Annotated in this window: 796 protein-coding genes, 4 tRNA genes, 2 other RNA genes and 78 pseudogenes (2 of these 880 running past the window's edge); 477 read left to right on the top strand and 403 right to left on the bottom strand. The window is 71.3% G+C overall.

Going from position 1 to position 896,611, the window contains the following annotated elements:
- From KSF81_RS31985 to hrpB, 8 genes and pseudogenes are all read right to left on the bottom strand, one after another.
- Window positions 1-62: pseudogene (locus KSF81_RS31985) on the bottom strand (acyl-CoA dehydrogenase family protein); its annotated part reaches 187 nt to the left of the window's first position; the annotation flags it as partial.
- Window positions 59-1,216 carry an acyl-CoA dehydrogenase family protein gene (locus tag KSF81_RS09660; protein ID WP_217378797.1) on the bottom strand — a complete coding sequence of 386 codons (1,158 nt, stop codon included), beginning with the start codon at window positions 1,214-1,216 and terminating at the stop codon, window positions 59-61. The gene KSF81_RS09660 and the pseudogene KSF81_RS31985, both read right to left, overlap by 4 nt.
- Window positions 1,217-1,287: 71 nt before the next feature.
- Window positions 1,288-1,566 (bottom strand): hypothetical protein, encoded by a 279-nt coding sequence (locus KSF81_RS09655; protein WP_217378796.1) that lies wholly within the window; start codon window positions 1,564-1,566, stop codon window positions 1,288-1,290.
- Window positions 1,567-1,653: 87 nt separating this feature from the next.
- Window positions 1,654-1,899: a sensor histidine kinase gene (locus KSF81_RS29405; RefSeq protein WP_309139521.1), complete on the bottom strand. Its 246-nt coding sequence runs from the start codon at window positions 1,897-1,899 to the stop codon at window positions 1,654-1,656.
- The gene (locus tag KSF81_RS29400; protein ID WP_254453441.1) at window positions 1,865-2,557 is read right to left on the bottom strand and encodes a HAMP domain-containing sensor histidine kinase; all 693 of its coding nucleotides are present in this window, start codon (window positions 2,555-2,557) and stop codon (window positions 1,865-1,867) included. Before KSF81_RS29400 ends, KSF81_RS29405 begins: the two co-directional genes overlap by 35 nt.
- Window positions 2,558-3,165: 608 nt before the next feature.
- Window positions 3,166-3,846, bottom strand: a complete 681-nt coding sequence (locus KSF81_RS09645) for a response regulator transcription factor (RefSeq protein ID WP_217378795.1) — start codon at window positions 3,844-3,846, stop codon at window positions 3,166-3,168.
- A gap of 47 nt (window positions 3,847-3,893) precedes the next feature.
- Window positions 3,894-4,988, bottom strand: a complete 1,095-nt coding sequence (locus KSF81_RS09640; protein WP_217378794.1) for a trypsin-like peptidase domain-containing protein — start codon at window positions 4,986-4,988, stop codon at window positions 3,894-3,896.
- A gap of 99 nt (window positions 4,989-5,087) precedes the next feature.
- Window positions 5,088-7,628: an ATP-dependent helicase HrpB gene (gene hrpB / locus KSF81_RS09635; RefSeq protein ID WP_217378793.1), complete on the bottom strand. Its 2,541-nt coding sequence runs from the start codon at window positions 7,626-7,628 to the stop codon at window positions 5,088-5,090.
- 140 nt (window positions 7,629-7,768) lie between these two features.
- On the opposite strand from hrpB, the pseudogene KSF81_RS29395 reads away from it, so the two are divergent.
- The 10 genes and pseudogenes from KSF81_RS29395 to KSF81_RS09590 all read left to right on the top strand — a co-directional run.
- A pseudogene (locus tag KSF81_RS29395) lies at window positions 7,769-8,164 on the top strand (protein-disulfide reductase DsbD domain-containing protein); the annotation flags it as partial.
- A 295-nt stretch (window positions 8,165-8,459) separates the two neighbouring features.
- A complete protein-coding gene (locus KSF81_RS09630; protein WP_254453440.1) occupies window positions 8,460-9,929 on the top strand; it encodes a protein-disulfide reductase DsbD in 1,470 nt (489 codons plus the stop codon).
- Window positions 9,930-10,013: 84 nt separating this feature from the next.
- Window positions 10,014-11,015 carry a 1-acyl-sn-glycerol-3-phosphate acyltransferase gene (locus KSF81_RS09625; RefSeq protein ID WP_217378792.1) on the top strand — a complete coding sequence of 334 codons (1,002 nt, stop codon included), beginning with the start codon at window positions 10,014-10,016 and terminating at the stop codon, window positions 11,013-11,015.
- A 219-nt stretch (window positions 11,016-11,234) separates the two neighbouring features.
- Window positions 11,235-12,505 (top strand): annotated as a pseudogene (gene miaB / locus KSF81_RS09620) (tRNA (N6-isopentenyl adenosine(37)-C2)-methylthiotransferase MiaB); the annotation flags it as partial.
- 114 nt (window positions 12,506-12,619) lie between these two features.
- Window positions 12,620-13,672, top strand: coding sequence for a PhoH family protein (locus tag KSF81_RS09615; RefSeq protein WP_217381638.1), 1,053 nt, complete (start codon window positions 12,620-12,622; stop codon window positions 13,670-13,672).
- 22 nt (window positions 13,673-13,694) lie between these two features.
- Entirely contained in the window at window positions 13,695-14,204 is a 510-nt protein-coding gene (gene ybeY, locus KSF81_RS09610; RefSeq protein WP_217378791.1) for an rRNA maturation RNase YbeY, read from the top strand.
- Window positions 14,201-15,170: pseudogene (locus KSF81_RS09605) on the top strand (hemolysin family protein). Before ybeY ends, KSF81_RS09605 begins: the two are co-directional and overlap by 4 nt.
- 163 nt (window positions 15,171-15,333) lie before the next feature.
- A complete protein-coding gene (locus tag KSF81_RS09600) occupies window positions 15,334-15,774 on the top strand; it encodes a hypothetical protein (RefSeq protein ID WP_217378790.1) in 441 nt (146 codons plus the stop codon).
- A 41-nt stretch (window positions 15,775-15,815) separates the two neighbouring features.
- Window positions 15,816-16,523, top strand: coding sequence for an endonuclease III (gene nth / locus KSF81_RS09595; RefSeq protein ID WP_217378789.1), 708 nt, complete (start codon window positions 15,816-15,818; stop codon window positions 16,521-16,523).
- A gap of 63 nt (window positions 16,524-16,586) precedes the next feature.
- Window positions 16,587-17,624 carry a 5-methyltetrahydropteroyltriglutamate--homocysteine methyltransferase gene (locus KSF81_RS09590; RefSeq protein ID WP_217378788.1) on the top strand — a complete coding sequence of 346 codons (1,038 nt, stop codon included), beginning with the start codon at window positions 16,587-16,589 and terminating at the stop codon, window positions 17,622-17,624.
- 8 nt (window positions 17,625-17,632) lie between these two features.
- Here the strand turns inward: KSF81_RS09590 and KSF81_RS09585 are convergent.
- From KSF81_RS09585 to KSF81_RS09565, 5 genes and pseudogenes are all read right to left on the bottom strand, one after another.
- Window positions 17,633-18,623, bottom strand: a pseudogene (locus tag KSF81_RS09585) (NAD(P)H-dependent glycerol-3-phosphate dehydrogenase).
- Window position 18,624: 1 nt separating this feature from the next.
- Window positions 18,625-19,452, bottom strand: coding sequence for a 23S rRNA (adenine(2030)-N(6))-methyltransferase RlmJ (locus KSF81_RS09580; protein ID WP_217378787.1), 828 nt, complete (start codon window positions 19,450-19,452; stop codon window positions 18,625-18,627).
- Complete coding sequence (locus KSF81_RS09575; RefSeq protein ID WP_309139520.1) at window positions 19,449-20,243, bottom strand: SDR family NAD(P)-dependent oxidoreductase; 795 nt, start codon at window positions 20,241-20,243, stop codon at window positions 19,449-19,451. The genes KSF81_RS09580 and KSF81_RS09575 overlap by 4 nt, the downstream gene beginning before the upstream one ends.
- A complete protein-coding gene (purF, locus tag KSF81_RS09570) occupies window positions 20,240-21,739 on the bottom strand; it encodes an amidophosphoribosyltransferase (protein ID WP_217378786.1) in 1,500 nt (499 codons plus the stop codon). The genes KSF81_RS09575 and purF overlap by 4 nt, the downstream gene beginning before the upstream one ends.
- Before the next feature lie 8 nt (window positions 21,740-21,747).
- Window positions 21,748-22,317 carry a CvpA family protein gene (locus tag KSF81_RS09565; RefSeq protein ID WP_217378785.1) on the bottom strand — a complete coding sequence of 190 codons (570 nt, stop codon included), beginning with the start codon at window positions 22,315-22,317 and terminating at the stop codon, window positions 21,748-21,750.
- Between the two features lie 109 nt (window positions 22,318-22,426).
- On the opposite strand from KSF81_RS09565, the gene KSF81_RS09560 reads away from it, so the two are divergent.
- Together KSF81_RS09560 and KSF81_RS09555 are read left to right on the top strand one after the other, a co-directional pair.
- Entirely contained in the window at window positions 22,427-22,696 is a 270-nt protein-coding gene (locus KSF81_RS09560) for a BrnT family toxin (RefSeq protein ID WP_217378784.1), read from the top strand.
- Window positions 22,662-22,994 carry a BrnA antitoxin family protein gene (locus tag KSF81_RS09555; RefSeq protein ID WP_217378783.1) on the top strand — a complete coding sequence of 111 codons (333 nt, stop codon included), beginning with the start codon at window positions 22,662-22,664 and terminating at the stop codon, window positions 22,992-22,994. The genes KSF81_RS09560 and KSF81_RS09555 overlap by 35 nt, the downstream gene beginning before the upstream one ends.
- Before the next feature lies 1 nt (window position 22,995).
- Here the strand turns inward: KSF81_RS09555 and KSF81_RS09550 are convergent, their stop codons facing one another.
- The 12 genes and pseudogenes from KSF81_RS09550 to KSF81_RS29390 form a co-directional block, all read right to left on the bottom strand.
- The gene (locus KSF81_RS09550) at window positions 22,996-23,865 is read right to left on the bottom strand and encodes a tripartite tricarboxylate transporter substrate binding protein (protein WP_217378782.1); all 870 of its coding nucleotides are present in this window, start codon (window positions 23,863-23,865) and stop codon (window positions 22,996-22,998) included.
- Window positions 23,866-24,042: 177 nt separating this feature from the next.
- Window positions 24,043-25,488 carry a DNA repair protein RadA gene (gene radA, locus KSF81_RS09545; RefSeq protein WP_217378781.1) on the bottom strand — a complete coding sequence of 482 codons (1,446 nt, stop codon included), beginning with the start codon at window positions 25,486-25,488 and terminating at the stop codon, window positions 24,043-24,045.
- 141 nt (window positions 25,489-25,629) lie between these two features.
- Window positions 25,630-26,151 (bottom strand): DUF2171 domain-containing protein, encoded by a 522-nt coding sequence (locus KSF81_RS09540; protein ID WP_217378780.1) that lies wholly within the window; start codon window positions 26,149-26,151, stop codon window positions 25,630-25,632.
- Window positions 26,152-26,255: 104 nt separating this feature from the next.
- A pseudogene (locus KSF81_RS31980) lies at window positions 26,256-26,686 on the bottom strand (TauD/TfdA dioxygenase family protein).
- 58 nt (window positions 26,687-26,744) lie between these two features.
- Window positions 26,745-27,155, bottom strand: a pseudogene (locus tag KSF81_RS31975) (TauD/TfdA dioxygenase family protein); the annotation flags it as partial.
- 167 nt (window positions 27,156-27,322) lie between these two features.
- On the bottom strand, window positions 27,323-28,651 hold the full coding sequence (locus tag KSF81_RS09530) for an ABC transporter substrate-binding protein (RefSeq protein ID WP_217378778.1): 1,329 nt from the start codon (window positions 28,649-28,651) through the stop codon (window positions 27,323-27,325).
- Window positions 28,652-28,822: 171 nt separating this feature from the next.
- Window positions 28,823-29,587: an ATP-binding cassette domain-containing protein gene (locus tag KSF81_RS09525; RefSeq protein ID WP_309139519.1), complete on the bottom strand. Its 765-nt coding sequence runs from the start codon at window positions 29,585-29,587 to the stop codon at window positions 28,823-28,825.
- 71 nt (window positions 29,588-29,658) lie between these two features.
- Complete coding sequence (locus KSF81_RS09520) at window positions 29,659-30,447, bottom strand: ABC transporter permease (RefSeq protein ID WP_217378776.1); 789 nt, start codon at window positions 30,445-30,447, stop codon at window positions 29,659-29,661.
- Entirely contained in the window at window positions 30,447-31,538 is a 1,092-nt protein-coding gene (gene alr / locus KSF81_RS09515; protein ID WP_217378775.1) for an alanine racemase, read from the bottom strand. The genes KSF81_RS09520 and alr overlap by 1 nt, the downstream gene beginning before the upstream one ends.
- Window positions 31,539-31,592: 54 nt before the next feature.
- Window positions 31,593-33,119, bottom strand: coding sequence for a replicative DNA helicase (locus KSF81_RS09510; protein WP_217378774.1), 1,527 nt, complete (start codon window positions 33,117-33,119; stop codon window positions 31,593-31,595).
- Window positions 33,120-33,278: 159 nt separating this feature from the next.
- A pseudogene (locus KSF81_RS09505) lies at window positions 33,279-34,472 on the bottom strand (class I SAM-dependent methyltransferase); the annotation flags it as partial.
- A 225-nt stretch (window positions 34,473-34,697) separates the two neighbouring features.
- Window positions 34,698-35,717, bottom strand: a pseudogene (locus KSF81_RS29390) (MFS transporter); the annotation flags it as partial.
- Between the two features lie 122 nt (window positions 35,718-35,839).
- Here KSF81_RS29390 and KSF81_RS09500 point away from each other — a divergent pair.
- The 3 genes from KSF81_RS09500 (at window position 35,840) to fdxA (ending at window position 39,976) form a co-directional block, all read left to right on the top strand.
- On the top strand, window positions 35,840-38,833 hold the full coding sequence (locus tag KSF81_RS09500; RefSeq protein WP_408906675.1) for a helicase-related protein: 2,994 nt from the start codon (window positions 35,840-35,842) through the stop codon (window positions 38,831-38,833).
- Between the two features lie 410 nt (window positions 38,834-39,243).
- Window positions 39,244-39,546, top strand: coding sequence for an RNA-binding S4 domain-containing protein (locus KSF81_RS09495; RefSeq protein ID WP_217378772.1), 303 nt, complete (start codon window positions 39,244-39,246; stop codon window positions 39,544-39,546).
- Between the two features lie 97 nt (window positions 39,547-39,643).
- The gene (gene fdxA, locus KSF81_RS09490) at window positions 39,644-39,976 is read left to right on the top strand and encodes a ferredoxin FdxA (RefSeq protein WP_217378771.1); all 333 of its coding nucleotides are present in this window, start codon (window positions 39,644-39,646) and stop codon (window positions 39,974-39,976) included.
- A 236-nt stretch (window positions 39,977-40,212) separates the two neighbouring features.
- Here the strand turns inward: fdxA and KSF81_RS29385 are convergent, their stop codons facing one another.
- Window positions 40,213-40,692: a hypothetical protein gene (locus tag KSF81_RS29385; RefSeq protein WP_254453439.1), complete on the bottom strand. Its 480-nt coding sequence runs from the start codon at window positions 40,690-40,692 to the stop codon at window positions 40,213-40,215.
- Between the two features lie 262 nt (window positions 40,693-40,954).
- Here KSF81_RS29385 and KSF81_RS29380 point away from each other — a divergent pair, with 262 nt between their 5' ends.
- Together KSF81_RS29380 and KSF81_RS09480 are read left to right on the top strand one after the other, a co-directional pair.
- Window positions 40,955-41,446 (top strand): CarD family transcriptional regulator, encoded by a 492-nt coding sequence (locus KSF81_RS29380; protein WP_309139518.1) that lies wholly within the window; start codon window positions 40,955-40,957, stop codon window positions 41,444-41,446.
- Window positions 41,447-41,697: 251 nt separating this feature from the next.
- Complete coding sequence (locus tag KSF81_RS09480) at window positions 41,698-42,639, top strand: 2-dehydropantoate 2-reductase (protein ID WP_217378769.1); 942 nt, start codon at window positions 41,698-41,700, stop codon at window positions 42,637-42,639.
- Window positions 42,640-42,643: 4 nt separating this feature from the next.
- On the opposite strand, the gene KSF81_RS09475 is transcribed toward KSF81_RS09480, so the two are convergent.
- From KSF81_RS09475 to KSF81_RS09440, 8 genes are all read right to left on the bottom strand, one after another.
- Window positions 42,644-43,819: an MFS transporter gene (locus KSF81_RS09475; RefSeq protein WP_254453437.1), complete on the bottom strand. Its 1,176-nt coding sequence runs from the start codon at window positions 43,817-43,819 to the stop codon at window positions 42,644-42,646.
- 63 nt (window positions 43,820-43,882) lie between these two features.
- Entirely contained in the window at window positions 43,883-44,623 is a 741-nt protein-coding gene (locus tag KSF81_RS09470; RefSeq protein ID WP_256444316.1) for a G1 family glutamic endopeptidase, read from the bottom strand.
- A gap of 327 nt (window positions 44,624-44,950) precedes the next feature.
- Complete coding sequence (locus KSF81_RS09465) at window positions 44,951-45,793, bottom strand: hypothetical protein (RefSeq protein ID WP_217378767.1); 843 nt, start codon at window positions 45,791-45,793, stop codon at window positions 44,951-44,953.
- A gap of 42 nt (window positions 45,794-45,835) precedes the next feature.
- On the bottom strand, window positions 45,836-47,596 hold the full coding sequence (locus KSF81_RS09460; protein WP_217378766.1) for an adenylate/guanylate cyclase domain-containing protein: 1,761 nt from the start codon (window positions 47,594-47,596) through the stop codon (window positions 45,836-45,838).
- 184 nt (window positions 47,597-47,780) lie between these two features.
- Window positions 47,781-48,500: a Crp/Fnr family transcriptional regulator gene (locus tag KSF81_RS09455; RefSeq protein ID WP_217378765.1), complete on the bottom strand. Its 720-nt coding sequence runs from the start codon at window positions 48,498-48,500 to the stop codon at window positions 47,781-47,783.
- Between the two features lie 153 nt (window positions 48,501-48,653).
- Window positions 48,654-49,346: a DJ-1/PfpI family protein gene (locus tag KSF81_RS09450; RefSeq protein ID WP_217378764.1), complete on the bottom strand. Its 693-nt coding sequence runs from the start codon at window positions 49,344-49,346 to the stop codon at window positions 48,654-48,656.
- Window positions 49,343-49,984: a TIGR04282 family arsenosugar biosynthesis glycosyltransferase gene (locus KSF81_RS09445; protein WP_217378763.1), complete on the bottom strand. Its 642-nt coding sequence runs from the start codon at window positions 49,982-49,984 to the stop codon at window positions 49,343-49,345. Before KSF81_RS09445 ends, KSF81_RS09450 begins: the two co-directional genes overlap by 4 nt.
- Window positions 49,981-50,655, bottom strand: a complete 675-nt coding sequence (locus KSF81_RS09440) for a TIGR04283 family arsenosugar biosynthesis glycosyltransferase (RefSeq protein ID WP_254453436.1) — start codon at window positions 50,653-50,655, stop codon at window positions 49,981-49,983. The genes KSF81_RS09445 and KSF81_RS09440 overlap by 4 nt, the downstream gene beginning before the upstream one ends.
- Before the next feature lie 89 nt (window positions 50,656-50,744).
- Here KSF81_RS09440 and KSF81_RS09435 point away from each other — a divergent pair, with 89 nt between their 5' ends.
- Entirely contained in the window at window positions 50,745-51,923 is a 1,179-nt protein-coding gene (locus tag KSF81_RS09435; RefSeq protein ID WP_217378761.1) for a PA0069 family radical SAM protein, read from the top strand.
- A gap of 107 nt (window positions 51,924-52,030) precedes the next feature.
- On the opposite strand, the gene KSF81_RS09430 is transcribed toward KSF81_RS09435, so the two are convergent.
- On the bottom strand, window positions 52,031-52,345 hold the full coding sequence (locus KSF81_RS09430; protein ID WP_217378760.1) for a DUF1330 domain-containing protein: 315 nt from the start codon (window positions 52,343-52,345) through the stop codon (window positions 52,031-52,033).
- 2 nt (window positions 52,346-52,347) lie between these two features.
- Complete coding sequence (locus KSF81_RS09425; protein ID WP_217378759.1) at window positions 52,348-52,758, bottom strand: cupin domain-containing protein; 411 nt, start codon at window positions 52,756-52,758, stop codon at window positions 52,348-52,350.
- 208 nt (window positions 52,759-52,966) lie between these two features.
- Here KSF81_RS09425 and KSF81_RS09420 point away from each other — a divergent pair, with 208 nt between their 5' ends.
- The 4 genes from KSF81_RS09420 to KSF81_RS09405 all read left to right on the top strand — a co-directional run bounded on the left by KSF81_RS09420 (window position 52,967) and on the right by KSF81_RS09405 (window position 57,395).
- Window positions 52,967-53,590, top strand: a complete 624-nt coding sequence (locus KSF81_RS09420) for a ribonuclease HII (protein WP_217378758.1) — start codon at window positions 52,967-52,969, stop codon at window positions 53,588-53,590.
- A gap of 56 nt (window positions 53,591-53,646) precedes the next feature.
- A complete protein-coding gene (locus KSF81_RS09415) occupies window positions 53,647-54,732 on the top strand; it encodes a site-specific DNA-methyltransferase (RefSeq protein ID WP_375293318.1) in 1,086 nt (361 codons plus the stop codon).
- A gap of 198 nt (window positions 54,733-54,930) precedes the next feature.
- The gene (locus KSF81_RS09410) at window positions 54,931-56,082 is read left to right on the top strand and encodes a TIGR03118 family protein (RefSeq protein WP_217378757.1); all 1,152 of its coding nucleotides are present in this window, start codon (window positions 54,931-54,933) and stop codon (window positions 56,080-56,082) included.
- Window positions 56,083-56,177: 95 nt separating this feature from the next.
- Entirely contained in the window at window positions 56,178-57,395 is a 1,218-nt protein-coding gene (locus KSF81_RS09405; RefSeq protein ID WP_217378756.1) for a M20/M25/M40 family metallo-hydrolase, read from the top strand.
- Window positions 57,396-57,437: 42 nt separating this feature from the next.
- Here the strand turns inward: KSF81_RS09405 and KSF81_RS09400 are convergent, their stop codons facing one another.
- Together KSF81_RS09400 and KSF81_RS09395 are read right to left on the bottom strand one after the other, a co-directional pair.
- The gene (locus tag KSF81_RS09400) at window positions 57,438-57,956 is read right to left on the bottom strand and encodes a biotin transporter BioY (protein WP_217378755.1); all 519 of its coding nucleotides are present in this window, start codon (window positions 57,954-57,956) and stop codon (window positions 57,438-57,440) included.
- Window positions 57,953-59,063 (bottom strand): annotated as a pseudogene (locus tag KSF81_RS09395) (A/G-specific adenine glycosylase). The gene KSF81_RS09400 and the pseudogene KSF81_RS09395 overlap by 4 nt, the downstream one beginning before the upstream one ends.
- Before the next feature lie 2 nt (window positions 59,064-59,065).
- Here KSF81_RS09395 and KSF81_RS09390 point away from each other — a divergent pair.
- The 6 genes and pseudogenes from KSF81_RS09390 (at window position 59,066) to KSF81_RS09375 (ending at window position 66,005) form a co-directional block, all read left to right on the top strand.
- Window positions 59,066-59,530, top strand: coding sequence for a DUF721 domain-containing protein (locus KSF81_RS09390; RefSeq protein WP_217378754.1), 465 nt, complete (start codon window positions 59,066-59,068; stop codon window positions 59,528-59,530).
- A gap of 33 nt (window positions 59,531-59,563) precedes the next feature.
- Entirely contained in the window at window positions 59,564-60,178 is a 615-nt protein-coding gene (locus tag KSF81_RS09385; RefSeq protein WP_217378753.1) for a thioredoxin domain-containing protein, read from the top strand.
- Between the two features lie 26 nt (window positions 60,179-60,204).
- Window positions 60,205-60,966, top strand: a pseudogene (locus KSF81_RS29375) (AAA family ATPase); the annotation flags it as partial.
- 3,490 nt (window positions 60,967-64,456) lie between these two features.
- On the top strand, window positions 64,457-64,933 hold the full coding sequence (locus tag KSF81_RS29370; protein WP_254453435.1) for a chromosome segregation protein SMC: 477 nt from the start codon (window positions 64,457-64,459) through the stop codon (window positions 64,931-64,933).
- A 29-nt stretch (window positions 64,934-64,962) separates the two neighbouring features.
- Window positions 64,963-65,442 (top strand): MgtC/SapB family protein, encoded by a 480-nt coding sequence (locus KSF81_RS29365; RefSeq protein ID WP_254453434.1) that lies wholly within the window; start codon window positions 64,963-64,965, stop codon window positions 65,440-65,442.
- A gap of 101 nt (window positions 65,443-65,543) precedes the next feature.
- Window positions 65,544-66,005, top strand: a complete 462-nt coding sequence (locus KSF81_RS09375; RefSeq protein WP_309139517.1) for a VOC family protein — start codon at window positions 65,544-65,546, stop codon at window positions 66,003-66,005.
- A gap of 15 nt (window positions 66,006-66,020) precedes the next feature.
- Here the strand turns inward: KSF81_RS09375 and KSF81_RS09370 are convergent, their stop codons facing one another.
- Entirely contained in the window at window positions 66,021-66,158 is a 138-nt protein-coding gene (locus tag KSF81_RS09370; protein ID WP_217378750.1) for a hypothetical protein, read from the bottom strand.
- 109 nt (window positions 66,159-66,267) lie between these two features.
- Here KSF81_RS09370 and KSF81_RS09365 point away from each other — a divergent pair, with 109 nt between their 5' ends.
- The 7 genes from KSF81_RS09365 to KSF81_RS09335 all read left to right on the top strand — a co-directional run bounded on the left by KSF81_RS09365 (window position 66,268) and on the right by KSF81_RS09335 (window position 72,593).
- Window positions 66,268-68,133 (top strand): ABC transporter ATP-binding protein, encoded by a 1,866-nt coding sequence (locus KSF81_RS09365; protein ID WP_217378749.1) that lies wholly within the window; start codon window positions 66,268-66,270, stop codon window positions 68,131-68,133.
- A 139-nt stretch (window positions 68,134-68,272) separates the two neighbouring features.
- Window positions 68,273-68,569, top strand: a complete 297-nt coding sequence (locus KSF81_RS29360) for an AtpZ/AtpI family protein (RefSeq protein WP_309139516.1) — start codon at window positions 68,273-68,275, stop codon at window positions 68,567-68,569.
- A gap of 27 nt (window positions 68,570-68,596) precedes the next feature.
- Window positions 68,597-69,355 (top strand): F0F1 ATP synthase subunit A, encoded by a 759-nt coding sequence (locus KSF81_RS09355; protein WP_217378747.1) that lies wholly within the window; start codon window positions 68,597-68,599, stop codon window positions 69,353-69,355.
- A gap of 47 nt (window positions 69,356-69,402) precedes the next feature.
- The gene (locus KSF81_RS09350; protein ID WP_217378746.1) at window positions 69,403-69,639 is read left to right on the top strand and encodes an ATP synthase subunit C family protein; all 237 of its coding nucleotides are present in this window, start codon (window positions 69,403-69,405) and stop codon (window positions 69,637-69,639) included.
- 71 nt (window positions 69,640-69,710) lie between these two features.
- Window positions 69,711-70,328: a F0F1 ATP synthase subunit B' gene (locus KSF81_RS09345; RefSeq protein WP_217378745.1), complete on the top strand. Its 618-nt coding sequence runs from the start codon at window positions 69,711-69,713 to the stop codon at window positions 70,326-70,328.
- A complete protein-coding gene (locus tag KSF81_RS09340) occupies window positions 70,328-70,834 on the top strand; it encodes a F0F1 ATP synthase subunit B (RefSeq protein ID WP_217378744.1) in 507 nt (168 codons plus the stop codon). Before KSF81_RS09345 ends, KSF81_RS09340 begins: the two co-directional genes overlap by 1 nt.
- Before the next feature lie 172 nt (window positions 70,835-71,006).
- Window positions 71,007-72,593, top strand: coding sequence for an ABC transporter substrate-binding protein (locus KSF81_RS09335; RefSeq protein ID WP_217378743.1), 1,587 nt, complete (start codon window positions 71,007-71,009; stop codon window positions 72,591-72,593).
- Window positions 72,594-72,647: 54 nt separating this feature from the next.
- On the opposite strand, the gene KSF81_RS09330 is transcribed toward KSF81_RS09335, so the two are convergent.
- Complete coding sequence (locus KSF81_RS09330; protein WP_217378742.1) at window positions 72,648-73,739, bottom strand: TRAP transporter substrate-binding protein; 1,092 nt, start codon at window positions 73,737-73,739, stop codon at window positions 72,648-72,650.
- A 145-nt stretch (window positions 73,740-73,884) separates the two neighbouring features.
- Between KSF81_RS09330 and KSF81_RS09325 the strand changes: the two genes are divergently transcribed.
- The 3 genes from KSF81_RS09325 to KSF81_RS09315 all read left to right on the top strand — a co-directional run bounded on the left by KSF81_RS09325 (window position 73,885) and on the right by KSF81_RS09315 (window position 78,733).
- Entirely contained in the window at window positions 73,885-74,796 is a 912-nt protein-coding gene (locus KSF81_RS09325; RefSeq protein WP_217378741.1) for an NAD(P)-dependent oxidoreductase, read from the top strand.
- A gap of 275 nt (window positions 74,797-75,071) precedes the next feature.
- Window positions 75,072-76,763, top strand: coding sequence for a lysine--tRNA ligase (locus KSF81_RS09320; RefSeq protein WP_217378740.1), 1,692 nt, complete (start codon window positions 75,072-75,074; stop codon window positions 76,761-76,763).
- Window positions 76,763-78,733, top strand: a complete 1,971-nt coding sequence (locus KSF81_RS09315; protein WP_217378739.1) for a lysylphosphatidylglycerol synthase domain-containing protein — start codon at window positions 76,763-76,765, stop codon at window positions 78,731-78,733. The genes KSF81_RS09320 and KSF81_RS09315 overlap by 1 nt, the downstream gene beginning before the upstream one ends.
- Before the next feature lie 18 nt (window positions 78,734-78,751).
- Here the strand turns inward: KSF81_RS09315 and KSF81_RS09310 are convergent, their stop codons facing one another.
- Window positions 78,752-79,399 (bottom strand): helix-turn-helix transcriptional regulator, encoded by a 648-nt coding sequence (locus KSF81_RS09310; RefSeq protein ID WP_217378738.1) that lies wholly within the window; start codon window positions 79,397-79,399, stop codon window positions 78,752-78,754.
- A gap of 188 nt (window positions 79,400-79,587) precedes the next feature.
- Here KSF81_RS09310 and KSF81_RS09305 point away from each other — a divergent pair, with 188 nt between their 5' ends.
- The 13 genes and pseudogenes from KSF81_RS09305 (at window position 79,588) to terL (KSF81_RS09250) (ending at window position 91,125) form a co-directional block, all read left to right on the top strand.
- The gene (locus KSF81_RS09305) at window positions 79,588-80,022 is read left to right on the top strand and encodes a hypothetical protein (RefSeq protein WP_217378737.1); all 435 of its coding nucleotides are present in this window, start codon (window positions 79,588-79,590) and stop codon (window positions 80,020-80,022) included.
- Window positions 80,019-80,477 (top strand): hypothetical protein, encoded by a 459-nt coding sequence (locus KSF81_RS09300; RefSeq protein ID WP_217378736.1) that lies wholly within the window; start codon window positions 80,019-80,021, stop codon window positions 80,475-80,477. The genes KSF81_RS09305 and KSF81_RS09300 overlap by 4 nt, the downstream gene beginning before the upstream one ends.
- A gap of 149 nt (window positions 80,478-80,626) precedes the next feature.
- Entirely contained in the window at window positions 80,627-80,866 is a 240-nt protein-coding gene (locus KSF81_RS09295) for a hypothetical protein (RefSeq protein ID WP_217378735.1), read from the top strand.
- 4 nt (window positions 80,867-80,870) lie between these two features.
- Window positions 80,871-82,304, top strand: coding sequence for a portal protein (locus KSF81_RS09290; RefSeq protein WP_217378734.1), 1,434 nt, complete (start codon window positions 80,871-80,873; stop codon window positions 82,302-82,304).
- Window positions 82,305-82,311: 7 nt separating this feature from the next.
- Window positions 82,312-83,043: a capsid assembly protein gene (locus KSF81_RS09285; RefSeq protein WP_217378733.1), complete on the top strand. Its 732-nt coding sequence runs from the start codon at window positions 82,312-82,314 to the stop codon at window positions 83,041-83,043.
- Window positions 83,044-83,222: 179 nt separating this feature from the next.
- Complete coding sequence (locus tag KSF81_RS09280) at window positions 83,223-84,056, top strand: phage capsid protein (protein ID WP_217378732.1); 834 nt, start codon at window positions 83,223-83,225, stop codon at window positions 84,054-84,056.
- Window positions 84,057-84,163: 107 nt separating this feature from the next.
- A complete protein-coding gene (locus KSF81_RS09275; RefSeq protein WP_217378731.1) occupies window positions 84,164-84,733 on the top strand; it encodes a hypothetical protein in 570 nt (189 codons plus the stop codon).
- A 2-nt stretch (window positions 84,734-84,735) separates the two neighbouring features.
- The gene (locus tag KSF81_RS09270; protein ID WP_217378730.1) at window positions 84,736-86,616 is read left to right on the top strand and encodes a hypothetical protein; all 1,881 of its coding nucleotides are present in this window, start codon (window positions 84,736-84,738) and stop codon (window positions 86,614-86,616) included.
- Complete coding sequence (locus KSF81_RS09265) at window positions 86,616-87,056, top strand: hypothetical protein (RefSeq protein ID WP_217378729.1); 441 nt, start codon at window positions 86,616-86,618, stop codon at window positions 87,054-87,056. The genes KSF81_RS09270 and KSF81_RS09265 overlap by 1 nt, the downstream gene beginning before the upstream one ends.
- A 60-nt stretch (window positions 87,057-87,116) precedes the next feature.
- Window positions 87,117-89,399: a hydrolase gene (locus KSF81_RS09260; protein WP_217378728.1), complete on the top strand. Its 2,283-nt coding sequence runs from the start codon at window positions 87,117-87,119 to the stop codon at window positions 89,397-89,399.
- Entirely contained in the window at window positions 89,396-89,689 is a 294-nt protein-coding gene (locus KSF81_RS09255) for a hypothetical protein (protein ID WP_217381872.1), read from the top strand. The genes KSF81_RS09260 and KSF81_RS09255 overlap by 4 nt, the downstream gene beginning before the upstream one ends.
- Window positions 89,649-90,134 (top strand): annotated as a pseudogene (gene terL / locus KSF81_RS29355) (phage terminase large subunit); the annotation flags it as partial. The gene KSF81_RS09255 and the pseudogene terL (KSF81_RS29355), both read left to right, overlap by 41 nt.
- A gap of 67 nt (window positions 90,135-90,201) precedes the next feature.
- Entirely contained in the window at window positions 90,202-91,125 is a 924-nt protein-coding gene (gene terL / locus KSF81_RS09250) for a phage terminase large subunit (protein WP_309139515.1), read from the top strand.
- 80 nt (window positions 91,126-91,205) lie between these two features.
- Here the strand turns inward: terL (KSF81_RS09250) and KSF81_RS09245 are convergent, their stop codons facing one another.
- On the bottom strand, window positions 91,206-91,433 hold the full coding sequence (locus KSF81_RS09245) for a hypothetical protein (protein WP_375293317.1): 228 nt from the start codon (window positions 91,431-91,433) through the stop codon (window positions 91,206-91,208).
- 76 nt (window positions 91,434-91,509) lie between these two features.
- On the opposite strand from KSF81_RS09245, the gene KSF81_RS09240 reads away from it, so the two are divergent.
- Window positions 91,510-91,845: a hypothetical protein gene (locus KSF81_RS09240; protein ID WP_217378727.1), complete on the top strand. Its 336-nt coding sequence runs from the start codon at window positions 91,510-91,512 to the stop codon at window positions 91,843-91,845.
- Between the two features lie 564 nt (window positions 91,846-92,409).
- On the opposite strand, the pseudogene KSF81_RS09225 reads toward KSF81_RS09240, so the two are convergent.
- A pseudogene (locus KSF81_RS09225) lies at window positions 92,410-93,311 on the bottom strand (TauD/TfdA dioxygenase family protein).
- 212 nt (window positions 93,312-93,523) lie between these two features.
- Between KSF81_RS09225 and KSF81_RS09220 the strand changes: the two are divergent.
- Window positions 93,524-95,176 (top strand): GMC family oxidoreductase, encoded by a 1,653-nt coding sequence (locus KSF81_RS09220; protein WP_217378725.1) that lies wholly within the window; start codon window positions 93,524-93,526, stop codon window positions 95,174-95,176.
- A gap of 9 nt (window positions 95,177-95,185) precedes the next feature.
- Here the strand turns inward: KSF81_RS09220 and KSF81_RS09215 are convergent, their stop codons facing one another.
- Window positions 95,186-95,791: a carbonic anhydrase gene (locus KSF81_RS09215; protein ID WP_217378724.1), complete on the bottom strand. Its 606-nt coding sequence runs from the start codon at window positions 95,789-95,791 to the stop codon at window positions 95,186-95,188.
- A 255-nt stretch (window positions 95,792-96,046) separates the two neighbouring features.
- Here KSF81_RS09215 and KSF81_RS09210 point away from each other — a divergent pair, with 255 nt between their 5' ends.
- Window positions 96,047-97,021, top strand: a complete 975-nt coding sequence (locus tag KSF81_RS09210; RefSeq protein WP_217378723.1) for a tripartite tricarboxylate transporter substrate binding protein — start codon at window positions 96,047-96,049, stop codon at window positions 97,019-97,021.
- A gap of 78 nt (window positions 97,022-97,099) precedes the next feature.
- Here KSF81_RS09210 and KSF81_RS09205 read toward each other — a convergent pair whose 3' ends face one another.
- From KSF81_RS09205 to KSF81_RS09190, 4 genes are read right to left on the bottom strand one after another with little or no spacing between them, the layout of a single operon-like run.
- Window positions 97,100-98,167 (bottom strand): amidohydrolase family protein, encoded by a 1,068-nt coding sequence (locus KSF81_RS09205; RefSeq protein WP_217378722.1) that lies wholly within the window; start codon window positions 98,165-98,167, stop codon window positions 97,100-97,102.
- 46 nt (window positions 98,168-98,213) lie between these two features.
- Window positions 98,214-99,110, bottom strand: coding sequence for an NAD(P)-dependent oxidoreductase (locus KSF81_RS09200; RefSeq protein WP_217378721.1), 897 nt, complete (start codon window positions 99,108-99,110; stop codon window positions 98,214-98,216).
- Window positions 99,111-99,112: 2 nt separating this feature from the next.
- A complete protein-coding gene (locus tag KSF81_RS09195; RefSeq protein WP_217378720.1) occupies window positions 99,113-99,877 on the bottom strand; it encodes an SDR family NAD(P)-dependent oxidoreductase in 765 nt (254 codons plus the stop codon).
- Window positions 99,878-99,921: 44 nt separating this feature from the next.
- A complete protein-coding gene (locus tag KSF81_RS09190) occupies window positions 99,922-101,013 on the bottom strand; it encodes an LLM class flavin-dependent oxidoreductase (protein WP_217378719.1) in 1,092 nt (363 codons plus the stop codon).
- A gap of 103 nt (window positions 101,014-101,116) precedes the next feature.
- Between KSF81_RS09190 and KSF81_RS09185 the strand changes: the two genes are divergently transcribed.
- The 3 genes from KSF81_RS09185 to KSF81_RS09175 all read left to right on the top strand — a co-directional run bounded on the left by KSF81_RS09185 (window position 101,117) and on the right by KSF81_RS09175 (window position 104,181).
- Window positions 101,117-102,103, top strand: coding sequence for a ketopantoate reductase family protein (locus KSF81_RS09185; protein ID WP_217378718.1), 987 nt, complete (start codon window positions 101,117-101,119; stop codon window positions 102,101-102,103).
- A gap of 99 nt (window positions 102,104-102,202) precedes the next feature.
- Window positions 102,203-102,772 (top strand): hypothetical protein, encoded by a 570-nt coding sequence (locus KSF81_RS09180; protein WP_217378717.1) that lies wholly within the window; start codon window positions 102,203-102,205, stop codon window positions 102,770-102,772.
- Window positions 102,769-104,181 carry an alpha/beta hydrolase domain-containing protein gene (locus tag KSF81_RS09175; RefSeq protein ID WP_217378716.1) on the top strand — a complete coding sequence of 471 codons (1,413 nt, stop codon included), beginning with the start codon at window positions 102,769-102,771 and terminating at the stop codon, window positions 104,179-104,181. The genes KSF81_RS09180 and KSF81_RS09175 overlap by 4 nt, the downstream gene beginning before the upstream one ends.
- Window positions 104,182-104,250: 69 nt before the next feature.
- On the opposite strand, the gene KSF81_RS09170 is transcribed toward KSF81_RS09175, so the two are convergent.
- From KSF81_RS09170 to KSF81_RS09155, 4 genes are all read right to left on the bottom strand, one after another.
- The gene (locus tag KSF81_RS09170) at window positions 104,251-104,511 is read right to left on the bottom strand and encodes a hypothetical protein (protein WP_217378715.1); all 261 of its coding nucleotides are present in this window, start codon (window positions 104,509-104,511) and stop codon (window positions 104,251-104,253) included.
- 171 nt (window positions 104,512-104,682) lie between these two features.
- Window positions 104,683-105,678 (bottom strand): peptidoglycan-binding domain-containing protein, encoded by a 996-nt coding sequence (locus KSF81_RS09165; protein WP_217378713.1) that lies wholly within the window; start codon window positions 105,676-105,678, stop codon window positions 104,683-104,685.
- Window positions 105,679-106,000: 322 nt separating this feature from the next.
- A complete protein-coding gene (locus tag KSF81_RS09160) occupies window positions 106,001-107,014 on the bottom strand; it encodes an inorganic phosphate transporter (RefSeq protein WP_217378712.1) in 1,014 nt (337 codons plus the stop codon).
- A gap of 14 nt (window positions 107,015-107,028) precedes the next feature.
- Window positions 107,029-107,673 carry a DUF47 domain-containing protein gene (locus tag KSF81_RS09155; protein ID WP_217378711.1) on the bottom strand — a complete coding sequence of 215 codons (645 nt, stop codon included), beginning with the start codon at window positions 107,671-107,673 and terminating at the stop codon, window positions 107,029-107,031.
- A 112-nt stretch (window positions 107,674-107,785) separates the two neighbouring features.
- Between KSF81_RS09155 and KSF81_RS09150 the strand changes: the two genes are divergently transcribed.
- A complete protein-coding gene (locus KSF81_RS09150) occupies window positions 107,786-108,988 on the top strand; it encodes an MFS transporter (protein WP_217378710.1) in 1,203 nt (400 codons plus the stop codon).
- A 61-nt stretch (window positions 108,989-109,049) separates the two neighbouring features.
- Here KSF81_RS09150 and KSF81_RS09145 read toward each other — a convergent pair whose 3' ends face one another.
- Together KSF81_RS09145 and KSF81_RS09140 are read right to left on the bottom strand one after the other, a co-directional pair.
- Window positions 109,050-109,760: a lipid-binding SYLF domain-containing protein gene (locus KSF81_RS09145; protein WP_217378708.1), complete on the bottom strand. Its 711-nt coding sequence runs from the start codon at window positions 109,758-109,760 to the stop codon at window positions 109,050-109,052.
- A gap of 125 nt (window positions 109,761-109,885) precedes the next feature.
- On the bottom strand, window positions 109,886-110,167 hold the full coding sequence (locus tag KSF81_RS09140; protein WP_217378707.1) for a BolA family transcriptional regulator: 282 nt from the start codon (window positions 110,165-110,167) through the stop codon (window positions 109,886-109,888).
- A gap of 144 nt (window positions 110,168-110,311) precedes the next feature.
- Between KSF81_RS09140 and KSF81_RS09135 the strand changes: the two genes are divergently transcribed.
- The 6 genes from KSF81_RS09135 to KSF81_RS09110 all read left to right on the top strand — a co-directional run bounded on the left by KSF81_RS09135 (window position 110,312) and on the right by KSF81_RS09110 (window position 116,381).
- On the top strand, window positions 110,312-110,908 hold the full coding sequence (locus KSF81_RS09135) for a J domain-containing protein (RefSeq protein WP_217378706.1): 597 nt from the start codon (window positions 110,312-110,314) through the stop codon (window positions 110,906-110,908).
- A gap of 111 nt (window positions 110,909-111,019) precedes the next feature.
- A complete protein-coding gene (cobS, locus tag KSF81_RS09130) occupies window positions 111,020-112,027 on the top strand; it encodes a cobaltochelatase subunit CobS (protein ID WP_217381631.1) in 1,008 nt (335 codons plus the stop codon).
- Between the two features lie 12 nt (window positions 112,028-112,039).
- Window positions 112,040-112,696 carry a glutathione S-transferase family protein gene (locus KSF81_RS09125; protein ID WP_217378705.1) on the top strand — a complete coding sequence of 219 codons (657 nt, stop codon included), beginning with the start codon at window positions 112,040-112,042 and terminating at the stop codon, window positions 112,694-112,696.
- A gap of 13 nt (window positions 112,697-112,709) precedes the next feature.
- A complete protein-coding gene (gene cobT, locus KSF81_RS09120) occupies window positions 112,710-114,578 on the top strand; it encodes a cobaltochelatase subunit CobT (protein ID WP_217378704.1) in 1,869 nt (622 codons plus the stop codon).
- A 228-nt stretch (window positions 114,579-114,806) separates the two neighbouring features.
- Window positions 114,807-115,619, top strand: coding sequence for an esterase-like activity of phytase family protein (locus KSF81_RS09115; protein WP_217378703.1), 813 nt, complete (start codon window positions 114,807-114,809; stop codon window positions 115,617-115,619).
- A gap of 465 nt (window positions 115,620-116,084) precedes the next feature.
- Window positions 116,085-116,381: a hypothetical protein gene (locus KSF81_RS09110; protein WP_217378702.1), complete on the top strand. Its 297-nt coding sequence runs from the start codon at window positions 116,085-116,087 to the stop codon at window positions 116,379-116,381.
- A 91-nt stretch (window positions 116,382-116,472) separates the two neighbouring features.
- Here the strand turns inward: KSF81_RS09110 and KSF81_RS09105 are convergent, their stop codons facing one another.
- Complete coding sequence (locus KSF81_RS09105) at window positions 116,473-117,768, bottom strand: TIGR03862 family flavoprotein (protein WP_309139711.1); 1,296 nt, start codon at window positions 117,766-117,768, stop codon at window positions 116,473-116,475.
- Window positions 117,769-117,908: 140 nt separating this feature from the next.
- On the opposite strand from KSF81_RS09105, the gene KSF81_RS09100 reads away from it, so the two are divergent.
- Complete coding sequence (locus KSF81_RS09100) at window positions 117,909-118,265, top strand: hypothetical protein (protein WP_217378701.1); 357 nt, start codon at window positions 117,909-117,911, stop codon at window positions 118,263-118,265.
- A gap of 18 nt (window positions 118,266-118,283) precedes the next feature.
- On the opposite strand, the gene KSF81_RS09095 is transcribed toward KSF81_RS09100, so the two are convergent.
- Both KSF81_RS09095 and KSF81_RS29340 read right to left on the bottom strand, forming a co-directional pair.
- Window positions 118,284-118,964 carry a tripartite tricarboxylate transporter substrate-binding protein gene (locus KSF81_RS09095; protein WP_254453432.1) on the bottom strand — a complete coding sequence of 227 codons (681 nt, stop codon included), beginning with the start codon at window positions 118,962-118,964 and terminating at the stop codon, window positions 118,284-118,286.
- On the bottom strand, window positions 118,961-119,251 hold the full coding sequence (locus tag KSF81_RS29340) for a tripartite tricarboxylate transporter substrate binding protein (RefSeq protein WP_254453431.1): 291 nt from the start codon (window positions 119,249-119,251) through the stop codon (window positions 118,961-118,963). The genes KSF81_RS09095 and KSF81_RS29340 overlap by 4 nt, the downstream gene beginning before the upstream one ends.
- A 97-nt stretch (window positions 119,252-119,348) precedes the next feature.
- Here KSF81_RS29340 and uvrB point away from each other — a divergent pair, with 97 nt between their 5' ends.
- The 19 genes from uvrB to KSF81_RS08995 all read left to right on the top strand — a co-directional run bounded on the left by uvrB (window position 119,349) and on the right by KSF81_RS08995 (window position 138,351).
- Entirely contained in the window at window positions 119,349-121,547 is a 2,199-nt protein-coding gene (uvrB, locus tag KSF81_RS09090; protein ID WP_217378700.1) for an excinuclease ABC subunit UvrB, read from the top strand.
- 154 nt (window positions 121,548-121,701) lie between these two features.
- A complete protein-coding gene (locus KSF81_RS09085; protein WP_217378699.1) occupies window positions 121,702-122,955 on the top strand; it encodes a hypothetical protein in 1,254 nt (417 codons plus the stop codon).
- Between the two features lie 277 nt (window positions 122,956-123,232).
- A complete protein-coding gene (locus tag KSF81_RS09080; protein ID WP_217378698.1) occupies window positions 123,233-124,048 on the top strand; it encodes an FkbM family methyltransferase in 816 nt (271 codons plus the stop codon).
- A gap of 68 nt (window positions 124,049-124,116) precedes the next feature.
- Window positions 124,117-124,650, top strand: coding sequence for an SRPBCC family protein (locus tag KSF81_RS09075; RefSeq protein ID WP_217378697.1), 534 nt, complete (start codon window positions 124,117-124,119; stop codon window positions 124,648-124,650).
- Window positions 124,651-125,156: 506 nt separating this feature from the next.
- Entirely contained in the window at window positions 125,157-125,900 is a 744-nt protein-coding gene (locus KSF81_RS09070) for a class I SAM-dependent methyltransferase (RefSeq protein ID WP_254453430.1), read from the top strand.
- 230 nt (window positions 125,901-126,130) lie between these two features.
- Window positions 126,131-127,081, top strand: coding sequence for an ABC transporter substrate-binding protein (locus tag KSF81_RS09060; protein ID WP_217378695.1), 951 nt, complete (start codon window positions 126,131-126,133; stop codon window positions 127,079-127,081).
- Between the two features lie 12 nt (window positions 127,082-127,093).
- On the top strand, window positions 127,094-127,852 hold the full coding sequence (locus KSF81_RS09055; RefSeq protein WP_217378694.1) for a hypothetical protein: 759 nt from the start codon (window positions 127,094-127,096) through the stop codon (window positions 127,850-127,852).
- 181 nt (window positions 127,853-128,033) lie between these two features.
- Window positions 128,034-128,807 carry an ABC transporter permease gene (locus tag KSF81_RS09050; protein WP_217378693.1) on the top strand — a complete coding sequence of 258 codons (774 nt, stop codon included), beginning with the start codon at window positions 128,034-128,036 and terminating at the stop codon, window positions 128,805-128,807.
- Between the two features lie 92 nt (window positions 128,808-128,899).
- Entirely contained in the window at window positions 128,900-129,709 is an 810-nt protein-coding gene (locus KSF81_RS09045; protein ID WP_217378692.1) for an ABC transporter ATP-binding protein, read from the top strand.
- A gap of 56 nt (window positions 129,710-129,765) precedes the next feature.
- Window positions 129,766-130,524 carry an SDR family oxidoreductase gene (locus KSF81_RS09040; RefSeq protein ID WP_217381629.1) on the top strand — a complete coding sequence of 253 codons (759 nt, stop codon included), beginning with the start codon at window positions 129,766-129,768 and terminating at the stop codon, window positions 130,522-130,524.
- Entirely contained in the window at window positions 130,521-130,937 is a 417-nt protein-coding gene (gene folB, locus KSF81_RS09035; protein WP_217378691.1) for a dihydroneopterin aldolase, read from the top strand. The genes KSF81_RS09040 and folB overlap by 4 nt, the downstream gene beginning before the upstream one ends.
- A gap of 286 nt (window positions 130,938-131,223) precedes the next feature.
- Window positions 131,224-133,158, top strand: a complete 1,935-nt coding sequence (uvrC, locus tag KSF81_RS09030) for an excinuclease ABC subunit UvrC (protein ID WP_217378690.1) — start codon at window positions 131,224-131,226, stop codon at window positions 133,156-133,158.
- Window positions 133,159-133,324: 166 nt separating this feature from the next.
- The gene (pgsA, locus tag KSF81_RS09025) at window positions 133,325-133,969 is read left to right on the top strand and encodes a CDP-diacylglycerol--glycerol-3-phosphate 3-phosphatidyltransferase (RefSeq protein WP_217378689.1); all 645 of its coding nucleotides are present in this window, start codon (window positions 133,325-133,327) and stop codon (window positions 133,967-133,969) included.
- Between the two features lie 98 nt (window positions 133,970-134,067).
- Entirely contained in the window at window positions 134,068-134,709 is a 642-nt protein-coding gene (locus KSF81_RS09020; protein ID WP_217378688.1) for a hypothetical protein, read from the top strand.
- A gap of 131 nt (window positions 134,710-134,840) precedes the next feature.
- Window positions 134,841-135,092: a molybdopterin converting factor subunit 1 gene (gene moaD, locus KSF81_RS09015; protein WP_217378687.1), complete on the top strand. Its 252-nt coding sequence runs from the start codon at window positions 134,841-134,843 to the stop codon at window positions 135,090-135,092.
- Between the two features lie 114 nt (window positions 135,093-135,206).
- Window positions 135,207-135,683 (top strand): molybdenum cofactor biosynthesis protein MoaE, encoded by a 477-nt coding sequence (locus tag KSF81_RS09010; protein WP_217378686.1) that lies wholly within the window; start codon window positions 135,207-135,209, stop codon window positions 135,681-135,683.
- Window positions 135,680-136,069, top strand: coding sequence for a VOC family protein (locus tag KSF81_RS09005; RefSeq protein ID WP_217378685.1), 390 nt, complete (start codon window positions 135,680-135,682; stop codon window positions 136,067-136,069). The genes KSF81_RS09010 and KSF81_RS09005 overlap by 4 nt, the downstream gene beginning before the upstream one ends.
- Complete coding sequence (locus tag KSF81_RS09000) at window positions 136,066-137,586, top strand: hypothetical protein (RefSeq protein WP_217378684.1); 1,521 nt, start codon at window positions 136,066-136,068, stop codon at window positions 137,584-137,586. Before KSF81_RS09005 ends, KSF81_RS09000 begins: the two co-directional genes overlap by 4 nt.
- A 9-nt stretch (window positions 137,587-137,595) precedes the next feature.
- Complete coding sequence (locus KSF81_RS08995; RefSeq protein ID WP_217378683.1) at window positions 137,596-138,351, top strand: sulfite exporter TauE/SafE family protein; 756 nt, start codon at window positions 137,596-137,598, stop codon at window positions 138,349-138,351.
- A 41-nt stretch (window positions 138,352-138,392) separates the two neighbouring features.
- Here KSF81_RS08995 and KSF81_RS08990 read toward each other — a convergent pair whose 3' ends face one another.
- Window positions 138,393-139,295: a branched-chain amino acid aminotransferase gene (locus KSF81_RS08990; protein WP_217378682.1), complete on the bottom strand. Its 903-nt coding sequence runs from the start codon at window positions 139,293-139,295 to the stop codon at window positions 138,393-138,395.
- A gap of 120 nt (window positions 139,296-139,415) precedes the next feature.
- Here KSF81_RS08990 and KSF81_RS08985 point away from each other — a divergent pair, with 120 nt between their 5' ends.
- Genes KSF81_RS08985 through KSF81_RS08975 form a run of 3 tightly spaced genes read left to right on the top strand, consistent with a single transcriptional unit; the run spans window position 139,416 to window position 142,141 of the window.
- Window positions 139,416-140,021: a MarR family winged helix-turn-helix transcriptional regulator gene (locus KSF81_RS08985; protein WP_254453429.1), complete on the top strand. Its 606-nt coding sequence runs from the start codon at window positions 139,416-139,418 to the stop codon at window positions 140,019-140,021.
- A gap of 15 nt (window positions 140,022-140,036) precedes the next feature.
- The gene (locus KSF81_RS08980; RefSeq protein WP_217378681.1) at window positions 140,037-140,750 is read left to right on the top strand and encodes a response regulator; all 714 of its coding nucleotides are present in this window, start codon (window positions 140,037-140,039) and stop codon (window positions 140,748-140,750) included.
- On the top strand, window positions 140,747-142,141 hold the full coding sequence (locus tag KSF81_RS08975; RefSeq protein WP_309139513.1) for an ATP-binding protein: 1,395 nt from the start codon (window positions 140,747-140,749) through the stop codon (window positions 142,139-142,141). Before KSF81_RS08980 ends, KSF81_RS08975 begins: the two co-directional genes overlap by 4 nt.
- 29 nt (window positions 142,142-142,170) lie before the next feature.
- Here the strand turns inward: KSF81_RS08975 and KSF81_RS08970 are convergent, their stop codons facing one another.
- The gene (locus tag KSF81_RS08970; protein ID WP_217378680.1) at window positions 142,171-143,115 is read right to left on the bottom strand and encodes an acyl-CoA dehydrogenase family protein; all 945 of its coding nucleotides are present in this window, start codon (window positions 143,113-143,115) and stop codon (window positions 142,171-142,173) included.
- Between the two features lie 62 nt (window positions 143,116-143,177).
- Between KSF81_RS08970 and KSF81_RS08965 the strand changes: the two genes are divergently transcribed.
- Window positions 143,178-143,399, top strand: a complete 222-nt coding sequence (locus tag KSF81_RS08965; RefSeq protein ID WP_217378679.1) for a hypothetical protein — start codon at window positions 143,178-143,180, stop codon at window positions 143,397-143,399.
- Window positions 143,400-143,410: 11 nt separating this feature from the next.
- On the top strand, window positions 143,411-144,127 hold the full coding sequence (locus tag KSF81_RS08960) for a helix-turn-helix domain-containing protein (RefSeq protein WP_217378678.1): 717 nt from the start codon (window positions 143,411-143,413) through the stop codon (window positions 144,125-144,127).
- Between the two features lie 16 nt (window positions 144,128-144,143).
- On the opposite strand, the gene KSF81_RS08955 is transcribed toward KSF81_RS08960, so the two are convergent.
- From KSF81_RS08955 to KSF81_RS29335, 15 genes and pseudogenes are all read right to left on the bottom strand, one after another.
- On the bottom strand, window positions 144,144-144,899 hold the full coding sequence (locus KSF81_RS08955; protein WP_217378677.1) for an enoyl-CoA hydratase-related protein: 756 nt from the start codon (window positions 144,897-144,899) through the stop codon (window positions 144,144-144,146).
- 130 nt (window positions 144,900-145,029) lie between these two features.
- Window positions 145,030-145,080, bottom strand: a pseudogene (locus KSF81_RS31360) (hypothetical protein); the annotation flags it as partial.
- Window positions 145,081-145,273: 193 nt separating this feature from the next.
- A pseudogene (locus tag KSF81_RS08950) lies at window positions 145,274-146,167 on the bottom strand (molybdopterin molybdotransferase MoeA); the annotation flags it as partial.
- A 12-nt stretch (window positions 146,168-146,179) separates the two neighbouring features.
- On the bottom strand, window positions 146,180-146,686 hold the full coding sequence (gene mobB / locus KSF81_RS08945; protein WP_217378676.1) for a molybdopterin-guanine dinucleotide biosynthesis protein B: 507 nt from the start codon (window positions 146,684-146,686) through the stop codon (window positions 146,180-146,182).
- A gap of 64 nt (window positions 146,687-146,750) precedes the next feature.
- On the bottom strand, window positions 146,751-147,941 hold the full coding sequence (locus tag KSF81_RS08940) for a formate dehydrogenase subunit gamma (RefSeq protein WP_217378675.1): 1,191 nt from the start codon (window positions 147,939-147,941) through the stop codon (window positions 146,751-146,753).
- Window positions 147,938-148,534 carry a formate dehydrogenase FDH3 subunit beta gene (fdh3B, locus tag KSF81_RS08935; RefSeq protein WP_217378674.1) on the bottom strand — a complete coding sequence of 199 codons (597 nt, stop codon included), beginning with the start codon at window positions 148,532-148,534 and terminating at the stop codon, window positions 147,938-147,940. Before fdh3B ends, KSF81_RS08940 begins: the two co-directional genes overlap by 4 nt.
- A gap of 73 nt (window positions 148,535-148,607) precedes the next feature.
- Window positions 148,608-151,563, bottom strand: a pseudogene (locus KSF81_RS08930) (formate dehydrogenase subunit alpha).
- 273 nt (window positions 151,564-151,836) lie between these two features.
- Window positions 151,837-152,439 (bottom strand): molecular chaperone, encoded by a 603-nt coding sequence (locus KSF81_RS08925; RefSeq protein WP_217378673.1) that lies wholly within the window; start codon window positions 152,437-152,439, stop codon window positions 151,837-151,839.
- Between the two features lie 78 nt (window positions 152,440-152,517).
- Window positions 152,518-153,345: a DUF3306 domain-containing protein gene (locus tag KSF81_RS08920; RefSeq protein WP_254453428.1), complete on the bottom strand. Its 828-nt coding sequence runs from the start codon at window positions 153,343-153,345 to the stop codon at window positions 152,518-152,520.
- The gene (locus KSF81_RS08915) at window positions 153,314-153,667 is read right to left on the bottom strand and encodes a DUF3305 domain-containing protein (RefSeq protein WP_254453427.1); all 354 of its coding nucleotides are present in this window, start codon (window positions 153,665-153,667) and stop codon (window positions 153,314-153,316) included. The genes KSF81_RS08920 and KSF81_RS08915 overlap by 32 nt, the downstream gene beginning before the upstream one ends.
- Window positions 153,664-154,704 carry a DUF6352 family protein gene (locus KSF81_RS08910; RefSeq protein ID WP_217378672.1) on the bottom strand — a complete coding sequence of 347 codons (1,041 nt, stop codon included), beginning with the start codon at window positions 154,702-154,704 and terminating at the stop codon, window positions 153,664-153,666. The genes KSF81_RS08915 and KSF81_RS08910 overlap by 4 nt, the downstream gene beginning before the upstream one ends.
- A complete protein-coding gene (locus KSF81_RS08905; RefSeq protein WP_217378671.1) occupies window positions 154,701-155,246 on the bottom strand; it encodes a DUF6505 family protein in 546 nt (181 codons plus the stop codon). Before KSF81_RS08905 ends, KSF81_RS08910 begins: the two co-directional genes overlap by 4 nt.
- Window positions 155,243-155,857, bottom strand: coding sequence for a biotin/lipoate--protein ligase family protein (locus tag KSF81_RS08900; RefSeq protein ID WP_309139512.1), 615 nt, complete (start codon window positions 155,855-155,857; stop codon window positions 155,243-155,245). Before KSF81_RS08900 ends, KSF81_RS08905 begins: the two co-directional genes overlap by 4 nt.
- A 607-nt stretch (window positions 155,858-156,464) precedes the next feature.
- On the bottom strand, window positions 156,465-157,043 hold the full coding sequence (locus KSF81_RS08895) for a PEP-CTERM sorting domain-containing protein (protein ID WP_217378670.1): 579 nt from the start codon (window positions 157,041-157,043) through the stop codon (window positions 156,465-156,467).
- Window positions 157,044-157,476: 433 nt separating this feature from the next.
- Complete coding sequence (locus KSF81_RS29335; RefSeq protein ID WP_254453426.1) at window positions 157,477-158,079, bottom strand: hypothetical protein; 603 nt, start codon at window positions 158,077-158,079, stop codon at window positions 157,477-157,479.
- Between KSF81_RS29335 and KSF81_RS29330 the strand changes: the two are divergent.
- The 3 genes and pseudogenes from KSF81_RS29330 to KSF81_RS08885 form a co-directional block, all read left to right on the top strand.
- Window positions 158,005-158,475: pseudogene (locus KSF81_RS29330) on the top strand (4Fe-4S ferredoxin); the annotation flags it as partial. The gene KSF81_RS29335 and the pseudogene KSF81_RS29330 sit on opposite strands and share 75 nt — an antisense overlap.
- 133 nt (window positions 158,476-158,608) lie before the next feature.
- Window positions 158,609-159,559: a 4Fe-4S binding protein gene (locus tag KSF81_RS29325; protein WP_254453425.1), complete on the top strand. Its 951-nt coding sequence runs from the start codon at window positions 158,609-158,611 to the stop codon at window positions 159,557-159,559.
- 75 nt (window positions 159,560-159,634) lie between these two features.
- Window positions 159,635-160,249, top strand: a complete 615-nt coding sequence (locus KSF81_RS08885) for a YidB family protein (RefSeq protein ID WP_217378669.1) — start codon at window positions 159,635-159,637, stop codon at window positions 160,247-160,249.
- Window positions 160,250-160,297: 48 nt separating this feature from the next.
- On the opposite strand, the gene KSF81_RS08880 is transcribed toward KSF81_RS08885, so the two are convergent.
- Window positions 160,298-161,791 (bottom strand): calcium-binding protein, encoded by a 1,494-nt coding sequence (locus KSF81_RS08880; RefSeq protein WP_217378668.1) that lies wholly within the window; start codon window positions 161,789-161,791, stop codon window positions 160,298-160,300.
- A 205-nt stretch (window positions 161,792-161,996) separates the two neighbouring features.
- Between KSF81_RS08880 and KSF81_RS31355 the strand changes: the two genes are divergently transcribed.
- Together KSF81_RS31355 and KSF81_RS31350 are read left to right on the top strand one after the other, a co-directional pair.
- On the top strand, window positions 161,997-162,314 hold the full coding sequence (locus KSF81_RS31355) for a hypothetical protein (protein WP_309139511.1): 318 nt from the start codon (window positions 161,997-161,999) through the stop codon (window positions 162,312-162,314).
- Window positions 162,315-162,579: 265 nt separating this feature from the next.
- Window positions 162,580-163,020, top strand: a complete 441-nt coding sequence (locus KSF81_RS31350) for a zinc-binding dehydrogenase (RefSeq protein ID WP_309139510.1) — start codon at window positions 162,580-162,582, stop codon at window positions 163,018-163,020.
- Between the two features lie 136 nt (window positions 163,021-163,156).
- On the opposite strand, the gene KSF81_RS08870 is transcribed toward KSF81_RS31350, so the two are convergent.
- The 4 genes from KSF81_RS08870 to pdxH all read right to left on the bottom strand — a co-directional run bounded on the left by KSF81_RS08870 (window position 163,157) and on the right by pdxH (window position 166,985).
- Window positions 163,157-163,867 (bottom strand): pirin family protein, encoded by a 711-nt coding sequence (locus KSF81_RS08870; RefSeq protein ID WP_217378667.1) that lies wholly within the window; start codon window positions 163,865-163,867, stop codon window positions 163,157-163,159.
- A gap of 130 nt (window positions 163,868-163,997) precedes the next feature.
- On the bottom strand, window positions 163,998-164,876 hold the full coding sequence (locus KSF81_RS08865; RefSeq protein ID WP_217378666.1) for a universal stress protein: 879 nt from the start codon (window positions 164,874-164,876) through the stop codon (window positions 163,998-164,000).
- Between the two features lie 34 nt (window positions 164,877-164,910).
- Window positions 164,911-166,389 (bottom strand): AAA family ATPase, encoded by a 1,479-nt coding sequence (locus KSF81_RS08860; protein WP_217378665.1) that lies wholly within the window; start codon window positions 166,387-166,389, stop codon window positions 164,911-164,913.
- Complete coding sequence (gene pdxH / locus KSF81_RS08855; protein ID WP_217378664.1) at window positions 166,386-166,985, bottom strand: pyridoxamine 5'-phosphate oxidase; 600 nt, start codon at window positions 166,983-166,985, stop codon at window positions 166,386-166,388. The genes KSF81_RS08860 and pdxH overlap by 4 nt, the downstream gene beginning before the upstream one ends.
- Before the next feature lie 182 nt (window positions 166,986-167,167).
- On the opposite strand from pdxH, the gene fabI reads away from it, so the two are divergent.
- The 5 genes from fabI to KSF81_RS08830 all read left to right on the top strand — a co-directional run bounded on the left by fabI (window position 167,168) and on the right by KSF81_RS08830 (window position 172,604).
- Window positions 167,168-168,001, top strand: a complete 834-nt coding sequence (fabI, locus tag KSF81_RS08850) for an enoyl-ACP reductase FabI (protein ID WP_217378663.1) — start codon at window positions 167,168-167,170, stop codon at window positions 167,999-168,001.
- A 534-nt stretch (window positions 168,002-168,535) separates the two neighbouring features.
- Complete coding sequence (locus tag KSF81_RS08845) at window positions 168,536-169,726, top strand: hypothetical protein (protein WP_217378662.1); 1,191 nt, start codon at window positions 168,536-168,538, stop codon at window positions 169,724-169,726.
- Window positions 169,727-169,866: 140 nt separating this feature from the next.
- On the top strand, window positions 169,867-170,973 hold the full coding sequence (aroC, locus tag KSF81_RS08840; RefSeq protein WP_217378661.1) for a chorismate synthase: 1,107 nt from the start codon (window positions 169,867-169,869) through the stop codon (window positions 170,971-170,973).
- 135 nt (window positions 170,974-171,108) lie between these two features.
- Window positions 171,109-172,464, top strand: coding sequence for a hypothetical protein (locus tag KSF81_RS08835; protein ID WP_217378660.1), 1,356 nt, complete (start codon window positions 171,109-171,111; stop codon window positions 172,462-172,464).
- Window positions 172,461-172,604, top strand: coding sequence for a peptide chain release factor 1 (locus KSF81_RS08830; protein ID WP_217378659.1), 144 nt, complete (start codon window positions 172,461-172,463; stop codon window positions 172,602-172,604). The genes KSF81_RS08835 and KSF81_RS08830 overlap by 4 nt, the downstream gene beginning before the upstream one ends.
- Before the next feature lie 81 nt (window positions 172,605-172,685).
- On the opposite strand, the gene KSF81_RS08825 is transcribed toward KSF81_RS08830, so the two are convergent.
- The 4 genes from KSF81_RS08825 to KSF81_RS08810 form a co-directional block, all read right to left on the bottom strand.
- A complete protein-coding gene (locus KSF81_RS08825; RefSeq protein WP_217378658.1) occupies window positions 172,686-173,888 on the bottom strand; it encodes an acetyl-CoA C-acyltransferase in 1,203 nt (400 codons plus the stop codon).
- 20 nt (window positions 173,889-173,908) lie between these two features.
- Complete coding sequence (locus tag KSF81_RS08820) at window positions 173,909-174,337, bottom strand: PaaI family thioesterase (RefSeq protein ID WP_217378657.1); 429 nt, start codon at window positions 174,335-174,337, stop codon at window positions 173,909-173,911.
- Between the two features lie 358 nt (window positions 174,338-174,695).
- Window positions 174,696-175,052: a hypothetical protein gene (locus KSF81_RS08815; protein WP_217378656.1), complete on the bottom strand. Its 357-nt coding sequence runs from the start codon at window positions 175,050-175,052 to the stop codon at window positions 174,696-174,698.
- Window positions 175,052-175,432: a hypothetical protein gene (locus KSF81_RS08810; protein ID WP_217378655.1), complete on the bottom strand. Its 381-nt coding sequence runs from the start codon at window positions 175,430-175,432 to the stop codon at window positions 175,052-175,054. The genes KSF81_RS08815 and KSF81_RS08810 overlap by 1 nt, the downstream gene beginning before the upstream one ends.
- Before the next feature lie 302 nt (window positions 175,433-175,734).
- Here KSF81_RS08810 and KSF81_RS08805 point away from each other — a divergent pair, with 302 nt between their 5' ends.
- The 3 genes from KSF81_RS08805 (at window position 175,735) to KSF81_RS08795 (ending at window position 178,716) form a co-directional block, all read left to right on the top strand.
- Window positions 175,735-176,571, top strand: a complete 837-nt coding sequence (locus KSF81_RS08805; protein WP_217378654.1) for a transposase — start codon at window positions 175,735-175,737, stop codon at window positions 176,569-176,571.
- Between the two features lie 99 nt (window positions 176,572-176,670).
- Window positions 176,671-177,852: a DegT/DnrJ/EryC1/StrS aminotransferase family protein gene (locus KSF81_RS08800; protein WP_217378653.1), complete on the top strand. Its 1,182-nt coding sequence runs from the start codon at window positions 176,671-176,673 to the stop codon at window positions 177,850-177,852.
- A 141-nt stretch (window positions 177,853-177,993) separates the two neighbouring features.
- Window positions 177,994-178,716, top strand: coding sequence for a DUF1194 domain-containing protein (locus KSF81_RS08795; RefSeq protein ID WP_217378652.1), 723 nt, complete (start codon window positions 177,994-177,996; stop codon window positions 178,714-178,716).
- Window positions 178,717-178,770: 54 nt separating this feature from the next.
- On the opposite strand, the gene KSF81_RS08790 is transcribed toward KSF81_RS08795, so the two are convergent.
- The 5 genes from KSF81_RS08790 to KSF81_RS08770 all read right to left on the bottom strand — a co-directional run bounded on the left by KSF81_RS08790 (window position 178,771) and on the right by KSF81_RS08770 (window position 182,524).
- Window positions 178,771-179,193, bottom strand: a complete 423-nt coding sequence (locus tag KSF81_RS08790) for a DUF3775 domain-containing protein (protein ID WP_217378651.1) — start codon at window positions 179,191-179,193, stop codon at window positions 178,771-178,773.
- Between the two features lie 471 nt (window positions 179,194-179,664).
- Entirely contained in the window at window positions 179,665-179,844 is a 180-nt protein-coding gene (locus KSF81_RS08785) for a hypothetical protein (protein ID WP_217378650.1), read from the bottom strand.
- Between the two features lie 59 nt (window positions 179,845-179,903).
- Window positions 179,904-180,383: a WD40 repeat domain-containing protein gene (locus tag KSF81_RS31970; protein WP_375293316.1), complete on the bottom strand. Its 480-nt coding sequence runs from the start codon at window positions 180,381-180,383 to the stop codon at window positions 179,904-179,906.
- Between the two features lie 616 nt (window positions 180,384-180,999).
- The gene (locus KSF81_RS08775; RefSeq protein ID WP_217378649.1) at window positions 181,000-181,620 is read right to left on the bottom strand and encodes a S8 family serine peptidase; all 621 of its coding nucleotides are present in this window, start codon (window positions 181,618-181,620) and stop codon (window positions 181,000-181,002) included.
- A gap of 28 nt (window positions 181,621-181,648) precedes the next feature.
- Window positions 181,649-182,524, bottom strand: coding sequence for a hypothetical protein (locus KSF81_RS08770; RefSeq protein ID WP_217378648.1), 876 nt, complete (start codon window positions 182,522-182,524; stop codon window positions 181,649-181,651).
- 552 nt (window positions 182,525-183,076) lie between these two features.
- On the opposite strand from KSF81_RS08770, the gene KSF81_RS08765 reads away from it, so the two are divergent.
- Together KSF81_RS08765 and KSF81_RS08760 are read left to right on the top strand one after the other, a co-directional pair.
- Window positions 183,077-184,408 (top strand): hypothetical protein, encoded by a 1,332-nt coding sequence (locus KSF81_RS08765; protein WP_217378647.1) that lies wholly within the window; start codon window positions 183,077-183,079, stop codon window positions 184,406-184,408.
- A gap of 43 nt (window positions 184,409-184,451) precedes the next feature.
- Complete coding sequence (locus KSF81_RS08760; protein WP_217378646.1) at window positions 184,452-185,411, top strand: phosphatase PAP2 family protein; 960 nt, start codon at window positions 184,452-184,454, stop codon at window positions 185,409-185,411.
- A gap of 54 nt (window positions 185,412-185,465) precedes the next feature.
- Here the strand turns inward: KSF81_RS08760 and KSF81_RS08755 are convergent, their stop codons facing one another.
- The 4 genes from KSF81_RS08755 to KSF81_RS08740 all read right to left on the bottom strand — a co-directional run bounded on the left by KSF81_RS08755 (window position 185,466) and on the right by KSF81_RS08740 (window position 189,286).
- Window positions 185,466-186,461, bottom strand: coding sequence for a GTP-binding protein (locus KSF81_RS08755; RefSeq protein ID WP_217378645.1), 996 nt, complete (start codon window positions 186,459-186,461; stop codon window positions 185,466-185,468).
- 130 nt (window positions 186,462-186,591) lie between these two features.
- On the bottom strand, window positions 186,592-186,735 hold the full coding sequence (locus KSF81_RS08750) for a hypothetical protein (RefSeq protein WP_217378644.1): 144 nt from the start codon (window positions 186,733-186,735) through the stop codon (window positions 186,592-186,594).
- 38 nt (window positions 186,736-186,773) lie between these two features.
- Window positions 186,774-188,096, bottom strand: coding sequence for an aspartate aminotransferase family protein (locus KSF81_RS08745; protein ID WP_217381625.1), 1,323 nt, complete (start codon window positions 188,094-188,096; stop codon window positions 186,774-186,776).
- A gap of 8 nt (window positions 188,097-188,104) precedes the next feature.
- Window positions 188,105-189,286: a histidine kinase dimerization/phosphoacceptor domain -containing protein gene (locus KSF81_RS08740; protein ID WP_309139509.1), complete on the bottom strand. Its 1,182-nt coding sequence runs from the start codon at window positions 189,284-189,286 to the stop codon at window positions 188,105-188,107.
- A 164-nt stretch (window positions 189,287-189,450) separates the two neighbouring features.
- Here KSF81_RS08740 and KSF81_RS08735 point away from each other — a divergent pair, with 164 nt between their 5' ends.
- From KSF81_RS08735 to KSF81_RS29320, 4 genes and pseudogenes are all read left to right on the top strand, one after another.
- Complete coding sequence (locus KSF81_RS08735) at window positions 189,451-190,116, top strand: glutathione S-transferase (protein WP_217378642.1); 666 nt, start codon at window positions 189,451-189,453, stop codon at window positions 190,114-190,116.
- Complete coding sequence (locus tag KSF81_RS08730) at window positions 190,113-190,874, top strand: VOC family protein (RefSeq protein ID WP_217378641.1); 762 nt, start codon at window positions 190,113-190,115, stop codon at window positions 190,872-190,874. Before KSF81_RS08735 ends, KSF81_RS08730 begins: the two co-directional genes overlap by 4 nt.
- Window positions 190,841-191,002, top strand: a complete 162-nt coding sequence (locus KSF81_RS08725; protein ID WP_217378640.1) for a hypothetical protein — start codon at window positions 190,841-190,843, stop codon at window positions 191,000-191,002. The genes KSF81_RS08730 and KSF81_RS08725 overlap by 34 nt, the downstream gene beginning before the upstream one ends.
- Window positions 191,003-191,094: 92 nt before the next feature.
- Window positions 191,095-191,478, top strand: a pseudogene (locus KSF81_RS29320) (FkbM family methyltransferase); the annotation flags it as partial.
- A gap of 349 nt (window positions 191,479-191,827) precedes the next feature.
- On the opposite strand, the gene KSF81_RS08715 reads toward KSF81_RS29320, so the two are convergent.
- The 5 genes and pseudogenes from KSF81_RS08715 to KSF81_RS08700 form a co-directional block, all read right to left on the bottom strand.
- Window positions 191,828-192,439 carry an EF-hand domain-containing protein gene (locus KSF81_RS08715; protein WP_217378639.1) on the bottom strand — a complete coding sequence of 204 codons (612 nt, stop codon included), beginning with the start codon at window positions 192,437-192,439 and terminating at the stop codon, window positions 191,828-191,830.
- Window positions 192,440-192,601: 162 nt separating this feature from the next.
- Complete coding sequence (locus KSF81_RS08710; RefSeq protein WP_217378638.1) at window positions 192,602-194,002, bottom strand: M20 family metallopeptidase; 1,401 nt, start codon at window positions 194,000-194,002, stop codon at window positions 192,602-192,604.
- A gap of 68 nt (window positions 194,003-194,070) precedes the next feature.
- The gene (locus tag KSF81_RS31345; protein WP_217378637.1) at window positions 194,071-196,008 is read right to left on the bottom strand and encodes an AsmA-like C-terminal region-containing protein; all 1,938 of its coding nucleotides are present in this window, start codon (window positions 196,006-196,008) and stop codon (window positions 194,071-194,073) included.
- Window positions 196,009-196,609: 601 nt separating this feature from the next.
- Window positions 196,610-196,936 (bottom strand): annotated as a pseudogene (locus KSF81_RS31965) (AsmA family protein); the annotation flags it as partial.
- Window positions 196,937-197,012: 76 nt separating this feature from the next.
- Window positions 197,013-200,714, bottom strand: coding sequence for a hydantoinase B/oxoprolinase family protein (locus tag KSF81_RS08700; protein WP_217378636.1), 3,702 nt, complete (start codon window positions 200,712-200,714; stop codon window positions 197,013-197,015).
- A 227-nt stretch (window positions 200,715-200,941) separates the two neighbouring features.
- Here KSF81_RS08700 and KSF81_RS08695 point away from each other — a divergent pair, with 227 nt between their 5' ends.
- From KSF81_RS08695 to ligA, 23 genes and pseudogenes are all read left to right on the top strand, one after another.
- On the top strand, window positions 200,942-201,739 hold the full coding sequence (locus tag KSF81_RS08695) for a TerB family tellurite resistance protein (RefSeq protein WP_217378635.1): 798 nt from the start codon (window positions 200,942-200,944) through the stop codon (window positions 201,737-201,739).
- Between the two features lie 39 nt (window positions 201,740-201,778).
- Window positions 201,779-202,486, top strand: a complete 708-nt coding sequence (locus tag KSF81_RS08690) for an N-acetylmuramoyl-L-alanine amidase (RefSeq protein WP_217378634.1) — start codon at window positions 201,779-201,781, stop codon at window positions 202,484-202,486.
- Between the two features lie 34 nt (window positions 202,487-202,520).
- Window positions 202,521-202,945, top strand: an RNA gene (gene rnpB / locus KSF81_RS08685) — RNase P RNA component class A.
- A gap of 320 nt (window positions 202,946-203,265) precedes the next feature.
- Complete coding sequence (locus KSF81_RS08680; protein ID WP_217378633.1) at window positions 203,266-203,760, top strand: division/cell wall cluster transcriptional repressor MraZ; 495 nt, start codon at window positions 203,266-203,268, stop codon at window positions 203,758-203,760.
- Window positions 203,757-204,701 carry a 16S rRNA (cytosine(1402)-N(4))-methyltransferase RsmH gene (gene rsmH, locus KSF81_RS08675; RefSeq protein WP_217378632.1) on the top strand — a complete coding sequence of 315 codons (945 nt, stop codon included), beginning with the start codon at window positions 203,757-203,759 and terminating at the stop codon, window positions 204,699-204,701. Before KSF81_RS08680 ends, rsmH begins: the two co-directional genes overlap by 4 nt.
- Window positions 204,698-205,681 carry a hypothetical protein gene (locus KSF81_RS08670; protein WP_217378631.1) on the top strand — a complete coding sequence of 328 codons (984 nt, stop codon included), beginning with the start codon at window positions 204,698-204,700 and terminating at the stop codon, window positions 205,679-205,681. The genes rsmH and KSF81_RS08670 overlap by 4 nt, the downstream gene beginning before the upstream one ends.
- Complete coding sequence (locus tag KSF81_RS08665; RefSeq protein WP_217378630.1) at window positions 205,678-207,804, top strand: penicillin-binding protein 2; 2,127 nt, start codon at window positions 205,678-205,680, stop codon at window positions 207,802-207,804. The genes KSF81_RS08670 and KSF81_RS08665 overlap by 4 nt, the downstream gene beginning before the upstream one ends.
- Before the next feature lie 46 nt (window positions 207,805-207,850).
- Window positions 207,851-209,312, top strand: a pseudogene (locus tag KSF81_RS08660) (UDP-N-acetylmuramoyl-L-alanyl-D-glutamate--2,6-diaminopimelate ligase).
- A complete protein-coding gene (gene murF, locus KSF81_RS08655) occupies window positions 209,309-210,700 on the top strand; it encodes a UDP-N-acetylmuramoyl-tripeptide--D-alanyl-D-alanine ligase (protein WP_217378629.1) in 1,392 nt (463 codons plus the stop codon). Before KSF81_RS08660 ends, murF begins: the two are co-directional and overlap by 4 nt.
- Window positions 210,697-211,785, top strand: coding sequence for a phospho-N-acetylmuramoyl-pentapeptide-transferase (gene mraY / locus KSF81_RS08650; RefSeq protein WP_217378628.1), 1,089 nt, complete (start codon window positions 210,697-210,699; stop codon window positions 211,783-211,785). The genes murF and mraY overlap by 4 nt, the downstream gene beginning before the upstream one ends.
- The gene (gene murD, locus KSF81_RS08645; RefSeq protein ID WP_217378627.1) at window positions 211,782-213,152 is read left to right on the top strand and encodes a UDP-N-acetylmuramoyl-L-alanine--D-glutamate ligase; all 1,371 of its coding nucleotides are present in this window, start codon (window positions 211,782-211,784) and stop codon (window positions 213,150-213,152) included. Before mraY ends, murD begins: the two co-directional genes overlap by 4 nt.
- A complete protein-coding gene (locus KSF81_RS08640) occupies window positions 213,149-214,333 on the top strand; it encodes an FtsW/RodA/SpoVE family cell cycle protein (RefSeq protein ID WP_217381624.1) in 1,185 nt (394 codons plus the stop codon). The genes murD and KSF81_RS08640 overlap by 4 nt, the downstream gene beginning before the upstream one ends.
- Before the next feature lie 109 nt (window positions 214,334-214,442).
- Window positions 214,443-215,528, top strand: a pseudogene (murG, locus tag KSF81_RS08635) (undecaprenyldiphospho-muramoylpentapeptide beta-N-acetylglucosaminyltransferase); the annotation flags it as partial.
- 69 nt (window positions 215,529-215,597) lie between these two features.
- Complete coding sequence (murC, locus tag KSF81_RS08630; protein WP_217381623.1) at window positions 215,598-217,049, top strand: UDP-N-acetylmuramate--L-alanine ligase; 1,452 nt, start codon at window positions 215,598-215,600, stop codon at window positions 217,047-217,049.
- Entirely contained in the window at window positions 217,046-217,966 is a 921-nt protein-coding gene (gene murB / locus KSF81_RS08625) for a UDP-N-acetylmuramate dehydrogenase (protein ID WP_254453424.1), read from the top strand. Before murC ends, murB begins: the two co-directional genes overlap by 4 nt.
- The gene (locus KSF81_RS08620; RefSeq protein ID WP_217378626.1) at window positions 217,963-218,883 is read left to right on the top strand and encodes a D-alanine--D-alanine ligase; all 921 of its coding nucleotides are present in this window, start codon (window positions 217,963-217,965) and stop codon (window positions 218,881-218,883) included. The genes murB and KSF81_RS08620 overlap by 4 nt, the downstream gene beginning before the upstream one ends.
- Before the next feature lie 141 nt (window positions 218,884-219,024).
- On the top strand, window positions 219,025-219,807 hold the full coding sequence (locus KSF81_RS08615) for a cell division protein FtsQ/DivIB (RefSeq protein WP_254453423.1): 783 nt from the start codon (window positions 219,025-219,027) through the stop codon (window positions 219,805-219,807).
- Window positions 219,804-221,099: a cell division protein FtsA gene (gene ftsA, locus KSF81_RS08610; RefSeq protein WP_217378625.1), complete on the top strand. Its 1,296-nt coding sequence runs from the start codon at window positions 219,804-219,806 to the stop codon at window positions 221,097-221,099. The genes KSF81_RS08615 and ftsA overlap by 4 nt, the downstream gene beginning before the upstream one ends.
- Before the next feature lie 136 nt (window positions 221,100-221,235).
- Window positions 221,236-222,730: pseudogene (ftsZ, locus tag KSF81_RS08605) on the top strand (cell division protein FtsZ).
- A 160-nt stretch (window positions 222,731-222,890) separates the two neighbouring features.
- Entirely contained in the window at window positions 222,891-223,853 is a 963-nt protein-coding gene (gene lpxC / locus KSF81_RS08600) for a UDP-3-O-acyl-N-acetylglucosamine deacetylase (protein ID WP_217378624.1), read from the top strand.
- Window positions 223,854-223,934: 81 nt separating this feature from the next.
- Window positions 223,935-224,855, top strand: a complete 921-nt coding sequence (locus KSF81_RS08595) for an outer membrane protein assembly factor BamD (RefSeq protein WP_375293315.1) — start codon at window positions 223,935-223,937, stop codon at window positions 224,853-224,855.
- Window positions 224,819-226,498: a DNA repair protein RecN gene (gene recN / locus KSF81_RS08590; protein WP_217378623.1), complete on the top strand. Its 1,680-nt coding sequence runs from the start codon at window positions 224,819-224,821 to the stop codon at window positions 226,496-226,498. The genes KSF81_RS08595 and recN overlap by 37 nt, the downstream gene beginning before the upstream one ends.
- Window positions 226,499-226,512: 14 nt before the next feature.
- Entirely contained in the window at window positions 226,513-228,630 is a 2,118-nt protein-coding gene (gene ligA, locus KSF81_RS08585) for an NAD-dependent DNA ligase LigA (protein ID WP_217381620.1), read from the top strand.
- Here ligA and KSF81_RS08580 read toward each other — a convergent pair whose 3' ends face one another.
- The 4 genes from KSF81_RS08580 to KSF81_RS08565 form a co-directional block, all read right to left on the bottom strand.
- On the bottom strand, window positions 228,631-229,602 hold the full coding sequence (locus tag KSF81_RS08580; RefSeq protein WP_217378622.1) for a serine hydrolase: 972 nt from the start codon (window positions 229,600-229,602) through the stop codon (window positions 228,631-228,633).
- 235 nt (window positions 229,603-229,837) lie between these two features.
- A complete protein-coding gene (locus KSF81_RS08575) occupies window positions 229,838-230,137 on the bottom strand; it encodes a hypothetical protein (protein ID WP_217378621.1) in 300 nt (99 codons plus the stop codon).
- 28 nt (window positions 230,138-230,165) lie between these two features.
- Window positions 230,166-230,651 carry a hypothetical protein gene (locus tag KSF81_RS08570; RefSeq protein WP_217378620.1) on the bottom strand — a complete coding sequence of 162 codons (486 nt, stop codon included), beginning with the start codon at window positions 230,649-230,651 and terminating at the stop codon, window positions 230,166-230,168.
- A complete protein-coding gene (locus KSF81_RS08565) occupies window positions 230,621-232,390 on the bottom strand; it encodes an aminopeptidase P family protein (RefSeq protein WP_217378619.1) in 1,770 nt (589 codons plus the stop codon). Before KSF81_RS08565 ends, KSF81_RS08570 begins: the two co-directional genes overlap by 31 nt.
- 198 nt (window positions 232,391-232,588) lie before the next feature.
- On the opposite strand from KSF81_RS08565, the gene KSF81_RS08560 reads away from it, so the two are divergent.
- Both KSF81_RS08560 and KSF81_RS08555 read left to right on the top strand, forming a co-directional pair.
- Complete coding sequence (locus KSF81_RS08560) at window positions 232,589-232,855, top strand: DUF1127 domain-containing protein (RefSeq protein ID WP_217378618.1); 267 nt, start codon at window positions 232,589-232,591, stop codon at window positions 232,853-232,855.
- Window positions 232,856-233,209: 354 nt separating this feature from the next.
- On the top strand, window positions 233,210-234,166 hold the full coding sequence (locus KSF81_RS08555) for an MFS transporter (RefSeq protein WP_217381619.1): 957 nt from the start codon (window positions 233,210-233,212) through the stop codon (window positions 234,164-234,166).
- Window positions 234,167-234,231: 65 nt separating this feature from the next.
- On the opposite strand, the gene KSF81_RS08550 is transcribed toward KSF81_RS08555, so the two are convergent.
- From KSF81_RS08550 to KSF81_RS31130, 3 genes are read right to left on the bottom strand one after another with little or no spacing between them, the layout of a single operon-like run.
- Complete coding sequence (locus KSF81_RS08550) at window positions 234,232-235,152, bottom strand: 50S ribosomal protein L11 methyltransferase (RefSeq protein WP_217378617.1); 921 nt, start codon at window positions 235,150-235,152, stop codon at window positions 234,232-234,234.
- Window positions 235,152-237,359: an ATP-dependent helicase gene (locus tag KSF81_RS08545; protein WP_217378616.1), complete on the bottom strand. Its 2,208-nt coding sequence runs from the start codon at window positions 237,357-237,359 to the stop codon at window positions 235,152-235,154. The genes KSF81_RS08550 and KSF81_RS08545 overlap by 1 nt, the downstream gene beginning before the upstream one ends.
- Window positions 237,356-237,760 (bottom strand): pentapeptide repeat-containing protein, encoded by a 405-nt coding sequence (locus tag KSF81_RS31130; RefSeq protein ID WP_375293314.1) that lies wholly within the window; start codon window positions 237,758-237,760, stop codon window positions 237,356-237,358. The genes KSF81_RS08545 and KSF81_RS31130 overlap by 4 nt, the downstream gene beginning before the upstream one ends.
- A gap of 218 nt (window positions 237,761-237,978) precedes the next feature.
- Between KSF81_RS31130 and KSF81_RS08535 the strand changes: the two genes are divergently transcribed.
- The gene (locus KSF81_RS08535; protein ID WP_309139508.1) at window positions 237,979-238,836 is read left to right on the top strand and encodes a hypothetical protein; all 858 of its coding nucleotides are present in this window, start codon (window positions 237,979-237,981) and stop codon (window positions 238,834-238,836) included.
- Between the two features lies 1 nt (window position 238,837).
- Here the strand turns inward: KSF81_RS08535 and metF are convergent.
- Window positions 238,838-239,846 (bottom strand): annotated as a pseudogene (gene metF, locus KSF81_RS08530) (methylenetetrahydrofolate reductase [NAD(P)H]).
- Between the two features lie 159 nt (window positions 239,847-240,005).
- On the opposite strand from metF, the gene KSF81_RS08525 reads away from it, so the two are divergent.
- The 3 genes from KSF81_RS08525 to KSF81_RS08515 all read left to right on the top strand — a co-directional run bounded on the left by KSF81_RS08525 (window position 240,006) and on the right by KSF81_RS08515 (window position 242,071).
- Complete coding sequence (locus KSF81_RS08525) at window positions 240,006-240,827, top strand: VacJ family lipoprotein (RefSeq protein ID WP_217378613.1); 822 nt, start codon at window positions 240,006-240,008, stop codon at window positions 240,825-240,827.
- Between the two features lie 28 nt (window positions 240,828-240,855).
- Window positions 240,856-241,500, top strand: a complete 645-nt coding sequence (locus tag KSF81_RS08520; RefSeq protein WP_254453422.1) for a phospholipid-binding protein MlaC — start codon at window positions 240,856-240,858, stop codon at window positions 241,498-241,500.
- 298 nt (window positions 241,501-241,798) lie between these two features.
- The gene (locus KSF81_RS08515; RefSeq protein ID WP_217378612.1) at window positions 241,799-242,071 is read left to right on the top strand and encodes a hypothetical protein; all 273 of its coding nucleotides are present in this window, start codon (window positions 241,799-241,801) and stop codon (window positions 242,069-242,071) included.
- A gap of 124 nt (window positions 242,072-242,195) precedes the next feature.
- On the opposite strand, the gene KSF81_RS08510 is transcribed toward KSF81_RS08515, so the two are convergent.
- The 3 genes and pseudogenes from KSF81_RS08510 to puuE all read right to left on the bottom strand — a co-directional run bounded on the left by KSF81_RS08510 (window position 242,196) and on the right by puuE (window position 244,521).
- Window positions 242,196-242,522, bottom strand: a complete 327-nt coding sequence (locus tag KSF81_RS08510) for a cupin domain-containing protein (RefSeq protein ID WP_217378611.1) — start codon at window positions 242,520-242,522, stop codon at window positions 242,196-242,198.
- A gap of 7 nt (window positions 242,523-242,529) precedes the next feature.
- The gene (locus tag KSF81_RS08505; protein WP_217378610.1) at window positions 242,530-243,513 is read right to left on the bottom strand and encodes a tripartite tricarboxylate transporter substrate-binding protein; all 984 of its coding nucleotides are present in this window, start codon (window positions 243,511-243,513) and stop codon (window positions 242,530-242,532) included.
- A gap of 68 nt (window positions 243,514-243,581) precedes the next feature.
- Window positions 243,582-244,521 (bottom strand): annotated as a pseudogene (puuE, locus tag KSF81_RS08500) (allantoinase PuuE).
- 155 nt (window positions 244,522-244,676) lie between these two features.
- On the opposite strand from puuE, the gene KSF81_RS08495 reads away from it, so the two are divergent.
- Window positions 244,677-246,389: a M10 family metallopeptidase gene (locus tag KSF81_RS08495; protein ID WP_217378609.1), complete on the top strand. Its 1,713-nt coding sequence runs from the start codon at window positions 244,677-244,679 to the stop codon at window positions 246,387-246,389.
- Window positions 246,390-246,449: 60 nt separating this feature from the next.
- Here the strand turns inward: KSF81_RS08495 and ilvC are convergent, their stop codons facing one another.
- From ilvC to miaA, 4 genes are all read right to left on the bottom strand, one after another.
- Window positions 246,450-247,466 (bottom strand): ketol-acid reductoisomerase, encoded by a 1,017-nt coding sequence (gene ilvC, locus KSF81_RS08490; protein WP_217378608.1) that lies wholly within the window; start codon window positions 247,464-247,466, stop codon window positions 246,450-246,452.
- Window positions 247,467-247,989: 523 nt separating this feature from the next.
- The gene (ilvN, locus tag KSF81_RS08485) at window positions 247,990-248,511 is read right to left on the bottom strand and encodes an acetolactate synthase small subunit (protein ID WP_217378607.1); all 522 of its coding nucleotides are present in this window, start codon (window positions 248,509-248,511) and stop codon (window positions 247,990-247,992) included.
- A 75-nt stretch (window positions 248,512-248,586) separates the two neighbouring features.
- Window positions 248,587-250,398, bottom strand: coding sequence for an acetolactate synthase 3 large subunit (locus KSF81_RS08480; protein WP_217378606.1), 1,812 nt, complete (start codon window positions 250,396-250,398; stop codon window positions 248,587-248,589).
- A 67-nt stretch (window positions 250,399-250,465) separates the two neighbouring features.
- On the bottom strand, window positions 250,466-251,446 hold the full coding sequence (gene miaA / locus KSF81_RS08475; RefSeq protein WP_375293313.1) for a tRNA (adenosine(37)-N6)-dimethylallyltransferase MiaA: 981 nt from the start codon (window positions 251,444-251,446) through the stop codon (window positions 250,466-250,468).
- A 29-nt stretch (window positions 251,447-251,475) separates the two neighbouring features.
- Between miaA and serB the strand changes: the two genes are divergently transcribed.
- On the top strand, window positions 251,476-252,372 hold the full coding sequence (serB, locus tag KSF81_RS08470; RefSeq protein WP_217378604.1) for a phosphoserine phosphatase SerB: 897 nt from the start codon (window positions 251,476-251,478) through the stop codon (window positions 252,370-252,372).
- 62 nt (window positions 252,373-252,434) lie between these two features.
- On the opposite strand, the gene KSF81_RS31340 is transcribed toward serB, so the two are convergent.
- The 4 genes and pseudogenes from KSF81_RS31340 to hflK all read right to left on the bottom strand — a co-directional run bounded on the left by KSF81_RS31340 (window position 252,435) and on the right by hflK (window position 256,225).
- Window positions 252,435-253,280, bottom strand: coding sequence for a PDZ domain-containing protein (locus KSF81_RS31340; protein ID WP_309139507.1), 846 nt, complete (start codon window positions 253,278-253,280; stop codon window positions 252,435-252,437).
- A gap of 34 nt (window positions 253,281-253,314) precedes the next feature.
- Window positions 253,315-253,764 (bottom strand): annotated as a pseudogene (locus KSF81_RS31335) (trypsin-like peptidase domain-containing protein); the annotation flags it as partial.
- 266 nt (window positions 253,765-254,030) lie between these two features.
- On the bottom strand, window positions 254,031-255,143 hold the full coding sequence (gene hflC, locus KSF81_RS08460; protein WP_217378603.1) for a protease modulator HflC: 1,113 nt from the start codon (window positions 255,141-255,143) through the stop codon (window positions 254,031-254,033).
- Entirely contained in the window at window positions 255,140-256,225 is a 1,086-nt protein-coding gene (hflK, locus tag KSF81_RS08455; RefSeq protein WP_375293312.1) for an FtsH protease activity modulator HflK, read from the bottom strand. The genes hflC and hflK overlap by 4 nt, the downstream gene beginning before the upstream one ends.
- 314 nt (window positions 256,226-256,539) lie before the next feature.
- Between hflK and KSF81_RS08450 the strand changes: the two genes are divergently transcribed.
- Window positions 256,540-257,700, top strand: a complete 1,161-nt coding sequence (locus KSF81_RS08450) for an Mrp/NBP35 family ATP-binding protein (protein ID WP_217378601.1) — start codon at window positions 256,540-256,542, stop codon at window positions 257,698-257,700.
- Window positions 257,701-257,815: 115 nt separating this feature from the next.
- Here the strand turns inward: KSF81_RS08450 and KSF81_RS08445 are convergent, their stop codons facing one another.
- The 6 genes from KSF81_RS08445 to thyX form a co-directional block, all read right to left on the bottom strand.
- Window positions 257,816-260,074: a xanthine dehydrogenase family protein molybdopterin-binding subunit gene (locus KSF81_RS08445; protein WP_217378600.1), complete on the bottom strand. Its 2,259-nt coding sequence runs from the start codon at window positions 260,072-260,074 to the stop codon at window positions 257,816-257,818.
- Between the two features lie 10 nt (window positions 260,075-260,084).
- Window positions 260,085-261,104: a xanthine dehydrogenase family protein subunit M gene (locus tag KSF81_RS08440; RefSeq protein ID WP_217378599.1), complete on the bottom strand. Its 1,020-nt coding sequence runs from the start codon at window positions 261,102-261,104 to the stop codon at window positions 260,085-260,087.
- Window positions 261,101-261,616, bottom strand: a complete 516-nt coding sequence (locus tag KSF81_RS08435) for a (2Fe-2S)-binding protein (RefSeq protein ID WP_217378598.1) — start codon at window positions 261,614-261,616, stop codon at window positions 261,101-261,103. Before KSF81_RS08435 ends, KSF81_RS08440 begins: the two co-directional genes overlap by 4 nt.
- A 151-nt stretch (window positions 261,617-261,767) precedes the next feature.
- Window positions 261,768-262,013 (bottom strand): hypothetical protein, encoded by a 246-nt coding sequence (locus KSF81_RS08430; RefSeq protein ID WP_217378597.1) that lies wholly within the window; start codon window positions 262,011-262,013, stop codon window positions 261,768-261,770.
- Entirely contained in the window at window positions 262,010-262,228 is a 219-nt protein-coding gene (locus tag KSF81_RS08425) for a hypothetical protein (protein ID WP_217378596.1), read from the bottom strand. The genes KSF81_RS08430 and KSF81_RS08425 overlap by 4 nt, the downstream gene beginning before the upstream one ends.
- Window positions 262,229-262,234: 6 nt before the next feature.
- Window positions 262,235-263,173 (bottom strand): FAD-dependent thymidylate synthase, encoded by a 939-nt coding sequence (thyX, locus tag KSF81_RS08420; RefSeq protein WP_217378595.1) that lies wholly within the window; start codon window positions 263,171-263,173, stop codon window positions 262,235-262,237.
- An 82-nt stretch (window positions 263,174-263,255) separates the two neighbouring features.
- Here thyX and ssrA point away from each other — a divergent pair.
- The 7 genes from ssrA (at window position 263,256) to KSF81_RS08385 (ending at window position 268,443) form a co-directional block, all read left to right on the top strand.
- Window positions 263,256-263,578: a transfer-messenger RNA gene (gene ssrA / locus KSF81_RS08415) on the top strand.
- A 70-nt stretch (window positions 263,579-263,648) separates the two neighbouring features.
- Window positions 263,649-264,155: an SspB family protein gene (locus KSF81_RS08410; RefSeq protein WP_217378594.1), complete on the top strand. Its 507-nt coding sequence runs from the start codon at window positions 263,649-263,651 to the stop codon at window positions 264,153-264,155.
- Between the two features lie 187 nt (window positions 264,156-264,342).
- Window positions 264,343-265,944, top strand: a complete 1,602-nt coding sequence (locus tag KSF81_RS08405) for a fumarate hydratase (protein WP_217381617.1) — start codon at window positions 264,343-264,345, stop codon at window positions 265,942-265,944.
- Window positions 265,941-266,333 carry a RidA family protein gene (locus tag KSF81_RS08400; protein WP_217378593.1) on the top strand — a complete coding sequence of 131 codons (393 nt, stop codon included), beginning with the start codon at window positions 265,941-265,943 and terminating at the stop codon, window positions 266,331-266,333. The genes KSF81_RS08405 and KSF81_RS08400 overlap by 4 nt, the downstream gene beginning before the upstream one ends.
- A 2-nt stretch (window positions 266,334-266,335) precedes the next feature.
- Window positions 266,336-266,734 (top strand): VOC family protein, encoded by a 399-nt coding sequence (locus KSF81_RS08395; RefSeq protein WP_217378592.1) that lies wholly within the window; start codon window positions 266,336-266,338, stop codon window positions 266,732-266,734.
- 30 nt (window positions 266,735-266,764) lie between these two features.
- Entirely contained in the window at window positions 266,765-268,186 is a 1,422-nt protein-coding gene (locus KSF81_RS08390; RefSeq protein WP_217378591.1) for a lyase family protein, read from the top strand.
- Complete coding sequence (locus tag KSF81_RS08385) at window positions 268,183-268,443, top strand: ribbon-helix-helix domain-containing protein (protein ID WP_217378590.1); 261 nt, start codon at window positions 268,183-268,185, stop codon at window positions 268,441-268,443. Before KSF81_RS08390 ends, KSF81_RS08385 begins: the two co-directional genes overlap by 4 nt.
- Here KSF81_RS08385 and maiA read toward each other — a convergent pair.
- Window positions 268,403-269,038, bottom strand: coding sequence for a maleylacetoacetate isomerase (gene maiA / locus KSF81_RS08380; protein WP_217381616.1), 636 nt, complete (start codon window positions 269,036-269,038; stop codon window positions 268,403-268,405). The two genes, KSF81_RS08385 and maiA, sit on opposite strands and share 41 nt — an antisense overlap.
- A pseudogene (locus tag KSF81_RS08375) lies at window positions 269,038-270,202 on the bottom strand (acyl-CoA dehydrogenase family protein). The gene maiA and the pseudogene KSF81_RS08375 overlap by 1 nt, the downstream one beginning before the upstream one ends.
- Before the next feature lie 260 nt (window positions 270,203-270,462).
- On the opposite strand from KSF81_RS08375, the gene KSF81_RS08370 reads away from it, so the two are divergent.
- Window positions 270,463-271,098, top strand: a complete 636-nt coding sequence (locus KSF81_RS08370; RefSeq protein WP_217378589.1) for a hypothetical protein — start codon at window positions 270,463-270,465, stop codon at window positions 271,096-271,098.
- A 16-nt stretch (window positions 271,099-271,114) separates the two neighbouring features.
- Here the strand turns inward: KSF81_RS08370 and KSF81_RS08365 are convergent, their stop codons facing one another.
- Window positions 271,115-274,570, bottom strand: a complete 3,456-nt coding sequence (locus KSF81_RS08365; RefSeq protein ID WP_217378588.1) for an indolepyruvate ferredoxin oxidoreductase family protein — start codon at window positions 274,568-274,570, stop codon at window positions 271,115-271,117.
- Between the two features lie 122 nt (window positions 274,571-274,692).
- On the opposite strand from KSF81_RS08365, the gene KSF81_RS08360 reads away from it, so the two are divergent.
- A complete protein-coding gene (locus KSF81_RS08360; protein ID WP_217378587.1) occupies window positions 274,693-275,145 on the top strand; it encodes an Lrp/AsnC family transcriptional regulator in 453 nt (150 codons plus the stop codon).
- Here the strand turns inward: KSF81_RS08360 and KSF81_RS08355 are convergent.
- The 11 genes from KSF81_RS08355 to ccoN all read right to left on the bottom strand — a co-directional run bounded on the left by KSF81_RS08355 (window position 275,102) and on the right by ccoN (window position 284,730).
- On the bottom strand, window positions 275,102-275,527 hold the full coding sequence (locus KSF81_RS08355; protein ID WP_217378586.1) for a response regulator: 426 nt from the start codon (window positions 275,525-275,527) through the stop codon (window positions 275,102-275,104). The genes KSF81_RS08360 and KSF81_RS08355 overlap by 44 nt on opposite strands.
- Before the next feature lie 285 nt (window positions 275,528-275,812).
- Window positions 275,813-276,550 (bottom strand): Crp/Fnr family transcriptional regulator, encoded by a 738-nt coding sequence (locus KSF81_RS08350; RefSeq protein WP_217378585.1) that lies wholly within the window; start codon window positions 276,548-276,550, stop codon window positions 275,813-275,815.
- A gap of 198 nt (window positions 276,551-276,748) precedes the next feature.
- Window positions 276,749-276,934, bottom strand: coding sequence for a hypothetical protein (locus KSF81_RS08345; protein WP_217378584.1), 186 nt, complete (start codon window positions 276,932-276,934; stop codon window positions 276,749-276,751).
- Window positions 276,931-277,092 (bottom strand): cbb3-type cytochrome oxidase assembly protein CcoS, encoded by a 162-nt coding sequence (gene ccoS, locus KSF81_RS08340; protein WP_217378583.1) that lies wholly within the window; start codon window positions 277,090-277,092, stop codon window positions 276,931-276,933. Before ccoS ends, KSF81_RS08345 begins: the two co-directional genes overlap by 4 nt.
- Window positions 277,080-279,446, bottom strand: coding sequence for a heavy metal translocating P-type ATPase (locus KSF81_RS08335; RefSeq protein ID WP_309139506.1), 2,367 nt, complete (start codon window positions 279,444-279,446; stop codon window positions 277,080-277,082). Before KSF81_RS08335 ends, ccoS begins: the two co-directional genes overlap by 13 nt.
- Window positions 279,443-279,910 carry a FixH family protein gene (locus KSF81_RS08330; RefSeq protein ID WP_217378582.1) on the bottom strand — a complete coding sequence of 156 codons (468 nt, stop codon included), beginning with the start codon at window positions 279,908-279,910 and terminating at the stop codon, window positions 279,443-279,445. Before KSF81_RS08330 ends, KSF81_RS08335 begins: the two co-directional genes overlap by 4 nt.
- Window positions 279,907-281,409 carry a cytochrome c oxidase accessory protein CcoG gene (gene ccoG / locus KSF81_RS08325; protein ID WP_217378581.1) on the bottom strand — a complete coding sequence of 501 codons (1,503 nt, stop codon included), beginning with the start codon at window positions 281,407-281,409 and terminating at the stop codon, window positions 279,907-279,909. Before ccoG ends, KSF81_RS08330 begins: the two co-directional genes overlap by 4 nt.
- A gap of 14 nt (window positions 281,410-281,423) precedes the next feature.
- Window positions 281,424-282,293: a cytochrome-c oxidase, cbb3-type subunit III gene (gene ccoP / locus KSF81_RS08320; protein ID WP_217378580.1), complete on the bottom strand. Its 870-nt coding sequence runs from the start codon at window positions 282,291-282,293 to the stop codon at window positions 281,424-281,426.
- Window positions 282,294-282,305: 12 nt separating this feature from the next.
- Window positions 282,306-282,476 (bottom strand): cbb3-type cytochrome c oxidase subunit 3, encoded by a 171-nt coding sequence (locus tag KSF81_RS08315; protein WP_217378579.1) that lies wholly within the window; start codon window positions 282,474-282,476, stop codon window positions 282,306-282,308.
- 11 nt (window positions 282,477-282,487) lie between these two features.
- Complete coding sequence (gene ccoO, locus KSF81_RS08310) at window positions 282,488-283,222, bottom strand: cytochrome-c oxidase, cbb3-type subunit II (RefSeq protein ID WP_217378578.1); 735 nt, start codon at window positions 283,220-283,222, stop codon at window positions 282,488-282,490.
- A 14-nt stretch (window positions 283,223-283,236) separates the two neighbouring features.
- Window positions 283,237-284,730: a cytochrome-c oxidase, cbb3-type subunit I gene (gene ccoN, locus KSF81_RS08305; RefSeq protein WP_217378577.1), complete on the bottom strand. Its 1,494-nt coding sequence runs from the start codon at window positions 284,728-284,730 to the stop codon at window positions 283,237-283,239.
- A 181-nt stretch (window positions 284,731-284,911) separates the two neighbouring features.
- On the opposite strand from ccoN, the gene KSF81_RS08300 reads away from it, so the two are divergent.
- Window positions 284,912-285,718, top strand: a complete 807-nt coding sequence (locus KSF81_RS08300; protein ID WP_217378576.1) for a DUF2189 domain-containing protein — start codon at window positions 284,912-284,914, stop codon at window positions 285,716-285,718.
- Between the two features lie 80 nt (window positions 285,719-285,798).
- On the opposite strand, the gene KSF81_RS08295 is transcribed toward KSF81_RS08300, so the two are convergent.
- From KSF81_RS08295 to KSF81_RS08280, 4 genes are all read right to left on the bottom strand, one after another.
- Entirely contained in the window at window positions 285,799-286,710 is a 912-nt protein-coding gene (locus KSF81_RS08295; protein ID WP_309139505.1) for an NAD(P)H-hydrate dehydratase, read from the bottom strand.
- Window positions 286,707-287,471, bottom strand: a complete 765-nt coding sequence (locus KSF81_RS08290) for a histidine phosphatase family protein (protein WP_217378575.1) — start codon at window positions 287,469-287,471, stop codon at window positions 286,707-286,709. The genes KSF81_RS08295 and KSF81_RS08290 overlap by 4 nt, the downstream gene beginning before the upstream one ends.
- 106 nt (window positions 287,472-287,577) lie before the next feature.
- Window positions 287,578-288,858, bottom strand: a complete 1,281-nt coding sequence (locus KSF81_RS08285) for a DUF4214 domain-containing protein (protein ID WP_217378574.1) — start codon at window positions 288,856-288,858, stop codon at window positions 287,578-287,580.
- A gap of 139 nt (window positions 288,859-288,997) precedes the next feature.
- Window positions 288,998-289,738 (bottom strand): sulfite exporter TauE/SafE family protein, encoded by a 741-nt coding sequence (locus tag KSF81_RS08280; RefSeq protein WP_217378573.1) that lies wholly within the window; start codon window positions 289,736-289,738, stop codon window positions 288,998-289,000.
- Between the two features lie 88 nt (window positions 289,739-289,826).
- Between KSF81_RS08280 and pdxA the strand changes: the two genes are divergently transcribed.
- Together pdxA and KSF81_RS08270 are read left to right on the top strand one after the other, a co-directional pair.
- Window positions 289,827-290,822, top strand: a complete 996-nt coding sequence (pdxA, locus tag KSF81_RS08275) for a 4-hydroxythreonine-4-phosphate dehydrogenase PdxA (RefSeq protein WP_217378572.1) — start codon at window positions 289,827-289,829, stop codon at window positions 290,820-290,822.
- Between the two features lie 25 nt (window positions 290,823-290,847).
- A complete protein-coding gene (locus KSF81_RS08270; protein ID WP_217378571.1) occupies window positions 290,848-291,570 on the top strand; it encodes a pyridoxine 5'-phosphate synthase in 723 nt (240 codons plus the stop codon).
- A 64-nt stretch (window positions 291,571-291,634) separates the two neighbouring features.
- On the opposite strand, the gene KSF81_RS08265 is transcribed toward KSF81_RS08270, so the two are convergent.
- Together KSF81_RS08265 and KSF81_RS08260 are read right to left on the bottom strand one after the other, a co-directional pair.
- Window positions 291,635-292,846, bottom strand: a complete 1,212-nt coding sequence (locus KSF81_RS08265) for an ABC transporter substrate-binding protein (RefSeq protein ID WP_217378570.1) — start codon at window positions 292,844-292,846, stop codon at window positions 291,635-291,637.
- Window positions 292,847-292,872: 26 nt separating this feature from the next.
- Window positions 292,873-293,448, bottom strand: coding sequence for an alpha/beta fold hydrolase (locus KSF81_RS08260; protein WP_217378569.1), 576 nt, complete (start codon window positions 293,446-293,448; stop codon window positions 292,873-292,875).
- A gap of 127 nt (window positions 293,449-293,575) precedes the next feature.
- On the opposite strand from KSF81_RS08260, the gene KSF81_RS31125 reads away from it, so the two are divergent.
- The 6 genes from KSF81_RS31125 (at window position 293,576) to KSF81_RS08230 (ending at window position 302,504) form a co-directional block, all read left to right on the top strand.
- Window positions 293,576-294,172: a hypothetical protein gene (locus KSF81_RS31125; RefSeq protein WP_217378568.1), complete on the top strand. Its 597-nt coding sequence runs from the start codon at window positions 293,576-293,578 to the stop codon at window positions 294,170-294,172.
- A gap of 217 nt (window positions 294,173-294,389) precedes the next feature.
- Window positions 294,390-296,519 (top strand): acetate--CoA ligase family protein, encoded by a 2,130-nt coding sequence (locus KSF81_RS08250; RefSeq protein ID WP_217378567.1) that lies wholly within the window; start codon window positions 294,390-294,392, stop codon window positions 296,517-296,519.
- 112 nt (window positions 296,520-296,631) lie between these two features.
- Entirely contained in the window at window positions 296,632-298,287 is a 1,656-nt protein-coding gene (locus KSF81_RS08245) for an NADH-ubiquinone oxidoreductase-F iron-sulfur binding region domain-containing protein (RefSeq protein ID WP_217378566.1), read from the top strand.
- Entirely contained in the window at window positions 298,284-301,040 is a 2,757-nt protein-coding gene (fdhF, locus tag KSF81_RS08240) for a formate dehydrogenase subunit alpha (protein WP_217378565.1), read from the top strand. Before KSF81_RS08245 ends, fdhF begins: the two co-directional genes overlap by 4 nt.
- A gap of 27 nt (window positions 301,041-301,067) precedes the next feature.
- Window positions 301,068-302,195, top strand: a complete 1,128-nt coding sequence (locus KSF81_RS08235; protein ID WP_217378564.1) for a Zn-dependent alcohol dehydrogenase — start codon at window positions 301,068-301,070, stop codon at window positions 302,193-302,195.
- 12 nt (window positions 302,196-302,207) lie between these two features.
- Window positions 302,208-302,504, top strand: a complete 297-nt coding sequence (locus tag KSF81_RS08230) for a DUF6166 domain-containing protein (protein ID WP_217378563.1) — start codon at window positions 302,208-302,210, stop codon at window positions 302,502-302,504.
- Here the strand turns inward: KSF81_RS08230 and KSF81_RS08225 are convergent.
- The 8 genes and pseudogenes from KSF81_RS08225 to KSF81_RS08195 all read right to left on the bottom strand — a co-directional run bounded on the left by KSF81_RS08225 (window position 302,501) and on the right by KSF81_RS08195 (window position 308,000).
- Complete coding sequence (locus KSF81_RS08225) at window positions 302,501-303,205, bottom strand: ABC transporter ATP-binding protein (RefSeq protein ID WP_217378562.1); 705 nt, start codon at window positions 303,203-303,205, stop codon at window positions 302,501-302,503. The two genes, KSF81_RS08230 and KSF81_RS08225, sit on opposite strands and share 4 nt — an antisense overlap.
- A complete protein-coding gene (locus KSF81_RS29295) occupies window positions 303,205-303,606 on the bottom strand; it encodes an ATP-binding cassette domain-containing protein (RefSeq protein WP_254453421.1) in 402 nt (133 codons plus the stop codon). The genes KSF81_RS08225 and KSF81_RS29295 overlap by 1 nt, the downstream gene beginning before the upstream one ends.
- A gap of 61 nt (window positions 303,607-303,667) precedes the next feature.
- Window positions 303,668-303,979: pseudogene (locus KSF81_RS31960) on the bottom strand (ATP-binding cassette domain-containing protein); the annotation flags it as partial.
- Window positions 303,976-304,968 (bottom strand): branched-chain amino acid ABC transporter permease, encoded by a 993-nt coding sequence (locus KSF81_RS08215; protein ID WP_217378560.1) that lies wholly within the window; start codon window positions 304,966-304,968, stop codon window positions 303,976-303,978. The pseudogene KSF81_RS31960 and the gene KSF81_RS08215, both read right to left, overlap by 4 nt.
- A complete protein-coding gene (locus KSF81_RS08210) occupies window positions 304,965-305,846 on the bottom strand; it encodes a branched-chain amino acid ABC transporter permease (protein ID WP_217378559.1) in 882 nt (293 codons plus the stop codon). The genes KSF81_RS08215 and KSF81_RS08210 overlap by 4 nt, the downstream gene beginning before the upstream one ends.
- A gap of 12 nt (window positions 305,847-305,858) precedes the next feature.
- A complete protein-coding gene (locus KSF81_RS08205) occupies window positions 305,859-307,136 on the bottom strand; it encodes an ABC transporter substrate-binding protein (RefSeq protein WP_217378558.1) in 1,278 nt (425 codons plus the stop codon).
- A gap of 29 nt (window positions 307,137-307,165) precedes the next feature.
- On the bottom strand, window positions 307,166-307,681 hold the full coding sequence (locus tag KSF81_RS08200; protein WP_217378557.1) for a phytanoyl-CoA dioxygenase family protein: 516 nt from the start codon (window positions 307,679-307,681) through the stop codon (window positions 307,166-307,168).
- The gene (locus KSF81_RS08195; protein ID WP_217378556.1) at window positions 307,650-308,000 is read right to left on the bottom strand and encodes a phytanoyl-CoA dioxygenase family protein; all 351 of its coding nucleotides are present in this window, start codon (window positions 307,998-308,000) and stop codon (window positions 307,650-307,652) included. The genes KSF81_RS08200 and KSF81_RS08195 overlap by 32 nt, the downstream gene beginning before the upstream one ends.
- A 137-nt stretch (window positions 308,001-308,137) precedes the next feature.
- On the opposite strand from KSF81_RS08195, the gene KSF81_RS08190 reads away from it, so the two are divergent.
- Window positions 308,138-308,821, top strand: coding sequence for a GntR family transcriptional regulator (locus tag KSF81_RS08190; RefSeq protein ID WP_217378555.1), 684 nt, complete (start codon window positions 308,138-308,140; stop codon window positions 308,819-308,821).
- 240 nt (window positions 308,822-309,061) lie between these two features.
- On the opposite strand, the gene KSF81_RS08185 is transcribed toward KSF81_RS08190, so the two are convergent.
- A complete protein-coding gene (locus tag KSF81_RS08185; protein WP_217378554.1) occupies window positions 309,062-310,258 on the bottom strand; it encodes an enolase C-terminal domain-like protein in 1,197 nt (398 codons plus the stop codon).
- Window positions 310,259-310,335: 77 nt separating this feature from the next.
- Window positions 310,336-311,406 (bottom strand): ferritin-like domain-containing protein, encoded by a 1,071-nt coding sequence (locus KSF81_RS08180; RefSeq protein WP_217378553.1) that lies wholly within the window; start codon window positions 311,404-311,406, stop codon window positions 310,336-310,338.
- A gap of 178 nt (window positions 311,407-311,584) precedes the next feature.
- Between KSF81_RS08180 and KSF81_RS08175 the strand changes: the two genes are divergently transcribed.
- From KSF81_RS08175 to KSF81_RS08155, 5 genes are all read left to right on the top strand, one after another.
- Window positions 311,585-312,361, top strand: a complete 777-nt coding sequence (locus KSF81_RS08175) for an enoyl-CoA hydratase/isomerase family protein (RefSeq protein WP_217378552.1) — start codon at window positions 311,585-311,587, stop codon at window positions 312,359-312,361.
- A 29-nt stretch (window positions 312,362-312,390) separates the two neighbouring features.
- A complete protein-coding gene (locus tag KSF81_RS08170) occupies window positions 312,391-313,377 on the top strand; it encodes a tripartite tricarboxylate transporter substrate binding protein (protein ID WP_217378551.1) in 987 nt (328 codons plus the stop codon).
- A gap of 52 nt (window positions 313,378-313,429) precedes the next feature.
- Window positions 313,430-314,386 carry a tripartite tricarboxylate transporter substrate binding protein gene (locus KSF81_RS08165; protein WP_217378550.1) on the top strand — a complete coding sequence of 319 codons (957 nt, stop codon included), beginning with the start codon at window positions 313,430-313,432 and terminating at the stop codon, window positions 314,384-314,386.
- Window positions 314,387-314,536: 150 nt separating this feature from the next.
- On the top strand, window positions 314,537-314,893 hold the full coding sequence (locus tag KSF81_RS08160) for a response regulator (RefSeq protein ID WP_217378549.1): 357 nt from the start codon (window positions 314,537-314,539) through the stop codon (window positions 314,891-314,893).
- A gap of 409 nt (window positions 314,894-315,302) precedes the next feature.
- Window positions 315,303-316,364, top strand: a complete 1,062-nt coding sequence (locus KSF81_RS08155) for a hypothetical protein (protein ID WP_217378548.1) — start codon at window positions 315,303-315,305, stop codon at window positions 316,362-316,364.
- A gap of 18 nt (window positions 316,365-316,382) precedes the next feature.
- Here the strand turns inward: KSF81_RS08155 and KSF81_RS08150 are convergent, their stop codons facing one another.
- Window positions 316,383-317,657 carry a solute carrier family 23 protein gene (locus KSF81_RS08150; RefSeq protein WP_217378547.1) on the bottom strand — a complete coding sequence of 425 codons (1,275 nt, stop codon included), beginning with the start codon at window positions 317,655-317,657 and terminating at the stop codon, window positions 316,383-316,385.
- A 765-nt stretch (window positions 317,658-318,422) separates the two neighbouring features.
- Between KSF81_RS08150 and KSF81_RS08145 the strand changes: the two genes are divergently transcribed.
- On the top strand, window positions 318,423-319,805 hold the full coding sequence (locus tag KSF81_RS08145; protein ID WP_217378546.1) for a hypothetical protein: 1,383 nt from the start codon (window positions 318,423-318,425) through the stop codon (window positions 319,803-319,805).
- Window positions 319,806-319,876: 71 nt separating this feature from the next.
- Here the strand turns inward: KSF81_RS08145 and KSF81_RS08140 are convergent.
- The 5 genes and pseudogenes from KSF81_RS08140 to gpmI form a co-directional block, all read right to left on the bottom strand.
- A pseudogene (locus KSF81_RS08140) lies at window positions 319,877-320,366 on the bottom strand (RNA pyrophosphohydrolase).
- Window positions 320,367-320,376: 10 nt separating this feature from the next.
- Window positions 320,377-321,636: a divergent polysaccharide deacetylase family protein gene (locus KSF81_RS08135; RefSeq protein WP_217378545.1), complete on the bottom strand. Its 1,260-nt coding sequence runs from the start codon at window positions 321,634-321,636 to the stop codon at window positions 320,377-320,379.
- Window positions 321,637-321,659: 23 nt separating this feature from the next.
- The gene (locus KSF81_RS08130) at window positions 321,660-323,054 is read right to left on the bottom strand and encodes a S41 family peptidase (protein WP_217378544.1); all 1,395 of its coding nucleotides are present in this window, start codon (window positions 323,052-323,054) and stop codon (window positions 321,660-321,662) included.
- 138 nt (window positions 323,055-323,192) lie between these two features.
- The gene (locus tag KSF81_RS31330) at window positions 323,193-324,437 is read right to left on the bottom strand and encodes a peptidoglycan DD-metalloendopeptidase family protein (RefSeq protein ID WP_217378543.1); all 1,245 of its coding nucleotides are present in this window, start codon (window positions 324,435-324,437) and stop codon (window positions 323,193-323,195) included.
- Window positions 324,434-325,970: pseudogene (gene gpmI / locus KSF81_RS08120) on the bottom strand (2,3-bisphosphoglycerate-independent phosphoglycerate mutase). Before gpmI ends, KSF81_RS31330 begins: the two are co-directional and overlap by 4 nt.
- A 187-nt stretch (window positions 325,971-326,157) precedes the next feature.
- On the opposite strand from gpmI, the gene KSF81_RS08115 reads away from it, so the two are divergent.
- Window positions 326,158-327,738 carry a transposase gene (locus tag KSF81_RS08115; protein ID WP_217377341.1) on the top strand — a complete coding sequence of 527 codons (1,581 nt, stop codon included), beginning with the start codon at window positions 326,158-326,160 and terminating at the stop codon, window positions 327,736-327,738.
- 83 nt (window positions 327,739-327,821) lie between these two features.
- Here the strand turns inward: KSF81_RS08115 and KSF81_RS08110 are convergent, their stop codons facing one another.
- From KSF81_RS08110 to KSF81_RS08080, 7 genes and pseudogenes are all read right to left on the bottom strand, one after another.
- Complete coding sequence (locus tag KSF81_RS08110; protein ID WP_254453419.1) at window positions 327,822-328,631, bottom strand: SDR family NAD(P)-dependent oxidoreductase; 810 nt, start codon at window positions 328,629-328,631, stop codon at window positions 327,822-327,824.
- A gap of 52 nt (window positions 328,632-328,683) precedes the next feature.
- A complete protein-coding gene (locus KSF81_RS08105; protein WP_217378542.1) occupies window positions 328,684-329,382 on the bottom strand; it encodes an alpha/beta hydrolase in 699 nt (232 codons plus the stop codon).
- A 525-nt stretch (window positions 329,383-329,907) separates the two neighbouring features.
- On the bottom strand, window positions 329,908-330,366 hold the full coding sequence (locus KSF81_RS08100) for a 23S rRNA (pseudouridine(1915)-N(3))-methyltransferase RlmH (RefSeq protein ID WP_217381612.1): 459 nt from the start codon (window positions 330,364-330,366) through the stop codon (window positions 329,908-329,910).
- An 8-nt stretch (window positions 330,367-330,374) separates the two neighbouring features.
- The gene (gene rsfS, locus KSF81_RS08095; protein ID WP_254453418.1) at window positions 330,375-330,992 is read right to left on the bottom strand and encodes a ribosome silencing factor; all 618 of its coding nucleotides are present in this window, start codon (window positions 330,990-330,992) and stop codon (window positions 330,375-330,377) included.
- Window positions 330,993-331,861: 869 nt separating this feature from the next.
- Window positions 331,862-332,485 carry a nicotinate-nucleotide adenylyltransferase gene (locus KSF81_RS08090; protein WP_217378541.1) on the bottom strand — a complete coding sequence of 208 codons (624 nt, stop codon included), beginning with the start codon at window positions 332,483-332,485 and terminating at the stop codon, window positions 331,862-331,864.
- On the bottom strand, window positions 332,482-333,339 hold the full coding sequence (locus tag KSF81_RS08085; RefSeq protein WP_217378540.1) for a 2-keto-4-pentenoate hydratase: 858 nt from the start codon (window positions 333,337-333,339) through the stop codon (window positions 332,482-332,484). Before KSF81_RS08085 ends, KSF81_RS08090 begins: the two co-directional genes overlap by 4 nt.
- Before the next feature lie 33 nt (window positions 333,340-333,372).
- Window positions 333,373-334,637: pseudogene (locus KSF81_RS08080) on the bottom strand (glutamate-5-semialdehyde dehydrogenase).
- Between the two features lie 175 nt (window positions 334,638-334,812).
- Here KSF81_RS08080 and panB point away from each other — a divergent pair.
- Window positions 334,813-335,652 (top strand): 3-methyl-2-oxobutanoate hydroxymethyltransferase, encoded by an 840-nt coding sequence (gene panB / locus KSF81_RS08075; protein ID WP_217378539.1) that lies wholly within the window; start codon window positions 334,813-334,815, stop codon window positions 335,650-335,652.
- A 32-nt stretch (window positions 335,653-335,684) separates the two neighbouring features.
- Here panB and proB read toward each other — a convergent pair whose 3' ends face one another.
- The 4 genes from proB to rplU form a co-directional block, all read right to left on the bottom strand.
- Window positions 335,685-336,827 carry a glutamate 5-kinase gene (gene proB / locus KSF81_RS08070; RefSeq protein ID WP_254453417.1) on the bottom strand — a complete coding sequence of 381 codons (1,143 nt, stop codon included), beginning with the start codon at window positions 336,825-336,827 and terminating at the stop codon, window positions 335,685-335,687.
- Between the two features lie 108 nt (window positions 336,828-336,935).
- Window positions 336,936-337,949: a GTPase ObgE gene (gene obgE, locus KSF81_RS08065; RefSeq protein WP_217378538.1), complete on the bottom strand. Its 1,014-nt coding sequence runs from the start codon at window positions 337,947-337,949 to the stop codon at window positions 336,936-336,938.
- A gap of 69 nt (window positions 337,950-338,018) precedes the next feature.
- A complete protein-coding gene (gene rpmA / locus KSF81_RS08060) occupies window positions 338,019-338,288 on the bottom strand; it encodes a 50S ribosomal protein L27 (protein ID WP_217378537.1) in 270 nt (89 codons plus the stop codon).
- A 23-nt stretch (window positions 338,289-338,311) separates the two neighbouring features.
- Window positions 338,312-338,629, bottom strand: coding sequence for a 50S ribosomal protein L21 (gene rplU, locus KSF81_RS08055; protein WP_217378536.1), 318 nt, complete (start codon window positions 338,627-338,629; stop codon window positions 338,312-338,314).
- Window positions 338,630-338,906: 277 nt separating this feature from the next.
- Between rplU and KSF81_RS08050 the strand changes: the two genes are divergently transcribed.
- Window positions 338,907-338,996: transfer RNA gene (locus tag KSF81_RS08050), tRNA-Ser, on the top strand.
- Window positions 338,997-339,524: 528 nt separating this feature from the next.
- Here KSF81_RS08050 and folE (KSF81_RS08045) read toward each other — a convergent pair.
- The 3 genes from folE (KSF81_RS08045) to KSF81_RS08035 form a co-directional block, all read right to left on the bottom strand.
- A complete protein-coding gene (gene folE, locus KSF81_RS08045) occupies window positions 339,525-340,166 on the bottom strand; it encodes a GTP cyclohydrolase I FolE (protein ID WP_217378535.1) in 642 nt (213 codons plus the stop codon).
- Between the two features lie 185 nt (window positions 340,167-340,351).
- On the bottom strand, window positions 340,352-341,008 hold the full coding sequence (locus tag KSF81_RS08040) for a CoA transferase subunit B (RefSeq protein WP_217378534.1): 657 nt from the start codon (window positions 341,006-341,008) through the stop codon (window positions 340,352-340,354).
- 14 nt (window positions 341,009-341,022) lie between these two features.
- Complete coding sequence (locus KSF81_RS08035) at window positions 341,023-341,766, bottom strand: CoA transferase subunit A (protein WP_217378533.1); 744 nt, start codon at window positions 341,764-341,766, stop codon at window positions 341,023-341,025.
- Between the two features lie 206 nt (window positions 341,767-341,972).
- Between KSF81_RS08035 and KSF81_RS08030 the strand changes: the two genes are divergently transcribed.
- Window positions 341,973-342,048: transfer RNA gene (locus KSF81_RS08030), tRNA-Ala, on the top strand.
- A gap of 147 nt (window positions 342,049-342,195) precedes the next feature.
- Here KSF81_RS08030 and KSF81_RS08025 read toward each other — a convergent pair.
- Window positions 342,196-344,682, bottom strand: a complete 2,487-nt coding sequence (locus KSF81_RS08025) for a PAS domain-containing protein (protein WP_309139504.1) — start codon at window positions 344,680-344,682, stop codon at window positions 342,196-342,198.
- 16 nt (window positions 344,683-344,698) lie between these two features.
- Entirely contained in the window at window positions 344,699-350,992 is a 6,294-nt protein-coding gene (locus KSF81_RS08020) for a HAMP domain-containing protein (protein WP_217378531.1), read from the bottom strand.
- Window positions 350,993-351,486: 494 nt separating this feature from the next.
- On the opposite strand from KSF81_RS08020, the gene KSF81_RS08015 reads away from it, so the two are divergent.
- From KSF81_RS08015 to KSF81_RS07980, 8 genes are all read left to right on the top strand, one after another.
- On the top strand, window positions 351,487-351,741 hold the full coding sequence (locus tag KSF81_RS08015) for a hypothetical protein (RefSeq protein ID WP_217378530.1): 255 nt from the start codon (window positions 351,487-351,489) through the stop codon (window positions 351,739-351,741).
- A 2-nt stretch (window positions 351,742-351,743) separates the two neighbouring features.
- Window positions 351,744-352,013, top strand: a complete 270-nt coding sequence (locus KSF81_RS08010; protein ID WP_217378529.1) for a DUF5985 family protein — start codon at window positions 351,744-351,746, stop codon at window positions 352,011-352,013.
- A gap of 15 nt (window positions 352,014-352,028) precedes the next feature.
- Window positions 352,029-352,295 (top strand): DUF5985 family protein, encoded by a 267-nt coding sequence (locus tag KSF81_RS08005; RefSeq protein ID WP_309139503.1) that lies wholly within the window; start codon window positions 352,029-352,031, stop codon window positions 352,293-352,295.
- Window positions 352,296-352,374: 79 nt separating this feature from the next.
- Entirely contained in the window at window positions 352,375-353,439 is a 1,065-nt protein-coding gene (locus KSF81_RS08000) for an amidohydrolase family protein (protein ID WP_217378528.1), read from the top strand.
- A 39-nt stretch (window positions 353,440-353,478) separates the two neighbouring features.
- A complete protein-coding gene (locus tag KSF81_RS07995; RefSeq protein WP_217378527.1) occupies window positions 353,479-353,898 on the top strand; it encodes a hypothetical protein in 420 nt (139 codons plus the stop codon).
- 25 nt (window positions 353,899-353,923) lie between these two features.
- On the top strand, window positions 353,924-354,592 hold the full coding sequence (locus KSF81_RS07990; protein ID WP_217378526.1) for an amidohydrolase family protein: 669 nt from the start codon (window positions 353,924-353,926) through the stop codon (window positions 354,590-354,592).
- Between the two features lie 2 nt (window positions 354,593-354,594).
- Window positions 354,595-355,068, top strand: coding sequence for a Rieske (2Fe-2S) protein (locus tag KSF81_RS07985; RefSeq protein WP_254453415.1), 474 nt, complete (start codon window positions 354,595-354,597; stop codon window positions 355,066-355,068).
- A gap of 71 nt (window positions 355,069-355,139) precedes the next feature.
- On the top strand, window positions 355,140-356,045 hold the full coding sequence (locus KSF81_RS07980; protein ID WP_217378525.1) for a hypothetical protein: 906 nt from the start codon (window positions 355,140-355,142) through the stop codon (window positions 356,043-356,045).
- Between the two features lie 463 nt (window positions 356,046-356,508).
- On the opposite strand, the gene KSF81_RS07975 is transcribed toward KSF81_RS07980, so the two are convergent.
- The 8 genes and pseudogenes from KSF81_RS07975 to KSF81_RS29280 all read right to left on the bottom strand — a co-directional run.
- The gene (locus KSF81_RS07975) at window positions 356,509-358,398 is read right to left on the bottom strand and encodes a potassium transporter Kup (RefSeq protein ID WP_217378524.1); all 1,890 of its coding nucleotides are present in this window, start codon (window positions 358,396-358,398) and stop codon (window positions 356,509-356,511) included.
- A gap of 66 nt (window positions 358,399-358,464) precedes the next feature.
- Window positions 358,465-359,254: pseudogene (locus KSF81_RS07970) on the bottom strand (amino acid ABC transporter ATP-binding protein).
- Window positions 359,255-359,338: 84 nt separating this feature from the next.
- Window positions 359,339-360,472, bottom strand: a complete 1,134-nt coding sequence (locus KSF81_RS07965) for an amino acid ABC transporter permease (protein ID WP_217378523.1) — start codon at window positions 360,470-360,472, stop codon at window positions 359,339-359,341.
- An 86-nt stretch (window positions 360,473-360,558) separates the two neighbouring features.
- Window positions 360,559-361,761, bottom strand: a complete 1,203-nt coding sequence (locus KSF81_RS07960; protein ID WP_217378522.1) for an amino acid ABC transporter permease — start codon at window positions 361,759-361,761, stop codon at window positions 360,559-360,561.
- Between the two features lie 99 nt (window positions 361,762-361,860).
- Complete coding sequence (locus KSF81_RS07955) at window positions 361,861-362,916, bottom strand: amino acid ABC transporter substrate-binding protein (protein WP_217378521.1); 1,056 nt, start codon at window positions 362,914-362,916, stop codon at window positions 361,861-361,863.
- A gap of 251 nt (window positions 362,917-363,167) precedes the next feature.
- Window positions 363,168-363,791 (bottom strand): histidine kinase dimerization/phospho-acceptor domain-containing protein, encoded by a 624-nt coding sequence (locus KSF81_RS07950; protein WP_217378520.1) that lies wholly within the window; start codon window positions 363,789-363,791, stop codon window positions 363,168-363,170.
- 122 nt (window positions 363,792-363,913) lie between these two features.
- Window positions 363,914-364,150: a penicillin-binding transpeptidase domain-containing protein gene (locus KSF81_RS29285; RefSeq protein WP_254453934.1), complete on the bottom strand. Its 237-nt coding sequence runs from the start codon at window positions 364,148-364,150 to the stop codon at window positions 363,914-363,916.
- Between the two features lie 338 nt (window positions 364,151-364,488).
- Window positions 364,489-365,460 (bottom strand): annotated as a pseudogene (locus KSF81_RS29280) (transglycosylase domain-containing protein); the annotation flags it as partial.
- Window positions 365,461-366,105: 645 nt separating this feature from the next.
- Here KSF81_RS29280 and KSF81_RS07940 point away from each other — a divergent pair.
- Window positions 366,106-367,671, top strand: coding sequence for a sensor histidine kinase (locus tag KSF81_RS07940; RefSeq protein ID WP_217378519.1), 1,566 nt, complete (start codon window positions 366,106-366,108; stop codon window positions 367,669-367,671).
- A gap of 25 nt (window positions 367,672-367,696) precedes the next feature.
- On the opposite strand, the gene ptsP is transcribed toward KSF81_RS07940, so the two are convergent.
- From ptsP to KSF81_RS07915, 5 genes and pseudogenes are all read right to left on the bottom strand, one after another.
- Window positions 367,697-369,571, bottom strand: a complete 1,875-nt coding sequence (gene ptsP / locus KSF81_RS07935) for a phosphoenolpyruvate--protein phosphotransferase (RefSeq protein ID WP_217378518.1) — start codon at window positions 369,569-369,571, stop codon at window positions 367,697-367,699.
- A complete protein-coding gene (locus tag KSF81_RS07930) occupies window positions 369,561-369,872 on the bottom strand; it encodes an HPr family phosphocarrier protein (protein WP_217381608.1) in 312 nt (103 codons plus the stop codon). Before KSF81_RS07930 ends, ptsP begins: the two co-directional genes overlap by 11 nt.
- Before the next feature lie 132 nt (window positions 369,873-370,004).
- Window positions 370,005-370,398: pseudogene (locus KSF81_RS07925) on the bottom strand (PTS sugar transporter subunit IIA); the annotation flags it as partial.
- Window positions 370,395-371,381: an RNase adapter RapZ gene (gene rapZ / locus KSF81_RS07920; protein WP_254453414.1), complete on the bottom strand. Its 987-nt coding sequence runs from the start codon at window positions 371,379-371,381 to the stop codon at window positions 370,395-370,397. The gene rapZ and the pseudogene KSF81_RS07925, both read right to left, overlap by 4 nt.
- A 44-nt stretch (window positions 371,382-371,425) precedes the next feature.
- The gene (locus KSF81_RS07915) at window positions 371,426-371,878 is read right to left on the bottom strand and encodes an HPr kinase/phosphorylase (RefSeq protein ID WP_217378516.1); all 453 of its coding nucleotides are present in this window, start codon (window positions 371,876-371,878) and stop codon (window positions 371,426-371,428) included.
- 29 nt (window positions 371,879-371,907) lie between these two features.
- Here KSF81_RS07915 and KSF81_RS07910 point away from each other — a divergent pair.
- Window positions 371,908-372,816 (top strand): annotated as a pseudogene (locus KSF81_RS07910) (serine/threonine dehydratase); the annotation flags it as partial.
- A gap of 120 nt (window positions 372,817-372,936) precedes the next feature.
- Here KSF81_RS07910 and KSF81_RS07905 read toward each other — a convergent pair.
- Together KSF81_RS07905 and KSF81_RS07900 are read right to left on the bottom strand one after the other, a co-directional pair.
- Window positions 372,937-373,740 carry an undecaprenyl-diphosphate phosphatase gene (locus tag KSF81_RS07905; protein ID WP_217378515.1) on the bottom strand — a complete coding sequence of 268 codons (804 nt, stop codon included), beginning with the start codon at window positions 373,738-373,740 and terminating at the stop codon, window positions 372,937-372,939.
- Between the two features lie 63 nt (window positions 373,741-373,803).
- Window positions 373,804-374,892 (bottom strand): TRAP transporter substrate-binding protein, encoded by a 1,089-nt coding sequence (locus KSF81_RS07900; RefSeq protein WP_217378514.1) that lies wholly within the window; start codon window positions 374,890-374,892, stop codon window positions 373,804-373,806.
- 75 nt (window positions 374,893-374,967) lie between these two features.
- Here KSF81_RS07900 and KSF81_RS07895 point away from each other — a divergent pair, with 75 nt between their 5' ends.
- The 3 genes from KSF81_RS07895 (at window position 374,968) to KSF81_RS07885 (ending at window position 376,178) form a co-directional block, all read left to right on the top strand.
- Window positions 374,968-375,375 carry a DUF1275 family protein gene (locus tag KSF81_RS07895; protein WP_217378513.1) on the top strand — a complete coding sequence of 136 codons (408 nt, stop codon included), beginning with the start codon at window positions 374,968-374,970 and terminating at the stop codon, window positions 375,373-375,375.
- Window positions 375,369-375,650: a DUF1275 family protein gene (locus tag KSF81_RS07890; RefSeq protein WP_217378512.1), complete on the top strand. Its 282-nt coding sequence runs from the start codon at window positions 375,369-375,371 to the stop codon at window positions 375,648-375,650. Before KSF81_RS07895 ends, KSF81_RS07890 begins: the two co-directional genes overlap by 7 nt.
- Before the next feature lie 168 nt (window positions 375,651-375,818).
- The gene (locus tag KSF81_RS07885) at window positions 375,819-376,178 is read left to right on the top strand and encodes a hypothetical protein (RefSeq protein WP_217378511.1); all 360 of its coding nucleotides are present in this window, start codon (window positions 375,819-375,821) and stop codon (window positions 376,176-376,178) included.
- 110 nt (window positions 376,179-376,288) lie between these two features.
- On the opposite strand, the gene ahcY is transcribed toward KSF81_RS07885, so the two are convergent.
- Window positions 376,289-377,692: an adenosylhomocysteinase gene (gene ahcY, locus KSF81_RS07880; protein ID WP_217378510.1), complete on the bottom strand. Its 1,404-nt coding sequence runs from the start codon at window positions 377,690-377,692 to the stop codon at window positions 376,289-376,291.
- 221 nt (window positions 377,693-377,913) lie between these two features.
- Between ahcY and KSF81_RS07875 the strand changes: the two genes are divergently transcribed.
- Both KSF81_RS07875 and KSF81_RS07870 read left to right on the top strand, forming a co-directional pair.
- Complete coding sequence (locus tag KSF81_RS07875; protein ID WP_217378509.1) at window positions 377,914-379,125, top strand: sorbosone dehydrogenase family protein; 1,212 nt, start codon at window positions 377,914-377,916, stop codon at window positions 379,123-379,125.
- A gap of 8 nt (window positions 379,126-379,133) precedes the next feature.
- Entirely contained in the window at window positions 379,134-379,733 is a 600-nt protein-coding gene (locus KSF81_RS07870; protein ID WP_217378508.1) for a c-type cytochrome, read from the top strand.
- A gap of 21 nt (window positions 379,734-379,754) precedes the next feature.
- Here the strand turns inward: KSF81_RS07870 and KSF81_RS07865 are convergent, their stop codons facing one another.
- Window positions 379,755-380,432, bottom strand: a complete 678-nt coding sequence (locus KSF81_RS07865) for a 2OG-Fe(II) oxygenase (RefSeq protein WP_217378507.1) — start codon at window positions 380,430-380,432, stop codon at window positions 379,755-379,757.
- A 156-nt stretch (window positions 380,433-380,588) separates the two neighbouring features.
- On the opposite strand from KSF81_RS07865, the gene zapE reads away from it, so the two are divergent.
- From zapE to KSF81_RS07820, 9 genes and pseudogenes are all read left to right on the top strand, one after another.
- A complete protein-coding gene (zapE, locus tag KSF81_RS07860) occupies window positions 380,589-381,764 on the top strand; it encodes a cell division protein ZapE (RefSeq protein WP_217378506.1) in 1,176 nt (391 codons plus the stop codon).
- Between the two features lie 39 nt (window positions 381,765-381,803).
- Window positions 381,804-382,304, top strand: coding sequence for a hypothetical protein (locus KSF81_RS07855; RefSeq protein ID WP_217378505.1), 501 nt, complete (start codon window positions 381,804-381,806; stop codon window positions 382,302-382,304).
- A gap of 109 nt (window positions 382,305-382,413) precedes the next feature.
- The gene (mdh, locus tag KSF81_RS07850) at window positions 382,414-383,367 is read left to right on the top strand and encodes a malate dehydrogenase (protein WP_217378504.1); all 954 of its coding nucleotides are present in this window, start codon (window positions 382,414-382,416) and stop codon (window positions 383,365-383,367) included.
- A gap of 73 nt (window positions 383,368-383,440) precedes the next feature.
- Window positions 383,441-384,661 (top strand): ADP-forming succinate--CoA ligase subunit beta, encoded by a 1,221-nt coding sequence (gene sucC / locus KSF81_RS07845; protein ID WP_217378503.1) that lies wholly within the window; start codon window positions 383,441-383,443, stop codon window positions 384,659-384,661.
- A gap of 3 nt (window positions 384,662-384,664) precedes the next feature.
- Complete coding sequence (sucD, locus tag KSF81_RS07840) at window positions 384,665-385,549, top strand: succinate--CoA ligase subunit alpha (RefSeq protein WP_217378502.1); 885 nt, start codon at window positions 384,665-384,667, stop codon at window positions 385,547-385,549.
- Window positions 385,550-385,715: 166 nt separating this feature from the next.
- A pseudogene (locus KSF81_RS07835) lies at window positions 385,716-388,578 on the top strand (2-oxoglutarate dehydrogenase E1 component).
- A 32-nt stretch (window positions 388,579-388,610) separates the two neighbouring features.
- Window positions 388,611-389,865, top strand: a pseudogene (gene odhB, locus KSF81_RS07830) (2-oxoglutarate dehydrogenase complex dihydrolipoyllysine-residue succinyltransferase).
- Between the two features lie 114 nt (window positions 389,866-389,979).
- On the top strand, window positions 389,980-390,258 hold the full coding sequence (locus KSF81_RS07825; protein WP_217378501.1) for a hypothetical protein: 279 nt from the start codon (window positions 389,980-389,982) through the stop codon (window positions 390,256-390,258).
- A gap of 79 nt (window positions 390,259-390,337) precedes the next feature.
- Entirely contained in the window at window positions 390,338-391,138 is an 801-nt protein-coding gene (locus KSF81_RS07820; protein WP_217378500.1) for an SDR family NAD(P)-dependent oxidoreductase, read from the top strand.
- 142 nt (window positions 391,139-391,280) lie between these two features.
- On the opposite strand, the gene KSF81_RS07815 is transcribed toward KSF81_RS07820, so the two are convergent.
- The 5 genes from KSF81_RS07815 to hslV form a co-directional block, all read right to left on the bottom strand.
- Window positions 391,281-392,084 (bottom strand): EcsC family protein, encoded by an 804-nt coding sequence (locus tag KSF81_RS07815; RefSeq protein ID WP_217378499.1) that lies wholly within the window; start codon window positions 392,082-392,084, stop codon window positions 391,281-391,283.
- Window positions 392,085-392,140: 56 nt separating this feature from the next.
- Window positions 392,141-392,536, bottom strand: coding sequence for a type II toxin-antitoxin system death-on-curing family toxin (locus tag KSF81_RS07810; RefSeq protein ID WP_217378498.1), 396 nt, complete (start codon window positions 392,534-392,536; stop codon window positions 392,141-392,143).
- Window positions 392,533-392,760, bottom strand: coding sequence for an AbrB/MazE/SpoVT family DNA-binding domain-containing protein (locus KSF81_RS07805; RefSeq protein ID WP_217378497.1), 228 nt, complete (start codon window positions 392,758-392,760; stop codon window positions 392,533-392,535). The genes KSF81_RS07810 and KSF81_RS07805 overlap by 4 nt, the downstream gene beginning before the upstream one ends.
- A 76-nt stretch (window positions 392,761-392,836) precedes the next feature.
- Window positions 392,837-394,162 (bottom strand): ATP-dependent protease ATPase subunit HslU, encoded by a 1,326-nt coding sequence (gene hslU, locus KSF81_RS07800; RefSeq protein ID WP_309139710.1) that lies wholly within the window; start codon window positions 394,160-394,162, stop codon window positions 392,837-392,839.
- 9 nt (window positions 394,163-394,171) lie between these two features.
- Window positions 394,172-394,747, bottom strand: coding sequence for an ATP-dependent protease subunit HslV (gene hslV / locus KSF81_RS07795; RefSeq protein WP_217378495.1), 576 nt, complete (start codon window positions 394,745-394,747; stop codon window positions 394,172-394,174).
- A 518-nt stretch (window positions 394,748-395,265) separates the two neighbouring features.
- Between hslV and KSF81_RS07790 the strand changes: the two genes are divergently transcribed.
- The 12 genes and pseudogenes from KSF81_RS07790 to gshB all read left to right on the top strand — a co-directional run bounded on the left by KSF81_RS07790 (window position 395,266) and on the right by gshB (window position 404,816).
- Complete coding sequence (locus KSF81_RS07790) at window positions 395,266-396,687, top strand: AIPR family protein (protein WP_217378494.1); 1,422 nt, start codon at window positions 395,266-395,268, stop codon at window positions 396,685-396,687.
- 96 nt (window positions 396,688-396,783) lie between these two features.
- On the top strand, window positions 396,784-397,413 hold the full coding sequence (hisB, locus tag KSF81_RS07785; RefSeq protein WP_217378493.1) for an imidazoleglycerol-phosphate dehydratase HisB: 630 nt from the start codon (window positions 396,784-396,786) through the stop codon (window positions 397,411-397,413).
- Complete coding sequence (locus KSF81_RS07780) at window positions 397,413-397,847, top strand: DUF2628 domain-containing protein (protein ID WP_217378492.1); 435 nt, start codon at window positions 397,413-397,415, stop codon at window positions 397,845-397,847. Before hisB ends, KSF81_RS07780 begins: the two co-directional genes overlap by 1 nt.
- Window positions 397,844-398,509 (top strand): imidazole glycerol phosphate synthase subunit HisH, encoded by a 666-nt coding sequence (gene hisH, locus KSF81_RS07775; RefSeq protein ID WP_217378491.1) that lies wholly within the window; start codon window positions 397,844-397,846, stop codon window positions 398,507-398,509. The genes KSF81_RS07780 and hisH overlap by 4 nt, the downstream gene beginning before the upstream one ends.
- Before the next feature lie 14 nt (window positions 398,510-398,523).
- Window positions 398,524-399,111 carry a GNAT family N-acetyltransferase gene (locus tag KSF81_RS07770; protein ID WP_217378490.1) on the top strand — a complete coding sequence of 196 codons (588 nt, stop codon included), beginning with the start codon at window positions 398,524-398,526 and terminating at the stop codon, window positions 399,109-399,111.
- 7 nt (window positions 399,112-399,118) lie between these two features.
- Window positions 399,119-399,846 (top strand): annotated as a pseudogene (gene hisA / locus KSF81_RS07765) (1-(5-phosphoribosyl)-5-[(5-phosphoribosylamino)methylideneamino]imidazole-4-carboxamide isomerase).
- Between the two features lie 66 nt (window positions 399,847-399,912).
- On the top strand, window positions 399,913-400,713 hold the full coding sequence (locus KSF81_RS07760; protein ID WP_254453413.1) for a substrate-binding domain-containing protein: 801 nt from the start codon (window positions 399,913-399,915) through the stop codon (window positions 400,711-400,713).
- A gap of 96 nt (window positions 400,714-400,809) precedes the next feature.
- Entirely contained in the window at window positions 400,810-401,589 is a 780-nt protein-coding gene (gene hisF / locus KSF81_RS07755; protein ID WP_217378489.1) for an imidazole glycerol phosphate synthase subunit HisF, read from the top strand.
- 2 nt (window positions 401,590-401,591) lie between these two features.
- The gene (locus KSF81_RS07750) at window positions 401,592-402,143 is read left to right on the top strand and encodes a phosphoribosyl-ATP diphosphatase (RefSeq protein ID WP_217378488.1); all 552 of its coding nucleotides are present in this window, start codon (window positions 401,592-401,594) and stop codon (window positions 402,141-402,143) included.
- Window positions 402,144-402,261: 118 nt separating this feature from the next.
- Window positions 402,262-402,642: a histidine triad nucleotide-binding protein gene (locus tag KSF81_RS07745; protein WP_217378487.1), complete on the top strand. Its 381-nt coding sequence runs from the start codon at window positions 402,262-402,264 to the stop codon at window positions 402,640-402,642.
- 137 nt (window positions 402,643-402,779) lie between these two features.
- A complete protein-coding gene (locus KSF81_RS07740) occupies window positions 402,780-403,631 on the top strand; it encodes a SirB1 family protein (RefSeq protein WP_217378486.1) in 852 nt (283 codons plus the stop codon).
- A 237-nt stretch (window positions 403,632-403,868) separates the two neighbouring features.
- The gene (gene gshB, locus KSF81_RS07735) at window positions 403,869-404,816 is read left to right on the top strand and encodes a glutathione synthase (RefSeq protein ID WP_217378485.1); all 948 of its coding nucleotides are present in this window, start codon (window positions 403,869-403,871) and stop codon (window positions 404,814-404,816) included.
- Window positions 404,817-404,832: 16 nt separating this feature from the next.
- On the opposite strand, the gene KSF81_RS07730 is transcribed toward gshB, so the two are convergent.
- From KSF81_RS07730 to KSF81_RS07710, 5 genes are all read right to left on the bottom strand, one after another.
- A complete protein-coding gene (locus tag KSF81_RS07730; protein ID WP_217378484.1) occupies window positions 404,833-405,102 on the bottom strand; it encodes a hypothetical protein in 270 nt (89 codons plus the stop codon).
- A gap of 151 nt (window positions 405,103-405,253) precedes the next feature.
- Window positions 405,254-406,372 (bottom strand): alanine dehydrogenase, encoded by a 1,119-nt coding sequence (gene ald, locus KSF81_RS07725; RefSeq protein ID WP_217378483.1) that lies wholly within the window; start codon window positions 406,370-406,372, stop codon window positions 405,254-405,256.
- A 31-nt stretch (window positions 406,373-406,403) separates the two neighbouring features.
- Complete coding sequence (locus KSF81_RS07720; RefSeq protein WP_217378482.1) at window positions 406,404-406,757, bottom strand: DMT family protein; 354 nt, start codon at window positions 406,755-406,757, stop codon at window positions 406,404-406,406.
- A gap of 10 nt (window positions 406,758-406,767) precedes the next feature.
- Window positions 406,768-408,048, bottom strand: a complete 1,281-nt coding sequence (locus tag KSF81_RS07715; RefSeq protein WP_217378481.1) for an AmpG family muropeptide MFS transporter — start codon at window positions 408,046-408,048, stop codon at window positions 406,768-406,770.
- 42 nt (window positions 408,049-408,090) lie between these two features.
- Window positions 408,091-408,516, bottom strand: coding sequence for a hypothetical protein (locus KSF81_RS07710; RefSeq protein ID WP_217378480.1), 426 nt, complete (start codon window positions 408,514-408,516; stop codon window positions 408,091-408,093).
- Window positions 408,517-409,155: 639 nt separating this feature from the next.
- Here KSF81_RS07710 and KSF81_RS29275 point away from each other — a divergent pair.
- The 3 genes and pseudogenes from KSF81_RS29275 to KSF81_RS29265 form a co-directional block, all read left to right on the top strand.
- A pseudogene (locus KSF81_RS29275) lies at window positions 409,156-409,392 on the top strand (GTP-binding protein); the annotation flags it as partial.
- Window positions 409,393-409,413: 21 nt separating this feature from the next.
- Window positions 409,414-409,590, top strand: a pseudogene (locus KSF81_RS29270) (HupE/UreJ family protein); the annotation flags it as partial.
- Between the two features lie 67 nt (window positions 409,591-409,657).
- Entirely contained in the window at window positions 409,658-409,993 is a 336-nt protein-coding gene (locus tag KSF81_RS29265) for a HupE/UreJ family protein (protein ID WP_254453412.1), read from the top strand.
- Between the two features lie 51 nt (window positions 409,994-410,044).
- Here KSF81_RS29265 and KSF81_RS07700 read toward each other — a convergent pair whose 3' ends face one another.
- Complete coding sequence (locus KSF81_RS07700; protein ID WP_217378479.1) at window positions 410,045-410,767, bottom strand: bifunctional 2-polyprenyl-6-hydroxyphenol methylase/3-demethylubiquinol 3-O-methyltransferase UbiG; 723 nt, start codon at window positions 410,765-410,767, stop codon at window positions 410,045-410,047.
- Between the two features lie 206 nt (window positions 410,768-410,973).
- The gene (locus KSF81_RS07695; RefSeq protein WP_217378478.1) at window positions 410,974-412,206 is read right to left on the bottom strand and encodes an MFS transporter; all 1,233 of its coding nucleotides are present in this window, start codon (window positions 412,204-412,206) and stop codon (window positions 410,974-410,976) included.
- Window positions 412,207-412,462: 256 nt separating this feature from the next.
- Here KSF81_RS07695 and KSF81_RS07690 point away from each other — a divergent pair, with 256 nt between their 5' ends.
- Window positions 412,463-412,675, top strand: coding sequence for a hypothetical protein (locus KSF81_RS07690; RefSeq protein WP_217378477.1), 213 nt, complete (start codon window positions 412,463-412,465; stop codon window positions 412,673-412,675).
- A gap of 205 nt (window positions 412,676-412,880) precedes the next feature.
- Here the strand turns inward: KSF81_RS07690 and KSF81_RS07685 are convergent, their stop codons facing one another.
- The 6 genes and pseudogenes from KSF81_RS07685 to KSF81_RS07665 form a co-directional block, all read right to left on the bottom strand.
- Complete coding sequence (locus KSF81_RS07685; RefSeq protein WP_217378476.1) at window positions 412,881-413,480, bottom strand: DUF4142 domain-containing protein; 600 nt, start codon at window positions 413,478-413,480, stop codon at window positions 412,881-412,883.
- Between the two features lie 113 nt (window positions 413,481-413,593).
- Entirely contained in the window at window positions 413,594-413,875 is a 282-nt protein-coding gene (locus tag KSF81_RS07680) for a PGPGW domain-containing protein (protein WP_217378475.1), read from the bottom strand.
- On the bottom strand, window positions 413,872-414,909 hold the full coding sequence (locus KSF81_RS07675; RefSeq protein WP_217378474.1) for a DNA adenine methylase: 1,038 nt from the start codon (window positions 414,907-414,909) through the stop codon (window positions 413,872-413,874). The genes KSF81_RS07680 and KSF81_RS07675 overlap by 4 nt, the downstream gene beginning before the upstream one ends.
- A gap of 31 nt (window positions 414,910-414,940) precedes the next feature.
- The gene (gene lpdA / locus KSF81_RS07670) at window positions 414,941-416,371 is read right to left on the bottom strand and encodes a dihydrolipoyl dehydrogenase (RefSeq protein ID WP_254453411.1); all 1,431 of its coding nucleotides are present in this window, start codon (window positions 416,369-416,371) and stop codon (window positions 414,941-414,943) included.
- 176 nt (window positions 416,372-416,547) lie between these two features.
- Window positions 416,548-416,730: a hypothetical protein gene (locus tag KSF81_RS31325; protein WP_309139758.1), complete on the bottom strand. Its 183-nt coding sequence runs from the start codon at window positions 416,728-416,730 to the stop codon at window positions 416,548-416,550.
- Window positions 416,731-416,864: 134 nt separating this feature from the next.
- Window positions 416,865-417,917: pseudogene (locus KSF81_RS07665) on the bottom strand (MFS transporter); the annotation flags it as partial.
- On the opposite strand from KSF81_RS07665, the pseudogene KSF81_RS07660 reads away from it, so the two are divergent.
- Together KSF81_RS07660 and KSF81_RS29260 are read left to right on the top strand one after the other, a co-directional pair.
- A pseudogene (locus KSF81_RS07660) lies at window positions 417,916-418,845 on the top strand (tripartite tricarboxylate transporter substrate binding protein); the annotation flags it as partial. The pseudogenes KSF81_RS07665 and KSF81_RS07660 overlap by 2 nt on opposite strands.
- 61 nt (window positions 418,846-418,906) lie before the next feature.
- Window positions 418,907-419,101, top strand: a complete 195-nt coding sequence (locus tag KSF81_RS29260) for a hypothetical protein (protein ID WP_254453410.1) — start codon at window positions 418,907-418,909, stop codon at window positions 419,099-419,101.
- A gap of 188 nt (window positions 419,102-419,289) precedes the next feature.
- On the opposite strand, the gene KSF81_RS07655 is transcribed toward KSF81_RS29260, so the two are convergent.
- Genes KSF81_RS07655 through KSF81_RS07645 form a run of 3 tightly spaced genes read right to left on the bottom strand, consistent with a single transcriptional unit; the run spans window position 419,290 to window position 422,128 of the window.
- The gene (locus tag KSF81_RS07655) at window positions 419,290-420,357 is read right to left on the bottom strand and encodes an FAD-dependent oxidoreductase (RefSeq protein ID WP_217378473.1); all 1,068 of its coding nucleotides are present in this window, start codon (window positions 420,355-420,357) and stop codon (window positions 419,290-419,292) included.
- Window positions 420,358-420,376: 19 nt separating this feature from the next.
- On the bottom strand, window positions 420,377-421,063 hold the full coding sequence (locus tag KSF81_RS07650; protein ID WP_217378472.1) for a methyltransferase domain-containing protein: 687 nt from the start codon (window positions 421,061-421,063) through the stop codon (window positions 420,377-420,379).
- Between the two features lie 6 nt (window positions 421,064-421,069).
- Window positions 421,070-422,128 (bottom strand): type III polyketide synthase, encoded by a 1,059-nt coding sequence (locus KSF81_RS07645; RefSeq protein WP_217378471.1) that lies wholly within the window; start codon window positions 422,126-422,128, stop codon window positions 421,070-421,072.
- A 107-nt stretch (window positions 422,129-422,235) separates the two neighbouring features.
- Between KSF81_RS07645 and KSF81_RS07640 the strand changes: the two are divergent.
- The 3 genes and pseudogenes from KSF81_RS07640 to KSF81_RS07630 all read left to right on the top strand — a co-directional run bounded on the left by KSF81_RS07640 (window position 422,236) and on the right by KSF81_RS07630 (window position 427,108).
- A pseudogene (locus tag KSF81_RS07640) lies at window positions 422,236-423,487 on the top strand (putative DNA modification/repair radical SAM protein).
- Complete coding sequence (locus KSF81_RS07635) at window positions 423,487-424,980, top strand: UdgX family uracil-DNA binding protein (protein ID WP_217381605.1); 1,494 nt, start codon at window positions 423,487-423,489, stop codon at window positions 424,978-424,980. The pseudogene KSF81_RS07640 and the gene KSF81_RS07635 overlap by 1 nt, the downstream one beginning before the upstream one ends.
- Window positions 424,981-425,137: 157 nt before the next feature.
- Window positions 425,138-427,108 (top strand): diguanylate cyclase domain-containing protein, encoded by a 1,971-nt coding sequence (locus tag KSF81_RS07630; RefSeq protein WP_217378470.1) that lies wholly within the window; start codon window positions 425,138-425,140, stop codon window positions 427,106-427,108.
- Window positions 427,109-427,201: 93 nt separating this feature from the next.
- Here the strand turns inward: KSF81_RS07630 and glf are convergent, their stop codons facing one another.
- The 3 genes and pseudogenes from glf to nth (KSF81_RS07615) form a co-directional block, all read right to left on the bottom strand.
- The gene (glf, locus tag KSF81_RS07625) at window positions 427,202-428,374 is read right to left on the bottom strand and encodes a UDP-galactopyranose mutase (protein ID WP_217378469.1); all 1,173 of its coding nucleotides are present in this window, start codon (window positions 428,372-428,374) and stop codon (window positions 427,202-427,204) included.
- Window positions 428,367-429,596 (bottom strand): glycosyltransferase, encoded by a 1,230-nt coding sequence (locus KSF81_RS07620; protein WP_217378468.1) that lies wholly within the window; start codon window positions 429,594-429,596, stop codon window positions 428,367-428,369. Before KSF81_RS07620 ends, glf begins: the two co-directional genes overlap by 8 nt.
- 221 nt (window positions 429,597-429,817) lie before the next feature.
- A pseudogene (nth, locus tag KSF81_RS07615) lies at window positions 429,818-430,470 on the bottom strand (endonuclease III).
- 131 nt (window positions 430,471-430,601) lie between these two features.
- On the opposite strand from nth (KSF81_RS07615), the gene KSF81_RS07610 reads away from it, so the two are divergent.
- Window positions 430,602-431,111: a DUF2244 domain-containing protein gene (locus KSF81_RS07610; protein WP_217378467.1), complete on the top strand. Its 510-nt coding sequence runs from the start codon at window positions 430,602-430,604 to the stop codon at window positions 431,109-431,111.
- Between the two features lie 144 nt (window positions 431,112-431,255).
- Here the strand turns inward: KSF81_RS07610 and KSF81_RS07605 are convergent, their stop codons facing one another.
- The 5 genes and pseudogenes from KSF81_RS07605 to KSF81_RS07590 all read right to left on the bottom strand — a co-directional run bounded on the left by KSF81_RS07605 (window position 431,256) and on the right by KSF81_RS07590 (window position 438,583).
- The gene (locus KSF81_RS07605; protein WP_217378466.1) at window positions 431,256-431,705 is read right to left on the bottom strand and encodes a helix-turn-helix domain-containing protein; all 450 of its coding nucleotides are present in this window, start codon (window positions 431,703-431,705) and stop codon (window positions 431,256-431,258) included.
- Between the two features lie 138 nt (window positions 431,706-431,843).
- Window positions 431,844-433,442, bottom strand: coding sequence for an apolipoprotein N-acyltransferase (lnt, locus tag KSF81_RS07600; protein WP_309139502.1), 1,599 nt, complete (start codon window positions 433,440-433,442; stop codon window positions 431,844-431,846).
- 263 nt (window positions 433,443-433,705) lie between these two features.
- Window positions 433,706-436,258: pseudogene (locus KSF81_RS29255) on the bottom strand (MMPL family transporter); the annotation flags it as partial.
- A gap of 83 nt (window positions 436,259-436,341) precedes the next feature.
- A complete protein-coding gene (locus KSF81_RS07595) occupies window positions 436,342-437,907 on the bottom strand; it encodes a CopD family protein (protein WP_217378465.1) in 1,566 nt (521 codons plus the stop codon).
- Between the two features lie 280 nt (window positions 437,908-438,187).
- Window positions 438,188-438,583 (bottom strand): copper resistance CopC family protein, encoded by a 396-nt coding sequence (locus KSF81_RS07590; protein WP_254453930.1) that lies wholly within the window; start codon window positions 438,581-438,583, stop codon window positions 438,188-438,190.
- A 157-nt stretch (window positions 438,584-438,740) separates the two neighbouring features.
- Between KSF81_RS07590 and KSF81_RS31320 the strand changes: the two genes are divergently transcribed.
- Genes KSF81_RS31320 through hpnH form a run of 3 tightly spaced genes read left to right on the top strand, consistent with a single transcriptional unit; the run spans window position 438,741 to window position 440,883 of the window.
- The gene (locus tag KSF81_RS31320; protein WP_309139501.1) at window positions 438,741-439,247 is read left to right on the top strand and encodes a hypothetical protein; all 507 of its coding nucleotides are present in this window, start codon (window positions 438,741-438,743) and stop codon (window positions 439,245-439,247) included.
- Window positions 439,153-439,707: a hypothetical protein gene (locus KSF81_RS31315; protein WP_309139709.1), complete on the top strand. Its 555-nt coding sequence runs from the start codon at window positions 439,153-439,155 to the stop codon at window positions 439,705-439,707. Before KSF81_RS31320 ends, KSF81_RS31315 begins: the two co-directional genes overlap by 95 nt.
- Before the next feature lie 12 nt (window positions 439,708-439,719).
- Window positions 439,720-440,883, top strand: coding sequence for an adenosyl-hopene transferase HpnH (gene hpnH / locus KSF81_RS07580; RefSeq protein ID WP_217378463.1), 1,164 nt, complete (start codon window positions 439,720-439,722; stop codon window positions 440,881-440,883).
- 6 nt (window positions 440,884-440,889) lie between these two features.
- Here hpnH and KSF81_RS07575 read toward each other — a convergent pair whose 3' ends face one another.
- The 4 genes from KSF81_RS07575 to hpnA all read right to left on the bottom strand — a co-directional run bounded on the left by KSF81_RS07575 (window position 440,890) and on the right by hpnA (window position 445,923).
- Window positions 440,890-441,531 carry a nucleoside phosphorylase gene (locus tag KSF81_RS07575; protein WP_217378462.1) on the bottom strand — a complete coding sequence of 214 codons (642 nt, stop codon included), beginning with the start codon at window positions 441,529-441,531 and terminating at the stop codon, window positions 440,890-440,892.
- A 5-nt stretch (window positions 441,532-441,536) separates the two neighbouring features.
- Window positions 441,537-443,603, bottom strand: coding sequence for a squalene--hopene cyclase (gene shc / locus KSF81_RS07570; protein ID WP_217378461.1), 2,067 nt, complete (start codon window positions 443,601-443,603; stop codon window positions 441,537-441,539).
- 134 nt (window positions 443,604-443,737) lie between these two features.
- Window positions 443,738-444,934 (bottom strand): glycosyltransferase, encoded by a 1,197-nt coding sequence (locus tag KSF81_RS07565; RefSeq protein WP_217378460.1) that lies wholly within the window; start codon window positions 444,932-444,934, stop codon window positions 443,738-443,740.
- Window positions 444,931-445,923: a hopanoid-associated sugar epimerase gene (gene hpnA, locus KSF81_RS07560; RefSeq protein ID WP_217378459.1), complete on the bottom strand. Its 993-nt coding sequence runs from the start codon at window positions 445,921-445,923 to the stop codon at window positions 444,931-444,933. Before hpnA ends, KSF81_RS07565 begins: the two co-directional genes overlap by 4 nt.
- Window positions 445,924-446,050: 127 nt before the next feature.
- Between hpnA and KSF81_RS07555 the strand changes: the two genes are divergently transcribed.
- From KSF81_RS07555 to KSF81_RS07515, 10 genes are all read left to right on the top strand, one after another.
- Window positions 446,051-446,668, top strand: a complete 618-nt coding sequence (locus KSF81_RS07555) for an ABC transporter substrate-binding protein (protein ID WP_217378458.1) — start codon at window positions 446,051-446,053, stop codon at window positions 446,666-446,668.
- Between the two features lie 180 nt (window positions 446,669-446,848).
- Entirely contained in the window at window positions 446,849-447,709 is an 861-nt protein-coding gene (locus KSF81_RS07550; protein ID WP_217381603.1) for a shikimate dehydrogenase, read from the top strand.
- A complete protein-coding gene (gene coaE, locus KSF81_RS07545; protein WP_217378457.1) occupies window positions 447,706-448,317 on the top strand; it encodes a dephospho-CoA kinase in 612 nt (203 codons plus the stop codon). Before KSF81_RS07550 ends, coaE begins: the two co-directional genes overlap by 4 nt.
- Window positions 448,314-449,012, top strand: coding sequence for a DNA polymerase III subunit epsilon (gene dnaQ / locus KSF81_RS07540; protein WP_217378456.1), 699 nt, complete (start codon window positions 448,314-448,316; stop codon window positions 449,010-449,012). Before coaE ends, dnaQ begins: the two co-directional genes overlap by 4 nt.
- A 73-nt stretch (window positions 449,013-449,085) precedes the next feature.
- Window positions 449,086-451,983: a molybdopterin oxidoreductase family protein gene (locus KSF81_RS07535; protein WP_254453407.1), complete on the top strand. Its 2,898-nt coding sequence runs from the start codon at window positions 449,086-449,088 to the stop codon at window positions 451,981-451,983.
- A complete protein-coding gene (locus KSF81_RS07530) occupies window positions 451,980-452,720 on the top strand; it encodes a 4Fe-4S dicluster domain-containing protein (protein ID WP_217381871.1) in 741 nt (246 codons plus the stop codon). The genes KSF81_RS07535 and KSF81_RS07530 overlap by 4 nt, the downstream gene beginning before the upstream one ends.
- Before the next feature lie 9 nt (window positions 452,721-452,729).
- On the top strand, window positions 452,730-453,665 hold the full coding sequence (locus KSF81_RS07525; RefSeq protein ID WP_217378455.1) for a DmsC/YnfH family molybdoenzyme membrane anchor subunit: 936 nt from the start codon (window positions 452,730-452,732) through the stop codon (window positions 453,663-453,665).
- An 86-nt stretch (window positions 453,666-453,751) separates the two neighbouring features.
- Entirely contained in the window at window positions 453,752-454,450 is a 699-nt protein-coding gene (locus KSF81_RS29250; RefSeq protein WP_254453406.1) for an ABC transporter substrate-binding protein, read from the top strand.
- Window positions 454,347-455,366, top strand: a complete 1,020-nt coding sequence (locus KSF81_RS29245; RefSeq protein WP_309139499.1) for an ABC transporter substrate-binding protein — start codon at window positions 454,347-454,349, stop codon at window positions 455,364-455,366. Before KSF81_RS29250 ends, KSF81_RS29245 begins: the two co-directional genes overlap by 104 nt.
- Entirely contained in the window at window positions 455,366-456,178 is an 813-nt protein-coding gene (locus KSF81_RS07515) for a transporter substrate-binding domain-containing protein (protein WP_217378454.1), read from the top strand. The genes KSF81_RS29245 and KSF81_RS07515 overlap by 1 nt, the downstream gene beginning before the upstream one ends.
- A gap of 43 nt (window positions 456,179-456,221) precedes the next feature.
- Here the strand turns inward: KSF81_RS07515 and KSF81_RS07510 are convergent, their stop codons facing one another.
- On the bottom strand, window positions 456,222-456,530 hold the full coding sequence (locus tag KSF81_RS07510; RefSeq protein ID WP_217378453.1) for a hypothetical protein: 309 nt from the start codon (window positions 456,528-456,530) through the stop codon (window positions 456,222-456,224).
- On the bottom strand, window positions 456,530-457,585 hold the full coding sequence (locus KSF81_RS07505; RefSeq protein WP_217378452.1) for a M12 family metallopeptidase: 1,056 nt from the start codon (window positions 457,583-457,585) through the stop codon (window positions 456,530-456,532). Before KSF81_RS07505 ends, KSF81_RS07510 begins: the two co-directional genes overlap by 1 nt.
- A gap of 373 nt (window positions 457,586-457,958) precedes the next feature.
- Here KSF81_RS07505 and KSF81_RS07500 point away from each other — a divergent pair, with 373 nt between their 5' ends.
- Entirely contained in the window at window positions 457,959-458,666 is a 708-nt protein-coding gene (locus KSF81_RS07500) for a ribonuclease activity regulator RraA (RefSeq protein ID WP_217378451.1), read from the top strand.
- Window positions 458,667-458,820: 154 nt separating this feature from the next.
- On the opposite strand, the gene KSF81_RS07495 is transcribed toward KSF81_RS07500, so the two are convergent.
- Window positions 458,821-459,495: a non-canonical purine NTP pyrophosphatase gene (locus KSF81_RS07495; protein WP_217378450.1), complete on the bottom strand. Its 675-nt coding sequence runs from the start codon at window positions 459,493-459,495 to the stop codon at window positions 458,821-458,823.
- Window positions 459,495-460,232: a ribonuclease PH gene (gene rph, locus KSF81_RS07490; RefSeq protein WP_217378449.1), complete on the bottom strand. Its 738-nt coding sequence runs from the start codon at window positions 460,230-460,232 to the stop codon at window positions 459,495-459,497. The genes KSF81_RS07495 and rph overlap by 1 nt, the downstream gene beginning before the upstream one ends.
- A gap of 132 nt (window positions 460,233-460,364) precedes the next feature.
- Between rph and hrcA the strand changes: the two are divergent.
- The 9 genes and pseudogenes from hrcA (at window position 460,365) to KSF81_RS07445 (ending at window position 465,925) form a co-directional block, all read left to right on the top strand.
- Window positions 460,365-461,442 (top strand): annotated as a pseudogene (gene hrcA, locus KSF81_RS07485) (heat-inducible transcriptional repressor HrcA).
- A gap of 52 nt (window positions 461,443-461,494) precedes the next feature.
- Complete coding sequence (locus tag KSF81_RS31310) at window positions 461,495-461,950, top strand: CarD family transcriptional regulator (protein WP_217378448.1); 456 nt, start codon at window positions 461,495-461,497, stop codon at window positions 461,948-461,950.
- A complete protein-coding gene (locus KSF81_RS07475) occupies window positions 461,857-462,252 on the top strand; it encodes a Pvc16 family protein (RefSeq protein WP_217378447.1) in 396 nt (131 codons plus the stop codon). The genes KSF81_RS31310 and KSF81_RS07475 overlap by 94 nt, the downstream gene beginning before the upstream one ends.
- A gap of 81 nt (window positions 462,253-462,333) precedes the next feature.
- Window positions 462,334-462,948: a ferritin-like domain-containing protein gene (locus KSF81_RS07470; RefSeq protein WP_217378446.1), complete on the top strand. Its 615-nt coding sequence runs from the start codon at window positions 462,334-462,336 to the stop codon at window positions 462,946-462,948.
- A gap of 116 nt (window positions 462,949-463,064) precedes the next feature.
- Window positions 463,065-463,436: a hypothetical protein gene (locus tag KSF81_RS07465; protein WP_217378445.1), complete on the top strand. Its 372-nt coding sequence runs from the start codon at window positions 463,065-463,067 to the stop codon at window positions 463,434-463,436.
- A 205-nt stretch (window positions 463,437-463,641) separates the two neighbouring features.
- Window positions 463,642-464,307: a DUF4142 domain-containing protein gene (locus KSF81_RS07460; protein WP_217378444.1), complete on the top strand. Its 666-nt coding sequence runs from the start codon at window positions 463,642-463,644 to the stop codon at window positions 464,305-464,307.
- 83 nt (window positions 464,308-464,390) lie between these two features.
- Entirely contained in the window at window positions 464,391-464,726 is a 336-nt protein-coding gene (locus tag KSF81_RS30910; protein ID WP_217378443.1) for a YbfB/YjiJ family MFS transporter, read from the top strand.
- Between the two features lie 154 nt (window positions 464,727-464,880).
- Window positions 464,881-465,303 (top strand): ester cyclase, encoded by a 423-nt coding sequence (locus KSF81_RS07450; protein WP_217378442.1) that lies wholly within the window; start codon window positions 464,881-464,883, stop codon window positions 465,301-465,303.
- Window position 465,304: 1 nt separating this feature from the next.
- Window positions 465,305-465,925: a TetR/AcrR family transcriptional regulator gene (locus KSF81_RS07445; protein ID WP_217378441.1), complete on the top strand. Its 621-nt coding sequence runs from the start codon at window positions 465,305-465,307 to the stop codon at window positions 465,923-465,925.
- 55 nt (window positions 465,926-465,980) lie between these two features.
- On the opposite strand, the gene KSF81_RS07440 is transcribed toward KSF81_RS07445, so the two are convergent.
- The 4 genes from KSF81_RS07440 to KSF81_RS07425 all read right to left on the bottom strand — a co-directional run bounded on the left by KSF81_RS07440 (window position 465,981) and on the right by KSF81_RS07425 (window position 470,059).
- Complete coding sequence (locus tag KSF81_RS07440) at window positions 465,981-466,751, bottom strand: hypothetical protein (protein WP_217378440.1); 771 nt, start codon at window positions 466,749-466,751, stop codon at window positions 465,981-465,983.
- Window positions 466,752-466,906: 155 nt separating this feature from the next.
- Window positions 466,907-467,629, bottom strand: a complete 723-nt coding sequence (locus KSF81_RS07435) for an RNA polymerase sigma factor (RefSeq protein WP_217378439.1) — start codon at window positions 467,627-467,629, stop codon at window positions 466,907-466,909.
- Window positions 467,630-467,666: 37 nt separating this feature from the next.
- Entirely contained in the window at window positions 467,667-468,332 is a 666-nt protein-coding gene (gene folE / locus KSF81_RS07430; RefSeq protein WP_217378438.1) for a GTP cyclohydrolase I FolE, read from the bottom strand.
- Between the two features lie 305 nt (window positions 468,333-468,637).
- Window positions 468,638-470,059, bottom strand: a complete 1,422-nt coding sequence (locus tag KSF81_RS07425; RefSeq protein WP_217378437.1) for an alkaline phosphatase family protein — start codon at window positions 470,057-470,059, stop codon at window positions 468,638-468,640.
- Window positions 470,060-470,552: 493 nt separating this feature from the next.
- Here KSF81_RS07425 and KSF81_RS07420 point away from each other — a divergent pair, with 493 nt between their 5' ends.
- The 3 genes from KSF81_RS07420 to KSF81_RS07410 all read left to right on the top strand — a co-directional run bounded on the left by KSF81_RS07420 (window position 470,553) and on the right by KSF81_RS07410 (window position 474,531).
- Window positions 470,553-471,548 carry a tripartite tricarboxylate transporter substrate binding protein gene (locus KSF81_RS07420; RefSeq protein WP_217378436.1) on the top strand — a complete coding sequence of 332 codons (996 nt, stop codon included), beginning with the start codon at window positions 470,553-470,555 and terminating at the stop codon, window positions 471,546-471,548.
- A 316-nt stretch (window positions 471,549-471,864) separates the two neighbouring features.
- Window positions 471,865-473,028: a beta-glucosidase gene (locus KSF81_RS07415; protein WP_309139498.1), complete on the top strand. Its 1,164-nt coding sequence runs from the start codon at window positions 471,865-471,867 to the stop codon at window positions 473,026-473,028.
- Window positions 473,029-473,334: 306 nt separating this feature from the next.
- A complete protein-coding gene (locus KSF81_RS07410; protein WP_309139497.1) occupies window positions 473,335-474,531 on the top strand; it encodes an MFS transporter in 1,197 nt (398 codons plus the stop codon).
- A 12-nt stretch (window positions 474,532-474,543) separates the two neighbouring features.
- On the opposite strand, the gene KSF81_RS07405 is transcribed toward KSF81_RS07410, so the two are convergent.
- From KSF81_RS07405 to KSF81_RS07395, 3 genes are read right to left on the bottom strand one after another with little or no spacing between them, the layout of a single operon-like run.
- Window positions 474,544-475,098, bottom strand: coding sequence for a hypothetical protein (locus KSF81_RS07405; protein WP_217378434.1), 555 nt, complete (start codon window positions 475,096-475,098; stop codon window positions 474,544-474,546).
- Window positions 475,088-475,738 carry a cupin domain-containing protein gene (locus tag KSF81_RS07400; protein WP_217378433.1) on the bottom strand — a complete coding sequence of 217 codons (651 nt, stop codon included), beginning with the start codon at window positions 475,736-475,738 and terminating at the stop codon, window positions 475,088-475,090. The genes KSF81_RS07405 and KSF81_RS07400 overlap by 11 nt, the downstream gene beginning before the upstream one ends.
- A 14-nt stretch (window positions 475,739-475,752) precedes the next feature.
- On the bottom strand, window positions 475,753-476,157 hold the full coding sequence (locus KSF81_RS07395; protein ID WP_217378432.1) for a hypothetical protein: 405 nt from the start codon (window positions 476,155-476,157) through the stop codon (window positions 475,753-475,755).
- Between the two features lie 214 nt (window positions 476,158-476,371).
- On the opposite strand from KSF81_RS07395, the gene KSF81_RS07390 reads away from it, so the two are divergent.
- The 5 genes from KSF81_RS07390 to KSF81_RS07370 all read left to right on the top strand — a co-directional run bounded on the left by KSF81_RS07390 (window position 476,372) and on the right by KSF81_RS07370 (window position 481,318).
- Window positions 476,372-477,124: a SapC family protein gene (locus KSF81_RS07390; protein WP_309139708.1), complete on the top strand. Its 753-nt coding sequence runs from the start codon at window positions 476,372-476,374 to the stop codon at window positions 477,122-477,124.
- Between the two features lie 160 nt (window positions 477,125-477,284).
- Window positions 477,285-478,250 (top strand): tripartite tricarboxylate transporter substrate binding protein, encoded by a 966-nt coding sequence (locus KSF81_RS07385; RefSeq protein ID WP_217378430.1) that lies wholly within the window; start codon window positions 477,285-477,287, stop codon window positions 478,248-478,250.
- Window positions 478,247-479,221 (top strand): tripartite tricarboxylate transporter substrate binding protein, encoded by a 975-nt coding sequence (locus KSF81_RS07380; RefSeq protein WP_309139496.1) that lies wholly within the window; start codon window positions 478,247-478,249, stop codon window positions 479,219-479,221. The genes KSF81_RS07385 and KSF81_RS07380 overlap by 4 nt, the downstream gene beginning before the upstream one ends.
- A complete protein-coding gene (locus tag KSF81_RS07375; protein WP_217378429.1) occupies window positions 479,218-479,745 on the top strand; it encodes a tripartite tricarboxylate transporter TctB family protein in 528 nt (175 codons plus the stop codon). Before KSF81_RS07380 ends, KSF81_RS07375 begins: the two co-directional genes overlap by 4 nt.
- Before the next feature lie 43 nt (window positions 479,746-479,788).
- Window positions 479,789-481,318: a tripartite tricarboxylate transporter permease gene (locus KSF81_RS07370; protein ID WP_217378428.1), complete on the top strand. Its 1,530-nt coding sequence runs from the start codon at window positions 479,789-479,791 to the stop codon at window positions 481,316-481,318.
- 15 nt (window positions 481,319-481,333) lie between these two features.
- Here KSF81_RS07370 and KSF81_RS07365 read toward each other — a convergent pair whose 3' ends face one another.
- From KSF81_RS07365 to KSF81_RS07355, 3 genes are all read right to left on the bottom strand, one after another.
- Complete coding sequence (locus KSF81_RS07365; protein WP_217378427.1) at window positions 481,334-481,687, bottom strand: tellurite resistance TerB family protein; 354 nt, start codon at window positions 481,685-481,687, stop codon at window positions 481,334-481,336.
- 13 nt (window positions 481,688-481,700) lie between these two features.
- Complete coding sequence (locus tag KSF81_RS07360; RefSeq protein ID WP_217378426.1) at window positions 481,701-482,150, bottom strand: hypothetical protein; 450 nt, start codon at window positions 482,148-482,150, stop codon at window positions 481,701-481,703.
- Window positions 482,151-482,319: 169 nt separating this feature from the next.
- A complete protein-coding gene (locus KSF81_RS07355) occupies window positions 482,320-483,678 on the bottom strand; it encodes an LLM class flavin-dependent oxidoreductase (protein ID WP_217378425.1) in 1,359 nt (452 codons plus the stop codon).
- Window positions 483,679-483,787: 109 nt separating this feature from the next.
- Between KSF81_RS07355 and KSF81_RS29235 the strand changes: the two are divergent.
- Window positions 483,788-484,711: pseudogene (locus KSF81_RS29235) on the top strand (Bug family tripartite tricarboxylate transporter substrate binding protein); the annotation flags it as partial.
- Between the two features lie 170 nt (window positions 484,712-484,881).
- On the opposite strand, the gene KSF81_RS07350 reads toward KSF81_RS29235, so the two are convergent.
- The 4 genes from KSF81_RS07350 to KSF81_RS07335 all read right to left on the bottom strand — a co-directional run bounded on the left by KSF81_RS07350 (window position 484,882) and on the right by KSF81_RS07335 (window position 487,175).
- Window positions 484,882-485,346: a copper chaperone PCu(A)C gene (locus tag KSF81_RS07350; protein WP_217378424.1), complete on the bottom strand. Its 465-nt coding sequence runs from the start codon at window positions 485,344-485,346 to the stop codon at window positions 484,882-484,884.
- A gap of 134 nt (window positions 485,347-485,480) precedes the next feature.
- Window positions 485,481-485,990, bottom strand: a complete 510-nt coding sequence (locus KSF81_RS07345; protein ID WP_217378423.1) for a YcnI family protein — start codon at window positions 485,988-485,990, stop codon at window positions 485,481-485,483.
- Window positions 485,991-486,053: 63 nt separating this feature from the next.
- Window positions 486,054-486,590: an RNA 2',3'-cyclic phosphodiesterase gene (thpR, locus tag KSF81_RS07340; RefSeq protein ID WP_217378422.1), complete on the bottom strand. Its 537-nt coding sequence runs from the start codon at window positions 486,588-486,590 to the stop codon at window positions 486,054-486,056.
- Window positions 486,591-486,602: 12 nt separating this feature from the next.
- Entirely contained in the window at window positions 486,603-487,175 is a 573-nt protein-coding gene (locus tag KSF81_RS07335; protein ID WP_254453405.1) for an arylesterase, read from the bottom strand.
- Between the two features lie 238 nt (window positions 487,176-487,413).
- On the opposite strand from KSF81_RS07335, the gene KSF81_RS07330 reads away from it, so the two are divergent.
- On the top strand, window positions 487,414-488,154 hold the full coding sequence (locus tag KSF81_RS07330) for an ABC transporter ATP-binding protein (protein WP_217378420.1): 741 nt from the start codon (window positions 487,414-487,416) through the stop codon (window positions 488,152-488,154).
- 197 nt (window positions 488,155-488,351) lie between these two features.
- Complete coding sequence (locus tag KSF81_RS07325) at window positions 488,352-488,510, top strand: DUF6726 family protein (RefSeq protein ID WP_217378419.1); 159 nt, start codon at window positions 488,352-488,354, stop codon at window positions 488,508-488,510.
- Between the two features lie 40 nt (window positions 488,511-488,550).
- Here the strand turns inward: KSF81_RS07325 and mltG are convergent, their stop codons facing one another.
- The 6 genes from mltG to fabD all read right to left on the bottom strand — a co-directional run bounded on the left by mltG (window position 488,551) and on the right by fabD (window position 493,807).
- The gene (mltG, locus tag KSF81_RS07320) at window positions 488,551-489,543 is read right to left on the bottom strand and encodes an endolytic transglycosylase MltG (RefSeq protein WP_217381599.1); all 993 of its coding nucleotides are present in this window, start codon (window positions 489,541-489,543) and stop codon (window positions 488,551-488,553) included.
- Window positions 489,544-489,789: 246 nt separating this feature from the next.
- Entirely contained in the window at window positions 489,790-491,073 is a 1,284-nt protein-coding gene (gene fabF, locus KSF81_RS07315; RefSeq protein WP_309139495.1) for a beta-ketoacyl-ACP synthase II, read from the bottom strand.
- A gap of 46 nt (window positions 491,074-491,119) precedes the next feature.
- Window positions 491,120-491,359 carry an acyl carrier protein gene (locus KSF81_RS07310; protein WP_217378418.1) on the bottom strand — a complete coding sequence of 80 codons (240 nt, stop codon included), beginning with the start codon at window positions 491,357-491,359 and terminating at the stop codon, window positions 491,120-491,122.
- Window positions 491,360-491,536: 177 nt separating this feature from the next.
- Window positions 491,537-491,779, bottom strand: coding sequence for a hypothetical protein (locus tag KSF81_RS07305; RefSeq protein WP_217378417.1), 243 nt, complete (start codon window positions 491,777-491,779; stop codon window positions 491,537-491,539).
- A gap of 173 nt (window positions 491,780-491,952) precedes the next feature.
- Window positions 491,953-492,690 carry a 3-oxoacyl-ACP reductase FabG gene (fabG, locus tag KSF81_RS07300; RefSeq protein ID WP_217378416.1) on the bottom strand — a complete coding sequence of 246 codons (738 nt, stop codon included), beginning with the start codon at window positions 492,688-492,690 and terminating at the stop codon, window positions 491,953-491,955.
- Between the two features lie 157 nt (window positions 492,691-492,847).
- Entirely contained in the window at window positions 492,848-493,807 is a 960-nt protein-coding gene (gene fabD, locus KSF81_RS07295) for an ACP S-malonyltransferase (protein WP_217378415.1), read from the bottom strand.
- Window positions 493,808-494,173: 366 nt separating this feature from the next.
- Here fabD and KSF81_RS07290 point away from each other — a divergent pair, with 366 nt between their 5' ends.
- A complete protein-coding gene (locus tag KSF81_RS07290; RefSeq protein WP_217378414.1) occupies window positions 494,174-494,929 on the top strand; it encodes a DUF4239 domain-containing protein in 756 nt (251 codons plus the stop codon).
- A gap of 59 nt (window positions 494,930-494,988) precedes the next feature.
- On the opposite strand, the gene KSF81_RS07285 is transcribed toward KSF81_RS07290, so the two are convergent.
- From KSF81_RS07285 to KSF81_RS07275, 3 genes are all read right to left on the bottom strand, one after another.
- Window positions 494,989-495,495, bottom strand: a complete 507-nt coding sequence (locus KSF81_RS07285; RefSeq protein ID WP_217378413.1) for a hypothetical protein — start codon at window positions 495,493-495,495, stop codon at window positions 494,989-494,991.
- The gene (locus KSF81_RS07280) at window positions 495,476-495,808 is read right to left on the bottom strand and encodes a hypothetical protein (protein WP_217378412.1); all 333 of its coding nucleotides are present in this window, start codon (window positions 495,806-495,808) and stop codon (window positions 495,476-495,478) included. The genes KSF81_RS07285 and KSF81_RS07280 overlap by 20 nt, the downstream gene beginning before the upstream one ends.
- Window positions 495,809-496,177: 369 nt before the next feature.
- Window positions 496,178-496,762 (bottom strand): hotdog fold thioesterase, encoded by a 585-nt coding sequence (locus tag KSF81_RS07275; protein ID WP_217378411.1) that lies wholly within the window; start codon window positions 496,760-496,762, stop codon window positions 496,178-496,180.
- Between the two features lie 352 nt (window positions 496,763-497,114).
- On the opposite strand from KSF81_RS07275, the gene KSF81_RS07270 reads away from it, so the two are divergent.
- The 6 genes from KSF81_RS07270 to KSF81_RS07235 are packed head-to-tail and all read left to right on the top strand — an operon-like array spanning window position 497,115 to window position 509,771.
- A complete protein-coding gene (locus KSF81_RS07270) occupies window positions 497,115-498,377 on the top strand; it encodes a glycosyltransferase (protein WP_217378410.1) in 1,263 nt (420 codons plus the stop codon).
- Complete coding sequence (locus KSF81_RS29230) at window positions 498,374-503,695, top strand: type I polyketide synthase (protein WP_254453403.1); 5,322 nt, start codon at window positions 498,374-498,376, stop codon at window positions 503,693-503,695. The genes KSF81_RS07270 and KSF81_RS29230 overlap by 4 nt, the downstream gene beginning before the upstream one ends.
- Window positions 503,664-506,072: an SDR family NAD(P)-dependent oxidoreductase gene (locus KSF81_RS07250; RefSeq protein ID WP_375293367.1), complete on the top strand. Its 2,409-nt coding sequence runs from the start codon at window positions 503,664-503,666 to the stop codon at window positions 506,070-506,072. Before KSF81_RS29230 ends, KSF81_RS07250 begins: the two co-directional genes overlap by 32 nt.
- On the top strand, window positions 506,069-507,391 hold the full coding sequence (locus KSF81_RS07245) for an aminotransferase class I/II-fold pyridoxal phosphate-dependent enzyme (RefSeq protein ID WP_217378408.1): 1,323 nt from the start codon (window positions 506,069-506,071) through the stop codon (window positions 507,389-507,391). Before KSF81_RS07250 ends, KSF81_RS07245 begins: the two co-directional genes overlap by 4 nt.
- Window positions 507,392-507,395: 4 nt before the next feature.
- A complete protein-coding gene (locus KSF81_RS07240; protein WP_217378407.1) occupies window positions 507,396-508,517 on the top strand; it encodes a hypothetical protein in 1,122 nt (373 codons plus the stop codon).
- Window positions 508,518-509,771, top strand: a complete 1,254-nt coding sequence (locus KSF81_RS07235) for a capsule biosynthesis protein (RefSeq protein WP_217378406.1) — start codon at window positions 508,518-508,520, stop codon at window positions 509,769-509,771.
- A gap of 32 nt (window positions 509,772-509,803) precedes the next feature.
- Here the strand turns inward: KSF81_RS07235 and KSF81_RS07230 are convergent, their stop codons facing one another.
- From KSF81_RS07230 to KSF81_RS07220, 4 genes and pseudogenes are all read right to left on the bottom strand, one after another.
- Complete coding sequence (locus KSF81_RS07230; RefSeq protein ID WP_254453918.1) at window positions 509,804-510,763, bottom strand: bifunctional diguanylate cyclase/phosphodiesterase; 960 nt, start codon at window positions 510,761-510,763, stop codon at window positions 509,804-509,806.
- A complete protein-coding gene (locus tag KSF81_RS29225) occupies window positions 510,756-511,841 on the bottom strand; it encodes a GGDEF domain-containing protein (RefSeq protein WP_254453402.1) in 1,086 nt (361 codons plus the stop codon). Before KSF81_RS29225 ends, KSF81_RS07230 begins: the two co-directional genes overlap by 8 nt.
- A 209-nt stretch (window positions 511,842-512,050) precedes the next feature.
- Complete coding sequence (locus KSF81_RS07225; protein ID WP_217378404.1) at window positions 512,051-512,371, bottom strand: HU family DNA-binding protein; 321 nt, start codon at window positions 512,369-512,371, stop codon at window positions 512,051-512,053.
- Between the two features lie 550 nt (window positions 512,372-512,921).
- Window positions 512,922-513,753: pseudogene (locus KSF81_RS07220) on the bottom strand (aldo/keto reductase).
- A gap of 45 nt (window positions 513,754-513,798) precedes the next feature.
- Here KSF81_RS07220 and KSF81_RS07215 point away from each other — a divergent pair.
- Window positions 513,799-514,401, top strand: coding sequence for a hypothetical protein (locus KSF81_RS07215; protein WP_254453401.1), 603 nt, complete (start codon window positions 513,799-513,801; stop codon window positions 514,399-514,401).
- Between the two features lie 31 nt (window positions 514,402-514,432).
- Here the strand turns inward: KSF81_RS07215 and KSF81_RS07210 are convergent, their stop codons facing one another.
- Together KSF81_RS07210 and KSF81_RS07205 are read right to left on the bottom strand one after the other, a co-directional pair.
- Window positions 514,433-515,359 (bottom strand): 3-keto-5-aminohexanoate cleavage protein, encoded by a 927-nt coding sequence (locus KSF81_RS07210; RefSeq protein ID WP_217378402.1) that lies wholly within the window; start codon window positions 515,357-515,359, stop codon window positions 514,433-514,435.
- Between the two features lie 72 nt (window positions 515,360-515,431).
- Window positions 515,432-515,851, bottom strand: a complete 420-nt coding sequence (locus KSF81_RS07205) for a DUF2171 domain-containing protein (RefSeq protein ID WP_217378401.1) — start codon at window positions 515,849-515,851, stop codon at window positions 515,432-515,434.
- A 122-nt stretch (window positions 515,852-515,973) separates the two neighbouring features.
- On the opposite strand from KSF81_RS07205, the gene KSF81_RS07200 reads away from it, so the two are divergent.
- The 5 genes from KSF81_RS07200 (at window position 515,974) to KSF81_RS07180 (ending at window position 521,253) form a co-directional block, all read left to right on the top strand.
- Window positions 515,974-516,738, top strand: a complete 765-nt coding sequence (locus KSF81_RS07200; RefSeq protein WP_309139494.1) for a sulfite exporter TauE/SafE family protein — start codon at window positions 515,974-515,976, stop codon at window positions 516,736-516,738.
- A gap of 179 nt (window positions 516,739-516,917) precedes the next feature.
- Window positions 516,918-517,505: a peptidoglycan-binding protein gene (locus KSF81_RS07195; RefSeq protein WP_217378399.1), complete on the top strand. Its 588-nt coding sequence runs from the start codon at window positions 516,918-516,920 to the stop codon at window positions 517,503-517,505.
- A gap of 272 nt (window positions 517,506-517,777) precedes the next feature.
- Window positions 517,778-519,217 carry a sorbosone dehydrogenase family protein gene (locus KSF81_RS07190; protein WP_217378398.1) on the top strand — a complete coding sequence of 480 codons (1,440 nt, stop codon included), beginning with the start codon at window positions 517,778-517,780 and terminating at the stop codon, window positions 519,215-519,217.
- 270 nt (window positions 519,218-519,487) lie between these two features.
- Complete coding sequence (locus KSF81_RS07185; RefSeq protein ID WP_217378397.1) at window positions 519,488-519,823, top strand: hypothetical protein; 336 nt, start codon at window positions 519,488-519,490, stop codon at window positions 519,821-519,823.
- A complete protein-coding gene (locus tag KSF81_RS07180) occupies window positions 519,820-521,253 on the top strand; it encodes an alkaline phosphatase family protein (RefSeq protein ID WP_254453400.1) in 1,434 nt (477 codons plus the stop codon). Before KSF81_RS07185 ends, KSF81_RS07180 begins: the two co-directional genes overlap by 4 nt.
- 182 nt (window positions 521,254-521,435) lie before the next feature.
- On the opposite strand, the gene KSF81_RS07175 is transcribed toward KSF81_RS07180, so the two are convergent.
- The 5 genes from KSF81_RS07175 to KSF81_RS07155 all read right to left on the bottom strand — a co-directional run bounded on the left by KSF81_RS07175 (window position 521,436) and on the right by KSF81_RS07155 (window position 526,674).
- Window positions 521,436-523,022 carry a hypothetical protein gene (locus KSF81_RS07175; protein ID WP_217378396.1) on the bottom strand — a complete coding sequence of 529 codons (1,587 nt, stop codon included), beginning with the start codon at window positions 523,020-523,022 and terminating at the stop codon, window positions 521,436-521,438.
- 226 nt (window positions 523,023-523,248) lie between these two features.
- A complete protein-coding gene (eboC, locus tag KSF81_RS07170; RefSeq protein WP_217378395.1) occupies window positions 523,249-524,154 on the bottom strand; it encodes a UbiA-like protein EboC in 906 nt (301 codons plus the stop codon).
- Window positions 524,155-524,298: 144 nt separating this feature from the next.
- The gene (locus tag KSF81_RS07165) at window positions 524,299-524,541 is read right to left on the bottom strand and encodes a cytochrome c (protein WP_256444251.1); all 243 of its coding nucleotides are present in this window, start codon (window positions 524,539-524,541) and stop codon (window positions 524,299-524,301) included.
- Window positions 524,542-524,652: 111 nt separating this feature from the next.
- Window positions 524,653-525,714 (bottom strand): hypothetical protein, encoded by a 1,062-nt coding sequence (locus KSF81_RS07160; RefSeq protein WP_217378393.1) that lies wholly within the window; start codon window positions 525,712-525,714, stop codon window positions 524,653-524,655.
- A gap of 507 nt (window positions 525,715-526,221) precedes the next feature.
- Window positions 526,222-526,674 (bottom strand): Lrp/AsnC family transcriptional regulator, encoded by a 453-nt coding sequence (locus tag KSF81_RS07155; RefSeq protein ID WP_217378392.1) that lies wholly within the window; start codon window positions 526,672-526,674, stop codon window positions 526,222-526,224.
- A gap of 156 nt (window positions 526,675-526,830) precedes the next feature.
- Between KSF81_RS07155 and KSF81_RS07150 the strand changes: the two genes are divergently transcribed.
- From KSF81_RS07150 to KSF81_RS07135, 4 genes are read left to right on the top strand one after another with little or no spacing between them, the layout of a single operon-like run.
- Window positions 526,831-527,871 carry an ABC transporter substrate-binding protein gene (locus KSF81_RS07150; protein WP_217378391.1) on the top strand — a complete coding sequence of 347 codons (1,041 nt, stop codon included), beginning with the start codon at window positions 526,831-526,833 and terminating at the stop codon, window positions 527,869-527,871.
- A gap of 2 nt (window positions 527,872-527,873) precedes the next feature.
- A complete protein-coding gene (locus KSF81_RS07145) occupies window positions 527,874-528,596 on the top strand; it encodes an ABC transporter ATP-binding protein (RefSeq protein ID WP_217378390.1) in 723 nt (240 codons plus the stop codon).
- Between the two features lie 48 nt (window positions 528,597-528,644).
- On the top strand, window positions 528,645-529,406 hold the full coding sequence (locus KSF81_RS07140) for an ABC transporter permease (protein ID WP_217378389.1): 762 nt from the start codon (window positions 528,645-528,647) through the stop codon (window positions 529,404-529,406).
- A 10-nt stretch (window positions 529,407-529,416) separates the two neighbouring features.
- Complete coding sequence (locus KSF81_RS07135; protein ID WP_217378388.1) at window positions 529,417-530,154, top strand: alkylmercury lyase family protein; 738 nt, start codon at window positions 529,417-529,419, stop codon at window positions 530,152-530,154.
- On the opposite strand, the gene KSF81_RS07130 is transcribed toward KSF81_RS07135, so the two are convergent.
- Entirely contained in the window at window positions 530,155-531,402 is a 1,248-nt protein-coding gene (locus tag KSF81_RS07130) for an Hsp70 family protein (protein WP_217378387.1), read from the bottom strand. It lies immediately after the preceding gene.
- A 166-nt stretch (window positions 531,403-531,568) separates the two neighbouring features.
- On the opposite strand from KSF81_RS07130, the gene KSF81_RS07125 reads away from it, so the two are divergent.
- The 29 genes and pseudogenes from KSF81_RS07125 (at window position 531,569) to KSF81_RS06985 (ending at window position 570,032) form a co-directional block, all read left to right on the top strand.
- Entirely contained in the window at window positions 531,569-532,564 is a 996-nt protein-coding gene (locus tag KSF81_RS07125; protein ID WP_217378386.1) for an NAD(P)-binding protein, read from the top strand.
- The gene (locus KSF81_RS07120; protein WP_217378385.1) at window positions 532,480-533,565 is read left to right on the top strand and encodes an NAD(P)/FAD-dependent oxidoreductase; all 1,086 of its coding nucleotides are present in this window, start codon (window positions 532,480-532,482) and stop codon (window positions 533,563-533,565) included. The genes KSF81_RS07125 and KSF81_RS07120 overlap by 85 nt, the downstream gene beginning before the upstream one ends.
- A gap of 30 nt (window positions 533,566-533,595) precedes the next feature.
- Window positions 533,596-534,735, top strand: a complete 1,140-nt coding sequence (locus KSF81_RS07115) for a nitronate monooxygenase family protein (protein ID WP_217378384.1) — start codon at window positions 533,596-533,598, stop codon at window positions 534,733-534,735.
- Between the two features lie 296 nt (window positions 534,736-535,031).
- A complete protein-coding gene (locus KSF81_RS07110) occupies window positions 535,032-535,739 on the top strand; it encodes a response regulator transcription factor (RefSeq protein ID WP_217378383.1) in 708 nt (235 codons plus the stop codon).
- Window positions 535,740-536,033: 294 nt separating this feature from the next.
- Window positions 536,034-536,387 carry a hypothetical protein gene (locus KSF81_RS07105; RefSeq protein ID WP_217378382.1) on the top strand — a complete coding sequence of 118 codons (354 nt, stop codon included), beginning with the start codon at window positions 536,034-536,036 and terminating at the stop codon, window positions 536,385-536,387.
- Between the two features lie 3 nt (window positions 536,388-536,390).
- On the top strand, window positions 536,391-536,975 hold the full coding sequence (locus KSF81_RS07100) for a DUF4255 domain-containing protein (RefSeq protein WP_217378381.1): 585 nt from the start codon (window positions 536,391-536,393) through the stop codon (window positions 536,973-536,975).
- A 5-nt stretch (window positions 536,976-536,980) separates the two neighbouring features.
- Entirely contained in the window at window positions 536,981-537,556 is a 576-nt protein-coding gene (locus KSF81_RS07095) for a hypothetical protein (protein ID WP_217378380.1), read from the top strand.
- Window positions 537,531-538,052, top strand: a complete 522-nt coding sequence (locus KSF81_RS07090; RefSeq protein WP_217378379.1) for a hypothetical protein — start codon at window positions 537,531-537,533, stop codon at window positions 538,050-538,052. The genes KSF81_RS07095 and KSF81_RS07090 overlap by 26 nt, the downstream gene beginning before the upstream one ends.
- Before the next feature lie 230 nt (window positions 538,053-538,282).
- Window positions 538,283-540,145, top strand: a complete 1,863-nt coding sequence (locus tag KSF81_RS07085) for a phage tail sheath C-terminal domain-containing protein (RefSeq protein WP_217378378.1) — start codon at window positions 538,283-538,285, stop codon at window positions 540,143-540,145.
- A 12-nt stretch (window positions 540,146-540,157) separates the two neighbouring features.
- Window positions 540,158-540,595: a phage tail protein gene (locus KSF81_RS07080; RefSeq protein WP_217378377.1), complete on the top strand. Its 438-nt coding sequence runs from the start codon at window positions 540,158-540,160 to the stop codon at window positions 540,593-540,595.
- Between the two features lie 10 nt (window positions 540,596-540,605).
- On the top strand, window positions 540,606-542,921 hold the full coding sequence (locus KSF81_RS07075) for a phage tail sheath subtilisin-like domain-containing protein (protein ID WP_217378376.1): 2,316 nt from the start codon (window positions 540,606-540,608) through the stop codon (window positions 542,919-542,921).
- A gap of 207 nt (window positions 542,922-543,128) precedes the next feature.
- Window positions 543,129-543,434: pseudogene (locus KSF81_RS07070) on the top strand (phage tail protein); the annotation flags it as partial.
- 11 nt (window positions 543,435-543,445) lie between these two features.
- Entirely contained in the window at window positions 543,446-543,652 is a 207-nt protein-coding gene (locus tag KSF81_RS07065; protein WP_217378375.1) for a hypothetical protein, read from the top strand.
- Window positions 543,649-544,344 (top strand): LysM peptidoglycan-binding domain-containing protein, encoded by a 696-nt coding sequence (locus tag KSF81_RS07060; RefSeq protein WP_217378374.1) that lies wholly within the window; start codon window positions 543,649-543,651, stop codon window positions 544,342-544,344. The genes KSF81_RS07065 and KSF81_RS07060 overlap by 4 nt, the downstream gene beginning before the upstream one ends.
- Window positions 544,345-544,347: 3 nt before the next feature.
- On the top strand, window positions 544,348-545,568 hold the full coding sequence (locus KSF81_RS07055; RefSeq protein ID WP_217378373.1) for a phage late control D family protein: 1,221 nt from the start codon (window positions 544,348-544,350) through the stop codon (window positions 545,566-545,568).
- On the top strand, window positions 545,565-546,101 hold the full coding sequence (locus KSF81_RS07050; protein WP_217378372.1) for a phage baseplate assembly protein V: 537 nt from the start codon (window positions 545,565-545,567) through the stop codon (window positions 546,099-546,101). The genes KSF81_RS07055 and KSF81_RS07050 overlap by 4 nt, the downstream gene beginning before the upstream one ends.
- Before the next feature lie 10 nt (window positions 546,102-546,111).
- Window positions 546,112-546,876 carry a hypothetical protein gene (locus KSF81_RS07045; RefSeq protein ID WP_217378371.1) on the top strand — a complete coding sequence of 255 codons (765 nt, stop codon included), beginning with the start codon at window positions 546,112-546,114 and terminating at the stop codon, window positions 546,874-546,876.
- Window positions 546,873-547,274, top strand: coding sequence for a GPW/gp25 family protein (locus KSF81_RS07040; protein ID WP_217378370.1), 402 nt, complete (start codon window positions 546,873-546,875; stop codon window positions 547,272-547,274). Before KSF81_RS07045 ends, KSF81_RS07040 begins: the two co-directional genes overlap by 4 nt.
- A complete protein-coding gene (locus tag KSF81_RS07035) occupies window positions 547,274-549,271 on the top strand; it encodes a putative baseplate assembly protein (RefSeq protein ID WP_217378369.1) in 1,998 nt (665 codons plus the stop codon). The genes KSF81_RS07040 and KSF81_RS07035 overlap by 1 nt, the downstream gene beginning before the upstream one ends.
- Window positions 549,268-551,448: a phage tail protein gene (locus KSF81_RS07030; protein WP_217378368.1), complete on the top strand. Its 2,181-nt coding sequence runs from the start codon at window positions 549,268-549,270 to the stop codon at window positions 551,446-551,448. Before KSF81_RS07035 ends, KSF81_RS07030 begins: the two co-directional genes overlap by 4 nt.
- A gap of 12 nt (window positions 551,449-551,460) precedes the next feature.
- On the top strand, window positions 551,461-554,049 hold the full coding sequence (locus KSF81_RS07025) for a collagen-like protein (RefSeq protein ID WP_217378367.1): 2,589 nt from the start codon (window positions 551,461-551,463) through the stop codon (window positions 554,047-554,049).
- A gap of 7 nt (window positions 554,050-554,056) precedes the next feature.
- Window positions 554,057-555,883 (top strand): hypothetical protein, encoded by a 1,827-nt coding sequence (locus tag KSF81_RS07020; protein WP_217378366.1) that lies wholly within the window; start codon window positions 554,057-554,059, stop codon window positions 555,881-555,883.
- A 153-nt stretch (window positions 555,884-556,036) separates the two neighbouring features.
- Complete coding sequence (locus KSF81_RS07015; protein WP_217378365.1) at window positions 556,037-556,762, top strand: hypothetical protein; 726 nt, start codon at window positions 556,037-556,039, stop codon at window positions 556,760-556,762.
- A 347-nt stretch (window positions 556,763-557,109) separates the two neighbouring features.
- The gene (locus KSF81_RS07010; protein WP_217378364.1) at window positions 557,110-557,925 is read left to right on the top strand and encodes a hypothetical protein; all 816 of its coding nucleotides are present in this window, start codon (window positions 557,110-557,112) and stop codon (window positions 557,923-557,925) included.
- An 11-nt stretch (window positions 557,926-557,936) separates the two neighbouring features.
- Window positions 557,937-558,158, top strand: coding sequence for a hypothetical protein (locus tag KSF81_RS07005; RefSeq protein WP_217378363.1), 222 nt, complete (start codon window positions 557,937-557,939; stop codon window positions 558,156-558,158).
- 568 nt (window positions 558,159-558,726) lie between these two features.
- Window positions 558,727-559,926 (top strand): hypothetical protein, encoded by a 1,200-nt coding sequence (locus KSF81_RS07000; protein ID WP_217378362.1) that lies wholly within the window; start codon window positions 558,727-558,729, stop codon window positions 559,924-559,926.
- Between the two features lie 6 nt (window positions 559,927-559,932).
- A complete protein-coding gene (locus KSF81_RS06995) occupies window positions 559,933-562,059 on the top strand; it encodes an ATP-binding protein (RefSeq protein ID WP_217378361.1) in 2,127 nt (708 codons plus the stop codon).
- Window positions 562,056-569,051, top strand: coding sequence for a polymorphic toxin-type HINT domain-containing protein (locus KSF81_RS06990; RefSeq protein WP_217378360.1), 6,996 nt, complete (start codon window positions 562,056-562,058; stop codon window positions 569,049-569,051). The genes KSF81_RS06995 and KSF81_RS06990 overlap by 4 nt, the downstream gene beginning before the upstream one ends.
- A 6-nt stretch (window positions 569,052-569,057) precedes the next feature.
- Window positions 569,058-570,032, top strand: coding sequence for a hypothetical protein (locus KSF81_RS06985; protein WP_217378359.1), 975 nt, complete (start codon window positions 569,058-569,060; stop codon window positions 570,030-570,032).
- A gap of 124 nt (window positions 570,033-570,156) precedes the next feature.
- On the opposite strand, the gene KSF81_RS06980 is transcribed toward KSF81_RS06985, so the two are convergent.
- The 3 genes from KSF81_RS06980 to uidA all read right to left on the bottom strand — a co-directional run bounded on the left by KSF81_RS06980 (window position 570,157) and on the right by uidA (window position 573,826).
- A complete protein-coding gene (locus KSF81_RS06980) occupies window positions 570,157-571,086 on the bottom strand; it encodes an AI-2E family transporter (RefSeq protein WP_309139705.1) in 930 nt (309 codons plus the stop codon).
- A 166-nt stretch (window positions 571,087-571,252) separates the two neighbouring features.
- Complete coding sequence (locus tag KSF81_RS06975) at window positions 571,253-571,723, bottom strand: hypothetical protein (RefSeq protein WP_217378357.1); 471 nt, start codon at window positions 571,721-571,723, stop codon at window positions 571,253-571,255.
- Window positions 571,724-571,846: 123 nt separating this feature from the next.
- Window positions 571,847-573,826 (bottom strand): beta-glucuronidase, encoded by a 1,980-nt coding sequence (gene uidA / locus KSF81_RS06970; RefSeq protein WP_217378356.1) that lies wholly within the window; start codon window positions 573,824-573,826, stop codon window positions 571,847-571,849.
- A gap of 531 nt (window positions 573,827-574,357) precedes the next feature.
- Between uidA and KSF81_RS06965 the strand changes: the two genes are divergently transcribed.
- Both KSF81_RS06965 and KSF81_RS06960 read left to right on the top strand, forming a co-directional pair.
- Window positions 574,358-575,383: an AI-2E family transporter gene (locus KSF81_RS06965; protein WP_217378355.1), complete on the top strand. Its 1,026-nt coding sequence runs from the start codon at window positions 574,358-574,360 to the stop codon at window positions 575,381-575,383.
- Between the two features lie 168 nt (window positions 575,384-575,551).
- The gene (locus tag KSF81_RS06960; RefSeq protein ID WP_217378354.1) at window positions 575,552-576,955 is read left to right on the top strand and encodes a phospholipase D-like domain-containing protein; all 1,404 of its coding nucleotides are present in this window, start codon (window positions 575,552-575,554) and stop codon (window positions 576,953-576,955) included.
- On the opposite strand, the gene KSF81_RS06955 is transcribed toward KSF81_RS06960, so the two are convergent.
- A complete protein-coding gene (locus KSF81_RS06955) occupies window positions 576,897-578,288 on the bottom strand; it encodes a hemolysin family protein (protein WP_256444308.1) in 1,392 nt (463 codons plus the stop codon). The genes KSF81_RS06960 and KSF81_RS06955 overlap by 59 nt on opposite strands.
- 527 nt (window positions 578,289-578,815) lie before the next feature.
- On the opposite strand from KSF81_RS06955, the gene KSF81_RS31955 reads away from it, so the two are divergent.
- The 8 genes and pseudogenes from KSF81_RS31955 (at window position 578,816) to KSF81_RS06920 (ending at window position 584,653) form a co-directional block, all read left to right on the top strand.
- On the top strand, window positions 578,816-579,322 hold the full coding sequence (locus KSF81_RS31955; protein ID WP_375293311.1) for a c-type cytochrome: 507 nt from the start codon (window positions 578,816-578,818) through the stop codon (window positions 579,320-579,322).
- A complete protein-coding gene (locus KSF81_RS31950; RefSeq protein ID WP_375293366.1) occupies window positions 579,226-579,501 on the top strand; it encodes a c-type cytochrome in 276 nt (91 codons plus the stop codon). Before KSF81_RS31955 ends, KSF81_RS31950 begins: the two co-directional genes overlap by 97 nt.
- On the top strand, window positions 579,498-579,929 hold the full coding sequence (locus KSF81_RS06945; RefSeq protein ID WP_217378351.1) for a c-type cytochrome: 432 nt from the start codon (window positions 579,498-579,500) through the stop codon (window positions 579,927-579,929). Before KSF81_RS31950 ends, KSF81_RS06945 begins: the two co-directional genes overlap by 4 nt.
- Window positions 579,919-580,899: a cytochrome c oxidase subunit II gene (coxB, locus tag KSF81_RS06940; RefSeq protein WP_217378350.1), complete on the top strand. Its 981-nt coding sequence runs from the start codon at window positions 579,919-579,921 to the stop codon at window positions 580,897-580,899. Before KSF81_RS06945 ends, coxB begins: the two co-directional genes overlap by 11 nt.
- Window positions 580,896-581,690, top strand: a pseudogene (locus KSF81_RS31945) (cbb3-type cytochrome c oxidase subunit I); the annotation flags it as partial. The gene coxB and the pseudogene KSF81_RS31945, both read left to right, overlap by 4 nt.
- Window positions 581,691-581,937: 247 nt before the next feature.
- Window positions 581,938-582,192, top strand: a pseudogene (locus tag KSF81_RS31940) (GMC family oxidoreductase); the annotation flags it as partial.
- Between the two features lie 438 nt (window positions 582,193-582,630).
- The gene (locus KSF81_RS06925) at window positions 582,631-583,059 is read left to right on the top strand and encodes a hypothetical protein (protein WP_217378348.1); all 429 of its coding nucleotides are present in this window, start codon (window positions 582,631-582,633) and stop codon (window positions 583,057-583,059) included.
- A gap of 13 nt (window positions 583,060-583,072) precedes the next feature.
- A complete protein-coding gene (locus KSF81_RS06920) occupies window positions 583,073-584,653 on the top strand; it encodes a transposase (RefSeq protein ID WP_217377341.1) in 1,581 nt (526 codons plus the stop codon).
- A gap of 54 nt (window positions 584,654-584,707) precedes the next feature.
- Here KSF81_RS06920 and KSF81_RS06915 read toward each other — a convergent pair.
- A tRNA-Arg gene (locus KSF81_RS06915) sits at window positions 584,708-584,784 on the bottom strand.
- Window positions 584,785-584,907: 123 nt separating this feature from the next.
- Here KSF81_RS06915 and KSF81_RS06910 point away from each other — a divergent pair.
- Entirely contained in the window at window positions 584,908-585,417 is a 510-nt protein-coding gene (locus KSF81_RS06910) for a ferritin-like domain-containing protein (protein WP_217378347.1), read from the top strand.
- 96 nt (window positions 585,418-585,513) lie between these two features.
- Window positions 585,514-586,335 carry a hypothetical protein gene (locus KSF81_RS06905; RefSeq protein WP_217378346.1) on the top strand — a complete coding sequence of 274 codons (822 nt, stop codon included), beginning with the start codon at window positions 585,514-585,516 and terminating at the stop codon, window positions 586,333-586,335.
- Window positions 586,336-586,474: 139 nt separating this feature from the next.
- On the opposite strand, the gene pip is transcribed toward KSF81_RS06905, so the two are convergent.
- On the bottom strand, window positions 586,475-587,425 hold the full coding sequence (gene pip, locus KSF81_RS06900) for a prolyl aminopeptidase (RefSeq protein ID WP_217378345.1): 951 nt from the start codon (window positions 587,423-587,425) through the stop codon (window positions 586,475-586,477).
- 188 nt (window positions 587,426-587,613) lie between these two features.
- Between pip and KSF81_RS06895 the strand changes: the two genes are divergently transcribed.
- From KSF81_RS06895 to KSF81_RS06860, 8 genes are all read left to right on the top strand, one after another.
- The gene (locus tag KSF81_RS06895) at window positions 587,614-588,384 is read left to right on the top strand and encodes a hypothetical protein (RefSeq protein ID WP_375293310.1); all 771 of its coding nucleotides are present in this window, start codon (window positions 587,614-587,616) and stop codon (window positions 588,382-588,384) included.
- A gap of 52 nt (window positions 588,385-588,436) precedes the next feature.
- Window positions 588,437-589,357 (top strand): metal ABC transporter solute-binding protein, Zn/Mn family, encoded by a 921-nt coding sequence (locus KSF81_RS06890; RefSeq protein WP_217378344.1) that lies wholly within the window; start codon window positions 588,437-588,439, stop codon window positions 589,355-589,357.
- A 354-nt stretch (window positions 589,358-589,711) separates the two neighbouring features.
- Complete coding sequence (gene nfi / locus KSF81_RS06885; protein ID WP_309139493.1) at window positions 589,712-590,653, top strand: deoxyribonuclease V; 942 nt, start codon at window positions 589,712-589,714, stop codon at window positions 590,651-590,653.
- A gap of 480 nt (window positions 590,654-591,133) precedes the next feature.
- Complete coding sequence (locus KSF81_RS06880) at window positions 591,134-591,508, top strand: DUF423 domain-containing protein (RefSeq protein WP_217378343.1); 375 nt, start codon at window positions 591,134-591,136, stop codon at window positions 591,506-591,508.
- Window positions 591,505-592,419 carry an SAM-dependent methyltransferase gene (locus tag KSF81_RS06875; RefSeq protein WP_217378342.1) on the top strand — a complete coding sequence of 305 codons (915 nt, stop codon included), beginning with the start codon at window positions 591,505-591,507 and terminating at the stop codon, window positions 592,417-592,419. Before KSF81_RS06880 ends, KSF81_RS06875 begins: the two co-directional genes overlap by 4 nt.
- 37 nt (window positions 592,420-592,456) lie before the next feature.
- Window positions 592,457-593,551 (top strand): enolase C-terminal domain-like protein, encoded by a 1,095-nt coding sequence (locus KSF81_RS06870; protein WP_217378341.1) that lies wholly within the window; start codon window positions 592,457-592,459, stop codon window positions 593,549-593,551.
- A gap of 53 nt (window positions 593,552-593,604) precedes the next feature.
- Window positions 593,605-594,525: an NAD(P)-dependent oxidoreductase gene (locus KSF81_RS06865; RefSeq protein WP_217378340.1), complete on the top strand. Its 921-nt coding sequence runs from the start codon at window positions 593,605-593,607 to the stop codon at window positions 594,523-594,525.
- Window positions 594,526-594,544: 19 nt separating this feature from the next.
- Window positions 594,545-594,627: transfer RNA gene (locus tag KSF81_RS06860), tRNA-Leu, on the top strand.
- Window positions 594,628-594,683: 56 nt separating this feature from the next.
- Here KSF81_RS06860 and KSF81_RS06855 read toward each other — a convergent pair.
- A complete protein-coding gene (locus KSF81_RS06855) occupies window positions 594,684-594,821 on the bottom strand; it encodes a hypothetical protein (RefSeq protein WP_217378339.1) in 138 nt (45 codons plus the stop codon).
- 234 nt (window positions 594,822-595,055) lie between these two features.
- Here KSF81_RS06855 and KSF81_RS06850 point away from each other — a divergent pair, with 234 nt between their 5' ends.
- The 4 genes from KSF81_RS06850 to rsmA all read left to right on the top strand — a co-directional run bounded on the left by KSF81_RS06850 (window position 595,056) and on the right by rsmA (window position 599,457).
- Window positions 595,056-596,168: a formyltransferase family protein gene (locus KSF81_RS06850; protein ID WP_217378338.1), complete on the top strand. Its 1,113-nt coding sequence runs from the start codon at window positions 595,056-595,058 to the stop codon at window positions 596,166-596,168.
- A gap of 239 nt (window positions 596,169-596,407) precedes the next feature.
- The gene (locus tag KSF81_RS06845; protein ID WP_217378337.1) at window positions 596,408-597,049 is read left to right on the top strand and encodes a hypothetical protein; all 642 of its coding nucleotides are present in this window, start codon (window positions 596,408-596,410) and stop codon (window positions 597,047-597,049) included.
- A 193-nt stretch (window positions 597,050-597,242) separates the two neighbouring features.
- Window positions 597,243-598,562, top strand: a complete 1,320-nt coding sequence (locus KSF81_RS06840) for a peptidylprolyl isomerase (protein ID WP_217378336.1) — start codon at window positions 597,243-597,245, stop codon at window positions 598,560-598,562.
- A gap of 25 nt (window positions 598,563-598,587) precedes the next feature.
- Window positions 598,588-599,457, top strand: a complete 870-nt coding sequence (gene rsmA, locus KSF81_RS06835; protein ID WP_217381594.1) for a 16S rRNA (adenine(1518)-N(6)/adenine(1519)-N(6))-dimethyltransferase RsmA — start codon at window positions 598,588-598,590, stop codon at window positions 599,455-599,457.
- A gap of 4 nt (window positions 599,458-599,461) precedes the next feature.
- Here the strand turns inward: rsmA and KSF81_RS06830 are convergent, their stop codons facing one another.
- From KSF81_RS06830 to KSF81_RS06820, 3 genes are read right to left on the bottom strand one after another with little or no spacing between them, the layout of a single operon-like run.
- Complete coding sequence (locus tag KSF81_RS06830; RefSeq protein WP_217378334.1) at window positions 599,462-600,385, bottom strand: AEC family transporter; 924 nt, start codon at window positions 600,383-600,385, stop codon at window positions 599,462-599,464.
- A 5-nt stretch (window positions 600,386-600,390) separates the two neighbouring features.
- Complete coding sequence (gene gmk / locus KSF81_RS06825; protein WP_217378333.1) at window positions 600,391-601,053, bottom strand: guanylate kinase; 663 nt, start codon at window positions 601,051-601,053, stop codon at window positions 600,391-600,393.
- On the bottom strand, window positions 601,050-601,949 hold the full coding sequence (locus KSF81_RS06820) for a YicC/YloC family endoribonuclease (protein WP_254453397.1): 900 nt from the start codon (window positions 601,947-601,949) through the stop codon (window positions 601,050-601,052). The genes gmk and KSF81_RS06820 overlap by 4 nt, the downstream gene beginning before the upstream one ends.
- Window positions 601,950-601,989: 40 nt before the next feature.
- Between KSF81_RS06820 and KSF81_RS06815 the strand changes: the two genes are divergently transcribed.
- The gene (locus tag KSF81_RS06815) at window positions 601,990-602,790 is read left to right on the top strand and encodes an SDR family oxidoreductase (RefSeq protein WP_217378332.1); all 801 of its coding nucleotides are present in this window, start codon (window positions 601,990-601,992) and stop codon (window positions 602,788-602,790) included.
- On the opposite strand, the gene KSF81_RS06810 is transcribed toward KSF81_RS06815, so the two are convergent.
- Entirely contained in the window at window positions 602,747-603,502 is a 756-nt protein-coding gene (locus tag KSF81_RS06810) for a TerC family protein (RefSeq protein ID WP_217378331.1), read from the bottom strand. The two genes, KSF81_RS06815 and KSF81_RS06810, sit on opposite strands and share 44 nt — an antisense overlap.
- A complete protein-coding gene (locus tag KSF81_RS31935; protein WP_375293309.1) occupies window positions 603,487-604,290 on the bottom strand; it encodes a hypothetical protein in 804 nt (267 codons plus the stop codon). The genes KSF81_RS06810 and KSF81_RS31935 overlap by 16 nt, the downstream gene beginning before the upstream one ends.
- On the opposite strand from KSF81_RS31935, the pseudogene KSF81_RS31930 reads away from it, so the two are divergent.
- The 4 genes and pseudogenes from KSF81_RS31930 to KSF81_RS06795 all read left to right on the top strand — a co-directional run.
- A pseudogene (locus KSF81_RS31930) lies at window positions 604,243-604,563 on the top strand (FtsX-like permease family protein); the annotation flags it as partial. The gene KSF81_RS31935 and the pseudogene KSF81_RS31930 overlap by 48 nt on opposite strands.
- 88 nt (window positions 604,564-604,651) lie before the next feature.
- Complete coding sequence (locus KSF81_RS31300; protein WP_309139492.1) at window positions 604,652-606,142, top strand: FtsX-like permease family protein; 1,491 nt, start codon at window positions 604,652-604,654, stop codon at window positions 606,140-606,142.
- A 195-nt stretch (window positions 606,143-606,337) separates the two neighbouring features.
- The gene (locus KSF81_RS06800; protein WP_217378330.1) at window positions 606,338-607,126 is read left to right on the top strand and encodes a Bax inhibitor-1/YccA family protein; all 789 of its coding nucleotides are present in this window, start codon (window positions 606,338-606,340) and stop codon (window positions 607,124-607,126) included.
- 90 nt (window positions 607,127-607,216) lie between these two features.
- Entirely contained in the window at window positions 607,217-608,143 is a 927-nt protein-coding gene (locus KSF81_RS06795) for a cation diffusion facilitator family transporter (RefSeq protein WP_217378329.1), read from the top strand.
- 54 nt (window positions 608,144-608,197) lie between these two features.
- Here KSF81_RS06795 and KSF81_RS06790 read toward each other — a convergent pair whose 3' ends face one another.
- The 6 genes and pseudogenes from KSF81_RS06790 to KSF81_RS06765 all read right to left on the bottom strand — a co-directional run.
- Window positions 608,198-609,184 (bottom strand): tripartite tricarboxylate transporter substrate binding protein, encoded by a 987-nt coding sequence (locus KSF81_RS06790; RefSeq protein WP_217378328.1) that lies wholly within the window; start codon window positions 609,182-609,184, stop codon window positions 608,198-608,200.
- A gap of 204 nt (window positions 609,185-609,388) precedes the next feature.
- The gene (locus KSF81_RS06785) at window positions 609,389-611,416 is read right to left on the bottom strand and encodes a peroxidase family protein (RefSeq protein WP_217378327.1); all 2,028 of its coding nucleotides are present in this window, start codon (window positions 611,414-611,416) and stop codon (window positions 609,389-609,391) included.
- 312 nt (window positions 611,417-611,728) lie between these two features.
- Window positions 611,729-612,145 carry a tellurite resistance TerB family protein gene (locus KSF81_RS06780; RefSeq protein WP_217378326.1) on the bottom strand — a complete coding sequence of 139 codons (417 nt, stop codon included), beginning with the start codon at window positions 612,143-612,145 and terminating at the stop codon, window positions 611,729-611,731.
- A 62-nt stretch (window positions 612,146-612,207) separates the two neighbouring features.
- Window positions 612,208-615,070: pseudogene (locus tag KSF81_RS06775) on the bottom strand (ATP-dependent DNA helicase).
- A gap of 99 nt (window positions 615,071-615,169) precedes the next feature.
- A complete protein-coding gene (locus KSF81_RS06770; protein ID WP_254453396.1) occupies window positions 615,170-616,129 on the bottom strand; it encodes a tripartite tricarboxylate transporter substrate binding protein in 960 nt (319 codons plus the stop codon).
- Window positions 616,130-616,304: 175 nt separating this feature from the next.
- Window positions 616,305-617,474 (bottom strand): annotated as a pseudogene (locus KSF81_RS06765) (LLM class flavin-dependent oxidoreductase); the annotation flags it as partial.
- Between the two features lie 141 nt (window positions 617,475-617,615).
- On the opposite strand from KSF81_RS06765, the gene KSF81_RS06760 reads away from it, so the two are divergent.
- Window positions 617,616-618,404, top strand: a complete 789-nt coding sequence (locus KSF81_RS06760; RefSeq protein WP_254453395.1) for a DUF3750 domain-containing protein — start codon at window positions 617,616-617,618, stop codon at window positions 618,402-618,404.
- A 165-nt stretch (window positions 618,405-618,569) separates the two neighbouring features.
- Here KSF81_RS06760 and dinB read toward each other — a convergent pair whose 3' ends face one another.
- Window positions 618,570-619,667: a DNA polymerase IV gene (gene dinB, locus KSF81_RS06755; RefSeq protein ID WP_217378323.1), complete on the bottom strand. Its 1,098-nt coding sequence runs from the start codon at window positions 619,665-619,667 to the stop codon at window positions 618,570-618,572.
- Window positions 619,668-619,847: 180 nt separating this feature from the next.
- Here dinB and KSF81_RS06750 point away from each other — a divergent pair, with 180 nt between their 5' ends.
- The 3 genes from KSF81_RS06750 to KSF81_RS29210 are packed head-to-tail and all read left to right on the top strand — an operon-like array spanning window position 619,848 to window position 623,060.
- Complete coding sequence (locus tag KSF81_RS06750) at window positions 619,848-621,440, top strand: ABC transporter substrate-binding protein (RefSeq protein WP_217378322.1); 1,593 nt, start codon at window positions 619,848-619,850, stop codon at window positions 621,438-621,440.
- 22 nt (window positions 621,441-621,462) lie between these two features.
- Window positions 621,463-622,830 carry a M20/M25/M40 family metallo-hydrolase gene (locus tag KSF81_RS06745; protein WP_254453394.1) on the top strand — a complete coding sequence of 456 codons (1,368 nt, stop codon included), beginning with the start codon at window positions 621,463-621,465 and terminating at the stop codon, window positions 622,828-622,830.
- The gene (locus KSF81_RS29210) at window positions 622,788-623,060 is read left to right on the top strand and encodes a hypothetical protein (protein WP_254453393.1); all 273 of its coding nucleotides are present in this window, start codon (window positions 622,788-622,790) and stop codon (window positions 623,058-623,060) included. Before KSF81_RS06745 ends, KSF81_RS29210 begins: the two co-directional genes overlap by 43 nt.
- A gap of 57 nt (window positions 623,061-623,117) precedes the next feature.
- Here KSF81_RS29210 and KSF81_RS06740 read toward each other — a convergent pair whose 3' ends face one another.
- Window positions 623,118-624,758, bottom strand: coding sequence for an NAD(P)/FAD-dependent oxidoreductase (locus tag KSF81_RS06740; RefSeq protein WP_217378321.1), 1,641 nt, complete (start codon window positions 624,756-624,758; stop codon window positions 623,118-623,120).
- A gap of 236 nt (window positions 624,759-624,994) precedes the next feature.
- Window positions 624,995-625,981: a tripartite tricarboxylate transporter substrate binding protein gene (locus KSF81_RS06735; RefSeq protein ID WP_217378319.1), complete on the bottom strand. Its 987-nt coding sequence runs from the start codon at window positions 625,979-625,981 to the stop codon at window positions 624,995-624,997.
- Between the two features lie 175 nt (window positions 625,982-626,156).
- Here KSF81_RS06735 and KSF81_RS06730 point away from each other — a divergent pair.
- Together KSF81_RS06730 and KSF81_RS06725 are read left to right on the top strand one after the other, a co-directional pair.
- A pseudogene (locus KSF81_RS06730) lies at window positions 626,157-626,894 on the top strand (SDR family oxidoreductase); the annotation flags it as partial.
- Between the two features lie 366 nt (window positions 626,895-627,260).
- A complete protein-coding gene (locus KSF81_RS06725; protein ID WP_217378317.1) occupies window positions 627,261-628,892 on the top strand; it encodes a PAS domain-containing protein in 1,632 nt (543 codons plus the stop codon).
- 69 nt (window positions 628,893-628,961) lie between these two features.
- Here KSF81_RS06725 and ppdK read toward each other — a convergent pair whose 3' ends face one another.
- The 5 genes from ppdK to KSF81_RS06700 form a co-directional block, all read right to left on the bottom strand.
- Complete coding sequence (gene ppdK / locus KSF81_RS06720; protein ID WP_217378316.1) at window positions 628,962-631,646, bottom strand: pyruvate, phosphate dikinase; 2,685 nt, start codon at window positions 631,644-631,646, stop codon at window positions 628,962-628,964.
- 63 nt (window positions 631,647-631,709) lie between these two features.
- The gene (gene glyS / locus KSF81_RS06715; RefSeq protein WP_217378315.1) at window positions 631,710-633,875 is read right to left on the bottom strand and encodes a glycine--tRNA ligase subunit beta; all 2,166 of its coding nucleotides are present in this window, start codon (window positions 633,873-633,875) and stop codon (window positions 631,710-631,712) included.
- Window positions 633,876-633,880: 5 nt separating this feature from the next.
- The gene (locus KSF81_RS06710; RefSeq protein WP_254453392.1) at window positions 633,881-634,252 is read right to left on the bottom strand and encodes a type II toxin-antitoxin system VapC family toxin; all 372 of its coding nucleotides are present in this window, start codon (window positions 634,250-634,252) and stop codon (window positions 633,881-633,883) included.
- A gap of 20 nt (window positions 634,253-634,272) precedes the next feature.
- The gene (locus tag KSF81_RS06705) at window positions 634,273-634,569 is read right to left on the bottom strand and encodes a type II toxin-antitoxin system VapB family antitoxin (RefSeq protein ID WP_217378313.1); all 297 of its coding nucleotides are present in this window, start codon (window positions 634,567-634,569) and stop codon (window positions 634,273-634,275) included.
- A 28-nt stretch (window positions 634,570-634,597) separates the two neighbouring features.
- Window positions 634,598-635,500 (bottom strand): glycine--tRNA ligase subunit alpha, encoded by a 903-nt coding sequence (locus tag KSF81_RS06700; RefSeq protein WP_217378312.1) that lies wholly within the window; start codon window positions 635,498-635,500, stop codon window positions 634,598-634,600.
- Window positions 635,501-635,701: 201 nt separating this feature from the next.
- Here KSF81_RS06700 and KSF81_RS06695 point away from each other — a divergent pair, with 201 nt between their 5' ends.
- Entirely contained in the window at window positions 635,702-636,142 is a 441-nt protein-coding gene (locus KSF81_RS06695) for a ketosteroid isomerase-related protein (RefSeq protein ID WP_217378311.1), read from the top strand.
- On the opposite strand, the gene KSF81_RS06690 is transcribed toward KSF81_RS06695, so the two are convergent.
- Together KSF81_RS06690 and KSF81_RS06685 are read right to left on the bottom strand one after the other, a co-directional pair.
- On the bottom strand, window positions 636,125-636,763 hold the full coding sequence (locus KSF81_RS06690) for a PEP-CTERM sorting domain-containing protein (RefSeq protein ID WP_217378310.1): 639 nt from the start codon (window positions 636,761-636,763) through the stop codon (window positions 636,125-636,127). The two genes, KSF81_RS06695 and KSF81_RS06690, sit on opposite strands and share 18 nt — an antisense overlap.
- A 147-nt stretch (window positions 636,764-636,910) precedes the next feature.
- Window positions 636,911-637,717 carry a S49 family peptidase gene (locus tag KSF81_RS06685; RefSeq protein WP_217378309.1) on the bottom strand — a complete coding sequence of 269 codons (807 nt, stop codon included), beginning with the start codon at window positions 637,715-637,717 and terminating at the stop codon, window positions 636,911-636,913.
- Window positions 637,718-637,771: 54 nt separating this feature from the next.
- On the opposite strand from KSF81_RS06685, the gene KSF81_RS06680 reads away from it, so the two are divergent.
- The 3 genes from KSF81_RS06680 to KSF81_RS29205 all read left to right on the top strand — a co-directional run bounded on the left by KSF81_RS06680 (window position 637,772) and on the right by KSF81_RS29205 (window position 639,053).
- Window positions 637,772-638,137, top strand: coding sequence for a hypothetical protein (locus KSF81_RS06680; RefSeq protein ID WP_217378308.1), 366 nt, complete (start codon window positions 637,772-637,774; stop codon window positions 638,135-638,137).
- A gap of 171 nt (window positions 638,138-638,308) precedes the next feature.
- Window positions 638,309-638,971, top strand: a complete 663-nt coding sequence (locus KSF81_RS06675) for an SDR family NAD(P)-dependent oxidoreductase (protein WP_254453391.1) — start codon at window positions 638,309-638,311, stop codon at window positions 638,969-638,971.
- On the top strand, window positions 638,919-639,053 hold the full coding sequence (locus KSF81_RS29205; protein WP_309139704.1) for an SDR family oxidoreductase: 135 nt from the start codon (window positions 638,919-638,921) through the stop codon (window positions 639,051-639,053). The genes KSF81_RS06675 and KSF81_RS29205 overlap by 53 nt, the downstream gene beginning before the upstream one ends.
- 8 nt (window positions 639,054-639,061) lie before the next feature.
- Here the strand turns inward: KSF81_RS29205 and arfB are convergent, their stop codons facing one another.
- The 3 genes from arfB to KSF81_RS06660 are packed head-to-tail and all read right to left on the bottom strand — an operon-like array spanning window position 639,062 to window position 641,606.
- Window positions 639,062-639,484 (bottom strand): alternative ribosome rescue aminoacyl-tRNA hydrolase ArfB, encoded by a 423-nt coding sequence (arfB, locus tag KSF81_RS06670; RefSeq protein ID WP_217378307.1) that lies wholly within the window; start codon window positions 639,482-639,484, stop codon window positions 639,062-639,064.
- Complete coding sequence (gene eutC, locus KSF81_RS06665) at window positions 639,481-640,230, bottom strand: ethanolamine ammonia-lyase subunit EutC (RefSeq protein ID WP_217378306.1); 750 nt, start codon at window positions 640,228-640,230, stop codon at window positions 639,481-639,483. Before eutC ends, arfB begins: the two co-directional genes overlap by 4 nt.
- Complete coding sequence (locus tag KSF81_RS06660; RefSeq protein WP_217378305.1) at window positions 640,230-641,606, bottom strand: ethanolamine ammonia-lyase subunit EutB; 1,377 nt, start codon at window positions 641,604-641,606, stop codon at window positions 640,230-640,232. Before KSF81_RS06660 ends, eutC begins: the two co-directional genes overlap by 1 nt.
- 158 nt (window positions 641,607-641,764) lie before the next feature.
- On the opposite strand from KSF81_RS06660, the gene KSF81_RS06655 reads away from it, so the two are divergent.
- The 10 genes and pseudogenes from KSF81_RS06655 to KSF81_RS29190 all read left to right on the top strand — a co-directional run bounded on the left by KSF81_RS06655 (window position 641,765) and on the right by KSF81_RS29190 (window position 649,733).
- The gene (locus tag KSF81_RS06655; protein ID WP_217378304.1) at window positions 641,765-642,313 is read left to right on the top strand and encodes a thiamine pyrophosphate-binding protein; all 549 of its coding nucleotides are present in this window, start codon (window positions 641,765-641,767) and stop codon (window positions 642,311-642,313) included.
- 3 nt (window positions 642,314-642,316) lie between these two features.
- Window positions 642,317-642,835: a thiamine pyrophosphate-dependent enzyme gene (locus tag KSF81_RS06650; protein WP_254453390.1), complete on the top strand. Its 519-nt coding sequence runs from the start codon at window positions 642,317-642,319 to the stop codon at window positions 642,833-642,835.
- Window positions 642,792-642,932, top strand: coding sequence for a hypothetical protein (locus KSF81_RS29200; RefSeq protein WP_254453389.1), 141 nt, complete (start codon window positions 642,792-642,794; stop codon window positions 642,930-642,932). Before KSF81_RS06650 ends, KSF81_RS29200 begins: the two co-directional genes overlap by 44 nt.
- Before the next feature lie 58 nt (window positions 642,933-642,990).
- Window positions 642,991-643,956, top strand: a complete 966-nt coding sequence (locus KSF81_RS06645; RefSeq protein ID WP_217378303.1) for a tripartite tricarboxylate transporter substrate binding protein — start codon at window positions 642,991-642,993, stop codon at window positions 643,954-643,956.
- Between the two features lie 11 nt (window positions 643,957-643,967).
- A complete protein-coding gene (locus KSF81_RS06640; RefSeq protein WP_217378302.1) occupies window positions 643,968-644,942 on the top strand; it encodes a hydroxyacid dehydrogenase in 975 nt (324 codons plus the stop codon).
- Window positions 644,943-644,951: 9 nt separating this feature from the next.
- Window positions 644,952-646,325: an MmgE/PrpD family protein gene (locus tag KSF81_RS06635; protein ID WP_254453388.1), complete on the top strand. Its 1,374-nt coding sequence runs from the start codon at window positions 644,952-644,954 to the stop codon at window positions 646,323-646,325.
- 25 nt (window positions 646,326-646,350) lie between these two features.
- The gene (gene araD / locus KSF81_RS06630) at window positions 646,351-648,078 is read left to right on the top strand and encodes an L-arabinonate dehydratase (protein WP_217378301.1); all 1,728 of its coding nucleotides are present in this window, start codon (window positions 646,351-646,353) and stop codon (window positions 648,076-648,078) included.
- A 67-nt stretch (window positions 648,079-648,145) separates the two neighbouring features.
- The gene (locus KSF81_RS06625) at window positions 648,146-648,292 is read left to right on the top strand and encodes a hypothetical protein (protein ID WP_217378300.1); all 147 of its coding nucleotides are present in this window, start codon (window positions 648,146-648,148) and stop codon (window positions 648,290-648,292) included.
- 90 nt (window positions 648,293-648,382) lie between these two features.
- Window positions 648,383-648,946: pseudogene (locus KSF81_RS29195) on the top strand (amidase family protein); the annotation flags it as partial.
- Window positions 648,947-649,019: 73 nt separating this feature from the next.
- A complete protein-coding gene (locus KSF81_RS29190) occupies window positions 649,020-649,733 on the top strand; it encodes an amidase family protein (RefSeq protein WP_309139491.1) in 714 nt (237 codons plus the stop codon).
- Between the two features lies 1 nt (window position 649,734).
- Here the strand turns inward: KSF81_RS29190 and KSF81_RS06615 are convergent, their stop codons facing one another.
- The 9 genes and pseudogenes from KSF81_RS06615 to KSF81_RS29185 all read right to left on the bottom strand — a co-directional run.
- Complete coding sequence (locus tag KSF81_RS06615; protein WP_217378299.1) at window positions 649,735-650,580, bottom strand: TauD/TfdA family dioxygenase; 846 nt, start codon at window positions 650,578-650,580, stop codon at window positions 649,735-649,737.
- A 310-nt stretch (window positions 650,581-650,890) separates the two neighbouring features.
- On the bottom strand, window positions 650,891-651,448 hold the full coding sequence (locus KSF81_RS06610) for an NADH-quinone oxidoreductase subunit B family protein (RefSeq protein WP_217378298.1): 558 nt from the start codon (window positions 651,446-651,448) through the stop codon (window positions 650,891-650,893).
- Window positions 651,448-652,971 (bottom strand): nickel-dependent hydrogenase large subunit, encoded by a 1,524-nt coding sequence (locus KSF81_RS06605; protein WP_217378297.1) that lies wholly within the window; start codon window positions 652,969-652,971, stop codon window positions 651,448-651,450. Before KSF81_RS06605 ends, KSF81_RS06610 begins: the two co-directional genes overlap by 1 nt.
- Before the next feature lies 1 nt (window position 652,972).
- Entirely contained in the window at window positions 652,973-653,704 is a 732-nt protein-coding gene (locus KSF81_RS06600) for a glutathione S-transferase family protein (protein WP_217378296.1), read from the bottom strand.
- Window positions 653,701-655,152: a proton-conducting transporter membrane subunit gene (locus KSF81_RS06595; RefSeq protein ID WP_217378295.1), complete on the bottom strand. Its 1,452-nt coding sequence runs from the start codon at window positions 655,150-655,152 to the stop codon at window positions 653,701-653,703. Before KSF81_RS06595 ends, KSF81_RS06600 begins: the two co-directional genes overlap by 4 nt.
- The gene (locus KSF81_RS06590; RefSeq protein WP_217378294.1) at window positions 655,152-655,820 is read right to left on the bottom strand and encodes a hydrogenase-4 component E; all 669 of its coding nucleotides are present in this window, start codon (window positions 655,818-655,820) and stop codon (window positions 655,152-655,154) included. The genes KSF81_RS06595 and KSF81_RS06590 overlap by 1 nt, the downstream gene beginning before the upstream one ends.
- An 85-nt stretch (window positions 655,821-655,905) precedes the next feature.
- Window positions 655,906-656,865, bottom strand: a complete 960-nt coding sequence (locus tag KSF81_RS06585) for a respiratory chain complex I subunit 1 family protein (RefSeq protein WP_217378293.1) — start codon at window positions 656,863-656,865, stop codon at window positions 655,906-655,908.
- Window positions 656,866-656,973: 108 nt separating this feature from the next.
- A complete protein-coding gene (locus KSF81_RS06580) occupies window positions 656,974-658,185 on the bottom strand; it encodes a proton-conducting transporter membrane subunit (protein ID WP_217378292.1) in 1,212 nt (403 codons plus the stop codon).
- 25 nt (window positions 658,186-658,210) lie between these two features.
- Window positions 658,211-658,642 (bottom strand): annotated as a pseudogene (locus tag KSF81_RS29185) (proton-conducting transporter membrane subunit); the annotation flags it as partial.
- A 704-nt stretch (window positions 658,643-659,346) separates the two neighbouring features.
- On the opposite strand from KSF81_RS29185, the gene KSF81_RS06575 reads away from it, so the two are divergent.
- Both KSF81_RS06575 and KSF81_RS06570 read left to right on the top strand, forming a co-directional pair.
- Window positions 659,347-659,895, top strand: coding sequence for a TRAP transporter small permease subunit (locus KSF81_RS06575; RefSeq protein WP_217378291.1), 549 nt, complete (start codon window positions 659,347-659,349; stop codon window positions 659,893-659,895).
- 31 nt (window positions 659,896-659,926) lie between these two features.
- Window positions 659,927-661,336 (top strand): TRAP transporter large permease subunit, encoded by a 1,410-nt coding sequence (locus KSF81_RS06570; RefSeq protein ID WP_217378290.1) that lies wholly within the window; start codon window positions 659,927-659,929, stop codon window positions 661,334-661,336.
- Between the two features lie 70 nt (window positions 661,337-661,406).
- On the opposite strand, the gene KSF81_RS06565 is transcribed toward KSF81_RS06570, so the two are convergent.
- Window positions 661,407-662,219, bottom strand: coding sequence for a class I SAM-dependent methyltransferase (locus KSF81_RS06565; RefSeq protein ID WP_217378289.1), 813 nt, complete (start codon window positions 662,217-662,219; stop codon window positions 661,407-661,409).
- A gap of 156 nt (window positions 662,220-662,375) precedes the next feature.
- Here KSF81_RS06565 and KSF81_RS06560 point away from each other — a divergent pair.
- Window positions 662,376-662,898, top strand: a pseudogene (locus KSF81_RS06560) (transposase).
- A complete protein-coding gene (locus tag KSF81_RS06555; RefSeq protein WP_217378288.1) occupies window positions 662,891-663,838 on the top strand; it encodes a P63C domain-containing protein in 948 nt (315 codons plus the stop codon). Before KSF81_RS06560 ends, KSF81_RS06555 begins: the two are co-directional and overlap by 8 nt.
- A gap of 203 nt (window positions 663,839-664,041) precedes the next feature.
- Here KSF81_RS06555 and KSF81_RS06550 read toward each other — a convergent pair whose 3' ends face one another.
- The 4 genes and pseudogenes from KSF81_RS06550 to KSF81_RS06535 form a co-directional block, all read right to left on the bottom strand.
- Window positions 664,042-664,782, bottom strand: coding sequence for a 2OG-Fe dioxygenase family protein (locus KSF81_RS06550; RefSeq protein WP_217378287.1), 741 nt, complete (start codon window positions 664,780-664,782; stop codon window positions 664,042-664,044).
- Window positions 664,779-665,547, bottom strand: a pseudogene (locus tag KSF81_RS06545) ((Fe-S)-binding protein). The gene KSF81_RS06550 and the pseudogene KSF81_RS06545 overlap by 4 nt, the downstream one beginning before the upstream one ends.
- Window positions 665,548-665,600: 53 nt before the next feature.
- Window positions 665,601-666,647 (bottom strand): murein transglycosylase A, encoded by a 1,047-nt coding sequence (locus KSF81_RS06540; protein ID WP_217378286.1) that lies wholly within the window; start codon window positions 666,645-666,647, stop codon window positions 665,601-665,603.
- A gap of 204 nt (window positions 666,648-666,851) precedes the next feature.
- Complete coding sequence (locus KSF81_RS06535; protein ID WP_217378285.1) at window positions 666,852-667,535, bottom strand: Tim44/TimA family putative adaptor protein; 684 nt, start codon at window positions 667,533-667,535, stop codon at window positions 666,852-666,854.
- A 157-nt stretch (window positions 667,536-667,692) separates the two neighbouring features.
- Here KSF81_RS06535 and KSF81_RS06530 point away from each other — a divergent pair, with 157 nt between their 5' ends.
- The 7 genes and pseudogenes from KSF81_RS06530 (at window position 667,693) to KSF81_RS31120 (ending at window position 676,110) form a co-directional block, all read left to right on the top strand.
- Window positions 667,693-668,280 carry a histidine phosphatase family protein gene (locus KSF81_RS06530; RefSeq protein WP_217378284.1) on the top strand — a complete coding sequence of 196 codons (588 nt, stop codon included), beginning with the start codon at window positions 667,693-667,695 and terminating at the stop codon, window positions 668,278-668,280.
- 196 nt (window positions 668,281-668,476) lie between these two features.
- On the top strand, window positions 668,477-668,986 hold the full coding sequence (gene secB, locus KSF81_RS06525; protein ID WP_375293308.1) for a protein-export chaperone SecB: 510 nt from the start codon (window positions 668,477-668,479) through the stop codon (window positions 668,984-668,986).
- Window positions 668,987-669,307: 321 nt separating this feature from the next.
- Window positions 669,308-670,537, top strand: coding sequence for a DegT/DnrJ/EryC1/StrS family aminotransferase (locus KSF81_RS06520; protein ID WP_309139490.1), 1,230 nt, complete (start codon window positions 669,308-669,310; stop codon window positions 670,535-670,537).
- Window positions 670,537-671,781: a glycosyltransferase family 4 protein gene (locus KSF81_RS06515; RefSeq protein ID WP_217378283.1), complete on the top strand. Its 1,245-nt coding sequence runs from the start codon at window positions 670,537-670,539 to the stop codon at window positions 671,779-671,781. Before KSF81_RS06520 ends, KSF81_RS06515 begins: the two co-directional genes overlap by 1 nt.
- Entirely contained in the window at window positions 671,778-672,899 is a 1,122-nt protein-coding gene (gene wecB / locus KSF81_RS06510) for a non-hydrolyzing UDP-N-acetylglucosamine 2-epimerase (RefSeq protein WP_217378282.1), read from the top strand. The genes KSF81_RS06515 and wecB overlap by 4 nt, the downstream gene beginning before the upstream one ends.
- Window positions 672,896-674,146: a glycosyltransferase gene (locus KSF81_RS06505; RefSeq protein ID WP_217378281.1), complete on the top strand. Its 1,251-nt coding sequence runs from the start codon at window positions 672,896-672,898 to the stop codon at window positions 674,144-674,146. Before wecB ends, KSF81_RS06505 begins: the two co-directional genes overlap by 4 nt.
- 7 nt (window positions 674,147-674,153) lie before the next feature.
- Window positions 674,154-676,110 (top strand): annotated as a pseudogene (locus KSF81_RS31120) (polysaccharide biosynthesis protein).
- A 328-nt stretch (window positions 676,111-676,438) separates the two neighbouring features.
- Here KSF81_RS31120 and KSF81_RS06495 read toward each other — a convergent pair.
- From KSF81_RS06495 to KSF81_RS06485, 3 genes are all read right to left on the bottom strand, one after another.
- Window positions 676,439-676,759: a multidrug efflux SMR transporter gene (locus tag KSF81_RS06495; RefSeq protein ID WP_217378279.1), complete on the bottom strand. Its 321-nt coding sequence runs from the start codon at window positions 676,757-676,759 to the stop codon at window positions 676,439-676,441.
- A 430-nt stretch (window positions 676,760-677,189) separates the two neighbouring features.
- Complete coding sequence (locus tag KSF81_RS06490; protein WP_217378278.1) at window positions 677,190-677,573, bottom strand: type II toxin-antitoxin system VapC family toxin; 384 nt, start codon at window positions 677,571-677,573, stop codon at window positions 677,190-677,192.
- Between the two features lie 2 nt (window positions 677,574-677,575).
- On the bottom strand, window positions 677,576-677,818 hold the full coding sequence (locus tag KSF81_RS06485) for an AbrB/MazE/SpoVT family DNA-binding domain-containing protein (protein WP_217378277.1): 243 nt from the start codon (window positions 677,816-677,818) through the stop codon (window positions 677,576-677,578).
- Window positions 677,819-677,968: 150 nt separating this feature from the next.
- On the opposite strand from KSF81_RS06485, the gene KSF81_RS06480 reads away from it, so the two are divergent.
- The gene (locus KSF81_RS06480; RefSeq protein WP_217378276.1) at window positions 677,969-678,664 is read left to right on the top strand and encodes a transposase; all 696 of its coding nucleotides are present in this window, start codon (window positions 677,969-677,971) and stop codon (window positions 678,662-678,664) included.
- A gap of 22 nt (window positions 678,665-678,686) precedes the next feature.
- On the opposite strand, the gene KSF81_RS06475 is transcribed toward KSF81_RS06480, so the two are convergent.
- Complete coding sequence (locus KSF81_RS06475) at window positions 678,687-682,343, bottom strand: DUF3971 domain-containing protein (protein WP_217378275.1); 3,657 nt, start codon at window positions 682,341-682,343, stop codon at window positions 678,687-678,689.
- Window positions 682,344-682,460: 117 nt separating this feature from the next.
- On the opposite strand from KSF81_RS06475, the gene KSF81_RS06470 reads away from it, so the two are divergent.
- Window positions 682,461-685,499 carry a bifunctional [glutamine synthetase] adenylyltransferase/[glutamine synthetase]-adenylyl-L-tyrosine phosphorylase gene (locus KSF81_RS06470; RefSeq protein ID WP_309139489.1) on the top strand — a complete coding sequence of 1,013 codons (3,039 nt, stop codon included), beginning with the start codon at window positions 682,461-682,463 and terminating at the stop codon, window positions 685,497-685,499.
- Window positions 685,500-685,531: 32 nt separating this feature from the next.
- A pseudogene (bcp, locus tag KSF81_RS06465) lies at window positions 685,532-686,007 on the top strand (thioredoxin-dependent thiol peroxidase).
- A 76-nt stretch (window positions 686,008-686,083) separates the two neighbouring features.
- Here the strand turns inward: bcp and KSF81_RS06460 are convergent.
- The 5 genes and pseudogenes from KSF81_RS06460 to KSF81_RS06445 form a co-directional block, all read right to left on the bottom strand.
- Window positions 686,084-689,047 (bottom strand): tetratricopeptide repeat protein, encoded by a 2,964-nt coding sequence (locus KSF81_RS06460; RefSeq protein WP_217378274.1) that lies wholly within the window; start codon window positions 689,045-689,047, stop codon window positions 686,084-686,086.
- Between the two features lie 93 nt (window positions 689,048-689,140).
- The gene (locus KSF81_RS06455; protein WP_217378273.1) at window positions 689,141-691,780 is read right to left on the bottom strand and encodes a glycosyltransferase; all 2,640 of its coding nucleotides are present in this window, start codon (window positions 691,778-691,780) and stop codon (window positions 689,141-689,143) included.
- Window positions 691,777-692,100 carry a DUF6212 domain-containing protein gene (locus KSF81_RS31925; RefSeq protein WP_375293307.1) on the bottom strand — a complete coding sequence of 108 codons (324 nt, stop codon included), beginning with the start codon at window positions 692,098-692,100 and terminating at the stop codon, window positions 691,777-691,779. Before KSF81_RS31925 ends, KSF81_RS06455 begins: the two co-directional genes overlap by 4 nt.
- Window positions 692,101-692,197: 97 nt before the next feature.
- Window positions 692,198-692,818 (bottom strand): annotated as a pseudogene (locus KSF81_RS06450) (DUF6212 domain-containing protein); the annotation flags it as partial.
- Window positions 692,716-693,243 carry a hypothetical protein gene (locus KSF81_RS06445; RefSeq protein WP_217378271.1) on the bottom strand — a complete coding sequence of 176 codons (528 nt, stop codon included), beginning with the start codon at window positions 693,241-693,243 and terminating at the stop codon, window positions 692,716-692,718. The pseudogene KSF81_RS06450 and the gene KSF81_RS06445, both read right to left, overlap by 103 nt.
- A gap of 343 nt (window positions 693,244-693,586) precedes the next feature.
- On the opposite strand from KSF81_RS06445, the gene KSF81_RS06440 reads away from it, so the two are divergent.
- The 5 genes from KSF81_RS06440 to KSF81_RS06420 all read left to right on the top strand — a co-directional run bounded on the left by KSF81_RS06440 (window position 693,587) and on the right by KSF81_RS06420 (window position 698,722).
- On the top strand, window positions 693,587-694,585 hold the full coding sequence (locus tag KSF81_RS06440; protein WP_217378270.1) for a hypothetical protein: 999 nt from the start codon (window positions 693,587-693,589) through the stop codon (window positions 694,583-694,585).
- A gap of 145 nt (window positions 694,586-694,730) precedes the next feature.
- On the top strand, window positions 694,731-695,900 hold the full coding sequence (locus KSF81_RS06435; protein WP_217378269.1) for a DUF563 domain-containing protein: 1,170 nt from the start codon (window positions 694,731-694,733) through the stop codon (window positions 695,898-695,900).
- Between the two features lie 122 nt (window positions 695,901-696,022).
- Window positions 696,023-696,331 carry a hypothetical protein gene (locus KSF81_RS06430; protein WP_217378268.1) on the top strand — a complete coding sequence of 103 codons (309 nt, stop codon included), beginning with the start codon at window positions 696,023-696,025 and terminating at the stop codon, window positions 696,329-696,331.
- Window position 696,332: 1 nt separating this feature from the next.
- On the top strand, window positions 696,333-697,886 hold the full coding sequence (locus KSF81_RS06425; protein ID WP_217377310.1) for an IS3 family transposase: 1,554 nt from the start codon (window positions 696,333-696,335) through the stop codon (window positions 697,884-697,886).
- A 26-nt stretch (window positions 697,887-697,912) separates the two neighbouring features.
- On the top strand, window positions 697,913-698,722 hold the full coding sequence (locus KSF81_RS06420; protein ID WP_217381588.1) for an IS110 family transposase: 810 nt from the start codon (window positions 697,913-697,915) through the stop codon (window positions 698,720-698,722).
- 541 nt (window positions 698,723-699,263) lie between these two features.
- Here the strand turns inward: KSF81_RS06420 and KSF81_RS06415 are convergent.
- Complete coding sequence (locus KSF81_RS06415; protein ID WP_217378267.1) at window positions 699,264-700,439, bottom strand: enolase C-terminal domain-like protein; 1,176 nt, start codon at window positions 700,437-700,439, stop codon at window positions 699,264-699,266.
- Window positions 700,440-700,450: 11 nt separating this feature from the next.
- Entirely contained in the window at window positions 700,451-701,416 is a 966-nt protein-coding gene (locus tag KSF81_RS06410; RefSeq protein ID WP_217378266.1) for a tripartite tricarboxylate transporter substrate binding protein, read from the bottom strand.
- Window positions 701,417-701,618: 202 nt separating this feature from the next.
- Between KSF81_RS06410 and KSF81_RS06405 the strand changes: the two genes are divergently transcribed.
- A complete protein-coding gene (locus KSF81_RS06405) occupies window positions 701,619-702,593 on the top strand; it encodes a tripartite tricarboxylate transporter substrate binding protein (protein WP_217378265.1) in 975 nt (324 codons plus the stop codon).
- Here KSF81_RS06405 and KSF81_RS06400 read toward each other — a convergent pair.
- The gene (locus tag KSF81_RS06400; protein WP_217378264.1) at window positions 702,590-703,072 is read right to left on the bottom strand and encodes an HWE histidine kinase domain-containing protein; all 483 of its coding nucleotides are present in this window, start codon (window positions 703,070-703,072) and stop codon (window positions 702,590-702,592) included. The genes KSF81_RS06405 and KSF81_RS06400 overlap by 4 nt on opposite strands.
- Window positions 703,073-703,683: 611 nt before the next feature.
- Here KSF81_RS06400 and KSF81_RS06395 point away from each other — a divergent pair.
- The gene (locus KSF81_RS06395; RefSeq protein WP_217378263.1) at window positions 703,684-704,658 is read left to right on the top strand and encodes a hypothetical protein; all 975 of its coding nucleotides are present in this window, start codon (window positions 703,684-703,686) and stop codon (window positions 704,656-704,658) included.
- Between the two features lie 278 nt (window positions 704,659-704,936).
- Here the strand turns inward: KSF81_RS06395 and KSF81_RS06390 are convergent, their stop codons facing one another.
- Window positions 704,937-705,902, bottom strand: coding sequence for an IS5 family transposase (locus tag KSF81_RS06390; protein ID WP_375293306.1), 966 nt, complete (start codon window positions 705,900-705,902; stop codon window positions 704,937-704,939).
- Between the two features lie 291 nt (window positions 705,903-706,193).
- Here KSF81_RS06390 and KSF81_RS06385 point away from each other — a divergent pair, with 291 nt between their 5' ends.
- The 17 genes from KSF81_RS06385 (at window position 706,194) to KSF81_RS06305 (ending at window position 728,918) form a co-directional block, all read left to right on the top strand.
- On the top strand, window positions 706,194-706,625 hold the full coding sequence (locus tag KSF81_RS06385) for a DUF2231 domain-containing protein (RefSeq protein WP_217378262.1): 432 nt from the start codon (window positions 706,194-706,196) through the stop codon (window positions 706,623-706,625).
- A complete protein-coding gene (locus KSF81_RS06380; protein WP_217378261.1) occupies window positions 706,622-707,965 on the top strand; it encodes a sorbosone dehydrogenase family protein in 1,344 nt (447 codons plus the stop codon). The genes KSF81_RS06385 and KSF81_RS06380 overlap by 4 nt, the downstream gene beginning before the upstream one ends.
- A gap of 208 nt (window positions 707,966-708,173) precedes the next feature.
- Window positions 708,174-709,841 carry an NAD(P)/FAD-dependent oxidoreductase gene (locus KSF81_RS06375; RefSeq protein WP_217378260.1) on the top strand — a complete coding sequence of 556 codons (1,668 nt, stop codon included), beginning with the start codon at window positions 708,174-708,176 and terminating at the stop codon, window positions 709,839-709,841.
- An 11-nt stretch (window positions 709,842-709,852) separates the two neighbouring features.
- Window positions 709,853-711,025, top strand: a complete 1,173-nt coding sequence (locus KSF81_RS06370) for a CaiB/BaiF CoA-transferase family protein (RefSeq protein WP_217378259.1) — start codon at window positions 709,853-709,855, stop codon at window positions 711,023-711,025.
- Between the two features lie 144 nt (window positions 711,026-711,169).
- Window positions 711,170-712,240, top strand: a complete 1,071-nt coding sequence (locus tag KSF81_RS06365) for an amidohydrolase family protein (protein ID WP_217378258.1) — start codon at window positions 711,170-711,172, stop codon at window positions 712,238-712,240.
- Window positions 712,237-713,343, top strand: coding sequence for an amidohydrolase family protein (locus KSF81_RS06360; protein ID WP_217378257.1), 1,107 nt, complete (start codon window positions 712,237-712,239; stop codon window positions 713,341-713,343). The genes KSF81_RS06365 and KSF81_RS06360 overlap by 4 nt, the downstream gene beginning before the upstream one ends.
- 31 nt (window positions 713,344-713,374) lie before the next feature.
- Window positions 713,375-714,343: a tripartite tricarboxylate transporter substrate binding protein gene (locus tag KSF81_RS06355; RefSeq protein WP_217378256.1), complete on the top strand. Its 969-nt coding sequence runs from the start codon at window positions 713,375-713,377 to the stop codon at window positions 714,341-714,343.
- 268 nt (window positions 714,344-714,611) lie between these two features.
- A complete protein-coding gene (locus KSF81_RS06350; RefSeq protein ID WP_217378255.1) occupies window positions 714,612-715,772 on the top strand; it encodes a glycosyl hydrolase family 8 in 1,161 nt (386 codons plus the stop codon).
- Between the two features lie 86 nt (window positions 715,773-715,858).
- Window positions 715,859-716,401: a hypothetical protein gene (locus KSF81_RS06345; protein WP_217378254.1), complete on the top strand. Its 543-nt coding sequence runs from the start codon at window positions 715,859-715,861 to the stop codon at window positions 716,399-716,401.
- Complete coding sequence (gene bcsQ, locus KSF81_RS06340) at window positions 716,401-717,207, top strand: cellulose biosynthesis protein BcsQ (protein WP_217378253.1); 807 nt, start codon at window positions 716,401-716,403, stop codon at window positions 717,205-717,207. The genes KSF81_RS06345 and bcsQ overlap by 1 nt, the downstream gene beginning before the upstream one ends.
- Entirely contained in the window at window positions 717,204-721,730 is a 4,527-nt protein-coding gene (gene bcsA / locus KSF81_RS06335) for a UDP-forming cellulose synthase catalytic subunit (RefSeq protein ID WP_217378252.1), read from the top strand. The genes bcsQ and bcsA overlap by 4 nt, the downstream gene beginning before the upstream one ends.
- The gene (locus KSF81_RS06330; RefSeq protein ID WP_217378251.1) at window positions 721,727-725,431 is read left to right on the top strand and encodes a cellulose biosynthesis protein BcsC; all 3,705 of its coding nucleotides are present in this window, start codon (window positions 721,727-721,729) and stop codon (window positions 725,429-725,431) included. Before bcsA ends, KSF81_RS06330 begins: the two co-directional genes overlap by 4 nt.
- A gap of 97 nt (window positions 725,432-725,528) precedes the next feature.
- Window positions 725,529-726,389 carry a TauD/TfdA family dioxygenase gene (locus tag KSF81_RS06325; RefSeq protein ID WP_217378250.1) on the top strand — a complete coding sequence of 287 codons (861 nt, stop codon included), beginning with the start codon at window positions 725,529-725,531 and terminating at the stop codon, window positions 726,387-726,389.
- Window positions 726,390-726,403: 14 nt separating this feature from the next.
- A complete protein-coding gene (locus KSF81_RS06320; protein WP_217378249.1) occupies window positions 726,404-727,306 on the top strand; it encodes an NAD(P)-dependent oxidoreductase in 903 nt (300 codons plus the stop codon).
- Window positions 727,307-727,333: 27 nt separating this feature from the next.
- Complete coding sequence (locus KSF81_RS06315) at window positions 727,334-728,311, top strand: tripartite tricarboxylate transporter substrate-binding protein (RefSeq protein WP_217378248.1); 978 nt, start codon at window positions 727,334-727,336, stop codon at window positions 728,309-728,311.
- A 15-nt stretch (window positions 728,312-728,326) separates the two neighbouring features.
- Complete coding sequence (locus tag KSF81_RS06310) at window positions 728,327-728,542, top strand: hypothetical protein (protein ID WP_217378247.1); 216 nt, start codon at window positions 728,327-728,329, stop codon at window positions 728,540-728,542.
- A complete protein-coding gene (locus KSF81_RS06305) occupies window positions 728,535-728,918 on the top strand; it encodes an HD domain-containing protein (protein ID WP_217378246.1) in 384 nt (127 codons plus the stop codon). Before KSF81_RS06310 ends, KSF81_RS06305 begins: the two co-directional genes overlap by 8 nt.
- A 14-nt stretch (window positions 728,919-728,932) precedes the next feature.
- Here KSF81_RS06305 and KSF81_RS06300 read toward each other — a convergent pair whose 3' ends face one another.
- A complete protein-coding gene (locus KSF81_RS06300; protein ID WP_217378245.1) occupies window positions 728,933-729,694 on the bottom strand; it encodes a class II aldolase/adducin family protein in 762 nt (253 codons plus the stop codon).
- A gap of 183 nt (window positions 729,695-729,877) precedes the next feature.
- A complete protein-coding gene (locus tag KSF81_RS06295; protein ID WP_217378244.1) occupies window positions 729,878-730,270 on the bottom strand; it encodes a carboxymuconolactone decarboxylase family protein in 393 nt (130 codons plus the stop codon).
- 206 nt (window positions 730,271-730,476) lie between these two features.
- Between KSF81_RS06295 and KSF81_RS06290 the strand changes: the two genes are divergently transcribed.
- From KSF81_RS06290 to KSF81_RS06280, 3 genes are read left to right on the top strand one after another with little or no spacing between them, the layout of a single operon-like run.
- Window positions 730,477-730,755, top strand: a complete 279-nt coding sequence (locus tag KSF81_RS06290) for a hypothetical protein (protein WP_217378243.1) — start codon at window positions 730,477-730,479, stop codon at window positions 730,753-730,755.
- A 57-nt stretch (window positions 730,756-730,812) separates the two neighbouring features.
- Window positions 730,813-731,013 carry a hypothetical protein gene (locus KSF81_RS06285; protein WP_217378242.1) on the top strand — a complete coding sequence of 67 codons (201 nt, stop codon included), beginning with the start codon at window positions 730,813-730,815 and terminating at the stop codon, window positions 731,011-731,013.
- Window positions 731,013-732,041, top strand: a complete 1,029-nt coding sequence (locus tag KSF81_RS06280) for a polysaccharide deacetylase family protein (RefSeq protein WP_217378241.1) — start codon at window positions 731,013-731,015, stop codon at window positions 732,039-732,041. Before KSF81_RS06285 ends, KSF81_RS06280 begins: the two co-directional genes overlap by 1 nt.
- Window positions 732,042-732,140: 99 nt before the next feature.
- Here KSF81_RS06280 and KSF81_RS06275 read toward each other — a convergent pair whose 3' ends face one another.
- Window positions 732,141-733,379 carry an LLM class flavin-dependent oxidoreductase gene (locus KSF81_RS06275; protein ID WP_217378240.1) on the bottom strand — a complete coding sequence of 413 codons (1,239 nt, stop codon included), beginning with the start codon at window positions 733,377-733,379 and terminating at the stop codon, window positions 732,141-732,143.
- 197 nt (window positions 733,380-733,576) lie between these two features.
- Window positions 733,577-734,365 (bottom strand): alpha/beta fold hydrolase, encoded by a 789-nt coding sequence (locus KSF81_RS06270; RefSeq protein ID WP_217378239.1) that lies wholly within the window; start codon window positions 734,363-734,365, stop codon window positions 733,577-733,579.
- 347 nt (window positions 734,366-734,712) lie between these two features.
- Between KSF81_RS06270 and KSF81_RS06265 the strand changes: the two genes are divergently transcribed.
- The 5 genes from KSF81_RS06265 to KSF81_RS06245 are packed head-to-tail and all read left to right on the top strand — an operon-like array spanning window position 734,713 to window position 739,379.
- Entirely contained in the window at window positions 734,713-736,044 is a 1,332-nt protein-coding gene (locus KSF81_RS06265; RefSeq protein WP_254453385.1) for an ABC transporter substrate-binding protein, read from the top strand.
- A complete protein-coding gene (locus tag KSF81_RS06260) occupies window positions 736,041-736,793 on the top strand; it encodes an ABC transporter ATP-binding protein (RefSeq protein ID WP_309139488.1) in 753 nt (250 codons plus the stop codon). The genes KSF81_RS06265 and KSF81_RS06260 overlap by 4 nt, the downstream gene beginning before the upstream one ends.
- Window positions 736,790-737,548 (top strand): ABC transporter ATP-binding protein, encoded by a 759-nt coding sequence (locus KSF81_RS06255; protein ID WP_217378238.1) that lies wholly within the window; start codon window positions 736,790-736,792, stop codon window positions 737,546-737,548. Before KSF81_RS06260 ends, KSF81_RS06255 begins: the two co-directional genes overlap by 4 nt.
- Entirely contained in the window at window positions 737,518-738,372 is an 855-nt protein-coding gene (locus tag KSF81_RS06250; RefSeq protein WP_217378237.1) for a branched-chain amino acid ABC transporter permease, read from the top strand. The genes KSF81_RS06255 and KSF81_RS06250 overlap by 31 nt, the downstream gene beginning before the upstream one ends.
- Entirely contained in the window at window positions 738,369-739,379 is a 1,011-nt protein-coding gene (locus KSF81_RS06245) for a branched-chain amino acid ABC transporter permease (protein WP_217378236.1), read from the top strand. Before KSF81_RS06250 ends, KSF81_RS06245 begins: the two co-directional genes overlap by 4 nt.
- Window positions 739,380-739,419: 40 nt before the next feature.
- On the opposite strand, the gene KSF81_RS06240 is transcribed toward KSF81_RS06245, so the two are convergent.
- Genes KSF81_RS06240 through KSF81_RS06230 form a run of 3 tightly spaced genes read right to left on the bottom strand, consistent with a single transcriptional unit; the run spans window position 739,420 to window position 743,130 of the window.
- A complete protein-coding gene (locus KSF81_RS06240) occupies window positions 739,420-740,211 on the bottom strand; it encodes a hypothetical protein (RefSeq protein WP_254453384.1) in 792 nt (263 codons plus the stop codon).
- Between the two features lie 59 nt (window positions 740,212-740,270).
- A complete protein-coding gene (locus KSF81_RS06235) occupies window positions 740,271-742,073 on the bottom strand; it encodes a glycoside hydrolase family 15 protein (protein WP_217378235.1) in 1,803 nt (600 codons plus the stop codon).
- 10 nt (window positions 742,074-742,083) lie between these two features.
- A complete protein-coding gene (locus KSF81_RS06230; RefSeq protein WP_217378234.1) occupies window positions 742,084-743,130 on the bottom strand; it encodes a glucose 1-dehydrogenase in 1,047 nt (348 codons plus the stop codon).
- Window positions 743,131-743,245: 115 nt separating this feature from the next.
- Between KSF81_RS06230 and KSF81_RS06225 the strand changes: the two genes are divergently transcribed.
- On the top strand, window positions 743,246-744,670 hold the full coding sequence (locus KSF81_RS06225; protein WP_217378233.1) for an NAD(P)/FAD-dependent oxidoreductase: 1,425 nt from the start codon (window positions 743,246-743,248) through the stop codon (window positions 744,668-744,670).
- 46 nt (window positions 744,671-744,716) lie between these two features.
- Here the strand turns inward: KSF81_RS06225 and KSF81_RS29175 are convergent, their stop codons facing one another.
- From KSF81_RS29175 to pcaH, 4 genes and pseudogenes are all read right to left on the bottom strand, one after another.
- Entirely contained in the window at window positions 744,717-745,154 is a 438-nt protein-coding gene (locus KSF81_RS29175; RefSeq protein WP_254453383.1) for a 3-keto-5-aminohexanoate cleavage protein, read from the bottom strand.
- Between the two features lie 109 nt (window positions 745,155-745,263).
- Window positions 745,264-745,554 (bottom strand): annotated as a pseudogene (locus tag KSF81_RS29170) (3-keto-5-aminohexanoate cleavage protein); the annotation flags it as partial.
- Between the two features lie 3 nt (window positions 745,555-745,557).
- Window positions 745,558-746,079, bottom strand: a complete 522-nt coding sequence (pcaG, locus tag KSF81_RS06215; protein ID WP_217378232.1) for a protocatechuate 3,4-dioxygenase subunit alpha — start codon at window positions 746,077-746,079, stop codon at window positions 745,558-745,560.
- Window positions 746,079-746,801, bottom strand: a complete 723-nt coding sequence (pcaH, locus tag KSF81_RS06210; RefSeq protein ID WP_217378231.1) for a protocatechuate 3,4-dioxygenase subunit beta — start codon at window positions 746,799-746,801, stop codon at window positions 746,079-746,081. Before pcaH ends, pcaG begins: the two co-directional genes overlap by 1 nt.
- A gap of 195 nt (window positions 746,802-746,996) precedes the next feature.
- On the opposite strand from pcaH, the gene KSF81_RS06205 reads away from it, so the two are divergent.
- The 3 genes from KSF81_RS06205 to KSF81_RS06195 all read left to right on the top strand — a co-directional run bounded on the left by KSF81_RS06205 (window position 746,997) and on the right by KSF81_RS06195 (window position 749,260).
- Entirely contained in the window at window positions 746,997-747,782 is a 786-nt protein-coding gene (locus tag KSF81_RS06205; RefSeq protein WP_217378230.1) for an MFS transporter, read from the top strand.
- Window positions 747,734-748,231 carry a hypothetical protein gene (locus KSF81_RS06200; protein ID WP_217378229.1) on the top strand — a complete coding sequence of 166 codons (498 nt, stop codon included), beginning with the start codon at window positions 747,734-747,736 and terminating at the stop codon, window positions 748,229-748,231. Before KSF81_RS06205 ends, KSF81_RS06200 begins: the two co-directional genes overlap by 49 nt.
- 177 nt (window positions 748,232-748,408) lie before the next feature.
- Window positions 748,409-749,260 (top strand): IS5 family transposase, encoded by an 852-nt coding sequence (locus tag KSF81_RS06195; RefSeq protein ID WP_217377308.1) that lies wholly within the window; start codon window positions 748,409-748,411, stop codon window positions 749,258-749,260.
- A gap of 4 nt (window positions 749,261-749,264) precedes the next feature.
- On the opposite strand, the gene KSF81_RS06190 is transcribed toward KSF81_RS06195, so the two are convergent.
- Together KSF81_RS06190 and KSF81_RS06185 are read right to left on the bottom strand one after the other, a co-directional pair.
- Window positions 749,265-749,534 carry a hypothetical protein gene (locus KSF81_RS06190; protein ID WP_217378228.1) on the bottom strand — a complete coding sequence of 90 codons (270 nt, stop codon included), beginning with the start codon at window positions 749,532-749,534 and terminating at the stop codon, window positions 749,265-749,267.
- 14 nt (window positions 749,535-749,548) lie between these two features.
- On the bottom strand, window positions 749,549-750,031 hold the full coding sequence (locus KSF81_RS06185; protein WP_217378227.1) for a peroxiredoxin: 483 nt from the start codon (window positions 750,029-750,031) through the stop codon (window positions 749,549-749,551).
- Between the two features lie 132 nt (window positions 750,032-750,163).
- On the opposite strand from KSF81_RS06185, the gene KSF81_RS06180 reads away from it, so the two are divergent.
- Window positions 750,164-750,766 (top strand): YqgE/AlgH family protein, encoded by a 603-nt coding sequence (locus KSF81_RS06180; protein WP_217378226.1) that lies wholly within the window; start codon window positions 750,164-750,166, stop codon window positions 750,764-750,766.
- A 32-nt stretch (window positions 750,767-750,798) separates the two neighbouring features.
- On the opposite strand, the gene KSF81_RS06175 is transcribed toward KSF81_RS06180, so the two are convergent.
- The 3 genes and pseudogenes from KSF81_RS06175 to KSF81_RS06165 all read right to left on the bottom strand — a co-directional run bounded on the left by KSF81_RS06175 (window position 750,799) and on the right by KSF81_RS06165 (window position 753,824).
- Window positions 750,799-751,791, bottom strand: coding sequence for a tripartite tricarboxylate transporter substrate binding protein (locus KSF81_RS06175; protein WP_217378225.1), 993 nt, complete (start codon window positions 751,789-751,791; stop codon window positions 750,799-750,801).
- Between the two features lie 125 nt (window positions 751,792-751,916).
- Window positions 751,917-752,783: a TIGR01459 family HAD-type hydrolase gene (locus tag KSF81_RS06170; RefSeq protein WP_309139487.1), complete on the bottom strand. Its 867-nt coding sequence runs from the start codon at window positions 752,781-752,783 to the stop codon at window positions 751,917-751,919.
- Window positions 752,780-753,824: pseudogene (locus KSF81_RS06165) on the bottom strand (quinone-dependent dihydroorotate dehydrogenase). Before KSF81_RS06165 ends, KSF81_RS06170 begins: the two are co-directional and overlap by 4 nt.
- A gap of 135 nt (window positions 753,825-753,959) precedes the next feature.
- Here KSF81_RS06165 and KSF81_RS06160 point away from each other — a divergent pair.
- On the top strand, window positions 753,960-754,934 hold the full coding sequence (locus tag KSF81_RS06160; protein WP_309139486.1) for a DMT family transporter: 975 nt from the start codon (window positions 753,960-753,962) through the stop codon (window positions 754,932-754,934).
- On the opposite strand, the gene KSF81_RS06155 is transcribed toward KSF81_RS06160, so the two are convergent.
- Window positions 754,841-755,191 (bottom strand): DUF952 domain-containing protein, encoded by a 351-nt coding sequence (locus KSF81_RS06155; protein ID WP_217381583.1) that lies wholly within the window; start codon window positions 755,189-755,191, stop codon window positions 754,841-754,843. The genes KSF81_RS06160 and KSF81_RS06155 overlap by 94 nt on opposite strands.
- Between KSF81_RS06155 and KSF81_RS31920 the strand changes: the two genes are divergently transcribed.
- Window positions 755,084-755,815, top strand: a complete 732-nt coding sequence (locus KSF81_RS31920; RefSeq protein WP_375293305.1) for a hypothetical protein — start codon at window positions 755,084-755,086, stop codon at window positions 755,813-755,815. The genes KSF81_RS06155 and KSF81_RS31920 overlap by 108 nt on opposite strands.
- The gene (locus KSF81_RS06150; protein ID WP_217378223.1) at window positions 755,725-756,618 is read left to right on the top strand and encodes a c-type cytochrome; all 894 of its coding nucleotides are present in this window, start codon (window positions 755,725-755,727) and stop codon (window positions 756,616-756,618) included. Before KSF81_RS31920 ends, KSF81_RS06150 begins: the two co-directional genes overlap by 91 nt.
- A gap of 9 nt (window positions 756,619-756,627) precedes the next feature.
- Here KSF81_RS06150 and KSF81_RS06145 read toward each other — a convergent pair whose 3' ends face one another.
- From KSF81_RS06145 to ubiA, 3 genes and pseudogenes are all read right to left on the bottom strand, one after another.
- A complete protein-coding gene (locus tag KSF81_RS06145) occupies window positions 756,628-757,041 on the bottom strand; it encodes a type IV secretion protein Rhs (RefSeq protein WP_217378222.1) in 414 nt (137 codons plus the stop codon).
- A gap of 50 nt (window positions 757,042-757,091) precedes the next feature.
- Entirely contained in the window at window positions 757,092-757,736 is a 645-nt protein-coding gene (locus KSF81_RS06140) for a 50S ribosomal protein L11 methyltransferase (RefSeq protein ID WP_309139485.1), read from the bottom strand.
- Window positions 757,733-758,669 (bottom strand): annotated as a pseudogene (gene ubiA, locus KSF81_RS06135) (4-hydroxybenzoate octaprenyltransferase). Before ubiA ends, KSF81_RS06140 begins: the two are co-directional and overlap by 4 nt.
- On the opposite strand from ubiA, the gene KSF81_RS06130 reads away from it, so the two are divergent.
- The 3 genes and pseudogenes from KSF81_RS06130 (at window position 758,662) to KSF81_RS06120 (ending at window position 761,093) form a co-directional block, all read left to right on the top strand.
- Window positions 758,662-759,423 (top strand): 16S rRNA (uracil(1498)-N(3))-methyltransferase, encoded by a 762-nt coding sequence (locus KSF81_RS06130; protein ID WP_217378220.1) that lies wholly within the window; start codon window positions 758,662-758,664, stop codon window positions 759,421-759,423. The pseudogene ubiA and the gene KSF81_RS06130 sit on opposite strands and share 8 nt — an antisense overlap.
- A 12-nt stretch (window positions 759,424-759,435) precedes the next feature.
- Window positions 759,436-760,780 (top strand): annotated as a pseudogene (locus KSF81_RS06125) (glutamate--cysteine ligase).
- A 70-nt stretch (window positions 760,781-760,850) separates the two neighbouring features.
- Window positions 760,851-761,093 carry a DUF3297 family protein gene (locus tag KSF81_RS06120; RefSeq protein WP_217378219.1) on the top strand — a complete coding sequence of 81 codons (243 nt, stop codon included), beginning with the start codon at window positions 760,851-760,853 and terminating at the stop codon, window positions 761,091-761,093.
- A 25-nt stretch (window positions 761,094-761,118) separates the two neighbouring features.
- Here the strand turns inward: KSF81_RS06120 and KSF81_RS06115 are convergent, their stop codons facing one another.
- On the bottom strand, window positions 761,119-762,075 hold the full coding sequence (locus tag KSF81_RS06115) for a tripartite tricarboxylate transporter substrate binding protein (RefSeq protein ID WP_217378218.1): 957 nt from the start codon (window positions 762,073-762,075) through the stop codon (window positions 761,119-761,121).
- 199 nt (window positions 762,076-762,274) lie between these two features.
- Here KSF81_RS06115 and KSF81_RS06110 point away from each other — a divergent pair, with 199 nt between their 5' ends.
- On the top strand, window positions 762,275-763,246 hold the full coding sequence (locus KSF81_RS06110) for a tripartite tricarboxylate transporter substrate binding protein (protein ID WP_217378217.1): 972 nt from the start codon (window positions 762,275-762,277) through the stop codon (window positions 763,244-763,246).
- Window positions 763,247-763,265: 19 nt separating this feature from the next.
- On the opposite strand, the gene KSF81_RS06105 is transcribed toward KSF81_RS06110, so the two are convergent.
- Window positions 763,266-765,572, bottom strand: a complete 2,307-nt coding sequence (locus tag KSF81_RS06105; RefSeq protein WP_217378216.1) for a penicillin acylase family protein — start codon at window positions 765,570-765,572, stop codon at window positions 763,266-763,268.
- A 47-nt stretch (window positions 765,573-765,619) separates the two neighbouring features.
- Complete coding sequence (locus KSF81_RS06100) at window positions 765,620-767,125, bottom strand: ABC transporter substrate-binding protein (protein WP_217378215.1); 1,506 nt, start codon at window positions 767,123-767,125, stop codon at window positions 765,620-765,622.
- A gap of 146 nt (window positions 767,126-767,271) precedes the next feature.
- Here KSF81_RS06100 and KSF81_RS06095 point away from each other — a divergent pair, with 146 nt between their 5' ends.
- Both KSF81_RS06095 and KSF81_RS06090 read left to right on the top strand, forming a co-directional pair.
- Window positions 767,272-768,852, top strand: coding sequence for an ABC transporter substrate-binding protein (locus tag KSF81_RS06095; RefSeq protein ID WP_217378214.1), 1,581 nt, complete (start codon window positions 767,272-767,274; stop codon window positions 768,850-768,852).
- Window positions 768,853-768,859: 7 nt separating this feature from the next.
- On the top strand, window positions 768,860-770,062 hold the full coding sequence (locus KSF81_RS06090) for an amidohydrolase (RefSeq protein ID WP_217378213.1): 1,203 nt from the start codon (window positions 768,860-768,862) through the stop codon (window positions 770,060-770,062).
- Window positions 770,063-770,070: 8 nt separating this feature from the next.
- On the opposite strand, the gene KSF81_RS06085 is transcribed toward KSF81_RS06090, so the two are convergent.
- Both KSF81_RS06085 and KSF81_RS06080 read right to left on the bottom strand, forming a co-directional pair.
- Window positions 770,071-770,706, bottom strand: coding sequence for a glutathione S-transferase family protein (locus tag KSF81_RS06085; RefSeq protein ID WP_217378212.1), 636 nt, complete (start codon window positions 770,704-770,706; stop codon window positions 770,071-770,073).
- A gap of 10 nt (window positions 770,707-770,716) precedes the next feature.
- Entirely contained in the window at window positions 770,717-773,035 is a 2,319-nt protein-coding gene (locus KSF81_RS06080) for a molybdopterin guanine dinucleotide-containing S/N-oxide reductase (RefSeq protein WP_217378211.1), read from the bottom strand.
- Window positions 773,036-773,282: 247 nt separating this feature from the next.
- Between KSF81_RS06080 and KSF81_RS06075 the strand changes: the two genes are divergently transcribed.
- Complete coding sequence (locus tag KSF81_RS06075; RefSeq protein ID WP_254453381.1) at window positions 773,283-775,115, top strand: PAS domain S-box protein; 1,833 nt, start codon at window positions 773,283-773,285, stop codon at window positions 775,113-775,115.
- Window positions 775,116-775,139: 24 nt separating this feature from the next.
- Here the strand turns inward: KSF81_RS06075 and KSF81_RS06070 are convergent, their stop codons facing one another.
- The gene (locus KSF81_RS06070; RefSeq protein WP_217378210.1) at window positions 775,140-775,511 is read right to left on the bottom strand and encodes a response regulator transcription factor; all 372 of its coding nucleotides are present in this window, start codon (window positions 775,509-775,511) and stop codon (window positions 775,140-775,142) included.
- Window positions 775,471-776,262, bottom strand: a complete 792-nt coding sequence (gene fixJ, locus KSF81_RS06065) for a response regulator FixJ (protein ID WP_217378209.1) — start codon at window positions 776,260-776,262, stop codon at window positions 775,471-775,473. The genes KSF81_RS06070 and fixJ overlap by 41 nt, the downstream gene beginning before the upstream one ends.
- Window positions 776,263-776,709: 447 nt before the next feature.
- On the opposite strand from fixJ, the gene KSF81_RS06060 reads away from it, so the two are divergent.
- Entirely contained in the window at window positions 776,710-777,201 is a 492-nt protein-coding gene (locus tag KSF81_RS06060) for a helix-turn-helix domain-containing protein (RefSeq protein WP_217378208.1), read from the top strand.
- A 67-nt stretch (window positions 777,202-777,268) separates the two neighbouring features.
- Window positions 777,269-779,116 (top strand): CHASE3 domain-containing protein, encoded by a 1,848-nt coding sequence (locus KSF81_RS06055; RefSeq protein WP_217378207.1) that lies wholly within the window; start codon window positions 777,269-777,271, stop codon window positions 779,114-779,116.
- A 30-nt stretch (window positions 779,117-779,146) separates the two neighbouring features.
- Here KSF81_RS06055 and KSF81_RS06050 read toward each other — a convergent pair whose 3' ends face one another.
- Window positions 779,147-780,010 (bottom strand): oxaloacetate decarboxylase, encoded by an 864-nt coding sequence (locus KSF81_RS06050; protein ID WP_217378206.1) that lies wholly within the window; start codon window positions 780,008-780,010, stop codon window positions 779,147-779,149.
- 225 nt (window positions 780,011-780,235) lie between these two features.
- Here KSF81_RS06050 and KSF81_RS06045 point away from each other — a divergent pair, with 225 nt between their 5' ends.
- Entirely contained in the window at window positions 780,236-780,439 is a 204-nt protein-coding gene (locus KSF81_RS06045; protein WP_217378205.1) for a dodecin family protein, read from the top strand.
- A 104-nt stretch (window positions 780,440-780,543) separates the two neighbouring features.
- Here KSF81_RS06045 and KSF81_RS06040 read toward each other — a convergent pair whose 3' ends face one another.
- The gene (locus KSF81_RS06040) at window positions 780,544-780,987 is read right to left on the bottom strand and encodes a PaaI family thioesterase (protein WP_217378204.1); all 444 of its coding nucleotides are present in this window, start codon (window positions 780,985-780,987) and stop codon (window positions 780,544-780,546) included.
- Window positions 780,988-781,314: 327 nt separating this feature from the next.
- On the opposite strand from KSF81_RS06040, the gene KSF81_RS06035 reads away from it, so the two are divergent.
- Genes KSF81_RS06035 through KSF81_RS06025 form a run of 3 tightly spaced genes read left to right on the top strand, consistent with a single transcriptional unit; the run spans window position 781,315 to window position 784,911 of the window.
- Entirely contained in the window at window positions 781,315-782,184 is an 870-nt protein-coding gene (locus tag KSF81_RS06035) for a xanthine dehydrogenase family protein subunit M (RefSeq protein ID WP_217378203.1), read from the top strand.
- A gap of 4 nt (window positions 782,185-782,188) precedes the next feature.
- On the top strand, window positions 782,189-782,671 hold the full coding sequence (locus KSF81_RS06030) for a (2Fe-2S)-binding protein (protein ID WP_254453380.1): 483 nt from the start codon (window positions 782,189-782,191) through the stop codon (window positions 782,669-782,671).
- On the top strand, window positions 782,668-784,911 hold the full coding sequence (locus KSF81_RS06025; RefSeq protein ID WP_217378202.1) for a xanthine dehydrogenase family protein molybdopterin-binding subunit: 2,244 nt from the start codon (window positions 782,668-782,670) through the stop codon (window positions 784,909-784,911). Before KSF81_RS06030 ends, KSF81_RS06025 begins: the two co-directional genes overlap by 4 nt.
- 86 nt (window positions 784,912-784,997) lie before the next feature.
- On the opposite strand, the gene KSF81_RS06020 is transcribed toward KSF81_RS06025, so the two are convergent.
- From KSF81_RS06020 to KSF81_RS06010, 3 genes are all read right to left on the bottom strand, one after another.
- Complete coding sequence (locus KSF81_RS06020; RefSeq protein WP_217378201.1) at window positions 784,998-786,602, bottom strand: GMC family oxidoreductase; 1,605 nt, start codon at window positions 786,600-786,602, stop codon at window positions 784,998-785,000.
- A 101-nt stretch (window positions 786,603-786,703) separates the two neighbouring features.
- Window positions 786,704-787,660: a tripartite tricarboxylate transporter substrate binding protein gene (locus KSF81_RS06015; RefSeq protein ID WP_217378200.1), complete on the bottom strand. Its 957-nt coding sequence runs from the start codon at window positions 787,658-787,660 to the stop codon at window positions 786,704-786,706.
- Window positions 787,661-787,781: 121 nt separating this feature from the next.
- Window positions 787,782-788,540: an SDR family NAD(P)-dependent oxidoreductase gene (locus KSF81_RS06010; protein ID WP_217378199.1), complete on the bottom strand. Its 759-nt coding sequence runs from the start codon at window positions 788,538-788,540 to the stop codon at window positions 787,782-787,784.
- 269 nt (window positions 788,541-788,809) lie between these two features.
- Here KSF81_RS06010 and KSF81_RS06005 point away from each other — a divergent pair.
- Window positions 788,810-789,019, top strand: a pseudogene (locus tag KSF81_RS06005) (IS3 family transposase); the annotation flags it as partial.
- Window positions 789,020-789,263: 244 nt separating this feature from the next.
- A complete protein-coding gene (locus tag KSF81_RS06000) occupies window positions 789,264-790,739 on the top strand; it encodes a YdiU family protein (protein WP_217378198.1) in 1,476 nt (491 codons plus the stop codon).
- Window positions 790,740-790,868: 129 nt separating this feature from the next.
- Here the strand turns inward: KSF81_RS06000 and KSF81_RS05995 are convergent, their stop codons facing one another.
- The 6 genes from KSF81_RS05995 to KSF81_RS05970 form a co-directional block, all read right to left on the bottom strand.
- On the bottom strand, window positions 790,869-791,228 hold the full coding sequence (locus tag KSF81_RS05995) for a response regulator (protein ID WP_217378197.1): 360 nt from the start codon (window positions 791,226-791,228) through the stop codon (window positions 790,869-790,871).
- A gap of 468 nt (window positions 791,229-791,696) precedes the next feature.
- Window positions 791,697-792,035 carry a glutathione S-transferase N-terminal domain-containing protein gene (locus KSF81_RS05990; protein ID WP_217378196.1) on the bottom strand — a complete coding sequence of 113 codons (339 nt, stop codon included), beginning with the start codon at window positions 792,033-792,035 and terminating at the stop codon, window positions 791,697-791,699.
- Between the two features lie 70 nt (window positions 792,036-792,105).
- Window positions 792,106-792,549, bottom strand: a complete 444-nt coding sequence (locus KSF81_RS05985) for an SRPBCC family protein (RefSeq protein ID WP_217378195.1) — start codon at window positions 792,547-792,549, stop codon at window positions 792,106-792,108.
- Window positions 792,550-792,672: 123 nt separating this feature from the next.
- Window positions 792,673-793,002 (bottom strand): VOC family protein, encoded by a 330-nt coding sequence (locus KSF81_RS31915; protein ID WP_217378194.1) that lies wholly within the window; start codon window positions 793,000-793,002, stop codon window positions 792,673-792,675.
- Between the two features lie 57 nt (window positions 793,003-793,059).
- Window positions 793,060-793,839 (bottom strand): VOC family protein, encoded by a 780-nt coding sequence (locus KSF81_RS05975; RefSeq protein WP_217378193.1) that lies wholly within the window; start codon window positions 793,837-793,839, stop codon window positions 793,060-793,062.
- Between the two features lie 47 nt (window positions 793,840-793,886).
- On the bottom strand, window positions 793,887-794,540 hold the full coding sequence (locus KSF81_RS05970) for a glutathione S-transferase family protein (RefSeq protein ID WP_217378192.1): 654 nt from the start codon (window positions 794,538-794,540) through the stop codon (window positions 793,887-793,889).
- 101 nt (window positions 794,541-794,641) lie between these two features.
- Here KSF81_RS05970 and KSF81_RS05965 point away from each other — a divergent pair, with 101 nt between their 5' ends.
- The 3 genes and pseudogenes from KSF81_RS05965 to KSF81_RS05955 form a co-directional block, all read left to right on the top strand.
- Entirely contained in the window at window positions 794,642-795,082 is a 441-nt protein-coding gene (locus KSF81_RS05965) for a MarR family winged helix-turn-helix transcriptional regulator (protein ID WP_217378191.1), read from the top strand.
- 356 nt (window positions 795,083-795,438) lie between these two features.
- Window positions 795,439-798,324, top strand: coding sequence for a molybdopterin oxidoreductase family protein (locus KSF81_RS05960; RefSeq protein ID WP_217378190.1), 2,886 nt, complete (start codon window positions 795,439-795,441; stop codon window positions 798,322-798,324).
- Between the two features lie 10 nt (window positions 798,325-798,334).
- Window positions 798,335-799,139 (top strand): annotated as a pseudogene (locus tag KSF81_RS05955) (transposase); the annotation flags it as partial.
- A gap of 270 nt (window positions 799,140-799,409) precedes the next feature.
- On the opposite strand, the gene KSF81_RS05950 reads toward KSF81_RS05955, so the two are convergent.
- On the bottom strand, window positions 799,410-800,375 hold the full coding sequence (locus KSF81_RS05950) for a tripartite tricarboxylate transporter substrate binding protein (RefSeq protein WP_217378188.1): 966 nt from the start codon (window positions 800,373-800,375) through the stop codon (window positions 799,410-799,412).
- A 64-nt stretch (window positions 800,376-800,439) separates the two neighbouring features.
- Here KSF81_RS05950 and KSF81_RS29165 point away from each other — a divergent pair, with 64 nt between their 5' ends.
- The 7 genes and pseudogenes from KSF81_RS29165 (at window position 800,440) to KSF81_RS05920 (ending at window position 807,357) form a co-directional block, all read left to right on the top strand.
- The gene (locus tag KSF81_RS29165; RefSeq protein ID WP_254453378.1) at window positions 800,440-800,913 is read left to right on the top strand and encodes a M20/M25/M40 family metallo-hydrolase; all 474 of its coding nucleotides are present in this window, start codon (window positions 800,440-800,442) and stop codon (window positions 800,911-800,913) included.
- On the top strand, window positions 800,859-801,599 hold the full coding sequence (locus tag KSF81_RS29160) for a M20/M25/M40 family metallo-hydrolase (RefSeq protein WP_309139483.1): 741 nt from the start codon (window positions 800,859-800,861) through the stop codon (window positions 801,597-801,599). Before KSF81_RS29165 ends, KSF81_RS29160 begins: the two co-directional genes overlap by 55 nt.
- Before the next feature lie 65 nt (window positions 801,600-801,664).
- The gene (locus KSF81_RS05940; RefSeq protein ID WP_217378187.1) at window positions 801,665-803,467 is read left to right on the top strand and encodes a hydantoinase B/oxoprolinase family protein; all 1,803 of its coding nucleotides are present in this window, start codon (window positions 801,665-801,667) and stop codon (window positions 803,465-803,467) included.
- Window positions 803,464-805,524 (top strand): hydantoinase/oxoprolinase family protein, encoded by a 2,061-nt coding sequence (locus KSF81_RS05935; protein WP_217378186.1) that lies wholly within the window; start codon window positions 803,464-803,466, stop codon window positions 805,522-805,524. The genes KSF81_RS05940 and KSF81_RS05935 overlap by 4 nt, the downstream gene beginning before the upstream one ends.
- Before the next feature lie 10 nt (window positions 805,525-805,534).
- Window positions 805,535-805,927, top strand: a pseudogene (locus KSF81_RS29155) (transposase); the annotation flags it as partial.
- A 135-nt stretch (window positions 805,928-806,062) separates the two neighbouring features.
- On the top strand, window positions 806,063-806,395 hold the full coding sequence (locus KSF81_RS05925; RefSeq protein WP_217378184.1) for a cupin domain-containing protein: 333 nt from the start codon (window positions 806,063-806,065) through the stop codon (window positions 806,393-806,395).
- Window positions 806,392-807,357, top strand: a complete 966-nt coding sequence (locus KSF81_RS05920) for a tripartite tricarboxylate transporter substrate binding protein (RefSeq protein ID WP_217378183.1) — start codon at window positions 806,392-806,394, stop codon at window positions 807,355-807,357. The genes KSF81_RS05925 and KSF81_RS05920 overlap by 4 nt, the downstream gene beginning before the upstream one ends.
- 276 nt (window positions 807,358-807,633) lie before the next feature.
- Here KSF81_RS05920 and KSF81_RS05915 read toward each other — a convergent pair whose 3' ends face one another.
- The 4 genes from KSF81_RS05915 to KSF81_RS05900 form a co-directional block, all read right to left on the bottom strand.
- The gene (locus KSF81_RS05915; protein ID WP_217378182.1) at window positions 807,634-808,260 is read right to left on the bottom strand and encodes a nitrilase-related carbon-nitrogen hydrolase; all 627 of its coding nucleotides are present in this window, start codon (window positions 808,258-808,260) and stop codon (window positions 807,634-807,636) included.
- Window positions 808,261-808,630: 370 nt separating this feature from the next.
- The gene (locus KSF81_RS05910) at window positions 808,631-809,569 is read right to left on the bottom strand and encodes a diguanylate cyclase (protein WP_217378181.1); all 939 of its coding nucleotides are present in this window, start codon (window positions 809,567-809,569) and stop codon (window positions 808,631-808,633) included.
- On the bottom strand, window positions 809,566-812,421 hold the full coding sequence (locus tag KSF81_RS05905; protein ID WP_217378180.1) for a response regulator: 2,856 nt from the start codon (window positions 812,419-812,421) through the stop codon (window positions 809,566-809,568). The genes KSF81_RS05910 and KSF81_RS05905 overlap by 4 nt, the downstream gene beginning before the upstream one ends.
- Window positions 812,421-812,591, bottom strand: coding sequence for a hypothetical protein (locus tag KSF81_RS05900; RefSeq protein WP_217378179.1), 171 nt, complete (start codon window positions 812,589-812,591; stop codon window positions 812,421-812,423). Before KSF81_RS05900 ends, KSF81_RS05905 begins: the two co-directional genes overlap by 1 nt.
- A 347-nt stretch (window positions 812,592-812,938) precedes the next feature.
- On the opposite strand from KSF81_RS05900, the gene KSF81_RS05895 reads away from it, so the two are divergent.
- The 13 genes and pseudogenes from KSF81_RS05895 to KSF81_RS05840 all read left to right on the top strand — a co-directional run bounded on the left by KSF81_RS05895 (window position 812,939) and on the right by KSF81_RS05840 (window position 822,747).
- Window positions 812,939-813,520: an IS110 family transposase gene (locus tag KSF81_RS05895; RefSeq protein ID WP_217378178.1), complete on the top strand. Its 582-nt coding sequence runs from the start codon at window positions 812,939-812,941 to the stop codon at window positions 813,518-813,520.
- Window positions 813,521-814,306: 786 nt separating this feature from the next.
- Window positions 814,307-814,489 (top strand): periplasmic nitrate reductase, NapE protein, encoded by a 183-nt coding sequence (locus KSF81_RS05890; protein WP_254453377.1) that lies wholly within the window; start codon window positions 814,307-814,309, stop codon window positions 814,487-814,489.
- An 11-nt stretch (window positions 814,490-814,500) separates the two neighbouring features.
- Window positions 814,501-814,797, top strand: coding sequence for a 4Fe-4S dicluster domain-containing protein (locus KSF81_RS31295; RefSeq protein WP_217378177.1), 297 nt, complete (start codon window positions 814,501-814,503; stop codon window positions 814,795-814,797).
- Complete coding sequence (locus KSF81_RS05880; RefSeq protein WP_217378176.1) at window positions 814,790-815,086, top strand: chaperone NapD; 297 nt, start codon at window positions 814,790-814,792, stop codon at window positions 815,084-815,086. The genes KSF81_RS31295 and KSF81_RS05880 overlap by 8 nt, the downstream gene beginning before the upstream one ends.
- A complete protein-coding gene (napA, locus tag KSF81_RS05875) occupies window positions 815,067-817,580 on the top strand; it encodes a nitrate reductase catalytic subunit NapA (protein WP_217378175.1) in 2,514 nt (837 codons plus the stop codon). Before KSF81_RS05880 ends, napA begins: the two co-directional genes overlap by 20 nt.
- Before the next feature lie 35 nt (window positions 817,581-817,615).
- On the top strand, window positions 817,616-818,092 hold the full coding sequence (locus tag KSF81_RS05870; RefSeq protein ID WP_217378174.1) for a nitrate reductase cytochrome c-type subunit: 477 nt from the start codon (window positions 817,616-817,618) through the stop codon (window positions 818,090-818,092).
- 104 nt (window positions 818,093-818,196) lie between these two features.
- Window positions 818,197-818,772, top strand: coding sequence for a NapC/NirT family cytochrome c (locus KSF81_RS05865; RefSeq protein WP_254453891.1), 576 nt, complete (start codon window positions 818,197-818,199; stop codon window positions 818,770-818,772).
- 2 nt (window positions 818,773-818,774) lie between these two features.
- Window positions 818,775-819,326 (top strand): DUF4142 domain-containing protein, encoded by a 552-nt coding sequence (locus KSF81_RS05860; RefSeq protein ID WP_217378172.1) that lies wholly within the window; start codon window positions 818,775-818,777, stop codon window positions 819,324-819,326.
- Between the two features lie 526 nt (window positions 819,327-819,852).
- Window positions 819,853-820,182 (top strand): annotated as a pseudogene (locus KSF81_RS31910) (hypothetical protein); the annotation flags it as partial.
- Between the two features lie 67 nt (window positions 820,183-820,249).
- On the top strand, window positions 820,250-820,756 hold the full coding sequence (locus tag KSF81_RS29145) for a hypothetical protein (RefSeq protein WP_309139482.1): 507 nt from the start codon (window positions 820,250-820,252) through the stop codon (window positions 820,754-820,756).
- A 295-nt stretch (window positions 820,757-821,051) separates the two neighbouring features.
- Complete coding sequence (locus KSF81_RS31290) at window positions 821,052-821,720, top strand: transposase (protein WP_217378171.1); 669 nt, start codon at window positions 821,052-821,054, stop codon at window positions 821,718-821,720.
- Between the two features lie 11 nt (window positions 821,721-821,731).
- Window positions 821,732-822,067 (top strand): transposase, encoded by a 336-nt coding sequence (locus KSF81_RS05845; protein WP_256444243.1) that lies wholly within the window; start codon window positions 821,732-821,734, stop codon window positions 822,065-822,067.
- Window positions 822,064-822,747 carry an IS3 family transposase gene (locus KSF81_RS05840; protein WP_254453376.1) on the top strand — a complete coding sequence of 228 codons (684 nt, stop codon included), beginning with the start codon at window positions 822,064-822,066 and terminating at the stop codon, window positions 822,745-822,747. The genes KSF81_RS05845 and KSF81_RS05840 overlap by 4 nt, the downstream gene beginning before the upstream one ends.
- On the opposite strand, the gene KSF81_RS05835 is transcribed toward KSF81_RS05840, so the two are convergent.
- Complete coding sequence (locus tag KSF81_RS05835; RefSeq protein ID WP_217378041.1) at window positions 822,647-824,047, bottom strand: IS30 family transposase; 1,401 nt, start codon at window positions 824,045-824,047, stop codon at window positions 822,647-822,649. The genes KSF81_RS05840 and KSF81_RS05835 overlap by 101 nt on opposite strands.
- A gap of 44 nt (window positions 824,048-824,091) precedes the next feature.
- Between KSF81_RS05835 and KSF81_RS05830 the strand changes: the two are divergent.
- A pseudogene (locus KSF81_RS05830) lies at window positions 824,092-824,394 on the top strand (integrase core domain-containing protein); the annotation flags it as partial.
- Window positions 824,395-824,433: 39 nt separating this feature from the next.
- On the opposite strand, the pseudogene KSF81_RS05825 reads toward KSF81_RS05830, so the two are convergent.
- Together KSF81_RS05825 and KSF81_RS05820 are read right to left on the bottom strand one after the other, a co-directional pair.
- A pseudogene (locus KSF81_RS05825) lies at window positions 824,434-824,917 on the bottom strand (IS5 family transposase); the annotation flags it as partial.
- Window positions 824,918-825,396: 479 nt separating this feature from the next.
- Entirely contained in the window at window positions 825,397-827,226 is a 1,830-nt protein-coding gene (locus KSF81_RS05820) for an HAD-IIIC family phosphatase (RefSeq protein ID WP_217378170.1), read from the bottom strand.
- A 620-nt stretch (window positions 827,227-827,846) separates the two neighbouring features.
- Here KSF81_RS05820 and KSF81_RS05815 point away from each other — a divergent pair.
- Entirely contained in the window at window positions 827,847-828,065 is a 219-nt protein-coding gene (locus KSF81_RS05815; protein ID WP_217378169.1) for a hypothetical protein, read from the top strand.
- A 219-nt stretch (window positions 828,066-828,284) separates the two neighbouring features.
- Entirely contained in the window at window positions 828,285-828,467 is a 183-nt protein-coding gene (locus KSF81_RS05810) for a hypothetical protein (RefSeq protein WP_217378168.1), read from the top strand.
- Between the two features lie 160 nt (window positions 828,468-828,627).
- On the opposite strand, the gene KSF81_RS05805 is transcribed toward KSF81_RS05810, so the two are convergent.
- Window positions 828,628-829,380 (bottom strand): serine protease, encoded by a 753-nt coding sequence (locus KSF81_RS05805; protein ID WP_217378167.1) that lies wholly within the window; start codon window positions 829,378-829,380, stop codon window positions 828,628-828,630.
- 544 nt (window positions 829,381-829,924) lie between these two features.
- Entirely contained in the window at window positions 829,925-830,344 is a 420-nt protein-coding gene (locus KSF81_RS31905) for a response regulator (RefSeq protein WP_217378166.1), read from the bottom strand.
- A 268-nt stretch (window positions 830,345-830,612) separates the two neighbouring features.
- Between KSF81_RS31905 and KSF81_RS05795 the strand changes: the two genes are divergently transcribed.
- Both KSF81_RS05795 and KSF81_RS05790 read left to right on the top strand, forming a co-directional pair.
- Window positions 830,613-830,834 carry a hypothetical protein gene (locus KSF81_RS05795; protein ID WP_217378165.1) on the top strand — a complete coding sequence of 74 codons (222 nt, stop codon included), beginning with the start codon at window positions 830,613-830,615 and terminating at the stop codon, window positions 830,832-830,834.
- A 20-nt stretch (window positions 830,835-830,854) separates the two neighbouring features.
- Window positions 830,855-831,244, top strand: coding sequence for a PilZ domain-containing protein (locus KSF81_RS05790; protein WP_217378164.1), 390 nt, complete (start codon window positions 830,855-830,857; stop codon window positions 831,242-831,244).
- Between the two features lie 240 nt (window positions 831,245-831,484).
- On the opposite strand, the gene KSF81_RS05785 is transcribed toward KSF81_RS05790, so the two are convergent.
- A complete protein-coding gene (locus KSF81_RS05785) occupies window positions 831,485-832,954 on the bottom strand; it encodes a PLP-dependent aminotransferase family protein (RefSeq protein WP_217378163.1) in 1,470 nt (489 codons plus the stop codon).
- Between the two features lie 118 nt (window positions 832,955-833,072).
- On the opposite strand from KSF81_RS05785, the gene KSF81_RS05780 reads away from it, so the two are divergent.
- From KSF81_RS05780 to KSF81_RS05770, 3 genes are all read left to right on the top strand, one after another.
- Window positions 833,073-833,531 carry a carboxymuconolactone decarboxylase family protein gene (locus KSF81_RS05780; RefSeq protein WP_217378162.1) on the top strand — a complete coding sequence of 153 codons (459 nt, stop codon included), beginning with the start codon at window positions 833,073-833,075 and terminating at the stop codon, window positions 833,529-833,531.
- Window positions 833,532-833,554: 23 nt separating this feature from the next.
- The gene (locus KSF81_RS05775) at window positions 833,555-833,995 is read left to right on the top strand and encodes a cupin domain-containing protein (protein WP_217378161.1); all 441 of its coding nucleotides are present in this window, start codon (window positions 833,555-833,557) and stop codon (window positions 833,993-833,995) included.
- Between the two features lie 214 nt (window positions 833,996-834,209).
- Entirely contained in the window at window positions 834,210-834,500 is a 291-nt protein-coding gene (locus tag KSF81_RS05770) for a hypothetical protein (RefSeq protein WP_217378160.1), read from the top strand.
- Between the two features lie 76 nt (window positions 834,501-834,576).
- Here KSF81_RS05770 and KSF81_RS05765 read toward each other — a convergent pair whose 3' ends face one another.
- The 7 genes and pseudogenes from KSF81_RS05765 to KSF81_RS05740 all read right to left on the bottom strand — a co-directional run bounded on the left by KSF81_RS05765 (window position 834,577) and on the right by KSF81_RS05740 (window position 841,178).
- Window positions 834,577-835,983: an amidase gene (locus tag KSF81_RS05765; RefSeq protein ID WP_217378159.1), complete on the bottom strand. Its 1,407-nt coding sequence runs from the start codon at window positions 835,981-835,983 to the stop codon at window positions 834,577-834,579.
- A 47-nt stretch (window positions 835,984-836,030) separates the two neighbouring features.
- On the bottom strand, window positions 836,031-836,765 hold the full coding sequence (locus tag KSF81_RS05760) for a polysaccharide deacetylase family protein (protein ID WP_217378158.1): 735 nt from the start codon (window positions 836,763-836,765) through the stop codon (window positions 836,031-836,033).
- Complete coding sequence (locus tag KSF81_RS05755) at window positions 836,674-837,873, bottom strand: polysaccharide deacetylase family protein (RefSeq protein ID WP_217378157.1); 1,200 nt, start codon at window positions 837,871-837,873, stop codon at window positions 836,674-836,676. The genes KSF81_RS05760 and KSF81_RS05755 overlap by 92 nt, the downstream gene beginning before the upstream one ends.
- 103 nt (window positions 837,874-837,976) lie before the next feature.
- Complete coding sequence (locus KSF81_RS05750) at window positions 837,977-838,759, bottom strand: SDR family NAD(P)-dependent oxidoreductase (protein WP_217378156.1); 783 nt, start codon at window positions 838,757-838,759, stop codon at window positions 837,977-837,979.
- A 301-nt stretch (window positions 838,760-839,060) separates the two neighbouring features.
- Window positions 839,061-839,459: pseudogene (locus tag KSF81_RS29135) on the bottom strand (ABC transporter substrate-binding protein); the annotation flags it as partial.
- 70 nt (window positions 839,460-839,529) lie between these two features.
- Window positions 839,530-840,129 (bottom strand): annotated as a pseudogene (locus KSF81_RS29130) (ABC transporter substrate-binding protein); the annotation flags it as partial.
- Window positions 840,130-840,428: 299 nt separating this feature from the next.
- On the bottom strand, window positions 840,429-841,178 hold the full coding sequence (locus KSF81_RS05740) for an SDR family NAD(P)-dependent oxidoreductase (RefSeq protein ID WP_217378154.1): 750 nt from the start codon (window positions 841,176-841,178) through the stop codon (window positions 840,429-840,431).
- 154 nt (window positions 841,179-841,332) lie between these two features.
- Here KSF81_RS05740 and KSF81_RS05735 point away from each other — a divergent pair, with 154 nt between their 5' ends.
- The 3 genes from KSF81_RS05735 (at window position 841,333) to KSF81_RS05730 (ending at window position 844,042) form a co-directional block, all read left to right on the top strand.
- Window positions 841,333-842,382, top strand: a complete 1,050-nt coding sequence (locus KSF81_RS05735; RefSeq protein ID WP_217378153.1) for a TauD/TfdA family dioxygenase — start codon at window positions 841,333-841,335, stop codon at window positions 842,380-842,382.
- Between the two features lie 185 nt (window positions 842,383-842,567).
- Window positions 842,568-842,702: a hypothetical protein gene (locus KSF81_RS30895; protein WP_256444250.1), complete on the top strand. Its 135-nt coding sequence runs from the start codon at window positions 842,568-842,570 to the stop codon at window positions 842,700-842,702.
- The gene (locus KSF81_RS05730; protein WP_217378152.1) at window positions 842,699-844,042 is read left to right on the top strand and encodes an OmpP1/FadL family transporter; all 1,344 of its coding nucleotides are present in this window, start codon (window positions 842,699-842,701) and stop codon (window positions 844,040-844,042) included. The genes KSF81_RS30895 and KSF81_RS05730 overlap by 4 nt, the downstream gene beginning before the upstream one ends.
- A gap of 36 nt (window positions 844,043-844,078) precedes the next feature.
- Here KSF81_RS05730 and KSF81_RS05725 read toward each other — a convergent pair whose 3' ends face one another.
- Entirely contained in the window at window positions 844,079-844,660 is a 582-nt protein-coding gene (locus tag KSF81_RS05725; RefSeq protein WP_217378151.1) for a TetR/AcrR family transcriptional regulator, read from the bottom strand.
- A 112-nt stretch (window positions 844,661-844,772) separates the two neighbouring features.
- On the opposite strand from KSF81_RS05725, the gene KSF81_RS30890 reads away from it, so the two are divergent.
- The 3 genes from KSF81_RS30890 to KSF81_RS05715 all read left to right on the top strand — a co-directional run bounded on the left by KSF81_RS30890 (window position 844,773) and on the right by KSF81_RS05715 (window position 847,553).
- Window positions 844,773-844,907 carry a hypothetical protein gene (locus KSF81_RS30890; RefSeq protein ID WP_256444249.1) on the top strand — a complete coding sequence of 45 codons (135 nt, stop codon included), beginning with the start codon at window positions 844,773-844,775 and terminating at the stop codon, window positions 844,905-844,907.
- 24 nt (window positions 844,908-844,931) lie between these two features.
- Window positions 844,932-845,885, top strand: coding sequence for a ketopantoate reductase family protein (locus tag KSF81_RS05720; RefSeq protein ID WP_217378150.1), 954 nt, complete (start codon window positions 844,932-844,934; stop codon window positions 845,883-845,885).
- A gap of 192 nt (window positions 845,886-846,077) precedes the next feature.
- Complete coding sequence (locus tag KSF81_RS05715; protein ID WP_217378149.1) at window positions 846,078-847,553, top strand: MATE family efflux transporter; 1,476 nt, start codon at window positions 846,078-846,080, stop codon at window positions 847,551-847,553.
- Window positions 847,554-847,596: 43 nt separating this feature from the next.
- On the opposite strand, the gene KSF81_RS05710 is transcribed toward KSF81_RS05715, so the two are convergent.
- The gene (locus KSF81_RS05710; protein WP_217378148.1) at window positions 847,597-848,901 is read right to left on the bottom strand and encodes a tripartite tricarboxylate transporter substrate binding protein; all 1,305 of its coding nucleotides are present in this window, start codon (window positions 848,899-848,901) and stop codon (window positions 847,597-847,599) included.
- 185 nt (window positions 848,902-849,086) lie between these two features.
- On the opposite strand from KSF81_RS05710, the gene KSF81_RS05705 reads away from it, so the two are divergent.
- Together KSF81_RS05705 and KSF81_RS05700 are read left to right on the top strand one after the other, a co-directional pair.
- Window positions 849,087-851,372 carry a sulfatase-like hydrolase/transferase gene (locus KSF81_RS05705; RefSeq protein ID WP_217378147.1) on the top strand — a complete coding sequence of 762 codons (2,286 nt, stop codon included), beginning with the start codon at window positions 849,087-849,089 and terminating at the stop codon, window positions 851,370-851,372.
- A 395-nt stretch (window positions 851,373-851,767) separates the two neighbouring features.
- Window positions 851,768-852,097, top strand: coding sequence for a hypothetical protein (locus KSF81_RS05700; protein WP_217378146.1), 330 nt, complete (start codon window positions 851,768-851,770; stop codon window positions 852,095-852,097).
- Between the two features lie 52 nt (window positions 852,098-852,149).
- Here KSF81_RS05700 and KSF81_RS05695 read toward each other — a convergent pair whose 3' ends face one another.
- The gene (locus KSF81_RS05695) at window positions 852,150-852,839 is read right to left on the bottom strand and encodes an ABC transporter substrate-binding protein (protein ID WP_217381578.1); all 690 of its coding nucleotides are present in this window, start codon (window positions 852,837-852,839) and stop codon (window positions 852,150-852,152) included.
- Window positions 852,840-852,902: 63 nt separating this feature from the next.
- Window positions 852,903-854,498 (bottom strand): IS66 family transposase, encoded by a 1,596-nt coding sequence (gene tnpC, locus KSF81_RS05690; RefSeq protein ID WP_254453374.1) that lies wholly within the window; start codon window positions 854,496-854,498, stop codon window positions 852,903-852,905.
- A gap of 146 nt (window positions 854,499-854,644) precedes the next feature.
- Here tnpC (KSF81_RS05690) and KSF81_RS05685 point away from each other — a divergent pair, with 146 nt between their 5' ends.
- The 5 genes and pseudogenes from KSF81_RS05685 (at window position 854,645) to KSF81_RS05665 (ending at window position 858,735) form a co-directional block, all read left to right on the top strand.
- Window positions 854,645-855,805 (top strand): hypothetical protein, encoded by a 1,161-nt coding sequence (locus tag KSF81_RS05685; RefSeq protein WP_217378145.1) that lies wholly within the window; start codon window positions 854,645-854,647, stop codon window positions 855,803-855,805.
- Between the two features lie 105 nt (window positions 855,806-855,910).
- On the top strand, window positions 855,911-856,429 hold the full coding sequence (locus KSF81_RS05680; protein ID WP_217378144.1) for an antitoxin Xre-like helix-turn-helix domain-containing protein: 519 nt from the start codon (window positions 855,911-855,913) through the stop codon (window positions 856,427-856,429).
- Between the two features lie 403 nt (window positions 856,430-856,832).
- Window positions 856,833-857,138: a hypothetical protein gene (locus tag KSF81_RS05675; RefSeq protein ID WP_217378143.1), complete on the top strand. Its 306-nt coding sequence runs from the start codon at window positions 856,833-856,835 to the stop codon at window positions 857,136-857,138.
- A 326-nt stretch (window positions 857,139-857,464) separates the two neighbouring features.
- Window positions 857,465-858,085, top strand: a pseudogene (locus KSF81_RS05670) (cell division protein FtsZ); the annotation flags it as partial.
- A gap of 29 nt (window positions 858,086-858,114) precedes the next feature.
- Window positions 858,115-858,735, top strand: coding sequence for an IS5 family transposase (locus tag KSF81_RS05665; RefSeq protein WP_217378142.1), 621 nt, complete (start codon window positions 858,115-858,117; stop codon window positions 858,733-858,735).
- Here the strand turns inward: KSF81_RS05665 and KSF81_RS05660 are convergent.
- From KSF81_RS05660 to KSF81_RS05635, 6 genes are all read right to left on the bottom strand, one after another.
- Window positions 858,728-859,240 carry a hypothetical protein gene (locus tag KSF81_RS05660; RefSeq protein ID WP_217378141.1) on the bottom strand — a complete coding sequence of 171 codons (513 nt, stop codon included), beginning with the start codon at window positions 859,238-859,240 and terminating at the stop codon, window positions 858,728-858,730. The two genes, KSF81_RS05665 and KSF81_RS05660, sit on opposite strands and share 8 nt — an antisense overlap.
- A gap of 17 nt (window positions 859,241-859,257) precedes the next feature.
- Window positions 859,258-859,389 (bottom strand): hypothetical protein, encoded by a 132-nt coding sequence (locus KSF81_RS30885; protein WP_256444248.1) that lies wholly within the window; start codon window positions 859,387-859,389, stop codon window positions 859,258-859,260.
- Window positions 859,390-859,517: 128 nt separating this feature from the next.
- Window positions 859,518-860,024: a transposase gene (locus tag KSF81_RS05655; RefSeq protein WP_254453884.1), complete on the bottom strand. Its 507-nt coding sequence runs from the start codon at window positions 860,022-860,024 to the stop codon at window positions 859,518-859,520.
- 81 nt (window positions 860,025-860,105) lie between these two features.
- A complete protein-coding gene (locus KSF81_RS05650) occupies window positions 860,106-860,615 on the bottom strand; it encodes a helix-turn-helix domain-containing protein (RefSeq protein ID WP_217377316.1) in 510 nt (169 codons plus the stop codon).
- A 214-nt stretch (window positions 860,616-860,829) separates the two neighbouring features.
- Window positions 860,830-861,393, bottom strand: coding sequence for a Uma2 family endonuclease (locus KSF81_RS05645; protein WP_217378139.1), 564 nt, complete (start codon window positions 861,391-861,393; stop codon window positions 860,830-860,832).
- Window positions 861,394-861,670: 277 nt separating this feature from the next.
- The gene (locus tag KSF81_RS05635; protein WP_217378137.1) at window positions 861,671-863,416 is read right to left on the bottom strand and encodes a recombinase family protein; all 1,746 of its coding nucleotides are present in this window, start codon (window positions 863,414-863,416) and stop codon (window positions 861,671-861,673) included.
- 303 nt (window positions 863,417-863,719) lie between these two features.
- Here KSF81_RS05635 and KSF81_RS32625 point away from each other — a divergent pair.
- From KSF81_RS32625 to KSF81_RS05615, 4 genes and pseudogenes are all read left to right on the top strand, one after another.
- Window positions 863,720-863,839, top strand: a pseudogene (locus tag KSF81_RS32625) (IS5/IS1182 family transposase); the annotation flags it as partial.
- 85 nt (window positions 863,840-863,924) lie between these two features.
- The gene (gene tnpA / locus KSF81_RS05625) at window positions 863,925-864,347 is read left to right on the top strand and encodes an IS66-like element accessory protein TnpA (RefSeq protein WP_217378136.1); all 423 of its coding nucleotides are present in this window, start codon (window positions 863,925-863,927) and stop codon (window positions 864,345-864,347) included.
- A complete protein-coding gene (gene tnpB / locus KSF81_RS05620) occupies window positions 864,344-864,700 on the top strand; it encodes an IS66 family insertion sequence element accessory protein TnpB (protein WP_217378135.1) in 357 nt (118 codons plus the stop codon). The genes tnpA (KSF81_RS05625) and tnpB (KSF81_RS05620) overlap by 4 nt, the downstream gene beginning before the upstream one ends.
- Before the next feature lie 13 nt (window positions 864,701-864,713).
- Window positions 864,714-865,208: a hypothetical protein gene (locus KSF81_RS05615; RefSeq protein ID WP_217378134.1), complete on the top strand. Its 495-nt coding sequence runs from the start codon at window positions 864,714-864,716 to the stop codon at window positions 865,206-865,208.
- 8 nt (window positions 865,209-865,216) lie between these two features.
- Here KSF81_RS05615 and KSF81_RS05610 read toward each other — a convergent pair whose 3' ends face one another.
- Window positions 865,217-867,295, bottom strand: coding sequence for a recombinase family protein (locus KSF81_RS05610; protein ID WP_217378044.1), 2,079 nt, complete (start codon window positions 867,293-867,295; stop codon window positions 865,217-865,219).
- 368 nt (window positions 867,296-867,663) lie between these two features.
- Here KSF81_RS05610 and tnpC (KSF81_RS05605) point away from each other — a divergent pair.
- From tnpC (KSF81_RS05605) to KSF81_RS05595, 3 genes and pseudogenes are all read left to right on the top strand, one after another.
- Window positions 867,664-868,812: pseudogene (gene tnpC / locus KSF81_RS05605) on the top strand (IS66 family transposase); the annotation flags it as partial.
- A 209-nt stretch (window positions 868,813-869,021) separates the two neighbouring features.
- Window positions 869,022-869,441: a CopG family transcriptional regulator gene (locus KSF81_RS05600; protein ID WP_217378133.1), complete on the top strand. Its 420-nt coding sequence runs from the start codon at window positions 869,022-869,024 to the stop codon at window positions 869,439-869,441.
- Window positions 869,442-869,582: 141 nt separating this feature from the next.
- On the top strand, window positions 869,583-870,869 hold the full coding sequence (locus KSF81_RS05595; RefSeq protein ID WP_217378132.1) for a PHB depolymerase family esterase: 1,287 nt from the start codon (window positions 869,583-869,585) through the stop codon (window positions 870,867-870,869).
- Window positions 870,870-871,540: 671 nt separating this feature from the next.
- Here the strand turns inward: KSF81_RS05595 and KSF81_RS05590 are convergent.
- From KSF81_RS05590 to groES, 5 genes are all read right to left on the bottom strand, one after another.
- The gene (locus KSF81_RS05590; RefSeq protein ID WP_217378131.1) at window positions 871,541-871,732 is read right to left on the bottom strand and encodes a hypothetical protein; all 192 of its coding nucleotides are present in this window, start codon (window positions 871,730-871,732) and stop codon (window positions 871,541-871,543) included.
- 799 nt (window positions 871,733-872,531) lie between these two features.
- A complete protein-coding gene (locus tag KSF81_RS05585) occupies window positions 872,532-872,738 on the bottom strand; it encodes a cold-shock protein (RefSeq protein WP_217378130.1) in 207 nt (68 codons plus the stop codon).
- Between the two features lie 582 nt (window positions 872,739-873,320).
- Window positions 873,321-873,575, bottom strand: coding sequence for a hypothetical protein (locus tag KSF81_RS05580; RefSeq protein ID WP_375293304.1), 255 nt, complete (start codon window positions 873,573-873,575; stop codon window positions 873,321-873,323).
- Between the two features lie 414 nt (window positions 873,576-873,989).
- Complete coding sequence (groL, locus tag KSF81_RS05575; protein WP_217378128.1) at window positions 873,990-875,627, bottom strand: chaperonin GroEL; 1,638 nt, start codon at window positions 875,625-875,627, stop codon at window positions 873,990-873,992.
- A 57-nt stretch (window positions 875,628-875,684) separates the two neighbouring features.
- Complete coding sequence (gene groES / locus KSF81_RS05570; RefSeq protein ID WP_217381576.1) at window positions 875,685-875,999, bottom strand: co-chaperone GroES; 315 nt, start codon at window positions 875,997-875,999, stop codon at window positions 875,685-875,687.
- A gap of 421 nt (window positions 876,000-876,420) precedes the next feature.
- Between groES and KSF81_RS05565 the strand changes: the two genes are divergently transcribed.
- The 3 genes from KSF81_RS05565 (at window position 876,421) to KSF81_RS05555 (ending at window position 878,038) form a co-directional block, all read left to right on the top strand.
- Window positions 876,421-876,855 (top strand): hypothetical protein, encoded by a 435-nt coding sequence (locus tag KSF81_RS05565; protein WP_217378127.1) that lies wholly within the window; start codon window positions 876,421-876,423, stop codon window positions 876,853-876,855.
- 167 nt (window positions 876,856-877,022) lie between these two features.
- The gene (locus tag KSF81_RS05560) at window positions 877,023-877,358 is read left to right on the top strand and encodes a transposase (protein ID WP_256444243.1); all 336 of its coding nucleotides are present in this window, start codon (window positions 877,023-877,025) and stop codon (window positions 877,356-877,358) included.
- Window positions 877,355-878,038, top strand: coding sequence for an IS3 family transposase (locus tag KSF81_RS05555; protein WP_254453373.1), 684 nt, complete (start codon window positions 877,355-877,357; stop codon window positions 878,036-878,038). Before KSF81_RS05560 ends, KSF81_RS05555 begins: the two co-directional genes overlap by 4 nt.
- On the opposite strand, the gene KSF81_RS05550 is transcribed toward KSF81_RS05555, so the two are convergent.
- Complete coding sequence (locus KSF81_RS05550) at window positions 877,938-879,338, bottom strand: IS30 family transposase (RefSeq protein WP_217378041.1); 1,401 nt, start codon at window positions 879,336-879,338, stop codon at window positions 877,938-877,940. The genes KSF81_RS05555 and KSF81_RS05550 overlap by 101 nt on opposite strands.
- A gap of 2 nt (window positions 879,339-879,340) precedes the next feature.
- Between KSF81_RS05550 and KSF81_RS05545 the strand changes: the two are divergent.
- Window positions 879,341-879,676, top strand: a pseudogene (locus KSF81_RS05545) (transposase); the annotation flags it as partial.
- A 43-nt stretch (window positions 879,677-879,719) separates the two neighbouring features.
- Here the strand turns inward: KSF81_RS05545 and KSF81_RS05540 are convergent.
- From KSF81_RS05540 to KSF81_RS05530, 3 genes and pseudogenes are all read right to left on the bottom strand, one after another.
- Window positions 879,720-879,848: pseudogene (locus KSF81_RS05540) on the bottom strand (ATP-binding protein); the annotation flags it as partial.
- Window positions 879,849-879,862: 14 nt separating this feature from the next.
- On the bottom strand, window positions 879,863-881,362 hold the full coding sequence (istA, locus tag KSF81_RS05535; protein WP_217381574.1) for an IS21 family transposase: 1,500 nt from the start codon (window positions 881,360-881,362) through the stop codon (window positions 879,863-879,865).
- 73 nt (window positions 881,363-881,435) lie between these two features.
- Window positions 881,436-882,590 carry an IS256 family transposase gene (locus KSF81_RS05530; RefSeq protein WP_217378126.1) on the bottom strand — a complete coding sequence of 385 codons (1,155 nt, stop codon included), beginning with the start codon at window positions 882,588-882,590 and terminating at the stop codon, window positions 881,436-881,438.
- A 478-nt stretch (window positions 882,591-883,068) separates the two neighbouring features.
- Between KSF81_RS05530 and KSF81_RS31900 the strand changes: the two genes are divergently transcribed.
- Window positions 883,069-883,299, top strand: coding sequence for a tetratricopeptide repeat protein (locus tag KSF81_RS31900; protein ID WP_375293303.1), 231 nt, complete (start codon window positions 883,069-883,071; stop codon window positions 883,297-883,299).
- 169 nt (window positions 883,300-883,468) lie between these two features.
- Here the strand turns inward: KSF81_RS31900 and KSF81_RS05520 are convergent, their stop codons facing one another.
- The 6 genes from KSF81_RS05520 to KSF81_RS05495 all read right to left on the bottom strand — a co-directional run bounded on the left by KSF81_RS05520 (window position 883,469) and on the right by KSF81_RS05495 (window position 889,579).
- Window positions 883,469-884,350: a tripartite tricarboxylate transporter substrate binding protein gene (locus KSF81_RS05520; protein WP_217378124.1), complete on the bottom strand. Its 882-nt coding sequence runs from the start codon at window positions 884,348-884,350 to the stop codon at window positions 883,469-883,471.
- 130 nt (window positions 884,351-884,480) lie between these two features.
- On the bottom strand, window positions 884,481-885,662 hold the full coding sequence (locus KSF81_RS05515; RefSeq protein WP_217378123.1) for an FAD-dependent oxidoreductase: 1,182 nt from the start codon (window positions 885,660-885,662) through the stop codon (window positions 884,481-884,483).
- Between the two features lie 56 nt (window positions 885,663-885,718).
- On the bottom strand, window positions 885,719-886,270 hold the full coding sequence (locus KSF81_RS05510) for a transposase (protein ID WP_217377317.1): 552 nt from the start codon (window positions 886,268-886,270) through the stop codon (window positions 885,719-885,721).
- A gap of 35 nt (window positions 886,271-886,305) precedes the next feature.
- Window positions 886,306-886,815: a helix-turn-helix domain-containing protein gene (locus KSF81_RS05505; RefSeq protein WP_217377316.1), complete on the bottom strand. Its 510-nt coding sequence runs from the start codon at window positions 886,813-886,815 to the stop codon at window positions 886,306-886,308.
- Window positions 886,816-886,959: 144 nt separating this feature from the next.
- Window positions 886,960-888,738, bottom strand: a complete 1,779-nt coding sequence (locus tag KSF81_RS31115) for a PAS domain-containing protein (protein WP_309139480.1) — start codon at window positions 888,736-888,738, stop codon at window positions 886,960-886,962.
- Window positions 888,739-889,261: 523 nt separating this feature from the next.
- Window positions 889,262-889,579, bottom strand: coding sequence for a hypothetical protein (locus KSF81_RS05495; protein ID WP_217378122.1), 318 nt, complete (start codon window positions 889,577-889,579; stop codon window positions 889,262-889,264).
- Between the two features lie 1,728 nt (window positions 889,580-891,307).
- Here KSF81_RS05495 and KSF81_RS05490 point away from each other — a divergent pair.
- The 8 genes from KSF81_RS05490 to tnpC (KSF81_RS05455) all read left to right on the top strand — a co-directional run.
- Entirely contained in the window at window positions 891,308-891,466 is a 159-nt protein-coding gene (locus tag KSF81_RS05490; RefSeq protein ID WP_217378121.1) for a hypothetical protein, read from the top strand.
- Window positions 891,467-891,769: 303 nt separating this feature from the next.
- The gene (locus KSF81_RS05485; RefSeq protein WP_217378120.1) at window positions 891,770-892,357 is read left to right on the top strand and encodes a MarR family winged helix-turn-helix transcriptional regulator; all 588 of its coding nucleotides are present in this window, start codon (window positions 891,770-891,772) and stop codon (window positions 892,355-892,357) included.
- A gap of 89 nt (window positions 892,358-892,446) precedes the next feature.
- Complete coding sequence (locus tag KSF81_RS05480; protein WP_217378119.1) at window positions 892,447-893,316, top strand: tripartite tricarboxylate transporter substrate binding protein; 870 nt, start codon at window positions 892,447-892,449, stop codon at window positions 893,314-893,316.
- Between the two features lie 4 nt (window positions 893,317-893,320).
- A complete protein-coding gene (locus KSF81_RS05475) occupies window positions 893,321-894,367 on the top strand; it encodes a methyltransferase (protein ID WP_217378118.1) in 1,047 nt (348 codons plus the stop codon).
- A gap of 371 nt (window positions 894,368-894,738) precedes the next feature.
- Window positions 894,739-895,083 (top strand): hypothetical protein, encoded by a 345-nt coding sequence (locus tag KSF81_RS05470; RefSeq protein ID WP_217378117.1) that lies wholly within the window; start codon window positions 894,739-894,741, stop codon window positions 895,081-895,083.
- A gap of 254 nt (window positions 895,084-895,337) precedes the next feature.
- A complete protein-coding gene (tnpA, locus tag KSF81_RS05465) occupies window positions 895,338-895,763 on the top strand; it encodes an IS66-like element accessory protein TnpA (protein ID WP_217377504.1) in 426 nt (141 codons plus the stop codon).
- Window positions 895,760-896,116 (top strand): IS66 family insertion sequence element accessory protein TnpB, encoded by a 357-nt coding sequence (gene tnpB / locus KSF81_RS05460; protein WP_217377503.1) that lies wholly within the window; start codon window positions 895,760-895,762, stop codon window positions 896,114-896,116. Before tnpA (KSF81_RS05465) ends, tnpB (KSF81_RS05460) begins: the two co-directional genes overlap by 4 nt.
- A 13-nt stretch (window positions 896,117-896,129) precedes the next feature.
- Window positions 896,130-896,611 carry the beginning of an IS66 family transposase gene (gene tnpC / locus KSF81_RS05455; RefSeq protein ID WP_217377329.1) on the top strand. The gene runs 1,114 nt beyond the window's last position, so 482 of the gene's 1,596 nt are visible here — the first part of the coding sequence; its start codon is at window positions 896,130-896,132; its stop codon lies beyond the right edge, outside the window.

Raw genomic sequence — 896,611 nt, 5'->3', positions numbered from 1 at the left:
GTCGCGTGTTCGGCGAAGAGCCGGTCCGCGGTTTCGGTGAGCAGCCTGGTGGTGTCGCTCATCTCAGGCCAAGCCCCCGGGCGATGATGCCGCGCAGTACTTCCTTGGTGCCGCCGCGGATGGAAAAACTCGGCGCGTGCAGCACGCCATGGCCGAGCACCTTGGCGTAGTCGTCGCCCTGCGGCAGTCCGGCCAGCGCCTCCTCGCCCACTAGCCGGCGCGCGACTTCCGGCACCTCCTGCTCGAAGACCGTGCCGAGGTCCTTGATGAGCGCCGCCTCCACCTGCGGCTGCTGGCCCTGCTCGACCAATTGCGCCACGCCGAGCGACATGTTGCGCAAGGTCCAGAGCTGCGCCACCAGCCGCCCCACCGCGCCATCGCTCTCCGGCGGCGCCTCCGGGCCCAGGTGGTCCAGCAGCCCGACCAGCACGCTGTGCGAGCTCAGCCAGCGGTCCGGCCCGCTGCGCTCATAGACCAACTCGCTCGTCACCTGCTTCCAGCCATTGCCGATGGTGCCGATGACCCGGTCCTCCGGGATCAGCACATCCTCGAAGAGCACCTCGTTGAAGTCGTGCCCGCCAGCCAGGTTGATGATCGGCCGGATGCTGATGCCCGGTGACTTCATGTCCACCAGGAATTGGCTGACCCCGGCATGCCGGTCCTCGCCGAGCGGCGAGGTACGGGCGAACAGGATCATCATGTGCATGCGATGCGCGTTGCTGGTCCAGATCTTGCGGCCATTCACCCGCCAGCCGCCCTCCACCTGGGTGGCCCGCGTGCGGATGGAGGCGAGGTCGGAGCCGCTGTCCGGCTCGCTCATGCCGATGCAGAAATACATCTCCCCGGCGGCGATGCGCGGCAGGAAGGCCTGTTTCTGCTCCTCGGTGCCGAAGCGGAGGATGGTGGGGCCGCTCTGCCGGTCGGCCACCCAATGCGCGCGCACCGGGGCGCCATGCGCCAGCATCTCCTCGGTCATGACATGGCGCTCCAGCGCGCTGCGCTCATGCCCGCCATAGCGTTTCGGCCAGGTCATGCCGAGCCAGCCGCGCTGGCCGAGCCGCCTGGAGAATTCCGGGTCCCAGCGGGCCCAGCCACCGGCACCCCGGGTGAAGCGGCCCTCTGCGATCTCGTCGCGCAGGAATTCCCGCACTTCCCGCCGGAATGCCTGCAACCCTGGCGAAATCTCCGCAACGGCGAGGTTCACTCCCCCGTCCATGCCCGCTTCCTCCATACGCTGGAGGCGAGCTTAGGGGCCCGTGCCGCCCCCCTCAAGCCGGGGGCGCGGGATCACTGCGAAGGCATCACCGTGGTGGAGGCCTGGGCGGCGCGGATGGCGCGGCGCAGCTTGGCCACGCCGGTGCGGACATGGCCATTGCCGCAGAGCTTGACGCCCTCCGCCGCCAGGGAGCGGGAGGGCTCGCGCCGGGCCGCCGGCAGCGAGGCCAGCCGGGTGGCGAGGCTGCCGCAATATTCGGCGGTATCGGTGGTGATCCGCGGATCGGGTTCCGCCGCGGCGGAGACCGCGAGGGCGAAGATCAGGACAGGGGGCATCAGCAGACCACGCATGGCGCAGCAGAATGCCGGCCACGGCCTCAAGCCGCAGTGGGCAGTGCATGACGCTTCGGTCATGGCGAGGTTCCGGCAAGGATCGGGTCAGGGCAGCGGCAGGCGCAGCACCACCCTGAGGCCCGGCGGCTCCCGCCCCGGCACCGCATCCTCCAGCCGGACCTGCCCGCCATGCAGATGCGCCACCGCCTGCACCAGCGAGAGGCCGAGGCCGGAGCCCGGCGTGGCACGGGCCTTGTCGGCGCGGAAGAAGCGCTCCCCGGCATGGCTGCGGTCCTCGGGCGAAAGGCCCGGCCCATCATCGGCCACCACCACCTCGATGCTCCCCGGCACCGTGCGGGCGGCAAGCTCCACGGTGCCCCCCCGGGGGCGTGAATTTGATGGCGTTGTCGAGCAGGTTGGCCACCGCCTGGAGCAGCAGGTCGCGGTCGCCCACCAGTTCCAGCCGTTCCGGCAGGCTGGTGGTAAGCCGCTGGCCGCGCGCCTCCGCCGTCGCCTCGTAGAGTTCCGCCGCATCGGCCAGAACCGGCACCAGGTCGAAGGTGGCGAAGGCGGCGCGCCGGGCGCCCGCCTCGGCCTCGGCGATCCGCAGCAGTGCCTGGAAGATGCGGCTGATGCCATCCAGATCGGCGATGCCCTGCTCCACCGCCGCGCGCAGCGGGACGCTCTCCGCCGGGCCGTCCCCGTTGGCGGCGCCATTGGCGCCCCCATTGGCACCCTCGCGCGGCGCCCCCCCGGCCGCTTCCAGCGCATCCTCCAGCTTCGCCCGCACCCGGGCGATCGGCGTGCGCAGGTCGTGCGCGATGGCGTCGGAGACGCCGCGCACGCCTTCCATCAGCGTGCCCATGCGGTCGAGCATGGTGTTCATGGTCGCCGCCAGCCGGTCGAACTCGTCGCCGCGGCCGGAGAGCGCGACGCGCGAGGACAGGTTGCCCCCCCGCGATGGCGGTGGCGGTGGCGAAGGCCGGGCGCATGCGCCGCTGCAGCGCATGGCGGATCAGCCAGGCGCCAGCGAGCGCGAAGACGATGACCGCGCCGGAGGCCCAGAGCACGCCCTCGGTGATGAGCCGGCGCAATTGCTGCCTTTCCGTCTCGTCGCGGCCGATCAGCAGGCGCAGCCCCGGCAGGTCCAGCCGGTGCAGCCGCGCTTCCGCCTCGGCGCCGTCATGCAGCACGCGGGTGCGAATCCAGGCCCCCGGCTCGGAGGCCACGGCCGGCCAGTGGCTGAGATTGCCGGCCAGCCGGCGCTGCCCCGCCGCATCCATCATGAGGTAGATGGATTCATTGTCGGCATCGACCGCGAGGCGCTCCTCGATCGCCTCGGCAACCCCGGTCGGCCCCGCCTCCCGCCAGCGTTCCGCCAGCGCGGTGGCATCGGCGCGGATCGCGATGTCGGTCTGCCGGTCGAGCGCGCCCGCGGTCGCCCACCACAGCACGGCGACCAGCGCGATGGCGGCGCTGGCGAACATCGCGACGAAAAGCACCGCGAAGCGGAACCCGGCGCTGCGCAGCAGCCGCGGCGGGCCGAGCCCGCTGCCGGACGCGAGGCCGCCGCTCAGGACGTGCCGGTCCTGGCCGCGCCGATCCCGGCAGCCACACTCACGGCTCGGCCCGGATCATGTAGCCGGCATTGCGCACCGTGTGGATCAGCGGCTGGTCGAAGCCCTTGTCCAGCTTCTGCCGGAGCCGCGAGACATGCACGTCGATCACGTTGGTCTGCGGGTCGAAATGGTAGTCCCAGACCTTCTCCAGCAGCATGGTGCGGGTCACCACCTGGCCGGCATGGCGCATCAGGTGCTCCAGCAGCCGGAACTCGCGCGGCTGCACCTCGATGCGGCGGCCGGCGCGGGTCACGCTGCGCGACAGCAGGTCGAGCTCCAGGTCGGCGACGCGCAGCTTGGTGGCCGGCGCATCCACCGAGGGCCGCCGCCCCAGCGCCTCCACCCGCGCCAGCAGCTCGGCGAAGGCGAAGGGCTTGGTGAGGTAGTCGTCGCCACCGGCCTTCAGGCCCTTGACCCGCTCGTCCACCGCCGAAAGCGCCGAGAGGAACAGCACCGGCGTGCGGTTGCCCTGGCTGCGCAGCGTCTCCACCAGGCGCACGCCGTCCACGCCGCCGGGCAGCATGCGGTCGAGCACCAGCATGTCGAATTGCTCGGACGCCGCGAGGAACAGCCCGTCACGGCCATTCAGCGCGTGTTCCAGGGTATGCCCCGCCTCCTGCAACCCCTTCTTCACGAAGCGGGCCACCTCGGCATCATCCTCGACCAGCAGAATCCGCATCGTTCCCTGTCCTTGCCCGGCTATGCCTGCCCAGCTATCCCCGCAAGCTATCCCTGCCCTGGCCGGCGCCCCACCTGTACCGGCAATTCCCGCTCGCGTCCCTCCCGCAATACGGTCAGGCGCACCGTCTGGCCCGGCGGCACTGCGGCGACATTGCGGACCAGGGCGCGGGAGGTTTCCACCCGCTCGCCATTGATCGCCACCACCACGTCGCCCGGCCGCAGCCCGGCGCGGCCAGCCGGGCTGTTGCGCTCGATCCCCGCCACCAGCACGCCGCGGCGGGCGGCGCGGCCATCCTCCGGAACCAGGTCCTGCACGGAGACGCCGAGCCAGCCGCGCTCCACCCGGCCATCCCGCAGCAATTGCTCGATCACCGGCCGCGCCAGGTCCGAGGGCGTGGCGAAGCCGATGCCGGCGCTGGCGCCGGAGGGCGAGTAGATGGCGGTGCTGATGCCGATCACCTCGCCCGCCATGTTGAAGACCGGCCCGCCGGAATTGCCGGGATTGATGGCGGCATCGGTCTGCAGGAAGTCATCGAAGGGCCCGGCGCCGATCTCGCGCCCGCGCGCCGAGACGATGCCGGAGGTGACGCTGCCCCCCAACCCGAAGGGATTGCCCGCCGCCAGCACCCAGGAGCCGACGCGCGCCTGGCTGGAACTGCCCCAGGCCAGGCTGGGGAGCCTGCTCCGCGCATCGATCTTCAGCAGCGCGAGGTCGGTGAGGTCGTCGGTGCCGACCACTCGCGCCGGAAGCTCGGTGCCGTCCTGCAGGGACACCACCACCCGCGTCGCATTGCCGACCACATGGTTGTTGGTCACCACGAAGCCGGCCGGGTCGATGATGAAGCCGGAGCCCGCGCCCGAGACTTCCTGCCGGCGGTTCCGCAACCGGTCGCGGAAATAGCGCTCCAGCGGCGTGCCGCGAAGCTCGGGCGGCAATTGCGCCACCTGCTCGCTGGTCACGGCGATATTGACCACGGCGGGCAGGACCCTTTCGGCGAGGTCGGCGAAATCCGGCACCAGCACCATGCCGCGCTGCGCCGCGGCGGGACCGGCGCAGCCCGAAAGGGGCAGCAGCGTCGCCGACAGCAGCAGGCCGGTGAGGCCGAGGCCGAAGCGGCGGCGTGGCGGGGCAGTGGACATGCGCGGGGTGATCCTCGGGGTGGTGCGGCGGCGGGCGGCGTGGCGTTTCACCCAAGTCTGGGCAGGACGGCCCGGTCCTGCAACCTCTGCGCCGTCGCTTCATCCATGCCCCCTTCCCTGTTTCGGCCCCTGTTTCGGCCCTTGGGGCTTCGGCGGATCGGGCTGCGCCCTGGCCGGGTCCTCCGGCCAGGCGTGTTTCGGGTAGCGGCCGCGCATCTCCTTCCGCACCTCCGCCCAGCCGCCGCGCCAGAACCCGGCCAGGTCGCCGGTAACGGCGATCGGCCGCCCGGCCGGCGAGAGCAGCGCCACCTGCAATGGCACGCGGCCCTCGGCGAGCGGCGGCAAGCTGGCCAGGCCGAACAGGTGCTGCGGCCGCGCCTCCAGGGTCGGCGTGTCCCGCGCATAGTCGATGGCGGCGCTGCGGCCGGCGGGCAGGGCGAGCCTGGCGGGCAGCGCGGCATCGAGCCGCCGCCGCTCTTCCCAGGGCAGGGCGCCGAGCAGGATCTCCGGCAGGTTCAGCCCGGCCAGTTCCGCGAGCCGCGAAAGGCCCGCGAGATGCGGCGCCAGCCAATCCTGCACGCTGGCGATCAGCGCCGCATCCGAGAGGTCGGGCCACGCCGCCCCTGCCCCCTCGGCATGGCGCATCCAGCCCAGCCGCGCCTGCAACTGCCGCGCGGCGGCGGTCCAGGGCAGGTCGCGCAACCCGCGCTCCGCCACGGCTTCGGCCAGGGCGGCGGCGATGGCGGCGGGGTCATGCGCGGGGTCGCCCGGCGGCAGCGGTGCCTCCTCCAGCACCAGCGGGCCGAAGCGGAGGCGGCGGCGGGCCTGCACGGTGCCGGTGCGGGGATCGAAGGCGGCGCCCGCCTCGCGCAGGAAGCGGTCGGGGAAGCGCGCCTCCAAGGTGGCGCGGTCGAGCGGCGCGGCCATGCGGATGCGCGTCTCGGTGCCCTGGAGTTCGAGATCGGCCACCGCCAGCAGGGCGGATTTCGAGAGCTTGTCGGTGGCCGGCAGCCGCGCGCCCTGTCCCCCGGCGGAGCCGGCGCCACCAAGACCGGCAAGCCGGAAGGCCCCATCCATCACGCCGCGCCTGGCCGCGATCCGGTCCGGGAAGCCGGCGGCGAGCAGCGCCCCGGCATCGCCCTCCGGCTGCGCCGTGCCATGCAGGCCGAGCCGCCGCCGGTGCAGCGCCGCGGCGCGGCGGATGCGGTGGAGGGCGGCGCGATCAGCGTTGGGATCATCCGCGCCATGCAGCAGGTCGAGGCGCAGCGTGATGTCGGCGGGCGCTTCCTTGCCCCGGATCGGGTCGCGCTCCTCCAGCAGCGCGGCGAGGTCGGCGGCCAGCGCCCGCTCGCCCTCGCCCTCGGCCGCCGCCAGCATCCGCGCCAGGCGCGGATGCGTGCCGAGCCGGGCCATGCGCCGGCCGGTGGCGGTGATGCGCCCCTCCGCATCCAGCGCATCGAGGTTGCGCAGCAGGGCCCGCGCCGCCGCCAGCGCTCCGGCGGGCGGCGGATCGAGGAAGGCGAGCGCGCCGGGCTCCGTGCCCCAGGCGGCGAGGTCGAGCGCCAGGCCGGAAAGCTCCGCCTCCAGGATCTCCGGCCGGTCCTGCAGCGCCAGGCCGCGATGCAGCGCCTCCGACCAGAGCCGGATCGCCACCCCCGGCGCCGTGCGGCCGGCCCGCCCGGCGCGCTGCTCGGCGGCGGCGCGGGAGATGCGCACGGTCGCCAGCCGGCCGAGCCCGGTGGCGGGGTCGAGCCGTGGCGTCCGCCGGAAGCCGCCATCCACCACGATGCGGACGCCGGGGACGGTGAGCGAGGTCTCGGCGATCGAGGTCGCCAGCACCACCTTCCGCTGCACCGAGGGGCCGAGCGCCCGATCCTGCTCGGCCGGCGGCATCTCGCCGTGCAGGGGCAGCACCTCAGCGTCCAGGCCCGCAAGCCGTTCCGCGGTGCGGCGGATCTCGCCCCAGCCGGGCAGGAAGGCCAGCACATCGCCGGGATGCTCGCGCAGCGCGGCGCGGATGGCGCCGGCCATGGCCTCCGGCAGGTCGCGCGGGTCGGCCAGGTCGCGGGCGCGATGCGCGACCTCGACGGGAAAGGCGCGGCCGAGGCTCTCGATGACGGGTGCCTCCCCGAGAATCCCGGCGAAGGCGGCGCCATCCAGGGTGGCGGACATCGCCAGCAGCCGCAGCTCCGGCCTGAGCGCGTGTTGCAGGTCGAGGCAGAGCGCCAGGGCCAGGTCGGTATCGAGGTTGCGCTCATGCGCCTCGTCGAAGAGCACCGCGGCGACGCCCTCCAGGCCGGGGTCGGATTGCAGGCGGCGCACCAGCAGCCCCTCGGTCACCACCTCCACCCGCGTGGCGGCGGAGATCGCGCGATCGAGCCTGGTGGCGAGGCCGATGGTCTGGCCCGGCTGCTCGCCGATCAGGTCGGCCATGCGGCGGGCGGCGGCGCGGGCGGCGACCCGGCGCGGCTCCAGCACCAGCAGCTTCGCCCCCGCCGCCCAGGGCTCGCGCATCAGCACCAGCGGCACCAGCGTGGTCTTGCCGGCGCCGGGCGGGGCGATAAGCACGGCATTGGAGCCGGCGCGCAGCGCGGCGGTGAGCGCCGGCAGCGCCTCGGTGACGGGCAGGTCAGGAAGCATGGCGCGGGTCTAGAGCAAGCCCGGCCCGGCGGGAACCGCGCCCGGTAGCGCGGCCCGGGCCGCCGGTCGTTACGGTGAAGCCGACCAGGGATTTACGGGGCTTGCTTTGGTAGCACCGGCAACCGTTCTATGCGGCCATCATGCACCGCCTTCTCCTTGCCGCCCTGCTACTGCTTCCTGCCTCCGCCCCGCGCGCGGCGGAAAGCCCCGCCGAATCCTCGCCCCGCTCGGTGGCGAGCCTGGTGGCGGAGCAGGACGCGGTGGCGCCCGGCCAGGGCTTCCGGCTCGGCCTGCGGCTGCGGCTGGCGCCGGGCTGGCATGTCTATTGGAAGAATCCAGGTGATGCCGGGGCGCCGCCGGAGATCGCGCTGACCCTGCCGGAAGGCGCCAGCGCCGGCGGCATCGAATGGCCGGCGCCGAGCCGCATCCCCTACGGTCCCCTGGTGAATTACGGCTATGAGAACGAGGTGCTGCTGCCCGTGGTGGTGACGCCGCCCGCGGGGCTGGCCCCCGGCGAGGGCTTCCCCATCGAGGCCGCGGCCAATTGGCTGGTCTGCAAGGAACTCTGCATCCCGGAGGAGGCGAGTTTCCGCCTCGCCCTGCCGGTGGAGGCCAAGCCCCGCCCGGACCCGGCACTGGCCGCGCTCTTCACCGCCGCCGAGGCAATGCAGCCCCGCCCCTCCCCCCTGGCCGGCCCGGGCGGCGCTCTCCGGCGGGCGCGGCAGCCTGACCCTCGCCGGCGAGGGGTTCTCCGCCAACGCCATCCGCTCGGCCTTCTTCTTCCCGGAGCAGGGCGGGCTGATCGACAATGCCGCGCCGCAGCCCCTCACCTTGCGCAACGGCACCCTGACCCTCGGCCTGACCCGGCCGGAAGGGGCGCCGGCACCGGAGGTGCTCAGCGGCGTGGTGGCGCTCACCGATGCCGCCGGGGTGCGCTCGGCCTATGCGGTGGCGGCGCCGGTGGGCGGCCTCCCGGAGGCGGCTTCGGGCCTGCCGTTGGCGCAGGCCCTGGCCTTCGCCCTGCTGGGCGGGCTGCTGCTCAACCTGATGCCCTGCGTCTTCCCGGTGCTGGCGATGAAGGCCATGGCGCTGGCCCGGCTCTCCGGTGCGGCGCGGGGCACGGTGCGGGCGCATGCGGCCAGCTATACGGCCGGGGTGCTGGCCACCTTCCTGGCACTGGGCGCCGGGCTGATGGCGCTCAGGGCGGCGGGCCTGGCGGCGGGCTGGGGCTTCCAGTTCACCGCGCCCGCTTTCGTCGGTGCGCTGGCCTGGCTGATGCTGGCGGTGGGGCTGAACCTTTCGGGTGTCTATGGCTTCGGCGGCACCGTCGGCGCCGGAAGCGGACTGGCCGGGCGGGGTGGGCATCTCGGCAGTTTCGCGACCGGCGCGCTGGCGGTGCTGGTCGCCACCCCCTGCACCGCACCCTTCATGGCGGCCGCGCTGGGCGCCGCGCTGGCCATGCCGCCGGCCGCGACCCTGGCGGTCTTCGCCGCCCTGGGCCTGGGCCTGGCCCTGCCCTATGCGGCGCTCGGCCTGGCCCCCGGCCTGGCCCGGCTGCTGCCGCGGCCCGGCGCCTGGATGGAGCGGCTGCGCCAGGGCCTGGCCTTCCCGATGTATGGCGCCGCCGCCTGGCTGGCCTGGGTGCTGGCGCAGCAGGCGGGGCCGGAGGGGCTGGCGCTGCTGCTCGGCGGCGCGGTGCTGCTCGGCTTCGCCGCCTGGGCGCTCGGGGTGGCGCAGCGCAGCGCCGGCGGCGGCAGGATCGCCGGGCGGGCGGCGGCGGTCGCCGCGACCCTGGCGGCGCTGGCGCTGCTGCCGGGACTGGCGGCGGTGCCTGCCCCCGCGGCGGGCCTCCGGGAAGGCGATGCCGAGCCCTGGTCCGCGGCCCGCGTCGCCGCCTTGCAGGCCGAGGGCAGACCGGTCTTCGTCAATCTCACCGCCGCCTGGTGCATCACCTGCCAGGTGAATGAGCGGCTGGTGCTGCGCTCGGCCCCGGTGCAGGCCGCCTTCGCCGCCAACAGGCTCGGCTACCTCAAGGGCGATTGGACCCATGGCGAGCCGGCGATCGGCGCCCTGCTACGGGAACACGGGCGGGAAGGGGTGCCGATGTACCTGCTCTATCCCGCCGGCGGCGGCGCGCCCGCCCTGCTGCCCCAGGTGCTGACGGAGGGCATCGTGCTGCGGGCGCTGGAGCGGGACCAATTGGCGCCGACCCGCTCCAGCCTGGTCCTGCCGGGCGATGCCGCCGGAGGCGCCGGAGGCAATGCCGCCCGGGGCGGTGGCACCGCCCGGGGCAGTGGCTGAACCGGCCCGTCACGCAGGCTTTCACGCAGGCGTCGCGCCGCTGTCATTGCGGTGCCGCCGGGCGCGGGCTATCGCAGCCGGGTGATGCAAGCCGTGGCCCGCGACCCGATCGAAGCCCTCCAACCGCGGCGGCGCAGCCCGCTCCGCTTCCGCGCCGCGCTGCCCGGCGACACCTTCGCCGATATCTTCGGCGAACGCCCGCAGGGCGGGCGGCTCCGCGCCATCCGGCGGACCGTGCTGCTGCTGCTCTGGACCCTGGTGGCGATCCCGGTGCAAGCGGTGCTGGTCTGCCTGCCCGGCCGCGGCAAGCTCGACTTCCCACGCTTCTACCACGCCACGCTCTGCCGGCTGCTGGGGCTCGAGGTCCGGGTGGTGGGCAGGCCCGCCACGGAAGCGCCCGAGGGAAAGCCCGTGCTGTTCCTGTCCAACCACTCCTCCTGGCTGGACATCCTGGTGCTGGGCAGCGTGCTGGAAGCATGCTTCGTCTCCAAGGCCGAGGTCGGGACCTGGCCGCTGATCGGCACCGTGGCCAGGCTCGGCCGCACCGTCTTCGTCAGTCGCTCGCGCGGCGCCACGGGGCGGGAGGCGGATGAGATGCGCCGCCGCCTGAATGCCGGGGACAGCCTGGTCCTCTTCCCCGAGGGCACCAGCAACGACGGCACCCGCGTGCTGCCCTTCCGCAGTTCCTTCCTGGCCACCGCCGATGCGGCGCGGCAGGTGCAGCCGGTCTCCCTGGTCTATGACCGGCTGGGCGGGCTGCCGGCCTGCCGGCGGGACCGGCCGCTTTTCGCCTGGTACGGGGATATGGAGATCGGCAGTCATTTCTGGCGCCTCGCCCGGCGCAGCGGCACCCGCGCCACGGTGCTGCTGCACGAACCCTTCAGCCCGGCCGCCTTGCCGAACCGCAAGGCGCTGGCGGCGGAAGCCGGACGCATCGTCTCGGCCGGCGCCGCCGGGCTGCGGCAGAACCGCCCGATCGGGCCGCTCCCCAGCCCCGCCGCCCTGCCCGAAACCCGCCCCCCGGCGGAAGTACCCCGGCTGACGAAAGCGTCGCTTGACCGGCGCGGCCTGGGTGGCGGACGCTGACCAAGTGGAGCGATTCGTCCGTCTCCCCGGGCTGCCCCCGGGACCGTCAGCCGCTTGACCCCGGCCCTCGCGCCCCGCATGTGCCGCGCGGAACCCGGCGCCGGATCGCGCCCGGGCTGGCGGAGCTGACCCCCGGCATGACTGCATCCCCCCTTCCCGAAACCCCTGGCGCCCCCCCCGCCCGCGCGGAAGTTGTTCATCCGCACCTGGGGCTGCCAGATGAATGCCTATGACAGCACCCGCATGGCGGATGTGCTGGCGCCGCTCGGCTATGCCCCCGCGGGCGCGCCGGAGGAGGCCGACATGGTCATCCTCAACACCTGCCATATCCGGGAGAAGGCCAGCGAGAAGCTGTTTTCCGAACTCGGCCGGCTGCGCGCCACCAAGCGCGGGCGGGAGGCGGCGGGCGGCCGGATGGTGCTGGCGGTGGCCGGCTGCGTCGCCCAGGCGGAGGGCGCCGAGATCACCGCCCGCGCCCCCTGGGTGGATATCGTGCTCGGCCCCCAGACCTATCACCGCCTGCCGGAGATGGTGGCCCGCGCCAGCCGCGCCGCCGGCGCCGTGATCGAGACGGATTTCCCGGCCGAGGCGAAATCCGACCACCTGCCCGAAGCCTCCGCGCCGCCCAGCGTGACCGCCTTCCTGACCGTGCAGGAGGGCTGCGACAAGTTCTGCTCCTTCTGCGTGGTGCCCTATACCCGCGGCGCCGAGCACTCCCGCCCCGTGGCCGCCGTGCTGGCCGAGGCGCGGCGCCTGGTGGCAGGCGGCGCGCGGGAGATCACGCTGCTCGGGCAGAACGTGAACGCCTATCACGGGGAAGGCCCGGATGGCCGGAGCCGGGGGCTCGGCCGGCTGCTGCGCGATCTCGCGGAGATCCCCGGCCTGCTGCGGCTGCGCTACACCACCAGCCATCCGCGCGATGTGGATGAGGAATTGGTCGCCGCTCATCGCGACTTGCCGCAGCTCATGCCCTTCCTGCACCTGCCGGTGCAATCCGGCAGCGACCGGGTGCTGGCGGCGATGAACCGGGGCCACGGGGTGGCCAATTCCTCGGCGTGGTGGAGCGGCTGCGGGCGGCGCGGCCGGACCTCGCCCTTTCCTCCGACTTCATCGTGGGGCATCCCGGCGAGACAGTGGCGGAATTCGCCGCGACCCTGGCCCTGGTGCGGCAGGTGGGATTCGCCCTGGCCTATAGCTTCAAATACTCCCTCCGGCCTGGAACGCCGGCCGCCGGCGCGCCACATCAGGTGCCGGAGGCGGAGAAGGACGCGCGGCTGGCGGAGCTTCAGGCCCTGCTGCGGGAACAGCAGGACGGGTTCAACCGTTCACGGGTCGGCATGACCTTTCCCGTCCTGTTCACCGGGCCCGGCCGGCATCCGGGCCAGATGCTCGGCCGCTCCCCCTGGTTGCAGCCGGTACATCTGCACGGCCCCGCCTCCCTCACCGGGCATGTCGCGCCGGTCACGGTGTTGGCGGCGCATAGCAATTCCGCTCTCCGGCCTGCTGGCGGCCGGCGAAGCGGACCCGACCGTCCAGCGCGAAGAGGAGCCTGCGCCCGCTTGAACACCGCCGCCATCGCCCTCCGGCCCGGAGAAGGTCGCGCCATGCTGCGGCCCTCCCCCTCCCTCCCCGAACAGCGGAGCGTTACCCTGCAGTTCGACGACAACGCCCTGCTTCCCCTGCTCTATGGGGAACACGACCGCAACCTGGCGCGGATCGAGCAGCGGCTGGGGATAAGGCTCGGCTCCCGCGGCAACCGGCTGACCATCGCCGGGGCCCCGGAGCGGACGGAGATGGCGGAGGCGGTGCTGCGCGCCCTGTGGCGACGGCTGGAGAAGGGCCAGTCGGTCGGCACGGCGGAGGTGGAGGCGGCGCTCCGCATGGCCGAGGGCGAGGCGGAGGGCGACCCGCGCCTGCCGCTCCAGGACCGGCCGGAGATCCGCACCCGCAAGGCCGCCATCGCGCCGCGCACCCCCGCCCAGGCCGCCTATATCGAGATGCTGGCGCGGCAGGAGATGGTCTTCGGCATCGGCCCGGCCGGCACCGGCAAGACCTACCTAGCGGTGGCGCAGGGCGTGGCGCTGCTGCAGGCCGGGCGGGTGGACCGCATCATCCTCAGCCGCCCCGCCGTGGAAGCCGGGGAAAGGCTGGGCTTCCTGCCCGGCGACCTGAAGGAGAAGGTGGACCCCTATCTCCGGCCGCTCTATGACGCGTTGCACGACATGCTGCCCGCCGAACAGGTTGCCCGGCGAATCACCTCGGGCGAGATCGAGATCGCGCCACTGGCCTTCATGCGGGGCCGGACGCTCGCGCATGCCTATGCGATCCTGGACGAGGCGCAGAACACCACGCCGGCGCAGATAAAGATGTTCCTCACCCGCATGGGCGAGGGCACCCGCATGGTCATCACCGGCGACCCGACGCAGGTGGACCTGCCGCCGGGGCAGCGCAGCGGCCTGGTCGAGGCGCTGGGCATCCTGGAAGGGGTTCCCGGCATCGGCGTGGCGCAATTCGACGAGAACGACGTGGTGCGGCATCCGCTGGTGGCGAAGATCGTCGCCGCCTATGCCAGGGCCGAGGGCCAGAGGGTGGAGAGCCGGGGCGCCGAACAGGGCGACCGGCGGGGGAAGAAGGACAGAGATGGAGCCGGGAAGTAGTACCCCCGGCGGCACGTGGGGCATGCCCCGGACGGCCGCCGGGATCGAAGAGGATGGCTGGCACGCCGGGATCGACGTGATCCTGGCGGAGCCGGCTTGGCGCCGCATCCTGCCGCGGGCCGAGCAATTGGCCCGCCGGGCCGCCCGGGCCGCGCTGCGCGAGGCGGGTGTCGCGGATGGCTGCATGACCGTGCTGCTGGCCGATGACCGCGAGTTGAAGCGGCTGAACGGCGAGCATCGCGGCAAGGACAAGCCCACCAATGTGCTGAGCTTCCCGGGCGCCGGGCCGGACCACCTGGGCGATATCGCGCTGGCGCTCGGCGTGGTGCGGCGGGAGGCGCGGGCGGCGGGCCGCCCGCCGGCGGCGCATTTCGCGCATCTGGTCGCGCATGGCACGCTGCACCTGCTCGGCCATGACCACATCACCGCCGGCGAGGCCCGCCGGATGGAACGCGCCGAGGCCCGCGCGCTGCACCGGCTGCGGCTGCCCAACCCGTGGAAAGAAGCCACGCGGCGGGGGGGCGCACCATGAGCGCGGCGAATGGCCAGCCGCGCAACGGCGCGACCACGGAGGCGCAGCGCAACAGCCTGATCTGGCGCCTGCAGGGGCTGCTGCGGCGGCGCGAGGCGGAAAGCGTCCGCGACCGCATGGAGGAGCTGATCGAGCAGCCCGACGCGCCGCGCAGCGACGGCGAGGCGCGGCCCGGCGATGCCGACCTCGATCCGCAGGAACGCGCGATGCTCGGCAACGTGCTGAAGCTGCGCGGCAAGTCGGCGGTCGATGTCATGGTGCCGCGCGCCGACATCATGGCGATGCCGGAGGATTTCACGCTGGAACAGGCCATCCGCCTGATCCAGCGCGACGGCCATAGCCGCTACCCCGTCTATCGCGGCCAGCTCGACGAGATCGTCGGCATGGTCCACATCAAGGATGTCTTCGCCGTGGTGGGCCGCGACGGCCCCTTCGACATGAAGGCCATCCTGCGCAAGCCGCTGTTCGTGGTGCCGAGCGTGCCGGTGCTCGACCTGCTGCTGCAGATGCGCCAGGCGCGCATCCACATGGCGCTGGTGGTGGACGAATATGGCGGCATCGACGGGCTGGTGACGATCGAGGACCTGGTCGAGACCATCACCGGCGACATCTCGGACGAGCACGACGAACCCGGCCCGCCGCAGATGGTGGAGAAGCCGGATGGCACGCTCGAACTCGATGCGCGCACCCCGGTCGAGGATTTCGAGGCGCGGTTCGGCCCGGTGCTGACCGAGGAGGAACGCGCCGCCGATATCGATACGATGGGGGGGGCTGGTCTTCACCCTGGCCGGAAGGGTGCCGGCCAGGGGGGAACTGGTCAGCCATTCCTCGGGCCTCGAATTCCGCGTGCTGGAGGCCGATCCGCGCCGCATCCGCCGGCTCCGCCTGCGGCGGCCCGGCGCGCAGGGGCCCGCCCAGGGGCCCACGCAGGGTCCGACGCAGGAGCAGAGGCAGGCGGCGGAATAGCGCGCCTGCCATCGGGCGCCAGGATGTGATGCCACCGGGCAGCCCGCCCGGCGCCCATCGCCGCTATCCTGTGCCCGGGCCCGCGCCCGGCCTCCTGCCGGGGCCGCGGATGCCGGCCAGCAGAACGGGCCAGAAGAACGGGCCAGAAGAACGGGGGTGCCGCATGGCCTTCAAGGGCAAGCCGCCGGGCAGCGGATCGGGCGAGATGTCGCGGCGCACCCAGGCGCTGCGCCCGGCCATCGCGCTGACGCCGCAGGAAGCCGCCAAGGCCCGTTCGCTGCGCCGCCGCGGCGAGGCGCCGGAGGCCATCGCCAGCCATTTCGGCGTGCCGATCGAGGAGGTGGAGAAGGCGCTGGTGCAGATGCGCAGCCCGCGTCCGGAATCCACCCGCGGCACGCTGAACGTGACCCTGGCCGCGCATCGCTTCGTCATGGGCGAGCGGCAGGGCGACGAGCCGCTGTGGCAAACCATCGACCGGCTGCTGGATGAGCTGATCCGGCTGCGGGCGGAAGCGGCGCGGTCCGGCGCCGCCCGCCGCCGCCGCGCCGCCGGCGAGGCCGACGACCTGCTGCCGGGCCTGCTGCCGGAACGCTCGACGGGCTGAATCGGCCAGTATCCGGGACGGCGCCCGCGCGTTCAGCCCGCATGGCCCCCTCCCGCCCCGCCGCCGCGCCGCCTGCCGCCCTGCCCGTGCCCGGCAAGGACCCCTTCGACATCGACCTGGTCTTCCGCCTGCTGCGCCAGGCCGTGGCGGGGCTGCCGAAGGCCGCGATGTTCGAGTTGCGGGACCGCGGCTTCGCCAGCCCCTTCGAGCAGCTCGTCGCCGCGCTGGTCTCCGCCCGCACGCGGGACGAGACCACCATCCCCGTCTGCCTCCGCCTCTTCGCCCTGGCCCGCACCCCGGAGGCCATGGCGGCCCTGCCGGAGGAGATGATCATCGAGGCGCTGCACGGCGCCACCTTCCCCGAGCCCAAGGCGCGCGACATCCGGGCGCTCTCGGCCCGCATCGCCGAGGCAGGCGCGGTGCCCGATACGATGGAGGGGCTGACGGCGCTGCGGGGCGTCGGCCCCAAGATCGCGGCGCTGACGCTCGGGGTGGGGTTCGGGCGGCCAGCCATCTCGGTGGATATCCATGTCCACCGCATCGCCAACCGCTGGGGCTATGTCGCGACCTCGACGCCGGAGCGCAGCATGCAGGCGCTCGCCCTGGTCCTGCCGGAGCGCTACTGGATCGAGATCAACGAACGCCTGGTGCCCTTCGGCAAATCCGTCTGCACCGGCGAAAGACCGAAATGCTCGACCTGCCTGCTGCTGCGGCAATGCCGGCAGGTCGGCGTGACCACCCATCGCTGAGGGTTTGACACCTGGGGGCGGAATGCCACCATGCCGGCGACACGCCCCGCCGAAGGACGCCCCATGGCCCTCCCGCTCCTGCCCACCACCGTCGTCGGCAGCTATCCGCAGCCGGACTGGCTGGTGCATCGCGACATCCTGGCCGGGCGCCTGGTGCCGCGCGTGCATGCGCATGAGATCTGGCGGGTGCCGCCGGTGCTGCTGGAAGCGGCGCAGGACGATGCGACGCGGCTGGCGATCCTGGACATGGAGCGCGCCGGCATCGACATCATCACCGATGGCGAGATCCGCCGCGAAAGCTATTCCAACCGCTTCGCCCTGGCGCTCGGCGGCATCGATGCGGAGAACCCGGCCGAGATCATCAGCCGCGGCGGCAAGCCCACCCATGTGCCGAGGATCACCGGGCCGATCCGCTGGCAGAGGCCGGTGGAGCGGCGCGACGTGGAATTCCTCCGCGCCAATACCGACCGGCAGATCAAGATCACCCTGCCCGGCCCCTTCACCCTCTCGCAGCAGGCGGTGGATGAGCACTACCGCGACGAGGAAGCGGTGGCGCTGGCCTATGCCGCCGCCGTCGCCGAGGAGGCGCGCGACCTGAAATCGGCCGGCGCCGATGTCATCCAGCTCGACGAGCCCTGGTTGCAGGCGCGGCCGGAGGCGGCGATGCGCTATGGCGTGGCCGCCATCAACCGGGCGCTGGAGGGGGTGGCCGGCCCCACCGTGGTGCATCTCTGCTTCGGCTATGCGCATACGGTGAAGGACAAGCCGAATGCCGGCTATTCCTTCCTGCCGCAACTCGCCGACTGCATCGCGCAGCAGATCTCGATCGAGGCGGCGCAGCCGCATCTCGACCTCGGCATCCTGCGGGACCTTGCCGGCAAGACCATCCTGCTCGGGGTGATCGATCTCGGCAGCACGCAGGTGGAGACGGCGGAGCAGGTAGCGGCGCGGCTCCGCCTCGGCCTCGCGCATGTGCCGGCCGAGCGGCTGGTGGCGGCGCCCGATTGCGGCATGAAATACCTGCCCCGCGACCGCGCCTTCGGCAAGCTGCGGGCGCTGGCGGAGGGTGCGGCGATCGTGCGGCGGGAACTGGCGGGGTAGCGCCCCCGCTACTCGTCCCGGCGCGGCCGCGCCAGCAGCCGGCCCATGGCGTCGCCCACCGTCAGATCCCCCGCCAGCAGGTCCGCCACCGCGGCGCAGATCGGCAGTTCCACCCCGGCCTGCGCGGCGCGGGCGACGATGGCCGGGGCAGTCGCCACCCCCTCCGCCACGCCGACCCGCCCGGCCAGCACCTCGGCCAGGCTGCGGCCGCGGCCGAGTTCGGTGCCGAGCGAGGTGTTGCGGCTGCCCGGCCCCGTCGTGGTCAGCAGCAGGTCGCCCAGGCCGGAGAGGCCCGAGGCGGTCTCCGCCCGGCCGCCCAGCGCCACCGTCAGGCGGGAGAGCTCGGCCAGGCCCCGCGTCACCAGCGCCGCCCGCGCATTCTCGCCGAGACCCGCGCCGATCACCGCCCCGGCGGCGATCGCGATGACATTCTTCGCGGCCCCCCCCGACCTGCACGCCCATCGGGTCGTCACCGCCATAGAGCCGGAAGCCCGGCGAGCCGAGCAGGTCGCCCACCCGCTCCCGCAGGGCCGCATCCCGGCTGGCCACCACCGCCGCGGCGGGCAGGCCACTGGCCACCTCATGCGCGAAATTGGGGCCCGAGAGCACGGCGGCCGTGGCTTCCGGCCGCGCCTCCGCCGCCACTTCCAGCGGCAGCTTCAGGGTGCCCTGCTCCACCCCCTTGGCGCCGATCACCAGCGGCAGCGCGGGTTCCGGCAGGCGTTCCAGCACCACCCGCATATGCTGCGCCGGCACCGCGACCACCACCATCAGCGCCCCGGAGAGCGCCGCGGCCAAGTCGCCGGTCACGGTGATGGCGGGGGAAAGCCGCGCCCCCGGCAGGTGCCGCGCATTCTCCCGCGCCTTGGACACCGCCGCCGCCCGCGCCGGGTCGCGCGCCCAGAGCGCCACCGCCAGCCCCGCCCGCGCCGCCTGGATGGCGAGTGCCGTGCCCCAGGCCCCGGCCCCGAGCACGCAGATCTTGGCATGATGCGGCATGCTACTCCTCCGCGATGCGGGTCATGGACCAGCCCTGGCCGGGCTCGCCCTCGCCCAGCCGGTCCAGCAGGGCAGCGAGGATGGTGCCGCCTTCAGCCTCGAAACGATAGGGCGGATTCGCCACCAGCAGGCCGCAGCCGTTCAGCCGCTGCGGGTCGGTCGGCTCCCGCAGCCAGAGCTCGGCCGCCACCAGGTCGCGCGGCCCGCCGGCCTGGAGGGCGGCATGGAAGGCCCGCACCGGGGCGCGGTGCTTGATCGGGTACCAGCAGGCCTGCACCGCGGCGCGGAAGCGCCCGCCGACCAGCGCCATGCCGGCGGCCAGGCGCTCGAACTCGCCCTCCTGCTCGAAGGGCGGATCGATCAGCACCAGGCCGCGCCGCTCCGGGAAGGGGGTGAGGGCACGGAGCGCCTCCCAGGCATCGCGGCGATGCACCGCGACCTGGCGGTCACCACGGAAATGCGCCCGGAGCGCGGCATGGTCCTCCGGGTGGAGTTCCACGCAGGCAAACGCATCCTGCGGCCGCAGCAGGGCGCGAATCAGGGCCGGCGAGCCGGGGTAGCGGGCCGGGGCGCCGGCGGCGCGGGCCAGCGCGACATACTCCGCCAGCGGCCCTTCGGTGATATCGAGCAGGCGGCCGATGCCGCGCTGCCATTCGCCGGTGCGCCCGGCCTCCGGCCCCGCCAGGTCATAGGCACCGGTCCCGGCATGGGTGTCGAGGACGCGGAAGGGCGCGGGCTTGCGGGCGAGCGCGCGCAGCAGCCAGACCAGCAGCGCGTGCTTCATGCAATCCGCGAAATTCCCGGCATGATAGGCGTGGCGGTAATTCACGCGGCCCCGTGTTGCCCCACATGTTGCCCCGCCCGCAGCACCGCGCCGTTGCGCGCCTCGCCCGGCAGGCAGAGCGCGGCGATGGCCGGGGCCACGTCGCGCGGCTGCGGCAGGCTCGCCGGGTCCTCGCCGGGCATCGCCGCGCGGCGCAGCCTGGTATTGACCGGGCCCGGATCAAACAGGTTTACCCGGAGCGGGGTGCGCGCCACCTCCTCCGCCCAGGCCCGCACCAGGTTCTCCTGCCCCGCCTTGCCGGCGGAATAGAGGCCCCAATAGGCGTGGGGCTCCGCCACCCGGGCATCGGTCAGCACCACGGCGCGGCCAGCGGGGGCGGCGCGCAGCGGCGGGTCGCAGGTGCGGATCAGGTGCCAGCAGGCGGAGAGGTTCACCGCCACTGCCTCCTGCCAGTCATTCGGCATGATATGCGCCGCCGGCGTCAGCTTCGAGAGCACGCCGGCCGCATGCACCAGGATGTCGAGCCGGCCGAACCGCTCGACGATGGAGGGGCCGAGCATATCGAGCTTCTCGGCCGCCTTGGCGAAATCCAGCGGCAGCAGCGTCGCCTGGCGGCCGAGCGAGCGGATGGCGTCGTCGGTTTCCTCCAGCCCGCCCTGGGTGCGCGCCACCAGCACGCAATGCGCGCCGAGCCGCGCCAGTTCCACCGCCACCGCCGCGCCGATGCCGCGCGAGGCGCCGGTGACGAGGGCGACGCTGCCCTCCAGCGGCGCGCCGGTTTGCGCCGGCCGATTCAGACCGCCGGGCTGCGCCCTCTGGTCATCGGACGGCGTCACTGCGAAGCCTGCAGCAGCGAAAGCTGCTTCTCGGAATTGTCCTGCTGATCGGTGAGCGCGATGGCGTAGTCGCCGGTGAAGCAGGCGTCGCAATAGGCCGGCTTCGCCACGTCCCGCCCCGGCTTGCCGAGCGCGCGATAGAGCCCGTCCAGCGAGATGAAGGCCAGGCTGTCCACGCCGATGATGCTGGCCATCTCGGCCAGGTCGTGCTGCGCCGCCATCAGCTTGCCGCGCTCCGGCGTGTCGATGCCGTAGTAGCAGGAATGGGTGGTGGGCGGCGAGGAGATGCGCATATGCACCTCCTTGGCGCCGGCGGCGCGCACCATCTCCACGATCTTGCGGCTGGTGGTGCCGCGGACGATGCTGTCATCCACCAGCACCACCCGCCTGCCCTCCAGCATCGGCCGGTTGGCGCTGTGCTTCAGCTTCACGCCGAGATTGCGGATGTTGTCGGTCGGCTCGATGAAGGTGCGGCCGACATAGTGGTTGCGGATGATGCCGAGCTCGAAGGGGATGCCGGCCTCCACCGCATAGCCCATGGCCGCCGGCACGCCGCTGTCCGGCACCGGCACCACGACATCCGCCGGCACATGGCTTTCGCGGGCGAGCTCGACGCCGATGCGCTTGCGCGTCTCATAGACCGGCGTGCCCTCGACGATCGAGTCCGGCCGGGCGAAGTAGATGTATTCGAAGATGCAGAAGCGGCTCTGGTGCTTGCCGAAGGGCTTGATGCTGTGCACGCCCTGGTTGTCGATGACGATGATCTCGCCGGGGTCGATGTCGCGCACGAATTCGGCGCCGACGATATCGAGGGCGCAGGTCTCGCTCGACAGCACCCAGGTCGGCCCGGCCTCGCCGCCGCCGAGCCGGCCCAGCACCAGCGGCCGCACACCGAGCGGGTCCCGCGCGCCGATCAGCGCGCCATTGTGCAGCGCCACCAGGCTATAGGCGCCCTGCACCTGGCGCAGCGCGTCGATCAGCCGGTCCACCACGGTGGAATAGAGGCTGATGGCGATGAGGTGGATGAAGCATTCGCTGTCCGTCGTGCTCTGGAACAGGCAGCCGCGGTTCACCAGGTTGCGGCGCAGGACATGCGCGTTGGTGAGGTTGCCGTTATGCGCCACCGCGAAGCCGCCGAAGGCGAAATCGGCATAGAGCGGCTGCACGTTGCGCAGCGCCGTCTCACCTGTCGTGGCATAGCGGTTGTGGCCGAGCGCGGCGCGGCCGCGCAGCAGGCCCATGACCTTGGCATCGCTGAAATTGTCGCCGACCAGCCCCTGGCCCTTATGGGCATGGAAGAGGCCGCCCTCATCCAGGCTGACGATCCCGGCCGCCTCCTGCCCACGGTGCTGCAGCGCATGCAGGCCGAGCGCGGTGAGCGCCGAGGCGTCATTGGCGTTCCAGACGCCGAAGACGCCGCATTCCTCGTGGAATTTGTCGTCATCATGCGGAGAGCATGTGGGAGAAGCATGCGGACGGGTGGACAGGTCGGGCATAGGGGTCCTCACGTCCGGTTTCGCGCGGGCGGGCGCAGCAGGTCGTCCATGGTCGGTCCGGGGCGGGCCGGGGGCGTGGCCACCCGGGGGCGGTAGTCCGGGGGCAGTTGCTCGACCAGCCAGTCCGCACCCTCGATGACCAGGGGAAGCGACCGGGCGTCGCGGACCGCCTCCGGCCATCGCTCGGTGGCGGGAAGGACCATGCCGCCCAGGATATAGGCAAGGATGACCAGAAAGGCACCCCGGGCCAGGCCGAAAACCAGCCCGAGCGCGCGATCCGTGCCGCCGAGGACGGAATCCTGCACCCAGCGGGCGATGCCGGCGATGATGACCTTCAGGATGATCAGCAGCAGGATGAAGACGCCGCCGATGGCGAAACCATCCACCACCCAATCCGGCCAATCCGCGGGCAGCAGGTCGCGCAGCACGGGCACGATCGCCGGCCGCAGCGCGAGCGCCGCAAGGGAGGCGCCGACCCAGGCCCCGACCCCCAGCACTTCCTGCACCAGCCCCCGAAGGAAGGCGACCACCGCTGAGACGGCGAGCACCGCCAGGACCACGCCATCGACCCAGGTCATTCTGGGCCGGGGTATAGCGGTAGCGGGTGGGGGTGTCACCCCACGCACAGGAGGTTGCGAAGGTGCTGCCTTGTATCTACAAATGCAGTACAAATCTTCGCAGGGTGGAATGCGGTTCGAATGGGATGAACGGAAGCGCGCCGCCAACCTCGCCAAGCACGGGCTAGATTTCCGCCTCGCCATCCTGGTTTTCGATGGCGGTTATATCCTGGAGCCGGCGCGGCCGGTCGGCGACGAGTTGCGGGAGAAGGCGATCGGAATGGTTCTCGGCCGCATGGTGGCCGTAATCCTCACCCGACGCGAGGGTGCAGTCAGGGTGATCTCGATGCGGAGGGCACGGGAGAATGAGCGGCGAGCATATCAAGCAATATACGGCTGAGGAACTGCGCGACATGGTGGCGCGCGGCGAGACGGAAACGGACTGGGCGCGCGTGGACGCCATGACGGAGGCGGAGTTGGAGGCCGCAATCGCCTCCGACCCTGATTGGCGGGATGTCCCCCGCGACTGGTGGAAGGATGCCGTGCCGGTCAGCCCCGGTGCCAAGCGGCTGCTCTCGCTCCGCCTCGACCCGGATGTGGTGGAATGGTTCCGTGCCCAGGGCCCCGGCTACCAAACACGCATGAACGCCGTGCTGCGCGCCTATATGAAGGCCAGGCGCGGCGCCGGGGGCGGTTGAGTCAGGGCCGCAGCCCTGCCCGTTCCGCCGCCGCCCGGGTCCATTCCGTCTCGGCTTGCAGGAAGGCGGCGAAGCCGGCCGGGGTGGCTTCCTCCGGGGCGGCCATTTCGCTGCCCATCTCCTCCAGCCGGCGGCGCACCCCGGCATCCGCCACCGCCGCCGCCAGCGCCGCCTGCAAGGGGCCGGTGACTTCCGGCGGGGCGCCGGCCGGCAGCAGGATGCCGATGAAGGCCGCGGCGCGGTAGCCGGGCACGCCACCCTCCTCCACCGTCGGGATCTCCGGCGCCAGGGCCAAGCGGCGGGCGGCGGAGAGGCCGAGGATCCGCACCGCGCCGTCCCGGTGCAACGGCAGGGCGGTGGAGATCTCGGTGAAGGCGCCGCCGACCGTGCCGGCCACCAGATCCGGCGTGAGCGCGCCGCCGCTGCCATAGGGCACATGCAGCAGCCCGGCCCCGGTCATGGCATTGAACACCTCCAGCGCCAGATGCGAGATGCTGGCGACCCCGGAGGAGCCGATGCCCACCTGCCCCGGCCGCGCCTTGGCATAGGCGATCAGCTCCGCCACGCTCCGCGGCGGCAGGCTGCGATGCACGGTGATGGTAAGCGGGGTGCGCACCGCCAGGCCGATCGGCGTGAAATCCCGCAACGGGTCATAGGCGAGATTGGCCTGGACATTCGGGTTCACCGTCATCGGCCCGTTCGAGCCGAGCAGCAGGTTGTAGCCATCCGGCCGGGCGCGGGCGAGCTGGGTGGCGCCGACGCTGCCCCCCGCCCCGGCCCGGTTCTCCACCACCAGCGGCTGGCCCAGCACCTCCGCCATGCGCGGCGCCAGCACGCGGGCCACCGTGTCGGAATTGCCGCCGGGGGGCATAGGGCACCACCAGCCGGACCGGGCGCTCCGGGTAGCTCGCGGCCAGGGCCGGGCGGGACAGCAGGCGGGCGGCCGGGGCGGCGCCCGCCAGCGCCAGGACGGCGCGGCGGCTTGGGGTCATGGGGTTTCCTCCTGGGGCTTGTTGCCCGGCAGGATGCGGCCGGCGGCGGCTGCCGCTCAAGCCGGTTTCGCCGCCGCCCCTACCGCTGCGGCGGCGCCGCCCCGGCCGGCCTCGCGCTTGACACTCCGTTCGGCGAAGGGCGCCACCAGATCGGCCATATGCCCGATCTCGGTGAGTTTCAGCCCCTCCAGCGCCGCCGGGGCGCGGCCGGCGCGGGCCAGGCGGCGGGGCAGCACGGCGGCGGCGAAGCCGAGCTTCTGCGCCTCCCGCAGCCGGAGATCGGCATGTGCCACCTGGCGCACCTCGCCGGAGAGGCCGACCTCGCCGAAATAGACGGTCTCCGCATCGGTCGGCCTATCGGTGGCGGCGGAGGCAAGCGCCGCCGCCACGGCCAGGTCCGCCGCCGGCTCGGCGATGCGCAGCCCCCCGGCGATGTTGAGGTAGACATCATTGGCGCCGAGCGAGAGGCCGCAGCGCGCCTCCAGCACCGCCAGCAGCATCGAGAGCCGCCCCTGGTCCCAGCCCACCACCGAGCGCCGCGGGCTGCCGCCGGAGGAGGGCGAGAGCAGCGCCTGCACCTCCACCAGCACCGGCCTGGTGCCCTCGATCCCGGCAAAGACGGCGCTGCCCGAGACATTGCCGCGCCGCTCCGCCAGGAACAGGGCGGAGGGGTTCGGCACCTCCACTAGGCCACGATCGGTCATTTCGAAGACGCCGATCTCGTCGGTGGCGCCGTAGCGGTTCTTGACGGCGCGGAGGATGCGGAACTGGTGGCCGCGATCGCCTTCGAAATAGAGCGTGGCATCGACCATGTGCTCCAGCACGCGCGGCCCGGCCAGGGTGCCCTCCTTCGTCACATGGCCGATCAGCACCAGGGCGAAGCCGCGGGTCTTGGCAAGGCGGATCAGCTCGGCGGCGCAGGCGCGCACCTGCGCCACGGTGCCCGGCGCGGAATCCAGCGCGTCCAGCCAGAGCGTCTGGATGCTGTCGATCACCACCAGCGCGGCGTCGCTTTCCTGTTCCAGGCTGGCGGCGATGTCGCGCAGCGCCGTCGCCGCCGCCAGCGCCAGCGGCGCCTTCTCCAGCCCGAGCCGGAGCGCGCGGAGCCGCACCTGCTCCACCGCCTCCTCGCCGCTCACATAGAGCACGCGCTTCCCGGCAGCGGCGATGCGGGCGGCGGCCTGGAGCAGGATGGTGGACTTGCCGATGCCGGGATCGCCGCCCACCAGGATGGCCGAGGCCGGCACCATGCCGCCGCCCAGCACCCGGTCGAGTTCCGCGAGGCCGGTGGGGAGGCGGGGCGGCGGCCGGGACTGGCCCTGGAGGCCCACGAATTCCACGCGCCGGCCGCCGCCGGCCTTGGCGGTGGGGCCGCTCGGCCGCGGGGGCGGCGCTTCCTCCTGCATGGTGTTCCATTCGCCGCAGGCATCGCAGCGGCCACCCCATTTCGGATGGGCGGCGCCGCAGGCCTGGCAGACGAAGCGGGTGCGGTCCTTGGCCATGATGGGGCGGTTTCCTAGCCGCGGCCCAGCCCCCGCCGCCCGCGAGGCGCGGCAGGGAGGCGAGTTTCGGCACGAAACGTGAACATGCCGGTGGTGTAGCGGCTGCGGCGCGCCGCTCCAAGCGAAAAAGCGGCGCCCCGATCAGGCGCCCGGATTCTTGGCCACACCTGGGTTCATGTTGGGGTCGTCGGGGATGCCCGGGCCGCTGCCGAGATGGCCATGCCGGGTCGTGCCGCCGCCGCCCGTGCCGCCACCATGCGGCTTCTCATCGCCAAGGCCGGAGCCGCCATGGGCCGTGATGCCGCCGCCATGGACCATGCCGCTGCCGCCGCCGGCCTGCCCGATCATGTCTGGCATCCCCTGGTCCGCGCGGTTCGCGACCTGCCCACCCTCCGGGGCGGCAGCCTCGTCCGCCTCGTCGATGCGGAGCGCGCCGAAGGCGACCGCCCGTGCGTCCTGCGCCGGCAGGGTCAGGCGCACCTGCCCGCCCTCGGAGGCCGCCACCAGTCGGAGGGGCAGGAAGCGGTGCTCCCCGGCGCCGCCCGGATCATCCCCGCGCGTGAGGCGGATGCGGCCGCCCTCCAACCCGTCCACGGTGCCGACATGCCCGCCATCGGAGCCCACCACCGGCATGTGCTCCCGGATCTGTCCGGTCTCGACCATGCGCATCCCCTTCTCTCCCGGGCCGCGGGATGCGGCCCGTACAGGGGGAACGGCCGGGCGAGGTGCGGGATGCGCAGGCCCGCGCCGGGATGCAGCGCCATGCCTCAGGCCGCCTGCCGCTCCGGCACCGGCTGCTCCAGGGTCGGCGCCACATCCGTCAGCGTCACGCGGCGCATGTCGCGGGGATAGGTCTGGTCCTCATAGGGCCGGGCGCGGTGCATGGTGGCGCGGTTGTCCCACATCACCAGGTCCCATTGCCGCCAGTGATGGGTATGGACGAAGGGCCGCTGGGTCGCGATTCCACCAATTGGCGGATCAGCGCCATGGCTTCCGGCGTCGGCCAGCCGAGGATGCGGCCGATATGCGAGGACAGGTAGATCGAATGCCGGCCCGAGCCCGGATGCCAGCGCACCAGCCGCTGCTGCACCGGCGCGAAGTCCCGCCGCTCCTGCTCCGTGTATTCGTTGAAGCCGAGCTGGCCGCGCGAGAAGATCAGGCTGTGCTCGCAGACCAGATCCTTGACCTTGGTCTTCATCTTCTCCGGCAGCGCATCCCAGGCGGCGCGCATATCGGCGAATTCCCGTCTCGCCGCCCTCGGGCGGGATCGAGCGGCCGAGCAGCATGGAATACTTGGCCGGCGTCGATTTGAAGCTGCTGTCGCTGTGCCAGAGCTGGTTGCCGAGGTTGAACATCCGCCGGCGGTCATCGGCGGCCAGCAGCTTGCCGTCGAGGTCGATATTGGAGATGTCCGCCATCTGCCGGTGCGCCAGGCGCTGCTTGTGGACATCCACCACGCCCCGCGTCTGCTCCAGCGGGCCGAGCGCCTCGCCGAAGGCCATCTGCTGGTCATCGGTGATCTCCTGGCCGGGGAAGACCAGCACCGCGTACCGGTCCATGGCGCGGTCGATCTCGGCGCAAAGCTCCGGCCCCGGGGTCTGCCGCAGGTCGATGCCGCGCACCTCGGCAACGAAGAGCGGATGGAGCGGGGTGAGCTGCAGCGTCATTGTTTCCTCCTGGCCATTCGGCTGGCCCTGTGCCGGCCGGCGGATTGCCGCGCCGGCTCACTCGGATCCTTGGCGACCCGGCAGGCGGCCATGGTAACGCCGCCCGGGCCGGGCCGGTCAAGCCGGCGCGGAGCCATTCCGCGCCGGTGCCGCCCCCCAGGGGCCTGTCAGCTCCGGTAATGCCGCCGGGCGCGGCGTTCCGCCTCCCGCGCCGCCGCTTCCGGCGTCTGCTGGCCGGAGGCGACGGAGGCGCACATCTGCACCAGCACGTAATCCGCATTGACCGCGCCGGAAGCCTGGCTGATCGGCCCCTTGTAGCCGGCCCAGTACCGGTTGTTCATGCCGTCGCGGAACAGGCGGATCTTGGGGTCGGATTCCCAGACCGCGCTTTGCCGGTAGGCCTCCAGCGGCTGCGACCAGTAGCCGAGGCAGCCGGTGAGCCAGGGGTCGTACTGCTCCGCCTCCAGCATGAAGCGGATGAACTCCTTCGCCGCATTCGGGTAGCGGACATGGCGGAAGACCATGGCGTTCAGCACGGTGGCGGCCTGCGGCGCCACCGGCGCGCGGCCCTTCGGCAATGGCGCGTGCTCGGTATCCGCGGCGATGGCCGCGGTCTGCGGGTCCTTCTTCAGGGAGAAATAGAGCGAGACGCCGTTGCTGGTGAGATGCACCTCCTGCGCGGAATAGGCCCGGTTGTTGCTGGGGTCGAGCCAGGAGAGCGTGCCGGAGACGAAGGTGGGATAGAGTTCCCGCAGGTAGTTCAGCGCCTCGATCGTCTCGGGGCTGTTGATGCAGACCTTGCCCTCCTCGTCCACCACCGAGGCGTTGTGCGACCAGAGCAGCCAATTGGCGAAGCCGTTGCCATCGCCCACCGCATTGCCCAGCGCGAAGCCGGCCGGCTTGTTGATGCGCTTCAGCCCCTGGCAGAGCCTGAGGAAGCCCGCATGGTCGTCCGGGATACGGTCGAACCCCGCCTCCCGCACCGAGGAGGTGCGGTAGACGATAGTGCCGGCGCTGCCGCCGAAGGGGATGCCGATCCAGTCATTGGTGCCGTGCCGCTTGCCGTATTTCTGCGCGAGGAAGGCCCAGCCGCCGTAGCGCTGGCCGAGATACTCCGCGACATCGTTCAGGTTGATCAGCTTGTCGGTATAGACATGCGGGTCGTCGCCCCAGCCGATCACCACCTCCGGGCCGGAACCGGTATTGGCCACCACCGCGGTCTGCGCACGGATATCCTCCCAGCCCACGAAGTCGACGCGCACCGGCACCTTGTGCTGCTCGGCGAAGCGGGCGGCGTTCTCGCGGAAGATCACCTCGTCCGGCTCGACGAAACGGGCGGGGCGGATGACGCGGAGGCTGGCACCGGACTCGATGGGCAGGCGCGGCGGCGGGATGTCGGCGCGCGGAATGGCGGCAGCGGCAGGGCGCGGCAGCGCGGTGGCGGCCAGCGCCCCGGCGCCGAGCGCGAGGGTGCCGCGGCGGGTGAAATGATCCATCTTTGTTCCTCCCAGGACCTTTCTTGCGGAACGCCTGCCATGCGGTGGCGGTCCGTGGCCGGGAGGATGCGTCAGCGTGGCTCGCCGGGGCCAGGAAATCCGGCACGGGCGGAGCCGGGGGAGATACAATCCGCTGTGTGCCGGAGGCAGGCCAGGCGAGCCGGCCTGCCGCTACCTGCGCAACTCCATCTGGATCGGCCCCTCCCGCTCCCCATTGGCGAATTGGTCCACCACGGCATTGCCGCTATGCCCGAGGCTCGCCGCTGGGCCGGTCCAGCTGATGCGCCCCTTGTGGATCATCGCCGCCATGTCGCCGATGCGGCGCGCGCTCGCCATGTCATGGGTGATGGAGACGGCGGTGGCGCCCAGCCGCTTCACGCAATCCACGATCAGCCCGTCGATCACCGCGCCCATGATGGGGTCGAGCCCCGTGGTCGGCTCGTCGAAGAAGATGATGTCGGGTTGCGCCGCCACCGCGCGGGCCAGTGCCACGCGCTTCTGCATGCCGCCCGAGAGCTCCGCCGGGTAGAGATCGCCCACCGAGGCGGCGAGGCCCACCTGCGCCAGCGCCTCCGCCGCCCGGTCGCGCGCCTGGCCGCGGGTGATGCGCCCCTGCGCCAGCAGCTTGAAGCAGACATTCTCCCAGACCGGCAGACTGTCGAAGAGTGCGCCGTTCTGGAACAGCATGCCGATGCGGTCGCCGATCGCCTCCCGCTCGCGGCGGGGCAGGCGCAGCACGTCCTGGCCATCGATCTCGATGCTGCCGGCATCCGGCTCGATCAGGCCGAGGATGCATTTGATGGTGACGGATTTGCCGGAACCCGAGCCGCCCAGGATCACCATGGAATGCCCGGCCTCGACATCGAGATCGACGCCATCCAGCACCTGCTTGGCGCCGAAGGCCTTCCGCACCCCGCGCAGCCGGATCTTGGGCACACCCGCGCGGCCGCTCCGGTCCGGACCTCCGGTGCCCGGCCGCGCCGCCGCCCTGCGGTCATCGGAAGCGTTCATTGCGCGAAGAAGATCTCGGTCAGCACATAGTCCAGCGCCAGGATCAGGATGGAGGAGGCCACCACCGCCGTGGTGGTGGCGCCGCCCACGCCCTGCGCGCCGCCCCGGCTGTTGTAGCCGCACCAGGTGCCCATCAGCGCCACGATGAAGCCGAAGACCGCGGCCTTCACCAGGCCGGAGATCACGTCATCCGCCTCCAGGTAGTCGAAGGTGGATTTCAGATAGGCCGCCGAGACGAAGCCCAGCTTGAAGGTGCCGATCAGCCAGCCACCCATGACGCCGAGGATATCCGCCACCAGCACCAGCAGCGGCAGGGCGATGGTCGCCGCCAGCAGGCGCGGCGCCACCAGGTATTTCATCGGGTTGGTGGAAAGCGTCGTCAGCGCGTCGATCTGGTCGGTGACGCGCATGGTGCCGATCTCGGCGGCGAAGGCGGCACCGATCCGCCCGGCCACCATCAGCGAGGCCAGCACCGGCCCCAGCTCGCGCGTCAGGCTGATGACCACCACGCTCGCCACCGCCGATTGCGCGTTGAAGCGGGCGAAGCCGGTATAGGATTGCAGCGCCAGCACCATGCCGGTGAAGATCGCGGTCAGCGCCACCACCGGCAGCGAGAACCAGGCGACCTCCACGAAGGCACGCCAGAACAGCCGCCAGTAGAAGGGCGGGCGGAGCAGATGGCTGATCGCCTCCAGCGCGAAGAGCCCGACATCGCCCGCGACCCGGCAAGCGCCGAGCACCGCGCGGCCGAGCGCCGCCAGCGGATCGAGGATGAGGGCGCCCATCAAGCCGCGCGATACTCGCGGCGGTAGCGGGCGCCGAGGGCGGTCAGGATCTCGTAGCCGATGGTGCCGGCACGCGCCGCCACATCGTCCGGCGTATTGTCCGGCCCGATCAGCTCGATCCTGTCGCCAGGGGCGATGCCCGGCACGTCGGTCACGTCGAAAGTGGTGAGGTCCATGGATACCCGGCCAACCAGCGGCACGGCCTGGCCGGCAAAGCTACCGGCCGCCCGTCCCGAGAGGGCGCGAAGGTATCCATCCGCATAGCCCGCGGCAACCGTGGCGATCCGGCTGGGTCGCGCCGCCACCCAGGTGGCGCCGTAGCCGACGCTCTCGCCGGCCGCGACCTCCCGCAATTGCAGCACCGGCGCGACCAGGGAGGCCACCTGGCGCATCGGGTTCGGCACGCCGGGGGTCGGGTTGACGCCATAGAGGGCGCAGCCCGGCCGGGCCAGGTCGCTGGCGAAGCGGGGGCCGAGGAAGAGGCCGGAGGAATTGGCCAGGCTGCGCGGCGCCTCCCGCGCCGCTGGCGGCAGCCGCGCGCAGGCCGCCTCGAAACGCGCCAGTTGGAGGGCGTTCAGCGGGTGCTCCGGCTCATCGGCGCAGGCCAGATGTGTCATCACGAACCGGAGATCGAGGCCGGCCAGCAGCGCGGGCTCCGCCGCCAGCCGCGCCACCTCCCGCGCTTCCAGGCCGAGCCGGGCCATGCCGGTATCGATATGCAGGATGGCCGGCGGTGCCCGCCCGGCGGCCCGCGCCGCCGCGGTCCAGGCTGCCGCATCCGCCAGCCCGTTCAGCACCGGGAGCAGCCCCGCCCCCGCATCCGCGCCGGGCGGGAAGCCGTTCAGCACCGCCACCATCGGCCCCAGCCCGAGCGCCGCCCGCAGCGCCACCCCCTCGGCCAGATGCGCCACGAAGAAATGCCGGCAGCCGGCCGCCAGCAGCGCCCGGGCCACCGGCGCGGCGCCGAGCCCATAGGCATCCGCCTTCACCACCCCGGCCACGGCGCCGCCCGGATGCCGGGCCGCCAGCGCCGCCCAATTGGCCGCGATGGCGCCGAGATCCACCGTCAGTATCGCCTGGGGTGCCATCATTTTGCGGGCCGATTCACGGCTGTGGGCGCAAGCGCCCTCCGCCGACCGGGCCGCTCAATACCCGTCATGGCCCTGGTGCTGGACATCGAGGTCGCCGAAGCGGGTGAATTCGGCCTCGAAGAACAGGGCGATGGTGCCGGTCGGGCCGTGGCGCTGCTTGGCGATGATGAGGTCGGCCTTGTTGTGGACCTGCTCCATGCGGTGCTGCCACTGGTTAAGCGCGTCCTGGAATTTCTCCTCGCTCTCATGGCCCACCTGTTTCGGGGCCCGCTGCGCCTCGTAGTATTCGTCGCGGTAGACGAACATCACCATGTCGGCGTCCTGCTCGATCGAGCCGGATTCGCGGAGATCCGAAAGCTGCGGCCGCTTGTCCTCCCGGCTCTCCACCGCACGGGAGAGCTGCGACAGGGCAATCACCGGCACCGCCAATTCCTTGGCGATGGCCTTCAGCCCCTGGGTGATCATGGAAATCTCCAGCACCCGGCTTTCCGGCCGGGTCCCGGCCGCCGGCCGCATGAGCTGGAGGTAGTCCACCACCACCAATTCCAGCCCCCGCGTGCGCTTCAGCCGCCGGCAGCGGGTGCGGAGCGCGGAGATGGTGATGGCCGGAGTGTCGTCGATCACCAGCGGCAGGGTGGAAAGCTCGCGGCTCACCTCCACGAAGCGGTCGAAGTCGCGCTGCGAGATGTCGCCGCGGCGGATCTTGTCGCCGGAGATGCGGGAGGCCTCGCTGAGCAGGCGGGTGGCGAGCTGGTCGGCGCTCATTTCCAGCGAGAAGATCGCCACCGTGCCGCGCGGCAGCGTATCCGCCCCCTTCTCCTGCGCCTCCCGCACCAGAGCCTGGGCGGCGCCGAAGGCGATCTTGGTGGCGAGCGCGGTCTTGCCCATGCCCGGCCGCCCGGCCAGGATCAGCAGATCCGAGGAATGCAGCCCGCCGGTCTTGGAATCGAGGTCGCGCAGGCCGGAAGACAGGCCGGAGACGCCGCCGGGCGTCGAGAAGGCCCGCTCCGCCGCCAGCACCGCATCGGTGAGCGCGCGCTCGAAGGTGACGAAGCCGCCCTCCGAGCCGCCATCCTTGGCCAGATCGAATAGCCGCTGCTCGGCGGCTTCCAACTGCTGCTTGGCGTCGAGCTCGGGCTCGGCGCCGAAGGCGCGGTTCACCACCTCCTCGCCCACATCCACCAATTGGCGGCGGAGCCAGCAGTCATGCACCAGCCGGCCATATTCGCCGGCATTGATGATGCCGATCATGGCCGAGAGCAGTTGCGCCAGGTAGGCCGGGCCGCCGACCTCGTCCAGCAGGCCGGAATGCTCGAATTCCGCCCGCAAGGTCACGACATCGGCGAGCTGCCCGGCCTCGATCCGGCGCTGGATGGCACGGAAGACGCGGCCATGCACCGGGTCGGCGAAATGCTCGGGCGCCAGGAATTCGGAGACCCGCTCATAGGCCTTGTTATTGGCCAGCAGGGCGCCGAGCAGCGCCTGTTCCGCCTGCAGATTGGAAGGCGGCACGCGCTGCGAGAGGCCGAGCAGGCCGCCGGTGGCATCCCCGAAGGGGGCGGGCGCATCGATCGTGTTCATGATGCGACCTTAGCGCAAAGCGGCCCCTGTGGATTACGGGGATGGCTGTGGATCATGGGGACCGAAATGCTCCCCCTCCCCTCCGTGGCCGGCGGGCCACGCTCTCCGCCCGCGGCTCTCCCGCGGGCTTGTCAGGCCGAAACCCGCCCCCCTGGCCGCCTGCTCCGCCTCCCGCATGTAGTCCCGGGTCAGCGGCACCGCGTCGATCGAGGCGGCAAGCTGCATCTGCCAGACCATGTGGTCGGTGCGGCGGAAGGTCACTTCGCAGGCCGCCAGGTAGAATTCGAACATCCGGCAGAAACGCTCGTCATGCAGCGAGAGGATGGCGTCCCGGTTGGCGGCGAAGCGCCGGCGCCAGTGGCGCAGCGTCTCGGCGTAATGCAGCCGCAGGATCTCGATATCGGTCACCCAGAGGCCGGATTTCTCGACCGCCGGCAGCACCTCGGACAGGGCCGGGGAATAGCCGCCCGGAAAGATGTAGCGGGCGAGCCAGGGATTGGTGGTGCCCGGCCCTGAGGCGCGGCCGATCGCATGCACCAGCGCCACCCCCTCCGGCCTGAGCGACCGCCGCACCACCTGGAAGAATTCCCGGTAATGCGGCACCCCGACTGCCTCGAACATGGCGACCGAGAGCACCCGGTCCATGGGGCGGTGCCACTCGCGGTAGTCCATCAACTCGAAGCGGACGCGGTCGGCCAGGCCCTCCGCCTCGGCCCGCGCCCGCGCCACTTCAAGCTGTTCGGTCGAGAGGGTGAGGCCGGTGACCCGGGCGCCCCAGTCGCGCGCCAGGGTCAGGGCCATGCCGCCGAAGCCGCAGCCGATCTCCAGCACCTCGAGATCCGGCCGGTCGAGCCTGAGCTTGGCCGCGATATGGCGCTTCTTCAGCACCTGCGCCTCCTCCAGCGTCTCCTCGCCGGTCGGGAAATAGGCGCAGGAATACTGCCAGTCGCGGTCGAGGAAGAGGCCGAAGAGCCGCCGATCGAGGTCGTAGTGATGCGCCACGTTCCGGCGCGCGCGGGGGGCCGGGTTGAAGCGGTCCAGCCAGCGCAGCCGGCGCAGCCCGGCCTGCAGCGCCTCCATCGGGTGGCTACCGCCGGACCAGAGATTCGTCACCAGCAGGTCGAGCAGGTCGTAGAGGGAGCCGTGGGTCGGCTCCAGCTCGCCCTCCATGTAGAGCTCGCCGAGCGCCAGGGCCGGGTTGAGCACCATCCGCCGCTCCGCCCGCTGCGAGCGCAGCAGCATCCCGGCTTCCGGACCCGGCGTGCCGCCATATTGGCAGACGCGGCCGGAGGGGTATTGCACGGTCAGCCGGCCGTGCCGGATCAGCCCGTTCAGGATGCCGTGGAACAGAATGGTTGCCGCCCTCCCCGCGATCCACCCGCCGTCTTCGTGACGCTGATGTTGCGGTCTGGAAGGGCGGCCCGTCCAGCCCGGCAGGATCAACCCTGTGGGACGGCCGCCTCCGGCACCATCCGGTGCCGCAGCGCCCGCCGCAGCAGCGCCGCGACCGGCAGGGCCAGCAGGCAGAGCCCCGCCATGGCCCAGAAGGCCCGGCCGCCGAATTCCCGCATAGAGCGACCCCGAGGCCAGCGTCAGCAGGCCGGAGGCCAGCCCGACACCGAGCGAGGCATGCAGGGTCTGCGCCGTCGCCGCCTGGTTCGGCGGCAGCCCGCCCAGCACCCGCATCGCCGCCAGGTGCTGCGCCCCGAAGGTGACGGCATGCAGCACCTGCACCGCGGCCAGGGCCGGCAGCCAGGTGGTCTCGGCCGTCACCCCCCAGCGCAGCACGCCGCAGCCGGCCGCGATGGCCGCCAGCCCGGCCGGCCCCAGCCGGTCCGCCAGCCGCCGGCCCCAGAGGAACAGCGCCACCTCCGCCACCACCCCCTCGGCCCAGAGCAGGCCGATGATCCCGGCCGAGAGCCCCGCCGCCTGCCAATGGATGGTGGCGAAGCCATAATAGAGGGCGTGGCTGCCCTGGATCAGCGCCGAGAGCGGCAGCAGCCAGGGAAAGGCCGGGTCGCGGAAGGGGGCGGCGAAGCCGGCGCGGCCGCGCGCCTCCGTGGGTTCGGCCGGCAGGCCAAGCCCGGCGAGTGCGGTCAGCAGCAGGCAGAAGGCGAAGAGCCAGACGACGATATTCACGCCGAAACCCGCCACCGCCTGCCCCGCCAGCACCGCCGCCAGGATGAAGCTGGCCGACCCGGCCGAGCGCACCCGCCCGTAATCGAACCGCAGCCGGCGCGAGGCGCCGAGGCAGAGCGCATCCGAGAGCGGCACCACCGGCGCCATGCACAGGCTATAGAGCAGGTTCACCAGCAGCAGCGCGGCGAAGCCCTGTGCCAGCGCAAAGCCGCTCACGGCGCCGGCCGCCAGCAGCGCCGCCAGCACCAGCACACGGCGCGGATCGCCCAGGCCATCGGCGCCGCGGCCGATCACCGGCGCCGCCAGCAGCCGCACCGCCGAGCCGCCGGCCAGCACCAGGGCGATCTCGGAAGGCCCCAGCCCATGCCCGGCCAGCACCGCCGGCAGGAAGGGCATCATCACCCCGATGGCGGCGAATTGGGCGGCGAAGAGCAGCGCGAAGCGAAGCTGTGCCGACATGCGGGGCGGCCTACCCGGCCCGCCCGGTCGGCATCCGGGCGTGGTGGAGGTGGGCCTGCGGCATGCCCGCCCACTACCCCGGGCATGGGCGCGGTTGCAAATCCGCGCGTCCCGGCCCACACATGGCCCCCGTATGCCGGACCAATATCCCCCCCATGTTCGATGCCAGGGTTCGCGCCGTGTTGGGTCCCACCAATACCGGCAAGACCCATCTGGCCATCACCCGCCTGCTGGCCCATTCCAGCGGCATCATCGGCTTTCCGCTGCGCCTGCTGGCGCGCGAGAATTACGACCGCATGGTGGCCGCGAAGGGCGAGCGCCATGTCGCGCTCATCACCGGCGAGGAAAAGATCGTCCCGCCCGAGGCGAAGTGGTTCGCCTGCACGGTGGAGGCCATGCCACTGGATCGCCGCACCGAATTCGTGGCGGTGGACGAGATCCAGCTCTGCGCCGACCCCGATCGCGGCCATGTCTTCACCGACCGGCTGCTGAATGCCCGCGGCCTGGTCGAGACCATGTTCCTCGGCGCCGAGACCATCCGGCCGCTGCTGATGCGCCTGGTGCCCCGCGCCGAGGTCGAGACCCGGCCGCGCCTCAGCCAGCTCTCCCATGCCGGCCCGGCCAAGCTGATGCGGCTGCCGCCACGCTCCGCCGTGGTGGCCTTCTCGGCCAGCGAGGTCTATGCGATCGCCGAGGCCATCCGCCGGCGCCGCGGCGGCTGCGCGGTGGTGATGGGGCGGCTCTCGCCGCGCACCCGCAATGCCCAGGTGGCGCTCTACCAGAACCGGGAAGTGGATTTCCTGGTGGCGACGGATGCCATCGGCATGGGCCTCAACATGGATGTGGACCATGTGGCCTTCGCCAGCCTCAACAAATTCGACGGCCACCTGGCCCGGGCGCTGACCGCGCAGGAGGCCGCGCAGATCGCCGGCCGCGCCGGCCGCGGCATGCGGGACGGCACCTTCGGCGTGACCGGCGATTGCCCGCCCCTGCCGGATGAGATCGTCCACAAGATCGAGAACCACAATTTCGAGCCGTTGCAGACCCTGGCCTGGCGCAACAGCGACCTCGACTTCACCGGCATCGACGCGCTGCTGGACAGCCTGGCCAGGCCGCCGCCCCTCCCCGGCCTCAGCAAGGGGCATGACGCGACCGACCACATCACCCTCTCCATGCTGGCGCGGGAGCCGGAGATCCGGGCCTTGGCCACCAGCCGCGGCCGGCTGCGGCTGCTCTGGGAAGTCTGCCAGGTGCCGGATTTCCGCAAGCTGGCCGATGACAGCCATGTCCAGCTCTGCCGCCGCATCTTCAAGCACATGGCCGAGGATGGCGTGCTGCCGGATGACTGGGTTGCCGGCCAGATCGCCCATTGCGCCAATACCGAGGGCGACCTCGATACGCTGATGGCGCGGCTGGCCAATATCCGGGTCTGGTCCTATGTCGCCGCCCGCGCCGATTGGGTGAAGGACGCCGCCGGCTTCCAGGCCGAGGCCCGCAAGGCCGAGGATGCCGTCAGCGACGCCCTGCATGAACGCCTCACCGCCCGTTTCGTGGACCGCCGCGCCGCGCATCTGATCCGCCGGCTGGACGATGCCGAGGACGACCTGCTCTCCGCCGTCACCCGCCAGGGCGAGGTGGTGGTGGAAGGCCATGCGGTGGGCCGCATCCAGGGCTTCCTGTTCCAGCCGGAGAGCGAGGCCGCCAGTGAGGACGAGCGCCGCCTGGTGCTGCGCGCCGCCCGCCGCGCGCTGCGCGAGGAGATGCCGCGCCGCGTCGCCAGCCTGGAAGTCGCCAAGGACGACGCCTTCGCCCTCACCCCCGGGCATGGCATCACCTGGACCCATACCGGCGCCGAGCCGGCCGAGGTCGCGCGGCTGCGCCCCGGGGCCGAGCCCGCCAAGCCGCAGGTGGAGGTGATCGCCTCCGAATTCCTGGACGGCGCGCAGCGCGAGCGGGTGCGGGCGCGGCTGGCCAGATTCGTCGAGACCCTGGTGGCCCGCGAGCTCGGCGCCATCGCCGCGGTTGAGGCCAAGGCGGAAGCCGAGGGCGCGCTGCGCGGCCCGGCCTTCCTGCTGCGGGAATCCCTCGGCATCGCGCCGGGCGGGACGGAGGCCAATATCGGCTCCGACCTCAGGCAGAAGCTGAAGAGCATCGGCGTCCGCGCCGGCCGCTTCGCGCTGTTCCTGCCGGAGGCGCTGAAGCCGCGCGCCATGGCGCTGCGGGCGCAGATCTGGTCGCTGGCGCGCGACATCCCGACCCCGGCGCTGCCGGCGCCCGGGCTGGTGGCGCTGCAGCTCCGCGAGCCGCCCGAGGGCGAGGCGAATCCGCCGCCGCCCGCCGGCTGGCCCCAGGGCTTCGCCCAGGCCATGGGCTGGCTGCCCGCCGGGCCGGTGCTGCTGCGGCTGGACGTGGCGGAGCGGATCGCCGCCGAACTCGGCTTCCTCACCCGCCGCGCCCCGGCGCCGCCGCCGTCGGACCTCGCCAGCCGGCTCGGGGTCAAGGCGGATACGCTGGGGGTGACGCTGGCCGCGCTCGGCTTCCGGCTGCTGGAGCCGGTGCCGCTCGAGGAAGGCCTGCATGGCCCGCCGACGCCGCTCCGGGTGGCGCAGCCGCGGCCGCAGCACCATCACCATCGCGGCTCCCGCCCCGGCGGCCCGCCGCAGCAGGCGCAGGGCCAGGGGCGGCCGCAGCGGGAGCGCCGGCCGCAGCACGGCCAGGTTCGGGGCGGCCAGGCTCAGGGCCGGCCCGAGGCGGCAACGGCCGGGCCAGGCCGGGAATCGCCCTTCTACGGCCCGCCCATCCCGCCCGAATTGCGGCCGCAGCGCGGCCCGCGGCCGGAGCACGGCCAGCGGCATGGCGGCAAGCCCTGGCAGGGGCAGCCGCGGCATGGCGGGGCACGGCATGGCGGGGGCCAGGAGGGCCGGGGCGAGGGCCAGAGGGCCGGGCATGGTGGCGACCACGGGCACGGCCCGAGGCAGGACCAGCCGCGCCAACCCTATCAGGGCCGCGACCAAAGGCAGGGCCCGCCCGGCAGGGGGGAGCCGCGCAAGCCGCCGGAGCCACGGATCAACCCGGATTCGCCCTTCGCCATCCTGGCCAAGCTCAAGCTACGCTAGAGCGGATCGCCGCAGGGCGGAACCGCCCGGAGGCGTGAACCTGCTCTACAAACAACAGGTTACAACAGCGTGCCGAACCATCAATTCGGCACGCCGCTGTAGTGGCGCAAATCCAACGGAAGGGCCCGGAGGATTTGCACCGCCAGCCTTGGTTTGGTGGGCCGCTTCACCTGGCGCCTGGAGGCCGGCGTCAGGATCCGACCACTGGTATCCGGTCCCGCGGCGCCGCCCTGCATTGCCGGCGACGAATCCCGGATCACGGGCCTTTGCCCCAGGGGTGCGCTGCACTGCGGCACCCCGGACCGCGTTGCAGGAATGTCGCTCTCCGGGGCGGAATTCTCCTCGTCGTGCTGGCCTGCCCTTCCCCGGACCGGGCCGCAAGGGTGGCACCTTCCGGGGTGGGACAGCAAATGATGGCGGCCGAGGCCGAGGATCAGGACTGGCAGCGGTTGGACAAGTGGCTCTGGTGCGCGCGGGTGGCGAAGACCCGGGCCGCCTGCGCCAGGCTGGTCGAGGCGGGCGGGTTCCGGGTGAATCGCCAGCCCGTGGCCAAGCCGCATGCCCGGCTCCGCGCTGGCGATGTGCTGACCTTCGCGCTTGGCTCGGCGGAACGGGGCGTGGTGCGGGTCTGGCGGGTGCTGGCGCTGGGTGGCCGGCGCGGCCCGGCGCCCGAGGCCCGCATGCTTTATGAAGACCTTTCGGCACCACCCTGATTGACCCGCCCGCCGACTGCGGCTTGCCAGCGCCGTGGCCACGGTCCATGTCTCGGCCCGCCGCCCGGTGACGGCCCGTGCAAGGAACCACCGAACCGTGACCTATGTCGTTCTCGAAAATTGCATCAAATGCAAATACATGGACTGCGTGGAAGTCTGTCCCGTGGACTGCTTCTATGTCGGTGAAAATATGCTGGTGATTCATCCCGACGAATGCATCGACTGCGGGGTGTGCGAGCCGGAATGTCCCGCCGAGGCGATCGTGCCGGACAGCGACGACCGCGCCGCCGAATTCGCCGAGCTCAACCGCGCCTATGCAGCGCAATGGCCGAACATCACCCGCAAGGGTGAGCCGCCGGTGGATGCGGATGAATGGAAGGACAAGCCCGGCAAGCGGGAGCTGTTCAGCCCGGAGCCTGGCAAGCCCTGACCTGGGGGATGCGGAGGGGTGGTGACTCCGCTTCCAATTAATGTTATCGTTTCCAGGATGATAGAAGAGTCAGCCGATCCTGGAATGTTGCTTTCTGGAGGGTTGCCCATGGCTGGCAGCCAGTCCTTCGGCGCACCATATGGGGACCGATGGCGCGCAGGGTGAATCGGACCGGCCCCAGGTCGACGAATTGATGTGGCTATGGCCGGCGGGGGGCGGGAGATGCCTGGCGCCTGTCAGCATGCGGCCAATGCCGCAGGAGAGTTGTCTGGTATGAAGGCACCCGCCCGCGCCCCAGCCCGCGCCAAGGCATCCGGCAAGCGCCCCGCTTCGGCAGGCAGCGAGGACAAGGTTCGCCGCCCCTCCGCCCAGGCGAAGAAGGTTGACGCCCCGCGCCGCAGCGCCGCGCCGCCCGCACCCAAAACCGCCGCACCCAAATCGGCTCCGGCGAAATCGGTCCCGGCGAAATCGGCTGCCGCCAAGATTCCCGCCAAGCCGGCCATGAAGCAATCGGCGGTGAAGCCGCAGGCCGTCAAGCCCGCGCCGAAGCCTGCCACCAGGCCGGCCGCGAATGCCAAGGCCCCGGTGCCCGCGAAGCAAGCCGTCCCGCCCGCCACCAAGGCCCCGACGCAGCCTGCCAGGCCCGCGGCGCCGCCGAGGCACGAGGCCGGCACATCCGGCCAGGCACCGGCCGCAGTGGCGCCGAAGCAGGCCAAGCCGGCCGCCGTCCTCCGGCCTGCCGCCGCGCCGCCGGCGAAGCCGCAGCCCGAGGCGAAGCCCGAACCCCGGCGCCCCGCGCCGCCCAAATCCGCGACCGCAGCCTCGCCGGGCCCTGGCCTGGCTGAGATGCAGGCCGCCGCACCCATGCCACCAGCCCCTCCGCCCGCGCCTGTCGCGGCAAGCCCCACAGCCTCCGCGCCGCCCATGCAGCGGCGCGAAGGTCCACCTCATCTCCATCCAAGGCCGCATTCGAAAGTCGTGGGATTCAAGGCCGGCGATCACGTCGTCTACCCGACCCACGGGGTCGGCACCGTGCAGGGCATCGAGACGATGCATGCCGCGGGCTATGCGCTGCAGGTCATCGTCGTCACCTTCGACGAGAACCGGATGACCCTGCGGGTGCCGGTGGGCAAGGCCGCCTCCTCGGGGCTGCGCATGCTCGCCAGCACCGAGGCCATGCAGGAGGCCCTGGACACGCTGAAGGGCCGGGCGCGCATCAAGCGCACCATGTGGTCCCGCCGCGCCCAGGAATACGAGGCGAAGATCAATTCCGGCGACCCCGTGGCGATCGCCGAGGTGGTGCGCGACCTGCACCGCAATGCCGGCCAGCCCGACCAGTCCTTCTCCGAGCGGCAGATCTACGAGCAGGCGCTGGACCGCCTGGCCACCGAGGTCGCCGCCATCGACCGCAACGACAAGGTGGCCGCCACGGAGAAGATCCTGCAGCACCTGAAGTCCGGCACCGGCTGAATCCCTGTTCCCCTCCCCCCGCAAGGCGGGGGAGGGTCTGCTTGCGCCAGCCGCTTCAAGCCGCCCGGCGCAGGTGCCCCCGGTCATCGGTGGCGTCGGTCCTGCCGCAGCACCAGGATCGGGTCGAGCCCCATGCGCCCCGCCGGGCCGGCCAGGCGGTGGTGCCGGCGCGTCAGGGCGCGGCGCATGGCTTCCTGCACAGGGAGAGCCGGTGTAACCCTCCTGTTGCAGAATTGGGGAGGAATGGGACGATGCGCATCCTGGTGCTCGGGGCCGGCGCGCTCGGCGGCTATTTCGGCGGGCGGCTGCTGGAGGCGGGCGCGGAGGTCGCCTTCCTGGTCCGCCCCCGCCGGCAGGCGCAGCTTGCCGCCGATGGACTGGTGATCGAGAGCCCCTTCGGCGGGCTGCGCCGCCAGGTGGCGACCCTGGCGCCGGGGGAGGCCGGGCCGGGCTGGGACCTGGTGCTGCTCACCTGCAAGGCCTACGACCTGGAGGAGGCCATCGCCACCATCCGCCCGGCGGTGGATGCCCGCACCGCGGTGCTGCCGGTGCTGAACGGGCTTTCCCATATCGAGACCCTGCAACGCGAATTCGGTGCCGGGCACGTGCTCGGCGGCATCGCCAAGATCCAGGCGACGCTGGCGCCGGACGGCACCGTGCGGCACCTGAACGACTGGCGCTACCTCACCTTCGGTGAGACCGACGGAACCATGAGCCCCCGGGTCCAGGCCCTGGCAGAGCTTTGCGCCCGCGCCCCCGGCGTGGTGGCGGAGGCGGTGCCGGATGTGATGTTCCGGATGTGGGAGAAGCTGGTGCATCTCGGCACCAGCGCCATCGGCACCGTGCTGATGCGCGCCAATACCGGGGAGATCGCCCGCGCCCCCGGTGGCGTGGCCTTCATGCACCGGGTGCTGGCGCGCAACGCTGCCATCGCCGCGGCGAACGGGCATGCGATGCGGGAGGGCTACCTGGCGGATTTCCGCGCTCTCTTCGCCGACCCGGCCGGCGCCTATGCCACCTCCATGCTGCGCGACCTCGAGGCCGGCGGGCGGATCGAGTCCGACCACATCCTGGGCTTCCTGCTGGAGGCGGCGCGCAAGGCCGGCGTGCCGGAGGAGGCGCATGAGGCGGCCTATCTCCACGCCAAGGCCTATGAGCAGCGGCGCGACGCGGGGCGGCTGCCGGGACGGTAGGTTCCTACCCCCGCCGCCCCAGCCGCAGGCCCAGCGCCAGCATCACCGCCGCGGCGAGCGCCAGCGCCGGGGCTTGGCCCAGTGCTCCGCTCGCCAAGCCGACCAGCACCGGCCCCAGCGACTGGCCGACAAAGAAGTGGAAGGCATGCAGCGACACGGCGGAGCCCCTGGCCTCCGGCGCCACCTCCGTCACCCGGGTCTGGATGCTGTTGTGGACCATGTAGAATCCCACCCCCAGCAGCAGCCCCGCGGCGATGAACAGCAGCGCCAGCGGCGCCAGGGCGAAGCCCAGCAGCGCCAGCCCGGCCAGCGCGCCGCCAAGCACCACCATGCGTGACTGGCCGATCCGGGCCAGGAGCGGCCGCGCCACCGCGGCATAGACGAAGCCGCCGCAGCCGAAGGCGGCCACCGCCAGCCCTGCCTCCAGCGTGCCGCCGAGGCCGCGCGCCTGGAGCCAGGGCGCGAAATAGGGGAAGGAGCCGAAGATCAGCACGCCCTCCACCAGCACCGCGCCATAGAGCAGCCGTGCCGCCGGCAGGCGGAGGATGGCGCCATAGCGCCTCACCGCCCGCACCGGGTCGAAGCGGCTGCGCGGCTCGGGCGGTCCCGGTGGCGGCGCCAGCAGCATCACCAGCGCGGCGGCCAGCGCCAGGCCGCCGCAAAGGCCCAGCACTCCGCGCCAGCCCATCAGCGGGGCCAGCAGCCCGGCCAGCGCGCCGCCGGCGATCTGCCCGCCGATGGCGAAGACGATCAGGCGGCTGAGCGCGACCTGCCTTTCCCGCATCGGCACCGCATCGCCCACCGCCGCCAGGGTCAGCGGCATGATGCCGCCCGCCGCCGCGCCGGCCAGGCCGCGCAGCAGGATCAGGCTGGTCAGGTCCGGGGCGAAGGGCGCCGCCAGGGTGAAAACCGCCAGCAGACAGAGCGCCACCCGGATGATGCGCCGCTTGCCCAGCGCATCGCCGAAGGGGCCGAGCACCGGCTGGATCAGCGCGAAGGGCAGCGCATAGGCGGTGGCGAGCAGCGCCGCCCGATTCGGCGTCACCTCGAATTCCGCTGCCAGCGCCGCGATGAAGGGATCGGTGACGCGGGCGGTGAGCGCACCCGCGAAGGAGGCCAGGCCGAGAAGCAGGATCAGGCGCCGGATGCGCTGCGGCGGGTCAGCGGAGTGGGGCGCCATCCGGGGCATGATGCGCCGCGCCCAGGCGCGGCGCAATCCGGGCCCGCCCCCGGGCCGCGCGCTTCAGCGTTGCTGGCAGCGCACCTCGGCGGTGCGTTGGTCGAGCTTCTTCGGCACCGAGATGACGGCGACCCGGGAGGGATTCGGCAGCATCTCGTACATCCGGATCAGCCCGGCGCCGCGCAGCAGTTGGCGCCTTGCGGCGGCGGGCGGGTGGCGCGACCGCACGACACAGTCCGCGAACTCGACGGTGCCATAATCGGGCAGCGGGTAGAGTCGGGCGCTGCCGGGCACGGTTGGCCGCTCCATGATCCATTCCGCCGTGGTCCCGAGAACCCTGGCAGTCACGAAGGGCCCATTCGGCTCTGGCTGGTACTTGGGCGCCAGCACCTGGATGGTGGCGAAGACTCCGGGGCTGCTGCGGTTCTTGATATGGAAGCGCACCAGGTCGGGCGTCATGGCGCGGAGGATGCAAATCACCTCGTCCCCCGGCCGCACCGGCACGTTCTTGAGGATCACCGGCAGCAGCTCCTGCCCGCGCACCCACCATTGCCACCAGCTCTGCGTCACCGGCGGCCCGGCCTGGCCGCCCGTGACCGTGACGCTCTGCACGGTGCCGATCTGCGGCAGCCCGGCCACCCAGCGGCGGTAGCCATCCAGCCCCACCCAGGCGGAGCAGGCATATTCCGCATCCGCCGGGCGCGGCTTCGGCTCCGGCACGCGCCAGACTCCGGCCGCATGGATCAGGCGGCGGCCATGGCTCGGCGTGACATAGGCGCCTGACCAATTGAGGCTTTTCTCCAGGCGCGAGATGGCGATGTCGGCGCGGCCGGTCCGCAGCTCCCCCCTCGCCCATCTCTGCGGAGATGTGGGATTGGCGCAGTTGGAACTTGGCGTCGTAGGAGAATTCCGGCTCGACGAAGCGCAGCGGCTTCGAGAAGGCCAGCCGCCAGAGTGCGTACCACTCCGGCTCCACTTCAGGATCGGGCCGCTCCGGCAGGCCGAAGAATTCGAGCCTCTCGCGGCTCGCGGTCAGCGGGTCGAAGCCTTCCGGCGGCGTCGGAAGCTGCTGGTGGCGCCGCTCGGCCTCCTGCTGCGTCCTTTCGGCGAGCCTGAAGCGAGGATCCTCGATCATGGCCATTCCCCCCGCGCCTCGGCCAGGGTTTCGGCGAAGCGGTCGGGCTCGCCGACCGGATGCGGCATCCTGTTCGGGTCATTCAGTATGCCGAAGGCAGCGAGGGCCAGGTTCTTGCCGGCCGTGCTGTCGCTTTCGAAATGCAGCCCGGCGATCTCCCGGTTGCGGGCGATGCGGGTGGCCAGCGCGTCCAGCAGCGCCGCCCATTGGTCCCGGGGCGGATCGACGTTGAAAACCGCCTTCATGCACGCGGCCATCAGATGCGCCTGGGTGGCATGGCCGCTGGGATAGGAGGCGTGGCCCGGCACCGGCACCGGCGGCAGCAGCGCCGGGCAGTATTGCGAGGGGCGGGTCCGGTTGAACTCCCGCTTGAAGTGCATGGAGGTCATCAGCCCGACCAGTTCCGCGATGTGCAGCAGCCGGCGGGTGGCCGGATGGGAGCGCACGGTGATGCCGAGCAGCCCCATGAAATAGGCCGTGAAGCCGTCATCCTGCATCAGGATCTCGCCCAGCGCATCGGCCCGCTCATCCTCCGCCGCGACCACGAGATCGGCGATCTCACCTGCCGGGGCGCCGGCGGCCGGCGGCGGCACGACGATGGTGCCCGCCCATCCGGCGGTGGCGAAATCCGCCAGGGTGAGCCAGGCCAGCAGGTCCTGCCGCCAGAGGCTCTCCGGGAAGACCGCATTGTCGATCTGCTGCTGCGCGAGGCCGGACGTGGCGACGAAGGGCAGATCCACCCGGTCGGCGAATACCAGGATGCCGCTGCCGAGATTGCCGATATTGCCCGTATTCCCGGTATTGCCCGTATTGCCGGTATTCCCCGTATTGCCCGTCATGCGCCGTCCCTCCTCCTGTGGCCTGGCCAGGCCCGGCCAGGGTCAGTCCGGCAGGCCAGCCTGCCGGAGCCTCTCGACGAATAGCTCGCGGGTCGCACCGCGCAGCGGTGTCCGCGCGGCGAAGGCCGCGAGGGAGAAGCTGGGATCGATCTGCAGCAGGCGCTGTGCGGTAGCGCACGCCTCCTCCTGCCAGCCGATCGCCACCAGGCTGGCGATCAGCGCCCGGGTGGCCGGCTGGTGGCGCGGGTTCTGCGCCACGGCGCGCCGGCCCCAGACCACCGCGGCCTCGAAATCGCCGTTGGTGTAATGCGCCTGGGAGAGGATGTGCTCGAAGAAGAAGACGAAGGGATCGAGGGGCGAAAGGCGCAGCCCGCGTTCGGCGCGCTGCACCGCGCCCGGTCCTTCGCCCAGGAAGCAGCAATTGGCGCCGCTGAAGGCCCAGGCCAGGGCGCAATTCGGGCCGACCGCCAGGGCATGGTCAAGAAGCTGGGCCGCGGCCGCGTAGTCCTTCTGGACGTATCCCGCGACATAGCCCTGGACCGCCAGCGCCAGGGCGTCGTTGCCATTGCGCTCGGTCGCTGCGGCGGCGGCGCGCGCGGCCGCCGCATGGTCCGCCATGGGATCGGCGGACCAGCCCTGGGCGATGCGCATCGCGTGCCACCAGGCGGCATAGGCATGCGCCGGCGCATAGCCGGGATCATGCGCGATGGCCTGTTGCAGCAGGCCGCGGGCGCGGGCGAAGGATTCCCGGTCCAGCCGGTGGAACTGGTCCAGCGCCTGCAGCACCAGGTCGTAGGCGGTCAGGTTGTCCGGGTGCTTGCGCATCGCCCGCAGCAGCTCCCGCTGCCGCACATGCGGCGCGATCGCGCCCACGACCTGGGTGGAGATCCGGTCCTGCACCTCGAAGAGGTCTTCCATGTCGCCGTCGTGGCGGTCGGCATGGATGACGGTGCCGGTTTCCGTATCGGCCAGCTCGGTGCCGATCCGCAGCCGGTTGCGGGCCTGGAGGACGCTGCCCGAGAGCACGTAGCGCACGCCGAGCTCCCGCCCCACCGCCCGCACATCCGTCCTCTGGTTGCCATAGCCGAGAGTCGAGCTGAGGGAGATGACGAAAAGCCCCTCCAGCCCGGAGAGGACCTGGACGATTCCCTCGATGATGCCATGCGCGAAATAGGCCTGGTCGGGGTCGGTCCGCTGCATCCGGAAGGGCAGCACCGCGATGGAGGGTCGATCTTCCGGCAGCGCGGGGCCGGGCGCGGGCGCGGAGGCCGCCAGCCCGGCGGTGTGGCGCACGCTGTAGGCGCGCACCGGCCGGGTCAGGTTCTTCAGGAAGAAGTCGCCGAGATCCACGGCCGCGATCCCCGGCCGGCCGCCGATCTGCTCGGCGACCGCGCCGGAGACCACCAGGCCGCCCGGCTCGGCATAGGTCTGCAGCCGGGCCGCGATGTTGACGCCATCGCCGAAGATGTCGTGCGCCTCGATGATGGCATCGGCGACGTTGAGGCCCATGCGGAAGCCGATGCGCCGGTCCGGCGGCTCGGCCACCTCCCGCTCCTGCACCTGCCGCTGGATGCAGAGCGCGCATTGCGCCGCCTCGGAGGCGCTGCCGAAGATGGCGAGGAAGCCGTCACCGGTGTGCTTGATGACCTGGCCGTGCAGCGCCGCGATGCTGGGCTGCATCACCTCGAACCACAGCCGCATCATCCGGGCATGCGTGCCCTCCTCGTCGGCTTCCATCAGCCGGCTGTAGCCGGCCGCGTCGGCAGCCAGCACGGCGACGAGGCGGCGCTCGGCGGGGCTCAAGATTCGGCCGCTGCAGAAGGGCGCGCGCGCATCCGATCAGCCCTGAGGGAATTGGTATGCAAAACCTTACAGGACTGCCGCGGCGATAGGGAAGTGGCTCGGGCGTCCACGGCCGTCAGTTGCAACGGCCGCAGTCCGCACCAGCGGGATGCGCCGCTCCGGCCCTGCGGTGCGGACCGGCCGATCAGGGATCGGGGCCGTCGCGGATTCCGGCGTCGATCAGCGCCCGGAGCACCCTTGGCTGCGGCAGCAGGATGCCGCCGCCGGTGCGGGCCAGCAGCCCCTCCCGTGACAATTCGGTCATCTCGCGCGAAACCGCCTCGCGCCGGGCACCGATGCGCGCGGCCAGTTCGTGCTGCGGCGGCGGCGGGCTGACAATGCGTGGCGCCTCGCTGCTCACCTTGCCCCGCTGCTCGCGCGAGAGGCGCAGCAGCTCGGCGCAGAGCCGGAGCCGGACCGAGAGGGCGTCCCGCTCCAGCGCCCTTTCGGTCTGCAGGCGCAGCTTGGCGGCCAGCAACCGCAGCAGCCTGTCGCAGACCGGCGGCACCGCATGGATGATCGCCAGGAAGGTGGCGGCGGGCAGAGCACAAATGCGCGAGCGGGTGATCGCCGTCACATTCGCCGAGCGCGGCCGGCCGTCGATCGCCGCGATCTCGCCGAACAGCTCCCCGGCGGCAAGGTCGGCCAGGATCATCTCGCGCCCGGACGGCGTGCGGATGATGACGCGCGCCAGGCCAGAGACGACGAACTGCACCTCCGTGGAGCGGTCCTCGAAATCCAGGAGCACGTCGCCAGGCCCGCAGCTCCGCCAGGAGGCCTGCCGGTCGAAGCCGGAGAGCAGCGCGGGATCGGCGCCGTGGAAGAAAGGCAGGGCTGCCAGGCGATCAGGCAGTTCGGGCTGCATCGGATGAACCCTCGGGAGGTCCAGCAGGACTCCAGCATGCACCATCCGGCCGGACCTGACACCGGGATGCACGCCTGTCCGCTCCATCGATCGCAGCCTGGCGCGGCGGTTTGGTCCGCTACTGTGCGCACGAACACATCGTGCGGGCGTCCGTCACCCCGCCGGCAGCCGCGCCGCCACCCGCGCCACCAGCGCCTCGCGCTCCGCCCGCATGCCGGCGCCGCGCTGCCGCGCGCCGGCCAGCACCTCGGCCGGTGCGGTCTCCGGCGTGCCGGCGCTGAAGGGCGGCGCCGGGGCGTATTCGATCTGTAACTGGATCGCCTGCGCCACTGCCGGCCCGGCGATCTCGGCGGCGATGGTCAGCGCGAAATCGATCCCGGCCGTCACGCCACCGCCGGTGAAAAGCTTGCCGTCCCGCACCACCCGCGCCTGCACCGGCCTGGCGCCGAGCGCGGCGAGGAAATCATGGCTTGCCCAATGCGTGGTGGCCTGCCGGCCGCGCAGCAGCCCCGCCGCGCCCAGCACCAGCGCGCCGGTGCAGACCGAGGTGACGTAGCGCGCCCCTGCCGCCTGATGGCGCAGGAATTCCAGCACCTCCTGGTCCTCCATCAGCGCCGCCACGCCGGGGCCGCCGGGGACGCAGATGACGTCGAGCTGCGGGCATTCGGCCAGGCTGGTGTCCGGCAGCAGGCCGAGGCCGCTATCGGCGCGCACCGGGTCGAGCGTCTTCCACAGCATCCGCACCCGGGCGCCGGGCAGGCGGCTCAGCACCTCGAAGGGGCCGGTGAGGTCGAGCTGGGTGAGGCGGGGAAAAAGAAGGAAGCCGATCTCGAGGGTTCCGGTCATGGGTGCGTTCCTCCCTGTTGCGCTGGCGATGCTGGCATGGCTGGCGCCAGGCGCGAAGCGGCAGGCGCCGCGCAGCGCAGCGCCGCGAGATCCGCCGCCGTGTCCACGTCCCGCAGGCGGCGGAGCAGCGCCACGCGCCTCCCCCGGAAATTCACCAGGGTATCGGCGAGCGCGTGTTCGCTGGACCAGCGCACCGCGGCAAAGGGCCGCTCCGGCCGGCGCGGGCCGAGGCCGACCAGCCAATAGCCACCATCCTCCGCCGGGCCGAAGACCGCCTCCGCGCGGCCCAGCGCCCGGAAGGCGGCGGCGATGTCGGCGGGGCCGAGGCCGGGGATGTCGCTGCCCACCAGCACGGCGCGGCGATGCGGCGCCAGCGCCCGCTGCATCCGCGCCCCGAGATCGCCACCGCCCTGCGGCCGCCGGACCGGGCCGGCCGGCCAGCGCGCCCGTGCCCGGTCCGGCGTGACGGCCAGCACGGTGCGCCAGCGCCGGTCGCGCGCGAGGCGCCGGGCCAGGCTGGCAAGCTGCCCACGGTAGAAGCGCAGCGCCGCCACCGCGCCGATGCCCCGCGCCAGCCGCCGCTTCACCAGGCCGAGCCGCGGGGCACGGGCAAAGATCACCAGCGTGTCGCCCCTCATGCGTAGAGCCGCCGGATCAGGCTTGGCGGCACGCCGAGGAACCAGAGGGAAAGACAGGCCAGGTTGCGGGCCGAGCGGCGGCGCCAACCCTCCCGCCGCCAGCGCTCGGCGGAGGTGAGCGCCGCCACCGGCAATGCCACCAGGCGGCGGCGGCCGAGGCGGCGGACCAGGTCCACATCCTCCATCAGCGGCAGCGGCCGGAAGCCGCCGATCCGGTCGTAGAGCGTGCGGGAGAGCAGCAGCCCCTGGTCGCCATAGGGCAGCGCCAGCACCCGGCAGCGCCAGGCCACCAGCCGTTCCAGCCGGCGCGCCTCGGGCGTGGCATCGTCCAACGCGAATGTGAAATAGGCGGCGCGGCCGGCATTGCCGGGAACCCGCATGAAATCGCGCGCGGCGGCGGCCCAGCCGGGCGCCGGGCGGGTATCGGCATGCAGGAAGAGCAGCCATTCGCCGGGCGCCGCCGCGGCCCCGGCGGCAAGCTGGAGGCCACGGCCCGGCGGGCTGCGGACCACGGTGGCGCCGAGGCTTTGCGCGAGGTCCGGCGTGCCGTCCCGGCTGCCGCCATCCACCACCACCACCGAGGCCCGCGCTTCCGCGCAGGCGGCCAGGGTCGCCTCCAGGCAGCCGGCGGCGTTGAGGGTCGGGATGATGATGGTCAGGCTTTGTTCCAAGTATGCATTAACCAATAGTTCTTTGTCTGTTCTTGACAGCCGCCTCGGGGGTTTGGCACGGTGTCCGTGAACAGAGAAGGAACGGGGCCATGCCGGACGGGCTGCTGCAGCCAGATTCCGCCATCTTCCCCGGCCCGCGCAAGGGCCGGGGCGCCGTCTCCAACCCTGCCGTGCGCTTCGAGGCCACGGCGCGGGAGGCATTCGACGATGGCTGGGGGTCGCTGGCCGACCTGGCCGATCTGCCGCCGCTGCCGACCACGCTGCTGAAGGACAGCGCGAGGACGGCGATGGCCTGGAATGCCTCGCCGGATATCGGCTTCGACCGGTCCATCAATCCCTATCGCGGCTGCGAGCATGGCTGCATCTACTGCTATGCGCGGCCGACCCATGCCTATCTCGGCCATTCCCCCGGCCTCGACTTCGAAACCCGGCTCTATTTCAAGCCGGACCTGCCGGCGCTGCTGGAGCGGGAGCTGCGCAAGCCCGGCTATGTGGCGCGGCCGGTGGCACTCGGTGCCAATACCGATCCCTACCAGCCGGTGGAGCGCACGCTGTCGCTCACCCGGCAGGTGCTGGAGGTGCTGGAGCGCTTCGGCCATCCGGTGACCATCGTCACCAAATCCGCCGGCGTGCTGCGGGACCTCGACATCCTGCAAAACCTGGCGCGGCGCAACCTGGTGCATGTCTGCCTCTCCGTCACCACGCTCGACAACGGGCTTGCCCGCAGCATGGAGCCGCGTGCCGCGGCGCCGGCCCGGCGGCTGGCGGCGATCCAGGCGCTGGCGCAGGCCGGCATCCCCACCGCCGTGCTGGCGGCGCCGATGATCCCCGGCCTCAACGACGCCGAGCTTGAGCGCATCCTGGCCGCCTGCGCCGCGGCCGGCGCCACCCGCGCGGGCTATGTGCTGCTGCGCCTGCCGCTCGAGATCCGGCAGATGTTCGAGGACTGGCTCCGCACGCATCTGCCCGACCGCGCGGCGCGGGTGCTGGCGCTGGTGCGGCAGACGCGGGCGGGCCGGATGAACGACAGCGGCTTCGGCACCCGCCAGACCGGCACCGGCGCCTATGCCGATATGCTGGCCGACCGCTTCCGGGTGGCGAGCAGCCGGCTCGGCCTGAACCGCACCGACGTCCGTACCCAGGGGCTGGATTGCGGGCAATTCGCCGTGCCGGATGCGGCCCCGCGGGCGAAGGTGCCGGTGGGCGAGCGGCCGGAGGCGCCGCCGCCGCGGCAGCGCCAGCCGGAGGCGCAGCTCGCGCTGCTGTAGTCCAACGCCGTCCCGACTGGAATCGCCTTGCGATTCCAGTCGGGACGGCAAAGTTGGTCGATCCATGAGGCTGGGCCACAGCTTGAAAGGCTGTGGCCCAGCCCGGCCTATTGTCCGGCAGCCTGCGGCCCGTCATAGCCCTCGACCACGGCGATGTCGGCGGTGGCCTTGCCCTGGCGCAGCGCCTTGGCCTTCGCGTATTCGGGCGAGCGGTAGCATTGCAGCGCCGCGTCGTAATCCGGGAATTCGATCACCACGAGGCGCGACCTGCCCTGGCCCTCGACCACCTCGGACCGGCCGCCGCGAACCCGGAATCGGCCGCCGTATTTCCGCAGCGAGGTCTGGATTTCCGCCTGATAGGCCTTGTAGCCCTCCGGGTCGCTGATATCGACCTGCGCGATCCAATAGCCTTTCGCCGCCATGCTCATGCTCCTTCCCTGATCGGGGCCTGTCCGGTGAAGAATTCGTGCCCCTCCGCGAAGTGGTTGGGCTTCATGAAGACCGAGAGGAACACCGCGCCCTGGGGCGAGCGCGCGAGATGCGTGTTGCCGGCCGGGCGCCAGACGAAGCTGCCGGGACCGCATTCGCCCTCGTCATCCACCAGGCTGCCTTCCAGCATGTAGGTCTGCTCGATGCCGGTATGCTCGTGCAGCGGCACCACCGCGCCGGGCGCCAGCCGGAACAGCATGGTGGACATGCCGGTCGCAGGGTCGCTGAACAGCAACTTCATCTCGATGCCGGGGAATTTCGTGGCCTCCCAGGGCAGATGCGCGGCATCGACGTAGCGGGAGGGCGGCGAGGGCTCGTCGGCCAGCAGGCGCTGCATCACGGGCATGGCGGCTTCCTCCATGGGCATTGCGGGCAAGCCTAGAGCGGATCGCGGACGGACGTGAACGTCCGGGAGCGTGAATCCGCTCTGCAAGCAAAGAGCTACAACGGATTGCGTTCGTTCCTGAACGCAATCCGCTGTAGACCGCAACCGGCCCCGCTGTCCCCAGGCACCGCCCTTCGCCAATCGCCCGTGCCGCGCTACCCTCGCCCGCATGCCCGACTTCGCGCTTGAGGCGGCGGCAGGCGGCCGCGTGGCGGGGGTGGACGAGGCCGGGCGCGGCCCCCTCGCCGGCCCCGTGCTCGCCGCCGCCGTGGTCTTCCCCGCCGGGGTGCCGCCGGCGCTCGCCCTGCTGCTCGATGACAGCAAGCGGCTGCGGCCGGCGGCGCGCGAGGCCGCCTTCGCCGCGCTGCGCGCCGCCGCCGCGGTGGGCACGGTGGAATTCGCCATCGCCGCCGCCTCGGTGGCCGAGATCGGCCGGCTCAACATCCTGCGCGCCACGCATCTCGCCATGGCCCGCGCGGTGGCCAGGCTGCCCTTTGCCCCGGCACTGGCCCTGGTGGACGGCAACCAGCCGCCGCGCCTCGGCTGCGCGGTGCGCTGCGTGGTGGGCGGCGATGCGGCCTCCTTCTCCATCGCCGCCGCCTCCATCCTGGCGAAGGTGGTGCGGGACCGGGCCATGGCGCGGCTCGACCCGCGCTGGCCGGCCTATGGTTTCGCCGCCCATGCTGGCTACCCGACCGGCCGGCACCGGGAGGCCCTGGCGAAGCATGGCCCCTGCCCGCATCACCGCAGGGGATTCTCACCCGTGGAACAGGCGCTTATAAGCTTCAGTTGACCCGGGGACTCGGCGCAGCGATGCTGGCCCTCGGGGGATTTGCGAGGGAGACCAGCGTGGGGACGGGGCTCGATCTGCCCCTCGACCAGATTCTGGTCGGGGACTGCATCGGTTTGATGCAGAGCCTGCCACCGGCCTCGGTGCATGCGATCTTCGCGGACCCGCCCTACAACCTCCAGCTCAAGGGCGATCTGCGCCGGCCGGATGACAGCCTGGTGGATGGCGTCGATGACGCCTGGGACCGCTTCGACGACCTGGCCGCCTATGACGCCTTCACCCGCGAATGGCTCACCCAGGCACGGCGCGTGCTGCGCAAGGACGGCACCATCTGGGTGATCGGCAGCTACCACAACGTCTTCCGCCTCGGCGCCGCCTTGCAGGACCTGGGATTCTGGGTGCTGAACGACGTCATCTGGCGCAAGGCGAACCCGATGCCGAATTTCCGCGGCCGGCGCTTCACCAATGCGCATGAGACGCTGATCTGGGCGGCGCGCGGCCCGGAGAGCCGCTACCGCTTCAACTACGCCGCCATGAAGTCGCTGAACGAGGACCTGCAGATGCGGAGCGACTGGTTCATCCCGCTCTGCACCGGGGCCGAGAGGCTGCGCGACGGCGCCGGCGCCAAGCTGCACCCGACCCAGAAGCCGGAGGCGCTGCTGCACCGGGTGATCCTCTCCTGCACCAATCCGGGCGATGTCGTGCTGGACCCCTTCCTCGGCACCGGCACCACCGGGGCGGTGGCGCGCCGCCTCGGCCGCCGCTTCATCGGGCTGGAGCGGGACGAGAATTACGCCAATGCCGCCGCCGCCCGCATCGCCTCGGTGCAGCCCCTGTCGGAGGCGGCGGCGAGCGTGACGCCGATGAAGCGGGAGCAGCCGCGCATCCCCTTCGGCACGCTGGTGGAGCGCGGGCTGGTGCCACCCGGCACGGAGCTGGTGGACCGGCTGCGGCGCTGGCGCGCGACGGTTGTGGCGGATGGCTCGCTCCGCTGCGGCAAGGCGCAGGGCTCCATCCATCAGGTGGGCGCGCAGGTGCAGGAGGCGCCGAGCTGCAATGGCTGGGCCTTCTGGCATGTCGAGACGCGGGAGGGCGGGCTGCGCGTGCTGGACGCATTCCGGGCGGAGATCACCGGGCGGGGTTGAGATCCGCGCCGCCGAGAAGACCACGGCGAAGCGGCAGCGGGCAGCCGCCCTTACCTGAAATTTCCTACAGCCTGGAATGCCTGGCCGGGTCCAGCGGTTAATCCTGTGTTCCACGTGCCGCCACGCTGACGCGCATGGGCGACGGACAACCCTGTCCACCGTGGCGGACCGTCCGGAAACGCAAGGGAGAATCCTGCCATGCTGTCAGATGATCTCTCCAACGACGAACGCGTGCAGATGGTCCCCGTGTTGCAAGCCAACCTGGTCTCTGACGGCTTCGTGCCGGCGGACCATACCGATCCGAACCTGGTCAATCCCTGGGGCGTCTCCCACAGCGCGACCAGCCCCTTCTGGGTGTCGGACAACGGCACCGGGGTCTCGACGCTCTATAATGGCGCCGGTGCCTCCTTCCCGCTGGCCAGCCCGCTTGTGGTCACCATCCCCTCGCCGCCCGGCCAGACCGACCATTCCACGCCGACCGGACAGGTATTCAACACCACCGCCAGCGGCTTCACCGTGTCGGAGGACGGCAGGTCCGGTTCCGCGGTCTTCCTCTTCGCCACCGAGGACGGGACCATCTCCGGCTGGAACCCGACGGTGGATGGCACCCATGCGATCCTCGCCGTCGACAATCATGCGATCCTCGCCGTCGACAATTCGGATGCGGGCGCCGTCTACAAGGGCCTCGCCATTGCCAGCACGGATGGGAGCGAGCAGCTCTACGCCGCCAATTTCCACGACGGGACGGTGGACGTCTTCGACAGCAGCTTCAAGCAGGTGAACAGCTTCACCGATCCCTTCGTGCCGAAGGACTATGCCCCGTTCAATGTGCAGGTGCTCGACGGGCACCTCTTCGTCACCTTCGCGCAGCAGGATGACGAGAAGCACGACGACGTGGCCGGTCCCGGCCATGGCTTCGTGGATGAATTCGACCTCAGCGGCCATCTGCTGGAGCGGGTGGCGGCGAACGGGCCGCTCGATTCGCCCTGGGGCCTCGCCATCGCGCCGGACAGCTTCGGGACCTTGGCGGGCGATCTCCTCATCGGGAATTTCGGCGACGGCACCATCAATGTCTTCGACCGCGAGACCAATGCCTTTGCCGGCAAGCTGGAAGGCGCCGATGGGCAACCCGTGCAGATCGACGGCCTCTGGGCCCTCATCACCGGCAATGGCGGCAATGGCGGCGACCCGAACAGGGTCTACTTCACTGCCGGGCCGCAGGAGGAGACGCACGGGTTGTTCGGCAGCCTGACGCCGCTGCCGACGACACCGGGCGGAGAGGTGGACTGGAACGCGCTCGCTGCCCAGGTGCAGGCCAATTTCGCCGCCACGGGGCATTGGTTCGTCTGAAGCCCGGCTGACGACCGGGCGCGACCGCGCGGCGGCATCTCTTGACGGACCCTCTGTGGCTGTCCGATCACGCACCACCGACCGTCGAGGGAAAGATGCCCCGCACCGCCGCCGAGACCATCGCCACCATCCTTGCCGACCCCCGCTTCCAGGCCGCCGTCGCGGTCCTGGAACGCGAGCACGACCGCACCGTCGAGGATATCGTCACGCTGACGGAAATCCCCTCGCCGCCCTTCGGCGAGGAAGCGCGCGCCGCCGCCTATCTGGAGATGCTCCGCGCGCATGGGCTGGAGGAGGTGGAGCAGGACGCCGCCGGCAACGTCATGGGCCTGCGCCGCGGCACCGGCAACGGCTCGCTCATCGTGGTGGCCGCGCATCTCGACACGGTCTTTCCCGCCGGCACCGATGTGCGGGTGCGGCGGGAGGGGACGAAGCTCTTTGCCCCCGGCGTCGGCGACGACACCCGCAGCCTGGCCGTGAACCTCGCCTTCATCCGCGCCATGGACCAGGCCGGCATCCGCACCCGCAGCGACATCCTCTTCGTCGGCGATGTCGGCGAGGAGGGGCTGGGCGACCTGCGCGGCGTGCGGCACCTCTTCACCGAGGGCCGGCACCGCGACCGCATCGGCGCCTTCTTCACCGTGGACAGCCCGGAGATGGACCGCATCGTGACAGGCGGCGTCGGCAGCAAGCGCTTCCGCGTGGTGTTCCGCGGCCCGGGCGGCCACAGCTTCGCGGCCTTCGGCCTGGTGAACCCGGCCTATGCCATGGCCCGCGCCAGCCTGGCCCTGGCGGAGATCGAGGCGCCGCGCGCGCCGCGCACCACGCATTGCGTCAGCGTGCTCGGCGGCGGCACCTCGGTGAACGCCATCCCGAACGAGGTCTGGATGGAGGTGGATCTCCGCTCCGAATCCGCCGCCGAACTGGCGCGGCTGGAGGCACGGTTCAGGGCCGGGGTCGAGGCCGCGGTGGCGGCGGAGAATGCCGCGCGCTCCTGCCGCGAGGGCCCGGTGACGGTGGAGTTGCGGCCGATCGGCGATCGCCCGGCCGGCAGCACGCCGGCGGGCAGCGAGATCGTGCAGCTCGCCACCGCCGCCATCGCCGCGCATGGCTTCACGCCGAAGCACGAGGCCTCCTCGACGGATGCCAATATCCCGATGAGCCTCGGCATCCCCGCCATCAAGATCGGCAGCGGCGGGCGCGGCGGCCGGGCGCATTCCCTGGAGGAATGGATCGATGTGGAGAGGGGCGAGAGCCTGCGCGGTATGTCCGCCGGCCTCGCCGCGATCCTGGCGGTGGCGGGGATGGGCTGAGGCCTCCCCTGCGGAGCGCTGGAGAGTCGAGGCCGGCCCGGCTCAGCGCCGCGCCGCGCGCAGCACCGCCAGGGCCAGCGCCGTCTTCACCAGCGTGGCCGGCAGGAAGAGCAGGAAGCCCGCCATCCAGGCCCGCTCCAGCCCGACGAAGCCGCCGAGCCACAGCACGCCCGGGACGAAGAGCGCCAGATGCGCCGCCAGCAGCCACCCGGCCTGCCGCCACCAGGCGCCGCGCGCGGCTTGGCCAGCAATCCAGGCGGCGGGCAGGAAGCCCAGCAGATAGCCGGCGGTCGGCCCCGCCAGCACCGCCGGCCCGCCCAGGCCACCGGCGAAGACCGGCAGGCCCAGCGCACCCTCCAGCAGATAGGCGGCCACCGAGGCCATCCCCAGCCGCGCCCCGCCCAGCGCCCCCAGCAGCAGCACCGCCAGGCTTTGCAGCGTCGCCGGCACCGGCCAGAGCGGCAGGCTGACCTGCGCGCTGGCCGCCAGCACGGCGGAGCCGAGCAGGGCGAGGCCCCAGAAACGCAGGGTGTCGCGGGGGGTGGCGAGGGCGGGGCTCATTCAGGACTCTCCGGCAGGCGGGGCGGCGCGTGTGGCACGGCTGCCGCCGCCTCGGCAAGCGCCAGCAGGCGGCGCATCACCGTGGGCAGGGCGGCGGCCACCTCGGCCAGTGGCCGCGACTCCATCCCCGCCGGCGGAGCCAGAAGCGGCACGGAGGCGGCGTAGAGCACCATCTCCAGCTCGAAATGCGTGAAGCCGTGCCGCGCCAGGCCGGGCAGGCGGCGCCATTCCAGGCCAGGCAGTGGCGCCTGCGCCAGCGCCTCGGCCTCCCCCCCAGGGTGCCTCCTGCCAGGGCGTGCCGGGGAGTTCCAGCATGCCGCCGAGCAAGCCGCGCGGCGGGCGGCGACGGAGCAGCACCCCGCCCCCGGCATCCGTCAGCAGGAAATGCGTGCCATGCCGCAGCGGCCGCGCCCGCCTCTGCGCCTTGCGCGGCAATTCCGCCTGGATGCCGCGCCGCTGCGCCACGCAATCGCCGCGCCAGGGACAGAGCGCGCAGGCCGGAGCCTTCGGCGTGCAGATTGTGGCGCCGAGGTCGAACAGCGCCTGCGCGAAATCCCCCGGCCGTGCCCGCACCGCCGGCTGCTCCAGGAAGCCCTGGGCCAGGGCGGCGAGGCGCGGCCGGGCGCCGGGCAGCGCCTCCTCCACCGCGGTGATCCGGGCGACCACTCGCTCCACATTGGCATCCACCGGCACCACGGGCTGGTCGAAGGCAATGGCGGCCACCGCCGCCGCGGTATAGGCGCCGATGCCGGGCAGGGCGCGCAACGCCCCGGCCTCGCGCGGGAAGCCCCCGGCCGCGGCCACCACCCGGGCACAGGCATGCAGGTTGCGGGCACGGGCGTAGTAGCCGAGCCCCGCCCATTCCTCCATCACCGCCGCCTCGGGCGCCGCGGCCAGCGCCTCTACGGTGGGGAAGCGTTCAAGGAAACGGGCGAATCGAGGCCCTACCGCTGCCACCGTGGTCTGCTGCAACATCACCTCGGAGAGCCAGACGCGGTATGGGTCCGCCACGCCGGTTTCGCTGCGGAAGGGCAGGCTGCGCCGGTGCCGGTCATACCAGGCGAGCAGGGCGGGGGCGGGCGGCAAGGGGGCAGGATCTGGGGGCATGCATGGCGAAAGATAGCGACGATCCGCGATTCGTCTTCGGGCCACGCCCGCTCGGCATCCTGATGCCGCGCCTGACCCGGCCGGTCTTCCGCAAAAAAAGCCCCGCCGGGGCCCTGCTGATGGCCGATTGGGCGGAGGTGGTCGGGCCCTCCCTCGCCGCCGTTACCACCCCCCGCCGGCTGAGCGCCGGCAGCCTCACCATCGCCTGCGCCGGGCCGGTGGCGATGGAGCTCACGCATCTGGCGCCGCAGCTCATCGCCCGGATCAATGCCCATCTCGGCCGCCAGGCGGTGGAGCGGCTGCGCTTCGTCCAGCAAGCCGCCGGCCCCGCCCCCGCCCGCCCCCGGCCCGCCCCGGACGCCCCCCTTCCCGCCCCCGTCGAGGCCGCCGTCGCCGGCATTCCAGGCGAGGAATTGCGGGAGGCGCTGGCAAAGCTCGGCCGGGGCGTTTATCGGAGCCGAGGCTGATATCATCCCGCCATCCTTCCTTGGGGAACCCGCATGCGCCTGCCCCGCCGAACCCTTCTCGCCGCCACGGCCAGTGTCCTGGCTGTCCCCGCCTTCGCCCAGGCCCCGGCCGACCCGCGGCTGGCCGAGCGCGGCATCGGCCGCCCGGATGCGCCGGTGCGGGTGCTGGAATTCTTCTCCCTCACCTGCAGCCATTGCGCCGCCTTCCACCACGAGACCTTCCCGCAGGTGAAGCGGAACCTGGTGGAGACCGGCGCCATCCGCCTGGTCTGGCGCGACTTCCCGCTGGACCAATTGGCGCTGCTGGCCGCCGCCGTGGCCCGCTCCCTGCCGGCGGAGCGCTATGAGGGCTTCATCGGCGCCCTGCTCTCCTCGCAGGACCGCTGGGCCTTCACCCGCAGCGGCAACCCGCAGGAGGAACTGGCCAAGATGGCCGGGCTGGCCGGCATGAGCCGGTCGCAATTCGAGGCGGTGCAGCAGGATGAGGGCCTGAAGCGCGCCATCCTGGAACAGCGCCAGCTCGCCGAGCGGGAATACCAGGTGCAGGCGACCCCGAGCTTCGCCTTCATCCGCGGCGGCCAGACCCGCAACCAGTCCGGCAGCATGTCCTTCGACCGCTTCAAGCAGTTGGTCGAGGGCCGGGCTTGACGCAGCGCGCGCCTGAGTCGGGCGACATGGAGGCGGTTGCGGCCCCGCCATCGCCGGCGGAAACCGCCGAGGCATCCCAGGCAGCGACAGCTTCTCCCGAGGCGCCGGGAGGTGAGCCGCCGGATGCCGCGGAGGCCGGTGCGCCCGATACATCGGCCGACGAGAACCTGCCGGATGCCGACCGCGCGCCGCTCCGCGCCACCCTGGCGCGGCTGAGGATCGCCGGCTTCAAGAGCTTCGCCGAGGCCACCACGGTCGAGGTCCTGCCCGGCCTCACCGGCATCGTCGGCCCGAATGGCTGCGGCAAGTCCAATGTGGTGGAGGCGCTGCGCTGGGCCATGGGCGAGACCTCCGCCCGCTCCATGCGCGGCGGCGAGATGGACGACGTCATCTTCGCCGGCACCGCCACCCGCCCGGGCCGCAACCTGGCCGAGGTGACACTCTTCCTGGAGGAGGCCGCCGGCCTCGCGCCGCCGCCCAATGCGGCGAGCGAGGAGCTGGAGATCATCCGCCGCATCGCCCGAGGCGAGGGCTCCGCCTTCCGGGTGAACGGCAAGGAGGTCCGGGCGCGCGACGTCCAGACCATGTTCGCCGATATCGGCAGCGGCGCCCGCGCCTCCGCCATGGTCAGCCAGGGCCGGGTCGCCGCCATGATCGGCGCCAAGCCCGAGGAACGCCGGCAGGTGCTGGAGGAGGCCGCCGGCATCTCCGGCCTGCGCGCCCGCCGGCACGAGGCCGAACTGAAGCTGCGCCAGGCCGAGGCCAATCTCACCCGCGCCGAGGACCTGCTCGGCCAGTTGGAGGTGCAGCGCGGCTCCCTGCAGCGCCAGGCGCGCCAGGCCAACCGCTACCGCAACCTCTCCGGCATGGTGCGCGGCGCCGAGGCGGAGTGGCTGTCCCTGCTGCGCGCCCGCGCCCAGGCCGCGCTGGCCGTGGCGCAGGCCGGCTTCGACCAGGCCGCGGCGGCGACGCGACGTGCCGAGGCCGAGGCGGAGGCGGCCGCCATCCGCAGCTTCGAGGCCGAACGCGCCCTGCCGGCACCGCGCGAGGCCGAGGCCGCCACCCGCACCGCGCTGGAGCGCCGCCGGGTTGAGGCCGAGGGGCTGGAGGCCGAGGAGCGCCGGGCGCGGGAGGCGCTGGCCGCCGCGGCCGAACGCCTCGCCCGGATCGAGCGCGACCTCGCCCATGCCGAAGGGGTGGCGGCGGATGCCACCGCCGCCGAGACCCGCCTGGCCCGCGAGGACCAGGCCCTGACCGAGGCCGAGGCGGCGCTGCCGGACCGCCTCGCCGCCGCCGAGGCGGCACTGCACGAGGCCGCCGACGCCGCCCGCGTCGCTGAGCGTGCCGCCAATGCGGCCACCGAGGAAGCCGCCGCCATCGCTGCCCGCGCCAACCAGGCCGCGGCCGAACTGGCCGCCGCCGAGGCTCGGGCGCGCCGGCTTTCGGCGCAGCGGGACGCGCTGGCGGCGGAGCATGCCGCGGCGCTGGACGCCGCCATCCCGGCCGAGACGCTGGAAGCGGCGGAGGTGGCGGCGCGGCAGGCCGAAACGCTGCTCGCCAGCAGCCGCGCCGCGCTGGAGGCAGCCGAATCCGGCCGTGCCGCCGCGCAGGAGGCGCATGCTGCCGCCCGCCGCGATGCCACCGCGGCCGAGGCCGAGGCCAGCCGCGCCGGCACCGCCCAGGCCGAGGCGAAGCAACGCGCCGGGCGGGTCGCGGCGCAGCATGAGGGCCTCGCCGCCGAACATGCCGCCGCCCTGGCGGCGCGGGTGCCGGCGGAGCGCCTCGCCGCCGCCGAGGCCGCCACCGCCGCGGCCGAAGCCAGGCTGGCCGAGGCGCGCACCGCGCTGGAGGCCGCCGAGGCTGCCCGCGCCGCCAGCCAGGAGGCGCATGCCGCCGCCCGCCGCCGGATCGCCGATGCCGAGGCCGCGCGGGAGCGCGCCGCCGCTGAACAGGCCAGCGCCGCCCAGCGCGCCCGGCAATTGCGCGAGGGACATGCGCGCCTTGCCGCCGAACGCGATACGGCGCTGGCCGCCCGCTTGCCGCCCGAGCAGGTCGCCGCCGCGCAGGAGGCCGCCGCCACTGCCGAGGCGCATCTGACCACGGCGCGGGAGGCGGTGGAGGCGGCCGAAGCCGCCCGCACCGCCGCCACCGAGCGCCATGCCGCCGCCCGCCGCCACTCGGCCGGGGCCGAGGCCGAGCAGGCGGCGGCCGGCGCCGAGGTGCGGGCGCTCACCGAGACACTGGCCGCCGGGGAACGCGCCGGCAGCGCCGCGCCGCCGGTGCTGGATGCCGTCCGCGTGCCGCCGGGCCTGGAAGCCGCGCTCGGTGCCGCCTTGGGGGAGGCGCTGGAAAGCCCGGCCGATCCCGCCGCCGCCCGCCACTGGCGCATCCTGCCAGCCCTGGAGGGCGGGCCGGCCCTGCCCGCCGGCCTGACCTCACTGGCCGAGCTGGTGCAGGCGCCGCCGGCCCTGGCCCGCGCGCTGTCGCAAGTGGGGCTGCTGCCCGAGGGCGCCGATGGCGCGGCTTTGCAGGCGGCGCTGGCGCCGGGCCAAGCGGTGGTGGCGCGGGATGGCGCAGTCTGGCGCTGGGACGGCCATACCGCCCGCGCCGATGCACCTAATCCCGGCGCCGTCCGGCTGCAGCAGCGCAACCGCCTGCGCGAAGCCGAGGCGCGCCTGGCCGCGACCATCGAGGCCGCCAGCCGAGCCGCCGCCGCCCGCGCCGAGGCCGAGACCGCCGAGGCCGCCGCCACCACCGCCGAAGCCACGGCCCGCGAGGCACGGCGGGACGCCGAGGCGCGGCTGCAAACCGCCCGCGCCGAGGCCAGCCGCCTCGCAGCCACCGCCGCCGAGGCGGAAAGCCGGATCGGCGCGCTGGAGCCGCAGCTTGAAAGGCTCGCCACCGAGGCGGCGGAGGCGGCGGCCGCGGCGGCCGAGGCCGAAAGGGCACTGGCTGCCCTGCCTGGGCCCGAAGCCGCCATCGCCGAATATGACACGGCGGCCGCCGCGGAAACTCGCGCCGCCGAGGCGGAGGCCGCCGCCCGCGATGCCCGTGCCGAGGCGGAGATGGACCTCCAGCGCGGCCGCAGCGACGCCGCGGCCCTTGCCGCCGCCGTCGCCCGGGCGGAAAGCCGCATCGGCGCCCTGGCGCCGCAACTCGACAGGCTCGGCACCGAAAGGGCGGAGGCGGAGACGGCGCTGGCCCGGGCGCAGGTCGCCATGGCGGCCCTGCCCGATCTCGCCGGGCTGCGCAAGGCCGCCGAGCTGGCGCAGGCGCAAGAAACCGCCACGCTCACTGAAGAAGCCGCGGCGCGTGAGGCCCGGACCGCCGCCGAGGCCGGTTTGCAGGCGGCCCGCGCCGCCGCCGCCCGTCTGGCCACCGAGGCGGCGCAGGCCGCAAGCCGCATCGCCGCCCTCGCCCCGCAACTCGAACGCCTGACGGCGGAGGCCGCCGAGGCCGCCCTGCTGCTGGAGGCGGCCCAGGCCGCACAGGCGGCGCTGCCCGATCTGGCGGCGATCCGCGCCGGGGTCGAGGCGGCGCGGCAGGCGCTTTCCGCCGCCCGGATGCAGGAGGTCACGGCCCGCGACGCCCATGCGGCGCTGCGGACGGAACGCGAGCGCCTGGCCGCGCGGCGCCAGGCCATGGCGGCGGAGCGCGCCGACTGGGCCAGCCGCCGCACCGATGCCGCCGGACGGCTGGAGGAACTCCGCCAGCGCGCCGCCGAGGCCACCGCCGAAAGGGACGCGCTGGCCGAGGCGCCGGACGCCGCCGCCGCCCGTCAGCGCCAGGCCGGCGCCCTGCTGGCCGAGGTCGAGGCCGCCCACACCGCCGCCGCCGCCGCGCTGACCGCCGCCGAGGCGGAACGCCGGGCGAGCGGCGAGGCCCGCCGCGCCGCCGATGCCGCCTTCGCCGCGGCGCGCGAGGCGCAGTTGCGTGCCGAAAGCGCCGCGGAACAGGCCTCCACCGCCGCCGATGCGGTGGAGGAGCGGGTGGCCGAAAGGCTGGGCGAAGCCGCCGAATTGCCGCCCCCCGAGGAACTCTCGGATGCCGCCGAGGACAAGGCGCGGCGCAAGCTGGAACGCCTGGCCCGCGAGCGCGAGGAGATGGGGCCGGTCAATCTCCGCGCCGATGTGGAGATGGCGGAGATCGAGGCCCGGATCGCCCAGATCACCCGCGAGCGGGAGGAGATCGGCGCCGCCATCGCCAAATTGCGCGGCTCGATCGGGCATCTGAACCGCGAAGGGCGGGAGCGGCTGCGCGTGGTCTTCGACCGGGTGGATGCCGAATTCCCGCGGCCTGTTTGGCCGGCTCTTCGGCGGCGGCCGGGCGCATCTGGCCCTGGTCGGCAGCGAGGACCCTCTGGAGGCCGGCCTCGAAATCTATGCCGAGCCACCGGGGAAGAAGCTCTCGGCCCTGTCGCTGCTTTCGGGCGGGGAACAGGCGCTGACGGCGCTTTCCCTGATCTTCGCCGTGTTCCGCTGCCACCCGGCGCCCGTCTGCGTGCTGGACGAGGTGGATGCGCCACTCGACGACGCGAATGTCGAGCGGCTCTGCGACCTGTTGGACGGCATGGCGGCGGAAGGCCCGGATGGGCGTGGCGGCACCCGCTTCCTGATCGTCACCCACCACCCGCTGACCATGGCGCGGATGCATCGGCTCTATGGCGTGACCATGCAGGAGCGGGGCGTGTCACGGCTGCTCAGCGTCGATCTAGGGCGGGCGGTGGAGATGGCGGAGGGGACCGGGGCGGGCTGAGGCGCGAGCCCGCCGGCCTCCGGGGCGCGATGCAGCCGGAGCCGGTCTGTTTCGTTGTCCTCACCTACCCCGAACGGAGGCCCGGCTTGGACCAATTCGCCATCCTGCCGCATCTGCGGGACATCGCGATCGCCTATGCGCTCGCCTTCCCGATCGGCTGGGAGCGGGAACAGGCGGCGCGCAGCGCCGGGCTGCGGACCTTCCCGCTGGTGGCGATCGCGAGCTGCGGCTTCGTGCAGGCGACGGAGGGGCTGCTGCGGAGCGAGCCCGCAGCCATGGCGCGCATCGTCGAGGGCATCGTCACCGGGATCGGCTTCATCGGCGGCGGCGCCATCCTGAAGGGCCAGAGCAGCGTGCATGGCACCGCCACCGCGGCCGCGCTCTGGGCCACCGGCGCGATCGGCATCGCGGTGGGGCTCGGGGTCTATGATGTCGCCGTGGTGATCGCGGCGATCACGGCAGTGACGCTGCGCCTGCACGGGTCCGGCAAGGATGGGCAGAAGGATTAGGGTGGCGCCTCGGATGTCACGCGGAATGCGTTGATGCCGGCGCCGCCGCGGGTCCACCCTGCCCGCTCCGAAGCAGGGAGGGTAGCAGGATGGCGGCGAAGGTGCAACCGGTTCCGGCGGGATACAGCAGTGTCACCGCCTATCTCATCGTGGAGGGCGCCGCCGCAGCGCTGGATTTCTACGCCCGCGCCTTCGGTGCCCGGGAGGTGATGCGGCTGCCGGCGCCGGGCGGCCGGATCGGCCATGCCGAGATCGAGATCGGCGATTCCAGGGTGATGCTTGCGGATGAGTGTCCCGAGATGGATGCCCGCGCGCCGGCGGCCTATGGCGGCTCGCCGGTGACGCTGCATCTCTATGTCAGGGACGTGGACGCGGTGGTGGCGCGGGCGGTGGCGGCCGGGGCGGAGGTGCGGCGGCCGGTACAGGACCAGTTCTATGGCGACCGCAGCGGCACCCTCCGCGACCCCTTCGGCCATGTCTGGCACCTGGCGACGCATGTCGAGGATGTGCCGCCCGAGGAGATCCAGCGCCGCATGCAGGCGATGGCGGGCGGGAAGGGCTGATCCGCGCGCGAGCCTTCAGGCCAGCCGCAGCAGCAGCGCCAGCCCGAGAAAGCCGAGGCTGAGGCCGATCGCCAGGTTTTCCTCCAGCCTTGCCGGCGGGCGGGGCCGTCCTGGGGCGCCTGCCGCGCGGGGGTCCTGATCGGGCTCCGCCATCGCGCGGTTCCTTGCCGTTCCGGTTCCATCCGAACATAGGATGGCCGTGCCGGCTTGCGCGTCACAGGCTTGTGCTTGACCTTCGGCCCGGGCGGGCGGTTGCTGCATCATGCCTTTCCGTCTCTTCGAACGTCTCCTGGACCCGGTGGCCGCGCCGGGAGAACCCGCCGCCCGCCTGCTCGGCAGCCCAGTGCCGCAGGCCCCGCCGCCGCGCCGCCTGCTCGGCTTCTACTGGCACTTCATCCGCCAGGCCCGCGCCCTGTTCGTGGCGCTGTTCCTGGCCGGCTTGGTGGTGGCGCTGCTGGATGCGGCGATCCCGGCGATGATCGGGCGGCTGGTCGCGCTGCTCTCCGACCATCCGCCGGAGGCGTTGTGGCAGGCGGCCTGGCCGGAATTGCTGGGGATGGCGGCGATCATCCTGGTCTGCCGGCCGCTCGGCATCCTGGCGCAGAACCTCATCACCCAGCAGGGGATCAACGGCAATTTCACCTCGCTGATTCGCTGGCAGAGCCATTGGGGGGTGATCCGCCAGGGCCTGCCCTTCTTCCAGGAGGATTTCTCCGGCCGCATCGCCAACCGGGTGATGCAGGCGGGCCCGGCACTGCGCGAGAGCGTGGTCCAGGTGGTGAGCGCGGTCTGGTACATCCTGGTCTATGGCACGGCGGCGCTGGCGCTGCTGGCCGGCGCCGACTGGCGGCTGGCCCTGCCGATCGCGGTCTGGTTCCTGCTCTATGCGGGATTGCTCAGGGTGCTGGTGCCGCGGATGCGGGAACGCTCCCGCAAGGCTTCCGAGCAGCGCAGCCTGCTGACCGGCCGGATCGTCGACAGCTACACCAATATCCAGACGGTGAAGCTCTTTGCCCGGGCGCGGGAGGAGGATGCCTTCGTCCGCGACGGGGTGGTGGCGCTGAACGAGGCCTTCCGCCGGCAGATGCGGCTGGTGACGTTGAACGGCTTCCTGCTCGCCAGCCTCAACGCCGCCATGCTGACCGCCACCGCCGCCACCGGGATCTGGCTCTGGACGGAGGGGCGGATCGGGCTCGGCGCCATCGCCACGGCGCTGCCCATGGCTTGGCAGATCGCCAATATCTCCGGCTGGGTGGCCTTCAACGTCACCTCGATCTTCGAGAATCTGGGCGTGGTGCAGGAGGCGATGGGCTCGATCGCGGTGCCGCCCACCGCGCCCAATCCGCCCGGCGCGGTGCCGCTGCGGGTGACCCGGGGCGAGATCCGGGTGGAGGGCCTGCGCTTCGGCTATGGTCGGGAGACGGGGGTGCTGCAGGGGCTCGACCTGCATATCGCGCCTGGCGAGCGGGTCGGGCTGGTCGGCCATTCCGGGGCCGGGAAATCCACGCTGGTGAACCTGCTGCTCGGCTTCTTCCAGCCGGAGGAGGGGCGCATCCTGGTGGATGGGCAGGACATCACGGCGGTGACGCTGGAATCGCTCCGCGCCGCCATCGGCGTGGTGACGCAGGACACCGCGCTGCTGCACCGCTCGATCCGCGACAATATCCGCTACGGCCGGCCGCAGGCGAGCGAGGCCGAGATCGAGGCCGCCGCCGCCCGCGCCGCCGCGGATGGCTTCATCCGGGACCTCGCCGATTGGCGCGGCCGCACCGGCTATGACGCGCATGTGGGGGAGCGGGGGGTGAAGCTCTCGGGCGGGCAGCGGCAGCGGATCGCGATCGCCCGGGTGCTGCTGAAGGACGCCCCCATCCTGGTGCTGGACGAGGCCACCAGCGCCCTCGATTCGGAGGTGGAGGCGGCGATCCAGGAGCAGCTCGCGGCGCTGATGGCCGGCAAGACCGTGATCGCCATCGCGCATCGGCTCTCGACCATTGCCCGGATGGACCGGCTGGTGGTGCTGGAGCATGGCCGCATCGCCGAGGCGGGCACGCATGAGAGCCTGCTGCGCCGCGGCGGGGTCTATGCCAGGCTCTGGCAGCAGCAGAGCGGGGCTTTCGCGGAGGCTTGAGCCGCCAGCCCCGGAACGGCACAGGCAGGGGCAATTCGGGCGGGAAGGCCGCCGGGACTGCCCGCGCTTGCTTGACACGCCGCGGGGGGGGCCTTACCAGCCCGTTGCCTTCCGGCGGGGAACCAAAGGAGGAGCGAGGGTGGACGAGCGCGACGGCTTCGAGCGGCGACTCCGGGAAGCCCGGACCCGGCAGGGTCTGGACAAGCCGACCGGGAATGACCGTGCTGGCCTTCCGACGGGTCCGTGGGGCATCGGGTTCCGCGCGGGTGTCGAGGTGGTATCGGCCCTGGTGGTCGGTATTCTCATCGGCTACCTGCTGGACCGCTGGCTCGGGACCTGGCCCTGGCTCTTCCTGCTGTTCTTCCTGGCAGGCTCGGCCGCCGGGGTCCTGAACGTCTATCGCCTGTTCGATCCGCGCCGCGGCCGGCGGAGTTGATGTGTCGTTGAGCTTGGGGAGTCGCCTGTGGCCGCCGAAGGCAAGTCGATCGACGCATTGGGCCAGTTCGAGCTGACGCCGGTGCTGGGTGCCGTGGGCAAGGCTGTGGGCTTCAGCCAGTCCAACCTGTACATGCTGCTGGCCGTGGGGCTCATCAGCGCCCTGATGATCTGGGGCATGGGCCGCCGCGCCGTCGTGCCGGGCCGGCTGCAGGCCATGGCGGAATCCGCCTATGAATTCGTGCAGGACATGGTGGCCGGCCAGATCGGCGACGAGGGCCGCCGGTTCTTCCCCTTCGTCTTCTCGCTGTTCATGTTCATCCTGTTCGGCAACCTGCTGGGCCTGCTGCCCTATGCCTTCACCTTCACCAGCCATATCGCGGTGACATTCGCGCTGGCCGTGGTGGTGTTCATCCTGGTGACCCTGGTGGCGCTGGCGATGCACGGGATGCGTTTCTTCACCTACTTCTTCCCGGAGGGCGCGCCCAAGGCGCTGGCGCCGCTCATCATCCCGATCGAGCTGATCTCCTACCTGTCGCGGCCGGTCAGCCTCTCGGTCCGGCTTTTCGCCAACATGGTCGCCGGCCACGTGATGCTGAAGGTCTTCGCCAGCTTCGTGGTGATGATCGGCTCCGCCGCCGGCCTGCTCGGCATCCTGGGCGCGACGCTGCCGCTGGCGGTGAATGTCGCCCTGATCGGCTTCGAATTGCTGGTGGCCTTCCTGCAGGCCTATGTCTTCGCCATCCTGACCAGCATCTACCTGCACGACGCGGTGCACCTGCACTGAGACGTCGGCGGTTCGCCATATCCCATTCCTGAGAAAGGACAGTTCCGATGGATCCGATTGCTTACGTCGCCGCCTTCAAGGCCCTCGGGGCCGGTCTCGCCGTCATTGCGCTCGCCGGCGTCGGTGTCGGCATCGGCAATATCTTCTCCTCCATGGTCTCCAGCGTGGCCCGCAACCCGGGCGCCCGCGACGCCGTCTTCCCGATCGGCATCCTGGGCTTCGCGCTGACGGAAGCGGTGGCGCTGTTCGCGCTGCTGATCGCCTTCCTCATCCTCTTCACCTGAGCATTGCCGGCATTGCGGGGCGCGCGCCGGAGGCCGGCCGCGCCCCCCATCGGCATGCAGGGGAGACGGTTATGAGGAAGAGCATCCGGTTCGCGGCCGTGCCAGCCCTGGTGACCATGGCCCTTGCCGCGGTCCCCGCGGCGGCGCAGGTCGCGGCCGAGCATCCGGGCAGCAGCGGCGGCGGCATGCCGCAGCTCAATTTCGGCCACCCGCTGATCATCGCCCAGGTCGTCTGGCTGCTGATCATCTTCGGGTTGCTCTACTACATCATGGCCAATGTCGCGCTGCCGCGCGTGGCCGCGGTGCTGGAGGAGCGGCGCCGCCGCATCGAGGGCGACCTCGAAGCGGCGCAGGAGGCGAAGCTGCGTGCCGATGGCGCGCTGGCCGAGCACCGCAGCGCCACCGCCCGGGCCCGGTCCGAGGCGCAGGCCGCGATCAACGCCTCGGTGCAGCGTGCCCAGGAAGAGGCCGCCGCCAAGGCCGAGGTCGTGAACGCGAAGCTCGGCGCACAGATCGAGGCGGCGGAGCAGCGCATCGCCGCGGCCCGCGACAGCGCCATGGGCGCGCTGCGCCAGGTTTCGGCCGAGACGGCCGAGGCGCTGGTCAGCCGCCTGATCGGCGCGGGCACCAGCCGGGCCCTGGTGGACCGGGCGGTGGACCGTGAACTCGCGCAGCGGGGGCGGGCCTGATGGAGCACCATTACGAGCATTTCTGGCTCGACCCGAAATTCTGGGTCGCGGTCAGCTTCGTCATCTTCCTGCTGCTGGTCGGCCGCCTTGCCTGGGGCAAGCTCACCGGCATGCTGGATGCGCGCGCCGACCGGGTGCGGGCGGAGCTGGACGAGGCCGCGCGGCTGCGGACCGAGGCCGAGGCCCTGCTGCGGCAGGCCGAAGCCGACCGCGCCGCGGCGCTGGCCGAGGCCGAGCAGATGATCGCCAATGCGCGGGCCGAGGCCGAGCGGGTGGCGAGCGCGGCGGCGGCCGAGGCCGAGGCCTCGGCGAAGCGGCGCGAGCGCATGGCGATGGACCGCATCGGCGCGGCGGAGGGTGCGGCCCTGGCCGAGGTCCGCAGCGCGGCGGCGGAGATCGCCACCGCCGCGGCCCGCAGCGTGATCGCGGAGCGGATGGATGCGACGGCCGATGCCGCCCTCATCGACCGCGCCGTGGCCGAACTGCCGCGGGTGCTGCGCGCCTGAGCCGCCCGATGACCAAGGGGCCGAACGGCCCGACGGTCTGAATTAGGCGGTGCAAGATGAGGCTTTCCCCATTGCGGGGCTGATGAACGGGGGCCTTCGGGCCCCCGTTTCGCTTTGTGGCAAGCCGGTTCCGGGCTAGCCTCCCCGCCGGAATTGGGGAGATCATCGGGATATGCGCCGCCTTGCCCTCGCCGCCGCCCTGCTGGCCGGCACCACGCTCACCGTCCAGGCCCCAGCGAAGGCGCAGGTCCTCCGCTGGGCCAATGACGGCGACGTCAATTCCATGGACCCCTATACGCGGCAGGAAACCCTGCTGCTCGCCTTCAACTCCCACATGTACGAGCCACTGGTGCGGCGGAACGACAGGATGGAGGTGGAACCCTCCCTGGCCGAGCGCTGGGAGCAGCCCTCCCCCACCGTCTGGCGCTTCCATCTCCGCCGCGGCGTGAAATTCACCGATGGCACGCCTTTCACCGCCGATGACGTGGTGTTCAGCGCCCAGCGCGTCCGCGCTCCCGGCTCCAACCTGCAGTCCGTGCTGGCGAGCGTGAAGGAAGTGCGGAAGATCGACGACCACACGGTGGAGTTCGAGACGCATCAGCCGAACCCCATCCTGGCCCAGGAGATCACCAACTGGGGCATCATGTCGAAGGCGTGGTCCGAGCAGAACAACGCCACCCGCCCCGCCGACCTGACGACCCGGGAGGAGAATTTCGCCACCCGCAACGCCATGGGCACCGGTCCCTTCCGCCTGGTCCTGCGCGAGCCCGACCGGCGCACGGTGCTGGAGCGCAACCCGGACTGGTGGGACACGCCGCGCCACAATATCCAGCGGGCGGAACTCAACATCATCGCCAATGACGCGACCCGCGTCGCGGCGCTGCTCTCGGGCGAGGTGGATTTCGTCTATACCGTGCCGCCGCAGGATGTGGACCGCATCTCCCGCTCGGCCGGGGTGCGCATCATCCAGGGGCCGGAGCTGCGGACCATCTATCTCGGCTTCGACCAGATGCGGCCGGAACTGCTGAAAAGCGATGTGAAGGGCCGCAACCCCTTCCAGGATGTCCGGGTCCGCCGCGCCTTCTACCAGGCGATCGACGTGAACGCGATCCATCGCACCGTCATGCGCGGCCAGTCCCGCCCGACCGGGCTGCTCTGGGGCCCCGGCGTGAACGGTTTCCGGGAGGAGGATGACCGCCGCCTGCCGGTCGATGTCGCGGGGGCAAAGCGCCTGCTGGCCGAGGCCGGCTACCCCAACGGCTTCGGCGTGACGATGGATTGCCCGAACGACCGCTATGTGAATGACGAGGCGATCTGCACCGCCGCCGTCGCCATGCTGGCGCGGATCGGCATCCGGGTCACGCTCGCCGCGCAGACCCGCGCCCGCTACTTCGCCGAGATCAACGCGCCGCGCTACAATACCAGCTTCTACCTGCTGGGCTGGACCCCGGCGACCTCGGACGCGCACAACGCGCTGTTCAACCTGCTCGGCACGCGGGACGGCACCCGCGGCGTCTTCAACAATGGCGGCTACAGCAACCCGCGGATGGACGACCTGATCAATCGCGTCGCCACGGAGACCGACCCGGCGGCGCGGCAGCGCCTGATCAGCGAATCCGCCACCATCCTGCGTGACGATGTCGCCTATATCCCGCTGCACCAGCAGCAGATCGTCTGGGCGGCGCGGCAGAATGTGGAGGCCGTGCAGACGGCGGACAACTACATCCAGCTCCGCCGCTTCCGCATCCAGCCGCGCTGAGGCCGCGAAACAGGCAAAGGGCCGCCGGGGGATGCCCCGGCGGCCCTTTCGCCGTCAGCGCGACGCGGTGCTGACCGCCAGGAAATTGGCGAGCGAATCCTCGGCCACCCGCGCCCATTGGGTCTGCTCGACCCGGAAGCGGTCCCATTGCGCATGGATCGCCTTGAAGCGCGGATTCTGCGCTCCGACCTCGGCGTAGAAATCCTGCGCCGCGCGGTAGCAGGCGGCCATCACCTCGCGCGGGAAGGCGCGAAGCTGGGTGCCGGCGGCGATCAGGCGGCGCATCGCGGCGGGGTTCAGCACATCGTAGCGCGCCGACATCCAGTGCCAGGATTCGGCGCAGGCCGCCTCCAGCACCGCCTTGTACTGCGCCGGCAGCGCATCATAGGCCTGGGCATTTATCATCAGGTCGACGCTCGGCGAATATTCCCACCAGCCCGGGTAGTAGTAGAAGGGGGCGATCCGGTTGAAGCCGAGCTTCTCGTCGTCATAGGGCCCGACCCATTCGGCGGCATCGATCACGCCGCGCTCCAGCGCCGGGTAGATATCCGGCCCGCCGATCTGCTGCGGCACCACGCCGAGCTTCTGCAGCACCGTGCCGCCATAGCCGGCGATGCGGAATTTCAGCCCCTTCAGGTCCTCGACGCTCTTGATCTCCTTGCGGAACCAGCCCCCCATCTGGGACCCCGTATTGCCCGCCGGGATCGCCACCAGGCCGAGGTCCCGATAGATCGGCGCATAGAGTTCCCGCGCCCCGCCATGGGTCAGCCAGGCCCAGTGCTGCTTGCTGGAAAGGCCAAAGGGCAGGCAGGTGACCAGGGCGAGGCTCGGGTCCTTGCCCAGGTAGTAGTAGCCGCTGGTGAAGCCGCATTCGACCGTGCCGCCGCCCACCGCATCCATCACCTGCAACGCCGGCACCACCTCGCCCGGGCCGAAGACCTGGATCTGAAAGGCGCCATCGGTCATCTCGGAGATGCGCCGGGCGAAGTGTTCCTGCGTGCCCCACAGCGTATCGAGGGATTTCGGGAAGCTGCCGGGGCAACGCCAGCGGATGCGCGGCTGGGCGCTGGCCAGGTTCGGCGTGGCCAGGGCGGCGGCACCGGCGGCACCGGCAGCCCCGCTCGTGATGAGGCGGCGGCGATCCATTCAGGACTCCTTTTCAGGGACGTTGCATTGCCGGGCAGAGTGCCCGGAAAAGCCGGCGGCGCGCAACGCCGCGATGGCTTCCGCCAGCCCACGCCCGGTGCCAGTCTCCCGCCCCCCCTTGATGAACAGAGACAGGAGCCTCGCCATGGACCAGCCCCGCGAGAAAGTGGGCTTCATCGGCCTCGGACGCATGGGGCGCGGCATGGCCTCCAATATCCGCCGCCGGCAATTCCCGATGACCGTCTTCGATATCGCCGCCGAGCCGCTGGCGGCGCTGGAGGCATTGGGGGCGGAGACGGCGGCGGATGCCGGCGCCGTGGCGCGGGCCAGCGACATCGCCATCACCATGCTGCCGGGGCCGCGGGAGGTGGCGGCGACGGTGCTCGGCAACGGCGGCATCCTGGCCAATCTGCGCCCCGGCGGGCTGGTGATGGACATGTCCACGGTGGACCCCGAGACCACCGACAGCCTGGCCGCGGCCTGCGCAGCGCGCGGCATCGGCTTCGTCGATGCGCCGGTCGGGCGGTTGGCCTGGCATGCGGACCGCGGCGAATCGCTGTTCATGGTGGGCGCCAGCGAATCGGATTTCGCCCGGGTGAAGCCGCTGCTGGAGGCGATGGGCAGCACCGTCCATCATTGCGGCGCGCCCGGCGCCGGCACCCGCAGCAAGCTGGTGAACAACTACCTCGCGATCATCCTGTGCCAGTTGAATGCCGAGGCGCTGTCCCTCGCCACCGCCTTCGGCCTTGATCTGGAAAAGACGCTGGAGGTGCTGCACGGCACCACCGCCACCAATGGGCAACTCAAGGTGAACTGGCCGAACAAGGCGCTGGCCGGGGATATCGAGCCCGGCTTCGCCATCGACCTGGCGCATAAGGACCTGTCGCTGATCGTGCAGGCCGCCAATGCGGCGCGGGTGCCGCTGCCCGTGGCGGCCGCGGCGCGGGAAGCCTTCAGCAGCGCCCGCGCCCGCGGCTGGGGGCGGCGGGACTTCTCGGCCATGCTGGATGCGCAATGCGAGCTGGTGGGGGTGAAGCCGCCGCGCCTCAAAGCCTGAGGCCCCGGCTCCGCGAGGCTGCACGCGAAGAATTCCACGTCGCCATCGCCCGGGTCGTGGCGGTTGCCGGCCACCTTCGGCATCCCGCCGGCGATGAACCGGCGGCGGTCCGGGACGCTTTGCCCCTGCAACGGGCCATGGCAGGGGCATGAGGGAATTATGGCTGGCTTCCTCCCGAGAGGACCTGGCACGGGGGTCGCATGGCCCGGCCGTGGCGCCTATAACGGCCGCCCGAGATGACCGTTCTGCAATCCGTGAGCACTCAGGCGCCGATGATGACTGCCGACCCCACCCTCCGCACCGTCAAGGCCTGGCCCTTCGAGGAGGCTGCCAAGGTGGCGGACCGCGTCGCCGCCTCCGGCAAGGGGGAGGCGCTGTTCCAGACCGGCTACGGCCCTTCCGGCCTGCCGCATATCGGCACCTTCGGGGAGGTGGCGCGCACCACCTGGGTGCGCCGGGCCTTCGGGCGGATCACCGGCCTGCCCTCCCGCCTGCTGGCCTTCAGCGACGACATGGACGGGCTGCGGAAGGTGCCCGACAACGTGCCGAACAAGGCGATGCTGGAGGGTTTCCTCGGCCGGCCGCTGACCGCCATTCCCGACCCCTTCGGCACGCATGACAGTTTCGGCGCACACAACAACGCCCGGCTGCGCGCCTTCCTGGACACATTCGGCTTCGACTACGAATTCGCCAGCAGCACCGACTACTACCGGTCCGGCCGCTTCGATGCGGCGCTGCGGCGGATGCTGGAGGTGCATGAGCAGGTGCGGGCGGTGATCCTGCCGACCCTCGGCCCGGAGCGCCGCGCCACCTATTCCCCCTTCCTGCCGATCCACCCCAGGACCGGCGTGGTGATGCAGGTGCCGATGGAGGAAACCCGGCCGGACTCCGGCACGCTGGTCTGGCGCGACCCCGAGACCGGCGAGCGTTTCGAGACACCGGTGACGGGCGGGCATTGCAAGGCGCAATGGAAGGCCGATTGGGCACTGCGCTGGTATGCGCTCGGCGTCGATTACGAGATGTCGGGCAAGGACCTGATCGACAGCGTGCGGCTCTCCGGCCAGATCTGCCGGGTGCTGGGCGGGCAGCCGCCGGTGGGCTTCACCTATGAGCTGTTCCTGGACGAGCAGGGGCAGAAGATCAGCAAGTCCAAGGGCAATGGCCTGACTATCGAGGAATGGCTGCGCTATGCGCCGCCGGAATCCCTTGCGCAATTCATGTATGGCGCGCCGCAACGGGCGAAGCGGCTGTTCTTCGACGTGATCCCGCGCGCGGTGGACGACTACCTGGCCAATCTGGAAAAGCTGCGGGCCGCACCGGAGCCCACCAACCCGGCCTGGTACATTCACGATGGTGAAGCGCCTGATGAGCCAGGAAGCCCAGCATCGTTTTCGATGCTTCTCAATCTGGTCTCTGCTGCCGGGATCGATGACCCCTTGAAGCTGTTGCAATATTTCGGAAATTACATAAAGCGGGACTTGGCAACGGGTTCAGAAAGATCAAGTGAAAGGGTTCGAAAGTTTCAGGAGTGGTCACTTAACCGCCTTGAAGCAATAACGATTAAACCAAATCGAGATCTCGATACGGGTATTGAAATAGCTCGTCCAGACAAGGCGCTTATGTTTGAGAGACTTTGCAAGCACGCAGTGGCATACTACAGCGATTTTGTTGAGCCACAGAAGCGCCACCGCGCCCCCACCGTCCTGGAACGCGCCGCGCTGGAAGACCTGCTGCATGCGCTCCGCGCCCTGCCGGCCGATGCCGATGCGGAGACGATCCAGACGCTGCTCTATGATATCGGCAAGCGGCACGCCTTCCCGAACCTGCGCGACTGGTTCGGCTGCCTCTACCAGGTGCTGCTCGGCCAGCAGGAAGGGCCGCGCTTCGGCGGCTTCGTGGCGCTCTATGGCATCCCCGGCACGATCGGGCTGATCGAGGCGGCCCTGGCGCGGGAGGCTTCCGCCTAGTGGCCGGCCGCCTGGCCTGGCTCCGCCGGAACGGACCACCGGTCTTCGGCGTCGCGCTGCTGGTGGGCGCGCTCTATGTGGTGCAGCGGGAATTCCGCGACCTGTCGGTGGCCGATATCCGCCGGGCCATGGCGGCGCTGCCGGCAACCTCGCTCTGGATCGCGGCGGGGCTCACCGTGCTCGCCTACCTGGTGCTGGCGATCTACGACAAGCTCGGCTCGATCTATGCGGGGCGGCCGGTTTCCTGGCCGAAATCCCTGTTGGCCTCCTTCTGCGGCTATTCGCTGGCGCATAACCTCGGCTTCGCCGCGGTCTCGGGCGCGGCGGTGCGCTACCGGCTCTATTCCGCCTGGGGGCTGACGCCGCTCGAGATCGCCAAGGTGGTGGGCTTCACCAGCCTGACCTTCGGGCTTGGCGGCCTGGCGCTGGGCGGGCTGGTGCTGCTGTTGGAGCCGGAGGTGGTGCCCTGGCTGGGCACGCATCTGCCGCATTGGGTCCTGCAGTCGCTGGCCATCCCCTTCTGGGGCGTGGTGATCGGCTATGTCGTGCTCAGCCGCTTCGTGCGGCATGTGCGGATCTTCAAGCACGAGATCGACCTGCCCGGGCCGCGCATGGCGGTGATGCAGACCACGCTCGCGACCGTCGATGTCGCGCTCACCGCGGCGATCTTCTACACCCTGCTGCCCGCGGCCGAGGGGCTGACCTTCCTGCGCTTCCTCGGCATCTACCTGGCGGCCTATGCGGCGGGGATCCTGGCGCATGTGCCGGGCGGCCTCGGCGTCTTCGACGGTGCCATCCTGCTCGGCCTGCAACCCTACATGCCGGCGGCGGAGGTGATCGGCGCGCTCTTCGTCTTCCGCCTGTACTACTACATCGTGCCGCTCTTCATCGCGGGCTCGCTCTTCGCCGGCTTCGAGATCGGCCAGCGCCGCGCCGTGCTGGCCCGCCTCACCGCCGTGGGCCGCGGCACGGAAACGCTGGAGGTGCCGGCCATCGCCTCGCTGGTGGCGCTGGCCGGGGCGCTGCTGATCTTCCTGGGGGCGCTGCCCACCAAGGGCACGATCCTGGAGGAATGGGCGGGGCATGCCGCCGCCATCGCCAGCCATTTCGCCGCCTCGGTGGTGGGCTCGCTCCTGCTGGTGATGGCCTTCGGGCTGCTGCGGCGCCTCTCCATCGCCTGGTGGGGGGCGCTGCTGCTGCTGGTGAACGGCGCCGTCATCGCCTGGCTGCGCGGCGAGGCCTGGTGGCTCTGGGGCGCCTTCCTGCTGCTGGCCGTGCTGCTCTCCAGCCTGCGCGCCGCCTTCTACCGCGATGCGCGGCTGATACGGGAGCCGCTTTCGGGCGAGGCGCTGGTTCCGCTGCTGGCGGTGACCGCCTGCGGCATCACCCTGGCGCTGGTGGCCTATGGCGGGCGGGTATCGGAGGAGAATTGGTGGGATGTGGTGCTCTCCCCCCTCGCCCCCGATTCGCTACGCTTCACCGTGGGGCTGACCGGCGTGCTGCTGCTGATTGCCATGGTGCAATTGCTGCGCCCGGCGCGCCTCGGCGCGGTGGAATGGAATGCCGAGACGCGGGCGCGGTTGCAGGCGCTGGGCGCGCTGGCGCCGGCCCAGGCCGATGGCGCGGTCTTCGGCGAGGCCGGGCGGGCCGGCCTCGGCTTCCTGAAGCGGGAGGGGGTGTGGCTGGCGCTCGGCGATCCGGCGGGGGAGAGGCAGGACGCCATCTCCGCCATCTGGCGCTTCCGCGACCTTTGCGAGCGGGCCGGGGTGGATGCCGCCTTCTGGCGCGTCGGGCCGAACCTGCTGCGGATCTATGCCGATATCGGCCTCACCGCCGTGCCGCTGACAGGGCCTGAGCAGACGCCGCGGTATTTCCTCGCCTGCCGGGCGGAGCGCGACCTGGAAAGGTTGCGCCCGCTGCTGCCGCCCGCCCTGCTGCGGGAGGCGGAGGCGCGGCCGCGCGCCGCCTGAACCGGCCGGCCTGCCCCCCTACTGGCTGGCCCAGACGATGCGGTGCATCCAGGTGAGTTCGGAGAGGTCGAAGCCGTAATCCGGATGCGCCGGGTTGAGGCTGCGCAGATCCACCCGCCGGGCGGATTGCCGCTTCAGCTCCTTGGCCATCACCTCGCCCTTCTGGGTGCGCACCACCACGCGGTCGCCGCGGCGGACCGGCGCGGAGGGCGAGACGATGACGATGTCGCCGTCGCGGAACACCGGCTCCATGCTCTCGCCGGAGATCTCCAGCGCATAGGCATTGGGATCGCCGACCTCCGGCACCGCGATCTCGTCCCAGCCGCCGCCGACGGGATAGCCGCCATCGTCGAAATAGCCGTCGCTGCCGGCCTGGGCGAAGCCGATCAGCGGAATCCGCCGGGAGATCGGCGTGCGGCTCGCCCGCGGCAGGGCGGGCATGCCGGTGACAAGGGCGGCGAAAGCCTCGATGCCGGTGCCGGTGGCGGAGAGCACCTTGGCCACGCTTTCCGTGGAGGGCCAGCGGGCGCGGCCATCCGCGCCGATGCGCTTGGAGGGGTTGAAGGCGGTGGCGTCGAGCCCTGCCTTGCGCGCCAGCCCGGAGGCGGAGAGGCCATGCTCAGCCGCCAGGGCATCCAGTGCGCGCCAGACATCGTCATGCCGCATGGCGCTCTCCCGGGAAGGGCGTGCCGCGCGGCGCGGGCCAGTCATCTTTTCGGCTCATGGGCATAACATCCTAGGTCTGGCCCACAAGATCAATAGGCGAATTTTCCTCGTTGCCACTTGCGCACGATACAACCTGAGGTTTATGTTCTCTAAATGTTCTCATCCTCTGAAGAGCAGGATAAACGCCCATGACAAGCGCCGCCCGCCCCGGACACGCCCCCTTCCGCGCTTCCGCCACCGCCGCCGAGCCCTTCGCCAGCGCCGACGAGGCCTGGTTCTGGACCATGGCCGCGCTGATGGCCCGGCGCGACGGCGCGCGCATCGTCTCCGGCGCCGGCAAGGCGGCGCGCCCCTGCGAGCCGGATGATGTCATCAAATGCCTCGACCGGCTCTACCGCCAGCGCCGCATCGACCTCCAGCACGCCCGCATCCTGCGGATCTGGGGTGAGCGGCAGCAGGCGCCCGATCCGCGGGCGCCGATGGAGCGGGGCGACTGGCGGCTGTGGCGGGAGGCGATGGCGCGGCTCGACTGGCCGCTGCGGGTCAAGGGAATCCTCGCCGGCAATGCGCTGAAACCGGCCGCGGAGGCGGAAATCCTGCCCTTCCCGGGCAGCCTGGCATGACCTCCCCCGCTCGTCCCGCGCATCGCCGTGCCGTGGCCGCGGCGGCGCAGCAGGCTTTCATCGTCTTCGGCGGCCAGGCGGACCAGCCCTGGCTGCGGCTGCTCCGCCCCGGCTTCCGGCATTGCTTCGCGGCCCTCGCCGATGCGGCCGGCTGGACCGTGCTGGACCCGCTTTCGGGCCACCTGGTGGTGGCGCGACTCGACCTGCCGGAGGGTTTCGACCTGCCGAGCTTCTACCGCCGTGCCGGCCTCGTGGTGCTGGGCCCGTTCCAGCCCGGCGGGCCCCGCCGCCGGCTGTTGCCGCCCCTCGCACCCCTCACCTGCGTCTCCCTGTGCCGGGCCGTGCTGGGCGCGCGGGCGCCCTTCGCGCTGACGCCCTTCGGCCTGTTCCGGGCGCTGCGAAATCGTACCGATACTAGGAAAAATATCTTGACTATGCCGCGGCATTCGATCTAGAAAGCTCCTGCCAACGGGCGATCTGCGCCCACTGGCTTCCTCCCTCCCTGTTCCAACCTGCGCGGGCCTGGTCCTCCTCACCGAGGGCCGGGCCCGCGGCTTTTTCGGGCCATGGATCGGGGGCTTCCGCCACAGAAGAGGTGACGCGCATGGGTGGCCTGTTCAGCGCCCCGAAGCCGACCATCGTCGAAGCGCCAAAGCCCGAACCGGCACCGCCCGCCGCGGCCCCGGCCGTCGCCGCCGCTGCCGCCGAGCAGGCCGGCCAGGAGGCCCGCCAGGAATCCCGCTCCCGCGCCGCCCGTGGCCTGGCCGGGACCATCGCCACCTCCCCCCGCGGGGTGCTGGAGGCGCTGCCCATGACCGGGCGCAAATCCCTGCTGGGGGAATAGACCGGTGCAACCCACGGACATCCTCGCCCGCCACGCCCGCGCGCTGGAGCGGCGCCGGCCGCTCGAACCCGTCTGGCAGTCCTGCTACGACCATGCCCTGCCGCCCCCCGCCGGCGGCCCGGCGCTGTTCGACGCCACCGCGGCGGATGCGGCGGAACAGCTTGCCGCCTCGCTGCTCGCCGAACTCACCCCGCCCTGGTCGCGCTGGTTCGGCCTGACCCCGGCCCGGCCGGTGGCGGACACGCCGCAGGGCCGTGCCACGGCCGAGGCGCTGGCCGATGCGGCCACCACGCTGCAAGGGCATTTCGACCGCTCCAACTTCGCGATCGAGATGCACCAGGCCTTCCTCGACCTGGTGGTGGCCGGCACCGGCCTGCTGCTGGTGGAGGAGGCGCCGCTCGGCGAGGCATCCGCCTTCCGCTTCACCGCCGTGCCGCTGCGCAGCGCGGTGCTGGAGGAAGGCGTCTCCGGCCGACTCGACACCGTCTTCCGCCAGGCCCGGCTCACCGCGGCGGAGATCCGCCGCCGCCACCTTGGCGCGGAACTGCCGCCCGAGCTGCTCCGCGCCGCCGCCGCCGATGACCCGGCGCTGCATCCGGTGCTGGAGGCGATCTGGCCGGAGCGCAACGGCCTTCGCTACGCCGCGCTGCTGACCAGCGAGCCCGACCGCCCGGTGGTGCTGGCCGAGGGGCGTTTCGCCGAAAGCCCCTGCATCGCCTTCCGCTGGCTGAAGGCGCCGGGCGAGACTTATGGCCGCGGCCCGGTAATGAAGGCGCTGCCCGATATCCGTACCGCGAATGCCGTGGTGGAGATGGTGCTGAAGAACGCCTCCATCGCCGTCACCGGCATCTGGCAGGCGGAGGATGACGGGGTGCTGAACCCGGCCACCGTGAAGCTGGTGCCGGGCAGCATCATCCCCAAGGCGCCGGGCAGCGCCGGCCTCACGCCGCTCGCCGCGCCGGGGAATTTCGACATCTCGCAACTGGTGCTGCAGGACCTGCGGAGCCGCATCCGGGCCGCGATGCTGGCCGACCGCCTGGGTCCGCAGCAGGACGCGAAGATGACCGCGACCGAGGTGCTGGAACGCGCCGCGCAGACCTCGCGGCTGCTCGGCGCCACCTATGGCCGCTTGCAGGCCGAGTTGCTGACGCCGCTGGTGACGCGCTGCCTCGCCATCTTGCGCCGGCGCGGCGAGGTGCCGCCGCTGCTGCTCGATGGGCGGGAGGTGGTGCTGCGCTACGAAAGCCCGCTGGCCCGCGTGCAGGGCCGCGCGGATGCGGCGAATACGCTGCTGTTCCTGCAGGCCGTCGGCAAGATCGGCGGCGATGCGGCGGCGCAGGTCGATGCCGCCGCCGCGACGCGCTGGCTGGCCCGCACCCTCGGCGCGCCGGCCGAGGTGCTGGTCCCCGCCACCCCACCCCTTCCCAACCGGGAGTGAACCCCGCATGCCCGAAGACCTGCTGCAAGCCCCGCCCGCCGATGCGCCCAAGCCGGGGGCGCGCCCCGCCGATGTGCCGGAGAAGTTCTGGGATGCCGAGACCGGCACCCTGCGTGCCGAGGCGCTGCTGAAATCCTACCGCGAGCTGGAGCGCCGCCTGTCGCAGCGCGCCGCGCCCCCGGGCAGCGACGCACCGGCTGAGGACCTGCTGCGCTTCCGCCAGGCCATGGGCATTCCCGAGACGCCGGATGCCTATAGCATCACCCCGCCGCACGAGCTCTGCTGCGCCGATGCGGAGGTGAATGGCCGGCTGCACCAGGCGCATTTCAGCAATGCCCAGGCGCAACTGGTCTATGACCTGGCGGCCGAGCGCCTGCTGCCGCTGATCGCCGAGGCGGCGGCGGAATTCGAGGCCGACCGGCAGCGCGAGAAGCTCGCCGCGCATTTCGGCGGCGAGGAGCGCTTCCGCCAGGTGGCGGCGCAGCTTTCCGCCTGGGGCCGCAGCCACCTTCCGCCACCGGTCTATGAGGCGCTGTCGAGCACCGCCGAGGGCGTCATGGCCCTGGAGCGGATGATGCAGAAGGGCGAGCCGGGCCTGGCCCGCGAGGCCGCCCCGCCCACGGCGGAAAGCGAGGGCGAGTTGCGCGCCATGATGCGCGACCCGCGCTACTGGCGCTCGCGCGAGCCGGAATTCGTCCGCCGCGTCACCGATGGCTTCCGCCGGCTGGTGGGCAGCTAGCCGGCGATCGCGGCGGGGCTTGAGCCCGCGGTCCCGGACCGCGCACTCGCCCCCGCCCCTGCCCTTTCCGGCCGCGACCAACCCCGCATGGGGCCGCGGCCGCTTCGGCGCCCGGGCGGCCCGCTGCCGCGGCCAACCGCCCGCGCGCCTTCAACCCCGCAATGCCCAGGAGCCCACCCATGTCCGCTTCGATCGACCAGGCCTTCATCAAGCAGTACCAGGCCGAGGTTCAGGAAGCCTATCAGCGCCAGGGCAGCAAGCTGCGCCCCACCGTGCGCTCCAAGACCGAGGTGCGCGGCGCCTCCACCATCTTCCAGAAGGTGGGCCGCGGCACCGCCGCCGCGAAGGCCCGCAACGGCGTGGTGCCGGTGATGAACCTCGACCACTCCAATGTCGAGTGCTTCCTCCAGGACTACTACGCCGGCGACTGGGTGGACCGGATGGACGAGCTCAAGACCAACATGGACGAGCGCCAGGTGGCGGCGAATGCCGGCGCCTATGCGCTGGGCCGCAAGACCGACGAGCTCATCATCGCCGCCTTCGACAGCGCCACCGCCGAGGCGGTCGGCACCGCCACCGGCCAGACCGACAATGACGGGCTGACCCGCGCCAAGGTGCTGCTGGCCTTCGAGATGCTGGGCGAGGCGGATGTGCCCGATGACGGCCAGCGCTACGCGGTGGTGGGCTGGAAGCAGTGGTCGGAGCTGCTGCAGATCCAGGAATTCGCCAATGCCCAGTATGTCGGCAATGACGAGCTGCCCTGGAAGGGCACCCAGGCGAAGCGCTGGCTCGGCGCCCTCTGGGTGCCGCATAGCGGCCTGACGAAGAACGCCACGCTGCGCTACTGCTACTTCTACCACAAGACGGCGATCGGCCATGCCGCGGCGGCCGAGATCACCACCGATGTCACCTGGCACGGCGACCGCGCTGCGCATTTCGTCAATACCATGATGAGCCAGGGCGCGGTGCTGGTGGACGGCACGGGCGTCGTGCGGATGCGCGCGAAAGAATAACCGCGGATGCGCGCGAAGGAGTAGCGCGCCCCCAATCCCGGCCTCTCCTGCTTGCGGAGAGGCCGGGACTCTCCTCGCACCAAAACCCCCCTGCACCGGAGTCCCCGATGGCCCTCTCCGCCCTCGCGCTCTGCTCGCGCGCGCTGCTGAAGATCGGCGCGCAGCCCATTGCCTCGCTCGACGAGGGCACGGCCGAAGCGGAAGTCGCCGCCAACCTCTACCCCGCGGTGCGGGATGCGCTGCTCTCCCTCCATCCCTGGAGCTTCGCCACGGCCCAGGCCAGCCTGCCGCGCCTGGCCGCCAGGCCCGCCGCCGATTTCGCCAATGCCTTCCAACTGCCGGCCGGCTTCCTGCGCGCGCTCTCGGCCGGCAGCCCCGGCGCCGGGCGCGGCCTCAGCTACCGGCTGCTGGAGGACCGGCTGCACTGCAATGCGGAGGAGGTCACGCTCTCCTACGTGTTCCGGCCGGAGGAAAGCGCCTTCCCGCCCTTCTTCGCGGCCGCGCTCGCCACCCGCCTGGCCGCGGAATTCTGCATCCCGCTCACCGAGAATACCAGCCGCACGCAGATGCTCTACGGCCTGGCGGAGAGCGAGCTGCGCGCCGCCCGCCTGGCCGACAGCCAGCAGGCGACGCCGCGCGCGATCGAGGATTTCCCGCTGCTCGCGGCAAGGCGCTAGGCATGGCCCAGTCCCGCACGCTGAAGACCAGCTTCACCGCCGGCGAGGTCGCGCCCGAATTGCTGGGCCGGCCCGACCTCCGCGCCTGGGCCAATGGCGCGCGGCTGCTGCGCAACGTCTTCATCCAGCCGACCGGTGGCGTCACCCGCCGCCCCGGCCTGCGCCATATCGTGCCCCTGCCCGGCCCGGCCCGCCTCATCGCCTTCGAGTTCAATACCGAGCAGAGCTACCTGCTGGTCCTGACCGAAGGCAGGATGCAGATCTTCATCGGCGACACGCAGGTGGCGGAGGCCCCCGGCCCCTGGAGCACGGCGATGCTGCCGCAGATCGCCTTCACCCAGAGCGCGGATACCCTGCTGCTCTGCCATCCGGACATGGTGCCGCAGAAGGTCACCCGCACGGGCCATGCCAATTGGACCGTGCTGCCCTGGGTCTTCCTGCGCGAGCCCTTCTACCGCTTCGCCGGCGCTGCGGTGGCGCTGGAGCCGAGCGGGGTCGCCGGCGAGATCGACCTCAGCGCCTCCGACCTGTTCTTCCAGGCCGGCCATGTCGGTGCGCGCTTCCGCATCGGCGGCAGGCGGGTGCGGGTCACGGCGGTGCATTCCGCGGTCCATGCCACCGCCAGCGTCGAGGAAACCCTGGCCGGCACCAACCTCACCACGGATTGGGACGAAGCCGCCTTCTCCGCGGCCCGCGGCTGGCCGGTCTGCGTCTGCTTCCACCAGGACAGGCTGGTCATCGGCGGCTCCCGCGACCTGCCGAACCGGCTCTGGCTCTCGCAATCCGGCGACCTGTTCAACTTCGATACCGGCACCGGCCTCGATGACCAGGGGATCGAATTCGGGCTGGTCTCGGACCAGGTGAACGCCATCCGCGGCGTCTTCTCCGGCCAGCATTTGCAGGTCTTCACCTCGGGCGCCGAATGGATGGTCACCGGCACGCCGCTGACCCCCTCCAGCATCCAGCTCAACCGGCAGACCCGGGTGGGCTCGCTGGTCGGGCGCATGCTGCCGCCGGTGGATGTGGACGGCTCCACCATCTTCGCCGCGCGCAGCGGGCGCGGCATCTTCGAATTCACCTATACCGACCTGCAGCAGCTCTACCAGGCGAACGACCTGGCGCTGGCGGCGCAGCACCTGGTCCGCGAGCCGGTGGCCATGTGCTACGACCAGACGCGGCGCCTGCTGCATGTGGCGATGGCGGATGGCACGCTCGCCACCCTCACCCTCTATCGCGCCGAGCAGGTCACCGCCTGGACCCGGCAGGAGACGGCGGGCGCCATCCGCGCGCTGGCCGAGATCGAGGGCACCGTCTGGGCCACGGTGGAGCGTGGCGGCACCACCCGCCTCGAACGCTTCGACGATGCCCTGGCGCTCGATGCCGCCCTGACCGGCAGCGCCGCCGTGCCGCAGGACCGCTGGACCGGCCTTGGCCATCTGGAGGGCAGCAGCGTCGGCGTGCTGGCGAATGGCGCGCCGCGCGGCAGCGCCACGGTCGCGGGCGGCGCGGTCACGGTCGATCCGCCGGCCGGCAGCGTACAGGTCGGGCTCGCCTTCCGGCATGTGGTGGAGCCGCTGCCGCCGGATCTCGCCACCGCGCTCGGCGTCCGCGCGGCGCCGCTCAGGCTGGTCTCCGTCACCTTCCGGGTGCTGGAGACGGCGGCGCTTGCCGTGGATCTCGGCCGCGGTCCGGCGCCGGTGCCGTTCCGCCGGCTGGACACGCCGCTGCTGGACGCGCCGCCGCCGCGCTTCACCGGGGATGTGCGGCTGCGCGCGCTGGGCTGGCAGCGCGATGCGCTGCGGCCGCTCTGGCGGATCGAGGACGATACGCCGCTGCCGATGACCCTGCTTTCCGTCACCACCGAGACGAGGATCACAGACTGATGGGCGCTCTTGCCTCGATCGCAACCATCGTCGGCGCGGGTGCCACGCTCTATGGCAGCGTGCGCCAGGCGCAGACCTCCCAGGCGATGAGTCGCGCCCAGGCGCAGCAGACGCAGCAGCAGGAGGTGGCGCGGCAACAGGCGCTGACCGCGCAGCAGCAGCAGGAGGCGGCGGCGCGGGGCCAGAGCCTGGCCCGCACCCTGGCCGCCACCCGCGCGCGCCTCGCCGCCAATGGGCTGGTGCCGGATGAGGGCTCCGCCGGCGCCGTCACCGCTGGGCTGCGGCAGGATGCCGCGGCCCAGCAGGGCGCCGACGACGCCACCTTCCGCAGCCGGCTCGCCCAGGGCCGCGCCAGCCTGCTGAACCCGGATGGCACGCTGACCGCGCTGCTGCAATCCGGCCGCAGCCTCGGCGCCGCGGCGCGCAACCTGCTCGACTGAAGCGCCTGGCGGGCCGCCAGGCACAAGGGGCATGCCCCCTCCATATCCCGGAGTCCCAGCATGGACGAGCATATCAGAATCGGTGACGTCGCGCCGCGGGTGCAATACCTGGCCGATGGCATCCGCACCGGCTTCACCTATCCCTTCCCGATCTTCACCGCGGCCGATCTCGAAGTGCGGCTCGACGACCTGCTGCAGCCTGGCGGCTTCACCGTCCTGGGTGCCGGCCATTCCGAGGGCGGCAGCGTCACCTTCATCGCGCCGCCGCCGGCCCGCACCCGGGTCACGCTGCGGCGGAACCTGGTGGTGGCACGCAACAGCGACTTCCAGGAGAACGGCGTGCTGCGTGCCCGCACCCTGAACGACGAGCTGGACTACCAGGTGGCCGCCCTGCAGGAGGTGAAGGAGGAGATCGGTAGCGCGCTCCGGCTCGACCCCTCCGAGGTCGGCAGCATCACCACCCTGCCGGTGCGCGCCGCCCGTTCCAACAAGGTGCTGGGCTTCGACAGCGCCGGTGGCGTCACCGTCTTCAACCGGGATGCCGGGCTGCTCTCGCTGCCCTTTGCCGGCGCGGTGCCGCGCACCGTGGAGGACAAGCTGGCGGAGCGCCTCTCCTCCCGCGATTTCGGCGCCATGGGCGATGGCGTCACGGATGACGGCCCGGCGCTCCAGGCCGCCATGAATGCCGCCGCCGCCAGCGGCAAGCACCTGGAGATCACCGAGGGCAGCTTCCGCACCACCATGCCGCTGACGTTGCCCGGCGCGGCGGCGGGGCTCACCATGCGCGGCGCCATCCTCTATGCCGGGCCGGGCGGCCGCACGGCGCTGACGCTCGGCGATGGCGGCACGGTGCGCAACGCGGCCAAGCTCTACCAGGGCCTGCGCGTGCTGCGCGCCAGCATCTCGGACTGGCTGGACGAGAACGACATCGGCATCGTGGCGCGCAACCTCGATGCCAGCCTGGTCGAGCTGCGCCAGGTCGAGGGCTTCACCATCGGGCTGCGCACCCTGGGCGACGGGCGCGGCTTCGAGGACACGACGCTGATCCTCGGCCGTATCGTGAACAACGGCATCGGCCTCGATATCCGCACCGCCTCCGCCGGCGCCTGGAACACCTCGGTCCGCTACTATGGCGGGCATTTCGCCATCGGCAGCACGGTCAATCCCGGCAAGGACCGCTACGGCGTGCGGCTCTCGGCCGCGCCGGGCGCCTATGTCGCGCATAACCGGCACCTGTTCCACGGGCCGGGCTTCGAATTGCAGGCGCGCGACAAGCCCATCACCGGCATCCCCTTCCTGTCGGAGGTGAGCAGCCGCGCCGTGGTGGCGAACGGCATCCGCATGGAGGGCTGCTCGCCCTTCGTCGCGCGGCATACCGGCGGTGCGCAGGACCATGTCTATGAGGTGGCCTGGGCGAGCCAGGGCTACGGCATCGGCATCGACTACACGCCGAGCGCCACGCGCGTCGGCTCCGTGGTGCGGGCGCTGCACCAGGCGGCGGGCCACCGGGAGGCGGTGCGGGAACTCATCTCCGTTCCCAATATCCGCGCCGCCGCCTTCCGGCAGAGCAATACCGAGCTGGGATTCGAGCGCCTCGCCTGCCTCTCCACCAATGTCTCCGGCGCGCCGACGCATCTGCCGCATTTCACCTTCGCGGGGCTCGACCAGTATGTGCTGAGCGATCGCGGGCTGCTTCTCACCGGCGGCCGCGGCATCGGCTTCGTGGTGGATGCGCGGGCCTGCAAGGAATTCGCGCTGGCGGTGGATGCGGACAATCCGCGCCTCATCGTGCAGTGCTTCGATGCCTCGATGGCGCTGCTGACCGAAGCCTCAGGCCCCATGGTCCGCGCCTCCGGCATGTCCATGCAGTGGGCCGAGACGCCGCGCTGGTGGCAGGGCTCCGCCGACATGACGGATGCGGATCTGACCCGGTTGCAGGTGGTGCGCCTGGCCGACCAGGTGGCCTATGCCATCATCGGCCTCGCGCGCATCGGCCGGGACTACGAAGTGCGGGCGCTGCGCCTCGCCTGCGATCCGTCGCAATCGCCGGCGGTGCTCTGGGGCCTGCCGGACCTGCCCTTCGGCCTGCGGGAGATGAAGGCGGAGGCGGTGTGGGACGCGCCCTCCATCGCCGCCGGCGGCTCGGCGCAGGTCAATGTGCCGCTGCCGGGCGCGCGGCCGGGGGATTTCGTGCAGGCCTCCTTCAGCCTCGCCACCTCGGGCGTCGTGTTCCTGGCGCAGGTCGGGGCTACGGATGCCGTCACCGTCACCGCCTGGAACCGCAGCGGCGCCGCCGTGGACCTCAACCCGGGCACCGTGCGCGTGCGGCTGGTGAAGTCGTGAGGGCGCGGCGGAACGCGCCCCTCGATGCCGATCTCACGGAAGCGGCGCAACTCGTGCTGGAGGAATACCGGTCCTTCCTCCAGGGCGACACGGAGGAGGATGCCAAGGCCTTCGGTGCCCGGCACGCCGCGGCCCGCGCCGCGCTCGCGCATCTGGAGCATGTGCTGAAGCTGGCGCGCGATTCGGGCGAGGCGAAGCCCGTCGAAATCGACATGGCCGCCTGGCGCGAAAGGATGCCCTCGCTGGCGAATGAGGAGACCCCATCCGATGACGACGGCGCCGCAGGCTGACTTCGTCGAATTCGCCTGGATCTGGAACGCGGCGCAGAACCAGGCGACACCGGCGGTGCACCGGCGCATCGCCCGCTGGCTGCAATTGCGGCGGCAGGCGGGCGACCGCCGCCTGCTGCTGATGGCCTTCCGCGGCTGCGGCAAATCCACCATGGTCGGGCTGTTCTGCGCCTGGTGGCTGCTCTGTGACCCGGATGCGCGCATTCTGGTGCTGGCCGCCGACCAGCCGCTGGCCACGAAGATGGTGGCGACGGTGCGGCGCATCCTGGAACGCCACCCGCTCTGCCGCCACCTGCTGCCGGAGGCGCCGGGGTCCTGGGCGATGGACCGCTTCACCGTGGCGCGCCAGGCGGTGCTGCGCGATCCCTCCATGCTGGCGCAGGGGCTCGGCGGCAACATCACCGGGGCGCGGGCCGAGCTGATCATCTGCGACGATGTCGAGGTGGCCGGCAATTGCGACACGCCGGACAAGCGCGCCGAGCTGCGCTCGCGGCTGGCGGAGACGGGAATTCGTGCTCACCCCCGGCGGCAGCATCCTCTATGTCGGCACGCCGCATTGTGCGGAGACGCTTTACCTGCCGCCCGGCAGCGCCGATGCCTGGCTGACGGGCTACCGCCGCCTCAGCATCCCGCTGCTCGGCGCCGATGGCGGCAGCGCCTGGCCGGAACGCTTCGCGCTGGCGGAGATCGAGGCGCTGCGGAGCCGCGTCGGGCCGCTGCGCTTCGCCCGGCAGATGCTGCTGCAATCGGTGGCGGAGGCGGCGGCGCGGCTCGATCCCGCGCTGCTGGTGCGCTACGCGGAGGAGCCGGATTACCGCGAGGCCGGCGGCCGCGCGCATCTCTCGCTGCTCGGCCGCCGGCTGCTTTCCGGCGGCGGCTTCTGGGACCCGGCCTATGGCCGCCCTGGCAGCGGCGACGCCTCGGTGCTGGCCGCCACCTATGCGGATGGCGAGGGCAACCACTTCCTGCACCGCCTGGCCTGGCTGACCCATGACCCGGACAGCCCGATCGATCCCGCCACGCAGCAATGCAAGGCGGTGGCGGCGCTGGCGCGGGAGCTGCTGCTGCCGGTGGTGCGGGTGGAGACCAATGGGCTCGGCCGCTTCCTGCCGGCGCTGCTCCGGCGGGAGATGGCACGGGCCGGCGCGCCCTGCGCGGTGTTGGAGCACAACAGCCACCGCGGCAAGTCGGAACGCATCCTGGCGGCGCTGGAACCGGCGCTGGCGGCGCGCCGGCTGCACGCGCATGAGGCCGTCTTCCGCACGCCCTTCCCGGCGGAGATGGCGGCCTGGCGGCCGGAGGCGCGCGGCGCCCGCGACGATGCGCTGGACGCCCTGGCCGGCTGCCTGCTGGCCGAGCCGGTGCGGCTGCCGCTGGTGCCCGCGGCACCGCGGGTGGCGGGCTGGCGGGCCGGCTACAGCGGCGTGCCGAATTGATGGTTCGGCACGCCGCTGTAGCCCGTTGTTTGTAGAGCAGATTCACGCCTCCGGGCGGTTCCAACCTGCGGCGATCTGCTCTAACCCGCCTTCCGCAGGATCTCCCGTGCATGGCGGGTGCCGCCCTCGGCCGTGATCTCGAAGCGGCCGTCCGGGCGCTGCCGCGCCAGGCCCATGCCCTGCAGCCTTCGCAGGCAGGGTTCGTCCTTCAGCCCATCGGGCCGTCCGCCCGCGCCCACCAGCGTCAGCCGGTGCAGCGCCGAGCGGCAGCAGGTCTCGAGATAGGGCTCCTGCCACATCATCCGCATCACTCGTCTTCCGGTGCCACCCCCAGGGTGGCCCCCTTCACCCCCGCCTTCAAGGAGGCCGCGAGGAGCCCCGCCCATGCAGATCGAACCAACCTGGTGGATCAGCGCCGTCGAGGCGCCGATCGTCGCCGCCCTGTTCTACATGATCCACGGCCTCAGGCGCGACCTCCAGGAGCGCATCGACCGCAGCGACCAGCGGGAGAGCGAGGCGGTGAGCCGCACCCGCGACGACCTGGCGGAATTCAAGCTGGAGGTGGCGCGCACCTATGTGCCGCTCTCCCTGATCCGCGACGTGGACCGCCGCCTCTCGCAGCAGCTGCTGCGCATCGAGGGGAAGATCGAGGAATTCACCCGCGCCACCCCGCCGCATGCGCGGCCGCGCGAACGCATCCAGACGGGAGACGAGGCATGAGCGCGGCATTGGCGGGCACGGCGGCGATGGCGGCCGGGCAGGCGGCGGAAACCCTGGCCCTGACCCTCTGGGCGGAGGCCGGCTCGCGGCCGGTGCGGGCGATCGAGGCGCTGGCCTCGCTGGTGGCGAACCGCGCCCGGCTCGCGGCGCAGGGGGGCGGCCGCCTGCGCCCGCTTCGCCCCGGGTGGCCCGCCGGCCGGGTCCTGGCCGCTGCTGCTCGGCCGGGTCTGCCGCGCGCCCTTCCTCTTTGCCTGCTGGAACCCGCGCCACCCCCGCCACGCCGCGCTGGGCGAGGCGCCGCCGGCGGACCCGGCCCTGGCCATCTGCCGCCGCATCGCCGCCCGCGCCGCTTCCGGCAGCCTGCCCGACCCCACCGCCGGCGCCACGCATTGCCACGACGCGGCGGAGCTGCCCGGCTGGGCGCTGGGCCAGGTGCCGACGGCGGAGATCGGCGGGCTGGTCTTCTACCGGATGGCAGGTTGAGGGCGGCAACCCGGCCGGCAGCGCCTAGACCACGAGTGTTGGGGCGCGGTGATCCGCGCCCTCGACATCCCGCTGGAACAGCTAGACCGGCTGCGCCAGGGTCGGCGCAGAATCCTGAAGCGTGACGCGCCGCATGTCGCGCGGATAGGTCTTGTCCTCGTAGCGCCGGCCGCGATGCAGGGTGCAGCGGTTGTCCCAGATCACCAGGTCGTTCACCGACCAGGCATGCTGGTAGACGAATTGCCGCTGCGTCGCGATTCCGTGAGGTCGCGGATCAGCATCAGCGCCTCCGGCGTCGGCCAGCCCCGGATGCGGCCGATATGCGCCGAGAGATAGAGCGAAAGCCGGCCCGACCCGGGATGCCGCCGCACCAGCCGCTGCGGCACCGGCGTGCAGCGCTCGCGCTCCTCCGGGGTGAATTCCTCGAAGCCGAGCTGGGCGCGGGAGAAGATCAGCGAATGCTCGCAGACCAGATCCTTCACCTCCGCCTGCATTTTGTCCGGAAGGGCGTCCCAGGCGGCGCGCATATCGGCGAATTCCGTCTCGCCGCCGCTCGGCGGGATGACCCGCGCATGCAGCATGGAATACTTGGCCGGGGTCGGCTTGAAGCTGCTGTCGCTGTGCCAGAGCAGGTTGCCGAGATTGTACATCCGGCGCCGGTCATCCGCGGCCAGGATCCGCCCATCCACGCCGAGATTGGAGATGTCGTTGATGCGGTTCTCCGGCAGCCGCCGCCGCGCCTGGTCCACCAGGCTCGGGGTCTCCTCCACCTCGCCGAAATTGCTGCCGAAGGCGAGCTGCGCCGCATCGTCGAGCTGCTGGTCCGGGAAGACCAGCACGGCGTAGCGGTCCATCGCCGCCTCGATCGCCGCTGCCTCCTGCGTGGTCAGCGGCCGGCGCAGGTCGATGCCCTCCGCCCGCGCCCCGATCACCGGATGCAGCGGCGTGAGGCGGAGCGTTCCGCCACCCGGGGCGGCTGCCATCCTGGTGGCCGTTGCGGCATGGTTGCCCGACATCCTGTTCCCTCCTGGCGCTTTGGTCCCAGTGTCGCGCCAAGCCGGCCGTCTGGACAAGAGCCGCAGAAGCGGCCCTGGCATTGGTCAGGAACCGATGCCGCTGGTGCGGCCCGCGCGATCCGGCTTGCCTGCCGGCCCGGCTGCCTGGATCATGGGGTGCCGGGAGGACAAGGACCGCGATGATGAACAAGCGCCCTGCCGCCGACAGTTTCGACTATGTGATCGTCGGCGCCGGCGCCGCCGGGTCAGTGCTCGCCAACCGGCTGACCGAGGACCCCGGCACCACGGTCTGCCTGCTGGAGGCCGGGCCGCCGGACCGCAACCCCTATATCCATATCCCGGCCGGCTTCATCAAGACGCTCTTCGACCCCTCCTGCACCTGGCAGTTCAAGACCGAGCCCACCGAGAATACCGGCGGCCGCCGCATCGCCACGACCCAGGGGCGCACGCTCGGCGGCTCCAGCTCGATCAACGGCATGGTCTATAACCGCGGCCAGCCCGCGGATTTCGACAATTGGGCGCAGCGCGGCAACCGCGGCTGGGGTTACGCCGATGTGCTGCCCTATTTCCGCCGGAGCGAGCGGCGCATCGGCTTCGGCGAGACGGCGCGCGGCCGCGAGGGCGGCATCCCCGTCACCGACATGGACTGGATCCACCCGCTCTCGGAAGCCTTCATCGCCGGCTGCGTCGGCCTGGGGATTCCGCGCAACCCGGACTACAACAGCGGCGACCAGGCCGGCGTCGGCTATTTCCAGCGCGCCATCCTGCGCGGCCGCCGCATCAGCGCGGCGCGCGCCTTCCTGAAGCCGGCGCTGTCCCGGCCCAATCTCGACCTCCGCACCAATGCCCGCGCCAGCATGCTGCTGTTTGAGGGCAAGCGCGCGGTGGGCGTGCGCTACCTGCACCGGCGCGGCGGCCCGGCGCGGGAGGTGCGGGCGCGGCGGGAGGTGATCCTCAGCAGCGGCACGGTGAACACGGCGCGGCTGCTGCAGGTCTCGGGCATCGGCCCGGCGGCGCTGCTGGCGCGGCTCGGCGTGCCGGTGGTGCATGAGGTGCGCGGCGTCGGCGAGAACTTCCGCGACCACTACGCCTCCCGCATGGTCATGCGCGCCAGGCCCGGCGTGCCGACGCTGAACGAGATCTCGCGCGGCCTGCGGCTTGGCGCGCAGATCGCGCGCTGGGGGCTGGGCCGGCCGAGCATCCTGGCCACCGCGCCCTCGCATGTACATGTCTTCTGGAAATCCTTCGAGGGGCTGGACGCGCCGGACCTGCAATGCGTCTTCACCCCCGGCAGCTATCGGGAAGGCCGCGCCTATATCCTGGACGACTATCCCGGCATGACCGCCGGCGCCTGGCAGCACCGGCCGGAGAGCACCGGCTGGGTGCGCGCCCGCAGCACGGATGTCTTCGAGGACCCGGAGATCCAGCCGAACTACCTCTCGGACCCCATGGACCGGCGCGTGCATCTCGGCGGCATGCGGCTGGTGCGGCGGATGCTCGGCACCCCCGAACTCGCCCCCTATGTCGAGCGCGAGACCCTGCCCGGGCCGGAGGTGCAGAGCGATGACGAGCTGCTGGATTTCGCCCGCCGCAACGGCTCCACCACCTATCACCTGATCGGCACCGCGCGCATGGGCCCGGCTTCGGACCCGACCGCCGTGGTCGATGACGAGCTTCGGGTGCATGGCATGCAGGGGTTGCGGGTGGTGGATGCCTCCATCATGCCGAACATGCCCTCGGCCAATACCTATGCCACCACCCTGATGATCGCCGAGAAATCCGCCGACCGCATCCGCGGCCGGGCCCCGGCCGAGGCCGTGGCGGCGGCCTGACGGGAGGCGTCAGGCGGGCGCGAATTCCCCATCCGCCCGGATCATCGCCAGCACCCCGAAGCGGATGTCGAAATGCCCGCCATGCAGGCGCAGCCGGCCATCCGCCACGCGTTCCCGCACCCAGGGGAAGGTCATGAGGTTCTCCAGCGAAAGCCGCACCGCCTCATGCTCGCAGGCCAGTTGCGGCTCGGCCGGCGCGCATTCCAGCACGCGCTTGCGGGCACGCTCGGCGATGCGGATCCAGGGGCCGACGAAATCGCCGAGCGGCGCCGGCACGCCCTGCAGCAGCGCCTGGATGCCGCCACACATGCCATGGCCGAGCACGATGATATCAGGCACCTGCAAGCCGCAGACCGCGAATTCCACGGCGGCGCTGGTGCCGTGATGGACGCCGTCCGGCTCATAGGGCGGCACCAGATTGGCCACGTTGCGCACGACGAACATCTCGCCCGGCCCGGCATCGAAGATCATGGCGGGGTCGACACGGCTGTCGGAACAGGCGATCACCAGGGCCCGCGGCCGCTGCCCGCGCTCGGCCAGCTGCTCGAAAATCTTGCGGCGCTCCGGCCAGGCGGTTTCGCGGAAGCGGCGGTAGCCGGCGATCAGGTTGTCCATGCGGCCGCCTCTAGCCGGCGGCGCCCGCTTCGGAAAGGGGCAAGCCGACGCCAGCACCCGGCTGTGATCCCGCTGGCGCTGCGCGCGCCCGATTTACCGCCCGCGGGCCGCATCCTGCGGCATGGTGGCGGTAATGTTCCCGATTCGAAGCGTGCCGTGCCGCGGCGCCCTGCGGATGGGGAACACGAGCCTTTGTTTCCGGCTGATGCCCGGGGGCGGGGCTCCAGGCCAAGGGTCGAACCCGGGAGACCATCCATGCGCCGCCTGCTGCTGCCCATCCTGCTTTGCGCCTCGCTGCTGCCAGGCGCCGCTTCGGCGCAGGCCGAGGCGCCCTACCCTTCCCGGCCGATCCGCATGGTGGTGCCCTTCGCCGCCGGCGGCGCCGCGGATCTCGTCGCCCGCATCACCGCCCAGGGCATGCAGGAGGAGATGGGCCAGGCTGTCGTGGTGGAGAACCGGGGCGGCTCCGGCGGCGTGATCGGCACCGAGGCGGCGCTGGCGGCGGCGCCGGACGGCTATACCATCATCTTCCACAGCATGTCCTCGGCGGTGCTGAATGCCGGGCTCTACCGCAACCTCAGCTTCGATATCCACCGGGCCTTCGCCCCCATCGCGCTGGTCGGCACGGTGCCGAACATCGTGGTGGTCAATCCGCGCGTGCCGGCGCATAGCCTGCAGGAGCTGATCGCGCTGCTGCGGCGCGAGCCGGGGCGGCACAGCTATGCCTCCTCCGGCGCCGGCACCATCGTGCATCTCTCCAGCCACCTGCTGACGAGCATGGCGGGGGTGGAGATGGTGCATGTGCCCTATCGCGGCTCCGGCCCCGCCATGAACGACCTGATCGCCGGCACGGTGGACATGATGGTGGACACGCTGCCCACCGTGATCCCCTTCGTGCGCAGCGGGCAGTTGCGCGCCCTGGCCATGTCCACCCGCAGCCGCGCCGCCGTGCTGCCCGATGTTCCGACCGCCGAGGAGGCCGGGCTGCCGGGCTACGAGACCTACAATTGGCACGCCGTCTTCGCCGCCAGTGCGGTGCCGCCCGCGATCCGGGAGCGGCTGGAGCGCGGCACCATCGCCGCCATCCGCGCCCCCGCCACCATGCGCCGCCTGGCGGATGTGGGGGTGGAGCCGCGCGGCACCGGCGCGGCGGAGCTGGCGGAATTCTGGGATGCGCAGCTCGCGCTGTGGATCCCGATCATCCGCGCCTCCGGTGCCACGGCGGATTGACGCCGATCTACAGATCGGAAGATCGGATTCACGCGGGCGCCTGAGCGCTGGCGCGTTCAGACCAGCCCACGATCCGATCTACAGCCCGAGCAGCCGTTGCGCGTTGCCGCCAGCGAGCGCGGCGCGCGTCGCCGGATCGAAGCCCTCGACCGCGCAGATATGCCCGATCGGGTCGGATTCCGCCATGTCGTAGGGGAAATCCGTCCCCATCAGGATGCGGTCGGCGCCGAAGACCCGCACCAGGTATTCCAACTGGTGCGGCGTGAAGACGATGCTGTCGAAATACACCTTGCGCAGGTAATGCGTCGGCGGTTGCGGCAGGGCGCCGCGGCTGTCGGACCGCGCGCCCCAGGCATGGTCGATGCGCCCGGAATAGCCCGGCAGGTAGCCGCCGCCATGCACCGCGAGCAGCTTGAGGCCGGGATGGCGCTCCAGCACGCCATCGAAGATCAGGTAGTGCAGCGCCACCGTGGTATCCAGCGGGTTGCCGAGGACATTGCTGAAGTAGAAGCGGCTGAAGCGCTGGCCCTCGGTGAAGCCGTTCGGATGGATCATCACCAGCGCGCCGAGCCGTTCGGCGGCCGCCCAGAATCCCTCGAAGGCAGGGTCGGAGAGTTCCCGCCCCGCGACATTGGTCAGCACCTGCACGCCCTTGAAGCCGAGCGGCCCCATGCAGCGCTCCAGCTCCGCCACTGCCTCCGCCGGCTCCTGCATCGGCACGCCGCCAAGGCCCATGAGGCGGTCCGGCCTCCCGGCGCAGAACGCCGCGATGCCGTCATTCAGCACGCGCGTCGCCGGCACGGCGTATTCGGGCGCGACCGTGTAGTAGCATTGCGGCGGCGGCGGCGCGCAGAGCTGCAGGTCGATGCCCATCGCATCCAGCGCCGCCAGCCGTGCCGCGAGGTTCGTGGATATCTCCCGCCGGTCGGCCTCCTGCCTGCGATTCAGCGCCTGGGTCTCCGGGGTGGCGAAGCGCGCCATCGGCATGGCGGCACGGTCGAGATGCGGCGCCACCATCGCCGCCGCCTCCGGCACCGCGACATGCGCGTGGATGTCCACGGTGAGCGAGGCGGGCCGCGTCTCCCGCCCCGGCCGGCCATGGGCGCGGGCGGCGGTGGCGCCGTAGTGGTTGCTTGGCTCGGTCATGGGATGCTCCGTCCCTGGCGTGGTTGCGGGAAGTCCGGGCCGGCCTTCAGCGGCCGCCGCCCACGGTCACGCCCGCCAGCCTCTCCAGCACCTTGACGATGGCCGAACCGTCCTCCTTCCCGTAGCCCGCGGCGCGCGCCATCTGATAGACCTGCTGCGTGACGTTGGCGAGCAGGATGGGCACGCCGAGGGCCTTGGCGAAGCCCGTCTCCAGCTCCTGGTCCTTGAAGGAGATGTCGGTGGTGCCGGAGGCCGAGAAGTCGCGCCCGATCATGCGCGGCGCGCTCCGCTCGAAGGCATTGCTCCGCCCGGTGCTGACGCCGATGACCTCCTGGATCTGCCGCGGGTCGAGCCCGGCCTTGGTGCCGAGCACCATCGCCTCCGCCACCGCGACGGTGTTCACCTGCAACAGCATGTTGTTCAGCAGCTTCATCGCCAGCCCATTGCCGAGCCCGCCGACATGGAAGACGTTCCGCCCCATGGCGCGGAACAGGTCCTCGCAGGCCGCGAAATCCGCCGCCGCCCCGCCGACGATGACCGAGAGCGTGGCCGCCTCGGCACCCGTGGTCCCGCCGCTGACCGGCGCGTCGAGCAGGGCGATCCCCCGGGCCGCCAGCGCCTCGCCCATCCGCCGCAAGGCGAAGGGGTCGATGGTGCTCATGCAGATCACCGCATGGCCTGGTGCCGCGTCCTGCACGAGGCCCGCGGCGCCGGCGATCACCTCCTCCGCCTGGGCTGTCGTCTCGACCATGCAGATGGAGCGGGTGGTCTCGCGCGCCAGGGCCTGGGGCGTGGCGGCGACCTCGGCGCCGGCCTCGGACAGGGACTGCACCTTGCGCGCATCGAGGTCGTGCACGACGAGGGGGAAGCCCGCGCGCAGCAGGTTGCGCGCCATTGGCCCGCCCATGTTCCCCAGGCCGATGAAACCAGTCTTCCCGGCCATGGCTAGAGTCCTCCCGTGACGTCGATGGTGAGGCCGGTGACGAAATCCGCATCCGAGGAGGCGAGGAAGCAGATCACCTTCGCCTGGTCCACCGCCTCCCCCATCCGCCGCAGCGGCGTGGCCTCCAGGTCGCGCGCCCGCGCCTCGGGCGGCCGCTGCTCCCAGCGCGGGCGGATGCGCTCGGTCAGGGTGGTGGCGGGCGCGACGGCATTCACGTTGATCCCATGCGGCCCCAGCTCGATCGAAAGCTTCTTCGTGAAGGCGATGATGCCGCCCTTCGCCGTGGCATAGGCGGAGGAACTGGCTTCGCTCAGGCCACGGCCGGCGATGGAGGCCAGGTTGACGATCTTGCCCTGCTTCTGCCGCTTCATGGCGGGGATGACGGCATGGGTGAAGAGGAAGGTCCCCGTCAGGTTGAAATGCAGCAGGGCCTGCCATTCGGCGAGCGTCAGCGCCTCCGTCGTCGCACCCGGATCGGCGATGATGGTGCTGCCGCCCACGGCGTTCACCAGCACGTCGATGCGGCCGAAGCGTTTCACCACATCGGCAACCAGGCCGTTCACCTGGCCTTCGTCCAGCGCATCGGCGTGGCAGGGATGCGCCTGGCCGCCGGCCTGGAGGATGGCATTCACCGCCGCATCCAGGCGTTCGCCGTTGCTGTCCACGGCGATGACGGTGCCGCCCTCCCGCCCGATGATATCGGCGGTGGCGCGGCCGATGCCGCTCGCCGCCGCGGTGATCACGGCGACCTTGTCCTGGAAGCGCATGGCCGGTTCCCTCCGGTGGTTGTTCGGTGCCTTGCTGCGGCCGGCTACTCCGCCGCCGCGGGCAGCTTCTCCAGGACCTGCGGCACCACCTCCTCGGCGAAGAGGCGGATGGCCTCGTGCCGCGCCGCGCGCGGCACGCCATAGGTCGCGTTGGAGACGAGGAAGTAGTTGAAGCCAAGCTCACGCAATTGCTGCAATCGCCGCGCCACCGTGGCGGGCGAGCCCACCAGGTTCTGCTCGATATAGGTGCCGAGATTCGCGGGATCGCAGAGCCTCCGCAGATTGCCGAACATCTTGTTGAACTGCTGGTAGCCCGCGATGTTGCCCCAGGGGGCGTCGTCGGACCGGTAATGCCGCACCTGGAGCTCGAAGAATTTCGGCAGGTAGGCCAGCGCCTGCTCGCGCGCCTCCTCATCCGTGCGGGCCACGAAGCATTTGAGGGACAGGGGCGTTGTGACCTCGGTCTCGCCGCCGACCTCGCGCCTGCGCGCCTTCCAGGTCTCCAGGATCTTGCGCAGCAGATGGTCCGGGAAGCTCGAAAGGCAGAGCGGCGGCAGGCCGAGATCCGCCATGATGGCCGCGCTCTCGATACTGCCGATGGCGCCGTAGAAATTCGGGCGCCGGTCGCCGAAGGCGGGGCGCAGCGTGGTCGGTTCGGTGAAGCGCGCGTAGCGGCCCTCGAAGGTGAAGGCCCCGCCCTGCATGGCGCGCCGGGTGAATTCCCAGCACTCGCGGAAGCGCTCGCGGGCGGTCTCCATCGGAATGCCGAAGGCATCGTATTCGGATTTCGCGGTGCCGCGGCCCATGCCGATATGCAGCTCGCCATCGGTCAGGGTCTGCAGCATCGCCAGGTCCTCGGCGAAGCGCACCGGATCATACCAGGGCAGCACCATCACCGCGGTGCCGAGGCCGAGGCCGGGGCAGGCCGCGGCGACATGGGAAAGGAAGAGCAGCGGGTTGGGCTGCGGGTAGTAGTCGCTGAAATGGTGTTCCACCATCCAGGCCGCGTCGTAGCGCAGCGTGAGGAGCAGCTCGGCATCCAGGATCGCCTCCCGGTAGAGCTGCCGGTCCGTCAGCCCAGGCTCGCCCACGGCGCCGATCTGGTAGGCGAAGCGCGGCCGGGCAGTGCTGGACATGGCGTTCTTCCCTGCTGGTGCCGCCCGACGGTAGGATTCGCCCGGGCCAGGCGTCAACAATGGCCCTGGCCGGCCCAGGCGGAATGGCGGGATGAGGCATCGCATGCGGATCTGCATCTACGGCGCCGGCGCCATCGGCTGCTATCTCGGCGCGCATCTCGCCCGTGTCCCGGACATCTCCCTGACCATGGTGGCCCGCGGCGCCACCCTGGCCGCGCTGCGGGAGCGCGGCCTGCGGCTGGAGACCGCCGGCGGCAGCACGGAAATCACGGTGCAGGCAACCGATGCGCCAGCCACGCTGCCGCCGCAGGATGTGGTCTTCATCACCCTGAAGGCGCATCAGCTCTCCGGCGCGCTGGCCGGCATCGCCCCGCTGCTTGGCCCGGAAACCGCCGTGGTCCCACCGACGACCGGCATTCCCTATTGGTATTTCCATCGCCTGGCCGGGCCGCATGAGGGCCGCCGGCTGGAACGCCTGGACCCCGGCGGCCGGCAATGGGCGGTGCTGACGCCGGAGCGCGCCATCGGCTGCGCCTTCTGGGTCGGCCTCGATACGCTCGGGCCGGGCACGGTGCGGCAGGAGGGCACCGGCGCGGGCTTCCCGATCGGCGAGCCGGACGGCACGCGCTCCGACCGCCTGCTGCGGCTGCACCGGGTGATGACCGAAGCGGGACTCCGCGCGCCGATCCGCGACGATATCCGCGGCGAGATCTGGACCAAGATGATCAACAGCCTGGTCTGGAACCCGATCGCCACCCTGACGCGGGCGACGCTGGGCGAGATCGGCACGGCGCCCGACGTGGTCGCGCTGGCCCGGGCCATGATGGGCGAGGCCGAGGCGGTCGCGCGCGCATTGGGCGCCACCCTGTCCGCGCCCGCGGAGCGCCGCATCGCCTGGACCCTGGCCGCCGCGGGCCACCGCATGTCCATGCTGCAGGACCTGGAGCGCGGCCGCATCCTGGAATACGGCGTGCTGCGCGATTCCATCGCCGCAATGCGGGAGATCGCCGGGCTGGAGACACCGGCGATCGACGCCGCGCTGGCGCTGCTTGCCTTGCAGGCCCGCATCGCCGGGGTGGCGCCACCATGACCGCCGGCAGGTGAAGCGGGTATCGCGGCTTCCACCCGCACCGCCCCGCCGGTAATCTCGGTGACATAAGCGGGCAGGGACCCGCGCTGGAGGAAGACGATGCCCAGGCTGATCCTCGCGGCCGTGGCCGCCTTTGCCGTCGCGGCGGCGGTGCCTGCCGATGCGCGCATCGTCTTGGTCGAGGTCGAGAGCAGTGGGCCCTTTGCCGAAGGCCAGGATTTCGGCGCCGGCCCCTATCTGCGCGTCACCGGCAGGGCGCGCGGCGAGCTCGATCCCGCCGATCCGCACAATGCCGGGATCCTGGACCTCGACCGCGCGCCGCGCAATGCGCGCGGCCTGGTGGAGTACTCGACCGAATTCACCCTGCTCCGCCCGGCGGACCCGGCGCGGGCCAGCGGCCGGATGCTGCATGAGGTGACCAACCGCGGCCGCAAGCTGCTGTTCAGCTACCTCTATGATGCGGCTGGCGTGCCCCAGGCGGTGCTGAACGACCTGCGGGAGGCGCGGGCGGTGGGCAGCGCCCTGCCGTTGGCGCAGGGGCATGTCCTGCTCTGGAACGGCTGGGACCCGGCCGCGCCCCGCGCCGGCAACAACCTGCTGCTCGAGGCGCCGGTGCTGCAGGGCGTGACCGGCACGGTCCGCGACGAATCGTCTTCGGCACGCGCGTGAACCCCGCCGACCGGCCGCAGGCACCGCTCTCCTTCGCGGTCGCGGATCCGGACCCGGCGCGGGCTACCCTGACGCTGCGCCGCACCCGCGCCGAGCCGCCGCGGGAGGTGCCGCGCGACGCCTGGGCCTATGCCGGCCCGCGCGCCATCCGGCTCCTGCCGGAAGGGACGCGTTTCGAGCCGGGCAGCATCTACGAGTTCCGCTATCCCGCGCGCGATCCTGCAGTCTTCGGCCTGGGCTATGCGGCGACGCGCGACATCACCGCCTTCCTGCGCCGCGAGAGCGCGGACGGGGCCGGCCGCCGGAGCCCGCTGGATGGCCTGCGCGTGCAGGCCGTGCTCGCCATCGGCATCTCCCAATCGGGGCGCTACCTGCGCCACCACCTCGACCTCGGCATGAATGCCGACGAGCAGGACAGGCGGGTCTTCGACGGCGTGCTGGCGCATATCGGCGGCGCCGGCCGCGTCTTCGCCAATGAGCGCTTCGCGCAGCCCGGCCGCACCTCGACCTGGCACGAGGACCACGCCTTCCCGGAGAATTGGTTCCCGCTGGCGCATGCGGCAACGACCGACCCGATCTCCGGCCGCAGCGCGGCGCTGCTGCGCGCCCCCGCCACCGATCCGCTGGTGATGGAGGTCAATACCTCCACCGAATACTGGCAGAAGGGCGCCAGCCTGATCCATACCGACCCGGCCGGCACGCGCGACCTGCCCGAGCCGGCGGGCGTCCGCCACTACCTGGTGACCGGGACCAAGCATGCCGGGCGCATGGGCGCGACCACGGCGCCGGGCATCTGCGCCAACCCCAACAATCCGCATTCCTCCGGCCCGCTGCTGCGGGCGCTGCTGGTCGCGCTCGATGCCTGGGCGACGCGCGGCGAGGCGCCGCCCGCCAGCCGCGTGCCCCGCATCGCCGATGGCACGCTGCTGCCGGCGGAGGCGGCGCTGGAGGCCTTCCCCGCCATCCCCGGCCTGCTGCGCCCGGGCTTCGCCAATCCCATCGCGCCGGTCACGGACTGGGTTGCCGGCACGCGCGGGCCCGAGGGCGCCTGGCATCCCCTGGTGCCGGCGGTGGATGCCGATGGCAACGAGCACGCCGGGGTGCGGCTACCCGATATCGCCGTGCCGCTCGGGACCTATACGGGCTGGAACATGTATGCGGCCGAAGGACTGCGCGGCGAATTCTGCGACCGCGAGGGCAGCTTCGCCGCATTCGCCGCCGACCGCACCGCGCGCGAGGGGGCGGGTGACCCGCGTCCCTCCCTGGCGGAGCGCTACGGCAGCCGCGACCGCTACGGGGAGGCGGTGCGCAGGGCGGCGGAGGCGCTCATGCGCGACCGGCTGATGCTGCCGGAGGACGCCGCGGCCTTCACCGCCGCGGCTGCACGCGTGGCGGGCCTTCCCGAGTGAGCCGGCAGCGCATCGCGGAAGGTCACCGCATGTCGCGATGCGAGGGCCGGCGGGCGACCTGCCGCCGCCCTATCCTTTCTTGATCCTCGCCTTCCTGAGCTTTTCCTGCTCGGTATCGGCAGGCGGATGGCTCTCCCGCATCGTGCCGCGCCGGTCCTGTCCGCCCGAGCGGCCGGCCTCCTCCGCGCGGCTCCCGGCATCGGTGTGGTAGCGGAGCGATCCGGCGCCGCCCAGCTTGCCGCCCGTGACGCCGCCGGTCTGCTGGTCGCCGGCCGAGCGGCCCTTCTCCTTGCCGCCACCGGCGCCCGCGGCGTGGTTCTTCCTCGACATGCGGCCTCTCCCTCTCGCCGTTGCAACGGCCCCGCGCCCTTTGTCCGCAGGGCGGGGTGGGGCCACCGAGGGAACGCCGCCGGGATCGCGTCTGTTCCCCGCCACCCCCGCCTCGCCTGGTCAGCCGCGAATCCGGTGACGATCCCCGGGGCGGCCGGCTGCCGCCACCGCTCAGGCCGAAGCCAGGAATTTCTGGGCGAGATCGGCGATCTCACGCGCCCGGTCGGTCCCGTTGATGCATCGCCGCGCCCCGTCGAGGTCGGTCCTGTTCTCGTTTATGTAGTCCGTGATTTTCCGGCCGGTGAAGGTGCCGGTCTTGAAGCCATGCACCAGCACGAAGAGCGCGACCTTGGGTTCAAGGGCCAGGTCGGGATTGTTGACAAGGTCGATGTTGAGCAGGTGGGAATAGGCTTCGTAGTTGTTCTTCCAAGTCAACTGCACGTAGCCCCGACCATAATAGGGAAAGTACCTGAAGTTCTTCTTCCTCCAGACCTCGTCCTTCCAGAATGCCTCCTTGACCGGCCTGAAGGTCTGGGCGGTTTCCCATTGCGTGGTGGCCAGGACATAGGCGACCTGGGACGGAAGGCCGATGCCCTGGGCCAGGCATGCCTTCCTGATGGCCATGATCGTGGCCTCCTTGCTCCAGACATCGGACACGCCGGCGCTGATGCCGGCGCTGGCGCCAGCCAGGTCCTGCAGCTTCTCCTTCAGGACGAGGACCGAATCCGGGCCGATCAGGGACGGATTGCCGGGATAGACATCGGTCTTGAACTCCGCCCATGCGCTCCGCGTCTTCGGGCCGTACAGGCCGTCGATCGTGCCGACCGGATAGCCGAGCCGGCCGAGCGCCCTCTGGAGCTCCTTCAGCCTGACCTCGTCGAGCTCGCTGATGGGCACCGGACCGGCGAGCGTCGAGAGATGCGCCAGGCTGCCATCATCGGCCGCGGCCGCTATGGGATGCGTCAGGACCGCCGCCCTGGCCACCATCGCGGCGACCGGAATCCCGGCCGCCTCCGCCATGGCCATTCCGCCCGCCCCGGCGATCATGGCCGCCGCGCCTTCGGACGCGACGACGCTGAAGGCGACGAGGGCGGCCTCCTGCCCCTCCACCGCGACGCGCTCGATCTTGACGGCCCACCCGTTCGCGGCCGCTTCCGCCTTCGCCATCTCCTCGATATCGGCGAAGGTCTTCGGCGGCGAGATGATCCAGGTCCTCGGCTTCGGCAGGTCCAGCATGCGCTCCTCCCCGGTTACTGGCTGGTGATCGCCCGGATGACGGCCCGCCGCCCGGCCTCGCGCTGCGCGGCGGGCAGGAACACGTGGCAGCATTGCATGGTGCCAACCGATTCCGACAGCGCGCATTCGCCTCCACCGGGCGCCGTCCCTGGCGGGTTTGCTTGGTCGGCTGGCTGCCGGGCGGAACGCCGATGCGCATCCCCGCTCCCGCCCTGGGATGGCCGGAGGGGAAGCGGCCGGATGCCCGGCTCGGTCACGCAGCCCAGCCGAACAGCCCGGCGGCGGCATAGGCGAGGGCCGCGATGAGGGCGGCCGCCGGCAGGGTGACGACCCAGGCGATGACGATATTGCCCGCGACCCCCCAGCGCACGGCCGAGGTGCGGCGTGCGGCGCCGACGCCGATGATCGCGCCGGTGATGGTGTGGGTGGTCGAGACCGGCACGCCCAGCCCCGTCGCCAGGAACAGGGTGATGGCGCCGCCCGTCTCGGCGCAGAAGCCCTGCACCGGCGTGAGGCGCGTGATCTTCGAGCCCATGGTATGGACGATCCGCCAGCCGCCGAAGAGCGTGCCGAGCGCCATCGCGGCCTGGCAGGACAGCACCACCCAGAGCGGCACGTGGAACCCGCCCTGCAACAGGCCCTGCGAGTAGAGCAGGACGGCGATGATGCCCATGGTCTTCTGCGCGTCATTGCCGCCATGGCCGAGCGAGTAGAGCGAGGCCGAGACGAATTGCAGCCAGCGGAAGGTGCTGTCCACCGTGAAGGGCGTCGTGCGCGCGAAAACCCAGGAGACGATCAGCACCAGGACCAGCGCCAGTACCATCCCGAGCGCCGGGGAGAGCACGATGGCGGCCAGGGTCTTGCCGAGCCCGGACCAGACGATGACGCCAAACCCCGCCTTGGCGGTGCCCGCCCCGAGGATGCCGCCCACCAGCGCATGCGAGCTGGAGGAGGGGATGCCCAGGCCCCAGGTGACCAGGTTCCAGACGATGGCGCCGGTGAGCGCGCCGAAGATCACCCGCGGGTCGATCACCGCGGCATCCACGATTCCGGTGCCGATGGTCTGAGCCACATGCAGCCCGAAGAACAGGAAGGCGATGAAATTGAAGAAGGCGGCCCAGGCCACGGCGTATTGCGGCCTGAGGACGCGGGTGGAGACGATGGTGGCGATGGAATTGGCCGCATCATGCAGCCCATTGAGGAAGTCGAAGAGCAGCGCGACGGCGATCAGGCCGTAGAGCAGCGGCAGCGCGAGGGTGGCGTCCATGCTGGCGGCCTGCCTCAGACGTGCTCGATCACGATGCCCTCGATCTCGTTCGCCGCATCGTCGAAGCGGTCCACGATCTTTTCGAGCTGGTCGAAGACCTCCCGGGCGGCGATGAAGCGCAGGGCGTCGTCGGGCCGGCAGCGGCGGAACAGCTCCGTCACGCCGACATCGTGCACATCATCCGCCTCGCCCTCGATCTGCCGGATCTGCTCGCAGATCTCGTTGATCCGGGCGGCATTGGGGCTGATGCGGACCAGCAGCGGCACGGCCTCCCGCAGCAGGCCGGCGCAGCGCAGGATGGCGTCGCCCATGCGCTGCAGCTCCGGGTCGAATTCCGTCATCTCGAACAGGACGATGGCCTTCGCCGCCTTCTTCATCTGGTCGATCGCGTCGTCCATCCGCCCGATCAGGGTCTGGATGTCGCCGCGGTCGAAGGGGGTGACGAAGGTCCGCCGGACCGCCTGGACCACCTCCCGCGTGATGGCGTCGGCATCGTCCTCCGCGGCCAGCACCGCCGGGTAGTGGCGCCGCACCGCCTCGCCGCCCTGCAACATGCCGCGCAGTTCCTCCGCCCCGCGGACGATGGTGTCGGCGTGGCGGGCATACATGTCGAAGAAATGCTCCTCGCGTGGCATCAGGCGGCGGAACCAGCGAAACATCGGGTGTGGTCCTTACTGGGTGTGGCCTCGGCCGGTGCGAAGCCGTTTACGGCGACAACGCCCCCTGGTCATCCGTTTGTCACACTTCGCGGCTTGCGGCACCGTCCCGCCGATGCCCTCCGAGTCCCAAGCGCAGGTCCTGCCCGGCCTCTCCCGCGATGCGGCTGCCCCCGATCTGCCGCAGGCCGACCGGGTCTCGCGTGACGCCTCGGTCATGCTCGGCCTGACCTTGCCCACCGACACGGTGCTCTACCTGCTCCTGCCGCTGCATACCGCCGCCTTCGGCGTGAACCTGGCGGAGGCGGGGCTGCTGCTGGCCGCCAACCGGCTGGTGCGCATCCTCGGCTATGGCTGGGTGGCCCGCAGCTATGAGCGCCACGGCCCCCGCATCGCCTGCTGCGCCGCCGTGCTGGGCTCGGCCGCCTCCTCGCTCGGCTATGCCCTGCTGCCCGGGGTCTGGTGGCTCCTGGCGGCCCGCCTGGTCTGGGGCCTTTCCTTCGCGGCGATGAACATCGCGACCCAGGCCCTGGCGACCGCGGAGGCGGCGGGCGCGGCGCGGCGGAGCGGCCGCAGCCGCGCCATCATCGCGGCCGGGCCCATGCTGGGCCTGATCGGCGGCGCCCTGCTGGCCGAGGCGGCGGGGCCGCAGGCCGTCTTCCTGGCCCTGGCCGCGGTCGCGCTGCTCGCCTTGCCCTTCGCGTGGCGCCTGCCCGGCGGCCATGGGGAGAAGGTGCGGGGTGGCCCGCGCTTCGGGCTGCCGGCGCGCCTCGATCTCTGGTCCTTCGTCCAGGGGCTGGCGCTGGATGGGCTCTTCGTCCTCGGCCTTTCGGTCCTGGCGGCGGCGGCCCTGCCGGAGGGCGCCGCGCTGGCGGCCGGGGCCGCCCTGGCGCTCCGCTACGCCGCGGAGATCGTGCTGGGCCCGGCCGGCGGGGCGCTGGGGGAACGCTTCGGCGCCTCCCGCACGCTGGTCCTGCTCTCCCTCGGCTCCGCCGCGGGGCTGGCCCTGATCGGCGGCGGGGCGCTGTGGCTCGGGGCGCTCTCGGTCGTGCTGCTGCGCGGCCTGCTGCAGCCGCTGCCGGCACCGGTGGCCGCGGCCGCTGCGCCGGGGCCGCAGCGGGTCGCCGCGCTGGCACGACTCGCCACCTGGCGGGACCTCGGCGCTGGGCTGGGGCCGCTGGCGGCAGGGGTGCTGCTGCCGGTGCTGCCGCCCTGGCTGCTCTACGGCGCCGCGGCCCTGGGGCTTGCGGCCGTGTCGCTGGCCCTGCGCCGCCCGGCCGGGGCCGGGCGGGAGCCGCCGTCCCCGGGCCCGGCATAGGCGGCATTCCCGGCCATGCGGCTCGGCCTGGGCGGAGCGGCCGGCATTCTGGCCCTCGGGATCAACCACGCCCCTCGGCCATCAGTGCGTTCCGCAACTGGTTCGCGCCGGGATCCTGGCCGAGGCCGCGCTGGAGGATCTCCTCCGCCGTCAATGCCCGGCCGTAGTATCGCGCCGTGTCGTCGCGATTGAACGAGACCGAGGTTCCCTCCACGGTGATCCCGGCATAGGCGCCGACGGCACGCGCCCAGACCACGGCATCGGCGCGGTTCTGCGCCATGGCGTTCTGGCTGGTTCCCTGGCCCTCGATGAAGACCGCGATGCCGTCCTGGCCGCCGAATGTGACCTGGTCGCGCATCCAGGCCTGGAGCCCGCGCTCGCTGATGATGAAGAAGACCATCTGCGACTGCTGCACGCCGATCTGCAACCCGAGCGTCCCGCCGCCGATCGAGTAGAAGGCCGGGAAGCTCCAGCCGCCCCCGGGCAGGCGCCCGAGCAGCAGGGCCGCGCCGCCCTGACCGCCCAGGATGAACCCGCCCTTGGTGAGCTCGGGCACGATCATCACGGCCCTGGCGCGGCGCAGCAGGTCCCGCGAGGCGAAGGCGGAATCGCCCTGCATCGTCGCGAGGACCCCCACCCCCTTATCGACCAGGATCTGCTGATCGCTCCGGCGCGGCGCCGCCGATTGGGCCCCGGCCCGGTTGCCCGCGACCAGCGGCGGGGCAAGGACCGTGGCCAGGAACAGGGAGGGCAGGTTCCTCTTGCGGATCATGGCGGCCTCGTTCTGTCCCCGGCGTGCCGAGCGGTTTGAGCACAGGCCCGCCGGCGCCGGAACCATCCGGTGCATCGCCCCGATCACAACACTGTTCCGCCCGGGGAAGGCCGGGCCGCCGCCTGTCAGCCCCGCCCCGCCTCCTCGGGCGTCAGCAACCGGAGCGACAGCGCATGCAGCCCGGTGCCGAATCCCGCCTCCAGCACCGCATGCGCCGCGCGGGACCGCGCCACCCGGTTCATGCCCGCGAAGCCCGGCGAGACGACCAGCACGGAGTAGTGCGTCTCCCCCTCCGGCCGCGCCCCGGCATGGCCCTCATGCCGGTGGCTGTCGTCCGTGACCTGGACTTCTGCTGGCGGGAAGGCGCCTTCCAGCGCCTGGCGGATGCGTTCGGCTCGGTTCTGCATGGGCTGGATTTTCAACGGTTTCAGCCGGGATGCCAAGGCATGGCAGCATCGCCGGCCCGGCTGCCGGCACCGCCCCGGCCCGTCTTGCGCGGCCGCGGCGCCACGCCCATAACTCCGGCATGTCCCGCCGAGGCGCCCGCGCCCATGCCCCGCAAGTGGAACCCGATGCTCCCCCCGCGTGCCTGCGATGCGCCGGGCTGCTGCGCCGCGGGCGAGTTCCGGGCGCCGAGATCCCGTTCCCACCTGAATGACTACCTGTGGTTCTGCCTGCCGCATGTGCGGGAATACAACCAAGCCTGGGACTACTACAAAGGCATGGGGCCGAACGAGATCGAGGCCAATCTCCGCAACGACACCTCCTGGCAGCGGCCCACTTGGCCGCTGGGCCGGCTCGGCGGCAACCAACGCTTCGCTCCGGGATTCCTGCGCGACCCCCTGGGCATCCTGCGCGATACGCCGCTGCACGCGAAGCGCCGGGCGAAAGCCGCGGATCCCGCGGCGGCACCGCCCGAACTGCGGGCCGCCTTGGACGTTCTCGGCCTTGAATGGCCGCTGGACCAGCCGGCGCTCAAGACCCGCTACAAGGAATTGGCCAAGCGCTTCCACCCGGACGCCAATGGCGGCGACCGCGGCGCGGAAGACCGGCTGAAGGATGTGAACCGCGCCTATAGCCTGTTGCGCCAGCGTCTTGGTGCGGCCCGCGTCGGCCTTGCCACGGCGGAGGCAGGCGCGCGCCCCTGAAACGCCCTGGATATCAAGAAAGCGGGGCCGTTTTGCGGAATTCGCCCGCCCCGGGTAGCCTCCCGCCCGGCCCTGTCCTAGAATCACCAACGAGAAACTGAGCGGATGCCGATGAACAAGGTCGCGACACTCGCCGAGCTTCGTCCAACCTCGGCGATCGACACCCCCGATATCACGGTCAATGCACGTGAGGCATTCGGCCTGGATATCGACCTGGCCGTGCCGGCCTTCTCCACCCGCACGGAGCACGTGCCGGAGATCGACACCGCCTACCGGTTCGACCGGGAGACGACGCTGGCCATCATCGCCGGCTTCGCCTTCAACCGGCGGGTGATGATCCAGGGCTATCACGGCACCGGCAAGTCCACGCATATCGAGCAGGTGGCGGCGCGCCTCAACTGGCCCTGCATCCGCGTCAACCTGGACAGCCACATCAGCCGCATCGACCTGATCGGCAAGGACGCCATCGTCCTGAAGGACGGCAAGCAGGTGACGGAGTTCCGCGAGGGCATCCTGCCCTGGGCGCTCCAGCATCCCTGCGCCCTGGTCTTCGACGAATACGATGCCGGCCGCCCCGACGTGATGTTCGTGATCCAGCGCGTGCTGGAGGTCGAGGGCAAGCTGACCCTGCTCGACCAGAACCGGGTGATCCGGCCGCATCCGATGTTCCGCCTCTTCTCCACGGCGAATACGGTGGGGCTCGGCGACACGACCGGCCTCTATCACGGCACGCAGCAGATCAACCAGGGCCAGATGGACCGCTGGAACATCGTCGCCACGCTGAACTACCTGCCGCATGGGCAGGAGACCGAGATCGTGCTGGCGAAGCTGCAGGCCGAGGGCGATGCGAAGATGAAGAAGCAGGTGGAGGCGATGGTGGCGCTGGCCGACCTGACCCGCGCCGGCTTCATCGCCGGCGACATCAGCACCGTCATGTCGCCGCGCACCGTCATCACCTGGGCCGAGAACGCCAAGATCTTCGGCGATATCGGCTTCGCCTTCCGCCTCACCTTCCTCAACAAATGCGACGAGGCGGAGCGCAGCACGGTGGCGGAATACTACCAGCGCTGCTTCAACGAGGAGCTCTCCACCGGCACGCTGCTGCGCAAGGCGGGCTGAAGGCCGGGGGCCATGGCGCAGCCGCGCTTCCTTCTGCACCACGCGCCGCAGTCCCGCTCCTTCCGCATCCTCTGGCTGCTGGAGGAGGCGGGGGCGGACTACGCGCTGCTGCGGCACGACCTCTCGCGCGCCACGCAGAAGGCGCCAGGCTTCCTTGCCCTGAACCCCTTCGGCAAGGTCCCGGTGCTGGAGGATCGCGGCCCGGACGGGGCATGGCGCGGCGTGGCGATCACCGAAAGCGCCGGCATCTGCGCCTATGTCGCCGATACCCTGCCCGAAGCGGGGCTCGCGCCGCCGGTCGGCACGCCGGAGCGGGCGGCCTATGCCGGCTGGATGGCCTATGCCGGTGCGGTGCTGGAGCCGGCATTCGCCGACCAGGTCTTCCCCCGCGCCGCGCCGCCGCCGCCCTCGGCGATCGGCTGGCCGGATTTCGCCACCGCGGTGGCGCGCGTCGAGGCGGCGCTCGGCGCCGGCGGGCCCTTCCTGCTGGGCGCGCGCTTCTCGGCCGCCGATCTCATGGTGGGAAGCATGGTGCGATGGGTGGTGGGCTGGGGGAAACTCACGCCGGGACCGGCCCTCGCGGCCTATCTCGGGGCGCTGGAGGGGCGGCCGGCACTGGCCCGGGCGCAGGCCAAGGACAGGGCGGCGCCGGGCGAGCCGGCAGCCTGACGGAACGGATGGCATGACCAAGCAGGACCTCACGCGCCAGGAAGAGTTCAAGCGCGCCACTGCCGGCACGCTGCGCGCCATCGCGCATGTCAATTCGGAAGTGCAGGTGGCCTTCCAGCCCGGCCCCGGCGGGGTCAGCGGCAAGCGCGTGCGCCTGCCGCTGCCGACCCGCAGCCTGCCGCCGGCCGAGATGGCGAAGCTGCGCGGCGCCGCCGATGCCGCCGCGCTGCGGCTCCGCCACCATTCCGAGGCGCTGCACGCCGCCCGCCTGCCCGCCCGGCGCGAGGCCAAGGAGGTCTACGACGCGCTGGAGGATGTGCGGGTCGAGGCGGTGGGCAGCCGCCACATGTCCGGCGTCGCCGCCAATCTCCGCGCCCGGCTCTCCGACATGTGCGAGACCGAGGGCTTCGACCGCATGACCCGCAAGGACCAGTTGCCGCTGCCCGCGGCGCTGTCCCTGCTGGCGCGCGAGCGCATCTCCGGCGAACCGGCGCCGCCGGCAGCCCAGCGCGTGCTCGATCTCTGGCGCGATGCGCTCGGCGAGAAGGCGGAGGCGGCGCTGGCCGAGATGGCCACCACCACCGAGGACCAGGACGCCTTCGCCCGCGCCTCCCGCAAGCTGCTGGCGGCGCTCGACCTGGCCGAGGCCGAGGTGGAATCCGAGGCCGAGGACCAGGAGGATGGCGAGGAAAGCGGCGAGCAATCCTCCCAGCAGGACCAGTCCGGCGAGGGCGAGGCCCAGGCGCAGGACCAGGAAAGCATGCTCGGCGCCCAGCCCGAGGCGATGCAGGGCGAGGCCGCCGAGGAGGAGGCGCAGGACAGCGAGGAGGAAGGCGCCGCCGCCGAGGGCGACGACAAGCCCGGCGGTCCGCAGCAGCGGCGCGAGGTTCCCGTCACCGACGACGCCAGCCGCTACCACGCCTTCTCCACCCAGTTCGACGAGATCGTGGAAGCCGACGACCTCTGCGACCCGGAGGAATTGACGCGGCTGCGGCAGCAGCTCGACCAGCAGCTTTCGCATCTCCAGGGCGTGGTTTCCAAGCTGGCCAACCGCCTGCAGCGGCGCCTGCTGGCGCAGCAGCAGCGGGCCTGGGAATTCGACCTGGAGGAGGGAATGCTGGATGCCTCCCGCCTCGCCCGCATCGTCGCCAACCCGATGCTGGCGCTCTCCTACAAGCGGGAGCGGGAGGCGGATTTCCGCGACACGGTGGTGTCGCTGCTGATCGACAATTCCGGCTCCATGCGCGGCCGCCCGATCACCGTCGCCGCCATGTGCAGCGACATCCTGGCGCGCACCCTGGAGCGCTGCGCCGTCAAGACCGAGATCCTGGGCTTCACCACCCGTGCCTGGAAGGGTGGGCAGAGCCGCGAGAAATGGGTGCAGGACGGCAAGCCGCGCAATCCCGGGCGGCTCAACGACCTGCGCCACGTGGTCTACAAATCCGCCGACGCGCCCTGGCGCCGCGCCCGCAAGAATCTCGGCCTGATGCTGCGCGAGGGGCTGCTGAAGGAAAATATCGACGGCGAGGCGCTGGAATGGGCCTATAAGCGGCTGCGCGGCCGGCCGGAGCACCGCCGCATCCTGATGGTGATCTCGGATGGCGCGCCGGTGGATGACAGCACGTTGTCGGTGAATCCCGGCAATTACCTGGAACGGCACCTGCGCAAGGTGATCGCCGATATCGAGGGCCGCGGCGACGTGGAGCTCATCGCCATCGGCATCGGCCATGACGTGACCCGCTACTACCGCCGCGCCGTCACCATCGTGGATGCCGAGGAGCTTGGCGGCACCATGATGAAGAAGCTGGCGGAATTGTTCGACGAGGACGCCGCCGAGGCGTGGCACCGCGCCGCGGCTGAACGCGCGCCGCTGGTGGCGTGAGGATGGCCGGGCGCCTTCGCCTCCCCGAATGACGCCTCCCCCCTCCCCCGCGGGCGGGGAGGGCCGGCCCTCGGCCTGGGCCGCCGGTCCCTGCTGCTCGGCCTGCCCGGGCTGCTCGCCTCCACCGCCTGCGCCTCGCCGCAGGCGCGCGAGGGCGCTCCCCTCGCCCGCCCCCTGGCCCTGCACCCCCTGCCCCCGGGCAGCCGGCTGGAGGCGCTGGGCGGGCTGGTGCTGGATGAATCGGTGCTCGGCTTCGGCGGCCTGTCCGGCCTGCATCTCTCGGACGACCTGCAGCTCACTGCCATCAGCGACCTGGCGAAGTGGATGCAGGCGCGGCTGGTGCTGCGGGCAGGCGTGCCGGTGGGGCTGACCGGGCTCCGCACCGGCGCCCTGCGGGACGGCGCCGGGCTGCCGCTCTCGCGCGGCTGGAGCGGGGATTCGGAAGCCCTGGCCCGATTGCCGGATGGCACCTGGCTGGTGGGCTTCGAACGCTGGCACCGCATCCGCGCCTATCCCCGCCTGGATGGGCCGGGCGGCTATGTCGAGACGCCGCCGGGGCTGGAACGCGCGCCCGGCAATGGCGGGCTGGAATCCCTCGCGGTGCTGGCCGATGGCCGCTGGCTGGCCATCGCCGAATCCCTGGCGCCGGAGGGCGCGCCGGACCTGCGGCGCGCCTGGCTCGGCGGCCCCGGTGCCTGGGTTTCGCTGTTCTACCGCCCGGGCGAGGGCTTCCTGCCGGCCGATGCGGCGCCGCTGCCGGATGGCGGGGCGCTGGTGCTGGAGCGCAGCTTTTCCGTCTTCGCCGGCTTCGGCGGCCGGCTGCTGCGGCTCACCGCGCCGCAATTGCGGGCCGCGGCGCCCGGTGCGGTGCTGGAGGGCGAGGTGATCCTTCGCCTCTCCCGCCCGGTGCCGCCCGAGAATTACGAGGCGGTGGGCGTCGCCCGGCATGGCGGCCGCACCCTGGTGGCGCTGCTCTCGGACGACAACGAGAACATGCTGCAACGGACGCTGCTGCTGCTGTTTGCCCTGGCGGATGAGTGAGCGCGGCCAGGTCCCTGGTCCCCATGCCGCGCCGGGCCGATCAGGGCCTCACGCCCGCATCGTCGCTTGCCGCTCGACCGGGCGCCGAAGGCTGCCGTCACTCCTGGCGCGCGGGCAATCCACCAAGCGCGTGTCAACGGGCCGCCGCGCAGAATATGCGGCATCGGCCCCTGATTGTGGTGCGGCGGCATCTGTCCACCGGCAATCCTTCTCCGCTCCGGGCCGTCAGGAGAACGGCCTGCGAACCTGGTCATGGGCGCTTGCGCAGCAAGGGATGCGCAGCGTTATCGAGAGGGTCATCCCCAGACTTACGCACGCCGATGTGGATAATTGCAGCCGCAGGAGCGATGTCGAATTCTGCGCGTGCCCCGGCAGCGGAACCATGCGAGAGAGCGCCGCCGCCATGATCGGACCTGCCGCGGGCGAGGCCGCGGTGGACCACTGCGCCCCTGCCATTGGAATGCCATGCCCTCCAGGAAGAAGAAGCCGGCGCAGCTTGAACTGGCACCGCCAGCCGCGCCCGCAATGCCGCATCCGCAACTGCCACTCGGTGGTGCCCGCGGTGTGCAACTCTCCCTGGAGGGTGCCGACTTCGCTGCTGTCGAGGCCGCGGTCGCTGAACTGAAGGCCCGCTTCGGCACGCGCTTCGCGGTGCTCAGCCGGCGCACCGGCCGCAATCGGTCCATCCTGCGGATCTCCGCCACCCTTCTCGTCCGCGTCGATGATGCGCTCGACGCGGGGGCCGGCCTCCCGAAGCAATAGCGCGGCCTGCGCTATCGCCCGGGCGTGGCGGGCCGTGAGGACCTGCCGCCGTGGCGCACTCCCGGAGGTTCATCTCCGTCCGCGATCCGCCCTATCGCCCGCTCAGCCAATCCAGCACCCCCCGCCCCGCCGCCGCGCCGGTACTGAAGCAGGCCTGCAGCAGGTAGCCGCCGGTCGGCGCCTCCCAGTCAAGCATTTCCCCGGCCAGGAAGATGCCCGGCCGGGCGCGCAGCATGAAGCGCGCATCCAGCTCTGCCCATGCGACGCCGCCTGCCGAGGAAATCGCCCGCGCGATGGGCTGCGGCGCCAGCAGCCGCAGCGGCATCGCCTTCACCAGGCGGGAGAGCGGCGCCGTCTCCCCGGCATGCAGGGCCTCCTGCACCAGGCCGATGGCGATGGGCGGCAGCCCGGCGCGGCGCAGGTGGTTGGCCAGGGATTGCCCGCCGCGCGGCCCATCCAGCCGCGCGGCCAGCGCCGCGGCGCTGAGATCCGGGCGAAGGTCGAGGCTGGCCACCACCGGCCCGCCGGCCGCGATCGCCTCCCGCAAGGCGGCGGACAGGGCATAGACCGCGCCGCCCTCGATGCCGGTGGCGGTGACCACCGCCTCGCCCCGCACCACCCTGCCGCCGAAGCCGAGCGCGATGCGCTTGAGCGGCTGGCCCTCGAAGCGGCGGCGGAAGACCTCCGACCAGGCGATGGTGAAGCCGCAATTGGCCGGGCGCAGCGGCGCGATCGCCACCCCCGGCAGCAGCGCCGTCCAGGCCCCGTCCGAGCCGAGCCGCGGCCAGGAGGCGCCGCCCAGCGCCAGCACCGTGGCCGCCGGGCGCAGGCTGAGCGGTCCGGTCGCCGGAGGGCTTCGCCCGAAGGCGTGAATCGGTCCGCGAGATGCAAGCGTCCCGGTCGCCTCCGGCGTGGCGAAGGCCAGCCCGCCTGCCGCGTCCCAGCCCAGCCAGCGATGCCGCGTGCGGATCGCGACGCCCAGCCCCGCCAGCCGCGCCAGCCAAGTGCGCAGCAGCGGCGAGGCCTTCAGCGCTCGCGGAAAGACCCTTCCGCTGCTGCCGGTGAAGGTTTCCTGCCCCAGCCCCTCGCACCAGGCGACCAGCGCCGCGGGCGGGAAGGTGGCAATGGCCGGGGTCAGATGCGGCGCCGCCTCGCCATAGCGGGCGAGGAAGGCCGGCAGCGCCTCGCCATGCGTCAGGTTCAGCCCGCCGCGCCCGGCGATCAGCAGCTTGCGGCCGAGCGAGGGCATCCGGTCCAGCAGGGTGACGTTGGCGCCGCCCCTGGCGAGCACCTCGGCCGCCATCAGCCCGGCCGGCCCGCCGCCGATCACGGCGACGCTCCGCGCGGCGCCCGGCTCACCGGAGAAATCGGGCTCGACAGGTGGAATCCTGGTCACGCGGCGTCTCCCCCGGGCGGCGGTGCAGCGCGTCCTTGGGCGCTTTGGCGCGACCTGCCAAGGCCGGGGCCGCGAACCCTGGCGCCGGGCGGACGTTGGTGCCCTGCAATCAGATCAGGGAGCATTTTCCAATGGCGGACGGGTTTCTCTCCAGCCTTGGCCGGCGGGCCCATGAGGTTCGCGACACCGCGGAGGATTACGGCAGCCGTGCCGCCGAAACCGTGCGGGAGCGCGGCGGCGATGCGCGCGGGGAGCTGCGCCGGCTCTGGTCGCAGCTTGAGGATGTGGTCGAGCGGAACGTCGCCCCGGCGGCGCAGGATGCCGCCCGCGTGGCCGGCAGCTATGCCACGCATGGCCGCGACATCGCCTATGACGTGGCCGACCAGCTCCGTTCCGCGACCAGGGCGCGGCCACTGGTGGCCATCGGCATCGCGGTCGCCGCGACCTGGGTGGTGGCCAGCCTGCTCAACAGCGGCCGCCGGCGGTAGCGGGCGGGTGGCAGCAGCCTAATCCGCGGTGATCCGGGCGGCCTGGACCACCTGGGTCCAGCGCGCGATCTCGGCCTGGAGGAAGGCGGCGAATTCCTCCGGCCCGGCGGCCGGGAAGGGCTGCGCGCCGATCCCCTCCAGCCGGGCCTGCAGGCCGGGCATGGCCAGGGCGGCCCGGGTGGCGGCGTCGATCCGGGCGATCGCCGCCGCGGGCGTGCCGGCAGGGGCGAAGAGCCCGACCCAGATGCCCATCTCGAAGCCGGGCAGCGTCTCCGCCACCGCCGGCAGTTCCGGCAGGGCGGGCAGGCGCGCCGAGGCCGTGACCGCCAGGGCGCGCACCTGCCCCTCCCGCACCAGGGGCAGGGCGGAGATGATGGTGTCGAACATCACCTGCACCTGGCCGGCGGCGAGCGCGGTCGCCGCCGGCGCCGTGCTGCGGAAGGGCACATGCAGCAGGTCCACCCCGGCCATGGCCTTGAACATCTCCGCCGCCAGATGGGTCGAGGTGCCGTTGCCGCCGGAGCCATAGGCCAGCCCGCCCGGCCTCGCCCTGGCCAGCGCCACCAGCGCCGCCACGCTGCGGGCCGGCACGGAGGGATGCACCACCAGCAGGTTCGGCCCGGTGGCGACGCGGGAGACCGGGGCAAAATCCTGCACCGGGTCGTAGCTGAGCCGCCTGCCATAGAGCGGCACATTCATCGCTGGGTGCTGATGGTGCCCATCAGCAGGGTCAGGCCATCGGCCGGGCTGCGGGCCGCGGCCTCGGTGCCGATGATGCCGGCGGCGCCGGCGCGGTTCTCCACCACCACGGGCTGGCCGAGCCCCTCCGCCAACCGCTCGGCCAGCAGCCGGGCGGCGACATCGGTGGCGCCGCCGGGCGCGAAGGCCACGATCAGCCGGATCGGCCGCCCCGCGGGCTGGGCCAGGGCCGGACGCGCCAGCCCCCCGGCCACCCCCACCAGCAGGTTGCGGCGATGCCATGCCATGGCAGATCCTCCATTCCTCTCCGCGGCATGTCAGCATGGCCGCCCTGCGCCCGCCAGCGCTCGACGGCAGCGGTCCGGAACCCCAGATAGGGCCACGATGAACCACCTCGCCCCCGTCCTGTTCTTCCCGCCCAAGCGCCCGGCGCCGCCGCCGGAGCGCCGGCTCCAGGTCGTCTCGCCCTTCGAGCCGAATGGCGACCAGCCCCAGGCCATCCGCACCCTGCTGGAGGGGCTGGAGGGGCGGGAGCGCGACCAGGTGCTGCTCGGCGTCACCGGCTCGGGCAAGACCTTCACCATGGCCAAGGTGATCGAGGCGGTGCAGCGGCCGACCCTGATCCTGGCGCCGAACAAGACCCTGGCGGCGCAATTATACGGCGAGATGAAGAGCTTCTTCCCCGAGAACGCGGTGGAATACTTCGTCTCCTACTACGACTACTACCAGCCGGAAGCCTATGTGCCGCGCACCGACACCTACATAGAGAAGGACGCGCAGATCAACGAGCAGATCGACCGCATGCGCCACTCGGCCACGCAGTCCCTGCTGGAGCGGAACGACGTCATCATCGTGGCCTCGGTGTCCTGCATCTACGGCATCGGCTCGGTCGAGACCTATTCGCGCATGGTGGTGAAGCTGGAGCGCGGCGGGCGGATCGACCGCGACGTGCTGGTGAAGGGGCTGGTCGAGCAGCAATACCGCCGCAACGACAGCTTCTTCGCCCGCGGCACCTTCCGCATCCGCGGCGAGACGGTGGATATCTGGCCCTCCCACATGGAGGACCGCGCCTGGCGCATCAGCCTGTTCGGCGACGAGGTGGAGGGCATCCGCGAATTCGACCCGCTAACCGGCGAGATCACCGCCGAGCTGGAACGCGTGAACGTCTATGCCAATAGCCACTACGTCACGCCGCGCCCCACGCTCCAGCAGGCGATCCGGCAGATCAAGGCGGAGTTGCAGGAGCGGCTGCTGCAATTGGAGGCCGAGGGCAAGCTGCTGGAGGCGCAGCGCCTCGGCCAGCGCACCACCTTCGACATCGAGATGCTGGAGACCACGGGAAGCTGCAAGGGCATCGAGAATTACAGCCGCTATTTGACCGGCCGGAACCCCGGCGAGCCGCCGCCGACCCTCTTTGAATACCTGCCCGAGAATGCCCTGCTGATCGTGGATGAGAGCCACGTCACCGTGCCGCAGATCGGCGGCATGTATCGCGGCGACTATGCGCGCAAGACCGTGCTGAACGAGTTCGGCTTCCGCCTGCCCTCCTGCACCGACAACCGGCCGCTGAAATTCGAGGAATGGGAAGCCTACCGGCCGGAAACCGTCTTCGTCAGCGCCACCCCCGGGCCCTGGGAGATGGAGCGCACCGGCGGCGTCTTCGCCGAGCAGGTGATCCGCCCGACCGGCCTCATCGACCCCGAGACCGAGATCCGCCCGATCGAGGGCCAGGTGGACGACCTGCTGGCCGAATGCCGCGAGGCGATGCAGGCCGGCGGCCGCGTGCTGGTGACGACGCTCACCAAGCGCATGGCCGAGGACCTCACGGAATACATGACCGAGGCCGGCATCCGCGTGCGCTACCTGCATTCGGACGTGGACACGCTGGAACGCATCGAGATCATCCGCGACCTGCGCAAGGGCGTCTTCGACGTGCTGGTCGGCATCAACCTGCTGCGCGAGGGGCTCGACATCCCGGAATGCCGGCTGGTGGCGATCCTGGATGCCGATAAGGAGGGCTTCCTGCGCTCCACCACCGCGCTGATCCAGACCATCGGCAGGGCGGCCCGCAATGCCGAGGGCCGCGTCATCCTCTATGCCGACCGCATGACCGACAGCATGCGCCGCGCCATCGAGGAGACCGACCGCCGCCGCGCCCGCCAGGTGGCCTGGAACACCGCGCATGGCATCACGCCCACCACCATCAAGCGGCAGATCGCGGATGTGCTGCAAAGCGTCTACGAGCAGGACTACGTCACGGTGGAAGCGGTGCCGGGCGACACCGCCGCGGAATTCGTGGGCAAGGATCTCCGCGCCACCGTCGCGGAGCTGGAGAAGCGCATGCGCGCCGCCGCCGCCGACCTGGAATTCGAGGAGGCGGCCCGGCTGCGCGACGAGATCAAGCGGCTGGAAAGCCTGGAACTCGGGCTGGAACCCAACCTCGCCGGGCGCTCCCTGCAGGATGCGGTGCCGCGTGCCCGCCAGGATTGGAAGCCGAAGCCGATGGGGCCGGGCGGCGGCGGCTATGAGCCGAAAAAGGCGAAGCGCGGCGGTTCGCGGCGCTCACGGGTTAATGATGGCTGAGAGGTGGGCCGGCGCCTCAGGATGCCGGTGCCTGGTTCTTGTGGCCCCCATCGCTCCAACCCTCGATTGACAGCCGCATCCTGATCGCCTTTCTAGACGATGTGCGGCGCGCAAGCTTCTGACAGCGGCGCAAAGATATGGCGCAGGAAGAACGATGCGGATTCAGGCGGGCGGGATGGATCGCCCAGTGTTCTTCCTGCACATTGAAAAGACCGGCGGCAACACCGTAAATTCCTATTTTCTCTCCTTCCTTCCGGTCGAGTCCGTGTTTCCGCCTCCGCCGCAGCTGACAATTGAAGGTCACGATCTTGAACGCGCCCGCGAACTGTTGGACGGGCTGCAATATATCCATGGCCACGTTGGCTGGAATCTCGTGAACGAACTGCCACTGGACCGGATGCGGATAATCACCTTCATCCGCGAGCCGGTCAGCCTTCTTGTCTCGCATTATCTCTATGCCCGGCAGGATCCGGAACTGCCTCACCACGAGGCAGCGAAGACACTCCGGATCGACGAGTTCATGCGGCGCATTCCCGACTACCTGCCCGACCGGCAGGCGCGCACATTGGCCAATGCCTTCGCCATTCCGCCGGAGCCCTCCAACCTCACGGACGACAGGCGGCTAGCGGCCGTTCGGGCGATCCTCGACGAACGCTTCGATTTTGTTGGCATCACCGACCGGCTCGGAGAATCCCTCCATCTGCTATCCGAGAGGCTGGCACTGCCCTTGTTTCCCCTGGCTCGGGAGAATGTCTCGCAGACTGGAAAGGCCGAGCACGAAGATTGCCGCGCCCTGCTGATGCAGGAGGAGTTCCTGGCGCAGTTTTCCGGCGACCTCGCCCTGTACCGCATGGCGCAGCAGAAGATGGAAGGCTATCGGCGCGACAGCCGCCTGCATCGAGTGGAGAATCTGCTGCTGCGTGGAACCCGGTTCGGCACGCCGCGTCCCTTTGTCCTCGCCCGGAGCGCCGAACTGGAATTGGCCTTTGTGGATGGCTGGCAGCCGCAACGCTGGATGCCTGCGGCGGACGGGATGTCCGATGCCAACTACTGGTGGACTGATGGCCGTTCGGCGCGGCTGCTCGCGCATTCGCCGCATTGCCGGCCCTGCCGGCTTGGCATGAAGATTATCGGCACGGCAGGTTTCGCAGCCCAGGATATAGAAGTATTCGGGAACGGGAAGCGTCTTGAAACACTCTGTTCCGGAAGCGAGAGCGGCGTCAGGCTCGCCTTCACGGTGCCTGAGAATCTGCTCCGGGACCGTGCCGGCTTCGCTGAGATCGAAATTGTCGGGCAGCGTGCGATTGCACCGCCCGAAGCGCCCGAGCTTCCGATGCGCAGCGTGGCGGTAAGCGCCTTCTCGATTGCCCCGGCGAATGACCTGAAAGGCCCCACGGACGCCTCGTGACACCGTCGGGCTACGCGGCTTCCTTAGACGATGCGGCCGCGGGCGGCTCCGGAATTCCATGCAGGCCGGCACGGCAGGGTACCACGCCCGAGGCACTGCGGCCTTTCGCGCGAAACAAGGGCGCGTGGCTCCATCAATGGTTGTTCGCACAGGCCGAGGGCTCTAGTGTCCGACCATACTCGCTCCTGTGCAGAGATTCACGATGTCCGATACGCCCGGTTCCTTGCTCAGCATTCTCCAGCCGCTTGGAAAGCATATCGCGGCATTGCAGGCCCAGGTGGCAGTCCTGACTCAGGAGGTGCAGAGCCTCAAGAATGGCCAGACCATCTATCTCGGCGACCATGAAGCGTTGACGCGGCTCTATACTGGGCACCGCGTCTATGTGGACACCCGCGATGTCGGCATCTGCTCCCACCTCATGCTGGAGGGGCGCTGGGAGCCCTGGATCGAGGCGGTGCTGCGGGAGACGGTGAAGCCGGGCATGCGCTTCGCCGATGTCGGCGCCAATTTCGGCTACTACACGCTGCTCGGCTCCCATTGGGTGGGGCCGCAGGGCCGGGTCTTCTCCTTCGAGGCCAATCCGGACATCTGCCGCAAGCTGCGGAAATCGGTCTCGATCAATGGCTTCGACGACCGCGCCACGGTCTTCGACGTCGCGGTCTATTCGCGCGAGGCGGAGCTGGAATTCGCCTTCGTGCATGAATATTCGGGCGGCGGCGCGATCGGCGCCGGCGGACCGGGACAGTGGGAGACGCATCGGGTGCGGGTGCGCGCCGCACCGCTTGACCTGCTGCTGGCCGACCAGTCCTCGGTCGACGTGCTCAAGATCGATGTCGAGGGCGCCGAGCCCGAGGCCATCCAGGGCGCCGCCGCGCTGCTCGCCCGTTCGCCCCAGGTGACGCTGGTGGTGGAGTTCATGGCTGGCGGCATCGCGGCCTCGCCGGGTCCGCTGGCCTATCTGCAGGATTTCGCGCGGCAGGGCTTCAGCCTGGCGCTGATCGAGCCCGCCGGCCTGACCGGCAGGCTGTCGCCCGAAGCCTGCCTGGCCCAGCTCGGCAACCGGCTCGGCTACCTCTACCTGTCGCGGGGCTGAGTCCCGCAGGCGAACCGCGCCGCCGCCCCCGGCGTTTCCCCTCCGGTCACAATCGGAGGGGCGCAGCCATGGGCGACTATACCGGCCGCATCGAGATCGGCCGACCGGCGCAGGAGGTCTTCGCCTCCCTCGCGGATATCCGCAACATGCCGCGCTACCTGCCCAGCGTCCGCCACGTCCGTCAGGAAGGCCAGGCCCAGGACCGGGTGGTGATGGAGGGCGAGGCCGATGGCCGGGGCTGGCGCGCCGAAGGCTGGCTGCGCATGGATGCCGAGACGCGCCGGATGGAATGGGGCGCCGACGACCCGCCCGGCTACCGCGGCGCGCTGCGGGTGGAGCACGGCCCCAGGGACCGCAGCGAGGTGCATCTCCAATTGCACCTGACGCCGGGGCCCGAGGTGGCGCGGCGGATGCAGGCGCATCACGGCAATGTCGACCACGCCATGCGGGTGGCGATGGAGCGCACCCTCGGCAGCATCAAGGCCTGTTGCGAGGGGGCTCCGGGCGAGGCGGCGGCCGACAAGGACACCACCCGCAGCGCCGATGACCTGCCGGACAGCCGCCCCTTCGGCAGCAGCGCCACCCTGAACCCGGACATCTGAATCCGGATAGCCCCCGGCACCATGCGCTTCGGCCATCGCCACCCCCGCAAGCCGGCCAGACGGCGTCGTCTCCCTTGTCGGCGAACACCGTGCGGATGCGGGCCATGACCGAAGGCGGCCAGGAACAGGCGCCCGACGACGAGCGCGTCGTTGACCTTGGCCGCCATGGCGGCGCCGGCGGCCGGCACGCCGTCCCCATCCAACGCGGCGTGGCCCTCGGTGCCCCGCCTGGTCCGGTCGGTCGGGCTCGGTCCGGTGAGAATGCCGGTGTCCCTGGCTTGTGTCGCAGGCAGGGCAGCCGCCGTCGAAGCGGACGCTCGGGCTTGCGGATCGGCGGCACCGGCCCCTCACCGGACATTCGCACTGGACTTCGGCAGGCGTCATACTTCGTGCCGGCGGTGGGCTTGCGGCGGAGCAGGGCGCGAAGCGAGGAGGCCGTTGACGTGGAAACCGATCGGGTCTTCCGGGGATCAGTCCCCGCCTTGTATGATCAATACCTTGGGCCGATGATCTTCTCGCCCTACGCGGATGATCTGGCGGCGAGACTGGCGGGCCTGGAGCACGGCCGCGTCCTCGAAACCGCCGCTGGCACTGGCGTGGCCACGCGCGCTCTGGTCTCCGCCCTGCCCCAGGATGTTTCCATAGTTGCGACCGACCTCAATCAACCGATGCTCGACCATGCGGCGAGCCAGCTCTCCTCCGAGAGGGTGACCTGGCAGCAAGCGGACGCCCAGATGCTGCCGTTCCCCGATGGCATGTTCGACGCCGTGGCGTGCCAGTTCGGGGTGATGTTCTTCCCGGACAAGCCCCGGGCTTTCGCCGAGGCATTCCGCGTCCTGAAGCCAGGTGGGCGTTTCCTGCTCAGCGTCTGGGACCGCATCGAGGAGAATGAGTTCGCCGATGCTGTGGTGGCGGCGGTCGCGACGCTGTTCCCGCAGGATCCGCCGATGTTCCTGGCGCGCACGCCGCATGGCCACCACGATGCCGCGGCTTTGGAGGCGCAACTCCGGACCGCTGGGTTCGGGTCGACGCGTGTCGAGACCCTTGCGCGGGAAAGCAGGTCGCCAAGCGCGCTCTCGGTGGCCGTCGGATACTGCCAGGGCACGCCGATGCGGAACGAGATCGAGGCCCAGGGTGCGGAGGCCCTGGCCGCGGCGACCAGGGTCGCGGCCGCCGCGATCGCCGCGCGCTACGGCTCCGGGCCGGTCATCGGCCGGATCAGGGCCCATGTGATAACGGCCACACGGTAGCTCCGCCCAAGGGGAAAGGTGCCGAGGTTGCAGGCGAGCGCGTGCAGCTGCCGCCGGACGGCATTGGCCGCAAAGGAGCGGCACGACAGCCGGGTCCACCGGACCGCCGCATCGGCGCTTCATCCGGGGAATGCGGCTGAACCGCCATTTCGTTGCGGCGCAGGAAATCCTTGCGCTGCCGGGGCGGTCCGATAGGGTCTGCCGGGATCCGGCAGGGAGACAGGAACATCATGCTTCGCCGCAGCTTCGTGGCCGGCACCGCCGGCCTGCTCGCCGCCCCCGCCGTGCTGCGGGCCCAGGCGCTGCCGAAGATCACCATCGGCATGTCCGGCTGGACCGGCTTCGCGCCGCTGAGCCTGGCCGAGAATGCCGGGCTGTTCCGCGCCAATGGCGTGGAGGTGGAAACCAAATTCGTCCCCCAGCGGGAGCGCAACCTGGCGCTCGCCTCCGGCGCCCTGAACTGCGTGGTGACCACGGTGGACACCATGATCCTCTGGGCCAGCACCATCCCGCTGGTGCAGGTGCTGGTGCTGGACCGCTCGCATGGCGGCGACGGCGTGGCGGTGCGGCCGGCGATCGGCGGCTGGGCCGGGCTCAAGGGCAAGACCGTGGCGGTGGATGGGCCAGGCACCTCGCCCTATTTCATGCTGGCCTACATGCTGCGCGAGAACGGCATGTCGGTCCGCGACGTGCAGACCGCGGCGCTCGCGCCGCAGCCCGCGGCCCAGGCCTTCGTCGCCGGCCAGTTCGATGCCTGCGCCACCTATGAACCCTATCTCTCGCAGGTCCGTGCCATGGGCGCCGACAAGGGGAGGATCCTGGCGACCACCCTGGACTACCCCTGCATCGTGGACACCCTGGCCTTCCAGCCCGCCTTCATCGAGCGCAATGGCGAGGCGGTGCGGCGGGTGGTGAAATCCTGGTTCGACGCCATCGCCCTGATCGGCAGCGAGCCGGACCGGGCCTATGGGATCATGGGCCGCCGGGTGAACATGGCCGGCCCCGCCTTCCGCGACAGCGCGCAATACATCGAATGGCTCGACCAGGCGAAGAACCGCGACTACGTGGCGAATGGCCTGCCCGAGTTCCAGCGCAAGGCGCTTGCCGTGCAGCGGGAGAGCGGGGTGGTGCGCCAGGATGTCGACCTGTCGAAGCTGCTGGACACGCGCTTCCTGGGCTGAAGGCCCCCCTGGGTGAGCGGCGCCGCCCTCGGCCTCGGCATCTTCGCCCTGCTCTTCGGGGCGGCGATGGCGGCGCTCACCCTGCATCCGCGCCTGCCCGAGCGGCAGCGGGACCAGCGGACCGAGGATATCGTCCGGCTGGCGGTCGGCATGATCGTGGTGATGACCTCGCTGCTGCTCGGCATCCTGACGGGCTCGGTGAAGGCCTCCTTCGACGCGATGGATGGCAGCGTGCGCCGCCTGGCTTCCGAGGTGGTGCTGCTGGACCGCGCGCTGCACCTCTACGGGCCGCCGGCGGCGGAGGCGCGCGCCCTGCTGCGCCGCTATGCTGAGGCCACGCGGGAGGATACCTGGCCCCAGGGCGGCGCGCCGATCCGGCTGGAGAACCACGCCACCGGCGAATTGCTGAACGAGGTCGAGCGGGCGGTGCTGGCGCTGCCCGCGGCGGAGGAGGCGCAGCGGGCGCTGAAGCGGGGGGCCCTCCGCCGCCTCCGCGGCGTGGAGCAGCAGCGCTGGACCATCATCGAGGGCTCCGGCGCCACCCTCTCGGCCCCCTTCCTCGCCATCCTGGTGGGCTGGCTGACCCTGATCTTCGCGAGCTTCGGCTACAATGCGCCGCCGAACCGCACCGTGGTCGTCACCCTGCTGCTCTGCACCGCCTCCATCGCCGCCGCCATGTTCCTCATCATCGAGCTGGACCGGCCCTTCCGCGGCCTCCTCGCGGTATCGGACGAACCGCTGCGGCGGGCGCTGGAGCATATGCGGCGCTGAGCGGCGCGGCCTCGGCGCTTTGCCGGGGCGCCCGGCGACGCTACAGCGGCGTGCCGAATCAGTGGTTCGGCACGCCGCTGTAGCCTGTTGTTTGCAGCGCAGATTCACGCCTCCGGGCGGTTCCGCCCTGCGGCGATCCGCTCTAGGAAGGCGCCATGCAGCCTCCCTCCACCGCCCTGCCATGCAACCGCTGAAGCCGGTTTCCCCCGGCGCCCGCCTGGTGCTCGGCACCGGGTTCTTCGGCGTGTTCATCGCCTTCTGGGGCCTGATGACCTGGTCCGGCCTGGTGCCGCCGCTGTTCCTGGCCTCGCCCAGCAAGACCCTGCTGGCCGGCTGGTCGCTGCTGACGGAATACGGCTTCGCCGGCGATATCGCGGTGACCGTCTGGCGGGTCTTCGGCGGCTTCGCCATCGCCGCCGCGCTCGGCGTGCCGCTCGGCCTGATGATGGGCGCCTTCAAGGGGGTCGAGGCCTTCTTCGAGCCCTTCATCTCCTTCGCCCGCTACCTGCCGGCCAGCGCCTTCATCCCGCTGCTGATCCTCTGGGCGGGGGTGGGGGAGGCGCAGAAGCTCGCGGTGATCTTCATCGGCAGCTTCTTCCAGGTGGTCATCATGGTGGCGCTGGTGGCCGGCGCGACCCGGCCGGACCTGGTGGAGGCGGCCTATACGCTCGGCTCCCGCAGCACCGGCATCCTGCGCCGCGTCATCATCCCCGCCGCGGCGCCGCAGATCGCCGAGACGCTGCGCCTGGTGCTCGGCTGGGCCTGGACCTATGTGATCGTGGCCGAACTGATCGGCGCCAGCAGCGGCATCGGCCACATGATCATGGACAGCCAACGGCTGCTGGATACCGGGCAGATGATCTTCGGCATCGTGGTGATCGGGCTGATCGGCCTGGCGACGGATGTGCTGTTCAAGGCGCTGAACCGCTGGCTGTTTCCGTGGGCTGCGCTGTGACGCGCCATGGGGGGTGCAGGGGGGGCTTTGCCCCCCTTCCGCCGCGCAGCCAGGGTTGGTGTGGCGGCTGGATGCGCGGCGGACCAGCAGGCATGAGCGAGCGTGAGTTGCGCATCGAGGGCGTCACCCGCACCTTCCCCGGGCAGGGACGGGCCGCGCCGACGCTCGCGCTGCAACCAACCAGCCTGAGCGTGGCGCCCGGCGAGTTCGTCGCCATCCTCGGCCCCTCCGGCTGCGGCAAGTCCACGCTGCTGCGCATCGTCGCTGGGCTGGACCGGCCGAGCGGTGGCAGCGTGACGCTCGGCGGCCTGCCCGTCACCGGCCCCGGCCCGGACCGCGGCATGGTCTTCCAGTCCTACACCCTGTTTCCCTGGCTGACGGTCGAGCAGAACATCCGCTATGGGCTGCGCGAGCGCGGCCTGCCGGAGGCGCAGCAGCGCGGGATCGCCGCCCGCTTCATCGCCCGCACCGGGCTGCGCGGTTTCGAGAACCATTGGCCGCGCCAGCTCTCGGGCGGCATGCAGCAGCGTTGCGCCCTGGCCCGGGCGCTCGCCAACGACCCCGAGATCCTGCTGCTGGACGAGCCCTTCGGCGCGCTCGACCACCAGACCCGAGAACTGATGCAGGAATTGCTGCTGGAGATCTGGGACGACCCCGAGGCCGCCGGCGGCCGCAAGACGGTGCTTTTCGTGACGCATGACATCGACGAGGCGGTGTTCCTGGCCAGCCGCGTCCTGGTGATGTCCGCCCGGCCCGGCCGCATCAAGGCCGAGGTGCCGGTGCCGCTGCCCTATCCGCGCGACTGGACGGTGAAGACCACGCCGGAATTCGGCGCGCTGAAGGCCCGGCTGATGGCGGATATCCGGGAGGAGGTGCGGCGGGCCGCCGATGCCGGCGCGTGACGCCGCCCCGGCTCCGCGCTACAGGGCGGGCGTGATGCTCCCCATCCCCCCCCACCATCCCCCGCGCCGCGCTCGTCACCGGCGGCGCCAGGCGCCTCGGCCGCGCCATCGCGCTCGGCCTGGCGGAGGCGGGATTCGACCTGGCCATCCATTACGGCGGCAGCGCCGCGGAGGCGGAGGAAACCGCCGCCGCCATCCGGCGCCTCGGCCGCCGCGCCGTGACCCTGCGGGCCGAACTGGGGCGGGAGGCGGAGGTCACGGCCCTGCTGCCGGCCGCCATGGCGGCGCTCGGCCCCATCGGCGTGCTCGTCAACAACGCTTCCGCCTTCGAGCGCGACGAATGGCACGATGCCACGCGGGAAAGCTGGGACCGCCACCTGGAGCCCAATCTGCGCGCGCCCTTCGTGCTGGCCCAGGCCTTCGCCCGCGCCCTGCCCGCTGCGGCGGAGGGGCTGGTGCTGAACATGCTGGACCAGCGGGTCTGGTCGCTGACCCCGCATTTCATCTCCTACAGCCTGTCCAAGGCCGGGCTCTGGGCCCTGACGCAGCAATTGGCGCTGGCGCTGGCGCCGCGCATCCGGGTGAATGCCATCGGCCCCGGCCCTGCCCTGCCCAGCCCGCGCCAGACGCCGGCGCAATTCGCCCGGCAATGCGCCTCCGTGCCGCTGCGCCGCGGCTCCGGTCCGGAGGAGGTGGCGCGTGCCGCCCTGGCCATCCTGGCGCTGCCCGCCATGACCGGCCAGATGATCGCCCTCGATGGCGGGCAGCACCTGCAATGGAGCCCTGCCATGGCCACGGACCCCCTCGGCGAATGACCGGCTGTCCCTCAGGCAGCCCCTTCAGCGCCCCCAGCGCCACGGCGCGGGAACGTCTGGTCTTTGTCCGCGGCCTGGCCTTGCAGGCCCGGCTTGGCGTGCATCCGCACGAGAAGGCGGCGCCGCAGCGCGTGGTCATCGGCGTGGAACTGGCGGTGGAGGACGAGGCGGCGCCGGCCGGCATCGGCGCCGACGACCTGCGCCGAGTGGTGGACTACGAAAGGGTGGTGCGCGCCGCCCAGGCCGCCGTCGCCAAGGAACACACATTTCTGGTTGAAACGCTGGCGGAGCGGATCGCGGCCGCCGCGCTGGCCGACCCGCGCGTTCTCCGGGCCCGGGTTTCCGTGGAGAAGCCCGATGCCTTCCCGGACGTCGCGACCGTGGGCGTTGTCATCGAGCGGACGCGCAGTTGAAACAGTTCCCTGGCGTAACTTGTCCACTGCGATCACGGTTCCGAGAGGACTCATCCTGGCGTCAAGGGTTTTGTTGCCGTTGACTTATTCCAGACAGGGGATTTTCGGCTAAGCCACTGGAAATTCGAAACAAGATTTATATGCCTCATCTTTGGGCAATCACTTGTGACTGGCGGATGACAGCCATTTTCGACCCCTTCACCGGCCCGCATCCACAGAGTTTTCCACAGCTTCCGTGGAGAACCCGCGCTTGCCCCTGGGGGCCGCCCATCCCTAATCCAGCGCCATGACCCCCACCGAAGCAGAAGGCCCCGCGGTTTCCGCCGAAGCTCCAGAGATCGCCCCCGTCATCGACGGCGTCCGGGTGATCGAGGCGGCGCTCGCCACCCTGCCGCTCTCCCCCGGCGTCTACCGGATGCTCGATGCCAAGGGGGATGCGCTCTATGTCGGCAAGGCGCGGGCGCTGAGGAAGCGTGTTTACAGCTATACCCAGATCGCCCGCCTGCCGGAGCGGCTGCGCCGGATGGTGCACGAGACCCGCAGCCTGGAGATCATCACCACCGCCAGCGAGGCCGAGGCGCTGCTGCTGGAGGCCAACCTCATCAAGCGGTTGCGGCCGCGCTACAACATCGTCCTCAGGGACGACAAATCCTATCCCTGGCTGCTGCTGACCGAGGACCACCCCTATCCGCAGATCGCCAAGCACCGGGGCGAGCGGCGCAAGGGGGCCAGCTATTGGGGGCCCTTCGCCTCGGTCTGGGCGGTGAACCAGACCCTGGCGGCGCTGCAACGGGTCTTCCTGCTGCGCTCCTGCCGCGACACGGTCTTCGAGAGCCGCGACCGGCCCTGCCTGCTCTATCAGATCCGCCGCTGCTCCGCCCCCTGCGTCGGCCGCATCAGCCAGGAGGACTATGCCGAGCTGGTGCGCCAGGCGAGGCAGTTCCTCTCCGGAGAGACCCCCTCCATCCAGCAGAACCTGGCACGGGAGATGGAGGCGGCGGCCGAGCGCCTGGAATTCGAGCGGGCGGCGGCGCTGCGCGACCGCATCCGCGGCCTGACGCATGTGCAGGGGCGCGACCGCATCAACATGGATGGCATCGGCGATGCCGATGTGGTGGCGCTGCACCAATTGGCCGGGCAGTCCTGTGTGCAGGTCTTCTTCTTCCGCGGCGGCCGCAACAACGGCAACCGCCCCTTCTTCCTGAGCCACGCGAAACAGGACCAGCCGCCGGAAGAGGTGCTCGGCGCCTTCCTCGCCCAACTCTACGACGACCTGCCGCCGCCGCCCCTGGTGCTGCTCAGCCACGAGCCGCCGGAACGCGAACTGATCGCCGAGGCGCTGACGCTCAAGGCCGGCCGCAAGGTGGAGCTGCACCGGCCGCAGCGCGGCGACAAGCGCGCCGCCGTGGAGCATGCCGAAACCAATGCGCGGGAGGCGCTGGAACGCAAGCTCGCCGAGGGCACCGCGCAGGAGGCGCTGCTGCAGGGCGTGGCGCGGGTCTTCGACCTGCCGGCCACGCCGGAGCGGATCGAGGTCTATGACAACAGCCATATCCAGGGCACCAATGCCTATGGGGTGATGGTCGCCGCCGGCCCGGCCGGGTTCCTGAAGCAGGCCTATCGCAAATTCTCCATCAAGGGTCCCCTGAAGCCCGGTGACGACTTCGCCATGATGCGCGAGGTCTTCGAGCGCCGCTTCGGTCGCGCCCTGAAGGAGGACCCGGAGCGGGAAAGCGGCACCTGGCCGGACCTGGTGCTGATCGATGGCGGCCAGGGCCAGCTCAGCGCGGCGCGGGAGGTGCTGGCCGAGCTTGGTGTGCACGACATCCCGCTGGTCGCCGTAGCCAAGGGGCCGGACCGCGATGCCGGCCGCGAATGGTTCCACCGCACCGGCCACGAGCCCCTGCAACTGCCGCCGCGCGACCCGGTGCTCTATTATCTGCAAAGGCTGCGCGACGAGGCGCACCGCTTCGCCATCACCACCCACCGTGCCGGCCGTTCCCGGGCGCTGACGAAAAGCGAGCTGGACGAGATTCCCGGCGTCGGCAGCGCCATCAAGCGCCGGCTGCTGAACCATTTCGGCTCGGCCCGCGGGGTGCGGCAGGCGGGGCTGGAGGATCTGGAGAATTGCCCCGGCATCGGCCCCGGCATGGCGCGCCGCATCCACGGGCATTTCCACCCCGGCCAGGCCCAGCACGGCGCGGCGGCGCAGAATGCCTGAGGGCAGGTCGCGGACGGAGGCGGCGCAGGCGCGCATTCACCTCCGGCGAGCCCGCGCCGCTCTGGTTTCCTGAGCAAATTCATTACCCTGGAATCGCTTGCACGATTTCAGTCACGGCGCTTTTGCTCTAAAGGGTGCCGCAACACGGAAGCCCCTGCCCCTGGCCATGCCGACCGACCTGCCCAACCTGCTGACCCTCTCCCGAATCGCCGCCATCCCCCTGCTGGTGGTGCTGGTGGCGCTGCGCGAACCCTGGGGCGATGTCGCGGCCTGCGCGGTCTTCTCGGTCGCCGCCATCACCGACTACTTCGATGGCAAGATCGCCCGGCAGCGGCAGCAGATCACCGGCTTCGGCCGTATGCTGGACCCGATCGCGGATAAGCTGCTGGTCGGCGCGGCGCTGATGCTGCTGGCCGGGCACGACCGGCTTTCGGGCCTGGCGCTCTACCCCGCCATCGTCATCCTGCTGCGGGAGATCCTGGTCTCGGGCCTGCGCGAATACCTGGCGGGCTTGCGAATCGGCCTGCCGGTGACGCGGCTGGCCAAGTGGAAGACCGGCTTCCAGATGGGCGCGCTCGGCACCCTGCTGGCCGGGGATACCGCCGCCTCGGTGCTGCATCTGGGCTTCCTGCCGGTCTCGCTGATCGGCGAGGCGATGCTCTGGACCGCGGCGGCGCTGACTTTGCTGACCGGATGGGACTACCTGCTGGCCGGGCTGCGCCATGCGGAGCAGGATACCGGGAAGCCCGGCGGCAACCCGGCCGGGCAGCCTGCCCCGGAACGCCGCCCCGGCCCGCTGCTGCGGCCTTGAGGCGCGGGCGGCGGCGGCGCATCTTCCGCATATCGCCCGGCGGTTCCGGGCGTCAGGAGTTGTCTATGGGACGGAACGGCGGACGGGCAGGATCGGTGGTGCTGGGCGTCCCGGCCTTGGGGATGGCGCTGCTGCTCGGCGGCTGCACCTGGTTCGACAATGCCAGCTACGGCGTGGCGGATGCGCTCTCCAACACCGGCACCCGCTTCGGTGCGCCCTGGGGCGGCATGCGGCCGGGCACCCCGGAGGAAAGCACGACCATCCAGCGGGTGCGCGGCCTGCCCTCCACCGTCGAGGCCCTGCAGACCGAGCCCGGCAATGTCTGGCCGGCGGAGGAGGCGCCGCGCGCCACCCTGGCCAATCCGGATGCCGCGCTGCGCGGCATCCCGAGCTACCAGCCCAGCATCCAGCCGCGCGACCTGCCGCCGACCACCGGGCGCGGCGTGCCCAGCCGGTTGCGGGGCAGTTCCTCGCCGCCGCCGCCGCCGCTCGACCAGCCCGACTTTCCCAGCCCCAGCGTCGCCCGTCCCTTGCCGCCGCTGCCCGAGCGGCCGCCGGCGCGCGTCGAGGGCCAAGTCATCCCGACCCCGCAGGGCCCGGCAGTGACCAGCGGCGGCACCGACCGGATCCAGAGCTTCACCAGGCCGGGCGGCGGCAGCGGCGTCATCCACCGCGACGGGCCGAATGCCACCATCATCGGCCCGGACGGCCAGGTGCAGGTGGTGCCGGTGCCGCGCTAGGGCCTGGCCGGCCAGAAACACGACAGGCTGGCGCCGACGGGCCCCGGCCTGATCTTCACGAGCAAGTTGATCGCCGCGGAATCGCCGCCCGGCCACAGCCATGGCGATATTGCTCCGGAGCGGGACATCCAATGCGCGTGTTGTATTTCGCCTGGGTTCGCCAGAAGGTCGGCATCGCCGAGGAGGAGGTCGCGCCGCCGCCGGAGGTCGCGGATGTGGCCGGGCTGATGGCCTGGCTCAGCCGCCAAAGCCCCGGCCATGCGGCGGCCTTCGCCAATGCGGGGCAGATCCGCGCCGCGGTGAACCAGGATTTCGCGGCCCCGGACCAGCCGGTGGGCCCGGCCGATGAGGTCGCCTTCTTCCCCCCGGTGACCGGTGGATAGAGCGGATCGCGGACGGACGTGGACGTCCGGAAGCGTGAATCTGCTCTGCAAACAAAGAGCTACAGCGGATTGGCGTTCAGAAATGAACGCAATCCGCTGTAGGGAGGGCGGCGCATGGGCCAGGTGACGGTGCGGGTGCAGGAGGCGCCCTTCGACCTCGCGGCGGAGAGCGCGGCGCTGGCCGCCGGGCGCACCGATATCGGCGGCCTCGCCAGCTTCGTCGGCCTCTGCCGCGCCGATGACGGCCTGGCCGCGCTGGTGCTGGAGCACTACCCCGGCATGACCGAGCGGGCCATCGCCCGCATCGCCGCGGAAGCCTGCGCCCGCTGGCCGCTCTCCGGCTGCACCGTCATCCACCGGGTCGGCCGGCTGGCCCCCGGGGCGCCGATCGTGCTGGTGCTCACCGCCTCCACGCACCGGGCCGCCGCGCTGGAATCCTGCGCCTTCCTGATCGATTGGCTGAAGACCGGCGCGCCCTTCTGGAAGCGGGAGGAATTCGCCGGCGGCCGGGACCGCTGGGTGGAGGCGAAATCGGCGGATGACGCGGCCGCCGCGCGCTGGTCCGCGCCCCCCCCGGACGGTGGGACTTGACCCTCGGCCCGCTGGCCCGGGTGGAGCTGGCCTGCCGGGACCCGCGCCGGCAGCGCGAATTCTACGCCCGCATCCTCGGCCTCAGCCCCTCCGGGCCGGTGGCGATCCCCGCGGGCCCGCCGAGCTTCGCGCTGGGCGGGGTGGAGCTGGTGCTGCGGCCGCGCGGCGATGCGCTGTTCCCGCAGCTCCGCGAGCCCCCCTGCGAGGCGGGCACCCTGCTCGCCTTCCCGGTGACGGATGCGGAGCTGGACCGCTGGCACCGCCGCATGATGACGGCGCGGATCGCCGTGCTGGAGGCGCCCGGCGCCGGCGGCGCGCCACCCCGCCTGCTGCGGATCGCCGACCCGGAGGGCAATGTGATCGAGCTGTTCTCCATCGCCGAATGAGCCAGCCGGAGAGCCGGCAGACCGCCGCCGCGGCGATCGCGGGCGGCGCGGCGCTGCTGCTCTGGCCGGCGCTGCTGAACGGCTATCCGCTGGTCTTCAGCGATACCGGCGCCTTCCTGGCGCAGACCCTGCTCGGCCTGGTGGTCTGGGACAAGCCCTATGTCTTCGGGCCGCTGCTGCATGCCTTCCACTGGCGGGCCAGCCTCTGGCTGCCGGCGGTCGCGCAGGGGCTGCTGCTGTCCTGGCTGATCTGGCTGGTGCAGCGGGTGCTGCGGGGCCGGGCCGGGCTACGGCGGATTGCGTTCATTCCTGAACGCCAATCCGCCGTAGCTGTTTGTTTGCAGAGCAGATTCACGCTCCCGGAGGTTCACGCCTGTCCGCGATCCGCTCTGGGCGCGCATCTGCTGCTTTGCGCCGGGCTCGCCGCCCTCACCGCCGCGCCCTGGTTCACGGCGCTGCTGATGCCGGACATCCTGGCACCGGCGCTGGTGCTGGCGGTCTTCCTGCTCGGCTTCGGCGGCGACCGGCTGGCGCCGGCGGAGCGATGCGGGCTCGGGCTGGTGGCCATGCTCGCCGTCGCGGCGCATCTGTCGCACCTGCCGGTCGCGGTGGCGCTGCTGCTGCCGGTGGCGCTGCTGCGCCGGCGCTGGCCTCCGGTGCTGGCCGCCGCCACGCCGCTGGCGGGTGCGCTGCTGCTGCTGCTCGGCACGAATTGGGTGGGGCATGGGCGGCTCGCGCTCTCGCCCTATGGCGCGGTCTTCGCCCTGGCGCGGCTGGTGGCCGATGGGCCGGCGGCGCGCACCATCGAGGCCCGCTGCCCCGGCGCCGGCTGGCACCTCTGCCGCTGGGCGGGGCGGCTGCCGGTGGATTCGGACGTCTTCCTCTGGAGCGGCGATGGCCCGGTCTGGGCACCGCGGCTGGATGGGGCCAGGCCCGGCGGCCCCATCAGCCTGGCGCCGGAAGCCGGCGAGATCATCCGGCAGACGCTGTGGCGGGAACCGCTCGGCGTGCTGCGCAGCGGGGTGGCGAATACGCTGCGGCAACTCGGCATGGCCGGGGTCGGCGATGTGCTGGGGCCCGAGCATCTGGAGGCCACGGTCGGGCTGCGCCTGGCGCAGGGCTTTCCGGCGGCGGAGCAGGAGCGCTTCGCGCAGTCCCTCCAGGCGCGCGGGTTGCTGCCGGCGGCGGCGGCGCCCTTCCTTTGGCCGCACCGGGCGGTGCTGCTGCTCGGCACGCTGGCCACCCTGCTGGCGGGCTGGCGCGCGGCGCGGGCGGGCGACACGCGGCGGCTCGGCCTGGTGCTCTGCGTCCTGGCCGGGCTGGTCGCCAATGCCGCGGCCACCGGCGCGCTGAGCGGTCCGCATGACCGCTACCAGGCGCGCATCGCCTGGCTGCTGCCGCTGGCCGGGCTGCTGGCCTGGCCGAGGTTTCGCCCGCGACCGCAACATGGAAGCGCGATCCGGGCTAAGACCGGGCCCGGGCCGCAGATCAGGAATGATCCGGCAGCATCGGCATAAGGAGCAAGGGTGAGCCTCTCGATCGACCTCGCCGACGCCTTGCTGGTCTTCGGCATCTTCCTGTTGGGCGGGCTGGTGAAGGGAATCGCCGGCTTCGGCCTGCCCACCATCAGCCTCGGCCTTCTGGCGCTGACCCGGTCGCTGCCGGAGGCGATGCCACTGGTCCTGGTGCCGACCATCGCCGCCAATATCTGGCAGGCGCTGGCCGGCGGCGCGCTGCGCCCGGCGCTACGGCGGCTCTGGGGCTTCCTGCTGGCGGCGGCGATCGGCACCCTGGCGGCGGCGGGCATGCTCTCCCGGACGGATGCGCGCATCCTGGCCGGCCTGCTCGGGGTCGTGCTGGTGGCCTCCGCCGCCGTGGCGCTGTTCGGGCCGCATTGGCCGGTGCCCTCGCCGAGGAAGGAGCGCTGGCTCTCGCCCGTCATGGGCGGGCTGTCCGGGATCCTGGCGGGGCTGACCGGCAGCTTCATGGTGCCGGCCGCGCCCTGGCTCTCGGCGCTGCGGCTGCCGCCCGATGTCTTCGTGCAGGGCTTCGGCCTGGGCGCCGTGGTGGCGACGGTCTGCCTCTCGGTGGCGCTCGCCGGGCAGGGGCTGCTGCCGCCGGAACTCGGCCTCGGCTCCGTCGCGGCGCTGGCGCCGGCCTTCCTTGGCATGGCGATCGGCCGGCGGCTGCGGCAGGGCATGCCGGAGGCGCGGTTCCGCCAGGTGGTGCAGGTGCTGCTGCTGGTGCTCGGCCTCTATCTGGCGCTGCGGAACCTGGGGTGACGCGGGCGCGGGACCGGATTACGCCGGTCCCGCCGCATCCTTCAGGCGCCGCGCCGCGCCACTTCCTCCGGGCTCAGCCGCACCAGCGCCTCGTAGTCGCGCATCAGCGTCTCGGTCAGCTTGCCCGGGGTGAAGGTGAGGTCGCCGATCTGCCGCACCGGCGTCACCTCGGCCGCGGTGCCGGCCAGGAAGACCTCGTTGGCATCCTTCATCTCGGACTCGGCGATGGTGCGCTCCACCACCTTCACCTGATGCTGCTTGGCCAGGCCCATCACCGTGCGGCGGGTGATGCCGTCCAGGAAGCAGATCGGGGTGGGCGTATGCAGCTCGCCGCCCATGTTGAAGAAGATATTGGCACCGGTCGCCTCCGCCACGTCGCCCTTCCAGTCCAGCATCAGCGCGTCGTCGGCGCCCTGGTCCATGGCGGCGTGCTTCGACATGGTGCCGATCATGTAGAGGCCGGCGGCCTTGCTGGCGGTGGGCGCGGTCTCCGGGTGCGGCCGGCGCCACTTGGCCATGGCCAGGTTCACCCCCTTCATGCGCTGCTCCACGCCGAAATAGGCGCCCCATTCCCAGGTGGCGATCGCCAGATGCACCTTGGTGTGCTGCGCCGCGACCCCCATCTCCTCGGCGCCGCGCCAGGCGATCGGGCGGACATAGGCATCGGTGAAGCCGTTCCGCCGCACCGTCTCGGTGCAGGCGGCGTCGATCTGCTCGGCGGTCCAGGGAATCTCGAAGCCGAGGATGCGGGCGGAGGCGATGAGGCGTTCGGTATGCGCCCGCAGCTTGAAGATATGGCCCGAATAGCACCGCTCGCCTTCGAAGACCGCGCTGGCATAATGCAGGCCGTGGCTGAGGACATGCAGCTGGGCCGAACGCCAGGGCACGAACTCCCCGTCCCACCAGATCCAGCCGTCGCGATCGTCGTAGGGAACCAGGGCCATGGGGCTTACCTCCAAAATATGCCCGGTTTGGGCAATTTCCTTTCGTGCAGCACCGGCAAGCTAGAATCCTTGCGCCAGATGTGTCAATGATGCTGACCAAAGCTGGGGATCGGTCGCGACATGGCAGCCATGCCGGAAAGTCCTGAAACCAGGCCGGAGCCCGAGGCGCCGGAAGCCCCGCGCCGGGAAGGCCGCGCCGCCGGCCGCAACCTGCTGTTCTTGCGGGAGGAGGAGCTGCGCCTCGCCCAGGACCTGCTGTTCTTCGGCTATCGCGACTTCACCGCCGGCGCCGATGCCATCCTGGTGGAGCTCGGCATGGGGCGGGCGCATCACCGGGTGCTGCATTTCGTCGGCCGCCGGCCGGGAATCACGGTGGGCGACCTGCTGCTGATCCTCGGCATCACCAAGCAGTCGCTCGGCCGGGTGCTGACGCCGCTGGTGGAGCAGGGCTATGTGCTGCAGGCGCCCGGCCGCAACGACCGGCGGCAGCGGCTGCTCTCCCTCACCGCCAAGGGCGAGGCGCTGGAGCGCCGGCTTTTCGAGCGGCAGCGCGAATGGGTCATGCATGCCTATCGCGAGGCCGGGCCAGTGGCGGTGGAGGGGTTCCGCCGGGTGATGCGCGGGCTGATGGGGCCGGAGGCGCGGGCGCAGCTCGCCCGCACCGAAGCGCGGGAGACCCCCTCCCCTTTGCGCGCATCAACCCCACCTCTGGCGCGGACCGGTTGAACCGAGGAGGGGAGGATGTCAGCGGAAGCCCAGGCCGGGGATGTGTTGCATCTGCTGGTCGTCGATGACGACGCCAGGCTGCGCGCCCTGTTGCAACGCTTCCTGGCGGAGCAGGGGTTCCGCGTCAGCGCCGCGCCGGATGCCGCCGCGGCACGGGCGGCGCTGGCCGCCGTCGCCTTCGACCTGGTGGTGCTGGACGTGATGATGCCCGGCGAAAGCGGCCTGGAACTCGCGGAAGCCTTGCGCCAGGAGGGCAACAATGTCCCCGTCCTGATGCTCACCGCCCGCGGCGCCCCGGACGACCGCGTCGCCGGTTTCGAGCATGGCGCCGACGACTACCTGCAGAAACCCTTCGACCCGCGCGAGCTGGCGCTGCGCATCCGCACCATCCTGCGCCGCGCGACGCCGCCGCCGCAGCCGCTCTTGCAGGCCCCGGTGCAGCTCGGCCCGCGCTGGTTCGACGCGGAACGCTCGGAACTGCGCGGGCCGGAGGGCACCGTGCGGCTCACCGGCGGCGAGGCGGCGCTGCTCTCGGCGCTGGCCCGCCGCGCCGGGGAGGTGCTGCGGCGCGAGGAGATCGCCACCGCGCTCGGCACGCCCGAGGCCGGGGAGCGCGCCATCGACGTGCAGGTGACGCGGCTCCGGCGCAAGATCGAGCCCGACCCGCGCGAGCCGCGCTTCCTGCACACCGTCCGCCACCGCGGCTACGTGCTGCGGCCGGGGCCGTGAGCGACGGCGTGGCGCTCGCCGCCGGCAGGCCGCTCAACCGGGTGCTGCGCGCGGTGCTGCCGCGCGGGCTGCTCGGCCGCTCCATCCTCATCATCCTGGTGCCGATGCTGGTGCTCCAGGCGGTGGCGCTGCAATTGTTCTATGGCGGGCATCTCGACGTCATCTCGCGCCGGCTCGCCGGCGGCGTGGCCGGGGACGTGGCGATGATGGTCGAGCTGCTGCGGCGGGAGCCGCCGGAGAACCGCCCCTGGATCTTCCGCGAGGCCGCCTGGCGGCTCGACCTCAACCTGGCCTTCGAGCAGGGCGCCCGCTTCCAGGTGGTGGAGCGCCGCGCCAGCATGCCGCTGCTGCCGCTGGAGGAGGACCTCGACCGCGCCCTCAGTGAGCGGGTGCGGGCCGCCTTCGACACCGACTGGCAGAGCGACCCGCGCAGCGTCATCATCCGCGTGCAATTGCCGGATGGCGTGCTGCATGTGGAGGCGCCGCGCAAGCGCCTGTTCACCGCGACGCTCTATCTCTTCGTCATCTGGCTGGTGGGCTCGGCGCTGCTGCTCTCGGGGGTCGCGGTGCTGTTCATGAAGAACCAGGTGCGCGCCATCCGCCGCCTCGCCGTGGCGGCGGAGGCGTTCGGGCTCGGCCGCGATGTCGGCAGCATCAAGCCGGAGGGCGCCATCGAGGTGCGCCAGGCGGCGGCGGCCTTCAACCGCATGCAGGAGCGCATCCGCCGCTTCGTCGGCCAGCGCACCGAGATGCTGGCCGGCATCAGCCACGACCTCCGCACGCCGCTCACCCGGATGCGGCTGGCGCTGGCCATGCTGCCGCGCGCGCCGGAGCTGGAGGAGGACCTGGCCGCGCTCACCCAGGATGTCGAGGAGATGGAGCGGATGATCGCCGCCTATCTCACCTTTGCCCGCGGCGAGGGCACCGAGCAGACCCGCCCGGCCGACCTGGTGGCGCTGGTGCAGGATGTCGCCGCCAAGGCGCGCCGCTCCGGCACCGCGGTGGAGGTGGAGGTGTCGGCGCCGGAGACGCTGCTGATGCCGCTCCGCCCCGATGCGGTGCGGCGCGTGCTCGGCAACCTGCTCGACAATGCCCGCCGGCATGCGCAGCGGATCGCGGTGGCGGTGGAGGCGGTGCCGCGCGGCGGCCTGGCCGGGCCGCGCGGCGAGGGCAGCCATCTCTGGGCGCAGGTGACGGTGGATGACGATGGGCCGGGCATCCCGGTGGACGACCGGGAGGGCGCCTTCCGCCCCTTCTCCACCTCCGCCCCGGACGGCACCGGGCTCGGCCTCGCCATCGCGCGGGACATCGTGCGGGCGCATGGCGGCGACATCATGCTGGAGGAGAGCCCGCTGGGCGGGCTCAGGGCCAGGCTGCGACTGCCGGTCTGATCCTCCTGCCGCCTCCGCGCCGCCCGGCGTCAGGCGACCTCCGCAATGGGATCGAGGCCGAGCACGACCCGGCCGGCGAAGCGCTGCTGGCGCCTGGCCGGCAGCGGGTGGAACTGCGCCCCATGCGCGTCCCGCAGCAGGCGCTCGAGCCCGGGGCCGCGGTAGAAGCCGGCGCCGCCCGCCACTTCCAGCGCCTTCTCGACGGTGGCCAGGACATGCTCGGCGGCGATCGTCTTGCGCGTCAGGATCGCGCTGGTCAGCTCCAGGTCCATGGTGAAGTCGAGGTCCCGCGCCAGCCGGACCATGTCGTCCACGGCGAGCTGCGCCATCGTCAGGTGGTTGCCGAGCTCGCCGAGCAGGCAGGGCAGGACGGGATCGCCCGGCCGCCGCCGCGCCTGTTCCCGGCCGATCCCCGCCGCCGCCTCGGCCAGGCCGGCATAGACCGACATGATGAGCGGCATCGCCACCGTCAGGATGACGTTCCAGGCCGGGTGGAACCGGCCGCGCGGCCGCCGCAGGGCGATCGCCTCCTCCGGCACGAAGACCCCGTCGAGGACGACCGTCTGCGATCCGGTGGCCCGCATGCCGAGGGTGTGCCAGTCATCGGCGAGCGAGAGCCCCGGCGCGGAGAAGGGCACCGGGAAGTGCAGGACCTGCCAGCCCTCCGCCGGATCCTCGAAGGGGGCCGAGGTGACCAGCACGCCGCCCCTCGGCGCGCCGCTGCAGAACGGCTTCCTGGCGCTGACCCGGAAGCCCCCCTCGGCGCGCTCCACCCTGCCGTTCGACTCCATCCAGTCGCCGGCGCCGGTCGAGACCAGCACGACCTCGCCCGCCGCGACCCGCTCCAGCAGCGCCCGGCCAGGCCGGCCGTTGCGGTGGTTGTAGGCCGCCGCCGCGACGAGGTGCTGATGCATCGAAAGCGCGAGCGCCGTCGAGGGGCAGAAATGCGCGAGGCGGCGGAGGAAGGCGCACATGGCGCCGTAGCTCGCCCCCCGCCGCCGAGCTCCGCCGGCACCAGCGCGGAGAATACCTTGTGTTGCTTGAGGAGGTCGTAATTGCCGGCGGCGAAGACATCGCCGGCATCGCGCTCGGCCGCGCCCTCGGCGAAGCGTGGTCCGATCTCCTCCACGAGTGCTTGCAGGTCGAGATTGCCCTTCATGGCCGTAGCTCCCGGTTCGATCCGCCGCGGCAGGCTCGGCCCGGGGCGCCGGGGAAACAACTGCAATATGTGAAGTGGCGCGCCCCCCCCTGCCCCTGATAGGGTTCCGCATGACCGAGACGCGGGGATACGGCCAGTTCTGCCCCGTCGCCATCGCCGCCGAGGTCCTGGCGGAACGGTGGACGCCGCTGGTGATCCGCGAGCTGCTGCTCGGCAGCACCCGCTTCAACGACCTGCAACGCGGCGTGCCGCGCATGTCCTCCTCGCTCCTGGCGCGCCGCCTGAGGGAGCTGGAATTCGCCGGCATCGTGGAGCGGCGGCCAAGTGCCCATGGCGGATCGGAGTACCACCTGACGCCGGCCGGGCACGACCTCTTCCCGATCGTCGAGCGGATGGGGCTCTGGGCGCAGCGCTGGATGCGCCATGACCTGACCGGGCCCGCGAACCTCGATCCGGACCTGCTGATGTGGGACATCCGCCGCACCGTGACGAACCGGGCCCGGCCCGGCGGCGGGCGGTTCGTGGCGGAGTTCCACCTGGCCGGCGCGCTGCCCCGGCGGCAGCGCTGGTGGCTGGTCTTCGAGCCCGATGCCGTGGATCTCTGCTACAGGGATCCGGGCTTCGAGGTCGACCTCTTCGTCGCGGCCAGCCCGCGCGTGCTGACGCAGATCTGGCTCGGCCATGTCAGCATCGACCAGGCGCTGCGGGAGGGTTGGCTGCGCCTCGACGGTTCGCGCCAGGACGTGGCCGCCTTCCGCTCCTGGTTCGTGCTCAGCCCCTTCGCGCCGGCCGGCGCCGCACCGGAGCCCGCTGCGGATAGGCCGTGAGCAACGCTGCCCTGCCCTAGCCGCCCCTGGATTTCGCCAGGAAGGCCGCGAAGATCGCCTGCGCCTCCGCGGTCTTCAGCCGGGCCGCGAAGGCTTCCCGCTCCGCTGCCATGCTCGCGGCCAGCGCCGCGCGGTGCGGGGCGCGGATCAGCCGCTTGGTCTCCGCCACGGCCCCGGGCGGCAGGGCGGCCAGGGTCGCGGCCATGGCGGCGGCCGCGGCCTCCACCTCCGCATCCTCCACCGCGCGGGTGACGAGCCCCGCCGCGGCGGCCGTGGCGCCATCCATCGGCTCCCCGCTCAGCAGCAGCCAGGAGGCCCGCGCCTGGCCGAGGAAGCCGCCCAGCAGCAGGCTCGACCCTGCCTCCGGCACGACACCCAGGCGGGTGAAGGGCATCTGCAGCCGCGCATCGCGCGCCGCCACCGCGGCATCGCAATGCAGTAGCAGCGTGGTGCCGACGCCGATCGCCACGCCGCGCAGCGCGGCGACCAGGGGCTTCGGGAAACCCGCCAGCGCCTCCAGGAAGTCGAAGGCGGCGGAGACGCGCGGCACGCCCTCGGCCGGGCCGGCGAAATCGCCGATGTCGTTGCCGGCGGTGAAATCCGCGCCGCCGGCCAGCAGCACCACCCGCACGGCATCGTCGCGCGCTGCCATCGCCAGCCCGGCCGAGAGGGCGCCATACATCGCGCGGGTCAGCGCGTTCTTCTTCGCCGGCCGATCGAGGCGCAGCGTCAGCACGCCACCCTCCAGGCTGGTGCGGAGATGCTCGGACATGGTGCCTCCTAGAACAGCGCGGCGAAGGGCAGCACCTGCACGGTGTCGCCGGGCGCCAGGGCGGTGACATCCTCGGGCAATCGGCGAAGGCGTCGCTCTCCGTCAGGGAGGAAAGCAGCCCCGCCCCCTCGCGCGCGAATTTCGCCGCCACCGGCAGCGCCGCGCCAGGCAGCAGCCGCACCCGCACGTATTCGCGCCGCCCCGCCTTCTTGCGGTAGGCGAAATCGGCCCGGGCCGGGAAGCGCGGCAGCGCCTCCGGCGCCGCGCCGGCCAGGCGCAGCACCAGCGGCCGGGCCAAGTGCAGGAAGGTCACCACCGCCGCCACCGGGTTGCCGGGCAGGCCGACCACCGGCGTGCCCCCCCACCACCCCCATCGCCGCCGGCCGGCCGGGCTTCACCGCCAGGCGCCAGAAGACCAGCCGCCCGCCCGCCTCGATGGCGGCGCGCACATGGTCCTCCTCCCCGGTCGAGACGCCGCCCGAGGTCAGCAGCAGGTCATGCGAGCCCGCCGCCTGCCGCAGCGCCGCCGCCGTCGCCTCGGCGCGGTCCGGCAGGATGCCGAGGTCGCTCGCCGCCACCGGCAGCCCGGCGAGCAGCGCCAGCAGGGTGAAGCGGTTGCTGTCATAGGTCTGGGCCGAGCCGAGCGCCTGGCCCGGCGAGGCCAGCTCATCCCCGGTGGAGAAGACGCCGACCCGGACCAGCGGCGCCACCGGCAGCCGCGCCTGGCCGAGCGCCGCGGCCAGGCCGATCTCGGGCGCCCGGAGCCGCCGCCCGGCGGCCAGCGCCAGGGCGCCCTGCGCCACGTCCTCGCCGGCCGGGCGGGCATTGGCGCCGCGCGTCAGCCCCGGCGGCACCAGCACCGCGCCGGCCTCCAGCAGGGCATCCTCCTGCATCAGCACGGTATCGGCGCCGGGCGGCATGGGGGCGCCAGTGAAGATGCGCGCCGCCTCGCCCGGCCGCAGCGCCGCCGCCGCCTGGCCCGCCGCCACGCGGCCGCCGAGTTGCAGGGGGGTTGGCGCATCGGGCCCGGCACCGGACCGAAGATCGGCATGGCGGAAGGCATAGCCATCCACCGCGGCGTTGAAGAAGGGCGGCAGCGGCAGCGGCGCCCGCAGGTCCCGCGCCAGCACCCGGCCGGTGGCGGCGCCGAGCGGCACCTCCTCCGCGCCGCCGAGCGGCGGAATGCGCGCGGCGATCAGCCCCGCCGCCGCCTCCACCGAGAGCAGCGGCCCGCCGAAGGCGAAGCAGTCGTCCGATAGCTGCGCCATGATCGAGCGCCCCTAGAATTCCGTGCTGTCCACCGCGTATCGCAGCACCAGATCGGCGATCCGCTCCACATCGTCCAGATGCGCCCAGGGCAGATCCGTGCCAATGGGGCGGGTATCGCTGGCGATGGCGGCGATGGCGGGGTCCTCCGGGTGGCGCCAGGGCTTGCCATTGGCGCCGCGATGCACCTCGATCTTCGGGTGGGCGTCCCGCTTGAACCCCTCCACGATCACCAGATCGACCGGCGAGAGGCGGGAGAGCAGGAAACGGAGATCGGGCTCCGGCGCCCCGCGCAGCTCGGTCATCAGCGCCCAGCGGAGCGCGGAGCCGACCAGCACCTGCCGCGCCCCGGCCTGGCGGTGTTCCCAGGAATCCTTGCCCGGCCGGTCCACATCGAAGGCGTGGTGCGCGTGCTTGATGGTGGAAACCCCCACCCCGCGCCCGGCCAGGCAGGGGATCAGCCGGACCAGCAGGGTGGTCTTCCCGGCCCCGCTCCAGCCGGCGAGGCCGATCAGCCGCATGGCTCTGGCCCTTGTTGAGCCAGCGATTCACGTCCTGGGTGTTTCCACCCGGGACAATCGCGGGCTAATCCGCCCCCGCCACCCTGGCGCCGCCGGGGGGCGCCACCGTCTCGCGGGCCTTGGCCAGTTCCTCGTCCACCCACAGGCTGTGATGCTCCTTGGCGTAATTGTAGTCCACCCGGCCGCTGCCCATCGCCTCATAGGCGCCTTCGGTGCCGAGCGTGCCGATATAGATATGCCCCAGCATGGCCGCGATCATCAGCACGGAGAGGATCCCGTGGATGCGTTGCGCCCACTGCATGCCGCCGATATCGGTGACGGCGAAGGGGAAGAGCAGCACAAAGCCCGAGGCGGCGACCAGCCCGCCACCCAGCACGGTGATCCAGAAGACCAGCTTCTGCCCGGCATTGAACCGCTCCGCGGCCGGATGCCCGCGGCCCAGGAAGCCGCCGCCGGCGCGGAGCCAGGCAAGGTCGATGCGGTTCGGCAGATTGTCCCTGACCCAGAGCAGCAGCATCACCACCAGTCCGAGGGTGAAGGGGAAGGCCAGGAAGTTATGCGCCAGCTTCCCGTAATGGCTCAGCGCGGTGAAGGCTTCCGGCCCGATCAGCGGCAGCAGCAGGTAGCGGCCGAAGGTGAGGTTCAGGCCGGAGAGCGCCAGGACGATGAAGCTGCTCGCCACCATCCAGTGGTTCGCCCGCTCCAGCAGGTCGAAGCGCAGCAGGCTGCGGCCGGACCAGCCGGACTCGATGCGGATGCGGCCGCGCACCAGGTAGAACAGCGCCAGCACGCCCAGCATGCCGAGCACGGCGATGCCGCCGGTCCAGGCCAGGGTGCGGTTGTGGAAGACGCGCCACTCCCTGCCCTCGGGCTGGATCAGGCTGGCCGCCTGGCGGTCCGGGATGGTGATGCGGCCCTCGATGCGGCCGCCCTGCAGGGCGCGCTGCAATCCCAGCTCCTCGGCCGAGATCTCTCCGCGCAAGGCATCGGTGGCCGGCGCCGGGCGCGCGGGCTGTGCCGCCGGCGCGACGGGGGCCACGGCGGGCGCGGGCGCGCCGGTCGGCGGCGCCTGCTCGGTGGTGGCGGGGGGCTGGCCGGCGGGCTGGCCGCCGCGACCATCGCCCACTTCCGGCACCGGCGCCTGCACTTCCGGCGCCCCGGCCGGGAGATTGCCGGAGAGGCCCGGGGAACGGTCCTGGGCGGTGGCCGGCGCTGCCAGCAGCAGCAGGGCGAGGGGCAGGATGCGGCGCATCATACGGCCAGGCCCTCCTTGTAGGCGGTGCGCCAGCCCCAGGCGCCGGAGCCATAGCCGCGGCGCTGCACCCGTTCCTTGTAGATGGCGGCGATGATCTCGCCATCCCCGGCCAGCAGCGCCTTGGTCGAGCACATCTCGGCGCAGAGCGGCAGCTTGCCCTCGGCCAGGCGGTTGGCGCCGTATTGCGCGTATTCCACCGCCGAGTTGTCGGCCTGCGGCCCGCCGGCGCAGTAGGTGCACTTGTCCATCTTGCCGCGGCCGCCGAAATTCCCCACCCGCGGGTATTGCGGCGCGCCGAAGGGGCAGGCGTAGAAGCAGTAGCCGCAGCCGATGCAGAGGTCCTTGTCGTGCAGCACCAGCCCATCCGCGGTGCCGTAGAAGCAGGAGACCGGGCAGACCGCGGCGCAGGGCGCGTCGGTGCAGTGCATGCAGGCCATGGAGATGGAGCGCTCGCCCGGCTTGCCGTCGTTGATGGTGACCACGCGGCGGCGGTTGATGCCCCAGGGCACCTCGTTCTCGTTCTTGCAGGCGGTGACGCAGGCGTTGCACTCGATGCAGCGGTCGGCGTCGCAGAGGAATTTCAGCCTTGCCATCAGTGTGTCTCCCTCCGGGAGTGGCTGCGATTCACGCTCCGCGCCATGCGACGCCTCTCGATCGCAGCCATGGTCAGGCGCTCCTGATCTGACAAAGAGTGACCTTGGTTTCCTGCATGAAGGTCACGGGATCGTAGCCATAGGTGGTGATGGTGTTCGCGCTCTCGCCGAGCACGATCGGGTCGGTGCCGGTGGGATACCTCCCCCGCAGGTCCTCGCCCATGAACCAGCCGCCGAAATGGAAGGGCATGAAGGCGACGCCGGGCCCGACCCGCTCCGTCACCAGCGCCTTCACCCTGGCGCGGCTATTGCTTTCCGGCCCGGTCACCCAGACCCATTGGCCGTCGCGGATGCCGCGCGATTGCGCATCGCCCGGATTGATCTCCACGAACATGTCCTGCTGCAACTCGGCCAGCCATTTGTTGGAACGCGTCTCCTCGCCGCCGCCCTCGTATTCCACCAGCCGGCCGGTGGTCAGCACGATGGGGAAGTCGCGGCCCACCGTATTGGAGCGCGCCTGCACGCTCTGCCCGAGATGCGGCAGGCGGAAGCCGCGCCGGTCCGGCAGCGTCGGGTATTGCGCGATGAGGTCGGTGCGCGGCGTGTAGATCGGCTCGCGGTGCACCGGCACCGGGTCCGGCAGGTTCCAGGCATTGGCCCGGGCCTTGCCGTTGCCGTAATGCATGCAGCCATGCTCCATCGCCACCCGGATGATGCCGCCGGAAAGGTCGGTGGACCAGCTCGCGCGGTCGATATTGGCGCCGAAATGGTGCTCCAGGCTGGCCTTCTCGGGCGCCGTCAACTCGTCGAACCAGCCGAGCCGCTTCAGCACCGCCACGGTGAATTCCGGGTAGCCGTCCTCGATCTCGGACCCCTTGGGCCAACTGCCCTCGGCCAGCAGCGTCTCGCCGTTGCGCTCCACGCCGAAGCGGGCGCGGAAGGTGCCGCCGCCGTCCTTCACATGCAGGTTGGTGTTGTAGAGGATGTGGGTGCCGGGATGCTTCATCTCCGGCGTGCCCCAGCAGGGCCAGGGCAGGCCGTAGAAATCGCCCGCCACCGGCGTGCCTTCCTTGCCGCGGAGGCTCACCAGGTCGAAATGCTGCTGGTTCGCCATGTGCAGCTTGAGGCGTTCCGGCGACTGGCCGCTATAGCCCGTGCTCCAGGAGCCGCGGTTGATCTCGCGCAGGATGCTCTCGGCCGAGGGCTGCTGCCCCTGCACCTCGATATGCTTGAACAGCTCCGCCTGGAAGCGCACCGGCATGGCGCGCCGCTCCGCCGCGCGGTCCAGCGCCCCGGCCAGGCGGTACATCGCCTCGTAGTCGTCCTTCGATTCGAAGATCGGCTCCACCACCTTGCTGCCCCATTGCAGCGAGCGGTTGGAGGCGGTGCGGCTGCCGCTGGTCTCGAACTGCGTGCAGATCGGCAGCAGGTAGGTGTTCTCGCGCCGGTTCGCCAGCACCGCGAAGGTGGTGGGATGCGGGTCGGCCACCACCAGCAGGTCGAGCTTCTCCAGCCCCTTAGCCGCTTCCGGCATGCGGGTCACGGTATTGCCGCCATGGCCGAAGACCACCATGGCCTTCAGGCTGTCGCGCTGCTGGAGATAGTTCTCGTCGCCCTCGCGCTTCGCGCCCTGGCCGGGCATCTGCACCGCGTCGAAGTAGCGGGTGGTGGGGATGCCGGGCACGCCCATCATCTGGGGCGTGTCGAAGCGCGCCGCCATGCTCTCGAAGGGGACGTCCCAGACCCGGCACCAGTGCCGCCAGGCATTCTCGTCCAGCCCGTAATAGAAGGGCAGCGTCACCACATCGAGGCCCACATCCGTCGCGCCCTGCACGTTGCAATGGCCGCGGAAGATATTGGCGCCGTTGCCGTTGCCGCCGACATTGCCGGTGGCCAGCAGCAGGATGCAGAAGGCGCGCACATTGGCGGTGCCGACCGTGTGCTGGGTCGCGCCCATGCACCAGATCAGGGTGGCGGGCTTCTGCGTGGCGAAAGTCTCGGCCACCTTGCGGAGCTGCGCCTCGGGAATGCCGGTGACCCGCTCAACCTCCCGGGGGGTTCCACTTCGCGACCTCCTTGCGGACCTCCTCCATGCCGTAGACCCGCTGGCGGATGAACTCCTTGTCCTCCCAGCCATTCTGGAAGACGTGCCAGAGCAGGCCCCAGATGATGGGGATGTCGGTGCCCGGGCGCATGCGGACATATTCCGTGGCATGCGCGGCGGTGCGGGTGAAGCGCGGGTCGATGACGATCAGATGCGCCCGGTTGGTCTCCTTGCCGCTCAGCAGGTGCTGCAGCGAGACCGGATGCGCCTCGGCCGGGTTGCCGCCCATGACGACCAGGGTGCGGCTGTTGCGGATGTCGTTGTAGCTGTTCGTCATCGCGCCGTAGCCCCAGGTATTGGCGACGCCGGCGACGGTGGTGGAATGGCAGATGCGGGCCTGGTGGTCGGTGTTGTTGGTGCCCCAGAAGGCGCCGAGCTTGCGGAACAGGTAGGAGCCCTCGTTCGACATCTTGGCGCTGCCGAGCCAGAAGACCGAATCCGGGCCGGAGGCCTGGCGCACCGCCATCAGCTTGTCGGCGATCTCGTCCAGCGCCTGGTCCCAGCCGATGCGGCGCCATTCGCCGCCGACCAGCTTCATCGGGTATTTCAGCCGGCGGTCGCCATGCACCAGCTCCCGCACCGAGGCGCCCTTGGCGCAATGCGTGCCGCGGTTGAGGGGCGATTCCCAGGCGGGTTCCTGGCCGACCCAGACGCCCTCCTGCACCTCGGCGATGACGGTGCAGCCGACCGAGCAATGGGTGCAGACATTCTTCCGCCGCTCGATCGGCGCGCCGAAATTGGTCGGCCCGGCCGCCGCCGGCCGCACCGCGCCGGGGCCGATGCCGCCCAGCGCCGCCAGCCCGGCGCCGCCGAGCCCGGCCTGGCGCAGGAAGCCGCGGCGGTCCAGCCCGCCGCCCGACAGGCCCTGATAGGCGGAGGCGAGGCGCTGTTTCGCGGCCCGGCCATCCGATCGCTTGAGCAGCATCGCGGCGCTCCCTCCCCGTCTCAGTTTTCGTACCGGTTGGTGCGGTAGTAGGCCCGCACATGCTCGCTCTCCCGGTAGCGGGGGGCGATGCGCTGGGCCGCGCTTTCCTTGCGGGCCTCGCCGGGGGGGCACGGCATCCGCCCGTTGCGCCAAGGCAGGCAGGGTGGCAGGCAGGGTGGCCGCGCCGGCAGCCAGCCCCAGGGCGCGCAGCACGCCGCGCCGGGCCGGCTTCGGGTCGTCACGGTGGTTCATGGCAAGCCCCCCATCCTTGTCTCAGCCCGGCAGTTCCGCCGCGGCCTGTTCGATCTCGACCGCCGTCCGGCCGAGGCTGCCCACCGCGCGGTAGAAGCGCGCGGCCGCGGCCCCTTCCAGGTCGGCGAAGAAGCGCCCCGCCCAGGGGCGGAGATGGCGGGCGAAGAAGGCGCCCGCTGCCTCCGGCCCCGCCAGTGCGAAGCGGCCCTCAATCAGCCCCGCCAGGACCTCGCATTCGAAGGCGATGTGGTCCTCGGGTTCGGCCAGGCCCGGCGCCCGCTCCGCGCCCAGCCGGCGCAGCTCGGCGCGCAGATCGGCCAGCGGCCGTTCATGCAGGAAGCCGGTGAGGTACCAGGAGGCATAGGGCAGCAGCTCGCCGCGGCCGACGCCGATGAACAGCTCGAAGAATTCGCGCTCCAGCGCCGCGGGCCCGGTCGCCGCGGCCGCCGCCGCCAGCCCGGCGAAGGCGCGGCCGAGCAGCGTGTCGTCGCCGCGCAGCCCGGCCAGCCCGGCGAGCAGCGCCTGATCCGGCGGGGCGGCCAGCAGCCGCCCGAGCAGCGCGAAAAGCCGCGCCCGCTCCGCATCCAGCCCGTCCTCGCCTTCCAGTCCCGGCCGTCCCGTCATTGCCGCCAGCTTGGCACAGGCATTACGTGAAGGGAACTTCACACTGCGTGCAGGACGGAACCATCGGCCCGCCGAGGCTCAGGACGGTATCGCGCCGCCATGCCGGCGCGCCATCGGCACCGGGGCGGGCGGGGCCAGGGCGGGCGGGTCCGGGGCGGGCGGGGCGGGCGGCGGGTCCGCCGCGGCCTCGGCGATCGCGGGCGGCGGCTCCGGCGCGGCGGCCTCGGCCGAATCGGCGGCGGGCGGCGGCTCCGGTGCCGGCGCCTCCTCCTCCCGCAGGCCGATCGCCTGGGCCAGCAGGCGCCCGACATCGCCGCCCAGTTCCAGCGCGAAGCCCGGCACCCCGTCCGGGGCATTGAAGTCCCAGGCGTAATCGGCCGGCCCGACGAAGTCCCGGATGGCGGGGTCGAGCGTCCAGATCCGCCGCAGCGCCGCCTGGCGCAGCGCCGCCGGCACCTCCGCCCGCAGGAAGCCGGCGATGTCGCTCTCCGCGGTCAGGCTCTCGACGGGCGGCAGGCTGGCGGGGTCGAATTCCGGCGGCGCGTCTTCGGTGACGGGCGCCTCGACGGCGGGCGCATCAACGACGGGCACTTCGGCGGCCGGCGCCTCGGCAGCGGGCTCCGGCGGATGGCCCTCGGCGGCCTCGCGCTTGCGGCGGGACCAGCGGGAGAGGAAGCCTTCCTCCCGGCCGCTCATCCGGCCCCCCTCCCCGCCAGGCCCGCGGCGGTTGCGCCTCGCGGCCATCGCCTCGGGGTCGGCGCGGTCGCGGCGGCGCTTGTGGAAGCTGCGCTCGACATGGTGCTGCGCCACGAAGGCTTCGGTCACGGCGCGCAGGCCGGGCGGCAGGGGCAGGGATTCCAGCAGGTCGGCGCCGCTATCGGCATAGAGCTCCGCCTCCCCCCGCATCGACGGTGACGCAATGCAGCGCCAGCCCGGGCGGGGCCTCGACCGGGCGCAGCACCACCCAGATGCGGGGCGGGTCGGCCATCAGGTTCTCGCGGTAATTGGTGGTGTCGGTGGGGTGCAGCACCACCTCGGCATGGCCGGCCAGGAACAGGGTGCGGCCCTCGGCCTCGCGCAGCACGGTCCAGGGCGGGAGTTCCGGCGCCTCCTCCAGCACCTCCACGGCGCGCCAGGCCCATTCCGCCCAGGGCGTCGTGCCGGGCCGCCGTTCCGCCAGCACCGCCACCGGCAGGCGGAGGGTGCCGGGGACTTCCAGCCGGCTCATGCGCCATCCTCCGCCGCCACCAAGGGCAGGCCCGCAACCAGATTCTGCGGCTTGGCCCGGACCCGCTGCGCCGCATCCATGGCCAACGCCAGATAGACCGGCCGCCCCGCCGCGCGCGGCAGCACCCGCGCCGTGCCCGCGAATCCCAGCACGCCGAGCCAGAGGATGCGCGCCAGCCGCGCCTGCTTCACCTGCTTGCCCTGCCAGAGGTCATTGGCGATGGAGGTGGCTTCGGCATCCAGCCCGACATGCCAGGTCCAATTCGCGTCCTCGATCACCGGCACCGGGCGGATCGCGACCGCCTCGCCGATCACATGGCCGATGAAGCCTTCCAGCGCGCGGGCCAGGCCGTGCTGCCCCGGCCGGCCCTCGGCGATGTCGAGCGCCAGGTCATGCGCATCCGAGCGCCGCGCGTAGCCCGCCGCGTTGGTCTCCGACAGCACCTCCAATCCCACCTCGCGCGGCTTCGCCCCCGCTTCGGTCAGCAGCCGGCCGATGGCGCCGAGGTCGCCGTCGCCGGCGCGGGCATCGAGATAGTCCTCATCGGCCAGCAGCAGCGCGCCGGGATGGATCGCGGCGCGCTGGGTGCGGAACAGGATCTCGGCGGCGCGGAGCGTGAAGGCATCACCCACACCTTCCATGGCGGCGCGGGTGACGAGATGCGTCAGCATCTGCAGGAAGAGCGGCGGGATGCCGGCAACGCCGCCCCGGAACAGCGCCAGCCAGGCGGCCTCCAGCGTCGGCCGTGCCGCCACGCGGTCGCGGAAGCCGAGGAAATGCGCCCAATTCTCCCGCGCATCCGCATCCGCCAAGGCGGCGACCGCGGCTGGCAGCACCGGGCGCAGCGGCTCGGCGAGCAGCCCGGCATGCAGCGCCCGCTCGGCCGCGCAGGCTTCCTCCGGCGGCACCAGCTCCGGCCGGGCGAGGAAGGCGCGCCAGAGATCGGGCGTCGCCACCAGCCGCCCGGAAGCGTCGCGGTCGCAGAGATGGTGGCCGGAGGCGACCCAGATATCGCCCGGCAGCAGCAGCTCGTTCATGGATGCTCCCGCGCCAGGGCGGCGAGGTCGGGGTGGCTCGGCGCCTCCTCGCCCGTGACCTCGACGATGCTGAAGACCGGCAGGGCGCCGGCATCGCGCGGCGGCCCGGCGCGGCGGTGCAGGGTGCGGAAGCGCTCCCGCACGGCGCCGGCCTCGATGCTGCGGCTGAGCGCCAGCACCGTCCCCGGCGGATGCTCGCAGAGGGATTCCGCGAAGCCGAGTTCCTCCGCTGCCGCCGCCCGTGCCGCCGCCGCATCCGGGGCGCCGTATGCGGCCTGGATATGCCGGGCCAGCGCCGCCAACGCCGCCTCCCGCTGATCCGGCGTGGCCTCCGCCACCTCCACCAGGCTCGACCAGCCGAAGCTCTCCAGGCCGAGGAACCCGGCGCGGAAGGCCTGGCGCCGCTTGCCGGTGAGGGCGGCGGGGTCCTCGTCCCAGAAGGCGAAGCCGCCCGGCACCGCCCATTCGCCGGGCGCGGCGGCGCGCTCGAAGACCACGCCGTCCGAAGCATCGAGGCGGAGCGTGCGGGGCAGGCGGGTCATGCCGAAAGCATCTCCGGCAGGGCGCGGCGCTCCCGCGCGCCCGCGCGTTCCAGCACCAGGTCGCCGGTCGCGGGGTCGATGCCGCGGCGCAGCCCGGGCGTCTCCGCCTCGTCCAGCAGCCGGGCGAGGTAGCGCTCCGCCACCCGCCGGGCGCCGCGCGCCTGCCATTCATCGAGCCCCGCCATCAGGTGCCGCGCCCAGCTCACGGTAAGGCCGGCGGCGGTGATCTCCTCGAAGCCCTCCTCGGCCAGGCAGGTGGTGCCGGGGTCGTGGCCGGCCTCATGCCCTTCCGGGAAGGCCAGGCGCAATTCCATCCCCACCACCAGCCAGTCCGGCACCGCCTCCAGGCTCGCGCCGGGCGGCACCGCCAGCCGGACCTGGCCGCAGGCGCCGAGATTGAGCAGCACCCGGTCCGGCCAGCGCAGCCCCAGCGTGATCTCGGGCGGGCCCTGCGCCGCCAGCGTATCGGCCAGCGCATTGGCCGCGGCATGGAAGGCGAGGCGCGCGGGGCCGAGCGGCATCTCCGGCTCCAGCACCACCGCCGCCTCGGCCCGGCCATAGGCGCGCACCCAGACCAGGGTGCCGGCGCCGCGCAGGGGCGCCAGCGCCACGGCGCGGGAGAGCGCATCGCCCCCCCCTCCCGCAGCATCACCGGCGAGAAGAGGCTGGGCAGGTCTGTCAGGCCAGTCGGCAAGGGCTTTCCCATTCCGCAGCTTCGCAAGCTTGCGGCCCTGAGCATATCAGGGATGATGTGGCGTTCACCCGGCTGCAGGAGACAGCGCGGCAGATCTACGGCCTGATCAGCGCGCGGGTCGGTAGGGCTGCGCAAGCGGCCACAGCAGCGCAGCCCAGAGAACTCAGTAAGGGGATGACCAAAGTCCTCACCTCTATTTAGTCCATAAATATTAGGCTCTGGGAGGGACACCATGGAAAAACTCATGAAGAAGTTGCGCGAGCCCTAGGCCTACAGCGGGCTCACCACCATCCTGGCCATCGTCTTGGGTGTGACTATTTCCGATGCGGGGGTGTAGGCCGTTGCAACACTGGTGGTTGCCGGCTTGGGCGTCTACGACACTATTCGCAGCGAAGGCTGAAACGAGAAATGCCCCTGAGACTTCCCCAGGGGCACTTTCATTTCAGACGAGGATTCAGAAGCCGTGCTTGACCCTCTCAGTATACGCCCTTGGGTTGATCAAATCAATGGCAACTTCGCTCCCGTCAGGCTGCCACGGCAGCGGCAGAAGATCGACGAAACCGGCTGGCCACACCCAGCCCCATCATCCCGACCAGCAGCAGCGAGAGGGTCGTGGGCTCCGGGACATGCAATTGCTGGAACACAATGTCCCCCACGTTCGGGAACCACGCATAGGTGTTGACGCCGTTGTAGTAGACAAATTGAACTGGCGTCGGGTTGGTCGAAACATCATTGATGACGAATAACATATCCGCGAAGTCGTTGTTCTCGTGCGTTATCCATCCGAGAGTGCCGACGTAGAGATTGTCTCCCATCTGGTAAACGAATCGGATGTTGTCTTGATTAATGCTGTCGATGCTGAGGTTGGTGAAGTTGGCTACACCCGAGCTACCGGGGTAAACGCTAGGCGTGGCGGTGTCATAGGTCACGGTGAACTGACCGGTGACGGGAGGCGATGGTGGCCCTGGGGGCTGCCCATACACCGGCTCTGCGGGCACGAAATCGTTGATGTGGAACAGGAACGTCTGCGTCACCAGGGCGGCGCTGGCGGGTGCCGTGCTCAGGGCCAGTAGTGCAGCAGTAGCTAGTGCAGCCAGACGCATGGTGACCTCCCCCCGTTGTTACGGCAGCGTGCCGCCGGGTCCGAGGGAGGTCAAGGCTCGGCCAGGACCAAAACAATCACATTGTTGCTGCGCTGGCCTGTCCCGGAACAGCAGGCGCGGGACCAACCGGGCTTCGACGACGCTCGGCAGGCCCATGGTGGTGCTCAGGATGCGGGGCGCGATCTCGCACTTGACCGGGCCAAGGCGCAGCGGCGGAACTTCGGCATGGGGACGAAGCGCGCGGGCACCTCGATGGCATAGGTCTCAGGTGTGTCGGTCACTATAATATCCTGGCTTAGCGGGGCCTGAAGTCCGGGTGGTGGGCGGGAGCCGGGAATTGCCTGCACAAACGGGCCTTCCTGCACACTTCCTACACACCGGGAAGCCCCGGTTTTGCTGGGTTTTTGTAGCTTATGTATGTAATATAGGTAAATTACCTATGGACCATGGGCAACCCTGCCCAGCCGGGAATGACGCGCGGATGAGCCAGAAGGACGCAGGCATCTGCCTGGTCTGCAGTTGCGAGGACACGATGCCGCTCGATGGCCGCGCCCTGGCGCGCGGCTGTCCCGGCACCGAATTCCGCACCGCCGAGCAGCTTTGCCGCAGCCAGCTCAACCGCTTCCTGGCGGCGCTGGGCGAGGGCCGCCCCCTCACCGTCGCCTGCACCCAGGAGGCGCCGCTCTTCACCCAGGAGGCCGAGGCGGCCGGCGCCACGCTGCCCCTCACCTTCGTCAATATCCGCGAGCAGGCCGGCTGGTCGAGCGAGGCGGCGGCGGCCGGGCCGAAGATGGCCGCGCTCCTCGCCGCCGCCGCCATCCCGCTGCCGCCGGTGCCGCTGGTGCCGCTGCAAAGCCGCGGCGTGACCCTGGTGCTCGGCCGCGACGAGGCGGCGATCGCCGCGGCCGAGCGGCTGCGCGACCGGCTGGACCTCACCCTGCTGCTCACCGGCGCGCAGCCGGTGACGCCGCCGCGCCGCGCCGATTTTCCCATCCTGCGCGGCCGCGCCCGCACGGCCACCGGCTGGCTCGGCCAATTCGAGGTGGTGGTGGATGGCTATGCCGCGCCCTCTCCCGCCTCGCGCGCCTCATATCGCTGGGGCGCCGCGCGGGACGGGGCGCGCAGCCGCTGCGACGTGATCCTGGACCTCACCGGCGACCCGCCGCTCTTCCCGGCGCATGAAGTCCGCGAGGGCTATCTCCGCGCCGATCCCGAGGACGCGGCGGCGGTGGAACGCGCCCTCGGCGAGGCGGCGGGGCTGGTCGGCGAATTCGACAAGCCGCGCTTCATCCATTTCGAGGCCGGGCTCTGCGCCCATGCCCGCAACCGCCGCACCGGCTGCACCCGCTGCCTCGACCTCTGCCCGACCGGCGCGATCACGCCGGGCAAGGAGAGCGTGGTCATCAGCGTCGAGATCTGCGCCGGCTGCGGCGCCTGCGCCGCGGTCTGCCCGACCGGTGCCGCCACCTATGCCCTGCCGCCGCCCGCCACCACCCTCGCCCGGCTGCGCGCCCTGCTGCTGGCCCATGCGGCGGCCGGGGGCCGCGACCCCGTGCTGCTGCTGCATGACGAGACACAGGGGGGAGCCGCTGCTGGACGCCCTCGCCCGGCATGGCGAGGGGCTGCCGGCGCGGGTGCTGCCGCTGAAGGTCAATGCGGTGTCGCAGCTCGACCTGGCGACGCTCGCCGCCGGCCTCGCCTGGGGCGCGGCCGGCATCCGCGCGCTGCTGCCGGCCCGGCGCGGGCATGGGACCGAGGGGCTGTTCCGCAACCTCGATTACATCGGCGCGGCGCTGGAGGGGCTGGGGCTGGCCGCGCCCCTGCCCCGCGCCGCGGCGATCGAGACCGACGACCCCTTCGCGCTGGGCGAGGCGCTGGCCCCCGCGCTGGCGCTTCGCGCCCCTTCGGCACCCGCCAGCTTCCTGCCGCTCGGCACTCCGCGGGAGGTGCTGCGCCTGGCGCTCGGCAGCCTGCATGCGGCGGCCGGCGCCGGTGCGCCGGAGGTGGTGCCGATGCCGGAGCGGGCGCCCTTCGGCGAGGCGCGGGTGGCGGCGGAGGGCTGCACCCTCTGCCTCGCCTGCACCATGGTCTGCCCGACCGGCGCCTTCTCCGCCAATCCGGAGGCGCCGGAACTGCGCTTCCTGGAGGATGCCTGCGTGCAATGCGGCCTCTGCGCCGCTACCTGCCCGGAGCGGGTGATCACCCTGCATCCCCGGCTGAATGTCAGCGCGGCGGCGGCGCAGCCCGCCATCGTGAAGCAGGAGGCGCCCTTCTGCTGCACCCGCTGCGCCAGGCCCTTCGGCACACGCGCCTCGATCGAGCGGGTGAAGGCGAAGCTCACGGCCAGTGGCCACTGGATGTTCGCCGACCCGGCGCGGCTGGCGGTGCTGGAGATGTGCGAGGATTGCCGCGCGGTGGAGGCCACCCTGGGCGGCGTCGACCCCTATGCCGGGCCGGCGCGGCCGGCGCCGAAAACCTCCGAGGACTGGCTGCGGGAGCAGCAGGCGGAGGGTTGACGCGCCCGGCCCTCCGACGCGGGAACGCCGGACCCGGCCGGGCATTATGGCCTCCGAGGACAGGGAGGCGGCGACATGAGCGGTTCATCGGGCCATGGTTCCGGCGGCATCGCGGGCAACCTGCCGACCGGCGTGAAGCTGGCGGCGGCCGGGCTGCTGCTGCACCTGCTGATGAAGCACGCCCGGTCCGGGCAGGCGCCCTCCGGCGCCGAGGCCTCGGGCGCCGCGCCCTCGGGTGGCGGGCTGGGCGGCATCCTCGGCGGGTTGTTCGGGCAAGGCGGCCAGTCGCAAGGCAGCCAGCAAGGCGGCGCGGGGTCCGGTGGCGGCCTGCTCGGCGGGCTGCTGTCGAGCGGGGCGCTCAGCGGGCTGGGCGGGCTGCTCGGCAGCCTGCGGAGCCATGGCCTCGGCCAGCAGGTCGATTCCTGGGTCTCGCCGGGCCAGAACCAGGAGGTGTCGCCGGGCGAGTTGCAGCGCAGCATCGACCCCGCGGATCTCGACGAGGCGGCGCGCCAGGCCGGGACGGACCGCGACACCGTGCTCAGCGAACTCAGCCGGATGCTGCCCACCGCGGTGGACCGGATGACGCCGGGCGGGCGCATCCCGCAGCGCGAGGAGGATCTGGGGTCGGGTGGCCTCGGTGGGCTGCTCAGCCACATCCTGGGCGGCGGCGCGCAGGACCCACGCCGCTGACCCGGACCCGTCCGGGGTGAAGGCCGCGGCGGTCCGCGCCGGGCAGGGTCAGACGAACCACTGCCCGGTGGCCTCGAAATTGGCCATGACCTGCGCCGCCAGGGCATTCCAGTCCACCACCTCCGGCGGCGGCTGGCCCGGCGGGGCGGCGAAGGTGATGTCCTCCGCCCCCAGCGCGGCGACTCCCACCAGGAACAGCGTGTCGCCTTCGGTCCCGTAGGAAACTTCCAGCCCCTCCTGCCCGAAATAGCTTCGCGGCGCGCTGGAGACGGTGAGGGCGTCGATCCCTTCGAAGCGCAGCACATCCTCGCCGGGCGTGAAATCGGCCAGCCAGTCCGGGCCGTCGCCCGCGCGGAAGACGAAGGTATCGGCGCCGGCACCGCCCTCCTGGTGGTCGTTGCCGCGGCCGCCGACCAGCCAGTCGTCGCCGCCCTCGCCATGCAGCACGTCGTCGCCGGCGCCGCCTTCCAGCGTGTCGTCGGCACCGGCGAGGACGAGCCTGTCGGGCGGGCCGGTGATCGGGTTGGGGGAGAATTCCGGCGCATCGCCCCAGATCGTGTCATCCCCGGCACCGCCGCGGATCAGGTCGGCGCCGGGGAAATTGAAGGGGCCCAGCCCGGTGCTGCCGGGGAAGGGCGCCAGGAGGAAGGCGGCGAAGGCGGTGTCGCCATAGATCAGGTCGTTGCCCGACCCGCCCTCGATGCTGTCGCTGCCCATGCGGGCGACCTGCTGGTCCACCCCGTCGCCATAGATCGTGTCGTCGCCGGCACCGCCGGTGATGGTGTCGTCGCCATTGCCGTTGAATGCGTCCACGCCATAGTCGCCGACGATCAGGTCGTTGCCGGCGCCGCCATGCAGCGCGTCGCTGCTGCCCTGGTCGTTGACGTCGCCGGGATCGCCCCGCTGGCCATCGGCGAAGAACAGGTGGCTGCGGGCATTGCCGTAGATCTCGTCGTCGCCGGCGCCGCCACGGATGGTGTTGCTGGCCTCGGGCGTCAACCGGACATTGAAGAAACTGAACTCGCTGTCGCCATAGAGCGTGTCGTTGCCCGCGCCGCCCTCGATCAGGTCGCCGGGCACGGGATGGACGAAACTGGCGCCGCTCTGGAAATCGCCGAAGATCACGTCGTCGCCGCTGCCGCCGCGCAGCGTGTCCGTGGCATAGGCGTCGGTGGGCGGGCCGAGGAGGCCGGCATCGCCCCAGATGGTGTCGTTGCCGGCGCCGCCCTCCACCAGGTCCTGGCCGCCGCGGGTGGGCGGGGGCAGGTCCGGGCCGCTGCGGGGGAGGAAGCCCAGCCGGTCGGCATCGCCATAGAGCTGGTCGTCGCCGCTGCCGCCATGGATCGTGTCGTCGCCGCCGAGGGCGCCGGTGAAGGCCGGCGCGTCGCCATAGACGGTGTCGTTGCCGCCGAGCGCCAGGATGGTGTCGTTGCCGCCCCGTTGCAGGATGTCGAGGGAGAGGCCGTCGCCGGCAATCAGGTCCGGCGCGCCGGTGCCGATGAGGGTATCGTCGCCGAGGTCGCCGAGAAGCGGGTCCGCCATGAATCGCAATCCTCCAGGCCGGCACCGTATACGCGACGCTTCGTATGCAAAGTCACGCCCGCGCCAGCTTCGGTCGCGGTTGCGTCACCGGCCCTGACGCGGCGGCCGGGATGGCGCCGGGCGGATGGTCCCGCCGCAAGCCGGCCCTTCCCATGCACCCCCTCCATGGCGATGCTGCGCCCCACCAGACCCGGAGAGAGACGCCATGCCCGAGATGAACCTGCAGGTCCTGCTGCGCCGCCGCCCCCAGGGCGCGCCCGTGCCCGGGGATTTCGAGATCACCGAGACCCCGGTGCCGCAGCCGGCGGAGGGCGAGGTGCTGGTCCGCGCCCGCTTCCTCTCGCTCGACCCCTATATGCGCGGCCGCATGTCGGATGCGAAATCCTATGCCCAGCCGGTGCAGCTCGGCGCCGTCATGGAGGGGCAGACGGTGGGCGAGGTGGTGGCCTCCCGCGCCCCCCCGGCTTCGCGCCCGGCGATACGGTGCTGGGCGGCTTCGGCTGGCAGCGCTTCTCCTGCGTGAAGCCGGAGCGGCTGTTCAAGCTGGACCCGCAGGAGGCGCCGCTCTCCGCCAGCCTCGGCGTGCTCGGCATGCCGGGGCTGACCGCCTGGGTCGGGCTTGAGGATATCGGCCAGCCCAAGGCGGGGGGAGACGGTGGTGGTGAGCGCCGCCTCCGGCGCGGTGGGCCAGGTGGTCGGGCAGATCGCCAGGATCCGCGGCTGCCGCGTGGTGGGGATCGCCGGCGGCAAGGCCAAATGCGATTTCGTCACCGGGGAGCTGGGCTTCGATGCCTGCGCCGACCACCACGGCGACCTGGCCGCGCAGCTTGATGCCGCCTGCCCCGGGGGGCATCGATGTCTATTGGGAGAATGTCGGCGGCGCGGTGCAGGCGGCGGTCTGGCCGCGGCTGAACGACTTCGGCCGCATGGTGATGTGCGGCATGGTGGCGCAATACAACGAGGCGCCGGGCGCCGATGCCTCCGGCGCGCCGCCCGGCCCCAATCTCGGCCCGGTGGTGCGCAAGCGCCTGCGCATCCAGGGCTTCATCGTCAGCGACAGCGGCTGGCAGCGCTACCCGCGATTCCGCGCCGAGATGCTGGGCTGGATGCGGGAAGGCCGGATGAAGTGGCGGGAGGATGTGGTGGAGGGGCTGCGGGCCGCGCCGGAGGCCTTCATCGGCCTGCTGAAGGGCGCCAATTTCGGCAAGCTGGTGGTGCGGGTGGAGTAGCGCCCGGCCGGCGGGGAGCGGCGCGGCGCTGCGGGTCTGGTCCCGCAGGGCCGCGCCCCCAGGCCTGGAGCCTGATGCGTTCACCTTCGTTCACGCATCAGGCTCCAGACCTTTGTTTGATCGCGTGATTCACGCTTTATTCCGCCGCCACCTCCACCAGCACCAGCTCCGCATCCTCGGCGGCGGTGATCTCGATGGCGGGTTCGTCGCGGATCGCCACGCCATCCCGCTTCGCCGCCGGCACGCCATTCACCGTCACCGCGCTGGTGGCCGGCACCAGATAGGCGGCGCGGCCGGGGGCCAGGTCCTGCCGCAAGGTCTGGCCGGCCTTCAGCCGGGCGGCCATCACCGCGCCATCCACGTTGATCGGCAGCGCGCCCTTGCCGGTATCCTGCGGCCGGCCGGAGGCCAGCACCTCGAACCCCGCCTCGCGCCGCTCCTTCGGGAATTGCCGGGCGCCCCAGCCCGGCCTGGCCCGCGCCACATCCGGCACGATCCAGATCTGGAACAGGGTGGTGGTCCCCGGCTCCCGGTTGAACTCGCTATGCGTGACGCCGGTGCCGGCGGACATTACCTGCACATCGCCCGCTTCGGTGCGGCCCTCATTGCCCATGCTGTCGCGATGGGTGATGGCGCCCTGCCGGACATAGGTGATGATCTCCATGTCGCGGTGCGGGTGCGGGTCGAAGCCGCGGCCGGGGGCGATCTCGTCGTCGTTCCAGACCCGCAGCCGCCCCCAATTCATGCGGGCGGGGTCGTGATAGCCGGCGAAGGAGAAATGGTGGCGGGCCTTGAGCCAGCCATGGTCGGCACCGCCGAGGCTGCCGAAGGGCCTGACATCGATCATGGAGGGAACTCCCTGCATCGGGGCCGCGAAGGGCGGCCGTTCGGGCAGGCAGATGGGGTCGCCCCGCGGCTTTATCCCATGCCTGCCGGCCATCGCCGCCATTCACGGCGGCAATGGCCGGCGGAGGTCATCACCGGCACATCAGCACGGGCATGTCCGCATTCTCCAGCACATGCCGCGTCACCCCGCCCAGGATCAATTGCCGCAGCCGGGAATGGCTATAGGCACCCATGCAGAGCAGGTCGGCGCCGAAATCCCGCGCCGCGCCGAGCAGGGCCGCGCCGACATCCTTGGTCGCCGGCTTGAACAGCGCCTTCTCGGCGGTGATCTCATGCCAGCGCAGGTAGCGCAGGATGCCGTCCACATCCGGCCCCCGGCGCTGGTATTCATCGGCATAGAGGATGCGCACGGCATTCGCCCGGTGCAGCCAGGGCAGCGCCGCCGCGATCGCCGCCGCGCTTTCGGCCGAGCCGTTCCAGGCGCAGCAGACGCGGGTGCCGATGGTGGTCGGCGGCTCCCTGGCCGCGATCAGCACCGGCCGGCCGCTGTCGAAGAGCACCGCATGCAGCGCGTCGGAGGAGGAGACATCCTCCTCCGCCTCCGGGGAGGGCACCACCGCCATGTCATAAAGCCGCGAGCGTTGCGCGACGATGTCCTCCTCGCGCCCCGCGATGGATTCGAAGGACAGGGTGGGCCCATCGGCCCGCCGCGCGGTTTCCGCGCTATCGGCCAGGGTCACGTCGCCGGCCTGCTCGGCGAAGCGCTCGAACAGGGTGCGGACGCGGCTGGCGCGCTCCCCGCTCTCGCGTTCGGTCGCGGCCATCATCTCCTCGATCATGGCGCCGGAAAGCCCCTCCCCGGCGAGCGGCGCGACATCCCGCGCATCCACCCGGACATGCAGGCAATGGACATGCGCATGCCAGATCCGCGCCACCATCAGGGCGGTAGCGAGCGCCGCTTCACCAGCGGCGGTGCCGGTCAGCGGCAGCAAGAGGCGACGATAGGCCATGGCGCGTCTCCCTGGGAACGCATGGCCGGAGTTTCTAGCACGAAGCCTGATCCCGCAACCGCAACAGCGCGCGCGCGGCGGGAATGGGATCACCGGCTGCATCCAGCGCCTGCCAGCGCAGGGGCCCAAGCTCCCGCGCCGCGGCCGCCTCCAGCACCGCGATGGTGGCGTCCGACGCATCGCCGCGCCGCGCAGCGATGCGCGCCCGCAGCACATCGAGCGGCGCCGCCAGCCAGAGCCCGGTGAAGGGCAGGCCGCAGTCCCGGGCGACCGACTCGATCGCCTCCCGCTCCTCCGGCCGCAGGAAGGCCGCATCGGCGATCACCGCATGGCCGGCACGCAGCGCCTCGCCCGCCAGCCGGCCGAGTTCCGCGAAGACCGCCGCGCTTTCGGCCGGCGCATAGGCCGCCGGCGGCAGGGGCGCTTCCGGCGCCTGGCCGTGGCGGCGCTTGCGGATCTCGTCGGAGCGCAGCACCAGCGCCCCCGGCGCGGCGCCGAGCGCGGGGGCCAGCGCCCGCGCCAGGCGGCTCTTGCCGGTGCCCTGCAAGCCGCCGATCGCCACCAGGCGGGGCGCCGCCGGCTGCAGCACCGCCTCCGCCAGCGCCAGGTAGTCGAGGCCCGCGGCGCCCCGCGCCGCCTCCACATGGGCGCGGACCAGGGCGCGGAGCGAGAGCCAAATGGGCAGCGCGCCCACCAGCCCGGCATCGCCGCCGCGCCCGATGTAGCGGTTCAGCACCCGGTTCGCGGCGGCGCGGCCCAGCCGGCATTCCAGGTCCATCAGCAGGAAGGCGAGGTCGTAGCCGGTATCGGTGCGGGCCAGCGCCTCGTCGAATTCCAGCGCGTCGAAGGGCGTCACCCGGCCCCGCCAGAGGCAGAGGTTCCGCAGATGCAGGTCGCCATGGCAGCGCCGCACCCGCCCCGCCGCCGCCCGCGCCGCCAGCAGGGGCGAAAGCCGCGCCAGCGTCGCGCCGGCCGCGGCGGCCCATGCCTCCACCCGCGCCGCCGGCAGCCCGGCCGAGAGCGCCGACTGCCGGTTCCCGTCCAGCACCGCCCGCATCGCCGCCGGCGCATCCTCGCCGGCAAGCGGCGGCAGCGCCTCATGCAGCGCGGCCACCGCATCCGCCACCTGGTCGAGCAGCTCCGGCCCCAGCGCGCCCCGGGCCGCGACGGCATCGAGGAAGTCATCGGCCGGCACCGGCGCCATGCGCAGCACCCAGTCCACCACCTCCCCCGCGCCCGCCAGCGCCAGGCTGCCATCCGCCGCGCGGGTGACGGGGAGGACATCGCGGTAGAGATCCGGCGCGAAGGGCCGGTTGATCTCCAGCTCCCGCCGCACGAAGCGCTCCCGCGCCGCCAGCTCCGTGAAGTCGAGGAAGGGCAGCCGCACCGCCTTCTTCAGCTTGAGCGCGGCGTCCGGCCCGACGAAGACCGCCGAGACATGCGTCTCGATCGGCGCCGCGCCGGCCAGACGCGCCAGCAGCGCTGCCACCGGCTGCTGCGCCGCGGGGATCACGGGTAGAGCGCCTCCAGCCGCCACGAAGCGCCTTCGCGGTGGAAGACCTGGCGGTCATGCAGGCGGAAGGGCATGTCGCGCCAGAATTCGATCCGCGCCGGCACCACCCGGAAGCCGGACCAGAATTCCGGGCGCGGGATCTCGCCGATGCCGAATTTCACGGTGTATTCCGCCACCGCCCGCTCCAGCGCGAAACGCCCTTCGAGCGGCCGCGACTGCCGGCTGGCCCAGGCGCCGATGCGGCTGCCACGCGGGCGGGTGGCGTAATAGGCATCGGCCTCGGCCTCCATCACCCGCTCCACCGCGCCCTCCACCCGGATGCTGCGGCGGAGGCTCTTCCAGTGGAAGCAGAGCGCTGCCTGCGGGTTGGCCAGAAGCTCCTCGCCCTTGCGGCTTTCGAGGTTGGTGTAGAAGACGAAGCCGCCGGGATGCGGCGCCCGCTCCACGCCCTTCAGCAGCACCATGCGGGCCGAGGGCCGCCCCTCCGGCGTGCTGGTGGCGAGGCAGACGGCATTCGGGTCGTTCGGTTCCGCGGCGGTGGCCTCGGCCATCCAGGCCTCAGATTGCGCAATGGGATCGGGGATCGTGCTGTCCATGGCATGGATTCCAAGGGGGGGCGCGGGAGCCCCAAGTGTCGCAGTTTGCCCGGCTGGAGCGTCACCGCCCGCGGCAGTTGGGGGCGAACTGGGACACGACCGGGAGCCTGTGCCCCTTGCCCGGCGAACGGGGGTGTGCCACCACGACCCACTGTTCGCAACCAGCCGGTTTCCCAAGCACAATGTCAGACGCGCCGCTCGCAGACGCCCCAACCGGCACGCTCATGGCCGGCAAGCGCGGCCTCATCATGGGGGTCGCCAATGACCGGTCCATTGCCTGGGGCATCGCCCGGGCGGTGGCCGCGCAGGGGGCCGAGGTTGCCTTCACCTATCAGGGGGAGGCGCTGGAGAAGCGCGTCCGCCCGCTGGCCGAGAGCGTCGGCAGCCGCCACGTGCTGCCCTGCGACGTGACCGACGATGCCAGCGTGGATGCCGCCTTCGCGGCCTTGCAGGCGGATTGGGGCGGGCTCGATTTCCTGGTCCATGCCATCGGCTTCGCCGACAAGCAGTATCTGCGCGGCCGCTACCTCGATACGCCACGCGACGCCTTCGCCCAGGCGCTCGACATCTCCTGCTACAGCTTCGTCTCGGTCTGCCAGCGCGCGGTGCCGCTGATGAAGCCGGGCGGGTCGCTGCTGACCATGAGCTATCTCGGTGCCGAGCGTGTCACGCCGCATTATAACGTGATGGGCGTGGCCAAGGCGGCGCTGGAGGCCAGCGTGCGCTACCTGGCGGCGGATCTCGGCGGCGTCGGCATCCGGGTGAATGCCATCAGCGCCGGGCCGATCAAGACCCTGGCGGCCAGCGGCATCGGCGATTTCCGCTACATCCTGAAATGGAACCAGTACAACAGCCCGCTGAAGCGCAACGTGACAATCGAGGAGGTGGGTGGGGCGGGGCTCTACCTGCTGAGCGACCTCGCCTCCGGCGTGACCGGGGAGGTGCATCACGTGGATAGCGGCTTCCATGTGGTGGGCATGAAGGCGGTGGACGCGCCGGATATCACCACGGTGTAGTGCCAGCCGCCCCGGGGAATGACGGGTCCGGGTGGTTGGCGGCCGTGGAAGGCCCGGCACCCGGATGTCTGCTCCACCCTCGTAGCCGGACATGGACGCAGGCCGCCCAGGCTCATATCCGGCGGCGTGGTTTGACCGGAAACCGACAGGCGGCTTTCGCGGACTGACCGGAACGAGACGGACCTTCGCGTCCCGTCCGTCGCACCGCCGAACTCGACCCTGAACGATGCTTGGCTGCGGCCCCGGGCGGACATGCCGCACCGTTGCTGCGCGGCCACCGCGCGTCGAGATGCGGTTCAGGGACCACTCGAAATCATGCCAGGAGCCCGAGGTCCCGTGCTAGCCTTCCCGTCCGGCAACTCGGACGGGGGCAGCCGCAGCGCAAGGGGAGCCATGGCAGTTCAACCGCGAGTAGGTGAATGCCGACCCCGCAGCGACAGGGTGCTCCGTGGACCAGCCGTCCCCGAACGAAGCCAGCGGTCCCGGGCCCCGTAGCGCACGGCATTCGCGGCAGCATTCGAAGACGAGATCACGATGCTTCGGACGGCGACATCTCGACCAGGCACAACACCCCTCCTCCTGAACCGCCTGCCCGGCGAGGCAGCCTGCCGCCCCGAGCAGAAGGACCCCTCCTTCATCGAGCGCGTCCGGGAGGACTACCTGAGCGACCCGGTCACCCCCTACCGCTACATCGGGTACACGAGCTCCGGCGAATCGGTGAACCAGCGTTGGAAGCTGGCGCGGTACGGCACCAACGACCTGCGCGGGGCGTGGCAGGAATTGGAGTCCCCGACGCTGATCGGGCTCTCCGGGCCCCAGCTCTGCGCCCCGGCCCTCCAGTACGAGTTCGAGGACGGCCAGCCCCGCTACAGCCTCTACATCCAGACCGCCTGCTTCGAGCCAGGCGGCGTCATCATGGAGGCGGACTCCACGGACGGGGTGACGTTTTGGGGCAGGCCGGAGCCCCTGGTGACGAAGGCCTCCGTCCAGGCAAGGCGGCCGCTCATCGGCGTCTACGACCCCAGCTATTCGCGGGTCACGGTGGAGGGCCGGATGCACGACTGCCTGACCTTCACCGGCATCACGCGGATGAACCCGCGATCGCCGCACGAGGCGATGGGGGACATCTACCTGATGCTGCGGGAACGCGGCCCGTCCCGCGCAGGATGGTCGGAGCCCCGGCTCGTCCTCGAGATGCGGGACATCATGTTCCACAACCAGCCGCGGCACGTGAAGGAAGGCTGGTGCGTCTACGAGTGGTGCCCCGAGGGCACCCAGGTCATCGGCCTCGACGACCGGCACTACCTGATGGTCGGCGTCTGCTTCCTGCCGAAGGGAGAGGGGTGCGACGGCGAGAGGCAGCGCGTCTTCTTCGCCGCGGCGGACCATATCCATGGCCCCTTCGTCGCCTTCGCCCGGCCCTTCGAGCCCGCGGACGAAAGGGGAGAGAACGGGCACCCGGACACGGTGGTCGACTGGGAGAACCAGGTCCTCGAGGTCATCCTGCAGGAGCGCGGGCGCCGCCTGCCCGACGGCAGGGGCGCGCCATGGGGCCTGCGGCATGGCCAGGTCGATCTCCAGCTATTCCGGCCGCTGATGGACGAAGCCATTTGGCGGCGCAGGCACGGCCTGCCGGACGAGGACCTGACCCGGCACCTCTGCGACGGGACCTGCTCCACGCCGATCACGCGGATGGCGACCGGAGACCTTCTGCCGCTCCGCTGAGACAGCCTGCCGTCCCGGGCCGCATCGGGTTCGCCAGGCGGACCGCCGAGGTGCCGGCAAGGCGGGACTGCGGGGCGGTTTTCCGCAAAGTGACAGATGCCCCGGAAGCGGATAGTCTGCCGCGGTTTGCTGAGGCTTGCGTGTCCCACAATACCTTCGGCCACCTCTTCCGCGTCACCACCTGGGGCGAGAGCCATGGGCCCGCCATCGGCTGCGTGGTGGATGGCTGCCCGCCGCGGCTCGCGCTCACCGAGGCCGATATCCAGCCCTATCTGGACCGCCGCCGCCCCGGCCAGTCCCGCTTCGTGACGCAGCGGCAGGAGCCGGACCAGGTGCGCATCCTCTCCGGCGTCTTCGAGGGGCTGACCACCGGCACGCCCATCGCGCTGCAGATCGAGAACCAGGACCAGCGCTCGCGCGACTATGGCGAGATCAAGGACAGCTTCCGCCCGGGCCATGCCGACCTGGCCTATGAGCTGAAATACGGCATCCGGGACTACCGCGGCGGCGGCCGCTCCTCGGCGCGGGAGACCGCCATGCGCGTCGCCGCCGGCGCCGTGGCGCGCAAGGTGCTCGGCCCGGAGGTCCGCATCCGCGCCGCCCTGGTGCAAGTGGGCGATGACCGGATCGACCGCGCCCGCTGGGCTTGGGCGGCGGTCGAGGCCAACGAGTTGTTCTGCCCCGACCCCGTCGCCGCCGCGCGCTGGGAGGAACGGCTGCTCGCCGTGCGGAAAGCCGGCTCCTCGCTCGGCGCCGTCATCGAGGTGGTGGCGGAGGGCGTGCCCCCCGGCCTCGGCGCCCCGGTCTATGGCAAGCTCGATGCCGATATCGCCGCGGCGCTGATGGGCATCAATGCGGTGAAGGGCGTCGAGATCGGCGAGGGTTTCGCCGCCGCCGCCCTCTCCGGCGAGGCCAATGCGGACGAGATGCGCATGGGCCGGGATGGGCGCGTGGCCTTCGCGGCCAACCATGCCGGCGGCGTGCTGGGCGGCATCTCCACCGGACAGGACATCGTCGCGCGTTTCGCGGTGAAGCCCACCTCCTCCATCCTGACGCCGCGCCAGGCGGTGGACCGGCAGGGCCGGGAGGTGGAGGTGCTGACCAAGGGGCGTCACGACCCCTGCGTCGGCATCCGCGCGGTGCCGGTGGGCGAGGCGATGCTGGCCCTGGTCCTGGCCGACCACCTGCTGCGCCACCGCGCCCAGAACCCGGACGCGCCCAGCGAGGCCCGGCTGCCGCGGAACTGAGCCGGCCCGATGGCCGCAGGGCCGCCCGGCCCGGAGGCCTGAATCGGCCCGGGGATGCAAGGCGCCGGCCCGATACTTGACGGCGCCGGACGGGACGGCTTTAGGAAGCAGCAACGAGGAAGACGAGAGAAGGCCATGCCCTTCGCCGACCCGCAGCCTTCCGCGGCCGCGCTCGATGCCTTCATCGCGCTCTGCGGCGAATCCGCCTGGCGCGGCCGGCTGGCGGATCTCGGCAGCCGCGCCCGGTCCGGCTCCCTCAGCGGCCGCGCCGCGCAGCACCGCCATGCGCTGGAACTCGCCCTCGCCCGGCTCTGCGACAAGGTCCTGGACGACCGCAGGGCCCTGGCCCGCGCCAGCCTGGCCGAACGCCGGCTCTGCGCCTTCGCCGGGGAGGCGGTGCAACTGGCCGAAAGCCTGCCCCCCATCCCGCGCGACAGGCTGCGGCAGGAGATCCTGGCCGGGCTGACCGGCGAGGGCACGCTGATCCCGCTGTTCCACCTGCTCCGCACCGCCGCCCAGTTCCGCAGCCGCGGCTTCGCCGTGCGCTTCGCCGGGCTGGCCGAGGGCGCGCCGCACGACCTGCTGGTGGAGCGGGACGGCGCCACCGCCGCGGTGGCCTGCGAGACCGTCTCCGCCGAGGAGGGCCGCCCGCTGCATCGCGGCGACTGGTACGCGCTGGTCGACCGCATCAATCCGGGATTGCAGAACTGGCTGGCCGCCCATCCCGGCCGCTACCTGCTGAAGATGACCCTGCCCGAGGGGATCGGCGGCCCCGACCAATTGGCCGGGTTGCAGCAGCGGATCAGCGGGCTGCTGGCGGCGGAGCGGCAGCAGGATGCCGGCGGCCTCCAGGCGGTGCTGAAGCTCGACCCGCTGATCCTGGCCGGCGCCCAGGCCCAGGATCAGGCGGGCGGCCTCCCTGCCCGGCTGCGCGCGCAATTCGGGCCGGAGGCGCATCTGGCCGTCACCGCCGATAGCGGCAGCGGCAGCGTCTTCGTCATGGCCGCCCGCGTCACGCGGGAGAACGAGATCGCCGCCGCGGTCTGCCGCCGCCTGGCCCTGGCCGCGGAACGCCGGCTCTCCGGCCGGGAACCCGGCATCCTCTCGGTCCTGCTGGAGGATGTGGACCGCACCGAATGGCAGGCGCTGCGCGAGCGGCTGGAACTGGAAGGGGCGGTGCGCCGCTTCCTCACCGCGCCGGTGGCCCGGCGGGTGGTGGCGGTTTCCTGCGCCTCGCGGCTGGAATTGTTCGGGGCGTCGCGGCCGGATGGCGCCGAGGGGGGATCTCCGCTTCCGCAACCAGGGCCATCCGGCGGCCCGGTATCCGGCGCTGGCGCCGGCCATTCTCTCCTCGATGTGATGAGGGCCGGCCAACCGCGACCGGTCGCGGAAATGCCAGGAAACCCGCCGGATTTCGCCACGTTCTTTCCCATGATCTACAAGGCCGGCCCCTTCCTTGGCCGGCCCGGTGCGAGAACGAGGACCCGATGACCGAACGAGAGTTCCAGGCCAAGCTGGCCGAGTTGGACCGGCTATTGAACGACCCCGAAGTGCGCATGGACCCCGACCGGGTCTGGACCCTGCTGGCCGAGATCAGCGCCCGGCAGGTGCAGGGCGCCGCCCGGGCCTAGATCCGGCCGCCATCGCCTTGGCTTGAACCCCGCTCCGGTGGATGCACCGGAGCGGGTTTTGCTTGTGGCCCGCCGCGCGGTTCAGGCGACCTCGAAGAGCCCCGCGGCCCCCTGGCCGCCCCCGATGCACATGGTAACGACGACGAAGCGCCCGCTGCGGCGCTTCGCCTCGATCAGCGCATGGCCGGTCATGCGCGCGCCGCTCATGCCATAGGGATGGCCGATGGAGATGGCACCGCCATCCACGTTCAGCCGGTCATCCGGGATGCCGAGCCGGTCCCGGCAATAGATCACCTGGCAGGCGAAGGCCTCGTTCAGCTCCCAGAGGTCGATATCCTCGACCTTCAGCCCGTGCTGCTTCAGCAGCTTCGGCACCGCGAAGACCGGGCCGATGCCCATCTCCGCCGGGTCGCAGCCCGCCACCGCCATGCCGCGATAGATGCCGAGCGGCTGTAGGCCGCGGCGTGACGCCTCCTGCTCCTCCATCAGCACCGCGGCCGAGGCGCCGTCCGAAAGCTGCGAGGCATTGCCGGCGGTGATGCAGCGGCCCTGCTGGATGCGCTGCCCCTCGGCCAGCACCGGCTTGAGGGAGGAAAGGCCCTCCAGCGTCGTCTCCGGCCGGTTGCCCTCATCCTTGGTGAGCGTCACCGGCTTCTGGGAGATGGCGCCGGTGGCCTTGTCCGCCACCGCCATGACGGAGGGCATGGGCACGATCTCGGCATCGAAGCGCCCGGCCGCCTGGGCCGCGGCGGTGCGCTGCTGCGAGCGCAGCGCGTATTCGTCCTGTGCCTCGCGCGAGACGCCGTAGCGTTCCGCCACGATCTCGGCGGTCTCCAGCATGGACATGTAGAGCTGCGGCACATGCTCCACCAGCCAGGGGTCGCGGGTGCGGTGCCGGTTCATCTTGTCGTTCTGCACCAGCGAGATGGATTCCAGCCCGCCGCCCACCGCCACCTGCATGCCATCCACCATCACCTGCTTCGCGGCGGTGGCGATGGCCATGAGGCCGGAGGAGCATTGCCTATCGACGCTCATGCCCGGCACGGTATCCGGCAGGCCGGCGCGCAGCGCGCATTGCCTGGCGAAATTGCTGCCCTGGCTGCCCTGCTGCAGCGCGGCGCCGAGGATGACATCCTCGACCTCCGCCGGGTCGAGCCCGGCGCGCTGCACCGCGGCGGCGATGACATGCCCGCCCAGCGCCTGGGCCTGGGTGTCGTTGAAGGCGCCGCGATAGGCGCGGCCGATCGGCGTGCGCGCGGTGGAGACGATGACGGCTGAGCGCATGGTGGCCTTCTCCCTTGCTATTAGTTCGCGCCGAGGATCTTCCACACCCCATCGGCATGCAGCACCGTGCGCTCGCCCACGGCCAGCATGCCGCGGACGAAGACCACGCTGCGGGTGCGGCGCAGCACCTCCGCCCGGCCCTCGACGAATTCTCCCGGCCGGACCGGGGCGATGAACTGGGTATTGAGCTGCACCGTCGTGCAGGCCTGCCGCCCCGCCGCCTCCCAGACCGTCATGCCGAGCAGGTCGTCGGCGAAGCTCGTCAGCATGCCGCCATGCACGACGCCGCCGATATTGAGGTGGCGCGGCTCGGCGAGGAAGCCATAGCGCCAGGTCTCGCCCTCGCGCCTGGCCAGGAAGGGGCCGATCAGCGCCGGATAGCCATCCCCGCGCATGCGCTTCCAGCCGGCGGCGAGGGGGTCGAAAGGGGGAGGCGCGGCGTCGGGCATGTTTCCTCGGCGGCTGTTGCGGGTGCCACGGCCCCGGGCCGGGCGGGCGGAACGGCATAATCCTTACCCGCTGCGGATGGCCCTTGCGAGGGAAGGTTGGGCGAGGATGCCGCCGGGGCAAGCCGGCGGGAATGGCGGATGCCGATCCTCTGGCAAACGCCGGCTTCCATCCGGCTGATGGTCCGGCAGGCCGCATGTCCCCGGGCGGACTCGAAGGCGCTTTGGCGCAAGGGCCGGGGCAGTTCGTGTTGCGGGAGATCACGCGGCAGGCACAGCGGCACCAGTGCAAGGTTGGAACCGTGCGGAGCGCAGGGAATGCGGGCAAGGCGGTCGCGTGTGGACTGGTGGAGTGAAACGCCTAGCTTGCCAGGTGTTCCCCGCTGCTCGACCGCTGCCACGAAACCGCCTCGGCAGGGATGTCGAAGGCGTTCGTGATCATCCCGATGATCGCGGAGATCAGCTTCGGGTCGCGCATCTCGAATGGGAGATACACCGTGGATGTGTTGGGCGGATGACCACGATAGCAGATGATCGCTACAGGAATCGTGCCTTCGAGCAGGAGGCCAACTCCCTGGTAATAATCCAGGTCATCGTCGCCTTCGGTGGCCTGGATATCCAGGCGGCGTGCAAAATCGGATATGGGCCGAAGCAAGATAGCCTGTGGAATGAACTCCCGCTCTTGCAGTAATTCTTCAAGGTTGGTCGGCCGCATCATCACGGCACCTGCTTGTTTGTCACGACTGCGGGTATGAACGCGAAGCCGTAGTTGTTAAGCTGGACGCCCGGTGTATGCCCGTAATACCAGCGCGCCTCGAAAGGATAGCTGTAATTCGGGTCGTGCGGCACCGGCGTGGTGAACTCTATGCCCCGCTGACCAGGGACCAGGGGACCAAAATAGGCTTTCACGGATGGTATTCCGCTGCCCCGGGCAGGCCGCCCCCAAACCTCGCCGGAAAGCGCCTGCTTGCGTGCTGTCGCGGCTGTTTGCGTTGGGGTTTCAACGCGGTGATAGATCTGTGTGCCTGTGTTTTGCGCGGAGTTACCTGATGCCGCCACATCGGTTGGACTCCCTTGGATATCAGCGCCAGCCGCCATTCCCGCGTGCCTCCCTTATCGCTGGTATCGCTGGGGGGGCCTGGCTCGACCGACCCGTCCGGTCACGGTTCGGCATGGGCGCTGATCCTGTCAAGACTACAGGAACGAAACCCGTGGAACCCGGTTTAGGGCCACTTTCGTAACAGCCTAGGCACTGTGAGGCGCCTCCGCAACTGCTGGATGGTCGCCCCTTGCCAGTATCCAGACCATACCCGCGACACGCGATGCCCAGGCGTGGCAGCCGCTGCCAGGCCATGCGGCGCCCGGTTCGGCCGGTGCCAGCAGGAAGAGCGTGCGAGCCTTTGCCGACAGGAGGAAGTCTCGGGCCATCCGCCCTGGTCGTAATCCAGGCCACGGCACCACCCGCCGCCTTCATTCCCCTTGCAATATGGAATATATTCCTGCTACTCTCCGCATCCCTGCCCCGCGGATGCCCCCACCCATGCCCAGCCTCCTCCCCCCCAGCCTTCCCCACCCGGCTCGACCTGGTCCACCGCCTCTCCCTCGACCCGATCCGCTGCCGCACCCCGCCCCGCCCCTGGACCCCGCTCACCGATGCCGAATGGCAGGCCATCGCCCCCTTCCTCGCCGCCCATGGCTGCGGCCTCAGCCTCACCCGCCGCGCCGGCCGCCCGCCCCAGGACACCCGCGCCCGGCTGGACGCCATCTTTCGCGCCGTGACGCTCAAGCACCCGCGCGGCGGCCGCGGCGCCTGGGCGCAACTGCCGCCCGAGCATGGCAAGCCGGATACCGTCTCCCGCACCCATCGCCGCTGGGCCCGCGCCCATCTCTGGGCCCGGCTGCTGGCCGAGGTCGCCTGCCCGACCTGCCCGCCGGCTTTGGGAAACCTCGCCTATCTCATCTGCTGCGCCTTCCGCCGCGCGGTCCGCGTCATGGGGCTGCGCGCCATCCTGCTGGCCCGTCGGCTGCGGCTCCACTCCGCCCTGCCCGCGCCCGCGGTGCTGCTGCCCGACCCGGATTTGTCCGAAAGGCTGCTGCCGCTCCTGCCCGCCGTCCTCAATCACCTGGCCCGCCACCCCGGCTGGCGCCCGCCACGCGGCGCCCTGCGGGGCCTCTCCGGGCTGCTCCGCCTCTGCGCCGGCCGCCGCCGCATCAGCCGCTGGATGGAACCGGCGTGAGGCCGCGGGGGCGCCGCATGTTGCACCGCGACATCGGGCGTGTTTTGCGCCGCCGCGCCCCCGGGTCTAAAGCCACCCCCGCTGCAATCGAGGCCCCGGATGAGCATCACCCCCGCCGTTGCCCCCACCCCTGCCCCCTCCCCCATCGCCTTCTTCGACATGAAGGCGCAGCAGGCGCTGATCCGGGCCGAGATCGATGCCGGCATCGCCCGCATCCTGGAGCATGGCCGCTTCATCCAGGGGCCGGAGGTGGATGCGCTGGAGGCGAAGCTGGCGGCCTTCTGTGGCGCCGCGGAATGCGTCGGCGTCTCCTCCGGCACCGATGCCCTGCAGATCGCCCTGATGGCCGAGGGCATCGGCCCCCGCGATGCGGTGTTCCTGCCCGCCTTCACCTATACCGCCACCGCCGAGGTGCCGCTGCTGCTCGGCGCCACGCCGGTCTTCGTGGATGTGGAGCCGGCCAGCTTCAATCTCGACCTCGCGGACCTGGAGCGCCGCATCGCGCTGGTGGCGAAGGAAGGGCGGCTCCGGCCGCGCGCCGTGATCGGCGTCGATCTCTACGGGTTGCCGGCGGATTGGCCGGCGATCGAGGCGCTTTGCGCCCGGCACGGCATGTTCGCCCTGGACGACGCCGCCCAGGCCTTCGGCGCCAGGCTGGAGGGGCGGCGCCTCGGCGGCTTCGCCCATGCCACGGCCTGCAGCTTCTACCCGACCAAGACGCTCGGCTGCTACGGCGATGGCGGTGCCATCATCACCAACGACCCGGCGCGGGCCGAGCTGTATCGCTCGCTCCGCACCCATGGCGAGGGCAAGTCCCGCTACGAGGTGCTGCGCACCGGCATGAACGGCAGGCTGGACAGCATCCAGGCCGCCATCCTGCTCGCCAAGCTGCCGCTGCTGGAGGCGGAGCTGGCCGCCCGCGCCCGCGCCGCCGGCTGGTATGCGGAGCGGCTGCGGGAACCCGTGGTGGCGCCGCAGGGGCGCGCGGGGGCGGAAAGCGCCTGGGGCATCTATTCCATCCTGCTGCCCGATGCCGATTCCCGTACCCGGGTGCAGGCGGCGATGCAGGCGGCCGGGGTGCCCTCCGCCATCTACTACCCGAAGCCGCTGCACCATCAGCCGGCCTATGCCGCCGCCCATGCCGGCTCGCTGGCGGGCGGGCCGCCGCCCCTGCCGGTCAGCGAGGCGCTGTGCGGGCGGGTGCTGTCCCTGCCCATGCACCCCTACCTGACGGAGGCACAGGTGGAGCGGGTCGCCGCTGCCGTCCTGTCCGGGTTGTAACCCTTCGCAAAATTGCGCCTCCCGGTGAACCGGGAGCCCCCGGCAGGCTTCCAAGAGGCGTAGCGTTGCAACCGCCCGATGGCCGCGACGGCATTCCCCATCCCGGCTGCATTCGGGTGGTTCAATCCGAAGGGGTCTGGCATGCGCCGGCGCTCCCTGCTGGCCGCGGCCGGTGCCGCGGCGATCCTGCCCCGGCCAAGGCCCGCGCGGGCCGAGGAGCCGGTGGACATGCTGCTGGTCCTGGCGGTGGATGTCAGCCGCTCGGTCGATGAGGACGAGGCGCGGCTGCAGCGGGAAGGCTACCGCGCCGCCGTCTCCGACCCCGCGGTGGTGGAGGCGATCCGCGGCGGCATGATCGGCGCCATCGCATTGGCCTATGTCGAATGGGCCGGCGCGGAGTACCAGCGCCTGGTGCTGCCCTGGACCCGCATCGGCGGCCAGGCCGATGCCACCGCCTGGTCCGAGCGGCTGGCGGAGGCACCGCGCGCCTCGCTCTCCTGGACCTCGATCTCCGCCGCGCTGGACTTCTCGCGCGGCGTGCTGGCGGAGGCGCCCTTCGAGGCGACGCGGCGGGTGGTGGATGTCTCCGGCGACGGGGTGAACAACAGCGGCGGCCCGGCCGAGGCGGCGCGCGACCGGCTGGTCGAGGAGGGCATCACCATCAACGGCCTGCCCATCATCAACGACCGCCCGACCTTCGGCCGGCTGCCGCCCCTGCCGCTCGACGAGTACTACCGGGACAGCGTGATCGGCGGCCCCGGCGCCTTCGTCATCGTGGTCGAGGATTTCCAGAGCTTCGGCAATGCGGTGAAGCGCAAGCTGATCCGCGAGATCGCCGCCCTCCCGGGGCCGGTCATGGGCTGAGCGGCCCGGTTGGCCGGCAAGATACAGGCGGCCCGGCAGGCACCAGAGGCCGGCTCAGCGCTCCACATCCTCGATGGACAGGCCGAAGGCGGCGACGCCCTCGGCCAGCAGGTCGCCCAGCATGTCCATGTTCATCAGGTAGGTGCCGGCGTCGTGGCCTTCGTTCCGCTCGGCGGCCAGGCGCACCGCCTCGGCCCAGTCCTCCGGGCCGTAATCGCCGCGGCCGGTCCAGGCGAGGGCGATCAGCGCCGCCTGCTCGTCGTCGTTCAGCTCGTTGATGAACAGCAGCAGCGCGTCATCCGTGATGTCGTCCGGATTATCCTGCAGCAGCGCCGCCTCGCTGTTCTCGTCCTCGGAAAGTTGTTCGGGCTCGGTTTCCTCCTTGCCCTGGATGGCCCGCGCCAAGTCCACCACGGTCGCCACCGTCTCCAGGCTGATGCCGAGATCCACATCGTCGTCGTCGGGCTGGTCCGCCATCGCTACCCCCTCGGGATGCTCGCGTAAGGCGGCAGGGCGGCGGGTGGTTCCCTCGGCACCGCAGATGGGTGGTCGGGAACGATGCGCCGGGCCGGGGCGTTGACCCGGGCCAGAACGGACAGCTTCAGAAAATCCTGCAAGGAAGGCTTTTAACCGATGGAGAACGCTAGCGCAAGCCTGTCGACATGGTCGCGCATCCTTGGCGCCTCCCTGGTAGCGGCCGTGGTGGCGCTGCCGCTCGCTGGGCCCGCGGCGGCGACGGCCGAGGCCACGGAGCGGCTGGCGCTGCCTGGCTCGGGCATCGGCTGCGGCCCGATGGTCGCCGGCGCCGCCCTGTTCGAACGCGTGCGGGCCGAAAAGCCACGGGCCGCGCGGCGTGACCGGCAGGCCGCCAAGCGCCCCAGCCCGGCGCCCCCCCGCTTCTGCGCCCATGCCGCTGGGGGTGGCCACGGACGGCTTCATGCACGCGTTCTACACCTGCGCCGAAACCGCGCTGCCGGCATACCGGGTCGGCACGGGCTGGCTCGCGGTCGGGCCGGTGCGGCGAAGCTGAGGCGCGATCAGTCGCCCAATCCGCGCGAAAGCCGGGTTGACCAAGCGGCGCCCCTCCGGCAGCGCCGCCAGCGCCTCCAGGCCGGCGGCCTCCAGCACCGACGCCGCCGCCCTCGGATCCTCCCGCTGCCGCGCCGGGGAAGCGACTGGAAACCGCCCTAGCGGCGCGACAGGTCCACCAGCCCGGCGAAGCCCGTCTCGGTGCCGAAGGCGAGATGCGAGCCGGCCGGATTCCAGGCCAGGGCGGAAATCCCGCCATGGCCCGGGGGCGCCACCGGCACCACCTTGCCGGAGCCGATCTCGGCCAGCAGCACCAACCCATCGGCAAAGCCCGCGGCGACGACCTCGTGCTGCGGATGGCAGGCGACGGCGGTGCAGATCACCCCGTCGCCGCCGGCCAGCTCGGTGGGCGCCTTGCCCATCGGGCCGCCGCCGAAGAAGGGCCAGATCACCACGCTGTCGGCGCCGCTGGTCGCCAGCCAGCGGCCTTTGCCGGTGAAGGAGAGGAAGCGCGTCTTGGAGGGATAGCCCGACATCCGCATGTGCTGGCCATCCGCCAGGCGCCAGCCATGCAGGGAATTCTCCTGCATCGCCGTCACCACATGCCCCCCCGTCCGGGCTGATGGCGATGCCGGCATGGCTGCCCTTCCATTCCAGCAGCCGCGGCTTGTCCTCCTTCGCGCCGACGAACCAGAGCGAGGCGCCATTGTAGTGGCTGGCCGCCACGCGCTTGCCCTTGGCATCGAAGGCGATGCCGCCGACCGAGCTTGGATGCGCCAGCGTCTTCAGCGTCCGGCCGCTGCCATCCAGCAGGTGCAGCAGCTTGCCGACGGAGGCTGCGCGCAACCCGCTCTCATGCGCGGCCACATGCTCCACCCATTTCATGGCGCCGAGCCGGAGCAGTTCCGTCACCGTGCCATCCGGCGCCGTGCGAACCAGCCGCCCGTCATCGCCGCCGGTGAGGAAGCCGTCCCGCGCATCGGCGCAGAGATCGAGGCAGGCGCCGTCATGCGCCGCCACGCTCGCCCACTCCGCCTCCGGCGCTCCCGGAGGGGCGAGGCGCAGCATGCCGTCGCCGAGGCCGAAGGCGCAGCCGGCACCGTTCCGCGCGAAGGCGATGCCCACCACCCAGGCGCCCAGTTCACGCCCGACCCCGCGGGAGGCGAGCAGGAAATCGGCTTCAGCGGTGGCGGACATCGGGCATGCTCCTCAAGGCGGTCATTCGGCGTGGTCCAGGGCCATCCTGGCGGCCCCCTACTCCATCCGCCGCGTGATCTCGGCCAGCGTCGCGCCCAGGTCAAGGATTCCCCAGCCCAGCCGGTTGTTCCAGGCGGCGCCGGCTGGGCGGCGGGCCTGCCGCCGCAGGCACTCGCGCAGCATGGCCGGCGGCAGATCGCAGGGGGACCAGCCGCTCCGCAGCGCCGCCACCGCCCCGGCCGCAATGCCGCAGGCCGCGGAGGTGCCGGTATTCGCGCCGGCGGCATCCTCGTCATCGGCGAACTGGCTCGGCGCACAGAGATCGGGCTTGTCATGCGCGAGCCGCGCCGCTTCCGGCCCCTGGGGCGGGTGGTCCTGGGACGGAGAGGCATAGCCGGCCTGCTCCGGCGGTTCGGGCCGCGGCCCCGGCCCCTGGGAGGAATAGCCGAGCCAGGTTCCGTCCACGCGCACCGCGCCGACCGTCAGCACCTCCGGGCGTGCATTCGGGCCGTGGACGCTGCGGCCCGGTCCCCGGTCGTCCGGCCCGCAGCGGCTCTTGGGGCAGAAGCCGCCGCAATTGCCGGCGGCGAAGACCACGTCGAACCCGCTCTGGTCGTGGCGCCAGATTCGCCAGTTGAGGGGGTGCTCCGCGCTGTCGCTGTGGCAGGAGCACGGCATCCCGGGATGGGCATGCTCCATCCGCCGGTCATAGACCCCCCCAGGCATTCACGATCACCCAGCGTTCGCTCGCCCGGCCTGCGGACCGCAACCTGTCGATATCCTCGTAGACGGCGGCGGCGGCGAGTTGGGCGTCCTTCAGGAAGGCCCGCTGGTTCCCGATCTCGGGCGGCAGCAGGGGCAGGTCGAAGATTCGCGCCTCGGGCGCGACCGCCAGGACGTTGCGCGCCACCATCGTGCCATGGGAGCGGCGCGGGTCGGCATTCCGGGTACCGGCCAATGGCGCCGGCATGGCGCTTCGGCGATCCTCGAAGCGCCACTTCCCGTCCTCCTTCCGCCAGGCCCCGCCGCGCCTGGCCGCCGGCAGGCGGCCGAGATCCACACCCTGATCCACGACCACGACATTGACCCCCTGCCCCCGGAGCGGGCCGAGGGCGGGTTCCCCGATCAGCGCCAGCGCAGCCCGGCGCGTGCCGAAGAGCGGCGCCGCCGCCTCGCCCGGGCACCAGCAATCCGCGGCCGCGATGGGCAGATCCACGCCGAGGCCGAATGGCTTGCCCTGGGGTCCGGCATGGGGTCCGGCGTCCGGCCGCTGCTCCAGGTAGCCGGCGAGCGCCTCCCGGAAGGCTTCGACCGTGCCCGTGTCGTCGAACTCCAGGCTGAGCACGATGCGCTTCGCCTCGGTGTCCGCGCCTGGCTCCCGGCGAACCGAAGCGGCGAAGGGCGCGCCAAGCACGACCCGCGAAACGACTTTGAAGCGCAACGGCAGCGGGCCCTTCGCCGCTGCCCGCAGCATGTTCCGGAGGTCGTCCTCGGCGGCCGCCAGATCCCTTTCGCAGGCGGCGAGGAGTTCGCCCCTGGCACTGAGCGCAAGATAATGCCGGATTTTCTGACCCGTGCGCATGCCTGCCTCCCCGGGCCGTTCTGGCCCTTGCGGTGCGTGACAGCATAATGGGATGGTATACTGCGGCAAAGCATCCCGAACCGGCACGCAGAGCCATGCCCACCTCGCCCCTCGGCAAGCCACCGGAGGCTGGCGACCAGCCCCATGAGCGGCGGCTGGTGGCGATCGCCTTCGCCGATATCGCCGGCTACTCGATCCTGATGGCGGCGGCGGAGCAGCGGACCTACGAGCGCTGGATGGCGCTGCTCGGCGAGGTCATCCGGCCGGCGGTGCAGCACTGGCGCGGCCGCCTCATCCAGATCTCCGGCGATGGGATCGTGGTCGAGTTCACCAGCGCGCTGGATGCCGTGGAGTGGGCGCGCGACCTGCAATCCAGGCTGCGGCTGATGCCCGAGGCGAATCCCTCGATCGTGCTGCGCATCGCCATCCATCTCGGCGAGGTGTTCGTCTCGGACGGGCTGCTCTTCGGCGACGCGGTCAACCTGACCGCGCGGCTGCAGGAACACGCCGTGCCAGGGGGGCATCGTGCTGTCGGAGGAGGTGCACGGCCTGGTGCGCGGCCCGCTCGGCGCCGAGATCCGCGACCTCGGCTTCCTCCAGCTCAAGAACATCGCCCAGCCGAGGCGCGCCTATGCGCTCGAGGTCGCGGCATCGCGGGCGCTGGCACCGAGCCTGCCGACGCCGGGCCTGCTGCCCTCCATCGCCGTGCTGCCGCTCGAGAACATGGGCGGCGACCCCGCCGATGACTATTTCAGCGATGGCATCGTCGACGACATCATCACCTCGCTCGCCGGGCTGCACGAGCTCTTCGTGATCTCCCGCGGCTCGACGCTGCCCTTTCGCGGGCGGCCGCGCGACCCGCGGGAGGTGGGGCGCGCGCTCGGCGTGCGCTATGCCCTGACCGGCAGCCTCCGGCGCTCCTCCCGGGCGCTCAGGATCGCGGTGCAGCTCTGCGACGCGCAGAGCAGCGCCATCCTCTGGGGCGACCGCATGGAGGTCTCGCCCGGCGAGCTGTTCGAGGCGCAGGACCGCATCGTGCAGCAGGTGGTGCGCGGCATCGCCCCCAATGTCCGGGCCGCGGAACTGCACCGCGCCATGCGCAAGCGGCCCGAGAGCTTCACCGCCTACGACCATACCCTCTATGCCCTGCACGCCATGGAGAGCCTGGACCGGGACACCTTCCGCAAGGCGCGCGCCTGCCTCGACCAGGCGATGGCGGAGGACCCCGGCTTCGCCATGCCGGTCGCCTGGGCGGCGCGCTGGCACAGCCTGCATGTCGGCCAGGGCTGGTCGAGCGACGCGCAGGCCGATGCGCTGCAGGGCTCCGCGCTGGCGGAGCGCGCCATCGGCCTCGACGGGCAGAACGCGCTGGCGCTTGCCACCTATGGGCATGCGCGCTCCTTCCTGTTCCACGACTGCGACACCGCGCTCGGTTGCTTCGACCGGGCCCTGGCCGCCGCGCCGAGCAGCGCGCTGGCCTGGACCCTGTCGAGCGCGACGCTCAGCTATCTCGGCCGCGGCGAGCAGGCGGTGCGGCACGCCGAGCGCGGCATGCAGCTCTCGCCGCTGGATCGCGTGCGGTACTTCCAGCACATGTTCCTCGGCATCGCCCATTACGCGAATGGCAGCTACGAGGAAGCCGTGCGCTGGGCCCGCCTCTCGGCCAGCGAGAACCCGTCCTATACCTCGACGCTGCGCGTGCTCATCGTCTCCCTGGCGGCGCTCGGCCGGCTGGAGGAGGCGCGCGAGGCCGCGGCGCGGCTGCTGCGGCTGGAGCCCGGCTTCCGCATCGGCGAGTACCTGCTCACCAGGATTCCCTATCTCGAACCAACGCTGCGCGCGCGCTGCGCCGAGCACCTGCGCAAGGCGGGCCTGCCGGAATGACCGCAAGGCCGGGAAGCGGCCGGGGCAAGAAGGAGGAAGGACGATGAGCGGTGCGATCGGGGTTGCCGACGGCATGGACGGCATGGACGGAATGGATGGGATGGACGGCATGCAGGTGGCGGCTGGCACCGGCGCCGGCGCCGAGATGCTCCGCCCCATCGGCGTCTCGCCGGCGCTGGCGCCGCAGCGGGACGAGACCGGCGAGATGGAATCCTGGCTGCGCGGCAATAAATGGCCCCCCGGCGATGCCGCCGGCTGGCCGCTGATGCCGGAGACCGGCCACTTCCGGCGCGAGGGCTGGTCCGCGTATCATCTCTCGATCGCGGGCCTGGCCGAATTCGCGCAGCAGCCGGGCTGGGCGACCCTCCTCGACCGGGAGAAGGATCACTACAAGCACGTGGATGTAGCGGAGGAGCTGCGGCAGCTTGCCGAACTGGCGGAATACCGGCCCGGCGTCATCGCCGAGGCGATGGCGCAGCGCAACAACATCCTCGGCTATTTCCGCGGCGTGCTGAGCTTCGATCGGGACTCGTATCGCGCTACCTTCGACCTGGCGATGATCGCGCTGCGGGTCGCGCAATTCCAGGCCATGCACTGGAAGATGGTATTCGCCCGCCCGCGGCCCACGGCCTTGTCGCCGCGGCTGATGCCGCCGATCGACCCGCCCGGCCACGCCGCCTACCCGAGCGGCCATGCGACCGAGGCCTTTCTGCTCGCCGCCTGCCTGGAACAGGTGATGCCCGAGGCGATCAGGCAGCCCGGAGAGGAGCGGGGCCCGCTCTGGCGCATGGCGGAGCGGGTCGCGCGCAATCGGGAGGTGCTCGGGATGCACTACCCGAGCGACAGCGCGCTCGGCCGCAGGATCGCCAGGCTTTCGCTGCCGCTGCTGCTGGCCTGCCCCACGGTGGCGGGGCTGGTCGAGGCGGCAAGGGTGGAATGGGCGCCGCGCAGCCGGGAAAACCGGCCACCGGCCAACCAAGCCTATTGGGGGGAGCGCCCTTGAGGGCAACGGGCCGGGCCGCCCCCCGCGGGCGGCCCGGACCGCTTGGTCAGCGCTTCAGCGCGCCGCCTCGGCGGCGGTGTCCTCGACTTGGCAGGCTTCGAAACCGCGGCGGAGCTGCGGCCGGTTCAGGTCGCGGCCGATGAAGACGATCTTGGAGTGCCGCGGGTCGCCCTCCTTCCAGGGTCCGATGAAGTCGCCATCGGCGATCATGTGCACCGCCTGGAAGGCGAAGCGCCGGTCCTCGCCCTGGTAGTGCAGGATGCCCTTGGTGCGCAGCAGGTCCTGGCCCTTGCTGGCGAGCAACTGGCTGATCCAGGCGTTGAAGCGCTCCGGGTCGATCGGGCGGGACACCTCGAAGGAAAGCGACATCACCTCGCTGTCGTGCTCGTGCGCATCCTCGCCGGAGAGGAATTCCGGCTCCCGCTCCAGGATGCGCGCCAGGTTGAAGGCGTCGCGGCCGATCACCGCCTCAATCGGCACCGCCGATTTCGTGCTGCGGCGGATCTCGGCATAGGGGTTGATGCCGCGGATGCGGCGCTCCAGCGCCTCCGCCTCCGCCTCCTCCACCAGGTCCATCTTGTTCAGCAGGATGATGTCGGCGAAGGCGATCTGCTCCTCGGCCTCCTTGCTGTCGGCGAGGCGCGCCGGCAGGTTCTTGGCATCCACCACGGTGACGATGGCATCGAGCCTGGTGGCGCGCTTCACGTCCTCATCGGCGAAGAAGGTCTGCGCCACGGGGGCGGGGTCGGCGAGGCCCGTGGTCTCCACGATGATGCCGTCGAACCGGCCGCGCCGCTTCATCAGCCCGTTGATGATGCGGATCAGGTCGCCGCGCACGGTGCAGCAGATGCAGCCGTTGTTCATCTCGAAGACCTCCTCGTCGGTATCGACGACGAGGTCGTTGTCCACGCCGAGCTCCCCGAACTCGTTGATGACCACGGCGAATTTCTTGCCGTGGTTCTCGCTGAGGATGCGGTTGAGCAGGGTGGTCTTGCCGGCACCGAGATAGCCGGTCAGCACGGTGACGGGAACGGGAACGGGGTCGCTCATTCGAAGGGGGTCTCCGCAGGGGGCGGGAAAAGGATAGGGGGGATCGGACGGGAATATGGGCCGGCTGGCACGGGCGGCAAAGGGCAGGGGTCGGCAGGGGAGAGGGGCCGGCCCTGCGCCGACAAGCTTCCTAGCCCCGCCGCAGTGCCGTCCTGGCCGTCACCAGCACCGAGAGCGGCGCCGGCCGCCACTCCGGCGGCGCATCGAGCGCCCGCACCACGGTGGCCATCACCGCCGCATCCCGTTCCCGCAGCCGTTCCGGGCCAAGCAGCACCGCCGCCGTGACCGAGGGAAGGCGGCGGCTGCCATGCCTCAGGCCGCTTCCGCCGTGATGGCGTCGGAGAGCGTGCCAAACAGCCGGTCCACATGCCCCCGCTCCACGATCAGCGGCGGCGAAAGCGCCACGATGTCGCCGGTCACGCGGACCAGCACCCCGGCATCGAAGCAGCGGCGGAAGACATCCATGGCGCGGGCCGCGGGCTGGCCCGGCCGCGGCGCCAACTCGATGCCGGCGATCAGGCCAAAATCGCGGATATCGATCACGCCGGGCAGGCTGCGCAGGCTATGTGCCGCCTCCTGCCAATAGGGCTCCATCGCAAGCGCACGGCCGGGGAGATCCTCGCTCCGGTGCAGGTCCAGCGTGGCGATGGCGGCCGCGGCCGCCAGCGGATGGCCGGAATAGGTATAGCCATGGAACAACTCGATCCCGGCCGGGGCCCCGTCCACGATCGCGTCGTAGATGCCGTTGCGGACCGCCACCGCGCCCATCGGCACCGCGGCATTGGTCAGGCCCTTGGCCATGGTCATGATGTCGGGCGCCACGCCCAGCCGCTCGGCGCCGAAGGGCGTGCCGAGGCGGCCGAAGCCGGTGATGACCTCATCGTAGATCAGCAGGATGCCGTATTTGTCGCAGATCGCGCGCAGCCGCTCCAGGTAGCCGCGCGGCGGCACCAGCACGCCGGTGCTGCCGGCGACGGGCTCCACCATGACAGCCGCGATGGTCTCGGCGCCATGCAGCGCCACCAGGTTCTCCAGCGTGTCCGCCAGATACGCGCCATGCTCCGGCTGGCCCTTGGCGAACAGGTTCTCCGCCAGCCCATGGGTATGCGGCAGGTGGTCGACATAGGGCAGCAGGGCGCCGAATTGCTTGCGGTTGCCGCCGATGCCGCCCACCGACATGCCGCCGAAGCCGACGCCGTGATAGCCGCGCTCCCGGCCGATCAGCCGCACCCGCGCGGAGTCGCCTCTGGCCCGGTGATAGGCCAGCGCGATCTTCAGCGCGGTATCGGCGCTTTCGCTGCCGCTATTGGTGAAGAAGACGCGGTCCAGCCCCTCCGGCGTCATCTCCGCCAGCCGTGCCGCCGCCTCGAAGGCGATGGGGTGGCCGAGCTGGAAGGTCGGCGCGAAATCCATCACCGCCGCCTGTTTCTGGATGGCCTCGGTGATCTCCCGCCGACCATGCCCGGCATTGCAGCACCAGAGCCCGGCGGTGCCGTCCAGGATCTCCCGCCCATCCGGCGTGAAGTAGCTCATGCCCTCGGCGCGGGCGAGCATGCGCGGGTTGGACTTGAAATACCGGTTGTCCGAATAGGGCATCCAGAAGGCGTCCAGGTTGTTCGGACGCGAGACGGGCATTTCGTTCATCAGGGACACTCCGGCGAAGCAGGCGCCAGGGAACACCGGGCGCGACGCCAGGGCAAGCGCGCTCCGGGACCTAACCCGGCAGGGTCGCGACGAAACGGGTGCGCGGCGCCGCGCGGTCGAACACGATGCTGCCGCCGCGCAGCAGGGCGCGCAGGATGCGCATGCCGAGGCCGGTGGTGGCGGCCGGGTCGAAGCCCGGCGGCGGGCCGGCCCCCCTCATCCTCCACCGCCATGCGGACCGCCCCGTCAGGTTCCGCCTCGACCTGCACGGTGATGGTGCCGGCGCCGTATTTCAGCGCATTGATGACCAGTTCCGTGACCACCAGGCCGCAGGCGGTGGCCCGGTCCGCGGACCAGAGGATATTGGCGGCAGCCTCCAGCCGCACGGTCCGGCCCGGCGCCTGCTCGCCGAGGTCGCGCAACAGCGCCCCGAGATAGTCCGCCGCATCGATCTCGCCCAGCGTATCGCCGGAATAGAGCCGCCGGTGCACCGCGGCGACGGTCGCTACCCGCTTGACCGCCTCGTCAAGCTGCGTCCGCACCGCCGCATCCGTGGCGGCCCGCGCCTGCAGGCTGAGCAGGCTCTGCACCAGGAACAGCGAATTGCGCACGCGGTGGTGGATCTCCACCATCAGCAGGTCCTTGTCGCGAAGCGCCGCGTCGCGGGCCGCGCGGTCGGCCTCCCGGTCCACAGCCAGGCCGAGCACATTGGCCAGCCCCTCCAGGAACACCACGTCGCGGGGCGAGAAGTCGCCGGGGTCGCGGCTATCCGCCTCCAGCACGCCGAAGGGCTCCCGCTGGCCGCGCACCACGACATTGACGGCACGGCGGACGCCATGCTCGACCATCAGCGCCGGGGTGCGGAAACGGGTCTCCCCGGCCAGGTGGTTGGAGATCACCGGCGCGCCGGTCTTGAGCGCATAGCCGGCCGGGCTGGCGAGATCGGTGCCGAGCCGGGCCACCCCCACCACCCCCGGCCGCCAGCCGATGCCGGCCCGCACCAGCAGCGTATCCTCGCCCGGCCGGTATTGCATGACCTTGGCGAGCGGCGTGTCCAGCCCCTCGGCCGCCAGCCGGGCGGCCTCGGCCAGCAATTCGTCGAAATCATGCTCCGCCAGCGCGAAGCGGCCGAGCTCGCCGATCAGCTCCTGCTGCCGCAGCCGCACGCGGATCTCAGACACGGGGTCGGCCTGTGGGTTGATATGGGTCACGCTCGGGCCTTATCACCGCGGAACCATTGCCGCCAATGGTTGGTTGCGCACCGCAACCATGCCAGCTTGCCGGCGCCCGAACCCGCGGGACCCCGCGGGACCATGGAAAGGCTGCTGCGATGCCGGATGGCAAGATGACAGATGGCCGGCTGGTGCTCGGCAACCGGCGCTACTCCTCCTGGAGCCTGCGCGGCTGGCTGGCGGTGCGCCTGGCCGGGCTGGAGGTGGAGGAGGTGGTGATCCCCATGGGGCCGGACGGCACCCCGGCGATCAGGGCCGCCTCGCCCCATGGGCTGGTGCCCTATCTGGAGCATCGCGGCGCCCGGGTCTGGGAGAGCATCGCCATCGCCGAATATTGCGCCGAGCAGGCCCCCGGCCTCTGGCCCGAGGACCGCGTCGCCCGCGCGGCGGCCCGTTCCATCGCCGCCGAGATGCATGCCGGCTTCCGCGGGCTGCGCCAGGCCATGCCGATGAATCTCGGCCGCGAATTCCCTGGCGGCGGCCGCACGCCCGAGGCCCTGGCCGATATCGCCCGGATCGAGGCGCTGTGGCGCGAGGTCCGCGCCGCCTCCGGCGGCCCCTTCCTCACCGGCCCCCGGCTCGGCCTGGCGGATGCGATCTTCGCCCCGGTGGTGACCCGCTTCCTCACCTGGCAGCCGGAGATCGCCGCCGATACGCGGGACTATGTGGCGGCGGTGCGGGCGCATCCGCTCCTGGCGCGCTGGTATGCCGAGGCGCTGGCCGAGCCGGCGGCCTGGCTGCTCGACAAATACGAAGCCCCGGCCGGCTACGCGCCATGAGCACCGCCCTCGCCCTGGATCATGTCGGCGTCGCGGCGCGCGATCTGGGCCCGCTGGCCGCCACCTACGAACGGCTGGGCTTCGCCCTCAGCCCGGTGGCGCAGCAGAGCGGCCGGCGCAGCCCCGGCGGGCCGGTGGAATTATTCGGCAGCGGCAATCGCTGCGCCTTCCTGCGGCACGGTTATATCGAGCTGATCGCCATCCTGGACCCCGCGCGTTTCGACAATGGGTTGGAGGCCTGGCTCGCCCGCTATGCCGGCCTGCATATCCTGGCGCTGGCGATGCAGGACGAGCAGGGCAATCTGGAACGGCTGCGCCGGGCCGGCGTGCCGGTCCCCGGCATCGCGCATCTGGAGCGCCCGGTGGAAGCGGGCGGCCCCATCGCGCGCTTCGCCCGGCTGCCCCTGCCGGAGGCGCCGGAGGGGCGGCTGCAACTGATCCGCCACCTCACCCCGGAGCTGATCTGGCAGCCCCGCTGGATGCACCACGCCAACAAGGCGGTGGCGCTGGAGACGCTGATCCTGGCCGTGGCCAGCCCGGCCGAGACCGGCGCCCGCCTCTCCCGCCTGGCCGGCCTGCCACTGGAGCCCGATCCGGCAGGCGGCTTCCGGCTGTCCCTGCCGGGCGCCGCGGGGGGCCGCCGGGCCGCAGGCGCCGGCCCTGCCCACCAGCATCCGCATCCTGGGGGCCTCCGCCCTCCCCCCGCCTGCTGCCGGGGGTGGAGGTGCCCAGCCTGCCCTTCATGGCGGGGATGGTGATCCGCACCGGCGACGGCAATGCCGCCGCGCGGCGCGTCCTGCACGGGCTGCCGGTGGCGGAGATCCCGGCGGGCATCCTGGTGCCGCCGGAATGCGCGGGGGGCGCGGCGCTGGTCTTCGCGCCTTGAGTTCGGCCCGCGCCATCGGCCACTCGCTGCGGGTCTATCACGCCCCCGGCCGGGGGCTGCTGCTGGATGCCTTCCACCGCCGCTTCCTCGGCCCCGGCGAACTGGGCTTCGATATCGGCGCCCATGCCGGGGACCGCACCGCCAGCTTCCGCCGCCTCGGCGCCCGGGTGGTGGCGGTGGAGCCGCAGCCGCGCCTCGACCGGCTGCTGCGACTGCTGTTCCACCGCGACCCCGGCGTGACCCGCCTCGCCACCCTGGTCGGGGCGGCGCCGGGCGAGGCGGTGCTGCGGCTGAACCTGGCCAATCCCACCGTGGCCAGCGCCAGCGCCGCCTTCATCGCCGCGGCGGCAGGCGCGCCGGGCTGGGAGGGCCAGGCATGGGACGCCGAATTGCGGCTGCCCGTCACCACGCTGGATGCGCTGGCCGCCGCCGAAGGACGCCCGGATTTCATCAAGCTGGATATCGAGGGCTTCGAGGCCGCGGCGCTGGCGGGCCTCTCCTTCGCGCCGCGCGCGCTTTCCTTCGAATTCACCACCATCCAGCGCGGCGTCGCGCTGGAATGCCTGGAACGGCTCACTGGCCTCGGCTACCGCACCTTCAATGCCTGCCTCGGCGAGAGCATGGGAATTCGTGGCGGCGGCCCCGGTTTCCGCCCCGGCCATGGCCACCTGGCTCGCCGCCCTGCCGCCGGAAGCCAATTCCGGCGACATCTATGCCAGCACGGAGGCATGGCGGCTCCAGGCCAGGGAACCCGCCGGCGCGCCGGCGGCATAGGCCGGAGGAGGTTCCCCCTCCCCGCATCAGGGGAAGGGGAACCCGTCAGGCTCAGCGCGGCGTGGCGGGGGCCGGGCTGCTGTCCGGGGCCGTGGGGGCCGGTGTCGCAGGGGCGGCCTGGCCACGCGGGCCGCGCTGGCCACGATGGTGGCCCTGCGGCAATTCGTCCCGCGTGACGGCATTGTCGCCATTCGCGTCGAAGGCGCGGAACCGCGCCTCGGCGGCGGGGCGGATCTCCTCCAGCGTCACCTTGCCGTCGCGGTTGGCGTCGAGGGCACGGAACATCATGCCCGCGAACTGGCTGTGCCGGCCTGCGCGATCCGGCCCGCCGGGCCGCTGCGCATCACTGCCCTGCGCCGCGGCGCCCTGGCGGCCGGGCTCGCCGGCGCGGCGGCCCATCGGGCGCATCGCCTGCAATTCCTGCTGGGTCAGGCCACCATCGTGGTTGGCGTCGGCCGCGGTGAAGCGCTGCTGCACGAAGACCCAGGCCTCGTCCCAGACCACGCGGCCGTCCTTGTTGGTATCGATCTGTTCGAAGATCGCCGTCAGGCCGCGCCCGGACGGGCCGCCGCCAGGGCCGGCGCCGGGGCCGGGCTGGGCCAGGGCCGGCAGCGCGGCGGCCAGGGTGGCGGCGCCGATGATGGCGGTGCGGAGCAGTCTCATGATCGGATATCTCCCAATGGCCGGCGGATACGGCCGACGGGTTGAAGATGGAGGCCGCATGTAACAGGCGCGTTGCGGCCCGGCGCCCGAAGCGTGAGGAAGCGTAACCGCCCGGCCGGGCCGGGGTTCATCCCCGGCCCATGCCCCCGCCCGCGGCACCTGTCACCCGCGCCCCGGCGTGCCCGCCTCGCCCAGGTCCCACCACATGCCGGTGAAGGCCAGCAGCCCCTCCCGCGCCGGGGCGATCAGCAGGTGCTCGTCCGGCCCGTGCTGCTTGCAGCCATTGTAGCTGTGCGGCACCCAGACCAGCGGCACGCCGAGATGGTCCACGAAGACATCCCCCGGCAGCCCGCCCGAGCTGTTCGGGATGATCTGCACCGGCTTGCCCAGCGTCCGCTGCATGCTCTCCTGCGCCCAGCGCACCCAGGGGTGGTCGGGGTCGGTGCGGCTGGCCGCCATGCGCACGAAGGCGCCCTCGATCCGCACCTCGGGGAAGCCATGCGCGTCGAGATGCGCGCGCAGCGCCGCCTCGAACCGCGCCGGGTCGCTGTCCACGGTGTAGCGGATCTGGCAATGCGCGCGGGCATCGGGCGCCACGGCATTCACCGGGTTCTCCGGCCGGCCGCTCAGCATCGCCAGCACGATCAGGCTGTTCCAGCCATAGATCTTCTCGGCCGGGGTGAGGCCCGGCTCGCCCCAGCCCTCGTCGATGCTGGCCGCGCCCTCGCCACCGCCGACCGGACAGCCCGCCAGCACGCCGCGCACCGCGGCAGGCACGCCATTGCCGGGCAGCCAGTCGCGCACCAGGATCCTGCCGTTCCGGTCCATCATGCTGGACAGCGCCTGCGCCAGGATGATGGCGGGGTCGGTGGTCAGCCCGCCCCAATGGCCGGAATGCACGCCGCCCTCGCGCAGCTTCACCACGAGGTCGAAGTGGTAGGTGCCGCGCGTGCCGGTGGCGATGGTCGGCACCTCGGGCGTGACGCGCGGCCCATCCGAGGCGATCAGCGTATCCGCCGCCAATTCCGCCGCATGGGCGGCCACGAACTCGCGCAGCCCCTTGCTGCCGCGCTCCTCCGCCATTTCCAGCACCAGCTTCACATTGGCGCCGAGGCGGCCGCCGCGCTCCGCCAGCACCGCCTCCAGCGCCGCCAGGTTCAGCGCGTGCTGGCCCTTGTTGTCGGCGGTGCCGCGGCCATACCAGCGGTCGCCCTCCTCGGTGAGCGTCCAGGGGGCGAGGCCGGCGCGCCATTGCTCATCCAGGCCCCGCACCGTATCGCCGTGGCCGTAGAGCAGCACGGTGGGCCGAGCCGGATCCTCGATGCGCTCGGCGGTGAGGATCGGGCCGAAGCCCTCCAGCGGGTTCGGGTGGATCGCGACCTGGAAGCCCATCCGCTCCAGCCAGGGGCGGATCGCCTGTTGCAGGTAGCGGTCCAGTTCCGGCTCGAAGCCCGGCTCCTGCGCGGTGGAGGGGATGGCGACCAGCCGCGTCAGCAGCGCCTTGTAGTCGCCGGCATCGAAGAAGCTGGCGGCGCGCGTGAGCGCACCCTCGCGTGTGGGCATGGCGGTTCCGGGCTCCGGATCGGGTTCGGCCGCAGCATCGCGCGGCCCGGCGCCAAGGTCCATCGGCCCTACCGCTCCGCCCGCCAGCGCAGGAAGGGCGCCAGTTCCGGCAGGTGCTGCGGCGCCGTGGCGGGGCCGGTGAGGCGGAGGCCGATCTCCGGAGCCTCCGCCACCGGCTGGGCGGCGAGGCGGAGGTCCAGCGCGCCGCGCCCGAGATCGATCGCGCCGCTCGCGGTGGCGCTGCCGCCGCCCTCGGTGGTGAGCCGCGCCGTGGTCAGCGTGGCCCGGCCCTCCGTCACCTGCCCGGCGAGTTCCAGCACCTCGAAGGCGGTGGCGCCGCCCGCCAGCGCCTGGCGCAGCGCCGCCTCCGCCAGCGCCGGCTGCCCGGCCGCCGCCTGCAAACCGGCGAGGTCGAAGCCGATCAGCACGCCGTCCCTGACATTCAGGCTGAACCCACCCTCCAGCGTCGCCATCAGCGCCGCCATGCTGTGGCCGGAGGCCGCCAGCCGCACTGACCCCGCCGCCCGCCCGGCGCCGAGATCGAGCGGCAGGTCGAGCAGCGGGCCGCTGATGGTGGCATCCTCCAGCGTCAGGTCCAGCGCCAGGCGCGGCGGCGTGGCGCTGCCCTCCAGCGCCACGCCGCCGCGCAGGGTGCCGCCGCCGAGCCGCGCCAGCAGCCCGTCCAGCCGCAGCGAGCCATCGGCGAGGCGGAGCACGGCGGTCGCCTGTTCCAGCACCGGGCCGCCCAGCGGCTCGACCCGCGCCGCCTCCAGCGCCAGTTCCGCATCCAGCGCCGCCAGGCGGTCGAGCCCGAGCGGCTCCGCGCCGCGCAGCGCCGGGCCCGGCAGCGGCAGCCGCTCCGCTGCGATCCGGCCGGAGAGGCGCGGCCGGGCGCCGCCCAGGGCGAGGCTGAGCTGGCCCCGCGCCCGCAGCCCGCCGGCCACCACATCCAGGGACTCGGCGCCGATCGTGCCGCCGCCCTGCAAGGTGCCGGCGAGGCTGGCGATCACCGCCAGGGACCCATGCCCCAGCCACTCCACCGCCTCCGGCCCGAGCAGTGGCGCGAGCAGGCGCGGCGCCCCGGGATGCCGCAGGGTCAGCGTGCCGCTGCCGCGCTGCTGGATGGCATTGAGCGTCGCCGCCGCCTCCAGCCGGAGTTCGCCGAGATCGCCCTCGGCCTTGAGCGCCACCGCCTCGGGCGCCCCGCCGCCGGTGAGGCGGAGCGCGATGGGGTGGCCCGCCAGCCCCCCCGCCCAGTCGGGCATCCAGTCCGGCAGCAGCAGGGCCGTCAGGGCCGGGCTGCCGGTGCCGTTCAGCTCCAGGGTGAGATCGGAGAAGCGCGGCGGGGGGCCGAGCAGGGCGACGCCGGACGCGGCGGCATCCAGCTCGCCCAGCCGCAGCGCCAGCCGCCGCAGCGAGAGCTTGCCAGCTTCCAATGTGGCGTCCAGCGTCGCCCGCTGCGCGCCGAGGCCGCGCCAGGCCAGTTCCTCCACCGCGAGCCGCAGGTTGAGGTCGAAGCCGGCAAGCTGCGCCGAGAGCGCCGGCCAGTCCGGCATCGGCGGCAGCAGCCCGTCCAGGTCCAGCCGGTCCATGGTGACGCCAAGCCCGATGGCCGGCCGCGCGCCTCGGCGCAGCACCCCGGCGCCGGAGATGCGGCTGCCGTCCAGCACCGCGGCCAGGTCGGAGACCTCGGCCTGCCCCTCCTGCAGCACCAGCCGGAAGCGGCCCTCGCCGACCCGCAGCCGGGCCGGATCGGTCCCGGCCAGGTCCAGGCCAAGCGCCGCGAGGGTCTCCCGCAGGTTCCGTCCAGTGAAATGCACGGCCAGCTCGATGCGCGACCCGGCGGTGGCGCCGGCGACCTCCAGCTCCGTCTCCCCCGGCAGCAGGGCGGAGACATCGGAGAGGGTCAGCCGCTCGCCCTCCAGGAAGACCGCGCCGCGCAGCCGGCGCAGCGGCAGCGGGCCGAAGCTGGTGGCCTCGGCGGAAAGGTCGATGCTGACCGGCACCCGATGCCCCCCCCGCCTGCGCCCGGGCCTGGCGCAGCGCCGCCACCCAGGCATCGAGGTCGAGCCGCCCGGCCGCCAGCGCGATGTCGAGCCGCGGCTCCGGCGCCAGCCGGAGCGTCGCCGCGCCGCGCGCCGGCTGGCCGCCGAGATCGAGCGCCAGGTCGCCGGCCGCCAGCAGATCGGCGGCCGCGGTGAGGCGGCCGCTGGCGCGGAAGGGCACGGCGGGCGCCGGCAGCAATGCGGCCAAGTCGTTCCCCGCCGCCTCCAGCCGCCCCTCGAAGCCGCCGCCCGGGGCGAGCACGCCGCGCGCGGCGAAGGTCGCGCCGGAGGAGGCCAGGGTCAGGTCGAGCGGCGCCACCCCGTCGAAGCCGGCGCGGCCGAGCTGGCCGGAGAAGCGCACGGCACGGCCGCGCCAGGCGAAATGCCCCTCCGCCACCAGGGCTTCCGAGACGCCGCCGGTGACGAGGGTGGCATTCAGCCCATCCAGTTCCAGCCCGCCGAGCAGCAGCCGGCAATCCTCCAGCCGCGCCTCCAGGATGGTGAGCCAGGCGGGCGGGCGGAAGCTCGGCAGCGCCGAGGGCGGCCAGGGCAGGCGGATCTCGCCGCCGACCAACGCGATCTCCCGCGGCTCCAGCCGCCCGGCCAGCAGCGCGCCGAGGCCGAGGCGGAGCCGCATGGCACGGGCGGTGACGGTGACGCCATCCTCCGCGGCGCCGATCGCGACCTGCTCGGCCTCGATGCGCGGCTGCGGCAGCAGCGCCAGGGTGATCGGCCCCTGCAAGGCGACCGGCCGGCCGAGCTGGGTTGCGGCAAGCTCGGCCAGCCGCGCCCGCCAGGGCTCCCAATCGACCAGGCGCGGCCCGATCCAGAACCCGGCGCCGAGCAGCGCCAGCACCAGCAGCAGCAGCGGCGCCGCGATGCGCCGCATCAGGAGTCCGGGCGCCGCACGCCCTGCCCTGCGCTGCAAGCCGGCATTCCGGCAGGACGGCAGGACGCGCTACCCGTCACGCCGGCTTCCCCGCATTGTCCGCCGCGGTCGGCGGCTCCCAGCCGCCGCCAGCGTTGTTTGCAGAAGTCGGCGGCGGCTCCCAGCCGCCGCCTCCGGGCGTCTCCACCACCAGCGTATCGCCCGGGGCAAGCTCGGCGGCGCCGGTATTGCCGGGGATGGGCTCGATGCGGCCATCCGCGCGTTCCACCCATTGCCGGCCCGGCGCGCCATCCTGCCCGCCGCGCAGCCCATGCGGTGCGACATTGCGGCGGGAGGCCACCACCACCGCCTGCATCGGCCGCAGGAAGCGGATGCGCCGCCGCGCGCCATCGCCGCCATGCCATCGGCCGGCGCCGCCGGAGCCGCGGCGGATGGAGAATTCCTCCAGCCGCACGGGGTAGCGGAGTTCCAGCACCTCGGGGTCGGTCATGCGGGTATTGGTCATATGCGTCTGCACCGGCCCCCAGCCGTCGAATCCCGGCCCGGCGCCGACGCCGCCGCAGACCGTCTCGTAGTACTGATACAGGTCATCCCCGAACAGGACGTTGTTCATCGTCGCCTGGGCCGAGGCGCAGGCGCCGAGCGCGGCGAGCAGCGCGTTGCAGGTCATCTGGCTGACCTCGGTATTGCCGGCCACCACCGCGGCGCCGCCGCCCGGGCCGCCGGGGCGCGGCGAAAGGAAGGTGCCCTCCGGCACCCGGATCTCCAGCGGCTTCAGGCAGCCGTCGTTCAGCGGGATCTCCTCGCCCACCAGGGCGCGGAAGCAATAGAGCACCACGGCGCGGCAGACCGCGGCGGGGGCGTTGAAATTGGTCGGGCGTTGCGGCCCGGTGCCGGTGAAGTCGATCACCGCGCGGCGATTCGCGCGATCCACCCGCACCGCCACGCAGAGCGGCGTGCCGTCGTCGATGGTGGTGCGGAATTCGCCATCCGCCAGCCGATCGATCACGCGGCGGACGCTCTCCTCGGCATTGTCCATGACATGCCGCATATAGGCGCGCACGGTGCCGAGGCCCCAGTCGCGCACCGCGCGGCGCAGCTCCTGCACGCCCTTCTCGTTCGCCGCGACCTGCGCCTTGATGTCGGCGACATTCACGTCCGGCGAGCGGGCCGGGTATTTCGCCGCGGCGAGCAGGGCGCGGAACTCCGCCTCGCGGAACCGACCACCCTCCACCAGCAGGAAATTGTCGATGACGACGCCTTCCTCCTCCAGCGTGCGGGAGACCGGCGGCGTGGAGCCGGGGGTGAGGCCGCCGATATCGGCATGGTGGCCGCGCGAGCCGAGGAAGAACAGGATCTCCGCCCCGGAGTCATCGAAGACCGGGGTGATGACGGTGACATCCGGCAGATGCGTGCCGCCGTTATAGGGGTTGTTCAGCGCCACCACGTCGCCCGGCCGCAGCGTCCCGCCGCGCAGCCGGATGACGGTGCGCACGCTCTCGCCCATGGCGCCGAGATGCACCGGGACGTGAGGCGCATTCGCCACCAGCGCGCCGGTGGCATCGAAGATGGCGCAGGAGAAGTCCAGCCTTTCCTTGATGTTCACGGAAAGGCTGGTGTTCTGCAGCACCGCGCCGGTCTGTTCGGCGATGCTCATGAAGAGGTTGTTGAACAGTTCCAGCATCACCGGATCGGGGCGGGCCGTATCGGCGATGCGCGCCGCGGCGCGGGGCTCGGTCCGGCGCAGCACCAGGTGGTTCAGCGCCGTCACCTCGGCGGTCCAGCCGGGCTCGACCACCGTGGTGGCATTGGCCTCGCGGATCAGGGCTGGGCCGGGGATGCGGTCGCCGGCCAGCAGCGCCTCGCGGTCGAGCACCGGCGCCTGGTGCGCCGCGCCCTCGGTCCAGAGCGGCACGGTGTCGAGGGCGGCCGGCGCCTCGCCCGGCGGGCGTTCGGGCAGCCGGGCTTCCTCCACCCGCTCGCCTGATGCCGTGACCTCGGCGATGCAGGCTTCCACCACCACCTCGCGTTCCGGCGTGGCGAAGCCGAAGCGGTTGCGATGCGCGGCGGTGAAGGCGGCCAGCACCGCGTCATGCCCGCCGAAAGCCACGGGCAGGAAGCTGTCGGTGCCGGCATAGCGGAGATGCAGGCGGAGCGCGGCGCCGATCCGCCCGGCCTCGGCCCCCTGGCGCAGCAATTCAGCACGGCCCTCCTCGGCCAGCGCCGCCAGCCGCTGTGCCAGATCGGGCATGGCATCGGGCGAGAGCGGCGCCTCCACCGCGGCCTCGCGGATCACCGTCTGGTCGGCCAGGCCCATGCCATAGGCCGAGAGCACGCCGGCGAAGGGGTGGATGAAGACCGTCTCCATGCCAAGCTCATCCGCCACCAGGCAGGCATGCTGGCCGCCGGCGCCGCCGAAGCAGGCGAGCACGGTGCGGGTGACGTCATGGCCCTTCTGGATCGAGACCTGCTTGATGGCATTGGCCATATTGGCGACGGCGACGCGAAGGAAGCCCTCGGCCACCGCGCGCGGGTCCTGCGGCTGGCCCGTGGGGATAGCGGTGGCGGCCGCGATCTCCCGCGCCAGCGCCGCGAACCTCTCCCGCACCACCTCGGCATCGAGCGGCTGGTCGCCATCCGCGCCGAAGATCGCCGGGAAATGCCGCGGCTGGATCTTGCCCAGCATGACATTCGCATCCGTCACCGTCAGCGGCCCGCCGCGGCGGTAGCAGGCGGGGCCCGGCACCGCCCCGGCGCTCTCCGGCCCGACCCGGAAGCGCGCGCCGTCGAAGCCCAGGACGGAGCCGCCGCCGGCCGCCACCGTGTTGATCGCCATCATCGGCGCCCGCATCCGGACGCCGGCCACCAGCGTCTCGAAGGCGCGCTCGAATTCGCCGGCATAGAGGGCAACGTCGGTGGAGGTGCCGCCCATGTCGAAGCCGATGATCCGGTCGAACCCCGCCATGCCCGCGGTGCGCACGGCGCCGACGATGCCGCCGGCCGGGCCGCTCAGGATCGCGTCCTTGCCCTGGAAATGCCCGGCCTCGGCCAGCCCGCCGGAGGATTGCATGAAATAGAGCCGGACCCCCGGCATCTCGCCGGCCACCTGCTCCACATAGCGGCGCAGGATGGGCGAGAGATAGGCATCCACCACCGTGGTGTCGCCCCGCGGCACGATGCGCGGCAGCGGGCTCGCCTGGTGGCTGAGCGAGACCTGGGTGAAGCCCGCCTCGCGCGCGATGTCGCCGAGGCGCTGCTCATGCGCCGGATGTGCCCAGGCATGCATCAGCACCACGGCGACGGCGCGGATGCCATCCGCGAAGGCCCCGGCCAGGGCGGCGCGCGCCGCGGCCTCGTCCAGCGGTTCCAGCTCGGTGCCATCCACCGCCATGCGGCCGCCGATCTCGGCCACCCGCTCATGCAGCAGGTCGGGCAGGCGGACATTGAGGTCAAACAGGCGCGGCCGCGCCTGGTTGCCGATCCGCGCCAGGTCGGCGAAGCCGCGGTTGACCAGCAGCAGCACCCGCTCGCCCTTGCGCTCCAGCAGCGCATTGGTGGCGACCGTGGTGCCCATCTTCACCGCCTCGATCGTGCCGGGCGGAATCGGCGCGCCCGGCGCCAGGCCGAGGCAGGCGCGGATGCCGGCCACCGCGGCGTCGCGGTAGCGGCCGGGATTCTCCGAGAGCAGCTTGGAGGTGGTGAGCCGCCCCTCCGGGTCACGCGCCACGATATCGGTGAAGGTGCCGCCGCGATCGATCCAGAACTGCCAGCCGGCCATGGGAAACTCCGCAGGGGGCGAGGCCGGCGCGGCAAGCCGGGCGCGCAAGGAAGCCGCGGCCGCATTACCGCCCCCCCAGGCAAGGGGCAAGGGCGGCAGTGAAACGAATGCCGGCCCGCCAGGGTTGCCCCCTGGGGCGGGCTGGCATGAGGGGCAGGCCGAGCGCCGCGCCTCCCCGCCGCCCCGCGCGCATGCTAGCCTTGCCGCCGAGTGGAAGGGGACCGGGTTTGAGCGTCTGGGGCAAGATCATCGGTGGCGTGGCGGGCTTCGTCACCGGCGGGCCGCTCGGCGCCGTGGTGGGCGCCGCGCTCGGCCATGCGGCGGATGAGGGGGCGATCGGCCGCGCCACCCGTGCCCTGCCGCAGGGGCTGTTCGGCCGCCCCTCGCCGGGCGATGCCGCCGACCTTGCCGCGCTGCTGGGATCGCGGGAGCAGCTTTTCGCCATCTCCGTGGTGGTGCTCTCGGCCAAGCTCGCCAAATGCGACGGGGCAGTGAAGCGGGAGGAGATCGACGCCTTCAAGCGCATGTTCCGCATCCCCCCGGAAAGCCTGGTGGAGGTCGGCCACCTCTTTGACCAGGCCCGCGACAGCGCCGAAGGCTATGAGCGCTTCGCCGAACGCCTCGGCGAGGCCTTCGCCGACAACAAGGGCATGCTGGAGGACGTGCTGACGGCACTGTTCCAGATCGCCCGCGCCGATGGGCCGCTGACGAAATCCGAGGTCGCCTTCCTGCAAGGGGTGCAGTTGCGCTTCGGCTTGGATTCCAACGCCTGGGAACGCGCCCGCGACGGCCGGCGCGCCACCGCCGAGGCGCCGGGCGGGCCCGACCCCTATGCGGTGCTCGGCCTGACGCGGGAGGCGGCGAATGCCGATATCCGCCAGGCTTGGCGGCGGCTGATGCGGGAGAACCATCCGGACAGCCTGGCGGCGCGCGGCGTGCCGGCGGAATTCGTCAGGCGCGCCACCGACAAGGTGGCCCGGATCAACGCCGCCTGGGACCGGATCAAACGTGAGCGCGGGTTGTGAGGGCCAGCACCAGGCGCGAACGCGGCCTGTGAGGCGCCGATGACGCTCCGCATCCGGGAGGCGCCGAGCCCGAACCACGACGCCCGCCCGGAAGGTGGGCCGGTCGATACGCTGGTGCTGCACTATACCGGCATGCGCAACGCCGGGGAGGCGATCCAGCGGCTCCGCGACCCCGCCGCCGCGGTTTCCGCGCATTACGTGGTGGAGGAGGACGGCACCGTCTGGCGCCTGGTGCCGGAGGCGCGGCGGGCCTGGCATGCCGGGATCTCGCATTGGCGCGGGCGGGAGGCGCTGAACGGCCGCAGCATCGGCATCGAACTCGTCAATCCCGGCCACGAATGGGGCTACCGCCCCTTCCCCGCCCTGCAGATGGCCGCGGCCTGCGACCTCTGCCTGGAGATCCTGGCCCGCCACCCGATCCTGCCGCGCGACGTGGTGGCGCATAGCGACATCGCCCCCGACCGCAAGCAGGACCCGGGCGAGTTCTTCGACTGGGAAGGGCTGGCGGCGAATGGCGTCGGCCTCTGGCCGGAAGGCGTCGCCGGCGAGGATGCGGCGCTGCCGCCGGATGGCCTGGCGCGCGCCGTGCCGCTGCTGGGCGCCATCGGCTATCGCACCGACCTGCCGCCGGCGATGCTGCTCACCGCCTTCCAGCGGCGCTGGCGGCCGGAACGGGTGGACGGGCTGGCCGATGCCGGCACGCTGGCACGGCTGGCCGCCGTGGCGCGGCTCTCGGCCGGCGATTGACGCGGGGCACGCCCGGGCGCATCTGCACCGCGCGCCAGGTGGCCGGGCGGCCGCTGGTTCCCGCGCAGGCGGGGGCTGGAGGAAAGTCCGGGCTCCACAGGAATACGGTGCCGGCTAACGGCCGGCGGGGGTCAAACCCCAGGGAAAGTGCCACAGAGAGCAAACCGCCCGGCCACCGCGAGGTCGCCGGGCAAGGGTGAAAGGGTGCGGTAAGAGCGCACCGCGCCCCCCGGCGACGGGGGCGGCATGGCAAACCCCACCGGGAGCAAGGCCGAATAGGGGCGGCCGGCGGAGCCTTGCCGGGGGTCATTCCCCGGCAGGTGGAAGCGGGGGCATTCCTGCCCCGTCGCCCGGGTTGGCCGCGCGAGGCGTGCCGCAAGGCACGTCCCAGAGGAATGGTCGCCTATCCCCATAATTCCAGGGGGTGGACAGAACCCGGCTTACAGGCCGCCTGGCGCACTCTGTCCACAGCCTTTCCACAGGCTTGTCCCCAGCGGCTCCGATGCGCTTAAAAAACGAAGCACAGTGGGCCTGGACCTCACGGGTATGTTCTGCATATTGGCGCTTTTCGGCACCTAAGACCCTGCAAATCCAGCAATTCGGCCGAAATTCTTTTTCGGCCGTAATGGCTTTCTCCCTTGCTGTCCCAGGTTTTCCCGTGCTATCCCAGGTCATCTCGTGACGGACCGAGACGCCTGGGGGGGGCGGGTGGTTCGAAGCGGGATGGTCGGGCGAGTCGGCGGGGTCGGGGGGGCCCCGCCGGCCGCTGTCCCCGCGGGATGGGTCCCCGGGGACGGCACGCAGCCTATAGGCGGGCGCAGGGGGGGGCGGGTTCCATTTTTGCGGGCAAGGAACCGGGAACGTTCGATGCGAAGAAGGCCCGGCTCTCCGTGCCTGCCGCATTCCGCACGATCCTTGCCGAACAGCACGCGCAGGACATCATCCTCCGCCCATCCAGCCATTCTCCCTGCATCGACGGCTGGGCGAAACCCGCCTTCCAGGCCGAGGTTCGCAGGCGCATCGGCGAGGCCGACCCCTTCGACGCCGATTACGACGAACTCACCGACGACCTGACGGTCGAGGTCTACAGCCTCCGCCCGGATGCCGAGGGCCGCATTGTCCTGCCGAAGGACCTGGCGGCGGCGGTGCCGCTCGAGCCTGCAATCTGGTTCATCGGCCGCGACAAATTCTTCCAGATCTGGTCGCAATCGGTCTGGAACGAGCGCGCCGCCGCCCGCCGCAAGCCCCACCAGCGCCGGGAGCCCGCGGCATGAGCGGCCACCTGCCCGTCCTGCTGGCCGAAGTGCTGGAAACCCTGGCGCCGCGCGACGGCGGCACCTATTGCGACGGCACCTTCGGCGGCGGCGGCTATGCCGGCGCCATCCTGGAGGCCGCGCGCTGCACCCTCTACGCAATCGACCGCGACCCCGACGCCATCGCCCGCGGTGCCGCGCTGGCCGCCCGCCATCCCGGCCGGCTGCACCTGGTCGAGGGCCGGTTCGGCGACATGCTGGTGCTGCTGCAGGGGCGCGGCGTCACCACGCTGGATGGCGTGGTGCTCGACCTCGGCGTCTCCTCCTTCCAACTGGACGAGGCGGAGCGCGGCTTCTCCTTCCGCGCCGACGGCCCGCTTGACATGCGCATGGAGAAGGCCGGGAAATCCGCCGCGGACCTCGTGAACACGCTATCCGAGTCGGAGCTGGTGGAGATGCTCTTCAAGCTGGGGGAGGAGCGCCATGCCCGCCGCATCGCCCGTGCCCTGGTCGCCGCCCGGCGCGAGGCGCCGATCACGACCACCGGCCGCCTCGCCTCCATCATCCGCTCGGTCACGCCGCGCGACCCCTCCGGCATCGACCGCGCCACCCGCAGCTTCCAGGCGCTGCGCCTTGCGGTGAACGACGAGCTGGGCGAGGTGGAGCGCGGCCTCGCCGCCGCCGCCGCGCTGCTCGCGCCGGGCGGGCGGCTGGTGGTGGTGGCCTTCCACTCGCTGGAGGACCGGATCGTGAAGCGCTTCATGGCCGGCGCCGCCGGCCGCGGCAGCGGCGCCTCCCGCCACGATCCCGCCTCGCTCGGCCGCGGCCAGGCCCGCGCCTCCTTCCGCCTGGTCACGCCGCGCGCGCTGCGCCCCGGCGCGGCCGAGACCGACACCAATCCGCGCGCCCGCTCCGGCCGGCTGCGCGCCATCGAACGCCTCGCGCTGCAGGACGCCGCATGATCCGCCCGCTCACCCTCGTTTGCCTCGTTGCGGCCGCCGGTGCGGGGCTGCACGTCTACAACACCAAGCACGCGGTCTCGCTGCTCGACCGTGAGCTGCGCGGCCTGGCGCGCGGCATCGAGGAGGCGGAGGCCCGCACCCAGGGCCTTCAGGCCGAATGGGCCTGGCTGACCGAGCAGGAGCGGCTGCGCGGCCTGGCGCAGCGCCACCTGGCGCTGGAGCCGATGCAGCCGGCGCAGTTCCTCCGCATGACCGAGGCTGAGCGGCGGCTGCCGGCGGTGGCGGCCTATTCCGGCCCGACCGCGCTCTTCGCGGCGCGCGAGCCGGCCGCCCCGGCCGGCACCGATGTCATCGCCCTGCTGCCGCCCCTGGCCCCCGCGCCAGCCGCGGTCCCGGCGGCCACCATGCTGGCGCGGGCCGAGCCGGAACCGGCGCCGCCCGCCGCCCCCGCCGCAATCCCGGCCGAGCCTGCCGCCGCGCCCGCAGTCGTGGCCGCCGCGGCCATCCCGCTGCTGCCGGAGGCGCGCCCCGCCACGCCGGCGCCGGCCGCCCTCGCCGCTGTGCCCGCCGCGCCGGCGCCTGTGGCGCGCATGGTGGAGCATCCGCCGGCCGAGTCGCGCATCGTGGAGCGCCGCCCGGCCGAGCCGCGCGCGGTCGAGCCGCGCCCGGCCCTGGCCGATATCGCCCGCGCCACCCAGCCGCGCCCGGCGCCCCGGCCCGTGCCGCGCCCGGCGCCGGAATTCGCCGCCCTGCCGCCGCCGGTCCGCGCCGCCGTGGCGCAGGTGGCCGTCGCCGCTCCGCGCGCGCCCGTGACCCAGGTAGCCGCCGCGCCGCCGCCGCGGATGGCCGAGGCCGCCATCCCGCTCGGCTCCTCGCTCGGCAGCGCGCTTGCGGGCGGGCGGCCGCTGCTGCCGCCGCCGGTTGCCTTCAGCCCGGCGAATGCCGCCAGCTACAACGGCTCCGGCATGGCGCTGCGATGAGCGCCCTGCCGCCCTTCGAGCCGCTGCGGCCGCCGCCCTCGCCGGATGCGGCGCCGGCCGGCCGGCCGATGCCCGAGCGGCCGGCCCTGGCGCAGCCCGGCGGCTCCCGCGCCATGGTGCGGGTCGCCGCCCCCGACCTCGCCCGCCGGGCGCAGATGGAGCGGACGCGCGGCCGGCTGGTGATCGCCGCCTGCGGCTTCGCCGCGCTCTTCACCGCGGTGGGCATGAAGCTCACCCTCGCCACCATCCTCGACCCCGCGACGCCGCGGCTGCGCGCCGCGCCAAGGGTGCCGACCGGGGAGCCGACCATCGGCCGCGCCGCCATCACCGACCGCAACGGCGAGGTGCTGGCCCTGTCCCTGCAGGTGACGGAGCTCTACGCCAACCCGGAGGAGATCAGCGACCCGGTCGCCGCGGCCGACCGGCTGCTCGGCGTGCTGCCCGGCCTGGACCGGGAGCGGCTGGTCGCCCGGCTCACCCAGCGGGTGGTGCCGGGCACCGAACGCGCGGTGGAGTTCGCCTATATCGCCCGCAACCTGCCGCCGCGGCAGCAGCAGGCGGTGAACGACCTCGGCATCCCCGGCTTCCATTTCCGCCCCGCCGAGCGCCGCTTCCATCCGCAGGGCAGCGCCGCGGCGCATATCCTGGGCGCGGTCGATGTGGACGGGCACGGCATCGCCGGGGTCGAGCGGAGCTTCGACGAGCGGCTGCGGAACGACCGCAACGCGCTCAGGCTGTCCATCGACGTGCGGGTGCAGGTGGCGCTGCGCGAGGCGGTGCAGAAGGCGATCGAGGACTTCAACGGCGTCGGCGGCGCCGGGGTGGTGATGGACGTGAACACCGCCGAGGTGCTGGCCATGGTCAGCCTGCCGGATTTCGACATCTCCGACCCCTCCAGCCTGATGCGCGCCCCGCAGCGTCCCGGCCAGGCGCCGCGCCCGGACCAGGACCCGCATTTCAACCGCGCCACCGTCGGCCTCTATGAGCCCGGCTCGACCTTCAAGCTGCTGACCGCGGCCATGGCGCTGGAATACGGCACGGCCAATATCTGGAGCAGCTTCGACGCGCGCCACCCGATCCGCTACGGCCGCTTCACCATCAGCGACTACAAGGGCAAGAACCGCTCGCTGATGCTGCCCGAGGTGCTGGCCTATTCCTCCAACCTCGGCGCCGCGCATATGGGCATGGGCGTCGGCCCGGCGCGGCACCGCGAGTTCATGGGCCGCATGGGCATGCTGCAGCGCCTGCGCGTGGAACTGCCGGAGACGGCGCGGCCGCTGGCCCCCACCGCCCAGGGTTGGCGCGACATCAACACCATGACGATCTCCTTCGGCCATGGCATCTCCGTCACCCCCCTGCATGTCGTCACCGGCGTCTCGGCCTTGGCCAATGGTGGCATCCTGCGGCAGCCAACGCTCGTGGCGCAGGCCCCAGGCACCGAGCGGGAAGGGGTGCGGGTGATCTCCGAGCGCACCTCGGAGACCCTGCGCCGGCTGATGCGGCTGGTAGTGACGGACGGTTCCGGCAAGGGCGCCGAGGTGCCGGGCTATTTCGTCGGCGGCAAGACCGGCACGGCGCAGAAGACCGGGCCGCGCGGCGGTTATCTGGAGGACAAGCGCATCGCCGCCTTCGTCGGCGCCTTCCCGATGAACGCGCCACGCTACGCGCTCTACGTGATGGTGGATGAGCCGCGGCCGAATGCGCGGAGCCATGGCTATGCCACCGCCGGCTGGGTCGCGGCACCGGCCGCCGGCGGGGTGATCCGCCGCATCGCGCCGATCCTCGGCATGGTGCCGGAGACCGAGCGGGCGCCGCAGATCCAGGCCAGCATCACCATCCCGCTGCAACCCGGCCGGCCGGCCCGCGCCGCGCCGCCCACGGCCGCCGCCACCCCGCCCGCCGCCACGCCGCCCCGCGCCGTGGCGCCCGCCTCCAGCCCGGCGGCCCGCCCGGCTCCGGCCCCCGCCCCTGCCGGCGCAGCCGCGCCGCGGGCCCAGCCCCTGCCGGTTCCGGCCCGGGCCATGGAACCGCCGCTGCTCCGCCGCACGGATGCGGCACCGGTGCAGCCGATCTTCGTCGCCACGCCGCCCCTCGCGCGGGACGCAGCCCTTGCGACCCGCTGAGCCATGCCGGGCCCCGAGGCTTGACGACCTCCTGCGCGCGGGCGGGCTGCCATCGCCGCCCAAGCCTGTGTCCGATCCCGGGGGGGCCGATCCTGCCATCCAGGGGCTGACCGCAGACAGCCGGGCCGTGCGGCCCGGCTTCGTGTTTGCGGCCCTGCCCGGCGCCCGCGCCGATGGCCGCGCCTTCATCGCCGATGCGGTGGCGCGCGGCGCCGTGGCCGTGCTGGCGCCCGCCGGCACCTCCTGGCCGCAGGGCGTGCCGCTGCGGCCGCTGGTCGCCACCGCCGATCCGCGCCGGGCGCTGGCCCGCCTGGCCGCCGCCTTCGAGGGGGCGCAGCCGGAAGCCGTGGTCGCCGTCACCGGCACCAATGGCAAGACCAGCACCGTGGATTTCCTGCGCCAGCTCTGGACGCTGGATGGCACGCGCGCGGCCTCGCTCGGCACGCTCGGGCTGCTGGCGGAGGAGTTCGATCCCGGCCCCTCGCTGACCACGCCGGATCCGGTGGCGCTGCATGCGCAGCTCGCCGCCCTGGCGCGTGGCGGCATCAGGCGGGCGGCGATCGAGGCCTCCTCGCATGGGCTGGAGCAGCGGCGGCTGGATGGCGTGCGGCTGGCGGCGGCGGGCTTCACCAACCTGACGCGTGACCACCTGGACTACCACGGCGACATGGCCGCCTATCGCGCCGCCAAGCTCCGCCTCTTCGACACGCTGCTGGCCGAGGGCGCCCCCGCCGCCGCCAATGCGGATATGGAGCCGGAGACGCTGGCGGCGCTCCGGGCCATCGCCGCGCGGCGGCGGCTGAACCTGCTCACGGTGGGCGAGACCGGCGAGGCGGTGCGGCTGCTGCGCCAGACCCCCCCTGCCGGACGGCCAGGCGCTGGAGATCGCGGCCTTCGGCGCCCGCCACAGCCTGCACCTGGCCCTGCCCGGCCGCTTCCAGGCGGACAATGCGCTGCTGGCCCTGGCGCTGGCGGTGGCGACCGGGATGCCGGCCGGCCAGGCGGTGGCGCTGCTGCCGCGGCTGCAGGGCGTGCGCGGCCGGATGGAACTGGCGGCGCGGCTGCCGAATGGCGCCGCCGTCTATGTCGACTACGCTCATACGCCGGATGCGCTGGAGCGGCTGCTGGCCGCGCTGCGCCCGCATGTGGCGCCCGGCGCCCGGCTGCATGTGCTGTTCGGCGCCGGCGGCGACCGCGACCCCGGCAAGCGACCGCTGATGGGCGCCGCCTGCGCCCGCCTCGCCGACCGTTGCATCGTCACCGACGACAACCCGCGCGGCGAGAACCCGGCGGCGATCCGCGCCGCCATCCTGGCAAGCTGCCCAGGTGCCGCCGAGATCGGCGACCGCGCCGGTGCCATCGCCGCCGCCATGGCGGCGCTGCGCCCCGGCGACGTGCTGGCGGTGGCCGGCAAGGGGCATGAGAGCGGCCAGACCGTGGCCGGGGTGACGCTCCCCTTCGACGATGCCGAGGTGGTGCGGCGCACCGCCGGGAGTGCGGCGGCATGACCCCGCTCTGGACCGCGGCGGCGCTGCGCGCCGCGACCGGCGGCAGCCTGGCCGCCGAACCCGCCATTTCAGGGATTTCCATTGATTCCCGCAGCGTGGCGCCCGGCGATCTCTTCGTGGCGCTGCGCGACGCGCGGGACGGGCATGATTTCGTGGCCGATGCCCTGGCGCGCGGCGCCGCCTGCGCCATGGTGGACCGGGCGCCGCCGGGCGTAGCGCCGGATGCGGCGCTGCTGCGGGTGGCCGATACGCTGGCCGGCCTCACCGCGCTCGGCGCCGCAGGGCGGGCGCGCTTCGCGGGGAAGCTGGCCGCGGTCACCGGCAGCGTCGGCAAGACCGGCACCAAGGAGATGCTGCGGCTGCTGCTCGCCGCCATCGGCCCGACCCATGCGGCCATGGCCTCCTACAACAACCATTGGGGCGTGCCGCTGACCCTGGCGCGGATGCCGGCGGAGGCCGGTTTCGCGGTGATCGAGATCGGCATGAACAACCCGGGCGAGATCGCGCCGCTGGCCGCCCTGGCCCGGCCGCAGGTCGCCGCCGTCACCGCGATCGGCGAGGCGCATATCGGCCATATGGGCGGGCTCGGGGCCATCGCCGCGGAGAAGGGCAGCATCGTCACCGGCCTGGTTGCCGGCGGCATCGCGGTGCTGCCGCGGGACAGCGCCTTCTTCGGCCAATTGGCGGCGCAGGCGCGGGCGGCGGGGGTGGTGCGGATCATCGGCTTCGGCCGCGATCCGGCGGCCGAGATCCGGCTGCTGGAGGCCGTGACGGGGCCGGAGGGCACGCGGGCCAGCCTCGCGGTCCAGGGCCGGCAGGTCGCGATCGCAATGCCCGCGCTCGGCCTGCACCATGCCGAGAACGCCTGCTGCGCGCTGGCCGTGGTGGCGGCGCTGGGCGAGGACGCGGCCCGCGCCGCCCCCGCCCTGGCCGGCTATGCCCCCGGCGCCGGCCGCGGCGCACCGCGGGAGATCGCGGTGGGTGGCGGCACCGCGCTGCTGATCGACGAAAGCTACAACGCCGCGCCGCCGGCCATGCGGGCGGCCCTGGCGAGCCTGGCGCTGCGGCCCGGGGCGCGGCGGATCGCGGTGCTGGGCGATATGCGGGAGCTTGGCGGCTTCGCCATGGCGCTGCACCGGGACCTCGCCGCCGAAGCCGATTCGGCAGCGGATCGCGTCTTCTGCTGTGGCCCCGAAATGGCGCATCTGTATGCCGCGCTGCCGCCGGGGAAGCGTGGCGCGCATGCGCCCGATTCCGCGGCGCTGGCCCCCATCGTGCAGGCGGCGCTGCGGCCGGGCGACGTGATCCTGGTGAAGGGCGCGCTCGGCAGCCGCATGGCGGTGGTGGTCCGGGCGCTCACGGAACAGGACCACAGGGGCGCCGCATGATCTTCAACCTCTTCGCGCCTCTCGCCGAGGAATTCGCGCTGTTCAACCTGGTGCGGTACACCACCTTCCGCGCCGGGGCCGCCTGCCTGACCGCGCTGGTGCTCTCCCTCGTGCTCGGCCCCGCGGTGATCCGCTGGCTGCGCGGCTTCCAGCGCGGCGGCCAGCCGATCCGCGAGGACGGGCCGGCGCGCCACCTGATCGAGAAGAAGGGCACGCCCACCATGGGCGGCGTGCTGATCCTGCTGGCACTGGTGCTCGCCACCCTGCTCTGGGTGGACCTCCGCAGCGGCCTGGTCTGGGCGACGCTGCTGGTGACGGTGGGCTTCGGCCTGCTGGGCTTCGCCGATGACTGGCTGAAGGTGACGAAGCGCAACACCAAGGGCGTGTCCGGCCGGATGAAGCTGGTGGTGCAGGCGGCGATCGGCCTCGTCGGCGCCATCTGGATCGCCACGCTGCAGCCGCCGGCCCTCGCGGGTGGCCTGGCCGTGCCGATGTTCAAGGAGGTGCTGATCCCCTTCGGCATCCTGTTCCCGCTGGTCGGCATGCTGGTGATGGTGGGCGCCTCCAATGCGGTGAACCTGACCGATGGGCTGGACGGGCTGGCGATCGTTCCGGCGATGATCGCCGCGGCGGTCTTCGCGCTGATCGCCTATCTGGTCGGCAACCGGATCTTCGCCGACTACCTCCAGATCCATGCCGTGCCGGGCGCCAACGAGCTGACGGTGTTCTGCGCCGCGCTGATCGGCGCCGCGCTCGGTTTCCTCTGGTTCAATGCGCCGCCGGCCGCGGTCTTCATGGGCGATACGGGGTCGCTGGCGCTGGGCGGGGCGCTGGGCGCGGTGGCGGTGGCCACCAAGCATGAGATCGTGCTGGCCATCGTCGGCGGGCTGTTCGTGGTGGAGACGGTCAGCGTCATCATCCAGGTCTTCTGGTTCAAGCGCACGGGCCGGCGGGTCTTCCTGATGGCGCCGCTGCACCACCATTTCGAGAAGAAGGGCTGGGCCGAACCCACCATCGTGATCCGCTTCTGGATCATTGCCATGGTGCTGGCGCTGGTCGGGCTCTCGACGCTGAAGATCCGATGAGCACGTTCCAGCCCTTCGCCGGGGAGCGGATCGCGGTGGTCGGCCTCGGCCGGGCCGGGCTGCCGGCGGCGCGGCGGCTGGCCGGATGGGGGGCGGAGGTCGCCTGCTGGGATGACCGGCCGGAGGCCCGCGCGGCGGCCGAGGCGGCGGGGCTCGCCCTGGCCGATCCCGCTTCCGGCCGCTTCCGCTGGGATGCGCTGCTGCTCTCGCCCGGGATTCCGCACCTGTTGCCGCGCCCGCATCCGGCCGCGGTGGCGGCCCGTCAGGCGGGCGCGCCGGTGCTCTGCGATGTGGACTACCTGTTCCGCGCGGTGCGGGCGGCGGGGTCGCGGGCGCGGTTCATCGGCATCACCGGAACGAACGGCAAGTCCACTACCACCGCCCTGATCCATCATCTGCTGAGCAAGGCCGGAATGACCGCCGAGGCCGGTGGGAATTTGGGGCCCGCGGCACTTTCCCTCACGATTTTGCGAGATGCAGGCGTATACAGCATCGAGATGTCGTCATATATGTTGGAGCGAATCGCGGCGATTCATTTCAACCATGGGGTGATGCTGAACCTGTCCCCAGACCATCTCGACCGGCATGGCGACATGGCCGGCTACGCTGCGGTGAAGGCAGGGATCTTCGCCCGGCAGGAGCCAGCCGACCTCGCCGTGCTCGGCATGGACGATGCCTGGAGCCGCGGGCTGCGCGGCACCGGCCTCGGCCGCTGCCTGCCGATCTCCGGCCTCACGCCGCAGCCGGGTGGGATCTGGGCCGAGGGCAGCCTGCTGCGCGATGATTCCGGTCCGATCCTGGACCTCACCGAGGCGCCCGCCCTGCCCGGCAGCCATAATGCCCAGAATGCCGCTGCCGCCGCCGCCTGCGCCCTCGATCTCGGGCTGACGCGGGCGCAGGTCGCGGCTGGGCTGCGGAGCTATCCCGGCCTGCCGCACCGGCAGGAGCGGGTGGCGGAGATCGCCGGCATCCGCTTCATCAATGACAGCAAGGCCACCAATGCCGACAGCGCCGCCCGCGCGCTGGCGAGCTACCCCCGCCTGGTCTGGATCGCCGGGGGCATCGCAAAGGAAGGCGGCATCGAGGGCCTGGCGCCATATTTCCCGCGTATCGCCCGCGCCTTCCTGATCGGCCGGGACGCCCCCGCCTTCGCCGCGACGCTGGCCGCGCATGGCGTGCCGCATGCGGTGGTGGGCACGCTGGAGGCTGCCGTGCCCGCCGCCGCCGCCGCCGCCCTGGAGGGCGAGGCGCCGGTGGTGCTGCTCTCCCCGGCCTCTGCCAGCTTCGACCAATTCTCCGGCTTCGACGCGCGCGGCGACAGGTTCCGCGAGCTGGTGCGCGGATTGGCGGTCGGGAGGGCTGCCTGATGGCCGTCTCGCGCACCGATACCTCCACCCTCGGCCGCTGGTGGTGGACCGTGGATCGCTGGACCCTGGCGGCGCTGCTGATGCTGATCGGCTTCGGCTACGTCATGATGCTGGCGGCCTCGCCGGCGGTGGCGGAGCGGGTCATCGGCACGGCGGCACGCAGTCTCCTGTTCCTGAAGCAGGTGGTCTTCCTCGGCTTGGCCGCGGCGCTGATGGTGGCGGTCTCGCTGCTCTCGCCGCGCGCGGTGCGGCGCCTGGCCCTGCTGGGCTGCCTCGGCGCCCTGGCGCTGACCGCGGCGACGCTGGTGATCGGCTTCGAGACCAAGGGCGCACGGCGCTGGCTGGCCTTCCCGCTGCTCGGCACCATGCAGCCTTCCGAATTCCTCAAGCCCTGCCTCGCGGTCGTCACCGCCTGGCTGCTGGCCGAGGGCAAGGCCGCGGCGGCGCTGCGCGCGGCCTCGGCCCGCCCCGGGCTCGGCCTGCTGCATGGGCAGTTGCTGTGGCCGGCGCTGGCGATGCTGCTGCTCGGCTTCGTCGCGGTGGTGCTGAAGTCGCAGCCGGATATCGGCATGCTGATGGTGGTGATGTCGGTCTTCCTGGCGCAGTTCTTCGTGGCCGGGCTGAACCTGCTGCTGGTGGGCGTCATCGGCGCCATGGTGGTGGCCGGCGGCATCGGCGCCTATTTCATCCTGCCGCATGTGCAGAGCCGGGTGGACCGCTTCCTCGACCCCGCCTCCGGCGACACCTTCCAGATCACCAAGGCGCTGGAGGCTTTCGGCAATGGCGGGCTGTTCGGCCGCGGCCCCGGCGAGGGCCGGGTCAAGAACGCGCTGCCGGACGCGCATGCGGATTTCGTCTTCGCCGTCGCGGGCGAGGAATTCGGCTTCATCATCTGCCTGCTGATCCTGCTGCTCTTTGCCTTCGTGGTGGTGCGCGGCCTGGTGCGGCTGCTGGGCGAGACCGACATGTTCGTGGTGCTGGCGGCCACCGGCCTGCTGGCGCAATTCGGGCTGCAGGCCTTCGTCAACATGGCCTCCTCCCTGCACCTGATCCCGACCAAGGGCATGACCCTGCCGCTGGTCTCCTATGGCGGCTCCTCGGTGCTGGCCATCGCGCTCGGCATGGGCATGCTGCTGGCATTGACCCGGCGGCGCGGATCGCGCGCGGAGGGGGGAGCATGAGGCCCGCCGATTCACGCCTCCGGGCTGCGCCCTCCGGCGATCGGAGGAACGGCATGAGGCCCGCCGATTCACGCCTCCGGGCTGCGCCCTCCGGCGATCGGAGGGCAGCATGAGAGGCCCCGCCGTGCATCCCATCGTCATCGCCGCCGGCGGCACCGGCGGGCATCTGTTCCCGGCCGAGGCGCTGGCCGCCGAATTGCTGGCGCGCGGCGAGCGGGTGGCGCTGATGACAGATGCCCGCTCCGCCGCCTTCGACAGCGCCGCCTTCGCCAGCGCCGAGCGCTTCGTGCTGCGGGGCGCCGGGCTGGCCGGGCGCGGCGCGATGCGGGCGGCCCGCGGCGCGCTGGCGCTGGCCGCCGGCACGGTGCAGGCGCGCCGCCGGCTCGGCCAATTGCAGGCCGCGGCGGTGGTGGGATTCGGCGGCTATGCCAGCGTGCCGCCGCTGCTCGCCGCGCTCAGCCTGCTGGGCCGGCGGCCGGTGACGGTGCTGCATGAGCAGAACGCGGTGCTCGGCCGCGCCAACCGGCTGCTGGCGCCGCGCGCCGATGCCCTCGCCCTCTCCTTCGCCGCCACCGCACGGGTGCCGCAGGGCTGCCGGGTGGAGGTGGTGGGCAACCCGGTGCGGCCGGCCCTGGCCGCGCTGGCCGGGCAGGACTACCAGGGCACCGATGGCGCGCTGCGGCTGCTGGTGCTCGGCGGCTCGCTCGGCGCCCGGGTCTTCGCGGATGTGGTGCCGGCGGCCGTCGCCGCCCTGCCCGCCCCGCTGCGCCGCCGCCTGGTGGTGACGCAGCAATGCCGGCCGGAGGATCTCGACCGGGTCCGCGCCGCCTATGCCGAAGCCGGCGTGCCGGCGGAGCTTTCGCCCTTCTTCCCCGATGTCGCGGGGCGGCTCGCCACCGCGCATCTGGTGGTGGCGCGGGCCGGTGCCGGCACGGTGGCGGAACTGGCCTGCGCCGGCCGCCCGGCGCTGCTGGTGCCGCTGCCCCATGCCATCGACGACCACCAGAGCGCCAATGCGCGGGCCCTGGCCGGGGCCGGCGCGGCGGTGATCCTCCGGCAGCCGGAGGCCACCCCGGCGGCGCTGGCGGCGCAGTTGGCTGCGCTGCTGGGCGACCCCGCCGGCCTCGCCGCCGCCGCCGCCGCCGCGCGGCGCCTGGCGCAGCCGGAGGCGGCGCGGAAACTCGCCGATCTCGTTCTCTCGCTGGTCCGTTCGCGGACCGACCATCCCCCTGGAACACGCCGCCGGCGTGACGGAACAGCCCTGATGCGCGCCCTGCCGCTTACCATCGGTCCCATCCATTTCGTCGGCATCGGCGGCATCGGCATGTCCGGCATCGCCGAGGTGCTGCACAACCTCGGCTACCAGGTGCAGGGCAGCGACATCGCCGAGGGCTACAATGTCGCGCGGCTGCGCGCCGCCGGCATCCCCGTCTCGGTCGGCCATGCGGCGGAGAACCTGGGCGGCGCGCAGGTGGTGGTCGTCTCCACCGCCGTGAAGCGCGACAACCCGGAGGTCCAGGCGGCGCGCGCGCGGCTCATTCCGGTGGTGCGGCGGGCCGAGATGCTGGCCGAGCTGATGCGGCTGAAATGGTCCATCGCGGTGGGCGGCACCCATGGCAAGACCACCACCACCAGCCTGGTCGCGGCGGTGCTGGAGGCGGCGAAGATCGACCCCACCGTCATCAATGGCGGTATCGTCAATGCCTATGGCACCAATACGCGCCTCGGCGAGGGCGACTGGATGGTGGTGGAGGCGGACGAGAGCGATGGCAGCTTCCTGCGCCTGCCCTCGGTCGTCGCCATCGTCACCAACATGGACCCCGAGCACCTGGATCATTGGGGCACGGCGGAGGCGATGAAGGAGGCCTATGCCCAATTCGTCTCCAACATCCCCTTCTACGGCTTCGCGGTGCTCTGCCTCGACCACCACGAGGTGCAGGCGATGATCCCGAAGCTAGACCGCCGCCTGGTCACCTACGGCTTCTCGCCCCAGGCTGATGTGCGCGGCGAGAAGCTGCTGACCGACCGCATGGGCGCCACCTTCGAGGTCTCGGTGCAGGACCGCGCCACCGGCCGCAGCCGCAGCATGAAGCCCTTCCGCCTGCCGATGCTCGGCCAGCACAACGTGCAGAACGCGCTGGCCGCCATCGCGGTCGGCGTCGAGATGGATATCGACGAGGCCACCATCCGCAGCGCGCTCGCCGGCTTCAAGGGCGTGAAGCGGCGCTTCACCCGGGTCGGCGAGGTGGGCGGCATCAGCATCATCGACGATTACGGCCACCATCCCGTGGAGATCGCGGCGGTGCTGAAGGCGGCACGGCAGGGCGGCGCGCGGGACGTGATCGCGGTGGTGCAGCCGCACCGCTACTCCCGCCTCGCCACGTTGTTCGAGGATTTCTGCACCTGCATGAACGATGCGGGCACCGTCATCGTGGCCGATGTCTATGCCGCCGGCGAGGCGCCGATCGAGGGCTGCGACAAGGACAGCCTGGTGGACGGGCTGCGGGCGCGCGGGCACCGCAGCGTGGTGCCGCTGCCGGGGCCGGACAGCCTGGCCGAGATGCTGGCCGCCATCGCCAAGCCAGGCGACTACGTGGTCTGCCTCGGCGCCGGCAGCATCACCCAATGGGCGCATGCCCTGCCGGAGCAGATGGCCGCACTGATGAAGCCGGGCGCCGGCGGCCGCGTCACCCCGCTGCGGCGCGCCGGAACATGAGCGTGCGCATGGTGGATCGCGCCATTCCGGCCATCCGCGGCCGCGTGCAGGCGGGGGCGCCGCTCGCGCCTTTCACCTGGTTCCGCACCGGTGGGCCGGCGGAATGGCTGGTGCGGCCGGTGGATGCCGAGGATCTGGTGGCGCTGCTGCGGGACCTGCCGGCGGCGATGCCGCTGACGGTGCTCGGCGCCGCCTCCAACCTCATCATCCGCGATGGCGGGCTGCCCGGCGTGGTGTTGCGGCTCGGCGGCGCCTTCGGGGCTGTGAGCGTGGAGGCGGATGGCGTGGTGGCCGGCGCCGCCTGCCTGGATGCGACGCTGGCCGAGCATGCGGCGGCGGCGGGGCTCGGCGGCCTCGAATTCCTCTGCGGCATTCCCGGCAGCATCGGCGGCGCCGTGGCGATGAATGCCGGCGCCTACGGCACCGAGATCAAGGATGTGCTGGACTGGGCGGAGATCGCCACGCCCGAGGGCATCAGGCGCCTGCCCGCCGCCGCCCTCGGCTTCGCCTATCGCCACGCCGCCCTGCCGGAGCGCGCCGTGGTGATCCGTGCCCGCCTGCGCGCGGCGCCCGGCGACCGCGCCGCGATCGCCGCCCGCATGCAGGAGATCCGCGCGACGCGCGAGGCGACGCAGCCGGTGCGCGCCCGCACCGGCGGCTCCACCTTCAAGAACCCGCCGGGCCACCGCGCCTGGGCGCTGATCGACGCCGCCGGCTGCCGCGGCCTGAGCCTTGGCGGCGCGGAGGTCAGCGGCAAGCACTGCAACTTCCTGCTCAATGCCGGCGGTGCCACGGCGGCCGATCTGGAGGCGCTGGGCGAGGCGGTGCGGGCGCGCGTGCTGGCGCATAGCGGCGTGGCGCTGGAGTGGGAAATCAAGCGTATCGGCCTTGCCGCACAGGGAATCACGGGTCCATGAAGCGCGTCGCTGTCCTCTATGGCGGCATCTCGGCCGAGCGCGAGGTCAGCCTGGCCTCCGGCGGGCAATGCATCGCGGCGCTGCGCGAGGCCGGCTTCGCGGTGACGCCGATCGAGGTGGGCGCCGATCTCGGCGTGGTCCTCGCCGCACTCGCCGAGGCGCGGCCGGATGCGGTGTTCAACACGCTGCACGGCCGCTACGGCGAGGATGGCTGCATCCAGGGCGTGCTGGACTGGCTCGGCCTGCCCTATACCGGCTCGGGGCTGCGCGCCTCGGCGCTGGCCATGGACAAGGTGGCGGCCAAGGCGATGTTCGCCGCCGCCGGCCTGCCGCTCGCCGCGCACCGGCTGGTGACGCCGGAGGAGCTGGAGGCGGAGGACCCGCTGCCCCTGCCCTATGTGGTGAAGCCGCCGAACGAGGGTTCCTCGGTCGGCGTCACCATCATCCGCGGCGGCGACAACCGCCGGGCGCAGATCGCCCGCGACTGGTCCCATGGCCCGCGCATCATGACGGAAGCCTATATCCCCGGCCGTGAGCTGACGGTTGCCGTGCTGGGCGACCGGGCGCTGGCCGTGACCGAGATCGCCACCCACCTCGCCTTCTACGACTACGAGGCGAAATACGCCGAGGGCGGCAGCCGCCACGCCATCCCCGCGCCGGTCCACCCGGTTGTTGCGGCACAGGCCATGGAGGTTGCGGTTGCGGCGCATCGGGCGCTGGGCTGCCGCGGCGTCTCCCGCGCCGATTTCCGCTACGACGACACCGCGGGCGAGCCCGGCCGCCTGGTGCTGCTGGAGGTGAATACCCAGCCCGGCATGACCCGCACCTCGCTGGTGCCGGAACAGGCGGCGCATTGCGGCATCCCCTTCCCGCAGCTCTGCGCCTGGATGGTGGAGCAGGCCCGCCATGGCGCATGATCCCGCCCCCGGGCGCGGCGCGAGCCGCCGAGCCCCGCGCGCCTCCGCCGCGACGATGTCAGCCGCCGCAGCCGCGCCGCCGAGACCACGCCCTCCCGCCCGAGCCGGCTGCGGCTCTGGCTGCGCCGACGGCGCGGGCTGTTGCGCCCGGCCGGGCTCGGCCTGTTCGGCGCCGGGCTGCTGGCCGCCGCGACCCTCGCGGTGATCGCCGCCGACCCCTATGGCCGCCTCGCCGCCGCCTGGGAAGGCGCGGCCGAGATCGCCGGCGATGCCGGGCTGACGGTGCAGGAGGTGGTGCTGGAGGGCAGCCGCTACACCCCGACCGAACTGGTGCGCGAGGCGCTCTCGGTGCGCCGCGGCGACCCGATCCTGGCCTTCTCGCCGCAGGAGGCGAAGGAACGCCTGGAGATGATCGCCTGGGTCGAGCATGCACATGTCGAGCGGCACCTGCCCGGCCTCATCCGCGTCCGCATCGAGGAGCGCCGGCCCTTCGCCATCTGGCAGCGCGACGGCCGCTTCGCGGTGATCGACCGCGAGGGGATGGTGGTGGCGAGCGAGAATATCGGCGCCTTCGGCCGGCTGCCCCTGGTGGTCGGCACCGGCGCCGAACGTGCCGCCGCCGGCATGGTGGACCTGCTGGAGACCATGCCGGTGGTGCAGGAGCGCACCCATGCGCTGGTCCGCGTCGGCGAGCGGCGCTGGAACCTCAGGCTGCGCAACGGCACCGACGTGCTGCTGCCGGAAGGCCAGGAGCCGGCGGCGATCGCCCGCCTCGTGGAGTTGCAGGCGAAGCAGGGGCTGCTCGACCGGCCGCTCGCCGCCATCGATCTGCGCCAGCCGGACAAGCTGGTGCTGCGCCTGCCGGCCTCGCAGGCGCCGGAACCCACCCCCACCGTGCAGCGTGTCCGGAGCGGCCGCGGATGAACCAGCTCGCGCGCCTGCCCCCGCCGGTGGAGCCGCCAGCGCCCGGCCGCCGCCGCCGCGGTGCCAAGAGCGGCATCTTCGGCGTGCTGGACATCGGCACGACCAAGATCGTCTGCATCATCGCCCGCATCGAGGGGGATGGCGAACCCCGCGCGCTCGGCTTCGGCTGGCAGCGCGCGCGCGGCGTGAAGGCCGGCAGCATCGTCGACCTGGAGGAGGCGGAACGCGCCATCCGCGCCGCGGTCGGCCAGGCGGAGGAGATGGCGGATACGCAGTTGCGCGGCGCCATCGTGAACCTCTCCTGCGGCCAGCCGGAATCGCGGCAATTGCACATCCAGTGGCCGATCGGCGGCCGCGCGGTGACGGAGGCGGATCTCCGCGCCATCCTGCAGGAGGGCCACCGCCGCAGCGCCGAGGACGGGCGGGAGACGGTGCATGCCTTCCCACTCGGCTTCACCGTGGATGCGACCCCGGGCGTCAACGACCCGCGCGGCATGATCTGCGATGCCGTCGCCGCGCGGCTGCATCTGGTAGATGCGGCGCAGGCCAGCCTCCGCAACCTCGGCGCCTGCCTGATGCGTTGCGACCTGGAGATCGAGGAGCTGGTCTCCGCCCCTTTCGCCGCCGGCCTCGCCACCCTGGTCGAGGATGAGAAGGAGCTTGGCGCCACCGTCATCGACATGGGCGGCGGCACCACCACCCTCGCGGTCTTCGCCGAGGGGCACCTGCTGCACACCGCGCAGATCCCGGTGGGCGGCTGGAACGTCACCAACGACTTGGCGCGCGGCCTCTCCACCCCGCTGGCGCATGCGGAGCGGCTGAAGACGCTGCATGGCGGCGTGCTCGGCGCGCCGGGGGACGAGAAGGAATGGCTGCCGGTGCCGCTGGTCGGCGAGGATGAGGACCACATCGCCCGCATCCCGCGCACCATGGTGGTCGGCATCATCCAGCCGCGGCTGGAGGAGACCTTCGAACTGGTGAAGGACCGGCTGGAAGCCGCCGGAATCAGCCAGGATGCGGGCCGCCGCGTGGTGCTGACCGGCGGCGGCAGCCAGCTTGTCGGGGTGCGCGAACTGGCGGCGCGGGTGCTGGACCGGCAGGTGCGGCTCGGCCGCCCGCATGTGGTGCGCGGCCTGCCCGAGACCGCCTCCGGCCCCGCCTTCGCCGCGTCGCTCGGCCTGCTCGGCTGGGCCTCCGGCGAGGGCCGGCCGCTGCTCGACCTGCTGCCCGGGCTGGAGCGCCGGCCCGGCGCCTTCCGCCGCTTCGTCAACTGGCTTCGGGACCGCGCGTGATGCAGCACGCATCACATCCCGCATGGCATCCCGCTCTGCACGGACCAGAAACCTGTGGATTAACCGGTTTCTTTCATTTCAACCCCGAGACGCGACTCGCCGCAGCCGCTTACCCTCGCCTGAGGAGACTCCCCGCATGACCCTCAACCTCACCTTGCCTGTTGCCCAGCACACCGATTTCAGCCCCCCGCATCACCGTCATCGGTGTGGGCGGCGGCGGCACCAACGCGGTCAACAACATGATCGCCATGGGCCTCGACGGCGTGGAATTCGTCGTCGCCAATACCGATGCGCAGTCGCTGGTGCACAGCAAGGCGGAGCGGCGCGTGCAGCTTGGCCCGCATCTGACGCAGGGCCTTGGCGCCGGCGCCAAGCCCGAGATCGGCCGCGCCGCCGCCGAGGAAGCGACCGAGGAACTGGCCCGCCACCTCGATGGCTGCCACATGGTCTTCGTCACCGCCGGCATGGGCGGCGGCACCGGCACCGGCGCGGCGCCGGTGATCGCCCGCATGGCGCGGGAGCGGGGCGTGCTGACGGTGGGCGTGGTGACCAAGCCCTTCGACTTCGAGGGGCCGAAGCGCAAGCGCGCCTCCGATGCCGGCATCGAGGAGCTGCAATCCGTCGTCGATACGCTGATCGTCATCCCGAACCAGAACCTGTTCAGGATGGCCAATGAGCGCACCACCTTCGCCGAGGCCTTCAAGATGGCCGATGCGGTGCTCTATGACGGCGTGCGCGGCGTGACCGACCTGATGATCAAGCCGGGCCTGGTCAATCTCGACTTCGCCGATATCCGCACCGTCATGGCGGAGATGGGCAAGGCGATGATGGGGACCGGCGAGGCCGATGGCGACGACCGCGCCGTGAAGGCGGCGGAGCGCGCCATCAGCAACCCGCTGCTCGACGATGCCAGCCTGCGCGGCGCCCGCGGCGTGCTGATCAACATCACCGGCGGCTACGACATGACCCTCTTCGAGGTCGACGAGGCCGCCAACCGCATCCGCCGCGAGGTGGACGAGGAAGCGAACATCATCTTCGGCTCCTCGGTCGAGGAAGACCTGAACGGCAGGCTGCGCGTCTCCGTGGTCGCCACCGGCATCGATGCGCTGCCGGTCCAGGCGGCGAAGCCGGAGGGGCTGGTGGTGGTGGCCGGCGGCCGCCCGGCGCCCCGCCCGGCGGCCGCCGCCCCCGCCCCCGCCGCGCCGCAGCCGATCGCGCGCCGGCCCATGCCGGGTGGCGCCGCCGGCGCGGTGCTGCGCACGCCGTCCATGCCGCATGCGACGGGCCCCGCCCCGGCCGCGCCGGTCCTGGCCCCGGTCGCGGTGCAGGAGGAGCCCGAGCCCGCGCCGCAGGCTCCCGTCCATCTCGGGCCGATCCAGGTGGCGGCGCCCGAGGCGCCGCGCCGGCCCGCGGTATCGACCGCGGCGCCGCAGACGCCCACCGGCGTCATCCGCGGGTTGTTCCAGCAGGTGACCGGCGGCGGCCTGCTGCGGCGGCCCCTGCCGGAGCCGGCGCCGGTGGCGCCGCGCCTCGAACCCGTGCCCTCCTCGGCCCGGCCCGCGGCGCGGCCGCCGCAGCAGGATGAGATGGGGCTCGACATCCCCACCTTCCTGCGGCGCCAGTCCAACTGATACTGTCCGGGCGATATTGCGCTGCAATAATCCAGCAAAAACAAAGCCTTGCAGCGTAATATGAGGAAACAAGGCTTGACTCGCGGACCCGGGGGCGAAGTGTCACTTATCCCCCCGGGTGCCCTGCCTGCCATGGCGCTCCAAGGAGACAGGGTCGCGCATGGACGGGTATATTCCGCTTGAGACAGGCCGCCGCCGGACGCTGAAGGCCGCTATCGGCTGCGTCGGCATCGGCCTGCACAGCGGCCGGCGTGTGGCCCTGACCTTGCGTCCGGCCGCCTCCGGCACCGGCATCCTCTTCCGCCGCACCGATATCGGCATCGAGATTCCCGCGCTTTTCGACCAGGTGGTGGATACCCGCCTCTGCACCGCCCTCGGCGCCTCCGAGGCGCCGGAGCACCGGATCGGCACGGTCGAGCATGTCATGGCGGCGCTGGCCGGCTGCGGCGTCGATGACGCCATCATCGAGTTGGATGGGCCGGAAGTGCCGATCCTGGATGGTTCCGCCGCCCCCTTCGTCTTCCTGATCGACTGCGCCGGCCTCACCGCCCAGGCCGGCTTCGGCCCCGCCGAGGCGATCGAGGTGCTGCGCCCGGTCCGGGTGCAGGAAGGCAGCGGCCCGGATGCCGCCTGGGCCGAACTCGCCCCCTCGGGCGGGGAGCGGCTGGAAGCCTCCCTCACCATCGATTTCCCGACCACCGCCATCGGCCGCCAGTCGCTCTCGCTGCGGCTCACGCCGCATGCCTTCCGCGCCGCGCTGGCCGATGCCCGCACCTTCACTCTGGCCGAGGACATCGCCCGGCTGCGCGGCGCCGGACTGGCGCAAGGCGGCTCGCTCGACAATGCCGTGGTGGTGGATGGGCCGCTGGTGCTGAACCCGGGCGGGCTGCGCCGCCCGGACGAGTTCGTGCGCCACAAGCTGCTGGATGTGGTGGGCGACCTGGCGCTGGCCGGGGCGCCGTTGCGCGGCCGCTTCGGCGGCCACCGTTCCGGCCATGCGCTGAACAACCGGCTGCTGCATGCCCTCTTCGCGGACCCGGCCAATTGGCGCCCGGTGCCCGGCCACATGGCCGAGGGTGCCGCCGCCCGGCTGCCGGCCGCCGCCGCCCCGGCGGTCGCCTGAAGCCAGCACCTGCGCGGCCGGCCCATGTGGACCGACGCGGCATCATGCTATAGAGCCGGCCCCTCCCCGACCGACCGGACCATGATGATCCGACGCTCCATACCCCTGCTCGCGCTTTTCCTCGGCCTCACGGCCCTGCCCGGCTGTTCCTGGTTCCAGAACTGGGATGGGCGCATGACCTCGCTCAACGCGCCGCGCGGCGCCGCCAACGCGACGCTCGACCAGTCGCCGGAGGGGCTCTACGCCGCGGGGGTGGAGGCCTTGCAGGCCCGCCGCTACCCGCAGGCGGTCGAGCTCTTCGACCAGGTGGAGCGCGACCACCCCTATTCGACCTGGGCCACCAACGCCAAGATCATGGCGGCCTATGGCGACTACATGCGCAACCGCTACACCGAGGCGATCGGCGCGCTGGACCGCTTCATCCAGCTCCATCCGGCGCATCGCGACACCGCCTATGCCTATTACCTCCGCGCGCTCTGCTACTACGAGCAGATCGCCGATGCGCAGCGCGACCAGCGCGGCACGGAACAGGCCATGGCGGCGCTCCAGGATGTGGTGAACCGCTATCCCGACACCGCCTATGCCCGCGACGCCCGGCTCAAGATCGATCTCGGCCGCGACCACCTGGCGGGCAAGGAGATGAATATCGGCCGCTTCTACCAGCGCCAGCGGCTCTATGCCGCGGCGATCGGCCGCTTCCGCCGAGTGGTGGAGGAATACCAGACCACCAACCATGTGCCCGAGGCGCTGCACCGCCTGACCGAGCTCTACCTCACCCTCGGCCTGACCGAGGAGGCGCGGCGCACCGCCTCGGTGCTTGGCCATAATTTCCCCCGGCAGCCCCTGGTACCAGGACAGCTACGCCCTGCTGGTAGAGGGCGCGCCGCCGGCGGAACAGGACCGTCCAGGCTTCGCCCGGCGCGCCTGGAACTGGGTCTTCTAGCGGCGCCAGGCCGCGCCGCGCGATGCTGGCCTCCCTCGCGATCCGCGATGTCGTGCTGATCGAAAGGCTCGATCTCTCCTTCGGCCCCGGCCTCACGGTGCTGACCGGGGAGACCGGGGCCGGGAAATCCATCCTGCTGGACAGCCTCGGCCTCGCCTGCGGCATGCGGGCGGAGGCGGGCATGGTGCGGCTCGGCCAGTCGCAATGCTCGGTCGCCGCCGGCTTCCTGCCGCCGGAGGGGCACCCGGCCTTCAGCCTGCTCGCCGACCAGGAGATCGAACCGGAGGAGATGCTGGTGCTGCGCCGCGTGGTGCAGGCCGATGGCCGCTCCCGCGCCTTCGTCAACGACCAGCCGGTGGCCGTGGCGCTGCTGCGGCGACTGGCCGCCACGCTGGTCGAGGTGCAGGGCCAGCACGACCAGGTGGGCCTGGCCGACCCCGCCACCCATGCCGGGCTGCTGGATGCCTTCGGCGGGCTGGAGCCGCGGCGCCAGGCCGTCGCCACCGCCTGGCGCGCCTGGCGGGACGCGGAGCGGGCGCTCACCGAGGCGCGGGCCGCGATCGCCGCGGCGCAGCGGGATGAGGAATTCCTCCGCCATGCGGTGGAGGAACTCTCCGCCCTCGCCCCGGAGGAGGGCGAGGAGGAGGAGCTTTCCCGGGAACGCCAGCGCCTGCAGCAGGGCGAGCGGCGCAACGAGACCATCGCCACCGCGATGTCCGAATTGCAGCCGCGCGACCGCCGCCGCGGCGGCCCCGGCGATGCGCTGCGCGGGGCCGCCCGGGCGCTGGAACGGCTACCGGCGCCGAACGAGGAGGCGCAGCCGATCCTGACGCATCTCGCCATTGCCCAGGATGCGCTGGCGGAGGCGGAAACCCTGCTGGAGCGCCTGTTGCAGGAAGGCGGCCCCGACCCGCGCCGGCTGGAGCAATTGGAGGACCGGCTGTTTGGCCTGCGCGCCGCCGGCCGCAAGCATGGCGTGCCGGTGGTGGAATTGCCGGCGCTGCTGGCCAGCCTGAAGGAGCGGCTGGGCGCGCTGGATGCCGGCACCGGCCGGGTCGCGGCGCTGGAAGCCACGGCCAAGGCGGCCCGCGCTGCCTATCTCGCCGCCGGCCAGGCGCTCTCCGAGGCAAGGCGGGAGGCGGCGGGGCGGCTGGAAGCGGCGCTGGCCAAGGAATTGCCGCCGCTCAAGCTCGACCGCGCCCGCTTCGTGGTGGAGGTGGCGGCGCGCGAGGAATCCGGCTGGGCGGCGGATGGGCTGGACCGCGTCACCTTCCTGGTCTCGACCAATCCCGGCCAGGCACCGGGGCGGCTGGAAAAGATCGCCTCGGGCGGCGAGCTGTCGCGGCTGATGCTGGCGCTGAAGGTGGTGCTGGCGCGGGGCTCGCCGGTGCCGACGCTGATCTTCGACGAGGTGGATGCCGGCATCGGCGGCGCCACGGCGGCGGCGGTGGGCGACCGCCTGGCGCGGGTGGCGGAGCGGTTGCAGGTGCTGGTGGTGACGCATAGCCCGCAGGTGGCGGCGCGCGGCGCGCAGCAGTTGCGCGTGGCCAAGCGCCTGAAGGGCGAGCGCGCGGCGACCCTGGTGGAGCCGCTGGACAAGCGGGAGCGGCGGGAGGAAATCGCGCGGATGCTGGCCGGCGAGCGGGTGACGGATGCAGCGCGGGCAGCAGCGGATAGTTTACTGACGGGTGGGCTGCTGTGACCTCGGCCGCGGTGTTGCGCAGCCGCCCGCCCGAGGCGCTGACCGAGGCGGAGGCGGCCGAGGAACTGGCCGCGCTGGCCGCCGAGATCGCCGGGCACAACCGCGCCTATTACGAGCAGGACGCGCCCACCGTCAGCGATGCCGAATACGACGCGCTGTTCCGCCGCAACGCGGCGATCGAGGCGCGCTTCCCGGAATTGCTGCGGGAGGACAGCCCCTCCCGCCGGCCGGGCGGGGCGGCGGCAGAGCACTTCGCGAAAAGCCGGCATGGCGTGCCGATGCTCAGCCTCGACAATGCCTTCGATGCGGCGGATTTCACCGAATTCTGCGCCCGCATCCGCCGCTTCCTCGGCCTGCCCGCCGAGGAGGTGCTGCGCTTCGTGGGCGAGCCGAAGATCGACGGGCTTTCCGTCAACCTGCTCTATGAGCGCGGCCGCTTCCGGCGCGGCGCGACGCGCGGCGACGGCACGGTGGGCGAGGATGTCACCGAGAATCTTCGTTCGCTGCGCAGCCTGCCGCAGCGCCTGGCCGGCCCCTGCCCCGACAGCATCGAGATCCGCGGCGAGGTCTTCATGGAGAAGGCCGAATTCCTCGCCTTCAACGCACAGCAGGCGGAACGCATCGCCGCCGGCGAGCGCGGCCTCAGGGTCTTCGCCAATCCGCGCAATGCCGCTGCCGGCAGCCTGCGCCAGCTCGACCCCGGGATCACCGCCCAGCGCCCCCTGAAGCTCTTCGCCTATGCCATGGGCGCGGCGAGCGAGGCGCCGGCGGCGACGCATTGGGACTATCTGGCGCGGCTGCGGGACTGGGGCTTCGAGGTGAACCCGCTCTCCCGCCTGCTGCCCGATGCGGAGGCCGCCGCGGAATTCCAGCAGGAGATGGCGGCAGCGCGGGCCGGCCTCGCCTATGACATCGACGGCGTCGTCTACAAGCTGGACCGGCTGGACTGGCAGGCGCGGCTCGGCTTCGTCGGCCGGGCGCCGCGCTGGGCCATCGCCTGGAAATTCCCGGCCGAGCAGGCCACCACCACCCTGGAGCGCATCGAGATCCAGGTGGGCCGCACCGGCGCGCTGACGCCGCGGGCGGTGATGCAGCCGGTGAATGTCGGCGGCGTCATCGTGATGCATGCGACCCTGCACAATGAGGACGAGATCGCCCGCAAGGATGTGCGGATCGGCGATACGGTGGTGCTGCAACGGGCCGGCGACGTGATCCCGCAGATCGTCTCCGTCGTGCTGGAGAAGCGGCCGGCCGGGAGCACGCCCTTCGCCTTCCCCGAGACCTGCCCCGCCTGCAGCAGCCATGCCGTGCGGGGGCCGGGCGAGGTGGTGCGGCGCTGCACCGGCGGGCTCATCTGCCCGGCCCAGACGGTGGAGCGGCTGCGGCATTTCGTCAGCCGCAACGCCATGGATATCGAGGGGCTGGGCGAGGAGAACATCCAGAAGCTCTTCGACGAGGGGCTGGTGCGCAGCCCGGCCGATATCTTCCGCCTGGCGCCGCATGCCGCGCGGATGCGGCAATGGGAAGGCTGGGGCGCCAAGGCGAAGCGGCCGGAGGAATCGAAGAAGGTGCCGAACCTTCTCGCCGCCATCGAATCCCGCCGCCACCCGGCGCTGGAGCGCTTCATCTTCGCCCTTGGCATCCGCCGCATCGGCGAAGCCAATGCCAAGCTGCTGGCGCGGCACTACCGTTCCTTTCCGGCCTGGCGGGAGGCGATGCTGGCGGCGCGCGTCATCGGCTCCGAGGCGCGGGAGGAATTGGGCAGCATCCAGGGCATCGGCCCCGCCATCGCGCAGGAACTGGTGGATTTCTTCGACGAGCCGCGCAACCTGGCGGCGCTGGACGACCTCGCCACCGAGGTGACGCCCGAAGCCGCCCCCGCCGCGACCGAGGCCGACGGCCCCTTCGCCGGCCGCAGCCTGGTCTTCACCGGCACGCTGGAGACGCTGACCCGCGACGAAGCCCAGGCGCGGGCGGAATCGCTCGGCGCCAAGGTGACGAAGAGCGTCTCGAAGAAGACGGATTTCGTCGTGGTCGGCGCCGATGCCGGCAGCAAGGCGGCGAAGGCGCAGGAGCTTGGGGTGCGGGTGCTGAGCGAGGCCGAGTGGCGGGAGATGGCCGGGCTCGGCTGATCAACTCAGCATCTCGACCGTGCGGCGCAGCACCGCCGCGACCGCGTCCTTGAAGGCATCCAGCCGGGCCGCGTTCCCGGCTTCCGGGCCGCTCCAGGTCAGGGTGAAGCAGAAGGTGGCGGGGCGGCCGCACACCACCATCTGCCCGGCCACCGCCACCGCGTTGCTGTCCTGCCAGAAGATGCTGCCACCCTTGGCATAGGCGGCGATGCCGGGCGGCACCACCATGGCGATCGCATCGCCCATCGCCTGCACCCGGCGGAATTCCGTCAGCGACTCCGGCCGCTGGAAATAGGCCCCGGCCAGGACCCGCTGATACCAGCCGACCAGCTCCGCCGCGGTGCTGACGCTCGTCTCATAGGGGTTCACCGGCGGGCGCGGCGGGCCGACGGGCTGCTCCAGCGCGCGCTGGACGCCGACCCAGCCGAGATCGGCGCCGGGCGGCGCGCCGGCCATGGCGGTGAACATCCGGCGCGTCGAGGCCGGGATGCGCGTGGCCCGCAGCCCCGCCCGCTCGACCACGGCGCGCACCCGATCCACGTCGATGACGCGCATGGCCGCGTCGGTGGCGGTATTGTCGCTATGGGTGATCATCGCTTCCAGCACGGAGCGCGCGGTGGTGCTGCCGGAGAGGTGGTCGAAGACCGGGCTGATGAGGGAGCGGACCTCGTCATCGATCGCCACCTGCTCCGCCAGCCTGCGGCGGCCGGCCTCCACCTCCTGCAGCCAGGCGGCGAGGACGAAGGTCTTGAAGCAACTGCCGACGAAGGCCGGCCGGTCCGGCTGGTGGGCCAAGCGCCAGGCACCGGCCGGGGCTTCCGCCTCGACCAGCAGGGTGGTTTCGTCGGGCAGGGCGGCATAGTCCCGCAGCGCCGCCTGCAAGGCGGGGTCGGCGGGCGCCCCGGCGCCGGGCTGCGCGACAGCGCCGGCGGGCAGGGCCGCGGCGGCGAGCACGAGGGTCCTGCGGCGCATGGCGGCTTGCCTTTCAGGTCACGGGCGGCGGCCGCCCGATACGACTGTCCTTGGTTGCATCGCCGAGCGTCAACCGCAACCCGGCCCCATCGCCGCGCCGCCCGTCACGACCGCGAGACGGAGACCGCTTCCCGCAGCCGCGCTTTGGCTGCCCGAAGGAGCAGCCCATCTCCGATACGTCGCTTCCGTTGCGATATTGCCGTGATCCAGGTCGCTTCCCGGACGCCAGGCGAGGTCACTCCAGCACCACCCCCAGCGCCTGCCGCAGCGCCCCCACCGGATCGCGCCCCTTGCCCGTGGAGACCAGCGCCCGATGCGCCCCCGCCCGCAGCAGATGCCGCGCGCCGGGCAGCAGGGCCGAGGCCACCGGCACCAACCCGTCATTCGGCCCGCCGCCGCGCCGCTCCACCCAGCGGGCCAGCGGCAAATACCGCCGGTCCGGGCCCTGGGCGGTTTGCGCCTCCAGCCGGGTGGCGCAGCAGAGCACCGGCAGCCGCTGCATCAGCGTGGCGACCGCCGCGGCATTTGCGCCCATCCAATCGGCGCGGGCTGCCGTCGTGAGGTCATGCAGCCCCTCGCCGCCGCCCAGGCCCAGGCGGCGCAGGATGCCCCCGGCAGCCCGATGCAGGGGGCGGGCGGCGACCAGCGCATCCGCGACGGGGGGAGCCGAGGAAGGGCGACTGCAAGGCGATGAAGGCACGGCACGGCCCGGAGGCTTCCGGGTCCAGCAGTGCCGCCAGGGCCTCCAGCCCGCCCTTGCTATGCGCGACCAGCACGGCCGGGCGGGGATCGGCCGCCAGCGCCGCCCGCAGCCGCCGGGCATTCTCCGCGACCGGCGCGGCGGTCGGCACCAGCACCACCGCCGCCGGGATGCCGAGGCCGCACAGCCAGTCCCGCTGCGCGCCCATGTAATCCAGGCCGAACCGCCGGAAGCGCGCTACCACCTCGCCCAGCAGGCCATAGGCCAGCAGGACGCGGCAGCCGGCGAGGCGCGCGGCAAGCGCGGCATCCCCCTCCGTTACAGCGGCGCGCAGGCGCCGCGCAGCCATGTCGCCGTCGCCGCATCGCAGCCCGGGGCAACCTCCGCCAGCACGCGGGCATGGTAGGCATCCACCCAGGCGCGTTCCGCCACGGTCAGCATCGCCGGGTCGATCAGGTGCCGGTCATAGGGGGCCAGGGTCAGCGTCTCGAATTCCAGGAATGGCTTCACCTGGTCCGGCTGCGCCGCCGCCTCGCGGGTGAGGAGCAGGTTCTCGATGCGGATGCCGTATTGGCCGGGCAGGTAATAGCCGGGCTCATTGGACAGGATCATCCCCGGCGCGATCGGCACCGGCTTCGCCGCGCGGCTGAAGGCCACCGGCCCCTCATGCACCGAGAGGAAGCTGCCGACGCCATGGCCGGTGCCATGGTCGTAATCCAGCCCCGCCTGCCAGAGCGGCTGCCGCGCGATGGCATCGAGGTGCGGCCCCGCCACCCCCTTCGGGAAGCGCAGCACCGAGAGCGCGAGATGGCCCCGCAGCACGCGCGTATACCGCTCGCGCAGCAGGGCCGGCGGCGCGCCGGGGCCGGTCCAGAGCGTGCGGGTCACATCCGTGGTGCCGTCGCGGTACTGGCCGCCGCTGTCGATCAGGTAGCATTCATCGCGGCGGATCGGCCGGTCGCTTCCGGGGGTGGCGCGGTAATGGATGATGGCGCCGTCCTCGCCGGCGCCGGAGATGGCCGGGAAGCTCTCGGCCTGGAACAGCGGCACCTCCTGCCGGAACGCGAGCAGGCGGTCGGCAGCGCTGATCTCGGTTTGGCCGCCTTGCGGCGCCTCGGCCGCGAACCAGGCGAGGAAGCGGGCCAGCGCCACCGCATCGCGCCGATGCGCGGCGCGGGCGCCTTCCTGCTCCACCGGGTTCTTGCAGGCGCGCGGCAGGCGGCAGGGATCCTCGCCCGGCACCACCTCGGCCCCGGCTTCCCGCAAGGTGGCGGCGAACCAGGCGGGCGTGGCCTCCGGGTCGAGGCGCACGCGCTTGCCGGCCAACCCGCGCAGCGCCGCGGCGAGTTCGGCACGCGGCCGCACCACCACGTCGTTGCCGAGATGCGCCCGCGTCTCCGGCGGCACCTTGCCGGGGTCGAGATAGACCTCGGCGGAGCCGTCGGCGCGCAGCAGGGTGAAGCCGAGCGCCAGCGGGGTATGCGCCAGGTCGCCGCCGCGGATGTTCAGCAGCCAGGCCAGGGAATGCGCATCCGCGAGCACGGCCGCATCCTCGCCTGCCTCGCGCAGCAGGGCGGCGGCCTCGGCCCGCTTGGTGGCGGCCGGCTTGCCGGCATAGTCGATCGGGTGCGGCAGGGCGGGCGCGGCGGGCGGCGCCGGCCGGTCCTGCCAGATGGCATCGAGCGGATTTTCCGGCAGCGGCACCAACGTCACGCCCGGCGCCTCCAGCCGCTTCAGGGCGGCCTCCGAATGCAGCCAGGGGTCGTAGCCGATGCGGCGCCCGGCGGCGTGCTGCTTCAGCCACTCCGCGGGCGGTTCCTCGGTGAGGTGGCGACGTTCCCAGAGCGCCGGGTCGGTCTGCTGCGCCACCTGGGTGGTGTAGCGGCCATCGGTGAAGACCGCGGCGCGGTCGGCCAGCACCACGGCCAGCCCGGCGCTGCCGGTGAAGCCGGTGAGCCAGGCCAGGCGCTCGCCGGAGGGCGGGACATATTCGCCCAGATACTCGTCGGAGCGCGGCACCAGGAACCCATCGACGCCTAGCGTGGCGAGTTCGGCGCGGAGCGCGGCGAGGCGGCTGGCTGGGGTCACGTCGGGCGATTCCTTGCCATCAGGTTAATCGAAAAAGCTGGCACCCACGAAATATCATGCGTCCCGTGCATGGCTCGGCTGCCGGCTTGGCGCGGAGAATGCTGCGCTGCCGGGTCTATGTCATCCCGGTGCGATGCGGCAGAGGCCGGATCGCGCCGCCGGGCCGAACGGACCCGTGCGAATGCTGGAACGCTGAACATGGACGCCCGCCGCACCACCCCCGAGCTTTCCCTCGCCGGGACCCTTCGCCTCGCCCTCGCCCATATCGGAGACCGGCTGCTCGCCTGGCCGCGCCGGCAGCGGCTGCTGGCGGAGCTGAATGCCCTCTCGCCGCGCGAGCTGGCCGATATCGGCCTCACCCGCGGCGATTTTGCCCGCGTGCTGGACATGCCGGTGGCGCCCCGCCCCGCCGCGCCGGCACCCTCCCGCGCCCGGCTGGGCAAGGGCGCCGCGCTTCCGGCCTGAGGGCCGGCGGCCGTTGCGCCCCTCCGGCTGTCGGACAGGAGACCGTTGCGTAACGCATGGCAGGGTCGGCGCTCCTTGCGGTTGCGCCGGGGCGCGCCCGGCCCTCTCATGATGCAATGCCGTTCGCAATCTGGGCCGTGGTCGCCGCGGCGGCCGCCTCCATCAGCCTCGCCCTCGGGGCGCGGCAGACCTTCGGGCTGTTCCTGCTGCCACTGGCGGCCGAGCAGGGACTCTCGCCCGCCGTTCTCGGCACCGCGGTCGCCTTCCACAACCTGGTCTGGGGGCTGAGCCAGCCCTTCACCGGCGCGCTGGCCGACAAGCACGGCGCCGGCCGCGTCATGGCCGGGGGGCGCGCTGCTCTTCTCGGCCGGGCTGGCCCTCCCGGCGCTGTTTCCCGGCGTCTTCACCATCCTCTTCGGCATCGGCCTGCTGACCGGCCTCGGCGTCTCCTGCACCGGCACCGGGGCGGCGCTGGCCGCGGTCGGGCGCGCCGTGCCGCCGGAGCGGCGGGGCGAGATGATCGGCCTGGCCAGCGCCGGCGGCTCGCTCGGCCAGGCGGCCATGGTGCCGCTGGCGCAGAGCCTGCTCGGCAGCCTCGGCGCGGTGGTGACGCTCGGCATCCTGGCGCTGACCATGCTGGTGATCCTGCCGGTCGCGCGCAGCATCGAATGGGGGCCCCCGGCGCAGCAGGCCGGGCCGGCGCCGACGGGGCTCGCCGGGTTGCCGGATCTGGCGCGCATGGCGCTGCGCGACCGCGACTTCGCGCTGCTGACCGCGGGCTTCTTCGCCTGCGGCTTCCAGCTCGCCTTCCTGACCATGCACCTGCCCTCCCATGTCACGCTCTGCGGCCTGCCGGCGGGGCTCGGCGCCATGGCGCTGATGACGATCGGGCTGTTCAACATCCCCGGAAGCTGGCTCTGCGGCCGGGTGAGCAATTACATGCGGCCGGAGCTGGCGCTGGGCTGGATCTACCTGCTGCGCTCGGTCGCCATCGCCTGCTACATGCTGGCGCCGCCGAGCGAGTTCGGCACGCTGGTCTTCGCGGCGGTGATGGGCTTCGTCTGGCTGGGCACCATTCCGCTGACCAGCGCGGCCATCTCGCGGCGCTTCGGCGTGGTGGACCTCGGCGCGCTCTACGGGGTGTGCTTCCTGTCGCACCAGCTTGGCGGCTTCCTCGGCGCCGGGGCCGGGGCGGTGCTGCTGGAGGTGATGGGCAGCTACGCCATCTTCTGGCCGGTGATGATCCTGGTGGGGCTGGCGGCCACCATGATGAACTGGATGGCGCGGCCGCCGGAGCGGGTGATGGCCTGAGCGGCCCGGTCGTCCGCAGGCGAAGCCGGAGGGCGTGAACCGGTCCGCAAGATAAAACCGCCGGCTCAGCCTTTCCGCAGCACCAGCGTCGTCCAGGGCCCGATATCCAGCCGCCGCTCCAGCATCAACCCCTGCCGCCGATGCGCCGCCAGCACCATGCGCGCCTGGGTGCCGAGCAGCCCCGCCAGGATCGCCGTGCCGCGGGGCGCCAGGTGCTGCGCCAGGTCATACGCCATGGCGCAGAGCGGCCGGGCCAGGATATTGGCGAAGATCAGGTCGTAGCGCCGGCCGCGCAGCATCCGGTGCCGCCAGCCATCCGCAAGCCGCGCCGAAACCAGCCGCTGCACCCCGTTCAGCCGCGCATTCTCGGCGGCGACGCGCACCGACCAGGGCTCGATATCCGTCGCCAGCACCGGCCGGCGCAGCAGCTTCGCCGCCGCCATGGCCAGGATACCGGAGCCGGTGCCAAGATCCAGCATCCGCCGTGGCCGCCGATGCGCCACCTGCTCGAAACCCAGCAGGCAGCCGCGGGTGGAATTGTGCTCGCCGCTGCCGAAGGCCAGGCCGGCATCGAGGCGCAGCACCACCCGGCCGAAGACGGTAGGGTTGGGCAGATGCGTCGGCCGCACCAGGAAGCGGCGGCCGATGGGCTGTTCCGGAAAGCTCTCCACCGTGCGCGCCAGCCAGCCCTCGGCCTCGATCGGCGCGGAATGCAGCGCGGGTGGGTCGATGCCCGCCACCAGGGCGGCCAGGGCCAGCGCGCCGGCCAGTTCCGCATCGCCGGCCCCGGCCTCGCGCAGGCCATCCACGCGCCAGGTGTCGGTGGCCTCGTCGCGGAAATAGCCGACCGTGGCGCAGGCCGTCTGCAAGGCCGCCTCGAAGGCCGGCACGGCCTGTTCCGGCAGGCCCTCGATGGAGAGCGCCTCCAGCGGCTCGGTGCGGCGGCGGGAGAGCGGGGTCGGCCATTCGGGGCCGGTGGCGGGCATCACGCCTTCTCCACGAAACGGTCGAGCACGCGCTTCTGCCCGGCCTTCTCGAAATCGATCTCCAGCTTGTCGTCCTCCACCGCGGTGACGCGGCCATAGCCGAATTTCTGGTGGAAGACGCGCTGGCCGATACCGATCGCCTCGGCCCGCACCGGGCGTTCCTGCACCTCCCAGGCGCCGGCCTCGATGACGCGCGGCTTGCGTGCCATCAGCCCGCCGCCGGCAAAGACCGAGGGCATCTGCGCCATGCGGTTCCGCGCCATGGCGCCGCTGCCCTCGCGCTCGATCTGGTCCGGCGGCAGCTCATCGAGGAAGCGGCTGGGGATGGAGCTGGACCAATTGCCGTAGATGCGGCGATTGGCGGCGCAGCTCACGATGGCCTGCTTGCGCGCCCGGGTCAGGCCTACATAGGCGAGGCGCCGCTCCTCCTCCAGCCCCTTCTCGCCGCCCTCGTCCAGCGCACGCTGATGCGGGAAGAGGCCCTCCTCCCAGCCGGGCAGGAAGACCATGTCGAATTCCAGCCCCTTGGCGCCATGCAGGGTCATGATGGAAAGCCGGTCGCCCTCGGCGTTCTCGTCGTTCTCCATCACCAGCGCGACATGTTCGAGGAAGCCGGCCAGGCTTTCGAACTCGCCGAGCGCGCGGATGAACTCCTTCAGGTTCTCCAGCCGGCCGGGCGCCTCGGGCGACTTGTCCTGCTTCCACATCTCGGTATAGCCGCACTCGTCCAGCAGGGTGGCGGCCACCACCACATGCCCGTCGCGCGGCAGCGCCTCGCGCCAGCGGGCGAAGCCCTGGAACAGCTCGCGCAGCGCCTGGCGCGGCTTCGGGCGCAGCGTGTCGGTCTGCGCCAGGCGCTCGGCGGCGGCATAGAGCGGCATGCGCCCCTCGCGCGCGATCTGGTGCATGGCGCGGAGCGAGGTATCGCCGAGGCCGCGCTTCGGCAGGTTCACGATCCGCTCGAAGGCGAGGTCGTCGGCCGGCTGCGCCAGTACGCGGAGATAGGCGAGCGCGTCGCGCACCTCCTGGCGTTCGTAGAAGCGCAGCCCGCCGATCACCCGATAGGGCAGGCCGAGCGTGATGAGCCTTTCCTCGAAGGCGCGGGTCTGGAAGCCGGCGCGGACCAGGATGGCGATCTCGGCGAGGCTATGGCCGGAGCGCCGCGCGGCCTCGATCCGCTCGCCCACCATGCGCGCCTCCTCCTCGCTGTCCCAAAGCGAGACGACGCGCACCTTCTCCCCCTCGGCATCGCGGCGCCCGGCGCGCAGCGTCTTGCCGAGCCGGCCCGCATTATGCGCGATGAGATGCGAGGCGGCGGCGAGGATCGGCTTCGTCGAACGGTAATTGCTCTCCAGCCGCACCACCTTGGCGCCCGGGAAGTCCTTCTCGAAGCGGAGGATGTTCTCGATCTCGGCGCCGCGCCAGGAATAAATTGACTGGTCATCATCGCCTACGCAACAAATATTCCTATGCCCCTGCGCCAGCAGACGCAGCCACAGGTACTGCACCAGGTTGGTGTCCTGGTATTCGTCCACCAGGATGTAGCGGCAGCGGCGCTGCCAATCCGCCAGCACCTCCGGGTGGCCGCGGAAGATCTCCACCATATGCAGCATCAGGTCGCCGAAATCGGCGCAATTGAGGTCGCGCAGCCGCGCCTGGTAGGCGGCATAGAGGGCGCTGGCGCGGCCATTGGCGTAGTCGGTGTCCTCGGCCGGCGTGACCTTGCCGGGCGCCAGGCCGCGATCCTTCCAGCGCTGGATCGCCGCCATCAGCCCCGGCGCCGGCCAGCGCTTGAGGTCCACCGCCGCCGCCTCCATCACCTGCTTCAGCAGCCGCAACTGGTCGTCGGTGTCCAGGATGGTGAAGGCGGAGGTCAGCCCCACCAGCTCCGCATGGCGCCGCAGCATCCGGGCGCAGAGCGCGTGGAAGGTGCCGAGCCAGAGCCCCTCCGCGGGCCGGCCGAGAATGGCCGCCACCCGTTCCCGCATCTCCCGCGCCGCCTTGTTGGTGAAGGTGACGGCGAGCACCTGGCCGGGAAAGGCGCGGCCTGTCATCAGCAGATGCGCGAAGCGGGTCGTCAGCACCCGCGTCTTGCCGGTGCCGGCACCGGCCAGCACCAGCACCGGGCCGTCCAGCGTCTCCACCGCCTCCCGCTGTTCCGGGTTGAGGCGGGCCAGGTAGTCGGGCTGCGGGGCCGGGACGCTCATCGGCAGCTTCCAATCGAGCCGGTGTCGCAGATGCGCTTGCCATCCGTCCAGCGGGCGCCGTCCAGCGTGGCATTCAGCAGGTCCGTGCCGTCGAGCCGCGCCCCGGTGAGATCGGCGCCGCTGAGGTCGGCGGCGAAGAGCCGCGCCCGGCGCAGGTCGGCATGCTGCAACTGCGCGCCGCGCAGCACGGTGCGGGTCATCTCGGCATTGCTCAGCACGGCGCCTTGCAGATCGGCGCCGGTGAGGTCGGCGAAGCCGAATCGCACATTCAGCCCATCCACCTTCTGCAACTGCGCCCCCGCCAGCTTGGCCCGGCTCAGCGAGGCATCGCGCAGCACCGCGCCGGTGAGATCGGCCCCGGCCAGGTCGCGGCCATCCATCAGGCAGCGCCGCCAGTCCACGCCCGGCCCAGGCTGGCTGGTGCAGGAGGCATGGGCCGGAGTGGCCAGGAGCAGGGGGAGGAGAAGCAGCAGGATTGGCGTGCGCACAGGGGCGATATAGAACGGGAAGCGAACTCCTCCAACCGTTCCGGCTTCCTCCGCTGCGCTTCCTCCTGGGTTTTCTCGAATGGTCGGCGTGGCGCGGCGGCGCGCTGCTGGCCGCCGGCATCTTCGTCGGCGTGGCAGTGCCGCCGCTGGCCGCGGCAACCCGGGATGTGGTGACGCCGGTGGTGGCCGGGCTGATGACGCTGGTACTGCTGCGCGTCGATCCGGCGCAGGTGCTGGGCTATCTGCGGCGGCCGCTGCTGGTGCTGATGCTGTTGGCCTGGCTGTTGCTGGCCTGCCCGCTGATCGCCTTCGTGCTGGTCCGCGCGGTTGGGCTGGACGGGCCGCTGGGGGCGGCGCTGGTCATCATGGCGACGGGTTGCGCCGCCACCTCCTCCCCCGCCTTCGCGCGGCTGGTCGGGCTGGACGGGGAGATCGCGCTGGTCGCCTCGGTGCTCTCCACCCTGCTGATCCCCTTCACCGCACCGCCCCTGGCGCTGGGGCTGCTCGGCATCGACCTGGCGATCTCGGTGGGCGGGCTGATGGCGCGGCTCGGCCTGGTGGTGGGGCTGCCGCTGCTGCTCTCCATCGCGCTCCGGCGCCTGCTTGGGCCGGAGCTCCTGGCGCGGATCGGCCGGGCGGTGGATGGCGCGGTGGTGCTGCTGGTGGTGCTCTATGGCTTCGGCGTGATGGACGGGATGCAGGCCAGGCTGCTGGCGGAGCCAGCCTGGGTGGCGGGCGGCATCGCGCTCGCCTTCGCCGGCAATTTCGGCCTGAACATCCTGACCACGCTGGCCTTCGCCCCGGCCGGCAAGCGCGTGGCGCTCTCGGCCGGGCTGCTCTCGGGCAACCGCAACATGGCGCTGTATCTGGCGGTGCTGCCGGAAACGACGGATGCGAGCATCCTGCTGTTCTTCGCGCTCTGCCAGTTCCCGCTGTTTCTCAGCCCCTTCCTGCTGCGGCCGGTCTATGACCGCCTGCGCAGGCCCTGACTCAGGCCGGGCTTTGCGGCGCCGCCTTTTCCTCCGCCACGCCGCTGGCCGCGGCTGGCACCGAGGGCGCCGCCCGCACGCCCAGGATATGGGCGATGGCATAGACCAGGTCCGGCCGGTTCAGCGTGTAAAAATGGAACTCGTCCACGCCATTGGCCTGCAGCAGCCGCACCTTGTTCGGCGGCCACCACGGCGGCGACCATGCGCCGGGTCTCCGCATCCTCGTCCAGCCCCTCGAAGAGGCGGCCCATCCAGTCCGGCACGCCGGCGCCGCACATCGCCGAGAACTTCCGCACCTGGGCGAAATTCGTCACCGGCAGGATGCCGGGCACGATCGGCACCCGGATGCCGGCGGCGGCGCAGCGGTCGAGGAAGCGGAGATAGATTTCGCTGTCGAAGAAATACTGGCTGATGGCGCGGGTGGCGCCGGCATCGATCTTGCGCTTCAGGTTGTCGAGATCGTGATCGGCCGAAAGCGCGGTGGGATGGCCCTCCGGATAGGCGGCGACGCTGATCTCGAAGGGGGCGACGCGCGCCAGCCCCTCCACCAGGTCGGCGGCATAGGCATAGCCCTCCGGATGCGGCACGTAGCCTTGGGCGCCGGCCGGCGCGTCGCCCCGCAGCGCCACGATATGCCGCACGCCGGCCGCCCAATAGGCGCGCGCCACCTCGTCCACCTCGGCGCGGGAGGCGCCGACGCAGGTGAGGTGCGCCGCCGGCGTCAGGCTGGTTTCCTGCACGATGCGCGCCACCGTCGCATGGGTGCGGGCCTGGGTGGTGCCGCCGGCGCCATAGGTGACCGAGACGAAGCGCGGCCGCAGCGGCTCCAGCCGCCGGATGCAGGACCAGAGCTGGGTCTCCAGCGCATCCGTCTTCGGCGGGAAGAATTCGAAGGAAAGCTTGGGCGCGGGCAGGCCGGCGGGCGCCGGCAGCGCACCGAAACGTGGACCCGTCAGCCAGCGCTGCAGGGTGCCAGGGGGGGGTATGGTCCATCCGCCTTCTCTGCCCATTTCAGGCAGCGATCGCAAGCGTTGCGACCCGGGACAGTTTCGGGCGTTACAACCATGCCGGAAACGGTGCTATGGCCGCATTCGAACCCAGCCTTGCGGTGCAGCCCCCCGGCCACCGCCCTGCCCCGCCTCGACATTAGGACGCAAGAGGTCCCACCCATGCGCCTGACCACCCGCCTGACCGCATCCCGCGCCGGCCTTGGGGCCGCCGCGCTGGTCGCCCTGCTGCTGCTCTCGGCCTGCGCCACCCGCCCCGACCCCTCCGATCCGGAGGCGGTGGCGGAATTCCGCCAGACCAACGACCCTGCCGAGCCCTTCAACCGGGCGATGTATTCCGTGCACCAGGGCATCGATAAGGTGGTGCTGCGCCCGGTCGCCGTCGGGTATCGCGCCGTCGTGCCGGAGCCGGTGCGGCTCGGCATCCGCAACGTGCTGGGCAATCTGCGGACGCCGGTGATCCTGGTGAACGACATGCTGCAGGGTGAGCCGCGCCGCGCCGGTGACACGCTCGGCCGCTTCCTCATCAACTCCACGGCCGGGCTCGGCGGCATCATCGATGTCGCCCAGCTTCACTTCGGCGTGCGTGGGCATACCGAGGATTTCGGCCAGACCCTGGCGGTTTGGGGCTTGCGGGACGGGCCCTATCTATTCATCCCCGTGCTCGGCCCCTCGAACCCGCGCGACCTGACGGGTTTCGGCCTCGGCGTCGCCGCCGATCCCTTCGTCTGGCTGGGCCAGGGGGCGGTGGTGGATGCGCTGGGCTGGAGCCGGGCCGGCGTGACCGTGGTGGATACGCGGGAGGGGCTGATCGAGCCGCTGGACGACCTGCAACGCAGCTCGCTCGACCCCTATGCCACCCTCCGCAGCGCCTACCGGCAACGCCGCCAGGCCGAGATCGAGAACCGGCTGGACCAGGCGGCCCCCGCCGCGGCCACCAGCACCGGCTTCGGCGTCGGAACCGGCCAAGCCCCGGCACGCTGAACCGCCGCCCTCGGAGATGCCAGAGAGTATGACCATGACCCATCGCCGCACCCTGCTCTCCATCAGCCTCGGCACGGCTGCCGGCACCATGCTCGGCCCTGCCGGCCCGGCCCGGGCGCAGCCGGATCCCGGCCGCGCCGCCGCCTTCATCCAGGCCACCGGCCAGGAGATGGTGGCCGCCATCAATTCCAATGCCCCGGTGGCGCAGCGGCGGCAGCAGGTGGCCGCCATCCTGCGCCGCGCGGTGGATGTGGAGGGCGTCGGCCGCTTCATCCTCGGCCGCTGGTGGCGCCAGGCCTCGCCGGCCGAGCAGCAGGAATACCTGCGGCTCTTCGAGGAGACGCTGATCCGCAACCTCTCCGCCCGCTTCGGCGAGTATCAGGGGGTGCGCTTCTCGCTCGGCCGCACCCAGCAGCGCACCGAGGACGACGTGCTGGTGAACACCATCATCGAACGCCCGAACCAGGCGCCCTTCTCCCTGGATTGGCGGGTCGGCGAGGTCGGCGGTCAGCCGCGGGTGGTGGATGTGATCGCCGAGGGCACCTCGCTCCGCCTGACGCAGAGGAGCGAGTATTCCTCCGTCATCCAGCGCAACAACGGGCAGATCGCGGCGCTGCTGACGGCGATGCGCAACCAGATCCAGCAATTGGCGGCGCGGGAACAGGGGCGGTAGCGCCCCGCTCCGCCGGGCACAGGCCGGGATGCATGCGCCGAAGCTGCACTCTCGGCCTGGGCTCCGGTCGGTGTGCGGCGCGCCCTGCCGTGGCCGGTGCCGCAGGGCGCCACGCTCCCTGACATCTACGGGACCCCCTGCCGCCCGCATGATCGTGACCGCGCATCACCTGTCTGTTGCAGGACAACGGGCCATCGGCCGTTGCACCTTGCGCCGCAACACAGGCTCCAGGGCGGGCTCAGCAATGCCGATCTTCTGTCTGCGACCTGCGAAGGAACAGCTCAATGATCCGGCATGGATGCTGAGCCGCTACCGCGGATGCTGCCAGGTTGCCGCCAGCAGTGCCGAAGCGGCACGGCGATATGCCAATGGCGCCTTCATCCTTCCCGTCTGCCCTGGCGGCGTTCCGCCGGACTGCGGCGGCTTGCCCTGGTCGCAGGCGCGGCTGGTCGAGGTGCAGCAATTGCCCGACCCGCCGGCGGATGCGGTGGTGCCGGTCGGCATGGTCCTGGCCCTGGAGAGCCCAGTTGCGGAAACCGCACCGCAGGTCCTGGAGGTCGCGCCGGCCTGAGTGGCCCGGTCGTCCGCAGGCGAAGCCGGAAGACGTGAACCGGTCCGCAAGATACAAGACGGTCAGGCCAGGACGAGTCTAGACCCGGATCGCCCCGGGTGTTTCCACCCAGGACGATCGCGGGCTAGCTGCCCACCGGCTGGAAATCATAGACCCCGACGCCCTGCAGGATGCCGAATCGGCAGCGCCCGCCATCCTTGCCGGTGACCCGATGCGCCCGCCGCGCCGGCACCGCATGCATCTGGCCGGGCTGCAATCCCACCACCTCGCGTGGCGCGCGGGTCTCGATGACCATCGGGCCTTCCATGCACCAGAAGGTATCCGTCACCTCGGAATGCCAGTGCCAGGGCACTTCCTGCCCGGCGGCCACGGTCAGGATCTGCATCCTGAGCCCAGGCGCCTCGGCGATCAGTTCCCGCCCTTCCAGTGGGTAGCTGCCTGCTTTTGCCATGGGAAACCTATCCCTCCTCTGGTTTGAACCCGCTTTCGGCAATGATCGGGCCCCATTTGGCGTGATCGGCCCGCAGCCGCGCCGCGAAATCACCTGGCGACATGGGCAGCGGCCGCATCTCCAGCCGGGCCAGGGCCTCCTGGTAGTCTGGCGTGGCCGAGGCCTCGGCCATGGCGCGGTTAAGCGCCTCCACCACCGGCTGCGGCGTGCGCGCGGGCAGGAAGAGGCCGAACCATTCGCTGCCGGTGAGTTGCGGAAAGCCCTGCTCGGCGAAGGTCGGCACCTCCGGGAAGTGCGGCAGCCGCTGCGGCGAGGAGACCGCCGCCAGCACCACCTGCCCGCCCGCCGCATGCGGCGCCAGATCCACCATGGGATGGAAGCTGCAGGCGGTGCGCCCCGCGATCAGGTCCTGGATCGCCGGGGCGGAGCCGCGATAGGGGATATGCGTCATCACCAGCCCCGCCGCCCTGGCGAATTGCACGCCCATGAAATGCGGCACCGAGCCGGCCGCGGCGCTGCCATAGGGAATCTCCGCCCGGCCGCGGCCCCAGGCGATGAAGGCGGTCAGGCTCGCCGCCTGGCGGGCCAGCGGCCCGACGCCCATGCCGAAGGGGAACTCGCCGGCCGGGGAGACGGCGATCAGGTCCGTGAAGGGGTTGTAGCGCAGGCTGCGCTGGTAGAGATGCGGGAAGATCGTCAGCATGCTGGCGGGGGTCAGCAGGATGGTGGTGCCATCGGGATCGGCCGCCTTCACCGCCTCCACCGCCAGGCGCCCGGCGGCGCCGGCCCGGTTCTCGATGATGACATTCGGCGCATAGCTGCCGCGCAGCCGCTCCGCCACCAGGCGCGCCGTGGTATCGGCGCTGCCGCCGGGCGGGAAACCCACGATGATGCGGCTGGTGCCGCGCCCGGGCTGCGCCAGGGCCGGGCGCGCCAGGGCGGCGGCCAGCCCGAGGGCGCTGCGGCGCGTCAGCCATGCGGCGCTGGACATCCTGCCCTCCCTCAATGCTCCTTCCGGCCGATGCTGCCCCGGTCCCGGCCCCGGCCGCAATGCCGCTTTCAAGCCCCTGGCGGATGCGTGGCCAGCCAGTGCCGGGCGATCTCGGCGCGGCGGCAGACCCAGAGATCGGGGCAGCGCGCGACATGGTCGAGGAAACGCTCCAGCGCCGCGGCCCGGCCAGGGCGCCCGGCCAGGCGGCAATGCAGCCCGACCGACATCATCTTGGGCTGGCTGCGCCCCTCCCGGCGAAGGAAATCCAGGCTGTCCCTGAGGTGCTGGGTGAAACCGTCATTCGCGGTGAAGCCAGGGGGGCACCGCGAATTTCATGTCGTTGTTGTCGAGCGTATAGGGAATGACCAGCAGGGGCTTGCCCGCCGCCCGCACGTAATAGGGCAGGTCGTCCGCGTAGCTGTCGCTGTCATAGAGGAAGCCGCCATGCTCGGCGACCAGGCGGCGGGTGCGGAGCGAGACGCGGCCGGTATACCACCCCACCGGGGCCGCGCCGGTGGTGCGCCGGATCACCTCGACGCAGCGCGCGATCTCGGCGCGTTCCACGGCCTCGGGCACGGTGCGGTAGTCGATCCAGCGCCAGCCATGGCTGGCCACCTCATGCCCGGCTGCGGCGAAAGCCTGGCCGACGGCCGGGTTCAGTTCCAGCGCGCGGCCGCAGGCATAGATGGTGAGCGGCAGGTTGCGCTCCGCGAAAAGCCGCAGGATGCGCCAGACGCCGGCGCGCGCGCCGTAGTCATATTGCGTCTCGACCGTGATGGCGCGTTCGCCCGGCACGGGGGCGCCGCCGGGGGTTTCCTGGAGAAAGACCTCCGAGCCGGCATCGCCGTTCAGCACGGTATTCTCGGCGCCCTCCTCGTAATTCAGCACGAAGGAGAGGGCGAGGCGGGCGCCGCCGGGCCAGCGCGGGTCGGGTGGATGGGCGCCGTAGCCCTGGAAATCGCGGGGGTGTTCGGTCTCGGCGGCGAGGAGGTGGGGCGGCGCGCTCATGCACGGAATTCTCCGCGACGCTCCGCCCGAGGTCAACTGGAAGTGCCGCTATTCTAAATCAGAAGTATATTAACTCCTAATGAATTAATCGTATTGCGTTCATGCCGGCATCGCGCCGATTATCCCATGCTTTCGCATCATTCCGGGATAGCAGCATGGCCATCATCACTCCAGACCTCACCCGCTCTCCGACCGGCCTCATCTATGTCGACGCCCTGTTCTGGGGTGGTGCCTGGACCGGTACGCTTGGCACCCCGGCCAGCCTCGCCTGGTCGGTGGTCACCACCGCCGAGATGAGCGAGACGGATCCCGACACCGGCCAGGTCGAGACCATGACAATCGACGGTCTTTCCTGGGACGAGACGGGCCTTGATGCCTTGCGCCTGGCTCTCCGACTCTGGGACGAGGTTTCCGGCCTCTCCTTCACCGAGATGGCGCCTGGCACGCCCGACCTGGACCTGAATTACGTGCTGGTCACGGATTCCGTGATGGCCGAGCTGGTGGATGATACCGGCACCCTCGGCTTCCACATGACGCCGGACGGCAGCAGTCCGGCGCCCCTGCTTGGCGTCTTCAACGCCGCGCCGAATTTGTGGAACGAGGCCGTGCTGCAGCAGGGCGGCTACAGCTTCATCACCCTGATCCACGAGATCGGCCACGGCCTCGGTCTTGCCCACCCGCACGACGATGGCGGCGGCAGCCAGATCTTCCCGGGGGCTGGCGATGGCGGCCTGGGCCTCCATGCCATGAACCAGGGCATCTGGACCGTGATGAGCTACAATGACGGGTGGCAGACCGCCTTCCCGGGCCATTCCGCGGGACTGGAGTTCGGCTACGAGGCCACGCCGATGGCGCTCGACATCGCCGCCATCCAGACCCTCTACGGCGCCGACATGACGACGCGCACCGGCGAGGACACCTATGCGCTGCCCGGCACCAATGGGGCCGGCACCTTCTGGACCTGCATCTGGGATGCCGGGGGCCTGGACACCATCAGCGCCGAGGGTCTCGCCGGGAATGCCACGATCGACCTGCGCGAAGCGCCCCTCACCGGCGAGCATGCCGGCGGCCATGTCTCCAGCATCGCAGGCATCATAGGCGGATTCACCATCGCCAAGGGCGCCGTCATCGAGAACGCCATGGGCGGCGCCGGCGATGACGCCATCACCGGCAATGCCGCAGACAACCGCCTGGATGGCGGCGCCGGCGCGGACAGCATGGCGGGCGGCCTGGGCGACGATACCTATGTGGTGGACAATATCGGCGACATCATTGTCGAGCAGGCCGGCCAGGGCAGCGACACGGTCCTCGCCAGCATCGGCTGGAGGCTGGGTGGCGGCCTGGAAAGCCTGGTCCTGACCGGCAGCGAGGCGGGCAACGGTGTCGGCAATGCCCTGACCAACCGGATCATCGGCAATGGTGCCGACAACCAGCTCGCCGGGGGCGGCGGGGGTGACACGCTGTCGGGCGGTGCCGGGGCAGATACCCTCGTCGGCGCCAGCGGCGATGATGTCCTGGATGGCGGCAGCGGTGCGGACCGCCTGGTCGGCGGCGCAGGCAGGGACAGCTTCGTCTTCAGCCATCTTGCCCCTGGCGAGATCGACCGCATCGTCGATTTCTCCGAAGCCGAGGACATGATCGTGCTGGATCAGGCCGTCTTCACCGCGCTTGGGCTCGTGGGCCTGCTCGATCCCGGCGCCTTCGCCTATGGCCGGCGCGCCCTGGATGCCGATACCCGCATCCTCTACGACGCCGAAGGCGGCAAGCTCCGCTATGATGCGGACGGGTTGGGCGGCAGCGCGGCTATCGTCTTCGCCCATATCGGTGCCGACAAGGCGATCACCGCCGAGCATTTCCTGGTAGCCTGAACGGCAGCGGCCGGCATCCCCGGGGATGCCGGCCGCCCGGGCCTGCGCTGCGGGCCGGCCTCAGTTCTTCGTCTTGTCGACCAGCGCGTTCTTCTTGATCCAGGGCATCATCGCCCGCAGCTTCTCGCCCACTTCCTCGATCGGGTGTTCGGAGAGGCGGCGGCGGGTGGCCTTGAAGCTGGCCTGGTTCACCTTGTTCTCCAGCATCCAGTCGCGGGCGAATTTGCCGCTCTGGATGTCGTCCAGCACCCGCTTCATCTCGGCCTTGGTCTCGGCGGTGATGATGCGCGGGCCGGTGACGTATTCGCCGTATTCCGCGGTGTTGGAGATCGAGTAGTTCATGTTGGCGATGCCGCCCTCATAGATGAGGTCGACGATCAGCTTCACCTCATGCAGGCATTCGAAATACGCCATCTCGGGGGCATAGCCGGCCTCCACCAAGGTCTCGAACCCGGCCTTGATGAGCTCGACCAGGCCGCCGCAGAGCACGGACTGCTCGCCGAAGAGGTCGGTCTCGCATTCCTCCTTGAAGGTGGTCTCGATCACCCCGGCGCGGCCGCCGCCGATGGCGGAGGCGTAGGAGAGCGCGATCTCCAGCGCATTGCCGGAGGGGTTCTGCGCCACCGCCACCAGGCAGGGCACGCCGCCGCCGCGCTGATACTCGCTGCGCACGGTATGGCCGGGCCCCTTGGGCGCGATCATGAACACGTCGAGGTCGGGGCGCGGGTCGAGCAGGTTGAAATGCACGTTCAGCCCATGCGCGAAGGCCAGCGCGGCGCCTTCCTTCATGTTGGCGTGCAGATGCTCGCGGTAGAGGTCGCCCTGGCCCTCATCCGGGGTCAGCACCATGACCACATCGGCCCATTTCGCCGCCTCGGCGGGCGACATCACCTTGAAGCCGGCGGCCTCGGCCTTCTGCGCGGAGGCGCCGGGCCGCAGTCCGATCGCCACATCGGCCAGGCCGGAATCGCGCATGTTCATGGCATGCGCATGGCCCTGGCTGCCGAAGCCGATGACGGCCACCTTGCGGGCCTTGATCAGGTTCACATCCGCATCGCGGTCGTAGTAAACGCGCATTTTAGCAACAACTCCTACTGGTTAACCATTTCCACAAGCCAGAAAAACGCCTGAATAGCGGTCCCAATGCCTAAAAGAGCACACATTCCCGCAATGAAGGTGTCGATCTTCGACCGCCACCAGGATTTCTCGTGCACTTCAATTGGCCTCACAGCGCGAAGCCAGTTTCGATCAAGTGCAAACTGTGCGACGAGGAATTTTTTCTATTTCAAGGATTCGTGTCGCGGCGCTATGTGCTCGCCAATGCGCTTTTAAGCCAATGGCTCCCACGATCATCCCAAGGATCCCAAGAGCCGTGATCGGAGGCCAGAGCAAGTGCACATCAGCCGGGATTCTATTCATAGTAAAGGCGAAGACAACGTTCGCTGAAAGCAGCGCGAGCGACATTATTGCAGCGACAAAGATCGTAAGCGCTTGCAAGCTTAATCGCTCCGCTTCGCGAATCTCAGCACTCTGGTCGATGATGGCTCGGAAGCTAGCATCGACGAATGCCTTTGCAGCGTCTTTTTGGTCCATAATCATGTTAAGTTAAAGAACTTACGCCGCGTGCGATCGCCACAACTCCGGTACGCGACACCTCTTTGAGCCCCAGCGGCTGCATCAAACTGATAAAGGCATCCAGCTTCTCGCCGGCGCCGGTCATCTCAAACACCAGGCTTTCCGTGGTGGCATCCACCACCCGCGCGCGGAAGGCATCGGCCAGGCGCAGCGCCTCCATGCGGTGCTCACCGCCGCCCACCACCTTCACCAGCATCATCTCGCGCGCCAGATGCGGCCCCTCCAGCGTCAGGTCCGCCACCTTGTGCACCGGCACCAGCCGGTCGAGCTGCGCCTTGATCTGCTCGATCACCATGTCGGTGCCTGACGTCACGATGGTGATGCGCGAGAGGCGCCGCGCCGCATCCACCGGCGCCACGGTGAGGCTCTCGATATTGTAGCCGCGGCCGGAGAAGAGGCCGACGACGCGCGCCAGGATGCCCGCCTCGTTCTCGACGAGCACGGCGATGGTGGCGTTGCGGAGCGTGGTTTCCGAAGGGTCGGGCATGGCTCGATTACGGGCGGGAGGGCGGGGCGCGGGACGGTGGCTCCGTCCCGCCATAGGGGATCGCGCGGGGCGCGGCTAGACCAGCACCTTGCCCTCATCGGTCACGCCGGCCACGCCGCCTTCCTGATCCGGCCCCAGGATCATCTCGTTATGCGCGGCGCCGGAGGGGATCATGGGGAAGCAATTCTCGTCCTTGGCCACGCAGATATCGGCGATCACCGGCCCATCGATCGCCAGCATCTCGCGGATCACCCGGTCGAGGTCGTCGGCGGTGGTGGCGCGCAGCCCCGTCGCGTGGAAGCTCTCCGCCAGCTTGACGAAATCGGGCAGCGCGGCGGAATAGCTTTCGGAATAGCGGCCGCCATGCAGCAGTTCCTGCCACTGCCGCACCATGCCCATGTATTCGTTGTTCAGGATGAAGACCTTCACGGGCAGCCGGTACTGCGCCAGCGTGCCCATCTCCTGGATGTTCATCAGGATGCTGGCCTCGCCGGCAATGTCGATCACCAGCGCATCCGGATGCGCGATCTGCACGCCCATCGCCGCCGGCAGCCCATAGCCCATGGTGCCGAGCCCGCCCGAGGTCATCCAGCGGTTCGGCTTCTCGAAGCCGAAATACTGCGCCGCCCACATCTGGTGCTGGCCGACCTCGGTGGTGATGAAGGTCTCGCGGCCCCCATCCTTCACGGAAGCGTCCTTCGTGATTTCGTAAAGCCGCCGCACCGCGTGCTGCGGCTTGATGATGCTGCCTTCCTGGCGGTAGCGCAGGCAGTCCTTGCCACGCCAGGCATCGATCTGGCGCCACCATTCGGTCAGCGCCGGCCGATCCTGCGGCGCCGCATCCGCCTTCCAGCACTCGATCAGCGCCGCCAGGATGCGCCCGGCATCGCCGACGATGGCGACATCCACCTTGACGTTCTTGTTGATCGAGGAGGGGTCGATATCGGCATGGATCTTCCGGGAACCCGGCGCGAAGGCGTTCAGCCGCCCCGTCACCCGGTCGTCGAAGCGGGCACCGATATTCAGCATCACGTCGCAGCCATGCATCGCCAAATTGGCTTCATAGGTGCCGTGCATGCCCAGCATGCCGAGGAAATGCGGGTCGCTCGCCGGCAGGGCGCCGAGACCCATCAGCGTATTGGTGCAGGGGAAATTCGTCAGCCGCACGAATTCCGCCAGCAGCCGCGACGCCTCCGGCCCTGAATTGATGACCCCGCCGCCGGCATAGATGACCGGCCGCTTCGCCCCCTTCAGCAGCCGCACTGCCTGGCGGATCGGGTCGGCCTCCGGCTCGGTCGGCGGCCGGTAGCTGCGGTGCGGCGTCTGCGGGGCCTCGGAATAGGGGCCCTTGCCGATCAGGATGTCCTTCGGCAGGTCGATCACCACCGGGCCGGGCCGGCCGGATTTCGCCACGTAGAAGGCTTCGTGCACCACCCCGGCCAGCCTGGTGATGTCCTTGACCAGGTAGTTGTGCTTGGTCGCCGGCCGGGTGATGCCGGTGGTATCGGCCTCCTGGAAGGCGTCGTTGCCGATCAGGTGGGTCGGCACCTGGCCGGTCAGGCAGATCACCGGGATGCTGTCCATCAGCGCATCCACCAGGCCGGTGACGGCATTGGTGGCGCCGGGGCCGGAGGTGACGAGCACCACGCCGACCTTGCCGGTGGAACGGGCATAGCCCTCGGCGGCATGCACCGCCGCCTGCTCATGCCGCACCAGGATGTGGCGGATGGCGTTCTGCTGGAACAGCGCGTCATAGAGCGGCAATACGGCGCCGCCGGGATAGCCGAAGATCACCTCGACCCCCTGTTCCTTCAGCGCGGCCAGGACGATCTCCGCGCCCGTCATGATGCGGGTTTCGGCGGGGGTGGCGGCGGAGGTGGCGGACATCGGGGGGGCGGTTTCCTTGGGGCAGCAGCGACAAGGCGGCCAGGGTTAGACCCCTTGCTGCACCGCGTCAACGCCAGGATTCAACAAACGCGAAGATTTCCCGCCGCTCGCTTTCCTGAAATTGCGCCATGCCCTCGCAGCGCGCATGGATGATATGCGCCCGCGAGGGGTCCGCCAATGCGTGGTGGCGGAACCAGGTGGCCTGGCGTTTGGTGTACTGGCCGGTATTCAGCACGGCCCGCCGCTCCGCCTCCTCCAGCCCCATCCGGCCCGCGAGATGCGCCGCCAGTTCCGGCACGCCATGCGCCCGCATGGCCGGCAGCGCGGGGTCGAGGCCCTGCGCCAGCAGCGCCCGCACCTCCTCCAGCGCCCCGGCCGCCAGCATGGCCCCGAACCGGGCCGTGATGGCCGCGCGCAGCGCCGGCCGGGGCGGGTCGAGCAGCAGGGCCGCGAAGCGCCAGGGCGCCGGGCCGCTATGCGCGCCCTCCCGCTGCCAGGCCAGCAAGCCGCGGCCGGTGCCGCGCCAGACCTCATAGGCGCGGGCCAGGCGCTGGCTGTCACTGGGGCGAAGCGTCGCCGCCGTCTCCGGGTCCGCGGCCGCGAGCATGCCATGCAGCGCCGGGGCGCCGCGTTCCGCCAGCAGCGCCCGCGCCTCCGCCCGCGCCTCCGGCGGCACCAGCGGCAGGGCGGAGAGGCCCTGGGTCAGGGACAGGAAATAGAGGCCGGTGCCGCCGCAGAGGATCGGCAGCCGCCCCACCGCCGCCGCCTCCGCCATGGCGGCCAGCGCCGCCTCCTGCCACCAGGCGACGCTGGCGGGTTCCGCGGCCGGGCGGATGCCATAGAGGCGGTGCGGCGCCACCGCCTCCTCCGCCGGGCTCGGGCGGGCGGTGAGGATGCAGAGTTCGCGGTAGAGCTGCATCGAATCCGCATTGATGACGCTGCCGCCGAAGCGCCGCGCCAAATCGAGCGCCAGGGCCGATTTGCCGCTGGCGGTGGGGCCGGCGACGATCAGCGCGGCCGGTGGTTGCGTCATGCCCGGTTGCACCATGCGAGGCGGGGCGGCATGGTCCGCGCCTGATGTCCCAGATCCTGACCCTGATCGCGCCGGCGGGCGGCCTCTCCGCCCCGCTCCTCGCCCGTATCCGCAGCGCCTTGCAGGAGCTCGGCGCTACCGCCGGCACGCCGGACTGGCTGGCCCCGGAGGAAGCGGCCGACCTGCCCTTCGACGAATTCTCCCCCGAACAGGCCACCGCCGCCGCCCGCGCCGCGCTGGGCGATGCCTTGGTGGATGCCATCGCGCAGCCCGCCGAGGGCCGGCGCAAGCGGCTGCTGCTGGCCGATATGGACAGCACCATCGTCACCAGCGAGACGCTGGACGAGATCGCCGCCTATGCCGGGCTCAAGGAGAAGATCGCCGAAATCACCCGTCGCAGCATGAATGGCGAGCTGGATTTTCGCGCCGCGCTGATCGAGCGCGTCGGCATGTTGGCGGGCCTGCCCGTCTCGGCGCTGGAACGCACCTGGGAGGCGACCGCGATGACCGCGGGCGCGGCCGAGCTGGTGGCGACCATGCGGGCGAATGGCGCGCATTGTGTCCTCGTCTCCGGCGGTTTCACCTTCTTCACCGGGCGGGTGGCGGAACGGCTGGGCTTCCATGCGCATTACTCCAACACCCTGTTGCTGGAGGATGGCAAGCTCACCGGCCGGGTCGGCGAGCCGATCCTGGACCGCGACGCCAAGCTCGCCACCCTGAAGCGCCTGGCGGCGGAACTCGGCCTGCCACTCTCGGCGACGCTGACGGTGGGGGATGGGGCGAACGACCTGGCGATGATCCAGGCCGCGGGGCTCGGCGTGGCCTTCCGGGCGAAGCCGGTGGTGGCCGCCGCGGCGCGGGCGCGGGTGGAGCATGCGGATCTGCGGGCGCTGCTGTTTGCGCAGGGCTATCGGGCGGCGGAGATCGCCACGTCCTACTGACGGGGTCCGGGGGGGCATCCTGCCCCCCGGCGGGGTGTGGGGGCAGCGCCCCCACCCTTCCTTCAGCCCGGGCTGCCCCGCTCGCCACCACGCAGCCGCAGCGGCACGAAGCGCTGGCCCTGCTGGCTTTCGATCAGGAACAGCGCGGTGGCGCGGTTCTGCCGCCGCAGCGTCTCCAGCCGCGCCAGCAATTCCTGCGGCGTGGTCACACGTTCCTGCTGCACCTCGACGATAACGTCGCCGGCGCGGAGTTCACGTTCCGCCGCCGGGCTGCCGGGCGTGACCTCGGTGATGACCACGCCGCGCTGGTCCGGCTTCAGGCCGAAGCGCTCCCGCGCCTCCGGCGAGATCGGCCCGACGCTCATGCCGAGCCCCGCGAGTTCGGTGGGCCGCGCCTCCGGGCCGGGGGTTGCCGCGGCCTGCTGCGGCTCGGTCGGCAATTCGCCGATCGTGGCGGTCAGCGTCTGCTCGCGGCCGTCGCGCCAGACCACCACTGGCACCTCGCGGCCGACCGGCGTCTCCGCGACGATGCGCGGCAGGGCGCGCATTTCCCGCACCTCCTGGCCGTTGAAGCGCAGGATCACGTCGCCGTTGCGGATGCCGGCCTTGGCCGCCGGCCCATCCTCCTGCGCCCGGGCCACCAGCGCGCCGCGGCCGCCGCCCTGGAGGCCGAGGCTCTCGGCGATCTCGTCCGTCACCTGCTGGATGTTCACGCCGAGCCAGCCGCGGCGCACCTTCCCGCCCTCCTGCAACTGGGCGACGATGTTGCGCGCCAGGTTGGAGGGAATGGAGAAGCCAATGCCGATGGAACCGCCGCTCGGCGAATAGATGGCGGTATTGATCCCCACCACCTTGCCTTCGAGGTTGAACAGCGGTCCGCCGGGAATTGCCGCGGTTGATGGCGGCATCGGTCTGGATGAAGTCGTCATAGAGGCCCTGGCGGATGTCGCGGCCGCGGGCCGAGATGATGCCGGCGGTGACGGTGCCGCCGAGCCCGAAGGGATTGCCGATCGCCAGCACCCAGTCGCCCACCTGGGCGGTGTCGCTGTCGCCGAACTGCACGGCATGCAGCGGCTTGTCGGTCTTGATCCGCAGCACGGCGAGATCGGTGCGCGGGTCGGTGCCCACCAATTCGGCACGGATCGAGGTATTGTCGGCCAGGATGACGTTGATCTCGTCGGCGCCGTCGATGACGTGGTTGTTGGTCACGACGATGCCGGAGGCATCCAGGATGAAGCCGGAGCCGAGAGATTGCGCCCGGCGCGGCCGTTCCGGCGAGGGCCGCGCGCCCGGGCCCTGGCCCTGGCCCTGGCCCTGGCCATCCGGGCGGTTGCGGTTGAAGAAGTCGCGGAAGAATTCCTCGAAGGGGCTGCCGGGCGGGGCCTGGGGCATGTCCGGCGCATCCGGCCGGTTGTTGCGCGCCTGGGCGTTCTGGCTGGTGGAGATGTTCACCACCGCCGGCAGCAATTGGCGGGCCAGCGGCGCGAAGCTGGGGGGCGCGTCCCGCATCGGGGTGGCCGGCGGCGCTGCCTGGGGCGTGGCGGTCCCGGCGGGCGGGGCCGGCAGCGGCAGGGGCGGCGGCGACTGGATCTGGGCCGGCTGGGAGGGAGCCTGGGCCAGCAGGGGCGCGCCAGGCAGGCCAGCGACCGGGCTGGCGATCAGGGCGGCCAGGGCGAGATGGGGCAGGCGCATCGCGGACACCTCGATTGCAATGGGCAGCTCCGCGAGGCGCGGCGCCGTTCAGGGAGAGCCGAAGTCCAGGAGAACTGGGCGCGGGCAGGGCCCGCGGCCATGGGTAGGCGGCCCGGCCTCACCCGATTGTGGGCGGGGTGGGGACCCTCCCCCCACCCCAGGCGCTTCAGCCGCCCCCCCTGCTGCCGTGGAGGCGCCGGCTGGGAGGGCTCGGTATGCTCCGGGATGGACCGGAAATACCGGAAGAAATCCGATTCCGGGCTCAGCAGGAACCGCGCATCGCCCTCCGAGAAGGCTTCCCGCCAGGCCTGCATGGTGCGCCAGAACCGGAAGAATTCCGGGTCCTGCTGGAAGGCCTCGGCGAAGATGCGGATCGCCTGCTGCTCGCCCTGGCCGCGGAGGATATCGGCGCTGGCCTGGGCCTCCGCGAGCAGCACGGTGCGGTCGCGCTCGGCCGCGGCGCGGATGCGCTGCGCCTGTTCGGCACCCTCGGCGCGCTGTTCCCGCGCCACCCGCTCGCGCTCGGACTGCATGCGGGAGAGGATGGCCTGGGTATTCTCCTCCGGCAGATCGGCGCGGCGGATGCGGACATCCACCACCTCGATGCCGAAATTCTTCGCCTCCTCATTCACCCGCTGGCGGATCTCGCCCATGATCCGGGCCCGGTCGGCCGAGAGCACGGAGAGCAATTGCTCGCTGCCCAGCACGTTCCGGAGCGTGGAGGAAACGATCGGCTGGAGGCGGAGGCGGATGCCGCCCTCGGTCGCGCCCACCGTCTGGAAGAAGCGCAGCGGGTCGGTGATGCGGTAGCGGGTGAAGGTATCCACCACGATCCGCCGCTGGTCGCCCAGGATCACCTCCTGGCCCTGCGCGTCATAGTCGAGCAGGCGGCGGTCGAAGCCGATGACGGTCTGGATGAAGGGCAGCTTCCAGCTCAACCCGGGCTGGCGGACCACCCGGATCGGCTCGCCGAACTGGGTGATCAGCACCTGCTGCGTCTGGTGCACGGTGAAGACCGAGGACGCCACCGCGAAGAGCAGGACCAAGCCGAGGCCGGCCAGGACGATCAGGCGGTTCATCGCGGCACCCCCCCACCGGTTCCCGGGCTGGGCCGGCTGGGTTGCTGCAGCATCGGCGGCGCGGCCGAGGTGGCCGGCGGCGTGGCCGGGCGCTGGCCGGCCGGGCGGCCGCCGGCGGGTTCGGTCAGGTTGAGGAAGGGCACCAGCCCTTGCAGCCGGTCATCGACCAGCACCTTCGGGTTGCGCCGCAGGATCTCCTCCATGGTTTCGAGATAGAGGCGCCGCATGGTGATGTCCTGCGCCTGCTGATAGGCGCCGAGCACGCTGAGGAAGCGCCCCGCCTCGCCGCGTGCCCGGGCTTCCTGGCTGTCGCGGAAGCCCTGGGCCTCCTGCACCATGCGCTCGGCCTCGCCGCGGGCGCGCGGGATGATGTCGTTGCGGTAGGCCTCGGCCTCGTTGCGCTGCCTTTCCTTGTCGGCGGCGGCGCGCTGCACGTCGCGGAAGGCCTCGATCACCGCGGCGGGCGGGTCCACCTTCTGCAATTGCACCTGGGTGATCGCGACGCCGGCCCCGTACTGGTCCATGACGGATTGCAGGCCCTGCGCCACCTGCGTCTCGATCTCGGCGCGCGCCTCGGTCAGCGCGGGCTGGATCGGCGTGCGGCCGATCACCTCCCGCATCACGCTTTCGGCGGCGGATTTGATGGTGTTCTCCGGATTGCGGGTATTGAACAGGAATTCCGCGGCATCGCGGATGCGCCAGCGGACCACGAAATCGATGTCGATGATGTTCTCATCGCCGGTCAGCATCAGGCTTTCCTCGAGCACGTCGCGCGCCGAGATGGTGCGGGACGGCGTCGCCTCGCCCGAGCGGAAGCCGATGAAGACCAGGTTCTCGGTGGTGACGCGCGGCGTCAGCACGGATTCGACCGGCCAGGGAATGTGGTAGTTCAGGCCGGGGGTGGCGACGCGGTTCAGGGCGCCGAAGCGCAGCACCACGCCCTGCTCGTCCGGCTGGACCCGGTAGAAGCCGCTGGCCGCCCAGAGCCCCAGCACGATCACCCCGAGGATGGCCAGGCCCCGCCCGCCGCCGGTGCCGCTCGGCAACACGCGGCGCACCGCCTCCTGCGCCTGGCGGATCATGTCGTCGAGATCGGGTCCGCGATTGCCACCGGGTGGGCCCGGTGGCGGCGATCCCCACGGCCCGCCCGGGCGAGGATTGCCCCAGGGGCTGGGTCCGCCGTTGTTCAACGCCATCGCTTGTGCCGGCCTCCGCTGCCTGTCGTTCGGTATTGGTCGCTTCGTCCCGCCGGCGCCCGCCCCCCGGCGGGCCGGGGGCTGGATGCAGGACGGTGCCCGGCCATATGACACACCCGGCCGGGCAACGCATACCCGTGCACGGCGCGGCATGCCATAGACGGCAGCGATATTGTTGGGTTGGGAGGTTCTTTCAAGCGATGGGCGAAGAACTGGTCGAGGCGGTGCGGGCGGCGTTGCGGGCGGTGCGTGATCCGGCAGGCGGGCTGGATGTGGTCGCCTCCGGCATGGTCCAGGGCCTGGCCGCCCGCGACGGGATGGTGCAATTCGCCCTGGCCGTCCCGCGCGAGCGGGCGCGGGAGATGGAGCCGCTGCGCCAGGCGGCGGAGCGCGCCGCCGCCGCGGTGCCGGGCGTGCTGAGCGCGACGGTGGTGCTGACCGCCCATCGCGAGGCCCAGGGGCCGCGGCCGGGCGGCGCGGGGGCAGCGGCACCCGCGGCACCCGCGCCGCATCGCCATGGCGCCCATGGCCACGGTGCCAGGACCCCGGCCGGCCAGGGCGCCATGCTGCTGCCCGAGGTGGGGAAGATCATCGCCGTGGCCTCCGGCAAGGGCGGCGTCGGCAAATCGACCACGGCGGTGAACCTCGCCGTGGCGCTGGCGGCGCAGGGCCTCAGGGTCGGGCTGCTGGATGCCGATATATACGGCCCCTCCCTGCCGCAGATGCTGGGCGCGCGGGAGAAGCCGCGCACCGAGGGCCAGCGCATCATCCCCCTCCAGCGCTGGGGGTTGAAGGCGATGTCGATCGGCTTCCTGGTCGATGAGGAGACGCCGATGATCTGGCGCGGCCCCATGGTGATGGGCGCGCTGGAGCAATTGATGGGCCAGGTGGAGTGGGGCGCGCTGGATGTCATGGTGGTGGACATGCCGCCCGGCACCGGCGACGCGCAGCTCACCATGAGCCAGCGGGTGCCGCTGGCCGGCGCGGTGATCGTCTCCACGCCCCAGGACGTGGCGCTGCTGGATGCGCGGCGGGGCGTGAAGATGTTCGAGCGGGTGAACGTGCCGGTGCTCGGCGTGGTCGAGAACATGTCCTATTACTGCTGCCCGAATTGCGGGCATCGGGCGGAGCTCTTCGGCCATGGTGGGGCGCGCGCCGAGGCGCAGCGGCTGGGCGTGGAATTCCTCGGCGAATTGCCGCTGAAGCTGGCGATCCGCGAGCTGGCCGATGCCGGCACGCCGATCGTCGCCGCCCGGCCGGAGACCGAGGAGGCGGCGGCCTACCGGGCCATCGCGGCCCGGCTCTGGGCGAAGCTGCAGGGCGAGGGCGCGGCGGCGGGACCGCGGATCGTGGTGGAGTAGCGCCGCCTGGCTTTAGAGCGTGATCGCTTGAGGTGCTCGCACCGAAAAGCGTGAATCACGCGATCAAACAAAGGCCTGGAGCATGATGCGTGAACGAAGGTGAACGCAGCATGCTCTAACGCGCGCGCTCCGCCGGTGGGCGCTCCAGCAGCTTGTCCAGCGTGATGGGCAGGTCGCGGATGCGCTTGCCGGTGGCGTGGTGGATGGCATTGGCGATCGCCGCGGCGGTGCCGACGATGCCGATCTCGCCCAGGCCCTTCACGCCGATCGGGCTGGTCCTGCTGTCCTGCTCCTCCACGAAGATCACGTCGATATCATGGACATCGGCATTCACCGGCACATGGTACTCGGCGAGGTTGTGGTTCATGAAGCGGCCGAGCCGGTGGTCGGCCAGCGTCTCCTCCTCCAGTGCCATGCCCATCCCCCAGACCACGCCGCCGATGACCTGGCTGCGCGCGGTCTTCGGATTGAGGATCTTCCCCGCCGCCACCGCCGTCACGATGCAGGTGACTCGGAGGACGCCCAGCTCCTCGTCCACCCGGACCTCGGCGAAGATCGCGGAATGTGTATAGGAGGAGTAGCGCTTCTGGTTGGCCTTGTCCGGGCTCGCGGTCTGCTCGTGCTCGATGCGCTCGGCGCCGCCGGCGCGCATCGCCTCGATGAGGCCGATCCCGCGGTCCGGGTCGGCGGCCAGGACGATGCGGCCATCCACGAAGGCCACATGGTCGAGATCGGCATTGCCGAGCGGCGAGCCCTCGGCGCCGCGCGCGTGCCGGAACAGCGTCTCGCGCACCGCATGGCAGGCGGCCTGCACGGCGGAGCCGGCCGAGGCGGCGGTCCAGGAGCCGCCCTCGATGGGCGATTTCGGCAATGAGCTGTCGCCGATCCGCACGGTGACGCTCTCCATCGGCAGGCCGAAGGCATCGGCGGCGATCTGCGCCAGGATGGTATAGGTGCCGGTGCCGATATCGGCGGTCGCGGTCGCCACCTCCAGCCGGCCATCGGCGGTGAGCACCGCGCGGGCGCTGGTCTGCTGCATCTGCGCCTCCCACACGCCGCTCGCCAGGCCCCAGCCGACCAGCTCGCGGCCCTCGCGCATGGAGCGGGGGGCGGCGCTGCGGCGCGACCAGCCGAAGCGCTCGGCGCCGAGCCGGTAGGCGGCGCGCAGTTCCTTGCTGGTATAGGGCTTGCCCTCGTTCTCGTCCGTTTCCGCGTAGTTTTTCAGCCGGAGTTCGAGCGGATCGATCCCGGCCTTGTCTGCCAGCTCGTCCATGGCGGATTCCAGCGCGAAGACGCCGAGCGGGGCACCCGGCGCGCGCATGTCGGCGGGCGTGTGGATGTCAAGCTGCGCGAGCTTGTAGCCCAGTTCGACATTGTCGCAGTGGTAGAGCAGGCCGGACCAGTTGACCACGACCTCCTGGTGGTCCTCGAAGCGCGAGGTGGCGCCGATGGCATCGTGCCGGATGGCGCGCAGCATGCCGTCCGCCGCAGCGCCGAGCGCCACCTGGTTGATCGTCTCCGGCCGGTGGCTGAAGGTGAACATCTGGTCGCGCGTCAGCACCACGCGCACCGAGCGCTTCAGCGCCAGCGCCGCCATCACCGCGAGGAAAAGCTGGTATTGCGGCCGCAGCCCCGAGCCGAAGGCGCCGCCGACGAAGGGCGAGACGACCCGGACATCCTCCTTCGACAGGCCGAAGACATTGCAGATATAGCCCTGGCTGTTCAGCACCCCCTGGATCTTGTCATGGACGGTGAGCTTGCCGCCGCCCTCCCACACCACCGTCGTGGCGTGCATCTCCATGGGGTTGTGGTGCTCGGTGGCGATCCGGTACTCCGCCTCCACCCGCAGCGGCGCCTCGGCCAACGCCGCGACCGCATCGCCGCGCGGCTTCGGCGGCGGGCTGATGCCGGAACGCCGCTTCGGCGGCACATAGGCATCCTCCCGCGCGCGCAGCAGATCCGTCTCATGCGCCCCGGCCTCGTATTCCACCCGCACCAGGGAGGCGGCGTGGCGGGCGGTGCCGGAATCCTCGGCCACCACCAGCGCCACGGGCTGGCCGCTGTAGAGGATGGTCTCGTCATAGAGGGGCCGGAAGGGGGAGCCGGGCGGCGCCACCTCGTCGCGGTGCTTGTAGTCGAACCAGGCCGTGCGCGGCCGGTTCTCATGCGTGAAGACCTCCAGCACGCCGGGGACGGCGCAGGCCGCCGTGGTGTCGATGCCGGTGATCCGCCCGCGGGCGATGGCGCCCGAGACGACATGGCCATGGGCCAGGCCGGGGGCAGGGAATTCGGCGGCGTATTTCGCCTCGCCCGTCACCTTGGCGCGGCCATCCACGCGGCTGCGCGGGGCGCCGACATGCGGTTCCTTGAGCATGGCCGATATCCTATCGAATACGCTTGTCGGTCTGGGATTGCGGCGTGCCTGCCGCGGCCTGGGACAGCGCGCGCAGGATCGCCCGCCGGGCGAGATCGATCTTGAAATCATTGTGGCCATGGCCCTGCGCGCCCGCCAGGAGCCGGTCGGCCGCCAGGGCGAAGCTCGCCGCCTCCGCCGGCTGGCCCGCCAGCGCCGCCTCCGCCTCCGGCATGCGCCAGGGCTTGTGCGCCACGCCCCCGAGCGCGATCCGTGCCCGGGCGATCCGCCCGCCATCCAGCTCCAGCGCGGCGGCGACGGAGACCAGGGCGAAGGCGTAGGAGAGGCGGTCGCGCAGCTTCAGGTAGGTGTGGTGTTCCGCGAAGCCCTCCGGCGGCAATTCGACGGCGGTGATAATCTCATCCTGGCAGAGAGTGGTGTCGCGTTCCGGGTGGTCGCCGGGCAGGCGATGGAACTCGGCGAAGGGGATGGCACGCTCGCCACCTGGTCCGGCGACCTGCACCACGGCTTCCAGTGCCGCGAGCGCCACGCACATGTCGGAGGGATGCGTCGCAATGCAATGCTCGCTGGTGCCGAGGATGGCATGGATGCGGTTGACGCCCCCGATCGCGGGACAGCCCGAGCCGGGCTCGCGCTTGTTGCAGGGCGTGGCGGCGTCGTAGAAGTAGTAGCATCGCGTTCGTTGCAGCAGGTTGCCGCCGGTGGAGGCGGCATTGCGGAGCTGCGGCGAGGCGCCGGCCAGGACCGCGCTGGCGAGCAGCGGGTAGCGGCGCCCGATCCGCGCATCATAGGCGATGGCGGTATTGCTCACCAGCGCACCGATCCGCAGCCCGCCCGCCGCGGTTTCCTCGATCGCATCGAGACCGGGGAGGCGTGTGACATCGACCAGCCGCGTCGGCCGCTCGACATCGTATTTCATCAGGTCGACGAGATTGGTGCCGCCGGCGATGAACCTGGCCCCGGGATCACGGGCGATCTCGCGCAGCGCCCCGGCCAGGTCGGCGGGCCGGGCATAGGTGAAGCGGTTCATGGCGCCGGCTCCCCGCCCGAAGCCATCACCTGCTCGATCGCCGCGACGATATTGGGATAGGCGCCGCAACGGCAGATATTGCCGCTCATCAGCTCGCGGATCTCGTCTGGATTCTGCGCGTGGTCCTCCTCCAGCAGGGCGATCGCCGAGCAGATCTGGCCGGGCGTGCAATAGCCGCACTGGAAGGCGTCCTGCTCGATGAAGGCCGTCTGCATCGGGTGCAGCGTGCCATCGGCGGCGGCGAGGCCCTCGATGGTGGTGACGCTCGCCCCGTCCTGCATCACGGCGAGTGCCAGGCAGGAATTCACCCGCCGGCCGTCGAGCAGCACGGTGCAGGCGCCGCACTGGCCATGGTCGCAGCCCTTCTTGGTGCCGGTGAGGCCGAGTTCCTCCCGCAGCAGGTCGAGCAGCGTCGTCCAGGGCTCCAGCGCCAGGGAGCGGGGCTTGCCGTTCACCGTGAGGGTGATCGTCACCCGGTCCGGCTCGGCTTGGGGCGTGGCTTGGGTGGGCATGGGGCTTGCCTTCCAGGGACTCGCGGGCCGGAGGCCAGTCCGGACGGGGTGGGGAACAGGCGCGCAACGCGCGGTCCCTTGGCGCCGTTCCGGAGCGATCCGCGGAACGGGCTCCGGATTTGACCCGAGCCGGCCTGCTAAGGCCCGCCGGTCAGCGCCCCGGCATGGTCCAGCGTCCCAACCAGAAGCCCAGCATCAAGGTGCCGCCGAGCAGCGCCACCACCTCGCCGAACATCGCATGCGCCAGCGGCAGGCCGAGCAGCACCGCCGCCACCAGCAACGCCACCCGCACCCAGCGGGCGCGGCGGCTGAGCGCGGCGGGCGCGGGTTTGGCGCGGGGCCGGGCCGCGGGGCGCGGGGCCGCGGCACGGGGTACCGCGCGGCGGGCGGCGGTCACGGGACCGGCCGGTGCGCCATGGCCCGGCCGATCGCGATGCCGAGGACCAGCGCCAGCACCACTCCCAGCACCGGCGCCCCGAACAGGAAGGTCACCAGCCCCCAGACCGCGCCGGCCACCGCCAGCGTCACCCAGATGGCGAGCGCCATCCCCATGACCAGCAGCGCCACCGGCAAGCCGAATACCAGCAGCAGGCCGAGCAGGATCCAGCCCATGCGCCGTTATCCCTCCCGCTCCAGCATCTCCATCAACTCCCGCCATTCCCGCTTGGAAAGGCCGCTGCCCGGTTGCGCCACCGCTTCGCCGGCCAGCATCCGCCGCACCACGGCCAGCATCTGGGCGGAGAAGCTCACCGCGCCCATGCGGTAGTCGCGAAAAGCCTCGAAGGCCATCGGCACCCAGGCCTGCACGGTCTGCAGCATCGCCTCGGCATAGACGCGGATCTCGTGCTGGGCATGGGCATCGGCGCGGAGCGAGAGGAAGTGGAACAGGTTGTGGAGGTCGGTCTTCCAGTACCACTGGGTATAGGTGTTCAGCGTCAGGTTCATCCGCGCCAGCTCCCGCGCCAGGCCCTGGCGGGCGGGGTCGAGCGGGTTGCCCTCCGCGTCCTCGTTCAGCATCTCGGCGTAATGGTCGTAGGTCCGGGTCGCGTCCTGGCGCAGCAGGTCGAGCACGTGGGCGGCCTCGGCGCCGGCCAGCACCTCGCCCCGGCCCTGGCGGTTGCTGGCGGATTGCGCGGCCAGGTGCTCCGGCGCCGGGATGTAGAATTCACGGTCCAGGATGGAATAGCGGGCGCTGTATTCGTTGATGTTCGCGGTGCGGTGCCGGATCCACTGCCGCGCCACGAAGATCGGCAGCTTCACATGGTACTTGATCTCGCACATCTCGAAGGGGGTCGAGTGCCGGTGCCGCATCAGGTAGCGGATCAGCCCGCGGTCCTCATTCGCCGCCCTGGTGCCGCGGCCATAGGAGACGCGGGCGGCCTGCACCACCGCCGCATCGTCGCCCATGTAGTCGATCACCCTGAGGAAGCCGTGGTCCAGCACCGGCAGGGGCTGGAACAGCAAGGCTTCCAGCGCCGGGACGGTGGGGCGGCGCGTCTGGCCCAGGGCATCGCGCGCGGCCTCGATCTCCTGCTGCTGCTCGGTCGTCAGCGCCATGCGCGAGGTCCCCTGGATGCGAAACGGCGGCGAGGCATAGCGCGCGGGCGCGCCCTGCGCCACAGGGACGACGCATCGAGCCCCCCTCGATTTCCGGCACGGGACCACCTATATTCACTTCGCCGCCTCGGCGGCTATGGCGATAAACACGGCTTGGCATAAGCGTTGCGGACCCGGGGGCAGTGCCCGGCGCCTCCACCATTCAGCCCCTCGGTTCCGGGGCGGCATGGGGGCGAAACAGGCTCGACGCGCGTGGTAAAGAGGCCGCTTTTGCCCGGCATGGTTCCGCCGTCATCGGGCCATTGATAAGTGCGAACGATAACAGCCGCGAGGCTGTCGCACTCGCTGCCTAGGAATAGGTAAGCGCGGTTCGGGGGGGCACCGGGCAACAGAAGCCCCCCCACTTTCGCCGAATTTCACGCTCCCACTTTCGCGAACGCGGATTCTCGCCTATGGTCAGCGGGAAGGTGGATTCATGAGCGACAACAATACTGCCCCGACCGAGAGCCTTCTGCCCTATGCCCAATGGACCGAGGAGGCGCTGCGCGCCGTGGTCCAGGACGCGCTGGTCCATGTCGGCAAGCATGGCCTGCCGGGCGATCACCATTTCTACCTGACCTTCCGCACCGACCATCCCGGGGTCTCCATCCCCGGCCATCTCCGGGCGCGCTACCCCAAGGAGATGACCATCGTGCTGCAGCACCGGTTCTGGGACCTGGCGGTGGACAAGGCGGCGGGCAGCTTCTCGGTCGGCCTGTCCTTCGGCGGCGTGCCCTCCATGCTGACCGTGCCCTTCGCGGCGCTGACCGCCTTCGCCGACCCGCATGTGCGCTTCGGCCTGCGCTTCCAGGGCACCGCGCCGGACATCGCAGCCGCCGAGGAGCCGGCCGCGTCCGAACCGGCGCCGGACGGAGCGAAGCCCGAGCCCAAGCCGCAGGTGGTCAGCCTGGACGCCTTCCGGCGCCGGCCCGCCCGGGACTGACTCGGCGGCCGGCCCGCCCGGCCGCCTGGCCCGTTGGCTTGCGGGCTGCGCTGCTGTAAGCCCCGCGTGACCTGACCGCGCCGCCCCACCAGGCGGCGCCAGTTCGCGGAGACCGCCCGTGACCCCACCGCTTGATGCCGCCGAGGCGGCCGCCCCGGCCCGCCCGGCCGGCTTCCTCTACAGCCCGATGTTCCCGCTCGGCGAGGACACCACCCCCTGGCGGAAACTGCCCATCGAGGGCGTCTCCACCATCGAGGTCGAGGGCCGGCCCGTGCTGAAGGTGACGCCGGCGGCGCTGGAGGCGCTGGCCTTCCAGGCCTGCAAGGAAGTGTCCCACCTGCTGCGGCCGGGCCATCTGCGGCAGCTCGCGAATATCCTGCAGGACCCCGAGGCCAGCGCGAATGACCGCTTCGTGGCGCTCGACCTGCTGAAGAACGCCAATATCGCGGCCGGTGGCGTGCTGCCCATGTGCCAGGACACCGGCACCGCCATCGTCTTCGGCAAGAAGGGCCAGCGGGTCTGGGTGCAGGGCGACGAGGAGGAGGCGCTCAGCTACGGCGTCCACCGCACCTATACCGAGACCAACCTGCGCTATTCGCAGATGGCGCCGCTTTCCATGTTCGAGGAGGTGAATACCGGCAACAACCTGCCGGTGGACTTCTCCATCATGGCCGCGCCCGGCGAGCATCATGCGGACGAGTTCCACCTGATGTTCGTGCTGAAGGGCGGCGGCAGCGCCAACAAGACCTTCCTCTACCAGCAGACCCGCGCCGTGCTGAACAAGCCGAAGCTGCTGGCTTTCATCGAGGAGAAGGTGAAGACGCTGGGCACCTCCGCCTGCCCGCCCTACCACCTGGCGATCGTCATCGGCGGCACCACGGCCGAGACCAACCTCAAGACGGTGAAGCTCGCCAGCACCCGCTGGCTGGATGCGCTGCCGACCAGCGGCGACAAGTCCGGCCACGCCTTCCGCGACCCGGCGCTGGAGGCGGAGGTGCACAAGCTGACGCAGAACCTCGGCATCGGCGCGCAATTCGGCGGCAAGTATTTCTGCCATGATGTGCGCGTCATCCGCCTGCCCCGGCATGGCGCCAGCCTGCCGATCGGCATCGGCGTCTCCTGCTCCGCCGACCGCCAGGTAAAGGCCAAGATCACGCCGGAGGGCGTGTTCCTGGAGCAGTTGGAGCACGACCCGGCGAAATACCTGCCGGAAGCCACGGACGGCATCCTGGGCGGCGAGGTCGTGAGGATCGACCTGAACCGGCCGATGAGCGAGATTCGCGCCACCCTGTCGAAATGCCCGGTGAAGACCCGCGTCTCGCTGACCGGCACCGTGGTCGTGGCGCGCGACATCGCCCATGCCAGGTTGCAGGAACGGCTGGATGCCGGCCAGGGCCTGCCGGACTACCTGAAGAACCACCCGGTCTATTACGCTGGCCCGGCCAAGACGCCGGAAGGCTATGCCACCGGCAGCTTCGGCCCGACCACCGCCGGGCGCATGGACAGCTATGTGGAGGCCTTCCAGGCCGCCGGCGGCAGCCTGGTGATGCTGGCCAAGGGCAACCGGAGCAAGGCCGTGCGGAATGCCTGCCAGAAATACGGCGGCTTCTATCTCGGCAGCGTCGGCGGCCCGGCGGCGCGGCTGGCGCAGGACTGCATCCGCAAGGTCGAGGTGCTGGAATACCCGGAACTCGGCATGGAGGCGGTGTGGCGGATCGAGGTGGAGGATTTCCCGGCCTTCATCGTGATGGACGACAAGGGGAATGATTTCTACGAGGGGCTGGAGTGACCCGCCGCCGCATCTCCTCCGGCAGCCGCTTCGAGGAGGAGATCGGCTATAGCCGTGCCGTGGTGGATGGCGACCATGTCTGGGTTTCCGGCACCACGGGCTACGACTATGCGGCCATGACCATCGCCGATGACGTGGTGGCGCAGGCCGAGCAGTGCTTCCGCAACATCGAGCAAGCGCTCGCCCAGGCCGGCGCCAGCCTCGACGACGTGGTGCGCGTGCTCTTCATCGTGCCGCGGCGGGAGGATTGGCAGCCCTGCTGGCCGGTGGTGAAGACGTGGCTGGGCAAGGCCCGCCCGGCCTCCACCCTCATCCATGCCGGATTGCAGACCGACGCCATGCGGATCGAGATTGAGGTCACGGCCCGCCTGCCGCAGGGGAACCCATAAAGATGCGCTTTGCCGTGGACCGCCTGGACCACCTGGTCATCAACTGCCGCGACGTGGAGATCATGGCTTCCTGGTACCAGCGCGTGCTGGGCATGGACCGCGAGGCCTTCGGCGAAGGGCGCCGCACCGCCCTGAAATTCGGCGGCCAGAAGCTCAACCTGCGGCCGCATGACGCGCCGGCGGAGGAATGGATCGCCGCGGCGGAGTGCCGCCCGGGCACCCAGGATCTCTGCTTCATCGTGGCCTTCAATGCCGCCGATGTGGTGGGGCACCTGCATGGTTGCGGCGTGATGATCGAGCAGGGGCCGGTGGCCAAGGTGGGGGCGCTCGGCCCCATCATGTCGGTCTATTGCCGCGATCCCGATGGAAACCTGATCGAGATCTCCACCTATTCAGGCTAGGCCCGCGCGATGCGGGATGGAGGATGCGCGATGAGCGAAGGCAGCACCACCCGCGCCGAAACCGACTCGCTGGGCACCATCGAAATCCCGGCCGACCGCTACTGGGGGCCGCAGACCGAACGTGCCCGGCAATTGTTCCGCATCGGCTCGGAACGCTTCCCGCCGGCGCTGATCCGCGCCGTCGGGCTGCAGAAATGGGCCTGCGCCGAGGCGAACCAGCGGCTCGGCGAATTGCCCGCGGAGATCGCGGAGCCCATCAAGCAGGCGGCGCAGGAGATCGCGGACGGCAAGCGCGACGCCGAATTCCCCCTGCCGGTCTGGCAGACCGGCAGCGGCACCCAGACCAACATGAACGCCAACGAGGTCATCGCCAACCGGGCGAACGAAATCCTCGGCCAGCCGCTCGGCAGCCGCAAGCCGGTGCATCCGAACGACCACGTCAATCGCGGCCAGTCCTCCAACGACAATTTCCCCACCATGATGCACATCGCCGCGGTGGAGATGGTGGAGGGGCGGCTGCTGCCGGCGCTCGGCCGGCTGCATGCCAGCCTGTGGAAACGCTCGGAGGAATGGGCCGGGATCGTGAAGGTCGGCCGAACGCATCTGATGGATGCGGTGCCGGTGACGCTCGGCCAGGAATTCGGCGCCTGGGCGCGGCAGGTGGAACTCGGCCAGGCGCGGCTGCGCGATGTCCTGCCGCGGCTGCTGGCGCTGCCGCAGGGCGGCACGGCGGTGGGCACCGGGCTCAACCGGCACCGGGATTTCGACCGGGTCTTCTGCGAGATCATCGCCGGGCGCACCGGCCTCGCCTTCACGCCCAACCTGAACAAGTTCGAGGGCATGGGGGCGCATGACGCCTTCGTGGAATTGTCGGGCGCGATGAACACCATCGCCGTTTCGCTGAACAAGCTGGCCAACGACATCCGCCTGCTCGGCAGCGGCCCGCGTTCCGGCTTCGCCGAGCTGGTGATCCCGGCCGATGGGCTTTCCAGCAGCATCATGCCCGGCAAGACCAACCCGACCCAGTCGGAGGCGCTCAGCATGGTCTGCGCCCAGGTGATGGGCAACAACGCCACCGTCACGGTGGCGGGGGCGCAGGGGCACCTCGAACTCAATGTCTTCAAGCCGGTCATCATCCAGGCCGTGCTGCAATCGGCCACCCTGCTGGCCGATGCCGCCGAGAGCTTCGCCACGCATATGGTTGCGAAGCTGGAGCCGAACCGCGAGCGCATCGCCGAGAACCTGGCCAAGTCGCTCATGCTGGTGACGGCGCTCAACCCGCGCATCGGCTATGACAAGGCGGTGGCGATCGGCAAGAAGGCGCTGGCCGAGAACCTCACCCTGCGCGACGCGGCGGCGCAGCTCGGCCATGTCCAGCCCGAGGACTTCGACCGCTGGGTACGGCCGGAGGAGATGGTGGAACCGGGCGCCACGCTGGACGGGGGCGGGTGAGCGGGGCCGCCCGCCACCTCCGCAAGCGCAGCTTCCAGCTTGCCGGGCACCGCACCTCGGTGGCGCTGGAGCCGGAATTCTGGGCCGTGCTGGAGGCCGCGGCGGGGCGGCGCGGCCAGAGCCTGGCCGGGCTGGTGGCGGTGCTGGACGCGGCGCGGGCCGACCCCGCGCAACCACTGGCCAGCGCGCTCCGGGTCTTCGCCCTGGCGGAATCGGCTATTCCGCGTCCGGCTGCCGCTCCGGCGCGGTTTCCGTGAAGGCGGGCATGGTGAGGCAGGCTGCCTCCGCCGCCAGCAGCCGCGGCATGGCGTTCAGTTCCACGCCGAAGCGCCGCGCATTGTAGATCTGCGGCACCAGGCAGAGATCGGCCAGGCCAGGCCGGTCGCCGAAGCAGAAGGGGCCGGCGCCATCGGCGCGCGCCAGCGCCTCGCAGGCCGCGAGCCCCTCGGCGATGGTGTCATGCGCCCAGGCATTGGCCTGGTCCTGGTTGAGGCCAAGGGCTTTCAGCCGGTTCAGCACCCGCAGGTTCTGCACCGGATGGATCTCGCAGGCGATGGCCTGGGCGAAGGCCCGCACCCGGGCGCGCGGCGCGGCCTCGGCCGGCAGCAGCGGCGGCGCGGGATGCGTCTCCTCCAGGTATTCGCAGATCGCCAGCGACTGCGTCAGCACCGCGCCATCCGCCAGCCGCAGTGCCGGCACCAACCCCTGCGGGTTCAGCGCCAGGAATTCCGGGGCGCGCTGCTCGTCGCGGCGGAGGTGGCGGAATTGCTGCTCCGCCGCGATGCCCTTCAGATGCAGCGCGATCCGCACCCGCCAGGCGGCGGAGGAGCGGAAATAGCCGAAAAGCTGCATCATGCCCGCCGGCCCAGCATCTGCCGCGCCACGATCAGCCGCATGATCTCGTTGGTGCCCTCCAGGATGCGGTGCACCCGGAGGTCCCGCACGATCTTCTCGATGCCGTATTCCGCCAGGTAGCCATAGCCGCCGAGCAATTGCAGCGCGTCATCGGCCACGCGATGCGCCGTGTCGGTGACGAAGCGCTTGGCCATGGCGCAGAAGGCGGTGGCATCCGGCGCCTTGGCATCCAGCTTGGCGCAGGCGCGCCAGAGCAGGCTGCGCGCCGCCTCCAGCTCGGTCTGCATATCGGCCAGGCGGAACTGGGTATTCTGGAAATCGGCGATGGCGCGGCCGAAGGCGCGGCGCTCCTGCACATAGGCCAGCGCCTTCTCCAGCGCCGCCTGGGCGCCGCCGAGCGAGCAGGCGGCGATGTTCAACCGCCCGCCATCCAGCCCCGCCATGGCGAAGCGGAAGCCCTCCCCCCTCAGCGCCGAGCAGCGCCTCGGCCGGGACGCGAGCGCCCTCGAAGATCACGCTGCGGGTCGGCTGGGCGTTCCAGCCCATCTTCGCCTCGTTCTTGCCGAAGGAGAGGCCGGGCGTCTCCTTCGGCACCAGCAGCGCGGAGATGCCGCCGGGCCCCTCGCCCCCGGTGCGCACCATGGTGAGGTAGAGGTCGGCGGCGCCGGCGCCGGAGATGAATTGCTTGCTGCCGTCCAGCACATAGGCATCGCCCTCGCGGCGCGCCCGGGTCCGCAGCGCGGCGGCATCGGAGCCCGAGCCCGGCTCGGTCAGGCAGTAGCTGGCGACCAGCCGCATCGGCACAAGTTCCGGCAGCCAGCGGGCGCGCTGCGCGTCATCGCCGAAACGGTCGATCATCCAGGCGACCATGTTGTGGATGGAAAGGAAGGCGGAGATGGTGGGGCAGCCCATCGCCAGCGCCTCGAAGACCACCGCGGCGTCGAGCCGCGTGAGGCCGGCGCCACCCGATTCCTCCCGGACATAGAGCGCGGCCATGCCCAGCGCCGCCGCCTCGCGCAGCTCCGCCACCGGGAAGTGCCTGGCCTGGTCCCATTCCAGGGCGCGCGGCGCGAGGGTCTCCTGGGCGAAGGCCAGCGCGGTGTCGCGCAGCTCGCGCGTGGCCTCGGGCAGGTCGAAGGCACCTGGCTGGTCGAGCGGCATGTCCTGTCCTCCGGCCCGCATCATCGCCGGGCAGCCATGGTCGCGTCCAGCGCCGGGACATGCCGGCAGCCGCCCCGGCCGGCTCCGCAAACCTGCGTGCACCGGCGCCCGAGCCAGGAAAGCGGCGGGTTTGCGCGGCCGGCGCCGGCTTGCCCTCGCCGCAGCCCGCGGTGAAACTCGCGGGCCATGAAGGCCATCCCGGCCGGCGCAGCGGCACCGGGCGCAGCGATTCCGGGATCGGCGAGACAAGGATAGCCAGCATGCAACCTCCGGCGACAGATGCGGGACGCGCCCGGAAGGCCCTGCTGCCCGCCCTCCTGCTGGCGATCTGTTCCGGCTGCGCGTCGCAACCGGCGGCAACCGCCTCCCCCTCGGCTTCGGTGGTGCGCGCCTTCGCCGCCATCTGCGGCAAGCTGCAGACCGAGGATGTCGTGCAGCAGGCGCAGGCCTATGGCTTCGTCGCCTTCGACCCGCAGCGCCAGCCGAGCCCGATGCCGGCCGCGCTGCGGAACCCGGGGATCCGCGCCTGGCTGCGGCCATCCGCCGGGCTGCGCACCCTGCTGATCTGGAACGAGCCGCGGCGGAGTTGCGAGCTGGGGGCCGGCGGCATCGACATCCCCGAGGTCGAGCGGGAATTCGCCAGCATGATCGCGGCCCTGGAGCGCAGCGGCCTCGACGTCACCCGGCTCACGGTCCGCGATCCCTCGGGCGGCGCCCTGGGAATCCGCCAGGCGGTCATCGTCGCCCCGCGCACCCTGACGCCGGGGCAGATTCGGCAAATCATCCTGCGGGTCAATGTGGACCAAACCCAGGCGATGCAGGTGGCGATGGCGATGCAGCCCTTCCAGCAGCCGCCGCAGCGGCCGAGCCAGGAGGACGACGCCGTCCCCTATTGAGCCGGGCCGGGGGAGCCTATTCCGCCGCCACCGGCACCGGCTGCGCGGCGGGCGCGTCCATCCCCGCCTCGATCTCCGCCATGCGCGCCCGCGCCGCTTCCAGGTTGCGCGCCTTGATATGGCCGAAGCCCTTGATGCCGGCGGCGGCCTCGGCCCAGTCGCAGATGCGGGCATGGGTGGCCGGCGAGAGGCGGCGCAGCAGCCGCTCGATCCCGGCGCGGTATTCGCCCGGCAGGGCGCGTTCCGCCTGCCGCTCCTCGGTGCGGCCGAAGGGATCGAGCCTGGTGCCGCGCAGCCGCTTGCCATGCCGCAGCAGCCGCATGGCGCGGAGCATCCAGGGGCCGAATGCCATCTTCGCAGGCAGGCCGGTGACCGGGTCGCGCTTCGCCAGGATGGGCGGCGCCAGATGCAACTCCACCCGCTGCGTGCCGGTGAAGCCCCCTTCCAAACGCGCCCGCCATTCCGGCAGGCTGTGCAGCCGCGCCACCTCGTATTCGTCCTTGTAGGCCATCAGCCGGTAGAGCTGCGTGGCGACGATGCGGGTCAGGCGCTCCTCGCTCGCCAGCGCAGTCTTCTCGGTGATGCGCACGCGGTTGACGAAGCTCAGGTAGTCGCGCGCATAGGCGGCGTTCTGATAGGCGGTGAGATCGGCGACGCGGCGGGCGATCAGCGCATCCAGCGTCTCGGCCTCGGGCTTCGGTTCCGGCTCCGCCAGGGCGGCGGCGCGGCCGGCGGTGAAGGCGGCCTTGTTGCGCTCCACCTGCGTCCCGTTCAGTTCCAGCCCGCGCAGGATGGCCTCGGCCGAAAGCGGCACCAGCCCGCGCTGATACGCGATGCCGAGCAGATAGACGTTGAGGTAGATCAGGTCGCCCAGCGCATCCGCCACCTGCGCCGCGGCGGGCAGGGCCACCACCTCCCGGCAGGAGGCGCGGATGGCCCCCAGCATCCCGGCGCTGTCGTAACGCGTGGCGGTATCCAGCACGAATTCCGCGGTGGGGGCGAGGTCGGCATTCAGCACCGCCACTGTCCGCCCGGCGCCGAGCAGCGGCCGCGCAGTGCGGCCATGCGCCACCACCATATCCGCCGCCAGCAGCAGATCCGCCTGGCCGAGCCCGATGCGCGGCGCGGCGATGTCATCCGGGGCCGCGCCGACGCGGCCGATGCGGAGCTGCGCATAGACGCCGCCGCCCTTCTGGGCGAGGCCGAGCATATCCACCGACCGCACCGGCCGGCCCTCCAGATGCGCCGCCATGCCGAGGATGGCGGAAAGCGCCGTCACCCCCTGCCCGCCCACCCCGGCCAGCAGGATGTTCCAGGCGGATTCGCCCTCGCGCGGCTGCGGCAGCACCGGGTCCGGCAAGGTGCCGGTGAAGCTGAGGGCCTTGACCGGCGGCTTCGCCGGCTGCGCGCCGACCAGCGTGACGAAGGAGGGGCAGAAGCCATCGACGCAGGAGAGGTCCTGGTTGCAGGCACTCTGGTCGATGCGGCGCTTGCGGCCGAAGGGCGTCTCCACCGGCTCCACCGCCAGGCAGTTGGAGGCGCGGGAACAGTCGCCGCAATCCTCGCAGACGCGGGGGTTGATGATGGCGCGGCGGGTGGCCTGGGGCGCCAGGTCGCGCTTGCGCTTGCGGCGGCGTTCCGTGGCGCATTCCTGGTCGTAGATCAGCACCGTCACGCCCGGCGTCTCCCGCAGCCGGCGCTGCACCGCATCCAGTTCGGAGCGGTGGTGGAAGGCGATACCAACCGTCTTCCCTTGGGGCATCATCGGCGAATCACGGTGGCGGTCCGGGTCGTCGGAGACCACGGTGATGCTTGCCACGCCCTCGCCGGCCATCTGCGCCGCGATATGCGGCACCGTCATCTCGCCTTCCGGAGTCTGGCCGCCGGTCATGGCGACGGCGCTGTTCACCAGGATCTTGAAGGTCATGTCGGCCTTGGCGGCCAAAGCGGCACGGATCGCCAGGCTGCCGGAATGGGCATAGGTGCCGTCGCCCATATTGGCGAAGACGTGCCGGTCGCCCACGAAATCCTTCTGGCCGAGCCAGGGCGTGCCCTCGCCGCCCATCTGGGTGAACATCTCCGTGTCGCGGTCCATGAATCGCGCGAGGTAGTGGCAGCCGATGCCGGCCAGCGCGATGCTGCCCTCCGGCACCCTGGTCGAGCTGTTATGCGGGCAGCCCGGGCAGAAATAGGGCGCGCGCTCATGCAGCGGCGCGGCCAGGGTGGTGAGGGCGTCCAGCTCGGCGATGCGGGCGCGGAGCCGCTCGGTCCGCAGCGCCTCCGGCAGCCGGGCGGCGAGCGCCCGCAGCACCTGCGCGGTGTCGAGCTCCGTCAGGTCCGACACCAGCGGCTGCCCCGCCTCGTCCCGCTTGCCCACCACGCGCGGCCTTTCGGCCAAGTGGTAGAGCGCGTCGCGAAGCTGCGGCTCCAGCAGCGGCCGGCGGTCCTCGATCACCAGGATTTCCTCGAGGCCCCGGGCGAATGCGCGGGCGCCCTCGGCATCCAGCGGCCAGGCGAGGCCGACCTTCCAGAGGCGCAGGCCCGCCAGCCGGGCCATCTCCTCGGTGATGCCGGCATCGCGCAGCGCCTGGCGGAGCGTGGCATAGGCCTTGCCCCGCACGGCGATGCCGAAGCGCGCGGTGGGGCTGTCCAGCACCACCCGGTCGATGCCATTGGCCCTGGCGAAGGCCACCGCCGCCGGCAGCTTCACCTGGCGCAGCCGCTGTTCCTGCGCCAGCGGCGTGTCCTTGGCGCGGATATGCACGCCGTCCGGCGGCAGCGGGAAATCCTTCGGTTCCACCGTGGCATAGGCGGCCGGGTCGATCCGCACCGTGGCGGCGCCATCCATGGTCTCCGCCACGCATTTCATGCCGACCCAAAGCCCGGCATAGCGCGACATCGCCAGGCCCTTGAGGCCGTATTCCAGCACCTCCGCCACGCCCGAGGGGTCCAGCATCGGGATCTCGGCATCGACGAAGGCATATTCCGAGGTATTGGTGACGGTGGAGGATTTGGCGGAAGGATCATCTCCCGCCAGGGCCAGCACGCCGCCGCGCGGCGCGGTGCCGGCGCTATTGGCATGGCGCAGCGCATCGCCGCTGCGGTCCACCCCCGGCCCCTTGCCGTACCAGATGCCGAAGACACCTTCGTATTTCGCATTGGGATAGAGCGCGATCTGCTGGCTGCCCCCGATGGCGGTGGCGGCCAGATCCTCGTTCAGCCCGGGGTTGAAGACGATATTGGCCTCGGCCAGCCGCTTCGCCTGCTTGCCCAGTTCCTTGTCGAAGGTGCCGAGCGGCGAGCCGCGATAGCCGCTGATATAGCCGGCGGTGTTCCAGCCCTGGGCCGCATCCAGCGCGTGGCGCAGCAGCGGGATACGCACCACCGCCTGGATGCCGGTGAGCAGCGTCACCTGCCCGGTGCTCTCCCACCGGTCCTCAAGCGTCACGTCCGGCCGCTGGATATTGCCCATGATCGACTCCCTCGGCCTACACCTAGGGCCGGCAGGATGCCGAGGGAAGGGCAAAGGGTGCTTTCGAATTCTGTTGTGCGGCGCCGAAAGGACGGCAGAAGCTTCTGCCCGGAGGCCCCGATATGGACGCAACAGACCGCCGCATCCTGCGCGCCCTGCACCGCCGGGCCCGGCTGACCAATGCCGAACTGGCGGAGGAGGTGGGGCTATCGGCCTCCCCCTGCTGGACCCGGGTGCGGCGGCTGGAACAGGCCGGGGTGATCCAGGGCTATGTCGCCATCCTGGACCAGGCCAGCCTCGGCCTGCCCGATACCGTCATCATCGAGGTGATGATGGAGCACCATGACGAGGACAGCCTGCGCCGCTTCGAACAGGCCGTCACCGACATGCCGGAGGTGATCGAGGCCTGGCTGGTCACCGGCGAATACGACTACGTCATCAAGGCCGCGGTCGGCGGCACGGCGGGCTATGAGCGGCTGCTGCGGGAGAAGCTGTACCGCCTGCCCGGCGTGCGCCACACCCGCACCAGCTTCACGCTGCGCTGCCTGAAGCAGAGCTGGACGCCAGCGCCGTGACCTCCTGCCAGGCGTCGCCGGCGGGGGCGAGAGCCTTGATCTCGACGACCAGATCAAGGGGTTCGAAGGGCTTGTGCAGCATCGGCACGGCGTCATGCCCGCCCTTGTCGCAGCCCTCGCCATAACCCGTGGCGAAGAGAAAGGGCACGCCGAGCCTGGCCAGCACATCGGCCACCGGCGTCACCATCTCCCCGCCGAGATTGATGTCGAGCACGGCCGCGCTGAGCCCGCCATCCTGCATGGCCGCCTCGATCAGTCGCAGCGCATTGCCGACGGTCGCGGCGGTCAGGATTTTGGCGCCGGCTTCGCGCAATTCGTCCTCGACCATCATCGCCACCAGCGCCTCATCCTCGACGACAAGGATGCGACGGTTCCGGAGCATGGCCCCGTTGCTCAGAATTGCTCCCATATGCATGGCGCTATCCTGCAATTTCCATGGTTGTCCAAGCCGATATCGAACCCGCATGGGGGGTTCACACTCAGGCGACCACGGCGCAGCATCAAACGAGCTGGGCGCTGGATGTCTGTCCGGTTTCGGACATCGATGATTGCAGGCCAGAGCATATTACGGTCCTGCCATGTGACCGAAACCGCCGCCATTGCTCCCGACCACGAATGCCGCGGCGACCCGCGGGATGTACCGAACCGTGGCTTGCATGGAATTAACCTAGCCATGCGGCCTTTCCGGTCCTCGGATGAGTGCGTTCTCGAAGCAGTTTTGTGAGGCCACGTAACATTCGCAGGAGGCCGCCTCGAGCCCCGGCCGATCCACAATACGCAAGTGGCCCCGCGCGTAGTGGATCAGCCCCGATTTCTGGAGCATTGCGGCGGCGACCGAGACGCCGGGGCGGCGCACCCCGAGCATCATCGAGACGAACTCATGGGTCATCGGGAATTCGTCGGCCTCGGCACGGTCATGCGCCATCAGCAGCCAGCGGGCGAGGCGCCGTTCGATGGCATGATGCGCGTTGCAGGCGGCGATCTGCGCCACCTGGCCATGGAAGGCCAGGGCGTAGCGCAGCAGCAGGCTGCGCATCCCGGCGCTCCGGTCCAGCGCCTCGCGGAATGCCGCCACGCCAATCCGCAGGGCGGTGCCGTCCATCTGCACCCTGGCCTCGGTCAGCGAGAGGTCGACGCCGAGCAGGGTGGCGAGGCCAACCATGCCTTCCCGGCCCGCGATCCCGACCTCGGCCTGCCCGCCATCCCCCAGCGTCGCCAGCATGCAAACCATGCCGCTCTCGAGGAACAGCACGGCATCAACCCGGCTGCCCGCCGCGTAGAGGGTCTGGTTGAAGGGAAGCTCGACAGGCTCCAGCCTGGGCCGGAGCCGCGCCAGTTCGTCAGGCGGCAGCGCGGTGAGAAGGCGGTTGCGGATCTCGGCGTGCGGCCGGTCGGGATCGGACATTCGCCCCCCCTGCGCGCGGCGCGGCTGGAGCACTGACACTTCCCGGTCGCCTGAAGTCTGGGCCCGTGGCGAGCCATAGGCCAGAAATGATTTGCCGCCCGCAGATCTTCAGGCAGGGCCATGACTTGACGATTGGATGAGCGGCCCAGGCTCATCCATACCGTTTCATGGGTCAGATGGTCGCGGCGGCGGCGCAGGTCAGCGCCGCGCCGCCTCGGCCTCGTCGAAATGCCGCTTCACGCAGGACAGCGCGAAGACCACGCCGAAGGCGAAGAGCATCAGCCCGAAGACATGCAGGTAGTCGCGGCTGGCCGCCGCGGCGAAAAGCCCGACCAGCGCGAGCAGCGCGGCGAAGGCGGTGAAGAAGATCCTGCTGCCGGTCATGGGCGTGGCTCCTTGCGGGGGGTGTCGTCGAAGAGGATGCGGCTCGCGGTGCCCTCCAGGTCGTCATACTGGCGGGTGCGGAGCGTCCAGAGGAAGAACAGCAGGCCAAGGAAGGCCAGCAGCAGCGACAGCGGCACCAGCAGCATCAGCGCGTCCATCTGGGGCTCTCCTTGCCGGATTCGGCACGCAGCGAATTCAGGGTGACGACCAGCGAGGAGGAGGCCATCACCAGCGCCGCCAGCAGCGGTGTCACGATATTGGCCACCGCCAGCGGCACCGCCACCAGGTTGTAGGCGAGCGAGAAGGTGATGTTCTGCCGTGCCAGGCGTTGCGCCCGCCGCGCGCTGCGGATCGCGGCCGGCAGCGCCGCCAGCCCCTCGCCCTGCAGCACCAGGTCGGCGGCGGTCTGCGCGAGGTCGGTGGCATCGCCCGGGCAGGCGGCGACATGCGCCAGCGCCAGCGCCGCAGCATCGTTGATGCCGTCGCCCACCATCAGCGGCCGGCGGCCTTCGGCGCGCAGGGCCTCGATCCGCGCCGCCTTGGCTTCCGGCGTGGCGCGGGCGGTCCAGGCCGTGATACCGGTCTGCCCGGCCACGGCGGCAACCGCATTGGGCGCATCGCCGGAGAGCAATTCGGCCGAGAGGCCGAGCGCCTGAAGCTCCGCCACGATGGCGGTGGCATCGGCGCGCAGCCGGTCGGCGAAGCGGAAGGCCACCGGCGCCTGGCCGGGTGCCGCATACCAGAGCGTCATCCCGGCATCCTCGCCGGGGATGCCGAGGAAGGCGGCGCTGCCGAGGCGGCGCCCGCCGGCCCGCAGGCCGCGGCCGGGCAGCTCCTCCACGCCCTCGGCGGCCGGCGCCTCCGGGCAGGCGGCGGCCAGCGCGCGGGAGAGCGGGTGGCGGCTGGCCTGGGCCAGGCCGGCGGCGGCGCGGAGTTCGGCCTCGGTCCAGTCGCCGGGCAGCAGGGCGGGGCGGCCCTCGGTCAGGGTGCCGGTCTTGTCGAGCACCACATGATCGGCGGAGGCCAGCCGTTCCAGCGCGGTGGCGCTGGCGACCAGCACGCCGCGGCGGAACAGCGCTCCCACCGAAACCGCCTGCACCGCCGGGATGGCGATGGCGAAGCCGCAGGGGCAGGTGACGATCAGTGCCGCCACCGCCGGCACCAGTGCCGCCTGCCAATGCAGCCCGCCCCAGAGCCACCAGCCGAGGAAGGTGGCCAGCGCCACGGCCAGCACGGTGGGCACGAAATAGCGCACCACCCGGTCGGCCAGATCGACATAGCGGCCGCGCGCGCCCTCCGCCCGTTCCAGCAGCCGCGCCATGGCGGCGAGCGAGCCATCCGCGGCGGCGGCGGCGACCCGGGCGGTGAAGCCCGCGCCCATGTTCACCGCCCCGGCCGGCAGCGGCGCGCCGGCGGCGAAGCGGCGCGGCAGGCTCTCGCCGGTGGTGGCGGCGGTATCCAGCAGCGCCTCGCCCGCCTCCAGCAGCAGGTCGAGCCGCAGCCGCTCGCCGGCCGCCACCAGGATGCGCTGGCCGGCCCGGACGCTCTCGACCGGCACCGCGCTGACGCCACCATCCTCGCCGAACAGGGAGACGCTGCCCTCCTGCAAGGCAAGCAGTTCCGCCACCGCCTGCCGGGCGCGGCGGCGGGCGGCGCGGTCCAGCACGCGGCCGGCCAGCAATAGTGCCAGCAGGCTCACGGCACCGTCGAAGAAGGTGAAGGGGCCGTTGCGGATGGTCTCCGACAGGGACATGGCGGTGGTGGCCAGCACGCCGATCGAGACGGCGAGATCCATGTTCACCCGCCCGCCCCGCAGCCCCGCGAGGGCGGATCGGTAGAAGGGCATGCCCGCCACCAGCACCACCGGCAGGCTGATGAGCGCCGCCAGCCAATGCATCAGCCCGCGCGTCGCCTCGCCCATATCGGCGCCGACCCAGACGGCGACCGAGACCAGCATCACATTCATGGCGCCGAAACCGGCGATGCCGAGCACCCGCACCAGGGTGCGGCCCTCGGCATCCTCGGTGGCGCTCAGGCAGGCCGGCGACCAGGGCGCGACGCGGAAGCCGAGCCGGGCCAGCAGTGCCGCGAAATCATTGGCCCGCGCCGCCGGGCCGCGCCAGGCGAGGGTCAGGCGGCGGGTGGCGAGGCTGGCGCGGGCGCGCAGCATCGCGGGCTCGGCGGCCAGCGCCTGTTCCACCAGCCAGACGCAGGCGCCGCAGGCGAGGCCGGCGATCATCAATTCCAGGCTGTGCTCGCCCTCGCGGCCCGGCCGGGCATGGCCGGCGAAATCCACCGCGGCGGGTTCCACCGCCGGGCGCAGCGCGCCATCGGCCGCGGCCCGGCGCCGGTAGAAGCCATCCAGGCCGAGGCCGGCGACCAATGCATGCGCGCCCTCGCAGCCGGTGCAGCAGAAGCGGCCGGCGCCGGGCGGCAGCACGGCGCCGCAATGCAGGCAGGCGGCGGCGCTGGCGGGCGCGGCTTCGGGGGTGACGCGGCCGATCAGGCTCACGGCACGACCAGCCGCTGGCGGATGTCGAGGTGCTGGCCCTCGGCGCCGGCGAGGCTCAGCCGTGCCTCCCACTGGCCCGGCCGCAACGCCACCGGGGCGAGCCAGGCGCCGGGCGCTATGGCGGCGAGGTCGAGCGGCATCTCCTCCCGCTCCAGCGGCCGCCGCAGCACGCCCTCCAGCCGGCCGCGGACGGGCTGGCCCGCCGCATCCAGCACCATGACGCGCAGCGCGCCCTCGCCCAGCGTCACCTCGGCGCGCCAGCCCAGCGCCTCCTGCCGGGCGGCCTCGGCCAGCACCTGGTTGTAGGCCCGGCCGCGGTCATAGGACTGGCTCACCGTGACGCCGGTGAAGGTGGAGAGCGCCGAGGTGATCAGCACCCCGTTCACCGCCACCACGGTGAGCATCCCGGCCGCGAAGGCCCAGGGAATCCAGCGGCTGCGGCGGGGGTCGAAAGTCGCGCTCATGGCTTCGGTCCCAGGAAGACGCTGGCTTCGGAGACCGCGATGCGGCCCTCGGCGTCGATCAGGCGGAAGGTGACGGGGATATTCTCCGGCAGGCGCAACCCGGGCGGCGCGGTCACCAGGGCACGCCATTGGGTGATGCCATCCGGCCGCGTCACCAGCACCGGCCGCCCCTGCGCATCGGCCTCGGCGTCCTGCACCAGCATTTGCAGCCCGGCCGGGCCGTCCAGCACCAGCGAGAGCATCTCCGTCTCGCGCGTCTTGCTGGCGAGCTTCAGCGCATAGGCGTTGCGGATGCCGCCATCGGAGAGGCGGACGAACAACGGCGCGCGCTCGCGGATCACCGCGAGGCTCAGCGTCTCGCGCAGCATGTAGCTGCCGGCCATGATCCCGGCGACCAGGCCGAGCACGCCGAGATAGAGCCAGGTGCGCGGCCTGAGGAAGCGCGTCGGGGTGCGGGCCTGCATGCCGCAGGCGAGCCGCGCCGGGCCGGGCGGCAGGGGCTTCGCCGCCGCCTCGCTGGCCGCGATATTGGCGAAGGTCTCGAAGGCGATCAGGCCCTTCGGGCGGTCGAGCCGCGCCATGATGTCGTCGCAGGCATCGATGCAGAGGCCGCAGCCGATGCATTCCAGTTGCAGCCCGTCGCGGATGTCGATGCCGGTCGGGCAGACATTCACGCAGGCGCGGCAATCAACGCAGTCGCCGACCCCTGCCGCCTTGGCCTTGCCGCGCGGCTCGCCGCGCCAGCCGCGATAGGAGACGACCAGCGAACTCTCATCCAGCATCGCCGCCTGGAAGCGCGGCCAGGGGCACATGTAGGTGCAGACCTGCTCCCGCGCCCAGCCGGCCAGCAGGTAGGTGGTGGCGGTGAAGAGGCCGAAGAAGAAATAGACGGTGCCGCTGGCCCGCAGCGTGAAGAAGTCCCGCGTCATCGCCAGCGCGTCGTTGAAATACATGATCCAGGCGCCGCCGGTGGCGGCCGCGATGGCCAGCCAGGCGGCATGGGTGGCGCCCTTCTTCAGCAGCTTCTCCCGGCTCCAGTTCTGCTTGTCGAGCCGCATGCGCTCGTTGCGGTCGCCCTGGATCCGCCGCTCCACCCACATGAAGAGGTCGGTCCAGACCGTCTGCGGGCAGGCGAAGCCGCACCAGACCCGGCCGAACAGCGAGGTCGCGGCAAAGAGGCCGATCGCCCCCAGCACCAGCAGGCCGGTGAGGTAATAGACCTCCTGCGGCCAGATCTCGATCCAGAAGAAAAACAGCCGGGCATTCTGCATATCCACCAGCACCGCCTGGTTCGGCAGCGCCGGCCCGCGGTCCCAGCGGAGCAGCGGCACGGTGTAGTAGAGGCCGAGGCAGAGCGCGAGGATCGCCCATTTCGCCCGCCGCACCGTGCCGGTGACCGCCTTCGGATAGATCCGCGTGCGATTGGCATAGAGCGGCGCGGGGGCCGGCGGCGGGGGCGCCGCCGGCTTCACGCGATCAGGGCTGTCGAGCTTGCTCATGATGGCAGGCTCCGTCACTCACCGCCGCCGAGCGCATGGACATAGACGGTGAGCATGTTGACGATGGCGGGGTCCAGGCGGCCGTTCCAAGCCGGCATCACACCGCCGCGGCTATAGCTGATGCTGCGCGCCACGCTGGCCTTGTCGCTGCCATAGAGCCAGATCTGGTCGGCGAGGCTGGGCGCGCCGAGGTCGCGGTTGCCCTCGCCGCGCTCGCCATGGCAGCTCGCGCAGTTCTCGGCGAAAAGCGGAGCGCCGCGGCCGGCCGCCGCCTGGTCGGTGGCACGGCCGGTCAATGAGAGCACATGCTCTGCCACATCGCTCACCTGGGGCGCGGTGAGCATGCCATCGGCCAGGAAGCGCGGCATCTGGGTGGCCCGCGCATCGTCGGATTCGCCGTTGCGGGCGCCGTGCTGGATGGTGTGCTGGATGGCGTCGAAACTGCCGCCCCAGATCCATTCGTCATCGGCCAGGCTCGGGAAGCCGCCCGCCGCGCCCTGGCCGCCGGCGCCATGGCAGCCGGCGCAGTTGTTGGCGAAGGCGATGCGACCGCCGGCCAGGGCGAAGGCGCGCAATTGCGGGTCGGCGGCGATCTGCTCCGGCGTGGCCCCGCGCAGCCGCGCCAGCATCGGCTCCTGCCGGGCGCGCTCGCCCTCCAGCACCGGGCCGATGGCACCGCGCGCGGTCCAGCCGGTGAGGCCCGTATAGCCGCGGATCGGCAGCGCGGGATAGAGCACCACCCAGGCCAGGGCGAAGAGGATGGAGGCGTAGAAGACATAGAGCCACCATTTCGGCAGCGGGTTGTCCAGCTCCCGCAGCCCATCCCATTCATGGCCGGTGGTGTTGATGCCGGTCACGGCATCCTTCTCGATCTTGGTCGGCATCGTCGGATGCTCCTAGCGGGGCGGGCCGGGCGGGTCATCCCTGAACGGGATGGTGCCGAGCTGCTCGTAATGCCGCTTCTTCGACCGGCGCATGACCCAGAAGACCATGCCGAGGAAGAGCAGGAAGAACCACACCACCCAGAGGGACTTGAGCAGCGGGTAGAGCGCGATGAGGCTGTCCATGGCCGCCCCCCTTATTGCTGCCGGACCTGGTCCGGGGTGACGTCGCGGAACTGCACCAGCGTGCCCAGCATCTGCAGGTAGGCGACCAGCGCATCCATCTCCGTCACCCGGGCCGGGTCGCCGTCGAAATTGCCCTGCCGCGCCCGGGCGTAGCGGCTGGCGAGGCCGGCGCCATCCGCCTCCGGCCGCGCCTGCGCCAGGAGGTCGGCGCGGGCATTGGCGATCATCTCGTCGGTATAGGGCACGCCGACCGCGCGCAGCGCCCGCAGGTGCTGGGCGATGCCCTCGATCTCCAGCGGCCGATCGAGGAAGGCATAGGGCGGCATCACGCTCTCCGGCACCACCGCGCGCGGGCTGCGCAGATGCGCCGCCTGCCAGTCATCCGAATAGCGGCCGCCGACGCGGGCCAGGTCCGGCCCGGTGCGCTTCGAGCCCCATTGGAAGGGGTGGTCGAACATGCTCTCGGCGGCGAGCGAGTAGTGGCCATAGCGCTCGGCCTCGTCGCGGAAGGGGCGCACCTGCTGGCTGTGGCAGGTGTAGCAGCCCTCCCGCACATAGATGTCGCGGCCGGCGAGTTCGAGCGGGGTATAGGGCCGCACGCCCTGCACCCGCTCGATCGTGGTCTCGACGGCGAAGAGCGGCACGACCTGCACGAGCCCGCCGATCGAGACGGTGATGAGGGTGAGGACGCCCATCAGCACCAGGTTGCGCTCGATGATGCCGTGGTCGCGGAGCCATTTAAACATGATGCGGCCCTCCTTCACTCGGCCGCCGCGGGAACCAGCCCGGCCGGCACCGCGCGCGGCGCCTCCTCGGCCGGGCTCTCGGTGCGCACGGTCATCCATAGGTTGTAGGCCATGAGCAGCGCGCCGGTGAGGTAGAGCACGCCCCCCAGCATGCGGATGACGTAGTAGGGGTGCATCGCAGCGACCGTCTCGATGAAGCTGTATTGCAGGAAGCCCAGCTCGTCATAGGCGCGCCACATCAGCCCCTGCATGATGCCCGAGACCCACATGGCGGTGATGTAGAGCACGATGCCCAGCGTCGCGATCCAGAAATGCCAAGACACCAACTTCGTGCTGTAGAGCGCCGGCTTGTTCCAGAGCTTCGGGAACAGGTAGTAGATCGCGCCGAAGGTGATGAAGCCGTTCCAGCCGAGCGCGCCGGAATGCACGTGGCCGATGGTCCAGTCGGTATAGTGGCTCAGCGCGTTCACCGCCTTGATGGACATCACCGGCCCCTCGAAGGTGGCCATGGCGTAGAAGCCCACCGCGGTGACGCTGAAGCGCAGCGCCGGGTCGGTGCGCAGCTTGTCCCAGGCGCCGGAGAGGGTCATCAGCCCGTTGATCATGCCGCCCCAGGAGGGCATCCAGAGCATGATGCTGAAGGCCATGCCGAGCGTCTGCGCCCAGTCCGGCAGCGCGGTGTAGTGCAGATGGTGCGGGCCCGCCCAGATATAGAGGAAGATCAGCGTCCAGAAATGCACGATGGACAGCCGGTAGGAATAGACCGGCCGGTCCGCCTGCTTCGGGATGAAGTAGTACATCATGCCGAGGAAGCCGGCGGTCAGGAAGAAGCCCACCGCGTTGTGGCCGTACCACCACTGGATCATCGCATCCTGCACGCCGGAGGCCGCGCCATAGGACTTGGCCGAGCCCAGGCTCACCGGCAGCGCCAGGTTGTTGCCGAGGTGCAGCATCGCCACGGTGATGATGAAGGCGAGGTAGAACCAGTTCGCCACGTAGATATGCGGCTCCTCGCGCCTCACGATCGTGCCGGCGAAGGCCACCAGGTAGGTCACCCAGACCACGGTGAGGAAGAGGTCCACGAACCACTCGGGCTCGGCATATTCCTTGCCCTGGGTGACGCCGAGCACATAGCCCAGCGCCGCCGCGACGATGAAGAACTGGTAGCCCCAGAACAGGAACCAGCCCATCTCCTCGCCGCCGAAGAGCCGCGCCCGGCAGGTGCGCTGCACGACATAGAGGCTGGTGCAGATCAGGGCGTTGCCGCCGAAGGCGAAGATCACCGCCGAGGTGTGCAGCGGCCGCAGCCGCCCGAAGGTGGTCCATTCCAGGTCGAGGTTGAGCAGCGGCCAGGCGAGCTGGGAAGCGATCACCACCCCCGCCAGGAAGCCCACCACGCCCCAGAAGACGGTGGCGATGGCGAAGGCGCGGATCGGCGCCTCCACGTAGTCTGTCTGGCGCAGCGGTGCGTGACCGGCGCCGGCGGCGGCATAGCCCGCTGCGGCCATGGGAAGGGTCTCCTCAAGGCGCGGGCGGGCCATCCGGGGGAATGGGATGGCGGGCGGTCCCGCGCGGCGCCGGACAGAACCATGGTTGGGACAGCAGTGTCCTTGATCCGGATCAAGGACAGCGCCTTCGGCATCTGGGCTAAGCTGGCGCGGTGAGCCCGGAAGCCGGGGAGGAAGCCCGATGACCACCTACATCGCCCCCGACGCGCCCCTGGCCGCCCGGCCCGCCTCCCGGATCCGCCAGGTCGCCACGGACCGGCCCTGGGTCTGGCTCGCCGCCGGCTGGCGCGACCTGCTGGCCAACCCCGCGATCGGCCTGGCCTATGGCGGGGCGCTCTGCGTCGCCGGCTGGGTGCTGGCGCTGCTGCTGTTCGAGGCCGGCGCGCTCTGGGCGGTCCTGCCGGCGACGGCGGGATTCTTCCTGGTCGGACCGCTGGTCGCCGCCGGACTCTATGAGGTGAGCCGGCTCCGGGAACAGGGCCGAAGGGCGAGCCTAGCCGATGCCATGCTGGCCTATCGGCGCAATGGCGGGCAGCTTGCCGTGCTCGGCATGGTGCTGCTGGTGCTGCACCTGTTCTGGGTGCGGATCGCCGGGCTGCTCTTCATGCTGTTCTTCGGCACGGAGGGGCTGCCGGCCCTCGAATCCCTTCCCATGGCGATGCTGCGCTCCGACCAGTTGCTGCCCTTCCTGGTCATCGGCACCGGCTTCGGCTTCCTGCTGGCGGCCGGCAGCTTCGCGATCTCCGCCGTCTCGATCCCGATGCTGATCGAGCGCGACATCGGCGCGCTGGAGGCGGTCACGGTGAGCATCCAGGCGGTGCTGGAGAATTGGCGGCCGATGCTGCTCTGGGCGGCGCTGATCGTGGTCTTCACCGGGCTGGCGCTGGTGCCCTTCTTCCTCGGCCTGCTGGTGGTGCTGCCGCTGATCGGCCATGCCACCTGGCACGCCTACCGGGACCTGGTGGCCCCGGAGCCGGCAGCCGGTTAGAGCAGATCGCCGCAGGGCGGAACCGCCCGGAGGCGTGAATCTGCTCTACGAACAACAGCCTACAGTGGCGTGCCGAACCATCAATTCGGCACGCCACTGTAGGCCCCGTTCAGCCCGGCCATGATCGCCGGGATCTCCGCCAGCAATTCATGGGCCAGGAAGCCGACCGGCCCGCGCGAGGCCGCCAGCCGGTTGCCGGCCTCGCCATGCAGATAGACACCCCAGAGCGTCGCCTCCACAGGGGTGGCGCCGCGGGCCAGCAGGCCGGTGATGATGCCGGCCAGGGTATCGCCGGAGCCCGAGGTCGCCAGCCCGACATTGCCCTGGTCACAGGACCAGGCGGCGCCATCAGGCGAAACGATTTGGGTGCAGCCGCCCTTCATCGCCACCACCACATGCAGCGCGGCGGCCGCCCGGCGCGCGGCGGCGAGCGGGTCCGCCAGCACCTCCTCCCGCGGGATGCCGAGCAGCCCGGCCATCTCGCCGGCATGCGGGGTGATGACCGCCCGCCCGCCATGTCGCCGCAGCACCGCCGCGCAGCCGCCGAGCCGCAGCAGCGCGGCGGCATCCAGCACGAAGCCGGGGCTGCCCTCCACCCGTTCCAGCAGCCGCGCGGTGAGCAGCGCGGCCGCGTCAAGGTCCATCATGCCGGGGCCGACCAGCACCGCGTCGCAGCGGGCGATGCGTGCGGCCAGGCGCTCCGCCTCCCCGGCCGAGATGCCGCCGGCCGCGGTTTCGTCGAGGCCGAGCACCAGCGCCTCCGGCACGGCGAGGCCGAGATGCGGCGCCACGCTCCGGCAGGTGGCGATCTGCAGCTTGCCGGCGCCGGCCCGTAGCGCGGCGATGCCGGCCAGCAGGGCGGCGCCAGGCACCTCGACACTGCCGGCGATGACCAGGACGCGGCCGCGCTGGTCCTTGTCCTCGCCCTCCGCATGGCGCGGCAGGGGCATGGTGCGGAGCAGCGCCTCGGTGACGCGGGTCGGGCCGCTCACCGGGCGGCGACCGGCGCGTCCGGCGCCGCCGTAACCGGCGCGCCTTCCTGTAGCAGCGGCGCCACGAAATTATAGGTCTGCAGCACCAGCCTGCCGCCTTTCCCCTGAGCGGGGTCGAAGGCGTATTCGGTGACGCCGCAATTGGCGACATCATGCGCGGCATCGATCGCCAGGATCTGCTCCTCGGTCATCGTCTCCAGCAGGTAACGGAGGCAGAGCACCACCACCTGATGCGCCACGATCAGCACGCGGCAGCCGCTATGGTGCAGGCTGATGGTGTCGAGCGCGCTGCGCAGCCGCAGGATCACGTCGCACCAGCTCTCGCCGCCGGGCGGGCGATGGTAGAATTTGCCGAGGATGCGGCGCATCTCCGCCTGTTCCGGGTGATGCTGCTCGATGCCGTAGCGGGTCAGCCGGTCTAGGATGCCGAATTCCTTCTCGCGCAGCCGCTCGTCCACGATGAAGCCGGGCGCCTCGGTGCAGAGCCCGCCGGCGGCCTCGATCAGCAGGGCGGTCTGGCGGGCCCGCAGATAGGGCGAGGTCAGCACCACATCCGGCCGCCGCTCCCCGGGTATGGCGGCGAACCAGTGGCCGAGCGCGGTGGATTGCTGCTCGCCGAGCGGGCTGAGCGGCACATCCACGTCGCGGCCAGCGATGTCGATCAGTGGCAGCCGGGCGGCCTGGGCGGCGTCGCGCGCGACATTGCCGCTGCTCTCGCCGTGGCGGACGATCCAGAGGTGGTCAGGCCAGCGTTGCTCCATGCGCGATGCATCCCGCTTCAATCCGGGCCATGGCAGGGCGGCTCGGTGATGGCGCCCTAACGCGGCGACGCGGCCAGATATTCCTGTCGCCGCGAAGGGACTGGGTTCACAGGAACCAGCCCATCTCGATCGCCGCCGCGGCATCCGGCGCGGCCGGCCCGCCCATGCCTGGCAGGCCGCCGGGATCGGGCCCTGCTGCCGCGGCGTCACGGCCGAAGGGCTGGAAGACCCAGAGCCCGTCGGGCCGGGCCGCGGCCAGCTCCGCCATGGCCTCGGCGCCGAGCGCGACATCCACGGCAAGCTGCGCGCGGGAGGTGCCGGAGGCCAGCCGCCCGGCCAGCAGCTCCAGTTCCGCCGCATCGGCCGCGCGGCCGCAGGCGGCCTGGTGCAGCGCCGCGGCAAAACCCGCATCGTCCAGCGCCCCGGCGCCCGTCAGCAGCGATTGCGCCAACTCGACCCAGGCGGCGCCGGATTGCAGCAGCCCGACCTCCCGCGCCAGCTCCGCCCCAGTCGCCTCCTGGCCGAGCACCGCGCGGTGCAGCGAGGCCGCCCGCGCCGCCAGCCCATCGGGTGCGAAATCGAGCCAACCATCCGCGAATTGCAGTCGCTGCACCGGGCCAAGCCAGATCTCCTCGCCACCTTGCAGCACTACCTGGCGGATCTCCCCGCCACAGAGATTGACCGCCGCGGCCTGCTGCACGCCATGCAGTGCCAGGACCTGGTCCGGGGCGGTCTGGGTGAAGCCCGCCCGGGTCTCGCCGGGGCCGAGCAGTTGCACCGAGGATTGCTGCGCGGCCGGGTCCCTGACCGTGAGGTCAAGGGTGAAGCCGGCGCTCTGCTGGCCGTCCGAGACCTGGATGAACAAGGGCCGGCTGGGCATGTCGTCGAGGCCGAGACTGATGCCGTCGCGCAGCTTCAGGACATTGCCGACCACCTCGAAGCGCCAGGCATCCTCCTCGGGGAAGGTGAAGTGGAAGGGGCCGGCGGAATCCGGGTCGGTCACCAGCAGTGTGCCGATGATGCTGCCGATCGCCCCGGCGGTGACGCTGCCGCCACTGGCGAAGCGGAGCGCGGTCGGCGGCGTGTCGTCCCGGTCCAGCACGGTGACGCGGAAGGGGGTGGTGTCGTCGAGATGGCTGCCATCGGTGAAATTGAAGCGGAGGGTGAAGGCGGCCTGCGGCACCGGGCCGGCGAAGGCCTCGTAGTCCAGCCGCGCGGCGGGCCGGAGGGTGGCCAGGGCCAGGGCCGGATCATAGGCGACGGCGAAGAACAGCCCCTGCGGCCCGATCGCCTCGATCGATTGCAGGCCGCCGATATCGCCGGCGAGGCTGAGGGAGGCGGTCCAGTCGCCGGGCAGGCTGCCCTCGATGATGCTGGCGGGCAGCATCCCGGAAATCCTGATGATTCGCATATTTTCGCTCCGAATCCCGCATAATGATCCGAATTTCGCGGAAATAGGTTTTTGCTTCTTGAATGGAGATTATCTCGTGATACGAGATTTCCCTGTGCCGCCGCTTTCCGGGCCTTCAGGCCACCAGCCGCACCGCCATGCTGAGCAGCACCACGCCGTTGAAGGCAAAGAGCATCGCCCCGCCCAGCCGCAGCGCCGGGCCCTGGCGCCGCCCGAAGAAGCGGCCGAGCAGGGCCACCGCCATCAGCGCCGGCATGGTGCCGAGCACGAAGGCCGCCATCGCCAACGCCCCGGCCAGGGCACTGCCCGAAGCCGCCGCCGCCGCCAGCGCGCCATAGAGCAGCCCGCAGGGCAGCGCCGAGAGCAGCAGCCCCAGCAGCACGCCGCGCCCGCCGCCGGGCGCCGCCAGCAACGCGCCGAGCCGCCGCTCCAGAACGGCAGGAAGCCGCGGGGTGAGCCGGGGGGCCGGCCGCGGCAGCCAGGCCGCCAGCCGGTGCGACGCCTGGGCCAGCATCAGCACCGCCGCCAGGACCAGCAGCGCTGCCAGCACCAGGCGCAGCCCGCTCGCCATGGCGACCAGCCCCGCCGCGCCGCCGGCCAGCCCGCCGAGCGCCGCGTAGCCGAGCATCCGGCCGCAATGATAGGGCAGCAGCGCCGCGCCGGAGAGCCGCCGCAGCACCCCGCCGCCGGCGCTGCGGTCCGCCCCCGCCGCCGCCTGGGCCAGGACGAAGGGGGCGCACATGGTGGCGCAATGAGTGGCGCCGCCGGCCAGCCCGGCCAGGAACAGCGCGCCCATCAGCGCGGCGAGGCCGCCGGGGCCGAGGGCGGCCAGGCTATGCAGGCAATTGGCGAACATGCGGCAAAGGTTAACGCGGTCCGGCCGCCCTGTCCTTGAGGCGGCGCAATTGCTGGGCAGGATGGCCGGGCGGGACTACACCCGATGCATGTCCCCCTTGGCCCTCACCATGGGCGAGCCCGCCGGCATCGGCGGCGAGATCGCCCGGGGTGCCTGGCAGGCGCTGCGCGCCACCGGCCCCGCCTTCCTGCTGATCGACGATGCCGATCGCCTCACTGGCGTGCCGGTCCGCCGGATCGCGGCGCCGGAGCAGGCGGCGGCGGTCTTCGCTACGGCGCTGCCGGTGCTGCACCGCCCCCTGCCCCGCCCCGCCGTGCCGGGCCGGATCGACCCCGCCAATGCGCCGGCGGTGATCGCCTCGATCGATGAGGCGGTGGCGCTGGCTAAGGCCGGGCGCGTCTCGGCCGTGGTGACCAATCCGATCCAGAAAAGCGCGCTCTACGCCGCCGGCTTCGCGCATCCCGGCCATACCGAATACCTGGCGGAGCTGGCCGGCACCGGCATCCCCCCCGTCATGCTGCTGGCCTGCCCCGAATTGCGGGTGGTGCCGGTCACCATCCATGAGCCGCTGCGCCAGGCCATCGCCCGCCTGACGCCGGCCATGATCGTGGCGGCCGCGCGCACCACCGCCGCCGCGCTGGTGCGGGATTTCGGCATCGCGGCGCCGCGCCTGGCGGTGGCCGGGCTCAACCCGCATGCCGGGGAGGATGGCACGCTCGGCACCGAGGACCGCGACATCGTCGCCCCCGCCGTGGCGGCGCTCCGGGCCGAGGGGATCGAGGCGCGCGGCCCGGTGCCGCCCGACACGATGTTCACCGCCAAGGCGCGGCCGGGCTACGACGCGGCCATCTGCCTCTATCACGACCAGGCGCTGATCCCGATCAAGACGCTCGACATGGCGGGCGGGGTGAATGTGACGCTCGGCCTTTCCATCGTGCGCACCAGCCCGGACCATGGCACGGCGCTGGATATCGCCGGCACCGGCCAGGCCGATCCCTCCAGCCTCATCGCCGCGCTGCGCCTGGCGGCCGGGATCGCGGCCAATCGTGCCCGCCGCCCGGCGCCGGATGCCGCGAAACCCTGAACCGGCCGACCGAAGGATGCTGCCGATGCGCCTTTCCGTGAATGTGGACCATGTCGCGACGCTCCGGAATGCCCGCGGCGGCAGCTTCCCCTGCCCGGTGGCGGCGGCGCGGCTGGCCATCGATTCCGGCGCCGATGGCGTCACCGTGCATCTGCGCGAGGACCGCCGCCATATCCGCGACCGCGACCTGGAGCGCATCGCCGCCGAGGTCCCGGCGCGGCTGAATTTCGAGATGGCGGCGACCGCGGAGATGGTCGGCATCGCGCTCCGGCTGCGCCCGCCGGCCTGCTGCCTGGTGCCGGAGAAGCGCCAGGAACTCACCACCGAGGGCGGGTTGGACGTGCTGCGCGCCGCACCCGATCTCGGCGAGGCGGTGCGGCGGCTGGCCGGCGCCGGGATCGAGGTCTCGATCTTCATCGAGGCCGATCCGGCGCAGATCGCCGCGGCGGCGCAACTCGGCGCCCAGGCGGTCGAGCTGCATACCGGCGCCTATGCGGATGCAGCGCCCGAGGCGCGCGGGCCGCATCTGGCGCGGCTGCGCAGCGGCGCGGCGGCGGCGCGGGCGGCGGGGCTGCTCTGCCATGCCGGCCATGGCTTGGCCTATGACAGCCTCGGCCCCATCGCGGCGATGCCGGAGGTGGCGGAGGTCAGCATCGGCCATTTCCTGATCGGCCAGAGCGTCTTCGAGGGCATGCCCGCGGTGATCCGCCGCATGAAGGCGATCATCGCCGCCGAGCGTGGCGGCTGAGGCGCCAGGACAACCTTCGGGAAACCGGGCGCCGCCAACCCCTGGCGGCACCCGTCTTGCCAGGTCAGCGCCGGACCAGCGGGCACTCGCTCTGGTTCAGCGGCCGGAAGGCCTCGGCGCCGGGGATGCGGGCGAGGATCGTGTAGTAGTCCCAGGGGCCGCGGCTTTCCTCGGGCTTCTTGGCCTGCACCAGCAGCATGTCGTGCAGCACGCGGCCATCGGCGCGGATCTGCACGTTGTCGTTGTTCATGTCCTGCACCGGCATGCGGCGCATCATGGCCGCCACCGTCTCGGCATCATCGGTGCCGGCGGCCTCCACCGCGCGCAGGTAGTGGCGCACGCCGGAATAGGTGCCGGCCTGCACCATGGTGGCGGCGCGGCCCTGATGCGCGGCGGCGAAGCGGCGGTGCCATTCCCGGGTGCGCTCGTCGCGGTCCCAGTAGAAGCTGGTCGTGGCCACCAGCCCCTGCGTCACCGGCAGGCCCAGGGCGTGGATATTGGTGATGAAGACCAGCAGCCCCGCCATGCGCTGGCCGCCCCGCACCAGGCCGAATTCGGCGGCCTGCTTCAGCGCGTTGTCGAAATCCGTCCCGGCATTGGCCAGCCCCACCACCTTGGCGCGCGAGGCCTGCGCCTGCAGCAGGAAGGAGGAGAAATCGGCGGTGTTCAGCGGGTGCCGGACGGCGCCCAGCACGCGGCCGCCGGCTTCCCGCACGAAGCCGGCGGTGTCGCGTTCCAGCGCATGGCCGAAGGCGTAGTCGGCGGTGATGAAGAACCAGGTGTCGCCACCCTGCTGCGTCAGCGCCTTTCCGGTGCCATTGGCGAGCGCATAGGTGTCATAGGTGAAATGGAAGCCGAAGGGGCTGCAGAACTTCCCCGTGATGTCCGAGGAGGCCGGGCCGGAGGCCAGGAAGATCCGCCGCTTCTCGCGCGAGACCTCCTGCATCGCCAGCGCCGAGGAACTGGCGGAGCCATCCGCCAGCACATCCACCCGCTCATTGTCGATCCAGCGCCGGGCGGTGCCGGCGGCGATATCGGCGCGGTTCTGGTTGTCGGCGAAGATGATCTCGATCGGCCGGCCGAGGATGCGGTTGCCGAATTCCTCGGCCGCCAACCGCGCCGCCACCACCGAGCCCTGCCCGCCGATATCGGCATAGAGGCTGCTCTGGTCGTTCAGCACGCCGATCCGCACCACATCGTCCGAGACCTGCGCCCGCGAGGTTGCCGGCGCCAGGCCAAGCAGCGCGGTCAGCGCCAGCGCCTTCCAGTGTTTCATGTCGCTCTCCCAAAGGTTTCTTGCGGTCAGCCCGCGCCGCGCAGCGCGGCGAGAATCGGCAGCAGGTATTCGGCGAAGAGTGGCGGGTTCTCGGCGAAGGGGAAATGCCCCATCCCGGGCATCGGCTGGAACCGCGCCCCGGCGATCCGGGCGGCGGTGGCGGCGGAATGCTCCACCGTGCAGGAATAGTCGTATTCGCCGGTCAGCATGAAGAGCGGGCAGCGCGTGGTGTCGATCCGCTGCACCCGCCCCCGCGCATCCCATTCGCCGGAGTAGAATTCGATGTCCCGGGCGAAGGTGGCATGGCCGCCCTGGCTGTAGTGCCACCAGATATCGGCGGCGCAGGCGGCGGGGGAGTGCGGCGCCATCAGCCCTTCGATCCATTCGGGCACGAAGATGGATTGGTTCACCTGGGCGTGATCCGCCCATCCCACCTGGCGGCCCTGGATATGGTCGCTGGCCTCGCAGGCGATGATGCCGCTGAATTCCTCCGGGTGCCGCAGCGCCAGTTCCAGGCAGATTTCCCCCCGACATGGAGGCGCCGAGCACCACCGGCCGCCGCAGCCCGGCGGCCCGGACCACGCCCATGATGAGTTGCACATAGCGCTCCGTATCCAGCCGCCAGGTGCCGGGGGCGGCGCCCGAAGGCGGCGGGCTCCTGCCATGCCAGGGCAGGTCGAAGGCCGTCAGGCGCCAGTCCCGGGTGATGCGGCAATCCGCCATCAACCGGTGGAATTGCCGCCCATCGGCGCCGGCGGTGTGCAGGCAGAGCAGGTCGCGCCCCTCGCCCGCCGCTTCGCAATGGATGCGGTATGCGGTGCCATCCGCCGTGACCGGAACATAGCGGCCGAGGATCTCGGCAGGCTCCGGCTCCGCCAAAGCGGGGCGCGGGATCTCCGGCACCGGCAGGGCGTGGCCGGCGGCGAGCCAGCGGCCGATCTCCAGCACGCGGCGGGCCAGGTGGCAGTGCTGCATGAAGGCCAGCTCGGCGCCGAGGATGCGGAATTCCGGCACCCGCATCCGCAGCGCGAAGAGGCTGTGGTGGTGCCGCGGCGGCAGCGGCTGCAGGGCTTTCGCCCAGATCGCGGCCGGCGCGGCCAGGGTGAAGGCGGGGGCGGGCGCCGCCTCGCCGAAGGCGAATTCCACCGGCACGCCGTAGCTTTCCAGCGCGAAGCGGAGGCTGGCCTGGCGGCCCCAGCGCCGCAGCACCGAGTCCTCGGCCGCTGCCGCCTGCCAGGCCGCCTGGAACCCGCCCGCCACCGGCCAGCCCTGCCCTGCGCCCTCCCGGATCATTTCCCGCTCCAACCCAATTGGGCCGGATGCTAGGCACCCGCGGTGCGCCCGGGCAACCGGGCCGGGTTGTTCACCCGATGGGCCGCCGTTACCCTGCCCCGGACGCGACCTGCGGCAGCGCGGTCGCAACAGCAGTCAAGAACCCGCGCCAATGCGTGCGGATTTGGGAGGGGCGGTTGCAACAGCAGCTTTTCACGGGACGCCGGATGACGTGCCCGATGCCGGAAACCCTGTGGCAGGGGACGGGCCGATGAGCGCGCCGGAAGCCCTGCGCAACCCGGCGGCGCTGCGCCGGCTGCTCTCGCCCCGCAGCGTCGCGGTGGTCGGCGTCTCCGCCGAGCCCACCGGCTTCGGCGCGCGCACCGTCACCAACCTGTGCGATTTCGCGGGCAAGGTCTGGGCGGTGAACCCGAAATATGCCGGCCAGGAATTGCACGGCCGGCCCTGCCTCGCCTCGCTGGCCGACCTGCCGGAAGCGCCGGACTGTGTGTTGCTGGCGGTGCCGCGCCAGGGCGTGCTGCCGGCGGTGCAGGCGGCGGCGGCCAAGGGCGCCGGCGGCGCCATCATCTACGCGTCAGGCTATGGCGAGACCGGGCTTCCGGACCGCGTGGCGGAGGAGGAGGTGCTGCGCGACACCGCGCGCACGCTCGGCCTGCCGCTGGTGGGCGTGGATTGCCTCGGCATCGTGGACCACGTGCTGCGGGCCGGCGTCACCTTCATGCCGGAATATCCGCGCCTGACGGCGCCTCCCGGCGGCGTCGCCATCACCAGCCAGTCCGGCGCGCTCGGCTATGCGCTGATGCAGGCGGCGGAGCGCGGCTTCTCGGTCTGCCACATGACCACGGTGGGCAATGCCACCGATCTCGATGTCTGCGACCTGGCGGCCTATCAGCTCGCCATGCCGGAATGCCGCAGCGTGGCGCTGGCGGTGGAGGGGCTGCGCGATGCCGGGCGCCTGGCGCTGCTGGGCGAGGCGGCGCGCAAGGCCGGCAAGCCGATCGTGGTGCTGAAGCTCGGCCGGGGCGAGGCCGGGGCGGCGGCGGCGGTTTCCCATACCGGCTCGCTCGCCGGCAGCGCCGCGGCATGGACCGCGGCCTTCCGGCGCGCCGGCATGATCGAGGTCGAGGATTTCGACGCGCTGCTGGAAACCGCCGGCCTCTTCGCCAAGTCGCCGTCGCCCAAGGCACGGGGCGTTGCCATCGTGACGCCTTCCGGCGGCGCCGGCATCATGGCGGCCGACCATGCGGAGGCGCTCGGCCTAGACATGCCGCAGCCCGCCCCGGCGACCGAGGCGGTGCTGCGCGCCGCGATCCCGGATTTCGGCGCGCCGCGCAACCCCTGCGACCTCACCGCGCAGGTGGCGAGCAACCCGGCCAGCTTCGACACCTGCATGGATGCGATGCTGGCGGATGAGCAATACGGCGTCATCGTCATGCCGGTGGTCTATTCGCATCATGCCTCCACGCAGGTGCGGATGGAATCGATGCGGCCGCATGCCCGCAAGCACGGCAAGCCGATCTGCATCGCCTGGATCCCGGAACAGTTGGAGGGCCCCGGCGCGGTCGCCGCGGATTCGGCGCCGGAACTGCCGCTCTTCCGCAGCATGCGGCGGCTGATGAATGCCATCCGCCTCTGGCTGGACCATGCGGAGGCGAAGCCGATGCCGGAGGCCGCCGCACCGCCGGGCATAGCAGAAGCCGTGGCCTCGCTGCCCGCCGGCGAGGCGGTGCTGATGGAGGCCGAGGCCAAGGCGCTGTTCGCCCGGATCGGCGTGCCCGTGGTGGAGGAACGCCGCGCCGCCACCGCCGAGGCTGCCGCCGAGGCCGCTGCCGCGCTCGGTTTCCCCGTGGTGCTGAAGCTCGACAGCCCGGATATCGCGCACAAGACGGAAGTCGGCGGCGTGAAGCTCAACCTCGCCGATGCGGCGGCGGTGCGGAACGGATTCCAGGGCATCATGGACTCCGTGCGGCAGCACGCGCCAAAGGCCCGCGTGGATGGCGTGCTGGTCCAGCGCATGGCACCGAAAGGCGTGGAGCTGATCCTTGGCGCCCGGCGGGACCCGCAATTCGGCCCCATGGTGCTGGTCGGCACCGGCGGCGTGCAGGCGGAGCTTTGGCGCGACGTGGCGCTGGACCTGGCGCCGGTGACGCCGGAACGCGCCATGGAGATGCTCCGCAGCCTGAAGGGTTTCCCGCTGCTGGATGGCTTCCGCGGCGCCCCCAAGGCGGATGTGGTGGCGGTGGCGCAGGCGGTCGCCGCCTTCTCGCAGCTTGCCGCCGGCGCCGGGGAGCGATTGCAGGAGGCGGAGATCAACCCGCTCATCGCCGGCCCCTGGGGCTGCCTTGCGGTGGATGGGCTGGTGCGCTGCGGCGCCGGGTGATGTGACGCAGGGGCTTCGATGCGGTCCGCGCGCCGCATCTTGCCCGCGGCCCGCATCTGCCCAAGTGTAGCGTCCAGGGAAATGCGCCGGGAAACGGCGCTGAAGGAACGCCATGAACGAGGCGGCGGCGCCACGGGAGCGCCGGCCCCGCACGGGGCCACGCGGCCGCAGCGCCGAGCCCGAGGCGCTTGCGGACGTGCAGGCGGCGCTTGGCGCGCTGCCCCTGCGGCGGGACCTGCTGATCGAGCATCTGCACGCCTTGCAGGATGCCCATGGCGCGCTGCGCGCCCGGCATCTGGTGGCGCTGGCCGCGCTGCTGCGCCTGGCGCCGGTCGAGGTCTTCGAGGTCGCCAGCTTCTACGCGCATTTCGAGGTGCTGGAGAATGCCGCGCCGCAGCCCCCGCCGCTGACGATCCGCATCTGCGACGGGCTGCCCTGCGCCATGGCCGGGGCGGACGCATTGCTGGCGGAATTGCAGGCGGCGCCACCGGCCGGCCTGCGGGTGTTGCGCGCCCCCTGCATGGGCGCCTGCCACCATGCGCCCGCCTGCGCGCTTGGCCATGGGCTGCTGGAACACGCAACCTCGGCGGCGGTGGCGCAGGCGCTGGCGGAGGGCGTGCCGCCATCTCCCGACCTCGCCGCCCCCGGCGATTATGCCGTGCTCCGGGCGGTGCAGGCGGGCAGGCTTTCCGCCGCCACCATGCTGGCGCGACTGGAGCAGACCGGGTTGCGCGGCATGGGCGGGGCCGGTTTCCCGGCCGCGCGCAAGTGGCGGCTGGTGCTGGCGCAGCCGGCGCCGCGCCACCTGGTGGTGAATGCCGATGAGGGCGAGCCCGGCACCTTCAAGGACCGCCACTGCCTGGAAACCGGGCCGCGTCAGGTCCTGGAGGGCATGCTGCTGGCGGCGGAGGCGATCGGCGCGGCGGCCTGCTGGATCTACCTCCGCGACGAATACGCGCCGCTGCACGCCATGCTGCGGCAGGAGATCGCGGCGCTGGAGGCCTCCGGGCTGGCGCGCATGCCGGTGCATCTGCGGCGCGGCGCCGGGGCCTATATCTGCGGCGAGGAAACCGCGCTGCTGGAAAGCCTGGAGGGACGGCGCGGCTGGCCTCGCCACAAGCCACCCTTCCCGGGCGAGGCGGGTTTGTTTGGCCTGCCCACGCTGATCCACAATGTCGAGACGCTGTGGTGGCTGCCGGAACTGCTCGGCACGCCGGAAGGCGCGGCGCGATTCGCCGCCACCGGGCGGCGCGGGCGCGTCGGGATGCGGCTGCTCAGCGTCTCCGGGCGGGTGCGGCGGCCGGGGGTGGTGCTGGCGCCCGCCGGCATCACGGCGGCGGAACTCATCGAGGAATTCTGCGGCGGCATGGCGCCGGGGCACCGTTTCGCCGCCTACCTGCCGGGTGGCGCCTCGGGTGGCATCCTGCCGGCTTCCATGGCCGATCTGCCGCTGGATTTCGGCACGCTGGAGCAGTTCGGCAGCTTCACCGGCTCCGGCGCGGTGGTGGTGCTGTCGGACCAGGACGACCTGCCCGCGGCGGCGCGCAACCTGCTGCGCTTCTTTCGCGACGAAAGCTGCGGTCAGTGCACGCCCTGCCGCGTCGGCACCGCCAAGGCGGTGGGGCTGCTGGCGGCGCCGCGCTGGGACCGCGCCCTGCTGGAGGAATTGGCGGGGGCCATGGCGGATGGCTCGATCTGCGGCCTCGGCCAGGCGGCGATGAATCCGGTGCGCTCGCTGCTGCGCCACTTCCCGGAGGCGGTGCCGTGATCCACTTTACGCTGGATGGCGCGGCCGTCACGGCGGCGCCGGGCGAGAGCATCTGGAGCGCGGCGCAGCGCGCCGGCGTGGCGATCCCGCATCTCTGCCACCTGCCCCGCCCGGGCTACCGCCCGGACGGCAATTGCCGCGCCTGCATGGTGGAGATCGAGGGCGAAAGGGTGCTCGCCGCCGCCTGCATCCGCGCGCCGCGCGAGGGCATGGTGGTGCGGAGCGAGAGCAGCGCCCGCGCCCAGGCCACCCGGCGCATGATCTTCGAGCTGCTGCTGGCCGATGCGGCGCCGCGCGATGCCACGGGCGGCTTCGCGGGCTGGGCGGCGCGGCTCGGCGTCACCGTCTCGCGCTTCGCGCCGGAGGCGGCGCGGCCGGCGCCCGACCTCTCGCATCCCGCAATGGCGGTGCAGCTCGATGCCTGCATCCAATGCGGCTTGTGCGAACGCGCCTGCCGCGAGGTGCAGCACAACGATGTCATCGGCATGGCGGCGCGCGGCATGGCGACGCAGGTGGTCTTCGACCTGGCGGACCCGATGGGCGCCTCAAGCTGCGTCGCCTGCGGCGAATGCGTGCAGGCCTGCCCGACCGGCGCGCTGCTGCCGAAATCCGTGCTGGACGCGGCCGGCCACCGCGGCACCGCGCCGGAGACGCGGGTGCCGAGCGTTTGCCCCTATTGCGGCGTCGGTTGCCAGGTGGAATTCCGGGTGCGCGAGGGTGCGATCGCCGAGGTGGTGGGGCGCGACGGCCCCTCGAACCAGGGGCGGCTCTGCGTGAAGGGCCGTTTCGGCTTCGACTACCTGCGCCACCCGGACCGGCTGACCCGGCCACTGGTGCGGATCGCCCCCAAGGACCCGGCGGATTGCCTCGATCCGGCGCGGGCACGTGCGAAATTCCGCGAGGCCGATTGGGAGGAGGCGCTGGCCTTGGCCGCCGGCGGGCTGGCGCGCATCCGCGACCGCCAGGGGCCGAATGCGCTGGCGGGATTCGGTTCCGCCAAGGGCTCCAACGAGGAAGCCTACCTGTTCCAGAAGCTGGTGCGCACCGGCTTCGGCACCAACAATGTCGACCACTGCACCCGGCTCTGCCACGCCGCGAGCGTGGCGGCGCTGCTGGAGGGGATCGGCAGCGGCGCCGTGACCGCGCCCTTCATGGCGGCGCGCGAGGCCGATGTGATCCTGGTGATCGGCGCCCGGCCCACCGAGAACCACCCGGTCGCCGCCACCTACCTGAAGGAGGCCGCGGCGCGCGGCGCCTCGCTCATCGTCATGGACCCGCGCGGCAACGGCCTCGACCGCTTCGCACAGGAGGTGGTGCGCTTCGCGCCGGGCCAGGATGTGGCGCTGCTGAACGCGCTGCTGCATGTGGTGGTCGCCGAGGGGCTGTACGACCGGCAATTCGTGGCCGCGCGGCTGGATGGTTTCGCCGCCATCGCCGCGCATGTCGCCGAGGCCACGCCGGAGGTGATGGCGCCGCTCTGCGGCGTGGCGCCGGAGCAGATCCGCCGTGTCGCGCGGCTCTTTGCCGGGGCCGGCGCGGCGCTGGTGCTTTGGGGCATGGGTGTCAGCCAATCCGTGCATGGCACCGACAATGCGCGGGCGCTGATCGCGCTCGCCCTGCTCTGCGGCCAGGTCGGGCGGCCGGGCACCGGGCTGCATCCGCTGCGCGGCCAGAACAACGTGCAGGGCGCCTCGGATGCCGGGCTGATCCCGATGATGCTGCCGGACTACCAGCATACCGACGACGCGGCAGCGCGCGCCCGGATGGAGGCGCTCTGGGGCGCCGTGCTCGACCCCGCGCCGGGCCTGACGGTGGTGGAGATCCTGCAGGCCGCAGAGCGTGGCGCCATTCGCGGCATGTACATCATGGGCGAGAACCCGGCGATGTCCGACCCCGATCTCGCACATGCGCGGGCGGCGCTGGCGGGGCTGGAACATCTGGTGGTGCAGGACCTGTTCCTTACCGAGACCGCGGCGCTGGCGGATGTGGTGCTGCCCGCCTCCGCCTGGCCGGAGAAGGACGGCACCGTCACCAATACCAACCGCCAGGTGCAGATGGGCCGCGCCGCCGTGACGCCGCCCGGCGAGGCGCGGCAGGACCTGGCGATCATCCAGGCGATGGCGCGCGGGCTTGGCCTGGACTGGCACTATACGCATCCGCGCGAGGTCTTCGCCGAGATGGGGCAGGCCATGCCGAGCCTCGCCAACATCACCTGGGAACGCCTGGAGCGCGAGGACAGCGTCACTTATCCCTGCGCGGCGCCGGATGCGCCGGGCGCGGCGATCGTCTTCGCCGAGAGCTTCCCCACCGCCAGCGGCCGCGCGCAGCTCGTGCCTGCCGGCGTCACCAGCCCAGGCGAGGCACCGGATGCGCATTTCCCCTTCGTGCTCACCACCGGGCGCGAGCTGGAGCACTGGCATACCGGCGCCATGACGCGCCGCGCCGGCGTGCTGGATGCGCTGGAGCCGGCACCCACCGTCTCCGTCGCACCGGCAACGCTGGCGCGGTTCGGCCTGGCGCCCGGCGGCGCGGCACGGGTGGTGACGCGGCGGGGCGCGGTGACGCTGCGGTTGCGGGCAGACCCCGGCATGTCGGAGGATCTGCTGTTCATCCCCTTCGCCTATCGCGAGGCGGCGGCGAATCTGCTGACCGATCCGCGGCTCGATCCGGATGGGCGAATCCCCGGCTTCAAATATTGCGCGGCGCGGCTGGAGCCGATCGCCGGCGTGACATATCAGCCGCAGAACGGCTAGGCTCGGCACGCTTCGGGGAGGGCGGCCATGCCGGACGGAATGCAGCGGATGCAGGCGCGCGCGGCGGTGCTGCGCGAGGTCGGCCGGCCGATGGCGATCGAGCGGGTGAGGATCGGCCCGGTCGGCCCCGGCGATGTGCTGGTGGAGATCAAGGCCGCCTCGCTCTGCCATACCGACCTCGAGGTCATCGAGGGGCAACTGGCGCTGAAGCTGCCCGCCGTGCTCGGGCATGAGGCGGCGGGGATGGTAGCGGCACTGGGCGAGGGTGTCACCGGCCTGGCCGTTGGCGACCCGGTAGTGCTGTCCTGGAACCCGCATTGCGGCCATTGCTTTTACTGCGACGCGGCGCAGCCGATCCTCTGCGAACAGTATCTGGGCAATGGCCCGAAGGCCGTGCATTTCGACGGCCGGCCGCGCCTCGCCTGCGATGATGGCGGGGTGCTGCACCAGTTGATGTATCTCGGCGGCTTCGCGGAATATTGCGTGGTCCCCGCGCAATCGGCGGTGCGGGTGCCCGCCGCCATGCCGCTCGACCGCGCCTGCCTGCTCGGCTGCGCGGTGATGACCGGCTTCGGCGCGGCGACGCATATCGCGCAGATCGCATGGGGTGCCACGGTGATGGTGATCGGCGCCGGCGCGGTGGGGCTGGCCGCCATCCAGGGGGCGCGGCTGGCGGGTGCTGGCAGCATCATTGCGGTCGATCCCAACCCGGCGCGGCGCGACATGGCGCAGCGGGCTGGCGCCGCGGTGCTCTGCGATCCGACGGCGCAGGATGCGGCGGCGCTGGCGCGCTCGCTCACCGCGGGCCGCGGCGCCGATGTGGTGATCGAGGCGGCAGGCGTGCCGGCGGCCTTCCGCGCCTCGGTGGAGGCGGTGCGGCCGGGTGGCCAGGTGGTCTGGCTCGGCAAGACCGGCGTGAACGAGCCGGTGGAGTTCCGCTGGGGCGCACTGATGCAGGAAAAGCGCATCACCCGCAGCAGCTATGGCGGCGCGCGGCCGCAGCAGGACTTCCCGGCCATGTCACGCGCCTATCTGGACGGCAGGCTGGACCTCGACAGCCTGGTGACGGCGCGCATCCGGCTGGAGGAGATCAATGAGGGCTTCGCCGCGCTTAAGCGTGGCGAGGCCATCCGTTCCGTCATCATCTTCGACTAGGGAGTTGCCGCGATGAAGACCTATGAGGGCGGGCGCGGCCTGGCCGGCGCCACGGTGACGGTGGACGGGGCGCCGCTCGACCCGCGCTTCGAGGTGAAGCGCTTCTCCCCCGCCGGCTTCGAATGGACCTATGAGGGCGATGGTCCCCGGCAATTGGCGCTGGCGCTGCTCTGCGACCATCTCGGCGACCCGCAACGCGCGCTGGCGCTGACCGAGCCCTTCATGCGCGAGGTGGTCGCCGACCTCGACAATGCCTGGATGCTGACGGGCGAGGATATCGAGGCGGCGCTGGCGCGGATCAGGGCCTAAACGGCAGCGACGATCGCCATCGCCGCCGCATCCCGCGCCAGTGCCTCGGGCGGACCGGAGAAGACGATCTCGCCGCGTTCGATGACATGCACCCGGTCGGCATGGTCCGGGATGTGGTGCAGGTTGCTCTCGGCGATCAGCACGGCGCGGCCATCGGCGCGGATGGCGCCGATGCCCTGCGCAATCTCCGGGATCACCAGGGGCGACAACCCCTCGAAGGGCTCGTCCAGCAGCAGCAATTCCGGGTCGAGCGCCAGGGCGCGGGCGATGGAGACCATCTTGCGCTCGCCGCCCGAAAGCTGCGCGCCGCCGCGCGCCGTGTATTGCCGCAATTTCGGGAAGACCGCATAGGCGCGCTCGATCCGCTCGGCCGCCGGGCGGCCCTGCTTGCGGGTCCAGGTCGGCATGGCGATGTTCTCCGCCACCGTCAGGTCGGCGAAGACCTCGCTCTCCTCCGGGCTGAAGCCGATGCCGAGCAGGGCGATGCGGTGCGGCGGCAGCATGGCGAGGTCGGCATCGCCGAAACGGATGCCGCCAGCGACAGGGCAGCGATGGCCCATCACCGCATTCAGGGTCGTGGTCTTGCCGGCGCCGTTGCGGCCGAGCAGGCAGACCAGCTCGCCCGGCCGCACCACCAGCGAGATGCCGCGCAGGATGCGGCTGCCGGCGATATCCACATGCAGGTCGCGGATCTCCAGCATCACTGCGCCACCTTGGCGGTGCGGCGGCCGACCAGCGCGGCCGTCACCTCGGCATCGGCGAAGAAGTCGCGCACCGGGAGGTCCGCCAGCACCTCGCCGCCGCGCAATCCGACCACGCGGCTGGCATAGGTTTCCACCAGGTCGATGTCATGCTCCACCAGCAGCATGGCCTGCACGCCGGCGCGGCGCGCGGCCTCCATCAAGGTGCGCATGATGCCGTGCTTGTCGGCGGTGGCGACGCCGCTGGTCGGCTCGTCCAGCAGGATCACCGAGGGTTGCAGCGCGAAGGCGGAGGCGACATCCAGCAGCTTCTTCTGCCCCTGCGGCAATTCCCGCGCCGGCCGGTGCAGCAGCCCGGCCAGGCCGAAGACCTCCGCGGTGTCCGCGACGCGGGCGCGCAATCCTGCGGTCGGCGCCGAGCGAGGCCAGCATGCGGCGGCCGCGGCCGAGCTGTGCCAACGCCCCCACCGCGATGGTCTCCGCGACAGTCAGTTCCGGGAAGACCTGCACAAGCTGGAAGGCGCGCGCCAAGCCGAGCCGTGCCAGCTTCACCGGCCCGGCACCGGCGATGTCGAAGCCAAGGAAGCGCACATGCCCCTCGGAGGGCACCAGCAGCCCGGTCAGCAGGTTCACCAGGGTGGTCTTGCCGGCGCCGTTCGGGCCAACGATCGCCACCGTCTCGCCCGGCCAGACCTCCATGGTGACACCATGCAGCGCCACGTAATCGCCATAGCGGCGACCGAGGTTGTGCGCGTGCAGCAGCGGCGCGCTCATTCGGCCGGCACCGGGCGCGCGGTGGCAGAAGGGCGGAAGCGGGCGCGGAGCAGCGCCGGCAGCCCCATCAGCCCCTGCGGGCAACCAAGCACGATCAATGCCAGCACCACGCCCAGAACCAGCCGCCAATAGGGCGTCCAGGTCATCAACTGGTCCTGCAGCAGCACATAGGTCAGCGCGCCGAGCAGCGGCCCGGCGAAATGCGCGAAGCCGCCCAGCACGGTCATGAAGATCAGGGTCCCCGAATGGGTCCAATAGGCGAGTTCCGGGTCGGCGAGGCCGGTCGGCACCGCCAGCATCGCGCCGCCCACCGCCCCATAGGCCGCGGAGACGAGGAAGGCGATGAAGCGGGTGCGCGCCACCTCGACGCCGAGATATTCCGCCTTGCGCGGATTGTCGCGCTGCGCCCGCAGCATCAGGCCGAAGGGCGAATGCACCAGGCGCCACATCAGCCAGGCCAGCAGCGCGGCCAGGGCCAGGCAGTACCAGTAGAACGGGCCGATCAGGAATTCGGTCTTGTCGAGATCCTCGAATTCGAAGCCCAGCAGGGTCGGCCGGCGCACCCGCAGCCCCTGGTCGCCGCCGGTGATGTCGTAGAGTCTGAACAGGAAGGAGTGGAACAACATGCCGAAGGCCAGGGTCAGCATGCCGAAGAAGATCTTGGTGTAGCGCGCGCAGAGCGCCCCCACCGGAATGGCCACCGCCAGCGCCGCCAGCACGCCGAGGCCCAGCGCCGCCTCGAAACTGGCGAGCCGCAGCACGGTGCCGGAGACCGCCGCGGCATAGGCGCCGATCGCCAGGAACATCGCATGGCCGAAGGAGACCAGCCCGCCATAGCCGAAGAGCAGGTTGATGCCGAGCAGCGCGATGGCATAGCCGAAGACCGGCAGCAGCAGCGTGGTGCGGTATTCGCCGAGCGCGAAGGGCATCGCCGCCAGCACCGCCAGCACCGCGAGCGCAACCAACGCGCGCCGCAAGCCGCCACTCATGCCGCCGGCTTCCCGAAGAGCCCGGCCGGGCGCAGCAGCAGCACCGCCACCACCACGGCATAGACTGCCATCAACTCAAGCTCCGGCCAGACCACCAGCGCCACCGCCCGCAGCAGCCCGACGATCACCGCCCCCGCCAGCGCGCCGCCCATGGAGCCGAGGCCGCCGATCACCACCACCGCGAAGGCTTCCACCACCAGTTCTACCGCCATTTCCGGCGTGGCGGCAGAGGAGGGCACCACCAGCGCGCCGCCCATGCCGCCGAGCGCCACGCCGAGCGAGAAGACCACCGCATAGACCCGCCCGGTATCGACGCCGAGCGAGGCCGCCATGCGCCGGTTCTCCGCCGTGGCGCGCAGCAGCCGGCCGAAATTGGTGCGCTTCAGGAAGGCACCGAGGCCGAGCGCCACCACCAGCGCCGCCAGCAGCACCAGCAGGTTCCAGACCGGCACCCGCGCGCCCAGCGCCTGCACCTGGCCATAGGCGAGGTAGATGCCATCCACCTGGCGCGGCGAGGAGCCCCAGACCATCCGCACCGCATCCTGCAGCATCAGCACGAGCGCGAAGGTGAGCAGGAGCTGCAGGCTTTCGTCGCGGTCCTGCACCAGGCGCAGCACCCGCTCCACCGGCGGGCCCAGCACCGCGATGGCGCCGCCGGCCAGCAGCAGCACCGGCAGCGCCAGCAGCGGCGGCACGCCGAGGCCGAGCGCGGTGCTGCCCGCCGTCACGCCGCAATAGGCGCCGAGCGCGTAGAAGGAGCCGCAGGCGAGGTTCAGGATGCGCTGCACCCCGAAGACCAGTTGCAGCCCCGCCGCCACCAGGAACAGCACCGCGGCATGGAACAGCCCGGCGGTGGTGACTTCGATGAAAGCACCCATGCGTGGCTTCGATCAGATATCGAATTGCGCCTCGGCGATCCATTTCCAGAAATCGCCGCCCTCCGGCTTCTGCAAGCCGCGGCCGTCGAGCTTGGTGATCTTCGCGGGGTCGAGGATGGGGAAGTCGTAGCGCGGGTCGTGCACCGTCGGCCCCTGGGTGAAGGTCTGCTCGGCGATACCGTCGCGCCGCATCCGGCCGGGGCCGCCGAGCGAGACCACCTTGATGCCGCGCATCGCCTCCGCGATCTCGGCATTGGAGGGCCAGGCACTGGCGCCCTTGGCCTGCACCGCCTTTTCCACGCCGCGGCGCCAGACCTCCATGGCGAAGAAGGCGCGATCGGCCTCCCAATGCGGCCAGTCATTGGTCTTGGCGTGGTACCATTCCACGAATTCGCGGGCGAGCGGGCTGGCCTGGGGATCGGCGAAATACAGGGTATTGTGGCCGAAGATCATGCCCGCCGGGGTGAATTCGCGCTTCAGGCTGGTATGCTGGAAGCCGGCGGCGGGGAAGACCCATTTCCGCCCCTCCAGCAGCCCCGCCGCATGGCCCTGGCGCATCAGCACCGGCAGGTCGGCGAAGAGCATGGAGGAGAAGACCAGATCAGGGTTCGCCGCCTTCAGCGCCGCGACATTGGCGGTGAGGTCCATGCCGCCGACCCGCGGCCATTGCTCCGCGACGATCCGGTGCTCGATGTTGAAGCGCTTGAGGAAGGCGATGAAGGCGGCCCAATTGTTGCGGCCATAGGAATAGTCCGGGTTGATCCCGGCCACCGTCACGAATTGCCCGCGCCAGTGCTTGATCGCCATCAGCGATCCCATCACCGCCTCGCATTCATTGTCGGTGCTGCGGAAGACCCAGCGGCTGCGCGGCATGGTCTCGTTCACGCCGTCCTGGGTGGTGCCGTCCCAATAGACCGTCAGGATGCGGCTTTCCTCCAGCACCGGCCCCAGCGCCAGCGAGACGCCGGAGGAGACGATGCCCTGGATGACATCCACCCGCTCCTGCAAGGCCAGGCGGCGGGCGCGTTCCGTGGTCTCGCGCGGGCTGGTCTCCTCCTCGATCACCAGTTCCACGCGGCGGCCAGCGACGCCGCCGGCGGCGTTGATCTTCTCCACCGCGAATTCGACGCCGCGCAGCCCGACCTCGCCCACCGTGCCGGCAACGCCAGCGCGCGGCGCGATGATGCCGACACGGAGCGGCCGGTTCTGGGCGATGGCCGGCATCGGCAGCAGCCCGGCGAGCGGGGCCGCCGCGGCACCGGCAAGCAGGCTGCGTCGGGTGGCTGGCATCGGCGTGTTCCTCCCCAAATCCCCGCGTCTTACGCGCGGAATCCCGTCTTCTCGGTGCCCGAATAGAGCGCCGCCACCTGGCGGGCGACGGCGTCGCGATGCGCGGCCCAGGCCGCCGCATCCAGATCCGCCAGGGGCCGCGGCTCCAGGTCGTAATGTCCGCCGGTATCGCGGCCGCGCACCAGGCTGGCGGAATCCCGCACCTTCAACTGCCGCACATGCGGCGGGATGTAGCGGATGGCGAGGCCGATGCGGCGGTCCGGCGTGGTGTTCGGGCCGGAATAATGCGCCAGCTTCACATGGTGCAGCGACATCTCCCCGGCCTGCAGCGGCACCTTCACCGCCTTCTCCGCATCCACCTTCACCGCGATCTCCTGGCCGCGCGAAAGCAGGTTGTGCTCATGGAAGGTATCGGCATGTGGCAATTGCCCGGCGCGGTGGCTGCCGGGGAGGAATTCCATGGCGCCGCTCTCGACCGGCGCGTCCGAGAGCGCGACCCAGGCGGTGACCACGTCATCCGGGTCGAGCCCCCCAATAGGTAGCATCCTGGTGCCAGGAGACGAAGGCGGGGTTCGCCGCCTCCTTAATGAAGAAATTCGTGGTCCAGCAGAGGATGTCGGGGCCGAGCAGGTCCTCCACCGCATCCAGGACCTTCGGGTGCCGCACCAGTTCCGCCGCCCAGGTAAACAGCAGATGCACCTTGTGGCGCATGTTGCTGGCGATCGGCCCGCCCTGCCCGGCCTCATGCGCTTCCAGCCTGGCGCGGATGGAACGCGCCTCCTCCGCCGAAAGGACCCGGACGGGGAAGTGGAAGCCCTCCTTCCAGAAGGCATCGACCGCGGCCTGGGTGAGCAGCTTGGGCATGCAATCTCCCTCCGCCGCCTGTCGCCGGCTTGATATATCTGTCGCATCGCAGTCTGGAGGGCGCCGCCCCGGCCTGTCAACGATCCCCGTCAGGGGCCGCGGTTGCGCTGCCGCCGACTTCCCGCCAAATCTGCGCCATGCCCGATGCCACCCAAACCCACCGCGCCGCCGCGGAGGCGGAGGAACCCCTCACCGAACGCGCCTATCGCGCGCTGGAGGAAGCGATCGTCACCCTCGCCCTGGAGCCGGGGGAGGTGGTGAGCGAGGCGCAACTTTCCAACCGCCTCGGCATCGGCCGGACACCGATCCGGGAGGCGCTGCAACGCTTGGCGCGCGAGCGGCTGGTCCGCATCCTGCCGCGCCGCGGGATCGTGGTGGCGGCGGTCGAGGTGCGCGAACAGCTTCGCCTGCTGGAAGTGCGGCGCGAGATCGAGCGGATGTGCGCCAGCGCCGCCGCCCGCCGTGCCGATGCGGCGCAGCGCGCCCGCTTCCGCGCCATCGCTGAGGGCATGGACCAGGCGGTGGCGACCAATGACGAGACCGGCTTCCTGCGCCAGGACCGGGCGCTCAACCTGCTGGTGCTGGAGGCGGCGCGGAACGAATTCGCCGCCGCCGCCATGGCGCTGATGCATGGGCTGTCGCGCCGCTTCTGGTTCATCCACTGGCGGCGGAGCGCCGACCTTCCGCAGGCGGCGGCGGTGCATGCCGACCTCGCACGGGCGATCGCGGCCGGCCAGCCGGAGGCGGCCGCCGCGGCCTCCGACCGGCTGCTCGACTATATCGAGGCATTCACCCGCGCGACGCTCGACCGGGACGGCTGAGGTGGCCCGATGACCGCAGGGCCGCATGGCCGCATGGCCGCATGGCCGCATGGCCGCATGGCCGCATGGCCGCATGGCCGCATGGCCGCATGGCCGCATGGCCCGGAGGTCTGAATCGGGCCGAAGATACAAGGGGGCACCGGAGGGGCTTCAGCGGAACGTCATGTCGGTGATCGAGCAGGTATCCACCTGCCGCCGTTCCTCCGCCCGCCCATCGGCGAAGACCACCCGCACGTCGTTTTACGCGGCGAGATCCCGCAGCACGTCCCAAAGGTCGGCCTTGGCCTCGAAGCCGATGCCGGGCAGGTCCGGCATGCGGATGCGGCTGTCCTGCACCGGGGTGGAATCCGCGAAGCCGCCGAAGGGCGCGAATACCTCCGGGTAGCTCTCATTGCCGCCGAGCCCCAGCCCCACTGCGATGTTCAGCGCGAATTGGTGGCCACCATGCGGCACGCAGCGGCGCGGGCTCCAGCCATGGGCCTGCAACATGGCAAGCGTCCGCAGATACTCCACCAGCCCATAGGAGAGCGCCGGGTCGAATTGCAGGATGTCGCGGTCCGGGCGCAGCCCGCCATGCCGGATCAGGTTCCGCGCATCCTGCATGGAGAAGAGATTCTCGCCGGTGGCGATGGGCGGCGCATAATGCTCGGCCAGCGTCGCATGGGTGGCGTAGTCCAGCGGGTCCAGCGGCTCCTCGTACCAGCGCAGGCGGTAGGGCTCCAGCGCCGCGCCATAGGCCAGCGCCGCATGCAGCCCGAAGCGGCCGTTCACATCGACGCAGAGGCGCGACCCGTCGCCACCCAGCAGCTTCAGCACCGCCTCGATCCGCGCGATATCGAGCTTCAGCGCCTCCTTGATCGGCGTGCCGGGGGCGCCGCCGATCTTCATCTTCACCACGGAATAGCCGAGGTCGAGGTAGCGCTGCATCTCGGCCACCAGCTCCTCCAGCCCCTTGCCGGGGTAGTAGTAGCCGCCGGCGGCGTAGATCCAGGCGGTCTCATCCAGTTCGACGCCCTCTGGGCCGCCGCGGAAGCGGTCGGCCAGCAGCCGCCAGAGCGGCAGCCCGGCCAGCTTCGCCGCCGCGTCCCAGAGCGCCATGTCGAGCACGCCGACCGCCACGCTGCGGTCGCCATGCCCGCCGGGCTTCTCGTTCCGCATCATCGCCGCCCAGGCGCCGGCCGGCTCCAGCCCGCCATCCGGGTGTTCCAGCGCCGCGCCGCGCGCCTCCAGCAGGCGGGGGATGAAGCGTTCGCGCAGCAGGCCGGGCTGGGCGTAGCGGCCATTGCTGTTGAAGCCATAGCCGGTGGCGCGGCGGCCATCGCCGCTCTCCACCGTCACGGCCACGACGCTCGCCGTCATTTTCGAGAAGTCGATATAGGCATTGGCGATGGCGGAGGCGATCGGCACCACCGCATCCTTGACCGCGACGATCCGCATGGGTCTGGTCCTTCCGTTCCGCGCCAGCGCCGGTGTGCTGGCCCGGCGGCGGCAGGTCAAGGGGTGGGTTCGCCCCCCTATTCCGCGGCGCGGATCACCTCCTCCACATGGGCGCGGCGGGCATCATGCTCCCGCGCCACCCGCTCGTCCTCCGCGCCCTGCGCCTCGATATCCACCTTGGCGTAGTCCAGCACGCCCATCTGCTCGTAGCCGCGGCGGATCTTCTCGCCCCAGAGGCCGATATCCCTCACCGTCGGCACGATGCGGGTGAAGAGCCGGCTGCGGAAGGCGGCCTGCACGCCGCTTTCCTGCAAGTAGCGGAGGCATTCCTCCACCGGCAGGCCGAGGCTCTCCCACAATCCCAGCGCGTCGAAACGGTCGCGCATGTGGTAGCAGGCCTCGACCAGGAATTCCTCGCGCTCGTCCCGCTCATGCTGGGTGAGCTGCGGATAGTAATCGCGCAGCGACAGCCGGCCGAAGGCCACGTGCCGCGCCTCGTCCTCCATGACATAGGCATTCACCGCCGCGGCCAGCGGGTTCTGCGCGTGGTCGCGGATGCGGGCGAAGGCGGCCAGCGCCAGCCCCTCGATCACCACCTGCATGCCGAGATAGGTCATGTCCCAGCGCCGGTCCTGCAGCACCTGGTCCAGCAGGGTCTGCAGGGGCCTGGTCATGGGATAGGCGGTGCCGAATTTCTCCAGCAGCTTCTTGTAGACCTCGACGTGCCGGGCCTCGTCCATCACCTGGGTCGCGGCGTAGAATTTGGCGTCCATGTCGGGCACCTGCTGCACGATCTTGGCGGCGCAGATCAGCGCCCCCTGCTCGCCATGCAGGAACTGGCTGATCCCCCATGCCTGGTGGTGCCGGCGGATCTCGCTCTGCTCGCGCGGCGCCATCCGCTGGAAGAAGGGCGCGGCGTTGATCGGCAGCATCTCCGGCGGCAATTGCTGCGGGTTCTCGGGGTCCAGCTCCTGGCTCCAGTCGATGCGGTCCGTGGCGTTCCACTGCATCGTCTTGCCGCGCTCATAGAGGCCGAGCAGGCGGGTGCGCTCGGGGGCGAATTCCCAGTTGAAGCAGGTGACATAATCCTGCGGCACGTCCCAGCGCCGCGGCGTGCCGGGGATCGCATAGGAATCGGCGATGGTCATGGCATGGGCCTCCGCGCTCCCGGGCCCGGAGCCCAGGGGCTTGCCGGCAATGCTAGACCAGGCTTTGCCCGGCTGGAACACGGGACCGCTTCGTGCTGCGGCGGCAACCAGGCCGCTTTGTCGCCCCCCCGCAAGCCTGGTCTAGACTGGCCCGAATCACAGGCCAGGAGGGCGCCCGATGGAAGACCTGCTCTACGAGCTGCGCGACGGCATCGGCTTCGTCACCCTGAACCGGCCGCAGGCGCGCAATGCCCTCACCTTCCCGATGTATGAGCGCCTGGCCGGCATCTGCGGCGAGATCGCGGGCGACCCCGCGGTGCGCGCCCTGGTCGTCACCGGCAGCGGCGAGAAGGCTTTCGCCGCCGGCACCGATATCGGCCAGTTCACCAGCTTCCGCACCGCCGAGGATGCACTGGCCTATGAGGAACGGATCGACCGCGTCCTGACCGCCATCGAGGACTGCCCGAAGCCCACCATCGCCGCCATCGCCGGGGCGGCCACCGGCGGCGGCGCCGCCATTGCCGCGGTCTGCGACATGCGGATCGGCGCCGCCAATGCCCGCATCGGCTTCCCCATCGCCAAGACCCTCGGCAATTGCCTCTCCATGGCGAATTACGGGCGTCTGGCGGCGCTGATCGGCCCGGCCCGGGTCATCGACCTGATCTATACCGCCCGGCTGATCGGCGCCGAGGAGGCCAAGGCCATCGGCCTGCTCTCCGAGGTGCTGCCGGACCACGCCGCGCTCCAGGCCCGCGCCGAGGAACTGGCGCGCGGCATCGCCGCCAATGCGCCGCTCACCATGCGCGCCACCAAGGAGGCGATGCGCCGGCTCCGCCTCGCCGCCCGCCAGGTGCCAGGTGACGACCTGGTGGCGATGTGCTTCACCAGCCGCGACTTCCGGGAAGGCGTGGAGAGCTTCCTCACCCGCCGCCCGCCTGTCTGGACCGGCACCTGAAGACCAAGACCGCACCACCGGAGAAACGCATGCTCACCCGCCGCCCCCTGCTTGCCGGCGCCGCGCTGCTCGCCGCGCCGCGCCTGGCCCGCGCCCAGGCCGCCTATCCGACCCGCCCCATCACCATGCTGGTCGGCTTCGCCCCCGGCGGCGGCACCGACATCATCTCCCGCCTGCTGCAACCCGCGCTGCAACAGGAGCTTGGCCAGCCGATCGCGGTGGAGAACCGGCCGGGCGCCAGCGGCACCATCGCGGCGCTGGCCGGCACCCGCGCCCAGCCGGACGGCTATACGCTGTTCATGACCACGGTCAGCGCCTCCGCCGTGGTGCCGCCGCAGATGCACCCGCCGCCCTTCGACATCTACCGCGACCAGACGCCGATCGTGCTGGCGGCCACCGTCCCGCTGGTGGCGGTGGTGCCGCTGAACTCGCCGGCGCAGGACCTGAAGGGGCTGATCGAGTATGCGCGGGCCAATCCGGGCAAGCTCAACTACTCCTCCTCCGGCGTCGCCACGCAGCAGCACCTGGCGGCCGAACTGCTGGCGAGCCGGGCCGGCATCCAGATGACGCATGTGCCCTTCCGCGGCACCGGCCAGGCGGTGAACGAGATCCTGGCCGGGCGGATCGACCTCGCCATCGACACCTTCCCCACCTACCTGCCGCATATCCGCGCCGGGCGCGTGCGGGTGCTGGCCACCACCATGCCGCAGCGCGTGGAATGGCTGCCCGAGGTGCCGACCATCGCCGAATCCCGCTTCGAGGGCTTCAGCGCCCCGGACTTCAACGCCAATGTCTGGTACATGCTGATGGGCCCGCCGAACCTGCCGGCAGCGCTCAGCGAGCGGCTGGCGGGGGCGGTGAACAAGGCGCTGGCGGACCCGACCATGCGCCCGCGCATCCGCGATGCCGGCTTCCTGCCCGGCGGCGGCACCAGCGCCGACGCCGCCGCCCTGCTCCGGCGCGATGCCGAGCGCTACGCGGCGCTGATCCGCAACGCGAATATCCGCATCGAATAGCGGAGCCGAAACCCGGTAGCATGGCGGGGCCGTCACCGAAGGAGCCCCTGCCATGCATCGCCGGACGCTGCTGCTCGCGCCTCTCGCCGCCCCCAGCCTGGCGCGGGCGCAGGGCTACCCCGCGCGCCCGGTGCGGGTGGTAGTGCCCTTCGCCGCCGGCGGCATCATCGATGTCGTCGCCCGCATCCTGGCCGAGCCGATGACGCGCCAGCTCGGCCAGCCCGTGGTGGTGGAGAACCTGCCCGGCGCCGGCGCCACCATCGGCGCCCGCGCAGTGGCCCGGGCGGCACCGGATGGTTACACGCTGCTGCTTTCGGGCGCCGCGCATGCGGTGATGGCGGCGCTCTATCCCGATCTCGGCTTCGATCCGCTGGCGGATTTCGCGCCCATCGCCCTGCTCGGCAACCAGCCCTTCGTGGTGGCGGTGCATCCCTCGGTGCCGGCGCGGGATGTGCCGGGGCTGCTCGCCTGGCTGCGGGCGCGCAAGGGCGAGGCGAATTTCGCCACGACCGGCATCGGCGCCGCCTCGCACCTCGCGGGCGAATTGCTGAAGCGGCTGGCCGGGGTGGAATTCACCACCGTCACCTATCGCGGCACGCCCCAGGCGGTGACGGATCTGGTGGCCGGCCGCGCCGACCTGATGATCGACAGCCAGACCCTGCTGGCGCCGCTCGCGCGGGATGGCAGGGTACGGGCGCTGGCGGTCACCACCCCCACGCGCTCCCGCCTGTTGCCGGACCTGCCGACCCTGGCGGAGGCGGGGGTCGCGGGCTACGCGGCCTCCTCCTGGCAGTCCTTGCAGGCGCCCGCCGGCACCCCGCCCGCCATCCTGGAGCGGCTCTCCCGCGCCGCCAGCGCCGCCCTGGCCGAACCCACGGTGCAGCAGCGCTATGCCGAGGCCGGGCTGGAGCCGCTGGAGGGTGACCCTGCCGAGGCGGCCCGCTTCCTCCGCGCCGAAGCGGAGAAGTGGGAGCCGATCCTGCAGGCTACCGGAGCACGCGCGGGCTAATGCAACCAACGGTAGCAGACCACGACATTGTGCGATTCACTTCTGCATCCCAGGGTTGCGACGAAGCGTAACAAGCTCATGCAATAGCATGCAGCGATAGGCGCGATCATGGTCCTTGCAGATAACGGGTCCGAAGCGGATGTCCTGGTCGTGGAAGATGAGGCCCTCGTCCGCCTCCTGATCTGCGATTGCCTCCTGGATGAGGGAATGGCGGTCGCCGAGACCTGGAACGCCGAATGCGCCTTCGGCATCGCCGCACGCCGCCTGACCGAGGAGGCGGTGCTGGTGACGGACCTCAACCTCGGGCCGCGGGAACTCAATGGTCTCGACCTCGCGGCCGAGATGCGGCGGCGCCTGCCGCGCATCGGCGTTGTCTATGTGACCGGCAATCCCGAATGGGTCATCGACCGCGGCAGGCCGCTGGAGGATTGGGAACGCCTGGTGGCCAAGCCCTTCCTGCCCTCCCAGCTTGTCGAGGCGGTGCGGGCGGTCTGCCCACGGGGCTGAGTGGCCCGGTCGTCCGCAGGCGAAGCCGGAGGGCGTGAATCGGTCCGCAGGATACAAGTGGCCCGGCCGTCCGCAGGCGCAGCCGGAGGGCGTGAACCGGTCCGCAAGATGCAAACAGGCGCCCGGCGCGGCGAAGCTGCCGCGCGCCATCCCGGGCGGGCCGCCGCAACAGGGCTTGCGCGGCCATTTGGCGGATGGCCGCCAGCGCTGAAGGCCGGTATGGATGGAAGCAGGGCCTTGGGCTATCGGCCTGTCCTGAAATCGGTCGTCCCGCCGGCGGCCTGGCAGTGGCCCGCCGGTCCGCTGCCGCATTGCAGGGACGTGAATGACGCCAGCAAACCCCACCGCCCCGGCCCGGCCGGGGCGCTCCGCTCCTCTGTTGCAGCCTGCCTTCAGGACCAGGGTCGGCATGATGCTTGGCGCCGCTGCCCGTCTCGCGCGCGCCGCGCTGCTGCTGCTTGCCGGCTGCGCCGGGGTCGGGCCGCAGCAGTTGGAGGTGGACCAGATGGGCTATGCCGCCACCCTGGGCGAAGGGCTGAAGCGGCAGATGCTGCTGAACATGGTGCGCCTGCGCTATGCGGATGTGCCGACCTTCCTCTCGGTCAGCCAGCTCATCTCCGGCTATACCGTGCAAGGCACGGCGCAGGCCGGGCTCAACGCCTATCCGAATGCCGCCCCGGGCAATTTCGCCACCCTGTCCGGCACGGTGCAATATACCAGCCGCCCCACCTTCACCTTCACGCCGGTGACGGGGGAGCAATTCGCGCAATCCTACCTGCGGCCGCTCGCCCCGGTGGAACTGCTCTCGCTGGCGCAGAGCGGCGCGCCGATCGACCTGCTGTTCCGGCTCGGGGTCCAGTCGGTGAACGGGTTGCCGAATGGCGCGACAAGCGGTGGCGCGTCGCAGCAGGCTTCCGGCGGCTTCCAGGAGCTGATGCGCGCGCTGCGTGCCATCCAGGCCACCAGCGCGGTGAGCCTGCGCTTCGAGCGCCATCCGGCCGCCGGCCGGGTCTATCTGCTGCTCGATGGCGGCGACCCGCGCAGCGGGGCGGCGGTGCGCGAGGCCCGGCGGCTGCTCGGCATCGGGCCGGCGGCGCGCGAGGTCGAGGTCGTCTATGGGCGCAACCCCGGCGGTCCTGGCCAGGTCGCGGTGCTGACGCGCTCGGTGCTGCAGATCCTCCACGAGCTCGGTTCGCAGATCGAGGTGCCGGCGGCGGATGTCCGGCGCGGCGAAACCCCCGCCACCGATGCGGCGGCGGCGGATCCGCGGGACCGCCTGGTCCGCGTGCACCAGGGGCCGCGCGCGCCGTCGGATGCCTATGCCGCCATCCCCTATCGCGACCGCTGGTTCTGGATCGAGGCCGGCGACTACCGCTCCAAGGCGGCCTTCGCCTTCGCCTATGTCCTGCAGGTGCTGGCGGAGAGCAGCAGCCGCCAGCCGACCCCGGTCATCACGATCCCGGCGCAATAAGGGGTAGCAGCTTCAGGTTCAACGCCGCCCGCCCAGCAGCGCATGCAGCAGGATCGCGCCGAAGGTCGCCGTGCCGATCCCGCCCAGCGCGAACTCCCCGAAGCGCAGCGTGAAATCCCCGGTGCCCAGGATCAGCGTGACGGCCGCCACCATCAGGTTGCGCGGCTCGGCGAAATCCACCCGGTTCTCCACCCAGATCCGCGCCCCTGCCACGGCGATCAGCCCGAAGACCACGATGCTGACGCCGCCCATCACCGGCAGCGGGATGGCCCCGATCAGCGCCCCGAATTTCGGCGAGAAGCCCAGGCCCACGGCCACCAGCGCCGCCACCACGAAAAGCGCCGTGGAATAGATGCGGGTCGCCGCCATCACCCCGATATTCTCGGCATAGGTGGTTACGCCGGTGCCGCCCGCCGCGCCGGCCACCATGGTGGCCAAGCCGTCGCCGAGGAAGGCGCGGCCCATATGCGGGTCCATGCTGCGCCCGGTCATGGCGCCCACCGCCTTCAGATGCCCGAGATTCTCCGCCACCAGCACGATCGCCACCGGCACGATCAGCAGCATGGCGCGGGTCTCGAAGACCGGCGCCGCCAGGCGCGGCAGGCCGAACCAGGGCGCCGCCGCCACCGCGGAAAGGTCGAGCGGCCGGCCCATGCCGAGCCCATTGGTCAGCAGCGCGTAGAGCAGGCTCGCCAGCAGCAGCCCGGCCAGGATCAGCAGCCTTTGCAGCAGTCCGCGCGCCCGCACCGCGATTAGCGCGACGCAGAGGATGGTCAGCGCCTGCATCCAGGCATCGAAGCCGGTCGGCGCCATGGTCTTCACCGGAATGGCCGCCAGGTTCAGGCCGATGACCGCCACCACCGCGCCGGTGACGACGGGCGGCATCAGCCGCTCGATCCAGCCGGTGCCGCCGGCCATGACCAGTAGCCCGATCAGCGCCAGGCAGGCACCGCAGGCGATGATGCCGCCCAGCGCCAGCCCGAGGTTCGGGTTCGGCCCACCACCGCCCGCATAGCCGGTGGCGGCGATCACCACCGCGATGAAGGCGAAGGAGGAGCCGAGATAGCTCGGCACCTTGCCGCCGGTCACGGTGAAGAAGATCAGCGTGCCGATGCCGCTCATGAGAATGGCGAGGTTGGGGTCGAAGCCCATCAGCACCGGCGCCAGCACCGTGGAGCCGAACATGGCCACCACGTGCTGCAGGCCGAGGATGCAGGTCTGCGGCCAGGGCAGGCGTTCCTCCGGGCCGATGACCACCCCATCCTGCGGCGCCCGCAGGGTCCAGTTGAACATCCGCGACTCCCCCTCCCCAGGACGGAGAGAATGCGGTGCCAGGGCAGGGCGGAGCAACAGCCGCAGATGCAAAGGCGAGGCTCCACGGGCCGGCGGAGGCTCCATCACCAACCCGCGATCGGGTCGCCATTTTCGCGCTGACGCCGGAGACCGGGTCAAGGCGTCGTATACTATTCCCGCGCCGCTTCGTTATGGCCCGAGCCGCCGCGAGGCGTAGGCAGGCAGGGCCCGGCGCGGGTCCGGCTGCCTGCTCGCCCCCGGCGGCCAGGACCTGGTGACATCCGGCCTTGCCTGTGGGTGGGGCCGGCAATTGGAAGGGAAGGACGCGCCATGGCATCCAGCCGCCTGGGCCGGTTCGGTTTTTGGAAAAAAGCAAGCGCGGGGGCCGATGCGCCCTTCTTTGAGGAGAGGGCGCACGCCGCGCCATCGGCGCCCATCCGTGCCACCATCAGCCCGGCGGAGGAGGCCGAAAGCCATGCGCGCTGGACCCGCGCGCTGGCCCGGCAGCGGTTGCGCGGTGTCGTGACCAATACCGAGAAGGCCGCGGCCGGCATCTATGCGGCCGCCCTGGCGACGCTGCTCGGCTATCACCGGCCCTATGGCGATGTGGCGGAGGATCCGCTGCCTGGCGGGCAGGACCATGGCATCCGGCCCGCCCGGGCCGAGACGCCGGCCGACCCCGGGCAGGCGCATGCCGCCGCGGCAACCGGCCTGGACGACCCGATCCCGGATACCGGCGACAGTGTTCCGGAAATCCGGAAGTTCATGCCGGGCACCACGATCATCCCCACAGCCTTCGTCCGCGCCGTGGATGAGCGCGAGCAACTCTCGCCGAGCCAGGTCATGGCGAGCGCGGATTCCCGCAGCGGCCAGGCTGCCGAGGCGACGACGATCCACAGGGCCGAACCAGCGCCGGGCGAGGCCGAGCTCTTCATCCCGGTCAGGCACCTGCCTGCCGATGCCGCCTCCGCCGAAGCCGAGGCCATCCCTACCACGGCACCGCCTGCCAGCCGGGCTTCGAACGCAGCCGAGGCGAACCAGGCGGGACCAGGGCCAGGCAACCTCGCCGCTGCCGATTCTGGCCGGGGCCAGAACCAGGGGGAGGACGACGGGAACCAGACCCCGACGGAAAAGCTCGCCAGCCTCGAACCCAGGTCTGATCAGAATCAGGACCGGATGGGGAGCACAACCCCGGACCAGGGGAAGCTGGAAGCGATCGCCGCCGCCAACGGACCGGGCCAAAGCGAGGACCACGGCGATCCGCCAGGCCAGACGAAACAGGTGGAAGTCGCCGTCAACGGACCCGGCAACAGCCAGGACCACGGCGATCCGCCCGGTCAGGCGAAACAGGTGGAAGTCGCTGTCAACGGGCCCGGGCAAAGCCAGAACCACGGCGATCCGCCAGGCCAAGCGAAGCTGGTGGAGGTCGCCGTCAACGGGCCCGGGCAAAGCCAGGACCACGGCGTTCCGCCCGGCCAGACGAAACAGGTGGAAATCGCCGTCAACGGGCCCGGCCAAAGCCAGGACCACGGCGACCCGCCAGGCCAGGCGAAACAGGTGGAGGTCGCCGTCACCAGACCCGGCCAAAGCCAGGACCACGGCGATCCGCCCGGTCAGGCGAAACAGGTGGAGGTCGCCGTCACCAGACCCGGCCAAAGCCAGGACCACGGCGATCCGCCAAGCCAGGCGAAACAGGTGGAAGTCGCCGTCAACGGACCCGGCAACAGCCAGGACCACGGCGATCCGCCCGGCCAGACGAAGCTGGTGGAAGTCGCCGTCAACGGACCCGGCAACAGCCAGGACCATGGCGACCCGCCCGGCCAAGCAAAACAGGTGGAAGTCGCCGTCAACGGACCCGGCAACAGCCAGGACCACGGCGATCCGCCCGGCCAGACGAAACAGGTGGAAGTCGCCGCCATCGAGATCGCGCTGGACCAGGGCAACCATGGTCGGGGCCACGGCGATGGCCTCGATTTCGTCCCGATCCGGGAGGCCGATGCCGCCGACAGTGTCAGCGCCGCGCTGCATGCCGAGGCGGCCACGGACTGGGCAGCCCATCCGGGGCAGGATTCTGGCTCTCCATCAACAATGGCAATGCTGCACGGTGGCCTGCACGCCGCGGCGGAGAGCGAGATTTCGATCTTCTGACCGCGGCCCCGGGTTGAAGGCCCATCCGCTGCCGGGGTGCCGCCCCGGCAGCGACCGCGTCCTTGCTTCCCCTATCCGGCCGGCGCCGTGAAGCGGGCGAAATCGCGGGCCAGCACCTCGTAGATCGGCCGCTTGAAATCCACCGCCAGCCCCGGCAACTCGGCCAGCGCCGCCCAGCGCCAGGCTTCGAATTCCCGGATGCGGGTCGAGGTCGAGGCGGATATCGGCATCCTCGCCGGTGAAGCGCAGCGCGAACCAGCGCTGCCGCTGGCCGCGATAGCGCCCGCCCAGCGCCCGGCCGATCAGCCCCGGCGGCAGGTCGTAGCGGAGCCATTCCGGGTGTTCGGCCAGGATCTCGGCCCGGGCGGTGCCGATCTCCTCCTCCAACTCGCGGAACAGCGCGAGCCGGGGATCCTCGCCCGGGTCCAGCCCGCCCTGCGGCAATTGCCAGCCGCCGGCCGCACCCTCGGCATTCGGCAGGTCGGCCCGGCGGGCCACCAGCACCAGGCCGGCGCGGTTGAACAGCACCGCGCCGACATTGTCGCGATAGGGCAGGTCCATGGATGCGCCTTCAGGGGGTGCGGGTGGAGCGGGCAGGCTGCGCCGCGGCCTCGGTGCCGGCCCCGGCGGTGGTCCCGACAGCGGCCTCGGGGCGCCGGATCATGGCGGAAACCGGCGCCAGCACCAGGCCGCGCCCTTCCACCCCGCCGGCCCAGGCGGCGATACGGTCCACCAGCACCGGCGAGGCCTCCCCGGCATAGCCGAGCGCGCCGGCCGTCCCGCGCTCCCGCGCCAGGCGTTCCAGCGCCGCCAGCTTCCGCTCGATCTCGCTGCGGGTCGCCGGCTCATCCACCACGATGTCCACGGCGCGGCCCCAGGCGCGCTCCGCTCCGCGCACCGCTGCGGCCCGGCCCTCCGCCGGGCGCGGGTCCACATAGAGCAACCCGCGCCGGTACAGCGCCTCCTGCACCGCGCCGATGCTCTCCGGCAGCGCCGCGAAGCGCTCGCCCCGCATCGGCCCGAGCGCGCCGATGGCGCCGACATAGCCAGTGAAGCGGGACAGCACCCAGTCCAGCCGGTCCGCGTTCTCGGCCGCCGGCAGGCCGGTCAGCAGGGCGCGGTCGCCAGCATTGTTGAGGTTCGGGTGGCCTGGCGGCTCCAGCGGCAGGCCGACCAGGATCTCCATCCCCTTGGCCCGCGCCTGGTCCAGCAGCAGGGCGACATGCGGGGAATAGGGGCTGAAGCCGAGCGTCACGCCGCCGGGCAGGCGGCGCACCGCCTCCTCGGTCAGCGCCGCGTTCATGCCGAGCCCGCCGACGATCAGCCCCAGCCTCGGCCGCGGGTCCTGCCGGTCGAAGGGGCGGCCATAGGTGCGGATGGCGGTGCGGCCCTCCGGCCCGATGCGCGGCAGCGGTCCATGCGGCCCCGGCTCCAGCAGGGCCGGATCGGCGGCGGGGATGGGCCGGCCGGACTGGGCGGGGGCCGGGACGCGGAGGGCGGCATCGAGCAGCGGCGGAGGCGCCGGTGCCGCCGGTGGCGCGGCGGGCTTGGCGGACGAAGCCGCCAGGGGAAGGGCTGGGGCAGCGGCCGGTTCGGGGGCCGTGAGGCTGGCCGCCACCTGGGCTGGCGCCGCTTCCACGACGGCTGGCCCGAGGGCCGGCGCAGTGGCCGCGACCGGCGCCTCCGGCGGACCCAGCCAGGCCAGCAGCCCGGCGCCGCCGCCAAGCAACGCCAGCAGCACCGCCCAGAACAGCAGCAGCCCTGCCCAGCCCGAAACGACAGGAAGCCGCCAGCGGAAAGGCGGGCCCGCTTCGGCGCCCTCCTCCCGCATGACCGGCGCGGTGTCGGCGGCCCTCAGCGCGCGGCGGCGCGGCGCGCCGGGGTATTCGCCGCGGCCAGGTTCCGCAGCAACTGGGTCGCCTGCTGCAGCTGGAAGTCGGTTTCCGGCTTGGTCGCATCGAAGGCAGGGGCGCCCTCAGCCGGCAGCCGCGTCACGCGCTCAACGATGCCGGGCGGCAATTGCAGCGGCGGGATGGCGGCGCCGGCCGGCTGCTGCACGCCGCTCTCATTCCGCAGGGCGCGGCGCAGATCCGCCTCCCGCTCCCGCGGGATGGTGGCGGTGGCCTCCTGGCGCTGCGCCAGCACCTCGATATCCGGCTCGATCCCGGTGGCCTGGATGGAGCGGCCGGAGGGCGTGTAGTAGCGCGCCGTGGTGAGGCGGATGGCGCCATTGCCGGGGATGGGCATGACGGTCTGCACGCTGCCCTTGCCGAAGGATTTCACGCCCAGCACGATGGCCCGGCGGTGGTCCTGCAGCGCGCCCGCCACGATCTCGCTGGCGCTGGCGCTGCCGCCATTGATCAGCACCACCACCGGCAGGCCCTGGGCGATATCGCCCGGCTTGGCGTTCCAGCGCTGCGCATCCTCGGGCCGGCGAGCGCGGGTGGAGACGATCTCGCCGTGGTCTAGGAAGTCGTCGGTCACCTGCACGGCCTGGTCGAGCAGCCCGCCGGGATTGTTGCGGAGATCCAGCACCAGCCCCTTCAGGTTGGCGCCGGCCTGGCTGCGCAGCGACTGCATCGCGCGGCGCAGCCCGGCATCGGTCTGCTCGTTGAAGGAGGTGAGGCGGATATAGCCGATATCGCCGCCCTCCATGCGGAAGCGCACTACCTGCGGCCGGATCACCTCCCGCGTCAGGGAGAGCTCGATCGGCCGGTCGGCGCCCTCGCGGCGGATGGTGATCTTGATGGAGGTGCCGCGCTCGCCGCGCATCTGCTCCACCGCTTCCTGGAGCGAGAGGCCCTGCACGGAATGGCCGTTGAGATGCGTGATGAGGTCGCCGGCCTTGACCCCGGCGCGGGCCGCCGGCGTCTCGTCGATCGGCGAGATGACCTTGATGTAGCCGCCTTCCTGCGTCACCTCGATGCCGAGGCCGCCGAATTCGCCCCGCGTCTGCACCTGCATGTCGCGGTAGCTGCGCTGGTTCAGGTAGGAACTGTGCGGGTCGAGCCCGGTCAGCATGCCGTTGATCGCGTTCTCGATCGCGTCGCGGTCCTGGATCGGCTCGACATATTCGGCGCGGACCCTTTCGAAGACATCGCCGAACAGGTTGAGCAGGCGATAGGTCTCCGCCCTTCCGCCTTCCTGCGCAACGGCCTGCACGACGGGAATGGCGACCACCGGTCCGATAACGACCCCGGCGACGAATGCCGCCGCCACCGCACCTGCCGTCCGACCCCTGCGCTTCATATAACCACCTTGATCCCTTTGCGGCGCCGCCATCCTGGCCGCGCCCTGCCAATAGCCCCGCATCCTATAGTCCAGCCGGCCCGAAGGGCGAGTTAAGCGCACCCCATCCGAACCGGCCCCGGTATCAAAGCCGGGCCGTCAGCCCCGGGCGGCGAGCCAGCCACGCGGGTCGATCGGCTTGCCGCGGCGCCGAAGCTCCACATAGAGCGAGGCCTTGCCACTTGGCTCCGCCCCGTCGCCAAGCTGCCCGACCGGCTCCCCGGCCAATACTCGCTGGCCGGGCGAGGCATCCAGCCGGTCCAGCCCGCCCAGGACAAAATGGTAGCCGTCCCCGCAATCCACAATCAACAAAAGCCCGTAGCTGCGGAAAGGCGCGCCGAAAACCACCCGGCCGCCGCAGGGGCTCACCACCCGGGCCCCGGCGGGGGCCTGGAAGGTCAGGCCGCGGGCCGGCCCGCCCTCCCCTACCGCGCCGTATTCCCGCACCACCCGCCCGGCGACCGGCACGGCGCGGCCGCCGCGGGCCATGGGCTCCGGCGGCTCGGCCTGCCGGGCGGCGGCGGTGCGCGGCTCGGGCCGGGCCTCCGGGGAAGGCCGCTCGGCCGCAGCGCGGGCTTCCGCCCGGGCCCGTGCCGCCTCGGCGCGGGCCGCCTCGGCCTCCCGCCGTGCCTCCTCCCGCTGCAACCGGGCCAGGGCGCCGCCGAGGTCCTTGGCGCGGGCGGCGCTGGCGGCGGCGCGGCGAGCCGCCTCGGTGGCGGCATCCTCCGCCTCGGCCCGGTTTTCGCGGGCCGCCTGCAACTCAACCTCCAGCGCGGCGGCGGCGGTGCGGGCGGCGGCCTCGGCCCGGCCGAATTCGGCCGCCCGGGTGGTGGATTCGGTGGCGCGCCGCTCGGCCTCCCCGGCCAGGCGGCGGAATGCCACCGCCTCCGCCGCCAGTCCGCGCGAGAGGCCCTGCAGGACCAGCAAGCCACGCAGCGCCTCCTCCGGCGGGGCGGGCACCGCCAGCAGGGATTCCGCCGGCCAGAGAGCGAGGCGGAGCATCACTGGAATGGCGGGCGAGAGCGCCGCCATGCGCTCCCGCAGCGCCGCCCCGGCGGCGGCGGCGGCGGCCTCGGCGGCCCGCAACTGGTCGCCCGCATCGGAGAGGCGCTGTTCCGCGGCCTGGAGCCGCCTGGCCGCCTCCACCCGCCGCTCCGCCAGGCGGTGCTCCTCGGCCGCCGCGGCGCGGGCGGCCTGGGCCGCCGCCTCGGAGGCGGCCTGCTCGGCCCGCGCGGCGCGCTGGGCATCCTGCACGGCGCCGGGGCTCGGCTGGGCGAGGATCGGCGCCGCGCCGAGCGCCAGCAGCAGGGCGAGGCCCGCGCCGATCCGGCGCCCGGCGCTCACCCCTCCCGCAGCAGCGAATGCCCGGTCATCGCCGCCGGCTGTGGCAGGCCGAGCAATGCCAGCAGGGTCGGTGCGACATCGGCCAGGCTGCCATCCGCCAACCGGGCACCAGGGGGCCCGCCGGCCAGCAGCACCGGCACCGGGTTGGTGGTATGGGCGGTATGCGGGCCACCGGTCACCGGGTCGCGCATCATTTCGCAATTGCCGTGGTCGGCGGTGACGAGCAGCGCGCCACCCTGGCCGCGCACCGCTTCCAGGATGCGGCCAAGCCCGGCATCCACCGTCTCCACCGCGCGGATGGCGGCGGGCAGGCTGCCGGTATGGCCGACCATGTCGGGATTGGCGAAATTCAGCACGATCAGGTCGTACTTCCCCGTCTTGATGGCCTCCACCGCCTTCGCGGCCAGTTCGGGCGCCGACATCTCGGGCTGGAGGTCATAGGTGGCGACCTTGGGGGATGGGACCATGATGCGGTCCTCGCCGGGATAGGGCCGCTCCTCGCCGCCGTTCAGGAAATAGGTGACATGCGGATACTTCTCCGTCTCCGCCATGCGCAACTGCGTCAGGCCGGCATCGGCCACCACGCTGCCGAGGATGTCCACCATGCTCTGTGGCGCGAAGAGCGTGCTGAGGAAGGCGTTCAGCGCCGTGGAATATTCCGTCATCCCCGCCGCCGCCGCGAAGCGGATGGTCCTGCCGCGCGGGAAGCCCTGGAAGCCCGGGTCGAGCAGCGCCGCCAGGATCTCCCGCACCCGGTCGGCGCGGAAGTTGAAGCAGAGGATGCCGTCGCCGTCCCGCATCCCCGCGTAATCGCCGATGCGGGTGGCGGGGACGAATTCATCGGTGATGTCGCGCGCATGCGCGGCCTCGACGGCGGCGATGGCGTCCGGCGCCTGCTCCCCCCTCGGCCGAAACCATCACCGCATAGGCCTTGGCGACGCGGTCCCAGCGGTTGTCGCGGTCCATTGCGAAGTAGCGGCCGGTGACGGTGGCGATGCGGACATCCTGCAGGCCGGCGATATCCGCCATCAGGGTGCCGACATAGCCGGGCGCGGCGCGCGGCGGCGTGTCGCGACCATCGGTGAAGAGGTGCAGCGCCACCGGAATCCGGGCTTCCGAAAGGATGCGGGCCAGCGCCGCCGCGTGCTTCTGGTGGCTATGGACGCCGCCGGGGGAGAGCAGCCCCATCAGATGGCAGGTGCCGCCGGAGGCCCGCAGCTTCGCGATCAGTTCCTGCAATGCCGGCAGCCGGGCGATGGAGCCATCCGCCACCGCCGCATCGATGCGCGGCAGGTCCTGCATCACCACCCGCCCGGCGCCGAGATTGAGGTGGCCGACCTCGGAATTCCCCATCTGCCCCTCCGGCAGGCCGACCGCCTGGCCGGAGGTGCGGAGGAAGGCATGCGGCCCCGCGGCCCAGAGCGCGTCGAAGACCGGCGTGCGGGCCTGGCGCACGGCATTGTCCGCCACCTCCTCGCGCCAGCCCCATCCGTCGAGGACGACGAGCATCACGGGTTTCGGGGCATTGGGCATGGGGATCCTCGTGGCCTGCACCATAGGCGGCGGCTTAGAGCATTTCCCGGCGAAGGGTAAGCCGATCGCCCCGGAAAACGCGCCGGAAACAATGGGCTAGGAAGCCCCACCGTAAGTGGGGCAAAACCTGTTGCGAGGGTGCGGTTTGCCCTTCCCAGGTGTCGGCTGGTCTGATTCCCTCGGGAGCATGGTCCCGCCTGCCGATCCTGACACGCTGTCGCCGGCCGAGCTGAAGGCGCTGGTCAGCGCCCTGCTCGGCGAGGTGGCGGAGCTCGAGCGGATTGTGGCGGCGCAGCGCGAGGAGATCGCCCGCCTCAAGGGACTGAAGGGTCGGCCCGCGATCAAGCCGAGCGGGATGGAGCAGGCGAGCGAGCCGACGCCGCCGCGCGAGCGCCCCGACCGTCGTGGCCGCGGCAAGGTGGTGCCGCGGGTGGCGGTGGAGGCGCGGGTGCTGCGGGCCACGGTGCCGCCCGGCTCGCGGTTCCAGGGCTACCAGGACTTCCTGGTGCAGGACCTCATCATGCGGACGGAGGCGGTGTGCTACCGGCGCGAGCGCTGGCTGACGCCGGAGGGGCGGCTGGTCGTTGCGCGCTTGCCGGGCGGGGTGGATGGCCATTTCGGCCCCGAACTCCGGCGCTACGTGCTCGCCCAGTACCATCAGGGGCAGACCACCGTGCCGCGGCTGGTGGCGCAGCTGTGGGCGGTTGGGATCGCCATCTCCAAACGGCAGGTCATGCGCCTGCTGATCGCCGGTCAGCAGCCGTTCCTGGACGAGAGCCAGGAGGTGCTGCGAGCCGGACTGGCGAGCGCGGCCTGGATCACGGTTGACGATACGGGCGCGCGGCACCGGGCGGTGAACGGCGCCTGTACGCAGATCGGCAACGCCCACTTCGCCTGGTTCGGCACCACGGCCAGCAAGAGCCGGCTGAACTTCCTGGAGCTGCTGCGGGCCGGGCACGGCGACTACGTGGTGAACGCCGAGGCGCTGGCCTACATGCGCGAGCGCGCCCTGGCCGGGCCGGTGATCGCCCGCCTGGAAGGCCATCCGCAGCGCGTCTTTGCGAACCAGGCGACCTGGGCCGCGCACCTCGAGCGGCTCGGCATCCGCAGCATGGAGGACAGCCTCGCGCCGGCGCGCCTGGCCACCGAAGGCGCGCTCTGGGGTGCCATCAAGGCACATGGCCTGCTGCCGGGGACGGTGATCGTCAGCGGCGATGCCGGCCAGTTCGCCGTCGGCGAGCACGCGCTCTGCTGGGTGCATGCCGAGCGTCTCGTCCACAAGCTCGACACCTTCACCGACCAGCAGCGGACTTCCCAGGCGCGCATCCGCGAGCTGATCTGGTGGTTCTACGCCGACCTGAAGGCGTACCAACGAGAGCCCAGCCGGCGCCGCCGGGCCGAGTTGCGGGTACGCTTCGAGCGCATCTTCAAGCGCCGCACCGGCTTCGTCGTGCTCGACCGATTGCTCGAGCGCCTGCACGCCAACAAGGCGGAACTGCTGCAGGGGCTGGACCACCCCGAAATCCCGCTGCACACCAACGGATCGGAAAACGACATCCGTGCCCAGGTCACCCGGCGCAAGATCAGCGGCGGCACCCGAAGCGACATGGGGCGCGACTGCCGTGACGCCTTCCTCGGCCTGGCCAAGACCTGCACCAAGCTCGGCCTCAGCTTCTGGGACTACCTCGGCGCCCGGCTCGGCATCGCCGGCCAGCCCACCATCCCGTACCTGCCCGACCTGGTCAGAGCGCGCTGCCAGAACGCCTGAACGCCACAGGTTTTGCCCCACTTACGCCCCACCGGCTGGGCGCCGCGGCCAGCACGCAGCCATGGCCCGGCCCACGGCTGCGCCTATCCGGCACCGCTGGACAGCGCCGCGATGGCGGTGGCGCCGGCATCCACCGGCACGATCGCCCCGGTCATCCAGCGCGCCTTGCCGGAGGCCAGGAACACCACCGCGGCGCCGACATCCCAGCCGCTGCCCTCCACCTGCAGGATGCTGCGCTTCCGTCGCGCCTCGCGCATCTCCGGCGTCATGCCCTTGGCCTGCACCATGGGCGTATAGACCATGCCCGGGCAGATGCAGTTCACCCGGATGCGGTCCTTGGCATGGTGCACCGCCATGGCCCGCGTCATGTTCACCACCGCGCCCTTCGAGGTCGGGTAGAGCAGCCCCGGATGCCCGCCGCGCAGCCCGGCGACCGAGCCGATATTCACGATGGCGCCGCCACCGGCGCGACGCATCTCCGGCACCGCGTATTTCGCCATCAGCATCATGGAGGTGACATTCACCAGCAGCCCATGGCTCCAGGCTTCGAGATCCACTTCCTCCGCCGTGCCGGGCGGGCCGCTGACGCCGACATTGTTCAGCAGGATGTCGAGCCGGCCATAGGCTTCGACCGCAGCCCGTACGATCTTCCGGCAATCCTCGGGCCGGGTCACATCGGCCTGCACCACCAGGCTCTCGCCATCCTCGGCGGCGATCATGCGCTGCGTCTCCTCGGCCCATTCGGCATTGGCATCGGCCAGCACCACCCGGGCGCCGGCGCGAGCGAAGAGGATGGCAGCGGCGCGGCCATTGCCGACACCCTCGCCGGGCCGCGAACCGGCGCCGGTGACGATGGCGACCTTGCCCTCCAGGTCGTCGGTGATGCTGTCCATGCGCTTCCCCCATCTTTTCGTGCGCGGATGCTGGCACCCGCCGGGCGCCGCTTCAACCGGCCATCAGGAAGGCCAGTGCCTCGGCGGCGACCACCTCCGGCACCTCATGGCCGCCGGGGAATTCCCTGTAGTGGCTCCGGTAGCCGGCGCGTTGCAGCCGCGGCACCAGGCGGCGGCTGCAACGCTCGATCGGCAGGATCTCGTCGGCGATGCCATGGCTGATGAAGAGGCGCGGCCGCCCCTCGAAGCGGAGCGGCGCGGCGAAACCGGGCGAGAAGGCCAGCGCATGGCTGAACAGCCCGCCATTCATCAGCGCCAGCGACAGGGCATAGGAGGCGCCGTCCGAGAAGCCGGCGATGGCGAGCCGCGCCGGGTCCACCGGCCAGGCTGCGAAGACCCGAGCCAGCGCCGCATCGATCCGCGCCACATCCGGCCCATAGCCGCCCTCCAGCACATCCCAGGTGGTGCCCAGGCTTTCCGGCAGCACCACCAGCGCCGCATCGGCGATGCTGGCGATGCGGCGCAGGCCCCGCTCGGCGGTACCGCCGGCACCGTGCAGCATGACGATCAGCGGCAGCGGCGCCTCGATGCGGCTGGCCGGCACCCGCAGCCTGCCATCCCGCGCCCCACCCATGCCGAATGGATGCAGCCCCGGCGGCAGGGGCCAGGGGGCGGCGGAGAGCATGGCTGCCGCCACGGGCCGCGGCCGCGCCAGCAGGCGGCCGGCTCCCGGGCCATCGCTCTGTGTCATGCGCCTTGCCTCCCCTGCCCTCACCCTTATGGGCGGCCGGCCCGGCCGCGCGACCCGGAGATGCGGGAGCCTGCGTCAGCGCCCCTATGGCGGCAAGGGCGGGCTCAGCCCGGTAGTGTCTCAGTTTGAAAATGGGTCGCCGAACTCTTCGTCATGCGCTGGATAGCGCCCTCTAGACTGCTAAACCAAGTACATCGGTCATTGAGATCAGTCTCTGTGAACAGCTCGATAATCTGGCTATCGTGTTGACGTATTATAGCTGCGTCCAGTGGCAGATCATAAAAGTCGGCACTCTGGACACAGACAAATGACGACTTGATCTGCTCAAAGCAGACATAACGAACGGCCCTCGATGCGCTGATCCGCTTCCAAACCATGATCTGCCGATAGAGCATCATTTATCGCGCTTCTTGTATGGCCCGCGCTTGGCGGGCGGAGCTGCATGGGTGGCGAGCCGGGACGGCGACGCGAAGCTCAACCGCTCAGGACGAAAACGGAATTGGATTTCAAGCTGAGACACTATTCTCAGCCGGGCCGCCAAGCGCGGTGATAGGGATGGCCGGCGCGGATCGCCTGGGCGCGGAACAACTGCTCCGCCAGCAGGCCACGCACCAGGAAATGCGGCCAGGTCAGCGGGCCGAGGGACAGTGCGTGGTCGGCCCGCGCCAGCACCGCCGGGTCCAGCCCCTCGGCGCCGCCGATTGCGAAGCAGAGCGGCCGGCCGCTGGCGTCCCAGCGCTCGGTCAAGGTCGCCAGCGCCTCGCTGGAGGGTGCCGCGCCGCCGAGGTCGAGCGCCACGAGCAGCGCCTGATCCGGCAGCATGGCCAGCAGCGCAGCCCCTTCGCGCCGGCGGATCTCGGCGGCGCTGCCCCGCGCCTCCGGGATCTCGGTGACGAGGGGCGGCGGGCGGAGGCGGGCGCTGTATTGCGCGAAGAGCGCCGCCTCCGGCCCCGGCTTCAGGCGACCAACCGCCAGCAGCCGGATGGCGCGGCTCACGGCTCCTCCGGGGGCTCCTCGCCGGCGGGCTCCTCGAAGCTCCACTCCTCGCCGGTGGCGTCCTCGCCGGCCGGCTCCTCCAGCACGGCCTCCGCTCGGGCAGGCTCGGCGGCGCCCTCCCCCCTCGGGCTGTCCGGTCCCCACATGCGCTCCAGCGCATAGGTTGCCCGGGCCTCCGGCTTGAAGAGATGCACCACCAGGTTGTCGGCATCGAGCAGGACCCAGTCCGGCGAGGCCTGGATCTTGTCCCGCCGCAGCCGCAGGCCGGCCTTCTCCAGCGCCTCCTGCACATGCGTCGCCATGGCCTGGAGCTGGCGGTCGACCAGGCCGGTGGCGATGATGAGGCAATCCGCGAAGCTGGCACGGCCGGTGACGTCGAGCACGACGATATTCTCGGCCTTGTCGTCCTCCAGGCTGCCGCGGGCGGCGGCGACGAGCTGCGCCAGCCGGTCCGGCGTGACCTTGGCCCGGCTCGCGGCCCGGCCTGGTCGCGCCGTGGGCATCCCGCCCGGGCCGGCGGCGAATTGCTGCTTGCGGAGCGCCGCGGCCGATGGCGCGGTGGTCGGCTTCGGCAGGGCGACACGCCGGGGCTTCGGGGATGCCGTGCGTGGCATTGCGGCCTCGGAGGCTGCGGCCTCGCGGGGGTCCGGCCGGGGGCGCGCCGCGGGACGGGCCGCCCTCGCGCCGGGCGGGACCTCCGCCGCGGCGCGGCGTGCGGGAGCCTTGGTGGCGGCACCGCGCGGCGTGGCCGACGCCGCACCGGACCGCGGCGCGGCCCGTGCCGAGGCGCCGCGTGGCGGGGCCTTCGCAGCGGAACCACGCGGCGTGCTGCCCGCAGCGCCGGACCGCGGCGCAGCCCTTGTCGAGGCACTCCGTGCCGGGGCCTTCGTGGTGGAGCCGCGCGAAGCGGCGCCCGCTGCCCCGGAACGCGGTGCCGCCTTCGCGGCGGCGCGTGGCGTGGCGCCCCGGGCCGGCACCTTCGCGGTGCCGCCACGCACCGAGGCTTTCGGCGCCGCAGCACGCGAGGCGGTCCCTGCCGCCCCGGAGCGTGGCGCAACCCTCGCCGCATTGCGTGCCGGCGCTTTCGTGGCGGTGCCACGCGAGGTGGTTGCCGCCGCGCCGGGCCGTGGTGCAGCCCTCGCCGCATTGCGTGCCGGGGCTTTCGTCGCGGCGCCACGCGAGGTGGCGCCCGCCGCCCCGGAACGTGGCGCGGGTTTCGCGGCAGCGCGTGGCGTGGCGCCCCGCGCCGGAGCCTTCGCCGTGGCACCGCGTGGCGGGGCTTTGGCCACACCGCGCGCCGCGGATTTCGCCGCCGCCCCACGCGACCCGGCCTTCGCCGCACCACCTCGGGGCGCAGGCTTCGTCGCGGGGGATTTGGCCGGGCCCGCCGCGGCGCTGCGCCGGCGGGCGGGCTTGTCCTCGCCCCCGGTGGGGGCTTTCGGCATGCGCGCGATAAGCGCCTCCTCTGTCTTCCTGTTCGAACCTACACCATTCCTGCATCCGGTGCGCCCCGCGCCGCCCGAATGGCGGTGGCGGAGGCCGGGTGCTCCCGCGCCGGGACCAGGCCCCAGGGCGCGTGGCCCCTCCCCGGCCCGACCAGCAACGCCGCCGGAGCCCGGCGGTGCCGCGCCAGCGCCCGGGCCGCTTGGCCGGAGAGCGCCCGCAGGGTCTCGCCTGGCCGCGGCAGCACCGCAATCGGCGTCTCCCGCGCCAGCCGCCGCCAGCCTCGCCAGCGCGGCAGTTGCGAGAGGTTGTCCGCCCCCATCAGCAGCACGAAGCGCGCCCGCGGAAAGCGTTGGCGGAGCAGGGCCAGGGTCTCCACCGTGTAGCGGCTGCCGAGCCGCGCCTCGATATCGGTGGCGATGATCCGCCGCCCGTCGGCGATGGCCCGCGCCGATTCCAGCCGCTCGGCGAAGGGCGCCATGCCGCGCCGCGGCTTCAGCGGATTGCCGGGCGAGACCAGCAGCCAGACCTGGTCCAGGCCAAGCTGCCGCAGCGCCCGCTCCGCCACATGCCGGTGCCCGGCATGGGCCGGGTTGAAGCTGCCGCCGAGCAGGCCGATCCGGACCCGGCGGCTGTCTCCCCAAACGCCCGGCTGGGCCGTCACCGAACCTTGACGCTGACCGAGACCGGCTGTGCCGCCAGCCCCTCATAGCGCACGGTATAGGTGCGGCCGGCCTCCGCCGGCAGGGCGGGCGAGAAGCCGCCGAGCGAGACGATGTCGCCCGCCTGCAGCCGGCGGCCCCGCTTCGCCAGATCCTCCGCCAGCCAGGGCAGCACGTTCAGCGGATGGCCGAGCAGCACGGTGCCCGGGGCACGGGACAATTCCTTGCCGGTGTCGTCGGTGAAGCGCACGGTCATGCCGCCCAGCGCGGCGGCGAATTCGGGCGTCGCCTGCACCGGGATGGGGGTGCCGGAGACGCCGAGCCGCGCCCCGACATTGATCGCCACCAGGTTCGGCCCGTCCAGGCGCTGCGGCGGCATGACTAGGTCCGGCAGTTCGATGAAGGGAATCACCTGGTCGAGATGGCGCAGCACCTCCTCATGCGTGCGTGCCTGGTTGATGCCTTCGTCGCGCACGCGCACCAGCAGGTCGGCCTCGACCACCGGGATGGCGCCGAAGCGGGCCGGCACCTCGGCGCCGTCCTGCATGCGCAGGGTCGCCTCGTAGATCGTGCCGGTCACGGGGTGCGTCACGCCGAAGCGCTGCTGCGCCGTCGGGTTGGTGAGGCCCACCTTGTAGCCCACCGGCCGGCCGAACTGGCGCTGCAACAGGGCCACCAGCTTGTCCTGGGCGCATTGCCCATCCGCCAGCGAGGTCATGCCCGCCAGGGGCTCGCCCGGCTGGTTCTCCAGCATGGTGCGGGCAAGGCGCTCCACCGCCTCGTCGGAGGGGCAGGCGGCGAAGGCGGGCGCGCCGAACAGCATGGCGGCGGCGAGGCAAGGCAGCAGGCGGCGCATGGTGATCCCTTCCCCAGTGCCCTCGCGGGCGTTTCAGGGCCGGGTCTGCCCGGTCCCCAGCACATGGTAGCGATAGGTGCAGAGCTGTTCCAACCCGACCGGGCCGCGCGCATGCAGCCGGCCGGTGGCGATGCCGATCTCGGCGCCGAAGCCGAGTCGCCGCCATCGCAGAATTGCGTGGAGGCGTTCCACATCCCCACCGCGGAATCGAGCCCGTCCAGGAAGGTCCGCGCCGCCGCCTCGTCCTGCGTGACGATCGCCTCGGTATGCTCGCTGCCATGGCGGCGGATATGCGCCAGCGCGCCCTCCACGCCATCCACCACGGCGATGGAGAGCACCGCATCCAACCATTCGGTGGCGAAATCCGCCTCGGTCGCGAGTGGCAGATCCGCGACGATGGCGCGCGCCCGGGCATCGGCGCGGAAGTCGCAGCCGAGCGCGCGGAGATCCTCCACCAGCAGCGGCAGCAGCGAGGGCGCGATGGCGGAATCGATCAGCAGGGTCTCGGTGGCGCCGCAGATGCCGGTGCGGCGGAGCTTGGCATTGGCCAGGATTTCCCGCGCCATCGCCGGCTCGGCGGCGGCATGGACATAGGTATGGCAGAGCCCCTCGGCATGCGCCAGCACCGGCACCCGCGCCTCCTCCAGCACGCGCGCCACCAGGGACTTGCCGCCGCGCGGGATGATGAGGTCGATCAGCCCGGCGGCGCGCAGCATGGCGCCGACGAAGGCGCGGTCGGGCGTCGGCGCCACCTGCACCGCGGCTTCGGGCAGGCCCGCCGCGCGCAGCCCCTCCGCCATGCAGGCATGGATGGCGGCGGCGCTGCGGCTGCTGTCGGAGCCGCCGCGCAGGATCACCGCATTGCCGGATTTGAGGCAGAGCGCGGCGGCATCGGCCGCCACGTTCGGCCGGCTCTCGAAGATCATGCCGATGACGCCCAGCGGCTGCGCGACGCGGCGGATCAGCAGCCCGTTCGGCCGGGTCCATTCGGCCAGCACCCGCCCCACCGGATCGGGCAGCGCCGCCACCTCCTCCAGCCCCGCCGCCATGGCCTCGATGCGGGCGGGGGTGAGGGTGAGGCGGTCGCGGAAGGCCGCGGTCAGCCCCTCGGCGGCGGCCAGGTCGGCGGCATTCGCGGCCAGGATGGCGGGGGTGCGGGCGCGCAGCGCCGCCGCCGCCGCCATCAGCGCCAGGTCCTTGGCCGGTCGCGGCGCGCGGGCGAGCACCCCGGCCGCGGCGCGGGCGGCGCGGGCGGCGGCTTCGAGCTGGCGGGCGATGGCATCGGTAATGGCGTTCACGGCGGCAATCCTCTCGGCTCCCGGAGCCTCTGGCCAGGGGCGCTGGCGTGATCCCTAGAACAATATCGGCGTGGTGGAAATGCGCGGCGCCGTCCGCCGGCAGGACCAAGCGCGCGCTTGACGGCCGGCGGCACAGGCGTGAAAGCCACCCCATCAAGCTCCCGGGAGGAAAGCGATGAGCACGGTCCCACGCAACAGGCGAACCAGCATTCCCGATATCCGCGCCCGCAAGGGTGGCGAGCCGCTGGTCTGCCTGACCGCCTATACCACCCAGATGGCGCGGCTGCTCGACCCGCACACGGATCTGCTGCTGGTGGGCGATTCCCTCGGCATGGTGCTCTATGGCTTCGACAGCACGCTGCCGGTCACGCTCGACATGATGATCGCGCATGGCGCCGCGGTGATGCGCGGTGCCGGCCGGGCCTGCGTGATCGTGGACATGCCCTTCGGCAGCTACCAGGAAAGCCCGCAGCAGGCCTTCCGCAACGCCGCCCGCATCATGGCGGAAACCGGCGCCGGCGGGGTGAAGCTGGAGGGCGGCGAGGCGCTGGCGGAAACCACCCGCTTCCTGGCCCAGCGCGGCATCCCGGTCTGCGCCCATGTCGGGCTGATGCCCCAGGCGGTGAACACGGCCGGCGGCTTCCGCGCGACCGGCCGCTCGGAAGCCGAGGCGCGGCAGGTGACGCGCGATGCCGAGGCGATGGCGGAGGCCGGGGCCTTCGCCGTGGTGCTGGAAGGCACGCTGGAGCCGGTCGCCGCCGCCATCACCGCCGCCCTGCCGGTGCCGACCATCGGCATCGGCGCCTCGCCGGCCTGCGATGGCCAGATCCTGGTGGCGGAGGATGTCTTCGGCCTGTTCAGCGATTTCACGCCGCGCTTCGTCCGGCGCTATGCCGATCTCGGCAGCCAGATCGCCACCGCCGCCGCGGAATATGCGGCGGATGTCCGCGCCCGGCGCTTCCCCGGGCCGGAGCATTGCTTCCTGCCGAAGGCAGCGGCGCGGTCCGCCGGGTAGCGAAGAAAAGGCTTACTGAAGGTAGCGGTATCTCAGAGCAGCACGAGGTCGTCCCGGTGGACGATCTCGTCCCGGCCGCGCCAGCCGAGGATCGCCTCGATCTCCTCGCTGCGCCGGCCGGCGATCTGCCGCGCCGCCTCCGCATCATAGGCCGAGAGGCCGCGCGCCAGTTCATGGCCTTCGAGGTCGTGCACGCTCACCGGGTCGCCGCGGTGGAACTGCCCCTCCACGCCGCGCAGCCCGGCCGGCAGCAGGGAGGAGCCGCGCCGCAGGGCCCGTGCCGCTCCCGCATCGACCAGCAGCACGCCGAGCGGCGCCAGCGACCCGGCGATCCAGCGCTTGCGCGAGGACCGCCCCTCGGGCGAGGCCAGGAACCAGCTGCAGCGCGCCCCCTCCTCGATCGCCCGCAGCGGGTTGTCCCGCTGGCCCTGGGCGATCGCCATGGCGCAGCCCGCCCCGGTGGCGATGCGGGCCGCGATCAGCTTGGTGCGCATGCCGCCGGAGGAATAGCCGGGTGGCGGCTCGCCCCCCATGGCCATGATCTCCTCGGTGATGCGCTCGATCACTGGCAGATGCGCGGCCCCCGGGTCGCGGCGCGGATCGGCGGTATAGAGTCCGTCGATGTCGGAGAGCAGCACCAGCGCATCGGCGGCGATCATCTCGGCCACGCGCGCCGCCAGCCGGTCATTGTCGCCGAAGCGGATCTCGGCGGTCGCCACCGTGTCGTTCTCGTTGATGACAGGCACGCAGCCGAGGTCGAGCAGGGTGCCGATGGTGGCGCGGGCATTGAGGTAGCGGCGGCGGTCCTCGCTGTCCTCCAGCGTCAGCAGCAATTGCGCGGCGGCCAGCCCATGCGCCGAGAGCGCCGCCTGCCAAGCGCCGGCCAGGCGGATCTGCCCGACCGCGGCGGCGGCCTGCTTCTCCTCCAGCCGCAGCCGCTTGCGGGTGAGGCCGAGCGCCCGGCGGGCCAGGGCGATGGCGCCTGAGGAGACCAGCACCACCTCCACGCCGCGCGCCCGCATGGCGGCGACATCCGCCGCGACCGAGGCCAGCCAGGCGTCGCGCGGCGCCGCGGTTTTTTCCTCCACCACCAGGGCGGAGCCGATCTTCACCACCACGCGCCGCGCGTCCCGGAGCGAGGGGGGCGCGGCCACCATGCCGTTCTGCGCTTCCATGGGCGGGGCGCATAGCACGCGCCCGGCCCAGGGGCGAAGTCGGCGGCTGCCTTGTATATTGCGGGCCGGTTCACGCCCTCCGGCTTCGCCTCCGGGCGACCGGACCACTCAGCCGTCCCGCTCGGCGCCCCGCCGCGCCGCCACGACATCGGCGAGCGCCCGCAGCGCTTCCGGCACCCCCTCGCCGGTGACGCCGGAGATCAGGTGGACCGGCCCGCCCACCGCCCTTTCCAGGGCCTTGCGGCGGCTGGTCCGGGCCTGGGGGGTCATGGCATCGGTCTTGTTCAGCGCCACCAGCTCCGTCTTGGCGCTGAGGCCGCCGCCATAGCCTTCAAGCTCCGCACGCACGGTCTGCCAGGCGCGGACCGGGTCGGGCTGGCTGCCATCGACCAGGTGCAGCAGGGCGGCGCAACGCTCCACATGGCCGAGGAAACGGTCGCCGAGCCCGGCCCCCTCATGCGCGCCCTCGATCAGCCCGGGGATATCGGCGATGACGAATTCCTCCGCATGCGAGAGGCGCACGACGCCGAGCTGCGGATGCAGGGTGGTGAAGGGATAGTCGGCGATCTTCGGCCTGGCCGCGCTGACCACCGAAAGGAAGGTGGATTTCCCGGCATTGGGCAGGCCGACCAGGCCGATATCGGCGATCAGCTTGAGGCGCAGCCAGAGCCAGCGCTCCTCGCCCGGCCAGCCCTTGTCGGCGCGGCGGGGAGCACGGTTGGTGCTGGTCTTGTAATGCGCGTTGCCGAAGCCGCCGTCGCCGCCCCGGGCGATGGTGGCGCGCTTGCCGGGGGCGTCGAGATCGGCGAGCAGGGTTTCCTTGTCCTCGGCGAAGATCTGGGTGCCGACCGGCACCTTCAGCACCACGTCCTCGCTGCCGGCGCCGGTGCGGTCGGCGCCGGCGCCGTTGCCGCCCTTCCGCGCCTTGAAATGCTGCGCGTAACGATAGTCGATGAGGGTATTGAGGCCGTCCACGGCCTCGATCGCCACATCGCCGCCCTTGCCGCCATTGCCGCCATCCGGGCCGCCGAATTCCATGAATTTCTCGCGCCGGAAGGCGATGACGCCATCGCCGCCATCGCCGGCCTTCACCCAGACCTTGGCTTCATCGAGGAATTTCATGGGATTGGGGTCCTGAAACGAAAACGGGGGCCTCGCGGCCCCCGTCGCGTCAGCCGATGTCGGCTGGCGTCATTCGGCGGCCTGCTGGACCGGCACCACGGAGACATGGACCCGGCCTTCGGCCTTGCGCTCGAATTTCACCACGCCATCGACCATGGCATGGATGGAATGGGTGCGGCCGACGCCGACATTGCGGCCGGGCCGCATCTTGGTGCCGCGCTGGGTGACGATGATGTTGCCGGCCTTCACGGCCTGGCCGCCGAACAGCTTCACGCCCAGCCGCTTGCCGGCGGAATCGCGCCCGTTGCGGGAGGAGCCGCCGGCCTTCTTGTGCGCCATGGTGAGGTTTCCCTATCTCTCGCTCAGGCCGCCGCGATCGCGGCGATGCGCAGGACGGTCTCCTGCTGGCGGTGGCCCTTCTTGCGCCGGCTGTTCTTGCGGCGGCGCTTCTTCAGGATCAGGATCTTGTCGCCGCGGGTCTGTTCCAGAACCGTGGCGGTGACGCTGGCGCCAGCCACGGTGGGCGCGCCGATGGTCAGGCCGGCCTCGCCGCCCATGGCCAGCACGTCATGGAAGGTGACGGTGGCGCCGGGCTCGGCCTCCAGCTTCTCGACCCTGAGGACGGCGTTCGGTGTCACCCGGTATTGCTTTCCGCCGGTGCGGATCACTGCGAAATTCATCGTGCGGCCCCAACTGGTCGCGCCAGGATTGCGTGCCGGGGGCGGCGCTGCCCCCAGGCGGCGGATACTCGGCGGTCATTCTATGTTGCACGGCCGAACACGGCCGCCGGCGACGCAAAGCGCCGCCGGGAGGCGGGGTGTATAGCCATGGGACCGGGCCGGCGTCAACGCCGGGCTGAACCGCCCCGGCTGGCGCTGCCCCACCCGGAAAGTGCCGGAGGCGAAGAGCGGGCGTTGCGCCTGGTGCAGGGTTTCCCTATACGGCGGGTCCCGATGCGGAGAGGTGCCGGAGCGGTCGATCGGGTCGGTCTCGAAAACCGAAGTACGGGCAACTGTACCGTGGGTTCGAATCCCACCCTCTCCGCCATCGCAACAAGCCCTTGAGGAAACTCCGGGGACACAAGACAAATCAAGGCCTTGCTGAGGCGCTACCCCACTGGGCCACTATACATGGGGTGAAAAGACGCGCCTCGCGAGCGGTGCCTTGCGCGGGTTAACGGTGGCCCCTGGGGATGCGCCGCCACGTTCCTGGCGACCTCCGACCCATCATCCATTGGCAAGGCGGAGATTTGTCAGTCCTACGGGACCGAGAACTTCAAGGCAGTAGTCCGTCGCCACCGTCCGGAAATGGCAGCGGTTGATGACCTCTTTGCCGCCGCGCGAAGGACGAAAGCCGTCCGGGGCCGCCGAGCCGGTATTCGGCCAGGGGAAGTACGCCAGGGGCTTCCGCCAATTCCCCCTCCGCGGCCCCCACGAGGCGAAGGGGCGTTGCTCCACCGCCCATAACCTCCTCAGGCTCGCCAGAGCCGCCGCTTGAAGCCTGCCACGGCAACCGTCACCGCCCGCCGCATCCGAAAGCCCCAGCAGCCCAGGATGCCGTCACGTCGAAAGGCTCCTAGCCCTCGACGAAGCCGCGATGGCCGCCGATCATGGCCAGGAATTCCCGGCGGGTGGAGGGGTCGTCGCGGAAGGCGCCCAGCATGCGGCTGGTCACCATGGTGACGCCGGATTTGTGGATGCCGCGCGTGGTCATGCACTGATGCGCCGCCTCGATCACCACGGCGACGCCCTTGGGCTGCAGCACCTCGTTGATGCTATTGGCCACCTGCGCGGTGAGTTTCTCCTGGATCTGCAACCGCTTGGCATAGACATCCAGCACCCGCGCCAGCTTGCTGATCCCGACCACCCGGCCGGCCGGCAGATAGGCGATATGCGCCCGGCCGATGATCGGCACCATATGGTGCTCGCAATGCGATTCCAGGCGGATGTCGCGCAGCACCACCATCTCGTCATAGCCATCCGTCTCCTCGAAGGAGCGGGCGAGCAGCTCGACCGGGTCGGTGGCATAGCCGGCGAAGAATTGCTCGTAGGACCGGACCACGCGGGCGGGCGTATCCACCAGCCCCTCCCGGTTCGGGTCCTCGCCGGCCCAGCGCAGCAGCGTGCGCACGGCCTCCTCCGTGGCCTCGCGCGTCGGGCGCTCGGGCACCGGGGTGCTGCTGTCGGTCCTGTGGTCGGCCGGGGTATCGATGTTCACGGTGCGGGGCGTCCCAGATGTCGTTTCCTGGCGGTCCCGAATCCGGCCGCCGCGGCGCCTGAACGGCGGCCTTGCTGCGGACAGATGGGGCCGCCGGGGAAGGCTGCAATGCTTGGTGCGGAGGTGGAATGCCAGCCCTGCGCAGGGCACATGGGAGCCCCCTGCGCAGGCCTGGCCGGGAGCCTTCAGGCGGCCCGCAGCGCCTCCGCCAGCTTGAACCCGGCCTCGGTCTTGGCGCGGACCTCCTCCAGCGTCACCTCGGGGGCCAGTTCCAGCAGGGTGGCACCGCCCTCGCCGCGCTTGTCGATGGCGAAGACCGCGAGTTCCGTCACCACCATGTCCACCACCCGGGCGCCGGTCAGCGGCAGGTTGCACTGCTTCAGCAGCTTCGGCTTGCCGCCGGCGGTATGCTCCATCAGCACCACCACGCGCTTGACCCCGGCCACCAGGTCCATGGCGCCGCCCATCCCCTTCACCATCTTGCCGGGGATCATCCAGTTCGCCAGGTCGCCATTCTCCGCCACCTGCAACGCGCCCAGGATGGAGAGGTCGATATGCCCGCCGCGGATCATGCCGAAGGACTGGGCGCTGTCGAAATAGCTGCTGGTCGGCAATTCGGTGATGGTCTGCTTGCCGGCATTGATGAGGTCGGCATCCTCCTCCCCCTCATAGGGGAAGGGGCCGAGGCCGAGCATGCCGTTCTCGCTCTGCAATTGCACATTGATGCCGGCGGGAACGTGGTTCGCCACCAGGGTTGGGATGCCGATGCCGAGATTGACGTAGAACCCGTCCTGCAATTCCTGCGCGGCGCGGGCGGCCATCTGGTCGCGGGTCCAGGGCATTGCTTGCTCCTCCTTCAGGCTGCCGAGTTGGCGCTGCCGGCGCCAGCAGCCGCCGCCTCACGCTTGCGCAGGGTGCGCTGCTCGATCCGCTTCTCGTAGCCGGGCGGCAGGACGACCATGCGCTTCACGAAGATGCCGGGAGTGACGATATGGTCGGGGTCGATCTCGCCCGGGCGGACTAGGTGCTCCACCTGCGCCACCGTGACCTTGGCCGCCGTCGCCATCATCGGGTTGAAATTGCGGGCGGTCTTTCGATAGACCAAGTTGCCCTCCGCATCACCCATATAGGCGTGGACGATGGCGAGGTCGGCGAAGAGGCCGCGCTCCATCACGTAGGTCTCGCCGTCGAATTCCTGGGTGGGCTTGCCCTTCGCCACCTCGGTGCCGACCCCGGTCTTGGTGAAGAAGGCCGGGATGCCGGCGCCGCCGGCGCGGATGCGCTCGGCCAGGGTGCCCTGCGGGTTGAACTCGATCTCCAGCTCCCCGGCCAGGTATTGCCGGGCGAAGGTCGCGTTCTCGCCGACATAGGAGCTGATCATCTTGCTGATCTGCCGGGTCTGCAGCAGCAGGCCGAGCCCGGCATCATCGATCCCCGCATTGTTGGAGACGACGGTGAGGCCCTTCACGCCGCTCTCGCGGATCGCCTCGATCAGCACGCTCGGGATGCCGCAGAGGCCGAAGCCGCCGGACATGACCATCATGCCGTCCCGCAGCAGGCCGGCAAGCGCGGCCTTCGCGTCCGGATATACCTTCCCCATGCCCGCGATACTCCCTGGCAGACGGCGACATCAGGGGGCAACCTAGACCAAATGCGGCCCGACTGGAACCGCACCCGCGGCGCCGCCCGGCACGGCGGAATCCACGGCCGGGCCAGCCCGATCCGACCGCCGCGCAGGATATCGGAAAGGCCGCTCCAAGGGGCTTGCGGCACCGCCGGAGCGCCGCTATACCGCCGCCTCCCCGGGGGGCCATAGCTCAGTTGGGAGAGCGCTTGAATGGCATTCAAGAGGTCGTCGGTTCGATTCCGATTGGCTCCACCAGGATTTTCAAGGGCTTAGCCACTTCGGTGGCTGAGCCCTTTTTCGTTGCCGCCGCATCATGCCAACCCCGGCCGCCCACCGTGAGGCCCTGGACCGGGACCTTGCGCCCGAACGGGCGCCCGGCACCGGCCCTCCTTCAGGGGCCGGTCAGGCGCAGCGCGCCGCCTCGATCGGGATGACATTCGAGGGCGGCCTGCAATCCAGCAACCGTGCGATATGGGCAGCCAGCTCCTCCTGCCGGTAGGGCTTGGAGAGCCGGGGAAGGCCGGCGAATTCCCCCTCCGGCAGGTCGGCATATCCGGTTGCGAGCAGGACCGGCAGGGCGGGCCAGGTCTCCTGGATCTGCCGGGCGAGTTCCATGCCGGTCATCCCCGGCATGGCGTGGTCCGTGACCACGAGGTCCACCTGCGCGCCGGAGCGCAGCGCCTCCAGAGCCCGTGCCGCCGAGGAGGCCTCGATCACCGTATGGCCGAGATCCTCCAGCATGTCCGCCGTGCCCGCGCAGATCAGCGGATCGTCGTCCACCACCAGCACGCGGCACGGGCGTGGCGGCGCGGCGGCGGATGCCGCCTCGGCCAGGGCCGGCGGCGCGGAATCCTGGAGGCCGGTCCCCTCCGCGACCGGTAGCCAAAGCTCCACGGTGGTCCCGGAGCCCATGCTGCTGCTGATGCGCATCGCGCCCCCCGACTGCGCGGCAAGGCCATGGACCATCGAGAGGCCGAGACCAGTGCCCTTGCCCACCCCCTTGGTCGTGAAGAAGGGCTCGGTGGCCCGCTTCAGCGTGGCCTCGTCCATGCCCGTGCCGGTATCCGAGACGGCGAGGCAAAGATAGCGCCCGGGCGCCAGATCCTGCGGGATGCCGCCTCCGGCTGCGCACCGGGCGGTGACCGCAAGCTGCCCGCCGAGCGGCATCGCGTCCCGCGCATTGACGGCGAGGTTCAGGAGGGCGAGCTCGAGCTGGTTCGGGTCCACCCGTATGGCGGGCAGATTGTCCAGGAAATCCGTGCCGATCTGGACCGCCGGGCCGAGCGAGCGGCGCAGCAACTCGGCCATGCCGTCCACCAGCCGCGCCACGTCCACGGTCTCCGGCTTGAGCTCCTGCCGCCGTGCGAAGGCGAGCATGCGCTTGGTGAGCGTCGCGCCCCGCTCCGCCCCCTGGATCGCGCCGTCGATCAGGCGCGCGGTCCGCGGATCCTCGGGTAGCCGCTTGCGCAACAGGCTGAGATTGCCGAGCACGGCCATGAGCAGGTTGTTGAAGTCATGCGCGACGCCGCCCGTGAGCTGGCCGAGGCTCTCCATCTTCTGCATCTCGTGCACCTGCGCGAGCGCCGCCTCCCGCTCGCGCGTCCGCTCCTCCACGCGCCGCTCCAGCTCGGCATTGGCCTCGGCCAGGATCTCGGCCGTGCGGCGCCGGTCGGTCACGTCGATATCGGTGCCGATCATGCGCACCGGGCGGCCCGATGCATCCCGGATGACCTCGCCCCGGCCGGCGAGCCACCGGACGGCGCCGTCGCCCGAGGCGATGCGGAACTCCGCCTCATAGGGCCTCTCGCCCCGGAGCGCAGCCTCGATCGTGTCCCAGACCCGTTGCTGGTCCTCCGGGTGCACGACGCGGCTGAAGGTGACGGAGGAAGACTCCCGCCGCCTCCGGTCGAGGCCCCACATGCGATAGACATCGCCGATCCAGATGATCCGGTCAGCGGCGAGGTCCCAGTCCCAGATCCCGATGCCGCTCGTCTCCTGCGCGATCCGCAGCCGCTCCTCGCTCCCGCGCAGCGCCGATTCGGTGGCCTTGCGCTCGGTGATATCGTAGGTGACGCCGCTGATCCGCGTGGCCCGGCCCTCGGCATCCACCGTTGGCGCCGCGCCGATGACGCACCAGCGCAGCTCGCCGCTCGGGCGGAGGATGCGGAACTCGGCGTCGTAGGCGCGGCCCGTCTCCGCCGCCTCGGCCGTGAGCCGGCGGAGCGGCTCCCGGTCCTCGGGGTGCAGCATGGCCAGCACGGCCTCGGCCGTGGGCGCGAAGCGCCCCGGCTCGGTTCCGAAGATGCGGTACTGCCCCTCGTCCCAGACCTGCTCGCCCGTGCGGAGATCCCAGTCCCAGGAACCCATGTGGCCGGCGGCGAGCGCCAGGCTGCGGCGCTGTTCGCTCTGGCGCAACTGCGCGGTGGAGGCCTCGAGCTCGGCGGTCCGCTCCGCGACGCGCCGCTCCAGCTCGGCATTGAGCCGTTCGAGCTGCCGGGTCTTGCGGTAGAGCTCGGCGAAGACCCGCACCTTGGCGCGCAGCAGGTCGGGCACCACGGGCACGGGCAGGTAGTCCACCGCGCCGATCTCGTAGCCGCGCAGCCGGTCGAGGTCGGTCATGTGGATGGCGGAGACGAAGATGATCGCCGTCCGCTCGAACCGCGGATGCGCGCGGATCATGGCCGCCAGCTCGAAGCCGTCGAGGTCGGGCATGACGACGTCGATCAGGATGACCGCGACCTCGGTCCGCAGGAGATGCGCGAGCGCCTCCCGCGCCGATCCGGCCCGGATCAGGTTCTCGCCGAGCTCGTGCAGGATCACCTCGTAGCTGAGCAGCTTCGCGGGCTGGTCGTCCACGAGAAGGATGTTGACCGGCTCCTCCGCGGCCACGGCGCGCTCCCCCATCCTAGCGGTGCAGCCACATCCGCAGGGCGGAGAGGAGCTGCTCGGTGTTGACGGGCTTGGCCAGGTAGTCGGATGCGCCGGCCTCCAGGCACCTCTCGCGGTCGCCCTTCATGGCCTTGGCGGTCAGCGCGATGATCGGGAGCCGGCGGAAGGCCGGGTTCGCGCGGATCATCTGCATCGTCTCGTAGCCGTCCATGCCCGGCATCATGATGTCCATCAGGGCGATTGCGATGCTCGGGACCGATTCGATCAGCGCGACCGCCTCGTTGCCCGTCGTCGCCGTCAGCACGCGCATGCCGCGCCTCTCCAGCACGCTGCTGAGGGCGAAGATGTTGCGGGCGTCGTCATCGACCAGCAGCACGGTGCGCCCGACGAGGTTCTCGTCCGAGCTGTGCAGCCGCTCGAGCATGCGCTGCTTCTCGGGCGGCAGCTCGGAGACGACCCGGTGCAGGAAGAGCGCGGTCTCGTCCAGCAGCCGCTCGGGCGATTCGACGCCCTTCACCACCACGCTGCGGGCCAGGCTGCGCAGCCGCGCATCCTCCTCGGAGGAAAGCTCGCGCCCGGTGAAGACCACCACGGGCAGATCCCGCAGCGCCTCCTCGCCGGCGATCCGCTCGAGCACCTCGAAGCCCGACATGTCGGGCAGCCGGAGGTCGAGCACCATGCAGTCCGCCTGTTCCCGCCGCAGCAGCTCCAGCGCCTCGGCTCCGGTCCCGGCGACCGCGATGTCCACGTCGTCATGGCCCAGCAGTTCGGAGATGCCGAGCTGTTCCATCGGGTTGTCCTCCACCACCAGGAGGCGCTTCCGGTGGGGCTGCGCGAAGGCCTTCATCCGCACGAGCGCCGCCTCCATCTCCTCGGTCGCCGCCGGCTTCGTCATGAAGGCGAAGGCGCCGCGCGCGAGGCCGTGCTGCCGGTCCTCGTCGAGCGTCGCGATCTGCACCGGGATGTGGCGGGTCTCCGGGTCCCGCTTGAGCTGGCTGAGCACCGTCCAGCCCAGCATATCGGGCAGGAAGACGTCGAGGGAAACCGCGGTGGGCCGGTACTCGCGCGCCAGCGCGAGCGCCTCCGTGCCCCGGGAGGCCACCAGCACCTTGAACCCGCTGTCGCGCGCCAGGTCGGCGACGATGCGGGCATAATGCGGGTCGTCCTCGACGACCAGCAGCGTGGTGTCGCCGGGTCCGATCGCGGCGCGATCATCCGGGACAGTCTCCGGCGGATGCTCGACGGGCGCCGCGGCGCCCGGGCGGAGGAACTGGCCTGGAGCTGCGGGGGTGGAAAGGACCGCCGCCGGGGCGCCCGCGTATTTCAGCGGCAGGTAGAGCGTGAAGGCGCTGCCCACGCCCGGCGTGCTCCGCAGGTGAATCTCGCCGCCGAGCAGGTTCGAGAGCTCGCGGCTGATGGCAAGGCCGAGGCCGGTGCCGCCATATCTCCGGCTGGTGCTGGCATCCGCCTGCTGGAAGGCCTCGAAGATGATCTTCTGCTTCTCCGGCAGGATGCCGATGCCGGTGTCGGAGACCTCGAAGGCAATGACCGACGGCGCGTGCCGCAGGACAGGATGGTCCGGCCCCCAGCCCTCGGCCGCGGCGGAAAGGGAGAGGCGCACCCCGCCCTGCTCCGTGAATTTGAAGGCGTTGGAAAGCAGGTTCTTCAGCACCTGCTGCAGGCGCTTCGCGTCCGTTATCATGCTGCGCCCCAGCCGGGGATCGAGCTGGACGTCGAAGGCCAGGCCGCGGTTCTCCGCCTCGTGGCGGAAGGGCCGGGCCACCACCTCGAGGAGGTTGGCCAGGTGGATTTCCTCGGCATCGACGGAGACCGTGCCCGACTCGATCTTGGACAGGTCCAGGATGTCGCTGATGAGGTTGAGCAGGTCGGTTCCCGCGCCATGGATGGTGCGGGCGAATTCCACCTGGCGCGGGGTCAGGTTGCCATCGGCATTGTCGCCGAGCTGCTGCCCGAGGATCAGGATGCTGTTCAGGGGCGTGCGCAGCTCGTGCGACATGTTGGCCAGGAATTCGGATTTGTACTTCGAGGTGAGGGCAAGCTCGGTCGCCTTCTCCTCGACGGCGCGTCGCGCCTGCTCGATCTCCTGGTTCTTGCGCTCGACCTCCACGTTGCGTTCCGCGAGCTGCTGGGCCTTCTGTTCCAACTGCTCGTTGGTCTGCTGAAGCTCGCGCTGCTGCGCCTGCAACTCGCCGGCGAGCTGCTGCGACTGCGTCAGCAGGCCCTCGGTCTGCATCGTCGCCTCGATGCTGTTCAGCACGATGCCGATGCTCGCGGTCAGTTGCTCCAGGAAGGACAATTGCAGGTCGGTGAAGGAGCCGAGCGAGGCCAGCTCGATCACCGCCTTCGCCTGGCCCTCGAAGAGCACGGGCAGGACGATGACGCTGTGCGGCATGGTGCGGAACAGACCGGACCGTATCGGCACGGCATCCGGGGGCACTTCGGTTATCACCATCCGCCGGGCATCCGCGGCGCATTGCCCGACCAGCCCCTGGCCGATCCGCAAGCGTTCGGGGTGGCCCGTCATGTCGTCATCGGCATAGGCGGAGAGGAGCCGGAGGCTCAGCCCGGGATCCGCCTCGATCTGGTAGATGACGCCCTGCTGGGCATTGACCAGCGGCGCGAGTTCCGACAGCAGCATGCGGCCCACGGTGGCAAGGTCCCGCTGGCCCTGCAGCATGTTGGTGAAGCGCGCCAGGTTCGTCTTCAGCCAGTCCTGCTCCGTGTTGCGGTCCGTCGTCAGCCGCAGGTTGTCGATCATCGTGTTGATGTTGTCTTTGAGCTCCGCGACCTCGCCGCGCGCATCGACCTGGATCGAGCGGGTCAGGTCGCCCTTCGTCACGGCGGTGGCGACCTCGGCGATCGCACGCACCTGGGTGGTCAGGTTCGCCGCCAGCAGGTTCACGTTCCCCGTCAGGTCCTTCCAGGTGCCGGCGGCGCCCGGGACATTGGCCTGGCCGCCGAGCCGCCCCTCCACGCCCACCTCGCGGGCGACCGTCGTCACCTGGTCGGCGAAGGTCGCGAGCGTGTTGGTCATGTTATTGATGGTCTCGGCGAGTGCCGCGACCTCGCCTTTCGAATTCACCGTCAGGTTCTGCTTCAGGTCGCCATCCGCGACGGCGGTCACCACCTTGACGATGCCGCGGACCTGTTCGGTCAGGTTGGAGGCCATGACGTTGACGGTATCCGTCAGGTCCTTCCAGGTGCCCGCCACGCCCGGCACCAGCGCCTGGCCACCGAGCCTGCCCTCGGTGCCCACCTCGCGCGCCACGCGCGTGACTTCGGAGGCGAAGCCGTTGAGCTGGTCCACCATCGTGTTGATGGTGTTCTTCAGCTCCAGGATCTCACCCTTCACGTCCACGGTGATCTTGCGGCTGAGATCGCCGCGCGCCACTGCCGTCGTCACCTCGGCGATGTTGCGCACCTGCGTCGTCAGGTTGCCGGCCAGCAGGTTGACGTTGTCGGTCAGGTCCTTCCAGGTGCCCGCCACGCCCGGCACCACCGCCTGGCCACCGAGGCGGCCTTCGGTGCCGACCTCGCGCGCCACGCGCGTCACCTCGCCGGCGAAGGAACGCAACTGCTCGACCATCGTGTTGATGGTCTCCTTCAGTTGCAGGATCTCGCCACGGGTATCCACGGTGATCTTCTTGGAAAGATCGCCATTGGCGATGGCGGTGGAGACCTCGGCGATGTTGCGCACCTGGCCGGTCAGGTTGGACGCCATGAAGTTGACATTGTCGGTCAGGTCCTTCCAGGTGCCGGCGACACCGGGCACCAGCGCCTGGCCGCCGAGCTTGCCCTCGGTGCCGACCTCGCGCGCCACGCGCGTCACCTCACCGGCGAAGGCGTTGAGCTGGTCCACCATCGTGTTGATGGTGTTCTTCAGTTCCAGGATCTCGCCCTTCACGTCCACAGTGATCTTGCGGCTGAGGTCGCCGCGCGCCACCGCCGTCGTCACCTCGGCGATGTTGCGGACCTGGCCAGTGAGGTTGCCGGCCATGGAATTCACGTTGTCCGTCAGGTCCTTCCAGGTGCCGGCGACGCCCGGCACATTGGCCTGGCCGCCGAGCCGCCCCTCGGTGCCGACCTCGCGCGCCACGCGCGTCACCTCGCCGGCGAAGCGGTTGAGCTGGTCGACCATGGTGTTCAGCGTCTCCTTCAACTGAAGGATCTCGCCCCGCACATCGACGGTGATCTTGCGGCTGAGGTCGCCATTGGCGATGGCCGTCGCCACCTCGGCGATGTTGCGGACCTGGCCGGTCAGGTTGGAGGCCATGGGATTGACGGATTCCGTGAGGTCCTTCCAGGTGCCGGCGACGCCCGGCACCATCGCCTGGCCGCCGAGCCGGCCATCGGTGCCCACCTCGCGCGCCACGCGCGTCACCTCGCCGGCGAAGGCATTGAGCTGGTCGACCATCGTGTTGATGGTCTCCTTCAACTGCAGGATCTCGCCGCTGACATTCACGGTGATCTTCTTGGACAGGTCGCCACGGGCCACGGCCGTTGCCACCTCGGCGATGTTGCGCACCTGGCCGGTGAGGTTGGAGGCCATGGGATTGACCGAATCGGTCAGGTCCTTCCAGGTGCCGGCGACGCCCTTCACCTGCGCCTGGCCGCCGAGCTTGCCCTCGGTGCCCACCTCGCGCGCCACGCGCGTGACCTCGGAGGCGAAGGCGTTGAGCTGGTCGACGGTGGTGTTGATCGTCTCCTTCAGTTGCAGGATCTCGCCGCGCACGTCCACGGTGATCTTCTTGGAAAGATCGCCATTGGCGATGGCGGTGGAGACCTCGGCGATGTTGCGGACCTGCGCCGTCAGGTTGGAGGCCATGGAGTTGACCGATTCCGTCAGGTCCTTCCAGGTGCCGGCGACGCCGAGCACATTGGCCTGGCCACCGAGCCGGCCCTCGGTGCCGACCTCGCGCGCCACGCGCGTCACCTCGCCGGCGAAGGCATTGAGCTGGTCGACCATGGTGTTCATGGTCTCCTTCAGCTGCAGGATCTCGCCGCTGACATTCACGGTGATCTTGCGGCTGAGGTCGCCACCGGCGATCGCCGTCGCCACCTCGGCGATGTTGCGGACCTGGCCGGTCAGGTTGCCGGCCATGGAGTTGACCGAATCGGTCAGGTCCTTCCAGGTGCCCGCCACGCCGGGCACCATCGCCTGGCCGCCGAGCCGGCCATCGGTGCCCACCTCGCGCGCCACGCGCGTGACTTCGGAGGCGAAGCCGTTGAGCTGGTCCACCATCGTGTTGATGGTGTCCTTCAGCTCCAGGATCTCGCCACGCACGTCCACGGTGATCTTGCGGCTGAGGTCGCCGCGCGCCACTGCCGTCGTCACCTGGGCGATGTTGCGCACCTGCGTCGTCAGGTTGCCGGCCAGCAGGTTGACGTTGTCGGTCAGATCCTTCCAGGTGCCGGCCACGCCGGGCACCACCGCCTGACCACCCAGCTTTCCCTCGGTGCCGACCTCGCGCGCCACGCGCGTCACCTCGGAGGCGAAGGAGCGCAGCTGGTCGACCATCGTGTTGATGGCCTCCTTCAACTGCAGGATCTCGCCGCGCACGTCGACGGTGATCTTCTTGGAAAGATCGCCATTGGCGACCGCGATCGTGACATCGGCGATGTTGCGCACCTGCGCCGTCAGGTTGCTCGCCATGGAATTCACGCTCTCGGTCAGGTCCTTCCAGACGCCGGTGACCTCCCGGACCTGCGCCTGGCCGCCGAGCTTGCCGTCCGTGCCCACCTCGCGCGCGACGCGCGTCACCTCGGAGGTGAAGACGCTCAACTGCTTGATCATGGTGTTGACGATGGTGGCCGAGCGGAGGAACTCGCCCTTCAGCGGGCGCCCGTCCACGTCGAGCGGCACGGTCTGGAGGAGGTCGCCCTTGGCCACCGCGGTGACGGCATGGGTGACCGCGGCCGTCGGCCACAGCAGGTCGTCGATCAGGGCATTGACCGAAGCCTCCATCCCGCCCCAGGCGCCGCCGGCGAGGCCGAAGCGCACGCGCTTGCCGGTCCTGCCCTCGCGGCCGACGACCTGGCCGACTTCCTCGAGCTGCTCGGCCATCCGCTGGTTCGCGGCGACGATCTCGTTGAAGGTATCGGCGATCTTGCCGGCGATGCCCGTCTCGTCGCCCGGCAGCCGGACCGAGAAATCCCCGACCCGCATGGCCTGCAGCGCGTGCAGCAGCTGGGTCAGATCGGAGGATGTCCCGCCGAGGGCTTCGGCGGCATAGGCCTCAGGTGCCGCGCTGCCATTGGCGCCCGCGATCGCTTCACCATGCGGCTGCATAGCCGTGCTCCCAGGCTGAGGCTGAATTCGAAAGCATGGACGGCTGGCGGCCGCCCGCTGCATGGGGAGTTGGTTGGCAGACCACGGATACTGCCTCGAACCAGCCCGCTACCTACGGTAGATGGTGATGTGATGGCTGGAAAGAGGCTGCCTGATGGCGAAACGACAAAGTGAAATGCTGGATGCATGATCCGGAATGCCCGGATCGCGGCGCAGGCAGCTTCGCCACGGGCAGCACGACACATGCACAGAACGCCTTGAGGTTGACGTTCCGGAGACCGGCACTCTAGCTTCTCCCGCATGCGCAGGAGCAATGGCGGAACCAGGCCGCTTCGGCGCCCGATCCTACCGAACCGGCCGAGACATTGTCGTCAGACACCACGATCCCCGAGGACGTAGCCGCCTTCGTCCGTGCGTCAGTCACTTCAATCTGGACGCTTGAACTCCTCTTGTTGCTGAAGCGGGATTCAAGCGCGGCCTGGAGCGTGGATCGGTTGGTCCGGGAACTGCGGGGCAGCCGGCTCCTCGTTGTCGACATCATCGGCTCCCTCCGGCAATCGGGCCTGGTCGTCGAGGAGGCGGAAGATGCCTTCCGCTACGGGCCCGCCAGCGCGGACGTGGCTGAACTTGTCGCGCGCCTCGAGCGCCTCAGCGTCGAAAAGCCGATGGCGGTCCGGAACGCGATCGTCTCGGCGCCTCATGACAAGGTCCAGGTCTTCGCCGATGCATTCAGGGTGAAAAAGGAATAGGCATGAGGGTCTTCCCGGCCGCCGTCTATCTTCTCTGCGCAGCGACGAGCCTCTGCTGCCTGGCGCTCCTCACCCGGAGCTACCTGCACACGCGCAGCCGGCTGCTGCTGTGGAGCGCCCTCAGCTTCGTCGGCTTCACGGCCAACAACCTGCTGGTCTTCATCGACCTCATCCTGCTTCCCGCCGAGATCGACCTGCTGCCGCTGCGGAACCTGACATCGCTCGCAGCCATCGGCGTCCTCCTCTATGGATTCATCTGGGAGACGAGCTGAAAGGAAGCGCCCGCCGTGTTCGAGTTTTCCGCCGGCCTCATCACGATGGGCTACCTCATCGCCGGCCTTTTCTTCTTCCGCTTCTGGCGGCGGACCGGCGACCGCCTTTTCGCGACCTTCGGCTGTGCCTTCCTGCTCTTCGCGCTGAGCCAGGCGCTGGTGGCTCTCTCCGGCCTGTCGCGCGAGGAGACGAGCTGGTTCTACCTCTTGCGCCTTGCGGGATTCGGCCTGATCATCTTCGCCGTCGTGGCGAAGAACGCGCGGTCGCTCCGGCGCATGTGAGGCATTGCCGCCCGGTATTGCGCGGATTTGCGCGACCACATCGAGGCCCCAGGGCCAGCACCGTCAGGGGAGGAGCGCGATGATCCAGGCAGGGGCGATCGATTGCGACATCCACCCGGCGGTGCCCAATACCCGGACCCTCCTGCCACATCTGGACGACTACTGGCGCGAGCATATCCTGCGGCGCGGGCTGGAACGGGACAATCTGGAGACCAGCGCCTATCCCGTCGGGGCGCCGATCAACGCCCGCCCGGACTGGCAGCCGGCCGCCGGTCCGGCGGGCTCCAGCCTCGCGTCGCTGCAGGCGCATATCCTCGACCCGATGCAGCCGCGCGCGGCCATCTGCAACGTCCTGCACGGCGCGCAGATGATGATGAGCGAGGATCTCTCGGCGGCGCTCTGCCGGGCGATCAACAACTGGCTCGTGGCCGAGTGGCTCGACCGCGACCCCAGGCTGCGCGCCTCCATCGTGGTCCCGGTGCACAGCCCCGACCTCGCCGCCGAGGAGATCGAGCGCATGGCGCCCGACCGGCGCTTCGTGCAGGTGCTGCTGCTGGCGATGACGGAGCTGCCGCTCGGGCGGCGGCAGAACTGGCCGATCTACCGCGCGGCCGAACGGCACGGCCTGCCGGTCGGCATCCATGCCGGGTCCAGCTTCCGCCATCCGCCAAGCGCGGGCGGCTGGGGCTCCTTCTACCTGGAGGACTACGTCTCCTATGCCCAGGGCTTCGCGGCGGCGCTCAACTCGCTGCTGGCCGAGGGCGTGTTCCAGAAATTCCCCGACCTCCGCGTAGTCCTCATCGAGTCCGGCGTCACCTGGCTGCCGGCAAATCTCTGGCGCGTCAACAAGACCTGGCGCGGCGTGCGGGCGGAGGTGCCCTGGCTCAACCGGCTGCCGGCCGATATCGTGCGGGCGCGGGTGCGGCTGACGGCGCAGCCCTTCGACGCGCCGCCGGATGCCGCCGCGCTGGCGACCCTGCTGGAGCAGCTCGGCTCCGAGGACATGCTGCTCTTCGCAACCGACTATCCACACTGGCATTATGACGGGACCGAGGCGCTGCCGCCGGGCTTGCCGGCGGGGCTCCTGCGGAAGATGCTGGTGGAGAATGCGCTCGCGACCTACCCTAGGCTGACGGCCCCGTAACGCCGCCCGCGCAACCGACCGGATGCAGGAGACGAAGCGATGAACGTGACGCTCCGTGACCACAGGCCCGACAACCCGGCGCAGAGCCATCTGGGCTTCATCGACTGCGACGTGCATCCCTTCTTCCGGACGCCGGCGGATTTCGATCCCTTCCTGTCCGCGCGCTGGCGCGAGCACCGCCGCAGCATCGGCAACCGCTCGCGCCAGGGCCTGGCCAGGACCTCGCCCTATCCGCGGATGTCCCCCGGCAACGGCATGCGCGGCGATTCCTGGCCGAAGGACGGCGGCCCGCCCGGCTCCGACCTCGACCTGATGCGCGAGCAACTGCTCGACCTGTTCGATGTGCGATATGGGCTGCTGGCGCCGCTGGTGGGCGGGGCGGCGGCCGAGCGCAACGTCGAATTCGGCGCCGCCATGGCGGTGGCGGTGAATGAGTGGCAATGCGCGAAATTCCTGTGATCCGGAGCCGCGGCTGAAGGCCTCGGTGCAGATCACCCTGGAACACGAGGCGAGCGCGCTGGCGGAGATCGAGCGGCGCGCCGGCGACCCCCGCTTCGCGCAGGTGAACATCCCGCCGCGCGGGCTGGAGCCGCTGGGGCGGCACCGCTACCGCCGGATCCTCGCCGCCTGCGCGGCGAACGGCTTTCCGGTCTCCCTGCATCTCGGCGGCAGCAGCGGGCATGCCTCGACCGGCGGCGGCTGGCCCTCCTTCTACCATGAGGAGCACCCCTCCTACGTGCAGAGCATGCAGACCCTGGTCACCAGCCTGGTCTGCGAAGGGGTCTTCGAGGAGATCCCCGACCTCAAGGTGGTGCTCGTGGAAGGCGGCTTCGCCTGGCTGCCAGCGCTCGCCTGGCGGCTGGACAAGCACTGGAAGCGGCTGCGCGCCGAGGTGCCGCATCTCAGGCGCGCACCGTCCGAGCAGATCCGCGAGCATATCTGGGTCACCACCCAGCCGATCGAGGAGCCGGAGCGGCCGGCCGACATGCTCTCGACCATCGAATGGATCGGGCCGGAACGGGTGATGTTCTCCACCGACTACCCGCACTGGGACCAGGACGACCCGCGCTACGCCTTCAAGGTCAGGTTGCCGGAGGACTGGGCCCGGCTGATCTACCGCGAGAATGCGCGGACGCTCTACCGGCTGGATTGAGCATGAGCCGGCATGTCGTCGCGGCCGTGGGCGAGATCCCGCCCGGGGGCCGCAAGCTGGTGACGATCCGCGGGCGCGAGATCGGGGTGTTCAACCTCGATGGGGAATTCTTCGCCCTCATCAACCGCTGCCCGCACCAGGGGGCGGCGCTCTGCCGCGGCGAGATCGTCAGCCGGCTGGAGGCGCCCCTGCCGGGCGAGTACCGGCTGGCGAAGCAGGGCGCGATGCTGCGCTGCCCCTGGCATTGCTGGGAATTCGACATCCGCACCGGGCAATCCTGGTGCGACCCCAACGACGTGAAGGCGCGCACCTACAACGTGACGGTCGAGCCGGGGGGAGGACCTGGCCAAAGGGCCCTTCGCGGCGGAAACGGTGAGCGTCTCGGTCGAGCAGGACTACGTGGTAATCATGCTCTGACAGGGGCCGGCCGGGTCCTTCCCGTCGGCCATCATGACGATTCCTTCATGGATGCATGATGTCCTGCGCGCCGGCTTCCAGGAGCAGGCGCCCCCTCCATGTCCGCCGTCCTCACCCATCCGGCCGGCCCATGACGCCGCTGTGGCAGAACGGGCTGCGCGCGGCCTCCGCCATGGCCTTGCGGCACCTGTCCTGGCGCGGCGGGCCGGAGGCCGCAGGCCCGGTGACACCCCCGGACCCCGCCCTGCCGCCAGGGCCGCCACCCGGCCCGCCGCCGGGCGCGGCGCGGGCCGATTGGGCTGACCGCCTGTGGCAGGAAGGGTTCGCCCTGCCGGGAGGCGAGGCGGAGGTCCAGCGCCTGGCCGGGCTGCTGCCACTCTCCCCGGCCACCACCCTGCTGCTGCTTGGCCATGATGCCGGCGGCGCCGCCGGCTGCATCGCCAGAGGCTGCGGCGCCTGGGTGGCTGCGCATCACTGCGACCCGCTGCTCGCCGGGCGCATGGAGGCGCGGCTGCGGCCGCTCGGCCGCCGGGTCGCGGTGCAGCCCTGGGACCCGGCCGCGCCGCAATCCCGCGCCCGCTACCACCACCATGCCCTGGCGCTGGAGCCGCTGCGGGCCGGCGCCGACCCGGCCAGGCTGCTCGCGGCCATCGCCGCGGCGCTGAAGCCCGGCGCGCAATTGGTGCTGCTCGACTTCGTGGCAAAGGCCGCGCCGCCTGACCAGGCCATGCGCCGCTGGATGCAATTGGAAGCCCGCGCCGCGCCGCCTCCGGACCAGGCCGCGCTGGAAGCGGCGCTGGCCGCCGCCGGCTTCCACCTGCATGTGGCCGAGGATGCCGGGACGCGGCACTGCGCCGCCGCGCTCGAAGCCTGGGCAAGGCTGATCGGCGGCCTGCGCGGGCCCGGCCGCCCGCCCTCCACCGCCGCCGCGGCCGGGCTGATCGCCGAGGCCGAGGCCTGGCTGCTGCGGCAGCGCCTGCTGGGCAGCGGGGCGCTGCGGCTGTTCCGCTGGCATGCCAGCCTGGCCGCGACCTGATCTACCCCAGGCTGACGACGCGGTAGCTGTATTCGGTGCCGTCCGGCTCGCGGATGGTGAGGTATTCGCCCGGCCGCATCAGCAGGGGGGCCGCGGATCACCTCATGCGGCGGCGCATCGCCCGCCTCGCCCGGCGCAGGAAAGAAGCGGAGCGACCAGCCGGTTTCCGGATCATGCTGCACATCGCCATAGCGCAGCGGCTCGCCGGGCCAGAACCGGCGGGCTTCCCAGGGGACGGGGTCGTCCCGCCAGGCCGCGGCGTCCATATGGCCCGTGGCATCGAGCGTCGCCTGTAATTCATAGCGGCGGTCCGGGCTTCCCTGCGGAAAGCCCGGGCCCGCGGCCAATACCAGCGTCACCTTCGGCATGCGGCGGTCCAGTCTTCCCCTTCGGATCCTGTGGGGCAAGGCGCGGTTCGCGGGCTCCACGCCCTGATAGGGAACGCCGGATCAGGGGGGCCGGTTCAGATCGCCACCCGGACCCCCAGCTCCACCACCCGGTCGGAGGGGATGCGGAAGAACTCGGTCGCCGGCACCGCATTGCGCGACATCACCGTGAACAGCCATTGCCGCCACTTCGACATCTTCGGCACCACGGCCTGCACCAGCGTCTCCCGCCCCAGGAAGTAGCTGGCCTGCATCGGTTCGAATTCGACGCCGTCCTGGCGCAGCGCCTCCAGCTCCCGCGGGATATGCGGGCTTTCCTGGAAGCCGTAGCGGACGATCACGCGGTGGATGCCCGGGCTCAATTCCTGCACCTCCCGCCGCCGCTCCTCGGCCACCTGGGGCACGTCCTCGTTCAGCACGGTCACGAAGAGCACGCGCTCATGCAGGACCTTGTTGTGCTTCAGGTTGTGCAGCAGCGCGCCGGGGACGTAATCGGCCTGGCCGGTCATGAAGACGGCGATGCCGGGCACCCGGATGGTGCGGGATTGCGGCAGCCGGGCCAGGAAGGATTTCAGTGGCAGGCTGTCCTGGCGGAACCGGGCGAACAGCAGCTCCCGCCCGCGCTTCCAGGTATGCATCAGCAGGAACAGCGCGATGCCGAGCACCAGCGGCACCCAGCCGCCCTCCGGGATCTTCAGCACATTGGAGATGAAGAAGGCGAGGTCGATCAGGAACAGCGGCACGAAGACCGCCGCCACCACCAGCAGCGGCCAATGGAACTGGCGGCTGAAGACCAGCATGGCCAGGATGCTGGTGCAGACGAAGGTGCCGGTCACCGCGATGCCATAGGCCGCCGCCAAGCTATCCGAATTATGGAAAGACAGCACCAGGATCAGCACCCCGGCCAGCAGGGCGAAATTGATCTGCGGCAGGTAGATCTGGCCCTCCTCCGTCTCGCTGGTGTGGCGGACCACCAGCCGGGGCAGGAAGCCCATCTGCACACATTGGCGGGCGATCGAATAAGCACCGGAGATCATCGCCTGGGAAGCGATGATGGTGGCGGCGGTGGCCAGCACCACCAGCGGCAGCCGCAACCAATCGGGCGCCAGCAGGTAGAAGGGATTCTCCAGCGCCGCCGGGTCGGAGAGCAGCAGCGCCCCCTGGCCGAGATAGTTGAGCGCCAGCGCCGGCAGCACGAAGCCCATCCAGACCAGCCGGATGGGCGCCCGCCCGAAATGCCCCATATCGGCATAGAGCGCCTCCGCCCCCGTCACCGCCAGCACCACCGAGCCGAAGGCGATGAAGGCCGCCAGCCGGTAGTGCAGGCAGAAGGTGATGGCATGATGCGGTGAGATGGCGGCCAGCACCCCCGGTTCCCGCAGGATCTCGACGATGCCGAGCAGGCCCAGCACGCCGAACCATACCGCCATGACGGGCCCGAAGATCGCCCCCATGCTGCTGGTGCCGCGATACTGCACCAGGAAAAGACCGAGCAGCACGAAGACCGAGCCCGGGATGATCAGCGGCTCGAAGGCCGGGGAGATGACCTTCAGCCCCTCCATGGCCGAGAGCACGGAGATCGCCGGGGTGATGGTGCCATCGCCGAAGAACAGGCAGGCGCCGGCGATGCCGATCATGGAGATCAGCCAGCGCCCCTGCTCGGTCCGGGCGGAGCGCTGCGCCAGGGCCATCAGCGCCAGGATCCCGCCCTCGCCCTTGTTGTCGGCGCGCAGCACGAAAATCACGTATTTCACCGTGACCGTCAGGATCAGCGCCCAGATGATGAGGGAGAGGATGCCGAGGATCTCCCACCGCTCGATCCCGTCCGCCGCGAAATGCAGCAATGCGGCGCGCAGCGCATAGAGCGGGCTGGTGCCGATATCCCCGTAGACGACGCCGAGGACGCCGAGCAGCAGGGGCAGTCCTGACGGGCGCTGGGCGGTGGAGTGGGAGGAAGGAGCGGTCAAGGGGAGGCTCCGGGAGGAGGGCGCGGAGGCATAGGCGCCTGCCCGGCCCCTGGCAAGGCGCCTGCCTCAATGCCCCCTGAGGATCTGGCTGAGGAACAGCCTGAGCCGGTCGGTCTGCGGGTTCTCGAAGACCTGGGCGGGGGGCGCCGGATTCCACGATCTCGCCGCGGTCCATGAACACCACGCGGTCGGCGACCTGGCGGGCGAAGCCCATCTCATGGGTGACGCAGATCATGGTCATGCCGTCCTCCGCGAGCGAGACCATGGTGTCCAGCACCTCCTTGATCATCTCGGGGTCGAGGGCGCTGGTGGGCTCGTCGAAAAGCATGATCTTGGGCTTCATGCAGAGCGCGCGGGCGATCGCCACGCGCTGCTGCTGCCCGCCCGAGAGCTGGCCGGGGTATTTCTTCGCCTGTTCCGGGATGCGGACGCGCTCCAGATACTGCATGGCCAGCGCCTCGGCCTCGCCCTTGGGCATGCGGCGCACCCAGATGGGGGCGAGGGTGCAATTCTCCAGCACGGTGAGGTGCGGGAAGAGGTTGAAGCTCTGGAACACCATGCCGACCTCGCGGCGGATGGCATCCAGCGCGCGGAGATCGTCCGACAGCTCGATATTGTCCACCAGGATGCGGCCTTCCTGGTGCGTCTCCAGCCGGTTGATGCAGCGGATCATGGTGGATTTGCCGGAGCCCGAGGGGCCGCAGACCACCACCCTTTCGCCCAGCGCCACGGAAAGCGAGACGTCGCGCAGCACATGCAGCGCGCCGAACCACTTGTTGACCTTGTCCAGCAGGATGGCGGGCGGCGCATCGGTGCGGGCGGCGGAGGCGATCTGCTGGTCGAGGGTTTCGCTCATCGGTGTCAGTCCTTTCCGGAGCGTGAATCTGCTCTGCAAACAAGCAAGGGCATTCGCCGCGAGCCCTGGCTCGCGGCGAATGCCCTATCGCCGGCGGTGGCGGTTCAGCTCCGCCTCCAGCGACTGGCTGTATTTCGACATGGCGAAGCAGAAGACGAAGTAGATGGCGCCGACCGTGACATAGACCTCGACGCCGAAACCCTGCCAGGCCGGCTCGATGATCGCGGTCTTGCCGGCGGTCAGCAGGTCGAAGATGCCGATGATCAGCACCAGCGAGGTGTCCTTGAAGAAGCCGATGAAGGTGTTCACCAGCGGCGGGATCACCAGGCGCAGCGCCTGCGGCAGGATGATGAAGCCGGTCTTCTGCCAGTAGCTCAGGCCGAGCGCCTCGGCCGCCTCGTACTGGCCCTTGTCCAGCGCCTGCAACCCGCCGCGCACCACCTCCGCCAGATAGGCGCCGGCGAAGAGGATGATGGCGATCTGGGCGCGCAGCAGCTTGTCGATGTTCATCCCCTCGGGGAGGAACAGCGGGAACATCACGCTCGCCATGAAGAGCAGGCTGATCAGCGGCACGCCGCGGATGAGCTCGACATAGAGCACGCAAAGCGCCTTGATCGCCGGCAACCTGGACCGCCGCCCGAGCGCCACCAGAATCGCCAGCGGGAAGGCGAAGGCCAGGCCGAAGGTCGCCAGGATCAGCGTGATCGGCAGCCCGCCCCAGCGCTCCTGCGGGACATAGGGCAGGCCGAGGACGCCGCCCCACATCAGCACGCCGATCAGGGCCAGCACCGCCACCCAGATCAGCGCCAGTTCCTTGCGCCAGAAGCGGCGCATGGCGGAGACGACATAGAGGCCGACGAAGAGCAGCACGCAGAGCGCCGGCCGCCAATGCTCATCGTAGGGATAGGTGCCGAACAGGATGAAGCGGTGCTTCTCGGCGATCACCGCCCAGCAGGCGCCGGTGCCCTTGAGGTCGCGGCAGGCCTGGGTCTGGTTCTCCGGCACCCACCAGATGGCGTTGACGATACCCCATTCGACGAAGCCCGCCACCCAGCGGATCACGAGATAGAGCAGCACCAGCGTCACCGCGCTGGAGAGCCAGGAGGAGAACAGGTTGGCCCGCAGCCAGCCGGCCAGCCCCACCTGGCTGAGCGGCGCCGAGCGCGACACCGCTTCCGGGCTATGGGCGGCGGCGGTGGTCAGGGTGAGGTCACTCATCGGTCAGCGCTCCACCAGCGCGATCCGCGCCACGTAGCTGGCCCTCGGGCCAGCGAAGCCGGATAATGGCAATGCACGCATCGCCGTCACCTCTCCACCAGCGCGATGCGCGCATTGTACCAGTTCATGAACAGGCTGATGGACAGGCTGATCGTCAGGTAGACCAGCATGATGATGGCGATGCCCTCGATCGCCTGGCCGGTCTGGTTCAGGGTGGTATTGGCGATCGAGACGATGTCCTGGTAGCCGATCGCCACCGCCAGCGAGGAATTCTTGGTGATGTTGAGGTACTGGCTGGTCATCGGCGGGATGATGACGCGCAGGGCCTGCGGCAGGACGATCAGCTTCAGCACCATCTTCGGCCTGAGGCCCAGCGCCTGCGCCGCCTCCCACTGGCCATGCGGCACCGCCAGGATGCCGGCACGGACGATCTCGGCGATGAAGCCCGCGGTATAGAGCACCAGGCCCAGCAGCAGCGCGAAATATTCCGGGCTCATGTTAGCGCCGCCCCGGAAGTTGAAGCCGCGCAGCGCCGGCCAGTCCACCACCCAGGGCGCGCCGAGCGCGTACCAGACCGCCAGCGGCAGCGCCACGATCAGCCCGAGCGCCACCGGCCAGACCCGGCGCGGCTGGCCATCCTGCATGCGCCGGGCGATCGCCACCCGCCGCCAGGCCAGGGTGCCGATGATGCCGAGGATCAGCGCCAGCAGCGCCCAGCCATGCGCCGCCTGCCATTCGATCCAGGGCAGCTTCAGCCCGCGATTGGAAAGGAAGACGCCCGGCGCCGGGTTCAGCGCCTGGCGCGGCCCGGGCAGGCCCTGCAGGATCGCGTACCAGAGCAGCAATTGCAGCAGCAGCGGCAGGTCGCGGATCGCCTCGATATAGATCCCGGCCAGCTTGGAGAGCAGCCAGTTCCGCGACAGCCGGGCGATGCCCATCAGGGTGCCGAGGATGGTCGCCAGGATGATGCCGACCACCGACACCTTCAGCGTGTTCAGCAGCCCGACCACCAGCGCCCGCAGATAGGTATCGGCCGGGCTGTAGTCGATCACGCTCTCGGCGATCGGCAGCCCGGCCTCGCGGTTCAGGAAGCCGAAGCCGGTGGCGATCCGCCGGACCTCGAGGTTGTGGACCGTATTGCTCCAGAGCCACCAGACGATGCTGCCGACGATGCCGACCACCAGGATCTGCCAGAAGATGCCGCGCACCCGTTCATCCGACCAGGACAGGCGCAATGGCCGCCGCGGCGGGGCCCGGAGCGAACGGGGGTCGATGGTGGCCTCGGACATGCGGTGGGTCTCTCGTCCTCTGCCCGGCGGGCGGTCAGCAGCCAAGGCGAAGCAATGGAAGCAAATGCGGGGCCAGGCAGGCCCGGCCCCGCCTCCGGATCAGCGGAAGGGCGGCGAGTATTGCAGCCCGCCCGCGTTCCAGAGCGCATTCTGCCCGCGCTGGATGCCGAGGGGCGCAAGGTGGCGCTGAAAGATCTCGCCATAGTTGCCGGTGGCTTTCAGCACATTCACCGCCCAGGCATTGTCGAGGCCGAGCATCTGCCCGAGCTCGCCGTTGCGGCCGAGCATGCGCTGCACTTCCGGCCGCGGGTCATTGGCCATCTGTCCCACATTGGCCTGGGTGATGCCGAATTCCTCGGCGGAGAGCAGCAGGAAGTGCACCCAGCGCACCACATCGGCGAAGCGCGCATCGCCCTGCCGCACCAGCGGGGCCAGCGGCTCCTTGCTGATGACATCCGGCAGGATGGTGTGCTCGGCCGGGCGCGGCTGCGCCGAGCGGGTCGAGGCCAGGCCGGAGATGTCGGTGGTATAGGCGTCGCAGCGGCCGGCGATATAGGCGCCCACCACCTCCTCCAGCCGCTCGATCACCACCGGGGTGAAGCGAACGCGGTTGGACCGCGCCCAGTCGGTGAGGTTCTGCTCGGTGGTGGTGCCGGGCTGCACGCAGATGGTGGCGCCGTCCAGTTCCTTCGCGCTTTTCAGGCCGAGGCTGGTCTTCACCATGAAGCCCTGGCCGTCGTAGAAATTGGTCGCCGCGAAGTCGAAGCCGAGGCTGGTGTCGCGCGAGAGCGTCCAGGTGGTGTTGCGGGCCAGCAGGTCCACCTCGCCCGATTGCAGGGCGGTGAAGCGGCTCTGCGCCGTGGTCGGCACGTAGCGCACCTTGCTGGCATCGCCGAAGATGGCGGCGGCGACGGCGCGGCAATATTCCACATCGAAGCCGCGCCAGACCCCCTGGCTGTCCGGCTGGGCGAAGCCGGCCAGGCCGGTCGTCACGCCGCAGATCAGCGTGCCGCGGCTGCGGATCGCCTCGGAGGTGCCGGAGGCCGGCGCCTGCTGCGCCTGCGCCGCAACCGGCAGGGCCAACGGGAGGGCCAGGGCCAGACCCAGTGTCGCCACACCCAAGGCACGCGCGAACAAAAGCCCGAAGGGCTGCATCAGTAGCGTCTCCCGTTATCGTCCCGCCCCGGAAGGGGGCGGTGTCCCCGTGATTCTTGTCCGGCAAATGCTGCGCCAGGGCGAGCCCCGGATCAATCCGAGACTGCGGCCCCCTCCCGGCGCCCCGGCCGCGGATGCCCGGCCCCGGTGGTTCGATCCTGACGCCTGGTACCCAGGCGTCAGGCGAATCGGCCCACCAAACCAAGGCTAGCGGCGCAAGTCCAACGGTCCTTTCCGTTGGACTTGCATCGCTAGGTTGCGGTTGCCTCCATCCGTGGCAGGGCAAGGCGCAGCGCCGCGGCCTCCTCCGTCGCCACGCCGCCGGCGGCCGCGGCCATGGCGCGCAGCCCGGCCAGTGCCGGCAGGTCGAGCCCGGCCGGCCAGCCGAGGGCGAGTTCCACCAGGTCCGGCCCGCTGCCGGCGCCTGGCCGGTTCGCCACCGCCAGGGACAGGCTGCCGCCGCGCGGCAACACCTCCGCGGCCTCCCGCACCAGGGCGATCAGCGCCTCATCCAGCGCGATGTGGTCGAGCCGCACCGACCAGACATCCGCCGGAACCTCGACCGTGAGCGCGCCAGGCGCCGGCAGCAGCACGGTCAGCAGCGGCTGCAGCGAGGCAAGGGCCTTCGCCAGCTTCACCTCAGTCGCCCCGGCAACTGGCCGGCGGGCCAGGTCGAGCAGCGAGCGGGTGGAGGCTTCGAACCGCTTCGCCGCCGCCTGGATCCGGTCGAGCTGCCGCTGCGGCGCCCCCTCGGCGGCAGTGCGCTTCAGCATCTCGAGATTGGCGAAGATCACGGTCAGCAGGTTGTTGATCTCGTGCTGCACCGGCCGGGCGAGCCTGGCCAGGGTTGCCAGGCGCGCGGCCTGCCGCCGCATTGCTGCTTCCTCCGCCGTCATGCGTGGTTCGTCCTGCCCGGTCCCGTCCTCGTCATGTAACGCCTGCGTGCGGTCTTGGCACCAGGGACGGGATGAGATTTCTGCCCTGGGGCCGCGCCGGCCTACGGCACCGCCTCGGCGATCTCGCGGAACAGCCGGGCCGGCAGGGTGCCGCCGCGGACATCGTCCATCGGCCGGGCATCGTCATTGCCGAGCCAGATGCCGATGACCAGCGGGCCCAGCATTCCAACAAACCAGGCGTCCCGGAAATCCTGGGTGGTGCCGGTCTTGCCGGCCACGGCACGGCCCGGCACCGCGGCGGCGCGGCCGGTGCCGTGGGAGACCACCGCCTCCAGCATCCGGCGCAGCGCCGCCGCATGCCCGGCCGCCACCACCCGCGGCGGCATGACGATGCGGACCGGCGGCAGGTTGCGGCCCCCCCGCCTGGGCGGCGGCGATGCCGAAGGGCTCCACCCTCAAGCCGCCATTGGCGATGGCGGCATAGGCGGCGGCGAGGTCGAGCAGCGTCACCTCCCCGGTGCCGAGCGCCAGGGAGGCGTCGTTCGGGAATCGCCCCTCGATGCCGAGCCGCCGCGCCATCTCGGCCGCCGCCCGCGCCCCCCCCGCCGCGCAGCAGCACCCGCACGGCGGCGGTGTTCACGCTCTGCGCCAGCGCCTCCTCCAGGGTGATCTCGCCCCGCGCCCGCCAGGTGCCATTGCCGGGGGACCAGCCGCCGAGGCTGAGCGGCCCGTCCGCCACCGTGTCATCCGGCCTGAGCCCGTGCTCCAGCGCCGCCAGGAAGACGATGGGCTTGAAGGCGGAACCCGGCTGGCGGCGGGCGCTGGTGGCGCGGTTGAACTGGCTGCCGCGGTAGTCCCGCCCGCCGGCCATGGCGCGCACCGCGCCGGAGGCCGCCTCCAGCACCACCACGGCGCCCTGGCTGACGCCGGCCCGCGCCCCCGGCCCGGCCAGCAGCGCCTCCAGCCGCGCCTCCACCGCCGCTTGCAGCCGGCGGTCGAGGGTGGCGCGCAGCACCAGGTCGGCATTGCCGGGAAAGCTCGCGGCCAGACCCTCCAGCGCCCAGTCGGCGAACCAGCCGGCCTGGCGGGAGGGCGGGCTCGGCGTGCGCATCCGCGCGGCCTCCGCCTGCGCCTGCTCGCGCGTCAGCGCCCCGGCCTCGGCCATCGCTTCCAGCACCTCCGCCGCGCGGGACATGGCGAGGTCCGGCGAGGCGCGGGGATTGAGGCGCGACGGCGCCTTGGGCAGCCCGGCCAGCATCGCCGCCTGGCCGAGCGTCACGCGCCGCGCCGGCACGCCGAAGAACAGCCGGGCGGCCGCATCCACCCCGAAGGCGCCGGCGCCGAGATAGACCCGGTTGAGGTAGATCTCCAGCAACTGCGCCTTGCTGAAGCGGTGCTCCAGCCACAGCGCCAGCAGCGCCTCCTGCACCTTGCGGCGGGCATTGCGCTCCGGCGTCAGGAACAGGTTCTTGGCCAATTGCTGGGTCAGGGTGGAGCCGCCCTGCACCACCTCCCCGGCCCGCCAGTTCGCCCAGGCGGCACGGGCGATGCCTATCGGGTCCAGGCCGAAATGCCGGTGGAAGCGGCGGTCCTCCACCGCCAGCAGGGCGGCGGGGAGATAAGGCGGCAGGTCACGCAGCCGCACCATCTCGCCATAGAGGTCGCCCTGGTTGGCCAGCATGGTGCCATCGGCGGCGAGCAGCGTCACCGAGGGCCGCCGCGTGGCCGCCAGCGCCGCCTCGGGCCGCGGCATGTCCCAGGTGAAGAACAGCAGGCCGAGCGCCAGCGCGATGCCACCCCAGACCGACAGCGCCACCAGCCAGCGGACCAGCCGCCGCCAGCCGCCGCGGCGTGGCGGCCGGGCGGGGAGCGGGCGGGGGGTGGCGGGAGAGGCGGCGCGCGGCGCCGGGGCCGCGGGCGGGGGAGCCACGCGGCGGCGCACACGTCCGGCCGGGGCCTGTGGCATCTGGGCCGCAGGATAGCCTGCGATCGCCCCGGGTGGAAACACCCAGGACGTGAATCGCCGGCTCAGCAAAACAGCCCGCGATCGGCCTGGGTGGGAACACCCAGGACGTGAATCGCCGGCTCAGCAAAACAGCCCGCGATGGGCCTGGGTGGGAACACCCGGGGCGTGAATTGCTTGGCCGGGCAATCCAGCACCTCCCGCGGCCCGCAAGGGGGCTCCCGCCATGGTGGTGCTTCTGGCAAGCTCTCGCGCGGGCTGGCGACAGCAGGAAACCCGCGCGACCCAACCCGCATGGCGCGCCTGCAAGATAGGGAGTGGACCCGCTGCATGTGCGACGCGCCAGACTCTCCCTCGCCGGATTCCCCCCCGTCCGACCCCGGCCATGCCGATGCGGCGGAGGCCGCCCGGCTCGCGGCGTTGCAGCGCTACCAGGTGCTCGACACGCCCACGGAGCCGGCCTTCGACCGCCTGGCGGCGCTGGCCCGGGATCTCCTGCAAGCCCCCATTGGCTTGGTGTCGCTGATCGACGGCACCAGGCAATGGTTCAAGGCGCGGATCGGGTTGGAACTGCGCGAGACACAGCGCGACTGGGCCTTCTGCGACCATACCATCCGCGGCCCCGCCGGGGCGGTGATGGTCGTGCCGGATGCGGCGGCCGACCCGCGTTTCGCCGCGAGCCCCCTCGTCACCCAGCCCCCCCATCTGCGCTTCTATGCCGGGGCGCCGCTGGTGGCGCCGGGGGGGCTGAAGATCGGCACGATCAGCGTGGCATCGCGGGGGCCGCGCCCGGCCGGGCTTTCGAAGGCGCAATGCCGCTGGCTGGCCGCCCTCGCCGACCTGGCCATGGATGAGCTGGGATTGCGGGCGCAGTCGCGCCTGGCACGGGAAGCCGCGGCGCAGGCCAGCCTCGCCTGGCAGGCCGAATCGCGGCTGCGCCGGGCGCAGGAGGCGGCGGGGGTGGTGGCCTTCGAATTGGGTGCTGCCGGCGCGAATGAGGCCGGCGCCGCGCTGCGCGCGCTCTATGGCCTGCCGGCCGAGGGCCGGATCGACTTCACCGCGATGCTCGCGGCGGTGCATCCCGAGGACCGCGCCTTCCTGACCGCGGAACGGGCCCGGCTGGCGACCGGGGGCGGCGGCTTCCGGCACGAATACCGCGTCATCCACCCGGATGGCCGCACCCGCTGGCTGCAGACCCGCGGCGAGGCCGAGCCGGGCCCGGCCGGCGGGCCGCCGGGCCGCATCGCCGGCATCGTGATGGATGTGACGGACCGCAAGGAGGCGGAGCAGCGCCAAGCCCTGCTGGCCCGCGAGGTGGACCACCGGGCCAAGAACATGCTCGCGGTGGTGCAGGCGGCGCTGCGGCTGACCCAGGCCGGCGACCTGCCCTCCTTCGTGGCCGCGGTGGAGGGGCGGATCGCGGCGCTGGCGCGGGCGCAGACGCTGCTGACCGAAAGCGGCTGGGTGGGCGCCGACCTGCGCGCCGTGGCCGCCGGCGAGCTGGCGCCTTACGTCACCGCCGCGGGCGAGCCGCGGGCGCGGCTGGACGGCCCGCCCGTGGCACTGGCGCCGCATGCGGCACAGCCCCTGTCGATGGCGCTGCACGAGCTGGCCACCAATGCGGCGCGGCACGGTGCGCTTTCCGCCGGGGGCGGCCGGGTTTCCGTCACCTGGGGCTTCGATCCGGCAGGCACGGCGCTGTGGCTGCGCTGGGCCGAGAGCGGCGGGCCACCCCTGGCCGGGCCGCCGGCGCGGCGCGGCTTCGGCACCCGGATGCTGGAGCGCACGGTCAGGAACCAGCTCGGCGGCTCGCTGGAGATCGGCTGGGTTCGCTCGGGCCTGGTCTGCGACATCCGCGCGCCGCTCGCCCGCGTGCTGGCGGGCGCCAGGGCCTGACCGCCGCCGGCCGGAACCCCGGGCGTCAGGCCCGCTCGCTCACCCCTTCGGCGAAGCCCATCACCAATCCATGGATCCTCGCCGGGTCCGACTGCTCCATCACCCGTCGGGCGAAGCGCGCGCAATCGGCGATATCGAGCGCCCGCACCGCCTGCTTCACCCGCGGGATGGCGCTGGCATTCATGCTGAGGCTGCGGATGCCGAGGCCCAGCAGCAGCGGCACCAGCCGCGGGTTGCCCGCCATCTCGCCGCAGACGCTGACCGGCATGCGCAGCCTGAGCGCGGCTTCGGTCGCGAATTGCATCAGCCGCAGCACCGCCGGGTGAAGTGGATCATACAGATGACTGACCTCAGCCTCGGCCCGGTCCACCGCCAGGGTATACATGGCCAGGTCATTGGTGCCGATGGCGAAGAAATCCGCCTCCAGCGCGATGGCATCCGCCGCCAGCGCGGCGCCCGGCGTCTCGATCATGACGCCGAGATCGGGCAGCGCCTCGGGCAGCCTCTCGCCCCGCCGGCGCAGCCGCCGCGCGACCCTCTCATAGATCTCCCGCGCCTGCTTCACCTCGGAGGGGTTGGTGACCAGCGGCAGCAGGATGCGGACATTGCCGCGCTCGGCGACCCGCAGGATGGCGGCGAATTGCGCCTCCAGCAGTTCCGGCCGCTTCAGCAGCAGGCGCAGGCCGCGCAGCCCCAGCGCCGGGTTCGGCCCGCCATGGGTGGGGGCGATGCCGGAAGCATGGGCCTCCATGTCCTTCTCGCCGCCCCAGTCGAGCACGCGGATGGTGACGGGATCCTCGCCCATCGCCTCCACCACCTCGCCATAGGCGGCGAGCTGCGCCTCCTCGTCCGGCAGGTCCTCGCGGTTCATGAACAGGAATTCGGTGCGCAGCAGGCCGATGCCCTGGGCGCCGGCCTGGGCGATGAGCGGCAATTCGGCGGGAATTTCCAGATTGGCCATCAGCTCCACCGGCTCGCCATCCGTGGTGACGGCGGGCAGGCGGCGGAGCTTGCCCAATTTCGTGCGCTCGCGCGCGAAGGCAGCCAGCGCCTCCCGCCCGCGTTCCAGCGCCGCCGGGCCGGGGCGCAGCACGATGGTGCCGGCGCTGCCATCCAGCACCGCCTGGTCGCCCCGCGCCACGCTTTCGGAGAGGCCGCTGGCGCCGAGCACGGAGGGAATGCCGAGCGCGCGGAGCATGATGGCGGTATGGCCATCGGCGCCGCCCTCGTCGGTCGCCACGCCGGCGATGCGGGCGGGGTCGAGCAGGGCGGCATCGGCGGGGGTGAGTTCCTCGGCCACCAGGATCGCCCCCTCCGGCACGCCCTTCAGGCTGCGGAAGGGGGTGGCGGTGAGGTTCCGCGTGAGGCGGCGGGCGATCTCCCGCACTTCCTGGGCGCGGCGGTAGAGCCCGGCCTTGTCGTCGTCCTTGGCGGCCAGGATGGCGGCGGCGATCGCCTCCGCCTCATCCAGCACGGCGGTCTCGGCGGAGAGCAGCTCGCCCTCGATCCGCTTGCGGGCGCCGCGCAGCAGCCGGGAATTGCCCAGCATCAGCACATAGGCATCGAGCAGCGGCGCCAGCTCCTCCTGCGCCTCCTCGGGCAGGACCAGGAGCCGGGTCTTCAGCTTGCCGAGTTGCTTGCGGGACAGCGCGACGGAATCGGCCAGGCGCCCCTTCTCGGCCTCCGCCTGCTCGGGCGGCACGGTCCGGCGCGGCGCCTCGGCCGGGATTTCGGTGGTGTCGTAGACCGGGCCGATGGCGATGCCGGGGGCCACCGGAATGCCGCGGATCACCTGTTCCCGCACCTTGCTGCGAACGGGGACGCGGCGGGTGGCCTCGGCGGCGGCGGCCCGGTCGGCGCTCCGTTCGGCGCCCTTGGCTTCGAGCTTCTCAGTCTTCATGGAAGCCGGCCTCGACCAGGCCGGCGACCGCATCAAGCGCTTCCTTGGCGTCCCAGCCCTCGGCCTCGATGACGATCTCGCTGCCCGGCCCAGCGCCCAGCATCATCAGCCCCATGATGGAGCAGGCCGGCACCGTCTGGCCGTCGCGGGAGACGCTGAGGCAGGCGGAATAGCGCTCCGCCAGCGTCACCAGCTTGGCCGCGGCGCGGGCATGCAGGCCGCGCGAGTTCCTGATCCTGATGGTTTGCCGCAGCACCATGCCGGAGGGATCACAGCCGCAACCGTTGCCGGCGGTCCCCATGGCGCTGCTTCCTGGAATGCTCATTTCGCGTTGCCCCCCCGGCTCCTCATTGGCCGCAGTGTCGTTGCGTATCCCGTCGCCGGCCGCCGTGCCGCCGGCCGTCCGGTCGCCGCCATTCGGCCTTGCGGCACCGTTCGGAATGTCGCTGGCGGCGGCAATGTATTTGCGCCCGGCCGCGGCGGCATGGTCCACCGCCTCGGCCAGCGGCTCGGAGGAGCGGATCTTCGCCATCTTGACCAGCAGCGGCAGGTTCACCCCGGCGATGACGTCGACCGTCTTCCGGTCGGCCAGCGAGACCGCCAGGTTGCAGGGCGTGCCCCCCCAGGATGTCGGTCAGCACCACGACGCCGTCGCCCTGGTCGACCGCGGCGATGCTTTCGCGGATCTCCTGCCGGCGGCCCTCCATGTCGTCATCGGGGCCGATGCAGACGGTCGCAACCGCGCGTTGCGGACCCACGACATGTTCCATGGCGAGGCGAAGCTCCTCAGCCAGCCGGCCGTGGGTCACAAGAACGAGTCCGATCATGGGATGCGCGACAGGGCCTCCAGACCCTCAGGCTTGCCAGTATGGGTGGTGACAGGCTGGGCGGCTGCAGGACAGGTGCCGGGGCCCTGGCTGCGGCCCTCGGCATCCGGACCGCCAGGGTCCGACGGCAGGTCACGTTCGGAGCCGAGTTCCCGATGGGTCACATCCGCACGCCAGCCCAGTTGCCGAAGATGGTTCGCCAGACGCTCCGCCACAAGGACCGATCTGTGCCGTCCCCCCGTGCACCCTAACGCGACCGTGAGGTACTTCTTGCCCTCTGCCACGTAGCGGGGCAAGAGCGGATCGAGGAAGCCGGTCAACCGGGTCCAGAACCCCGCGAATCCGGGGTCCGCCTCCACATGGGCGGCCACCGCCGGGTCCTGCCCGGTCAGGGGCTTCAGCACCGGGTCGTAATGCGGGTTGCGCAGGAAGCGCACGTCGAAGACCAGGTCCGCCTCGCGCGGCAGGCCGCGCGGGAAGGCGAAGCTCTGCACCAGGATGGAGAGGCCGGGCGCCCCTTCCGGCCGGAAATGCCCCTCGATCATGCGGCGCAGCGCCGGCAGCGGCAGGTCGGAGGTGTCGATCAGCAGGTCCGCCGCCACCGCCAGCGGCTCCAGCAGCGCCCGCTCCCGCCGGATGCCATCGGCCACGCGGTTGCCGAGCGAGCCGCCGGGGGCCAGCGGGTGGCGCCGGCGGGTCTCGGTGAAGCGGCGCAGCAGCACCGGCTCCTCGGCCGAGGCATAGACCAGCGAGACGGCGATCTCGGGGCGGCGCCGCAGCCGGGCCAGGGTGGCGAGCGCCTGTTCCGGGTCGAAGCCGCGGGTCCGGGTATCGATGCCGGCGGCGAGCGGCAGTGTACCGTCGCCCACCAGCTCCTCCAGCACGCCGAGCGGCGGGTTGTCCACGGTCTCGAAGCCGAGATCCTCCAGCACCCGCAGGATCGAGGCCTTGCCGGCGCCGGAGAGGCCGGTGACCAGCACCATGGGCCGGGGCGGCTGTCGGGCGGGGCCAGGTCGGGGCGGCGGCGTCATGGCGCGAAGGCCCCGGCGCGCTGGCTGGCCCGGCCAGTCACCGCATCGAGGGCGAGGCCGAGCTTGGCCGGGGTGGCGGCATCGAAGGCATGCAGCACCACCGCCGGAAGGGCGATGCCGGCACAGGACCAGGTCGCGGGTTGCGGCAGGCGAGGCACGGCGGCGCGATCCTCCAGATGGACGACAAGGCGAAGGGTGGGCACCGGCGCTGCCACCGGCAGGCCGGCGAAGATGCCAAGGCCGCGGACCTCCAGCAGGCCGAGCAGGGCCGCCGGCGCCTCGGCGCGAAGCGACCCTTCCTCGGCCTGTAGCCGGACTTGGTCATCCGCCACCAGCCGCCAGCCCTGCTGCATCAGCCGCAGCACGAGATCGGACTTACCCGCTCCGGGCGGACCCAGGAACAGCACGGCATCCGCCCCGCGGGCGGCAGAGCTGGCATGGATCAACATTCCGGCTGCAACCGCAAAGGCGGCGAACCATGGCAGAATCCCCGCGGCCTTCCAAGAGACCGGCGGTTGCACCGCCCGGCGCCGCGTGCGACCTCGGGCCGGCCATGCATGAACCCGAGCCCCTGCCCGTCACCCGCGCCGACATCAGCGCCGCCGCGGCCCGCATCGCGCCGCATGTCCGGCGGACGCCGCTGCTGCGGCTGGCCGGCGCCGATCTCGGCCTCGGCCATGACGTTGTTTTGAAGCTGGAACTTCTCCAGGCCGCCGGCAGCTTCAAGCCGCGCGGCGCCTTCAACCGCATGCTCGCGGTGCCCTTGCCGGCGGCGGGGGTCATCGCCGCCTCGGGCGGCAACCATGGTGCCGCGGTGGCCTATGCGGCACGGGCGCTCCGGGTGCCAGCGGAGATCTTCGTGCCGGAGATCACCGGGGCGGCGAAGCGGGCGCGGATCGAGGCCTATGGCGCCCGGCTGGTGGTGGGCGGCGCCGCCTATGACGAGGCCCGCCAGGCCAGCGAGGCCCGCGCCGCCGAGACCGGCGCCGCCCTGGTGCATGCCTATGACCAGCCCGAGGTGCTGGCGGGCCAGGGCACGGTGGCCCTGGGATTCGCGGCCGATGCGCCGGACCTCACGCATCTGCTGGTGGCAACGGGCGGCGGCGGGCTGATCGGCGGCATCGCCGCCTGGCATGCCGGCGGCGGGACGCAGGTGGTCAGCGTGGAGCCGGAAGGTTGCCCGGCGCTTGCCACCGCGCTGCGCGAGGGCAGGCCGGTGCCGGCGCCGGTCGGCGGGCTGGCGGCGGACAGCCTCGGCGCGCGGCAGGTGGGGGCGCTGATGTTCCAGGTGGCGCGCCGGCATGTGGCGGCGGCGGTGCTGGTGCCGGATGCGGCCATCCGCGCCGCCCAGCGCCTGCTGTGGGAGGCCGCCCGGCTGGTGGCCGAGCCCGGCGGCGCAACGGCGCTGGCGGCGCTGCTCTCGGGCGTCTGGGCGCCGCCGCCGGGGGGCGCGGGTCGGCGTGCTGGTCTGCGGCGGCAATTGCGATCCGGGGAGCGTGGCGGCGGCCTAATGCAGCGTCAGCCAGGCCAGCATCAGCACGCCGAGCCCGATCCGATACCAGCCGAAGGGGGTGAAGCCGATGCGGCCGATCACCGCCAGCACCGCCCGCACCGTGAGCAGCGCCACCAGGAAGGCGGCCGCGAAACCCAGCGCGATCTGCCCGAGCCCCGCCCATTCCAGCTCCGCCCGCGCCTTGAACAGGCTGTAGGCGGTGGCCGCCAGCATGGTCGGGATGGCCAGGACGAAGCTGAATTCCGCCGCCACCCGCCGGTCCACGCCGAGCAGCAGCGCGGTGATGATGGTGGCGCCGGAGCGTGAGGTGCCGGGGATCATCGCCAGGGCTTGGCCGAAGCCGACCAGCAGCGCCGTCAGCGGGCCGATCTCCGGCACCGAATGGATGGTGGGGGCGGGCCGCAGCCGCTCGATCGCGATGATCGCCACGCCGCCCAGGATCAGCGCGATGCAGACGACCCAGGGGTTGAACAGCAGCTCGGTGATCGGCTTGTGCAGGGTGGCGCCGAGCACCATGGCGGGCAGGAAGGCCAGCGCCAGGTTGCTGACATAGAAGCGCTCCCGCCCCGGGCGCCACAGGCCGCGCGCCAGGTCCAGCAGCAGGTGCCGGTAGATCCAGACCACGGCGAGGATGGCGCCGAGCTGGATGGAGATCTCGAAGGCCTTGCCCGGCGGGCCGCGGAAGCCGATCAGCTCCCCCAGCAGGATCAGGTGGCCGGTGGAGGAGATCGGCAGGAATTCGGTCAGGCCCTCCACCACACCCATGAGAAGCGCGGAGAGCAAGGCGGCAAGGTCCATGGAGGGGGGCAACTCCGGTATGGCGGGGCCGGCTATAACGCCCTCCCCGCCATCCGGCCACCGTCAGCGTGCCTGGGCGGCCGCCGGGAAGGCGAAATTGTCGAAGCTGCTCTCGGCAACGCGGAACCACTGGTATTCCTCGTCGCGATAGGCGCGGTAGGCGGTCCAGATCTTCTTGAAGCGCTCGTTGCGGCTGGACATCTCGTCGTAGAGGCCATGCGCCTCGCGCCAGGCGGCCTGCATGATGTCGCGCGGCCAGAAGCGGAGCTGCGCGCCGGCCGCCACCAGGCGGCGCAGCGCCTGCGGGTTCAGGTGGTCGTAGCGGGCCAGCATATCGCTGTTCGCCTCGCCGCAGGCCACTTCGAGGGCGGCCTTGTAGGCGGCGGGCAGCGCCTCGAAGGCGCGCTGGCCGAGGATGAGGTGCAGATGCGCCCCGGCCTCCCAGAAGCCCGGCGCATAGTAATTGCGGGCGACGCGGACGAAGCCGAGCTTCTCGTCGTCATGCGGGCCGACGAATTCCACCGCATCCAGCGTGCCGCGCTCCAGCGACGGGTAGATATCGGCAGCGGCGATCTGGGTCGGCACGGCGCCGAGGCGCTGGAAGACCTCGCCGGCCAGGCCGGCGATGCGGAATTTCAGGCCCTTGAGGTCGTCCAGGCTTTTGATCTCGTTGCGGAACCAGCCGCCCATCTGGGCGCCGGTATCGCCGGCCGGGAAGCCCACGATGTTGTAGTCCCGGAACAGCTCCGCCGCCAGTTCGTTGCCGCCGCCATACTGCATCCAGGCCAGGTTCTGCCGGGCATTCAGCCCGAAGGGCATGGCAGTGAAGAAGGCGAAGGAGGGATCCTTGCCGGTGTAGTAATAGACCGGAGTATGCCCACCCTCCAGCGTGCCGCCCTGCACGGCATCCAGCACCTGGAAGCCGGGGACGATCTCGCCGGCCGGGAAGAAGCGGATCTGGAAGCGGTTGTCGGTCAGCGCCGCGACCCGCTTCGCGATATTCTCGCCGGTGCCGAACAACACATCGAGGTTGCGCGGAAAGGCCGAGGAGATGCGCCACCGCACCTCCGGGTTCGATTGCGCGAGGGCGGGCGTGGCGAGGGCGGCCGGCGTGGCGGCGGCCGCGGCGCCCAGCAGGGCACGACGGTTCATGGCGGTGTCTCCCCGAAGGAGACGCGCATCTAATCCAGGCAGCGCAACGAGGGAAGCCCGGGATGGGGGAAGTGGATGGCAGAGCAGGCGGGCACCGGGCGCGGCGAGGGCGGGGGCGGAGCCGGGGCCCAATGGGTGGCGGTGCCGCTGGTGGTCCTGGCCGGCTGCGTCGACGGCATCGGCTGGCTCCGCCTGCACGAGCTCTTCGTCAGCTTCATGAGCGGCACCAGCACCCTGCTCGGCCTCGCCCTGGCCGGGCATCAGACGGGGCGGGCGGAGGAGCTGGCCGCGGTGGTGGGGCTTTTCGCGGCGGGGGCGGTGGCGGGCGCCACGCTCGGCCTGCTGGCGGGGCGATGGCACAGCGCCGCGGTCCTCGGCATGGTGGCGGTGCTGCTGCATGCGGCGCTGCTGCTGCCGGGCGGGGGGGGCCTTCGGAACTGCCACCGGCCGCCTTCGCCATGGTGCCGGCGATGGGCATGCTGAACACGGCCCTGCCGGGGGTGGGGGGCATCACCTTCGTCACCGGCACGCTGACCCGCACCGGCCAGGCGCTGGTGGCGGCGCTGGCGGGCCGTGGTCCACGCTGGGCCTGGGTGCCGCAGCTTGCGGCCTGGACGGCGCTGACCGCCGGCGCGGGCCTCGGTGGGGTGCTTGAGGTGCAATTCGGCCATGCCGCGCTGATGTTTCCCGCCACGGGAGCGCTGCTGGCCGCGCTGCTGGCGGCCATCGCAGCCACGCGGCCCGCTGGGCCGGGCTGACCCGGCTTCGCCCGGGGGCGGGCCGGGACTGCGTGGCTACGGGCCTTGCCGGTGCGTGCCACCGCCCCGATCTGCAAGGCCGTGGCGGAGCGCATGGACGGCTGCCGTTCAGCGAATCCGGCCGGAGCCCGGCTCCGGCAGCCGGGACCGGATCAGGGAGCCGTTCGCGTGACACATGAATATGACGACCCCATCAGCAACGAGAAGCTCGATTCGGCGGCAAGGCTCGCGCTGCGCTGGCGGTCCGAGACGCCTTCCGCCGAGCTGGAAGACCTCGCGGCGAGCGCCGTCCTGAAGGCTTTCTGCACCTGCGCCACCGTTGCCGAGGATGCGGTCGAGCAGCATCTGTCCGAGATGCATTCGGCGCTGATCGCGGAGGTGCTGCGGCGGGCGCGCATGATCCTGGAAGGGCAGGCCGGGGGCGCCCCGGCGGCGGATGCGGTGGACATGGCATCCGAGCAATCCTTCCCTGCCAGCGACCCGCCCAGCTGGATCTGGCGTGGGCGGACCGGGCAGAACCCCCAATAGCGGGGTGAAGACTGGGGCGGCCCGCCGAAGGGAAGGGCGGGCCGGCATCGTGGATAGGGAGGCAGGCCACACCGCGGCGGCAGCCCAGCCGCCGCGGTGCGAAAGGAGGCTCAGTACCGGTACTGCTCGGCCTTGAACGGCCCCTGCTGGTCCACGCCGATATAGCTGGACTGCTGCGCGGTCAGCTTGGTCAGCCTGGCGCCCACCTTCTCCAGGTGCAGCGCCGCCACCTTCTCGTCCAGGTGCTTCGGCAGCACATAGACCTTCTTCTCGTACTTGCCGGGATTCGCCCAGAGTTCGATCTGCGCCAGGGTCTGGTTGGTGAAGCTGGCGGACATCACGAAGCTCGGGTGGCCCGTGGCATTGCCGAGATTCACCAGGCGGCCCTCGGAGAGCAGGATGATCCGCTTGCCATCGGGGAATTCCACCTCGTCCACCTGCGGCTTCACGTTGTGCCACTTGTGGTTCTTCAGCGCGGCCACCTGGATCTCGCTGTCGAAATGGCCGATGTTGCAGACGATGGCGCGGTGCTTCATGGCCCGCATGTGGTCCATGGTGATCACGTCCACATTGCCGGTCGCGGTGACGAAGATGTCGGCGCGCGGCGCGGCATCCTCCATGGTCACCACCTCATAGCCCTCCATCGCGGCCTGGAGCGCGCAGATCGGGTCGACCTCGCTCACCATCACGCGGCAACCGGCGTTGCGCAGGCTGGCGGCGCTGCCCTTGCCGACATCGCCGAAGCCCGCGACCATGGCGATCTTGCCCGCCATCATCACGTCGGTGCCGCGGCGGATGCCGTCCACCAGGGATTCGCGGCAGCCATAGAGGTTGTCGAATTTGCTCTTGGTGACGCTGTCATTGACGTTGATGGCGGGGAATAGGAGCTTACCCTCCCTCGCCATCTGATACAGGCGGTGCACGCCCGTCGTCGTCTCCTCCGACACGCCCTTGATGCTGGCGGCGAGGCGCGCGAACCAGCCCTTCTTCGTCTTCAGGCAATCCTTGATGAGGGCGAAGAAGACCTCCTCCTCCTCATTGGTCGGCTTGTCGAGGAAGCCGGTGTCGCCCTGCTCGGCGCGCAGTCCGTAATGGACCAGCAGCGTCATGTCGCCGCCATCGTCCAGGATCATGTTCGGCTCGCCACCGTCGCTCCATTCCAGGGTCCGCTGCACGTAGTCCCAATATTCCGGCAGCGTCTCGCCCTTCACGGCAAAGACCGGCGTGCCGGTGGCGGCGATGGCGGCCGCGGCATGGTCCTGGGTCGAGAAGATGTTGCAGCTGCTCCAGCGGACATCGGCGCCGAGCGCCTTCAGCGTCTCGATCAGCACCGCGGTCTGGATGGTCATGTGCAGGCAGCCGGCGATGCGGGCGCCCTTCAGCGGCTGGCTCGGCCCGTATTCGCGGCGCACCGCCATCAGGCCGGGCATCTCGTCCTCGGCCATGGCGATCTCCTTGCGGCCCCAATCGGCCAAAGAGAGATCCTTCACCTTGTGGTCGGCGGTAGCGGCCATGTCTGTCGGTTCCTGCAGATGCGTGGCGGCGGCCCTAGCACGGGGCAGCCCGGCTGGCCAGGGGGATGGGCCATTCATAAGGATATCTTTATGTGAGACGGCAGGTCGCCGGAGCCGTTCCCGGCCTTGTAGTTCCGGCGGCCTTGCAGCGGGAGCGGGCGCCCCCATACCCTATCCTCTGCAAGGGCGCCGCCGAATGGCGCCTGCGGGAGGGAATTTCCATGATGCGCACATGCCTGGCTCTCGGGCTCACGGCGGTCCTGGCGCTGCCTGCCATGGCCCAGCAAGCGGCCACGCCACCGGCGCCCAGTTGGGCGCAAGGCCGCCCGGATGGCATGGCCGCCTCCCCCCTCGCCCCGCATGCGCCGCGGATGACGGTGACGGCGCCGGACCAGGTGCCGGTCGCCGCGCTGCGGGTGCCGCAGGGCTTCAAGGTGGAGCTCTGGGCATCCGGCGCGCCCGGCGCCCGCATGATGGCGGAGGGGCCGAACGGCACCGTCTTCGTCGGCACCCGCACCATCGGCCGGGTCTATGCCGTCACCGACCAGGGCGGCCAGCGCCAGGTGCGGACCATCGCGCAGCGGCTGAACCAGCCGAACGGCGTCGCGGTGCGGGATGGCAACCTCTATGTCGTCGCGATCAACCGGGTGCTGCGCTACGACGGCATCGAGGGCAAGCTCGACGCCCCCGGCGAGCCGGCGGACCTGACCCAGGCCTTCGCCCTGTCGCCCGAGGAGCACCATGGCTGGAAGTTCCTGGCCTTCGGGCCGGACGGGCGGCTCTACATGAACCGGGGCGTGCCCTGCAATGTCTGCGAGTTCGACCGTGACCGCTTCGCCCTGATCCTCTCCTTCAACCCGGACGGCTCCGGCCAAAGGATCGAGGCCAAGGGCGTCCGCAACAGCATGGGCTTCGACTGGCACCCGCAGACACGCGAGCTCTGGGCCACCAACAATGGCCGCGACTGGGCCGGCAACGACACGCCGGAGGACACGCTGCTCCGCATCCGCCGCCCCGGCGAGGACCACGGCTTTCCCTATTGCGCCGCCAATTGGCAGGACCCCTTCATGCAGCCGGGCCGCCCCTGCTCCGAATTCGTCGCGCCGGCCGCCCTGCTGGGGCCGCATACCGCCTCGCTGGGGATGCGCTTCTATACCGGCACCGCCTTCCCGGAGGCCTATCGCAACCAGATCTTCATTGCCCGCCGCGGCTCCTGGAACCGTGAGCAGCTCTCCGGCTATGACGTGGTGGTGGCGAAGCTGGACGCGCAGGGCAATGTCACCGGCATCGAGCCCTTCCTGACCGGGCTCCGCGACGAGGCGAACAACCGCTTCCTCGGCCGCCCGGTGGATGTGCTGGTGCGGCGTGACGGCTCGCTGCTGGTCTCGGACGAGCAGAACGGCGCCATCTACCGGATCACCCACGGCCAGTGAGGCTGGGATTGAGGCCGGGGTTCCTGCTGTTGGCGGCGGCCCTGCTGGCCGCCGCCTTCCCCTTCGGCCCGGCCCGGGCCGCCGGCGATGCGGCACGCGGCCGGGCGCTGGCCGAGGAACACTCCTGCGGCGGCTGCCATGGGCCGCAGGGCGTCTCGGGCCAGCCCAATATCCCGAGCCTGGCCGGCCAGCCCGCCGATTTCATCACCCTGCAGATGATCCTGTTCCGCGAGGTGCTGCGCGATGCGCCGCCGATGCCCGACCTGGCCCAGGGGCTGAGCGACCAGCAGATCGAGGATCTCGCCGCCCATTACGCCGCCCTGCCCTCCGGCCCCGCCGAGGATCGCGGCCCGCGCGATGCCGGGCGGTTCCACGACGGCGCGCTGCTGGCGGAGCGGCTGCGCTGCGGCATCTGCCACCTGCCGGACTACCGCGGCCGGATGCAGATCCCGCGCCTGGCGGGGCAGCGCGAGGAATACCTGGCGGGGGCCATGGCGCAATACCGGGACGGCAGGCGCCATGGCAGCGACACCAACATGAATGCCGTGATGTATGGCGTGACCGATGCCGAGATCGCGGCGCTGGCGCATTACATGGCGCAGCAATAGCCGGGGCGGCAGCCTCGGACCCTAGCGATGGAACAGCCCCTTCAGCCACCAGGCCAGGCGGCCGCGGCTCCGCTTGCGTTCCACATCCCTCGCGTCCCGCAGCCAGGCGACCTGCACCACCCGCCGCTCGCCGGTGAAGGGCGTGTGGCCGTGCCAGGAATGGCCGGACCGCAGGAAGGCGAAGACATTCCCCTCCGCCGGGCTGATCTCCGCCAGGGGCTCGTCCAGGGACTCCCGCCGCAGCACGCGGATATGGCCCTCCGGCGAGGTCCAGTCCTGATGCAGGTAGAGCAGCAGCGTGGCCACCTTGCTGGCGCTGTCGGTATGCGGCCGTCCCTCATGCGCGGCCGAGGTGAAGCGCACCGTGACCAGCCGCGGCAGGGCGGTGAAGTCCAGGCCGAATTTCTCCCGCATCGCCCGGTCCAGCGCGCCGGCCTCGATCTGCGCCAGCAGCGCGGCGAATTCGCCCTGCGGCGTGAAGGTCTCCACCGGGTGGTAGCCGGGGCGCATCAGGCGCGGAAAATCCCGCCGGAGCGCCGGCAGCGTCTCCGGCCTGATGCAGCCGGAGGCGGCGATCCAGGGATAGGGGTCGTGCCGCACCGGCGCGGCCAGGAAGGGGGTGAGGTCGAGCGGCCCGGCAGCTTCCGCCAGGCCCGGGATGGGCGGGGCTTCGGCGCGCGGCAGGCTGGCACCGGACATCGGCGGCTCCCATGACAGGAGATCTGGCCTTGCACATGATAGGCCGCCGCGGCCGGTGCCGGCGTGACGTCTGCCTCCTCCGCGGTTCAGGTCCCGGTAACCCGTACCGCTGCCGGTTTACCGCGGCGAGGCGAAGGGCTATCCCGCCCCCCGGACATGCACGCACCGCTCGACACCCTTCCCGAAGCCGGCCGCGCCGCCCAGGGCCCGCTGCCCGCCTATCGCGCCCGGGTCGCCGCCGGCACGCTCCGGCCCGATCCGGCGCAGGAACTGGCGGCGGAGACGCTGCAGGACCTCTGGCGCCGGCTGCGCGGCTACGACCCCTCGCCCGAGGCGCCGGAGCAGGGCGGCTTCCTGGCCCGCTTCTTCCGCCGCAAGCCGGTCGATGAGGCGCCGGAGGGGACGCCGCAGGGCCTCTACCTCGTGGGCGAGGTTGGGCGCGGCAAATCCATGCTGATGGACCTGTTCTTCGCCTGCGCCGATGTGCCGCGGAAGCGCCGGATCCATTTCCACCAGTTCATGCAGCAATGCCACCAGCGCATCCATGCCTGGAAGCAGGCCAATCCCGGAGAGGCCGACCCGATCCCGCCACTGGCCGATTCCATCGCCGCCGAGGCGGCGCTGCTCTGCTTCGACGAATTCCAGGTGCATGACATCACCGATGCCATGATCCTCGGCCGGCTCTTCGAGGCGCTGTTTGCCCGCGGCGTGGTGGTGGTGGCGACCAGCAACACCGCCCCCGGCGACCTGTTCAAGGGCAAGCCCGGCCGCGACGCCTTCCTGCCCTTCATCGCGCTGATCCAGAAGCGGCTGAACGTGCTGCACCTGGAGGCCGCGCGCGACTACCGGCGGGACCGCATCCGCGGCCTGCCCACCTGGCACTGCCCGGCGGATGGGCGGGCGGAGCGGGCGCTCGACGCCGCCTTCCTGGAATTGACCGGGGAGATCAGGGGCAAGCCGGCACGGCTGGCGGTGCTGGGCCGCTGGGTGGAGGTGCCGGAGGCGGCGCGCGGCGTGGCGCGGGCGGAATTCGACGCGCTCTGCGGCCAGCCCCTCGGCCCAGCCGACTACCTGGCGCTGGCCACGCATTTCCACACCCTGGTGCTGGACGGCGTGCCGCGCCTCGGGCCGGAGAATTTCGACAAGGCGCGGCGCTTCATCACCCTGGTGGATGCGCTCTACGAGCATCGCTGCAAGCTGGTGGCCTCGGCCGCGGCGCCGCCGGATGCGCTGTATGAACAGGGCGAGAACGCCGCCATGTTCGAGCGGACCGCGAGCCGCCTCCTGGAAATGCAGAGCCAGGATTATCTCGCCCTCGCGCATTTGACGTAATATGTTGTAATAAGTCGAACACCTTCCAGAGAGATATTCATGCGCCGTCTGATGCTCGCCCTTCTCGGCCTGGTGCTGGCCGGCAGCCCCGCCTTGACCCCCGCCCAAGCCAGGACGCCTGGCGATCCGCCCGCGGCGCAGCGCGCCCCGGCGGCCCGCGTGGCACCAGCGAGCCGGGCGGCGCGGCCGACGGCCCCGGCCGCTGCCCGGCCCGCGATGCAGCAAGCGCGCCTGCCGGCGCGCGGCGGCCGGGCCGGGCAGCGGCGGCCGGTGGTGCAGCGCGCGGAGCCGATCCGGGGGCAGCTTGCCGTCTCGCGCGACTGGCGCACCGCCTCCGCCAGCACCGGTTTCGCGAGCCCCGATGCCGCCGGCAGCGGCTGCGGGCGCAGCCGGGGCATCGCCCGCTGCGGCGGCCAGATGATGTCCTGGACCCAGGGCCTGCCGCCGGCCGCCGGGGTGCAGGCCAATGCATGCCCAGCCGGCACCATGGCCACCCTGGCCCAGGGCCATGACGATATCGTCCGCTGCATGCCGCTCTGAGGCGGGCGGGTGGCCGCGCCTTGCCCCTCCTGCCCGGCGGGAGTAGGAAGCGCGCGCTGTTTTCATCAGGGGAGGCGGGCCGCCTCCCCTTAAACTGCAAGGACGCGACATGGCCCGCAACAAGATCGCGCTGATCGGCGCCGGCAATATCGGCGGCACGCTCGCCCATCTGATCGGCCTGAAGGAGCTGGGCGACGTCGTCCTCTTCGACGTCTTCGGCGGCGTCGCCGCGGGCAAGGCGCTCGATATCATGCAGTCCGGCCCGGTCGATGGCTTCGACAGCCTGATGACCGGCGGCTCCGACTATGCCGCCATCGCCGGCTCGGACGTGGTGATCGTCACCGCCGGCTTCCCGCGCACCCCGGGCATGAGCCGGGACGACCTGATCGGCAAGAATGCGGGCGTGATCGCCCAGGTGGCGGAGGGTATCAAGACCCACTGCCCGAATGCCTTCGTCATCGTCATCACCAACCCGCTCGATGCGATGGTCTGGGTGATGCAGCAGAAGTCCGGCCTGCCGCCGGAGCGCGTGGTCGGCATGGCCGGCGTGCTGGACAGCAGCCGCTTCCGCCTCTTCCTGGCGCAGGAGTTCAACGTCTCGGTCGAGGACGTGACCGCCTTCGTGCTCGGCGGTCATGGCGACACCATGGTGCCGCTGACCCGCTACTCCACCGTCGCCGGCATCCCGGTGCCCGACCTCATCAAGATGGGCTGGACCACCCAGGAGAAGATCGACGCGATCTGCAACCGCACCGCCAATGGCGGCGGCGAGATCGTGAAGCTGCTGGAGCGCGGCAGCGCCTTCTACGCCCCGGCCGCCTCCGCCATCGCCATGGCCGAGGCCTATCTGAAGGACAAGAAGCGGGTCCTGCCGGCCGCCGCCTGGCTGGATGGCCAGTATGGCATCAAGGGCCTCTATGTCGGCGTGCCGGTGGTGATCGGCGCCGGCGGCGTCGAGCGGATCGTCGAGATCAAGCTGAATGCCGAGGAGCAGGCCGCCTTCGACAAGTCCTGCGCCGCGGTGCAGGAGCTGATCACCGCCTCGAAGAAGCTGGTCGGCTGAGGCTTCCGGCCGCAGCCCATGCCTCCGCCCTCCCGCCGTGCGGGTCCGTCCCGCACCGCTCCAGGATGACCCCATGAACATCCACGAATACCAGGCGAAGGAGCTGCTGCGCCGCTACGGCGTCGCCGTGCTCGAGGGTGGCGTGGCCTGGGCGCCGGAGGAGGCCGCCGCGGCGGCGGCCAGGCTGCCCGGCCCGGTCTATGTGGTGAAGGCGCAGATCCATGCCGGCGGCCGCGGCGCCGGCCGCTTCAAGGACGACCCCCATGGCAAGGGCGGCGTCCGGGTGGTGAAAAGCCCGGCCGAGGTGCAGGCCGCCGCCGCCGCCATGCTCGGCCATACCCTCGTCACCAAGCAGACCGGCGAGGCCGGCAAGCTGGTCTCCCGCGTCTATGTCGAGGATGGCTGTGACATCAGGCGGGAGCTCTATCTCGGCCTGCTGGTGGACCGCGCCACCTCCCGCGTCACCGTCATGGCCTCGACCGAAGGCGGCATGGAGATCGAGGAGGTGGCGGAGCACCACCCCGAGAAGATCCTGAAGGTCGCGGTGGACCCGGCCTCCGGCATCTCCGGCTTCCATGCGCGGAAACTGGCCTTCGGCCTGGGGCTGGAAGGCAAGCAGGTCGCCAGCTTCGTGAAATTCGTCCTCGCCCTCTACGGGGCCTTCCAGGAACTGGATTGCGCCATCGTCGAGATCAACCCACTGGTCGTCACCGGTGCCGGTGAGATCGTGGCGCTGGATGCCAAGGTCTCCTTCGACGACAACGCGCTGTTCCGCCACAAGGACCTGGAAGCGCTGCGCGACGACAGCGAGATGGACCCGAAGGAGCTGGAGGCGGTCAGGAACGACCTGAACTACGTGGCGCTCGATGGCGAGATCGGCTGCATGGTGAACGGCGCCGGCCTGGCCATGGCCACCATGGACATCATCAAGCTCTACGGATCGTCCCCGGCCAATTTCCTCGATGTCGGCGGCACCGCCAATGCGGCGCGGGTGACCGAGGCCTTCCGCATCATCACCTCGGACGCCAACGTCAAGGCGATCCTGGTGAACATCTTCGGCGGCATCGCCAAATGCGACATGATCGCCGAGGGCATCGTCGCCGCCGCCAAGACCCTCACCCTCTCCGTGCCGCTGGTGGTGCGGCTGGAGGGGACGAATGTGGAGCTTGGCAAGAAGATCCTGGCCGAGAGCGGGCTCGCCATCATCCCCGCCGACAACCTGGCCGATGCCGCCGAGAAGGTGGTGCATGCGGTGAAGAACGGGGCCGCCGCCGGCGCGGCTAAGGGGGCCTGAGCCATGGCGATCCTGGTTGACGCCAATACCAAGGTCATGACCCAGGGCTTCACCGGCGCCCAGGGCACCTTCCATGCCGAGCAGGGCATCGCCTATGGCTCCAACTATGTGGGCGGGGTGACGCCGGGCAAGGGCGGGACCACCCATATCGGCCTGCCGGTCTTCGACACGGTGGCGGAATGCGTCGGCGCCACTGGTGCCGATGCCAGCGTGATCTACGTGCCGCCGCCCTTCGCGGCGGACGCCATCCTGGAGGCGATCGACGCGGAGCTTCCACTCATCATCTGCATCACCGAGGGCATTCCGGTGCTCGACATGGTGCGGGTGAAGCGGGCGCTCTCGGGCTCGAAGTCGCGGCTGATCGGGCCGAATTGCCCGGGCGTCATCACCCCGGATGCCTGCAAGATCGGCATCATGCCGGGGCATATCCACCGCCGCGGCTCGGTCGGCATCGTCTCGCGGTCCGGCACGCTGACCTATGAGGCGGTGGCGCAGACCACGGCCGCGGGGCTGGGCCAGAGCACCTGCGTCGGCATCGGCGGCGACCCGGTGAAGGGCACCGATTTCGTCGAGGTGCTGGAGATGTTCCTGGCCGATCCCGAGACGAAATCCATCGTCATGATCGGCGAGATCGGCGGCCAGTCCGAGATCGAGGCGGCGGAATTCCTGGCGCGCGAGAATCGCGGCCCGAAGGCCAAGCCCGTGGTCGGCTTCATCGCCGGCGCCACCGCGCCGCCCGGCCGGCGCATGGGCCATGCGGGCGCCGTCATCTCCGGCGGCCGGGACACCGCGGCGGCGAAGATGGAGGCGATGCGCGAGGCCGGCATCCATGTGGCGGAAAGCCCGGCGGCGCTGGGCTCGACCATGGTGAAGGCGCTGAAAGGCTAGGTTTTCGGCGGGGGCGCGGCAATTACTGCCGCAACCCTGCCGCAGACCCTATGTTAACCCGCACCGGGCTTCCATCTCTGGAATCCGGTGCGTCCTTGCGCGCCGCTCGCGCAACAAACCCAGTCGAACGACGCCGGCTGAGCCCAGGCCGGCACGGAGAAGACGAATGGCCGGAGTGGACATCCTCGCAACCGCCATGACGGGGGCGAACGCCGCCTTCCTCGCCGATCTCTACGCCCGCTGGGCGGAGCGGCCGGACAGCGTCGATCCCTCCTTCGCCGAGCTTTTCGCGGCGCTCGACGACGATGCCCGCGCGGTGCTGGGCGATGCCATGGGCGCCTCCTGGGCGCCGCGGCCGCGTGGCGGCTTCGCCCCCGTGCCGGAGGCCCCGGCCAAGGGCAAGGCGGCCGCGGCCGACCCGGAGGCGATCCGCCATGCCCAGCGCGACAGCATCCGCGCCCTGATGCTGATCCGCAGCTACCGGGTGCGCGGGCATCTGGAGGCGCAGCTCGACCCGCTCGGCCTGCAGCAGATCAAGCCGCATCCGGAGCTGGACCCGGAGAATTGGGGCTTCACCGAGGCCGATCTCGACCGGCCGATCTTCATCGCCGGCGTGCTGGGGCTGGAAACCGCCACGGTGCGCGAGATCATGGCGGTGCTGCGGGCCACCTATTGCGGCCCGATCGGCGTCGAGTTCATGCATATCCAGGATCCCGACCAGAAGTCCTGGATCCAGCACCGGATGGAAGGCGCCCCCCTGGACCAGCGCCTTCGACACCGCCGCCAAGCGCGTGATCCTGGAGCAATTGACCGAGGCCGAGGGCTTCGAGGCCTTCTGCGCGAAGAAATACGTCTCCACCAAGCGTTTCGGTTTGGAAGGCGGCGAGACCACCATCCCGGCGCTGGAGACGGTGATCGAGACCGCGGCCAAGGCGGGCGCGAACGAGATCGCCATCGGCATGGCGCATCGCGGCCGGCTGAACGTGCTGGTGAATGTGGTGAAGAAGCCCTTCACCCAGGTCTTCAGCGAGTTCAAGGGTGTCGGCGCCAACCCGGACGACGTGCAGGGCTCGGGCGACGTGAAATACCACCTCGGCACCAGCACGGATGTCGAGATCGCCGGGCGGATGGTGCATCTCTCGCTGCAACCCAACCCCTCCCACCTGGAGGCGGTGGACCCGGTGGTGGTGGGCAAGGTCCGCGCGCGCCAGGACATGGCGGGCGACACCAAGGGGCGGCACTCCGTCATGGGCGTGCTGCTGCATGGCGATGCCGCCTTCGCCGGCCAGGGCCTAGTCTATGAGACCATGGCGATGAGCCAGCTCATCGGCTACCGCACCGGCGGCACGGTGCATATCGTCACCAACAACCAGATCGGCTTCACCACCGTCCCGGCGCATGCCTATTCCGGCCTCTACTGCACCGACATCGCCAAATCGGTGCAGGCGCCGATCTGGCACGTGAACGGCGACAACCCGGAGGCGGTGGTCTTCGCCGCGCGCCTGGCCGCCGAGTTCCGCCAGGAATTCTCCACCGACGTGGTGCTCGACATCGTCTGCTACCGCCGCCACGGCCATAACGAGAGCGACGAGCCGGCCTTCACCCAGCCGATCATGTACAGCCGCATCCGGGAGATGAAGACCACCCGGACCCTCTATGTCGAGCGGCTGGCGGCCGAGGGCTCGGTGCCGGCCGAGGAATCGAAGGCGATCCTGGATGCCTTCAATCAGAAGATGGAGGAAGCCTACCAGGCCTCCCAGACCTTCAAGCCGAACAAGGCGGATTGGCTGGAAGGCCATTGGAGCGGGCTGAAATCCGCCGGCTCCGAGGATGACGTCGAGAAGCTGCACGACACCGCCGTCTCGCTGGAGGAGCTGCGCGAGGTGGGCGGCGCGCTGGCCCGGGCGCCGGAGGGCTTCGCCACCAATCCCAAGATCGTCCGCCAGCTCGAGGCCAAGCGTCAGGCGATCGCGAGCGGCGAGGGGATCGACTGGGCCACCGGCGAAGCGCTGGGCTTCGGCACCCTGCTGCTGGACGGGCACCGCGTGCGGCTCTCCGGCGAGGATGTGCAGCGCGGCACCTTCAGCCACCGCCATGCCGTGCTGATCGACCAGAACACCCAGGCGGAATACGTGCCGCTGAATAATATCCGCGAGGGCCAAGCGCGGTTCGAAGCCTTCAACTCCCTGCTCTCCGAAATAGGCGTGCTGGGCCTGGAATACGGCTATACGCTCGCGGACCCGAACACCCTGGTGCTGTGGGAGGCGCAGTTCGGCGATTTCGCCAATGGCGCTCAGGTCATCATCGACCAGTTCATCGCCTCGGGCGAGACCAAGTGGCTGCGGATGTCGGGCCTGGTGATGCTGCTGCCGCATGGCTATGAGGGCCAGGGGCCGGAGCATTCCTCGGCCCGGCTGGAGCGCTACCTGCAGCTTTGCGCCGAGCGCAACATGCGGGTCTGCAACCTCACCACCCCCGCCAACTACTTCCACGCGCTGCGCCGCCAGTTGAAGGCGAATTACCGCAAGCCGCTGGTGCTGATGACGCCGAAATCCCTGCTGCGGCACAAGCTGGCGGTCAGCAGCCTGGCGGAGTTCGGCCCCGGCAGCGCCTTCCGCTACGTGATCCCGGAGAGCGACGCCATCGCCCCGGAGGAGGCCGTGACGCGCGTCGTGCTCTGCACCGGCAAGGTCTATTACGACCTGCTGCAGGCCCGCCGCGACGAGGGCGTGCAGGATGTGGCGCTGATCCGCGTGGAACAGCTCTACCCCTTCCCTGCCAATAGCCTGGCGCGGGCACTGGCGCCCTACCGCAATGCCGAGGTGGTCTGGTGCCAGGAGGAGCCCGAGAACATGGGTGCCTGGACCCATATGGACCGGCGGGTCGAGGGCGTGCTGAAGACCCTCGATATCAAGGCGAAGCGGCCGGACTATGTGGGCCGCGAGGCGGCGGCGAGCCCGGCGACCGGCCTTGCCAAGGTTCATCAGCAGCAGCAGGAAACCCTGGTGCGTGAGGCGCTCGGTCTCTGACCCCGGCGATCCGCGAGAAGGCGAATAGGACGATGGCGACCGATATCCTGGTGCCCACCCTGGGCGAAAGCGTGAGCAGCGCCACCGTGGCGCGCTGGCTGAAGAAGGCCGGCGAGGCCGTGGCGGCGGATGAGCCGCTGGTGGAGCTCGAGACCGACAAAGTGACGGTGGAGGTGAATGCCCCCTCCGCCGGCGTGATCGAGAGCATCTCCGCCGATGAGGGCGCCGAGGTGGCGCCCGGCGCCCTGCTCGGCGTGATCGGCGCGGCCGCGGCCGGGACGGCCCAGAAGCCCGCTGCCAAGCCCGCCGCCGCGCCCCCGCCGCAGCCGGCCGCCGCGAAGCCTGCCGCCGGCCCGGCGCAGCCCCGGGTGGAGCCGCCGCGCGAGCCGCATGGGCCGGTCTCCGTCCCCGGCACCCATGCCCCCCCTCCCCGCCGCCGCCAGGCTGATGGCGGAGAACCAGGTGACCGCCGGGCAGATCGGCACCGGCACCGCCAAGGATGGCCGCATCAGCAAGGGCGACGTGCTGGACTTCCTGGCCCGCCCCGCACCCGCCGCCCCCGTGGCGAAGGCCCCGCGTGCCGCCGAGGCGGGCGAGGAGCGGGTGAAGATGACCCGGCTCCGCCGCACCATCGCGATCCGGCTGAAGGAGGCGCAGAACACCGCCGCCATGCTCACCACCTTCAACGAGGTGGACATGGGCGCGGCCATGGCGCTGCGCACCGAATACCGCGATGCCTTCGAGAAGAAGCACGGCGTCAGGCTCGGCTTCATGTCCTTCTTCGTGAAGGCCTGTGTCGCGGCGTTGCGCGAGTTCCCGGCGGTCAATGCCGAGATCGACGGCGACGAGGTGGTCTACAAGAACTTCGTCCATATGGGCATCGCGGTCGGCGGCCCGAACGGGCTGCTGGTGCCGGTGCTGCGCCATGCCGAGGCGATGGGCTTCGCCGAGATCGAGAAGGCCATCGGCTCCTTCGGCAAGCGCGCCCGCGACGGCCAGATCAAGCTGGAGGAACTCACCGGCGGCAGCTTCACCATCACCAATGGCGGCATCTACGGCTCGCTGATGTCGACGCCGATCCTGAACCCGCCGCAATCCGGCATCCTCGGCATGCACAAGATCCAGGACCGGGCGATGGTGGTGGGTGGCAAGATCGAGATCCGCCCGATGATGTACCTGGCGTTGAGCTACGACCACCGGATCGTGGACGGCAAGGAAGCCGTCAGCTTCCTGGTCCGGGTGAAGGAAGGCGTGGAGGACCCGCGCCGGCTGATGCTGGACATCTGAGTCGCCGGGCCTTCGATGGATCGGCCCGCTGCGTGGTGGGTCGATCCCGAAGCCTGACTTGCCGGCGGGTGCGTGCTACAATCGCGCTACCCTACGTTGCAGCGGAAGAAGTCCATGCGCTCCTATGACGGCCAGTTCTCCGATAACCGCCCGCTCAAGCGGACCCGCGAGGAGAAGGTGCGCCTGCTCGCCGAGCTGAAGGAGACGCTGCGCTCCCTCAAGCCGCATACCTCGGCCGATCTCCGCACCTCGATCAACGGCAAGATCAAGGAGCTGGAGGCGGAGCTGGCCGCCCCGCCGCCGCCGCCGCGCGAGCGCCGCGGCCCGCCGCAGGAGCAGTTCGGCACCGGCCCCCGCCCGCCCCGCCGCCCCCGCCCGCCGCGGGAATTCTGACCCGGGGCGGATACCCCCTGGCCAAGCCCGCCGCCGCCGCGCACCCTGGTGCCCGCGGCATCGGGAGGGAAGACGCGGCATGCGCCTGAAGGACAGGATCGCCATCATCATCGGCGCCGGGCAGGGCCCCGGCGAGGGGCTCGGCAATGGCCGCGCCACCGCGCTGCGCTTCGCGGAGGAAGGCGCGAAGCTGCTCTGCGTGGACCGCGACCTCGGCTCGGCCGGGCAGACGGCGGCGATGATCCGCGAGGCCGGCGGGGAAGCCGCCGCCTTCCAGGCGGATGTGACGCGGGAGGCCACGCTCGCCGCCACCATGCAGGAGGCGATGCGGCTCTGGGGCCGGATCGACGTGCTGCACTACAATGTGGGCGTGTCGCTGGCCGGCGGCGATGCCTCGCCCACCGAGATCACCGAGGAAGCCTTCGACCGCATCACCGCCCTCAACCTGCGCGGCTTCGTCATGGCCGTGAAGCACGCGCTGCCGGTCATGCGGCAGCAGCGTTCCGGCGTGGTCCTGTCCATCTCCTCGGCGGCGGCGGTGGAGAGCTACCCTTACGTCACCTACAAGGCCACCAAGGCAGCGATGATCGCCTATACCGAGCAGGTGGCGATCCAGAACGCCGAATACGGCATCCGCTGCAACACCATCCTGCCCGGGCTGATGGATACCCCCATGGCGGTGGATACCCGCGCCCGCACCACCGGGCGGAGCCGCGCCGAGGTGGCGGCGGAGCGCGACGCCAAGGTGCCGCTGCGCCGCAAGCAGGGCACCGCCTGGGACGTAGCCAATGCGGCGCTCTTCCTGGCCAGCGACGAGGCCGGCTTCATCACCGGCGTCGCCCTGCCGGTGGATGGCGGGCGGATCGTGCAGATCGGCTGAAGCCGGTGCCGCGGGCGGGGGCCGCCTTGTATCTGCGGCCCGATTCAGGCCTCCGGGCCCTGCGGCCCTCCGGTCATCGGGTCGTCTCTGCAGCCCGATTCAGGCCTCTGGGCCCTGCGGCCCTCCGGTCATCGGGCCGCCCTCAGCCCGGCTGCGGCCGCAGCGCCTCGTAGCTGGCGCGGACCAGCGCCGCGCCGTGCCGCCGCTCCAGCCGCCGCACCGTGAAATGCGCCACCGCGATGGTGCGGAAATGCTCCAGGAAGGCCAGGTTCACCGCCGCCCCCGCCGCGGCGCCCACCACCGGCGCCGCCTGGGCCGAGAGCTTCAGCGAGACCGGCCCGCCGAAGCGGGCGGCGATGGTGCCGATGAAGCCCGGCAGCAAATGGCCGAGGCTGCGGCCCACCGTGCCCTTCAGGGCTTCCGTCAGGGCCAGGCGCATGGCGAAATAGCCGGATTCGCTGGCATCGTCCGTGGGCTCGCGGCCGCCCAGGGCGAAGACCTTCAGGCATTCCGCGGCCGTCGCGGGGTCGGCCAGGTCCTCGCCCTGCTCGGCGGCGGCGGCGGCGATCTGGCGTAGCAGCAGGCTGGTGGAGACCGGCAATTCCAGCAGCGTCCCCGGCAGGCCGAAGGCGCCGCCGGCCATGCCCGAGGCCGCCAGCAGCCCGCGATGCAGCCAGGCCTGCGGCAGCGGCGTGGGGTTGCGGCCGGGCTCGCTGCGCAGCGCCGCGGCCAGGGCGGCCTCCAGGGCGCGGCGCACGGCATCCTCGATCAGGCGCTGCGCCGGGCCGGGCAGGCGGCGCTTCAGCGCCTCCACCGAACTGCCGACCAGGCTGGCGAGGCGCACCGGCAACGAGACGCCTTCCAGGATCGCGGTGGCGGCGGCAAGCTCCTCGCGGGCGTCGTGCGGCAGGCCGGCGGGCACGGGAAGCTGGGCGGGTTCGGTCATGCTCGGTCCTTCTGGGCGGTGCAGCGGCAACGCCGGAACCCGGCCGGATGTTCGATTCAGCCGCGCGGGCGCAGGTTGTCGCGCAGCCAGGCGGCGAAACCATCTTCGGGCAGGTCGCCGGCGGCGAGGTCGAGCATGGCAGCGGTCGCCACGGCTTGGTCGGCAGTCAGGTCGAACCCGTTCAGTTTCAGGAACACGCCGGCCGCGGCAAAGGCCGCCCGCTTGTTGCCATCCACGAAAGGGTGGTTGCGGGCGATGCCTGCCGCGTAGGAGGCAGCCAGCCGGCCGATATCGGTGACGCCCTCATAGGCGAAGAGGTTCAGCGGGCGGGCCAGCGCGCTTTCCAGCAAGCCCTCATCGCGGAGACCGGCCGCCCCGCCGAAAGCCGCGAGGCTTTCGGCGTGCAGGAACAGGAGGGCCTGCTTCGACAGCCACCTCGGCTCGGCGCTCATTTGGCCAGCGCGCGGAAGGTCTCCCGGTATTCCTTCATCAACTCGCGGCCGAGCCGAACCTGCTCCTCGACCTCCGGATCGAGGGTGGTCAGCAACAGGCTGCCATGCGGCTGCTCCACCACATGCAGGCTGTCACCCTCCGCCAGGTTCAGCCGGGCCAGCAATTCCTTCGGCAGCACCAGGCCCACCGAATTGCCTATTGCCCGCAGTTTCAAGGTCGCCATGGCCAGAGCCCTCCGTTTCCACGGGAGTTATAACGCCCTGGCCCCGGTCCCGTCCATACGGAAGTTATAACGCGCCCTACAGGATGTAGCGGCTGAGATCGGCGCTGCTGGCCAGCGGCGCCACCTTCTCCTGCACATAGGCCGCGTCCACTCGCACCGCCTCGCCGCCGCGGTCGCTGGCGCTGAAGGAGATCTCCTCCAGCAGCCGTTCCAGCACCGTGGCCAGGCGGCGGGCGCCGATATTCTCGATCCGGGCATTGATGTCGGCGGCGAGGTCGGCCACCGCGTCCACGGCATCCCCGGTGATGTCGAGCGTCAGCCCCTCGGTGCCCAGCAGCGCCACGTATTGCTTGATGAGCGAATGCTCGGGCTCGGTCAGGATGCGGCGGAAATCCTCGCGCGTGAGCGCCGCAAGCTCGACCCGGATCGGCAACCGCCCCTGCAATTCCGGCAGCAGGTCGGAGGGCTTGGAGAGGTGGAAGGCGCCGGAGGCGATGAACAGGATATGGTCGGTCTTCACCGGCCCGTGCTTGGTGGTGACGGTGGTGCCCTCGATCAGCGGCAGCAGGTCGCGCTGCACGCCCTCGCGGCTCACGTCGCCGCCACGGAAGCCGCCCTCGCCGGTGCTGCGGGCGATCTTGTCGATCTCGTCGAGGAAGACGATGCCGTTGTTCTCGGCATTGGCCACCGCGTCGCGGGTCAGCGCGTCCTGGTCCAGCAGCTTGTCCGCCTCGTCGCGGACCAGCGCCACGCGGGCATCGGCCACGGTCATCTTGCGCGGCTTGGTGCGGCCGCCGCCGAACATCTTGCCCAGCATGTCCTGCATGTTCTGCATCTGCAGGCCCTGGGCGCCGGGCAGGTCGATCATGCCGATCGGCATGCCGCCGCCGGCATCGGCGATCTGCACCTCGACCTCGCGGTCCTCGATCTGGCCCTCGCGCAGCATGCGGCGGAATTTCATCCGCGTCTCGCCGCTGGCGCCCTCGCCCACCAGCGCCGTCACCAGCCTTTCCTCGGCGGCAAGCTCGGCCTTGGCCTGGACGTCCTTGCGGGCCTGCTCCCGCATCTGGGTGATGGAGACCTCGACCAGATCCCGCAGGATGCTTTCCACGTCGCGGCCGACATAGCCAACCTCGGTGAATTTGGTGGCCTCCACCTTCAGGAAGGGGGCGTTGGCGAGCCGCGCCAGGCGGCGGGCGATCTCGGTCTTGCCGCAGCCGGTGGGGCCGATCATCAGGATGTTCTTCGGCACCACCTCCTCGCGGATGCCCTCCGGCAGTTGCTGCCGGCGCCAGCGGTTGCGCAACGCAATGGCCACGGCGCGCTTGGCGTCGTTCTGGCCGACGATGTAGCGGTCGAGCTCCGAGACGATCTCGCGCGGGCTCAGGTTCACGGCTTCGATGGGCATCGTTCAGGCCGCTTCCAGCACTTCGAGGGTGACGTTGCCATTGGTATAGACGCAGATGTCGCCGGCGATCTTCATGGCGCGGCGGCAGACCTCCTCGGCCGTGATGTCCGGCACGTCGACCAGCGCCCGCGCCGCGGCCAGCGCGTAATTGCCCCCCGAACCGATGCCGATGATGGCATCCTCCGGCTCCAGCACATCGCCCTGGCCGGTCAGCAGCAGGGACCGCTTCGCATCGGCCACCGCCAGCAGCGCCTCCAGCCGGCGCAGGTAGCGGTCGGTGCGCCAGTCCTTGGCGAGTTCGACGCAGGCGCGCTCCAACTGGTCCGGGAAGCGTTCCAGCTTGGCTTCCAGCCGTTCCAGCAGGGTGAAGGCATCGGCCGTGGCGCCGGCGAAGCCCGCCAGCACCTTGCCCTGCGCGATGCGCCGGACCTTGCGGGCATTGCCCTTCACAACCGTCTGGCCGAGCGAGACCTGGCCGTCGCCGGCCATGGCGACTTGGGCGCCCTTGCGGACGCAGAGGATGGTGGTGCCGTGCCACCCCAGGGGGTCACGGCCCGGGTCGCGTTGTTCGGAAGACATGGCCCCGATTTGGGCTCTCGTAAGGCTGTTAGCAACGGTGGATGGGTAGCGCTCGACTGCGGGGCCAGGCAGATCGGCGATTCAGAAGCTCTGAACCACGTTCGGCAATGGCCTCATGTGCAGGCGTGGTTTCAAGGGGCAACTTAGTTGCCCCTTTCGGGGATGACCGATAGCCTGGGCAGGATTGGCCCGACGGAGCTTGCAGTGGACGCCACACGCCTTCCCGCTTTCCTTCAGTCGCCCCAGAGCCTATCCGACCATCTCGAAGCCCATTTCTCCGAGCGGTCGAGCAAAGAGCGAGGCGACACGTTCGTGAGTGTGGCTCTTAAGATCATTCCCCTCACGGAAAAAGGGAAACATTTCCACGAAATACAGCTATCAAAAAAGCAGACTCATGACGAGGGCGCTGATCTTATATCAGCGCCCAACGAGGATGGGGAAATACTAATAGGTCAATCAAAGTATAGAATTCGGCAAAAAAATTGAATTCGACAGCATAATTAGTAAATTCCAAAGTTATGAGCGCAAAAAAAACAGCGCATTCGAAAGGCTTATTGTTTGACATTGATGAAAACAAAAGCCTGCATTTTATCATTGTCACATCATCTGATCTAACAGAAATTCTTCGCTCCTATCGAGAGAGTGAGCTGGCGTCCAAAGCGTATTTTGAAGAACTTAGCAGGCAAGGCCGCATTGAAATTTTCCACGGACCTGATTTGCTGAAAATGCTTAGGCAGCACTACTTCCGTGCACACGCCGTTCCAACTGAGCTGAAAATAAGTTCCGCTGCTGGATGGTTAAATGCTGGAAATGCTTTTCTCGGGATAGTCAAGGGCGCCGACATCAAACGCTTGCATGCAGAATTTGGTGAGGCGCTATTCTTCGAAAATATAAGAGATTTTATAGGAACATCGCCGAACAGCAAGCAGGAAGAGCGGGTCACAGTTAACGAAGAGATAACCAGGACAATTCGGGAACAGCCCGCACGAATGTTAGAGCGAAATAACGGGATTGTATTACGCGCGGCCTCAGTGCGACCAGATGGCCAGCATACTTTGCATTTATTTGACGCTAGTATCGTCAACGGATGTCAAACGACAATGTGCTTGGCCCTCAGCTCTGACGTAGCCGATGACTGTTGTATCGCCTTGAAAGTGGTGCAAACGAATGATGCATGGGAGATCACCAAAACCGCAAACTCTCAAAACAACATCCGGCAAATAGAGCTAAAATTAGCAAAATTTTTGCGGCCCCAGTTGTTGCGACGAGCAGCAAACGACCTGGGATACGGTTTCCAAGAGGGCATTTCAGCTACCGCACGCCTTATTCTTAACGAAATTTACCAAGATCACGTTGACTATGAGGAAATCAAGTATCTATACCTCGGACTTTTTTCTACAAGGCCTGGCAATATTTTTGGCTACAATTACGTTGACATCCGTTATGATGTTCTTGAGGCGCTTATAAGTAATGAAGAGGTCGAGAAATACGTATTTGCCACCATGTTTCTTATTACAAAACGCACACAGGAAGCGGCAGAGCTATGCAATCAGTCCTTAAAAGGCACACCATTCGCTGAACTTTTCAAAAGATTTTTTGACGAAGACAAATCTATATATCGCATGTACTTCGCCATACTGGCACTCTGTGCGGCCACACAGGAGGATATTTCTGACCGAAAGAGCGACACAATTATAGAGCGCGACCGAATGGTAAATATGTTAAAACAAATTAGAATACTACTTGAGAATAAAGCTGAAGAGTTTTCTTTTGTTTATCAGCAGGCTTTTTTGATAGCGGCCGAATCGACATTAGAATTTGAGAGTGAACAAGAAGTGCAGAAAAATATGCATTCAATTATCAAAAGAGGTTTCAAAATTAATTATCAGAAATTACGCCTTCGGCTCCAAACTATGCCGTTTTCTCGCTCTCCAATATGAACTCCGCTTGCTCCGATCTAAATTGCCCCAGCAGGAAGCCTGCTCCATAGCGGCGGCCCCTCGCCAAGCCGCCGCCACGGGGCTAAACCCCGGTGCATGGACGCCGACCGCAACCCAGGATTGAGCCCGCCCTCCCGCCGTGCCGAATTGGCCCGCACCACGGCGGAAACCGCCATCCGCGCCACGCTGGTCCTGGACGGGACCGGCAAGGCCGAGGTCAGCACGGGCATCGGCTTCCTCGACCACATGCTCACCGCGCTGGCCCGGCACGCGCTGTTCGATCTCACGCTGGAAGCCAGGGGCGACCTGCATATCGACTTCCACCACACCACCGAGGATGTCGGCATCGTGCTCGGCCAGTGCCTGCGCGCGGCGCTCGGCGACAAGCGCGGCATCCGCCGCTACGGCCAGGCCCTGCTGCCAATGGACGAGGCGCTGGCGGAGGCCGCGGTGGACATCTCCGGCCGCCCCTTCCTCGCCTGGTCGGTGCCCTTCGCCCGCGACAAGGTCGGGGAGATGGACACGGAATTGTTCGAGGAGTTCTTCCGCGCCTTCGCCCTCAACGCAGGTGTGACCCTGCATGTCACCTTGAAGGCCGGCACCAACGCGCACCATGTCGCTGAGGCATGTTTCAAGGCGCTGGCCCGGTCGCTGCGCATGGCCGTGGAGACCGACCCGCGCTCCCCCGATTCCGTGCCCTCGACCAAGGGCGTGCTGGAGGGCTGATGCGCGTCTGGACTGTGCATGCGCCTGCCGCGGCATCCCGCCGGGCGCGCCCGCCCGTGCTGGTGCCGGAGGGCTTCTCCTGGGGCGCCTTCCTCTTCGCCCTGCCCTGGCTGCTGCTGCATCGGCTCTGGCTGGAGGCGCTGATCTATGTCGCCGCCGTGCTGCTGCTGGTGCTGCTCCTGCCGCCGCCGGCCGGCCCGGTGGCGGCGGTGGCCCTGCAATTCCTCCTCGGCGCGCATGCCCAGGACCTGCGCCGGCGCGCCCTGGCGCGGCGCGGCTACGCGCAGCCGCATGTGGTGGTGGCGCCGAATGCGGACCTGGCCCTGGCCCGGCTGCTGGATGCCCGGCCGGATCTCGCCGGAATCTGGGCCCAGGCGGCGCTCGGCAGGACGGATTTGGGCAAGACCGGTCCGCGCAGGGCCGTCCCGGCATGAGCGCAACCCGGCGGATCGCGGTGGTGGACCCGGGCTCGGGCAACCTGGCCTCGGTGCTGCGGGCGCTGGAACGCGCCTCGGCCATGGCGGAGGTGCCGATCGCCGCCGCCATCACCCGGCATCACGGCGATGTGGCGGCGGCCGACCGTGTCATCCTGCCCGGCCAGGGCGCCTTCGCCGCCTGCATGCGCGGGTTGCAGGCGCTGCCCGGCATGGTGGAGACGCTGGAGGAGAGGGTGCGCGGCCGCGGCCTGCCGCTGCTCGGCATCTGTGTCGGCATGCAGATCATGGCCGAGCGCGGGCTGGAGCATGGCGTGACCCCCGGCCTCGGCTGGATCACCGGCGAGATGGCGCCCATGGCCCCGCGCGGGCCCAATGGCGCCGCCCTGCCGCTGCCGCAGATGGGCTGGAACACGCTGGACTTCCCGGCCGGAGGGCACCCGCTGCTGGATGGCGTCCGCCCGGGCGAGCATGCCTATTTCGTGCATTCCTATGCGCTCCGTGGCGCGGCGGAGCATGAGGTCGCGGCCACCACCGACTACGGCGGCAGGGTCGTCGCCATGGTGGCCCGGGGCAATGTCGCCGGCACCCAATTCCATGTGGAGAAAAGCCAGACCGTGGGCCTACGCATCCTTGCGAATTTCCTGAAATGGGAACCATGAGCGGGAAGACGCCGATGAGCAGCGCCGCGTCCAGGAAAACCGAGCTTTGGGTGGACCGCGTCACCGAACTATCCGAACACGAGATGGCGGAGCTCTGCGAGGCCACCGATGCCGCGATCATCGAGGGCGGCGGCTTCGGTTGGGTGGAGCCGCAGGGCCGGGCCGCGCTGGAGCGGCATTTCCGCGGCGCCATGCTGGTGCCGGAACGCGAGCTCTTCGTGGCGCGGCTCGACGGGCTGGTGGTGGGCAGCGCGCAACTGGTCCGCCCGCCCCGCAACAACGAGGCGCAGGCATTCTCCGCCAGCCTCACCCACGCCTATATCGCCCCCTATGGCCGTGGCCACGGCCTGGCCAGGCTGATGATCCGGCGGGTGGAGGAGCGCGCCGCGGCCTTGGGCCACCGGGTGCTGAATCTCGATGTGCGGGAGACGCAGGAGATCGCGATCGGGGTCTTCGAGGGGCTCGGCTATATCCGCTGGGGCACCCACCCCGCCTATGCCAGGGTGCGCGGCCAGACGGTCGCCGGGCATTTCTACTACAAGCTGCTCGAACCCGGCCGGGGCCGCAGCACCGGGCAGGTGATGGGGCTGGAGGTCGGTTGAGATGGCGCTGACTCTCTATCCCGCCATCGACCTCAAGGGCGGCCAGGTGGTGCGGCTGAAGCGCGGCGACATGGCGCAGGCCACCGTCTATTCCGGGGAGCCCGCCGCGCAGGCCCGCAAATCGCCGCCACCGGCTTCGCCTGGCTGCATGTGGTGGACCTCGACGGCGCCTTCGCCGGCCGCCCGGCCAATGCCGCGGCGGTGGAGGCGATCCTGGGTGCGGTGCCCGGCCTGCCCGTGCAATTGGGCGGCGGCATCCGCAGCATGGCGACGGTGGAGGCTTGGCTCTCGCGCGGGGTGCAGCGGGTGATCCTGGGCTCGGCGGCGCTGAAGGACCCGGAATTCGCCCGCGCCGCCTGCCAGGCGCATCCCGGCCGCGTCGCCGTCGGGATCGATGCGCGCAAGGGGCTGGTGGCGACCGAGGGCTGGGCGCAGGTCAGCACCATGCCGGCGCTGGACCTGGCGCGGCGCTTCGAGGATGCCGGCGCCGCCGCTATCATCTACACCGATATCGACCGCGACGGCATGCTGGGCGGGGTCAACCTGGAAGCCACCCTGGCCCTGGCCCGCGCGATGACGCTGCCGGTGATCGCCTCGGGCGGCGTCGCCTCGCTGGACGACCTGGCGGCGCTGGCAGCGGTGGCGGCGGAGGGGATCGAGGGCGTCATCATCGGCCGCGCGCTTTATGACGGGCGGGTCGATCCGGTGCGGGCGCTGGCGCTGGCGGGGGCGTAGCGTGGCCATGGCGGAACCGGCGGCGCAGGTCTAGCCTTCCCTCGTTGCCCCGGGGGGAAACAAGCCATGCGGATGCTATCGATGGGTCGCCGGGCGCTGGCGCTCGGCCTAGTCGGCCTGCTGGTCCTGGCCGGCGCGGCGGGCGCCGCCGAGGTCCGGGTGATGACCTCGGGCGGCTTCACCGCCGCCTATCGCGTGCTGGGGCCGGAATTCGAGCGCGCCACCGGCCATACCCTTTCCACCGCGCTCGGCGCCTCCATGGGCAATGCGCCGGATGCCATCCCGCAGCGGCTCGGGCGCGGGGAGCCGGCGGATGTGGTGATCCTGGCCGCCGAAGGGCTCGAAGCCCTGGTCCGGGCCGGCCATGTGGTGCCGGGCAGCCGCGTCGACCTCGCCGAATCCCTCATCGGCATGGCGGTCCGCGCCGGCGCGCCGCGGCCCGACATCAGCTCGGTCGAGGCATTCAAGCGGACCCTGCTGGAGGCGCGCTCGATCGCCTATTCCGCCAGTGCCAGCGGCGTCTACATCTCCACCCAGCTCTACCAACGCCTGGGCCTCGCCGATCAGCTCATGCCGAAAAGCCGGCGCATCCTGAGCGAGCGGGTCGGCAGCGTGGTGGCGCGCGGCGAGGCCGAGATCGGCTTCCAGCAGGTCAGCGAACTGCTGCCCATCCAGGGCATCGACTATGTCGGGCTGATCCCGCGGGAATTGCAGCAGGTGACGGTCTTCTCGGCCGGCCTTGCCGCGAAGGCCGAGCAGCCGGAGGCGGCGCGGGCGCTGATTCGCTTCCTCTCCGCGCCCGCCGCCCGCGACACCATCGCCCGGACCGGCCTGGAGCCGATGGCGGCACCGGAACTGGTGCGCTGATCCGGCGCAGCAAAGTCGCTTGACCCGAGGGCGCTTCGGCGGCAAGCGGAAGCCCCCGCGGCCCGCCGCGGTGCCGATAATTCCACAGGTGATCCGGTGCTCGCGCTGCGCGTCATACCCTGCCTCGATGTGAAGGACGGCCGCGTCGTGAAGGGCGTCAATTTCGTGGCGCTGCGCGATGCCGGTGACCCGGTGGAACAGGCCCGCGCCTATGACCGGGAGGGCGCGGACGAGATCACCTTCCTCGACATCGCGGCCAGTCACGAGAATCGCGACACCATCCTGGACGTGGTCGCCCGCACCGCGGCCGAGGTCTTCATCCCGCTGACCGTCGGTGGCGGCGTCCGCTCGGTGGAGGATATCCGCCGCCTGCTGCTGGCCGGCGCCGACAAGGCCAGCATCAACAGCGCCGCCGTGGCCGAGCCCGAGCTGGTCTCCCGCGCCGCGGAGGCCTTCGGCAGCCAGTGCATCGTGGTGGCGGTGGATGCCCGCGCCAGCGGCCCTGGCCGCTGGGAGGTCTTCACCCATGGCGGAAGGCGCGGCACCGGACTCGATGCGGTGGAATGGGCGCGGCGCATGGCGGCGGCCGGCGCGGGGGAGATCCTGCTGACCTCGATGGACCGGGACGGCACCAAATCCGGCTTCGACCTCGACCTGCTGCGGGCGGTGCGGGCGGCGACCGGGGTGCCGCTCATCGCCTCGGGCGGGGTCGGCACGGTCGGGCATTTCGTGGAGGGGGCACGGGCCGGGGCCAGCGGGCTGCTGGCGGCCAGCGTCTTCCATTACGGCGAGTTCCGCGTCGCCGATGCCAAGGCGGCGCTGGCCGCGGCCGGGCTGCCGGTGCGGCCCGTCCCCGGCCAGGCGGAGGCAGCCTGAGCATGGGGAAACCCACCAAGACGAAGCCCGCCAAGGCAAAGAAGAAAGCGGCGGGAAAGGCGGCGCCGATCTCCCGCGCCCTGCCGCTGCCGCCGGCCCTGCCGGCCGTGCCGGTGAAGCCGCCCAAATCGGTGCGCCGGGCCGAGGCCAGCCACCTCCGCCCGCTGGAGATCGCGCCCGCCGGCGATGCGCCAGGCAGCGCCCCCGTGCTCGACCGGCTCTGGCAGACGGTGGAGGCCAGGCGCCAATCGGGCGACACCACCAATTCCCATTCCGCCCGGCTGCTGGCGCGCGGCACCGCCAAGGTGGCCCAGAAGCTAGGCGAGGAGGCGGTGGAATGCGTCATCGAGGCGACGCAGGGCCACCGGGCCGGGACCATCCTGGAATCCGCCGACCTGCTCTATCACCTGCTGGTGGTCTGGGTGGATGCCGGCATCCGGCCGGAGGAGGTCTGGGCCGAATTGCGCCGGCGGGAGGGCATCAGCGGCATCGCCGAGAAGGCGGCCCGGCCGAAGGGCATTGTCCGCGCCGCCCGCACCAGCAAGCTGCCCTGACCAAAGGGCTTCCCGCTCGTCCAGGCTCACGGGAAGCCCTTCTGATTGTTTTCGGTCACATTGTCTGCGGCCAACCGCGCAGACTTGGCCGGAAAATGTTCCAGGAGGGATCGCCGCCATGTCCATCTCCGGCCTGCCGCCCTACGACCCCGGCAATATCTTCGCCCGCATCCTGCGCGGCGAGATCCCCTGCAAGCGGGTGCATGAGGACGAATACGCCCTCGCCTTCCATGACATCGCGCCGCAGGCGCCGGTGCATGTGCTGGTGATCCCGAAGGGGGAATGGGTCAGCGCCGCGGATTTCCACGCCGCCGCGCCCGCCGAGACGATCGCCGGCTTCTGGCGCGCCGTCTCCGCCGTGGCCCGCGAACTGGGGCTGGAAGCCGGCGGCTACCGCATCCTGTCCAACATGGGCGCCGATGGCGGGCAGGAAGTCGGGCATTTCCATGTCCATATCTTCGGCGGCCGCCGCCTCGGCCGGATGGTGCCGCCGGGCTGAACCGCCCGATGGCCGGAGGGCGCTGGCGCCCAGAGGGCTGAATCGGCCGGCGCAAGAGACCGCCCGGAGAGCTGAATCGGCCGGCGCAAGAAACCTGCTCCCTTGAAGCCGGCGGGCCAAGCGGCGAGATTGCCGCCATGCCCCTGACCTCCCAGGATGAGGCCCGCGCCGCCCTCGCCGCCGCCGGCCAGCTTCCCGATGCCGAGATCGACCTGGCCGCGGTGGCCCTGCAATTCGCCCGGATCGACGCGCCGGATGCGGATTGGCGCGCCACCGCCGCCGCACTCTCGGAACTGGCCCAGGGCGCCGTGGCCGCCGCCGCCGCGGATGGCGAAGCCGATGCCGGCGACCCGGAGCGCCGCCGGATGCTGCTGGCCGGGCTGATCCATGGCCGCCTCGGCTATGCCGGCGATGCCGAGGCTTATGATGACCTGGCCAATGCCAACCTGATCCGGGTGGTGGAGCGGCGCCGCGGCCTGCCCATCGCGCTCGGCATCCTCTGGCTGCATGCCGCCGAGGCCGCGGGCTGGTCCGCGCATGGGGTGGATTTCCCCGGGCATTTCCTGGTGGCGGTGGAGGGCGCGCGCGGCCAGGCGCTGGTGGATGTCTTCGCCGGCGGCACCGGCCTGCAGGCGCCCGACCTCCGGCGCCTCATCAAGCGCATCGAGGGCGACAGGGCGGAGCTGCGGCCCGGCCTGCTGCGGCTGCTGGACAAGCGCGGCGCGCTGCTCAGGCTGCAGAACAACATCAAGCTGCGGCGGCTGCGCGGCGGCGACCTGCCCGGCGCGCTCGACTGCACGGAGGACATGCTGCGCCTCGCCCCCGATCATGCGGCGCTCTGGCGGGAGGCCGGGCTGATGAACCAGCGGCTGGACCGGATCGGCGCCGCGCTGGGCTGCCTCGACCGGTCGCTGGAACTGGAGCCGGAGGGCGAGGCCGCCGCCCGCACCCGCATGGTGGCGGAGGAATTGCGGCACCGGCTGAACTAGAGCGTGGTCGCTTGAGGTGCTCGCACCGAAAAGCGTGAATCACGCAATCAAACAAAGGCCTGGAGCATGATGCGTGAACGAAGGTGAACGCATCATGCTCTAGTGGTCCGATCCTGACGCTTGGTCCCCAAGCGTCAGGTGAATCGGCCCACCACTAGCCGCGCGCCCCATGCGGCCCCTGGCGTTTCGCCCGGACCGGTGCCAACAGAGCGGCGGAAAACGGTGCAGGAGAGCCCGATGGCGCATGCCTTGCGGGTCGCGGTCCAGATGGACCCGATCCAGTCGATCAATATCGATGCCGACAGCACCTTCGCCCTGATGCTGGAGGCCCAGGCGCGCGGCCATGCGCTGTGGCACTACCATGTGCGCGACCTGGCGCTGTTCGGCGGCCGGGTGGTGGCCCGGGCGCAGCCGGTGACGGTGCAGCGCAGGCAGGGCGAGCATTGGGCCTTCGGCGCGGAGGAGGAACTCGACCTCGGAGCCATGGACGTGGTGCTGATGCGCCAGGACCCGCCCTTCGACATGGCCTATATCACGGCCACCCATATCCTGGAGCATATCCACCCGAAGACCCTGGTGGTGAACGACCCGGCCAGCGTCCGCAACGCGCCGGAGAAGCTCTTCGTCACGCATTTCCCGGACCTGATGCCGGAGACGCTGGTGACGGCGGACCGGCAGCAGATCATGCGGTTCCGGGAAAGGCATGGCGACATCATCATCAAGCCATTGTTCGGCAATGGCGGCGCCGGCGTCTTCCACCTGCGCCCCGAGGACCCCAACCTGAATGCGCTGGTGGAGATGTTCACCGAACGCTCGCGGGAGCCGCTGGTGGTGCAGAAATACGTCCCCGCCGTGCGGCAGGGCGACAAGCGCATCATCCTGGTGGACGGGGTGGCGATGGGCGCCATCAACCGCGTGCCGGCGGCGGGCGAGGCGCGCAGCAACATGCATGTCGGCGGCCGGGCGGAGCAGACCACGCTGACCGAGCGCGAGCGCGAGATCTGCGAGGCGATCGGGCCGGAACTCAAGGCGCGCGGCATGATCTTCGTCGGCATCGACGTGATCGGCGGCTACCTGACGGAAATCAACGTCACCAGCCCGACCGGGCTGCAGGAGATCGCGCGCTTCGACGGGGTGCATCTGGAACGCGCGATCTGGGATGCGATCGAGGCGCGGCGGGGCTGACGCCGCCCGCCATGCCTCAGCGGAGCGGCACGTGGAACGAGAAGCCGAGGCTCGGCGGGGCGTAGTAGACCGGCGGCGGCGGTGGCGGCGCATAATAGACCGGCGGCGGCGCGTAGTAGTGGCGGCGGGGCGGCGGCGCATAGACCACGGCGGGCGGTGGCCCCCAATAGGGCGGCGGCGGGCCGTGCCAGCCGCGCCTCCAGGGTGGATCGGCCTGCGCCGGGCTGGCGGCGAGGGCCGCGGCGCCGAGGGTGGCAAGGGCCATCAGGGTCCGGAAGCTGGCCATGCGGCGGGTTCCCAAGCGTGCCCGCCGGGATGCGGGGCGTTCTGAAGGCGGTATATTGCCCGCAAAACAACCCCTGGTTCAAGTGGCGGCCCCGGCACAACCTGTGGCCTCTGGCAGCGCCTATCGCCCGGCTGCCGCGGTGCCCGGCCGGTCAGGCGCGGATCGCCTTCTCGGCCGGCAGCAATTCCAGGCCCAGCGCCGCCGCCACGGCGGGGTGGATGACCCTTCCCGCATGCACGTTCAGCCCCTGCGCCAGATGCGGGTTCTCCGCCAGCGCCCGCCGCCAGCCCTTCTCCGCCAGTTGCAGGGTGAAGGGCAGGGTGGCGTTGTTCAGCGCCACCGCGCTTGTGCGCGCCACCGCGCCCGGCATGTTGGTGACGCAGTAATGCACCACGCCCTCCTCCAGATAGGTCGGCTCGGCATGGGTGGTGGGGCGGGAGGTCTCGAAGCAGCCGCCCTGGTCGATCGCCACATCCACCATCACGCTGCCCGGCCGCATCCGCCGCACCGTCTCCCGCGTGACGAGTTTCGGCGCCGCGGCGCCCGGCACCAGCACCGCGCCGATGACGAGGTCGGCCTCCAGCACCGCCGCCTCCACCGCCTCGGCCGTGGCGAAGAGCGTGGCGACCGCGCCACCGAATTCACGGTCCAGCGCATCCAGCGCCCGCAGCGAACGGTCGAGCACGATGGTGCGCGCCCGCATCCCGGCGGCGATGCGCGCGGCATTGCCGCCCACCACGCCGCCGCCGATGATCGCGACCCGCGCCCCCGGCACCCCCGGCACGCCAGAGAGCAGGATGCCAGCGCCGCCCGCCCCCTTCTCCAGGCAATGGGCGCCCACCTGCACGGCCATGCGGCCGGCCACCTCGCTCATCGGCGCCAATAGCGGCAGGCCACCCTGGGCATCGGTGACGGTCTCATAGGCGATGGCGGTGCAGCCGCTGCCCATCAACCCGCGGGTCTGCTCGGGGTCGGGCGCCAGGTGCAGGTAGGTGAAGAGGATCTGGCCGGGGCGGAGCTGCCGCCATTCCGCCGGCTGCGGCTCCTTCACCTTCACCACCAGCTCGGCCTCGGCGAAGACCGTGGCGGCATCCGGGGCGATGCGGGCGCCGGCCGCCTGGTAGGCCGCATCCGGGAAGCCGATGGCGACGCCGGCGCCGGCCTCCACCAGCACCTGATGGCCGTGCCCGACCAGGTCCCTGACCGAGGCGGGCACCAGCCCCACCCGGTATTCATGGACCTTCACTTCCTTCGGCACCCCGACCAGCATGACGGCATCCTTTCTCCGGATGCCGGAACATCTAGTCAGTGGGCAGGAAGATGAACACCACCGCGCCGACCAGGCAGCCCATGGCCGCCAGGTAGTTCCAGCGCAGGCTTTCGCCCAGATACAGCACGCTGAAGCCGGCGAAGACCGACAGCGTGATCACCTCCTGCATCACCTTCAATTGCTGGCCGCTATAGGTGCCGGAGATATAGCCGATCCGGTTGGCCGGCACCGCCAGGCAGTATTCCAGCAAGGCGATCCCCCAGGAGACGGCGATCGCCAGCCAGAGGGGCCAGGCCGGGCGCTTCAGGTGCCCGTACCAGGCGAAGGTCATCATCACGTTGGAAGCCACCAGCAGCAGCGGCGGCCAGAGCAGGGAGGGGTTCATGCCAAGGGACTCATGCCCGTGCCGTCTCCGGCGGCAGCCGGCGCAGCAGCCACAGCATGATCGCCATGGCCGGCAGCGCCGCCGCGGTAGTCAGCAGGAAGAAGCCCGGCCAGCCCAACCCCTCGGCCAGCCAGCCGGAGGAGGCGCCCAGCGTGCGCAGCGGCACCGCGGCCAGGGAAGACAGCAGCGCATATTGCGTCGCCGTGAAGGCGCGGCTGGTGAGGCCCGAGAGGTAGGTGAGGAAGGCGGCATCGGCCAGACCATCCGTAAAGCTCTCGATGCCCACCTGCGCCCAGAGCATCGGCATGGAATGGCCGGCATGGAACAGCGCCACATACATCAGGTTGGACAGCATCTGCCCGAGCCCGGTCAGCACCAGCGCCCGCCCGGTGCCGATCCGCGGCACCAGCCAACTGCCGGCCAGGGCGCCGGCCAGGGTGGCGAACATGCCGAACAGGGTGGCGACCGTCGCCACATCCTCCCGGGTGAAGCCGAGCGAGCGGTAGAAGGGCGTGGTCATGATGCCGGCCAGCGCCTCGCCCAGCTTGAACAGCGCGATGAAGAGCAGGATCGCCAGCCAATAACGGCGCCGCATCAGGTCCAGGAAGGGCTCCACCACCGAGCCCCGGAGCCGCGCCGCCCAGCCGGAAGGCAGGCTGCGGGCGCGGCGCGGCTCCGGGCCGGCCAGGGTCGCGGCCAGCCCCACCAGCAGCAGGGATGCGGCGGCCGCATAGGCGCCGCCCCAGCCGAGTGGCCGCACCAGCAGCAGGGTGCCGGCGCCGCTGGCAAGCAAGGCCAGCCGATAGCCCCAGACATAGGCGGCGAGGCCCCGGGCCTGCTCCCCCTCATCCTCCGCCAGCACCTCGATGCGGTAGGCATCCACCACGATGTCCTGGCTGGCCGAGAGGAAGGCCACCAGCACCGCCAGCGCCACCGTGAGGCCGGCGCCGCCGGCCGGGTCGGTCAGGCCGGTGCCGCAGATCGCGGCCATCAGCAGCAATTGGATCAGCGCCAGCCAGCCCCGCCGGTGGCCGAGCCCGGCCAGGAGCGGCGGCCGCAGCGCATCCAGCGCCGGCGACCAGAGGAACTTGTTGGCATAGGCCAGGCCGATCAGCGTGGTCAGCCCGATGGCGCCGAGCGAGAGCCCGGATTCGGTGAACCACTGCCGCAGCACCTGGCCCGCCACCAGCGGCAGCGGCAGGCCGGCCGAGAAGCCGAGGCCGAGCAGGACAAGGTAGCGCCGGTCCCGCCACCGGGCGGGGGCGGCGACGGTCAGGGTGCCATCGGCCATGCGGCACCCGCTAGCAGAAGCGGGGCGGAGCGGCCAGCGGCCTCAGGCCGGCACCAGCCGGGTCAGCCGGTTCGGGTTCATCTCCGACAGGTAGATCACGCCACCGGAAGGCCCGCGCGGGTCGCGCCACATGCCATGCGCGCCGTTCAGCACCGGCCGGCAGCGGCCGAGCAGCCGGCCCTCGGCGCTGTATTGCGACAGGCGCGGCACCTGGTCGGTGACGTAGAAGCCGCCGTCGGGGCCGCCATGCACATCCATCGGCTTGTGCAGGTCGCTGACCTCCAGCAGGAGGTCGCCGCCCGGCGTGAAGACCTGCACGCGGTTGTTCTCGCGATCCGCCACGGCCACCCGGCCATCCGGCAGCACCCAGACCGAATGCGGGGTCGAGAATTCCCCCCGCCCGCCGCCCGGGGTGGCCCCAGCCGGCCAGGTATTCGCCCGCGGCCGAGAAGCGGTGGACCCGCGCATTGCCGTAGCCATCCGCCACATACATGCCGCCATCCCGGGCGAAGGCGATGTCGCAGGGGGCGTTGAAGGGCTCGCCCGGATGGTGCCGCCGGCCGATGCCGCCAATCCGCCGCCCCTCCGGGCTGAAGATGACGATCTCATGCGCGTCGCGGTCCACCACGAAGACGCGGCCATCCCGGTGCAGGGTGAGCATGTGCCCGTCCAGCACCTCCGCCCCGCCCCAGGCGGCGAGGCGGCTTCCATCCGAGTCCAGCACCACCACGGCCGGCGCGGCTTGCTCCACATAGGGATCGGTGCGGAACAGCACATGGACCCGGCCCTCGGCGTCGCAGGCGACATCGCTGATGCAGCCGGGGCCGGCGGGCAGGTCGCCCCAGGGGCGCTCCACCCGGTAGCGGCTGGGGCCAAGGGCGACGTAGAGGTCCTCTCGCGGCATGGCAGGCTCCCTTCGGCCCCTGGCCGGGGTGGGGGCGGCGGTCCAGGGGGTGAATGCGGCGGGCATCCGGTTCCGCAACCATCCTGGCATGGGCCGGCACCGCGCGGCCACCATCTGCTACGCCCCTCTGCGGCAGCATCGCCATGGCGCCGATGGGCGACCCCAAGGCCTTCATCCCAAAGTCGCAGCCGGTGCATTCGCGCTACGTCATCGATGTCTCGGCCGGCGACAAAATGCCCCGCAAGGGTGGCCCTGGCATCACCCGGTCGGATATGCTGGCCATCAACAAGCTCGACCCGGCGCCGCTGGCGGGCGCCGACCTTTCGGTGATGGACCGTGATTCGCGCCGGATGCGCGGGATGCGGCCCTTCACCTTCACCAACCTCAAGGAGGACAGGGGCGTGGCCGAGATCGCGGATTTCATCCTGGCATCATGCGGCATCACCGGGGGGGGCGGGCTGATGCGCGGGCTGCTCCTTGCGGCAGCGCTGCTGCTGCCGCTGCCGGCGCTGGCGCACCCCGGCCATGGGCTGGATGCCGGCCTCTTCGCCGGCTTCCTGCATCCGCTGGGCGGGGCGGACCACATCCTGGCCATGGTGATGGTCGGGCTCTGGGCCGGGCTGCTGGGCGGCCGGGCCCGCTTCGCGCTGCCGGCGGCCTTCCTCGGCGCCATGGCGCTGGGGGGGCGCGCTGGGCATGGCGGGGATGACGCTGCCGCTGGTCCAGGCGGGCCTGCTGGCTTCGGTCATCGTACTCGGCGCCATGGCGGCGCTGGTGGTGCGGCTGCCCCTGCCGGCGGGCATGGCGCTGGCCGCGCTCTTCGGCCTGCTGCACGGGCATGTGCATGGCGAGGAGATGCTGGGCGCCGTGGCCCTCAGCACCGCCGCCGGCTTCCTGGCGGCCACCGCGCTGCTGCATGGCGTGGGGCTGGCCCTGGCCATGCCCGTGGCGCAACGCATGGCCCCCTGGGCGCGCCGCGCGATGCAGGTGGCGGGCGGCGCGACGGCGGTGGCGGGAGTGCTGCTGGCGGTGGTTGGCTAAGCCGGGTCGGCTGCCGGAGGGGTTTCCTTTCGCCTTTGCAGGGAAGCTCCTTCAGTGGCCGGCCGGGGCGGCCTTCGGCAGGGTGGCTTCGCCCAGCACCGCCACGAAGGCGGCAAGATAGGCGGCCATCCTCTCCCGTGCCTGCCCGGGCGGCGGCGCCGGCGGTTCGCCGGTCTTCTCGATCACCACCTCCACCCAATCCGTGCCCTGCACCGTGAGCCTGGCGGGGGTGGCGAGGCCGGCGGCGACATCGGTTTCGCCCTCGCGGTTCCAGACCACGAAACGGCCGTCCCGCACGGCGAAATTATACTGGTGGAAGCCGGTATAGGCTTCCCGTGCGGCCTCATTGGCGAAATGCCGCAGCAGCACCCGGCCGCCGACCCGCGCCATGGCCAGCATCTGCTCGATGCCGCGCAGCGGGTCGAAGGAATGGTCCAGCGCGTTGCGGCAATGCACGAGGTCGAAGCCGCCCTCCGGCAGGAACAGCGCCAGGTCCTCGACCACCGCGAAGCGCGTCTCCAGCGGCGGCGTGATGCCGTGGCGGCGGAACAGCCCGGCATAGAGCGCCGCCAGCGGATCGGTCGGCACGATCTCCAGCGTCAGGCCCGGCAGGGCATAGCCGAGGCAGGTCAGCGGCCCGGCACCGACATCCAGGATGCGGAGCGCCGACCGGCCGAGCGCCCGCGCATGCGCCGAGACGAAGGCATCGAGCGGCGAGGCGGGGTCCATGCGGGCGCGCCAGTCCTCCGGCCACTGGCCGCCGGCGGTCTGCATCACATGGTCCCAGAATTGCAGCTCATGGCGTATGCCGCGCGACCAGAGCGCGAGCTGCTCCTGCAGGCTTGTCGTGGGGGGGGGCCGTCATGGGGCTGGCTTCATAGCGTTCGGGCCTCCTTCCGTGGCGGCGCCGTCACCCTGCACGGAAACCGGTTGGCTCCGGCCGGGCATATTGCGCCCGCCGCGCAGGGTCAACGCGGCCGCTACTCCGCCGCGGCGGGCGCGGGGGCCGGCGCGGCCCAGAGTTCCGGCTGCAATTCCTCCGGCCGGTCCGGGAAGAGCAGCGCGCAGGCCAGGGTGATGGCACCGAAGGCGGCCAGCACCACCATGGGCAGGGCCAAGTTGCCCGTCGCCTCGTGCAGGAAACCGACCAGCGGCGAGGCGATGGCGGCGCCGAGGAAGCCGATGGTGAAGCGCACCGAATAGAGCTTGGCCCTGAGCGCCGGCGCCACGTAGCGCGCCGTCATCGTCTCGTTCACCGTCACCTGGCCGAAGATGGAGGCCGCCATCAGCGCCGCCAGCGGCAGCACCGCCCAGCCCTGCACCATGGAGAGCAGCAGCAGGCAGGGCACCTGCACCAGGGCCAGCGGCAGGAAGACCCGCTTCAGGGTATAGCGGTCGATCATGTGGCCGACGGTGAACTGGGTCAGCCCGCCGCAGAGCGTCGCCAGGAAGGCCAGCATCCCCACCACCGGCAGCAGGTCCGGGGAGGCCGCCAGCCGCTCCTGCATCAGCTTCGGCAGAAGCAGGGTGAAGGCGTTGAAGACCAGGCCGGAGACGGCGGCGATGGAGAGCAGCACCATCACTGCCCGCCGCACCACCGCCGGCGGAATGGTCGGGAAGGGTTTCTGCGGCCCGCCGGCCTTGGCCATGTCGAGCGCCGGCTCCCGCAGGTAGAGCAGCCCCACCAGCATGCAGAGCGCGCCTGGCAGCAGGAAGGCCCAGTGCCAGCCGGCCCGGGCGGCGATCAGCGCCGTTATCACCGGCGCGGTGGCGACGCCCATATTGCCGAAGACGCCATTGATGCCGACCGTGCGGCCCACCCTGGCGCCGGCCGCCTCCACCAGCATCGCCGTGCCGATCGGGTGGTAGATGGCGGCGAAGCAGCCCATGACGGCCAGCGCCAGGCCGAGGGTCAGCGGCGTATCCGCCAGGCCGGCCAGGATCATGCCGCCGCCGGTGCCGAGGAAGAAGGTCGCCATCATCGGCTTCCGCCCGAAACGCTCCGCCAGCCAGCCCATGGGCAGGGCGCCGAGGCCATAGAGCACGAACATCCCGGTGCCGAGCGCCAGGATCGGCCCGTAGTCCTGCCCGAAGGCCGCCGGCGCCCCCGCCACGATGCCGAGCACCGCGGTCGCCAGGATCAGCAGGCAGTAATGGGTGAAGACATGGGCGATATTGATGAAGGCGATCTGCCGCGTGGCGGGATCCTGCATGGTCCGTTCCCTCCAACCCTGGCCGCATCCCGGAAAGGCGCGATGCCGGCGGCTGGCGGGTCATTCTGCATGCCGGCAGGCCACCGGTGAAGCCCCTGCCTGTTCGGCCCCCAATTCGGGGGTTGCGCATCGTCAAGACGTGGCCGTATTGACCGCAGTTCTGCTTGCATCACGTATGCGTGCTGTATACGATTTGCACTGGCCTGTTGCGTTGAGCCGGTATGCCCCCGCATGCCGGTTGGGGGGAGAAACGGCCATGCAATCGCAAGTTTTCCAACACGGCATCCTGGGCTTCATCGCCCTTGCCACCTTGTTCTGGCTGGATCTGCTGCCCTTCGGCTTGCTGGGCCAAGTGGCGATGCTGCTGCTCGCCTGGGCAGCCTTCTCCACCCTGCTGGTCGCCTTTTTTGGTGCCTGGATAGCGATTGCCCGCGGTCGCCATGCGCGACGGCTCTCGCCAGGACGCTGACGGCCCAGCCACGGCGGGTAAGCCCTGAACCACGCTTGCGGGGTTCGGCGCCAGTTCCATGCCCTCTGCCCCGTGCCGCCGCGGCACGAACCTGCCATCCCCCCGATCCCTGCTGCATCGGCCAGGCGCACGGCCCCCTGCCCCGGCTTGGTTGCAGAACGAATGCTTCCCGTCCCGGGCCGCTCCAGCCCGGGGCGATCACGCTCTACCCCTGCGTCGAACGCTGCAATTGCTGCGCCTGCTGCAGATGCTGCTGCAGGGTCGGCAGGGTCTGCGAGGCCCATTGCTTCAGCGCCGCATTGTCGCCGGACTGCCCGTAGTTGCGGAACATGTCCACGGCCATCTGATGCGCCTGCACCTGCTGCTGGGCATAAAGGCGGTCGAACTGCGCGCCCTGCGCGCCCTGCAACTGCTGCACCATCGCCTGGTGCCGCTGGTCGAGGCTTTGCGGCATCTGCAGGCCGCTGAGCGGCGCGGCGGAGGCCTGACGGATCATCTGCTGGAGCTCGGTGGTGGTCTTCTGGTGGTCGCGCACCATGTGCTGCGCGAATTCCTTCACCTGCGCATTCTGCGAGCGCTGCTCGGCCAGCCGGCTCGATTCAATCTCGAACATGTCGCTCACTGCCGCCATGCGCACGAATTCCGTGGCATTGACGACCTCGGCGCGGGTGCCGGCGGCGGGCGTGCCACCCTGCGACTGGGCATTCTGTGCCTGTGCCGCCCGGGAGCGCTCCGGCTGGGTCTGGGCGAAGGCAGGGGCGGCTATGATGATCGCCGTCGTCGCGAGCAGGGCGAGTTTCCGCATGGGTGAGGCTCCTGGAGCGGCCGCGGGGACGGCCTGCCCCAGGAACGGCCGCCAGGGGCCGGGGTTCGTCCTGGCCCCGTATGGGTCGGCGCCTTTGGGTCAGCGCCCTTGAGTCAGCGCCGGGGCAGGCGCCGCCGCAGCCGCTCCGATTGCCGCTGGCCCCAGAGCACCATCCGCGCCTCCAGCGCCTCCACCCCTTCCACCTGGCGCGGCCAGCGGCCCCGCAGGCGGTCCATGCCGCGCCGTGCCCAGGAATACTGGTCGCGCAGCACGAAGAGGCCGAGCGCCAGGAACAGCACGCCCTGCAGCACCGGCAGCACGGTGCCGAGCAGGCCGAGGAACAGCAGCGTGAAGCCCGCGCATTTGCGGGTCCAGGACGGGTTGCAGGGCATCATGCGGCCCGCAGGTCCAGCTTGCGGTCGCTGGCGACGAACAGGAATTCGGTATTGGTCAGGTGGCCCACCGTGCCGACCTTCTCGCCCTTCGGGTTGTGGATGCCGATCTTGGCGCCGACATAGCGGCCATGCGGGATCTCGACCACCTGGAGATGCCCGCGCGCCGCCAGCATCGCCTCCAGCGCGGCGCGGCCGAGATAGCCCTCGTCATTGAAGGACACGACCAGGGTCGGGCAGCGCAACGCCGCGATGGTGCGCTCCAGCGCCGGGCCGATGCCGGGGCGGCTGTTGAAGGCGGAGATGCGGGTGCGGCAGTCGCTGCGCTTGCAGGCCACGCCATAGACCTCGGGCTGATCCCACCGCACCAGCGTCTCCCACACATGGTAGTTCCGCAGGTAGGAATGCTGGTTGTAGGGCGGGTCGAGATAGGCCAGGTCGCAGTCGAGCGTGGCGGCCACCGCCTCCGCCTCGCCGCAGAAGGCCGCCGAGCCACCGGCCGCCGGGCGGGGCAGCAGGGCGGGCAGGCGGAGGGTCAGCGGGTTCAGCGCCCGCGCCGCCCAGCGCTTCATATAGGCCATCTGCAAACCGGCGGTGGAATCCACCCGGTCGGCGGCTTCCAGCAGCGCGGTGAGCAGCACCGCCTCCAGCTCCGGCTCGGCGCCCATGCCGGCGATCGCCTCGCGGATCGCCTCCACCTTCTCGCCATTGGAGGGGTGCAGGAAGCGGGACTGCACGCAATAGGTCTCGGTGAACCAGCCGGCGCGGCCGGGCAGGCGTTGCAGGTCGGCGAGGATCTTCCGCGCCGTCTCCGCCCAGCGCTCCGCATCCGCCTGGACGTAGCAGGTGGCGAGGATATGGGCGAAGGCGTTGTGGTCGTTCGCCAGCACGCGGTAGCCCGCGCCCTTCAGCGCATGGCCGACCCGGGCGGTGCCGGAGAAGAGATCCGCCACCACCGCCCCCGGCGCCGCGGCCAGGCCGATGGCGCGCAGGATCCGCGGCAGCAGCAGGCGCTTGGAGCCGATGTATTTGATCATGCGGGCCCGGCGCCGCCTCGCGCGGAAGGCTTCAGATGTGCAGCGCCCTGCCGCCCACCGCCAGCGCCGCCTCCTTCACCGCCTCGTTCAAGGAGGGATGCGCGTGGGAGGTGCGGGCCACATCCTCGGCGGAGGCGCCGAATTCGATGGCCAGCACCAGTTCCGCGATCAGGGTGCCGGCATCCGGGCCGATGATATGCGCGCCCAGCAGGCGGTCGGTCTTCGCATCGGCCAGCAGCTTCACGAAGCCGTCCGTGTCGCCCATGGCCCGCGCCCGGCCATTGGCGGTGAAGGGGAATTTGCCGGATTTGTACGCCACGCCCTCGGCCTTCAACTGCTCCTCGGTGCGGCCGACCGAAGCGACTTCCGGCCAAGTGTAGACCACGCCCGGAATCGCCTCGTAATTCACATGCCCCGACTGGCCGGCGATCAGTTCGGCGACCGCGACGCCCTCCTCCTCCGCCTTGTGCGCCAGCATCGGCCCGGCGATGACATCGCCGATCGCCCAGATGCCCGGCACGCTGGTGGCGTAATGCGCATCCACCTGCACCCGGCCACGCTCATCCAGCGCCACGCCGGCGGCATCGAGGCCGAGGCCGGCGGTCAGCGGGCGGCGGCCGATCGCCACCAGCACCACATCGGCGCGGAGTTCCTCGGCCGGGCCGCCGGCGGCCGGCTCCAGGGTCAGGGTCACGCCGTCATTGCCGGCGCGGGCGCCCGTCACCTTGGTCTTCAGCCGGAACTTGAAGCCCTGCTTGGTCAGGATGCGTTCGAAGGCTTTCCCCACCTCGGCATCCATGCCCGGCACGATGCGGTCGAGGAATTCCACCACCGTCACCTGCGCGCCGAGCCGCCGCCAGACGCTGCCGAGCTCGAGGCCGATATAGCCGCCGCCGATCACCACCAGGTGCCCCGGCACCGCCGTGAGCTCCAGCCCACCGGTGGAGGTGACGATCCGCTGCTCATCCACCTCGACACCTGGCAGGGGAATGCTCTCGCTGCCGGAGGCGATGACGATATGGCGCGTGGTGTGGGTTTCCTCCCCCACCGCGACCTGGCCGGGCGCGCCCTGGCCAGGGGCGGCGACGATCCGCCCCTCGCCCTTGAGCCAGGTGATCTTGTGCTTGCGGAAGAGGAATTCCACGCCCTTCACATTGGCGGAGACGACCTCGCCCTTGCGCGCCTGCATCCGCGCGAGGTCGAGCGTCACGCCGCCATCCAGCAGCACGCCGTGATCGGCCAGCTTGTGCGCGGCTTCCTCGAAATTCTCCGAGGATTGCAGCAGTGCCTTGGAGGGGATGCAGCCGATATTGAGGCAGGTGCCGCCCAGCGTCTCCCGCCGCTCGACGCAGGCCACCTTCAGGCCGAGCTGCGCGGCACGGATGGCGCAGACATAGCCGCCCGGCCCGGCGCCGATCACGATGACATCGAAGGTGGGAGGCACATCGAGGCTGTCGGGCATGGCGCTTCCGCAACTCCTGGAGGCGAAAAGAGTGCCGGAAACTGGCCCCAACCGATGCCCAGCGCAAGCCCGCCGGCTGCCGGACCACAGGGGATCGCGGTGTTCCGGGCCGCAGCCCGGCCCGCCTCACGCGGCCGGCCTCGCTCCCCGGGCCGGGAAAGCCGGCGCGGTTCCAATCAGGGCAGCGCCGCGCTCCCTCCTGCCCTGGCGCCCACCCCGCCATGCTCCCGCGCCAGATGGCTCTCGATCCGGGTCTCCGGCAGGAACCAGGCGGAGACCAGGGCCAGGATGAAGAAGCCGGTGACATACCAGAAGAAGCCGCTCTCGATCCCCCCGGCTCTTGAACCAGAGCCCGACATATTCGGCCGTGCCGCCGAACAGGGCATTCGCCACCGCATAGGGCAGGCCGACACCGAGCGCCCGCACCTCCCCCCGGGAACAGCTCCGCCTTCACCAGCCCACTGATCGAGGTGTAGCAGGAGATCACCGCGAGCCCCGCCAGGATCAGCAGCCCGGCCTCCACCGGCGCGGTGACATGCGACAGGAAGGAGAGCAGCGGCACCGTCATCAGCGCCCCGAGCAGGCCGAAGATCAGCAGCATGGTCCGCCGCCCGACATGGTCGGCGATGCTGCCGAAGACCGGTTGCAGGCACATAAAGACGAACAGCACCACCGCCATGGTGGCGCTGACGGTGCGCACCGGCATCCCCGCGGTATTGACCAGGTATTTCTGCATATAGGTCGTGAAGACATAGAAGCTGAGCGACCCACCCGCCGTCAGCCCCATCACCAGCAGCACCGGCCGCGGATGCTGCCGGATCAGCGCGAGGAGCGAGCCCGCTTCCGGCCGGTGCGCCTTCTCGGCGCTCTGCGTCTCGTGCAGGCTGCGGCGCAGGAACAGGGCGACGACCGCGGCCAGGGCGCCGATGACGAAGGGGATACGCCAGCCCCAGGCGCGCATCTCCTCCGTGGTCAGCAGCGCCTCCAGCACTACCAGCACCAGCACCGCCAGCAATTGGCCGCCGATCAGGGTCACGTACTGGAAGCTGGCATAGAAGCCACGATGCCCGGGCTGCGCCACCTCGCTCATGTAGGTGGCGGCGGTGCCGTATTCGCCGCCGACCGAAAGCCCCTGGACCAGCCGGGCCACGGTCAGCAGCACCGGGGCGGCGACGCCGATGCTGGCATGGGTCGGCAGCACCGCAACGGCCAGCGAGCCGATGCTCATCAGCAGCACGGAGACGATCATGGAGAAGCGCCGCCCGCGCCGGTCGGCCAGGGTGCCGAACAGCCAGCCGCCGAGCGGCCGCACCAGGAAGCCCGCGGCGAAGATCCCGGCGGCGTTCAGCAATTGCGTGGTGCGGTCGCCCGAGGGGAAGAAGGCCGGGGCGAAATAGAGCGCGGTGAAGGCATAGACGTAGAAATCGTACCACTCGACCAGATTGCCCGAGGAGGCGCCGACGATCGCCAGGATGCGGCGGCGGCGGTCGGCGGCCTCGTCCAGCGGCACGGCAGCGGCTGTGGCGGCGGATGCGTAAGCGGCCATGATGTCCTCCGGGGCGGGGCCTCCGGTGCCTTGCAACGCGGCTCCCGGCTTCCGGTGCCCCGAGGCTTCCGGCCTCCCGGGCTTGGCCCGCCCGGGGCGCCTTCACAGGCGCCCCGCCGCCCGGCATCCTGCCGCCAGCAGCCGGAACCACAGACGTTCCGCAACCCAGGGAGAGTGCCTGATGCCGGATACCACCCGACCCAGCCTGCCGCGCCGCGCCGCGCTCGGCCTCGCCGCCGGGGCGCTTGCCGCGCCCCTGGCCGCGCCTGGCCTCGGTCGTGCCCAGGGGCGCTTCCCGGACCGCCCGATCCGCCTGATCGTGCCCTGGCCGCCCGGCGGCTCGGCCGATGCGCAGCTCCGCTCCCTGGCCGAACTGGCCGGCCGCAAGCTCGGCCAGAACATCGTGGTGGAGAACCGCTCCGGCGCCTCCGGCACCATGGGGGCCATGCAGCTCGTCACCCAGACGCGGCCGGATGGCTACACCATCAGCCAGATGCACATGTCGATCGTCCGCCGCCCCTATATCGTCCGCAACCCGCCCTGGGACGTGAACAAGGACTTCACCCATATCATCGGGCTCACCGGCTGGCTCTTCGGCATTTGCGTGAAGGGCGACGGGCCGATCAAGAATTGGGCGGACTACCTCGCCTATGCGCGGGCCAATCCGGGGCGGCTCACCTACACCACCTCGGGCATCGCCACGACCAACCACCTGACCATGGAGGAACTCTCGGCGCGCGAGAAGATCGAGCTGGTGCATGTGCCCTACCGCGCCTCCAACGAGGCGGCGGTGGCGGTCGCCTCCGGCGAGGTGATGAGCGTGGCCGACAGTTCCGCCTGGGCGCCGCTGGTGGATGGCGGGCAGCTTCGCCCGATCTGCGTCTGGACCGCGGAGCGTTCGCCGCGCTTCCCGGATGTGCCGACGCTCCGCGAGCTCGGCTATGACATGGTGGTGACCTCCCCCCTATGGCCTCTCCGGCCCCAAGGGCATGGACCCCGGCGTGGTGAAGATCCTGCACGACGCGCTGAAGGAGGCGCTCTTCGACCCCGCCAATGCGCGGGTGCGGGAGCAGTTCGACATGCCGCTCGAATACTACGACACCGCGGCCTATCGCGACTTCATCGCCCGCCGTGCCGAATACGAACGCATGATGGCGGAGCGGCTGAACCTCCGCATCGATTGAACGGGCACCTCCCGGCCCACAGGTGGCGGGTCCCTCCATCCTCTCCCGCCGGGCCGCACCTGGCCTGGCGGGCGCCGCATTGGCGCGCCGCTGGCCCGGTCCACGATCGGCCAGGCGCGCTTCCTACGAAAAGCGCATGGTGGCGAAGCTGCAACCCGGCATCCACTGATACGGAAGGGTTTTCCGCTTCAGGCCGCCAGCCGGGTCCGCCGCGCCACCAGCCGCGCCGCGCCGGGGCTCACCGCGGTGGCCGCGACCAGCAGCCGCGGCGCCCGTTCCAGCAGCCCGCCCGCGGCGCCGGCCCAGCGCATCGGCGCGGCGATGCGGCGCTGCCAGGCGGCGTGGAACCCGGCGGCCTCCTGCCCCGCCAGGATCGCCACCGCCGCCGCCAACCCGGAGAGCAGCGCCATCGCCACGCCCTCGCCGATGCAGGAGGGGATGACGGCGGCCTGGTCGCCCACCCGGTAGAGTCCCGCCGGCCCGGCCCCGCTGCGGTGGCGGAAGCCATAGGGCACGGCGGCCACCGCCAGGGGCCGCTCCCAGGCCGGCTGCGCCCCCGCCAGCAGCCGCGCCGCCAGCGCCGAGCCCGCCGCCACCCGGGCCAGCAGCGCCGGGGCATCCTGCGCCGCCGCGCCCGCCTCGCCATGCAGCGCGGCACAGAGATTGGCGCCGCCGCCGGGCAGCGGCTGCAACCCGGCATAGCCGCCGGGGAAGGGCAGCAGCAGCACCTCCGGCGGCAGGTCCAACCCGCGCAGATGCAGCTTGAGGCCGAGCGCGCCGCGCGGCCTGGCCTCGCGCGGATGCCCGCGCAGCGCATGCTTGCCGGTGGCGAGGATGATCCGGCGGGCCGCCACCTCGCCCGCGGCGCTGCGCAGCCGCCAGCCCTCCGGCATGGTCTCGGCGCCGAGCACGGTGGTGCCGCAATGCAGCTCCGCCCCGGCCGCCCGCGCCGCCTCGCGCAGCGCGCCGTCCAGGATGCGGCGCGGCAGCGCCCAGGCCGGGAAAGGCAGCCGTACCGCCGCTTCCCGCCTGCCTGCCGCGACCCGCAGCCGGTGCAGCGGCAGGGCGCCGAGGCCCGGCAGGTCGAGCCCGACCCGCGCCAGCGCGACAGCCGCATCGGGGCCGAGGAATTCGCCGCAGACGCTCTCCTGCGCCACCGCCGCCCGTTCCAGCAGCAGCACCCGCGCCCCGGCGCGGGCGAGCGCGATGGCCGCCGCGCAGCCTGCCGGCCCGGCGCCGATCACCGCGATCGTCACGCGCGGATTTCCGCGACAGTCACGCGCGGATGCTCCCGACCAGCCAGCGGAAGGGGAAGGTCCAGCGGATCTCCGCCGCCACCCCGGCCGCCGCCAGCAGCCGCGCCCAATCCGCGCGGATGAAGCTGCGGGCGATGGAGACGGTGCTGTCATGCACCACCATCGGGTCCATGCGCAGCGCCCGCACCGCCGCCCAGACGAAGCCCCAGGGCAGCGGATGCCGGTGCAGGTCGCTGATGAGCCAGCCCAGCCGCGCCCGCGCCTCGGCCCATTGCAGGAAGCGCACCAGCACCGGGTCCGGCAGGTGGTGGGTGAACAGGCTGCACAGCACCACATCAAAGCGCTCGGCGGGGTCAAGGTCGAAGAGATCGGCGGTGATCCAGCGCGCCGGGGTGCCCGCGGCCAGGGCATAGCGCCCGGCCCAGGGGCTGCGGTCGAGCCCCACCAGTTCCACCACCACGCCGCGCTGCGCGGCCCATCGGGCAATCGCGCGCAGCATGTCACCGCCGCCGGCGCCGACATCCAGCACCGAGAGCCGCGTGGCGCCGGTCCGTGCCACCAGCCGGTCCAGCCAGCGCAGCACCGGGCGATAGGCCAGGCTCATGCGGTTGATGCGCGCCAGGTCGCGCAGCGCGGCGGCGAATTCGGCCTCGGTCGCGGCCGCGTCGTCCATCCATTCCGCGGCGCTGCTGCGGGCGTGGAGCATGGCGCGCTACACCGCCGTGAAACGCATGGTCTCGGCCGAGAGCCCCGGCCCGAAGGCCAGCGCGCAGCCACGCTGCCCCGGCCTGGCCGTGGCCAGCATCCGTTCCAGCACGAACATGACGGTGGCGGAGGACATGTTGCCATGCTCCCGCAGCACCGCGCGGCTGGAATCGAGCGCATCCTCCGGCAGCGACAGCCCATGCGCCACCGCGTCCAGCACGCTGCGCCCGCCCGGATGCACGGCCCAGAGCGCGTAGTCCGCGGCCGTCGCGCCGCCCAGGATCGCCGCGGCCTGGCCCGGCAGGGCGCGCGCCAGGGTCAGCGGTACGAAGCCGGAGAGCGTCATGTCGAAACCGTCATCGCCGATCCGCCAGGTGATCTGGTCGCGCGCCTCCGGCACCAGCGCGGCATGGAAGCCATCCAGCCGCAGACCCTGCGGCTCCGCCGTCACCAGCGCGGCGCTGCAGCCATCGGCGAAGAGCAGGAAGCAGAGCAACTGCTCGATGGCGGTGGAGGGTTGCAGGTGCAGGCTGCACAATTCCAGGTTCAGCACCAGGACCCGCGCGGCGGGGTCGCTCCGCACCGCCTGGCGCGCCAGCTTCAGCGCGTTGATCGCTGCCTGGCAGCCCATGAAGCCCACCACCGTGCGCTCCGTCGCGCCCGGCAGGCCGTAGCGGCCGATGATCCAGTGGTCGAGGCCGGGGGCGGCAAAGCCGGTGCAGGTGGCGAGGATGAGATGGGTGATGCGCGGCCCCTCCCGCTCCAGCCCCAGCGCGTCGCAGGCGGCGGCCGCCAGCGCCGGCGCCTCCGCCTCGAAGCGGGCCATGCGGGCGCCGGTGGAGGGGAAGCGGCCCAGCCGGTAGAAGCCATCCGTGGTGCCCGTGGCATCCGGCTCCGGCTCAAGCACCGAATAGCGGCGCGCGATCTGCGAGCGTTCCGCCAGGCGCGCGAAGGCGCTGCGGGTGCGCGGGTCGGTGATCTGCCGGCCGGCGAAGAGCCGGAAGGCGTCATGCACCTCGTGCGCGGGCACGGCGGTGGCGATGCGGTTGATATGGGGTTCGGTCACAAGGGGCAGATGGGTCCGGATGGCGGCGGTGCATCCCCGCTGGCGGCCGCTTGATCCGGGCATTGAGAAGAACATATAGTGAACACAAGAGGATATGGAAGGTTGGCATGGAATTGCGCCGGAAGCTGGAGATCCTCGCCGATGCCGCGAAATACGACGCCTCCTGCGCCTCATCCGGCACGGAAGCGCGGGACAGCCGGCAGGGCGGGCTCGGCAGCACCGAGGGCATGGGCATCTGCCATGCCTTTGCGCCGGATGGGCGCTGCATCTCGCTGCTGAAGGTGCTGCTGACCAATGCCTGCGTCTTCGACTGCGCCTATTGCATCAACCGTGCCTCCTCCAACGTGGCGCGCGCCCGCTTCACGGTGGCGGAACTCGTCGGGCTGACGCTCGATTTCTACCGGCGCAACTACATCGAGGGACTGTTCCTCTCCTCCGGCATCATCCGCTCGCCGGACTACACCATGGAGCGGATCGTCGGCGTGGCGCGCGAGTTGCGGGAGACGCACGGCTTCCGCGGCTATATCCACCTGAAGACCATCCCCGATGCCGACCCGGCGCTGCTGGCCGAGGCCGGGCGTTTCGCCGACCGGCTCTCGATCAATATCGAGCTGCCGCAGGAAGCCTCGCTGCGCAGCCTAGCGCCGGAGAAGGATTTCTCCGGGATTCGCCGCGCCATGGGCCGGATGCGCCAGCGCATCTCCGAGGCGGAGGAGGCGAAGCGCAGCAAGCACCGCGCCGCCGCGCCGCGCTTCGCCCCGGCCGGCCAGTCCACCCAGATGATCGTCGGCGCCGATGCAGCGGATGACGCGGCGGTGCTCGGCACCAGCGTCAACCTCTATGGCAGCTACCGGCTCAGGCGCGTCTACTACTCCGCCTATTCGCCCATCCCCGATGCCTCCCGCCTGCTGCCGCCCGCCGCGCCGCCGCTAGTGCGGGAGCACCGGCTCTACCAGGCGGATTGGCTGCTGCGCTTCTACGGCTTCGACCTAGCGGAGATCATGGCCGGCGGCGAGCGCGGCATGCTCGATCCCGGGATCGACCCCAAGCTGGCCTGGGCGCTGAAGCATCGCGGGGAATTCCCCCGTGGATGTGAACCGCGCCCCGCGCGAGAGGCTGCTGCGCGTCCCCGGCCTCGGCGTGAAGACCGTGGAGAGGCTGCTTGCGGCCCGCCGCCACCGCGCGATCCGGGCGGAGGATCTGGCGCGGCTGCGGCTCCCGCTGCCGAAGCTGCTGCCCTTCCTCGTCACCGCCGACCACCGGCCGCGCGGCGGCTTGCTGGACCGCGCCGACCTGCGCGGCCTGCTGCGGCCCCGCAGCGGCTTCGCCGCCCGGCCGGCGCAGCTTTCCCTGCTGTGATGCTCGGCATCCTGCTGCCCGGCCCCGCCGATTTTCCCGCCTGGCGTCAGGCGGCGCGGCAATTGCTGGCCGCCGCCATCCCGCCCGAGGCGGTGGAATGGCGCGTGCCCGGCGAGGCGCCGGGCCTGTTCGGTACCGAGGTGCCGCCCGCCGCCGCGGCGCCTGCCGGCATCGCCGTGCCGCGCGGTTTCGTGGAACTCGCGGAGGTGGCGATCCGGCACCGCGACCGCGAGCGCTTCGCCCTGCTCTACCGGCTGCTCTGGCGCATCGCCCGGGGTGAGCGCGAGTTGATGCAGGTGCCGACCGACCCCGATGTGGCGCGGCTGAACACGATGGCGAAAGCGGTGCGGCGGGACGCGCACAGGATGCACGCCTTCCTCCGCTTCCGCCGCGTCGAGATTGGGGTAGAGACTGGAGCCGGCGAGCGCTACGTCGCCTGGTTCGAGCCGGAGCACCACATCCTGGAGGCCGAGGCGGGCTTCTTCCTCCGCCGCTTCTCCGCCCTGCGCTGGTCCATCCTGACCCCCGAGGCCAGCGCGCATTGGGATGGCGGGACGCTCCGCCTTGGCCCCGGCGGCCGCCGCGCCGATGCCCCGCCGGAGGATGCCCATGAGGCGCTCTGGCGCGCCTATTACGCCAGCATCTTCAACCCCGCGCGGCTCAAGCCCGCCGCCCTGCGGGCAGAGATGCCGCTGCGCTACTGGCGCAACCTGCCCGAGGCCCGGGACATCCGCCGCCTGATGGCCGAGGCGCCACGCCGCGCCGCCGAGATGGTGGCGCGCGGCGCCACCCCGCCCGCGCCGCGCCGCCAGCGGAACATCCACCTGGCGACGCAGCCCGCGCCTTCGCCGGACGTTCCCGCCCGCATGACCCCCGACCTCTTCCCGCCGCATGCCGATGCCGTGGCCGCCCTCGCCGCGCTGCGCGAGCAGTTGCGCGCCAGCAACAGCCTGCCCACCTGGACCGCCGAGGCCACCCAGATGGTCTTCGGCGAGGGGCCGATCGGCGCGCCGCTGATGTTCGTCGGCGAGCAGCCGGGCGACGAGGAGGACATCGCCGGCCGCCCCTTCGTCGGCCCCGCCGGGCGGCTCTTCGACCGGGCGCTGGAGGAGGCCGGTGTGGCGCGCTCGGAGGCCTATGTCACCAACGCGGTGAAGCACTTCAAATTCAAGCCGACCGGCCGCCGCCGCCTGCACCAGTCGCCGGATGCCGGCGACATCGCGCAGTATCGCCCCTTCCTGAAGCGCGAGATCGAGATCGTCGCGCCGAAGCTGGTGGTGAGCCTGGGCGCCACTGCGCTGCGGGCGCTCACCGGCAAGCCACTGGCCATCAACAAGGTGCGGGGCGAGGTGATCGCCACCCCCGAGGGCCGCCCGGTCTTCCCGACCGTGCATCCCTCCTACCTGCTGCGGCTGCCGGATGCGGAGGCCAAGGCGCGGGAATACGGCCGCTTCGTGGGCGACCTGCGGCAGGCCTGGCGGGAAGTGGCCTGAGGGCGTCCGATCGTCCGGAGGCGAAGCCGGAAGGCGCGAATCGGCCGGCCAGATACAACCGCGTCCGGCCTGGCCCCGAGGGTAGAATTTCGGGAAAGGAATTAACCACGAATTAGTGATTAACTCCCCCGGCCTGCCATGGGGGGGAAGCTGATCGATGATGTTGCCGCCGCCACGGGATGCCGCCGGCTGGCGCGGGGCCTGCCGCTGGTGCCGCTCCCTGCCGCTGCGGGCCTCCGCCCTCATCGCCCTCGTCTGCCTGACCCTGATCGGCCTCGAAGCTTGGCATGAATGGAGCGCCCGCGACACGCAGCTCCGCGAAGCCGAAACCGCCATGGCCAATCTCGCGCGCTCCACGGTCCAGCACGCCGAGGACACGGTCGAGATGGCCGATACCGCCATGCTCGGGCTGGTCGAGCGGCTCGAGGCCGAGGGCACCTCGCCGGCCACCCTGGAACGTCTGCATCGCCTGCTGGCCGCCCGTGTCGCCGCCCTGCCGCGCCTGCGGGGCCTCTTCATCTATGGCGAGGACGGGGCCTGGCTGGCGACCTCGCAGGCCAGCATACCGCCCGGCGCCAACAACGGCGACCGCGAGTATTTCCGCCACCATCTGAACACCCTCGATCGCCAACCCTTCCTCGGCCCGCCGGTGCGCAGCCGGTCGGAAGGCCAGTGGATCATCCCGGTGTCCCGCCGCTTCAACCATCCCGACGGGCGTTTCGCCGGGGTCGTGCTCGCCACCATCGATGCCGAGTATTTCGCCAGGCACTACGCTGCCTACGACCTCGGCAGCCAAGGCTCGCTCGGGCTGCTCCGCCCCGATGGCACGGTCCTGGTCCGGCATCCCTTCGACGAGAATACCGTCGGGCGCAGCGTTGCGGATATCGACCTGTTCCGCATCCACCTGCCGCGCGCGACCTCCGGCGCCTACCGCTACGTCTCGCCGATCGATGGCATCGAGCGGATCAGCGGCTACCGCCGGAGCAGCCGCTACCCCCTCGTGACCCTGGCCGCCATGTCCCGGCACGAGGTCCTGGAGAATTGGCGTGGCGGCGCGTTGCTCCGCGTGACGGGCGTCGCCGCCCTGGCCGGGGTGATCGGTGCCCTCGGCTTCCGCCTCACCCGGCAGATCAGCCGCCGCCAGGAAGCCGAGCGGGCCCTCGCCGAGAGCGAAACCAATTTCCGGATGCTGGCCGAGAATTGCAGCGACATGGTCTCCCGCATCGGCGGGGATGGGGTGCGGCGCTATGTCTCGCCGGCCTCCAGCCGCATCCTCGGCCATGCGCCCGAGGAGCTGGTTGGCCGCCATGCGCAGGAGCAATTCCACCCCGACGACCTGCCCGCCGTGCACGCCGCAGGGGCCCAACTCAGCTCCGGCGAGGTGCAGGAGGCCACCATGACCTACCGCACCCGGCGCGCCGATGGTGCGGAGGCCTGGATCGAATCGAGGGTCCGGGTGGTGCTGGACCAGAAGACCGGCGCGCCGGACGGCGTGGTGGCGGTTTCGCGCGACATCACCGAGCGCAAGGCGCTGGAAGCTACGCTCGCCCGGCTGGCCATGCAGGATGGCTTGACCGGCCTGGCGAACCGCCGCGCCTTCGACAGCGCGCTCCACCGGGAGTGGCACCGCGCGGCGCGCGATGGCGCGCCCCTGTCCCTGCTGCTGCTCGATGTCGATCGCTTCAAGGCCTTCAACGACCGCTACGGGCACCAGGCCGGCGACGAATGCCTGTGGAGCGTGGCCCAGGCGGTCAAGGAAGCGGTGCACCGCTTCGGGGACCTGGCCGCGCGCTATGGCGGCGAGGAGCTGGCGGTGCTGCTCCCCGGCACCACCATGGCCGGTGCCATGGAGGTCGCGGAGCGGGTACGGGCGGCGGTCCAGGCGCTCGGCCTGCCGCATCTGGAAGGAGGCCCAATCGAGCTGGTGACCGTGAGCGTCGGCGTCGCCACCATCACGCCATTGGTCGATGGTCCGCCACCCGCAAGGCTCGTGGCCGCCGCGGATGGCGCGCTCTACCAGGCCAAGCACGATGGCCGCAACCGCGTCGTGGTGGCACCGATGCAGCCCGGATTCGACCCGGCGCCTCCCGCCGGGCCGGCTGCCGCGTGGTCCCTGGCGACTACCTGAAGCCCGCCGCCGGCTCGCAGGAATGGAAAAGGCCCCGCGGTGCCGCAGGCACCAAAGGCGGGCGGCGGGACCTTCCCGCCGCCCCCCGGGGCCTCAATCCCCCGCCGCCGCCAGCTTGCGCGCCGCCACCGCGTCATTCGCGGCCCGCGGCGGCAGGCTGGCATCGATGCGCTGGAAGGTCGCCAGCGCCTGGCCGACGATCTGGTCCATGTTGTAGTAGCGGTAGGTCGCCAAGCGGCCCACGAACCAGACATCCGGCGTCGCATCCGCCAGCGCCTCGTATTTCTTGTAGAGCGCCTGGTTCTCCGGGCGCGGGATTGGGTAGTAGGGGTCGCCCTCCGCGCTCGGGTATTCGTAGGTGATGCTGGTGAAGGGGTGCGACTGCCCGGTCATGTGCTTGTATTCGCTGACCCGGGTATAAGGCACGTCCTCCGCCGGGTAGTTCAGCGTGCCGGTCGGCAGGAACCGCTCCTGCTCCAGCGTGCGGTGCTCGAATTGCAGGCTGCGATAGGGCAGCTTGCCATGGCGGAAGCCGAAATACTCGTCCACCGGCCCGGTCCAGATCAGCCGCCGGTGCGGGATGCTGTCACGCACCTCGCGGTAGTCCACGCCGGTCTGCACCGTGATGTTCGGGTGCGCCAGCATGCGCTCGAACATCCGCGTATAGCCCTGCAGCGGCATGGCCTGGAAGCTGTCGGTGAAGTAGCGGTCGTCGCGGTTGGTGCGGGTCGGCACGCGCGCCGTGACGGATTTGTCGAGTTCCGAGGGGTCGAGCGCCCATTGCTTGCGCGTATAGCCGCGGAAGAAAAGCTCATACAGCTCGCGCCCCACCTTGGAGACGACGACATCCTCCGAGCTGCGGATCTCGGTCACCTTTTCCGCCCGCGCCGCCATCCAGTCCTCCACCTCGGATTCCGACAGCGACAGGCCATAGAGCCGGTTCACCGTGTCGAGGTTGATCGGCACCGGCACCCGCATGGGCTGGCCGGTGACGGGGCTGCGCACCTCCGCCAGCACGCGATGCTCATAGGGGTGCCATTGCGTGAAACGCGACAGGTGCTCGAAGACCTGGCGCGAATTGGTATGGAAGATATGCGGCCCGTATTTGTGGATCATCACCCCGGCCGCGTCGCGATGGTCATAGGCATTGCCGCCGATATGCGGACGCCGGTCGATCACCATCACCCGGTCGCCACGCAGACTGGCCAGCCGCTCGGCCAGCACGCTGCCGGCGAAGCCGGCGCCGACGATCAGCCAATCAAACATGCTGTGCATCCCCCGCCCGCGCGACCGGGGCGGAAAGCGGCAGGCCCGCCGCCGGGCGGCGCGTCGCGCTGCGCTGGCCCTCCTGCATCAGCGCGGCCATCGCCGCCCAGGTGCGGTCCCAGGAATTCTCGGCCAGCCTGCGGTCCACCCGCCGCAGCCAGGCGGCGCGCGGCCGGTCGAGCAGCGCGGCCAGCGCCTGCGCGAAACCCTCCGCATCGGCGGCGATCTCGACCAGCCCGGCCTCGCCCCAGTCCCGCACCACATCGGTGATCGGCGTCGAGACGATCGGCAGGCCGGCGGCGAGGAATTCCGGCGTCTTGGTCGGGCTGATGAAGCGCGTGCTCTCGTTCCGCGCGAAGGGCATGAAGCCGAGGTCCCAGCCCGCCAGGTAGCGCGGCAGCTCGGCGTATTTCTTCGGGCCCAGCCAATGGATATTGGGCAGGCGCGGCAGGCTCTCCGGCTCGATCTTCACCACCGGGCCGATCATCGCGAAGTGCCAGTCCGGCCGCGCCGCGGCGAGCGCGGCCAGGAGGTCGAGATCCATCCGCTCATCCACCACGCCGAAGAAGCCGATGCGCGGGCGGGGGATGCCGGCCTGGTCCTGCGGGTCCGGCTGCGGACCGCGCGCCACGGCGAAATGCGCGGCATCGATGGAGGAGGGGAAGCAATGCACATGCGGATGCCGGTGCCGCTTCGCCTCGTAGAGGCTGCGGCCGCCGGTGAAGACCAGGTCGGCCCGCCCGAGCAGCGCGCGTTCCAGCTCCAGCATGCGCGGCGGCGCGCCGCGGAAGGCCGAGAGCTCGTCCATGCAGTCATAGACCGTCAGGTCGGGGCGCAGATGCGCGGTGAATTCCAGCGCCATCGGCGTGTAGAACCAGGCAACCATCGGCCGTCCGGCCTCGGCCGCCAGCAGGTCGTCCAGCAGCCTCCGCTGCGCGGCGATGATGGCCGGGGGCTTCAGCCCCTCAGGCAGCAGCGGCACCACGACGGTGACGCCCTCCGGCGTGGCGTGGCGCTCAAGGCTCGGGACGATGCCGGGCCGGAAGATCGGCTCCTCGAAGAAGACCACGTCATGGCTGCGCGCCGCGCGGGTCAGCAGATGCTGCGGGCGCTGCAGCACGAAGTCCCAGCGAAGATGCGAAAGGCAGAGCAGCAGGGGCAGCGGCTTGCGGTCGGCGAGGCCGAGCATGGAGGCTGCGGTACCCGGTGGGGCATCGGTCATGGGTGGTCCCTTCGAAATCAAACCATGCAGGCCTGGAACCGCCAGCGGGAGATGCCGGCGGCGGGACGCGGCAGGCTGTTCGGCGCCTCGTGGCGCCGGGGTGAAATGCCTGGCCGATCGTTGACGGGTTTTAGAACGTCCCGGTCACGTCCCCGGTTTCTTGCTCGCCCGGATCGAAGGCGGTGGAACCGTTTTGGATATGGGGCTTGCTGGGCTTGCTTTCAACCTGCGCCCGTCGGCCCCGGCACCTTGTCGGCATAGTTGCACCAAGCCGCCGCGACGCAGCGCCAGCATTCCGGGGCGCGGGCCTTGCAGACATAGCGGCCATGCAGGATCAGCCAGTGATGCGCGTCCCGCAGCAGGGGGGGGCGGGGCAGCGTTCCACCAGCCCGTCCTCCACCTCCCGCGGCGTGCGGCCCGGGGCCAGGCCGGTGCGGTTGCCGATGCGGAAGATATGCGTGTCCACCGCCATGGTGTCCTGGCCGAAAGCCACGTTCAGCACGACATTGGCGGTCTTGCGGCCGACCCCCGGCAGGGCCTCCAGCGCCTCCCGCTCGCCGGGCACCTGGCCGCCATGCCGCTCCAGCAGCAGGCGCGACAGGGCCACGACATTGCGCGCCTTGGCCTGCCACAGGCCGATCCGGCGGATATGCCCGGCCACCCTCGCCTCCCCCAGCGCCACCATGGCGGCGGGGTCCGGCGCGGCGGCGAAGAGGCCGGGGGTGCAGCGGTTGACCGCCGCATCCGTAGCCTGGGCGGAGAGCACGACCGCGACCAGCAGGGTGAAAGGATCGTGATAGTCGAGTTCGGTGCGCGGCACCGGATTGGCCTCCGCTAGGGCCCGGATGAAGGCGGCGGCCTGCGCGGCCGGCATCCGCCGGGCACGGCGCGGCTGCCGGGCAGTGCCATGCAGGGCGGCGCCTGGTCGGGCGGCTTCGGGTTTTCGCGGCATCGGATCGGGTCCACCCATGGCGGGAGGGCAGCCCTATCCCATCTTGTTGCGTGATGTCAGCCCGCCGCGACCCTGTCCTGTTCGAGGCCATCTGCACCCCGCCCCGCAGCCTGGGGCGGCGCGGCATGCTGGTGGTCTCGGGCCTGCTGCTGGCCGGGCTGGCGGCCATAAGCGGGATCTGCCTGGCCCGTGGTGCCTGGCCGGTGCTGGGCTTCGCCGGGGCGGAAGCGGTGCTGGCGCTCGGCCTCATGGGGCTCTACCGGCGCTGGAGCCGGCGGGCGATGGAGGTGGTGGTGCTCACCGATGAGAGGCTGCTGATCCGCCGGATCGATGGGCGCGGCCGGCCGGATGAGGTGTCGCTCGACCCCTATTGGGTGCGGCTGGCCCTGGACGAGCGGCCCGGCCGGGCCAGCGCCCTGCTGCTGCGGAGCCGCGGCCGCAGCCTTGAGATCGGCCTCCTGCTGGGCGAGGAGCAGAAACGCAGCCTGGCGGAGGCGCTGGCCGCGGCGCTCCGGCGCTACCGGAACCCGGTCTTCGACAACCCGCAATTGCGGGAGGACTGATCCGGCGCCGCCTCGTGCGGTCCGGGCGGCCTGCATCCTGCCGGCCGATTCACGCCCTCCGGCTGCGCCTCCGGACGACCGGGCGGCTTGCATTTTGCCGGCCGATTCACGCCCTCCGGCTGTGCCTCCGGACGACCGGGCGGCTCAATCCGTCGGCGTCAGGCTCTTGATGAGTTCGAAGACCCGCTTGCGGACGGAGGAATCTGTGATCCGGTAATAGGCGCGGACCAGTTCCAGCGTCTCCCGGCGGTGCAGGGTGTCGTCCTCGAAGCTGTCCTGGCTATCGGCGAAGCCCAGCGCCCGGCGGGCGCCGCTCATGTTGCCGCCCATGGCATCCGGCAGGTCGTCGAAGAAGAAGCCGATCGGCACGTCCAGCACCCGCGCCAGGTCGAACAGCCGGCTGGCGCCGATCCGGTTGACCCCGCGCTCATATTTCTGGACCTGCTGGAAGGTGAGGCCCAGCGCCTCGCCGAGTTTTTCCTGGCTCATGCCGAGCAGGGTCCGGCGCAGCCGCACCCGGCTGCCGACATGCACGTCGATCGGGCTCGGACGGTGCTCGCGTGCGGTGCTTTCCACGATGTCGTCGCTAGCCATGTCCGTCCATCCCATCTCCGGCCGCCCTGACGGGCAGGCCCATGCCTTGGCGGGTGTCCTGGTGGATTCCGCGAGAGCGCCTCGCCCCACCATTGCAACCCTCGATACCCAGCGGTTTAAGGGAAAGGAAACGAAGCGTCAATAGTTTTGAGATTTCTCAATATTGACAACTCGCGCCGAAGGACCCGTCCCGGCCGCGGTTGCAACCCGCCGCCACCCGAGCAGACCGAGGCCGAGGCAAAACACCGCCAGCACACCCGGCACGATCAGCCCGAAGCGCGCGAAGGGCGTGGGCGGCCCGGCCCCCGGCAGCGGCGTGGAAAGCGTTCCGGTGGCGCCGAGCGGCAGCATGTGCAGGCGCCGCCCCCGCGCATCGAAGACCGCCGAGATGCCGGTCTGCGCCGCCCGCGCCACCGGCAGCCCCTCCTCCGCCGCCCGCAGCCGGGCCGCGGCCAGATGCTGCCAGGGGCCGGCGGAATGGCCGAACCAGGCATCGTTGGTGATGTTCACCAGCCAGTCCGGGCGGGGCTTCGGCGTGACCTCGCCCGGAAAGATCACCTCATAGCAGATCAGCGCGCCGAAGGGCGGCAGGCCGGGCGGGGCCAGGGTTACGGCGCCGGGGCCGGCGGAGAAATCCATGCCGCCCACCACCATGCGGATGGGAATCAGCCCGGCCAGTGGCATGTATTCCCCGAAGGGCACGAGATGCGCCTTGTCATACAGCGCCACCACCTCACCGGCCGAATCCAGCACCACCAGGCTGTTGAAGACCTGCCGCAGGGCGCCGTCAGGCCCCCAGACCCCTCGCACCGTGCCGCCGATCAGCATGGCTCCCGGCGGCAGCGCCGCCGCCGCCATGCGGCGGGCTTCCGGATCCTGGGCCAGCAGGAAGGGGCTCGCCGTCTCCGGCCAGATCACGGCGATACGGGAGCCCGGCGCGGCCTCGGCGGCGCGCGCCGCGGCCGCGGCGGTGAGGTCGAGGTAGCGCTGGAAGATCGGCAGGCGCTGGTCCTGCCGCCATTTCACCTCCTGTGCGACATTCCCCTGCACAAGCACCAATTCCACCGGCTGGAACGCCGGGTCGGGGGCCGCGAGCCGCCAGGCGCCGAAAGCGGCGAACCCGGCCAGTACCAGAACGCCGCCCGCCAGCACGCGGCGGTTGCCAAGCAGCGGCAGGCTTGCCAGTAAAACGGTCGCGAGCGAAAGCCCATGCACGCCGACCACCGCCGCGCCCTGCACCGGCAGGGCGGCGAAGGCCCAGACGCTGCCGATCAGGTTCCAGGGAAAGCCGGTGAAGGCCACGCCGCGCAGCATCTCGCTCGCCACCCAGGCGCCGGCGAAGCCCAGCAGCCGCGGCCAGCCCGGCGGCAGCGCCCAGGCCACCAGCACCGGCGGCACCACAAACAGCGCCAGCGGCACCGCGAGACCCGGCGCCGCTAGCGGCACCAGCCACCAGAAGGTCGCGACATCGGTCAGGATGGCATATGTCACCCAGTAGACCCCGGCCAGGTGGTGCCCGAAGCCCCAGGCGAAGCCCACCGCCGCCGCCCGCCGCCATCCGGGCTGCGCCCCGGCCAGGGCCAGCAGGCCGGGAAAGGCGAGCAGCAGCACCGGCACCGCATGCACCGGCGGCAGTGCCAGGGCGGAGGCCAGGCCGAGGGCGAAGGCGGCCAGCAGCGCCCGCCGGAACGGCAGGCCCGCGAGGCGGTCGAGGAAGCGCTTGAACACGACCCGCACCTGGGGTGGATTCCGCTCGCCTCGCGCGCGGAAGCCGTCCCAGCTTTCTGTTTTGGCGAGCAAATTACCCCGCTCGCGTGATTCGCTCGAACGGCGTTTGCTCTAAAGCAGATCGTGGCGCCGTGGAACTGCCGCCGGCGCCGCCTGCCCTTCAGGCGGGCCGCCGCGGCTCGGCCAGCAGGTGCAGCAGCGACGGCAGGGTGAGCATGACGGTGGCCAGCGCGTAGAGCAGGCTCATGGTCAGCAGCACCCCCCATGCTGGCGGTGCCGGGATGCGAGGAGAGCGCCAGCGTCCCGAAGGCGGTGCCATTGGTCAGCGCGCTGTAGAGCACCGCCCGCGTCAGCGCCGAGGGCAGCAGCGCCCGCTCGCCGTTCCGCCAGGCCGCGACATAGTAGATGTCGAAGGCCACGCCCTGGGCGAAAAGCAGCGGCAGGGCGATGATATTGGCCAGGTTGAGCGGCAGGCCGAACAGCGCGCAGGTGGCGAGGGTCAGCAGCCCGGCCAGCCCCAGCGGCGCCAGCGCCAGCAGCGCCAGCCGCCAGGAGCGCAGCGCCGCCAGCAGCAGCAGCACCGTCAGCACCGTGGCGATGCCGCCGGCGCGCAGGAAGGCGTCCTGGATGGTAGCCGAACTGGCCTGGACCGAGATGGCGGTGCCGGTGGCATCAGGGGCCACCGCCTGCACCGCCTGGGCGAAGCGGGCCAGCGCCTCCGGCCGGTCCGAAAGATCGGCGGGCTGCACCTCCACCCGCGCCCGGCCATCCCTGGTGACCCAGTCGCGGCGGAGGCTTTCCGGCAGGTCCTCCAGGGTGACGGGGGCGGCCTGCAGGGCCTGGCGCAGCGCCGCCAGCGTATGGCCGAGGCCGGGCAGCAGCGCCGCCGCCAGCCGCTCCCGCGCCTCGGCCGGGCCCTTGGCGAGTGGCCGCAGCACCGCCGCCAGCCGCGCCGCCGCCGGGGCCAGGGCCTCGCGTTCCGTGGGCGCCGCCGCGCCGGAGGGCGCTTCGGCCATGGCCCGGGCGGCCGTCTCCAGCACCGCCGCGGCTTGGCGGAGCGCCGCCGCAGCCGCCGCGTCATCGGGCGGCGGCGCCGGGACCGGCGGCTCCAGCGTCGGGCCGAGCAGGTCGGCGGCGTCGCGGATCAGGGCGAGTTTCGCCGCCTGGTCCTCCGGCACGAAGCTCGCCAGGGTGAGCGTGCCCGCCACTTCCGGCAGCGCCGCCAGCCGCGCCGCCAGCGCCTCGGCCGCGGCCAGGTCCGGGGCCAGGCTTTGCAGGGTATTGGGGGTAGTTTCCGGCCGGCGCATCAGGTCGCGGAAGGTGGAAACCGCCTCGGTATCGGGGTTGCGGAGGTTCAGCGGGTTGCTGTCGAAGCGCAGCAGCGGCAGGCAGGCGGCCGCGGCCAGCGCCACCAGCCCGACCACCACCAGCACGCCGCGCGCGTGGCGCGTCAGGAAGCGGTCGAGCGGGGCCAGCGACGCATAGCCCACCGGCTCCCGCTCCGGCCCCGGCCGGGTATAGAGCAGCCAGGCCGGCAGGGTTGTGAGGCTGATCGCCACCGCGATCAGCATCCCGCCCGAAGCGATCAGCCCAAGCTCCGAGACGCCCCGGTAATCCGTCGGCAGGAAGGCCAGGAAACCGGCGCAGAGCGCCAGCGCCGCCAGCGCGATGCCCTCCCCCGCCTGGCCGGCGGCGGCGATCAGCGCGGGGCCGAGGGCCTGTCCCGCCAGCCGGAACCGCTGCTCGCGGAAACACACCGCGTACTGGATGCCGAAATCGACGCCGAGGCCGATGAACAGCACGGCGAAGGCGATGGAGAGCGGATTGAACGGCCCCACCACCAGCAGCCCGAAGGCCGCCGTCACCACCAGCCCGAGCACCAGGGTGCCAAGCATGGGCAGGATCAGCCGCCCCGAGCGCAACCCCATCCAGAGCAGCAGCGCCACCGAGAGCAGCGACAGGATGTTCTCGGTGATGGCGCCGCCGAAGACGGTGGAGAATTCCTCATCCCCCATCACCAGCTCGCCGGTGAGGCGCACCGTGACGCCATGTTCCGGCGTGAGGCTGAGCCGTGCCGCCGCCGCCCGCACCGCCGCGGTGGCCTCGGCGCCGGGGGCGAGGGCGCTGAAATCCAGCACCGGCCGGACCAGCAGGAAGCGCCTCGGCGCCAGCGGGTCCGGCGCGCGGCCGGTGAAGAGCGCCGACCAGTCGAGCGGCGCCACCCTTCCGGCCATTGCCGCCTCGGCCGCCCTGGTCAGGGCCTGCAGCGGCGGGATCAGCAAGGCGGGGTCGGCCTCGCCCCGCCGCATCCCCTCGGCCAGCAATTCCAGGGTCCGGGCGACGCCGCGCAGGCTGGGATCGGCGGCGAGGGTGCCCAGCATGGGCTGCGCCTCGATGATCCGCTCGGTGGCGGCGCGGACCTCCGGCAGGGTCAGGAAGAGCAGGGCGTTGCGGCGGAAATAAGGATCGGCATCGGGGCGGGTGACGCTGCGGAATAGGCTTGGCTGCGCCAGCAGCGCCGCTTCCAGCGCCGCGGCCGCGCGATCCGCGAGGTCGGGGGTCGCCGCATCCACCACCACGGCGACGGGATCGACGCGCTGCGGGAAGGCGGCGTCCATCGCCCGCTCGGCCTGCCGCCAGGGCAGGTCCTGCGGGAAGAGGTGGATGACGTCGGTATCCATGGCGAAGCGGGTCGCCACCACCCAGAGGCTCAGCAGCCCAAGCAGGGCCGAGAGCAGCAGCGTCAGGCGCGGCCGGCGAAGGCTGGCGGCGACCGTGGCGGCGGAAAGCCGGCCGAAGCGCCCGATCTGCGGCTCGGGTTTCACGGCAGCACCGCCTGCGGCTCGGGCTTCACGGCAGCACCGCCTGCGGCTCGGGCTTCACGGCAGCACCGCCTGCGGCTCAGGCTTCACGATAGAGGATCAGCAGCAGGCCGATCAGCACCAGGCAGGCAGGCCAGATCCAGCGGGCCAGCCGCGCCAGCGCCGGGGGGGCCGCGCAATCCGGTCCAGCGGGCGCAGCCGCCCACCACCGCCAGCACCGCCAATGGCAGGTGCGACAGCTCGACCAGCAGCGCCTCCTTCACATTCGAGATGGCATGGGTATGCGCAAGCAGCAGCACGCCGCCGGCCAGCATCGCCACCGGGAAGACGAAGCGGAACCGCCCCCCGATGCGGCCAAGGCGCACCCCCCATTCCGCCAGGGCGAAGCCCGTCACCAGCAGCGCCGCCAGCTTGTGCTGCACCACCTCCGGGTCGCGCAGGCTGTCCAGCAGGCCGATCTCGCCCAGCGGCCAGGCCTCCGGGTCGGAGCGCAGCAGGATGAAGCCGGCGAGACCGAGGAAGACCAGCGGCCAGTGCCGCGCCAGGGGCACCCGGCCGGTGGCGTCAAGCAGCGCGGCCAGGCCCACCAGCAGCACCATGATCCCGGCCCAGTGGTGGTTGTACTCGCTCCAGGCGATGTCCTGGGCATTGCGCGGCGGCAGCAGCCCCTCGCCCGGGGTGAAGGCATCAGGCCGTTGCTGCGCCTCGCGCTGCTGCCATTCGGCATCGAGCTTCGCCTGCAGCGCCGGGATCGCCAGATCGGCATGGCCGGGGCTGGAGAGGCGCGGCCAGGCCGGGGTGAAGCGTTCGGTGATCTCGGCCCAGGTGACGCGGTCCTCCGGCAGGTCGGCGGCCGGCGGCACCGAGGTGAGGGAGGCGGCCAGCGCCAGCACGGCCAGGCCCGCCGCCATCTCGCATTCCACGAAGCGCCGTACCCGCGCCAAGCCGTCCGGCACGGCGCGCAGCCGGTGCAGCAGCAGCCAATTGCCCAGGCCGAGCAGCAGCAGCAGGCCGAGCAGCAGCGTCTTGGTGCCCGCCATGGCGCCATAGGCGGTGCCGTAGAGCGCCTCCAGCCCGCCGATATAGCCCAGCCAGAAACCCAGGCTGCCCAGCAGGATCAGCCCCACGCCGAGCGCCGCGAAGCGGGAATAGCGCCGCCCCACCAGGCCGGCCGTCCCCGGCGAGAGCCGCAGCGCCCCCAGCAGCGCCGGCAGCCCGCCGAGCCAGAGCGCCGCCCCCGCCTGGTGCAGGGCGGTCGCGGCCAGCAGCATGGCGCGGCTCTCGGTGCGGGCCACCGCATGGCTGCCGGCGCTCGTCGCGGCCAGCAGGGCCAGCGCGCCGAGCAGCAGCGCCAGCCGGCGCCCCAGCCCCGGCGCGCCGCGCGGCAGGGCGAGGGCCAGCAGCCCCAGCATCGCCAGCACCGTCACCGCCGAGACCAGGACGAAATCGGCGCCGAGCAGCGTGCTGGCCGGCGCCTCCAGCGTCGCTGCCAGCGCCACCAGGCCGAGCCCGTCGCGGCCGAGTCGCGCCGCCAGCGCCGCCAGCGCCGCCACCACCACCACCCGCCGGCTGATCGCCGAGAGCGCGGCGGCCTCCCGGCCCGGCAGCCGCCCCGACGCACCGCAGCCCGTCAGGCCGCGGCCCGGCGGCACCGGCTGGGCCAGGCTTGCCGCGCCGAGGGGGGATGGGGCGGCCCTGCACCAGCGGCGGCAGCAGCGCGGCCCAGAACACCACCCCGCCCAGCAGCACGGTGCGGGCGGCGAGTTCGGCGGCGTGCAGCAGCACGCTGACGAAGCCATAGAGGTCGAGAAGCTGCTCCACGCGGCGGGCCTAGAGCAGAATCGCCCGGGTTGGAACCGCCCGGCGCTCCCAGGGCGTGGAATTGGCAGGCCGGACCATGGCCGGCACCGCTTCGCCGGAACAGGCCATACGCTAGCGCGGCTCGATGGTGAAGGGGATGTCGCCGCGGGTGATATGGCCATCCACCGCCAGCACCTGCCAGCGCAGCCGCCAGGCGCCGGCCGGGGTGGTGGCGGGGGTGGGTATCGCCGCTTCCAGCAGCGCGGGCGCGGTGGCGGGGGCGAGGTCCAGCACCACCTGCTCCCCATCCGGGCCGATCAGCGCCAGCCGGCTGCGGGCCTGGTCGATGCGGCTGTTGAAGCGCACCGAAACCTGCGCCGGCAGCGCCGCCAGCGCCGCGCCGGCGGCGGGGTCCGAGGCCACCACCACGGCATGCGCCGCAGCCTGGCGGAGGCCGGCCAGCGCGCCGACGGCGCCAAGCAGGGCGCGGCGGCCGATTCGGGCCAGGGGGGAGGGCAAGGGCGGCATCAGGGGCAAGGGGCGGATTCCCGGGGCGGTGGGGTGCAGCGACGGCCGGCCCACCACTCCTTGATTGCAACGGAGCGCCAAGGTGCCGCAAAACTGGTGGCGCGCAAGATGCCCCTCGGGGCAATCGCCTGCGCCGGCATCGACGGGGGGCGTGCGGATGCGGATCATTCTGGCGCAGCCAAGGGGCTTCTGCGCCGGCGTCGTGCGGGCGGTCGAGATCGTGGAGCGGGCGCTGGAACGATACGGCGCCCCGGTCCATGTCCGCCACGAGATCGTCCACAACCGCCGCGTGGTGGAGGACCTGGAACGCCGGGGCGCCCGTTTCGTCGAGGAGCTGGACCAGGTGCCGGCCGGGGCGTTGACCGTCTTCAGCGCCCATGGCGTGCCGCGATCCGTGGAGGCGGCGGCGGCGGCGCGCGGCCTGCCGGTGCTCGATGCCACCTGCCCGCTGGTCTCCAAGGTGCATGCGGAGGGGCGGCGCTATGCCATGCTCGGCCGCGCCGTGGTGCTGATCGGCCATGCCGGCCACCCGGAGGTGGTGGGCACCCTGGGGCAGATCCCGGGGGGAGGTGCATGTCGTCGCCAGCGCGGCGGAGGTGGAGCGGCTCCCCATTCCACCCGGACAGCCGGTGGCCTATGTCACCCAGACGACACTTTCGGTTGATGACACGCGGGCGGTGATCGAGGCGCTGCACCACCGCTTCGCCGATCTGGTCGGGCCGGATACGCGGGACATCTGCTATGCCACGCAGAACCGCCAGGCCGCGGTGCGCGAGCTGGCGCGGCGGGTGGAGGTGCTGCTGGTGGTCGGTGCCGCCAATAGTTCCAATCCCAACCGGCTCCGGGAGATCGGTGCGGAGGCCGGCATCCCGTGCTACCTGATCCCGGACGCCAAGGCGCTCCGGCCGGAATGGCTGGCGGGGGTTGGCGTCCTCGGGATCACGGCCGGGGCCTCGGCGCCGGAGTGCCTGGTGCAGGAAGTCATCGCGGCGCTGGCCTTGCCGGGCCCGGTGGAAGTAACCACCCTGCCAGGGCTGGTCGAAGAGGTTGAGTTCAAACTGCCGGCGGCGCTCGCCGATCCGCCGGCGGCGCTGGCGGAACCACGGGCCAGCGCGGCGAGGTAAGGAAATTACAGGATGGGCATTCCGCTGCGCCAGCAGATCAAGGTCGGCGCCTATATCGTGAAACAGCATCTGGCCGGGCGGAAGCGCTACCCGCTGGTGCTGATGCTGGAGCCGTTGTTCCGCTGCAACCTGGCCTGCGCCGGCTGCGGCAAGATCGACTATCCCGATGCCATCCTGAACAAGCGCCTCAGCGTGCAGGAATGCCTGGACGCGGTGGACGAGACCGGCGTGCCGGTGGTGGCGATCGCCGGCGGCGAGCCGCTGCTGCACAAGGAGATGCCCGAGATCGTCGAGCGCATCCTGGCGCGCGGCAAGATCGTGATCCTCTGCACCAATGCGCTGCTGCTGGAGAAGAAGATCGATGCCTACAAGCCGCATCCGCGCTTCACCTGGGACATCCACCTGGATGGCGACAAGGAACAGCACGACTGGGCGGTGAGCCAGCAGGGCGTCTACGACCGCGCCGTGGCGGCGCTGAAGCTGGCCAAGGCCAAGGGTTTCCGCACCGCCATCAATGCCACGCTCTTCAACAATGCCGAGCCGGAGCGCATGGCGCGCTTCTTCGACGATGTCACCGCCATGGGCGTGGACGCCATCATGGTCTCGCCCGGCTATGCCTATGAACGCGCGCCGGACCAGCAGCATTTCCTGAACCGCCGCAAGACCAAGGAACTGTTCCGCGGCATCTTCGCCCGGGGCAAGGGCAAGCGGTGGAAGATGGGGAATTCGCCGCTCTTCCTCGATTTCCTCGCCGGCAACCAGCAATACCACTGCACGCCCTGGGGCAACCCGACCCGCAACATCTTCGGCTGGCAGCGCCCCTGCTACCTGCTGGGCGAGGGCTATGCGAAGACTTTCGCCGAGCTGATGGACACCACCGACTGGGACAAGTACGGCACCGGCAATTACGAGAAATGCGCCGACTGCATGGTGCATAGCGGCTTCGAGGCGACGGCGGTGGTGGATGCGGTGAAGCGCCCCTGGAAGGCGGTGGCGGCGCAGTTGCGCGGCCCGCGCACCGAGGGCGAGATGGCCCCCGAGATCGACCTCTCGAACCAGCGCAAGGCCGACTACGTCTTCTCCCGCCATGTCGAGCAGACCATGGCGGGCATGGCGCATGAGCCGAAGCGCGGCGCCAAGCATGGCGGCACGGTGCCGCCGGTGGCGGCGGAGTAGCGGCAGCTACCCCGGCAGCGGCATCCCCGGCGCTGCCTGCCGCAGCGCCGCCAGCGCCACCCGGCTCCGCTTCGCCACCTGGAGCAGCGGCCGCAACTCCCCCGGCCGCCGCAGCAGCGCCAGCGCCACCCGCCCCGGCGCCGGCCTGCCCTGCGGCGTCAGCCCCACCGCGGCGGCCTGCGGCAGCACCTCCGCCGCCGTATCGGCCACCGCGCGCAGCACCGCGAAGGGCAGCCCGCGGGAGGCCGCGAAGCCCGCCGCCGCGGCACTCTCCAGATCCACCACCAGCCCGTCCGTCATCAGGCGGAGCGCGCGTTTCGCCGCCGGCTGCCCCACCACCGCCTCGGCCCCCGCCACCACGCCGAGCCTGGCGCCGCTGGCCGCCGCCAGGGCCGAGGCCCAGACCGCATCGGCTGCCCAGGCGCCGCCCTTGCCGCGCACCCGCGTCGCCACCACCAGCGCGCCGCAGCCAAGCTCCGGGTCCAGCCCGCCGGCGATGCCGAAGCTCAGCACGGCGGTGACATCCCCTTCCGCCGCCGTCAGCAGGGCACGCAGCCGCGCCGGGTCGCCGCCGCTGACCAACACCCGGAAGCCAGGCGGCAGCAGCGCCGCCTCGGCCCGCATGCCGGTGACGGCGAGGACCGCCATGCCGGCTAGAGCCCGAACCCCACGCGCCGCGAATTGCCGCGCCGCAGGTTGCGCAGCCGTGCCAGCGCCCAGAGCGGAAAGATCGCGGCATAGCCGTGGTAGCGAAGGTAGAAGACGCGGGGGAAGCCGGTGCCGGTGAAATCCCGCTCCAGCCAGCCGCCATCCTCCGCCTGGTGCCGCAGCAGCCATTGCGCGCCGCGTTCCACCGCCGGGTCCTCGGCTGCACCCGCCGCCATCAGCGCCAGCAGCGCCCAGGCGGTCTGGCTGGCGGTGCTGGCCCCCTCCCGCAGGTCGGCATCGGGCCGGGTGCCGCCGCGGCGGGGATAGGTGGCACCATCCTCGCCCCAGCCGCCATCCGGGTTCTGCACGGATTTCAGCCAGGCCACGGCGCGCTGCATGGCCGGGTGGCCGGGCGGCAGGCCGGCGGCATGCAGCGCGGTCAGCGCCGACCAGGTGCCATAGACGTAATTGATGCCCCAGCGCCCGTACCAGGCGCCATTCGCCTCCTGCTCGCGCAGCAGGTAGTCCACCGCGGCCGCCACCGCCGGATGGTCCGGCCCATGGCCGAGCTGCGCCAGCATCGCCAGGCAGCGGCCGGAGACATCGGCCGAGGGCGGGTCGAGCAGCGCGCCGTGATCGGCGAAGGGGATGTTGTTCAGGTAGTGATAGGCATTGTCGGCATCGAAGGCGCCCCAGCCGCCGCCGCGCGACTGCATGCCCACCACCCAGTCCTGCGCCCGGGCGATGGCGGCGTCATAGGCGGCGGTGCCATCCTGCCTGCGGGCACGGTCCAGCGCCAGCACCACCACCGCGGTGTCGTCCACATCCGGGTAATGCGGATTGGCGTATTGGAAGGCCCAGCCGCCGGGGGCCAAGCCGGGCCGGGCATCGGCCCAGTCGCCCACCAGATCCGTCACCTGATGCGGCAGCAGCCAGTCGAGGCCGCGCCGCGCCGCCGCCTCGGCCGGGATGCCGCCGGCTTCCAGCAGGGCGTGGCTGGCCAGGGCGGTGTCCCAGATCGGCGAGAGGCAGGGCTGCACATAGGTCTCGTGCTTGCCATCCAGCACCAGCTTCTCCACCGCGCTCCAGGCCGTGACCAGGCGCGGGTCGCCGGGCGGCACGCCGAGGCAGTGGTACATCAGGATGGCATTGGCCATGGCGGGATAGATGGCGCCGAGCCCGTCCTCGCCATTCAGCCGCTCGGTGACGAAGCGCTCGGCGCGGGCCTCGGCGCGGGCGCGCATCAGCTTCGGGAACAGCCCCTGCGTGCGTTGCAGCACGGCATCCAGGGCGCCGAAGAGCGTCCGCCAGGGCTCCCGCGCATGGGCGCCGCCGGGCCAGCGCCGCACCCGCTCCGGCGGTATCAGGAACAGCTCGGCGATGGAGACGCCGACCGGCGCCACCGGCCGCGGCCGGCGCGCCATCACCACGGTCAGCGGCACCAGCACGGTGCGCGCCCAATAGGCCATCTTCGAGAGGTGGAAGGGGGACCAGCGCGGCAGCAGCAGGATCTCCGGCGGCATCACCGGCACCGCGTGCCAGGGCACCTGCCCGAACAGGGCCAGGGTCGCGCGGGTGAAGACATTGCTGCGCTCGGCGCCGCCGGCCGCCAGGATCGCCTGCCGCGCCCGGACCATGTGCGGGGCCTCGGCGGCATCGCCGATCAGCCGCAGCGCGAAATAGGCCTTCACGCTGGCCGAGACGTCGAGCGCGCCGCCATGGAACAGCGGCCAGCCGCCCGTCCCGGCCTCCGCCTGCAGCCGGCGCAGGTAGCGGCCGATGCCGGCCTCCCGTGCCGGGTCGCGCTGGCCGAAGAAGCGGCGGAGCATGACGTATTCGGCGGGGATGGTGGCATCCGCCTCCAGTTCGAAGACCCAGTGGCCATCGGGGCGCTGGCGCGACAGCAGATGCGCGGCGCCGCGCCCGATGGCGGCCTCCAGCGCTGGCGCGGCCGCGGTCCTCCCATGCTCCGGATCGGGGGAAAAGGTCTCGGCGGCGAGATCCTGCGTCGTCGACAAGGCGATAAGGTCCTCCTTGAGCCTGGACGGAGGTGCCCCGGACAAGGCCCGCATGTCCTGCCGGGAAACGCGATCGGGGCAACCGGCCGGCATGCCAGCCTGCCGGAATCCGGAATCGGGCACAGACCCATTCCGAATACGGCGTCTTTTCGCGCTTGCGAAGGGACTGGTGAGGGTGTGGCGGCGGTTTAATCCGCCCCTGTGGTCCGATCCGGCTCCAGACCGGTCGGTGCGGGTCCGGTCCGGGCGGGTCCGGGCGCGGCCTCGCCCTTCCACATCCCGCCGCGGCCGCGCCATTCGGCCCAGGCGGAATCGAGGGTGAAGACCATATAGGCCGCGGCGATCCCCGGCAGGGCCAAGCCACGCAAGGGCGACAGGCCGAAGCGCCGCAGCATGGGCGCATAGGCCAGCGCCATCGCCGCCCAGGCCGCGGTGCCGAGCGCCCGCGCCGTGCCTGCCCCGAACAGCGCCAGTAGCGGCGGCGCCAGGAAGACCAGCGCCAGCGCGGCCAGCATCCCCACCAGCGCCGGCACCCGCCGCCCGAGCTGGGCATAGGCGGTGCGCGCCACCATCCGGCGGATCTCGCCGATCCCCGCATAGGGGCGGAGCGAATGCACCCGGTCGGTCAGGCCGGTCCAGATCGATCCCTGCGCCTTCATCCGCCGCGCCAGGGCGCAATCATCGATGATCGCGTCGCGGATCGGCCCCAGGCCGCCAGCCCGCCGGAAGGCCGCATGGTCCAGCAGCACGCAGCCGCCGGCCGCCGCGGCGGTGCGGGCGGCGGGATCGTTAGACCAGCGGAAGGGATAGAGCATCTGGAAGAAGAAGACGAAGGCCGGGATCAGCCAGCGCTCGGCCGGGCTTTCGCAGCGCAGCCGGGCCATGAGCGAGACCAGCACCCGCTGCTCCGCCACCGCGCGCCGCACCAGCAGGCGCAGCGACTCCGGGGCGTGGCGGATATCGGCATCGGTGAGGAGCAGGTGCTCCGGCGCCTCCTCCGTGGCGAGGGAGTCCAGCCCCTGCTGCAGCGCCCAGAGCTTGCCGGTCCAGCCCGCCGGCCGGGCGCCGCCGGTGAGGACCGTGAGGCGTGGATCGCCGCCGCCCGCCGCCCGCGCCAGCGCCCCGGTGCCATCCGTGGAGCGGTCATCCACCACCACCAACCGGAAGCGGCCGGGATAGTCCTGCTCCAGCAGGCTCCGCACCGTCTCGGCGATGGTCGCCGCCTCGTCCCGCGCCGGCACCAGGGCCACCGCTGAGGGCCAGCGCGGCGGGTCCGGCAGCGTGGCGGCCCCGCGGTCATCATCCCGCGCCAGCCAGAAGAAGCCGCGGCCCAGCAGCAGCACTGCCCAGGCGAGCGCGGCGGCGAGGCCCAGCAACAGGCTCATGCCAGCCGCCCATGGTCGCGGAACCAGGCGATGGCCTCCGCCACCCCCTCCTGCCAGGGCCGCGCCTGGTGGCCGAGCACCTGCGCCGCCTTGCCGGAGGCGAAATACATGTGCTGCCCGGCCATCCGCAGCCCATCGAGCGTCAGCATCGGCTCCCGGCCCGAGAGCCGCGCCCAGCCCTCCGCCACCAGCGCCGCCGGCCAGAGCGGCGCGCGCGGCAGCCGCACCGGCGCCCGCCGCCCGAAGAGCCCGGCGACATGGCCGAGCAGCTCGCCGAGCGGCACGTCCTGCCCGCCCAGGATATGCCGCTCCCCCACCGCGCCACGGGTCAGCGCCACGACGCAGCCGGCGGCCACATCCTCCACATGCACCAGGTTCAGCCCGGTATCGACATAGGCTGGCATCCTGCCCCGCGCCGCCTCCAGGATGATGCGGCCGGTGGGGGTGGGGCGGCGGTCGCGCGGGCCGATGGGGGTGGAGGGATTGACGATCACTGCCGGCAGCCCGGAATCGGCGACCAGCCGTTCCACCGCCCGCTCGGCCAGGGTCTTGCTGCGCTTGTAGGGGCCGATCGCGGCCTCCGGCGTGGCGGCATCCGCCTCGGTGGCCGGGGTGCCATCGGCGCGGGGCTTGAGCGTGGCGACGGAGGAGACATGCACCACCCGGCGGCAGCCCGCGGCCAGGGCGGCGCGCATCACCGCCTCGGTCCCCGCCAGGTTCACCGCCAGCATCCGGGCGGGGTCGGGCACGAAGATGCGGTAGTCGGCGGCGCAGTGGATGACGGCATCGCAGCCCCGCACGGCCTCGGCGATCGAGGCGGGATCGGTGAGGTCGCCGGGGATGAACTGCACCGGCACGCCCTCCAATACCTCGCGCGGCGTGCCGGCACGGGTCAGGGCGCGCACTTCATGCCCGGCAGCCACCAGGGCACGGGCGATGGCGGAGCCGAGGAAACCGGTGGCGCCGGTCAGCATCACACGCTCGGCCATCTGTCTCCCCCGAATCTCCACGGCGGGTTCTGGCCGGAACCTGCCGGTAAATCCAGGGGGGCAAATCCAGACGGGTTGATCGGCGGCGGCATCGCCGGGCCTGCGGCCGCGTGGTAAGGGGCTCAGCATGACGCCGCACCCCCGCCGCGCGCTGCTCGCCGCCCTGGCTGCCACCACGGCCGCCCTGGCCCTCCCCCGCACCGTCCGCGCCCAGGCCCGGCCGGCGGCGGTGGTGGAGGGGTTCCATGCCACCCTGCTGGAGATCATGCGCAATGCCCGCGCGCTCGGCATCCAGGGGCGGGAGAGGCGGCTCCGGCCGGTGATGGAGGCCGCCTTCAACCTGCCCGCCATGACCCGCATCGCGGTCGGCCCGCCCTGGAGCGGCTTTTCCCAGGCAGAGCAGGCGGCGCTGGTCCGCGCCTTCTCCGACTGGTCCATCGCCACCTATGCCAGCCGCTTCGACGGCTATGGTGGCGAGCGGTTCGAGACGCTGGGCGAGACCACCCTCGGCAATGGCGACCGGCTGGTGCGCACGCAATTGCTGCGCCCCAACGACGCGCCGGTGCAGTTGAACTACCTGCTGCGCAATGGCGAGGGCGGGTGGCGCATCGTCGATATCTACCTGACCGGCACCATCAGCGAACTCGCCAGCCGCCGCGCCGAATTCACCAGCCTGCTGCGCGAGGGCGGCCCGGCACGGCTGCTGGCGGAGTTGCGGCGGCGCACCGAAACGCTGCTGCGCTAGGCCAAAGGACCAGGCCAGGGCGCCGTCGGGCACGAAGCCCGGGCCGGGCGAAGGATCGCGTGTCACGCCGGAGGTGCACCAGGGGCCGATGCCATCGGCCGCCGGTGCCAAGCCCGCCTGCCCTTCGGACCTCTGCCCATTGACCGGCGCGGCGCGACACGGCTTGTTTCCGCCATGCCGATTCTCACTGGTCACGCGCGCATCGCCGGCGTCCTGGGCTGGCCCGTCGCCCATTCCCGCTCGCCGCGGCTGCATGGGCTGTGGCTGCAACGGCATGGCATCGACGGCGCCTACCTGCCCTTGCCGGTGCGGCCGGAGCGTTTCGCGGCGGCCGTGCGGGCGCTGGCCGATCTCGGCTTCCAGGGCACCAATGTGACGATCCCGCACAAGGAGGCCGCCTTTGCGGTGTGCGATGAGGTGGCGGAAAGCGCCCGCCGCGCCGGGGCGGTGAATACGCTGGTCTTCCGGGACGGGCGCATCCTCGGCTCCAATACCGACGGCTTCGGCTTCCTGGAGAATGTGCGGGAGGCGGCGCCGGGCTGGCAGCCGGCGGCGGGACCGGCGGTGCTGCTCGGCGCCGGCGGCTCGGCCCGCGCCATCGCCGCCGCCCTGCTGGAGGCCGGCTGCCCGCGACTCATCCTGGTGAACCGCACGCCGGCGCGGGCCGAGGCGCTGGCCCGGGCGCTCGGCGGCCCGGTCGAGGTGGCGGCGCAGCCGCCGCTGCGGGATGCCGCGCTGCTGGTGAACACCACCTCGCTCGGCATGGCAGGGCAGCCGCCGCTGGAGATCGACTTGGCGCCGCTGCCACCGGCGTCGGTGGTGGCGGATATCGTCTATGTGCCGCTGGAGACGCCGCTGCTGGGTCAGGCGCGGGCGCGCGGCCTGCGCGCCGTGGAGGGGCTCGGCATGCTGCTGCACCAGGCGCGGCCGGGTTTCGAGGCCTGGTTCGGCGTGGCGCCACGGGTGGATGCGGCGCTGCGGGAATCGTTGCCGCCGACATTCCCCGGCGCTGAGGATGCGGCGATGAAGATGTGGCCATGAAGATCCTGGGCCTCACCGGCGGCATCGGCATGGGCAAGTCCACCGCGGCCAATACCTTCCGCCGGCTGCATGTGCCGGTCTTCGATGCCGATGCGGCGGTGCATGCGCTGCAGGACCGCGGCGGCCGCGCCGTGGCGCCGATCGGCGCCGCCTTCCCCGGCACGCTGCGGGAGGTCCGGGGAAAGAAGATGGTGGACCGGGAGGCGCTGCGCCGCGCCGTGCTCGGCGCCGAGGCCGCGCCCGGAGCGCTCACTCGGCTGGAACGCATCGTGCATCCGCTGGTGCGCGACGCCGAGCGCCGCTTCCTGGCCGCCGCGCGCCGCCGGGCGGAGGCGCTGGTAGTGCTCGACATCCCGCTGCTCTTCGAAACCAAGGGCGCGGGCCGCTGCGACCAGGTGGTGGTGGTGACCGCCCCCGCCGCGGTGCAGCGCCAGCGCGTGCTGCGGCGGCGCGGCATGACGGAGGAGCGGCTGCGCGCCATCCTCGCCCGCCAGATGCCGGATGCCGAGAAGCGCCGGCGCGCCGATTTCATCGTCCATACCGGCCTGTCGCGCCATTTTGCGCAGCGCGCGATCCGGGCCATCGTCAGGAGGTTGCGGCCGGCATGACCAGGCAGCTCGTGCTCGATACCGAAACCACCGGCCTCGATCCGCTGACCGGCGACCGGGTGATCGAGATCGCGGCGATCGAGATCTTCAACCTGATGCCGACCGGCCGGGCCTACCACACCCTGCTGGACCCCGAGCGCGACGTGCCGGAGGAGAGCACGCGCATCCACGGCTTCACCGCCGAGATGCTGCGCGGCAAGCCGAAATTCGCCGAGGCCGTGGAGGAATTCCTGGCCTTCCTGGGCGATGCACCGATCATCGCGCATAACGCGCCCTTCGATTTCGGCTTCCTGGATGCGGAACTGCGACGGGCCGGCCGCCAGCCGCTCGACCGCGCCCGGATGGTGGACAGCCTGGCCCTGGCGAAGCGGCGCTTCCCGGGCATGCCGAACAGCCTGGATTCGCTCTGCCGCAGGCTCGGCGTCGATAATTCGATGCGCACCAGCCACAATGCGCTGCTCGACGTGAAGCTGCTGGCGCAGGTCTATCTGGAGCTGATGGGCGGCAAGCAGCCGGTCTTCCAGCTTGCCGCCGGCTCGGCCTTGCCGGCGGCCGGCCTGGGCGGCCCGGCGCGGGAGCGGGTGGCGCGGCCGATCGAGCCCAGCGAGGCGGAGCTGGCGGCGCATGCCGAATTCCTGAAGAAGCTGAAGGATCCGCTCTGGTTGCAGCCGCCCTTTGCGACGGGCGAGGGCTGAACCGGCCCGCGCGGGCATTTGCCCTGGACCGCGCCGCATGCCTTACTGACATTTCAGCCCACCGGAGCCACTTATGCCGGAAGCGCCGATCCCGTCGCACCCGCTTGCCCTGCCCGACGACCGCGTGGACTACTCGCCACCGGTCGGCGACACGATGAAGACCACCACCTGCTACATGTGCGCCTGCCGCTGCGGCATCCGGGTGCACCTGAAGGATGGGCGGGTCCGCTATATCGAGGGCAATCCCGACCATCCCGTGAACCGCGGCGTGCTCTGCGGCAAGGGCAGCGCCGGGATCATGACGCAGTATTCGCCGGCCCGCCTCCGCGCGCCGCTGCTGCGCGTCGGGGATCGCGGCGCCGGCGAGTTCAAGGAGATCACCTGGGCGGAGGCGATGGAGATCGCCACCGGCTGGCTGCGGACCATCCGGGAGACGGACCCGCGGAAGCTCGCCTTCTTCACCGGGCGCGACCAGAGCCAGTCCCTCACCGGCTTCTGGGCGGCGCAATTCGGCACGCCGAATTTCGCGGCGCATGGCGGCTTCTGCTCGGTCAACATGGCGGCGGGCGGGCTCTATTCCATCGGCGGCAGCTTCTGGGAATTCGGCGAGCCGGACTGGGACCACACGAAATACTTCCTGATGTTCGGCGTGGCCGAGGACCACGACAGCAACCCGATCAAGATCGGCCTGTCGCGGCTCAAGGAACGCGGCGCCAAATTCATCTCGGTGAACCCGGTGCGGACCGGCTATTCCGCCGTCGCCGATGAATGGGTGGGCATCCGGCCGGGCACGGACGGGCTTTTCGTGCTGGCGCTGGTGCATGAAGTGCTGCGCACCGATCGCATCGATACGGAATTCCTCGGCCGCTACACCAATGCCACCTGGCTGGTGGTGCGCAATCCCGGCGGCGCTGATGACGGGCTCTTCGCGCGGGATGCTGATGGCAAGCCGCTGGCCTGGGACCGGGCGCGGGGCGCGATGGATGCCGGCGCGGCCGATCTCTCGCCCGTGCTGGTCGGCGAATTCACGCTGCCGGATGGGCGCCGCGTGCAGCCGGTCTTCCACCTGATGGCGGAACGCTATCTCGGCGCGGAATACCGGCCGGAAGCGGTGGCGGAACGCTGCGGCATCCCGGCCGAGCGCATCCGCCGCATCGCCGCCGAGATCGCCGAGGTGGCCTTCAACCAGACCGTCACCATCGACCAGCCCTGGACCGACACCTACGGCCGCCGGCACGAAAAGATGGTCGGCCGCCCGGTGGCCTTCCATGCCATGCGCGGCATCTCCGCCCATTCCAACGGCTTCCATACCTGCCGCGCGCTGCACCTGTTGCAGATGCTGCTGGGCGCGGTGGATACGCCCGGCTCCTGGCGCTACAAATCGCCCTTCCCGAAGCCGATCCCGCCCGGCCCCGGCCCGGCCGGCAAGGGCGCCAAGCCGAATACGCCGCTGGCCGGCAATATCCTGTCCTTCCCGCATGGGCCGGACGACCTGCTGGTGGACGACAACGGCGACCCGCTGCGGATCGACAAGGCGTTCTCCTGGGAGGCGCCGATGGCGCTGCACGGGATGATGCACACCGTCATCGGCAATGCCGGGGCGGGCGACCCCTATCCGATCGACACGCTGTTCATGTTCATGGCCAATATGGCCTGGAACAGTGCCATGAACCCGGGCGAGGTGATCCGCATCCTGACGGAGAAGCGGGCGGATGGCGAATACACCATCCCGCATGTCATCTACTCCGATGCCTATTTCAGCGAGACGGTGCCCTATGCGGATCTGATCCTGCCGGACACCACCTATCTGGAACGCTGGGACGCCATCTCCATCCTGGATCGCCCGATCGGCAGCCCGCATGGGGCCGGCGATGCCATCCGTCAGCCGGTCATCACCCCGGACCGCGACGTGCGGCCCTTCCAGGAGGTGCTGATCGAATTGGGCGCGCGGCTCGGCCTGCCGGCCTTCGTGAAGGAGGATGGCTCGCCGCGCTGGAAGGACTACCCGGACTACATCGTGAACCACCAGCGCATGCCGGGCGTGGGGCCGCTCGCCGGCTGGCGCGGCGAGGATGGCAGCAAGAAGGGCCTCGGCGAGCCGAACCCGGACCAGCTCCAGCGCTACATCGAGAATGGCTGCTTCTGGCGCGACCACCTGCCGCCGGAGCAGCTCTATTTCAAGCATGCCAACCGGGCCTATCTCGACCAGGCCAAGGCGATGGGGCTGATCGGCAAATCCGACCAGATCGTGCTGCAGCTCTGGTCCGAGCCGCTGCAGAAATCCCGACTCGCCGCCGAGGGCCATGGCGCGAAGCAGCCGCCGGAGCGGCTGCGGGAGCGCATCCGCACCTATTGCGACCCGCTGCCCTTCTGGTACGCGCCGCTGGAACATGCGGTGCAGGACCTGGGCGAGTTCCCGCTTTCCGCCGTCACCCAGCGGCCGATGGCGATGTATCATTCCTGGGGCTCGATGAATGCCTGGCTGCGGCAGATCCATGGCTCCAACAAGCTCTACATGGCGCGCGGCCGCGGGCTGGAGATGGGGCTCACCGACGATGACTGGGTCTGGGTGGAAAGCCGCGCCGGGCGGCTGAAATGCCAGGTGAAGCTGATGGAGGGGGTGAACCCCGACACGGTCTGGACCTGGAACGCCATCGGCAAGCGCGCCGGTGCCTGGGGCCTCAGCGAGGACAGCCCGGAGGCCAGCAAGGGCTTCCTGCTGAACCACGTCATCTCCGAATGGCTGCCGGCGCAGGAAGGATTCCGCAGCGCCAACAGCGACCCGGTGACCGGCCAGGCCGCCTGGTACGACCTCCGCGTGCGCGTCGAGAAATGCGCGCCGGAGGAGGCCGGGATCACCGACCCGCACCCCGCGGCGCTGCACCCGCCGCCGCATATGCCGGAACGCCCCGATATCCTCCGCTACAATGCGTCGGCGCCACGACAGCGCGGCGCGGGAGCCACGCCGTGACCTGCCTTCCTGAGATCAAGCCTGGGCAGAAGCAGCTCGGCCTCGTCATCGACCTTGACACCTGCGTCGGCTGCCAGGCCTGCGCCACCAATTGCAAGGAATGGAACACCTCCGGCCACAGCGCGCCGCTGCCGGATATCCACCCCTATTCGGCCGGGGCCGAGGGCGTCTGGTTCAACCGCGTGCATTCCTTCGAGGCGGGCGAGGGCGAGCAGGGCCGCACCGTGCATTTCCCGCGCTCCTGCCTGCATTGCGAGACGCCGGCCTGCGTCACCGTCTGCCCCACCGGCGCCTCCTATAAGCGGGCGGAGGACGGCATCGTGCTGGTGAATGCCGATATCTGCATCGGCTGCCAGCTCTGCGCCTGGGCCTGCCCCTATGGCGCGCGCGAGCTGGATGCGGATGCGGGGGTGATGAAGAAATGCACCCTCTGCATCGACCGCATCTACAACGAGACCATCCCGGAGGCGCAGCGCCAGCCCGCCTGCGTGCTCACCTGCCCGACCAGCGCGCGGCATTTCGGCGATCTCGGCGACCCCGAGAGCGAGGTCAGCAAGCTGGTCGCCGCGCGCGGCGGCTACGACCTGATGCCGGAGATGGGCTACAAGCCGGTCAACAAATACCTGCCGCCGCGCAACCGCACGAGCACGGCCGCCAAGCCGGTGGAGGATGCGCCGACCCCCATGGACATCCAGAACCCGCTGCTGCGCTGGGTCGACCGCGTTCTCTCCCGCTGAGGCAGGCTGATGCTTCCCGCACACTCCATCATCTTCTTCACCACCGCCTCCGGCGCCGGTTACGGGCTGCTGTTCTGGCTCGGCCTGCTGCGGCCGCTCGGGCTGGTGCCGGGCGGCCGGGATTTCGGCCTGACCGCGCTCGGCCTGGCACTGCTGCTGATCACTGCCGGGCTGCTCTCCTCCATGCTGCATCTCGGCCGGGCGGAGCGGGCCTGGCGGGCGGTGACGCAATGGCGCTCCTCCTGGCTCTCCCGCGAAGGCGTGGCAGCGATCGCCACCTATGTGCCGGCCGGGCTCTTCGGACTTGGCCTGGTGCAGGACATGCCGGGGCTGGTCACGGCGATGGGGCTACTGGCGGCGGCGGGAGCGGTGGCCACGGTCTATTGCACGGGCATGATCTACGCCTCGCTCAAGCCCATCCGGCAATGGAGTCATCCGCTGGTGGTGCCGGGCTACCTGGCGCTCTCGGGTTTCAGCGGCGCGGTGCTGCTGGCGATGCTGGGCGGGTTCTGGGGCAGCGGCTTCGCGGCGCCCGCCCTGCTCGCGCTGCTCGGCGGCGGCGCGGCCTTCCTGCTGAAATCCGCCTATTGGCGGGCAATCGACACGGCGGCGCCGGTGGCCACGGCGGAAAGCGCCACCGGGCTCGGCCGCATCGGCACGGTGCGACCGCTCGACCCGCCGCATACCCAGAGCAACTACCTGCTGCGCGAGATGGGCTACCGCATCGCCCGCAAGCATCAGGCGAAGCTGCGGCGCATCGTGCTGGCGGCCGGCTTCGTCCTGCCGATGCTGCTGGCGCTGCTGGCGCTGCTGAGCGGCGGGCCGCTGGCCATGGCGGCACTGGCGCTCGGCACCGTCCTGGCGCTGGGTGGCTTGCTGGTGGAGCGCTGGCTGATGTTCGCCGAGGCCACACATACGGTGACGCTCTACTACACCGGCAGGTGATATCCCGGCGCCGGGCGGCCTGAATCCTTGCGCAACCGCCCGCCGATCCGCCACGCTCCCCGCGGGAGACGGATCGGAGGCGGAGGATGCGGCAGGCTTCGCATTGGCGTCCCATGGGGCCCGGCTTGGCGCTGGGCGCCGCCCTGGCCGCCGCTCTGCCCCTGGCGGGACAGGCGGCGGACCTCACCATCGCGGTGGGCGGGGCCTTCACCTCGATGGACCCGCATTACCACGACCTCTCGCCCAACCATGCGCTGACCTGGCATGTCTTCGACCGACTGGTGCACCCGGATGCGGAGCAGCGCCCCGCCCCCGGCCTCGCCACCGAATGGCGGGCGCTGGATGAGCGCACCTGGGAGTTCAAGCTGCGGCAAGGCGTGCGCTTCCAGGACGGCACGCCCTTCACCGCGGATGATGTGGTCTTCACCTTCGCCCGCGCGCCAAACGTGCCGAACAGCCCGACCTCCATGGGCCAGTATATCCGCCCGGTGAAGCGGCTGGAGGTGGTGGACGCCCATACCATCCGCCTGCACACCGAACAGCCGGTGCCGCTGATCCCGCAGTTCATGGGCGCCTTCGCCATCATCGGCCGCCGCCAGGGCGAGGGACCCGGGGGGCTTCCTGCCGAGTTCCGACTACAATTCCGGCCGCGCCGCCATCGGCACCGGCCCCTATCGGCTGGTGTCCTTCACCCTCGGCGACCGCGCGGTCTTCGCCCGCAACCCGGACTATTGGGGCGGCGCGCAGCCCTGGGAGAAGGTCACCTACCGGCTGATCGCCAATGACAGTTCCCGCGTCGCCGCCCTGCAGGCCGGGGATGTGGACGCGATCGACGCGGTGCCGACGCGCGACGTGGCACGGCTGCAGCACGACCCGCGCATCACGGTGCAGTCGCGGCCGGGACTGCGGCTGATCTACCTTTATGTCGATGTGAACCGGCCGCAGACCCCCTGGGTCACGGACCGCGCCGGCAACCCGCTGCCGCAGAACCCGCTGCGGGACGTGCGGGTGCGCCGCGCCCTTTCGCTCGCCATCAACCGCGACGGCATCGCGCGGCAACTCATGGAGGGCCATTCCATGCCCGCCGGCCAGCCGATGCCCGAGGGTGCGCTCGGCTACGACCCCTCCATCCATCCCGACCCGCACGACCCCGAGGGCGCACGGCGGCTGCTGGCGGAAGCTGGCTACCCCGATGGCTTCAACATCACCCTGCACGGGCCGAACGACCGCTATGTGAATGACGAGGCCATCGTCCAGGCCATCGCGCAGATGTGGGCGCGGATCGGGGTGCGCACCACGGTGCAGACCACGCCCGCCAGCATGTTCTTCAGCCGCGGCGTGCGCGACGAATACTCCATCAGCCTGACCGGCTGGAGCAGCACCACCGGCGAGGCCGATACGCCCCTGGCCACCCAGATCGCCACCCCCGATCCGCCGCGCGGCCGCAGCACGGTGATCCGCCAGTCGCACTACGCCAATCCGGAGGTGGATGCGATCATCGACCAGGCCTTCCAGACCATCGACGCGACGGCGCGGGAGCGCCTCTACCGCGCGGCGATCCGCATCGGCTATGCGCGGGACGTGGCGGTGATCCCGATCCACCATCAGGTGAACCTCTGGGCGACGCGCCGCGGCATCGCCTATGCGCCGCGGCTTTCGGAACAGACGCGGGCGATGGAATTCACCCCGAGGAGCCAGTGATGCCGCAGACCACCCGCCGCGCCCTGCTTGCCGCAACGGCCGTGCTGCCCATGGCGGCCCAAGGGCAGCATCCAACGCAGGAATGGCCGGGCCTCCGGGAACTGGCGCCGACCGGGCGGCTCCGCCTCGGCATCGGCGTGGCGCCGGTATCCTCCGCCTTCTGGGCCACGCGCGATGCGGCGACAGGGCAGCCGCGCGGTGCCACGGTCGATCTCGGCCGGGCGCTGGCGCAATGGCTCGGCCTGCCGCTGGAATTGCAGGTCTACAACAGCAGCGGTGAGGTGACGGAGGCCGGCGGTCGCGCCGAATGGGACGCCGCCTTCATGCCGGTGGATGCGGAACGCGCCGCCAAGGTGGATTTCGCCCCGCCCTACTACCTCTTCACCAGCACCTATCTGGTGCCCGCCGATTCGCCGATCCGCAGCCTGGGCGAGGTGGACCGCGCCGGGGTGCGGGTGGTGGGCGTCGCCAATACCACCACCATCCGCAGCGCCGCCCGCGCGCTGCGGAACACCACGCCGACCGGCGCCGGATCGGTGGACGAGATCCTGGAATTGCTCCGCAGCGGCCGCGCCGATGCGGTGGCGCTGGGCCGCGAATCCCTCGACAGCCTGGCGGAGCGGCTGCCGGGCTCGCGCGTGCTGGACGGGCATTTCCATGCCAGCGGCGTGGCGCCGGCGGTGCCGAAGGGAAGGTCGGCGGCGCTCGCCCTGCTCACGGAATTCATCGAGGCGGCGAAGCGGGGCGGCCTGGTGCGGCGGGCGCTGGACGCCAACGGCATCCGCGGGCCGGTGGCGCCGGCGGTGGGCTGACGCCGCCCGGTCATCTCCGGCCCGGGGCAAGGCCGGCCGCGGCTCAGGGTTCCACCGTGACCTCCAGCCGGGTGGCACCGGGGTCCTGGAAGGGGTCGCCGGTCATCACCTCGACCCGCGCCTGGCCGGGCTCCCGCGCCAGGAACAGCACCGCATCCGGCGACCCCATTGCGGTGAGGACGCTGCCATCCGCCACCGGGGTGGCGGCCATGAAGGCGCCCAGCGCCTCCAGCACGGCGCCGCCGGACCGGAGGCGGCCGCCGGTGGCCCGGAACAGCAACAGGTCGCCCACCCGGACCGTGAGCCCGGGCGGGAGATCCTGCACGGCCTGGATCTCGATCAGCCGGGCCATCAGGCACCGAGCGTCTCGTCCACCTCCACATCCTCGGATTCCGGCCAGTCGTCGCGCGGCCCGCCGGCATCCTGCTCGGCCTGCTCCGGCTCCTGCTGGAATTCGGGGCCGAGGTCGCGCCCGGCCTTCGGGTAGATCCGGCCGGCGAAGGCGAAGTCGGTCGAGTTGATGTCGAGCCCGCCCAGGATCGGCCTGCCGTCCCGCGTGATGCTGCCGGGAAGCTGGTAGCACATGATCGAGGTCTGGTCGGCCGGGGTGCCCATGAGGGAGCGCTCGTCCAGCGAGGTCAGCACCTGCTGGTCCACCGTGGCGCGGTCCCAGCCCTGGGTGCGGCGGAAATAGTCATAGGCCTTGGTCTTATCGACCCGCGCCACCAGCGCCTGGCGCATGTGCTCATGCGGGAAGCCGAGGGTATGCCCCGCCTCGTGCCGGACCACGCGGCGGAATTCCGCCTCCGAGGTATTCATGGTGAAGGCCTGGAGGTTCATGGTCGGCCGGTTCTGCGGGATCAGCAGGATGTCGGTGCCGAGATAGGACCAGTAGCCGCCGCCGCCGCGCGAGATCCGCACATTGCCGGTGCCCCGCGTCTCGACGAAGGTGATGCTGGCGGTCCGGCTCCAGGCGTTCAGATGGGTGACGATCCGGGCGCGGAGATCGGCCGGCGTGGTTTCCAGGAAGCTGACCGTCATCCGCCGGGGCTGCGGCCCCCAGTATTTGGCCACCAGCACCGCGATGCGCATGGGGTTGAGGTCGAGGCCTGCCGCCACCACGCCCAGGGGGCCGAAGCCCGGCGAATTGACCGGGTTGATCCGGATCGCGGCATCCGCCGCCTTCACCAGCAGCCGGGTGGGGAGCGTCTTCGGGACGCAGCTCAGCACCGGCGCGGCCGACCCGTCCTCCGTGGCCGGCTCGTCGCCATAGTCGTGCGCGTGGCCGTTGTGGTCGTCCTTCGGCTCCGCGGGAGGGGCCTCGGACCCGGCGGCGCGCATCGCCGCATTCGCGGTCTTGGCGATCTTGGCGAGAGCCTCACGGAGCCTCTTCTCGGTGTCGCTCACGGACGTTCCTCCAATGCAGGGGACGGTTCCGCCTCGCCAGTCCTGCCCGCACCGTCCGAGGAGGATGCCGGTGGCGAGGCCATCGTCGCGTCGAAGCCGCTTGCTGGAATACCGCCTCGGTCCGGCCTTTCTCCTCCCGCGGGCACCGCCATCCGGGCGGGGTGTCGACCGCGGGCCGGGGCGAAGCTTGACACAGGCGCAGGAATGAAATCCGAAGGTTTCGGATGTCTTGCCGGAATCGTGACACCGCGCCGGCACACCCATGCCGGATGCCGCCGGCTTCCGGGCCAGGCGGCGGCGGCAGCGTTTCCGGCCTTTCTGGACGGGGCGCCGGAAGGGCGCTAGCAGGCGGCAGAGGCAGGAGGAAACCACCATGGCGCTCGACCCCGGCATCCGCGCGAAGCTCGAGAAGATCACCACCGCCACCATCACCACGCTGCTGCTGAAGAAGGGGCTGCGCAACATCTGGATGCGCGGGCCGCAGCCCTTCACCCCGGCGGCCAAGGGCCGGCGCATGGTCGGCCCCGCCTTCACGCTTCGCTTCGTCCCGGCGCGCGAGGACCTGGCCACGCCGGAAAGCTGGTCCTCCCCCCGCTCCACCCGCGCGGCGATCGAGGACATGCCGGAGGGCTGCATCGCGGTCGCCGATGCGATGGGCGTGACCGATGCCGGCATCTTCGGCGACATCCTCTGCGCCCGCCTGGTGAAGCGCGGCGTGACGGCGCTGGTGACGGATGGCGCGGTGCGCGACGTGGCGGGCGTGGTCGGCACCGGCATGCCGGTCTGGTGCCGCGGCGGCGCGGCGCCGCCCTCGGTGGCCGGCCTCACCTTCACCGGCTGGCAGGAGCCGATCGGCTGCGGCGGCGTCGCGGTCTTCCCGGACGACGTGATCGTGGTGGATGACGACGGCGCGGTCTGCATCCCCGCCGCCTTCGTCGCCGAGGTGGCGGCGGGCGGCGAGGAGCAGGAGCGGCTGGAAGCCTGGATCGTCGGCAAGGTCGAGGCCGGCGAGAAGCTGCCCGGCCTCTATCCGCCAAATGCCGAGAACAAGGCGCGCTACGAGGCCGAGACACGGAAGTAGCCCTCTCCCGGAGGCGCCGGGGCTGCTTGAGACCTGCCGCCCGCGGCGGGCCATGCCGGGCGAAGCGCCGGTGCGCCGACCCTCGCCCGGATAATGCGCCGTCCATCCATGCGGCCGCCGGGATGGGCCCCGGTCGGGCCGGATCCCGGTTGGATCAGGCCCCGGCCGGCGGCAGGCAGGCTGCCGCCAGCAGCGCGAAGGCCCGTGCCCGGTGGCTGATGCGATGCTTCTCGGCCGGGTCCATCTCGCCGAAGGTCTGCGCCTGGCCCTCGGGCACGAAGATCGGGTCGTAGCCGAAGCCGCTGCTGCCGCGCGGCGGCCAGACCCATTGGCCCCGCACCTTGCCCTCGAACCCCTCGACATGGCCGTCCGGCCAGGCGAGGACGAGCGCGCAGGTGAACCAGGCGGCGCGGTCGGCGAAGGGTTGGGCGAGTTCCGCCACCTTCGCCATGGCTATGGCATAGTCGCGGCTGCCATCGGGGCACATGGCCCAGTCGGCGGTGCGCACGCCGGGGTCGCCGCCGAGCGCCGCCACCGAGAAGCCGCTGTCATCGGCGAGCGCCGGCAGGCCGGCGGCGGTGGCGGCGGCCAGCGCCTTGATGCGGGCATTGCCGAGGAAGCTGTTCTCGGTCTCCGCCGGCTCCGGCAGGCCAAGCTCCCGCACCGAGACCACGGCCAGCCCATGCGGCGCCAGCAGCGCCGAGACCTCCCGCAGCTTGCCGGCATTGTGGCTGGCGAGCACCAGCCGCCCGGCCGCCAGCCGGCGATGCGCGCCGCCCGCCTCGTCGCGACCTCCGCGCCCTGCGGCGCTGCGATCACCGGATGGCATCAGCCGATCCCCACCGCCGCGCGCTGCTTCTGGAACAGCGTCTCGGTGCCCTGCCGGGCCAGGCGCAGCAGGTCGAGCAATTGCGCTTCCGAGAAGGGCGCGCCCTCGGCGGTGCCCTGCACCTCGACCAGCCCGCCCGCGCCGGTCAGGACGAAATTGGCATCCGCCTGCGCCTTGCTGTCCTCGTCATAGTCGAGGTCGAGCACCGGCACCCCCTGCCACAGCCCGCAGGACACCGCGCCCACCTGGTCGATCAGCGGCATGCTGGCCATGATGTTCATCTTCAGGCAGTGCCGGAACGCCAAGTGCAGCGCCACCCAGGCGCCGGTGATGGCGGCGCAGCGGGTGCCGCCATCGGCGGTGAGCACGTCGCAATCGAGGGTGACGGTCATCTCCCCCATCTTGCTCCGGTCGGTCACGGCGCGGAGGCTGCGGCCGATCAGCCGCTGGATCTCCTGCGTGCGGCCGGACTGCTTGCCGCGCGCCGCCTCGCGGTCGCCGCGGGTATGGGTGGCGCGGGGCAGCATGCCGTATTCCGCCGTCACCCAGCCCTGGCCGGGATCCCGCAGGAAGGGCGGCACCCGGCCCTCGACGCTGGCGGTGCAGAGCACCTCGGTCAGCCCCATGCGGATCAGGCAGGATCCCTCGGCATGGCGGGCGACGCCGGGTTCGAGCACGACATTGCGGAGGGCATCGGGGGCGCGACCGGAGGGGCGGGTCCCGGAGGGGGCGGTCATAAGGGGGGGAACTCCTGGCGAATCCGGCGCACCATACGCCCGGGCGGCGGCGCGTCCAGCCCCGGCCGGCTTGACGGGCAGCAGGTGCCTGCCTAGATTTTCATTAGTTTTTTCAGGGGGGTTGTCCGCAGAATGTCCCAGCAGCCGCCGAAGCTGCCGCCGGGCCTGGCCGGAGCCTCGCTCACCGGGCTCGACAGCCGCAGCGCCTCCATCCTGCGCGAATTGGTGGAGGTCTATGTCCAGACCGGGGAGCCGGTGGGGTCCCGCACGCTCTCGCGCCGCCTGCCGCTCGGCCTCTCCCCCCGCCTCCATCCGCAACGTCATGGCGGATCTGGAGGAGGCGGGGTTCCTCTATGCCCCGCATACCAGCGCCGGCCGCCTGCCGACCGACCGGGGGCTCCGCATGTTCGTGGACGGGCTGCTGGGATTCGGCGATCTCGGCGAGGAGGAGCGCGATGCCATCGCCGCCCGCTGCGCCGCCTCCGGCCGTTCCATGCAGGATACGCTGGCCGAGGCGGGGCAGATGCTCTCCGGCCTCGCCAGCGCCGCCGGGCTGGTGGTGGCGCCGAAGAGCGAGGGGCTGGTCCGGCACATCGAATTCGTCGGCCTCGGCCCCGGCCGGGCGCTGGTGGTGCTGGTGACGGCGGATGGCCAGGTGGAGAACCGTGTCATCGAGGTGCCGCCCGGCCTGCCGCCCTCCGCCCTGGTGCAGGCCAGCAACTACCTCAATGCCCGCCTTGCCGGCCGCAGCCTGGACGATGCGCGGGCCCGGGTCTCGGAGGAAATCCTGGCCAACCGCACCGCCCTCGATGCGCTCACCAGCCAGGTGATCGAGGCGGGGCTCGCCACCTGGGCGGGCGGCGGCGGCGCCTCGCTGATCCTGCGCGGCCAGGCCAAGCTGCTGCAGAACCTGGACCAGGCCGCGCGGGTGCACGAGATCCAGGCGCTGTTCGACAGGCTGGAGGCGCAGGAGACTGTGCTGCGCCTGCTGGAACTGGCGCAGCGCGGCGAGGGTGTGCAGATCTTCATCGGCGCCGAGAGCGGATTATTCGACAGCACCGGCCTCTCCATGGTGGTGGCGCCCTTCCGCAACGGCCAGGACCGCATCGTCGGCGCCATCGGCGTGATCGGGCCGACCCGGATCAATTACGGGCGGGTGATCCCGGTGGTGGATTATACGGCCCGGGTGATCGGGCGGCTGCTGGGATAGGGCCGGCGGGGCCGGACGCGGGGCGCGGCGCCTGGTCGGGCGGCTCGGCATCGTGCCGCGGCGGGCGGATGGCTGGCCGGCGCTGCGTCAGGCGCCGCCGGGCAGCTTCGCCCTGCTCGATGCCGCCCCCGGCCCGGAGGGCTTCGAAGGTGACGACGCCGTGGTGGTGCCCTTCGCCACGATCCGTCCCGGCGCCTCCGCTCCGGCCGAGGCAGGTGCCCGCGACAGCGCCGCGGCGCTGCTGGAGGCGAGCGCCGGTTTGCAGCCCGGCGACGCCGTCATCCATCTCGACCACGGCCTCGGCGCGCTGCGTGGCGTGGAGGCGGTGGATACCGGCGAGGCACGGCTGGATTGCCTCCGGCTCGACTACGCCGATGCCATCCGCCTCGTGTCCTTCGATGAGCTGGATCGCCTGTGGCGCTATGGCGCCGAGGCGGAGAGCCGGCAGGCGACACCGCGCCGCTGCGCAGCGCCTCGAAAGCCGACCCGCCCGAGGATGTCGGGCTGAAGCTGCGCTGCCTGCTGGTGGTGCGCGGCAGTGACGGCGAGGCGGAGCAGACGATGCTCGGCCGCTGCATGGCGGTGCTGGACCGGCATACCGTGGTGGAGGAGGCGGGCGGGCCGGGCCATATCGCTGCGGAGGCGCCGGTGGTGACGATCGAGGCGCCGCCGGACGACGCCTATCTGCGGCTGGCCGAGGCCTGTGGTGACCCGCCGCCGCTCATCGTGCCTTACGCGGTCCGCAGCCTGCGCCTGCGCCCGCCCCTGGCCGGCCGCATTCCGGACCCGCCCGGCACGGCGATGCCCTGATTGCGGCGGGGTCCGGCAACTCCCCCCCGACGGCCGGTCGTTTCCTGGCGATCGGGCGGGACTTTCTCTCCCGGGATGAGGATGGACTGCATGGACGAGATTTACGGAATGCTTCTCGATCAACTGAAGGACGCTGCCAGCGCCGAGAAGCAGGCGATCCAGGGGATGAAGCGGACCTTGCGGAAAGCCTCCGATCCGCAGTTGCGCGAGGGCATCGAGGCCCATATGGCGCAGAGCGAAATCCAGCGTGAGCGGGTCGAGCAGGCACTCGAGACATTGGGCTCCAAGCCGGGCCGCAAGGTCTGCGAGGCCATGCGCGGACTGGTGCAGGAAGCGCAGCAGGAGCAGGAGGAGCACGACAAGGGCCCTGTCCTCGACCTGGTCATCATCGCCTCGCTCCAGCGCATCGAGCACTACGAGATCGCGGCCTATGGGACCATGGCCGAACTGGCCAAGGCCCTGGAGGAGAACGAGGTCGCCGAACTGCTGGCCGAGACGCTCGCCGAGGAGAAGGCCCAGGATGCGAGGCTGACCGAGGTCACGCGAAACAGCGTCCTGCCCGCCGCGCTGAGCGAAGGCGAGGAGCCGGAGGAGGAAGCCGAAGCGCCGCCACCCAAGCGCCGCACCGCACGCAAGCCCGCCGCCAGGCCCGCCGCCGCACCCCGCAAGAAGGCGCCGGCCCGCCGCCGCGGCTGAGGCGGGCCTCGGCGGTCGTGCGGGCGGCTCGCAGTGTGGCGTGACGTCGCCCTGCGAGCCGCCCGCAGCGGGAGGACGCGAGACGGCGCGCGGCAACAGGCTCCGGAGGCCTGCTCATGGCCAGACACGACGACATGCCCCGACACGGCGATCCTACCGAGATCGAGCCACGGCCCGCGGCTCCTCCGGCCGAGGTTTCCAACCCCAATGTCGCGCAACTGAAGCAGGACATCGACAGCGGGGCCACCGGCGACAAGGTGCCGATGCTGGACCCGGCCGCCTCGCCGCTCGGCACCGATGCCGAGGCGGCCGGCACGCCGCCCTCGCCCGACCTGGTCGCGATGGCGCGGCGGACCGAGCGCGCCGGGCGCCCCGCCCCGCAGCACCCCTCAGACCGGGCGGAGGACCGGCACGGCCTGCGCCTGCTCGGCGGCCTGCTGCTGGCCGTCGCGCTGGCCGCCGTCGCGTTCTGGTTCTCCTTCGCCTGACTGCCCGGGCACCGGCACGGCATTGCCCCCGGCCGGCTCGCACCCGGTGCTCAGGCGGGCGCCGCGCTGGAAGGAGGAAAACACGATCCGGCCGCGGAAGCCGATCAGGCAGCTTGGTCCAGCGGCGTGACAAACCGTCGGGTCCGCCCTTCGTTCTGCCTCCTCACTGGCCGCCCCGACGGCCCCGCTGACCGGAGGCAAACGCATGACCCGCTTCGCCCTTCTTGCCGCGACGGCCCTGCTGGCGGCGACCCCCGCCCTGGCGCAGACCGAGCAGCAGCGCGCCCAGGCTGCCCAGGGACAGACCGGCACCTCCAACACCACCCCGAGCGCCACTGGCAACCGGGCCGAGGTGACGACGAGGCAGGAGTTCATCCGCATGGCCTCAATGAGCGACCAGTTCGAGATCGCCTCGAGCCGCCTGGCGGAGCAGCGGTCGCAGAATGCGCAGGTGAAGCAATTCGCCCAGCACATGATCCGCGATCATGAGAAGACCACGCAGGAGCTGCAGCGGCTGCTGCCGGGTGATGCTGCCGCCACCGCCGCCCCGCGCGGCAGCGGCCCCCGCCCCACCGACAGCAGCGCCGCCGAGACCGCCAGCAGCAGGACCAATGCGCAGAACCAACCCTCCGGCCTCGACCAGCAACACCAGGCGCTGCTGCACCAGCTTGAGGGCGCCCAAGGCACGGCCTTCGACCAGCTCTACATCCGGCAGCAGGTGCAGGCGCATCGGCAGGCGGTGGATCTGTTCCGCAACTATGCGGCGTCAGGCGACGATGCGCAGCTCAAGCAATGGGCCGGCGCCACCCTGCCCGCGCTGGAGGAGCATCTGCGGCTCGCGCAGCAGCTATCACAGGACGGCCGCGGTTGACGTCAGCCAATAAAGCCGAGGACGATCCGGCGGAGTTCACCCCGCGTCAGGATGGACAGCCTCCTGCGCCACCTCGACGTGCCGTGCGCGCCCGGTCCGGTCTTCGAGGAGGAGCTGGCGCTGCTCACGGCGCCGGCGGGGCGCTGCTGGCGGCGGTGCTGCTGGGTGGCACCTTCATGGGCATCATCGCATTGGGCTTCGCCGCCGCCCGCGCCTTGGCTCCCAAGGACCAGCGGCGTGCCTTCGCGCTGACGACGGCGGGCTTCGGCCTGGGGCAGATCGTCGGGCCGGTGGTGGGCGGCCTGCTGCTCGACCGCACCGGCGGCTTCGCGGCACCCTCGCTGCTGGCAGCGGGCGCGCTGCTGGTGGCGGCGCTGCTCGCCGCCAGGGGTGCAGCGCGGGCCCCGGCGGCCGGCTGAATTTGGGCACTGAGGCCGTGCCCGGCTGAGGCGGTACATTGCGTCGGCCCGGCGAAAGCGAGGCAAGGCGCGGCATATGGAGACTTCAATATTGCATTGAGATATTTGTCTCGTTAGTATCTTCGGCATTCGTTTCCCGACAGGAGGATCGGTCATGGCGCTGACCCGGCAGGAGATGGACCGGAAGCTCGACCAGCATTTCGGCTTCGAAGCCCGAGACGATGTGGAGGGCGTCCTGGCGACGCTCGCGCCCGATGCCGAGCACGACATCGTCGGCTGGCCGTCCGGGCCGGCCCGGGGCCGCGCCGGCGCGCGCCCCTTCTACGAGACCCTCTTTGCCGACCTCTCGGACGGCAAGGTCGAATGCCTGCGGCGGCTCTATGGCGAGGATTTCCTGGTCGATGAATCGCTCTGGCAGGGGAAGGCGCCGGGCCGGCCCTTCGGCCTGGAGGGCAAAGGCCGCCCACTGGAGTTCCGCCTGCTGCATGTCATCGAATTCACCGGGGATGGCGATATCCAGCGGGAAAACGTCTGGGTCGATCTCGCCTCGATCATCCGGCAACTGCCGCAGGGCTGATGTGGCGGAGGCCGACAGGACGGGGCGCGCGAACCAGAGGCGGCGCACCCGGAAGGACCTGCTCCGGGCCGCCTCGCGCCTGATGCGGCAGGGCCGCCGCCCCAGCCTCGAGGAGATCGCCGAGGAAGCGCTGGTGTCGCGGGCGACCGCCTACCGGTATTTCCCGAGCGTGGAGGCGCTGCTCCTGGAGGCATCGCTCGATGTCGCCATCCCGGAAGCCGAGGCGCTGTTTCGCGGCGGATCGCCGGAGGATCCCGTGGCGCGCCTGGAGCGCGTGGATACGGCGCTGCACGACATGATCCTTGCCAATGAAGCCCAGCTTCGGCTGATGCTGGTCCATTCCCTGCAGCGGGGCTTCCGGGGCGAGGCGGAGGGCGAGTTCCCGGCGCGGCAGAACCGCCGCACGCCATTGATCGAGGCGGCACTCGAACCCGCCCGGAGCCAATTCGACCCCGCGGCTCTGGACACCCTGGGCAAGGCGCTGGCCCTCATCATCGGCACGGAGGCGATGGTGGTATGCAAGGACGTCCTGCAACTGGATGATGCGGAGGCGCGGGAGGTGAAGCGCTGGGCGATCCAGGCACTGGTGGAGGCGGCGCGGGCACCAGGCTCCAGCGACTGAAGGAAGCCGCTTTCGCAGACCGGTCATCGCAGCCGGGACGGCACCGACCGGCCGCTCAGGGCCGCGGCCCGAGCAATCCCCGCAGCGCCTCCAGCGCGCCGCGGCCCTGGCCACTGCCGAGCGCCCGCCCCAGGGTCTCGCTTGCACTCCCGGCCAAGCCTCCCTCCGGTCGGCGGAAGAGGGCCGGATCCTGGGCCCCATACGCGACGGCGGTGGCCTCGGCGCGGGCCGTCCGGCCCTCCTCCTGGGCGCGCAGCGGCACCCCGTCGGCCGTCAGACAGAGGCGCGCCGGGCGCCGCCCGGCCGGCGACCCCGGCGGGGGCTCCAGACGCCAGACGGTGCAGGCGAGACCGGCGATGCGGTCCACCCCCAGGCGGCGGGCACGGGTGCCGGCCAGCGCGCGCTCGCCCTCCCGGGCCTTCGCGGCGAGTTGGGGCAGGTCGAGCACCAGGCCGGTGCGGCTCTCCACGGCAAAGGCGCGGCCGGCCCGCAGGTCCATGACGGCCCAGGCCCCGGGCGGCAGGGGCACCCCGCCCAGGGAGGCGGGCGCCCCCGCAGGGGCATCGGCCCGCAGCATCCGCAGTGCGGCCGACCAGGCGAGGCGCGCGCTGGCCGGTTGGTCGGTACCGCCTTCCACGCGGTAGGTGACGGCCACATCGCGGGTCGGCGGGAAGGGCGGCCGCTCCTCTGCGGCGGCAGGCAGGGCGGCAAGGCCGACCAGGGCCGGGATCGTGACGGGCAAGGCCCAGCGTTTGAGGACCCCCAGGCCGGCCGTCAGGACCGTCGCCTCAGTGGCGGCTTTCGGCACGGTCGCGCCAGTCTGCATGGTCTCCTCCGGACGCCCCTGCCGATCCGGCGCCATTCGGTGAGCGACGGCCTGCGGCATCTTTGCGCCCATTCCGGGAGGCCGGGAAGGCGCATAGCCCGCCAGGCGCGGCAGCCCACACGAGCATGGCCGGCCCCCGATGGCGTTGGGCGCCGCTACCCCGGCGGCGGGGTGGCGAGGCCGAGCCGCGCCAGGACCACCTCGGTCATGCGTGCGCAGCGGGCACCGTCGAAGGGGAAGGCCTCGCGCAGAGTATCGCCGAGCCGCTGGTCGAGCGCCGCGCGGAGCAACCGCCGGGCGCGGTGCAGCCGCGTCCTGACCGTCTCCGGCCGGATGCCGAGGATCCGGGCTGTCTCCTCGACGCTCATCCCATCGACGTCCCGGGCCACGAGCACGAGCCGGAAGGCCTCGGGCAATTCGTCGATCGCCCCCTCCAGCAGCCGGCGGACCTCGCGCCGCGCGGCCGCGCCCTCGGGATCGCCTCCTGCCTGTGCGGTGGGAAACATGAGGATGCAGGCTCCTCCGCCTTCCTGCGCAACCTCGATCGCCTCCAGGCCGACCGTGTTCCGCCGGCGCCGCAGGCGGCCGAGCGCCTCGTTGAGCGCGATGCGCGTGAGCCAGGTCGAGAGGCTGGCCTCGCCCCGGAAGCCGGCCAGGCCCCGGAAGGCACGCACATAAGCCTCCTGCACCACGTCCTCGGCCTCGGTGTCGTCCCGCAGGACGCCCCGCGCGGCCCGGAACAGGTGGCGGTTGTTGCGCCGCATGATCTCGCAGAAGGCCGCCGCCTCGCCCCGGCGGGCGAGGGCAACCAGCTCGCCGTCCCCGAGCTCGGCAGCGGCGGCTTCGTCCGCGGTCCTGGGGAGCTGGTGTCCTCGCATGCGCCGCTTCCTCGCCCATCTCAGCATTCGATGCCGGTCAGCCGAAAAGGTTCCCGGCCGCGCCATCCTGCCGTCCGAGGCCGATGGCGGACAGGAACTCCGCCCGTGTCCCGGGGTGGTCCCGGAAGGCGCCGAGCATGCGGCTGGTGACCATCGCCGCACCAGGCTTGTGGACACCGCGGGTGGCCATGCAGCCATGGGTGGCCTCGACGACGACGGCGACGCCCCGCGGCTGCAGCACGGCTTCGATCGCGTCGGCGATCTGCGCCGTCATGCGCTCCTGGATCTGCAACCGCCGGGCGTAGAGCTCGACGATGCGGGTCAGCTTGGAGATGCCCACGACCCGGGCGCCGGGCAGGTAGGCGACATGCGCCCGGCCGAGGACGGGCGCCATGTGGTGCTCGCAGTGGGACACGAAGCGGATATCGCGCAGCAGCACGATCCCGTCATAGCCGCCGCTCTCCCCGAAGGTCCGCTCCAGCAGCGCGACCGGATCCTCGGCATAGCCGCCGAACCACTCCGCATAGGCGCGCAGGACGCGGTTCGGCGTGTCCATCAGCCCCTCGCGGCCGGGGTCGTCGCCGGCCCAGCGGATCAGCGTACGCACTGCCGCCTCGGCCTCGGCGCGGGAGGGCCGGTGGATCGCCCCGGCCGCCCGCTCATGATCGAGGGCGCCGCCGATCCCTGTCGCGAGAGCATCCATGCCATGTCCTCCTGGTCGTGTCGTAGCCGGACATTCGGATGCCGCAGGTCCTGAGAATGTTCCGCCGCGCCCCGAAGCAAGTCCGCCGGGCCGGCTGGCCGGCCATGGCCTGGGCGGCGGCCCTGCCCTGGGGACATCCCCGGACGCGACGCATCGAAGCTGTTGCGGACCGCCACCGGCGGCACCGCAAACATGAAGGAGGCTTCCATGGGTGGAGACCACGCGACAGCGGACAGCCCGGACTTGGCCGGGGGCGTGGCCCTCTCCGGACTGCCCGATGGGGGCATGCTCGCCGGCACCCGCGCTCAGGCTGCGCGACGAAGCGCTGTAGGGTAGAGCCGCCCGTCCTGCCGCATCCGCTCCAGCACGAAGCCGCGCGGCAGGAGCAGGGTTTCTTCCTCAGGGGGCGCATCCTTGCTCGCGTCCCAGGCAGCGGTCAGCACGCGCCCCTCCATCCCGACCGTCTCCAGGCCCAGGAGATGCAGCAGCGTGGGCGCGATATCGGAGAGATCCGCCGCGCCCTGCACGATCGCCTCGCGGCGGAAAGGGCCGCCATGCATCGCCAGCAGCGTCGCCAGCTCCCGCCGGTGCAGCCCGCCATGCATGCCGCCGCCCTCCGGCACGTCACCGGCATCGAAGGGGGCGGTGCCGGGCAACCCGAAAGCGTCGGGCCCCTCCTCTCCCGCGAAGGTCAGGGTCAGGTCGGGTGCGCGGGGATGGGCTGCATCCAGCATCGCCAGGGGGAGTGCCTCTGCCAGCCCCAGTGCCGCGGGATCACGCGCGAATATTGGGCCAGCCCAGGCCCTGCTGGCCAGGAATGCGGCGACTGGTCCCGCCAAGCTCCCGTCGCACAGCCAGATCCCCGGCGCGGCGGCCGGCGCCACCACCACCTGCGTATTGCCAGTGAAGCCGGTGCCGGCGCCGAAGCCCGCACGCCGCAGTTCTTCCGCGACGGAGATCCGGGCTGGGCCGGTGACCATCCCATGGTCGGAGAGGAGCACCAGCCCGATCTCCGCCGCATCCGGCTGCACATCGCGCCAGGCCGCCACGCTCGCCACCAGCGCATCCGCCGCGTGCAATGCCTGGCCCAGCGTTTCGGTGCTGCCGATGCCGCGGTAGTGGCAGGAGAGGTCGGGCTCCGGGCACCAGAGCAGCGCCACATCGGGCCGCAGTTCCGGCAGGACCACCTCGGTCAGCACGCGACCGATGAACTCCATCCTCGCCAGGTTCGGCACCGCATGGGGCGGGGTGGAGCCCAACCGGTCCCGCACCCGCGCCGCTGCCTCGCCTGAGATATCCGCCACATTCCAGCGGAAGGCGCCGAGCGTCTCCGCCAGGGGGTGCAACAGATAGGCGGAGCCCGGCGTGCCGCCCGACACAACGGCCAGGCTGCGCCCCGCCGCTGCCAGACCCTCGCCCAGCGTCGGCCGGGCCAAGGGGGAGAGCGCGCCACGGGTCAATAGCGCAAGATCGGCCGGATCGCTGGTGCGCAGCAGCCGATCCGGCGCCGCCACCGCATCGAACAACGTATTCGCCACCAGGCCATGCGCCGCGGGTCGGCAGCCGGTGATGAGGGAGGAGGTCGCCACCCGCGTTTCGCTGGGGAAGACGCTGCGCGCGCGCGGGAAGCGCGCTCCCTCGGCGACCAGCCGCGCCAGGGCGGGCATGGTGATCGGGGAAACGAGGTCGGGCCGAAGTCCGTCAAGGACGAGGACGATGAAGCGCATGACGTCACCCTGCTGGCAGTTGCGCCCCGCGGCGGGAGAGCGGCCGGCACGGCTGGAGCCAGGGCGTCATCGTGGCGGTGATCCACGCCATCTGCCAATAGGGCCATGCAGGGCAGGCTGACGCCGGGCGGTTTCGCCCCGACAAGGCCGACCACGGGCCGGAAGAAGGCCTGCGCTGCTGCGAACTGCCCACGGCCGAACACCCTGCCGAGCGCCTCAGGTGGCATTGCGAGCTTGGTCGTCCCCGGCTGCAGCACCTCCGCCTCGCCGCGCAACGCCGGACGGCGGCGGCGAAAAATGCCGCACCGGGTTCCAGGTCCGCCACCATCACCGAGCCTGCCCGCCGCCCGGCAAGCCGTCATCGGGCGGCTATTCGCTCAGCTCACCGTGCCAGTCCGGTGTCCCCACCGCCGCAGACGCTTCCAGCCGACCCCCGATACCAAAATGCCCGGGTGGTGCTAGACGGTGGCGAGGCTTCCCGGAGGAAAGATCGATGTCGAAGGGCACAGTGTTGCGGCGGAGCCTGCTCGGCGCCGCCAGCCTTGTCGCGTTGCCGCGGCGCCAGGTTGCCGCCCAAGGCAATGCGCAGGGCACCGCCTGGCCGGAGCGCCCGGTGCGCGTCATCATCCCCTATGCCGCCGGCGGCGGAGCGGACACGGTCGGGCGCATCCTCTTCGCGAAGCTGGGCGAGATCCTCGGCGGCAATTTCATCATCGAGAACCGGGGCGGCGGCGCCGGCACCATCGGCGCCGCGGTGGCGGCGCAGGCGCCGCCGGATGGCTATACCCTGCTGCACGACGCCACCGCGCTCTCCGTGAACCCGGCGCTCTTCGAGCGGCTGCCCTATGACACGCGGCAGGCCTTCCGCCCGGTCTTCCTGGCGGCGCGGGTGCCGAACCTGCTGCTGGTCCACCCCTCGGTACCGGCGACTACCGTGCGGGATGTCATCGCGCTGGCAAAGGCGGCGCCGGACGGGCTGGATTTCGCCTCCTCCGGCAATGGCACGGTCCAGCATATGTGCCTGGAGATGTTCGCGCGGCAGGCGGGCATCAAGCTGAACCACATCCCCTATCGCGGCGGCGCGCCGGCGCTGACCGACCTGATCGGCGGACAGGTCAAATTCTTCTTCAGCAACGCTTCCTCCTCCACCGGCCATGCGCGGGCCGGCCGGGTGAAGCCCATCGCCCATACCGGCACCGGCCGCATCGCCGCCTTCCCGGACCTGCCTTCGGTGGCCGAGACCCTGCCGGGCTTCGAGGCCTATGAATGGAACGGCGTCTTCACCCCGGCCGGCGTGCCCGATGCCATCCTGGAGAAGCTGAGCCGTGGCCTGAACGAGGTGATTCGCGACCCCGCCGTGGCGGAGCGGCTGGCCGGGCTGAACGTGGAGGCCAGGCCGAACAGCCCGGCGGAATTCGCCACCTTCCTCGATTCCGAGATCACCAAATGGGGAAAGCTGGTGCGGGAAGCGGGCATCAAGCTGGATTGACTCGGACCCGCACTCTTTCGCCCTGGTACCAACCGGGAACGGCGGCGGCGCCCGGGCATTGAGGGGGGATTGCGGCCCCCCGCCTCGGGGCCGCATGGCATCCCGTCCGGCCCGTCGCCGGAGCGCACGGCGGCCAAGCCATCAGCCAGCAAGGAATCGGCAATCGCCCGATGCGTATGATGCCGTGGAGATGATCGCCCTGGGGGCCGCCCCGCCACCCGCCCTGTCCTGCCAGGCCAGCCACCCTGAGGCGGCAGGAACGCCCCGCTCCCGGGGGGATCACCTCCCGCATTTGCAACAGCAGATGGATTGCAGCGTGACCTTTCGACCCAGCCTGTTCCGCAGCTTCTTCCTGGGCGGCTTCGAATGCTCGACCCATCGCCGCCATGATGGCCGGCGCCTCGACCTCATCGCCGCCACGCGTCACGACCTGCTGGCCGAGGAGGACTACCGGCAATTGGCCGAGCACGGCATCCGCGCGGTCCGCGACGGCGTGCGCTGGAACCTGGTGCAGGCCGCGGGGCCCGGCCACTACGACTGGTCGCCGGTGCTGCCCATGCTGCGCGCCGCCAAGCGCACCGGCACGCAGGTGGTCTGGGATCTCTGCCATTACGGCTGGCCGGACTGGCTGGACATCTTCTCCATCGATTTCGTGCCGCGCTTCGCCGAATACGCCGCCGCCTTCGCCCGGCTCTGCAAGGCCGAGACCGGCGAGGCGCCGACCCTCTGCCCATTGAACGAGATCTCCTTCCTGGCCTGGGCCGGGGGCGAGACCGGGCATTTCAACCCCTGCACCCAGGGCCGCGGCCCCGAGGTGAAGCGCCAGGCGGTGGCCGCGACCATCGCCGCCACAAGGGCCATGCGCGAGGCGGTGCCGGGCACCCGCGTCTTCGCGGTGGAGCCGCTCATCAACACCATCGCCCGCCCCAATGTGGATGCCGATATCGAGCCCGTGCTGCGCCGCAATGCCGGCATGTGGGAGGCCTGGGACATGCTGCTCGGCCGCCAGGCGCCGGAGCTGGGCGGCAGCGAGGATGTGCTGGATGCCATCGGCGTGAATTTCTACTGGAACAACCAGTGGTGGCTGCATGAGGGCCGGGATGCGGCGCCGCTCTCGATCTTCGACGAGCGCTGGGTGCCGCTGCGCGACCTTCTGGCCAAGGTGCATGCGCATTTCCGGCGGCCGATCTTCGTCGCCGAAACCAGCATCGAGGGCAACCGCCGGGCGCCCTGGCTCCGCTACGTGGCCGAGGAGGTGCGGGAGGCGGTCGTCGCCGGCGTGCCGGTGGAGGGCATCTGCCTCTATCCCGTGCTGAGCCATCCCGGTTGGGACGACGATCGCTACTGCCCGAACGGCTTGCTGGAGATGGAGCCGAAGCACGGTCGCCGGCCGGTGCACCTGCCGCTCGCGCAGGAGCTCAAGCGGCAGCAGGCGGCCTTCGCCGCACTCTTCGCGGATGGGGCGGAAGCGGCGGCCTGACGCTGGCCGCAGGGGTCCTGGCCTATGGCCGGCGGTTCGCGGCTGGAATGACAGGGGGCCGGAGAGCCGGGGCATCGGCCGAAGGCTGAGCGCCCCAGGCCCCGGGCGGATGGCCCCGCTGGCCTTCAGGGGCCAGGGCGCCATGTCCTGGCGGGCCCCCGTCTTGACCAGGGTGGCGGCGGGATTGCCCGCCGGATGGCCGCCAGGGCATCGTCACCCCAGGCGACCAAACCCGGGGCAGGCGCGATGCGAAGGCCGAATGGCGGCCCAGAGGACGGCATGGACCGGGTGGCGAAGTGGCCTGCCGTGGCCATCATCGCCCTCTGCCAGGTCGCGGCGCTGGCGCTCTGGTTCTCCGCCTCGGCGGTGGTGGGCGCCATTGCCGCCGAATATGCGCTGCCGCCCAGCCGCGCCGCGCTGCTCACCAGCGCGGTGCAGGCGGGCTTCGTCGCCGGCTCGCTCGCCAGCGCGGTGCTCGGCCTGGCCGACCGCATCGACCCACGCCATCTGTTCGCCACCGCCGCGCTGGCCGGGGCGGCGGCCAATCTCGGCCTGCTCTGGGTGCCCATGGAGTCGCTGTGGCCGGCGGCGCTGCGCTTCGCCACAGGCGCCTGCCTCGCTGGCGTCTATCCCGTCGGCATGAAGCTGATCGGCACCTGGGCGGAGCGCGATCTCGGGTTGCTGATCGGCATCCTGGTGGGCGCGCTCAGCCTCGGCTCCGCGGCGCCGCATCTGTTCCATGCGCTCTGGGGCGGGCTGGACTGGCGGGCGACGATTGCCGCCGCCTCGGCCAGCGCCGTGCTCGCCGCCGCCGCGATTCCCCTGGCGCGGCCGGGGCCCGGGCTGCGCCCGGCGCCGCGCTTCGACCCGCGGGCGATGCTGGCGGTGTTCCGCGAGCCGGCGCTGCGCCTCGCCCTGCTCGGCTATCTCGGCCATATGTGGGAGCTCTATGCCATGTGGGCCTGGCTCGGCGTCTATCTGGAGGCGAGCTTCCGCGCCGCGGGCGGCTTCGGCGCCTGGGATGCGGCGGTGCCGGCAAGACTCACCGCCTTCCTGGCGATCGGGCTCGGCGGCCTGGTCGGCTGCATCGCCGGCGGGCTGCTGGCGGACCGGCTGGGGCGGACCTGGCTGACCATCGCCTCGATGGCCTCGAGTGGCGCCTGCGCCCTGCTGGCCGGCCTGGCCTTCGGCGGCCCGCCCGGGCTGGTGGCCGGGATCTGCCTGGCCTGGGGCCTGGTGGTGACTGCCGATTCCGCGCAATTCTCGGCCGGCATCGCCGAGCTTTCGCCGCCCGGCCGGATCGGCACGATGCTGACGATGCAGACCTGCTGCGGCTTCCTGCTGACCCTGGCCACCATCCACCTGACCCCGGTGCTGGCCGCCGCCTGGGGCTGGCCGCTGGCCTTCGCGGCGCTGGCCATCGGCCCCTTCGGCGGCTGCCTGGCGATGGCACGGCTCAGGGCCCGGCCGGAGGCGATGCGGCTGGCAGGGGGCCGGCGCTGAACACCGGCCGGGTCAGCCGGCCGGCGCCTCCACCAGCAGCCCGGCCGTAGCCAGGCGGCGGCAGAATTCCAGCGCGCCCTCGCCAAGTGCGGCGGCGGTGGCGCCCTCCTCCAGCCCTTCCAGCCAGCCGAGTTCCCGCGGGCCAAGCGGCAGGCTGCCGCCGGCCCAGCGCAATTCCGCGCTGCCATCCGGCAGCGCCGCGACATGGTGCAGCATGGCGTCCGAGAGCCGCAGCCGGTCCTGCGGCCCCGGCACCGGGCTCAGCAACCCGCGGCCGGGCAGCGGCGCGCGGCTGCCGGCCAGCCCATCCAGCAGGGCGAGCGAGAGGCGTTCCAGCACCAGCGGCGCCGCCAGGGCGGCAAGGCGCTCGCCCATGGCCGCCAGCAGGGCAGGCGCCGCCTCCGGCTCGGCCAGGCGCCAGGTCGGGAAGGCGGCGCGGAGGCCGGGATCCTCGGCCTCCATCCGCTCCAGCGCCAGGCGCAGCGCCTCCGCCCAGCAGGGTTCCAGGAAACCGATGGTGAGGTGCAGCGAGGCGCCCTCCGCCTGGCCCTTGGCCTCATGCGGCACGCCGCGCGGCAGATAGAGCGCATCGCCGGGGCGGAGCGTCAGCGCCGCCGGCTCCCCCCGGCACCGCGATCTCGCGCAGCCAGGGGGTGCGGCGGGTGGCGGCGGGCACCGGCTGCTCCGGCCAGACCCGCCAAGCCTTTTGGCCGAGCAGTTGCAGCACCAGCACGTCATGCGTGTCGTAGTGCAGGCGGAAGCCCTGGGCACCGGGCGGCGTCAGATAGGCATTGGCCTGCACGCCATGCAGGAAGACCCGCTCCAGCCCGCGGCAGAAGCGCGCCAGCGGCGGATGGATGTCCTGGGATTGCGAGACCACCAGCGTGGCCCCGGCATCGAAGCGGGCCATCAGCCGCAGCGGATCGACCCGGCCATCGGGCAGGCAGAATTCCTCGTCCGGCAGGCCGGCGCTGCCCTCGCGGCCGCCGTCGGCCATGCTGACACGGGGCGCGCGGGCGGCATCGGTGGCCAGGAAGGCATCGAGATCGGGCACCGCCAGCAGCGCCGCGAAACGGCCGGGATCGGTGCCGGGGAAATGCCGCCACTGCGCTGCCTCCCGCAGCGCCAGCACCGCCTCCAGCCCCAGCCCGCCGAAACCGAGGGCCAGGGCCGTCTCCGCCAAGGTAGGGGGCAGGGTGGGCGGCAAGGGCGCGTCGCGGCTCAGCGCCAGCCGCGCCCCCGGCCCGCGCCATCGCTCGGGTCGTTGTCGGTGACGGCGCGGCGCGGCGGCGCATAGCCGCGGCCCCGGCCGGCGCCGTCGCTCGGGTCGTTGTCGGTAACGGCGCGGCGCTGGGGCGCGTAGCCGCCGCGGCCATAGCCGGCGGAATCGCGCGGGTCGTTGTCGGTGCGGCCGGTGCCGCCATAGCCGCCGCGGCCATAGCCGGCGGCGTCGCTCGGGTCGTTGTCGGTGCGGACCGGGGTGGCGCCGCCCTGCCCTGCCGGCGTGGCGGTGGCCCGGCCGGCGGCGCCGGCCTCACCAGCGGCCGCGGTCGCGCCGAGGCCGGCCGCCAGCCGCACCACCAGAAGGCGCCGCCCCAGGCGTGGGTCGCGCGTGGTTTCGTCCATAACTCGCCTCCTGGCACATCCCCGGTGCCATCCTCATCGACGCCGCATCATCGGTCCGGTCGGCCCGAGGCTGCAACAGCTTTGCGATGATTTCTGCACGCAATCGTTTCAGAATACCATCCGGTCCTTGCGGAAGAGTTGACGGCTCGCCACAACAACAGCCGATGTTCGAGGGAGCCGCCCGCCATGCCCGGAACCGCCAAAGCCCCCCCCCATCGCCGCCAATGGCCATGCCGCCGCCACGTCCGGCCTGCCGCCGCTCTACGGGGCACTGGAGGCGATCGCCAAGGAGCGGCACGCCGCATTGCGGCTGCGCGATGCCGGCTTCGGCTTCGCCGCCACGACCACCGCGGTGCCGCTGGCGGCCGAGGAATTCCTGGCCGCCGCGCGTTCGCTCCCCATCGTCTTCGGGGCCCAGGCACCGCATCTGCCGGTGGCGCTCTGCGGGCTCACGCCTGGCCAGAACCTCTATGTGGATGCCGCCGGCGCTTGGCGGCCGCGCGCCTATATCCCGGCCTATCTGCGCCGCCACCCCTTCTTCCTGCTGCGCGTGGCGCCCGGCTCGGACGAGCTGGCGCTCTGCATCGACCCCGGGGCGCCGCAGCTCGGCAAATCGGCGGGCGAGCCGCTCTTCACGCCGGAGGGTAAGCCGGCGCCCGCGCTGGAGCGCGCCATGGCCTTCGCCCGCGGCATGGAGGAGGCGATGTTCAAGACCCGCGCCATGGCCGAGGGGCTGGCGGAGCTTGGCCTGCTGAAAGCCTCGGTGGTGCAGTTCGAGCACCAGGGCAAGCCGCTGCGGGTGGACGGGTTCTTCGCCGTGGACCGCCCGGCCCTGGCGGCGCTGCCGGCCGAGCGGCTGGTCATGCTGCGCGACCGCGGCTGGCTGGAGGCGATCCATGCGCATCTGCTCTCGATGGGCGGCCTGCCGGAACTGGCCCAGGACCTCAACCCGTCGCCGGCCAGCTGAGGAGCGGAGCCAAACCGGCGCCGGATCGTTGATGCCGTGCCTGGTTCCGCCTAAGCAGTCTTCCCTGGTTCGGGCCAGGTCTCGCATGCCCGGGGTCGTCGCCGCGCCGGGCGCGAGAGGTTCGCCGAAAGACTTGGGGCAGGGCCCCGGGGAGAACGCCATGCTGGATCGCCGTCATCTGCTGCTGGCCGCCACGGGGCTCGCCGCCACCTTGCCGCCGGGCCGGGCCGGGGCGCAGCCGCGCCTGCCCAGCCTCTACATGTTCATCCCGGCCGGGCCGGGCGGCGGCTGGGATGGCCTCGGGCGCGCCATCGAGCAGGTGGCGCGGCAGGCCGGGCTGGTGGGGACATTCCAGTTCGAGAATGTCGGCGGCGCCGGCGGCAGCGTCGGCCTGCCGCGCTTCGTCGGCCAGCGCCGCGGCCGCGGCGACAGCCTGATGGTGGCCGGCAGCGTCATGGTCGGCGCGACGCTGACCAACAAGACCCCGGTCGGGATGAAGGACGTGACGCCGGTGGCGCGCATGACCGAGGAGGTGGGCGTCATCGTCGTGCCCGCCAATTCCGAGATCCAGGACCTCAAGGGCTTTCTCGACGCGTTGCGGGCCAATCCGGGCGGCGTCTCGGTGGCGGGCGGCTCGGCCGGCGGCACCGACCACATCACCCTCGGGCTGATCCTGAAATCCCTCGGCCATTCGGCGAAGGACGGATCCTATGTGGCCTTCGCCGGCGGCGGCCCGGCCCAGGCGGCGATCCTCGGCGCGCAGGTCAAGGCCGGCATCTCCGGGTTCTCGGAATTCGCCGAGCAGATCAAGGCCGGCCGGATGCGGGCGCTCGCCACCACCGGTGCCGAGCGGACCGACCCGGCCATCCCGACGCTCAAGGAGAGCGGGGTGGATGTGGTCGTCACCAATTGGCGCGGCGTCTTCGCCCCCCCGGGCATCCGTCCCGATGCGCGGGAGAAGCTGATCGCGCTGATGACCGAGATCCACGCCCTGCCCGCCTGGCAGGAGATGCTGAAGACGCGGGACTGGCAGGACGCCTTCCTGACCGGCGACGACTTCGCGGCGTTCCTCCAGCGCGACCGGGAGCAGACCGAGGCGGTGCTGAAGGAGGTCGGGCTGGCGTGACGCGCGGCATGCTCGCGCGGCGCGGGCTGCCCGCCACAGTGGCTGCGCTGGCGGCGGCGGTCGCCGGGGCGGCGCGGGCGGAACCGCGGCTCGCCTCGCTCTTCCTGTTCATTCCGGCCAATCCGGGCGGCGGCTGGGACGCGCTGGGCCGCGCCATCGAGCAGGTGGCGCGGCCGGCCGGCCTGGTCGGGCGGGTGCAGTTCGAGAACCTGGCCGGCGCCGGCGGCACGGTCGGGCTGCCGCGCTTCGTCGCCACGCGCCGCGGCCGGGCGGACAGCCTGATCGTCGCCGGCACCGCCATGGTGGGGGCCTCGCTCATCAACCGCTCGCCCCTCGGGCCGCAGGACCTGCCGCCGGTGGCGCGGCTGACCGGGGAGGCCGGCGTGGTTGTGGTGCCGGCGGACAGCCCCTTCCGCGACATCGGCCAGCTTGCTGCGGCGCTGCGGACCGATCCTGGCAGCGTCGCCGTGGCCGGGGCGGGGGGCGGGACGCTCGACCACATCATCCTCGGCCTGATGCTGCGGGCGCTGGGACGGCGGGCGGCGGAGGCGCGCTTCGTCGCCTTCCCCGGCGGCGGCCCCTCCCAGGCGGCGGTGCTGGGGAGCCAGGTGCAGGCCGCCATCTCCGGCTGGGGCGAATTCGCCGAACAGGTGCGGAGCGGCCGCGTGCGCGCCCTGGCCACCACCGGCGAGCGCCGGCTGGACCCGGCGGTGCCGAGCCTGCGGGAGGCGGGCATCGATGTCGTCGCCACCAATTGGCGCGGCGTCCTCGCCGCCCCCGGCATCAGGCCCGAGGCGCGCGCGGCGCTGGCGGCACTGATGACGGAGCTGCACGCCCTGCCCGCCTGGCGCACCCTGCTGGCGGAGCGCGGCTGGGACGACGCCTTCCTGACCGGCGCCGATTTCGAGGCTTTCCTGGAACGCGACCGGGCGCAGACCGCGACCGTGCTGAAGGAACTGGGACTGGCATGAGCATCACCCTGCCGCGGCGCGAGCCCTCGCTCTGGCCCGACCTGATGGTCGGGCTCTTCGTCCTGGCCCTCGGCGGGCTGGCGCTGTGGCAGGCCATGGTGATCCCGGTCTCGCCGATCTACGCGCAGGTCGGGCCGAGGGCAGTGCCCTATGTGGTGGCGGGCGGCATGCTGCTGCTGGGTGCCGGGCTGGTCTATGTGGCGCTGCGTGGCGGCTGGTCGCACGAGTTGGAGGAGATGCAGGATGCGCCCCCCACCAACTGGCGGGCGCTGACCCTGCTGGGGGCGGGGCTGGTGGCAAACCTGGCGCTGATCGGGCCGCTCGGCTTCTCCGTCGCGGCGACGGCGCAATTCGTGCTGGTGGCGGCAGCTTTCGGCTCCCGCCGCTTCCTGCGCGACCTGGTGCTGGCGCTGGTGCTGACGCTCGTGGTGTGGTTCGGCTTCGTCGAGGTGCTGGGCGTGAATATCGGCGCCGGCGTGCTGGAGGGGCTGGTGCTGCGGGCATTGGGGCGGGAGGTTCCGTGATGCAGGCCCAACCCATCCCCCTCGCCGCGCCAGGAGCCTGAGCATGGACCCGATCGCCGGCCTCTCGCTGGGCTTCGCCAATGCGCTGAGCGTCACCAATCTCGGCTGGGCGCTGCTCGGCTGCTTCCTCGGCACCGCGGTGGGCGTGCTGCCGGGGATCGGGCCGGCGCTGACCATCGCGCTGCTGCTGCCCATCACCTTCCAGGTGAATGCGACGGGCGCCTTCATCCTGTTCTGCGGCGTCTTCTACGGCGCCATGTATGGCGGCTCCACCACCTCCATCCTGCTGAACACGCCGGGCGAGAGTGGCTCCATCATCACCGCGCTGGAAGGCGCCAAGATGGCGCGGAACGGAAGGGCCGGGCCGGCGCTGGCCACCGCCGCCATCGGCAGCTTCGTCGCCGGCACCATCGGCACGCTGGGGATCAGCTTCCTCGGGCCGATCGTGGTGGAACTGGCGCTGCATCTCGGCCCGGCCGAGTATTTCTCCCTGATGCTGCTGTGCTTCGTGACGGTATCCGCGGTGCTCGGCGGCTCCGCATTGCGCGGCCTCGCCTCGCTATTCTTCGGGCTGCTGCTCGGGCTGATCGGCATCGATCTGCAAACGGGCCAGCCGCGCCTCACCTTCGGCATCCCGGAACTGCTGGACGGCGTGAATGTCGTGCTGGTGGCGGTGGCGCTGTTTGCGGTGGGGGAGACGCTCTACCTCGCCTGGCGGTATGTGGAGGGCAGCCAGGAGGTGCGGCCGGTCGGGCGGATCATGCTCTCGCGCTCCGACCTGAAGCGGAGCATCGGGCCGTGGTTCCGCGGCGCGCTGCTCGGCTTCCCCTTCGGCGTGTTGCCGGCCGGCGGCACCGAGATGCCGACCATGCTGAGCTATTACGCCGAGCGGAAACTGGTGAAGCCCGAATACGCGAAGGAGTTCGGCACCACCGGCGCGATCGAGGGCGTGGCAGGGCCGGAGGCTGCCAACAACGCCGCCGCCGCCGGCGTGCTGGTGCCGATGCTGACGCTCGGGCTGCCCACCAGTGCCACGGCGGCGATCATGCTGAGCGCCTTCCAGAGCTACGGCATCAATCCCGGGCCGCTGCTGTTCCAGCAGCAGGCGGACCTGGTCTGGACGCTGATCGCCAGCCTCTATGTCGCGAACATCATGCTGGTGGTGCTGAACCTGCCGCTGGTGGGGCTCTGGGCGCGCATCCTGAAGATCCCGCAGCCGCAACTCTATGCCGGAATCCTGGTCTTCGCGACCATCGGCACCTATGGCATCAGCAATTCCGTCACCGATCTGGTGCTGCTCTATGGCATCGGCATCATCGCCATGTTCATGCGCCGCTTCGACTTCCCCACCGCGCCTGTCGTCATCGGCATGATCCTCGGGCCGATGGCGGAGCAGGCGATGCGCCAGGCGCTGACCATCAGCCAGGGCGACTGGACCACCTTCGTGACGCGGCCGATCTCCCTGGTGATCCTGCTGCTGGCGCTGCTGGCGCTGGCGGGGCCGCGCCTCTACGGGTTCTGTACGCGGCGCGGCAGCGGGCACACGCGGGATGCCGACGCCATCGACATGTGATGGCGCGGCGCCTGCTCAGGCCGGGACGTTGAGCGAGGCGTGGATGCGCTCCACCGCCTCCCGCGGCAGGTTGAGCGCCGTGGCCAGCCGCGCCAGGTAGTCGCGCTCGGCATCGGTATCCACCTCGATCGCCATGAAGGAGGCGGCATAGACCTCCGCCGCGTCCTGCTGCGATGTCACGTCGCGGGCCAGGGCATCGATGTCCACTGGGCCACGCAATTGCTGCAGCACGAAGTCGCGCGCCTCGCGGTCCTCGCCGGCCTCGTCGAGCCTGGAGGTGATCCGCTCCATCTCCCGCGCGTCGATCTGGCCATCGGACTTGGCGGCCTGGATCATGGCCCGCAACATCAGCAGCGCCTTGCGCTGCACCTCGGCGGGATCGTCATAGCCGGGCAGGGCTGCCGCCGTGGCGGTCGCCCCCCTGATTCTGGCCCTGCAAGGCCGAGTAGGCCAGGCTGCCGAGCACCGCCATCAGCCCGCCACCCACGGCGCCCCGGCCGCCACCGAGCAGCGCCCCCGCCAGCGCCCCGAGGCCGCCGACCGCGGCCGGGTTGTTGCGCTGGAGTTCCTGGCCCGGCGCGTTCACGGCCCGTTTGGCCATCTCCGCCAGCCCGCCGAGCGTGCCGCCCTGGCCACCACCCGCGCCGCCGCCCATCAAGCCACCGAGCAGACTGCCAAGGCCGCCCCCGCCTTGCCCGCCACCGAACTGCGACAGCAGGTCACCAAGACCGCCGCCAGCGCCCCGCTGGGCCGCCGCATCCAGCCGGCTGCCGGCGGAGGGCGCGGAGCGATGCTGCATCAGCGCGCCCAGCAGCTTCGTCGCATCGAACATCGCTTTCTCCCGTTGTTGCCGGACGATCCGGGGGTTGCGCACCCCATGGGCAAGCGCCTCGCCCAAGCGAAAACGAGGGCGTGGCTCACCCGGTGGGTTGCCCGGGGTGTAACGGCGGCTGACGGATTCGGTCGAAGCGCGCCGGAGCTTGTGATGCGCCCCCGTCGCGCTACTCCGCCGCCAGGCGCGGCCGCCAATCGCCACGTGCCGGCCGCTTCAGGCCGAGATGGTCACGCAAGGTCGCCCCCGTGTAGTCGTTCCGATAGAGCCCGCGCCGCTGCAATTCCGGCACCACGAATTGCACGAATTCCGCATAGCTGCCCGGCACATGCGTGGCGGAGATGACGAAGCCGTCGCAGGCGCCGGCGGTGAACCATTCCTCCAGCCTGTCCGCCACCTCCTTCGGGCCGCCGACCATGTCCATGCGCGGCCGGCCGCGGCCGCTGCCGGTGATGAAGTCGCGCACCGTCGGGTTCCGCTTGCCGGTGGCCTTCACCACCCGGTCGCGGATTGCCTGCAATCCCTGGATGCCGGCCAGTTCCGCGTCGGTGAAGGGTTCGTCCATGCCCTTGCTGGCGAAGTCGAAATTCAGCGCCTCCGAGAGCAGCGAGAGCGCGTCGATCTCGAGCGGCAGGCTGGCGATCAGCGCCGCGCGGTCCTCGGCCTCGGCCTTGGTGGCCGCGACGATGGGGTTGCAGAGCGTGGCGACCTTCACCTGGTCCGGATCGCGGCCCTCCGCCGCCACCATCGCCTTGAACTCGTCGTAGTCGCGCTTGCCGGAGGCGATGTCGTGATAGGCAACGAAGACCAGTTCCGCCCAGCGCGCCGAGAAGCGCTTGCCGCGGCCGCTGCTGCCGGCCTGGATCACCACCGGATGCCCCTGGGGCGAGCGCGGCACGGTGAAGGGGCCACGGGAATGCAGGAACCGGCCCTTGTAGTCCAGCCGATGCACCTTGCTGCCATCGCCGAACCGGCCGCTGGCCTTGTCGACGATCAGCGCATCATCCTCCCAGCCATCCCAATGGCCGAGCACGACCTCCACGAATTCATCCGCGCGGTCGTAGCGCCGGTCATGCTCCATCATCTCGGCATGGCCCATATTGGCGGCCTCGCCGTCGTTCAACGAGGTCACGACATTCCAGGCGGCACGGCCCTCGCTCATCAGGTCCAGCGTCTGGAAGACCCGCGCCACGTCGAAGGGCTCGAAATAGGTGGTGGAGGCGGTGGAGCCGAGGCCGAGCCGGCTGGTCGCCGCCGCCATCATGGTCAGCACCACCACGGGGTCGAGCTTCACGCAGCGGATGCCGTGCTCCACCGTATGCACATGGTCCCCGCCGAAGCGGTCCGGCATGGAGAGCCGGTCGTCGAAGAAGCCGAGGTCGAATTTCCCGGCCTCCAGGATGCGGCCGATCTCCTGGTAGTAGTCGGCCGACAGGAAGTCGGTGCGGCTCTCCGGGTGGCGCCAGGAACTGGCGAGGTTGGTGCAGTTCTGCGCCTGCAGAAATCCAACCATATGCATCTGGCGCATGGCGCGTCCTTCGTCCTGATTTTTCTCGCCCGGATGTTAGGCCCTGGTCGCCCAAGGGCGTCAATCCGCGGGCGTCCATCCGCCCCCCTTGCAGCAGCCGGCGGCCGGAATGCTAGGCTGCCCCCCGAAGCGGGCGCCCGGCCCGCACCGGAGGACAGGGATGACGCCCAAGAGACGCGCGCTGCTGGCTGGCGCCGGCGCGCTGCTGGGAATGCCCGCGCTGCGTGCCGGTGCCGAGGGGGCCTGGCCGGAACGGCCGCTCCGCTTCGTCATCGGCGGTGCCGCCGGCGGCGCCTCCGACATCTTCCTGCGGATGATGGAGCAGCGGCTGCGCGAACGCCTCGGCCAGCCCCCGATCATCGACCCGCGGCCCGGCGCCGGCGGCATGGTGGGGGCGGAGGTTGCAGCGCGTTCGACACCGGATGGCTATACCTTCTTCATCAACCACATCGCCTCGCATGGCATCGGGCCGACGCTCTACCGGCGCCTCAGCTTCGATCCGGTAAAGGATCTGCCGGGCGTGGCGCGCCTGACCTTCCTGCCCAATGTGCTGATCGTGAAGGGCGATGGCCCGGTGCGCAGCCTCCCGGAGCTGCTGGCCTTCATCAAGGCCAATCCCGCCAAGGCGAATTTCGCCTCCGCCGGATCCGGCACCTCCTCGCATCTCTCGGGCGTGCTGTTCGGGCAGCGGATGGGCGTGGAGGTGACGCATGTGCCCTATCGCGGCACCGCGCCCAGCATGGCCGCGGTGATGAATGGCGAGGTGCTCTTCGCGATCGACAATGCCCCCGCCTCGCGGCAGCAGGTGCTGGCCGGCATGCTGCGGGCACTCGGCGTCAGCACGGCGGCCAGGTCCAGCACCATGCCGGAGATCCCGACGCTCCAGGAACAGGGCGTGCCGGATTTCGACGTCTCCTCCTGGTATGGCATCGCCGCGCCGGCCGGCACGCCACGCCCGGTGATCGAGCGGCTGGGCGGCGAGATCGTGGCGGCGCTGCGCGACCCGGCGATCGCGACGCGCTTCCGCGACTATGGGGCGGAGCCGGCGCCGCTCGGCCCCGCCGAATCGACGCCTTCATCGCGGCGGAGGTCGCGAAATGGGCGCCGGTGGTGCGCGCCTCCGGCGTCACGGTGGACTGATCCTTCGTCCCGGGGCGAAGCGGGCGGTGTGGCACGCCGCAGGCACGCTTCCGGTATGCGGAATCAGTGGCCATGCGCCGGGCCGCGGGCGCCGGCGGCCTGGATGGCGAGGTTCACCTGCACCGTCCCGGCCCGCTCGAAGGTCAGGGCCACCGGCACCGTCTCGCCCTGGCGCAGCGGCCCGGTCAGGCCGATCAGCATCAGGTGCAGCCCGCCCGGCCGCAGCGTGACGGAGCCGCCGGCCGGGATCTCGACAGCCGGAACCTGGCGCATCCGCATCACATCGCCTTCCCGGATATGGTTGTGCAGTTCCACGCTGCGGGCGGCCGGGCTGCTGGCGGAGAGCAGCCGGTCCGCCGCGCCGCCGCGGTTGCCGATGGTGAGATAGCCGGCGCCGGTGCCGCCCTGGCCGGCGGCGCGGCTCCAGGCTTCGGTGATGGCAAGGTCGCCGGCCCGCACCTCCTGCGCCAGGCCGGGGCCGGCCAAGGCAAGGAGCAGCGGGGCGGCGAGAAGCAGGCGGCGGTGCATGGGCGAGGATCCTTTCAGGGCAGCTTCCGGCCGGATGCCTGCGGTCGGGGGCAGGAAACGCGGCCGGGAACAATCGGCTGGAGGGGCTTCCACGAGCCGGGACGGGCGGGAAACGCCCCAGCCTACCGCCGGGATCAGCGAGGGGTGAGGCGCATGGCGGGGGCCGGGCGGGCGAGGTCATGCGCGGATTGGCCGGGCGCCGGGCGCTCGACCCAGGCCTCGGTGCGGCCGCCCTCGCAGGATTGGGTCACCGGCAGGACCAGGCTGCCGCCGGGCTGGTTCGGCGCCTGCAGCAGCAGCACGAATTCCTCGTATTGCTCATCCGGCAGGGGGCCGCCTTCCCAGGTGATGCGGGCGACCTCGTCCTCCACCTCATGGCCATGCGGAGTGTGCTGGGCGGCGGGCAGGCGGCGGCGCTCGATGGTCAGGCGCCAGCCGGGCAGCGGCATGGGCTTGGCCGTGAAGATGCCCTCCGGGATCTCGACCGCGACCCGCGTGGTGGCGGCGCCGGCGCAGCCATGCGGCACGCGCAGCGCGGCGCGGACATAGCTGCCCGCCGGCGCGGCGGCGGGGTCGAGGGTGACATGGGCGGAGGCCGGCAGGGCGCAGAGGGTGGCCGCCGCAAGGGAAAGCGGGAATCGCATCGGGTTCTCCTGAAGGTTTTCGGGCCGGAGGGTGGCTGCGGCCAGGCTGGTGGCCTTGCCCATTCAGGCCAGCGCGTAGTCCACCTCAGCCACATAGACCGCCTGTTCCTTGCCGAGGCGCGAGGAATAGAGGGTGAAGCCCTCCACCGGAACCGGCGGCGCGCGGAACAGGTTGTGCGCCTGCATATGGGCGATGAGCTTCTCGGGCGCCGCCCGGTCGGTCCGCGCCAGGGTGACATGCGGGGCGAAGCGCTTGCGTTCCGGCTCCAGTCCGATGCGCTGCAGCGCCGTCTCGATCTTGCCTTGCAGGAAGACCAGCGGCTCGGTCTTCTCGACGCCGACCCAGAGCGCGCTGATCCGCCCGCCCTTCTCGAAGACGCCGAGGCCGCGCAGCGACAATTCGAAGGGCCGGGCGCGGATGCCGGCCAGCGCATCGTCGATCTCCTGCGCCCGCCAGGATTCCACCTCGCCGATGAAGCGGAGCGTGACGTGGTAATTCTCCGGCGGCACCCATTTCGCCCCGGGGATGCCGCCGGTCAGCAGGGCCAGTTGCGACCGCAGCGTGGCGGGCAGGCCAAGGGCGACGAAGAGGCGGATCATGGCCGATTCTCCTCACCCGGCGGGTCCGGGCGGCAGGCGTTCCAGCAGGGACTCGACCGCCGGCAGGATGCGGCGAACCACCTCCCCCACCCCGCGCGCATTGGGGTGGATGCCATCCGGCTGGTTGAGCGCCGGGTCGGCTGCCACGCCGTCCAGGAAGAAAGGGTAGAATATCATCTCGGGCCTTTCTCGCGAAAGGTTCTCGAAGACGGCGGCGAATTCGCCGGCATAGGCGGCGCCGAGATTGGGCGGCGCCAGCATCCCCGCCAGCAGCACCGGGATGTTCCGCGCCGCCAGCCGATCCAGGATGGCGGCCAGGTTGGCGCGCAGCTCGCGCGGCGGCAGGGCGCGCAGCGCGTCATTGCCGCCGAGTTCCACAAGGACGGCATCCGGCCGGTCGGCCAGCGCCCAGTCGAGCCGCGCCAGACCGCCTGCCGAAGTATCGCCGGACACCCCGGCATCCAGCACCTGCACCGGTCGGTCTCCGGGCCGGCGCTCCGCCCGCAGCGCCGCCTCCAGCCTTGGCACGAAGCCCTGGCCCGGCGGCAGGCCATAGCCGGCGGTCAGGCTGTCGCCCAGCACCATCAGGCGGATCGGCTCCTGGCCAGGCGCGGGCTGGGCTGGCGCCGGCAGGCCGAGGCCGAGTGCCGCCAGCGACAGGACCGCCCGGCGGCCAGGACCGGATACGGCAGCGGCAGCCCGGGCACGATCCGCTGCGCCTTCGGCCGGCCGCCTCTTGCCTCGCGCGCCTTCGGCCAGTTGGCTCTTGCCTCGCGCGCCTTCGGCACGACATCGGGAGGCACCCCGGAACCCCCTCGGCGCCATGGATGCCATAGCAAGCCACTCCCGACCCCTGTCTGACGACCAATCCAACACCACGCTCATCGCCGCACGGGACCTGCGGTTCAGGGTGGCCGGGGCGGCGGGGGAGGTCAACATCCTCCGCGGCCTCGACCTCGACATCGCCGCCGGTGAGGCGGTGGGGCTGGTCGGCCCATCCGGTTCCGGCAAGACCTCGCTGCTGATGCTGCTGGCCGGGCTGGAACGGCCGAGCGCCGGGCGTCTCCATGTCGCCGGGCAGGACCTGGCCGCGCTCGACGAGGACGCTCTGGCCCGCTTCCGGCGGCAGCATGTCGGCATCGTCTTCCAGGCCTTCCACCTGATCCCCACCATGACGGCGCTGGAGAATGTGGCGGTGCCGCTGGGATTCGCCGGCCGCCGGGATGCCTTCGGCCGGGCCGAGGAGAGCCTGCGCGCCGTGGGCCTCGGCCACCGCCTCGGCCATTACCCCGGCCAGCTTTCGGGCGGCGAGCAGCAGCGGGTGGCACTGGCCCGCGCCACCGTGGCCGAGCCGCGCCTGCTGCTGGCGGACGAGCCCACCGGCAACCTCGACCGCGGCACCGGCGGCCAGGTGATGGACCTGCTGTTCGGCCTGCGCGAGCGGCTCGGCACCACCCTGCTCCTCATCACCCACGACCCGCTGCTGGCCGGGCGCTGCGGCCGGCAATTGCGGATGGAGGATGGGCTGATCGTGGCGGATGGACCGGATCGCGAGTTGGTCTGAACCCGCCAGGCTTCAGGCGCCCGCGGGTATCCGACCGCGGAGATCATCGGCGGCGTCGCGACCGGGACCCGCGCAGGGCGTTGCAGCGCTGATGTCCCGCCCCGGCAGGGCATCGGGGATTTTTCCACGTGCATGCCGGTCCGAAATCCGGCCGATTCCGGAACCGGCGCACCAGCTTCGTCTCAGGGGGTCTACCAATGCGCGCTGCCGCGTGGCTTCTCGTCTGTCTGTGCCTGTCCGGCTGCGGCCTGGTCGCGCTGCCCTTCCGGGTGACGGGTGATGTCATCTCCGTCGTGCCGGTGGTCGGCAAGCCGCTCGGCGCGCCGGTCCACGCGGTGGGCGACGCGATCGATTAGGGGCGGATGGGCCTCGGCCTTTCCTGACGCTTCGCCGGCCTCACCGCTCCACCGGCGGGGCGGCCCTCTGCCGCTCGATCTCCCGCCACCGCGCGACATTGCGGTTGTGTTCCTCCAGGGTCCGGGCGAAGGCGTGGCCGCCGCTGCCATCGGCCACGAAATACAGCTCCTCCGTCCGCGCCGGCCGGGTCACTGCCCGCAGCGCGTCGCGTCCCGGCGCGGCGATCGGCCCCGGCGGCAGGCCGCGGTTGCGGTAGGTGTTGGAGGGATGGTCGAGGTCGAGATCGGCCCGGGTCAGCCCGCGCTCCAGCCCGGCGCCGGCGGAGGCCGCATAGGCCACGGTCGGGTCGGATTGCAGCGGCATCCCGCGCCGCAGCCGGTTCAGGAAGACCGCGGCGATGCGCGGCCGCTCCTCCGGCAGCGCGGTTTCCTCCTCGACGATGCTGGCCAGGATCAGCGCCTCCCGCGCGCTGGCCAGCGGCAGGCCCTCGGCCCGCCCTGCCCAGGCCTCGGCCAGCGCCGCCTCCATCGCCGCCTCGGCGCGGCGAAGCAGCGGCGCGCGGGCATCGCCCCATTGGTAGGCATAGGTTTCCGGCAGGACGGCGCCCTCGGCGATGGCGGGCAACTCGCCGGTCAGGCCCTCGGCCCGTTCCAGCAGGGCGGCGATCTGCCGCGCGGTGAGCCCCTCCGGGATGGTCAGGCGCCGCTGCACCGGCCGGGCCTGGCGCAGGATCTCCAGCACATCGGCGAGGGAAGCGCCGGCCGGAAAGGCGAATTCGCCGGCCCGGAGCGGCCCCCGCCCGCGCGTCGCCCAGGCGGCGAGGGCGAAACCCCGCCCCTCCGGCAGAACGCCGTGGTCGATCAGCACGGCGGCGATGGCCTCGGTCCCGCCGCGCGGCACCACCACCTGCGCCGGCGCGGCCAGCGGCCCGGGGGCGTAGTACAGGCGCCAGGCCTGCCAGCCGGCGAGCCCTGCCAGCAGCACCAGCAGGGCGAGCACACCGCCGGCCCAGCGAAGCGCCCTAAGCCTCACCGCCAAGCCACGGCATGGTTGCGGCCGGCCGATTCACGGCTTCGGGCCTTGCGGCCCTCCGCCGATCGGGTGGTATGCAGGCCGGCCGATTCACGGCTTCGGGCCGTGCGGCCCTCCGCCGATCGGGCGGTATGCAGGCCGACCGATTCACGGCTTCGGGCCTTGCGGCCCTCCGCCGATCGGGCGGTATGCAGGCCGGCCGATTCACGGCTTCGGGCCTTGCGGCCCTCCGCCGATCGGGCGGTATCAAGGCGCCGCGCGGAAGACGATGCTGGCATTGGTGCCGCCGAAGCCGAAGCTGTTCGACAGCGCCACCTCGACCGGCCGTTCCTGCGCCGCCTTGGCGACACGGTCGATCGGGCTTTCCCGCGAGACCTTCTCGAGATTCAGGGTCGGCGGCGCCACCTTGTCGCGGATCGCCAAGATCGAGAAGATCCCCTCCACCGCGCCCGCCGCGCCGAGCAGGTGGCCGATGGCGGATTTGGTCGAGGACATCGCCAGGCCCTTGCCGGCATCGCCCCAGAGCCGCTCCACCGCGCCCAGTTCCAGATCATCGCCGAGCGGGGTCGAAGTGCCGTGCGCATTCACATACTGCACCTGCTCCGGCGTCACCCCGGCGCTTTTCAGCGCCGCCCGCATGGAGCGGAAGGCGCCGTCGCCGGTCTCGGAGGGGGCGGTGATGTGATAGGCATCGCCCGACATGCCGTAGCCGATGACCTCGGCATAGATCTTCGCGCCGCGCTTCTTCGCGTGCTCCAGTTCCTCGAGCACCACCACGCCGGCGCCCTCGCCCATGACGAAGCCGTCGCGGCCCTCGTCCCAGGGGCGGGAGGCTTCGGTGGGCGTGTCGTTGTAGCCGGTGGAGAGCGCGCGGGAGGCGCAGAAGCCGGCCATGCCGATCTCGCTCACCGCCGCCTCGGCGCCGCCCGCCACCATCACATCGGCATCGCCCAGGGCAATGAGACGCGAGGCATCCCCCAGCGCATGCACGCCGGTGGCGCAGGCCGTCACGGCCGAATGGTTCGGCCCCTTCAGCCCGTATTTGATGGAGACATGGCCGGAGGCCAGGTTGATCAGCGCGCTCGGGATGAAGAAGGGGGAAAGCCGGCGCGCCCTGCCGGAGGCGACCAGCTGCGACGCCTCATAGATCGTCTGCAGCCCGCCGATGCCGGAGCCGATCATCACGCCGCTGGCGGCGCGGTCCTCCTCCGTTTCCGGCAGCCAGCCCGAATCCTCCACCGCCTCGGTGGCGGCGACGAGGGCCAGCTGGATGAACCGGTCCATCTTCTTCTGGTCCTTGACCGGGATCCACTCGGCCAAGTCGAGCTTGCCCTCGGCCTTGGAACCCTGCGGAACCTGGCCGGCGATCTTCGCCGTCAGGTCCTTGGTGTCGAAGAGCTGGATCGCGGAAATGCCGCTATCGCCCGCCAGCAGGCGCTTCCAGACATGCTCGACGCCCAGGCCGAGCGGGCAGGCGATGCCCATGCCGGTGACGACAACCCGCCGCGGCGCTGCACCGTATGCGAACACGCTCTGCCTCTTCCGTCTTTATGCCAGGGATATGCGGGCCAGCGGCTCAGGCCGCCTTCTGGCCTTCGATGTAGCTGATCGCGTCCTTCACGGTGGTGATCTTCTCCGCCGCGTCGTCCGGGATCTCCACGCCGAAGGCCTCCTCGAAGGCCATCACCAGCTCGACCGTGTCCAGGCTGTCGGCGCCGAGGTCGTCGATGAAGGACGCCTCCGGGGTCACCTTCGCCTCGTCCACGCCGAGGTGCTCGACCACGATCTTCTTAACCTTCTCGGCGGTGTCGCTCATCGCGTGCCAGTCTCCATGCTTGCGGCGCCTCTCGGGCCGCCCTGAATCGGGGCGCCCGCAAGGACGCCCCCCCTTAAGTTGGGCCGGGGGCTTAACACGGAACCCGGAGCGGGCCTAGGCGGTGTTTGCGCCGATGGCAAGCCCCGCCGCCGCCCCGGGCATGGGCCGGGTCCGGGTTCAACGGCCGAGCCCCTGGGCCAGGCTCGCCAGCCGCGCCAGGCCGAGCATCGCCTCGATGGCGGCGCCCGGGCTGCCCAGGCAGACCAGCCCCGCCAGCACCGCCGTTTGGGCATCCCCACCCTGGGCGAGCACGGCGCAGGGCGCCGCGAGCGCGCAGGCGCCGAGCAGCGCCCAGGGCGCCTCCGGCCAGTCCCCGGTCATCCTGCCGGGCTTGGCATCGCTGGTCCTTGGCCGCGCCATCTCCGCCTCGCCTTCCTGCCCCTTGAAAGGACGGCGGCGGGCCGGGGTTGCGTGGCGGCCCTGCAATAAAACCGCGCCCCATCCCGGTCATGGCGCGGCCAGGCCGTCGGCCGGGCTTGTACCCTGCCGGCCGGCTCACGCCCTCCGGCTGCGCCTCCGGGCGACCGGATGGCTCAGAACATCGCCATCCCGCCATTCACATGCAGGGTCTGGCCAGTCACCCAGCCGGCCTCGGCGCTGGCCAGGTAGACCACCGCGGCGCCGATATCCTCGGGCGCGCCCATGCGCGCCGTGGGGATGCGCTCCAGCAGCTTCGCCCGCTGCGCCTCGCCCAGCGCATCGGTCATGGCGGTCTTCACGAAGCCCGGGGCCACCACGTTCACCGTGACGCCGCGGGTCGCCACCTCCTGCGCGAGCGACTTGCTCAGGCCGATCAGCCCGGCCTTGGCGGCGGCGTAATTCGCCTGGCCGGCATTGCCGGTCACGCCGACGATGGAGGCGATCGACACGATCCGCCCATGGCGCCGCTTCATCATGCCGCGCAGCGCCGCGCGCGCCAGGCGGAAGGGGGCGGTGAGGTCGACCTCCAGCACCGCCGCCCAATCGGCATCGCCCATCCGCAGCGCCAGCATGTCGCGGGTGAAGCCGGCATTGTTCACCAGGATGTCGAGGCTGCCGAGCCCGCCCTCCACCTGCTCCACCAGCGCCGCCGGCGCGGCGGGGTCGGCGAGGTCGGCCGGGGCGACCAGCACCCGTGCGCCGAGTTCGGCCGCCAGCGCCTCCAGCTCCGCCGCGCGGCGGCCGGTGAGCGCGACGCTGGCGCCCTGCGCGTGCAGCGCCCGCGCGGTGGCGGCACCGATCCCGCCGGTCGCGCCGGTGACGAGTGCAACCTTGCCGTCCAGACGGAACATGCGCGCTGTCCTTATGCCTTGGTCTCAGATTCGGGCCGATCAGTGTCCTGGTTCCGAAGCCCTTTGGCCTTCGTTCCCAGGCCACCAGCCTTTGTTTCCAGTGGCCTGCTAACCCGCTTCCTTCGCCGGTGATCCAGCGAACTTCGCGGGCAGGACACTAGAGGCTCTTCAGGAAAGCCTCGACATCGGCGGGGGTGCCGATCGCGGTGGCGCTGGCCTCCGGCGCATTGCGCTTCATCAGCCCGGTCAGCACCTTGCCGGCGCCGAGTTCGGCGAAGCGGTCGCAGCCCATCGCCGCCATGGCCGCCACGCATTCGCGCCAACGCACCGTGGCGGTCACCTGGCGCACCAGCAGGTCGCGGATCTCCGCCGGGTCGGTGGCCTTGGCGGCGCTGACATTTGCCACCAGCGGCACCAGGGGCGGGGCCAGCCGCGCCGCCGCCAGCGCCTCCGCCATCGCATCGGCGGCCGGCGCCATCAGGGCGCAGTGGAAGGGCGCGGAGACGGGCAGCAGCATGGCGCGCTTCACCCCGGCCGGGCCGGCCGCCGCCACCGCGCGCTCCACCGCCGCGCGGGCGCCGGAGACCACCACCTGGCCGCCGCCATTGTCGTTGGCGATCTCCACCACCTCGGCCTCGCCGGTTTCGGGGTTGGTGCGCGCCGTGTCGCAGATCGCCTCGGCCTGGGCGAGGTCGGCGCCGAGCAGGGCCGCCATGGCGCCGGTACCGGGCGGCGTCGCCTGCTGCATCGCCTCGCCGCGCAGCCGCAGCAGCCGGGCCGCGGTGGCGAGGTCGAAGGCCTGGGCGGCGGTCAGCGCGCTGTATTCGCCGAGGCTGTGCCCGGCGACCAGCGCCACCCGGGCGGCCAGGTCGAAGCCGCCCTCCTTCTCCAGTACCCGCAGCACCGCGACCGAATGCGCCATCAGCGCCGGCTGGGCATTGGCGGTGAGGGTGAGTTCCTCCGCCGGCCCCTCGAACATCAGCTTGCCGAGCTTCTGCTTCAGCGCCTCGTCCACCTCCTGGAAGACCTCGCGGGCGGCGGGGAAGGCGGCGGCCAGGTCGCGGCCCATGCCGGGGGCCTGGCTGCCCTGACCGGGGAAGACGAAGGCGAGCGCCATGCGCGGCTCCTCAGATGGTTCGGCCGGCGGCCGGTTGGGCGCCGGCCCTAGCCCCCGGTCACGGCCCTGTCAACGCGGGAGAGGCGGCAGCACGCCCATGCTGCGCAGCCCCATGCGCCCGGGCGCGGCCCCGGCGGCGTGGAGGCCCCGCCATGGGGGCCGGTTTGCCGGGGTCGCCATCAACCCCGGAGGGGCGAAGCGCCCGGGATTTTCACCATTGCGGAGCCGGGCCCATTGCGGGCACGGTTTCATCCCGCTGCGGCGGTTTCCCGTCGCGGGAGGGGCCGGCAGGCTAGGCGCCGGGCGGCACCCGGGCGGACACCCTTGCCACACCGGCCGGACCACCGACACGCGGAGCGCCACCGCATGCGCGACCCCATCGTTTTCGTCACCTCGCTGCCGCTTCCGGCGATGGCGGCGCTCTGCCTCGGCACCACGCTGCTCCTGGCGCTGGCCGGCGCGATGGTCGCCCGCGGCCTGCGCGCCCGGCTGGGGAGGGACATGGTGCTGGCGGTGCCGCCGGTGGGTTTCTGCGGCGTGCTCTTCTCGCTGGTGACCGCCTTCCTGGCCGCGAATGTCTGGGACGATACCGGCACGGCACGACGCGCCGTGGCGGCGGAAGCCGCGGCCCTGCGATCCCTGAACACTGCCCTGACGGTCCTGCCGGCGGATGAGGCCGCGCCGGTCTGGGCCGCCCTCTCGGCCTATGTGGCGGAGGTGGTGGGGGCCGAATGGCCGGCCATGTCGGGCGGCGCGGCCGATCCGGCCGCCGGGCGGCGCCTCGCCGAGCTCCGCCGCGCGGTGCGGGCCCTGCCATCCTCCTCCGACCAGCTCCGTGCCCTGCACGCGGTGGACTCCATCACGGAGGACCGCGACCACCGGCTGATCCTGGCCTGGGAACACACCAGCCCCCTCAAGTGGTTGGCGGTGCTGGTGATGGGGAGCCTGTTCCTGACGCTGCTGCCGCTCAGCCTGGCGGCGCGGGGCCGGGGAGTCGCCCTGGCGCTGACGGCGCTCTGCATGGGCACCATCCTGTTCACCGTGGCCGCCTATGACCGGCCCTTCACCGGCCCGCAATCCGTCTCGCCCCGGCCGTTGCTGGATGCCGCGGTGCCGGAGTGACGGCGCGGGGCGGGGCGGCGCGTGCGACCGGCACCGGACCCGATGGTGGCCGGCCTTCGTCAGGGGGGCGGGCCGGCGACCTCGGCGGCAATGGCGGCCGCCGCCGGCCGGGTGGCAGCGGGCAGCGCCCCCTGGACCGCTTCCTGCATCGCCGGGGACAGCGGCATCGCTGAGGAGGAGGAAGCGGCATCCTCCGGCGGGGGCGGCGGTGGCACCACCACGGGCGGCGGCACATGTCCCGGCGGCGACGCCGGGACCGCAGCGGCAGGAGCCGCTGCCGGGACGGCGGGCGCGGCCGGGGGGCGCGGAGCGCCGGGGTCCGTCGCGCGGAGCGCGCTGGGGTCCGTCGCGCGGAGCGCGCTGGGGTCCGTCGTGCGGAGCGCGCCAGGGTCCGTCGTGCGTGGCGCGCCAGGGTCCGTCGTGTAGTCCGGCACGATGCGGGCCTGGTTGCCGGCGATGACCAGCACCCGCTGGCCGATGGCAAGCGGCACCGTATCCCGCTGCGTCACCGAGACCAGCTCGCCGCGGCTGTTGCGGACCACGTATTCAAAGGCCTTGGCGTCCACCGCCGTATGTTCCGCCGCCTTGCCGATCACGCCGCCGATCAGCGCGCCCCCCGACCCCGCCCAGCGCCGAGACGATGCCCCCGCCCGGCGCCTGCGCGCCCAGCACCCCGCCCGCCGCGGCGCCCGTGGCGGCGCCGGTCGAGCCCTCGGCGGTGATGGCCACGTCGCGCCGGCCGATGACGGTGCCCTGCTCGACCTTGTTGGCCTGCTGCACGGCGCGGGTGGCGTAGGTATCCGGCGAATAATCGGTGCGGCAGGCGGCGAGCAGGGCAAGCGCCGCAACCAGGAGGGCCGGGTTCAGGGCATGAGGCAAGGCGGATCACCCCTTGGGGAGGCGCGGCGCCCAGGGGCGGCCGGGCCGGATCTGGTGCCCGCAGGCCGGGGCGGCGGCGCCCTGCGCGCCTCGGCAGGGTCGAAACCCGCGAAAGGACTGGTGCTGCCAGAGAGGATTGAACTCTCGACCTCTCCCTTCATCCCACCTCGGCTTTCGCCGCCGCCTTTCGGCGTTCGTGGGCTGGACTATCCCTTCACCATGGGCCGAAGCCTGTAGGTGCCACCCGTCTAGTCTCTACACCTTCCCTCTCGGGCTTGGCTCGGGATTACCAGCGAAGGCTTCCCCGACTTTGGGCGGTTATCATCCCCGCGTTTCCGCAGGGCGAGGCAAATCTACCAAGGGAGTGCTCTACCACTGAGCTACGGCAGCGCGGAGCGGGGTATGCACCAGCTTTCCGGAAGGCGCAACCCTGGGAAACTCCCATGGCCATGGCGGGGTGCCCCATTGAGCTTCAAGCCGCGCTTCCCGGCCCCCAGGCCGGAGGGGCCGGCACCCCCTCATGCCTCCTGGCGCAGCGCCCGCACCGCCGTGGTCAGCCGGGAGACGCAGCTCAGCACGCCATCCCCCCCGTCGGATCTCGATCTGCCAGACCTGCAGGCTGCGGCCGAGCTGCAATGGCCGGCACAGCGCCTCCAGCGCATCGCCCGGGCGGACGGCGGCCAGGTGGTTGGCATTCACCTCCACACCAAGGCAGGTCTGGCCCTCCGGCACCGCCAGATGGCCGCAGAGGGAGCCGATGGTCTCGGCCAGCACCACGCTGGCGCCGCCATGCAGGAGGCCGAAGGGCTGCACATGCCGCGCATCCACCGGCATCCCGGCGCGGGCGAAATCATCGCCGATCTCCAGGATGCGGATGCCGAGCAGGCCGGGCAGCGTCCCTGCGGGCTGGTCCTGGAAAAGCTCCGGCGACAGGGTCCGCTTCCAGATGGTCACGACATGGCATCCTTTCCCTGGCAGGCCGCGGGGCCGGCGCGGCATGCCACAAGCCGGCCGTGCAGCGAAGCGCCGCGCCACTGGCATTCGCAACCCGGGACTCGCGCAATGGTTGACCGGGGGTTTCTGCACACGGTAGTGAGAGCAGTCAGCAGGCCATGGCGGGGTTCCACCCGGGCTCGCCCCGGAGGCGCCTCGCGACGCTGGGCCCGAGGCGTGCTGCGGCGAAGGAAGCGGGCGGTACGGCACACTTTCTGGAGCGGGCTTACCGACTGTGCACGTCATCCTCGACGTTTCGCGTCTTCTCTTCTGCGTGCACCGCGCCTCCCCTTCGGGAATCGACAGGGTCGAGATGGCCTATGCGCGCCATTGGATCGCCCGGCCCGCCAGTGCCTGCACCTTCGTCGCGCAAAGCGCCTGGGGCTGGTTCGCCGCCCTGCCACGCGGCCGGGTGGCGGCGCTGCTCGATGCGCTGGAGGCGGCTTGGCAAGGCGCCCCTCCGGCAGCCTCCCACCCGGGCGGCGCCGGCCCGCAGCGGGTGGCGCGGCGCCTGGCGCTCGGCCTCCAGGCCGGGCTGGCCTGCGGCGCCGGCCGGGCAGCGCTGCGCGCGGCACTGGCCAAGGGGCTGGCCAATGCGCGGCGCCCGGTCTTCCTGCTGGTATCGCATCGCGCGCTGGACCATGGCCGGCCCATCGCGGCGCTGCGCCGGGCCGGGGCGGCCTTCGTGCCCTTCGTGCACGACCTCATTCCGCTGACCCACCCGGAATATGCACGGCCGGCGCAGGTGGGCCGGCATGCCCGGCGGATCGCCACCATCGCCGAGCAGGCCGATGGCGTCATCGTCAACTCCGCCGCCACCGCCGCCACGCTGCTGCCGCACCTGGCACGGCACGGCGCCGCGGCGCCGCCGCTCGCCGTCGCACCGCTCGGGATCGAGCCCTGGCGGGCCTCGCCCTTCAGCCTGCCGACCGAGCCCTATTTCGTCTGCCTCGGCACCATCGAGCCGCGCAAGAACCACCTGCTGCTGCTGCATCTCTGGCGCGACCTGGCGGCCCGGCTCGGCCCGGCGGCGCCGCGCCTGCTGCTGCTCGGCCGGCGCGGCTGGGAGAACGAGAACATCCTGGACCTGCTCGACCGCTGCGGCGCGCTGGGCGGCCTGGTGCGGGAGATCGGCACCGCCGGGGACCGCGAGGTGACGGCGCTGCTCGCCGGCGCCCGCGCCCTGCTCTTCCCGAGCTTCGCCGAAGGCTATGGCCTGCCGCTGGCCGAGGCGCTGGCACTCGGCGTGCCGGCCATCTGCAGCGACCTGCCGGCGCTGCGCGAGGTGGGCGGCGCGGTGCCCGACTACCTCGACCCGCTGGACGGCCCCGCCTGGCGCCGGGCGATCCTGGACTATGCCACCCCTGCCTCCGCCGCCCGCGCGGCGCAACTGGCGCGGCTCGGCGCCTGGCAGAAGCCCGCCTGGGCCGAGCATTTCGCCGAGGTCGAGGCGCTGCTGCAGGCGGTGGTCGCCGTCCCCGCCCGCGCCGGCGCGCCCGCCCCTGGCCGCATCCCCTCGCCGCTGATGCAGCCCGCCCCGCTCGGCGCCGTCACCCTGGACACCACCGCCGCATGAGCCGGAGCCCGGCCCCCCATTCCGCCCAGCGGCCGGCCCCCAGGCCCCGCCGCCGCCCGGATTGCGCCATCGCCATCGTCGGCGCCGCCTGCCGCCTGCCGGGGGCCCCCGACCTCGATGCCTATTGGAACCTGCTGGCCGAGGGGCGGGACGCCGTGGGCCAGGTGCCGGCGGAGCGTTTCACCCAATCCGCCTTCACCCATCCGCGCCGCGGCGAGCCGGGCAAGACCTATAGCTTCGCCGCCGGCACCCTGCCCGACATCGCCGGCTTCGACCCCGCCGCCTTCGGCATCTCCCCGCGCGAGGCGGCGGAGATGGACCCGCAGCAGCGCCTGCTGCTGGAAGTGGCGGCCGAGGCGCTGGAGGATGCCGGCTGGCCGGCCTCGACCCTGGCGGGCAGCGGCACCGGGGTTTTCATCGGCGCCTCGCTGACCGATTACGCCGACCTGCGCCAGGCCGATGCCGCCTCCGGCGACCGCTACTTCATGACCGGCGGCGCGCTTTCGGTGCTGGCCAACCGCATCGGCAATGTCCTCGACCTGCATGGCCCGGCACAGACGGTGGATACCGCCTGTTCCTCGGCCCTGGTGGCGCTGCACTGGGCGGCCGAGGCGCTGCGCGCCGGGCGGCTGCCGGCGGCGCTGGTGGGTGGGGTGAACCTGCTGCTCTCGCCCTTCCCCTTTATCGGCTTCGCCCGCGCCGGCATGCTCTCCCCGGCCGGCCGCTGCCATGCCTTCGATGCCCGCGCGGATGGCTATGTGCGGGCCGAGGGCGCCGGGCTGGTGGTGCTGAAGCGGCTCGACGACGCGCTGCGGGATGGCGATGGCGTGCGCACCGTGATCCTCGGCTCCGGCGTCAATGCGGCGGGGCGCACCGTCGGCCTCTCGCTGCCGAGCCAGGCGGCGCAGGCGGCGCTGATCCGCCAGGTGATGGCGGAGGCCGGCGTCACCCCCGACCGGATCGGCTATTTCGAGGCGCATGGCACCGGCACCGCCGCCGGCGACCCGATCGAGGCCGCAGCGCTCGGCGAGGCGATGCGCGCCCGGCGCGGGCCGCCGCTGCCGATCGGCTCGGCCAAGACCAATATCGGCCATACCGAGCCCGCCTCCGGCATCGCCGGGCTGCTGAAGGCGATGCTGGTGCTGCAGCATGGCCGCATCCCACCCTCGCTGAATTTCGAGACGCCCAATCCGAACATCGATTTCGCCAAGCTCGGCCTGCGCGTGCCGGTGGCGGCGGAGCCGCTGCCGCGCCGGGCGCGCGCCGTGGTCGGCGTGAACAGCTTCGGCTTCGGCGGCACCAATGCCTCCGCCCTGCTCGGCGCCGCCCCCGCCGCGCCCGCGGCCGAGGCCGCATCCACGCCGGAGGCGCTGCCGCCGCTGCTGCTCTCGGCGCATTCCGCGGCGGCGCTGCGGGCGCTGGCGGGGCGCTGGCAGGTGCGGCTGGCAGATGCGCCGGCGCCGCGGCTCGGCCGGCTGCTGCGCGGCGCCGCGCGGCATCGCGACCTGCTGCCGCACCGGCTGGCGGCGCGCGGCGGGGATGCGGCGGCGCTGGGCGGCGCGCTGGCCGCCTGGCGGGCCGGGGCGGCGGCGGCCATCGCCGGGGAAGCCCCGCGCGGCGGCCGGCGCATCGCCTTCGTCTTCAGCGGCAATGGCGCGCAATGGGCCGGCATGGCGCGGGAGGCGCTTGCCGCCAGCCCTGGCTTCCGCCACGCGATCGAGGCCGCCGATGCGGCGCTGGCCCCGCATCTCGGCTGGTCCGTCGTGGCGGCACTGGCGGCGGGCGCGGGTGCGGAGGCGCTGGCGGCCACGGACCAGGCGCAGCCGCTGCTCTTCGCGATCCAGCACGGCATCGTCGCGGCGCTGGCGGAGCAGGGCATCGCGCCCGCTCTCTGCCTCGGCCATTCGGTCGGCGAGGTCGCGGCGGCGCTCACCACCGGGCTGCTCGACCTGCCCATGGCGGCGCGGCTGCTGGTGGCGCGCAGCCGGCAGCAGCACAGGATGCGCGGCATCGGCCGGATGGCGGCGGTGGGCGGCGCGGCCGAGGCGGTGGCGCCGGTGCTCGCCGAATGCGGCGCCTTCCGCGAGGATGGCGCGCTCCGCGGCCTGGAGATCGCCGCCATCAATGCGCCCGGCGCGGTCACGGTGGCCGGCCCGGCCGAGGCTCTGCGGCAACTCGCGCAGATCGCGGCGGCGCGGCGCTGGAGCTTCGTCGAGCTCGACCTCGACTATGCCTTCCATACCGCCGCCATGGACCCGGTGCAGGAGGGGCTGCTGGCCGACCTCGCCGGCCTCGCCGCCAATCCGCCCGGCCTGCCGCTGGTCTCCACCGTCACGGCCGAGGCGCTGGACCAGGCCGGCTGCACCCCGGGCTATTGGTGGCGCAACCTGCGCGAGCCGGTGCGTTTCCTGCCGGCGCTGCGCCAGGCGATGGCTGAGCTGACGCCGCATGGCCCGGCGCTGTTCCTGGAGATCGGCCCCAACCCGGTGCTGCAATCCTATCTGCGGGAGGCGCTGCCGGAGGCCATGGCACAGGGCACGCTCTCGCGCCGCGACGGCGCGGGCGACCCCTTCCCCGGCATCGCCGACCGCGCCTTCGCCGGAGGCGCCGACCCGCGCGGCGGCCCCGCCTTCGCCGGCCCGGCCGAGCGCCGCGGCCTGCCGCATACGCCCTTCGACCGGCAACGCGTCTGGCACACACCCTCAGTGGAGGCGGTATCGCTGGTCGACCCGGTGGCGGAGCACCGCCTGCTTGGGTTCCGGCAGGGGCCGGAGCCTGGGCTCTGGAGCCGGCACCTCGATACCGCTCTGGAACCCTGGCTGGCCGACCACCGCCTGGCCGGGGCGCCGGTGCTGCCCGCCGCCGCGATGCTGGAGATGGCGCTGGCCGCCGGCGCCGCCCGCCACCCGGAGGCGGCGGCGCTGGAGCTCCGCGAATTCACCATCCATCACGCCCTGCCGCTGGAGGCGGAGCATGCGCGGGAGGTGCAGGCGGCGCTGGATGCCGAGGGCGGCTTCTCGCTGCGCAGCCGCCGCCGCCTGGCCGAGGCCGCCTGGACCCTGCATGCCGAGGGCCGCGTCGCGGCCGTGCCGCGTCTGCCGGATGTCGCGTTCGGCACCGCCGCGCCGCGGCCGCCTGCCGCGCCCGGGCAGCGGCCCGCCGACACCAGCCCATTGCCAGGCCGGCCCGATGCCAAGCCCCTGTCGCAGGGCTCCGATACCCTCGCCGGGCCAAGTGCGCCCGGCACCCCGCCGCATCCCGACCAGCCCGAGGTTGCAGCGGGGCCGCGCCCCTCCGCCGCCCTGCCGCCCCTGCCGCCGGCCGGCATCGGGGCGCCCGCCGCCGGCCACCGCCTCGGGCCAGCCGAGGTGCTGGCGCTGGCCGCCGCCGCCGGGCTGGAATACGGCCCCGCTTTCCAGGCGCTGGAGGGGGTTTCGGTGGATGCCGCCGCCGGCCTCGCCCTCGCCCGGCTGCGCCGGCCGGAGGCGGCGCCGCCGGATGCCGATTTCCTGCTCCACCCAGCCCGGCTGGACGGCGCCCTGCAAGGGCTGATCGGCCTGCTGGCGGAAAGCCCCCCTGGAGGCCGGAACCGGCATGGTACCAGTGCGGGTGGCCCGGCTGGTGCTGCGGCGCGGCGCCGGCCCCGCCGCCAGCGCCGCCATCCACCGCACCACCCGCGGCCAGCGTGGCGCGGCGGCGGATCTCGTGCTGCGCGACGCGGCGGGTGCGCCGGTGGCGGTGCTGGAGGGCTGCTGGCTGCAACGCATCCGCCTGCCCGGCCATGCCGATGCCGCCAGCGCCGCCTTCCATGTCGACCTGCTGCCCGCCTTGCCCGGCCCCAATGCCGAGGCGCCGGCGGGCCTCGACCTGGCCGCCGCCCTTGCCGCCGCCCGGGCCCACGACGCGACGCTCGACCTCACCGAGCCGGCGCTGCTGCTGGAAGGTTTCTGCGCCGCCGCCGCGCATGCGGCGCTGAGCACGACGCCGCCCTCCGGCGCCTATGCCCGCGCCCTGCTGGAGGAACTGGCGGCGGATGGGCTGGCCGCCGCCAGCCCGGCCGGGCTCCGCCCCGTCCCGGCGCCGGACCTGCCGCCGGCCGTCGAGATCTGGCGCCAGGTGCATCTGGAACAGCCCGGCCTCGCCCAGGACCTGGCCTGGCTGGCGCTGGCCGCCGAGCGGCTGCCGGGGCTGCTGTCGCGCGACCGGACCGCGGCGGACGAGGCCGATCAGCCCGGCGCCGGCCCGCCCGCCGCCGCCGCCGGGCCGGACCGCCTGGCCCGGGTGCTGGCCGAGGCGGTGGCCGCCTTCGCCGCCGGCTGGCCGCGCTCACGCCCATTGCGGGTGCTGGAGATCGGCGCCTGCGGCGGCACGCTGACCCCGCGCCTCGCCGCCGCGCTCACTGCCAGCGGGCTGCGGGTGCTGTATTGCGCCGCGGCGCTGCCGGGCCGCAGCGTTCCGGCCGCGCCGCCCGGCCTGGAATTCACCGCCACCGAGTGGGACCCGCTGGGTGCCGAGCCGCCGCCCCTGGTGGCCGATCTGGTGGTCGGCCTCGGCGCCGGGGCCGGGCTGCGGGCCGGCGGCGCCCTGCCGGCGGCGCTCCGCCAGGCAGTGGCCCCGGGCGGCGTATTGCTGCTGGCGGAGCCGCTGCCGGGCCGGGTCTGGGATTTCTGCTGCGGCCAGGACCCGGCCTGGTGGGCCTCGCCGGGCGGCGCCTCGCCGCTGCCGGGCGCCGAAGCCTGGGGCGCGGCGCTGGCCGCCGAGGGCTGGTCGGCGCCGGCGGTGCTGCGCCTGGTGGCCGCGCCCTGGCCGGCCGCGCTGATCGCCGCCCGCGCGCCGGCCGGCGCCGCCGTGCTGGCCGCGCCGGTGCTGCGGCGCGTCGCGCTCTTCGCCGATGCCGGCGCCATGCCGCTGCGGGGCGCCCTGGCCGCCGCCCTCACCGCGCGTGGCGCCACCGTGATCGGCGGCGACTTGGCGGCGGCCGCCGGCCTGCCACCCCGCGCCCTCCAGGGCAGCCTGGTGGTGGCGCTGGCCGGCGGTGGCGCTGCGGGGAGCGGGTCCGGCGCGGCCGCGAGGGATGGAGCCCAAGTCGGAGCCGCCCGGACCGTGACCGGCGGCGCGGCCAGCAGCACCGGCATTGGGGAGGCCGAGGTCGCGGCCATTGCCGGGAGCCTCGCCGCCCTCGCCAAGCTGGCCGCCGCGGCCGAGGGCGCGGCCGCCGGCTTCCGCCTCGTCACCCGTGGCGGCCAGCAGCCCGAAACCGGTCGGCACGATCCTGCCGGCGCCGCCGTGTTCGCGCTCGGCCGGGTGCTGGCCAATGAGCATCCGGGGCTGAAGCCGCGCCGCATCGATCTCTGCCCCGGCCTCCCGCCCGAGGCCGCCGCCCGCCGCCTGGTGCCGGAACTGCTGCATGACAGCGATGCCGAGGCGGAGGTGACGCTCATCGCCGAGGCCAGGCTGGTGCCGCGCCTCCGCCCTGGCCTGCCGCCGGCGGCGGCGCCCGCAGGCCCGGCGCGGCTGGCGGTGCGGCAGCCCGGCCAGCTCGGCTCGCTGCACTGGCAGCCCCTGGCGGAGCCGCTGCCGCCGCCCGGCCCCGGCGAGGTGGCGCTGCGCATCGAGGCGGCGGGCCTCAATTTCCGCGACCTGATGTGGGCCCAGGGCCTGTTGCCGGAGGAAACCCTGCTGCCCGGCTTCGCCGGCCCCGGCCTCGGCATGGAATGCGCCGGCGTGGTCGAGGCGGTGGGCGAGGGCGTGGAGCTCCGCCCGGGCGACCGGGTGTTCGGCGTCGCCCCCGCGGCGCTCGCCACCCATGCGCTGACCCGGGCGGAGGCGCTGGCGCCGCTGCCAGGCGGGATCGACCCCGCCGCCGCCGCCACCGTGCCGGTGGCCTTCCTCACCGCGGTGCATGCGTTGGAAGAACTGGCGCGAATCGAGCCGGGCGAGCGGGTGCTGATCCATGGTGGTGCCGGCGCGGTGGGGCTGGCCGCCTTGCAGGTGGCGCTGGCGCATGGTGCGCGCGTCGCCGCCACCGCCGGCACCGCCGCCAAGCGCGCCTTCCTGCGCGCCGCGGGGGCCGAGATCGCGCTCGATTCCCGCGACCCCGGCTTCGCCGACCTGCTGCGTGCCGAATGGCCGGACGGCGTGGATATCGTGCTGAATTCCCTGGCGGGGGAGGGGATGGAGCGCTCGCTCTCGCTGCTCCGCCCCTTCGGCCGCTTCCTCGAACTCGGCAAGCGGGATTTCGTGGAGAACCGCCGGGTGGCGCTCCGGCCGCTCCGGCGCAATGCCACCTTCTTCGCCGTGGATGTCGATGAGCTGCCGCGCGCCCGGCCGGCGCTGGCGGCGCGGCTGCTGGCCGGTATCGCCAGGCGGCTGGCGGAGGGCAGCTTCCGGCCGCTGCCCGCCACCGAATACCCGGCCGCCGAGGCCGAGGCTGCCTTCCGCACCCTCCAGGCCAGCGGCCATATCGGCAAGCTGGTTCTGCGCCCGCCCCCGGCCGAGGCGGCGGAGCGGCGCGCCCCGGCCCTGGCGGGCGCCGCGCGCGGCACGGTGGTGGTGCTGGGCGGCACCCAGGGTTTCGGCTTGGCCACGGCGCGCTGGCTGGCGACGCAGGGCGTGCATCACCTGGCGCTGGTCTCGCGCTCCGGCGCGGCGGCACCGGGGGCGGAGACGGCGGTGCGCGGACTGGCGGCGCTCGGCGCGGCGGCCAGCCTGCATGCCTGCGATGCGGCCGATCCGGCGGCGCTGGCCCGCTGCCTGCAAGCCATCCGCGCCGCCAGGCCGCCGATCCGCGGCGTGGTGCATGCCGCCGCGGTCTTCGCCGATGGCGCCGCCGCGACGCTCGACCCGGTCCGCGCCGCCACGGTGCTGGCGGCCAAATGGCAGGTGGCGGAGAACCTGGACCGGCTGACGGCGGAGGACCCGCTGGCGCTGTTCCTGCTGTTCTCCTCGGCCACCGTCGCGGTCGGCAATCCCGGCCAGGCCGCCTATGTCGCCGGCAATGCGGCGCTGGAGGCGCTGGCCCGCCGCCGCCGCGCCGCCGGGCGCCCGGCCACCGCCATCGCCTGGGGCCCGATCGCCGATGCCGGGGTGCTGGCCGCGGATGCCACCACGGCGGAGGTGCTGCGCCGCCGTCTCGGCGCCACGCCGATGCCGGCCTCCGAGGCGCTCTCCGCCCTGCCCGCGCTGCTCGCCGCCGGCCCCGCCTGCCTCGGCCTCGCCCGGCTGGCCTGGGCGGAGGCACGCGCGGTGCTGGCCGTGCTGGAGGAACCCGGCTTCGAGGCGGTGCGCGCCGCCGGCGCCGTGGCGCCCGATGCCGCCGATCTCCGCGCCCGGCTGCGCGCCGCCCCCGAGGCCGAGGCGCTGGCCCTGCTGCGGGAGACACTGGCGGCCGAATTGGCACGAATCCTGCGCCTGCCGGCGGGCAGCTTGGCAGCCGAGGTGCCACTGGCCGGGCTCGGGCTCGACAGCCTGGGCGGCATGGAGCTGCGGACGGCGCTGGAGGGACGGCTCGGCATGCCCGTGCCGCTCTCGGCCGTGACCGAGACCCTGACCCTCGACCTGCTGGCGCGGCGCATCGCCGAGGCGTTGCGCGCGGCACGGACGGAAGCCGGCGTGATGGCGTTGATCGAGGCGCATGAGCCGATGCCGGCCGAGCCCGTCGCCGCCCCACCCCCGGGCAAGATGGAGGCTGCATGACCACCGGTTTCGGCCTCACCGCCGCCGCCCGCGCTGGGCTGCTCGCCCGGCTGGCGAAGCGGCGCGGCGAGGAGGAGGGCGCCTCACCCGCCGCCAGCCCCGGCCGCGACCTCCGCACCCTGCCCGGCGCCAGCGATATCGAGATGGTGCGGGAGGCCGGCGCGGCGCTCGGCCTGGAAAGCCCCTTCTTCCGGCCGCATGAGGGGGTGGCCGGGGCGCGCAGCATCATCGGCGGCCGCGAATACCTGAATTTCGCCTCCTACAACTATCTCGGGCTGAATGGCGATGCGCGGGTCGCCGCGGCGGCCAAGGCGGCGATCGACCGGCATGGCGTCTCCGCCTCCGCCTCGCGCCTCGCTTCCGGCGAGCGGCCGGTGCATGCGGCGCTGGAGGCGGCGCTGGCCGCGCTCCATGGGGCGGAATCCTGCCTCGCCTTCGTCAGCGGCCATGCCACCAATGTCACGGTGATCGGCCATCTGATGGGGCCACGCGACCTGATCCTGCACGATGGGCTGATCCATAACTCGGTGGTGGAGGGGGCGCGGCTCTCCGGCGCGCGGCGCATCGCCTTCCCGCACAATGACTGGCGCGCGGCGGAGCGCGAGCTGGCGGCGCAGCGGCGGCGGCACAACCGGGCCCTACTGGTGGTCGAGGGCCATTACAGCATGGACGGCGACGTGCCGGACCTGGCCCGCTTCATCGAGCTCGCCCGCACGCATGACGCGCTGCTGATGGTGGACGAGGCACATTCGCTCGGCGTGCTCGGCGCCACCGGGTGCGGCGTGGCCGAGCAATGCGGCGTCGATCCCGCGGGCGTCGATATCTGGATGGGCACGCTCTCCAAGACGCTCTCGGCCTGCGGCGGCTATATCGCCGGGCGGCGGGCGCTGGTGGAGCTGCTGCGGCACTCGGCGCCGGGCTTCGTCTATTCGGTGGGGCTCGCGCCGCCCCTGGCCGCCGCGGCCGAGGAATCGCTCCGCATCCTGCAGGCCGAGCCCTGGCGGGTGGCGCGGCTGCAGGCCAATGCGGCACTCTTCCTGCGGCGGGCGCGGGAGGCGGGCTTCGATACCGGCTCTTCCGCGGGGCTCGGCATCGTGCCCGTCATAACAGGCAGTTCGGTCGCCGCGGCGCGGATGGCGGCGGCGCTCTTCAAGGCGGGGGTGAATGTGCAGCCGATCCTCTTCCCGGTGGTGCCGGAACGCTCGGCGCGGCTGCGCTTCTTCCTCTCCGCCGAGCATGACGCGGCGGCGATCGAGCAGACCATCGTCGCCCTGATCGCCGCGCGCCGGGCCGGGCCGGCCGGGCTGGCCGCCGAATAACGGGATGGAGGTTCGGCCGGTCGCCACGCGGGCGGAGGCCGCGGCTTTCCTGCGCCTGCCCGCGCGCCTGGGCGGCGAGGCGGCCGGCTGGTCCGTGCCGCTGCTGCTCGACACCAGGCGCTTCTTCGACCCGGGCTTCAATGGGCTGCTGCGGGACCATGCCGTGGCGCGGTTCCTGGCCTGGCGGGATGGCCGGCCGGCCGGGCGCATCGCCGCCGGCTGGCACCATGGCGACCTGGTCGGCAACTTCGGCTTCCTGGCGCTGGAGCCCGACCCCGCGGTGCTGGAGGCGCTGCTGCGCGCCGCCGGCGCCTGGCTGGGGGCGCATGGCGCGGCGCGGCTGCGCGGGCCGCTCAGCCTGACCATCAACCATGAGGTCGGCGCGCTGGTGGAGGGCTTCGGCCGGCCGGGCATGGTGCGGATGCCGCGCACCCCGCCCTGGCTGCCGGGGATGCTGGAAGCCGCCGGGCTCGCGCCCGAGAAGGACGTGCTGGCCTGCACCCTGACGCTTGCGAAGGAACGCCACCGCGCCCGTTTCGGCCCGTTGCTGGCGCGCTGGCCGGAGGCCGCCGGGCTGCGGGTCAGGCCCCTCGACTCTGCCCGGTTCGAGGCCGAGATCCGGCTGGTAACGGCGCTCTACAACGATGCCTGGGCGGCGAATTGGGGCGCCGTGCCGGTGGGCGAGGCGGAGGCCGCCACCATCGCCCGGCTGATGCGGCCGCTGCTCCGCGGCGGCGCCATCCTGATCGCCGAATGGCAGGGCGAGCCGATCGGCGTGCTCTCCCTGCTGCCCAATCTGGAGGAGGCGACCGAGGGGCTCCACGGCCGGCTGCTGCCGCTCGGCTGGTGGCGGGTGGCGCGGGTGGCGCTGCTCGGGCGGAGCCGCAGCGGACGCGTGCCGATGCTCGGCATCAGCCGGCGCTGGCGCGGGCATCCGGTCTCGGCCATGGCGGTGGGGGCGCTGCTGAACCGCGCGATCACCCTCGCCATCGGGCGCGGCTGGGAGAGCCTGGAGATCAGTTGGATCCTGGAGGACAACGCCGCCATGCTGCAGACCATGGCGCGGCTGCCGGCGCCGGTGACGGGCCGCTGGCGGATCTATGGCGCGCCCATCGGGGGCGCCTGAATGGCCGAGGCCCCGCCGCGCCGCTTCCTGTTCCTGCAAGGCCCGATCAGCCCCTTCTTCGCCGAGACCGGCGCCGGGCTCCGGGCGCTCGGCCATGCGGTGCACCGGATCAACTTCTGCCTCGGCGACCGGCTGTTCTGGCGCGGCCCGGGCGCGGTGGACTACCGCGGCCGGGAGGAGGACTGGCCCGGCTTCCTCGGCGGCTTCCTGGAGGCGCGGCGCATCACCGACCTCGTGCTGCTGGGCGAGCAGCGGCCGCTGCACCGCGCCGCCATCGCCCTGGCGAAGCAGCGCGGCATCGCGGTGACGGTGACGGATTTCGGCTACCTGCGGCCAGACTGGATCGTGCTGGAACAGGATGGCATGGGCGCCGAAAGCCGCTTCCCGCGCGCGCCGGAAGCGATCCGGGCGCTGGCCGCCGCCTGCCCGCCGGCGGATCTCGCGCCATGCTTCCAGGATGACTTCGCCACCCAGGCGCGCTGGGACATGGCCTATCATTTGGCCTCGCTGCTCAAGTGGTGGCCCCTTGCGCCCTTCCCGCATTACCGCCGCTTCCTGCTGCACCATCCGGTGCCGGCCTATCTCGGCACCGGGCTGCAATTGCTGCGGCGCGGGCGGGAGACGCGGCGGGATGCGGCGCTGCTGGAGGCACTGCGCGGCCAGGGCCCGCTCTTTCTCTTCGCCATGCAGATGGAGACGGACTACTCGGTCCGCGCCTATTCCCGCTTTCCCGACAACGACACCGCCATCGCCGAGGTGGTGGCGAGCTTCGCCCGCGCCGCCCCCGCCACGGCGCATCTGCTGGTGAAGCTGCATCCGCTGGACCCCGGGCTGAAGCGCTGGCGGCGGCGGATCACGCGCATCGCGACGGCGGCGGGGGTGGGACCGCGCGTGCATTTCCTGGGCGGCGCGCTGCCGGCCGATGCGGCGATCCTGGCCTGCCGCGGCATCATCACCATCAACAGCACGCTCGGCATCCGGGCGCTGCAACTGGGGCGGGCGGTGCGGGTGCTGGGCCAGGCGATCTACGACGTGCCCGGCCTGGCCTGGCAGGGCGTGGCGGATGACTTCTGGCAGGAGGCGCCGCCGCCGGACCCGGTGCTGGCCGGGGACTTCATCCGCGCCATCGCCACCTGCCTGCAATCGCGCGGCGTCTTCTATGCCCGGCCCGGCCTGGATGCGGCTGTCGCGGCGACGGTGCGGCGGCTGCATCTCGGCCTGGTCGGCGTGCCGCTGCCGGAGCCCGCGGGCTGAAAGGCCGGGCCGGGCGCGGTCCGGCCCTGGATTCACGCCAGGCCGAGGACGCCATTGGGCGGTGTCGCCTGTCGGATCAGCCACGGCACCGCCTCCGCCGGGACCGGGCGGCCGAACAGCCAGCCCTGGCCGCCATCGCAGCCGAGCCGGGCCAGGGCATCGGCCTGGGCCTGCTCCTCGACCCCCTCGGCGACCGTCTGCAGGCGCAGGCTCTGGCCGAGGCCGACCACCGCGGCCACGATCTTGTGGCTGTCCGGGTCGCGGGTCATCGCGCTCACGAAGCTCGCGTCGATCTTCAGCTTGTTGAACCGCAGCGCCTGCAGACGCGCCAAACTGGAATATCCGGTGCCGAAATCATCGAGCACGAGGCGGACGCCAAGCGCCGCCAGGCTGCCCACGATCTCCCGGGCCAGGTCGAAATCGTCGATCAGCGCGCTCTCGGTCAGCTCGATCTCCAGCCGGTGCGGGGGCAACCCGGTTTCCTCCAGCACGGTCCGCACCATCCCCGCCAGGACGTGGCTGCGGAGTTGCAGCGAGGAGACGTTCACCGCCACTAGCAGGCCCTCCGGCCAGGCGGCGGCCGCGCGGCAGGCCCGGCGCAGCAGGCCCTCGGTCAGCGCGGCGATCAGGCCGATATCCTCGGCCATCGCGATGAACTCCTTCGGCGGCACCATGCCGCGGGCGGGGTGCGGCCATCGCGCCAGCATCTCGAAACCGGCCAGCCGGCCGGAGGCAAGGTCCATGACCGGCTGGAAATAGGGCACCAGCTCGTCCCGCGCGACGGCGCCCCGCAACTCCGTCTCGAACAGGATGCGCGCCCGCAGGCAGGCATCGAGGTCGGCATCGAAGAAGCGGAAGCAGCCCCCGCCCTCCGCCTTGGCGCGGGCGAGCGCCCGGGCGGCGCGGCGGATCATGGTCTCGGGGATCTCGGTGTCCTGCGGCGCGAGCGCCACCCCGATGCTGCAGCCAAGCTGGACCGTGGCCTCATCCAGGGCGAAGGGCGGCCTGAGCGCGGCGACCAGGCGGCAGGCAAGGTGCGAGGCGGCCTCCGGCCCGTCGCCCCCCCAGATCGGCGACCACGGCGAATTCGTCGCTGCCGAGCCGTGCCACGGCATCGCCATCGCGGGTCACGCCGCGCAGCCGCTGCGCGACATCCTGGATGATGCGGTCGCCGGCGGGCTGGCCATACAGGTCATTGACCCGCTTGAAGCGGTCGAGGTCGACCAGCAGCAGCGCCGCCGAGCCGCCGCGGCGGGCGCGGCCGATGGTCCGCGCGGCTTCCTCCAGCAGCCGCCGGCGATTGGGCAGGCCGGTGAGCGCGTCATGGGTGGCGAGGAATTCCGCGCGGCTCTTCGCGGCGCGGCTTTCGCAGGTGCGGCGCCAGGCCACGAAGGCGGGCAGCAGCCCGGCCAGCAGCACCAGCGCGGCGACGCCGAGCTGGACGACGAGGAAGGCGCGCCGATGGAATTCCTGCTTCGCGGTCTGGTCGACATAGACCTCGGCCACGCCGATCTGCGTGCCGCCCCGGCGCGCCGGCACATAGGCCTCGGCGTAATAGGCGGGGCGGTGCGGCGCGGTGCCATGTTCGGCATGCACCTGGACGCCGCCCGCGAGCAGCCGGGTGGCGGCCTCGCTGCTCCCGAGGTGGGAGGCGAGGGTACCTTCGAAGCTCTGCGGGTCTTGCGGATCGTCCGAGACGAAGACCAGCTCGCCGCGCCCGTTGAACAACTGGAAGCGGAACACCTCGCCGCCGCGCTGGGCCTGGGCCAGGGCGGCCTGGGCGCCCGGTGACGGTTCCTGATGCGCCAGCAGGGCCGGCAATTCGTCGCCCAGCGTTTCGCCCAGGGCCACCGCCCAGGCCCGCGCGGTGGCCTCGGCATCGGCACGCAGCACCCAGGCCGCGGCACGCTCGTTCAGCACCGCGCCGCCCGCCGCGAGGAGCAGGGCGGCGAGCGCCAGGGCAAGCGGCAAGTAGGCGTCACCCCTCGGCAGGCGCGGCAAGCGGCGCCGGGCAAGGGCGACCGCGCGCATCACTGCGCCTGGCGTTGCGGCATGGGCGGCGTCCTGCATGGTGGTTCGTTCCTGAATCGGAAACGAAATCACCAAGAACTCTGCCGTATCTCAATTGAAACAGATGTGTGCAGCGAGATCGTTATCGAAATTATCAACGAATTCGCATCACGGCCCCGCCGCGAGGTCCGGGGCTCCCGTTCCGGCGGGCAATGGCTGCGCCGCTTCGGCCCGCGTCGCGATCCGCCGCGACGCGGGCCAGGCGGTGGTCAGACCGCTTCCTTGAGTTCCTTGGAGGGACTGAAGGCCACCTTCTTGCTGGCCGCGATCTCGATCGGCTGGCCGGTCGCAGGGTTGCGGCCGGTCCGCGCCGGGCGGGCGCGCACCTGCAGGATGCCGAGGCCGGTCAGCCGGACCTTGTCACCATTCTTCAGGCGCTCGGTCACCGCCTCCACCAGGCCGGCCAGCATCGCCTCGGTCTGCTTCTTCGTCAGCCCGTGCTCCTCGGCCAGGCCCGGGGCGAGCTGCTTCAGGGTGATGGTGGCGGCGGCAGGCTGCTTCGCCGGCGCGGCCGGCTGCTTGGTTGGCATGGGAATGATGCTCCACTGGTGGTCCTGATCATCCGGGATAACGGCAGCCGCGCCAGATGCAAAGCGGACATGCTGCCCCGCCGCATCGGAACCTTGGCGGAAGGTCGCGCAAGGCGCCGAACCACGGCCCTGATCCCGCGCGATGCCGCCGCCGGAAACATTACAATCCAGTGGCCCGAAACTAGTTTCCGCCATGGAACCCGAATTTGCCAATCCTGGCCTGGATGGCTTCGGGTAGGCCTTGACCCATCAGAGTATCCATCTCTTTGAGAGATCAGGTATTCCGGCATCCTTCCACGATGCAGCCAAGCATTTGCAGGATATGCTTGCACGGCAGAGGTGTGGCCTTACCCCCCCTGGATGCGCTTCTTGGCAGGTGCGCTTGGTTCCAGCATGGACCCTATGCGTATCGCGGCCGTGGCCCTCCAGCGTGCCATTTGACGCTCGCACGCCGATTCGCCCCCTGCCGGGCGCAATTCGGCGCCTATGGTCCGAGGAATCCAGCGCCCAGGCTCGACATCGAATCAGAGGGGGACCGGACTCCGGCCTGTCACAGCATCGCCAACCCACGCTTCCGCCGTGGCGGCGGGAAGGCGGCATCGAGCTCGGCCAGGTCCGCCGCCGTCAGGGCGAGGTCGCGGACCGCGGCATTCTGCCGCACATGCTCCGGATCGGCCGCCTTGGGGATGCTGACCACGCCCGGCGCCCGCAGGGTCCAGGCGATCGCCACCTGGGCCGGGGTCGCGCCATGCCGCGCCGCCACTGCGCGGAGCGCCGGGTGCCGCAGCAGCGCGCCGCCCTGGCCTACCGGCGAATAGGCCATCACCGGCATCGATCGTGCCCGGCAGAAGGGCAGCAGGTCGAATTCCGGGCCGCGATGCTCCAGGTTGTAGAGCACCTGGTCGGTGGCGCAGTCCGCCAAAGCGGGGCCCAGTTCCTCCAGGTCCGCCACATCCAGGTTCGAGACACCCCAGCGGTGGATCTTGCCGGCGGCGCGCAGCCGCTCGAAGCCCACGACCGTCTCGGCCAGGGGGGATGCCGCCACGCCAGTGCAGGAGATAGAGATCGATCCGCTCCACCCGGAGCCGCCTCAGGCTGCGCTCGCAGGCGGCTTCCAGCTTCCGGCCGCCGGCATTCTGCGGATAGACCTTCGAGACCAGGAACACCTCCTCCCGCCGGCCGGCGATGGCCTCGGCCACCACCTCCTCGGCGCCGCCCTCGCCATACATCTCCGCCGTGTCGATCAGGTCGAGGCCGAGATCGAGGCCGAGCCGCAGCGCCGCGGCCTCCTCGGCCCGCCGCGCCCCGCGCTCGCCCATGTGCCAGGTGCCCTGGCCGAGGGTGGGGATTTCGGTGCCGTCCGGCAGCCGCAGCTTCGTCATTCGGCGCTCTCCCGCTATTGCCTTATCATCGGGGCCATGCGCCCCATGGCAACCCTGCTCCCGCTCCTTGCTCTGCTCGCCACGCCTGTCGCCGCGCAGGTGAACGAGCAATTCGGCTCCTGGCGCCTGACCTGCGCCAGCGACCGGATGACCGACCGGACGAACTGCACGCTGCTGCACCAGCAACCCGTGGAGCGGAGCGAAGCAGGGCGGCCGGCCCTGGCGCTGGAGGTGATCGACCGCGGCGGAAGGCTGGTGCCGGCGGTGACGGCGCGCGACCTGACGCTGGAAGGTGCCGCGCGCGGGTTGCTGGCGCTGGCGGGCACGGCGCAGCTCCGCTTCCCGCCGAACCGGCTGTTCGAGATGCCATGCGGGCTGGAGGGCCGCTCCCTGATCTGCGCCCCGCGCGCCGAGGAGGCGGCGCGGGCCGAGCAGGAATTGCCCGGGGCCGACCGCGTGCTGGTGCGCATGCTCGGCCTCAGCGGCGGCAACAGCATGGCGGAGCCCACCGAATTGCGCCTCAGCAACACCGCCGAGGCCCTGGCCCGCTACCGCCGCGAGGTGCCGCCCGGCAGCGTCACGGCCGAGCCGCCCGGCCTCGATGCACGGGAACTGCTGCAGCGGCTGCGGCAGTTCTTCGGCCATTGAGGATGCGCGCGGCGCGCCGCCGGCGCCCGGTTCAGAACCCGACCTTGTCGCCGCCCTTCAGCGCCAGCATCTGCCGCGCCTCGGCGGGCGTCGCGATCTCCAGGCTGAGTTCCTCCAGGATGCGGCGGATCTTCGCCACCTGCTCGGCATTGGATTTCGCCTGCACGCCCTTTCCGGCCCAGAGGCTGTCCTCCAGCCCGACGCGCACATTGCCGCCGAGCATCCCGGCCATGGTGGTGAAGGGCATCTGGTGCCGCCCGGCCGCCAGCACGGACCAGACGTAATCCTTGCCGAAGAGCCGGTCCGCGGTTTCCTTCATGAACATCAGGTTGCGCGGCTCGGCGCCGAGGCCGCCCAGGATGCCGAAGATGGTCTGGGTGAAGAGTGGCGGCTCCACCACCTTGCGGTCCAGCATATGCGCCAGGTTGTAGAGGTGGCCGACATCGTAGCATTCGAATTCGAAGCGCGTGCCATGGGTCTTGCCCAGCCGCTGCACGATCTGCTCGATATCCTGGAAGGTGTTGCGGAAGATGAAATTGGTGGTGCCCTCCAGATAGGGCTTCTCCCAGTCATGCTTCCATTTGGTGATGCGCGCCGCGCTGGGGGCGATGTTGAAGTTCATGCTGCCCATGTTGAGGCTGCACATCTCCGGCTTCGCCAGCAGCGGCGCGGCCAGCCGCTCATCCACCGTCATGCCGAGCCCGCCGCCGGTGGTGATGTTGATCACCGCATCGGTGGATTGCTTGATGATCGGCAGGAATTGCATGAACACCGCCGGGTCCGGTGTCGGCCGGCCGTCATTCGGGTCGCGGGCATGCAGGTGGATGATGCTGGCGCCGGCCTCGGCGGCGGCGATGGACTGCTCGGCGATCTCCTGCGGGGTAATCGGCAGGTGGTCGCTCATCGAGGGCGTATGGATCGCTCCCGTCACCGCACAGGTGATGATGACCTTGGCCATGGCGCTTCCCCTTTCTCCGTCGCCCCGATTGTCCACGACAAGCGCGGCGGCGGGAAGGGGCCCCGGGCAGCGCTACCGCCTCGGGTCGCGGTCCTTGTTGCGGCTTGGCGTCTCCGGGAGCGGCTTGTCCGGGCGCGGGCCGGGCTCACCGGTCTGGCTGGTGCGGCCGCGGTCCTGATGCGCCATGGACTGGCCGCCGGTGCCGGTGAAGGGCCCGCCCATGCCAGCCGGCACATCGCCGCCAACCGGCGACTGCACCGCCGCCTCGCCTTCCCAGGACTGCCGCGCCTGATCGGCGGGCATGGTCAGCCGCACCGTATTGCCATCCACCGAGGCAATCATGGCCTGCGGCAGCCAGTGATGCTCGCCCCCCGCCTGGGGATCGCTGCGCCGCAGCTTGATGCGGTTGTGCTCGACATGGTCCACCGTGCCGAGATGCCCGCCGTCCGAGCCCACCACCTCCATCCGCGGACGGATATTGCCGAGATCCATGCTCCTGTCCTCCTGCCGTCCCGGTCAGGAACGGGCGAGCCCCGGCCGGGATGCGGCGCGGGCGGGGTCTTTCCGCAGGCGGGATGCCGCCGCATCCTGGCGGGGATGGAGCGGGGCATCCTGTGTCGGGACTGATCGCGGCGCTGCCGCAGGGCGCCGGGCTCGCCTGGCTGCTGGGCGCCGCCCTGGCCGGGGGGCTGGCGCGCGGCTTCTCGGGCTTCGGCGCGGCGCTGATCTTCGTGCCGCTGGCCTCGGTGGCGCTCGGCCCGCAGCGGGCGGCGCCGCTGATGCTGGTGATGGAGGCGGTGGCGATCGCCGCGCTCACCCCCGGCGCCTGGCGGCTGGCCGATCGGCGGGAAGTGGGCTGGCTCTCGCTCGGCGCCCTGCTCGGCACGCCGATCGGTGCCGCGGTGCTGGTGGCGGCCGATCCGCTGGCGCTGCGCTGGGGGGTGGCGGGGGTGATCCTGGCGCTGCTCGGCCTGGTGATGTCGGGCTGGCGCTTCCGCGGCCGGCCGGCGCCGCCGCTCGCCATCGGTGTCGGCCTGGCCGGCGGCGTGCTGGGCGGCGTGGCCATGGTGAGCGGCCCGCCGGTGATCGCCTACCTGCTGGGGCGGGAGGCCACGGCGCAGCGGGTGCGCGCCTCCTTCGCCCTTTATCTGGCGGCAGGCGGGGTGGTTGCGGGGCTGGCCTATGCCGTGGCGGGGCTGCTGACACCGGCGCTGCTGGCGCCCTTCCTGGTGGCGGCGCCGGCCTATGGCCTCGGCATCTGGGGCGGGGTGCGGGTCTTCGGCCTGGCCAGCGAGCACGCCTTCCGCCTGGCCTGCTACGCGATGATCGCGCTGGCGGCGCTGCTCAGCCTGCCGGCCTGGGACGGGGTGCTGCGATAGAGCGGATCGCCGCAGGGCGGAACCGCCAGGAGGCGTGAATCCGCTCTGCAAACAACAGGTTGCAGCAGCGTGCCGAACCCTCAATTCGGCACGCCGCTGTAGGGGCGCGGCCACCCCGGCTGCAACCGCGCCACCGCTTCGGTGTTGGGGCGGAAGGTTGCGCGGGAGGGCAGGGCGTGATGAGGCCGATCGGTGCGATGCTGGCCAGGGTGGCATTGGGTGGGCTGCTGGCGGCACCCCTGCTTGTCCCGGCGGCGCGGGCGCAGCAGGCGCCCTCCCTGACCTATTCCCAGCCCCTCGCCCCCGCCGCCGTGACATTGGTGCAGGAGCGGCTGCGGCAGATGGGCGCCTATGCCGGCCGCGCCGACGGTGTCTGGGGCCCGGACAGCCAAGCGGCGCTGGAACGCTTCCAGCAGGGCCACGGCTTGCAGGTTTCGGGCCAGTTGAACCAGGCCACCGCGGCGACGCTCGGCCTCGGCCCCTCGGAATTGCTCACGGCCGGGCCGGGCGCCGGCCCCGCGCCGGGCACCCCGGCGGCCATGGCGACCGAACCGCTGAGCCCGGCGGCGCTGCGGAACATCCAGCGGCGGCTGCGCGTGCTCGGCTTCTACCGGGGCGGGGTGGATGGGCTCTGGGGCGCCGGCACGCAATCCGCCATCGAGCGCTTCCAGCAGGGCCGCGGCTTGCAGGCCACCGGGCAGATCAATCCGGCGACCGCCCAGGCGCTCGGCCTCGACCCCAACAACCTGGACGCGCCGGCGCGGTAGCTGTGATACCGGGCGGCGGTTCATGAGCAGGGCGGCCCAGGCGGTGCCGGGCGCGTGCATGCGGATTTTGCCTACCTGACTGCTGCGCTGCCAGCGCCGCCCGGGCATGCGGCATGGCGGCTTCAGGCACCTGCCGCGATCCCCACGCCCGGCGCAAATCTGCGTCAGGCGGCACCGGCCGGCCTTGAGGCGGGCACGTTTACGGGGGAAGTCCCCGTGCCGATGCGGTCGCACGAAATGAACCGGGTCGCACGAAGTAATTCCGGGGCTGCATGTCACTTCGAATCTTCCTGCTGGCGTTCTGTCTCGCCGCGCCAGTTGTTTTCGTCGCGCCGCCACCGGCCGCAGGCCAGCGCGTGCCGACCTCGCGCGAGCAGGTGGCGCAGCCCGGTGGCCGCGTGCCGGGCGCGCAACCCCTCGCGCTCATGCGGATCGCCCATGGGTTCCGCGACCCCACCGGCGTCACGGCGGCGAATGACGGCAGCGGCCGGCTCTTCGTGACCGAGCGCGCCGGGCGCATCCGTATCGTGCTGCGCGACGGCACGGTGCTGCCCGAGCCCTTCCTCGACCTCACCGTGGCCGGTCCCGGGCTGCCCTTCCCGGAGGTCGCGGCGGGGTTCATCGAGCAGGGGCTGTGGTCCATGGCGCTGCATCCGCGCTTCCGGGAGAACGGGCATATCTTCGTGCATATCGCCTCGCTGCGGCAGAACGGGACCGGCATGGTGCTGCGCTACACCGTGGACCCGGAAAGCCCCGACGCGATCTCCGAACAGCGCGCCGAGGCGACCCGCCACCTGGTGCTGCGGATTCCGCAGCCGGAGGCGCACCACAATGGCGGCATGATCGCCTTCGGCCCGGACGGCTACCTCTATGTCGGGCGGGGCGACGGCGGTTGGCCCGCAGCCGCGCAGGAGCCGGGACGCGACCTCGGCCGGCTGATCCGCATCGATGTGGCGGCGGAGGATGGCCCCTACCGCATCCCGCCCGACAATCCCTTTCTCGGGCCGTTGACGGCATTGCAGGATTTCGCCATCCGCGCCGCGATGCAACTCGGCCTGGCCAGCCTGGATGCGCTGGAACGCTGGGTGCGGCCGCGGCAGCGGAGCTGGGCGATCGGCCTGCGCAATCCCTACAGCTTCCATTTCGACCACCGCACCGGCGACCTCTTCATCACCGATGTCGGCGAGGCACATTGGGAGGAGATCGACTGGCAGCCCGCCGGCTCCCGCGGTGGCGAGAATTATGGCTGGCCTCTCAATGAAGCGGCGTATTGCCGCCCGGCCACCGGACCCGAGGCGGATTGCGCCATCCATGGCACGCTGCCGGTGGCGCAGATTCCGCATATCCAGACCTGGCCGGGGGCGGAGCCCTTGCGGGCCGATTGGGGCTGTTCCGCGATCGGGCTCGGGGTCGCGAATTACGCCGGCATGACCTCCACCTATCTGGTCGGCGACTGGTGCTCCGGGCGGGTCTGGGGCCTTGCCTGGGACCAGGATGCGGAGCGCTGGCAGATGCAGGAATTCATGCGGACCCGCCTGCAATTCACCGGCGGCACGGTGGATGCCGAAGGCAAGGTGATCGCGGTGAACTGCAACTGCGCCTATGGCGACAATGCCGGCACGCAGAACCTGCCGGGATCGCTCTGGCGCTTCGTGCCGGCGGATGCGGTGCCGCCCGGCGCGATCCTGGCCGATGCGGCCGGCCCGGAATGACACGGACCCTGCGCTCCCTGCCGCGCTGGCGGCTTGTGGCCCTGCTGGCGGTGGCGCTGCCCTGCGGCGCCACTACCCATGGCACCGCCGAGAAGCCGGAATTCCTGGACGTGATCAGCGGCCGGGAGCTCGACCTCACGCCGCAGCCCGGCGAGACGCTGACCGATGCGGTGCTGGAATTCCGGTCGAGCGGCCACAACCGCTATCGCGGCGACGAGGCCGCGACCGAACAGGGGCGGCGCCTCTACATGGCGCGCTGCGCCTTCTGCCATGGGCAGGAGGGGGGATGGCGGCCTCGGCCCGCCGCTGACCGGGCCGGACTATGCCTACAACACCTCCACCTCCGATGTCGGCATGTTCTCGATCATCCATGGCGGCGCCTATGGCGCCATGGCGTCCTTCGCGCGGCGCGGCCTGCAGCAGGACCAGATCCTGAAGATCATTGCGCATATCCGCAGCCTGAGCGCCGATGCGGGGGGACCCGGCCCGATGACCGGCCGGCCCGCGCCCCTCGCCGGCCCGCCTCTCCGCGGGGTGCCGCGCACCATCTGGCATGACCGGGCGATGCGCCGCGCCGGCACCGCCGCGGCGACAGGCGCGGCATGATGCGGCGCACCGCCGTCCTCGATGTCGTCGGGCTCACGCCCTGCCTCATCGGGCCGCATACGCCCTTCCTGGCGGGCTGGATGGCCGAGGCCGCGGTGGCCTCGCTGCGGCCCGTGCTGCCGGCGGTGACGTGCAGCATGCAGGCCAGCATGCTCACCGGGCTGCCGCCCAGCGGCCATGGCATCCCTGGCAATGGCTGGTATGACCGCTGCTCCGCCGAGATCCGCTTCTGGCGGCAATCGAGCCATCTGGTGCAGGCACCGAGGGTCTGGGATGCGGCCCGCGCCATCGATCCGGGCTTCACCTGCGCCAACCTGTTCTGGTGGTTCGCCATGTATGCGGCGACCGACATCGCGGTGACGCCGCGGCCGATGTACCCGGCGGATGGCCGCAAGATCCCGGATGTCTGGACCAGCCCGCCGGAGCTGCGGCAGGAGCTGCAACGGCGGCTCGGGCAATTCCCGCTGTTCGAATTCTGGGGGCCGCGCACCACCATCCGCTCCAGCCGCTGGATCGCCGAGGCGGCGAAGCTGGTCGAGGCGGCGAGCACGCCGGGCCTCTCGCTGGTCTACCTGCCGCATCTCGACTACGCGCTGCAACGGCTGGGGCCGGAGCATCCCGGCCTGGCGAAGGACCTGGCCGAGATCGATGCGCTCTGCGCCGATCTGGTGGGGTTCTATGAGGCGCGCGGGGTGCAGGTGATCCTGCTCTCGGAATACGGCATCGCCCCGGTGTCGCAGCCGGTGCACCTGAACCGCGTCCTGCGCGAACACGGCTTCCTCACGCTGCGCGAGGAGTTGGGGCGCGAATTGCTGGATGCCGGCGCCTCCGCTGCTTTCGCCGTGGCGGACCATCAGGTCGCGCATGTTCATGTGAAGGACCGCGGCCGGCTCGGCGCGGTGCGCGCGCTGCTGGAGCGGATACCGGGCGTGGAGGCGGTGCTGGAGGGGCTCGGCCATCCCCGTGCCGGCGACCTGGTGGCCATCGCGGCACCGGGGGCCTGGTTCACCTACTACTATTGGCTGGAGGACCGGCGGGCGCCGGATTTCGCCCGCACGGTGGAGATCCACCGCAAGCCCGGCTACGACCCGGTGGAGCTGTTCCTCGACCCCGCCATCCGCCTGCCGGCGATGAAGATCGCCGGCATCCTGGCACGCCGGGCGCTCGGCTTCCGCACCCTGATGGATGTGATCCCGCTCGATGCGTCACTGGTGCACGGCTCGCACGGGCGGCTGCCGGAGACGCGGGCGGAGGCGCCGCTGCTGGCAACCCGGGCGCGTGACCTGCTGCCGGGCCAGGAGATCGACGCCACCGCGGTGCATGACCTGATCCTGGCGCATCTCTTTGGCCAGGATGCGCTTCATGCCAACGGCAGTGCGGCGCAGCCAAGGCTTGCGGAGCAAACCGCCCGGCGATCGAGGGGCGATTGATCGGTCATAATCAAGCGCCATTGGTGTCTCCCAGCCTCAGGAAGTCCTGGCCCTTCCTGAAAAGCGCCGCCTTCGGCGCGCCCGGCGAGATACGCCCACCTCAATGCCGCCCGGCGAAGGGTCAAGAATTATTGAGGCCGGAATCAATCGACAGAACGGGCGCCTAGGTCGATTCCAGTCAATCACCGCCGCCGCTTCAAGCGCGAAAGCGCCCTGCGCAAAAGCGACTCCTTCGGAGGCAGCCGTAGATGCGCCCGACGAGTGGAAGGACGGACAGGCCTCCTCCTTGGTTGCTTGAATACCACCATGCCACCTATGGCGATCACGACCACGGTTAAGAAAAACAGCACCCAGGTAACTTGGTTGAACGGCGCTCCGAAATTGAACATCAAATCGTCAATAGGATGACCAGGCCTCCGGTCCTCGAAGTCGCCTGACGGCTTGGCCAACGCGAACAGGTCGTTGGCAGCCGAGAAGATTGTCAGGAGGGCGATGCCGATAGCGGCCATCTCAATCACTTGTCCCACCCGCCGCGACGTTGCAGCCTCGAGTCCTTCGACGCCCCGAATCACCGCTTCCTCCGCGGCACGGAAGTTCTCGATCTCATCACCTATTACGGTTGCCTTCCGCATGCGTTCTATTAGGTCCCGCTGCTCCAGATAATACTCGCGTTCGATAAAGCGAATCGTCAGATACTGCCAATTGTTGATGTTCACCAAGTACCGAATCTCGTCGGAGCTGACGAAGGCGCGCCTCCTGCTTGGCGTCTCCTCAATCTCGGCGAGGCCGCGGAGAGTTGCGGCGTAGGCGTTGTTGGCGGAAGTCAGAATGTTAGTCTGGATAAGGAATAAAAGCTCAACGTCAAGTTTCTCGCGCACTTTGATTTCGTTCGGTCCCAGCCACACGCGCGAATACCAGCCGACGTACGGCTCGAAGGAATTCAGTTGCGGAGCCTTCTCGTCGGACGGGGCGATGCTGGGGGCGCTTTCGTCGAGCGCCTTCGAAAAGGCGGCGGCGTACAACGCGTCTCCCTCGTTGAAGAAGTAGTGGGACGTGAAGGTGAAGGTGCATTCGACATCGTGCCCCAGGCTGGAGTTGTCCTCGCCTCCGGCACCCTGCGCGTCCAGAAAGCCAGGGACGCCCCAACGGTAGGTGTTGGGTTTCTTGATCAGGCCCACGCCCGGCGAAGACATCTCGTCGATGAGGGGCTCGACTACCTTGTGCCGGAAATCCGTGACCCAATTGGTGATAAGCGGCTCGAAGTCGCTCATCAGATGCCACGCCTCGGCAGGGCCGAAATCGGTTAGGTAGGTGAAAGAGCTCCGGAAGATGACGTGCCCGACGGGCAACACAATGAACTCTAAACCGGATAGTATGAGGGAGTTGCGTCCGCCTGGCGCCGCCGCGAGAAACTTCCTCTGATCGGCACCAGTGGCCGCCTCGTCAATTCCCGCCTCGGAGTCCGTCGAGTCCTTTTCCGAGAGCGCGCGCAGGCAGAAGTCGCGGAACGACTCTGAAAGGATCACAGTCTCCTTCCGGCCAAACGTCAGCCTAAGGCCGGTCTTCGCATTATCGGCCGTTGACGGTCTATTAGAGTCCACCCAAGCTGAAACCGTCGCGTGGCAATCCTCGATGAAAATCCCGCCGGACCTGCTCGTGACGTCAATAATGCGAACGGCGGGCTCCTCAGGAAAGGTGATAGAGCTGTCCAGTATCCAGGCACGGTGTTCCACGTAGACAATCTCAAAGAAAGCCTCGGTTCCTGACATCCCAGTCTCCGCTTGCACCCTGCAGGCGCGGGTTATTGATGCTATCGCAAAGTCTATTAGAAATCGAGAGCGGCGCCTCCGGCATTATGACGGTAGTGCCTCATACCCGCCTAAGTAAATCCTGACTTTCCGCTGAATGGTCCCGCCTCGGCGCGGCTGCCCACTGGCCGATAACAATGCTTTCCGCAAGGGTCAGGACAAGGGTCAGGACTTCTTGGGGCCGGTGTCAGGTCACGGCGAAGCGCCGCGCCAGCGCCAGGGAGACGGGCAGCAGCAGCAGCACCGCCGCGCCATAGGCCAGCCCGGCGAAACCCGCCGCCAGCGCCGCATCCAGCACGATCAGCGAGAGCACGCCGGCCTTCACCGCGGCGCCGATGCGCGCCGGCTGCGGCTCCCGCGCCGCGGCCAGGAAGGGCGGCAGCACCCGCCAGCCCAGCAGCGCGACGAAGGGCAGCGCCGCGAGCGCGGAATGGTCGGCGCGCAGCCCCGGCGCCAGCAGCGCCAGCAGCACGCCGCAGAGCAGTAGCACGGCGATGCGGCCGGTGCCGCGCTCGCCGCCATGCACCTCGCCGCGGCTGGCAGCGGTGATGGCGGCGATATAGGCGATCGGGATCAGCGCCAGGAACCAGAGCTGCGGCACTGCGCCCGGCAGCGCACTGACGCCGAGCAGCAGGTTCATCCCGCGGCAGAGGCCCATGGTGAGCGGCCCCGCCAGCCTGCGGTGCTTCGCCCAGGCATCGTAGGCCACCACCGCGAGCGCGATGGCGGCGGCCAGCGCGGCGCTCGCGGCCGAGGCCTGCGCCGCCGCCAGCACGCCGAGCAGCAGCAGCAGGGCGCCGAAGCCCGCCGCGCCGCCACGGCTGGCGGCCCCGCTCGGGATCGGCCGCTCCGGGCGTTCGCGCGCATCGAGCCCGGCATCGAACACGTCGTTCAGCACCACGCCGCCGGCATAGAGGCACATCCCGGCCAGCAGCAGCCAGGGCAAGGCGGCCCAGGCGGCGCCGACCGCCGCGAAGCCGGCCAGGATATCCGCCGCCGCGGTGACGACATTCGCCGGCCGCGTCAGGGTCAGGTAGGCCCGGGCGCGGTGGCGCAGCGGGCGGGGCATGCCGTCTCGGCGCGTGATGTGCATGCTGGTCTCCCCCCTGATGCGGCAGGTGCAGGAGGTCGCATGGCGGCGCCGGGAACTCGATCCCCTGGCCCGGTCCCCACCGCATCGTGACCCCGGCGCATCCGTGGCGGCCGGGATGGGAAAACCCGGGATGCCGGGGAATGGTCAGCCGGGCGGCGCGGGCACCTGGTACTGCATGAACTGGATGTAGCGCACCACCGCATCCAGCTCCTCCGCGCTGAGGGCGGATTCGGGGAAGGCCGGCATGGCGCCGAGGCCCAGCCGGACCTGCGTGCGGATCAGGAAGGCCGGCACGTATTTGTTGTTCAGCGCGGGGCCGAGCCCGGCCTCGCCACGCGGATGGCACTGGTGGCAGGCGCGCATGAAGACCTGCTGCCCGGCGGCCAATTGCGGGCTGGCCTGCGCCTGGATCGGCGGGTCCTGGCGGCGCGCGGTGCCACAGGCGGCGAGGATGGCGACCAGCGCCAGGGGGGATGGGCAGGGGAGCGCGCATGGCCGCTACCCTCCCCCGGCAATCGGCGTCACCCGCCATACCACGCCGGTGCCCGGCACCGGCATCAGGTGCTCGCCGCGGGCCGTCATCACGCCGAAATCCACGATCCAGAGCGCCCGGCCCGATGGCTCGAAGCGCAGCGCGATCGGCCGTTCCAGCCCGCCGCCGCCGATGGCCGAGGCCGGGCCGCTCGAAGACCCGCGATTCGAGGCGAAATCCGCCACCACGCCGGTTCGCGGGTCGAGGCTCACCACGCGGAATCCCACCGGCCCCATCTGCTTGCCGGTATTCGTGCCCTGGTCGCCGAACAGCGCCACGAAAAGCCGCTCCGCCGGGCCGAACCCCGCCCCGCGCGGAGTATCGATGCCATTGGCGGAGGCATGCACGCCCAGCACCGCCACGGCGCGCGGCGGCGGGTTCGGCGCCGCCGCCAGCAGCCGGCGCGGCACCGGGCCTCCCACCGGGCCATAGCGATTGGCATCGTCGACCGCCTGTCCGTCATGGAAATCCGGCCAGCCATGCCAGGTGCCGGGCCGCACCCGCCAGACCAGGTCGCCGGCACCGAAGACCGGGCGGCTGCCGCGCACGTCATACATGTTGTCCGTGGCATAGAGCGCGCCGTCCCGGGTGAAGGCCAGGCCGAAGGGGTTGCGGAAGCCCCAGGCCACCAGTTCCGGCCGCCCGCCCTCTGGCCGCAACCGGAAAATGGCGCCGCTGCAGGGCATCTCGCCACGCACGATCTGCCCGGGCTGCGTGGGCGTTCCGAAAGGCGCGAAGGCGCCGGTGGAGACGCGCGCGGATCCGCCGTCGAGAGGGTTCCTGCTCTCATGGTTGGCGCCGGTGAGGCGGATATCCTGGCAGGGGATGTCATGCAGCCCGGGATGCCGGTGGAGCCAGCCTGTGGTGGCGTTGTCGGGGCCGACCACGCCGGAATTGGTCAGGGTGCCCTGGCCGAAATAGAGCCAGCCATCCGGCCCCGGGGTGGGCGCGTTGGTATGGTGGTCGCCCTGGCTCGGCAGGCCCTGGACCAGGGCGGTGACCTGCCCCTCCGGGGTGATCCGCAGCACCTCGCCGCCGCGCTGCCCGGCCGCCGGGCTCTGGCCGCCGCCGGTGACGAAGAAGGCGCCGCGATGGAAGGCGAGGCCGGTCCAGGGTGCATTGTCCCCCCCTGGCGATCACCGTGGTGGCGCCGCCGGGTTCCAGCCGCAGCAGGCGCGGCGTGGTGAAGACCTCGCCATAGGCATAGCCGGCCTCGGTGACATATGGGCGGCCCGCCTCGTCGAAGGCGAGGCCGGTGGGGAAGGTGAGGCCGGTGGCGACGGCCTCGATCTGGTAGCCGGGCGGCAGCAGGATATCGGCGGCATTCACCTGGCGCGGCGGGGTGAAGCCCGTATTGGCGCCGCCCCCCGGCGGGGTGATGCCATAGCAGCCGGCGAGCAACAGGCTGGCTAGGCCAGCCCTCAGAACCGACCATGGAACGACCCGGCGCATGCCACGCTCCCTCCGCAGCCCGCCCCGGCTGCCAAGGGTGTAACCGGCAGAGTGCCTGGCAGTTTCCCGCAACCGTTACGGTATTACCGCACCGGTACGGCCGTGCTGTATTTGATCGTCTCCATGGCGAAGCGGCTGGTCACGTCGGTCAGGCCGGGGATTTCCGTCAGCCGCTTGTAGACCGCGTCATAGGCGGCGATGTCGGGCACCACGACGCGCAGCATGTAGTCCACGTCCCCGGCCATGCGGTAGAATCCCATCACCTCCGGCATCCGCTGCACGGTGGCGGCGAATTGCTCCAGCCATTCGCGGGAATGCTGCCCGGTGCGCAGGCTGACGAAGACCGTCACCCCCGCCCCCACCCGCGCCGGGTCCAGCAGCGCCACCCGGCCGCGGATCACCCCTTCCCGTTCCAGCCGCTGGATGCGCTTCCAGCAGGGCGTGGCAGAGAGGCCAACCAGGGCGCCCAGCTCCGCCAGCGGGCGGGTCGTGTCCTGCTGCAGCAATTCCAGCAGTTGGCGGTCCGTTGCGTCCATTCTCCCGGACCCCCTTGCCGGCAGCAAATCCATCCTCGGAATTGGCCCATTGAAGCAATTCTTCGCTTTCTTGCCCAGCCGTCTTCCCGAATAGGGAAAGATATTCCATCTCCTTCCTGTGGCCGTCGCCCCCGCGCGGCCGCAGGAGCCCCCGTGATGACCTGCTGCACCAGCCTCACCCCACCGCCCGCCGAGGGAATTGGCCGCCGCAACGCGATGCAGGGCCTGGCCGGCTCGGTCCTGCTGGCCGGGGCAGCGCAGGGGTCTGCACAAGCCCAAGGCGCGGCGACGCGGCTGCGCCTGGCCTTCTGTGGCCAGTTGCTCTGCGTGGTGCCCTATGAGGTCGCCAGGTCGCGCGGCCATTTCCGGGCCGAGGGGCTGGAGGTGGAGCTGGTCTATACCCGCGGCGGCAACCAGGCGATGCAGGCGCTGGTCGGCGGCGCGGTGGATTACGCCGGCACCTCCTTCGATGTGGCGTTGCAGGCTTTCGCCAATGGCGCGCAGATCCGCCGTTTCGCCTCCACCGGCCGGCTGCCGCTTTTTGCGCTCGCCACCGCGCCGCGCATGGCCGGCGAGATCCAGAGCATTCGCGCGCTGGAGGGCCGCAGCATCGGCGTCTCCGGCCTCGGCAATGCCGATCATGTGCTGGTGCTGCACCTGATGAAGCGGGCCGGCGTGGATACCTCGCGCTCCCGCTTCGCCGCCATCGGCACCAACCTCTATGAGGCGCTGCGGCGCGGCCAGGTGGATGCCGGCATGGTGCAGGAACCGGCGCTGACGCTGGTGCAGGAGGCCGGCGGAAGGGTGATCTTCAATGCCATGGACATCGACGACGCCAACCGCGTGCTCGGCGGCGCCTTCGAATTCATGGGCGTCGCCGTCCGCGCCGCCGAGCGCGACCGCCGGCTGGAGGAGATGCGCCGCCTCGCCCGCGCGCTCGCCGCCGGGCTGCGCGATACCCGCAGCATCCCGGTGGAGGAGGTGGTGGCGGCGCTGCCACGCGAACTCGTCGCCGGCGGCGACTGGGGCCGGCTCGGCGTGATGCTGGAACGCTACCGCGCCTCGCTCTACCCCGACGACGTGCGGATCGACCTGGAGGCGGTGCAGCGCGTCGAGGCTTCGCAGCGCGAGGCCGGGGTGCTGACCAAGGATATCGATCTCACCGCGCTGCTCGACCGCGCGGCACTGGAGGGCTGAACTTGCTGCGTATCCGCGACCTCACCTTGGGCTATGGCGGCCGCGAGCCGGTCCTGGCCGATCTCGACCTGGATTTGGGCGAGCGCCAATTCGCCAGCCTGGTCGGCCCCTCAGGCTCCGGCAAGACCTCGGTGCTGCGTGCCATCACCGGGTTGCAGCGGCCGGACTCCGGGCTGATCGACCTCGGCATCCCGCGTGAGGAGATCGGCTTCCTGTTCCAGGACGACGCCCTGCTGCCCTGGCGCACGGCGCGCGAGAATGCGGCGCTGGGCCTGCGCATCCGTGGCGCCAGCAAGGCCGAGGCGCTGGAGGGGGCGGAGGCCTGGCTGGCGCGGCTCGGCCTGGCGGGGCTCGGCGGGCGCTATCCGCGGCAATTGTCCGGCGGGCAGCGCAAGCGCGTGGCCATCGCCCAGGTGCTGGCGCTCCGGCCACGGCTGCTGCTGATGGACGAGCCTTTCGCCGCGCTGGATGCCATCGTGCGGGCGCGCGCCACCCAGGACCTGCTGGATCTGGTGCAGCGCGAGGGGATTTCCGTGCTGCTCGTCACCCATGACCTGGAGGAGGCGATCGCCGTCTCGGACGTGGTGCATGTGCTTTCGGGCGGGCCGCGGGCGCGCATCCTGGCCAGCCGCGCGGTGCCGATCGCGCGGCCGCGCGAGTTACTCGCCGTGCGCGGCCATCCCGTCTTCGCCCCCCCTGCTGCGCCAGCTCTGGCGCGACCTTGAGGGCGCCTCCTCCCCCGAGGTGGCGCCGCGGCCGGAGCTTGTCGCGGCATGAACACCTTGCTGGACCGCCTCTGGCTGCGCCGCGTGCTGGCGCTGGGTTCGCTGGTGCTGCTCTGGGAGGCGGCGGGCTGGGCCGGGCTGCTCAACCCGTTGTTCGTCTCGCCGCCGAGCGAGGTGGCCGGTGTCGCCTTCGGCCTCTTCGCCGATGGCAGCATCTGGCCGCATCTCCAGGCCACCTTCACCGCCGCCCTGCTCGGCCTCGCCGCCGGGCTGGCGATCGGCATCCTGCTCGGCTTCGCGGCGGCGCTGGTGCCGCTGCTGGCGGCGCTGCTGGAGCCGGTGATGATGCTGCTGAATGCGGTGCCGCGGGTGATCCTGGCGCCGCTCTTCGTCATCTGGATGGGGATCGACCTCGGCTCCAAGGTGGCGCTCGCCACCGTGCTGGTCGCGGTGCTGGTCTTCTTCTCGGTCTATTCCGGCGTGAAGGAGGTGGACCAGCGCCTGGTCGAGCGGGTGCGGACCCTCGGCGGCGGCCGTGCCGTGCTGGTGCGGGAGGTCTATGTGCCCTCCGTGGTGTCCTGGGTGATGGGCAACCTCAAGGTCGCGGTGGGTTTCGCCTTCACCGGCGCGGTGGTGGGCGAGTTCGTCGCCTCCTCGCGCGGCCTCGGCTACCTGCTGCAATTCGCGCAGAGCACCTACAATGCCTCGCTCTCGCTGGCGCTGGTCATGCTCATCATGGGCTTCGTGCTGCTGCTGTTCTTCGCTTCCGAAAGGCTGGAACACCGGCTGCTGCGCTGGCGGCACGGCTAGGCGCGGCGCCATGCAGCCCGGCGAGAGCTTCGCGCTGCGCCCCGGCGTGGCCATGCCGGACTGGCCGCTGGTGCCGGACCCGGCGGGCCGTGCCGCGCTCTCGGCCAGCATGGCGGTGGCCGGGCGGCGGCAGCGCTGGTCGGGCCTCGATGCGGCGGAGGATGCGCTCTGGCAGGCGGTACTGCAGGGCTTCATCGCCACCGGGCAGCCGCCCGGCCAGGCCACCCTCGCCACCGCCAGCGGCCTGGACGCGGCGGTGATTCCCGCGCGGCTGCAATCGCTCCGCGACCGGGACCTGCTGGTGCTCGATGCGGCGGGGCGGATCACCGCCGCCTATCCCTTCAGCGCCCTGCCGACGCCGCACCGGGTCAGGCTGGAAGGCGCCACGCAGCCGGTATATGCGCTCTGCGCCATCGACGCGCTGGGTGCCGGCGGCATGGCCGGCCGGGATTCCATGGTCGAGTCCACCTGCGCCGAATGCGGCGCGCGCATCCACATCGCCACGCGGGGCCATGGCCTGGCCGCGACCTCGCCACGCGATGCCGTGGTCTGGTCCGGCATCCGCTATGCCGGGGGCTGCGCTGCGACATCCGGCTGCGCGCTGAAGCCCTTCTTCTGCTCGGATGCGCATCTGGATGCCTGGCGGGCGCGGCAGGACCCGGACGGCCCCGGCTATCGTCTGCCGGTGGCGGTGGCGCAGCAGGTAGGCCTGGCCCTCTTCGTGCCGATGCTGCGCCAGCCGGGCTGATCAGCCCGGCGCCGCGCCCATCAAGGCAAGCCCCTCGGCGACTGAAACAAATTCACCGCCGCCGATGATGCGCCCGGCGCCGAAACGCGCCTCGAACAGCGCCCGCACCGCCGGCACCAGGGAGGTGCCGCCGGTGAGGAAGACGCGGTCCACCTGGCTGGGCGCGAGCCCCGCATCGGCCAGCGCCGCATCCACCGCCGCACCCATCCGCGCAAGGTCGGGTGCGATCCAGGTTTCGAAATCGGCGCGCCGGATGTCCTGCCCGATGCTGAAATCCTCGTGCCGGAAGCGCAGCACCGCCGTCTCGGCCCCGGAGAGCGCGGCCTTCACGCCGGAGACGGCGCGGTAGAGCGCATAGCCGGCCTCGTCCTCGATCAGCCGGACCAGGCGGCGGAGGCGCTCCGGGTGCTCCGCGGTGCGGGCGACCTCCAGGATGTCGCGGAGGGTGCGCGGGGCGCGCATCAGGGAAAGCCGGTGCCAGCGGGCGAAGCTGGTGTACCAGCCCGGCGGAATCGGCAGCGGCTTGCCCATCACGCTGTAGCTGCCGCCCTTGCCGAGCAGCGGCGAGACCACGCGGTCGATGATCCGGTAGTCGAAGGCGTCGCCGGCGATGCCGACGCCGGCATGGCCGAGCGGCGTGACGCGGCGTGGCGGCCCCGGGTCGAAGCGCAGCAGCGAGAAGTCGCTGGTGCCGCCGCCGAAATCGCCCACCAGCACGGTGGCCAGCCGGTCCAGCGCCTGGGCGAAGCGATGGCCGGCCGCCGCGGGCTCCAGCGCCACCTCGACATCCGGCATGCCGGCCGCGGCGAAGGCGGCGCGGAGGCGCGCCTCGCCGAAGCCGTCATCCGCCTGCTCGCCGGCGAAGCGCACCGGCCGGCCCACCACGATCCGCGCACCGGCCAGCGCCGTGCCGAAGGGGGCCAGCAATTCCCGCAGGAACAGCGCCACCAGCGCCTCCAGCCCCCAGGGGCGGCCGAGGATGCGGGTCTCGCTGAAGCTGCGCTGCGCCAGGTAGCTCTTCATCGACATGATGAGCCGGCTGCCGAGCGGGTCCTCCAGATAGGCCTCGATCGCCGCCGGCCCGGCCGCATGGCGGGTCGGGCCGCGCACCGCATCGGCCCAGAAGCACAAAACCGAGCGGAAGACCTCCGCCGCGTCATGCCGCAGGACCTCCACCCCGCCATCCGGCCGGAGTGCCGCGACCACGCTGTTGGTGGTGCCGAAATCGATGCCGATGACAGGGCGCATGGGGGACGGGACCGGAAAAGGGGGTGCCTTGAACCGGCAATGCCACGGCTTGGCAAGTGCCGTTCCGCGCCGCACCGGCGAGCCACGGCCCGGAACCGCTTGCGATCCTCCACCGCTCCGCCGACTGTCGGACCAGGAAGGCGCGGCGGAACGGGAGGGATTGGCAATGACCGTGGATTTCCAGGAGGCTGTCCGCGACGAGGCGGCGCTGCGTTCCGCCCTGGCGGATGCCGATATCGCGCCGATGCTGATGGTGCTGGTGCAGCTCACCGGCGACCTCGACATCCTGGAGGAGGTGGCGCCGCATATCCATGGCGCCTGGAGCTTCCTGGAAGCCGTGCCGGAACCGCTCAAGCAGAAGGTGCGGGACCGCCTGGTGGCGGCGCTCAAGGCGCAGGCCACGACCGGACGCCCGCCGCCGCCCCTGCCACCCCCGGACATGCTGCAACGCATGATGAGCGCCGGCGTCGGCCAGACGGTGCCGGAGGAATACATCCCGCTGCTGGTGGAGGAGACGCGCCTCGGCGCCGAGGACCCGCGGCGGGTGCGCTGGCAGCGCGACCCCGCGACCCTGCCGCTGCGGGACTTCAAGGTGGTGGTGATCGGCGCCGGCTTCGCCGGGCTCTGCACCGGCATCCGGCTGAAGGAAATGGGCATCCCCTTCGAGATCCTGGAGAAGAACGACGCGGTCGGCGGCACCTGGCTGGAGAACGACTATCCCGGCTGCGCCGTGGATACGCCGAACCATTTCTTTTCCTTCTCCTTCAACCCGAACCCTGGATGGTCCAGGCATTTCTCCGGGCGCGACGAGATCCGCGCCTATATCGAATCCGGTTTCGACAAATACGGCGTGCGCCAGCATGTCCGCCTCGGCGCCGAGGTGACGGGGGCCGAATCGACGAGGCCGCTGCGCGCTGGCGCGTCACATTCCGCGGGCGCGATAGCGGGCAGGAGACCGTCCTCTGCAACGCCCTCGTCACCGCGGTCGGCCAGCTCAACCAGCCCGCCGTTCCGCCGATCGAGGGACTGTCCGGCTTCCGTGGCCCGGCCTTCCACACGGCGCGCTGGGACCGCGGCGTGGACCTCCGGGGCAAGCGGGTGGCGCTGGTCGGCACGGGCGCGAGCGCGATGCAGGCCGGCCCCTCCATCGCGGAGGAAGTAGGGCGGCTGCTGGTGTTCCAGCGCACGCCGCACTGGGCGATGCACAACCCGAATTACCACAAGGCGGTCAGCGCCGGGAATCTGTGGTGCCTGCGGCACATCCCCTATTTCGCGCAATGGCTGCGCTTCCAGCTCTTCTGGGCCGGGTCGGACGGCTTCCATGCCTCGCTGCAGATGGACCCCAACTGGCCGATGCCGGAGATCTCGCTGAACGAAGCCAACCACAAGATGCGCGAACTCATCACCGAGCATGTCCGCAAGGAGCTGGACGGGGATGAGGAACTACTGGCCCGGGTGATCCCGGGCTATCCGCCCTATGGCAAGCGCATGCTGCGCGACAATTACTGGTACCGGATGCTCAAGCGGCCGAATGTCGAGCTGGTGACGGGCGGCATCGCGCGGGTCACGGAGGATGCCATCGTGATGGCGGATGGCACCGTGCATCCGGTGGACGTCATCATCCTGGCCACCGGCTTCCAGGCCTCGAAGATGCTCTTCCCGATGCGGATCAAGGGGCGTGGCGGGCGCAGCATCCGCGATGCCTGGGGCGATGATGATCCGCGCGCCCATCTCGGCATCACCGTGCCGGGCTTTCCCAACCTGTTCCTTACCTATGGGCCGAACACCAACCTGGCGCATGGCGGCAGCATCATCTTCCACCTCGAATGCCAGGTCCGCTACATCACCCAGGCCCTCCGGGAGATGATCGAGCAGGACTACGCCACGCTGGAAGTGCGGCAGGAGGTGCATGACAGCTACAACCGGCTGGTGGACGAGACCTGCCGCAACATGGTCTGGGCGCATCCCGGCGTGACGAGCTGGTACAAGAACCGCCACAACCGGGTGACGGTGACCTCGCCCTGGCGGCTGCTCGACTACTGGCGGCTGACGCAGCATTTCGTGCCGGAGGAATTCCGCGCCGCACGGCGTGGCGAGGCGCCGATGATCCCGGGGCAGGAGGCGCGGGCCGTCTCCTCGATCGAACAGCTTACCGTCAGCTAGCGGCGCAATCGCACGGAGAGGAAACCTGACATGGTGCTGCATACCCGCATCTGCGACATGCTGGGCATCCGCCATCCGATCCTGCTCGCCGGCATGGGCCGGGCCAGCACGCCGGAACTGGCCGCCGCCGTCTCCAATGCTGGCGGCCTCGGCGTGCTCGGCGCGGCGAGCTGCGGGCCGCACCAGCTCCGCGACTGGATCAGGCGCACCCGCGCCCTGACCGACAAACCCTTCGGCGTGGATACGCTGCTGCCCGCCTCGGTGCGGCGCGGCGGGTCCAATGCGGGCGGCCCCACGACCGAGGCGCTGCTGCCGCAGCACCGCGCCTTCGCCCGCGACTTCCTGGAACGCGAGGGGCTGGCCTGGCCGGATGCGGCGGAACTCGAGCGGCAACTCGGTCGCGACCCCGCCGACCGCGGCGGCCCGGCGCCGCTCAGCCGCGAATTCTTCGAGGCGCAGATGGAGGTGGTGATCGAGGAACGCGTGCCGGTCTATGCCGCCGGCCTCGGCAACCCCGGCCCCTGGATGGAGCGGCTGCACGCCAATGGCACCACCGTGCTGGCAGTGGTCGGCACCACGCGGCACGCGCGCCAGGTGGTGCAATCCGGCGTCGACATCATCGTGGCGCAGGGCCATGACGGCGGCGGCCACAATGCGCCGGTCGGTGCCATGGCGCTGATCCCGCAGGTGGTGGATGCGGTGGCCGGCCAGGTGCCGGTGCTGGGCGCCGGCGGCATCGGCGGCGGGCGCGGCCTGGCCGCCGCGCTGATGCTGGGCGCCGAGGGCGCCTGGATCGGCACCGCCTTCCTGGCGACGGCGGAGGCCGGCATCAGCGACCCGCAGAAGCAGGCGCTGGTGGAGGGCAATGACGAGGGCACCACCATCTCCCGCGCCGTCACCGGCAAGCCGGCCCGGATGGTGAGGAACCGCTGGGCGGCGGCCTATGCCGAGGCCGGGCTGGAACCCCTGCCGATGCCGCATCAGGGCCTGGTCTCCTCGCCGGTGACGGCGGCGGCGCTGGCGGCCGGGCGGGCGGATGTCTGGGGTGGCTTCGCCGGCCAGGGCCTCGGCATGATCCATGCGCTGCGTCCTGCCGCCGCGGTGCTGCAGGAGATCGCCGCGGGCGCCGAGCGCGAGTTGCAGCGGGCAGGGCGCCTGCTGCGCGACTGAACGGCCCCGGCGGGAAAGGACCAGGCTCCCGGGAAAGCCAGGCCGGGGACCGGCGCGGCGGCCTCATTTCTTCGCGAACCGGAAAACCAGTATCGGGAATGCAGGGCTGCCGCGGCTTGGCCCGAGGCATGCCCGGAGGGCGAAATTCCCGCCAATGCTGCCGCATAGGTTACGCTTCCGCCCGCATCTTGCCATTCCGCAACCATTGCGCGGACATCCCGGAGGCAGGCTGCGTAATTCTGGCAGGCCAGGGCCCGCCGGCGCTACCGTATCGGCTCAGCCCCCTGAGGTGCGGCATGCGCTCACAGACCAGGCAAGGCGCTCCGACAACCCCCTCCGCCGAACCCGTCCGCGCCGAGCCGCGACGGCCGGTACGGGTCGCCATCGCCAGCAATGTCCGGTTGGTGCGCGAGGGGCTGAGCCTCGGCCTCGCCGGGCGCCCGGATATCGCGGTGGTGGGCGCGGCGGGGCTGGAGCCGTCCGAGTTCGACCGGATCGGCGCCTGCGCGCCGGATGTCGTGCTGGTCGATCTCGGCGGCGGCGACACGGCGGGCATCGGCCGCCGGCTGCGGGCTGCCTGCCCAGGCGCCAAGCTCGTCACCTTCGCCCTGGCCGAGGTGGAGCAGGATGTCTTCGCCTGCGCCGCCGCCGGCTTCGCCGGCTATGTGCCGCAGGATGGCGGCGAGGAGGAGCTGCACCGCGCGGTGCTGGATGCGGTGGATGGCCGGCTGCGCTGCGCGCCGCATATCGCCGCCGCGATGTTCCGCCGGCTCTCCACGCTGCTGCGGCCGGAGCCGGAGCCGGCGCCGCTCACCGGACTGACGCCGCGCGAAAGCGAGATCCTGGCGATGGCCGAACAGGGCTGCTCGAACAAGGACATCGCGCGGCGGCTCGCCATCAGCAGCGCGACGGTGAAGAACCACATGCACAACATCCTGCAGAAATTGCAGATCAGCCGGCGCGGCGAGGCCAGCGCCCGGCTGCGGCTGCACCGGGCGCCCTGAGCTGATCCGATGACCGCGGGCCTTCGGGCCCGCAAGCCTGAATCGGCGCACCCAAGATACAAGGCGCCCCACCCCGGCATGGCAGGCTGACCGGACGCATCGCGCCCGCCCGTGGCGGTGCGCGGTGCCGGCGGCATGCCCCGGTCCGGACCTCCTCTGGACCGAAAGGCCCAGGCCCATGGGCGGGGTCCGGCCACTCAGCTGCCTGGCCCATCTTGCGGGCCATCCGGTCCATGGCTTCCGCCGCCCCGCCGGCCCGAGACTGCCGCGCTCCACCAACCGGAGGCGCGGGTCTTGGCCCTGACCACCGTCCTGCTCGCCGATCTGCCGCAGACCTTCGAGGATCTGCTGCGTGGCATCCTCGGCCAGCATCCCGGGCTCGCCATCCGGTCCGGCAGCATCGCCGAGGAAGGGCTGATCGCCGCCGCCACCCTGGCCGGCGCCGCCGTGGTGGTGCTGGCCCGCGCCGACCCCGCCGACCTCCAGGCGCTCGATCCCGGCTATGGCGCCGCCGCCGGCATCTCAGTGCTGGCGCTGACGCCGGATGGCACCTGGGCCTGCCTGCACCGCCTCGATCCCTGGCGGCGGCGCCTCGACGACATCTCCGCGGCGGAAATCCTCGCCGCCGCCTCCGGCGCGGTGGGCTGAGCCATGGATGGCAGCATCCTCGGTGATGCCAGCCTCAGCCTGCAACGGATGCTGGAGGCCGCGGTGAAGATTGCCTTCCCCACCGTCTCCGTCTCGCTGGAATCGCCCAAGGCGGCACGGCCGGCGGATCCCGGCGAGGCGGTGGTGTCGCTCTGGCTGCATCGCGTGGCACGGCAGGGGGATGTGCTGAACCTGCCGCCGCGGCGGCTCGGCCCGGACCGCATGGAGGCGCCGCGCCTGCCGGTGGACCTGCATTACCTCGCCACTCCGCTCGGCGCCGACCCGATCACCCGGCAGCGGCTGCTCGGCGTGGTGCTGCAGGCGATGCATGCCAACCCCATGCTCGGCGCCGACCGGCTGGAACCGGCGCTGCCGGCGGCCGGCATCGGCGCGCTGCGACTGCACCTGGAGCCGCATACCACCGAGGAGCTGGCCCGGCTCTGGCATGCCCTGCACGAGCCCTATGAGCTCTGCGCCGCCTATCTGGTGGATTTCGTGCTGCTGCCGGCCGGCGCCGAGCCGCTGCCCGCCAGCCCCGTGACCGACCGCCGCACCCGCTATGCCGCGGCCGAGCCGCTGGGGAGCTGAGGCCGATGCTCGCCCCCCTCGCCGCGAACGGCCTGCTCTGGCGCGTGCATCCCGACTGCGACGGGCGGCAGGTGGCGCTGGCGGTGCTGCGCGTGCTGGACGAGGACGGGGCGAGCCCGGTGTCGCTCTCCGCCCCGCCGGAGGCCAGCGATCCGCGCCTGGTCGTGCTGGTGAAGCCGGGCGGCCTGGTGGTCGTCACCGCCGATCCCGAGATGCCGCTGCCGCCGCCCTTCACGCTGCGGCTGCGGGAGCCGGGCTTCCAGCCGGCCGAGCAGGTGGTGGCGCTGCCCGCCGATCCCGCCCTGCCGGTAGCCGCGCCCGAACTCCTGCTGCGGCGGCTGCCGCGAAGCCTGGGCGGCCGGGTGGTGGCGGCCGCCAGCGGTGCGCCAGTGCCTGGGGCGACGCTCAGCCTGGCAGCGGCGGGGCCGCTGGCCGGGGCGCTGCTGCTGCTCGCCCCGCCGCTCGGCGCCGCGGTGCCGGCGGCAACCCCGGTGCAGGGCTTCCCCCCTGGTCCCGGTGCCCGCCGCAGCGCCTGCCAAGACCATCCGCGAAACCGTGGCGGCGGGGGAGACCTGGCTTGAACTGGACAGCCTTCAGGGCCTCGCCGCCGGCCAGATCCTGCGGCTCGGCCCGCCGGCGCGGCAGGGCTTCGCGCGCATCGCCGTGGTGCTGCCGGACCCGGTGAACCCGGCCGGCCCCGGCCTGGTGCTGCTCGGCGGGCCGCTCGCCGTCACAGCCCGGCAGGGCGATGCGGCCGAGGCCTGCACCCTCGGCCCGCCCGCCGCCGCGGCCACCGCCACGCTGGGCCAGGGTTTCGCCGGGGAGGCGGTGCTGCTCACCGCCGCCGCCGCGCCGGGGGAGGTGCTGGTGCTGGGGCCGGCGGCCTCGGGCGCCGTGCATGGCCGACCGGCGCCGACCGATGCCGATGGGCAATACCGCATCGCCGGCCTCGCCCGGGTGCCGCGCTTCACCGCCACCGTCGCCGCGGCAGGTTTCGCCGCGCAATCCCGTGCGGTTGTTCCCACTGGGAGCCCCGCCGCCGGCACCACCCGCATCGACTGGCGCCTGATCCCATGACCGCGCGAGTAGCAAGGAGGGCACATGCCTGACTACACGGCCCCCGGCGTCTACGTCGAGGAGATCGACCTCAAGCCGCCCTCCATCGAAGGCGTCAGCCTCAGCACGGCGGGGCTGGTCGGCGCCACCCGGCGCGGCCCTTCCACCGGCCGCCCCATCCTGGTGACCGGCGCGGCCGAATCCGCCGCCGCTTCGGCGGACCCTTCCCGGCCACCTCCCCGGTCGCCGCGGTGGGCGACCTGCCGCTGGCGGTGGAGGGGTTCTTCGCCAATGGCGGATCGCGCCTCTACATCATGCGGGTGGCGCCGGCCGGCACCACGGCGACCCGCTTCGCCACCAGCGGCGGGCTGGTCACGCGGCTCGCCGCCGGATCGCCGGCGACGGCGGGCGATACCGCCTTCCGCCCGGCAACGCTGCGCGGGCTGCGGCCGAGCCTCGTGGTCACGCTGCGCATGGTGCAGGACGGCGTCACCTATGCCTCCACCCCGCGCGCCATCGCGGCCAGTGGGATCGACCGCGCCACCGGGCTGGTGACCCTGGCGAACCCGATCGACATCGCCCCCGCCGGCCCGCCCGCCTTCCTCCCCGCCCTCACTACGGTGCTGACCGATGCCGCCGGGGTGGATGCCGATGGCACGATTTCCACCGGGCCGCGCCCGGCCTCGCTCACGCTGGTGGCGGCTGATGGCGGCGCCTGGGGCGATGGCATGGTCGTCACCACCCAGCACGAATCCGGCGCGCGCGCCGAACTGGCACAATGGATCTCCGGCGCCGTCGATGCCAACCGCATCCGCCTCACCACCACCGCCGGCTTCTATGTCGGCGCCTGGGTGGAGATCGACCGTGGCGCGGGCGCCGCGAAGACCTACCGCTCGGTGCGGGCGGTGGATGGGCCGGTGGTGACGCTCTCGGGCAGCGCCATCGCCGCCGCCGCCGATATCGCGCCGCAGCCGGCCGGCGGGCGGACCCAGTTCACGGTCTGCGAATTCGGCCTGACCGCCACCTATGAGACTACGGTGGAGCGCTTCTCCGGCCTGACCCTGGCCGCCATTCCCGGCCGTTCCGTGGAGGAGGTGCTGGGACGCTCGACGCTGCTGGGCGTGCTGGCCGGCTCGGTGCCAGCGGCCACCGATCCGCTGCATTTCCCGGCGGGCGATGACGGGCTGCGCCTGGCCGCCACCACGCCGGGCGCGGATGCGGCGCCCGTCGCCAATGACGTGGTCGGCACCGATGTCGGGCCGGGGCAGCGCACCGGACTTCGCGCGCTGGAGGATATCGAGGATATCGCGGTGATCGGCGCGCCGGGCTGGGGCGACCAGGCGGTGCAGCAGGCGATGATCGACCAGTGCGAGCGGATGAAATACCGCATCACGCTGCTCGACCCCGAGGCATCGGGCGGCATCGGCCCCGGCCTGCCGGCGATCCAGACGCAGCGGCTGCGCTTCGACAGCAAATACGCCGCCATCTACTATCCGCGCGTGGTGGTGACGACCGCCGAGGGCCAGCGCGCCATCGGCCCTTCCGGCCATGTCGCCGGGCTGATCGCCCGCATCGATTCCGAGCGCGGCGTGGTGAAGACGCCGGCCAACGAGGTGCTCCGCGGGCTGCTGGACGTGGAGGCGCTGGTCAACCGCGCGGAGCATGGCGTGCTCAACCCGGCGCCGAACAACATCAACGTCATCCGCAATTTCCGCGACGAGGGCCGCGGCATCCGCGTCTATGGCGGGCGCACCATCACCAGCCTGTCGGACTGGAAATACCTGGCGGTGCGGCGCCTTTTCATCTTCATCGAGAAATCCATCGAGCGCGGCACGCAATGGGCGGTCTTCGAGCCGAACGGGCCGGAGCTGTGGTCGCGCCTGATCGACAGCGTGGATGTCTTCCTGACGCGGCTCTGGCGCGACGGGGCCCTGCTCGGCTTCAAGAAGGAGCAGGCCTTCTACATCCGCTGCGGCACCGCGACGATGTCGCAGGACGATATCGACAACGGACGGCTCATCATGGAGATCGGCATCGCGCCGGTGAAGCCCGCCGAATTCGTCATCATCCGCATCAGCCAGACCGCCTCCGGCGCCCTGGTTGAGGAATCCTGAGGAGGACGGGCCATGGCCAATGGCGAGCGCGTCGATCCCCTACGCGGCTACAACTTCCGCGTCGAGATCGGCCCCATCACCAACATGGGCTTCCGCGAATGCGCGGGGCTGACCTTCAAGACCGACCCGGTGGAATACCGGGAGGGTTCCGACCGGCAACTGCATGTACGCAAGCTCTATGGGCTGCGCACCTTCGACACCATCAAGCTGACGCGCGGCATCATTGGCGACCGCCGGCTGTGGGAGTGGTACCTGCAGATCCTGAACGGCGCCGCGCCGCGGCGTGACGGCGCGGTCATCCTCACCGACGAGGCGCAGCAGCCGCAATGGCGCTGGCGCTTCTACGAGGGCTTCATCTCGCAATGGGAGGGGCCGAGCTTCAACGCCACCGCCAATGAGGTGGCGGTCGAGAAGATCGAGATCTGCGTCGAGCGGGTCGAGGTGGTCTGAGGCCCGAAGCATGGCACGCGCCCCCGGCCTCTACTGGATCCCACCGCGCCGGCCCGCGCCGCTGGCGCCGGCCGCGATCGACGTGCCCGCCTTCATCGGCATCGCCGAGCGTGGGCCGCTGGACAGCGTGGTGGCGGTGGAAGGCTGGCCGGGCTTCCGCGAAACCTTCGGCGGGCTGCTGCCGGGGGCGCAGCTTGGCTGGGCGGTGCGCGGCTTCTTCGAGAATGGCGGCCGCCGCTGCCATCTGGTGCGCGTCGCCGCCGCGGCGGCAGAAACCGCCACCGATCCCGGCCTGGCGCAGCCGGCGGACAGGCTGTCGAGCCTGGTGCTGGACACCAGGGGCTTCGCGCCCGGCGCGGCGGTGCAGATGGTGCAGGAGATCGCCACCTCAGCCGATGGCGCGCAGCCGGCGGACCGTGTCGCCTCCGTGCTGCTCGACATCACCGGCTTCGGCGCCGGCAGCCGCGTGGCGGTGTCCCAGGCGGGCCAGCCCACCACCTGGCGCAGCCTGCGCAGCATCGATGCGGCCGCGCGCCGCCTGGGCTGGGATGCGCCGCTGCCGGCCGGGCTGGACCTTGCCCAGCCGATCGGCTTCACGCTGCGGCGAGAGACGCTGCGGCTGGTGGCCGAAGCAGCGCCCGGCATCTTGCGCTGGGCGCGCTCGCTGCCGGGCGACTTCGCGCTGGACCGGCCGATCCGCTTCGCCACCGGCGCGGCCGCGGCGGAGGGCCTATTCTTCGACGAGGATGGCAAGCCGGTGCTGCTGGTCCGGGCCGCCAATCCGGGCGCCTGGGGCAATGGCATCGAGCTGCGGCTGAGCCGCGCCGTTTCCGCCGAAACCCGCACGCGGCGCGTTCCCGTGCCGGATGCCGCCGATGCGCTGTCGGCGGAAAGCCTGGTCGGCTTCCTGCCGGGCGCCACGCTGACGGTGCAGCAACAGGGCGCGCCGGCGCTGCGGCGGCGGCTGCGTGGCGTGGACGGCACTGCGCGGCGCCTGTTGCTGGACGCTCCACTGCCGGTGGGCTTCGATCGCGTCGCCGCCGCCGCCGGCACCAACCCGATCACGCTGCGCCGCGAAACTTTCGCCCTCTCGGTGCTGGAGTCCGGGCGGCTGGTGGAGACCCATGCCGGGCTTGACCTGCCGGAGGCGGGGGAGATCGCCACCGTCACCGACCGCTCGCGGCTGATCCGCGCCGAGCGGTTGCCGGGCGCCGCGCCCTGCCCGCTGCCCGACCCGGCCGCAGGCCCCTACCCTACCGGCCGCCTGCGCCTCTCCGGCGGGCGCGACGGCACCGCGGCCCTGGGGGCGCAGGACCTGCTGCGCGGCCTGGCCCTGCTGGAGCCCGTGGATGAGCCGGCCGCCATCGCCATCCCGGATGCACAGCCCGAGCGGCAGCCGGCGCGGGAATTCCTGCCGCCACCCGTCATTCCCGCCGATCCCTGCGCGCTCGATGCCCCGCCGCCACCCGCGCAGCCGGAGCCCGCGCCCGTGTTGCTGGAAGCCTCGCCGCCGCTGACCCTGGCCGATCTGCGCGCCGTGCAGCGGGCCATGATCGAGCATTGCGAGCAACGCGGCGACCGCCTGGCCGTGCTGGATGCGCCGCGCGGCGATCGCGCCGCCGATCCCTTCGATCCCGATGCCGTGCGCGACTGGCGCATCGGGCTGGAGAGCCGCTTCGCTGCGCTCTACTGGCCCTGGTTGCAGGTGACGGATACCGAGGACCGCCGCGCCGCGAGCCGCCTCTGCCCACCGAGCGGCCATGCGCTGGGCGCCTTCGCCGCCTCCGACCTCGCCTTCGGCGCGCAGAAGGCCCCGGCCAATGCGCCGCTGCAATGGGTGCAGGCGGTGACGCGCGAGGCCGATGAGACGCGCCGCGCCATGCTGAACGAGGCCGGTGTCAACGTGATCCGCGCATTGCCCTCGCGCGGCATCCGCCTCTATGGCGCGCGCACCCTGGCGCCGGAGCCGGACCAGGCGCTGCTGAATGTCCGCCGCATCCTGATCCTGCTGCGCCGGGCGCTTCGCCGCGGCCTCGCCTGGGTGCCCTTCGAGCCTGACAATGCGGCGCTGCGGCGGCAGTTGCGCGCGGCGCTGGAGGGTTTCCTGGAAGACCTCTGGCGGCGCGGCAGCCTGGCCGGCGCGGTGGCGGAGGAGGCCTTCCGCGTCGCCTTCGACCCGGCCGGCGCCGCGGCGGAGGGGGAGCTGGTGATCCGCATCGCCGTCGCCCCGGTGCGCCCCGCGGAATTCGTGCTGCTCACCCTGACCCGCAGCGACGAGGCGGTGGAGATCGCCGAACCCCTGGTGCCGCCGGGAGAGGTGGCATGAGCGGCACGCGGTGCGACCCGGCGCTCGGCTTCAACTTCGCCGTCTCCCTGGTGGAGAGCGCAAGCCCCGGCGCCTTCCTGCAGCTCACGGTCGGGCTGCCGCCGCAGGGCGGCTTCGCCGAGGTCTCCGGCCTCGACCTCACTATCCAGCCCGAGGAATACCGGGAGGGCGGCAATAACGGCACGGTGCTGAAATTCTCCCGGTCGCGCGCAATGGGCAAACCTCAAGCTGCGCCGCGGCGTGGTGCGCTCCGCCGATCTCTGGGACTGGCATCGCGGCTTCCTCGATGGCCGCGGCAACAGGCGCGACGGCGTGGTGACCCTGCTCGACGAGGCCGGAGAGGCGGTGCGGAGCTGGCGCTTCACGCGCGGCCTGCCGGTGCGCTGGGTCGGGCCCGGACTGAATGCGCGGGAGGCGCAGGTGGCGATCGAGGAGATTGAGATCGCGCATGAGGGGCTCGTGCAGAGCGGCGGCGACGGCAGCCTGCTCGGCGCCCTGCAACAGCTGTTCTAGGGAGGGTGGCGATGGTGGATGTGCATATCGGGGAGCTTACCGCGAATGTCGCGCTCACCGATGACGAGGCGCCGCTCACCGCCGCGCAGGAAAATCGCCTGCTGGACCGGCTGATGGCGCGGCTCGACCAGGCAAGCCGGACACGGAGCATCGCCGAGGCCAATACCCGGCTCGGTCGCGCCGCCGCGCCGCGTCCCGACCGGCTGCGCCAGTCATGAGGGCTTTGGCGAAGGCCGAGATCCACCGGCTGAACCCGGACGGCACGCCCTCCGGCAGATCGCTGCGCGTGCAGTTCAACCCGACCGAATACACCCTGACCAAGGGCGCGCAGCTGGTTGAAATCCCGATCCCCGGCCTCGATCCGCCGATCCTGCAATTCGTCCGCGGCCAAGCGGAGACCATGGGTTTCGACCTGTTCTTCGACTCGACAGAGAAGGGCACCGGCGCCGAGGCGGAGCCGGTGACGACGAAGACCGATGCCTTCTACGACCTGGTGAAGATCGAGGGTGACCGCCACGCCCCGCCCATCGTGCTGTTCGCCTGGGGCGGCGACGCCTTCCCCGGCCACCGCCGCCCGGACAGCCAGCAGCGGCACGGCTTCAAGGGGGTGGTGGAGAGCGTGCGGCAGCGCTTCACCTATTTCTCCTCCCTCGGCCTGCCGCTGCGCGCCACGCTCACGATGTCCTTGAAGGAGTACAAGACCCTCAACCAGCAGATAGCGGAGCTGAACCTGCGCTCGCCCGACCACACCAAGGCGCATGTGGTGCAGGCCGGCGAGAGCATCACCCGCATCGCCGAGCGCACCGGCGGCGACCCGCGCGACTGGCGCCGCATCGCCGAGGCGAATGGCATCGACGACCCGCTCGCGCTACCGCCCGGCCAGCGCCTCGAAATTCCGCCGGCGCCCTGAACCATGTCCGGCACGAACCTCGTCGAACTTGCCACCACGAACCGGTCCTTCTACGTGCCGGCCTTCGAGCTGCGGGTGCGCGGCGCGCCGCTGCCGCGCAACGTGGTGCGCGACGTGAGCGAAGTGACCTATGAGGACGGCACCGACAAGGTGGACGGCTTCACCCTGGCGGTGGCGAATTGGGACACGGCGGAACGCCGCCCGAAATATATCGGCCTGCCCGCCGAGCGGGCGAAGGACCCCAATGCCAGGCTGTTCGAGCCGGGCAACGAGATCCAGCTCCTGGTCGGGTACCAGGGCGACATGCGGCTGATGATGACCGGGTTCATCACCACGCTCGATGTCGAATTCCCGGAACAGGGCGGCTCCCGCATGGTGGCGCATGGGCTGAACGTGCTCGACCGCCTGCGCCGCCGGCAATACAGCTGGAGCTGGCCGGATGACGGCAGCACCAGCATCCGCGATAGCGACGTGGCCCTTGCCCTTGCCCGCCCGCCGAACGACGCGCAGGGCCGCCCCGGCCTCGGCATGCGCATCCGCATCGACGCCAATGCGCGCGGCCGCGAGGTGGCGCAGCCGAACATCTTCATGAACAACCAGTATCCCATCGTCTTCCTGCTCGAACGCGCGCGGCGCCTGGGCTACGAGGTCACCATCGACGAGGAGGCGGCGCCCGGCACGGCAACGCCCGAGCGCATCCTCTATTTCGGCCCGACCACGCAGCTTTCCAACATCGCCTATGTACTGGAATGGGGCCGGTCGCTGCAAAGCTTCCGCCCGGTCTATTCCAGCGCGGGGCAGCTCTATGCCGTCACCGTCTGCGGCTGGGACCGTCGTGCCAAGGCCCGCATCGAGGAGCGCGTCACGCTCGACACCATCCCGGCGAGCGAACTTGCCAATCCCGATCTGATCGCCGTGGCACGCAGCGCCAACCGCGAGGATGTGGTGGTGGACCAGCCGGTCGGTTCGGTGCAGGAGGCGCGGCGCCGTGCCGGCGACATCCTGCGCGGCCAGCAGCATGGCATGGTGACGGCCACCGGCAGCACGGTGGGGCTGCCCGATCTCCGCGCCGGGCGCAGCGTGGTGATCCGCGGCACCGGCCAGCCCTTCGATGGCCGCTACTTCGTCACCGCTACGCGCCACACCGTCAATGAGCAGGGCTACCGCACCAGCTTCGATGCCAAGCGCATCGGCCCGGAAGCGAAGCCAGGGGGCAGCCGATGAGTGATTCAGGCGAAAGCGGCAGCCGCATCCAGGGCTTCGTCATCGGCACGGTGCTGGACGTGCTCGACCCGATGGGCGCGGGGCGCATCCTGCTGCAATTGGTGGTGCAACCCGGCCGCCCCACCACCGCCTGGGCCCCGGTGGCGGCACCCATGGCGGGGAATGATCGCGGCGCCTGGACCATGCCGGAGGTGAACGACGAGGCGCTGGTAGGCTTCCTGCATGGCGAGCCGGAAAGCCCCTATGTCGTGGGCTTCCTGTGGAATGGCCCGGACCGGCCGCCCTCCACCAGCCCGCGGGAGCGGATGCTGCGCTCGCTGAACGGCCACACCATCCGGCTGATCGACGAGCCACCCAGCGGCGGCGCCGCCGGCGCGCTGGTGATCGAGGATGCGCATGGCAACCGCATCGTCCTGTCGAACGGGCGCATCTCCATAGTCTCGGTGGCGCTGCTGAGCATCGAGGCGCCGGTGATCACGCTGTCCGGCCCCGGCTGGCAGCGCGTCGTCACGCCGAATTCGAATCCGATCTAGGGGCGGCGCGATGGACCAGCATATCACCCTCTCGCCCGACCTCCAGAAGCTGCTCAAGCTGCCCGATTGCAGCCTGCTGGCGCTGCCGAAGCCGAAGAAGGCGGAGCTGCGCCTGCCTTCGGGCGCGAAGCTCTCGGCCTTTTCCGACATCTCGAAGGGCATCCCGACCGATTGCTCCATGTCCTTCAGCCTGGTGCTGCAATTGGCGCCGATGCTGGCCTCCATCGAATGCCTGGTGAAGGTGCTGGCGCTGCTCGATCCGCTCATCAAGATCATGGGTGCGCTCACCAATCCGCCCAGCCTGCCCGGCCCGGAGGTGATCGAGAAATTCGGCAAGGCCGCGGTCGAGGTGATGAAATGCGTGGTCTCCTTCTCGCCGCAGGGCGGGCTGCTGGCCTTCGTCAAGGACATCATCCTGCTGATAACGCGCTTCCTGAACTGCTTCATCGGCCAGTTGGAGACCATCATCGGCATGCTCTCCGGCCTCGCCATCCAGATGCAGGCGGCGGAGGCGGCCGGCAATGACGAGTTGCAGCGCATCCTGCAATGCGCGAGGGACAACGGCATGAACTCCGCCGACCATCTCCAGGGTGCCATCGCCCCGGTGATGAACCTGGTCAGCCTGGTGGAGCCGCTGCTCTCCATCGCCGGCATCCCGCTGGAGGTGCCGGCGATCGTGCCCGGCACCGATCTCGACGGCATGCGCGAGACCTTGCAGACGCTGAAGGACGTGGTCGGCACGCTGGAGCAGATCGCGGAGGGTATCCCGGTATGACCGCCACCCGCCCCTTCCTCGGCCGCGGCTTCGGCTTCCCGCTGCGGGTCGGGCCGCGCGGCGGGTTGCCCTGGGTGGAGGATGCGACGGCGGTGGAGCGCGGCATCTGGATCGTGCTCTCCGTCGCGCGCGGCGAGATGCCGATGCAGCCGCGCTTCGGCTGCGGCATCCAGGAACTGGTCTTCGCCGACAATACCGCGGCCTCCCGCGCCGTGGTGGCGCAGCTCGTCACGGAGGCGCTGTCGGAATGGGAGCCGCGCATCGACCTGGTCGATGTGCGGGTGCGGGAGGGCGAGGAGCCCACCACCATGGCGATCGAGATCGACTACCGCATCCGCGCCAACAACGCCTTCTTCAACCTGGTCTATCCCTTCTACCCACGGGAGGGCAGGTCCTGATGCCGCTCGTCGCACCCGAACTGGACGACCGCCGCTTCGACGACCTCATGGCGGAGGTGCGCGCGCGCATCCCGCGCTACGCGCCGGAATGGACCGACCACAACGACAGCGACCCGGGCATCATCCTGGCCAAGCTCTTCGCCTGGATGACGGAGCTGACGCTCTACCGCGTCAACCGCATCCCCGACCGCGCCACCATCAAATTCCTCGAACTCGTGGGCGTGACGCCGAAACCGGCCGGTCCCGCCCGCACCGAACTCGTCTTCCGCACGGCGCGCCGCGACGTGAGCGAGGTCATCGTCCCGCGCGGCACGCAAGTGGCCGCCGCCGCCGATGCGGATGGCCCGATCCTGTTCGAGACGGAGCGCGCCGCTACCATCCTCGGCACGCCGCTGCTCGCCGTGCAGGTCTTCGACGGCTTCGGCTTCGCCCAGGTCACCACCCGCGCCGCCGCCGCCGGCCAATGGTTCCACCCCTTCGGCCCGCGGGCGGAGGAGGGCGCGGCGCTCTGCCTCGGCTTCGGGACGGAGGCGCCCTTCACCGCGCAGGATTTCGAGCTACTGTTCCGCCTGCCGGAAACCACCCGCCCGCCCACGCCGCTCGCCTGCGGCACGCCCAGCCTGCCGCCGAATGCCGAACTTGTCTGGGAATACCGCGATGCGGCCGGCTGGCAGCCGTTGCAGGCCATCGCCGATGCCACCCGCAGCTTCACCCTGGATGGCACGGTGGCGCTGCGCGGCCCCGGCGCCCTGGTCCGCCCCGCCATCCTCGGCGAGATTCGGCAGCCGCTCTACTGGCTGCGCTGCCGCCTGGCGCGCAGCGAGTACGAAACCCCGCCCCGGCTGGATGCGGTGCTGCCGAATGCCGTTACCGCCGTGCAGGCCGCGACGGTGGAGGCCGAATTGCTCGGCCGCAGCGACGGCCGGCCGGACCAGCGCTTCACCTTGGCCAATACCCCGGTCGTGCCTCTGGCACGGCCGCTGCCCGCCGGCGATGTCACCGTGCACAGCCTGCTGCTGGAGGTGGATGAGGGCGAGGGCTACCAGCCCTGGCAGGAGGTGCTGGACTTCCTGGCCTCCGGCCCGGATTCCCGCCACTACACGCTGGACCGCGCCAGCGGCATGGTGGTCTTCGGCGACAATGCACGCGGCCGCATCCCGGTGGCCTTCGCCGGTGGCGGCATCGTGGCGCGCCGCTACCAATGGGGCGGCGGCCGGCGCGGCAACCTGCCGGCTGGCGCCGTCAAGGAATTGCAGGGCTTCGTCGCCGGGATCGAGGGTGTCGCCAACCCCTATGCCGCGACCGGCGGCGCGGAGGAGGAACCGCTGGCCGAGGTGCGGCGCCGCGCCGGGGCGGAGATCGCCAGCAATGGCCGCGCCGTCACCGCCGCGGATTTCGAGACCCGTGCCCTCGCCACACCGGGCGCCCGCATCCGCCGCGCCCGGGCGTTGCCGCTGCTGCACCCGTATTACCCTGGCGCCCCGGTGCCCGGGGTGGTGACGGTGATCGTGGTGCCGGACGCGGAAGGCCCCTCCCCCCTGCCCAATGCCGCGACGCTCGCCGCGGTCTGCGCGCATCTGGACGGCGTGCGGTTGCTGACGACGGAATTGTTCGTGGCCCCGCCGCGCTACCGCACCGTGCGCGTGGAAGTGGATGTGGAGGTGCGGCCGGAGGCCGATCCGGCGCAGGTGAAGCGCCTGGTGGAGGAGCGGCTGGATGCCTTCTTCCACCCGCTGACCGGCGGGCTTGATCCCGATACGGGTGCGCCGGGCGCCGGCGGCTGGCCCTTCGGCGGCAGCATCTTCGTCTCCGACCTGTTCCGACTGATCCTGGAAACCCCCGGTGTCGCCCGCCTGACGGATGGGCAGATGACGGTGCGGGTGGATGAGGAGGCCGGGCAGTTCTGCCGCGATGTCGAGCTCTGCCCGAACGACCTGACCTGCTCGCGCGGCCATGACGTGCGGGTGCGGCTCGCCGCCGCGCGGGCGCCAAGATGAGCCGCCTGGTCCTCGATAGCCGCATCGGCTGGGCGATGCAGCGCCTTGCCGATACCACGGCGGAGGCGGCGCTGCGCCTTGCCTCGCATCCGGTGCGGCCGCGGGTGCTGGCCGATCCCGCGGGCATGCTGGGCGGCCTCACCGCGCCGGTCTGGGCGGTGGCGGCGGGGCCGCTGGCCTTGTTCCTGCTGGACCGCGGCGGCACGCGCATCCTGCTCTATGATCCCTGCCTGGAGTGTTTCGCGTTGCTCGGCTGCCTGGATGGCCGACTCGATGGCGCACGCGCGCTGGCGCTCGATGCGCGCGGGCGGCTGCTGGTGGCGGATACCGGCAATCGCCGCATCCAGGTGGTGGACCCGGTGCTGGGCCGCGTGCTGCGCAGCATCGGCCCGGTGCGGCGCGGCGCCGATGGCATGCCGCATCCGGCACGGTCCTCGCCGGTGCTGGACCCGGCCACCGGCCTGCCGACCGGCGCCTACGCCTGGCCCGCCGGCACATGGGAGCCGATGGCTTTGGCCACCCTGCCGGACAGTGGCGCCCTGATTGCCGATCGCGCCAATGCGGCGTTGTGGCACATGGATGCGCATGGCCGGCTCGCGCCCTTCGCCGATGGCCCGGCGCCGGATGGCACGCGCATCGCCGCTCCCGTGGCGCTGCAGCGCGACCGCGAGGGCCGCATCTACATCGTGCAGGAAGGGCAGGACGCGCTGCGCGTGCTGGCGCCGGATGGCGGTTTCCTCGAGGACATCGCGTTGCCGGAGCCGCTGGCGCCGCGCTTCGACCCGCCCGCCGTAAGCGTCGATGCGGATGGCACCATCTGGATCTCGCCGCGCATCCCCGGCCCGGTGCTGCGGATCTGCCGCGATGCGGCCGGGCGCTGCGACCCTGCCATGCCGGTGCATCAGGTGCCGCCGCAATGCACGCTGCTGGCTTTCGACCACGATGGCGCCGCGATCCTCGGTGATGCGCGCCAGCCCTGCCTCTCGCGCGCCGCTGAGCGGGCTTTCGCCGCCACGGGATTCGCCATCAGCGCACCGCTCGACAGCCGGCTGGGCGGCTGCCTCTGGGACCGGGTGATGCTGACCGCCGCGGTGCCGGCGGGCACGCGCCTCATGGTCGAGACCTTCACCGCCGAGGCGCCCTGGTCGCCCACGGAGATCGAGGTGCTGCCGGAGGAACGCTGGCGCCGGGCGGAATTCACCGCGCCGGATCGCGATGGAACCTGGGACGCGGCGGTGCTGAGCCCGCCGGGCCGCTATCTCTGGCTACGCCTCACGCTGTCCGGCGACGGCGCGCTGAGCCCGGAGGTGACGCGCATCGAGGCGAATTGGCCGCGCGAAACCAGCCGCCGCCACCTGCCGCCGGCCATGGCGCCGGACCCGGAATCCGCGGATTTCCTCGACCGCTTCCTGCTGGTCTTCGACCGGGTGCGCGCCGGCTATACCCGCAAGCTGGACGACCTCGCGGGCCTCTTCGACAGCATGGCGACGCCGGCCGCCGAGCCCGGCGAATTCGGTCCCGATTTCCTGGACTGGCTCGCCGACTGGATCGGGCTTGCGCTGGAGCGCAACTGGCCGGTCGCCGCGCGCCGCCGCCTGGTGCGGGAGGCGGCGCGGCTCTATCGGCTGCGCGGCACGCCGCTCGGGCTGCGCCGGCACGTGGCGATCTATACCGGCAGCGAGCCGCGGCTGATCGAGCATTTCCGCATGCGGCAATGGCTGGCGCTCGGCAGCGGCCGGCTCGATGCCGGCACGCGGCTCTGGGGCCCGGAGGTGATGGCGCGGCTGCAGCTCGATGCCTTCGCGCAGATCGGGCAGTTCGTGCTGACCGATACCGGCGACCCGCTGACCGATCCCTTCGGCGCCACCGCGCATCGCGCCACGCTGCTGGTGCCGGTGGAGGAGCCCGGGGATGCGCGGTTGCAGGCGACGGTGGAGCGCATCGCCGCACTGGCCGCGCCCGCGCATGTGCTGCTGGAGGTGCGGCTGCTCGCGGCCGGCTTCCGGCTGGGCTGCGAGGCGGTGCTCGGCGCGGCCACGCGGCTGCCACGGCGGCCGGCGCCGGCGCGGCTGGATGCGGCGGTGCTTGGCGGCGCGCCGCTGGCCGGCGTGCCGGGCTTCCGGCTCGGCTCGCGCGGCGGCGCGCGGCTCGGCGCCGAGACCAGGCTGAATGGCTGAAAGGGGACGGGCATGCTGCATGACATGAGGCTGGATGCACGGATCGGCTGCCCCGCCTGCGAGCAGGATGCCTTCGCGCGCAATGCCTGGTTCGACGGCAAGATCGTCACCGCCAGCGACCTGGTGACCGAGCAGGACTACCTGCTCACCAAGCATCGCCGCCACGCGCGGCTGCTGCATGGCTGGGGCGTGGTCTGCGGGCTGCGCGTGCGGGAGCATCCCAATCCCGATTGCCGGAAGCAATGGGTGGTGGTGGAGCCGGGCAGCGCGCTCGACTGCTGCGGCCATGAGGTGCGGGTGGATCAGCCGACGCTGTTCGACTTCCGCGCCGCCTTCCTCGCCACCTGGCAGGCTGCGCATGGCAAGGCGGCGGCACCGGATGCAGGTACGCACCGGGTCGAGATCGCACTGCGCTACGCCGAATGCCCGGCCGAGCCGGTGCCCGTGCTCTTCGAGGGCTGCGCGCCCGGCGGCGAAGCCTGCCTGCCGAGCCGGGTGGTGGAGGGCTTCGAACTCGCCCTGCTGCTGGACCGTCCACCACCGGACCCGCCGCATGCCGGGGCGCGGCTCGCCTGGCAATCCACCATCGGCGCGCAGGGCGCCGTGCGGGTGCGGCTGCACGAGCCCTCCGGCCGCGCCTTCATCCTGGCCGCCGATCCGGCCGCGACCCTGCTGGTGGCCGATCTCGCCACCGGCGCGATCCTGGCCGCCACTGCCGATGCTGGATTCACGCCGCTCGATCTCGCAGTCTCCACGGATGGGCTGCATGTGTTTCTGACGCTGGCGCCGAATGGCGGCGGCGACCCGGAGGTCCGCGTGCTGGAGGCCGGCAATCCGGCGGCGGCGGCGCTGCATACGCTGGCGGTCGGCGGCGGCGCCGGGCAGACGGTGCGGCTGCTGGCGCTGCCGGATGGGCGGCTCGCCGCAGCCGTCACCGCCGCCGATGAGGTGCGGATCTGGGCCAGTGACATCACCGGGGCGGCAGCACCGGCGGCGCCCGCTACCCTGGCGGTTGCGAATGCGCCCGGCCCCTTGGCGCTGCCGGTGCCCGCGACGCATCTCTATGCTGCGGCGACTGGGGCAGCGGAGATCGCCGCCATCCGCCTCTCGGATCTCGCCGTGGTAACGCTGCCGGTCGGGGCCGGCGGCCCGGAGCGGCCGGTGGCGCTGGCGGCGGCGCGGCGCGGCGGCCGCGATCTGCTCGCGGTGGCGGATGGCGCGGCCGAGGCCGTGCTGCTGATCGAGGCCAGCCCGGATGCGGCGCTGCCGGCGGACCAGGCCAAGGCCCTGGGCACGCCGCTGACGGGCCTCGGCGGCGCGCCGGTGGATGTCGCGCTCTCGCCCGAGGGCCAGTGGCTCGCCGTGCTGCTGCGCGCGGCGGATGGCACCGGCGCGGCCCGCGCGGCCTCCGTTGCGCGCATCGCCGATACGGCGCCGGATGCGGTTGGCCCGGCGCTGCCGGTCGGGGCGGAGCCGCGCGCGCTGGTCGCGCAATCGGATGGCGCCAGGCTGCTCGTCGCCTATGCCGGCGAAACCCCGGCCACCGGCGGCGTCGCGGTGCTGGAGGCAACGGAGGATGACTGCCGGGCGCATCTCCGCGCGCCCGCGATCTGCCCCTCCTGCGGCGCCGGGGACGAGTTGGTGCTCGCCACCATCGCGGATTACCGCTGGGAGGATGCGGTAGGCACGGCGCGGCTCGACCACGGCCCGCGCCGGCGCGAACTGGCCAGCACCGCGGCCTTGCAGGAAGCGCTGCTCTGCGTGATGGACCACGCGGTGGGCGGCGTGCCGGGCAAGGATGGCCCGCCCGGCCCGCCCGGCGCCCCTGGCCAGCCTGGCGCACCCGGTCAGCCCGGTACCCCTGGCGAACCCGGTGCCCCTGGCCAGCCTGGTGCCCCGGGTCAGCCTGGCGCACCTGGCCAGCCTGGCGCCCCTGGCGATCCGGGAAGCTGGCCCAAGCTCGACCTGCCGCACATCGTCGCAGTGAATTGGCCGCATGCGGAGCAGCTCAAGCTCTCGGACCCACGCGCGCAGCGGATGATGCGCGACGGGTTGCTCGTCGCCTTCGCCAAGGACCACGCGGTGCTGGCGCAGACCTTCGCGGCCGATACGGTGAGCCAGCATGTCGTGCAGGTGACCTTCGGCCGGGCGCAGGTCGGCGACCAACTGCCCTTCACCCAGACCTGCTTCTGCCAGGTGGATGGCCTGGTCGCCGGGCTGATGCTGGAAGCCGAATGCGGCAGCGTGCCGGAAATGCGCGACGACAGGATGCAGGATGAAGGCCCCGTCACCGGGCTCCGCTTCCTGCCGGTGTTCCGCCGCGGGCGAGAGACGGTGCCGGCCCGGGCGCCCTGGCCGGCCGGCGTCTACCGCGTGGTGATCGAGGGCAATTTCATCCTGGGCGAGCGCGAGATCGAGGTGCCGGATCCGCTGGACCCGGCCAAGCGGATCAAGGTGCATCCGGCGCTCGACGCCGAGCATTTCGCCCCCGGCCTCTCGCGCGACACCGGCGACCCGCCACCGCCGCTGCTGCGCCGCCGTTGCCCCACCGGCGACGGCCTGGAGGGTGGGCGCTTCGTCAGTTGGTTCGAGCTGGTGTGAGGGTGCGATGAGCGCAAGCATGAATGCCGGGCACACCGTCGCATCGGGCTGCGGCTGCCCGGTCTGCCGCGGGCTGCAATTATTCGAATCGCCGAAATACGCCACCGGCGCGCTGCTCTCGGCCGAGGACCTGTCGAGCGAACAGGCTTTCGTTCGGGCCAAGATGCGGCTGCACAACCGGCATCTGCATGGCTGGGGCGTGGTCTGCGGCCTGAAGGTGGTCTGCGATGATTGCGAGGGCTCGGTGCGCATCCTGCCGGGTTATGCGCTGGACCCCTGCGGCAACGACATCGTGCTGGCGGAGGCGACGCGCTTCGATGTGGTGAAGGCGATCCGCGACTGCCGCGACCTGCGGCGCCCGAAGCTCGGCGATTGCGACCCCTTCGTCCCCGCCCCCGATCCGGGCTGCCGCGATGTCGAGACGCATTGGTGCGTCACGCTCCGCTTCAAGGAGGTGGAGAGCGCGCATACGGTTTCGCTGGCCCGCCAGACAGTCTCGCCCGGCGGTTGCGGCTGCGGCCAGAGCCCCTGCCGCTGCGGTGGCGGCAATGCCGCGGGCTGCGGCTGCGGCCGCAGTGGCACCGGCTCCGGCGTGCTCTCCTCGGCCCCGGCCGGCAAGCTCGGCTTTGCCCTGCCGGGCTGCGCGCCACGCCGCCTGGTGGAATGCTTCGAGATCGGCGTGGTCGAGCGCAAGGAACCCTGCGCGCCGCTCTGGCGCCGCGATCCGCAGGGCGACAAGCCGCAGGGCTTCGCCGGCGGGCTGATCCCGGCGGACAGCCTGCTCGGCCGCATCCTGGGCTGCGGCCAGGAGGCGATCGCCATCCTTGAGAACCGGCTGACCGAGGCCGATGCGAAGGCGCTGGCCGGTTTCGCGGGCGCGCCGCAGCCTGGCGTCACCGCCCAGGCGATGCATGACGCGCTGTGCCGGCTGCGCCAGGCGCTGATCGACTTCCTGATGCGCCACGACCCCGTGCATTGCCAGATGCTGCGCTCGCTGGACGACCTCATGGTGCCGGTGCCGCAGCCACCCCAGATCGGCCTCGCCAATGCGGCTGGTGAGAGCCCGGCGAACTATGCCGCGCGCGCCAGCCGGGTGGCGGAGGGGCTGTTCGGCGTATGGTTGCAGGCCACGATCGACTGCGTCTGCGACGCGCTGCTGCCGCGCTGCCCGGAAGACCCGCTGGACGACCGCGTGCCGATCGCCTGCGTCACGGTCAAGGGCGACCGCATCATCAGCATCTGCAACCATAGCTGCCGCCGCTATGCCGGCGCCTTCCCCTCATTGTTCCACTGGCTCTCGCTGGTGCCGGTGGTGCCGCTGGTCTCGAAGCTGCTGGCCACGCTCTGCTGCACCCCAGTGGCCGAGATGTTCCAGTTTGCCAGTTCCACCGACGCGACCGGCGCCTGGCGGTCGGCGCTGGCCGCGGATGGCTTCGCCGTGCCGCGCAGCCTGGTGCGGGAGGTGCAAGGGCTGGATCTCGGCAAGCTCGCCGGCGAGTTCCTGCGCCCGGTCATCGACCGCCCGCCGGTCGCCGCGCCACTCGGCAAGGCACCGCAGGAGGCGGTGGCGGCGCTGGCGGCACTCGGCGTGGAGGCCAAGGTCGAGGAAGTGGCGGACCCCGGAGCGGCAAGCCTCGCGACGCTCGACGCCATGCTGCGCGCCAGGGAGCGAGGGGCGACGCTGCTGGTCCATCAGGGCAAGGTCGTCGGCATGCGCCTCACCGAGGCCAGATCGGCCCCGGCACCAGCCGCGGATGAGGTCGCCAGCCTGCGCAGCGAATTGGCCACGCTGCGGGCCCGTATGGCCCGGCTCGATCCGGGAGGCGAGCGATGAGCGGCACCACGCAGCGGCTGCATTATTTCCAGCGGCAATTGCTCGGCGCGGCCGATTTCACCGCCGAGCAGGCCTATCACCGCAATTGGCGGCGGCGGCACAATCTCGGCCCGCATCTCTGGGGCGTGGTGACCGGCCTCGAATTGGTGGGAATTGCCGCGCGAGGGCGATGCCGAGTTCCGCGACGTCATCGTCATGCCCGGCCTCGCCGTCGATCTCTTCGGGCGGGAGGTGCTGGTGCCGGCGCCTACCCGGCTCGACCCCGCGCTGTTTGCCGCGCTGGCCGGCGACCAGAAGCGCGAGGTCTGGATCGGCTTCGCCGAGGCGGCACTGCGCGACGGCATGGCCGCACGCATGATCTGCGAGGGCACCGAGACCTTCGCCCGGGTCGATGAGGGCTTCCGGCTCTTCGCCGGGCCGCAATCCACGGTGCTGTGGGATTTGGCCCGCGCCTCGGTCATCATCGGTGGCGAGGAGGCGGTGCCGCCGCCGCCCGCCACCGCCCGGCCGGAGCAGCCGCAACTGCCGCCGGACGGCTCGGCCGCGACCCAGGAATTCGAGGCGCCGGACGAGATCCGCACCTGGCTGCTGCGGCTCGGCAGCGTCCGCTGGGATGGCGGCGCCGGGAGAATTCCGCCCGGTCGCGGCGCCCGCCGACCTCACCGAAGGCCGCATCTGGGCCGGCTTCACCGGCGCCGCGCTGCTGAGCGAATCCGGTGGCCTCCGCCTCGCCCCGCGCCGGCCCTTCGCGGATGCGGATGCGCAGGATTTCGCCACCCTGGAGGGGCGTCTCACCGTCCAGGGCCGCATCGTCGCGAAGCAGGATGTGGAACTGCATGGCGGCAAGCTGCGGGCCCGCACGGTGCTCGGCGCCGATGAGAATGCGCCGCTCTGGCTGCAACGCCGCCCGGCGCCCGCGGAGGGCATCAGCGCCGAGCTGCACCTGCATATCGGCGACGATCCGGCGGCGAAGACCACCCGCTTTTCGGTGGGCGCCGGGGCGGATGCCAGCGTGAAGCCGGCGCTGGCAGTGCGGGCCGACCGCAAGGTGGATGTGCCGGATGGCAAGCTGCGCTTCTCCGGCGCCACGCGCCGCCAGGCGATCGACCTCAGCCTGGAGAACGATGCGCAGGACGGCGCCCATGGCATCGGCGTGCAGAACGGCGCCGCCTATATGCGCACGGCGGGCGACCTCTACTGGTATCGCGGCGGCGCGCATCAGGACGATGCGGGGGGAGCCTGGGGCCGGCGGCAGCGTGCTGCTGCGGCTCGACAGCCTCGGCCGGCTGCTCTTCGGCGCCACGACACGGCAGATGCTGAATCTCTGGCGCGAGGGCTATGGCATCGGCGTGCAGGCATCGACGCTCTATTTCCGTTCGGATTTCGATTTCGCCTGGCATCGCGGCGGCACGCATGTGGATGCGCAGGGCCAGCCGGGCGCCGGCGGCACGCAGTTGCTGCTGCTCGACCGCGAGGGTCGGCTTTCCTTCGGCACCCAGACCCAGCAGATGCTGAATCTCTGGGGCGATGCCTATGGCACCGGCGTGCAGGACTTCACCCTTTATCAGCGCAGCGGCGCGGATTTCTGCTGGTTCCGCGGCGGCGCCCATAGCAATGCGCGCGGCGATGCAGGCGGCGGCCTCAGGGCGATGCGCCTTGATGCCACGGGGCTGACGGTGGCCGGGGATATCGGGGCGAGCGGCGATGTCCTCGCCGGCGGCCAACGCATCCCGCTGGTGGACGTGCAGACCGGCGTGATCACCTTGAACGTGACGCCCGGCCCCGGCAATACCACCAGCACGGGCCTGCATGTCTTCGACGTGACCAGCGCGCTCGGCAGCTACGGCAATGTCAGCCTCATGGTGGCGCTGGCCGAGATCTCCAATGTCAGCACCGCGACCGGCGCCCGCTGGCGGGTGCAGCCGGAGGGCGTCCCGCAACGCCTGGCAGCAAACCGCGCCCGCTTCCAGGTGCGCTGGCAGGTGGACGACACCGACGGCATGCTGAACCGCTTCAGTTGGATCGCCATCTTCACCGCGTGAGGGAGGGAGGCATGGACCTGCCCATGGACCACCTGGCCGAGTTGCCGGCGGCGGCGCTGGAACAGCGGCTCGCCGCGCGGCTCGGCACCCTGCGCACCGAATTCGCGCTCGGCGAGCGGCGGCTGATGGCGCTGGAGGAGGAGGGGCGGGCGCTGCGCGACACCATGCTGCGCATCGCGGGCGCGATCGAGGTGCTGCAGGCGGAACTCGGCCCGCCGCGGCCGCCGGAATAGGGCCAGCACCTCATGCCCGGCCAGGTGACGATCGCCCGGCTGGCGCTCGCGGCCCGCGCGCCGCGCAGCCGGCCGCCGCGCCCCGGCCTGGCCGGGGAGTTGCGGGAGGCGGCGGAGCGTCTGCTGGCGCCGCATCTGGCCCAGGCCTTGGAAGCGGTGCTGCCGCCGGGCGATGGCGTGCTGCTGATCCGCTCGCTCTCGGTCGATATCGCCGTGCTGGCGCGCTGGGACCCCGCGCGCATCGCCGCCCGCCTCGCCGCCGCCATCGCCGAGGCGATCGCCCGTGCGCTTCGTGAGGAGGGGCCCGGCATCCTCCGCATCCGGGATGGCGCCACGCATCGTGCGCAGGTGCTGACCGATGTCATCGCCGGCCGGGGCGCGCTGTGGCACCACGGGGCACATCGCCAGGCCGCCGCCCGCCCGGTGCCGGCGGCCCTCGCCCGGCTGCTGGAGGCGGCGGGGGCGGAGGGACCGCCCGCCCTCGCCGCCACCGGGCCGGCAATGGCGGCACGCATCCTGCGCCGGATCGAACCCGCGGCAGCGGCACGCATCGCGCTGGCCTGGGGGGGTGGCGCCCGCCCTGCCTGCGACGCCCGCCCCGCCCCTGGCCTTGCGCGCGGTGGTGACGGAGGCGCGCGCGGCGCTGCCGCCGGACCTCGCCGCCGATCCGCTGCGTGGCCCCCTGCTCGCGCTGGCTCTGGCGCGGGCCGCCGCGCCCGGTGCCGAGGCTGGGGCGCTGGCTGCCACCATCCGGGCGGATTTCGCGCCGGCGGCACCGGCCCCACCCCTGCCACGCCGCGGCGCCGACCCGCCTCCGGCGGAGGCGGCGCGCAACCGGTCCGCAGCGCGCCCGTCCGGCGCGGTGGCTGGCACAGCCGTCGCCGCTGCCGCGTCGCCCGTGGAGGGCTGGATCGGCACCACCTGGCATGCGCCGCTCTTCCTGCTCTGGCGCGATGCGCTGGAGACCGGCGCGCTGGGCCACGCGGCCCGCCTGGCCGGCGGGGCCGAGGCAGGCGCCGCGGCCCTCGCCCGAACGCTGGCCGGTCCTGGCGCCGATCCCCTGGCCGACCCCAGCATCCGCATGCTGCTGGACCTGGCGGAAGATCCCGGCCCGGTGCCGCCCGCGCGCCTCACGCCCGCCACCCTGCTGGAGGCCTTGCAGGCGGAAACCTGGCCGCCGCCCAACCCGGCCGCGCTGGTGCTGGAGGCTTTGCCGGGCGAGCCGCCGCACTGGCTGCTGGCCGATGCGGCCACCGCGACCTGGCTCCGCCTCAGCGGCCAGCCGATGCCCGGGGTGCCGGGGCTGCCGTTGCTGCTCGGCATGGCGGATGCCGCCGCACTCGGCGGGGCGACCCAACCGGCCGGGGATGGGCGTGTCTGGCTGCTGGGCGGCGCTGACATACCCACCACGCTGCCGCCGCTCGCTCGGCTGCCCGGCCGGCTGGCGCGGGATGCGGCGGCGCTGGTGCCCCCTGGCGCGCCGGATGCGGCAACCGCGCTGGCCTGGGCGGTGCTCGGCCAGCATGTGGTGCGGCGCTTCGCCCGGCGCCTGCCCGGCTTCGGCCATGCCGGGCTGGACTGGCTGCGCGCCAATATGCTGCCGGAAACGGCCACGCTGCGCCAAGCTGAGGGCCGGGACGGGCCGCGGCTCCTGGTCCGCCTCGACCCGCCGCCGCTCGCCCCGCAGCTTCGCATGGCCGGGATCGTCCCGGCCGCCTATGGGCTGCCGGGCGGGGCGGAGGTTGTCCTTGGCTTCGCCGAAGGCTGAGCGGCCATGCCGACGGCCCCCCTTGCCGACCTCATGGACCGGCTGGCGCTGCTCCGGCTGCGGCTGGCCCGGCATGTGGCCCTGCTGCGCGCCACCGGCCGCTTCAACGAGGACCCCTTCCGCGGCCTCTATGTCGCCGAGGCGGAGGCCGATGCGGCGCTGGAGGATCCCGCGCCCGCAGGCGCCTGGGCCGAACGCGCCGCCGCGCTGGCGGCCCGCTTGGCCACCCGGGAGGCGGCGCTGCGGCAGCGCGACCTGGCCGAGCCCGATCTGCCCCTGCCCCGTCTGATCCGCCGCTTCGGCCTGGAGGAGGCCGCCGCCACTGCCCTGCTCGCCGCCGCCGCAGCGGCTTTCGACAGCCGCTTCGCCACGCTCTTCGCCTATGCGCAGAACGACGCGGCGGCGCGGCAGCCCGGCATCGGGCTGGTGCTGGACCTTGTGGCGCCGAGCCCCGAACTGCGCGCCGCCGGCCTCGCCGCGCTGGGGCCGGGGGCGCCGCTGCGCGCCTTCCGCCTACTGGCCCCGCCGCCGCCCGAATTCCGCGAGGATGCACGGCCGGGCACGCCGCTGCTCGCCGACCCCGCCCTGCTGGCGCTGCTGCTGGGCGGCGAGGACACCGCCCTTTCCGGCGCGCTGCGACCGCTGCCGGAACTGGCGGGGGAGGCGCTGGATGGCCCCGCCGCGATGCTCGCCCGGCACTGCGCCGAGGCCGGGGCGCAGCCGGTCGTCGCCGCGCTTTGCGGCCAAGCAGATGCCGGCCAGGCCCTGCTGGCACAGCGCCAGGCCGAAGCCGCCGGCCACCCGTTGCTGGCGCTCGACCCCACCCATCCCGAGGCTGCCGCCTGCGATGACGCCACGCTCGCCGCGCTGGTCGGGCGCGCGCTGCGGCTGGCCGATGCGGCAGTCTTCCTCGCCTTGCCGGACGGGATGGAAGTCGCCCGCCTGCGCCGGTTGCTCCAGGCCGCGGCGCGGCCGGGCCGGCCGGTCTTCCTCGCCGCCGCGCTGGCGCCGGACCCCGGCTGCCTGCCGCCCGGCGTTGCACTGGCCGAGGTCGCGCTGCCCGTGCCGGACGAGGCGGCGCGGCAGGGCTGGTGGCGGGCCGCGCTGGCTGGGGAGGGCGCTACCGCGCTCGCCGCCCCGCTGGCACGGCAGACGCGGCTCGGGCCGCTCGGCATCGCCGCCGCCATCGCCCGCGCCCGCCGCCTCGCCCCGCCCGGTGCCTGGCCGCCCGCGGAACCGGCGCCGCTGGCCGAGGCGGCGCGACGCAGCGCCGGCCCCGCCCTCGCCCGGCTGGCGCAGCCCGTGGCGGTGCCGCATGGCTGGGACGACCTGGTGCTGCCGAACGACCAGCGGGAGGAGTTGGAACTGCTGGTGGCCGCCACCACCCAGGGCGCCCGCCTCACCGGCTGGGGCTTCGGCCCGGCCGGCCGGCCGCCGGCGCTGGTGGCGCTGTTTGCCGGGCCGAGCGGCACCGGCAAGACCATGGCGGCCGGGCTGGTCGCCCGCCGCGCCGGGCTGCCGCTGCACCGCATCGACCTCTCGGCGGTGGTCAGCAAATACATCGGCGAAACCGAGAAGCAGCTCGACCAGGTATTGCGCGAGGCGGAGGCGATCGGCGCCGCGCTGCTCTTCGACGAGGCCGATGCGCTCTTCGGCAAGCGCGCCGAGGTGAAGGACGCACGCGACCGCTATGCCAACCAGGAAGTCGCCTTCCTGCTGCAACGCATCGAGTGTTTCGACGGGCTGGTGATCCTCACCACCAATCTCGGCGGCCATATCGACCAGGCTTTCCTGCGCCGCATCGCCTATGCCGTGCACTTCCCCATGCCGGACGAGGCGATGCGGGCGGAGCTCTGGCGCCGCGCCTTCCCCGGCGCCGCGCCGCTGGCACCGGACCTCGATCTCGGCCTGCTGGCGCGCAGCTTCGAGATCACCGGCGGCAATATCCGCAACGCCGCGCTCGGGGCGGCGCATCGCGCGGCGGCCGAGGACCGCGCCATCACCATGCCGGATGCGGTGCGGGCGGTGGCGCGGGAGGTGCGTAAGCTCGGCCGGCTGCCGAGCCGGGCTGAATTCGGCCCGCTCTACGCGGTGCTGGCAAGCGGGGCGCCGCCCGGCGGAAGGGCGGCATGAAGGCACCGCGCGAACCGTCCCCGGCGGCACCGGGCGCGGTGATCGAGGCGCCGGCTCCGGTGGCGGAGCGGCACGGCCCGCTCTGGGCGCTGGCGGATACCGATGCAGGGGCCGGGCCGGGGCGGGTCGCGGCCCTGCAAAGGGTGCAGGCCCTGGCCGGCAACCAGGCCCTGGCGGCCTCCCGCGCAGCGCCGGGGCCGGCCGCGCCGCCCGGCCCCGCCTATCCCACCACGGCCCCACCGCCGCTGCCACCCGCGACCGAAACCGGGGTGGAAGCCGAGGCCACCCCCGGGGCCGCACCCGAGGCGCGGCCCACCCCGCCCCAGGCCGCCGAAGCCGCCACCGCCACGCCCGGCGCCGCGCCGCCCCGCGCCGCGCCACAGCCGGCCCTGATCGAGGCGCGGCCCGATGGCCGGGTGCTCGGCCCAGCCGAGATCCGCGCCGCGGCCGCCGCCGCGGCCGCCCGGCTTTCCGCCCCCGGCCTGCCCGGCGCCGCCGCCCGCGCCCCGCTCGACGCCGCGCGGGAGGGAATCGAGGCGCGCGGTGCCGCCCGCGTGGCGGCCGCGCGCCAGCCGCCGGGCCGCCTCGCCGGCCGCGCGCCCCGCCCCGGCCGCGCCCCACCGCGCGAGGACCCCGGCCCGATCCCGGAGGCGATGAAGGCGCTGCAGGAGAAGACGCTGCGTGACCTGCCGCCGGTCAGCCTGCCGCCGGTGCAGCGCAGCCCGGAAGGCACCCTGCCCGATGTCAGCGGCCCGGTGCTGACCGAGGAGCAACTCCGCCTGGTGCGGCTCGGCGATGCGGCCATCGACCAGCGCGAGCTCGACCCGGAGGAGACGGCGCGGCTCAAGGAGATCCGGCGCGGCCTCACCCAGGGGCAGGCCGCCACCGCGCCGGCGCCCGAGGCCGCCATTCCCACGGCGCCGGTGCCGACCTCCGTGCCGGTGCAGGACGAGCCGATCGCCGGCGCGACGCTGACCCCCGAGCAGCGCGCCCTCTTCGCCCAGGTGGTGGGCCAATTGGCCGGCGACCCGGAGGGCGAGGCCGCCACCGTGCTGCACAGCATCCGCGAGATGCATTCGGCCTATCCCGGCGGCAAGCTGCAACAGGCCTGGTCGCTGCCCGACAGCCCGCTGAACGACACCGACCTCAAGCCGGAGGTCGCCGCCGCCATCCGCGAGCAGACGCGGCTGCTGGCCGAAAGCCTCGGCCTCGCGCAGGCCGAGATCGACACCGCGATCACCGAGCGGCGGGCCAGCCTCCAGGCGCAGCGGGAGGCGGCCTCCGGCGCCATCACCCTGGTTGCCGCGCAGGCCGATGCCAGCGCCACCACCGTCGCGGCCCGCAGCACGGCGCAGGCCCAGGCGACCGCCAATGCCGCGCAAACCGCCGCCGCGGCGGACCGCGCCGCCGCCAGCCGCCGCCGCGGCCGGCCCACGGTGCGCGAGCGGGTGGAGCGCAGCCTCGGCGACATCCGCGGCAAGGTGGCCGAAGCCTATGCCCGGTTCGATGCGCAATTGCGCAACCGCGAACGCGCCCTGGCCGAGGCCGCGCGCCGGCAGGGCACCGCCTATCGCCTGGCCCAGACGCGCGACGAGCTGGCGCTGCGCCCGCTCGGCCTCGGCGGCCTGCCGCGCGCCGGCCTGGTCCGCCGCTGGGCCGATACGGCGGTGATCGCGCTGAATGCCGAGCGCGACCGCCTGGCCGGCGAGGCCCGCACCGCCGTGCAGGGCTTCCGGCGTGAGCTGGACGAGGCCGGCGGCGCCGCCTTCGCCGCGCTGCGCGACTGGGCGGGGCGGCAGAGCACCGCGAACGAGACCTGGTGGACCGATCTCGACCGGCAGCTCACCGAATGGTCCACGGATACCGCCGCCCGCGCCCGCGCCTGGGAGGGCGCGCAGGGCCAGACGGTGCGGCTGGCGCTGGCGCAGGATCTCGCCTCCCTGCAGAAGCTGGCGGCCTTGCAGCAGGCCGGGCAGCAGCAGCAGGCGCGCGACTATGTCGCCTCGCTGGACCGCGAGGCGCAGGCGGTCGTCACCGGCGTACTCGGCACTGCCGGCGGCGGCGCCCCCGATATCGCGGGCGGCCTCGCCGCCGGGATGCGGGAGCGGGTGCGGGCGGCGCAGCAGACCGCGATGGAACCGCGGCTGCAGGCCAAGGTGATGGCGCTGCCGGATGTGCGGGAATCGATGCCGGCCCTCACCATCCTGCTCCGCGCGGCGCAGCCGGACTGGGATGTCGTGCATGCCGCCGAGGAGGTGCGCGCGGGAGTCCGGGGCCCCGGCACCGACGAGGCGCGGGTGCTGGAGGCGCTGCGCGGCCTCTCGCCCCTCGCCGTCAAGGCGCTGCGCATTCAGTACCAGGCGAGCCATGGCGAGAGCTTGCAGGAGGCGCTGGAGGACGACCTCAACGACGAGGAGATGGAAGCCGCCAACGACCTGCTGCGCGGCAATGTCGTGGAAGGCGCGGTGGGCAGCCTGCGCTCCGCGGTCAGCGGCCTCGGCACCGACAAGGAGGCGATCAACACCATCCTGCGCTCGCTCACCGAGGACCAGCGGATGCGGGTCCTGGCGCGCTACCAGGAGCGCTTCGGCGAGAGCCTGGAGGCCGCGATCCGCGGCGAGTGGATGCCGAGCGGGGACAAGGACGTCTCTCTGGCGCTGGCGGAGGGCGACCGGCAGGGGGCCACCGCGCTGGAACTGGCGGCGGCGGTGGAGACGCATACCACCCCCTCGGACCCCGAGGGCGGCGGTGGCGGCGAGGTCTATTACGGTTTCGACCGCAGCCGCGCCCAGACCACCTATGCCCGCATCCGGCGCGAGGTGGAGCAGGAGGCCGGACCGAAAGGCTGGGTCACCGAGCAGGTCGAGGCCGAGGTCGCGCTCCGCTACAGCGAGACGGAGAAGGTCTTCGACCAGAAATTCGCCAATGCGCCCTGGGCGCAGCGCGAGCCCGGCGCAGCATCGCAACAGGGAGGCCCGCAGCAGGGCGGCGCGCTGCGCGCCGCCTTCGCCCAGGCCGGCGGCCCCTCGGCGGAATTCCTGAACGCCATCGCCAGCAACGACCTGGCGGCGGCGGATGTGGCGCGGCTGCGGCTGGAGGATGCGGGCCTCTGGGCCGAGGACGCGGCGATCAACAACGTCTTCCGCGACCAGAACGCCCGCAGCCTGGCCGAGGTGCAGCGCGACCTCGGCCCGGTGCTCTCGGCCCGCACCGCGGACCGCCTGGACCGGCTCGACCGCGACCCGAAGACCGCCTTCGCCACCGAGGAGGACCGGGTCAATACCCGCATGCGGCTGGAACGCGAGGCGGCGCGGGAGATGGCGCAGCAGGCGGATGCGCGGACGCGCGAGCGCATGCAGCGGCTCGGCACCCTCTATCAGGCGGCGAGCGGCCGGTCGCTCAGCACCATGATCGAGGCGAATATGAGCGGGACCGCGCGGCGCGAGGCCCGCGCCCGCGTCGCGCAGGATGGCATCCTCACCCCCTATCAGCGGCTGCGCTTCTCCATCGAGGGTCTCGGCACCGACATGCCGGAGCTGCGCGGCACGCTCTCCAGCATGACCAAGCAGGAGATCGAACAGGCCGACGCGGATTGGCGGCGGGACCATGACGGCGAGAGCCTGATCGACGCGATTCGCGGCGACACCAGCGGCCGCGAGGAAGCCGACCTGGTGGACATGGCCGAGCACGGCACGCCCCAGACCGCGGCCGAGCTGGTGGACCAGGCGCGGCGCCGCTACGAAAGCGACCGGCGGAGCGAGGCTGGGGCCGGCGCCTACCTGACCCGCCACGAGACGGCCGCCGCCAAGGCCGAGCTGGAATTGCTCGAAGGCAACCTGAAGCAGCTCCGCAACCCGAAGCTGTCGCGCGAGCAGCGCAGCGCGGTGGGCGCCAGCTTCGACATCCGCGTCGAGCGCACCATGGCGGCGATCGAGCTGCAGCGCACCGAGGTGGATGCGGTCGCGGACCTGCTCTCCACCGTCGCCGCGATCGCCGCCGCGGTGATCGTCGGCGCCCTGCTCTCGCCCTTCACCGGCGGCGGTTCCGCCATGGTCGCCGCGGCGCTGATCGGCTCGCTCACGGCAACCGCGGCGGCGATGGCCACCAAGGCGCTCATCAAGGGCGGCGCCTATGGCGCGGAGGAGATCGGCACCGACCTCGCCGTCGGCGCGGTGGATGCGCTGGTCTCGGTGGCGACCGCGGGGCTCGGCCGGGCGCTGCTCGGCGGCGTGGGACGCGGCATCACGCCGGTCGGGAAATCGGCCTTGTTCCGCGGGCTGTCGCGCATGGGCAGCGTCGGCCGGCTGGCGGCGCGGGGCCAGGCGCGGGTGGCGGGCTTCCTCGGCCGGCTCGGCACCGCCGGGCCGCTGGCGCGGGCGGTGGAGGGAAGGGCCGTGCTGGCGGGGCTGGCGGCCGAGACCCGGCCGCTCTATCAGCGCCTCGCCGCCCGCGGCGCGGCGCATCTGCTGGAGCAGGGCGTGCAGGCGCTGCCCAGTTCCTTCACCGGCGCCATCCTGGACGAGCGCGCCTGGCGGCAGCAGGGCGGCGGGCCGATGATGGTGCTGCAGAACACCCTGCACGGCACCTTCCAGAGCGTCGCCTCCGGCATCGGCTTCGCCGCCGCGCAGCATGTGGGGAGCAGCGTGCTCGGCCGGGTCTTCGGCGCCTTCCGCAAGCCGCTGCCGGAGGCGCCGCTGCGGACGGAGGACGTTCTGGGGCGCATGGGCCGGCCGGAGGACCGCCTGGCTGATTTCCGCGCCTGGCGGGAACGCAACCCCTCGGGCACCTACCGGGAATTCTACGGCCAGCGCCAGGCGGAGCTGGTGGCGGGCAGCCATGCCGATGCCGCCCTGCGGGAGCGCGCCCGCGCCGCCCGCCGCGAATTGCTGGCCGAACTGCCGCGGCACGAGCGCGGCGACTATGCCGATGTGCCGATCCTGCCAGTGCCGGACGCGGAATTCCACCGGCTGACCGGCGGCGCCGAGGGTGGCGCGAAGATGATCGTCCGCGATGGCCAGGCGGTGATCCTGCTGCGCGACGGCGCCTCCCCCGCCGCGGTGCGGCCGCTGCTCGGCGAGTTGCGGGACCGCGTCATCGCCCGCACCGGCGGCATGACGCTGGAGGGCGCGCTGCCGCCCCATCTGCGCGAGGTGCCGATCCGCCGCGATATCACCCTGGAGGGCGACACCGTTCGCGTTGTGCCCTTCCCGCCCGGCGACGGGCCGATCCTGGGCGTCGAGGTGGTGGTCGGCCCCGCCGCGCGGCCGATCGACATCGCGCTGCATGCCGGCACCATCGAGCGGGTGCGCCGCTGGACCGGGCGGGTCGGCGAGGCGCGCCAGGCCCTGGCCGGTTTCGCGCGACGCCTCGGCATCGACGTGGTGAGCCCGCGCGAGCGCGCCCGCTTCGAGGCGGCGGAGGAGGTGCGCAAGCTCGGCCCGATCATCGAGGAGCGGGCGCGGCGCTATGTCGCGGCGGCCGAGAATCCGCGCCGGGCCGCGGTGATCGAGAATGAGATCCGCGGCCTGCTGGCGCAGCAGGAACATGCCCGCCGCATCCTGAGCGGCGAAATCCAGGCCGAACCGCGCGGCTTCATCGCGGCCGAGGCGCCGAAGAGGCCGGCTGAAGGCGCGGCAGGGGAGGTCGCGCCGGAGGTGGCAACGGCGCAGGAGGTGAACCGGCGGGCGCTGGAATTGCAGATGCGGCTCTCCGACCTCGCCGCCTCGCGGTCGCGCCACATGGACAGCATCAGGCACCAGTCCGGCACGATCGAGATGGCGCTGCGCCAATTGCAGAGCCTGCTGGGCGGCCGCCTCGACCTGCCGACGCTGAAGCGGCATTTCATCGAGGGCGACAGCCGCGTCCTGCCGGCCGCCTTGCAGGAGGCGCTGGCCGGGGCACCGCCCGGCAAGGGCGGCAGGGTGCAGGCGGAGCTGGACAGCATCGCCCGCGCACGCCAGCAGATCGAGACGCGGCGGGGCTTCCTCGACAAGCTGGACCGGACCATCGAGGGCGTGCAGCGCGACTTCAATGCGCTGCCCGACCGGGCGAAGACGCTGGCGCAGTTGAACGACGCGCTGAATTACGATTCCATCCGCCGAGGTGCCGACGCGGTGTGCTTCCCGCCCGGGACGCCGGTGGCGACACCTTCGGGCCCGGTGGCGATCGCCAGCCTGCAACCGGGCGATGGCGTCTGGGCCGTGGATGGCGCGGGCGCGCGGGTGCCCGCCCGCGTCACCCGCCGGCTGGAGGGCTGGACGGACTGGCTGGTCGAGATACGCACATCACGGGAGACGCTGCTGGCGACGCGCAGCCACCGCTTCCATGCCGATGGCGCCTGGTGCCCGGCCCGGCTGCTGCATCCCGGCGCGCTGCTCGCCGTGCCCGGCGCGGCGGCGGTGCCGGTGGAGGCGGTGCGGCTGCTGCCCTGCGTCATCCGCACCTGCAACCTGGAGGTGGCGCCGCACCACAATTTCCTGGTCGGCGCCGCGGGCCTGCTGGTGCATAACGGTGATGCTGACGAGCCGCCACGCGACTTCGGCAGCACCAGGGAGCATCTGGGCGAGATCTACCATATCTCGATTCGCGAGAACGGCGTCTGGCGCCTGGTCTATGTCGGCAGCACCAACAAGGAGGGGCTGAGCCTGGCTCGCTTCCGCGAGCATATCGGGCAGGGGCGCGAGGGCAACGTGAATTTCCGCGCCGACAAGCGGGAATGGGCGCGGCTCTTCGATGCCGCCGGCGGCCGCGCCGTGAGCAGCACCGCCGGCGGCAGGGCGGTCCATGAGTTCGGCAATATCAGGCTGGAGGTTCCCGTGCACGGCATGTTCACCGACCTCGCCCTCGCCATCGTCGAGCAGGGGCATATCGAGACGGCGCTGCGCCAAGGCACGCTGGTCAATATCGACCCGGCGCTGTCGCCGGCCGCCTTCGAGAAATACTACGCGAAGCTCCCGCCCGAACAGCGGGCGCAGCACCGCCCCTGTCGGTAGCCCGCCATGGGCTGGTGGGCGAGCGAGGACGGGGCGGGCCAGATCGGCGACCGGCCGGCCGATATCCTCGGCACGGCACTGACCGAGGCGCTGGGCGAGCGCTTCGACCCCGATCTGCTGGCCGGCTTCCTCGCCGGGCTCGGCGCCGCCCTGCTGCGGAACCCGGCGGCGCTGGTGGCGGAGGGACCGGCGGTGGCGGGGCAGCGGATCGAGATGCAGGTGGAAGGCCAGGCGCCGGTGGAGGTGCCGATCCGCCCTGCCGTCGCCTGGAGCGGGCTGGAGAGGAGCCTTTTCGACGCGCTGGAGGCAGCGGCCTTCCAGTACCAGCTCAGCGGCGTCGCCCGGCCACCGCGCCTCGCGGAGTTGCTGGAGACGGTGGGCTTCGTCGCGCGCGGTCATCTATATGATCCAGAAACCGGCGCGGTGCTGGTGCTGCGTGGCATCCGGCCCGCCCGCCGGCGGCAGCGCCAGGGCCCGGCGCGCGTGGCGGCCGACCTGCGCTGGGCTTCCATGCGGGCGCTGTTGCAGGCGCCGCGGCCGGATGCCGAACTGGCGGAGATGCTCGCGGCCGGGCTGGAGGATGCGGATTGGCGGGTGCGCATGGTGGCGCTGCTGGCGGTGGGCCGCCACCGTCTCGCCGCGCTGGCGGACCGTGCGGCGCGGGTCGCGGTGCCGCCCGAGACGGCGGGGCTGCGCGAGGTGGACCGCCGCGCGCTGCTGGCGCTGCGCGACTGCGCGGCGGCGGTCGCCGCGGGCGGCGAGCCCGATCCTCCGGCGCATCCCGATGCCGCGGTGCAGGCGCGCCGAATGGCGCTGCGCGATGCCGTGCTGGCGGCGATCCATGGCGAGGCCTGGCCTGCGCCGGGAGATGCCGCGCAGGTGCTGCGGGCCCTGGCCGATCCCCACGGCGCCGCGGCCGAGGCGGCGCTGCCGGAGCCCTGGGCGCGCTGGCTGCCGGCGGCGCCGGAGCCGCCCCTATAGCCGGTAGACCCGCCGCACCGTGCCCGCGAAGCGCGCCCGCTTCTCCTCGGCCGAAGCATCGGCGGGCCTGGGCGAGGTCCCGCGGAAGACCTTCAGGCGCGGCATGCCGAAGGCAAGGCAAACGTCACAGCGGGTCCGGAGCGTGGTCGCCGAGTGCGTCCTCGACGTAGAGCATCCAGACCAGGATCATGGCGATGAGCAGCAGGGGCGTCGCGAACAGCACGCCGTAGGCGCCGAACAGGGATCCCAGGCCGACGATGGCCAGGATGCCGAGTGCTGGCGGGATGGAGACCGCCTGCCGCTGCAGCATGGGCGTCAGCACGTAGCCTTCGAGGCTCTGGATGAACACGAAGAGCAGCAGGGTGTAGAGCGCATCGGTCGGGTCCTGGGCGAAGGCGATGAGGACGGCCGGGGCGCCGGAGAGGATGGGCCCGAGATAGGGGATGACGTTGAGTAGGCCGGCCAGGATGCCGAGGGCAAGGGCCATGGGGATGCCGAGCAGCGCCAGCCCCGCCCAGGTGACCGCGCCCACGCAGAGCATGGTGATGGACTGGCCGAGGATCCAGTGCCACAACCCGCCGCCCAGCGCCTCCAGGATCTCGGCGGCGCGCGGCCGCCGCGCCGGCGGCATCAGGCGGAGCAGGCCGCGCCGGTAGGGCGCCGGGTCGGCGGCCAGGAACAGTGCCACCACGAGCACCAGGAGCGCGTCGGCGACGGCGTTGAACACCGTCCCCAGGAGCCCGGTCGCCAGGTTGAGCAGGGTGCCCGGCCGGGGTGGCCCGCCTGCCTCGAGAAGGTCCCGCCCCCAATCGTAGCGCGCAACGAAATCCCTGAAGCCCTCCAGCGCCTGAGGCAGGGCTTGCCAGAGCTGCTCGAATTGCGCCGCCACTTGCGGCCCGATCGAGAGGACAAAGGCCGCGGCGAGCGCGGCGAGGCCCAGCGCCACGGCAGCGAGCGAGGCGCCGGTCGGCAATCCCGTCAGCCGGGCCAGGCCCTGGGTCAGATGGCGCAGCAGCACGGCGACGAGCACGCCGCCGAAGTCGAGCAGGAGCACGTCGGCCAACCGCCAGGCCAGCAGGACGAGACCGGCGACGACGAGCGCGATCAGCAGCGGACGAAGGCGGCCGTTACCGGGGGGGCAGGGGCATGGGAATCCTCACGCATCACGTTGCCGACGGGCAGCCGGCCGTCGCGGCGCAGCCTCGCCGGGTCTCTGCGGCTCATCGTGCTTCGGCGAACCTGTCATGCCAGGCCGCAATTTCCCCGGACCGTTCGATCAGGTCATCGAGATCGCGCCGAAACTGCTCAAGAGCGAATCCGATCCCGAGCAGACGGCCGACCGCCGCTGTCGGAATGGCACCCGCCAGGCCTGCCCGCCTCGTTCCATCGGCGGCAGCCCTGTATCCGCGAACGGCCTGGGCCAGCCTGTTGCGATCCTCCGGCGCGTGCCGGCCGGACAGGATCTGGCCGATCCTCCTCAGCATCGCGGCGCCGGCCGCGGTGGCGCCGGACCAGGCTTCAGCCACCTGCTCAAGCTGCGCGTCGCCGCCTGCCCCTCGCGCTGCACGGCGGAGCATGCCGATGTCGCGGCGCAACCGCAGCATCGTCCGGGGCAAGGACGTTCCGTCAGGCATGTCGGTGAGCCCGAAGGCGGCGACGCCGGCGGTGCTCAATGTGAGCCAGCGCCTCATTGCCACCGCTCCGAACCCTTCCCGTGGGCCGTATGCACCCGTCCCGGTGGTCCATGCACAGGAGCAGAGTATTCGGGCGGGCGATGCCCTGTGCCGTCGTGCGGCCTGCAAGCCGCCCCTTGCTCATCCCCCGGCCCAGCGTGAGCGCAGGAAATGCGCCGCCATCTTGGGCCGCCGGTCGCGGGTGAAGGCGCCCTTGAAGTTCATCCCCGCCGCGCGGCTGGTGCCCTGGCCGGTCTTGAAATCGGCGAAGTTCCACATCTGCATCCCCGCCATGAAGGGTCGCTCGGCCGCGACGTCGAGGTAGCGGCGCAGGAACTCCACCTCGTATTCCTCCGTCCACATCTCGGGCGGCTGGCTGTGCACGCCGGGCAGGGTGTCAGTGCCGAACTCGGTCATGACGATGGGCTTGCCGAAGCGCCGGTGCAGATCGTCCAGCTCCCGCGCCAGCGTCTGCGCACCCTCATCGAGCCGTCCCGCCTGGGTGTACCACCCGTAGTAGCGGTTGATGCAGACCACGTCGAAGAGGCCGTGCCACTCCAGCGGCCCGCCTTGCACGCCCACGAGCGTGACCGGCCGTGTCGGGTCCAGGCGGCGCGCTTCGTCGTACATCTGCCGGAAGAACCGCATCCCGGCCGCGACGGCCTCGGGCACGGGCGGGCCCGCGCCGAGCAGGGGCCCGCCCATCGGCTCGTTCGCCACGTTCCACATGATCGTGCTCGGGTGGTTCTTGTCGCGCGCGATCAACTCGCGGATTTGCTGCGTGGCCTGCGTGAGGCGCTGCGCGGTTGCCTCCGCCGGGTCCTCGAAGTTCAGGCCCACCGCCGGGATCTCGTTGATCACCAGCACGCCGAGCCGGTCGGCCAGCTCCATCGCCTCCTCGGCATAGGGGTAGTGCGTCGTGCGATAGGAGTTGGCGCCGACCCAGCGGAGCAGCTCGTAGTCCCGCACCCACATCGGCAGGTTCAGCCCGCGCCCGCTGAGCGGGAAGTCCTCATGCTTGCCGAAGCCGGTGAGCTTGATCGGCTGTCCGTTGAGCAGCAGCTGGTCCCCCTGCACCGCGACGGTGCGGACGCCGATGTCGAGCGAATAGGCGTCGATCGCGCGCTGCCCTTCGATGAGCGTGACGGTCAGCGGATAGAGATGCGGATCGCCCGGCCTCCAGAACCGTGCCGAGGGCAGGCGCAAGGTGGCCTCGGCGGTGCCGCCGCGGAAGTCCAGGTCGGCCTCGATGTCGTTCAACCGGGCCCGCCCCCGGCCGGCGTAATCGCCCGAGGCATCGACCCTGACCTTGACGACGCCGTCGGCGCCCTCGATCGTCGTGACCACCGTGACGTCCTCGATGTACGCGGCTGCAGGGACCGAGTAGAGCCACACCTGGCGGTGCAGCCCCGCATAGGGGAAGAAGTCATAGGTGGTCGCCGGGTAGCCGCCCAGGACCCCGGCGACCCCGCCGCCGCCCGACCCCGGCCCCGGCGGCACACGGCCTAGGAGCTGCTTGTTCTCCACGGTGATGGCGACGGTGTTCGGCCGATCCCAAGCCAATTGAGTGCCGATCTCGGCCACGAAGGGCAGGTGCCCGCCGAGATGCTCGGCCACCACCGTGCCGTTGACCCAGATCTTGGCGGCGTAGTTCGCCGAGCCCACGCGCAGGAACACGCGCTGCCCGCGCCATCCGGATGGAGCCCATACCTCAGTCAGGTACCAGGCGAGCCCCAGGTAATCCCGTGCGTCGTCGAACAGGTCGTTCCAACTGCACGGCACGGGGATCATGCGCGGCGCGGGCAGCGCCCTGAACCAGCCCTGCGCCTCGCCCTCCTCCTGCGGGTCGAGCTGGAACCGCCAGAGGCCGGAGATGTCCAGCACCTCGCGGTGCTGGTTCCGCTGCGGGCGGAGCAGGCCGCCGCCGCTGCGCCCGAGCGCCGCCACGCCGTCCTGACGGGCGGTGGGATCAGGCGGGCCTTGGGCGGCCGCGCCGGGGCCGCCAGCGAGCGACGCGGCCCCGGCCACGGCCGCCAGCGACAGCAACGCGCGCCGGCGCGGCGTGTCGGGACGGGATGCCGGGCCTTCGGGGGTATCGTGGCACGAGGTCTCTTGCGGCATTCGAGGCACCTCCAGGCAAGGTCCAGGCTTTCGTGGAACACCCCGGCGCGCGGGCGACCGTGCTCGGCGGATGTGCATGGCCCCACGGTCCGTGGCGCGGCCTCCCTCATAGGGAACGCATGGACCACGCTTGGTTCCTTCGGGTGGCGACCGGACAGCCAGGCTGGTCAACCTCGCGGACCACCGCCGGGTTCCGGCTGACCGTCGGGCCATGAGGGCGGCCGTCGCGTCCCGGGCTCCGGCAACGCTGCCGCGTGCGGCGCGTCTTCTCCGGCACGAAGCCGCGGACCGAAGGAGGCGCAGATGCGTGCGATGGCGCTCCCCCGCCGCGGCGGGCCGGATCTCCCCGGGGCGCAGGAGGTGGACCGACCGTGCCCCGCGCTTTCCCACCTTCGATGAGCCGCCCAGGGTCCGCATGGCCCTTCGGACGGTCGGCGTTGCGCCAGGCATGCCGGAAGGCGGGTCATGGCCACTGCCACCCACCGTGCCCCTCACATGGCCCCGCCGCGCCCCGGACAGATGAGGACCCCGATGCCCCAGCCCGCCGGTGACGGCCGCCGCAAGCAGCCGCTGCTCCTCGCGCTTGTCATCGTCGGCCTCGTCCTCTTGGCCTGGCGGCTCTCCGATGTGCTCCTGCTCGGCTTCGGCGGCGTGCTCGTCGCCGTGCTCCTGCGCAACCTGGCCCGGGGCCTGGCCCGGCTGACGGGGCTGCGGACCGGGGCAGCGCTCGCCGCCGTGGCACTGGGCCTGGTCGCGCTCGCCGCCCTCTTCGTCGTCTCCGTGGGGCCGCAGGTGGCGACGCAGTTCGAGCAGCTCTGGCAGGCCCTGCCGCAGGCAATGGAAGGCTTCAGGAGCTTCGTGGCGCGCTACGACTGGGGGCGCGACCTCCTTGAGGCGGGCGGGCCGCCGCGCGCGGGCACCCTCGTCAACCTGGCGACCGGCCTGCTCGGGACGGTGTTCAACGCCCTTTCGGACGCGCTGCTGGTCCTGGTGGTGGCCCTGTTCCTGGCCGCCGACCCCGCGCCCTACCGGGGCGGCCTGCTCCGCCTGGTGCCGCCCGCGCGGCGGGCGCGCGGGGGGGAGGTGCTGGATGCGCTCGCCGACGGGCTGTGGCGCTGGATCCTGGGCCAGTCCGTGGCCATGCTCTGCATCGGCGCGATCACCGCGACAGGGCTGATGCTGCTCGGCATCCCGCTGGCCCTGGCCCTCGGCATCCTGGCCGGACTGCTCAACTTCATTCCCTATCTCGGGCCCATCCTCTCCGGCGCCCCGGCCGTCCTCATTGCCTTCGCCCAGGGCCCGACCGATGCGCTCTACACCCTGCTGCTCTTCGTGTTCATCCAGAGCCTCGAAGGCTACGTGCTGACGCCCATGCTGCAGCGGCAGGCGGTCTCCATCCCGCCAGCACTCGGCATCCTGGCCATCGTCGGCCTGGGATCCCTGTTCGGTGCCTATGGCGTGCTCTTCGCCACGCCCCTGCTGCTGGTCATCATCGTCCTGGTCCGGATGCTCTATGTCGAGGACACGCTCGAAGACCAGGCCGGGCAGGCCCGGTGAGGCTCCTCTTCCGCACAAAAGGGCCGGGCTGGGACCAGGCCGGCCGAGGGCGACGGCCGCCGGCACCCCGCCGCCCGCCCGTGCGCCCGCAGCGACTTCCCGGCCTGACCAGGCCCGCCAGGCCCCCTCCTCGCGGCCCAAACCCGGTGGCAGTCGAAGGCAACCGCCGTGAGTGAATTCCTCGCCACGGCCCTTGGCTGGGTCTGGGGCCTGGCCGCGCTGCTCTGCCTCTGGTTCGCGGTCGAGGTGCTGCGGTCGCGGCGGCAGGAGCAGGCAATGACCGCCTGGCTCCTGCTCTTCGCCCTCACCCCGCCACTCGGCGTATTGCTCTATCTCGCATTCGGATCGCGCAAGCTGCGCCGGAAGGCCGCGCGCAAGCCCAAGCCGGCGGAGCATCCCACCGGCCCGGCAACCCCCCGCGAGGCGGCGATCAACGACCTCGACCACCTGGTCCAGGCCCACGGGCTGCCGGCCGCGACGGAGGGCAACGGGGTGACGCTCTGCGGCACGGCCGCGGGCGCCTATGATGCCGTGCTCGACCTCATCGGGCGGGCCGAGGAAAGCCTCTGGGTGACGACCTACATCCTCGGCACCGACCCGGTGGCGCGGGAGATCCTGCGCCGGCTGGCCGAGCGGGCCGCGGCAGGCGTGCAGGTCCGGCTGCTGATCGACGACCTGGGCTCGCGGCCCGTGCGCGACAAAGACCTGGCCTCCCTGGCCACAGCGGGAGGGCGCAGCGCGCGCTTCATGCCGGCCTCCCTCATCCCGCGCCCGCGGCGCTTCGCCAACCTGCGCAACCACCGCAAGATCATCGTCGCCGACCGCCGCCTCGCCTGGAGCGGCGGGATGAACCTCTCCGAGCAGTATCTCGGCCCGACGCCGGCCGAGGGGCGCTTCCGCGACCTGTCCTTCGTCGTCGAAGGCCCGGCGGCCAAGGTCTATGCCGAGGTCTTCGCCGCGGACTGGCTGTTCGCCGCCGGCGAGGACCTCCGGGCCCCGCGGCCGTGGGAACCCCCGCCGGCACGGGCGGCGGGGCCGGGCGTGGTCCAGGTGGTGCCGAGCGGGCCGGAGTTCGAGGGCGACCCGTACCACGACGTGCTCCTCTCGGTGGCGCACCGGGCGGAGCGGCGCCTCTGGGCGATCACGCCCTACTTCGTCCCGGACCTGGCCACCCTGAAGGCCCTGGTGGTGACCGCGCGGCGCGGGGTGGACGTGCGGGTCGCGACCAACCGGGCCTCGGATACCGGCTTCGTGGACTTTGCCAGCATCCCCTACCTGCGGGCGGTGGCCGGGGCAGGCGGGCGGGTGCTGCGCCTGCGCGAGGGCATGCTGCACGCCAAGGCCGTGGTTGCGGATGACGCCCTGGCGCTCGCCGGCACGGCCAACCTGGACCGGCGCAGCCTGCTGCTGAACTTCGAGGCCATGGCGCTGTTCCACGGCGCCACCGAGGCCCGGGCCGTCGCGGACTGGGCGGAAGCGATGCTCGCCGACTGCGACGAAGGGTTGCCGCCCCTCACGCCCGTCCGGCAGGTGGCGGAGGGCCTCGCGCGGCTGTTTGCGCCGGTTCTGTGATGGTCCTTGGAACCGGACCAGCGCCCGGGCGGCGGGATGCCAGGACGGCGTCGGGCCGGACCGGGGCGGCCAGCACCTTGTCTATGCGGCGGCCATCGAGATCGACCACCTCGAACCGCCAGCCCTGCGCCTCGACGGCCTCTCCCGCCCTCGGCAGGTGTCCCATGGCCTGCAGGACGAAGCCGGCAGCGGTCTGGTAGCTGCGTCCTGGCGGGAGGGTGAGCCCGAGCCGCTCGGCCATCTCGTCGGCGGGCATCCAGCCCACGATCAGCCAGGACCCGTCCTCGCGCTGCACCGCGACCGGTTCCGCCCCTGCCTCGGCGTCGGACCGGAAGGTGCCGACGATGGCCGCCGTCAGGTCGGCCGGCGTGACGATACCCTCGAAATGCCCGTACTCGTCGAGCACGAGGGCCATCGGCACCTCCACCTCGCGGAGCGTGTCGAGCACATCCAGGGCATCGGCGGTGTCGGGCACGACCGGCGCGGACCGCGCCATCCTCCGCGCGTCGATCCGCTCGCCCTGCAACATCGCGGCCAGCAATGTGCGCGACTGGACCACGCCGATCATCGCGTCGGGCGACCCGTCGGCGACCGGGAGGCGGGAGCGCGCGGTGCGCAGGAGCACCTCACGGACATCCTGCTCGCTCATGGCGGCATCGATCCAGTCCACCTGGGCGCGCGGCGTCATGACGCCCTTGACCGGCCGGTCGCCGAGCCGCAGCACTCCCGCGATCATGCGGCGCTCCGCCGTCTCGATGGTGCCGTCCTGCTCCGCCTCGATGACGAGCGCGCGCAGGTCCTCGTCCGTCATCGTCTCCTCCGGCTGGTCGCCGAGGCGGAGCAGCCGGAAGATCAGGTTGCCGGAGGCGTCGAGCAGCCAGACCAGAGGCGCCGCCACCCGCGAGATGCCGGTCATCAGCGGGGCGACGCGGCAGGCGAGGCCCTCCGGGTCGCGCAGCGCGAGGCGCTTCGGGACCAGCTCGCCGATCACGATGGAGAGGTAGGTCACGAGGGCGACCACGAGGCCGAAGCCGAGTGGCTCGGCGATGGCCCGGGACACGCCGAGATCCGCGAAGCGGGCGGCGAGCTGCCCGCCGAGGGCGGGGCCGGAGAAGGCGCCCGCGAGGATGCTGACCAGGCTGATCCCGATCTGGACGGTGGAGAGGAAGCGGCCCGGATCGTCGGCGAGGGCGAGGGCAGACCGCGCCCCGGGGCGGTCGGCCTCGGCCATCGCGCGCAGCTTTGCGCGGCGCGCCGAGATCACGGCGAGTTCGGAGAGGGCGAAGACGCCGTTCAGCATGACAAGGACGAGGACGACTGCGAGTTCGAGCAGGGCTTCCTCCGGTCAGGCGGCCAGGGGTCTTCTAGCGGAGGGCGGCGGCCCGGGCCAACTCGGGACCCCGGAGCATGGATGCCCGGCTGGAAGCGCCGGGTTGGTCACTGCGGATCCGGCAATGCATCCCAACGCCGTCCTGGCCCACCCTGTCCCGCTCCCGCACGAGGAGCGCCGCACGGATCGTGGCCGTGGTCCGGCATGGGTCAACCCCTCCGCCTGTTCGTGCGCCTCCTGGCTCGCGCGCAATCTCCCCTTTGTCATGAAACCCACTCGTTGTGGCCTCCCTTTGGTGGTGTCCTGCGCACCGCTTTCGGCGGTACGGGCCCCACCGGTGCTGTGCAGAAGGCTGGGCGGCAAGGCCTGCGCTGGGCCATGGCAACGCCTGCAAGGGGGAACCCACCTTGCTGCTCGATGGTCAGGCCGAGGCGTCGTTCGACAGGTTGCCGACAGGACGCACTACGGTGGCCGATGGCGCGACGACGCGGTCGGGCACCTCCCGCCCTTGCGCCCGCCGGACCTCGCACATGCTCCTTCCGGCCGTTTGCCTGTTCGTCCCGGGCCTTGCGATCGCCGCCATGTCCACCTGGCCTGTCGAGCAGGTCCCACTCTTGAGACCCGGCGAGGAGGTCTCGCCCGCGCGGGGCCACCTCATCGCCGTGGGCGGCGGGCCGGGAGGGTCCGGCGCCGCATGCTTCGCCTGCCATGGCCTGCAGGGCCAGGGCGATGCGGGCGGGGCCTTCCCCCGGCTCGCCGGGCTCGACGCCCAGTACCTCGCGCGGCAGATGCAGGACTATGCCTCCGGCGCCCGCCCGAACGCGGCGATGAGCCCGATCTCCCGCGCGCTGAGCCAGGCGGACCGTCGATCGGTCGCCCTGTACTACGCCGGGCTCCCGGCCGGTGCGCCCGGGGTCCAACCGGCGCGGCCGATGCGCGCCTGGCCCAGCAGGGCGCGACGCTCTACGCACAGGGCTCGGCCGAGCGCGGCGTCCAGGCCTGCGCCAACTGCCACGGTCCCGGCGGGCAGGGCCTGAACCCGATCTACCCATCGATCGCCGGCCAGCCGGCGTCCTATGTCGAGGCGCAGCTCCTGCTCTGGCGCGACGGCACTCGGCAGAACGACGTCTACAGCGTGATGGGCACCCTGGTGCGGCGGATGACGGACGAGAATATCCGCGCCGCATCGGCCTATGCCGCAGGGCTTGCTCCGTGAGTCGCTGCGGCCGCCGCCAGCGCCTGCCGCGCCTGCTGGCCGCCGCCGTCCCTGCCGTGTGCGTCGTCCTCGCCGGCTGCGACGCCTTCGAGCCCCCGCCCATCGAAAGCAAGGTCGTCCAGGGCGGCGATGCGGCGCGCGGGCGGGCGATCGTGGCGAGCGGCACGCATGGCTGCACGGCCTGCCACGCCGTCCCGGGCATCCGCGCGCCGCGGGGTATCGTCGGCCCGCCGCTGCATGGCGTCGCGCGCCGCGGCCTCATCGCGGGGCGGCTGCCGAACACGCCAGGGACCCTCGTCGCCTTCCTCGCGGACCCGCCCGCGCTGGCGCCGGAGACCGGAATGCCGAATGTGGGGCTCACGGCCGAGGAGGCACGGCACGTCGCCGCCTATCTCTACACCCTGGAGCGGCTTCCCGATGCGCGGTGATGCGCGGCGCACGCTTCCTTGGCCCCTCCTGCTCCTGGCGGCCGCCGGCTGCGACGGGCCGCAGTCGGCGCTCGACCCTGCCGGCCCCGCGGCAGCGTCCATCCACCAGCTGGGCCTCTTCATGTATGCCGGGGCGGCGCTCGTCACCCTGCTCGTGACCGCGCTGATGCTCGTGCCGTTCCTCCGCCGGGGCGAGCCGCGGGCGGTGCGGAAGCTCTTCCTCTGGGGCGGCGGCGTCGCGCTGCCGGGGCTGACGCTCACGGTGCTGGTCCCCTTCACGCTTGCGGCCGGCGACGCGATGCGGGCCCCGACGGCGCGTGCCACTGTCGAGGTCATCGGATACCAGTTCTGGTGGGAGATGGCCTACCGGCGGGCGGACGGGTTGCCACCCGCGACCTCGGCGAACGAGCTGCGCCTGCCGGTCGGCGAGCCGGTGGAGCTGCTGCTGCGCGCCGAGGACATGATCCACAGCTTCTGGGTGCCGAGCCTGGCTGGCAAGACCGACATGATCCCCGGCCGCGTCAACCGCATGGTGATCCAGGCGGACCGGCCCGGCCTCTGGCGCGGGCAGTGCGCGGAATATTGCGGCGCGCAGCACGCCCTGATGGCCTTCGACGTGATCGCCGTGCCGCGCGCCGAGTTCGACGCCTGGCTCGCCGGGCTGGCGCGGCCCGTGCCTGAGCCGGAGACGCCATTCCTCCGCGAGGGGCGCGACCTCTTCGTCGCGCTCGGCTGCGGCGCCTGCCACGCCGTGCGGGGGCTGAGCGAGGGCCGGCTCGGCCCGGACCTGACCCAGGTCGGCGCGCGGCGGAGCATCGGCGCCGGCACGCTGCCGGGCGGCATCGGCAATATCGCGGGCTGGATCGCGAGCGCGCAGCGCCTCAAGCCCGGCAACCGGATGCCCTCCTACGACCGGTTGGAGGGGCCGCAGCTCCGCGCCCTGGCCGCCTGGCTGGAGTCGCTGCGATGAGCGCCCCCAGCGCCTCCCACGGCGGAGCGGTTCCGGCGGAGCGCCGGGGCGCGGCCGCAGGGCATGACCTCCCCTACCGCCACTCCCCGGGCCCGGACGGGGCAGAGCGGCTCAAGCGGGCCTGGGCGATGCCGCGCATCACCGGGATCTTCACCGAGCCGAACAACACCTGGATCGGGGGCCTCTACATTGCCACGGGCTTCTGTTTCTTCCTGGCCGCGGGCGTGCTGGCGCTGGTGATGCGCCTGCAGCTCGCCGTCCCGGGCGCCGGCGTGCTCGACGCCGCGACCTTCAATCAGTTCTTCACGATGCACGGCACGACGATGATGTTCCTCTTCGCCGTGCCGATCGTGGAGGCCTTCGCCGTCATGCTGCTGCCGAGCCTGCTCGGCACGCGGGACATGCCCTTCCCGTGGCTCTCCGCCTTCGGCTACTGGTGCTACGCGATCGGCGGCACGCTCGTCTTCGTCAGCCCATTCTTCGGCATCGCGCCCGATGGCGGCTGGTTCATGTACCCGCCGCTGACCGGCCCGCAGTTCTCGCCGGGCATCAATACCGATGTCTGGATCCTCGGCCTCGGCTTCGTCGAGATCTCGGCCGTGGCGGCGGCGGTCGAGCTGACCGTCGGCATCCTCAAGACCCGCGCGCCCGGCATGACGCTCGCCAAGATGCCGATCTTCGCCTGGTACATGCTGGTCACGGCGGCCATGATCATGATCGGCATGCCGGCGGTGATCGCGGCGGACATCCTGCTGGAACTCGAGCGCGCCTTCGGCTGGCCCTTCTACGACGCGACGCAGGGCGGCGACCCGCTGCTCTGGCAGCACCTGTTCTGGCTGTTCGGGCAACCACGACAACTTCGACCACACCGGGCTCGGCTTCGTGGGCGGCGCCTATATCTGCGCCTGGACCAACAGCGGGCGGCCGATCGAGTACCACCCGGCCCCGCCAGGGACCCCGCGCTGGGGCCTCGACTGGAAGCAGGCGGTTCGCCGGTACTACGACCACACGGTCGTGCTGGAGGTGGAGGGCAACTCGATGCCGACGCGGGCAAATCACCTGAGCGCCGACCCGACCTACCGCGACGCCTATGGCCAGCCGCTGCTGCGCATCACCTTCGACTTCCCCGAGAACGACCTCCGGATGTCCCGCTACGTGACCGACCGGACGGCCGAGATCGCCAGGCTCATGGGCGGGGAAATCGTCGCACCGGGCTACTGCACCCCACCCTACTCGATCGTCCCCTACCAGACGACGCATAATTGCGGCGGCGCGGTCATGGGGATGGACCCAGCGACGAGCGTGGTGAACCGCTACCTGCAGAGCTGGGACGTGCCGAACGTCTTCGTCCAGGGGGGCCTGCGCCTATCCCCAGAGAGCGGGCAAGGACGTGACCGGCACGCTCGCCGCCCTCGCCTACTGGTCGGCCAAGGCGATCCGGGAGCGCTACCTCAAGAGCCCGGGCCCGCTGGCGCCGTGATGCCGGCAGGCCACGCCGCTTGGGCACCGTAATCCGCTCCTGGGCTTGGCCATGATGGGTTCTGACGTCCGGCGGCATCGTATCCTGGGCTGGCCCTGGATCAGCCTGTGGTTGCTTGGCCTGCTGCTCGCGTTCGATGTCGTGTTCCAGTGCATTTGCGCGTTAGAATCTGTACGCGAAATAATCGGATAGATTAGCTCGGTCCCGACACATTGGGTCGTGCGCCGGCCCATCGCCACCATATCGGGCCGATGTCTCTCACCGGTATCCTGAGCCCCGTTGATCTGCCGCCGCCGTCAGCCCGTCGCGTTCCCCACCCCCGCCGCGGTGACGGCTGGAACATCCTGGCCGACGTGGAGGTGTTCGTCTTCGCCGTCGAGGCCGAACTGGAGGCCATGGACCGCGAGCGGGTTGGCGTGCACCGCCGTGGACGCAAGCCGGACCTCAGCTTACGGCGGCGCCTCATCGGGCTGATCTGGATGCTGACCTTCGGCGGCATGCAGTGGCGCATCGCCGGGTGGCTCTCGGGCATTCCCTTCGGGGGCGCCGACACCCTGAGTTTGCATTGGGTTGTCATCGGGCCCCAAACAGGATTCGGACGCTCAGCCCCATCCGGCGTAAGTGGGGCAAAACCTGTTGCGAGGGTGCGGTTTGCCCTTCCCAGGTGTCGGCTGGTCTGATTCCCTCGGGAGCATGGTCCCGCCTGCCGATCCTGACACGCTGTCGCCGGCCGAGCTGAAGGCGCTGGTCAGCGCCCTGCTCGGCGAGGTGGCGGAGCTCGAGCGGATTGTGGCGGCGCAGCGCGAGGAGATCGCCCGCCTCAAGGGACTGAAGGGTCGGCCCGCGATCAAGCCGAGCGGGATGGAGCAGGCGAGCGAGCCGACGCCGCCGCGCGAGCGCCCCGACCGTCGTGGCCGCGGCAAGGTGGTGCCGCGGGTGGCGGTGGAGGCGCGGGTGCTGCGGGCCACGGTGCCGCCCGGCTCGCGGTTCCAGGGCTACCAGGACTTCCTGGTGCAGGACCTCATCATGCGGACGGAGGCGGTGTGCTACCGGCGCGAGCGCTGGCTGACGCCGGAGGGGCGGCTGGTCGTTGCGCGCTTGCCGGGCGGGGTGGATGGCCATTTCGGCCCCGAACTCCGGCGCTACGTGCTCGCCCAGTACCATCAGGGGCAGACCACCGTGCCGCGGCTGGTGGCGCAGCTGTGGGCGGTTGGGATCGCCATCTCCAAACGGCAGGTCATGCGCCTGCTGATCGCCGGTCAGCAGCCGTTCCTGGACGAGAGCCAGGAGGTGCTGCGAGCCGGACTGGCGAGCGCGGCCTGGATCACGGTTGACGATACGGGCGCGCGGCACCGGGCGGTGAACGGCGCCTGTACGCAGATCGGCAACGCCCACTTCGCCTGGTTCGGCACCACGGCCAGCAAGAGCCGGCTGAACTTCCTGGAGCTGCTGCGGGCCGGGCACGGCGACTACGTGGTGAACGCCGAGGCGCTGGCCTACATGCGCGAGCGCGCCCTGGCCGGGCCGGTGATCGCCCGCCTGGAAGGCCATCCGCAGCGCGTCTTTGCGAACCAGGCGACCTGGGCCGCGCACCTCGAGCGGCTCGGCATCCGCAGCATGGAGGACAGCCTCGCGCCGGCGCGCCTGGCCACCGAAGGCGCGCTCTGGGGTGCCATCAAGGCACATGGCCTGCTGCCGGGGACGGTGATCGTCAGCGGCGATGCCGGCCAGTTCGCCGTCGGCGAGCACGCGCTCTGCTGGGTGCATGCCGAGCGTCTCGTCCACAAGCTCGACACCTTCACCGACCAGCAGCGGACTTCCCAGGCGCGCATCCGCGAGCTGATCTGGTGGTTCTACGCCGACCTGAAGGCGTACCAACGAGAGCCCAGCCGGCGCCGCCGGGCCGAGTTGCGGGTACGCTTCGAGCGCATCTTCAAGCGCCGCACCGGCTTCGTCGTGCTCGACCGATTGCTCGAGCGCCTGCACGCCAACAAGGCGGAACTGCTGCAGGGGCTGGACCACCCCGAAATCCCGCTGCACACCAACGGATCGGAAAACGACATCCGTGCCCAGGTCACCCGGCGCAAGATCAGCGGCGGCACCCGAAGCGACATGGGGCGCGACTGCCGTGACGCCTTCCTCGGCCTGGCCAAGACCTGCACCAAGCTCGGCCTCAGCTTCTGGGACTACCTCGGCGCCCGGCTCGGCATCGCCGGCCAGCCCACCATCCCGTACCTGCCCGACCTGGTCAGAGCGCGCTGCCAGAACGCCTGAACGCCACAGGTTTTGCCCCACTTACTAATTCTCGGCACAAACTTTTGATTTTATTGGTGTCCTCGGCGGGATTCGAACCCACGGCCCCCAGATTAGGAATCTGGTGCTCTATCCGGCTGAGCTACGAGGACATGCGGCCCGTCTCCTAGCATGGCCGCGCCCCGGCCGGAAGAATCGGCCGGCCTTATTCGCGGCGCCCAATGAACCCGGGCCGCCAGGCCGTGTTCCCACAAGCCCCCAAGGAGAGTCCAGTCATGGCCACCAGCCCCCGCGATACCTATCTCAGCGGCCTCGTCAACGCCCATGCGCTGGAGGAGCAGGCCGTCTCCCTGCTGTCCCGCCAGGTGGAGCGGCTGGAGAGCTATCCGGAGATGTCGCAGCAGATCCGGATGCATATCGAGGAATCCCGCCGCCAAGCCACCCGGCTCGAGGAGATCCTGCAATCGCTCGGCACCAGCCATTCGGCGCTGAAGGACATGGCCACCTCCTTCATGGGCAACATGGCGGCGCTGGCGCATGCGCCGATGCAGGACGAGGTCATAAAGAACACCCTCGCCAATTTCGCCTTCGAGCACTACGAGATCGCCTCCTACCGCTCCCTGCTGACCATGGCGGAACTCGCTGGCGACCAGTCCGGCCCCAAGCTGCTGCGGGAGAGCCTGAACGAGGAAATCCGCATGGCGAAGTGGATCGAGAACCACCTCGACGCCACCACCCGGAAATACGTGCAGCTTACCGCGGCAGGTGAGAAGGCCGGCGTCTAGGCCGGTTCCGGCGCAGCCTCCGGGCGGCAGGGAACGGCTTCGCTCCGGCCAAGTGAGGCGGCATGATGCCGGGCCGGAACACCCAGGAGCCTGCCCATGCAGCGCCGAACCCTGCTCGCCAGCATCGCTTCCGCGGCCCTCGCGCCGGCCGCGCAGGCGCAACCCGCGCCGGCGGCGCGCTTCACGGAGCTGGCGCGCTTCCGCTCCCCCTTCGCGCGCCAAGGCATCGCGGTGGATGAGGGCTTCGTCTACCCGGTGACGGACCGCGGCATCGCCAGGCTGGAGAAGGCGACAGGCCACCAGGTCGGGCAATGGGAGGGGCCACGCGAAGGGCCGATCCTCCACCTCGATTCCGGCGTCGTGCTGGAGGGGCGCCTCTACGCCGCCCATTCCAACTACCCGCAGGAGCCGATGACCAGCTCGGTGGAGATCTGGGACGTGGCGCGGATGGAGCATGCCGGCACCCACAGCTTCGGCATCCAATGGGGGTCGCTGACCTGGCTGGACCGCCATGACGATGCCTGGTGGGCGGTCTTCGCCAATTACAGCCGCGTCTTCGGCACCAGCCAGCGGCCCTATGGCAATACCCATTGGACCACCCTGGTGCGGATGGACGAGCGCTGGCGCGCGGACCAGGCCTGGATCTTCCCCCAGCCGGTGCTACGCCGGGCCGAGCCGATGAGCATCTCGGGCGGCTCCTGGGGGCCGGACGGGCTGCTCTGGTGCACCGGCCACGACCATCCGGAAGTCTATGCGCTGCGGCTGCCGCGGGCAGGCTCGGTGCTGGAACTGGTCGCCACGGTGCCGATGCCGGGCGAGGGCCAGGGCATCGCCTGGGACCGGACACGGCCGGGGACGCTATGGTGCATCAGCCGCTCACGCAGTGAAGCGATCGGGCTGCGCTACGAGGCGGCATAGCGGTTGGAGCGTGATCGCTTGAGGTGCTCGCAGCGAAAAGCGTGAATCACGCGATCAAACAAAGGCCTGGAGCATGATGCGTTCACCTTCGTTCACGCATCATGCTCCAGGCCGGAATGGCGGGCCGCCGCCGCCCCCCCTACCCCCGGCGCCGGAACCGCTCCACCGCCGCCACCAGCGCGGTGCGCACGCCGGGCTCCAGCGCCGAATGCCCGGCATCCGGCACCAGGGTCAGGCGCGCCCGCGGCCAGGCTTCCGCCAGCTCGAAGGCGGTGCCGGCCGGGCAGACCATGTCGTAGCGCCCCTGCACGATCTCCGCCGGGACATGCGCGATGCGCGCCATGCCGCCGAGCAGCCCGCCAGGCGGCAGGAACAGGTCATGCGCGAAGTAATGCGCCTCGATCCGCGCCAGGCCGAGCGCGGTGCGGTCCTGGGCGAAGCTCGCCACCGTGTCGGGGCTGGGCAGCAGGGTAGAGCAACTGCCCTCATACTGGCTCCAAGCGCGGGCGGCGGGCAGATGCACCAGCGGGTCCGGGTCGCAGAGCCGCTTCAGGTAGCCGGCCAGCAGGTCGCCCCGCTCGGCCGGCGGCAGGTGCTCGGCGAAGGCGGTCCAGGCATCGGGGAAGACCCGCTTCAGCCCGGTGAGGAACCACTCCACCTCCTCCGGCCGGCCGAGGAAGACACCGCGCAGCACGCAGCCCGTCACCCGGTCCGGATAGGCCTGGGCATAGGCCAGGGCCAGGGTGGAGCCCCAGGAGCCGCCGAACAGCAGCCAGCGCTCGATGCCGAGGAAGCGGCGCAGCGCCTCGATATCCTCGACCAGGTGCGGCGTGGTGTTGTCCCGCAGCTCGCCCAGCGGGCGGGACCGGCCGGCGCCGCGCTGGTCGTAGATTACCGCCCGCCAATGGCCGGGGTCGAAGAAGCGCCGATGCACCGCCCCGGCGCCGGCTCCGGGGCCGCCATGCAGGAACAGCACCGGCTGGCCGCGGGGATTGCCCACCTGCTCCCAATACATGACATGCCGCCCGGTCAGGGGCAGCAGGCCGGTTTCAAAAGGCGCGATATCGGGGAAGAGGTCGCCGCGGGGCATGCGCCCAATATCCGCAGGTGGCGGCGGAAGGGCAATATGCAGCGTGTCCGGATGGTCCCGGCCGGGGCGCCGGACCGCGGCCCCGGCGCCACAGGGCCGGGCGCATCGAACCGCCGGCGCACAAGGATTCGGCAAGCCCCGCGGGAACCCCTTCGCCTTTGGCCCCGCCATGCCTAACTTGCGGGATGATGTCCGTGCCGTCCTCCGCCCCTTCCCGCCCGCCCGCGGCCGATGCGACGCCACGCTGCGCCGTCTGCGGGACCGGCAGCCGGCAGGCACCGTTCCGGCCCGAACCGCCGGAACAGGCGCCGGATCTCGACCTGCGCCCGGGCGAGCCGGTGCGCTCCACCATGGCCCGCTGGCTGCAGCAATGCCCGGGCTGCGGCTATGCCGCGCCCAATATCACCCGCGCCCATCCAGCGGCGGCGCAGGCGGTGGCGGCGGCGCCCTTCCGCGCGCTGATGGCGGAAACCGGCTACCCCCCGCTGGCCCGCCGCTTCCTGGCCTGGGCGCATGTGCTGGAGGAAACCGGGGCGCTGCATGCCGCGGCCGAGGCCAGCCTGCAGGCCGCCTGGGTGGCGGACGACCTCGGCAAGCCCGAGCTGGCGCGGCTCTGGCGGCTGGATGCGGTGGCGCTGTGGCGCAGCGGCCCGCCGCTCGATGCCGAACAGACGGTGCGGGTGATCGACGCGCTGCGCCGTGCCGAAGCCTGGGAGGATGCCGCCGCGACGGCCGAGGCGCTGGGCCGGTCCCATCCGCCGGAGGCGGTGGCGCAGGTTGTGGCGCTGGAGGCCCGGCTGGTCGCGGCCCGCGATGCCGGGCGCCATACGGTGGCGAGCGCCCTGCCGCCCCCGGCCCGGCGGCCGCATGTGGCGCATCAGCGGATCGCCGGACGCAGCGAATCGCCGCGCGGCGAATCGCTGCTGGCCCGGCTGCGGCGCTGGCTCGGCCATCGCTGAGCGACCCGGAAGCCCCTTTAAGGGATCGGCCTGGCGTTATAATATAACATCCATGACCGCCCCCCTGACCCGCCGCGCCGCCCTGCCGCTGCTTGCCCTGCTGGCTGCCAGCCCGGCCCGGGCCCGGGCGCAGGCACCGCCGCGGCCGGTGGTGGTGGCCTCCTTCTCCATCCTCGGCGACATGGTCCGGCAGATCGCCGGGGAGGATGTGGTGCTGCGCGTCCTGGCCGGGCCGGAGACGGATGCGCATGCCTTCCAGCCCCGCCCCTCGGAGGCGGAGGCGATCCGCGGCGCCGCGCTGGTGGTCCGCAACGGGTTGGGCTTCGAGCCCTGGCTGGACCGCCTGCTCCGCAGCACCGGCCACCAGGGCCCGGTCGTCACCGCCAGCGAGGGCATCACCCCGCGCCGCGCCGACCAGGCAGGGGGCCATGGCCACGGACCGGACCCGCATTGCTGGCAGGACCTGGGCCTGGCGCAATCCTATGCCCGCCGCATCGGCGAGGCGCTTGCCCTGGTCGAACCCACCCGCGCGGCAGCCTGGCGCGAGGCGGCATCGGGTTATGCCGCGCGGCTGGCGGCACTGGATGCCTGGGTGCGGGAGCGGATCGCCACCGTGCCGCCGGAACGCCGCGTGGTGGTCACCAGCCACGACGCATTCGGCTATTTCGCCGCCGCCTATGGCGTGCGCTTCCTGGCGCCGCAGGGCGCGAGCGCCGGCGCGCAGCCCTCCGCCGCGCAGGTGGCGGCCCTGATCCGCCAGATCCGGGCGGCCGGAATCTCCGCGGTTTTCATCGAGGGGCCGGGCAGCCAGGCAGTGATGCAGCGGCTGGCGCGGGATGCCGGCGTGACGGTCCGCGGCCGGCTCTATGCCGATACCCTCTCCGCCCCGGACGGGCCGGCCCCCGGCTTCGAGGCGATGGTGCGGCACAATCTCGGGCTGCTGGTGCCGGCGATGCGCGGCGAGCCGGGCTGAAGAGCAGCGCCGCGCCGCATCCGGATGAGACGGCGATGATCGCGGCGCGGCACCCCGAATGAATGGAGCGGCGGCGGCGAGCGTGCTGGCACTCCATGATGGGCTGGTAGCCACATGGTGGTGGAGGGATTGCCGCATACGGCCATGGGCAAGCTGAACAGGCTGGCGTTCCGCACGCAATGCGCGGACCATCCTGTGCAATGGGAGGGTGGCGTCCCGGGCTGATGCACCGGCGGCACCGGAACCCACCCTATCCCCGGAGGTTCCAGCCTTGGCAGGGTGGGGAGCAGCGATGCGGGCGCTGGCAGGGCAGGGCAGGCAGGCCGATGTGGCACCCGCATCGCCACGAAGCGCGTGCAGGCGCCGGGCCGGCCGATCCTTTTCGGCCGCACGGGCGGCTTTCCCGGCGCTCGCCCGATCGAGCTGGCCTTCTGCGAGGCCAGCCACGCCACCACCCATCGGCGGCAGCTTGCGGCCACTCGCGGGGCCTTCCACGCCAGGCAGGATTCATGCACGAAGCAATTCCCTGACAGCACGGCCGCCCCTGCCATTCCGGCGGAGTGGCGCAACCCGCCCGACCTTGCTACCGCCCGGGTGGCGCAGGTCGCGCTGGCGGAGCGCGTGGTGCAGCGGCAGGCGCATGGCGAGGTGCGGCTGCTGGGCGGCGTCGATATCAGCAACAACCGCTTCGACCCCGAGGGACGCGTCTTCGCGGGCGTGGTCGTGCTGTCGCTGCCCGATTTGCAGGTGGTGGAGACCGTCGGGGCCGAGGCGCGCGCCACCATGCCCTATATCCCGGGCTTCCTGGCATTCCGCGAGGTTCCGGCGCTGCTCATCGCCTGGGAGAAGCTGCGCGTGAAGCCCGATCTGGTGCTGGTGGATGGGCATGGCATCGCGCATCCGCGCGGGCTCGGCATCGCCGCGCATCTCGGCGTGCTGCTGGATGTGCCCTGCATCGGTGTCGCCAAATCACCGCTGGTGGGGCGGCCGGAGATGCCGCTCGGCGAGGAGGCCGGGGCGGAGGCGCCGCTGGTGTGGAAGGGCAGGCGCCTCGGCACCGTGCTGCGGACCCGACGGCGGGCCAATCCCCTGTATATCTCGATCGGCCATCGCGTCTCGCTGGAGGAGGCGGTGGCATGGGTGCGGCGCGCCGGCACCGGCTACCGCCTGCCGGAACCGACGCGGCAGGCGCATCTGGCGGCGAATGCGGTGCGCCTCGCCGCAGGCGCGCGGGAGGAGCCAGCCACAGGTGCGCCGGCAGAGGAACCAGCCACAGGCGCGCCGGAGGAAGACTGATCCTGGCCGCGTGGCGCGCGGCGGGGTAGAACCCGCCGCGCGCCGCGGACCATGTCGGCGGAATCCAGGGCGCGGGCGGGGCCGATGTGGCAGCCTGCCCGATATCCGCTTTCGCTGAACCACGGCCGCGCCTGCGGTTGCATCGGCCTGACCACGGGTTTGCCGGGCATCGAGGCCGCCGGCGGCCTCGATCCTGAGGAGATCATGATGCCCCTCCCCCCTGGCCCCTGGCCGCCCGGAGCACAGCCTTCCGGACTATGCCCCGGCTGTTTTAGGACCGGCGGGCCTTGCCGTCCTGGCCGGAAGCACGCGCTTTTCCAGCCAGGATGGCGTTGGACCAGGAGGCGCACCGCATGGCGCGGCATTGCACCCACCAGGCCAGGATTCTGCCGGCTGGAGCCGCCTGAGTGGCGCCAGGCGGCGCGGCCGGGCCGAATGCGGCCTGCCGGCATGGCACCGCCTCACCGGACGTCCCTCGGCATGAGCGGGCTCGCGCGGCTCTGGCTGGCGCTCGGCGCGGTGGCCGGGCTCGGGGCCGTGGCGCTTTCCGCCTGGGCGGCACATGGCGCGCCGGCGCGGCTGGATGCCGCGCGGCTGGCCATGCTGCAGAACGGCATCACCATGCAGGGCTGGCACGCGCTGGCACTGCTGGCGACCGGGCTCTGGGCGGGGTGGCGCGGCGGCTGGGCGGTGCAGGCCGCCGGCGCGGCCTTCAGCCTCGGCCTGCTGCTGTTCTGCGGCGCGGTCTATGCGGTGGCGATCGGCGGCGTTGCGCTCGGCAGGGTGGCGCCGGCCGGCGGCATGGCGCTGATGCTGGGCTGGCTGCTGCTGCTGGTGGCGGCGCTGCGGCCATGATCGGCGCCGCCTATCTCGCCGCCGAGGGATTCGAGGCGGAGCTTGCCGAGGAATTGCGCCGCGCCGGCCGCAGCATCGCGGCCTGGCACGGCCGCTTGGCGCTCTCGCCGGAGCCGCCCGCGACCGCCGCCTGGGCGCTGGATATCTGGACCGCGCCGCGGGAACTGCCCGCACCCTCGGTGAAGGCCGCCGCCGATGCGCTGCGCGGCCTCCAGCGCAACTGGAGCCTCTACGCCGCCACCCAGTTCCGCCGCGCCGCGCTGATCGAGGAGCGCCTGCCGCCGGTGAAGGCCCGCCCGCTGCTCTTCCCGGAACCGGCGCCCAGCGCGCCGCTCGGTGCCTGGACCCTGCTGGCGGCGGACCGCCTGCTCGCCAGCCCCGGCAAGACCAGCCCCTTCGTCAATGGCGAGGTGCGCTTCGTGGAGGACCGCGAGGGCCCGCCCTCCCGCGCCTATCTGAAATTATGGGAGGCGCTGACCCGCCTCGGGCGCTGGCCGGCGCCGGGCGAGATCTGCCTCGATCTCGGCGCCGCACCAGGCGGCTGGACCTGGGCCCTGGCGAAGCTCGGCGCCGCGGTGACGGCGGTGGACAAGGCGCCGCTCGACCCGGCGGTGGCCGCCATGCCGGGGGTGCGGGTGCGGCAGGAAAGCGCCTTCGCGCTGGACCCGCGCCAGCACCCGCCGGTGGATTGGCTGTTCAGCGACGTCATCTGCTACCCGGCCCGGCTGCTGGCGCTGCTGCGCCGCTGGCTGGAAGCGGGCCGCGCGCGCAACCTGGTCTGCACCATCAAGTTCCAGGGCGGGACGGACCATGACGTGGCGGCCGAATTCGCCGCCATCCCCGGCGCCATGCTGTTCCATGGCGCGCAGAACAAGCACGAGCTGATGGTCTGCCGGCTCGACCCCGGCTGAACCGGGCGGCATCCTGCCCGGAACCGGAGGATGCGCCATGACCCTGCCAGACCTCACCATCCGCTCCGTCGCCGTCCGCGCCGTGGATGCGCCGCTCGACCCGCCGCTCCGCAACAGCCTGAACGTGATCCCCCGCGCGCCGCTGGTGATCGCCGAGGTGCAGACGGCGGAGGGGCCGGCGGGCAATGCCTATGTCTTTCCCTATACCCCGGCGGCGCTCGGGCCGGTGGCGGCGCTGACGCGCAACATCGGCGCCATGCTGGCGGGGCGCGCCCTGGCGCCGGCCATGATCTGGGGCGATCTGCACAACCAGTTCCGCATCCTCGGCACCGAGGGGCTGGTGCAGATCGCGCTTTCGGCGCTCGACATGGCACTCTGGGATGCGCTGGCCCGCGCCGCCGGGGTGCCGCTCTGCCGGCTGCTGGGGGCGGCGCCGCGGCCGCTGCCGGTCTATGCCTCGCTACGCGGCTGGGGCGCGGCGATGCTGGCGGAGGAGGCGGGCGCGGCGGTGGCTTCGCTCGGCGCCCGGGCGGTGAAGTTCAAGCTGGGCCAGGCGCGGCTGGAAGATGACCTGGCTACCGTCCGCGCCGTCCGCGAAGCGGTCGGCGCCCATACGGAAATCCTGGTGGACTACAACCAGGGCCTCACCCGGCCGGAGGCCGAGCGGCGCGGCCGTGCCTTGCAGGACCTCGATGTGCGCTGGCTGGAGGAGCCGCTGCCGGTGGATGATGATGCCGGCCTCGCGGCGCTGCGCGGGGCGTTGCACCTGCCGATCCAGGGCGGCGAGAACTGGTGGGGGCCGCGCGGCATGGAGCGCGCGCTGGCGGCGGGCGCGGTCGATCTCTGCATGCCGGATGCGATGAAGATCGGCGGCGTGACGGGCTGGATGCAGGCGGCGGCGGTCGCGGCGGCGCGGCGGGTGCCGATGTCCTCCCACATCTTCATCGAGGCCAGCGCGCAATTGCTGCCGGCGACGCCGACCGCGCATCTGCTGGAGCATCTCGACATCGCCGGGCCGCTGCTGCGCGAGCCCCTGGTGGTGCGGGACGGCATGGCGGAGGTGCCGGAGCGGCCAGGGCTCGGGCTGGAGTGGGATGAGGCGGCGTTGAGGCGGTGGATAGCCGAGGTCTAGGAGGCCGCCCCGCCCGCCGCTACCATGCCGCTGCCCAACCGGGGGAGGGTTCCTTGCGCGCGATATTCGTAGACGCCAATGAAGGGCTGGCCGTGGTCACGGAAAGGCTGCACCGGCCGGACGACCTGCCGCTCAGCATCAACCGCGACCCGGACATCAGGCCCGAGGACCTGCCGCGCCTGCTCGCCGGCCACCCCATCGCCATCGACGACCATACGCAATTCCCGACCGATGTCGTGAAGCGCTGCCCGGACCTCAGGCACATCGTGTTCCTCGGCACCGGCGCGCGCAGCTACATGAACCCGGAGGAACTGGCCGCCGAATGCGGCGTGCAGGTGCACATCATCAAGGGCTATGGCGATACCGCGGTGGCGGAGATGGCCTTCGCCCTGATGTGGGACGCGGCGCGCAAGACCGCCATGATGGACGGCGCCATCCGCGCCGGCGGCTGGCCGCGCAAGGACGGCATGCAGCTCACCGGCAAGACCGTCGGCCTGGTCGGCTTCGGCGGCATCGCGGCGGAGATGGCCAGGCTCTGCGCCGGCATCGGCATGCGCGTGCTGGCCTGGAACCGCACGCCCAGGGCGCATCCGGGGGTGGAGTTCGTGGAGCTCGACCACCTGCTGGCGGAAGCCCATGTGGTCTCGCTGCACCTGCTGCTGAATGACGAGACGCGCGGCTTCCTCTCGCGCGAGCGAATCCTGCGGATGCGGCCGGGCGCCATCCTGGTGAACACGGCGCGCGGCGCGGTGGTGGACGAGGCGGCGATGCTGGCGGCGCTGGAGGCAGGGCATCTCGGCCATGCCGCGCTCGATGTCTTCAGCCAGGAACCCCTGCCGGCGAACCACCCGCTGACCCGGCTGGAGAATGCCACGCTGACCTCGCACAGCGCCTTCCGCACGCCGGAGGCCACGGACAACCTGATGGAGGCGGCGCTGGAGCATTGCCGGCGGATTCTCCGCGAGGGCAGGTAGCGCGGCGCCGCAGACCTGGGCCCGCCTGGCGGAATGGTAGACGCAGCGGACTTAAAATCCGCAGTCCGCAAGGGCATGGGGGTTCGAATCCCCCGGCGGGCATCTTTTTGTAATTGTGCAATTTCCGGCCAATTTCAGCCTATTTCACGGCCGACCAGCTACCGTGGGTCGTAGGTGTTGAAGGCGGCGCCGGCGGATGGCCTCGGCGGCTCGGCGGCAGGTGCGCCGGCCAGCCACAGCAGGGCGCCGCAGGCGATTGCGGCGAAGGTGGCGGCAATGATGCAGTTCCGGCTCATGGGTTGTCGGGGGTCTCCCGGTGGCGGTCCGCTGATGCAATATCTATCCTTGGTAGAAATAATCTGCAATGATGATCGTGGATTGCTGCCGCATCAGTGGTTGTTTGCCGTAACGTCCGACAGCGCGGCTTCGAGTGACAACGGGGCCGGCCAGGGGGCATGCGGGGCCAATGTGATGCGACGGGCAGCCTGAACCGCCACGCGGAGCACGCCGTGCCCACAAGGGAGTGGACCATGCCATCCGGCATCATTGATCCTGATCCAATGGCGCGGCTGCGCGCCCTCCAGCCCGGATGCGCATGCGACGCCCTGGAGGGCGCGCGCTGGGGCGCGCTGCTGACGCCGCCGGCCCCGAATCGGCCGCCCGGCGCGGAGGACGGGCTGCGCCTCGTCCTGCTTGGCAGCTTCTGGATCGGCCAGGCCGCGTTGCAGGCGGTGCTGGCCTACCTCCAGCGCCACCCCGGCCGGGCGCGGCTCGTCGGCGTGGTGACAGACGACCCGGTGAGCCCGCAGGCGCGCATCAGCCTGCGCAAGCGCGCCTGGGCCCTGATGCCCGAGGCCGAGCGCCAGGAGGTGAAGCTGGCGCTGGTCGGAACCGCGCTCCGCGCCGGCGTCCTCGTCTATACCGGCGAGGTCAAGACGGCGGGATTCCGCCGCGCCCTCGCCGCCTGGCGGCCCGATGCCATCATCACCTGCGGCTTCGGCCAGGTGCTCGATGCCGCCATCCTCGATGCCGCGCCCTACGGCGCCTACAACTGCCACCCTACCGACCTCGCGAACGGCCACGGCCGCGGGCCGGCGCCGTGGGACGACATGACAGCGCGCGGCGTCACGCACACCGTCTGGTCGGTGCACCGGATGACCGAGGTGGTCGATGCCGGCCCGATAATCGGCCAGACGCCCCCCATCAACGTGGCCGATGCACAGGGCCGGCTGATCCCCGACCCGCGGGCCTTCTTCTACAAGGTCCTGCCGCCGGTCGGATGGATGGTCCTGCGGACCCTCGATGCCCTGGTCCGCCGGCGCGATATGGGCCTGCCCGGACCGCTGCAAAGCGTGGAGCTGGACGCGACCATGCCGCCCGCGCTCCGCCGGCGGCTGCTGCAGCCCGTAGCACCGGACTGGCGCGACGCGCCGGTGCCGACGCCGGGCCAGGAGGAGTTCGATGCCCTCCGCAGCGAGGCAATCCCCCCGGGCCTATGCCGCCGCCGTGGGAGGCTGAGCCCGAACCGGCGCTTCGGAGCGGCATCGTCCCGGACCGGCGGCACCCTCCGGCCCGCCCCGGCCAGAGGCGTCGTGCGCCCACGCCGCCGAGGTGAGCTCCCAAAGAGGGAAGGTCAGGGCTGACTTGCCATAAGGACCCGTCAGAGCCTTCCGCATGGCGGCCTCGTGCTCCCTCAAGCCGGCCGGAAAACCGACCACATAGCCGCGCGATCCCGGTGTGGATTTCCGCCAACACCCGGCGCCGCATTGGCTGTTCACGCCAACTTGGCTGGCGCGATCTTCACCTGGAAGGCGAGGGTTCCATTGGCTCCTGCTTCTCGGCCGTAGCTGATGTCCAGGCCGCACTGATGGGAATTGAAGCCATGGAATTCCTGAAATCGCGTTTCGCGGCGGCCGTCCTCGCATCGGCCTTGTTCTTTGGCGCCGAGGCTTCCGCCGATGTGATGTTCGCCTTCACGCAGACCGGACAGGGCACGCCGGCTGGCATGATTGCCGCCTCCGGCACGCTGTCTTTGAGCGACGCCGCTTTCGAGCATGGCGTCAGTATCAGCAGCGGGATGTCGAATGATTGGGCAGGCGCCGGACTTACCGGGCTTTCCTTCGCGGTCAGCTATGCGCCATTCGGCACTACGATCTCCACCCTCGCCGCCGATCTCAGCGACCTCACCATGCCGGCTCCCGGCAGCCTTGTTTCCTGGGGCCTCACCTTGAACAGTGCGCCGCAGGGCATTCCTGTCGGGCAGTTCTTCTACAACAACCAGGTGTCTGATTTCCGCTTCGTCCTGAGCGGCTCGTCCAGTTCCGGTTTCTTCAACACCGATCTGACCCTGGGTGCGCCCGGGACCTGCGGCGTCAGCGGCACCTGCTCCTTCACCGGAGTCTTCCAGCAAGCCACCGGGCCCGTCCAGCGGGTCGCCGGGATCGTCCAGCAGATTCCCGAGCCGGCGAGCCTTTCCCTGCTGGCTTTCGCAATCATTGCGCTTGGAGTGCTGCGGCGAGCCTGATTGGCATGGGATGCGGCCTGGCTGTCGGCTGATGGATGGCGCTCCCGCCGGCCCTTTCCATCGGGCCGGCTCCGCCGCCACCCCTCCCACTTTCCCCCCCCGACCGGCCTACCCGCCGATTTTCGCCCGCCCGAACGGCCCGCCCCCGGCTCGGCCCTAGCCCGCGGAGGCCCCGCCCGCTAAGGAAAGGTCCATGCTCCGCTCGCGCCCGTTTCCCCGTCCCCCGGCCCTGCTGGCCGCGGCCCTGCTCGGCCTCGCCGCGCCGCCGGCCCTGGCCCAACCGCCGTCCCGGTCCCAGCCCGCGGCCCAATCCGCCGTCCAGACCAACCGCATCGCCGCCGTGGTGAACGGGGAGGTGGTGAGCCGCGCCGATATCGCCGGCCGCGCCCGCCTCTTCGCCCTGAACGCCGGCATCGCGGTGGCGCCGGAGGTGCTGGAGCGCCTGACCCCCCAGGTCACCCGCCTGCTGATCGATGAGCGGCTGCGCCTGCAGGAGGTGCGCCGCCGGCGCATCCCGATCACCGATGCCGAGGTGGCGGAGGCGGTGGCGGAGCTGGAGCGGCGCAACAACCTGCCCGCCGGGGCGCTGCGGGCGCAGCTCGCGCAGGTCGGTGTCCAGCCGCGCGTGCTCTATGACCAGATCCGCACCCAGATCGGCTGGGGCCGGCTGCTGCGGACCCAGCTCGGCCCCTCCGCCATGCCCTCGGAGGCCGAGATACAGGAGGCGATGGCCAATGCCCGCGCCCGCACCGGCCAGCCGGAATACCTGGTTTCCGAGATCTTCATCCCGGTGGACGACCCGACGACCGAGGCCGAAACCCACCGCTTCGTCGAGGAGGTGATCCGCCAGCTCCGCACCGGCACCCCCTTCCCGGTGGCGGCAACGCAGTTCAGCCAATCCCAGACCGCCTTGCAGGGCGGTGACCTCGGCTGGGTGCGGAAGGAGGATGTGGACCCGGAAGTGGCGGCGGTGATGGAGCGCATGCCCCCCGGCGCCATCGCCAACCCCATCCGCGTGCCCGGCGGCTTCCAGATCATCAGCCTGCGGCAGCGCCGGGAATCCGGGCGCGAGATCGCCACGCTGCTCAGCGTGCGGCAGGCCTATTTCCCCTTCAGCTCGGCGCTCGACCCCGAGAACCCGACGCAGCAGCAACGCGACCAGGTGGAGAAGGCGCAGCGCCTGGCCCAGGGCGCCCGCAGCTGCGAGGCGCTGGAGGCGGCCTCGCGCGGCAGCGACCGCCCGGCCGATCCCGGCCCGATCCGGCTGGAGACCGTGACGCCGCCGCCCCTGCGGGCGCTGCTGGCGGGGTTGCAGCCGGGCAAGGCCTCGCAGCCCATCCTGACGCCGGAAGGCGTGATGGTGATGATGGTCTGCTCCCGCGAGCAGCGGAACCTGGCGGAATTCACGCCGGAGCAGGCCCGCAGCCAATTGCTGCGCGACAAGGTGGAACTGCTCTCGCGCCAATTGCAGCGCGACCTGCGCCGCCGCGCCACCATCGAGATGCGAAGCTGAGCCCATTCCTATGACCAGGGGGCTGATGACCGAAGGGCCGGAGGCCCGCAGGTCTGAATCGGCCGGCCAGGCAGCCCCGCTGCCGTCGCTGCGCGACACCATCGCGCGGCACGGGCTGGAGGCGCGGAAGTCGCTCGGCCAGCATTTCCTGCTCGACCCCGCGCTCTGCGCCCGCATCGCCACCCTGGCGGGCGACCTCGCGGGGCGGCATGTGCTGGAGGTGGGGCCCGGCCCCGGCGGCCTGACCCGCGCCCTGCTGGACAGCGCCGCCGCCGGCGTGACGGCGGTGGAACTCGACCGCCGGGCGGTGGCGGCGCTGGCGGAACTCGCGGCGGCGCATCCCGGGCGTCTCTCGGTGATCGAGGCGGATGCGCTGAAGCTGGACCCGGCGTCGCTGCTGCCGGCGCCCCGGAAGATCGTGGCGAACCTGCCCTACAACGTGGCGACGCCGCTGCTGGTCGGCTGGCTGCGCGGCGCCGCGGCGCTGGAGGGCATGGCGCTGATGTTCCAGCAGGAGGTGGCAGAGCGCATCTGCGCCGCCCCGGACACCGAGGCCTATGGCCGGCTCGCGGTGCTGGCGCAGTGGCGCTGCCGCTGCGAATTGCTGCTCCGCCTGCCGCCCGGCGCCTTCATCCCGCCGCCCAAGGTCTGGTCCGCCGTGGTCGGCTTCACCCCGCACCCCGAGGACCCCGGCCCCGGGCTGTTCCGGGCGATGGAGCGCCTCACGGCGGCGGCCTTCGGGCAGCGGCGCAAGATGCTGCGCGGCGCGCTGAAAAGCCTGGGCGGCGCGGAGGCGTTGCTGGCCGCGGCGGAAATCGCCGGGGAACGGCGGGCGGAAACGCTGAGCGTGGCGGAATTCGACCGGCTGGCGCGGCTGCTGCTGGCACGGGGCTGACGCCCTACCCGAACCACCCCAGCAGCACCGCCAGCGTCACCACCGAGAGCGCCGTGCTCACCAGCACCGTCGCGCCCGACCGCGCCGCGCTCAATTGGTAGCGCTGCGCCAGCAGATAGGCATTGGCCCCGGTCGGCAGTGCCGCGACCACCACCGTGACCGCGGTTTCCATCGGCGGCAGCGCCATGGCCCGGGCGGCCAGCCAGACCAGCAGCGGCATCACCAGCAGCTTCAGCACGCAGGTGAGCACCGTCTCGCGCCAGGTGGTGCGGGCGTCGATCCCCGCGAGGCTGCCACCCAGGCAGAACAGCGCCACCGGCGGCGCGGCGGCGCCGAGCAATTGCAGCGTCTGCCGCGCCGCGCCGGGCGGCGGCGGCAGGCCGAGCAGCCGCCACAGCATCGCCGCCGCCACCGCCATCACCACCGGGTTGCGCGCCACGCCGAGCGCCGTGGCGCGCAGCACCCGCTGCCAGGGTGCCTGGGCATGCAGCGCGACCTCCGCCACCACCGTCGCGGTGCCGAGCAGCAGTAGGGAATGCAGCGCCAGGATCGCCAGCAGCACCGCCAGCGCCTCGGCGCCGAAGGCGGCGGTGATGAGCGGGATGCCCATCATCACCGTGTTGCCGAAACTGGCATCCAGCGCCAGCATCCCGGCCTGGCCGAGCGGCTGCCGCACGCCCCAGCGCGCTGCCGCCAGCGTGCCGGCATAGAGCACCGCGGTGCCGATGAAGAAGGCCAGCGCCGCCGTCCCGCCACCGCCCGGCCCGGTGGTGCCGCCGAGGAACAGCAGCGCGGGCGCGGCGAGATTGAAGGTGAAGCTGTTCAGCCCGCGGAACCCCGCCTCCTCGATGAAGCGCCAGCGCATGGCGGCATAGCCCAGGGCGATGATGATGAAGACCGGGCCGATGACCCCGAGGACCGCCCCCACCCGGCTCAGCCCGTGCCGCAGCCGGCCGGGCCGGGCTCCGCCAGCAATCCGGCGACGAAATCCGCCAGCCAGGGCTGGCGCAGGCGATGCGTGCGCGCGGCATGCAGGATGGCGCGCACGGCCGCGACCGTCGCCTCGAATTCCGTGTTCACCAGCACATGGTCGAACTCGTCCCAGTGCCGCAGCTCGTCCCGCGCCGCCAGCATGCGGCGGGCGATCTCGGCCTCGGGGTCCTGGCCGCGGCCGCGCAGGCGCCGCTCCAGCTCGGCCAGGCTCGGCGGCAGCAGGAAGATGCCCACGACATCCCCTGGCAGCGCCGCGCGCAGCAGCCGGTGGCCCTGCCATTCGATATCGAAGAGCACATCCCGCCCGGCCGCCAGCGCCGCCTCCACCGCGGCGCGCGGCGTGCCGTAGGAACGGCCGAGGAAGCTCGCATGCTCCAGGAACTCGCCCGCCGCGACCATGGCGGCGAATTGCTCCGGCGTGCGGAAGAAATAGTGCTCGCCCTCCCGCTCGCCCGGCCGCGGCGCCCGCGTGGTCGCGCTGACCGAAAGCGAGAGCGCCGCCTCGGTCTCCAGCAGGCGGCGGGAGATGCTGGTCTTGCCGGCACCGGGCGCCGAGGCCAGCACCAGGCAGACCCCCCGCCGCGGCAGGCCCGCCTCACTCATTCGACATTCGCCGCCTGTTCGCGCAGCCGCTCGATCGCCGCCTTGAGGTCGAGGCCGATGCGCGTCAGGGCCACCGAGGCGGATTTCGAGCAGAGGGTATTCGCCTCCCGCACGAATTCCTGGGTGAGGAAGTCCAGCTTGCGGCCGGCGCCCTCGCCCGCCGCCAGCAGCGCCCGCGCCGCCTCGACATGCGCGGCCAGCCGGTCCAGCTCCTCCCGCACATCGGAGCGCTGGGCGAGCAAGGCCACCTCCTGCGCCAGCCGCTCCTCCGGCACCCGCGCGGTGCCGCCCTCGCCGAGCAGGGCGGCGAGTTGTTCCAGCATCCGGGCGCGCTGCGCCGCCGGTTGGCCCACTGCCTCGGTCGCCGCCGCCTCGCGCAGCGCCGCGATCTCGTCCAGCAGGCCGGAGAGGATGGCGTGCAGCTTGGCGCCCTCGGCCCCGCGCGCCGCCACCAGCCCCTCCAGCGCCCGGGCGAAGGCGGCGGCGAGTTCGGCGCGCTTCCCGGCCTCCTGCGCCTCATCCACCTCCGGCACCTCGGCGCGCAGGACGCCAGGCAGCGCCAGCAGCGCCTCGGCCCGGGGCGGCATGCTGCCGCGGATGCGGTTGGCCAGTTCCAGCGCCAGGGTCAGCGCCTGTTCCAGCGCCGCCGGGTCCACCGCCAGGCGCGGCTTCTCCTCCCGCTTCAGGGTCAGGGTGGCGGAGACGTTGCCGCGCCTGAGGCGCCGTCCCAGCGCCTCCCGCAGCGGCGCCTCCAGCGCGTCCTGGCCATTCGGCAGCCGGAGGCGCAGGTCGAGGCCGCGGCCATTGACGCTGCGGACCTCCCAGACGAAGGCGGTGCCATCGGCCAGCGCACCGCTCTCGCGCGCGAAGCCGGTCATGCTCATAAGGGTGCCCATCGAGGCGGGTTGTCCCGCGCGGCGGGGCGGAGTGCAAGCGATGGCGGAACGCGGCTGGCCTTGGCGGCATGTGCTGGTCACCGGCGCCAGTGCCGGCCTCGGCCGGGCGCTGGCCCTGGACTGCGCGGCGCCGGGCGTGGTGCTGCACCTCTCCGGCCGGGATGGGGCGCGGCTGGAGGCGGTGGCGGCGGAATGCACGGCGCGCGGCGCCACGGTCCGGCCCCGGGTGCTGGATGTGCGGGATGCGGAGGCCATGGCGGGCTGGATCGCCGGCGCCGGGCGGCTCGACCTGGCCATCGCCAATGCCGGGATCTCGGCCGGCACCGGCGGCGCCACCGAACCGGCCGCCCAGGCGCGGGCGGTCTTCGAGACCAATGTCACCGGCGTGCTGAACACCGTGCTGCCGGCGCTGGAGGCCATGGCGGCGCAGCCGCCGGGACCGGAGGGCCTGCGCGGCCGTATCGCCGTCATCGCCTCCCTCGCCGCCTTCGTGGCGGCGCCGGGCGCGCCGGCCTATTGCGCCAGCAAGGCCACGGTGCAGCGCTGGGCGGAGGCGCTGGACGCCTCCGAGCGGCTTCGCGGCATCCGCCTGCACGCGATCTGCCCGGGCTATGTCCGCACCGGCATGACCGCCCGCAACCCCTTCCCCATGCCCCTGCTGATGGATGCGGAAGTCGCGGCGCGGCGGACGCTGGAGGGCATCCGCCGCGGCCGGTTGCGGGTGGCCTATCCACTGCCGCTCTATTGGGCCGCCCGGCTGGTGGGCGGCCTGCCGCCCGCCTGGCGGGCGGCGCTGTTCAGCCGCCTGCCGGCGAAGCCCGCCGCGCCCGCAGCTGGTTGAGCCGCCGCCGCCGGATCGCCCGGTTGGCCAGCAGGTTCAGCGCCTCCACCCCGGTGGCGAAGGCCATGGCGGCATAGACGAAGCCCTTCGGCACATGCACGCCGAGGCCCTCGGCCACCAGGACCAGGCCGATCATCATCAGGAAGGCCAGGGCCAGCATCACCACCGACGGGTTCTTCTCCATGAAGGCCGAGAGCCGGTCCATCGACATCAGCATCACCAGCACCGAGACGACGATCGCCACGGCGATCATCCAGAACTCCCGCACCAGGCCCACCGCCGCCAGGATGCTGTCCACGGAGAAGACCATGTCGAGGGCGATGATCTGCGCCACCGTCGGCCAGAAGGCGGCGCCGGCCGCCGCTGCCAGGCTCGGTTCCACGTGCTCTGCGGGGGTGACGCGGTGGTGGATCTCGATCGTCGCCTTGCCGAGCAGGAACAGCCCGCCGGCCAGCAGGATCAGGTCCTTGCCCGAAAGCTCGACCCCGGCCACCTCGAACAAGGGCCGGGTCAGGGTCAGCAGCCAGGAGGTCCCCGCCAGCATCCCGAAGCGCAGCAGCACCGCGAGGCCAAGGCCGATCCGCCGGGCCAATTGCCGCTGGCTCTCCGGCAGGCGGTTGCTGAGGATGGCGATGAAGACCAGGTTGTCGATGCCGAGCACCACCTCCATGCCAATGAGGGTGATGAGGGCGACGATCACTTCGGTTTCCATGCAACCTGTTCTCCCGGCTTGGGCGCGCTAACGCAGCAGTCCGCCCTTGGATCGGCCACATCAGGCATTACCTCGCAACCTTCGCATGCCGCAGGGAGGATGGGTTGGGCGGTTTCGGCCAGGTGATGCTCGGCCTCCGCCTGGCGCGGCGGGAATTGCGCGGCGGGGTCAGGAGCCTGCGGATCGTGCTGGCCTGCCTGGCGCTGGGCGTCGCCGCCATCGCCGCGGTGGGCACCCTGCGGGCCGGGTTGCAGGCCGGGCTGGCCGCGGATGGCGCCCGCATCCTCGGCGGCGATGTCGAGATCCGCAGCGGCGCCCGCCCGGCGGGGCCGGAGGTCCGCGCCTGGATCGCCGCCCGCGGCGGCGCGGCCTCCGAGGTGGTGACGCTCCGCGCCATGCTGGTCGCCCCCTCCGGGGGCGCCGATCCCGTATCGCCCTCCGAGGACCGGCTGCTGGTGGAGCTGAAGGCGGTGGATGCCGCCTATCCCCTCTATGGTGAACTGGTGCTGGACCCGCCGGTGCCGCTTGCCCCCGGCACGGTGGCGCTCGACCCGCTGGTCGCGGAACGGCTGGGGCTGGCGCTCGGCGACATGCTGCGGATCGGCGAGGCGCGCCTCCGGCTGGTCGCCCTGGTGGCCGGGGAGCCGGACAAGGTGGCCACCCCCGCCTTGTTCGGCCCGCGCGCCCTGATCGCCCGGGAGAGCCTGGCCGCGACCGAACTCATCCAGCCCGGTAGCCTCGTGCAGCACGACCTCCGCATCCGCCTGCCGCCGGGCACCGGCACGCATGCCTTCGCCGAGGCGCTTCGCACCGGCTTCGCCGCCGAGGGCTGGCGCATCCGCACCGCCGATGCGGCGCAGCCGGGGGTGGGCCGCTTCCTCGACCGCGCCGCCGCCTTCCTGACCCTGGCCGGGCTGACGGCGCTGCTGGTGGGCGGCATCGGCGTCGCCACCGGGGTGCGCGGCTGGCTGGAGGCGCGGGCGCGCAGCATCGCCACGCTCCGCTGCCTCGGCGCCTCCAGCGGCACGCTGTTCCTCACCTACCTGTTCCAGGTGCTGGCGCTGGCGGGCCTCGGGATCGGCATCGGGCTGCTGGCGGGGTTCGGGCTGACCTTCCTGGCGGCGGAGGCCCTGGCGGGGGGCGCTGCCGGTGCCGCCGCGGCTGGGCTTCTACCCGGCGCCGCTGGCCCTGGCGGCGCTCTATGGGCTGCTGACGGCGCTCAGCTTCGCGCTCTGGCCGCTCGGCCGGGCGGCGCGGATCTCCGGCGCGGCGCTGTTCCGCGATGCGGTGCAGCCCGCCCCGGCTTGGCCCGGCTGGCCGGTGCTAGTGGCCAATGCCCTGGCCGCGGCGGCGCTGGTCGGGCTGATCGTGGCGACCGCCGGCGACCGGGTCTTCGCCGCCTGGTTCTGCGCCGCTGCGGTGGCGGCGCTGGCGCTGTTCCGGCTGGGCGCCGCGGGGCTGATGGCGGCGGCACGGCGGCTTTCCCACCTGCGGCGCCCGGCGCTGCGGCTCGGGCTCGCCAACCTGCACCGGCCGGGGGCGCGGACGCCGCTGCTGGTGGTCTCGCTCGGCATCGGCCTCACGACGCTCGCCGCCATCGCCCAGATCGAGGGCAATCTCCGCCGCCAATTGGCCGGGGAGATGCCCGCGCGGGCGCCGAATTTCTATTTCATCGACATCCAGTCCAGCCAGGCCGCGCAATTCGATGCGCTGGCCGCCAGCCTGCCCGGGGTGCAGGAGGTGCGGCGCGTGCCCTCGCTCCGCGCCCGGGTGGTGGCGGTGAATGGCGTGCCGGCCGAGCAGTTGCAGGTGACGCCGGAGACCGCCTGGGCGCTGCGCGGCGACCGCGGCCTCACCTATGCCGCCCGCCCGCCGGAGGGGACCCGGCTGGTCGCCGGCGCCTGGTGGCCAGCGGACTACCGCGGCCCGCCGCTGCTCTCCTTCGAGGCCGGGGTGGCCGAGGGCTGGGGGGTGGGGATCGGCGACATCATCACGGTGAACGTGCTGGGCCGGAACCTCGACCTCAAAATCGCCAATCTGCGGCAGGTGGACTGGCGGGGATTGGGGATGAACTTCACCATGGTCGCCTCCCCCGGCCTGCTTGAGGCGGCGCCGCACAGCCATATCGCCACGGTCCGCGGCGACCCGGCGCGGGATGCGGCGGTGCTGCGGCGCATCACCGATGCCTTCCCCAATGTCTCCGGCATCCGGGTGCGGGATGCGCTGGAGGCGGTGGCGGCGCTGCTCGGCCGGCTCGGCACCGCGATGTCGGCCACCGGCGGCATCACCCTGCTGGCCGGGCTGCTGGTGCTGGCCGGCGCGGTGGCGGCGGGGCAGCAGCAGCGGGTGCGGGATGCGGTGGTGCTGAAGACGCTGGGCGCCACGCGGGCGCAGATCCGTGCCGCCTGGCTGGTGGAATATGCAGCCATAGGACTGGTGGCGGGGCTGCTGGCGGCGCTGGCGGGCAGCATCGGCGCCTGGGCGGTGGTGCGCTTCGTGATGCGCGCGGATTGGGTGCTGCTGCCGGGCACCCTGGCCGTCACGGTGGCGGGCTGCGCCCTGCTGACCCTGGCCTGCGGCCAGCTCGGCACGGCACTGGCGCTCCGCGCCCGGCCGGGGCCGCTGCTGCGCAATGAATAGGCCGCGTGTCACAATTCTCCACCTGTGACGGGGCGGGTTGTTGCCTATATTGGGACAGACCGGCGGCGCCCTGCACGTCGGCGGGAGAAGCAACAGCGCGATGCCGAATCTCGTTGAACGGGATTACGGTTTCTCCATATACCTAGGCTAGCGGGGATCGCTCGCGTCCACCCCCCTTGGGAGGTTCTACGAAATATGGCCCTTCAACCCGACTATCGATACACGACGGGTGCGCCAGGATGGGGTCGTACGGCGACCGCCGACGCGGCCGCCGTCGATGCCGGGCTCCGGGCATACATGCTCCGGGTCTACAACTGGATGGCCTCCGGCCTGGTGCTGACCGGCATCGTGGCATATCTCATCGCCAATACGCCTGAGCTTCAGGCGCTGTTCTATCAGCGGGTGATGACGCCGCGCGGCGCCGCGGTGCAGCCGACGATCCTGGCCTATATCGCCATGTTCGCGCCGCTGGGTTTCGTGCTGGTGCTGAGCTTCGGCATCAACAAGCTGTCCAAGACCACGGCGCAGGTGCTGTTCTGGGCCTTCGCGGCGGTGATGGGTGCGAGCATCTCGCACATCTTCCTCACCTTCACGGGCACCTCGGTCGCGCGGACCTTCTTCATCACCGCGGCGATGTTCGGCGGCATCAGCCTCTATGGCTACACCACCAAGGCCGACCTGACGCGCATGGGCAGCTTCATGATGATGGGCCTGATCGGCATCATCATCGCCAGCCTCGTCAACATGTTCATCGGCTCGACCGCGCTGCAATCCGCGATCAGCGTGATCGGCGTGGTGGTCTTCGTCGGGCTGACCGCCTGGGATACCCAGCGCATCAAGGCCGACTACATCGACTATGCCCATGCCGAGGGCACGGAGCAGGCCGGCAAGCGCAGCGTGATGGATGCGCTGGGCCTCTACCTGAACTTCATCAACCTGTTCATGCTGCTGCTGCAGCTCACCGGCGTCCGGCAGCAGGACTGACCTGCCGAACCAGCCGGAACGGGCCCCGGGGAGCGATCCCCGGGGCCTTTTTCGTTTGACCCCGTCGCCCGGAGTGGCAGCCTCGGCGGCATGAGCCACGCGCATCACGACCATGACGGCCACGGCCACCACCACGGCCCGGACCCGGCCGAGCGCGGCTTCGCCCCCGGCGTCGCCCTCAACCTCGGCTTCGTGGCGCTGGAGGCGGCGGCGGGCTTCCTCGCCGGGTCGCTCGCGCTGCTGGCGGATGCCGGGCACAACCTCTCGGATGTGCTGGGCCTGGTGCTGGCCTGGGTGGCGGTGCGGCTGGCCCGCCGCCCGCCCAGCGCGCGGCGCAGCTATGGCTGGCACCGCGCCACCATCCTGGCGGCGCTGGCCAATGCCATGCTGCTGCTGGTGGCGGTGGGCGCCATCGGGCTCGGCTCGGTGCAGCGGCTGCTGGACCCCGCGCCGGTCGCCACCGGCCTGATGCTCTGGGTCGCGGCGGCGGGGGTGGTGGTGAATTTCGGCACCGCGCTGTTCTTCATGCGCGGCCGCCACGCCGACCTCAACCGCCGCGGCGCCTATCTGCACATGCTGGCGGATGCCGGCGTCTCGGTGGGGGTGGTGGCGGGGGCGCTGCTGATCGACGCCACCGGCTGGCCCTGGGTGGACCCGGTGCTCGGCCTGGCGATCGCCGCCGCCATCCTGGCCGGCACCTGGGGCCTGCTGCGGGAGTCGACCGACCTCGCCATGGATGCCGTGCCCCGGCATATCGACCCGGCGGCGGTGGACGCCTTCCTCGCGGCGCAGCCCGGCGTGGCGGAGGTGCATGACCTGCATATCTGGGCGCTCGGCACCACCGAGACGGCGCTGACCGCGCATCTGGTCCGGCCCGGCGCCGGGCCGGACGACGCCTTCCTGGCGGGGCTTTGCGCGGCGCTGCGGCACCGCTTCGGCATCGCCCATGCGACCCTGCAGATCGAGGCCGGCGACCCCGCGCATCCCTGCTCGCTGGCGCCGCCGGGGGTGGTTTAGGGCGGAAGCGCCGGTGCTGGCCGCCCGGCCGGTTGATCCCTCATGGCCAAGGCATCACCGCGCCGGCTGGATGCCGGCATCGGCAATGACCTTGGCCCATTTCGGGATATCGGTGGCGATGGCGGCGTGCATCTGCTCCGGCGTGCTGCCGACCACGTCCAGGCCGAGCGCGGTGAATTTCGCCTTCATCTCATTGTCGGCGAGGATCCTCAGCGATTCGGCATGCACCTTTTCGAGGATCGCCTGCGCCGTGCCGTCCGGGGCCATCAGGCCGAACCAGGAGGTTGCCTCGAAGCCGGGGAACCCCTGTTCCGCCACGGTCGGCAGGTCGGGCGTATTGGCCGAGCGGGAGAGCGAGGTGACACCGATGCACCGCAACCGGCCATCGCGCACCAGCGGCAGGGCGGCCCCCGCATTCTGAATGCCGACCGGCACGATGCCGCTCAGCACATCGGCCAGGTTGGCGCCGCGATAGGGGATATGCTCCATCCGGATGCCGGCAAGGTGGCACAGCATCTCGCCCGCGATGTGCTGCGGCGTGCCCACGCCCGGCGTCCCGTAGGAGAGCTTGCCCGGATTGGCCCTGGCATGCGCGACGAGTTCGGGGATGGACCGCACCGGCAGGTCGTTGTTGACCAGCAGGACCGACGGCATCGACAGTGTCATGGAGATCGACACCAGGTCCTTCAGCGGATCGAAGGGCAGGCTTTGCAGGCTCGGCAGGATGGTGATGGCCGCATTGCCCGACCACATCAGCGTATAGCCATCAGGCGCGGCCTTGGCGACGCGATCAACGCCGAGGGCGCCGGAATTGCCTGGGATATTCTCGACCACCACCGGCTGGCCCCAGGCCTCGCTGAATTTCTGCGCGAAGAGCCGCCCGGTGACATCGGTGGAACTGCCGGCGGTGAAGCCCACGACCAGCCGGACCGGCCGGGTCGGCCAGGCGGCTTGTGCCCTGGCGCGATGGCTTGCCGCGGTGGCGCCGGTCATTGCCGCGCCTGCGGCCATGAGGTGCCGCCGCGAAAGCGGGATGGTCATGACGCGTCTCTCCCTTGAGTCGTTCTTTTTATAAGCACGGCAGGACCGTCCGGCCCCTTCGGGCCGGTGGCGCGCGGCAAGCCTAGGGTCTTCGCCGCAAGCGCGTCCATAGCCGGGGCGCGCTGGCCGCCCTGGGGTTGCGGCCGCGCGCTCCACGCCCTCCGGCCTGCGGAACCCGCGGGAGAAGGTCATGGGACAGGCCGATCAGAGCAGCAGGTCTTCCTCCCGCGGCACCGCATTGCGGAGCGCGACCACCATATCGACAGCCCCGTCGCCATCAAGGTCGAGCATCAGCAGGGTCTTCTCCGCGCCGCGCCCTTGCACGCGCGCCTCGGCCTGCCCGGTCGCGGAGAAGCGGCCCAGGCCAAGCCAGGCGAAGCCCTGGTCGCCGGGCCGCACCGGATCGGTGTCGATGGCCGAGAGGTCGATGCGGTCCTCGCCCGGCGTGAAATCGCGGATGAGGTCGGGGCTGCCGGGGGTGCTGTCGCCGATGGCGGTGAAGCGGAACAGGTCGGCGCCGGCACCGCCCACCAGCGTATCCTGGCCAGCGCCGCCCACCAGGGTATCGGCGCCCGCGCCACCACGCAGCAGATCCGCGCCCTCGCCGCCGAGGATCGTGTCCGCGCCCGCCTTGCCCAGCAGCATCTGGTCGCCCGCGCCGCCCGCCAGGATGTCGCCCGCCTTGCCGCCGGCCAGGTACTGGCCACCGCCGGTGCCGACCACGAGCTGCGGCAGGCCCGGGTGTTCCGGCGTCACATCGGCCGGGTGCCGCTCGAAATAGACGAAGACATCCTCCTGCAGGTACGCGGTATCTGTGTTGCGGCGGATGATGTCGCTGAGGCTCGTCTGCTCGATCTCCGCCAGGGTCGCAGCATCGAAGCCCTGGTTCTGGTACCAGAGCCGGTCGCCGTCGCGCAGCGCCGTGAATTGCCGGGCGAGGATGCTGCCGAAGGTCTCGCCGAGGAAGCTGCCGGGCAGCAGCGCCTCCGAGAGCCCGCCGGTCCAGAGATCGATGGCATCGACGCTGCCATAGGCGGCGCGCAGCCCGGCGATGGTGCCGGCATCGGCGGTGATCTCCGCGAAATCCGCATAGGGGTCGAGGCCGAGCACCGCCCGCATCTGGTTCAGGGTTGGCAGGCCGAGGTCGCGGCCGCGCTGGATGTTGATGGCCGCCAGGTCCTGCCCGACCGGCGGGTCGAACAGGAAGTTGCGCAGATCCTCCACGATCCGCGCATCCATGGCCTGGGCGAGGTCGGCGCCGAGATGCCGCAGGAAGCCGTCGGCGCCGCCATCCCCGGCGAAATCCTCGGGCGGCATGAAGAAGACGTCGCGCAGTTCGAGTTCCGGCCCGGCGACATTCCCCGCCTCGTCCAGCCGCTCGGTCTCGGCCGAGACGGTGGAATGGCCCCAGCGATAGGCAGCGCCGGCGAATTCCAGCAGCAGCCGCGGGTCGGCCGCGGCGTCGTAGCCGGCATAGGGCGCGAGCGCCCCCGGGCCGAGCAGATGCGGCAGGAATTCGTCATAGGTGATATGCGCGATCTCGGCGCCGACGATCGCCCGCGCCTGCTGATAGAGCGCCTCCGCGTCCAGGCCGGGATCGGCGGCATGCAGCCGCTCCACCTGGAAATTATGCTCGCGCAGGAACAGGACCTGCAAGGCGGTGAGGGAGGGATTCTCGCCCGCCCGCAGATCGCCCGCGAAGACGCCGCCCTCCAGCACCGGCAGGTTGTCGCCGGCGGAGACGGCCATCCGCCCATCCGGCAGGCGCAGCGCCGCCGCCGTCGCGGCATCCGAGCCATAGACCATGGAGGCGTCGAGCCAGCCGGTGACCCGGTTGATCGCCACCGCCGGATGCGCGGCATCCCCGCCGCTCGCCGGGTCGATCACCGCCCGGGTCAGGGGCAGGATGGTGCCCTCCGGGAAGGCCGGATCGCCTTCCGGCACCGCGATGTCGATGCGGGTCACGCCATCGGAGGGGGTGCGGGTCAGGTCGTGGTCGATGAACTGGCCCCAGGCATACATCATGCCGGAAAGCCCCTGCGCATTCGCCACCGCGGCATCCCCCTGGCCCGCCACCAGGTTGCTGATGCTGCGCGGCTCCGGCCCCTCGGCCAGGCTGGCGATGCCATCGGCATAGCGCGCCGGGGCGAGGCGGATGAAGGCGCTGCCGGCGGCGTTGAACCCCGTCTGCGCGAGGTTGTTGCCGCTGCCGTCGATCGACCGGAATTCCACACGCCATCTCCACGCCAAGTGATGGCGCGAGAACACCCGCCGCTTTCGCTGCGGTCAATAGTAAAAGAAATTCAGTTACTTAGCTGATTTCTGTTCAATAATCGATCCGTTCATCTGCTCATCTCTTCAGATGTCTCATACCAGCGGCCGATTTCATCGACCCCTGGTATGCCTTTTTCCTACCCTCAGTCGCGTCGTGCCGCAGGCACGCCTCCGGCGTGAAGCGCAAACCTCCGGTTTGCTTGGCTTCGCGCCACTTGGCGCGGGCGCCGTTCGGCGCCTCGGACCGGTCATTGGACCGGTCCGTTGGTATCAGATGACCTGGTAGCGCGCCCGTGCCGCCCGCTCGATGGCGCCGGCGATCAGCCGGTCGATATCCATGGCGATGCGGAAATCCTGCAGGAATTGCAGTTGTTCCTGCGGCGCGTCGCCATCCGCCACCGCCACCTCGCAGGCCAGCAGATAGGCGGTCTCCCGCAGCCTGGAGGGCAGCGCGTCGCGGATCAGGGTGAAGGCGCGGTCGAGCCCGTCGGTCCGGTCCAGCAGGCTCAGGCAGGTTTCGGTGACGCTGGCGATCCCGCTCGGGTGGAAATCGCTGAAGACCGGCAGGTCCTGCACCAGTCGCGACATCATCGCGAGTTCCGCATCCGACATCTGCCGATCGGCAACCGCCATCAGCACCATGGCGCAGACCAGCGCCTCCTGCGGGTTGAATCGGGTGTTCGGCATGCGGCCTCTCTTTCGGCCGTGGTGGTCGCTCGCCTGCGCCGCCGCGTCAACCCAAAGACATGTCAGGGCGGCGCCAGGAAGGCCCGGGTCTCCGCCACCGCCTCGGCCAGCCCGACCCGGCGCACTACCACCCCCTCCGGCAGCCCGGCCAGCAGCCGGCCGGGGCAGGAGCGGTCGAGCAGCACGAAGACGCCCCGGTCATCGGCGCGGCGGATCAGCCGGCCGAAGGCCTGGCGCAGCCGGTGCCGCGACAGCGCATCGTCATAGGCCTTGGGATGGCCGCCGGAGAGATGGATGCGCCGCTCCCGGTGCAGGATGGAGGGGCGCGGCCAGGGCACCCGGTCGAAGACCAGCAGCCTGAGCGACCGCCCCGGCACATCCACGCCATCCCGCATGGCATCGGTGCCGAGCAGGCAGGCATCCTCCTCCGCCCGGAACACGTCCACCAGCGTGGCATTGTCCATGGCGTCCACATGCTGGCCGTACAGCGGTATGCCGGCCGCCGCCAGCACCGGCGCCATGCGATGGAAGCTCTCGCGCAGCCGCCGGATGGCGGTAAAGAGGCCGAGCGCGCCGCCGCCCGAGGCCTGGAACAGCGCCCCCATCGCCGCCGCCACCTGGCCGCTGCTGCCCTTGTCCACATCCGTCACCACGAAGGCGCGGGTGGCCGCGGCATAGTCGAAGGGCGAGGCCATGGCGGCGCGGATCGCGGGCATGGGCAGATGCGCCGCGCCGGTCCGCGCCTCGGCCGCCAGCCAGGCGGCTTCCGGCTCCGCCGCCTCGCCACCGCGGTCCAGAAGCGTGGCGGAGGTGATCAGCAGCCCATGCGCCGGCCCCGCCACCACCTGGGCGAAGGGCATGGTGGGGTCCAGCCAGTGGCGGTGCAGCCCGGCATCCACCTCCCGCCCGTCGCGGCGCGACAGCGCCAGCCAATCGACGAAGGCGCGGCGCTCGCCGGGCGCGGGCGGCGCCTCGGCCAGCGCCCGCAGCATGGCCTGCCAGGCGCCGAGCGGCAGCAGGGCGCGGCGCTCGATCCCCTTGGCGGCGGTTTCCAGGCGGATGCGGTCGCCGGTTTCCAGCTCCTCCGCCTCGTCCTCCAGCCGGGCCTGGAGCCGGTCGCGCAGCATCGCCAGGGGTTCCTCCAGGCGCTTCAGGGCGCGGCCCAACGCCTCCGCCGCCTCGGCCATCCCCTCGCCGAGCGGGTGGAGGTCGCATTCCGCGTCATAGAGCCCCTCCTCCTCCGGCCCGCGGGCCAGGACCTGGCGGCGGATGGCGCGGAGGAAGGCTTCGGTGGGATTGCGCAGCCGGTCGGCGGCCGCGCGCGTCAGGGGTTCCGGGTCCGCCGCCTCCGGCGGGCTCTCCTCCAGCCGGGCCTCGCCCAGCCGCGTCACCCAGCCGAGGCCGGGCAGGGCGCGGGCGGCGGTGAGCGCGGCCTCCATGGGCGTCAGCAATTCCCGGGATGTCGCCGGCCAGGTCCTCGATCCGCCGGCGCAGCCCACGGGCGCGCGAGCGGCCGCCCTCGGCGCCGAGCAGCCAGCGGCGCAATCCCGCCGTCTCGGCCCCGGTCAGCGCGGCGGAAAAGGCGGCATCGGCGGCATCGAAGAGGTGATGCCCCTCGTCGAAGACGTAGCGCAGCGGGCGGAGGTCCTCGCCGCCTTTGGCGTCACCACCGCCCAGTGCCGCCTGCACCATGACCAGCGCATGGTTCGCCACCACCAGCGTCGCATTGCGGGCGCGGCGGATGGAGTGTTCCACGAAGCACTGCTTGTAGCGCGGGCAGGCGGAGCGGATGCATTCGCCGCGCCGGTCGGCCAGCGGCCAGACCGCGGCCGGGCCGTGCAATTCCACGATCCAGCCGGGGAAGTCGCCGCCGAGCAGGTCGCCATCCCGCGTCGCCAGTGCCCAGCGGGAGACCAGGCCGAGCGGCACCGCCATATCGGGATGGCCCGCCTGGCCGATCATCTCCTCCAGGTTCAGCAGGCAGAGGTAGTTCTCCCGCCCCTTGCGCACCACCACGCGGCGGCGGCGCTCCTCCGGGTCCGGGTAGAGGCGTGTCAGTTCCTGGTCGATCTGGCGTTGCAGGTTGCGGGTATAGGTGGCGATCCAGACCGGGGCGCCGTTCCGCTCCGCCCAGAGGCTGGCGGGGGCGATATAGCCCAGCGTCTTGCCGGTGCCGGTGCCGGCCTCGGCCAGCACCAGATGCGGCGCGCCCCGGTCCTCGCGCGGGGTGAAGGCGGCGCTGGCGGCGGAGGCGTAGTCGGCCTGCTGCGGCCGCTGCTCCGCCTCCTGCCCCAGCATCTGGCCGAGCCGCTGCCGCGCCTCATTGGGCAGGACGGCGAAGCTGGAGGGCGGCTGGGCCGGGCCGGGGTCCTCCCAGTCCGGCAGGTGCCGCCAGACCTTCAGGGGTGCGAGGGAAGCCTGCGCCCGGTCCTCCCCGAGCGCCGCCAGCACGGCGGGTGCCCAGGGCCAGGCGGCGGCCTCCGCCAGCTTGGCGGCCAGCGCCCCGGCCTCCCGGTTGAGCGGCAGGCCGCGCCGGGCGGCCAGGTGGCGCAGCATGGCCGTGGCCATCTCCGGCAGCAGCGCGGCGGCGGCGGCATCGTCCTTCGGCGGGTCGAGGTCGAGCGCCATGGCGAGGCCGCGCGGCGTCGGCGCGGCGCCACGGGCGGGCATGCAGAAGGCAAACAGCTCCAGCAGGTCGAAGCAGGTGTCGAAAGCGGGCAGGTCGAGGCGGCGGGCGGTGGCCGGGCCATGCACCAGCATGGGCGGCGGCAGGTCGCGCAGCGCCCGGGCGAGTTCGGCGGCGGGCAGGTCGAGCAATTCCCCATCCGGGGTCAGCAGCACGCCGCGGCCATGGCCGGCGACCAGCGCGGGCGCGCCGGGCAGCAGCAACCGGGCGGGGGCGGGGCCGCGAGGGAGAGGGGACATCGGGCAGAGGATAGGCGGCGGCGCGGGCGGCGTCGAACCCTGGCCTTCAGGAGTCCGGCGCCCCCCGTGCGGGGGCTGGATGCCAAGGGGCTCCGGCCGCTACTCCCGCTCGATTCCCGCCCTGCGCACCACGTCGCTCCACCTGGCGCGTTCGGCGGTGAGCAGGCGGTCCATCTCCTCCGGAGGGCCGCCCACCGGCTCGGCGCCCCAGGCGGCCAAGCGGTCGCGCACCTCCGGCAATTGCAGGAGGCGATCGATCTCATCGGCCAGGCGGCGGCGGATCTCGATGGGCGTGCCGGCCGGGGCCGCATAGCCGAGCCAGGCCGCGGCCTCGTAGCCGGCAATGCCCGCCTCCTGCAATGTCGGCACGTCAGGCAGCAGGGCGAAGCGGCGGGCGCCGCCGACGGCAAGCGGGCGCAGCCTGCCCTCGCGGAAATCCTCCAGGAAGGAGGGCGCCTGCTCGATGACGAGCTGGATGCGTCCGGCCAGCAGGTCGGTGCGGGCGGGCGCGCCGCCGCGATACTGCACCATCTCCATCTCGACGCCACCGGCCAGCGCGCGGAACATCTCGACCGTCAGGCGCGAGGCCATGCCTGACGTGGCGAAGTTGATGGAACCGGGGCGCGACCGCGCGAGGGCCAGGAGTTCCTGCACGGTGGAGACACCGAGCGAGGCCGGCACCACCATCACATAGGGAATCATCGCCACCATGGAGACGCCGACCAGATCGCGCTCCGGGCTATAGGGCAGGTTGCGGTAGACGAAGGGGTTCACCGCCATGGGCCCGGGGCTGCCGGCCAGCAGCGTATAGCCATCGGGCGCGGCCTTCGCCACCGCATCGGCGCCGAGGATGCCGAAGGCCCCGGCCCGGTTCTCGACCGCCACCTGCTGGCCCAGCGGCCGCGCCAGGTTCTCCGCGACGAGCCGCGCGATGAGATCCGTGGCCCCTCCCGGCGCGAAGGGCACGACCACGCGGAGCGGCCGCGCGGGCCAAGCCTGGGCCTTCGCCACCGCAGGGAGCGCGAGCGCGGCCAGCGCGGTTCGGCGGGAGAATTTCATCCTGCGGCAGCCCTCGCCTCATCGGGGAAGAATTGGTTCGCCGGCCGCTGGAGGCCCAGATTCCCACGCAGGGTGGAGCTCTCGTATTCCCTGCGGAACAGGCCGCGGCGCTGCAATCGGGGACGACCAGGCGGATGAAGCGCTCCAGGCCGGTCGGCACCACCGGGGCCGCGATCATGAAGCCGTCGCAAGCCTTCCCGCGATACCATTCCTCCATGACATCCGCGATCTGCTTCGGGTTTCCCTTGAAGAGATTGCCCGCCATCTGCGGCAGGATGCGCTTGTAGGTCTGGCGCACCGTCAGCCCCTCCGCCGCCGCCATGGCGATGATGGCCTTGCCGATGCCGGTGGGGCCGACATGCTCGGAATCCAGGCTGGGCATCGGGCCGTCGAGTGGATAGGCCGCCATCCTCGTGCCCACCATCTTGGAGAGGTAGTCCAGGCCCACGGCGGGCGGGACCAGATCCTCCAGCTCCTGGAAGAGGGCATCCGCTTCGGCTTCCGTCTCGCCCACGAAGATGGTCACGCCGCTCAGCACCTTCAGGCTTTCCGGCGTGCGGCCGTATTTCGCCAGGCGGCCCTTGAGGTCGGCATAGAGCTGCTGCGCGCGATCGATGGTGCCCTCGATGGCGAAGACGCAATCGGCGGTGGCGGCGGAAAGCTCCTTGCCCGTCTCGGATTGCCCGGCGGAGAAGATCACCGGATGGCCCTGCACCGGGCGCGGGGCATTGAGCGGGCCGGCCACCGAGAAATGCGCGCCCTTGTGGTTCAGCGCATGCACGCGCGAGGGGTCGAGGTAGCGGCCGCTGGCCTTGTCCTGCGGAAAGGCGTCATCGGCCCAGGAATCCCAGAGGCCCTTGACGATCTTCGCGAGTTCGCCGGCGCGGGCGTAGCGGTCGTCGCGCGCGACATGCGCGTCATGGCTGAAATTCAGCGCATCGCCGGGATTCGAGGTGGTGACGAGGTTCCAGCCCGCGCGCCCCTTGCTGATGTGGTCCAGCGACGCGAAGCGCCGCGCCACGGCGAAGGGCTCGTCATAGGTCGTGGTGGTGGTGGCGACGAGGCCGATATGCCGCGTCACCATCGCCAGCGCCGAGAGCAGCGTCACCGGCTCGAACACGCCCGGCCGGTCCGAGGGGCTGGTCGCGGCGAAGAGGTCGGGCTTGTCCAGGTTGCGCACGCCATTGCCATCGGCCAGGAACAGCAGGTCGAATTTGCCTGCTTCCGCGATGCGCGCGAGGCGCACCGCGTTCTCCAGGTTGCTGGCGGGCTTGTCCCAGGCGGTCGGGTGCCGCCATTCGCCGACATGGCTGCCCTGGGCATTGGCATTGGCGGCGAGGATCATGGGAATGGCGGCAGCTCCCGGAAATCGTCGAATCTGGGATGGCAAGGATCGGCCGATTCCGTGGCGTCAGGCAAGCGGCAAAGCTGCCGGACCTGCAGCATGGTTGCGGTTTGCCGCGGCCCACCAAACCTATGCAGGATGATGTCCATTGCCAAAATCGGGCTGCTCCTGTTCGCCCTGTTCTTCCTGCTGCCCCTCGCCATTGCGGCCGTCCTTCACCAGGCGGAGGGGGGTGGCGCGGGATGGCGGACGGCGGATCGCTCAAGCGCCGGCCTCCTGCCGCCGGCGGCGCGGCAACCGGATGCGGTCGTGCGGATCTTCGCGGCCAGGACGGTGCGCTGGCGCGGCATCTTCGCCGTCCACTGCTGGATCGTCTTCAAACCCGGCGGGGCCGCGCGCTATACCCGCTACGACTATACCGCCTGGGGCGAGCCCATCCGCATGAACGGCTTCGAGCCCGACGGACGCTGGTTCGGCCGTGTCCCGGAAGTGGTCTTCGCCGCCGATGGCGCGGCGGCCGCGGCCCTCATCCCGAGGATCGAGGCCGCCATCGCGGGATTCGCCTGGCGCAACCTGGGGGACTACCGCCCCTGGCCGGGCCCGAATCCCAATACCTTCGTCTCCGCGGTCATGGATGCCGTGCCGGAGGTCCGGACCTCGCTCCCGCCGACGGCCTTGGGCAAGGACTATCCCTATGACGGCCGCTGGATCCGCCCGACGCCCTCCGGCACCGGGCTCCGGCTGACGCTGGGCGGCTATGCCGGCCTCACCCTCGGCTGGGTCGAGGGCCTGGAGGTGAATATCCTCGGTGCCGTGGCGGGCCTCGACCTCCGCCGTCCTGCCATCAAGCTGCCCGGTCTGGGCCGCCTTGGCATCAGGGGGCCCGAAGGACCGGCAGCGCCGGCCCCGCAGGCCATGCAGCCGAGCTGAAGCACCGAAGCGGCGCCTGGCGCGGCGGCGGTGGTTTGCCTGGGCCGGAGAGGGCGCCTCGGCTAGAGCGTGATCGCTTAAGGTGCTCGCACCGAAAAGCGTGAATCACGCGATCAAACAAAGGCCTGGAGCATGATGCGTGAACGAAGGTGAACACATCATGCTCTAGGTCAGGGCAAATGCCAGTTGCTGGTCTTGCGAAGCGGCTGCGGCATCGAGGTTGGACAGCGTGACCCCGAGCAGGCGCACGCCGCGGGGCGGCGGGAAATGCGGCCGCAGCAACTCGAAGCTGACCTGCTCGATGGTCGCCCGCGAGGTGATCGGACTGGCGCAGGATCGGCTGCGGGTGATCTGCTGGAAGTCCGCATACTTGACCTTCACCGTCACTGTCCGCCCCACCAGGCCATCCCGGTCATAGGCGGCCCAGACCTTGGCGAAGACCGGTTCGAGGGCCGGCGGCACCTGGTCCCAGGCCAGCAGGTCGCTTGCGAAGGTCGTCTCGGCGCCGATCGACTTGCGTTGCCGGTCCGCCAGGACCGGCCGGTTGTCCTCCGCGCGCGCCGCCCCGTGGTAGTATTCGCCCGCCTTGCCGAAGCGGGCCTTCAGGAAGTCCAATGTCTGCCGTCGCAGGTCGAGCCCGGTATGGATGCCGAACGCGTTCATCCTGGCCGCGGTGGCCGGGCCGATGCCATGGAACCTGCCCACCGGCAGCGTTTCCACGAAGGCCGGGCCCATGCGCGGCGTGATGACGAAGAGGCCGTCCGGCTTGCGGTGGTCCGAGGCGAGCTTGGCGAGGAGCTTGTTGTAGGACACGCCGGCCGAGGCGGTCAGGCCCGTCTCCTCGCGGATGCGCGCCCTGATCTCCTGCGCGATCGCCGTCGCCGAGCCGCGATCGATCAGCGGTGCCGTCACGTCCAGATAGGCCTCGTCGAGCGACAGCGGCTGGATGAGCGGCGTGTAGCAGGCGAGGATGGCATGCACCTGCCGCGACACCGCCCGGTAGACCTCGAAGCGTGGTGGCACGAATACCAGCCCGGGGCATTTCCGCCGCGCCGTCACCGAGGCCATCGCCGAGTGGATGCCGAAGCGGCGGGCCTCGTAGCTCGCGGCGGCCACCACGCCGCGCTCGCCGGTGCCGCCCACCGCCAGGGGCCGGCCGCGCAGCGCCGGGTCGTCGCGCTGCTCGACGGACGCGTAGAAGGCATCCATGTCGATATGGATGATGCGGCGAAAGTGCGAAGCCTGATCGGACGGGTGCGGCATCCCGCCCCGGATGCTAGCACGTGGCGGCCGGGGGCGGAATGAGACAGGCCCGGGAGGCAACCAGAGGGTTGCCAATCCCGGCTTCCGCGCCGCAGGCTCACCCTGCATGGGCGCCGCGTGACCATCCATGCATCACGGGCATGCCTATCGATGCTGTCCTACCGAAGGAGGTCCCGATCCATGCAACGACGCATCCTGATGAGGACCGTGGGCGCTGGTCTGGTCGCCTCCCTCGCAAGACCCGCCCTGGTGCGGGCGCAGGCGGCCTCGACGCTGCGCTTCACGCCGCAGCAGGACCTGGTGACGCTCGATCCGGTCACCACCACGGCCTATATCAGCCGCAACCACGGCTACATGGTGTTCGACACGCTCTACGGCATGGACGGGAATTTCCGCGCCACGCCACAGATGGTCGATGGGCACCGCATCGAGGATGACGGCCGGCGCTGGGACCTGACGCTGCGGGAGGGCCTGCTGTGGCATGACGGGGAGAAGGTGCTGGCGCGCGATTGCGTGGCGAGCATCCGCCGCTGGGCCCGGCGCGACCCCTTCGGAGGGACCCTGATGGCGGCGACCGACGAGCTCTCCGCCCCCGACGACCGCACCATCCGCTTCCGCCTGAACCATCCCTTTCCGCTGCTGCCCATCGCCCTCGGCAAAGCCTCGGTGCCGGTCTGCGCCATGATGCCGGAGCGGCTGGCCAATACCGACCCGTTCCGCCAGGTGCCGGAACTGATCGGCAGCGGCCCCTTCCGCTTCAAGGCGGATGAGCGCGTGGCGGGTTCGATGAATGTCTATACGAAATTCGAGCGCTATGCGCCGCGCAGGGATGGCCCGCTCTCCTGGACCTCCGGGCCGAAGGTGGTGCATTTCGACCGTGTCGAGTGGCGGAGCATGCCGGACCCCTCCACCGCCACCTCCGCCCTGGTGGCGGGCGAGCAGGACTGGCAGGAATACGCCTATCACGACCAGCTCTCCCTGCTGCGGCGCGCGCGGAACGTCCAGGTGCGGGTCCTGGACCGCACCGGCTTCGTCGCCATGGTGCGGATGAACCACCTCCAGCCACCCTTCGACAACCCCGGGATCCGCCGGGCGCTATGGGGCGCGCTCGACCAGACCGCCTGCATGCAGGCGGTGGTCGGCCCGGCCGAGACCGGCCTCTACCACGTGCCGCTCGGCTTCTTCTGCCCTGGGACGCCCATGGGGTCGGATGCCGGCCTCGATCCGCTGACCGGCCCGCGCGACACCGCGCGGGTGCGGGAGGCCCTGCATGCGGCGGGCTACCGCGGCGAGACGGTGGTGCTGATGGTGCCCTCGAACTCCACCGTGCTCATGGCGCTGGGCGCGGTGTTCGAGGACATGCTGAAGCGCGTCGGCATGACGGTGGAAATCTATGCCGTCGAGTTCAACGCGATGCTGCAAAGGCGCAACCGCAAGGGACCGGTTTCCGAGGGCGGCTGGAGCGCCTTCGTCACCAACTGGGCCGGCACGGACTGGCTGAATCCGGCGGGGCATATCGCGCTGCGCGGCAATGGCGAGGCCGGCTATGCCGGCTGGGCCAGCATGCCGCGCATCGAGGAGCTGCGCGAGGCCTGGTTCCGCGCGCCCGACGAGGCGGCGCAGCAGGCGATCTGCCGCGACATCCAGCTCGAAGCCATGCGCGAGGTGCCCTACTATCCGCTCGGCCAATACATGCAGCCCACGGCATACCGCACCAGTATCACCGGCGTGCTGGACGGCTTCGCCACCTTCTGGAACGTCCGTCGTGCATGATCCAAGCTTGAGGGCAGGAAAGATGCAGGACCACGATGCCATCCGCGCCTATGCGCTGGACTGGATCGCCGCCAACCAGGAACGGCTCTCCGCCTTCAACGCGACGATATGGTCCCACGCCGAGCCGGCCTGGCGCGAATACCGCTCCGCCCGGGACTATGTGGAGCTGCTGCGCGCCGAGGGCTTCACGGTGGAGGAAGCCTCGGGCGGCATGCCGACCGCCTTCGCCGCAAGCTGGGGCCAGGGCGGGCCGGTGCTGGCGAGCTTCTCGGAATACGACGCGGTTCCCGGCAACTCGCAGCAGGTGGTGCCGTATCAGGCGCCGCGCGAGGGGCTGCACCCCTATGCCGCGGGGCATACGGATCCGCACTCCGTCCTCGGCACCGCGGCGCTTGCGGCGATCCTGGCAGCGAAGGCGGCGATGCAGGCGCATGGCGTGCCGGGCAGGCTGAAGCTCTTCGGCGAGCCGGCGGAGAAGGTGTGCGGTTCCAAGCCCATCCATGCCGCCAAGGGCTATTATGATGGCCTCGATGCCGCCGTGGTCTGGCACCCCTGGCCCTCCAATACCGTGACGGGCGAGACGCAATTCGGCGCCTATTGGAGCGCCGTCATCACCTTCGAGGCCGATGCGCCGGAACTGTGGATCGACCCCTCGCTGATGCCCATCGAGGGCCCGCACGCCGCGGCCCGCTGCCCCGGCGCGCTGGATGCGCTGTGCCTGATGTACACCACCACCAAATACACCAAGGAGGCGATGTTCCCCCATGCCGGCTCCTGGACACTGAACGAATTCGTGCTCGGTGATGGTGGCGCGACCTCGGACAACCTCACGCCGCGCTTCTCGCAGATCCAGTATTCCTGGCGCTCCTCCTCGCTCGGCATCCAGGAGCAGATCTGGCGGGTGCTGGCGAACAATGCCCGCCAGGCCGCGGCCAGCACCGGCTGCCGCGCCCATGTGCGCTGGGTGACCAAGACGCGGGTCGGCCTGCCGAACACGGTGATGACCGACCTGACCTGGAAGAACCTGCAGGCGGTGGGCGCCCCCAGCTATGGCGAGGAGGCGCTGGAGTTCGGCCGCGCCATCCAGCGGAATCTGGGGCTGGAGCCGATGCAGGACCCGTTCATCGCCGAGGTGACGCGGCTGACGCCACCCGAAGCGAACGAGGCGAAGCTGCGTGCCGCCCTGCCCGCCTGGCAGAAGCACCTGAGCGCGGATGACTATGTGGAATTCTGCTGGCACGCGCCCACGGTGCGGCTGCTCGCGGGCCGGCCGCGGCTGCGCCCCCCTCCGCAGGCTATGCCTATCCGAACTGGACCTACAACGCGCTCGGCGGATTGCCAGGGGCGGTGGACCCCGGCCTGTTCGTGGCCGCGAAGACCATGGCGCTGACCCTCATCGACCTGGCCGCACAGCCCGAGGTGCTGGCGGCCGCCCAGGCGGAGTTCCGCGAGAGGACCGGCGGCGGCGTCGGCGGGTCGCGCTGGGTGGGACCGTTGCTGCCGCGCGATTTCGATCCGCCGGTCGATCTGCGCTGGCCGGAATACGTCACCACCGCCAGGGGTGAGGAGTGGTGCATCCCCACCCCGCATGCCGGCACCGGCGCCGGGGAGAAGCTCTGAGCTCGCGCCCCGCCCGGGCAGAGGCAGCGCTTGCCGGGCGGGGCCGGCGCAGCGCAGCTATGCCAGCGCGAGTTCCCGGTATTCCTTCAGCGCCACCTCGTCGCACCATGCGCGGTAGGCCGGGGCGCTGCCGCTGTAGCGCGCGATGATGCGGGTCTGCTTGCCCTCCACATTGGTGTTCACGCCGGTGAACCAGGAATTGACCTCGTTGGACAGGAGACCCTCCCCCACCGCCTTCACATGATCGGTCCAGGCCGCCACCGCCTCCGGCCTTGCATCCGCGCGGGTCAGGTTCCGCTCCCGCATGGTGCGGATCAGGTCCGTCACCCATTCGACGTTGTATTCGATGCTGCGGGGGATGTTGCCGAGGGCGGTATGCGGCCCCATCAGCATGAACATGTTGGGGAAGCCTTCGGCCAGGATACCCATGAAGGTCTGCGGCCCCTGCGCCCACTTGTCCTTCAGGCGCTGCCCGCCGAGGCCCCTGATGTCGATGCGGTCGAAGCTGCCGGTGATGGCGTCGAAACCCGTCGCATAGACGATGATGTCGAACTCGTATTCGGCATCGCTGGTCCTGATGCCCTTCGGCGTGATCCGCTCGATGGGCGTTTCCGTGATGTCCACGAGGCGGACATTGGGCTGGTTGTAGACCTCGTAATACCTGGTCTCCAGCGGCACGCGGCGGGTGCCGAAGCCGTGGTCCCTCGGGATCAGCATCTCCGCCACCCTGGGGTCCCGCACGCGCTGGCGGATCTTGCGCGCGACGAAGTCGGAGATCTCCTTGTTGGCTGCCGGGTCGGTCAGCATGTCGCGGAAATTGCCGACCCAGATGCCGAAGCCGGGCGAGGCGTAGAGTTCCTCGTAGAAGGCTTCCCGCTCTTCCGGCGTCACCTCGAAGGTGCCGCGCGGGTCCGGGGTGTGCAGGAAGCAGGAGAAGGTCTCCTGGCAGCGGCGGAATATCTCCGGATAGTCCGCCCTGATCCTGCGCTGCTCCTCCTCGGTGATCGGGCGGTTGTGCAGCGGCGCGCACCAGTTCGGCCTGCGCTGGAACACGGTGAGCTGCGCGGCGGTCTTGGCCACCTCCTGGATCGTCTGCACGCCGGTGGCGCCGGTGCCGATCACCGCCACCCGCTTGCCCTCGAAGCGCAGCGGCTCATGCGGCCAGCGGGAGGTGTGATGGGCTTCGCCCTGAAAGGTCCCCACCCCTTCGATGCGCGGCAGGGTCGGCGCCGAAAGCGGGCCGACGGCGGTGATCAGGAAGCGCGCATGGTGGCGGCTGCCATCCTCCAGCACCACGTCCCAGCCCCGCGCTGACTCCCGGTAATGCGCCGCGGCCACCCGGCTATGGAACTGCATGTCGCGCCTCAGATCGAACCTGTCGGCGACGTGGTTGAGGTAGCGCAGCGTCTCCGGCTGCGGGGCGAAATGCTCGGTCCAATCCCATTCCTGCAGCAGCTCCTTCGAGAAGGAATAGCCGTAGGAGTAGCTTTCGGAATCGAAGCGCGCGCCCGGATAGCGGTTCCAGTACCAGGTGCCGCCGAGGCCGGAGCCGGCCTCGAAGACCCGCACCCGCATTCCCAGTTCGCGCAGGCAATGGAGCTGGTACATGCCGGACATGCCCGCCCCGATGATGATGGCATCGTAGTCCGGAACCGGCGCCGCGCCGGCGGGAGCCTGTGTTTCGTGCGGGGCGGCCATCTGCGATCATTCCTTCCTGCGGCGCCAGGGAACCGGCCGCTCGCCGCATCCGGTTGGCATCGCGCCCATCGCAGTGCGACCCGGGAGCCGCGATCCCCCGGATGGGCTGCCTGCGCATCGGTCCTGGGGGCAGGGTATCAGCGGATGCGGGCATCCTGCAAAGCCTGGACCACCAGGAGGGCGGCCGGCGCCCTGCCGAACACGGGTTGGAATGCCGCGGCGCCGAAGCGGAGCGCTCAATCCTGCTGGATCCGCAGCCGCTGGATCACCTCGGTCCAGCGCGCGAGATCCTCCTGCATGATGCCGGAGAGCGCCTGCGGCCCGGCATCGCGCGTCTCCAGCGACAGCGCGGCGAAGCGCTCGCGCACCGCCGGCAGGGCGATGGCGCGGCGGAGGTCGGCATCGATCCGCGCCACCACCGGCGCCGGCAGCCTCGCGGGGCCGAGCACCGCATACCAGGTACCGGCCTCGAAGCCGGGATAGCCGGACTCCGCAAGCGTCGGGACCGCGGGCAGCGCCGCCGCGCGGGCCGCGCCGGTGGTGGCGATGGCGCGGAGCCGCCCCGCCTGCACCGCCGGCACGGCGAGCACCGGATTGTGGAACATCGCCTGCACCTGCCCCGCCAGCAGCGCCGTATGCGCGGGCGCCGCGCCCTGGAAGGGCACATGGGTGAAGTCCACCCCGGCGCGGATGCGGAACAGCTCCGCCGCCAGATGCGTCGGCGTGCCGACACCGGCCGAGGTGATGGTGACCTGGCCGGGATTCGCGCGCAGCAGCGCCTCGAATTCCCGGAGGTCCTTCGCCGGCACCGCGGGATGCACGACGAGGACGAGGCTGTAATAGGCAACCTGCGTCACCGCGGTGAAGTCGCGGATCGGGTCGAAGGCCAGCCGGCGATAGAGCGCCGCGCCCTGCACATGCGAGGAGGCGGCGAGCAGCAGCATGTGCCCGTCCGGCGCCGCGCGGGCCACGGCCTCAGCGCCGATATTGCCGCCGGCGCCGCCACGGTTCTCGATGATGACCGGCTGGCCCCAGGCTTCCGCCAGCCGCTCGCCAAGCAGGCGCCCGATGGCATCCGCCGGGCCGCCCGGCGGGAAGGGCACCACCAGGCGCACGGGGCCGGCCGGCCAGGCCTGGGCCCGCGCGGGGGCGGCCAGCAGCGCGCCGCCGAGGCCGAGTGCGGTGCGGCGGCCGAAGCGCGAGCCAACGGGAATGCGGGTCATGGCGTCTCGATCTCCCCCGGGCTGGCCCGATGCTAGGTCCGCGGGGCGAGGGCGGCAATGCGGCGGATTGACAGGCCATGCCGGGCGCGCGGAAGTCGCGCAAAACATGCGGAGGATGCGGCGATGGAACTCGGCCTTGGCGGGAAGACGGCGGTGGTGACGGGGGGGCTCGCTCGGCATCGGCCGCGCCATCGCGCGCGAATTGGCGCAGGAAGGCGTCACGGTCGCGATCATTGCCAGGGATGCGGCACGGCTGGAGGCCGCGGCGGCGGAGATCGCGCGCGAGACCAACGCGCGCTGCGTGCCCATCCCCGCCGACCTCACCGACCCCGCGCAGCTCGACCGGGCCATGGCGGCGGCAGGGGCGGCGCTCGGCCCCATCGACATACTGGTGAACAATGCCGGCGCCACGCCGATGGGGCGCATCGGCGACACGCCGGACGAGGTCTGGATGAAATCCATCAACCTGAAGCTGATGGGCTACATGCGCTGCGCGCGCCTCCTGACGCCGCCGATGCGGGCGCGGAAATGGGGGCGCGTCGTCAACATCATCGGCCGCTCCGGCCATCAGCCGCGGCCGAACTACATCACCGGCAGCGCGGTCAATGCCTCCCTGCTCTCCTTCACCCTCGCGCTCGCGGCCGAATGCGCGCCGGACAATGTGCTGGTCACGGGCGTGAACCCGGGCCCCATCGCTACCCCGCGCTGGGACAGCGTGGTGGCCCAGGGGGCGGCCGACATGGGGCGCAGCGCGGCGGCCGAGAATGCGGCGGCGATCGGGACGGTCGCCCTCGGGCGCCTCGGCACGGCGGAGGAATGCTCCGGTCTGGTGGCCTTCCTCTGCTCCGACCGCGCCGGCTTCATCACCGGCACCAATATCGACATCGATGGCGGCGGCACGCGCTGCATCTGAACAGGTTTGAATGCGCGGCTCCGGCCTGGAATAGTCGCCCCAGTGTCCTCCCCCTGAAATTCGCTGGCGAAGCTCAGGATCGGCACACCGGAACCCGCTCCCGCCTCACGGCAGGGGCAGGGCGGCGAGGCCGGGATGCGGGCCAGTGGACCCGGGCGAATGGAAATCCCCCCCCGGCTTTCCAGGCGCCCGGGCATTCCGCCTTCCCGCAACATCCGGGATTTTTTTTGGCATCCGCCGGCAACCTGCGGCATCCCCGGGCGCTAGCCAGCGTTGGCATGTCGCATTGGTCTGCCCAAGCGGCCGCTGCTGCGCCTTGCACTCCCAACCGTCCGGGTTCGCGTCCGGCACCCACGAGGCACCACCTTGACCGAGATCGCCGGGCAAGGCCCCACGGCAGGGGCTCAATCCACCGCTCTGCGGTTTCCGCGCCGGGAAGGCCAAGCGCGCAGCCGGTTCGCCGGGCTTCTGCGGCGCCTGGCCGGGGCGCTTGGCCTGCGGGCAGCGGGCCGGCCGGGGCAAGCCGGCGCGGCCGACCTGCCCGCGCGGCTGGCGGCGGCCGAGGCGGCGCTGGCCCAGGCCGAACAGCGGCACCAGGCGCTGACCGAGGCGCTGGGCGTCGCGATCTATACCACCGATACCGAGGGCCGGCTCACCCGCTACAACGAGGCCGCCGCCACGCTCTGGGGGTGGCACCCGCCGCTGGGCGATGCCCGCTGGTGCGGTTCCTGGCGGCTCTACTGGCCGGATGGCAGGCCGATGCCGCATGAGGCCTGCCCGATGGCGACGGCGCTGCACGAGGGCCGCCCGGTGCGCGGCACCGAGGCCGTGGCGGAACGGCCCGATGGCACCCGCGTCCCCTTCGTCCCTTATCCCACGCCGCTTTTCGACGAGGCCGGCAGGCTGACCGGGGCGGTGAACGTGCTGGTGGACATCAGCGAGCGGAAATCCGCGGAACTGGCCCTGGCCGGCAGCGAGGCCTGGCTGCGGACGGTCTTCGAGACCACGCCGGAATGCATCAAGCTGGTCGCGCCCGATGGCACCCTGCTGCGGATGAACCAGGCGGGGCTGCGCATGATCGAGGCCGGCGCGCCGGCGGAGGTGGAGGGGCGCAGTGCCCTCGACCTCATCGCCCCGGAGCACCGGGCGGAATGGCAGGCGAACCACGCGCGGGTCTGCAAGGGCGAGGCGCGGGGCTGGGAATTCGATGTCATCGGGCTGCGTGGTGCGCGCCATCGGATGGAAACCCGCGCGGCACCCCTGCCGCTGCCGGACGGAAGGCTGGCCCAATTGGCGATCACCCGCGACGTCACCGCCCGGCATGAGGCGGAGCGGCGGCAAATGCTGCTGACGCGGGAGGTCGACCATCGCGCCCGGAACGCCCTGACGGTGGCGCTTTCCCTGGTCCGCCTGACCCGGGCGGAGTCGCCGCGCCGCTACATGGAGGTGGTGGAGGGCCGCGTCGCGGCGCTCGCGCATGCGCATACGCTGCTGGCGGAGCGGGGCTGGAGCGGCGCCGAATTCGGCGCGCTGGCGGAGCGGGAGCTGATCCCGCATCTCGTCGCCGGCCAGGTGGCGCTGCGCGGGGCGGCGGTGTCGCTGGTGCCGGGCGCGGTGCAGGCGGCCTCGATGGTGCTGCATGAGCTGGCGACCAATGCGGCCGGCCACGGCGCCCTTTCGGCCCCCGGCGGCAGGCTGGAACTGGACTGGGCCATCGCGCCCGATGGCGGGCTGCGCCTCCTCTGGACCGAACGCGGCGGCCCGCCCTTGGCCGGCCCGCCGGCGCGCCCCGGCTTCGGCACGAAGCTGATCGAGTCGACGGTGCGCGGCCAGCTCGGCGGCAACATCGTGCAGCACTGGGAAGCGGAAGGGCTCCGCTGTGAATTGACGATCGCCGCCGACCGGCTGCTGCCGGGTGATGGCCTGGCGGCGCCCGGCGGCATGATGCTGGCGCCCATGGACGAGCGCTGGCACGGGGTGGCGGCGCAGCCGGGCTAATTGTGTGGCCACGCCGCAGGCTGTCCTGCCCGGGGCCGCCGCTGCGGCCCCGGGCAAGGCAGGTCTGGTCTAGGCCGTGCGGTCGCCCCCACCGCCCGCCTGCGCCGCGTTCAGCGCCGCCTGAGCCGCCGCCAGCCGCGCCACCGGCACCCGGTAGGGCGAGCAGGAGACGTAATCCAGCCCGATCGTCTCGCAGAACTCGATCGAGGCCGGGTCGCCGCCATGCTCGCCGCAGATGCCGAGCTTGAGCTCCGGCTTCACGCCGCGGCCCTTCTCCGCGGCGATCCGCACCAGGGCGCCGACGCCCTCGACATCAATGGAGACGAAGGGGTCCTTCGCCATGATGCCCTTCTCGACATAGACCGGCAGGAATTTGCCGGCGTCGTCACGCGAGAGGCCGAAGGTGGTCTGGGTCAGGTCATTAGTGCCGAAGCTGAAGAAATCGGCGGAAGCGGCGATGCTGTCCGCGGTCAGCGCGGCGCGCGGCAGCTCGATCATGGTGCCGACATAGTATTCCACGTGGTAGCCGCTTTCGGCGAAGACCTCCTGCGCCACCCGGTCCACCTGGGCCCGGGTGATCTCCAGTTCCCGCTTCGTGGCGACCAGCGGGATCATGATCTCCGGCACCGGCGCCTTGCGGGTGGACTTGCCGATCTCGACGGCCGCCTCGAAGATGGCGCGGGCCTGCATCTCGTAGATCTCGGGGAAGGTGATGCCGAGCCGGCAGCCGCGATGGCCGAGCATCGGATTCGCCTCCGAGAGTTCCGCCGCGCGGCGCTGCATCGCCGTGACATCGGCGCCGAGCGCCTGCGCCACCTCGGCGATCTCGGCCTCGGTATGCGGCAGGAATTCGTGCAACGGCGGGTCGAGCAGCCGGATGGTGATCGGCAGCCCCACCATGATGCGGAACAGCGCGGCGAAATCCTGCCGCTGGAAGGGCAGCAGCCGCTCCAGCGCATCGCGCCGGCCGCGCTCGTTCTCGGCCATGATCATCTGCCGCACCGCGCCGATGCGGTCCGGGTCGAAGAACATGTGCTCGGTGCGGCAGAGCCCGATGCCCTCGGCGCCGAATTTGCGCGCCGTCTCGGCATCGAGCGGCGTCTCGGCATTGGCGCGGACGCGCAGCCGCCTGACCGCGTCGGCCCAGCCCATCAGCGTCTCGAAATCGCCGGAGAGCTTGGGTTCCACCATGGCGACGGCGCCGATGAAGATCTCGCCCGTCGCACCATCCAGCGTGACGGTCTCGCCGGCCTGCACCACCTTGCCGCCGGCCATCAGCGTCTGGCCGGCATAGTCCACCGTGACGCCGCCGGCGCCAGCAACGCAGGGCCGCCCCATGCCGCGCGCCACCACCGCGGCATGGCTGGTCATGCCGCCGCGGGTGGTGAGGATGCCCTTGGCGGCATGCATGCCGTGGATGTCCTCCGGGCTGGTCTCGATCCGCACCAGGATGACGGATTCGCCCTTGGCGGCGCGCGCCTCCGCCTCATCGGCCGTGAACACCACCGTGCCGCAGGCCGCGCCCGGCGAGGCCGGCAGGCCGCGGCTCAGCAGCTTGCGCGGCGCCTTGGGGTCCAGCGTCGGGTGCAGCAACTGGTCGAGCGCGCTGGGGTTCACCCGGCGCACGGCTTCGCGCTCGTCGATCAGCCCCTCGCGCGCCATGTCCACCGCGATCTTGAGGCTGGCGGCGGCGGTGCGCTTGCCGTTGCGCGTCTGCAGCATGTAGAGCTTGTTCTGCTGCACCGTGAACTCGATGTCCTGCATGTCGCGGTAGTGCCGCTCCAGCGTCTGGCGCACCTGCACCAGCTCGGCATAGGCGGCGGGCATCGCCTTTTCCATGCTGCGTTCGCCGGGCTTGGCGCGCGCCTCGCTCATCGGCTGCGGCGTGCGGATGCCGGCCACCACGTCCTCGCCCTGGGCGTTGATGAGGTATTCGCCGTAGAAGACGTCCTCGCCCGTGGAGGGGTCGCGGGTGAAGCAGACGCCGGTGGCGCAATCCTCGCCCATATTGCCGAAGACCATGGCCTGCACATTCACCGCCGTGCCCCAATCGGCCGGGATGTCGTGCAGCCGGCGATAGGTATTGGCCCGGGCATTCATCCAGGAACCAAACACCGCGCCGATCGCGCCCCAGAGCTGCGCCTCGGGGTCCTGCGGGAAGGGCTGGCCCTTCACCTCGGCCACCATGTCCTTGTAGCCATCCACCACGCGGTGCCAGTCCTGCGCGGTGAGCTCGGTATCCTCGATCACGCCGCGGTCGAGCTTCACATGCTCGATGATCTCCTCGAAGCGGTGGTGGTCCACGCCGAGCACGACCGAGCCGTACATCTGGATGAAGCGGCGGTAGCTGTCCCAGGCGAAGCGCGCATCCCCGGAAGCGGCGGCCAGCCCATCCACCGTCGCGTCGTTCAGGCCGAGGTTCAGCACCGTGTCCATCATTCCCGGCATGGAGACGCGGGCGCCGGAACGCACCGAGACCAGCAGCGGCTTGCGGTGGTCGCCGAAGCGCGCGCCCACCGCCTGCTCGACGCGGGCGAGCGCCGTCGCCACCTGGTCCCGCAGCTCGGCCGGGTACTGCTTGCCGTGCTCGTAGTACCAGGTGCAGACCTCGGTGGTGATGGTGAAGCCCGGCGGGACGGGCAGGCCGATGCTGGCCATCTCGGCCAGGTTCGCGCCCTTGCCGCCAAGCAGGTTGCGCATCTCCGCGCTGCCGTCGTTGTGGCCGGCGCCGAAGCTGTAGACCCACTGGGTCATGGGCAGGGTTCCTCTTGCATGCAGGCAGCCGGACGCGGCGGAGAAGGGCCGGTCCGGCGCAGTTTAGCCTTCGATCTTCGACAGGTCCGCGACCGAATCCATGGCCGCGCGCAACCCGGCGAGCAAAGCCAGACGGTTGCGGCGGAGTTCCAAATCCGGATCATTCACGGTGACGCGATCGAAGAAGGCATCGACCGGGACGCGCAAACCGGCCAGCGCCGCCATGGCGCCGGCGAAGTCCTCGGCCGCGAGGCGGGCGCGGGCGGCGGGCTCGGCCGCGGCGAGGGCCTCGGCGAGGGCGATCTCCTCCGGGGCGCGGAGCAGGGCGGGGTCGGCGGGGCCGGTGTGCGGGCCATCCTTGCGGTCCTCGATGCGCAGGATATTGGCGGCGCGGCGATAGGCGGCGAGGAGGTTCACGCCATCCGGGCTCTCGACCAGGGCGCGGAGCGCGTCCGCGCGGGCGAGGAGACGGACGAGGTCATCATCCGGCGCGGCGCCGAAGACGGCGGCGACGAGGTCGTGCCGGGCGCCCTCGGCGCGAAGCTGGACGCGGAGGCGTTCGGTGAGGAAGTCGAGAACCTCCCGCGCGACGACGCCCGGAAGCGGCAGCAGCGTCGCTTCCTGCGCGGCCACTCCACCGAGATTCAGGCCCGGGCGCGCCGCTTCGTCCGTGACCGCGGCATGCCTGCCAGGGGCGGTGAACTGAACATGGTCATCGAGTGAGGCCTCGGCGGCGGGCTCGACCACGCCGGCCAGCCCGATCCGCAGCCCGTTCTCCCGCACGATCCGGATCACGCCCAGCGCCGCGCGCCGCAACGCGAAGGGGTCGCCCGAACCGGTCGGCTTCTCGCCCACCGCGAAGAACCCAGCCAACTGGTCCAGCTTGTCCGCCAACGCCACGGCGATCGCCACCGGCTCCCGCGGCACGGCATCCGTCGGCCCGAGCGGCCGGTAATGCGCGCCGACCGCCTCGGCCACCCGCGCATCCTCGCCGTCATGCAGCGCGTAGTAGCGCCCCATCACGCCCTGCAATTCCGGGAACTCGCCCACCATGCCGCTGGCGAGATCGGCCTTGGCCAGCCGTGCCGCCCGCGCCGCCAGCACCGGATCGGCGCCCACCATCGGCGCGATCAACTCAGACAACCGCTCCAGCCGCCGCACCCGCTCGCCCTGGGTGCCGAGCTTGGCGTGGAACACCACGCTTTCCAGCTTCGGCAGGAAATCCACGAGCTTCTGCTTGCGGTCCTGGTCCCAGAAGAACCGCGCATCGGAGAGCCGCGCCCGCAGCACCCGCTCATTGCCGCCCACCACCGCGGCGCCGCCATCGCTCGGTGCGATATTGGAGACCAGCGCGAAGCAGGGCGCCGCGCTGCCATCCTCGTGGCGCAGGGTGAAGTAGCGCTGGTTCACCCGCATGGTGGTGCGCATCACCTCGACGGGCAGGTCCATGAAGGCGCCGTCGATGCGGCCGAGCAGCGGCACCGGCCATTCCACCAGCCCGGCGACCTCCGCCACCAGCCCGGCATCGGCCACCACCTCCAGCCCCTCGCGCGCCGCGAGCCCGGCGATGCCGTCGCGGATCAGCCGCGCGCGCTCCTCGGCATCGAGCACCACATGGCGGGCGCGCAGCCCGGCCTCGTATTCGGCGAAGCTCCGCACCGCGAAGGGCTCGGTGCCGGCCATGATGCGGTGGCCCTCGGTCACGTCGGAGGCCACCAGCCCATGCGCCGCATCCCCCTCCTGCGCCAGGGTGAAGGGCACCTTCTCGCCGTCGAAGACGCAGAGGATGCGCTGCAAGGGCCGCACCCAGGTGAAGCCGCTGGTCCCCCAGCGCATGGATTTCGGCCAGGGGAAGCCGCGCAGCACGGCGGGCACCGCGCGGGCCAGCAGGTCGCGCGCCTCGATCACCTCGCCCGGCCGGGCCAGCACCCAGAATTGGCCCGCCTCCGTCAGCGCGTCGCGCGTCGCGCCGTGCTTGCGGAGGAAGCCCTCGATCGCCTGCGCCGGCGCGCCGAGGCGCGGGCCGCGCTCCTCGCGGCCGGGCGTCTCGGCGCGCCGCTCCATCTGCCCCACCAGGGTCAGGCGGCGCGGCCCGTGGAAGGCGCGCGGCGGCTGCGGCATCAGCGCCGCGAGCTGGGCATGCAGCAGCCGGGCCAGATCCTCGGCCGCACGCGCCTGCATGCGCGCCGGGATTTCCTCGGAGAAGAGCTCAAGCAGCAATTCGGGCATTGGGATCAGGGCCTCGCCGGCAGGGCCGGAGTGATGTCGGTCTGCGCGAAGTCGCCGCCCTTGAACAGCAACGGCTCGCCCCGCTCCTGCGCCAGCGCATAGGCGAAGCAGTCGCCGAAATTGAGCCGCGCCGGATGCCTGCCGCGGCCCCAGGCCCGATAGGCCAGCCTGGCGCGCGCCGCCTGGCCCACCGTGACCGGCACGATCTCGATGCCGTCCACCAGATGGTCGAAGGCGAGGGAAACCACCGCATCGCCCGGACTATCGGCAACGATCGCCGCTTCCAGCCAGGTTGCTGCCGACATGGCCGGCTGCCTCGCGCCGGCCATCGCCGCGGCAAAGGCAGCCGCCTCCGGCTCCTGCTTCAAGACGGCCATGATCGCCGAGGTGTCCAGGATCATCGTGGCAAACCCGTCGCGGGGTCGTAGAGGAGCGTGTCGTGGTCCGGCAGGTCGAGCTCCCGCTCCCGCAGCCGGGCCGCGCAGCGCCTGCCGATCTCCATCAGCTCCGCGGCACGGCGATCCGCACCCCGCGCCCGCCGCTCCCGCTCCAGGCGCTCATGCACCGCCAGGCGCACCGCGCCGGTGGCCGTGGTGCCGAGCAGGGCCGCCAGTTCCTTCGCCTCGGCGATCAGCGTCTCGTCCTTCAGGTTCAATTGGCCCATGACATGGCCCCGGTAGAAAGCCCCGGGCATATGGTAGAATCCCGGCCGGGCCGCAACATCACGCGGCCTCGCCCTTGAGCCAGGCCTCGCAGCAACCCCGCGCCAGGGCCCGCACCCGGCCGATATAGGCGGCGCGTTCGGTCACGCTGATGGCGCCGCGGGCATCCAGCAGGTTGAAGCGATGGCTGGCCTTGATGCAGTGGTCATAGGCCGGCAGCGCCAGGCCCTGCGCCAGCAGCGCGGCGCATTCCTGCTCGGCATCCGCGAAATGGCGGAACAGCATGGCGGTATCGGCGTATTCGAAGTTGTGCGCGCTGTATTCGATCTCCGCCCGCTTGAACACCTCGCCATAGCTCACGCCCTGGCCGTTGAAATCCAGGTCGTAGACGTTCTCGACCCCCTGGATATACATGGCCAGGCGTTCCAGCCCATAGGTGAGCTCGCAGGAGGGCACCTCGCAGGGGATGCCGCCGACCTGCTGGAAATAGGTGAATTGCGTCACCTCCATGCCGTCGCACCAGACCTCCCAGCCCAGGCCCCAGGCGCCGAGCGTCGGGCTTTCCCAGTCATCCTCGACGAAGCGGATGTCGTGCAGCATGGGGTCGATGCCGAGCGCGCGGTAGCTGCCGATGAGCAGGGATTGCGGGTCCGGCGGCGAGGGCTTCAGGATCACCTGGTACTGGTAGTAATGCTGCAACCGGTTCGGATTCTCGCCGTAGCGGCCATCCGCCGGGCGGCGGGAGGGCTGCACATAGGTCGCCTTCCAGGGCTTCGGGCCGAGCGCCCGGAGCGTCGTCGCCGGGTGGAAGGTGCCCGCCCCCACCTCCATGTCATAGGGCTGCAGGATGAGGCAGCCCTGGGCGGACCAATAGGCATGCAGCCGCAGGATCAATTCCTGGAAGCTCGGCGGCCGCGCCGCGGTTGCGGCGGTCCTGCCCGGATCTGTGCTGACGTCGTGCATTCGGTGCGATGTGCCGTTCCGTTGCGGCGCAACATACCGGCCACCCCCCTTCCCCGGCAAGGAACCCCCCGTCAGCGTGCCGATCCTGAAGTTCGGCGAAGTTCAGGATCGGCACACCGGCAAAGGCTTGGTGGCCTGCTTGTCCCTGATCTTCGCAGGCGAAGATCAGGGGCAGGACACCAGAGTCCGGAGGCCCCGCGCATGAGCGACGCCGAAGCCCTGATCCGGGCCTATTACGCCGCCTTCGACCGGGGCGACCGGGAAGCCATGCTGGCCCTGCTGGCCGAAACCGTGACCCATGACGTGAACCAGGGCCCGCGCGAGACCGGCAAGCCCGCCTTCCGCCGCTTCCTCGGCCAGATGGACCATTGCTACCGGGAAGCGATCCGGGACCTGGTGGTGATGGTGGATGCCGGCGGCAGCCGCGCCGCGGCGGAATTCGTGGTGACGGGCGAATACCGGGCCACCGATCCCGGCCTGCCGGCCGCCACCGGCCAGCGCTACCGCCTGCCGGCCGGCGCCTTCTTCGAAGTGGCGGAAGGCCGCATCACCCGCGTCACCACCTACTACAACCTCCAGGAATGGCTGCGGCAGGTCGGCGGCCAGGACCCGCGCCCGGTGGGGTCAGGCCAAACGGAGTGAGGCTGGGCGCCGCCGCACCAGGCCAAGACCCAGCAGCCCGGTGGCGAGGATCGCCAGGCTGGCCGGCTCGGGGACGCTGACAGGGATCAGGAAGAAGGCTTCCGGCCCCGCCGTGGCGCCGCTGATGGAGGCGGAGAACACCACCCTGTCCTGCGGGTCGAAACCGCTGAGGTCGAAACCTGTCAGCAGGAGATCGGCCCAGCCGCTGCCGTTACCGGCGTTGCTCAATGCGATCGGCCCGGAATAGGTGAACTGGACCACGCCATTCACCGCCGCCGTGAAATAATCCAGGACCTCGGTCCCGAGCGGCGAGGTCGTCGTGTTGGTGTCGATGCCGATGGCGAAGACATTGCCGACCTGGTTGCGCAGGTTCTTGACCTTGTAGGCCGGCGAATCCCGCTCGTAATTGGCGCCGGCCGGCCCGGTGGGCAGCAGCCTGTAGCCGAAATCGGCAGGGTTGTTGCAGGCGCTGCCGCCGATCACGCAGGGGCTGCCCTGGCCCTGCCCATGGAGCAGCGATCCCGGATCCTCCAATGTGAGCGCAATGGCAGCCTGGGCGGAGGCCCCATGCAGCATGGCGCCCCCAATGACCGCGGCGCGCAGCAGATTTCCAATATTCATGGTTTACTTTCCCGGCTCAATTTCTTGTGCTGATTGCTGGTTGATCCAATCAAGCGAAATCAGCCGGAAGAAACCAATCAAGGGCTTGCGATATGCCGCTTTCGGATCGGTCTGCGCCTGCAAGAACTCGCGACACCTGCCGCGGCGCTACAGCCCAAGCCGGCCCCAGGCCGCCCGCTCCTCCAGTGCCGCGATCGCCGCCTCGGCATGGAGGCCCGGCAGCAGCCGGCGCAGCAGGGGCGGCCGCGGCCCGGCCACCGGGATCAGCCGCGCCTTCGGCCCGAAGCGCCGCTTCGCCTCCCCGGCCGCATCGCCCAACCGGTCCGCCAGGCCGAGTTCCACGGCGCGCCGGCCGGTCCAGAAACGGCCGGTGAAGAGCGACTCCTCCGGCGCCTTCAGCCTTGGCCCGCGCCGGGCGGCGACCCAGCCGCGGAATTCGGCATGCAACTCGCCGAGCAGCGTCTCCAGCCGGGCCAGGTCCTCCGGGCGTTCCGGGCGGAAGGGGTCGAGGAAGCTCTTCTCGCGGCCGGCGGTGTGCAGCCGGCGCTCCACCCCGATGCGCTCCAGCGCCTCCTGGAAGCCGAAGCTGGCCGCGATCACGCCGATGGAGCCGAGGATGGAGGCCGGGTCCGCCACGATCTCATCCGCCGCGCAGGCGATCCAATAGCCGCCCGAGGCCGCCGCATCCTCCACGCAGGCCACCACCGGCAGCTTCTTCTCCTCGGCCAATTGCCGGATGCGCCCGGCGATCAGGCTGGACTGCACGGCGGAGCCGCCCGGCGAATTCACCGCCAGGAACACCGCCGAGAGCCGGCGGAGGGCGAAGGCCCGGTCCAGCACCGGCCCGACCGTCGCCAGGCTGAGCCCGCCGCCGAGGCCCGGCCGGGGAGTGATGACACCGGCCAGGCGCACCAGGGCGATGCGCGGGCGGCGGTCGAACAGGGGGAGATGCATCTTTCCTATGTGCCTGCCCCGCGGCTGCCATCAAGCCATGCCAGGCTCCCGATCATGACGAAACGCGATTGGACCGGGTTGTTGATCGTGCTGGCGGCGCTTGGCGCCCTGCTGGCCTATCGGGCGGCCTATGTGGAGCCGCGCGCCTGGGGGGCGCTCTGCGGCGGCGCGGCGGCGCCACTGGCCTGCCAGCCGCGCGCGGCGCTGCTTTGGCTGCAGCACTGGCAGGTCTGGGGCGGCGGGGCGCTGGGGCTCGGGATCTGGGCGCTGCTCGGCGCGCCCTTCGTGGTGCGGGTCGCGGCGGTGGCGCTGGGGGCGATGGCGGTGGCCAATTACAACGTGACCTGGGGCGTGCTGGGCCTGACGCTCGGCGCCTGGGCCTGGATCGGCGCGGCGGGGCGGCGGGCGCCGGCCGGCTGAAGGTCCGGGCTTGCCGCCGCGCCCCGGCTTCGCCAGCCTGCGGCCAGAGCGTGATCGCTTGAGGTGCTCGCACCGAAAAGCGTGAATCACGCGATCAAACAAAGGCCTGGAGCATGATGCGTGAACGAAGGTGAACGCATCATGCTCCAGGCAAGCCGGAGGGGGCCAGGGATGTTCGATTTCAAGGGCAAGCGCGTGGTGGTCTGCGGCGGCAGCCGCGGCATCGGCCGATCGGTGGCGCTGGGCTTCGCCGGCGCCGGCGCGGCGGTCTCGATCTGCGCCCGCAGCGCCGGGCCGCTGGAGGCGACCCGGGCGGAAATCGCGGCCAAGGGCGTGACGGCGCATGCCGCGAGTTGCGACCTGGCGGATGGCCCCGCCGTGCTGGCCTATGTCGAGGCGGCGGCGAAGGCGCTCGGCGGCATCGACGTACTGGTGAACAATGCCTCCGGCTTCGGCTCCACCGATACGGAGGAGGGCTGGAAGGCCGGGCTTTCGGTGGATGTGATGGCGACGGTGCGTGCCAGCCGTGCCGCCCTGCCCTTCCTGGAGCAGTCGAAGGGCTCCATCGTCAATGTCTCCTCGATCTCGGGCTTCCGGCCTTCCACCCGCACGCCGGCCTATGCGGCGGTGAAGGCGCTGCTCATCAACTACACCTCCAGCCAGGCGGCGATGCTGGCGCCGAAGGGCATCCGGGTGAATGGCGTGGCACCTGGCTCCATCGAATTCCCCCGGCGGCTCCTGGGAGGAACGCAGGACCAGCGCGCCCGGCCTCTACAACAGCATCCTGAAGAGCATCCCCTTCGGCCGGCTCGGCGCGCCGGAGGAGGTGGCTGATGTGGTGCTGTTCCTGGCCTCGCCGCTGGCCGGCTGGGTGACGGGGCAGACCATCGTGGTGGATGGCGGGCAGATGCTGTAGCCGCCCAGCTATTCCCCTTGCGGCTTCCCCCGCATCTGCTTCACCCCGGCGCGGCGGGCCTTGCCTTCCAGCCGCCGGGTCTTGGAGCCGAGCGTCGGCTTGGTCGGCCGGCGCGGTGGCGGCGGCGGGATGGCGGCCTCGCGGATCAGCGCCAGCAGGCGTTCCAGCGCATCCTCCCGGTTGCGCTCGCGGGTGCGGAAGCGCTGGGCGGTGATGACGATCACCCCCTCCTGCGTCAGCCGGTGGCCGGCCAGCCGTTCCAGCCTGGCCCGCACGCCCTCCGGCAGGTTGGGGCTGCGCCGCGCATCGAAGCGGAGCTGCACCGCGCTGGAGACCTTATGCACATTCTGCCCGCCGGGGCCGGAGGCGCGGATGAATTCCTCGCTCAGCTCCTCCTCGGCGATGGCGATGCCGCGTGTGACCTGGATCATGGCGCGAGCAGCGGCACGGCGGGCTGCTCGTCCTTCAGCGCCACGCCCGTCGCGCCCAGCCGCAGCGCCGCGCCTGCCAGCCAGAGCAGCTTCGCCGCCGCCGCCTCCGGCGCCAGCCCGCCGGGGCGGATATTGGAGATGCAGTTCCGCTCCGCATCCACCCGCCCGCGCCGCGGCCCGAGGGTGAGGTAGATCCCCAGCGAATCCGTGGCGGAAAGCCCTGGCCGCTCGCCGATCAGCACCGCGACCATGGCCGCGCCCAGCGCCTCGCCGATCTCGTCGCCGAGCGCCACCCGCGCCTGTTCGGCGATGACGAGGGGCGCGAGCGCCAGCCCCGCCCCGCGCAGCAGCGGCACCGCATGGCCGAGCAGCGCCGCCGCCCCCGCCTGCACAGCGCTGGCCGAGAGCCCATCCGCCACCACCAGCAGGAAGGTCCCCGGTGCGGGCGGCGCCGCCAGCCGCGCCTGGTCCGCCGGCCGCAGCCGCCGGCCGAGATCGGGCCGCAGCAGGTAGTCCCGCCGATCCGCCACCTGGCTCGCCACGCTGAGCACCGGCAGGCCGAGCGGCGCCAGATCGGCAGCGAGCCGCGGCACATCCAGCGCCGAATGCACCGCATCCCGCGCCAGGGCATGGGCTTCCTGGAAATCGAGATGCGCGGTCGTCGGCAGGCCATGCCCGGCGCGCCCCAGCCCGACCCGCGCCGCGGTGAAGCGCCGCAGCGCGGCCCAGGGCACCGGCTCCGGCATCAGCCGAGCCCCAGCAGCGCCGGCGCCAGGCCGGCCGGCAGCCTTCCCTCGCCGCTGGCGCGCTCGATCCCCATGCGCTGCATCCAGGCCTCGAATTCCGGCGCCGGCCGCCGGCCCAGCGCCGCCCGCAGATAGAGCCCGTCATGGAAGGAGGTGCTCTGATAGGCGAGCATCACGTCATCCGCCCCCGGCACGCCCATGATGTAGGTGACGCCGGCGACGCCGAGCAGGGTGAGCAAAGCATCCATGTCGTCCTGATCGGCCTCGGCATGGTTGGTGTAGCAGACATCCACCCCCATCGGCAGGCCGAGCAGCTTGCCGCAGAAATGATCCTCCAGCCCCGCGCGGGTGATCTGCTTGCCGTCAAACAGGTATTCCGGGCCGATGAAGCCCACCACGGGATTCACCAGCAGCGGCGCGAATCCGCGGGCCACCGCATAGGCCCGCGCCTCGATGGTCTGCTGATCGACGCCGTGATGCGCCTCCGCACTCAGGGCGCTGCCCTGGCCGGTCTCGAAATACATGAGGTTGTCGCCGAGCGTGCCGCGCCCCAGCGCCAGCGCCGCCTCCCGCGCCTCCGCCAGCAGCGGCAAGGTGACGCCGAAGCTGCGGTTGGCCGCCTCGGTGCCGCCGATGGACTGGAACACCAGGTCCACCGGCGCGCCGCGCTCGATCGCCAGCATGGTGGTCGTGACATGCGACAGCACGCAGGTCTGGGTGGGAATCGCATAGCGCTCCCGCACCGTGTCGAGCAGGTCAAGCAGGCGCATCACCGTCTCGACATTGTCGGTGGCGGGGTTGACGCCGATCACCGCATCGCCCGCCCCGAGCAGCAGCCCGTCCAGCACCGCCGCCGCCACGCCGCGCGGGTCGTCCACCGGGTCGTTCGGCTGCAAGCGAATGGAGAGCCGCCCCGGCAGGCCGAGGGTGTTGCGGAAGCGCGTGACCACCCGGCATTTCGCTGCCACCGCCACCAGGTCCTGCAGCCGCATGATCTTGGAGACCGCCGCCACCATCTCCGGCATCAGGCCGGGGCGGAGCGCCGCCAGCGCCGCGGCATCCGCCGCCTCCGAGAGTAGCCAGTCGCGGAAGCCGCCGACGGTGAGGTGGGCGATGGGCGCGAAGGCGGCGCGGTCATGCCGGTCCTGGATCAGCCGCGTGACCGCATCCGCCTCATGGGGGATCACTGCCTCGGCCAGGAAATGCGCCAGCGGCAGGTCGGCCAGGGCCCGCTGCGCCGCCACCCGCTCCTGCGCGCTCGCCGCCGCCAGCCCGGCCAGGACATCGCCGGAGCGCGGCGGCGTGGCCCGGGCCAGCAGGCAGCGCAGGTCCGGGAAGCTGAAGCGCGTGCCGCCGATCGCCTGGGTGAAGCCCATCCCGCCGCCTCCCTGCCCCGGCGCCATCCTGGCGCCTCGTGCCGTCCCTTGCCAGCCCGGCGGCTTCGCGGGATGTTCGCCGCCGATCCATCCATTGCGTGGCCCGCCGGTCCCTGCCGATCATCGGGAACGGCGGCGGCGGGGCACGGAGGAAGCCTATGCAACGAGAACAACTGGAGACGGCGCCGGACGGTGCCGCCGATTGGCCGGACCAGATTTTCGACCTGCTGAAGGAGCATGGCATCCGCCAGGTGGCGCTGGTGCCGGATGCCGGGCATTCCCGCCTCATCAACCGGTGCCTCGCCGACAACGGCATCCGCGTCGTGACCCTGACCACCGAGGAGGAGGGCATCGCCCAGCTCTTCGGCGCCTGGCTCGGCGGCGAGAAGGGCGTGCTGCTGATGCAGTCGAGCGGCGTTGGCAATTGCATCAACATGCTCTCGGTGGCGATCGCGCACCGCACGCCGCTGCCGATGATCGTGACCATGCGCGGCGACTACGGCGAGTTCAACCCCTTCCAGGTGCCGATGGGCAATGCGACCCAGACCGTGCTGGAGGCGATGGGCACGCTGGTGAAGCGCGCCGATGCGCCGGAGGACATCGCGCCCACGGTCGATGCCACGCTCCGCATGGCCTTCAACACCTACCGCCCGACCGCGACCCTGATCGGCCAGCGCGTCATCGGCGCCAAGACCTTCGGGAAGTGAGACATGGCTGACACGATCGAAACCGGCGAGACCGGCAAGCTCCGCCGCCGCAGCGTGGTGCGGACCCTGCTTCGCGATCGGGGCGGGATGCTGGTGATCGGCGGCCTCGGCGCCCCCGCCTGGGACATCACCGCGGCCGGCGACTGCCCGGAGAACCTGCCGCTCTGGGGCGGCATGGGCGGCGCCGCCATGATGGGCCTCGGCCTCGCTTTGGCGCAGCCGGAGCGCCGCGTGCTGGTCATCACCGGCGATGGCGAGATGCTGATGGGCGTGGGCTCGCTCGCCAGCATCGCCGTGCAGCGGCCGAAGAACCTCTCCATCGTGGTGCTGGACAACGAGCATTACGGCGAGACCGGCATGCAGGAGACCCATACCAAGCACGGCGTCGACCTCGCCGGCATGGCCAAGGCGGCCGGCATCCCGGATACCCGGCTGATCCGCGCCGCGGCCGAGGTGCAGGCGCTGCGCGAGGCCATCCATGCCGGCAACGGCCCCCCTCTTCGCCCAGATCAAGGTGGATGAGCGGACCGAGCCGCTGGTGCTGCCGCCGCGCGAGGCCTCCATTTTGCAGGCCCGCATGCGCGAGGCGATCCTGGGGCCGAAGGCGCATCTGCAATAGGCCGAGTTCACGCGTGAGCGGGGGCCAACCCCGCCACGCAGCCTTGGGAGGAGTCCGCATGCATCGCCGCTCGCTGCTCGCCACGCTCGCCACCCTGCCCATCGCCCCGGCCGCCCTGGCCCAGAATTGGGCGCCGGAACGCCCGGTCCGGCTGGTCGTGCCCTATTCGGCCGGCGGCAGCACGGATGTGACGGCGCGGCTGGTCGCCCAGGCGCTGGGCGAGCGGCTGGGCCAGCCCGTGGTCATCGAGAACCGCCCCGGCGCCGGCGGCAATATCGCGGCCGAGCATGTCGCGCATAGCGCGCCGGACGGCTACACGCTGCTCATCGCGACCAGCAGCGTCATCGCCACCAACCAGGCGCTGTATCGCAACCTGCCCTTCGATGCGGTGCGGGACTTCGCCCCCATCACGCAGATCGCCTTCGTCCCGAACCTGCTGGTGGTGCATCCGGATGTCCCGGCGCGCAGCCTGGCGGAGCTGATCGCCCTGGCGAAGTCCCGGCCCGGCCAGCTCAATTACGGCAGCGCCGGCTCCGGCACCTCGCAGCACCTGGCCGGCGCGCTCTTCGCGGCACAGGCGGGCGTGCAGGTCGTGCATGTGCCCTATCGCGGCGGCGCGCCCGCGGTGACGGACCTGATCGCCGGCAAGATCCAGATGATCATGAGCCCGCTGGTCGAGGTGATCGCGCATGTCCAGGCCGGGCGGCTGCGGCCGCTTGGCGTCACCACGCGCCGCCGCTCGCCCCTGCTGCCGGAGGTGCCGACCATCGCCGAGGCGATGCCGGGCTTCGAGATCACGCTCTGGAACGGGCTGCTCGCCCCCGCCGGCACGCCACCCGCCATCGTCGCGCGCCTCGCCACGGAAGCCGCCGGCGTGCTCCGCACCCCGGAGATGCAGCGCAAGCTCGCCGAGCAGGGCAGCGAGCCGGTGGGCAGCACGCCCGAGGAATTCGCCGCCTTCATCCGCACCGAGATCCCGAAATGGACGGAGATCGTCCGCATCTCCGGCGCCACAGCCGATTAGGACCCTGAAGCATGCCCCATGTCGTCTGCCTCCGCGCCCTGCACCCCGAAGCGCTGGACCGGCTGCGCTCCGCCCCCGGCGTCACCGTGCAGGTGCTGGAGGAGATCAATGCCGCGACCCTGGCCGAGGCGCTGCCACGCGCCGAGGCGGTGACGGTGCGCGCCACGCGGATCGACCGCGCCTTCCTCGATGCGGCGCCCAACCTGCGGATCGTGGCGCGGCACGGCGTCGGCTATGACGCAGTGGACGTGCCGGCGCTCACCGCGCGCGGCATCCCGCTGACGGTGACGCCGGATGCGAATGCGGTCTCGGTCGCCGAGCATGCCTTGATGCTGCTGCTCTCCGTGGCGCGCCGCACCAAGGACTACGACGCCAATATGCGCGCCCTGAAATGGGGCGCGCAGCCGGACCTGCCCTGTTTCGACCTGGCGGGCCGCACCGTGCTGGTGATGGGCTTCGGCCGGATCGGCGGCCGCGTGGCGCGGCTCTGCCATGCCTTCGGCATGCGCGTGCTGGTGCGCGACCCCTTCATTCCGCAGAACACCATCAAGGGCGCCGGCTTCATCCCGGTGAAGGACCTGGCGGCCGGGCTGGCCGAGGCCGATGCCGTCACCCTGCATTGCCCGAGCAACGAGCAGACCCGCGGCATGGTGAACGGCGAATTCCTCGCCTCCATGAAGCCCGGCGCGGTGCTGGTGAATACCGCCCGCGGCACCCTGGTGGAGGAGCCGGCGCTGGTGGCGGCGCTGCAATCCGGCCACCTCGCCGCCGCCGGCCTGGATGTGTTCCATACGGAGCCGGTGGAGGCGCCCATCCCGCTGCTCGGCCTGCCGAATGTGGTGCTGACGCCGCATACCGCCGCGGCCACGGCGGAGGGCATCCGGCGCATGTCGCTCTCCTGCGCCGACAGCGTCCTTGCGGCCTTCGAGGGCAGGCTCGACCCCGATGTGGTCATCAACCAGGAGGTGCTGCGCGGCAACGCGTAGCAACAAGGCATGGTGGACAACCCGCTTCTCATCCTCGCGGAGCACGCCGCGTCCTGGCGCAGCCGGCCCCTGCCGCCGGAGGTGGCGCATCATGCCCGCCGCGCCCTGATCGACTGGTTCGCGGCGCTGCTGCCAGGCTGCCTGCATCCGCCGGCGACCCTGCTCGCCGCCGCCATGGCGCCGGAGCGGGGCCCGGGTCGGGCGATCTGCTATGTCGATGGCATGGCGGGGCCGCTCCGCCACGCCGCGCTGCTCAATGCCACCGCCAGCCATTCGGTGGAATTCGACGACATCTTCCGGGATGCCGGCTACCACCCGGGCTGCCCGGTGATCGGCGCGGCGCTGGCGGCGGCGCAGGCGCATGGCGCGTCGCTGGAAGACCTGCTCCGCGCCATCACCGCGGGCTATGAGGTCTCCTGCCGCATCGGCGTCGCGGTGCAGCCGAGCCACTACAAATACTGGCACACCACCGGCACCGTCGGCACCTTCGGCGCGGCTACGGCCACGGCGGTGCTGCTGGGCTGCGATGCGCGGCAGACCGCGCATGCCATCGCCACCGCCGCCACCTTCGCCGGCGGGCTGCAACAGGCCTTCCGCAGCGACGGCATGTCGAAGCCGCTGCATCCCGGCCATGCCGCGGATGCCGGCGCGCTGGCCGCCATCGGCGCCGCTGCGGGCGTCACCGGCGCGCTGGACGTGCTGCACGGGCCGGTCGGCTTCGCCGCCGCCACCAGCGAGGATACCGGCAAATGGGCGAAGGCGCTGGCCAGCCTCGATGAGCGTTTCGCCATCACCGCCATGACCTTCAAGAACCATGGCTGCTGCGGCCATATCTTCGCCGGGCTCGATGCGGTGCGCGATTTGCAGCTTGAGCACGGCTTCGGCGCCGAGGACGTGGCGCGCATCCATCTCGGCGGCTACAGCGCCACCAAGGAGGTCTGCGACCGGCCGGTGGTGAATACCGAGCAGGAGGCGCGCTTCTCCGCGCAATACTGCATCGGCGCCATGCTGGTGCTGGGCGGCGTCCGCCTCGCCGCCTTCGAACCGGCGAGCCTGGCCGACCCGCGCATCCGTGCCGTCATGCCGAAGGTCAGCGTCAGCCTCGACCCGGAACTGGCCGCCGACTATCCGGGGCGACGCGCCGCCAAGGTCACGATCGGGTTGCGCGATGGGCGCGAGCTGTTCCGCTACCAGCCGACCCGCAAGGGCGACCCCGACGCGCCGCTCTCGGATGCCGAGCTTTCGGAGAAGTTCCGCGAGCTGGCCGTGCCTGTGATCGGCGCCGCGGCGGCCGAGGCGCTGCTGCAAGCCCTCTGGACCGGCGATGCGCTGCCGGGCGCCGTGCCGCTGCTGGCGCCGGCCACGCGGCAGGCCGCGGAATAGCGCGCCAATACGCGAAGGAACCACCATGCGCCGCAAGCAGCCCGAGGATCTCCGCAGCCACCGCTGGTTCGGCGTGGACGACCTGCGCGCCTTCGGCCATCGCTCCCGGCTGTTGCAGACCGGGCTCTCGGAGGCCGATTTCCGCGGCAAGCCGGTGATCGGCATCATCAATACCTGGTCCGATCTCAGCGTCTGCCACGCGCATTTCCGCACCCGGGCGGAGGAGGTGAAGCGCGGCATCTGGCAGGCCGGCGGCTTCCCGGTGGAACTGCCGGCGCATCCGGTGACGGAGCAGTACCAGAAGCCAAGCTCCATGCTCTATCGCAACCTGCTGGCGATGGAGACGGAGGAACTCGCCCGCAGCCATCCCTGCGACGGGCTGGTGCTGATGGGCGGCTGCGACAAGACGCCGCCGGCGCTGGTGATGGGCGCCGTCTCCGCCGGGCTGCCCTGCATCTTCGTCCCCGCCGGGCCGATGCTGAGCGGCAATTGGCAGGGCCGGAAGCTCGGCTCCGGCAGCGACGTATGGAAGTACCATGCGGAGTTGCGGGCCGGGAACATCTCCCAGGCGCAGTGGAAGGAGATGGAGACCGGCATCGCCCGCTCCTTCGGTACCTGCATGACCGCTGGCACCGCCGCCACCATGATGCTGGCGGTGGAGGCGATGGGCCTCGCACTGCCCGGCGCCTCCTCCATCCCCGCCGCGGATTCCGCGCATCCGCGCATGGCCACCGAATGCGGCCGCCGCATCGTCGAGATGGTCTGGCAGGACGAGACCCCGGCGCGGTTGCTGACCCAGGGCAGCATCGACAATGCGGTGGTCGCCACCATGGGCTTCGGCGGCTCCACCAATGCCATCCCGCATCTGATCGCGATGGCCCGCCGCGCCGGCCTCGGCCTCGATCTCGACCGCTTCGATGCGATCAGCCGGCGCACCCCGCTGATCGCCAATCTGCGGCCGAATGGCGATACCTTCCTGATGGAGGATTTCTACTATGCCGGCGGCAGTCGGGCCTTCCTGGCGCGGCTGGCGCCGCATCTCGACCTCTCCGCCCGCACCGTCACCGGCCGCAGCCTCGGCGAGAACCTGGAAGGCGCCGAATGCTACAATGAGGAGATCATCCGCCCGCTGGACCGGCCCTTGCAGGCCGAGGGCGGGGTCGCGATCCTGCGCGGCTCGCTCGCCCCGCGCGGCGCCGTCATCAAGACCAGCGCCGCCGATCCGCGGCTGCTGACCCATACCGGCCCGGCCGTGGTCTTCACCGACTACAACGACCTGAAGCGGCGCATCGACGACCCGGCGCTGGAGGTCACGCCGGACAGCGTGCTGGTGCTGCGCGGCGCCGGCCCGCAGGGCGGCCCGGGCATGCCGGAATGGGGCATGATGCCGCTGCCGAAGAAGTTGCTGCAACAGGGCGTGCGCGACATGGTGCGGCTTTCGGATGCGCGCATGTCGGGCACCAGCTATGGCACCTGCGTGCTGCATGTGGCGCCGGAATCGCATATCGGCGGGCCGCTCGCCTTCGTGCGGGACGGCGACCTCATCCGCCTCGACGTGCCGAACCGCCGCCTCGACCTGCTGCTGGCGGAGGGCGAGATGGAGCATCGCCGCGCCGCCTGGGTGCCGCCGCCGAAACGCTACGCCCGCGGCTGGACCGCGCTGCATATCGAGCATGTGCGCCAGGCCGATGAGGGCTGCGACTTCGACTTCCTGGAACACGGCCCGGCCACCCCGGAGCCGGAGATTCACTGAACCGTGTAGGAACCCCGGCCCCGATCCGGTGTTCCATCTCCTTCACCAAGGGGATGGACGGAGCAGCATGGAAGAGGGCCAGGTCACGCCCGAAGGGGCTGAAGAGGGCGTCCTGCTGATCGAAGGCTGGATGCTGGGCCAGCTTCTCTTCCCCTTCGCCATGGAGGAGATCGTCCGGGTTCCGCCCGCGAACGACAGCGCAGCGCGGAGCTAGGCATCTTCCGGCGAAGGCAGGGCGGGGCCGGGTGCCGCAGGGCGCCCGGCCCCGCTTGCCGTTTGGGCCGCACTTGGCCAGCATCGCCCCATGCAGCACATCGCCGATGCCGCGGCCGCCCTGGCCAGCGGCCGCATCTCCTCTGCCAGCCTGGTCGAGTCCGCGCTCGACCGCATCGCCGACCCGGGTGGCGAGGGCAGCCGCGCCTTCACCGCGGTCCATGCCCAGGCCGCGCGCGCCCAGGCCCGCGCCATGGACGCGCTGCGCCATGCCGGCCGGCCGCCGAGCCCCTGGGCCGGCATCCCGGTCACGGTGAAGGACCTCTTTGATGAACACGGGCATGTGACCACGGCCGGTTCGGTGGTGCTGCGGGATGCCGCGAGGGCCAATGCGGATGCGCCTGCCGTGGCGCGGTTGCAGCGCGCCGGCTTCGTGGTGATCGGCCGCACCAACATGGTGGAATTCGCCTTCTCCGGCCTCGGCGTGAATCCGCATTACGGCACCCCGAAAAGCCCCTGGGACCGCGCCACGGGCAGGCTGCCGGGCGGGTCTTCCTCGGGCGCCGCCGTGGCCGCCGCGGACCATATGGGCTTCGGCGGGCTCGGGACCGATACCGGCGGGTCCTGCCGCGTGCCGGCGGCGCTCTGCGGCATCGTCGGCTTCAAGCCGACGGCGCGGCGGGTGCCGATGGAAGGGGTGCTGCCGCTCTCCCCCCTCGCTCGATTCGGTGGGGCCGCTGGCCCGCAGCGTGGCCTGCTGCGCCCTGCTGGACGGCATCATCAGCGGCGAGGAGAACCCGGAGGCCCCGGCGCCGCGCCCGGTCGCCGGGCTCCGGCTCGGCCTGCCGCGCGGCACCTTCCTGACCGAGGACATGGACCCCGCGGTCAGCGCCGCCTTCACCCGCGCCCTGTCGCGCCTGGCCCTGGCCGGCGCCAGGATCGAGATGTTCGACCTGCCGGAACTGGCCGAGATCCCCCTGGTGAACGCAGCGGGCGGCTTCACCGCCAGCGAGGCCTGGGCCTGGCACCGCGGCCTGATCGCCCGCAAGCGCGAGGGCTACGACCCGCGCATCCTGGCCCGCATCCAGCGCGGCGAGCGCATGACCGCGGCGGACTACATCGACCTGCTGCAGGCCCGCGCCCGCATCATCGCCGCCGTGGCCCGCCGCACCGCCCCCTTCGACGCGGTGATCGGGCCCACCTGCCCCATCATCCCGCCCGCCATCGCCGAAGTGGCGGCGGAGGCGGACTACAACCGCATCAACCTGCTGCTGCTCCGCAATACCGCGGTGGGCAATTTCCTGGACCGCTGCTCCATCAGCCTGCCGATCCACCGGCCGGGCGAGGCGCCGGTCGGGCTGATGCTGACCGGCGAGGCCATGGCGGATGCCGCCCTGCTGCGCACCGCCAGCGCGGTGGAGGCGGCGCTGGCGGAGGCTTGAGCTAGGCTGGCCGGTCGCCGGCCAGCGTCACCCGGTGCATCACCCGGCGGAAGCCGTGATAGTCGTTCACCGGATTGTGCAGGCAGCAGCGATTGTCCCAGAAGGCGATGGAGCCCGGCTCCCAGCTGAAGCGGCAGGTGAATTCCGGCCGGGTCTGATGCTCGTAGAGGAAGGCGAGGAGCCCGGCGCTCTCCGCCTCGGTCATGCCGGCGAAGCGGGTGGTGTGGCCGGTATTCACATAGAGCGCCTTCCGCCCGGTCTCCGGATGCGTCCGCACCACCGGATGCTCCGCCTCATAGAGCTTGCGCGCATCCTGCCGCGCATTGTCCTTGAGGCGGTCCTCGCGGGTCCTGGTCACATCCGCCTTGGCCGAGCTGTTCACCGCCCGCAGCGGCGCCAGCAGCCGCTGCATGCCCTCCGACAGCGCCGCATAGGCGGCGGTGCCGCTGGCGAAGAGGGTGTCGCCGCCATAAGGCGGCACTTCCCGGGCGATCAGCATGGTCGCCATGGGCGGGGCTTCGAGATAGGCAGTGTCGCTGTGCCAGAGCCCGCCGAAATTCAGCGTCTCGTGCTCCAGCTTCACCACCGGGATGACCTCGGGCGCTTCCGGCAGGCCCTGCACGAAGGGGTATTCCACCGGCTCGCCGAAGCGTCGCGCCAGGCCGAGGAATTCCCGCGGCGGCAGGGCTTGGTCGCGGAAGAAGATCACGCCATGTTCCAGCCAGATCTGCCGCAGCCTGGCGATGCTCTCGGGCGGAAGGTCGCCGGAGAGGTCGATGCCCCGCAGCTCGGCGCCGATCGCACCGGAGAGGCGCCTCACCGTCAGGCCCTGCGTGGCGCCGTCCATCCTCGTCCCTCCCGTCCTGCTCCGGGGCGATACTACCGGGCCCCGGGCATTGCGGCGAGTTAAGCCGCCTCACACCTCCCGTTGAGATGCGTTGCCCCATGCTGACCCTGTCGTCCTGATGCCCTTCGGGTTCGGACGGACGGCGTTCGGCGGCGGCTATTTCCCGGCAAGCCGCCGCCAGACTGGCAGCCGCATGGCAGCCACGGGCCGGCTGGATTCGTCCGGCCGGCCCGATTTCTTTTCCAGCGCCAAGCTTGTATCCCGCCGGCCGGTTCACGCCCTCCGGCTGCGCCTCCGGACGACCGGGCGGCTAATCCTCGTCGCGCCGCCAGAAGGGCGTGGCGCGCGGCAGGGCCTGCGCCTCCAGCAGCGCCAGCAGCCCCTCCAGCAATTGCGTGGGCGTCGGCGGGCAGCCGGGGATGACCAGGTCCACCGGCAAGGCCTCGGCGATGCCGCCCTCCACCGCGTAGCTGCCCTTGAAGACGCCGCCATCCACGGCGCAGTCGCCGACCGCGACCACCCATTTCGGGTCGGGCGTGCACTCCCAGACACGTTCCAGCGCGGCCCGCATGTTGCGGCCGAGCGGGCCGGTCACCAGCAGCACATCGGCATGGCGCGGGCTGGCCACGAAGCGCAGCCCGAACCGCTCCAGGTCATGCACCACGTTGGAGAGCGCGTTGATCTCCAGCTCGCAGCCATTGCAGGACCCGGTATCCACCTCGCGGATCGAGAGGCTATGCCCCAGCCGCTGCTGCGCCGCCGCCTCCAGCCGCTCCACCAGTGCCTGCACCACCTGGTCCGGCACCGGCGGCGCCGGGTCGGTGAGCGGCCGGCCGAACAGGTTCTTCGCGAGACGCGGCCAGAGCATCACAGGTCCACCCCGCTGTAGGAGCAGTTGAAGCTTTTGTTGCACAAGGGGAAGTCGGCGACGATGTTGTTCTCGATCGCGGCTTCCAGCAGCGGCCATTGCAGCCAGGAGGGGTCGCGCGGGAAGGCGCCGCGGATCAGCCCGCCGTCATCCAGCGCGAGCCAGTGCAGGCATTCGCCGCGGAACCCCTCGACCATCCCCACCCCCTCGCCAGCCCGTTGCGGCAGCGGGACCGCCAACTCGCCGTCCGGCAGGGTCTTCAGCAGCCCGCGCACCAGGCGGATCGATTCCTGCAGCTCGGCGATGCGGATGCGGATGCGGGCATCGACATCGCCCTGCGGCAGCACCGGCACCGCCACTTCCAGATCGGCATAGGGTGCATAGCCCGGCAGGCGCCGCGCGTCGAAGCCGCGCCCGGTGGCGCGGCCGATGAAGCCGCCGGCGGCGAAGCGCGCAACCAGCGCCGCCGCCAAGCTGCCGGTGCCCACCACCCGGTCGGCCAGGCTGGCATGGTTCTCATAGATCTGCAGCAGCACCGGGATCTCCGCCGCCGCCACCTCCAGCGCCGCCAGGATGGCCTCCGCGCCGCCCGGCGCAAGGTCCTGGGCGACGCCGCCCGGCACCACCCGGTCCATCATCAGCCGGTGCCCGAAGGCGGCGGCCGAGGCACGCAGCACCGCCTCGCGCAGCGCGCCGCAGCGGGCATGCGGGAAGGCGAAGGCGGAATCGTTGCAGGCGAAGCCCCAGTCGTTCAGGTGGTTGTGGATGCGCTCCAGCTCCGCCATCAGCGCCCGCAGCGCCAGGGCGCGGGGCGGCGGCACGACCCCCAGCGCCGCCTCGGCCGCCATGGCGAAGGCCCAGGAATGCGCCACGGTGGAATCGCCGGAAAGCCGCGCCATGTAGCGCGCCGCCGCGCGCGGCGACTTGCCCAGCATCAGCCCGATCGTGCCCTTATGGGCATAGCCGAGCCGCACCTCCAGCCGCGCCACCGTCTCGCCCTGGACATGGAAGCGGAAATGCCCGGGCTCGATCACCGCGGCATGCACCGGGCCCACCGCGATCTGGTGCACCCCCTCCCCCTCCACGGCCAGGAATTCCGGCTGCGGCGGCGGCAGGGCATTCGGCGCCGGGTTGTTCGAGAGCGGGCCAGTCACCCCCCAGTGGCCATGGTCGAGCCAGGGGCGGGAATCCTCGGCCCCCTCCGCCACCAGCCCCCAGAGGTCCCGGATCATCCGCTCGAACCGCACGGCACCGGGCCGGGCCGGCGACAGCGCGGGGTAGTGGCCGCCCTGCGCGGGGCAGGAGGCGAGCAGGATCTCGCCCTCCTCCTCGGCCAGGAAGGCGGCATGCACCATGGCGGGCTCGGCCCAGAGGGATAGCAGCGCCAGGCCGCGGTCCACCGCCAGCGCCTCGGCCAGCGCCGCCCAGGCGGTGGGGGTCAGCAAATAGCGTTCATAGGGCCGGGCGTGCTGCGGGGCGCCGGCGCGGATGCGGCCGAGCGCGGCTGCGGCATCGGGCGCCATGTCAGCCCCTCCCCTCGGCGGGCTCGGGCCAGAACCGCGCCCGCAGCCGCGCCTCATAGGCGGTGAGGTTGGCATGGGCCTCGGCGGCGCGGCGCAGCCCGCCCTCGAAGACCGGGCAGAGCAGGCCGGAGACGAAGGCGAAGGCGGTGGCATCGGCGCCGCAGGGCTCGGCGCCGAACAGACAAGGCTTGTTGCCGAGGAGATCGGCCAGGGCCTGGATAGAGGCGGTGCCGAGCCGCTCGATCTCGGCCGCGCTGTGCCGCCCGAAGCCCTGGGCCCGAAGGCGCGCGGCAACCCTGCGCCGCGCCACCGCCTTGATGACGGGCCGGAGCGGCGCCGGCAGCGTGCCGAAGAACCGGGCCGGGCCGCGCGCGAAATTCGCATCATCGAGCCAGCGCTCGCGCAGCGCTGCCCAATAGAGGTGCTCCTCCAGCATCTTCTCCACCGCCCAGCCGGCAGCGCGCTCCGCCGCCGAAAGGCCGCGGTCGAAATCGATGCCGTGCCGGGATTCCAGGTGCCAGCGGATGAAGGTGGAATCCGCGACGATGCTGCCGGCATCCTCGATATAGGGCAGCTTGCCCTTGGGCGCCCGGCGGAATCCGGTGGTGTCGGTGCGGTAGGCGAGGCCGGAGAGCTTGAGCAGCATCTCCGCCTTCACGACGAAGGGGCTGGGATCGGGCAGGCCGAACATCGGGCCGAAGGTATGGAGCGTAATCATGGTGGCCTCGCTCATCCCGGAATCGCCGCCGCCTCGGCCAGCAGCGCCGCCAGCGGCCCCGGTAGCGCCACCCCGAGCAGCAGCGCCAGGGCCAGGTGCAGGAACAACGGGCCCAGCGTCAGCGCCTCGGTGAGCCGCGGCGGCCACCAGGCCCCCTCGTGCGGCACATCCGGCGTGGGGTCGCCAAGGCACATGCGCTGGAGGGTCTGGATCTTGGCCGCCGCCGCCGTCAGCAGCCCGATGCCGAGCAGCGGGATCAGCCAGCCGTGCCGCGCCGCCACCTCGACCAGCAGCAGGAATTCGCTGGTGAAGAGCGCGAAGGGCGGCAGCCCGGCGACGGCGGCGATGGCGATCGCCAGCCCCCAGCCCAGCACCGGATGGGACGCCACCAGCCCGCCGATCTCCGCCAGCTTCTGCGTGCCCTTCACCTGCGCCGCATGGCCGACGCCGAAGAACACCGCGCTCTTGCAGAGCGAATGGCCGAGCATGTGCAGCAGCCCGGCGAAATTCGCGGCCGCGCCACCCAGCCCGAAGGCGATGGCGGCCAGGCCCATATGCTCGACGCTGCTCCAGGCGAAGAAGCGCCGCGCATCCCGCCGCCGCCACAGCGCCAGCGCCGCCAACAACAGTGAAGCCAGGCCGAGCGCCACCAGGAAGGGCCCCGGCGCCACCGCCGCGGCATTGGCGCCGACGATGGCCTTCACCCGCAGCACCGCATGCAGCGCCGCGTTCAGCAAAAGGCCGGAAAGCACGGCGGAGATGGCGATCGGCCCCTCGGCCTCGGCATCGGGTAGCCAGGAATGCAGCGGCGCCAGCCCGGCCTTGGTGCCGTAGCCAACCAGCAGGAAGATGAAGGCGAGGTTCAGCACGCCGGGATCGCAATCCGCCGCCACCGCGCGCAGCTCGGCCCAGGAAAGGCCGATATCGCCATGCCCGACCAGCGGCTGCACGGCGAGATAGAGGATGATGGTGCCGAGCAGCGCCAGGGTGATGCCGACGCCGCAGATCAGGAACATCTTCCAGGCCGCATGCGTCGCCGCCGGCGTGCCGTGCACCGCGACGATCAGCACGCTCGCCATGGTGGCCATCTCGATCGCCACCCACATCACGCCCATGTTGTCGGCGAGCAGCGCCAGGGCCTGCGCCCCCATGAAGACCTGGAAGGCGGCGTGATAGGCGCGGCCGCGCCAATGGTCGAAGCGCTCCGCCGCCACCGCGCCCAGCGAGAAGATCGCAGTGGTGAAGCCGATCACGAAGGAGAGCACCACCAGCGGCAGGTTCAGCGCATCGAGCCGGGTCCAGCCCTGCTCCCCGTATGGGGTGCCAAGGAGGAACAGCGCCAGCACCAGCGAGGCCGCGGAGACGCCGAGGTTGAGCAGCGCCGCGAGGCGCAGCCCCGGCACCGCCGCCACCAGCAGCGCCCCCGCCCAGGGCAGGAACACGACGAGCCAGGGCAGCGGCATCAGCGCCGTTCCCCGCGATGCGTCTCGAGGAAGCCGATATCGACGCTGTCGAAGCGCTCGCGGATCTGGAAGACGAAGACGCCGGCGACGACGAAGGCCACCAGCACCAGCGCGGCGGTGGAAAGCTCCACCACCAGCGGCATCCCGGCCACGCCCACCGCGGCCAGGATCAGCCCGTTCTCCAGGCTCATCAGCCCCACCACCTGCAGGATGGCGTTGCGCCGGGTGATCATCATCAGCATCCCCAGCAGCACGACCGAGAGCGCCAGCGCCAGATCCTCCCGCGCGATAGCGCGCACGCCGGCGGTGATCGGCAGCACCACCAGGATCGCCAGCGCCACCAGCGCCACCCCGGCGATCATGCTCGGCCCGATGCCCATCGCCGTCTCCACCGTGCGGTGCAGGTCGAGGCGGCGCACCAGCACGCGTAATGCCAGCGGGATCAGCACCGCCTTGGCCACCAGGGCGGTCAGCGCCGTGAGGTAGAGCTGCGGCGCGCCCTGCACATGGGCCTGCCAGGCCGCCGCCAGGGCCAGCAGCGCGCCCTGCATCGCGAAGGCATGGATCACCGCGGTGACGCGCCGCTGATAGAGCAGCACGAAGGAGAGCAGCAGCATCGCGCCACCGAGCAGATGCGCGACATCATAGGGGAGCTGGCCGAAGGTCAATTTTCCTTGCCCTCAAACGCCGGGCGCGCGGATGCGCGAGCGAAGCGCCCGCGCCACCCTCGCTTCCGTGCCGGGCCGGCGGTGCTCACGCCAGCCCCGTGCTGACGAAGAGCAGCGCCGCCGCCAGCAGCGCCAGCAGCAGCGCCGCGCCGAGGAATTCCGGCACGCGGAACACCCGCATCTTGGCGATCGCGCTCTCGAATGCCGCCAGCGCCACGACAAGCCCCCCCATCTTGGCCAGCCAGACCACCAGCCCCAGCACCCAGGCCAGCGGCCCCGCGCCCGCCGGCGCCGCGCCCCAGGGCAGGAAGGCCGCCACCAGCAGCGACAGCCAGAGCGTCAGCCGCAAGGCCGCGCCGTAGTCCCAGAGCGCCAGGTGCCGGCCGGAGGATTCCAGCAGCATCGCCTCATGCACCATGGTGAGTTCCAGATGCGTTGCCGGATTGTCCACGGGGATGCGCGCATTCTCCGCCAGCGCCACCGCCAGCATCGCCGCGAAGGCCAGCACGAGCGAGACCCTGAGCCCCAGCTCTCCCTCCCGGAGGCTGGCGCCGATGCCATCCAGGTTGGTGGTCCCCGCCAGGATCGCCAGGGTCAGCACCGAGAGCAGCAGCGCCGGCTCGGCGAAGACGGCGAAGCTCATCTCCCGCGCTGCGCCGAGGCCGCCGAAGCCGGTGCCGACATCCATCCCGGCCAGCGCCATCGCCATCCGCGCCAGGCCGAGCAGCCCCGCCACCAGCACCAGGTCGGCCAGCGGCGCCAGCAGCATCCCGCGGGTGAAGCTCGGCACCAGCGCCGCCGCCAGCAGGCTGGCGGCGAAACCGGCATAGGGCGCGGCCTCCGAGATCCAGGAGGCATTCTCCGCCAGCACCGGGCGCTTGCGCAGCAGCTTGCCGAGGTCGCGCCAGGGCTGCCACGGCGAGGCGCCGCGCCGGCCCATCAGCCGCGCCTTCAGCCAGCGCGTGATGCCGACCAGCAGCGGCGCCGCGGCCAGCATCAGCGCGAGATGCAGCACCTGCGTGAGGAGCGCGCCGAGGAACAGCATCCTAGTGGTCCGATCCTGACGGCTGGTCCCCGGGCGTCAGGTGAATCGGCCCACCAGACCAAGGCTGGTGGCGCGAATCCGGCGGCCCTTTCCGTTGGATCTGCGCCATCAGCCCGCCTCCAGCCAGGCCAGCAGCGTCAGCAGCCCGACCAGCGTGACGAAGCTGAGCGAGAGGGATTGCCGGATGGTGAGGTCGCGCAGCCACTCCATCCGCTCCGTCAGCCAGTCCCGGAGGCGGGCCAGCGGCACCAGCAGCAGCGGGGATGAGGGGTCGAGGAAGCCGGAGGCGTAGCGGCCGGGGCGGGTCTCGCCCGGCTCCGGCATGTCCACCGCCTCACTCGCATGCAGCAAGGGCTCGCCCAGCATCCGCCGCAGCGGCTGGGCCAGGCCCGCGGCCGAGGGCTGGGTCAGCGGGTCGCCGAAGGGCAGATGCGCCGGCGGGTCGATGAAGCCGCAATCCCAGATCGGCCCGCGCGCCGTGGCCAGCGGCGAGCGCCGCCGCACCAGCCAATAGGCCCCGCCCCCGGCCAGCGCCAGCAGCAGCCCGGCGGCCAGCGGCCAATAGGCCGAGCGCCCCTCCCCCGCCACCAGGGCCAGGCCCTGCACCGGCGCCAGGGCCGTCGGGCCCACCAGGGCCTGCATGGCCGGCTCCGCCAGCACCAGCATCACGCCGGGAAAGAGGCCGAGCAGCACGGTCAGCCCGGCCGGCAGCAGCAGCGACCAGCGCTCCAGCCGCGAGGCTTCATGGGCCCCGGCGCCGCGCGGGCTGCGCGGCCGGCCGAGGAAGACCAGGCCGAAGAAGCGCAGCATGGCGGCGGCGGCCAGCGCCGCGGCCATGGCGGCCAGCGCCATGGCGGCGGCCGCTACCACCTGGAAGCCGATATCGCCGATCCGCCAGCCCGCCAGCAGCGATTGCAGCAGCAGCCATTCGCTGGCGAAGCCGGAGAGCGGCGGCAGCGAGGCGGCGGCCATCGCCCCCACCAGGGCGCAGGCGGCCGTGACCGGCATGGCATGGATGAGCCCGCCGAGCCGGTCCAGCCGCCGGCTGCCCGCGCTATGCGCCACCGCCCCGGCCACCAGGAAGAGCAGGGTCTTGAACACCCCATGGTTCAGCGCGTGCAGCAGCGCCGCCCCCGCCGCCAGCGCCGCCAGCACCGCGAGGTCGGTGCCCCGGAAGGCCAGGGCGAGCCCGAAGCCCAGCACGATCAGGCCGATATTCTCGATGGTGGAACAGGCCAGCAGGGTCTTGCTGTCCTCCTCCAGATTGGCCCGGAGCGCGCCGAGCAGGGCCGAGGCGGCGCCCAGCGCCAGCAGCGGCACCCCCCCACCAAAAGGGCTGCGCCGGCCCGCAGAGGTCGAAGAGCAGCCGCGCCATGACATAGAGCGCGAGTTTGGTCATCGCCCCCGACATCAGCGCCGAGACATGGCTGGGCGCCGCCGGATGCGCCAGCGGCAGCCAGGCATGCAACGGCACAAGCCCAGCCTTGGCCCCGGCCCCCAGCAGCCCCAGCGCCAGCACCGCCACCGCCCGCCAGCCCTCGGGCGGCGCCGCCCGCATCGCCTCGAAGCCGAGGCCGCCGGCGCCGCCGGCCAGCAGCCCGAAGGCCGGTATCAGGCAGGCCGCCGCCAGCACCGCGAAGACCAGATAGAGCCGCGCCGCCGCCCGGTTCTCCGCGCGGGCGTGATCCGTCGCCACCAGCGCCCAGGAGGCCAGCGACATCACCTCGAAGCCGAGCAGCAGCAGGAAGGCATCGGCCGCCGCCAGGGTCAGCGCCATGCCGGCGATGAAGAGCGGGTAGGGCGGCAGGCTGCGCGCCGGCAGCCCGGGCTCCCCCGGCGGATGCCCCAGCGCAAACAGGGAGGCGCAGGCGCCGCTCAGCCCGAGCAGCAGCAGAAACCAGGCCGAAAGTCCGTCCAGCGCCAGGGCAGAGCCCTCCCCGGGCAGGCCGATCGGCAGCTCCAGGGTCCCGGCCGGCGGCTCGGTCAGCAGCGCCGCCAGGGCCAGCAGGGCGAAGCCGGCGGAGATCGCCAGGCAGCCGCCATGGACCAGCGCCCCGCCCCGGGGGTGGCGCCCCAGCGGCACGGCGGCGATGGCGAGCAGGACCAGAAGGCCGATGCCGAGGGCGAAGGCCGTCAGCACGGCAACGGGGTGGGTGGCGTGGGTGGAAGGATCACGGCGGCAGGATAGCCTCTCCCCGGCGCCGGCGCGAAGGGGTGCGCCCCGGCCCTGCATGGCAAAACACACACTTAACTTTCCCCGCCCCTCGGATTATGGACCGGATGTTGCGCCTCGGCGCATCGGGTTCCGCAACGGGGAAGCGTCCCAGGATAGATGGCCAGGGTCACGGATCGTCGCCGCCTCGTTGCGGGCGGCGCGGCCGCCGGAGCCGCGGCGCTGCCCCTCCGCGCCTTGGCCACCCCTGCCCCGGGCCGCCCCGGCACCGACCGCCGCCCTGCCCACCCAGCCGGAGACGCCGCCCGATGGCTCCCCTGATCGCCTTCAGCCGCGCCGTGGATGCGGTGAACGCCTGGTTCGGCAAGCTGGCCGACTGGATGGTGCTGTTCGCCTGCGCCATCAGCGCCGGCAATGCCTTCATCCGCTACGGCGTCTCCTATTCCTCGAATGCCTGGCTGGAGGTGCAGTGGTACCTCTTTGCCGGCATCGTCATGCTCGGCGCCTCCTACACGCTGTTCCGCAACGAGCATGTGCGGGTGGACCTGGTCTATGGCAACCTGCCGGAACGCGGCCGGCTCTGGGTGGACGTATTCGGCATCATCCTCTTCATGCTGCCGGCGACGGTGCTGCTGGCCTGGATGACCTGGCCCTTCTTCGTGGACAGCCTGCTGCGCAGCGAGGGCAGCCCCAATGCCGGCGGGCTGCTGCGCTGGCCGGTGAAGCTGGTCATGCCGCTCGGCTTCCTGCTGCTGACCCTGCAGGGGCTCTCCGAACTCATCAAGCGCATCGCCCTGCTGCGCGGCGTGAAGCCGGCGGCCGAGGTGGTGGTCGAATACCATCGGCCGGAACAGTGAGCCGCAACCGAGCGAAGGACGCCCCCGCCCGATGACCCTGGAGCTGATGCCGCCGCTGATGTTCGGCGGCCTGGTGGTGTTCCTGCTGATCGGCTTCCCGGTCGCCTTCTCCCTGGCGGCGGTCGGGCTGTTCTTCGGCTTCCTGTCGATCGAGCTGGGCTTCTTCACGAATGCCTATCTCGGCAACCTGCCGCTCCGGGTCTTCGGCATCCTGTCGAACGACCTGCTGCTGGCGATCCCCTTCTTCACCCTGATGGGCGCCATCCTGGAACGCTGCGGCCTGGCCGAGGACCTGCTGGAGGGCACCGGGCAGATCTTCGGCAAGATCCCGGGCGGCCTCGCCTATGCGGTGATCCTGGTGGGCGCGGTGCTCGGCGCCATCACCGGCACCGTGGCGGCCAGCGTCATCGCCATGGGCATGATCTCGCTGCCCATCATGATGCGCTACGGCTACGACATGCGGATCGCCACCGGCGTCATCGCGGCATCGGGCACCATCACCCAGGTGATCCCGCCTTCCCTCGTGCTGATCGTGCTGGGCGACCAGCTCGGCAAGTCGGTCGGCGACATGTATGCCGGCGCCATCGGCCCCTCCATTTTGCAGATCCTGCTGTTCGTCCTGTTCATCGTGGGGGTGAGCATCTTCGCCCCGCACAAGGTGCCGCCGCTGCCGGACGAGGCGCTGACGGAGCGCGGCTGGGTGCTGTGGTGGCGGGTGCTGAAGGGCATGGTGCCCTCGGTCGTGCTGATCTTCCTGGTGCTCGGCACCATCTTCATGGGCCTCGCCACGCCGACCGAGGCGGGGGCGATGGGCGCGGTCGGCGCGGTGGCGCTCGCCATCATCAACCGCCGCTTCACCTGGCCGCTGCTGCGCCAGGCGATGGAGAACACCATGCGGATCACCTCCATGGTGATCTTCATCCTGATCGGCGCCACGGTGTTCAGCCTGGTCTTCCAGGGTGTGGATGGCTCGCTCTGGATCGAGTACATGCTCTCGCACCTGCCGGGCGGCGCCACCGGCTTCCTGATCTTCGCCAATATCTTCGTCTTCTTCCTGGCCTTCTTCCTCGACTTCTTCGAGATCGCCTTCATCGTCATCCCGCTGCTGGCGCCCGTCGCGGCCAAGCTCGGCATCGATCTCGTGTGGTTCGGCGTGCTGATCTGCGTGAACATGCAGACCAGCTTCATGCACCCGCCCTTCGGCTTCGCGCTCTTCTACCTGCGCGGCATCGCGCCGAAGGAGGTGCGGAGCAGCGACATCTACTGGGGCGCCCTGCCCTGGGTGGCGCTGCAATTGGTGCTGGTGGCGATCGTGATCTTCTGGCCGGAAAGCGTGACCTACTGGCTGGACCGCAGCGCCGGCGTGGACCCGAGCACGGTCCGGATCGAGGTGCCGCTGCCGGACCTGCCGGAGGATGATGCGCCGCCGGTGTTCCGGTGAGAGGAAGATCGAGGGGCGCTGCCCCTCGGGCACCCCGGCAGGAACCTCAAGTTCCTGCACCTCCCTTTGTTCAGGCGGTTCCCTGCACCGCCCAGGCCCGGGCCGAAAGGCGGATGCTGCCGTCGGGCTCCGTCGGCAGCGTGGCGCGGAGCCTCTCCCGCAGGGCGGCCCGGCGGTCCTCGCTGAGCGCCATGCAATAGGCTGGCGCCGGCGCCCCGCCCGCCAGGAAGGGTATCCAGTAGTCGTCGAAGTCACGGAACACCGTCGGCACCTCGATCGCCGCCACCTCCACCCCGCGCAGCCCGGCTTCCTCGAACAGCCGGCGCAGCGGCCCGGGCCGGCAGAGCGCGAAGCGCAGCGCCTCGTCCTTGCCACCCGCGCCCTCCGGGTCGAGCGCAACGGCCGCGTCCCAGAACCGGCGCATCATCTGCATGCCCTTGGCGTAGTCCCAGACATAGGCCGCGACAGTCCCGCCCGGGCGGGCGGCGCGGCGCATCTCCCCGGCCGCCTTCGGCTGGTCCGGCACGAAATTCAGGACCAGCCCGCTGACCACGGCGTCGAAGCCGGCATCCCCGACAGGCAGCGCCTGGGCGTCGCCCCGGCGGAATTCGGCCCGCGCATCCGCCACGTGGCGACGGGCATGGGCCAGGAAGCCCTCGGACGGGTCCACGCCGATCACCGCGGCCGGCGCGCAGCGGTCGAGGATCGTGCCGCTGAGCGCGCCGGTGCCGCAGCCGACATCCAGCCAGCGCGCGCCCCTGGCCACGCCGAGCCGGCCGAGGAACTCCGCCGCCACGAGGCGGCTCCAGCGCCCGACATAGGGCTCATAGGCTTCGCCCGCCGCCCACAACCGGCCTTGGCCGGGCTCCTCTCCCGCTACCATTCCGCGCCCTCCATGTGCCCGCGCTGAGACCCGAAGTAGGGCAACCACGCGCGGCGGCGGCAAGGAAAAGCAGGGCTCTAAATATCTAACTAGCCGTATTACGCTTGCGCCCTGCAGGAATTTTGGCTAATTATCTTCGGGAAGAGAGGCCCCCCGATGGACAAGCCCCAGACCCTTTCCGCCTTCGAGTTCTTCAGGACGTTTCCCGACGAGGAAGCGGCTCGGAAGTTTTTCGAGACGAGGCGCTGGGGCGGCGCTCCGGTGTGCGACCATTGCGGCTCGGCCAATGTGACCGAGACCAAGGGCCACAGGCCGATGCCCTATCGCTGCAAAGACTGCCGGAAGCACTTCAGCGTCCGCACGGGCACCGTTCTGGCTGAGAGCCGCCTCCCGCTGCAGAAATGGCTCCTGGCGATCTACATGCTCACCAGCGCGCGCAAGACTATCCTCAGCACCCAGATGGCTCGCGAACTGGGAATCACGCAGAAGAGTGCGTGGTTCCTCGCGCAGCGCATTCAGCATCTACCATTGCATAAGCGCGAAGCACCTGCACCGTTACGTGAAGGAGTTCTCCTTCCGGCACAACACTTCAAAGGTCAGAACGCTGGACTTCATCGGCATGGCAACCGTTCGCATGGCTAACGAGCGGCTAACCTATAGGAGGCTGATCAATGCCTAAAGAACCTCACGAAATTGAGCCGATTGAGGCCAGCTTCGAGGATGTTGTGGATAAGGTTGTCGGCATTAAAGACCTGACCCAGGAAGAGCTTGACGCGCTCCCCTTCGCGAAGTGGCGCGGTAAGATCGACTTGGGCGGCAACGAGCTCGACTGCTATGTCCTCAACGATGAGACGCGCGTTCTGTCGTCTGGCTCCACGACCAAGGCCATTGCGAAAATCGAGCGGGGCAGCCTACAGGACTACATAGGGCAAAAGGCGCTTAACCCGTTCATTGACAAAGATAAAATCCTGCAGGAAACCATCCGGTTCACCATCCCCGGAACCCAATGGGCCGCCATTGGCATCACCACGGAACACTTCGAACTGATCTGCAGAGGCTACGTGCAGGCGCTCTATGAGGGGGCCAACCTCACCGAACGGCAGAGGGAAATCGCGATTCGCTGCGCCATGCTGACCGCAGGGCTCACTCGCATTGGCCTTGACGCCCTGGTCGATGAGGCCACTGGCTATCAGTATGATCGCGCTGAGGACGCCCTGCAGGTAAAGCTGCGAGCATTCATCTCGGAAGAACTCCGAGCGTGGGAGAAAACCTTTCCCGATCAACTGTGGGAAGAGTTTGGACGCCTGACCGGATGGAAGACGCCGCTTCAGACGCGCCCGAAGTGGTGGGGCAAGCTCGTCACCGAACTGATCTATGACACGCTCGACGAGGACGTAGCGAAGTATCTCAAGGAGAATAAGCCGCCGCCCGGAGTCCGCTGGCATCAACAATTGACCGACAATGTCGGGGTCAGGCAGCTCGTCTCGCGGTGCTATGAGGTCGTCGGTATGGCGAAGACTTGCGATGACATCCACGAGCTTCGCCAACGTGTGGCCCGCCACTACGGGAAAAAGGCCGTGCAACTCACAATGTTTCTGAAGGCGCCCAAAGGCGAGTGATTTGAGGCCCGCCTACTTAGGAAGGCGGACTCGCGCCACCTGTTTGCCTGAAGGTTCCTCCATACGCCCGGCGGATGCGTCGCAAGCGCCACAGCGTGAGCCCAAGCGAACGACGGACGCCTGGACATGAAGGTCCAGGAAACTGAGTTTCCTGGCGGGAGAGCGCGAGAGGGCAGCGCCCTCTCGCCGCTAGCTCGCGCCCCTCAGCCCAGCACCCCGCCCCGCTTCCAGGTCAGCACCAGCACGTCCCGGCAGGAGGGCAGCGCCGGGTCCGCCGGCTGCACCGGCGTCACCCCATGCATCACCCGGCGGTCGTCCAGGAAGGCGGTGTCGAGCCGGTCGAGCAGGGTGAAGCGGGCCAGTTCGGCGCCCGCGTCATCGGCCACCAGCGTCTCGCCGCCGGCCAGGTTCAGGCGCGCGATCATGCCGATCAGCACATAGTCCACGCCGTCGTGGTGCACGCCTTCCGGGGTCGGGTAGCCGGGCATGCCGGCCGCCGCCTCGATGCGGAACTGGTGCATCTCCACGAACCAGTCCTGCCCCGGCGTCAGCGCATCCACGGTGCGGCGCCCGAGATCGAGCAACGCCCGCAGCGGCGCGCCCTCGGCCACCGCCGGCTCCACCGGGGCGAACCAGCGGTCCACGCCGCCATTCAATGCGTTGTGCGCCACCGCCTGGAAATGCGCCCGGTGCGGACCGCGCGCATGCCCGGGCGTGCCCCAGCGGGCAGTGAAATTGGCATGCCGCCGGCGGCGGTAGCGGCCGCCATCGGCCATGAAGCCGTCGACCTCCAGCCGCCCCCAACTGGCGGCGAATTCGTCGAGCGCCGCGCCGTCCAGGCCAAGCCGCGCCGCCAGCGCCGCGCCGCGCAGCAGCGCGAAGCCATGGCCCCCCACTGCCTCGCGCAGCGGTTCGGTGGGGAGTTGCTGCAGGACCGTGCTCATGATGCCTCACCTATCGGCGGTGCCTCGCCGGTGCGGCCGGCCAGCACCTCGGCCACATGCCGCACCCGGATCGGCGTGCCCTCGCGCCGGAGCCGCCCGGCGATGTTCAGCAGGCAGCCCATGTCGCCGGCCAGCACGGTATCGGCGCCGGTGGCGGCGATGTCGCGGGTCTTGTCGCTGACCATGCGGGTGGAGATCGCCGGATACTTCACGCAGAAGGTGCCGCCGAAGCCGCAGCACAATTCCCGGGTCCTTCAACTCCCTGAGGCTCAGCCCCTGCACGCTGCCGAGCAATTGGCGCGGCTGCGCCCGCACGCCCAGCTCGCGCAGGCCCGCGCAACTGTCGTGATAGGCCACCACCCCGTCATAGCGGGCGGCGACGCGCTCCATGCCCATCACGTCGGTAAGGAAGGAGACCAGCTCATGCGTCTTGGCGGCCAGCGCCTCGGCCCGGCCGCGCCATTCCGGGTCATCGGCGAACAGGGCGGGGAAGTGGTGCGCGATCATCCCGCCGCAGGAGCCGCTGGGCACCACGCAATGGTCATAGGGCAGGAATTCCCGGATCACCGCCCGCGCCAGGTCGCGCGCCGTGGCGCGGTCGCCGGTGTTGTAGGCCGGCTGGCCGCAGCAGGTCTGCGCCTGCGGCACCTCCACCTGGCAGCCCGCCTCCTCCAGCAGCTGGATCGCGGAGAAGCCGACATTCGGCCGGTAGAGATCGACCAGGCAGGTGACGAAAAGCGCGACGCGGGGCTTGGTCTGGAGCATCCCGGCACTCTAGGTCCGCCGGGGGGCGCAGCGAAAGCAGATGGTTTCGCCCGTCAGGGCGGCGCCTTGGCGAGGGAGTCCGGCGCCGGCAACTCCTCCACCATCAGGATCTCCCCATCTTCCGGCCGGGGCGGCGCGCGCGGGACCAGCACGAAGACCCGCGACGGCTCCCGCATCAGCCCGGCCCGCGCCGCCGCCGCCTCGCCCCAGCCCCAGAAGACATCGCCCCGCGCCGGGCCGCGAATGGCGCCGCCGGTATCCTGCGCCACCAGCAGCCGGTGCAGGGCCGCGCCGTCCAGCGGGTCGCGCGTCGCCACGAAGACCGGCGCGCCATAGGGGATGAAACCCGGGTCCACCGCCAGCGAGCGTTCCGGCGTCAGCGGCACGCCCATGGCGCCGATCGGCCCCTGGTCCGGCCGCAGCCCCTCCAGCGGCCGGAAGAAGATGTAGGAGGGGTTGTGCCGCAGCACCGCCGCCGCGGCGCCAGGCCCGGCGGTGGCGAGCCAGGCGCGGATCGCCTGCATGGACATCGCCTCGCGCGGGATCGCGCCCTGGTCGATCAGCAGCCGGCCGATGCTGCGATAGGGGTGGCCGTTCCGCCCGGCATAGCCGAGCCGCAGCACCCGCCCGTCCCGCAGCAGGATGCGGCCGGAGCCCTGGATATGCAGGAAGAAGGCCTCGACCGGGTCATCCACCCAGGCCAGTTCCAGCCCCCGGCCCTCCAGCGCGCCGGCCTCGATGGCGGCGCGATCCGGCAGCAGCGGCGGCGCCGGAACCCCGGCGACGGGGAGAAGGGTGGTGGCTTCCGGCGGCGGCGCCTCGGGCGGCATGCCATGCAGCGGCACCAGGAAGGGCGGGACAGGGTCTTCGGCGCCGCGCAGTTCCGGCTCGTAATAGCCGGTCAGCAGGCCCTCGCCGGCGGCGAAGGGCTGGAAGCGGCGCTCCAGGAGATCCCGCAGCAGCGCCTCCCGCTCCGCCGCCGGTGCCTTCTGGGCGGCAGGCTGGCGCAGGCGTTCGGCCAGCGCGATGGCCTCGGCGCAGAGCCCGGCCCAGGCGGCAGGCCGGGCGCCGAGCCGCGCCAATTCCCCCGGTGCCGCCAAGCGGGCTCTCGCCCCGGGCCGCGATGGCTTCGCAGGAGCCGAGCAGGGCCGGCAACATCGCCAGCGGCGCATCGCCCGGCCAGCCCGGCAGGTCGGAAAACCGGACCGGCCGGGCCGGGGCAGGTCCGGGCGGCGCCGGCTGCGCCGCGGCTGCCCCCGCCAGGGCCAGCAGGCCGGCGACCAGCCGGCCCAGGCTTCGGCGGTTCAGGCGCTGCGGGTGGCCACCAGCTTCCAGGTCGGGTCGGGCGAGCCGAGGTCGCGCTGGAAGGTCCACAGGTCGGTCAGCTCCGTGATGGCGTCGCTGCCGGCCGTCACCTCGCCATCGCGGCCGGTGGTCATGTTGATCTGGTCGGTGACGAAGCGGACGGTGATGTCCGCCACGCTACCACGCAGGTCGGCGGCTTCCACCCCTACCTCGTTCACCGCGCGGAGCTCGGTGCGCTGCCGCTCGCCGGCCGCCTCGCGGGCGGTGATCGCCTGCTCGAAGCCGTTATAGGTATCCTCCGAGAGCAGCGCCCGCAGCGTCTCGCGCTCGCCGGCCGCGAAGGCCTGCACGATCATGCGGAAGGCGCCCTCGGCCCCGGCCAGGAAGGCCTGCGGGTCGAAGCTGCGGTCGGCCGCGGCGATACGGCCCAGCGCCTGGCCCGGCGGGGTGCGCGGGTCGGGCAGGGCGCGGTTCGCCTGGCCCGCCGGGGCCGGCGCCACCACTTCCTCGGCGGTGCCCTCCACCGTGCGGGCGCCGCGCGGGTCATAGCCGGCGGGCCGCGGCTCGGCCTGCGGCGGCCGTTCGAAGCCGGTGCGGCGGCCCAGCACGCTGCGCAGCCGCAGCACCAGGAAGGCCGCGACCATCGCGAAGAGAATCAGATCGACCGGAAAGCCGCCCGACATCGTGAACTCCTTTTCACTTACTTAGGCGCCCCGGGCCCCGACCGCAACGGCACCGCCCCATATCCCCGGCCAAACATCCGGGAGCCGCGCCACCCGGCTTGCCTCGCGGCGCCCCTGCGGCTATCGGCTGGAACCCCTTTTCCGGAACCGCGCCGCGATGATCCTGCTGCGACACGGCCAGAGCGAGTTCAACCTCCACTTCACCGCCACCCGGCGCGACCCCGGCATCGCCGACCCGAAGCTGACCGAACTCGGCCAGCAGCAGGCCGAGGCGGCGGCCGAGGCGCTGGCGGCGGGCGAGGCCGGGCGAATCGGCCGCATCCTCTGCTCTCCCTATACCCGCGCGCTGCAGACCGCGGCGCCGCTGGCCCGGCGGCTGAACCTGCCCGTCCTCGTCACGCCGACGGTGCGGGAACGCTACGCCTTCTCCTGCGACATCGGCTCGCCCTGCACCGCGCTTGGCCTGGCCTGGCCGCATCTCGACTTCTCGCATCTGGAGGAGGTCTGGTGGCCGCCGATCGAGGAGCCGGACGACCAGATCGAGGCCCGCGCCACCCTGTTCCGCGGCGAGATGGCGGCCCTGCCGGACTGGCAGGACACGGTGGTGGTCTCGCATTGGGGCTTCATCCTGGCGATGACCGGGGAAAGGGTGAACAACGGCGAATGGCGCCGCTGCGATCCCACCGAACCGGGCCCGCAGGAGATCGTGTGGCGCCAGGCGCATCCGACCGTGGTGAAGCCCTGACCGCTCGATGACTGGAGGGCCGCCAAGCCCGCAGGTCTGAACCGGCCGGGCCGGAACGCGCCCGATGACCGGAGGGGCGCCAGGCCCGCAGGTCTGAATCGGCCGGGCCGGAACAACTCCCATCGCCCGCCTTCCGGCCCGCCGGGTCGCGTGCTAGGGGCGCCTCCCGAGACGCCAGCAGAGAAGGCCCCGCGCCATGTCCGACCAGCCGCCGATGAACCCGAACGGGCCGAGTGATCCTGCCGGCCAGCCGCAGCCCGGCCCGCTGATGCTCAACATGCAATACACCAAGGACCTCTCCTTCGAGGTGCCGGGCGCGCCCGAGATCTTCGCCACCCTGCGCGAGCAGCCGCGGGTCGACCTGCAACTCGATGTGCAGGCCCGGCCGATCCAGGATGGCGGCAATATCTACGAGGTCGGGCTGCAGATCCGCGCCGATGCCCAGGCGCAGATCGGCGACCAGAACCAGACCTGCTTCATCGCCGAACTCACCTATTGCGGCATCTTCACCCTGAACGTGGATCCGCAGTCGGTGGAGCCGATGCTGCTGGTGGAATGCCCGCGGCTGCTCTTCCCCTTCGCCCGCAACATCCTGGCCGACATCACCCGCGATGGCGGCTTCCCGCCGGTGCTGCTGGCGCCGATCGACTTCGTGGCGCTGTGGCAGTCGCGCCGCGGCCAGGCCGGGACGGTCGGCACCGCTTGACGGACTTGGTTTGCCGCCCGGCCAGGGCGCCCCGGCCGGGCGGCTTTATCCTGCCGGCCGGTTCACGCCCTCCGGCTGCGTCTTCGGACGACCGGGCGGCTGGCCCGGGTTCTTCCAGGCCGCTTCCGCCACCCAGGCGCCGCCACGCCAGCATCCTTCGCGCGGGCGATGGTGGCCTTGCCCCAGGCGCGACCGGAACGGGGCCGCCACCAGGGGTGATTGCCTTTCGGTTGTATCCACTCAGGATTTTGCTACCTGAGGCTTGATGCCTGCCCGGAATACCCTCTAGGTTCATTACATCATCGCGATGGACCAGCTTCCGTGGCCCGCCTCCAGTCCGCTGCCCTGTTGCCCGCGCCGATCGTCCCCTTCCCGGCGCCGCAGCGCCCCCAACCGCCGCGCCAGCCCGCACCGCTGCCGCTCTCGCCGCCGCATCTGGCGGGGGGCGAGCTGGCGGCGCTGGAGGCCACCCTCGCCTCCGGCTGGATCGCCCCCGCCGGCCCCATGCCCGCCGCCTTCGAGGCGGCCATCGCTGCGGCCACCGGCTTCCCTGATGTGCTGGCCACCGCCTCCGGCACCGCCGCGCTGCATCTCGGCTACCACTGCCTCGGGCTTGAGGCGGGGGACGAGGTCTGGACCGCCAGCCTCACCTTCGTCGCCACCATCGCCCCGGCGGTGCAGATGGGCGCCAGGCCCCGCTTCCTCGATGTGGACCGCGAGACCTGGACCCTCGACCCCGGGCTGCTGGAACGCGAACTCGCCCGCGCCGGCCGCCGCGGCCGGCTGCCGCGGGCGGTGGTGCCGGTGGACCTGTTTGGCCAGTCCTGCGACCTCGACGCCATCCGCGCCGTCTGCGACCGCTGGGGCGTGCCCATCCTCTGCGACAGCGCCGAGGCGCTGGGCGCGACGCAGCGCGGCGGCCGCCATGCCGGGCGCGGCGCCCGGCTGGCAGCCTTCAGCTTCAACGGCAACAAGATCATCACCGCCGGCGGCGGCGGCGCGCTGGCGGCCGAGGACCCGAAGCTGATCGCCACCGCCCGGCACCTGGCCTGCCAGGCCAAGGAGCCGGCGGCGCATTACCAGCACGAGACCACCGGCTATTCCTACGGCCTCTCCTCCATCCTGGCCGCCATCGGCTGCACCCAGCTCGCCGCGCTGGAGGCCCGCGTCGCGGCGCGCCGCGCCATCTTCGCCCGGTATGCCGAAGCGCTGGGCGGCCTGCCCGGCCTCTCCTTCATGCCGGAACCGGCCTGGGGCCGCAGCACCCGCTGGCTCTCGGTGGCGTTGTTCGACCCCGGCCGCGGCGCCCCGGACCGCGAGGCGGTGCGCCGCGCCCTGGCCGAGGCGGGGATCGAAAGCCGGCCGGTCTGGAAGCCGCTGCACCTCCAGCCGGTGTTCCGCGGCGCGCCCCATGCCGGCGGCACGGTGGCGGCGGAACTGTTCGAGCATGGCCTCTGCCTGCCCTCCGGCAGCGCCCTGACGCCGGCCCAGCAGGACCGCATCATCGGCATCATCCAGGATTGCGGCCGCCAGGCTTGCGGCAAGGCGTGATGCCGGGGCTCCGCATCCTCTATCTGCACCAGCATTTCTCCACGCCGGCCGGCGCCACCGGCACCCGCAGCCATGCCATGGCCCGGGCCCTGGCCGCGCGCGGCCATGCGGTGACGCTGGCCTGCGGCCAATATGCGGGCGCCGTCACCGGGCTCGAGGGCGGCTTCCGGCGCGGCCGGCGGGAAGGCCGGGTGGCGGGGTTCCGGGTGGTGGAATTCGCCATTCCCTGTGGCAATGCCCAAGGGCTCGCCGCCCGCGCCGCTGCCTTCCTGCGCTATGCCGCGCGCGCCACCGCGCTGGCGCTGTCCGGCCCTTGGGACGTGCTGGTGGCCAGTTCCACGCCGCTGACGGTGGCCCTGCCGGCACTGGCGGCGCGGCAGATGCGCGGCCTGCCCTTCGTCTTCGAGATCCGCGATCCCTGGCCGGGATTGCCGCGGGCCATGGGCATCGGCTCGCCGCCGCTCTGGGCCGCGATGGACCGCCTGGCCGATGCCGCCTGTCGCCGGGCCGCGGCGGTGGTGGCCTTGTCCGAGGGCATGGCGGAGACCGCGCGGGCGCATGGCGCCGCGCCCGGCGCGGTGCATGTGGTGCCGAATGGCAGCGACCTCGACCTCTTCGGCCCGCAGGTCGCGCCCTGGCGGCCGGAGATGGCGGGTTCCGAAGAGGTGGTCGCGGTCTATGCCGGGGCGCATGGCCGCGCCAATGGGCTCGACCAGTTGCTCGATGCCGCCGCGCTGTTGCGGGGCGCGCCGCTGCGGCTGGTGCTGGTCGGCCAGGGCGCCGGGAAGCCGCGGCTGCTGGCGCGGGCGGCGGCGGAGGGGCTCGGCAATGTCAGCTTCCTCGACCCCTTGCCGAAGCCGCGGCTGGCGGCGCTGCTGGCAGGCAGCCAGATCGGCCTGCAATGCCTGGCGCCGGTCGCGGATTTCGCCGAATGGACGGCGCCGAACAAGCTTATGGACTACCTCGCCGCCGGGCTGCCGGTGGTCTCGAACCTGCCCGGCCGGGCGGCCCGGCTGCTCGCCCAGGGGCCCTGCGGCATCGCCACTCCGCCTGGTGACGCCGCCGCCCTGGCCGAGGCCCTTGCCGTACTAGCCCGCGACCCGGCCCGCCGCGCCGCGCTCGGCACCGCCGCCCGCCGCCAGGCGGTGCGGCGCTGGGACCGGCGGCTGCTGGCGGCGGAATTCTGCGCCGTGGTGGAGGCCGCGGCGCGGCCCATGCCGGCCCGGTCCCTGGTGCCGGCATGACCGGCCGGGATGGCAATGCGGTGGCGAGGCCCCGGCCAGAACTGCACCTGGTCGCCGCCGCCCGGCCCAACCTGCCCAAGCTCGCCGCGCTGTGGCGGGCGCTGGCCGCCTCGCCCCTGCCGCTGCGCCCGCTGCTGCTGCATACCGGGCAGCACCACGACCCCGCCCTGTTTGGCGGCCATCTCGGCGATCTCGGCCTGCCGGCGCCGGAGATCGCGCTCGGCATCGGCGGCGGCAGCCATGCCGAGCTGACCGGCCGCACCATGATCGCCGCCGAGGCCGCCTGGCGCGCCCGCCGCCCGGCCCTGGTCGTGGTGGCCGGGGATGTGGACGGGGCGCTGGCCGCGGCGTTGGCGGCGCGCAAGCTGGCGCTGCCGGTGGCGCATCTGGAAGCCGGGCTGCGCGCGCCCGAGCCGGACATGCCGGAGGAGATCAACCGCCGCGCCATCGACGCCATCGCCACGCTTCTTTGGGCGCCGGACGAGGCCAGCGCCGCCCGGCTGCTGGCCGAGGGCCATGATCCGGCGCGGACCCGCGCAGTCGGCAATGCGATGGTGGACACGCTGCGCCGCAGCCTGCCCGCCGCCCGCGCCCGGCCGCTGCCGGAGGGGCTGGCGCCAGGCGGCTATGGCGTCGTCACCCTGCACCGCGCCGCCAATGTGGATGACGCGCCCGCCTTCGCCCGGCTGCTGCGCGGCTTGGCCGAGGCCGCCGCCCTGCTACCTTTGGTCTGGCCGCTGCATCCGCGCGCCCGCGCCCGCCTCGCCGCGCATGGGCTGGCGGTGCCGCCGGGGGTGCGGCTGCTGCCGCCGCTGGCCTATCTCGATTTCCTCGGCCTGCTCGCCCATGCCCGGCTGGTCGCCACCGACAGCGGCGGCGTGCAGGAGGAGGCGACGGCGCTCGACCTGCCCTGCCTGACGCTCCGCCCCTCCACCGAAAGGCCGCTGACGGTGGCGACGGGGTCGAGCCGCCTGGTGCCGCCGGAGGCGCTGGCCGGCGCGGTGCGGCAGGTGCTGGCTGGCGCCTGGCCGCGCGCCCGGCCGATCCCGCTCTGGGATGGCGGGGCGGGGGCGCGGATGGTGGCGCATCTTGGCGAATACCTGGGGATGGCGGCATGAGCGCGCCGCTGGTCCTGCTGCTGTCGGCGGCCCATCCGCCGGACGACATCCGGGTGGTGCGCAAGGAGGGCGCGGCGCTGGCCGCCGCGGGCTGGCGGGTGCGGCACCTGGCGCCCGGACCCGCCACGGCGCCCTGTGCGGTGGCGGGGGTGGCGATCGAGACATATCCCCGCCGCCCCGGCTGGGCTGGCCGGCTGCTCGGCCTGCCCGCCCTGGCCCGCCGGGCCGCCGCCAGCGGCGCCGCGGTGCTGCATGCCAGCGAGCCCGATGCCTGGCTCGCCGCCCTGCTCGCCGCGCGGCGGAACGGCGCCCGCGTGGTGCTGGACGTGCATGAGCACTACCCGAGCCGCCTCGATGCCCGGCTGCCCGCCCTGCTGCGGCCGCTGGCGCGGGGCGCGCTGCGCCTGGCCTGCCGCGCCGCCGGCCGCGCCGCCGATGCGGTGGTGGTGGCCAAGGACGGGCTGGACGCGGATTTCGGCGGCGGCCGGGCCACCCCCATCGTCGCGGTGCGGAATTACGCCATGCCGGTGCCGGTGGTGCCGCGCCGGCACGCCCCCGGCCCCCTCACCCTCGTCCATGCCGGGGCGCTGGGGCGCAGCCGCGGCTGGCCGCAGATGCTGGAGGCGCTGGCGCTCTGCCCGCCCGGCACCCGGCTCCGGCTGATCGGCCGCTTCACCGATGGCAGCGGGGCGGCATTCACGGCCCGCGCCGCGGCGCTCGGCCTTGCCGGCCGGATCGAGCAATTGGCCTGGATGCCGCATGCCGAGGCCCTGGCGCGGCTCGCCGAAAGCGATATCGGCCTGGTGCTGTTCCAGCCGGGCGAGGAGAACCACCGGCTGGCCCTGCCGCACAAGCTGTTCGACTGCATGCTGGCCGGGCTGCCGGTGATCGCCCCCGCCTTCGCCGAGGAAGTGGCCGCCGTGCTGCGCGATTCCGGTTGCGGCGCGCTGGTGGATACCGCCGCCCCCGCCGCCATCGCCGCCGCCATCGCGGGCCTCGCGGACCCGGCCCGGCGGGCCGCGCTCGGCGCCGCGGGGCGGCAGGCGGCGCTCACCCGCTATGCCTGGCCGGGCGAGGCGGCACGGCTGGTGGCGCTCTATCACCACCTCGCACCGTTGCCGGCGGCGGTTCACATCCCAGGCGATCGCGGTCTTCTGCCAGGGACGGCGATTCACGCCCTCGGCCTTGCCGCCTCGGGCGATCGCGGTCCTGCGGAGGCTGGCCCCGCGCCCCTGCCCGGCTTATAGCGGCGGCATGGCTCGCCGCGCGCCGCACCGCATCCTGCTGAACCTGCTGCTCGACAGTGTCCTCGCCGCCCTGGCCCTGCCGGCGGCGCTGCTGCTCGCGACGCCCGGGGCCTGGCCGCCCGCCCTCTGGTGGCTTGGTGCCCTGCCTGGCGCGGTGGCGGCGCTGCTGGCGGCCGGGCTGCCGGTGCGGCTGCCGCAGCAATACTGGCGCTATGCCGGGCTGCCGGACCTGCTCGGCATCGCCGCGGCAGCGCTGGGCGGGGCGGTGCTGTTCTGGGCCGGGCTGCTCCTGCTCGGCGCCTGGCGGCCGGAGACCCCGGCCTTCCCGGTGATCCACGCGCTGGTGCTGGCGGCCTGCCTCGGCGCGCCGCGCATCGCCGGGCGCATCCACCATTCCCGGCGCGGCCCGGATACCGGCCTGGCGCCGCAGCCGGTGCTGCTGGTGGGGGCGGGCGACGGCGCCGACATCTTCATCCGCGCCCTGGCGCAGGACCGCGCGCCGGGCTTCCGGGTGGTGGGCATCCTCTCCATGCGCTCCCGCCAGGCGGGGCGGCGCATCCAGGGCCACCCGATCCTCGGCACCGCCGACGATATCGGGCCGGTGCTGGAGCGGATGCGGGCGGAGCACCGCCTGCCGGCGCTGATCGTGCTGACCACGCAGCACGTGCAGGGCCTGGCGCTGGAACGCCTGCTGGATGCCGCGGACCGGCATGGCGTGCCGGTGCGGCGCGCGCCCTCCGTCACCAACCTCAACCCGGCCACGCGCCGGCTGGCCGACCGGCTGGACGGCAAGGATGGGCAGCGGGTGCAGCTCCGCCCGGTGGTGATCGAGGACCTGCTGGACCGGCCGCAGGTGCCGCTGGACCGCGAGGGCATGGCCCGCCTGATCCAGGGCCGCCGCGTGCTGGTGACCGGCGCCGGCGGCACCATCGGCGGCGAACTGGCGCGGCAGGTGGCGGCGCTGGGCCCGGCGCAGCTCACCCTGCTCGACCACGGCGAATACGTGCTCTACGAGATCGACCTGGAACTGCGCGAGCGCCACCCGGACGTGCCGCGCCGCGCCGTGCTGGCCGATGTGCGCGACGAGGCCCGCATCCGCCGCCTCTTCGAGGAGATCCGCCCGGAGCTGGTCTTCCACGCCGCCGCCCTGAAACACGTGCCAATGGTGGAGAACGACCCGCTGGAGGGGCTGCTGACCAATGCGCTCGGCACCCGGATCGTGGCCGATGCGGCGCGGGCGGTGGGCTGCCGGGCCATGGTCTTCATCTCCACCGACAAGGCGGTGAACCCGACCAGCGTGATGGGCGCCAGCAAGCGCCTGGCCGAGATGTATTGCCAGGCGCTGGAGCGGGAGGCGCGCCAGGCGGGGACGGGCATGCGCTGCGTCACCGTGCGCTTCGGCAATGTGCTGGGCTCCACCGGCTCCGTGGTGCCGCTGTTCCGCCGCCAGTTGGAGCGCGGCGGGCCGCTGACGGTGACGCACCCGGACATGCGCCGCTACTTCATGACGGTGCGGGAGGCGGTGGGGCTGGTGCTGCAGGCCAGCGTGATCGGGGCGGAAGACCGCGCCGACCAGCCGCCGGAACTGGCCGAGGGCGGCATCTTCGTGCTCGACATGGGCAAGCCGGTGAAGATCGTGGACCTGGCGCGGCGGATGATCCGGCTGGCGGGGCTGCGGCCGGAGGAGGATGTGGAGATCCGCTTCACCGGGCTCCGCCCCGGCGAGAAACTGTATGAGGAGCTGTTCCACGGCCAGGAGCCGCCGCGCCCGACCGCCTTCGCCGGGCTGATGGTGGCCACGCCGCGCACCGCGGACCCGGCGCTGGTCGGGCGGGCGATCGACGAGATCGCGGCGGCCTGCCGGGGGGGGCAGCCCAAGGGTGGCGCTGGCGCAATTGGCGCGGCTGGTGCCGGAGTTCGACCACAACGCGGAGGGCGCGGCGGAGCAGCAGGCGGTGCGGTAGGCCGCCCTGCGGCAGGGCGGTTGCGGCATCGGTGCCGGACAGAAACCGATCCAGCAACTCATCTGCGATGTGCGGTGCCTTCCTGCGAGCCATGGGGGAGCTCCTTCCTTTCCCTCATGACCGGCAACACACGGAAATGCCGACAGTCCCGGTCGCCTGCGAGGACGCGCGGACGTACAGGAGTGCAAACACCTTGTTTGGACTCTGATACCAACCGCCCCAAGGAATGACCGGTTTGGGTGGAACCAGACCTTCGGCCTAACCTGTTCCATAAACGACGGTTTGCAGGACAGTCGAAGGACGGCTGTCCCGCCAAAACCCAAGCTCTTTAGTCCGTGCTGGACAGCTTCATGAGTACAAGGCCGCTCACGATCAGGACGGCTGCCAGAATCCGCAGGGGAGTAGCCGCCTCACCCAGAACGGCAATGCCGACGAGGAATGCGCCAACTGCTCCAATCCCAGTCCATATCGTATAGGCAGTACCAAGCGGAAGAACTCGCATCGACCAAGAGAGCAATCCAAAGCTCACCAGCATCGCGACCAAGGTGATAATGGAGGGCCAGGGACGCGTGAAGCCCTCCGACTGCTTCATCGTGAAGGCCCAGAGGATCTCAAACAGACCAGCGACAACGAGAGAAAGCCACGCCACGATAGCCTCCTTTGAACAAGCTGCCGGGTCGTCCCGGACTTGGACCCCTGGAGGGGGAGGACGTGGCCTCGCGCCGCTTAGATACGTGTGGCTAGAGGAAGGTCAATGCTGGTCTCCGTCGTTCCAAGGGCCTCCATCTTCGGGAAGGGAGGCGGGGCGCGGGATGGCGTATTCCCTCAAGCCTGCCCCTTCCAGCAAGTTCGGTATGGGTCGCGACAGGTCATTTCTTAGGGCGGTTAGTATGACCTGTAGGTCTGCGCGCTCCCACAATCTGGACGCGTGCGCCCGGCTGGACGCCATTTACCGCACCATCACCCTAAAAGCTCTACGGAGCGCCCACGCGCCGGGCGCCTGTTGCGGGACGAGGCTGCGCCGGCCTTCGCTACCATGCAGCCCGCCCTCGGAGGAACAGCCGCACCGCCCTCCACCCCTACCGGATCACCTCCATCGCCACGCCCGCCTCCGCCGCAATCTCCGGCCAGCGCCGTTCGGCGGTCAGCGCCGGCAGGCCCTCGCGCTTCGCCAGGGCCAGGCAGTAGCGGTCCCCCAGCGAGAGCCCCCGTTCCAGCGTGATCCGCCGCAGCATCCCGGCCTCGTAGGAGAGCGCGGCATCCACCGGCAGCACCCGGATCGGCAGGGGCCGCAGCAGGGCCTCGATATCCGGGCGCGCAGCGCCGGGCCTGGCGTAGTGGCTGATGACCTCGGCCAGGTTCACTGCCGCCATGGCCGCGCCGTCGAGCACCGTCTTCACCCGCTCCGCCCCGGACTCCCTCAGCAGCAGCGCGAGCAGCGCCGAGGCGTCGAGCACCACCACCGCTATTCGGCCTCCGCCTCGCGCGCCCGCTCCGCCAGGAAGTCATCGACCGTGCCGCCGGGCTGACCGGCCACGAGCCTCCGGCTCAGCGCCTGCGCCCGGCTCACGACCTGGTCGAGCGTCCGCAGCACGATCGCGTCGCCCAGGTCCTCGACGATCACCTCGCCACCCTGCGCGAGGCCGTGCTTCCTGCGGAGTTCGGCCGGCAGGCTCAGCCGGCCGTCCGGCATCACGCGCACCTTCATGGTGCGCCTCCTCGATCATGCCATGGTGGCCATCCTAAGCCATGGCGAATGGGCTATGCCAGATCCAGCCCGCGCCTCTTCATTCCTCTTGCAATATGGAATATATTCCTGTTACTCTGCGCCCTCCCCTGGCCGCGGATGCCCCACCCCATGCCCAGCCTCCTCCCCCCGGACTTCCCCACCAGCCTCGACCTGGTCCACCGCCTCTCCCTCGACCCGATCCGCTGCCGCACCCCGCCCCGCCCCTGGGCCCCGCTCACCGATCCCGAATGGGAAGCCATCGCCCCCTTCCTCGCCGCCCATGGCTGCGGCCTCAGCCTGACGCGCCGCGCCGGCCGCCCGCCCAAGGACACCCGTGCCCGGCTGGATGCCATCTTCCGCGCCGTCACCCTGAAGCACCCGCGCGGCGGCCGCGGCGCCTGGGCGCAACTGCCGCCCGAGCATGGCAAGCCGGATACCGTCTCCCGCACCCATCGCCGCTGGGCCCGCGCCCATCTCTGGGCCCGGCTGCTGGCCGAGGTCGCCTGCCCGACCTGCCCGCCGGCTTTGGGAAACCTCGCCTATCTCATCTGCTGCGCCTTCCGCCGCGCGGTCCGCGTCATGGGGCTGCGCGCCATCCTGCTGGCCCGCCGGCTGCGGCTCCACTCCGCCCTGCCCGCGCCCGCGGTGCTGCTGCCCGACCCGGATTTGTCCGAAAGGCTGCTGCCGCTCCTGCCCGCCCTCCTGCATCGCCTGGCCCGCCACCCCGGCTGGCGCCCGCCGCGCGGCGCCCTGCAGGGCCTCTCCGGCCTGCTCCGCCTCTGCGCCGGCCGCCGCCGCATCAGCCGCTGGATGGAACCGGCGTGACATGCCCGGTCCCCTGGCGGCCTCAGCGCGCCGGGGCGCGCCCCGGCTCCAGGATGCCGAAAAGGCCGCGCAGGAAGCCCGGCGTCAGCGCCGCCAGCGGATTCACCGTCACCGCCGGGTCGGCCAGCGGCCCCTGGACGCGGAAGGTGGCGGCGAAGAGCCCGCCGCCAGCCTCCGGGCTGAACAGCCGCCCGAGGATGGGGATATTGCCGAGCAGGGTATTGAACACGTAGGCCGGCACGATCGTGCCCTGGATGTCCGCGATCCGCTGCCGCCGCCAGATCCGCCCCTTCGCGGTGATGCCGAGCGAGGCGGAGAAGGCCCGCGCATCGTTGAGCGCCAGCGCCTCCGGCGTCAGGCTGAAGGGCGCGACCAGGCGGGAGAAGACCAGCCCGCTGCCGCCCTGCATCGCCTCCACCATGCCATAGAGCGTCATGGCCTGGAGCAGCTTGGCCGCCGCCGGCGCGTCGCGCAGCACGAACTGGTCGAGTTCCGCCGTGCCGGTCAGCGCCGCGCCTGGCCGCAACTCGTCATAGGCCGCCGCCACCGTCAGCCGGCCGCCCTGGATCGACCCGGCGAGGTCGAGCGCCTGCAGCAACGCCCCGCCATCCTCGGCGGTGAGGTGCAGCAGCCGCCGCTGCCCGCGCGGCGCCAGGGTGAGCTCGAAGGCGCCGGATTGCGCGGCGGTCCGGCCGCTCGCCCGCGCCTCCCGCAGCAGGCCGCGCGCATCGGTCTGCACCCTTCCCTGGACGCCGAGCAGGTTGCGCGCCTCGCCCATCGTCACCCGGTCGAAGCGGAGGTCGAGCAGCATCGGCGGCCCGGATTCCCCGGCCGCCGGGGCCGCCTGGGGCGTGGGCGCACCGCCGCCCTCGGCATGGCCGGGCGCGCCGAGCAGCGGCCGCAGGTCGAGCAGCGGCCCGTGCAGCCCGGCCATCCAGGGCCCACCCTCGCGCTCCGGGCGCCGCACCTCGCCGATGAAGCGGGAGCCGCCGAAGATGCCCTCGGTGATCTCCACCCGCTCCAGCCGGCTCCGTGGGCCGAAGCTGGCGCGGCCGCGCAGCGCCAGTTCCAGCGCCTCCAGCCGGAAGCTGTCGAGGCTCTGCAAGGCGTCGCCCTGCAACCGCAGCATGGCCTCGGCGCTGCCCGGCGTGCCCGGGCGCTTGGCCCAGCCGGCGGCCTCCACGCCGAGCCAGGCATCCCGCAGGTCGCCGCGCAGCGCCACCTGGCCCTGGCCGCTGCGGCGGCGCTCGTAGCGCGCCTCCAGCGCCACCGGCCCGGCCAGCACCTGCCGCGCCTCCAGGCCGAGCCGGTCCAGTTGCCGCCCGTCCATCCGGCCCGTCAGCGTCGCGCGCTCCGTCACCTGGGCCGGCGGGCCGGCGCGGAAGTCCATATCCATGGCCAGCCGCACCGGCGCATCCACCAGCAGCCCCTGGCCGCTGAGCTTCAGCGATTCGGTATCCACCACGAGGTCGAGATTGGCCCGGCCCAATTCCTGGTCGAGCAGCGCACCGGGCAGCCGCGCCTCGGTGATGCGGGCGGTGGCGCGCAGCCGCAGCGCCTCCATCGGCAGGTCGGCCCAGAGCGGGAAGCCCACCTGCAGCCGGGCATCGACCTGGCCGGCGGCGACGCTCAGCTTCAGCGGGCGGCGCTCGAACAGCTTGAGGCGGGGGTGGCGCACCACCGCCACCGCATCGGCCAGCGGCCCGGCCAATTGCACCGTGATCTCGGCCTGGCCCGGCGAGGCGTCGAGGCTGTGGAAGCGGACCGTGGCCTCGCGCAGTTCCAGCCCGCTGCGTCCGCCATCGGCGGTGAGCTGGCGGCCGCCGCTGCCGCGGATGGTGACCTCGGTGGGCGTGAATTCGACGCTGCCGGAGACACCCCGCAGCGGCGGAATGGGGCGCAGCCAATGCACCGTGGCATCGCTGGCCGCGGCGGTGCCGGTGAGGCCGACCAGGCGGACCGCGTCCAGCGTGTCCGGCGCCTCGGCCTCGATCCGCCAGGCGCCGTTGCGGATCTCGCCGGCGGTGACGTTCTGGATGATCCAGTCGCGCGCACCCGGGACGACGCCCTCTGGCCAATGCGCCGCGAGGCCGGCGAAGCGCACCGCATCGAGGCCGAGGCCGAGCCGGCCGCGCCACAGCGCGCCCTGCCGCACCGCCTCGCCGGAAGCGGTGACGACCGGGCCGGTCGCGCCGGAGCCGGGGCCGGAACCTGGGCCGGCGGGGCCGCGCGGCAGCCGCAGCACCACCCGGTCGAGCCGGAGCGCGCCGGGCGTGAGGGTCGCCGCCAGCTCCGCCGTCTCGGTCGCCAGGCGGCGCCCGGCGCCAAGGCCGAAGACCGCGCCGTTGGCGGCCAGCGCCAATTGCGCCTCCGCCAGATCCACCCGGTCGAGCACCTCGGGCGCGGTCACGGCGAGGTGGAGCCGGGCCTCCCGCAGCGTGCCGGCCGCCAGGGCGCCGAGCGCCGCCTGGCGCGCCTCGGGGGAGAGATCGGGGGGCCAGGCCGCCGCCAGCGCCGCCACCGGCAGCGGCTCGGCACGGAGATCGAGGCTGGCCGCCCAGGCGCCGTCGCGCAGCATCGCTTCGCCGGTGGCGGCGAAGCTGGGGCCCGGCGCGCCGGGGCCGCCCGGCAGCGCCAGCCTGGCGCCGGTCAGGCGCAGCGCCCGGCCGCTGCCCTCCAGCGCCGCCTCCAGCGCCGCGAAGGGCAGGCGCCGGCCGGGGCCGAGGGCCAGCGCGCCCCGCTCCGCCGCCAGCCTGGCATGCACCCGTTCCGGCCGGGCCTCGGCGTCGAATTCGGCGGTGGCGGCCAGGCTGACCGGGGCATCCAGCACCGCGAGCGGCGCCAGGGGCGGCCAGATCTCGGCCAGTTGCGGCGGCCGCAGCGCCGGCAGGGCGATGCCGAGCGAAAGCCGCATGGGCGTGCCTTGGGGCGTGCCTTGGGCCGATCCGGTGAGGCGCACCGGCACCACCATGCTGCCGCTGAGGATGCTGGCCGCGCCCTCCGCCACCAGCCCGCCGGAGGCGGCGCGGCGGATGTCGATCCGCGGCTCGCTCAGCGACCAGGAACGGCCGAGCGCGCGGTCCATCACCACGATCTCGCCGCCCTCCAGCCGGATGCGGCGGAGCGCGCCATGGGCGCTGCGATGCGAGATCGGCTGCATGAGTTCCCGCAGCAGGCCGAGCAGCGCCTCGCCGGCATCGGCATCGGTCGCGGCCTCGGGCGGCGCGGTCCCGCCGGGCGCCTCGGGCGCCAGGCCGAAGGAGCCGTCCTCGGCCCGCACCAGCACCACGCGGGGGTCGTGCAGGGCAATGGTCGCGGGCGCCAGGGTGCCGCGCAGCAGGGCACGCAGCGAGAGCGTGACGGCGGCATCCGGCAGGTCCATCCGGGTGGTGCCCGCCGCATCCAGCAGCCGCACGCCGGAGAGGCGGATATCGAGCGGCGCCGTGCCGCCCCGCCAGCCCTCCCAGGCGATGGCGGCCTCGGCGATCTCGACCCGCGGGCCGCCCGGCCGGTTCACCGCCCGCTCGATCTCCCGCGCCAGGGGCGCCAGGGCGAGCGGCCCCTGGGCCAGCCGCCAGGCGAGCCCGGCCAGGCCCAGCGCCGCCACCAGCAGCAGGGCCAGGGCGGCACTGAGCAGCCGCTTCAGCCATCGCAGCGCTTGACCGAGGCGTGGGGTCACGCCTTCCCTCCGGGATGATGAGCGCGACATCCCCGCCCCCTGGCCAGCCCCCCTGGCCCTTCCCCCGGCCCTTCCCCCGGCCTCACCCCTGGCCGGCTGCCCCGGCCCTTCGATCCGGTGGCCGCCGAACGGCTGGCCGAACGCTTCGCCGAACGCGATGCCGCCAGCCAGGCCTTCGCCGCCAGCGCCGAGGGCGCCGCGCTGCTGGGCGCGCTCGGCGGCCACAGCCCCTATCTCGCCGACCTCGCGCTGCGCGAGGCACCGAGCCTGCTGCGCCTGGCCGAACGCGGCCCGGACGAAGCCCTCGCCCTGGCGCTCGACCCGCTGACCCGCGCCGATCCGCAGGCCGGGCGGGAGGCGGTGGGGGCGCTGCTCCGGCAGGTGAAGCGGCAGGCGGCGCTGATCGCGGCCGTGGCGGACCTCGCCGGACTCTGGCCGCTCGACCGGGTGACCGGGGCGCTCTCGGACCTCGCCGATGCCACCATCGACTTCGCCTGCGCGCATCTGCTGCTGGCGGCGGCCGAGCGCGGGGAGCTCCGGCTCACCCGCGGCGGCCGGTCCGACCCGCGCATGATCGCCAAGGGCAGCGGCCTGATCGTGCTGGGGATGGGAAAGCTCGGCGGACGGGAGCTGAACTACTCCTCGGATGTGGACCTCATGCTGCTGTATGACCCGGAGGCGGCAGCCTATCACAGCGACCGGGCCGGCGCCTGCTATGTCCGGCTGGCGCGCGACCTGGTGCGGCTGCTGGAGGAACGCACCGCCGAGGGCTATGTCTTCCGCACCGACCTGCGGTTGCGCCCGGACCCGGCGGCGACGCCGCTCGCCGTCTCGGTGAATGCCGCCATCGTCTACTACGAATCCATGGGGCAGAACTGGGAACGCGCGGCGATGATCAAGGCGCGGCCGGTGGCCGGAGACCGCGCGCTCGGCGAGCATTTCCTGCGCGAGATCCGGCCCTTCGTCTGGCGCCGGCACCTGGATTTCGCGGCGGTGACGGATATCCACTCGATCAAGCGGCAGATCCACGCGCACAAGGGCCACAAGGGCGCCGGCGCGGCGGTGGCGCTGGCCGGGCATGACGTGAAGCTCGGCCGCGGCGGCATCCGGGAGATCGAGTTCACCGCGCAGGTGCTGCAGCTCATCTGGGGCGGGCGCGATCCCGGGCTGCGCGACCCGACCACCCTCGGCGCCCTGGCGGCGCTGGCCGGGGCCGGGCGGATCGACCGCCGCGCCGCGGTGGACCTGGCCGATGCCTATGTCTTCCTGCGCAACCTGGAGCACCGGCTGCAGATGGTGGCCGACCGGCAGACCCACCGGCTTCCGGAGGATGCGGCGGGGCTGGCCCGCATCGCCTCCTTCATGGGCTTCCCCGGCACGGAGGCTTTCGCGGCGGCCTTCCTGGGGCATCTCGGCCGGGTGGAGCGGCATTACGGCGACATGTTCGAGGCGGCGCCGGCGCTCAGCGGCGCAGGCGGCGCGGCGAATGATGAGGCGAATGGCGGCAACCTGGTCTTCACCGGGGTGGAGGACGACCCGGAAACCATCGCCACGCTGCGCCGCATGGGCTTCGCCGAACCCGCCTCCGTCGCCGCCATGGTGCGCGGCTGGCACCATGGCCGGCCGCGCGCCACCCGCAGCCAGCGGGCGCGCGAGCTGCTCACCGAGATGATGCCGGCGCTGCTCGCCGCCTTCGCCCGGCAGAGCAACCCGGACCAGGCGCTGGCGCGCTTCGACGGCGTGCTGATGCGGCTCGCGGCCGGGGTGCAGATCCTCAGCCTCTTCGTCCACAACCCGGCCCTGCTCGACCGGGTGGCCGGCATCCTTGGCGCCGCGCCGCAATTGGCCGACCACCTGGCGCGCAACCCGGCGGCGCTGGACGGGCTGCTGGCCGGCAGCGTCGCGCCGGCCGGCACCGACCCCTCCGCCAGCCTGCCCGCGCTGGTGAAGGAGGCGCGGCACCTGGAGGAGGCGCTGGAGGTGGCGCGGCGCCTCGCCACCGAGCGGAAATTCGAGATCGACGCGGCGGCGCTGGAGGGCGCGCTGGATGCCGACACCGCGGGCGAGCTGCGCGCCGACCTGGCGGATGCCGCCATCGCCGCGCTGCTGCCGCGGATTAGCGCCGATTTCGCGGAACGCTATGGCCGCGTCCCCGGCGGCGCGCTGGCGGTGATCGCGCTCGGCAAGCTGGGCGGGCGGGAGATGCTGCCGGGCTCCGACCTCGACCTGGTGCTGCTCTACGACCACGACCCCGAGGCCACCGGGAGCAGCGGCGGCAAGCGGTCCCTGGCGCCTTCCGAATACTTCATCCGGCTGGCGCCGCAGGTGGTGGCGGCGATCACCGCGCCGGGGGCGGAGGGGCGGCTCTGGGAGGTGGACATGCGGCTGCGCCCTTCCGGCAACAAGGGCCCGGTCGCGGTACGCCTCGCCACCTTCGAGCAGTACCACCAGGAGAATGCCTGGACCTGGGAACGCATGGCGCTGACCCGGGCGCGGGTGGTGGCGGGGCCGCCGGCGCTGCGCAAACGGATCGGCGCGGTGCTGGCGGCGGCGATCACCCGGCCCGGCGCCTCGGAAAGCGCGCTCGCGGATGCGGCGGCGATGCGGGCGCGGATGCTGCGCGAGCTGCCGCCGGAGGGGCCCTGGGACGTGAAGGCCATGCCGGGCGGGCTGATCGAGGTGGAGTTCATCGCCCAGGCATTGCAGCTCCGCCACGCGCCGGCGCAGCCGCAGATCCTGGCCACCACCACCCGCCTCGCGCTGGCGCGGCTCGGCCAGGCGGGCATCCTGCCGGCGGAGGAGGCGGCGGCGCTGATCGCCGCGGACCGGCTCTGGCGGACGGTGATCGGGCTGATCCGCCTGACCCATGGCCGCTCGCCCGAAGCGGCGCTGCCCGCCCCGGCGGCGGCGGCGCTGCTGCGCGCCGTGGCGCCGCTGCTGGAGCCGCGGCCGCCAAGTGTCGCGGCTTGCCCGGCTGGAGCGCCTCTGCCCGCGGATTCAGGGGGCAAGCCGAGACACGACCCGCGCCCGATTGACCTTGCAGGGCTGCGCGCGCAGATGCAATCCATGGCCGGAACGGTGCGCGCGATCTTCGAGCGGCGGGTTGGATCTCTTGGCGGCCCGATCGGCGAAGGGCCGCAGGGCGCGAAGCCGTGAATCGGCGTGTCAGACAGGGGGGAGCAGGCGGGATGAGCGAGACGGCGGGACCAGCGGAGGGCGAGCCAGCGCCCGATTTCACCCTGCCGGCCAGCAGCGGCCGGACCGTCAGCCTGGCGGGGCTGAAGGGCAGACCCTTCCTGCTCTATTTCTACCCGAAGGCGGATACGCCGGGCTGCACGAAGCAGGCCTGCGGGATGCAGGAGGCGTTGCCGCAGCTCGGCGGGCTGGGGCTGACCGTGATCGGCGTCTCGCCGGACAAGCTGCCGCCGATCGAGAATTCGCGCGGAAATTCGGCCTGGAATTCCCGCTGGCCTCGGATGAGGACCATGCGGTGGCCGGGGCCTATGGGGTCTGGGTGGAGAAATCCATGTATGGCCGGAAATACATGGGCATGGAGCGCAGCAGCTTCCTCGTCGACGCGGACGGGAAGGTTCGGAAGGTATGGCGCAAGGTGAAGGTCCCGGAACACGCCGCTGCCGTGATCGAGGCCGCCAGGGCGCTTTGACGTCGGGCGCCGGGCAGGGCCTGGGCAGGATGGGGCCTGCCCGGAAGGAAGTGCCTCGGCGCGCCCCGGGCGGCCGTCATGCCGGGGGCCGGAAGCCTGTCGGATGCCGGGCCAGCGGAGCCATCGGCTCCACGGCAGAGGCAGGCCTGCGGCCGCCGGGCTTCGCCGTCCTGGCCGCCTGGAAGGCCGCATTGGTCCAATGCCGGGCGCCGGCCTTGTAGCCGAGCACGCAATGCATGGCGGCGACGCGGTGCATCTCCACCCGGTCGAGAATGACCGCCCCCTCCGGCAGGGCGCCGGTCTCCGCGACGATCTGCGCGAAGGCACGGGTCAGCAGGCCGGGGCCGGTCGCCAGCCAGATGAGGTCGCGGTCGCCGCGCAGGATGGCCTGCGCCGCCAGCGACAGGGCGCGGCCGATGACCGGGTGCCCGGCGCTGGCGCCGATGATGTTGTTGCCGAGCGTGCCGTATTCCTCAAGGTGCAGGAAAAGCCCCGCCGCCGGCGGCACGAGGCTGCCGAGCGCGGCATGGCAGCGGTCATCCGCATCGGCATAGTAGCCGCCTTCGGCATATACCCAGGCCAGGCGGAACAGGTCCGAACGCATCGCCGGCTCGCGCGCGGCCGCGAAGGCCCGCGCCACCTCCGGCGCGGCGGCGCGGCGCAGGAATTCGAGGGCTTCGGCATCGTCGAAGCGGTGGAAGGCGAAGCCCGGGTTGCAGCGCTGCCAGCTTGCCATCAGGTCCAGCGCATCGGGCGGCGGCTGCGGGTCGTTCCAATATTGGCAGAGCCGCGGCGGGATGCCCTGGCCCCTGGTGTCCGGGCGGGCCGCGAAGCGCCCCGCCAGCCGCAGCGCCACCAGCATCTGCACCGCCGCCGCGGTGCTGTCCGGGTAGCGGCGGACCAGTTCCATCAGGGCCGGCAGCCGCGCCTCCGGGGCCTGCTGCCGCGCCTCCCGCAATCCCGCGAGCGCCTGCCGGTCGAGCGCGAAGTCCTCGATGATCTGGCCAAGCAGGCCCTGGCTGGGATTGGCGCTGTGGCCGCCCCGGAGCCTGGCGGCGGCCCCGCGCGCCGCGAGCCGGAGCTGATGCGCCCGCGCCGCCGGCAGGTCGAGGTCGCGCAGCGCGGCCCGCACGGCATCATGCAGCGCCTCCCCGACGCTCGGCGCCAGGGCCAGCGCCGATTCGAAATGGCGCCGCGCCGCCTCGGTCTGCCAGCGCTCGTCGGCGACCTGTCCGCGCGCATGCTCCAGCGCCGCGGCTGCCGTGCCGGTGCCGGGCCAGGAGGCCAGCAGGGCCGCCGCGGCATCGCAGCCGCCGAGCCGCAATCCGGCCCGGAACCGCTCAGCCCGCACCCAGCCATCCGCCAGGATGGGGGCCGACAGCCGGGCCATGGCCTCGCGTCCCGCCATCCAATCGCCGGTCAGCCGGTGGACCACCGCGCGCGTCGCCGCCAGGGCGGGATGCGGGGCCGCCCCCTGCTCGGCGGCATCGAGCAGCGCCAATGCCTCCGCCTTGCGGCCAAGACGCATCAAGGTGAGCGCCAGGCCGGAGACGCCGCCCGGATTGGCTGGCTGCAGCGCCAGGACCTGGCCGAACAGGGCTTCCGCTTCCGCATGGCGTTCGGCATCGGCCGCCTGCCGGGCCAGCACCAGCAGCGGCGCCGGATCCGCGGGCGCGCGTTCCGCGGCCTGCCGGGCGAGTTCCGCCGCCTCCTCGGGCCGGCCGCCGGCCCAGGCGATGCCGGCCAATTCCAGCAGCGGTGCGGCGGCGGCCGGATGGTGGGTGGCGGCGCCGCGGAAGGCCTCGGCCGCCGCCACGGCATCGCCGGTCTCCAGGGCCAGCCGGCCGAGATGGAGCCAGGTCGCGAGCTGGCTCGGATCACGCGCGAGCAGGTCCTGCAACAGGCTGCGCGCCTCGTTGGTCCTGCCGTGATTGGCGAGTTCCGCCGCCAGCTCCATCGGGGCCCAGGGATTGTTCGGCTCGGCTTCCGCCGCCGCCTGGAAATGTGCCAGCGCCGCGGCGCGGTCGCCGCGCTGCCGCGCCAGGGTGCCGAGGCCGAGCAGCGCGCCGGCATTGCGGGGCGCCCGTTCCAGTGCGGCGCGATAGGCGGCCTCGGCGGCCTCCGGCCGGCCGGCATCCCGGTGCTCCCGCGCTTGTTCCAGCCAGCCCCAGGGGTTGCCCGGCTCGGCCGCGGCCGCAGCCTCGTAATGCGCCAGCGCCGCGGCGCGATCGCCACGTTCCCGCGCCAGGGCGCCGAGGCCGAGCAGGGCACCGAAATGCAGGGGCGATCGCTCCAGCAGGTGCCGGTAGGCCGCTTCCGCCGCCGCTGCCTGCCCGGCCTCGCGGTATTCGCGCGCGAGTTCCTGCGCGGCCCAGACATGGTTCGGGTCGGCGGTCAGGGCCGCCCGGAACCAGGCGATCGCGGCAGCACGGTCGCCCTGCCGCTGCGCGCAGGAGCCGAGGCCTATCAGGGCCGCGACATGGCCGGGGGAGCGTTTCAGCAGCGACCTGTAGCTGGCCTCCGCCAGGTCGATGCGCCCGGCGTCGCGATATTCCTGCGCCAGTTCCAGCAGGGGCCAGGGATGTTCCGGCGCGGCCGCCGCCGCTGCCTCGAAATGCGCCAGGGCGGCGGCGCGGTCGCCACGCTGCCGCGCGCAGGCCCCCATGCCGAGCAGGGCATTGACCTCGCCGGGAAAGCGCCGGAGGGCCTCCTGATAGACGCGTTCGGCGGCTTCCAGGCATCCGGCGTCGCGGTGTTCCCGGGCCAGTTCGAGCCAGGCCCAGGGTTCGGCAGGGGCGGATTCGACTGCCTTTTCGAAATGCTCCGCGGCAGCCTTCCGGTCGCCGCGCAGGCGGGCCGTGATGCCGAGGCCGAGCAGGGCGCCGGCATGGCGCGGCGACAGGGCCAGGATGTTTCCGTAGGTGGCTTCGGCCTGGTCGAAGCGGCCGGCTTCGCGGTGCTGCTTCGCCACATCGAGCAAGGCAGCGGGACCCTCCGGCTTCCTGTGGACCTCCTCCTCCAACCGCGCCTCCTTAAACATGAACCCGCGCTGCGATCAGAAGATCGGCCGACCGGCGCCCAAGCGGTGAGCAACCACGCTCGGCATCCCGATGGTCGGAGCGGGTGGGCCCGGCTACTCCGCCGCCATTCGGTCCGCCGCCTCATGCCCATCGCACCAGGCCAGGAAGGGTCCGAAGGCCGAGCGCCAGGATCGGCGCCCGGCTATCCGCAACCCGCCCAGCGCCAGGTCCCGGACCCGGTCCGGGTCGCGCGCCAGGTCGAGGATTGTCTCCGTCATGGCCCGGCAGAAGCTGGAATCCTCCAGCACCGGCAGGGTGAGGCCATCCTCGCCATGGGCGATCAGCTCGCCCACCGCCCCGACCTCCGCCGCCACGGGGATGCAGCCGGCCATCTGGGCCTCGGCAACCACCAGCGGCGCCCCTTCCCAGCGGGAGGGCATGAGCAGCAGATCGGCCCAGGCCAGATGCGCGAAGATGTCACGCGCCGCGAAGACCGGCGGCAGCACCGTGGCGAAGCGGGAGAGCTGGTCGGTCCAGGATTCCTCGCCATCGGCGATCAACTCGCCGCCCACGACCCGGGCGGAGAAGTCCAGGCCCTGCGCGCCCAGGTCCTGGAAGACGGTCAGCAGGCGGTCGATCCCCTTCTGGGTGTCGAGCCGGCCCAGATACAGCATCCGCAGCGGCCGGTCCGAAGCCGGCGCGGCGCGCGCGGCCTGCACCGCGGCCAGTTCCTCGGCGCCCACCGAGAAACCCGGGCCGTTCGGCACGGCGAAGATCTTGTCCTGCGGCACGCCGAAGCTGTGCAGGTACAGCTTCAACTGCTCGGAACAGGTGATGTAGGCGTCGTAGACATGCTCGAAGGCGATGGCCGCGAAGGGCTGGCCCGCGGGCCGGCGCACCGGCGTCTCGTCGACCACATGCAGGTAGCAGACCGTGCGCGTGCCCTCGGCCCGCAATTGCGCCATCAGCGGGTGCGCGACCATGACGTGGTTGTTGACCACCAGGTCGAAGCCCGCGAGCAACCCCCGGAGCGCCGGCCAGTCCACCTCATTGCCGCCATCGACGAAATCATGGCCGAGGAAGCGGTTCGATGCGCCCCAGACGGGGATGCGGCCGGACCAGAAGTGGATATGGTCGAAATGGTGGTCGAACTCGTCGAGCACCGCCATCTGGGAGGCGCCCAGCACGAAGAGATGGATTTCGTAGCCGCTGGCCCTGAGTTCCCGGGCCAGGGCGAAGGCCACCTTCTCGGCGCCGCCGAAGGAGGCGATCGGCACCAGCACGGCCGCGGTTCGGCGCCCGTCCGGCCGCGGGCCGAGCGGCATCACCGGCCGGCCGCCGACATGCTGGCGCAGCATGTCCGGCAGCGCCGCGAAGGCCGGCAGCTTCTTCGACCGCCAGGTCCAGCGCGTGGCGGCATTCCGCCGGAGCGGGCTCGCCGCCACCAGATGCGCGAAATTCACCAGCGAATGCTCGGCCGGGATGAGGCCGCCGGCATGCTGGCCGCGGGGGAAGGGCCAGGCCACCTCGATCGTCGCGACGGTTGGCGCGACGTGCTGGCGGGCGATGGAGCCCAGCCAGTCCAGGGCATTGTTGGCGATGGCGTCGCGCAGCAGGGCGGTGGGGATCAGCGCCAGATCCGCATCCGCGGTGCGAACATGCCCGGTGATCTTCTCCCGCAGGACCAGCCTGCGCTGCCCCTTGCGGTTGGAGACATGCAGGAAGACGACATTATGCGTCTCGGCCAGGCGCTCGGCATGGCAGAGGATGCTCGGCAGCATGCGCGACTGTTGCAGCAGGTGCAGCACGCCCTGGCTGCAGGCCAGCACATAGGGCGGGAAATGGGTATTGTCCGGCTCGGACTGGCTGCTCCAGAAATCCGCCATGGCTGTGTTCAGGTCGAGGCGCTGCGGCGGCAGAGTCGGGTCGCTGAAGGTGAGCAGCTGGTCCTGGCCGGGAACGATGAGCGCGTAGCGCGGACTCTCCTCGTGCTCGAACCCCACGAGAGTGTCGCGGCGGAACAGCGCCCGGTGGTGCTTGCGCAGGAAGTCCATGGAGGTCTGCCGGGACCGGCTCGCTTCCTTGTAGCGGCTCTCGGCCCGCAGGCGGTATTCGAAGCCGGCCTCCTGGCACGGCACACCGACGAATCCGGCCTCGATGCAGGAGAGCCAGAAGTCCCAGTCCTCGAAGCCGTTGCTGCGGTCCTCGTGGAAGCGGATGCCGGCCCGGAACACCGCCTGCGAGACCAGCGAGCCGGTGTCGCAGATATTGTCGGTGATGCAATGCGCCAGCCGCGAGTAGCGGGTGCCGTAATGCGCCCGCCATTCCACCGAGAAGGCATCGATATTCGTATAGGCCCAGCCCGCCCCGCTTTCCTTGAGGCAGGCATGGAGCCGGGCCAGGGTCGGCCCGAGCAGCCGGTTGTCGGCATCCAGGAAGTAGGAGGCCACCGCATCGGGGAATCGCCGCAGGGCGAATTCGATGGCGCGGTTCCGCGCGGCGCCCGGCCCGCCATTGGCGCCGAAGAGCACATGCAGGTCATCGGCGCCGAGGCCGGCGCAGAGCAGTTGGTGGAAGACTTCCTGCCGGGGATCGCCATCGACCGAGACGATGATCTTGACGCGCAGCCCCTCCGTCATGGCCTCGCGCACCGAGACGATGGCCTCCTGCACCAGCGCCGCATGCCCGTAGAGGGGCATGATGACGAGGATCAGGTCCCCGGCAGGCACGGCCGCGACTGCCGCGCGCTTCACGGCCCGGTCCCGGGCAGGCTGCGGGTGACCCGGATGCCCGACACCTTGAGCCAGCAGTAATCCACCGTCGGGCCGTCTGGCGTGGAAACCAGCACCAGGTCATGCGCTTCGGGCAGACCTTCGGGCAATTGCAGCGATACCGAGACGGGCGCATCCCTGGTCACCAGGCGCCAGCCGCTGAACGGGATGCCGTCCGGGATGGCGTCGGGCCCCTCGGCAGCGGCGCGGGCCACCGCTTCGACCGGCTGGCCCGGCGCCCGCACCGCGATCGCCACGCGGGCGGGGGCCCCTTCGGGATGATCCACGCTGAAGCGCGCCATGATGGTATTGGCGCCCCCCGGGCAGCGCTTCCGGCAGGCATGCGATGGATGTCCCGCTCAGCAGCGGGTGGCAGACGATCGCCGCCTCATGCTCCAGGAACCGGACATTCTCGAAGGAGGGCGGCTCGGTGCGGACCGAGAGGTCGACGACACGCCCCAGCAGGTCCGGCGGCAGGTCGAAGCTGATATCGCGATAGGGACGGTCCTGCGCCACGACCGAGAGCATCGCCATCACGCCGCTCGGCCGGATGCCGGGCAGGCCGGCATAGACCCGGAAGGCGAGCGGCCGGTATTCCACCTGCGGACCCGCCGCGGGCGACTGGATGGCGAAGCGGCGATGCGGGATCGGGTAGCCCAGCGAGGGTTCCGGCGCCGCCCCCTCCAGCCCCCGCAGGCGCAGCCGCAGGCTTTGCGAGGCATTGTCGCAGGCACGGGACAGCGCGAAATAGGTCCAGCCGCCGCGCAGCTTTTCCGAGGGCAGGTCCCAGGCCCCATGCACCACCCCGCTCTCCACACCCTCCAATTCGACCCGGAGGATGCCGGATGGGCGGGCGCAATCGGGGAAGTGCAGGGCGATGCCGCTGACGCCCGAGCTGCTGACCGGCAACAACTGGGTCAGGCCCGGATCGGCCAGCATATCGGACAATTCCTCGTCCTTCGGGTCGACATGCGGCTGCTGCTCGAAGGTGGCGACGACCGGCGCGCTGCGCTGCGCCAGGAAGGCATCCTCGAGCGCGCGGAAATCGCCATCAGGCGCTCCCGCTCCCGCCGCAGCATGACCAGTTCGGACAGCATGGAGCGCGCGGTCCCCATGGCGGCGGCGAGGGGCCCCTGCAGCAACTCGGCCAGCAGTTGCGCATCGGGCGTGCTTCCGCCCGCCAGCCGCATGACCGGGACGGTGGGGACCGAACGCAGCCGGGCCAGGCCGGCCGCGGCGCGGGCAACCGCCGCCTCTCCGCCATCGGAGAGCGCGACAGCCAGGAGCGGGAAGCAATTCTCCAGCAGGGCGGCCGCATCGGTGCCGGGATAGCCGACCAGATGCGACAGGGGCCCGGAGGCAAGCTCGCGCTGGTCAACCTCGGCGGCCAGCAGCAATTGCTGGGTCGGCCGGGCTGCCGGCTTCTGCACCGGAACCACGTTCATTTGCACCACAGCCACATTCATGCCCCGCCTCGCCGCGCTGCGTGTAAATATTGCAAGATCAACATAGATGCCGTTGCGTGATTGGCTCCGTCACAACCGAGCAGTTGCTGTGGGAGGTCACGAGCGGGTTGCGGACGCCGCAGTAAGGCTCGGCCGCAAGGTTTACTGACGCGAAAGTGTTCTTGGATAGGATATAAACCATAAGGGGGGGATGCAGGAAGCCTCTTTCAACTTCAGAGGCGCCCTGATTGGCGCAGGCGTTGCGGACGCGAATTTGACGAACGATCAAGCAAATGTTAGACGTTAATATGAAAAATCCTCTGGCGATAAGGCCGCCTGTTGCATGATTGATCGCGTCGTTCTTCATATTGGTCTCGATAAGACCGGGACGACGGCGATCCAGCAGGGCTGCCACAACGCACGGGATGCCTTGAGGGCCGAGAGGGTGATCTACCCGACCTCCCGGCAGTACGGCTTTCATCACCTGGATTTTGCCCGGCAGTTCGGATTTTCCTGGACCGACGTATCCGACCTGCCGGACGTGATTGAGCGGGCCGCGGATTACCGGGAGCAGCTCGATCCCGAGGCACGCTGCCTGGTTCTTTCCAGCGAACATTTCGTCTATTCGATCGGCAATGCCGCGATCCGGGACCTCAAGCTCTGGCTGAACCACTTCCTGCCGGAGGCCCGGGTTGACGTGGTTCTCTTCGTCCGGAACCAGGTTGACTGGTTCATTTCGGTTTATGGCGAGAGCATCAAGTGGGGCATCAAGTCCGACATCGACAGCTTTTATGAAACCGCAAAGGGCCGCCTGGACTTCCTGGCGCTTGCGCAGAAATGGGCCGCCGCTTTCGGCACTGAAGGCATCAGGATCGCAAGCTACGAGGCCTGCAATGGAGAGGTCACCAGACCTTTCTTCGACCTCCTGCGGGTTTCAAGGGCGACCTGGGATATCGCCCATAGGAAGCGGCCGAAGTTTTCGAATCAGACGATCGCACCGGCAGTGCTGGAGGCGGTCAGGGAGTTGGACTTCAAGAGTTCGCGCGACGAGATCTACAACTTTCTGGCCGGGCATGTTGCCTTGGATGCATTCTACCAAGAATTCCTGGGTAAGCCTGAAAGGCTTTGGAAGCTGCCGCGGAAACTATTGGAAGACTTGCCCGTCCTGGAAGCGAAGAATGGCCAGCTTGCTGCCACTTACAGTAGCGAAAGCTTTAAAATCCCTGACTTGCAGCAGCGGGCGCATAATTACGAATCCGGTGTGTCTGCGATCAGTGCGGCGCAAATGGATGACATAAAAGCTAGGCTTATTGCCGACAGAGAAAAAATTTCTTTCAGCTAACCACGACTAGTGGTGTTTGCCACAGAGCGTCGCAATTCAGATATCTCAGGCGGCGAGAAACCGATTTGGAGCATCATCGAGGCTATCTGTATCCCCCAGCGGTCGAGTTTGAGTAAATATCCCAATGTGGGAGCATTCCAAAAGCATGATCTATCCTCATGATCCGCTGACATTGCCAGCCGAAACCGGAGTACGGGTCTGCTCGGTTGAGCCATTTCGGGCTGAATGGGCCACCGATTCTTCAGGTATCGTGCGACGCCCTCGCCCAGTCGCAATTGATACGCCGTTCGGTCCCAGCCCCACCGCAGAGCAGCTTGCTTCTAACACAATCATCGAAACACCCGATATCTTCACCATCGAGGTGCCTAATGGCATCCTGGTGGCTGCACGAGCCATTGTAACCGATACAGCCCATTACCTTGTGACGGATAGTCGACACTCTCGCCATACGCCAGATATTTACAGGCAAGAGGAGCGGCGTCGATTTGAAGCATTACACTTGGAGCCTGTGGAAAATGGCTACTTTCATGCCCCGTCAATTACTAGGCATGTAAAATTTGAGGAGGACATAGTCTCTCTAACCGCAATGGAGCACAATAACTATGGCGCATTCCTATTAAGATGCCTCACAAAGCTTCCGATGATCCGAAAGCTTGGATTACAAAAGCTTAAAACTTTGGCGCCCATTGGAAATCCCTGGCAAAGAGACATTTTGAGTGCTTTCGGCGTCGATTTGAATAATGTTCTGCAATATAATCGGGAAAACACCTATCAGGCAAAGCACATCATTATGCCGAGCTTGCGCACCTCCGCGCTATTTCTGGATGATACGTCCCGCGATTTATTCCAGGAAATGGCGCAGAAGATGCTGGCGGCCGATGAGTTTCTCCGGCGGCCCGAAAAGATTTATGTATCGAGGCGTGCCCAAGGAGTCCGGAGACCAAGCCATAGAAGATTTAAGAACGAAGGGCACTTGATAAATGAGATGGAGGCAATTGGTTTCCATATTTTTGAGCCTGAAAATCATACCTTCGCTGAGCAGGTGAAGACTTTTGCTTCGGCTAAAATAGTTGTTGGCCCTGGCGGAGCCGGTATGTTCAATACTGTTTTTTGCCGGCCAGGATCCTTTGTGCTGTCATTAGAACCTATGGACCATTGGCTTATCATGCATGCTAATATTTTTGCAAGCATGAAGCATGCATATGCGATGATAATAGGTGGCGCAGATGAATACGATCCGGCCACTCAGAAGCAATGGCAGACCGATGTTGATTGTGTCGTAGCACGAACCAAAGGATTCCTTCGTTCATTTTAGGTGTTTCTTTGCCCTATCCCGACGTGAGTGTCCATCTGGGATCATTTTTTATCCTGACATAGCCTTCGCAGCATCAGACGGACCGATGCCCAGCGCAGGAAGGCGAGCGCGGAGCGGTTCTCATGGCCGCCTATGCTGCGCTCGACGTCTCGATGAAGGCCACCAGCGTTTACGTCGTGGACGAGGCGGGCCGCTGCCTGTGGCGGGGCAAGGTCGCAACCGACCCGAAGGCCATCGCCGAGGCACTCGCCGCCCATGCGCCCGAGCTCGCCCGCGTCGGCCTGGAGACCGGCTGCTGGTCGACCTGGCTTTTCCACGGGCTAGCCGAGCGGGGTCTGCCAGTGGTCTGCATGGACGCCCCCTATGGCAGGGAAGTTGTCCGGCGCCTTGAGATGATCTCTCATTTCCAGAGGGGCGGGACGGAGGGATGATTTGGCCTACTCGACGGAACGCCGCGCGGCGGTTCTGAGGAAGCTGGAGCCGCCGAACGCGGTGCCCTTGCGGCAGCTGGCCAAGGAGGAAGGGATCTCCGAGGCAACGCTGCACACCTGGCGCCGCGAGGCTCGCCGCCAGGGGCGGCTCCTGCCCGATGCCGACGCCGGCCCGGAGGGTTGGACGTCGCGCGACAAGTTCGCCGCCGTTCTCGAGACCGCCGCCCTGAACGAGGCCGATCTCGCCGCCTACTGCCGCCAGCGGGGTCTCTACCCCGAGCAGATCCAAGCCTGGCGGACCGCCTGCGAGCAGGCCAACGACTGGGACCGCGCCAGCAGCCAGCGGCTGGGCCAGGCGACTAAGGAGGAGAAGAAGCGCATCAAGGCCATCGAGCGGGACTTGGCGCGCAAGGAGAAGGCGCTGGCCGAGGCGGCGGCGCTGCTGGTGCTGCGAAAAAACGCCGCGGCGATCTGGGGGGGACGGCGAGGACGCATGATCAGCACCCCAGATCGCCAGAACGCCATGGCGCTGATCGACCAGGCTGTCGCGGCCGGCGCGCGCCGCGCCCAGGCCTGTGCGGAACTCGCGCTCGATGAACGGACCTGTCGCCGCTGGCGGGCCCGGGACGGCGCGCCCGAAGACCGCCGCCCGACGGCGCCTCGGCCAGCACCGGGCAACAGGCTGTCCGAGGCGGAACGCCAGGCCGTGCTGGAGGCCTGCAACAGCCAGGCCTTCAAGAGCCTGCCGCCAAGTCAGATCGTGCCCCGCCTCGCAGACCAGGGCCGCTACATCGCCTCGGAAGCAAGCTTCTACCGCATCCTGCGGGCTGAGGGTCAGCAGCACCACCGTGGCCGGGCGAGGCCGCCGGCGCGTCGCCAACCGCCGACCAGTCACCGCGCCCGCGGCCCCTGCGAAGTCTGGAGCTGGGACATCACCTGGATGCCCGGCCCGATCCGGGGCGGGTTCTTCTATCTCTACCTCATCCTCGACGTCTACAGCCGCAAGATTGTCGGCTGGGAGGTCCACGAGCGCGAAGCCGCCGAGCTGGCCGCCGAGCTCGTGCGCCGCGCGGTCTGGGCCGAGGGCTGCCTCACCCGCCCTCTCGTCCTGCACGCCGACAACGGCAGCCCGATGAAGGGCGCGACCATGAAGGCCACCCTCGAACGGCTCGGCGTCATCGCCTCCTACAGCCGCCCGCGCGTCAGTGACGACAACCCGTTCTCCGAAGCCCTGTTCCGTACCTGCAAGTACAGGCCGGACTGGCCAGCATCGGGGTTCGCCAGCAGGGAGGACGCGCAACACTGGGTCGCCCGTTTTGTGGCCTGGTACAACCACGAGCACCGCCACAGCGCGATCCAGTTCGTCACGCCCAGCGCCCGGCATGCAGGTGAGGATCGCGCGCTCCTCGAGCGTCGGACCGAGCTCTATACCGAAGCTCGCGCCGCCAACCCCGCGCGGTGGTCACGCCAAATCCGAAACTGGGCGCCGGTCGGCGACGTCTGCCTCAACCCCGAGCGCGACATCAGCGACCACGAAATCAGAGACGCCGCCTGATGGGCACCGGACAACTTCTTTGACAAATACCGGACGCGAGGCAGGCGAAAGCGGCCCTTTCGCTTAAGATCAACAAGACGGATGCCAACGACGCCGCGGGGCTGGCGCAACTCCTGCGTACGGGCTTCGTCCGGGAGGTCCGTGTGAAGGGCTGGGAGGCGATGCGCATCCGCACGCTGGTGCGCGCGAGGCATGGCCTGTTGCGGACCCAGCTCGACCTCGCCAACCAGCTGCGCGGCGCCCTCCGCACCTTCGGCCTCCTGCTCGGCACCAGCGGAGGCGCACGGAAGTTCGAGGCCGACGTGCGGGCCCACCTGCAGGACCGGCCCGACCTGGCAACAATCGGGCTGGCGCTGCTGGAGGCATGGGCGACGGTGCGGCGGCAGGTCTACCAGCTCGACCGCGAAATAAGGGCGGCTATCCGCCAAGACCAGGCCTGCCGACTACTGATGACGGCGCCCGGCGTGGGCTGCATGACCGCGGTGAGTTACGTCGCGGCAGTCGAGGACCCAAGCGAGTTCCGCTCGGCGCGGGCGGTGAGTGCCTGGATCGGACTGACACCAAGGCGCTACCAGTCGGGCGAGATCGACGTCTCGGGTCGCATCTCGCGTCAGGGCGACAAGCTCCTACGCAGCTACCTCTATGAGGCCGCCGCCCACGTGCTGACCCGCGCAACCACGGACTCCGCGCTCCGGCGCTGGGGCGAGGCCGTGCGGGCCAGGATCGGCTTCAAGCGCGCAGTGGTCGCCGTCGCGCGCAAGCTGGCCGTGGTGCTGCACGCGATGTGGAAGCACAACCGGCCCTTCGAGCCCGGCTTGGCGGTCGTGGCGGCATAGTCCGGCGCGGCGGCAGCTCCGAGCTTCGCTGTCACCCGGCGGCGGAGGCGTCCCTGCCGGGACGCAGGACGGGGTCATCGCGATATGCCCGGCGCGGCCCCAGTGGACCGCGTTTCGAGACAGAGCGAGGCCCCACCCGAACCTCATCATGCGGCGGGTTCGCCCCGACCGCGAAGACAACCCCGGATCCCGGCAGAACGTCATCTCGAGGGCAAGTGGAGGATGGAGAAAATGCTTGACCAGCGGAGGCGCGATTAGACAACCAGCGGAGGCGCGATTAGACAACCCGGGCATAGCCGATCAGCGCCATGGGGCGGCGGGCCGGGTCGGGATTGCAGGCAAACTGGGCTCCATCGCGGCTCTCCGTTCCGGAACGGCGTCGATACCCGCCTCTGTCAAATCCGGCAAGATGCGACGAAAGGTTCCCTTGGGTGTGCCGCGCCAAGCACGATCGACGCCGCTGCGGAGGAAGGACTCCGCAAACCTGCCCATTCCTGGCTCCAAGGCGAACCATTGAATGCGATCGAGCGGCTGCTGGGCTCTAGCCAGCGGCCTCCGGCGCCAGATCCCGCATCAGCGCATAGAGCTCGGCCTGCGCCTCGAAGCCGATGCCGGGGCGGTCCGGCAGGCGCATCCAGCCCGCCTCCACCCGCGCGTCATCGGCATAGCCGGCGAAGGCGCCGAAGACCCCGGGATAGGCCTCGCAGCCGCCGAGCCCGAGGCCGCCGACACAGGCCAGCGACATCTGGTTGCCGCCATGCGGGAAGATCTGCGCGCGGGAGAAGCCGGCCGCCTCTGCCGCCTGCACGATGCGCGCGAAATGGCCGATGCCGAATGCCTGGGGCGGATCCACCTGCAGGATGTCGCGATCAGGACGCAGCCCGCCGAAGCGAATCATGTTCAGCACATCCTGCAGGCAATAGAGGTTCTCGGCCGTGCCGATGGCGCCGGGATAGCGACCGCAGACCTCGGCATACAAGGCGAAGTCCTGGGGCGCGACGGGTTCCTCGAACCAGCGCAGCGCATAGGGGGCGAGCATATCGGCATAGGCGAAGGCCCGGTCGCGGCCGAAGGCGCCATTGGCGTCCACCGCCAGGTTGCTCCCCTCGCCCACGATCTGCAGCACGCCCTCGATCCGCCGTTGATCCTCGTCCAGGGCCAAGCCGCCGACCTTGGTCTTGAGCATGGTGTAGCCGGCACCGCGGTGGCGGCGCATCTCCTCCTGCAGATCGGCGACCATCTGGCCGGGATGGTACCAGCCACCGCCGACATAGCAGAAGACCTGGCCCCCGGGCGTGCCTGGCCCGTAGCGCCGCGCCAGCAAGGCCCAAAGCGGCTCCCGCCGCGCCTTGGCTGCCGCGTCCCAGATCGCCGTCTCGATGGTGCCGATCGCCCAGGCGCGCTCGGCATCGCCACCCGGCTTCTCCCGGCGCGCCATCACCGCCGCGCATTTTTCCGGGTCGAGGAAGCCCTCGGCATCCTGCAAGGCCTCCGGTGCTTCCTTCAGCAGGCGCGGGATGAAGCGTTGCCGCATGGTGGCGCCGCAGGCATAGCGGCCGGTGCCGTTGAAAGCGAAGCCCACCACCGGACGGCCCTCGACCATCCGGTCGGTCACCACGGCGACGATGGAGGTGGTCATTTCCGAGAAGTCGAAGACCGCGTTCCGCATGGCGGAGCGGACGGGGATCGCGGCTTCGCGGATGTCGGTGATGCGCATGACCTGCCTTCTCAATCCATCGAAATACGGGTGCGGGCGGCCAAGGCGCGGTAGCGCGCATCTTCGGCCCGCACGAATGCGGCGAACTCCTCCGGCGAGAGGCCTCCCGGCTCGGCCGAGGCGCGCTCCATGGCGCGCGCCACCTCCGGCGTCGGCAGCGCCTCCGTGGCCGCGCGGGCCAGCGCCTGCACGATGGCGGGCGGCGTGCCCGCCGGCGCCAGCAGCCCGAACCAGGAGCCGGGCACCACGCCCTCGAGCCCGGACTCAGCCAGGGTCGGCAGGTCCGGGTAGCGCGGGAGGCGCCGGGCGGCGCTGGTCGCCAGCACGCGCAGCCGGCCGCTCTCCACCAGCGGCGCCGAGACCGCGACACCATCGATCACCATGCTGACATTGCCGGCGGCGAGGTCCGTCATGGTGGGGCCGGAGCCGCGATAGGGCACATGCACCAGCTCGATCCCCGCCGCCGCTGCGAAGAGCTCGCCCTGCACATGCTGCACCGAGCCGACGCCGGAGGAGGCATAGGTCAGCATCCCCGGCCGCCTCCGCGCATCCTCGACCAGCTCCGCCAGGCTGCGCCAGGGCGCATCGCCCTTCACCAGCAGGACATGCGGCTGTTGCGCCAGCAGCGTCACCGGTGTGAAGGCGGCCATCCCGTCATAGGGTAGGCGCTGCGACAGCGCCGGGGCGATGGCGATGGCGGTGGGATGCGCCAGCAGCAGCATCAAGCCGTCCGGCGGCGCCTTGGCCACGGCCTCGGCGGCGATGATGCCGGCGGCGCCGGGGCGGTTCTCCACCACGAAGGGCTGGCCGAACCGTTCCTGAAGCCGGGGCGCGATGACGCGGGCCAGGATGTCGGTGAAGCCACCGGGCGGGAAGCCCACCAGGATGCGCACCGGGTGCTGCGGCCAATCCTGCGCACGGACCGGGCGCGCGAGAGTGACGGCACCCAGCGCCATGATGATTCTGCGGCGACGCATGGCCGGCGATGTCCTCCTCGGCCGCTCTCGGGACGGCTGCAATGGAGCTTAGGAGCAGCCCGGCATGGCGGCAAATCCCCTGGAGAGCAGGCACCGGCAGCCGTGCCGATCCCGGCGCCTGTTCCGGGTCGCCTTCACCCCGGGAAATCCTGCACACTCCGCCCGGACCGCCGAGACTTTCGGCGACGCCGGGGAGAGAGACATGCCGAAGCGCCTGCTCGCCGCTGCCAGCTTGCTGCTGGCCAGCCTGCTCGCAACGCCCGCCCCGGCGCAGCCCACGACCGGCTTTCCCACAAGGGCGCTGCGGGTGATCGTGCCCTATCCGGCCGGCGGCGCCAGCGACATCGTGGCGCGCGTCATGGCGCAGGCGGCGCCCGAGGGCATCAGCGTGGTGGTGGAGAATCGCGGCGGCGGCGCCTCCATCCCTGGCACCCAGGCGGTGGCGACGGCGGCGCCGGATGGCTACACGCTCGGCGTCATCGACACCGCGCTGGTCATCAATCCCGGCCTCTTCGGCAGCCGCCTGCCCTATGACACCGAGCGCGACCTGGCCCCCGTCGGGCAGATCGCCACCACGCCCCTGGTCTTCGTGCTGCATCCCGCGGTGCCGGCCACCACCCTGCAGGAGTGGCTGGCGCTGGCGCGCGGCCAGGCCGGGCGGGTCAATCTCGGCCATGCCGGGAATGGCACGGCGATCCACCTGGCCAATGCGCAACTGCTGATCGCCGGCGGGCTGGATGCGGTGGTGGCCGCCTATCGCGGTGGCGGGCCGCTGATCACCGCGCTGCTAGGCGGCGAGGTGCAGGGCGGCTTCCTCTCCATCCCCGCGGCGCGGCCGCATGTCGAGGCCAGGCGGCTGCGGGCGCTGGCCGTCACCGCCGCCGGCCGCAGCCCCAGCCTGCCGGAGGTGCCAGGCTTCGCCGAGGCCGGGCTGCCGGGAGTGGATGCGATGCCGCTGTTCGGCGTGGTGGCGCCCGCCGGCACGCCCCCCGCGATCCTGGCCCGGCTGCATGCGATCCTGGTGCAGCCGGCACGGCAGCCGGAGGTCGCGGCGCGGCTCCGCGGGCTCGGCTACGAGGTGGCGGCGAGCGGACCGCAGGAATTCGCCGCCACGATCCATGCCGAGATCGGCAAATGGCGCGAGGTGATCAGCCGCGCCGGGATCGCGCCGGATTAGAGCAGATTGCCGCAGGGCGGCACCGCCCGGAGGCGTGAATCGGCGCTACAAGTCTGCACGACTACGGACTGGACCGTGGCCAGCGTGTTCTTCACCGGGTGGTTCAGTTCGGCAATCAGCAGCGCCTGCCGTCGGGCAGCATCGGCGAGCACTCGTGCTATGTCGCCCACCTCCCGAAGACCCGCCTTGGGCACCGACCCGGCAGGCCCACCCTGCCCCAGCATCTCGAGCACGTGCAGCGAGGCAACCACGCGGCGGCCCAGCACCAGCGCGAGCAGCAGGCCAGCCACCGCGATCAGGGCACCGGTACCGCGGGTGCGCAGCAGCGCGGCACGGAGGGGTGCGAGGAACGCCTCCTCCGGCACGCCGACCACGACGGTGTAGCCGGTAGCTGGCGCACGGGCGAAGGCCGCGACCCATAGCACCCCTTCCAGCGTCTGGAGGTCGCCGCGGATGGTGCCGCTGACCGCCTCGGCCAATGCCGCCCGCACCTTGGGTTGAGCCGGTTGTCCGACCGTTTCCGCATTACGCTGGGTGCGGGCGACGTAGTTGCCGCGGCGGCGCGCACGCCCCCGCTCCAGCCCTGCCTCAGGCTCTGCTCGGAGAGCATCCGGGCGAGGTGGTCGCGCCGCAGCGAGATGCCGAGCGCGTAGGTGGGTAGCGGCAGCTCCTGGCGCGCGGTGAACACCGGCACGGCGGTGAGGATCACCGGCCGCCTTGTGGTCGAGCTCTGGTGGAGATTGGACACTTCGGCATGGCCACTGCTGAAGACGCGCCGCGTCGTCAGGGATCCCTGGATGTTGGACCGGCGCTCCCCCCGGAGCCCAAAGGGTATTCAGAACCTGCCGGCCGCCAGGCGTCGTGAGAGCGATGAACTCGCCGCCGAGCCGGGCGGAAGCGGCCCGCATCTCGGCCTCGAAGAGGTCCAGATCGCCCCGCGCCAGGGTGGTAGATGTGGCAAGGATCCAGCAGATCACGCTCGCGCGGCCAGACCGGCCGTGGCAGCCTGTGCTCTGCAAAGAAGGCTGAAGAAGGGTCCGCCCTGTTGCACCCACCCGCTCGCTGGCACCTTGCGGCAGCCATCGTTGCCTTGCTGCTGCTGCTCCTGACCGGCGGCCAAACCCGGGCCCAGGACACGGCCCAAGGCGGCCAGCCTGGAGGGACGCCGGTGCGGCACAGGGTGGGCCTCTACATCACCGACCTGCACAGCTTCGACTTCCTGCGCGGCACCTTCGGCGCCAGCTTTTGGGTCTGGAGCGCCGGGCCGGCGGCGGCGCGGGTGCTGCAGACCATGGAGTTCGCCAACGCTGACCAGGTGGCGGTGCGGCTGGAGAGCACCGTTCCCCGCGGGACGGTGGCCTGGAGCCAGCGCAAGATCACCGGTACCTTCCGTGAGCAGTGGAACCTGCGCAACTTCCCCTTCGACCGGAACTCGCTGGAAATCCACCTCGAGGAGGGTGTCGATGAGGAAGACAGGTTCGTCTACGGCGCCGACGTCGCAAACTCGGGCTACAATCTGCGGGAGGTAGTCGAGGGCTGGCGCGTCCGCAGCATGCGCGTCGAGGTCGGCGTCGTGGCCTATGCAACCAACTTCGGCGATCCGGCGGTGGCCGGTCCGGCAAGCCGGTTCAGCCAGCTACGGGCGGTGCTGGAGCTGGAACGCTCGAACTACACGGGATTCCTCAAACTGACGGCGGCGCTCTATGCCGGCTTTCTCGTCTGCGCCATCGGCTGCCTGGTGCCTCTCACTGTCACGACCTTCGCGCCCCGTATCACACTGCTCGTTGCCTCCCTTTTCGCCCTGGTGATCAACATGCGCACGGCCAGCCTGGCGCTGGGTAGCGCGCATGGCGCAACGTTGGTCGACAAGCTCCACTTTGTCGGCCTCGCCTACGTGGTAGCAATCACGGCGGTGACGGCGCTGGTCCGGATCCGGACGGAGAACGGGGAGGCAGGCGAGGTGGGGCGGCTGGTCCGCCTGGACCACCGGTCCTGCCTTGCGGCCGCTGGCCTTTTCATTCTCCTGCACGCCTGTCTGCTCCTGCAGGCGGCCGTCGAGGGGTAGGCCGCCGCCAAGCCGGCAGCGGGGGGCGGCCTCTGCTGAGGTCCCCTGCCCCAGCGAGCCAAGCTGCGTGGTAGCATGGCGTGATGAGCAGCCGAGCGGACCATCCTCCCTCCCCGTTCACCGCGCCGGAGCGCGACCTGATCCGGCGGGAGATGGGCATGCATTTCGGCCAGTACCCCAGCCTCGCTGAGGGGCTGTTCCTGCGCACTTGGCGCGGCGGACGACCGTGTTGCACGGGTCGTCGGCGTGGACGCACTGAGCCCTACCCGCGTTGCGGGTTACGCGATGCGGACGTACTCCGGGCGCCCGAGCTCCAGCATGCGGTTCAGCACGTCGGCGGCGATCGCCACCTCGGTCACCTGGCGCCCGTCCGTCTGCGAGCGTAGCCCATCGCCGATGACGTGTTTCCACCGCGACACGTCAGCCTCTACCAAAGCACGCCAGTTGTACCCCGACGTCCGCTGCCAACCCATGCGGCCGCGCTCGGCGATGCACCGCAGGTGCCGGTCCCTCTGCGTCGGGTCGGTCTCGGCCGTGTCGCTCGGTACCGCGCTCGAGCGCGGCGGGGTGACGACCACCGCGTCGGGATGGCGGGCCGTGACCTCGGTGTAGACGTCGTCCCGGTCGTAGGCACCATTGCCGGTGAAGGATGCCACGGAGCCGTCGACTTGGTCGAGCAGGGGACCAACCTGCGAGCCATCATCGGCATCCCTGTCGGTCAGCGCCGAGGCGACGATCCGCCCGGTGTCGGCGTCGGTGGCGAGATGCAGCACTCGCCAGGCCCGGCGCCGCTTGGTGCCGTGCTTCTCGACCAGCCACTCGCCAGGCTCGCAGAGGCGCAGCCCCGTGCTGTCCACCAGCAGGTGCACGGACGCGCTCCCCGCCTTCGGCAGCGACACCGCCAGTGTCTCGGCCCGGCGGCTCAGGGTAGAGTGGTCCGGCACCGCGAGGTCGAGCCCGAGCAGCCGGAGGATGGAGCCGATCAGGCCTTCGGTCTGGCGCAGCGCCAGGCGGAACACCGCCCGCAGCGTCAGGGCGGTGGTGATTGCCAGGGTCGAATACGAGGGCTGCCCGCCCCGGCCGATGCGCGGCTCGGCCTTCCAAGCGGTGGCCGCCTCCGGCGTGAACCACACGGTCAGACTGCCGCGGGCGCGCAGGCCGGCGTCGTACGCGGCCCAGTGGGTCACCCGATGCTTCTGCTTCGGGGTGTGATGGCGGCGAGCGGCGCTCGCTTTAGGCAGCAAGAGGGGTGCCCCGGCAGGGTGGAGGGGACTCGCCCCGGCCTCACCCTACCCGAAGCCACCCAGGCGGGCGACCGCTGCAACAAGGTGGCGGCACGCCGATCAGCCGGCAGATAGGTGTTATCAGGGCCAGGCCAGAAATACCAGGCAGAGTCAGAGCAGCGGACGGCAGTATGGACGCAGTCAGGGGATCTGAATTGTATTTGAAACCCGCTGGCGGTTGATGCGTTGGCCCATCGGCGCCTTTACCGGATGCAGGCCGCGCAGCCGGGTCCAGGAACTAGAGGAAACGCTGTGGTTGCCATATCCGCCCCAGGTTCTCTGAGGCCGCTCCATCCGCTTCACGCAATCCTTCTCGCCTTTCCGCTCCCTCTGTTCTTGGGTGCGCTGCTCAGCGATCTCGCCTACCAGGCGAGCTTCCATGTGCAATGGGCCAATTTCTCGTCCTGGCTCATCGCCGGCGGATTGCTTGTCGGCGCCTTCGCCTTGCTTTGGGCGCTGGTCAATCTGTTTCGCGGCAGAATGGCACGCAGGGGACGCCCGACCATCTATTTTGTCGTGTTGCTCGCAATGTGGGTGCTCGGCTTCGTCAATGCCCTCGTCCACGCGAAGGATGCCTGGGCGACCATGCCGGAGGGCCTTTATCTGTCGGTGATTGTAGCGCTCCTGGCGCTCGTCGCAGCCTGGATCGGCTATTCCGGATTCCGGGCCAGAGGGGTGGAATGATGCGCTCGTCTCTTCTGGTGGTCGGCGCCGTGGTGATCGCCCTGTCCGCCTGCGACAGCGGCCCCGACCCGGTGCAATATGGTCCCAACCCGGATCTGCCCGAACCGCAGCGCGGCCTGTTGCCCGCCATGAAGATCCCGAGGCCGGCAAATTGGGGCAATGATCGCCCGAGGGTACCGCAGGGGTACAGGATCGAGCCTATCGCCACGGATCTCAGGATCCCGCGTCAGACCCTGGTGCTTCCCAATGGCGACATCCTGGTTGCGGAGGGAACGGGCGGCAGCGCGCATGCGCTCCGCCCCAAGGACTTCATCGCGAATTTCATCAAGAGCCTGGGCAAGACTTCGGTGAAGGGCGGCAATCGGCTGACGCTGCTGCGCGACGCTGACGGCGACGGCACCTACGAAGCACGAGGCATCTTCGCCGACAACCTCAACGCGCCCTATGGTCTCGCGCTGGTCAACGGCGCCATTTACGTCGCCAACCAGGATTCGGTGGTGCGCTTCGACTATCGTGACGGCCAGACCGAGGCGAGCGGGCCGCCGGTGAGGGTCGCGGAACTGCCGTCGGCGATCAATCACCACTGGACGAAGGCGATGACCGCCAGCCCTGATGGCCGCTTTCTCTATGTCGGCATCGGATCCAACAGCAACATCACCGAGCGCGGGATGGACGCCGAGGTCGACCGGGCAAGGGTGTGGCAGATCGATACACAGACGGGAGCGCACAGGCCTTACGCGACCGGTCTCCGCAACCCCACCGCTCTCGCCATTCAGCCGGGAACGGACCAGCTCTGGGCGGTGGTGAACGAAAGGGACGAAATCGGCCCCAACCTTGTTCCGGATTACCTGACTGCGGTGCGTGAGGGCGGCTTCTACGGGTGGCCCTACAGCTATTGGGGCCAGAATGTCGATCCGCGCGCGCAGCCGCAGGACCCGCAGAAGGTCGCCTCGGCAATCCGCCCGGACTACAGCCTGGGATCGCATGTGGCAGCGCTTGGCCTGGCCTTCTCGACCCCGGCAATGGGTGCGGGTTTCGCCGAAGGGGCATTTGTCGGTGAGCATGGTAGCTGGAACCGCAGCACACCCGTCGGCTACAGGGTGATCTTCGTGCCGTTCCGCGACGGCCGGCCCGCCGGCGACCCGATCGATTTCGTTTCCGGTTTCCTGAACGACGACGGCAACACGCGTGGCCGACCGGTCGGGGTGACGGTGGATCCGCGCGGCGCCTTGATCGTCGCCGACGACCTGTCGAACACGGTCTGGAGAATCACGGCGAACCAACCCCAACCGGCGGCAACATCAGCATCCGGCGAGGGCCAGTCCTCTCGGACTCGCTGACGCCGCAAGGCAGGCGGGCTTGCGCGGCTATCGGGCTGTTGCAACCGTCCCCATCGGCTCCGGCCACGTCGCCGCGCCCGGCAGATAGGGCATGATCGGGCAGCCACGGCGCCCCCTGGTGCGCGGGCGTTGACATCAGGGGCCCGGCGATGTCCGGTTTCCTCCAGCCAGGATCCGGGGCACCACCCCGGGCCGTGAAAGGGAAACCATGTCCGCAGCGCAGCCGAACCAGAACGCCATCCACGGGCAAGCGGCCGCGACGGCCGATGCGGTCATCGTCGGCGCCGGTTTCGCGGGGCTCTACATGCTGCACCGGCTGCGCGGGCTCGGCCTGACGGTCCGGGTCTTCGAGGCGGCGGATGGGGTCGGCGGCACCTGGTACTGGAACCGCTATCCCGGCGCGCGCTGCGATGTCGAGAGCATGCAGTACTCCTATTCCTTTTCGGAGGCGTTGCAGCAGGAATGGCAGTGGTCGGAGCGCTTCGCCGGCCAGCCGGAAATCCTGCGCTACGCCAACCATGTCGCCGACCGCTTCGACCTCCGGCGCGACATCCGCTTCGAGACCCGCGTGACCGCCGCCCGCTTCGACGAGGCGAGCGGCCGCTGGCTGGTGGAGACGGATCGCGGCGATCGGGTCTCGGCGCAATACTGCATCATGGCCACCGGCTGCCTCTCGGCGGCGCGGATGCCGGAGATCCCCGGTATCGAGAGCTTCGCGGGCGGCATCTACCATACCGGCCACTGGCCGCATGCGGGGGTGGATTTCACCGGCCAGCGCGTCGCGGTCATCGGCACCGGCTCCTCGGCCATCCAGGCGATCCCGGTGATCGCGGCGCAGGCGGCGCATCTGCATGTCTTCCAGCGCACGCCGAATTTCAGCATCCCCTCGCGCAACCAGCCGATGGATGCGGCATACGAGGCGCTGTGGAAAACCGACTATGCCGCGCGCCGCCGGCAGGCGCGGGAGATGCGGACCGGCATCCTCTACCCGCTCAACGAACAATCGGCGCTGGAGGTCTCGCCGGAAGAACGGCAGCGGGAATACGAGGGGCGCTGGGAAACCGGCGGCACCGCCTTCATGGCCGCCTTCAAGGATCTGGCGACCAGCCAGGCCGCCAACGACACCGCGGCGGATTTCGTGCGCGGGAAGATTCGCGCCCAGCTCCGTGATCCCGCGGTGGCCGAGGCGCTGCAGCCGCGCAACCACCCGATCGGCACCAAGCGCATCTGCGTCGATACCGACTACTACGCCACCTTCAACCGGGACAACGTCACCCTGGTGGATGTCCGCCGGTCACCGATCCAGGCGATCACGCCCACCGGCCTGAGGACCCGCGATTCCGCCCATGAATTCGACAGCCTGGTCTTCGCCACCGGCTTCGACGCCATGACCGGCGCCCTGACCCGGATCGACCTCCGCGGCCGGGCCGGACGCAGCCTGGCGGGGAAATGGGCCGAGGGGCCGCGCAGCTATCTCGGCCTGATGACCGCCGGCTTCCCGAACCTGTTCATGATTACCGGCCCCGGCAGCCCCTCGGTGCTCAGCAACATGATCGTCTCGATCGAGCAGCATGTGGACTGGATCACCGACTGCATCCGGCACCTGCGCGCGCGCGGCCTGGCCTGCATCGAGGCCACCGCCGAGGCCGAGGATGCCTGGGTGGCGCATGGCAACGAGGTGGCGGAACGCACGCTCTACCCCGCCGCCAATTCCTGGTACATGGGCGCGAATATCCCGGGCAAGCCGCGCGTCTTCATGCCCTATATCGGCGGCGTCGGGGTCTATCGGCAGATCTGCAGCGACATCGCCGGCAAGGGCTATGAGGGTTTCCGCCTCACCGCCCCCGATGCCATTGCCGATGTGGCGGCGGAATAGGGGCGCCCGCCATGGGTCCGCTTTCCGCCATCACGGTCCTCGACCTGACCCGGGTGCGATCCGGCCCCACCTGCGTGCGGCAGCTCGCGGACTGGGGCGCCAATTGCATCAAGATCGAGGCGCCGGATGAGATCGACACCGGCAAGGGCATGGGCGGCGAGCGGCACGGGCCGGACTTCCAGCATGTCCACCGCAACAAGCGCGGCATCACGCTGAACCTGAAGCATCCGGCCGGTCTCGCGGGTTTCCGGCGGCTGGTGGCGCGGGCCGATGTGGTGGTGGAGAATTACCGGCCGGATGTGAAGACCCGCCTCGGCATCGGCTACGAGGCCCTGGCCGCCATCAATCCGCGCATCATCCTCGGCTCCATCTCCGGCTTCGGCCAGGACGGGCCCTATGCGCGGCGCCCCGGCTTCGACCAGATCGCCCAGGGCATGGGCGGGCTGATGAGCGTCACCGGCCTGCCCGGCCAGGGACCGGTGCGCGCCGGCATCCCGGTGGCGGACCTGACGACGGGGCTGTTCTGCGCCATCGGCATCCTCGCCACCCTGTTGGAGCGGGAGCGGACGGGCAAGGGGCGCTGGGTCCATACCAGCCTGCTGGAATCCATGGTGGCGATGATGGATTTCCAGGCCACCCGCTGGACCATGGCGGGCGAGGTGCCGGGGCAGGTCGGCAACGACCATCCGACCACCGTGCCGACCGGCCTGTTCCACACCGCCGATGGCGTCATCAACCTGGCCGGCGGCGGCGAGGAGATGTGGCGCCGCATCGTCGAGACGCTCGGCATCGGGGAAGCGGCGCAGGACCCCGATCTCGCCACCGAGGCAGCGCGCTCGCGCAACCGCGGCAAGGTGAACGCGGCCTTGCAGGCGGCGCTGCTGCAGGACAGCAGCGCCGCCTGGGTGGAGCGGCTCAACCGGGCGGGCGTGCCGGCCGGGCCGGTCTACAGCATGGACCAGGTCTTCGCCGACCCGCAGGTGCAGCATCTCGGCCTGGCCTGGAGCGTGGAGCATCCGCTGCTCGGCACGCTCCGGCTGGTGCGCTCGCCCATCCAGATGCCGGGTGTCGAATCGCCACGGCGGCCGACCCCGGAGCGGGGCGAGCATACCGATGCGGTGCTGGCCGAATTCGGCTTCTCGCCCGAGGAGGTCGCGGCCCTGCGCGCAGCGCGGGCGCTATAGGGCCGCAGGGCCACGCTGCTGCGCGTCATGGCCGGGGTGGCCGGCGGGGCGCGCCACGCCGCTTGCCGGGCTGAAGCATTGCTGCCGGCCCAACCGCGGGCCAGGATGCGCGCAAGGGGGGGGTTGCACCTCCGGGGAGAAGCGATGGTGTCCGGCGCCCTTGGCCCGATTGATTGCGACGTGCATCCGGCCGTGCCCGGCATGGCGGCCCTCCTGCCGCATTTCGACCCGCATTGGCGCGAGGTGGTGGAGAGCCGTGGCATAGACGGGCTCGACCTCGCGCTCTATCCGCCCGAGGCGCCGATCAGTTGCCGGCCGGACTGGCACCGGCCGGGCAGCAAGCCGGGCTCGGATCTCGGCCGGCTCCGTTCGCAACTGCTCGATCCCTTCCGGACCAGCTTCGCGATCGGCCATTGCCTCTATGGCGGGCCGATGATGTTCAGCGAGGATCTCGGCGCCGCCATCTGCCGCGCAACCAATGACTGGATCGCGCGCGAATGGCTGGACCACGAACCCCGCCTCCGCGCCTCCATCGTGGTGCCGCTGCAAAGCCCGGAACTGGCGGTGGAGGAGATCGAGCGCCGTGCCCCGGACCGGCGCTTCGTCATGGTGTTGTTGCCGGCGGGGCATGAGCTGATGCTCGGCCGGCGGTCGCTCTGGCCGATCTACGCGGCGGCGGAACGGCATGGGTTGCCGGTCGGCATCCATGCCGGCAGCGCGCTCCGTCAGGCACCGACCGGCACCGGCTGGCCCTCCTTCCTCATCGAGGAGCATGTCTCATTCGCCCAGACCTTCCAGAGCCAGCTTCTCAGCCTGATCGCCGAGGGGGTCTTCACGAAATTCCCGGCGCTCCGCGTGGTGCTGCTGGAATCCGGCTTCACCTGGCTGCCGAATTTCATGTGGCGCGGCACCAAGATGTGGCGGGCGATGCGGAAGGAGATCCCCTGGGTGGACCGCTCGCCGGCCGAGATCCTGCGGGACCGCGTGCGCGTCACGCTGCAGCCCACCGACGCGCCGCCCGACCCGGCGATGCTGGGGCGCGTGCTGGAGCAGATCGGCAGCGACGACATGCTGCTCTATTCCACGGACTGGCCACACTGGCGCTTCGAGGGCGACGACCCGCTGCCCGCCGGCCTGCCGCCCGGCCTCGCGCGGAAGCTGATGCTGGACAATCCGCTGGACACCTTCCCGCGGTTGCAGGAGGTCCCGTCATGAGCAGCTCGACCCTCGCGCGGCCCTTGGCGGAGCCGGCCTCCCGGCTCCGGGTGATCGACTGCGACGTGCATCCGGTGCCGCGCGACCGCGACGAGATCGGGCGCTACCTGCCGCGCGCCTGGCAGGAGCATTGGCAGGTCTATGGCCACCGGCTGCGGCAGCCCTTCCTGGATTCCATGCCCTATCCGAAGGCCGCGCCCGCCCTGTCGCGGCGCGATGCCTGGCCGCCCGCCGGCGGGCCGCCCGGCAGCGACCTCGACTTCCTCCGCACCCAGCATCTCGACCCGCATGGCCTGGAATACGGGCTGCTGTTTCCCCTGCGGCCACGCGGAATCGACGAGCGCAACCTCGGTTTCGGCAATGCCATGTGCCAGGCGATGAATGACTGGCAGGTGGATTGCTGGACCTCGCGCGAGCCCCGGCTGAAGGCCGCCATCAATGTGCTGACCGATGACCCCGCCGGCGCGGTGGCGGAGATCCGGCGCTGCGCCGGCAACCGCGATTTTCGTGCTGTGCAGATGGCGACCCGCACCAATGAGCCGCTCGGCCGCCGCCGCTACTGGCCGATCTTCGAGGCGGCAGCGCAGCACGACCTGCCACTCGGCCTGCACAACAACGGCATGCCCGGCCATGCGGTGACCGGCGGCGGCGCGCCGAGCTATTACTTCGAGGAACACCAGGCGGTTGCCATGACCATGGCCGCCATGGTGAGCAGCCTGGTGCTGGAGGGGGTCTTCGAGCGCTTCCCGGAGCTCCGGGTCGTGGTGATCGAGGGCGGCTTCGGCTGGGTGCCCTCGCTCACCTGGCGCCTCGACCGCCACTGGGAGGTGCTGCGGAGCGAGGTGCCCCACCTGAAGCACCCGCCGAGCTTCTACATCAAGCGGAACATCTGGTTCACCACCCAGCCGGTCGAGGAGCCGGAGAATCCTGGGGATCTGCGCCACCTGCTGGACTGGATCGGCTGGGACCGGCTGCTCTTCTCCTCCGACTACCCGCATTGGGATTCCGACGATCCGCGCTTCGCCTTCAAGATCACGATGAGCGAGGCAGAGCGCCGGATGCTCTTCGCGGAGAATGCGCGGGCCGTGTTCCGGCTGGGCTGACCAGGGCGCAAGGATCGAGGGAGGCAGCATCATGCGACGCAGGACCCTGCTGGCCGGCATGCCCGCCGCATTGGCGGCGCCGCGCATCGGCCACGCCAGCACCTTCCCCGGCGCCGATATCCGCATCATCAGCGGCGCCCCGCCGGGCGGCACCAGCGACCTCTTCTGCCGGCTGCTGGCGGAGAAGCTGCAGCCGCGCTTCCGCCAGCGCGTCATCGTCGAGAACCGTGGCGGTGCCGGCGGTCTGGTGGGTGCCGTGGCGGTTTCCTCCCTGGCGCCGGATGGCCACAATGTCTTTGCCACCTCCATGGGCGTGCAGGCGGTGATGGGGCAATTGCCGGGGCAGGTGATGCCGATCGACCCGGACCGCGACCTCACGCCGCTGTCGAATGGCTGCGGCATCCCGAACATGCTGATCGGCAGCTTCCGCTCGCCCTTCGCCACCGTGCCGGAGCTGATTGCCCATGCCAGGGCCAATCCCGGCAAGCTGACCTATGCCTCGGCCGGCAGCGGCGGGTCGCAGCACCTGGCGGCGGAATTGTTCAAGACGATGACCGGCACCGACATCCTCGGCATCACCTATCGCGGCGGCGCGCCGGCGGTGCTCGCCGTGGTGGCTGGCGAGGTGGATATGTATTTCGGCAATTTCCCGGAAGTCTACGGCCAGGTCCGCCAGGGCGGCGTGCGCCCGCTGGCGATCGGCAGCCCGGAGCCGAGCCCGCTGGCGCCCGGCGCACCGGTCATGGCCAGCTTCGTGCCGGGCTATGAGGTGGTGAACTGGTTCGGCCTGGCCGGCCCCGGCAATCTGGACCGCACCGCCATGGCCCGCTGGACCGAGGCCCTGCTGGCGATCCGCGACGACCCTGATTTCCGCCGCCGCATGGCCGAGAACGGCATGGATGTGCTGCTCGGCACGCCGGAGGAACTGCGCGAGCGCATCGCCCGGGACAAGCGGCTCTGGGGCGACCTCATCCGCACTGCCGGCCTGCGGGGCGAATAGGCGAAGGGCGCCGGAAGGGGCAGCAGGGGGCTCCTGGCGGGACGAGGCGGCCGCGCGCGGCCAGCCCGCGACCGCCTGTCAGCGGTCCCGGGAGACCCGGGAGGGCAGCACCCGTATCGCGGGCGAATCCTCTTCGAGATTGACCCTGTGGTTGAGACTGCTAGGAAGATTTCACCGGCAGCGATGCGCTCGGCCACAGGCGGGGAACATTCCAGATCACACCGCAATCCGCTGCGCCCAGACATCAGGTCTGGAGGCCTTCCCGGACATGCAGGCGGAGTTCGCCTGGCTGCCCCAGGCCGGCAATACCCGTGCCACCGAGCCACTGGATGAGTTGGCCCGCATGCGCCCCCCGGTGAAGCGGCGGTCGCTCGGCGCCCTGGTCGCCACGCTGGCGCCGGCGCTGCCTGGATCGCCCCAAGGCCGGGTTGCCGGGGCGGAAGCGCCGGACCAGCAGAACTGGCAGGAATTCCAGCGGCGCTTCATGGAGCCGGATGGGCGCGTCATCGATACCGCGAATGGCCGGGTCTCGCATTCCGAGGGCCAGGGCTGGGCGCTGCTGCTGGCCGCCGGGCATGGCGACCGGTCCAGTTTCGACCGGGTGCTCCACTGGACCCAGAAGACCCTCCGGCGGCGGACCGACTCCCTGTTTTCCTGGCGCTACCGGCCGGGCGCGACCCCGCCGGTGGATGACCCCAACAACGCGACGGATGGCGACCTCTACATCGCCTGGGCCCTGCTGCGGGCCGCCGAGCGCTGGCGGGACCCCGCCCTGCAAGCGGCCGGCGCAGCCATCGGCCGCGACATCCTGCGCCTGCTGCCGCGCGAGGCCGCCGGGCAATTGCTGCTGCTGCCCGGCGTGCATGGCTTTGAAATGGCCGCGGGATTGGTGGTCAACCCCTCCTATTTCGTCTTTCCGGCCTATGCCGCGCTCGCCCACGCCGTGCCGGACCCACGCTGGAACCGCCTCACGCTGGATGGCCTCGGCCTTCTCCGCCAAGCACGCTTCGGCCGCTGGGGGCTGCCGCCGGATTGGCTGACGGTGCGCCGGGCCGGCGGCCCCCTTGCCCTGCCGTCCCGCTGGCCGCCGCGCTTCTCCTTCGACGCGGTGCGGATTCCGCTGCTGCTCGCCTGGGCCGGGCATGGCGCGGAACCGGCGGTGGCGGCGGCCCGGACCTTCTGGTCCGACCCGGCCCAGGCCGGCCCGCCCGCCTGGGCCGATCTGGCAACGGATGCGGTGGCCGGATTCCCGGCCTCCCCGGGTGTGCGCGCCATCGCCTCCCTGGCCGCCGCGGTTGCAACCCCCGGTCTGCCGGTCGCCATCCCTTCGGTCCAGGCCGCAGCGGATTATTACGCGGCGGCGCTGATCCTGCTGGTTGGTATGGCCGCCAGGGACCTTGGGTTGAATGCCGCAAGAGTTACACATTGAGCATCCCAGGCGCTTGGCGATTTTCTACTGGAATTTACTCACGGAAGCGTGAATTTAACCTCTAGGCGAACCAGGGAATCAACCTCATGCGTGCAGAACGGCAGGACACCGACGTGGTCCGGGTTGCCGCTGCCTTCGGCGTGCCGGGGCTGCGGTACCGGAACTTCGGCAACCGGCCGGTCCGCGCCGGCGCCGCCCCTGCCGGCCCGCCGGCGCCAGCCACCCCGGCATTGCCCCCCCTCGCCGAAGCCACCCTGCTGGCCGCGCCGGAGGCCGTTGCCGGCATCCGGCCCATCGCCGCCACGCCTGCTGCTCCTGCCTTCACCGGCAACGGCCGGGTCATCCCGCTGATGCGGCCGGTGATGGTTGCTGCGCCGGCTCCGCCGCAGCCCGCCGCGGCGGTGGAATTCCGCCTGATTCGCCAGGCCTTCGGCGGTACCCTGTCGCCAGCCCTGCCGATCCGGGCAAATTGGCCCGGACCCGCGGCGGAGGTGCCTGGCGGACTGCCGCTCATCGCCACCGCCGTCGCCAAGGCGACACCCGGACTGCCCCCGCCATTGCCCGCCGGGCGGCCCCGTTCGACCCGCCAGGCCGTGGCGGCCCTGGCCTTCGCGGCAGACCTGGACTGATGCCGCTCGTCTGCATCGCCTCGCCGAAAGGCGGCGTCGGCAAGACCATGGTTGCCGCGAATCTCGCCCATGCGCTGTGCCGCGCCGGCCGGCGTGTGCTGGCCATCGATTGCGATCCGCAGAATGCGCTGCGCCTGCATTTCGGCCTGCCGCTGGACGACCATGCGGGCTTCATGGCGGGGCTGCCGCGGCGCCCGGACTGGCGGGCCGCGATCCGCGAAACGCCCTCCGGCGTCCGGCTGCTGCCGCATGGCACGGTGGATGCGCGCGGCGTCCTCGCGCTGGCCGCCGCGATGGAGCGGGACCCCGACCTGCTCGGCGCGCCGCTGCGCGCCATCCTGGCCGACCCCGATCTCGTCGTGGTCGCGGATACCGCGCCGGGGCCTTCCCGGGCGCTGGCCGCGCTGGTGCCGCATGCCGCCACCCTGGCCATCGTGCTGCTCGCCGATGGCGGCAGCACGGCCCAATTGCCGGAACTCGAATCCGGCCGGTTCCTCGGCCGCGGCACCCTGGGCGGCCTCTTCGCGGCCCGCATGCGCGTCGTGCTGAACGAGGTGGAATCGGGCTCCCGGCTCTCGACCGAAGTGGCCGGCGCCATGGCGCGGCATTTCGGCCCGCGCCTGCTCGGCGCCATCTGCCGCGACATGGCGGTGGCCGAGGCGCTCGCCTGCCAGCGGCTGGTCGCGGACCATGCCCCGGACAGCCCCGCGGCGGCGGATCTGCAGGATATCGCCCAGACGGTCGATCTCGCGCTCTTCGCCGCGGCGCCGGCGCAGCCGGCGGCACCCCTCTGGGGGCCGGTTTGAGCCCTGCCGCGCCGCCGGGCTGGCGGCTGTCCGGATGGCATGCGGGCCTGCCCGTCCTCTCCCTGGCCGCCGGGCTGCTGCTGCTGCCGCCGATCCTCTTCGTGCCGCTCGATGCGGCGCGGCAGGGGATCTTCGCGCTGGGCTGCCTGCTGCTGTTCCTGGTGGTGAACCGGCGGCCCGGACGCCGCGCCTCGGCCTTCCTCGCCGCGCTGTCCCTCGCCGTCACGCTACGCTACCTGCATTGGCGGCTCACCGAGACGCTGGAGCCCGAGACCCTCCTGCAGGGCTTCTTCATGATCGGCCTGGTGCTGGCCGAGGTCTATGCCGGCATCTCCCTCTGCCTCGGCTATTTCCAGACCCTCGCGCCGCTCGACCGCAAGCCCGTGCCGCTGCCGGAGGACCCGCAGACCTGGCCGAAGGTGGATGTCTTCATCCCGACCTACAACGAGTCGATGGAGGTGGTGAAGCCGACCGTGCTCGCCGCGCTGGCGATGGACTGGCCCGAGGACCGCTTCAACGTCTATATCCTGGATGACGGCCGCCGGCCGGAATTCCGCCGCTTCGCCGAGGAATGCGGCGCCGGCTACATCATCCGCCCGGACAACAAGGGCGCCAAGGCCGGCAACATCAACCACGCCCTGGCCCAGACCGATGGCGAGTTCATCGCCATCTTCGACTGCGACCACGTGCCCACCCGGGCTTTCCTGCAATTCACCCTGGGCTGGCTGGTCCGCGACGCGCACCTCGCCATGGTGCAGACGCCGCACTACTTCTACTCCCCCGATCCCTTCGAGCGGAACCTCACCGCCGGCCGCGACGTGCCGAACGAGGGGCTGATGTTCTACGGCCTGGTGCAGCCGGGCAACGACCTCTGGAACGGCAGCTTCTTCTGCGGCTCCTGCGCCGTCATCCGCCGCACCGCGCTGCTGGAGGTGGGCGGCGTCCCGCATGAGACGGTGACGGAGGATTGCCATTGCAGCCTGCGGATGCAGCGCCGCGGCTGGCACACCGCCTATCTGCGCATGCCGCTCGCCTCCGGCCTCGCGACCGAACGCCTGCTGATCCATATCGGCCAGCGCATGCGCTGGGCGCGCGGCATGATCCAGATCCTGCGCGTGGAGAATCCGCTCACCGCCTCCGGCCTCAGCCTGGCGCAGCGGCTTTGCTACTTCTCCTCGATGTTCCACTTCATGTTCGCGCTGCCGCGGGTGGTCTTCCTCACCTCGCCGCTCGCCTTCCTGCTGCTCGGGCAGAACGTGATCGCCGCCTCGCCGCTGGCGATCCTGGCCTATGCGGGGCCGCATATCGTGCATGCGGTGGCCACCGGCAGCCGGCTCGCGGGCGGGGTGCGGCACTCCTTCTGGAGCGAGATCTACGAGACCGTCCTGGCGCTCTACCTGGTGCCGCTCACGATCATGACCCTCATCAACCCGCGCAAGGGCAAGTTCAACGTGACCGACAAGGGCGGGCTGCTGGCCGAGGGCTACTACGATCTCCGCGCCGTCTGGCCGAACCTGGTGCTGGCCCTGCTGCTGCTGGCCGGGATCGGCTTCGGCCTGCATGGCGCGCTGGCCAATCCGGTGGACTCGCTGGAATTCCAGGCCTTCCTGCTCAATGGCATCTGGGCCCTGCTCTGCCTGGTGCCGGTCGCCGCCGGCCTGGCGGTGGGCCGCGAGCGGCGGCAGGTGCGGTCGCATTCGCGGCTGCCGGTGGCGCTGCCGGCGGCGCTGGTCCTGCCCGATGGCAGGCGCTTCGAGGGTGTTACCGGCGACATCTCGCTCGGCGGCGCCTCGCTGGATGTCGCGGGCATGGATCTGCCGGAATCGGGCGAGGCGATGGTCGAGATCGATCTCGGCCATGACCGCGTCGCCATCCCCGGCCGGGTGCGGCGCGCCAGCGGTGCTTCGGTCCATGTCAATTTCGCGCCGCGCAGCCTGGTGGACGAGGGCAACCTCGTGCGCGCGGTCTTCGGCCGGGCGGATGCCTGGACCGCCTGGGACCGGCACCAGGGCGACCGCCCGCTGCGGTCCCTCTGGGCCGTCGTGGCGAGCGCCGGCGCCGCCTTCGTCGGGCAGTCGCAGCTCTGGCACCTGCTGCGCTTGCGCCGCGCACCGGTGGTTGCTCCGCGCCGGCCGGTTTCCACCCCCTCCCCCGCCGCCACGCAGGAACGCCGCACCGAGGTGCTCCGCCCGCGGCTTTCCGGCAATGCGGCCCGCACCGCCGGCGGCGCGCTGCTGCTGCTGCTCACGCTCACGGCCGGGGCGCAGGCGCAGCCGGGCCGGGCGGGAGCAGGCCAGGCCACGGCGCCGCAGATCATCCCGCCCCTGGCCCTGCCGCCGGGGGCGGAGCTGCCGCAGCCGGCCGCCACGCCGGCGCCACCCGCCGCCCGCCAGGTCAACGTCACCCTCCGCCAATTGGGCCTCGGCGGCCCGATGCAGATGCGCGGCATCTCCGACCTGCAAGGGGTGCAGTTCGGGGTGCGCGGCGATGAGGTGGTGACGGGCGCGCGGCTCGTCGTCTCGGGCGCCACCTCGCCCGGGCTGATCGCGGAGCTCAGCCAGATCGCGATCACGCTGAACGAGGAATTCATCGGTGCCATCCAGCCGGATCGGGCGCGGCCGGCCTTCGGGCCGATCGAGTTCCAGGTCAGCCCGCTGTTCTTCAGCGACCTCAACCGGCTGAATTTCCGCTTCTCCGGTCGCTATACCCAGGAATGCAACGACCCGCTCTCCGGCCTGCTCTGGGCGACGGTTTCGGACTTGTCGAGCCTGCACCTCACCCTGGAGCGGCTGGTCCTGCCGCGCGACCTGGCGCGGCTGCCGGAGCCCTTCTTCGACCCGCGGCAAATGCGCAGCGCCCTGACCCTGCCGGTGATCCTGCCGCCCGAGCCAGGCACCGAGACGCTGCGGGCCGCCGCCATCGCCACCTCCTGGTTCGCCATGCTGGCCGATTACCGTGGCGCCGCCTTCCCGGTGCAGGCCACGCCGCCCTCCCAGGGCCATGCCATCCTCGTCGCGACAGGGCCGGGCACGGTCGCCGGGCTGGACCTGCCCCGCTTCCAGGGACCGACCCTGGCCCTGCTGCCCAATCCGAACGACCCGCTGGGCCAGATCCTGGTGATCGGCGGCCGCACGCCGGCCGAGGCGAGCACCGCCGCCACCGGCCTCGCCCTCGCCCGCGCCGCCCTATCGGGCGAGAGCGCGATGCTGGAGGCGGTGGAGGCGGCGCCGCGCCAGCCCTATGACGCGCCGCGCTGGCTCCGGCCCGACCGGCCGGTCCGCTTCGGCGAGCTGGTGGAGGCGGAGCAGTTGCAGGCGCATGGCTATGCGCCGGGCGCCGTCACCATCCCGGTGCGGACCGCGCCCGACCTCTATCTCGCGCGGGCGCGCGGCGTGCCGGTGGAACTGCGCTTCCGCACGCCGCCGGGGCCGGTGCTCGATACCGCCGTGTCGCGGCTCGATGTGGCGCTGAGCGGGTCCTTCCTGCGCAGCGTGCCGCTGCGCGCCGCCATGCCGTCCTGGCCCTGGTCCGAGGCCGCCCGCTGGTTCGGCTATCCCGGCGAGCGCGAGCGGGCCAGCGCCAGCCTGCCGCCCTACCTCCTGTCCGGCAGCAACGACCTGCAACTGCGCTTCGACATGCGGCCGCTCAACCGCGGCGACTGCGTGGCGGTGCCGGGCGACATCCACGCCGCGATCGACCCCGACAGCACGATCGACCTCTCCCGCGCGCATCGCTTCACGGTGCTGCCGAATCTCGCGCTCTTCGCCAGCGCGGGCTTTCCCTTCACCCGCATGGCCGATCTCTCCGGCACCGCGGTGGTGCTGCCGGAGCGGCCGAACCCGGTGGAGATCTCCGCCATGCTGAACCTGGTCGGGCGGCTCGCGGCCATTGTCGGGCATCCGGCGACCGGCCTCGTGGTGAGCGGCCCCTCGGGCCTGCGCGAGGCGGCGGAGCGCGACCTGATCGTGCTCGGCACGCTTGGCCGCCACGCTGCCCTGGCCTCGCTGCTGCGCGATGCCGCGCCGGTGCGGCTGGAGGGCAACCGCCTCGCTTTGGCCCTGCCGGGCCCGATGCAGGAATTGCGGGAGATGTTCCCGGGTGGCGCGGCGCTCAGTGACGAACGCAACCGCGCCGCGGCGCGGCTCGGCGGCCCGGCGGAGGGCTTCGGCGCGCTGATCGGCTTCGAATCGCCGCTGCGCTCCGGCCGCTCCGTCGTGGTGGTGACCGGCGCCACGCCGGGCGGCGTCGAAGCCATGGCCGCGGCGCTGCGCAACCCGCTGCAGCAGCCGCGGGTGCAGGGCGACCTCGCCGTGCTGGCCGGCGGCCGCGTCGAAGGCTTCCGCACCGGCGCCACCTATGAGCATGGCGCGCTGCCCTTCTGGCTCTGGCCCGAATACTATTTCGGCCATCGGCCGGAGGTGATGCTGGGCATCCTTGCCCTGGCCTGCCTGCTGATCGCCTGGCCGGTGCACCGGTCGCTGCGGGCCCGGGCGGCGCGGCGCCTGCGCGCGAGGACGCCATGAGCCAGCCGCGGGTGTTTCCGATCCTGGTGCTTGCCGCCTCCCTGGGCGCCTGGGCGCTGCCGGCTTCGGCGCAGGAGAATGGTGCGGTCGCGGCGCTGCTGCGGCAGGGCGGCCATTGGCGGCAGCAGAACCGCGCCGACCTGGCGCTCCGCACCTATGAACGCGTGCTGGCCGCCGAGCCCGCGAATGCCGAGGCCCTGGCCGGCGCGGCCCAGGCCGAGGCGCAGCTCGGCAATCGCAGCGCGGCGGAGGCGCTGCTGGCACGGCTGCGCCAGGCCGCGCCCGGCGACCCCCGCCTCGCCGAGGTGGAGGCCGGGATCCGCGGCGCCGGCCTCGACAGCGCGGGCCTGGCCGAGGCGCGCCGCCTGGCCCAGGCCGGACGCACGGCCGAGGCGGTGGCCCGATACCGCGAGCTGTTCGGCGCCAGCCGCCCGCCGCTGGCCCTCGCGCCCGAATTCTACACCCTGCTCGCCGGCACCGAAGGCGGCCATGCCGAGGCGCGGGACGCTCTGGCGGCCATGGCGGCAGGGGCCAGGGGCAATGCCCGGCTGCAACTCGCCCATGCCCAGGTGCTGACCTATCGCGAGGCATCGCGCGCCGAGGGCATGGCGCTGCTGGGCCGGCTTGCCGCCGACCCGGCGGTAGGCGCCGCCGCCACCGCAGCGTGGCGCCAGGCGCTGCTCTGGCTTGGCACCGGGCCCGCCGCCGTGCCGGAACTCGAAGCCTATCTGCGGCAGGTGCCGAACGATTCCGCCATGGCGCGGCGACTGGCCGAGGCGCAGGCCCCGCCGGCCGGCGCCGCCCCCGCCGATCTCGCCCGCCAAGCCGGCTTCGAGCGGCTGAATGCCAATCGCCTGCGCGAGGCCGCGGCGGGGTTCGAGGCGGCGCTCGCGGCCAATCCGCGGGATGCCGATGCGCTGGGCGGGCTTGGCGTGGTGCGGCTGCGCGAAGGCCGCATGGCCGAGGCCCGGGACCTGCTGGAAGCCGCCATCGCCGCCGCGCCGGAGCACCGGGCGCAGTGGCAGCGCGCCCTCGACGGCGCCGCCTATGCCACCGAATTGGCCGATGGCCGCGCCCGGCTGCGCGCCGGGGAAACCGAGGCCGCCGAGGCCGCGCTCACCCGCGCCGCCGGGCGCGAGGTGCCCGACCGCGCCGATGCCGAGGCGCTGCTCGGCGACATCCTGCTCCGCCGCGGCGATGCGGCGGCGGCGGAGGCGCGCTACCGCGCGGCGCTGGCGCGGCGGCCCGATTTCGGTGCGGCGCTCACTGGGTTGCAACGTGCCCTGCGGTTGCAGGGGCGTGGGCCCGAAGCCGAGGCGCTCGCCCGGCGGATCGAGGCGCCTGCCCGCAACCAGCCGCCGAGCCGCTCCACCGCGCTGCGCGAGCAGGCGGCACGGGCCGCCGACCCGGATGCCGCCCTGGCGCTGCTCCGCGCTGCGGTCGCGGCCGATCCGGCGGACCCTTGGGCGCGGCTCGACCTGGCCCGTGCCCTGCGGCGGCAGGGCCGCATGGCCGAGGCGCGCGCCCTGGTCGAGGAGCGCCTGGGCAGCCCGGACTCGCTCCACGCCGCCGCGATCTTCGCCGATGAGGATGGGCGCCCGGCGGAAGCGGTGGCGCTGCTGGAACGCATCCCGGCGCGGCTTCGCACCGCCGATATGGGCCGCCTCGCCGCCCGCGCCCGCACCGCCGGCGAGGTCGAGGCCGCCGCGGCGCTGGCCCGCGCCGGCGGCATCGAGGGACGCGCCCGCCTGCTCGCCATCGCGCTCCGGCCCGACCCCAGCGGCGCCGGCCCGGCCGCGGTGATCCGCGCCTTCGGCGCCGCCGGTGACGGCCGCAGCGCCGAGGAAGCCGCCCGCGCCACCCTGGCCGCCAATCGCAACCCCAGTCCGGCGGCCCGCATTGCCATCGCCGGCGCCCTGCTGGAGGCGGGGCAGGATGGGCCGGCCCAGTCGGTGCTCGCCACCCTCCAGGGCGAGGCGCGGCTTTCGGCGGAGGAGCAGCGGCAGCTTCTCGCCCTGCAATCCGGCGTGGCGGTGCGCGGCAGCGACCGGCTGAACGAGCGCGGTGAGCGCGCCGCCGCCTATGACCGGCTGCGCCCGGTGCTGGCGCGCGACCCGAGCGACGCGGCGGCGAACCTGGCCCTCGCCCGGCTGCACCAGGGGGCGCGGCAGCCCGAGGAGGCCGGCCGCATCGCCACGGCGGTGCTGGCCCGCGACCCCCGCAACCTCGATGCCCGCGCAGGCGCGGTGGATGCGGCGCTGGCCGCCCGCGAGTTGCGCCGCGCCGAGGCGCTGGTGGCGGAGGCGCGCGCCTTGGCGCCGAACGAGCCGCGGGTCTCGCTGATGGAGGCGCGCGTCGCCCGCGCCGCCGGCGACCAGCGGCGGGCACTCCGCGCGCTGGAGACGGCGGCGGCGCAGCGCAGCGCCCAATTGGGCGAGGATCGCGCCGCCGGGCAGGTGTTCCTGGCCGGGGGGCCGGGTTTCGCGCCCTCCAGCGTGGATAACCCGTTCCGGCGCACCGGACCCGTGGAGGCCGGGGAGGGCAGCCAGGCGCCGCGCGATGCGCTGGCCGGGGAGATCGCGCGCGAACTCGCCGCCGTGCAGGATGAGACCGCGCCGCGCTTCACCCTCTCACCGGCGGTGCGCAGCCGTTCGGGCAGCGGCGGGCTGGACCGGCTGAACGACCTCTCGGCGCAGGCGGAGGCTTCCTTCGCGCCAGGTGGCCTCGGTGGGCGGCTGGCGTTCCGCGCCACGCCGGTCTCCATCAGCGCCGGCAACCTGGAGACCGATACGGCCACGCTGCGCCGCTTCGGCAGCAACCCGCTGGCCGGCCCGGGGGGCGGCACCGCGCCGCGGGACGTTGCCGCCACCGGGCTCGGGCTGGGGCTGGGCTATCAGCGCGACGGATTCTCCGCGGATATCGGCACCACGCCGCTGGGCTTCCGGCAGCAGAACCTGGTCGGTGGCGTGGAGGTGGCGCCGCTGCTCGGCGATACCCTCCGGCTCCGCGTCCAGGGCGAGCGGCGGGCGGTTACGGATAGCGTGCTGTCCTGGGCCGGGCTGCGCGATCCGGGAACCGGCCGGGTCTGGGGCGGCGTCACCCGCACGGGAGGGAGGGCGCAGCTGGAATTCGGCACCGGCCCCGTAACCTTCTATGCCGGCGGCGGCTATGCCCAGATCGAAGGCCAGGGCGTGGTGGACAATGCGCGGCTGGAGGCCGGCGCCGGCGCCTCCTATTTGGTGTTCCGGCGGCCCGACAGCGACCTTACGGCAGGGCTCGACCTGGTCTATTTCGCCTATGACAAGAACCTCAGGCATTTCACGCTGGGCCATGGCGGCTATTTCAGCCCGCAATCCTATGCGGCGCTGAACCTGCCGGTGGATTACCGGGCCAGGTCCGGCGACCTTGCCTGGCACCTCGGCGCCACGCTCGGCTTCGCAAGCTGGCGGGAGGATGCGGCGCCGGTCTTCCCGGGCGATGCCGGGTTGCAGGGTCAGTTGCGCGCGGCGGCGGCGAGCGACGCCACGCTGGCCACCACCTATCCCGGCCGGTCGCAGAGCGGCTTCATCGGCGGGCTGCGCGGCGATATCGAATATCCGCTGACGCCGCAGCTTCGGCTCGGCGGATTGCTGCGCTACGATCGCGCGGCGAATTGGAACGAGGCGCGCGGCCTGCTCTATCTGCGCTACCGGACGGAGTAACGGGCGGGGGCTGTTCCGCCACCCCTGCGCGCGGGCGCTTGCGCCCCTCCCGGCATCGTCCCACCATGCCACGCAAACGCGCAGCGAGGAGGAAGCGATGACCCTGGCGATCCGCCCGGTCTCACCGGGATTCGGCGCCGAAGTGCTTGGCCTCGACCTGTCGCGGCCGCTGGGGGACAATCTGTTCGGGGAGATCCGCCAGGCTTGGCTGGATGCGAATGGCATCCTGCTGCTGCGCGGCCAGGACATCACACCGGAACAGCACATCGCCTTCAGCCGCCGCTTCGGCGAGTTGCACATCGCCGGCGGCAATCCGGCGCTGTCGCGCTACTACCTGCCCGGCCACCCCGAGATCTACCGGGTTTCCAACAAGAAGACGGATGGCGTGCCGCAGGGGCGCGAGGATGCCGGCACCTACTGGCATTCCGACGGTTCCTGGCAGCCCAGCCCGCCCATGGCCTCGCTGCTGCATGCGCTGGAGATCCCGCCGATCGGCGGCGACACGATCTTCGCCGACATGTATCAGGCCCATGAGACCCTGTCGGCGCCGATGCAGCGCATGCTGGAGGGGCTGCAGGCGGTGCATAGCCTGGCCGCGGCGGTGCTGAAGACCAGCTACGGCAAGGAATACGAGGGCAATTTCGAGGAGGCTGCCGCGAAGCGGGCCACCCACCCGATAGTGCGGACGCATCCCGAGAGCGGCCGCAAGGCGCTGTTCGTGAATCGCGGCTTCACCTCCCACATCCTCGGCATGGCCCCGCGGGAGAGCGATGCCATCCTGGAATTCCTCTTCGAGCACGCGACGCTGCCGGAGAATGTCTACCGCCACCGCTGGCAGCGGCACGACCTGGTGATCTGGGACAATCGCTGCGCCATGCATTACGCGGTGGCCGACTACAAGGCGCATGGCGATCGCTACATGCACCGCACCACGGTGAAGGGCGATACGCCGTTCTGAACGGGGAGTCAGTGATGGCGGATGCGCGGCAGGTCCGGCTGGGGCTGGTGGGCTATGGCGAGATCGGCAGCACGCTGGGAGCGGGGCTGCGCGGCAGCGGCCTGGCGGAAATCGCCGCCTATGACAAATACGCCTTCGATGGCCCCTATGCCGGGCTGATCCAGGGCCGGGCGCGAGAGGCGGGCGTGGCGCTGCTGCGCTCCCCGGCCGAACTGGCGGAACGGGCGGAGCTCATCATCGGCGCGACGCCTGGTTCCGCCTCGGTGGCCAGCGCGGCGGCGCTGGCGCCGCATCTCGGGCCGCGGCACCTGATGGTGGACATCGCCTCGGCGACACCCGGGGTGAAGCAGGAGGTCGCGCGGCGCCTCGCCGGCAGCGGCGCGGCTTTCGCCGATGGCTCGATCGTCGGCACGCCGAAGGATGGCCATGCCATGCCCATCCTCGCGGCCGGCGCACCCGCGGCGCAGGTCCGCGATGCGCTGTTGCCCTGGGGCATGCGGATCGAGGTGGTGGGGGGACGGATCGGCGATGCCTCCGCCATCAAGATCCTGCGTTCGGTCGTGATGAAGGGCCTCGAGGCGCTGCTGCTGGAATGCCTGCTCGGCGCGCGCCGCTACGGGCTGGACGCGACCGTGCTGGCCTCGATCGAGCGCAGCCTGGCGCGGCCCTTCTCCCAGGTGGCGCAGGGCATGCTGACCACCAACGCGATCCATGCCGGGCGCCGTGCCGAGGAAGCGGCGATGTCGGCGGAGACCCTGGCGGAGATCGGCCTCGACCCGGTGGTGACGCGCGCGGTCGCGGAGCGCCTGCGCTGGGTCGCCGATCTCGGCATGAAGGAGCATTTCGGCGGCACCGTGCCGCGGGATTACCAGGAGGCGCTGGACGGGATCGAGACAAGGCTCGCCGGATCAGGCTGACACGGCCGGCAAGGGGAGGAAACGGGAATGGTGAAGCGGCAGGGCAGGCGGGTCGTCCTCGCGGCGGCGGCGGCGCTGGCGGCGCCGGGGGTGTTGCGGGCGCAGGGCGCCTATCCGCAGCGCAGCGTGCGGGTGATCAATGCCTATAGTCCGGGCGGCACGGCGGATGTGGTGTGCCGCATCATCTTCGGCCGGTTGTCGGAACGGCTGGGCCAGCAATCCGTCACCGAGAACCGGCCCGGCGCGGCCGGGACCATCGCCGCCTCCGCCGTCGCCCGCGCCCCCGCGGATGGCTATACGCTGCTCTACGACGCCACCGCGCATTCGGTGAACCCGTCGCTGTTCGGCACCCGCCTGCCCTACGACACGCAACGGGACCTGCTGCCGGTCTTCCTCTCGATGGTCACGCCGAACACGCTGCACAGCACCAATGGCTTCGAGGCGCGGACCGTGCCGGAGCTGATCGCGCTGGCCAAGGCGAAGCCCGGCCAGTTGGATTGCTGCTCGACCGGCATCGGCACGGTGCAGCATGTCTCGCTCGAATTGCTGAACCACATGGCCGGGGTGTGGATCAACCATATCGCCTACCGCGACATCTCGGCGGCCCGGAACGACCTGGTCTCCGGCCGGGTGCCGCTGCAATTCAGCAACGTGCCGGGCTCGGTGCCCTTCCTGCAATCCGGAATCGCGCGGGTGATGGCGCATTGCGGGCCGCGTCCGGTCGCCGTGCTGCCCGACATTCCGGCCATCGCGGAGACCTTGCCCGGTTTCGAGACCTATGAATGGAACGGCGTCTTCGCGCCCTCCGGCACCCCGGACGCGATCATCGGCCAAGTGAATGCGGAGCTGAACGCAGTGATCCGCGACCCCGCCACGATCGAGCGGCTGAGCGGCCTCGGCGCGCTGACCCGCGCCAATACGCCAGAGGAATTCGGGGCCTTCCGCGAGCAGCAGATCGCGTTCTTCACCGGCATGGTGCGGCTGGCGAATATCCGCATCGATTGAAAAAGGCAGCCTCCCATGACCAGTCCCTACCGCATCGACGAAGGCAGCAACTGGCGGCGCCAGGCTGTCGAGGAATGGTTGTTCGGCCTCGACCTCGTCTCGCCGGAGGTGCGGCAGAGGATCGTCACCGCCTGGGTCAGCGCCTGGTCTTCCTCGACCCATGAATCGCTGGATGACATGCCCTTTTCCCCCGGGCTCACCGACCTATCCGCTGAAGGCGCATGTGAATGAGGTGACCCGCGCCGGGCTGGACCTGGCCAGGCGGGCGACGGCGGATTGGGGCACCGAATTCGACCCCGATATCCTGCTGCCCATCCTGATCCTGCACGACGTGGACAAGCCCCTGCTCTATGTGCGGGAGGCCGGGGGCGCCGGGCATGCGCAGCTCTATCATGAGCTGCCGCATGGCGTGGTCGGCGCCATGCTGCTGAAGGATCTGGGCTTCCCGCACAGCGTCGTCAGCACGGTGGCGACGCATGCGACCAACGCGCCCTTCCACGGCGCGAACCGGGAAGCGCATGTGCTGCACTATGCCGACCTTTTCGCCGCCGACCACGCCCTGCGGGTGATGGGCAAGACGCCCTTCTACCTGCGCCACGGCAGGTAGCGGCCGCCGCCGGCTCAGCGGCGGTAGTCGGCGCCCTTGCGGTCCACCGTACGCACCAGGCCCTGCCACTCCATCAGCCCGTATTCGTCGGTGGGGCGGAGCTTCTGCATCCGCGCCGCGGCCTTCTGCACGACGTAGTCGGCGATCCGCACCGGCGGCTCGTCGAGGCTGCGGGCCAGGAGTTCGACCTCGCAGGCGCGCTCCAGCATATAGAGCCGCATCAGCGTGCCATGGATGGTGTGGCCGAGCGTGAGCAGGCCGTGGTTCAGCAGCACGACGCAGCTTCCCCGTGCGCAGGTCTCGCCGAGCGCGTCGCATTCCTCCTGCGAGGCCGGCACGCCGTAGTCGTGGTAGGCCAGGTCGTCCAGCACCTGCAGGGCGTCCTGGCTGATCGGCCGCAGCCCGTTCCGCAGCAGCGAGAGGCCGGCGCCGGCCCGTGTATGCGTGTGCATCACGCAATTCGCGTCCGGACGTGCCTTGTAGACGCCGCTATGGATGGTGAAGCCGGCGGCGTTGAACTTGCCGGCCTCGCCCAGCACATTGCCGTCGAGGTCCATCTTGACCAGGCTGGAGGCGGTGATCTCGTCGAACATCTCGCCATAGCGGTTGATGAGGAAGGCATGCGGCTCGCCGGGAACCCGGGCCGACATGTGGGTATTGATGAGGTCGGTCCAGCCGAGATGGTGCACCACGTGGTAGAGCGCGGCGAGGTCGCAGCGCGCCTGCCACTCGCCATCGGTCATGTCGGCCTTGTCCAGCTTCAGCGCCACTGACATTGCTCTCTCCCTTGGTAGCCGTCCCGGCGCGCGGGCCGGTCCGGTCATCCTGTGGGATGGGGGTGGTCGGCCGCAAGCCGGGGTAATGCGCCGCCGTGGCTTTTCCACCGCCCCGGGCATCAAGGAATTGCGCCCGCCGGCAGGGCCAGGGAGCCAGGCCCGGGGTGCCGGGCCCGGCCGCGCCTATTCCTCCTGGCGGATCTCGGCGAAGACGTCCTTCGCAACGAGCATGGCCTCGCGGACCGAAGGCGCGCCGATATAGCCGGAGAGATGCAGCAGCGCCTCCGCAAGTTCGTCTTCGGTCCAGCCCTGGCGGCGGGCCATGCGGAGATGGATGGCCAGTTCCGGCCAGCAGGCGGTCGCAGTGTCGGAGATGACGCAGATCAGCGCGCGGGTCTTGAGGTCGAGCCCCGGCCGCGTCCAGAGCAGGCCGAACACCGCCTCGCTGGCATAGTCGCCGAATTTCTGCATGAGCGGGTCGTTGTAGACGTCCTTGGCCATGCGCTCGGCCATGGCGTCCCCCATGAGCTGGCGGCGGACCTCGCGCCCCTTCGCATAGGCTTCGCTTTTCGGCATTGGATCGCTGCTCCCTTATGGCGGTGCCAGCCTAGAACACTCCTGGCGCGAATGCCTGCGGAATGCTTCCGAATGCGGGAGCGGAGCGGACTGCCCTGCATCGGCGGCGCGGCCAATCCGCATTGCGGAGAGGCCGTGGCTCAGCGATGGGCGATAGCCGCCGCCGCGGTCGCGGCCCGGGCGACCTTGCCCGGCGGGGCCTCAGCATGATCGCCGGTGGCGATGCGCAGCCCGATGGTCGCCAGGAGCAGGTGCAGGTGGGGCAGGATGTATTCGCCCTACGCCAGCTTATGGAATTCGAGCAGTTCGTGGATCTTTTCGGCGCCGGAATTGGGCGCGACGTTCGTAAAATTGTATTCTGTCTGGCCGAGGCATTTGGCCAGGAGATCCGGCCTTCGCCCGCGATACTGTGGCAGCGGGCGGAGAGGCTGAAGACGGACCTCCGGCCGCATGCGAAGTCGTGCGGCGCCTCTATCCGTGCCTAAAAAGCGTTGCACCGAACAAATCTTTGTCGGCCATAGGCGTGCTGATATCGTGACCCCTTGCCTCAGCGTAAAGTAAGTGAACCATATACCAACATCATCCCGAAGACCGAGGTCGTGGATTCCTGCGGCCTGCCGGAATTCGCGATCCGGTGCGACGAGGCGTTCTCACTCGACCTGCAGCCAAGGGAAATGACCGTGGACACTCTCGGCAGCCTCGCCAGCATGGCCGATTCCGCGCTGGCAGGCGAGCCGCGCTGATGCCGGACGGAGCCGCCCGCGCTGGCAAGCGGCCCACTGAGCGGCCGGTCGAATCGCCTTCCGAACGGCCTGCCCTCATCCTCGTCATCGACACCGAGGAGGAATACGACTGGGACGCTCCCTTCAACCGGGACTCGGTCGGGGTCGGCCATATGCGCCAGATCGGCCGCGTGCAGGCGCTCTGCGAGCGTTGGGGCATCCGGCCGGTCTATGTGATCGACTACCCCATCGCCTCGCAGGCACCGGGGATCGAGGCGCTGCGGCCGCTGCTGCAAAGCGGCACGGCGCTGGTGGGGGCGCATCTCCATCCCTGGGTCTCGCCGCCGCATGAGGAGGCGGTGAACGAGCGGAACAGCTTCCCGGGCAACCTGCCGCCCGCACTGGAACGCGCCAAGCTCGCCACGCTCTCCGCCTGCATCGAGGAGAGGCTCGGGGTGCGGCCACGCATCTACAAGGCCGGGCGCTACGGCATCGGGGAGTGCAGCTTCGCCATCCTGGAGGAGCTTGGCTTCACCGTCGACCTCAGCCCGTCGCCACCCTTCGACTACCGCCCGGCAGGGGGGGTGGACTTCTCGAAGCGCGGCCTGGCGCCGGAATGGGTCGGCCCCCACGGCAGCGTGCTGTCCATTCCAGGCACCGGCGCCCTGATCGGCCGCATGCCGAGCCTGCCGCTCTACAACCTGGCCACCTCCCCATTGCTGAACTCCCTGCGCCTGCCGGGCATCCTCTCCAGACTCGGAGTCGTGGAGCGCCTGAAGCTCTCGCCCGAGGGCTACGGCCGTGCCGATATGGAAAGGCTGGTACGCTGGCTGCACGCCAGGGGCGAGCGCCTCTTCGTGCTGAGCCTGCATTCCCCCTCGGTCGTGCCGGGCCACACGCCCTATGTCCGCAGCGAGCAGGATCTGGAAACCTTCCTGGCGGATCTCGACGGCTTCCTGCGCTTCTTCATGACCAGCCTAAACGGCAGGCCGACGGACCCGCTTGCCGTCCATGCCGGGTTCGCCAGACCTGGACAAGCCCGAGCCTAGAGCGTGATCGCTTGAGGTGCTCGCACCGAAAAGCGCGAATCACGCGATCAAACAAAGGCCTGGAGCATGATGCGTGAACGAAGGTGAACGCATCATGCTCTAGGCAGCCGGCACCCGCGGCTTCAGGTCGGTCGAATAGTCGATGCTCACCGGCGACTCCGCCTCGAAGGGGCTCTTCAGGTCCAGGGACCTGGCGATGTCCCGCATCGCCGGCAGCACCTCCTGGCCGAAGAGGCGGATGCAGGTCATCGAGTCCTGGTGGCTGACCGCGCCGTCATTGGCCCAGAGCGCCATGATGCCGGGCCGGGTCTGCTCCATCACATGCTTCAGCTTCGCGATGACGGTTTTCGGCGTTCCCGCGATGATCATCGAGGTTGCGAGCTGCTCCTCGAAGGGCGGCCGCCGGCGCGGGCTGGTGCCGCGGCCGGTGGAGAATTCGACGAAGCCGCGGCGGTTCTCGGGCGAGGAATAGCCGGAAGGCGTGCTCCAGACCGGATGCGCCAGGCCGGTGAACTCGCCCTGCATCCACATGAACTGGCGCGCATTCTCGATCGCCTTCTCCTCGGTCTCGGCGACATGCACCTGCTTCAGGTAGCCGTGGTATTCGGGGCCGGACTGGTAGCCCGCCTCGGCGGCCGTCTCGTCATAGACCTGCCAGATGCGGTTGGTCTGCTCGACCGAGGTATTGAGCGCGATATAGGGGTAGCGGTGCCTGGCTGCCCAGACGATGGTCTCGCGGCTGATGACGCCGGGAATCCAGACCCGCGGATAGGGTTTCTGCAGCGGCAACGCCCAGGGATTCACCACCCGGTGCTGGTAATGCGCGCCTTCCCAGCGGAACGGCCCGGGCTGCGTCCAGGCTTTCACGACGAGGTCATGCGCCTCCTCGAAGCGTTCACGGTTGAAGGCGGGGTTGACGCCGGTCGCCAACTGCTCCTGTCCGCCGCCACGCACGAAGCCGGAGACCAGCCGGCCCTTCGAGATCATGTCGATCATCGCCAGCTCTTCCGCCAGCCGGACCGGATTCTCGGCGAGCGGCAGGGGGTTCCCCAGCATGACGATCTTCACCCGCTGGGTCATGCCGGCCAGGATGCTGGCGAAGATATTCGCCTTGGCCTGCATGCAGAAGGGCGCGTTGTGGTGCTCGTTCAGCATGATGCCGTCGAAGCCCATCGTCTCGGCATGCAGATACTGCTCGATGTATTCGTTGTAGAGCCGGCTGCCGGCCACCGGGTCGAAATGCCGGTTCGAGAACATCAGAGCCGTCGCACCGAAGCGCAGCCCCTCCTCGGCCGGATAGGCGGACATCGGCTGCTCGGTGAAATACATGATGTGCATGGCTCTGCTCCCGCTTCGCCGTCCGTTTGTTTCCTGCGGGCCGATTCACGTCCTCCGGCTTCGCCTGCGGACGATCGGGCCGCTTGTATCCTGCGGACCGATTCACGCCCTCCGGCTTCGCCTACGGACGATCGGGCCGCTTGCATCTTGCGGACCGATTCACGCCCTCCGGCTTCGCCTGCGGACGATCGGGCCGCTCAGGCCACGCCGAGGAAGGATGTCACCAGGCGGGCAAGCTCCAACGGCTTCTCCATGTCGACGTGATGGCCACAGGATTCCACGATCGCCAGCCGCGCCTGGGGCAGCGCCGAGACATAGCGGTCCCCGGCGCTCCGCGGCACGATCCTGTCGTCATCGCCCCAGACCACGAGGGCCGGCGCGCCGACGCCGCGCAAAAGGTGAGGCAGGGTCTGGCTGTACATGTAGGGCTTCCAGGCCAGGCGGAAATTCATCTCGCGGCAGATGTCCCATTCGACCAGTTGGTCGGTCGAGGGTTCCGCGCCATAAACGGCCTCGAAGCGCCGCGGGTCATGGAAGCCGGCCCGGGCATAGTCGATATAGCTGAGCAGCGCCTGGTCCAGAATGTCGCCATCCGGCGGCTTGATGCCCATGGCGCCGACCAGCACCAGCCCGCCGAGGTCGCGCGGCGCCATGGTCGCCATCTCGGCGGCGATCCAGCCGCCAAAGCCGAGACCGACCAGCGATGCGCGCTCGATGCCGAGCTGCCCCAGCAGCAGGCGATAGAGCACCGCCAGGTCCCGCACGCTCCGCATCCAGACCGGGCGTTCGGACTGGCCGTAGCCCGGGTGCTGCGGCACCAGCACATCGAAACGCTCGGCCAGGGCGTCGTAGAAGGGCAGCCGGTCGAGGCTGCCGATGTCGTGATGCAGGACCAGCAGCGCCTGGCCACTTCCCGCCCGGTTCAGGCGCAGCTTCAGCCCCGCCAGGTCGACGAGCGTTTCCTTCCAAGCCGCCGGCGATGCCATCGGCCATCCTCCCTGTCCGCCCGGCGGCGACGCTCGCAGGCACCGGCGGCGCTTGTCAAATGGCGGCGGCGAGGCCGGCGCGGCATCCCACCTGACGGAATCGGAGCGCTGCAACCACGTCGTGCTTGACGGCTGGCACCTCCTCGCCCTTTGCTTCGGGAACAACACAGCGGGCGAATGCGCGGGCGAGGGTGAAGACAGGGGCAGGGCCAATGTCGCCTGGCCTGCCGTCTCCGCCCTCCTCCCGCCCTCCTTGTCCCGCCCAGCCCACGCCCAAGGCGGCTGCCCCAGGCGCCGCTGCCACGCAGAATCAGCCGCAAAGACGGCGGATCAGGGAGGAGAAGCCGATGCACGGCAACGAAATCACGCGGCGCGGCCTGGTGCAGGCGGGCGCGGCGCTCGGGCTGGCGGCGACCGTGCCGGCGGCGGCACGCGCCCAGGGCCCGGCCCGCGGCGAGCCGCTGCGGGTGGGCGTGATGACCGACCTCTCCGGCCCCTTTGCCGGCGCCGGCAGCCAGCCGCTGTTCTGGGGCGCCGAGGTCGCCATCGAGATGTTCAACGAGCGCGGTGGCGTGAATGGCCGCCCCGTCCAGGCCGTCACCGCCGATAGCCAGAGCAAGGCCGATACCGCCATCAACGAGGCCGAGCGGCTGCTCGGGCAGGAAGGGCTGGAGGTGGTGACGGGGATCTACTCCTCCGCCCATGCCGTGCCGCTCTCCGGCCGCTTCGAGCAGGCGCGGAAGATCATGTGGATCACCAGCGCCATCTCCTCCGCCGTGCTGAAGGACCGGCACCTGCGCTACGTGTTCCGCCCGACCGTGCATTCCGACCAGTATGCCGAGGGCTCCATCGCCTTCATCCGCGAGCATGCGCAGAAGGGGCTCGGCATGGCGCCCGAGCGCGTGCGCCTCGCCACCATCTATGAGGATGGGCCCTATGGCACCGGCGTCTCCTCGGGGCTGGAGGCGCAGGCCAAGGCCCACAACATGAACATGGTGCTGAAGGAGGCCTATTCCGCCACCGCCGCCGATCTCTCCACCCTGGTGACCAAGCTGCGGCGGGAGCGGCCGGATGTCATGCTGCATGTCGGCTACAACCCGGACATCACCCTGTTCCTGCGCCAGGCCAAGGCGGGCGGGTTGCGCTTCAAGGCGCTGATCGGCCACGGCGCAGGCTATTCGCAGATCGACCGGCTGACCGAGACCTTCGGGAAGGACGTGAACCATTTCTGTAATGTGGACCCGGCCGCGACCGAGATGCTCGACTGGGAGAAGCTGCGGCCGGGCGTCGGCGACCTCGCCAAGGTTTTCGTCGAACGCTTCCGGGCCAAGCACCCGATGCGCGACCTGCCGACCCACGCCTCCATGGGGTTCAACAACACCTGGATCTTCCTGGAGAACGTGCTGAAGCCCGCGGTGCAGAAGACCGGCGGCATGTCCGCCGATGCGCTGCGCGAGGCCGCCTTGCAGGTGGATATCCCGGTGGGCGGCACCATCCAGGGCTATGGCGTGAAGTTCAACCCGCCCGAGGACGTGATGGCCGGGCAGAACGCGCGCAGCATCGCGGTGGTCATGCAGTTCGAGGATGGCAAGTCGCATGTGGTCTGGCCGGATGCCATCGCCGGCAGGCCGCCGGTGCTGCCGCTGCCCTCCACCAACGCCTTCGCGGCGCGTTCGTGAGCGGAGCGCCCGCGCTGCTCCAGGTCGAGCGGCTGACCAAGCGTTTCGGCGGTTTCACCGCGGTGGATGCGGTGTCCTTCTCGGTGGCGGAGGGGCAGATCCTGGGGCTGCTCGGCCCCAACGGCTCCGGCAAGAGCACCACCTTCAACTGCATCGCCGGGATGCTGAAGCCGACCTCCGGCTCGGTCCGGTTGCAGGGGGAGGAGATCGGCGGGCTTTCCGCCGACCAGGTGTGCCGGCGCGGCATCGGCCGGACCTTCCAGATCCCGCGCCCCTTCCGCGATCTCTCGCTGCTGGAGAATGCCCTGCTCGCGGCCTATTACGGCGCCGGCGAGGCGATCGGGCGGGAGGAGGCGGAGACGCGGGCGCGCGACGCGCTGCGGCTCGCGCAACTGCCCGACGACCCGCATGCCGCCACCACCGGCCTCGGCGCGGCAGGGCTCAAGAAGCTGGAGCTGGCGCGGGCGCTCGCCACCCAGCCGCGGCTGCTGCTGGCCGATGAATCGCTCGGCGGGCTGGATGCCGCGGAGATGCGCCAGGCGGCCGACATGCTGAAGCGCATCCGCGACGAGCGCGGCATCACCATCGTCTGGGTCGAGCACATCATGGGCGTGCTTCTCTCCGTGGTGGACCGCGTGGTGGTGCTGGACCATGGCGCGGTGATCTTCGAGGGCACGGCCCAGGCCGCGCAGGAGGATGAACGGGTGGCGGAGGTCTATCTCGGGCCACCCGAGGCGCGCGCCGCATGAGCGGGGTGGGCACGCTGGAACTCTCCGGCATCCATGCCGGCTACGGGGATTTCCAGGCGCTCTTCGGCGTCGACCTACGGGTCGAGCCGGGGGAGGCGGTGGGCGTGGTCGGCCCGAACGGCGCCGGCAAGACCACGCTGCTCCGCGTGATCTCCGGCCTGATCCGCGCCAGCGCGGGCACGCTCCGCTTCGGCGGCGCCGATCTGGCGGCGGTGCCGGCGCATGAGCTGCCGGTGCTCGGCATCGCGCATGTGCCGGAGAACCGGCGCCTGTTCCCGCAACTGACCGTGGAGGAGAACCTCAAGGTCGGCGCCTATATCAAGAGCGCCCGGGCCAGGTTCCAGGAACGCCGCGACCATGTCTTCGAGCTGTTCCCGCGCCTGAAGCAGCGGCGGCACCAATTGGCGGGCACGATGTCGGGCGGCGAGCAGCAGATGTGCGCCATCGGCCGCGCGCTGATGTCGGGCCCGCGCATCCTGCTGCTGGACGAGCCCTCGGCGGGCCTGGCGCCGCTGGTGGTGCAGCAGGTCTTCGACCTGGTGCGCCGCATCCGGCAGGAGGGGCTGACCGTGCTGATCGTGGAGCAGAACGTGGCGCAGGTGCTCCGCGTGGTGGACCGCGCCTATGTGCTGGAAACCGGGCGCGTGGCCGCCGAGGGCGCCTCCGCCGCGCTCGCCGCCGACCCCGCCATCCGCCGCAGCTATCTCGGGGGGGCATTGAGCGCATGGATCCCTTCCTGCTGGAGGCCGTGCTGAACGGGGTGCTGCTCGGCGGCGTCTTCGCGCTGCCGGTGCTCGGGCTGAACCTGGTCTTCGGGGTCGTGGACGTGATCTGGCTCTGCTACGCGGAGCTGGTGATGGTGGGCATGTACATCGTCTGGTTCCTCCATACCCAGGCGGGCTGGCCGCTCGCCCTGGCCTTCGCGACATGCCTGCCGGCGATCGCCGTGCTCGGCCTGCTGCTGCACCTGCTGGTGGTGCGGCCGCTGCTCGCCGCGCCGCCGATCAACCAGGTGCTCGCCACCGGCGGCGTGCTCTTCGTGCTGCAGGGCGCGGCCACGCTGGTCTTCTCCACCGATTTCCGCAGCCTGGGCGTGGAGATGCCGCCGATCGAGCTTGGCGAGGTCTTCGTGTCCGGCACCAAGCTAGCGGCCTTTGTCGCGGCGCTGCTCGGCGCCGCGGTGCTCTGGGCCTTCCTGAAATTCACCTATGTCGGCACCGCCATCCGCGCCATCGCCCGCGACCGGGAGGTGATGCCGCTGATGGGCGTGGACCCGCACCGCATCTACCTGATCGCCTCGGCGGCCGGCGGCGCGCTGGCCGGCCTCGCCGCCTGCCTGCTGGTGGTGCAGCTCGACGTGCATCCCTTCGTCGGCCTGTCCTTCGGGCCGATCACCTTCATGATCTGCGTCATGGGCGGGCTCGGCAACATGCTGGGCGGCTTCCTGGCGGCCTTCCTGATGGGGCTGATCGTCTCGGTCGGCGGCTTCTACGGGGATACCGACATGTCCTATGTGGTCGCCTTCCTGTTCTTCATCCTGGTCATGTTCATCCGGCCGCAGGGGCTGTTCACAAGATGAGCGGGCTGGTCCTTCCGGTGGCGGTGCTGGCGGCGCTGGCCTGCGTGCCGCTGCTCTCGCCGCCCGACTACTTCATGCACCTGCTGGTCACGGGGCTGCTCACCGCGCTGGCGGGCACCGGCTGGGCGCTGATGGGGCGTTACCGGCTGGTCTCCTTCGGCCATGGCGCCTTCCTGGGCATCGGCGCCTATGTCATGGGGCTGCTCTGGAACTACTACGGCATCTCGCCCTGGCTCGGCGTGCCCATCGGCGTCGCGGCGGCGGTGGGGGCCGGGCTGCTGCTCGGCTATCCCTGTTTCCAGTTGCGCGTGGTGGGGCATTACTTCGCGTTGGTGACGCTGGCGGCGGGCGAGATCGTGCGGATCCTGATCGTCGCGCTGCGCGACGTCACCGGCGGCTCGCTCGGCATGACGCCGCATCAGGCGCCGCCAGGAGGCGCCTTCGCGGCGATGCAATTCGACAAGGCCGGCTTCTGGTGGGTCGCATTGGCGGCCTGGGCCCTGGGGCTGCTCGCCTGGCGGGTGCTGGACCGCTCCATGACCTCCAAGGCGCTGGCGGCGATCGCGGAGGATGAGGATGCGGCCGCCTCCATTGGCATCCGGGTGACGCGGGAGAAGCTGAAGCTCACCATGCTCTCCGTTGCGCTGGCCGCGCTGGCCGGGGCGCTGACGGGGCAGTACCGCATGTACCTGAACCCGGAATCCCTCGCCGGCCTTGGCATCTCGTTGCAGATCGTCTTCGTCGCCATTGCGGGCGGTATGTACAGCCCGATCGGCCCGACCATCGGCGCGCTGATCACCATCGGGCTGGAAGAATCCTTGCGCGTCGCCTTCGGCACGCAATTCACCGGCGCCGCAGCCTTCGTCTATGGCATCCTGCTGGTGCTGTTCATGATCTTCCTGCCGCGCGGCATCGCCGGGCTGCTGGAGCGACGGGCGGCGGCAAGGCCAGGGCGCAGGCTGGCCGGGGCGGAGGGCACGGTGCCGGCGGTGCAGCCGCCGGGCTGAACGGCCAAGGCCGGGCCCCGCCTTGTATCTTCGGCCCGATTCAGACCTCCGGGCCATGCGGCCCTGCGGTCATCGGGCCGCCCGGCAGCACGCGCTCCAGCGCCACGCCCCGGCAATCCATCTCGAAGTCGAGGCCCGCCACCGGCGGGCGGCAGAATTGCCAGGTGAGGCCGTGCCGCGCGGCGCCGCGCCGCACGATCTCCTCCGCCAGGAAAGGGTGGAGGTCATGCACCGTATAGGCCTGCACCGCTGTGGCCATGGCCCAATCGGCGCCAAGCGCGGCCATGCGCCGCTCCATCTCCCCCAACACCCAGTCTGCCTTGCGGCGCAGCCCGGTGGCGGAGGTGTCGCCCGGCGCCAGGATGTGGTCGCGGTAATTCGGCTTTCCCTCGGGCACCTCGCCGCTGCCGGCCACGATGAAGCCTGATGGCGCCGAGGCTTCCGGCACCGTGTAGCAGAAGGCGTGGAAGGCGGGCTCGGCGGGCGGGTCGATCTCGGGGCAGACATTGCTGCGCGCCACGGGGTTGCGGCCGTCCCGCAGCAGGCCCCATTCCGCCAGCACGCCGGCATAGGCGCGGTTGAAGGCGATGAAGCCCGCCTCCGTGAAGGGGGCGGGGGAGCGCAATTCGCAGGCGCAGAAGGCGCCGCGCGGCCGGCCGAGCGCATCGAGATGCGCGGCGATGCGGCGCCAGCCCTCGGCGATCGGCACCGGATCGGCGAAGCGCGCCCGTTCGATCCGGAAGCCGGGCAGCGCGGCCACGCCGGCGGAATACTGGAATACCCCGGGGATGAAGCGGAAGCCCGCCTCGGGCGCATCGATCGTCGTGGTCATCCATCGCGTTCCTGTAAAGGCTGCAGCCTAGAACATCTCTGGCTGAAGGCCGAAGCGGTTCACGGCACCGGATGGCCGGAACGCTGCTTTGCCGGATTGGCGTCCCGGCTCAGGTTGCGGGCGGTATCCACGAGCGCGATATGCGAGAGCGCCTGCGGGAAATTGCCGACCTGGCGGCCGGCCCGCGGGTCGTATTCCTCCGCCAGCAGCCCGACATCGTTGCGCAGCGCCAGCAGCCGCTCGAACAGCGCGCGCGCTTCCTGCCGGCGGCCGAGCATGACGTAATTGTCGGCGAGCCAGAAGCTGCAGGCCAGGAAGGCGCCCTCGCCGGGCGGCAGGCCGTCATCCGAGGCGCCGGTGTCGTAGCGCAGCACGAAGCCATCCCGCATCAGGTGCTTCTCGATGGCCGCGACCGTGCCGCGCACCCGCGGGTCCTCCGGCGGCAGGAAGCCGACCAGCGGGATCATCAGCAGGCTCGCATCGAGTTGCTTGCCGCCATAGACCTGCACGAAGGAGCCGAGATCCGGGTCGAAGCCCTGGCGGCAGGCGTCGGCATGGATATGCGCCCGCACCGCGCGCCATTCCTCGACGGGACCATCGAGGCCGAATTGCTCGATCCCCCGCACCGCGCGGTCCAGCGCCACCCAGGCCATGACCTTGGAATGGGTGAATTGCCGGCGCGCGCCCCGCGTCTCCCAGAGGCCGTCATCCGGCTTGTCCCAGATCCCGATGAGTTCGTGGACCAGAACCTTCTCCAGATCCCAGGCGGCGCCGAGCGGGTCGAGCCCCGCCACCCGGCCATTGTAGAGGGCGTCCATCACCTCGCCATAGACATCGAGCTGCAATTGGCCCGAGGCGGCATTGCCGATCCGCACGGGGCGGGCGTTCTCGTAGCCCGGCAGCCAGGGCACTTCCCATTCGGCGAGCCGCCTTTCGCCGGCAAGCCCGTACATGATCTGCAGCTTGTCCGGGCTGCCGGCCACCGCCCGCAACAGCCATTCGCGCCACGCCGCCGCTTCAGCGGAATAGCCGGCATTCATGAGGGTGAGCAGAGTGAAGGTGGCGTCGCGCAGCCAGCAGTAACGGTAGTCCCAGTTCCGCGTGCCGCCGAGCTGTTCGGGCAGGGAGGTCGTGGCGGCGGCGACGATGCCGCCGGTTTCATGATGCGCCAGCGCCCGAAGCGTGATGAGGGAACGTCGGACCGCCTCGGTCCATTCGCCCTCCGGCTCGCAACGGTCGGACCACGCCTGCCAGGCGCGGCTTTCCGCCTCGATCACCATGGCCGCCTCGACCGGCCCGGGAAGGTCGCGATAGGAGAGTGTCCAGGTCAGGACGAAGGGCACCTCCTGCCCCACCTCGACAGCGAAATCCGCGACCGTGGTCAGGTTCTCGCCATGCAGCGGGGCCGGCGTCGCCAGTACGAGCCGGTTGGGGCCGGCGATGGCGCAGAGCCGACCATCGGCCAGGCGCGACACCCAGGGCACGTCCTTGCCATAGTCGAAACGGATCACGAGATCGCAGCGCATGGCGACACGGCCGCGCTCGCCACGCACCAGGCGCACGATGTCCTTGGCGCCGTCGCGGCGCTGCATGCAATCGGTCACGACAACGGCGCCCTCGGCCGTCTCGAAGCGGGTTTCGAGCACCAGGGTGCCGTCGCGGTAGCGCCGCGAGACGCGCGGGGCGGGGTCGCAGGGCGCGATGCGCCAGCGCCCGTTCTCCGCGGTGCCGAGCAATGCCGCGAAGCAGGCCGGACTGTCGAAGCGCGGCAGGCACAGCCAGTCGATGGCGCCGTCGCGCCCGACCAGCGCCATGGTTTCGCGGTTGCCGATGACGGCATAGTCCTCGATTCGGTTCGGCATGGGGCCCCGCTCAGAGCGTGAAATCGATCACCACCTTGATGTCGTCGGGCTGCCGAGTCAGGGCCCGCTGCCAGCGGCCGAGCGGCTCCCGCCGCGAGATCAGCCTGCCGAGCCAGGCCTGGTCCGCCTTGGCGAGCGCCTCCGCGGCCGCCTGGTAGTGGCGCAGATTGGCGTTCACGGTGCCGAACATCACATTGTTGTCCAGCACCATGTCCCGGTTCAGCATGCCGACATCGACGCTGATCCTGCGCCCGCCGGAGGACACGCCCGCCAGGCAGACGATGCCATCCGCCGCAAGCTGCAACGTCGCATCCATCACCAGCGAGGCGGCGCCCGTGCATTCCACGACGATATCGGGATGGATGCCGATCCCCGCCATCGGGCCGCTGTGGTAGGTGCCGCCCAGGTTCCGCACCAGTTGCGGCTTCGGTCCCTCCGTCACCCGGTCCAGGACATGCACATCGAGGCCCCGCTGCCTGCCGAGCAGGGCCGCCAGCAGGCCGATCGGGCCGGCACCGGTGACCAGCACCGTGGCTGGTTCCCACCGCGCCCGCCGGCCGATCCGCTCGATATGCTCCCAGGCCTTGGCGACGACGCTGGCCGGTTCGAGCAGGACGCCGAGGGCATCGAGCCCGGGGGCGAGCTTCACCAGGAAATCCGGCTCGATCCTGAACCGCTCGGAGGCGTAGCCGTGCCGCTCCTTGATGCCGCGTTCGGTGTAGCGGCCGTTGCGGCACATGTCCCATTCGCCGATGCCGCAGGCGATGCAGGGCACCGGGTCGGGCCGGCGGACGATGCCGACCACGCGGTCGCCCGCGCTGAAGCCGCTGCCCGCCGGCGCCGCCTCGACCTCGCCCAGCGATTCATGGCCGAGGATCAGCCGCTCCTCGCCCCGCGGCGGCCAGCCATACTGGCCCGAGACGATCTCCGCATCGGTGCCGCAGACACCGACGGCGAGGGTCCGCACCAGGATGGGGCCATCCGAGGCGGGGGGCTCGGGCATCTCGACGACCGCCGCCGAATTCGCCTTGCCCGGAATGACCGTGAGCGCCCGCATCGCCGCATGCTCCTGCCATGGGTCGGACGGGCTTTGCCGCCCATGGTCCGCGCCGCATGAACGCCACAGCGCAAGCCGGCGTTCAATCGGGCGAACCCTGTGGATTGGTCCTGCCATGCATCTTGAACGGAACCTCCTCGGCACGGCCGCCCTGCTCGGCGCGGGGGCGGCGCTAGGCTACGTGGTGGCCCGTGGCCGGGCGGAGCGGCCGGGCGGCAGCCGGCCGGAGCAGTGCCATCGGGTGGTCATCCTCGGCGCCGGCTTCGCGGGGCTGGAGGTGGCGAAGGGCCTCGGCGGCCGGCGCGGCGTCTCGGTCACGGTGCTCGACCGGCGCAACCACCACCTGTTCCAGCCGCTGCTCTACCAGGTCGCGACCGCGGCCCTTTCGCCGGGCGACATCGCCTCCCCCATCCGCGCCGTCCTGGCCGGGCGGAAGAACTGCCTGGTGCTGCTCGAGGAAGTCACGGGGATCGACCTGGCCGCCCACCAGGTGGTCACGCAGGCCCGGCGCATCCCCTATGACACGCTGGTCGTCGCGACCGGATCGGAGACCGGCTTCTTCGGCCATGACGACTGGGCCCGCAATGCCGGCGGCCTCAAGAGCCTCGATGATGCCCTCGGGTTGCGCCGCCGCATCCTGCTGGCCTTCGAGCGCGCGGAACGCAGCGGCGACGCCGCCGAGCGTGCCCGCTGCCTGACCTTCGTGCTGGTCGGCGGCGGGCCGACCGGCGTGGAGATGGCGGGCGCCATCGCCGAACTCGCACGGCACACGCTGGCCGCGGACTTCCGGCGCATCGACCCGCGCCGCGCCCGCATCCTGCTGATCGAGGCCGCCCCGCGCATCCTCGGGCATTTCCCGGCCGGGCTCGCGGACCGCGCGGCGCAGGACCTCCGCAGGATGGGGGTGGAGATCCGCACCGGAGCCGAAGTCACCGCCATCGAGCCCGGCATCGTCCATCTGCGGGACGAGCGGCTGCCGGCCGAGACCATCATCTGGACCGCGGGCGTGCAGGCGACGCCGGTGGCGGCCTGGCTGGGGGTGCAGCCCGGCCATGGCGGCGGCGTGCCGGTCGGCGCCGACCTCACCCTGCCCGGCCATCCCGAGGTCTTCGTGATCGGCGATGCGGCGCTGACGCCGGGACCGCATGGCGGCACCCTGCCCTGGCTCGCCGCCGTGGCCAGGCAGCAGGGCATCCATGTCGCGCGGGCGATCCGGGCAAGGCTGCGCGGTGCACGCGCCCTGCCCCGCTTCCACTACCGGGATTACGGGACGCTGGCGACGATCGGCCGCAACAAGGCGATCGCCGATCTCGGCTGGGCGCATGTCTCGGGCTTTCCGGCCTGGCTGCTCTGGGCCGTCACCCATATCTTCTTCCTGATCGGCTTCCGCAGCCGCACCGTGGTCGCGACCGAATGGCTCTTCGCCTATCTGACCTCACGGCGCGGCGTGCGGTTGATCACGGGGCGCCGGCCGGTGCCCGGCAGGCGCCCGGCTGGCGGCGCATCCCAGGCGGCGATTGCCGCGGATGCGCCGCGATGACGGTCCGGGGCGGGATCACCGCGCCGGCCGGGAGGGCAGAGGCCCGCTATGCGGCCGGCGCCAGGCCGAGCATCGCGCGGGCCTGCGCCGGCCTGGCCACCGGCCGGCCATACTCGGCGCAGAGCGCGGCGACGCGGCCGACCAGCTCGGCATTGCTGGCGGCGAGCCGGGTCCTGTCCCAGCGGATGTTGTCCTCGAGCCCGGTGCGGCAATGCCCGCCCATCTCCAGCGCCCAGTGGTTCACCTCCAACTGGTGGCGGCCGATGCCGGCGGCGGTCCAGGTGGCACCCGGCAGCAGCTCGCGCAGCTTCGCCACCTCGAATTCCAGGATGTCGCGCCGCGCCGGCAGGGCGTGCTTCACGCCGAAGACGAATTGCACATGCGGCGGCGGGGCGATGAGACCCTCCGCCACCAGGCCATGGGTGTTGTAGAGCATCGCCAGGTCGAAGACCTCGATCTCCGGCTTGATGCCGCCCTCCAGCATGGTCTTCGCCAGGCTGCGGACGAAATCCGGCGGGTTCTCGTAGACGATGGTCGGGGAAATTCACGCTGCCGGTGGCCAGCGATGCCATGTCCGGCCGCAGGTGCAGCATGGCGCCGCGCTGGTCGAGCGAACGGCCGCGCCCGCCAGTCGAGAACTGGATGATGATGTCGGGGCAATGCTTGCGGATGCCCTGCTGCAGCGCCTCGAAGCGCCAGGGATCGCTGCTCGAATTCTCCTGCTCGTCGCGCACATGCACATGCACCAGCGCGGCGCCGGCCTCCCAGGCGGCATGGGTGCTCTCGACCTGCTCCGGCACCGAGATCGGCACCGCCGGGTTGTCCTTCTTGCGCGGCACCGATCCGGTGATGGCGACGGAGATGATGCAGGGCTCGCCCGACATGGCTCAGACCTCCAGGAAGACCGTTTCACCCTCGCCTTGCAGGACCATGTCCAGGCGCCAACTGCCCGGCCCCTCCGCCCTGGCGATGAGCGTCGCGCGCTCCGCCGGGTCCGCGAGGGAGGAGAGCAGCGGGTCCATCTCGTTCAACGGATCATCCGCGAAGTAGATGCGGGTGCGGAGCCCGGTCATCAGCCCGCGCGCCAGGATGGTCACGGCCAGATGCGGCGCCTGCTGGGCATTGCCGCGGCCGGGCACCGGACCGGGCTTCAGGGTGGTGAAGCGGAAGCGGCCCTCGGCATCGGTCCCGGCGCGGCCGAAGCCGGGAAAGCGCGCATCGGCGGGCGGGCTGGCCTGCCAGATCTCGACGCAGGCATCGGTAACGGGCGCGCCAACACCGTCGATGATGCGGCCGGTGACGGTGATGCGCTCGCCCTCGGCACCGAACCGCGTCAGGTCGGCCCATTCCGGGTGCTCGACCAGGTGCCAATAGGGGCCGATGGTCTGGCTGGCCGTGGCGGCGGGCATCAATGCGCCTCCTCCTCGGCGTCGGCCTCGAAGGGCGTGGCGCCGCGGCCGCGCAGCGTGATGTCGAAGCGGTAGCCGAGCGCGAATTCCGGCTGGGTGATGCCGAGATCGAAGCGGCTCACCAGCCGCTCCCGCGCCCCGGCATCCTCGATGGCGTGGTAGATCGGGTCGAGTTCCAGCAGCGGGTCGCCCGGGAAATACATCTGCGTCACCAGGCGCTGCGCGAAGCCGGTGCCAAACAGCGAGAGGTGGATATGCACCGGCCGCCAGGCATTGGTGTGGTTGCGCCAGGGATAGGCGCCGGGCTTGATGGTCAGGAAGCGGTAGCGGCCCTCCGCATCGGTGAAGACGCGGCCCTCGCCATGGAAATTCGGGTCGGCCGGCGCATCATGCGTATCGGCCGGATGGTCGTAGCGGCCGGCCGCATTGGCCTGCCAGATCTCGATCATGGTGTGCGGCACCGGGCGGCCATCCTCGTCCAGCACCTGGCCGGCGACGATGATGCGCTCGCCGAGCGGCGCGCCCCGGCCGAGCCTGGTCAGATCGGCCATTTCCGGGAAATGCGCCGGCGAGAAGGCCGGACCGGTGGTTTCCGTCACCGTATGCGGCAGGCGATGCGGCGCCCGCCCGGGGTGGCGGATCCGCGTGCTGCCATAGCCCGACGCGTCGAGCGGCGGCTGGGTGCCGGCGGCGAAGGGCCGGAAGGGCACGGGGTCGGACATGCTGAGGCTCCGCGGCGGGAGGGGCGGCGCGACCGCCAGGGCGCGCCATGGGCAGGGCCATTCCAGCGTAATACCGCCGGCGCGGATAGCCTCGCCTTATTTGCGCCCCCCGGCTCCGGCATCATTGCGCCCGGCTATAGGCTCCGCCGCGCCGCCATGCCTTAATCCCGGCGCAGCAGGGCGGGGAGGAACGGCATGGCACCGGCGCAGCAGGCAGCCAGCATCGAATCCCGCACCTCCTGGGTGGTTGCCATCGCTGCCGTCATCATCCTGTCCGTCTCCTCCGGCGCGCCCATCATCGTGGTGGTGGCGCTGCGCCAGATCGCCACCGACATGGGCGAGGTCCGGGCCATTCCGGCGCTTGCCTCCTCCCTCGCCTATCTCGGCGCCGGGGCCGGCGGGGTGCTGATGGGCTGGCTCGCCGGGCGGATCGGCACGCGGGTGGTGGCGATCACCGGCGGCGCCATGGTCTGCGGCGGGCTGCTGCTGGCGGCGGGCGGCGCGCCCTGGCAATTGCTGCTGGGCTACGGGCTGCTGGTCGGGTTCTTCGGCAATGGCGCGCTGTTCCCGCCACTGATGACCTATGTGTCGCTCTGGTTCGACCGGCGGCGGGGCACCGCGCTGGCGCTGGTTTCCTCCGGCCAGTATATCGCCGGGGCGCTCTGGCCGGCGCTGTTCGAGGCAGCCGTCGCGACCCATGGCTGGCAGCGCACCATGCTGGGCTTCGGCCTCTTCGTCGCCGTCATCACCATGCCGCTGGCGGCGCTGGTGCTGCGGCCGCCCCCCCCGCCCTGCCGGCCGCGGGCGGCGCCGGTGGCGGGCCGCTGCCCGGCGGGCGGGCCCTGGGCCTGCCGCCCAACCTCGCCCTGGCGGCGCTGGCCTTCGCCTCCTTCCTCTGCTGCGTGCCGATGGCGATGCCGGCGGCGCATCTGGTGGCCTTCTGCAGCGACATCGGCATCCTGGCCTCGCGCGGGGCGCTGATGCTCTCGGTGCTGCTGGCCACGGCCTTCCTGGCGCGGCAGCTCTGGGGCTGGGTCGCCGACCGGATCGGCGGGCTGAATACGGTGCTGGCCGGCTCGGCCTGCCAGGTCCTCGGCATGGCGGGTTTCCTGATGACCCAGGACGAGGCCGGGCTGTTCCTCGTCGCGGCCGCCTATGGCCTCGGCTTCAGTGGCATCGTGCCGGCCTATGTGCTGACGGTGCGGGAGCTCTTCCCGGCGCGGGAGGCCGCCTGGCGGGTGCCGGTGCTGCTGTTCTGCAGCCTGGGCGGCATGGCGGCCGGCGCCTGGCTGGCCGGCTTCCTCTATGACCGCTTCGGCAGTTACGCGATCGCCTGGGAGGTGGGGATCGCCTTCAACCTGGCCAATCTGGCGCTGGTCGGCACATTGGCGCTGCGCCAGGGCCCGCGGCTGCGGCCGGCCCTGGCCTGAGCGGCCCGATCGCCCGCAGGCGAAGCCGAAGGGCGTGAATCGGTCCGCAGGATACAAGCAGCCCGATCGTCCGCAGGCGAAGCCGGAGGGCGTGAACCGGCCCGCAAGGAAACAAGCCGGGGTGGCTTAGAGCGTATCCCAGTAGGAGGATGATCCTCGGCTCTCCATCTACCTGGGATGACGAGAGGGACTGCACGGAAAGCGAGGAAGTGGCGCGTTCGGGACGACGGCTGGCGGTTGCCGGACGCGCTCTGGGCCAAGATGGGGCCACTGCTGCCACCACGCCCGCCGCACCCACTGGGCTGCCACAACCCGCGGGTGCCGGACCGGGCGGCGATGGACGCCATCTTCTTCGTGCTGCGCACGGGGTGTCAGTGGAATGCGCTGCGGGAGACCACGATCTGCTCGTCGTCCTCGGCGCACCGGCGCTTCCAGGAGTGGCTCGCGGCCGGGGTCTTCGCGGCGTTCTGGCGCGAGGGCCTGCTGGCCTACGACGCACTGCGTGGCATCGCCTGGACCTGGTTGGCGCTGGACGGGGCGATGGGCAAGGCGCCGCTGGGTGGCGAGAAAACCGGCCGCAACCCGACGGACCGCGGCAAGCGCGGGGTGAAGCGCCTGGTGCTGACCGACGGCCGCGGCGTCCCGCTCGGGGCGACCATCGACGGGGCCAACCGCAACGATCACAAGCTGATGCGGGAGACGCTCGAGGCCATCCCGATCGAGCGGCCCGAACCGACCCGCCGTCGACCGCAGCACCTCTGCCTCGACAAGGACTTCGACTACGACGAGCCGCGCGCCCTGGCCGAGGAGTTCGGCTTCACCCTGCACCTGCGCACACGCGGCGAGGAGGTCAGCGCCAAGCGTCACGCCCGGGCCAAGGCGCGGCGCTGGGTGGTGGAGCGCACGCATTCATGGCTCCATCGGTTCCGCTCGATCCTGATCCGCTGGGCCAAGAAACCCAGCAACTACCTCGCGCAGCTCCACTTCGCACTCGCCATCATCACCTGGCGACATGCCCTACCGGGATAGGCTCTTAGCGGCCGGCGATCAACTTGCGGGCATTGGCCCTGACCCGCCGATGCGCCGGCGCCATGGCCGCGGCCAGTACCGCCGGGGCCGCGGCCCCGGCCAGTGTGGCCTTCCCGGCCGCGGCCAGGCCCAGCGCGAAGGCACGCTGCTTCTCCAGCGCATAGGCCGTGAGCTGCGCCTGCGCCTGGGCCGGCTCCGCCCACAACTGCATGGAACGCAGCGTGAAGACGAAGCCGGCCTGCCAGGCGAAGATCGTGGCGGTGAAGGGGTCCACGGGCCCTGGCTGGGTCAAAGCGCCGCCAGGACGGATTCGGCGCGGCTCACCTCGAAGGCACCCGGCGCCTCCACGGCGATATGCGTGACCTTGCCGTCCTTGGCCACCAGGGCGAAGCGCTGGCTGCGGGTGCCGAGGCCGCGGGCATTCAGGTCCAGTTCCAGCCCGAGCTTCCTCGTGAAGTCGGCGCTGCCATCGGCCAGCATCATCACCTTGTCGCCGACGCCCTGGTCCTTGCCCCAGGCGCCCATGACGAAGGCGTCGTTCACCGCCATGCAGGCCACAACATCGGCGCCCTTGGCCTTCAACTGGTCGAAATTCTGCACGAAGCCGGGCAGGTGCTTGGCCGAGCAGGTGGGGGTGAAGGCGCCGGGGACGCCGAAGAGCACCACCGTCTTGCCGGCGAAAAGCTCGTCCGTGGAGACCTCCTTCGGGCCTTCGGCTGTGGCTTGCGTCAGCTTCGCCGAGGGAATCTTGTCGCCGACCTTGATCGTCATGGGCTTCTCCTGTCCGATCCCCCGGATGTAGCCGCTCCGCCCCCGCCTGTCACCGCCGGCCTGGCGCATCCGGGAGCACCAGCCGGGATACCCCGGCTTGCAGGGCGGGAGCCCCGCCGCCATCTTCCCCGCATGGCCCGACGCGTCCGCACCAGCAAGATTCCCGCCTCCAGCCCGGATGAAGGCTATTTCGGCGGCCAGATCCTCATCGCCATGCCCGGGATGCAGGATCCCCGCTTCGCGAAATCCGTCATCTGCCTCTGCGCCCATTCGCCGGAGGGGGCGATGGGCATCATCCTGAACAAGCCGATCGACGGCCTCAGCTTCGACGACCTGCTGAAGCAGCTCGACCTCGAGCCGGTGCCGCCGCAGCGGCGCATCCGCATGCACCAGGGCGGCCCGGTGGAGGGCGGCCGCGGCTTCGTGCTGCATACCAATGACTGGTCGAGCGAGGGGTCGCTGCCGGTGACCGGGGAGCTGTCGCTCACCGCCAGCGTGGATATCCTGAAGGCCATCGCCGGTGGCGGCGGGCCGCGGCTCGGCCTGCTGGCGCTGGGCTATGCCGGCTGGGGGCCAGGCCAGTTAGAGGACGAGATCGCGGCCAATGCCTGGCTCTCCGTGCCTGCGGACGAGGCGCTGCTCTTCGGCGACGGACCCGAGGACAAGTGGCTGCTGGCCATGGCCAAGCTGAAGGTGGACCCGCTGCTGCTCTCGGGTGCCGCCGGCCACGCCTGAGCGGAGTGCAAGGTAGGGAGCCGCCCCGCCGGTCACAGCTGCAGCCGCACCCCCGTCCGCTCCACGATCGCGCCGTATTTGGCGTATTCGCTCACCATGAAGGCGCGGGCATCGGCCAGGCTGTTCGGGCCCTCGGCCGGGTCATGGCCGGCATGCAGCATCCGGTCCCGCACCTGCGGCTCGGCCAGGGTGGCGACCAGGGCGCGGTTCAGCGCCTCCGCCGCCGGCTGCGGCAGGCCGGCAGGGGCGATCAGCAGGAAGAAGCCGCCATCCTCGAAGCCCGGCACGCCGAGTTCCTTCAACGTCGGGATCTCGGGAAACAGCGGGAAGCGGCGCGAGCCCAGCATCGCCACGCCGCGCACCTTGCCCTCCCGCGCCAGCGGCGTGGCCGAGGCCAGGGCGGCGATGCCGAATTGCGCCTCGCCGGTCAGGATCGCCTGCAGCATCTGCGCGCCGCTGCGATAGGGCACGTGCACGAAGCGGGTGCCGAGCGCCTGGGCCAGCATCTCCGACCGCAGGTGCAGCACGCCGCCGACCCCGGAACTGGCATAGGTGAGGGATTCCGGCGGCGCCGCGCGCATTTGCGCCAGCACCTCGGCCGCGGTGGCGCCTGGGAAGCGCTCGGTCACCACCAGCAGGGCGGGCGGCGTGCTGATGACGCCGATATGGGTGAAATCCGTCACCGGATGGTAGCGCGTGCCGCCGACCATCGCATTCGGCGCGGCCGCCGCGGCGCCGGTCTCGGTGACCATGATGGTATGGCCATCCGCCGGCTGGCGCTTCAGCCATTCGGTCGCGATCGCCCCGGCCGCGCCGGGCCGGTTGTCCACCACGATGCGCGCCTCGGGCCCGAGATGCACCGCCATCCGGTCCGCCAGGATGCGGGCGGCGATGTCGGTACTGCCGCCCGGCGCATAGCCGGTGGCCATGGTGATGGGGCGGTCCGGGAAGGCGGCGGCGGCCTGCGGCACCAGGGCGGCGAGCGTGGCGGCGAACAGCGCGAGCGTCAGGCATTGGCGGCGCATGTGGCATTTTCTCCCGATGGTTCTTCTTGCCGGCGGGAGGAGCATCGCCCGCTTCCTGCCGCGAAGGGAACCCCGGGAAGGACGGGGCGGGCGCCCCGGCCAAACCCAGCCCTGGACCGGTCGGCCTACCAGCGCAGCGCCCTGACCGCCGCCAGCGGATCGACCCCCTCGGCCAGCGCCACGGCGCGCAGTTCCTCGGAACTCGGGCTCTCGCCATGCGCATGCGCGGCCAGGCCGGTCAGCGCCCAGAGCGCATCCAGCCCCGCCGCCTGCGCCCCGGCCAGGTCGGTATGCGGGCTGTCGCCGATCGCCAGCACGCGCTTGCGGTCCTGGATGCCGAGCAGCTCCAGCACGGGGTCATAGACCGCCGGGTCGGGCTTCCCCACCTCGAAGACATCGCCGCCGCCCAGGCCGAGATAGAGGTCGGCCAGCGCCCCGGCGCAGATCAGCCGCTCGCCGGCCACCATCACATGCCGGTCCGGGTTGACGCAGAGCATGGGCAGGTGATGCGCCGCCGCCGCCGCCAGCGCCGGGCGGTAGGGGGCGGCATCGGTGGCGCCGCGCTCAGGGTCGGGGCCGGTGTTCAGCAGGAAATCCGCCCGCGCCGGGTCCGTCACCAGCTCGGCAACGCCCTCCTCGACCACCGAGAGGTCGCGCTCCGGCCCGATATGCAGGGCGCGCCGGCCGAGCCTGGCGAACCACGGATGGCTGCGGGCCTTCAGCATCCGCCAGGCGATCTCACCCGAGGAGATGATGCCGTCATAGAGGCCGCGATCCAGCCCCATGCGGTCCAGCATGCCCTCGATGAACCAGGACCGCCGCGGCGCATTGGTCAGGAAGGCCACGCGCTTGCCGCGGGACTTCAGCTCGGCCAGCGCCTCGGGCACGCCGGGATAGGGGCGGCGCCCGTCATGCACCACGCCCCAGAGATCAAGGACGAAGCCGTCATAGCGATCGGCAACCGGCGCGATGCCGTCGAGGATTTCCATCATGTGCTCCCTTGGGCATCGGTGCCGACCGCATCGGCCACGCCGGTGAATCCCTCGCGCCGCAGCAGCGCCGCCAATTCCGCCTTGAGCCGCGGCACCAGCCCCGGCCCGGCATAGGCAAAACCCGTATAGACCTGCACCAGGCTCGCCCCGGCCCGGATCTTCGCCAGCGCATCGGCGCCGCTGGCAACGCCGCCCACCCCCACCAGGGTGAGCCGCCCCCGTGCCAGCCGGAAGCAGGCGCGCAGCACCGCCGTGGACCGCTCCAGCAGCGGCATGCCGGAGAGGCCCCCGGCCTCGGCCCGATGTGGCGAGCGCAGGCTCTCCGGCCGCGCGATGGTGGTATTGGAGACGATCAGGCCGGCCACGCCCTGCGCCACGCAGGTCTCCACCAGCGGCCCCAGCGCCTCCTCGGCGAGGTCGGGCGCGATCTTCACCAGCAGCGGCGGTTGCCGCGGCAGCCCGGCCCGGGTCGCGGCGATGGCCGCCAGGATGCCGGCCAGCCGCTCCTCCCCCCTGGAGATCACGCAACCCCGGCGTATTGGGGGAGGAGACATTGACCACGACGTAATCCGCCAGCGGCGCCAGCGCGGCATGCAGGGCGGGGTAGTCGCGCTCCGGCACCGCCCCCTCCTTGTTCACGCCGATATTGGCCCCGAGCACCGCCGGCAGGGGCCGGGGCAGCGCCGCGAGCCGGGCGCGATACGCCTCCAGCCCGCCATTGTTGAAGCCCATGCGGTTGATGACCGCCCGGTCCTCCGCCAGCCGGAACAGCCGCGGGCGGGGATTGCCCGGCTGCGGCCGGGGCGTGACCGTGCCGGCCTCGACGAAGCCGAAGCCGAGCCGCATCAGCGGCAGCACCGCCACCGCATCCTTGTCGAAACCGGCGGCCAGGCCGATCGGGTTCCGGAAATCGAGGCCGAAGGCGCGGGTCGCCAGCACCGGGTCGTCCGGCGCCGGGTCGCGGCCGGCCAGCCCGGCGGCCAGCGCCCGGAGCGCCAGCCCATGCGCGGTTTCGGCATCGAGTCCCCGCAGCAGGGGCATGAGGGCGGAGGCGAGGCGGGGGGTTCATGCGGCGGCTGTGTGCCCGAGGCCGGGCGCGAGGGGAAGCGGGGCGCTTCCGCATTGACCCGGCGCCCCCGGCCCGCGACAACCACCCGGAGGTTCGGGAGGAAGCGGGTGAAGGGTCCGGTGCTGCTGCTGGCCGGCATCGTGTTGTTCAGCCTGCTGGATGCCAATAGCAAGCTGCTCTCCGGCGGCTATGGGCTCGGCCAGGTGGTCGCCACCCGCTATGCCGTGCTGCTGGCGCTGCTGCTGCTGGCGCGGCTGGCCTTCGGCGGCGCCGGCGGGTCGGTGGGCACCAGCCGGCCCGGGCTGCACCTGCTGCGCGCCGCCTCGATGATGGTTTCGGCCGCCGGCTTCTTCCTGGCCTTCCGGCAATTGCCGCTGGCCGAGGGCTACCTGGTCTTCTTCACCGCGCCCTTCATGACCCTCGCCCTCTCCGCCGCGGTGCTGCGGGAGGTGGTGCCGCGCGCCGCCTGGTTCTGGTGCGCGGTGGGGTTCGGCGGCGTGGTGCTGGCGGTGCTGCCGAAGCTCGGCGGCGATGGCGGGCCGGTATTCGGCTATCTGGCGGTCCTTGCCGGCACGCTCGGCTTCGCCGTCACCCAGACGGTGAACCGGAGCCTGCGCGGGGAGCCGGGGGTGGCGCGCATCCTGTTCTGGCCGAGCCTGCTCGGGCTGCTGCTCTATGGCCCGCTGGCGCTCTGGTACTGGGTGCCGCCGCCGGCGCCCGACCTGGCGATGCTAATGGCCAATGGGCTGGTGGCGGGGGCCGCCGTGGTCGCCACCGCCGCAGCCTTCCGCCATGCCGATGCAGCGCGGCTCGGCCCCTTCGGCTTCGCTGCGCTGCCGGTCTCGGTGCTGCTCGACCTGGCCATCTGGGGCCACCCGCCGGACCCCGCGATGCTGGCGGGCGGTGCGGTGGTGGTGCTGGCCTGCGTGATGAGCGAAAGGGCGGCCCGGCTGGCCAAGGGCCAGGGGGTGAAGGCCCAAGGGAAGGTTCAGGGAATCCCGGCCGGAAAGGCATGGGCGCCATCGGCGCCGAGCGGCAGCGGCGCCGTAGAGCGCACCGCGGCCAGCGGCAGCGGCCCGTAGAGGTGCGGGAAGAGGCCGGGGCGGCTGCCGGCCGGTTCCCAGCGCAGCGCCGTGCCGAGCGCGGCCGCCTCCACCGCCACCAGGACCAGGTCGGGCTCCCCGGCGCGATGCTTCGCCGCGCTGGCCCGCAGTTGCGCCGCGGTGGAGAAATGCAGGAAGCCGTCGCGGCGGTCATCGGCACTGCCGCGATAGGCGCCTTCCGCTGCCGCAGCCTGCCAGTCGGCGGCGCGGACCAGGGTGTAGATCAGAGCGTCCATGGCCATGCCTATAAAGCAGATCCCGTGCGGATGGAGCCGCCGGGGCGGGGAAAGATGCCCGCGGGACCATGGGCCGGGGTGAGCGGAACCGCCCCGGTGCCCGCCGGGCGATGGGGCTGGCATCCCGGCGCCCGGCCGCCACATGCTGCGGCATGTCCTTCCCCCCGCTTGGTCCTGGCCCTGCTGCTGCCGGCGCTGCTCGCCGCCCGGCCCGCGGCGACGCAGGGGCTGGCCGGGCATGGCGGGCCGGTGCGGGCGCTGGTGGTCAGCGCCGATGGGGCCGGCTTGGCCTCGGGCGGTTTCGACCGGTCGGTGATCCTCTGGGACCCGGCAGGGGGGCCGGGCGCTGCGGGTGATGCGCTGGCATGCCGGCGCGGTGGCCGCCCTGGCCCTGCTGCCGGATGGTGGCTTGGCCAGCGCCGGGGAGGATGGGCGGATCGCGCTCTGGCCGCCGGGCGGCGCGGCGGCACCCTCCCGGGTGCTGGAGGGCCATACCGCCCCCCGTCGCGGCGCTGCTGGCGGGAGGGGATGGGATGCTGGCCTCCGCCGGCTGGGATGCCACCCTCCGCATCTGGGCACCGGATGGGACAGCGCGGGTGCTGGAGGGCCATGCCGGGCCGGTGAATGGCCTGGCCTGGGCGCCGGCCGGCCTGGCCAGCGCCGGCTATGACGGCACGCTGCGGCTCTGGGACAGCCGGGGTGGACGGGTGCTGGCGGAATTCGGCCTGCCGCAGAACGCCCTGCTGGCCCTGCCGGATGGCGTGCTCGCCAGCGCCGGGGCGGATGGGGTGGTGCGGCTGATCGGCCCGGATGGCACGACGCGCCAGGAATTGGCCGCCGCACCCAGCCCCGTGCTGGCCCTGGCCGCGACGCCCGATGGCAGCACCCTGGCGGCGGCCTCGCTCGGCGGCGGCGTCACGCTCTGGTCGCTGCCCGAGGGGCGGCTGCGGCAGCGGCTGGACGGGCCCGGCCTGCCGGTCTGGGCCCTGGGCTTCGCGGGCGATGGCGGCACGCTCTGGACCGGCGGGCAGGACGGGGTGCTGCGCCACTGGGATGCCAGGACCGGGGCGCCACTCGGGGTGCCGCTTGGCCAGGCGGTGGCGGAGATCGCGCCCGGCCTGGACCCGCATGGCGCCCGGGTCTTCCGCGCCTGCGCCGCCTGCCATGCCCTGGGCGCCTCCGGGGAGAACAGGGCCGGGCCGCATCTGCACGGCCTCTTTGGCCGCCGCATGGGCAGCGTGCCGGGCTACCCCTATTCCGAACGCCTGGCGCGCGGCGACATCACCTGGACGCCGGAGACGGTGGCGGACCTCTTCACCAGGGGTCCCGATATGGTGACGCCGGGCACGACGATGCCGGTGCAGCGGGTGGGCGAGGCGGGCGACCTCGCGGCGCTGCTGCGGTTTTTGCAGGCGGCGACCCGGTAGCCTGCACCCTCAGCGGCGCTCCACCCGGCCCAGGCTGCGGCCCTCTGCGTCGTAGCGCCGGGCGGTGCCGTCCCGCGCCTCGATCCGCCCCTGCGAGCGGCCCTCTGCGTCATAGGTCCGGGTGGTGTTGCCCCGCGTCTCCGCCCGGCCGGTGAAGCGGCCCTGGGAGTCGTAGCGGCGGCTGCTGCCCTCCCGTGCCTCGGCCCGGCCATCGTAGCGGCCTTGGGCGTCGTAGAAGCGGGTGGTGCCATCCCGATGCTCGGCGCGGCCCGTGCTGCGGCCCTGCGCATCGTAGAACCGCGTGGTGCCGCCCTGCGTCTCCGCCCGGCCGTTAAGGCGGCCCTGCGCATCGTATTGGCGCTGGCTTTGTGCCGCGGCCGGCAGCGGGGCAAGCAGGGCGAGCAGCAGGACCAGGCGGCGCATGGCGGGACTCCCGGGGTGGCACCCGATCCTGCCGCGCCGGAATGGCGGCTTCAGGGCAGCAGGCGGGAGATCGTGACCTCCCGTTCCTCGCGATCCTCCAGCTCCCGCGTCACCGGCACGGTGAAGCGCGCCACCGCCTCCAGTCCCTCGCGCGGCACATAGGCGCGGCCGGGATCGGCCAGCAGCACCTCCGCCCCCGCCCTGGCCAGGCCGCGCAGCCAGGGCAGGATGTGGCGGGTCATCGGCGCCTCGTAGCAGACATCGCCGGCTAGCACCGTGTCCCAGCGGCAGGGCTGGCCCACCACATCGCCGGCCAGCGTCGCCACCGCCACGCCGTTCAGCGCCGCATTCGCCTGGGTGGCGGCGATGGCCAGCGGGTCGATCTCCGCCGCTTCCACCCGCGCGGCGCCGGCCAGGGCGGCGGCAATGGCGGCGATGCCGCAGCCGGCGGCGAAATCCAGCACCCGCCGGCCCGCCACCAGCCCCGGCCGGTCCAGCAGCAACCGCGCGGTGGCGACGCCGCCCGGCCAGGCGAAGGCCCAGAAGGGCGGCTCGATGCCCTCCCGCGCCAGCCATTCCTCGGTGGCCTGCCAGATGGGCGTGATGCGGGTGGCGAGATGCAGGCTGATCTCCGGCACCAGCGGCGGCTGCGCCACCGCGGTATGGGCACGCAGGAAGGCCGCCGCGTCCCTCACAGCCGGCCGAGCAGGAAGGCCAGCGCCACCGCCAGCCCGACCTCCCGGTTCGCCTTGAACAGGCGGAGGCATTGGGCGGGGTCATGGATGTCGAGCGCCACCACCTGCCGCGCCAGCAGCAGCGCCGGCAGCAGCAGCGCCGGGTAGAACCACCAGGGCAGCCCGGCCAGCCAGCCGGTGAGCGCCAGCAGCGCCAGCATCCCGGCATAGCAGGCGGTGAGGAAGGGCCGCGTCCGCTCGCCGAAGCGCAGCGCCGTGCTGCCGATGCCGACCTTTGCGTCATCCTCCCGGTCCTGATGCGCATAGATCGTGTCGTAGCCGAGGATCCACAGGAAGGCGGCGGCCCAGAGCGCCAGCGCCACCGCATCCAGCCGCCCGGTGCAGGCCACCATGCCCTGCGGCGCCGCCCAACTGAAGGTGAGGCCGAGCATCGCCTGCGGCCAGTTGGTCACCCGCTTGGCCAGCGGATAGAGCAGGATCGGCAGCAGCGAGAGCACCCCCAGCAGGATCGCCGGCCCGTTCAGTTGCAGCAGCACCGCCAGCCCCACCAGGCAGAGCCCGGCCAGGAAGGCCAGGGCCTGCCGCGGGCTCACCACCCCCGCCGCCAGCGGCCGGCCGCGGGTGCGCTCCACCCGCCGGTCGATATCGCGGTCCCAGAGGTCGTTCACCACGCAGCCCGCGCCCCGCATCACCACGGCGCCGAGGCCGAACAATGCGGCCAGCCGCAGCCCCTCCCCCCCAGCCCGGCGCCGCCAGCGCAATGGCCCAGAAGCCGGGCAGCACCAGCAGCCAGGCGCCGATCGGCCGGTCGAGCCGCGCCAGCAGCGCATAGGGGCGCCAGCCCTGCGGCAGCCGGGCGACCCAGCCGCGCGCCCGGATATCGGTGAAGCCTTGCACGGGGCGCATAATCCAGCGAAGGGGCGGCATGTCCATCCCCCGTCTCTTCCTCGACCAGCCGCTGGAGCCGGGCCGCGAGGTCCCCGCCACACCGGGCCAGGCGCATTACCTCGGCCATGTCATGCGCCGTGGCGCCGGCGATGCCGTGCTGCTGTTCAATGGCCGGGACGGCGAATGGGAGGCGCGGATCGCCGGCATCCGGAAGGACCGCGCCAGCTTCCTGCCGGAACGCCAGGTGCGGCAGCAGGAGGCGGAGCCCGATCTCCGCCTGCTGGTCGCGGCGGTGAAGCGGGACGCCATGGACTGGATGGCCGAGAAGGCGACCGAGCTGGGCGCCAGCCTGATCCAGCCCGTCTTCACCCGCCGCAGCGTGGTGGACCGGGTCAATACCGGGCGCCTGGCCGGCATCGCGCAGGAGGCGGCGGAACAATGCGGGCGCCTCACCGTGCCGCGCCTGGCCGCGGCGCTGCCGCTGCATGCGGTGCTGGATGCCTGGGACGGCACGCTGCTGCTGGTCGGCGATGAGCGCCGCACTGCGCCGCCCATCGCCGATGCGGCGAAACGACTGCGACTGCCGCTGGCCTGGCTGGTCGGCCCGGAAGGCGGCTTCGAGCGGGCGGAGCTTGACGATCTGCGCCGCCGTGCCTTTGTTACGACGGTTGCCCTCGGGCCCCGCATCCTGCGGGCGGAGACGGCGGCGGTTGCCGGCCTCGTCGTCTTGCAAGCCTTGGCCGGGGACTGGAATAAGACTGAACTCGCGCCGGGCCTTCCGCCCGGGCCCGGGCAATGATGGAAGAGCAGGATGTCAAACCCCGGCGAAGCGGACCTGACGCCGATCACCAGCCGGCGGCAGCTTGCCGAATGGTTCGCTGCCGGCAGCAAGCCGCGCGAGTCCTGGGGCGTGGGCACGGAGCACGAGAAATTCGGCTTCTACCGGAGCGATTTCGCGCCGCCGCCTTATGAGCCAAACGGCATCCGCGCGGTGCTGGAGGGCATGCAGGCGCGCGGCTGGGCGCCGATCCTGGACAATGGCAACCCCATCGGGCTGAAGCGCGGCGCCGCCTCCATCAGCCTGGAGCCGGGCGGGCAATTGGAACTCTCCGGCGCGATCGTGCCGGACCTGCACGCGACGCAGCGGGGAATTGGCGGAGCATCTGCGGGAGGTGCATGCGGTCGCGGCGCCGCTCGACCTCGGCTTCGCCTCGCTCGGCTTCCATCCGGTGGCGCGGCGCGACGGGATGCCCTGGATGCCCAAGAGCCGCTACGCCATCATGCGGCGCTACATGCCGAAGGTGGGCGGGCTCGGCCTCGACATGATGCTGCGGACCTGCACGGTGCAGGCCAACCTCGACTACGGCGACGAGGCCGACATGGTCGAGAAGCTGCGCATCTCGCTCGCCCTGCAGCCGGTGGCGACGGCGCTCTTCGCCAATTCGCCCTTCACCGAGGGAAGGCCGAACGGCTTCCGCAGCATGCGCGCCCAGGTCTGGACCGATACGGACCCCGCCCGCACCGGCATCCCCGCCGTGGTCTTCGAGCAGGGTTTCGGCTTCGAGCAATTCGCCGAATGGCTGCTCGACGTGCCGATGTATTTCGTGATGCGGGACGGCAAGTGGCTGGACGCCGCCGGCGCCAGCTTCCGCCATTTCCTGGAGGGCCGGCTGCACATCCTGCCGGGCGAGCGCGCCACCATCGGCGATTTCGCCGACCATGTGACCACCGCCTTCACCGATGTGCGGCTCAAGCGCTTCCTGGAGATGCGCGGCTCGGATGCCGGCAGCGCGGCCATGCTGGTGGCGCAGCCCGCGCTCTGGGTTGGGCTGATCTATGACGACGCGGCGCAGAAGGCGGCGGCCGCGCTGGTGCGGGACTGGACGGTGCAGGACATCCGCGCCCTGCGGGAAGCGGTGCCGCGCCAGGCGCTGGAAGCCGGCATCCGCGGCCGGACGGTGCGCGAGGTGGCGCGCGACATGGTGGCGATCGCGCGCGACGGGCTGCGGGCGCGGGGCCTGGGCGAGGAGGTCCATCTGGCGCCGCTCGATGAGATCGTCGCCAGCGGCCTGACCCAGGCGGACCGGCTGCTGCACCTCTATGAGCGCGCCTGGGGCGGCGATGCGCGGCAGGCGCTGCTGGCGGCGGAGGTCTAGGGCCCGTGCGGATTGGCCTCGGGGCGCCGCTTCGCTATCACGCCCCCACCCTGCGTGAAGGCTGACAGCAATGAGCGACACACCCCCGGACCGTTTGGCCAGCAACCCGAAGAGCCCGCACTACAATGCCGAGATCCTCGCAAGGGGCGTGGGCGTGCGCTTCAAGGGGGTCGAGAAGACCAATGTGGAGGAATACTGCGTCAGCGAGGGCTGGGTTCGCCTGACCGTGGGCACGACCATGGACCGGCACGGCAACCCCATGACGGTCAAGCTCCAGGGCCCGGTCGAGCCCTATTTCCGGGATAACGCCTGAACCGCCGGGGCAGGCTGGGCGGCGCCTATCCCGCGAAGAAGCGCCGGTAGGTGGCCTCCTGCTGCTCCAGGAAATCCGTCAGCCCCGCGGCATCGAGGTAGCGGATGCCGAAGCCCTGGCCCTCCATGAAGCCGCGGAAGCGGGCATCCCCGACCACCTCGGCCACGACCTTCTGCAAGCGGTGCAGGACGGCCGGCGGCACGCCGGGCGGCAGCGCCAACCCGCGCCAGGCGCCGAGCTCGATCGGCCAGCCCTGCTCCCTGGCCGTTGGCGCATCCGGGAAGCCGGGCAGGCGCTCCGGCGCGGCGACCGCCAGGATGCGCGCCTGGCCGCTTTCGACCTGCGCCCGCGCCTCGACCGCACTGAAGGCCACCGCTTCGATATGGCCGCCCAGCATGTCGCGGATGCCGGGCGCGGCGCCGGCATAGGGGGTGTGGGTCAGCCGGATGCCGGCCCGGCGCTCCAGCTCCAGGGCGGCGATGTGCCAGGTGCCGCCCGGGCCACTATTGCCGACCCGGATGCCCTCGGGGTTGCTGCGGGCATAGGCGATGAACTCGGCCAGGTTCCGCCAGGGCGCGTCGGCGCGCACGGTGAATGCCGCGGCATCCACATTGACCAGGGCCAGCGGTTGCAGGTCGTGCCAGGTGAGCGGGCTCGGCCCGAGCAGCGGCGCGGTCAGGAGTTGCGCGGAGATGGCCCCGAAGCTGGTGCCGTCCGGCACCGCCGTGCGGATCGCCATATGCCCGACCGTGCCGCTGCCGCCCGGCCGGTTCACCACCGCCACCGGCTGGCCAAGGCGCTCGGCCATCAGCGGCGCCATGGCGCGGAAGACGAGGTCGGTGCCGCCACCGGGGGCCCAGGGGATGATGAGGCTGAGCGGCCGGGTCGGCCAATCGGCGGCGCCCGCCGGGCTGCGGCCAAGCACGGGCACCGTGGCGCAGGCCGCCAGGGCGCGCAGCGCGTCCCGCCTTGTTATCCGCATGGCCTTATCCTCCCGCCGGCCATGTTCCCGGCCTCGGCGGAAACAAGACCATATCGCCACGGAGGCGGGAAGCGCGCATTCGGGAGACAGGGGCCGGAGGTTGGTGACTGTTGCAACCGCTTCGCCGGAGGCGATAGGCATTGGAGCCGGCTTCGCAAGCCAGGCCCGATCCGGCAGGGCGCAGCATGGGAATCCCGGGATGATCCGCCTTCTGCCGACCTTGCTCCTCCTCGTCCTGGCACTGGCCGCTCCGGCCCGGGCGGAATTCCCGGAGGCGGGCCGCCCCGTCACCGTCATCGTTCCCTATCCGCCCGGCGGCGGCAGCGACATCTCCGCGCGCAGCCTGGCCCCGGTGCTGGAGGGTGAGCTTGGCGTGCCGGTGGTGATCGTGAACCGCCCCGGCGCCAATCCGCAGATCGGCCTGACCCAGACCGCGCGGGCGCGGCCGGATGGCTATACGCTGTGCTACGGCCTCTGGCCCTCGACCATCACCCTCTATCTCGACCCCTCGCGCAATGCCGGCTTCACCCGCGAGAGCTTCACCCCCTTGGCGATGCATGTGATCGACCCCGGCAGCATCATCGTCCGCGCCGACAGCCCGCTGCGCAGCCTTGCCGACCTGATCGCCGCCGCCCGCAGCCGGCCGGGCGACCTGCGCGTCTCCGACCCCGGCATCCTGAGCTGGGAGCACCTAGCCTCGATCGCGCTGCAGAAGCAGCATGGGCTCACCGTCAACCAGGTCCACTACCAGGGCTCGGCGCCGGCGCTGGTGGCGTTGCTGGCAGGCGAGACCGAGGTGGCGCTGGTCGCCACCGGCACCGCTATGGCGCAGAGCCGCGCCGGCACCGCCCGCACGCTGGCGGTGCTGGACGACCACGAGAGCACCTATCTGCCGGGCGTGCCGACCGCGGCGGCGCAGGGCACCCGCATCGTCACCGGCTCCGCCCGCGGCTTCATCGCCCCGGCCGGGCTGCCGGCCGAGGTGGAGGCGCGGCTGGCGCAGGCGCTGGAGCGGGCCATCACCAGTCCCGAGCACCGCCAGAAGATGCAGGAACTCGGCCTGCCCATCCGCTTCATGGGGCCGGAGGAGTTCCGCCGCTACTGGACCGCCGAGGAAGCCAGCCTGGCGCCGCTGGTGCATGAGGTGGTGGGCAGCGGCGCGGCGAATTGAGGGGCAGCGGCGCTTCGGCTCAGGGTTCCAGCGTCTGGGTGAGCGCCGCCTCCGCCGCGATCACCCGCCAGTCATAGCGCATCGGCACCATCCGGCACTCCGACCAGGTCGGGTTCTGGTCGGCGTAATGCGGGCTGCCGGGCTGGCCGGAGACGCCGTGGAAGACGCTCCATAGGCTGGCATCCCAATGGCCGACATCGAAGGCGTAGCGCGCCAGCGCGCCATAGGTGGCGGCGGGGCCGGAGGCGGGCAGCAGCCCGGTCGCCAGCACCGTGTCACCATCGCCGCCCACCGGCAGCGCGGGCGGATCGAGCAGCGCCGCCTGGTCCGGGAACAGCGCCGAGAGCGGATGCGCGAGGCGCGGCCGGTGCGCCTCCCCCCAACTTGCCTCGGTTGGTTGCGCGGCGGCCCGCAGCAGCGCCGCCTCCAGCGCCCGGTTCCAATCCCAGCCGCTGAGCAGCGCCGTATCCCCATCGCGCAGCAGCTTCGGCAGGCACCACCAGAGCTGGGTCTGCGGTGCGACTCCCGGCGCGACCGAGAGGAGGGGATGCCCGGCCAGCGCGCCGAGCCCGTTGCGTTCCGCCAGGATGGCGGTCAGCGCCCGGCGCAGCGCGATGTAATCGGCGGGCGCGCTGGCCGCCGCCGCCATCCGCCCGTCCCAATCCAGCAGGCGTCGGCGCAGCGCAGCGGCGGCGGGATCGGCGGGTTCCGGCAGCGCTGCCAGCCTCTCCCGCAGAAGCAGCGCATTGGGGGAGAGCGTATCGGCATGGACCGCGGCGGCCGCCTCCGGCCTGCGGGAGGCGCCGGCCGCGATCAGCGCGGCGATGCGGCGGGCGCGGTAGGGCGGGTGGCAATCGGTGCAGAGGTAATCGGCGCGGTCATCGCTGGTGACGCGGTTGTTGGCGGTGACGATGACGCCGCCGGGCGGGTCGATGACGCGCGGCATCTCCTCCCAGGGAATCCAGCCCTGCCATTCATGCTCGCCGGTCCAGCCCGGCACCGGCAGCCAGCCATTCGCCCGCGGCCGCCGCGGCAGGGTGGCGCGCACCAGATGGCCGATGCCGCCCCGCGTATCCGCGGCCACCAGATTGTGGTCGATCAAGCCCCAGCCGCGGGTTGATTCGTAAAGCTCCGGCACCGTGGCGGCGCGCAGCATGCGCGGCAGGCAGTCGAAGGAATGGTCGGTCTCGGCCGTCTGCACCGTGCGCAAGGTGAGCGCGGTGCCGGCGGCGGGATCGCCGGCGATGACCGGGCCGTGGTGGGTCTCGATGATCTCGATCTCGCGCGGCGCGGCGCCACGGATGGCGATGCTCTCGCGGCGGCGTGCCACCGGGCGCCATTCGCCGCGGAATTCGTAGCGCGCGGCGGTGCTGTCGAACCGCTCCACGAAAAGGTCGAAGAGGTCCATGAAGGCATGGGTGACGCACCAGGCGACCTTGCCGTTATGGCCGAAATGCGGGAAGCCCGGCACCCCCGGCACGGTCAGGCCGATCGCGTCGAAATCCTCGCAGGCCAGGTGGTGCTGCGCATACATGTTCGGGATTTCAAAGACGCGATGCGGATCGCCGGCCAGCAGCGGCCGGCCCGAACCAGTGAGCGCCGGGCCGATCACCCAATTGTTGCTGCCGCCGCCCGCGGCATCCGGCGCCGCGCCTTCCAGCAGCGCGGCGATGGCGGGGCCGAGTTCCGCCAGGCTCGCGGTCCAGCGCTCCGCCTCGGCACCCGGCGGCAGGATGAGCAGGTCGCCGCCGCCATCGTCATAGCGCAGCTTCGCCACCTGCTCCGGCCCCACCACCGGCAGCGCCGCGGCGCGCCAGAGCTTGAACCAGACGGAGCCCATCAGCAGGCCGAGCCGCCGCATCACCGCGATGCTGTGCCAGCCCTCCCAGGGTTCCGGCACGGCCTCCAGCAGCCGGTACTCGATGGGCAGCGGTGCGCCGGAAACCAGGAAGGCATTCACCCCCGCCGCATAGGCCCGCAGCATCGCCTGCGCTTCCGGGCTGGCAGCCGCGGCATCGCGACGCGAGGCGGCCTCGACCCCGAGCCGGCGCGCCAGCGCATCCTGCTCCACCGCGGTCGGGCCCAGGTATTCCGCGGCCCGGCCGGTGGCGCGCCGGCGCGTCAGGTCCATCTGGAACAGCCGGTCCTGCGCATGCACGAAGCCGAGCGCGAACCAGGCATCGCCGCTGCCTTGCGCCCGGATATGCGGGATGCCCCAGGCATCGCGGTGGATCGTCACCGCCGCCGCCAGGCCGGGCACATGCAAGCTGCCCGAGAGCGGCGGCAAGGCGGCCCGCAGGGCCTCCGCATCGATCGGCTGCGCCATGTCTTCCCGTTCCCCGCCGTTTGGCGCAGCTTCGGCGTCAGTGCGAACTAGTCAAGCCGAATGCCCTGCGGTCGGATCAACCCGTCCGGGACCAGGCGCAGGCCGTGCAATTTCGCCGCGGCGCCGAAGAACCAGGTGGGGTGCCACAGGTAGATATAGGGCCGGTCCGTGAGCAGCACCTGCATGGCGCGCCCATAGGCGGCGGCGCGGCGGGCGGGGTCCACCTGCGTGCGGCCCTCGCGCAGCGCCGCATCGGCCTCGGCGCTGCAGTACTTCCCGCCGTTCAGCGCCTCGCCGCAGGCATTGAAGCCCCAGAGATTGGCGTCGATATCGGTGCGGCCGGACCAGGCGATGATGAGGCTCTCGAAATCGCCGGCGGTCCATTGCCGCAGCAGGGTCGCCACCTCGATCACCTGCAATCCCATCTCGATGCCGGCCTCGGCCGCCATGGCCTGGATGACCTCGCTGGCCTGCACGTATTCGGTGGTATTGGGCACCGACATCCTGATCTTCGCCCGGCCGTTCGGATAGCCCGCCTCCCGCAGCAGGGCGCGGGCGCGTGCCAGGTCGCGGCCCGGCACCGGCAGGCCTGCCGCGTAGAAGGGATGGCCGGGCGGGACGGACTGGTTGCCGGGCCGGTAGAGCCCCTCGAAAGCCACCTGGTTCAGCACGGCGCGGTCGATGGCGAGTTCCAGCGCCTGCCGCAGCCGGGGATCGCGGCCGATCGCGCTCTCGGCGCGCGGGCCATTGGCGACATTCACCGCGATATAGACGCTGGCGAGGCTCGGCGCCTCCAGCACCCGCACCCGCCGGTCCTGCCGCAGCTCGGCGATATCCGAGGGCATCACGCGCTCGATGATGTCGAGCTGCCCGGCGCGCAGATTGGCGGCGCGCACCGTGGTATCCGGGATCGGGCGATAGACCACGCGGTCGACATGGATATTCGCGGCGTCCCAGTATTCCGCGAAGCGCTCCAGCTCGATGCGGTCCTGCGCCACGCGGCGGGTCAGGCGGAAGGGGCCGGCGCAGGCGGGTTGGCGGGCGAATCCCGCGCCCGTCACCTGCGCCTGGCGGGGCGAGACGATCATCCCGGCGCGATCCGACAGCGCCGCGACCAGCGGCGCGAAGGGCTCGGACAGCAGGATGCGGACGGCGAGCGGGCCGGTGGCCTCCACACCCCGCACCGGACCAAGCTCGCCCCGCCGGGTGGAGCCGGCGGTCCGGAGATGCCGCTCCAGCCCCGCCACCACCGCGGCGGCATCCATGCTGGCGCCGTCATGGAAGCGGACGCCGGGGCGGAGTTCCAGCGCCAGCGCCTTGCCCTCGTCCTCCCACCGCCAGGCGGTGGCGAGCTGCGGCACATAGGTCAGGTTCTGGTCGATATCGATCAGCTTGTCGCAGAGGCTGGCGAAGACCTGCCGCGCGGCGACGCTGCGCGAGAGGGTGGGGTCCAGCACATCCGGGTCGCTGGCGAGGCCGATGCGCAAGCTGGTCTCGGCCGCCGCCGGCAGGGCGAGGACCAATCCGAACAGGGCGGTCAGCAGGCGGCGCATGCACGGTGCTCCTGGGCAGGCTCGGGCGCAGTATGCACGCCCCGTGGCGCACCGGGAGAGGCGTCGCGATCCGGTGTGCCGCAGGATTCGTGACGCGGCGGATCGGCGCGGCCTATGCTTGGCCCAACGGGATGGGGAGAATGGCGATGGCGACGCAGCCGCGACAGGTCTGGCGACGGCGCGACCTCGGGCTGGCCGGTGCCGCCGGCGCCGCGACGCTGCTGGCGCGGCCCCGGGCGGCGCGGGCGGCGAAGGCGCTGGATGTGGTGCTGGAGTCGGAGGCGATCATCCTCGACCCCTATTTCACCACCGCCGCCATCACCCGCAGCTTCGGCTACCATGTCTATGACACGCTCTTCGCCATGGACAGCGGTGGCGCCATCCGGCCGCAGATGGTGGAGCGGCACGAGACCTCCGCCGATGCGCTGACCTGGCGCTTCACGCTCCGCGACGGGCTCCGCTTCCACGACGGCACGCCGGTGACGGCGCGCGACTGCGTGCTCTCCCTGCAGCGCTGGGCGCCGCGCGACGCCATGGGCCGGCTGCTGCTGGCCTCGGCGCATGGCTTCGATGCTGCCGATGCCCGGACCATCGTGCTGCGCCTGCGCGAGCCCTTCCCGCTGGTGCTGGAGGTGCTGGGCAAGCCGAATGCGCCGGTGCCCTTCATGCTGCCCGAGCGCCTGGCCCGCACCCCCGGCGACCAGCGCCTGACCGAGGTGATCGGCAGCGGCCCCTTCACCTTCCGCCCCGATCTCTGGCGGCCCGGCAACCGCATGGTGCTGGAGAAATTCGCCGGCTACCTGCCGCGCCAGGAGCCGCCGGATTTCCTGGCCGGCGGCAAGGCGGTGAAGATCGACACACTGACCTTGCGCGTGATGCCGGACCAGGCGACCGCCTCCTCCGCGCTGATCGCCGGAGAGATCGACTACCAGCAATACGTGCCCTTCGACATGATCCCGCGCCTGGAACGCGCCCGCGGCGTGAAGCTGATGGGGCTCGGCGGGCTGCACATGTTCCAGGGCAATTTCCGCCTGAACCACGCCGAGCCGCCCTTCGACGATCCCGCGGTGCGGCAGGTGCTGTGGCATCTGGTGGACCAGCGGGCGATCCTGCAGGCCATCGGCGTGCCCGCCCAATACGCCGTGGAATCCTGCCCCAGCTTCTGGATGTGCGACAGCCCGCTGGAGACCCGCGCCGGCGCCGAGGTCTTCACGCTTTCCATCGACAAGGCGCGGGAGGCCCTGAAACGAACCGCCTATGCCGGCCAGCCCGTGGCGATGCTGGAGGTCTCGGGCAGCATTTCCCAGACCGCCTCCGCGGTCCTGGCGCAGAACCTGAAGCAGGCCGGCTTCACCGTGGAGCAGCAGGTGATGGACTGGGGCACGGTGCTGGCGCGGCGGGCGCGGAAGGAGGGCTGGAGCATGTTCTCCGTCTATGCCAACGGCATCGACATGATCTCGCCGCTCACGCATTTCTACGTCGCCAATACCTGCGCCGACTATCCGGGCTGGAGCTGCGACCAGCGCATCCCGGCGCTGATGGCCGGCTTCGCCCGGGCGGCGACGCCCGGGGAGCGGAAGCGCATCGCGGCGGAGATCCAGGTGCTCGCCTATGACCTGACCCCGGCCCTGATGTGGGGCCAGTTCACCATCCCCGCCGCCTATCGCAGCCACCTGAACGGCCTGGTGCAGTCGAGCTTCCCGATGTTCTGGAACGTCGATCGCTGAGGCCGCGATGACGCAGGAATGCGACACGCTGCTGCTGGCGGCCCGCCTGCCGGACGGGCGGCAGGACATGCGCATCGCGATCCGGCAGGGGCGCATCGCCGCCATCCTGGCTCCCGGCGATACCGCACCCCCGGCGGCGCAGATCCTCGACCTGCAAGGCGACCTGCTGCTGCCCGGCCTGGTGGATGCGCATCTGCATCTCGACAAGACGCTGTTTGGCCTGCCCTGGCTGCCGCATGCCGCCGGGCCGGACCGCATGAGCCGGATCGAAACCGACCGGCGCCTGCTGCCCGCCCTGCCGCTCTCCGCCGCCGAGCGTGGCAGCGCGCTGCTCCGCCGCTGCATCGCGCATGGCACCGCGCATATCCGCAGCCATGCGGATATCACGCCCGCCTTCGGCCTGACGATGCTGGAAGGCGTGCTGGCGGCGAAGCAGGCGCATGCCGGCGCGGCGACGGTGCAGGTGGTGGCCTTCCCGCAGGCCGGCGTGATGCGCGCCCCCGGCACGGCGGAGCTGCTGGAGGCCGCCATCCGCGCCGGCGCGGATCTGCTGGGCGGGCTCGATCCCTGCGAGGTGGACCGCGACCCGAAGGGCCAGTTCGACGCCATCTTCGGCATCGCGGCGCGGCATGGCGTCGGCCTCGATATCCATCTGCACGAGGCGGGGGAGCTTGGCCTGTTTTCCTTGCAGGAATTCTGCGCCCGGGTACGGGCGCATGGCATGCAGGGCCGGGCCACCATCAGCCACGGCTTCTGCCTCGGCACCCTGCCGGAATCGAAGCAGAAGGCGGCGGCGGCGCTGATGGCGGAGGCGGGGGTCGCGCTGGCCACCCATGGCGCCGGCGGTGCCACCCTGCCGCCACTCTCGCTGCTGCGGGAGGCGGGGGTCACGGTGCTCTGCGGCCATGACAACCTCCGCGACACCTGGGGCCCTTATGGCACCGGCGACATGCTGGAGCGCGCCGCCATCGTCGGCTGGCGGGCGGATTGGCGCAGCGATCCGCAACTGCATGCGCTGTTCGGGATGGTGAGCACCGAGGGCGCCCGCGTGCTGGGCTTGGCGGAGCATGGCATCGCCCCCGGCCTGCCCGCGAGTTTCTTCACCCTGCCGGCGGAGAACATCCCGGAGGCGATCGCCCAGCACCCGCCGCGCCGGCTGGTGTTCTTCGCGGGGCGACTGGTGGCCAGAGACGGGGTATTCCTGGGGTAAGCGCGGCGTCAGGCGGGCGCGACCTCGGTATCCTTCTTCGGGATGAGGTCATAGGGCAGCGCGAAGCCCGGCATGGCGGCGAGGCGGCGGGACCAGGCCTCGACATTGGGCCAGCGGGCGATGTCGAGCCCGCCCTCCGCCATGAAGACCATGCGTCCCCAGCAGCCGATATCGGCGATGGTCGGGGCCTCGCCCACCAGCCAGTCCCGGCCGGCCAGCGCCTTGTCGACGAAGCCGATCGCCGCCTCCGCCAGCGGCCGGAAATAGGCCATCACCGCCGGGTCCACGCTGCGGAAACGGCTGTAGTGCCGGACCTTCGCGACATTGGTGATGGCATCGGCCTCCCAGGACAGCCATTCGCGGGCGGTCCAGCACTCCTGCTCCGTGCGCCCCTCGAAATGCCCGGTGGTCCGCGCGAGATAATCCAGGATGACATTCGACTGCACGATGGTGAGGCCGCGATGGTGCAGCACCGGCACCTGGCCATAGCGGTTGCGCGCCAGGTGCTCCGGCGCCTTCTGCACGCCGAGCTTGAGGTTCACCGTGCGGAAGGAGAAGGGCAGCCGCGCCAGCGCCAGGTAGAGCATCGGCTTGTAGGTCGAGCTGGAGGTGAAGCTGCCGAACAGGGTGATGCCGTCCTCCATGGACGGTGTCTCACTCCGCCGCGGTGGCAAGGCCCGGCGGCTCGAAGGCGCGGATCGGCGGCAGGTTGCCCTCGAAGCGCTCCACCTCCACCGCGGTAAGCTGCCCGGTGCAGCCCTGGGCGAGGCTGGAGGTGCCAAGATCGCGCGTCAGCACATTCGGGTTGCCATGCACGCAGAGCGGGTTGTCCTCCGCCGGGTCCTCCGGGTCGTACCAGGCGCCGGTCGGCAGTTGCACGACGCCCTGCCGGATGTCCGCCGTCACCGCTGCCGCGGCGAGGCAGGCGCCGCGCGCATTGCGCAGCCGCACGATATCGCCTTCCCGGATGCCGCGCGTGGCGGCATCGGCGGGGTGGATGCGCATCACCTCCCGCCCGCGGCGCTTCTTGGCGCTGCTATGGCCGCCGAAATCGAGCTGGCTGTGCAGCCGCGTCGCCGGCTGGTTCGCCACTAGATGCAGCGGCCGGCCCGGCGCCGGCGCATCGGTGGGCGGCAGCCAGGCCGGATGGCCCGGGCAATCGGCATAGCCGAAGCCGGCGATGGCCTCCGAGAAGATCTCGATCCGGCCGCTCGGCGTCGGCAGCGGATGCGCCACCGGATCCTCGCGGAAGGCGCGCAGGATGCCGCCATCATCCGGCTCCTGCGGCAGGGTGATCTCGCCCGCTGCCCAGAAGCTGTCGAAATCCGGCGCGGGCAGGCCGCGCTCCGCCAGCCCCGCCTGGGTCTTCGCGTAGAGGTGGCGCAGCCAGTCGCGCGCGCTGCGGCCCTCGGTGAAGGCTTCCCCACGGCCCAGCCTTTCGGCGAGCGCGGAGAAGATCGTGTAGTCGTCGCGCGCCTCGCCATGCGGCTCGGCGATCCGGTGCATGGCGACCATCAGCGGGTCGGTGGGCGCGGCGCCGATATCCTCGCGCTCCAGGGTCATGGTGCAGGGCAGGACGATATCGGCATGGCGCGCGGTGGCGGTCCAGGCGATCTCGTGCACCACCAGCGTCTCCAGCCGCGCGAAGGCGCGGCGCAGCCGGTTGAGGTCCTGGTGGTGGTGGAAGGGATTGCCCCCGCCCCAATAGACCAGACGGATATCGGGATAGGTGAGCCGCTGGCCATTGTAGTCGAAGGGTGCGCCAGGATGCAGCAGCATGTCCGCGATGCGCGCCACCGGGATGAAGGCGCCCACCCCGTTGCGGCCCTGCGGCAGGGCGGCGCCGGCAACGGCGTTGTTGCGCTTGCCGTAATGCCCCAGCGCGCCGAGCGCGTAGTTGTAGCCGCCGCCCGGCAGGCCGATCTGGCCCAGCATGGCGGCGAGCACGGCGGCCATCCAGACCGGCTGCTCGCCATGCTCGGCGCGTTGCAGTGAATGCGAGACCACCACCAGCACCCGCCGCCCCGGCAGCCGGCGCGCCAGGGCCTCGATCTCCGCCGCCGCCAGGCCGGTGATGCCGGCGGCCCAGGCGGCGTCCTTCGGCTGGCCATCGGCATGGCCCAGCAGATAGGCCTCGAAGGCGGGCCAGCCCGTGCAGTAGCGGTCGAGGAAGGCACGGTCATGCAGCCCTGCCTGCACCAGGCAATCGGCGATGCCCAGCATCAGCGCCGTATCGGTGCCGGGGATGAGGGGCAGCCATTCCGCCCCGGCCTCCGCCGGCAGGTCGTCCCGCAGCGGCGAGACCAGGATGAATTCGGCGCCGCGCGCCCGCGCCGCCTGCATGGAGCCGCGCTCCACATGCCGGCTGATCCCGCCGCTGGCGACCATGGTGTTCTTCAGCGCCATGCCGCCGAAGGCGAGGACGATCTCGGCATGCTCCACCACCTGCTCCCAGGTGACGTTGCGCCGCGCCACCTGCTCGAAGGGGCCGAGAATATGGGGCAGGATCACCCCGGAGGCGCCAGCGCTGTAGCTGTTCACCGAACGGACATAGCCGCCGAGGCCGATGTTCAGGAACCGGTGCAACTGGCTCTGCGCGTGGTGGAAGCGCCCGGCGCTGGACCAGCCATAGGAGCCGCCAAAGATCGCCCCCGGCCCATGGCGGTCCCGCACCCGGGCGAGTTCGCCGGCCAGCAGGTCCAGCACCTCGTCCCATTCCATGGGCAGGAACTCGTCGCGGCCACGCATCGGGTCGGCGCCCGGCCCGCGCTCCAGCCAGCCGCGGCGGACCATCGGCCGGGTGATCCGCGCCGGATGCCGCAGCGCATCCGGGAAATTCTGCAACAACCCGTTCGGGTCGGGGTCGCCGGGATGCGGCGCCACCACCAGCCGGCCATCCCGCCAGCCGGCGGAGAATACGCCCCAATGCGCGCTATGCGGGCGAAGCCCTGCCTGGTCCGGTGCATCCGTCATCAGCCGTGCTCCTGCCTGTCCGGCGCCGCGGGAGGCCTGCGGCCTGGTCTTTGCCCCACCCCCGCGCCCCACTGGCGCGAGCGGCCGGTGATCCTGGAAGCCGCGCCGGCACCTGACAACCCCTGCTGCGGATGCGGGCGCCCGGCCAGGATTTCCGCCACCCGGGCGAAGCGCCCTTGAGGCCCGGGCCACCCGGGCGGAGAGTGAGGCCGCAATGACCCCTCCACGGAAACGCATGCAGCCGCGAATGCCCGAGCGCGCATCACTCCCGATCATCTTCCTCGACCGGCAGGGGGCGATCCGGGATTTCACCCCGGAGGCGGCGGAGATCTTCGGTCTGGAGGCCAGCAGCCGCGGCTGTCCCTTCGCGGCTGCCCTGGTCCCCGCCGGCGGGGAGACGTGGCAGCCCGCCCTTGATCAGGCCCTGGCAAGCGGCCAGCCGATGCAGGCGACACTCGCGGGGCGTGGTGGGTTCGGGCCCTGGCGCGTGCTGATCCTGCCCGATCGTCCCGCCTCCGGCGAACCGGCCCCAGGCGCGACCGTCCTCGTCACGGAGGGCGCGGCCGCGACGCCGCAGCGCCGTGCGCCGATCATCGACGCGCTGCCGATGCCGATCGCGCTGCTGGACCAGGGCGGCAGGATTCTCGCCGTGAACCCGGCCTGGGGGAGCCTCGCCGGGGCCGCTGCCGGCTTTGCCGGAGCCCGGGCCGACCTCGGCGCCGATTACCTGCGGGCCTGCGCGGCGGCCGAGGGCATCGGAACGGAGGCGGCGCAGACGATCGCCGAGGGGTTGCGCCGCGTGCTGGCGCATGAAAGCGGCGCCTTCGGCATGGAATATGCCTGCTCGGCCGAGGGCCGGATGTGCTGGTGGCGGATCCTGGCCGTCCCCGATGTGAGCGGAGGCTCGGGCGGGGCCGTCGTCCTGCAGACCGACCTCACCGAGGCCAGGCGCGCCCAGGCCGGCTTCGAGGAACGCGAGGCGCATCTCCGCACGATCCTGGAGACCGTGCCGGATGCCATGGTCGTCATCGGCGAGCGCGGCATCATCCAGTCCTTCAGCGCCGCCGCCGAACGGCTCTTTGGCTATACCGCCGAGGAGGTCTGCGGCCGCAACGTCAACATCCTGATGCCCTCGCCCTATCGGGAGGCGCATGACGGCTACCTCGACCGCTACCTCAGGACCGGAGAGCGGCGGATCATCGGGATCGGCCGCCTCGTCGTCGGCCAGCGGAAGGACGGCAGCACCTTTCCCATGGAACTGTCGGTGGGCGAGGTGAACCGCGGCGGGCGCCGCCTCTTCACCGGCTTCGTGCGCGACCTGACGGAGCGCCAGGAAACGGAGGCACGGCTGCAGGAGCTGCAATCCGAATTGCTCCACGTCTCGCGGCTGAACGCCATGGGCCAGATGGCCGCGACGCTGGCGCATGAGCTGAACCAGCCGCTCACCGCGACGACCAACTACCTCCGGGCCTGCCAGCGGCTGCTGGGCGCGCCCGCGCCCCTGGACCTGGCGCGCATCGGCCAGGCGGTGACGCTGGCCGCCGAGCAGACCCTGCGTAGCGGCCAGATCATCCGCAGGCTGCGGGATTTCGTCACCCGGGGCGAAACCGAGATGCGGGCGGAGAGCGCCTCGAAACTGGCCGAGGAGGCGAGCGCCCTCGCCCTGGTCGGCGTCAAGGAGCGCGGCATCAAGGCCCAGCTCCAGGTGGACTGGCGCTCGCCCCGGGTCTTCGTCGACCGGGTGCAGGTGCAGCAGGTGCTGCTGAACCTGATCCGCAACGCGATCGAGGCGATGGCCGGAACCGAGCGGCGCGAACTCACGGTCTCGGTCGCGCCGGGGGAGGGGATGGTCCTCTTCGGCGTTGCCGATACCGGCCCCGGCCTTGCGCCGGACGTCGCGGCGCAACTGTTCCAGCCCTTCGTGACGACGAAGCGCGAAGGCATGGGCGTCGGGCTCTCGATCTGCCGCACGATCGTGGAGGCGCATGGCGGCCGGATCTGGACGGAGCCGAACCCGGGGGGCGGGACCATCTTCCGGTTCACCATGCCCATCGCACCGGCGGAGGCGGCAACCGACTGAACCGGCCCGCGGCCTACAGGCGGATCAGGCCACCGCCGCCTCGATCCGGGCCAGCAGGTCGTCCTGGGACAGCGGCTTCTCGATCACCCCGGCCACGCCGAGTTCCGCTGCGCGCCGGGCGACGGCCGGGCCGGGCGTGCTCACGATCAGCAGCACCGGCGTGGCCAGCCCCTGGGCCCGTAGGCGCGCCAGGAGGTCGAGCCCGGTCATGTCCGGCATCTGCTGGTCGAGCACCAGGCAGGCCAGGCGGGAAGGATCGGCCCGCAGGAGGAATTGCGGCCCCGATGCATAGACCGCGACATCGTGCCCCGCCGTCTCCAGCAGGAAGCGGAGGGAGTCGCGCACCCCCGGGTCGTCATCGACGACCGCGACGACCGGGCCAGTCTGGCTGCTCATTCCGCGTGCTCCGACCAGCGGCTCCGTTCCAGCCGCGCCTCGACCGCCCAGGGGCGGCCTGGCGCCCTTCGTCTACCAGCCCGCCGGGCGCCCTGCCTTGATCTGGATCAGCCAGGGGGGGGCGCGTATCCTGCATGTCCTGACCGGCGCCGACGCTGAGCGCCATCCGCACGAGTTCCGAGAGGCTGCGCGCGCCCATCTTCTCCATGACCCGGGCGCGGTGCACCTCCACGGTCCTCGGGCTCGCGCCAAGGTCGTAGGCGATGGTCTTGTTCGGCTGCCCCGCCACGAGCCGGTCGAGCACCTGGCGCTCCCGCGGGGTGAGGCTGGCCAGCCGGGCGGCGATGTCCTGGACCTCGGTCTCACGCTCGCTGATGCGCCGGCTGGCCTCGAGCGCGGCGCGGACGGCGGCCAGCAGCGCCTCGTCATCGAAGGGCTTCTCGATGAAATCGACCGCGCCGGCCTTCAGCGCCTGCACCGCGACCGGCACGTCGCCATGCCCGGTCATGACGATCACCGGCAGCCGGATGCCCCTCTCCAGCAGCTTCTGCTGCAATGCCAGGCCGTCGAGGCCCGGCATCCGCACATCGGTGAGGATGCAGCCGCAACGGAGGCCGCCGGCAATCCCCAGGAAGGCAATGGCCGACTCATAGGTATGGACCGGCAGCCCCGCGGATTCGAACAGGAAGGCCAGGGAATGGCGAACCGCCTCGTCGTCGTCGATCACATGGACGGCCGCCTCGTCCATCATCGGCAGATGCTCCCCAAAGCCGTTGCGAGCCCATCGGCAGGAGAATGCCGAATACCCGGCCGCCAGGCCCGGGTCCAGATCAGGCCCGGTCCAGATCCCGACGGCTGCCAGCCCCCCTACGTAGTTTCCCCTACGGACAACTCCCAATTCCCGGGCTGCCCCACCCCTCCTTACACCCGAGGCCAAGGCATGGCCCAAAGGCCCGAGAGGAGTGGACGATGCAGGTGCAGACCCGGACGGCAGAGACCCGCCCCCACCTCGCTGCCGGCTGGCGGGCCCCCGCAACCGCCCCGGCGCCCCAGGCGCCTGCACCGGCAGCCCTCGACCTTCTGGAGCAATTCGGGACCCGGCAGATGGCCCGACGCGGCCAGGAATTCTACGCCGCCGGCGATGCTGCTCGGTTCTGCTACCGGATCCTGAGCGGCAGCGTCCGGACCGTGGGCCTCGATGAGGGGGGGCCGGCGGCATATCGCCGAATTCCTGCTGCCCGGCGACCTGTTCGGCTTCGACTCCCTCGGCACGCACCACCTCTCGGCCGAGGCCCTGGCCGACATGGTCGTCATGCGCTACCCGCGCGGGGTCATCGACACGATGGCGGAACAGCATGGCGTGCTGGCGCTGCGCCTGCGCAGCCTCACCATGCAGAACCTGCGGCGGGCGCATGAGAAGATGTTCCTCCTCGGCCGCAAGTCGGCGAGCGAGCGCATCGCGTCCTTCCTGCTGGAGATGGCCGCGCGCGCCCCGGGGCAAGGCCAGGGCGCCGTGGACCTGCCGATGCCGCGCGCCGATATCGCCGACCATCTCGGCCTGACCATCGAAACCGTCTCCCGCAACATCGCCCAATTGTGCCGCGACGGCACGGTCGCGGTCACCAGGTCCGGGATCGAGATCCGCGACAGGGATGCGCTCGAGGCCTTCGGGACGGATACCCGGCATTGATCCAGGCCGAAGCCTCGGCCGCCGACAGGGACGAGATAGCGCGGGGTGCATCCGCGCGGCGGGCAACATGAGGTTCCGGCGTTCCTCGCTGATGGCCTGGGGGGCGCTCGCGCTGCTCGCGGGCGCTGCCGCCATGCTCGCGGTCAATCTCGGCACCTTTGCGGCGGTCCGGGCGAGCGGGAACCGCGCCACCGATGCGCTGCTGCGCGTCGAGACCCTCCTCTCCATCGTGAAGGATGCCGAGACGGGCGGGCGCGGCTATCTCCTGACCGGCGACGAGGCCTATCTCGGCCCCTACCACCAGGCGCTCCGGGACATCGAGGAGGCCCTCGCCGCCGCGGCGGCGGTGGCAGGCGATGCCGACCGGCGGCGCCACCTGGAGGCCGTCGGCAGCCGCACCCGCGCCAAGCTCGAGCATTTGCGAGGGGTCGTGGAGCTGCGCCGCACCGCCGGCGCCGATGCCGCGCTCGCCGTCATCGGCACCGGCGAGGGCCAGCGCCTCATGCAGGCGCTGCGTGCCGAGGTCTCGGCGCTGCAACAAAGCATCCTCCGCGACCGCGACGCTGCGCAGCACCGGGAGTGGTGGCGGGCGATGAGCAGCGCCGGCCTGGCCTTCGGGGCTGGCGCCCTGGCCGCCCTGCTGCTCGGCTTGGCGGTGGTCCTGCTCCGCCGCACCCTCGCCAGCCGGGATCGTTCGATCGAGGCGCTTCTGGAGGAGCGGGCGGGCGCCGAGTTTGAACGCATCTCGGCCGGCGTCCTGCTCGATGCGTTGCCGGTCGGCGTCTTCCTCGCCGATGCCTCCGGCCGGGTGGTGCGCACCAATGCCGAGGCGGTGCGCATCTGGGGCGGGGCGCCCCCTGGTCTGGGCGAAGGCGCCTGCCACGGATACCAGGGCAGCAGGCTGGACACCGGCGCCCCGCTCGTGCCCGGGGACTGGTGCCTGGAACGCGCCCTCGGCTCCGGCGAGACCTCCCTTGGCGAGGGCATCCGGATCCGCCGCTTCGATGGCGGCGAGAGGGTGATCCTGGACTCGGCCGCGCCGATCAGGGACGCGGCCGGGCGCCTGCTCGGCGCCGTCGCCATCGCGCAGGACATCACCGGGCGCAGGCAGGCCGAGGAGGCGCTGCGGGCGAGCGACCGCCGCGTCCGGGAGTTGCAGGCGGAGTTCCTGCATGTGGCGCGGGCCAGCGAGATCGGGCAGATGGCCACGACGCTCGCGCATGAGTTGAACCAGCCGCTGGCGGCCGCGACAAACTACATCAACGGCTCGCGGCGCATGCTCGACGGCGCCGACCCCGCCGCGCGCCTGGCCGCGGTGCGGGAGGCGCTGGCCGCGGCGGCGCAGCAGACCATCCATGCCGGGCAGATCATCCGCCGGATGCGCGGCTTCGTCGCGCGAGGCGACACGGACAGGCGCACCGAGGACCTGGCGGAGGTGGTGCAAGGGGCCACCGAGCTCGCCTCGTTTCCCGCCAGGCAGCGGCAGGCCGAGATCCGGCTGGACCTCGACCCGCGGGCACGATGCGTGCTGGCGGACCGGACCCAGCTGCAACAGGTGCTGGTCAGCCTCATGCACAATGCCATCGAGGCGATGGAGGGGAGCGACCTGCGCCGGCTTACGGTCTCCACGCGCCCCGTCGAGGCCGGGATGGTCGAGATCGCGGTCGCGGATACCGGGCCGGGCATTCCCGCCGAGATCGCGCCCGACCTCTTCAAGTCCTTTGTCACGACCAAGCCGGACGGCATGGGCGTCGGCCTGTCGGTCTGCCGCACCATCATCGAGGCGCATGGTGGGCGGATCTGGGTCGCGCCCAACCCGGAGGGCGGCGCGACCTTCCGCTTCATCCTCCCCGCCGCTGCCGCAGCGCGGGAGGAAGGCGCCGAACGCAGCGTATCGGCGATGCGGGCGGGCTGATCCCGATCAGCATCGCCCCGTTCCGGAATGTCAGCCCGGAATCATGAAGCGCTGCGCCCGGGCATCGTAATCCACATAGCCCAATGTCGAGCGAAGTTCCGCCGGCGGCAGCGCGCTTGCCGCCTCCGCCTCACCGGCGGCCAGCGCCGCCAAGCCGGCCTTCATCCCGGCTGCCGCGGGCGAGAGCATGCCCGTCGGATAGGTGCCGATCTTGAAGCCCAGTGCGGCGGCCTGGCTGCGCGACGGTGTCGCCCGTGGTGCCCCGGGGGAGAGCACGGCGAAGGACGGCCGCCCGCCGGCGGCGGCGACAGCGCGGCGGATTTCCCCGTCATCCGCGGGAGAGTCCAGGAAGAGGATGTCGGCACCCTCCTGCACGAACATCTCGATCCGCGCCACAGCCTCATCGATGCCCTGGGTCGGCCGGCAATCCGTGCGCGCCAGGACCAGGATGCCGGATTCCTTCGCCGCCTCCACGGCCGCGCGGAGCTTCATCCGCGCTTCCTCGCGCGGCAGGCAGGGCTTGCCGGCCGCGGTCAGGGCGCGGGGGGTGATCTTGTCCTCGATCAATATGGCGGCGGCGCCGGCACGGCCATAGGCACGCACCGTGCGCTGCACGTTCATGGCATTGCCGTAGCCATGGTCGCCATCGGCGAGCACCAATGTCTCCGGCGCCGCGCCATGCACCATGTTGAAGGAGTCGAACATCTCTCCGAAGGAGATCAGGTCGAGATCCGGCCCGCCCAGTCGGCTTGCCGCGACGCAGGACCCGGAGAGGAATGCCGTCCTGAAGCCGGCGCCGGCCGCCAGCCTGGCGCTGAGGCCATCCCATACGGCCGGCATCACGACGAAGCCGGGTTCGGCCAACAGGGCACGCAGGCGGTCGGGCGGGGTCATGGAGGCTCCTCGGCATTGTTTCTCGCCTGCGATGGTAGGGCCATTCCTCCTTCCGACCAAGCGAGCGGGGCCGAGGGCGCCGGTACGCCGGCGGGACCAGGGCGGAGCCGCCGCAACACGCATTCGTGCGGCTCCGAAGGAAGGCTCACGGGCGTAGGGCGGACCGACCTATGCTTCCGGCGCCGGCCAAGCCAGCCCGAGCCGGCGCTTCGAAGGGAGGCAGACATGGCAGTAGCAAGCGTATCGAAAGTCACCGCGGCCTCGTCCGAGAGCTTCGACGCCGCCGTGCGTGAGGGCCTCGAGCGCGCCAGCAAGACATTGCGCGGAATCACCGGGCTGCACGTCGTCGAACAGAAGGCGAGCGTCAGCAATGGCAAGATCTCCGAATACCGCGTCACGATGGAGGTCACGTTCCTCCTCGAGGATTGACGGAGATGCATGCGGGTGCCGGTCGGGGATCATGAAAAGGGCACCTCCGGGACGGCATGCAACGAAGGCGGCGCACCGTCCCGGACCAGCGATGGCGGGGGAAATCAGGTCCTCGGTCCCAGCACCGCCATCACGGCGCTGACCCGCGCCACGCGCTTGCCATCGGCCAGCATCACGCCCTCGGTGAAGCACAGGTTGCGGCCGAGGCGCGAGACCTCGGCACGCACCTCCAGCCAGCACCCCTCCTTGGCCGGGGCGACATAATCCACGGTCAGGGTGACAGTGGTCAGGTGGTGCCGCGGCCGGCCCTCCCGCTCGCGCATCACTGAAACCGCATGGATCAGGCCGAGATCGGCCAGGGTGGCGACGAAACCGCCATGCGCGGCACCGGCGGAATTGCAGTGGCGGTGCTGCAGCCGCAGGCCGAGCGTGACCTGCGATTCCTCCGGCTTCGACCAGAAAGGGCCGAGTTCCTTCGCATAGGGTCCGCCATGGGTGGCGGGCACGAAGCCTTCGGGCACCGCCTCCGGATGGGTCGGATGCGCCATGACATTGTCTCCCTCGCTGCCAGGCACCGGCGCGAGGCCATGGTCAGGCGCCGCGCAGAATGGCGGGCAGTCCGAAGCCGGGCAAGCCGGTACGCGCTGCCGGGGCCGATCACCAGCATCCGGCATTCCTGGCCGCGGCAATGCTGCATCATCCAGCACCCGAGGCGAGACCCGGGTGCATCAACCGCGCAGGGCCGCCGGCCGTTACGAAGGGGCTGTTCTGGTCCTTCCCGCCAGCGTAGCCTCGCCGCACCTTGCGCCTGACCAGGGGCAGCACCCCGAGCCAACGGGGTGCATCGGGGACCGGAAACGAGCACGGAAGCGACCATGACGGATATCCGATACCTAGCGCCGCGGACGCTCGATGAAGCGGTTGGCGCATTCGCCGCGGCCAGGGGCGCTGCCCGCATCCTCGCGGGTGGCACCGATCTGCTGGTGCAGATGCGTGCCGGCGCGGTGCGCCCGGGGCTGATCGTCGACATCAAGAGAATCGCCGAGATGACCAGCATCGAGGAAACCGCCGATGGCGGCTTCCGCATCGGCGCCGCCGTCTCCGGCGCGGTGCTGGGCGAGCACCCGAGGTTCGGCCAGGTCTGGCCGGGCGTCCTGGAGGCGGTGAACCTGATCGGCTCGACCCAGGTGCAGGGCCGCGCCTCGCCGGGCGGCAACCTGTGCAATGCCTCGCCGGCCGGGGACAGCGTGCCGGCCATGATCGCGGCCGACGCCGTCGTCACGGTGCAGGGCCCGGACGGGCGGCGCCAGATGCCGGTGGCCGCGGTGCCGGCCGGGCCGGGCCGCACCAACCTGGCGCCCGGCGAGATCCTCGTCAGCTTCACCCTGCCGCCACGGCCGCGGGGTGCGGGCGATGCCTATCTGCGCATGATCCCGCGCACCGAGATGGACATCGCCGTCGTCGGCTGCGGCGTCAACCTGACGCTCAGGGATGGCACCTGCACCGCCGCCCGGGTCGGGCTGGGCGCCGTGGCGCCGACCGTGCTGCTGGTCGGGGAAGCCGGGAAGGCACTGGTCGGCAGCCGGCTCGATGCCGCGGCGATCGAGGCCGCCGCCGCCGCCTGCCGCGCCGCCTGCCGTCCGATCGACGACAAGCGCGGCACCATCGCCTATCGCACCAGGATCGCCGGCGTGCTGCTGAAGCGCACCGTCGGCATCGCCGCCGACCGCGCCGGGAGGGCCTGAGGCCATGGCCAAGCTGCATGTTTCCACCACCATCAACGGCGAGCCGACGGAGTTCCTCTGCGAGCCGAGCCAGAGCATGCTCGATGTGCTGCGCGGCCCGCTCGGCCTGACCGGCAGCAAGGAGGGCTGCGGCTCCGGCGATTGCGGCGCCTGCACCATCACGCTGGACGGGCGGCTGGTCTGCTCCTGCCTGGTGCTGGCGGCCGAGGCCCAGGATCGCGAGATCCGCACCATCGAGGGCATGGCCGAGGGCGACCGGCTGCACCCGCTGCAACAGAAATTCCTTGAGATGGCGGCGCTGCAATGCGGCATCTGCACCCCAGGCGTGCTGATGGCGGCCAGGACGCTCCTGGAGCAGAACCCGGACCCGACCGAGACCGAGGCGCGTTTCTGGCTCGCCGGCAACCTGTGCCGGTGCACGGGCTACGACAAGATCATCCGCGCAGTGCTGGACACGGCTGCGGAGATGAGGGAGGCAGCGCGATGAACGTCCAGGCCAACAAGTGGATCGGCCAGCGCACCATCCGGCCGGATGGCGCGGACAAGGTCACGGGCCGGGCCGCCTATGCCGCCGACACCACGATGCCCGGGATGATCTGGGGCAAGATCCTGCGCAGCCCCCATCCCCATGCCTGCATCAGGTCGATCGACACGTCGAAGGCGGAAGCGCTGCCGGGGGTGAAGGCCGTCATGACGGCCAGGGACCTCGTGGACTTCCCGATCGACAAGTCGGTGATGCTGGGCATCCAGGACATGCGCTGGATGTGCCGCAACGTCATGGCGCGCGAGAAGGCCCTGTTCGCGGGCCATCCGGTTGCGGCCGTCGCCGCGACCTCGGAAGCCATCGCGTCGGAAGCCCTCAAGCTGATCGAGGTCGAGTACGAGGTGCTGCCCTGGGTCATCGACGTCGAAGAGGCGATGAAGCCCGACGCGCCGATCCTGCACGATCACATCCAGTTCGAGGGCAAGCCGTCCAACATCGCCGGCAAGCTCGAACACAAGCTGGGGGATGTCGAGGCCGGCTTCGCCGCGGCCGAGGTGGTCGTCGAGCGCAGCTTCAGGACCAAGCCCGTCCACCAGGGCTATATCGAGCCGCATGCCTGCCTGGTCAGCGTCCTGCCCGATGGCAAGACCACGATCTGGAGCTCGAGCCAGGGGCAGTTCATGGTGCGCGCCATGTGCGCCCACCTGACGGGCCTGCCGCAGAACGACATCCGCGCCATCCAGGCGGAGATCGGCGGCGGCTTCGGTGGCAAGACCATCATCTACCTGGAGCCGGTGGCGCTGGTGCTGGCGAGGAAGTCGGGCCGCCCGGTCAAGATGGCAATGACGCGCGAGGAGGTGTTCCGCGCCTCGGGGCCCACATCGGGCTCCTACAGCACGGTCAGGATCGGCGCGACCAGGGATGGCAGGATCCTTGCCGCGAAGGGGACCTTCTACCTGCAGGCGGGCGCCTTGCCGGGCTCGCCGATCCGCGGCGCGGCCGGTTGCGCCTTCGCGCCCTATGATATTCCGAACGTGCATTCCCTCGGCTTCGACGTCGTCTCCAACCGCTCGAAGGTTGCCGCATACCGCGCGCCAGGGGCGCCGATCGGGGCCTATGCGGTCGAGTGCGTGCTGGACGAACTGGCCGAAGCCCTGAAGATGGATCCGCTCCAGCTCCGGCTGAAGAATGCGGCCAGGCAGGGGACGAAGGCGGCCCATGGCCCGACCTACCCGCGGATCGGGTTCGAGGAGACGATCCAGGCGGCGCTCGAACATCCGCACTACAGGGCGCCGCTCGGTCCCAACCAGGGGCGCGGCGTCGCCAGCGGCTTCTGGTTCAATGCCGGCGGCGAGTCCAGCGCCCAGGTCAACATCACCGAGGACGGCAATGTGGTGGTGACCACCGGCCATCCGGATATCGGCGGCTCGCGCGCCTCGACCGCCAATATCACGGCCGAGCTGCTGGGCATCGACTACCGCAAGGTCTCGGTCCTGATCGGCGATACGAGCACGATCGGCTTCAGCAACCTGACCGGCGGCAGCCGCGTCACCTATGCCTCCGCCATGGTGGTCACGCAATCGACGGAGAAGGTGATCAGGACGCTCTGCGAGCGGGCCGCGAAGATCTGGAAGATCGATCCGGATGCCGTCGTCTGGGAGGATGGCGAGGCACGCCCCGCCGGCGACAATGCCGGCCAGTTCCCGCCGCTGACGCTGGCGCAGATCGCCGCCCGGGCCAGCGAGACGGGCGGCCCGATCGGCGCCGGCGTGCAGCTCAACACCACTGGCGCCGAGGGTGGATTCGCGACGCATATCTGCGACGTCGAGGTCGACCCCGAGCTCGGGACCGTGCGGGTCCTGCGCTACACTTCCTTCCAGGACGTCGGCCGGGCGATCCACCCGAGCTATGTCGAGGGCCAGATGCAGGGCGGCGTCGCGCAGGGCATCGGCTGGGCGCTCAGCGAGGAATATATCTACGACAAGCAGGGCCGGGTGGATAACCCGAGCTTCCTCGACTACCGGATGCCCGTCTGCTCCGACCTGCCGATGCTCGATACGGTCATCATCGAGGTGCCGAACCCGAAGCATCCGCAGGGTGTCCGCGGCGTCGGCGAGGTGCCGCTCGTGCCGCCGCTCGCGGCGGTTGCGAATGCCATCCACGACGCCCTGGGCCATCGCTTCTACAGCCTGCCCATGTCGCCGCCGAAGGTGCTGGCGGTGCTGGAGCCCGCGGATGCGTAGGGCAAGCCTGAACTCCGACTGACGGAGACGGCGGCCCGGCCACTTCGGCAGCCGGGCCTGCCGCATCCGCGGCGGTGCCCCCGCTTTCAGGCGGCGGCATGCCGCAGCACAATGTCCGCCGCCTTTTCGCCGATCATGATCGAGGGTGCGTTGGTATTGCCCGACGTCAGTGTCGGCATGATCGAGGCATCGGCGACCCGCAGCCCGGCGATCCCATGCACCCGGAGCTGCGCGTCGACGACTGCCATGGGATCGGAGCCCATCTTGCAGGTCCCGACCGGGTGGTAGGTCGTCTCCGCCGCCCGCCTGACCCAGTCCAGTATCTCGTCCTGCCCGGCCAGGGAGGCGCCGGGCGCGATCTCCGTCACCTGCAAGGCGGCCATAGCGGGTGCGTTCATGATGGCGCGGGCGATGCCGACCGCGCGCATGGTCAGCTCCGCGTCGATCGGTGACGACAGGAAATTGAAGGTGATCGCGGGCGGCCTGCGCGGATCGGCCGACACGACATGGATGTGCCCCTTGCTCTCCGGCCGCATCGGGTGCGCGTAGCACGTCATGCCGGACTGGCGGGAGAGCTTCGGGCCTTTCGGGCCTGGCTCGGTCAGCATCGGCACCCAGCCCAGCAGCACATCCGGCGCATCGAGGCCCTCGCGGGAGCGGACGAAGGCGCGAATCGGGGCCGCCACCATGGCGAGCATGCCCTTGCCAAAAAGCGCATAGCGCAGCGCCTGCTGCATCAGGCCGAGGCCGCGGCCCCTGTCGTTGAAGGTGAGCCCTTTCGTGCCGATGGCCCAGCGGGTTCGGGGTGCATAATGGTCGCGCAGGTTCTCGCCGACACCCGGCAGGGCATGGCGCACCTCGATGCCCGAATTCCGCAGGCGCTCGGGCTGGCCGATACCCGACAACTCCAGCAACTGAGGGGAGTTGATCGATCCGGCGCTGACCACGACTTCGCGGCCGGCGCGGGCCTCACGCAGGTTGCCGCCCACGGAATACCGCACCCCCGCGCAGCGTTTGCCTTCGAGCAGGAGAGCCTCGGTCAGGGCGCCGGTCTCGATATGCAGGTTCTGGCGCTTGCGGATCGGGTCCAGATAGCAGCGGGCGGTACTCATCCGGCGGCGGGACGCTATCGTCGCCTGGCTCATGGCGATGCCGTCCTGGCTGGCGCCGTTGTAGTCGGGGTTATGCGCGATCCCAACCTGGCCCGCCGCCTCGATCAGCGCAGCGTAGAGCGGGTCGCGCGGTTCCGGGTTGGTGATGCGGAGCGGGCCTTCCCGGCCGCGGAAGGCATCATCGCCGTCGCCTTCGTAGCTTTCCATGCGCTTGAAGAAGGGCAGGACGTCCTCGTAGCTCCAGCCCTGGTTCCCCATCTGCGCCCAGGTATCGAAATCCTGCGCCTGGCCGCGCACGAAGGCCAGGCCGTTGATCGCGCTGGAGCCGCCGAGCATCCGGCCGCGCGGCACCGGGATCCTGCGGCCGTTCGTATTGGCCTCGGGCTCCGAGACATAGCACCAGTTGGCCGCAGGGTTGTGCAGAAGCTTTGCGTAGCCGATCGGGATGCTGGACCAGGGATGGCTGGCGGGACCGGCTTCCAGGAGCAATACCCTGTTGCGCGGTTCCGCCGAAAGCCGATTCGCAACGGCCGCGCCAGCGGAACCCGCGCCGACAACGATGTAGTCGTAGGTCTGCATGCTGCTTGAGCCCCTGCGGGTTCGGCATTGGTGAATGACCGCCGGGCGATGCCACGGCACGGAGGCGCGTGGCCATCGCCCCTGATGGGCGGAGATGATGCCTAGCTCGGTTGCAGATTGAGGAGGCGGATGATGCGCCCCCAATTCTCCACCTCGGTGGCCATGAAGCCCTTCAGGGCTTCCGGCGGCAGGGAGCGGATATCCAGCCCCTGCTGGGCGAGTTGCTGGCGCAACCCGGGCTCCGCCATGACCTCGGTCAGGGCGGCGTTGATCCTCTCGACCACCGGCTGGGGCACGCCCGCGGCGGCTCCCAGCATGAACCAGACCGAGAGATTGTAGCCCGGCAGCGTCTCCGACATCGCCGGGATGTCGGGCGCCAGGGGCGAGCGGTCCGCCGTGGTGACCGCCAGCGCCCGCACCCGGCCCTCCCGCGCCTGGACCAGCGCCTCGCCCAGGTCGGCGATGGTGTAGGAGATGCGGCCGGCGGCGCAGTCATTGGTCGCTTCCGGCTGGCCGCGATAGGCGACATCAAGCGCCTCGATCCCCGCCATCCTGGCCATGAGCGAACCGGCGACATGCCGGCTGGGCGCACCATGGGCGAAGGAGAGCTGGCCCGGCCGGGCCCTGGCATAGGCAAAGAGTTCTGCCGCGCTATGGACCGGCAGGCGAGGATCGCAGATCAGCAGATAGGGCGCATCCGCCACCAGCCCTATCGGCACCAGGTCGCGCAGCGGGTGGTAGGGCAGGTCCTTCATCATGTGCGGCGCGCTGGCGCCGGTGGAGACGCCGATCATCAGCAGCGTGTGTCCATCCGCCGGGGCGCCCATCGCCGCGCGGATGCCGATGACGCCCTGGCCGCCGCTGCGGTTGTCCACGACGATCGGCTGGCCCAGCCTTTGTGCAAGCCCTGGCGTGTAGAGGCGGGTGAGGATGTCGGTCTGGGTGCCGGCAGGGAAGGTCACGATGATGCGGATCGGCCGGTCCGGCCAGGCGGCGAGGGAGGCGGGCGCAGCCAGGAGCAGAGGTGCGGCCAACAGGCCACGACGGCCGAGATGCATGGCGTTTCTCCCGTGTTCTTGCTCGCATTGAGGCGCATGCGGCCGGACCGGGCAAGCTACAATGGCATCGTTACCTGAACGGGGCCGGAGGGCAGCCGGCCAGCCCGCGTGGTGGCCGGCATCAATGGCTGAACCGCCGTGTTCCGCCATCCACATGGATGACCTGGCCAGTGATGTAGCGCGCCACCGGCGATGCCAGGAAGACCGCCAGCACCGCCAGGTCCTCGGGCTGGCCGATATAGCCCACCGGGACCTCCTTCTCCGCCCAGGCACGACGGCTTTCCTCGGTCGGCATGACCCGCAGGTCGATTTGTTCGGAATGGATGCGGCCGGGCGGGATGGAGTTCACCGTGATGCCATCCCGGCCGAGCTGCCGGGACAGCGCCTTGGCCCAGATATGGGTGGCGCCATTCGGCGCATTGGCCGGGTTCACATTATGCGGCTCGTCCTGGCCGGTCAGGTTGATGATGCGGCCAAACCCCTCCGCCTGCATGGCCGGGACCAGCGCATGGGTGATTCGGCGGGCGGCATGGAAGTTGAGGTCCATGGCTTCCTGCCAGACCGCGTCCTCGCCGAGTTCACCGGGCGGCTGCGGGCGGCTGCCGCCGGCATTGTTCACCAGGACGTCACAGCGCCCGAAGCGGCCCAGCACGGCATCGCGGATGCGGATGGCAGAGGTTGGGTCGGTGATATCCTCGACCAGGATCAGTGGCTCGGCGGAGGCCGGCAATGTGGCCGCCAGGGTTTCCAGCAGCGGGCGGCGGCGGGCGAGGATGGCAAGGCGGCAGCCCTCGGCGGCCAGCATGGCAGCGATGGTGCGGCCGAGGCCGGCGGAAGCGCCGGTGACGAGCGCGATCTTGCCGGTGAGTTGCAGGTCCATGGTACCTCCGCCGGACGTCGATGCTGCAGGGTAATCCATTGGGCAGCGGAGGGAAGGCACGGAACTGAGGTGGTCCCTGGATCTCGGACAGATGGCTAAGCTCGGTCCGCCTGAAGGCGGGGCCGGGATGGCGGGGAAGCGGATGTGGTATTCGGCCGTTCAGCGGGCTTTTCGGGAAAGCAGCGTCGCTCCGGATCCTGCCTCGATCCAGGACCGGCGCACTACGAAACGATGCCTTGGTCGATACACGGAACGGCTCCTCGAGGCGGCTCGCGGAGGCCGTCATCGGCCTGCTCAAGACCGAGGTGATCCGACACCGCGGCCCGTGGCGCTCTCTGGAAGCGGTCGAGTACGCCACCCTGGAGTGGGTGGACTGCTACAACACCCGCCGCCTCCTCGAGCCGATCGGCAACATCCCACCCGCCGAGGCCGAGGCGCGCTACTATGCCCAGTTCGAGCCAGCCGCCATGGCGGCCTGACTCAAGCTCACCGGCCTCCGGCGGAGCCGGGGCGGTTCACTTTTTGCAACCATTCCACGGCGGCCTCTAAGCCTTGCGTCGCAGTCGGTGCAGTCCGATTTCAGGGCCATGCCCATATCCCCAATCCCGGACAGAACACCGGCCGGCGAGCCTGGCCGGCCAGGACGGCCCGTCCTCCCGGTACGCTCGGGCCCGCCAGGAACGAGAGCAAAACACGGCGCAGACCGCCCTGGGACCTGATCGCATGCCTATCCACTTTCCCTTCGATAACACCTATGCACGCCTGCCGGAGCGCTTCTACGCGCGGCTTGATCCGACACCAGTGACCACGCCGCGGCTGGTGCAGGTGAATGCCGGACTGTCCCACCTCCTCGGGCTTGATCCGGAGGAGCTGGCCAGTCCCGAGGGCGTCGAGGTGCTCTCCGGCAACCGGGTGCCCGAGGGCGCGGCGCCGATCGCACTTGCCTATGCCGGGCACCAGTTCGGACAGTTCGTGCCGCAGCTCGGCGATGGTCGTGCCATCCTGCTCGGCGAGGTGGTGGGGCGGGATGGCCTGCGGCGCGACATCCAGCTCAAGGGCTCCGGAAAGACGCCCTTTTCCCGCCGTGGCGACGGCCGTGCCGCGCTGGGCCCGGTGCTGCGCGAGTACATCGTGAGCGAGGCCATGGCGGCGCTGGGCATATCGACGACCCGGGCGCTGGCCGCGGTAACGACCGGAGAGGCGGTGAGGCGCGAGACAGCGCTGCCCGGCGCCGTACTGACCCGCATCGCCGCCAGTCACATCCGTGTGGGCACCTTTCAGTATTTCGCCGCGCGGGGCGATGCGGAGGCGGTGCGGCTGCTGGCGGACTACGCCATCGCCCGCCACTACCCCGAGGCCGCGGTGGCGGCGAACCCCTACTACGCGCTGCTTGAGGCGGTGGCAGCGCGCCAGGCGGAGCTGGTGGCGCGCTGGCTGCTCATCGGCTTCATCCATGGCGTGATGAACACCGACAATACCTCCATCGCCGGCGAAACCATCGATTACGGGCCCTGCGCCTTCATGGACGCCTTCGACCCGGCCGTGGTGTTCAGCTCCATCGACAGTTTCGGCCGCTATGCCTATGGCAACCAGCCGCATATCGCGCATTGGAACCTCGCGCGCCTGGCCGAAACGCTGCTGCCGCTGCTGGCCGAGGATGAGGAGCAGGCCCTGGCCTTGGCGCAGGAGGCGCTCGCGGGTTTCGGCCCGCGCTTCAGGGCGGCCTGGCTCGGTGGGCTGCGGCGCAAGATCGGCCTCGCCACGGAGCGGGAGGGCGATGCCGCGCTGACCCAGGATCTGCTGCATGTCATGGCGGAGAACGGCGCCGACTTCACCCTCACCTTCCGCCGCCTGTGCGATGCGGCGGGGCTCGACGGCGATTCCACCCTTCGCCCTCTGTTCCGGGACCCTGGCGCCTACGATGCCTGGGCTGTGGGATGGCGGCAACGGCTGGCCGAGGAGCCCGGAGACCCGGAAGTGCGCCAGGCCGCCATGCGGGCGGTGAACCCGGCCTTCATTCCGCGCAACCACCTTGTGGAGGCCGCGCTCAGGGCCGCCATCGAGCGCGAGGATTTCGGCCCCTTCGAGGAACTGCTTGCGGTCCTGTCGCAGCCCTTCGAGGACAGGCCCGGCTTCGAGCGCTACGCCATGCCGCCCCAGCCGGAGGAGCGCGTGCTGCAGACCTTCTGCGGCACCTGAGGCGCATAGACGCGCACCTTCACCGGCAGCATCAATCTACCAGGCGGTCTGACCCGCGCCTTGTGCAGGGTGGGGCACGAGGCGGTCGGCTTGCGCAGACGAAAGCGATCGGCAGAACCGCGGAGAGCATCATGGCTCTACCTGGTCGTGGGGGCCGGCCTTTCGTATGGCTGCCGCGAGGTCGTCCGGGGCAAAGGGCTTCTGCAGGAACCGCTCGTGCCGCTGCAGGGCCTTTCGCCCGGGATCAGGTGTCGTGCCGCTGATCAGGATCACCTCGACCTCGGGGTGGCGCGCCCTGGCGATCTCGGCAAGATCGAACCCATTCAAGCCGGGCCCGAGATCGATATCGGTCACCAGGACGTCGGGGACCTGGCCAGCCGCCAGCAGGATCAGCGCGTCCTCCGCATTCGCCAGCCCCGCCACCTCGATGTCTTCGCCAATGAGCGTCTCCGATAGTGTGGTGCGCACCAACTCATCGTCTTCGATCAAGAGCACCCTCATGGCCAACCCCACTGCCAAGCATGCGGCCTGAAAAGCAGCGCGCCTGCAGAAGTTCGCAGTAGGACGGATGGACTGCTCTCGTGCCGTAGCGGGCATTGAGCTCGCTGGACAATCCGATCGCGTTGAACCCGGAACGGCCCCTTCAACCGGCCAGAGTCTTGCCGGTGAAAACCGCCAATTGAGCGTCGAAAGCACGCTTGAAGGCGGGCCGCGCTTTGCCGCGAGCGACGTAGCCGGAGAGGTTGAGGTATTCGTCCAGCATAGCTGCCTCCTGCAACCTGCAGCAGCACCTCATTCATCATGAGGTCACCGGCGCTGAACGCGCAATCGAGCCAGTCGGCATCGCCAAAACGATCGGAAAGTTCACCTAGCCGGACACGGACGCGACCTTCCACACCACGAAGGCGCTGCTCGTACCAGGTCTCGTCGCATTCCAAATAGGCGGCCATTTCTCGATCAAAGATCGGCAGCTCCATCGTGTTGAACGCGGCGAACATCCATGTGATGGCGCGCGCGGGCATTCGCACCGTCTGGTAGAATTCCGGCATGGCGCTCCGCGATATGGGGCACGATCGCCCCAGACTCGAAAGGGGCAAGATCACCCTCTTCATAGGTCGGGATCTGCCCGAAAGAATGAAGCGTGAGATGCGCGGGTTCCTTCATCTCACCGAAGGAAAGGAGGCAAGTGTCGTAAGGCCGGCCCACTTCTTCGAACGCCCAGCGAATACGCATGTCACGCGCCAGACCCTTGCCGCCATCAGGCGGCCGTTCAAAGACGGTGATGGTGGGGATCATCGGAAGACTCCGGGTGGTTGCGCGGCGTCATCGCAGGTCACAAAGTTGATTCCGAAGAATTTCCTACACTTTACTGGTTGATTTCAGGCACCACGAGCTTTTCCAGTTTGTGCAATGAATCCTGCCATCCGAGATAGCAGGCTTCGGGAGGGATCACGTCGGGAATACCCTTTTGCTCGATGTTCACTTCCGTGCCGACGGAGACGGCCTTCAAAGTTACCGTGACCTTCATTTCGCCCGGCAAATTGGGGTCGTCGAACTTGTCCGTGTAGACAAGGCGCTCGCCCGGAACGAGTTCTTGATAAGTGCCGCCAAAGGAATGGCTGCCGCCCGTGGTGAAGTTGCGGAATGACATTCTGTGAGTGCCACCCACCTTCGCTTCCAACTCGTGGACGGTGCAGAGAAAACCGAACGGGGGAAGCCAGCTCGCCACCGCGTCAGGTTCAAGAAATGCCCGATAGAGTTTCTCGGGCTTGGCGGCAATGACACGGTGCAGACGAACAGTACCTGGCATGATTTTATCCTTTTGATATGGTTTACTTATGGATGTCGTTTTTCTACGGTTCGAACAATAGCTTCAGATACCAGATAAAGTGATAGACACTATCGGCTGTGATCTCGGGCCCAGCCTTCGAACCTACGCTTCTTCGCAGCCGGGTTGGGTCCGTGAGGACCTGGGTGAGCTGGCGCGGTACAATCGGCCAGGAAAGCTCTCACCGGTCCTTGCGCCAGATGCATCGGCCCTCGCTGTCGCCGTTCTGTAGCGGTCCGTCTCCGCCGGTTCAGTGGCATGCACCCTGAGCGACACCGTTTCCGTGCAGGCAAAGCGTGGACCGCCAATAAGGGCGAGGAACTGCGCGCCGAGGAAGGTGAATTCGACGGCGAGTCCGGCGCCTTTCCGATTAGCCGGGTAGTCGGAAGATGCGCCGGACGACCGCGACCGAGGAGTTCGGGAAGGTTGCCGCATAGAAGCGCACCGCCTTTTTGGCCGCGCCGCCATTTCAGAGGCCGGGGATAAGGCGGGTCATGCCTCCGCCCCTCCGCGTCGTGGGCCGACGAAGCCGAAGCGGGCGCCGAAGGGATCCTCCGCAACCACGGCATAATCGCCGCCGGGGATCTGGTTGGGTCCGTGCAGCACCCGTCCGCCAGCGCCGGTGAGGCGCCCGATGACGCCGTCGACCTCGGGAACAAGGACATAGAAGCGCCATCCAGGGGTTTCGCCGGGCGGCACGTTCATGGTGGCGCCCAGGCAGGCCGGCCCGGCATGGAGAAACTTGTAGTCGCCGAGCGGGCCCATCGGCATCGCGCCCTCATACCGCCAGCCGAAGAGCGGGCCGTAGAAGCGCATCGCCGCGTCCTGGTCGATGGCGATGAGCTCGTTCCACACCACATGGCCCGGTGACGCGTCGGTGGGCCCCTGGAAGCTGGTCGACGGCGCCTCGCTGGTCCCGCGCATGACATAGAAGGGCGCGCCCTGCGGGTCGCTGACCATGGCCATTCGTCCGACGCCTTCCAGCGTGGTCGGCGGCATGTGGACCTGGCCGCCTGCCGCCTGCACGGCGGATACCGTGGTGTCCACGCCGAAATAGCCGAACCAGCCGGGCCGCATCGGGGCCCCTTGCGGGAGCGTCATCAGGCCGCCGACCGCGGCGCCACCCGATGTCGAGAGGATGCGATAGTCAATCCCCGGCATGCCGCTGCTCTTCACCTGCCAGCCGGCCACCTCGGCGTAGAAGGCCCCTGCCCGGTCGACATCCTGGGCGAGGTACTCGTACCAGATTGGCGTGCCATGCGGGTTCGACACCGTGTTCTCTCCTTGGTCCGTGGATGGGTCTGCGTTCGGTGCCGCCGTCAAGCGGCGACGGTCTGCTCGAACACGGCGAGATGGTCGGCCATGGCCTTGCGGTGGGCGGGCCGTGCTTCGCCGCGCGCGACATAGGCGGCGAGGCCGGGGAAGCGTTCCAGGATGCCGGTACCGCGCAGCCCACCGAGCACCGACACCATCATGAGGTCGCCGACGGTGAAGGTGTTTCCTTCCAGCCAGGAACGGTCGCCGAGATGGACCTGGAGGTCGCGCAGCCGGGTTTCGATGTAGCCGATCACCAACGGCCGGCGTTCGGCCGACCAAGAACGGTCAGCCTCGAATACCTCGTTGATGGCGAATTCCATCACCGCAGGTTCCACCGTGTTCAGGGCGGCGATCAGCCACTGGATCGCCTTTAGCCGCTCGCGCGGGTCGCTCGGGATCAGTTGTCCCGCGCGGTCGGCGATGCGCAGCACGATCGCGCCGGACTCGAATATCTCGATTTCCTCGTCCCGGTAGTGCGGCACCTGTCCGAAAGGCTGGAAGCGGCGGTGCTCGGCCGTCTTGGCGTCGCGGATCAGGTCAACCTCGTAGGGTTGGCCGACCTCCTCGAAGGCCCAGCGCGGGCGGAGGTCGCGCACGAATCCGCGGGCGAATGCGGGCACCCAGGCGAAGGTGGTGAGACGCGGCAAAGCGGTCATCAAAGCATCCTTCCCGGTTCGTCAAAGGCATTGGTCACGCCGGCCCGCGTCGGGTCGGAGCTGTCCTTGACTTGGAAGGTTGATATCAACATATACGAAGCATGTCAAAGGCGGTTCCCTTCGAAACCACACTGGAGGTGCGTGACTGCTGTCTGTGCCTGCACGCGCAGCGGGCCGCGCGGGCCCTGGCGCGACGCTTCGACGAGGCGCTGCGGCCGGTCGGGCTGACCAACCAGCAATTCTCGTTGCTGATGGCGCTGAACCAGCCGGAGCCGCCCAGCATGGCGCCGGTGGCGCGACTGCTCGCCATGGACCGCACCACCCTAACCGCTGCGGTGAAGCCACTCGAAAAGCGTGGCCTGATCGGCGTGGAATCGGCCCCGAAGGACCGGCGTAGCCGCCGGTTGCGACTGACTGAGGCCGGACATGCTGTCCTGTTAAGCGCCCTCCCGATCTGGAGGCGGGCTCACGCCGATATCGAGGCCGCAATGCCGCGGTTCAACATGGAAGAACTCAGGGCGTCACTGCTGGCGCTTGCCTGATGTTTCCGGTGGTTCGTCAGGGCCACGGGGCCAGAGGAAACCCGGCTGTGGCTGATCTGGCTACAATTGGCGGTCAAACCGGACCATAGACGAACGTCAGGTCGTGGGCAGACCCCGTGCGCCTTCGATGATCGACGCGGGCGCGAAGCAGCATTGGCCCCATCGGCCCCCCCTTATGTGCAGCCGCAGCTTTCGCGCTCCCCGCCATGGGGGCGGGCGGCGCTGCCGTGCCGCGGTTCGCGGTTTTCTGAACGCTGCCTGGTCCGGCCGCTGGAACAATCCCCTGCTGCCCCCCGTTTCGACCACCTGCGGGCGCGGGGACCGCCGGCCTGCACCAGGGCAAAGGAGCCGGCGGCATGGGCGTCTCCCGCGACAGCATCACCGACATTTGGGGTCCGCGTACGCCCTATCACGGTGAAGGCCAATGGCCGGTACGGGTGGATGAGCGCACGCAGGCGGAACCGGAGCGCTGGGTGCAGTCGGCCTGCGTACTTTGCTCCAATGGCTGCGGGCTGGACATCGGGGTGACAGACGGCCGCATCGTCGGGGTGCGCGGCCGGGCGGTGGACGCCACCAACCGCGGCCGTCTCGGCCCCAAGGGCCTGCATGGCTGGGAAGCCAACCATAGCCCGGACCGGCTGACCCGCCCGCTGATCCGCGAGGGCGGGCGGATGCGCGAGGCCGGTTGGGACGAGGCGATGGAGCTGCTGGTCCGCCGCTCGAAGGAGATCCGAGACCGCTACACCAGCGGCGCCATCGGCTTCTACACCTCGGGCCAACTGATGCTGGAGGAGTATTACACCCTCGCTGTCATCGGGAAGGCGGGCCTCGGCACCTCGCACATGGACGGCAATACCCGGCTCTGCACCGCCACCGCCGCGGCGGCGCTGAAGGAGACCTTCGGCGCGGACGGCCAGCCGGGCAGCTACTACGACATCGACGTGACCGACTGCATCCTGATGGTCGGCCACAACATGGCGGCGACCGATACGGTGCTCTGGAGCCGCGTGCTGGATCGCCGGCGCGGGCCGAACCCGCCGAAGCTGGTGGTGGTGGACCCACGCCGCACGGTGGTGGCCGCCGAGGCCGATGTCTGGCTCGCCCCGCGCGTCGGCACCAATGTCGCGCTGCTGAACGGCCTGCTGCACCTGCTGATCGCCGGCGGCCACATGGACCGGGAATTCCTGGCGCGGCATACCCTCGGCTTCGATCGGCTGGCGGCCACCGTCGCCGACTACCCGCCGGAGCGGGTCGAGGCGATCACCGGCGTGCCGGCGGCGGCGCTGCGGCAGGCGGCGCGGGTCATCGGGGCGGCGCCGACCCTGCTCTCCACTTGCCTGCAGGGAGTGTACCAGAGCCACCAGGCCACGGCAGCGGCCTGCCAGGTGAACAACATCAACCTGGTCCGCGGCCTGATCGGCCGGCCCGGTTGCGGCATCCTGCAGATGAACGGGCAGCCGACGTCACAGAACACACGCGAATGCGGCGCCGACGGTGACCTGCCCGGCTTCCGCAACTGGGACAACCCGACGCATGTCGCCGAGCTGGCGCGGCTATGGAATGTCGAGCTGCACACCATCCCGCACTGGGCGCCGCCGACCCATGCGATGGAGATCTTCCATCATGCGGAAACCGGCTCGCTCCGCATGCTGTGGAGCCAGGCGACCAACCCGGCCGTCTCGCTTCCGGCGCTCGGGCGCATCCGCGCCATCCTGGAACGCCCGGACCTCTTCGTGGTGGTGCAGGACGCCTTCATGACCGAGACGGCGCGGCTGGCCGACCTGGTGCTGCCGACGGCGATCTGGGGCGAGAAGACCGGCACCTTCACCAATGTGGACCGCACCGTGCATCTCAGCCTGAAGGCGGTGGAGCCACCGGGCGAGGCGCGGGCGGATTTCGACATCTTCCTCGACTATGCCCGCCGCATGGAGTTCCGCGACAAGGACGGCGCGCCGCTGGTCAAGTGGCAAACGCCGGAGGAATGCTTCGAGGCCTGGAAGGAGTGCACCCGCGGCCGGCCCTGCGACTATACCGGCCTCAGTTATGCGAAGCTCACCGGTGGCTCGGGCATTCCCTGGCCCTGCAACGAGCGGCACCCCGAGGGCAGCCCACGCCTCTACACCGACCACGTCTTCCCGACCGACCCGGAGTTCTGTGAGGAACACGGGCACGATCTGCAGACCGGCGGCGTCATCACCGCCACTGAATACCGGGCGCTGAACCCGGCCGGGCGCGCCTTCCTCAAGCCCACCCACCATATGCCTCTGCCGGAGGCGCCCGACGCCGAATACCCCTTCCTGCTGACCACCGGCCGCCTGGCGCACCACTTCCACACCCGCACCAAGACCGGCCGCGCGGAGGCGCTCCGCGCGGCGGCGCCGGACGCCTATGTGGAGATCTCGGGCGAGGACGCGGCGCGGCTCGACGTGCAGGACGGCGACATGCTGCGCCTCACCTCCCGCCGCGGCGTCCTGGAGGCGCCGGTGCGGATCGCCGACATCCATGCCGGGCACCTCTTCGTGCCCTTCCACTACGGCTATTGGGACGAGCCGGACCGTGCCCGGGCAGCGAACGAGCTGACCATCTTCGCCTGGGACCCGGTGAGCAAGCAGCCCTACTTCAAGTTGGCGGCGGTGCGGCTGGAGAAGCGCGCCGCGCCGGGCACCGTCCAGCCCGAGGACATGGCGGCCACGCGCAACCACCAGGGCGTGCTGCAGGCAGTGGGCAACGCGGCGCAGGCGGCGCTCAAGGCAGTGGAGTCTGCCGTCGCGCCGCCGCGCGCCCATGTGGCCGACTATCTCGGCCTGCTGCTGGCCAGCGAGGAGATGCTGGCCGATGCCTTCGACCAGGTGAAGGCGAACCACCCGAAGGTGCCGGATGTCGAGCGCGAGTGCACGGTCTTCGCCGAGTGGTCGCGGCAGGCGGCACGGGATTTGCGCTCCTTCCAGGACCGCTACGGCACGCAGCAGGAAGGCGAGCCGCGCCGGCTGGAACGGGTGCTGGTGCGCCGCCATGCCACCTCCACCGGCTTCAACCTGCTACGCGACCTGCACGACCTCTATCTGCTGGCGAACGAGGGCCACATCTCCATCACCATCCTACACCAGGCCGCCATGGCGCTGCGTGACGATGCCTTCGAGCGGCAGCTTGAGGCCATGCGGGAGCGCAATGGCCGTCAGCGACGCTGGCTGGAGACGCGGCTGCAGCAGGCGGCGCCGCAGGCACTGGTGGTGCCGAGCTGAGGGCAACCGGCCGGTGCGGCGCCCCGACCTTGGCGGGGCGCACCCCGTGCCACGACACCGTCTTGATCTCGCGTTGCAAGAAGAAGTTCAGCAGCGTGCGCAGCGCGGCAATCGCCGCCAGTCGCCTTTTGCGGCGAGGAGCACCGGAAGGTCTTGGCCAGGCTGCGCCACGCGGGCGTCCGCACCTCCAGGCGCCGGGCACTGCGGCTGATGCGCGAGCACGACCTGCTGGCCCGGCGCGGATCGACTCACCGCGCGGGCCTCGCAATCACGACGGCACCATCATACCCGAGGCGGTGGACACCATGTGGGGGACCGACCTGACCACGACCGTCACCGGCGAGGGCCAGGTCGCGGTGTTCGTCGCCATCGACCATTGCTCGGCCGAGTGCGTCGGCCGCCACGCCGCTTTCCGCGCCAACCGCTTCGAGGCCCTGGGGCCGATCCGCCAGGCCGGGCGCCGCCACTTCGGCGGCTTCGCCAAGGGGATCGCGGCAGGCCTCGCCGTCCGCCACGACCACGCATCGCAGTATATGGCCGACGACTTCCAGAAGGAGCTGCGCTTCCGCGGTATCGAGCGCGCGCCTGCCTTCGTCCGCGCGCCGGAAGGCAACGGCTGCGCCGAGCGCTTCACCCGCACCCTTAAGGAGAGCCTGCTCTGGATCCAGACCTTCGATACCGTCGAAGATCTCCGCCAGGCACTGCTCAAATCCCGCGAAGCCTACAATGCCACTTGGCTGATCGAGCGGCACGGGTTCAGGCCGCCCAACGCCGTCCGCCAGGAACAGCTTTCAACCACGGCCGCCGCCGCATAGGCTCGAGGCCGGTGTCTCACCAATCGCGGGCGGTACAGCGATCTGCTGGTCGGTGAACTGGGACCTCTTCATGGCCCATCTCCTCAGTCAGCGCTTCAGAGCCTGGCCGAGAATTTTCCCACTTTCGCCGGTCCGGGATTCCGGGGGCAGGTCAAGGTCACAGGTCAGCGGCCGCCCGCTGCGAGGCGCAGGTGAGATTTGTCGGGGAGGTGTGCCTGTGGCGCGGAATGATTGCGCTGCATGTTGGTGCACCAATGCCGAGTAGCCCCCTCAGCCCGGCAACATGCCCAGACGACGCAGGTTCTCGCGCTCGATGTCGTGTTGCCGACGGCTGGCGGCATCGTAGTCCGCGGTGTTCAGGTACAGCAGCGGCATGTTGAAGCGGGCCATCACCTCGCGCGTGGCGGGGTCGAACAGCGCTTCCTTCATCGCATCGTGCAGTTTCCCCACGATGGCAGGGTCCATTCCGCGCGGCCCCGCCAGGCCGTAGGGCGAGTTCACCACCAGGTCGATGCCGGCCTGCTGCAGGGTGGGCGCGTCGGGGAAGCGCGGCATGCGCTCCGAGCTCCAGACCGCCAGCAGGCGGAACTGGCCATCCTGCACAAGCTGGGCCCAACCGCTGGCATCGGCCACCACGTCGATCTGCCGGCTCAGCAGGCCGGTATAAAGCTCGCCGCCGCCGCGATAGGGCACGTGGGTCATCTCGATCCCCTGCCGCTGCTGGATGTCCACCATCACCATGTTCTGCACCGAGGCCGGCCCGAAGGTGCCGTAGGTGAGCTTGCCGGGATTGGCGCGGGCATCGGCGAAGAGTTGCTGCAATGTCTGCCAAGGGCTGTCGGCCCGCACCACGATACCATGCGCCGAGCCACTGAGCTGGATGATGTAGGTGAAATCGGTCAGCGGGTTGTAGGTGGGCCGTTCGCTGCTCAGCGCGGCGCGGAACACCCCGGTATGGCTCTGCCCGATGGTATAGCCATCCGGCTTGGCATCCTTCATCGCCACCGCGGCCAGCGAGGCATTGGCGCCCGGCCTGTTCTCCGGCACCACCTGCTGGCCCAGCCGCTTGCCGGCCTGTTCGGCGATGGTGCGCAGGAACACGTCTGCCGAGGCGCCGGGCGGCCAGGGGATCAGCAGGCGGATCGGGTGAGCCGGGAAGCTGCCCTGCGCCAGGGCGGGCGCGGCCAGCAGGGCGCCGGCAAGCGTGGCACGACGGGTGACAACTGGCTGGCGCATACTGATTTTCCTCCCCGGGGTCTTGCGGCATGCTCCGCACCGGGGTTGGCGGGAGTCAAGCGGCATGAGCGAGGCACGGGTCATCGAATGGCTGGCTGGGCAGCAGGAGGCAATGCTGACGCTGCTGCGCGAGTTGGTTGGTATCGATGGCGGCACTTACGACAAACCCGGGGTGGATGCGGTTGGCACGGCGCTGCGCCGCTTCCTTGAAACCCAGGGAATCGCCGTGCGGACCATCCCGCAGCAGCGCTTCGGAGATACCCTGCGTGCCAGCGTGCCGGGCGGCGATGCGGCGCGCGGCAACATCCTGCTGATGGGCCATCGCGACACGGTCTATCCCCAGGGTGAGGTGGCGCGGCGCCCCTTCACCATTCGGGATGGCTTCGCCTGGGGGCCCGGGGTCTCCGACATGAAGGCCGGGCTGGTAACGAACAGCTTCATCCTGGCCGCCTTCGCCAAATCGGCGGCGCGCCGGGGCCGCTGGTGGGACTCTACACGGCGGATGAGGAAATCGGCAGCCCCGAGGGCAAGCCGGTGATCGAGGCCGAAGCGCAGGCCGCCCGCGTGGTGCTGAACAGCGAACCGGCACGGGCTTCCGGCAATGTGGTGACGGGCCGGCGCGGTGGGGTCTTCTCGCTGCTGCGGGTCACCGGCAAGGCGGCGCATTCCGGGGCGCGGATCAATGAGGGCATCAGCGCCATCGAGGAGTTGGCGCAGAAGATCGTCGCCATCCATGCGCTGCGTGATGACGCGGCCGGCGTCTCCTTCAATGTCGGCCTGGTGCGCGGCGGGCAGAGCGTGAACAGCGTCGCCCCCTGGGCGGAATGCGAGATCGACCTGCGCTACCGCACGCCGGAGCAGCGCGAGGCGGCCATTGCGGCACTGGATGCCATCGTGGCGCGCGCCTGGGTGCCCGGCACCACGGCGACGCTGGAAATCAAGGGCGAGTTCCGGGCCATGCAAGCCACGGATGGCGTGCTGAAGCTGTTCAACCTCTACCAGCAGGCGGCGCGGGCCAGCGGCTATGCGGTGGAGGGCGAATACACGCTGGGCTGCGCCGATAGCGGCTTCACCGCCGCGCTGGGCGTGCCGACGCTCTGCGCCGTTGGGCCGCAGGGCTATGGCGGGCACAGCCTGGAGGAAAGGCTGCGGCCCGAGACCATGGTGCCACGCGCCCAGGCGGTGGCCCGGACCATTCTGTGGCTGGACCGCGCCGGGCTGTAACGCCACGGCTTGACAGCGCGGCGCCATCGCACCCAGCCTTTTCGCCTGGGGCGAGGACCAAGGCAATGGACGACCAGCGCAAACTGACAACCGTGGCGGATTCAGCCGTGGACCCGGTGACGCTGGAAATCATCCGCGGCGGGCTGCGTTCGGTGCAATCCGAGATGGAGGTGCTGATCGAGCGCACCGCCATGTCACCCTTCATCCGTGAGAAGAAGGACTATGCCTCGGGTCTCTACGCCGCCGATGGGCGCCTGATCGCCGGCAAGACCCTGCCCTTCGCCACCGACCTGGTGACCCCGATCTTCGCCGAGTATCCGGCCGAAACGATGCAGCCCGGCGATATCTACTGGTACAATGACTGCTACGCGTCGCATGGCGCCGTCACCCACACCCCGGACCAGGTTCTGGTCTCGCCGGTCTTCGCCGAGGATGGCCTCATCGGCTTCTCGCAGACCTGGGCGCATTTCGCCGATATAGGCGGCATGCGGCCCGGCTCGCTGTCGCCGGACTGCACCGAGATCTTCCAGGAAGGCACCATCGTGCCGCCGGTGCGGCTGGCGCGCGCAGGCGTGGTGCAGGAAGACCTGCTGCGCATCTTCATCCGCAATTGCCGCTTCCCCGGCATGGTGCGGGGCGACCTTCGGGCGCTGCTGGCCGCCGTGGCGCTGGGCGAAAGGCGGCTGGAGGAAATGGCTCGACGCTTCGGCCCGGCCCGGCTGCGCGCCGCCTTCGCCACCCTGCTGAGCCGCACCGAAGCCGCGCTGCGGGTTCGCATGGCGGCGCTGGTGGCGCCGGGCATCTATCGCTTCGCCGAGTCCATCGATACCGACGGCCATGGCAGCGGCCCTGTAACCATCCGCTACAAGCTCGAAGCCACCGAGGATGGCCGCTTCCTGCTGGACCAGACCGAGACCGACGACCAGACCCGCGGCCCGATCAATCTGGTGCTGAACCGCAGGGCCCCCGGCGTGCTGGTGGGCGCCTATCTGCTCGGCAGCAGCACGGAGATATCGCTGAACGCCGGCGCCGAGGCGTTGTTCGACGAGGTGAAGCTGCGCGACGGTTCGGTGCTGCAGCCGCGTTTTCCGGCGCCGCTGGGCCAGCGCGGCGTCACCATGCTGCGCAATCTCTCCGGCTATCTCGGCCTGCTCAACACCGCTTCGGGCGGCCGCGCTTCGGCCTCGCACAGCCCTTATGCCATCTGGATGGTGCGCGGCAGCACGATGGACGGGGAACGCTTCCTGATGTCGGATGGCGTGGCCTGCGGCTATGGCGCGCGTCCCTTCGCCGATGGTCACGACGCGGTCTACCTGGTGGCGCAGGAGAATTACCCCGCGGAATTCGTCGACATCTCCTACCCTATGCGGGTGCGCTGCTATGGCATCAATCCCGATACCGGCGGCCCCGGGCGCTGGCGCGGCGGCTGTGGCGTGGTGCGGGAGATGGAGGTTCTGGCCCGGGAAGCCCTGCTCTCGGTGCGTTTGGACGCCATCGACCATCCACCCTGGGGCACAAGCGGCGGCATGTCGGCCGGCACCGGCCGCTGCGTGGTGAATCCGGGGCGGGCGGATGAACGTGTGCTGGCGCCGTTGAGTGACGGCAACCTCCTCAAGCGCGGTGACGTCATCCGGCTGGAAACCGGCGGCGGCGGCGGTTGGGGCCACCCCTTCGATCGCGAAGCGGCGCGCGTGCTGGCCGATGTCCGCGGCGGCTTCGTCAGTCGCGCCAGCGCCGAGCGGGACTACGGCGTGGTGCTCAGCGCCGATGGCCGCAGCGTGGACGCCGCGGCGACGCAACAGCGCCGCGCAGCACGGCCCGAGGGTAAACTCTTCCACCGTAACCGCTATGCGGAGAGCCTGGCATGAGCGGCAGCACCGAAGGCGCGGTCATCGGAGTCGATACCGGCGGCACCTTCACCGATGTAACGCTGTACGACCCCGCCAGCGGCAGCCTGGTGGTGGCAAAAACCCCCTCGACCCCGCATGATCCCTCCGAGGGCTTCGGCAACGGCCTGGCGGCGGTGCTGGAACTTGCCGGGCTGGAGGGCTGGAAGATTGGCCGGGTGCTGCACGGCACCACGGTTGCCACCAACCTCATCCTGGAACGCAAGGGCCCGCCGGCGGCGCTGCTGGTGACCACTGGATTCAAATACGTCCTGGAGATCGGCCGGCACGACATTCCGCGCCGCGCCAACCTGTTCACCTGGCAGAAGCCGCTGCGCCCGGTGCCGCCCGAACACATCTGGGAAATCGGCGGCCGCATCGACCCTGACGGCAGCGAGCACGAACCCCTGGATGAGGCCGCCCTGCACCAGGCAGCGCGCGAGATTGCCGCCGAGGGCATCGGCACCATCGGCATCGTGCTGCTGCACAGCTATGCCAACGCCGCGCATGAAAAGCGCGCCGCCGAAATATTGCGCGAGGAACACCCCGGCGCGCTGGTCTCGATTTCCTCGGAAGTGCTGCCGGTACTGCGTGAATACGAGCGCAGCGTGGTGACGCTGCTGAATGCCTATGTCATGCCCACCGTCTCCACCTATGTGGAGCGGCTGGAGCGCCGCGCGGAGGAGCGCGGTATCGGCGCGCCGCTGCTACTGATGAAATCCAGCGGCGGTGTGGCCAGCGCCCGTGCCATTCGCCGTTCGCCGGTGGAAACTGCCTTGTCAGGCCCAGCGGCAGGAATCGTCGGCGCCAGCTTCGTGGCGCAGCAGGCCGGCTTCGACGACCTTGTTACCATCGATATTGGCGGCACTTCTGCTGACATTGCGCTGGTGCGCGGTGGTCAGCCGGGGCTGACCACCAATAGCCGCATCGCCGACTGGCGCGTGACGCTACCAATGGTCGATCTCACGACCATCGGTGCCGGCGGCGGGTCCATTGCCCGAATTTCCGAGACCGGCGGGCTGGTGGTAGGCCCGGAAAGTGCCGGCGCTGCGCCCGGGCCGGTATGCTACGGCCGCGGTGGCGAACAACCCACCGTCGCCGATGCCCACCTGGTGCTGGGCAACCTGCCGCAACGCCTGCTGGATGGCGGCTTCGTGCTAGATCGTACGGCGGCGCATCAGGCCATTGCCAGGCGTATCGCCGAGCCGCTGAACCTGGGCGTGGAGGAGGCAGCGCGCGGCATCATCGACATCGTCAACAACACCATGGTCGGCGCCATCCGCATTGTCTCGGTGGAGCGCGGGCATGACCCGCGGGACTTCGTCCTGGTACCGTTTGGCGGCGCCGGGCCGCTGCATGGCGGGGCCCTGGCGCGTCTCATTGGCTGCCTCACCCAATTAATTCCTCCGGCGCCCGGCGTGCTGTCGGCTCTCGGCCTGCTCGCCTCCTCGCTGCGTGCGGAATTCTCACGCAGTTGCGTGCAACGCCGCGGCCGGTTCGACCTGGACCGCATCGCCACCGTCTTCGCCACGCTGGTGCGCGACGCAACGGCCTGGCTGACGGAGGAAGGCGTGCCGGACGCGGCGCGCCGCATCACCTGGCACACCAGCCTTCGCTATGAGGATCAGGGCAGTGAACTGACCCTGCCCTGGTCCGGCAGCACCATTGATGAAATGACCCTCGCCGCGACCCTGGCGGCCTTCCATGCCGAGCATGAGCGGCTCTATAGCTTCCGCCTGGATGACGTGCCGGTGGAAATGGTGACCTTGCGAGTCGATGCCCTTGGCCTGTTGCCGCCGCTGAAGCTGCGCGAAATCCCGTCCGGCGGCCCCGCTGCCGGGGCCATCACCAGCCGCCAGCGCATCCACTTTGCCGAGGGCGCCGTGGAAACACCGCTTTACGACCGAGCGCGGCTTGGTGCGGGTGCCGTGCTGCAGGGACCAGCTATCATTGCCCAATTGGATTCCACCACCCTGATCCTGCCCAACCAGATAGCTGAAGTGCATCCCTCCAGCGCGCTGGTGGTGAGGGAAGCATAGGCCCTCGGGTTTTGGCGCTGTCTGCCCCAAGGAGGGTAAGGGCGCGGCGCTGGTCCTGCCACACTGCAACACCGAGGCGATGAACCTGCACCTCGTCGAGATCGCCGCCGCGGTGGCGCCGGGGGCACACGCGGTGCTGCTGCTTGATCAGGCCGGGTGGCCCGTGTCGGACAAGGTGGCGGTGCCGCCGAACATTACATTCGCCCCACTGCCATCCAAGTGCCCCGAGATCAACGCGATGGAGAACGTCTGGGAGTTCGTGCGCGACAACTGACTCTCGAGCCGCGTTTTCCGGTCCTACGATGTCATCGTCGACCACTGCTGCGACACTTGGAACAGGCTCGTCGACCAGTCATGGCGCATCATGACCCTTAGACTGCGCGACTGGGCATATAGCTTCTGATCAGCGGGACTTGGTATGAATCTGCACAGATCCTGCCGTGCTGCCTCGCAACCCCCCTTGCATGTTTCCGAAGGCGACACGGTGAGAGCAAATGGTATCCTCAGTCCCGATCTGTCGTCCCTCGAGGAGCCCGCAATGGCCACTCAGCCGCCCTACAGGGTCAAGCTGGTCGAATCGGTAATGACCGGCGCCGACATCACCGTGCGCCGCTTCGTGCTCGCGCCGGGCGAAGCCATCCCCTGGCATCGCCACAGCTCGACCGACGATCTCTGCGTCCTGCTCTCCGGATCGCTTCGTGTGGAGACGCGTGAGCCGGGGACGGAGCGCGTGCTGGCGCCGGGCGGCACGCACCGGACGCCGGCCGGCACGCTGCACCACCTGTCCAATGCGGGTGCCGAGGATTGTTGCTTCCTGTTGATCCAGGGTGTCGGCACGCGGGACTTCGTCAAGCTGGAGCCCTCCGCATGATCGCCCGCCGTGCGGCGCTGGCCTTTCCTGCGCTGCTGCTGGCACCGCGCGTGGGCGCGCAAGGCTGGGCGCCGACGCGGCCGATCCGCTTCGTGCTGCCGCTGGCCTCCGGCGGCAGCCTGGACGCGCTGGCGCGACTGATCGGCGTGCGCGTCTCTTTGCTGCTCGGCCAGCCGGTGGTGGTGGAACCGCGCCCGGGTGCCGGTGGCAACATCGCCTTCGAGTATGTCGCGCGCGCCGCCCCGGATGGGCACACGATCCTGGTCGGCTGGGACTCTCTAGTGATCAACCCGACACTCTACGGCAGCGTCCGCTACGATCCGGTGGCCGATTTCGTCCCCATCGTGCAGACCATCGGGGCGCCGCAGGTGCTGGTAGTACGCGCCGACGGGGCTCGCGACCTGGCCGCGCTGGTCGCCATGGCCAAGGCCGGGCGGCCGCCGCTGAACTGGGCCTCGCCGGGCAATGGCAGCATTGGCCATATGACCGGCGAGTTGTTCCGCGCCGCCGCCGCCCTGCCTGACTTCGCCCATATTCCCTATCGCGGCGCCGCGCCGGCGATCGTGGACTTGCTGGCGGGCAATGTGCACGCCCTCTGGGTCAGCCTTCCTGCGGCGGCGGAGCATCTGCGCGAAGGGCGGCTCCGTGCCCTCGTGTTGACCAGCGCGGCGCGCTCCTCGGTGTTGGCTACAGTGCCGACGGCGCGCGAGGCTGGCTACGCCGACCTCGTCATCGTCTCCTGGCAGGGGCTACTGGCGCCAGCCGGCACGTCCGTGCCAGCGATCGCCACGCTGAACGCCGCGGTGAATGCGGCGCTCGACAGCGAGGAGCTGCGGGTCTGGATTGCCGCGCAAGGATCGGAGCGCGTCGGCGGCGCGCCGGAGGTGCTGGCCACCCAGATCCGCGCCGACCTGCCGCGCTGGGCCGAGGTGGTGCGCCGCTCCGGAGCGCGGCCGGACTGAGTTGCGGGCGCTCAGAGCCCCTCCATCAGGAGACGCTCATCGGCGCGCAGCAACTCCTCGAGGATGCGCACCGTCTCACGCACGCGCGGCACCCAGGCCAGCTCCTCTGGCGGGCGAGTTCCAGAAGGGCAGGTCGTTCCAGTCGAACATCGGGGCGCAGTATGCCACGCTGCTGTGCCACGCCGAAACGGCCGAGGCACGGTCTGCTACGCGGTGTCGTCGAACTCCGGGAAAGCGACTTCGCCTCGATGGAATGAGCGCCGCAGCGGATGCGGATCACCTCCTCGATGTCATAGGCCGCCGCCTCGCCGGGGGGCCGGGTTGACCAGATCGGCGGGAAGGTGGCCAGGTAAGCTGCTCGCCCTCGGCCATCAGCGCGAAGCGGGCGAGCGGGTTGGTGTTCTCGCCACAGATCAGGGTACCGAGGCGACCGATCGCCGTCGCCGTGACACGCAGGCCGGCCGCGTCGCCCGGCACCCAGACGAGCTTCTCGTAGTAGGTCGGGGCGAGCTTGCGGCGATGATTCAGCACGCGCCCGTCGGGCCCGATCAGTAGATTGCTGTTACACAGGCAGCCGACCGAGGCCTCGGTCGCCTCGCTGAAGCCGAAGGAGAGATAGATGCCGTGCCGCCGCGCCGCCGCGCGCATCCGCGTCACCTCTGAGCCATCAGCACGAATGGAGTGCGCGGCGAAGCGACGGAACCACTCATGCGTGAGGATCGGCGCTGCGAGCGCGGTCCAGACTGGAAAGCCGGAGATGAAGCTCTTGGGGAAGACGACGAGCTGCGCGCCCGCCCGCACTGCCTCCGCCGCGGCGTCGCAGGCCTTGTCCACGGTGCGGGCGGCATCCAGCCAGACCGGAGCGAGGTGCGCCGCGGCGACGCGGATGCGGGGCAGGTTCATAGGCAGCGTCCCTCCTTCGGGGTCAGCATCCCCGTCGGGAGCATCCGCGGCGACTGCAGATCGGTGCAATCCGCCTCGTGCGTTTCGGCCGGGCGATGGACATGAGGCTCAGCCCCTCCGCCCTGGCGTGCCTACGGGTGGTATCCTCCGGGTCAGGAGGTAGGGCGGGACAATATTGGACCCGAACACCTGAGTAGCCCGACCTTGCTCACGTGGCAGCGGTCCCGGCGACTATCCGGGCTCTCGGACGCGATGGAGCGCCGGATCCCCGGCGTGGTCCGCGTCTCCATCCCGGGCACCATGCACGAGGTGAGCCAGTAGAACCCAGACGCGTTCAACAGGCGGTGCTCGGTTGCCTTACCCACACATGTCAGGCGGCCTGAAGCTCTTTCAGCTCCCTATCCTCGAACACGCGACCTACTACGTTATTCCGGCCCGCGGCCTTGGCGAGATAGAGCTGCGCATCGGCCGCCCTGATCCAGCTGGAAAGATCGGCGCCCGGGGTGCAGATCGCGGTGGCAACGCCGACACTCACCGTGACGTAAGGCGCCGCATCCGACTGACTGTGGGGAATGCCGAGCGCCTGGACGCGATCGCGGATGTTGTGCGCGACGGCCATTGCCTCTTCGTGGCCCGCCTCGGGCAGGACGCAGGCGAACTCCTCGCCGCCATAGCGGACGGCCAGGTCCGCCGCCCGGCGCACGGCACGGTTCAAGGTAGCGCCGACCATTGCGATGCAGCGATCCCCGGCGCTGTGCCCGTAGCTGTCGTTGAATCGCTTGAAGAAGTCGATGTCGAGAATAATGACGGAGAGGTCCGCGGCGGTACGCGCCAGGCGGGCGACCTCCTGGCTCAGGGTCCTCTCCAAGCGCCGGCGATTGCCCAGGCCGGTCAGCGCGTCCGTGACCGTGAGTTCCGCCAGTTGGTCGCGCATCTGTTTCATCTCGATGTGGTTGCGCACGCGCGCCTGGACGATCACCGGGGAAATCGGCTTGGTGACGTAGTCGATTGCGCCGAGGCCAAGCCCCCGCACTTCCGCCTCCTGGTCGCCGAGTGCCGTGGTGAAGATGACCGGAATATCGGCGAGCAGCGGGTCCGCCTTGAGGCGGCGGCACACCTCGTAGCCATCGACGTCCGGCATCAGCACGTCGAGCAGGATCAGGTCCGGCATGGCCGTCTGCGCGACGGTCATGGCCTCCTCGCCGGAGGTGGCGAAGCAGATCTCGTGATCCTCCTCGAGTACGGCGCTCAGGATCTCGATGTTCGAGACCTTGTCGTCGACAATCAGGATAACGGCCCGCTTGCTCATCGGACGAGCTCCTTCAGGGCGGCTGCCTGGCCGGTCAGGTCCTCAAGCAGCGCAACTGCCCGGGTGTAGTCGAGCGCGGCCACGGCAGCGGCCACTGGGCGAAGCCGCACTGCCTCTGGCGCCGCCCCGAGCGTCGTCTCCAGTGCCTCCAGGGTCTTCCGTGCCCGAAGGCTGCGACGTTGGAGTTGCTCCTTCAGCTCGGCGATCACGGGCAGGACGGCCGAGTAGTCGAGCGCCGCAGCGGGCCCGATGGGCGCCGCCTCTGGTACGGCCGCCGGCTCCCCTGCCAGGGACCGGGCCGCGGTAAGCGCCGGGGCCATGGCAAGGTCGAGCCGGTCAAGCAGCGCCTCCAGCTCCACGGTCTCATGCTGGGCCAAGGCATCCTCGAGTTGCCGCGCCGCCTCGGAGACTTTCCGGATTTCGAGTGATCCCGAGACACCCTTCAGCGTGTGGGCGAGCCGGCGGGCCTCCTCCAAGGCGCCAGCCGCAACCTGCTGGCGCAACGTCGAGACGGCATCCGGAAACTTCCTGGAGAAGTCGGCTATGAGCTTGCGCAGGAGCTTCCGCTTGCCGTTCACCCTCACCAGGGCAGCGTCGAGGTCGAAGGGCGGCAAGGAGGCCGGGAGATCCTCGACCGATACGGTGGGCTCGATGGCTGGAGCCAGCGCGGCGGCCGGTGCCCTGCTCCCGGTCGGCTTGAGCCAGCGGTTCAGCGTCGCGACCAACCCTGCCGGATCGACCGGCTTCGCAATGTGGTCGTTCATGCCCGCCGCGAAGCAGCGCTGCCGCTCCTGCTCGTAGGCATGCGCCGTCATGGCGATGATGGGCAGGCGGTCCGCCGGCCACCGCTCGCGGATGCGCATAGTGGCTTCAATGCCGTCCATCTCGGGCATCTGCACGTCCATGAGCACGGCGCCGAAGCTGCCACCGGCGAGCACCTTGTCGAGCGCAATGCGCCCGTTCTCGGCGATCTCCACGACCAACCCCGCGTCGGCCAGGATCTCGACCGCGACCTCCCGGTTGATCTCGTTGTCCTCGGCCAGGAGCACCCGGGCGCCACGCAGCTCCGGCGCGACCTTGGGCAGGGCGTCCGGGCCAGCCGCCGGCGCTGCCGGGGCGGCCCGGCCACTGCTGCCGAACAGGTTGGTGATGGTGTCGAGCAGCATCCCGGCATCGACGGGCTTCACCAGGAATGCAGAAATGCCAGCCGCCTCGGCCTCGACCATGGCCTCCGCACGGCCGTAGGCGCTCACCATCATGACGGTGGGCAGCTTTGCCAGCTGGGTACTCTCCCGGATCTGCCGGGCGGCCTCCATACCGTCCATGCCCGGCATCTTCCAGTCCATCAGGACCAGGTCATGGGGAGCGCCGCGCGCCGTCCCAGCCTGCAACGCGCTGAGTGCCTCCGCCGCAGAAGCGGCAAGGTCGACGTGGATGGACCAGGCGGCAAAGATCTCCTGCAGAATTTCTCGCGACGCCGCGTTGTCGTCCACCACCATGACCCGGAGGCGCTTCAGGCCTTCGGGCGGTAGGCGGCTTGGCGCCAATCTGCCCGCGCCCACCTCCAACTGGACAGTGAAGCGGAAGGTGCTTCCCTTGCCCGGCTCGCTCTCCACCCCCACCGTGCCGCCCATCAGTTCGACCAATTGGCGGCTGATGGCGAGCCCCAGGCCGGTGCCGCCGAACTTCCGGGTGGTGGAGCTGTCGGCCTGAGAGAAGAAGCGGAAGAGGTTCGCCTGCTGCTCCGGGGTCATGCCGATCCCGGTATCACGGACCGTGACCTCGAGGACGATGTCCGTATCATGCCGATGGAGCGGCCGGATGGCGACCGCGACCTCGCCGCGCTCGGTGAATTTGATGGCATTGCCGACGAGGTTCAGGATCACCTGGTTGAGGCGCAGTGAATCACCCACGAGCACGGCCGGGACCTCCCGGTCGACATCGAAGTGGAGGTCGACGCTCTTCTCAAGTGCCCTGACCGCGGCGATGCTGGAGACGCTCTCGAGGGACGATCGCAAGTCGAAAGGCGCCCGCTCCAGGGAGAGCTTGCCGGCCTCGATCTTCGAGAAGTCCAAAATGTCGTTGATCAGCCCGAGGAGGGCGCTGCTGGCCGACTTGATCTTCAGGACGTAGTCGCGCTGCTTCGGGGTCAGCTCGGTCCGCAGTGCCAGATGACTGAAGCCGAGGATGGCATTCATGGGCGTCCGGATCTCGTGGCTCATATTGGCCAGGAAAAGGCTCTTCGCGACGTTCGCCGCCCTGGCCTCCTGCGTCCGCTCCTCGACCTTCTGCTCCAGCGTCTCGTTGCTTCGGAGAATCTCCGCATTCATCGCGCCAATGCGCCGGAAGCTCGACACGAGCGTGTTGCTGAACCAGACGAGGACGCCAGTCTGCAATGCGACGATCCCCGCGTGGAGGGAGACGCGGCCGAGATCGGCGCCGGCCGGAAAGACTGCAGCGGGCAGGACAAGGTTGAGCGTGAGATGGTGAAGCGCCACGGAGATGGCGGCAACCACCACGACACGCCAGTCGCACCATCCGATCAACAGGGCAAGCCCGGCAAAGAAATACATGTGCATGTCCATCTGCCAGGCACTGCCGGCCAGCAGGTAGACGAGCAGCGCCGGTTGCGCCATGAGCGCCACGGCTGAGATGTAGCGAGTGACGGGCGCAGCACCCCGCCGCCGCCAGCACATGTGGAGCACAGCAGCGAGCGTCGCGGTGAAGACCACTGGTGCGATCGGTGGGCGGCCAGCCGCGACGGCCGCCACGGCGATGCCGGGAACATGCAGCCAGAGGAACAACACGAGGAAGCGGGCGAAGCGCGCCCGCAGTCTGTCGAGTTCGGGCACTAGGCTTCGCCTTTCACCAAGTCAGGGTTGCGCTTGGCACCGAGGCATAGGCAGCCACGCAACAGCACGGGGTCGAGCACCAGCCATGCGCCAGTGCGGTAAAGAGCGTCGACAAAGGCCGGGTCGTCTGAATGCGCGATCACGACGTTGGGCAGGCTGCCCGCGTCCATAAGGGCTCCACCAGCAGCGCCGACTATCTCTGCCGTCGCAACCCGCCCATGCCAGGGAGCCGCGAAGACCGCGAACTGGGTCTGCCCGGCGCGGGGTGCCAAGCCAACAAACAGGCCGCCGACGATGCTAAGGAGCAAGAGGGTCGCTGCTGGAAGCAGCCCGACCCAAGCATCTCGGTCCCCGTGGCTATAGTGCGACATGATGTGAACCCGTACCGAAGATCATAGCTGCAGCCCCGCTGGCAGGCTTGGGCCGCCAGCCTCTCACGCCGCTGTGAGCGTAAAGCCTCTATGCTCCCATACGAGAAAAATCATCATGGAATATTAACCAGGAGGGGAATTCCCGAATGCGGCGCTCGGCTCAGCCCAAGATCAGAGCTTCTGCGGGCGCCCTTCGGCGCCGCCGCTGCCCATGTCCCTCGCCGAGCAGCCCGGCACTCCGGGCGCGGTCCAGCAGAGCCTTGACCGAGGAGGGGCAGGTCTACCAGCTCGACCGCGAAATAAGGGCGGCTATCCGCCAAGACCAGGCCTGCCGACTACTGATGACGGCGCCCGGCGTGGGCTGCATGACCGCGGTGAGTTACGTCGCGGCAGTCGAGGACCCAAGCGAGTTCCGCTCGGCGCGGGCGGTGAGTGCCTGGATCGGACTGACACCAAGGCGCTACCAGTCGGGCGAGATCGACGTCTCGGGTCGCATCTCGCGTCAGGGCGACAAGCTCCTACGCAGCTACCTCTATGAGGCCGCCGCCCACGTGCTGACCCGCGCAACCACGGACTCCGCGCTCCGGCGCTGGGGCGAGGCCGTGCGGGCCAGGATCGGCTTCAAGCGCGCAGTGGTCGCCGTCGCGCGCAAGCTGGCCGTGGTGCTGCACGCGATGTGGAAGCACAACCGGCCCTTCGAGCCCGGCTTGGCGGTCGTGGCGGCATAGTCCGGCGCGGCGGCAGCTCCGAGCTTCGCTGTCACCCGGCGGCGGAGGCGTCCCTGCCGGGACGCAGGACGGGGTCATCGCGATATGCCCGGCGCGGCCCCAGTGGACCGCGTTTCGAGACAGAGCGAGGCCCCACCCGAACCTCATCATGCGGCGGGTCCGTCCCGACCGCGAAGACAACCCGAGCGTAGCCGATCAGCGCCATGCGGCGGCGGGCCGGGCCGGGGTGAGGCACGGGCTGGGTGGCAGGGCGGGTCCCCGTTCCGGAACGGTGCCGATACCCGCCTTTGTCAAATCCGGTAAGATACGACGAAAGGTTCGATTCAGAGTAACTTGCTTGAAGTAAAAAAGGGCTCCAGGAAAGGCAGGGAGGCCTACAGCTGCTGGCCCAGGACCTCGAGCCGCAACTCCGGCGCTACGCCCCGAGGACCGGCGTGGCCATAGCTACGATGAGCCTGGCGTGATCGGCATTGATTGACTGGCTGAGCCGGCACACACCCACGGCCGAGGCTGACTATTTCTTCTGCGGCCCGAAGCCATTCCTGCGTGCCTTCATGAGTGGCTTGGCCCGCGCGGGCGTGGCCTCCGACCGAATCCATTACGGGTTCTTCGGACCGGCGGACGAGTTGCTCGTGGCCTAGCGGCGGCGACCCTGCGGGACGTCAGATCAAGTACTGCCGAAGCCGGGGTATGGGCCGCCGTCGCGGCCCCGGGTCACGCGCAGGTGACCGATGCGAGAGCCGACGCCTGTTATTGTGAATCAACTATCCGTAGGTGGATGAACCCTTGGATATCAAGGCGACCGACCCACTCGCAGAGGCAGGAGCGCTGCGGAGACGATACGAAGCCTTCGTGTTCCTGCTTCTTGCCGTCCTGATCTGGCCCTTCATCGCCGTCGGCGTTGTCGCGGGCTGGGGCTTCGTCGTCTGGATGTACTACCTGTTCACCGGCCCGCCGGGCCCGGTGTGACGCCGCCGGCCATGGCCCGCCTCGGCCGACGCGGTGTCCTGCTCGGCAAGCCCGCCATCGCCGATGACCGGCCGGTGCGGTCGGTCGCTCTCATCGCCAGGTCCTGCCTCGCCCTCCACGGCGTCGCCTGCATGAGCTGCCGGGACGCATGCCTGGCCGGGGCCATCCGGTTCTCCCTCGCTCGCGGCGGCGCCGTCCCGCGCGTGGAGACCGATGCCTGCACGGGCTGCGCAGCCTGCGTCCCTGTTTGCCCAGCCTCGGCCATCGCCATCGCGTCGCCATCGACCAGGGGCTCGCCCGGTGCCTGACGAATTCCACATCTCCAGCCTTGTCGTCCACTGCCGCAGGGAGAGCGCCGCCGACGTTGCGACCGCCCTGCGCGCCATGGACGGCATGGAGGTCCATGGCGGCGTGCCGGAGGGGAAGCTCGTCGTCACGCTCGAGACGACGACGGAGAGCGAGATCGTTGAGCGCCTGAACCAGGTCCAGCTTCTCGCAGGCGTCCTCGCCGCCACACTCGTCTATCACCAGTTCGAGCCAACCTCACGCAGGGAAGCCAGCACCGGGGGCTGCAGACATGGAACTCTCGCGCCGTGACATGATGAAGGCTCAGGCGGCTGCTGCTGCCGCCGCTGCGGCCAACGTCACCCTGCCCGCGCAGGCGCAGAACATCCAGCTTGGCGAGGAGCTGCGGCTGAAATGGGACAAGGCGCCCTGCCGCTTTTGCGGCACCGGCTGTGGGGTCATGGTGGGCGTGAAGGACGGCCGCGTCGTCGCCACCCACGGCGACATGCGGGCGGAGGTCAACCGCGGACTCAACTGCGTGAAGGGCTACTTCCTCTCGAAGATCATGTACGGGGCGGACCGGTTGACCCGTCCACTCATGCGGATGCGGAACGGGCGCTTCGACAAGGAGGGCGAGTTGCAGCCCGTCTCCTGGGACCAAGCCTTCGACACCATGGCCGCATACTGGAAGCGGGTGCTGAAGGAGAAGGGGCCGGAGGCCGTCGGCATGTTTGGCTCCGGCCAGTGGACGCTCTGGGAGGGCTACGCTGCCTCGAAGCTGATGCGGGCCGGATTCCGCTCCAACAACCTGGACCCGAATGCCCGCCACTGCATGGCCTCGGCCGCCGTCGCCTTCATCCGCACCTTCGGCATGGACGAGCCGATGGGGTGCTACGACGACTTCGAGCACGCCGATGCCTTCGTGCTCTGGGGCTCGAACATGGCGGAAATGCACCCGATCCTCTGGACCCGGGTGACCGACCGCCGCCTCAGCGCCGAGCACGTCCGCATCCACACCCTCTCGACATACGAGCATCGGACCACGGATCTCTCGGACGCCGCCGTCATCTTCAAGCCAGGCTCCGACCTGGCGATCCTGAACTACATCGCCAACCACATCATCCGCTCTGGCGCGGTGAACCGGGAGTTCGTCGAGAAGCACGTCAACTTCCGCCTCGCCAACACCGACATCGGCTATGGCCTCAGGCCCGAGCATGTCCTCGAGCAGCGCGCCCAGCACGCGAACGACGCCCAGGTTTCCCAGCCCGCCGATTTCGACGCCTATGCCCGCTTGGTTTCCGAATACACGCTGGACCGAGCGTATGAGCTCTCGGGCGTGCCGAAACCCCAGCTCGAAGCGCTGGCCAAGCTCTACGCCGACCCGAATACCAAAGTCATGTCGCTCTGGACTATGGGCTTCAACCAGCACGTCCGCGGCGTCTGGGCGAACCACATGGTCTACAACCTCCACCTGCTGACCGGGAAAATCTCCGAGCCGGGCAACAGCCCCTTCTCGCTCACCGGCCAGCCCTCGGCCTGCGGCACGGCGCGCGAGGTCGGCACCTTCTCGCACCGGCTTCCCGCCGACATGCTGGTGGCCAATCCCGAGCATCGCAAGCATGCGGAGCATCTGTGGAAGCTCCCTGACGGCCTGCTGCCGGGGAAGATTGGTTTCCACGCCGTCGAGCAGGACCGGATGCTGAAGGACGGCAAGCTCAATGCCTACTGGATCATGTGCAACAACAATCTCCAAACGGCGCCCAACACCGGCAACGAGACCTATCCCGGCTACCGTAACCCGCAGAACCTCATCGTCTGCTCCGATCCCTACCCGACGGTCACGACCATGGCCGCCGACATCGTCCTGCCTACCGCGATGTGGGTGGAGAAGGAGGGAGCCTACGGCAATGCAGAGCGGCGCACCCATTTCTGGCACCAGCTGGTGGACGCCCCGGGCGAGGCTCGTTCCGATCTCTGGCAGCTCATGGAGTTCTCGAAGCGCTTCACTACCGACGAGGTTTGGCCCGCGGAAATCCTGGCGAGAGCCCCGGAGTACAGAGGCAAGACGCTTCACGACGTGCTCTTCCGGAACGGCCAGGTGGACCGGTTTCCGCTCGCCGAGATGGCTCCGGGCTACGAGAACCGCGAGTCGAAGGAGATGGGCTTCTACGTCCAGAAGGGACTCTTCGAGGAGTACGCTGCCTTCGGCCGGGGCCACGGCCACGACCTCGCTCCCTTCGATACCTATCATGAAGTCCGCGGCCTGCGCTGGCCGGTGGTGGACGGGAAGGAAACCCGCTGGCGCTACCGCGAAGGTCTCGACCCCTATGTGGAGAAGGGGACAGGTATCCAGTTCTACGGCAACCCCGACAAGCGCGCGAACATCATGGGCGCACCTTACGAGCCGCCCGCCGAGGCACCCGACGCGGAGTACGATTTGTGGCTGGTCACCGGCCGGGTGCTGGAACACTGGCATTCCGGCTCAATGACGCTGCGGGTGCCCGAGCTCTACAAAGCCTTCCCCGGCGCCGTCCTTTTCATGCATCCGGAGGATGCGCAGAAGCGCGGCCTGCGCCGTGGCCAGGAGGTCCGCATCGCGTCCCGCCGCGGCGAGATCCGCAGCCGGGTGGAGACGCGGGGCCGCAACAAGGTTCCCAGGGGCGTCGTCTTCGTGCCCTTCTTCGACGCCAGCCAACTCATCAACAAGGTTACGCTGGACGCCACTGACCCGATCTCGAAACAGAGTGACTTCAAGAAATGCGCGGTGAAAGTGGTTGCGGCGACGACACAGGCGGCGGCGCCGTAACCCTCAGCACCGGACGTTCGCGGAGGACCGCGCTGATGCGCTCGCGCCTGCTGTTCGGTGTTATGGCTGGCGTCGTCTGCCTCGCCACCGGGACGCTACTCGCCCAGGACGCACCGAGGCTGAGGGGCCCCGAGCCTTTCACCCGCGAGCAGCCTGCGCCGCCCCTGCCGCGACCGATCACCAATGACGTGCGGATCCGGCGCAATTACCCCGACCAGCCGCCGGTCATCCCGCATTCGATCGAGGGTTATGCGCTCGACCTCAACGCCAACAAATGCATGTCCTGCCACGCTCGGCGCTTCACCGAGCAAAGCCAGGCACCGATGATCTCGGTGACGCATTACCAGGACCGCGAGGGCAACACCTTGGGTGGCCTCGCGCCCCGACGCTACGCCTGCCTTGCCTGCCATGTGTCGCAGACCGAGGCGCGGCCGCTGGTCGAAAACCGTTTCACCGACATGGACGCGCTGACCGAGCCGGAGCGCCAGCCCGGCGGCCGGAGCAATCGCTGATGTCCGGCGCGGAGGATGCCTCACCTCCCACAGGGAGTGGAAAGGCCGAGGTGCCGCCCCGCAAGCCCGGCCCGATACGGCGCCTGTGGAACTGGTTCTGGCGGCTGAAGCTGGTCCGGGTGGCGACCTCGCCCGCCACAGGCTTCAGCCTGGCCTTCCTGACGCTCGGCGGCTTTGTCGCCGGCGTGATCTTCTGGGGTGGCTTCAACACGGTGCTGGAGGCGACGAACCAGCCCGAATTCTGCATCAGTTGCCACGAGATGCGGAGCAACGTCTTCGAGGAGTTGCAAGGCACCATCCATTTCACCAACCGGTCCGGTGTGCGCGCGGGCTGCCCGGACTGCCACGTGCCGCATGAGTGGACGCGGAAGATCGCGCGGAAGATGCAGGCCTCCCAGGAGGTCTGGGGCCACATCTTCGGCACGATCTCCACGCGTGACGCTTTCCTCGACCTCAGGCGGCACCTCGCGGAGCGCGAGTGGGCGCGCATGCAGGCGAATGACTCGCTGGAGTGCCGCAACTGCCATTCCGCGGTTTCCATGGACATCTCGAAGCAGAACCCGCGGGCGGCGGCGGCGCATGAGCGGTTCCTGTTCACGGGGGAGCGGACATGCATCGACTGCCACAAGGGCATCGCCCACAGGCTACCCGACATGACCGGCGTGCCGGGATGGCAGTAGCCATGATACCTGGCACCACGCGCCGCGTTATCCTCCTGTCCGGCGGCGCCGTTGCGATTGCTCCACTCGTGCCTGGATCCTCCACCCCCGCCGCAGCCCAACACGCGGTCGCAGACGCCCGCCCTGTTGATCCCGGGCGGTTCCTCGCCTTCGCCTACAGTTCCGCGGTGCTGCAGGAGCGAGCGTCGGCTCTCGCCGCCTCAAGGGACACCAGGCCGGAGGTCAAGGAATCCGCGAACGAGATGGCGCGGTTCCGAGGACAGCAACTGCCCCGCCTGCGCGCCGTCGCTCAGGAGCGCAGCCTGACGCTCCCGGCGGAGGAGGAGTTCGAGCATAGGGTAGTCCTTGAGAACCTGGAGCCACTCGACTCCCTCGAGTTGAGCCGTCGCTACGCGGAGGTCCAGGTCCAAGCGCTGGCGCAGGAGATCCGGGGCTACGAAGCCGCCGAGCAAGGGGCGGATGAAGGTATGAAGCGGCTTTCTGCGGAGATGCTGCCGCAAGTCCGGCCGCGGCTCGAGGCGGCCCGCCGGATGCATGACAGCGTGAAGCCCTAGCCTTTCCTATTCGCCGGATGACGTGGGCGGAGGCCTTCGGGGGGGCGTCCGCTCGCTGAGCATGCCTTCGCGCCGCTCGCGGCGGTGATGTTGGGCTTGGGGTATGCGACGTTTGAGGATGCGGGAGGATGGGCTCGGCGGGGCATTGGCCCCGTTGATCCGGGTCCGGCTGGGTGGAAGCTGCGGGCGAGGCCACGAAACAGCGCCGCATGCGGGCAGGCTGCGGCGAGGGCGATGCGGACCCTGGTGGCGGTCTCGATGACCCGGCCTGCCACTTTGAGCAGGTGCAGCGTTGGGGGCGGTGTTCCCAACGGCGTGGACCAAATGTGGCGGCGACCTCGCCGTGTGGCACGTTCAGGATAGCGGAACGCCCGAGCATCCGGCCGCCACTCACGGCTCGGCGCCCACAGACGGCGCCGGTGATTTTCTTGATAGTGTTCTTGATCCGAGCCTCGGCGGGCCCGAATGGCCCTTGCCGGGGCCGCCGGGCTAAAGTCGAACACCACATGCCTCGAAGGAGACTTCGATGTCCAAGAAGCACAAGGGCAGCAGGAGCGACGGACGCGCGCAGGATCGCGCCTCCTCGGACGCGGCGCCCGGTGCAAGGCAAGCGGGCGACGCGGCCGGCATGGCTCAGGGCGAACGAGGTAAGCTCTCGCGCAAGTCGTACGAGCGTGCGCTGTTCGACCTTCATGTCGAGCTGGTGAAGCTGCAGCAGTGGACCCAGGCGACAGGGGCCAGGATCTGCATCGTCTTCGAGGGCCGAGACGGCGCGGGCAAGGGCGGCACCATCAAGGCTATCACCGAACGCGTGAGCCCGCGTGTCTTTCGCGTGGTCGCGCTGCCGGCGCCGACCGAGCGTGAAAAGTCGCAGATGTACACTCAGCGCTACATGGCCCATTTCCCGGCTGCGGGGGGAGATCGTGATCTTCGATCGCAGCTGGTACAACCGCGCCGGCGTCGAGCGGGTGATGGGTTTCTGCACGGAGGCCCAAGTGAAGCGGTTCTTGGACCTGACGCCCGCCGTGGAGCGCACCATGGTGGATTCGGGCATCATCCTCCTGAAGTATTGGCTGGAAGTGAGCCCCGAAGAGCAGACTCGGAGGCTGGAGGCACGGATCACCGACGGCAGGAAACCCTGGAAACTCTCGCCGATGGACCTCGAGTCCTACAGCCGCTGGTATAACTACTCGCGCGCGCGCGATGACATGCTTCGGGCAACCGACACGCCATGGGCGCCATGGCACGTCGCGCATTCCGATGACAAGAGACGTGCACGCTTGAACATCATTCGCCACCTCCTGAAGCAGATCCCTTACGAGGCACAACCACGCCAGAAGGTGAAGTTGCCGAAGCGACAAGAGGCCGACGGATACGTGGAGCCGGACTATCCCTTCAAGGTCATCGCCGACACGGTGGAGGTTGACTGATCCGGGATCGCCCATCCGATCATCTCGAAGGCCTGCAGGCCGGCGCAGGGCAAGCCGGTGGTGGATGCGGTGCGGACGATGGGCGTCTCCGAGCCGACATGGCATAACTGAGGGCGGGCGCACTCCGGGGTTGGTGGCAGAGAATGGGTCGCCACCCAGGCGATCGGAGGAGTGCGAGATGACCTGCTTTGTCGGCCTCGACGTCTCCATGGAGGAGACTGCCTATTGTGCCCGAAACCCCGAGGGGCGTGTCCTCGGCTAGGGCAAGACCGCGACGGACCCGGACGCGATCGCCGTGGCGCTAGCGCGCTTCGGCCGCCCCGCCCGGGTGGTGCTCGAGACGGGGCGGATGGCGAACTGGCTGCACCGGCAGCTGATCGCCCGCGACCTGCCGGCCGTCTGCGTCGATGCGTGCCAGGCGCATGCGGTGCTGAGCCAAATGCCGAACAAGACCGACGCGAACGACGCAGCGATGCTGGCCGAGCTGGCACGGACCGGCTTCTATCGCGCGGTCCGGGTCAAGAGCGAGGCGGCCCAGGGCATGCGGGCGCGGCTCAAGGCGCGCGCCCTGGTACTGCGCCAGCGCATGGACCTGGACAACACCATCCGTGGCCTGCTGACGAGCATGGGCGTGCGCCTGCCGAAAGGGCCGCGGCGCTGGGCCGACCGGGTGGAACTGGCACTCGAGGCCAACGAGGCGCTCGCCTTGGCGCTGCGGCCGCTGCTGCGCCTGCGCGAGGACCTTGCCCGGTCCCTCGCGGAGCTCACCCGGCGGCTGCTCGCCGAGGCCAAGGGCTCTGACCTGTGCCGCAGGCTGATGGGCGTGCCGGGCGTCGGCGCGATCACCGCCTATGCCTTCCTGGTCACCATCGACGACCCCACCCGGTTCGCCCATTCCAGATCCGTGGGTGCCTGGGTTTGGGTTTGCCCCGTCTCGGTGGACATCCACGAAGCTTTCGCGTGAGGTGTCCCCCAATGCCCAAAACCCATCCTGCGTACGCGCCGGAGTTCCGGCGCCAAATGGTCGAGCTGGTCCGTGCCGGACGCGACCCGGCCGACCTTGCCCGCGAGTTCGAACCCTCCGCCCAGGCCATTCGGAACTGGGTGGCTTCTGCCGACCGGCAGGAGGGTCGGCGTGAGGTGAAACCTGCCCCCGCCGAGACCGGCCTGAATGCCACCGAGCGCGAGGAGCTCGCGCGGCTCAGGCGCGAGAACAAGCAGCTGCGCCAGGAGCGCGACATTCTCTCTCGAGCGGCGGCCTGGTTTGCCCGCGAGACCGGGACGATCCCGTCCGGGTCTTCGAGTTCATGAAGGCAAACCAGGCCTCCTTCCCGATCGCCCGGATGGCCCGCCTGCTCGGCGTCTCGCGCGCCGGCTACTACGCTTGGCTCGGTCGGCCTCTGTCGGCCCGTGCCGAGGAGGATGCGGCGCTGCTGCGGCGGATCCGCACCGTGCACGCGACCTCGCGCCAGACCTACGCCGCGCTTACGGTGCATGCCGCCCTGCGCTCTGCCGGTATCCGGCACGGCCGCAAGCGCATTGCACGGCTCATGCGCAGCACCGGGCTGGTCGGTGCCAGCCATCGCCGCGGCGGACCGGTGACAACCCGCCGTGACGACAGCAGCAGGCCGGCGCCGGACCTGGTCGACCGCAACTTCACGGCCAGCGGTCCCAACCAGCTATGGGTCGCAGACATCACGTTCATTCCCACGGCAGCCGGCTTCCTCTACCTCGCCGTCGTGCTCGATGTCTGGAGCCGCAAGGTCGTTGGCTGGGCTACCGCCAACCATCTCCGCACCGAGCTGGTGCTCGATGCGCTCGACATGGCCGTCGGCCAACGCCGGCCGCGCGGCGTCATTCACCACTCGGATCAGGGGTCGCAACCCAGGCTCAACTGGTCGTCGCAACGCCTGCCTGAGCCGATCGCAGCGCCTCGTCAAGCGCTTCGGCTGGCGTTCTCCAGCCGAGCGTCTTGCGAGGCCTGCCATTGAGCGCCGCAGCCACGGCCGCGAGGTCATCGGCGCCGTGCGCGCTCAGGTCAGTCCCCTTCGGGAAGTACTGCCGCAGCAGCCCGTTGGTGTTCTCGTTCGTGCCACGCTGCCACGGGCTGTGCGGCTCGCAGAAGTACACCTGCACGCCGGTGTCGATCCGCAGCCGGGCGTGCTCGCTCATCTCCGCCCCCTGGTCCCAGGTCAGCGACCGGCGCAGCGCCTCCGGCAGGGTGGTGATCATGCGGGTGATGGCGTCGCGCACCGCTTCCGCCCCATGCCCGGCCAGCGCCGGGCCGTTCTTGACGCGCGTTCCCTCTCCATGACCCGGCATGCGGGGCAGGTGCAGCAGCATCGTGAACCGCGTCGTGCGCTCCACCAGGGTGCCGATTGCTGAGCTGCCAAGGCCAAGGATGAGGTCTCCCTCCCAATGCCCCGGCACGGCCCGGTCGTCCGCCTCCGCCGGGCGCTGGCTGATCAGCACCTCGGGCGCGACATGCGACTTGCCGCGCCCCCGGCTCCGCGCCCGCGGCACGCGCAGCGCCCGCCCGGTTCGCAGGCAGGCCGTCAGCTCGCGGCGCAGCGCGCCGCGGCCCTGGACGTAGAGCGACTGGTAGATGGCCTCATGGCTGATCCGCATCGCACCATCGCCAGGAAAGTCGAGCCGCAGCCGCCGCGAGATCTGCTGCGGGCTCCATCCTCTCGCCCAGCGCCGAGGCTGCCTCGGTCCATGCCGCCGGCCCTTCCACGGCACCGCCGGTCCGGGCACCGTAGCCCCGCCTGGAGAGACCACGGCACCCGCCAGCCGATCTTGCACATACGCCCTCAGCGCCGGGTGCGTCACCAGCTTCGCCGGCTTCGGACGCCGCGCCGCCCGCTCAGCATGCCACTGCGCCGTCGTGGCCCTGTACTCCAGGTTGCCGCTGCGCGTGGCCGCATTGCGCCGTAGCTCGCGCGAGACCGTCGATGCCGCCCGTCGCAGCCGCCGGGCAACCTCTCGCACTCCACAGCCCTGGGCTCGCAGCAGCGCAATCTCCTCGCGCTCCGCAAACAACAGGTATCGTCCCGAAGGCGGCTTTGACGACCGCCCGAGCGTCGATGGTGGCATCCCGCCCGCCTCCCGAAACCAGCGGGACCCAACCGCCTCCGACACCCCCACGCCGATCGCCGCGTCCCAGCTCGACTGTCCCGCCGCAATCAACGTCCAGAAGCGCCGCTGGTCCTCACGCCGGGCTACTCCCGGGCGGCCTGGCGAAGGAGACTTCGCCCGCAAAGCCCGATCCGAACGCCGCCGACCCGCCATCGCAACCACCCTCCGCCTTGGTGTTGCGACGACCACTTGAATCCACCCAGTACGTCGCAATTCGGTATACAGAGCGCCTGCTCGAGGCCGGGATCGAGCCCTCCGTCGGCAGCGTCGGCGATTCCTACGACAACGCGCTGGCCGAGACCGTGATCGGTCTGTTCAAGACTGAGGTGATCCGGCGGCGCGGCCCGTGGCGCAGCATGGAGGCGGTCGAATACGCCACCCTGGAGTGGGTGGACTGGTACAACAACCGCCGCCTCCTTGAGCCGATCGGCAACATCCCACCCGCCGAGGCCGAGGCGCGCTACTATGCTCAGCTCGAGGCTCCCGCCTTGGCGGCGTGACCCAAGCCAACCAGCCTCCGGCAAACCCGGGGCGGTTCAGATGGCCTGCATCAGCAGTCCCTGGGTGTAGACCAGGACGTGGCGCTTCTTGCCCTTGATCTTCTTGCCCGCATCAAAGCCCGCCGGGTCGATGCTGCGCCCCCTTTTTCCGCGCTCTTGACGCTTTGGCTGTCGATGATCGCTGCCGTCGGGCTGGCCTCGCGCCCGGCCTGCTCGCGGCACAGCACGTAGAGCGCGTGGTGGATGCGATCGAGCGTGCGGTCCGCGTCCCAGCGCCGCAGGTAGTCGTTCACCGTGCTCCGCGGCGGCAAATCCTTCGGCAGCGCCGCCCACTGGCAGCCGGTGGAGAGGATGTACATGACCCCGTTGACCACCGCGCGCTCATCGATCGTTCGCTTGTTGCCGCCGCGCTTCGCCGACGGGACCAGGGGGGGGCGATGATTGACCACTCCTCATCCGTCACGTCGCTCGGGTAGCGCAGTTTGCTGCGGTCGTACTTCGGTCGGTTCTCAGGCGTCCACATGACAGCCCTTCTCCCGGATCGCACCATCCCAGGCCAGTCACAACCGATTCAGATGTCTCGGATTGTTCCCGGATGGACACTCATGGAAATGGGCAAATTTGCCGCGAAGCTTTTTGAGCTTTTCAACATAATTCGGGCCTGCCCGGAAGTCATTCTTCAAGAAGGGCGAATGAAATAAGAAGTTATGGGATGTGTCTCGTAGCAAAAATCCATCCCCGCCGTCTTCTAGATGCTACTCCTGCAGGATACCTGTGAAGTTTTTGCTGATGAGGGACTCCAAGGCTGGAAGCGCGGTAATGTTGCAGCTGAAAAAGCTCGAATTATCCCGACCAAGCACACGCCGATGCTGAAAAATTCGTTTCGCAATTATGGACAAGAGAGACATATTGGTCGTAGGTTAAGGTCGACATATGAATAATTCCCAGGCTTGTGCCTTGCGGCACCGCCGCAAGCCATCAACGCTGCTGAACCAAACCTTCCTATTCGGCTTTCAGGCCGCAACCATGACGTCCGCAGTTCGTGCGGGAACCTTGCGGATGGTGTCGAGGACGTTCTGGGCGGTCCGCAGATAGACCATGCGATCGTAATGATTGCCGCCGACCTGGATCTCGGCCTCGCTCTGAATCGAGTCTTTGAACCAGACGGTGCCGACATAGGGGTATTCTGCCGCGAGGGCTCGCACTCGATTTACATAATCCAGCACATGCGGTTGATCTTTCAGGCTGCCATCGCCCTGCCGAACCCGGGTATCGTCGAACAAGGAGGATGAGTTTTGACCCCTCCGGTATGCGATCGCAGAGGCTGCGCATCTGCTCCATGAACACCGGATCGCCGGCCCGGAAACCCCGCATATAGTTCTGGCGCATGTGGCGGCCGAGACGCAGCAGATGCTGGGTGTCTTCCGGCCGGATTGGTGCGCCCTTTATCTTGGCCAGTATTTCCTCGCCCGTGTCCACGGTGAAGTCCACATTCCAAACACCATGCGGCTCCATGACCAATTCCCAACCGTGCTCCTTATGGTAATAACGAGGGTAGTATTTGCTTGCATCTAGCGCGCCATTAAAGATGAAAATCGTTCCATATGGAGCATTGGAAAAAAAATCAAATGCCGTTATGTCGAGCGGCAACTGCATTGCTTCTGCTTCTACGCTAAATTCTCTATGGCTGCGTGCGGCGGAGGACAGCATGAGCGACACGCTATTTACACGCACAAAGACGCCACCTGCGGCAAAGTTGCCGGTAACCTGCACCCGATCCGCGTAAGGGTTAAGATAGACGCTGATCGCATTCGCCTCGCATCCCCCGAGGACACGCATTTCGGGGGCAAGCGTCTCACAAGGAGTGCCGCCATCCGAAAGCGAGGTGACCAGCTGCACCCAATCGATCTCACGGGGAACCGAAAGGTCGGTCAGCACCTCGCCCACCACTTTCATCTGCGGCCGGCCGAGGTGTTCGTAGAGCCACTGCTCGACCAGCATGCCGAGGGTGCGGCAAGAAAAACAGAAATGATGCAATCGCAAATCGAATATACCAGCCTGCCGCTTCGACAGCATGTCCTCGGTCATGAAGAAGCCGACGAAGCCGTAATCGCCGTATTTGTCCACCACCCGAACAAGCCCGGCCTGACGCCGGAAGAGTTTAAGCTCTCCTAGAAGGATGTCCCGGGCCTGATCCAGATCTTCAGGCAGGCGCTTCTTCGTGAAGTTGAGCTGGTTGGTCCGGTTGATCAGCTCGATTGCCCGGTCAATATGCGACGCGACATCATATTCGATGTAAACCCGCACATCGCAGCCGCGCAGAAATTCCTCGTTCCCACCGGCTGCCTTCAGTTCGTCCCGCTTGCGTTCCTCGAGCAGCTTGTACTGCGCCAGGCGACTGAGCTTGCTGTCATCCTTGCCCTTGAACCGCGAGTCGTCGAGCATCCTTGAGATGAAGGTCTCATCCTCGACCTGAAGGTCAGGAACGATCGCCGAGGCTTCGGCACGGTTATTCGGGTTGTCGTCAATGAAAATCACCGTCGCCGGACGCAGCTGCACGGCCTCGATCAACGCATTCAACCGGACACCCTTCGGCTCCCAGGAGATACTCGGAAAGATGAAGTAGTCGAGAATCCCCCTCTCCTCCAGGATCTTCAGGATGACCGCTTCGTCGTTCTTGGAGCAGATCGAGCTCATGATCCCGCGCTGGGCGAGCTCTATGACGATGTCATGGTTCTGTTGGATGTATTCCTGAATCCCGCCTTCCGTAACAGTGCCTTTCCAGAACGTCTCGTCGAGGTCCCAGACGACAAGTCGCACTGCTTCAGGCATCGCAATCTCCAGACTTTCCGGCGCCGGTGGGCTCGCACGGTATCGCTTATTAGTGGAATACGCTGGAAGGTTTAATGCAATTTCGGTTCTCCGCCAAGGTTTGTCGGCTTCGGGCGCTGGCCCGTGATCGATCCGGTGCCTGCTCCGCCCGGGGCGCCCCTTTTGCTGCCTGGAATTGCCGCCCGAGGCGGGTACGCCATCCCGCAGCGGCGGTGCCCGGGCCTGACCCACATTCTTGCCTCGGAGAACCTTGGTTGCCGCCCTGCACCAGGTGGGCCTGCCAAGCATCCCGCAGCTATTCCACATTCCAAAAATGCTAATAGACACAGGCCTGCTCATCTCATCCGGAGAAACACCATTCTCATTTGCATTTAGCTTGAAAAACCACACTGTCTAATCGCTAAATGCTGCGCTCCCCTGGCAATCGGGCCCATGCCCCGCGGGATTTGAACCATGCAGCTTGCACCGCGACACCAACCGCTAAAGCGCCGCCTCTCCCTCCTCCGGCACATCACCCGCCCGGGGCGCTGTCGCCCCTGAGCCCAGGGCCCTGGCGCCCGCTCCCAACATCCTTGCCCGATGTCATGCACCTGCCGCCCGGCGCGGCCGGAGGTTCTTCCATGCGCAGATCCCACCCCATCGCCGTGCGGGGCCGCTTCCTCGGCGTCGTCGTCACCCATGCCGCGGCGGATTGGCGGTTCATTGCCACCGACCCGGTCGTCGAGGATATCGACAACCGCACCTTTTCCAGCCCGGCCGAGGCCGAGCGCGTTGCCCATCTCGTCCTCGCCCGCAACAGCGGCGGAGGCGCCAGGGCGCCGGGCGGGAACCGGCCATGACCAACCCGGCCCCGCCGCCGCGGGCGCCGGCATCCCTGCGGGAGAGCGCATGGTGAGCGCTTCCGCCATCGCCCGCCCCGCCATGCCCGAGGGCAGCCCGGCCCGCCGCATGGCCGCGCGGGGGCGCGGGGGGCGCGGGGGCGCGGGGGCGCGGGGGCATCGGGGGGGGCGCATTCGCGGGTTCCGGGCGCCCCTCCGCCCGGTTGGTGCGTGACGGCCATGGCCATCCTGCTCGCAGAGGAACTCCTCTCGGCCGCCGCCGCCCTCTGGCGGGCGAAGGATGTCGCGATGCCCGTCCTCGCCCTGCCGGCGGGCATCGCGGGCGCCTGGCTGCACTTCGCCCATCCTCCGTCATCCGAGCACGAGCAGGACGCGGTGCTCGCTGCCCTGCTGATTCTTTGAAGCCCTTCGCCAGGACCCTGCGCATCACCCCGCTGCACCCGCCCTTCGCGGCAGGGATCGGCGGCCTCGCCCTCGCCCAGCCGCCGGCCGGCCCATCGCCTGCCGGTCTTCCGCGGCCAGCATCCGGTGCCCGCCGATCAGGTCGCCCGGAAAGGCGCCCTCAACGGGGCGCCGTCAGCGCCTGCGGATCGATCGATGCGGCCAGGACCGCGTATCCGCCCGAGACGCCGAAACGGCTGAGCGACGTGATGCCCACCACGCCCCAGGTCCCATCCCGCCCGCGCACCAGCAGCGGGCTGCCACTGGCCCCCCGGGTCGCCGCGCAGGAGTGGCGCAGCATGATATGCCCTACAGCATCGCGGGCGAGGCCCATGGTGGCGCAGTGGAGGTCGGCGACCATCGTGAGCGGCTGGTCCGCCTGGTAGCCGCCAAGCGCCAATGGAATGCCCGGCCTCGGCAGCACCCGCGCCAGCGGCAGCACGCGGTCCGGCGTGCCGAGCGCGGTGTCGAGGGTCACGACGGCCCAATCGGCATCGGCCGGCGAGCTCGGCAGCGGCCGGACGCCCGGCCCGACGGCGAAGCCCTGCCCGCTCGTGAAGGAGACGGCCCGGGCGTGACCGGCATAGCCACTCGGGGAGTAGCCGATCAGGAAATGGATCGAGTGCGCCGGCACGAATTGCAGGGTTTGCGGGCTGATGAGGCAATGCGCAGCCGTGAGCACGGTCTGCGGGCCGATGAGGGCGCCCGTGCAGCGGCCGCCAACCTCGGTCAGCACCGGCCCCAATGCGTTCCAGGGAGCGCTGGCGATATCCACCGGGGTGCGCACCGCCTCCGGCCCCAGCCCCGGCAGCGAGGTGCATCCGGTCAGCGCCAGGAACAGCGAGGCGCAGACGAGCATGGCGCCCGGGGCCATCGGGCGGCGGCCGGGCCTGGAACGCCTCGGGCCCAGGCTCCTGCCACAAGGTGAAGGCGCCCTGCTCATCCGCCTGCCGCTCCCGCCTCATGGCGCCCGCCGCTGGGCCGCGTCATGCCGGGCATGGCGCGCTCCGGATGGGCTGGCCTCCAGGTTCAGGCTCCAGGCTAGGCGCCCTGGCGGGGGGTTTCCAATCGAATCGCAGCGAGGCTGCCGCGCCCTGTTCCGGCGCATTCCCGGGCGGCCCACCCGGCGAGTGAGCGGTCACGATCGGCCTTCGTCATGCCCGGCGGGCCTGCCGGCCGCCAGGGCGCCGGCGCCGGCGCCGGATCGGGAGGGTGTCCTGTTGGGTCGCTCGGGCGTGCTGATGCTCGCGGCAATCGGGCTGGCGGCGATGCTCCTGCCGCGGTGGGCCCTGGCGGCCGAGGACGGGCGGAGCAGCCCGCCACCGCCCACCGGACAGGCCAACCCGAACCCCGGGCCGGAGGATCCCTACTGGACGCCGGAGCGGTTGCTGCCGGTGGCTCCCGGCGAAGGCGGCCGCTTACCGGTCCCTGGCGCGTCGCCGCAGCCCGGCACCGGCCGTAGGAACCTTGCTCCGGTCCTGCTGCGCCTGGAGAACCTGCTGGAGGCACTGAACCAGCGCGGTTCGCGCGAGCGGCTTCTGCAGCCTCACGGTGGGGCCGCCCATCCCGCGCAGGTCGGCCTCGGGGGCTGTGCCCTCGAAACCCGTTGCAACAACCACGGGCAGGTTCGGCATCTCCCTGCGCAGGCGCCGGATGACGTCCTGCCCTGCCAGTCCCTCCGGCAGCCGAAGATTGACCACCGCGGCGGCGAGCTGAACCTTGAAGGTCCTGGCAAGCCCGAGGGCGGTCGGCCCATTGCCTGCCAGGATCACCTCGAAGCCGGCATCGGTAAGCTGCTGTTCGATATCGAGGGCGATCAGCGCCTCATCCTCGACCACCAGGATTCTCCTGGGAGGGGTGGGGCCTGCTGCTGCCGCTTGAGCGTCTTCGATCTGGCGATCCTCCGGGCTGTCACGGGTTCGTTTTGATATAAATATGAATTGTTGGCGTTTTAATGTCAATGCATGGTCGTGATGGCTTCCGGTCCTGCCGACGGAGAGGCTGCATGATAGCAACTTATGGTAGATTTATCCTGGCTATTTTGTATATTTTTCGGCAGATAGGGTCGCATCATCCTGTCGGATGGCCCCTGGATGGGATCGGGACATGAGCATCGGGGCGGCCAAGCCAGCGGTTTCGGCGAAGCGGGAGGGGCAGGTGCCGCCGGAAGCCGATGTGGCGACCGATGCCATGGCCTCGACCCTCGCGGCGCTGCTTGCTGCCGCCCTGGAGCGCCGCCTGCTTGCCGCAGGTAGCGTATCCGAGGGTGGTTGGCCGGCCGGGAGCAGCGCCCTCCGGCCACATGGCGGCGTGCCGGCCTCGGAGTGAGGGGGCGGCTGGACGAGGCCATGACGGAGCAGACCGTGGCAGAGGCCGGACTCCAGCCCGACAAGCGCCGGGCGCTCCGCAGTTCCTCCCTCAGGCGTGCCCAGATCACCTTCGGCGCCGTCGCCATGGACTGCGTCGTGGTGGACACCTCCTCGGGCGGGTTGCGGGCGCGGACCGCGAGCCCCGTGACCGTGCCGGAATGGGTGACCTTGCGGTATCCCGACGGGTCCATGTCCCGTGCCCGGCGCCGCTGGGTGCGGGGAACGCAGATCGGCTTCGAGCTTACCGGGTCGGACAGCGGCGACCTGCTGGACGCGATGATCGCCGGGCTGACGCAGGACCAGCGCCGCGCACTCATTGCCAGGCTGGAGGCATCGCTTGCTTCCCCAGGGACGGCAGCCAGGGAGTGAAACCGGCCGCGCCTTCCCCGTTCCGCACCAGCGGAGGCTGACCCCCGGCGGCTGATTGGCCCTGGTCGCATCCTGCCTGTCCAACGGCGCCTGCCTGGACGGAAAACGCGCCATCGCCGGGCATCGTTGCGGCATGCCGCCGCCGCCGCCCATCGCATCCAGGCGAGATCCTCGGCCACGGTGCCGCAATCCTGGCATGGCCGGAATCGAGGGAGCGGCCGGAAGGCGCTCCAGGTGGCCTCAGCGCCGGTGCGAGGGCAGGAGCGCAGCAAGGCGGCGCGCCTGCTCGCCCGCGGCTTCGGCGGGGATGTTGGTGAAGCTCAGCATCAGACCCGCGCCGCAGCCGGCCCCGGCCGACCAGAGGCTGAGGGGCACCGGCCCCAGCCCGGCCTCGGCGGCCCGCCGCGTCAGGGCGATATCGTCGGTCCCCGGCGGCAGGCGCAGCAGCAGGTGCATGCCCATGTCCCGGGCATCGACCCGGGCGCGGGCGCCGCATGCCTCCTGCAACGCGGCCGCCAGGGCGCGCCGGCGCTCGGCGTAGAGGCCGCGCATCCGCCGGATATGCCGGCCGAGATGCCCCTCCGTGATGAAGTCCGCGACGGCCTTCTGGACCGGCAATGCCTGGCCCGGTACCAGGCGGGACGCCACCTGCGCGAAGCGCGCCGTCTCCGGCGACAGCACCACGGCATAGCCCAGCCGCAGCGCGGGCAGCAGGACCTTGCTGAAGGTGCCGACATAGATGACCCGCCCCGCGGCATCCAGGCCCTTCAGCGCCGGCAGGGGCGGGCCTGCGAGGCGGAACTCGCCGTAGTAGTCGTCCTCCACGATCCAGCCGCCGGTCCGCGCCGCCCAGCGCAGCAGGGCGAGGCGCCGCGGCAGCGACAGCATCATCCCGAGCGGCGCCTGGCAGGAGGGCGTCACCACGGCGAAGCGCGCATCCGGCGCGCGCGCCAGCCCCTCCTCGACATTCAGGCCCTCCTCGTCCACCGGGACGGGCACGACCTCGGCCCCGGCGAGCGTGAGGGCCTGCCGGGTCCGGGGATAGCCGGGATCCTCGAACCAGACCTGGTCGCCGGGGCGAAGCAGCGCCCGCGTGACCAGGTCGAGCGCCCCGGCGAAGCCCGCGGTGACGAAGACCTGCGCCGGCGAACACACGATGCCCCGCGCCACCCCGAGATAGTTGGCGATGGCCGCGCGCAGGGCAGGAGCGCCGGCCGGGTCCTGGTAGCCCATCTCCGCCGGTCCGAGCCGCCCCGCATGCCGCGCCGCCAGCCGGCACCAGAGCTTCCGGGGGAAGGCGTCGAAGGCGGGGACTCCGGGCTGGAAGGGGCGTGCGGGCGAGGCCCAGGGAGGGTCGAGCGGGTCCCCTTCCGGCCCGGGACCAGCCGCATCGGGCGGCGCCGCTTCGGCGGCGCGGCCGCCGGGCCCGTCCGGCGGCAGCCGCAGATCCGGGTTGACCAGGGTCCCGGCGGGTCCGCGCCCGACCACATAGCCCTCCCCGGCCAGCCAGTCATAGGCAGCCTTGACCGTGCCGCGGGCGACGCCGAGCTGGCCTGCCAAGCTGTTCCAGGACGGCAGGCGCGTTCCCGGCGGCAGGTGCCCGTCCAGGATGGCCGAGCGGATGCGCTCGTGGATCTGCCGGTAGATCGGCCCCGCCTGCCGCGGCCCGAGCGTGATCCCGTCGAGCCCCGGCTCGCTGCCCTGCCCCATGGTACAGTTCCTCCGATGGGATTTGGTGCTGTTGCCTGCACCGTCGCCGCACCATCCTCCCGGCTCCTGGCGCCAGGCAAGCGCTCGCCGCGCCGCCTCGCCGGCAAGGAGGACCCGAATGGAACAGAGACTGGATGCCAATGCCGCCGCCCCCGCCGCCATGAAGGCCGTGCTGGGCGTCGAGGCCTATATCCGCGGCTGCGGGCTGGAGCCGGCGCTGATCGAGCTGGTGAAGATGCGCGCCTCGCAGATCAATGGCTGCGCCTTCTGCCTGGACATGCACAGCCACGACGCGCGCCAGCGCGGCGAGACGGAGCAGCGCCTCTATGTGCTGGACGCCTGGCGCGAGGTGCCGTTCTACAGCCCGCGCGAACGGGCGGCGCTCGCCTGGACCGAGGCGCTGACCCGGATCGCCGAGACGCATGCCCCGGATGAGGACTATGCCGAGCTGCGCCGGAACTTCTCGGAGCGGGAAATGGTGGACCTGACCACGCTCATCGGCCTGATCAACCTGTGGAACCGCCTCGCCATCGGCTTCCGCAACCAGCCGCCCGTCAGGAAGGCCACAGCAGCCTGATGGCCGCCGCAAGGAGACCGGACATGCAGGATCCAGCATCCCCGATCCACCGGCGCAGCCTGGTGGGCGGCCTGGAGGCGGCAGGGTTGGTCGTCCTGGCCGCATCCCTTCCCTCGCAGGCGCGGGCCGAGGGCGACGCGGCCCGCAAGGTCTTCGAACAGGCGCTCCCGAACCTGCCGGGCCAGGTGCTGACCGCCGTGGTGGTGGAATACGCGCCGGGCGGGAAATCGCCCCCGCACCGCCACGACGCCTCGGCCAGCGTCTTCGCCTATGTCCTCTCCGGCAGCATCCGGTCGCAGGTCGAGGGCGGCGAAGTGGCCGTCTATCGGGCCGGGCAGCATTGGTTCGAGCCGCCCGGCGCGCACCACGTCGTCAGCGAGAATGCCAGCGGCACCGAGCCCGCGAGCCTGCTGGCCGTGCTCATCGCCGCGGCCGGAGCAAGGCTGACGGTCTACGATCCCTGAGGGGGCGGAAGGCGCGCCGCGCAGGCCGGGGCCGTGTCGGCCCGGCAGGCCCGCCCGGGCGCCGGTCGCGCGGCACCACCTCGGCCGCGCCGTTGCCCTTCGTTGCAGTCCGCCCCCGCGCCGCCATGGTTGGGCCGCGCAGCCGACACGCCGGAGCGGTCTCTTCGACCCTGCCGGGCGCCGCCAGGAAGCGGGGCCCTCGAAGGAGACCACCATGCGAAAGCTTCTCGCGGTTGCCGCCCTCGCCTCGACCATCCTCGGCGCGCAGGTTGTCGCCACCCCCGCCATGGCCGCGCCGCGGTCGGGCGCCGTCATGGCGCCAGGCAAAGCACCCGCGCCGCTGTTGCACGAGGCCCACTACACCCCGCGCCGCGACCATTACGCCCCCTACGGCCGCCACTACCATGCGCCGCCGCGGTACCAGGCGCGGCACCAGCCCCATTGGGACAGGCACCCCGCGCCGCCGCCTCGCTTCGACCCGCGCCATCCCGGCCATTGGCGCTGAACCACGCCGCGGCGGGGCGGCCCTCCGCCGCAGCGCGATCCTTCCTGCCGGCGGCCGATGACATCGGCCGCCGGCGTCAGACGACCACCGGCTCCAGCGTCTCCAGCATCCAGCGCGCGAAGCCGGCGACCCGCGCGTCGCCATGCGGCTGCCCCATCACCTGGATGCCCATCGGCAGGCCGCGCACCGCGGTCAGCGGCGCCGTGACCACCGGCGCGCCCAGCGCGGAGCTTGGCGTGTTGAAGACCGAATCGCCGGTGGGCCGCGCCGTGAGCGGCTGGCCCGGCACATCCCCGCCCCAGGCCGGGGCGGGGCCGGGCGAGGCCGGCGCGATCAGGGCATCGACCAGCGGTGCCAGCGCCGCGTGGCGGAGCCGCGCCTCCTCGCGCTGCATCAGCCGCGCGCGATAATCCTCGGGCGTCAGCTTCTCCGCCGCGGCCAGCCCCGCCTTGGCGCGGGCGCTGACGCCCTCCGGGTTCTGGTCCACGAGGTTCCGGATGCCCCAGCGGTTCTCCCAGGCGGTGATCGCATTGGCCATGGCCTGCGCCCCATCGATGGCGCGCTCGAAGGCTTCGATCCAGGCGTGGTCGCCGCGGCGCAGCACCGTCACGCCCTGCGCGCGGAGCTGCTCCACCACCGCCTCGAAGGCTGTGCGCGCAGCCGCGTCCAGCCCGGACCAGCCCTCGGTCTCCATGACCGCGAGCGTGACCGGCCGCTGCGCCGCGGGCGGCACGTCGGGGCCGAACAGGCCGAGCCTGCCCGGGTCGCCGCCGGCACGGCGGGCGATCTCGATCGCCACCTGCCACATGTCCTCGATGCAGCCGGCATGGACGCCGTGGGTGCTCATGCTCGTCGCCTGGCGCTCGCCGCGGTTGATGGCGCCCTGGGTCGGCTTCAGCGCCACATTGCCGCAATAGCTGGCCGGCCGGATGATGGAGCCGCCAACCTGGGTGCCGATCGCCGCCGGCACCATGCGCGCGCCCACGGCCGCGGCGGAGCCGGAGGAGGAGCCGCCCGGCGTATGCGCCGCATTGAAGGGATTGGTGGTGGGGCCGGGCTGCGTGCCGCCCAGCTCGGCGGTGACGGTCTTGCCGAGCACCACGGCGCCTGCCTGGCGCAGCGCCCAGACGCCGGCATTGTCCCGCTTCGGGAAGTTGTCGCGATGGGCGTCGCAGCCCATCCGGGTCGGCATGTCCCGCGTTTCCAGCAGGTCCTTGATGCCGATGGGCATGCCGTCGATGGGCGAGAGCGGGCGGCCGGACCGCCAGCGCGCGGTGCTGGCCTCGGCAGCCTCGCGCGCGCCGGTCTCGTTCAGCATCACCCAGGCCTGCACCACGGGTTCGCGCGCGGCGATGGTCTCCAGGCAGCGTTCCAGATAGGCGCGCGGCGTGTCGGCGCCTTCGGCGAAGCGGCGCGCCGCATCGTGGAAGGTGAGCGCGCGGAAACCCTGCGGCGTATAGGCTGAAGGCTGCGAGCCATCCATGTCCTGTGGCACTCCTCTCTGCTGCTGTGCGTTGCGTCCGTCGGATCTCAACTCAAACTGCCCGGATGGTCCTGCCAGATGCTCGGCTTCAGGCGCAGATGCGTGGAGGCCGGGTAGGTCTCCGTCCAGTGGCGCGCGCATTCCGCGCCGGTTGGGTTCCACAGCGCCGGGAAGCCGCCCATATGCGCCAGGAATTCTTCCAGCATCTGCAGCCGGTTCGGGAAGCCGATGGCATGGGGATGCAGCGTGAGGCCGAAATACCGGCCGCGGCCGTATTGCGCCTCGAACTCCGCCCGCCAGTTGCGGAACAGGGCGTCCGGATGCTCCAGCCCCGTCCCCGTGGCGGGGAAGAGCAGGAAGAACTGGTCGTCGAAATGGTAGTAGTAGGGCAGGGTGAGGATGGCGCGCCGCGCGGCGAAATCCGTCACCCACCAATGCGGCACGTCATCGGCCAGGCCATTGCCCATATAGGCGTAGCCGGCCTCGATCAGCAGGTCCATCGTGCTGGGGCTGATGCTGCCGCCGGCGTATTTGTCGCCCTGCCGCGGCAGGGAGAACCAGCCCGCCGGCCGCTTTCCCGTCACCCCTTCGAGGATCGCGGTCGTGCGGTCCAGCCGTGCCTTCTCCTCGGTGCGGTCGAGGGTGCTGACATCCTCATGCCGGAAGCCATGGGCGGCGACCTCATGCCCGTCATCGAGCAGCGCCCGCACCTTCGCCGCATGGATCTCGGCGATCACCGCCGGCACGGCGAAGGTCGCGCGGAGGCGGTGGCGCCGCAGCACGCCGAGCAGCGCGTCCAGCCCGCCATGGATGCCGTAATGCGCCTCCGGCGTCCTGAGGTCCGCGGCGCGAATTCCCTCGGGGCCGCAGGGCGGACTCAGGTCCACCACCAGGCTGACGCAGCAGCGGCGGTTGTCGGGCCAGCGCAGTTCCGCATCGCGGATGCCGCGCTCGTCGGAGATGGTATAGCCGTCCTTCCAGGGCATCCTCGGCGTCTCCTGTCAGGCGGCCGGTGCAAGCGGGGGGGCAGGCGCGGAGGCAGTGCCGCGCCACCTCCTCGCAACTCGGGAACCAGACGCCGGGCAGCGTCTTCATCCGGCCGATCAGCCGGTCCAGCATCGCGATCCGCAGCGCCCGGCCGGAGACGAAGGGATGCAGGCAGATATTGAGGTAGCCGCCCGCCTGGTACTGCTGCCAGAAGGCGGCCCACCAGATCTCGAAGACCCGGTCCGGGTCGGCCATGCGCTGCGCCGCGTTCTCGGTGTTCAGCCAGGCGAAATTGTAGAACATCGCGTCGTCGATGGCGTAGTGGAAGGGCAGGTTCAGCATCCCCTCCGGCCCCTTCTCGTCGCGGATATAGTGCGGCCGGTGGTCGGGCACCTTGCGGGAATTGTAGATATAGCCCTCCTGCCGCAGCAGCGCTGAGGTATGCCAGCTTCGCGTGCCGACCGGCCGGCGCCCGGTCAGCCGCTCGATGGCCGCGGTGGCGCGACGCAGGTGGTCGGCCTCCAGTTCCGGCTCCTTGGGGACGCGGTGCTCCCACATGTGGTCGGCGATCTCGTGCCCGCTGTGCGCGGCCGCCTTGACCGCCTCCGGATAGAGTTCGCAGATGCGGCCGGGCGTGAAGATGGTCGCCTTCACCCCGTGGCCGTCGAACAGCTCGATCAGCCGCCAGATGCCGACGCGGCCGCCGAACTCGCCCTTGGCGAGTTGCATCGGCGGCTCGTTCAGCACGCGGCGCAGCAGCATCGCGTCGAAATCGGCGGTGAAATTCACCGCGATGCGCTTGCCCTCCGGCCAGGCGCAGTCGGCAATGACATGGTGGCGGGCGCCATAGCCCAGCGCCGCCTCGCGAAGTTCGGCGATGTCGCTGTCGAGGTGGTTCGTCATCTCCGGCGGTCCTCCCGGGGCAGAATGGCCGCGACCGGCCGCATCGGCGATGCTCGCCCATCCCTGTGCCCTTGCCAATGCTCCATCGCGGTGCTCCGCGGCGTCACAGGAAGGCGCCATCCACCGGCAGGCCGACGCCCGAGACGTAGCTCGCCGCCGCCGAACAGAGGAAGCCGACGACGGCGGCGACCTCCTCCGCCTCGCCGGCGCGGCCGGTCGGGAAGTCCCGCAGCATGACGGCGCGTGCCGCCTCCGGCAGCGCCTCGAAGCGCCCCCGGATGCGGCTGCCCTGCTCGGCCAGGATCAGGGAGGGCATCAGCGCGTTCACCGTGATGCCGTGCGGCGCCTCGTCCTTCGCAAGCTGCGCGGTGAAGCCGAGCAGTGCCGCCTTCGCGGTGGCATAGGCGAGCCGCGCGCCCTGCGTCGTGACCGGCCCCTTCCGTCCGCGCGCCACGATCGAGGAGAAATTCACGATCCGTCCATGGCCCCGCGCCCGCATCTCCGGCACCGCGGCGCGGCAGAAGCGGAAGGTGCTGGTGAGGTTGAGGGCGATCACATGCTCCCAGAGCGCGTCGTCCATCTCCTCGATGCTGCGGACGGGCCGCGGTCCGGACCCGCCGGCGACATTCACCAGCGCGTCCAGCCGGCCTTCGAGCGCGCGGATGCGCGCCATCGCCTCCTCCGGCGCGTCGGGCGCGGTCGCGTCGGCGACGAGCATCTCCGCCCGGCCGCCCGCCGCCCGCACCCGCTCCGCCGCGGCGGCGAGCGCGGCCTCGTCGCGGTCGAGCATCAGGACCGAGAGGCCCTGCCCGGCGAGTTGCCGGCAGATCGCCGCGCCGATGCCGCCGGCCGCGCCGGTGACGAGCGCCCAGCCGCCCTCCGCCACCCTCAGCGCCCCGCCCGCTGGATGTTCCAGAGCACGGGGAAGCCCACTTCCAGCACGCCGCGCAGGTCGGAGCGATAGACCGCCGGGCTCGCGATTGGCCGAGGATCACGACCGAGACGTTCTCATGCGCGCGGGCCTGGAGCTGGGCCGCGATCTCCCGCCGCCGCGCGAAGTCGCTCTCGGCGGCGAATTGCTCCAGCAGTGGCACCTGGCCGCGGTCGCACCACCAGCCCGGATAGACATTGGCGCAGTTGTAGACCATCGCCGGATTGGCGATCGGGTTCTCCATGTCGAAGCCGGTCCAGACCAGGGGCGTCACGCTCCAGCCGCCCTGCTCCACCGGCTCCCGCTTGGTGCGGAGCTGCGCGACGCTGCTCCAGTCCGTCGTGCGGACATCGAGGTTGAAGCCGGCGCGGCGCATCTGCTCCATCGCGACCAGGGCGATCGGGTCGATCAGCGCGGAATCCCGCGAGTGCAGCACCACCACCGGCTCGTTGTTGTAGCCGGCCTCGCGCAGCAGGGCGCGGGCCTGCTCCGGGCCGGTATCGCGCAGCGGCTCGGTCCCGGCATCGGTTTCGTAGGGGCCGCCGCACATGAAGAGCGTCAGGCACCGCTCCCGCACCATGTCGGGCGGCAGGCCGAGCGCCGCGACGACTTCCGGCTGCTGGATCGCCTTTTGCAGCGCGCGGCGGATCCGCACGTCGTTGAAGGGCGGCTGGGTATGGTTGAGCGTCAGCACCCCGAAGATCTGCCCCCCCGCCCAGGCCCTGCGTGACCACCACGCGCCGGTCGCGGCGCAGCGGCTGGATGAAGTCGAGCGGCGCCCGCTCCAGGTAGTCGATCTCGCCGGCCTGCAGCGCCGCGACCTTGGTCGAGTGATCGGGGATGGAGACGAACTCGGCCCGTTCGAGATGCACCTGCTTGCCGCCGGCCAGCCCGTCCGCAGGTTCCTCGCGCGGGCGGTAGCGCGGGTTGCGGTGGAACACCACGCGGTCGCCGGGCCGCCATTCCTCCCGGCGGAAGAGGAAGGGGCCGGAGCCCACCACCTCCTGGATCTGCTGGTTGGGCGGCGTCTGCGCGATGCGCGCGGGCATCATGAAGGGCACCAGGGTGGAGGCCTTGCCCAGCGCCTCCAGCACCTGGCCGAAGGGCCGCGCCAGTTCCAGCACGAAGGTCTTCTCGTCGACCACGCGCAGGCCACGGGCGGCTGCCATGAGCTGCCGGCCAAGCCCGTCCCGCGCGCCCCAGCGGCGGATCGAGAGCACGCAGTCCTCGGCCGTGACGGGCGCGCCGTCGTGCCATTCCAGCCCGGGGCGGAGCTTGAAGGTCCAGGTCAGGCGATCGTCGCTGATCTGCCAGGATTCCAGCATCTGCGGCTTGGCTTCGCCATGGCTGTCGACGCCGACCAGCGTGTCCCAGACCATGTAGCCGAAGGTGCGGGTGACGACCGAGGGGGTGAAGACCGGGTCCAGCACCTGGAGTTCCGTGTTCATCACCAGGCGCAAGGGCTGTTGCTGCTGCTGCGCCGCAGCGGGCGCCGCGGCGCCGAGGAGCGCGAGCGCGGCAAGCGCGCCCAGCAGGCCGGCTGGCCTCATGCGGTGGTCCCTCCCTGTTCGTTCTTGCCGGCGATGCTAGACCCGGCACAGGGCCTCGCCAAGCCGGCCACCCTTCAGACGAAGACGCGCCCGCCATCCGTCTCCAGCACCGTTCCGGTGGTGAAGGAACTGTCGCCGCAGCTCAGGAAGAGCACGGCGCGCGCGATCTCCTCCGGCCGGCCGAGGCGGCGCATGCCGACGCGGGCGAGGAACTTCGCCATCTGCGCCTCCCGGTCCGGGGCGCGGGAGAGGGTGCGCTCGATCATCGGCGTCTCGATCGGCCCGGGCGCGACGGCGTTCACGCGCAGGCCGCGATCCGCATATTCCAGCGCCAGGCTGCGCGTCAGCATCACCAGCGCGGCCTTGGACGAGCAATAGGCCGAGAGGTTCGGCAGCGGCCGCATCCCGGCGCCGGAGGCGAGGTTGACGATGGTGCCGCCACCGGCCGCGAGCAGCAGGGGCAGCGTCGCGCGGCAGACGAGGAAGGGGCCGTCCAGGTTCACCGCATGCAGGCGGCGCCAGTCCTCGAAGCCAAGCTCCGCGAAGGGGCGCCAGAGGCTGATGCCCGCCGAGTTCACCACGCCGTCGAGGCCGCCCAGCGCCTCGGCTGCCTCGGCGACACCGCGGGCAACCGCGGCCTCTTCCGTCACCTCGGCCGCGACGCCATGCGCGATGCCGGGGCCGAACCCCGCCACGGCCTCCCGCAGCCGGGCTTCGTCGCGGTCGAGCAGCGCGAGGCGGGCGCCCTCCGCGGCCATCAGCCGCGCCGTCTCCAGCCCGATGCCGGAGGCCCCGCCGGTGATGAGGACGCGCCTCTCCCGCATGCGCATTGCGCCCGCTCCGTTCCGGTTCGGTTGTCCCTGAAGGCTTGCACCCCGTTGCGCGCCGCGCAAGGCTGCGCCGGAAACAGGTGTTGGAGCGTCGCGCAGCGGGCGATAGCCTGCACGGACCGCGCCGCCCCTCAAGGGAGGATGGAGCATGGCCAGCAGGCTTCCGCATCCGGTCGAGCACCCGAGCGTCTGGCGCCGCACCGATCTGGAGCGCGACCCGTCCTGGACCATCCGCCTGACGCCGGCCCAGGCGGCCGAGGTGGATGCGGCGGTCCGCACCGTGACGGCGCGCGGCCTGCGGGGCGCCGAATTCGCGCGGGAGGATTTCCCGCTCCCCGGCCTCGGCCCGGTGCTCGGCGCCGCGCTGGACGGGCTGGAGAACGGGCGTGGCGTGGTGCTGCTGAAGGGCCTGCCCGTGGATCCGGTGGATGAGGAGCGCGCGGCGCGCATCGTCTGGGGCCTGGGCGCCCATTTCGGGCGGGCGCTGCGGCAGATCCCGCGCGTCAATCTCGGCGGCTTCCGCGACAACCTGATCGGCCATATCGTGGACCAGGGCTACGACTACGGCGCACCGAACGCGATCGGCTCCGGCACCAGCGCGGAACAGATGCCGCATTGCGACGGCTCGGACCTGGTGGGGCTGCTCTGCCTGCGGCCCGCGGCGGATGGGGGCGGGGTCAGCCGCGTCGTCAGCTCCATGGCGATCCACAACGCGCTGCTGGAGCGGTGGCCGGAGGTGCTGGAGACGCTCTACGCAGGGTTCCACCACGACCTGCGCGGGGACGAGGCGAAGGGCAGCGGCCTCAAGGTCACGCCGCACCGCATCCCGGTATTCAGCGAATGCGGCGGCGTGCTCTCCTGCAATTTCAATCCCAAGACCGTGGAGATGGGCGCGGCGAAGCTCGGCGTGCCGCTTCCGGCGCGGGAGCGGGAGGCGCTGGACGCGATGCTGGCGCTGGCCACGGACCCGGAATTCGCGGTGGAGATGCGGCTGGAAACGGGCGACCTGCAACTGGTGAACAACTACACCGTGCTGCACAGCCGCACCGGCTGGAAGGACCCGCCCGGCGAGCCCGCGCGCAAGCGGCTGATGCTGCGGCTCTGGCTGAAGAGCTTCGCGGCGCGGCCGCTCGCGCGGGATTTCGTCGGCGGCTACGTGACCGGCGCCGCGCACGACGTGGCAGACGCCCGGGTCTGACCTCGCCCTGGCGATCCGGCGGCATGGAAGGCCGATACGCCCCTGCATTCCCATGGGCCGCCGGCCCCGCCCGCGGCCCGGGTCATGCGAAAGACGGAACAAGTGCCCCCCCGGTTCCTCGACACCCCATACGGTTGTGGCCTTGCGGTTCCTCATCAACTAATCTGCCGCCGGGACCACCCGCCATGACCAAGCCCATGCGCGAGCCAGCCGATTGCCGTTCGATGAGCATCGAGGCCACTTTCCAGCAAAGGCCGGGCGCCGCATGCGTGGCGGTTTTGAATGCCGCCCCATCCATCCGCCGCGAAGAAACATCATGAAGACAAGGATCGGGTTGATCGCCGCCAGCCTCGCCACTGGCGTCCTGATGGCCGGGAATGGCGCCCTCGCCGCCGGATATGCGCTACGGGAGCAGAGTGCGGTGGGCCAGGGCGCCGCCTTCGCAGGCTCCGCCGCGCGGGGCGACGATCCCTCCATGATCTTCTTCAACCCCGCCGCCATGGCCTGGCTGCCAGGAATGCAGGCGGCCACGGTCGCCTCCGCCATCTGGCCCGAGGCCGCAGCGCAGTCGGGCTCGGCAAGCCGCAACGCCCTGCTGGGCGGCAGTGCGATCACCGGCTCGCTCGGCGGCGATGCGGCCCTCGATGCGGTGATTCCGGCGCTCTACGGAACGGCGGCGGTAGGCGAGCGGTGGCGGCTGGGCCTCGGCGTGACCATGCCCTGGGGGCTGGTGACCAAATATCCCGCCGATTTCATCGGCCGCTACCACGCCCTCACCTCCTCGCTGCGGACCATCAACATCGCGCCCGCGGTGTCCTGGCGGCCCCAGCCGAACCTCGCCTTCGGCGCCGCCCTGCAGATCCAATATGCCGATGCGCGGCTGTCCAATGCCGTGGATTTCGGCGCGGTGGGCGCGGTTTCCGGCCTCGGGCGCTTCGGCCTCCTGCCCGGCACGCGGGACGGCCGCGCCACCACCAGTGGCGACGATACCGCCCTCGGCTGGCAGATCGGCGCGCAGTGGGAACCGCTGGCCGGCACCCGGCTCGGCCTGGCCTTCCGCTCCGCCATCTTCCACGAGCTGCGCGGCGAGGCGAGCTTCCAGGGTGTTCCGGCGCCGCTCAACGCCTCGGCGCAATTCGCCAATACCGGCGGGCGGGCCAAGCTGACCACGCCGGAGGTGCTGTCCCTCGGCGTGACCCAGCGCCTGAATGAGCGCTGGACCCTGCTGGCGGAGGCGGACTGGACCAACTGGTCCCGCTTCCGCGAGCTGGTCGTGCACTTCGACAGTGGCCGGCCCCCTTCCGTCACCGAGGAGCGCTGGCGCGACAGTTGGTTCCTCTCCCTCGGCACCGAATACCGTGCGACGGAGGGGCTGACCCTGCGCGCCGGCTTTGCCTATGACCGCACCCCGGTGCCGACGGAGACGCGCACGCCGCGCATCCCGGACAGCGACCGCTACTGGCTCTCCATCGGTGCCAGCTACCAGGTCACGAACAATGCCACCCTCAGCGCCGCCTACACCCATGTCTTCGCCGATGATGCCGGGGTGGCGCTGCGCGACCGCGGCCCCGGAACCTCGGACTTCCTGCGTGGCGACCTGAACATGGCCTACCAGGCCAGCGTGGACATCCTGGCGGTGCAGGCACGGTTCGCCTTCTGACCGGCGGCTGAAAGGCGGGGGCCGCCATGGCTGGAGTCACGGCATCGGCCGCAGGCTTTCGGTCAGGCGCCGCCTCGCCGCCGCCAGGATCCGGTCGGAGAGCGCGGGATCATCCACCGCCCGCGAAAGCATGAGCGCGCCCGCCAGGGTGGCCATGATGGCCAGCGCCTCATCCTCGGCCGGCTGCCGCCGCGAGGGCAGCAACCCCGCCAGGCGTCCGATCGTGGCCTTCAGCCCCTGGGTGAAGGTCCGGCGCACCGCCGGCCCCTGGCGTGGGATCTCGCTGCCAAGGGCGGCGAGGGCGCAGCCGGAGCCCGGCTCATCCCGATGCCTGGCCGAGAGGTAGCGGGTGATGAAGGCACCCAGCGCCTCCTCGGCGGGCAAGGCCTCCTCGAGCGTCGCCCTGCCGGCGCTGCGGGCCAGGGCCTCCGCCAGCGCTTCCGCCGCCAGTTGCTCCTTGGAGCCGAACTGGCTGTAGAGGCCGCCATGGGTCAGGCCGGCCGCTTCGCTCAGCGCGTCGACCCCGACCCCGGACAGGCCCTTTTCCCGGAATAGCCGGGCGGCCGCCGTCAGGATTCGCGCCCGGTTCTCGGCAGACTTCTCCTTCGAAACCCTCATTGCATGCCTCCCGCCGGAACCATCGGTTCCTGCTTGACAGATTACATGGCGATCGCAATCTTAAAGTCAATGATGGCGATCGCCATCAAAATGGTCGATGAGGAGTGCAGAGATGCCTGGGGATCCCGCCGCCAGCGCCGTGCAGGGCCCGCTCGGCCGCTTCCAGGGTGCCTTGGCCGCCTTCCGCGCGCCGGAACCGCGCGCCGCCGCCATCAACGCCGCGGTCGCCATCGAACGCCCGCGCTGATCTGGCCAGAAGGAAATGACCGCGATGCGAATCCTGATCCTCGGTGCCGGCGCCATCGGCGGCTATTACGGCATGCAACTGGCGGAGGCCGGGGCCGATGTAAGCTTCCTGGTCCGGCGGCGCCGCGCTGCGCAGATCGCGCAGGATGGGCTGGTGGTGCAGAGCCGTGGCCGCACCCTGCGCCGCGCCGTGCCCACGGCGCTGGCGGGGCAGACCACCGGGCCTTTCGACCTGATCCTGCTGACCTGCAAGGCCTATGACCTGCCGCAGGCGATCGAGGCGATCGCCCCGGCGACCGGCGCGGCCAGCCTGGTGCTGCCGCTGCTGAACGGCATGGCGCAATACGAGGCGCTGGATGCGCGCTTCGGCGCCGATCATGTGCTCGGCGGGCTTTGCTACATCGCCAGCACGCTCGGGCCGGATGGCATCATCCGCCACACCAGCCCGGGCGACGCCATCCAGTTCGGCGATCGCGCCGGCCGCCCCTCGGCGCAGGCCGAGGCACTGGCGGCGCTGTTCGCCAGGACGCCGGTGGAAGCCAGGGTCTCCGACGGGATCGTGCAGGGCCTGTGGGAAAAGTGGTGCATGATCGCCGCGAGCGCCGCACTCACCTGCCTGCTGCGCGGCAGCATCGGCGAGATCATGGCGACCGAGGACGGCGAGGCCATCGCCGAGGCGATGATGGCGGAATGCCGCGCCATTGCCACCGGGCTGGGCCACGCGCCGCGGCCCGATTCCGTGGAGCGCACCAGGCGGCAGCTTACCGACCGCCAGTCGCGCTGGGCCGCATCGATGATGCGCGACATCGAACAGGGTGCGCCACGGCTGGAAGCCGGGCACATCATCGGCGACCTGATCCGCCGTGGCCATGAGGCCGGCATCGCGGCGCCGCTGCTGCGGGCCGCCCATGCGCAGTTGCAGATCTACAATGCCCAGGGCGCCGCACGCCTGGCCCAGCCTCGCCCGGATGCCGCCTGACCGCGGCGGGCCGCGCGGAACCGTCAACTGCGCGCCGACCAGAAGCGAGCCCCGCCCGCCGATCGGCACGGCGCCCGACACCATATCGCGGAGCACAGAGATGCAGAACGACAACACCGCCGGGGCCGTCCACGGGCGCCATCGCGGCAATGGCGGAGGTGCGCCGGCCCTCGCCCGGGCGGGAGCGGCGTCATGAGCAACATCTCATCCAGCGCGCCCGCCATCGAGACGCGGGCCTCCGCGCTCAACCCGCGCACCCATCTGTTGCTGCACGGGGCCATCGTGCCGACGCTGCTGCGCCTCGCCTGGCCCAACATCCTGGTCATGCTGGCGCAGGCCTCAACCGGGTTGATCGAGACCTGGTGGGTATCGCATCTCGGCACCGACGCGCTGGCCGGCATGGCGCTGGTCTTCCCGGTGTTCATGATGATGCAGATGCTCTCCGGCGGCGCCATGGGCGGGGGCATTTCCTCGGCCATCGCGCGCGCGCTCGGCGCCGGGCAACGCGCCGATGCCGATGCGCTGGTGCTGCACGCGATCATCATCAACGGGCTGCTGGGGCTTGCCTTTTCCGTCCTGGTACTGGCCTTCGGCCCCTCGCTCTACGGTGCGCTTGGCGGCGAGGGGGGCTCGCTGGAAGCGGCGCTGCTCTATTCCAACGTGGTCTTCGCCGGCACGACGCTGGTCTGGCTGATGAATGCCTTTGCCAGCGTGATCCGCGGCACCGGCAACATGTTCGTCCCCTCGCTGGCGATCTGCCTCGGCGTGGTGCTGCTGATCCCACTTTCGCCGCTGCTGATCTTCGGGTTCGGGCCTTTCCCGGCGCTTGGCATCGCCGGCGCCGGCCTGGCGGTGGTGCTGACCACCGCGCTCACCGGCGTGGTCCTGGCCTGGTACGTGCTGGCCGGCCGCAGCCTGGTGCGGCTGCGGCTGGCACGCCTGCGCCCGGCCCTGTTCAACGACATCCTGGGTGTAGGGGCGGTCGGCTCGATCAGCACCTTGCAGACGACCCTGACCGTGGCGCTGACCACGGCCCTGGTGGGCACCGCCGCCGGGCCGGACGCGATTGCCGGCTATGGCACCGGCGGCAGGCTGGAATACCTGCTGGTGCCGCTGGTCTTCGGGCTCGGCGCCCCGCTGGTTGCGCTGGTCGGCACCAATATCGGCGCCGGCCAGCAGGCCAGGGCGCTGCGCATCGCCCTTATCGGCGGCGCGCTGGCCTTCGCCATGACCGAGGCAGTCGGCCTCGCCGCGGCGATCTGGCCCACGGCCTGGCTCGGACTGTTCGGCGATAATCCGCGCATGCTGGAAACCGGCGCCGCCTATCTGCGCAGCGTGGGGCCGGCCTATGGCTTCTTCGGCCTCGGCCTGGCGCTGTACTTCGCCTCGCAGGGGGCCGGCCGGCTGTTCTGGCCCCTGCTCGCCGGCTTGCTGCGGATGCTGATCGCGGTCGGTGGCGGCTGGGTCGTGCTGCGGATGACGGGCTCGCTCGGCTGGCTCTTCGCGGCACTCAGCCTGGCACTCGTCGTCTACGGCCTGACGCTGGTTGCCGCAGTCGCCTCCGGCGCCTGGTTCCGGCGCCAAGGGCCTGCCCGGAATCGGGGCGATCGCGGGGGCCTGCTGGCGACCCGATCGCCAGCCGCGCCCGCCCTGGACCCGGGAGCCTGACCTGCGGCCGTTCAGGGGAAGCGTTCAGCCTCCGCTGCCCCAGTCATGCCGGGGCAGCCCTGCCCGCGGAGCGCTGATCGGCCAGAAAGCCCTGGGCTGCCGCCGGGTCGACGAGCGGATAGACCGAGAACTGCGCCGGGATGATATCGGCCCATTCATTCAGCCGGCGATGCAGCCCCTCATTGCTGGGGACATCGAACAGCACCACGGCGCCGCGGCCGACGCGGGCATGCACGGACCGGGCCTCGCCGGAAGCGATCAGCGGCTCGATCCAGCGCCAGTAGTCCTGCCGGCGCGCCGCAATGGCGCTGGGCGGCTCCGGCCGCGGCTCGCTGATGACCAGGAACAGCATGGGCGCTTGTCCTTGAATGGTGGGGCTGGCTATTCGACGGTGATGCGGGCTTCGCGGATCACGCGTGCCCAATTCCCGGGTGTCGCGCGCCTGCAACCGGCGCAGCTCATCCGGGCTGGCGGTGGCAGGCTCGAAGGCCAGCGGCGCCAGGCGCTCACGCACCGGAGGGCTGGCGGAGAACCGCGCCACCTCACGCACCAGGATGGCCTCGATCGCGGGTGGCAGGCCACGGGGACCGTAGACGCCGAACCAGGTGCTGGTGTCGAAGCCCGGCGCGATCGTCTCGGCGAGTGTCGGCACCTCCGGCAGGAATGGTGAGCGCGCCGCGCCGGTCGATGCCAGCGGACGCAGCCGGCCTGCCGCGATGTGCTGCGCCACGCCGGGCAGCAGCGCCACGATCAGGTCGAGCCGCCCGGCGAGCAGCTCGGTCACCGCGGGGCCGAGGCCACGGAAGGGCACGTGCTCCAATTGCGCTCCGGTCAGCATCCGCAGGAATTCGCCGTAGAGATGCGCGGGCACGCCGACCCCGGCGGAGCCGTAGGTCAGCGGGCGCTCGCGCCCCAGGGCGACCAGCCCGGCGATATCGGCAACCGGCAAGGCCGCCGGCACCGTCACGACGCTCGACATCCGCGCCAGCAGGCCGATCGGGGTGAAGTCCTGCACCGGGTCGAAGCCCGCCCGGGGGTAGAGCGTGGCATTGACGGTCATCACCGTGTCGATCGTCACCAGCAGCGTGTAGCCATCGGCTGCCGCCTGCGCGACCTGCTGCGCTCCGAGGTTGCCGCCCGCGCCGGTGCGGAAATCCGGCACGAAGGGGCGGCCCAGCGCCTGCTGCAGATGCTCGCCCAGCAGCCGGGCCATGATGTCCATCGGGCCGCCCTGGGCGAAGGGCACCACCAGCCGCACCGGCCGATCCGGCCAGGCTGTCTGCGCCATGGCCGGGGCGGCCAGCACCCCGCCCAGCAGGCTGCGGCGCGCCAGCATCAGTGGCTGCATCGGCACCGGATCCTCCCCTTGCGGCGTGTCGTTCCAGGCATGTCATCGCATTTCCCGGGGCAATGCCAGCCTCATTCGCCATGGCGCGCGCCGGCAACGCGTTGCCAGCCGCATCCGGGGCCGGCAAGCTGGGCGGGGAATCGCCGGGCCGGGCCCGCTGGCCCAAAGGGGGAGGAAGCGGCATCATGGCCGAGGAGAGCAGCGCATCCGGGCCTGGCCGGATCGGCCTCAGCTACCGGGACTCCACCCCATCCTGGAGAGCGCCGCCGCAGGCGCCGGAGGGCGCGCCCAATATCCTGCTCGTGCTGTTCGACGATGCGGGCTTCTCCGATTTCGGCTGCTTCGGCTCGCCGGTCCGCACGCCGACCATCGACCGGATGGCGGCCGAGGGCCTGCGCTACACCGGCTTCCACACCACCGCCATGTGCTCCACCACGCGCACGGCGCTGCTCACCGGCCGCAACCACCATTCCGCCGGCGTCGGCAGCCTGGCCAATTTCGACAGCGGCTATCCCGGCTATCGCGGCAAGATCGCCAGGGAGGCCGGGACGCTCGCGGAAATGCTGCGCCCGCATGGCTACCGCAACTACATGGTGGGCAAGTGGCATGTCACGCCGCTGACCGAAAGCGGCAGCACCGGCCCTTTCGACGGCTGGCCCCTGGCCCGCGGCTTCGACCGCTACTACGGCTTCATGGACGCCGCGACGGACCAGTACACGCCGGAACTGGTGCGCGACAACTCGACCATCGAGCCGCCGCGGACGCCCGCCGAGGGCTATCACCTCACCGAGGACCTGGTGGACCAGTCGATCCGCTTCCTCGCGGGCCATGCGGCGGAGCGGCCGGGCGAGCCCTGGCTGCTATGGCTGGCGCTGGGCGCGGTGCATGCGCCGCACCAGGCGCCGGCCGACATCATCCGCAGCTACGACAGTGTCTTCCGGGACGGCTGGGATGCCGAGCGGGAGCGGCGGCTGGCACGGCAGAAGGCGATGGGGATCGTCCCGCCGGGGACGGCGCTGCCGCCGCGCAACGACGACGTGCGGCCCTGGTCCGACTACGGCCCCGAGCAGCAGCGCTACTTCACCCGGCTGCAATCCGCCTTCGCCGGCATGCTGGACCATGCCGACCGCCACCTGGCGCGGCTGATCGGCTTCCTCGAACAGGCCGGCCTGCGCGAGGATACGCTGGTGCTGGTGCTGTCCGACAATGGCGGCAGCCAGGAAGGCGGGCCGCTCGGCGGCGTCAACCTGCTCGGCCCGCGCAATCTGCGCGAGGAGCCGATGGCGGAGAAGCTGGCCCGGCTGGAGGATATCGGCAGCCCCGGCACCTATGCCAACTATCCCCTCGGCTGGGCCATGGCGTCCAACACGCCGCTGCGGCGCTACAAGCAGAATACCCATGGCGGCGGCATCCGCGACCCGCTGGTGATCTCCTGGCCGAAGGGCATCGCGGCGCGCGGCGAGTTGCGGCACCAATTCGTGCATGCCAGCGACCTGGCGCCGACGCTGCTCGACCTTGTCGGCGTCGCGCCGCCAGAGCAGGTGAACGGCGTGCCGCAGATGCCGCTGGAGGGCACCAGCTTCGCCGCCAGCCTGGGGGATCCGGCGGCTCCCTCGAAGGCCACGCCGCAGTATTTCGAGATGTTCGGCCATCGCGGCATCGTGCATCAGGGGTGGAAGGCGGTCGCCTATCACCCGCCGGAAACGCCTTTCGAGGATGACCGCTGGGAGCTGTTCCACCTCGACACGGATTTCTCCGAGAGCAATGACCTCGCCACCCGTGAGCCCGCGAGGCTCGCCGAGCTGGTCGCGCTGTGGTGGCGGGAGGCGGAGAAGCACCAGGTGCTGCCGCTCGACGACCGCTTCCGCCAGCGCTTCATCGAGAATGCCGCCCGCTTCCACGGCGCGCGCCGGCGCTACGTGTTCCATGCCGGCGTCGGCCACGTGCCGACCGAAGTGGCTCCCGACATCCGCAGCCGCAGCTACCGCATCGAGGCGCATGCCGAATTCGATGCGGCCGCCAACGGGGTGCTCATCGCCCATGGCGATGCGACGACCGGCTACAGCCTCTATCTGCGCGATGGGCACCTGGTCCATGACATGAACATCGGCAGCGAGCATGTCATCGTCACCTCCGATCATCCTGTTCCGCCGGGCCGGCACGTGGCCGGCCTGCGCGTCCGCCGCCTGAGCCGCGAGCCGAAGCCCAGCCTGGCGACAGGGCCGGGCATCAGCGAGTTCACGCTGCTGATCGATGGCCTGCCGGCCGGGCGGATCGAGTCCCGGCTCGGCTTCTACAACTTCGTTTCCTGGGCTGGCCTCGACATCGGCTGCGACCGCGGCTCGCCCGTCTCGCGCTACGACGCGCCCTTTATGTTCAGCGGATCGCTCATCAAGGTGGTGGTGACCATGGATGACGACCAGGTGCTGGACGGCGACGGCATCGGCCGGGCGGTGATGGCGCGGGAATAGGCCGTATCCATCCGGGCCGCGCCCGAGGCGGGGCGGCCATGCTGCGACCTGGGCGGAGCAATCCGCGTGGCTGCAACGCCTGGTCGTGCTTTCCGGCGCGCGTGCGGAGTGAAGCCTGCCGTTTTCCTCGCCGCCTCTGCCATCTGATTGGGCGCATAGGCCGCCGCAGCCGGTGGTGAGTAAATCTGGTGCCGGCGGCCTTCACCCGCTTCGTGCCCGTAACGGCACGACTCGGGAAGGCCCGCAGGTGGCGCAACGGAGCGGTTCTTCCAAGCCTCGCGCCCATGGGGTTCGGAAGAGTGCCGGCGCGAGGTGGATCGGGCAGGCCCGCCCGGCGTTCCAGGGCGGTGAGGGCCATCGCAAGGCCGATGGCCCCATCGACCGGGAGGCCCGCAATGTATCTCGCCCGTTTCTCCTACGACCTGATGCCCGTGGACCGCGACCGCGCCATGGATTTCATTCGCCGCGAAGTGGAGAATGCGCGGCGGGAGGGGCTGAACGCTCACCTCCTTGTGCCCCTCACCCGCGGCGAGGGCGGAGCGGCGCTGCAATTCGAGGTCGAGCTGACCAACCTCAACCAGCTCGAGTCACTGCGCCACCGCGGCGGCGGCCCGGGTGAGGACAAGGGCACCTGGATGCGCGCCTTCAGCGAGATCCTGCGGAGCCCGCCCAGTGTCGAGATCCTGCGCGTGGACGGGGCGGCCGAGGCGCCCAGGGCCAGCTGAGACTGGCAGCCGCGCCGCCGCGTCCTGCCATGCCGTTTCCGCCCCGCCTGCTTCAGGCCCGCACCAGGGCGCAGCCGCCCTCGGCCAGCGGTCGGAAGGCCTCGGCACCGCCCGTGGTCTGCAGCAGCTTGTAATAGTCGAAGGGGCCGCGGCTCTCCTCCGGCTTCTTCACCTCGAACAGATAGGCCGGGTGCAGCTTCCGTCCATCCGGGCGGATGCTGCCGGGGCCGAAGCAGTCATCATCGCAGGGCATCGCCTTCATCCGCGCCACGGTCTCGGCACCATTCGCCTTGGCGGCGGCCACGCCCATATCCGCCACCGCCTTCAGGTAATGCACCACGGAGGCATAGCCGCCGGCGTGGTTCATGCAGAGCGCATTGCTGCCGATATGCGGGCGCACCCGGGCCGAGAAGGCGCGGGTCCGCTCATTGAGGTCCCAATAGAAGGTCTCGGTGCAGATCAGACCCTGCGCGGTGGCCAGGCCGAGCGCATGCACATCCGGCAGGAACATCAGCAGCGAGGCCAGCCTGATACCGCGCCTGGCCAAGCCGAATTCCGCCGCCTGCTTGATGCAGTTGATGGTGTCGGAGCCGGCATTGGCCAGGCCGATCACCTTCGGCCGCGCGGCCATCGCCTGCACCAGGAAGGAGGAGAAGTCCGTGGTGCCGGGGAAGGGCGTGCGCGTGGCGCCCAGCACCGTGCCGCCGGCGCCCTTGACGAAATTGCCGGTGTCCCGTTCCAGCGTAAGCGGCGGCTACGGACCCTTGGCGCCCTCAGCTGAGGAGGGCGGCTCCTGCGAGTCGGCCTAGCACCAGGGCATCAGCTCGTCGATACGGTCGTTGGGCCAGCCATTGACCAGGCGGGTAAGCAGGTCGGTGAAGTAGCGCTGCGGGTCGACGCCATTCAGTTTGCATGTCTCGACGAGCGAGGCTGCCGCGCACCACCGCGTTCCGCCGTCATCGCCGGACGCAAAGAGTGAGTTCTTTCTGCTCAGGCACACGGGCCGGATGGCGCGCTCGACCACATTGGTGTCGAGCTCGATCCTGCCATCGTCGAGGAACTGGATCAGGCCCTCGCGGTGGTTCAGCGGATAGCGGATCGCCTTGGCGGTCGGGCTGCCGCCGGGCAGGCGCGCGAGCTGGTCCTCGAACCAGGCGAACAGCGCATCGACCAGTGGCTTGGTCTTTGCCCGGCGGACGGCCTGCCGGGTCTCCGGCGGCTTGCCGCGGATTTCGGCCTCGATGGCGTAGAGCGCGGCGATGCGCTGCAGCGTCTCGGTGGCGATCGGCGCGGTGTTGCCCTTGGCCAGCTCGATGAACCCCCTTCGTACATGCGACCAGCAGAACGCGAGGGTGATGCCCTCCTTGGCCGCGGCCAGCGTCTTGTAGGCGGCGTAGCCATCGCATTGCAGGATGCCCTGGTAATCGGCCAGCAGCGCCTTCGGATGCTTGGCGCCGCGGCCTGGCGCGTAGTGGAACACGACAGCCGGTGGATCGGTGCCGCCCCAGGGCCGGTCATCGCGGGCGATTGCCCAGGCATAGCCCTTCTTCGTCTGACCGCGCCCCGGGTCGAGCACCGGCATCGTGGTCTCGTCCGCAAACAGGCGTGGCGAGGTCTGCAGGAGCTCGTGCATACGTCGCGCCACGGGCGCGATCTCGCGGGCTGCCGTGCCGAGCCAGTCGGCAAGCACCGCGCGGCCGATCTCGATCCCCTGGCGCGCCAGGATCTGCGCCTGCCGATACAGGGGCAGGTGATCCGCGTAGCGCGACACCAGGACATGCGCGACCGTCGCCTCGGTCGGCATGCCGCCCTCGACCAGGCGGGCGGGTGCTGGCGCCTGCAGCACGACGCCGGGACAGGCCCTGCAGGCCAGCTTCGGGCGCCTGGTCACGAGGACCCGGAACTGGGCGGGGATCACGTCCAGCCGCCTGGCGGTGTCGCTGCCGATCTCGACCAGCGGGCCCTGGCAGCAGGGGCAGGTCGTCGCCTCCGGCGCCAGCACCTGCTCGATCTCCGGCAGGTGCGCGGGCAGGCGGCCGCGGCCGGCCCGGCGGCGCTGCTTCTGCTGCTCGCGGGTCGCCGGCGACTGCTTGCCCGCCTCCGCGGCATTCTCGGCCAGCGTCGCCTCGATCTCCTCGAAGGCGAACTGCAGTTGCTCGTCGGTCAGCTGCTCCGACTTCCGCCCGAACTGCCGGCGCTGCAGCTTCAGCAGCAGGTGGCGGAGACGCTCGTTCCGCTCGACCAGCGCGTCGCGTTCGGCGGTCACGCTGCCGCATCTGGATGACAGCGTGTTGCGCTCGGCAGTCAGCGTGTCGACCAGCACCCGTGTCTCGACCAGCAGCGCGCGCAGTGCTGCGGGATCCTCCGGCAGTGTCGGCGTGTCGTTGTCCGCGGCGCGCATCGTACCGCCGATTCTATGCGGGCACGCTCGGTTTGGGAATCTCCCGTGTCGCCTGCACGCGTCGCCAATCGATCCCGGAGAACAGCGCGGCGAACTCGACTGCGGTCAGGCGCAGCGTGCCATCCACGATCGGCGGCCAGCGAAAGGTGTTTGCCTCCAGCTGCTTCCTCGACGATGGCGGCCGTCCCTGGGCGGAGCCGCCGCATGAGGCCGCGGTGCTGCACCAGCTCCGCAGGCGGCTTGGCGAGACTCTCCAGCTGGAGGCAGCGGCGGCGTGGGAAGCGGAGTGGCAGGCCCGAACCGGGATCGCCGCCACCGCGATCGGCGCCGCCGTCGTGTTGCAGGGCCGCCTGGATGCCGGGGAGCCGGTGGAGGCGGGCGCGACCACCTCGGGCGGGTGGAGGCTTGTCGCACGGCTGGCGCTCGAGGGCAGCGCCGCCGGGCTTACGACCACCCTCTGGGCCTTGCTGCCGCCGGACGGCACCGGCCTGGCTTTCGTGGCGACGGGCGGCGCTACCCCGGAGCCGTGGAGCTGGGAGCAGGTCCGGGCCGCGTCCGACGCCCGGCGCCAGGCGCAGGCGGCAGCCGCGGCGTTCCTCGGAGCCGCCGAGCAGGCTGACCCGGTGCACCGGGCGGAGCGGACCGCGTCCCGGCGCGATTTCTTCCGCGAGTTGGCGGCCAGGCGCGCGGCCCGCGAGGCGGTGGAGCGCCGCGGTGACGCCCTGCTGCACCTGTTCGATGGACAGCCCGTACGGCTGGAGGGTGCCGTCCTGCTTGGCGCCGGCGGCGCGGTGGTGCAGAGCGGGATCGAGGCCCGGCGCCTCGACATCGGCCGCACGGGTCCGTTCTCCGGGGCGCCGCAGGAGCGCCCCTGGGAGGAACAGGTGTGGGCGCGGCCGCTCGGCGACAGGGTCTGGCGCCGCGGCCGGGTACGACCTGAGCCCGACCGCCTGGTCTTCGTCGATGCGCCCGCCGCCGAGGGGCCGGAGCGCGGCGACGGCAGGCCGCCCGGCGAGGTCCGCCCGCGCACGCTCGAGGAGGACCTCCTGGCGGGCGCGGAGATCCGGCGGAAGGCGGCGGGCAGCGAGGTCTATGCCCGGCTGCTCTACACCGCGCTCGAGAACAGCACCTGGCGCCACACCGACGGCACGATCTTCGAGGGTGGGCAGCGCGACACCGCCGACCTCGTGGCCTCGGTGGTCGATGCGGGGAGCTATCTCGACTGGGCCTGGAGCGGTCCGACCGGCCTCCTCGACGAGGAGGTACTGGCCGACCTGGGGGCGCTCGGCTGGAAGCCGGCGCGCTGAGGCCGTGGCCGCGGCCACGCTGGCAGCGGCCTTGGTGCCGGCATCGGACGACAGGAGCGCGGCCGGTGGAATGCCGGCCTGGGGACCGCCAGCGAGGATGCTGCCATGGCTGCCGAGAGTACGACAGACGAGCCGCCCCAGGGAGCGGAGCCGCCGGAGCGGCGCTTCTCCGCCGCGAACCGGCGCCGCCTCAGCGGCTCGGCCATCCGGGTCTTCGGCAACATCGCCGACCTGTGGCGGCTGACCGAGCGGGAACGGCTGCTGGTGCTCGGCCTGCCTTCCAGGTCCGCCTACCGCGGCTGGGTTCGTGCCGGGCGGGCGGGCACGGGCCTCACCCTGTCCCTCGACACCCTGCTGCGCATCTCCCTGGTGATCGGGATCCACAAGGCCCTGGCCACGCTGCACACCACACCAGACAAGGCGGTCGAGTGGCTCCGGGGCGCGCACCGCGGCGCCGTCTTCGGGGGTGCCCCTCCCATGGCCCTGATCACGAACGGCACCCAGGCTGGTCTGATGACGGTGTGGCACTTTCTCGGAGCGGCGCAGACCGGCTTCTACATGGAGCCGAACGAGGCCGACCGGGATTTCGTCCCCTATACTGACGCGGACATCATCTTCTGCTGAAGCAGAGGCGATGCCGCCCTGCCATGGGCCAGGAGGATTGGTTGCGCGGAAGCTCCTCCAGCGGCCGCCGCGCGCGGCGGCGCCGCCGCCGCTCAGCGGTCGGCCGGCCCAGCGTGGCGCGAGCATACGCCAGAAGCGGCCTTGGAGCGGACTGAGCAGCATATCCGGCGGCGTCACCGCATGTGCCGTCCACGCACATAGGCCGTAACAGTCGGGCTGCCAGTAGGTTGTCCGGATTGGCTCCAGCCATTGTCAGTCCTGCAAATCTCTGGACCGGCGCCAAGAAAATGCGCCGGAAGGCGCCACCGGTCCGGTGAGGCAGCCACGACGAAGCTCCAGGACCGCTGCCGCACCTCTGCATTTTCCGCTTCCACGACTCGTTCGTGATTTGTTCTTATGCGGCATGCCTGATGCCCTCTCCCCACCCCTCGCCCAGGCAGCCCTCGAGGTCTGCCCCCATGCCCGGGCCGCCGCCCTGCGGTTCCGCCGGGCCCTCGCCCAGGGGCACTCCTGTGGAGAGGCGCTGGAGGGCATCCGAGCCTACCTGGTGGTCCTGCGGCCCGGCTTACCCCTGGTCCTGGCCCAGGAACAGGCGGAAGCCATCGCGGCAGCGGTGGGCCAGTCTCCCGCGCCGGAGCGGCCACCCTTGGACCTTCTGCTGACCCTGGCAGCGCCTACCCAGCCGGACGATACGGTGCCGGCGCCATGACCCGCTGCAGCCCGCGCGTGTTCGGCATCATCCAGCAGAGGACCCTTCGCCAATCGACCCGGACACGCAGATGCGTCCGGCGGCCGCATCATCCTTCGGGCGGGGCGCCCGCAGTGGGGCCTATAGTCGGTCTGCCCGGTGGGGGCGTGTGGCCGGTGGGCCGTACGGGCCGGGCGGGGGAAAGCCGAGATGCTCCATCCGTCCGGGCCAGCACGCTTGCGCCCATGGCGCAGGCGCGAGGCGTTGAGGGTGATCATGTCGGGGGCTGGGGCTCCGGCGGCGCCCGGCGTCCGGCCAGACGGCCACCCTTTGAGGGCCCCTCGGTCATGACCCTCAATCTCACGCTGGATTCGCTGCGCGATGCCGAGACCGTGCCGCGCATCGCGGTGATCGGCGTCGGGGGTGGCGGCACCAACGCCGTCAACAACATGGTGGCGATGGGTCTCGTCGGCGTGGAGTTCGTGGTGGCGAACACCGATGCGCAGTCGCTGGCCCGGAGCGCCGCCGAGCGCCGGGTGCAACTCGGGATGCATCTCACCCAGGGCCTGGGGGCCGGCGCCAAGCCCGAGATCGGCCGGGCGGCGGCTGAGGAGGCGGAGGAGGAGATTCGCCGCTACCTCGAGGGCGCCCAGATGGCCTTCATCACAGCCGGCATGGGCGGCGGCACCGGCACCGGGGCGGCGCCGGTGATCGCCCGCATGGCGCGGGAGCGGGGCGTGCTGACCGTCGGCGTGGTAACCAGGCCCTTCGACTTCGAGGGGCCGAGGCGCCGCCATGCCGCGGAGGAGGGACTGCAGGAGTTGCAGCAGCATGTGGACACCCTCATCGTCGTCCCGAACCAGAACCTGTTCAGGGCGGCGACCGAGCGCACCACTTTCGCCGAGGCCTTCAAGATGGCCGACAACGTCCTCCACATGGGCGTGCGCGGCGTGACCGACCTGATGGTACCCTCAGTCGTCGGGCCGAGACGCTGCAGGTGCCGCGGCCGAAGACGGGCAGCCGGCCAGTGCACCTGCTGGTCGACAGCACTGGCCTACGGCTGTGCGGTCCCGGCGAATGGCTGGAGGAGAAGCATGGCAGCAAGCGGCGCCGGGCCTGGAAGATGCTCCACCTTGCGACGGACGCCGACACCGGCCAGATCGTCGCCTCGGTGCTGACCGAGAGGGATGCCGACGATGGCTCGCAGGTCGGCCCCTTGCTCGACCGGGTTGATGGTTCCGTGGTGTCCTTCATCGGCGATGGTGCCCACGACCGAGACGATGTTTACGCCGAGGTCGCAGCGCGTCATCCAGATGCCGACGTCATCGTGCCACCACGCGCGAACGCGGTGCCGAGTACAGCGGCTGGGACCACGCCGACCCAGCGAGATGTGCATCTGCGATGTATCGCCGAGCGCGGTCGCATGGGCTGGCAGCGAGCGTCGGGGTACAATTGGCGTGCTCTGGTGGAAGCCGATGTCTCGCGCTGGAAGCGCGTCATTGGAGATAGGCTACGCTCGCAAACGAAGGGGCGACAAGCAACCGAAATGGCCATCGCCACCAACGTCCTGAACCGGATGCTGGACCTCGGGCGGCCGGAGTACATCCGGATCACATGACCCCGCACGAGGCAGGGATCGACGCGTCCATACCGTCGACCGATGCAACACGATGGCGGCACGCCCATACCAGGGACACCGTTGGAATGAGCAGCCACTGGGCCACCGGTGCCAGGCCGGTGCCAAGCCACGGCAGCGTCGGCATCAGGTCCGAGTAGGCCCACGCGCTCCGGGCGAGATTCACTCGCTCGCTGTAGGCCGTGTACCCGAGGCCGATGGCGACAGCCGCCGCGGCGACGGGCCCGAAGCGCCGCTGCGGCCAGTCCGACGCGCCGAGCAGAACCAGGGCAGCGACGAGCGAGGCCGCCGCGATGAGCACGTCGCCCGCAGTGCAGTGCAGGATGGCGGAGGCGATCTCGCCCGGCGTGCCGGTCCACCATAGCGTGTAGAGCGGCATCTGCGCCACCTCCCAGACCAGGTTTGCAGTGGCGATCGCCACGAGGTAGCACCTGAGCATCGTGAGCCAGTCAGTGGTGCCGGCAGCGGCGCCGGGCGTGCCCGCCATCCTAAAGTCCGAGGCGGTCACCGGAGGTAAGCCTCGGCCGCGTAGCGACGCATCATGCGCTGGCTGTGGAAGCGTGCCCCGATGCGGGCGATTGCTTGCTTTATCATCCAGGCCCGGTGCGCAGCGTCGCCGTGGAGCAGCGGCAGCATCGCCTGCTCCAGTTGCTCGTAGAGATGGGTGGCATGGTCCCCCGGCGGCCGCGAGGCTGCCGGGGTTCTTCGTGTTTGGCGCATGGCCGGGTCAGAGGGCATCGCCAACTTTGGGCCAAACCCGCAGACTAAGTAGGTGGCCAAAAGTCTTCTATCAGGTTCCTGAGCCAGAAGTGCTTTGAAGCCATCCCGGCCTTGCGGCACGCCTGCTGGGGTGTCAGTCCCAGCACCCAGTCTGCGGCATCGCTGGCCAGAGCATTCACCGAGGTGGCCTGCCGATTGGCGGCGATGAGCCGCTTCAGTTCGCGCCAGAGTTGGTCCATGGCGTTCAGTTCCGGAGCCTGCTTGGGCAGCCAAAGGAACCGGATGCCAAGCGCCGCGGCCAGCATCTGGGTGCGCGCGGCGGTGTGTGCGCTGGCCCGGTCGGCCAGGAGCCAAATCGTGCCGGCGGCGCGGTAGCGGCGTCGCACCTCGCGCAAGAAGACCTGCGCATCGGCAGCGCCGGCACGCGGACGGACGAGCACGACCCGGTGCGCGGTCCGCAGGTCGATCGCGCCGAACAGCACTCGCTTGGCGTTCGCGCCGGTGATCGGCACGGTGGCCTGCGTGCCCTTGAGAGCCCAGGCCGCGCGCAGCGGGGGGAAACAGCCGCAGCAATGTCCAGTCGCAGCACAGCAGCACGTCGCCGGCGCGCCAGCCAGCGCGCAGGCGCCGGATTATTCCCCTTTTTTCTGGGCCAGATGTACTGCCCGTCCGACGTAGACGTAGCGGGGCCGCTTCCAGCGGTAGTTCGCCTCATGCAGGCGGCGGCGCAGCGTTCGGGCGCCGACCGTGATGCCGTGACGTCGGTGCAGATACTGCCTGAGCAGAGGCACCGTCCAACTCGTCGCCTGATAGCCGCAGCCGCGCGGGTCGCGTGCCAGGGCCGCCGCCAGGCGGCACGGAGTGAGCCGCGGGGCCGAGTGCGGTCGCCCGGGGCGCGGGCGGTCCGCCAGGGCGGCGGCATCATGGGCCGCCAGGTAGCGTTCGAGCCACCCGCGAACACTGAACCGTGTGGCGCGCACGTGCCGGGCCACCTCACTGATTGGCTGTCCTTCAGCGACCAGCAGCACCGCCTCGACCCGGCGGTACAACCGTGCCTCGCGCGCCACCGATAACACACGCTCAAGGCGGCGCCGATCGGCCGGAAAAAACCGCTGCACCTCACGCTTTGCATGTCCACGCATGCCAGCCAGTGTGCCAGCAAGATCAGACTGGTCGAAAACTTTTGGCTACCTACTTAGGCCGCCATTCTGACCTCCTGCTCGGGTAAGAGGGGGGGCATAGTCGAGCCCCATCGCTGCGACCAAAAGCCCAGGCTCGGCAGGCCGCGTCGACGGTGGTCCTGGCCTGAAAGGACAGGAGGGAGAGGCGGCCTTCCCCTCCGCCAACCCGGACGGCTCAGCCGGCGTAAACGCCCTCGATGATGATGGCGATACCGGGCGGCGCCAACTCAATCGGGCCTTCGGTGATCGTCCGTGTCTCGATGCCGCCATCCTCGCGGCGGCGGTGGTGGATGACCTCGCGCCGGCCGGTGCGAAGGATCAGGTAATGCTGGATCGAGGGCACGCGGAAGTAGTCGGCGAGCTTGGCGCCCGCATCCACGGATCGGCTGGACGGTGAGAGGACCTCGACCACGATCACCGGGTTCGGTGCCGTCACCGCCTCGTCCGGCATTCTCGGGCCGCAATTCACAATCGCATCCGGCTCGTAATCGGTATCGTCGTCGATCTCGACGGTAATGCCATCGGTCAGGGCCTCGCACGGCGCGCCGGCGGCCCTGATGGCCTCCCGCAAGGCAAGCCAGACCGCCGCCTTCAGCCGATTGTGCGCCGCCCGCTCCGGCGCCATGGCGACCACCTCGCCTGCGACCCGCTCGAAGCGGCCATGTGGCCGAGCCTCGACCCAGCGCCGATACTGAGCGCGGTCCAGAATCAGTATTGGTTTCGGCTGCGGGGCTCCCATAGGACGACTATGGGGCTTGAGCGCGGCATCTTCCAGCGGCAGGAGGAGAGAAGGGTTGGGGGGATTTGGCCGGCCCTCCGCTCAGCGTTTGGCGGCTATTCCTTCGGTGCGTCCTCGGTCCAGCAGCGGGACCGGCCGCAGTCGATGTGCATGAACTTCCGGGACGGATAGAGCCCGATGCCGCCCGTGCAAAGGGTTAACGCCGCCTCGGCACCTTGTTGCACGGGTCGCCGACGGAGGCGGTTTCGGGTAGGCTGAGGCAGGGGTGAGCCCTCGATCACGGAGGGACGCCTCTCTTGCCATTCAAAGCTAACCGGGACCGGCGCCACCACATTCCCAAGCGACGGCTTGGACAATAGTGCGAAATTTGAGGCGGGCTTGGAGGGCCTGTTGGCCTGGGATCGACACGAAAGACGATCCTGACGTGCCGGTCACTGACTTCGATGCGCTGCACGAGGGTACGGATGAGGTCGCGCCTGGTGGCCCAATCGGCCGCATCCAGGCCTTCACGGACCAGGCCTGCGAAGGTCTCCAGCTTGCCGATGACGAGGTGGAGTGAGCGCGCGTGTTCGGCGGCATTGCGGAGTGCGGCGGCCTCGGTCTCGAGCTCGGCGACGCGTTGCCGCAAGCCTGCCAAGCGCGGCTCGAACTCCGCCTTGCTGATCACGCCCTCCGCATAGCTGTCGATCAGCCGGCCCGTTCCGGCGCGCAGCTTGCTGAGCTGGCGCTCGATCGTCTCCAGCTCGGGCTGATCCGGCTCGCTGCGCACGGTCTGTAGACGGTGGTGGTACTCCTCCGCGACCTGGGCCGGGTTCTCGAGCAGCCGGCACACCTCGGCCCAGACCGCCGCGTCCAGCGGTCCCATGGGGAGAGGCGTGGCGTCGCACCGACGCTGGCCGGCGAAGCGATGGCTGTTGGTCCCGTTGCAGCGGTAGTAGCTGTACCCTGGTCCCGATGCGTGCAGGGACGCCTTCCAACGACCACAGAGCGCATAGCCGCAGGTCTGGCAGACCAGCAGGCCCTGAAGCAGATAGCGCGCACCCGCCTTGCGCTCGCGGCGGCGTCGCCGGTTCTCGCTCAGCTGCTCCTGCGCGGCCTCGAATAGCGCGGTGTCGATCAGCGCCGGGACCGGGATGGTAATCCACTGCTCGGCGGGAGCCAGGAACCGGCGGCGCGGATGCTTGGGGATCGGGGCGCGACCGCGCGGCGGCCGCAGCGGTGGTCGCCAAGGCGCCGAAGCCGATCTGCCGAAACGCGCTCGACCGGCGTAGGTAGGATTGGTGAGCAGCGCCGCAGCCATGCTCTCGTTCCAGCGCACCTTGCCCGTCGGGCTGGGTACGCCCGTCTCGAACAGGCGCCGGCACACCACAGCCAGGCTGGCGCGCTCCTGGGCGGCCCACTCGAACATGCAGCGGACCACCGCGGCCTCGCTCTCGACCACCTCGAAGCGTGCCTTGCCGTCCGCAGCCTCGCGATGGCCGACGACGCGGTAGCCGTAGGGCGCTCGGCCCAGCACGCTGACCATGCCGGCCTGCGCCAAGTGGCGCTTGCCGCGGCGGCTCCGCTCGACGATGCGCGCGCGCTCGTATTCCGCGAACATCCCCTGCAGCTGCAGCAGCAGGGTGTCCTCCGGTGTCTCGCTGATCGGTCGGTTGAGAAACACCACCTCGGTGCCGGAACGCCCGAACTCTTCGACCAACACCGCCTGGTGCGCATAGGAGCGCGCCAGACGGTCGGGCGCATGCACGTAGAGCACGTCGACCGCCCCCATCGCCGCGAGGTCGCGCAGCCGCTCCAGCGCGGGGCGGATCAGGCTTGCCCCGCTCTGGCCCTCGTCGAGGAAGCGTAGCTCGGCCCGGATGTCGTGGCCATCCGCAGCCGCGCGCGCCAACAGCGCCGCGACCTGGCTGTCGATGGTGTGTCGTTCAGCCTGCTGATCGGACGAGACCCGGGCGTAGATCGCCGCCCGGACCGCGACCGTCGCACGTGCCTGTCTCGAGGCCAATGCATGGACCTGCATCATGCGCCTCCTTGCCCAGCTGCATCCATGGGGAGAGGCGGACCAGACGCGACAGCGGCGGCACGAGATGCCGGTAAGCGCCCCTCAGCGCCTCCTGCCCGTCCCGCCGCGGCTCGAAGCCCACCTCCAGACTGAACCGCGAGACTGTCCTGCGCCGCCGCATCTTCGACGCCTCCGTCCCCGCTTGCCGTCTCCCGCCGGCCTCGGCATATGGGCCCTACAGGCTCCGCACGCATCCGTTGTGCTGGGTTGCGCAGCTCTTCACGCCAAAGGATCAGGGCCAGCCCCGGCGCCCTTTCGGCACCTTTGTCCAAGCCGTCGCAGAAGCACCGGGTCACCAACTGGGCCGAGTACGATGCGGGTCTGCGGGCCCGCGGCAGCCTCACAGTTTGGTTCACCCCCGAGGCGGTCGCGGCCTGGAAGGCTGTAAGCGGCCGTTTGAGGCCCGTCTTCCCGCGATGTGGGTGAATGTGCTGGGTCAGTCTGGAGCAGCAGGCTTCCGGGTGACGTTATGGATAGCGTTAAGGACGACGCGAAGGGTGTCGGTTATCGGCGGGTCGAAGTTCTGACGGGGCCTGGCCGGCGGCGGAGTTGGTCTGACGACGAGAAGGCGAGGATCGTCGCTGAGACGGCGGAGTCCGGCGCGAAGGTGACCGAGGTTGCCCGTCGTTGGCAGGTAAGCCCGCAGCAGGTCTTCGATTGGCGCCGGCAAGCGCGTCGTGCGCTGGCGGAGGCCACTGCGCCGGTGACACCGAGCTTCGTGCCGGTCGTCTCCGGACCACCGGCCCCAACTCTTGAAGCGGGGGGTGCAACGGTGCGCCAGGCGCCCTCGATCGAGTTGCAGCTGGCCGGCGTGGTGCTGCGCATTGCGCCTGACACCGATGAGGATCTGCTGACGACGGTGCTACGCGCGATCCGGGCCTCGGCGGCATGATCGCGCTGCCGGCCGGTGTGCGGATCCTGCTGGCGAGCAAGCCGGTGGATTTCCGGAAGGGCGCCCACTCCCTGGCAGCGCTGGCAGCCGCGGAACTCGGCACCGATCCATTCTCGGGCGTGGTGCTGGTGTTCCGCTCGAAGCGATCCGACCGGGTGAAGATCCTGACCTGGGATGACAGCGGCCTGGTGCTGATCTGGAAGCAGCTGGAGGCGAGCACCTTCCGCTGGCCGCCGATCGTGGATGGCACGCTGCGCCTGACCGCAGTCGAGTTCGCCGCGTTGTTCTCCGGGATCGATTGGCGACGCGTGCAGGCGACACGGGAGATTCCCAAACCGAGCGTGCCCGCATAGAATCGGCGGTACGATGCGCGCCGCGGACACCGACACGCCGACACTGCCGGAGGATCCCGCAGCACTGCGCGCGCTGCTGGTCGAGACACGGGTGCTGGTCGACACGCTGACTGCCGAGCGCGACACGCTGTCATCCAGATGCGACAGCGTGACCGCCGAACGCGACGCGCTGGTCGAGCGGAACGAGCGTCTCCGCCACCTGCTACTGAAGCTGCAGCGCCAGCAGTTCGGGCGGAAGTCGGAGCAGCTGACCGACGAGCAACTGCAGTTCGCCTTCGAGGAGATCGAGGCGACGCTGGCCGAGAATGCCGCGGAGGCGGGCAAGCAGTCGCCGGCGACCCGCGAGCAGCAGAAGCAACGCCGCCGGGCCAGCCGCGGCCGCCTGCCCGCGCACCTGCCGGAGATTGAGCAGGTGCTGGCGCCGGAGGCGACGACCTGCCCCTGCTGCCAGGGCCCGCTGGTCGAGATCGGCAGCGACACCGCCAGGCGGCTCGATTTGGCACGTTGATACCCTCCTCAATCTCGTGGGTAGGTCGAGAGATTAATGTGGCGAAGTTCTCCCCGAATAAGCTGCCGGAGCGCATCGATGGTCGCGGGTTCGTCGGGGAACAGATGGAGTTGGTACTTCGATCCGCGAGTGACGGTGATTCGCCCCGTGCGGATCCGGTGGTGGATCCATGCCTCCGAAACGCCGACCGCTTCGGCAAGCTGCGGTATTGTCAGCGCCCCCTCTACCCGGCGGCGCAGTTCCGGCCGGTATCGGATGCCCTGGGCGAGACGCAGCTTGCGGACCGTGTTCACCAGGACAGGTCGACCGTGGGCCAGGCGGTAGCCGCGCTCATTGAGAGTCGCGGCGATTTCGGCGTCAGCGGCTCCGGACCTCGCCATCGTCGCTACGCACCTCTCGATCTCGGCGATGCCGGACAGTTCGCGCAGGGCATGCCCGCCGGTGTCGGCAACCAGGTCGCTCCAGTCGCCGCCACTCCAGACGATCCGGACATTCACCCGGTCTGCTGCCGTGCGCTCCAGGACGACTTTCTCGATGAGGCACCGCAGCAGCGCCTTGCGCTGCGCAGGCGCGAGGCCAGGGTCTGCCCAGAGTGGCGGAAGGCTCTGCTGGATTTCCAGCAACTGCATTCGCAGCGTGGACGACGCAGCGCTGGCCGAGACCTTAGCGCCCTGGGATTCGAGGTCCATCCGATCATGGGCCGCCAGTGCTGCCTCAGCTGCGCGCAACTCGCTGAGGGCGGCCTCCCAGCGACGCTCCAACTCCGAGGCGACGAGGCGATTGTCCGGATCCACCTTGTCGAACTGGCGTTCCGCCAGGAGCGCGCGGTAACGGAGCCGTTCGATCTGCTGCGCGGCTGCGCGCCTGAGCGCGGCCTCGTTCTCGCGCCGCGTCGCCTCCGCCCGTTCGAATGCGTCCACCTCGGCCGGCGCCACGGCCTCGAGGAACGCCGAAGCCACCAGCGCATCCACCGGCGCCACGAGTACGTTCTGGCAGCGCGGCAGGCCCTGGTCGTTCTCGAGACTACGGCAGATGTAGCGCGCCCGGTTGTGGTACTGCACGGTCATCTTGCGGCCGCAGATCCCGCAGTGGACGAGGCCGTGCAGGAGGGCTGCACCGTCGCGCGGCACGCCCCGCGTCCCCTTGCGACAGTAGTCAGCGTAATTATCTTGCAGCGTGGCCACGATCGCCTCGTGCGTCTCCCAGCTAATGTAGGCAGGAAATCGATCCCGGACGACGACGCGCCATTCGGCTCGCGGGCGCGTGCGGGCCTTGGCGCGACCGCCGTCGGGCGGGCGCACCGCAGCTGTACGCCCGTAGACGAACGCGCCCGCGTAGGCCGGCTGCCGCAAGATACTGCAGATCGCATGCTTGGTCGGTGCGCGCCAGCAGAGGCCACCCTGGGGCCCCTCGCGCCTGGGCAGGGCGAGTTGGCGGGCCAGCAGCACCCGAAGTACCGCCTGGGCCGACCGGCGATCGAGGAAAGTGGAGAATACCAGCCGGATGCGATCCGCCACCTCGCGGTCGGGCGTGATGACGACCACCCCCGTGGGGTCGCGTTCGAGGCCGACCGGCAGCGGCAGCGCCAGGTCGCCACGGCCGGCTTTGGCGAGCAGCCCAGCGGTGAGCCGGCCACGAAGCGTGTGCATCTCCACCTCAGAGATCGTGCCCTTGAGGCCAAGCAGCAATCGGCCATTGCCGGTGGAGGGATCGTAGACCCCGTCCCTGTCGGCGATGAGGCAACGGCGGTACCCGCACAGATCGAGCAGGGGGTACCAATCGGAGCAGTTCCGGGTCAGTCGGGTGACCTCGTAGGAGAGCACGATGCCGACCTCGCCCAGGCCTACGCGGGCGAGCAATTCCTTGAAACCCGAGCGGTTGGCCGCGGTCGTGCCGCTCTCGCCTATGTCCTGGTCGATCACCTCGACATCCGCCTCGCGCCAACCGAGATCAACGGCGCGTTGGCGCAGCGCGTACTGCAGGCGTAGGCTCTCCCCGTTGCTCAGCACCTGGTGCGGCGTGGATTGGCGGACATAGATCAGGGCGCGCCGTGACAGGTGCGCCGGCGTGATCAGATCGGAGTGCATCACTCATCTCCCGCAGCGCCGATGCGAGCGCGGCAAGGGCGTACTCGCGTCGGGCGTCCGACAGGCGGGACCAGACTTCTCCGGGACGGATGCGCATGCCAGCGCCTCCCTGATCTCTCGGACGCGGGCAAGGAGAGAGGCCACGGCGTCGCCCGTGAGCTTGCTCCGCGGCGCATCAGCAGCGACGCGGAGACTCGTGCTGGAGATCGGGATCATCAGCAGCGCTTTGCCACCGTGCCTCACGTAAACGTGGCCACGGGTGAGGCGCGAGCCGGTCATGGAAACCAGCGGTAACTCCTTGCCGAACAGCGGATGACGCGGGTCGGTGACGCGCACCGAAACGTCCTCCGCCTCCGCAGCGCCCACCGCATCGGCAGGGGCATCAAGAGATGTTGTCGCTGGACGTGATCCCCGCCCAGTTCCGCGTCGTCGTGACGAAGCGGCCGAAGCTGGCGTGTCGCGCCTGCCCCGGCGTGGTCATGCAGGAGCCCGCGCCGGCCCGCCTGATTGAGGGGGGCATGCCGACCGAGGCAACGGTCGCGCATGTGCTGGTCTCCCGCTACGCGGATCACCTGCCCCTGTATCGGCAGGCGCAGATCCTGGCGCGCCAGGGGATCGAGATCGGCCGCGCGGTGCTTGCCGACTGGCTCGGCACGGCAGCCCGCGAGATCGCGCCCGTGGCGCGACGTATGCACGAGCTCCTGCAGACCTCGCCACGCCTGTTTGCGGACGAGACCACGATGCCGGTGCTCGACCCGGGGCGCGGTCAGACGAAGAAGGGCTATGCCTGGGCAATCGCCCGCGATGACCGGCCCTGGGGCGGCACCGATCCACCGGCTGTCGTGTTCCACTACGCGCCAGGCCGCGGCGCCAAGCATCCGAAGGCGCTGCTGGCCGATTACCAGGGCATCCTGCAATGCGATGGCTACGCCGCCTACAAGACGCTGGCCGCGGCCAAGGAGGGCATCACCCTCGCGTTCTGCTGGTCGCATGTACGAAGGGGGTTCATCGAGCTGGCCAAGGGCAACACCGCGCCGATCGCCACCGAGACGCTGCAGCGCATCGCCGCGCTCTACGCCATCGAGGCCGAAATCCGCGGCAAGCCGCCGGAGACCCGGCAGGCCGTCCGCCGGGCAAAGACCAAGCCACTGGTCGATGCGCTGTTCGCCTGGTTCGAGGACCAGCTCGCGCGCCTGCCCGGCGGCAGCCCGACCGCCAAGGCGATCCGCTATCCGCTGAACCACCGCGAGGGCCTGATCCAGTTCCTCGACGATGGCAGGATCGAGCTCGACACCAATGTGGTCGAGCGCGCCATCCGGCCCGTGTGCCTGAGCAGAAAGAACTCACTCTTTGCGTCCGGCGATGACGGCGGAACGCGGTGGTGCGCGGCAGCCTCGCTCGTCGAGACATGCAAACTGAATGGCGTCGACCCGCAGCGCTACTTCACCGACCTGCTTACCCGCCTGGTCAATGGCTGGCCCAACGACCGTATCGACGAGCTGATGCCCTGGTGCTAGGCCGACTCGCAGGAGCCGCCCTCCTCAGCTGAGGGCGCCAAGGGTCCGTAGCCGCCGCTTACTGTCCAGCAGGTCCGAGCGGTCGATCAGCCGTCGGGTGATGGCATGAGGGACCGGCACCTCGGCCTCCTGGACCGCCAGGCTCCTCCTTGAAAGCATGGAGCCAGGCGCCACTTACCATCCCACTGGATGGTGGGGGGATGGTGCCAATGGCTGACAACGTGCATCAACTGCGGCCCAAGGCCGGCGACACCGAGAAGATCACCATCAACCTCGGCTACGTCGATCTCGGCCATATCGACCTGCTGGTCCAGGATGGCTTCTACTCGAACCGTACCGACTTCATCCGCACCGCCATCCGCAACCAGATCGAGCGGCATGCCGAGGCGGCCAAGCAGTCCGTGGCCCGAAGGAGCCTCGACCTTGGCCTCCGGCACTACAGCCGCCAGGACCTGGAGGCGGCCCGGGCTGCCGGCCAGATGCTCGAGATCCGGGTGCTGGGCCTCGCCAGCATCGCCGGGGATGTCTCGCCCGAGCTCGCCCGCGCCACGATCGCCTCAGTCTCCGTGCTCGGGGCGCTACAGGCCAGCCCGGCGGTGAAGGCCGCCCTCGCCGACCGAAGTCGCTGACCATCCCCAAACCAGCCGAAGCACCCCTTCGGCAGGGCCGCCGCTTTCACCTGCTTCCCTTACCGACACCCCAAGCGGGATGCGGATCGAGCCTCCTTGCGAGGAGGCCTGACCTGCGCCTGCGCACAGAAAGCACCTGACATGAACGCCATGCTGCCCCCTGACATGCTCGAGGCGACCCGCCTCACCCGCGAAGGCCGGCTCACTGAGGCCAGCGCGCTGCTGCAGCGCCTGTTCCACAACCAGGGTGTCCCGGATGCTGCGTCCGGCACCCCGCACGGCACTGCCGCCCCTTCTGCCGGGCGCCGCCCGCGTATCCTCGATGTGGACCCCGAGACGGGTAAGACGACGGATCCTGGGCCAGCCTCACCTGCCAGGGCGGCGCGCGGCTTCGCAGCCAGGCTGCGGCCGACCAACGGGCCTGCAGGGCCAACCCTGCCGCAGATGCCGGAGGCGCTGCGCGGCTTCCTTGGGCAGCTCAACAGCGGCGGCGGCCTGCAGCCGGGACCGGGCGGGCTGGGCATGCGTGCTCCGGCGCAGGCTCCCGATCCGCTGCCGGACGGGGCCCAGTTTGTCACCGGGTCCTTCAGCAGCGACGCCGGGACCCGCGGCCACAAGCTCTACATCCCCAGCACCTACCGCGGCGAACCAGTGCCGCTGCTGGTCATGCTGCATGGCTGCACCCAGTCACCGGATGACTTCGCCGCGGGCACCCGCATGAACACGCTGTCGGAGGAGCACGCCTGCCTGGTGGTCTATCCGGGGCAGCCGAGCTCGGCCAATGCCCAGAAGTGCTGGAATTGGTTCAGCCCAGGCGACCAACAGCGCGATCAGGGCGAGCCCTCGTTGATCGCCGGCATCACCCGCCAGATCATGCGCGACCATGCGGTTGATCCGCGACGCGTCTATGTCGCCGGGCTCTCCGCTGGCGGGGCAGCGGCCGCCATCATGGGGGTGACCTATCCCGATCTCTACGCCGCGGTCGGGGTGCATTCCGGGCTAGCCTGCGGAGCCGCCCGCGACATCCCCTCCGCCTTTGCCGCCATGCGGCAGGGTTCTGCGGCACCATACCAGTCGGCCGAAGGGGGCCGGCGGGTTGTCCCGACCATCGTGTTCCACGCGGACCAGGACGGTACGGTGAGCCCCCGTAACGGCGACCAGGTCATCGCCCAGGCGAGGGCGGCGGCAGCCATCGGCCTGCAGGCCAGGACGGAGCGTGGCCAGGTGCCCGGCGGGCATGCCTACAGCCGCACCCTGCACACCGATGCCAGTGGCCAGCCGATGCTCGAGCAGTGGGTCATCCATGGCGGCGGCCATGCCTGGTCCGGCGGCAGCCCGGCCGGCTCCTACACCGATCCTCGCGGACCCGACGCCTCGCGCGAGATGCTCCGCTTCTTCCTCGACCACCCGCATCCCGCCACCGCATAGCGGGCTGCGGAGCCGACGCTCAGCTAGGGGCGTCGGCTCCAATGCGGCGCAGACGCTGGACCGGAGCTGAGTGACCAACCGATACTCACGGGACCAACACCAAACGCCGGGGCCCAACCGTATGCCGACCCTCATGACCCGCCCGACCTTCGAGCGCCTGGCGCAGGTGCGAGCCCAGTTGATCGACCAGGGCTTCGCTCCTGCCACGCCGGAACGACCGGGCATCGCCGGCCTCTTCCTCCCCTGGGCCGGCCAGCGGCTGGTGGAGGCCGGGGGCATCTACTGGGTCGGCGCCGCTACCGAAGGTGCCTACGGCAGCGAGGGCGAGCAGACCTTTGAGGCTTGCCACGAAAGAGCCGCTAGGCTCTGTGATCGTGGCCCGCATGCCCTACCACAATGCCCTCTGGCACGCATTCGTAATCGCCGCTGCTACGTGCCACTACGTGGTGGTCCTCCACCTCGCCGCAGCCGCCGGCTGACGGGCATTCGGTACGGCCGTCAGCGATTGGTCACGCCACCGAACTGCCTGTTCCTTGTTGGTGGCGCGGGCATCGGATCCGGGTAGCAGGCCATGGCAACCAGCGCCGCCGCTCCTCAGGCCGCGCAGTGATGAGCGGGCAAGCGTGACCTCCACGCATCCGTGCCCTTCGCCAGACGTGAATGCCCGGCCCTCAGCGTCGCGCCCTGCCCTTCTGGATCTCACGCTCGATCGCTGCGCGCTCGGCCGAACCGGCCCGGCGGATGATCTCCCGGACGATGGCGGGAGATACGCGGTGCCGCTTCGCGAGGTAGGCGACCTCCTCCTCGACCTTGATGGCGGCGGTCGGGTCCGCGCTCTCCGCCTTCGTCCTGCTTTGTACCACGGAATACCCCTGTGATTAGGGCGCCGCTCAAAACGGGGCCCAGTGCGAAGACCCCCGGTCGAGCGCCCGCCGGCAGCCCTTTGGGCACACTGCCCAACGGTCAGCGCCCTGGTCAGCGAAACATCGGACCGCAGCCGGCCCGAGACTGCCCTCAGCCCAGTGGCGTGGCTGGCCCGCGTCGGATCTGGCTCTCCCGCACCACACGCTCGTGGCCGTCACGGACGTTCCTCACCCGGTACTCGCGGTCACTGGAGTCGTTGGGCAGCTGGCGAACGACCGTGTAGATTCCAGGCTGGGCGGTGCCATCGAACCTGGCGGGCACGAACTCGATGCTTTGCCCGACTGTGAAGCTGTGAAGCGGCATGGCGGTTCCTCGCGGGGCGGTTTCGGCGACGGCGCCGATACAGGGTGATTGGGCGGCCCGCGCGCCGTGTCGCCCCGAGGTCAGCCGATAAGGTCGAGAATAATCCGGCGGAGTTCTTCCCGCGTCAGGCCCGCTTGCTCGGGTTCCCGGGGAGCGGCAACGACTGGCTCAGCCGCAGTGGCCGCATTGGTTGAGTGGGACTCGCCCCGAGCCCGAACGGGTGTCACGGACATACTTCCTTTCGCGGCGACGTCGGTTTGGACGCCGACCTGCGAGGTCATAGTTTCAGTCAACGCAGCGATGTTTGTGCGATGCGTGGCCGGACGCGGATAGCGCGGCCACCGGCATGCCGATCGCAACCTCCGCCTCCTCCCGATCCGGGAAGGCGAGGCGGCAGGAGGAGCGGTCGCTGAAGCGGCCGCTCCTCCCTGGCGGTCAGGCCAGCTTCAGATTGCCGGCCGAGCTCTTGCCCTGCTGGCCCTGCTGCAGGTCGTATTGCAGCTTCTGGCCTTCCTGCGGGTTGCCGATCCCGGCGCGCTCGACGTCGGAGATGTGGAGGAAGACATCCTTGGAGCCGTCGTCGGGCTGAATGAAGCCGTAGCCCTTGGTCGCGTTGAACCACTTTACGGTGCCGATGGCCATGATGGTGTTCCGTTCATGACAAAATGCCGCCGGCGCGGGATCGCGCGGCGGATCAAGCTTCGAGGGGAAACGGAAACCAGGCTCGGCGCTCAATCATGAGCAGGGAGAGCAGGCCGAACCAAACGAGTTTGACCGGACCCATATGGGGCACCAAGGCACCCGTCGCAATCCCCAACGCGCTGATTGTAAGGCCGCTACGCCCTTATTCCGTCACCTGACGTGCGCGGACCATCAAGGCCGCGGCCAAGCACTTCTCCAGCCACGGCCAGCCCGCTACGGGGAGCGTTCGGCATTGCCGATTTGGGAGGCTCGAGTGGCGTACTCTAACCGGCCTTCTCGCCCTGACTGAACCGGTCGGCTTCCGACCCAGCGCGCATGGCTGGTTCTCAAACGCGAAGCTCAGATGCCCTGGCTGAGATCGCCGGGGTAAAAGGTCTTCCTCTGCACCCAGCGGAAGCTCTCGTGTTTGGTAATCGCGGCTAGCTCGATCGCACCGCCGACTACCTTTGGCAGTGAGACGGCAAATCCAACAAAGTCTATTGTAGCCTCAGCAGGGTGTAGCCCTAACCAATACGGCGGCGTTCAGCCGCTGTCGGCCGCCAGAGCCTTGGCCAGCTCTCGCGGGTCGACAGGTATTGCCTGGACGACAGCGCCGGTGCGGGTCGTCTGAAGCGTGATCGTGGTCGAGACCCGCCGATAGGCCGGGAAGGAGAGGCCTTCGATGAGTTCCTCTTCGGTTTCCACGGCATAGGTCCCAGCGGGCTGTGGCTCTGCCCACCCCTTCAGTAGGAAAGAGCGCCTGAAGATCATGTCCTCGCGGCGCGTCCGGTTCAACACGGCTAACCTCCCTCAATATGGGCTAAATCAACACAGCATTGCGCCGGGGCCGGCGAAGTGGCGGATCCCACGATGCCTCTGCATGGTGCGTCGGTGGCCCCGGCCCGCGCCCAGCCGCGCACGCCGCGGCACAGCCGGTGTCGGTCGCCTATATCGCGGCCCACCTGGTGCGCTCCAAGCAGGTTCGCCGCCGTCCTTAACACTACCAACGATCCGCCCCACCGTGCGGCGTCTCCCCAGACGCTCTGGCTTTCCACCCTTGGATCCTCAGGGGTGCGGCGTGGATCCGTCACGCGTGCCGGCCTGGGAATTGATCAGACGACATTGGCGCCAGACACGCATTGGTGGCGGGCGAGGTGACCAAGTCGGCATGGCCTCATCGCCACGCCCGCCAACCTTCATGCCTTATCTGGGCTAGTAATCCGACTCGCCCATGCTGTCGCCCGACGATCCGCCATTCCGGCCCTGCCTCTCAACGTGCTCGCCGACCATTGCCTCGGTGGTGATCAGCAGCCCGGCAACCGAGGCCGCGTGCTGCAGCGCAGCTCGCACGACCTTGGTCGGGTCGATGATGCCGGCCGCCACCAGGTCCTTGTGCTCGCCGGTCTGCGCGTCGAAGCCCCAGTCGTAGTCGGTATTCTCCAGCACCTTGCCGGAGATTACCGCCCCGTCCTCGCCCGCGTTTTCAGCGATCTGCCGTAGTGGGGCTTGGACAGCCCGCCGCACGATCTCGATGCCGAAGCCCTGGTCGCGGTTGGCTGGGTGCAACTTGGCCAGGACCAGGCCGGCGCGCGCGAGTGCGACGCCGCCGCCCGGCACAATGCCTTCTTCGACCGCGGCGCGGGTCGCGTGCAGGGCGTCATCGACGCGGTCCTTGCGCTCCTTCACCTCGACCTCGGTGGAGCCGCCGACGCGGATCACCGCCACGCCGCCGGCCAGCTTCGCCAGCCGCTCCTGCAGCTTCTCGCGATCGTAATCCGAGGTGGTGTCCTCGATCTGTGCCCGGATCTGCTCGACACGGCCCTTGATGGTGTCCTTGGAGCCGGCACCATCGACGATGGTGGTCGCCTCCTTCTCGATCCGTACATTCTTCGCGGAGCCGAGCTGGGCCAATGTCACGTTCTCGAGCTTGATGCCGAGGTCCTCGGAGATCACCTGACCGCCCGTGAGAGCCGCGATATCCTCGAGCATCGCTTTGCGGCGATCACCGAAGCCCGGCGCCTTCACGGCCGCGACCTTCAGGCCGCCACGGAGCTTGTTGACCACCAGGGTGGCCAGCGCCTCGCCCTCAATGTCCTCCGCGATGATCAGCAACGGGCGGCCTGACTGCACCACCGCCTCGAGCAGCGGCAGCAGCACCTGCAGGCCCGAGAGCTTCTTCTCGTGGATCAGGATGTAGGGATTGTCCAGGTTGACGATCATCTTCTCCGCGTTGGTGATGAAGTACGGAGAGAGATAGCCACGGTCGAACTGCATCCCGTCGACCACATCGAGCTCGGTCTCGATGCCCTTCGCTTCCTCGATCGTGATGACACCCTCGTTGCCGACCTTCTGCATGGCCCGCGCGATCATCTCGCCGATCTCGCGTTCGCCGTTGGCGGAGATCGTACCGACCTGCGCCGTCTCCGCCTCGGTGGTGATCTTTCGGGTGCGCGCGGCGAGTTCACCGACCAAGGCGGCCACGGCGAGGTCCACGCCGCGCCTGAGGTCCATCGGGTTCATGCCGGCGGCAACCGCCTTGCCGCCCTCACGGACGATCGCCTGCGCCAACACGATGGCCGTTGTGGTGCCGTCGCCAGCGATGTCATTGGTTTTCGAGGCCACCTCACGCACCATCTGCGCGCCCATGTTCTCGAACTTGTCGGCCAGCTCGATCTCCTTGGCGACAGTGACGCCATCCTTGGTGATCCGCGGTGCGCCGTAGCTCTTGTCGAGGACGACATTGCGACCCTTGGGCCCGAGCGTTACCTTCACCGCATCGGAGAGGATGTCGACGCCGCGCAGCATGCGCTTGCGTGCGTCTTCGCCGAAACGAACGTCTTTGGCTGCCATGATGCCTGGTGCTCCTGATGGGGGGGGGTGGTGGGGCGGACTCGGCGGAAGGCGGTGTCAGGCAGCTTTCCTGGCCACCGCGGGGGCGCCCTCGACCACGCCCATGAGGTCAGACTCCTTCATGATCAGCAGATCCTCGCCGTCGATCTTGACCTCGGTGCCCGACCACTTGCCGAACAGCACGCGGTCACCGGCCTTGACGTCGAGGGCCGTGACCACGCCCGCGTCGTTGCGGGCACCCGGACCGGCGGCCACAACCTCACCCTCCATCGGCTTCTCCTGCACCGTGTCGGGGATGATGATGCCGCCCTTGGTCTTCTCCTCGGCATCGAGCCGGCGGACAACGACCCGGTCGTGCAGGGGGGCGCAAATTCATGGCGGGGATCTTTCTGGTGCCAGCGTCGCGGCTGGTCTGCTTGCCCGCTCAGACAGCGACCGGCACCGTTGACCGGCCGGCTGGCACTCTGCCCTCGGGAGTGCCAGAGAGGTGGGTGGCCGCCAACCTGGTTACAAGGCAGGAACAGACGCTTGCGGCGTTCTGTTCGAAAATCGCGCCAGAGGTGCTGGGATCTATGGGCGGCTACAGGCAGGGTCTCTCCCGGGCAGGATTGGACCGCGCGCTCTTGGAAGCGAAGCAGGAGGCGGCCAGATTACGATGCCGGGGACGGCCTCGCTCCCCTGGGCTGTAGGCATCCCCACGGACGGCGGGACGCCCAACCGGCATATTCCTGTGCATCTTTGACGGCGGGGAGCTAGGGTTCGCCCTGGATCCGGGCCGATCCGAGGGGCAAGCATGGAGGCCTCGGCGCTCTTCGACTGGATAGCGCAGCACCGCGAGACGCTCGCCTGGCTGGCGGGCGGCGTGGCGACCGCCGCCGGCGGGCTGTGGATGGTGGTCCGCTACTTCCTCGACCGCAGCGCCAGCCATTCCGCCCCAGACCGTGCTCCCAAGACCCCGGGCAAGCCGGCCGGCCCCGTGGTGACCGCGGCCGGCGGGCTCGGCGCGGGCCGTACCCTGCGGGTTGGGCGTGACGTCACCCTCACCCAGAACCGCATCCCGGGGGCAGCCTTCGGGCTCGCCGCCCTGGGCCTGCTGCTGCTCGGCTACGCCCTCGTCACCAGCGGCGACCAGATCACGGCGCAGAACAGCAACGTGAACACCGGTGCCCTGAGCAACAGCCGGATGGAGGTGAACCCCTCCGGGCCGGTGGGTGGGCCCAACCGGTGATTGCTCGGGCCGCGGTGCTCACCCTGCTGCTGGCGGGCCCGCTCGCGTCCTGGCCCGTTCCCGCCCAGTTCCTCGGCGATCGGACCGAAGCCACCTGCGCCAACGTCAACCTGGGTTTGCCCCGTCTCGGTGGACATCCACGAAGCTTTCGCGTGAGGTGTCCCCCAATGCCCAAAACCCATCCTGCGTACGCGCCGGAGTTCCGGCGCCAAATGGTCGAGCTGGTCCGTGCCGGACGCGACCCGGCCGACCTTGCCCGCGAGTTCGAACCCTCCGCCCAGGCCATTCGGAACTGGGTGGCTTCTGCCGACCGGCAGGAGGGTCGGCGTGAGGTGAAACCTGCCCCCGCCGAGACCGGCCTGAATGCCACCGAGCGCGAGGAGCTCGCGCGGCTCAGGCGCGAGAACAAGCAGCTGCGCCAGGAGCGCGACATTCTCTCTCGAGCGGCGGCCTGGTTTGCCCGCGAGACCGGGACGATCCCGTCCGGGTCTTCGAGTTCATGAAGGCAAACCAGGCCTCCTTCCCGATCACCCGGATGGCCCGCCTGCTCGGCGTCTCGCGCGCCGGCTACTACGCTTGGCTCGGTCGGCCTCTGTCGGCCCGTGCCGAGGAGGATGCGGCGCTGCTGCGGCGGATCCGCACCGTGCACGCGACCTCGCGCCAGACCTACGCCGCGCTTACGGTGCATGCCGCCCTGCGCTCTGCCGGTATCCGGCACGGCCGCAAGCGCATTGCACGGCTCATGCGCAGCACCGGGCTGGTCGGTGCCAGCCATCGCCGCGGCGGACCGGTGACAACCCGCCGTGACGACAGCAGCAGGCCGGCGCCGGACCTGGTCGACCGCAACTTCACGGCCAGCGGTCCCAACCAGCTATGGGTCGCAGACATCACGTTCATTCCCACGGCAGCCGGCTTCCTCTACCTCGCCGTCGTGCTCGATGTCTGGAGCCGCAAGGTCGTTGGCTGGGCTACCGCCAACCATCTCCGCACCGAGCTGGTGCTCGATGCGCTCGACATGGCCGTCGGCCAACGCCGGCCGCGCGGCGTCATTCACCACTCGGATCAGGGGTCGCAACCCAGGCTCAACTGGTCGTCGCAACGCCTGCCTGAGCCGATCGCAGCGCCTCGTCAAGCGCTTCGGCTGGCGTTCTCCAGCCGAGCGTCTTGCGAGGCCTGCCATTGAGCGCCGCAGCCACGGCCGCGAGGTCATCGGCGCCGTGCGCGCTCAGGTCAGTCCCCTTCGGGAAGTACTGCCGCAGCAGCCCGTTGGTGTTCTCGTTCGTGCCACGCTGCCACGGGCTGTGCGGCTCGCAGAAGTACACCTGCACGCCGGTGTCGATCCGCAGCCGGGCGTGCTCGCTCATCTCCGCCCCCTGGTCCCAGGTCAGCGACCGGCGCAGCGCCTCCGGCAGGGTGGTGATCATGCGGGTGATGGCGTCGCGCACCGCTTCCGCCCCATGCCCGGCCAGCGCCGGGCCGTTCTTGACGCGCGTTCCCTCTCCATGACCCGGCATGCGGGGCAGGTGCAGCAGCATCGTGAACCGCGTCGTGCGCTCCACCAGGGTGCCGATTGCTGAGCTGCCAAGGCCAAGGATGAGGTCTCCCTCCCAATGCCCCGGCACGGCCCGGTCGTCCGCCTCCGCCGGGCGCTGGCTGATCAGCACCTCGGGCGCGACATGCGACTTGCCGCGCCCCCGGCTCCGCGCCCGCGGCACGCGCAGCGCCCGCCCGGTTCGCAGGCAGGCCGTCAGCTCGCGGCGCAGCGCGCCGCGGCCCTGGACGTAGAGCGACTGGTAGATGGCCTCATGGCTGATCCGCATCGCACCATCGCCAGGAAAGTCGAGCCGCAGCCGCCGCGAGATCTGCTGCGGGCTCCATCCTCTCGCCCAGCGCCGAGGCTGCCTCGGTCCATGCCGCCGGCCCTTCCACGGCACCGCCGGTCCGGGCACCGTAGCCCCGCCTGGAGAGACCACGGCACCCGCCAGCCGATCTTGCACATACGCCCTCAGCGCCGGGTGCGTCACCAGCTTCGCCGGCTTCGGACGCCGCGCCGCCCGCTCAGCATGCCACTGCGCCGTCGTGGCCCTGTACTCCAGGTTGCCGCTGCGCGTGGCCGCATTGCGCCGTAGCTCGCGCGAGACCGTCGATGCCGCCCGTCGCAGCCGCCGGGCAACCTCTCGCACTCCACAGCCCTGGGCTCGCAGCAGCGCAATCTCCTCGCGCTCCGCAAACAACAGGTATCGTCCCGAAGGCGGCTTTGACGACCGCCCGAGCGTCGATGGTGGCATCCCGCCCGCCTCCCGAAACCAGCGGGACCCAACCGCCTCCGACACCCCCACGCCGATCGCCGCGTCCCAGCTCGACTGTCCCGCCGCAATCAACGTCCAGAAGCGCCGCTGGTCCTCACGCCGGGCTACTCCCGGGCGGCCTGGCGAAGGAGACTTCGCCCGCAAAGCCCGATCCGAACGCCGCCGACCCGCCATCGCAACCACCCTCCGCCTTGGTGTTGCGACGACCACTTGAATCCACCCAATATACGTCCCTGGCGTTCGGCAAGCGCTGCAGAGAAGCCGGCATCCGGCCGTCCATGGGTTCCGTCGGCGACGCCTATGACAATGCCCTGTGCGAGAGCTTCTTCGCCATCCTGGAATGCGAGTTGCTCGCGCGACGCCGCTTCGCCTCCCACGCCGAAGCGCGCATGGCAACCTTCAGCTTCATCGAGGCCTGGTACAACCCAGCCAGGCTCCATTCATCGCTGGGCTACCGATCGCCCATGACCTACGAAAAAGAGGAGCATCAAGCCGCCACAGCAGACCCGTAATCAACCAAGCCCATCAACTGTCCACCAGAGCGGGACAAACCCAGTCAACGCCGTCGCGGGCGCATTCGCGGGCCACCTTGTCGTATTCGCGCAGCACCGTCGGCAGCCGGAGCTGCTTGAGATGATGCGCCAGCAGGACCTGTGGCGTCCCCTGGCTGGTGCCATGCGGCATGGCATCGGCTGCGGTCATGCCGCCTGCTCCTGCAGCAGCGCAGCGTAGTCCGCGGCCCGGGTCATGCGCACGTCGGTGCCCGGCAGATAGGGATAGGCGGTCAGGTCGAGCCTGGCCGGACGCCGCTCGATCCGCGCCAGGACGATCTGCCGGACCGCGTCAAAGCCGATGGCGCCGAGATGGATGGCCTCGGCCACCGCGGCAGCCACCACCTCCTTGGCGGCGATCTCCAGCAGCCGCAGGACCTGGATGAACTCCCGCTTGCCGCGGTTGCCCATACGCGCCTCCAGCAGCTGGCGGAGGTGCTGGAAGGCCGGTGGCAAAGCCCAGCCCTGGAGGGCCGCCGCCTGGTCGAGCGCGCCCGGCTTGGTTTCGAGCAGCGCCAGGTAGTGCAGCGGGTCGTAGACGAACTCGCCGTGGCCATAGGAGCGAGCGTGGCGGGCGATCGGCGCGCCGTCGCACAGGATCACCACCGCGTCGACGAAGCCCTTCACCAGCACCGTCTGGAACCCATGCGCGGTCGGCACCGAGTAGCCATTGCCGCGATAGCGGACCAGGGCAGTGGACGACACCCGCGCGCTGATCGTCTCGCAGGGCTCCAGGGCAACACCCGGCAGGTGCTGCAGCGCCGCCAGATCCGCTGCCAGACGCGTGCCGATCGTCTCGGCATGCCGGCCCGCCCGGTCGGACTGCCGCAGCCGGCAGCGCTCCGCCAGCATGGCGTTGAGCGCCTCGTAGCTAGCGGCGATCGGCACCGGAGTGAGGAAGTTAGAGCGGGCAAACTTCACCAGCCCCTCCACCTTGCCTTTGTCGTTCCCCTTGCCGGGCCGGCCAAACCGGTCCTGGAACAGGTAATGGCTGACCAGGCCGGTGAAGGCTCGCGTCCGCTCGCGCTTGCCGTCGCCGCAGATCCTGGCCACCGCGATCTTGAGATTGTCGTAGAGGATCGACAGCGGCACGCCGCCGAAGAAGGCGAAGGACGACACGTGCCCGTCGAGGAACGCCTCGGTCGTCTCGCGCGGGTAGGCCTTCACGAAGCAGGCGTCCGACTGTGGCAGGTCCAGGCAGAAGAAATGCACCTTCTGGCGAACCCCGCCGATCACCGCCACCGCCTCACCGAAATCCACCTGGGCATGGCCGGGCGGGTGCGCCAATGGCACGAAAGTCTCCCGGCCACGCGCCCGCTGCCGTCGCACATGATCCTTCACCACCGTATAGCCGCCGCCATAGCCATGCTCGTCGCGCAGCCGCTCGAAGATCCGCTTGGCCGTATGCTGCTGCTTGGGCGGAGCCGCCCGGTCTGCCTCCAGGATCGCCTCGATCACCGGGGTCAGCGGCCCCAACTTGGGCTTGTCGGCCGGCTTGGTCCGCACATACCCCGGCGGCGCCGAGTATCGGCACATCTTGGCAACCGTGTCCCGGCTCAGCCCAAAAACCCGGGCCGCCTCCCGCCGGCTGTGACCCTCCATGAAAACAAACCGCCGGACCGCCGCGTAGGTCTCCACCACAAACATCTCCCGGCGCATCCCCTGATCCCTCAGGGCATCCGCCTACCACTGGCCGGGTTTTACACCGCCCGCAGCCGCATCATGCCGCCGCTCCAGTGGCCGACTTTCTCTCCGCCGCGCACAGCCACTCGTCGTTCTGCTCGAGCATGAGGGCGCCGACGAGCCTGACGACGGCTGCGGCATTTGGAAATATGCCGACCACGTCGGTGCGGCGCTTGATCTCGCCGTTGAGACGCTCAATGGGGTTCGTGCTGGCAATCTGTGGCCAGTGCTCGCGCGGGAAGGCGGTGTAGGCCAGGACATCCTCGCGTGCGTCATCCATCAGTTCGGCCAGCTTCGGCGCCCGCTCGCGCAGCGCGTCGGCGACGCTGTTCCACTGGCTGCGGGCGTCAGCCGCGGTCTCCTGGGCGAAGATGGTCTTCAGCATGGCGATGACGGCGGGACGCTGCTTGGCCGGCACGTGGGCCAATGCGCTCCTCATCCAGTGCACTCGGCACCGCTGAAGGCTGGCGTGGAACACCTTGGAGGCGGCGGCGCGCAGGCCCTTGTGGTCATCGGCGATCACCAGCCTGACCCCGCGCAGGCCGCGGTCGGCCAGCGAGCGCAAGAACCCCTTCCAGAAGACCTCTGCTTCGGAAGCACCGGTGGCCACGCCCAGCACCTCCCGCCGGCCATCGGTGTTCACGCCAACAGCGATTATCGTCGCGGTCGAGACAATGCGGCCGCCCTCGCGCGCCTTCACGTAAGTGGCGTCGATCCACAGGTAGGGCCATTGGCCCTCGATTGGGCGGGTGAGGAAGGCCCCCACCCGGCCATCGATCTCCTCGACCAGGCGGCTGACCTCGCTCTTGGACACGCCCGAGGCGCCCAGCGCCTTGACCAGGTCATCAACGGCGCGGGTCGAGATCCCCTGGATGTACGCTTCCTGGATGACCGCGGTCAGCGCCTTCTCAGCGGTGCGCCTCGGCTCAAGAAAGGACGGAAGGTACCTGCCCCGGCGCAGGCGCGGGATCTCCAGGTCGATCCGCCCGACCCGGGTGTCCCAGGCCCGCGCACGATACCCGTTCCGCTGCACCAGCCGGGCGGGCTCCCGCTCCCCGTGCGCCGCCCCGGTGCGGACCTGCACCTCGGCCTCCATCAGCCTTTCGGCGGCAAAGCCCAGCATCTCGCGCACCAGGTCGGCATCCGCGCGCTTCTCGATCAGCTCCAGCAGCGCCATTCTGTCGTCGGTCATCGTCGTCTCCGTGCTTGGGGTTCCGATTCGCAACCAGAACCTTAGCCGGAGATCGACGATGGCCACCGCACCCGGGCGGCCACGCCGTGGATAAGTGGCCTGCCTGCGCTCCGCTCCTGGGGCACGCTTCGGCAGGCCACTTACCCACAGCTGCTACACCAACCGTCGGGACACGAGCCCTGCTCGCTCCGGAGTGCGCAACGGTCGCAGCTTTACCTACATCTTCCGTTCCGCTGCTCCTCAGAGCCCTTTCCTGGCGGCATTTGCCGGCCTCGACCGTCTTGCACTGCCGGGGAGCGCTTTGATCAGAAGGTGGCAGACGCCCCAAAACCGCAGTAAATTTAGCCCATAACCCAACTTTAAGTTGCGCAATGGACCTGGAGCTGGCCTTTTGAGCCGTATCCAGCTTGGTTGCGCTTTGCAGCCCGCCCCTTGAAGCGAAGGATCACTGCGTTGCTTCATCGTTTGTTGGCGGCCGATGCGCCGGAGTTCATGCGTGACGGCACGGCAAAGCGGCAATAGGCTGGCGGCCTTGCGATATTTCAAGGCAGCCGCGACAGCCAATCCCAAGGATCGGCAGGCGCGGATAGAACTCGCCCGAGAGTTGGCGGCCCTGGGTCGCCAGGACATGGCTGAGGCCGTGTTGCGGAGACTTCCTAGTGAGCGAGTGACGCACAGCCGAGAGAGCCAGCGCCTCGCCGCAGCCTAAAGGGCGAGATGCTCCGCTTCTTCCTCGATCACCCCGTATCCCGCGACTGCATAGCAGGCTTTGGACCCGATGCTCAGTGTTTGAACGTTGGCTTTGGAGCGGCGGTGGTGCAGACCCTGGGCCAGCGCTGCAGCAGGGCAGACGACGAGGGGTGGCGAGCGCAATCGGGTCAGCCGCCGAGCCTGAGACCGGTCCGGCGGACCACCTCACCCCAGAGCCGGGTTTCGTCGGCGATGAAGGCGGCAGCCTCCGTCGGCGGGCTGCCGACCGGCTTGCAGGCCTGCTCCATCAAGCGCCGCTCGACCTCAGGCCGCTGCACCGCCGCGACAACATCGGCGCCGATGCGCGCGACCAGCGCATCCGGCGTGTCGCGCGGCGCCATGACCGCATACCAGGCTATTGCATTAACCCCGCTGAGCCCGGCTTCGGCGACGGTCGGAATATCCGGCAACCGCGCCGCGCGCTCCTCCGCGCAGATGGCGAGGATGCGGATCGTGCCTGCAAGGTGGTTCGGGAACGAGAACGCGATGTTATCAAAGAAGACGTCCACATGTCCGGCGACCAAGTCATTCAGCGCCGGCGCGGTGCCGCTGTAGGGCACGTGATTGAAGCGGACGCCGGCGCGGTGCTCGAACAGCACGGCAGTCAGGTGCGACGTCGTCCCGAGCCCCTGGTTGGCCGCGTTCAGCCGACCTGGCTCCGCCTTCGCGCGCCGGATAAGTTCCTCCAGCGAGGTGATACCGGAGCGGATCGACACGTCCACGACATTCGGCGCGCTTGCCAGCAGGCTCACCGCCTTTAGCTTCGTCGGGTCGAAGGGAAGGTTGGCATAGAGATGCTGGTTGATGGCGATGGGCGGCGGCGGAGAGGCAAGCAGCGTGTAGCCATCGGGCTCGGCATTCGCGACCAGCGCCGTGCCGATGTTGCCGCCGGCGCCGGCGCGGTTGTCGATCACGATCGGCTGCCGCCAGACCGGCCGGAGCGCCTCTGCCACGATGCGCGGCACCAAATCAGCGGTGCCGCCGGCGGGAAAGGGCACGATGATCCTCACCGGCTGGCTGGGCCAGGCCGGCTGCGCCTCGGCTGCGCCGGGTGCCAGTCGTGACAGGGCACCCGCTGCGACCACCGTTCCAAGGCTCCGTCGCTTCATGGTGGATCCCCTCTCGCCCACCCCGCCGTCACTACAGAAGCTCCGCGACGGCCGCCTTCGCTTCGGGCACGACATCATGGTCGTAGAGCCAGCGCCGGAAGGCCGCATGCGCAGCGATCTCCGCATCGCGCACGGCAAGGTCGGCATAGAGGCTGTCGTAGCGCAGCCCGTTCTGGCGTGCGCCGCGCTGGACCTCTGCCACACGTTCGCTCCGCAGCTTCTCATAGGCGAGCAGCCTGGCGGGCGCTGTGTAGCGGTCGGCGCGTGCGAGTATCGTCGCGAGCGCCATACCGTCTTCGATCGACTGGTTGGCGCCCTGACCGAGATGCGGGAGCATCGGATGCGCGGCGTCGCCGAGCAGCGTGAGCCGCCCACGTGTCCACGAGGGCAGCGGCTCGCGATCGTAGAGCGCCCAGCGGAAGGTGTGCCGCACCTCGCGAAGTAGCCCGCCGATCCGCTCGTCCCAGCCGGCGAACTCCGCGCGGAGCTGGTCGGGGTCGCCCGGCGCCGACCAGGATTCCTGCATCTCCTTGTCCGTCGGGACGAAGCCCACATAGTTGAAGAGCCTGCCGGCACGCACGGGGAAGACCAGGAAGTGCTTTCCCTTGCCGAGCCACATTTGCCAGCGATCCGTCGGCCAGTGCGGGACCCGCTCATGCGGGACCAGGCCGCGATAGGCGACCGAGCTCGAGAAGATGGGGCACGACGGTGGCGCCACATATTGCCGCAGCTCGGAATGGATGCCGTCCGCGGCCACCACCAGCTCGGCCTCAACTGACGCGCCGTTGGCAAAGGTGAGACAGGCCCTCTCGTCATCCTGACGGAAGCCCGTGCAGCGGTGCCCGGTATGCACGACCTCGGGCGGCAGCCTGGCCGTGAGCATCGCTACCAGGTCGGCGCGGTGCATGCCATAGGTCGCGTTCCAGCCAGAGGAATCGGTCACCTGCACCGGCGCGATAGGCGTGCCGTCCTCCCGGAAATAGCACGATTCGAAGCCTACCCTGGCACCCCAGCGCTCGACCTCGGGACCCAGCCCGACTCGCTCGAGCTGGCGCACGCTGTTGGGTGTCAGGTAAACGCCGGCTCCGATATCGCCGAGTTCCGGCGCCTGCTCGTATACCGCGACCTGCAGCCCTGCCTCACGCAACGCGATGGCGGTGAACAGCCCACCGATTCCGCCGCCGATGACCGCTACGCGGAGCCCAGCGCTCATCGTCCCGCTCCCTGTTCGGTCGGACCACGCAAGGGATTGGTCCGGACTTTTGGAACCTAAGTAGGTGGCCAAAAGTCTTCTATCAGGTTCCTGAGCCAGAAGTGCTTTGAAGCCATCCCGGCCTTGCGGCACGCCTGCTGGGGTGTCAGTCCCAGCACCCAGTCTGCGGCATCGCTGGCCAGAGCATTCACCGAGGTGGCCTGCCGATTGGCGGCGATGAGCCGCTTCAGTTCGCGCCAGAGTTGGTCCATGGCGTTCAGTTCCGGAGCCTGCTTGGGCAGCCAAAGGAACCGGATGCCAAGCGCCGCGGCCAGCATCTGGGTGCGCGCGGCGGTGTGTGCGCTGGCCCGGTCGGCCAGGAGCCAAATCGTGCCGGCGGCGCGGTAGCGGCGTCGCACCTCGCGCAAGAAGACCTGCGCATCGGCAGCGCCGGCACGCGGACGGACGAGCACGACCCGGTGCGCGGTCCGCAGGTCGATCGCGCCGAACAGCACTCGCTTGGCGTTCGCGCCGGTGATCGGCACGGTGGCCTGCGTGCCCTTGAGAGCCCAGGCCGCGCGCAGCGGGGGAAACAGCCGCAGCAATGTCCAGTCGCAGCACAGCAGCACGTCGCCGGCGCGCCAGCCAGCGCGCAGGCGCCGGATTATTCCCCTTTTTTCTGGGCCAGATGTACTGCCCGTCCGACGTAGACGTAGCGGGGCCGCTTCCAGCGGTAGTTCGCCTCATGCAGGCGGCGGCGCAGCGTTCGGGCGCCGACCGTGATGCCGTGACGTCGGTGCAGATACTGCCTGAGCAGAGGCACCGTCCAACTCGTCGCCTGATAGCCGCAGCCGCGCGGGTCGCGTGCCAGGGCCGCCGCCAGGCGGCACGGAGTGAGCCGCGGGGCCGAGTGCGGTCGCCCGGGGCGCGGGCGGTCCGCCAGGGCGGCGGCATCATGGGCCGCCAGGTAGCGTTCGAGCCACCCGCGAACACTGAACCGTGTGGCGCGCACGTGCCGGGCCACCTCACTGATTGGCTGTCCTTCAGCGACCAGCAGCACCGCCTCGACCCGGCGGTACAACCGTGCCTCGCGCGCCACCGATAACACACGCTCAAGGCGGCGCCGATCGGCCGGAAAAAACCGCTGCACCTCACGCTTTGCATGTCCACGCATGCCAGCCAGTGTGCCAGCAAGATCAGACTGGTCGAAAACTTTTGGCTACCTACTTAGCAGGGTCACGATACAGGTGCACCGGCTGAGGCGAGGATGCATTCCCGACCCAGCCGTCTCCGGTGGAGGATTGTCGCTCCGCCGCCCTCACCGGAAGTCCCGGCTCTTGCCGAGGACCGGCCGCGGCGCGGCCGAGCCCGGATCCAGCCGCGGCACCGCGTCAGCGCGCCCCAGCCCCCTCTCCGCCCAGGCTGCTTCGCCGGCATGGCTCCGCCGCAGCCCGTCCAGCAGGTCCGAGCGGTCGAGCAGCCGCCGGGCGATGACATGGAGGATCGGCACCTCGGCGCCTTCGGTCTGCCGCTCGACCCGCCCCTCCACGACCAGTAGCCGTGCCCCGAGGAGCGCCGCCCGGTCGCGCTCGCCAATCTGGGCATAGACCACGATGTTGGCCTGGCCGTGCTCATCCTCGAGGGTGACAAAGACGATGCCCTTGGCGGTGCCCGGGCGCTGACGCATCAGCACCAGGCCAGGAAGCCGGATCCAGCCACCCTGGCGCAGAGTGGCGAGCTGCCGTGTATCAGCGAGGTGGAACCGGTCCAGCTCTGGCCGCAGCAGGGCCAGCGGATGCACGCGCAGCGTCAGGCCGGTGGCGCCATAGTCCTCCACCACCGCCTCCCCTTCCCGCTCGACTGGCAGCCTGGGGTCCGGCTCGAGGATCAGCGGCGGGTCGCTCTCAGCGGCACGGAACAGCGGCAGGGTGTCCGCAGTCCGCCGCTCCATCGCGGCAGCCGCCCACAAGGCGGTCCGGCGTGGTGAGCCGAGACCGGTGAAGGCATCCGCGGCCGCCAGGGCCTGTAGCGCGGGCCGCCCGACGCCGGCTCGCCGGGCGACCTCCTCGACCGAGGCGAAAGGCGCGCCATTGCCGGCCCGCCGGGCCTTGGCCACGGCCTTGCCGTCCTCCGCGGCAAGGCCGGCCACCAGCCCCAGCCCCAGCCGCAGCGCCAGGCCGTCGGCGCTCGCCCGATCGGGCTCCAGGGAGCAGTCCCACTCGCTGGCATTGACCTCGATCGGCCGCACCACCACCCGGTGCTCGCGGGCATCGGCGCGGAGCGCATCCCGGCGTGCGAAGGCCAGCAGCCGGCGCGTCACCGAGATGCCGCGGTCGGCCGCCTCCAGCACCATGCCGGCGAAGCGCCGTACGGCCGGAGCATCACTGCCGCGCCGTAGGATCATCCTGGCACCGCCGGTGATTGCCTGCAGGACGTTGTTGAAGTCGTGCGCCACCCCGCCGGCGAGTTGGCCCAGGGCCTCCAGCTTCTGTGCCTGCGCCAGTTGGGCCATCGCTTGCTCACGGTCCGCCACGGCCTCGGCCACTCGCTGCTCGAGCGTCTCGTTGAGACGCCGTAGCTCCGCTTCTGCGCGTTCGGCATCCTGCCGGCGCGTCACGTCGACCTGCGAGGCGAAGAAATGGCGGATGTGGCCGTCCGGATCGCGGACCGGGCTGATGAACAGGCGGTTCCAGAAGGCCGAGCCATCCCGGCGGTAGTTCAGAAGCTCGGTCGTGACATCCTCGCCCGCCGCGATGGCCTGCCTGATCTCGGCCACCGCCCCCGGATCCGTCGCCGGCCCCTGCAGGAAGCGACAGTTGCGCCCAAGCACCTCCGCCTCGGCATAGCCGGTCAGCTCGAGGAAGGCGCCGTTGGCGAAGATAATGGGGTTGTCCGGCAGGGCGGGATCGGTGACCACCATCGGCATGCGGGTGCGCTCGAAGGCGGCGTAGAAGGGACAGTCGTAGCTGGGTGCCGGTCCGTCGTGCCGCTGTCCCGCCGCATCCACCCCAGCCTCGTCCAGCAGGAGCCTCAGGCGTGCGATCTCCGCCTTGAGCTCGGCTTCCGGGCTGCCGCCGGTTTCAGCGCTGCCTGGCACGTCAGCCCGCACTGCCAGGAAGGAGCTGCAACTCCGGCGAGAGATAGAGGCTGAGCTCGCAAACGAACGGGCGACAAGCAACCGAAATAGCCATCGCCACCAACGTCCTGAACCGGATGCTGGATCTCGGGCGGCCGGAGTACATCCGGATCACATGACCCCGCACGAGGCAGGGATCGACGCGTTCATACCGTCGACCGATGCAACACGATGCCTTCGAGGCGGAGATGGCAGGCCGCATCCGCGTTTCGGTCGTGGCCACCGGCATCGACCCCCCTGGAGCCGACGGCGGGGCAGAGGAAGCCCGGTGCCGGCCGCGCGCTTCCCGCTCCGCCGGCCGTGCCCCCTCCACCAGCGCAGCCGCTGGCCCCTACCCTGGCGATGCCAGCCAAGCTCGTCGCCGTTCCGGGCGATGCCGGCAAGCCAGGCGGCATGGCGGCCAGCAAGGAGGCGCTTGATGTCCCGACCTTCCTCCGGCGCCAGCGCAACTGAGAGTCGGGGCACAAAGCCGCACCCTGCGAGGTCAGCGGCCCGGCACATCCCGCACGAGCCGAACGAAGGTGCCGACGAGCCCGAGCATGGCCTCGGCCGTCGCGGGTAGCCGGTCCGGAGGCAGGGTCAGGCTGTCCAGGAAGCGCCCCTCGACTGTGTAGATGGTGAGTTCCAGGGCTTCGCCGATGATCTCGGGGCGGCACACCACGTCCAGGCCTCCGGCCTCGCGCCGGGCAAGCTCGATGAACTCCCGGATTTCGGCGGCCCCCTCCACCTGGCCGCCCGCCTCGTCCAGGAAGTCGGCGATCGCGCCGCCGACCTCGGACAGCGGCACCAGGTCCAGCGGCACGCAGCCTCCGTGCTGTGCGGCGGCGCGGCTTCGCCAGCGATCGAGGGCCTTGGCCCGGCCGCGTTCCTCCGGCGTCTCGTCCTCCTCGGGAAGTCCCCCCCTCGGCCTCGATGACATCCCAGATGGGAATGCTCCAGTCCACCCGGAGGCCGACCAGCACCCCGAAGCCGCGGCGCGCCAGCTCGTCGGTGTCGCCCGGCGGCAGGTCCCGCGGCTCCCGATCAGCCACAAGGTCGAGCAGGACGCGGCGCATGGCCATGGGCGACAACTCTGCTACGGCATCAGGCGACCGCCAGCCTGGCAGGGCGCGTAGCTCCTCCTCCGGAGCGAGGCCACCGGAAGCGATCAGCCCGTCCGCCAGCGCCACGGCATCCGGGACCGCGCCGGGCACGAGCGCCACCGGCAACGCGACCAGCTCGGCCCATCCGGAGGGGCCGACCGCCGCTCGCCCGGCGGTCGCGAGCATGTCGGTCCACAGCTCGGCCGCGTTCTCGTCGCTCTGCCGCGCGCGGACCTTTCGGACCGCGAGGTCGAGCACGTCGTCTCGGCCCGCTTCGATCAGGGCGCCCGCCAGGGCGCCGAACTCTCCGCTCGCGCGGTCCTCGTAGGCGGCAAGCAGCCGGTCTGCCGTCGGTCCGGGAGCAGGCGGGAAGCGTGCTGGCGGCTGAGGCCGCGGGACCGTCAGGCCGAGTGCCCGCAACGCGGCGGCACCCCGGAGCAGGCGGCCGCGATCGACCCAGGTCCGGCGCATCTCCGGTCTGTCCTCGCGCCCGGCGAGCCAGCGCCGGAACGCGCCGCGGTCGGCGCGCTGGACGAATACCTCGACGCCCGCCTCCAACATCACCTCGGCAACGGCCCTGGCGACCGCGTTCGCCGTCTCCACATCGGCGTCGCCGGGGCGGATCGTGTCCAGGGTGTCAGGATCGGGGTAGATCGTGACGAGGACACCATCAAGGTCGGGCGCGACCTCGCGGGCGAGGTCCGCCGCAGCCTCCACCGGATCGTCTGCGCCGCCGTTCCTCCCCTGCATGCCCGCATCCTCCCGTGCCCGGTTATGGTCCCGGGTCGCGCCTCGGGCAACGCGGTGCAGTCGCCGGGCGTGTCCACGCCTGGGGGGCGATCGACGCGATATGCGATCAGGCCTCGCGCATCATCGAGCGCCTGGTCAGCATTGCCGCGAGGAACACGGGGCAGGGCACCCTGGCAACTGGCCTTCCCGGCAGCGCTGCCCAGCCCGGTGCCGCCCGGCTGCCGAGCCCGGCGATGCGGAAGTTCGTCGAGGGTCTGGCTGCACGCCTGAAAACCAAGCCGCCGTCCGGCTACACGAAGTCGGCGGAGATCTGCCGCGGCTTCCTCGACCGGCATGCGCCGAAGCGGCCCGATGGCCAGCGCGCCGAGGCAAGGCGACACCCGGGCCGAGCGCCGCCCAGCAGGCCTTCGCGGCGAAGATCGCGCAGGACAGGGGCATCCCCATGGCGCTGGTTCAAGAGGCCGCAAGCTGCTGGATCCAAGGAGCAATCGCCTCCTATGAGGCGCATTTCTGGGCGGCCTTAATCCACAAACAGTGGTCGCCGTGCTCACCTATTCTCCGGCAGCTTGGTCCGGCGGCCCGCGCACTGATACGCGCGAACCAAAGGCACTTGTCGCCCTCGCGGGCAAAGGCAACTGTAATGTTAGCGTGGCCGTCATGGGGCTGGTGACGATCTTCGCCGCGATAGTGAGCGCGCCATGACCAACGCAAGCTGGCTGGTGGTCACTATCGCCGCCTGCGCGCTGGCGCTGGCCGGCATCATCATCACCGTCGGGAGGCAGACCGTTGCCTTGCGCCTCGCCCTGGCCGTCGCGGCGGTGGCGTTGCTCGCCGCGGCAGTGCGCATCCTGCCATGACTGAGGCCGAGGCCCGCTCCGCATCCCACGCCCATGACAGTTTCGACGGCCTGGAAGCCTGGCTCGCCGTGCAGCGGTGGCAGCCCTGCCCGGGTGGCTGGCTGGTGCCCGCTGACCTTCACCGGCCGGCGGTCGTTCGCGGCGGGCTGCGGGTCAGCGCCAGCGCGCCGAGTAGCGGGGCGCCGGCGATGTGGGTCGTATTGGCTGCGCGCCGCTCTGCCACCCACAGAGCAGTGATTGGCGGTTACAAACCAAATTGGTGTAAGAATTCTCAGAATAAGTATTTTGGAAAATGTCCCCGCCATGCCCGACGAGGTCTCCCCTACCCTGCGCGGCATCCCTCCCGCCTACCGAGCCCCGACGCACCTGGCCCGGCGCTTCTTTCAGGTCTGCCAGGCGATCGGGCATGAGGCGATGCGGCCTTTCGGCCTGGAGATGCGTCACACCGGCGTCTTCGTCGTCCTGAGCCGCGAGCCGGGCATCGACCAGCGGAGCCTCGCCGCCGCGCTCGGCCGCGATCAGACCTCGACCGCCCAGATGGTCGACGATCTCCAGGCCCTCGGCCTGGTCGAGCGGCGCCCCTCGCCCGCCAACCGCCGTACCAATGCCCTTTTCCTCACCGCTACCGGCGCCGCGCTGCTGCGCGACCGGCTGACATCGGCCATCGCCGGCGTGCAGGCGCGCGTCCTCGACGCCCTGTCGCCGGAGGAGGCCGCGACCTTCCTCGCCCTGCTCGTCCGCATCGTCGAGGCGAACGAGGCCCACGCCCGGCCCGGCGCCGCCCGCCGCCCGCCGCGGCGCCGGCCGCGCGGCACCGCCCTCCCCGAGCCCGAAGGAGACGCGCCATGGCCACCTTCACCCCCTGTACCCGGCGGGCCGCCCTTAGGCTGACCGCAGCGGCGGCGGTCTCGGCTCTCGCACGGCGGCCGGCGCGCGCTCAGCCACCGACCCCGCCCGCGGACGGGGCGCGGCCGGCCCGCATGATCCACCCCGCCGCCGTCGGCTCCGCCCCGGACGTGGCGGCGCGCCTCCTCGCGGAGGTCCTGGCGCGCCGCCGCGGCCATCCGATTGCGGTGGAGGCCCGCGGCGGCGCCGACGGGATCATCGCCGCCGACGCCTTCGTCAGGTCCCCGCCCGGCGAGGCGGTGTTCTTCACCTTCAGCGACGTGCTGACCGTGGCGCCGCTGATGCACGGGCGGGTGCCCTATGATCCGGACGCCGACTTCGTGCCAATCTCGGTCGTCGCTGACGACCTCTTCGCCGTCTCGGTCGGTTCCGGCCTGCCGGTGCGCACCCTGGAGGAGCTGGTGGCGCTCGCGCGGGCGCGGCCGGGAGCGCTGAACTGGTTTGCCTCGCCCGGTACCCCTTACCTCGCGTTCCGCGCCTTCCTCCGCGACGCCGGGATCGACATGGCCTACGTCTCCTACCGCGGCGCGCCGCCGGCGCTGCTCGACCTCGCGGCCGGGCGCATCCACGCAGCGCTGACCCCGCTCGCTCCGGCGCTGCCGCTGGGGCGCGAGGGGCGCACGCGCCTGCTCGTCGCCACCGGGCCCGAGCGGGCGCCGGCCGCGCCCGACCTGCCCACCACCGCCGAGGCGGGCATGCCGGGCTTCCGCATCACCGGCCTGCTCGGGCTGTTTGGGTGGCGCGGCATGCCGGACGCGACCCGCGACGCGCTGTCGGCGCAGACCCGCGCCGTCCTGGCGGAGCCCGCGACGGCGGAGCGCTTTCGCGCCGCCGGCATGGCCCCGCGGGGCTCGACGCCCGCGGCGTACACGGCGGAGCTCACCGAGAGCCGCGCCCGCTGGGCCGTGCTGGCGCGCGAGTTCGGCGCCAGGCCACCGGCCTGAGCCGATGGGGGACACGCCGATGAGCCGCGATGATCCCGACGGTCCCGCCGCAGCGTTGACGCGGCTTGCCAACGGTTTCTGGGCCGCGCGCGCGGTGCAGGTGGCGGCGCGGTTCGGCCTGGCCGACGGGCTGCGCGACGGCCCACGTACCCCGGCCGAGCTCGCCGCCGCGACAGGCGCGCACCCCGACGCGCTGCGTCGGCTGCTGCGGGCGCTGGCGGGCCTCGGCGTGCTTGCCTCCGATGCGGTGGGCCGCTACCGGCTCACCCCGATGGGCGAGCTGCTGCGCGGCGACGTGCCGGGCTCGCTCCGCGACTTCGTCGCCCGCCTCGGCGAGCCGGAGTACTGGCGGGCCTGGGGCGCGCTCGACCACAGCATCGCCACCGGCCGCTCCGCCTTCGAGGCGGTGTTCGGCGCCCGCCTCTTCGACCACCTCGCCCGCTATCCCGAGGCCGCCGCGCGCTTCCACGCCGGCATGGGCGGGGGCAGCGCCCGCGCCGCGGCAACCGTCGTCGCCGCGCTCGGCGACCTGGGCGGCGTCGGCATGGTGGTGGACATTGGCGGCGGCCACGGCGCCCTGCTCGCCGCGGTGCTGCGCGCCAACCCTGGAGCGCAGGGCGTGCTGTTCGAGCTGCCCCAGGTTGCCGAAGCCGGGTGCGCGGCGCTTGCCGCCGCGGGCCTCGCCGAGCGAAGCCGCGTCGAGGCGGGCGACTTCTTCGAGACGGTGCCAGCAGGCGGGGATCTCTACCTTATGCAGCGGATCGTGCACGACTGGGACGATAGCGAGGCCGCGCGCCTCCTGGGCAACGTCCGGGCCGCCATGCCGGCGCACGCCCGGCTGCTGCTGGTCGAGGCCGTGGTCCCGCCTGGGGACGCGCCGTCCCGCGCCAAGATGCTCGACCTGAACATGCTGGTCCTGGTCAGCGGCCGCGAGCGGACCGAGGAGGAGTACCGCGTCCTGCTCGCGGCCGCCGGGCTGGCGCTCCGCCGCGTGCTGCCCGCGACCGCCGACACCGACGTGCTCGAGGCGGCTCCCGCCGGCGGAGCCTGATGATGCCGCCGGGATCGCCCGAAGCTGCCCGTCAGCCGCCGCGGCCGGTGCCCCACCGCCGTGGCCCCGCCGCGCCCGTAGCACCCGCGCCCAAGTGCCGCCTCCAGCTCCTGCTCGACCAGTTCCTCGATGAACCCGAGGATCCGGCCCCCGAGGTGAGGAGCCGACCCACCGTATTGTTGGCCCGAAACGACAAGGCTATCCATCGCAAATCACTTTTCGAGTATTTGCGTGAGGTCCAATGAACATCAATATGGGCGTCACCATATCTCCCTGATGCGTCGGCCGGAAAATGTAGCACAAATAAAGCAGCCACTCCGTTTCGGGGAGGCAGCCGAATCTGTTTGGCTCCGGCGCGGGAGGATGGATATATGAGCAGCCACACAGCGACCATGCGCGAGACGGCTGCGGCAAAATGGGCCACGGCTAAGCCCATCGCTATCGGACTGGCCATCGGCCTAGTCGCAGGGCCATTTATCTCGAGCTTCGCTGGGTTCCAGGTTCGGACCAGCACCGCACAGACCGCGGCGCGAGCTGGCATCGTCGAGCAACAGGCCATGTTCTGCGCGGAGCGGGCCCGAGCAGCGGTGCCCAGCACGGCATCGCTTGACTGGCAGGGACGGAGCGAGCTCGCCCGGAAGTGGGCGACCATGCCCGGCTCGACCATCGCCGATTCAGAAGTCGTCTACGCTTGCTCCGGAAAACTCTCGACCTGATCTGGCCACATGGGCTCGAGCTTGCTGCTTCGCCTTATCGCAAATCCAACCGCACCCCGTGCGCCTTGATCGCGCACGGGCGCTGCGGTCCACGGTGCAGTGCTGTGTTGCGTTGACTCATACCGAGGGAGATTTTCCGTGCTGAACCGGACGCGCTGCGAGGATATGGTTTTCAGGCGCCCCTTCTTGTGTAAGCGCGGCGTCGAGGCCCGTCTTCCTGCGGGGTGGGTAGATGTGCTGGTTCGGCGTGGAGCATGGGGCTTCGGGCCGACATTATGGTCGACATTAACGATGACGCGAAGGACGGCGGCTATCGGCGTGTAGAGGTTCTGACCGGGCCTGGCCGACGGCGGAAGTGGTCTGAGGACGACAAGGCGCGGATCGTGGCGGAGACGCTGCGGCCGGGCACGGTGGTGGCCGATGTGGCGCGACGCTGGCAGGTCAGTTCGCAGCAGGTGTTCACGTGGCGTCGGGAGATGCGGCGCGCGGCGGTGGCGCCGCTGAGCTTCGTGCCGGTCGTGGCGGAGACGCCGGTGCGTGCGCCCGAGGCGGCTCTGCCATTGCCTGCGCCACCATCAATCGAGGTGGGGGTGGCCGGCGCGGTTCTGCGCGTCACGCCCGGCACTGACGTCGACCTGCTGACGGCGGTGTTGCGGGCCATTCGAGCGTCAGCGGCATGATCGCGCCGCCCGCCGGGGCGCGGATCCTGCTGGCCACCAAGCCGGTCGACTTCCGCAAGGGCGCGCACAGCTTGGCCGCGCTCGCCGTCGAGGTGCTGGGCGCCGATCCCTTTACGGGCGCGGTGCTGGTGTTCCGGTCGCGGCGCGCCGACCGGATCAAGATCCTGCTTTGGGACGGCAGCGGCCTGGTCCTCGTCTGGAAGCAACTGGAGGCCTCCACGTTCCGCTGGCCGGTGATCGTGGACGGCGTGGTCCGCCTGACGCCGGTGGAGTTCGCCGCGCTGTTCGACGGCATTGATTGGCGACGCGTCCAGGCCACGCGGGAGATTCCCACGCCGAGCGTCCCTGCATAGAATCGGCGGCACGATGCGCGCCGCGGATGACGACACGCCGAGCCTGCCGGAGGATGCTGCGACGCTGCGCGCGCTGCTGATCGAGACGCTGGCGAGGTGCGACACGCTCAGCACCGAGCTTGGGAGCATTACCGCCGAGCGTGATGCACTGGCGAGCCAGAATGAGCGCCTGCAGCACCTGCTGCTGAAGCTCAAGCGCCGTCAGTTCGGCACGAAGTCCGAGCGTCTCCCGGAGGAGCAGTTGCTGTTCGCGTTCGAGGAGATCGAGGCGACGCTGGCTGGCAACGCGGCCGAGGCGGGCAAGCGGTCTCCGACGCTGCGCGATAACCAGACCAAGCGTCGCCGCGAGGGCCGCGGCGGCCTGCCGGCGCATCTGCCACGGGTCGAGCAGGTGCTGGCGCCGGAGGCGACGACCTGCCCCTGCTGCCAGGGCCCGCTGGTCGAGATCGGCAGCGACACCGCCAGGCGGCTGGACGTGATCCCCGCCCAGTTCCG

The organism is Siccirubricoccus sp. G192, from assembly GCF_019084075.1.
In the GTDB taxonomy this organism is placed as follows: Bacteria; Pseudomonadota; Alphaproteobacteria; order Acetobacterales; family Acetobacteraceae; genus G192.
This window is presented reverse-complemented; position numbering and strand designations above follow the sequence as displayed.

Bases quoted from the DNA above. Each gene is read 5' to 3' on its own strand.
- KSF81_RS09660 (WP_217378797.1), bottom strand. From the start codon at position 1,216: ATGGACGGGGGAGTGAACCTCGCCGTTGCGGAGATTTCGCCAGGGTTG.
- KSF81_RS09655 (WP_217378796.1), bottom strand. From the start codon at position 1,566: ATGCGTGGTCTGCTGATGCCCCCTGTCCTGATCTTCGCCCTCGCGGTC.
- KSF81_RS29400 (WP_254453441.1), bottom strand. From the start codon at position 2,557: ATGCGCTGCAGCGGCGCATGCGCCCGGCCTTCGCCACCGCCACCGCCA.
- KSF81_RS09645 (WP_217378795.1), bottom strand. From the start codon at position 3,846: ATGCGGATTCTGCTGGTCGAGGATGATGCCGAGGTGGCCCGCTTCGTG.
- KSF81_RS09640 (WP_217378794.1), bottom strand. From the start codon at position 4,988: ATGTCCACTGCCCCGCCACGCCGCCGCTTCGGCCTCGGCCTCACCGGC.
- hrpB (WP_217378793.1), bottom strand. From the start codon at position 7,628: ATGCTTCCTGACCTGCCCGTCACCGAGGCGCTGCCGGCGCTCACCGCC.
- KSF81_RS09625 (WP_217378792.1), top strand. From the start codon at position 10,014: ATGCAAGCCGTGGCCCGCGACCCGATCGAAGCCCTCCAACCGCGGCGG.
- KSF81_RS09615 (WP_217381638.1), top strand. From the start codon at position 12,620: ATGCTGCGGCCCTCCCCCTCCCTCCCCGAACAGCGGAGCGTTACCCTG.
- ybeY (WP_217378791.1), top strand. From the start codon at position 13,695: ATGCCCCGGACGGCCGCCGGGATCGAAGAGGATGGCTGGCACGCCGGG.
- KSF81_RS09600 (WP_217378790.1), top strand. From the start codon at position 15,334: ATGGCCTTCAAGGGCAAGCCGCCGGGCAGCGGATCGGGCGAGATGTCG.
- nth (WP_217378789.1), top strand. From the start codon at position 15,816: ATGGCCCCCTCCCGCCCCGCCGCCGCGCCGCCTGCCGCCCTGCCCGTG.
- KSF81_RS09590 (WP_217378788.1), top strand. From the start codon at position 16,587: ATGGCCCTCCCGCTCCTGCCCACCACCGTCGTCGGCAGCTATCCGCAG.
- purF (WP_217378786.1), bottom strand. From the start codon at position 21,739: ATGCCCGACCTGTCCACCCGTCCGCATGCTTCTCCCACATGCTCTCCG.
- KSF81_RS09565 (WP_217378785.1), bottom strand. From the start codon at position 22,317: ATGACCTGGGTCGATGGCGTGGTCCTGGCGGTGCTCGCCGTCTCAGCG.
- KSF81_RS09560 (WP_217378784.1), top strand. From the start codon at position 22,427: ATGCGGTTCGAATGGGATGAACGGAAGCGCGCCGCCAACCTCGCCAAG.
- KSF81_RS09555 (WP_217378783.1), top strand. From the start codon at position 22,662: ATGAGCGGCGAGCATATCAAGCAATATACGGCTGAGGAACTGCGCGAC.
- KSF81_RS09550 (WP_217378782.1), bottom strand. From the start codon at position 23,865: ATGCCCCCCGGCGGCAATTCCGACACGGTGGCCCGCGTGCTGGCGCCG.
- radA (WP_217378781.1), bottom strand. From the start codon at position 25,488: ATGGCCAAGGACCGCACCCGCTTCGTCTGCCAGGCCTGCGGCGCCGCC.
- KSF81_RS09540 (WP_217378780.1), bottom strand. From the start codon at position 26,151: ATGGTCGAGACCGGACAGATCCGGGAGCACATGCCGGTGGTGGGCTCC.
- KSF81_RS09530 (WP_217378778.1), bottom strand. From the start codon at position 28,651: ATGGATCATTTCACCCGCCGCGGCACCCTCGCGCTCGGCGCCGGGGCG.
- KSF81_RS09520 (WP_217378776.1), bottom strand. From the start codon at position 30,447: ATGGGCGCCCTCATCCTCGATCCGCTGGCGGCGCTCGGCCGCGCGGTG.
- alr (WP_217378775.1), bottom strand. From the start codon at position 31,538: ATGATGGCACCCCAGGCGATACTGACGGTGGATCTCGGCGCCATCGCG.
- KSF81_RS09510 (WP_217378774.1), bottom strand. From the start codon at position 33,119: ATGAACACGATCGATGCGCCCGCCCCCTTCGGGGATGCCACCGGCGGC.
- KSF81_RS09500 (WP_408906675.1), top strand. From the start codon at position 35,840: ATGGCCCCCGTATGCCGGACCAATATCCCCCCCATGTTCGATGCCAGG.
- KSF81_RS09495 (WP_217378772.1), top strand. From the start codon at position 39,244: ATGATGGCGGCCGAGGCCGAGGATCAGGACTGGCAGCGGTTGGACAAG.
- KSF81_RS09480 (WP_217378769.1), top strand. From the start codon at position 41,698: ATGCGCATCCTGGTGCTCGGGGCCGGCGCGCTCGGCGGCTATTTCGGC.
- KSF81_RS09475 (WP_254453437.1), bottom strand. From the start codon at position 43,819: ATGGCGCCCCACTCCGCTGACCCGCCGCAGCGCATCCGGCGCCTGATC.
- KSF81_RS09465 (WP_217378767.1), bottom strand. From the start codon at position 45,793: ATGACGGGCAATACGGGGAATACCGGCAATACGGGCAATACCGGGAAT.
- KSF81_RS09455 (WP_217378765.1), bottom strand. From the start codon at position 48,500: ATGCAGCCCGAACTGCCTGATCGCCTGGCAGCCCTGCCTTTCTTCCAC.
- KSF81_RS09450 (WP_217378764.1), bottom strand. From the start codon at position 49,346: ATGACCGGAACCCTCGAGATCGGCTTCCTTCTTTTTCCCCGCCTCACC.
- KSF81_RS09445 (WP_217378763.1), bottom strand. From the start codon at position 49,984: ATGAGGGGCGACACGCTGGTGATCTTTGCCCGTGCCCCGCGGCTCGGC.
- KSF81_RS09435 (WP_217378761.1), top strand. From the start codon at position 50,745: ATGCCGGACGGGCTGCTGCAGCCAGATTCCGCCATCTTCCCCGGCCCG.
- KSF81_RS09430 (WP_217378760.1), bottom strand. From the start codon at position 52,345: ATGGCGGCGAAAGGCTATTGGATCGCGCAGGTCGATATCAGCGACCCG.
- KSF81_RS09425 (WP_217378759.1), bottom strand. From the start codon at position 52,758: ATGCCCGTGATGCAGCGCCTGCTGGCCGACGAGCCCTCGCCGCCCTCC.
- KSF81_RS09420 (WP_217378758.1), top strand. From the start codon at position 52,967: ATGCCCGACTTCGCGCTTGAGGCGGCGGCAGGCGGCCGCGTGGCGGGG.
- KSF81_RS09410 (WP_217378757.1), top strand. From the start codon at position 54,931: ATGCTGTCAGATGATCTCTCCAACGACGAACGCGTGCAGATGGTCCCC.
- KSF81_RS09405 (WP_217378756.1), top strand. From the start codon at position 56,178: ATGCCCCGCACCGCCGCCGAGACCATCGCCACCATCCTTGCCGACCCC.
- KSF81_RS09400 (WP_217378755.1), bottom strand. From the start codon at position 57,956: ATGAGCCCCGCCCTCGCCACCCCCCGCGACACCCTGCGTTTCTGGGGC.
- KSF81_RS09390 (WP_217378754.1), top strand. From the start codon at position 59,066: ATGGCGAAAGATAGCGACGATCCGCGATTCGTCTTCGGGCCACGCCCG.
- KSF81_RS09385 (WP_217378753.1), top strand. From the start codon at position 59,564: ATGCGCCTGCCCCGCCGAACCCTTCTCGCCGCCACGGCCAGTGTCCTG.
- KSF81_RS29370 (WP_254453435.1), top strand. From the start codon at position 64,457: ATGCCGAATTCCCGCGGCCTGTTTGGCCGGCTCTTCGGCGGCGGCCGG.
- KSF81_RS29365 (WP_254453434.1), top strand. From the start codon at position 64,963: ATGCAGCCGGAGCCGGTCTGTTTCGTTGTCCTCACCTACCCCGAACGG.
- KSF81_RS09370 (WP_217378750.1), bottom strand. From the start codon at position 66,158: ATGGCGGAGCCCGATCAGGACCCCCGCGCGGCAGGCGCCCCAGGACGG.
- KSF81_RS09365 (WP_217378749.1), top strand. From the start codon at position 66,268: ATGCCTTTCCGTCTCTTCGAACGTCTCCTGGACCCGGTGGCCGCGCCG.
- KSF81_RS09350 (WP_217378746.1), top strand. From the start codon at position 69,403: ATGGATCCGATTGCTTACGTCGCCGCCTTCAAGGCCCTCGGGGCCGGT.
- KSF81_RS09345 (WP_217378745.1), top strand. From the start codon at position 69,711: ATGAGGAAGAGCATCCGGTTCGCGGCCGTGCCAGCCCTGGTGACCATG.
- KSF81_RS09340 (WP_217378744.1), top strand. From the start codon at position 70,328: ATGGAGCACCATTACGAGCATTTCTGGCTCGACCCGAAATTCTGGGTC.
- KSF81_RS09335 (WP_217378743.1), top strand. From the start codon at position 71,007: ATGCGCCGCCTTGCCCTCGCCGCCGCCCTGCTGGCCGGCACCACGCTC.
- KSF81_RS09330 (WP_217378742.1), bottom strand. From the start codon at position 73,739: ATGGATCGCCGCCGCCTCATCACGAGCGGGGCTGCCGGTGCCGCCGGT.
- KSF81_RS09325 (WP_217378741.1), top strand. From the start codon at position 73,885: ATGGACCAGCCCCGCGAGAAAGTGGGCTTCATCGGCCTCGGACGCATG.
- KSF81_RS09320 (WP_217378740.1), top strand. From the start codon at position 75,072: ATGACTGCCGACCCCACCCTCCGCACCGTCAAGGCCTGGCCCTTCGAG.
- KSF81_RS09310 (WP_217378738.1), bottom strand. From the start codon at position 79,399: ATGCGGCATGACGATGTCTGGCGCGCACTGGATGCCCTGGCGGCTGAG.
- KSF81_RS09305 (WP_217378737.1), top strand. From the start codon at position 79,588: ATGACAAGCGCCGCCCGCCCCGGACACGCCCCCTTCCGCGCTTCCGCC.
- KSF81_RS09300 (WP_217378736.1), top strand. From the start codon at position 80,019: ATGACCTCCCCCGCTCGTCCCGCGCATCGCCGTGCCGTGGCCGCGGCG.
- KSF81_RS09295 (WP_217378735.1), top strand. From the start codon at position 80,627: ATGGGTGGCCTGTTCAGCGCCCCGAAGCCGACCATCGTCGAAGCGCCA.
- KSF81_RS09285 (WP_217378733.1), top strand. From the start codon at position 82,312: ATGCCCGAAGACCTGCTGCAAGCCCCGCCCGCCGATGCGCCCAAGCCG.
- KSF81_RS09280 (WP_217378732.1), top strand. From the start codon at position 83,223: ATGTCCGCTTCGATCGACCAGGCCTTCATCAAGCAGTACCAGGCCGAG.
- KSF81_RS09275 (WP_217378731.1), top strand. From the start codon at position 84,164: ATGGCCCTCTCCGCCCTCGCGCTCTGCTCGCGCGCGCTGCTGAAGATC.
- KSF81_RS09270 (WP_217378730.1), top strand. From the start codon at position 84,736: ATGGCCCAGTCCCGCACGCTGAAGACCAGCTTCACCGCCGGCGAGGTC.
- KSF81_RS09265 (WP_217378729.1), top strand. From the start codon at position 86,616: ATGGGCGCTCTTGCCTCGATCGCAACCATCGTCGGCGCGGGTGCCACG.
- KSF81_RS09260 (WP_217378728.1), top strand. From the start codon at position 87,117: ATGGACGAGCATATCAGAATCGGTGACGTCGCGCCGCGGGTGCAATAC.
- KSF81_RS09245 (WP_375293317.1), bottom strand. From the start codon at position 91,433: ATGCGGATGATGTGGCAGGAGCCCTATCTCGAGACCTGCTGCCGCTCG.
- KSF81_RS09240 (WP_217378727.1), top strand. From the start codon at position 91,510: ATGCAGATCGAACCAACCTGGTGGATCAGCGCCGTCGAGGCGCCGATC.
- KSF81_RS09220 (WP_217378725.1), top strand. From the start codon at position 93,524: ATGATGAACAAGCGCCCTGCCGCCGACAGTTTCGACTATGTGATCGTC.
- KSF81_RS09215 (WP_217378724.1), bottom strand. From the start codon at position 95,791: ATGGACAACCTGATCGCCGGCTACCGCCGCTTCCGCGAAACCGCCTGG.
- KSF81_RS09210 (WP_217378723.1), top strand. From the start codon at position 96,047: ATGCGCCGCCTGCTGCTGCCCATCCTGCTTTGCGCCTCGCTGCTGCCA.
- KSF81_RS09205 (WP_217378722.1), bottom strand. From the start codon at position 98,167: ATGACCGAGCCAAGCAACCACTACGGCGCCACCGCCGCCCGCGCCCAT.
- KSF81_RS09200 (WP_217378721.1), bottom strand. From the start codon at position 99,110: ATGGCCGGGAAGACTGGTTTCATCGGCCTGGGGAACATGGGCGGGCCA.
- KSF81_RS09195 (WP_217378720.1), bottom strand. From the start codon at position 99,877: ATGCGCTTCCAGGACAAGGTCGCCGTGATCACCGCGGCGGCGAGCGGC.
- KSF81_RS09190 (WP_217378719.1), bottom strand. From the start codon at position 101,013: ATGTCCAGCACTGCCCGGCCGCGCTTCGCCTACCAGATCGGCGCCGTG.
- KSF81_RS09185 (WP_217378718.1), top strand. From the start codon at position 101,117: ATGCGGATCTGCATCTACGGCGCCGGCGCCATCGGCTGCTATCTCGGC.
- KSF81_RS09180 (WP_217378717.1), top strand. From the start codon at position 102,203: ATGCCCAGGCTGATCCTCGCGGCCGTGGCCGCCTTTGCCGTCGCGGCG.
- KSF81_RS09170 (WP_217378715.1), bottom strand. From the start codon at position 104,511: ATGTCGAGGAAGAACCACGCCGCGGGCGCCGGTGGCGGCAAGGAGAAG.
- KSF81_RS09165 (WP_217378713.1), bottom strand. From the start codon at position 105,678: ATGGCGAAGGCGGAAGCGGCCGCGAACGGGTGGGCCGTCAAGATCGAG.
- KSF81_RS09160 (WP_217378712.1), bottom strand. From the start codon at position 107,014: ATGGACGCCACCCTCGCGCTGCCGCTGCTCTACGGCCTGATCGCCGTC.
- KSF81_RS09155 (WP_217378711.1), bottom strand. From the start codon at position 107,673: ATGTTTCGCTGGTTCCGCCGCCTGATGCCACGCGAGGAGCATTTCTTC.
- KSF81_RS09150 (WP_217378710.1), top strand. From the start codon at position 107,786: ATGCCCTCCGAGTCCCAAGCGCAGGTCCTGCCCGGCCTCTCCCGCGAT.
- KSF81_RS09145 (WP_217378708.1), bottom strand. From the start codon at position 109,760: ATGATCCGCAAGAGGAACCTGCCCTCCCTGTTCCTGGCCACGGTCCTT.
- KSF81_RS09140 (WP_217378707.1), bottom strand. From the start codon at position 110,167: ATGCAGAACCGAGCCGAACGCATCCGCCAGGCGCTGGAAGGCGCCTTC.
- KSF81_RS09135 (WP_217378706.1), top strand. From the start codon at position 110,312: ATGCCCCGCAAGTGGAACCCGATGCTCCCCCCGCGTGCCTGCGATGCG.
- cobS (WP_217381631.1), top strand. From the start codon at position 111,020: ATGAACAAGGTCGCGACACTCGCCGAGCTTCGTCCAACCTCGGCGATC.
- KSF81_RS09125 (WP_217378705.1), top strand. From the start codon at position 112,040: ATGGCGCAGCCGCGCTTCCTTCTGCACCACGCGCCGCAGTCCCGCTCC.
- cobT (WP_217378704.1), top strand. From the start codon at position 112,710: ATGACCAAGCAGGACCTCACGCGCCAGGAAGAGTTCAAGCGCGCCACT.
- KSF81_RS09110 (WP_217378702.1), top strand. From the start codon at position 116,085: ATGCCCTCCAGGAAGAAGAAGCCGGCGCAGCTTGAACTGGCACCGCCA.
- KSF81_RS09100 (WP_217378701.1), top strand. From the start codon at position 117,909: ATGGCGGACGGGTTTCTCTCCAGCCTTGGCCGGCGGGCCCATGAGGTT.
- KSF81_RS09095 (WP_254453432.1), bottom strand. From the start codon at position 118,964: ATGAATGTGCCGCTCTATGGCAGGCGGCTCAGCTACGACCCGGTGCAG.
- KSF81_RS29340 (WP_254453431.1), bottom strand. From the start codon at position 119,251: ATGGCATGGCATCGCCGCAACCTGCTGGTGGGGGTGGCCGGGGGGCTG.
- uvrB (WP_217378700.1), top strand. From the start codon at position 119,349: ATGAACCACCTCGCCCCCGTCCTGTTCTTCCCGCCCAAGCGCCCGGCG.
- KSF81_RS09085 (WP_217378699.1), top strand. From the start codon at position 121,702: ATGCGGATTCAGGCGGGCGGGATGGATCGCCCAGTGTTCTTCCTGCAC.
- KSF81_RS09075 (WP_217378697.1), top strand. From the start codon at position 124,117: ATGGGCGACTATACCGGCCGCATCGAGATCGGCCGACCGGCGCAGGAG.
- KSF81_RS09070 (WP_254453430.1), top strand. From the start codon at position 125,157: ATGATCTTCTCGCCCTACGCGGATGATCTGGCGGCGAGACTGGCGGGC.
- KSF81_RS09060 (WP_217378695.1), top strand. From the start codon at position 126,131: ATGCTTCGCCGCAGCTTCGTGGCCGGCACCGCCGGCCTGCTCGCCGCC.
- KSF81_RS09050 (WP_217378693.1), top strand. From the start codon at position 128,034: ATGCAACCGCTGAAGCCGGTTTCCCCCGGCGCCCGCCTGGTGCTCGGC.
- KSF81_RS09045 (WP_217378692.1), top strand. From the start codon at position 128,900: ATGAGCGAGCGTGAGTTGCGCATCGAGGGCGTCACCCGCACCTTCCCC.
- folB (WP_217378691.1), top strand. From the start codon at position 130,521: ATGACCGGCTGTCCCTCAGGCAGCCCCTTCAGCGCCCCCAGCGCCACG.
- uvrC (WP_217378690.1), top strand. From the start codon at position 131,224: ATGACCCCCACCGAAGCAGAAGGCCCCGCGGTTTCCGCCGAAGCTCCA.
- pgsA (WP_217378689.1), top strand. From the start codon at position 133,325: ATGCCGACCGACCTGCCCAACCTGCTGACCCTCTCCCGAATCGCCGCC.
- moaD (WP_217378687.1), top strand. From the start codon at position 134,841: ATGCGCGTGTTGTATTTCGCCTGGGTTCGCCAGAAGGTCGGCATCGCC.
- KSF81_RS09010 (WP_217378686.1), top strand. From the start codon at position 135,207: ATGGGCCAGGTGACGGTGCGGGTGCAGGAGGCGCCCTTCGACCTCGCG.
- KSF81_RS09000 (WP_217378684.1), top strand. From the start codon at position 136,066: ATGAGCCAGCCGGAGAGCCGGCAGACCGCCGCCGCGGCGATCGCGGGC.
- KSF81_RS08990 (WP_217378682.1), bottom strand. From the start codon at position 139,295: ATGGCCCTGGTTCCCTACGACGATCGCGACGGCTGGATCTGGTGGGAC.
- KSF81_RS08985 (WP_254453429.1), top strand. From the start codon at position 139,416: ATGGCAGCCATGCCGGAAAGTCCTGAAACCAGGCCGGAGCCCGAGGCG.
- KSF81_RS08980 (WP_217378681.1), top strand. From the start codon at position 140,037: ATGTCAGCGGAAGCCCAGGCCGGGGATGTGTTGCATCTGCTGGTCGTC.
- KSF81_RS08970 (WP_217378680.1), bottom strand. From the start codon at position 143,115: ATGTGCGCCTTCCTCCGCCGCCTCGCGCATTTCTGCCCCTCGACGGCG.
- KSF81_RS08960 (WP_217378678.1), top strand. From the start codon at position 143,411: ATGACCGAGACGCGGGGATACGGCCAGTTCTGCCCCGTCGCCATCGCC.
- KSF81_RS08955 (WP_217378677.1), bottom strand. From the start codon at position 144,899: ATGTCCGAGCATCTCCGCACCAGCCTGGAGGGTGGCGTGCTGACGCTG.
- mobB (WP_217378676.1), bottom strand. From the start codon at position 146,686: ATGCGGCTGATCGGCCTCGCCGGCTGGAGCGGGGCCGGGAAGACCACC.
- KSF81_RS08940 (WP_217378675.1), bottom strand. From the start codon at position 147,941: ATGATGCGCCGCATCCTGCCCCTCGCCCTGCTGCTGCTGGCAGCGCCG.
- fdh3B (WP_217378674.1), bottom strand. From the start codon at position 148,534: ATGGCAAGGCTGAAATTCCTCTGCGACGCCGACCGCTGCATCGAGTGC.
- KSF81_RS08925 (WP_217378673.1), bottom strand. From the start codon at position 152,439: ATGACGGGACGGCCGGGACTGGAAGGCGAGGACGGGCTGGATGCGGAG.
- KSF81_RS08920 (WP_254453428.1), bottom strand. From the start codon at position 153,345: ATGCGGGGGGAGGCGGAGCTCTATGCCGATAGCGGCGCCGACCTGCTG.
- KSF81_RS08915 (WP_254453427.1), bottom strand. From the start codon at position 153,667: ATGAGCCGGCTGGAAGTCCCCGGCACCCTCCGCCTGCCGGTGGCGGTG.
- KSF81_RS08910 (WP_217378672.1), bottom strand. From the start codon at position 154,704: ATGAACGAGCTGCTGCTGCCGGGCGATATCTGGGTCGCCTCCGGCCAC.
- KSF81_RS08905 (WP_217378671.1), bottom strand. From the start codon at position 155,246: ATGACCCGCCTGCCCCGCACGCTCCGCCTCGATGCTTCGGACGGCGTG.
- KSF81_RS08895 (WP_217378670.1), bottom strand. From the start codon at position 157,043: ATGCGTCTGGCTGCACTAGCTACTGCTGCACTACTGGCCCTGAGCACG.
- KSF81_RS29325 (WP_254453425.1), top strand. From the start codon at position 158,609: ATGACGAGACACAGGGGGGAGCCGCTGCTGGACGCCCTCGCCCGGCAT.
- KSF81_RS08885 (WP_217378669.1), top strand. From the start codon at position 159,635: ATGAGCGGTTCATCGGGCCATGGTTCCGGCGGCATCGCGGGCAACCTG.
- KSF81_RS08880 (WP_217378668.1), bottom strand. From the start codon at position 161,791: ATGGCGGACCCGCTTCTCGGCGACCTCGGCGACGATACCCTCATCGGC.
- KSF81_RS31355 (WP_309139511.1), top strand. From the start codon at position 161,997: ATGCCCGAGATGAACCTGCAGGTCCTGCTGCGCCGCCGCCCCCAGGGC.
- KSF81_RS31350 (WP_309139510.1), top strand. From the start codon at position 162,580: ATGCCTGCGCCGACCACCACGGCGACCTGGCCGCGCAGCTTGATGCCG.
- KSF81_RS08870 (WP_217378667.1), bottom strand. From the start codon at position 163,867: ATGATCGATGTCAGGCCCTTCGGCAGCCTCGGCGGTGCCGACCATGGC.
- KSF81_RS08865 (WP_217378666.1), bottom strand. From the start codon at position 164,876: ATGGCCTATCGTCGCCTCTTGCTGCCGCTGACCGGCACCGCCGCTGGT.
- pdxH (WP_217378664.1), bottom strand. From the start codon at position 166,985: ATGGACAGCACGATCCCCGATCCCATTGCGCAATCTGAGGCCTGGATG.
- fabI (WP_217378663.1), top strand. From the start codon at position 167,168: ATGTCAGACGCGCCGCTCGCAGACGCCCCAACCGGCACGCTCATGGCC.
- KSF81_RS08845 (WP_217378662.1), top strand. From the start codon at position 168,536: ATGCTTCGGACGGCGACATCTCGACCAGGCACAACACCCCTCCTCCTG.
- KSF81_RS08835 (WP_217378660.1), top strand. From the start codon at position 171,109: ATGCCCTTCGCCGACCCGCAGCCTTCCGCGGCCGCGCTCGATGCCTTC.
- KSF81_RS08830 (WP_217378659.1), top strand. From the start codon at position 172,461: ATGACCGAACGAGAGTTCCAGGCCAAGCTGGCCGAGTTGGACCGGCTA.
- KSF81_RS08825 (WP_217378658.1), bottom strand. From the start codon at position 173,888: ATGCGCTCAGCCGTCATCGTCTCCACCGCGCGCACGCCGATCGGCCGC.
- KSF81_RS08820 (WP_217378657.1), bottom strand. From the start codon at position 174,337: ATGCCCGACGCCGCGCCTCCCCCTTTCGACCCCCTCGCCGCCGGCTGG.
- KSF81_RS08815 (WP_217378656.1), bottom strand. From the start codon at position 175,052: ATGATGCGGCCGACCAACCTTGAAGAATTACTGCAAGAGCGGGAGTTC.
- KSF81_RS08810 (WP_217378655.1), bottom strand. From the start codon at position 175,432: ATGGCGGCTGGCGCTGATATCCAAGGGAGTCCAACCGATGTGGCGGCA.
- KSF81_RS08800 (WP_217378653.1), top strand. From the start codon at position 176,671: ATGAGCATCACCCCCGCCGTTGCCCCCACCCCTGCCCCCTCCCCCATC.
- KSF81_RS08795 (WP_217378652.1), top strand. From the start codon at position 177,994: ATGCGCCGGCGCTCCCTGCTGGCCGCGGCCGGTGCCGCGGCGATCCTG.
- KSF81_RS08790 (WP_217378651.1), bottom strand. From the start codon at position 179,193: ATGGCGGACCAGCCCGACGACGACGATGTGGATCTCGGCATCAGCCTG.
- KSF81_RS31970 (WP_375293316.1), bottom strand. From the start codon at position 180,383: ATGCCGGCATCGCCATCAGCCCGGACGGGGGGGCATGTGGTGACGGCG.
- KSF81_RS08775 (WP_217378649.1), bottom strand. From the start codon at position 181,620: ATGCCGTGCTCCTGCCACAGCGACAGCGCGGAGCACCCCCTCAACTGG.
- KSF81_RS08770 (WP_217378648.1), bottom strand. From the start codon at position 182,524: ATGCGCACGGGTCAGAAAATCCGGCATTATCTTGCGCTCAGTGCCAGG.
- KSF81_RS08760 (WP_217378646.1), top strand. From the start codon at position 184,452: ATGAGCGGTGCGATCGGGGTTGCCGACGGCATGGACGGCATGGACGGA.
- KSF81_RS08755 (WP_217378645.1), bottom strand. From the start codon at position 186,461: ATGAGCGACCCCGTTCCCGTTCCCGTCACCGTGCTGACCGGCTATCTC.
- KSF81_RS08745 (WP_217381625.1), bottom strand. From the start codon at position 188,096: ATGCCCGTCTCGCGTCCGAACAACCTGGACGCCTTCTGGATGCCCTAT.
- KSF81_RS08735 (WP_217378642.1), top strand. From the start codon at position 189,451: ATGACAGATGGCCGGCTGGTGCTCGGCAACCGGCGCTACTCCTCCTGG.
- KSF81_RS08730 (WP_217378641.1), top strand. From the start codon at position 190,113: ATGAGCACCGCCCTCGCCCTGGATCATGTCGGCGTCGCGGCGCGCGAT.
- KSF81_RS08715 (WP_217378639.1), bottom strand. From the start codon at position 192,439: ATGAGACTGCTCCGCACCGCCATCATCGGCGCCGCCACCCTGGCCGCC.
- KSF81_RS08710 (WP_217378638.1), bottom strand. From the start codon at position 194,002: ATGCCCACACGCGAGGGTGCGCTCACGCGCGCCGCCAGCTTCTTCGAT.
- KSF81_RS08700 (WP_217378636.1), bottom strand. From the start codon at position 200,714: ATGGCCGGCTGGCAGTTCTGGATCGATCGCGGCGGCACCTTCACCGAT.
- KSF81_RS08690 (WP_217378634.1), top strand. From the start codon at position 201,779: ATGACGCTCCGCATCCGGGAGGCGCCGAGCCCGAACCACGACGCCCGC.
- KSF81_RS08680 (WP_217378633.1), top strand. From the start codon at position 203,266: ATGGGTCCCCGGGGACGGCACGCAGCCTATAGGCGGGCGCAGGGGGGG.
- rsmH (WP_217378632.1), top strand. From the start codon at position 203,757: ATGAGCGGCCACCTGCCCGTCCTGCTGGCCGAAGTGCTGGAAACCCTG.
- KSF81_RS08670 (WP_217378631.1), top strand. From the start codon at position 204,698: ATGATCCGCCCGCTCACCCTCGTTTGCCTCGTTGCGGCCGCCGGTGCG.
- KSF81_RS08665 (WP_217378630.1), top strand. From the start codon at position 205,678: ATGAGCGCCCTGCCGCCCTTCGAGCCGCTGCGGCCGCCGCCCTCGCCG.
- murF (WP_217378629.1), top strand. From the start codon at position 209,309: ATGACCCCGCTCTGGACCGCGGCGGCGCTGCGCGCCGCGACCGGCGGC.
- mraY (WP_217378628.1), top strand. From the start codon at position 210,697: ATGATCTTCAACCTCTTCGCGCCTCTCGCCGAGGAATTCGCGCTGTTC.
- murD (WP_217378627.1), top strand. From the start codon at position 211,782: ATGAGCACGTTCCAGCCCTTCGCCGGGGAGCGGATCGCGGTGGTCGGC.
- murC (WP_217381623.1), top strand. From the start codon at position 215,598: ATGCGCGCCCTGCCGCTTACCATCGGTCCCATCCATTTCGTCGGCATC.
- murB (WP_254453424.1), top strand. From the start codon at position 217,046: ATGAGCGTGCGCATGGTGGATCGCGCCATTCCGGCCATCCGCGGCCGC.
- KSF81_RS08620 (WP_217378626.1), top strand. From the start codon at position 217,963: ATGAAGCGCGTCGCTGTCCTCTATGGCGGCATCTCGGCCGAGCGCGAG.
- ftsA (WP_217378625.1), top strand. From the start codon at position 219,804: ATGAACCAGCTCGCGCGCCTGCCCCCGCCGGTGGAGCCGCCAGCGCCC.
- lpxC (WP_217378624.1), top strand. From the start codon at position 222,891: ATGGACGGGTATATTCCGCTTGAGACAGGCCGCCGCCGGACGCTGAAG.
- KSF81_RS08595 (WP_375293315.1), top strand. From the start codon at position 223,935: ATGATGATCCGACGCTCCATACCCCTGCTCGCGCTTTTCCTCGGCCTC.
- recN (WP_217378623.1), top strand. From the start codon at position 224,819: ATGCTGGCCTCCCTCGCGATCCGCGATGTCGTGCTGATCGAAAGGCTC.
- KSF81_RS08580 (WP_217378622.1), bottom strand. From the start codon at position 229,602: ATGCGCCGCAGGACCCTCGTGCTCGCCGCCGCGGCCCTGCCCGCCGGC.
- KSF81_RS08575 (WP_217378621.1), bottom strand. From the start codon at position 230,137: ATGGGCGCAAATGCCGCGGCGGTCGCCACGCTGATGCAGCGGCTGCCG.
- KSF81_RS08570 (WP_217378620.1), bottom strand. From the start codon at position 230,651: ATGGCTGCGCGGCGCCTGCGCGCCGCTGTAACGGAGGGGGATGCCGCG.
- KSF81_RS08560 (WP_217378618.1), top strand. From the start codon at position 232,589: ATGGACGCCCGCCGCACCACCCCCGAGCTTTCCCTCGCCGGGACCCTT.
- KSF81_RS08550 (WP_217378617.1), bottom strand. From the start codon at position 235,152: ATGCCCGCCACCGGCCCCGAATGGCCGACCCCGCTCTCCCGCCGCCGC.
- KSF81_RS08545 (WP_217378616.1), bottom strand. From the start codon at position 237,359: ATGAGCGTCCCGGCCCCGCAGCCCGACTACCTGGCCCGCCTCAACCCG.
- KSF81_RS08525 (WP_217378613.1), top strand. From the start codon at position 240,006: ATGCGCCTGACCACCCGCCTGACCGCATCCCGCGCCGGCCTTGGGGCC.
- KSF81_RS08520 (WP_254453422.1), top strand. From the start codon at position 240,856: ATGACCATGACCCATCGCCGCACCCTGCTCTCCATCAGCCTCGGCACG.
- KSF81_RS08515 (WP_217378612.1), top strand. From the start codon at position 241,799: ATGCTGAGCCGCTACCGCGGATGCTGCCAGGTTGCCGCCAGCAGTGCC.
- KSF81_RS08510 (WP_217378611.1), bottom strand. From the start codon at position 242,522: ATGGCAAAAGCAGGCAGCTACCCACTGGAAGGGCGGGAACTGATCGCC.
- KSF81_RS08505 (WP_217378610.1), bottom strand. From the start codon at position 243,513: ATGTCCAGCGCCGCATGGCTGACGCGCCGCAGCGCCCTCGGGCTGGCC.
- KSF81_RS08495 (WP_217378609.1), top strand. From the start codon at position 244,677: ATGGCCATCATCACTCCAGACCTCACCCGCTCTCCGACCGGCCTCATC.
- ilvC (WP_217378608.1), bottom strand. From the start codon at position 247,466: ATGCGCGTTTACTACGACCGCGATGCGGATGTGAACCTGATCAAGGCC.
- ilvN (WP_217378607.1), bottom strand. From the start codon at position 248,511: ATGCCCGACCCTTCGGAAACCACGCTCCGCAACGCCACCATCGCCGTG.
- KSF81_RS08480 (WP_217378606.1), bottom strand. From the start codon at position 250,398: ATGTCCGCCACCTCCGCCGCCACCCCCGCCGAAACCCGCATCATGACG.
- miaA (WP_375293313.1), bottom strand. From the start codon at position 251,446: ATGGTGCAACCGGGCATGACGCAACCACCGGCCGCGCTGATCGTCGCC.
- serB (WP_217378604.1), top strand. From the start codon at position 251,476: ATGTCCCAGATCCTGACCCTGATCGCGCCGGCGGGCGGCCTCTCCGCC.
- KSF81_RS31340 (WP_309139507.1), bottom strand. From the start codon at position 253,280: ATGCCGCCATCAACCGCGGCAATTCCCGGCGGACCGCTGTTCAACCTC.
- hflC (WP_217378603.1), bottom strand. From the start codon at position 255,143: ATGAACCGCCTGATCGTCCTGGCCGGCCTCGGCTTGGTCCTGCTCTTC.
- hflK (WP_375293312.1), bottom strand. From the start codon at position 256,225: ATGATCCGCCAGGCGCAGGAGGCGGTGCGCCGCGTGTTGCCGAGCGGC.
- KSF81_RS08450 (WP_217378601.1), top strand. From the start codon at position 256,540: ATGGGCGAAGAACTGGTCGAGGCGGTGCGGGCGGCGTTGCGGGCGGTG.
- KSF81_RS08445 (WP_217378600.1), bottom strand. From the start codon at position 260,074: ATGCTCAAGGAACCGCATGTCGGCGCCCCGCGCAGCCGCGTGGATGGC.
- KSF81_RS08440 (WP_217378599.1), bottom strand. From the start codon at position 261,104: ATGAACCGCTTCACCTATGCCCGGCCCGCCGACCTGGCCGGGGCGCTG.
- KSF81_RS08435 (WP_217378598.1), bottom strand. From the start codon at position 261,616: ATGCCCACCCAAGCCACGCCCCAAGCCGAGCCGGACCGGGTGACGATC.
- KSF81_RS08425 (WP_217378596.1), bottom strand. From the start codon at position 262,228: ATGGGCTGGATCCTGCTCGGCCTGCTGCTGGTATTCGGCTTGCCGGTG.
- thyX (WP_217378595.1), bottom strand. From the start codon at position 263,173: ATGGCGCTGACGACCGAGCAGCAGCAGGAGATCGAGGCCGCGCGCGAT.
- KSF81_RS08410 (WP_217378594.1), top strand. From the start codon at position 263,649: ATGAGCGACAACAATACTGCCCCGACCGAGAGCCTTCTGCCCTATGCC.
- KSF81_RS08405 (WP_217381617.1), top strand. From the start codon at position 264,343: ATGTTCCCGCTCGGCGAGGACACCACCCCCTGGCGGAAACTGCCCATC.
- KSF81_RS08395 (WP_217378592.1), top strand. From the start codon at position 266,336: ATGCGCTTTGCCGTGGACCGCCTGGACCACCTGGTCATCAACTGCCGC.
- KSF81_RS08390 (WP_217378591.1), top strand. From the start codon at position 266,765: ATGAGCGAAGGCAGCACCACCCGCGCCGAAACCGACTCGCTGGGCACC.
- maiA (WP_217381616.1), bottom strand. From the start codon at position 269,038: ATGCAGCTTTTCGGCTATTTCCGCTCCTCCGCCGCCTGGCGGGTGCGG.
- KSF81_RS08370 (WP_217378589.1), top strand. From the start codon at position 270,463: ATGCAACCTCCGGCGACAGATGCGGGACGCGCCCGGAAGGCCCTGCTG.
- KSF81_RS08365 (WP_217378588.1), bottom strand. From the start codon at position 274,570: ATGGGCAATATCCAGCGGCCGGACGTGACGCTTGAGGACCGGTGGGAG.
- KSF81_RS08360 (WP_217378587.1), top strand. From the start codon at position 274,693: ATGGACGCAACAGACCGCCGCATCCTGCGCGCCCTGCACCGCCGGGCC.
- KSF81_RS08355 (WP_217378586.1), bottom strand. From the start codon at position 275,527: ATGCTCCGGAACCGTCGCATCCTTGTCGTCGAGGATGAGGCGCTGGTG.
- KSF81_RS08350 (WP_217378585.1), bottom strand. From the start codon at position 276,550: ATGTCCGATCCCGACCGGCCGCACGCCGAGATCCGCAACCGCCTTCTC.
- KSF81_RS08345 (WP_217378584.1), bottom strand. From the start codon at position 276,934: ATGACCGGCAGCAGGATCTTCTTCACCGCCTTCGCCGCGCTGCTCGCG.
- ccoS (WP_217378583.1), bottom strand. From the start codon at position 277,092: ATGGACGCGCTGATGCTGCTGGTGCCGCTGTCGCTGCTGCTGGCCTTC.
- KSF81_RS08330 (WP_217378582.1), bottom strand. From the start codon at position 279,910: ATGAGCGCGACTTTCGACCCCCGCCGCAGCCGCTGGATTCCCTGGGCC.
- ccoG (WP_217378581.1), bottom strand. From the start codon at position 281,409: ATGAGCAAGCTCGACAGCCCTGATCGCGTGAAGCCGGCGGCGCCCCCG.
- ccoP (WP_217378580.1), bottom strand. From the start codon at position 282,293: ATGCCGACCAAGATCGAGAAGGATGCCGTGACCGGCATCAACACCACC.
- KSF81_RS08315 (WP_217378579.1), bottom strand. From the start codon at position 282,476: ATGGACAGCCTCATCGCGCTCTACCCGCTGCTCAAGTCCCTCTGGGTG.
- ccoO (WP_217378578.1), bottom strand. From the start codon at position 283,222: ATGTTTAAATGGCTCCGCGACCACGGCATCATCGAGCGCAACCTGGTG.
- ccoN (WP_217378577.1), bottom strand. From the start codon at position 284,730: ATGGCCGCAGCGGGCTATGCCGCCGCCGGCGCCGGTCACGCACCGCTG.
- KSF81_RS08300 (WP_217378576.1), top strand. From the start codon at position 284,912: ATGACCACCTACATCGCCCCCGACGCGCCCCTGGCCGCCCGGCCCGCC.
- KSF81_RS08290 (WP_217378575.1), bottom strand. From the start codon at position 287,471: ATGGAGCAACGCTGGCCTGACCACCTCTGGATCGTCCGCCACGGCGAG.
- KSF81_RS08285 (WP_217378574.1), bottom strand. From the start codon at position 288,858: ATGCTGCCCGCCAGCATCATCGAGGGCAGCCTGCCCGGCGACTGGACC.
- KSF81_RS08280 (WP_217378573.1), bottom strand. From the start codon at position 289,738: ATGTTCGCCAATTGCCTGCATAGCCTGGCCGCCCTCGGCCCCGGCGGC.
- pdxA (WP_217378572.1), top strand. From the start codon at position 289,827: ATGTCCCCCTTGGCCCTCACCATGGGCGAGCCCGCCGGCATCGGCGGC.
- KSF81_RS08270 (WP_217378571.1), top strand. From the start codon at position 290,848: ATGCGCCTTTCCGTGAATGTGGACCATGTCGCGACGCTCCGGAATGCC.
- KSF81_RS08265 (WP_217378570.1), bottom strand. From the start codon at position 292,846: ATGAAACACTGGAAGGCGCTGGCGCTGACCGCGCTGCTTGGCCTGGCG.
- KSF81_RS08260 (WP_217378569.1), bottom strand. From the start codon at position 293,448: ATGTGCAACTCATCATGGGCGTGGTCCGGGCCGCCGGGCTGCGGCGGC.
- KSF81_RS08250 (WP_217378567.1), top strand. From the start codon at position 294,390: ATGAGCGCGCCGGAAGCCCTGCGCAACCCGGCGGCGCTGCGCCGGCTG.
- KSF81_RS08245 (WP_217378566.1), top strand. From the start codon at position 296,632: ATGAACGAGGCGGCGGCGCCACGGGAGCGCCGGCCCCGCACGGGGCCA.
- KSF81_RS08235 (WP_217378564.1), top strand. From the start codon at position 301,068: ATGCCGGACGGAATGCAGCGGATGCAGGCGCGCGCGGCGGTGCTGCGC.
- KSF81_RS08230 (WP_217378563.1), top strand. From the start codon at position 302,208: ATGAAGACCTATGAGGGCGGGCGCGGCCTGGCCGGCGCCACGGTGACG.
- KSF81_RS08225 (WP_217378562.1), bottom strand. From the start codon at position 303,205: ATGCTGGAGATCCGCGACCTGCATGTGGATATCGCCGGCAGCCGCATC.
- KSF81_RS08215 (WP_217378560.1), bottom strand. From the start codon at position 304,968: ATGAGTGGCGGCTTGCGGCGCGCGTTGGTTGCGCTCGCGGTGCTGGCG.
- KSF81_RS08210 (WP_217378559.1), bottom strand. From the start codon at position 305,846: ATGGGTGCTTTCATCGAAGTCACCACCGCCGGGCTGTTCCATGCCGCG.
- KSF81_RS08205 (WP_217378558.1), bottom strand. From the start codon at position 307,136: ATGCCAGCCACCCGACGCAGCCTGCTTGCCGGTGCCGCGGCGGCCCCG.
- KSF81_RS08200 (WP_217378557.1), bottom strand. From the start codon at position 307,681: ATGCTACCTATTGGGGGGCTCGACCCGGATGACGTGGTCACCGCCTGG.
- KSF81_RS08195 (WP_217378556.1), bottom strand. From the start codon at position 308,000: ATGCCCAAGCTGCTCACCCAGGCCGCGGTCGATGCCTTCTGGAAGGAG.
- KSF81_RS08190 (WP_217378555.1), top strand. From the start codon at position 308,138: ATGCCCGATGCCACCCAAACCCACCGCGCCGCCGCGGAGGCGGAGGAA.
- KSF81_RS08185 (WP_217378554.1), bottom strand. From the start codon at position 310,258: ATGCGGATCGTCGCGGTCAAGGATGCGGTGGTGCCGATCGCCTCCGCC.
- KSF81_RS08180 (WP_217378553.1), bottom strand. From the start codon at position 311,406: ATGACCATCGCCGATTCCTATGCGATCCCCGGCACGCCGCGGCGCTGG.
- KSF81_RS08175 (WP_217378552.1), top strand. From the start codon at position 311,585: ATGGAAGACCTGCTCTACGAGCTGCGCGACGGCATCGGCTTCGTCACC.
- KSF81_RS08170 (WP_217378551.1), top strand. From the start codon at position 312,391: ATGCTCACCCGCCGCCCCCTGCTTGCCGGCGCCGCGCTGCTCGCCGCG.
- KSF81_RS08165 (WP_217378550.1), top strand. From the start codon at position 313,430: ATGCATCGCCGGACGCTGCTGCTCGCGCCTCTCGCCGCCCCCAGCCTG.
- KSF81_RS08155 (WP_217378548.1), top strand. From the start codon at position 315,303: ATGATGCTTGGCGCCGCTGCCCGTCTCGCGCGCGCCGCGCTGCTGCTG.
- KSF81_RS08150 (WP_217378547.1), bottom strand. From the start codon at position 317,657: ATGTTCAACTGGACCCTGCGGGCGCCGCAGGATGGGGTGGTCATCGGC.
- KSF81_RS08145 (WP_217378546.1), top strand. From the start codon at position 318,423: ATGCCGGGCACCACGATCATCCCCACAGCCTTCGTCCGCGCCGTGGAT.
- KSF81_RS08135 (WP_217378545.1), bottom strand. From the start codon at position 321,636: ATGCGGGAGGAGGGCGCCGAAGCGGGCCCGCCTTTCCGCTGGCGGCTT.
- KSF81_RS08130 (WP_217378544.1), bottom strand. From the start codon at position 323,054: ATGAAGCGCAGGGGTCGGACGGCAGGTGCGGTGGCGGCGGCATTCGTC.
- KSF81_RS08115 (WP_217377341.1), top strand. From the start codon at position 326,158: ATGGTCCCGCCTGCCGATCCTGACACGCTGTCGCCGGCCGAGCTGAAG.
- KSF81_RS08110 (WP_254453419.1), bottom strand. From the start codon at position 328,631: ATGGACAGCATCACCGACGACCTGGAGGGCAAGGTCGCCATCGTCACC.
- KSF81_RS08105 (WP_217378542.1), bottom strand. From the start codon at position 329,382: ATGACACAGAGCGATGGCCCGGGAGCCGGCCGCCTGCTGGCGCGGCCG.
- rsfS (WP_254453418.1), bottom strand. From the start codon at position 330,992: ATGCCACGCACGGCATCCCCGAAGCCCCGGCGTGTCGCCCTGCCGAAG.
- KSF81_RS08085 (WP_217378540.1), bottom strand. From the start codon at position 333,339: ATGCGCCGCCTGCTGCCTTGCCTCGCCGCCGCCATGCTGTTCGGCGCG.
- panB (WP_217378539.1), top strand. From the start codon at position 334,813: ATGAGCACGGTCCCACGCAACAGGCGAACCAGCATTCCCGATATCCGC.
- proB (WP_254453417.1), bottom strand. From the start codon at position 336,827: ATGGAAGCGCAGAACGGCATGGTGGCCGCGCCCCCCTCGCTCCGGGAC.
- obgE (WP_217378538.1), bottom strand. From the start codon at position 337,949: ATGAAATTCCTCGATGAAGCCAAGGTCTGGGTGAAGGCCGGCGATGGC.
- rpmA (WP_217378537.1), bottom strand. From the start codon at position 338,288: ATGGCGCACAAGAAGGCCGGCGGCTCCTCCCGCAACGGGCGCGATTCC.
- rplU (WP_217378536.1), bottom strand. From the start codon at position 338,629: ATGAATTTCGCAGTGATCCGCACCGGCGGAAAGCAATACCGGGTGACA.
- KSF81_RS08040 (WP_217378534.1), bottom strand. From the start codon at position 341,008: ATGCCCTGGACCCGCGACCAGATGGCCGCCCGCGCCGCGCAGGAATTG.
- KSF81_RS08035 (WP_217378533.1), bottom strand. From the start codon at position 341,766: ATGGGGAAGGTATATCCGGACGCGAAGGCCGCGCTTGCCGGCCTGCTG.
- KSF81_RS08020 (WP_217378531.1), bottom strand. From the start codon at position 350,992: ATGCAGCCGCATGGTGAAGCGATCGCGGGCGCCAATGGCAGCGCGGCA.
- KSF81_RS08010 (WP_217378529.1), top strand. From the start codon at position 351,744: ATGAGGGTCTTCCCGGCCGCCGTCTATCTTCTCTGCGCAGCGACGAGC.
- KSF81_RS08000 (WP_217378528.1), top strand. From the start codon at position 352,375: ATGATCCAGGCAGGGGCGATCGATTGCGACATCCACCCGGCGGTGCCC.
- KSF81_RS07995 (WP_217378527.1), top strand. From the start codon at position 353,479: ATGAACGTGACGCTCCGTGACCACAGGCCCGACAACCCGGCGCAGAGC.
- KSF81_RS07985 (WP_254453415.1), top strand. From the start codon at position 354,595: ATGAGCCGGCATGTCGTCGCGGCCGTGGGCGAGATCCCGCCCGGGGGC.
- KSF81_RS07980 (WP_217378525.1), top strand. From the start codon at position 355,140: ATGACGCCGCTGTGGCAGAACGGGCTGCGCGCGGCCTCCGCCATGGCC.
- KSF81_RS07965 (WP_217378523.1), bottom strand. From the start codon at position 360,472: ATGAGTGACCTCACCCTGACCACCGCCGCCGCCCATAGCCCGGAAGCG.
- KSF81_RS07960 (WP_217378522.1), bottom strand. From the start codon at position 361,761: ATGTCCGAGGCCACCATCGACCCCCGTTCGCTCCGGGCCCCGCCGCGG.
- KSF81_RS07955 (WP_217378521.1), bottom strand. From the start codon at position 362,916: ATGCAGCCCTTCGGGCTTTTGTTCGCGCGTGCCTTGGGTGTGGCGACA.
- KSF81_RS07950 (WP_217378520.1), bottom strand. From the start codon at position 363,791: ATGCGGCGGCAGGCCGCGCGCCTGGCAACCCTGGCCAGGCTCGCCCGG.
- KSF81_RS29285 (WP_254453934.1), bottom strand. From the start codon at position 364,150: ATGCTGGAGGCGGTGGTCTCCCACGGCACCGGCCGCGCCGCCGCGGTG.
- KSF81_RS07940 (WP_217378519.1), top strand. From the start codon at position 366,106: ATGTGCGACGCGCCAGACTCTCCCTCGCCGGATTCCCCCCCGTCCGAC.
- ptsP (WP_217378518.1), bottom strand. From the start codon at position 369,571: ATGAAGACTGAGAAGCTCGAAGCCAAGGGCGCCGAACGGAGCGCCGAC.
- KSF81_RS07930 (WP_217381608.1), bottom strand. From the start codon at position 369,872: ATGGGGACCGCCGGCAACGGTTGCGGCTGTGATCCCTCCGGCATGGTG.
- rapZ (WP_254453414.1), bottom strand. From the start codon at position 371,381: ATGGTGCTGGTCACCGGCCTCTCCGGCGCCGGCAAGGCCTCGATCCTG.
- KSF81_RS07915 (WP_217378516.1), bottom strand. From the start codon at position 371,878: ATGTTGATCCATGCCAGCTCTGCCGCCCGCGGGGCGGATGCCGTGCTG.
- KSF81_RS07905 (WP_217378515.1), bottom strand. From the start codon at position 373,740: ATGGACCTTGCCGCCTTGCTCTCCGCGCTTCTCATGGGTGTGGTGGAG.
- KSF81_RS07900 (WP_217378514.1), bottom strand. From the start codon at position 374,892: ATGAACCGTCGTGCCCTGCTGGGCGCCGCGGCCGCCGCCACGCCGGCC.
- KSF81_RS07895 (WP_217378513.1), top strand. From the start codon at position 374,968: ATGGCAGAGCAGGCGGGCACCGGGCGCGGCGAGGGCGGGGGCGGAGCC.
- KSF81_RS07890 (WP_217378512.1), top strand. From the start codon at position 375,369: ATGCTGAACACGGCCCTGCCGGGGGTGGGGGGCATCACCTTCGTCACC.
- ahcY (WP_217378510.1), bottom strand. From the start codon at position 377,692: ATGGCCGCTACCGCCGACCACAAGGTGAAGGATCTCTCTTTGGCCGAT.
- KSF81_RS07875 (WP_217378509.1), top strand. From the start codon at position 377,914: ATGATGCGCACATGCCTGGCTCTCGGGCTCACGGCGGTCCTGGCGCTG.
- KSF81_RS07865 (WP_217378507.1), bottom strand. From the start codon at position 380,432: ATGTCCGGTGCCAGCCTGCCGCGCGCCGAAGCCCCGCCCATCCCGGGC.
- zapE (WP_217378506.1), top strand. From the start codon at position 380,589: ATGCACGCACCGCTCGACACCCTTCCCGAAGCCGGCCGCGCCGCCCAG.
- KSF81_RS07855 (WP_217378505.1), top strand. From the start codon at position 381,804: ATGCGCCGTCTGATGCTCGCCCTTCTCGGCCTGGTGCTGGCCGGCAGC.
- mdh (WP_217378504.1), top strand. From the start codon at position 382,414: ATGGCCCGCAACAAGATCGCGCTGATCGGCGCCGGCAATATCGGCGGC.
- sucC (WP_217378503.1), top strand. From the start codon at position 383,441: ATGAACATCCACGAATACCAGGCGAAGGAGCTGCTGCGCCGCTACGGC.
- sucD (WP_217378502.1), top strand. From the start codon at position 384,665: ATGGCGATCCTGGTTGACGCCAATACCAAGGTCATGACCCAGGGCTTC.
- KSF81_RS07825 (WP_217378501.1), top strand. From the start codon at position 389,980: ATGCGCTCCTATGACGGCCAGTTCTCCGATAACCGCCCGCTCAAGCGG.
- KSF81_RS07820 (WP_217378500.1), top strand. From the start codon at position 390,338: ATGCGCCTGAAGGACAGGATCGCCATCATCATCGGCGCCGGGCAGGGC.
- KSF81_RS07815 (WP_217378499.1), bottom strand. From the start codon at position 392,084: ATGACCGAACCCGCCCAGCTTCCCGTGCCCGCCGGCCTGCCGCACGAC.
- KSF81_RS07810 (WP_217378498.1), bottom strand. From the start codon at position 392,536: ATGAGCGCCGAGCCGAGGTGGCTGTCGAAGCAGGCCCTCCTGTTCCTG.
- KSF81_RS07805 (WP_217378497.1), bottom strand. From the start codon at position 392,760: ATGGCGACCTTGAAACTGCGGGCAATAGGCAATTCGGTGGGCCTGGTG.
- hslV (WP_217378495.1), bottom strand. From the start codon at position 394,747: ATGTCTTCCGAACAACGCGACCCGGGCCGTGACCCCCTGGGGTGGCAC.
- KSF81_RS07790 (WP_217378494.1), top strand. From the start codon at position 395,266: ATGAGCGCAAAAAAAACAGCGCATTCGAAAGGCTTATTGTTTGACATT.
- hisB (WP_217378493.1), top strand. From the start codon at position 396,784: ATGGACGCCGACCGCAACCCAGGATTGAGCCCGCCCTCCCGCCGTGCC.
- KSF81_RS07780 (WP_217378492.1), top strand. From the start codon at position 397,413: ATGCGCGTCTGGACTGTGCATGCGCCTGCCGCGGCATCCCGCCGGGCG.
- hisH (WP_217378491.1), top strand. From the start codon at position 397,844: ATGAGCGCAACCCGGCGGATCGCGGTGGTGGACCCGGGCTCGGGCAAC.
- KSF81_RS07770 (WP_217378490.1), top strand. From the start codon at position 398,524: ATGAGCAGCGCCGCGTCCAGGAAAACCGAGCTTTGGGTGGACCGCGTC.
- KSF81_RS07760 (WP_254453413.1), top strand. From the start codon at position 399,913: ATGCGGATGCTATCGATGGGTCGCCGGGCGCTGGCGCTCGGCCTAGTC.
- KSF81_RS07750 (WP_217378488.1), top strand. From the start codon at position 401,592: ATGGGGAAACCCACCAAGACGAAGCCCGCCAAGGCAAAGAAGAAAGCG.
- KSF81_RS07745 (WP_217378487.1), top strand. From the start codon at position 402,262: ATGTCCATCTCCGGCCTGCCGCCCTACGACCCCGGCAATATCTTCGCC.
- KSF81_RS07740 (WP_217378486.1), top strand. From the start codon at position 402,780: ATGCCCCTGACCTCCCAGGATGAGGCCCGCGCCGCCCTCGCCGCCGCC.
- gshB (WP_217378485.1), top strand. From the start codon at position 403,869: ATGGCGCATGCCTTGCGGGTCGCGGTCCAGATGGACCCGATCCAGTCG.
- KSF81_RS07730 (WP_217378484.1), bottom strand. From the start codon at position 405,102: ATGGCCAGCTTCCGGACCCTGATGGCCCTTGCCACCCTCGGCGCCGCG.
- ald (WP_217378483.1), bottom strand. From the start codon at position 406,372: ATGCTGGTCGGGGTGCCGAAGGAAGTGAAGGTCCATGAATACCGGGTG.
- KSF81_RS07720 (WP_217378482.1), bottom strand. From the start codon at position 406,757: ATGAACCCCTCCCTGCTCTGGCCGCCGCTGCTGCTGGTGGCTTCCAAC.
- KSF81_RS07715 (WP_217378481.1), bottom strand. From the start codon at position 408,048: ATGGCCGATGGCACCCTGACCGTCGCCGCCCCCGCCCGGTGGCGGGAC.
- KSF81_RS07710 (WP_217378480.1), bottom strand. From the start codon at position 408,516: ATGCGCGGGTCCACCGCTTCTCGGCCGCGGGCGAATACCTGGCCGGCT.
- KSF81_RS29265 (WP_254453412.1), top strand. From the start codon at position 409,658: ATGACGCTGCCGCTGGTCCAGGCGGGCCTGCTGGCTTCGGTCATCGTA.
- KSF81_RS07700 (WP_217378479.1), bottom strand. From the start codon at position 410,767: ATGCAGACCGCCGGCGGCCAGTGGCCGGAGGACTGGCGCGCCCGCATG.
- KSF81_RS07695 (WP_217378478.1), bottom strand. From the start codon at position 412,206: ATGCAGGATCCCGCCACGCGGCAGATCGCCTTCATCAATATCGCCCAT.
- KSF81_RS07690 (WP_217378477.1), top strand. From the start codon at position 412,463: ATGCAATCGCAAGTTTTCCAACACGGCATCCTGGGCTTCATCGCCCTT.
- KSF81_RS07685 (WP_217378476.1), bottom strand. From the start codon at position 413,480: ATGCGGAAACTCGCCCTGCTCGCGACGACGGCGATCATCATAGCCGCC.
- KSF81_RS07680 (WP_217378475.1), bottom strand. From the start codon at position 413,875: ATGATGCCCTGCAACCCGTCCTGGACCCGCAAATGCGCGGGCTTCACG.
- KSF81_RS07675 (WP_217378474.1), bottom strand. From the start codon at position 414,909: ATGATCAAATACATCGGCTCCAAGCGCCTGCTGCTGCCGCGGATCCTG.
- lpdA (WP_254453411.1), bottom strand. From the start codon at position 416,371: ATGCCCGACAGCCTCGATGTGCCTCCCACCTTCGATGTCATCGTGATC.
- KSF81_RS31325 (WP_309139758.1), bottom strand. From the start codon at position 416,730: ATGTCGGGCTCTGGTTCAAGAGCCGGGGGGATCGAGAGCGGCTTCTTC.
- KSF81_RS29260 (WP_254453410.1), top strand. From the start codon at position 418,907: ATGGACCCCGGCGTGGTGAAGATCCTGCACGACGCGCTGAAGGAGGCG.
- KSF81_RS07650 (WP_217378472.1), bottom strand. From the start codon at position 421,063: ATGCTCCACGCCCGCAGCAGCGCCGCGGAATGGATGGACGACGCGGCC.
- KSF81_RS07635 (WP_217381605.1), top strand. From the start codon at position 423,487: ATGCTCGGCATCCTGCTGCCCGGCCCCGCCGATTTTCCCGCCTGGCGT.
- KSF81_RS07630 (WP_217378470.1), top strand. From the start codon at position 425,138: ATGATGTTGCCGCCGCCACGGGATGCCGCCGGCTGGCGCGGGGCCTGC.
- glf (WP_217378469.1), bottom strand. From the start codon at position 428,374: ATGTTTGATTGGCTGATCGTCGGCGCCGGCTTCGCCGGCAGCGTGCTG.
- KSF81_RS07620 (WP_217378468.1), bottom strand. From the start codon at position 429,596: ATGACCGATGCCCCACCGGGTACCGCAGCCTCCATGCTCGGCCTCGCC.
- KSF81_RS07610 (WP_217378467.1), top strand. From the start codon at position 430,602: ATGTCAGCCCGCCGCGACCCTGTCCTGTTCGAGGCCATCTGCACCCCG.
- KSF81_RS07605 (WP_217378466.1), bottom strand. From the start codon at position 431,705: ATGGCTAGCGACGACATCGTGGAAAGCACCGCACGCGAGCACCGTCCG.
- KSF81_RS07590 (WP_254453930.1), bottom strand. From the start codon at position 438,583: ATGCCGCCCTTGCCCTCCCCCCTGGCCCGAATCGGCCGCCGCGCCCTG.
- KSF81_RS31320 (WP_309139501.1), top strand. From the start codon at position 438,741: ATGCGGATCATTCTGGCGCAGCCAAGGGGCTTCTGCGCCGGCGTCGTG.
- hpnH (WP_217378463.1), top strand. From the start codon at position 439,720: ATGGGCATTCCGCTGCGCCAGCAGATCAAGGTCGGCGCCTATATCGTG.
- KSF81_RS07575 (WP_217378462.1), bottom strand. From the start codon at position 441,531: ATGGCGGTCCTCGCCGTCACCGGCATGCGGGCCGAGGCGGCGCTGCTG.
- shc (WP_217378461.1), bottom strand. From the start codon at position 443,603: ATGCGGGCCTTGTCCGGGGCACCTCCGTCCAGGCTCAAGGAGGACCTT.
- KSF81_RS07565 (WP_217378460.1), bottom strand. From the start codon at position 444,934: ATGAGCCTGTTGCTGGGCCTCGCCGCCGCGCTCGCCTGGGCAGTGCTG.
- hpnA (WP_217378459.1), bottom strand. From the start codon at position 445,923: ATGGCCGAGCGTGTGATGCTGACCGGCGCCACCGGTTTCCTCGGCTCC.
- KSF81_RS07555 (WP_217378458.1), top strand. From the start codon at position 446,051: ATGACGCCGCACCCCCGCCGCGCGCTGCTCGCCGCCCTGGCTGCCACC.
- coaE (WP_217378457.1), top strand. From the start codon at position 447,706: ATGAAGATCCTGGGCCTCACCGGCGGCATCGGCATGGGCAAGTCCACC.
- dnaQ (WP_217378456.1), top strand. From the start codon at position 448,314: ATGACCAGGCAGCTCGTGCTCGATACCGAAACCACCGGCCTCGATCCG.
- KSF81_RS07535 (WP_254453407.1), top strand. From the start codon at position 449,086: ATGCCGGAAGCGCCGATCCCGTCGCACCCGCTTGCCCTGCCCGACGAC.
- KSF81_RS07525 (WP_217378455.1), top strand. From the start codon at position 452,730: ATGCTTCCCGCACACTCCATCATCTTCTTCACCACCGCCTCCGGCGCC.
- KSF81_RS29250 (WP_254453406.1), top strand. From the start codon at position 453,752: ATGCGGCAGGCTTCGCATTGGCGTCCCATGGGGCCCGGCTTGGCGCTG.
- KSF81_RS07515 (WP_217378454.1), top strand. From the start codon at position 455,366: ATGCCGCAGACCACCCGCCGCGCCCTGCTTGCCGCAACGGCCGTGCTG.
- KSF81_RS07510 (WP_217378453.1), bottom strand. From the start codon at position 456,530: ATGGCCCGGCTGATCGAGATCCAGGCCGTGCAGGATCTCCCGCCCGGG.
- KSF81_RS07500 (WP_217378451.1), top strand. From the start codon at position 457,959: ATGGCGCTCGACCCCGGCATCCGCGCGAAGCTCGAGAAGATCACCACC.
- KSF81_RS07495 (WP_217378450.1), bottom strand. From the start codon at position 459,495: ATGCCATCCGGTGATCGCAGCGCCGCAGGGCGCGGAGGTCGCGACGAG.
- rph (WP_217378449.1), bottom strand. From the start codon at position 460,232: ATGACCGCCCCCTCCGGGACCCGCCCCTCCGGTCGCGCCCCCGATGCC.
- KSF81_RS07470 (WP_217378446.1), top strand. From the start codon at position 462,334: ATGGACTGCATGGACGAGATTTACGGAATGCTTCTCGATCAACTGAAG.
- KSF81_RS07465 (WP_217378445.1), top strand. From the start codon at position 463,065: ATGGCCAGACACGACGACATGCCCCGACACGGCGATCCTACCGAGATC.
- KSF81_RS07460 (WP_217378444.1), top strand. From the start codon at position 463,642: ATGACCCGCTTCGCCCTTCTTGCCGCGACGGCCCTGCTGGCGGCGACC.
- KSF81_RS07450 (WP_217378442.1), top strand. From the start codon at position 464,881: ATGGCGCTGACCCGGCAGGAGATGGACCGGAAGCTCGACCAGCATTTC.
- KSF81_RS07440 (WP_217378440.1), bottom strand. From the start codon at position 466,751: ATGCAGACTGGCGCGACCGTGCCGAAAGCCGCCACTGAGGCGACGGTC.
- KSF81_RS07435 (WP_217378439.1), bottom strand. From the start codon at position 467,629: ATGCGAGGACACCAGCTCCCCAGGACCGCGGACGAAGCCGCCGCTGCC.
- folE (WP_217378438.1), bottom strand. From the start codon at position 468,332: ATGGATGCTCTCGCGACAGGGATCGGCGGCGCCCTCGATCATGAGCGG.
- KSF81_RS07425 (WP_217378437.1), bottom strand. From the start codon at position 470,059: ATGCGCTTCATCGTCCTCGTCCTTGACGGACTTCGGCCCGACCTCGTT.
- KSF81_RS07420 (WP_217378436.1), top strand. From the start codon at position 470,553: ATGTCGAAGGGCACAGTGTTGCGGCGGAGCCTGCTCGGCGCCGCCAGC.
- KSF81_RS07395 (WP_217378432.1), bottom strand. From the start codon at position 476,157: ATGGACGAAACCACGCGCGACCCACGCCTGGGGCGGCGCCTTCTGGTG.
- KSF81_RS07385 (WP_217378430.1), top strand. From the start codon at position 477,285: ATGCTGGATCGCCGTCATCTGCTGCTGGCCGCCACGGGGCTCGCCGCC.
- KSF81_RS07375 (WP_217378429.1), top strand. From the start codon at position 479,218: ATGAGCATCACCCTGCCGCGGCGCGAGCCCTCGCTCTGGCCCGACCTG.
- KSF81_RS07370 (WP_217378428.1), top strand. From the start codon at position 479,789: ATGGACCCGATCGCCGGCCTCTCGCTGGGCTTCGCCAATGCGCTGAGC.
- KSF81_RS07360 (WP_217378426.1), bottom strand. From the start codon at position 482,150: ATGTTCGATGCGACGAAGCTGCTGGGCGCGCTGATGCAGCATCGCTCC.
- KSF81_RS07355 (WP_217378425.1), bottom strand. From the start codon at position 483,678: ATGCGCCAGATGCATATGGTTGGATTTCTGCAGGCGCAGAACTGCACC.
- KSF81_RS07350 (WP_217378424.1), bottom strand. From the start codon at position 485,346: ATGCACCGCCGCCTGCTTCTCGCCGCCCCGCTGCTCCTTGCCTTGGCC.
- KSF81_RS07345 (WP_217378423.1), bottom strand. From the start codon at position 485,990: ATGCGATTCCCGCTTTCCCTTGCGGCGGCCACCCTCTGCGCCCTGCCG.
- thpR (WP_217378422.1), bottom strand. From the start codon at position 486,590: ATGATCCGCCTCTTCGTCGCCCTTGGCCTGCCCGCCACGCTGCGGTCG.
- KSF81_RS07335 (WP_254453405.1), bottom strand. From the start codon at position 487,175: ATGGTGCTGGGCGACAGCCTGACCGCCGGCTATGGCCTGCCGCCGGGC.
- KSF81_RS07330 (WP_217378420.1), top strand. From the start codon at position 487,414: ATGGATGCCATAGCAAGCCACTCCCGACCCCTGTCTGACGACCAATCC.
- KSF81_RS07325 (WP_217378419.1), top strand. From the start codon at position 488,352: ATGCGCGCTGCCGCGTGGCTTCTCGTCTGTCTGTGCCTGTCCGGCTGC.
- KSF81_RS07310 (WP_217378418.1), bottom strand. From the start codon at position 491,359: ATGAGCGACACCGCCGAGAAGGTTAAGAAGATCGTGGTCGAGCACCTC.
- KSF81_RS07305 (WP_217378417.1), bottom strand. From the start codon at position 491,779: ATGGCGCGGCCAAGGACCAGCGATGCCAAGCCCGGCAGGATGACCGGG.
- fabG (WP_217378416.1), bottom strand. From the start codon at position 492,690: ATGTTCCGTCTGGACGGCAAGGTTGCACTCGTCACCGGCGCGACCGGC.
- fabD (WP_217378415.1), bottom strand. From the start codon at position 493,807: ATGGCGCTCGCCTTCGTCTTCCCCGGTCAGGGCAGCCAGGCCCCCGGC.
- KSF81_RS07290 (WP_217378414.1), top strand. From the start codon at position 494,174: ATGCGCGACCCCATCGTTTTCGTCACCTCGCTGCCGCTTCCGGCGATG.
- KSF81_RS07270 (WP_217378410.1), top strand. From the start codon at position 497,115: ATGGCCTATGCGCGCCATTGGATCGCCCGGCCCGCCAGTGCCTGCACC.
- KSF81_RS29230 (WP_254453403.1), top strand. From the start codon at position 498,374: ATGAGCCGGAGCCCGGCCCCCCATTCCGCCCAGCGGCCGGCCCCCAGG.
- KSF81_RS07245 (WP_217378408.1), top strand. From the start codon at position 506,069: ATGACCACCGGTTTCGGCCTCACCGCCGCCGCCCGCGCTGGGCTGCTC.
- KSF81_RS07240 (WP_217378407.1), top strand. From the start codon at position 507,396: ATGGAGGTTCGGCCGGTCGCCACGCGGGCGGAGGCCGCGGCTTTCCTG.
- KSF81_RS07235 (WP_217378406.1), top strand. From the start codon at position 508,518: ATGGCCGAGGCCCCGCCGCGCCGCTTCCTGTTCCTGCAAGGCCCGATC.
- KSF81_RS29225 (WP_254453402.1), bottom strand. From the start codon at position 511,841: ATGCAGGACGCCGCCCATGCCGCAACGCCAGGCGCAGTGATGCGCGCG.
- KSF81_RS07225 (WP_217378404.1), bottom strand. From the start codon at position 512,371: ATGCCAACCAAGCAGCCGGCCGCGCCGGCGAAGCAGCCTGCCGCCGCC.
- KSF81_RS07215 (WP_254453401.1), top strand. From the start codon at position 513,799: ATGGCAACCCTGCTCCCGCTCCTTGCTCTGCTCGCCACGCCTGTCGCC.
- KSF81_RS07210 (WP_217378402.1), bottom strand. From the start codon at position 515,359: ATGGCCAAGGTCATCATCACCTGTGCGGTGACGGGAGCGATCCATACG.
- KSF81_RS07205 (WP_217378401.1), bottom strand. From the start codon at position 515,851: ATGGATCTCGGCAATATCCGTCCGCGGATGGAGGTGGTGGGCTCGGAC.
- KSF81_RS07195 (WP_217378399.1), top strand. From the start codon at position 516,918: ATGAGGCCGATCGGTGCGATGCTGGCCAGGGTGGCATTGGGTGGGCTG.
- KSF81_RS07190 (WP_217378398.1), top strand. From the start codon at position 517,778: ATGTCACTTCGAATCTTCCTGCTGGCGTTCTGTCTCGCCGCGCCAGTT.
- KSF81_RS07185 (WP_217378397.1), top strand. From the start codon at position 519,488: ATGGGCAGGAGGGGGGATGGCGGCCTCGGCCCGCCGCTGACCGGGCCG.
- KSF81_RS07180 (WP_254453400.1), top strand. From the start codon at position 519,820: ATGATGCGGCGCACCGCCGTCCTCGATGTCGTCGGGCTCACGCCCTGC.
- KSF81_RS07175 (WP_217378396.1), bottom strand. From the start codon at position 523,022: ATGTCAGGAACCGAGGCTTTCTTTGAGATTGTCTACGTGGAACACCGT.
- eboC (WP_217378395.1), bottom strand. From the start codon at position 524,154: ATGCACATCACGCGCCGAGACGGCATGCCCCGCCCGCTGCGCCACCGC.
- KSF81_RS07155 (WP_217378392.1), bottom strand. From the start codon at position 526,674: ATGGACGCAACGGACCGCCAACTGCTGGAATTGCTGCAGCAGGACACG.
- KSF81_RS07150 (WP_217378391.1), top strand. From the start codon at position 526,831: ATGACCTGCTGCACCAGCCTCACCCCACCGCCCGCCGAGGGAATTGGC.
- KSF81_RS07140 (WP_217378389.1), top strand. From the start codon at position 528,645: ATGAACACCTTGCTGGACCGCCTCTGGCTGCGCCGCGTGCTGGCGCTG.
- KSF81_RS07135 (WP_217378388.1), top strand. From the start codon at position 529,417: ATGCAGCCCGGCGAGAGCTTCGCGCTGCGCCCCGGCGTGGCCATGCCG.
- KSF81_RS07130 (WP_217378387.1), bottom strand. From the start codon at position 531,402: ATGCGCCCTGTCATCGGCATCGATTTCGGCACCACCAACAGCGTGGTC.
- KSF81_RS07125 (WP_217378386.1), top strand. From the start codon at position 531,569: ATGACCGTGGATTTCCAGGAGGCTGTCCGCGACGAGGCGGCGCTGCGT.
- KSF81_RS07115 (WP_217378384.1), top strand. From the start codon at position 533,596: ATGGTGCTGCATACCCGCATCTGCGACATGCTGGGCATCCGCCATCCG.
- KSF81_RS07110 (WP_217378383.1), top strand. From the start codon at position 535,032: ATGCGCTCACAGACCAGGCAAGGCGCTCCGACAACCCCCTCCGCCGAA.
- KSF81_RS07100 (WP_217378381.1), top strand. From the start codon at position 536,391: ATGGATGGCAGCATCCTCGGTGATGCCAGCCTCAGCCTGCAACGGATG.
- KSF81_RS07095 (WP_217378380.1), top strand. From the start codon at position 536,981: ATGCTCGCCCCCCTCGCCGCGAACGGCCTGCTCTGGCGCGTGCATCCC.
- KSF81_RS07080 (WP_217378377.1), top strand. From the start codon at position 540,158: ATGGCCAATGGCGAGCGCGTCGATCCCCTACGCGGCTACAACTTCCGC.
- KSF81_RS07075 (WP_217378376.1), top strand. From the start codon at position 540,606: ATGGCACGCGCCCCCGGCCTCTACTGGATCCCACCGCGCCGGCCCGCG.
- KSF81_RS07065 (WP_217378375.1), top strand. From the start codon at position 543,446: ATGGTGGATGTGCATATCGGGGAGCTTACCGCGAATGTCGCGCTCACC.
- KSF81_RS07060 (WP_217378374.1), top strand. From the start codon at position 543,649: ATGAGGGCTTTGGCGAAGGCCGAGATCCACCGGCTGAACCCGGACGGC.
- KSF81_RS07055 (WP_217378373.1), top strand. From the start codon at position 544,348: ATGTCCGGCACGAACCTCGTCGAACTTGCCACCACGAACCGGTCCTTC.
- KSF81_RS07050 (WP_217378372.1), top strand. From the start codon at position 545,565: ATGAGTGATTCAGGCGAAAGCGGCAGCCGCATCCAGGGCTTCGTCATC.
- KSF81_RS07045 (WP_217378371.1), top strand. From the start codon at position 546,112: ATGGACCAGCATATCACCCTCTCGCCCGACCTCCAGAAGCTGCTCAAG.
- KSF81_RS07040 (WP_217378370.1), top strand. From the start codon at position 546,873: ATGACCGCCACCCGCCCCTTCCTCGGCCGCGGCTTCGGCTTCCCGCTG.
- KSF81_RS07035 (WP_217378369.1), top strand. From the start codon at position 547,274: ATGCCGCTCGTCGCACCCGAACTGGACGACCGCCGCTTCGACGACCTC.
- KSF81_RS07030 (WP_217378368.1), top strand. From the start codon at position 549,268: ATGAGCCGCCTGGTCCTCGATAGCCGCATCGGCTGGGCGATGCAGCGC.
- KSF81_RS07025 (WP_217378367.1), top strand. From the start codon at position 551,461: ATGCTGCATGACATGAGGCTGGATGCACGGATCGGCTGCCCCGCCTGC.
- KSF81_RS07020 (WP_217378366.1), top strand. From the start codon at position 554,057: ATGAGCGCAAGCATGAATGCCGGGCACACCGTCGCATCGGGCTGCGGC.
- KSF81_RS07010 (WP_217378364.1), top strand. From the start codon at position 557,110: ATGCGGGGGGAGCCTGGGGCCGGCGGCAGCGTGCTGCTGCGGCTCGAC.
- KSF81_RS07005 (WP_217378363.1), top strand. From the start codon at position 557,937: ATGGACCTGCCCATGGACCACCTGGCCGAGTTGCCGGCGGCGGCGCTG.
- KSF81_RS06995 (WP_217378361.1), top strand. From the start codon at position 559,933: ATGCCGACGGCCCCCCTTGCCGACCTCATGGACCGGCTGGCGCTGCTC.
- KSF81_RS06990 (WP_217378360.1), top strand. From the start codon at position 562,056: ATGAAGGCACCGCGCGAACCGTCCCCGGCGGCACCGGGCGCGGTGATC.
- KSF81_RS06985 (WP_217378359.1), top strand. From the start codon at position 569,058: ATGGGCTGGTGGGCGAGCGAGGACGGGGCGGGCCAGATCGGCGACCGG.
- KSF81_RS06975 (WP_217378357.1), bottom strand. From the start codon at position 571,723: ATGAGGCGCTGGCTCACATTGAGCACCGCCGGCGTCGCCGCCTTCGGG.
- uidA (WP_217378356.1), bottom strand. From the start codon at position 573,826: ATGCCGCAAGAGACCTCGTGCCACGATACCCCCGAAGGCCCGGCATCC.
- KSF81_RS06965 (WP_217378355.1), top strand. From the start codon at position 574,358: ATGCCCCAGCCCGCCGGTGACGGCCGCCGCAAGCAGCCGCTGCTCCTC.
- KSF81_RS31955 (WP_375293311.1), top strand. From the start codon at position 578,816: ATGCTCCTTCCGGCCGTTTGCCTGTTCGTCCCGGGCCTTGCGATCGCC.
- coxB (WP_217378350.1), top strand. From the start codon at position 579,919: ATGCGCGGTGATGCGCGGCGCACGCTTCCTTGGCCCCTCCTGCTCCTG.
- KSF81_RS06925 (WP_217378348.1), top strand. From the start codon at position 582,631: ATGTCTCTCACCGGTATCCTGAGCCCCGTTGATCTGCCGCCGCCGTCA.
- KSF81_RS06920 (WP_217377341.1), top strand. From the start codon at position 583,073: ATGGTCCCGCCTGCCGATCCTGACACGCTGTCGCCGGCCGAGCTGAAG.
- KSF81_RS06910 (WP_217378347.1), top strand. From the start codon at position 584,908: ATGGCCACCAGCCCCCGCGATACCTATCTCAGCGGCCTCGTCAACGCC.
- KSF81_RS06905 (WP_217378346.1), top strand. From the start codon at position 585,514: ATGCAGCGCCGAACCCTGCTCGCCAGCATCGCTTCCGCGGCCCTCGCG.
- pip (WP_217378345.1), bottom strand. From the start codon at position 587,425: ATGCCCCGCGGCGACCTCTTCCCCGATATCGCGCCTTTTGAAACCGGC.
- KSF81_RS06895 (WP_375293310.1), top strand. From the start codon at position 587,614: ATGTCCGTGCCGTCCTCCGCCCCTTCCCGCCCGCCCGCGGCCGATGCG.
- KSF81_RS06890 (WP_217378344.1), top strand. From the start codon at position 588,437: ATGACCGCCCCCCTGACCCGCCGCGCCGCCCTGCCGCTGCTTGCCCTG.
- KSF81_RS06880 (WP_217378343.1), top strand. From the start codon at position 591,134: ATGAGCGGGCTCGCGCGGCTCTGGCTGGCGCTCGGCGCGGTGGCCGGG.
- KSF81_RS06875 (WP_217378342.1), top strand. From the start codon at position 591,505: ATGATCGGCGCCGCCTATCTCGCCGCCGAGGGATTCGAGGCGGAGCTT.
- KSF81_RS06870 (WP_217378341.1), top strand. From the start codon at position 592,457: ATGACCCTGCCAGACCTCACCATCCGCTCCGTCGCCGTCCGCGCCGTG.
- KSF81_RS06855 (WP_217378339.1), bottom strand. From the start codon at position 594,821: ATGAGCCGGAACTGCATCATTGCCGCCACCTTCGCCGCAATCGCCTGC.
- KSF81_RS06850 (WP_217378338.1), top strand. From the start codon at position 595,056: ATGCCATCCGGCATCATTGATCCTGATCCAATGGCGCGGCTGCGCGCC.
- KSF81_RS06845 (WP_217378337.1), top strand. From the start codon at position 596,408: ATGGAATTCCTGAAATCGCGTTTCGCGGCGGCCGTCCTCGCATCGGCC.
- KSF81_RS06840 (WP_217378336.1), top strand. From the start codon at position 597,243: ATGCTCCGCTCGCGCCCGTTTCCCCGTCCCCCGGCCCTGCTGGCCGCG.
- rsmA (WP_217381594.1), top strand. From the start codon at position 598,588: ATGACCGAAGGGCCGGAGGCCCGCAGGTCTGAATCGGCCGGCCAGGCA.
- gmk (WP_217378333.1), bottom strand. From the start codon at position 601,053: ATGAGTGAGGCGGGCCTGCCGCGGCGGGGGGTCTGCCTGGTGCTGGCC.
- KSF81_RS06820 (WP_254453397.1), bottom strand. From the start codon at position 601,949: ATGGGCACCCTTATGAGCATGACCGGCTTCGCGCGCGAGAGCGGTGCG.
- KSF81_RS06815 (WP_217378332.1), top strand. From the start codon at position 601,990: ATGGCGGAACGCGGCTGGCCTTGGCGGCATGTGCTGGTCACCGGCGCC.
- KSF81_RS06810 (WP_217378331.1), bottom strand. From the start codon at position 603,502: ATGGAAACCGAAGTGATCGTCGCCCTCATCACCCTCATTGGCATGGAG.
- KSF81_RS31935 (WP_375293309.1), bottom strand. From the start codon at position 604,290: ATGCGTGCCGGTGCCCGGCGGCAGGCGGATGCGGAGGTCGTGCTGCAC.
- KSF81_RS06800 (WP_217378330.1), top strand. From the start codon at position 606,338: ATGGCCCTTCAACCCGACTATCGATACACGACGGGTGCGCCAGGATGG.
- KSF81_RS06795 (WP_217378329.1), top strand. From the start codon at position 607,217: ATGAGCCACGCGCATCACGACCATGACGGCCACGGCCACCACCACGGC.
- KSF81_RS06790 (WP_217378328.1), bottom strand. From the start codon at position 609,184: ATGACCATCCCGCTTTCGCGGCGGCACCTCATGGCCGCAGGCGCGGCA.
- KSF81_RS06780 (WP_217378326.1), bottom strand. From the start codon at position 612,145: ATGCCGAACACCCGATTCAACCCGCAGGAGGCGCTGGTCTGCGCCATG.
- KSF81_RS06770 (WP_254453396.1), bottom strand. From the start codon at position 616,129: ATGAAATTCTCCCGCCGAACCGCGCTGGCCGCGCTCGCGCTCCCTGCG.
- KSF81_RS06760 (WP_254453395.1), top strand. From the start codon at position 617,616: ATGTCCATTGCCAAAATCGGGCTGCTCCTGTTCGCCCTGTTCTTCCTG.
- dinB (WP_217378323.1), bottom strand. From the start codon at position 619,667: ATGCCGCACCCGTCCGATCAGGCTTCGCACTTTCGCCGCATCATCCAT.
- KSF81_RS06750 (WP_217378322.1), top strand. From the start codon at position 619,848: ATGCAACGACGCATCCTGATGAGGACCGTGGGCGCTGGTCTGGTCGCC.
- KSF81_RS06745 (WP_254453394.1), top strand. From the start codon at position 621,463: ATGCAGGACCACGATGCCATCCGCGCCTATGCGCTGGACTGGATCGCC.
- KSF81_RS06740 (WP_217378321.1), bottom strand. From the start codon at position 624,758: ATGGCCGCCCCGCACGAAACACAGGCTCCCGCCGGCGCGGCGCCGGTT.
- KSF81_RS06735 (WP_217378319.1), bottom strand. From the start codon at position 625,981: ATGACCCGCATTCCCGTTGGCTCGCGCTTCGGCCGCCGCACCGCACTC.
- ppdK (WP_217378316.1), bottom strand. From the start codon at position 631,646: ATGACCCAGTGGGTCTACAGCTTCGGCGCCGGCCACAACGACGGCAGC.
- glyS (WP_217378315.1), bottom strand. From the start codon at position 633,875: ATGCCCGAATTGCTGCTTGAGCTCTTCTCCGAGGAAATCCCGGCGCGC.
- KSF81_RS06710 (WP_254453392.1), bottom strand. From the start codon at position 634,252: ATGGCCGTCTTGAAGCAGGAGCCGGAGGCGGCTGCCTTTGCCGCGGCG.
- KSF81_RS06705 (WP_217378313.1), bottom strand. From the start codon at position 634,569: ATGCCCGGGGCTTTCTACCGGGGCCATGTCATGGGCCAATTGAACCTG.
- KSF81_RS06700 (WP_217378312.1), bottom strand. From the start codon at position 635,500: ATGCACGACGTCAGCACAGATCCGGGCAGGACCGCCGCAACCGCGGCG.
- KSF81_RS06695 (WP_217378311.1), top strand. From the start codon at position 635,702: ATGAGCGACGCCGAAGCCCTGATCCGGGCCTATTACGCCGCCTTCGAC.
- KSF81_RS06690 (WP_217378310.1), bottom strand. From the start codon at position 636,763: ATGAATATTGGAAATCTGCTGCGCGCCGCGGTCATTGGGGGCGCCATG.
- KSF81_RS06685 (WP_217378309.1), bottom strand. From the start codon at position 637,717: ATGCATCTCCCCCTGTTCGACCGCCGCCCGCGCATCGCCCTGGTGCGC.
- KSF81_RS06680 (WP_217378308.1), top strand. From the start codon at position 637,772: ATGACGAAACGCGATTGGACCGGGTTGTTGATCGTGCTGGCGGCGCTT.
- KSF81_RS06675 (WP_254453391.1), top strand. From the start codon at position 638,309: ATGTTCGATTTCAAGGGCAAGCGCGTGGTGGTCTGCGGCGGCAGCCGC.
- arfB (WP_217378307.1), bottom strand. From the start codon at position 639,484: ATGATCCAGGTCACACGCGGCATCGCCATCGCCGAGGAGGAGCTGAGC.
- eutC (WP_217378306.1), bottom strand. From the start codon at position 640,230: ATGCCGGAGCCGGTGCCCTGGGCCGCGCTGCGGCGCTTCACCGCGGCG.
- KSF81_RS06660 (WP_217378305.1), bottom strand. From the start codon at position 641,606: ATGGGCTTCACCCAGGCGATCGGCGGCACGCGCTTCAGCTTCCCGGAC.
- KSF81_RS06655 (WP_217378304.1), top strand. From the start codon at position 641,765: ATGCAACGAGAACAACTGGAGACGGCGCCGGACGGTGCCGCCGATTGG.
- KSF81_RS06650 (WP_254453390.1), top strand. From the start codon at position 642,317: ATGGCTGACACGATCGAAACCGGCGAGACCGGCAAGCTCCGCCGCCGC.
- KSF81_RS29200 (WP_254453389.1), top strand. From the start codon at position 642,792: ATGCCGGCAACGGCCCCCCTCTTCGCCCAGATCAAGGTGGATGAGCGG.
- KSF81_RS06645 (WP_217378303.1), top strand. From the start codon at position 642,991: ATGCATCGCCGCTCGCTGCTCGCCACGCTCGCCACCCTGCCCATCGCC.
- KSF81_RS06640 (WP_217378302.1), top strand. From the start codon at position 643,968: ATGCCCCATGTCGTCTGCCTCCGCGCCCTGCACCCCGAAGCGCTGGAC.
- KSF81_RS06635 (WP_254453388.1), top strand. From the start codon at position 644,952: ATGGTGGACAACCCGCTTCTCATCCTCGCGGAGCACGCCGCGTCCTGG.
- araD (WP_217378301.1), top strand. From the start codon at position 646,351: ATGCGCCGCAAGCAGCCCGAGGATCTCCGCAGCCACCGCTGGTTCGGC.
- KSF81_RS06625 (WP_217378300.1), top strand. From the start codon at position 648,146: ATGGAAGAGGGCCAGGTCACGCCCGAAGGGGCTGAAGAGGGCGTCCTG.
- KSF81_RS06615 (WP_217378299.1), bottom strand. From the start codon at position 650,580: ATGGACGGCGCCACGCAGGGCCTGACGGTGAGGCGCCTCTCCGGTGCG.
- KSF81_RS06610 (WP_217378298.1), bottom strand. From the start codon at position 651,448: ATGCTCTGGCCGCGTCTCGCGAAGAACCTGTTCGGCCGGCCGCTCACC.
- KSF81_RS06605 (WP_217378297.1), bottom strand. From the start codon at position 652,971: ATGGCGCCCGATGCCGCAGCCGCGCTCGGCCGCATCCGCGCCGGCGCC.
- KSF81_RS06600 (WP_217378296.1), bottom strand. From the start codon at position 653,704: ATGAGCGAGGCCACCATGATTACGCTCCATACCTTCGGCCCGATGTTC.
- KSF81_RS06595 (WP_217378295.1), bottom strand. From the start codon at position 655,152: ATGCCGCTGCCCTGGCTCGTCGTGTTCCTGCCCTGGGCGGGGGCGCTG.
- KSF81_RS06585 (WP_217378293.1), bottom strand. From the start codon at position 656,865: ATGCTGTTCCTCGGCGCGCTCCTCACGCAGGTGCTGCATCTCGCGCTG.
- KSF81_RS06575 (WP_217378291.1), top strand. From the start codon at position 659,347: ATGGCTCCCCTGATCGCCTTCAGCCGCGCCGTGGATGCGGTGAACGCC.
- KSF81_RS06570 (WP_217378290.1), top strand. From the start codon at position 659,927: ATGACCCTGGAGCTGATGCCGCCGCTGATGTTCGGCGGCCTGGTGGTG.
- KSF81_RS06565 (WP_217378289.1), bottom strand. From the start codon at position 662,219: ATGGTAGCGGGAGAGGAGCCCGGCCAAGGCCGGTTGTGGGCGGCGGGC.
- KSF81_RS06555 (WP_217378288.1), top strand. From the start codon at position 662,891: ATGCCTAAAGAACCTCACGAAATTGAGCCGATTGAGGCCAGCTTCGAG.
- KSF81_RS06550 (WP_217378287.1), bottom strand. From the start codon at position 664,782: ATGAGCACGGTCCTGCAGCAACTCCCCACCGAACCGCTGCGCGAGGCA.
- KSF81_RS06535 (WP_217378285.1), bottom strand. From the start codon at position 667,535: ATGTCGGGCGGCTTTCCGGTCGATCTGATTCTCTTCGCGATGGTCGCG.
- KSF81_RS06530 (WP_217378284.1), top strand. From the start codon at position 667,693: ATGATCCTGCTGCGACACGGCCAGAGCGAGTTCAACCTCCACTTCACC.
- secB (WP_375293308.1), top strand. From the start codon at position 668,477: ATGTCCGACCAGCCGCCGATGAACCCGAACGGGCCGAGTGATCCTGCC.
- KSF81_RS06515 (WP_217378283.1), top strand. From the start codon at position 670,537: ATGCCGGGGCTCCGCATCCTCTATCTGCACCAGCATTTCTCCACGCCG.
- wecB (WP_217378282.1), top strand. From the start codon at position 671,778: ATGACCGGCCGGGATGGCAATGCGGTGGCGAGGCCCCGGCCAGAACTG.
- KSF81_RS06505 (WP_217378281.1), top strand. From the start codon at position 672,896: ATGAGCGCGCCGCTGGTCCTGCTGCTGTCGGCGGCCCATCCGCCGGAC.
- KSF81_RS06485 (WP_217378277.1), bottom strand. From the start codon at position 677,818: ATGAAGGTGCGCGTGATGCCGGACGGCCGGCTGAGCCTGCCGGCCGAA.
- KSF81_RS06480 (WP_217378276.1), top strand. From the start codon at position 677,969: ATGCCCAGCCTCCTCCCCCCGGACTTCCCCACCAGCCTCGACCTGGTC.
- KSF81_RS06460 (WP_217378274.1), bottom strand. From the start codon at position 689,047: ATGTTTAAGGAGGCGCGGTTGGAGGAGGAGGTCCACAGGAAGCCGGAG.
- KSF81_RS31925 (WP_375293307.1), bottom strand. From the start codon at position 692,100: ATGGCGCGCTTCAGCGTGGATCATCCCGAAGGGGCCCCCGCCCGCGTG.
- KSF81_RS06445 (WP_217378271.1), bottom strand. From the start codon at position 693,243: ATGAACGTGGTTCCGGTGCAGAAGCCGGCAGCCCGGCCGACCCAGCAA.
- KSF81_RS06440 (WP_217378270.1), top strand. From the start codon at position 693,587: ATGATTGATCGCGTCGTTCTTCATATTGGTCTCGATAAGACCGGGACG.
- KSF81_RS06435 (WP_217378269.1), top strand. From the start codon at position 694,731: ATGATCTATCCTCATGATCCGCTGACATTGCCAGCCGAAACCGGAGTA.
- KSF81_RS06430 (WP_217378268.1), top strand. From the start codon at position 696,023: ATGGCCGCCTATGCTGCGCTCGACGTCTCGATGAAGGCCACCAGCGTT.
- KSF81_RS06415 (WP_217378267.1), bottom strand. From the start codon at position 700,439: ATGCGCATCACCGACATCCGCGAAGCCGCGATCCCCGTCCGCTCCGCC.
- KSF81_RS06410 (WP_217378266.1), bottom strand. From the start codon at position 701,416: ATGCGTCGCCGCAGAATCATCATGGCGCTGGGTGCCGTCACTCTCGCG.
- KSF81_RS06405 (WP_217378265.1), top strand. From the start codon at position 701,619: ATGCCGAAGCGCCTGCTCGCCGCTGCCAGCTTGCTGCTGGCCAGCCTG.
- KSF81_RS06380 (WP_217378261.1), top strand. From the start codon at position 706,622: ATGATGCGCTCGTCTCTTCTGGTGGTCGGCGCCGTGGTGATCGCCCTG.
- KSF81_RS06375 (WP_217378260.1), top strand. From the start codon at position 708,174: ATGTCCGCAGCGCAGCCGAACCAGAACGCCATCCACGGGCAAGCGGCC.
- KSF81_RS06370 (WP_217378259.1), top strand. From the start codon at position 709,853: ATGGGTCCGCTTTCCGCCATCACGGTCCTCGACCTGACCCGGGTGCGA.
- KSF81_RS06365 (WP_217378258.1), top strand. From the start codon at position 711,170: ATGGTGTCCGGCGCCCTTGGCCCGATTGATTGCGACGTGCATCCGGCC.
- KSF81_RS06360 (WP_217378257.1), top strand. From the start codon at position 712,237: ATGAGCAGCTCGACCCTCGCGCGGCCCTTGGCGGAGCCGGCCTCCCGG.
- KSF81_RS06355 (WP_217378256.1), top strand. From the start codon at position 713,375: ATGCGACGCAGGACCCTGCTGGCCGGCATGCCCGCCGCATTGGCGGCG.
- KSF81_RS06350 (WP_217378255.1), top strand. From the start codon at position 714,612: ATGCAGGCGGAGTTCGCCTGGCTGCCCCAGGCCGGCAATACCCGTGCC.
- KSF81_RS06345 (WP_217378254.1), top strand. From the start codon at position 715,859: ATGCGTGCAGAACGGCAGGACACCGACGTGGTCCGGGTTGCCGCTGCC.
- bcsQ (WP_217378253.1), top strand. From the start codon at position 716,401: ATGCCGCTCGTCTGCATCGCCTCGCCGAAAGGCGGCGTCGGCAAGACC.
- KSF81_RS06330 (WP_217378251.1), top strand. From the start codon at position 721,727: ATGAGCCAGCCGCGGGTGTTTCCGATCCTGGTGCTTGCCGCCTCCCTG.
- KSF81_RS06325 (WP_217378250.1), top strand. From the start codon at position 725,529: ATGACCCTGGCGATCCGCCCGGTCTCACCGGGATTCGGCGCCGAAGTG.
- KSF81_RS06320 (WP_217378249.1), top strand. From the start codon at position 726,404: ATGGCGGATGCGCGGCAGGTCCGGCTGGGGCTGGTGGGCTATGGCGAG.
- KSF81_RS06315 (WP_217378248.1), top strand. From the start codon at position 727,334: ATGGTGAAGCGGCAGGGCAGGCGGGTCGTCCTCGCGGCGGCGGCGGCG.
- KSF81_RS06310 (WP_217378247.1), top strand. From the start codon at position 728,327: ATGACCAGTCCCTACCGCATCGACGAAGGCAGCAACTGGCGGCGCCAG.
- KSF81_RS06300 (WP_217378245.1), bottom strand. From the start codon at position 729,694: ATGTCAGTGGCGCTGAAGCTGGACAAGGCCGACATGACCGATGGCGAG.
- KSF81_RS06295 (WP_217378244.1), bottom strand. From the start codon at position 730,270: ATGCCGAAAAGCGAAGCCTATGCGAAGGGGCGCGAGGTCCGCCGCCAG.
- KSF81_RS06290 (WP_217378243.1), top strand. From the start codon at position 730,477: ATGATCGCCGGTGGCGATGCGCAGCCCGATGGTCGCCAGGAGCAGGTG.
- KSF81_RS06280 (WP_217378241.1), top strand. From the start codon at position 731,013: ATGCCGGACGGAGCCGCCCGCGCTGGCAAGCGGCCCACTGAGCGGCCG.
- KSF81_RS06275 (WP_217378240.1), bottom strand. From the start codon at position 733,379: ATGCACATCATGTATTTCACCGAGCAGCCGATGTCCGCCTATCCGGCC.
- KSF81_RS06270 (WP_217378239.1), bottom strand. From the start codon at position 734,365: ATGGCATCGCCGGCGGCTTGGAAGGAAACGCTCGTCGACCTGGCGGGG.
- KSF81_RS06265 (WP_254453385.1), top strand. From the start codon at position 734,713: ATGCACGGCAACGAAATCACGCGGCGCGGCCTGGTGCAGGCGGGCGCG.
- KSF81_RS06255 (WP_217378238.1), top strand. From the start codon at position 736,790: ATGAGCGGGGTGGGCACGCTGGAACTCTCCGGCATCCATGCCGGCTAC.
- KSF81_RS06250 (WP_217378237.1), top strand. From the start codon at position 737,518: ATGGATCCCTTCCTGCTGGAGGCCGTGCTGAACGGGGTGCTGCTCGGC.
- KSF81_RS06245 (WP_217378236.1), top strand. From the start codon at position 738,369: ATGAGCGGGCTGGTCCTTCCGGTGGCGGTGCTGGCGGCGCTGGCCTGC.
- KSF81_RS06240 (WP_254453384.1), bottom strand. From the start codon at position 740,211: ATGACCACGACGATCGATGCGCCCGAGGCGGGCTTCCGCTTCATCCCC.
- KSF81_RS06235 (WP_217378235.1), bottom strand. From the start codon at position 742,073: ATGCCGAACCGAATCGAGGACTATGCCGTCATCGGCAACCGCGAAACC.
- KSF81_RS06230 (WP_217378234.1), bottom strand. From the start codon at position 743,130: ATGCGGGCGCTCACGGTCATTCCGGGCAAGGCGAATTCGGCGGCGGTC.
- KSF81_RS06225 (WP_217378233.1), top strand. From the start codon at position 743,246: ATGCATCTTGAACGGAACCTCCTCGGCACGGCCGCCCTGCTCGGCGCG.
- KSF81_RS29175 (WP_254453383.1), bottom strand. From the start codon at position 745,154: ATGCTGGAGGGCGGCATCAAGCCGGAGATCGAGGTCTTCGACCTGGCG.
- pcaG (WP_217378232.1), bottom strand. From the start codon at position 746,079: ATGCCCGCCGCCACGGCCAGCCAGACCATCGGCCCCTATTGGCACCTG.
- pcaH (WP_217378231.1), bottom strand. From the start codon at position 746,801: ATGTCCGACCCCGTGCCCTTCCGGCCCTTCGCCGCCGGCACCCAGCCG.
- KSF81_RS06205 (WP_217378230.1), top strand. From the start codon at position 746,997: ATGGCACCGGCGCAGCAGGCAGCCAGCATCGAATCCCGCACCTCCTGG.
- KSF81_RS06195 (WP_217377308.1), top strand. From the start codon at position 748,409: ATGACGAGAGGGACTGCACGGAAAGCGAGGAAGTGGCGCGTTCGGGAC.
- KSF81_RS06185 (WP_217378227.1), bottom strand. From the start codon at position 750,031: ATGACGATCAAGGTCGGCGACAAGATTCCCTCGGCGAAGCTGACGCAA.
- KSF81_RS06180 (WP_217378226.1), top strand. From the start codon at position 750,164: ATGGCCCGACGCGTCCGCACCAGCAAGATTCCCGCCTCCAGCCCGGAT.
- KSF81_RS06175 (WP_217378225.1), bottom strand. From the start codon at position 751,791: ATGCGCCGCCAATGCCTGACGCTCGCGCTGTTCGCCGCCACGCTCGCC.
- KSF81_RS06170 (WP_309139487.1), bottom strand. From the start codon at position 752,783: ATGATGGAAATCCTCGACGGCATCGCGCCGGTTGCCGATCGCTATGAC.
- KSF81_RS31920 (WP_375293305.1), top strand. From the start codon at position 755,084: ATGCAGGAAGCCGTCGCGGCGGTCATCGGCACTGCCGCGATAGGCGCC.
- KSF81_RS06155 (WP_217381583.1), bottom strand. From the start codon at position 755,191: ATGGACGCTCTGATCTACACCCTGGTCCGCGCCGCCGACTGGCAGGCT.
- KSF81_RS06150 (WP_217378223.1), top strand. From the start codon at position 755,725: ATGCTGGCCTCCGCCGGCTGGGATGCCACCCTCCGCATCTGGGCACCG.
- KSF81_RS06145 (WP_217378222.1), bottom strand. From the start codon at position 757,041: ATGCGCCGCCTGGTCCTGCTGCTCGCCCTGCTTGCCCCGCTGCCGGCC.
- KSF81_RS06130 (WP_217378220.1), top strand. From the start codon at position 758,662: ATGTCCATCCCCCGTCTCTTCCTCGACCAGCCGCTGGAGCCGGGCCGC.
- KSF81_RS06120 (WP_217378219.1), top strand. From the start codon at position 760,851: ATGAGCGACACACCCCCGGACCGTTTGGCCAGCAACCCGAAGAGCCCG.
- KSF81_RS06115 (WP_217378218.1), bottom strand. From the start codon at position 762,075: ATGCGGATAACAAGGCGGGACGCGCTGCGCGCCCTGGCGGCCTGCGCC.
- KSF81_RS06110 (WP_217378217.1), top strand. From the start codon at position 762,275: ATGATCCGCCTTCTGCCGACCTTGCTCCTCCTCGTCCTGGCACTGGCC.
- KSF81_RS06105 (WP_217378216.1), bottom strand. From the start codon at position 765,572: ATGGCGCAGCCGATCGATGCGGAGGCCCTGCGGGCCGCCTTGCCGCCG.
- KSF81_RS06100 (WP_217378215.1), bottom strand. From the start codon at position 767,125: ATGCGCCGCCTGCTGACCGCCCTGTTCGGATTGGTCCTCGCCCTGCCG.
- KSF81_RS06095 (WP_217378214.1), top strand. From the start codon at position 767,272: ATGGCGACGCAGCCGCGACAGGTCTGGCGACGGCGCGACCTCGGGCTG.
- KSF81_RS06090 (WP_217378213.1), top strand. From the start codon at position 768,860: ATGACGCAGGAATGCGACACGCTGCTGCTGGCGGCCCGCCTGCCGGAC.
- KSF81_RS06085 (WP_217378212.1), bottom strand. From the start codon at position 770,706: ATGGAGGACGGCATCACCCTGTTCGGCAGCTTCACCTCCAGCTCGACC.
- KSF81_RS06080 (WP_217378211.1), bottom strand. From the start codon at position 773,035: ATGACGGATGCACCGGACCAGGCAGGGCTTCGCCCGCATAGCGCGCAT.
- KSF81_RS06075 (WP_254453381.1), top strand. From the start codon at position 773,283: ATGCCCGAGCGCGCATCACTCCCGATCATCTTCCTCGACCGGCAGGGG.
- KSF81_RS06070 (WP_217378210.1), bottom strand. From the start codon at position 775,511: ATGAGCAGCCAGACTGGCCCGGTCGTCGCGGTCGTCGATGACGACCCG.
- fixJ (WP_217378209.1), bottom strand. From the start codon at position 776,262: ATGATGGACGAGGCGGCCGTCCATGTGATCGACGACGACGAGGCGGTT.
- KSF81_RS06060 (WP_217378208.1), top strand. From the start codon at position 776,710: ATGAGGGGGGGCCGGCGGCATATCGCCGAATTCCTGCTGCCCGGCGAC.
- KSF81_RS06055 (WP_217378207.1), top strand. From the start codon at position 777,269: ATGAGGTTCCGGCGTTCCTCGCTGATGGCCTGGGGGGCGCTCGCGCTG.
- KSF81_RS06050 (WP_217378206.1), bottom strand. From the start codon at position 780,010: ATGACCCCGCCCGACCGCCTGCGTGCCCTGTTGGCCGAACCCGGCTTC.
- KSF81_RS06045 (WP_217378205.1), top strand. From the start codon at position 780,236: ATGGCAGTAGCAAGCGTATCGAAAGTCACCGCGGCCTCGTCCGAGAGC.
- KSF81_RS06040 (WP_217378204.1), bottom strand. From the start codon at position 780,987: ATGGCGCATCCGACCCATCCGGAGGCGGTGCCCGAAGGCTTCGTGCCC.
- KSF81_RS06035 (WP_217378203.1), top strand. From the start codon at position 781,315: ATGACGGATATCCGATACCTAGCGCCGCGGACGCTCGATGAAGCGGTT.
- KSF81_RS06030 (WP_254453380.1), top strand. From the start codon at position 782,189: ATGGCCAAGCTGCATGTTTCCACCACCATCAACGGCGAGCCGACGGAG.
- KSF81_RS06025 (WP_217378202.1), top strand. From the start codon at position 782,668: ATGAACGTCCAGGCCAACAAGTGGATCGGCCAGCGCACCATCCGGCCG.
- KSF81_RS06020 (WP_217378201.1), bottom strand. From the start codon at position 786,602: ATGCAGACCTACGACTACATCGTTGTCGGCGCGGGTTCCGCTGGCGCG.
- KSF81_RS06015 (WP_217378200.1), bottom strand. From the start codon at position 787,660: ATGCATCTCGGCCGTCGTGGCCTGTTGGCCGCACCTCTGCTCCTGGCT.
- KSF81_RS06010 (WP_217378199.1), bottom strand. From the start codon at position 788,540: ATGGACCTGCAACTCACCGGCAAGATCGCGCTCGTCACCGGCGCTTCC.
- KSF81_RS06000 (WP_217378198.1), top strand. From the start codon at position 789,264: ATGCCTATCCACTTTCCCTTCGATAACACCTATGCACGCCTGCCGGAG.
- KSF81_RS05990 (WP_217378196.1), bottom strand. From the start codon at position 792,035: ATGATCCCCACCATCACCGTCTTTGAACGGCCGCCTGATGGCGGCAAG.
- KSF81_RS05985 (WP_217378195.1), bottom strand. From the start codon at position 792,549: ATGCCAGGTACTGTTCGTCTGCACCGTGTCATTGCCGCCAAGCCCGAG.
- KSF81_RS31915 (WP_217378194.1), bottom strand. From the start codon at position 793,002: ATGCGGCAACCTTCCCGAACTCCTCGGTCGCGGTCGTCCGGCGCATCT.
- KSF81_RS05970 (WP_217378192.1), bottom strand. From the start codon at position 794,540: ATGACCGCTTTGCCGCGTCTCACCACCTTCGCCTGGGTGCCCGCATTC.
- KSF81_RS05965 (WP_217378191.1), top strand. From the start codon at position 794,642: ATGTCAAAGGCGGTTCCCTTCGAAACCACACTGGAGGTGCGTGACTGC.
- KSF81_RS05960 (WP_217378190.1), top strand. From the start codon at position 795,439: ATGGGCGTCTCCCGCGACAGCATCACCGACATTTGGGGTCCGCGTACG.
- KSF81_RS05950 (WP_217378188.1), bottom strand. From the start codon at position 800,375: ATGCGCCAGCCAGTTGTCACCCGTCGTGCCACGCTTGCCGGCGCCCTG.
- KSF81_RS29165 (WP_254453378.1), top strand. From the start codon at position 800,440: ATGAGCGAGGCACGGGTCATCGAATGGCTGGCTGGGCAGCAGGAGGCA.
- KSF81_RS05940 (WP_217378187.1), top strand. From the start codon at position 801,665: ATGGACGACCAGCGCAAACTGACAACCGTGGCGGATTCAGCCGTGGAC.
- KSF81_RS05935 (WP_217378186.1), top strand. From the start codon at position 803,464: ATGAGCGGCAGCACCGAAGGCGCGGTCATCGGAGTCGATACCGGCGGC.
- KSF81_RS05925 (WP_217378184.1), top strand. From the start codon at position 806,063: ATGGCCACTCAGCCGCCCTACAGGGTCAAGCTGGTCGAATCGGTAATG.
- KSF81_RS05920 (WP_217378183.1), top strand. From the start codon at position 806,392: ATGATCGCCCGCCGTGCGGCGCTGGCCTTTCCTGCGCTGCTGCTGGCA.
- KSF81_RS05915 (WP_217378182.1), bottom strand. From the start codon at position 808,260: ATGAACCTGCCCCGCATCCGCGTCGCCGCGGCGCACCTCGCTCCGGTC.
- KSF81_RS05910 (WP_217378181.1), bottom strand. From the start codon at position 809,569: ATGAGCAAGCGGGCCGTTATCCTGATTGTCGACGACAAGGTCTCGAAC.
- KSF81_RS05900 (WP_217378179.1), bottom strand. From the start codon at position 812,591: ATGGACGCGGGCAGCCTGCCCAACGTCGTGATCGCGCATTCAGACGAC.
- KSF81_RS05895 (WP_217378178.1), top strand. From the start codon at position 812,939: ATGCGGCGCTCGGCTCAGCCCAAGATCAGAGCTTCTGCGGGCGCCCTT.
- KSF81_RS31295 (WP_217378177.1), top strand. From the start codon at position 814,501: ATGGCCCGCCTCGGCCGACGCGGTGTCCTGCTCGGCAAGCCCGCCATC.
- napA (WP_217378175.1), top strand. From the start codon at position 815,067: ATGGAACTCTCGCGCCGTGACATGATGAAGGCTCAGGCGGCTGCTGCT.
- KSF81_RS05870 (WP_217378174.1), top strand. From the start codon at position 817,616: ATGCGCTCGCGCCTGCTGTTCGGTGTTATGGCTGGCGTCGTCTGCCTC.
- KSF81_RS05860 (WP_217378172.1), top strand. From the start codon at position 818,775: ATGATACCTGGCACCACGCGCCGCGTTATCCTCCTGTCCGGCGGCGCC.
- KSF81_RS05845 (WP_256444243.1), top strand. From the start codon at position 821,732: ATGCCCAAAACCCATCCTGCGTACGCGCCGGAGTTCCGGCGCCAAATG.
- KSF81_RS05840 (WP_254453376.1), top strand. From the start codon at position 822,064: ATGAAGGCAAACCAGGCCTCCTTCCCGATCGCCCGGATGGCCCGCCTG.
- KSF81_RS05835 (WP_217378041.1), bottom strand. From the start codon at position 824,047: ATGGCGGGTCGGCGGCGTTCGGATCGGGCTTTGCGGGCGAAGTCTCCT.
- KSF81_RS05820 (WP_217378170.1), bottom strand. From the start codon at position 827,226: ATGCCTGAAGCAGTGCGACTTGTCGTCTGGGACCTCGACGAGACGTTC.
- KSF81_RS05815 (WP_217378169.1), top strand. From the start codon at position 827,847: ATGCGCAGATCCCACCCCATCGCCGTGCGGGGCCGCTTCCTCGGCGTC.
- KSF81_RS05810 (WP_217378168.1), top strand. From the start codon at position 828,285: ATGGCCATCCTGCTCGCAGAGGAACTCCTCTCGGCCGCCGCCGCCCTC.
- KSF81_RS05805 (WP_217378167.1), bottom strand. From the start codon at position 829,380: ATGGCCCCGGGCGCCATGCTCGTCTGCGCCTCGCTGTTCCTGGCGCTG.
- KSF81_RS05795 (WP_217378165.1), top strand. From the start codon at position 830,613: ATGAGCATCGGGGCGGCCAAGCCAGCGGTTTCGGCGAAGCGGGAGGGG.
- KSF81_RS05790 (WP_217378164.1), top strand. From the start codon at position 830,855: ATGACGGAGCAGACCGTGGCAGAGGCCGGACTCCAGCCCGACAAGCGC.
- KSF81_RS05785 (WP_217378163.1), bottom strand. From the start codon at position 832,954: ATGGGGCAGGGCAGCGAGCCGGGGCTCGACGGGATCACGCTCGGGCCG.
- KSF81_RS05780 (WP_217378162.1), top strand. From the start codon at position 833,073: ATGGAACAGAGACTGGATGCCAATGCCGCCGCCCCCGCCGCCATGAAG.
- KSF81_RS05775 (WP_217378161.1), top strand. From the start codon at position 833,555: ATGCAGGATCCAGCATCCCCGATCCACCGGCGCAGCCTGGTGGGCGGC.
- KSF81_RS05770 (WP_217378160.1), top strand. From the start codon at position 834,210: ATGCGAAAGCTTCTCGCGGTTGCCGCCCTCGCCTCGACCATCCTCGGC.
- KSF81_RS05765 (WP_217378159.1), bottom strand. From the start codon at position 835,983: ATGGATGGCTCGCAGCCTTCAGCCTATACGCCGCAGGGTTTCCGCGCG.
- KSF81_RS05755 (WP_217378157.1), bottom strand. From the start codon at position 837,873: ATGACGAACCACCTCGACAGCGACATCGCCGAACTTCGCGAGGCGGCG.
- KSF81_RS05740 (WP_217378154.1), bottom strand. From the start codon at position 841,178: ATGCGGGAGAGGCGCGTCCTCATCACCGGCGGGGCCTCCGGCATCGGG.
- KSF81_RS05735 (WP_217378153.1), top strand. From the start codon at position 841,333: ATGGCCAGCAGGCTTCCGCATCCGGTCGAGCACCCGAGCGTCTGGCGC.
- KSF81_RS30895 (WP_256444250.1), top strand. From the start codon at position 842,568: ATGACCAAGCCCATGCGCGAGCCAGCCGATTGCCGTTCGATGAGCATC.
- KSF81_RS05730 (WP_217378152.1), top strand. From the start codon at position 842,699: ATGAAGACAAGGATCGGGTTGATCGCCGCCAGCCTCGCCACTGGCGTC.
- KSF81_RS05725 (WP_217378151.1), bottom strand. From the start codon at position 844,660: ATGAGGGTTTCGAAGGAGAAGTCTGCCGAGAACCGGGCGCGAATCCTG.
- KSF81_RS30890 (WP_256444249.1), top strand. From the start codon at position 844,773: ATGCCTGGGGATCCCGCCGCCAGCGCCGTGCAGGGCCCGCTCGGCCGC.
- KSF81_RS05720 (WP_217378150.1), top strand. From the start codon at position 844,932: ATGCGAATCCTGATCCTCGGTGCCGGCGCCATCGGCGGCTATTACGGC.
- KSF81_RS05715 (WP_217378149.1), top strand. From the start codon at position 846,078: ATGAGCAACATCTCATCCAGCGCGCCCGCCATCGAGACGCGGGCCTCC.
- KSF81_RS05710 (WP_217378148.1), bottom strand. From the start codon at position 848,901: ATGCAGCCACTGATGCTGGCGCGCCGCAGCCTGCTGGGCGGGGTGCTG.
- KSF81_RS05705 (WP_217378147.1), top strand. From the start codon at position 849,087: ATGGCCGAGGAGAGCAGCGCATCCGGGCCTGGCCGGATCGGCCTCAGC.
- KSF81_RS05700 (WP_217378146.1), top strand. From the start codon at position 851,768: ATGTATCTCGCCCGTTTCTCCTACGACCTGATGCCCGTGGACCGCGAC.
- tnpC (WP_254453374.1), bottom strand. From the start codon at position 854,498: ATGCGCGCCGCGGACAACGACACGCCGACACTGCCGGAGGATCCCGCA.
- KSF81_RS05680 (WP_217378144.1), top strand. From the start codon at position 855,911: ATGGCTGCCGAGAGTACGACAGACGAGCCGCCCCAGGGAGCGGAGCCG.
- KSF81_RS05675 (WP_217378143.1), top strand. From the start codon at position 856,833: ATGCCTGATGCCCTCTCCCCACCCCTCGCCCAGGCAGCCCTCGAGGTC.
- KSF81_RS05660 (WP_217378141.1), bottom strand. From the start codon at position 859,240: ATGGCGGGCACGCCCGGCGCCGCTGCCGGCACCACTGACTGGCTCACG.
- KSF81_RS30885 (WP_256444248.1), bottom strand. From the start codon at position 859,389: ATGCTGCCGCTGCTCCACGGCGACGCTGCGCACCGGGCCTGGATGATA.
- KSF81_RS05650 (WP_217377316.1), bottom strand. From the start codon at position 860,615: ATGCGTGGACATGCAAAGCGTGAGGTGCAGCGGTTTTTTCCGGCCGAT.
- KSF81_RS05645 (WP_217378139.1), bottom strand. From the start codon at position 861,393: ATGGGAGCCCCGCAGCCGAAACCAATACTGATTCTGGACCGCGCTCAG.
- KSF81_RS05635 (WP_217378137.1), bottom strand. From the start codon at position 863,416: ATGATGCAGGTCCATGCATTGGCCTCGAGACAGGCACGTGCGACGGTC.
- tnpA (WP_217378136.1), top strand. From the start codon at position 863,925: ATGGATAGCGTTAAGGACGACGCGAAGGGTGTCGGTTATCGGCGGGTC.
- tnpB (WP_217378135.1), top strand. From the start codon at position 864,344: ATGATCGCGCTGCCGGCCGGTGTGCGGATCCTGCTGGCGAGCAAGCCG.
- KSF81_RS05615 (WP_217378134.1), top strand. From the start codon at position 864,714: ATGCGCGCCGCGGACACCGACACGCCGACACTGCCGGAGGATCCCGCA.
- KSF81_RS05610 (WP_217378044.1), bottom strand. From the start codon at position 867,295: ATGCACTCCGATCTGATCACGCCGGCGCACCTGTCACGGCGCGCCCTG.
- KSF81_RS05600 (WP_217378133.1), top strand. From the start codon at position 869,022: ATGGCTGACAACGTGCATCAACTGCGGCCCAAGGCCGGCGACACCGAG.
- KSF81_RS05595 (WP_217378132.1), top strand. From the start codon at position 869,583: ATGAACGCCATGCTGCCCCCTGACATGCTCGAGGCGACCCGCCTCACC.
- KSF81_RS05585 (WP_217378130.1), bottom strand. From the start codon at position 872,738: ATGGCCATCGGCACCGTAAAGTGGTTCAACGCGACCAAGGGCTACGGC.
- groL (WP_217378128.1), bottom strand. From the start codon at position 875,627: ATGGCAGCCAAAGACGTTCGTTTCGGCGAAGACGCACGCAAGCGCATG.
- KSF81_RS05565 (WP_217378127.1), top strand. From the start codon at position 876,421: ATGGAGGCCTCGGCGCTCTTCGACTGGATAGCGCAGCACCGCGAGACG.
- KSF81_RS05560 (WP_256444243.1), top strand. From the start codon at position 877,023: ATGCCCAAAACCCATCCTGCGTACGCGCCGGAGTTCCGGCGCCAAATG.
- KSF81_RS05555 (WP_254453373.1), top strand. From the start codon at position 877,355: ATGAAGGCAAACCAGGCCTCCTTCCCGATCACCCGGATGGCCCGCCTG.
- KSF81_RS05550 (WP_217378041.1), bottom strand. From the start codon at position 879,338: ATGGCGGGTCGGCGGCGTTCGGATCGGGCTTTGCGGGCGAAGTCTCCT.
- istA (WP_217381574.1), bottom strand. From the start codon at position 881,362: ATGTTTGTGGTGGAGACCTACGCGGCGGTCCGGCGGTTTGTTTTCATG.
- KSF81_RS05530 (WP_217378126.1), bottom strand. From the start codon at position 882,590: ATGACCGACGACAGAATGGCGCTGCTGGAGCTGATCGAGAAGCGCGCG.
- KSF81_RS31900 (WP_375293303.1), top strand. From the start codon at position 883,069: ATGCGCCGGAGTTCATGCGTGACGGCACGGCAAAGCGGCAATAGGCTG.
- KSF81_RS05515 (WP_217378123.1), bottom strand. From the start codon at position 885,662: ATGAGCGCTGGGCTCCGCGTAGCGGTCATCGGCGGCGGAATCGGTGGG.
- KSF81_RS05505 (WP_217377316.1), bottom strand. From the start codon at position 886,815: ATGCGTGGACATGCAAAGCGTGAGGTGCAGCGGTTTTTTCCGGCCGAT.
- KSF81_RS05490 (WP_217378121.1), top strand. From the start codon at position 891,308: ATGACCAACGCAAGCTGGCTGGTGGTCACTATCGCCGCCTGCGCGCTG.
- KSF81_RS05485 (WP_217378120.1), top strand. From the start codon at position 891,770: ATGCCCGACGAGGTCTCCCCTACCCTGCGCGGCATCCCTCCCGCCTAC.
- KSF81_RS05480 (WP_217378119.1), top strand. From the start codon at position 892,447: ATGATCCACCCCGCCGCCGTCGGCTCCGCCCCGGACGTGGCGGCGCGC.
- KSF81_RS05475 (WP_217378118.1), top strand. From the start codon at position 893,321: ATGGGGGACACGCCGATGAGCCGCGATGATCCCGACGGTCCCGCCGCA.
- KSF81_RS05470 (WP_217378117.1), top strand. From the start codon at position 894,739: ATGAGCAGCCACACAGCGACCATGCGCGAGACGGCTGCGGCAAAATGG.
- tnpA (WP_217377504.1), top strand. From the start codon at position 895,338: ATGGGGCTTCGGGCCGACATTATGGTCGACATTAACGATGACGCGAAG.
- tnpB (WP_217377503.1), top strand. From the start codon at position 895,760: ATGATCGCGCCGCCCGCCGGGGCGCGGATCCTGCTGGCCACCAAGCCG.